Below are 916,627 nucleotides of genomic sequence, written 5' to 3'. Positions count from 1 at the left end.
AGTATCTTCATTGGCTTGTCCCTATTTAAGCATGCACTCCCACCAACCATGGTTTGTGTTGCAAGCCGCTAAAGAATTTTCAGTTTCGATATCGGACAGCCCGTTAATTTCACACTTTTATAGTTTTGAAACAAAACTATCCTCGGCATTCATGCTGTCGGTTCCGGACGGCTGTATCGATATAATATTTGACTGTGATGACACCAATCCTTCTGTAAGCGTACATGGAACAATGCTGCAAGCCGGTTCTGTGGAATTTTGCAAGGGGCGCCGCTATGTTGGCGTGCGGTTTTCACCTGGCTTTGTTCCTGATTTTTTAAATCTTTCTGCGGAAGAGTTGATTGAAGGCTCTTTCGACCTTCTTGACGTTAGCGATAATGCCGAACGTGTCTTTGAGCAGGTAGTGCGTGAGAAAAGCTTTATAACGCAACTCACTTTTCTCAAGCAATTTTTCTTGACGAATACAGCTCCGCGAAAATCATTAAAGCTGACTCTTCCAGTCGTAAATATGATTTGCCAAGCCCAAGGGAATGTGTGTATTAAAAATCTGGAGTCGCTAACGGGCTATACCATTAGAACTTTACAGCGCTCATTTCACGATGATCTGGGAATGACACCAAAAATGTTCTGTCGCATCATTCGCTGCCAGTCCGCGATTTATAAAATTCATCATAATAATATTGGGTTTAGCGATTTAGCATTTGACTTGGGCTTTAGTGATCAACCTCATTTTTTAAGAGAATTCAAACGTTTGGTCAGCGTAACTCCGCTGGACTATAAAAACCGTATACTCAAGGAAAACTTTGTTAGCAGAATGCACTTCTATTAAAGCCATCTGCTTCGCGCAGTAGTTATTTCGCTCCGTTATGTATGCTGCGCTCCCGCTCTCTTTCCGGAGCCAGCCCCGCCATGATGCGACCCGACGCAAAAGTCGAAAAAATGTACCCCTACCCCAAACCGGTGGACTTTTGAAAATCCATCGACGGCCTCGCTGCGCGGGTCGAAATGTTCCGACCACTTGGGGACGCCGACTTTTTCAACAAAATCGGCCGATTGCTGCCCTTCGCGAAGGGCAGAGATCGGCCAAAAGCGCTCATTCGCGAGAACTTCTCCAATACGTGGACACGTACGCCAGTTGCTGACCACTGGCATTGCTTCAATTGACTGTATTGCCGTACACATGGGGCATACCAATGGCAACATGATCCGTCAGCACTATGGCACGTGGATCAAAAAGGACGGGCCAGATGTGGTGGGGATGCTGCAACTGGCATTGAAACTTTCACCAGTCGCAGTTCTACAGTGAACACAACGGTCTCAGTGAATCGCCGAAACTCATGGCATATTTCTTTGTAATCGATCTTCCGTCTTTTTTTTAACCGCCTCCCGCTGAGCCGCGAGTGCAGAGGCCGACGCGCGATCAAGAATGCCGGCTTCGACTAATGCGGCGAGCCAGCAGATAGCGCCGTGATGCTTGATGATCAACTCTTTCAAGTTACTGGAGCGCTCGATTCCCCGCATCTGATCATCCCAGCCGAGTCTAAGCGGACCATCCGGTAAGCCTTTGATGGGGAAAAGTGTGGTCTCACGGTCCATGGGCTGGTCCTTAAGAGCGTAGGGTCGTTGTAGGCGCAAGAATAGGAGGGCTCGGTAGCCCAGTCTAGGGGAGGCTGGGTTCCAGCATTACGCCATCATTGCTTTTATCAAGTTTTCAGCCACATTTATCAATAGTTGAAACGGGCCCTACTGCTGGGATTTCAGACCACAAGGAGGAAATATGAAATGCAAGGCAATTTCCAAACGGATTTGGATTGAAGAAACCTCGGAGAGCAATCGCTTGTTTGCTGAAGCCGATCATCTGAATGATCTCGCCTATGCGCTGCTTAGCGAGAGGCCAACAACAGATGACACCATAAAAAAATTTCGGGTAGCTAAAGATCTTGCGGACGCAAAATACGCGGAAGCTCGAAAAGCTTGGGCGGATGCTAAGTCCCACCTGAAACCGGAGGAATAGCCACACCCGTCTACGGCATCGATGACAACCCGCCAGCATCTCCCTACCTCGATGTGGTGGTAGTACGCCGATGATCAGACGAATTCTGCGCTGTTGATTTAGATGGACCTGCGGGGGTTGGCCTGCAGCAGCGACGCTCTATATTTCGAGAACTTCCCGCGCCTCATGTTCAACTCGATTGCGCCCCAGTTTTTTTGCGCGATACAGAAGACTGTCGGCCTTTTCCACTAAATCAGTCGAGACAATTACGCCATCTTGATGGTTCGAAGCAAGACCTGCGCTGAAACCACAAAACCCCGCCTTTCTATAGGAAAATTAGTGGTTTGCGTTTTCGTGACTTGGCGGTAAAGGAGAGATTCGAACCCACATCACTTAATACTCCTACCGCATTCATTCAGCATCCTGTAATGACTGCTTTTGGCCGGTTAGCGACGGCCTGACTTCGACCGTCGCTATGCATGATCAAACCTCAGTCTGTTCCGCCATCTCCAGTGCGTCATCGACCTCAATCCCCAGATATCGAACAGTGCTCTCCAGCTTCGTATGGCCGAGCAGCAACTGAACCGCCCGTAGGTTCTTCGTTCTGCGATAGATTAGTGATGCCTTCGTACGTCTCATTGTGTGAGTGCCATACATGGCTGGATCAAGGCCTACGGCTTTCACCCAGCCTTTGACGATACGAGCGTATTGACGAGTGGATAGATGGTCCGAGGTATGCAGCCGGCTAGGAAAAAGGCAGTCCTCGCTGCGTAGTTGTGCCTAATGTATCCAGGCCACGAGAGCTGACCGTGTTTGCTCAGTGATCTCAAACTGCACTGGCCGCTGCGTTTTCTGCTGCATCACCATGGCTCGTGATGATACGTGCTCGCCATGAGCGACATCGCGCACGCGGAGCTTGGTTAAGTCGCAGGCTCGAAGCTTACTGTCGATGGCCAGATCGAAGAGAGCCAGATCCCGGGTTCTTTCCGCAATTTGAAGCCTTACTCGGATGGCCCAGATATCTCTCAGTCGGAGTGGGGCTTTCTGCCCGACTAGTTTTCCTTTGTTCCAGGGCTGACGGCTGCAGGTAGCGATGATGTTCATGACAAGTCCTCCACGTGTGGAAAGACAAGGATGGCTAATCAGAGCGACGGTTGCTAACCGGCCATAAGCGGACGTTTGGAAACGCACGCTACCGGCCCATTAGCGGGCGTTGTCACTGCACCAAGCGTATAAAAAATCTGGACGACTCAGAGTGCTATTTTTCGAATCTCCTGGGCTTGTCGCATATAGTCTTCGTCTCTGCGTTTCAGGCATAACTTTAGGACTCGGAAACGTCCAAGACGAACACATCAATTAGCCCAACTAGCTCAGGCGGGAGCGTCTCTTTGATGCTGGCCTTCAGTTCCGAAGCGGAGTTTAAGGTTGTATTTTTTGTTTGCGACCAGTTCATCGCCGCCGAACCAGATCACAAGATAAATTCCCTGCTGCTCTGCGTCGGGATGGATGGAATATCGGTCATACAATTGCGCAAATGCGGCTGTGTATAGTCCTTTATGTCACTGACCTTTTCGCAACTATCACCGTAGACCGAGGGCGGCCTTTTTTTATTTTTTTGTAATCAGATCAGCCTGTTAGCTGTTAAGTAAGTGCCATTCAAATCTGTCCCCCTTTCCCCTATTCCTTCTTGTGTCATTTACCATTAAGCGCTGCCAGCAGTTTCCTCTCTAAAGCCTGAGCATATTCGACAGCGCGAGGCTCCACAGCAATAAGCTCTTTATCTCGCCTCAGAATATTCAACATTTTTTGCGTCAGCAGTAAATTTTTCGCCCAGACTGCCTCCGATAATTTTGAGGTTCCTTTTAGCAACTCGGCGTCATCCAGAAATCCTACCAGCACTTCCTTATCCAACTCGCGAACCACGATAGGCAATAATTCCGACGTATACATATCTTGCCTGACCGATCTGCAAAGGTCGCCAATATCGAGCTCAGTAATCGGAGTGTCCAGAATCGACCTGTGCCATGACTCAAGCGCAGACTCATCAGGCTCAACTTCCCACTTAAACCCATTACTCTCATCTATTTGACGAAATGTCTTTTTCATATACCCGCACCATTTAGAGGTCAGAGATACGTTTTAAAGTATCTAAAGCTGCCTGTCGGGCCGCTTGCGCCTCTGGGCTAATTACATTCTTAAGCGTTTCGGCATGGCTGGTAAGCCCTCTTAGCCATCCAAGCAGTTTCTCAGAGTGGCAGTATGCCTTCTCAATGCTGGGTAGTGATGTGCTTTCGAGCAGCCAGTGTCTGATCGCCGAGCTAATTGGCCTTCTCAACCGAGATTCCATCCTCACCTTTGAGCTCATTGGACCGTTTGGTGCCGTGGGCCGAGTGGCTGCTTCTGGCCGATTACTGCCGCTCGTGACGGGCAGCTATCGGCCAATAGCAGTCATTGCTTAGGCGCTGAATCGGAGGCTGTGGACACGTGAGGTGATGAGGATTCGAATCTCTCCTTCATCGCCAAATTGTAAAAACACAAGCCCCTGATTTTACTAGAGAAAGTCTGGGGTTTGTGGTTTTTGGCGTCCAAAAAATAGCCCCATGGGACCACCATGGGACTGGCGCGTCTTTTTGGTGCGTTTTTTTACTCGCGAGACGGGTGCACTTCGTTCCGTTATGAACTTAGTGTTAGACCCACTACTCCTTAGAGAAGGGCGCAGATTCGTAAGCGTGTCTTCAATCGTTTGAGAACCAGGTAGGAAGTCATGTCTGTTGCCAAGAGCGATATTCATCCCGCGAGTAGCGTGTCGGCTCATTTCCTCGCTGGGATTGCTTGCTCACCCACCGCACTTGAAGCACGGAGGCGTGAGGCTTGCACCCATGACCTGATTTTTAAGCTTCACCTTGAAGAGACCATTTCAAAGCTCGATGCAGACAATCTACGAATCTTGTTCAGAGGAGCACTTGAGAGGCGCCTCCGTGAAATTTTGAGCGAATAAAGTTAAGGAATCATATAAATCGATATAACGTGCTCTATTGTGGAGTCTGTTCTTGATCACCACATTATTTAAACGCTAACCCCTGACCTCGTTTTTAACGTTTTCTGTGTGTTCTCTCTAAACCCAGATGGTACGCATGATAGTCATCAGAGTCCTCTTCGTTTGAAATTCTATTCAATTCGAATGATCGACCGCGCCGTTTCGGGCCAAATCGTCTAGCGTATTCACCTTGAAAAGCTAAGAAACTGTTCCAGTCTTTTCTATTATTGCTCTCACCGCTATAACCTTTTTGTCCAGGTCGTCTACCGTATTCATCCATTGTCTCTGATCGACCATTTTCATAACCAACCATCGTAGAGGTAGAATATGTTACGGATCGCGGGTCAGGCATTAATAAATAACTATCCCCTAGTTGTGGCCATAGAGAAGGTGTCACCTTTTTTTCAGGATATAGCCATTCCTTTTCTCGTGCCGCAACGTACCGCTCAGCTCGAATTTTTGTTATGTAGTTAATTTGGAGTACTTCTAACTCTGTGAGTTCTCTATGAGTTTGAATGCTCGTGAAGTTAAACATTGCCGTTCGAAATAGCTTTGGGTTTGGCCGCTCTTTCATAGGGTTTCCGTACGGACACCTGACCCAAGACAGGTTAGTTAGAATCAGGACGCGTTCTTCCGACAATGGAAAGTATGTGTGAGTGCCGTTCAGCCAAACCTCAGGATCACCTACCTTTTTCGCCAATGCGGATTGAGGGAAACAACCTTTGTTGTATACGGTAACGGGGTGATCTGACAGGATTAGCTTTGTATCCGTACTCTTGCAGTCAGCCAATTGCCAAACACATTCAGTCCATAACGCACAAAAATAACTCTGTAGTCTCTGTAGCATAAATAATAATTCATTTTTGTCACGTGACTGTGTTTTAGATGCCAAATACTTCAAGCCCTTTGGAGTTCTGAGTTTTTGAGTGCTCATATAAAGTAGTAGATTGTGAAAAGACTGAGGATCTACATCAGGATGCTGGAATTTAGAAAAGTACTCAACAGCTTTGTGCCCTTCAGTATCAATTTGTCCAAAAAACTTTTCTTCGATTTCTGTTGATTCGAAGTTGCCTAGTTTTGTTGTATAAAGATCTTCTATTTTGAAACAGCTATCGGGGCCCCAGCGCATCATGTCCTTGCGCTTATATCGTGTGCCATTTGCTGTAGTAATTGTTTCAGGCTTTAAGTCAAGGTAATAAAATTTAGCCTCTCCGCCGTCTGCGGATAAAAACTTTTTCTGGTACCACTCAGGAACGTAATGATTGTTACGATATTCTTTAGTTGCCACGATGCCCCCTTGAAAGCCTGCAGCATAGTAAGTTCTCCCTACTCACACTATAGACTTAGTTTTTACGCATCAGAAAATTTTTCTTTTGCACCGTAAAGAGTGAATTTCTCAAAATGGCATTTTCGGACAGCAGCAACAAACACTATCCGGGGCAGCGTACGGAGAATTAAGGTTCGGCAGCCTGCGTTTGGCCGTTTGCAGGCCATCTTGGCAGCTAATCGGCAAGAAGACGTTCAAGTTGCCACGCACAAGAGTGTTGTGTAGCGTCGATATACCTATATCGCCGCTTATGTTCAAAAGGCCCCTACACTTGAAGCCAGTGTGGGGGCTTTTTTGTGGGCCGGTGAAAACCAGCCCCCCTGCGCTGGTAGACCAACCCCCACAGCGGTGGTTTTACGCAGTGACCGCTAATTCGATCAGGAAGCGCCTTCCTGGCGTTATCCCTCACCTCAACAATAATGGGTGAAAGAATGAGCGTCGTATTCTCGCGCAATGGTGTCAGCATGCCCGATCTGGTCCGCACCAAACTCGCCAATCACCTGGCACGCCTCGGCCGCGCAGCAGATGTGCCTGCCTTGGCACTGGCCGAAGAGCGCGCAGAAGGTTTTGTGGAGGGGGTGGAAGCCGCACGTGCGCTAACCCCCGCTACGATTGAGCGGTTGTTTATCGCTGTTGAAGACGCCGCAGCACGCCGCCGGCGGGATCTGGCGCCATGAATGGTGAAGCGATCCAGTCAGACACCTTGAGCGCCTTGGTCAGCCAGCACGCGATCCGCGAAACGGTGGTTGTCCCGTACATGGCATTGATTTCACGGCGACGCGTTCATTAGCCATCCTGACCGCTATCAGCAAAACGCACCGCGATAGCCTGGAATTGCTCATGGTTGGCCAGGAAAACCTCGCAAATATCTGGATCGAAATGCGTAGCACATCCCTGGCGGATTATCTCCAGCGCCTGATCGTGTGACATGCCTTTCTTGTATACGCGTCGGCTAATCAGCGCGTCATAGACATCCGCCAATGCCATGAGCCTGGCGCTGATGGGGATGTCATCGGCACTCAGCCCATCGGGATAACCGGTACCATCCCACTTCTCGTGGTGGCTGTAGGCGATCTCCTTGGCCAGGCGCAGAAATCCCACCGAGGTGCCCAACTGCTCTTCGGCATGCCGGATTGCATCGCGTCCCAGTACCGTATGGGTCTTCATCGTCTCGAACTCTTCCGGCGTGAGGCGCCCCGGCTTGAGCAGTATGTCATCGGGGATGCCGATCTTGCCGATGTCATGCAACGGAGCTGACTTAAACAGCAGGCGGATACTTTCGTCATTGAGAAACTGCTGGAACCTCGGATGTTCGCGAAGCATCTCGGCCAGTAGTCTGACGTAGTGCTGAGTTCGTCGAATGTGGTTACCCGTCTCATTGTCGCGGGTTTCGGCCAGCGAGGTCATGGCCTGAATGGTCACATCCTGGATGGCGATGACCTCGGCGGTGCGGCGCTGGACTTCCTGCTCAAGGTAAGCCTTCTGATCACGCAAAAAGTCGGCGGCCGCCTTGATCTTCAATTGGGTTTCCACCCGTGCCAGCACGATGGGTGGGTTGATCGGCTTGGTGATGTAGTCCACGGCGCCCATCTGCAAACCCAGGATCTCGTCTTCCATTGTTGCCATGGCGGTGATGAAGATTATCGGAATATGAGCGGTGCGCGGATCGCGCTTGAGCTGCTCTGCCACCTCATACCCCGACAGATCAGGCATCATGATGTCGAGCAGAATCAGATCCGGGCGAGGCTCCTGCACCGCTGCCTTCAGCGCGCGCTCACCGCTGATGGCAACCCGCGTGCGGTAGATGTCCTTCAGCAGGCCATTGATCAGCGTAATGTTCTCCGGTGTATCATCGACAATGAGGATGATCGGGCGAAGTGAGTAGTTTAGCGTTTCACTCATGATGCTCCCTCCAGCACGGGGTATCGCGGTTCGTCGATGCACGTTTGAGGGTTAGCCGTGCGGCCTCGAAGTCAAAGTTGTTCACCTCATTCATCAACTGCTCGAAACTGTCCTGGCCGAGTGCTCCGCGCAACGAATCCGCATACTGTTCCATATAATCCGGCGCTGCTCCGTCATTGGCCTCCAGCAGGTGGATGAGCGCTATGGCATGCTGTGCCCAGTCGAAGCTCGATACCACCGCCGGTGCTGCCTGGCCGCTACCCAGCGCTTGACGGATTGCATGCACGGCCAGCGAGAGCGCCTCGATCAATTCATTCACCAATGCGTCCGACTCAGCGTGTGCCCTGATCGCGGTTTCCAGCTTACCGGCCATGGCTTGCAGGCCGCTGAAACCGAGGTTGCCTGCAACGCCTTTCACGGTGTGGGCCATTCGCTCGGCCGTCGCCCGATCACCCGCGCGTAGCGCGTTCCCCAGCGCTTGCCCTTCCATAGCCCTGCGGTCGGCAAATTGACCCAGCAGCTTGATGTATAGCTGGCGATTGCCCGCCACTCGCCTCAGTCCGTCGGCGCTATCTAGCCCTGGAATGTCCGGTAGGCGCTCCTCGCCCGATGCGGCGCTGGACGGCTCCACTGCCGCCGACCGAGGTACGACCCAGCGCAGAACCGTGGCGATGAGTGCTTGCGGATCCACGGGCTTGGTCACATGGTCGACCATGCCCGCCTCGATGCAGCGCTCCCGGTCCTCGACCCTGGCATGTGCGGTCATAGCAATCACCGGGATCTGTGCGCAGTGAGGCCCGACGCGAATACGCCGGGTCGTCTCGAGACCATCCATCTGCGGCATCTGTACGTCCATCAGCACCGCGTCGTATTGCGCTGCAGCCAACATCGACAGCGCCTCGCAGCCGTTGCCGGCAACTTCCACCAGGGCACCGGCAGCCTCGAGAAGCTCCCTGGCAATCTGTTGGTTGATTTCGTTGTCCTCCGCGACGAGCAGGCGCACTCCGGCGAGCACCTTCGCCTGCGCAATGGGTACGGTTAGCGCCACCACGCCCGTTTGCGGCGCGAATAAGTTGACCAGTACCTCTACCAGCGAGGACTGGTTGACCGGCTTGACCAGGAACGCGCGAATGCCGGCCGCTTGCGCAGCGGCGTGCATTTCGTCATGCCCAAATGCACTGACCATGACGGCGTACAGTGCAGGCTGCAGGCCAAGCGCCCGGCGCGTCGTCTCGATGCCATCCATCTCTGGCATTTGCCAATCCACCAATAGCGCCAGGAATGGGTGGTCGGCCGAAGCACCGCGAAGGCTCTCCAGAGCAGCCTCGCCTGACGCCACCGCGACCGGCGAAAGCCCCGCTACGCGAAGCATGTCGGAAAGGATCTGGCGCGCGTCGGCATTGTCATCGACGACCAGGACGCGCGCTCCGGCGAGCTCCGCAGGGACAATCTGGCGCTGCGTACGCATGTGCTGGTCAAGACCAAGCCAGACGCTGAAAGAGAAAGTGCTGCCGTTGCCCGGTTCTGGAGTCAACCGCGATCGTTCCGCCCATCAGCTCGACGATGCGCTTCGAGATGGCAAGGCCCAGGCCGGTACCGCCGAATTGTCGCGTTGTGGAGCTATCGGCTTGGGCAAAGGCCTCAAAGAGTCGCCCGGTTTGCTCGGGAGTCATGCCGATACCGGTATCGCGGACACGAACCTGCAGTTGAACTTTGTCGCCGGTGCGGCCCAGGTTGCGAACCACGACCGTCACCTGCCCCTGTTCGGTAAATTTCACTGCGTTGCCTACCAGGTTCAGGATGACCTGGCCCAGACGCAGCGGATCTCCAAGCAGCGTATCGGGAACGTCCGACGCCCGGTCGAACAGCAGCTCAATGCCCCTGTCGTAGGCCTTTTGCGCAATCAGCGAGGACACGTTGTCGAGCACTGCGTCTATCTCAAATGGCACTGCCTCGACGCTAAGCTTGCCGGCCTCGATCTTGGAGAAGTCGAGGATGTCGTTGATGATGCCAAGCAGCGAAGTGCCCGCGTTGTGGATCTTCGAGACATAATCGCGCTGCCGCTGGTCCAGAGAAGTCTTCAGCGCAAGGTAAGACATGCCGATGATCGCGTTCATGGGCGTGCGGATTTCGTGACTCATGTTTGCAAGGAAGTCGCTTTTTGCCCGCGTCGCCTCTTCAGCAATCTCCTTCGCCCGCTGCTGCGCGTGCTCTGCTGCCTTACGCTCGGTGATGTCCTGCAGCCAGCCGAGCAGCCCTTGCTCCCCCTGGATCTGGATTGGCAGGTGGGTGACAAGCATGGTGCGTTCGCGTCCCTGCCGGTCACGCATCGGTACTTCCTGGTCCTTTGCGATGCCGTCGTCCGTGAGGCGTTCGACGATGGCTTCGCGATCATGCCCATTCGCGTAAATCTGCGAAGCAGCGTCACCGACGCCTACGCCGAACGTTTCACAGAAGCGGGGGTTGGCGAAGCGGATCACGCCCTGGGTAGAAAAGGCTATGTTGATTGGACTCGTATCGAGGATTGCCTGCAGCCGCGCGCGTTCTTCGCTAAGCGCCACTGCTGCCGCATGATGATCCGTGACATCGCGCACCCAACTGGCGACCAGGGTCTCACCGTGGATTGTCACGAATGATGCACCGACCAGAACCCAGAGAATTGATCCATTTTTGTGCCGCAGGCGGGTCTCGAAGTTTTCGACCTTGCCGTTTCGTGTCAGCAGTTCGAGGAAGCGTTCGCGCTCCTCAGGGTCGAAATACAGGCTCGTGGCGTTGCGCCCGAGCAGGTCCTCGCTGACATAACCGGTCGCCTGCGAAAAGCGTTGGCTTACTTCCCTGACAGCTCCGTTCCGATCTGCCAGGACCAGGCTGGCGGGGCTGGTATCCATGAGCACGCGGGTGAAAGCCTCGCGCTCGGCTAGCTCTGCGGCAACGCGCTTGCGCTCGTCTACTTCCCGGTTGAGGCGTCGGTTCCAGGCCAGCATGGCGCCGAGCAACAGCAGGACCGCGACCAAGCTCGGTATCGCCCAGCTCATTACGGTTTTAATATCGAGGCCGTCCTCGTTGAGGGACTCCTCGAACAGCCGGTATTCCATGAGCGATACGCGATAGTACCGCCGCCAGCTCGCATCGAGCGGCGAATCAATGCGATTGCTGGACTGGAAGAACTGCTCCAGCGCTCGTGCGAGATCCGGCGCGTTGCGCGCAACACCCCACCCAACGCTGGTCGCTTCGCTGACCGGAAACGCAATGGAGAGACGTTCGGGATCTTCACGAGCCCAGCGCAGCGCGCTTTCACTACCCAACACCGTGAAGTCCACCTTCGCATCGGCTACCAGTTTCACCGCCTGCTCGGTTGGCGCATAGACGATTCTGACCGGCTGACTGGATAGAGGACCGCGGTTGGCTTCATCGATCCACTGCTCGTAGCCCGTACCCTTCTGCACTGCCGCCGTCAGACCGAGCAGATCAGACACCTCGTTGCCAAGGGACTGGTTGGAGCGATGGGCGATGACCAGGTTGCGTACCCGGTAATAGGGCACGAGCAACATCTTCGTTTCGCGCCAAGGGACGATCTGCAAGTCATTTGGATAAAGATCACAGCGGCCTTCGGCGAGTAGCTTCGGGTCGTAGCTTGCCTCGCGTACGGTCTCGCCCCGATCGTCGTGAAACTGCGCATCGAAACTCGGCAGTTCCGTTACCTGTGGGCGTAAACCGAGTGACCGCGCGAACGCCTCCGCGTTAGTCCGGTAGAAAGAAGCGCTTGAGCCAGCCACGCATATGCGCAGGACGCCGCTTTCCCGAATCTGGGACAGCGTACGTGCTTCCACGCATGGCATGCCCAACACCAACAAGCTTACCAGTGCAAGCAACGCTCCCAAGCGCGGCTCTGTTTTAAAAATGCTCCTGCTGGTAGGTAATTGCTCACTATCCAACTCCACATATCCTTGTGAACGCCCTTGCACGAGCTTGTCCGCCGTTCTGCACTGGTATTATAGGTTTTTGGAGTGTAGGCATACGCTGCAGCAAGCGCCAGCAACAAAAACTGGGCCAGCTAGCAACTTCCCACTGCTACTCACCGTTCGGAGAGTGAGTTTCCGGACGCTTACTTAATACTCGCACACCTGAGTTTCTCCAATGTCCGGAAATGGCCGATGGCTGCCCGTTACAAAGTGCAGTAGTCGGCCAAAAGCGGAAGTTCGGTTTATAGGAACTGCCTGGTGTTGCGACGATTGCATCAATTAGGCGGTCATTGAGTGGCTAGTCTGAAGCTAGCCATCAGCGCCCCCAAAAAGCCTTTGTCACACAACAAATCGGTTAACTAACTGATTCAGGTTCACCGCTAGCTTTGACATCTCACCACACGCACTCGCTGTTTGGGCGGCTCCAGCAGCACTCTGTGTTGCAAGTTCACGAATGCTGACCAGGTTTCGATCAACTTCCCTAGCGACGTGAGATTGCTCTTCAGAGGCTGTCGCGATCATTAGGTTGCGTTCGTTAATTTGAATAATGCCCGTTGATATTTGATCCAGTGAGGTACTGGCCTCTTGGGCAACACCAAGAGATTCGGTGGCCAGGTCTCTGCTTGTATTCATCGCCTTCACGGCTAGGTCAGAATCACTCTGAATAGCAGCAATCATCTGCTCAATTTCCTGAGTCGACACTTGGGTGCGGTGGGCTAATGCCCTTACTTCATCAGCGACCACTGCAAATCCACGACCTTGCTCGCCAGCTCGCGCGGCCTCGATAGCGGCGTTTAACGCCAACAGGTTGGTTTGCTCTGCAATTGCCCGAATCACCTCGACAACTTTAGTGATGCTTTGGGCACGATCTGACAACCCTTGAATCTGTTGGCTTGTGTTTTCGACGTTACCGTTCAGCTTTTGAATTGACTTTAACGTCTGAGCCACCCGCGCCAAACCTACCTCAGTGTAACCCTGGGTACGCTTTGACTCTTCGGAAGCTGACTCCGCGTTGCGAGCGACCTCATCAACTGCCGCACTCATTTCTGTGACCGCTGTTGCAGCCTGATTGACTTCATCGTTCTGGGAAACAAGGCCCCGGCTTGACTCTTCAGTAACCACTGTCATCTCCTCCGAAGCTGAGGCCAACTGGGTGGAAGAATCGGATATCTGCATAATTGTGGCACGCAGGTTTGCCTGCATCTGCGCCAGAGCTTTCAACAGTCTCCCAGCCTCATCAGTACCACTGACCAATATCTCCTTGGAGAGATCACTAGCCGCGATACGCTCTGCCACAGACAGGGCATCGTTAATCGGAGAGGTAATACTTTTCGTGAGCACAAAAGCCAACCCTGCCGTCAAAATGACCACGCCCGTTATAAGTCCGATAACAAGCCAAAAACCATGGCTATAGAGATCGGTCGCGGTTTGCCCTGCCTGCGCTGCGCCTTCGTTGTTAAAGTTGGTCAAGTCTTTAATTTGCTGCTCCATTGTATTCGTGAGCGGGCGAATGCCTGTACTCACCAGATTGACCGCTGTGGCGATCTCACCTTGCCTCATCAAAGGTTCGAGAATATCTAGTTGTTTGGAATATGCATCGGCGCTGTTTTTTACCGGTGTGTAAAACGAGCGCTCTTTATCACTCGCTATCAGAGGATCATAGTTTGCCACCGCATCGGTGAAAGCCTTGCGATAGCCGGCGAAGCTTTCAATGTTCTTTTGAATGGACTGAGGATCGGCAATGGCTCGCTGGGTTTCGAGCCTCAGGCGAAGTGTCGCTTTGTCCATCAAAGCCGTTTGTCGGATACTGGCCATCCAATTGAGCTCAACGTCTTTTTCGGCATCCCTAAGCTTGCCCATTTGCAGGACTGCGAATACGCCGAGTACAAAAACAAGAACTATGATTGAAGCGAAAAACAGGGCAGCTCGTGGAGCTAAATTGAGGTTTCTGACGCGCATACGACGTTCCTGCTTTCCAATGATTGTTGAGATGCTCAAAAGGCTATCGACCCAAAGCTGAAAACTTGAAGCAAGTCGTCGAAAGGTGAAGTGAATGGTCCCTAGTTTCCTAGACACCTATGAGCAGCTGCTTTTGGCCGGTTTCTACCTATGCTGGCGGCGGGAGGGATACCGTCGCTACACGACCCAAAGCTGACGGTGGACTTAGGCAGAGATCGGCCAGAAGCTGCCAGCCGCATGCGTCTTGAAAAGTAGCGGCGCTTCACTCCTTCCACATTTAATTATCTTCGCTGTGCATCTAGTGAATGGGTTGATCCGTATGTGCTCTTGAGGGCTCGAGTGCGATGAGTATCCGAGATTATCAAGCGATGCAGTGCGATGAGTGGTTAGGCATTTCATGATCCGAACCGTCATCTCTGCCAAGGACAGCTACGATCATGATACGACCACAGTTAGGTACTGCCATGAACGCCAAGGATGACGCTCATTTTTTGGACCGCCTATTGCGCGGAGAACAAGACGCATATCGTGATTTGGTGTGCACGCATCAGGGAGCCATGAAGGCCATAGCTTATGGAATCGTGGGGCGGCACCATGCAGATGACGTAGTGCAAGAGGCATGGCTTGCGATTGTGAAAGGCATAGGCAAATTTCAGAGACGATCTAGCTTAAGAACCTGGATGATGGCCGTCACGTCCAATACGGCGAAGTGCCGATATAAAGCTCGGCGAAGTGAGTCGAATTGTATTCCATGTACCTCGTGGATTGAGGGAGGAGGCGTTTTAGTCGTAGGTGATTATTCCTACACTCCTTCCGTGATATCGCATGAAGATAGCCCTGAAGCACTTCTGAGCGAATCCGAGCTATATGCTCGCATCAACATTGCTCTCGAGACTCTACCGGAATTGCAGAGAAGCGTATTGATATTGAGGGAGCGCTCTGGGTTGGATCTAAACGAAATTTCTACGCTTCTTGGGATATCGCTGACTAACGTAAGAGTGCTATTGCACCGAGCTCGTTTAAAGGTTTTTTCTGCAATAGCGAAGTACCAGTCCGCTCTTGATATGTGAGCATTAGGGTTTGTCTGAAAAGTCAGCCCGCAAGCATTTCTCGATACAGGCCAGTGTAACCATGGCTTTGAAGCTGCTCGCCAGTTTTTCGTATCGCGTACAGAGCCGACGTTTTTCTTTGAGCCAACTGAACAGCCGTTCGATCACGTTGCGCTTTTTATATTGTGGCCTGTCGAACAGTCGAGGCAGGCCTGGTCGAGGCTTGCGATGCATCTTGCGCAAGGGAATGATCGGCTGCATGCCGTAGCGGTCACAGTACTGACGCAGTATCTGGCTGTCATAGCCCTTGTCCGCCAGTACACATCGGCAACGCTTACGCGGACGACCCTTGCTGCCTGGCAGGCTGATCTGTTCCAGTAGCGGCATGAAATAGCGCGAGTCGGCTTCTTGACCGGGCGACAACATGACAGCCAGGGGGAAGCCATGGCTGTCGCAGGCGAGATGTATTTTGGTGGTCAATCCGCCTCGGCTACGGCCTAGGCAGTGGTGTTGCGGTTCTTGCGGGCCCCTTTTTTCCAGCACCGCTGGCCGCTCGGGTAGCTCGAATCGATGTCGAATCGACCATCCAGGTATTCAGATCGATAAAGCCATCTTCGCACAAACGAAGGTGTAAATGGCGCAGAACCTGCTCAAAAGTGCCGTTGTCACGCCATTGTCGGAAACGCTGGTAAACGGTCTTCCAAGGCCCAAAGCGCTCTGGAAGATCTCGCCATTTGGCACCAGAGCACAAAATCCAGAAGATTCCGTTAAGCATCTGGCGGTCATCGCGCCTTGGCCGCCCCATGTGTTGAGGAGGAGAAACGATGGCTTCGATCATCGCCCAACGCTCAGATGAAATTTCATAGCGGCCTGTCATGACGGCCCTCTTGGCAATCAGAGGGCATCATTTTAGTCAAAGAGACTTTTCAGACAAATCCTAATAGATTTCCTAATATATTTTTTCTTCAGACGTTCTTCATTCACTTTTGATAACGTAACTATTGTGAAAATTCTCCTAATCGAAGACGACCTGGATCTCGGCAATGGCGTTCGTATCGCACTTGCAGATCAAGGGTTAGATGTCATATGGGTTCGCCGAAAAGTAGATGCGTTGCATCAGCTCGATGTCTGCGTACCAGAACTTGTGCTACTCGACCTCGGACTGCCCGACGGTGACGGCATGAGCCTGGTAGCATGCTTACGTCAGCAGTTCAGGGGGATCCCCGTCATCATCCTGACTGCAAGAGGCACTCTGCAAGATCGCCTGTGTGGGCTCGATGCGGGTGCAGACGACTATCTGGTAAAACCATTTGTTCTCGCCGAGTTGTTGGCTAGGGTGAGAGCACTGGCCCGACGCAGTTACGGTTTTCAAAATGAGGTGATAGAAATTCGAGGATTATTTCTTCATATGCCGACTCGTCGCGTGACAGTTAGTGGACGTAATGTTGATTTAACGGCAAGTGAATACGCCCTGCTTGAAATTTTAATGATGCGCGCTGACCGCGTGCTTACACGACGTTTTCTGGAGGAAAGGCTATTCGGCGCGAAAGAAAATATGAGTAATCCGCTGGATGTGCATATGGGAAATTTGCGTCGCAAAATTGGCGAAGGCTATGTGCGAACGGTGCGGGGTGTGGGGTATGTCATTGATACCGCTACAATTCAGAAAGGGATTGGTTGATGCGAAATTTTTGGCTCAACTTGAAAACTCCAACGCTTGTAAGACGAATTATACTCGCCCAGATGCTACTACTTACACTGCTTTGGTGTCTTTTTCTGACCTACATCTTGTGGGAGAACTTGCGAAGCCCCTCTATGCTCACGGGTAGCAATACTTACGAAACCATTCTTACATTAGTTAAGCGCATGGATGATCGCCCGCAGGACCTCACTACTGTGCTGGAAAAGTTCAGCGAAGCATTGCAGGAAGGTTATGGCGGAGGTGAAGATCCCAAACTGTCAATCAGCCTCATTGTTCGTAAGAATAGAAAGATAATTTATTCATCTGATGGTGCTCCGACAGGAGTAACAAATAGCAGGTATGGAGAAATTCAGAGCATTCAGAGTGAGGGGCGCAGCTGGAATAGCCGTACTCTCAAATCAGGGAACTCCGACGCGGAGGTAACACTTATTACCCCTGCCGGAGGCTGGAACTTCTTCATATACCTGAACTCTCGTGGATACTACATATTGCCGCTGCTGGTGTGCATTCCTTTTCTTTTTTTCCCGCATGGCTATCAGTCCGTATTGCAATGCGCCCTTGGAGCAAGGTGATAAATGGTATTTCTTTGCGAACTTTAGAAGATCTCTCCCCCTTAAAAGAAGGACCAAAGCAGATAGAGCTTCGCCAAATGGTGGACGCGACTAATCTATTTCTTGCCAGAGTGCGAGCAAGTTCTGAGAGGGAACGGGTTTTCATTGCAGATGCCGCTCATGAGCTGCGTACTCCCCTGGCTGCAATGCGAATCAATGTTGAGGCTTTGCAGTCCTATGTAAGCAGCACTAATCAACAGGAGCTGCTTGCAGGGATTATTCGCAGCAATAGCCGTGCTGCGCGTCTCGTCAATCAGTTATTGCTGCTGATGCATAGCGAAGCAAGCATCGACACTGTTATGGAGGCTGTGCCGCTGACGACCCTCATACAAGAGCAAATGGCTGCGCTGGCCCCCCTAGCGGCTGAGCGTAGGATTGAACTTGAATTCTACTCTGATGGTGAAAGCTGGATCAATGGCATCAGGGAACGCCTTATGTCGCTGATTGATAACTTAATTGAAAATGCCGTGAAGTACAGCCCTGAGGGCGGACGCGTTGAGGTAGATGTGCGATCACTTGATAAATCTACTCAGCTACGTGTCTCAGATGCAGGCCCTGGCATTCCATTTGAATTAAGGGCGCGAGTCTTCGATAGGTTTTTTCGCGAACCCAATCAAATGCAAAGCGGCAGCGGACTGGGGCTCGCAATAGTCAAAGCGGTTGCACTGCAACACAACAGCAACGTATGGCTAAGTACATCTGCAGAGGGTGGACTCCTGGCGACTGTTGATTTTCCAAAACACAATTCCGACTGAAAAAGCATGATTTGATGCCTGCCCGGCGGAGGGCCCATACCAGAACAATGGAGTTGAAATTGAAATATTTATCCTTGCCTATACTATTCTTTTCTATCTCAATCAGCGGGTGCGCTATAACCGTCAGCGAATTAAAAAGTAGTCATTCATCTTATGACGGCAGCTTCACTAGCGAGAAGACGCCCTCCGATACTTATCGAAACTTAAGACTAATGGCAAGACAATGCCTGGAACATGAGACATATACAGGAAAACCGGTCATCGTATTAAGCGAGTTTAGTGATGAGCGCAGTGAAGGTGAGATCAATCAAAAGCTCCTTTCGGAAGGACTGTTGATTAACAACGCCCTAATTGAAATAGAAAGACATGATGCGAACAAAGCACAGGTCAGGTTGTACACAACAAAGAGCATCTTGAGTGTCGGTGCTAGATCGCCGAAGATAAGTGATATCAAGCGCTGGGCTGACGGCGATATAAATTGCGCTAACGAACTCTAGTTCATGCCGTGAGTACTCCAAGTACTATTGGAAAAATCCCGCATAATCGTTCAATCTGCTTTTATAGGTCAACGGCGACATATGCAATGAGCCGTTTGCCAGTCGCCTGCATAGAGTCGATGCAGCGAGGAGCCGACTTGTCGCTTAGGAGTAGTGGGCCTAAATGTAGGTAGCATTCTATAGTTGGGTGTTTGAATGCTTCAGGGTATCGGACGGAGCCGTAAAGCTTGATCGCAATATGCTCTGAATAATGGTGACCGATTGGCCAAGTGTCGGTAGGCGTGGCCATGCTGAAAGACCATTGTTGGCGCTGGAGCGAGATTGATCCAGTTGCTGATATTTAGCTGACCCGGGCTGTTGTGACGTAAACGATCATTGGCTCTGGGTAATTCGCGAGCTGACCGGGTAAGCGTCCCGTCCGCAACAGCGGCAATCCGTCATCAGCGGTCACAAACAGTCTTCCAAGGCCCAAAGCGCTCTGGAAGATCCCGCCATTTGGCGCCCGAGCACAATATCCAGAAGATACCGTTAAGCATCTGACGGTCATCGCGCCTTGGGCGTCCCATGCGTTGAGGAGGGGAACGATGGATTCGATCATCGCCCAACGTGCAGATGAGATTTCATATCGGCCTGCCATAACGGCCCTCCCAGCAACCAGAGCACGTCATCTTAGCCAAAGCGACTTTTCAGACAAACCCTAGGAGGATTTTTCCAACGGTCTGGATGGCTGATTGAATAGCCCCTGTTTCTGTAGACACCTGATGACCGCTTTTGGCCGGTTAGCGACGGCCTGACTTCGACCGTCGCTATGCATGATCAAACCTCAGTCTGTTCCGCCATCTCCAGGGCGTCATCGACCTCAATACCCAGATATCGAACAGTGCTCTCCAGCTTCGTATGGCCGAGCAGCAACTGAACCGCCCGTAGGTTCTTCGTTCTGCGATAGATTAGTGATGCCTTCGTACGTCTCATTGTGTGAGTGCCATACATGGCTGGATCAAGGCCTACGGCTTTCACCCAGCCTTTGACGATACGAGCGTATTGACGAGTGGATAGATGGTCTGAGGTATGTAGCCGGCTAGGAAAAAGGCAGTCCTCGCTGCGAAGTTGTGCCTGATGTATCCAGGCCACGAGAGCTGACCGTGTTTGCTCAGTGATCTCAAACTGCACTGGTCGCTGCGTTTTCTGCTGCATCACCATGGCTCGTGATGATACGTGCTCGCCATGGGCGACATCACGCACGCGGAGCTTGGTTAAGTCGCAGGCTCGAAGCTTACTGTCGATGGCCAGATCGAAGAGAGCCAGATCCCGGGTTCTTTTCGCAATTTGAAGCCTTACTCGGATGGCCCAGATATCTCTCAGTCGGAGTGGGGCTTTCTGCCCGACTAGTTTTCCTTTGTTCCAGGGCTGACGGCCGCAGGTAGCGATGATGTTCATGACAAGTCCTCCACGTGTGGAAAGACAAGGATGGCTAATCAGAGCGACGGTCGCTAACCGGCCAGAAGCTGCCGTTCACTACTCATGAGTCGGTTGAGCTGGCTTCGAACTCTGGACGACCGATCATTGAGTCGTTTACTCACGAAAAGATTTAAAGACTTACCGCCACGGAGTTACAGTACCGTAAGCGCGCCCTGGTAAAGCACCGGACCTGTCGGCTGTCCTGTCGGCGATCCGCCATCGGGTTCAAGACTGACGGCCAAAGTGCTTGACTCACCCATGAGAGCTTTCTGCGCGCTGGCCAACTTAATCTCCCCATCTCCACCTGGCGGTATCACCCCAAGGGACACGGGTTTGCCACTTAGCGGAATAAGCCACATTTGCAGGCTACGACCCTTTTCAACTTTCGCTAACGCCTGCGGTTTGATTCTCAGGTAGTCCTCTCGCGTTTCAATGCTCATCCAAGACTGTGCGTCAGCGCTATACAACGTGGCACCGTAGCGTACATCGTCACGGCTGTAGATAACGCTTAGCGATACTGCTGCTACGAGTGAACATGCTGCGATCGTCATTCGGAGCCAGTTCCAGAGAGGCCGTTTCATAGGCAGCTGCATTGTTTGCGGATCTATGCGAGCCGTAACTTTGCGCCAAACACGATCCGGTACAGGTTGTTCAGGCAGAGCCTCAGTGAGGCTCATGAGGCATTCCTGCCATTGCGCAAGTTCCGCGCGAAGTTCCGAGTCTTTTAGTAAAAGTTGCTCAAAGCGCCGGCGTGCGGTGTGCGGCATCAACCCGATGGCATAGTCGGCGGCAAGTGCGCGACGCATACTTGGAGTTTGGTAGTTCATGACTCAAGGCACCTGCGCAGATGCTCCATGCCCCGGCGTATCCAAGACTTCACCGACCCTAGCGGTGCTGAAAGGTGTTCGGCCAACTCTGAACAGGAGAGTCCCCCAAAGTAGGCAATGGTGATCGACTGGCGTTGCATCCCTTCTAGCTTATCCAGGCACCGATGTAATGTGCTGGCCTCACGGGAACTGTTCAGTTGCTCATGTGCCGAGGGGCTGTCATCGACCAACATCTGCGCGTCGAGATCATTCAGCGGACGGTCGCGATATTTTCGCAATTGGTCGATGGCCTGGTTTCGCGTTATGCTGATCATCCAGGTCATCGGCGCGGACAGGTGGGATTGGTAGCGTGAAGCATTGTTCCAAATGCGCACAAAACTTTCCTGCAGCACCTCTTCAGCGAGATCCGAACGTCCCATGAGCCGCAAAGCCACGCCGTGCAAGCGCGGACTCACGCTACGATACAGCGTTTCAAATGCGCGTCGATCACCCAGGGAGCACTGGGCTAAAAGGTGTTTGAGTTGGTCGATGTCGGCGATTGGAATAGCCTTTCTCCAAACGATTAAGTCGTGAGGTGCTAAATGTCGATTGCAGCCAGAGGTTAGCCCACAGCGCGCTGTTGTTCCATTCACGGGTGGGCTCCTCGGAAAACTCGCCAATCCTGCGGATGGCGACCGGCGATGTCAGTCAACTTTTCGGCATCAGCACCTTATCGATGACCTGTATCACACCGTTCGACTGGTACACGTCATAGGTGGTGATGTCGGCGACGTTACCCTTCTCGTCTTTGATGGTGATGTTGTGCGGGCCATTCATCATTGCCCACAGCTTGCCTCCTGAGACAGTGGTAAGTTCGGCCTTACCGCCACCGGCCTTGATCTTTTCGGCAAGGGTGGCCATGTCCAGTTTGCCGCTCACAACGTGGTAAGTGAGGATCTTGCTGAGGGTTGCCTTGTTTTCCGGCTTCAGCAACGTATCGACGGTTCCGGCGGGCAAAGCAGTAAAGGCTGAATTGACCGGTGCGAACACGGTAAAGGGACCTTTGCCCTTGAGAGTGTCGACTAGACCGGCAGCTTTGACAGCGGCGACCAGGGTCGTGTGATCTGCGGAATTTACTGCGTTATCAACGATGTCCTTGCTCGGCAACATGCTTTGCCCGCCTACCATTACGCTGTCGTGGCTCATCGTCGCTGCCTGTGCCGCGTTGAACACTAAGCCGCTACCTGCCGCCAAGGTCAGGAGGCCGACTATCAATGGCGTTTTGATCGAAATGCTTTTCATCGCGATGATCCTTTATGAGGAGATTCGGCCAGGAAGGTCTGTCCGTGTTTGATATACGTGGCGGCGTTCGGAATGGATGCAGTACCTCAGTTTTTTTGTGATCTGGAAATTACGCGATCCAGTGACCACTGCTTCTTAAGCAAGGTGGCCATATTCCAGCTAGAAGGTGTTTTTTGTGCACGGCTGCTTTTGGCCGATTTCTGCCTTTCGTCACCGCTAACTATGGGTTGGTTGTTACAAGTCAGAATGGCTTTAATTGCAAAACCCCGACCGGGTGCAGAGTTTTTTGGGCAGTTGAGGGTTTCAAAACGTAACCTCAGCGCGGTCGAGCAGTGTTTTTCGACGCCAGCGTTCAAACCATAGATAAACCACCGGCGTAGTGTACAGCGTCAGAATCTGTGACACCGCCAGGCCACCGGCAATTGCGATGCCCAATGGCTGGCGCAACTCGGAGCCGGCACCGTGCCCGAACGCCAGCGGCAAGGCACCCAGCAAGGCAGACAGTGAGGTCATCAGAATCGGCCGCAAGCGCAACAGGTAACCTTCGCGCACCGCATCTCGGGGCGACAGGCCCTGCTGCTGGGCCTGCAACGTGAAGTCGACGATCATGATCGCGTTCTTTTTGACGATACCAATCAGCAAAATCATGCCGATCATCCCCAGCACCGATAGATCCTGACCACAGAGCATCAATACCAGCAGTGCCCCGAAACCAGCTGACGGCAAGGTAGATATGATGGTTAACGGGTGAATAGCATTCTCGTACAGCACACCCAATACGATGTAAACCGTGAGGATCGCCTCGAGAATCAGCCAGGGTTGTGACTTTAATGAATCCTGGAAGGCCTGAGCGGCGCCCTGGAAACTACCCAGCACGGTATCGGGCATTGCGACGGCCAGGGACGCCTGATTGATCGCCGTGACCGCTTCACTCAGGGCATGGCCGGGCGCGAGGTCGAACGACAGGGTAATGGCCGGGAACACGCCCTGATGGTTGATGATGATCGGCACTTATTCGGTCTTGACGCTGGCCAGCAGGCTCAGTGGCACCATGGCGCCGGAACTTGCGCGGACAAACAAATGTTCAAGAGTGGCGGCGGATGTTTACCAGCTCGGGTCGAGTTCAAGGAACACGTGGTTCTGATCAAGCTGGGTAAAAATTATCGCAATCTGTCGCTGACCGAAGGCGTCGTAAAGCACGTCGTCGATGGCCTGCACCTTTACGCCCAGCCGTGGGACGGTGGATTACCAGGGTCGATTGGGCGATGGCCTGTTGCTGCTTCGTAAGCGTCCGCCAAACACACCTTGCGCAATTGGCCGGGCGCCCATCTAACCGTCTCGATACCTTTATTCTCGCTTTACTTCAGTTGCTTCTCAAAACGAATGTCACCTTCCGGTAGGTTCTTCACGGGCTGCCAGCCAAGGCTTCTATAGAATCCGCTCGCACGGCTTGCTTCAGCGGTTTCTAACCATATCTTCTGATGGCGTTGAAATAGAAAAGACTCTGCTTTGTGCATCAGATTGCGCCCCAACCCGTACCCTTCGAATTCCGGCAAGACGAAGACCGCGAATACGCAACCATCTTCAATATCGACCATCGAAAAACCGACTGGAACGCCACTGACCTCCGCGACCCAAGCGCACGGATTCTCTGAAATTGCCTGACTTATAGCTTTAGGCGTTATGCCTATCTCCGTTAACTGATCTTGAGATAAGTGATTTTCCCGAACACTGGTTCGAATCTTAAAAATCGCATCGATATCGGCAAGTTTGGCAAGCCGGATTACTGCGTCCATGGCATCTTCCTTTTTTCCATCCGTGTGATGAAAGCATCCTTACATATCTGGGCTATCAAGGGTGGCTCCAATCGTGTGGCAACAACTCCCCAATCTCACTTGCCCGCTGTGTCGGCAGTTTCCGAACGACCACGGACCTGCCACATTCGGGTTGCTCATCCAGTATCCGGAGGCGCACTGAATACCAGCCACTGCCACCCAGATCCATGTCATAAATCGCCACTCGCGATCGCTCGCACACCCAGTGCAAATGGGGGCAAAAATGGGGGCATAATTCTATTTTTTCTGGCTGTAAATACCGCTTTAGAGCCTAGTAAAAATGTTTTTTGGCTATCCTGGGAGTCTTTAGGCCTCGTCGGGCTGGCTGTTCATCTGATCATTTTTGCCCCTCCACAAACCATGGAGCTCCATTCACTTCCAGTGGATTGCTACATTGGGGGCACATCTGAGGGCATGCTTTGGTGTTCGATACCGTTGGCAATGGGTATGCCGAGCGTTCGTTGTCGGTGCTCAAGCCGAACGGCATCGTAGTGACGTCAATGGGCCTCAGTCATGCTCACATGCCCGCGTTGGCGGCTGCTTCCGGATTGCGCTTTTCTAGCGTTGCGGTAGAGCCAGATGGAGCGGGTCTGCAACAGTTGGCGGCGTGGGTGGGGTCCGGCCAATTGACGCCACACGTTAGCCACGAATTGCCACTTAGCGAAGGCGCACAGGCGCATGCGCTGGTGGAGCAAGGAAGCACATCGGGCAAGGTCGTGCTGAGGGTCACACCATGAGCGCGCCATCCACCCCGTCGCTAACTCCCCCGTGGTTAAACCAGTTAGCGACCGACGCGACCATGATTTCGTCAGTACTCGAACGTACGGTCGTAGGGAGGGATGCGATCATCAAAGTCATACAGGCCGCTGGCGCGCTGTATGAGACTCACTCGGTTACCTTCAGTGCCAGCTTCGGGAATCGGGAACTGTTCGAATATGAGGCGCAGGCGTTCGGCAACGTCGCCGTGCACGGTGTGGTGACACTGACACGAGGCTTGGAAGGAGAAATCGTCGCCGTTGGCGTTCACCACGGTCCGTTGAGCGCGGTAAACAAACTTTCTTCAGCTTTTAAAGAGCGTTTGGGCACAGAACTGGGCGCTGAATATTTCCCGTACTGAGCATCGGTTGTTTTGGCTGTAGCGCCTTTTCCACTTCAAAAAGCAACCGGCGACTTTGGTTGCGTGAGGCACTGAACCGAAAAGTCGGCCTATCGAGAGGCGATGAGCCTTAGGCAACAACTGCGTGCGAGGGCTTCTGGAGCTTGTGTCATTTGAGATCCCGTAATCACTGCGAATTCCATAAGTGAAGCTCAAGTTCGGCGAGAAAGTCAGAGTAGCTGCAAAAAAAAACTCACTTAATCTGAAAGATTAGCCGTAACTGATTGATATGCCGTCGGGCAAAATCTCATAATGAGTGATTACCCACGCCTGCACACGGTCTGTTGTCTGTTGCCCCATGCGTAAACTTCTCGCTTTTACCGTCTCCATGGCCCTGGTTGCCGCCGTCGCCGCGTATCTGGTCTGGACCCAGGAGCGCCCCGTGGCGCATTACCTGTCGGACCTGCGCATCACCCTCGCCGTCAACGAAGGCCTGCCGGCTGACCGTGGCAACTTGCTGGGCATCCAGCCGGAGCTGTTTCCGGCCGACTACCAGAGCCTGGAACGCCTGCACCTGAAGCTGTCGGCCTACCTGCAAAAAGCCCGCGACCAAGGGCTGATCAACGACAAGACCATCGTGGTACTGCCCGAACATATCGGCACCTGGCTGATGCTCATAGGCGAGAAGAACGAGGTCTACCAAGCCCTCCACGCGAAAGATGCGATGAATTGGCTGTCGGTCAGCAACCCACTGATGTTTGCGCGCGCGTGGATCAGCGCCACGGGCGACAACCGCACCGACGACGCCTACCTGCGCATGAAAGCCGATGGCATGGCGCGGGACTATCAGGTGTTGTTTGGCGGCCTGGCCAAGGAGTTTGGCGTGACCTTGGTGGCCGGCTCCATCACCCTGCCCAACCCAAGCGTCAGTCAGGGACAGCTGCAGGTCGGCCATGGTGCGCTGTATAACGCCAGCGTGGTCTTCAGCGCCGACGGTTTGCCCGTCGGCGAGCCGCAGCGTCAGCTCTACCCGATCTACGATGAACGTGGCTTTATCGAACCAGGTGATGAAAACGTCGTCAGCGTGGTCGACACCCCGGCCGGTCGCCTGGGCGTGCTGGTGGGCAGCGACAGCTGGTACCCGGAAAACTACCGCAAACTCAACGAACACGGCGCGCAGTTGATCGCAGTGCCGGCCTTTGTGCTGGGACGTGACACCTGGGACGGCCCATGGCGCGGTTTCAAAAGCGTGTCCACCCCGACTGAAATCAGCCTCAAGCCCGAAGAACTCAGTGAAGGCGAAGCCTGGCGCCGTCTCACGCTGATCAGCCAGCCCCCCGTCAGTCAGGCAAGCGCCGGCATGAGCGTGTTCCTGCGTGGACAATTCTGGGACCTGGGCACCGCTGGGCATAGCTTCCTCAGCAGCAACGGGCAAATCAGCGCAGATAGCGACGCCCGTGGTGCGCGCTTGTTGAATATCTGGCTGTGAAGCCCGTACGGCTGGGGGACCTGTCGGTGGGCTTCGTGCACACCCTGGCGGATGCCATCCACAGCCACGGCCTGGACCCGCAGCCGCTGCTGCTGCAATACGGCCTCGACCCGGCGCGCCTCGCCGAGGCCGGTGCACGCTTGTCGATCCCGCGTTACATGCGCCTTGGCCATGCGGCCATCCAGCTCACCGGCGACCCGGGCCTGGGTTTGCGCATGGGCCAGTTCAGCCGCCTGAGCCAGGCAGGGCTCGCGGGCGTCACCGCCGCCCAGGCGCCCAACGTACGCGAGGCTGCGCGCACATTGACGCGCTTCGAAGCACTGTACGGCTCCAATTATCGCGGGCAGTCGAGTTTTGTCGAAGATGCCGAAGGCGCCTGGCTGCGCTTCTACTCCATCAGCCCCTACAACGCCTTCAACCGCTTTGTGGTCGACTCGATCATCGCCGGCTGGCTGCATCAATTGTCGAGCCTGGCCCAACACCGGGTGCAGGCACAACGCATCGACATCGAATTTGAAACACCGGTGTATGCCGATCAGTACAACGCGCTCGGAGGCATTCACTTCAGCGCCGAGGCCAACCAATTGCGCCTCAACCAGCAAACCCTGGCCCTGCGCAACCCGCAGCACTGCCCAAGTACCTGGAACCTGTTGTTACAACTTTGTGAGAGAGAGTTGGAGCAATTGACTCGCACCCGCAGCCTGCGCGAGCGCATTACCCGGTTGCTCGGGCCGATGCTCAATGGTGGCCGGGAACCCGACCTGGAAGAAGTGGCGGCACGCTTGAAGCTGCCGACCTGGACGCTACGCCGCAAACTGGCCGAAGAAGGCACTCAGTTCCGCGCCATTCTCAACGATACCCGCCGCGACCTGGCCATGACCTATATTCGCGATACGGAACTGGCGTTCGGCGAGATCGCCTACTTGCTCGGTTTTGCCTCCGCCCAAGCCTTCCAGCGGGCGTTCAGGCGGTGGAACAACCAGACCCCAGGGGAATTTCGCCGCAGTCAGCGGCATTCCGCCTGAAGTCGGTCTTACAGCTCGGTTGCATCGTCTGCGGGTTCCAGCGGGTCCCATTCAAAGGCCTGGTACTCGAGCAGCTCTTCCTGGTAATCGTCCATGGGGGACTCCTTTTTTGAATTAACAGCGGTTGCAAACAAATGACATTCATCAACAGCCTAAAGTGCCGTGATGACGAAAAAATGTCTGCGCCATGACGTTCCTGCACTCCAGGATTAAACGTAGCAGCGCTTTATGGATTTAGCCGCCAGGACTTGAGGTGCGATTGCAATCATTGCAATTGCAATCACATAATGGATTCGATTAGGGTAGGCGCATCCGTGACCAGGTGACTCGCCCATGCCCACCTCCACCCTCGACTGCGCGCAACGCTGCATCGACGTTTTGAGCGCCGCAGAAGACGCTCCCAACTCACCGCTGTACACCGTGATGACCATGGCCAACACGCTCGAATCCAGCCGACAGGCGTGGGTGATTCGCGGCCAGTCACGCTCCCGGCGCGTGGGGAACTGGCCCAGCTGGTTTGCGCGCAATACCGTCGAAAAACCCTTGCTGTACCTGCACAGTGCGCAATCATCGGCACAGTTGAGTGCGCTGGCGGACGTGACCCAGCAGCGCGGCATCCTGTGCAACGACATCGAAAACCAGCCTTCGCCCTGGCCCAAAGGTGCACAACCTTCCCTGCCGCTGTGGCTCGCTACCCATCCACGTTGCACGCCGTACGACCCGGCTTCCGGTGAAGAAGCCCGGGCGATTGTGCTGGCAGGCTTGCACACGCTGTATGTCGACGGTGAACCGGGGTTTTATTACCTGGCGTTACATGATCAGCAAAGCGCAGGGGGTGCTGAGCGCGCAGGATCGCGAGGACGCGCTCAAGGGCATGTACCCGATCAAGCGTGACCACACGGGCGACGTACGTTTGCTCGGTGCGGGCCGGGCACTGGAAGACGTGCTGCATGCCGCACGGTTATTGAAGCAGGACTGGGACATCACGGCGCAGGTGTGGAGTTGCCCCAGTTACACGCGACTGGCGCGTGAGGCTGCAGCGGCTGAACGCTGGAATCGGCTGCACCCCACAGCGCCCAAGCGCAGTTGCCATCTGCGTGAATGCCTGGCCGCAACTGCGGCGCCGGTGATTGCTGTCACCGGATATCCGCAGGCGATTGTCGATCAGTTGGCCGCTCATACGGATGCGCGGTTTGTGGCGCTGGGGGCCGGGTCGGTGCAGGCCGGGGCGCCGAGTCGGTATTGGATTGTGGTGATGGCGCTCAGGGCGCTGGCGGATGAGGGGCGTATTGATCTTCAGCAGGTGGAAACAGCGATGGCCCGGTACCCGCTCAAATGAATTGGAACGCCGTCAACTGTGGGAGCTGGCTTGCCTGCTCCCACATTGGATCTCCACTGAGTTTCAGGTTTTGCGCCGGCTGCGGGTCTGTACCCCGGCCTCCATCGCCAGCCCCGCCGTGCGCTCCAACGCATCCGCAAACCCCTGGCGCTGCTCCGGTTCGATCTGCGACAGGAACAACTCATCCACCGTGCTTTCGTAGATCTTCCACATTTTTTTACGCAACACCCGGCCGGCATCGGTGATCGAGGCAAACGCCGCGCGGCCGTCGCCATCGGAGCGCGAACGCACGACTAGGCCATCCTTTTCCAGGCGGTCGACCAGGCGCGTGAGGTTGTAGCGCTCGATGGCCAGCACATCCGCCAGCTCGTGCATGCGGCGGGTGCCATCGGGGCCGCTTTCCAGGCCCCACAATGCGTCGTACCAGGCATAGGGCGGCAGGTTCGCCTCGGCCAGGCGGCGTTCGATTTCACGGATGACCGTCCTGTGGGCCCTGACAAAACGGAACCATACATCAGGCTCTTTCGACGACATGCAACACCATCCGAGGGATTTCAAGAAGGTTGCAATAGTAGCTCATCCCGCGCTAGATTCGGCTATGTAGTTGCAATTGCAATTACATTGACGGCACTCCCACAAAGAGCCCGCCACTTGAATTCCGCCTACCCTGGAGCTCCACATGACCCCGAACAACGCAGTCAGACGCGACGACGATCCACAGGAAACCCGCGAGTGGCTGGAGTCCATCGAATCGGTGTTGTCCACCGAAGGCCGACCGCGCGCGCACTACTTGATCGATCAGTTGCTGGATTTCGACGTGGCGCGGCATGGCGACTTCTATGGGCGGGTGACCACCCCCTACGTCAACACCATCCCGGTGGACCGCCAACTGCCCTACCCTGGCAACCTGGCCATCGAACGCCGGACCAATGCGTTTATTCGCTGGAACGCCATGGCGATGGTATTGCGTGCAGGCAAACACTCCGGCGTTGGTGGGCATATTGCGACCTATGCGTCAGCTGCTGTGCTGTATGACGTAGGCTTCGATCACTTCTTCCGTGGGCGCACCGATACCTTTGACGGCGACCTGGTGTACATCCAGGGCCACTCCTCCCCTGGCATTTACGGCCGCGCCTACCTGGAAGGCCGCATCAGCGAAGCGCAACTCGACAACTTCCGCCGCGAGGCCGGTGGCGAGGGCATTTCGTCCTATCCGCACCCACGGCTGATGCCGGACTTCTGGCAATTCCCCACCGTGTCCATGGGCCTCGGCCCGATCACCGCCGCTTACCAGGCGCGCTTTATGCGCTATCTGGAATTGCGCGGCCTCAAGCAGCACCAAGGGCGCAAAGTCTGGGCCTTCCTCGGTGATGGCGAAATGGACCAGCCGGAATCCCTGGCCGCCATCTCCCTGGCGGGTCGCGAGAAACTCGACAACCTGATCTTCGTGGTCAACTGCAACCTGCAACGCCTGGACGGCCCCGTGCGCGGCAACGCCAAGGTGATCCAGGAGTTCGAAAGCCTGTACCGCGCCGCTGGCTGGAACGTGATCAAAGTGATCTGGGGCGGTGGCTGGGACGCGCTGCTGGAAAAAGATCAAAGCGGCCTGCTGCGCCAGCGCATGATGGAATGCGTGGACGGCGACTATCAGAACTACAAGTCCCAGAACGGCGCTTATGTGCGCGAACATTTCTTCGGCAAATATCCGGAATTGCTGGCGTTGGTTGCGGACATGTCCGACGACGATATCTGGAAACTTTCACGGGGCGGGCATGACCCGGACAAGGTCTACAACGCCTACGCCGCCGCCGTGCGCCACAACGGCCGACCTACCGTGATCCTGGCGAAAACCGTCAAGGGCTTTGGCATGGGCGAAGCTGGCGAAGGCCAGAACATCAACCACCAACTCAAGAAAATGGGCGCCGACGCTGTAAGAGCCTTCCGCGACCGCTTCGGCCTGGAAGTGGCCGACGACCAACTCGCCGAAATCCCATACATCAAGCCTGCCGCGGATAGCGAAGAAGCCCGCTACTTCGCTGCACGCCGCCAGGCCCTCGGCGGCTACGTACCGGCGCGACACAGTGCGGTCGAATCGTTGCAAATCCCTGAACTGAGCGCCTTTGCCACCCAGCTTAAAGACACCGGCGAACGCGCGATCTCCACTACCATGGCCTTCGTGCGCATCCTTGGCACCCTGCTCAAGGACCCGCACCTGGGCAAACTGATCGTGCCCATCGTGCCAGATGAATCGCGCACCTTCGGCATGGAAAGCCTGTTCCGTCAGATCGGTATCCATTCCGCCGTCGGCCAGCTCTATACCCCACAGGACGCCGGGCAACTGAGCTACTACAAGGAGAGCAAGGACGGACAGATCATGCAGGAAGGCCTGAATGAATCCGGCGCCATTTCCTCATGGATCGCGGCGAGTACGTCCTACAGCAACCACGGCCTGATGACCGTTCCGTTCTATATTTTCTACTCCATGTTCGGCTTCCAGCGCGTCGGTGACCTTGCCTGGGCGGCAGGCGATGCAAGGGCGCGCGGCTTCCTGCTCGGCGCCACGGCCGGCCGCACCACGCTGATGGGCGAAGGCTTGCAACATGACGATGGGCACAGCCATATCCTGTCGTCGGTGATTCCGTGCTGTGTGTCTTACGACCCGACGTTTGCCTACGAGCTGGCGGTGATCATTCGCGAAGGCATGCGGCGGATGTATGTCGACCAAGAGGACATTTACTACTACATCACCCTGCTCAACGAAAACTACCCGCACCCGGCGATGCCTGATGGCGTGGAAGATGGAATTCTCAAGGGTATGTACCGACTGAATGCCAGCGAGCAGGCCCAGGTGCAACTGATGGGCAGTGGCTCAATCCTGCGGGAAGTCATGGCGGCGGCTGAATTGCTGGAGAAAGACTTTGGCGTGCAAAGCAACGTGTGGAGCGCAACCAGCCTTACCGAATTGCGTCGCGATGGCCATGAGGCCGAGCGCTGGAACCTGCTGCACCCGGAGAGCGAGCCACGGCCAAGTTATGTGGAGCAATGCCTGGCCGGTGAAACGGGACCCGTGGTGGTGGCGACGGACTACATGAAGCTATTCGCCGATCAGATCCGCCCTTTCGTGCCTGGCCGGCGCTTTGTGGCACTGGGTACGGATGGCTTCGGGCAATCGGATACCCGAGAAACCCTGCGGGCATTTTTCGAAGTGGACCGGCACTTCATCGTGCTGGCGGCCTTGAAGGCGCTGGCGGATGACGGTGTGATCGGTCGCGATAAAGTCAGTGAGGCAATCAGCCGCTACGGGATCAACGTCGACAAGACGAACCCCGTAGCGGTCTGAGTTACTGTGCAGGCGTCGGCAGGGGCGGAATCGCTTCGGTCGGCGCAGGCAACTCCGGGTTGGTGGCAGCCGGTGCAGGCTCTGCTTGCGGGGCAATCGGCGCGGCCTCGGCAGGCGGCGTGACGGGTTGTGAAGCGGCAGGCGCGTCCTTCGGCGGCTCGACCTTCTCGGCAGCCGGGGCGGCTTTAGGTTCCGGCACCCCCAGGTCAGCCTTCGGCTTCTCAGGGATATTCTCGGCCTTCTTCACCTCTTGCGGCAGGAACACATCCACCAGCGCAAAGTAACGATCATAGAACTTCGGCGCGGACACGGTCTCACTGGCCACCTTCACCATCGAGTCATCGGTAGAGCCGATTGGCATCGACACGGACCCCAGCACACCCACCCCCACACTCGCGGAGTTGTTGACCTTCTTCAGCGCGTAGCGATCCTGCAAGGCGTTGGCAAACATCGTTGAATGGTTGGTGCCTTTGCCATCATCGGCACACACCACGTTGAAGCTGATCTGCAGGTGGCTCTCGCCCGTCTGCTGAAAGCTCTTGTTACCCACGACCACTTTCGAATCGTTACTGGTGATGATGTAGCCCTGGCTCAGCAGGGCACGCCGCGCAGCTTCGCACGCGGCGACATCACTGACCGGGTAATCCCGTGAAAACGTGCCGGAGTCGTCGAAGCTCTCATGTTCATAGATAGCGGTCTTGGGTGACGAGCAGCCCGCGGCGCCCGCCAACACCAGCGCCACCCCAAGGCCACGCAAGTAAAATGATGTCGACATTGAAAATCCCGAGGAAAACAGTCAGGGCCGTATTGTGCAACAGAACGAGGCCTTGGCGCGCGCATTCCTGTCGGTAAAACGTCACAGCCCTATGAGACGCCACCTGTAGGAAAAAGCCCGGCGCACATGTGATCAACAAATACGCGCAATTTAACCGACGCATGGCGACTTGATGGCCACAACATCCAGAAACTGCCCCGGTGTTCAAGGTAGTCATCCAGTACCCGTTGCAGGCGCCCCTCGCGCACAGCGCGGTTGACCATATAGTCCGGCAGGCAAGCGATACCCAACCCTTCGTGCACCACATGGTTGAGGGACTCGATGGTGGTACTGACCAGAGGCGCGCGTAAAAAGGGTTCCGAGGCGCCGGGGGCGATGCGCAGCGGCCAAGGTTCCAGTTTGCCTGTGGTACAGAACTTGTGGCGCAGGCAGGCATGCTCGCTCAACTGCTGCGGCTCTTTCGGCGTGCCATGCTGGCGAAAATAAGCCGGTGTACCGACCAGCACCAATTGGTAATGCCCCAGATGACGGGCCATCAGGCGCGAATCTTCCGGTTTGCCAGTGCGAATAACCGCGTCGAAACCTTCCTCGATCACGTCCACCATGCGGTCGGAAAAATCCACATCCAGCTCGATATCCGGGTAGGCCCGCATAAAATCGCTGAGCACCGGCATCAACAAACCACGCACTTGCGGCACGCTGATGCGCAGCTTGCCCCGAGGCGTGGCGCTGGCTTCGGTCAGCTCGCGCTCAGCGGCCTCGACTTCGGCAAGGATACGCCGCGAACGCTCAAGGAACAGCGCGCCCTCGCTGGTCAAGGTGATGCTGCGGGTGCTGCGGTGAAACAGCCGCACACCCAAGCGCTCTTCCATCCGCGCGATGCTTTTGCCTACGGCCGAAGACGACACCCCCAGCGCACGCCCGGCGGCGGTGAAACTGCGAGTCTCCGCCACCTGCACGAATACCGAGAGTCTGCCAAGACTGTCCATGATGGGCCTTTGAAGATTGCGGACACTAAGGTCCGATAAGTTCGGAACCTTAGCCTGTTTTTGCGCCGACCACAGCCCCCTACTCTGCGTGCTCGACCTTTTGCATGGACAGAGCGCGATGACCTCCCTCACCGATTCCCCCGTCACAACCCGGCCTGAAACACTGCCGATGGCAGGCTTGCTGGCCCTGGCCAGTGCCGGCTTTATCACCATCCTCACCGAAGCCATGCCTGCCGGGCTCCTGCCGCAGATGGGCGAAGGCCTGGGCGTTTCGCCCGCGCTGGTTGGCCAATTGGTTACGCTTTACGCCCTGGGGTCACTGCTGGCGGCCATCCCGTTGACGCTGTTGACGCGAGGCTGGCGACGGCGGCCCTTGTTGCTGGTGGCCATTGGTGGCTTTGCGCTGGTCAACAGCGTGACCGCCCTTTCCAGCCACTATGGGCTGACCTTGGTGGCGCGCTTCTTCGCCGGCGTATTCGCCGGGCTGCTCTGGGCGTTACTGGCGGGTTATGCCAGCAGAATGGTTGCGCCACATCTGCAGGGCCGGGCGATTGCGGTGGCAATGCTGGGCGCCCCGTTGGCGCTGTCATTGGGTGTACCCGCCGGCACCTTTCTGGGCGCCGCGGTTGGCTGGCGCCTGAGTTTTGCGATCATGACCGGGCTGACCCTGGTGCTACTGATCTGGGCGCGCTGGCAGCTTCCGGATTTTGCCGGCGAACGCGGCGGAAAACGTTTGGGGCTGCATCAAGTGCTGACATTGCCGGGCATTCGTCCGGTGCTGTGGGTGACCTTCACCTACGTGCTGGCCCATAACATTCTCTATACCTATATCGCCCCGCTGTTGGTACCGGCGGGAATTGTTGCGGATATCGACCGGCTGCTGCTGGTGTTCGGCCTCGCCGCATTATTGAGCATCTGGCTGGCCGGCGTATTGATTGATCGGTGGTTGCGCGCACTGTTGCTGATCAGTTGCGCGCTGTTTGGCCTGATCGCCTTTGCGCTGGCGTTCTGGATTGACCTGCCAGCGGTCATCTACACCGCCGTCGCGCTATGGGGCCTGGCCTTCGGCGGACTGCCCGCGCTCCTGCAAACAGCGCTGGCCAAGTCGGCGGGCGAGTCGGCGGATGCCGCGCAGTCGATGCTGGTGACCGTTTGGAACCTGGGCATCGCGGGCGGCGGTTTGGCAGGCGGCGTGTTGCTCCAGGGGTGGGGTGTCGGCGCATTTCCGTGGGCGGTTGTGCTGCTGATGCTGCTGGCCCTGGCCGGCGCTCTACAGGCTGCGCCCCAACAACTGGCCCGGCCATCCCTCCAGGTCGAACGTTGAAATGCGCTCATAGCCACAGGACTCATAAAACCGCACCAGGTCGCCGGTCCCACCGCCGTAGCAGTCCACACGCAAACGCCTCACTCCCGCAGCACGGGCACGGTCGTCGGCGAAGGCCATGAGGCGCCGACCGATACCCCGTACACGCTGATCCCGCGCAGCGATCAGCAGCCGCACATAGACCTCCGGCTCTGTCGCTGCGGGCACATAAGCCATGGGCTCGCCCAACACGAGTGCGGCCAGGACCCGGCCGCCGTGTTCCTCTACCACCCACGCACCCGGCATCGCGCAGGCATCGGTTACTTGCGCAACCCGCCGCGGCGAGGCCGACCAAGGCTCGGTTCCCCATTGACCGTTATTGCCGATGGACACGAACCAGGCAATCACTTCGTCGAACACCTGCAAAACCGCCGGGGCATCCGCCACACTGGCCCGGCGGATCACCACCCCCTCACTTCCTTGATCGAACACGCTGAAAACTCCTTGGTCCGCGACAGTGAATGCCCAGTCTAGCGCACATAAAAAAACCCCCGGACTTTTCAGGCCGGGGGCTTCTTGTTCAAACCGACATCAGTACTTCTTGATGTCAGCCTTGGTTTCCAACTGCTTGCGGTACGCCGCGAAGTCCTGCTGCCCGACACGGGAAGCGAGGAAGCGGCGGTATTGCGCCTTTTCTTCATCCGTTGGTGCAGCGGCTTCGTTGACGCCGTTCAAGCGCACGATCACCAGGCTGCCGTCAGCCAGGGTCACGGTGGCGAAGGTCGGCTTGTCCTTGGCCGCAGGCTTGGGCATGCGGAACAGGGCTTGCAACACCGCAGGGTCGATCGCTTCCTGGCTACGGGTAGCCGCTTCAGTGACCTTCCAGGCCTGGCCGTCGACCGGCTGGTTCAGCGGTGTCTTGCCATCACGCAGGCTGGCGATCAACTCGTCAGCGTGGGTCTTGGCAGCCGCGCTGGCGCGTTCCTTGGCCATCTGCGTACGAATCGCGGCATTGACGCTTTCCAGCGGCAGTTGCGCAGGCTTCAGATGCTCCTTGGCACGCAGCACGATGATGGTTTCCGGGTCCAGCTCGATGGCGGTGCTGTTGGCACCCTCATCCAGTACTTCCGGGCTGAACGCAGCAGTGACCACGGCACGGTTGGCTGCAACACCTTCGCCACCTTCACGGCCAAACGGCGCGGAGGTATGCACGGTCAGCTTCAGGTCGGATGCCGGCTGGGCCAGGTCGGACGCTTCAAATGCCGCATCTTCCAATTGCTTGGTCGCTTCGACAAAACGCTGCTCGACTTGCTGCGCCTTGAGCTCTTTGGTCAACTTGTCTTTCAGGCTGGCAAACGTTGGCACTTGCGGTGCCTCAACGCCCAACAGCTTGATCAAGTGCCAACCGAAGGTGCTGCGCACTGGCGCCGAGACCTGGTCCTTGTTCAACGCGTACAACGCGGTTTCAAACTCCGGGTCGTACACGCCTGGGCCGGCAAAGCCCAGATCGCCGCCACTGTTGGCCGAACCTGGATCCTGGGAGAACTCCTTGGCCAGGGCTTCGAACTTCTCACCCTTGGCCAGGCGGGCCTGGATTTCTTCGATCTTGGCCTTGGCTTGCGCGTCGGTGACCTTGTCGTTGACTTCAATCAGGATGTGCGCCGCACGACGCTGTTCAGCGAGGTTGGCGGTTTCTTTCTGATAGGCAGCCTGCAGCTCATCGTCCTTGACGCTGACCTGGTCGAAGAAGGACGACTTCTTCAGTTCCAGGTAGTCGATAACCACTTGATCAGGGGTCATGAACTCTTTGGCGTGCTGATCGTAGTAAGCCTTGACCTCGTCGTCGGTGAGTTTCACCGCGGCAGGGTTGGCCTTGATGTTGACGGTGGCGAAGTCGCGGGTCTGTTTTTCCAGACGGGCGAATGCCAGCACTTCGGCGTCGGTGACGAAACCACTGCCGGCGATACCTGCGCGAACCTGACCGATGAGCATTTCCTGGGTCAGCATCTGACGGAATTGCATACGGCTGTAGCCCAGTTGACGAATCACCTGGTCAAAGCGTTCGGCGCTGAACTTGCCGTCCACCTGGAACTCCGGCGTCTGCAGGATCACCTGGTCCAGCGCAGCTTCAGAGAAGCCAAACTTGGAATCGGCCGCACCTTGCAGCAGCAGCTTGCGATCGATCAGCCCCTTGAGGGCCGCCTCGCGCAGCAGTTTTTCGTCCAGCAGCGAAGCATCGAAATCCTTGCCCAGCTGTTGCATCAGCTGGCGACGTTGCATGTCGACGGCTTGGCTCAGCTCGGTCTGGGTGATCTCTTCACCGTTGACCTTGGCCACGTCCTGTTTACTGTTACCCGAAGCCTGGAAAATGGCTTCGATACCGGTGAACGCCATCAATGCGACGATGATCCCGATAATGGTCTTGGCAATCCAGCCTTGTGAATTGTCCCTGATATTTTGCAGCATGCGTCCCCCAGAAACGGTTGAACTTCAAAAATAGGCAACCGTGGAGCGTGGGTAGAGTCCGGATAGAAGAAAGGCGCATCCGAGGATGCGCCTTCTCGTAACTGGCGGAGCGGACGGGGGTTTGAACCCACACCCCCGGCGTAGCGACCCAATGGATACGTAGGTCAGCTGCCGCTCCGCTGCCAGGCCAGACCTGCGTCCGACCCGGGTAGGTAAGGCTTGAGCGAAGCTTAGTTAACGGCTTCTTTCAGGGCTTTACCGGCTTTGAAACCTGGTTTCTTGGCAGCAGCGATTTGCAGTGCTTTGCCAGTCTGTGGGTTACGGCCAGTGCGAGCTGGGCGGTCAGTCACAGAGAAAGTACCGAAGCCTACCAGGACCACGGAGTCGCCGGCCTTCAGAGCGCCAGTGACGGATTCGATTACTGCATCCAGCGCACGGCCAGCAGCAGCTTTCGGGATATCAGCGGATGCAGCGATAGCATCAATCAGTTCCGACTTGTTCACTCTAAGTCCCCTTATATTTCTATTGAGTATGATTCTAAGTTTTTTGGTAAAAACAAAAGCCAGTGCTGAATGGCCTACAGACACTTAAGAGCCGCTTTATAACAAGGGCTCTAAAAAGCTGTCAAGGAAGCCACCCGGCTTAATCGCATTAATGCGTGCTAATTCTTTCCTTGGAATCTGACTCGCGTTTTTCATCCTTCGCGACAATCTCCGGAGCCACATCCGGCAAGGGCTCCGGCGCGTATTGCAGCGCAATTTGCAGGACCTCGTCAATCCATTTAACCGGTTTAATCTGAAGATCCTGCTTGATATTGTCAGGAATTTCTTTCAAGTCGCGAACATTCTCTTCAGGAATGATCACGGTCTTGATGCCACCCCGGTGTGCGGCGAGCAATTTCTCCTTCAGACCACCGATAGCCAGTACTTGACCACGCAGGGTAATTTCCCCGGTCATAGCGACATCGGCACGCACCGGAATGCCAGTCAATGCCGACACCAGGGCCGTGCACATCCCTACGCCTGCGCTAGGGCCGTCCTTCGGGGTCGCCCCTTCCGGCATGTGGATGTGCGTGTCGTGCTTCTCATGGAAGTCCAGGGGGATCCCCAGGCTCTTGGCGCGGCTGCGCACCACGGTCTGCGCGGCAGTGATGGACTCGACCATCACGTCACCCAGGGAACCGGTCTTGATCAGTTGGCCTTTGCCCGGGATCACCGCAGCTTCGATGGTCAGCAACTCGCCGCCCACTTGGGTCCACGCCAGGCCAGTGACCTGCCCTACCTGATCCTGTTGCTCGGCCAGGCCGTAACTGAATTTACGCACGCCCAGGAAATGCTCCAGGGAGTCGGCGGTGACCTTCACCGAGAAGCGTTTTTCCAGCGCATGTTCCTTGACCGCTTTGCGGCAGATTTTCGCGATCTGGCGCTCCAGGCCCCGTACACCGGCCTCGCGGGTGTAATAACGCACGATGTCGCGGATCGTTTCGAGCTCGAACTCGATCTCGCCCTTCTTCAGGCCGTTGGCCGAAATCTGCTTGGGCGCGAGGTATTTGACCGCGATGTTGATCTTCTCGTCTTCGGTGTAGCCCGGCAGACGAATCACTTCCATCCGGTCCAGCAACGCTGGCGGGATGTTCATGGAGTTGGAGGTGCACAGGAACATTACGTCGGACAGGTCGTAATCGACTTCCAGGTAATGGTCGTTGAAATTGTGGTTCTGTTCCGGGTCGAGCACTTCGAGCAGGGCCGATGCCGGATCGCCACGCATGTCGCTGCCCATTTTGTCGATTTCATCGAGCAGGAACAGCGGGTTGCGCACACCCACTTTCGTCATCTTTTGAATCAATCTTCCTGGCATCGAACCGATGTAAGTCCGGCGATGACCACGAATTTCCGCTTCATCGCGCACACCGCCGAGGGCCATGCGCACGAATTTACGGTTGGTGGCATTGGCAATCGACTCAGCCAGGGAGGTTTTACCCACGCCAGGCGGCCCCACCAGGCACAACACCGGCCCACGAATTTTCTTCACGCGCTTTTGCACGGCGAGGTATTCGAGGATGCGTTCTTTGACTTCTTCGAGGCCGTAGTGATCGGCGTCTAGGATATCCTCAGCGCGAGCCAGGTCCAGGCGTACTTTGGTCTGGGCCTTCCACGGCACCTGCACCAGCCAGTCGATGTAGGAGCGCACCACGGTGGCTTCAGCCGACATCGGCGACATTTGCTTGAGCTTGTTCAGCTCGGCGTTGGCCTTGGTCAGGGCGTCTTTCGGCAGGCCGGCGGCATCGATGCGCTTTTTCAGCTCTTCGATTTCGTTGTGGCCTTCCTCGCTGTCGCCGAGTTCTTTCTGGATGGCCTTCATCTGCTCATTCAGGTAGTACTCGCGCTGGCTGCGCTCCATTTGTTTCTTCACACGGCCACGGATGCGTTTCTCAACCTGCAACAGGTCGATTTCGCCATCCAGCAGCGCTAGCACATGCTCAACACGGGCCGACAGGTCGATGATTTCGAGGATGTCTTGCTTCTGCTCGATTTTCAGCGCCATGTGCGCGGCCATGGTGTCGACCAGGCGGCTTGGCTCATCAATGCTGTTGAGGGAAGACAGGACTTCAGCCGGGACTTTCTTGCCCAACTGCACATACTGCTCGAATTGCGAGAGCAGGCTGCGTACAAAAACTTCCGACTCACGCTCAGGGGCTTCGACTTCGTCGATCAGCGCGACTTCGGCGCGCAGGTGGCCGTCCACCTCCATGAAGCGTTCGACCGCACCCCGTTGCTCACCTTCCACCAGCACCTTGACAGTGCCATCAGGCAGCTTGAGCAATTGCAGCACGGTAGCAATGGTGCCCACGCGATACAGGGCATCTTCGCCTGGATCATCATCAGCAGGATTTCTCTGGGCCAACAGCAGGATCTGCTTGTCGCCCGTCATCGCGGCCTCGAGGGCTTCGATAGACTTCTCGCGCCCCACGAACAGCGGGATAACCATGTGCGGATAGACGACGACATCACGCAACGGCAGGAGAGGCAATTCAATGGTTGTCTTCATGATTTCGCCTCTATGACAGTTGAAAAATAAACTTGAAACCAAGATGGGGGCTGCATGCAAAAAAAACAAGCTTATTGCCAGCAGTTAAACGCAGTAAACGCTTTGGAGTAAAAACGCTGTAAAAACAAAGGGGCCCCTGGAGGCCCCTTGTTTATACCGAAACTGCGAAACGCTTACGCGTCGGGCGCAGCCTTGGCAGCCGGCTCACTGTTTTCGTAGATATACAGTGGCTTGGACTTGCCTTCTATAACGCTTTCGTCGATCACCACTTTACTCACCTCGGACTGCGAGGGGATTTCGTACATGGTGTCGAGCAACACGCCTTCCAGAATCGAACGCAGGCCACGTGCACCGGTCTTGCGCTCCAGTGCCCGCTTGGCCACTGATTTGAGTGCGTCGGTACGGAACTCGAGGTCTACACCTTCCATCTCGAACAGCTTGGCGTATTGCTTGGTCAGGGCGTTTTTCGGCTCGGTGAGGATCTGAATCAGAGCAGCCTCATCCAATTCGTCCAACGTGGCCAGGACGGGCAGACGGCCAACGAATTCCGGGATCAGACCGAACTTGACCAGATCGTCAGGCTCGACTTCACGCAGGGACTCGCCCACCTTCTTGCCTTCTTCCTTGCTGCGCACTTCTGCACCGAAACCAATGCCGCCCCGGGTGGAACGTTGCTGGATAACTTTTTCCAGCCCGGAGAACGCACCGCCACAGATGAACAGGATGTTGCGCGTATCAACCTGAAGGAATTCCTGCTGCGGGTGCTTGCGGCCGCCTTGTGGCGGTACGGAAGCAACCGTGCCTTCGATCAGTTTCAACAGGGCTTGCTGCACGCCTTCACCGGAAACATCCCGAGTGATCGACGGGTTGTCAGACTTGCGCGAAATCTTATCGATTTCGTCGATGTAGACAATACCCATCTGGGCTTTCTCTACGTCGTAGTCGCACTTCTGCAGCAGCTTCTGAATGATGTTCTCGACGTCTTCACCCACGTATCCAGCCTCGGTGAGGGTGGTGGCGTCGGCGATAGTGAACGGAACGTTGAGCAGACGAGCGAGGGTTTCTGCAAGCAGGGTTTTACCCGAGCCTGTAGGACCGATCAGCAAGATGTTGCTCTTGCCGAGTTCGACTTCGTCGCCTTTCTTGTCACGCTGGTTCAAGCGCTTGTAGTGGTTGTATACCGCTACGGCCAAAACCTTCTTTGCACGCTCTTGACCAATCACGTATTGATCAAGGATGCCGCTGATTTCTTTAGGCGAAGGCAATTTATGCGCGCTGCTTTCGGCCTGGGCTTCCTGCACCTCCTCACGGATGATGTCATTGCACAGGTCGACGCACTCGTCGCAGATAAAGACCGAGGGGCCGGCAATCAATTTGCGTACTTCATGCTGGCTTTTGCCACAGAAGGAGCAATAGAGCAGCTTGCCGTTGTCCTCGCCGTTGCGGGTGTCAGTCATTCGTTCGATCCAAATCCGATAGGCTTGCAACACAAGATGAAGGCTTATGCGGGCTTTTTCAAGCCCGCCAGTGGTCGGACATGCCGACCGGCCCTATTTTGAGCGGCTTATATTAAGCGGGGCGCTTGTCGATCACGGCGTCGATCAGCCCGTAGTCACGCGCGGCCTCGGCACTCATGAAGTTGTCGCGGTTGGTATCGCGCTCGATTTCTTCCAGGGTGTGCCCGCTGTGCTTGGCCATCAACGTATTGAGACGCTCGCGAATGAACAGGATTTCCTTGGCGTGGATTTCGATGTCCGACGCCTGGCCCTGGAAACCGCCCAGTGGCTGGTGAATCATCACGCGCGAGTTAGGCAGGCAATAACGCTTGCCTTCGGCACCCGCAGTCAGCAGGAACGCGCCCATGCTGCAAGCCTGGCCAATGCAAGTGGTGGATACGTTCGGCTTGATGAATTGCATGGTGTCGTAGATCGACATGCCCGCAGTCACCGAACCGCCCGGTGAGTTGATGTAGAGATGGATGTCCTTGTCCGGGTTTTCCGCTTCAAGGAACAGCAGCTGCGCACAGATCAGGTTGGCCATGTAGTCCTCTACCGGGCCCACCAGAAAAATCACTCGCTCCTTGAGCAGGCGCGAGTAGATGTCGTAGGCGCGTTCGCCACGAGCGGACTGCTCGACAACCATCGGGACCAGGCCGCCAGCGGCCTGGATATCAGAGTTCTGCTGAATATAGGAATTACGGAACATGCTCTGCAGTTACTCCCAAATAGTCATGTCTTGAAAACGCATAAGCCAGCGCGAGGCTGGCTTATGGTTGAATTTCCAACGAGTTGGACAATCAGTCGGCTTGTGGTGCTTCCGCCGGTTTGACTGCTTCTTCGTAAGAGACCGCTTTATCGGTCACCTTAGCCTTCTGCAGAACAGTATCCACAACTTGTTCTTCCAGCACAACCGAACGTACTTCGTTCAGTTGCTGGTCGTTCTTGTAGTACCAAGCCACAACCTGCTCAGGCTCCTGGTAGGCCGAAGCCATTTCCTGGATCATTTCGCGAACGCGGTCTTCGTCAGGCTTGAGGTCGAACTGCTTGACCACTTCTGCCACGATCAGACCCAGGACGACGCGGCGCTTGGCTTGCTCTTCGAACAGCTCGGCCGGCAGTTGATCAGGCTTGATGTTGCCACCAAATTGCTGAACAGCTTGTACGCGCAGGCGATCCACTTCGTTGGACAGCAGTGCCTTAGGCACTTCGATCGGGTTGGCAGCCAGCAGACCGTCCATGACCTGGTTCTTGACCTTGGATTTGATGGCCTGACGCAGCTCGCGCTCCATGTTCTTGCGAACTTCGGTGCGGAAGCCTTCGATGCCGGTTTCCTTGATACCGAATTGAGCGAAGAACTCTTCGTTCAGCTCAGGCAGCTTAGGCTCGGAAACGCTGTTGACGGTCACGGTGAACTCGGCGGCTTTGCCAGCCAGGTCCAGGTTCTGGTAGTCAGCAGGGAATTCCAGGTTCAGAACACGCTCTTCGCCGGCTTTGGCGCCAACCAGGCCGTCTTCAAAGCCAGGGATCATGCGGTTGGAACCCAGCACCAGCTGAGTACCCTTGGCGGAGCCGCCAGCGAAGACTTCGCCGTCAACCTTGCCAACGAAATCGATGTTCAACTGGTCTTCGTTCTGGGCAGCACGCTCGGCTACTTCAAAACGGGTGTTCTGCTTGCGCAGGATTTCCAGCATGTTGTCCAGGTCCGAATCAGCCACTTCGGCGCTCAGGCGCTCGATAGCAATACCGTCGAAACCGGCCACTTCGAATTCTGGGAACACTTCGAATACGGCAACGTATTCCAGGTCCTTGCCCGCTTCGAGGGACTTAGGCTCGATCGACGGCGAACCTGCTGGGTTCAGCTTTTGCTCAACCACTGCTTCGTAGAAAGAAGCCTGGATTACGTCACCAACAGCTTCCTGGCGCGCATCAGCACCAAAACGGCGCTTGATTTCGCTCATTGGCACTTTGCCTGGACGGAAACCAGCGATCTTGGCCTTTTGGGCAGTCTGCTGCAGACGCTTGTTGACCGCAGTCTCAATACGCTCTGCCGGAACGGTGATGCTCAGGCGGCGCTCGAGAGCAGTAGTATTTTCAACAGAAACTTGCATGGATATTCCTCGTTGCACAGACGTTAGCCGGCCATTTCCGACCCCAATCAAGGGCATGCATTCTAGTGGGTCAAACTCAAGAAGTCACCCTACTGAAAATACGCCCGAAAACAGCCGGCAATTTATCGGTACGAAGGCACTGACGCACCTCGCCCCGGTGACAAATACAGCCAAGTACGCCAGGGCTCCGCGCCGCCTCTTCTATATATAGAAGAAGTCGTCTGCACCCCCTTGGCGGCCAACCCCTCAAACAGGGCCAGCAGGCAGTGCGGCATCATCGAGATACATAAATACGACGAAACGCCCTGCCGTTGCGACCCACTACCTGCAGCCGCCGAATATTCGTACCGCTGAAACCAAAAAAGGCGCCAGACTGTTAAATCTGGCGCCTTTCGAATATGGGGTGGACGAAGGGGATCGAACCCTCGACAACGGGAGTCACAATCCCGTGCTCTACCAACTGAGCTACGCCCACCATATTGCGTTAACAAAGAAACCAAACCACTTCTTTGTTTAGCCCTGCCCTGCCTTTCGACATGGCCAAGCCTTGTTTGGTGCGGATGAAGAGACTCGAACTCTTACGCCTCGCGGCGCTGGAACCTAAATCCAGTGTGTCTACCAATTCCACCACATCCGCGCTTGTAGCTCTTAAAGCAAAGGCGCCAGACGATTAATCTGGCGCCTTTTCAAAATATGGGGTGGACGAAGGGGATCGAACCCTCGACAACGGGAGTCACAATCCCGTGCTCTACCAACTGAGCTACGCCCACCAACTAGCGCTACTTGTGCCAAAGCTGCCTAATGGCGCACCCGGCAGGACTCGAACCTGCGACCATCCGCTTAGAAGGCGGATGCTCTATCCAGCTGAGCTACGGGCGCCTGATTAATCTGTACTCTTGGAGGATTACAAACTAAGTGCTTCCAGCCTTGCAGAACAACACTCTATTCTGCTCGACCTTCTTAACCAGTGCTAGGCTGTGCCCGACAAGTGCGACGAATAGTATAGAGGGCCTGGAAACCCGTCAAATCTTTTTTGAAAAAAACTGATTTTATTTAAGGGGTTAGGGCAATTTGCAGACCAAGCGCCTTTGCCCTCACGTCATGGCATGCGAGAATGCGCGCACTTTTCTTCCCCCTCTCGATGGTTAATCACGCGTAATGACTGCACAACTTATCGACGGCAAATCAATCGCCGCCAGCCTGCGCCAGCAGATCGCCAAACGCGTCTCCGAGCGTGGCCAGCAAGGCCTGCGCACGCCTGGCCTCGCGGTGATCCTGGTCGGCAGCGATCCTGCGTCCCAGGTTTATGTCTCGCACAAGCGTAAAGACTGTGAAGAGGTCGGCTTTATTTCCAAGGCCTACGACTTACCTTCCGAGACCACCCAGCAGGCGCTTACCGACCTGATCGACGGTCTCAACGACGACCCGAAGATCGATGGCATCCTGCTCCAACTGCCTTTGCCCGAGCACTTGGACGCGTCCAAATTGCTGGAGCGCATCCGCCCGGACAAGGACGTCGACGGCTTCCACCCTTATAACGTCGGCCGCCTGGCCCAGCGTATCCCGCTGCTGCGCCCGTGCACGCCGAAAGGCATCATGACCCTGCTGGAAAGCACCGGTGTCGACCTGTATGGCCTTGATGCCGTGGTTGTCGGCGCGTCCAACATCGTCGGCCGCCCGATGGCCATGGAACTGCTGCTGGCCGGCTGCACCGTGACCGTCACCCACCGCTTCACCAAAGACCTCGCCGGCCACGTTGGCCGCGCCGATCTGGTCGTTGTCGCCGCCGGTAAGCCGGGCCTGGTCAAGGGTGAGTGGATCAAGCAAGGCGCCATCGTCATCGACGTGGGCATCAACCGCCAGGAAGACGGCAAACTGGTGGGGGACGTGGTGTACGAAACCGCCCTGCCCCGCGCCGGCTGGATTACTCCAGTACCGGGTGGAGTTGGCCCGATGACGCGTGCCTGCCTATTGGAAAACACCTTGTACGCCGCAGAAACCCTGCACGATTAATAACCAGGTGTACTGAAAAAGCCCTGTCTTATCGCAGGGCTTTTTATTGCCCGCAAAAAACTCTTTTTTCTTAGTTTTTAGGAACTTTCATCTGGCTTTAGAAGAACATTCGACAGTTTCTGATCCATACTCCTAAAATGTAACGGCATTTATCAAAAACCCGTTCCCCAACGGCATTTCCTTACTTTTTAGCGAGTTCATCCGCGTGAAAATTCGTCTCTCTATTGTCAGCCTATTTTTTGCTTTCACAGGCACCTTCGCGCAAGCAGCCGAAACCACCCAGGCTCCGCGTGATACCTCCAAGCTGCAGATCGCTTCAGGCAGCGCCATGCTGGTGGACCTGCAGACCAATAAGGTCATCTATTCCAGCAACCCCGACGTGGTGGTGCCCATTGCCTCGGTGAGCAAGCTGATGACCGGCCTGATCGTGCTCGAAGCCAAGCAGAACATGGATGAGTACATCGATATCAATATCAAGGACACACCGGAAATGAAAGGTGTGTTCTCCCGCGTGAAAATCGGCAGCGAAATGCCGCGCAAAGAGATGTTGCTGATCGCCCTGATGTCGTCAGAAAACCGCGCCGCCGCCAGCCTGGCCCACCACTACCCAGGCGGCTATCCAGCGTTTATCGCGGCGATGAACGCCAAGGCCAAAGCGCTGGGCATGACCAGCACCCACTACGTCGAGCCTACTGGCCTGTCGATTCATAACGTGTCCACCGCCCGTGACCTGAGCAAATTGCTGGCCGCCGCGCGCCACTACCCGCTGCTCAGCCAACTGAGTACCACCAAGGAAAAGACCGTTTCGTTCCGCAAACCCAACTATACCCTGGGTTTCTCCAACACCGATCACCTGATCAACCGCGCCAACTGGGACATCAAGCTGACCAAGACCGGCTTCACCAACCAGGCCGGCCACTGCCTGGTGCTGGTGACCAGCATGGGTAACCGCCCGGTGTCGTTGGTGATCCTGGATGCCTTCGGCAAATTCACGCACTTTGCCGATGCCAGCCGGATTCGTAATTGGGTTGAAACCGGTAAGAGCGGCTCGGTGCCGGATGTGGCATTGCGCTACAAGGCGGACAAGAACCTGAAGAACCGTCCTAACGCTGCGGAAGTGCGTCGCTAAACAACAGTTCTAATGTGGGAGCGGGCTTGCTCGCGAATACGGTGAATCAGTCGCCAAATGCATTGACTGACACTCCGCTTTCGCGAGCAAGCCCGCTCCCACACTGGATCTTCGGTGTATTCCTTACTTGCGTTCCGCCAACACTTTAAGGGCCTGCGCCGCCGCCCGTTCCTGCCCCGCCTGGGCCGTTGCATTAGCCGACTCCCGCCAGCGTTGCGCATCCACATTGGCCGGCAACTGGCTTGGACGCTGGGTGAGGACTGCCCAACTCCCCGCATTCTTCCACTTCGATTCAAAGTCGCTGAAGCTCATCAACAGGCGCCGGTCCATCCCGGAGCGCAGCAGCACGGTGCTTTTCTGCTGATTGAACCCGACCACGACCACATAATGCGCGTCAGACCACACCCCGCCGCCAATTCGCGCCATCACCGGGTAACCCGCCGCCACCTGCGCCAGCACCGCCGTCAGCTCTGCATCCAGCGGATACACCATGAGCCCGTATTCACGCGCCAGCACCTGCATGTTGCGTTCAAGGTCTGCCTCGGCGCCCGGTAAACGCAGCGGCTTATCCAGCAGGCCCGGTGTCATGACAATGCCTTGTTGCGACAGCATGCTGGCTAAAGCCGTAGGACCGCTCTGATAAGCCTCGCTCCGAAAAGTCGGCACGCCATTGAGCTCGACGCGCTCCGGCAGGCCCGCCAGCCTCGATGGGGTTGCAGAACAGGCCGCAAGCCCCAGGGCACAGGCGAGCAACACGGATGTTTTAAGGTTCGACCGTAACCGCAATTTTCTACTCTCTTGATCAACTGCCGGTGAGGGCCCTGATCATAGGACGCTCTGCCACGCGGGTATAGCCCGCAGGCTTAGTAAAGGGAGTGGATAGAGCAAAGAAGTTGGTCAGACACGACCATTGGTCAATAGCAGGCAACCGCCAGCTAGCTAGACTGTCCCTTGAGAAGACTGTGTGTGCCCCGAACGGGGCGAAAGGAGGCCCGAATGAGCCTTGCAACAACGATTTTCCTGTTGATCTGCGGCTGGCTGGCGGTAGCCGGCGCCATGTTGTGGGGGGTGTTGCGCATTACCCGCCGGCACCATCACCCCCACGCCAAACCCGCCAAGCCTCATAAGGCAGCGGTGCATCACGCCTAGCCAGGCATGCAATTGAAATCCTGAGTCGCCGCGACTTCCTTGCCGTGGCCATCCTCCAGGGATGCGCGCACGGTCGTGCCCAGGCTGGATTCCACCAAGGTGTAGTGCTCACCCGCCTTGAAGTCCTTGTACTCGACCCGACCCTGGCAGTCCTGCTGGTTGTCGTCGCCTGGTTCTTCCTCGAATAACGTCACATCCAGGCGATGATCTCCCGGCGTCACTTCAAAAAAACGCCCGTCATCCACGCGTTTTCCATCCACTCGCTCAGCCATCAGGTCGTTCGGCGCTTCTTCCTTCAAGCCGATCCAGGCTTCGCTCGGGTCGGCTTTTGGAATGGGACCGGCGCAGGCCGATAACAGCAGCACAGCACCGAGGGCGGGAATCAACAACAGGGGTTTGAGTGACATGGCAGGGCTCCAAAGAAAGACGATATGTCCGATGGGTTACAAGCTTGGTGAGCGCGCCTGTTTAGAACAAATGAATACATATGAAACGATCTTCAGCCCTTACCTAAATGTTCCTTCACCTGGCTGAAAGGTGCGTGTTAGGTGGGTCGGGCAAGACTGCCGGGGTTTGCAATCCTGCTCCTTTGGAGGTTCACGCATGCTCGGGCTGGTAAAGACCGCACTGCAAAAGCCGTACACGTTTATCGTGTTGGCCATATTCATCTGCATCATCGGGCCAATGGCGGCCCTGCGTACCCCCACTGACGTTTTCCCGGATATCGGCATCCCTGTGGTAGCGGTGGTGTGGCAGTACAACGGCCTGTCGCCGGACGCCATGGCCGGCCGGGTGATTTACACCTACGAACGCTCCCTGAGTACCACCGTCAACGACATCGAACACATCGAATCGCAATCGCTGCCCGGCATGGGCATCGTCAAGATCTTCTTCCAGCCCGGCGTGGATATCCGCACCGCCAACGCTCAGGTGACAGCAGTTTCTCAAACCGTACTCAAGCAGATGCCACCGGGCATCACGCCGCCGCTGATCCTCAACTACAGTGCCTCCACGGTGCCGATCCTGCAGATGGCATTCTCCAGCCCGAGCCTCTCGGAGGCGAAGATTCGCGACCTGGTGCAAAACAACATCCGCCTGCCTTTAAGCGCCCTGCCCGGCCTGGCGATGCCCACACCTATGGGAGGTAAACAACGCCAGATCACCCTCGACCTCGACCCGCAGGCGCTGGCCGCCAAAGGGCTGTCGGCCCAGGACGTGGGCAATGCACTCGCGTTGCAAAACCAGATCATCCCAGTGGGCACCGCCAAACTCGGTCCCAACGAATACACGATCCTGCTCAACAACAGCCCCAAGGCAATTGATGAACTCAACGATTTGCCAATCAAAACCGTCGACGGTGCGCTGATCACCATCGGCCAGGTGGCCCACGTACGTGACGGCTCGCCGCCGCAGACCAACATCGTACGCGTCGACGGCCACCGTGCGGTGCTGATGCCGGCATTGAAAAACGGCAGCATCTCTACCCTGTCGATCATCGACGGCATCCGGCAGATGCTGCCGCGCATCAACGAAACGCTGCCGCCGTCGCTGAAGACTTCGCTGCTGGGCGACGCCTCGGTGTTCGTCAAACAGTCGGTGGGCAGCGTGGCCCAGGAAGGCATCATTGCCGCGCTGCTGACGAGCGCGATGATCCTGCTGTTCCTTGGCAGCTGGCGTTCGACGCTGATCATCGCGGCGTCGATTCCCCTGGCGGTACTCTCGGCCATCGCGCTGCTGGCGGTGTCCGGGCAAACCCTCAACGTGATGACCCTCGGCGGGCTGGCGTTGGCCGTGGGCATCCTGGTGGACGACGCCACGGTCACCATCGAAAACATCAACTGGCACCTGGAACAAGGCAAGGCGGTAAAAACCGCGATCCTCGACGGCGCCGCGCAGATCGTCGGCCCGGCGTTCGTCTCGCTGCTGTGCATCTGCATCGTGTTTGTGCCGATGTTCTTGCTGCAAGGCATCGCCGGCTACCTGTTCCGCCCGATGGCCCTGGCGGTCATCTTTGCCATGGCCAGTTCGTTCATCCTCTCGCGTACGTTGGTACCGACACTGGCGATGTTCCTGCTCAAGCCGCACATGCCGGAGCCAGGCGCGGGGCATCACCCGGAAGATGAATTCATCAATCATCACGAAGGTGAGCAGCACACGAAACAGCGCAACGCCCTGCTGCAATCGATGCTGAATTTCCAACAGGGGTTCGAGCGCCATTTCTCGAATATCCGCGATACCTATTACGGCCTGCTGACCTTGGCGCTGGGCAATCGCAAACGCTTTATCGTCGGTTTCCTGGCCTGCGTACTCGCGTCATTCCTGCTGTTGCCTAGCCTGGGCCAGGACTTCTTCCCAGCCACCGACGCCGGTGCCCTCGCCCTTCACGTACGTTTACCACTGGGCACGCGCATCGAAGAAAGCGCCGCCGCTTTCGACCGCATCGAAGCGCGGATTCGTGAAGTGATTCCCGCCGAAGAACTCGACACCATTGTCGATAACATCGGCATCCCGCTGAGCGGCATCGACATGGCCTACAGCAGCAGCGGCACCATCGGCCCGCAGGATGGCGACATCCAGGTCACCTTGAAAAAAGACCACGCCCCCACCGCGGACTATGTGAAGAAACTGCGTGAAGCCTTGCCGCAAAGTTTTCCCGGCAGCCACTTTGCGTTCCTGCCGGCGGATATCAGCAGCCAGATCCTCAACTTTGGCGCGCCTGCCCCGCTGGACGTGAAGATCTCCGGGCGCAGCGACGAAGAAAACCGCGCCTATGCGGTAGAACTGGAGCGCCGCCTGCAGCACGTCCCGGGCATCGCCGACCTGCGTATCCAACAGTCCACCGGCTACCCGTCCTTGCAGGTGAATGTCGACCGGATGCGCGCCAACGGCCTGGGCATCACGGAGCGTGACGTGACCAACAGCATGGTCGCCTCCCTCGCCGGCAGCTCCCAGGTGGCGCCGACCTTCTGGCTCAACCCGGCCAACGGCGTGTCCTATTCCATCGTTGCCGCGACCCCGCAATACCGCCTCGACAGCCTGCCGTCACTGGAAGCGCTGCCGGTAACGGGTGCTGGCGGCCAGTCGCAAATCCTCGGCGGCGTGGCAACCATCTCCCGTGTGCAGAGCCCGGCGGTGGTGACTCACTACAACATCGAACCGACCCTGGACTTGTACGCCAATGTCCAAGGCCGCGACCTCGGCGGCGTAGCCCGTGATGTGCAAAAAGTGCTGGATGACACCGCGTCGATGCGCCCCAAAGGCGCGGTGATCAGCCTGCACGGGCAGATCGATGCGTTGCATGAAGCGTTCAGCGGTTTGAGCGTCGGCCTGCTCGGTGCGGTGGTGCTGATCTACCTGCTGATCGTGGTCAACTTCCAGTCGTGGGCCGACCCGTTCGTGATCATCACCGCCTTGCCGGCGGCCCTGGCGGGGATCGTGTGGATGCTGTTCCTCAGCGGCACCTCGCTGTCGGTGCCCGCGTTGACCGGCGCAATCCTGTGCATGGGCGTCGCCACCGCCAACTCGATCCTGGTCGTGAGCTTCTGCCGCGAACGCCTGGCCGAACATGGTGATGCGCTGAAGGCCGCGCTGGAAGCGGGCTACACGCGCTTTCGCCCAGTGTGCATGACCGCCCTGGCGATGATCATCGGCATGCTGCCACTGGCGATCTCCGAGGAGCAGAACGCACCGCTCGGCCGTGCGGTGATCGGTGGCTTGATCTTCGCCACCGTCGCCACCCTGTTGTTTGTTCCCGTGGTCTTCAGCCTGGTCCACGGTCGTCACTCTACTCGCGCAGTTGCAGGAGTTCCCCCACATGTCGTCTGATCAAAAACCCTCGCGCAAGCGTCTGATGCTCATGGGTGTCGGCGGCCTGACCCTGGCCGCCCTGTTGGTCGCCAACGGCCTGCACGCCCGTACGCTGCACGAACAATCGGTTGCCGCCTGGACCGAGACTGCCGCCATCGCTCAAGTGAGGGTGGTCCAACCGCAACAGAACGCCGCCGGCGATACCCTGCGTTTGCCCGCGCATTTGGAAGCCTGGAGCAAGGCGCCGATTCACGCCCGGGTCAGCGGCTACCTGAAAGACTGGAAAGCCGACATCGGCACTCAAGTCAAGGCCGGGCAGGTCCTCGCCGAGATCGACAGCCCGGACCTGGACCAGCAACTGGCCCAAACCCACGCACGCCTAGTGCAGGAACAAGCCAACGCACGCCTGGCCGAAACCACCGCCACCCGCTGGCAAAACCTGCTCGCCAGCCACTCGGTATCACGCCAGGAGGCCGATGAAAAAACCTCCAATGCCGCCGCGGCCAAGGCCAACGCCGAAGCCGCCGCTGCCGACTACGCGAGGCTCACCGCGCTGGAAAGCTACAAGACCCTTCGTGCGCCATTCGCCGGCACCATCACCGCGCGCAACACCGATATCGGCCAGTTGATCAAAGCCGATACCGACAGTGATCCCGAGTTGTTCAACATTGCTGACACCCACCAGTTGCGCCTGTATGTGCCGGTGCCACAGAACTACGCGGCCGTCATCCATCCCGGCCTTGAAGCCGAACTGACAGTGCCCGAGCATCCTGGCGAACACTTCAAGGCCCGCCTGATCGGCGACTCCACCGCCATCGACCGCCGCTCAGGCACCCTGCTCGCGCAGTTCGTGGCAGACAACCCCAACGGCGAATTGCTGCCCGGTGATTACGCCGAAGCCACCCTGCCGATTCCGGTGGACACCCATGGCGTGAGCATCCCGGCCAGCGCGTTGATCTTCCGCGCCCAAGGCACGCAAGTGGCGGTGCTGGACGCGCAGAATCACGTGCACCTGCAGAACATCCACATCGGATTGGATTTGGGCGAACGCTTGGTGATCGACCAGGGCCTGAAACGCGCCGACCGTGTCGTCGACAACCCACCTGACGCCCTGCGTGAAGGCGACCCGGTGCAACTGGCCAACGCCTCGGGAGGTGCACATGTGCCCAAGGCTTAAACCTGTCGCAGCCCTGATACTGCTGGCGTTGCAAGGTTGCTCAATGGCGCCGACCTACACCGTGCCTTCGGTAAACCTCCCGACGGGCTACCGCGAACAGACCCGTGACGGCCCGTGGCACAGCGCTCAACCCTGCGACCAACTGGCGCCCGAATGGTGGAAACTCTACAACGACCCACACCTGAATGACCTGCAACAGCAACTGCTCAAGGCCAATCCGGACCTGGATGCAGCGCTGGCGCACTTCGATGCGTCCCAGGCGTACGCCAGCCAACTGCATGCCGGGTTGTTCCCGCAAATCACTGCCAGCGCGCAGCCGTTGCGGCAACGGCAATCGGACTCGCGACCGTTGCGGGGGACGACTCAGCCGTCCGTGTATAACAGCAACACCGCAGGCTTTTTATTGAGCTACGACCTGGACCTGTGGGGCAAAATCCGCAACCAGGTGGCGGCGGGTGATGCTCAGGCGCAAGCGTCCGGCGATGACTTGGCGGTGGCACGCTTGAGCCTGCAGCACCAGTTGGCGACGTTGTATGTGCAGCTCAATGGGCTGGATGCGCAGGCGCGAATTCTCAACCGTTCGCTGGACGATTTCAGCCAAGCGCTGCAATTGACCCGCAGCCGGTATGAAGGCCAGATTGCTTCTGAGCTGGACCTGACCCGCGCGCAGAATCAGTTGGCAGAAGCCAAGGCGCAATTGGATGAGGTGCGCGGCCAGCGCAACCTTACTGAGCATGCCATTGGTGAACTGGTGGGTGTCGCAGCCAGTGATTTTACGTTGCCGCCGAGCCAACAGTTGATCGCGTTACCGGGAATTCCTACGCAGTTACCCAGCCAGTTGCTGCAGCGCCGCCCGGATATTGCGGCGGCGGAACGGCGGGTGTTTGCGGCCAATGCGAATATCGGGGTGGCCAAGGCCGCGTGGTATCCGGATTTCAGCTTGACCGGGTTGGTTGGCGGGCAGACGCAAGGCGTCGGCAATCTGCTTTCGGCGGGCAATCGGTATTGGGCGCTGGGGCCGCTGGTCAACTTGCCGATCTTTGATGGCGGCCGCTTGAGCGCCAATGAACATCAAGCCAAAGCGGAGTTTGAAGAAGCCTCGGCGCAATACCGGAGCCGCGTACTGAAAGCGGTGCGCGAGGTCGAAGATAACCTGGCGCAGCTTCGGGACTTGCAACAGGAAGCCCAGGACGAACAGGCGGCGGCGGATGCCGCGCAACATACGCAATCGCTGGCGATGAACAGCTACCAAGCCGGGGCCGTGAGTTACCTGGATGTAGTGACCGCACAAACGGCAGCCTTGCAGGCACAACGAACATTGCAGGCGGTGCAGACCCGTCAGTTACAGGCAAGCGTGGGATTGGTCACCGCGCTCGGTGGGGGCTGGCAATCTGGCGACCGGCTTTTGCCCCAATCAACTTCGCCTGCCCATCCTTCTGCTTCCCCGTCCGCGCCTCAGTGATCAACCCTGGGATCAACTTGCCCTCGGGCAAGTTCTTCCAGAACCGGCTCGGCAAGTGCCCTTCCATCACCTTGGGGTTCAACCGCGCCGGGTTGAAGATGTGGCTGTAATAGGTCAGCCACATCGCACTGTGCGGATCCTCCACATTCTGCGCCAGCTGCCGCCACGCCTCGGGGCACTCGCGCTGATGAATAAGCTGCTCTCCGTCGTAGTACACCCCGTCCAGCGGCGTGGCGATCATCCAACGATGACGGCCCATGCGCCCGACGAAATGCTGGCTGGCGGATTTCAGAATGTCGTGTGCAGGCTCGTGCCAGGCCACATATTCCGGCAGCTCCGCCCCCGCCCCGGCGGGTAATGCGATAAACCGCACAAACGCATGCAGGTGGTGCGCCTCGCGGCTGACCTGTTTGATCCGCCGCTGCAACTCGCTGCCCAGCTTGTCCCCCGCCAGCATCGCAGTACGATCGCCATGGCTCACACGCCACAACACTTCATACAGCAGGCTCCAGCGCTGGTCGCCGTGGTAGCAGGCGGCCGACTCCAGCAGATCCAACAACGCCTTGGGCACGCGCGTCTGGAACGGCCCGAGGCCTTCGGGAATGGACTGGTCGGTGGCAAACAGATCGGCTACCTCGGCCTCGCCCCAGCTCACCTGGCTGGGATCGACCTGATGGCTGAGCAGCCATCGCGCCTGGTCGCGCCAAGTGCTGAACAGGTTGTCGCATTCCAGGCTGATCATCCCCACAGCCCCATTTGCTGGGGTGCGGGGCGGTCGCGCAATTGTTCACGTAGCAGCACGCTGGTGCTTTCGGCCTGTTGCGGGTGATAGTCACTGGTGATGAAAAACGGCTTGGCCTTGGCCAGTACGCAGCGCATGCGCGCCAGGTCTTCGAAGCGGATCTTGCGTTCACGCCGCAGGTCCACCAGGCGCTGGGTGGTGCGCAGGCCAATGCCCGGAATGCGCGCAATCAAGGTCGGCTCGGCGCGGTTCAGGTCCAGGGGGAATACCTCGCGGTGTTCCAGGGCCCAGGCCAGCTTGGGGTCGATATCCAGGGCCAGGTGGCCGGGGCCTGCGAACAGTTCGTTGGCGCTGAACCCGTAGCTGCGCAGCAGGAAATCGGCCTGGTACAAGCGATGCTCGCGCATCAGCGGTGGTGCAGCCAGGGGCACGCTCTTCGGGCTGTTGGGGATGGGGCTGAACGCCGAGTAATACACACGCCGCAGCTTGAAATTGCCGTAAAGCGCCTCGGCACCGTGGAGGATGGTGCTGTCATCGGTGTCGTCGGCGCCGACGATCATTTGCGTACTCTGCCCTGCCGGGGCGAATCGCGGCGCGCGCGGCTCGTTGAGCACGGTCTGCTCGCCGGTGTAGATGGTCTGCATGGCCTGCTTGATCGAGACGATCTGTTTTTCCGGCGCCAGGGTCTGCAAGCTGGTCTCGGTAGGCAGTTCGATATTCACGCTCAGGCGGTCGGCATAACGCCCGGCTTCGGCGATCAGCGCCGGGTCCGCGTCGGGAATGGTCTTGAGGTGGATATAGCCGCGAAAGTCGTGCTCTTCGCGTAGAAGCTTGGCGACCCGCACCAACTGCTCCATGGTGTAGTCAGACGAACGGATGATGCCGGAGCTGAGAAACAGCCCGCTGACGCAATTGCGCCGGTAGAAGTCCAGGGTCAGTGTGACCACCTCCTCCGGGCTGAAACGCGCGCGGGGCACGTCGCTGGAGCGGCGGTTGACACAGTATTGGCAGTCGTAGAGACAGAAGTTGGTGAGCAACACCTTGAGCAATGACACGCATCGCCCATCGGGCGTATAGCTGTGGCAGATGCCCATGCCATCGGTAGAACCCAGCCCCGCCTTGCCCTCGGAGCTACGCTTGGGCGCGCCGCTGCTGGCGCACGACGCATCGTACTTGGCGGCGTCGGCGAGGATGCTGAGTTTTTCGATCAACTGCATGGAGGGCTACCGGTACTGGTTTTTTGTACAGTACCAGTAGCTCAACCATCACGCCAGTGCCGTCTGTAGGACAGAGATTTTGTGGCGAAGGAGCTTGCTCCCGCTGGGCTGCGCAGCGGTCCCAAAAAGCCGGCTCCAGCTGCGCTGTCGAACGGGAGCAAGCTCCCTCGCCACAATGATCAGCTGGCGGTAGCGAGTAGCAAATCCTGCACCGACCGCCCCTTGCCGCGCCCACGGTCCAGCGCATACAACGACGCCGCGATCTCATCCGCCCGAATCGGCAGCACCGACAGCAAGGTGTCGCTCAATCCATGGCTGGCCTGGCTGAAACCTTGGATGTAGATCCCGGCGTTGCAACGCTCGTCGGTGACGATGCGGTAGTCGCGCGCCACGTCAAAGTCGCCCAGGTAGCCTTCCAGCGGCGCCAGCAAGGCGCGGTGAGTCTGGCGCTCGTAGCCGGTGGCGAGGATCACCGCATCGTAATGATTGACGCTGGTTTCGCCGCTGGCGTTATTGCGCAGCACCAGCTCGATGCCCAACGGACCAGGGGTGGCTTTCTCGACCACCGTCATGGTGCGGAACGCCTGGCGGGCGATGCCGGAGACTTTCTGGCGATAAAAGATGCCGTAGATACGCTCGATCAGGTCCAGGTCTACCACCGAATAATTGGTGTTCTGGTACTCGGCGACCAGGCGCTCACGCTCGGCGCCTTCCTGCTGGAACACCAGGTCGGTAAAGGCCGGCGAGAACACTTCGTTGACGAACGGGCTGTCATCGGCGGGCTTAAGCGCCGATCCGCGCAGGATCATGTCGACCTGCACCGACGGGAAGCTGTCGTTCAGGTCGATAAACGCTTCGGCTGCACTCTGGCCGCCGCCGATGATGGCGATGCGCATGGCCTTGCCCTCGACACACGGTTGCGTGGCCATGCGCTCCAGGTATTGAGAATGGTGGAACACCCGGCTGTCCCCTTTGAGCGCCTTGAACGCCTCCGGAATACGTGGTGTGCCGCCAGCGCTGACCACCACCGAACGGGTGGTGCGTACATGCTGCTCGCCCAGGGCATCGCGGGAAATCACGCGCAGCGCTTCAACCTGCTGCTGATGCAGGATCGGCTCGATGGCCAGCACTTCCTCGCCGTAGCGCGCCTGGGCCTGGAACTGCCCGGCGACCCAGCGCAGGTAGTCGTTGTACTCCATGCGGCACGGGTAAAAGGTGCCCAAGTTGATGAAGTCCACCAGGCGGTCGTGGGCTTTCAGGTAATTGACGAAGGAATACGGGCTGGTGGGGTTACGCAGAGTCACCAGGTCCTTGAGGAACGAGATCTGCAGTTCGCTCTGGGTCACCAGGGTATTGCCGTGCCAGCGGTAGTCGGCCTGTTTGTCGAGAAACAGCACGTCCAGTTTTCCCTGGGCCTTTTCGCGCTCCTGCAGGGCGATGGCCAGCGCCAGGTTCGAAGGGCCGAAACCGATACCGATCAGGTCGTGAACCGCGGGCGAAGCAATAGCCTGTGTCATTCCAGTGTCCTCTGGATAAGCCCCTTGGCGGTGGGGCGGGAATACCTTTCAAGACCTGCACAACAGGTCATCTGTTGATAGGAAACGAGGACAGTGAAATAAAATTTAACTAACAGGTGATCAGTGCGCTTCCCACTCTCGCATCCGCCCCCGGCAGTGCTTCATGGCGTTGACGATGTGTTTTTCCACCAGGGCGCGGGAAATGCACAGGCGCTCGGCGATTTGCAGGTGGGTCAGGCCGTCGAGCTTGCGCAGCAGAAAGCTGTCGCGGCAGGCAGGCGGCAGCTCGGCCAGGGCACGTTCGAGCAATTCCAGGCGCTGGCCGTGGTCGTGGTGGGTGTGGGGCGAGCAACTGGCGAAGCGCTCTTCGGCATCCAGCACATCCAGGGGTTCAACCTGGCGCAAGGCGTTGCGGCGATGACCGTCGATCACCAGGTTGAGCGCAGTGCGGTACAAAAAGGCGCGGGGTTGTTCGATGGGCGTGTCGCTGGAACGTTCCAGCACCCGGACATAAGCATCATGCACCACATCCTCGGCCACCTGACGGTTGCCCAGCTTGGCGTTGAGGAAACACACCAGCTCGCGATAGTAGTTTTCCAACATGACTCCCGACCGCCGGGTGGCGGCATTAGGCCCTTGGGTGCAAAAAAGACAGCGTTTAGGTGATGGCAGTTTGAGTGCGTGCAATTTATAGTAATTCTCATCTACTTTTAAAGCACACTTGCATCAACGGACGATTATTTTTCTTCAAGGGAGCTGTAACTGCTTATGTAACAGCCTAAATCCCCGCGCAATTCCCTCGTCTACTTGTCAGCTCCCCGCAACTGCGGTCCGAACTTTCCTGGCTGGAACCAAAGCATGAAACGCCCTCGACCTGCCCGACGCGCCTTGCTTGTTATCGCGTGCCTGATCCCCGTCATCGCCATCGCGGCCTGGCAAGTGCTGCCGCCGGGGCCCGACACCCTCACCACTGTGAGCGTCACCCGCGGCAATATCGAAAACAGCGTGACGGCCCTGGGCACCCTGCAACCCAGGCGTTATGTCGATGTAGGCGCACAGGCGTCCGGGCAGATCCGCAAGATCCACGTCGAGGCCGGCGATCAGGTCCAGGAAGGTCAGTTGCTGGTGGAGATCGACCCTTCCACGCAAAAAGCCAAACTCGACGCCAGCCGCTACGCCATCGAAAACCTCAAGGCTCAGTTGCAGGAGCAAAACGCCCAGCATGAGTTGGCACGCCAGAAGTACCAGCGCCAGCAGCGCCTGGCCGCCGGTAATGCGACCCGCGAAGAAGATGTACAAACCGCCAAAGCTGAATTGAGCGCCACAGCGGCCCGGGTCAGCATGTTCCAGGCGCAGATCCGGCAAGCCCAGGCCAGCCTGCGCAGCGATGAAGCGGAGCTGGGCTACACGCGCATCTATGCCCCGATGACCGGCACCGTAGTGGCGGTGGACGCGCGCGTCGGCCAGACCCTGAACGCCCAGCAGCAGACACCGCTGATCCTGCGCATCGCCAAACTGTCACCGATGACCGTCTGGGCGGAAGTCTCGGAAGCCGATATCGGCCACGTCAAACCGGGCATGACCGCCTATTTCACCACCCTGAGCGGCGGCAACCGGCGCTGGACCAGCACCGTGCGGCAGATCCTGCCGATCCCGCCCAAGCCCTTGAATGAAACCCAAGGCAGCGGTAGCCCCAACAGTTCCAGCAAAAGCGGCAGTGGCCGTGTGGTGCTGTACACCGTGCTGCTGGACGTGGACAACAGCGACAACGCGTTGATGGCGGAGATGACCACCCAGGTGTTTTTCGTCGCCAGCCAGGTCAAGGACGCCCTCACTGCACCGGTTGCCGCGCTGCGGGGCACGTCCAGTGCCGACCGCCAGATCGCCCGGGTCCTGACCAAAAGCGGCCGTATCGAAGAACGCCACGTGCACCTGGGCATCAGTGACCGCCTGCGCGTCCAGGTGCTCGACGGCCTGAACGAGGGCGATCAATTGGTGATCGGCCCGGCCGACGGCAACGGGGTTGAGTTGACCACGCCCCTGATCGAACTCAAGAACATCCGCAAATCCTACGGCGGCGGCGACAGCCCGCAGGTCGACGTGTTGCGCGGCATCGACCTGTCGATTCATGCCGGGGAGTTCGTTGCCATCGTCGGCGCCTCGGGCTCCGGCAAGTCCACGCTGATGAATATCCTCGGCTGCCTCGACCGCCCAAGCGTCGGTGACTACCTGTTCGCCGGGGAAAACGTCGCGCACCTGGACAGTGACGAACTGGCCTGGCTGCGCCGCGAAGCCTTTGGCTTCGTGTTCCAGGGCTACCACTTGATTCCCTCCGGCTCGGCCCAGGAAAACGTCGAGATGCCGGCGATCTATGCCGGCATCAGCGCCACCGAGCGCCATGCCCGCGCCAACGCGCTGCTCACGCGCCTGGGCCTGGCCGACCGCACCGGCAACCGTCCGCACCAGCTTTCCGGCGGCCAGCAGCAACGCGTGTCCATCGCTCGCGCGTTGATGAACGGTGGCCACATCATCCTGGCCGATGAACCCACCGGCGCCCTCGACAGCCACAGCGGCGCCGAGGTCATGACCCTGCTCGACGAACTGGCCAGCCAAGGCCACGTGGTGATCCTGATCACCCACGACCGCGAAGTGGCGGCGCGGGCCAACCGCATCATCGAGATTCGCGATGGCTTGATCATCAGTGACTCGGCCGATGGCAGCGAAATAGCTCCTGCATTAGCCAACGGCGCCCTGCAAGCCGTTGACCTGCGCCAACGCCTGGCCGACGGCGCCGAGCACAATGGCGCATGGAAAGCCGAATTGGTGGATGCCGTGCAAGCTGCCTGGCGGGTGATGTGGATCAACCGCTTCCGCACCGCGTTGACCCTGCTGGGCATCATTATCGGCGTGGCATCGGTGGTGGTGATGCTGGCGGTGGGCGAAGGCAGCAAGCGCCAGGTCATGGCGCAGATGGGCGCGTTCGGCTCCAACATCATCTACCTCAGTGGATCGTCGCCCAACCCGCGTACGCCGCCGGGGATCGTGACGCTCAATGACGTCCACGCACTGGCCGCCCTGCCTCAGGTGCAGCGCATCATGCCGGTCAACGGCAGCGAAGCCGGGGTGCGTTTTGGCAATGTCGACTACATGGCCTATGTGGGCGGCAATGACACCAACTTCCCGGAGATCTTCAATTGGCCGGTGGTCGAGGGCAATTATTTTACCGCCGAGGACGAGCGCGCCGCCGCCACGGTGGCGGTGATCGGGCATCGTGTGCGCGAGAAGCTGTTCAAGGGCGAGGTCGACCCCATCGGCCAGTACATCCTGATTGAGAACGTGCCGTTCCAGGTGATCGGGGTGCTGGCGGAAAAAGGCGCCAGCTCCGGCAACAAGGACAGCGACGACCGCATTGCCATTCCTTATACCGCCGCCAGCGTGCGCCTGTTCGGCAGCTATAACCCCGAATACGTGGTGATCGCGGCGGCTGATGCGCGCAAGGTCCACGAGGCCGAGCTGGCCATCGACCAGTTGATGCAAACGCTGCACAACGGCAAGCGCGATTACGAGCTGACCAACAACGCGGCGATGATCCAGGCCGAAGCCCACACGCAGAACACGCTGTCGTTGATGCTCGGTTCGATTGCCGCGATTTCCCTGTTGGTGGGCGGTATCGGCGTGATGAACATCATGTTGATGACCGTGCGCGAACGTACCCGCGAAATCGGTATCCGCATGGCCACCGGCGCACGCCAGCGCGACATCCTGCGCCAGTTCCTTACCGAAGCGGTGATGCTCTCGGTGGTCGGCGGCCTGTGCGGCATCGCCCTGGCCCTGCTGGTGGGTGGCGTGCTGGTACTGGCCGAGGTGGCGGTGCAGTTTTCCCTGGTGGCGGTGTGTGGCGCATTTGGTTGCGCGCTGGTCACCGGCGTCGTATTCGGCTTTATGCCGGCCCGTAAAGCTGCCCGGCTCGATCCGGTTAAGGCGTTGACCAGTGAATAAACGATCCATCTACTTGCCCGGTTTGTGTGTGTTGCTCAGCGCCTGCGCCGGCAACCCACCGGCCATCGACACGGCTATTGCGCCGCCTGCCGCCTGGCAATACGCCGAGCGCGACGCCGCCCAGGCCACCAACCAGCAATGGTGGACACACTTCGCCAGCCCGCAGTTGAACCGTCTTATCGAGCAGGCCCGCCGTGACAGTTTCGACGTTGCCGCCGCCACGGCCCGTGTGCGCCAGGCGCAGGCCAGTGCTGTGATAGCCGGTGCGCCATTGTTGCCCGAGGTGAAGTTCAACCTCGCGGCCAGTCACCAGAAACTCATACGCGGCCCGGGTGGACCGGACCTGGATGCGTCCCAAAGCGACGACGCCGTCGACAACTTCGGCGCCAACCTCACCGCCAGCTACGAAGTGGACTTCTGGGGTGGCCGCGCCGCCGCCCGCGACAGCGCCCTGCACAGCCTGCGCGCCAGCGAGTTTGACCGGGCCACCGTGGAACTGACCCTGCTCAGCAGCGTGGCCGACCGCTACGCACAAACTCTCGCCGCCCACCAACGCCAGCAGATCGCCGAGCTGAACCTGGCCAATGCGCGCAACGTGCTCGACCTGGTACAGACGCGCTACGACGCCGGCTCCGCCACGGCCCTGGAACTGGCACAGCAAAAAAGCCTGGTGGCCAGCCAGCAACGCCAGTTGCCGCTGATCCAGCAACTGGCCGAAGAATCGCAGATCACCCTGGCCGCCCTGCTCGGCCAACCGGTGCAGGCGTTGGACCTGGGCGCCGAGCCCTTTCAGGCACTGACCTGGCCGACCATCGGCGCCGGCCTGCCCAGCCAACTGCTCAGCCGCCGGCCCGATATCGCCAAGGCCGAGGCGCAACTGGCGGCAGCACAGGCCGACGTCACCGTGGCCCGCGCGGCCATGCTGCCCGCCGTCACCCTTGGTGCAACCTTGGGCTCCGACGCCTACAAGGCCATGGATGTGCTGCGCAGCCCCTACTACACGCTGACCGCCGGCCTCGTCGGCCCGATCTTCAACAACGGCCGTTTAAGTGCTGAACGTGACAAGGCTCGCGCACGCCAGGATGAACTGCTGCAAACCTATCGCGGCGCGATCATCAATGGCTTTGCCGATGTGGAAAAAGCCCTCAGCGGCATCACCCGCCTCGACCAGCAACGCGAATGGCAAAGTGAAGAGCTGAAACAGGCCCAGACCGCGTTCCAGATCGCCGAAAGCCGCTACCAGGCAGGTGCCGAAGACCTGCTCACGGTGCTGGAAACCCAGCGCACGCTGTACGCGGCCCAAGACCAGAATGTGCAACTGCGGCTGTCACGCCTGCAGGCCAGCATCGCGCTGTACAAGGCACTGGGCGGTGGCTGGCAGGCACAGATCCGATAAACAAAACTCCGATCTCGTACATTAGCTGTCTTTTCACCCTACATTCTTCGACCTGAGGTCCTTGGTAAAAAAGCCGCTATTACACGGCCGCCCAGGACCTCTCGATGACTGTTGCAAACTACCTGACGTGCGCCTGTCTCTGGCTGACGGCAAGCCTTGCCTCTGCCCAACCACTGATCCCTCCCACCACCATCGACTGGCTGCTGGACTGCCCCCTGCCCACCGTTGAGCGCCTGGACCCCGAGGTGCTGCAACGCACCCAATGCGGCATTGTGAACGTACCGCGCAATTACGCCGCGCCCCGGCAAGGCAGCTTGCGTCTCTACCTGACTCGCGTCGGCGCCCGTGACCCGCTGAACCGTGAAGGCGTGGTGTTTGCCCAGGCTGGCGACGCCGCCGCCAACAACCAGGGCGGCACCTTTGTCATTCACTTGACCAGCCTCTGGGGCGCCTACGCCAACCCCGCCTATCGCACGCTGGTCGACCGTTACGACGTGATCGAACTCAGCCCCCGCGACCTCAGCAACGACAACGGCATCGAACAGGCCGCCCAGGACATGGAGTACGTCCGCAGGCAACTTGGCGACGCCCAACTGCTCTACCTGGGCAATGACAACGCCGCCCGCCTGGGTAGCCGTTACGCTGCGCTGTTTCCCGATCGCGTGGCGCGCATGGTGCTGGTCAACGCGCAACAGGCCGAAGAAGCGGCTTCGCCGGTCGAGCAACTGCGGCTGAAAGAACCCGTCAAGCACGCCGCCAGCAGTTGCATCAACCGCTGGGTCGCAGACTTCCTGGTCTTTGGCAAGCAGCCACCGCCGTCCACCCGTTGCCTTGACTCAGGTAACCGCGGAGCAGACACCCGTTTGCGACCTGTTGCCATCGAAAACGACACGTGGCGTTGACGCTGCATCCCGATCGCTATTAAGTGCTATTTATCCGCATTAATACGATAAATCGAACCCATGCTAAGTCGCCCGCTCCGACGCAAACGCCAGAAGCTGTCCGATGTGATTGTCGAGTCGGTCAAGCGCTCCATCGTCACCGACGCCTTGAAGCCCGGCGACCGTCTACCCACTGAACGTGAGCTGATGGAAAGCTTCCAGTGCTCCAAGGGCTCGGCCCGCGAAGCGCTCAAGGCCCTGGAAGTGGAAGGCCTGGTGAGCACACGCACCGGCCCCAGCGGTGGTGCTTACCTGAACCAGGCCGGCACTGAGCCCGCCAGCCGCGCGCTGCGCAACTACCTGCACTTCCAGCATTTGGATGGCGAGCAGGTGTACCAACTGCGCAAAGTCATCGAAGTGGAACTCGCGGTGTCGGTGCTCGGGCGCTTGAGCGAAGACGACTACCAGGCCCTGCAAGACAACGTGGATTTCTGCAGCGCCCCGGAAGACAGCGAGGCCGGCCAGCGCGAGCAACGCCTGGCGGAACTGGAGTTCCATAACCTGCTGGCCAAGGCCTGCCCCAATCCGTTGCTGAGTTTCATGGCGCAGTTTCTCAACGACCTGCTGCGCGACCTGGTGGTGTTGAAAAAGGCCTACAAGCCCAAGCGCAAGCAGTTCGACGCGGCCAACCTGGATTATCACAAACAGTTGCTGATCGCCTTTCGTGCCGGGGATGAACGCGCGGTGCGCGGTTTGATGCATGAGCACATGTGCGATGCGGAACACCATATGACGGCGCTGGAAGGTGAAGTCAGCCCGCATTTTCTGCTGGAGTTCGATCACAACCACTGAAAACACCGCGGTACCTACTGTGGAAACCCGATCAATGTGGGAGCTGGCTTGCCTGCGATGCAGGCACCTCGGTGTTCAGTTACACCGAGTCGATGCGATCGCAGGCAAGCCAGCTCCCACAGTTGACCGGGTTCCAACCCTCAGACCGTTTCACCCAATTCAATAACAGGCCTGCCCACAGGCCCTTGCTCCACCGTATCGCCCTTGCCACTCCTGCCAATAACTAAACCAGGGAGTCACCCCATGCAGCGTCGTACGTTGTTGAAAGCCAGTCTCACCGCAGCCGCCGCCCTCAGCCTCCCGCTGAGTATCCGGTCGGCATTCGCCGCCGAGCCCTTTACCTTTTACGGCCTCAAGTCCATGTCTGGCGCCTTTGCCAGCTATGGCAAATTTGCCGACATGGGTTCGCGCCTGGCGGTGGAACAGCACCCCGAACTGCTCGGCCGGCCACTGAACTACAAAGTCATCGACACCGAAGGCAACGCCGGCAAGGCCGTGCGCAAGGTGCAGGAAGCCATCCAGCAGGACGGCGCGCGGTTCTTCCAGGGCTGCACCTTGTCATCGTCAGCCTTGGCGGTGGCCAAGGAAGTCGACAAAGTCGGCGGTGTGTTCATGACCCCGGTCGGCGCCGACGAAGTCACCGGCAAGGATTGCAACCTCGCGACCTTCCGCTGGTCGGTGCCCACCTACGGTGCGATCCGCGAAACCATGGTGCCGCTGATCAAACTGCTGCCGGACGCCAAGCGCTGGTACACCATCACCCCGCAATACGTGTTCGGCGAAGCGCTGCTTGAAGGCGCAAAAACAGTGCTCAAGGAAAACGGCCTGGAACACATCGGCAACAGCTACCACTCACTGCAAGAACAAGAATTCTCCGGCTACCTGACCAACGCCATCGCCGCCAAGCCCGATGTACTGGTGCTGCTCAACTTCGGCAGCCAGTCGTCCAACACCCTGCGCCAGGCGGTGAACTTCGGCATCAAGGAGCGCATGAAAGTGCTGCTGGTATGGTCCGCCGGCCTCGACCAATTCCAGGAGTTGGGCAGCGATGTGCTTGAAGGCGTGTACCTCGGCGCGCAGTACTGGCACCAGGTCGACACCCCGCTCAACCGCGAACTGGTTAAGCTGACCCAGGCCAAGTACGGCATCAACCCCACCTACCCGCTGGCCGCTGACTACATCAGCACCAAGGTCATGCTCGAAACCATCATTAGCACCGGCAGCTTCGACGGTAAAACCGTGGCCAAAGCCATGCAGGGCTTGAGTTTTGAAGGCCCGACCGGCAAGGAATCGATCCGCGCTGGCGACCACCAAGTGATCAAGGATTACTACCTGCTGATCGGCAAGGCCACCAGCGACATGGCCGACAAGGACGACCTGGCCAAGGTGCTCAGCGCCGGCCAGTCGTTCCCGCCGGTAGAAGCCACGGGCTGCACGCTCGGCTGATCCCCTGAATTTGGTAGCGCAGGGCCGTGCGAGCGGCCTCCTGCAGAGGGTTCCTGCATGCTTAATCTTTACCTGTTCCAGATACTCAACGGCCTTGGATTGGGGATGATCTACTTCCTGATCGCGGTCGGGCTGACGATCATTTTCGGCCTGCTCAACTTCGTCAACTTCGCCCACGGCGCGTTCTTCTTGCTGGGCGCCTACATCTGCTACACCGCCGTGAGCCTCACCGGCAATTTCTGGCTGGCGCTGTTGATCGCCCCGCTGGTGGTGGCCGCGTTGGCCTGGGCCATCGAGCGATTATTGATCCAGCGGATTTACCACTTGCCGCACATGTTCCAGATCCTGGTGACCTTGGGCATCGCGCTGATCATCCAGGAAGCCAGCGTGATGATCTGGGGGCCGGTGGGCAAGAGCGTCGCCGTGCCTGAGCTGCTGCGCGGCGTGCTGGTGGTGGGTGACTTCGTCTACCCCTATTACCGCCTATTCCTCATCGTGTTTTCCGGGCTGGTCGGCCTGGGCCTGTGGCTGCTGTTGGAACGCACGCGCTTCGGCGCCCTGGTACGGGCAGGCAGTGAGAGCACCGAAACCGTCTCGTTGCTGGGCACCAATATCTTCCGCCTGTTCTCCATGACCTTCGCCCTTGGCGTTGCCCTGGCCGGCATGGCCGGTGTGCTGTTCGCGCCGTTGCGCGGCGCCCAGCCCTTCGTCGGCCCGGAAATTCTCGGGGTGGCGTTTGTGGTCGTGGTGATCGGCGGCATGGGTTCGTTCAGCGGTGCGCTGGTCGGCGGTTTGCTGGTGGGCGTGGTGCAAAGCCTGATGACCACACTTTGGCCCCAGGGCGCGAGCCTGATGATCTACGGCGCAATGGCCGTGGTGATTCTGGTACGTCCTTACGGCCTGTTTGGGAGAGCCTGACATGAGCGAGAAAAACCCCCTGCCGTTTGCCAAGACGCAATCGCGCGCGATGTTGCTGTGGGTATTGGCAGTGCTGATTGGCCTGCCCTTGATACTGCCCTCGGCGACCCTGGCCACCGAGATCCTGATCTTTGCCATGGCCGCCCTCGCCTGCAACTTGCTGCTGGGTTACACCGGGCTACTGTCCTTCGGCCAAGGCATCTTCTTTGGTGCCGGCGCGTATTGTGCGGCGTTGCTGATGATCCACCTGCAAATGGGTTTGTTCACGGCGCTGCTCGGCGCCGCCGTTGCCGGTGGGTTCCTGGCCTTGTTGGTGGGCGCCCTGGCGATCCGCCGTACCGGCATCTACTTCGTGATGCTGACCCTGGCGTTCAGCCAAATGGCTTACTTCGTCGCCTATACCCTCAGTGACTGGACCGGCGGCGACAACGGCCTGCTCAGCGTGCCACGCCCGGAAATCCGCCTCGGTGACACCGTGTTGCTGTCGCTGGCCGACGCCCGCGCCTTCTACGGCTTTGTCGCGGTGCTGTTCCTGCTGATCTTTATCGGCGCACGCCGGGTGATCGCTTCACCGTTCGGCAGCACGCTGATGGCGATCCGCGAAAACGAAACCCGTGCCTCGGCCATCGGCTACGACACGCGGCATTTCAAGATCCTGGTGTTTGTGTTGTCTGGCGCGGTCACCGGGATTGCCGGCGCGCTGTACGCCATGCTGCTGCACTTTGTGCCCCTGTCGAATATCGACCTGATGATGTCCGAGAACATCCTGATCATGACCATCGTCGGCGGCACGGGCTCGTTGTTCGGCTCGTTGCTGGGCGCCGGTTCCATCGTGCTGCTGGGGGATTTCCTCTCCGACCTGTGGCCGCGCTGGCTGATGCTGCTGGGGGTGATTTTGATCCTGGTGGTGATCTTCATGCGCGGTGGTTTGTGGGGCGGCCTGGTGTCGCTGTTTGAACGGGTGCGAGGCAGTCGCAAGGCCGCCGCTGTCGCCAAGGAGGAAGTGCTATGAGCATCCTGCTGGAAACCAAAGACTTGGAACTGGCCTACGGTGCCTTCCATGCGGTGAATGGCGTAAACCTCAAGGTCGAAGCCGGCACCATCCACACCATCATTGGCCCCAACGGCGCGGGCAAGACCAGCCTGTTCCACTGCCTCACCGGTGAGCGCCAGGCCACCGCCGGGGCGATTCATTTCGACGGCAGGAACCTGATGCGCAAACCGGCCCATGCCCGTGTCGGCCTGGGCATGGCGCGCTCGTTCCAGCTTACCAGCCTGTTCCAGAACCTCAGCGTGCGCGAAAACCTGCGCCTGGCCGCCCAAGGCCGCGATGGTGTGCGCGCCCTGAATTTCTGGCGCCGCGTGGACAGCAAGCGCGAACACCTGGAGATGGCCGACCACGTGCTGGAACGCCTGCAACTCACCGCCCGCGCCGACACCCTGGCCGGCGAGTTGTCCCACGGCCAGCAACGCGTGCTGGAGGTGGGCATGTCGATCTGCTCCAAACCCAAACTGTTGATGCTCGACGAGCCCACCTCGGGCATGGGCATCGACGACATCCCGATCATGACCCAACTGATCAGCGACCTCGGCCGCGACCACACGGTGCTGTTGATCGAACACAACATGAGCATTGTCATGTCCATCAGCCAACGCATCACGGTGATGAGCCACGGGCAGATCCTGGTGGAAGGCACGCCGGAATTCGTGCGGGCCGATGAACGTGTGCGCAGTGCGTACCTTGGGGAGGCTGCCTGATGCTGATCGTCGAGAATATCCATTCCTACTACGACAAGAGCCACGTGCTGGAAGGCGTGTCGCTGACCGTAAACCCTGGCGAGCTGGTGACGCTGCTGGGCCGCAACGGCGCCGGCAAGACCACGACGCTGCGCAGCATCCTCGGGATTATTTGCCCACGCCAGGGCCAGATCCATTTCAACGGCCAGGCACTGGTGGGCCAGAAGATCTTTGAAATTGCTCGCCAGGGCCTGGCGCTGGTACCGGAGAACCGCGGAATTTTCCGCCTGCTGACCGTCGAAGAAAACCTGCGCATCGCCGCACGCAAGACCAGCCGCTGGCAGCTCGAAGACGTCTACGGCATGTTCCCGCGCCTCAAGGAACGTCGCAAAAACGCCGGCCATGCGCTTTCTGGCGGCGAGCAACAAATGCTCGCCATCGCCCGTGCGCTGCTCAACGATCCAAAGTTGCTAATCCTTGATGAGCCCACCGAAGGCCTGGCCCCGGTGATCGTCGACGAGTTGGTGAAGATCCTGCGCAAGGTCAAGGACGACGGCCTGCCGGTGTTGCTGGTGGAACAGAACCTGATGGTCTGCGACAAGCTCGCCGACCGCCATTACGTGCTCGAACAAGGCCGCGTGGTCTACGAGGGCAGCGCCGCCGCCTTTCGCGCCGACCCGACCATCAAAAACCGCTATTTGGCCCTGAGTGCCTGACCGGAGACTGCTGATGAATAGTTTTGCGCAACCGCTCAAGAGCAACGCCCCGCTGATCAACCGCGACCGCCTGTGGCAATCCTTGATGGACCTGGCCCAGCTTGGCGCCACGGCCAAAGGCGGCGTGTGCCGCCTGGCCCTCACCGATCTGGACCGCCAGGCCCGCGACCTGTTTGTGCAATGGTGTGAGGCGGCCGGGTGCAGCGTCAGTGTCGACGCCATCGGCAATATTTTCGCGCGCCGCGCCGGGCGCAATCCTGCCCTGCCCCCGGTGATGACCGGCAGCCATATCGACACCCAGCCCACCGGCGGCAAGTTCGACGGTTGCTACGGGGTGATGGCCGGGCTGGAAGTGATCCGCACCCTCAATGATTTGAACATCGAAACCGAAGCGCCGATTGAAGTGGTGGTATGGACCAACGAAGAAGGCTCGCGCTTCCCGCCGTGCATGATGGGTTCGGGGGTGTTTGCCGGTAAATTCGATTTACAGAACACCCTCGACAAGCTCGACGACCAAGGCCTGTCAGTGGGCGCCGAGTTGCAGCGCATCGGCTATGCCGGTGCCCGGGCGGTGCTGGGCCATCCGGTAGGCGCGTATTTCGAAGCCCATATCGAACAAGGTCCGGTGCTGGAAGACCAGGCCACCACGATTGGCGTGGTCATGGGTTGCCTGGGCCAGAAGTGGTTCGACCTGACCTTAACCGGCGTCGAAGCCCACGCCGGCCCGACGCCGATGCACCTGCGCAAGGACGCCCTGGTTGGCGCCGCCGAGGTGGTCAGCGCGGTCAACCGTATCGCCCATCAACAACAACCCCACGCCTGTGGCACGGTCGGTTGCCTGAGCCTGCACCCCGGTTCACGCAACGTGATTCCTGGCCAAGTGCACATGACCATCGACCTGCGCCACCTGCATGCGGACACGCTGCAAGCCATGGTCGATGAAGTGCGCGGCGTGATCGAAGCCACCGCCAAAACACACGGCCTCACCTTTGAGCTGACGCCGACGGCCGACTTCCCGCCGCTGGACTTCAACCCGGCCTGCGTCAACGCGGTGCGCGACGCGGCGGGTGTGTTGGGCTTGAGCCATATGGATATCGTCAGCGGCGCCGGGCACGACGCGATTTTCGTGGCCGAACTGGGCCCCGCCGGGATGATCTTTGTGCCGTGCGAGGGCGGCATCAGCCATAACGAAATCGAAAACGCCGCGCCGGATGACCTGGCGGCGGGCTGCGCGGTATTGCTGCGGGCCATGGTCAATGCGGCTCAGGGGGATGTGGCATGAGTGAGATCGGCGAACTGACGGCGGTGCAACTGCTGCAGCATTTTCGCGACAAGAGCCTGTCGCCGGTGGAAGTCACCGAGGATGCCTTGCTGCGTATCGAACGCTATAACCCAGTGGTAAACGCCTACTGCCACGTGGACCCCGAAGGCGCGCTGAACGCAGCGCGTGCTTCCGAACAACGCTGGCTCGACGGCCAACCCTGCGGCGCGTTGGACGGCGTGCCGGCGTCGATCAAAGACCTCACGCTGACGATCGGCATGCCCACCCGCAAGGGCTCGCGCACCACATCCGCCGAGGGCCCATGGGACATCGACGCGCCCTTCACCGCCTTTATGCGCAAGGCCGGCGCGGTGCTGCTGGGCAAGACCACCACCCCGGAATTCGGCTGGAAAGGCGTCACCGACAACCCGCTCTACGGCGTCACCCGCAACCCCTGGGACACACGCACCACGGCCGGCGGTTCGTCCGGCGGCGCAGGGGCAGCGGCCGCATTGAACCTCGGTGTGTTGCACCAGGGCAGCGATGCGGGCGGTTCGATCCGGATTCCCTGTGCATTCACGGGCACCTTCGGGATCAAGCCCACCTTCGGTTATGTGCCGCAATGGCCGGCCAGCTCCATGACCATCCTCTCGCACCTGGGGCCGATGACCCGCACGGTGGAAGACAGCGTGTTGATGCTGCAGACCATCGCCCAGCCGGATGCGCGCGATGGCTTGGTCGGTGCGCCACGCACCACGCCATGGCTCATGCCGGGTACGGATCTGAAAGGTTTGCGGGTCGCCTATAGCCCGAACTTCGGTTACGTTGACGTCGACCCGCACGTGGCCAAGGTCGTCGCTCAAGCGGTGGCAGGGCTGGTGCAACTGGGCGCCCATGTCGAGCAAATCGACCCCGGCTTCAGTGACCCGCTGGAAGTCTTCAGCACCCTGTGGGCCGCCGGCGCCGCACGCCTGACCGGGAGCATGAGCGAGGCGCAAAAGCAGCTGCTCGATCCTGGTTTGCTGCGCATCGCACAACGCGGCGAACGCTTGAGCCTGGATGACTTCAACGCGGCCCTCGAAGCGCGCGCAGCCCTGGTGGCGCGCATGGCCGCATTCCATGAGCATTACGACGTGCTGGTGTCGCCGATGATGCCGATCACCGCGTTCGACGCCGGGCACGACGTGCCACCGGGTTCGGGTTTGCAGGAATGGACGCAGTGGACGCCGTTCACCTACCCCTTCAACCTGACGCAGCAACCGGCAGCTTCGGTGCCGTGCGGGTTGGCGGCGAATGGTTTGCCAGTGGGGTTGCACGTGGTGGGCGCGCGGTTTGCGGATGAAAAGGTTTTGCGGGTGTGCCAGGTGTACGCCAAAGCATTCCCTACCCCGCACTTGCAGGCACCAAAAAACCCAGTCTGAAATGCAATCTACTGTGGGAGCTGATTTGCCTGCGATAGCCGTGCATCAGTGACAACTGGATTGACTGAATCACCGCCATCGCAGCATAGGTATCTACACATCTTGGGGGCCCCCTCTGCGTAGCAGCTGTCGAGCCCTGGCGAGGCTGCGTTTGCGGGCTGTCTGACACACCGCTGACGCAGCCTCGCCAGGGCTCGACAGCTGCTACGCAATTTCACGTTGAAGATGTGTAGATACTTATGGCTATCGCAGCGGTTCGACGACTCGACAAGCCTGCTCCCACAGGTTTGACCACATTCCACTACAATGCCCCCCATTCATCCCCGGGGGCTTCATGGACATCGAACTGGCACGCACTTTCCTCGAAATCACCCGCTGCGGCAGCCTGGCTGCGGCGGCCGAGAAACTGCACGTCACCCAAACCGCTATCACCGCGCGGGTCAAGAGCCTCGAAAGCCAATTGGGCAGCACGCTGTTCATCCGCAACCGCGCCGGCGCACGCCTGACCGCCGACGGCGAAGCCTTCGTGGTGTACGCCAACCAATTGCTGCAAACCTGGGAAGCCGCGCGCCGCGACCTGCCGCTGCCGGATGGCTATCGCAATGTGCTGCACATCGGCGGTGAGGTCAGCCTGTGCAACCCGTTGATGCTCGGCTGGGCCCAGGCGCTGCGCCAACATATTCCGGGCCATGCGCTGCGTACCGAAATCCGCGAAGGCGAATACCTGCTGCGCCAGCTGGAACTCGGCGTGCTCGACGCCGCGCTGGTGTTCCAGCCGCAATACTGGCCGGGGTTGCAGGTGGAGCAGGTGCTGGAAGAAAAACTGATCCTGGTGCAGTTGGTGAGCAATCCGGCCCCCTACGTGTATATCGACTGGGGCCCGGGCTTTCGCCAACAACACGATGCCGCCCTGCCCGACAAGGCCCGCGCCGCGCTGAGTTTCAACCTCGGCCCGCTGGCGTTGCAGTACATCCTGGAAAACGGCGGCGCCGGCTACTTCCGTACTCGCGTGGTGCAGAGCTACCTGGACAGTGGCGTGATGCAGCGCGTGCCCAAGGCGCCGGAGTTCAGCTTCCCCACTTACCTGGTGTATTCACGGGCGCGGGATTCGGCGGTGTTGCAACAGGCACTGGGGTTGTTGCGCGAAGTGGTCAAGGCTGAAAGTGACTGGTCGCAGCGCTGGGACCCCTTGATTTGAATCACCCTGACCCCGCGCGCATGCTAGCCTGCGGGTGTTTCCTTTTGCAGCCTTACCGATGAACAAGAAAAAGTCCGTCACCATCAGCGACATCGCCAAACGGGTCGGCATGACCACCATCACGGTGTCCCGCGCGCTGAGCAAACCCGACCTGGTCAAACCGGCCACCTTGGCGCGCATCCTCGAAGTAGCGCGGGAGCTGGACTACGTGCCCAACGCCTTCGCGCGCGGGCTCAAGCGCAGCGAAAGCCTGATCATCGGCGTGATCACCGCCTCAGTGGACAACCCGTTCTACAGCGAAATGATCAAGGCGATTTCCCGCGAGGCCAAGCAGCACGGCTACACCATCATGCTGGTAGACACCGACGAACTGGAAGAACTGGAAAGCAAAGCCGTGGACACCCTGTTGGGCTACCGCGTGGCGGGGATCATCCTGTCGCCGGTCTCGGACGAGCCGAGCTACCAGCCCGACTACCTTGAACGCCTGGGCAACGGCAAGACCCCGGTGGTGCTGCTTGATCGCACGATTCACGACAGCCCGTTCAGCCGTGTAGTGCTGGACAACTATCACAGCGGCATCCAGGCCGCGCACTACCTGCTGCGCCAGACACCCGCGCTCAAGCGCCTGCTGGTGCTGACGGGTCCCGAACACTCACGCATCACCGTCGAACGCCTCAAGGGCCTGCGTGAAGTACTGGCCGAACATCCCCAGGTGCAGGTCGAGGTGCAGGCAGGCGACTACACGCTGATGCCGTCGTACCTGCACACCCTCGACTACCTGGCCGAACACTCGGCGCCGGATGCGATCATGGGCTTCAACCAGTTGATCACCCTCGGTGCCCTGCGCGCGTTGCGCATGCACAACATCCCCCACGACAGCCTGACCATTTGCGGCATCGATCGCCTGCCCTTCGCTGATATCTTCGGCGTGCCCATCGCCTGCGTGGCCCACGACGCGTCCTTGGCCGGCAGCAGCGCGGTACGCCTGTTGCTCGACCGCCTCGAAGACCCGTTCAAACCACGGGACAAGGTGGTGATAGCCGGCCGGTTGGAAAACGGCTAGCGGCTGGTGTAGCCACCGTCGATGGGCAGGCTGACGCCGCTGATCATGCTGGCGGCGCGGCTCAGCAGGAACAGCACCGGCAGCGCAACTTCCACGGTTTCAGCGAAGCGTCCCAAGGGAATAGCCGCCAGCGCCGGATCGCGCTTGGCCGGCTCGGACCAGGCCATGGTCGCCATCGGTGTGAGCGTGACCGTAGGATTGACGCTGTTGACGCGAATCCCAAAACGGCCCCACTCGGCGCATTGCACGCGGGTGATCGCATCCAGCGCGGCCTTGGACGCGCAGTAGCCGAGGTGATCGTCCAGGGCCACCAGCGAGGCCTGGCTGGAGACGTTGACGATGCTACCGGCGATGTGTGCCTCGATCATTTTGGCGGCCACGCGGCTGGCGACTTGCGCGGCGGCGCGAGCGTTGACGTTCATCACTTGGTCGAACGCGTCGGCGCTGATCGCGGCGGCGGGTTCCAGGCGCGAGATGCCGGCGCAGTTGACCAGGCCGTGCAGCGGCGGCAGGTCTTGCAGGGCTTTGTCGAGGGCGGTGCTGTCGGCGATGTCCAGGCAGAGGGTGTGGCAGCCGAGTTGGGCCAGGGCTTGGGCGTCGCGGCCGAGGGCAAAGACGTCGGCGCCGCTGGCAATCAGCTGCAGCGCGATCTCGCGGCCGATGCCACTGCTGGCGCCGGTGACGAGGATGCGGTGGTGGGTGAAGTCAAAGGCTGCGTTCATGAATAGAGATCTCAAAAACAATGAAGATCCAATGTGGGAGCTGGCTTGCCTGCTCCCACATTTGGACTGTGTTGAATCAGCTCGTTTGCAGGTTATGCATGATCGGTTTCAGGGCGGGATACAGCTTCAAATACTCGGCAAACGCCCGGTCATAAACCCCGACGTTTTCAACCTTTGGCTCCGCCCGCAGCGCCAGCTGCACCCACCCTTTATCCATCTCCCCATCACTTACCAATCCCACCGTATGCGCCGCCAACAACGCCGCACCCAACGCAGCTTCTACCTCCTGAACGATGGTGTACACCGGGTACTGCGTGATATCCGCGATGATCTGCATCCACAAATCCGAATGGCTCGCGCCACCCACCACGATCAAACGCGGGTCCAGGGAATGCGCCCCGCGAGTGCCCGCTTCGATGTTATGCCGCAGGGCAAAACTCACCCCCTCCAGCACCGCGCGGTACAGGTGAATGCGGCTGTGATACAGGTTCAAGCCGACAAAACTGCCACTCGCGCGGTCATCCCACACCGGGCTGCGCTCGCCCATCAGGTACGGCAGGAACAACAGGCCCTCACTGCCCGCCGGAATGCTCATCGCGCTCTGTTCCAGCAGCGCCAGGCTGTCCTGGCTGGTGGCCTTGGCCTGTAGCTCTTCAGCCTGGCAGAACTGCTCGCGAAACCAGCTGACCGAGGCACCGGCCGTGATCGCACCGCCGAATATGTACAGGTCCCGGTGGCCGTTATAGACGTGGGGCATGCTCACCAAGCCGTGGTGTGCATCCACCTGTTGGTTCAGGTAACCCCAGCACATGCTGGTGCCGATCATCGCCACGTGATTGCCCGGCTGAGTCACGCCCGCTGCCAAGGTGGCCATGGCCGCATCGACGCCACCGGCCAGGATCGGCGTGCCGGCTTGCAGGCCCAGGCGCAATGCCCAGTCTTGCAACAAGCCACCGACCACTTCACCGGAATACACCAGGCGTTCAGGCATCATCGCCTGCGGTATGCCCAGTGCATCAAGCATCTCGCCGGACCAATCACGCGCTTTCACATCGTAGACACCACCGATGTTGCCGGCGCTGCTATGGTCCACCGCCAACTCACCCGTGAGGCACCAGTTGATATAGCTGTTGGGCGGCAGCAGGTAGCGGGTTTTCGCCCACACCTGAGGCTGGTGCTGCTTGAGCCAGAGCATCTTGGTGAAACCGTAGTAGCTGTCCACCGAGTTGCCGGTGACCTCGAACAAACGCTCCAGGTCCACCTGCTCGCGCACCCAGGCCACCTGCTCGCCGGCGCGGCGGTCCATCCAGATCAGGCACGGGTGCAGCGGTGTGATCTGTGCATCCACCGCAATTCCCGAACCGCCATACAGGCTGCTGATGCACAGCGCCTTGACCTGCTGCGCCGCCACGCCCGCCTTGCCCATGCACTGCGCGACACAGGCTTCGACGGCGTCCAGCCAGACCTGCGGCCATTGTTCGGCCCAGCGCACTTTCGGGGTATCTACGCGATACCCCTGGCTGTGCTGGGCGATGATCGTGCCTTGACCATCCACCAGCAGCGCCTTGGTGCTCTGGGTTCCTATGTCGACACCCATCACGTAGTTCATGCTCAGGCCACCGGCTTCAACAGCACCTTGATTGACTTGGTCGAGTTGGCCAGCTCAAACGCTTCGGCGTAGTCATCCAACGGGAAATCGTGGGTAACGATGCCCTTGGAAGTGACCAGGCCACGTTCGAACAGGTCGATGGCGATCGGGTAGCAGTAAGGCCCGAGGTGGGCACCGCGCACGTCCAGCTCCTTGCGGTCGCCGATGATCGACCAGTCGACCGTGGTTTCGGCGCCAAACACGCTGAACTCGACGAAGCGCCCGAGCTTGCGGATCAAGTCCAGGCCCTGGGTGACGCCGGCCGGTACGCCGGTGGTTTCGATGTACACGTCGCAACCGTAATTGTCGGTGAGGCCATTGATGATCTCGCGGGCGTTGTCGCGTGACGGGTTGATCACCACGTCGGCGCCGAATTTTTTCGCCAGTTCCAGACGCTCGTCGACCATGTCGATCACCACCAGTTTCTTCGGGGTTTTCAACGCGGCAACCTGGACCATGCACAAGCCAAGGGTGCCGGCACCGGCGATGACCACCACGTCGTCAAGCTGGACATCGCCACGGTTGACGGTGTGGATCGAGCAGGCCATTGGCTCCACCAGAGCCGAGTCTTCCAGCGACACCGATTCAGGGATCTTGTGCACGATGGCGGTCTTGGGAATGCGCATGTACTGGGCCATGCCGCCTTCGGCCACTTCACGCTGGAAGCCGAAGATGTTGTGCACTTCGCACATCCAATACTTGCCGGATTTGCAGAAGCGGCACTTGCCGCAGGGCACGATCTGTTCGGCAATCACCTTGTCGCCTACCGCGACGTCGAAGTGCTCCTCGCCGCCCTCGCCGACCTCCACCACATAGCCAAAAAACTCGTGGCCCGGCACCACCGGTGCCTTGACCCACGGGTTGTCGCCCCCCCAGAACATGGCCGCGCCCGAGTGGCACTTGCAGTCACTGGCGCAGATGCCACAGGCGGCGATGCGAATCACCAGTTCATTGGCGCGTGCCTGAGGTTTGCCGATGCGTTCCAGGCGGTAGTCTTTGGGGCCGTGGCAGACGACGGCTTGCATTTCGGTGTGCTTATCCATGGTGTCTGATCCCGTTCTTGTTAGGAGTTTATTTATGGCGCTGACGGCTGATAAAAATCGCCAGCAAAATGATCCCGCCCTTGATCACGCTTTGGACGTAGGGCGAAACGCCGAGCATGTTCAGGCCGTTGTTCAATACGCCGAGCAGCATGGCGCCGAGCAACGTGCCGACGATTACCCCACGCCCGCCGGCAATCGACGCGCCGCCAAGGACCACGGCAGCGATCGCATCGAGCTCGAACGACACGCCGGCATTCGGCTGGCCGCTCATCAAGCGTGAGGTCAGCACCAGCCCGGCAATCGCCGCCGTGAGGCCGCTGATGCCGTACACCAGCAACTTGAAGCGCGCGGCGCGCACGCCGGACAAACGCACCGCTTCTTCATTGCCGCCGATGGCGTAGATGTAGCGGCCGATGCGCGTGTGTTGCAGCAGCACATAGGCGGCGGCGTAGGTAATCAGCATGATCAGGATCGGCACTTCTATGCCGAACAGACTCTGGCGGCCGAAGAAGCCGAACCACTCCGGCAACCCGGAAATCGGGTAGCCGTCGGTGTACATCAGGCCCAGGCCACGGGCGATGCCCATGGTCGCCAGGGTGACGATGATCGGCGGCATGTGCAGGTAGGCCACGAACAGGCCGTTGCCAATGCCGAAGGCCACACCGATCAACATGCCCGCGCCAATCGCCAAACCTGGTGGCAGCCCCGCGACCATCAACCCGGCGGTAAGCGTGCCGGACAAGGCCATCACCGGCCCCACCGACAAATCGATGCCGCCAGTGAGAATCACGCAGGTCATGCCCACCGCGATAATCGCGTTGATCGACACCTGGCGGGCGATGTTCGACAGGTTGCTGGCGGTGAGGAACGTGTCGCTGGCGAGGATCATCACCAGGGTCACCACCACCAGCCCCACAAACGGATAAAACGCCGGCGAACGTACCAGCCGCGCCAGGTTCAGGCGCAGCCGGTTGCTGTCGCCGCTGCTAATGGACGTATTCACTTGAGCCCCCTGTTGCATGGCGCATGACCTCTTGAGGATTGACGGCAGACGCTTCGAGTACCTTGACGATGGCGCCCTTGTGGAACACTGCGACGCGGTCGCACATGCCGATGACTTCCGGCAATTCGGAGGAAATCATGATGATTGCGTAGCCCTGTTCGGTGAGGCTGCGCATCAGCGCGTAGATCTGCGCCTTGGCCCCCACGTCAATGCCACGGGTGGGTTCGTCGAACACCAGCACGTCGCAGTGGTGGTTGATCCAGCGGGCGATCACGACTTTCTGCTGGTTGCCGCCACTGAGGTTGAACACCCGGCTTTCGCTGCTCGGGGCTTTGATCGACAGCTGTTTCATCAGGCCTTCGACGCTCGCACATTCGCGGCTTTTGTCGATCAGGCCGGAGGCGTTCTGGTATTTGGGCAGGTTGTTCAGCGAGATGTTTTCGCGAATGCTGAAATCGGTGATCAGCCCTTCGCTCTTGCGGCTTTCCGGGAGCAGGCCGATCCCGTGGGCCAACGCTTGGGCCGGGTCATCGAGGGTGATTTTTTCACCGCGCAGCCACACCTCTTTGCTCACTGACGGCAGCGCGCCCATCATGCCCAGGGCCAGTTCGGTACGGCCGGAGCCGACCAAGCCGGCAAAGCCGAGAATTTCGCCCTTGTGCAATTGGAAGCTGTTGTGGGGGCCGTTGCGCACCAACTGGATGTCCTTGACCTCCAGCAACAGCGGGCCGCGTGCGGTGGTCGGTTTGGGCGGAAAACTGCATTCCAGGCGACGGCCTACCATCATCTCGACCAGGCGGTCGATGTCGCTGTCGGCCACATCGGTGACGCCGACATTGCCGCCGTCACGCAGCACGCTGATGCGGTCGCACACCTGGAAAATCTCTTCCAGGTGATGCGAGATAAAAATCACCGCCACGCCCTGGCGCTTGAGTTCGCGCATGATCTCGAACAACAGCTCGGCTTCGCTGGGCGTAAGGGTTGCGGTGGGTTCATCAAGCACCAGCAGGCGCGCATCCAGGGCCAGGGCCTTGGCGATTTCGACAAACTGCTGCTCGGCCACGCTCAGGTGCTTGACCGCGCATTGCAGGTCGATGGTCACGCCCAGGCGCTTGAACAAGGCCTCGCTGGCCTCGACCATCTCGCGCTTGCGCAGCAGGCCGAAGCGGTTGCTCAGCTCATGGCCGAGGAAGATGTTTTCCACCGCCGTGAGGTAGGGAATCAGGCTGAATTCCTGGAAAACGATACCGATACCGGCGGCAATCGCATCGCGATAGGTCGCGAACTGCTGCGCCTGGCCGTCGATCAGGATCTGGCCTTCGTCTTGATGCTCGACGCCGCCGAGGATCTTCATCAAGGTCGATTTGCCCGCGCCGTTTTCGCCGAGCAGGGCGTGGATTTCGCCGCGCTCGACTTGCAGGTTGATGGACTTGAGGGCTTGTACGCCCGGGTACCGCTTACAGATGTTTTCCAGCTTCAGAAGACTGCTCATGCCGCGACCTCGTATTCAGAAGGAAACCTTAAGCCCCACGGCTGGCGTGGGGCCTGGGCGATTTACCAGCTGAAATCCTTGGCTTTGGCCTGGTCGATCAGGGTGATGTCGACTGGAATGGTGGCCGGCACTTGCGAGCCCCACTTCTTCGCCAGGGCAATGCCCAGGGCGAGGCGGATCTGGTCGCGGGGGTATTGGGCCGAGGTTGCGATGAATTTGCTGCCGGGTTTCTGGATCGCCTTGATCGCCTCCGGCGCGCCGTCGACGCTGACCAGCTTCACGTCCAGGCCGCTGGCTTCGATGGCCGACAGAGCGCCGAGGGAGCCGTTGTCATTCACGCTGAAAATACCCTTGAGGGTGGGCTGGGCCTGCAGCATGTTCTCGGTGACGGTCAGTGCCTGGTCACGCTCCTGCTTGCCGTTCTGGATGCTGACAATCTTGATGTCCGGGTGCTTGGCCACCGCCTCTTTGCAACCGCGCACACGCTCCAGGATCGGCACCACGGCGATGCCATCTAGAATGGCGATATTGCCTTTGTTGCCAATGTTCTTGGCCAGGTATTCACAGGCCTGGAAGCCGGCGTCGAAGTTTTTCGAACCGACGAAAGAGTCGAGCGGGCCATCCGCCTGGGCGTCTACCGCGACAACCACCACACCGGCGGCGTGGGCAGATTTGACGGCCGACTGCACGCCCACCGAATCGGTGGGGTTGATCAGCAGGATATCGATGCCTTTTTGCAGCATGTCTTCGACGTCACTGACCTGCTTGGACACGTCATGGCGGGCGTCGGTGATGATCAATTTCGCGCCGATGGTTCCCCCGGCTTCTTCCAGGGCGTTTTTCATGGTGACGAAATAGGGGTTGTTGATTTCCTGGAAGGACGCGCCGATGCGGATCGGCTTGGCAGTGTCGGCAAACGCAGGGGAAGCGGTGCCGAGGGTGATGCTTACAGCCAATAAACACAGGGTTTTCGGAAGCATTTTCATGGCGTGGGTCTCTGTTTTTTTTTTATTTTTAGAGCAAATGTTATCGTTAACATTTTGCGAGAAACTAGCAAGGAAATTAGGCGTGTGCAAGCCCCCACTGGTCGGTCGGGGTGGGATAACACTCAAGAGCGAACTCGGATAAGTGTGGGAACTGGCTTGCCTGCGATGGGATCACCTTGGTCTGGCTGAAGGACCGAGGCGTCTGCATCGCAGGCAAGCCAGCTCCCACATTTGATTGGCCTTGCCTTCGAAAACTCGCACATTCCCCGCCACCAACTAAGCTCACGTTCTAACAATAAAAACACCGAGCTGCCCGCCATGGCCCACCCCACCGAGACCTTTCGCGCCCGCTACCGCGCCAACGTCGCGCGCCACTACAACCCCTGGCTTCATGCCAGTTTCGTGTTCGGCTACGGCGTTGCCTGCATCGGCCTGGCGTGGTCATCCACCGCCCATCTATCCGCATTGCAATGGCTGACCGTGCCCGTGACGCTGGTGTTCTTCAACCTCTGCATCTACCTGGTGCACCGCCACCTCGGCCACCATAAACATGCCTTGACTCGTTTGTTCTACGCGCGCCACACCGGTGATCACCACAGCTTCTTCACCCCCGGCCACATGACGTTCGACAGCCCCAGGGACTGGCGCGTCATCCTGTTCCCGGCCTGGCTGATCGTGTTGCACAGCCTGGCAATCACCTTGCCCGCCTGGTGGCTGCTTCAGCAACTGAGCCCCAACGTCGCCGGGCTGTTCGCCGGGTGCATGATCCTTGGGTATTTACTTTACGAAGTGTTTCACGCCTGCGAGCACTTGCCCGCCAACCACCCGGTGGCGCGCCTGCCGTGGATCCGCCAGATGCACCGGCTGCACGCCCTGCATCACCGCCGTGAGCTGATGCAGGGGCGTAATTTCAATATCGTGCTTCCCCTGATGGACTACCTGTTCGGCACCCTGCACTGGGAACCGACTCCCCACAACAACCAGGAATCCACATGAGTACCCGCCCAAGAAAACTGCGCCATCTGCTGTTTGTGCTGTTTCTGGCAGTGATCGCCTTTTTGCTGTTGATGCCGACCAGGGTGCAACCGGTGAATTGGACGCCGCCCAAGGCGCCCTCGATGAAAGACGGCCCCTACGCCGAGAACCAGCGCCTCAAGGGTGTGCAGAAAATCGGCGCCCAGGACATCACCGGGCCCGAGGCCTTGCTGCTGGATGCCCAGGGATTTTTGATCAGTGGCCTGCATGACGGACGCATCATCCGCACCTCGCCCGACAGCCGCAGCCTGGAAGTGCTGGCCAATACCGGCGGGCGCCCCCTGGGCATGGCGCTACACCCGGATGGTCGCCTGATCATTGCCGATGGGATCAAGGGGCTGCTTGCACTGGATGCCCAACGCCAACTCACCACCCTCAGCACCGGCGCCAATGACCTGCCGTTTGGCTTCACCGATGACGTTATCGTGGACGCCAGCGGACGTTATGCCTACTTCAGCGATGCATCGAGTCGTTGGGGTTACGGACAGGACGGTGAAGCGGTGATCGAGCATGGCGGTGATGGTCGGCTGCTGCGCTATGACTTCAGCAACGGCAACACCGATGTGCTACTGGACCAGCTGCAATTCGCCAACGGCGTGGCGTTGGGTCCGAATGAAAGCTATGTGCTGGTGAATGAGACCGGCGCCTATCGCATCAGCCGTTATTGGCTCAAAGGCGAACGAGCCGGCACCCATGATTTGTTCATCGACAACCTGCCCGGCCTGCCGGACAACCTCAGCTTCAACGGCAGGGACCGTTTCTGGGTGGCGCTGTACTCGCCGCGCAATCCACTGTTGGACAGCTTTGCCGGCTACCCCCTGCTGCGCAAGGTCATGGTAAGGGCGCTGCTGGTGGTGCCCAAACCCATCGAGCGCAAAGCTTTTGTGCTGGGGTTGGATACTGAGGGTAACGTCATCGCCAATCTGCAGGATGGCAGTGCTGGCAATTACTCGCCCATCACCACGGCCCGGGAGTATGGCAACTGGTTGTACCTGGGTTCGTTGAAAAGCACGAGCATGGCGCGCGTGCCATTGGCGCTGGCGTTGGCGCCCTGACGCAAAAAGGGCACACAGGCGCTCGGCCTGTATGCCCTCATTGCTTGCGGCTACACGCGTTTAGCTCTTGGTGCTGCTGAGCAAGGTTTGCTTGCACAGGTGACCAAAGCTGACGAACTCGGTGTTTTCACCGCCGACGCCAATGCCTGGGTATTCCAGCACCTCCATACGCCACACGCCGTAGTTGAAGTCGGTACGCCAGGTGTTGTTGTAGCCCTGGGAGTAATCGACAAAGGTGGTCTGGAAGTCACCGGCGCACGTGCCCACGTTGATCGTGCCACCGGCTTGGCCGGAGCTGTCGGTCGCCGCCGAATACGCCTTGTAGACGATATTGCCGGTGTCCGGGTTGATGTGCTGGTCGAGATAAACAATCGGGTGCAGCCCCACCAGTGGCGCGCCGGTGCTGTCGGACAGGTTCATTTTCCAGGTCAGGTTTCGATAAGCCTGGGTGGTCATGTAGCCGTAGCCCACATCAGACGCGGAATACGGGATGCGCAACACGTTGGCCTCGCCTTTCATATCCGGGTTGTCGACACGTGGGTTGGAACCAAAGGACAGGGTGTATTTACCCGTCGCGCTCCACGGCTCGTTCGGGTGCTGGTTCGGGCGCACCCGCACCTTGACCACACCGCCCACACCCGGACTCGGGATCGACGTCGAGACGATATTGGCACCTACGGTGACCCACTGGCTGCCATCGAAGCGCTCAAGGATCCATTTGCCACGGGTGCTGCCGCTGGCGGCATCGGCCGACAGGGCAATGCCCACGCTCTGGCCACGCACGGCGGTGAAGTCGAAGTAATCGACATCATCGAGGCTGTCGGCGTTGCCGCTGATGTAGTTCAGGGTGTCCGGCAGTTGAAAGGCCGTGTCCGGCGTGTCATTCGGTTCGAAGGCATCGATATTGGCATTGACCGCCACACCGAACTGGAAGCTCGAACCCGAGACAGCCGCATTGGCTTCCATGAACCAGTAGTAGTCACCCGCCGGCAATACGCCGCTGAGGCTTTCGTCACCGGTACCGGGGTTATTGGAAGTGCCCAGCGGGATCGGATTGCCTTGGCCATCGTCCTGGAACAGGGTCAAGGACATGTCGGTACCGGCTGTCTGGCCGACCAGCAGCGCATTGATCCGGGCCGTCTGCGGCAGGTTGAAGTGGTAGCACAGCAGGTCACCGGTTTGCACACCATTGACCGTGTACAACTCATTCACGTCCAGCGTGGTTTCACAGCCTTGGACCAGCGCCGCTTGCACGGCGGTGGCTGGCTGAGCGCCGGTTTTCTTGACCTGGGTTACCGGGGCAGGTGCGCTGTGGTCTTCCACCACCGAGTCGGCCTTGGCCTTCGCGGCGAACACCGGCTTTTTCAGTTGGGCGCCTGCGTTCAGTTGCTTTTTCAGCGCCGCCGAAGCCTTGGTGGCCGGGACTTTGCCAGCGGCTTTCAGGCTTTGCTTGATGTCAGGTTTAACGGCTTGCGCAGCGAGGTGAGGGTATTGCTCGGCCAGGGCAAAGGCCGAAACGAAGCAGGAGGCCGCCATGGCCGCGCCCAACATAAAGGCTTTTTTCGATTTCATTTTTTATCCATCCATAGTTAAAAAGTGAAGCTCAGGTGACATCCGGTCACCTGGGATGGAATCTAGCCAACAACTGTATGCATGTCCAGTATTTTTGCAGGGATCTTTTCGCCTAATACCCCGTCATCTCCAGATACCCCACCCCACCGTCAAACTGTACCGGCCCTTCCCAGTACGGAATACTCAGGTTCATCCAGGCGTTTGGGTTGACGGCCTGGGGGGTGATATCCAGCTGTTTTCCAGGAATTTTCAGCGACCAGCGTGTGGGAATCTTGCGGCCGTCAATGTCGGTGGTTTCCAGCGGTTTCAGCTCGATATCCGCGTTGTGCAGGGTTTGCGTACGCCCCTCGTGATCAATCCAAGTGCCGGTCATATACGACGCGCCATCGGTTTGTCGCACGCGGAACAGCATCAACTGCTCGCCCCGGTCCAGGTGCAGGGAGAACCAGTCCCAGCCGGTCTGGTTGGCGGTCAGCGGTTGGCTGCTCCACTCGCGGTCGAGCCAAGCCGGGCCAGTGACTTGGTACGCCTTGCCGTCGATGCTGACGCTGCCCTTGGCGCTGAAAAACGGCTGGCTGTAGTAGTACGACGCCTGGCCCTGGTCGGATTTGCGGCTGTAGCCGCCCTCGCCCTGCAGCACCAACGGGCGGCTGGAAGTGAGGTGCAAGTCATAGGCGAATTGCGCGCCGTTGGCCTTGAGCTGCATGTCCGCCAACGCGCTCGCGGCACCGGGGCGGGTGGCGAAACTCCAGTCGTCAATCCAGGCGCAGAACGGCACCGCCTGGACGCCGGCCTGGCCGACCCCACCTCGGGCGTAGCGCTCCGCAGCATAGTGGTGGGTGGCGGAAGTGACAGCGGCGTGCCCAAGCCAAATGGTCGAGTCGTGCCAGCCCGCTTGCGTCGGCCCTGCCTTGAGGGCATTGCGAAACAACGTCCATTGCACGCCGAATAGATTGCCTTGTTCATCCTTGAGGTTGGCGGTGACGTACCACCACTCAATGCGAAAGCCTGCGTGCGGGCCGTGGTCCTCGGGAAAGCTGAAGACCTTGCCGGGCACCACCTGGGCAAAATCCGCCGCGTCACTGCCCAACCCGGCAAAGCTCTCTTGCGGCTCTGGGACTTTGTCGCAAGCGCCCAGTAACAATAAAAACGCCCACAACAGGCACTTAATCTTCATTGGCAAACGTCCTCAACAAATCCGCAGGACGGCTGCGGTATAACTGCCACAACGGCCAGGCCGAGGCCAGCAAGGTCGCGAGCATCGCCAACCCGAGCAATTGAGCGAGCTGCCACGGGAACACCTGCAACGGCAGGCGCCAACCAAAGGCCTGCACATTGATCACGGCGTCCAGGCACCAGGCCAACAGCAGGCCAAGCGGCAACGCCAGCACCAGCGTGAGTACCGCCAACAGCCAAGTCTGGCCCAAGTTGAGCAGCATCAATTGCCGGCGCGTGACACCCAATGCCCACAGCGGTGCAAGTTGGCCAAGGCGGCTCTGGCTCTGGGTCAACAGGCTGATAAACAGCGCGACACCGGCCACACCCAACGTCAGGCTGTTCAACGCGGCAGTGGCGGCGAACGTACGTTCGAACACTTGGCTCGACCAGCCCTTGAGTTGCTGTTGGTCGACGATGCGACTGTCTTCCAGGGCAAAGGCGCGTTGCACCTCACGCACCAGCGGCGCCACGTCCGACGGTGAAACCCGCAGGTTGAAACGCGCCGGTGACAGCGTCGGCCAGTGGGCCAACAGGTGCTGGGCATTGACCAGCACGTGGCCCTTGGGGTTGCCGTAATCGGCGTAGATCCCCACCAGTTTGGGCGCCCACACGCCGTGTGGCGTGGGGATGCTCACGCTATCACCGAGCTGCACACCGAGCCTGCGCGCGAGTTGCTCGCTGAGCATCAAGGTGTCGCCTTGCTGCAACTGGTCCCACGGTTCATTCGTCGCCTCAAGCAACGGCCAGTGCTGGCGATAGGTCGGGTCGTCGACCACGCCAAACAGGTCCGCTGGCCAGCCCTGCAATTGCACCGCGACCTGCCAGGTGGGCAGCACCGTTTTTACCAACGGTTGTTGCGCCAGCCAATGACTGAGCTGCTGCGCCTGCGCCGGGTTTTGCGGGTTGAGGTACAGCTCGGCGGTGAGACGCTGCTCCAGCCAGTTATTGAATGTGTGACGAAAACCCGAGGTCATGGAACCCGCGCCAATATTCGCGGCCAGGGCCAATAGCAAAGCCATCAGCGCAAGGCTCAACGCCGGCAACTGCTGGCGGCAGTCCGCCAGAAACCATTGGCCGAGCACCGAACGGCTGCGCCCCAACACGGCTTTGAGCAGGCCATTGAGCACCACCGGCAAACCGAGGGCAGCGCCAAGCAACAAGGCGGCCATCAGCACAAAGCCGGCGGCCAGGCTATTGCCCAACCACAGCGCCAGCACCGCGATCAGCAGCGCAGCACTGGCCACCCAACCTTGACGGCGCAACCAGCGTCCATGCGCCTCATGCCAGGCCTGGGCGTTGGCCAGCGCCAGCAAGGGCAAGCGCGCCGCCCGCCATAAGCTGCTGGCGCCAGCGAGCAACGCGCCGAACAAGCTCAAGCCCAATCCCGCGCCCCACCACCACGGGCTCAGGCTTAACTGCCCCGCCACCTCGGCGCCATACAAGCCACGCAGGCTGGCCGCCACATCCGGCAGCAACAGACTGGCCAACAGGTAGCCGCTCGCCACGCCAAGCACGCCACCCAACAATGACAACACGCCCAGTTCGACACTCAGGCTGACGATCAACATCCGCACGCTGACCCCGCAGGCACGCAAGGTGCGCAACAGCCCGCGCCGCTGCTCCAGGGCCAGGCCGATGGCGGCGTGCACAATAAACAGCCCCACCACAAACGACAGGAAGCCCAGCGCATCGAGGTTCAGGTGAAAGCTATCGGTGAGGCGCGCGAGGTTGTTGTCCTCGCCCTGCTTGAGTTGCAATCCGGCGGGCGGCGTGGGGTGGCCGGCGGCAAAAGCCTTGTCCACCAGCAGGCGCGACAGGCGCTCGGGCAGCTCCAGCACAGGTTGGGCAAAACCAATATCGGTGAGCAACACGCCGGGCGCCATATCCGGTTGGGCTTGCAGCGGCGGCAGTGTATGGCCGCTCAGGGTAGTCGGCTGCTGGCCTTCGTGCAGCCCCAGGACCTGCAAGGTCTGCGGCGCGATCCACGTGCGCCCCGGCGGTTCGAAAAACGCCAGCATCTGCGCCTGGCTCAAGCGCTGACCCGCCACCGCGCCACTGCCGGGCAACGACACCGGGTCGATGCCCATCAACTGCAAGCGAACATCCTCCAGCCCCTTGAGCTGCACGCGCCCCTGCACCACCGGCGACACCGGCCAACCGGCACGACGCAGTTGGGCAAACACCGCCTGTGGGAAAGCGGCCTCGTCCGGCGCACTGAGGCTGGCCTGCGGCTCACCCCCGATCAATTGGCTGGCGCGGGCGTAGCTGTCGCGCGCCTGGCTGTTGAGCGCTTGCACGCCAATCAACAGCGCGGTGGCCAGCCACAGGCCGGTGAGCACGCTGAAGAACTGCACGGGATGCCGCCGCCAGTGGCTGAGCAGCGCGCGTAATGTCCAATAAAACACCGCCATCTCAAGCAGCGCCTGCCGGTACGACACGGCCGCGGTGCAGCACCACCTGCCGGTCCAGCCGTGCGGCAATGCGCGGGCTGTGGGTGACCATCAACAGGCTGGTGGGGCTGTCGCGCAGCAAATCGAGCAGCAGTTGCAGGACTTCATCGCTGGTGGCTTCGTCAAGGTTGCCGGTGGGTTCATCGGCCAACAACAGGCCCGGTCGTGACGCCAAAGCCCGCCCCACCGCGACCCGTTGCTGCTGACCACCGGAGAGTTGTTCCGGGTAGCGCTTGAGCAGATCACCCAGGCCCAGGCGTTCCACCAGTTGCGCCTGCCACTGGGGGTCAAACCGCCCCGCCAGCCGCGCCTGGAACGCCAGGTTGTCCTCGACCCGCAAGCTGCCGATCAGGTTGAACTGCTGGAATACCAGGCCGATTTGCGTACGCCGCCAATGCGCCAGTTGCGCCTCGCTGAGCTGATCGAGGCGCTGCTCACCCACCTGGATACTGCCGCCATCCACCCGATCCAGCCCGGCCACCAGGTGTAACAGGGTGCTCTTGCCGCTGCCCGATTCGCCCATCAACGCCAGGCTGCTGCGCTCGGCCAGGAGCAGATCGACGCCGGCCAACACCGCTAACGAACCCTGGGGGGTGGCATAGCTTTTAAACACTCCTTGCACCTGCAACATGGCAACACTCGTTTGATGGGCGGCAATCGAGAATAACGGCTGCTGCTCCCAACCACGCAAATTTTTCACATTGATTTCACCGGCTGCCCACTCACTGCACTTTAAATTGCCGGCCATGGGTCATTCGTCGGCAACTTGTTAGTTGCCACGCCTGACAACTTTTAACCACAACATGTTCAGCGAAAAGACAGCCCGCCTGTGACAGCCTCTGGCACCACTACGGGCATCCGCCAACACGTTGCGATCAACTAACACGACACTGCCAACAATGCCCATGGTGAATGAAGTGGTTGACCTTACCCTGACCAAACCGCGCTCGCGCCGAGCCTTGAGCAAGCGCCTGCGACCGCTATGGTTGGGGCTATTCGTGGTCGGCCTGCTGGTCGCCGGCAACCTGCTCTGGCACGCCTCGCCACGCGACCTGGGCGTCAGTGATCGCCTGCTGACTTCCCACGTGCTGCCCCTCTGGCGCGACGGTGACCTGATCGTACTGGTGCGCCACGAAGAGCGCTGCGACCGCTCGGCCAACCCTTGCCTGGGCCCCGTGGAAGGCTTGACGATCAACGGTAGCCAGCAGGCGGAAACCCTGGGCAACGCCTTTAAAACACTGGGCATGGAGGGCAGCGACGTACTGGCCAGCCCCGCGATCCGCACGGCTCAGACGCTGCGCTTCATGTTTGGCAAAAACGAAGTGACCTCCGGCCAGCAAGCCGTCTGCGGCGCGGCCATGGGTGAAGAGCTGCTCAGCCACAAAACCCCGGGACGCAACTTGGTTTTCGTCACCCACAGCGGCTGCATTGCCGACTTCGAAGCCACCCTCGGCTTTCCCCACGCCACGTTCCCCCAGTACGGCAGTGCGCTGTTCGTACAGGTATTGCCCCACGGCAAATTCAAGACCTTGGGCATCGTCAACAATCCCGACTGGCCCGCCGCTCTTAAACAACTCTATTAACTCACCCTTCGGCCTGTTCAGCAAAAAGACAGCCCTGTTCTGGCATGTTTAGTTGCGCCTTTTAATTAAGGACGTCATGACTATTTCCCGCAATTCAGTGAATGCTGTGACTATTCCCGTTATTAGTTCATTACTTCAAACGTCCGCCACTAAACGTCAAGGAGCGACGTTTTCATGAATCGATTAAAACCCCTGCCGGTAGTGTTGCTGGCGTTTGTCGCGTTTTACCTGTTGCCCCTGGGCCTGCACGGCTTGTGGACCCCGGACGAAACCCGTTACGCCCAGATCAGCCAGGAGATGCTGCAAAGCGGCAACTGGTTGGCGCCGCACTTCATGGGTATCCGCTATTTCGAAAAACCCGCCGGCGGCTACTGGTTGATCGCCCTGGGCCAGGCAGTGTTTGGCCAAAACCTGTTCGGTGTGCGCATCGCCTCAGCCGTGACCAGCGGCCTGAGCGTGCTGCTTGCCTACCTGATTGCCCGCCGTCTGTGGAATGATCCGCGCAAAAGTTTCGCCTGCGCCCTGCTCTACCTGAGTTTCGGGCTGGTGGCCGGGCAAGCGGGCTACTCCAACCTCGATCCGCAATTCACCTTGTGGGTCAACCTGAGCCTGGTCGCCCTGTGGTTTGCACTTGAAAGCGCCACGACGCGTGCTCGCCTATGCGCCTGGGGCGTGCTGGGCCTGGCCTGCGGCCTGGGTTTCCTGACCAAAGGCTTCCTGGCCTGGGCCCTGCCGGTGTTGATTGCCGTGCCCTACATGCTCTGGCAACGCCGGCTGGGCGAGTTGCTGCGCTATGGCCCGCTGGCCATGGCGGTTGCGGTGTTGGTGTGCCTGCCGTGGGCGCTGGCGATCCACCTTCAGGAACCCGACTTCTGGCGCTTCTTTTTCTGGAATGAACACATCCGCCGCTTCAGCGCCGACAACGCGCAACACGTGCGCCCGTGGTGGTTCTTTCTGCCGATCATCGCGGTGTCTTGCCTGCCGTGGGCAGGTCTGCTGCCCGCCACCCTGCGCAAGACCTGGCAGGAAAAGCGCCAGCCGGCGATCACCTTCCTGGCCCTGTGGTTGCTGCTGCCGCTGGGCTTCTTCAGCCTGAGCAACGGCAAGCTGCCGACTTATATCATGCCGTGCCTGCTGCCCCTGGCATTGCTGATGGGGCATACCCTGGTCGACCTGATCCGCACCGGCCGCGCCCGCACAATCTGCCTCAATGGCCTGCTCAACTTCGTGATCGGCATGGTCGCCATGATCGGCTTGATCTATCTGCAGATCGCTCGGCCGCTGTACAGCAACAGCCACGCCGAGATGTTCAGCCTGTCCCTGGCTTTTATCGTGTTACTGGTGTGGATCCTCGCCAACTTGTTGCAAGCGTTTCGCCCGCTGACGTTGTGGGCAATGCCGGTGCTGGGCATCGGCCTGCTGGTGACCCTGCTGCCAGCGAGCATGCCGGCGTGGATCGCAGATAACGAAATGCCCGACCAGTTCGTGCTCGAACACCTTGAAGAACTGCAGCAGACCAACGCGCTGTTGAGCAATGAACTGAGCAATGCCAGCGCCCTGGCCTGGCGCCTGAAACGCCCGGAAGTGGCGCTGTATGACACCGAAGGCGAACTGCGCTACGGCTTGCAATACGCGGGGTCGGTACATCGCAAAGTCGAATTGGAGGAGGTACAAACCTGGCTCAAGGACGCGCGCCAGCACGGCTCGGTAGGCGTGCTGATGCGGGTCAACAGCACCAGTGAAATGCGCGAAGCGGGGCAACTGCCGCCTGGGGGCAAACGCTACTACAAGGGTTGCCTGGAACTGATCATCTACCCGAAATCGGCCTGAGGGCGGCATTCTGGATAACTGAACGCGGTGATCCTGCTGCTGTTACTGGGCGTGGTCTATCCCTTTGGCAGGCTGGCGGCATGGGTAAATGCCTCATCCAGGCTGTTACCACCGTACGTGCTCATGAAGCTTTGCGCGTCAGTGAAACGGTTGAATCGCCGCTGGCTAAGCATGTAAAAGTCATCGCAATGCGTGACGATCTCATCGACGTTGTGCGATGAAACCAACACCGCGACACCTTCCGCCGCCGCCCCCTCCAGGCATCGCCAAATGTGATAACGAAACTCAGGGTCTACACCCGCCGTGGGTTCGTCCAGTATCACCAGGTCCGCGTTGGCGCAGAGCAATGACAAAGTGAAAAACCAACGCTTTTCTCCGTAGCTACAGAGGGAGGATTTTTTGTTCCAAATGTCGCAATACCTTTCTGCAATGCCGGGGCTCCACTTTCCGATCCTCTCCAAAGCGTGTTGTTGAGTGACCTGTGTTTCAGAGCAAAAGAGCATGGTCATTTTGAAGATGTCGAACATGCGAAACACAGGGGGTGTGTTGATGATTTGCGACAGATAAAGCAGTTTGGAAAAAGAGTTGTTTATCTCACCGCCCGCTATCTTCTTCAGGCCACAAATCACATCGAAAAACGTGGTTTTTCCGGAGCCATTGGGTCCTAACAACCCTGAAATTGAACCCGCCTCAATTGTCAGAGTCGCATGCTGCAACAAAATGTGAGAGGCATACCTGACGTCAAGAGCGTTTACGATAAGCCGTTTCATCAATAACGACTCCATACGGGGTTAATACGTAAAAAGCGAAACATCAAAAAGAACGAAACTACCAACAACACGACAACCAGTAGAACAACCAACCAACACTCCGCCACCCCGACTAACATAACCTTGTTTGCCCACCCCATCGGATTAAAAAAACTGACAATGGCAAAGGCTGGACTGGAAGAACCAGAACTCATAATCCCAAGCGCCAGCATCGCTAACGACAACATGGAAAAGACAGTACTCGCATTCTTGAAGCCCAGCGGCACCAGCGTCAGCAATAGCGAAGGTATGGAAAAAATAAGAAAACATATATAAAACCGCGCAACCACAACTAAGTACTCAGCGCCGTTAAAAACGCCAAAAGAATGACGCGCGAGCACATAGAAGACAGTGCAATACAGTACTGCAACAACCGAATACGCGAGAAACTGCCCAATAAGAAAGATAATTCTTGTTCGGCCCGTATAAACGAATGATCGCAGAAAGCCACTTTCCCTCGGACCCACTATGTAAAACGCCAGACCAAATAGCGCCACACTTGACGCTACAAACGCGTAAAACCAGGAAGTGCCAGACAAATAATCGACAGACGCATCACTTACTGGAGTCTTAGCATAGGTGATCAAATAGTAGGTCACCACGGGAGACACCACTGTCCAAAATAATGCAATAGGCTCTTTTAATTGTTCTTTTATGAATAGCGCCGCGAGTGAAAATGGCGCGAACAATAAATATGGCTTCATTATTCACCTCACGGAAATGGGACCATCCTCTCTAATAATGCACCGCCTATCAACCAGCAACGAAAACAATGTAGCTCTACCGGAGAAAACCGCAATAGTTATAAAAATTTAGCGTAGGAAAGTTGACTATTCCAATTAGGAAGTTTCACTCACCACTTTCAGAATTCCAATAATTGCGCAAAACGCCAAAGTTTATTCCAGCCTTCCTCATCAAATGCGACCTTGCATAAAATCAATACGATACGACTTACCAAATAATAAAAAACAGAAAGCGCCAACTCAGATATTTTTTGTAGGATGAGGATTATTCCTACAAGCATGCATAAAACAATCCGACAAATGGCACAACTCATATCGCGCGCCCGAACAGATATGCAACCCTAACTTGACTCCGCTTCGTCGTTTAGTTGCGAGCTAGTCTTGTGGACTGGCAATCCCCTCACCTGCGCCTGCACGGCCCGCCCCTCGGCCCGATTGCGAATAAACCCAGCCCGAGTGAACCGTTCCAGAAACGGCACCGGCAACGCTTTGTCAGGGGTTATCGCAGAATGCTCGGCCACATCCCCAAACAAGGTGTAAGCCGCACTCGGCAAGTGCCGGGTGTTGAGGTCGCTGGTCAGCCGCCCTTCCTGCAATACGATCGCGCGGTTGGTGACCCGTTGCAGGTCGGACAGGCGCTGGGATATGTAGAGGATGGCCACGCCTTGTGCGCGCTGGCTGTCGATCAGGCCAAGCAGGCGTTCGGTGTCGGGTTCCGGCAAGGCCGCGGTGGGTTCGTCGAGGATCAGGAGCCTGGGTTGCAGGGCAAAAGCGCGGGCCAGTACCAGCAGTTGGCGATCCGCCTGGCCGAGGCGTTCGACCGGGTATTGCAGCGGCAGGTCCAGGCCCAGGCCGGCAGCGATGGCTTCGGCGCGTTGTAACAGGCTCTTGCGGTTGAGCAGAAAATCCACGTCAGGCTGCCCCAACTCATCGAGCAACAGGTTCTCAGCCACGCTCAGGCCAGGGGCGATGGCGTCGTCGGGCTGTTGGTGCACGGCCACAATGCCGACTCGGCGTGCCGACAAGGGCGAGGTAAAGCGTTGGCGTTGCCCATCCACCCACAGTTCGCCAGCATCCGGCGCCAGGATGCCGCTGAGGATGTTGACCAGGGTAGATTTTCCCGCCCCCGCAGCGCCGAGCAGCGCCACGCCCTCCCCCGGGTAGATATCCAGGTTGATCTGATCCAGTGCCCATTGGGCGCCAAAGCGCTTGCACAGGCCAAGCAGGCGGACCAGCGGCTCGGGGGCAACGGGGTTGCTCATGGCTAATCTCTAAGGCGGAACAATGACTCATTGCAACGCGCCAGGGCGCTGATTTATGCAAAACAACAATGAGTTAGGCACCAAATTAAATGCATTACCTCATGAACAATCCAATAGCTGAATCGCATATCAAAAATATTTTGAGTTATAAGGCCCTTGTCAGCAGCTCGTTGAGCGCTTGGCTGACGGCGATCCGCTGAAACGATTAAAGAGTTGTAGGACATTGGCTATGTTTGGCCGCTATTGGATTTCATGGTCGCCTAAAAATAGTAATTATTGCTTAATTATCAACAAGTTAACGAAAATCAAAAAAACCTTTGGTTTTTTGCATCCGGAATTGCCTCTCAGAAACGTCGAATTAATGACGTTGTTTTTATGGCACTTTGTGTCCATCGTTTCTGCTACATGCGTAGGACGAATCCCCTAGGTAACTACAATTTCGAGTACCAACTCTGGTGTGTGAGCCACGGATCGCCCCGCAGAGGCCAGAGAATTTGCAGACGGTTTTCGACATCAAGGATGAGATGGCAATGAGCTTGACCCGCACTATTGCGAACACCCAGAGCCCGAATTTCTATGCCGAAATGGGCGAGTTGATTGCCAACAGTGGGCACGCCGACTTCGCCGCGCACATGCTGCACCTGGTGGACAAATGGGTACCGATCCACCTGGTGGACCTCAGCGAATGGACCCTCGACGAGCTACGCGACCGCGTGCTCGATATCACGTTGCTCGGCAGCGCTGGCCAGACGCAGGACCTGCCGCCGCCCCAGCCGCTGAACTCCATGGACGACCACCCGTTGCTGCGGGAAATGCTCGGCATGCAGGACCCGCTGCTGATCCAGCTAAAGGCCAAGGCCAAAAGCGCGTACCCACGCGGCACCTCGCACCAGTGCAACCTGGTGTCGCGCCAGGGCAAACGGCGCTTTGTGATTTCGTTTTATCGCCCGCCCAACCAGCGCGGGTTCTCCCTGGCCGAGTTGTCGTTTCTCAAGTGCCTGTCGGACACCCTGCTGCCACTGATCGAGTTCCATGCGCAGAGCCTGCGCCAGGCACCGCACGCCGAAGTCGAACCGGCCCACACGTTGCTGGAACAATCGCAATTGCAGCGTGAGTTCTACAAGCGCCTGTCCCTCGGCGACATCACCCTCTCGGCACGCGAGCAGGAGGTGTGCCTCGGTCTACTGACGGGCGGCACCGTGCCGCAGATGGCGGAAAAACTCAGCGTGAAGAACAGCTCCATCGAAACCTACCTCAAGCGCGCTGCTGCGAAGTTGGGCGTCAGTGGGCGACATGGTTTGGCCAAATGGATGATCGGTGTTTGATGAATAAATTGAGCGCATTCGCGAGGGTAGGCGCCTGAAGTGTCAGCGCAAACCCGACTGTCGCAGCCGATACTCTCCCGGCGTCAGCTGCGCATAACGAAGGAAAAACCGGCTGAAATACGCCGGGTCCTTGAAACCCAACTGGTAGCAGATTTCGTTCGCGGAGCTGCCGGTAAACAGCAGTAGGCGCTTGGCTTCCTGCATCACGCGTTCCAGGATCAGGCGCTTGGACGGTAGATCAGCCAGGCGTCGACAGACTTCATTCAGGCGTGCCTCGGTCACGCCAATCCCCTCGGCATACCGCACCAGCGGCCAGTGCTCCAGATAGTGGGCCTCGATCAATTCGTTGAAGCGATGGAAGATGCGCAGGTCCTCATGGCGGGTCGGGCGCGCGGGTAACGAGTGCGCGCACAGGCGCAGCAAGCGAATCATGATCAGCCGCGTGAGGCTCTCCAGCGCAGCGGCGCGCCCTGCCCGTTCAGCGTTGATCTCATCGTTCAAGTCTTCAAACAGTTGATCCAGGCCGTGGTCACCCGCCGTCAGCGCCACACAGGCTGCGCCAGAGGCAAGGCTGGGGTCGGCGTCAATCACTCCCCACACAAGTTGCTGGCGCACGGTCAGCACATGTCCGTCGGCATCCGCTTCGGTAACAAAAGCGTGCGGCACCGTGGGCGGAGTGAGGAAAAACATCGGCCCGGACTCCACGTACTGGCGGTCATCCAGATACACCCGCACCGCACCGCTCTTCACGTAATGCACCTGGAAAAAACGGTCATGCCGATGCACGGGCATGTTGCGCCCGAAAAAACCCGCCAGGTTGCCGAGCTTGTCGTAATGCACCTCGGCATCGCTGTAACGCTGGTCGTAGACCTGCCCGATGTTGATGTTGGGAATCGGCTGCACGTTGTCACCTGGTTCTTGTTTGAGTGCCGTTGGATTTTGCCACGCTTGACGGTAGTTAACATATTAATTATAACGTTAACAACTTAACGAACTGCCTATGCAGCAGTCGCCACCGTCAGGAGAAACGCATGAGCCGTACCCTGCATGATGTTGCCAGCGGCACCCTGTTCGGCGTTGCGCTGAACTACCGGGGCCTGCTGGACCAGCATCTCGCCGCCTTCCAGCAGGCGCCCTACCAGAAGCCGCCGACCAAGCCCGTGCTGTTTATCAAAACCCCGAATACGCGCAACGGGCACAACGCCGTGGTGCTGCATCCACAGGGTGAACGCCTGCAACCCGGCCCCGCCCTGGGTGTGGTGATCGGCCAGCGTGCGAGCCGCGTCAGCCTGGAAAATGCCATGGCTCATGTGGCGGGCTACGTGGTGGTCAACGAGTTCAGCCTGCCGGAAGACAGCTACTACCGCCCCGCCGTCAAAGCCAAATGCCGCGATGGCTTTTGCGTCCTCGGGCCACACCTTGTCCCGCGGGATCAGATTGCCAACCCAAACAAGCTGAGCCTCAAACTGTCGGTCAACGGCGAACTGCGCCAGGAAAACTCCACCGCCAATTGGGTCCGCGATATCCCGCAATTGATCGCCGAGATCAGCGAATTCATGACCCTGCATCCCGGCGATGTGCTGATCACAGGCACCCCTGAAGGCCGCGTGGATGTGCTGCCTGGCGACAAGGTTGAGGTCGAGATCAGCGGCGTGGGCCGCCTTTTTAGCCATATTCAAGCGGAGACTCAAGCATGAAACACGCCCGCATCCGCTTTGAAGATAATGTCCACGCTGTGCAGGTCGAGGCCGATAACGCCGTGCGCCTGAGCGATGGTCGCCTGCTCGCCGAGGATCAGGTGGAATGGCTGCCACCGGCCACCGGCACCATGTTCGCCCTCGGTTTGAACTACGCCGACCACGCCGCCGAGCTGGCCTTCACCCCACCCACGGAACCGCTGGCCTTTATCAAGTCCGTCGGCACCTACACCGGCCACCGCCAACTCACCTGGCGCCCGGACAACGTCGCCTACATGCACTACGAGTGCGAGCTCGTGGCAGTGATCGGCAAGGTCGCACGCAACGTCAAGCGCGCCGGCGCCCTGGATTACCTGGCCGGCTATACGGTGTGCAACGACTACGCGATCCGCGACTACCTGGAAAACTACTACCGCCCCAACCTGCGCGTAAAAAACCGCGACGCCACCACCCCGGTCGGCCCGTGGATCGTCGATGTCGCAGACGTACCCGACCCGAGCAACCTGAAGCTGCGCACGTGGATCAACGGTGAACTGCGCCAGGAAGGCAGCACCCGCGACATGATTTTCGATATCCCCTACCTCATCGAATACCTGTCCAGCTTCATGACTCTGCAACCCGGCGACATGATCGCCACCGGCACGCCCGAGGGCCTGGCCGATGTGGTGCCCGGCGATGAAGTGGTGGTGGAAGTCGAAGGCGTGGGCCGGCTGGTCAACCGAATTGTCAGCGAGACGGAATTCTTCTCCGTCCGTAAAGAGGCGTGAGAGACATGATCAAACACTGGATCAACGGCCGTGAAGTCGAAAGCAAAGACACCTTCATCAATTACAACCCGGCCACTGGCGAGGCGATTGGTGAAGTCGCCAGCGGCGGCCCGGAGGAAGTCGCGCAAGCCGTAGCGGCAGCCAAGGCAGCGTTCCCCAAGTGGGCCAACACCCCAGCCAAGGAACGTGCACGCCTGATGCGCAAGCTCGGTGAGCTGATCGAGCAGAACGTGCCGCACCTGGCCGAACTGGAAACCCTCGACACCGGGCTGCCGATCCACCAGACCAAAAACGTATTGATTCCGCGCGCCTCGCACAACTTCGACTTCTTCGCCGAAGTCTGCACACGTATGGACGGCCACAGTTATCCGGTGGACGACCAGATGCTCAACTACACCCTGTACCAACCGGTGGGCGTGTGCGGGTTGGTGTCGCCGTGGAACGTGCCGTTCATGACCGCCACCTGGAAGACCGCGCCGTGCCTTGCCCTGGGCAATACGGCGGTGTTGAAGATGTCGGAACTGTCGCCGCTGACCGCCAATGAACTGGGGCGCCTGGCGCTAGAAGCCGGGATTCCCAACGGCGTGCTCAACGTGATCCAGGGTTATGGCGCCACGGCGGGCGATGCCCTGGTACGTCACCCGGATGTGCGCGCTATTTCCTTTACCGGCGGCACCGCCACCGGCAAGAAAATCATGCAGACCGCAGGCCTGAAAAAGTACTCCATGGAGCTGGGCGGCAAGTCGCCGGTGCTGATCTTTGAAGACGCTGATCTGGAGCGGGCCCTCGACGCGGCGCTGTTCACGATCTTTTCGCTGAACGGCGAACGTTGCACCGCCGGCAGCCGCATTTTTATCCAGGAAAGCGTCTACCCGCAGTTTGTCGCCGAATTCGCCGCCCGCGCGAAACGCCTGATCGTAGGGGACCCGCAAGACCCGAAGACCCAGGTCGGCTCGATGATCACCCAGGCGCATTACGACAAGGTCACCGGCTACATCAGGATTGGTATCGAGGAAGGTGCGACCCTGCTCGCCGGTGGCCTGGAACGGCCAGCCAACTTGCCGGCGCACTTGAGCCGCGGCCAGTTTATCCAGCCGACGGTATTTGCCGACGTGAACAACAACATGCGCATCGCTCAGGAAGAAATCTTCGGCCCGGTGGTGTGCCTCATTCCCTTCAAGGACGAGGCCGAGGCCCTGCAACTGGCCAACGACACCGAGTACGGCCTGGCCTCCTACATCTGGACCCAGGACATCGGCAAGGCCCATCGCCTGGCGCGCGGTATTGAAGCCGGCATGGTATTTATCAACAGCCAGAACGTGCGCGATTTGCGTCAGCCGTTCGGTGGGGTGAAAGGTTCAGGTACCGGTCGCGAAGGTGGCCAGTACAGCTTTGAAGTGTTTGCCGAGATCAAGAACGTGTGCATTTCCATGGGCAGTCATCACATCCCGCGTTGGGGCGTGTAATTCGGGACATGCTAGCTGTCCTGTGGGAGCCGGGCTTGCCCGCGATGCGGTGCCTCAGGAGAACGCGTCGATGCCATCGCAGGCGAGCCAGCTCCCACAGGGATCTCATTGTCATTACAAGAATAATTATTCAGGAGAATCATCATGGGCGAAGTGGTCCTGGCGGCGAAGATCTGCCACGTACCGTCGATGTACCTGTCGGAACTGCCCGGCAAGCATCACGGCTGTCGCGACGCGGCGATTGCCGGGCACAAGGAAATCGGCCGCCGCGCCCGCGAGCTGGGCGCCGACACGGCGGTGGTGTTTGACGTGCACTGGCTGGTCAACAGCGGTTATCACATCAATTGCGGCGAGCAATTCCAGGGCACCTACACCAGCAACGAGCTGCCGCATTTCATCAAGAACATGGACTACGCCTACCCCGGTTGCCCGGAACTGGGCGAGCTGATCGCCGCCGAGGCCAACCTGGCCGGCGTGCGCAGCATGGCCCATAACATCCCGAGCCTGGAGCTGGAATACGGCACGCTGGTGCCCATGCGCTACATGCACATGGGCGTGCCGGAGGATGAGAAATTCAAGGTCATTTCGATCGCCGCGTGGTGCGCCTGGCACCGCCTGGAAGACAGCTTTGCCTTCGGTGCCGCCGTACGCCGGGCGATCGAGAAGAGCGATCGCAAGGTGCTGGTGCTGGCGTCCGGCTCGCTGTCCCACCGGTTTTCGGACGACCGCGAGGCCGAGGCGAATATCCACAACTGGACCCGCGAGTTCGACAAACAGATGGACCTGCACGTGGTGGAAATGTGGAAGCAAGGCCGTTTCAAAGAGTTCTGCGCGATGCTGCCGGACTACGCCGAACACTGCTTTGGCGAAGGCAAGATGCACGACACCGCCATGCTCCTGGGCCTGCTCGGCGGGCCGGAATATGCCCAGCCGGCGGAGATCATTACGCCGCCGTTCGGCAGTTCGGGCACCGGCCAGATCAACGCGATTTTCCCGCTATAGAACTGGGAGAAACCCATGCCGCATTTTATCGCCGAGTACACCGACAACATTGAACAGCAGGCCGACCTGCCTGGCCTGTTTGAAAAGGTTCACCGCGTGTTGGGAGACAGTGACGTGTTTCCCTTGGGCGGTATTCGCAGCCGCGGCGTGCGCCTGGACACCTGGCGCATGGCCGATGGCAAGCACGACTACGCCTTTGTGCACATGACCCTCAAGGTCGGCCATGGCCGCGACCTGGCCACGCGCCAGGCGGTGGCCGAGGCGTTGTTTGCGCTGATCACCGAACACTTCGCCCCGTTGCAGGCGCAACGCTTGCTGGCACTGTCATTCGAGATGGTCGAGTTACATCCGCAGCTCAACTACAAGCTGAACAATGTGCATGCGTTCCTGAACAACCCGGCGGGCTGAATCCCGCCGCTCCCCTCACGGCCACTCAGACAAAAAGTACAACATCATGAGCACAGCCCAATCCACTGCCAGCCGCGCGCTGGCCGAGCACGACCGCACCCATCGTTTGGTGACGTGGCGCCTGATGCCGCTGTTGCTGGTGTGTTACCTGTTCGCCCATCTGGACCGCATCAACATCGGCTTCGCCAAGATGCAGATGAGCAGCGACCTGCATTTCAGCGACACGGTCTACGGTTTCGGCGCCGGACTGTTCTTTATCGCCTACGCGCTGTTTGGCGTGCCGAGCAATATCGCACTCGACCGCGTCGGCCCCAGGCGTTGGATCGCCAGCCTGATGGTGGTGTGGGGCGTGTTGTCCACCGGCATGCTGTGGGTGGAGAGCGCGCGTGGTTTCTATGTACTGCGCTTTTTGCTGGGGGTCGCCGAGGCCGGTTTTTTCCCCGGGATCCTGGTGTTTCTCAACCGTTGGTACCCTGCGCGGCGCAGGGCCCAGGTCACGGCGTTGTTTGCGATTGCGGTACCGATGGCCGGTGTGTTGGGCGGGCCCTTGTCCGGGGCGATCCTCGAACATTTCCATAATGTGGGCGGCATGCGCGGCTGGCAGTGGATGTTCTTGATCGAAGGCCTGCCCGTGGTGTTGCTGGGGCTGGTGGTGCTCAAGTGGCTGCCGGATAGCTTTGACTCGGCGCGCTGGCTTACGCCTGAGCAGAAACAACAACTGTACGCCCAACTGCGCAGCGAAGAACAGCGCAAGACCATCACCTCGTTCGGCGGCATCCTGCGCGACCCGCAGGTGTGGTTGCTGGTGGCGGTGTATTTCGCCGTGATGCTGGCGGTCAACACGCTGGCGTTCTGGATGCCCACCCTGATCCACGGCGCCGGCATTGGCCGCGACAGCCAGGTCGGCCTGCTCAGCGCCGTGCCGTACCTGGCCGGGTGTTTCTTCATGATCGGCTGCGGGCGTTCATCCGACCGCCATCGCGAACGCCGCTGGCACCTGTGTGTGCCGCTGCTGATGGCCGCCGTCGGCATCGCCGTGGCCGGCCTGGCGCCGGGAAATCCATTGCTGGTGATGGGCGGGCTGGTGGTCGCCGGCATGGGCGCCAGTGCAGCGTTGCCGATGTTCTGGCAACTGCCGCCGGCGTTTCTGTCCAACACGACCCAAGCGGCCGGCATCGCCATGATCAGCTCGTTCGGCAGCATCGCCGCGTTCCTCGCGCCGTATCTGATCGGCTGGATGCGCGACGCCACCCATAGCGCCAGCCTGGCCCTTTACGTACTCGCCCTGTTTATCGCCCTCGGCGGCCTGCTGGTGCTGCGCACCCACGCTGCCATCGTTAACCCACACTAAGGACGCTTGCCATGCTCGACTCCCAGCAAATCCTCCAGGCCGCTGCCAACCTGGACCGCGCCGAACGCAGCCGCGAACAGGTCCGCCAGTTTTCCCTCGACTATCCGGGCATCACGATTGACGACGCCTACGCCATCCAGCGCGCCTGGGTGGCGCAGAAGATCAAGGACGGGCGTACGTTGAAGGGCCACAAGATCGGCCTCACGTCGCGGGCCATGCAAGTGTCGTCGAACATCACCGAGCCCGACTACGGGGCTCTGCTCGATGACATGTTTTTCGACGAAGGCAGCGACATTCCCTTCGAACGCTTCATCGTGCCGCGGGTGGAGGTGGAACTCGCGTTTATCCTCGGCAAACCGCTCAAGGGCCCGAACTGCACGGTGTTCGATGTGCTCGACGCGACCGAATGGGTGATCCCGGCGCTGGAAATCATTGACGCGCGCATCCAGCAGGTCGACCCGCAGACCAACGCTACCCGCAAAGTCTTCGACACCATCTCCGACAACGCCGCCAATGCCGGTGTGGTGCTGGGCGGCCGCGCCGTGCGGCCTACCGAGATCGACCTGCGCAAAGTACCCGCTGTGCTGTACCGCAATGGCGTAATCGAAGAATCTGGTGTATCGGCGGCGGTGCTGAATCACCCGGCAAAAGGCGTCGCCTGGCTGGCAAACAAGCTGGCAGCCTATGACGTGACGCTGTTGCCGGGGCAAATCATTCTTGGCGGCTCTTTCACCCGGCCGGTCGCGGCCAGGCCTGGCGACACCTTTCATGTCGACTACGACATGCTCGGCTCGATTGCCTGCCGCTTCGTCTGAACCCTGGAGGATCGTCATGGACATGCCCGTCAACCACTTCAAACAACGCCTGCACAAGGGCGAGGTACAGATCGGCCTGTGGCTCGGCCTCGCCAACGCTTACAGTGCGGAATTGGCCGCCAACGCCGGTTTCGACTGGCTGCTGATCGACGGCGAACACGCGCCCAATCACCTGCACGGCATGCTCGGCCAGTTGCAGGCGGTAGCGCCCTACCCTAGCCAGGCGTTGATTCGTCCGGTGATTGGTGACAGCGCGCTCATCAAGCAGCTGTTGGATATCGGCGCCCAGACACTGCTGGTGCCCATGGTGGAAAGCGCCGCCCAGGCCCGCGAACTGGTACGCGCCATGCGTTATCCGCCACAGGGTATTCGCGGTGTGGGCAGCGCCCTGGCCCGGGCTTCGCGCTGGAACAGCATTCCCGGTTACCTCGATCAGGCGGATGCACAGATGTGCCTGCTGGTGCAGATTGAAAACCGTGAAGGCCTGGCGAATCTGGATGAGATTGCCGCCATTGAGGGGGTGGACGGCGTGTTCATCGGCCCGGCGGATTTGAGTGCGTCGATGGGGCATCGGGGCAATCCTGGGCATCCGGAGGTGCAGGTGGCGATTGAACAGGCAATCGCGCGCATCGTGCAGTCGGGCAAGGCGGCGGGGATTCTCAGTGCTGATGAAAGCCTGGCGCGCCGTTATATCGAGCTGGGTGCGACGTTTGTGGCAGTGGGAGTGGATACCACGGTGTTGATGCGTGGGTTGCAGGCGCTGGCGGGGAAATTCAAAGGCATTCCCGAGGCCACCCCAGGAGGAGGAGTCTACTGAGATCTCCTGTGGGAGCTGGCTTGCCAGCTCCCACCTTTGGCCTGTAGTGGGCCATGCATTGATTCAGCGCTTGAGGTTGATGTTCTTCAGGTCATCCAACAGGCCCAGCAACGTCTGCAACTTCTCTTCTCCCAACTGTTCCTGCAACCGCTGGTAGTTGGCCTCCATGCAATGGCTCATCGACTCGAAACTCGCCTTGCCCTTATCGGCCAACGTCACCAACACCCGGCGCTGGTCCTGCTCGGCCTTGCGCCGATGCACCATGCCGGCGGTTTCCATGCGCACCAGCACGCCAGTCATGCTCGGCTTGAGGATGCACGCCAGTTCCGCCAGTTGGTAAATCTCCAGTTCACCGTGCTGCTCGAGGATGCGGATGATCCGCCATTGCTGCTCGGTCAGGCCGTGTTCGTTCAAGGACGGGCGGAAGAAACTCATCGCGGCTTCGCGGGCTTGCAGCAGGGTCAAGGTCAGGGACTGGCGAGGTTTGAGCATAGGAATCAGGGTCACGACGTATTTAGTTAATAATTTAACGAAACTCTAGCATTCCCTGCCAGCGAGCGCGCTATAACTTGTTGATCGCACCGCCCATGGCGCGCTGAATCAAAAGCCTGGGCACGCAGGATCAAGACTTCCATCCCGTCAGGGCCCCTAATGGAGGCATCCGCTTTAGAGCCTTCCTTCACCTTTTCAGGCTGCGCCATGATCAACATCGAAACCCCCACGTATTACACCGCCACCAAGAAATACAACCTCAGCTTCCCCACCCTGGAGCAGGACATCGACGCCGACGTCGTGGTGATCGGCGGCGGTTTCTCCGGCATCAACACGGCCCTGGAACTGGCGGAAACGGGCATCACCAATATCGTCGTGCTCGAAGCACGCTACCTGGGCTTTGGCGGCACAGGCCGCAACGGCGGCCAGATCATGGCGGGCATCGGCCATGACCTTGAGAAAATCAAGAAAGACGTCGGCGAAGACGGCCTGCGCCAGGTGTTCGAGATCAGCGACCTGGGCGCCGACATCATCAAGAACCGCATCGCCAAGTACAACATCGACGCGGACTTCTGCCACGGCTACGGCTATATGGGCTTCAATGCGCGCCAAGAGAAAACCCTGCGCGCCTGGGAAAAGGACTTCAAGTCGGTCAACAGCCAGCACGAGATCCGCTTTCTTGGCGGCTCCGACGTGCAGCAAATCATCGGCTCCAAAGCCTATAGCAGCGCCCTCCTGCACATGGGCGGCGGGCATGTGCACTCGCTGAACCTGCTATTGGGCGAAGCCACTGCGTTGGCCAGCCATGGCGTGCGGATTTTCGAGAACAGCCCGGCGCTGGAAGTCAGCTACGGCGAGCGCATCACCGTGCGCACCGGCCGTGGCTCGGTACGCGCCAGCAAGTTGCTGTGGGCCTGCGACAGCTTCCTAAACAAGCTGGAGCCGGAGCTGCACCGCTCAACCATCAACACCTACGCGTTCCAGATGATGACCGAGCCGTTGTCCGAGGAGCTTATCCAGCGCATCAGCCCGATTCGCGGCGCCTACAGCGATATTCGCCCAGTGATCGATTACTACCGCGTCACCAACGAGAACCGCCTGTTGTTCGGCGCTGCTACGCCGCTGGTGGAGCATATTCCCGGCGACCTGAAAGCCTGGAACCGCCACCTCATGCTGAAGATCTTCCCCTACCTCAAGGACGTGAAAATCGACCTGGCCTGGGGCGGCCCCATGGCGTGCAGCCCCAACCTGTTCCCGCAGATCGGCACCCTGCCGGGGCGCAGCAATGCATTTTTCGTGCAGGGTTATTCGGGCTTCGGCGTGACCCCCAGCCACATCATCTGCAAGGTTTTGGCCGAGGGCATGAGCGAAGGCTCGGCGCGCTATGACCTGATCAGCTCTATTCATCGCCCGTCCATCATCGGCAAGGACGCGATCCGCCCCTTGCTGCTGACGGCGGGTAAATCCTGGCACCAACTATCCGGTTACTGGAACGGGCGCCGTTAACCCCATTTTTTCTCATCAGGAGCAACTGCCATGACCCTTACCACCCTCAAGCACAATACCCAGCTGTCGGAACTCGACGCCTGGGGCACCGTGGCCGACCTCGGTTCCGAGATTCTCGAAGGTGAAGTCCGCGCTTTCGGCAAGATGACCTTTGGCGCACCCACCGATGCCGTCAGCAGCGCCTACTTCGGCACCACCCAAGGCAAATTCCGCATGGTCTACCCGTTCGCCGAACAGGCCACCGTGGTCACCGGTGAAGTGCTGCTGACCGACGAATCCACAGGCAAAACCACGCGCTACAAGGCCGGTGACAGCTGGTTCGTGACCAAAGGCACGCCGGTGCTGTGGGAAGTGGTCAGCGAAAGCTTCGTCAAACACTACTTCGCCGTCGTGTAAGGAGGCATTGCCATGACGAGTTCGTCCGATTGGATCACCGTGGGCGCCCTCGCCGACGGTTTTGCCCCAGAAGCGTTCATCCTGCCCAACCTCGCCGAGCTGGCAGGCCAGGCCTTCACCCTGCACTTCGCCAATGGCTGGCAGATCGAGCATCGTTTCGAGCAGGACCGCCTGGCCTGGCACGCCGCGGATGGCCACTCCAGCGGCAGCGCGGCGTACCGTGCCACCTCGATTCGCCCAGGCCTGTACCTGGTCGACTTCGTCAAGCATGAGGCCGGGCACAGCTGGTCGATCAGCCTGGTGCTGGACACCGCGCACGCCTCATTCACCGCCGTGATCGGCCGTCTGCCGGATCAGGCTGAGACCCACGAAGGCCTCTACCACCGCGCCCTCGCCGGTAAACCGCTGACCTCGGTAGAAGTCGACTTCCTGCATGGCAGCCTCGACCGCCCATGGCAGGACGGCCATTGCCTGCATGCACCGACCGATGAACTGATCGGCCTGCGCAACCTATACCGTTACAGCCCCAGCGAAGTCTACGAACACATCTATCTCAACGAACGCTTCTACGCCTGGCAATGCTTGAAGGGTGTGGAGCAAGGCTTGTGCGACACCGACCGCTGCCATTACTACAAAATCGCCGAGCAGCTGTACCTGTTCGTGTGGCAGGAGAAGATCGTGCCCACGCTCGGTTTGGTGCTGATCGACCTGCAACAACACCGCAGTGACGGCAAGATCTTCGGTTATGCGGGGGCGTCCTTTGACGCGCTGTCAAACTTCCCGATCAGCTCGTACTGCCAGGTACTCAACCGCACGGAATACCCCCGTGACTGAGCCGCGCACGGTGGTGATCACCGGGGCCGGCACGGGCATCGGTGCCGCGTGTGCTCGGCTGTATGCGCAGGAAGGCGCGCGTCTGGTGCTGATCGGCCGGCGGCGTGAGCCACTGGAGCAGGTGGCGCGGGACACCGGCGGGCTGATTTTGGTGGGTGACGCCGCCTGTCCGACTACGTGGGACGGGTTTATCCGCCAGATCCACGAGCATTACGGGCGCCTCGATGTGCTGCTGGCCTGTGCCGGCGGCCATGGCCTGGGCAGCGCAACCCAGACCAGCCCGGCCACGTGGGAAGGCGCGCTGCGCAGCAATCTGGACAGCGCGTTCTACAGTGCCCGTGCTTGCCTGCCGCTTTTGCAGGAAAGCGCCGGGAATATCGTGTTGATCGGCTCCATCGCCTCCCTCGCGGCGGGCCCTGAGGTGTGCAGCTACACCACGGCCAAGCATGCGTTGCTCGGGCTTAATCGCTCGCTCGCGCGGGATTTCGGGCCGCGCGGCGTGCGGGTAAACACGGTCTGCCCGGGCTGGGTGCACACACCCATGGCCGATGCGGAGATGCAGCCGCTGATGGACGCTTATGGCGACACGTTGCAGCAGGCCTATGCGCGGGTCTGTGCCGATGTGCCGCTGCGCCGTGCCGCGCGTGCCGAAGAGATCGCCAAGGTCTGTCGATTCCTGGCCTCCAGTGAGGCATCGATCATTACCGGAGCAACGCTGGTGGCGGACGGCGGTTCAAGCATCGTCGATGTGCCAACATTGGCTTTCACGCGCCTGGAGCCCACGTATGCCGAATGATCTGGATTTCAGCGGGCAAGTGGTGCTTGTTACCGGCGGCGCCCAGGGCATCGGCCGGGGCATCGTCGAGGCGTTTGCCCAGCGTGGCGCACGGGTGGTGATCGCCGACCGTCTGCTGGCGCAGGCCCAGGACGTGGCCGCAGCGCTATCGGCGCAGGGGTATTGGGTTGAAGCCGTGGGTGTCGATCTGGCAGAGGCACAGGCTATTTTTGACTGCGTTCAAGGGCTGCCACAACTGGATATCCTGGTGCACAACGCCGGGTATTTTCCGCTGACGGCGTTTGAAGACATCACCCCGCAGATCCTGCAGCGCACGTTGGCGGTCAACCTGTCGGCGTTGTTCTGGCTGACCCAGGCTGCATTGCCGACGTTTCGCGAACAGGGTCGGGGTTGCGTGCTGGTGACGTCTTCGGTGACCGGCAACCGGGTCGGTTATCCGGGGCTCAGCCATTACGCAGCGTCCAAGGCCGGGGTCAATGGCTTTATCCGCAATGCGGCTTTGGAACTGGCAGCGTTGAATGTGCGGGTGAATGGTGTGGAGCCGGGCATGATCGCAACCCCGGCGATGGGCAACCTGGGTGACGCCGCGCTGAATGACACGATCGCCAGCCGTGTGCCCCTGGGTCGTTTGGGCGCGGCGGTGGATATCGCCGGAGCCATGTTGTTCCTGGCATCTGACCTGGCCAGCTACATCACCGGGCAGACCCTGGTGGTGGACGGTGGGTCCACCCTGCCAGAAGTCTGAAAATCGATTCAAATGTGGCTACGCACCGACCGCCTGCATCCGGCTGGAGCGGAAATCCTTGGGCGACACCTCGAATTGCTTCTTGAACGAACGGCTGAAATGCGCCGAATCGGTAAAGCCCCATTTGTAGGCAATCGAGGTGATCGACTCGCTGCGCAGGAACGGGTTGGTCAAGTCATCCGCACTGCGTTTGAGCCGCGCCCGCTGGATATAGCGGCAGACGCTGTCGTCCTGCTCTTCGAACAAGCGATACAGGTGCCGCACTGAAATATTCAGCCGATTGGCCAGGCCGATCGGGCTAAGCCCAGGCTGACTCAGCGATTCATCAATAATCTTCTGCACATAGCTGCGCAGGTTGTTGCCCTGCAACGACGCCATGCCTTCGCGGCACTCATCTCCCTGTTCCAGGGCCGAACCCAGCAACGAAACGAAGGCCGTTTGCAGCGCCTCCACTTCCCCCGCGCCGTCTTCGGTGTCGTCCTTGCACAGCTGATCCATCAGCACATGCAACATACGCCCGCAGGCTTTGGTCGAGGATATCTTGCCGAAAGCCCGTGCGTCGCCGCCCAGGTGCTTGCACACCTGCAGGCGCGACAGTGACAACGAGGCGTGCTCGATCAGGCCGAAGGGTGTGATTTCGATGGAACCCACAGAGTCCATCAACAACATTTCGCCGGGGGCCAGTTGCAGCGTCTGGCCGTTCTGCACGATTTGCGAGTAACCGCTGCGCTGGCTCACCAGGAAACAGTCCTGGTCGTTATCGTGGTCGGCGTGGTGCGCCGGGCGTTTGATCAGCCCGGCATTGGTGCGCAGGAGGGCCACGCCGCGCGGCAAGTCTCTGATCTCGCCGATAAACAGCGAGCGGTTGAACGCCAGTTCCGTATCGAAGTGACCGCACGCGGCGCGTAGCTCGCGGTTCCAAGTGTCCAGCCCGTCGTGCGCATGCTGTGGGATGCTCATGGGGTGTCTCCGCAATGGCTTCTTTTTGTTGTTCTGGTGCAATAGTTAACATGTTATCTATATGCACGCAACAACAACCTGTTTGCCCTTTACAGAAGCACTAATGATGCCAATCAGAGGTCTGACAACACCCGTTTCAAGCCCGCCAGCGTCGCAAGCAAATGGCTGCGCTGCATAGGGCTCAGGGCAATGTAACGCCGAAAGGCCGGCAGGCGATTGACCACCTCGCTACCGCCCATGTGCTCTAGCCGCACGCACCATTGCTGGCCTTGCAGCTCGATGCGCAGGCGCTTGAAGTCCAGCGGCATCAGCGCCTGGAATAGCGCGTCGTCTGCCAGGATGCGCGCGTGCAATTCATGGCCCAACGCCTGGTTGCCGCAACGGCGGCGCACACGAATGCCATGGCGGCGAATCGCGCCGCCATGGTGCACCTCGAAGCTACCTGTGCTTCCTGCGAGAGCAGGTACGTGCAGCACAAATTCGGTCATCACCACATGCATCAACAACTGCGACTCGGTGCGCTCGACAATCTCAAACGGCATGCCCTCCACTTCCAGCTTTTCCAGCCCGAGGTTGCGCCGCAAACGCTCCAGGGTCACGCCCGGTCGATAGCCCGCCGGGGCACGATCAGCGCGAAACAGCTCAAACAGTTTTTGCCGCAAAGTCGCTGTAGACATGGTCGGCCTGCTCCGGATAGTTGCTGAATTCCCTTGCCAACACCTCCTCCACGGAGGCCGGCTTGAAGGGGCTGACCTTCTGCACCACCAGGGTCCAGAACAACGCATACACTGCCGTGCCGCCCAACATCACGCCAAACGGCACATAGATGTCTGCCGGGTTCATGCCCGGGGGCGTGATAAACCACATGCCCAGGAGGATGCCGATGCTCGAGACGATCTGTGGTAGCGGAAACCACGGCGAACGGTAGGCCCGTGGCAAATCCGGCCGACGAATACGCAGGCTCACCACCGAGATCGTCACCAGCAGGTAGGCGAAACTCCACGCACACACCGCCGCCAGCACCAGGTGCATGATGTTGTCAGTGTTGCCGCCCAGGTACAGCGCGTGCAGGCACGGAATCAGCATCGCCACCAGGATGCACAGCAGCGGCGTCTTGAAGCGCGGGTGCAGGTAGGTGAACACCTTGGGCAGCGCGCCGTCCACGGCCATGCCGTACAGAATGCGCGGCACGCCCGCCATCAAGGTATTGATAGTGGCCGCACCGGCAAATAGAAAACCAATGCCCAGCCACAGCGGGCCGATATGCCCCATCACCTGCTCGGCGAACTTGGGGATGGCCATGGGCGTGTCCAGCAAGTGCACACCCGAAGCGGCGTCAAGCAGCACGTTTTCCACCTGGCGTTTCATCGCCGCACCGTAGATGAACATGCACGTGGCCACGCCCAGCAGCCCCAGCATCATTGCACGCGGCATCACCTTGGCCGATTGGCGCAGGTCCGGCGCCAGTGGCGTGACAAATTCGCAGCCGACAAACATGAACATTGCCATGCCCACCAACGACAACACGGTGATCAGGTCGGTGCCCACCAGCGACTCACCGAACCAGCCGTCCAACTGCACGGCGGGCGCGGCGATCAAGCCCAGCACGCCAAACACCATCAGGGTGGTCCACATGCCAAAGGTGAGGATGATTTCCGCGCGGCCGAACGCACTGACGCCAAACGCATTCAGCACACCGAATACGATTACAAAACCCACGCCGAGCAGCCACGAGCCGCCAGCGGATTCAGCCAGGGTATTGAGGTGTTCGAAGTTCACCAGGGCCATGACCCCGGCCAGGATAGTTTCGGCGGTTCCGGCAAATACATGCACGATCAGGTAGGCCGATAGGGTGCCGGTAATCGCGAAAAACCGCCCCATGCCGCAGTTGATGTAGTCGTACACCGAGCCAGTGGTAGGCAGGATCGACGCGGCCTCGGCGAAAGTGGTCGCTTGGGCCAGCATCATCACGACAGCAATCAACATCGCCAGGGCAAACGCGCTGCCACCGATGCCAAAGCCCATGGTGGCGGTGAGAATGACCGGACTGGCCATGATCAGGCCAATGGTGCTGGCCAACGCGGTGGGGAAACCTACCGTGCCACGGTTGAGGTGCGCGGTGAGTCGGTCGTTGATCGACATGGGGGGGTCCTCGAAGACGGTTTTTTTAATGTGTCAGTACTCTGCGCCCCACTCGAGTTAGTCGTCTTGCCCCTGTCTGCCGCCGGTTTTGTTGCTCCCTGCCATCGTGTAAAGCTTGGCGGCCTCGGTCAATTCCCTGGCACGCAGAGAAAAGACTTGGGCCCCCAGTGCTCGCCCTAATACGCCCTCACTCTTAACCAAGCTGGGGACAATAACAATGGAGCACACACTGAAAAATCGTCGCCTGCGCCAGGCGGTCGGCCTGGGCGTTGCCCTGCTGGTGGGCCAGGTCCAGGCAGTCGAGTTGTATGCCGACGCAGACACTAAGGTCACCGGCAACTTCCTCTCCGTGTACGGGATGTTCAACAGCCCGAAGAACTACGATGGACGCAGCGGTGGTTCCACCTGGCGCGAGGCCTTTATCAAGTACGGCCTGAGCGTGGAGCAAATCCTGGGCACCTTTGGCGGTGTGTACGGCACGGCCAACCTGGTGAGTTCCGGGACTTGGGGCGATGGTGATGCGTCTGGGGTCACCACGGGCAAGGAGCGCACCACCAAGTTTGACGAAGCCTTTGCCGGCTGGCGCTCCGGCGACCTGTTCCCGGTGCTGGGCAAGGATGGCGTGGACCTGTCGTTTGGCCGGCAGGTCATCACGCTGGGCGACGGTTTTATCGTCAACGATGACGGGCCCAACCTGGGCAAGGGCGTGGGAGACGGTGAATTCAACCGTGGCGGCGCCTATTACATCGCCGCACGCCATGCCTTCGACAAGACCGCCGTGGTCCGCCTGGGGGGCAAGGATGGCGTGCACGGCAGCCTGATGTGGATCAAATCTGACAACCCCGCCCAGGCCATGACCGAAATGGCCGTCGGCACCCTGGAATACAGCGCCGCGCCGGGCACCCTGGGGCTGACCTATCTTCACGGGGTCGATGTGGATGAACGCTTCGCCAGTGACGTACAACGCCAGCGCAAAGGCATGAACCTCTACAGCCTGCGCGGTGCGGGTAACGCAGGGATCGACAACGCGCATTTCGCGTTTGAACTGGCTCGCCAGGACCGCCGTGACAGCCAGGAAAACGCCGGCTACGCCGAAGCCGGCTACACCTTCGCCGACCTTCCCTGGTCACCGGACCTGACCTACCGTTACGCGCGCTATTCAAAAAACTGGGACGCGATGTTCGCCGGCTTCAACCGTGGCTACGGCACCTGGGTGCAGGGTGAAGTGACGGGCAATTACTCCGGCCCGTACAACACCAATACAGCGGTGCAACACGTGGCGTTCAAGGTCAAGCCGCTGGAGAACGTCACCCTCGGTGCGCTGTTTTTCGACTACAACACCGTCAGCACCCGTGGCCAACTGAACCTGGATGGCCGCGAGCTGGACCTGTACGTCGAGTGGGCGGTGAACGAGCACCTGATCATCACGCCGCTGCTCGGCCTCTACAAACCGAATAAGGATGCAGAGACCGGTGGCAACCAGGTCGGTGGCAACGGCACTAACGTCTACAGTCAGTTAGTGGTCGCCGTGCCGTTCTGAATCGTCTCGGGCGCGCACGGACGCAGCGCCTGGACCTCGGCATACGCCCCTTGATGGTAGAGCAGTGGCGCCCGGCCGAAGTCATCAAAGGCCACCACCTTGCCGATCATGATCCAATGATCACCACCGTCCAGCTGCTGGTATTTCTCACAATGAAACCGCGCCGAGCAATCGGCGAACACCGGTGAGCCACCCTCCCCCGGTTCATATTCGACCAGGGCAAAGCGGTCCTCACGCGGGCGCGCAAAGTTGTTGGACAGGTGCACCTGGTCTGCCGCCAGCACGTTCACCGCAAAGTGGCTGGCCTCCTCGAATACTTCGTGGCTGTTGGAGCGTTTGTCGATGCTCCACAGCACCAGCGGCGGGTCGAGGGACACCGAGTTGAAACTGTTGGCGGTCACGCCCACCTTGCGCCCGGACGCGGTGGCGGCGGTGACCACGGTCACCCCGGTGGCGAAGTTACCCAAGGCACGGCGAAACGCCCGTGGGTCGAAAACGCTGCTGTCAGACATGCAAGACTCCCAGGCGTCCTCGAACGGGCGCCCTGATTGTTGTTGAGGAAGAACGTGTCACACCATGCTTGGGTCCGGCTCCAGGCCCATCAGCTCACGGCCGAGGATCTGAGCGCAGACGTCGTAGTCGGTGTAGGCATGGGCGCCTGTCATATGGGAATCACGGAACAGGCGCTGCATTTCGTTGTGTTCAAACCAGGCATTACCGCCAGCTGCGGCGAACAACCGGTCCACAGCCTCGATGCACATTTTGGTCGCGTAAGCCTGGTTGGTGCGCCAGAACGCCAGGGTTTCGCGGCTCGGGTAACGGTGCGCGGCGCTGTGTTCGGCGTGGTCCTGCCAGGTTTTTTCCAGAAACGCGCGGGCGGCGGCCACCTGGTGGGTGGATTCGGCCAGACGCATCAATGCCGGTGTTGCAGCACCGACGGCGGCACCGGTGTAGGCGCGCACGCGAGTTTTGGTTTTTTCGCGGAACACCTCCAACATGCGTTCGGCCACGCCAAGGCTGACGGTGGAAAAACCACTGGCGAAATACGGCCGGTACGGCGCGTAGAAAATCTGGCTGTCGGGGTAAAGGCCAAAGCCTGCGGACCTGCCTTCCATCATGTCCTTGGCTTTCTGGATACGGTGCTCGGGCACCCAGGCGTTGTCGATGATCAGGGTCTTGGTGCCACTGCCTTTCATACCGGCGGCGAACCAGTCATCACGGATCTGGTAGTCGCTGCGAGGCAGCACGGCAAAACAATAATCCTGGGTGCCTTCGGCGTTCTGCCGACGGCAGCCGACAATCGCCCATTCACCATGGTCACAGCCGCTGCTCCAGCCCATTTCGCCGCTGAAATACACACCCCCCTCGCCCTCTACCACGCGCCCGAACGGCGCGATGCTGCTGCTGGCGGTGGCATCCGGGTTTTCGCCCCAGATTTCCTGCTGCAGTTCTGCCGAAAACAGGGCCAGTTGGTGGCTGTGGGTGCACAACAAGCTCATGGCCCAGGCAGTGCTGGCGCAACTGCCGGCGAGAGAAGCAATGCAGTCGGCGAACTCGGGCAGCGACAGTTCCAGGCCACCAAACGCCTTGGGTTGAAACGCGCGGTGCAGGCCGATGCTTCTGAGCAAGGCGATATTTTCATCCGGCACCTGGCGCATCTGTTCGGCCCGCGTGGCATTCGCGGCGATGGTCGGCAAGAGAGGCTTGAGGTCTTCGAGCAGCGGGTTTGGCTTTTTCATGGAGGGCCCTGCTTATTATTGGGAGTCCGGCAGGCGCTCCGGTTTGAGGAGCGGCGCCTGATGCAGGGCGAGTATCAAATGGGACACGCGGATGGGAAATGCACGTTCCGCAGGCAAGATTGTACTTTTCATAGGGTGGCAGGCACAGACATAGCGTGCGGCAGGCACAGTCAAGCGACCCTGCCCACCGTTGGTTACCCTCGGGTTTTCTCAGAACTGCCAGGAACCTGCCATGAGTGATATCCCGCTGCTGCCTCAAGTCGAAGCTTTCCTGCGTCGACCCCATGGGCTGTTTATCGATGGCGTCACCGTGCGCAGCCATTCCAGCCAGACCCTCGCCGTGACCAACCCGGCGACGGGGCAGGTGATCGCCCAAGTGGCCGATGCGGACCTGGCGGACATCGATGCGGCAGTGGATTCTGCCAACCGGGGCTTTCAGCGCTGGTCGCAAGCCGCTCCGGCGACGCGGGGCAATGTGCTGCTCAAACTCGCCGACCTGCTGGAACGCAACCGCGAAGAACTGGCGCAGATCGAGACCTGCCAGTCGGGCAAGATCATCCAGATTTCCCGCGCCTTCGAAGTCGACCAGGCCGCGCATTTCCTGCGGTATTACGCGGGCTGGGCGACCAAGCTCAGCGGCCAGACCCTTACCCCTTCGCTGCCCTCGTTCAACGGCGAGCGCTACACCGCGTTCACTCTGCGCGAACCGGTGGGCGTGGTGGTGGGCATCGTGCCGTGGAATTTTTCCACCATGATCGCCATCTGGAAACTCGCCTCGGCGTTGGTGACTGGCTGCAGCATCATCATCAAGCCCAGCGAATTCACCCCGCTGACTCTCCTGCGCATTGCCGAGCTGGCCATCGAAGCCGGGTTGCCGGCCGGCGTGCTCAACGTGCTCACCGGTGGCGGCCATGTCGGCAAAGGCCTGGTGGAACACCCCGGCACTCACAAAGTGTCGTTCACCGGTTCCGTGCCCACCGGCATCGCCGTCGGCCGCAGCGCCATGGGCGCCGGCCTGACCCGCGCAACGCTGGAACTGGGCGGCAAGAACGCCGCGGGTTTCCTGCGCGACGTGGACGTGGACAAGGCGGTGGACGGCATTATCGAAGCGGGCTTTTTGCACTCCGGGCAAATCTGCGCAGCGGCCGAACGCTTCTTCGTGCACCGCTCACAGATTGACGCAGTGCTGGAGAAACTCAAACTTCGCCTCAGTCGCCTGAACATCGGCTCGCCGCTGGACGAACACACCGAATTCGGCCCGGTCACCCACCATCAGCACCAACTCAAACTGCTCGGCTACTTCACCCAGGCCCGCGCCGAAAACAACACGATCATCCACGGCGGTACCCTCATCGACCGCCCCGGCTGCTACGTCGAGCCCACGGTGATCCTTGCCAACAGCATCAACGACACCCTGCTCAACGAAGAAACCTTCGGCCCCATCGCCACCTTCCTGCCCTACGACAGCGAAGAAGAACTGCTCGCACTGATGAACAACGGCCCTTACGGTCTCAGCGCCAGCCTGTGGACCAACGACCTCGGCAAAGCCCTGCGCATGGTGCCGGCCATCCATGCCGGCACCGTGTGGGTGAACATGCACACCTTGCTCGACCCAGCGGTGCCGTTTGGGGGCAGTCGGTCTTCGGGGGTTGGGCGAGAATTTGGCAGTGCGTTTATCGAGGATTACACCGAGCTTAAATCGGTGATGATTCGGTATTGAGCTCCCACCTTTGAGCCTCGTGTGCTCAAAAGAGTGATCGCTTAACTGAAAGGAATCACAGCCTCAGCCTCGATCTCGATCAACCATTCCGGCAATGACAACCCACTGACGATGATCCACGAAGACGGCGGTGGGTTGTGCGGGAAGCGCTCACGCAGCGCTTGGGCAATCGGCTCCTGCTGATCACGGGCGGACTCGACGATATACAGCCGCAATATCACCACATGGGATAGATCACCGCCGACCTCGGCCAGAACCTTTTCAATATTGTCGAGGGCGGTCGCGGTCTGCTCAGCGATGCCAGGGCCGACACTACGTTCCTGGGCATCCACGCCCACCTGGCCGGAAAGCAGGATGCGCCGGCCTTCCGGCACTTCGAGGGCCTGGCTGAAGCCGTATTGCAGGGAGTTGAACACGGTTGTGGGATTGATGACTTTTCGCAGCATGACGAGTCCTTGTTGTCGGTGGGAAAACAAGGCTAACGCACTGGGTTAACGCAATCTGGTGATTCAACATCTGGCAACATTTCAACCATCGTGCCCGGGCGCCGATTGTAGTGAGCGGGCTTGCCCCGCGCTGGGGGGCGAAGCCGCCCTAAAACCAGTCGCCCTCAATTCGCCTGACGCACTGCAGCGGTCTGTTTGGGGCGGCTTCGCCACCCAGCGCGGGGCAAGCCCGCTCACTACAGGGGCGGCGCGCCGATGGGCAATCATCGAGATGACCAACCCGTTGCTTCCCAATGCGCCCTACGGCACGAAACAGCCTACCAATTCCCCATCGCCAGACTGAACGGCGAAAATTCCACGAACTGCCACCTCAGCGCCAACGCCGCCGGGCGGCGGACCACGTGTTCGACGGTCACTGTCCACAAGCGCTGGGCGCCTTCAAACAAGGCCACTTGCGGGCCGTCGAGGATCAGCGAGGTCCGCCCGGCAACCTGCAACACATCACCCGAGGCAAAATCGAAAAACAGCAACCCCGCCACCGGGTTCCTCTGCAAGTTGCCCAGGGTGTTGAAGAACAGGTTGCCGGCGAAGTCGGGGATGGTCAGTACGTTGCCTTCAACCCGCACAAACCCGGTGTTACCACCGCGATGGGAGACGTCCACCGAGCGTTGGCCGTCCAGGTCCACGTAGCTGGCGACGAAAAACGTGTCGGCGTCGCGGATCATCGTGTGTGCCGCGTCGTCCAGGTCATTGAAGCGTTCCACCTGCGTGCCGGGCTTGCGCGCGATGGAATCGACCGGCCGCCGTTGGATGTACTTGGGGCAATTGCCGAAGGTGTGCACCACGTCGACCGAAAAACCCTCGTGATCGAGCCTGCTGATTCGCCCATTCATGCGGTTGCGACGGCGGGTGTTGAGGTCGATGCCCAGCACGCCCACCGACGCGCCGTTGAGCAAGGCGTTGCGGGCCGGATCGCCCGCAGACGGCAGGCTGTCGATCTGCAAGGTCTGTGGGTCTGGCGAGTGGGCAAAGCCCGGCGCCCCTTCCACCATCGTCGCCCAGGGAATGCCCTGCTCGTCCACCGCGCCCAGCATCAGGTAAGGCAACAAGGGATAGAAATCCCGATGCTGCTCCGGCAGGTGATCACGAATCACCTTGGGCCCGATCACGGCCATGCGTTCGGCCACGCCAACCGCAGCTTGCATCTGCCGTTCGCCAGCATGCCAGGGACTTTGTTCGATCAGGTTCATGGCGAGCACCTCATGTTGGATACCTCGATGCTGCGCCCTGCCAGCCACCGAGGGAATAACCACGCCGGGCAATCCACTATTACGCCAGCTGAAAGGCTGGATGCTCGCGCAGCGCTGTCACGCAGTGATCGACAAAACTGCGCACACGCATCGGTGCATTGCGGCCTTCGCGATACACCACGTGCACGGGCAGCGGCGGCGGTTCGTAGCCCGGCAACACCTGCCGCAGGTGACCCTTGAGCAGATGCTCGTGAACCGGATAGCTCAGGCAGCGAATCAGCCCCGCCCCATGCACGGCCGCATTGATCGTGCCCTGCACCGTGGCGCAGCTCAGGCGCGCGCGGGTCTTGAGCTGATAGCCATGGAAATCCCAATACACCTGAGCGGCGCTGGCAATCAGCCGATGTTGCTTGAGGTCATCCGGGTGCAGGGGTTCGCCGTGGGCCACAAGGTAATCGGGACTGGCGCAAAGGATATGCCGCACCCGCCCCACCGGCCGTGCAATCAACGATGAGCTGGGCAGTTCGCCGACGAGGATCGCCACATCCAGTCCCTCTTCATGCAGGTTCGGGTAATAGTCATGGTAATGAGCGACGACGCGCACCTCAGGGTAGCGGTCCATGTAGTCGGCCAACACCGGCGCCATCACATAGCGGCTGAACAGGAATGGCAAAAACACCCGCAGATTGCCCTCGGCCTGCACATGCAACCCTTTGGCTGACGCTTCGGCGGCGTCCACGGCGGTGATCAGGCGCACGCAGTCGGCCAGGTAGGCGCTGCCGGCGTCGGTCAGGCTAACGCCGCGCGTACTGCGCTCAAGCAACGGCACGCGCAAACGCGCTTCCAGGCGTGCAATCGCCCGCACCAGGGTCGGCCCCGACACCTGCGCATCCCGCGCTGCCGAGGCCAGGCTCGGTTGTCCGGCCAGCGCGGCGAACAGTTGCATATCGCGATAACGCTCCATCAGCTGCGCCGTTTCATCGCCGGGTTCAGGGCGGCGTCCTGGCTCAGGCGATGGCTGAGAAAGTCGACAAAGGTGTTGATCTTGGCAGGCACGCGGCCGCTTTTCTGGAACACCACCTGGATGGGCAAGGGGGCCGGTTCGAAGGCTTCCAGAACAATTTCCAGCTCCCCGGCGGCCACCGAGGCTGCGACTTGATAGGACAGCACCCGCGTCATGCCCCAGCCCAGCCTCGCCAGGTTGATCGCGGCATTGTTCGCCGAGACGACCAGGCGCGGCTCAATAGGCACCGTCAGCGGCTGATCCGCGTCGACAAAATTCCACTCGCTCACCAATTGGCTGGACGACGACGTGGCAATCTTGGCCTCACGCAAGTGCGTCGGATGCCGGGGCCGCCCGTGCCGGTCGAGATAGGCCGGCGCTGCACACACCACCCGACGCACTTCGCCGACCTTGATCGCCTGTTGCCCCGGCTCGTGCAGATCGCCAATACGCACCGCCACATCGACGCCTTCGTCGGTCATGTTGACCACGCGGTCGACCAGCAAGGCGTTGATGTTGACCAAGGGAAACCGGTCGAGGTACTCCCCCAGCACCGGCGCCACATACAGCTCGCCAAATAGCACCGGCGCGGTCACCGTCAGGTGGCCACAAGGGATGGAATAACTGCCCGCCGCCGCTTCCTCGGCTTCATTGAGTTCCGCCAGGATGCGCCGACAATCTTCCAGGTAACCCTGGCCGGCTTCAGTCAGGTGCAGGCTGCGGGTGGTGCGCGCCAGCAGTTGAGTGCCGATGCGCGCCTCCATCGCGGCGATGGCCCGGGTCACGCTCGGGGGTGAGGTTTTCAGGCGGCGCGCGGCGGCGGCAAAGCCCTCCTCCTCGGCCACCGCCAGGAACACCTGCATTTCATGAAATCGATCCATCGGTGGCCCTCTTGAACGTTACTGTGACTGCAAACCTACCGCCGTGCGCGGCATGCCGACAAAGCCCGGCAACGCCTCGATGCTGGCGAGCCACGCACGCACATGAGGGTAGTCGGCCAGCGATACATTGCCTTCCGGCGCGTGGGACACGTAGGTGTAGAAGGCGATATCGGCAATGGTCGGTTGCTCACTGGCCAGGAATCGGCTTTGGCTCAGTTGCGCTTCGATCAATTTCAGCAAAGCGTGGGATTTGGTAATGGCAGTGACAGTGTCGACCTCGGCACCAAACACCAGGGCCAGGCGTGCGGTGGCGGGCCCGGCGTGAAGTTGACCGGCGGCGGCCGAAAGCCAACGCTGCACGCGGGCCTGCCCCCGGGGGTCACTCGGCAGCCATTTTCCGTTGCCGTATTGGGTCGCCAGGTAGACCAGGATTGCGTTGGAATCGGCCAACACAGTGCCGTTGTCATCAATCGCTGGCACTTGGCCGAAGCTGTTGACCTTGGCAATAAAGTCGGGGGCTTTGTGGGCGCCTTGCTTGAGGTCCACGAGGATGTAGTCGGTGGGCAGCCCCAGCAGGGACAGCATCAGCTCGACCCGGTGGGAGTGGCCGGACAACGGGAAACCGTAGAGTTTGATCATGAGAAGCTCCAGAAGAATGGGGTCGACGCTCTGCATGTTCTACCCCTGCCCCGAGCGTTGGAATCACCAGGATTTACAATCCAGCATTTCATCTGGCGAAACAATCACTCGCCGGACAATTCCACGATCAGGTTGAACAAGGTGGTCTTCACCGCGCTGTCCAGCTCGGTCCAAGCCAAACCCGTAGTGGCCTGAAAGGCGCCCAGCTCCATATGCCGCGACACGCAATTGGACGGCAGCGCCCGTGCCGCCTGCTGCGGCAGCACCCCAACACCCAGCCCCGCGGAGACCAGCGCGAGCATGGTGGTAAATTCGCCCAGCTCAGAAGCGATCTCCAGGGGCATGCCCACGGCTTGGATAAATTCGTCGTAGAAACCCGGCGCATAGCGTCGCGCGAGAATGTACACCGGCACCCGGAGCAGATCGGTGGGGTGGATCGACGTTTTCAATGCCAAGGGATGATCCATCGGCAACGCCACACAGAAATGCTCGTGCAACACCGCACGGGTCTGTACGCCGGGGTGACTGGCGGGCAGGCGCATCAGGCCGAAGTCCAGCAGGCCGTTCTTCAGCGCGGCAGCCTGGTCGGGCCCGGGCATGTCCTTGAGCTCCAGCTCGATACGCGGGTATCGCTGGTGCACCGTGCGAATCAATTCCGGCAACAGCTGCGGCAGCACCGACGACACAAACCCCAGGCGCACCCGGCCGATTTCGCCGCGATTGGACGCCCGCGCCGCATCCGCTGCACGCGCCGCCTGATGCAAAGTGGCCTGGGCCTCAGGCAGAAACACGCGACCCGCATCGGTCAGGGTCACCGAATGGCGATTGCGATCCAGCAGGCGTACGCCCAGGCCACTTTCCAGCAATTTGATCTGCATGCTCAACGCCGGTTGCACAATCGACAGCTGCGCCGCTGCCCTGCCGAAATGCAGCTCCTGGGCGAGCACCACAAAGGCGCGCAAGTGCTTTAGCTCCATCAGGCCTCCCCGGTTATCACAGATGTTGATCACCCGATCATAAATGAACATTGGACCCACTGCCTGTACCGGAGTGAACTTAGGCCAACCAAGCAGGACATCATCGGACTTTGCTTATAACAATGAGCGCGCCAGGAGCAACGGCCCCATGCACAACGTTTTAGACCACTTTCGCCTGGATGGCCGGCTTGCGCTGGTCACTGGCTCCAGCGCCGGTATCGGCCTGGCGATCGCCCGCGGCCTGGCCCAGGCCGGTGCGCGGGTGGTGCTCAACGGGCGCAACCGCAGTACCTTGCGCGACACCGCCGCACTGTTGACGCTGGAAGGCCTCGACGTGCACACACAGGCGTTTGATGTGACCGACAGCGCGGCCATCCAGGCCGCCGTAGCGAACATCGAAGAACGCCTCGGCCCGCTGGATATCCTGGTGAACAACGCCGGCATGCAACGCCGTGGGCCGTTGGAAGACTACAGCGAGCAGCACTGGCGCGAACTGATCAGCACCAACCTCGACAGCGCCTTTTTGGTCGGCCAGGCCGTGGCGCGGGCGATGATCCCGCGCAAGCGTGGGCGCATCATTAATATCTGCTCGGTGCAAAGTGAGTTGGGCCGCCCGGGTATTGCGCCGTACGCGGCGAGCAAGGGCGCGCTGAAAATGCTTACCAAGGGCATGGCCATCGATTGGGGCCCCCATGGGCTGACGGTCAACGGGATCGGACCTGGGTATTTCAAGACCGATCTGAACGCCAATCTGGTCGCCAATCCGGAATTCAGCGACTGGCTGGTGCAACGCACACCCAGCCGCCGCTGGGGTGAGGTGGACGAGCTGGCCGGCGCCGCCGTATTCCTCGCCAGTGACGCCGCCAGCTTCGTCAACGGTCATATTCTTTACGTCGACGGTGGCATCACCGCGTCGCTGTAACCCTGGAGAATTGTATGCACGCCATTGTCTGCCATGCCTCGAAAGACTTGCGAGTCGACCGCCTGGACGAACCACAGACCCTCGCCCCCGCCCAACTGCGGGTACGCATCGCCCGGGGCGGTATCTGCGGCTCCGATTTGCACTACTACCAGCACGGCGGCTTCGGCACCGTGCGTCTGCGCGAGCCGATGGTGCTCGGCCATGAAGTGTCGGCGGTGATCGACGCGGTGGGCAGCGATGCCGGGTTGTTCAAGGTAGGGCAACGCGTGGCGGTGTCCCCGTCGCGCCCCTGCGGCGGTTGCCGTTACTGTCATCAGGGTTTGCCCAACCATTGCCTGAACATGCGCTTCTACGGCAGCGCCATGCCTTTCCCGCATATCCAGGGCGCGTTTCGCCAAAGCCTGGTGATCGAGACCCACCAAGCCCATCTGCTGGCCGATGATGTCAGCCTGGCCGAAGGTGCGTTGGCCGAACCCTTGTCGGTGGGTTTGCACGCGATCCAACGGGCCGGCGCGGTGTTCGGCAAGCGCGTGCTGGTGACCGGCTGCGGTCCCATCGGCAACCTGTTGATCGGTAGCCTGCGCGCTGCTGGAGCCGCTGAAATTGTCGCCGTAGACCTGTCCACCAGCGCCCTCGCCTGCGCTGAAAAAATGGGTGCCACGCGCACCCACAACCTCGCCAGCGGTGTTGATGCGCTCAAACGCTACACCACTGAAAAAGGCTATTTCGACGTCATGTTCGAAGTCTCCGGCAGCGCCCAGGCCCTGCGCAACGGCCTGGAATGCATCGCGCCGCGAGGCGTGCTGGTCACCGTGGGCTTGGGCGGCGACGTGTCGCTGCCGCTCAATCTGCTGGTGAGCCGCGAGATCGACCTGCGCGGCACCTTCCGCTTCCACTCGGAATTCGCCCAGGCGGTGGACTTGCTCAACCGCCGGATCATCGACGTGCGCCCCGTGATATCCCATACGGTGCCATTTGAGCAGGCGGCGCAGGCGTTTGAACTGGCAGCGGACAAGACGCAGGCGATGAAGGTGGTGTTGGATTTCGGCGTGCCTGATCCAGGAATGCAGGCCTCCCAACAACACTGATCCCCTGTGGGAGCTGTCGAGCTTTAGCGAGGCTGCGAAAGCGGAGTGTCAGGCGACGAACATGCTGGCAGTACTGCCGCCTTCGCAGCCTCGCTGGGGCTCGACAGCTCCCACATTTGATCTTCGTCGCTGCTGAAATTGCGCCCGTAGCCAAGACCGAATTCCAGCCAACACCACAGATGCAGACGCACGATTTTTTCATGAAAAAATTCAAACTATCGCCATCCACGTCGTTCACACCTTCACGTGCAACGTTCAGTAGGAGGCAACATGCAATACCGACAACTGGGCCATTCCGGCCTGCTGGTGTCCGAAATCATCCTGGGCACCGTGCCTTTTGGCGGTCGCGCAGAGTTTGAAAAATGCGGATCGGTGGACGTGCCCCAGGCCAAGCGCATGTTCGATATCGCGTTCGATGCGGGTGTGAACATGGTCGACACCGCCGATCTCTACTCCCACGGGCTGGCCGAAAAAGTGGTCGGTAAAGCCCTGGGCGACAAGCGCCACGACATCCTCCTGGCCACTAAGGGCCGCAGCCCCGTGGACAAGAACCCGAACAACTCCGGTTCCTCGCGCTATCACTTGATCCGTGCGTGCGAGGCCAGTTTAAAACGCTTGGGTACCGACCATATCGACCTTTACCAATTGCACAATTGGGATGGTATGACGCCCATCGAGGAAACCCTCGAAGCGCTGCGGTTGCTGGTGGGCTCGGGCAAAATCCGCTACTTCGGCACCAGCAACTTCACCGCCTGGCAGATGATGAAAACCCTGGGCAAGGCCGAGCTGCACGGCATGCTCAAGCCCATCACCCAGCAGATCTACTACACCCCGGAATCCCGCGAAGCCGAGTATGAGTTGCTGCCACTGGCGCTGGATCAGTCGGTGGGCACCCTGGTATGGGGCCCGATGGGCGAGGGTTTGCTGACCGGTTCCACCCGTCGCGGGCAAAAACCGCCTGCCAACACCCGTCAGGGCAGCGATTGGCCGGAACCTTATGTGCACGACCAGGAGCGCGCCCTGGACATTATTGAAACCCTCGCGGCTGTCGGTGATGAACACGGCGTCTCGGTTGCCCGCACGTGCCTGGCATGGCTCAAGGATCGACCGGGGATCACCTCGCTGATTGTCGGCGCGCGCACCGAAGAGCACCTGCGTGACAACCTTGCGGCGACTGAACTGAAACTCACCGAAGAGCAGTCTTTGCGCATCGAGGTCGTGACGCGTCGCCAGCCGTTGTACCCGTACTGGCATCGTTTTACCGCCGGGATCGACCGCTTTGATCCGGCGGAACAGCCGTTTCTGGCGGAGCATCAGAAGACCCTGGATGCGCGCACCGACAAGTAGCGCGGGCATGTGACACACCGCAGAGCAAAAACTGTGGGAGCGGGCTTGCTCCCACACTGTTAACCGAGTACAGCCCACGCAAACCCGATTCAGTGCCGCAGCAACTTGCGCAGCGGCACACCGTCCTTGAGCACCGGCGACTTGATCACGATGTAGCTGAAGTACTTGGAAATCCCGATATTCTTGTCCAGCAAACTCTCGACCACTTCCTGATAGTGCTGGATGCTGCGCGTCATGAAGCGCACCAGGTAGTCGTAGCCGCCGCTGATCAGGTGGCATTCGAGCACTTCGTCAACCAGGCGGATATTGGATTCGAACTTGGCGAAATCTTCGCGTTTGTGGTCGCTGAGGGTGATCTCGGTGAATACCGTGACCGAGTCGGTGATCTTGGCCAGGTTCAAATGCGCCTTGTAGCTGGAAATATACCCGGCCGACTCCAACCGCTTGACCCGTTGCAGGCAGGGGCTGGCAGACAGGCCCACGGCGTCGGCAAGGCTGACATTGGTCATCCGGCCGTCCTTTTGCAGTTCAACCAGAATGCTGATGTCGATCCGGTCCAGCTTGACTTGCCCTTCCATTGCGTACCTCTTGACTGCCGTTTGTAAGACAATCTTCTAGCAAAATCAGCGCCGTAAAGACAGCTGATGCTGCGCCACCAGATCCGCCATGCTGTTGATGCAGTACTCCGCCGCGCAAGGCGAAGGCTGTCTGGCCCGTTGGCGGCCGATCAAACAGCGGTCCAGCGCGTGCTCTGCGCCGACCGACGGACGCGTCACGTGCAGGATCGGCTGCTCATCAAAGGCTTGAGGATTGTGCCATTGCGGGTCATCGGCCAGGGAAATGAAATCTTCCGGTGCAATCCCCAGGCGCTCGCACAACATCCCGCGATCCTCGGCATCGCGGTCGCCACGCACCAGCAGGCGATAAAACTTACGCAGGTACAGCATCGCCCCCGGCGCATCCTCGAACAGCGACCAATTGCCCGCGGAACGGGCAAAGCTCATGCCCTCCTCCCAACTGGCATGCAGGCCCCACTTTTCAGCCAGCTGGCGATGAGCGAAACACAACACGCCACTGAAGCCTAGCTCAGCAAACCGCGGGTAGAGCGCGGCAACGACCGCGTCGTATTCGGCCAGCACGGCCTCCCGGGTTGGCTGCCCACCACGGCTGTCGAGCAGCGGTTGCAACGCCGCCCACACCCCCGAATCCCGATCCACCAGCACTTCATCGCAGTCAATCAGCAACGCCCGATAATCTGTCAGCCCCATGGTGGGTCAAGCCTCCCTTGATGCATTTCGCCCCTAGCGGGCACAGCCTCAGTTCAAGACCCGTGCCAAGGCCGCGTCGAGAATCTGCAAGGCTTCGTCGACCTGCGCCTCGGTGGTCACCAACGGCGCGAGGAAGCGCAGTACGTTGCGGTGTACGCCGCACTTGATCACCAGCAAACCACCGGCGCGGGCGGCGTCGATCACCCGTTGATTGAGGTCGGCATCCGGGGTGCGCTCAGGGTCATTCTTGATCAGCTCGATGGCCAGCATAAAACCGGTGCCGCGTACGTCGCCGATGTTCGCGAAGCGCGCCTGCAAACCGAGTAAACCCTGACGCAAACGCTCGCCCAGCACTTGGCTGCGCGCCAGCAACTGCTCGTGCTCAAACGCTTCGATGACCGCCAGCGCCGCCGCACAGGCCAGGGCGTTACCGCCATAGGTACCGCCGAGGCCGCCGGGCAGCGGCGCATCCATGATGTGCGCCTTGCCGACCACGCCGGACAACGGCAAGCCTCCGGCCAGGCTCTTGGCCACGGTGACCAGGTCGGGCCTGATGCCGGCGTGCTGGAAACCGAACCAGGTGCCGGTGCGACCGAAGCCGGTCTGGATCTCGTCGAGGATCAATACAATGCCGTGCTTGTCGGCCAACGCGCGCAGCGCCTGCAGAAACTCCGGCGGCGCCGTGAGGAAACCACCGTCGCCCTGCACGGGTTCAATGATGATCGCCGCAACGCGCTCCGGCGCGACCTGGGTTGCCAGCAACTCATCCAGCGCCTTGAGCGCGACCTCGCTGGTCACCCCGCGATAAGCGTTCGGGTAGGGGGTGTGGAATACCTCCGGCGCGAACGGGCCGAAGTTTTGTTTGTAAGGCTGGCTCATCCCCGTGAGCGTAGTGCCCAGCAACGTACGGCCATGGAAGCCGCCACGAAAGGCGATCACCGCCGAACGATTGGTGTGGGCGCGGGCGATCTTCACCGCATTTTCTACCGCTTCGGCGCCGGAGGTGAAGAACGCGGCTTTATAGGCCTCCTCACCGCCAACCATTTCACACAAGCGCTGGGCCAGGTCGAGATAAGGCTGGTAAGCCACAACCTGGAAACACGCGTGGGACACCTTCTGCAATTGGGCCTGCACAGCCGCCACGACTTTAGGGTGGTTGTGGCCGATATTCAGCACGCCAATGCCGCCAACGAAGTCCAGGTAACGCTTGCCATCCACGTCCCACAACTCAGCGCCTTGGGCGCGGTCGATCACCAGCGGATGCGCGGTCACCAGCCCACGGGGCACGAACTGCTCGCGCTGACGGAGCAAATGAGGGGTTTCGTCGACTTTGCTATTCATGGCATTTCCCATCGTGAGTCCGGCAACCTGGAGGTGGTTGCGATGCTGTTCAGATTACGGCCTGCGGGCAACGCACTCAGCCGAACTTGCCCCGTGAGAAATTCGGATCAACTGTTTTGCCCCCGCCTTTCAACAGATCCTGCGCCGGGGTATGGGCGATGATGAGGCTTCCCTTTATCCAGCAGGAAATGCCCATGGCCTTGCTCTACAAAGCTGATCCGGTGCGCGGCCAACAGTGGCAGGCGCTCTTTGCCCACCATGCCCCGGATATCGAATGGCGTGCCTGGCCAGACATCGGCAACCCCGAAGAGGTCGAGTACCTCGCCGCCTGGACAGCCCCGGAGGATGTGGCGCAATTGCTGCCCAACCTCAAAGTGCTGTTTGCGCTGTCGGCCGGTGTCGATCAACTGGACCTGTCTCGCTTGCCGCCGGCGCTGCCGGTGGTGCGCCTGCTCGACCCGGGCATCACCCGTGGCATGTGCGAATACGCCAGCTGGGCCGTGCTCAGCCTGCACCGGGATATGTTGCGTTATCGCCAGCAGCAGGTTGCGCGCTGCTGGCAGGCGCACCTGTTGCAACCGGCGGTGAATCGGCGGGTTGGGGTGATGGGGCTGGGCGCCCAGGCGCGAGAGATTCTAGCGACGTTGGCGCCGCTGGGGTTTGCGTTGTCGGGATGGGCACGCAGCGCGCACCAGGTTTCAGGGGTGGAGTGTTATGCAGGAGAAGCGCAACTGCCGGCGTTTCTCAGTCAGTGCGACATTCTGCTGTGTGTGCTGCCGCTGACCGAGCAGACGCAGGGCATCCTCAATCGGCGCGTGTTTGCGCAACTGCCACAGGGGGCGGCGTTGATCAATATGGGCCGTGGGGGGCATCTGGTTGAAGCGGATTTGCTGGAGGCATTGGGCAGCGGCCGGTTGAGTGGCGCTGTGTTGGATGTGTTGCAGGAGGAGCCTGCACCGGCGAGTCATCCGTTTTGGGATCATCCGCAGATTGTGCTGACGCCGCATATTGCGGCGATGACCCAGCCGGCGAGTGCGTTTGGGGTGTTGTTGGAAAATATCCGCCGGTTTGAGCGCGGCGAGCGCATGGTCGGCGAAGTGGATCGTTCACTGGGCTACTGATGTATGAAGATCAAAATGTGGGAACGGGCTTGCTCGCGAATGCGGTGATTCAGTCAGTACATCTTTGACTGATACACCGCATTCGCGAGCAAGCCCGCTCCCACATTTTTGACCGTGCTCTGCTTAGAAATCGAGCCTTTCAGTGATCGCCAGCCCGACATCCTGCGTCGAGCCCTGCCCGCCCAGATCCGGCGTAATCGGCCCTTCGGCAATCACCTGTTCAATCGCCCGCAAAATCCCATCATGCGCCGCGCGATAGCGCTCATCCCCATTCCCCAGGAAATCCAGCATCAGCGCCCCCGACCAGATCATCGCAATCGGGTTGGCAATGTTCTGCCCATAAATATCCGGCGCCGAGCCATGCACCGGCTCGAACAACGAGGGAAACCGCCGCTGCGGGTCCAGGTTCGCCGACGGCGCAATCCCGATCGTGCCCGCACACGCCGGCCCCAGGTCAGACAGGATGTCGCCAAACAGATTCGACGCCACCACCACGTCAAACCGGTCCGGCTGCAACACAAACCGCGCACACAGGATGTCGATGTGCTGCTTGTCCCACGTCACGTCGGGGTAGTTCGCCGCCATCAACGCCGTGCGCTCATCCCAGTACGGCATGCTGATGGAAATCCCGTTGGACTTGGTCGCCGCCGTCAACCGCTTGCGCGGGCGGGTCTGGGCCAGGTCGAAGGCAAATTTGAGAATGCGGTCGACACCCCGCCGGGTAAACACGGACTCCTGCAACACAAACTCATGCTCGGTGCCCTCAAACATCTTGCCGCCGACCGACGAATACTCGCCCTCGGTGTTCTCACGGATCACCACAAAATCAATATCCCCAGGCTCGCGCCCGGCCAGCGGGCACGGCACGCCGGGGAACAGCCGCACCGGGCGGATGTTCACGTACTGGTCGAAATCTCGGCGAAATTTGAGCAGCGAGCCCCACAGGGAAATATGGTCCGGGACTTTTTCCGGCCAGCCGACCGCGCCGAAGTAGATAGCGTCAAAGCCCTTGAGTTGCTCGAACCAGTCCTCGGGCATCATCTGCCCGTGCTCCAGGTAGTAATCGCAGTGGGCCCAATCAAGCACCTCAATGCTCAGGTTCAGGTCCCAGATTTTCGCGGCCTGTTCCAATACCCGCAGCCCTTCGGGCAACACTTCCTTGCCAATGCCATCGCCGGCAATCGCGGCGATCCTGAATGCCTTGTTCATGCACCACTCCTCACTGACTGTCAGTTCAAGCCGCCGATGTGGAAGGCTTTGACTTCAAGGTACTCGTCCAGGCCGTACTTGCTGCCCTCACGCCCCAGCCCCGATTGCTTGATGCCGCCAAATGGCGCGACTTCCATCGAGATAATCCCGGTATTGAGCCCGACCATGCCGAACTCAAGGGCCTCGCCAAAGCGCCACGAACGCTTCAAGTCCTGGGTGAAATAGTAGGCACCCAGGCCGTACGGCGTCGCGTTGGCCAGGGCCAGCGCGTCGGCTTCATCGGTAAAGCGCATCAGCGGCGCCACCGGGCCGAAGGTTTCTTCATTGGCCAGCAACATCCCGGCATGGGCGTCCCCGAGTACCGTGGGCTGCACAAACTGGTTGTCGCCAGCAGGGATCGCACCACACAACAATCGAGCGCCCTGGCTGAGGGCATCGTCGATATGCCGCGCCACTTTGTTTACCGCAGCGGGGTTGATCAGCGGGCCGATGGTCACGCCGTCTTCCAGGCCGTTGCCCACCTTGAGCTTGCCCACCTCTTCCACCAGGCGCGCGGCAAAACGCTCGTAGATGCCGTCTTGCACGAGGATGCGGTTGGCGCACACGCAGGTTTGCCCGGCGTTGCGGAATTTGCTGATCATCACGCCGGCCACCGCCTGTTCCAGGTCGGCGTCATCGAACACAACAAACGGCGCATTGCCGCCCAATTCCAGGCTCAGGCGCTTGATGTGCTCGGCGCTCTGGCGCATCAACAAGCGGCCCACCGCCGTGGAGCCGGTGAAGGAAATCTTGCGCACCGCCGGGTTGCCGGTCAGCTCTGCGCCGATGCCGGCGGGCAGCCCGGTGATCACATTGAACACCCCTGCAGGAATGCCGACGCGCTCAGCCAGCACCGCCAGGGCCAGGGCCGACAGCGGTGTAAGGTCCGACGGTTTGACGATGATCGGGCACCCGGCCGCCAGCGCGGGTGCGCATTTGCGGGTGATCATCGCGTTGGGGAAATTCCACGGGGTGATGGCGGCGCATACGCCCACCGGTTGCTTGAGGGTCAGCAGGCGGCGATCGCCACTGGGCGCCGGCATGGTTTCGCCGTAGACCCGGCGCGCTTCCTCGGCGAACCATTTGACGAAACCGGCACCGTAGCGCACCTCGCCGCGCGCTTCGTTGAGCGGCTTGCCCTGCTCGCTGGTCATGATCAGTGCGAGGTCGTCGAGGTTGTCGAGCATCGCCTGGTACCAGCGATCCAGCAGCGCCGCGCGCTCTGCCGCCGGGCGCGCACGCCAGGCGGGCCAGGCGCTTTCGGCAGCTTCGATGGCACGGCGGGTATCTACCGCATCCATCGCCGGGACCTGCGCGAGCAGGCCGCCAGTAGCGGGGTCGCGGACGTCCAGGGTGGCGCCGCTGTCGGCAGCAATCCATTGGCCATCCACGTAGGCGAGTTCAGCCAGCAGGCTGGGGTCTTGCAAGCGATTCTTGAGCATGGTCGAGTCCTGATCCGAGACAGGTTCCAGTCTAGGGAGCTGCCACGGATGAGGATGCCGAAAGTGCGGTTACAGCAGCGTGCCGTGCTGAAATTCACCCCAGGACGGCAGGCTCTGCTACACCTTCAAGGAGCCCAGTAAGCCCTGCAAAAAGCGCTCGCCGGCGTCCATCTGGCTGATCTCGATAAACTCATCGGGCTTGTGCGCCTGCTCGATAGAGCCCGGCCCGCACACCACCACTGGCACATCCAGGCGCTGCTTGAACAAGCCGCCTTCGGTGCCGAACGAGACCTTGGAGGTGCCGGTGTCCGGCGCCGCGAACTGTTTGAGGAAGCGCACCGCTTCGACGCTGGGATGCGTGTCGAGGCCAGGGTAGACGTTGACGGTTTCAATCTCGATGGCGGCCACGCTGGACAGCTTCTGCGCCTCACGCACGATCACTTCGGCACGCTCGCGCATCTGCTCCAGAAACTGATCCAGATCGTCGGCCGGCAGGTTGCGGACCTCGAAATCCAAGGTGCACAGGTTGGGCACGATGTTCAGCGCCTTGCCGCCGACAATCTGCCCGACGTGCACCGTACTGTAGGGCACGTCGTAGTCATGGTCCTGGGCGCCCTGTTGTTGCAGCTGCTGCTGGCTCTCACGCAGGGCGGCGATAAAGTCGCAGGCGACATGGATCGCGTTGACAGAACGCGGCGCCAGCGAAGAATGCGCCTCCTGCCCACGGCAATAAGTGCGGTAGGACCCCTTGCCCTTGTGGCCGAGTACAAACTGCATATTGGTCGGTTCACCAATCACGCACAAAAAGGGTCGCATCGGTGCCAGGTGCAACACGTCGAGCAAGCGCCGCACCCCGACGCAACCGATCTCTTCGTCATGGGACAGGGCCAGTTGCAGGGGGCGGTTCAGGTTGTAGTCGGCGGCATCGAGCATGGCGTCGATGGCCAGGGCGATAAAACCTTTCATGTCGCAACTGCCCCGACCATAGATGCGCCCGTCCTGCACGGTGGCGGCAAAGGCGGGAAAGGTCCACGCCTGCCCTGCCGCCGGCACTACGTCGGTGTGCCCGGACAGCAACACGCCAGGCTGATCCTTGGGCCCGGTGCTGGCGAACAGGTTGGCCTTCTTGCCGCTCTGGTCCTTGACGATCAACGACTCGATGCCTTTGCCCAGCAGCAGGCCGCGCACGTAGTCGATCAGGGCCATGTTCGATTCCGATGACACCGTGTCGAAGGCCATCAGTTGTTTGAGAATCTCGAGGACGCGGGGTTTCATGAGGCGTGGCTCCGTTGTTCGGCAGGTTCCGCAAAGCGGGTGATGGAGAACGACTCGATGGGCGTGCTGGTGCTGCCGGTGCTGAGCAGTTCGGCCATCACATCCCCCACGCCAGGGCCGAGCTGGAAGCCGTGGCCGCAAAAACCGAAGGCATAGAACTGCCCGTCGACGGTGCCGCTGGGACCCATTATCGGCAACGAATCCGGCAGGTAGCCTTCGATGCCGCTCCACACGCGGATGATGCTCAGGTTGCCTACGCCCGGCAGCAGGCGGCGCATCTGGTTGACCTGATTGAGGATGCTGCGCGGTTCCACATAGGCGCGGCGGTTAAGCATGTCGGGTTTGCTGCGGTAGCCGCCGCCAATGACGATATTGCCTCGGGGAATCTGGCGGAAGTAGATCACTTCCTCGGGAATCTTGGTGTACACGCCGATCACTGTTGGCAATGCATAGGGCACCGGCTCAGTCACCGCCATTTGCGGGCCGTGGGTGTCCAGCGGTACCGGCTCGCCGAACTGCGCCGAGAGTTTCTGGCCCCAGGCGCCGGCGGTGATCAGCAGTTGCGCGGCCTGGAACTGGCGGCCGTCGGTGGTGGTGATATGGAAGTCGGCGCCGACTTTCTGAACCTCGGCCACTTCGGTGCGCTCTTCGATCTGCGCGCCCAGGCGCTTGGCGGCCCGGGCAAACGCCGGTGCAGCCAGCCGTGGGTTGGCGTGGCCGTCGTGGGGCGCGTAGGAGCCACCCTTGACGTCCGGCCCCAGAAAACCGAAACGTTGACGCAACTCGGCGCCACGATAGATTTTCAGGTCCAGTTGCGCGGCTTCCGGCGCGGCGGCATAGGCCTCCAACTCGGCGATTTCATCGTCGCGATAACACACGCGCATATGCCCGCTGGGGATGAACTCCAGGTCATCGTCAATCAGCTCCGGCAGGCGTTTCCACAAGGCCCAGGAACGGTTGGCCAGGGCCAGTTGGCCGAGGAACCGCCCTTGCCGGCGCACATTGCCAAAATTGACGCCGCTGGCGTACTGACCGATTTGGTCGCGCTCCAGCAGGATCACCGACTGCCCGCGACGCCGCAGGAAAAACGCGGTCGCCGAGCCCATCAGGCCACCGCCGACAATCACCACATCGGCTTTTTGCACGCTCATGGCGACACCTCCTCGGTGAGCATCGACAACGGCTTGACCGGTGCCTGGCCGCGCTGGCGACCGACTTCCTGGACCTGCACACCGGCGGCGGCGGCGATCACTTCGGCGCCGGCCTGGGAGCAATAGCGCCCCTGGCAACGGCCCATGCCCACGCGGCTGAACGCCTTGGCGCGGTTAACCTCGCAGGCGCCCTTCTCGCTCACCGTGCGGCGCAGTTCACCGGCGCTGATCATTTCGCAGCGGCACACAATGGCGCTGTCCGGCAGCGCCTTGGCCTGTTCGCTGGGCCACGGGAACGCTTCGGCCAAGCCAAGGCGGAATTGATCCATCACGGCCAGGGCCTGCTGTTGTTCATCACGCAGGCCGGCATTGATCGGTTGCTGCAGGTCTTCCAGCAGTGCCAACGCCACCAGGCGCCCGGCGTGCTCAGCGGCATCCGCACCACGAATTTTCGAACCGTCGCCAGCCGCATACACGCCCTTTACCGACGTGCGCCCGGCCTCATCGGTCGCCAGCCACCACTGGCTGGACGCATGATCAAACGCCATGGCGCACCCGGCGAGGTCGCCCAGTTGGGTTTCCGGGCGCAGGTGGTAACCCAGCGCGACGGCATCGGCTTGCACCGTCTCAGTCCGCCCGCTGCCCGTGGTGAACCGCACGCCCATCACGCCATTGGCCGCATCGCCCATGACTTGCAGCGGCTTGATCCCCAGGTGCACCGCGACCTTGGCCCGATACAGTTGTGCCAGCAGCTTGATCCCGGTGAACAGCACCGCCGGGCGCGCCAGCAGTTTGGGCAAGGCTTTGAGGCGCAGGCTCAGCGGCGAAGTGTCGAGCACCGCTGCCACTTCGGCGCCGGCTTTGACGTATTGGCTCGCGACCAGATACAGCAACGGCCCGCTGCCCATGAACACCACGCGATGACCAATGGACACGGCCTGGTTTTTCAGCGCGATCTGCGCGCCGCCCAGGCTGTAGGTGCCCGCCAACTGCCAACCTTCGATGGGCATCAAGCGGTCGGTGGCGCCGGTGCAAAGAATCAGCGCGTCGTAATCCACCGTGCTGTGGCGGCCCTGGCTCACGCAGCACAACTGCCCCGGCGTGAGGTTCCACACCAGGGTGTCGGGGCGGTAGTCGATGGCGCCGCGCAGGCGGTCGAAACTCTGGTGCAGGTCCTGGGCCTTGGCAGCTTCAGTGCCGTACAGCGTCGTGTAATCGCGGGTAAAGCCGTCTGGCTGGCGACGGTAGATCTGCCCGCCGTCGCGGCGATTTTCATCGATCACGATCGGCTTGATGCCGGCCGCCAGCAAGGTTTCCGCGCAGCGAACGCCGGCCGGCCCGGCGCCGACAATAATTACCCGTGCAGTGGCCATGTCGCCTCCGGTTGTGTGGTGACAATGTCCAGTCCGTCACGGACCTCATTGGAGCAAGCCCGCAGGCGTTCGCCGCTGCGGGTCCACACCCAGCAATCCTGGCACGCGCCCATCAGGCAGAAGCCGGCGCGGCGCCCGCTGTCGAATTCCGATTGGCGCAAGGCGTTGCCCTGGGTCAGCAGCGCGACCATCAAGGTATCGCCTTGCAAGGCTTCGACCGGTGCGCCATCCACGGTCAGGCTGACCGTCGGCCGGCCCTGCTCGGCCAGCCTCACAAAACGCCCTTTCATGCATACGCTCCCAAGGTCATGGTCGTGACGCCCTGCTGGGTGTTCAGCAGCTGGGCGCTGTCGTGGTGGCAGAGAATTTCACCGCCGTTGTCCAGGGTGCGGCGGTTCGGCGCGGTGCGGTTGCACAGGCCGTCGACCCGTACCGGGCAGCGACTGAGGAAGGTGCAGAGTTCCGGTACGTTGGCCCGCTCGCCAATCGACGGCAGTGTCGCGCAGGTGGTGGCGCAGCTTTCCAGCCAGCCCTGACGCAACTCGGGTACCGAGTGAATCAACAGGTCGGTATACGGATGGAACGGTGGTTCGGCGAACGACTGCCGGCTGCCGGCCTGCACTTTATGGCCGCTGTACATCACCACGATGTCATCGCACAGCGCGCGCACGGTGGAGATGTCGTGGCTGATAAACAGGTAGGACACACCCAGTTGCTGGCGCAGGTCGCGCAGCAGTTCGAGGATCGCCGCGCCGACCACGGTGTCGAGGGCCGAGGTGACTTCATCGCACAGGATCAGGTCAGGCTTGGCGGCGAGCGCGCGGGCCAGGTTGACCCGTTGTTTTTGCCCGCCGGAAAGTTCATTGGGCCGACGTTCAGCCAGGGTGCGCGGCAGCCGCACCAGGTCGAGCAGTTCGCCGATACGCGCCTGTAGCGCTGCGCCTTTGAGGCCGAAATACATCTTCAGCGGGCGGCTGAGGATGGTCGCCACACTGTGCATCGGGTTGAGGGCGGTGTCGGCGTTCTGGAACACCATCTGGATGCGCCGAAATTGCTCCGGGGTACGCTCAGACAGGCTGCCGCCCAGCGGCTGGCCGTCAAACGTCAGCCCACCGATGGCCGGGGTCAACAGCCCCGCGACCACACGCGCCAGGGTGGATTTGCCGGAGCCCGACTCACCGATCACACCGATGGCCTGGCCGCGACGCACGGTCAGGTCGATGTCTTCCAGCACCCGAATCGCCGGCATGCCCTGCATGTTCTTGTTGCCGTAACCGGCGGTGAGGCCGCTGATGGTCAACAGCGGTACGTCTTCGGCAATCCCGCAAGGCGGGCGAATGGTGGTATCCGGCCGCGCGGCGGCCAGCAGACTGCGTGTGTACTCATGGGCCGGTGTCTTGAGCAGCGGCGCGGTGGCGCTCTGCTCGAGGATTTGCCCACCGTTGAGCACCACAATCTGGTCGGCCATTTGCGCAACCACGGCCAGGTCGTGGGACACATACACCGCCGTCGCGCCACGCTCGCGCACCACGCGTTTGAATGCGCGCAGCACGTCGATCTGGGTGGTCACGTCCAGCGCGGTGGTCGGCTCGTCGAGCACCACCAGCAGCGGGTCGCTGATCAGCGCCATCGCCGCCATCACCCGTTGCAGTTGCCCGCCGGAGACCTGGTGCGGGTAACGCCGGCCGATGCGCTCGGGATTGGGCAGGGCCAGGTCACGAAACAAGCCGATCGCCTTGGCTTGCAACTCGGACCGGGTGCCCAGGCCATGGATCAACGCGCCCTCTACCACTTGGTCGATGAGTTTTTTCGCCGGGTTGAACGCGGCGGCGGCGCTTTGGGCGATATAGGACACGCGGTTTCCACGCAGGCCCTGCAGCTGTTTTTCACTCAGGGCGAGCATGTCGTGTTCACCCACCTGCACCACCCCGCCGGACAAGCGACAGCCACGCCGTGCATAGCCGAGCAATGCCAGGGCGATGGTGGTCTTGCCTGAGCCGGACTCGCCGATCAGCGCCAGCACTTCACCTTTTTCCAGGGAAAAGCTCACGCCTTTGACGATTTCTACCTCGCTGCCTTCGTCGCCAGCAACGACGCGCAGGTCTTCGACGCGAATCAATTGGGTCATTTCAATGGCCTCCCGTGCGTCGACTGCGTCGTGAGGACAGGTAGTCGATCAACAGATTTACACCGATGGTCAGTGTGCCAATGGCCAACGCTGGAATAATGATGGCCAGCGCGCCCTGATTGAGGCCGCCGATGTTTTCGCGCACCAGCGAGCCAAGGTCGGCGTCTGGCGGTTGCACGCCCAGGCCGAGAAAACTCATGCCACTGAGCAACAGCACGATGTAGCCGAAACGCAGCCCCAGGTCGGTCAGCACCGGGTTGAGCATATTCGGCAGGATTTCCATGCACGCCACGTACAAACGGCCTTCGCCGCGCGTACGCGCCACCTGCACATATTCCAGGGCCTCGATATTGACCGCCATGCTGCGGGCAACGCGGAACGAGCCGGGGATATAACTGATCACCGCCGTGCAGATCAGCAGCGTGACTGACGAGCCAAACGCCGAGACCATGATCAGTGCAAGCATTTTGCTTGGGATCGAGATAAAGGCATCCATGATGCGGCTGATGATCTCGTCCAGCCACTTGGGCGACACCACCGACAGCAGCGCACACCCGGTGCCAAAGGTACTGGCCAACAACGCCGCCACCAACGCCAGCCCGACCGTGAATCGCGCACCCACCAATACCCGGCTGAGCATGTCGCGGCCCAGGTAATCAGTGCCGAACGGATGAGTGAGGCTGAAGCCTTCGAAGATGTTATCGGACACCACTTCACCCACGGGGTGTGGCGCCAGCCAGGGGCCCAACAGCGCCACCAGCAACCAGGCGACGCACACAACGGCGCCCAAAAGGCCCAGCCACGACGGGCCGCTGGAAACCTTGGCGAGGGCCAGGGCGGAGGACGCGGGCTTGGATTTCGCAATGAGCGGGTTCATTGGTTTCTCAGCCTCGGATTGGACAGGATTGCGCACAGGTCGGCGAGCAGCACCAACGCCAGGTAGGCCGCGCAGAACAACATGGTGCACGCTTGCACCAGCGCCATGTCACGGTTGGTCACGGCATCGACCATCAAGCTGGCAATGCCGGGGTAGTTAAAGATGGTTTCGACGATCACCACCCCGCCCAACAGGTACGACAGGCTCAGGGCGATGGCATTGGCAATCGGCCCGATCGCATTGGGCAGGGCATGGCGCAGCACGATGCGTATGGGGCTGACGCCTTTGAGCCGGGCCATTTCCACGTAGGGGCTGTCGAGCTGGTCGATCACGGCGGCGCGGGTCATGCGCGCCATTTGCGCGACGATCACGCAGCACAGCGTCATCACCGGCAACGCATAGGTACGCATGAATTGCAGCGGCGAGGTGATGTCGCTGGCGTAAGACAGTGCCGACAACCAACCCAGGTTGACCGCGAAGATCAGCACCGCCAGGGTCGCCACCAGGAACTCCGGCACCGCGACCATGGCCAGGGTGACAAAGCTCAGGCAGCTGTCAATGCGCCCGCCCCGGCCCATCGCCGAGCCGATACCGAGTACCAGCGCCACCGGCACCGAGACCAGTGCCGTGGCGCCCGCCAGCATCAGGGTGTTAGGCACGCGACCGGCCATCAGTTCACCCACCGGCATCGCGTTGGAGACCGACACGCCCATGTCGCCGGTGAGCAGGCTCATCAACCAGTGCAGGTACCGCAATACACCGGGCTGGTCCAACCCCAGCTTCAGGCGCAGTGCCGCCACCTGTTCAGGGGTCGCGAACTGGCCGAGGGATTGTTGCGCCGCGTCCCCCGGCAGTACCGCCGTGATCGCAAACACGACCATGGACACGATCAACAAGGTCACGGCCCCGGCGCCGACGCGCCGGGCGATCAACCACAGTGTATTGCTATTCATCGTACCGCCCTCCTCACGCGTCCAACCACACCTGCTCGGCAAACATGTAGCCCATGAAACCGCCCAACGGGTTGGTGCCGTAGCCTTTGACGCGCTGGTCCACGCCGTCGATGTTGCTGATGAACACCGGCACGCCGATACCGCAGTGGTCGTGCACCAGCGCCTGCATGTCGCCATACATTTTGGCGCGCTTGGCGTCATCGGTTTCGCCACGGGCGAGCATCAGCAGTTGGTCAAACTGGTCGTTCTGCCAGCCGGACTCGTTCCACGGCGCCTTGGACTGGAAGAACTGCGAGAACATCACGTCGGCATTCGGCCGTGGGTTGATGTTGCCGAAGCTCAGCGGGTGTTTCATCCAGTGGTTGGACCAGTAGCCATCGCTCGGTAAGCGGTTCACGTCGAGCTTGAGCCCGGCCTGTTTGGCCGATTGCTGCAACAGCACAGCAATGTCCACCGAACCGGTGGCGGCAGGCGATGCCATGACGGGCATGGTGATGCTTTCCATGCCGGCTTTCTTCAACAGGAACTTGGCTTTTTCCGGGTCGTAGACCGTCTGCGGCAAGTCGGTGTTGAAGTAACGCGAACCCGGCGCAATCGGATGATCGTTGCCGACCACGGCAAACCCACGGAACACCGCGGACTTGACCTGCTCACGGTCGAGCAGCAGCTTCATGGCCTGAGTGAATTCCGGACTTTTGCCGGGCAACTGGTCCTGGCGAATGATCAAGTCAGTGTAGTTGCCCGACGGCGCATCCACGACCCGGTGTTTGGCACTCGCGGCGATGCGCGTGGTGGAGCGCGGGTTGACCTCGTTGATCATGTGCACGTCGCCCGACAACAGCGCGTTGACCCGCGACGGTTCGTCGGCGATGGCGATGAATTCGATCTCGTCGAGGTACGGCAGGCCCGGTTTCCAGTAGTTCTTGTTGCGCACGGCAATCGAGCGCACACCTGGCTTGAACTCGCCCACGGTGAACGGTCCGGTGCCGATGCCTTTACCGAAATCGGTGGTGCCTTCGGGCACGATCAGCAGGTGCGACACCGCCAGGATCGACGGCAGCTCGGCGTTTGGCGCGCTGAGGCGAATCTGCACTTCGTTCGGGCCGCTGGCCTTGATCTCGGCGAACTGCTCCATCAGCGGCATGACTTTGGAGCCGGTGAGCGGGTCTTTGTGGCGGTTCAGCGAGAACACCACGTCGGCGGCCGTCAGGGCCTTGCCGTTGTGGAAGGTCACGTCTTTGCGCAGGGTGATCGTCCACACGGTCGCGTCGGTATTGTCGATGCGCTCAGCCAGTTCCAGTTGCGGCACCAGGTGCTTATCGAAACGGGTCAGGCCGTTGTAGAACATGTAGTGGCGTGCGTAGTCGGTGGACAGTGCGCCCTTGGCCGGGTCGAGGGTATCGGCGGTGGAGCTGGACATGCCGGCGACACGGATCTTGCCACCGGGCTTGCCTTTGCCCTCAACGGCGGCTTCATCGGCGAACAACTGACCGGCGCTGCCGAACAGGCTGCCCGCACCGGCGGCGGCCACACCGGCAACGCCGAGCATTTGCAAAGCGTTGCGGCGTGACATGCCGCGGTTGAGACTTTCAAACACCCGCAGGCTTTCCTGGCCGGAAATGAGCTCGGGTGTGTTTTTTTTGTCAGTCATAGCAAGGCTACCTGTCGATAATCGGAAGAATCGAGTGCTCACGGATGTCCGGAGCGTCCTGGAAACGCAAACGACGGTGACGCAACAACGGCAACTCAGTGCAAATAGTCCTGGAAACGGTAATAGGCGCCCACGAAAGGCAGGAACCAGGGTTTGCCGAAATGCCCGGGAATCGCCGGCCATTCGAGTTCACGCCACGGATTGGCCGCCGTGTTGCCAGCCATGACGTCGGCCATGACCTGGCCCATGTGCACCGACATCTGCACGCCATGGCCGCTGTAGCCCATGGAATGGAACACGCCGCCATGCTGGCCGGCGCGGGGCAGGCGGTCGGACGTCATGTCCACGAGCCCACCCCAGCAGTAGTCGATTTTTACCCCCGCCAACTGCGGGAATATGTTCAGCATCGCCGCTTGCAGCACCTTGCCGCTCTTGGCGTCGGAGACGCTGTCGGACATGGCAAACCGCGCACGCCCACCAAACAGCAGGCGGTTGTCCGGGGTCAGGCGAAAGTAGTTGCCGATCATGCGGCTGGTGACGTACGCACGGTGCTGCGGCAACAATTGGTCGATCAACGCCTGGGGCAAGACTTCGGTAGCAATCACGAAGCTACCCACCGGCACGATGCGCCGGCGGTACCAGCCAAGGTCGCCATGCTGACAGGCGCCGGTGGCCAGCAAGACTTGCCCGGCGTGCAGCGACCCCTTGGCGGTATTGACCTGATAACCGCCGGCCTGGGCCTTCCAATCCTTGACGGCCGTGTGCTCGTAAATCATCGCACCACGCCGCGCCGCCGCTTCGGCCAACCCGACGCCAAAGCGCCCGACATGCATCTGCACGCCGTTGCGTTGCAGCAAACCGCCATGGAACTGCGCCGAGTTGACTTCGGCGTGGGTCTGTTCGGCGCTGAGCAGCTCGACATCGGCATCCACCTCCTGGCGGATCAGCTCGCACGTGCGGGCCAGGCCTTCGTAATGCATGGGCTTGGCCGCCAGCTTGAGCTTGCCGTTGCGCACCATGTCGCAGGCAATCCCTTCCTGCTCGACCAGCGACACCACGCTCTGTACCGCGCGCTCATACGCCTGGTAATAAGCGCGCGCCTTGGCGGCACCGAGGCTGGCGTGCAGCCCGGCGTAATCCTGGGCCACGCCAGTGTTGCACTGCCCACCGTTACGCCCCGAGGCTTCACCGATCACGCGCCCGGCGTCCAGCACCACGACGCTGGCGCCCTTGAGCGCCAAGGCCCGCGCAGCCGCCAGGCCGGTAAACCCACCGCCGACCACGGCCACGTCGACCTGCTTGGGCAAGCCGCCCAGCTGGGCACCGGTAAAGGCCGGTGCGGTGTCGAGCCAATAGGATTCACTGCCCATGTCTTACCCTCAAGGTGCGCGTTTACAGACCGACCAACGCCGGCAACCCACCGATATCGGTGATCTGCTGGTAACCGTAGAACGCATTGGCGGGCACTTCGTGGCCACGGGCAACAAAGGCCTTGTTCTTGATCTTCATGTCATGGGCCGACATCAGGTCATAACGGAAGCTGGAAGATACATGCAAGATGTCTTCCGGACCGCACCCGAGGTTGTCGAGCATGAATTCAAACGCCGCCAGCCGCGGCTTGTAGGCCTGGGCCTGTTGAGCCGTGAACACTTTATGGAACGGCGCGCCGAGCTTGTCGACGTTGGACATGATTTGACTGTCCATGGCATTGGAGAAGATCACCAAGGGGATCTTGTCGGCAATCTTCGACAGACCGGCCGGCACGTCCGCATGGGGGCCCCAGGTCGGCACAGCGTCGTAATACAGCTGGCCTTCTTCGCGGTAGTCGATACCCCAGCGCTTGCAGGTACGGGCCAGGGCGGTCTTGAGAATTTCATCGTACGGGCGCCAGTCGCCCATGACCTGGTCAAGACGGTAGGCCGAGAAGTCCTTGACGAACTGGTCCATCTGCTCAGGAGTGATGCGGTCAGCGAACAGCTCGCGGGTCATGGTGCCCATATGAAAGTTGGTGAGCGTGCCGTAGCAGTCGAACGTAATGAATTTGGGGCGAAGAAAGCTCATTGAGTGCGGTCCTGGAGTCAGTTGAATGTGACAAGCGTTCGCTGCCCTGGCGGCGCGTCGGCCTCGTTGCAGCACAGGTTCATTACACCACTGTGAAATCAGCATATGCCGTCTAAAACGACCCGCGCTCAATACAAACCACCGTTTTGGGGGTTGGGCTCAGCAGAGTTTGCGGTGCGCGCCAGGCTTGGGCAGGGCCTTTGTTTGTGCGCTTTTATGGGGATTTCCAGGGCCAGGGCCTCAAGAATAGGGGGTGTGGGCGGCAGAAAGTGTGGCGGGCTGATTGACCCGCCACCTGTAGTGAGCGGCTTGCCTCGCGCGGGTGGCGAAGCCGCCCCAATAAGGACACCACCGAGTATCAGGATAAATCCAGGTCGCCTGGTTTGGGGCGGCTTCGCCACCCAGCGCGGGGCAAGCCCGCTCACTACAGGAAGCATTTGCTGCTGCGCACCTGCACCAATTAAGTAGCAACTGTGGTCCCGCCTTGAACAGCTCGGGGAATCTACCGAATGTGCCCGCCCCTCTTGCCAGCCTCCAGGCCAGGTGGGATACAAGCACCCTCGCCGTGCTAAAAACCACGTTCCCTGGAGGCTCGCCATGTCCACCCTGCCACACCCCGCTTATACCTACCGCCCGATGACAGTGACCGACCTCCCCGCCGCCCATGCCTTGTCAGTGCAACTGAAATGGCCCCACCGCCTGGAAGACTGGGCGATGTTGCAACGGGTCAGCGACGGCTTCGTGGTGATGGACGGCGAACGCCTGATCGGCAGCGCTTTCACCTGCCCCCAAGGCGATTACGCGACCATCGGCCTGGTGATCGTCAGCAATGACTACCAAGGCCAAGGCATCGGCCGTCGTTTGATGGAAAAGGCCCTCGCCGCCTGCGATTCACGCACGCCCCTGCTCAACGCCACCCTCGCCGGCGCGCCGCTGTATGCCAGCCAGGGCTTCGTCGAGTTCGGTCGGGTCCAGCAGCATCAAGGCCAAGCGTTGGTGCCCGACCTTGTGGCCTTGGCACCCGGCGAAAGCTGCCGTGCGCTGGGCGCCGAAGACCACGCCACGCTGCTGGCCCTGGCCAAGGCCGCCAGCGGCCTGGACCGCCGCGAAGTGCTACGCGACCTGCAGGTCGAACAGGCCGTGGGCATCGAGCGCGATGGTCAGCTACGCGGTTTCGCCCTGCTGCGCCCGTTTGGCCGTGGCCGCTGCATCGGCCCGGTGGTCGCCGAGAACCTCAACCAGGCCAAGCACCTGATCGCGGCGTTACTGGCGCAGGTCCCCGACACCTTTGTGCGCATCGATATCCCCGTAGTCTGCGGCCTCAGCGACTGGCTCGAGAGCGCCGGCCTGAAAAACATCGACACCGTCGCACAGATGGCCCTGGGCACGCCGCCCCAGGCCAGCCAAGGCGTATACCCGTTTGCCCTGATCACCCAGGCGATCGGCTGACTTTCCTCCCGGAGCACTCCACATGTCATCTCCCCAAATCCTGCTGTTGGCTCGCGCCGACGGCAGTAGCGTTGCCACGTCTTTCAACAACGCAGCGTTGAGCGTACTTGACCCCTTCGGCGACAGCCGCCAACTCGCCTGGCGGGGCGACGACGGTGTGTCCGCAGGCCGGGTGCAGTTCAGCGGTGAAGCCGTGATCGAAGACTTCCCCCATAGCGAGACGCTGGTGGTGCACGCCGGCCAAGTGGTACTCAGCAGCGCAGGACAAACACTGAAACTGGGTGTCGGCGCCAGTGCCGTGATCGGCCGTGGCACCCACCTCACCGTACAGGCGAGTGCCAACAGTGAATGGGCGTTTTGCGCCCTCGACCTGTCCGACGCCCCTGCCTGCCCCGGCCTGACCTTCCTCGACCCATACACCCTGCTCAACCCCTCGGCCGCCCCGGAACCTGCGATCCTGATCGGCCCCACGCCGCAGTGCCGCGCACTCAACCTGTTCGACGACGCGGCCACCGAGTTGCGCATCGGCGTCTGGGACTCGACGCCTTACGCCCGCCACGGCCGCCCGCACAAACTGCACGAGTTGATGCACCTGCTTGAGGGCAGTGTCACGCTGCAGGACGACAAAAGTATCGACGTGACCGTCAACACCGGCGACACCGTATTCGTCGCCAAAGGCGCCCCCTGCGCCTGGACCAGCACGGTTTATGTACGCAAGGTGTATGCGGTGAAATAACAATGATCAGCGCGAGCTGATCACACCTTCAATGCCTCTTCCAGAAACGCCACCAACGCCTGCACGCGCGGGCTGCGAAGCTTGCGCGACGGCACCAGCAGGTTGACCGGCGCGCTGTCAAAACGCCAATCGGCCAATACCCGTACCAGGCTGCCGCTGGCGATGGCGTCACTCACGTCCCACTGCGAACGCAGCACCAACCCCAGCCCTTGCTCGGCCCAGCGCCGGGCGACGCTGCCATCGTTGCTCAACAAGACGGGCTCGATGCGCAGCGTCTTGCGTCCCTGCCCCTTGCGCAGATGCCACAGCGTGACGTCTTCATCGTTTTCACGAATGCAAATGCAGCGATGCGCCGTGAGCTCGTCCGGTGTCGACGGCACGCCCTGCGCTTGCAGATAAGCCGGGCTCGCGCATAGCCAGCGTTCGTTCGGCGACAGTTGCCGCGCCGTCCACAGGCTGTCATTGAGGTGGCCGATGTGAATCACTGCGTCGCTGTCATGCCGATCAGGCCAGGGGGTCTCACGCAAATCCAAGTGCAGGCAAAGCTGCGGGTGCAGGCGTATGAAGCGCGCCAGCAACGGCGCGAGTCGCTGCCGGCCAAAGCCAAACGGCGCCGCCAGCCGCAACGTGCCCACCAGCCTCTCGTCCTTTTGCCTGAACGACTCTGGGAGCGCCTCAAGCTGTTCCAGCAGCAGCGCGCTTTCACGCGAAAACCGCTCGCCATCGGCCGTCAGGCTGAGACGCCGGGCGTCGCGATTGGCCAGGGTCAGCCCCAGCAGCGTCTCCAACTTACGCAGGCGCATGGAGAGCGCTGGCGGCGATACGTTCAGCGTCCTGGCCGCTGCACTCAGCGACTCCGACCGTGCAAGCGTCACGGCGAGGCGCAGGTCTTCGATGGAGATCATTCACTTTTACTTAATGATTGATGAGCCTGGATTGAACCACACCTTAAGGATGCCTGAGTAGAGTGTTGCCGTACCCAGCCATCCGAGTCCCGTCATGCCCACGCCGATTGCCTCTCTCGACACGCCAGCAGCGCTCATTGATGTCCCGCGAATGCAGCGCAATATCCAGCGTATGCAGCAACGCATGGACAGCCTCGGCGTGCGGTTGCGCCCCCACATCAAAACCAGCAAGTGCCTGCCTGTGATCGAGGCGCAGCTCGCTGCGGGGGCCAGCGGCGTCACGGTGTCCACGTTGAAAGAAGCGGAGCATTGCTTCACCCAAGGCCTGCGCAATGTGTTCTACGCCGTTGCCATCGCACCGGGCAAGTTACCCCAGGCGTTGGCACTGCGGCGCAAAGGCTGCGACCTGAGCGTGCTCACCGACAGCGTCCAGGGTGCCCAGGCCATCGTCGCGTTTGCACAGCAGCACGCTGAACGTTTTGACGTGTGGATTGAAATTGACTGCGACGGCCATCGCTCCGGCCTGGCCGCTGAAGATCCTGCGCTTATAGACGTCGCGTCCATCCTCAGCAGTGGCGGTATGCGCCTGCGTGGTGTGATGACCCACGCCGGTTCCAGTTACGAGCTGGACACCCTGGAAGCCCTGCAAACGCTGGCCGAACAGGAACGCGACCTTTGCGTGCGCGCCGCCGAGAGCATCCGCGCAGCCGGGTTGGCGTGCCCGGAAGTCAGCATCGGTTCCACGCCCACCGCGCTCTCGGCGCTCAACCTCGACGGCGTCACCGAAGTGCGCGCAGGCGTCTATGTGTTCTTCGACCTGGTCATGCACAACATTGGCGTATGCCGGGCGGACGAATTGGCGTTGAGCGTGCTGACCACGGTGATCGGCCATCAGCCGGACAAAGGCTGGATCATCACCGACGCCGGCTGGATGGCCATGAGCCGTGACCGCGGCACGCAGCGTCAGCGCCAGGACTTTGGCTATGGCCAAGTGTGTACCGAAGCGGGCGACTGGATCGACGGGGCGCTGGTCACGGGCGCCAACCAAGAACACGGCATCATCACCCTGGGCGCCGCCAACAGTGACGCGCTTGCCGCGCGCTTCCCTATCGGCAGTCGCCTTCGCATCCTGCCCAACCATGCCTGCGCCACCGGCGCGCAGTTCCCGGACTATCACGCCCTCGACGCCGACGGCGCGTTGCATACATGGAGTCGCTTGCATGGCTGGTAATCCAGAGGTGATTCATACCGCAGACGCGGCAGCGCCGGGCGGGCACTATTCGCAGGCGGTGGTCCACGCCGGCGTGGTGTACGTGTCCGGGCAATTGCCGGTACGCGCCAATGGCGAGCACAGCGCCGATCAACCGTTTGAGATTCAGGCGTCGATTGCCCTCGACAACCTGATGGCGATCCTCAGGGCAGCCAGGCTGAGCCCCCGCGACCTGCTCAAAGTGACGGTGTATGTGGTCGGGATAGAACATTGGCCGGCGTTTGACCGCATTTATGCACACTATTTGGGCGAGCACCGGCCAGCCCGCGCCGTGGTACCGGTCCCGATGTTGCACCATGGTTACCTGATCGAAATCGAAGCCGTGGCCCGAGGCGCACAAGAGGAGCCTTCATGAACGCGCAAAAAAGTGATGTCTTGATCATTGGCGGCGGCATCATGGGCGCCTCATCGGCGTTTTTCCTAAGCCGGCGCGGCCGTGCGGTGACGCTGCTGGAGCGCGATCAGATTGGTCAATACGCCAGCGGCGTCAACTTCGGCAACGTCCGTCGCCAGGGGCGCTACCTGGGGCAGCTTGAATTGGCCAACCGTTCCTGGGCGCTGTGGAAGCGCCTGCCGGAACTGATCGACGATGACCTCGAATTCATCCCCAGTGGCCACATGCGCGTGTGTTACCGCGAAGACGAAATCGCCGAGTTGGAGGCCTATGCCGCCGCGCCGGAAGCGGTGCAACTGGACTTGAAAATCTATCGCGGCGCCGAGCTGCATCAACGCTTCGGCTTCCTTGGCCCGGAGGTCAAGGGCGGTTCCTACGCGCCCCACGACGGTCACGCCAACCCACGCCTGGCCGCCCCGGCGTTTGCCCGTGCGGCGCGTCGCCTAGGGGCGCGAATCGAGGAAAGAACCGAAGTGGCCGACGTGCAGAAGGTCAACGGCCTGTTCCACGTCACCACCACCGATGGGCAGTTGTTCGCCGCCGAGCAATTGCTGATTGCCGCCGGCGCCTGGGCAGCCCGGTTGTCCGAGCAATTCGGTGAGCCGGTGCCGCTGGAACCCAACGGCCCGCAGATGTCCGTCACTGAACCAGTGCCCTACGCCTTGCCGACCGTGATTGGCGTGTTCACCAAAATCAAGGAAGAGGTGATCTACTTCCGGCAGATCCCACGCGGCAACATCATCATCGGCGGGGGTAACCGTTGCGCCCCGGATATGGTCAACCGACGGGCGTTTTTCAAGCCGGAAAGTTTGCTTAACCAGATGCGGCAGATGCGCCGACTTTTGCCGGGCGCAGAGCAGCTCAACATCATCCGCGTGTGGAGCGGCATCGAGAGCTACACACCGGACTCGCTGCCGGTGATGGGCCCAAGCGGTATGGTGGACGGGCTGTTTTATGCGTTTGGTTTCTGCGGCCATGGCTTCCAGCTCGGCCCCGGCGTTGGCGATGTCATGGCCGAACTGATCAGCACCGGCAGTACCAGCACCTCGATCAGCCCCTTCGATATCCGCCGGTTCACACAGCCATCGCTTACAGCGCAGTTGTCCACAAGCCTTCTCAGCACAGGAAAACTCATATGACCCACGCCTATGCGTACCGCACGGCTACCGCGGCAGACATGCCCGCCGCCCACGCGCTCTCGGTGCACCTTAAATGGCCGCACCGCGAGGAAGACTGGGCCATGGTGCAGCGCACGTCGGAAGGCTTTGTCGCCGAGCATGCGGGGCAGTTGGTGGGCGTAGCGTTCGCTTGCCACCAGGGGGCCTACTCGTCCATCGGCCTGGTGATCGTGAGCGATCAACATCAAGGCAAAGGCATCGGCCGCCAGTTGATGCAGCGGTGCCTGGACGCCGCGGCGCCGCGCACGCCGATCCTCAATGCCACCGAGTCAGGCGCGCCGCTGTATGCAAGCATGGGGTTCGTTGACTTCGCGCGTATTCAGCAACACCAAGGGGTGCCGCAAACGCCGGCGCCCTTTGCAAAATGTCGTGCGTTAAACCTGGCCGATTACCCTCAGGTGATTGAATTGGCCAATGCCGGCAGTGGACTGGACCGTACCGCAGTCCTCAACGATCTGCTGCCAACGGCCGAGCACGTCGTCGGCATCGATGTAGACGGGCACCTGAAGGGTTGCGCCCTGCTCCGTCGCTTTGGTCGCGGCCATATCATTGGTCCGGTGGTCGCGCAGGACCTGGACCAGGCCCGACAGTTGATCAGCCACCTGCTGCCGTTGATTCCTGGTGCGTTTGTACGCTTCGACATTCTCAGCGAGTGCGGGTTGGCCGACTGGTTGGAAAGCCTGGGGCTGCCGTGCGTTGATCGGGCGCCGCGGATGGTACTGGGCGTGCCGCCGCAATCGCGCGACGGGATCCAACAGTTTGCGCTGGTGACTCAAGCGATCGGCTAGGGCTCAGCATGATGCAAGGCCAGCCCGCCGGATACGGCAGATTATTCCTTGCAGGCTTGAACAACGGCATCTTTTGCCTGGGTCGTTTTGGTAGCGTATCCAGACGCCCGGCCCCGCTGTTCGCAGCGCTTATCACCGCTCCAAGGAGCTCGTTGGATGACCACACACTCTTCGAATAACGACCGCGTTGATCTGCCAACGTCTCAGCAGTTTTATATCAACGGCCGTTGGACGCCCCCTGCCGTCCCGGCCAGTTTGCCGGTGGTCAACCCGGCCACTGAAGAGGTGGTAGCCGAGGTAGCGCGCGGCTCGGCCGAGGATGTCGACCGTGCGGTCGCGGCGGCGCGTGCAGCGTTCCCCGCGTGGTCGGCGCGCTCCGTCGAGTCGCGCGCGCAAATCCTCGGAAAAGTCCATGAATTGATCCTTGAGCGCAAAGAAGCGCTGGCGCAGGCGCTTTCTCTGGAGATGGGCGCTGCCATCAGTTTTGCGCGGGCCATGCAGGTGCCGCTGGCGGCCGAGCACGTTCGCGTCGCACGTGACCTGCTGGCCAGCTACCGCTTTCGGACGGTGGAAGACGGCACGGCGATCGAACGCGAACCTATCGGGGTGTGCGGTCTCATCACGCCGTGGAATTGGCCGCTGTATCAAATCACCGCAAAAGTCGCCCCGGCCATCGCCGCCGGGTGCACCGTGGTCTTGAAACCCAGCGAACTGTCCCCCCTGAGCGCCCTGCTCTTTGCACAACTATTGCACGACGCCGGCTTGCCGCCCGGTGTGTTCAACCTGGTCAACGGCAGCGGTCCCGACGTGGGTGCAGCCATCGCGGCCCACCCCGATATCGACATGATTTCAATCACCGGCTCAAACCGCGCCGGCGCACTGGTTGCACAAGCCGCCGCGCCTACAGTGAAACGGGTCACACAGGAATTGGGCGGCAAGTCGCCGAACCTGCTATTGCCCGATGCAGATTTCGCCAAGGCTGTGCCGCTGGGCGTGATGTCAGCGTTTCGCAATGTCGGGCAATCGTGCAGCGCACCGACCCGAATGATTGTGCCCAGAAACCGCCTGGCGGAGGTCGAGGCACTGGCCGCGCAGACTGCCAATGCACTCATCGTGGGTGACCCGCAATTGGAAGAGACGCAACTGGGCCCCATCGCCAACCGCGCACAATTCGATCGCGTGCAAGCAATGATCGCGGCTGGCCTCGACGAGGGTGCAAAACTGCTGTGCGGTGGGCCAGGGCGTGTGCGGGGTTTTGCAAAGGGCTTCTATACCCGACCGACTGTGTTCTCTGAAGTGGCCACTGCCATGCGCATTGCTCAAGAGGAAATATTCGGCCCGGTGCTCTGCATCATTGCGTATGACACAGTCGATGAAGCAGTCGCTATCGCCAACGACACGGTTTACGGGCTGGGTGCCCATGTTCAGGGGCAAGACCTTGAGCTTGCGCGTGCCGTCGCCTCGCGCATTCGCGCCGGGCAAGTGCACCTGAACTACCCGGCCTGGAACCCCATGGCGCCCTTCGGCGGTTACAAGCGCTCGGGAAATGGGCGCGAGTACGGTATCTATGGTTTTGAGGAATACCTGGAAACCAAAGCCATCGTTGGCTTCGGCTGATACACGTTACCGACTGGCAAGCGTCAAGTCCGAGAGCGGCAGTGCCGCTCCCGGTTCATGGGCATGCCGCGCCGGGGCGCGACAACTGCCACATCGAACAACCCGCCCGCTTAGCGACGAGCGCTGACCGCCGACGCATCGTTGGACACAATCACTTCCACACGGCGATTCAACTGGCGTGACGGCGCGCTGAGGTTATCGGCGACCGGGAACTGCTTGCCGTAGCCCATCACTGCAATACGTTCAGCCCCGACGCCGAGGCGTTGCAGGCCACGGGCAACCGCTTGGGCACGGCGCTCGGACAAGCTCTGGTTGTAAGCATCGCCACCGGTGCTGTCGGTGAAACCTTCAACGCGTACCTGGCGCTCCGGGTTCTGCAACAGGAAGTTCGCCAGCCCCTGGAAATCCCGTTGGCTGCCCGGCTTCAACTCAGCCTTGCCGGTATCGAACAGCACATCGCCAAAGGTGACGACCTGGCCACGTTCGGTAGGCTGCGCTTTCATCGCCTGCAAGGCCTTGAGCTGCGCAGTGCGAACGTCGAGTTGCACCTGGGTACGGTCGACCGCGATGTTGTCGAGTTGCGCATCGGTTTTGCGACCGACGATGGTCTGCTCAGCCAGGGCGATTTTCTGCGTCGCGAGGTACGCGAGCTGATCGATCTGCGGGTCAGTACGGCTGTGCAGTGACAACTGGTTGGCGCGGTCCAGTGCGTTGGAGGCGATGCGCGTTTCAACCGCCGCCAGGGTGTTGGACTCAGGCTTTTGCTGCAGGCTGGAGAACTGGCTGCGCGCTTGCAGCAGTTGCGGGTTTTCCGGTGGCGTAGCGCAGCCGGCCAAGGCCAGGCCCAGGGCCGAAAGAACAGGAATGACGAGAGTGGCACGCATGGCAAGATCCTCAGTGGGTAGTCGCGGGGGCGTTGAGCATTTCCTGCTTGAGCACCTGGATGCCCTCCCGCGCTTGCTTCAAGACTTGTTGTTTACGCACCGCAGTGGCCTTGGCTTCGGCCAGGCCGGCATCGGCTTCGATCTGATCGGCCAAGGCGTCGACCTGGATGTAATTTTTTTCGCCAAGGGCTTGCTCCATGCGTGCCAGTTTGTCCTGGGCAGTTTTCATCTCCAGCGGGGCGAACTGGGTCGCTTGCGCCGCCAAGGCGCGCCCAACCGAATCACGCGCCAGGGAGATTTTTGCCGCAGGCGGCTGCGGCGTAGCACAGCCTGCCAATGCACCGGCGACGATCACGGCCCAGGCCGAGCGGCGCAGGCGTTTGCTCACACTGGTCATCTTCATGTGTTGACTCCTAAGCATGTTCTTATAGCTGCAGGACCGATGGAGCGGCCCTTGTCGTCTCGCTTGCGATCAAGCGAGCGCGCCATCCTAGGAGGAAAAATATCGACTAGAAGAATGAAAAATCCCGCCTATCTGTAGGATTTTTCTCATAAAAATAACAACAGGCAGGTGTACTATTTGTTCAATGAGTTGTTCGCCATTCGACACAACAAGGCCATATGGAAATGAAAATAGTGTTCATCGCTTCGCTCGGCATTTTATCGCTGGCACACACATCCCTGGCCTTCGCAGATAACACCAACGGACGAAATCTCTATGTGCAGCGCTGTGCGATGTGCCACGGAGCGGATATCAAAGGTACTGGGCCACTGGCGAATAAAAGCAACCCGCCTACACCCGACCTGACAACAGCCGCTTTCAAAAAGCGACTGCATGATTATCCGGGCGTGATCGTCTCTTCGATCATACTTCGCCCCAATGGAGACTTGATCCCCAGAACGTTGCGAGAGAACGGCGTAAAGCTACCGCCGTTCACTTGGAGGGTTAACGATTTCCGCGATTTGAATCAATACATGGGCGAAGTGATTGCCAAGAGTCGATGATTTTCAGTCAATTGATCACGTTCCTTCAGTTAGCCGGCTTCAACAACTGCATCTGCTGCCGATAATCATCCGTCACCTGCCGCGCCTGGCTGCTACTGGTGATGACCCGCGGAGTAATAAGCACAATCAACTCGGTCCGATCCTTGGACTTACTGGTATTCCCAAACAACCACCGCAACCCCGGAATCTTCCCCAGATACGGCACCGCACTCACCGACTCCGCATTGTCCTGCTTGATCAACCCCCCCAGCAGCACCGTCTGCCCACTCTGCACGGCCACCTGAGTCGACACCGACCGCGTGGAAATACGCGGATTAGTCTGCGTGTCATTACTCGACGACGCCTGATCCTGCGCATCACTGACCTGCTGCTGAATATCCATGTACACCAGGCCACCCGGATTGATCCGCGGCACGACGTCGAGGATCACCCCGGTCTGCACATATTCAACGCTGCTCAAGGTGGTGTCGGAGGTGCCGGTGTTGACCGTGGTCTGGCTGATGGGAATGTTGTCGCCCACCTGAATCTGCGCCGGCTGGTTGTTCATCACCACCAGCGACGGCGCCGACAGCACTTGGGTGCGGCCGTTGGTTTCGAGGGCGTGCAAGGCGACTTGCAGGTTGGAGCTGACAAAGGAGTAGAACAACGAGTCCGCTGCCCCCAGGCCCGCGCCGCCACCGCCAAGGGCGCCCTGGCTGCCGGCGGTGTTGCCCACAGTGGTGCTGGTGGAATTGCCGGCCAGGCGGCCCAGGTACCACTGCACGCCAAGGTCCAGTTCGCCGGTAAGCTTGACTTCGAGGATGCGCGTCTCGATCTGCACTTGCAGCGGCGGGTTGTCCAGACGTTTGATCGCCGATTCAATCTCTTTCCACTGCACCGGGCGCGTGCGTACCAGCAGTTGGTTACTGCTTTTCTGCGCGGTGATGCGGGTGCCGGCGTCGAGGCTTTTGGCCGGAGCGTCTTCGCCCATGCCCTGCTCGGCGCTGTCCTGCTCGGCTTCCGGCTCCTGATCCTCGTCATCAGCGGCGGGCTGGCTGTTATTCAGGTTGTTACTCAGGCCACCAGGCGTGCTGCCGGACGTGCTGTTGGTGCCCGGCGAAGACAGGGTCGCCGTGCGCAAACCGGGGGCAACCTTGGCCGGCGTGTCATCCTTGATCGCGCCCGTGCCGTAGATCTGCCGCAGGTACTTGGCGAGGTCGGTGGCTTTCATATTGCGCACATCGTAGACGTACATCTGCGGCTCGTTGCCGCCGCCTTCGTCGATGGTGTGAATCCAGTCGCCCACTTCACTGAGGTACTGCGGCTGTGACGAGATCGCGACCACCGAGTTGGTCCGCTCGATCGGCAGGAACCGCACCATGCCCGCCAGGGGCATGCCGCTGTCGGGCCCGAACATTTTCTGCAGCTCGGGCATCAGCTCGGCCACCGACGCACGTTGCAGGCCGAACACGCCCACCGACATGCCCTTGAGCCAGTCCACATCAAAGGTGTCGATGGTGTCCTGGTAGTTGGCCAGCTCCTCCGGGGTGCCGGCCAGGCTCAGCACATTGCGCGCCGGGTCGACCAGCAAGAATGCATTTTCGCGGGCGAACGGCTTGAGCAGTTTCTGCATCTCGGTGGCCGAGATATAGCGCAGCGGAAACAGCCGCGCCGACAGGCCGCTGGACGGCTGCGACACGCGCATCTCTGGCACCAGCTTGCCCGCCACCGCCTGGTTGGCGGGCAGGATCACGTAGCGGTTGCCTTGCTTGATCATCGCGTTGTCGGTCCACGACAACAGGGTTTCCAGAATCGACAAGGCCTGTTGCTTGTTCACCGGTTTGGAGGTGGAAAAGCTGACGTTGCCTTTCACACCCTGGGCGATGCTGTAGTTTTCGTGCAGCAGGTCGCCCATCACGCTGTTGATCACCGCTTCGATCGGCTGGTCGGCGAAGTTGAACACGATGTCACCGCTGCCCTCCTCCTTCCTTGCCGGCGCTGCTGCCGGCGCGCGCACGAACTGCTGATTGCCACGAATCAACTGGCGTTGAGGGGGCGTCTTCGCCTGGGGTTGGCCGCTGTCGACCGGGGCCTGTTCGCTGGCCGGGTCCACTGGCGGGCGTTGCGAACCAGTGCCTTGCATCGCCTCGTGCAACAGGGCTTCGTCCGGGTCGAGGTGCTCAGGAAATGTCCCGCAGCCACCGAGGGAAACGGCGGTAGCCAGGCAAAACACGGTGGTGCGCAAAGCGCCGGGGAAGGTATCGATCAAGGGGCGGACTCGTGAGGAAGGGTAATCGGGGGTGTCGTGGACGGCGCGGGCAAACGCGGCGCGCGCAGGCTCAGGGTCTGCGTGCGGCCGTCAAGCACAAAGCGCGCTTCGCGGGGTGTCAGTTGTTCCAGGCGCCAGCCGTTGGGCAGGGTCTGGTCCTGGTGGACTTTCAGCGGCGGGCCGTCGCTGCGTTTGAGCAGTGCAACGCGCAGGTTGCCCTCTAGGACGATGCCGGTCAGGGTCAGGCTCGACAGGCTGGAGACGGCCGCCTGGCCGACCGCGCGATCAGGGCTGCGGTCGGGGCTGAACAAGGGGGCTTGCCAGGTGCCGGCGAGACTCTCCAGGGTCGCACTCGGGGCCACCAGCGCGTTGGCCGAGGTGTTGGCGCGCGCATCAGGGTCAGGCGGCGGCAACCACTGCGGCGCATCGCCAATGCTGCTGAGGATGCCGACCATCAACAGGCCCAGCAGCGCGGACATACCGAGCAACAGCCATTCCAGAGGACGCAATGCAGGGATCATTGGCGCACCTGCTGTGCGGCGGCCGGCTGCAGGTAGCCGCGCACCAGCAAATGCACGATCATCTGGCCGGCACCGCCACTGGCAGGTGCGTTGGGCGGGCGGCGGATACTCATCTCATCGACAAACAGGAACGGCCGCTGGTACTCCAGTTCATGCAGGATCGCGGTCAAGGGTTCGATGGCGCAGTTGAGGGTCAGGCTGACTTTGACCTGGCGATACGGCTCGGCGTCATCCTGCTCCGGGGTGATGGGCATGCGTTGGGTCAGGCTGCAGCCGCCACCGAGGCCGGCGCGGCTGTTGATCAGGTCGGCGATGCGCTGCATCAGGTCGGCCGCGACGGCGCTGGGGTCATCGCCGGGCAACAGGCTGGTGCTGCTGGCCGGGTCCTGCCGTGCGAGCTCAAGCTGTTGGCGCAGGCTGGCGCCCTGGCGCAACACGCCGGCGTAGCGTTGTTGTTGCTCACGTAGCTGCTCGGCCTGCTCGCCCATGTCGCGCAAGGGACCGGCGAACCAGCTGTCGATCAACAGCCAATAACCGAGGCCGAGCACCAGGGCCAGGCCGATCAGGGCGGCGCCACGGCGTTCACGGGGTGTCAGTGGTCGGCGCATCGGCGGCCTCCTGGTGCAGGTGGGCGCGCAAGGAAAACTGATCCTTGCCGGTTTGCGCATCGGGTTGAATCACCCCTTCGAACTGGGCGTTTTCCAGGCTGTGGCAGTTCTTGATCCGTGTGATCAAGGCGCTGGCCTTGGCGCTTTGCCCGGAGAAGGACACGTCGGCGCCGTCGTTGACCTCCAACTGGTCGATCCAGGTGTCGGATGGCAGGCAAGCGGTCAGCTCGTTGAGCAGCGCCGACAACGGCGGTTGGGCTGCCTTGCGGCGGATCAGGTACTGTGCCGCGCCACGTGTAGTGAGCAGTTGCTGGCGCAGGGCCTGGACCTCGGCAACCTGGGCTTTCTGCTCGCGCACGCTGTGCTGCATGGCCTCGAGCACGCGCTGGCGGTCGTTGAGCCACAGCAGCATCGCGGCAATCAGCAAGGCACCGCACAGCCACGGCAGGCTGCGCTGCAAGCCCTTGCCCTGTGGGCGCTGGCGCGGGCGCAAGGGTGCCGGCAGCAAGTCGATGCCCATGGGCGTGCCTGCGCCAGTGTCCACATCCACCGCATGGGGGTGCAATCCGAGGGCCGCACACTCATTGAGAATCGGGTCCAGGCGCTCGCGCAGGATCGCCACCAGCGTGACGTGCACGTGCGTGGGTGTGCGGCGTTCCTGGCGCGCGACAAAGTACAGTTGGGCGGCGTCAAACGGAGTAAAGCGGTCCAGCTCATAGCCGACCACCGTCGCCAGGTTGCGCGCTGCCGCCGGGGGCAATTGCAGGGTTTGCACCAGCACCGCATCGGGTGCCAACAGCAACACCTGGCGTGCTTCGCCTGCGGGTTTTGCCACGGGTGCGGTCAACGGCCAGCGATAGCAGTGCTCGGGAATGTCCTGCAGCGACAGCCACGCCGGCAGGCAGCCACGCAGTTCCTTGAGCCACAGGCGCCAGCCCAGTTGCAGCAGGCTGCCGCGCCAGCGTTGGGTGATGGGCTCCGTCAGCCATTGAAGCCGTGCGGTTAAGGGTTCGTTCATTCTTGCCAACGTAGGACTCGATAAGGTTGTGCGCTGCCTTGCGCGGGGCTCAATAACACCGTGGCTTGCAACCGGGCGTGGTAACCGCCGGGCCGTTGCGCGCGGCTGCTGACCACCAGCACTTCGCCGGGGTCGGCCCCTACCGCGCTCTGGTGCGGCAGGTTCAGCGCGCGGCGCATCAAGGCGCTGGCGAACGCCGGATCAGGCCGATCAAGGCCGCTCCACAGGCTGATCTCGGGCACCAGTGCGCTGTACAGCGCCTGGGTCATGCCCGGCAGTTGCCGCAGTTCTTCGACTACCCGAAACGGCGCCAGGCCTTGGTTGCGCCGCACGTCCAAGTCCCTGGCGAGCTGGCTGGCCTGGGCTTGGGTGGCGCCGCAGGCCAGAGCCAGGCGGGCGAAGTCGGCGACCTCGGCGCTGTTCAAGTACAACTTGCCGCGCTCGCTGTGCAGGCTCACGTGCAGCTGTGCATCGTCAAACGCCAGCGGGATTTCTCGCCCGTCGGCCACCCACTGCTTACGTTGCATCGGGTCGGCCAGCCCTTGCATCGCAAGCGCCACGCCTGCCTCGGCGGCCAACACGGCCTGGGTGTGCTGGCGGTGCCAGGCGGCCTGGCGCGTTTCCAGTTGCACCCAGCCGGCCAGGCCGCCCAGCAACAGGCTGAGCAACGCCAGCACCCACAGCACCAGCAACAGGGCCACGCCACGCTGATGCCTGATCATTCCGGTGCCCCGCCCGACAGGTTCAAGCGCAACGCAACCACTTGGGTCACCCAGGGCACCGGCCCATTCACACGGGCCGCGATGCGCACCGCATACGGCAAGCGCTTGGTCCACGGCCACTCGCTGATCCAGCCGGTGGCCTGGCCCTTGGGCGACAGGCCGCGGTAGCTGAATTGCAGGTCCTCGACCCCCTTCAACAACACCTGCGGCTCACTGCGCGAGGCCGGCACGCTGACCTGCGCCGCAGACTCAAACTGCGCGAACGCCACCTGCAAATCGCGCTGCGCCTCGGCGCCAGCCAACTGCAAGGTGAAGCGCTGGATCCCGCCACCGAGCACGCCGGGCAAGGTCGCGACAAACTGCATGCGCTGCGGGCCACCGGCGAAAAACCCATCGGTCTGGCTGTCGTCTTCGGTGACGTCCAAGGGCAGCGCCTCGCTGATGGAGGTACGCAAAAACTGCTGCGCGGCGCGCATTTCATCCAGGCTGACCGTGTAGCGCTGCGCCTTGAGCACCGCACGATTGGCCCCCAGCAACGCGCCGCCGACCAGCACCAGCAAGACGCCCAGCAAGCTCAGCACGATCATGATCTCGAGCAAGGTGAAGCCCTGCTGACGCGGCTTCACAGGCCGGCCTTGTCGCTGGCTGCGCGCAGTTTCAAGGTACTGAAACTGGCGTTGCGCGGGCCTTCACTGACGCTGAGGTCGAGGCGAAACAGCTGTGGCTGGCCGATACGGGTGGGCTGCTGGGCAATGCGCAATTGCCAGGCGACGCCGTCCAGATCGCCGTGGCGCACACCATTGGCCAGCGGCCCCGTGGCTTCCTGGTCCAGCACGCTGACGGCGGCGTGGGTAAGCCGGTCGCTGTGCGCAACCTGCAACAGCGAACGCGCGCTCTGGCCGAACGCAACCAGCAGCACGCTGCTGCAGATCGCCATGAGCGTCAGCGCGGCGAGCATCTCCAGCAACGTGAAACCGCCCTGGTGCTTCATGGCAGCGCCTTGGACTGCACGCTGCCGGTCAGCCAGCCGATATCGATGCGCCAACGCCGGCTGCCATTGGTCAGCAGCAGGTTGCCGCCGGTGGAGCTGCCATCGGGGTAGAACTCGATCGCGGCGCCTGCGTGCTCGGCGGTGTGCAGGGTCACTTGCAGGTCGGCCGGCCAGTGTTTCAACGGTCGACCCGGCGCCTGAAAGCTCAACGCGTGCAGGTCGAACAGGGTTTTTTCTGTACTGCCGCTGACAATCGCCCGCGCCCGCGTGGCCCGCAAGGCCTCGACCATCTGCCCCACGGCCTGGCGCTCTTTCGCCGCACGCAGGCCTTGTTGCAGGCCAAACCCCACCAACCCGGCCGCGATGCTGATCAAAACGATCACCACCAGCATTTCCAGGAGGGTAAAGCCGCGTTGGGGGCTGATCATGTTAGCGGGTTATTCCCAGTTGCCCAGGTCGGCGCTGTAGCCTTCGCCGCCGGGTTGGCCGTCCTGACCGTAGAAGATCAGGTCAAAGGCGCCGTGTTCACCGGGGAAGCGGTAGCCGAAGGCATGGCCGAACGGGTCTTTGAGGTCTGACGGCTTGGCGTACGGCCCGGCCCAGCCGGCGCTGTTGCCGGGTTTGTCGACCAACTGCTGCAGGGTCTTGGGCTGCGAACCGACGTCCAGGCCATAGCTTTCGATCTTCATGCTCAGGCTGGCGAGCTGCGCCTTGCCCGCGCCGTATTTGCCCTTGTCCACATTGCCGCCGACCTGGCGCACCACGATGGTCGCGACGATGCCCAGCAGCACGATCACCGCGAGCATTTCCAGCAAGGTAAAACCGCCCTGGCGGCGGGCGGGCTTGAATCGGGTATGGCGCATAGGTGCAGTCCTCAAGGGTTCATATATTGCTGGTCAAGCTCATCAGCGGCAGCATGATCGCCAGCATGATCACCGCCACCAGCACCGCCATGACCACGGTCAGGGATGGCACAAGGGCGGCCAGCAAGCGGTCGATGCCGCGCTTGGCTTCGACGTCGAACACATCGGCGACCTTGAGCAGCATGCTGTCGAGTTCGCCGGCCTGTTCGCCGACTTCAATCATTTGCAGGGCCAGATCGGGCAGCAGCGGCTCGCTGCCGAAGGCACTCGCCAGGGTGCCGCCGCCCTTCACCGACTCGGCAGCCTGGGCGACTTGCGCTTGCAGGGCGCGGTTGGTGCAAACCTGCCGGGCGATCACCAAGGCTTGCAGCAGGGCCACGCCGTTGCTGAGCAAGGTGCCAAGGGTGCGGGCCAGTCGCGCGGCTTCGACCCGCTGCAGCAGCGGGCCGATGATGCGAATGCCCAACACGCGGCGGTCGTATTTTTCGCGGCGCTGCGGGTCGCGCAGGCGGGCGGCGAGTGTCCAGATCGTCACGATCAAACCGGCCAACACCGCAAGGCCATAGGCACCGAGGAATTGGCCAAGCGCCAGAATCACTTCAGTGATCAGCGGAATCGGCACGCCCAGGTCCTTGAAGATCGGCACGAACTGCGGCACCACGTAGGCCAGCAACAGGGCCAGCGAACCGAGCACGCCCACGACCAGGAAGGCCGGGTAGATCAGGGCGTTGATCACCTCGCCCCTGAGCAACTGGCTACGCTCCAGGTAATCGCTGAGCTGGCGCAGGGTGTCCTCCAGGGCGCCGCCCGCCTCACCCGCACGCACCATGCTCAGGTACAACGGCGAGAACTGGCCGCCCTCCTCCTCCAGCGCCTTGGATAACGGTTGGCCGGCCTTGACGTGTTCGCGGATGCGCTCGATCAACGCGCGGGTCTGCGGCTGGCCAGGCTGCTTGAGCAGGATGCCCAGCGAGCGCTCCAACGGTTGGCCGGCGCCCAACAGCGTGGCCAGTTGCTGGGTGAAACTGACCAGTGCCGCGCCGTTCAACTGGCCACGGCCAAAGGCCTTGCGCAGCCCCTGGCCCCCCGCCGCATCGATCTGCAACAACAGCAAGCCGCGCTTGTGCAAGGCGGCGACGGCAGCGGCGTGGTCCTTGGCTTCCAGGGTGCCGTTTTGCGCCTGGCCCTGGCTGTCGAGGGCGCGGTATTTGAACAGGCTCACGCGCCCTCCCCACGGGTGACGCGCAGCACTTCTTCGAGCGAGGTGACACCCGCCACGGCCTGGCGCAGGCCCTCTTCGTGCAAGGTCCGCAGGCCGCCACGGCGGGCGGCCTGTTCAAGGGTGGCGGCGTCGGCCTGGCGCATCAACAGGCTGCGCAGTTCGTCGTTCATCACCAGCAGTTCGGTGATTGCGCTGCGACCGTGGTAGCCACCGCCCGCTGCATCGGCGCGGGGGCGATAGAGCATGATCGGGCGCTGCTCGGTAAACCGATCCAGGCCATGTTCGGCGATCAACTCCGCGGGTGCTTCGAACGCTTCGCGCGTGGTCGGGTCCAGGCGCCGCACCAGACGCTGGGCGAGGATGCCATTGACCGTCGAGGCGATCAGGTAGCTCTCGACGCCCATATCCAGCAGCCGCGTGATACTCGCCGCCGCGCTATTCGTGTGCAGGGTCGACAGCACCAGGTGGCCGGTGAGGGACGATTGGATCGCGATGCGGCAGGTTTCCAGGTCGCGGATTTCACCGATCATGATCACGTCCGGGTCCTGACGCACGATGGAGCGCAGCGCGCCGGCAAAGTCCAGGCCGATGGCGGGTTTGACCTGGATCTGGTTGATGCCTTCAAGCTGGTATTCCACCGGGTCTTCGACCGTGATGATCTTGCGCTCGGCGGTGTTGAGGCGCGACAGCGCGGTGTACAACGTGGTGGTCTTGCCCGAGCCAGTGGGCCCGGTGACGAGCAGGATGCCGTGGGGCCGTTCGAGCACTTCCAGGAAGGTTTCCAGGCGCTGGCCATCGAAGCCCAGGCTCTGGAAATCGAACTGCACGGTCTGCCGGTCGAGCAGGCGCATGACCACCGACTCGCCAAAACTGGTGGGCACCGTGGACACCCGTAAGTCCAGCTCCTTGCCCTGGATACGCAGCATGATCCGCCCGTCCTGCGGCAGGCGCCGCTCGGCAATGTCCAGGCGCGCCATGATTTTCACCCGCGAAATCACCGCCGCTGAGGAACTCGACGGCGGCGCCTCGGCTTCGTGCAGCACGCCGTCGATGCGATAGCGCACCTTCAACTGGTTTTCGAACGGCTCGATATGAATGTCCGAGGCGCGCTGTTCCACCGCGCGCTGCAGGATCAGGTTGACCAGGCGAATCACCGGCGCCTCGGAGGCCATGTCCTTGAGGTGTTCGATGTCTTCCAGTGCACCGCCCTGCTCATCGAGGTTTTCGATCAAGGTGCCCATGGCTGAGCGGCCCTGGCCGTAGTAGCGCTCGATCAGCGTCTCGACTTCATTGCGCGGCCCCACGGCCAACCACACCGGCACACCACAGGCATAGGCCACAGCCTGGAACGGGTACACCAGCGACGGGTTCGCCGCCAGCACCCGCAGGCCGCCCTGGCTCCAGCCCACGGGCACCACCTGGTAGTGGCGCATGAAACGCTCGGTCAGTTGTGGCAACGGGTCCAGCAGCGGCGGCGCGGCATCCGCCAGCAGCAGCGGTGCGCCGAGCAAGTCTGCCCAGGCGCGGGCCAATTCCACTTCGGAGACCAGCCCGAGGCGCGTCAGCAAGCCGAGCAACTCGCTGTCGCCGCCTTCCTGGGACAGGCGTCGGGCGCGCTCCAGGTCGACGGTTTTCAAGCCGGCCTGTTGCATCAACCACGCGCACACCTGTTCGGTGTTCGGGATATGCAGTTGGCAGGCATTGATGGGCGTTGAAAGGCTGGGCTGGGACATGGGTAAAAATCTGAGGGGCGATGTGCTAAAGGGCTGTGTAAACCCCTTGTGGGAGCGGGCTTGCCCGCGATGGCAGTGGATCAGGGCCGAATATGCTGGCTGATACACCGCTATCGCGGGCAAGCCCGCTCCCACAGGAGTCCGCGTTTTCCCGTCAGTTGGACGTTTTCGGCGCGGTCGTCTGGCTGCTGTTCAGCGGCCGGCCACCCTTGGTGGTTTCAGCCTTCTGTTTTTTTGCCGCCTTGGCGTCGTGGGCCTGGGTCAGCACGGTGGAATCGGTGGCCCCGGATGTCGCATCAGCGTCCGTGGACTCAGCCGCCATCGCCGCGCCACTCAGCGCGACGCTCAGTACAACACCGGCACCCAGCAAGGAAATCTTCATCAACTTTCTCCAGATCAAAAACAGCAGATAGCCCAAGTGGCGCCTTGAACTCGATCAAGACCCTACACCAAAGCAGTGTGTATTACAGCTTGTATAAGACATGGCACTTTAGAACTACCGAGCAATGCCACTAGTTAGCCATGCCACGACATATTTCCTTAAACCAATCGACTAGTAGGTTTAACACAAGTTCCAAAACGTAAGAAATTATTTCTTATTTCACGCAAAAATTAGCTTTCGTTTGACTTATAACCGCAAGAATTGCCTTAATTATGCGGTTTTCGCGGTTCAAAATGCCATCTCGTGATATCGCTTAGACACTACTTACAACAATAACCACTACAATTATTACACTTATAAAACTGCGTAATTCGCCAAATAGTTGCAATTAGCCATCGGTTAAAAATTGCGATCACGGGTAACTATTGCCCAGAAAAAAGTGACGAGCGTGCACAGCAACCCGCACTTCTCGGCGCGCCATGTTTACTGAACAGTTGTCGGAGAGACCCATGAATAAACGCAAAATGATCGGTGCACAGTCGGCATTCGCCCTGCTGGCACTGGCCGTGTCCCAGGTGCACGCGGCGACCAGCCCTGCCCTGGATGAAGGTCGTGTGAGCCGTGCGGAAAACGCCGCAGACAAAACCCTGGCCAAGATGACCATGGAAGAAAAACTCGCCTACATCGGCGGCACCGGTGGCTGGGATGTCAAGCCGCTGACCCAGTACGGTGTCCCGCAGATTCACGGCGCCGATGGCGGCGTGGGTGTGCGCTACACCAGCGAAGGCAACGCACAAGGCGTGGTCTACCCGTCCGGGCCAAACCTGGCCGCCAGCTGGAACCCGCGCCGCGCCATCGACCTGGGCCGTGCCCTGGGTTATGACACTGCCAGCGGCGGTTATCAGTTTGTCACCGGCCCCGGCGTGAACCTGTATCGCATGCCATACAGCGGCCGTGCGTTCGAGTATTTGTCCGGTGAAGACCCGTTCCTCGGCGCCAGCCTCGGGCCGGCGTTGATCAACGGTATTCAGTCACGCGGGGTGTGGGCCAATGCCAAGCATTTCGCCGCCAACGACCAGGAAAGCAACCGCTTCCACCTTGATGAAATCATCAGCGAGCGCGTGCTGCGCGAAATGACCTTGCCGCCGTTCGAGTCCGCCTCGAAGAACAGCAAAGTCGCGATGATGATGTGCGCGTTCCAAAAGGTGAACGGCGAATTCGCGTGCCAGAACAAGCACCTGATGCGCGATATTCTGAAAACCGAATGGGGCTACCCCGGCTTCGTGCAGAGTGACTACAACGCTGTGGTCAGCGGTTTGCCAGCGGCACAGGCCGGCACCGACCTGGACATGATGGGCTACCAGATGAACAGCACCATCCTCAAGCCGTACCTGGACAGCGGCGAGCTGAGCAGCGCGACCATCGATGACAAGGTGCGCCGCATTCTCAAGCAGATCTACCTGTACAAGTTCGACAGCAAGGCACCGCTGACCAGCCACAACATGAACAGCGCCACCAGCAATCGCGTAGCGCTGAACGCCGCCCGTGAAGGCATCGTGCTGCTGAAAAACCAGAACAACCTGCTGCCGCTGGACGCGAAAAAGGTCAAGCGCATCGCCGTGGTCGGCACCCTGGCCAAGTACGCGCCACCCACCGGTTTTGGCAGTGCCAACGTCATGGCCGCTAACTACATCAGCGAGCTGAGCGGCCTGCAGCAACTGGCGCCGGGCGCCAAGGTCGAGTTCATCGACGGGCTGTCCCTGGACCCGGCCACTTCGACCTGGACCCATGCCGACAGCAATGGCAACAGCGCCAAAGGCTTGAAGACCGAGTTCTTCAGCAACACCAACTGGTCCGGTGACCCGGCCGCCAGCCGCACTGACACGCATGTCGACCTGGACTGGTCCACCGACAGCCTGCCGGTGAACGGCGATACCGCCGCCACTTCGATTCGCTACAGCGGCCAGATCACCCCAGCCGTCAGCGGCGAACAGGTGTTCAAGATCCGCGCCGACGGTGCGGTGCGCCTCTATGTCAACGGCAAGAAAGTCCTCGATAACGGCGACGGCAAGCCGCTGCCAAACAACAGCATCCCGCCGACCATCTCGGTGTTTGCCAAGGTCAACCTGGAGGCCGGCAAACCCGTCGATATCAAGCTGGAATACTCGCGTCGCAACGGCTACCTCTCGACCATGGGCGGCTTGGTCGGCGTGCAAATGAGCTGGGCCTCGCTGGTCGCGCCCAAGGATCTGGCGCAGTACGACGCCGTGCTGGTGGCAGCCGGTAACAGCAACGAATACGAGGGTGAAGGCTTCGACCACAGCTTCGATTTGCCGGAGTACCAGAACCTGCTGATCCAGAGCATCGCCAAGGTCAACCCGAACACCGTGGTCACGCTGCACGGCGGTACCGGTTTGAAGATGAGCGACTGGATCGACCAGGTACCGGCCGCGCTGCATGCGTTCTACCCTGGGCAAAACGGCGGCCAGGCCCTGGCGGAGATTCTGCTGGGCAAGGTCAACCCGTCGGCCAAGCTGCCGATCAGTATCGAACGCAACATCGAAGACAACCCGATCTACGCGACCTTCCCAAAATTCGACAACCAGGAAACCCTGGCCGAGATGAGCTACAAGGATGACCTGTTCCTGGGCTATCGCGGCTATGAGAAAAAAGGCATCAAGCCGCTCTACCCATTCGGTTATGGCTTGTCGTACACCACCTTCGGCTACAGCAACATCAGCGTGACCCCTGGGGTGGCGGTGGCCGGTGCACCGATCAAGGTGTCGTTCGACCTGGCCAACACCGGCAAGGTGGCAGGCGCCGAGGTCGCCGAGTTGTACGTGGGCCAGAACAACCCGAAAGTGGAGCGCGCCATCAAGGAACTCAAGGGCTACAAGAAGGTGTTCTTGAAGCCCGGCGAGAGCAAGCGCGTGACCATCGAGCTCAACGACCGCTCGCTGGCCTACTACGACGTGGCGAGCAAGCAATGGGTGGTGGATGCGGACAGTTTCAACCTGTCGGTGGGGGCGTCGTCCCAGGATATTCGCCTGAACGCCAAGCTGGTCAACCCGTTCCGCCAGGAACTGTCGACCACCACCAGCAACCCGCTGCCGCGCTCAGCGCTCAATTCGACGCTGCGTGAATCGACGGTGAAGACCGGTGGCGTGCTGCATCAGAATGAAGGTGACAGCGGCACCAGCGACGGTGATGGCTATGACATGAGCGATGACAGCAGCCAGGGCAGTGCCACCGCTAACTAACAGATAAGAGGAGTGCTTTTTGTGGGAGCGGGCTTGCCCGCGATGGCGGAGTTTCAGTCGGTACATTTGCTGCCTGACTTACCGCTATCGCAGGCAAGCCAGCTCCCACATTTGGATCTTCATGCATCAGGCGCATGAGACTCAGGTTCTGATGGCCGCTTCGACCCGCGCAATGTAGGTATCGAAACGCGCCACCAGGTCCACCCGCTCGGGAAAGCGCAGCCATTGGACTTGCAACCCATCCATCATGGCCAGAATCTCTTCCACCAGCCCGGCGATGTCCACATCACCGCGCACCTCCCCCGCCGCCACCAGGTCGGCAAACTGCCCCTGCATCCGCTGATGAATCGCCGCATAGCGCTCCTGGAACCACGTCCACGCCGGGTGGGTGTCCAGCAAACTTTCGGCATTCAGAATCGTAAACGCCCGCACCACCCCCGGTGCCGTGGCGTTCGAGCGGTTAATGGCACGCAGGCTGCCGAGCAAGCCATTGAGGGTTTTTTCAGCTCGCACTTCGTCGGCAATCCGTTGATTGACCTCGTCGCGACGCTGCAACACGCCCATCAATAGCGAAATTTTGCTGGGAAAGTGGTGCAGCAGGCCGGCCACTGAAATGCCGACAATCGCTGCCACCTGGGCCATCGAGGCGCCGCTGTAACCTTCCAGGGAAAACACCTGCAAGGCTGCGTCCAGCAGTTCTTCGCGGCGTTTTTCACCTTTGGGTGCGCGACGGGTCTTGGGGGCGGGTTCTTTCATGAGGACGTCCTTGTGGGCAGGCTTGCACCGTATCCAAATCGGCCCTGAGCCGCAAATAAAGCTCAGGTGCTCTCCCGTTCGATCAAGCGGCAGCCCAACAGGTTCAAGCGCTGCACCTCACCCTTGCGTCAGGCGGAATGGCGGGTGCTTTTTTCGACCACGCACATGGGCGTGCCCGACACCGGTTCGTTCATGATCTGCACCTGCACCTCAAACACCTGCCGCATCAGCTCGGCACTGATCACGTCCCCCGGCGCGCCGTCGGCCACCAGCTTGCCACCGTGCATCACCGCCAGGTGGTCGGCATAACGGCAAGCCTGGTTGATATCGTGCAGCACGGTAATCACCGTCTTCCCTTCAGCGGCCAGTTCGCCCATCAAGTCGAGCAGTTCAACCTGGTGGCTGATGTCCAGGTAGGTCGTGGGCTCATCCAGCAACACCACCGGCGCGTTCTGCGCCAACACCATGGCCAGCCAGGCACGTTGGCGTTGACCACCGGATAGATCCGCCAGGGCGCGGTCGGCCAGGCTGTCCAGTTCCAGGCGTTGCATGGCCTGGGTCACATGGGATTGATCGTTGCCGCTCAGGCGCCCCCACAATGAGTTGTGCGGGCTGCGACCATAGGCGACCAATTGGCGCACGCTGACACCTTCCGGCACCGGCAATACTTGAGGCAAAAACGCAATCTGCCGCGCCAATTGGCGGGCGGACAGGCCGGCGTAGGCCTGGCCATCCAGGGTCAATTCGCCCTGGGTCGGTTTGAGGATGCGCGCAAAGGCCTTGAGCAAGGTGGATTTGCCGCAGCCGTTCGGCCCGATCAGCGCAGTGACCTTTCCGGCGGGTGGCGTGAATGACAACCCTTGCACGATGCGTGTCGCGCCGTAGCCAATATCGAGTTGATGTGCTTGAAGAATACTCATGTCATCAGCCCTTGAACCGTGCCAGCAACCAAAGAAAATACGGCGCGCCAATCACCGCCGTGAGCACCCCGGCGGGAATTTCGCTGGGCGCGATCAACGTGCGTCCCAACGTGTCGGCCAGCACCAGTAACAGTGCACCGATCAGCATCGACGCCGGCAGCAGGTACTGGTGATGCCCGCCCACCAACCGCCGCGCCATATGCGGTGCGACCAGGCCGATAAACCCAATCGGCCCGATCACGCCCACGCCCAGGCTGGTCAGCAGCACCGCGCAGGCCATTGCCAGCCAGCGCGTGCGGTTCAGTGCCGTGCCGAGGCTGTGGGCGGCCTCATCGCCGAGGGCGACCAGGTTCAGCGGCTTGGCCAGGCACAGGCCCACGGGGATCAACACCAGGAACGGCAGCAGCAGCGCCACATGGTGCCAATTGCGGCTCCACAGGCTACCGGTCAGCGCGAGCAATGCGGTGTTGATATCCAGCGGGTGGGACAGGATCAGAAACTCGGTGACGCTGGATAAGGTCACCGCAATCGCCACCCCGGACAACGCAAAGCGCACCCCGGAAAAACTCACCCCGGTGTTGTAAAGCGCGAGCAGCAACGCGCCAGCCGCCCCGCCCAAACAGGCCACCAGCGGCAGCCAGGCAATTGGCAAGTGCGGCCAGCTGATGATCACCACGGTCAGCGCCAGCCCCGCGCCCTGGGTCACGCCGAGAATTTCCGGCGAAGCCAGCGGGTTGCGGATCACGCCCTGCACAATCGCCCCGGCCAGGCCAAAGGCTGCACCTGCGAGGATCGCGATCAGGCTGCGTGGCAGGCGGTGGTTCCATACTTCGAAGTCGAGTGCATCGTGGGCCAGCAGGCGGTCCAGCACGGTGTCGAGCGTGAGCCACAGGGTGCCGGCGCTGAGGCTGACGAAGGTCGCCAGCAGCAACAGGCCGAGCAGCAGCCATAGGCGTAATCGTGGCCGGATCATAAGGCGCGCCTGGCAAGAAAGAGAAAGAACGGTGCGCCGATCAACGCGGTGACCACGCCAGCCGGCGTTTCCACCGGGAAAGCCACGGCGCGGCTGAGCAGGTCAGCCCCCAGCACGATCACCGCGCCCAACGCTGCGCTCAGCGGGATCAGCCAGCGGTAGTCATTACCGAGGAACTGGCGAAGAATATTCGGCGCGATCAACCCGACAAAACCGATCGGCCCCACGGCACAGACACTCGCCCCCACCAGCAACAGGCTGGCGATAAACACCTGCAAACGCAGGCTGGCGATGCCCACGCCCAACGAACGTGCGGCGTCTTCGCCAAGGTTGATCAGGTTCAGGCGCGGTGCACACCAGAGCGCCCACAGCCCGCCAATCAAGGTGCACGGCCAGAGCAACTGCACTTGCGCGGCGCCCACATTGGCCAGGGAGCCGGCCAGCCAGTTGAGCACGCTTTGCGCCTGGGCCTCGACCAGAATCACCGTGAGCCGGGTCAGTGCCGCACACAATGCCGCTACCGCAACGCCGGCCAAGACCAGACGACCCTGGGCCGTGGTCGGCGACCAGGCGCCGCCAAGGCTGAATACCGTGATCCAGGCCAACGCGCCGCCCAGGCAGGTCATCAACAATGCACCACCGGCAAACGGCGGCGCGACCAGGCCGGTGGAAAATAGGGCCAAGCCCAACGCCGCGCCCGCTGTCACACCAAACAAGGACGGCGAGGCCAGACGGTTGCGCGTAATGCCCTGCATCAGCGCGCCGGCCAGGCCCAGGCAGGCGCCGACCAAGGCGGCACACACGGCACGCGGCACGCGCAACTGGGCGACGATATACGCCATGTTGCCGCCTACGCTGCCTTGATGGAACAGCCCATTCCACGCGTCCGCCGCCGTGAGCGTGAACGGCGACCAGCTGTACAGCGAGAGCCAGAACAACAACGCGCCCAGCAATACAATGCCTGCCGCCGCAAAACCGCGTTGCACGCTTACTGGCTCAACACAGCTTTGCCGCCTTTAAGAATCGCCAACGCATCTTCGGCGATCTGCTCCGAGGCCAGCACGCCACGGTTGCGCGCCCAGCTGTCGCCATCGACTTCGGCTACCTGCTTGTTACGCACGGCGCTGAGCACTTGCCACAACGGCTGCTTGCTCCAGCTGTCGACGATGCTGGGGCGACGGTAATGGCCGACCAGCAACCAGCCCGGGTCGAGGGCGAGCAGTTGCTCCAGGCTGACAAATTCGGTGGGCGCGGCGTTGGCGCGTACCGATGGGACTTTCAGGCCGATGGCCTGCAACACGCTGCCTGCGTAGGAGTCTGGGCCGTGCACGGAGAAGCTGTCTTCACGGGCGACGCCAAACAGCACGCTGGCGCCAGCGGGAATCTGTTGCGCGATGGCTTTGAGGTTTTCACGGTTCTTCTGGATACGCGCTTCCATCTGCGCGCTCTTGCCTAGCGCCTTGCCGATCAGCTCGGCAGATTTCAGGCTGCCTTGGTAATCCTCACCACGCGAGGGCAACAACAGCGTCGGCGCGATGCTCGCCAAGTCGCTGTACAACGCCTGGTGGCGATTGAGGTCGGCGACGATCAGGTCGGGCTTGAGCCGGGCGATTTCCTCGATGCTCGGCTGCGAGCGCAGGCCTACGGACTTCCACTCACCGATAGCCTGGCGCACACGGGGCAACACGCGGTTGGCATCACCATCATCGGCGGCGCCAACGGGCGTTACGTCAACGGCAGCCAAACTGTCGAGAAAGGAAAACTCCAGCACCACCACACGCTTGGGCGCGTCCGGCAGATGCACCGCGTGCTGGCCGTCATTGAGGTCGATCGGGGCGGCGCTCAGCAGGCTTGAAGAGAACGCCAAGAGGCAGGCGGCAACGGTGGGGATGGAGCGCAACATTCGCATGACAAGGACCTCGGCGTTGGAACACCCCAGCTAGACCTGTTGGGGAAAACGGCGGGTACTATTCCATATTGGGGCGGCGCGATCAAAAAACATTCTCATTAAGGTGATCCCCGCCGATACCGCCGATCAAATGTGGGAGCGGGCTTGCTCGCGAATACGGAGGGTCAGTCGAAGATGTTCCAACTGGGCCACCGCTTTCGCGAGCAAGCCCGCTTGTGTCTTGAACCAGGCTTAAACTGAAGGTGAGAGCGGTGAGTGACAAGCTGAATGCCCGAAGTGCTTAAAGCACGTGTGGGAGCCCATGCTGTCACTCACCTCTCCACTCTGGTCATTGAGCCCGAACAGTTGAACGAGCCCACCTCGAACAGTTACAAGCGTGGGCCAAGCCAGAGCGCTCTCACCTTGAGTGTAAGAGGATTTGGCTATGTTTTCCTATCCAGCAGGTATTGATGTCTCCAGCGGTAGCCTCGAGATTCGGGTTGATCAACTGGATGTAGCGATGAGTTGTTCCAATTCGCAGAGTGATTTTCCTGGGTTAATTGGATGGCTAACCCTGCATCGCGTGGGTCGAGTGTTGCTGGAGGCCACTGGCGGTTACGAGCGCAAAGTCATGAAAGCGCTTCAAGCTGCGGGCTTTGAAGTCATACGGATCAACCCTGGCCGAGCCAAAAGCTTTGCCCGGGCTATGGGGCAACAAGCCAAAACCGATCCGATAGATGCACGCCTTCTTGCGCAGTTCGCAGCGGTCATCAAATCGCCCGATAGCCGGGTTACCAGCGCCGAGCAGGATGATTTGCGCGCCCTAGTCCAACAGCGAGAGCACTTTGTTCAGCAAAGAGATGACGACAAACGGCGGCTTAAAACGGCCTCCTCTGACGTGGTCAAGCCTGCGCTGCAGAGTCATATCGACTATTTGCAAAAAGTGCTGAAGGAGCTGGAAAGCCTGATCCGCCAAAGTACAGAACGTCTGGATCGTAAAAAAGTAGCTCTTCTGTGCTCAGTCAAAGGCATAGGACTTGTTACAGCGGCCAGCTTGATGTCCTATCTTCCGGAGCTAGGCGAGGTGGGTAGACATCAGATTGCAGCATTGAGCGGCACTGCGCCCTACAACGACGATAGCGGCAAGCACAAAGGCAAGCGTCATATCAGCGGCGGCAGGTTCGCCGCGAGGCGTTCACTGTATATGGCCTGTTGGTCAGTGATCCGGTTTCAGCCTGAGTTTGCCGCGCGATATAAGGCGCTGCGCGAGAAAGGAAAATGCGCCAAAGTGGCACTCATCGCGTGTATGCGTGTTTTGCTGGTACGCCTAAACGCAATGATCCGTGATGGATCTGAATGGAAAGAGCACGCCGCCTAAAATCCTGCGGTAGCTATTTCCTAAAGCAGTTACACGGAGTACAGCCGTGGGAGCGTTGCCGCCTCTGGAAAAAATGGCTTGATGAAAACCATCAAGACAGTTGCTCCCACATTTGGATTGCATTTCAACTTATTTACAGCGGTGTTTTCACTGCGGCCGGGCTGACACCACGCTTGGCATTCAGCCCGTAATACAACACGCCACCCAGCGCCGATCCGGTAAACCAGCCGTAGCTGTAGAACCAGCTGAATGCATCGCTGCCCAGCGACAGCAGGGTCAGCACCACCGGGACGCCAAACGCGATAAATCCGCTCCAGTTCCACGCCGGGTACACGTCATCGCGGTACAGCCCTGCGAGATCGAGCTGTTGTTTTCGCGTGATGAAGTAGTCCACCACCATGATCCCGGCGATCGGTCCCAGCAGGCTTGAATAACCCAGCAACCAATTGGAATAGACGGTTTCCAGGCTCACATCGGAAACGATCAGCCCGAGCTTCTTCAGCAGTTCATGCCCCATCAACGCCAACCCGACCAGACCGGTGAGCATCACGGCGGTGGTGCGGTTGATCAGCTTGGGCGCGATGTTCTGAAAGTCATTGGTGGGTGAAACAATGTTCGCGGCGGTGTTGGTGGACAAGGTCGCGACGATGATCAGCGCCATCGCCACGGCGACCCACACCGGGCTCTGGATATGGCCGATCAGGGTCACCGGGTCGGACACGCTCACACCCACCAGTTTTACCGACGCGGCGGTCATGATCACGCCAAGGGAGGCGAACAGGAACATGGTCAGCGGCAGGCCGAAGATCTGCCCGAGAATCTGGTCTTTCTGACTTTTGGCGTAGCGGCTGAAGTCTGGAATATTCAGCGACAACGTCGCCCAGAAACCCACCATCGCCGTGAGGCCGGCCATGAAGTAACCAGTGAGGCTCGCACCTTCGGGGCGCTTGGGTGGGATCGCCATCAACTCGCTGATCGACACATTAGGCATCGCCCACACCAGCAGACCAATCCCCACTGCCACCAGCAGCGGTGCCGACAGGGTTTCCAGGCGTTTGATCGACTCGGCGCCGCGCAGTACCACCCATAGATTCAGCGTCCAGAAAATCATGAAACCGATCACTTCACCGGTGCCGCCAAGGGACTTCCAGCCGTCGAAAATCGAGCCCAGGAACAGGTGAATCGCCAGCCCGCCAAACATCGTCTGGATACCAAACCAGCCGCACGCCACCAGCGCCCGGATCAGGCACGGCACATTCGAACCGAGGATGCCAAACGATGAGCGCAACAACACCGGAAACGGTATGCCGTACTTGGTGCCAGGGAAGGCGTTGAGGGTCAACGGGATCAGCACCACGATATTGGCCAGCAGGATCGCCATCAGCGCTTCACCCACCGACAACCCGAAATACGCGGTAAGCACCCCACCCAGCGTATAGGTGGGCACGCAGATCGACATGCCGACCCACAACGCGGTGATGTGCCACTTGTTCCAAGTGCGTTCGTGCACCTTGGTCGGTGCCATGTCGTGGTTATAGCGAGGGCTGTCGAGGACGTCGGGGCCGGCGTCTAGCTCGTATAGGCCGTTGCGTTCAATGACTTGCGATCTGTTCTGTTGCATGGCCGCTCCACGGTTTTTTCGAATTATTTTTGCTCATCCAGCGCTGTGCGCTGGATGGCCGGAGTACCTCGTAAACAACATGACATCACGGGTCCGGCCAGCCGCCACTGCACTCAATATCCGTGCCGACAACCCACCTTGAACCCGCACGGCTTATATAACGTGCTGATGTTTATCAGCTTTCCGACTTATCCCTCGGTACTTGCCGCACTGCTCAGGCTAAACAATGCGAAAGTTGTCCGAACCTTCAGGACTCAATCTGGTGCAACACAATTATTTTTATTTCCCACCCCCGTCAAGAGGCATATCTCAAGCGTCTGATTTGCAATAAGAAATGTTGCTCAATTTAAGAACCTGTCAAGTGCGTCAAAATGGTGAGCGAGCGCTACATTTTGGTGATTTATGTTTTTTATACATATAAATCAATAACTTAACATGGATATATGCTTATAAAAAATCTTCTTGCCCAATCGAAAAACTCGGGCTAGTTTCTATTCCTGTCACCGATGACAGGAATCACCCCGCCATCGGTAAGCAGCATTACAACACTTAGAACTGGCACAAGCCGGTCAAGCCTGTGAGGAACTCGACATGTCGCTGTTGATCCGTGGCGCCACCGTTATTACCCATGATGAAAGTTACCGCGCCGATGTTTTATGCGCAGGCGGTCTCATTCGGGCCATTGGCACGAATCTGGAGATTCCCGCAGGCACTCAAACACTCGACGGCAGCGGCCAATTCTTGATGCCCGGCGGCATCGACCCCCATACCCATATGCAATTGCCCTTCATGGGGACCGTGGCCAGTGAAGACTTTTTCAGTGGCACGGCGGCAGGCCTGGCGGGGGGCACCACGTCGATCATCGACTTTGTGATTCCCAACCCACAGCAACCCTTGATGGAAGCGTTTCACCAGTGGCGCGGCTGGGCGGAAAAATCCGCCTCCGACTACGGTTTCCACGTGGCGATCACCTGGTGGAGCGAGCAGGTGCGCGAGGAAATGGCCGAACTGGTCAGCCACCACGGCATCAACAGCTTCAAGCACTTCATGGCCTACAAAAACGCGATCATGGCAGCGGATGACACCCTGGTCGCCAGCTTCGAGCGCTGCCTGGAACTGGGCGCGGTGCCCACGGTGCATGCGGAGAACGGCGAGTTGGTCTACCACCTGCAACGCAAGCTGATGGCCCAGGGCATCACTGGGCCAGAAGCGCACCCGCTGTCGCGCCCGTCCCAGGTAGAAGGCGAAGCGGCCAGCCGCGCCATTCGCATCGCCGAAACCATCGGCACGCCGTTATACCTGGTGCACGTGTCCACCAAGGAAGCGCTGGATGAAATCACCTACGCCCGCAGCAAAGGCCAGCCGGTCTATGGCGAAGTACTCGCCGGCCACTTGCTGCTGGATGACAGCGTCTACCAGCACCCTGACTGGCAGACCGCCGCCGGCTACGTGATGAGCCCACCCTTCCGCCCGCGCGGGCATCAGGAAGCGCTGTGGCATGGTTTGCAGTCCGGCAACCTGCACACCACCGCGACCGACCACTGCTGCTTCTGCGCCGAGCAAAAAGCCGCTGGCCGTGACGACTTCAGCAAGATCCCCAATGGCACTGCCGGTATCGAAGACCGCATGGCGCTGCTGTGGGATGAGGGGGTCAACACCGGGCGCCTGTCGATGCAGGAGTTCGTTGCGCTGACCTCCACCAATACCGCGAAGATCTTCAACCTTTATCCGCGCAAAGGCGCGATCCGCGTGGGCGCCGATGCGGATCTGGTGCTGTGGGACCCCGAGGGTACACGGACCATTTCCGCCAAGACTCATCATCAGAAAGTCGACTTCAACATCTTCGAAGGCAAGACCGTGCGCGGCGTGCCGAGCCATACCATCAGCCAGGGCAAGCTGGTCTGGGCCGATGGCGACCTGCGCGCCGAACGCGGTGCCGGGCGGTATGTGGAGCGGCCGGCGTATCCGGCGGTGTTTGAGCAGTTGAGCAAGCGGGCGGCGTATTCCAAGCCCACTGCTGTGAAACGCTGAAAGCGGCCTTCGGCCTATCGCAGGCAAGCCCGACTCCCACATTTGAACTGTGTGAACCCGACCAAATGTGGGAGCTGGCTTGCCTGCGAAGAGGCCAGCACAGACAACAAAAAACCAATGCCCATCAGAGGCAGTACCTCAACTACCGTGAGGCCAACACCGTGATCCAGACCCTGACCCACCTCCCCCATCCCGCTGAGGATGGACCCACGCTCGCCAGCCATTTCACCGACCTGGCGCCACCACTCAACGCCCGCCAGGCCCAACTGGAAGCCTCGCGCTGCCTGTATTGCTACGACGCACCGTGCGTGAACGCATGCCCCAGCGAAATCGACATTCCGTCGTTCATCCGCAATATCCACACCGAAAACGTGCAAGGCGCCGCGCAGAAGATCCTCTCGGCCAATATCCTTGGCGGCAGTTGCGCTCGGGTGTGTCCCACCGAGATCCTCTGCCAGCAGGCTTGCGTGCGTAACAACGCCGAAGAATGCGCCCCGGTGCTGATCGGCTTGCTGCAACGTTATGCAATCGACAACGCACACTTCAGCGAACACCCCTTCCACCGCGCCGCGCCGACCGGCAAACGCATCGCCGTGGTCGGCGCCGGGCCGGCAGGCTTGGCCTGCGCCCATCGCAGCGCCTTGCACGGCCATGACGTGGTGATCTTCGAAGCCCGGGAAAAAGCCGGTGGCCTGAATGAATACGGGATCGCCAAGTACAAACTGGTGGATGACTTTGCGCAGAAGGAACTGGATTTCCTCCTGCAGATCGGCGGCATCGAGATCCGCCACGGCCAGCGCTTGGGCGACAACCTGACCTTGAGCGACCTGCACCAGCAATTCGACTCAGTCTTCCTCGGCCTCGGGCTGGCCGCCAGTAAACAGCTCGGTTTAGCCCACGAGGACGCGCCCGGCCTGCTTGCCGCCACCGACTACATCCGCGAGCTGCGCCAAGCCGACGACCTGACCCAACTGCCCCTGGCCGACCGCTGCATTGTGCTCGGTGCCGGCAACACCGCCATCGACATGGCCGTGCAAATGGCCCGCCTCGGTGCTCGTGATGTGAACCTCGTCTACCGTCGAGGGTTGGCAGATATGGGCGCCACCCACCACGAACAGGACATCGCCAAAGCCAACCAGGTCCGCCTGCTGACCTGGGCCCAGCCTGAAGAAGTGCTGCTGGATGAGCAGGGCCACGTGCGCGGCATGCGCTTCCAGCGCACGCGCCTGGAAAACGGCCGCCTGCACCCTACCGGCGAAACCTTCGAACTGGCCGCCGATGCAATCTTCAAGGCCATCGGCCAAGGGTTTGACAGCGAGGCCCTGCACGATCCGCTGGCCCAGCAACTGCAGCGTGTCGGTGAAAGAATCTTCGTCGATGAACAACTGCGCACCAGCATTCCCGGTGTATACGCCGGCGGCGATTGCGTCAGCCTCGGCCAGGACCTCACCGTGCAGGCAGTGCAACACGGCAAGCTGGCCGCTGAAGCCATGCACGCCCAACTCATGCTGAATGTGGAGGCTGCGTAATGGCCGATCTCTCGATTGTGTTCGCCGGTATCAAAGCCCCCAACCCGTTCTGGCTGGCCTCCGCGCCGCCCACCGACAAGGCCTACAACGTGGTCCGTGCCTTTGAAGCCGGCTGGGGCGGCGTGGTGTGGAAAACCCTGGGCGAAGACCCGGCGGCGGTCAACGTGTCGTCACGTTACTCGGCGCACTACGGCGCCAACCGTGAAGTGCTGGGCATCAATAACATCGAGCTGATCACTGACCGCTCCCTGGAGATCAACCTGCGGGAAATCACCCAGGTGAAAAAGGACTGGCCCGACCGCGCGCTGATCGTGTCGCTGATGGTGCCGTGCGTTGAGGAATCCTGGAAAAACATCCTGCCGTTGGTAGAAGCCACCGGTTGCGACGGTATTGAGCTGAACTTCGGCTGCCCCCACGGCATGCCCGAGCGAGGCATGGGCGCGGCGGTCGGCCAGGTGCCGGAGTATGTGGAGCAGGTCACGCGCTGGTGCAAGACGTATTGCTCGCTGCCGGTGATCGTCAAGCTCACGCCGAATATCACCGACATTCGCGTGGCGGCGCGCGCGGCGTATCGCGGTGGCGCGGATGCGGTGTCGCTTATCAACACCATCAACTCCATCACCAGCGTCGACCTGGAACGCATGGTCGCGCTGCCAGTGGTCGGCACGCAAAGCACCCACGGCGGTTACTGCGGTTCAGCGGTGAAGCCAATTGCGCTGAACATGGTCGCCGAGATCGCCCGTGACCCGCAGACACAGGGCCTGCCGATCTGCGGCATTGGCGGCATCGGCAACTGGCGCGACGCGGCGGAATTCGTTGCCCTGGGCTGTGGCGCGGTGCAGGTGTGCACGGCGGCAATGCTGCATGGGTTTCGGATTGTGGAAGAGATGAAGGACGGGCTGTCGCGCTGGATGGACAGCCAGGGTTACGCCAGCCTGCAGGAGTTTTCCGGGCGCGCGGTGGGTAATACGACGGATTGGAAGTACCTGGATATCAACTATCAGGTGATTGCGAAGATCGATCAGGAAGCCTGTATTGGCTGCGGACGTTGCCATATTGCCTGTGAGGATACGTCGCACCAGGCGATTGCCAGTTTGAAATTGGCGGATGGCACGCATAAGTACGAAGTGATCGATGATGAATGTGTGGGCTGCAATTTGTGCCAGATCACCTGCCCGGTGGCCGACTGCATCGAGATGGTGCCGATCGACTCGGGCAAGCCGTATTTGAACTGGACGCAGGATCCGAGGAATCCCTATCGCGAGGCTGTGTAGCTCTCTAGATCGTTATCGCAGGCAAGCCAGCTCCCACATTCGATTGCATTCCTCCAGGAAGAATGCGCTCAACTGTGGGAGCAGGCTTGCCTGTGATGAGGCCTTAAGCCTCACCGCACAGCTCAAGGTTCCAACCCTATCCCCCGCAGAATCACCCCCGTCACCGTCTGTATCGCCTTCTCGAACTGCATATCCGACAACGGCTGGTGATCATTCAGGATCTTCACCTGATGATCAAAGTCGGCATAGTGCTGGGTCGAGGCCCAGATCATGTACAGCAGGCTCGACGGCTCAACTGGCAGGATGCGTTTGTCCTCCACCCACTGGCGAATCTTCGCTTCCTTCATCTTGGCCCAGTCGTACAGGCTTTCATCCAGCGCCTCACCGAGTGTCGGCGCGCCGTGGATGATTTCATTGGCCCAGACTTTCGAGCCATACGGCCGGGTGCGCGAGCGCTGCATCTTGGCGCGGATGTAACTGCTGAGCACCACCCGTGGGTCATCAAAGGTCTCGAAGCTCAGGGCGTCCTGCTTCCACACTTCCAGCAGGTCGAACAGCACCGCGCTGTACAGCTCACTTTTGGTGGTGAAGTAGTAGTGCAGGTTGGAGCGCGGCAGTTGCACTTCTTCGGCGATATCCGCCATGGCGGTGCTGCCATAGCCTTTTTCGGCGAAGATTTTCTCCGCCGCCAGCAGGATTTTTTCGACGTTGACCCGACGAATTCCGATCTTGTGATTGCCCATGAGGGCTCCCTGACAACGAGAGAGCCCAAAGACTACCATCCGCTCTAGATCGGGGCGACAGGCTGAACCGAAACTTCGTACACTGCCTGCTCCTGCCCATTGATTGGTATTGAACAATGTTGATCAAGAAAACCCTGACCTCCGTCGCCCTGCTCGCATCCTTACTGGGGGCTTCGGCAGCGTTTGCCCATGCTCACCTGAAAAGCGCCACACCCGCCGCCGACAGCACCGTCGCCGCCCCCGATGCTCTGCGCCTGACCTTCAGTGAAGGCGTCGAGGCCACCTTCACCAAGGTGTCCCTGAGCAAGGACGGCACGGAAATCGCCATCAAGGGCCTGGAAACCCCGGACGCCGACAAGAAAACCCTGGTAGTGACGCCTGCCGCCCCACTCGCTGCTGGTAACTACAAAGTGGTGTGGAACGCCGTCTCGGTCGATACCCACAAGAGCAATGGCGAATACAGCTTCAAGGTCGGCCGATAACCCATGGCGACCCTGCTGGTGCTGTGCCGTTTCCTGCATTTCATCGTCGTGTTGCTGATGTTCGGGGCCTGTGCGTTCAGGCCCTGGCTATTGGGCGCTGAACCGCAACCGGTGCTGGACCGGCAACTCGAACGTATCATCCGCAGCCTCGCTGGGTTGGGCCTGTTTTCCGGCGTCGCCTGGTTGCTGTTGATCACCGCCAGTATGGCGGGCAGCTGGGACGCGGCGTTGCAACCGGCCACCCTCCAGTTGGTGCTGGGCAAAACCTTTTTTGGCCAGGTGTGGGTCTGGCATTTGCTGCTGAACCTGTTGCTGGTGATGGTGCTGATCAAACCCTGGCCGCTATTGCGCCTGCCGTTGACCGCATTGCTGCTGGCGACCCTCGCCCCTGTGGGTCATGGCGCCATGCTGGATGGGCTCAGCGGGCAATTGCTGATCCTTAATCAGGTGGTGCACCTGGTCTGCGTGGGCGCGTGGCTTGGGGGGTTGCTGGTGCTGGTGCTGATCCTGCGGCAACCGCAAGGTATTGCGCTGGAGCCAGTCCTGCGGCGTTTCAGCGGCGTGGGTTATGGCTTGGTTGCCGGTTTGCTGGTGACCGGGTTGATTAATGTGCGCGTGTTGACCGGGCAGCTGTGGCCGACGCCATTGTTCAGCGGGTTTGCGCTGATTCTGTTGATCAAGGTGATGTTAGTGTTAGGTATGTTGGCCCTGGCGTTGCTGAATCGATTGCGTCTTGAGCATTGCGAACAGCGACTGGGCGCCTTGAAGGCCAGTGTGATGATTGAATGGTTACTAGGTGTTTCAGCGGTAGCCGCTGTCTCCCTCCTCGGAACCCTGCCGCCGATGGTCATCGCAGGCTAAATCATGTGGGAGCTGGCTTGCCTGCGATGGCATCGCTGCGGTCCTCCTGCCAGACCACAGCGCCTGCATCGCAGGCAAGCCAGCTCCCACATTGACTGTGCCCGCTCTCGACCAGATCACGGCAGGTCATCGTATAACTTCCGCTTGACACGGCACGAAATCCCCGCAAATATCCCGCCCAATGTTGTACGACAACGTATGACAAATAATAAAAACAACAATAGAAGGGAGCTTCACTGTGAGTCAATTCGCCCGCAATTCCTGCGCACGTATCGGCCTTCTCGGCCTCAGCAGCCTGGCGTTCACCCTACCCCTCAATGCCCAGGCCGAAGGTTTCATCGACGACGCCAAAGCCACGCTAAACCTGCGCAACGCCTACTTCAACCGCAACTTCACCAACCCGACCAACCCGCAGGGCAAAGCCGAAGAGTGGACGCAGAGCTTCATTCTCGATGCCAAATCCGGCTTTACCCAAGGCACGGTCGGCTTCGGGATTGACGTGCTGGGCCTGTACTCGCAAAAGCTCGATGGCGGCAAAGGCACCGGCGGCACCCAGTTGCTGCCGATCCACGATGACGGCCGCCCCGCCGATAATTTTGGGCGCCTGGGCGTGGCGCTGAAAACCAGGCTGTCGAAGACGGAATTGAAGGTGGGCGAATGGATGCCCGTGCTGCCGATCCTGCGCTCCGATGATGGTCGCTCCCTGCCCCAGACGTTTCGCGGCGGCCAGGTGACCTCCAACGAAATCGCCGGCCTGACCCTCTACGGCGGTCAGTTCCGCGGCAACAGCCCGCGCAACGACGCGAGCATGGAAGACATGTTCATGAACGGCAGAGCCGCGTTCACCTCGGACCGTTTCAACTTCGGCGGTGGCGAGTACACGTTCAACGACAAACGCACCCAGGTCGGCGTGTGGTACGCCGAACTCAGCGATATCTACCAGCAACAATATTTCAACCTGACCCACAGCCAACCCGTGGGCGACTGGACCCTGGGCGCCAACCTCGGCTTTTTCAATGGCAAGGAAGACGGCAGCGCCCTGGCTGGCGACCTCGACAACAAGACCGCCTTCGCCCTGCTCTCGGCCAAATACAATGGCAACACCTTCTACGTGGGCCTGCAGAAACTCACCGGCGACAGCGCGTGGATGCGGATCAACGGCACCAGCGGCGGCACCCTGGCCAACGACAGTTACAACGCCAGCTACGACAACGCCAAGGAAAAATCCTGGCAGGTGCGCCATGACTTCAACTTCGTGGTGCTCGGCCTCCCGGGGCTGACCATGATGAACCGCTATATCAGCGGCAGTAACGTGCACACCGGGGCGATCACCGATGGCAAGGAATGGGGTCGGGAATCGGAGCTGGCGTACACGGTACAGAGCGGCGCGCTGAAGAACCTCAACGTCAAATGGCGCAACTCGACCATGCGTCGGGATTTCAGCAATAACGAATTTGATGAGAACCGGATTTTTGTCAGCTATCCCATCTCACTGTTGTAGGTTTCGCGTCGGACCCAGACTGGCAGCCAACACAACCCCCCTGTGGGAGCGGGCTTGCTCGCGAATGCGGTATATCAGACCCGAATGAGTCGACTGACACACCGTATTCGCGAGCAAGCCCGCTCCCACATTCTGGCCATCACCTGACCGGAAGGACGTTGACAACCTGGGGGATCACTCACAATACTTCGACATAGTCATATGACAACCTACAACAAAAATTTGGAATCCCCATGACCACGACCACCCCTGCTCCCTTCAACCGCCTGCTACTCACCGGCGCCGCCGGCGGCCTGGGCAAAGTCCTGCGTGAACGCCTGCGTCCTTATGCCCACGTGCTGCGCCTGTCCGACATCGCCAACATGGCCCCGGCTGCCGACGCGTCCGAAGAAGTGCAAACCTGCGACCTCTCCGACAAACAAGCCGTGCACCACTTGGTAGAAGGCGTCGATGCGATCCTGCACTTCGGCGGCGTTTCGGTGGAGCGTTCGTTCGAAGAAGTCCTCGGCGCCAATATCAGCGGCATTTTCCATATCTACGAGGCCGCCCGCCGCCACGGTGTGAAGCGCGTGATTTTCGCCAGCTCCAACCATGTCATCGGCTTCTATAAACAAGGCGAGAAAATCGACGCCCACTCCCCTCGCCGTCCAGACAGCTACTACGGTTTGTCCAAGTCCTACGGCGAAGACATGGCCAGTTTCTACTTCGATCGCTACGGCATCGAGACCGTCAGCATCCGCATCGGCTCCTCGTTCCCGGAACCCCAGAACCGCCGGATGATGCACACCTGGCTGAGCTTCGACGACCTGACCCAACTGCTCGAACGCGCGCTGTACACACCCAACGTCGGCCACACCGTGGTCTACGGCATGTCGGATAACCTCGACACCTGGTGGGACAACCGCTACGCCGCGCACCTGGGCTTCGTCCCCAAAGACAGCTCCGAAGTGTTCCGCGCCCAGGTCGAAACCCAGCCACCGGTCGCCGCCGACGACCCGGCCAAGGTCTACCAGGGTGGCGCATTCTGCGCTGCTGGGCCGTTCGGTGACTGAGCGCACACCCACCCAAGGGAATGAGTTGCCATGACCGCTGAACTGATTGTCGATGCGCGCAATGCCGTGGGCGAATGCCCGGTGTGGGTCCCCGAGGAAAACGCCCTGTACTGGGTGGATATCCCCAACGGCGGCCTGCAACGCTGGAGCGCCGCCACTGGGCATATCGCTGCGTGGACAGCCCCGCAGATGCTCGCCTGCATCGCCCGCACCGATGCGGGCAACTGGGTTGCCGGGATGGAAACCGGCTTCTTCCAGCTCACCCCTCACAACGATGGCAGCCTCGACACCACGCCGCTGGCGAGTGTTACGCACCCACGCGCGGACATGCGTCTGAACGATGGCCGCTGTGATCGCCAGGGTCGTTTCTGGGCCGGCAGCATGGTGCTGAACATGGGTTTGAACGCGGCCGAGGGCGTCCTCTACCGCTACGCGTCAGGCCTGGCGCCCCACGCTCAGTTGGACGGTTTCATGACCCTGAACGGCCTGGCCTTCAGCCCCGACGGCCGCACGATGTACGCCTCGGACTCGCACCCGCTGGTGCAGCAGATCTGGGCGTTCGACTACGACATCGACAGCGGCACGCCGTCCAATCGCCGCGTGTTCGTGGATATGCACAAACACCTCGGCCGCCCCGATGGCGCGGCGGTGGACGCCGACGGCTGCTACTGGATCTGCGCCAACGACGCCGGGCTTATCCACCGTTTCACCCCCGAGGGGCGCCTCGATCGCTCCCTCACCGTACCGGTGAAAAAACCCACCATGTGCGCCTTTGGCGGCAGCCGCCTGGACACCCTGTTCGTCACCTCGATCCGTGATGACCAAAGTGAGCAGTCGCTGTCCGGCGGCGTGTTTGCCCTCAACCCAGGCATCACCGGTCTACCGGAGCCCACGTTCACCCTCTAGCTGCATCGCTGTGACTTGAATACAACAATAACAAGACAGGAATGAAACCCCATGGACTTCAAACGCACCTTGCTCGCCGCTGCATTTTTCACCCTCAGCAGCGCCGCCCACGCGCTGGAAATCAAATTCGCCGACATCCACCCCGCCGGCTACCCCACCGTCGTTGCAGAAGAGAACATGGGCAAAGCCCTGACCAAAGAAAGCAACGGCGAACTGACCTTCAAGTATTTCCCTGGCGGCGTTCTCGGCTCCGAGAAAGAAGTGGTCGAACAGGCTCAGGTCGGTGCCATCCAGATGACCCGCGTCAGCCTCGGCATCGTCGGGCCGGTAGTGCCGGACGTGAACGTGTTCAACCTGCCGTTCGTGTTCCGCGACCAGGCGCACATGCGCAAGGTCATCGACGGTGAAATCGGCGATGAAATCCTCGCCAAGATCACCGACTCCGAGTTCGGCCTGGTGGCCCTGGCCTGGATGGACGGCGGCACACGCAACCTCTACACGAAAAAGCCGGTGCGCAAGATCGAAGACCTCAAGGGCATGAAGATTCGCGTGCAAGGCAACCCGTTGTTCATCGACGCCTTCAATGCCATGGGCGCCAACGGCATTGCCATGGACACCGGCGAGATCTTCAGCGCCCTGCAGACCGGCGTTATCGACGGCGCGGAAAACAATCCGCCGACGATGCTGGAACACAACCACTTCCAGAACGCCAAGTTCTACACCCTTACCGAGCACTTGATCCTGCCTGAACCCATCGTGATGTCGAAAATCACCTGGAACAAACTCACCCCTGCGCAACAGGACATGGTCAAGAAAGCCGCCAAGGCCGCCCAGGCTGACGAGCGCGTGCTGTGGGACGCCAAGTCCGCCAGCAGCGAAGCCAAGCTCAAGGCCGCTGGCGTCGAGTTCATCACCGTCGACAAAAAACCCTTCTATGACGCCACCGCCGCCGTGCGTGCGAAGTACGGCGCGCCTTACGCCGACATCATCAAGCGTATCGACGCCGTTCAATAACGCCCCTCCTCCTAGCAAGGCCAGGCGCGGTCCGCACTGACGCGCCCGGTTACGGTGAACGCCATGAAGAATTTACTGCTGCGCATCAACGACCGCATCTACATGACCTGCATCTGGGTCGCCGGCCTCTCGGTATTGGGGGTCGCCCTGATCATCCCCTGGGGCATCTTCGCTCGCTACGTCCTCGGCACCGGCTCCAGTTGGCCGGAACCTACCGCCATCCTGCTGATGCTGGTGTTCACCTTTATCGGCGCCGCCGCGAGTTACCGCGCCGGGGCGCATATGTCGGTGGCCATGGTTACTGACCGTTTGCCGGCGCAACAACGCCGCCTCGTCAGCATTTTTTCCCAATTGCTGATGGCGACGGTCTGCCTGTTCATGACGATCTGGGGCACCAAGCTGTGCCTGTCCACCTGGAACCAGTTCATGAGCGCCATTCCTACTCTGCGGGTGGGCATCACCTACATGCCGATCCCGATTGGCGGGCTGCTGACGCTGATTTTTGTCGTGGAAAAACTCCTGCTCGGTGACCAGAGCAACCGTCGGGTCGTGCGCTTCGACCTGGTTGAAGAAAGCGAAGGGGCCGCCTGATATGGACGCATTGATTCTGTTGGGCAGCTTTATCGCCTTGATCCTGATCGGCATGCCGGTGGCCTACGCCCTCGGGTTGTCGGCGCTGATCGGCGCGTGGTGGATCGACATCCCGTTCCAGGCCCTGATGATTCAGGTGGCCGGCGGGGTGAACAAGTTTTCGCTGATGGCGATTCCGTTCTTTGTGCTGGCCGGGGCGATCATGGCCGAGGGCGGCATGTCGCGGCGGCTGGTGGCGTTTGCCGGGGTGCTGGTGGGCTTTGTACGCGGCGGCCTGTCCTTGGTGAACATCATGGCTTCGACGTTTTTTGGGGCGATTTCCGGCTCGTCGGTGGCGGACACCGCCTCGGTCGGCTCGGTGCTGATCCCGGAAATGGAACGCCGTGGTTACCCCCGCGAATTTGCCACGGCGGTGACCGTCAGCGGCTCGGTGCAGGCCCTGCTGACCCCGCCCAGCCATAACTCGGTGCTCTATTCCTTGGCAGCCGGCGGCACGGTGTCGATCGCCTCGCTGTTCATGGCCGGCGTGGTCCCGGGCTTGCTGATGAGCGCATGCCTGATGGTGCTGTGCCTGATTTTCGCGAAAAAGCGTGACTACCCCAAAGGTGAAGTCATTCCCTTGAAGCAGGCGCTGAAAATTGCCGCCGACGCGCTCTGGGGCTTGATGGCGATGGTGATCATCCTCGGCGGCATCCTCTCGGGCATTTTCACCGCCACTGAATCCGCCGCGATCGCCGTGCTGTGGGCGTTCTTCGTGACCATGTTCATCTACCGCGACTACAAATGGAGCGAGCTGCCCAAGCTGATGCACCGCACGGTGCGCACCATTTCCATCGTGATGATCCTGATCGCCTTCGCCGCCAGCTTCGGCTACATCATGACCCTGATGCAGATCCCGGCGAAGATCACCACGATGTTCCTGACCCTGTCAGACAACCGCTACGTGATCCTGATGTGCATCAACGCCATGCTGCTGTTGCTCGGCACGGTGATGGACATGGCGCCGCTGATCCTGATCCTTACGCCGATTCTGCTGCCGGTGGTGCTGGGTATTGGCGTCGATCCGGTGCACTTCGGCATGATCATGCTGGTGAACCTCGGCATTGGTTTGATCACCCCGCCGGTGGGCGCGGTGCTGTTCGTGGGCGCGGCGGTGGGCAAGACCACCATCGAGAAGACCGTGAAGGCGTTGCTGCCGTTTTACGCCGTGCTGTTCCTGGTGCTGATCGCCGTGACCTACATCCCGGCATTGTCGCTGTGGCTGCCGAGCGTGGTGCTGTAAACCTCTATCAAATACACATTGAACCTCTGCGTTGGGTCTATTCCATACGGCGGGACACCATGTCTTCATCCTTCATCGAACTCAGCGATCAACTCACCCACCTCACCCTCGCGCCGGCCACGGGTGGCAGCATCGTCAATTGGACGGTACACACCACCGGGCAGCCTTTGCTGCGCCATAACGATGAGCACGCGATAAATACCGGTTTGCCTGGAAAACTGGGGTGCTATCCGCTGGCCCCTTGGTCCAACCGAATTGCCCAAGGGGGTTTCGACAACCCCGACGGCTGGCTGGCCCTGGCGCCCAATAGCCTCACGGACCCCTTGCCGATTCATGGCTCAGCCTGGCAGCAGGCGTGGCAGGTGGTGAGCCAGTCAGCAAGTGAAGTGATAGTGGCGGTGGAATGCGAGACGCCGTTCGCCTATCGCGCCGAGCAGCGCTTTCGATTGAGCAAGGGTGAACTGAGCATTGCGCTGAGCGTGACCCATCTGGCGGAAGCGCCCGCGTGGCATGGCCTGGGATTGCATCCCTACTTGCCACGTCGGCCGGGCACACGCTTACAGGCCGAGGCGTCACAGGTGTGGATGAGTGACGCGTCCAAGTTGCCTACGGTGCTAGCGCCAGTGCCGGATGCCTGGGACTTCCGGGAACTGAAAGCCCTGCCCGAAAGCCTGGTAGACAACGGCTTTTGCCAGTGGGATGGGCATTGCCTGATCGAGCAACCAGAGCTGGGCTATACGCTGGAATGCCAGGCCAGCGGCGCCGATTATTTCCTGCTGTATTGTCCACCGGGGCTGGGGTTCTTTTGCATCGAGCCAGTGAGCCATCCGGTGAATGCTCATCACCTGCCCGGCAGGCCGGGCCTGAGACTGCTGGAACAAAACCAGTCCACCCGCCTCAATTTCACCCTGAAATACAGTCCAACTGTGGGAGCTGGCTTGTCGAATCGTCCACCCGCTGCGATAGACAGAAGTATCTACACATCTTGGGCGAGTCCTCTGCGTAGCAGCTGTCGAGCCCTGGCGAGGCTGCGTTTGCGGTCTGTCTGACACACCGCTGACGCAGCCTCGCCAGGGCTCGACAGCTGCTACGCACTATCACATCTAAAATGTGTAGATACCTATGCTGCGATAGCGGTACATCAGTGAGCGCTGCATCAGCTGACAGAGAGCTATCGCAGCGGTTCAACGATTCGACAAGCCAGCTCCCACATTGACCGCGTTCCGTCAGGGTGGGCTGTTTTTCAGGCGGCCTGCGGTATCGATACTGACAACTACAGACAACCCCGGGCGCAACCGCTCGCTCTCGGCCTGATCCGGATCCACCGTAATCCTGACCGGCACCCGCTGTGCGATCTTCACAAAGTTGCCGGTGGCGTTATCCGCCTGCAACAGGCTGAACTCCGAGCCGGTGGCCGGGGAAATATGCTGCACCGTGCCGTGGAATTTGCGGTGGTTCAGCGCATCCACGGTAAAAGTCACCGGCTGGCCGACCTGCACATTATCCATCTGGGTTTCTTTCATGTTGGCGATCACCCACAGCTGCGGCGGCACCAGCGCCATCAACTGCGCACCGGAGTTGACGTAAGCCCCCAGGCGCACGCCGATCTGCCCCAGTTGGCCGTCACGCGGCGCCGTGATGCGGGTGTTGGACAGGTCGATACGTGCCAACTCCACGGCCGCATCGGCACTCGCCACGGCGGCTTCCAGGGAGCCACGATTGACGATCACCGTCTGCAAATCCTGCCGCGCGATTTCCAGGCTGGCCTGGGCCTGGGCCACTGCTGCAATGGTCTGCGCGTTGGCGGCGCGGGTCACATCCAGCTCGCGCTTGGACACCGAGCCGTCGCTGATCAACGCTTCGTTACGGCGCAGATCGGCCGTGCTCTTGCGCGCCTGCGCCTGGCTGTCCGCCAACGCGGCCTGGCGCAATTTGATCGTGGCCTCGGCGCTGTTGCGCTGTTGTACCACATTGGCCAATGACGCCTTCTGCACCGCCAGCTGCGCCAGCGCCTGGTCCAGGCGCTGCTTGTAGATACGGTCGTCGAGACGTACCAGCAGGTCGCCGGTCTTCACGTACTGGAAATCCTGCACCGGCACTTCGAACACGTAGCCGCTGAGCTGCGGCCCGATAATCGTGACCTGCCCACGCACCAGGGCATTTTCGGTGGTTTCCACCGCACTGCTGAACGGCGGCAATTGCCATGCGTACAGCACGATCAGCACACCGACGATGGCAATCGCGGCAAAGCCCAGGGACGAGATAATCCGCACCCGCAACGGCCGCAACTCGGTAGGCACGGCGCCTGGTGGCGTGCTGCCCTCCGGGGTGGAAGCGATGGCGGTGGTGGTGGTGGTTGAAGGTTCGGTCATGAAGGTGCGCCGCTGGGTTGAACGGGAGTGGTTGCTGCCTTGGTGGTGCTCATCAGCCACAGACTGCGGATAAAGATCCAGCTCATGGTCAGTATCGCGATGATCGCGATCAGCATGAAGACATCGTTGTAGGCCATCACGTTCGCTTCACGGGTGGCCGCCGTGGCGAGGCTGCGAATGCCCATCAGATTACGCAGCTCGGGGTCGGCGACAATACCGCCGTAGGCTGAACCGCCGCTCTGCACTCGCGCGGCCACACGCGGGTCGAGCAGCGTCAGGTGCTCGACGATCATGCTGGAGTGATACTTCTCGCGCACGATCTGGAAGGTGCCAAGCAACGCCGCACCCATCAGGCCGCCGAGGTTCTGGCAAATACCGAACATCACCGAAAAACTCACCAGGTTGCGCGGGTTGGTCAGCACGTTCTTGGTGCCCAGCACCATGGTCGGCCCGAGGAAGAACGTACCGCCGAAGCCTAGCAGGAACTGGCTGATGTACAGATTCTGCGGACGGGTCAGGTTGCTGGAGAAGCTGTCCATCACCGACCCCGTGGCCATCAGCGCCAGGGAAATCACCAGCGGCATCAGCAAGTGCGCCGGGTTGATCGTCAACGCACTCACTACCAGCCCGGCAATTGCCCCAGCCAGCATCACCACGTACAGCGTGTGCATCTGCTGGTAGCTCATGTTCAGCATCTGCATGAAACCCACGGCGCCGGTGGACTGCTCGGACAGCACCATGCGAATCAGCACCACCGCCAGCGCCAGGCGAATCATGGTGCCGCTGCCGAGCCAGCGGGTCATCAGCATCGGGTTGCTGCGGTTATGCTCGATGGCGAGGCCGGCCATGATCAACACCAGGGAGCAGGCCGAGGCCACGCCGATCCACGGGGCTTCCAGCCACCAGTCGATGCGGCCCAGGGACAGCACTGCGCAGAGCAAGGCGACGCCGGTCGCGAGGATGGCGAAGATGAGGAAGTCGAGTTTTTCGAAGGTCTTGAAGCGATCGCCCGGCGGCAACTTGAGCAGGAACACACAGCCCAGGCAGATCAGCGCCAGGCCTAGCTCGAACAGGTACAAGCCGCGCCATTCGGCGATTTGCAGCAAATCTTCGGAGAACAACCGCGCCAATGGCAACGCCAGTTGCGCCGTGCCCAGCCCGAGCACCAGCGCCTTCAAACGCCACTTGGCCGGGAATGCCTGGATCATGTAGTACAAACCCAATGAACTCAGCGCCGCGCCCACCATACCGTGGGCCGCCCGCACGGCGATGGCTGAGCTGAGGTCGTTGACGAACAAGTGGCCGAAAGTGACTAGGGCATAGAGCACCAGGAACACCTCGGTGAATGCGCGCAGGCCGAACTGTTGGCGGAACTTCACCAGCAACAGGTTCATGCATACGTTGGTCATGACATAGGCGGCGGGCAGCCAGGCCATTTCGGCGGTGGTCGCACCGAGTGCGCCTTGCAGGTATTGCAGGTTGGCGATCACCAGCGCGTTGCCCAGGCCCCCGGTGATTGCCACCAGCACGCCGACCATCGCGAACAGCCAACGCTTGTGCGTGGGGTGCAGCGGGGTTGACGGTGAACCGGGGAGGCTTGGCCGCTCGTGGGGTTCCCAGGTGTGGGGGGTGTATGTGTTCATTCGATGACCTAGATGGCCCGACGGGGGAGTCGGTAAAACGGTTACTCAGGGAGTAGTAAACCTGAGCGGAGTTCATCTTGCCATGTTGGGGGTGGAATTGGTCTTGGTGTGGCGGCCTTTAGGCCGGCCTGGGGGGATTGGGTACATATCCGTTTTTGCGGTCATGGCGGCTATTGGTTCCGCCCTTACGGCGGGTCACTTTTGGAAAAGAGCCCCAAAAGTAACCAAAAGGGCTCTTGCCCCAACACTCGGCACCTCGCCTAGGCTCGGTGTGCCGAGTGTTGGGGCAAGAGCGTTTTGCTTACTTTTGCGCTCTATCAAAAGTGAGCCGCCGTAAGGGCGGAACCCATTGCAGCCGTTACCCAAATAACGGATATGTACTCAATCAAACCCAACCCAACCAACTCCAATAAGTCGCCGCAAACACCAACATCAACAGGTACCCAATCAGCGTCACCAGAATCCCCACCTTGGCAAACTGCCGCGCCGTAAACGTCCCAGTCCCCAAACACACCATATTCTGCGGCGCATTAATCGGCAGGATAAACCCATAGCTCATCACAAACCCCAACAGCATGGTCATGCCCAACCGGCTGAAATCCCCCGGCAAGGTCTGCAGCACCGCGATCAAAATCGGCAGCAACGCCGAGGTCAACGCCGTGGCGCTGGCGAATCCCAGGTGAATCAGGATCAGGAATGCGCCGAGGATTGCAAACACACCCAAGGGCCCAACTTGATCCAACCCCGTGTGGGCCACGACAGCAGAACCCAGCCATTGCCCGGCCTGGGTGGTCAGCAGCGCCGTGCCGAGGCTGATGCCAACCCCGAACACAATCACCGTACCCCACGGAATGCGTGACTGCACATCCTTCCAGGTCATCACGCCGATACCCGGCAATAGCAGAAACACCAGCCCGGCGTAGGTCGTGGAGGTGGTGTCGAAACTGTGCAGGCGCCCTTCCGTGGCCCAGGCCAGCAGCAGCAATACCGAAACGCTCAACAGGCGCTTCTGCGGCCCGGTCATGGGCCCTATCTCCACCAGCGACTGCGCCACCGCCTCTTTACCGCCGGGGATGCTGTCGGTTTCCGGCGGCAGCAATTTGAGCACCAGGAACAGCAAGACCGCCGACATGATCAATGCCCACGGCGCGCCGGCGATCAGCCAGTCGATCCATGACACGCGCTGACCCAGCATCTTGTCCATGAAGCCGACCGTCAGCAGGTTCTGTGCGGCGGCGGTCTGGATGCCGACGTTCCAGATGCTGGTGCCCTGGGCGACGACGATCATGATGCCGGCGGCGATATTCGAGCGTTTGTCGACACCAAAGGCCGCGATCACACCCATCATGATCGGCACCACGCAGGCACTGCGCGCCGTAGCGCTAGGCACCACCAGGCTGAGCAGGATAGTCACCGCAATCGCCCCCAGCAGGATGCGCCGGGTGCTGGTGCCGACCCGACTCAACGTCACCAAGGCGATGCGCCGATCCAGGCCGGTGTGGGTCATGGCGGCGGCGATAAACAGCGCGCCGGCCACCAGCGCCAACGCCGGGTTGGAGAACCCGGTAAGGGCCATGCTGATCGCCGGGCTGGTGCCGATCACATGCGTCGGGTCTTGCAGCGACGGCGCGGTACCCAGCAAAAACGCTATCAGCGAAGTGATCATGATCGCGCTGGCTTCATAGGACACCGCTTCGGTGATCCACACCACCACGGCAAACGCGAGGATCGCCAGCATGCGGTGCCCGGCCACCGGCAAGTCGGCGGGCAGCGGCAACAGCAGCACGCCGGTCATTACCAGCACCGCGATAACCAGGCCCAAGGGTAATTTAAAGGATGCCGCGCTCATCGGGTGCTCCAAGGCTCTAGATCAGAGCCCTGAGCATGGGGCAAAACCACCTGCGGCGTGTTGACCTAGGCCAATAACTGACTCAACACCGCGCGCAATTTGCCGGGCTTAACCGGTTTGTTCAACAGCGGTGCTTCGAGGCGACGCAAGGCACGTCGGCATTGGTCAGTACGGTCAGCCGTGATGATCACCGCAGGAATGTGCTGCTCGAAATGCTCGCGCAGGTGCTTGACCACCGCACAGCCCACCACCCCATGGTCCAAGTGATAGTCCGCCAGGATCAGCTCCGGCGCCCTGCCCTGCAAGGCCAGCAACGCACCCGCCTGGTCGGTGGCGGTGACCACTTCGCAGCCCCACTGCCCGAGCAGCGCGCGCATGCTCTCGAGGATGCTCACTTCGTTGTCGATCACCAGCAAACGCCGCCCTGGCAGCGGGTTGCCCGTGGTCGGTTGCACCGGCAACTGGCTGATCGGCAGGGGCATTTCGTCACTCAACGGCACCTCGATGCTGAACATCGAACCCCGCCCCGGCCAGGAACGCACGGCAATCGGATACCCCAGAATCTCGGCAATACGCTCGACAATCGCCAGCCCCAGCCCTACCCCCTTGCGGTCCGAGGCGCGGCCGACGTCGAGCTGGTTGAACTCGAGGAAGATCGCCTCCAGCCGGTCGGCCGCAATCCCGCGACCGGTGTCCCACACTTCCAGGCGCAGGCGATCCCCTCGGCGTCGAGCACCGAGCAGGATGCAACCTTCGTCGGTATAACGACAGGCATTGCTGAGGAAATTACGCAGAATCCGCGTCAACAGCCGCAAGTCGGTATTGATCGCATAACAGCCGGTGCGCACCCGCAGGTTCAACCCGGCCGCCTGGGCCACCGATTGAAACTCCGAGACCAGCGGCGCGAACAGCTCGTCGAGGCGATACAGCGCCACATCCGGTTTGACCGCCGCCTGGTCCAGCCGCGAGATATCCAGCAAATCGGTGAGCAAATCCTCGGCGCCTTCCAGCGCCTGGTGCGTGCGCTCCACCAGCACCTGCTCAACGCTGGGCAACTGTCGCTCGCGCAAGGTGGCGATCAGCAATCGCGCGGCATTCAACGGCTGCAGCAGGTCATGGCTGGCGGCGGCGAGGTATTTGTCCTTGCTGCGGTTGGCGGCCTGGGCGGCGTCACGGGCATCGCGCAGGTCCTGTTCGATCTGTTCGCGCTGGGCGATCTGCTGTTGCAGGTTGAGGTTGGCTTCGAGCAGTTCATCGGTGCGCGCGGCGACGCGCTGTTCCAGCTCATCGTTGAGGCGGATATAGCGGTTGCGCTCGGCCTCCAGCTCGTCCAGTCGCGCGGCGAGTTCCGGGTAATGGCTCTTGCGCGCGGAGTGATTGCCCAGCCCCAGCAACCCCGCGAGGGCGCGTTGCTGGTCCTCAGAGCGCTTCGCCATAGACAACCTCGACGTCGCGCTGGCTCGACTCCCTCGGATTCGTGAGGATGCACGGGTCATGCATCGCATGCTGGGACAGGAACGGAATGTCCGCCACGCGCACGCCATGCAGGCCGAGGGTTTCATGAAAGCCAATCGCATGCTTCAGCGCGATCAGATGCTCCACCAGCCGCCCGCAGATCTGCCGATGATTGAGGCCGCGACAGTCGATACCGAACGTCTCGGCAATCACCTGGAAACGCTCCGGCGCCGAGTTGTAGTTGAACGCCACCACATGCTCCACCAGCACCGCGTTGCACAAGCCATGGGGCAAATCGAGGAAGCCACCCAGGCTGTGGGACATGGCATGCACCGCGCCAAGGATCGCATTGGAAAACGCCAGGCCGGCCTGCATGCTGCCGAGCATGATTTTCTCGCGCAGGGCAATGTCGCCAGGGTTGGCGATCATCTGCACCAGGTTGCCGTTGATCAGGCGCATCGCCTCCAGCGCATGCGGGTCGGTAAGCGGGCCATGGCCGGTGGAGACAAACGCCTCGATGGCATGCACCAGTGCGTCAATACCGGTACAGGCGGACAGGAACGGGTCCATGGTGGCGGTGGTTTCCGGATCGATCAGCGACACGTCCGGCACCACCGCCTTGCTGACGATGGAGAACTTCATGCGTTCCTGCTGGTTGGAGATGATTACGAACTGCGAGACATCCGCCGAGGTGCCGGCGGTGGTTGGGATGAGGATCAGTGGCGGGCTGGGCACACGAATGGTATCCACGCCCTCGAACTCAAGGATGCTGCGCCCGTGGGCCACCACAATGCCGATGGCCTTGCCGCAATCCATCGGGCTACCGCCGCCAATGGCCACGATCACATCGCAGTGGTTTTCGCGGTACACCTCAGCACCGAGCATCACTTCTTCGACGCGGGGGTTGGGCGACACGGCGGTGTACAGGCAGTAGTCGACACCAATGGCTTGCAGGCTGGCTTCCACATCAGCCACCCAACCGGCGGCGATCACCCCGGGGTCGCTGACCACCAGCACCTTGCGCGCGCCAAAGGTCTTGGCATAGTTGCCGACGTTGTGCCGGCAGCCGGCACCAAAGATGATTTCAGGCGAGACGAATTTACGCAGAAGGCTCAGATTTGGGCTCATTGGAAAGCCTGTTTTTATTATTTTGGAAGAATGCGCTCCACACTAACTCATCCGGCTGCGATTGCAATCAGACCAAAGAGGCATCCTTCCTGCAGCACCCGAGATCAGCGGCTAGCGAAGTACATAGTGACTTCGAAGCCGATACGCAGGTCGGTAAACGCGGGTTTGGTCCACATGGGGGTTAGTCCTCTTGTTGTGCCGGAAGATTCCGGTAAGGGCATTAATGCATGGGTGGGTGGAGGAGCGAATGCTACTTTCGAAGTAGCGAAGACACTGCATTAGTCGCGGATAGATGCCAATCAAAATGTGGGAGCTGGCTTGCCTGCGATAGCGCTGGGTCAGATACAAATCAGTCGCTGATACACCGCTATCGCAGGCAAGCCAGCTCCCACAGTGGATTGCATTTCAGGTTTGAGGGTTAGAAGAAACCCAGTGGATTGATGTCGTAGCTCACCAGCAGGTTTTTGGTCTGTTGGTAATGGTCGAGCATCATCTTGTGGTTCTCACGCCCCACGCCCGACTTCTTGTACCCACCAAACGCCGCATGCGCCGGGTACAGGTGATAACAGTTGGTCCACACACGCCCGGCCTTGATCGCTCGGCCCATGCGGTACGCGCGGTTGATGTCGCGGGTCCACAAACCGGCGCCCAGGCCGAACTCGCTGTCATTGGCAATCGCCAACGCTTCGGCCTCGTCCTTGAAGGTGGTCACGCCCACTACCGGCCCGAAGATTTCCTCCTGGAACACGCGCATTTTGTTGTGGCCCTTGAGCAGGGTCGGCTGGATGTAATAGCCGCTGGACAGGTCGCCTTCCAGACGCTCGGCCGCGCCGCCAGCCAGCAGTACCGCGCCCTCTTCCTGAGCGATCTTCAGGTAGGAAAGGATCTTGTCGTATTGCTGCTCGGACGCCTGGGCGCCGACCATGGTTTCGGTGTCCAGCGGGTTGCCGCGCTTGATCTTGACGATCTTCTTCATCACCTCGGCCATGAACGCATCGTAGATCGACTCCTGCACCAGCGCCCGCGATGGGCAGGTGCACACTTCGCCCTGGTTGAAGAACGCCAGCACCAGGCCTTCGGCGGCTTTTTCGATGAATTGCGGCTCGGCCTGCATGATGTCTTCAAAGAAGATATTCGGCGACTTGCCACCCAGCTCTACGGTGGACGGAATAATGTTCTCGGCCGCCGCGTGCATGATGTGCGCGCCCACCGGGGTGGAGCCGGTGAAGGCGATCTTGGCGATGCGCTTGCTGGTGGCCAACGCCTCCCCCGCTTCGCGGCCAAAGCCTTGCACGATGTTGAGCACGCCCGGCGGCAGCAGATCATTGATCAGCTCGGCAAATACCATGATCGACAGCGGCGTCTGCTCAGCCGGCTTGAGCACGATGCAGTTACCGGCGGCCAACGCCGGCGCAAGTTTCCAAGCAGCCATCAGCAGCGGGAAGTTCCACGGAATGATCTGCCCGACCACACCCAATGGCTCGTGGAAGTGATAGGCGGTGGTCAGTTCGTTGATCTCGGCGGCGCCGCCTTCCTGGGCGCGGATGCAACCGGCGAAGTAGCGGAAATGGTCAGCAGCCAGCGGCACGTCGGCGTTGAGGGTTTCGCGCACGGCCTTGCCGTTGTCCCAGGTCTCGGCCACGGCCAGCACTTCGAGGTTCTGCTCGATGCGGTCGGCGATTTTCAGCAACACCAGCGAGCGGTCCTGGGCCGATGTCTTGCCCCAGGCATCAGCGGCGGCGTGGGCGGCGTCGAGGGCCTTGTCGATATCGGCGGCGCTGGAGCGCGGGAACTCGGCGATGACTTCGCCGGTGACCGGCGAGGTATTGGTGAAGTACTCGCCATTGATCGGCGCGACAAACTCACCGCCGATGTAATTGCCGTAGCGCGGCTTGAAGCTGACGATGGCGCCGGGGGTGCCAGGTTGTGCGTAGATCATGGTGAGGCCTCTGTTTGTTGTGGGTGTTGTCTGGGGTGCAGGCGTTGCATCTGCTCGCGTTCGTACTGCGGGTACAGGTGGGTCACGCTGCGGATCAGTTCGTAGCGGCTGAGGTTGATCGCCGCGAAACGTTCGGGGATCGGGCTGCGGATCAGCTCAGGCATATCGCGACCTTGGACGGCGCCGTCACGCAGGAGCTGGTCGAGCCAGGTGAGGTAGTCGCGCATCTGTTCGAAGGGTTTTGCATCCGCCGCAATAGGGCCGTGGCCAGGCACGATCAGGGTCCAGGGCAAGCCTTGCAGGGTGGCGATATCCGCCAGCCACAGTGCAAGGCCCGGTGAATTGGGCGTGGTGAGCGCGCGCTGGTAGAACACCAGGTCACCGGCAAACAGCACGCCGGTCTTCCGGTCGTGTATCGCCAGGTCGGCACCGGTATGGCCGCGCAGGTGCAGCAGTTGCAGGTCGTGGCTGCCGAAGGTTTTTACACCCGCTTGCAACACTTCACTCGGCAACACCACTTCAGTGCCGCGCATCCAGTCGCCAACCCTGCGGTACAGGTTCTCGGCCATGCTGTCGCCCTGCTCGTGCAGTAACTCGGCGGTGCCGGCCAGGGCGCCGATGGGCACCGCCTTGAACGCTTGGTTGCCGAGCGCATGGTCGGGGTGGTGGTGAGTCAGCAACACCTGGATCACCGGCTTATCGGTGACGCTGGCGATGGCCTGTCGCAAGGCTTCGCCGTAGCGCTTGGACGGCCCGGTGTCGATCACCACCACACCGGGTTCGGTGACGATGAACCCGACGTTGACGATGTTGCCGCCATTGTCCTTGCCGAAATTGTCGGTGCTGCCCTCCAGCAGCCAGGTGTCGTCGGCGATCAGGCGGGGTTTCAGGCCGTAATCCAGCTCGGCCAGCACCGGCTGGCTGAGCATGATCAGCCAGAGCAGAATCCAGCGCCGGGTCATGGGATGACCGCTTCGAATTGACTGCCGCTGGTGTCGCGCAAGGTCAAACGCGTGGGGCCGGTGCCTTCGATGTCGAAGGCCAGGTTGGGGTTTTCGCTGACGGCGGGGAACAGTTCCAGGCGCGCCAAGACGGCGTTATCAGCGCCGCGCAACTCAGCGCTGTTGATGAAGAACTCGGGGATACCGCTGACCATGCCGTTATCCATCGGATGGGCAACTTGCAGCTTCACCCGGCTGAATTCGGCGCGCGGGTAGCGCCCGCCGAGCACTTCGCCGAGGTGGTCTTCCCAACCCGCTTGCGTGCGCACCACGCTCGGCGCCGTGCAACCGCCGCCGGCGGCATCGATCAGGGTTGAGCCGACGTGCCACATGCCATCCCGGGTCAACACCGCTGCGCGCAACGGCGTGGCCTGTTCGATGCGAATCCGGATCGACAGCCACGGCAGCACGCGCTGCACCGGCTGGAAGTCGACAATCTGTGGCAGCGGGTTGAGTTCGGCCCAGGCAAGGATCTTCACCACCTCGCCCTTGAACGCACGAGCATCAATCTCCAGCGGCACCTGGCGCGCGTCCTCGGCGAACGGCGGCGCCAAGAGCTTCACGCGCGCGTCGAATACGAACGGCGCATTGTCGAGGAAACGCTGGTGGTAGTAGCCCCACATCACCGAGGGCACCGGGTCGACGGGCGCGCCCCAGGCCAGCATCGGCAAACAGCAGACCCACCACCCACGCAGGCGCATGGCTTACTCCTCGACGTGCACGCTGTCGAGGTAGGTGCGCACCGCCCACAGGGCTTCCTGGCTCAGGTAGTCAGCCATCTTCGGCATGTACACCCGGCCATCGCGCACGGCGCCGTGGCGGACCCGCTCGACAAACCATTCATCCCCGGCGTCACCGGCATCCAGCATGCGCAGGTCGGGGGCGATCCCGCCGGACTTGGCTTCCAGGCCATGGCACGCCGCGCAGTTCTGGTTGTACGCCGAGGCACCGACTTCGACGGCCTTGTCATGCTCTGGGGAGGTGCGATACGGGTTGGTCGCGGCCCAGCCATCGGCGTCCAGCGGCACGCCGGCCTCCTTGATCGGGGTGAGGCCTTTGGTTTCCACGGCCGTTGGGGTCACGTTGCCGTGGGCCCAGGCGGAACCGGCACCTATCGCAGCGGTAAGGAGGCAGGCGGTCAGCAAGGCGTTGCGTTTTGTTGTCATTATTTTTTCCCTCAGGAGTGCACGCAAAACCTCTTGGCAGAGGCTATGGCAACCATCTTAGGAAGCGCCCGGCAGCACCCGAATGCTGCTTTGGTGGGCGGGTTCTCATCCGTTGGTAGCAGGCCTTGTGGGGCACTGCTAAATCAGAGGCGGTTCGGGAAATTGTCCCGGCAACACCGGGACTTTTTCCGTATTCGCCAACCCGTCCAGGCAGCAACCTGTGCAGGCCAAAACCTCCACTGGGAACTGCAACCATGACAATAAGATCGCTACCCGCCCGCTCACCCCTAAGCCTTGCCGTGCAAGCCTTTCTGCTGGTGGGCAGCCTGTCCCTCAGTGCTGCAAGCTCTGCTGCCGCCGAACCTGCGAAGCCAACCCACAACGTCACCTGGGAAGACATCGCCAACGACCACCTGACGACCAAGGACGTGCTGCAATACGGCATGGGCACCAACGCCCAACGCTGGAGCCCCCTGGCCCAGGTCAACGACAAGAACGTGTTCAAGCTCACCCCGGCCTGGTCCTACTCGTTCGGCGACGAGAAGCAACGCGGCCAGGAATCCCAGGCCATCGTCAATGACGGCGTGGTCTACGTCACCGGCTCGTATTCCCGTGTGTTCGCCCTTGATGCGAAGACCGGCAAGCGCCTGTGGACCTACAACCACCGCCTGCCCGACAACATTCGCCCGTGCTGTGACGTGGTCAACCGTGGCGCGGCGATCTTTGGCGATAAGATCTACTTCGGCACCCTCGACGCGCGCCTGATTGCCCTCGACAAAAACACCGGCAAAGTGGTGTGGAACAAGAAGTTTGGTGACCACGCCGCCGGCTACACCATGACCGGCGCCCCGGTGCTGGTCAAAGACAAGGTCAGCGGCAAGGTGCTGCTGATCCACGGCAGCTCCGGCGATGAATTTGGCGTGGTCGGCCAGTTGTTTGCGCGCGACCCGGACACCGGCGAAGAGGTCTGGATGCGTCCGTTCGTGGAAGGCCATATGGGCCGCCTGAACGGCAAGGACAGCACCCCGACCGGCGACGTCAAGGCTCCTTCGTGGCCAGATGACCCGACCACCGAAACCGGCAAAGTCGAGGCCTGGAGCCACGGCGGCGGCGCGCCTTGGCAGAGCGCGAGCTTTGATGCCGAGACCAACACCATCATCGTCGGTGCCGGCAACCCTGGCCCATGGAACACCTGGGCGCGCACCTCCAAGGACGGCAACCCCCACGATTTCGACAGCCTCTACACCTCGGGCCAGGTCGGCGTCGACCCCAGCACAGGCGAAGTGAAGTGGTTCTACCAGCACACGCCGAACGATGCCTGGGACTTCTCCGGCAACAACGAACTGGTGCTGTTCGACTACAAGGACAAGGACGGCAAGGTCATCAAGGCCACCGGCCACGCTGACCGCAACGGCTTCTTCTATGTGGTGGACCGCAACAACGGCAAGCTGCAGAACGCCTTCCCGTTTGTCGACAACATCACTTGGGCCAGCCACATCGACCTGAAGACCGGCCGCCCCGTGGAGAACGAAGGCCAGCGTCCGGCCAAGCCATTGCCCGGTGAAACCAAGGGCAAGCCGGTGGAAGTCTCGCCGCCGTTCCTTGGTGGCAAAAACTGGAATCCCATGGCCTACAGCCAGGACACCGGCCTGTTCTACATCCCGGGCAATCAGTGGAAAGAGGAGTACTGGACCGAAGAGGTCAACTACAAGAAAGGCTCGGCTTACCTTGGGATGGGCTTTCGCATCAAGCGTATGTATGACGACCACGTTGGCACCCTGCGTGCGATGAACCCGACCACCGGCAAGGTGGTGTGGGAACACAAGGAAGCCCTGCCGCTGTGGGCCGGCGTGCTGGCGACCAAGGGCAACCTGGTGTTCACCGGGACCGGCGACGGTTTCTTCAAGGCTTTCGACGCAAAAACCGGCAAGGAACTGTGGAAGTTCCAGACCGGCAGCGGCATCGTCTCGCCGCCGATCACCTGGGAACAGGATGGCGAGCAGTACGTCGGCGTGACGGTCGGCTATGGCGGCGCGGTGCCGCTGTGGGGCGGCGACATGGCCGAGCTGACCAAGCCGGTGGCACAGGGTGGATCGTTCTGGGTGTTCAAGATCCCGAGTTGGGATAACAAGACCGCCCAGAAATAACCCCCTATCCCCGTCGTGGCAGCTGTCGAGCCCCAGCGAGGCTGCGTCCGCGGTGTGTCAGGCACGCCGCCAACGCAGCCTCGCCGGGGCTCGACAGCTGCTACGGCCGGGAGCCTGTTTGAAGAGGTTTCGAGATGAACTACCTGCCTTTATTACTGCTACTGTCCCTACCCTTCGCCCATGCCGACGACGGCGACGACGCCCCCCTGATCATCAACGGTTGCACCATCGCCGAACACAGCCAGTGCCCCGGCGCCAACCTCAAGGGCGCCAACCTGCGCAACCAGAACCTGAGCAAAATGAACCTGGCCGGTGCCGATTTGCGCGATGCGGATTTGCGCCACGCCAACCTGGACCTCGCCAACCTGGAAAAAGCCCAACTGCAAGGCGCCAACCTGACCCGCGCCAGCCTGCAGCAAGCCAATCTGCGCCTGGCCGACTTTACCGGTGCCACGTTGATGGCCGTGCAAGGCTGGGGGATGTTTGCCCAGGGCGCGCAATTCGAAAACGCCAACCTCAGCGCGGCCTACCTGCAATTTGCACGGTTGTCAGGGGCGAAGATGCACAAGGCCAACCTGCGTGCGGCTGACCTGGAAATGACGTGGTTGAGCAAGGCCGACCTGCAAGGCGCGGACCTCAGTGATGCCAATCTGCAGGAGGCCAAGTTCGGTGAAAGCAACCTGGAGAAGGCCACGCTCACGGGGAGTCGCCAGCACTATGCGAACTTTCAGGATGCGCATATGGAGGGCTGCACGGACTGCCCCACAACTTGGGATCGCTGAGACAACGCAATCCAAATGTGGGAACGGCGGTGCGACGATTCGACTTGCTCGCGAATGCGGTGGATCAGTAATGGATTGGGTGACTGACACACTGCATTCGCGAGCAAGCCCGCTTCCACAGGGGATTTGCGTCGCCACTGTCATCCCGCCACCCGCACCACCCCCATATCGATCCCCAAATGCACCAACTCAGCATGGGAACTCACCTGCAGCTTGCTCTTGAGCAAGGTCAGGTAATTGGACACGGTCTTGCTGCTGATACTCAGCTGGGCCGCAATCGAGCGGGCCGGGGTACCTCTGGCGAGCATCAGGAAAATCTCCAGTTCGCGCTGGGTCATGCTCTGCAAACGGCGGTCTGTGGGGTGATAGGCCAGTTGGGTCGCCAGGTCCTGTTCGATATAGGTGTGACCGTCGAGGATGCGCTCTACCGCATCCAGCATCACCGCAGGCGACGCGCTTTTGGTCAGGTAGCCCGATGCGCCCGCCTCCAGAGCCTGGCGCACCAGGGGCAACTCGGCGTGCTGGCTGAAAAACAGCACGCGCAACTGCGGCAAGCGCTGGCGCAGGCGGCGGGTGGTTTCCAGGCCGCTGATGCCCGGCAGGCCGAAGCCGATGATCACAAGGTTGGGCACCGCCTCATGCACGCGCGCCAGGGCTTCTTCGCCACTGGCCGCGTCACGCACCACCACGCCCGGCAGGCCGCTGCGCAACAGCCCGGCATAGCCCAGGCGGACCACGGCGTGATCATCGACCAACAGGATATTCATAATGCCTCCAATGGCAGCGGCTCTCGTCCCATGCTAGAACCCCGCGCCGCGCCGCGACCTACTACTTTGGTACTGGTTTTGCTGTCTATCGTCGCATTCCCAAGGCAGCGGGACTGGCGTGTAATAGGTGCATAACGATAACGACTGGACCCACCATGCTGCCCGTTCGACTGCCCCTAGCGGCCCTGTTGTGCCTGTTCATCACGCACGTACACGCCGACCCACCCCTGTTTTCCGCCGACGGCTACCGCATCAGCCTGTACCGCAGTCCTACGCCCGATCAACTGCCCGGTGCGACCATCGTCGACACCCCGGCCCTGCAAGCCCTGCTCAACCAGACGCCCGCACCGGTTCTGATCGACGTGTACCGGCGCCAGTGGCTGCAAGGCCGTTTCATCGAAGACCAGCCCCACGCCAACCTGCCCGGCAGCCACTGGCTGGCCAACACCGGCGACGGTGACCTCTCACCGGAATGGCAAGGCTATCTCGTGCGACATCTGTACAAGTTCACCGGCGGCAACCTGGCACGCCCGCTGGTGTTCTACTGCCGCTCCGATTGCTGGCTGAGTTGGAACGCGGTAAAACGAGCCGCCGAGCTGGGCTATACCTCTGTGTACTGGTATCGCGATGGCTTGGATGCATGGGAAGCGGCAAACCTGCCAGTGATGGCTGCGACACCCGAACCCTTTGAATAAAAAACCACAACAAGAAGGTGAACGGCCATGTACAAAATTTTGATTGCCGACGATCACCCGCTGTTTCGCGAGGCGATCCACAACGTTATCAGCGACGGCTTTCCCGGCAGCGAGGTGATGGAAACCGCCGACCTGGAGAGTGCCCTCGCCCTGACCCAGGAACACGACGACCTCGACCTGATCCTGCTGGATTTGAACATGCCCGGCATGCACGGCCTCAACGGTTTGATCAACCTGCGCAACGAGTCACCGACCATCCCGGTGGTGATTGTCTCGGCCGAACAGGACAAGCAAATCGTGCTGCAAGCCATCACGTATGGCGCCGTGGGGTTTATCACCAAGTCCTCGCCACGCCTGCAAATGACCGAGGCGATCCAGCAGATTCTCAACGGCAACGTGTACCTGCCGCCGGACATCATCCGCTCCCAGAAAAACACCGGGCAACGGCGCATGAACGACAACCCCGGTTTCGCCCCGGAACTGTTGCAGGCGCTGACGCGCAAGCAACTGCTGGTGTTGGAACGGATGACCAAGGGCGAGTCGAACAAGCAGATTGCGTACACCCTGGAGATTGCCGAGACCACGGTGAAGGCGCATGTGTCGGCGATCCTGCGCAAGTTGAATGTGCATAATCGGGTGCAGGCGATACTCAGTGCCGGGGATATTGATTTCGGCTCCTACCTGCGGCGCTGAACCTCCAGACAGAACACAAAACCAAATGTGGGAGCGGGCTTGCTCGCGAATGCGGTGCATCAGTATCAGATGTGCTGTCTGATACACCCCATTCGCGAGCAAGCCCGCTCCCACATTTAGATTGCCTGTGTCAGGGCCGACTGAGTAGATGACTCATCGCGGTCTTCAGCTTCATCGGCCGCACCGGCTTATGCATCAACGTATGCCCCAGTTCACGAATCTGCTGTTTCAACTCATTGCTGTAATTGGCAGTAATCATCATCGCCGGTATCGCTCGGCCCCGTCGCGCGTTGATGCGGGCCACCGCGTCAACGCCGTTCTGGTCGTTGTCGAGGTGGTAATCGGCAATCAGCAAGTCCGCCTCGGCATGGTAGTTGTCTACCTGTCGCGCCAGGTCCTGCTCCGACAGCGCGGTGACCACCCGGCAGCCCCAGCCTTCGAGCAACGTGCGCATGCCCGCGCAAATCGCCGCGTCGTTATCCAGCACCCACACGCGCGCGCCCTGCAAGCGTTCGAGCATCGGCTCGCTCATGCACGGCGCCGGCAAGGACTTGGGCGCGGTGGCGCTCAACGGCACCTCTACCGAAAACATCGAGCCTTTACCCGGCCAGGATTTGACGCTGATGCGATGGCCGAGAATCCCGGCGATCTTTTCCACGATGGCCAGGCCCAGGCCCAACCCGCGATCCTGGTCGGGGCGCTGCACGTCGCCGCGCTTGAACTCCTGGAAAATCTCCTCCAGACGCTCTTCGGCAATGCCCATGCCGCTGTCCCATACCTGAATCAACACGCGCTGATGCTGGCGTCGGCAACCCAGCACCACGCGGCCCTTGTAGGTGTAGCGGATCGCATTGCTCAGCAGGTTGCGCAGGATCCGCGCCAGCAGCTGGATATCGCTGCGCACCAGCGCCGAGCAGCCGATAAAGTGCAGCGCCAGCCCCTCGGCACGGGCCAGTTCGGTGTATTCGACGGCGAGGTTGTCCAGCAACTCACTGAGGGCAAACGGCGCGATATCGGCCTTGATCACCCCGGCATCCAGCTTGGAAATATCCACCAGGGTGCCGAGCAGGTTTTCCACGTCTTCCAGGGAATTGCTGACGTTGCGCACCAGGGTTTCGCTGGGGCGTTCGAGCAATGCGCTGGTAAACAGGCGCGCGGCGTTCAGCGGTTGCAGCAGGTCATGGCTGACGGCGGCGAGGAATTTGGTTTTCGACAGGTTGGCTTGTTCGGCCTCCCGCTTGGCTTCGCGCAAGCGGGTTTCCATGCGCCGGCGCTCGTCGATTTCCTTGAGCAACTGGTCGTTGAGCGAGGTGAGTTCCGAGGTGCGCTGGGCCACGCGTTGCTCCAGGTGCTGGTAGGCCTGGTGCAAGGCCTCAGCGGTGCGACGGCGTTCGGTGATGTCGCGGATCAATACGAAGATCCCCACCACTTCGCCACTGGCCAACAGGTTCGGCACATAGGAGCGCAGCATGTAGCGCTCCTGGTTGTTGATGTTGGTTTCGGCGAATTCGAACGTCACGCTTTCCCCCGCCAGGGCGCGGGCGACGTAGGCATCCAGGCGCTGGCAATGCTGCTCGCTGTGCACTTCGCGCAGGCTCTGGCCGAGCATCATGCCGCGCGGCCAGCAGTACCATTCTTCATAGACTTTATTGGTGAATTCATAGACCAGCTCAGCGTTCAGGTAGCCGATCAGCGCCGGCACGTTGTCGGTGATCAGGCGGATCCAGCGTTCGCTTTCCTGGGCCTTTTGCGCCGCAGCCTGTTCGCCGCGCAGGGCTTCGGCGCGCAGCCGGGCGTTGATCAGCAGGTGGTTGCTGGCCTTGAGTTCAGCCATCGCCTGGTTCAGCGCATCAGTGCGTTCGCGTACTTGCTCGGCCAATACCACCGAATGCTGGAAGGTGGTGTAGGGGTTGTTGCCCTGGGTCATGCCGGACTCGATGCGCTCGATCAGCGCCGCATTGATCCGCGCCAGCTTGTGGTTGTCCTGTTGCAGTCGCGCCACCTGGGCGAGCAGGTCAGCGTCGGCCTCGGGCAATGGCGACCCCGGTGAAGGTCTGGTTGATGTGCATGCCATTGAACTGTTCTCCGTAGGTGTTGAAGCCCATCACCCGCTGGTCGCTCAGATAGCTGCCGATCTGCTCGAGGGTGCCGTTGTCTTCCAGTTCCAGGCGCCGCAGGAAACAGTCGCAGCCAATGGTCAGCAGCAGGTCGCCAAGGCGCGACTGCAGGCCGTCGAACAGGGTTTGCAGGTTCGGCAGGATCGGGCCGGGCTTCATCGCGGTCAGGACGATGCCGTTTTCCACCGCGCAGTAGAAACTCAGGCTCAGGTCTTCGTGCACCTGCTGGATCGCGCGCACGTAGTACTGGTCGTGGATGCGCACCGCCAGCGGGTGCGCGGCGAAGGTGCGATGGTCGAGGTTGGCCACGGCCACACCGATATGCCGCGCGTATTCTTCGGCGGCAGGCTCGGCGTTGAGTTCGAAGACCCGTCGCGACGGGCTGTCTGCGCCGGTGACCACCAGCTTTTCCGAGCGCGGCAGGATGTGGTGGGTGGTGAACACCTCGAAATCCAGCCAGGTATTGACCAGTACCACCACCGCTGCGCCGCTGTGGAACACGCCGTTGAAGTAGACATGGGTGTGCGTGAGGAAGTTGTCGTCACCCGCCGAACCGCCAAAGTGCGGGATATCGCCCAACGCGGCGCTGAGGGCCGCGAGCACCATTTCTTCTCGGCTGGACAGGCCATCGAGCAGGGTCAGGGCGAAGGTGTTGCCCTTGATCGGCGCCAGCGTATTGCTGCGGCAACCGCCGACCAGGCGTTCGACCATGTCCTGGGCGTTGATCAGGCTGAAGTGTTCCACCTGGTCAATCAGCTCAGTGGCGATGGAAAAGTGCGCGTGGTTGAAGCCCACCGCCGTGATGCAGTTGCGGCCATAGCCTTGGGACGTGATCTCGCCGGCGCTAGTACAGCCGACCACGCGCACGCTGCCGAAGCACTGTTGCAGCGCGTGGCCCAGGGCCTGCAAATCATAGGAGGCAGAGCAGAAAAACAGCACGAAACCCAGGTACGGATGCAACAGTTGCCGCGCCAGCTCTTCGGCGGCCTGCCCGGCATCGGTGGCCTGGGACATGGCACTGACTACGCCTTCACTGTTGTGCATCGTTGGCTCCCCCTCTGAGACACAAGTGTACGAAGGGCCAGGGGGGAGACCTATGCTACTTGGGTACTGGGTGGGGGATGCGATGGGATGAGGTTTCAGGCACGCGCAAATACCACGGCTTTCTCGAATTGCTCTGGGGTCGGACGCACACCGGTATAGAGCACAAATTGCTCCAACGCCTGGATCGCGATCACTTCCAAGCCGGTAATTACCCGTTTGCCTTTGGCACGGCCGCGCACGATCAATGGGGTTTCAGAGGGGATCGCTACCACATCGAACACCGTTTCGGCAGCATCCACGGCTTCAGCATCAAACGCCAGGGCGTGCGCCTCAGGCCCACCGGTCATGCCGATAGGTGTCACGTTAATCAGCATCTGCGGGCGCAAGCCCCCTAGCTCGGGCAACCACTCATAGCCCAGGTTCTGCGCCAAGGCGCGGCCTGCGGCTTGGTTACGCGCCACTATTACGCCATTCGCGTAGCCGCCATCGCGCAAGGCACTGGCCACGGCCTTGGCCATGCCGCCGCTGCCACGCAGGGCGAATGTGGATGACTGCGGCACGGCGTGCTGTTTCAGCAGTTGCTCGATGGCGATGTAATCGGTGTTGTAGGCCTTGAGATGCCCATCGGTGTTGACGATGGTGTTCAGCGAGTCGATGGCTTGAACTGAATCGTCGAGTTCGTCCACTAAGGCAATGGCGGCCTCCTTGAACGGCATGGAAACCCCGCAACCACGGATGTTCAACGCGCGGATACCACCGATCGCACCGGGCAAATCCTGGCTGCTGAAGGCTTTATAGTAGAAGTTCAGACCCAACTGTTCGTACAGGTGGTTATGAAAACGCAGGCCAAAATTCCCGGGGCGCGCCGACAGTGACATGCACAGCCGAGTGTCCTTGTTGGGGTGCATCTGCATGGGTAACTCCTTGAGTAAGCGATTCGATACAGACCTTACACAACCTTTACCTAGCGGCTGTGCTGTTTTTCAGAAATACGTTGTCTTAAAAGTATCCCCGCGACATTACTTGAGTCTATTGATTGCAGACCACAAGCGCAGGGGCTAACCGAGGAATGACCATGATTCGTACAATCCCCAAGATCGCCTTGCTTGTTGGCGCACTCGCGATGGCAGGCCAAGCCTCCGCCCACGGTGGTGGTTGGGGTGGCCCGGCCGTATTGGGTGCCCTGGTCGGCGCAGCAGTCGTGGGCTCCGTGGTTGCCAGCCAGCCACGTGAGGTCTATGTGCAGCAGCCGGTGTATGTGCAACCGCAGCCGGTGTATGCCGCGCCGCCGCCGGTCTACTACGCACCGCCGCCACCGGTGTATGTGCAACAACAGGTCTACTACCGCCCGGCGCCGGTGTATTACGGTCCACCGCGTGGCTATTACGGCCCACCGCGCGGCGGCTACGGCCCTCCCCACGGCTACTACGGCCGCGGCTGGTAATTGATCCCGCTGAAACGGGCCTCGCAGGTTGCGGGGCCTTTTTTTTGCCTGAAAAGTCTGGATTCATCCTGCAAAGGTCGCTCCGAGGACAATGCCCGCCGCGTAATCGCACATCATCAACACCAATGTCTACTTGCTCGACCGGGCCTCACGCTGTCATGTTTGTGTCACGACACACTCCCACTATCGAGCCTGTCCACCCAATAACAACAAGGACGACTGACCATGCCTACGCAAAACCCACACCGCACCGCTGGCCTCTGCACGTCCAGCAAGGTGTACAGCGCCCTCACCGAGCTCAAGCACCTGGAAGGCCACCGCAGCGCCAAATTCCTCGCACTGCTGGCAGAAAACCTGGTGCGCAAGGGTCTGCTCAGTGAGCAGGAAGTGGTGAACATGCTTGATCAGGTGGTGGACTGACGCTCGCGTTGATGTCGACTATCGAGACAGTTGATTTTTCCTACGCCGCCCAGCCCCGTAAGGTGACCTCCATAGCGATTGGAGGTCCTTATGCCCACTGTTCAGATCATGTCCGTCATCGGCAGCGCCGTCCCCGCCCCTCTTCGAGAGCTGGGCTTGCTCGCCTGCTGGTACGTAGTACGCGATGGCGAAGCCATCAGCGGCCCGCTCACGTCCTTGTCCGCCGCCGAAAAACAGCTGCAACACGCCTCGACCTTCAGGTTGCACGCCTGAGGCTCAGGGTAATGGCAACTTGACCCGCGGCTTGCTTTCCACAAACAACGCCCAGCTGGACATGAACAGCGCCGCCACCAGCGGCCCGATCACAAAGCCGTTCAAGCCAAACACCGACAGCCCGCCCAGGGTCGAGATCAGGATCAGGTAGTCCGGCATTTTGGTGTCCTTGCCCACCAGGATCGGGCGCAGCACGTTGTCCACCAAACCAATCACAAACACGCCAAACAGCGCCAGCACCACGCCCTGCCAGATCGAGCCGCTCAACAGGAAGTAAGCGGCCACCGGCCCCCACACAATCCCCGCGCCCACCGCCGGCAACAATGACAGAAACGCCATCAATACCGCCCAGAGCAACGCACTCGGGATATCGAGGAACCAGAAGATCAACCCGCCCAGCGCACCCTGGGTCACGGCCACCAGCACATTGCCCTTGACCGTGGCACGCACCACCCGATTGAACTTGAGCTGCAACCGGCGCTTCTGCGGCTCGGCCAACGGCACCGCCGTGCGCACCTTGCGCACCAGCTCCGGGCCGTCGCGCAGCAGGAAATACAGCAAATACAGCATGATGAAAAAACTCACCAGGAAATCAAACGTGCCCTGGCCGAAGCTGAACGCCTGGGTCGCAAAGAACTGGCTGCCCTGCATCGCGCTCTTGACGATATTTTCGCGCAAGCCTTCCAGGTTGCCCATGCCGAAGCGGTCGAGCAGGTGCTGGAAATACGGCGGCAGCACGTTTTTGAACTGCTCGATATACCCCGCCACGTCCAACTTACCGCTTTCGACGTTTTTATAGAGCGTCGCGCCCTCTTGCACCAGCAAGGCGCTGGTGAAGATCACCGGCAGGATCGCAATGATCAAGCAGGCACTCAAGGTGGCCAGGGACGTGAGGTTGCGGTTCCAGCCAAAGCGTTGCTGCAGGCGGCGCTGCATCGGGGCAAAGATAATGCCAAGGATCACCGCCCAGAACACCGCGCCGTAAAACGGCAGCAATATCCAGATAAAGGCAATGGTCACCAGGACCAGCAGCAATAGCAGGGTTTTGAATTGCAGGTTGGTTTGATTCATGTCCGGTCCATGTCAGAAAAGCAGTGGCCTCGTGTAGGCCCTGTTGCTTAGTCCGCAGCGAAACCTGGGAGTGCCCTCGGTTATCGAACAAGCATAGACCGCCTCACTGAAGGGCTTTGGCCTCCTTCAACAGCGCCTGGATCATCTGCTCCTGGGCCTCATAGCGGCCTTCGCCAAAATGCGTGTAACGCACCTGCCCCTTGGCGTCGATCAAGTAATGGGCGGGCCAGTATTGGTTCTCAAAGTTGCGCCAGATCGCGTAGTTGTTGTCGATGGCCACAGGGTAAGTGATGCCCAGCTTGCGCACCTGGTCCTTGACGTTGCCGATGATGCGTTCATAGCCGTATTCCGGGGTATGTACGCCGATCACCACCAAACCGTCCTTCTCGTACTTTTTTGCCCACGCTTTCACGTAGGGCAGGGTGTGCTGGCAGTTGATGCAGTCGTAGGTCCAGAAATCCACCAGCACCACCTTGCCTTCTAGAGCCTGCGAAGTCAGTTCCGGCGAGTTGAGCCATTCGACCGCACCGGCCAGCGATGGCATGGCGCCCTGTTCTTCACTCGGCGCCGGCTCGGCCTTGATCTTGCTCACCACGTAATCGACCGCCTTGGGGACGCTTTCCAGCACGCCTTTTTCCAGCCTGCTGACACCTTCGGATGAGGTACCGGCCAGCAAGGTTTTGTCGGTACCGGTTGAGATCACCACCGCCGCCGCCAGTACCGCCACCCCAGCCCCACGGCGCAGCCAGCCGGTGACGGGAATCGAGCGCTTGAGCCGATTGACCAGGCCGCGTCCGGCAAACAGCAAGGTGCCCAGGGACAACGCGCTGCCCAGGCCGTACGCCACCAGCAGCAAGCTGGTTTGCGCGCTGGCGCCTTGCAGCATCGCACCGGTCAGGATCACCCCCAGGATAGGCCCGGCGCACGGCGCCCACAGCAGGCCGGTGGCGACGCCGATCAACAGCGATTTAAGTGGCCCGGACAGTGTGCGGCTGTCGGGATCGATGTGGTTGCCCAACCGTAAAAACGGGCGTGCCAGCCAGCTGCCGACCCGCGCCGAGATCAACGACAGCGCAAACAGCACCATCACGACCAGTGCCACATGGCGACCGGTGTCATTGGCCTGCACCACCCACTCACTGCTGACCACGGCCAGGCTGGATATCAACGCGAAGGTTAGGACCATGCCACCAAGGGTCAGCAGGACCGAACGGCGAGTGCGGTCAACGCCGGCGAAAAGGAACGGCACCACTGGCAGGATGCAAGGGCTGAGGACGGTCAGGATGCCGCCCAGGAACGCGATAATCAGCATGATGTTCACCTTATGGATTGACGCCAGGTTTCAGGAGTGGAGGCGGTGTGTGCCTCGTTGGAGTCAATTAAATGCCCCTGAGGTATCGCGCCTGTGTCGAGAACCCGCGCGGGCAAATCGATACGTATCAACAGCGCCTGTCGATACACAGCGATACAAAAAGCCCAAACGACGACCTGGATCAATAAACCGTCGTGACCGCTCGGCTACCTTCGCGACCTTTTGCGACCCGTGCCCATGCCTCCCATCCTCGCCCCCGAACTGCTCGCCCCTGCCGGCACCCTGAAAAACATGCGCTACGCCTTCGCCTACGGCGCCGATGCGGTCTACGCCGGCCAGCCGCGCTACAGCCTGCGCGTGCGCAACAACGAGTTCGACCACGCCAACCTGGCTCTCGGCATCAAGGAAGCCCACGCGCTGGGCAAACGTTTCTACGTGGTGGTGAACATCGCGCCGCACAACGCCAAGTTGAAGACCTTCCTCAAGGACCTGGCCCCGGTGATCGCCATGGGCCCGGATGCGCTGATCATGTCCGACCCCGGGTTGATCATGCTGGTGCGCCGACACTTCCCATCGATGCCGATCCATCTGTCTGTGCAGGCCAATACCGTGAACTGGGCCAGCGTAGAGTTCTGGCGGCAGCAAGGGATCTGCCGGGTGATCCTGTCGCGGGAACTGTCCCTGGAAGAGATCGGCGAGATTCGCCAGCAAGTGCCGGACATGGAATTGGAAGTGTTTGTGCACGGCGCTTTGTGCATGGCGTATTCAGGGCGCTGCCTGCTCTCGGGTTATATGAACAAGCGCGATGCCAACCAGGGCACCTGCACCAACGCGTGCCGCTGGAAATACCAGGCCACGCCAGCAGTGGAAAACGCCACGGGCGATATCGTCCAGGTGTTTCAACCGGAACCGACCCTGGGCATTGGCACACCAACCGACCAGGTGTTCCTGCTGCAAGAGGCCAACCGCCCCGATGAGCAGATGCCCGCCTTCGAAGACGAGCACGGCACCTACATCATGAACGCCAAGGACCTGCGCGCGGTGCAGCACGTGGAGCGCCTGGCCCACATGGGCGTGCATTCGCTGAAGATCGAGGGCCGCACCAAGTCCCACTTCTATTGCGCGCGCACCACCCAGGTGTATCGCCGGGCAATCGATGATGCGGTGGCCGGTCGCGCCTTCGACCGCAGCCTGATGAACGACCTCGAATCCCTGGCCCAACGCGGCTACACCGAGGGTTTCCTGCGCCGCCATGTGCACGATGAGTACCAGAACTACCAGAACGGCAGCTCGGTGTCGGAGCGCCAGCAATTCGTCGGAGAACTGACCGGCGAGCGTAGGGGCGAGTTGGCCGAGGTCAAGGTGAAGAACCGCTTTGCGGTGGGCGATCACCTGGAATTGATGACCCCGGCCGGCAATTTTCACTTTGATCTGGAGAGGATGCACAACAGCCAGGGCGAGGCTGTCGAGGTGGCGCCGGGAGATGGGCACACGGTGTATGTACCGGTCCCGGCGGAGATGGAGGTGCGCTTTGGCTTGCTGATGCGTGATGTCTCGTAGCCGCTGGATACCGGCTTAACACCACCGAGCATGGGTGGTGTCAGCTTGCGTAGCAGCTGTCGAGCTTAAGCGAGGCTGCGTTTGCGGAGTGTCAGGCGCGCCGCTGACGCAGCCTCGCTTAAGCTCGACAGCTGCTACGAAGGGGTCAGATTTTGAACTGGCCGACCAATTGCCCCAACCGCTGACCCAAATCCGCCAGGCTACGTGAGGTCTGAGCGCCCAGTTGGGTCTCGTCGGCCACGCTGTCCACCGCCACGGCAATCTGATGCACGCTGCGGTTGATCTCTTCGGCCACGGCCGTCTGCTCTTCGGCGGCGCTGGCGATCTGGGCGTTCATCGAATTGATGGTGCCGATCAACTGGGCCATGGTGTCCAGCGACGCGCCGGCTTCGTTGGCCTGGGCCGAAGTGCCGTCGCCGGCATCGCTGGAACGGCGCATGGCCTCCACGGCGGCTTCGGTGCCTTTTTGCAGGCGGTCGATCATGCTCTGGATTTCCTGGGTGCTGGTCTGGGTGCGGCTGGCCAGGGCGCGCACTTCATCGGCGACCACGGCAAAACCACGCCCGGCCTCCCCTGCCCGTGCCGCTTCGATTGCCGCGTTGAGCGCCAGCAAGTTGGTCTGTTCGGCGATGGAGCGGATTACGCTGAGCACACTGACGATGGAGGACACGTCCTGCTGCAAGCTGTCGAGGGACACGCCGCTGCTACGGATGTCGTTCACCAGCGCATGGATCTGCGCGATGCTGCCGTCCACCACGCGCTTGGCGGCCTGGCCTTCGGCATCGGTTTGCTGGGCAGCCACCGAGGCGCCCTGGGCACTGCGCGCCACTTCTTGCGCAGCGGACGACATCTGGTTGATCGCGGTCGCCACCTGGTCGGTCTCGTGGCGCTGGCGTTCCATGGCCTGTTCGGAGCGCTGGGCCTGGTCGGAGACCTGGCTGACCAGGCCGGTGAGTTGGCTGGTCATCTCGGTGATCTGGCGCACCAGCCCGTGGATCTTGTCGACAAAACGGTTGAACGCGCCGGCCAGATCGCCCAGCTCGTCCTGGCTGGTGATGGCCAAACGGCGGGTCAAGTCGCCTTCGCCGGCAGCGATGTCGTCGAGGTTGGCTTTCATCAAGTTCAGCGGACGCAGGATGGTATTGGCCACCACCATACCCACGACGGCGATCACCAGCAGCACCACCACCGCCAGGCCGAGGATACTCAACAACACGCCTTCCATGCGTTTCTGCACCTTGGCCTCGACCACCGCAACCTGGGCTTCGATGCCGTCCAGGTTTACCGAGGTACCGATGACCATGTCCCATTTGGGCAGGTATTCGGTGTAGCCCATCTTGGGCACGAGTTCGGTCTGCCCCGGTTGAGTCGAGCTGTATTGCAGGTAGTGGGTGCCGTCCTTGCCGACCTTGACCAGGTCGCGGTTGACGTAGACGCCGTTGGGGTCGCGGTTGTCCTTGAAGCTCTTGCCCACGCCGTCTGGGCTGTTGCCCTTGAACAGGCGGATGGTCTCGGAGTCGTAGCCGAAGAAGTAGCCGTCCTTGCCGTAGCTGGTATTGGAGAGCAACTTGACCACCTCTGCGCGCGCGGCGGTATCACCGGGCGCGGCCGCGTCGTAGAGCGGCTTGACGGTGCTCATGGCCACTTCAACATAACTTTGCAGGGTGGCCTTGGCGTCGTTGAGCAGGCGTTGGCGGGTTTCATCCACCTCGTTGCGCGCCTGCCCCTGCAGGATCCACACGGTGGTCAGGCTGATGACCACCGCAAACAGCAACACCGGCACTACGGCGAGGGACAGGACTTTGGCCTTCAGGCTCAGACGCATGGCTTTTCTCTCTTATTAGTGACGACTTGAGAGGTTAACGGCCAATGGTCGAGTTTCTGTAGGACGATCCGGTCAGAGGGTCATCGCCGCCAGCCAGCCAAACGCCAGCAATGGCAGGTTGTAGTGCAGGAAGGTCGGCACCACGGTGTCCCAGATATGGTGGTGCTGGCCGTCGATATTCAGGCCGGAGGTCGGGCCGAGGGTGGAGTCCGAGGCCGGTGAGCCGGCGTCACCCAAGGCACCCGCCGTGCCGACGATGCACACAATGGCGACCGGGCTGAAGCCCAGTTGCACACACAGCGGCACAAAGATCGCAGCCAGAATCGGCACGGTGGAGAACGACGAACCGATGCCCATGGTCACCAGCAGCCCCACCAGCAACATCAGCAATGCCCCAACGCCACGGCTGTGGCCGATGAACGCCGCCGACGTTTCCACCAGCGAGCGCACATCGCCCGTGGCCTTGAGCACTTCGGCAAACCCCGACGCGGCAATCATGATGAAGCCGATCATCGCCATCATCTTCATGCCTTCGGTGAACAGGTCATCGGTATCGCGCCAGCGCACGATGCCCGACACCGAGAAAATCAGGAAGCCGGCCAGCGCGCCGATGATCATCGAGTCCAGCCACAGCTGGATGATGAACGCCGAGGCAATCGCCACGCCGGCCACCAGCAGGGTCAACGGGTTGTACTGCACCGCTACCTGCTCGACGCGCTCGATTTTTTCCAGGTCGTACACACGCTTTTTGCGGTAGCTGATAAACACCGCCACCAGCAGGCCAACCACCATGCCCAGGGCCGGCAGGCTCATGGCGTGGGTGACGTTGACCTGGCTGATGTCCACGCCGCTCTTGGCCACGTTGGCCAGCAGGATCTGGTTGAGGAAGATATTGCCAAAGCCCACCGGCAGGAACATGTAGGGCGTGATCAGGCCGAAGGTCATCACGCAGGCGATCAGGCGGCGGTCCAGTTGCAGCTTGGTCAGCACATACAACAGCGGCGGCACCAGCAACGGGATAAACGCAATGTGGATCGGCAGGATGTTCTGCGAGGCAATCGCCACCACCCACAGCAGGCCGATCAATAGCCATTTGACGTGACTGCCACCGCTGGCTTCCTGGCGGTCCACCAGCAGCAGCGCCTTGTCGGCCAAGGCATGGGCCAAGCCAGACTTGGCAATCGCCACCGCGAAAGCGCCGAGCAAGGCGTAGGACAAGGCCACGGTGGCACCACCGCCCAAACCGCCGTTGAAGGCCGTGAGCGTGGCCTCGATGCCCAGCCCACCGCTAAGGCCGCCCACCAGCGCGCCCACAATGATGGCGATGACCACATGCACGCGGGACAGGCTGAGCACCAGCATGGTGCCGACCGCGGCAATAACTGCGTTAATCATGGTTACCTCAAGCAAAAAACGTAAACAACAGGCATGCCTGCGCCCGGGCGGCCATCGGGCGGCAGCCGGCGTACAGGCTTGAAGGAGGTCTTATTAGAGGGCGCGCACTTTGCAGCAGGTGGGCGCGCATGTCAAAAAGCGGCGCCGCTTTCAGGGTTAAATTGATCGTTTGAATTAAGAAAATGTGAAATCAGCCGATAACCGGGCTCTATGTGTTTTCAGGTAAGGATGTACCGATGTCGCTTAGGCAGCTCTCCATTCAATGGAAAATCACCCTGCTCGCCGGCCTGTGCCTGCTGGGAATCGTGACCCTGCTGGTGGGTCTGTCGCTGTATCGCATGGAGCAGAGTTCGCAGCAGGTCAAGGCGTCCAGCATGCAGATGCTGGATGAAGCCGCCCAAGCGCGCATCGAAGCCCAAGGCGAAGTGCAGGCGCTGGGTATTCGGCAGCAGTTCATGGACGCCTATCAGTACGGCCATGGTTTTTCCCGTCAGGTGCTGTTCTTGCGCGAACAGGCGGAAAAACGCTTTCTCGACGCCTTCGACACCCGCGAAGACCTGACCCGCCAGGTCAGGGCCGCGTTGCAGGCCAACCCGGACTTGCTCGGTTTGTCCCTGGTGTTCGAAGCCAATGCCCTGGATGGCAAGGATGAGTTGTTCGCCGGCCAAGCCGAGTTGGGCAGTAACGACAAAGGCCGCTTCGCCCTGTACTGGTCGCAGCCGACACCCGGCAAGCTGACCTCAATGGCCTTGCCGGAAAGCGACATGACCGACGCCAGCGTCGGCCCCAGCGGTGAAAAGGCCAACGCCTGGTTCACCTGCCCGCGCACCACCCTCAAGCCGTGCGTGATCGAACCCTACTTTTATGTGATCGACGGGCAAAACGTGCTGATGACCAGCATCGTTTTCCCATTGATGGTCGATGGCAAAGTCATCGCCTCGTTATCGGTCGACATCAACCTCAACAGCCTGCAGGCCGTGAGCCAACAGGCCAGCCACAAGCTGTATGACGGCCAGACCCAGGTCAGCATCCTCAGCCCTACAGGTTTGCTCGCCGGCCACAGCCCGGACGCCAGCAAGCTCAGTCAGCGCCTGGACCAGGTCGACAGCGCCAACGGCGCGCAATTGATCAGCGCCCTGTCTGGCAGCACCCACATCCGCAGCCTGCGTAGCGACCACCAACTCAAGGTGCTGGCGCCGTTCGCGCCGATCCCGGATGGCAAGCCGTGGGGCGTGTTGCTGGATGTGCCGGAAAAAGTCCTGGTAGGCCCGGCCGAAGCGCTCAAGGCGCAACTGGACGCCGATAACACGCGCGGCACCCTGCTGGAACTGGGCCTGGGCCTGCTGGCGGCGGTGGTCGGCCTGATCCTGGTGTGGCTGATGGCACGCAGCGTGACCCGGCCGATCCTCGGCGTGGCGCAGATGCTCGAAGACATTGCCAGCGGCGAAGGCGACCTGACCCGCCGCCTGGCCTACGACAAGCAGGACGAGCTGGGCCAACTGGCCGGCTGGTTCAACCGCTTCCTGGACAAGCTGCAACCGATTATCGCCGAGGTGAAGCGCTCGGTGCAGGACGCCCGTGGCACCGCCGACCAGTCCGCCGCGATTGCTACGCAAACCAGTGCCGGCATGGAACAGCAATATCGTCAGGTCGACCAGGTGGCCACCGCGTCCCACGAAATGAGTGCCACCGCCCAGGATGTGGCGCGCAGCGCTGCGCAGGCGGCCCAAGCTGCACGCGATGCCGACCAGGCGACCCGCGACGGCCTCACAGTAATCGACCGCACCACCCGCAATATCGGGGAGTTGGCGGCGGATATGAGCACGGCCATGAACCAGGTCGAAGGCCTGGCTGCCAATAGTGAAAAAATCGGTTCGGTGCTGGAAGTGATTCGCGGTATTGCCGAACAGACCAACCTGTTGGCGCTCAACGCCGCCATCGAAGCAGCCCGCGCCGGTGAGGCTGGACGTGGCTTTGCGGTGGTGGCTGATGAAGTGCGCAACCTGGCGCGACGCACCCAGGAGTCGGTCGAAGAAACCCGCCAGGTCATCGAGCAATTGCAAGGCGGCACCGAAGAGGTCGTCAGCGCCATGGGCAACAGCTATCGCCAGGCCCAGGGCAGCGTCGAACAAGTTGGCGAGGCGGTGACCGCCCTGCGCCAGATCGGCGAGGCCGTCACGGTGATCAGCGACATGAACCTGCAAATCGCCAGCGCCGCCGAAGAGCAAAGCGCGGTGGCCGAGGAAATCAACAGCAATGTGGCGACGATTCGCGATGTGACCGAATCGCTGTCGGAACAGGCGAATGAATCGGCGCGGGTGAGCCAGGCGTTGAATAGCCTGGCGAATCAGCAGCAGGGGTTGATGGATCAGTTCCGCGTTTAAAGGGCGAAATAGAACCCATGTGAGAGCGCTTTTCTGTGGGAGCCGGGCTTGCCCGGCTCCCACATTTTGATAGGTAGTGTGTCAGCACTAACGCTTGGGCAACTCAATCGTTACTTTCAAACCGCCCAACGCACTTTCCTGCAACTGCAACACCCCGCCCCACACCTCGACGATATCCCGCACGATGCCCAATCCCAGGCCATGCCCATCAATCTGTTCATCCAGTCGTGCACCGCGGCTGAAGACTTGATCGCGCTGGGTTTCGGGGATACCGGGACCGTCGTCTTCCACCGCCAGCACGTAGCTGTGCGCAGTCTCTGTGACGGTCAGGCGCACCTCGGCATCCGCCCATTTGCAGGCGTTATCCAACAGATTGCCCAGCAGCTCCAGCAGGTCTTCACGGTCCCAGGGCAGTTGCAGCCCGGGCGCGGCGTGATAGCTCAGGTCCAGGTGCTCCCCGTGGATCATGTTCAAGGTGGCGAGCAGGCCCGGCAATTCCTTGTCACAGTCGAACAACGCACCCGGCAAGGTTTCACCGGCCAGGCGCGCGCGGTTGAGTTCACGGTTGAGACGTTGCTGCACGTGTTCCAACTGATCACGCAGCAGCTTGCTCAGTTCAGGGTGATCCTTCAGCGCTTCGCTTGACGCCGCGCTCAACAGTACCGCCAGCGGGGTCTTGAGGGCGTGTCCGAGGTTGCCCAAGGCATTGCGCGAACGCTTGAGGCTGTCTTCGGTGTGGGCCAGCAAGTGGTTGATCTGCGCCACCAGCGGCTCCAGCTCCAGTGGCACCTGGGTGTCGAGTTGCGAACGCTGGCCCTGTTGCAGTTGAGCAATCTGGTTACGCGCGGTTTCCAAGGGTCGCAAGGCGCGGCGCACGGTGAGCCGTTGCAGGATCAACACCAGCAGCAGCGCCGCCAGCCCCAGCACCAGACCGATCTGACGCATCAGGCGAAAGCTTTCCCGCACCGGCGTGTAGTCCTGGGCCACGCTGATGGAAATCGACTGCCCGAAGCGTTTGTAGTCCTCGCGCAACACCAACAGTTGCTGACCTTCCGGCCCCAGTTGCAGGTTGCCCTTGAGGCCGGCCTCGGGCAGTTGCGGCAGGTCCTGGTCCCACAGCGAGCGGGAGCGCCAGTGCGTATCGGCGAAATCAATCCGGAAATAGTGCCCGGAAAACGGCCGTTGATACGCTGGCGACAAGCGCTTTTCATGCAGTTGCAAGCCATCCGGGCCGCGTACCAGCGCCACCAGCAGGCTCTCACTGTCGTTGCGCAGCCCCGCCTCCAGGTAGCGCTGCAAACCCGTTTCAAACAACCACAGACTGGTTTGCGCCAACGCAACGCCGACAATCACCATCACGCTGACCAGGCCCAGGCTCAGGCGCCGCTGGATCGACCTCATTCGGCGATGGCGCCAAACCGGTAACCCTGGCCGCGCCGGGTTTCGATCACGCTGCGCCCCAACTTGCGGCGTAGGTGGTTGACGTGGACTTCCAGCACATTGGAGTCGCGCTCGGTTTCGCCATCATACAAATGCTCGGCCAGGTGGCTTTTCGACAGGATTTGCTCGGGATGCAGCATGAAGTAGCGCAACAGGCGGAATTCGGCGGCGGTCAGCTGGATCTCTGCGCCATCACGCAACACGCACTGACGCCCTTCATCCAAGTGCAGGCCGGCCGCCTGCAGGGTGGGCTGGTTGGTCTGCCCATGGGAGCGGCGCAGCAGTGCCTGGATGCGCAGGTGCAGTTCCTCGGGATGGAACGGTTTACTCAGGTAATCGTCGGCGCCAGCCTTGAGCCCTTCGATGCGCTCGGCCCAGGAGTCGCGCGCGGTGAGAATCAGTACCGGGACGGCCAGCGCGGCGGCGCGCCATTGCGCGAGTACTTCAAGCCCAGGCAAACCGGGCAGGCCAAGGTCGAGGATGATCAGGTCATAGGGTTCGCTGCGTCCCTGGTACACAGCATCGCGGCCATCAGCCAGCCAATCGACGGCATAGCCCTGGCGCTGCAAGCCGGCCAACAGTTCATCGGCCAGAGGTACGTTGTCTTCCACCAAAAGCAGGCGCATCAGTCTTCCTCGTCTTTGATCAGCGCACCCGTGGATGCATCCAACTTGATCTCACGCACCACGCCTTCGGCGGTGACCAGTTCCACTTCATAGGCATATTTACCGTGCTTTTTCTCAAGCTCGGCCTCCAGCAGGCGCGAACCCGGATGACGCGCCATGGCCTGTTCCAGCAACTGCTCCAGCGGCAGGATCACGCCGTTCTGGCGCAGGACCAAGGCCTCGTCCTGATCAAGATCGCGGGCTGCCAGGCTTGAGCAAAAAACCAGGAGCAGCAACGCCATTCGACTGCCGGCGTATAAATTTACCTTCATTACGTTTCCTGATGATTCTTGAGAACCTGCCCGGTGAGCGCGTCCAATTCAACCTCCCACTCGATGCCGTCGGTATCCTCCAGTTCAACTTGGTAAAGATACTTGCCGTATTCCTCGTCCAGGTCGGTATCCAGCAGTGTTGAACCCGGGTGCAAGGCCAGGGCCGTGGCTTCCAATTGATCAAAGGCGATAATTGTAACAGTGGCAGGCACTTTCAGTGGTTTGTCGGGGTCCACGGCTTGGGCCTGGATCGCCGTGAAGGCGATGATACCGGCGGCGACCAGCCCTGTAAGGCGCTTCATGGGGAGTCTCCGTTTCAAGATTTTTCCTACGTCGGCCACCGTACCTGTAGCAACTTAATTGAAACTGAATTGCCACCATGGCAATTTCCGACATCCTCCTTCCCCAGTTATTGTGCGAGATTTCCTATACAACCCTGCTCGCTTCCACAGAGACCGGTATGACAGCGATTCACATCAAGTTTTCCGCCCTGACCTTAAAGGCCGGTAAACGCGCCTTTGCGCGCATTCGCGAACAGGGCCTGGCGCCTGCCGACGTTGGCATCCTGCCTGGCGCGGCCGGCGGCCCCAAGGCGCTGGGTATCCAAGGCCTGGACCTGGCGCTGTTTGGCGATTGGTTGCCGCGTGCACCACGGGAACGCGCGCTGATCGGCGCGTCCATCGGCTCCTGGCGGTTTGCCAGTGCGTGCCTGCCGGACCCGGTGCAAGGTCTGCTGGACCTCGGGCGCCTGTATAACGAACAAAGCTTTGCCAAAGGCGTGACCATGGCTGCGGTCAGCCAGAGCTGCCAGCGCATGCTCGACGACCTGCTGGCCGGCCGCGATGCGCAGGTGTTGGAAAACCCCAACTATCGCCTCAACATCATGGTGGTCAAGAGCCACGGACTGCTTGCCGATGATCACCGTGGGCGCCTCGGGCTGGGCCTGTCGTCGGTGATTGCCGATAATTTGCGTGGCCGCGCACGGCTGTCGCGGCACTTCGAACGGCTGATCATCCACGACCCGCGCCAGGCGCCGCCAGTGCATCCGTTGAAGGATTTCCCGTCACGCTTCCTCGCCCTGGAATTGGGCAACCTGCGCCAGGCGCTGCTGGCGTCGGGCTCGATTCCCATGGTGATGCAAGGCGTACGCGACCTGCCCGGCGCGGGCGCCGGCACCTACCGCGACGGCGGCCTGCTCGACTACCACCTCGACCTGCCTTATCAAGGCGATGACATTGTGCTGTACCCGCACTTTACTGACCGGGTCATTCCCGGCTGGTTCGACAAAGGCCTGCCGTGGCGGCGCAGCAATCCACAGGGTTTGCAGGACGTGTTGCTGCTGGCGCCGTCCAAGGACTACCTCGCCCGCCTGCCCCACGGCAAACTGCCGGACCGCAGCGACTTCAAGCGCTTTATGGGCGACGACCCGAGCCGCAACAGATATTGGCAGACCGCGATGAGCGAAAGCCGGCGGTTGGGGGATGAGTTTCTTGAGCTGGCGGATAACGGCAAATTGGGCGAGCACTTACTGGCGCTATGACCAAGCGGTATGCGCGGCAAGGGATCAAGCTGTTAAACTCGCCGCCTGCCAGACACCGACCGAGCTGAAAACACTGTGGAAATCTTCAAGGAATTTACATTCGAATCCGCCCACCGCCTGCCCCACGTACCGGAAGGCCACAAATGCGGGCGCCTGCATGGGCATTCGTTCAAGGTGGCGATCCACCTGAGCGGCGACCTGGATCCCCATACCGGCTGGATTCGCGACTTCTCGGAGATCAAGGCGATTTTCAAGCCGCTCTATGAACGCCTCGACCACAACTACTTGAATGACATCCCTGGCCTGGAAAACCCGACCAGCGAAGTGCTCGCCAAGTGGATCTGGAATGAGCTGAAACCCTTGCTGCCTGAGCTCAGTGCGATTCGCATCCACGAGACCTGCACCAGCGGCTGCATTTATCACGGCGAGTAAGCCTGCGATATGAAAAAACCACCCACGCGGTGGTTTTTTTGTGCCTGCCTCCCTTACAGTCGTGGCTTCCCTGCCACAAGGAGCACGCGGCAATGATGCGCCCCGCCACTGTCCATGATGTTGCAGCCATCGAGGCCATCGTCCAGGCAGCTTACTCGCCGTATATCGCACGGATCGGCCGTAAGCCCGGGCCGATGCTCGAGGATTATCGCCAACGGGTGGAAGCCGGCGGCGTGCACGTGCTGGAAAACGCCCGGCAAGTCCAGGGCTTTATTGTCCTGCTGGAGGCCGACGGCGCGCTGTTGCTGGATAACCTGGCCGTCGCCCCTGAGACCCAGGGCCTGGGTTTCGGGCGGTTGCTGTTGGATTTTGCCGAACAGCAGGCGATCGACGCAGGTTTCGCTGTGATCCGCCTGTACACCAATGAAGCCATGACCGAGAACATCGCGCTCTACCATCGCCGCGGCTATGTTGAAACCCATCGCGCCGAGGAACACGGCCTGCGGCGCGTGTACATGACCAAGCCTCTCCAGGAGTAACCCATGGAAAACATCTGGCTGGCCCAAGCCAAACGCTTGCAGGCGCTGGCGTCCACGGGGCTGCACTTTTGCACTGATGATTTCGAGCGCGAGCGCCTGGAAGAAATTGCCGAGATTGCCCACAGCATGCTGGCGCAATTGGGCAATGTCCCGTTGGAACGTATCTGCGGGCTGGTCACAGATTTTGCCCAGCGTTATTCGACGCCAATGATTGACGTGCGCGGTGCGGTTATCGAAGGCGACCGGATTTTGTTGGTGCGGGAGTTGACCGATGGCTGCTGGGCGTTGCCGGGTGGGTATGCGGATATCGGCTTGTCGGCAGCCGAAAACATCGTCAAAGAGATTCGCGAGGAAGCCGGGCTGACGGTAACCGCCAGGGCACTGTACAGCGTGACGCACAAGGCCAAAGGCTTGTATCGACCGGATGTGCGGGATTTCTACAAGCTGTACTTCCTGTGTGAATCGGTGGATCAGTCGGCACCGATGGCAGGGTTCGAAACCACTGACGTGGGCTTTTTCCGCCTCGGTGCACTGCCGCCGCTGTCCCGTGGGCGCACCATCGAAAGTGATCTGGAGGCCGCCTTTGCCTTCCATCGCGGCGAGACGACTCAGACGCTGTTTGACTGATCCACTTTGTATCACTGCTGCACTGCTTTCGTGCCCGACTGGGCACTGCGACCATTCCTTGCTGTGCTTCCCCCCTCTTTCGCTATAAAAACTGTGCACGGTGCACAGCGCCCACCGTGCGTTTGTCACTGCTGCCGATTTGGCACGCACGGTGCAACAGGGCTGCGTCACTCACTCAGGGAGCAAGGCACATGACGCAGCAAGAACCGGGCAACGACTACCCCCTCAGCGAAGTCCCCATGCATGCGCGCAAGGGTCTGGCATCGACCGCCATGGTGCTGCTGGGCTTTACCTTTTTTACCGCGACCATGTTTGCCGGCGGCAAGCTGGGGGTGGCGTTCAGTTTCGTCGACATGCTCGGCGTGGTGGCCCTGGGTAACCTTTTGTTGGGTATGTACGCCGCAGGCCTGGGTTACATCGCCTTCAAGAGCGGGCTGAATTCAGTGTTGATGGGGCGCTTCTGCTTTGGCGAAGTGGGCAGCAAACTCAGCGACTTGATCCTCGGCTTCACTCAAATCGGCTGGTATGCCTGGGGTACTGCCACTGCTGCCGTAGTGCTTGGCAAGTATTTCGAACTGAGCCAGGGCAGTGTGCTTGCGTTGATGGTGTTGTTTGGTCTGGTGTTCTGCGCCACGGCCTACATTGGTTATCGTGGGCTGGAAATTCTGTCCTATATCGCGGTGCCGGCCATGGGCATTCTGCTGTTTCTGTCGATGTGGGTAGCCACAGTGAAAGTCGGTGGACTGGACGGACTGCTGGCAGTGGTACCGACCGCTGAGCTGGACTTGTCCACGGCGATTACCCTGGTGTTCGGCACCTTTGTCAGCGGTGCGACCCAGGCCACCAATTGGACGCGGTTTTCGCGTTCGGCCAAGGTGGCGGTGCTGGCGAGCCTGATCGGTTTCTTTATCGGCAACGGCTTGATGGTGCTGATCGGCGCCTACGGTGCCATCGTCTACCAGCAACCGGACGTAGTCGAAGTGTTGTTGCTGCAAGGCTTTGCCATGGCGGCGATGGCCATGTTGCTACTCAATATCTGGAGTACCCAGGACAACACCATCTACAACTTCGCCGTGGCCGGCTGCAACTTGCTGCGCACCAAACGGCGCAAGACCGTGACCCTGGCCGGTGCGGTGATCGGCACCCTGCTGGCGTTACTCGGCATGTACGACTTGCTGGTGCCCTATTTGATTGTGCTGGGTACGGTGATCCCGCCGATTGGTGGGGTAATCATGGCGGACTTCTTCTATCGCTATCGCGGCCACTATCCACGCCTGGCCGACGCCCGCCTGCCTGCGTTCAACTGGCCAGGACTGGTCGCCTATGCCGTGGGCACGGTGCTGGCGTTCAACTCGCCCTGGGTCGCGCCATTGGTGGGTATCGTCGCCGCGTCGTTGACCTACATCGCGCTCACCGCCGTACTACGGGTGCGAGCGCCGTTGGCTGACGCTCAAGCATGAGCCTGACCCTTGCCGATGTGCTCGCACTGCCAGGCTTGGAGTCCATGCGCCTGCGCGCGGGCGAGGCGGGCCTGGATAACGGCGTGCGCTGGCCTTATGTGGCGGAAAACAGCGGGATCGCCGAATGGGTGCTGGGCGGCGAACTGGTATTCGTCACCGGGATCAATCACCCGCGCGACGAAGCCAACCTGCTGCAATTGCTGGAGGAAGCCTGCGAGCGTCAAGTGGCTGGGTTGGTGGTTCTGACCGGGCCGTCCTATATCCAGGCGATCCCCCAGCGCTTACTCGACGCTGCCGAAGCCGCCGGCATGCCGCTGGTCGAACAGCCCTACTCGCTGAAAATGGTATTGGTGACCCAAGCTATCGGTTCGGCGCTGATCCAGTCCGAGCAGTTGGGGCGCTCGCGGCATGACGTACTGGAACGCTTGCTGACCGGCGACTACCAATCCCTGGATCTCTTGTTGCACCGGGCCACGCAGTTGGGCATGCCGCTGGCCGGGCATTGGCAGGTGGTGCAACTGCAACTGGAAGGCAGTGAATCGCTGTTTGCCCAGGGTGATGCGGCTTCTGTGGAGGCGCAACTGGCCCGACAACACGACGCCATCAGCCGCCGTTTACGTCAGTTCTCGGCCGGGTTGCCGGTGCAGGGTCGAGCCGGCCAATGGACGTTGCTGCTGCCGGCACAGGACGCTGCCGCAGCATTGGCCAACCGCCAGCAATTGGCCAACTGGCTCAACCCACTGAATCTGCGCCTGTCGCCGCTTAAATTGTTTATTGGCCTCAGCGCCGCCGCTCACCCACCCGCACGCCTGGCCCAGGCGCAGGAGGAAGCACGCCAGGCACTCGCGGCTGCGCGGCGTTTCAGCGAACGCGCCGGGCTATGCGTGTACGACGAACTGGGCGTGCTCAAGCTGCTCAGCGGCGTGCGTGATCGCGCCCTGCTCGACCAATTCCTGAATGAACGCCTCGGCCCCTTGCTGCGCCACGACCGGCACCATGGCCCCAGCCTCATGCCCACGCTGGAAGCCTGGTTTCACGAGAATGGTAACCTTGTGGCCGCCGCCCAGCGCCTGGCCGTGCACCGCAACACCCTGACGCACCGCGTCCAGCGCATCGAAGCCCTGTGCGGGCTGACGCTGGATAATGCTTATGATCGCCTGGACATCGGCATTGCGCTGATGATCTGGCGGCTGTCTGCCTGACTGTTTTTAGCCAAGAGGAACTTGCCCATGCACATCATCAACGCCCGCCTGCGCAACCGTGAAGGCCTGCATGATCTGCACCTGGAACATGGCCGGATCGCCAGCATCACCCCACAATCGGGCGCACCGAGTGCGGCGGCCGACGCCCTGGACGCCGCCGGCAACCTGGTGATTCCACCCTTTGTCGAACCGCATATCCATCTCGACGCCACCCTGACCGCCGGCGAGCCGCGCTGGAACATGAGCGGCACCCTGTTCGAAGGCATCGAATGCTGGGGCGAACGCAAAGCCACCATCACCCAGGAAGACACCAAGGCCCGCGCCAAAAAGACTATCCAGACCCTCGCCGCCCACGGTATCCAGCATGTGCGCACCCACGTCGACGTCACCGACCCGGACCTCACAGCACTCAAGGCCATGCTGCAAGTGCGTGAAGAAAGCACGCACCTGATCGACCTGCAGATCGTCGCGTTCCCCCAGGAAGGCATCGAGTCGTACCGCAACGGCCGCGAGCTGATGGAAGAAGCCATTCGCCTGGGCGCCGACGTGATCGGTGGTATCCCGCACTTTGAATACACCCGCGACCAAGGCGTGAGTTCGGTGAAGTTCCTGATGGACCTGGCTGAACGGACCGGCTGCCTGGTGGACGTGCACTGCGACGAAACCGATGACCCGCACTCGCGCTTTCTCGAAGTGCTGGCCGAAGAAGCCCGCAGCCGCGACATGGGCGCCCGCGTCACCGCCAGTCACACCACGGCCATGGGCTCCTACGACAATGCCTATTGCGCCAAACTCTTTCGCTTGCTCGGGCACTCAGGTATCAGTTTCGTCTCCTGCCCCACCGAGAGCATTCACCTGCAAGGCCGCTTCGACACCTTCCCGAAACGCCGCGGCGTCACCCGGGTCAACGAACTGCTGGAAGCCGGCATGAACGTGTGCTTCGGCCAGGACTCCATCGTCGACCCCTGGTACCCCCTGGGCAACGGCAACATCCTGCGGGTGCTCGAAGCCGGTTTGCACATCTGCCACATGCTCGGCTACCGCAACCTGCAAAGCGCCCTCGACCTGGTCACCGACAACAGCGCCAAGGCCATGGCCCTGGGTGACCGCTACGGCCTGGAGCCTGGACGGCCAGCCAACCTGTTGATCCTGTCGGCGGACAGCGACTACGAGGTCATCCGCAGCCAGGGCTTGCCGCTGTACTCGATCCGCAATGGCAACGTGTTGATGAAGCGTCAGCCAGCGCAGGTGGAGTTTATGTAAACGTCTCGGTCATACGATCGAGTCGATATCCAGCGTTTGCGCCCTCCCCCATTCGGTTTGCGTGGCGGGAGGGATACTGGCGACCTGGGCCGGTTCACGGTTTTCACGGTGGCTGAACCAGCGCTTGAGGCTGGGTTGCAAATGAGCGCCGTGGGCGTGACTGCCGTAGACATCACGGGCGTCCAGACGGCGCCAGCGCAGGGTGGCAAGGCGCTCGCGGCTGGTGTGCAAGCGATCGATCTCGGCGTTCAAGGCTTCGTTGTGTTCATAGCCACGGTCGTTGGCAGGTCTTAGCCGGGCCAGTTCCCTGCGTTTGTTTCGCAACTGCTGGCGCATGCCCTCCAGTGCATGATCAAGTAATTCAAACTCTCTTGGCGTGACCAATGGGCCGTCGCTTTCCTGGGTTTGTTGCCAGCGACGCAACGTCGCCCAGGCAGCCGGGATGTAGCTGGCGGTCATGAAGTGCTGGTTGGCCTGGAACAGCTGTTTTAGCAGGTTTTCGCGGTCGGGCATGTCGCCGTGGACTTGCAACGCTCGGTTGCAACCCGCTTCTTGAATGGATTCACAACCGGGCTTCCAAAGCACCGAAGAACGCGTGCCATCCGCGAGCATGATCGGCATGAAGTGTTGTTGTTCGCCATGGTGCTGATAAGGGTTCCCACCGAAACGAACCAGACCGGCGGCGAACAGCAGGCCGCCCGGTGCAGGGGCACTGAACAGGGTGACGGCACCAGGGACCCAGAGTTTGGCGGTGGTGTTCATCCATGGCGCCGGGACGCTGGGAACTGGGTCGTTGTGGTTGACGATGCGGTGGTGGACCAAGGTGGAGGCGCCCGCTGTGAATTCGGCATCAGCGGCGCGGGGGGCGCCGTAGGTATAGAGGAGGATGTTGTAGTTGGCATCCGGTGCTCGGCGTAGGCCTTCTGCCAAAAGCAAAGCGATTGCGCCGCCCAGGCTGTGGCCGCAGATGATTATTCGTTGGTCGGTGTGGAATTGGTCTAGGTAGCGCAGCACGAAATTGCGCATTGCCCGGTAGGCCTCATAAAAACCTTCGTGAGCCTTGCCGACACCCTCGAGAAAATCCACCTGATGGGCGTTGGCATCTCGCAACCCGTCTGCAGCGCTCGCGGTACCACGCACGGCAATCAGGATTACGTCATCGTGATGGGTGATAAAAGCCTGGGTATCCGTCCCAAACTTTTCATCATCGAAAAAGTGCAAATTGGCTGGGTGCTCCTGCTCATCCTCCAGCTCCGGTTGGTTTTGTGGGTATAACTCAGGATCGAAAGGTAGAATCTCAAAACGCCGGGAGTAAGGGACCTCTTCGTAAAGGGGGTAGAAACGGTCCACTTGCTCTGCATCAAATCGCCAAGCCTCGTGGTAACCCGATAGCTCTTCGGCAAATAGATGGCCGACGCTTGGGTTGAGGGGGAATTGAACCTGGTCGTGAGGCTTTTTAGGTGGCTCCTGGCCGAAATGGCAATAACTCAAGGTGGCCATCAGTGCCAGCTGATAAAGGTTCAAGGCACAGAAACTGTCTGCCGTTGAAAGCATCGGGCGTAAGGCCCGCAGTGGTCGAACCTCCATAGCGGTGTGGTTGTTGGGAAACAACACGATTCCTGCCAAGATCGACTGAGGGGGCCCGAATCCCAAGTCACCCATCATTTTCAATGCATGCTGCTGGGGTTGATAAGTCCGTCGCATAATCGGTGGCAAGTGGGCGACATGACGGACTAAATCACGCACTTCAACTTGATAAAACCGGTTGGCCTTTTGCTGAGCAGGATTACTGTCGGGCCGCCGGCCATCAGAAGCAGCAAACCGAGTCTGCTCCGCCCGAATTTGAAGCTCGGTGATAGGGAGCTTATAGGTAGAACGCAACATCAGCCAATGATAGGGCTGCTCTGTACCTGAATACAGGTCATCAAAAACAAGCACCACAGGCCCACAATAAATATCTTGCAACTTGGCAAACCCTTCTCCATCTAACCTGCCTTTGTACTGCTGCCCTGCACTATCGTGGACAGTGTAAGGCAGGCCACCGTATGCCGTTCCCACGCCCAGTTCATCGACGAGGCAAAAGCTCACCCAATGCCCACGCACTGAACAGGCCGGCTTTCTATCACTGAAAAAAAGATTGCTTCCATGCATCCAGCGTCATGAACTTGCTCCTTGTTATTTACACGATGGATAGACATCACAAACACGACCATCCGGCATTTTTATAGGCTTAAAGTCGGTGGTATTGCCGTCACAAAAGCCGTAAAGGTCCTCAAAGTTTTTACCTTTACAACGCCTCCAGCCTCCTGGTACGACTACCCAGTTATCCCCAACAGCTGGCTCTTCCTCATCAGTGACCGTCAGCACCATCCTGAGCGTTTTCCCTGCTAACTGATCACGTTGAGCAACACCACCGGCCAGAGAATTCTGCAACTCTCCCATTTCATTCATCGAGCGACATCGCAGAAGCTTCCTGATCGCATGAAACGGCCCCACCGTCCTGAACCGCCACTGACATTGCCCGATTAGCTCCTGTACACCCGACTCAGGCATACCAAGTTGATCATTCCAGCCATCTCGAATGGCAATACCTGCACGATCCCCACCTACGTCCGTATCACGCTTACCCCACTTCGCATAAAACTCAAACTCCAGACTTCGCAGCACCGAAGGGCAACCCTCGATTTTTTCACTCAGCGGTAGTTCATAGCTCACCCGACTTGGCAAAGATTTGTAATCAGTAAAGAACACTTTCCGTTCCGACCTCTTGCCTCGACGTCGCGGCAAAGTGCAGGTCTCACCAGTCGCGGGCAGATAATTCGCAGCCGTTTTGAGTTCAAATTCCGCTGGTAAATCCACCTCCAACGTAACGCTATCAACCGGCTCTCCCGCACAACCCATTAGACCCAGCGCGACCAACACCCCAACACTTCGCCTACCCATCCTTTTCCCCCATCAATTCCCACTGCTCCACCATCCGTTGAAAATGATCCTGCGGTGTTTCTCCCACTTTCGGTTGCCACCGGATAAAGCTGTTCCTTGTGGCCTCCTCCAACCTGCGTACCACCAAAAACTCCAACTGCTCCGGCCCCTGCCATTGCCAGGCCCGCGCCTGTTCCAGCACCTGTATCAGCCAGATTCTCGGGTCCTGGAATTCCACCAGTGCGACCAAGTCTTCGCTGTGTTCGGTCAACAGGTAACGCAGGATATTGGCGTGCAGAATGGATTCGGCGTTTGGGTTGGGCGTGTTCAGCCAAGGGACCGGGTCAGGCAGCGAATGCTCACCGGGGGCTGGGTTGTCAGCCGTGCGCCAGCGGTCTTCGTGCCAGTAGCACACGCTGATCAACGGGCCGAGGAATACCGGCCAGTGCTCCAGGCACAGATAGGCCAATGCACGCGCCAGAGTGCGGTTGTCGTGAAAACGGTAGAGCGATTGCTCGCCTTCCTGCCCCACCAGCAAACGGTCGCGCCAGTGTTGAGCCACGCCTGTCAGGTCCTCGCATGGCAAAGCGCCCAGCCAGCCCCAGTTCGTTTCGGGCTGTTGCAAGAGGTTGAGCAGCGCGGGCTCGCTCATCTGTTTCAACAGAAGGATCACCGGGCCCTCCACCGCCAGTTCCGCCAGCACGGTCTGGCCATAGAGGCTGCGATACTCTGACAAACTGCGCGCCGCCAGCAGCGGCTGTCGCGCGTTACTGTGCCCCTCAAGGATCAAACACAGCTGTCGCCCAGCCTGCTGCTGTTGAGCCATCCATTGGCCTGGCAAGTTCTGCATCAGGCAGCCCTCCCCGGCAGCTCACACTGGCCTTCACGACAGCGCTCGCACACCGGGCAGTAATCCGCCCCCAGGTGCCTGGACAGGTTCATGATGCTGCTTTGTACCTTGGAGACCCGTGGCACATCGGACACCGTAAAGGTGTTCTCCAGTAGGCCCCCTGACGGTGAGCCCCCCTGGGTGATAGGGCGACTGCTGAAGATGCCGCCCGCCTGGATGACCAGATGCTCTCCTCCCGCTCGGAGGCTCAGTTGCGCACCGGCATCGATCACCAGGCTGGCACCGGACTTGAGGTGAAGCTGCTGCCCCGCCTCAATGACCAAGTTCTGAGTCACGTGGGTCCGGCTATCGCCTTGCACATCAAGGTAATCGCTCGCCTTGAGCACGACTTTGCGATCGCCGGTGACATGACGATGCTCTTCACTTTCAACGTGAGTCGTGCTTAAACCATGGATAACTTCTCGCCGTTCCCCCGCGACCTCCAACCGACTGTCATGACCGACCCGTTGCTCCAGGTCGCGCTGCGCACGCAGGTAAACAAGCTCTTCGCCACGACGGTCTTCCAGGTACATTTCGTTGGAGCCCTCGCCGCCAAGGGAACTGCGGCTGCGCAAAACACTGCGGGTCTTGTGCTGGGGCAAAGGATAGGCCGGCCGATGCAGCGCGTTCGGCAGGCAACCGTTGATCAGCGGCCGGTCCGGGTCCCCTTCCAGGAAGGTCACCAGCACTTCCATGCCCACGCGCGGGATCATCGTTGCGCCGAACCCGTCTCCGGCCCACCCGGACGCAACCCGAACCCAACAACTGCTTTTGTCGTCCGCCTTGTCCAGGCGGTCCCAGTGAAAGCGCACCTTCACCCGGCCATAGGCGTCGCAATGCACGTCCTCACCGTCTGGCCCCGTCACGGTTGCGGTCTGGCTGCCATTGATGGTCGGTTTGGGGTGCTTGAGGGGCGGCCGATGCACAGCTTGCCAGGGTGTCGCGATAAAGCGATTGCGATACCCCCGGAACACGTCAGCCGCAGGTGTAGCCTCCTCCAGCACCTGCGGTTGATAACCCTCGTGACGCACCGAAGTGATCAGCCAAAGGTCGTTGCAGGAGGGGTCGGGATGATCACGCAGTTCAAGGAAATGCCCACTGCGCAGTGCGGGTTGATCACTCTTGCCCAATGCCCGATGCCGGTCGCGTTGGTGACGCTCCAGCCCTCGACGCGCCAATTGCCTGCCGCGGGCATGGCCGGCAAAACCTGCGGGGTACCGATAGTCCTCAAGCGGGAGTATCGAAGCAGAACCAGCGCTGTCCTGCAGGTGCAACGAGGGATGTTCAAAGTCGTGATCCCGGCGCACCGTCTTTTGGCTACGGATGGCCAAGCGCAGGTCGAAACGCTGGATCACTTTTGTATCGGCTTGCAGCCCGCCGTCAGGGCAGTAGCGCTGCACGGGCAAGCGGCGAAACACGGTCTGGTCATCACCAAAGACCAACAGGTGAGCGTCCGCGCTGTGACGAAAATGGTAGTGAATACCCTCCTCTTCACACAGCCGCTGGATGAAGTGCAAGTCACTTTCCGCGTACTGCACACAGAACGTGCGCGGCGGATAAACCACAGGGCCTAGCTCGAATGCATAGGCGTCCGCCAGGATGCCATGCTGTTCCAGGACCGCCGCGATGATCTGCGGCACGCTGCGCTGCTGGAAAATCCGCTGGTCATGCCGGTGTGCAAGGTAAGCCAGGCGGGGCGCCAGGGTCAGGTGATAACGAGTAATGCGCCGGCCCGGGTCATCCCGGCCCACGGCGTAAACCTGACCATGCAGGCCTTCGTTGATTTCGCCGAAGTCCAGGTAGGCGGGTTGGTGAAGCAACGCCTGTAGATCAAGGGAAGGGTTTTCACTGACCACCTGCACGTGGATAAAGAACGGTTGATCAAGGACCTCACTGCCTTTGAATGCCAGTACTTGTAAGTCGATATTTATGCGTGGAAGAATCAGATTGAAACGTGACGAAACAAACGCGTTAACCATCCGTTGTTACCCGCCGTTAATGAATGAGCGCCCTGAGATACTTCCTCTCGCTAAACATGGAATAAGTTGCTGAGAAAAAGTCCTTGAACGCCTCGAAGCTTAGCGATTCCAGGCAAAAATCGGCCGTTTTAAAATAAAAAAGAAGTTTCGTACGACGAAGTTGGAAGTGTCTTTTACAAAATAAGAAAATGAGTCAATGAGCCACTTCCTAACAATAAGAAATGCCCTACGCAAACTTTCGCTGGAATGACTAACTGATAGAGAAACAGCTGACACCGGATCGCAGCGTCAGCGGCTGAACAACCTCACGCCTGCGGCTGTGCAGCCCCGAAGAGACTGACACTCAGCAACGTCTCGCCCTGAGCGTGCAAACGCACCGGCGCAATGCCACCCGGCATCACCACGGCAACCTCACCGCTCTCAACCCATCCAGCACGCCATGCCGCGCAAGCCACAGCGCTGGCGCTGGTTCCGGAAGACGCGGTGGGCCCTTCCCCGCGCTCAAACACCCGTGCGATGACTCGGTTGCCGGGCTGGCGCGCCGCCCATTGCAAGTTGATACCGGCCACACAGGGTTCACCGCCACCCGCTGGGGGCGCGAAGGCAATCGCTTTCAAGGGTTCGAACAGGGCTGGCTGCCGCATCTGTGCGTTATCCGGCAATGCCGAAACGTGCTCGACCAGCGTCACACAATGAGGGTTGCCCACCCGCACAAACTGACTGGTTGCCCACTGTGGGTTGATCACCGCCAACGCGCTCACGTGGCTCAGTTCAGTTGCGCCTAGCATCGTCCGCCCAACGGCCTGCGCCCCCACCGCCATGGGCCCGAAAGCTGGAAAACCCAGCTCAAGCCAGAACCCGGCAACCTGTTCGTGGACTGCCGGCTCAACCCGTGTCGGTACCGGTGTCAACGCATCCGACTTGTCGTGATGCACCCGCAACTCACTGGCTCCAGTCATCAGGCCCTGGTCAGTGAGCGCCTGGGCGAAAATCGTCAAGCCATTGCCACTGCGCTCGGCCAAAGAGCCGTCGGTGTTAACGATCAGCAGGTCAAACGGCGGCTCGGCCTGGAACGGGCCGACCAGCAGACCGTCGCTGCGGTGGGCCTTTGCGCCGGCCGGGCGCGGTGTCGAGCCCCAATCGCATTCGCGGGCGATGGCGGATGTTGCCCAACGGTCACGAGTCTGCGCGGCCAAGGCAGCGCTTTCGGGCAGATCAATACCCTTGCTTCTTAATGAGGCCGGGCTGACCACGCCGTAGATATTGCCGCGGGCGTCATAGAACAGGGTCATGACGTTGTTTGCCTGAAGTGTTTCATCGATGAGTCCGTGCGCTTGCCTACCTATTGAGACAACAGCGTATTACAGAACCTACCGATGATGGGAGGCGGGCTGGAAGGTGGTAATCCACCGTGAGCACCCAGGGGTTCAAAAGCGCCCACAGGGATTACGCACCTTCCAGACCGCCTCCTACACACTCGATACGGCATACGTGGCTGCAAACTGCCCTTACGTTCCAGGTTTTTAAAACAAAATCCACGACCAGCAGAATCCCAGGGGAGCCCGGCTCGCGTGCCACGGCCTGATATGCAACGATGTCGCGCCGGACATCGTTCGTTGAACGCAAGACCAAGGATTATTCATGACTGCCATCCCCACCTCAGCGCCCGTGGTTCCCGGGCGGCTGGAGCAAATGTCGACCCGTATCGCTTTCTTTATCGCCGGTTTCGGCATCGCGGCCTGGGCGCCACTGGTGCCGTATGCCAAGGCGCGCGCCGGACTGAGCGAAGGTACGCTGGGCCTGCTGTTGTTGTGCCTGGGTGTCGGCTCGATCATCGCCATGCCCGCAGCGGGTGCGCTGGCTTCGCGCTATGGCTGCCGAAAGGTGTTGAGCGCCGGGACAATCATGATTTGCCTGGCGTTGCCGATGCTGGCGACGGTCAGTTCAATTCCGTTACTGATGGCGGGCTTGTTTCTGTTTGGTGCTGGCTTGGGCACGGTGGATTCCACCGTCAACCTGCAGGCGGTGATCGTGGAGCGGGCCAGCGGCAAAACCATGATGTCTGGCTTTCACGGGCTGTTCAGCCTGGGAGGAATCGTCGGCGCGGCGGGGGTTTCGGCATTGCTGGGGCTGGGCCTGTCGCCGCTGCAGGCAACCCTCGTGGTGATCGTCATTACGCTGGCGGCGCTGCTCAAGGCCGCACCGCATCTGTTGCCTTATGGCAGTGAGAGTTCGGGCCCGGCTTTTGCCGTGCCCCACGGCGTGGTGCTGTTCATCGGTTGCCTGTGCTTTATCGTGTTTCTTGCCGAAGGTGCGGTGCTCGACTGGAGCGCAGTGTTCCTCAGTGACGAGCGCAGCCTTGACGAAGCCTATGCTGGCCTGGGTTACGCGGCATTTGCCTTGACCATGACTGCCGGGCGGTTGACCGGTGACGCAATCGTGCGCCGGCTGGGCGCGACCTGGGTCATCGTGGCCGGTGGCGCCCTCGCCGCCGCCGGCACATTCCTCGCCACATTATCCCCAGCCTGGGAAGTGGCATTGTTGGGTTATGCACTCGTAGGTGCCGGGTGCTCCAATATTGTCCCGGTGCTCTATACCGCGGTTGGCAAACAGAATGTCATGCCAGAACACATTGCCGTGCCGGCCATTACAACCCTGGGCTACGCGGGGATATTGGCCGGGCCTGCCGTGATTGGATTTATCGCCCATGGCAGCAGCCTGGCAACCGCCTTCCTGTTGATAGGCATGTTGCTGGCGGCAGTGGCGGTCAGTGGGAAAATACTGCGGGTATGACCGCACAGCGGCATGAGCAGCTTGAGTCTTTCAGCTGCTCATGCCGCTGTGCGCTTCTTTAATTACCCTCTCTCTTTCTTGTCGTTCTCCAGCCAGCGATCAATGCTGTAGTTCTTCAACCACCCATCGTCGTTACGGCTACCGAAGATGTTGTAACCGTTAGCCTTGTAACTGTCCAGAGAGTCCAATAAGCCTGGTCTCCCCACAAGATTTTTGGCCAGATATACCTCATCCTCGCTGTATTTTTTCAAAGGGAACCCGGTGCGCGGATCCCGCACAACCTCACCCTTAGCATCCGTTACGTTAGGGTCCTTGCTAATCTCAATAATTGTCTCCCTTCGAACGTAGCGATGTTTTTCTAATCCAAACAAAATATCGTTGTCTTGTGACTTGTCCCGCCAATCATTGAATTTCCCCTTGAATGCCTGGACGACCTGCGCGTTAGTTTTCCCATGGAACGGATCCGCGCTCTGCGTGTTGGGGTTGGTATTACCGATCTGTGAGTCGCTCGCCGAGGTAAGGCTTTCATGGGTGATTTCACCGCCCTTTGCAGTAATGGCATCGTTCAGCCGGGGGCGGTTGAGTATCTCTCGCGCCAACATAATCGTGCGCTCGGAGACCTTACTGCTGCTGGGTTCCTCTTTGGCAATCTCCTGCAAAGAGCTTTGGGTCAGTCGTCCCTCTTTTTTGAAGGCGTCCAGCAATGGCAGGTTGTTCTTCAGGTCAGTCGCCAACAGATGATCGTCTGAGCTGACAAAGGGGTTACCAACCTTCGTCATGCCTCCGTACAGATTCTGACCGTCAAAGTGCCGGTCGGCGCCATTCGCGAATCGGGAGTTGATTGGCTGCGCCGCTGGCAGCGGTTTACCTAATGCGCGAGCATCGACCTCAAAACGAGAGTGACCGCTTCCCGCCGACCCTGATGTCGCTGGCGCCGCCATTTGCGTAAAGCCCGGATTATTGACACTACCAATCATGATTCACCTCCACCCTATCTAGATTCCGTAGCCTGGGCCTGATTGCCTGATCCTCGAAAACGCCTCGAAATCAACATGGCACAAGCACCGACTGAGTGGCTCTCAGAAAACAATGGTTCCGCAGACGGTCGTCCAAGACGCCCGATATGCCCCGGTGAACCTTGAGCGTTTGTAACCGCCTCAGTTTTGTGGGCCATCCATGGCCTGGAACGGCCTGCTAGCGGCGGGACAACTTGCTCCAAAAGCTGGCAAACATCGAAAGTACAGGGCTGGGCGCCGGCTCTTCCATGAACACCCGAGAGCCTTTGTCAAAATCTTCGGCGGTGGGCGCCTTGAAGCTGGACTTGGGCGAGGATGTGAGGTTGAGCCCCTGTAGCCGGGATGCTGTTGGGCTTTCTGCCTCCTGCGCAAGCCCGACCAGGGCCGAGGCGTTGTACTGGGAGTGACGGGATTCAAATGATGTCGAATTCATGGTCCAGACCTAATCCGGTAGATGAAGGCCCCCACCGGTAATCAATGACCGGTGGATATTTTCTTGGTGGTGCATTTTCGTAAACGGTTTCTGCACGCCTGGGTTGTATTTACTGCATCAAACGCCTGCCAACTTCTGCCGCGTGTGCACGGCAGAAGACAGCCAGGTCTAACGAAGCAGCGCGTACAGTTCCTGTCGAGAGATCTTGCCATCGCGTTGCCAACTGACAATATTGTCCATCGCCGACCTCAGATCTGAACGGGACATGACTTCCCTCGACAGCTGGGTGAGATGGTCGGTGTAAGGGTTGCCCGTCAACGGCTGCATGGCGCGTGCGTTGAGTTCCCTGAGCTTTATCGTGCTGCTGAAGTAGCCACCTTTCAATGCGTTGAAATTATTCAGTACGTCTTGGACGATCTGCTTGTCGTCATTCAGTTTCAAGGGGTTATCTGAACGAACAAAGCTCCGGATATCGTCCTTGGACAAACGGCCATCCAATGCACCGGTGCTGCCATTTCGGTCAAGCGATTGCAGCAACCCGGGACGCCGCAGCACCTCGTTTGCCAGTCGGATGTTCGGGTCCTTATAGGGGTTGCCCGTTAACGGTTGATCGGCCATTTTCTGCAAGCTCTGGCGCGTGACCTCGCGCGAAGGCCAGCGGCCCTTGAGCGCGTCATAATTATTCAAAAGCCCCTGGGCCAGTTGCTCATTGCTTTGCTTGGAGTAGTAAGGGTCTGGCAACGTGGGGGTCGGGCGCGGAGGTGGGCCGGGATTGGGACGCACGTTTTCTGGGACTGGGCGCGGCGGCGGGCCGGGATTGGGGCGCACGTTTTCTGGGACTGGGCGCGACGGCGGGCCGGGATTGGGGCGCACGTTTTCTGGGACTGGGCGCGGCGGCGGGCCACCGAATACTGGGCCGCATTGATCAGGCTGCGAGCTGAAGTTGACGCCTATCGTGACCTGGGCACTAGACGCGGTAGCAGTCCGCTCGGTGCTGGGCTTTGCATCTGCGAGGGAGGCGTTATCGAGGGAAGGAGCGACGCTCTGGTTGTATGCTGATACCGACATTCTAGTTCTCCAGTTCGGTGTATTCAGGTGCCTGGCCTCACTGTTCCAGCGACCCCGGCGCTTAATGAGTCGTCAGGGAAACCAGTGGAGGCAGGCATATCCTGTGTGGCATAACTGTGGGAGCCGGTTCCTGAGGCCGCTGAAAGTTTCCAGAATCGAGGTAGGAAGAACGTCTGAAGGCGTGAGAGACAAACCACACCATCGGCATGGGTGGCCGCCCAACCTGGCCAGGATGAGCGGACATGTCGAGTCAATGCAGGCTTAGAACCCGACGCTTGCCTGTACAAAGAACGTACGTGGCTCCCCCAGGTACAGCCCGGCATTGTTGTCGCTCGAACGGGTGTAGTGCTGTTGATCAAAAACGTTTTTCACGCCGACTCCCAGCTTCAAGTTAGACAACTGCTCGCCAAAGTCATAGCCACTGCGCACGTTGACCGAGACATAGCCGGGGATATCGCCAAATTGACCATCGGCGGTACCTTGGGTGATGTAGGTGCTCGTTGTACCTGGCGCACGCTGGCCTGACTGGGCGTACACATCCAGGTTGTGGGTCCACTGGTTGACGTCGTAACGCAGGCCCAACGTCGCCACTTCACGGGAATACAACGGCAGGTCACGGCCCTTGAACGGTACGTCGCCTTCGGAGGTGGCCTTGGTGTAAGTGAAACCGACGTTCGCGGTCAGGCCGTCCAGGCGTGGGTCCAGGTTTGCCAGGTCGTAGTGGGCCGAGGCTTCGATACCCGTGTGCTTGGTAGCACCGAGGTTGGTCCAGCCCACATCGTTGCTGACGTATTGCAACTCATCCGAGAAGTCGATGTAGAAAAACGTCAGCTCACCGCCCCAGACAGCGTCGTTGTAGCGCGTGCCGACCTCGTAGGTCTTGGCCTTTTCCGGGTTCAAACCGTTGGCGGTCTGGTCGCCGGTGCCGCCCTGGCCCAGCTGGAAGTATTGCAGGCTACCAAACGAAGTCTCGTAGTTGGCGAACAGTTTCCAGGCATCAGAGACGTGGTACATCACGCTCAACGCCGGCAGCGGCTCGTTGTTGTGGACTTCGCGGCGTTTTTCCAGGGTGCGCGGACCGGTCAAAGGGATGACCGGACGGTCGTGCCATTCGGTTCGAATATCCTCGAAGCGGATGCCTGGCGTGATAGTCCACTTGCCGATATCGATCTTGTTATCGACGTAAAAGGCGTTGGCCTCGGTGCCGCCGGTACGGTCCTGGTAGACATGGCCATCACTGCGACCGACCGGCGTCGGTACGTTGTTGACCAGGCCCAGGCTACTGGCCTGCTCATGCATGCCTTCCTTGAGGTAGCGATAACCCACGCTGACCTCTTGGGTGCTCGGGCCCAGATCGAACACATGGGACACTCGCGGTTCGATGCCGAAGGTGTAGTAGGTGCGCGGATAAGAACCAACGGTGCGCAAGTCGCGGTTAGCGATGTTGCTGCCGCGGAAACTGTCGGAATAGTAGGTCAGTACTTCTGCCTGGGTGCGGTCGTCGATCTGACGGATGTACTTGAAGGACACATCCTTGCGGCGGCCGCTGAAGTTGTCCCAGTCGCGTACCGACTGGTAAGGGTTGGCGTCGAATTGCCGCTGGGTCAGGCCGCCGGGCATGTCGGCACTGGCGTCGTAGTAGTGGAAGTTCAGCGAGAAGTCGTCTTGATCGGTCGGCGCCCAGTGGGTCTTGAGCATCACATCGTCGATGTCGTTGGAATTGTTGCTGGTACGGTACCCGTTACCATTGACACCGGAGTACAGCAGCGCAACGCCGATACCGTTGTCGGCAGTGACGCCAATAAAGGCGTTCTCGACGTGCTTCCAGCCACCGTGGGCGGAGGTCTGCAGGGTAGTGCCGACTTCGCCGGAGAATTTCTCGGGAATGGCGCGGGTCACGAAGTTGATCACACCGCCGACGTTTTGTGGCCCATAACGCACGGAACCGGCGCCGCGTACCACGTCGATGCTATCGAGGTTACCCGCCGAAATCGGCGCCATCGACAGCTGTGGCTGGCCGTACGGCGCGAATGCAGCCGGTACGCCATCGATCAGCACGGTGGAGCGTGGCGACAGGCGCGACGTCAGGCCACGTACACCAACGTTGAGGGAAATATCACTGCCGCCGGTGCCGTTGGATTCCTGCACCTGCACACCGGGCACGCGCCGCAGCACGTCGCCGACGTTCATTGCGCCCTGCTCCGCCATGGCTTCGCGGCGGATCACCGTGCGTGCCCCGGGGTGGTTCTGCACCACTTCGGCGTTGGCATCACCGAGCCAGTCGCCCACCACCTTGATATCAGTGGCGCCCAGTTCCAGCGGGGAGCCGGTCTCACCACTGCCAACGCTCAGCGGGCGCAGCGTCACGGAGCCTGCATCTATCCGGTAATCCAGGCCACTGCCTTGCAGCAACTGGCGCAGGGCTTGTTCAGGGGAAAGGTTGCCGTCTACCGCTGGCGCTTGTTTGCCAGCGACCATGTCGGGGCTGAAGAACACTTGCAGGGCCGTCTGCTGGCCCAATTGGCTCAGCGCCGCGCCCAGGGGCTGGGCCTCGATATGAATGGCGTCGGCGGCATAAGCCGCAGGAAGCGCGGCACTGACCGCGAGCGCCAGGGCCAGTGGCGCCCAGCGGGAGATTTTATTGTTGTTGACGGCAAGTTTTTTCACGTCGAACCCAGTCCTGTGATCGCAAGAGTGCGCGGCTGTTAATGCAAACCAGTTGCAGTTGCAGGAGAAGACGAAGAACGTGGAAAAAACCTGAATGTCAGCGTGAAATAATTTCCTGGCTGCCGTCTGGCAAGGTTCGCAGGGCCACCGGCAGGATGTGCGGCAAGGCTTTGAGCAAGGCGTCGGTATCGTTGGCCTTGAACACGCTGGTCAGCCGCAGGTCGCGCACGGCCGGCGTGCTGACCCGCAGCGGTTGCTCGCGGTAACGCGAGACCTCCCGCGCCACATCGCCCAACGTAGCGTTATTGAAGACCAGCTTGCCCGTGCGCCAGGCGGTCAGTTCCTCGGTATTCACTGAGTAAGCTGCCGCTACCATCCCCTTATTGTCGACATGGGTGCCCAGGCCCGCCGTCAGCGTCACCACGTTGTCCGGCGCACTACCTTGCACCTTCACCGTACCGGCTTCGACCATGACGCGGGTCTGATCTTCATCACGGCGCACATCGAACCGCGTGCCGGTCACTGTCACCTGCCCTGCCCCGGCGGCCACGACGAAAGGCCGGCGGGTGTCATGCTCGACACTGAACATCGCTTCGCCCCGCTTGAGCTCCACACCGCGCCGGCCTTTTTCATAGTGCACCGCGACGATGCTGCGGCTATTGAGGTCCATCACCGAGCCATCGGGCAATGCCACCTGACGATGCTCGCCCAAGCGTGTACTGAACTCCGCGCTGAAAGGCTTGGGATCACCAAGCCCGCTGAACAGGCCCAATCCCAGAGCAACACCGACCACGCTGGCCGCCACCGCGTAACGCAAAGCGGTGCGACGCTTGGGCCGCACCACCGGGGCTTCGCACAGCGCTTGCAGATGCGCTTTGGGCAGCAAATCGGTAGCGCGCCACACGCCTTGCAGCACATCGAATTCGTATTGGTGGTCGGGATGCGCATTGCGCCATGCGTCGAAGTGCTGGCGCTCGGTAGCGCTCAACTCGGCGTCTTGCAGGCGCACAAACCATTGCGCGGCTTCGTCTCGGGCACGGTTATCCGTCATGGAAGATCCTGTTTCAAACGGGCGGTCATGGCGCCATCGCGTCCAGGCGGTCGCGCAAATGCCGCAGGGTGCGGATCATATACTTTTCCACCATGTTTTTAGACAGCCCCAGGCGTTCGGCGATTTCCTGTTGAGTCAGGCCCTCGATTTTCTGCCAGATAAAAATTCGGCGGCAGTTGAGCGGCAGCTCCGCCAGGGCCCGCTCGATAGAGTCCGCCAACTGGATCGCGTGCATGAAATGCTCCGGGTCGTCACTGTGCGGCGAACGCTGATCACAGGCTTGCAGCGTGAGGGCCTCGCGACGGTCTTCGCGTCGATAGGCGTCCACGGCGATATTGCGCGCAGTTTGATGCAGGTAGGCGCGCGGTTGCGCAACCTCGGAGGCGGTTGATTCAAGGACCCGCACAAAGGTGTCATGGGCCAGGTCTTCGGCCTGCTGACGGTTTCTCAGGCGGCGCGTCCAGGTCCCGATCAACTCTTCGTAGTGTTCGAAAAAGCCTGTTCTGCGGGGCGGCTGAGGGATCATTGCGGGTGCACTGGTGAGGCGGGGCGTGAATAGTAATGCTTCCTATTAAGTGGAGCAATTGCTACCCGCCGTATGACCTCGAAACTACTGCGCGCCGCCAACCTGCTTGAGTCGGCTGAGTTTTTCGCGGCTGCCGCACACGCTCATCTGGCACCATTTGCGCTGTTTGTTCTTGGAGATGTCCAGAAACACCCAATCGCAGTCAGTCGAGGTGCAACTGCGCAACGCCTGCAAATCACACGATACCAGCAATTGCGTGGCGTCTATCGCCAGGCGCCCCAGCACAGTGGCCGTCAGTTCCTGTGCCGTACTGCAAGGCCTCCACTCCCAGGTAGGCTTGCCGTCGACAGTACGCAGCACGCGCCGTGCAACACCGTGCTGGAACGTTTGGTTAATCTGCTGCAACGCCTCATCGGGTGCAGCGCCGCGCAACGACAACGGATAGAACACCTCGTACAGGCACTCCCTGAATGCGATAACGGCGTCCAGGTCCGGTTGGTAGGCGATCGATGACCCAAGCACCATCGGCTTGTAGTCCGCAAACTCCTGGGCCGAGATCAACGACGCATGGAATGCCCATTCAAAGAAGAACTGAAAGCTCGTGAGTCGCTCTTCCAGGACCTTGAGTCCGGTGCCGGGACGACGACCATTGGTGGTATTGATAAAGTCCAATACCCGAGCCCCACCAATCAGACGGATCGATTTTGCAGTGCCCGTAAAATGTGTCATGCCTGCTCCCGAAAAAACGCATTCTCCTTGCGATGGCGCAGATTACCTTGTTTTTTCGAATGGCAGACATTGCGATCCCGGCGCAAACCCGACGCAAAGACAGACGGCTAGGTGCGCTTGTCGTTATGCGCCACCCAATCAAGGATAGCCGCCACACACTGCGCCACGGAAAGCGCCTGGGTGTTCAAGTGCACTTCCGGAAACACCGGCACGTCATAATTGGAGTCAATACCGGTGAAGTTCTTGATCAACCCCGCGCGGGCCTTTTTATACAGGCCTTTAGGATCACGCTGTTCGGCGGTTTCCAGCGGCGCGTCCACATGCACTTCCACGAAGTACTCATTGCCGATAATCGAGCGCGCGTAGTGCCGGCTGGCCGACGAGGGTGAAATCAGCGCGACAATCACCATCAGCCCCGCGTCGAGCATCAGCCGCGCGACCTCGGCGACCCGGCGGATATTCTCATCGCGGTCGCTGTCGGTAAAACCCAAGTCCCGGCACAGCCCACCACGTACCGAGTCGCCGTCAATAATGGCCGTGATCCGCCCCTGTTCCTGCAGGGCAATGTCCAACGCATCAGCGATGGTCGACTTGCCGGAAGCAGAGATACCGGTCATCCAGATGACGGCAGGCTTGTGGTTCATCCGCACGTGTTCGGCGCGCCGGTGGCTGAACGCAAACGCATGCAGATTCTGGTTTTGACTGTTTGGAAAATAACTCATGACTGCTCGCCCTCCTCGACCGAAACAGGCTGTTTACCCAACATGAACACCATCACGCATTGCACGAACAGCAACAGCGCAACCACCCAGTAGACCGTCGAGAACGACCCGGTCAGGTCCTTGGAAAAGCCGCCCAGGAAGTTGCCGCACACCCCACCCAAGCCGATCAGAACGTTGGCGATGCCAAAGGCCTGGGTCAACCGGTTGACCGGCACGATTTGCCCGATGTAACTGGGGACCAACCCGAAGATGGGGTAAAACGCCAGTGCAAACAGAAACGCCGCCAGGTAGAACAGCGGGAGGCTGTTGAAACTGAACACCAGGGTGGCGGCCAGCCCGGCACTGAGAAAACACATCGCCAGCGACGCCCGCACACCGACCTTGTCGGCAATCCACCCCACCAGAAAGCCCGACGCCATGCCCACGGCACCGATGGTGGTCCAGATAAACCCGGCGTCTTGTACCGACACGCCCAATTCATCACGCAGGAACGGCGCGAGGTACGTCTGGAACGGCAGCAGTGCCATGCCATTGAGAAAGGCGATGGCCCACGTCAGGTACAACGAACGGCTGAGCCAGGGTCGTTGACTGTCAAATGCAGCGGCGCGCTCCCCGGAAAATCCGGTGTCCCGGCTCGTGGCCAGGGTGCGCAACAGAAACCACGCCACCACGCACAGCACAACCGATATCAGGCCTGCGGTAAGCCAGATCGAGCGCCAGCCGCCATTCAATGTCAGGAACGACACCAGCAAGCCATTGATAAACACGCCGTAGCTGGTGCCACTGGAAATCAGCCCCATGACCCGGGAGCGATTACCCGGGCTGAAACCCTTGGTGACGATTTCCGCCAACGGGATGTACACCGAGGCGGAACAGCCACCGAGCAGGATCAAAAGAGCGCCCGACAACCAGATACTGTCACTGATACTCAGGCCCAGCAGCGCCAGGGAGGTCATCACCGTGGACACCAGGCTGATTTTCCAGCCCTCGAAAAACCGGCTGATTACGCTTGTCACCGACGAGAACAGCAGGAATCCGATCTGCGCGCCGCCGGTGATCAAGCCCACCGTGGTGTAGTCGAAGCCGATGTCGCGGCGCATGTCCACCACGAGGTTGGCGAACAGGTAGACACCAAACCCGTAGGTGCTGGCCACGAAGCCAGTGAGGACGACCGCCAATACGACGCTGTCCAAGGGGCGGGTATTGCTCTGAACCAGTGTGCTCATCATCGACCTCTCATTCAGCGCGCGCGGTGTGGATGACGAAATCGCAATTCATCATGTCGTAGACAGACTTGAAATCACCGTAGCTCTCATGGGCGCGAAACCCGGAAGCCAGCATTTCAGTGGCCAACTCGCCCGGCAACAACGGGTAAACCTTCAACGTGTAGCGTTCTTTGTTATCAAAGTTGTAGATGAACTCACACAGGTGCTCATCGACCTGCCCCAAGCTCACGGATGCGTTTGTACCGCAGTAATAATAATTGCCGCTGGCCTTGAAATTACCTGCGCGAATAGCCAGGAAATTACGCTGGTCCACAATCAACAGGCCACCCGGCTTGAGCAATGCCCTGAACTTCGCCAACACGCTCAATCGGTCGTGAGCGGCGAACACATGGCACAGCGAACTGCCCAGGCACACCACGGCGTCGAATTGGCCCAGCTCCTGCGGGTCCAGTGAGTGCCAGTCGCGGTAATTGGACTCAATGTCCAGCCCGTGTTTGCGAAAGTTCGCCCGCGCCTTGGTCAACATCGTGCTGCTGCCATCCGTGGCGACCACATCAAAGCCCGCCTGCTTGAGCTGCACCGCATGAAAACCACTGCCCGTCGATACGTCTATGACCGAGCGCACGCCGTGCTTGTGCAGCAGGTTTTCAAAGAACCCGCCCTCCCCTGCCTTGCGTTTTTCCCAGTCGATCAACTCATCCCAACGCTCGACGAAATCCGCCGAGTACTGCGTGGAATAACTGGCAACTTCGTTGTGCTTGCGCTCGGAAATCTGATTCATCACACACCTACCAGGTTGAATTCTTGAAGGACAGGTACTTGCTCGCCAACTCGAGGGCGAACTCGGCGGACTGCTCGATAGACATGGTGTTCTTGGAATACCCCAGCATCGATTGCATGACGGCCATGCACTGGGGGTTGTAGCTGACTGAGCCGTCACAATGGATTTCGTCAATGCCATCCTGGCTCTGGCAAATGGTGTTGATGCGCACCGCTTCGTCCTTTGGACAAGCCTCGGAGAACTGCACCTCGATCCGCCCCTCGTGCAGCAACACCGGGTAACCGCCCGGAAGCCCGAGGGGGCCTGGTGCGTGCACCACAACCGGCGTGGGTGAGAACAGCCCTTCGATGACGGTGACGGCGGAACATGCCGTGAGGAACTGCCCATCCACCCCGCCCAGGCGACGGAATTCGGATTTCACCGTAGAGAAAATCGCCTCGGCCGACGGACCAGCCAGCTCCGGCCGATCGCGCACCTCATACAACAACCGGTAACTGGCACGCGGGGGCAAGCCACCACGCGGCACGTAGTGGCTGAAGTAATGCTGGGCATACAGCTGCACTTGCACATCAGCGGGCGCGCATTCGAGCAAGCGGGCGATGGAAAACCGCACAGCGGGAACCAGGTTGGCCACATTGCCCACGCCGATATCCGGCGCCAGGCCAATGCGCGCCAGAATCGGATTGACCGCATCGGGGAACGCTGCATTAACGGTTTTAGTGGTGATGCCCGAGGCTTTTACCGCTCGCATCAGGCAATGCATCAGCGTCAGGTGCATGGGCAGCCAGGGACCGAACTGAGCTTGGTCAAGCTTCTCGAACGACAGCTTGGGCAACCCGGTAATAACCCGCCAGGACTGCAGCGACGCGCAGTTCACCAGCATATCCGGCGCTTCTTCACGCAGCAATTGCGCGACTGTCGCGATATCTGTCAGGTCGGCGACCACCGGCTTGATGGCAATGAATTGCCCTAATTGCGCACACGACAGCTCTACCAGGTTACACAGCCGAATCGTCGACTCTTCATTGCGGCCCAGTACTACAAAGTCGAAAGCGTTTTTGGGGCCGAGAATCTTGAGGATCTGCAGGCACAGGTTGCCGGCGCCGACCAGCAGCAGTTTTTTCCTGGGCATCGACTGGCTCATCGTGGGTAGGCTCCGTTGTCGACCGGAATGACCCTGCCGGTGATGTGGCGCATTGCATCGCCAACCAGCAGCATGATGACCTCGGCAACGCCGCTGGGCAGGATCGGGTCCTTGAGGACTTCCTGGCGTGCGTACTCGGCACGCCGGTATTCAGGGATGGTGTCGTAGATGGCGGTTTCGTGGATCAGCGCCGGGGACACCGCGTTCACCCGCACAAACGGTGCGAAATTCCAGGCGTTGGCCTTGGTCAGGCCGATCACCGCTGCCTTGGTGGCACCGTAGAGGGCATCGCAGCTGCCGACTTCACCGGCCACCGAGGCGATATTGACGATGCTGCGCGGGGCCTCGTGCTTCATTTCCCGTTCGGCGAAGTCTTTGGAGAGATAGACCAGCGCCTTGAGGTTGACGTTGAGGATCTCGTCTATTTGCTCATCGGAATAGGCGTAGACACTTTTGCCGTGATAAAGGCCGGCGTTATTGACCAGTCCATAAACAGTCGCGTGGCGCTCATACAGGGTTGGGATAAAACTTTTGATAACGGTCATATCAGAAAAGTCGGCAACCTGTGCTTCAAACACGTCCGCGCTGTAAAGGTCCTGCAACACTTTCAGCCCCCCGGCATCTTTGTCGGCGCCGATAACAAAGTAACCCTGTTGAATAGCCATCTCGACAGTCGCTCGACCAATTCCGTTGGCCGCTCCGGTGATAATCAGCTTCTTCATACAAATATCCTTATTGACAAAACTCATTCATGCGCGCGTAAAAAGTCCGATGGTATTCATACATTTTCTTTAACTTTGGGTACTGTTCGAAAGCCTCGATATCGATAGTGTGATGATCCGGCGAAACAATGCGATCGCTATTTTCCGCAGCCACATGCCAACTCCGCCAGGTTTTCCATTGTTGTGGACACTCGCGTTTCCAGGTCATTGCGTGCGGCAGAAATTCAATACCCAAGTGATCACACAGTTTGCGAATCACCCGCTCCGGCTCGGCGGCCAAATCATCTGCATTAATGACATAAGGAACGTGGCCTGTGAGTTTAGTGACCACACAGAATATGTCGTACAGCGCTTTATGCCCGATGGCCTGCAACGGCATATCGGGGTGGACTCGATGATGGGAAATAATGCTGCTGGCGGGTTCGCGAATAAGAAAGATATTATCCTGTTGCGCCAGAAAGCCGACATCAACTTTCAAATCATCCAAACAGTGGTAACACATATCTTTATGAAAAACGTTAGTTCGTTCGCGCGCCGTGACCAAGTGTTCTTTTATGCCCTGGTAAGTGGTGGGCAAACTGTGATCCCACTCATCCGAAGGGATCGCCGAGTCCTCTGAAAACGCCATATGCGCAAAGGGCTCGTGGAAGACCTCGAAATCCCCCCGCTCGATAAACACGCGCTCCAATACGGTGGAGCGCGAACGTGGGTGGGCCCACAACCCGATCATCCGGTTCATGCGATCACCCCGAATTCGGCGGCCAGCAGCGCGTTGAGCGCGCGCTTGAAGGGTTTGGTTACCGGGCAGAGCCGCACGCAGTAGTCCGCCAGGCGCCGGTGTGCGCTGTTGGCTTCATTGCAGGCGTTGATAAACGCCTCGTGGTTGCCAAAGTCGTACGGCTCGATGCTGTCGATGAAATAGGCTTCGTAGAAATACGGGATGCGGATCAGCTTGGCGAAGGTCGACGCAGGCGGCTTCTGGGGTTCCACCGCAGGCACCACCGGCTTGCCATGGCTCTCGCGCTCGATCAGAAACTCCACCACCTCCGGCGTCAGCGTGTAGCAGGTCGCCGTCTGCCCGGTCTTTTCCAAGTGCCAGCAGTGCTTGTTGCCACGCTCGTCCACGTCGATTTTTATACTGGAAAGCAAGGTTTTGACCGGCACGGTCGAGGCCGCGACCAGCGCCTGGACCTGCTCGTAGATCATCAATTCAGCCCAGCGCAGTTCCTCGGCACTCAAGACCAGACCACGCTCCGCCGCCTGCAACGTGAACTCAGGTTGGCAGGCGAAACGCCCAATCATGAAGGTGATGACGTACTTGCAGCGACGGGTGTCGATACCGTTGCGGCGTGCAGTCGCCAGGCCGCGTTCGATGGCTTGGATACCGGCCTGGAACTGCGCCACCGTGAAGCAGAAGGTGATATTCACCGACGCGCCCAGGGCGACCAGCTGTTCTACAGTCGCCATCCCTTCGAGGCTGCCCGGCACCTTGACCATCACGTTAGGTGCGAGGCGATGCAGTTCCAGGCCCCTGGCGGTCATGCGCTCGGTGCAGCGCACATCCACCGGGTCGACCTGGGCGGAAATCCAGCCCTCGACCTGCGCCGATTGAACCCACAGCGGCTTGAGCGTCGCGGCGCCTTCGAGGATGACTTCGTTGTACAACTGCTTGCGCAGCTCACTGGGAGACAGGCCCGCGAGGTTGAAACGCGATGACCAATACTCGCGCTTTTCGAGGATAACGGCCGTCACCAACCGCGGGTTGGTGGTCACACTGCACAAGCCTCTGGGCTGGGCGATATCATCCGGCATCAACGCATCTATATAAGTCGTCGCCGCCGGGTACTTTTCCAACAAGTGCTGTTTATAAGGCAGGTACACGGCAGGCGATGAATCCCACCACACTTCTGAATAATGATTGTTGCGTTTAAGCCGTTCTACGTAACCACGTATATTCACGACGCCTCCTCCCTGAGTAATAAGATCAATTAAAAACGGCCAGCATTTCACGTATATCGGCAATCGGCCGTGCGCCGGCAGCCACTAACTGCGGATGCCGATGCGGAGGGCCAAAGCCCAAGACACGTAGATGGGCGGCAACAGCAGCCTGAATACCGGTCACACTGTCTTCAACAACCAATGCATCACTCACATCAATACCGTAAGCATCACACGCCGTCAGAAACACTAAGGGATCAGGCTTCCAACTGCCCAACTCATAACAACTGAATATTCGCCCTTCGAAATAAGAGAGCAGCCCGGTAAGGCGCAGACAGTGTTCTATCTTGTCACGTGGCGCACTGGACGCTACGCAAAAAGGAACGGTCAGCGCTTGCAGTACTTCAATCATTCCATCAGTGGCTTTTAAACGTTTTGTCAGTGCGTCCAATGCCTGCTTTCGAAAGCGCTGTTCAAACTCACTGTCCAGGCGAACATTTAAAAGCTGTTCCGCCTCGCGTAAACACTCAACAACCTTGCGCCCACGGAAGTGTTCGATAAAACGTGTGGCATCTAACATCGCGTCGTCCGGTACTAACGCATTTAGCAGGGCGATCAACACAGACAGGGTTATTTCTTCGCTTTGGACAAGCACACCGTCGCAATCGAAGATAACTAACTTAGGCACGCCAACTAAGGCAGCGGCTGTTTCCTGAACGGGCTGTTCCCCTATATCGGCCGAGAGGCACATAGATATCTCTTATTGCTGGCCCCGCGATGACTTCCGAACTACCAACGGAGCGGGTTGAGGTGTGCCTATAAGACACGGGGCGAAAAAGCCTGTCAAACGCTTTTGAGCGGTTTTTTAGTATCTTATGGTTATTTTTTATAGTTCTGTTATTCCATTTTTCACCATGGTTGTAGTCGCTAATTTCACACGGGTGAACTTCCCTTGCGCGCTATCAGTCAGCTACTTGAACTCACGGATTTAAGGCTGGGTGAGCAATGCATATTTCGTTGGAACAACAAGTGGCACTGGTGACAGGCGCCAGTTCCGGCATCGGTGCCGGCGCGGCCAAGGCTCTGGCACAGGCCGGAGCGGCCGTGGTGCTGAATTACAATGCCCAGGCGGCGCCCGCCGAAGCCCTTGCCGAACAGATCAATGCCAGCGGCGGCCGGGCGATTGCGATCGGCGCCGACGTGTCTAAAGAAGCGGACGTGGAGCGGCTGTTTGCCCAGGCGCTGGATGCCTTTGGCCGCCTGGACATCCTGGTGGCCAATTCCGGCATGCAAAAGGACGCCAACCTGGTCGACATGAGCCTCGACGACTGGAACGCAGTGATCGGCGTCAACCTCACCGGCCAGTTTCTGTGTGCGCGGGCGGCTGTGCGGATCTTCAATCGCCAGGGCGTGCGCGAGGGTGTGTCGCGGGCGGCAGGCAAAATCATCCACATGAGCTCGGTGCACCAGTTGATCCCCTGGGCCGGGCATGTGAATTACGCGGCGTCCAAAGGTGGCGTGGAAATGCTGATGCGCACTCTCGCCCAGGAAGTCAGCGAACAGCGCATCCGCATCAACGGCATTGCGCCCGGCGCGATTCGTACGGCGATCAACCGTGCGGCCACTGAAGGTGCCGCAGAGAAGGAGTTGCTGAAGCTGATTCCCTATGGCCGCGTCGGCGATGTAGAAGATGTAGCCAACGCCGTGGTGTGGCTGGCCAGTGATGCTTCCGACTACGTCGTGGGCAGCACGCTCTTTATCGATGGCGGCATGAGCCTTTATCCGGAGTTTCGTGGCAATGGTTGATTTGAACGAACAACAAAGCGCCATCGATGCCCACGGCATCATCGGCGATATGCGCAGTGCGGCCTTGGTAAACGATAAAGGCAGCATCGACTTCTTCTGCTGGCCGGAATTCGACAGCCCGTCGATCTTCTGCTCGCTGCTGGACAGCCCCGACGCCGGCATTTTCCAACTCGCCCCGGACCTGCCCAACGCGCGGCGCGAACAAATTTACCTGCCCGACACCAACGTGCTGCAGACCCGCTGGCTCAGCGACGAAGCCGTGGTGGAGATCACTGATCTGTTGGTCATCAGCGAAGAAATCGAAGACCTGCCGCTGCTGATCCGCCGAGTGCGCGTGGTCAGTGGCAAGGCCACCCTTCATCTGCGTTGCGCGGTGCGCCACGACTACGCACGCACGCCTACCCACGCCAGCCTCGACAACGGCAAGGTGTGTTTCAGCGCCGACGGCCAACCTGGCCTGCGCCTGGCCAGCAGCCAGCCGGCGCAGATCAAGGACGGCGCCGCCGTGGCCAGTTTTACCCTGGACCAGGAAGAGGGTGCCGAGTTCGTCTTGGGCGGCCAGGAGGATGAACGCGTCGACGGCGGCTGCACCGACCTGGCGCTGGCCCACACCTTGAAGTTCTGGCGCGGCTGGATCGCGCAGTCGAACTACCGTGGCCGCTGGCGCGAAATGGTCAACCGCTCGGCCCTGGCGCTCAAGCTTTTGACCTCGCGCAAACACGGCGCAATCATCGCCGCTGCCACCTTCAGCCTGCCGGAAACGCCCGGTGGCGAACGTAACTGGGACTACCGCTACACCTGGATCCGCGACGCCTCGTTCACCGTCTACGCCTTTATGCGCCTGGGGTTTGTCGAAGAAGCCAACGCTTATATGCGCTGGCTCAAAGGACGGGTCAGTGACTGCTGCGGCCAGCCGACCAAAATCAATATTCTCTACGGCATCGATGGTCGCCAGGAGCTGCCGGAAGCCGAGCTGGACCACTTCAGCGGCCACGGCGGCGCCAAGCCGGTGCGCATTGGCAACGAGGCGTTCGACCAGATCCAGCTCGACATCTACGGCGAACTGATGGACGCGGTGTACCTGGTCAACAAGTACGGCGAAGCCATCTCTCATGAGGGCTGGAAACATACGGTAGAAGTCGCCGATCAGGTCTGCGAGATCTGGAACACCAAAGACGTAGGCATCTGGGAAATGCGCGGCGAGCAGCATCACTTCCTGCACTCGCGACTGATGTGCTGGGTCGCGCTGGACCGCGCCATCCGCCTGGCGTCCAAGCGTTCGCTGCCGGCGCCTTTTGCACGTTGGGACCAGACCCGCCAAGCGATCTATGCCGACATCTGGAGCAACTTCTGGAACGAAGAACGCGGACATTTTGTGCAGCATATCGGCAGTACCGCGCTCGACGGCTCGATGCTACTGATGCCGTTGGTGCGCTTCGTCGCGGCGACCGATCCACGCTGGCTCTCAACGCTGGAAGCCATCCAGAAAAGCCTGGTGCGCGACGGCATGGTCTACCGCTATCGCAACGACGACAGCCAGATCGACGGCCTGCAAGGCACTGAAGGCGCATTTGCGGCCTGCTCGTTCTGGTACGTCGAATGCCTGGCCCGCGCCGGGCAAGTGGAAAAGGCCCACCTGGAATTCGAACAACTGCTGCGTTACGCCAACCCTCTGGGGCTGTACGCAGAAGAGTTCGACAGCCAGGCCCGCCACTTGGGCAATACGCCGCAAGCCTTGAGCCACTTGGCGTTGATCAGCGCTGCGACCTTCCTGGACCGTAAGCTCAGCGGGGAAAAAACCACCTGGCAACCCTGAGGTCGCCGAACGGCGCTGACCTCGGGCTACACACGTCAGCCTATTGCCTTAAATTCCACCCCTCCCGTTCACGGCTTTCGGCTAGAGTTCCAGCACCTCTGGCCAGCCGATGAACGCTCACCATGACCACCACTGCCCCGCTGCTTTACGTCCGTACGTCCATGCTCGATGTGGCGTATGAAGCCCACGGCCCCGCTGATGGAAAACCTGTGATCCTGCTGCACGGCTTCCCCTACGACCCTCGCGCCTATGACGCGATAGCGCCGGCACTGGCCGGGCATGGCTTGCGGGTGCTGGTGCCGTACCTGCGCGGTTACGGCCCGACGCGTTTTATCAACGAACACGTCATGCGCTCCGGACAGCAGGCGGCGTTGGCCAAGGACCTGCTGGACTTCATGGATGCGCTGGGCATCCCACAGGCGACCCTCGCCGGCTACGATTGGGGTGGACGTGCCGCGTGTATCGTCGCGGCGCTGTGGCCCGAGCGCGTCAGTGGATTGGTGACCGGTGACGGCTACAACATCCAGGACATCGCCGAGTCGCTGGCGCCACGGGCACCCGAGACGGAACACCGCTTGTGGTACCAGTACTACTTTCATACCCAGCGCGGTGTCGACGGCTTGACCGCCAACCGTCGCGAACTCTGCGAACTGCTGTGGTCACTGTGGTCGCCGTCCTGGACCGAAGGACCGGGGCTGTATGAGCAGACGGCGCCGTCGTTTGATAACCCGGATTTTGTCGAGGTGGTGATCCATTCCTATCGCCACCGTTTTATGTATGCGCCTGGTGACCCCGCACTCGAAGCCATCGAGCAAGCCCTGGTATTGCAGCCGCCGATTTCGGTGCCAAGCATTTCGCTGTGCGGTGCCGATGATGGGGTGGGCCCGCCGCCCGAAGAGGATGATGACGTGGCGCATTTCAGCGGGTTTTACCGGCGCCAGGTGCTGCCCGGCGTGGGCCACAATATCCCCCAGGAAGCGCCGCAGACTACCCTTGACGCGCTATTGGAATTACTCGCATTTGACAAGGGACGCAGGATTTTTTCGCAGTAGATCAGTGCTACATGCCTACCCTCTTCGGCGACACTTTGCTGTAAGTCATTGCGCTACGCGTTCGAACCAATTTCGACGCACAGATAAAGAAAAACCTACCTACCAATGAAGAAACGCCAAAAAAAATAACAAATCATTATGTCGACACAAACAGAAAAATATACACAACCGTTTGAAACTTTAAACATGCGTACATATAAATACTTTAGAAACCACCTCAGCGCGCGACTCATTCACCATCAAAAATCCTCAACGCCATACAGCACAGACACTTCAGCCACCCCTGCGTAAAAAGAATGCTGCCCCCAGTACTTTCTCAACCTTGAAAAAAACATAAACAAAAGCCAACCCCAAAAAAGCAAAAGTAACAAAACGTTAGTGCAGGCTTGCTCGAGGCATCGCTAACATTTTAACTATTTTTTACGCCAGCGCCGTGCACGGCAGCTGGCAATACCATCCAAAACAGAAAAAACCGCGCCTTAAAAACAATGACCAAACAACTACAAAAAAGGTACATCCGATGCATAACATGCCAAGTGATACGTCCTCTATTATTCTGAACGAAATTCTGCGTATTCGTCGGCGAGATGAGCGGGCCTCCTTGCCCATCGCGCTGGACGAGGAAGCCGATCAAATCCACTCCATTCAGATTCCACGGATCCAACGATTCGTGGAAGCGGGTAGACCGATCGAATTGGTCTTGCCTGCCTTTCCCGCCAAATCGCCTAATCCGGATAAAGTGATCGGCCGACTTCCTGATCTGGCGGAAAGAATTTCCTTACAGTCTCTGGATAAGTTATGCACCGATATAAAATCCCACTACGCGCCAGGCGCGCGGCTGACCATCTGCTCAGATGGGCGTGTATTCAGCGATGTGATAGGTGTCGATGACGAAGATGTGAGTCGGTATCAATCTGCAATCGGCCATATAATTGCGCAAAAACACGCCCATCATTTACGGCTCTATAATCTCGAAGATTGCACTCGACTCAATGCGTTAACAGATGACTTTGACCAGTTGCGTAGGCTATTGATCGAGGGCTATGCAGAACCACTGACGACAGTTAAAAAAACGTTAATGAAAACGCCAGAGGGCGTTGAGTTGTATCGGGCAATCACCCGCTTCATGTTTGAAGACAACCTGATACCCGGCTATTCAGGATCACGAAGTGCCCTACAGAAGAAAGCCAAGCTGCTGTCCGTCGAGGTCATTCAACGCAGTTGGGCGTGGGGCGAGCTCTTGGCACAGGAGTTCCCCAACGCCATCAGATTATCCATCCATCCGCAGCCAGTTAGCAGCTTGAAGATAGGCATTCATATGATGCCGGCCCAGGACAGCTGGATTACGCCTTGGCATGGCGTAGCGGTAGGTATGGGAGATGACTTCAAGCTAATGAACCGCAAGGACGCACAACGCTGTGGAGCCCACCTGATCATGCAAGATGACCTGCGCAGCCACTATGCGATTGACTCATCCCAAACGACCTCCTTGCTGGCGGCTGCAGTATGACGGACCCGAACCTGTCACACTTGATCACCACGGCGCGTCTGCCTGCCACACTCACTCCACCTGAATTCGGCGTGATGATCACACCACGGCATCCCGACGTCCATCTCGGGGAGCTATCGACTGCCTGGCTCCGCATGTTGGTACATAACCACCAGCTCGTCATTCTTCGCGGTTTTGACAGTTTTGATACAGCAGAAAGCCTCACGCGATATTGCTCTACGTTCGGCGAAATCATGATGTGGCCTTTTGGCGCTGTACTGGAGCTGCAGGAGCAACTGGCACCGGACGACCATATTTTCTCCAACAGCTACGTACCACTGCATTGGGACGGCATGTATCTGGAGAGCGTACCCGAATTCCAGATATTTCATTGCGTGAGAGCCGACGATTGTCCCCACGGTGGGCGCACCACGTTCGCCTGCACGCCCGTTGCATTGCGCATCGCAACGCCCGAAACACGCAACTTATGGAGCCGGGCCCAAGGCACGTACCGACGAACGGTGGAGCTCTACAGCAACTGCGCCAGCGCACCTATCATCAATCGACATCCGCGGAGGGAATTCCCTGTACTGCGATATTGCGAACAACCGGTTGCGGGGGACACTGACTTCATAAATCCATCGCAATACACTTTCAGCGGGATCGACGACAGCGAGCACGCCGCATTACTCGATAGCCTTGGCGCCGCATTGCATGACCCGCGTGCCTACTACGCCCATCAGTGGCAAACCGGCGATGTCGTGCTCACCGACAACTTCAGCCTGCTCCACGGCCGAGAGAGCTTCACCAGCAAAAATGGTCGACATCTGCGCCGGGTTCATATCCACAGCGATCCGCCATTGCGCAACCCTCATATCCCATCTCAGGCCTGACGCCTGGTCCTGACGCCTGGTCCTAACCCAAGGGGAGGTGTCAGGGACATCCATTATTTCTCTTTTTCAGCGGAGTACATTCCCATGTGTGGAATAACCGGTTGGGTTGACTTTGCCCACGACCTGAGACACGAAACAGCCACCATCGACGCGATGACAGACACCCTGAAACTGCGTGGCCCTGACGCACGCGGTGTTTGGATCGACAAGCACGTAGCCCTGGGTCACCGCAGGCTATCGATCATTGACCCAGAACGTGGTTTGCAACCGATGCAGAGCCAGCAGACAGGCCCTGGCAATCTGCCCAGAGCCGTCATTTCCTATGCTGGCGAAACCTACAACTTCATCGAGCTGCGCGCTGAACTGATGCAGGCGGGCTATCGATTCGCGACGCATTGCGATACCGAAGTGGTGCTGCAGGCATACCTGCACTGGGGCGCTGACTTCGTGCATCGCCTTAACGGCATGTACTCAATTGCAATTTGGGACAGCGCGAATGATGAACTGATTTTGGTCAGGGACCGGCTTGGGGTAAAACCACTGTTTTACTATCCAACGGCCGACGGCGTTCTTTTCGGCTCGGAACCCAAGGCGCTCCTGGCCAACCCTGACGTCAAAGCACTCTCCACTCGTGAAAGCCTCTGCGACGCACTCCTATTTTTACGTACTCCGGGGCAAGTGCCCTTCAGCGGTATGAAAGAACTCAAGCCTGGCCACCTGCTGCGGGTGCGTCGTGGACAAATACGCGAAGAACGCTATTGGGCGCTCGAAGCAAAACCGCACACAGACGATCTTGAAACCACCATTGCCACCATCCGCGAGCTACTCGATGACATTGTGGCCCGACAAATGATTGCTGACGTTCCGTTGTGTGCACTGCTATCGGGAGGGTTGGACTCTAGTACCGTCGCTGCACTCGCACAAAAGAAGCGTCTGGCCAATGGCGAGGATCCACTATCGACGTTCTGCATCGACTTTGTGGGACACACTGAAAACTATCGGCCGGATCCCGTCCGGCCCTCCGCCGACGCGCCTTTCGCAGCCGAAGCCGCACGCCACATCGGCAGCCGGCACCACAACATCGTCCTGGATCGCGCAAGTTTACTTGACCCGACTCTGCGTGAAAAAGTCATGCGTGCCTGGGACTTGCCCTTCAACTTTGGCGACTTGGACATCTCACTGCATCAACTGTTTGCCAACGTGCGCCAACACGCCACCGTCGCGCTTTCCGGCGAGGCTGCCGATGAACTATTCGGGGGCTACCTGTGGATTTCTGACCCGCAGGCTCGGGCGGCGCAAACCTTTCCATGGCTAAAACTCGGGGCTCATCGCGGGCTGTCCCCCAAAGCGCTGTTTCATAAACAGTTTATCGATGACCTGAAACTGGACGACTATGAAGCCGAACTCTACCGCACAGCGTTGGCCGAGGTCCCCAGGCTCGACGGAGAGTCTGCGGAAGAGCGACGTACTCGCGAGTTGAACTACCTCACACTCACCCGATGGCTGCCGATGCTGCTCGACAAAAAAGATCGCATGGGGATGGCCAGCGGCCTTGAGGGGCGAGTCCCGTTCTGCGATCACCGCCTGGTGGAGTACGTATTCAACATCCCGTGGGCCATGAAGATCTTCAACGGCGAGAGCAAAGCGCTGTTGCGGGCAGCTGCCGCTGACCTGTTGCCTGACTCGATCCTGCGTAGAGGTAAATCAGCCTTTCCGTCGATTCAGGACCCGGGCTACGACCAAGGACTGATCGCCAGGCTCAACGCCTCCATCCAGAACCACGACGGCTCACTGACGTCGTACATCGACCCTGTCGCACTGCAGCAACTAGGCGCGAAGAGTGACACTGGCAGTTTTTCCGATCTCGAGCGTATTCTGGTGGAGTCTGCCGAACGGCTGAGCCGTTGGATTGACACCTACGCTGTCGAGCTTGATATTCGAGAAAATCGCTCCCTGTAAGCCTGCGGAGTCACCGCCAGCACGCGCAGAAAACTGCGCCGCATGGTTTCTTCGCATTTAAAACCGCACTGCGAGGCGACTCGCTTGATCGGCGTGTCTTCGTCAACCAGTCGCCGCCGTGCGGTTTCCACTCGTATCAGCTCCACTGCCCGTGCTGGCGTCCGTCCGGTTTCAGCCCGGTAGTGACGCACAAAACTGCGCTCGCTCATCCCGGCCTGGGCCGCCAGTGTCGAGATATTCCAATTCAACGTCAGACGCTCGGCGATCCAGGCATGCAACTCAGCAAACCGACCACTGCCCTGTTGCAGAGACAGGGTGACGCTGAACTGGGATTGCCCTCCCGGGCGTTTCAGAAACACCACCAAGTGCCGTGCCACTTCCAGGGCGACGGCGGCACCCAGATCGTCTTCCACCAGGGCCAGGCACAAATCAATACCGGCGGTGACCCCCGCTGACGTCCACAGCGCCCCTTGCTGGATAAAAATCGGGTTAGCCTCCACCTGCAATTTCGGATACTTGAGCGCCAATTCCTCACAACGCGTCCAATGGGTAGCCACACGACAGCCATCGAGCAAGCCTGCGGCCGCCATCAAAAAAGCGCCCGTGCAGACCGACGCCGTCCGGCGTGAGTTGACACTCTTTTGTCGCACCCAATCCACCAGGTCAGCGTCCTCGGCAGCGCCATAAACCCCCCAACCACCGGCGATCACCAGGGTATCGCACGGGGCATCAATCACCGGCAAGGGCTCAGCCACCACTGCAAGGCCTGCCGAGGTCATGACCGCCGAGGTCTGAGCAGCGATCACGTTGACCGCGTACGGCAACGCGAAGCCCCGTTGTCGCGCCAGGTCATTGGCGGACGAGAACACTTGCAAGGGGCCGGTAACATCAAGTATCTGAGCGCCTGGAAAGGCGAGTACATGGATAATTTTTGTCATGTTGGCGTAATTCGTGGGCGTAATGGCGTGTAGGCCAAATCCTGAATCACTAAAGTGAAGCCGTCCACCCCTTTATCGGAGCGCTATCCATGACCTTGCAGATCGGCTTTGTGTTGTTCCCCGGCATCCAGCAACTTGACCTCACCGGCCCTTATGACGTACTTGGTTCGCTGCCGGACGTGAAATTGCACCTGGTGTGGAAAGACCTGGAACCGGTCACCTCCAGCACCGGCCTGATGTTCACCCCGACCATAACCTACGCCGACTGCCCGCTGCTGGATGTGATCTGCGTGCCCGGCGGTTCCGGCGTGGGCGCGTTGATGGAAGACCCGCTCACGCTGGACTTCCTCAAGGCCCAGGCGCAAACCGCACGCTACGTGACCTCGGTGTGCACCGGCTCGCTGGTACTGGGCGCGGCGGGTTTGCTGCGCGGGCGCCGGGCGACGACTCACTGGGCTTACCACGACCTGCTCGCCCCGCTCGGCGCGACCCCGGTGCAAGAGCGCGTGGTGCGTGACGGCAACCTGTTCACCGGTGGCGGCATCACCGCCGGCATCGACTTCGCCCTGACCCTGGCGGCCGAGTTGTACAGCGACGCGACGGCGCAACTGGTGCAGTTGCAGATTGAATACGCGCCAGCGCCACCGTTCGATGCAGGCCGACCGGACACTGCGCCCAAGCACGTATTGGAGGAAGCCAACAACCGCACGGCCGAATCGCGCAGAGTACGCGGCGAGATCGTCGCACGCGCAGCTGCACGCCTGGGCTAACACCGTGAGTTGAATCAGCTTGGGCGAGACATCACCGCCAGGCGCACGGCCAGCACCATCAGCACCGTCGCCAAGCCCCATTTCTGTAGCCAGGCGCCTTTTGAGCGCCTGGCGAAGAATCGGCTCAGCGCACCACCAAAAATGCCCAGCACCGCATGAAACACCCCAGCGACTAACGTCAGCACGCCCCCGAGCACCATCAACTGCACGGCAATGGACCCCGCCTCCGGCCGTACAAACTGCGGCAAAAACACCACGAAAAACAGTAATGCCTTGGGGTTGAGCAGGCTGTTGAACATGGCCTGCAGAAACACTCGTCCCAGGGGCATGCGATTGACCTGGGCCGCGCCCAGCCCTGGGGTTTTCTGCAACGTCTTGACCACCAGCCACAGCAGGTAAACCACTCCCGCATAGCGGATCAAATCGAAGGATGGCGGCCAACTGGCGACCAATGCCGTCACCCCTGTGGCGGTCAATGCGGTCAGCAACAGGTCGGCCACGCTGATACCCAAGGCTGATGTCACTCCCCCGCGCCAGCCATGAGTCACGCCGTGGCTGATCACAAAGGCCATGTTCGGCCCAGGCGATAACAGCAGCAACAGCACAGCCCCCGAAAAAACCGCCAGGGTTGCAAGGTCAATCATGCTCAAGCCATCCACCGCAAAAGCCTGCAGATTAATCGGCGTACCGTGTGCGAACAAAAAATTGTGCTGGATACATTGTTTCTGGTAATCGCGAGTGGGGTGACTACCGGTTCGACACTGCCCTGTCGAAATGGAACGCAGGCGTAGCTTTTGCGGCAACTTCTATCGTGAACCGCGTAATTTTTATGGTGAGTTTGAAAGGTAACTTCTGATCGGGCGAAAGCCCCATGGGCAGGGCACTTAGTGCGCCCTGCCACCGCTGTTTTGTCCCTCTTTCCCACCGCGCTGCAAAAAAGCTTTCTCCTTTAAGCAGGAAAAATTCCTTATTTGTTCCTACACTCAAAAACACACCCAATCACCGCGTATTCGGACAAGGAATGTCAATAAAATGCCACTAAAAAGAATGATAAAACTGTCTACTACGCAGCTCCCGCACCATTGTCAATTTATTGACTGAGCACATAAAGGGAACAGTCCTTTAGTCACTACCCCCGCAAAAACACTTCAAATGAATAGCTGTGTTTGGATGGTGCATTTGAATTGGAAAGTTGCGTATTACCCAGTGCAACCAGTTCGAGCTGAACGCTAAAGCAGCCCGCTGCTTTATTGAGCAAACAGTCGAACAGTGCAGCCTGGAGTGCAATGAGGGATGGTTTTATGCGAGAGAAGTCGTCAGTCGACAGCTTGTTTTTAACACGTGCTGGTTTTGTTGAGTTCTTTGTCGTTTTCGTCAAATTGATCCACGGCCTGACGGCCATTTTGCCCCCTCTGGTCCTGGTGCTTTTCCTGGACCCGATGGACCCTGAACTGCGCCCTCATTTCGTGGGCCTGCTGGTTTTTTTCGCGGTCCTGACCATTATTCTGTTTCAGGCCCTGGGCATATATTCCGAAGAATTGTTCAGCAACCGGCTGCGCTTGAAAACCAAGATCAAAGCCTGGTCGGCGGCGTTTTGCATTCTGTTGTTCATGTACCAGATCCTGCAGATGTTCCCGCAATTAACCCCGCGTAACCTGGCGACGTGGTACGTCGCCAGCCTGGCGTTGTTCTGCCTGGAACGCCTGATGATGTTGCGCCTTTATCGCAGGCTGATGCGGGCTGGCAAATACCTGCAACGCACGGTGATCCTGGGCTTTACCGAGACCGCTGTGCACGTCGCCGATCACCTGCAGCGCAACGGCGATATCCGTTCCGGCCTGGTCGGTTTTATCGACGACCGCACCGAGCGCATTCCCAAGGAGCTGAGCAAGCTGCCCCTGCTGGGCAATACCCGCGACCTCGAAAAACTGATCCGTGCCGAGCAGGTCAACCAAGTGATGATCTGCCTGCCCTGGGCCGCCGAGCAACGCATCCACGGCTTGGTCAACCGCCTGCGGCAGTTGTCGGTGAACGTCATGCTGGTGCCGGACATGGCGGCCCTGCGCTACGGCCACAGCAAAATCACCGATGTGGGCGGCATTCTGATGTTCAACACTTCACAGTTGCCGTTGCGTGGCTGGTCGCCGGTGATCAAGCGCTGTGAGGATTTCCTGCTGGCCAGCCTGGCGTTGGTGTGCCTGTCACCGCTGATGGTGGCGACAGCGATTGCGATCAAGCTCGACTCCAAGGGCCCAGTGCTGTTTCGCCAGAACCGCTATGGCTACAACGACAACGAAATCCGCGTGTTCAAATTCCGCTCGATGTACACCGACCAGAGCGACTTCACCGCCGAACGCCAAACAACGCGCGCAGACCCGCGCATCACCCGCGTGGGCCGCATCATCCGCAAGACCAGCATCGACGAGCTGCCGCAACTGTTCAATGTGCTGCTGGGCAACATGTCCATCGTCGGCCCGCGCCCGCACGCCACGGCAACCAAGGCCGCAGGCGTGCCCTTCGAAGTGGCGGTCAGCGAATACAGCTCGCGGCACCGAGTCAAGCCGGGTATCACCGGCTGGGCGCAGATCAACGGTTACCGGGGTGAGACCGACACCCTGTTCAAGATCCAGAAACGTGTCGAGTACGACCTGGAGTACATCTCCAAGTGGTCGGTGTGGTTTGACTTGTACATCGTCTTCATGACGGTCCCGGCCGTCCTTTCCACCAAGGAAGTCTATTGATGAACACCCTCAACGGATTAATTCCCTGCATCATTTCCGGTGGTTCGGGCACGCGGCTGTGGCCGGTGTCCCGGCAGAACATGCCCAAGCCGTTCATGCGCATGCGCGATGGCATGAGCCTGCTGCAGAAAACCTTTCAGCGCGCGGCCAAACTGCCCGGCGTGGAAAGCGTGTTGACGGTGACCAACCGCGACCTGCTGTTCCGCACCCTGGATGACTACCGTCTGGTCAACAAGGCGCACCTGCCCCTGGACCTGCTGCTGGAGCCGTTCGGGCGTAATACGGCAGCGGCAATTGCGGTGGCGGCGTTGCACGTGCAGGAGCATTTTGGCGGCGATGCGCAGTTGCTGGTGATGCCCGCCGACCATTTGATCCTCAATGAAGTGGCGTTTGCCGAGGCCGTGACCCAGGCCCGCGACCTGGCCGAAGCCGGTTACCTGGTGACGTTCGGTATCCAGCCGGATCACCCCGAAACCGGCTTTGGCTACATCGAACAGGGTGAGCCGCTAAGCACGGGCAACCGGGTCAAACGCTTCGTCGAAAAACCCGACCTGGCCACCGCCCAGGGCTATCTCGACGGCGGCAAGCACCTGTGGAACGCCGGCATGTTCTGCTTCAAGGCCAGCACCCTGGTGGACGAACTCGCCACCCATGCGCCCGACGTGCTGGAAGCCGCCCGCAACGCGCTGGACCATAGCCAGAGCCTGCAAAACAAAACCTCGCGCCAGCGTGAGCTGGACGCGGATGCTTTCGGCAGCGCGCCGGATATTTCCATCGACGTGGCCTTGATGGAGAAGTCCAAGCAAGTCGCCGTGGTGCCCTGCGACATCGGCTGGAGCGATATCGGCTCGTGGGAAGCCCTGCGCCAGCTCACCCCCAGCGACGCCCATGGCAACCAAGTCAATGGCGAAGCGATTCTGCATGACGTGCACAACTGCTACATCGACTCGCCCAAGCGCGTACTCGGCGCGGTGGGCGTGCGCGACCTGATCATCGTCGACACGCCCGACGCGCTGCTGATCGCCGACGCCCACCGTAGCCAGGATGTGCGCTACATCGTCGCCGAACTCAAGCGCCAGAACCATCCGGCGTACAGCCTGCACCGCACCGTCACCCGGCCGTGGGGCACCTACACCGTGCTCGAGGAAAGCAGCCGCTTCAAGATCAAGCGCATCGTGGTCAAGCCGCAGGCGTCGCTGTCGTTGCAGATGCACCACCACCGCAGCGAACACTGGGTAGTGGTCAGCGGCGCCGCGCAGATCACCAACGGCGAGCGCGAATTCCTGATCAACGCCAACGAGTCCACCTACATCCCCGCCGGGCATAAACACCGCCTGACCAACCCCGGCATCATCGACCTGGTGATGATCGAGGTGCAGAGCGGCGAATACCTGGGCGAAGACGACATCGTGCGCTTCGACGACATCTACGGGCGCGCCCCGGCTGAAGTGAAAAAATGACATGCGTACGTCTCTGATCATCCCGACCCGTAACGCCTCCAGCCACCTGGCACGCCTGCTGCCGGCGCTGGAGATGCAAACCCTGCAACCTGACGAGATGCTGGTGGTGGACAGCGCCTCCAGCGATGACACCGTGGCGCGCTTTCGCGCGTTTGGTGCACGGGTCGAGGTGATCGACGCGCGCGACTTCAACCATGGCGGCACGCGGCGCTGGGCCAGCGAACAAGTAGGCGGTGAGGCGCTGATCGTGATGACCCAGGACGCGATCCCCGCCGCCCCGGAAACCTTCGCCAACCTGCTCGCAGAATTGCAGCAAGACCCGCTCAACGGCGTGGCCTACGGTCGCCAACTGCCACACCCCGATGCCGGTGTGCTGGGCGCGCAATCGCGGCACTTCAACTACCCGGAACAGAGCCGCAGCAAGAGCCTGGCCGATGCACCGGAATTAGGGATCAAGACCTGCTTCAGTTCCGACTCGTTTTCCGTGTACCGGCGCAGCGTGCTGGAAGCGGTGGGCGGTTTCCCGGCAGACGTGATCGGCAGCGAAGACGCCTTCGTGGCCGCACGCATGCTGCTCGAAGGCTACAAGGTGCGCTACGCCGCCACGGCGATGGTGCACCACTCCCACGATTACAAACTCATGGATGAGTTTCACCGCTACTTCGACATTGGCGTGTTCTACGGCCGCGAGCCGTGGATCAAGCAGGCCTTCGGCGATGCGGGTGGCGAAGGCAAGCGCTATGTGCTGGCTGAACTCAGGGCTTTGCGCAAGGCCGGCGCCCTGCACCGCATTCCCGAAGTGCTGGTGCGCAGCGCGTTCAAATTGCTCGGCTACCGGCTGGGCCATCTGGAGCGCCGTCTCCCCCTCGCCCTCAAGCGGCGCATCAGCATGTTTCCCGGTTATTGGAGGTGAGCATCATGACCTACAGGAAGTCCCCCTTGATCAAACAGACCCTGCTCGTGCTCGCCCTGCTGACGGTGGCAGGCTGTAACACGCCGGCGCGCATTGTGCCGCCGGACGGCAAGACCGTCGAAGAAGGCAAGCGCGCCCTCGACCAGCTCGCACAGCTACCGCCGGCGGTGGAACGTATCCGCATCGGCGACCAGCTGCGCATCGTGCGCGATGCCGGTGAGATGCCGACGCTGTCAGCGTTCAACGTCAGCACCATCTATGAGCTGACGCTGTACACGGTGCAGACCGACGGCAAGATCAACTACCCGTTCCTGGGGCCGATCCAAGTGGCCGGGCGCCAGCCTTCGGAATTGGCCACGGAGCTGACCACCAAGCTCGCGCCGACCTACCGCGAACCGCGCGTGACCGTAAACATCAACCAGGCACCGGGCAGCTCGATCATCGTCGGTGGCGCGGTGAACAACCCGACGGCAGTGCAGATTGCCACGGCCAACACCCTTGAGCAGGCAATCATCGGTGCCGGCGGGGTCAGCCCGGCGGGCAATGCCAGCATGGTCGCCCTGCTGCGTGAAGACGCACAGGGTGCCTATCACGCCTACTTCCTGGACTTCAGCCAACTGCTCAAGACCGGCCCCAACGGGCGCAAGCCCGTGCACCTGCAACGCGGCGATGTGGTGTTCGTGCCCAAATCCAACGTGGGCGAGCGCATCCAAGGGGTGGATACCTACCTGAACCAACTGATCCCCTTCACCAAGTCCATTGGGGTTGGCTACAACTACACACGAACCAGCGGCGGCAGTAACTAAAGGAGCGACATCCCTATGATCGAGATCCGTTCTTTTCGTGATCTTCTGCGTTTGTTCTTCATTTTCCGGCGCGAGTTCAAACTGGCGGCGATTGCCGCGCTGGTGATCATCCTGCTGGGGGCTTTCTTGCTGCCGGCCAAGTACGAATCCACTGCGCGCCTGCTGGTCAAGCCTGGGCGGGATTCGACCCTGCCCATCGAGATCAGCAACCGCCAGGCGCTGGTGATGCCCAGCACGCAGCGTGACCCGATTGTCGACGAAGAGCGCCTGCTCACCGGTCGCCCGATCGTGCGCGCGGTGGCTGAACACTACTTGGAAGTGATCGACAACGCGCCACCGCCGGAAGGTTTCTGGAAGCGCACCAAGTACTACGTCAAGAGCGGCGTGGGTGCGGTATTCGATGGCCTGCGCGTGGTGCTGGAAACCGTTGGCGTGGTTGAAAAGACTACCCCGGTTGAACGCCTGGCCGCCGGCCTGGAGAAGAACTTTGAAGTGAGTCACGCCGCCGGTTCGACGGTGATGGATATCAGCTTCAAGTGGGGCGACCCACAAATCGCCCAGGCGGTGGTCAAGGATTGGGTCGAAACCTATATCAACGAACGCACCCAGGCCCTGGGGCGCAAGAGCCTGTATGCCTTTTATGAAGGCCAGGCGGCCAACAGCGCGACCGAGATCAAGAGCTACAAGCAACAGATCCTCACGCACCTCAACGAGATCGGCGCGGCGAGTATCACCGACCGCCTGGAAGACTTGTCCGAGCGCATCAACGTACTGCGCGGCGAGACCTTCAACACTACGCGGCTGATCGCCTCGTCCGACAGCGCAATCCAGAGCACGCGCAATCAACTCAAGGGCCAGCCGAAGGAAGTCACCACGGTGCGCCAGATCGCTCTGAACCCGCAGCAGCAGGACTTGCGTCGCCTGCTTAACCAGAAGCTGCTGGAAAAGGCCGACATGATGCGCACGTACACGGACAATGCGCCGCCGGTCAAAGCCCTGGACGCGTCGATTCGTGCCATGCAGGTCCAGGTCGCCAGCGAGAGCAACACCATTCAAGCCTCGGAAAACCGCGCGCCGAACACCCTGGAAATCCACTTGCAGCGCGTGCTGCTGGATGAAACCAGTAACAACCTGGCACTGCGCACGCAGCTGGTTCAACAGCAGAAACAATTGGTGAACCTGGAAGCGCAGCGCAAGCAAGCCCTGGAGATAGAACCGGAGCTGGCCCGCCTCTCCCGCGAGCTGAACACCACCGAGCGCAATTACGCGTTGTACGTGGATAACCTAGAAAAATCGCGCATCGACCGTGAGCTGGACAACAGCCAGATCAGCAACATTGCCGTGATCGAAGAAGCAACCTTGAACCCAGGCCGCATCTTCCCGAAAACCCTGGTGATGCTAGTCCTGGCAATCCCGTTTGCGATCGTCGTCGGCTTGCTGGTGATCTACCTGTGCTACCTGCTCGACCAGCGTATTCACGACGGTGGCCTGGTGGAGCGCAAGTTTGGCCTGCCGCTGTGGACCACCCTGCCCGAGCTGGACACCACCACCGCGCAAAGCGCCAACGCGTTCAATGCGAGCATCTACCGGCTGTACAGTTTGCTGCAGCCCGCCCGTATCGCTGAACAGGGCCTGACACTCGGGCTGACCTCGGCGCGTCACGGCGAGGGGGTGACCTTTGTGGTCGAACAACTGCGCCAGTTGCTGGCCGAAAACGGCATCAATGTGCGGGTCGGAGGGCTTGAAGCGGCGGCGCCCGGCGAGGTGGTGCTGCTGGATGCCTCGGCGTTGCTGGCTAACCGCGATGCGTTTGTGACCCTGCGCCGCGCCGACCTGATCGCGCTGGTGGTGGAGGCGCGCAAAAGTACCGTGCCGGTGGTGGAGCATGCGCTGTCGATTCTCAACACGGCGTTCGGCAAGGTGGACGGCATCATCATTAACCGGCGCAAGTTCGAAGTGCCGAGCAAGGTGCTGCAGACCATTGGCAAATACCGGGGAGCGTTCTGATGCGTATCGCCCTGCTCGCGCCCTTGCCACCGGAAAAAAACGGCATCGCCGACTACGCGAACCATTTCCGTACGGCGCTGGAACAACTCGGTGTGACGGTGCTGACGCCGTTGGCCGGAGTGGCGGGCAACGCCGAGGCGATAAAGCTGGCCATTGCTGGCTTCGATTGGCAAACCGTCGACGTGGTGCACGCCGAGCTGGGCGGCGGGCGGCTGGGGGAGTTCCTGGCCCTGCGCGAGCTGCGCAAGGCTTACCCGCAACTGCCACTGACCGCCACCGTGCATGACCCGGAACGCATGGTGTGGCGGCGTGAGCATCTGCCGTTCCCTTTGAGCTTGCTGGAGCGTTTACCCAGCCCATTGCCCCAGGCGGCCGTGGTGCTGGCCGACCCGCTGACGTTGCGCGAAGAACGCCAGGTCGCCAAAGGGCTGACCCGGCTGGTGACCCTCACCCGCCTGGGTGCCGAGTGCTTGAGCCAGCGCATGCAATTGCCCGCCGGCAAAGTGGCGGTGATCAACCATGCCAACCTGGCGATTACACCGGCACCGCTGCCGTCACTGGACACGCTGCACCTGCTGTACTTCGGCTTCATCTACCGCGGCAAGGGCATCGAAGACCTGGTGCAGGCCCTGGCGGATGTGTTCAAGCAAGCCCCCGAATTACGCGACCGCGTGCGCCTGACCCTGGCCGGCGGCACTGCCCCGGAGATGGCGTTTGGCGCGGGCGGTAATTACCTGGAGCAACTGAACGCGCAGATCGCGTCACTGGGCCTGACCGCGTCCATCGACTGGCGGCTGAACCTGCCTGCCGATGAAATTGCCCACACCATCCAGGCCCACCATGCGATGGTGCTGCCGTACCGCGAATCGAAAAAACTCGGCCTGCTCGGGCGCCAGCGCGGCACCAGTGGGGCGTTGTCCTGGGCGACCGCCTGCGGGCGCGGCGCGATCACCTCCGATGCGCGCGCGTTTGCCGAGGAAGTCGCCAGTGGCAACGGCGCCATTTACCCAGAGGGTGATGTGGCTGCGCTCGGCGAACAACTGTTACGCCTGGCACGCACGCCGCTGCTGGCGCGGGATTGGGCCGAGCGTGCCGGGGAAATTGGTCGCGAACGGTTGTGGCCGTTGACGGCGCAGAAATTTGTCACGCTGTTTGACGAGGCCATCGTCGGAGCCCGCCATGTCGCGTAAACGCACTTACCTGGCCACCCTGGCGGTGGTCGCAGCCCTGGGTCTCAGCGCGTTTTTGTGGGGGCGCCAGGCCGATGCCGAGAACCATGTGCTCAAGGGCAGCAAGGTCGTGGTGTGGAAGGATTTCCTGGGGGTGAACGCGCAATTCCTGTGGTTCAGCCCTGCGCGTTACCAGATGCAGATCGACCGCCTAAAGGCCCTGGGCCTGGAATGGGTGCGCCTGGATCTGCACTGGGATCAGCTTGAACCTGCCGAGAACCAGTACCAGGTCGCAACCCTGGATCAGTTGGTCGGCAAGTTGCAGGACAACCAGCTCAAGTCGGTGTTCTACCTGGTCGGCTCGGCGCCCTTCGCGACCACCGCGCCAGCCGGTGCGCCGTATCAGGATCAATACCCGCCCAAGGATCCGAACGTGTTCGCCAACCGCATGGCGCTGTTGGCCCAGCGTTATCCCAGTGTGGATGCCTGGCAGGTGTGGAACGAGCCGAACCTGCTGGGCTTCTGGCGCCCGGTGGCGGACCCGGCCGGTTATGCCGCCCTGTTGACGACCACCGCCAATGCCTTGCGCACCGTGAACCCGAACAAGCCGGTGGTGGCCGCTGGTATGGCGTTCTTCAGTGAAATGCCTAATGGGCAGACCATGCTCGCGGCCCTCGGTGCGCTGGGTGTGGCCAGCTTGAATACGGTAATTTCCTATCACCCCTACACCCAACTGCCTGAAGGCAACGATCCGGCGAACCTGGACTTCATCGCCAAGACCACCCAACTCAACCAGGCCCTGCGCAACGGCGGCGTGCAAACCCTGTGGAGCACCGAGTGGGGCTGGTCGACTTACCCTGGGCCAAAAGACGCCCAGGACATCATCACGCTAAAAGCCCAGGCCGATTACATCGTGCGGCGCGTGGCGCTGATGAGCGCGATGGATTACGACAAAATCTTCCTGTTCACCCTCAGCGACCTCGACCAGCGCGCCAGCGTGCGCGACCAGTCGTATGGCCTGCTCGATATCGACGCCAACCCCAAGCCCGCCTACACCGCGCTGAAAAACTTCCTCGACGTCAGCGGGCCGCAACTCACGCCGGGCGACCCACCGGTTGCCGACCAGTTGCCCGGCGGTTTGTTCAGCATCGGCTGGACCCGTGCGGACGGGCGCAAGCTGTGGTTTTTCTGGTCGGCCCAGGGCGGCGACGCACATTTGCCGGGCCTGGCCAGCGCCACCTTGTACGACCCGTTGCGCGGCACCCAGACCCCGGTGAGCGGCACCAACGGCCTGACTGTACCGGTCAAGTCGAACCTGCAAATTCTGTTATGGGATTGAGGCCTGCGATGCGTATTTTATGGATCCTGCCCTACTCACCCTGGCCCGCCACCAGCGGCGGCAAGACGCGCCAGTTTCACCTGCTGCGCAGCCTGGCCGCGCGCGGGCATCGGATCACCCTGCTGCTGCATGACAAGCACCCGGTCTCCCTCACAGACCGCCAGGTGCTGGAAGCATTTCTCGAACAACTGATCATCCTGCCGCGCCGCCCGTTGCGCAGTGTGAAGACCCTCGTGGCCGGGCTGTTTGCACCCTACCCGCTGCTGGCCAGTGTGAATGGCCTGTCGAATGAACTGCAGGAAACCTTCAACTGGTTGCTGGGTGACCATTGGGACGTGGTGCAGGTTGAGCACAGCTACAGCTTCCAGCCTTACGAGGACGCGCTGGCGCGTAAATCCCAGCCGTTCGTGCTGACCGAACACAATGTCGAGTCGGCCCTCGGCGCGGCCACCTATGACCGTTTGCCGAGCTGGGCGCTGCCCTTCATTCGCTACGATCAATGGCGCTACACGCGCTGGGAACGTCGTGTGATGCGCCAGGCCACGCAGGTCGTGGCGGTGACTGACAGCGATGCACAGACCCTGACGAAGATCGCCGGCAAACCGGTGTCGGTGGTGGTCAATGGCGTGGATTGCGATCACTTCGCGGTGGCCCGTCCCGATCCATCGGCACGCCGCGTGCTGTTCCTGGGCAATTACGAATACGCCCCCAATGTGGACGCTATCGAGTGGGCGCTGGATGAGATCCTGCCCAAGGTCTGGGAGCGCTGCCCGCAGGCACGCATGAGCGTGTGTGGTTTCGGCATGCCAGCCAGCTGGCGCGAGCGCTGGCAGGACCCGCGCATTGAGTGGCAAGGTTTTGTGCCCAACCTGATAGACCTGCAATCGAGTTGCTCGGTTTTTCTTGCGCCGTTGCGCCATGGCGGCGGTTCCAAACTCAAGGTGCTTGAAGCCTTGGCCGCCGGCCTGCCGCTGGCGAGTACCGAGCAAGGTGTCTCGGGGCTCGACCTGGTAGAAGGCCTGGACTACCTGGGCGGACAGACCGCCGCGAGCCTGGCAGACGCCGTGGTGCGCCTGCTGCAGTTCCCCGATGCCGCCGTGCCCATGGGTGAAGCGGGACGCGCGTACGTGCGTCGCGCCCATGACTGGAGCGTCGCCGCCAGCCAGCTGGAGCAGGTGTACGCGAGCCTTTCGCCGTTGAATCAAAAGGAGCCCGTATGCGTGTAGGCCTGGATTACCGCACCGTCGGCACCTCGCCGCAATCGGGCATCAGCCGCCAGGTGTACGCGCTGGAAAGCGCCCTGCACAGCCTGCCGGGCATTGAGCTTGAACGGTTTACCGTGGCGCCCCTGGGCGATGAAACCCGTTTGCAGGCCCACTGCCCAGCCTGGGGCTGCGCGAAGACCGCCATGCACCAGCCGCAGAATCGCCTGCGTTTCGAGGCCGGTTTTCTACCGCGCGCGTTGCGTGAGCAGCATATCGATCTGTACATCAGCACCTTTAACATGGGCCTGCCGTTGCCGCCCAGGCCGAAAGGATTGCGCACCGTGGTGCTGCTGCATGACCTGTTTCAAATCACCCTGGACAACTACCACGCCAACCGTTTGAAGGCGCTGATCTACAAGACCAGCGATCGCCTGTCGATTGCCTACGCGGTGCACAGCGCCGACCGGGTGTGGACGCCGTCGCAATACAGTGCCGATGAAACGGTGCGGTTGTTTCCCAAGTCGGCGGGCAAAATTCGTGTGCTGCCCAATCAGGTCGATGGGTTTTCCGAACTGGCGGCGGACCTCAGCGCCCGCCAACTCCCCGAGCACTACTGGCTGCTGGTGGGCACCCGCGAGCTGCGCAAAAACGTGCCATTCCTGGTGGAGGCCTGGCAGAAAGCGCGACGCCAATCCCCTGCCGTGCCGGATTTGGTGCTGGTGGGCAGCCTCGACCATTTGCCCGAAGCCCAGCGCACCCTGCCGGGCATTCGCGCGCTGAGTGGCGTGTCGGATGCCGAATTGCACGCGCTGTACCGCCGGGCATCGCGCTTGTGGCAACCTTCGTATGCCGAGGGTTTTGGTCTGCCTGTGATCGAAGCCCTGAGCGTGGGCACCCCGGTGGCGGTGGCCAGCGGTACGTCGCTGGATGAAATCACCCCGCCGTCGGCACCGCGCTTCTCGCCCACCGATGGCCCGGCACTGACGCAGTTGATGATCAGCCTGGGCGAACGCGCCAATGAGGAATTGCCCGAGCAACAGCGCCAGTGGGCGGAGCGCTTCAACCATCACGCCTATCGCAGGCGCCTGGGCGAACTGATTGAGGATCTGAAGTGAAAATAAACTTGCCCAGCCTCTTCGCGATCCTCTTCGGCCTGCTGTTTGGCGCCCTCGCGCTGCTGCTGTCACCGGCCAAGGCGTTCCTCGCCGTGATCGGCCTGGCCGGGACCGTGACCATTCTGCGCTTTCCGCTCTGGGGCTTGTTGCTGTTTGCCCTGATCGCCACGTTCATGCCGTACTCCACGGTCAACCTGGGCATTCGCAGTACCGTCAGCGAAGCCATCCTGGCGCTGACATGGGGCGCGGTGCTGTGGCACAACTTCCTGGCCCGCTTGCCCGACACACCGAGCCTCTCCCGCCGGCCTACCGACCAGATGCTGCTGTGGCTGATGCTGTTCAGTGTGTTCCCGTTTATCGTCGGCCAGGTCACCATCCACGCCGACACCAGCGGTGTGGCCAACTGGTTGCGCTGGTTGTTGAGCCTGTCGTCGGTATTCCTCTGCGCCAAATTGCTGGTGGATCACAAGCACCGCGAATCGCTGGTAATCGCCCTGCTGCTGGGCAGCCTGGCGATGCTGGTGCTGTCGATTGCAGTGTTTGTGCGCACGCGCTCCGGGGCCAGCATTGCGCCGATCCTGGGGCTGTTCAACTACGCCAACTTCGACATGTTGAAGTTTGGCCTGGAGGCCATGTCTTCGCGCATGGGCTCGCCGTGGATGCACCCGAATGCCATCGGCGGGATCATGGCGTTGCTGCTGCCCCTGGCCTTCTGTTTCGGCATGACCGAGCAAGGCTGGAAACGCGCGCTGGGCCTGAGCGTGGCGTGCCTGGGCGCGGCGGCGCTGCTGTTGGCCAGCAGCCGCGGCGCGATGGTCAGCCTGGCATTGGTGCTGCTGTGGATGGCCACTCGCCGGGTGCCCTACACCGGCCGCCTGCTGATGATCGGCGCGGCGCTGACGGTGGCGTTGGTGATGGCTTATCCACCTTTGCAGGAGCGCCTGGCGACGATCTTTTCGTCGGATAACGCCAGTACCGAAGTGCGTTTAGACGAGTACCGCATGTTCCCGCAGGCGGTGGTGTCGTACCCGTTCGGTATTGGCTTCAAGGTCGATCCGCCCGTGCCAGGCACGCATTTGCTAGGCATCTCGAACCTGTGGCTGAACTTCATCTACAAGACCGGCATCGTCGGCATGCTGTTTTTTGTGGCGGTGACGGTGCGCTGGTGGCGTGAAGCGCGCCCGGACAGCGGCCCGATCCGCCTGACTAAGGACAATGCGCTATGGCTGGGCACCACCGCCGGGATTCTCTCGGCGCTGGTCAGCGGCCTGTTCGACCACTACTTCAGCTTTGCGGTGGTGATGGTCGCGCTGTTCTGGCTGATGGTGGGGATCAATGTGCTGGAAGCCCGCCGACTGTTTCCGGCGCGCCTGCCACAGGTAAAAAGCGTGGCGTTGCGCAAACCGCTGATTAATGGCGCGCAACCCTGATGCTGGGCTCCGCCGTCTGGCTGACCCTGGCGACACTGCTGGGCTTGTGCCTGGGCTTCGCCCGCGAATGGTTGCTGGTGGCGGCCTGGGGGGCGGGTGAGCGCAGTGATGCGTTCCTGATCGCGCTGTTTTTGCCGGAGGCGTTGCGCATGTCCCTGGCTGGCGGTGTGCTGAGTGCCGCTGCGCTGCCGCTTTATCTCGCGCGCAAAGACGACGAGCGGCTGGGCTGGTTGGCGGTGTTGTTTCCGGCATTGCTGCTGATCGCGCTGTTCATCAGCCTGCTGCTGACGCTGGTGGCGCCGTGGCTGGTGCAACTGCTCGGGCCGGGCTTGGCGGCCAGTGCGACGGCGTTGGCAAGCAGCAACTTGCAGATTGTCGCGTGGTGCGTGCCGGGTCTGATGCTGCATGCACTGTTCAGTATTCCGTTGCAGGCCAGCGAGCGTTTTGTGCTGGCAGGCTTGGGCTCATTGTTGTTCAACCTGCCGCCGGTGACCTACCTCGCGCTCGCAGGCACCGCCACCCAACCGCACGCCCTGGCACTGGCCTGCCTGGCCGGCAGCGTGTTGATGCCGTTGGCGCTGCTGCCGTCGATGTGGCGTCAGGGTTGGCGGCCATGGCATTGGCAATTGTCATTGGCGCCACTACGGGAGTTGGGCCAGCGCATCGGCCCGCTGTTGTTGAGCAATGGCGCGAGCCAGGGCCTGGCGCTGATCGAGCGGCTGGTGGCGTCGTTGCTGGGGGAAGGCGCGGTGACCTGGGTCAACCTGGCGCGCAAGCTGATGAACCTGCCGCTGATTGCGCTAATGAGCCTCAACCAGGTGCTGCTGGGCATGATGAGCCGTCGCCAGCGCGATGAACGCCTGGCCCTGCTCAAGCGCGGCCTGGAAACCGCCAGCGTGCTGACCCTGCCCGCTGGCGTTGGCCTGGTGGCGGCGGCACCGAGCCTGGTGGCGTTGCTGCTGCCCAAGCAATCGGTGGACTCGCCGTTGCCGCTGTTGCTGGCCTGGTTTGCTGTGCCACTGGTGTTCGGCGCCTGGAACGCCTTGCTCGCGCGCTATGCCTATGCCGCCGGCGATACGCGCCAGCCACTGCGCTGCGAATTGCTCGGTAGCCTGGTCAATGTGCTGCTGCTCAGCGCTCTGCCTTTTGTGTTCGGCATGGCGGGCATTCCCCTGGCTGCGCTGGCCGGGGTGATCTGCACCGCGCTACTGCTGATGCAGCGCCAGGCCTTGCTTGGCGCCCTGCACTGGGCCCGGCATTGGCTGCTCAGCGCAGTGCTGATGGGCGCGGCGGCGCTGGCGCTGTTTCGGGTTGAAGACGTGTGGCTGCAACTGGGGCTGAGCACCCTGGCCGGCGCGGTGGTGTTGCTCGGGATGGGGCTGTGGCTGAAGCCGTGGCGCAAGGCATGAACGATCAATCGGGACGACTCAGATGAAACATCGCTGGATTCAAATGGATATTGCCAAGGGTATCGGCATCCTGGTGATCGTATTTGCCCACAGCTGGTTCGTCGCCACCTCGCCGGACTTGCTGTACCCGGTACTGGCGTCGTTTATCTTGCCGTTGTTCTTCTTTTTGTCCGGGGTATTCTTCAAGCCTGAACAACCGTTCGTGGAGATGGCGGTGCGCAAGGCCGATGGCCTGCTCAAGCCGTTTTTCTTCACCATGCTCACCTATGTGATCGTGCGCAGCATTCTGCGCGGCCAGCCGCTGCTACCGGATGTGGGTGGCGTGCTGTATGCCTCGGTGGACACCATCCCGTGGCAGGCGCTGTGGTTTCTGCCGCACTTCTGGGTGGCGATCCTGTTCAGTTGGGTGATGCTGCGGTTGATCCAGCGCTTGAAGCTGTCGCTGTGGTTGAGCCTCGCGCTGGTGGCACTGCAATTGATCGTGGGCGCCTGGATGCTGCCGTGGTTCTGGCAACTGCCGGTCACCTTCGGCGAGCATACGTGGGTGCTGCCCGGCCTGCCGTTCAGCCTGGATATCACGCTGATCAGCAGCACTTACTTCATTGTCGGCTACCTGTTGCGCGATTGGTTGCGCCGGCACTCGGGTTCCTGGCTGACGCTGTTGGTCTCGATCGCGTCGTTTGCCCTGGTGTTCACCTTCACCTGGGACACCATGGACCTGGCGCAGCGGCGCTACGATCACTGGTTCTGGACCACCCTGTCGGCCGCGATCGGCGTGTACGCCTGCTGGGCACTGGCGCGGGTAATGATGGTCTCGGACAGGGTCACGCGGGCCATGACCTACATCGGCCAGAACACCTTGATCCTGCTGATCTTCCACGGCGAGATCCAGCACAAGACCTTCGACCTGATGGAGCGCTTGGGGCTGCCTGCGCTGCCGGCGGCGTGCGTGGGTTTTGTGGTGGCGGTGGTGGTGCCGTTGTTGATCGGGGAAGTGATCAAGCGGGTGGCGTTTTTGCGGTTCTTCTACTTTCCGTTGCGTAACGCGACCGGGGAGAAGGCGGCAACTTAAGGAACACTGGAAGATGCGCGGCATTGGTAGCTACACATCTCGAGAGCAACCTGTAGTGAGCGGGCTTGCCCCGCGCTGGGTGGCGAAGCCGCCCCAAACCAGGCGACTTGGTTTTGTCTGGAACTCGGCGGTGCCTCTATGGGGGCGGCTTCGCCACCCAGCGCGGGGCAAGCCCGCTCACTACAGGGTTGTGTAGGTACTTATAGCCATCGCGGGCAAGCCCGCTCCCACAGGGGGTTGTTTGTTTCAGTCGTCGAGTTGTTGCGGGGCTGGCTTGCTACCGTGTTTGGCGGGCTTGGCCCCCTTTACTGGTGCCGGGGCAACAGGTTCAGGCTCTGCGGCGGCTGCAGCTTCTTTTCGGCCATCGGCATCTGGTCAATGGCGCTGAAGAACTCCTTCAGATCAAGGGTATCCGGTGGCACGGTCTTCTCGACTTTCTTCTCACCGTCCTTGCCCACCAGGATCACTTTAGTGCCACTGCCGGCGCCCAGTTTGAGGGCACGAATCAGCGCGTTGGTTTCAGGCGGCGTGAGCTTTTTGTTGTCCTTTGGGTCCTTGGCGAACTTCTCCCCTTCGGCACCGATGCTGCCGAATTTCACGGTGTAGAACACCATGCTGCGCTCTTCAAAGGACTGCTTGGTCGCAGGCTCGTCCAACTGTTTCTTGAGGGTCGCCAAGGTGTCGTTGCCAGAATCAAGCTCCACCACCACCAGCGGCCGGGCTTTGCCCAAGTCCTGCTTGAGCGGGTTGATATCATCAGCAGCCAACAGCGGCCCCGTTAAAGCCATCAAGGTAGCCAGGGTCAGCGACCGGATGAGCATGCGCACCTCCTTTGAATTCCATGCAGGGTTCTTGAGTTTCATGTCTGCGACAGTCAAATTCAAGGATGATTCCTACACCACTTTAAGAAAGCGTAGGTCAGGGCGCCCGCTGCGCAAGGGTTTGATGGGTTCAACCGTCATTGTTTCCACTGATTGCGGAAACATCATGCGACCTTCCACTCCGGCCAATGCCTCGCAAATACGGGGGCGACAATGGGATCGGCATCCACTTGCCCCAGGCTCTGGGCAAAGCTCGGCGCCAGCCCGTTCAACGCGTCCCGTGCCTCGTCCCAGCGCGACACCGCTGCGGCCATCAAGCCCAGTGCATTCGGCGTATGGTTCGGGCCAAACAACTGCCCGGCAAACTGATCGGCAAATACCACCCAGGCCTGGTGCAGGTAGCGCCGGGTGCCCGCAACAAGCTGCGCCTGCACCGTTTCGTCGACGTCGCCGATCCAGCGTTGCGGGTAGTCGATAATGCCGATCGCCGAATAGCAATTGGCTGCGATATACACAAGGCCGCGAATGATCTGCGCACGGTTGCCGGCCAGCAGGTCGGAGCCGGGAAACTCCAGGCCCAGGTGGATCAGGATCGCTGCGCTTTCCGTCAGCACCTGGCCGTCGGGGGTGACCAGGGTGGGCACCTGTTTGAGCGGGTTGATACGGGCCAGCTCATCACTGCCCTCACCTTCCGCCCAGGAGGCCGCGTCTACCCTTCGCCACGGCACCGCACATCGTTGCAGGGCGATTTCAATCATGCAGGAACCGGATTCGTCGATGCCGTAGAGCGTGTACATGGGCCTGTCCTCCTAGCGGTGCCTGTGCCCAAGAGTGCAAGTAACCACGGAGTCGAATCAAGTGTTTTAAAACAAGCCCATTTGCCCGCCGACCAGCGTGCTGAAATCGTCATTCACAAACGGCAGGATCGCGTCGGCCACCGGCTGCAATTGCCGGGTGACGTAGTGGTCGTAGTCGATGGGTGCTTGCCGCACTTCGAGGGGTTCCGGGCCGTTGACGCTGATCACGTAGCTGATCCAGCCACCGCGCTGGTATTGACGGGGGCGGTTCAGGCGGTCGTTGTATTCGTCCGCCAGGCGCGCAGCACGCACATGCGGCGGCACGTTGCGCTCGTAATCGTCCAGCCGTCGGCGCAGCCGTTTGCGGTAGATCAGCAACTCATCGAATTCGCCGCTCAGGGTACGGCGCACGTAGTCGCGTATGTAGTCCTGATGGGGCAGGCGATGGAAAATGCGCTGGTACAGCTCCTGCTGGAATCGGCGAGCCAGGGGCGACCAGTCGCTGCGCACGGTTTCCAGGCCTTTGTAAACCATTTCTTCGCTGCCATCGCTACGCACGACAAGGCCGGCGTAGCGCTTCTTGCTGCCCTCCTCCGCGCCACGAATGGTGGGCATGAGGAAGCGCGTGAAGTGGGTTTCGTATTGCAATTCCAGGGCGCTTTGCAGGCCGAACGCCGTTTGCAGGTGCTCGTGCCACCAGTCGTTGACGTGCTGCACCAACGCCCGTCCGATGCCGCTGGCCTCTTCCTGGGAATGCGCACTGCCGAGCCAGACGAAGGTGGAGTCGGTGTCGCCGTAGATCACCTCATAGCCTTGGGCTTCGACCAGTTCGCGGGTCTGGCGCATGATCTGGTGACCGCGCAGGGTGATTGACGACGCGAGCCGTGTATCGAAGAAACGGCAGCCGCTGGAACCGAGTACGCCGTAGAAGGCGTTCATGATGATTTTCAGGGCCTGGGACAGCGGCGCATTGTGCTCGCGCTTGGCCACTTCGCGGCCTTCGGAGACCCGCGCGACGATGGAGGGCAGACAGTGCCGGGTGCGGGAAAAACGCGCGCCGCGAAAGCCTTCCACCGACGCACTGTCATCGGGGTACTTGAGGCCTTCGATCAGGCCCACCGGGTCGATCAAGAAACTACGGATGATCGACGGGTAGAGGCTTTTGTAATCGAGTACCAACACCGACTCGTAGAGGCCGGGGCGCGAGTCCATGACAAATCCGCCGGGGCTGGCCTGGGGTGGTTTGTCGCCCAGGTTTGGCGCGACAAAGCCCTGGCGGTGCATCAACGGCATATACAAATGGGTGAACGCGGCGACAGAGCCACCGTTGCGATCAGCCGGCAACCCGGTGACGCTGGCGCGCTCCAGCAGGAACTTGAGCAGCTCGGTCTTCTCGAAAATCCGCGTGACCAGCTCGCAGTCCTTGAGGTTGTATCGTGCCAGGGCGGGCTTGTCCTCGGCAAACATGCGGTTGATTTCGTCCATGCGCTGGTATGGCGTGGAGATGTCCTTGCCCTCGCCCAACAGGGTTTGCGCGACGTTCTCCAGGCTGAACGATTCGAAGCTCCAGGTCGCCGAGCGCAGGGCCTCGATGCCATCAATGATCAGCCGCCCCGGCGCCGCTGCGAAGTAGTGATTACGGCTACCGTGTTCGCGCCAGGCCATCGGCTCTTCGCCACGACCAAGCATCAGCGGCACGTTGAGGCGCTGGGCGTGTTCGTGGAGGACACGCAGGTCGAACTGCACCACGTTCCAACCGATGATCGCATCGGGGTCGTGCTGGGCAAGCCATTGGTTGAGGCGTTCGAGCAATTGCACGCGGGTGTCGCAGTAGTCGAGCTTGAAGTTCACCGCGTCGGTTTTGTTCGGCGGGCCGAGCATGTACACCTGGCGCTCGCCGCAGCCTTCGAGGGCGATGGAATAGAGATCGCCCTGGGCAGTGGTCTCGATGTCGAGGGACACCAGTTTCAGCGGCGGGCGGTAGTCGGGCGCGGGTTTCATCTGCGCGTCGCAGAGCACGCCGTTTGCGTCGGGAGTGCCACCGAACCACACCGGTGCGGTGATGAAACGCTCCATCATGTAGCGCTCGGGTGGGCGCACGTCACCTTCGTAGACATCCACACCGGCAGCGCGCAGGCGTTTTTCCACGTCCATCGCCTGGCGGTGCTGGCGGGTGTAGAGACCCAGGACCGGGCGATGATGAAAATCGCACAGCTGCAACGGGCGCAATTCGATATCGCGCTCACCCTTGAGCAGCCAATCCAGCGGCTTGCGATGGGCTTCGGGGATAAACATCACCGAGGTCTGCACGGGTAGGCGGATAAACCTAGGGCCGTGGTCGGTCGCCAGCCAAAAGCTCACCTCCGTGCCCGCCGGGGTATCACGCCAATGCCGGGTCAGGACAAAACCCTGCTGTAAATCCACCGTAACGCACCTCAGGAATCGCTTTCAGGGCGTGATTCTACTCGGCATCGCACGCGTGCGGCACGTTAACGCTCATGAAGGCTGCCCCGCAATCATGACGCTGTTTAGGGCCCAGCCTGGCTCAGATAGGTTTCGATGTTGCTCATCTGTTCGTCCCAGCCACGGGAATTCATTTTGAAGGCTTTTTGGCGCCTCGCCTCAGGCACCGCGTCAAAACCCGATTCGACCACCCGTAGCAGAATGCCCGGAGCACGGTCTTCAAGGGTGAACTCCACCAACGTCGGGGTCTCCTGGTCATAGTCGACGCCCTCTTCTACCGCGAACGGATGCCACCAGAAAGAGAACAGTGTTTGCGGCAGGATGCGTTCGATTTTCACCTTCCAGATCACATGTTCGTAACCTGGGTAGGTGATAGGCGCTTCAATGGTTTGCCCCGCGACAAATGCCTTGCCCGTGAGCGCAATCCGAAACCATCGGCCGAATTGCTCGGCGTCTGTCAGAGCTCCCCACACCTGTTTACGTGGAGCATTGAGCAGTACTTTTCGTTCTATGCGGTCCAATACGTGCATACGTCACCTCCTGCATTGACAGTAGGCGACATCGACCAATGCGCAACCTTTCGGTCACGCATTGGTGTTGCTACTTACTTCAGAATTTCCATTTGGCGTTGACCATCGCATTGCGCGGATCGCCGTAGGAACCGGAGTTGAATGTACCCATGCCGTCGTAATATTTCTTGTCGAACAGGTTGTTGACATTCAGCCCCACAGACAGATGCTCGTCCACCTTGTAGTTGGCTAACAGACCCACCACGGCGTAAGGGTCCTGTACCGCCTTGTAGTTAGGCCCGGTGTAGTTGATCTGCGTGGTGGCGTACATTTCGCTTTGCCAGGTGACGTTGCCACCCACGGTCAAGCGGTTCAGGGCACCTGGCAGGCGGTAAGAGGTGCCGAGCTTGAACAGGTTGATTGGCTGATTGACCTGGACGCGCTCACCGTCCTTGCTGTGAGACTCGCGGTAGGTATAGCCGCCGAACACGTTCCAGCCTGCGGCCACTTCACCGGAAATCTCCGTTTCGACACCGCGCGTGGTGGTGCCAGCGATGGCCTTGTAAACGGTCTTGCCCGTGGCATCGTTGCCCGAGTCGGCAGCGGTGTTCTTTTGCTCGATGTCGAACAGGGCGATGCTCGCGTTCAGCGCCCCCTGGAAAAATTCGCCCTTGAGCCCGATCTCGTAGTTATCCCCTTCCAGCGGTGCAAGCGAGCCACCACTGGCGGTCTTGTAGAACGTCTGCGGCAAGAAGATGCTGGTATAGCTGGCGTAGACCGAGTAGGTGTCGTTGAGGTCGTAGATGATGCCCGCGTAGGGTGTCACGACGCCGCTCTTCTTGGTTTTGTCGGTGTTTTTCGAGTAGGGGGCGTCCTCAGTCACCTCATCGAGCTGCTTCCACCAACTGACGCGGGTGCCGAGAATAAGGGTCAGCGGGTCCATCGGTTTCAAACGCAGCGCGCCGTAAATCCCGGTCTGTTGCAGCGTAGTCACAGTGCCGCCGACTTCGTTGTAGGAACGACGCCCATACTGCCGGCCGTCCCAGGCGAAGATGTTGTTTACATCACCATAGTCATTGTCTTGGTCGACCAAGGTACTGCTGTAGTCCGGAAAATTCAGATGGGTGCGCGAAGTGCTCGCGCCCACCACCAACTCATGCTCGCGCGCGCCCAGCTGGAACGGGCCACTGGCATACACATCCAGGGTGTCCTGGGTCTGGTAACTGTCGAGACGGTAGATGAACGCCTTGGCGCCCTGGCCGGTGATCGGGTCCGGGTAGCTGCCACTGGCGGAGGCGCCCTGCCCTTTGCGGTAGGAATACTGATGGCTGTACGCCGTCTTCAGGCCCCAGTCGTTATCCAGTTTATGGTCCAGCATCGTGGTGAAGGTGTAGCTGGTGTTGTCCATGTAGCTGGAGCGTGTAGCCGGGTTGAAGGATCGGGAAAAATGGGTCTGGCTGCCATTGCTATAGAACAACGGAATATGGCCGTAGCTGCTGCCATTGGCATCGTTGTTCTGGTAATCGAGGCTGGTGCGCAGGGTCGTGTTGTCATTCAGGTCGATATCGAGCGCGCCATACATCACACGCTTGTCTTGCTTGTACCAATCCACGAAGGCGTTCTGCTTCTGGTATACCGCGACAAACCGTCCGCGCACATTGCCGGTTTCGGTCAACGGGCCAGACACATCGACTTCGGAACGGTAACGATCCCACGCGCCTGCTTCTCCCGAAATATGGGCCTGGAAGTCTTTGGTCGGACGCTTGCGCACCAGGTTGATGGTGGCGGACGGAGTGCCTGCACCGCTCATCAAGCCTGTGGCGCCCCGCACGACCTCGACACGGTCATAGATGGCCATGTCCGAGAGCGGGCCGATGAACTGCTGGGACTCGTTGGCAACCTGGGACGGAATGCCGTCGTACTGGAAGTTCTGGATATCGAAGCCGCGGGAGTAAAAGGAGTATCGCTCGCTGTCACGATGGTTGCTGGTGATGCCGGGCGTGAAGCTCAGCACCTCGTTGAGCGTGGACAGGTGCTGGTCGTCCATCAGTTGGCGGGTGACCACACTGACCGACTGCGGCGTTTCGCGCAGTGTCAGCGGCAACTTGGTCGCGGTGCTGGTCGCGCCAGTGGTGTAGGAGCCGCTGTTTTCGGTGGTCAGGCCCAGCCCTTCGGCGTTAATACTGGTGGCCCCAAGGGTCAACGCACCGCCAGTGCCTTGGGGCGCGAGGCCGTAACTGCCGTCGTTATTCGCGGCCAGGGCCAGATTGCTGTCGGCCAATAGTCGGGCGAAGCCTTGTTCGACGCTATACGTACCCTGCAGACCGACGCTTTGCTTGCCAGCAGTCAGGCCGGAATCGAAGGACAAGACCACGCCAGCGTCGCTGGCAAATCGGCTCAACACCGAACCCAGTGGGCCGGGGGCAATGGAGAAAGCCTGCTGCTGGCTGGCCGCCATTGCGTTGGAGCCTGTCCCAAATATCGGGGCCATCAGCCCGGTCTGCACCATCAGCGACACGCCAAACAACGCCACCTGCAAGGGCTTTTTGCGAAATGAGCGAAGCGGTTGAGTGGCGACTGAAATATGCCCTGCGCGCATGTTGACTCCTGAGGGTTCGAAACGAATGAAGGGGGGTTTGCAGGAGGAGTCGAACGAGGTGCGGCAAATCGACAACAGTGGGTGATAATTATTTTCAACCGCGCGGGACGACTGTCGTCCAGTAACGGGTGCGTGTAATGAGTCGCACCGGCAGGGCGTGGGTCAAGGCGTTAAGGGTCAGGTCGATATCGTCCAGGGAATAAGCACCCGAGACCATCAGATGGCTGATCTCAGTGGCACACCCCAGATAACCCGGGCGGTAGCGAGCCAGTTCGGCCAGCAGGCGATCCAGTCGCCAATCGTCGACGATCAGCCGTCCTTGCGCCCATGCGCCGTCACCGGGCTCGTTGGCCCGTCGGGACAGCATGCGCTGTGTATCGAACGTGACTGTCTGGCCGGCGGTGACGACGGTCTCAGCCGGCTCGCTGCCCTGACGCACCGCCACAGCGTGTTGTAATACGCTCATCGCCGTGAAGTCATCGAACTGGCGCACGGTAAAGCGTGTGCCCAACGCGCGTATTTCACCCTGGGCACTGCGGACCAGCAATGGACGTGGGTCGGGGGCGGTTTCCACCAGGATTTCTCCGGCGCGCAAAATCAGCAGTCGTTGCTCGGCGGTGTAGCGGATATCCACGGAACTGGCAGTGTTGAGGGACAGCCGCGTGCCATCGTCCAGGCTTAGGCTATGGCGCTCGCCCGTGGTAGTGCGTTGATCGGCCATCCATTGCGGTGCCTGTCGATACCCCGACCAACCAACGGCGCTCACACCGGCGCCGATCACCACGCTCTTGAGCAATGTGCGGCGCCCAAATCGCCGGGATTGATCGGCGGCGGCGTCCATCACATTGATGGCTACCACACCTGGCAAGCACTGGAGTTGGCTCTGCAGCATTTCAACGCGCTGCCACGCCCATTGGTTCAGCGAACTTTCCTCACGCCAGGCGAGCCAAGCCGAGTGCAACTCAGAGTCACCGGGCTCGGCAGCCAAACGGGCGACCCATTGGGCTGCCGCGCTGAGTGCATGGCGTTGTAGATTACTGGCCACCGTTAATGCTCTAGGGCGAAAATCAGACAATGCTCGGTGGCCTTGGCAATATATTTGGTCACCGAACTTACCGATACCTGTAGCTCTTCGGCAATTTCCTTGTAAGGCATACCCTGCAACTGCGAGAGCAGAAAGGCGCGCTTAGCCTTGTGCCCAAGACCGTCAAGCATGACATCAAGACGCTGCAGGGTTTCTATGATCAATAGCCGCTCTTGCGGCGAAATCGCATAGGCCTGCGGTTGCTCGGCCAAGGCCTGGAGGTAAGCCTGCTCAAGGGCTTTGCGGCGAAAGCTGTCGATCATCACGCGCTTGGCAATCGTCACCAGAAAGTGCCGGGGCTCCTTCAAGTCAGCGGCCACCGGCTGCGCGCGCTCGGCCAGCAACAAACGGATAAAGGTGTCTTGAGCCAGGTCTGCAGCCTGATGGGAACAACCCAGGCGCGCACGTAGCCAACTGACCAACCAGCGGTGGTGGTCACCGTAGAGTTGGCCAATAGGTTCGTGGATAGGATGAGGCCCAGCGGACAACGGCATAGTGATATTGCGCACGAATGAGAACGCTTCGCAATTTAGAGCAATGTAGGACTAAGGGCAATGGCTTGTATGACGGTGATGCGCAACACGGCGGTAAAAGGTAGATTCTCCCCCTCCCCCTGAGGTGACGCACCATGACTCAACAGCTCCATGGAAGTTGTTTCTGCAAAGCCGTGCAGTATCAGCTGGACAGCTTGGATATGCCCATCAGCCACTGCCATTGCGACAGCTGCCGCAAGGTGCATGCGGCGGCCTTTGTGGCGACGGCCGGCGTGATGCGCGAACACTTTCGCTGGACGCGAGGCGTGGAACTGCTAGCGTCTTTCGAATCTTCGCCAGGCAAACTCAGGCATTTCTGCTCGCGCTGTGGCTCGCATCTGATGGCAGAGCGTGGGCATCAACCCCATGTCATTGTGCGGGTGGCGACGCTGGATGATGACCCGGGCGTCACGGCCACCGCGCATATCTGGACAGCCCATGACGTGCCCTGGCTTGCCTACGAAGGCGTAGAGCAATGGGACGAATGGCAAGTTTGATTTAAACCTTTGGGTCGCCAGGCGTCTTAGCCGGCGTCGCATATTGCGGTTTCAGGTGGCCTTCCTGATCGAGCAACCAGGCATCCATAATCTGACGCACTACCGGCCCCGCGACGCGGCCGCCGGCCTCGCCGTTTTCGATCATCACCGAGATCACGATTTTCGGGTGCTCCGCCGGAGCGAAGCCGACGAACAAGGCGTTGTCACGGTGGCGCTCCAGGGTCTTTTCGCGGTTGTAACGCTCACCCTGCTTGATCGCCACCACTTGCGCCGTACCACTCTTGCCGGCAATGCGGTATTGCGCGCCTTGTGCCGCCGCGCGGGCAATACCGCGTGGATCGTGCATCACCAGTTGCATGCCGTGGTTGACCTGCTCCCAATCGCGCGGGTCCTTAAGGACCACGTTAGGCATAGGATTTTCATCCACGGGCGGCACGCCGTTGATGGTCTTGGCCAGATGCGGTCGGTTCCACACACCTTTATTGGCGATCAAAGCAGTGGCCTGGGCCAGTTGCAGCGGCGTGACTTGCATATAGCCCTGACCGATACCGAGAATCACGGTTTCACCCGGGAACCACGGCTGACGCCGGGTGGCGCGCTTCCAGGCCTGGGATGGCATCAGGCCGGCTGACTCTTCGAACATATCCAGCGACACTTTCTGGCCCAGGCCGAATTCCGCCAAGTAGTCGTGCAAGCGGTCAATGCCAAGCTTGTGGGCCAGGTCGTAAAAGTAGGTGTCGTTGGAGCGCATGATGGCGGCGTCCATGTCTACCCAGCCGTCGCCGCTGTGGTTCCAATTGCGGTATTTGTGGTCAAAATCCGGCAGTTGGTAGTAACCAGGGTCGAAGACACGGGTTTGCGGCGTGACGACACCGCTGTCGAGGCCGGCAATGGCGACTTCAGGCTTGATGGTCGAGCCCGGCGCGTAAAGCCCTCTAAGGACGCGGTTGAACAGTGGCCGGTCGATGGAGTCATGCAACGCGGCATATTCCTTGAAGCTGATGCCGGTAACGAACAGGTTTGGGTCGAAACTCGGCTTGCTGACCATGGCCAGCACTTCCCCGGTTTGCGGGTCGAGGGCAACCACCGAGCCGCGGCGATCACCGAGGGCTTCTTCCGCCGCTTCCTGAAGGTGCACGTCGAGGCTCAGCACAATGTTTTTACCCGGGATCGGATCCGTGTGTTTGAGTACGCGAAGTACGCGGCCCTGAGCATTGGTCTCGACTTCTTCATAGCCTACGTGACCATGCAGCTCGGACTCGTAGAAGCGCTCGATACCGGTCTTGCCGATGGATTGCGTACCGCGATACTCCACAGAGTCGAGGGCTTTGGATTCTTTCTCATTGATCCGCCCCACATACCCGATGGAATGGGCAAAGTGGGCGCCCAGAGGATAGTGGCGAACGAATTGCGGTTCTACGTCTACCCCAGGCAGGCGGAACTCGTTCACAGCCAGCAGCGCAATCTGTTCTTCGGTCAGCTCGTAAAACAATGTCACAGGCACGAAGGGGTGGCGTGCTTGTTTTAGCGCCTTGTCGAACACTGCACGGTCTTCGATGGGCAGGTGCAGCAAACTGACGATGGCATCCAGCTCACCTTTGAGGTCAGTGGTGCGCTCACGGGTGATGGTCAGGTTGTAGCTGGGGCGGTTGTCGGCAAGCACCACACCATTGCGGTCATAGATCAACCCGCGCGTTGGTGTGATGGGCAACACGTGGACACGGTTGTTTTCAGAAATCGTAGAGTGATAGTCATATTGCACCACCTGCAGGAAATACATGCGGCCTACCAAGGCACAGGTGATGCCGATCACTAACAGTGCGCAGGCGAGCAGGCGCTTGTTGACCAGGCGGTTTTCTTTTTCGTGATCTTTGATCGGTATCGGTTCAGGCATTTCTACAGCATCTCGTTAAAGAAGGTCGACGCCGCGTCCTGCGGATGAAAGATCAATCCCTGTGAAAATGTGCTGCACCATACCAAAAATGCAGAAACACTTTGTATCGATTTCCCCAACGGTATGCCGGATGAGGGATTTTTCATGGAGGTTCGGGGTACGGCAAGGGGAACGGTGACAGGCCCTTACTCCTGAGACTTTTCGACCGTCCAAAACAAAACCCCTGTTCGCGTTAGCAAACAGGGGTTCTGGAATTTAATCTTGACGATGACCTACTCTCACATGGGGAAACCCCACACTACCATCGGCGATGCATCGTTTCACTACTGAGTTCGGGATGGGATCAGGTGGTTCCAATGCTCTATGGTCGTCAAGAAATTCGGGTACTGAGTCGTGACCAGATGGCCTCGCTTCAGCAAATTGGGTATGTGACAGCTTTCGGTGTTTTCGTGAGATCGAACTTTCGGTTCTATCGTCTTCACACACCGCAATCTGATGCTCTTTCGAGTAGTCAAATTGCTTGGGTGTTATATGGTCAAGCCTCACGGGCAATTAGTATTGGTTAGCTCAACGCCTCACAGCGCTTACACACCCAACCTATCAACGTCGTAGTCTTCGACGGCCCTTCAGGGGACTCAAGGTCCCAGTGAGATCTCATCTTGAGGCTAGTTTCCCGCTTAGATGCTTTCAGCGGTTATCTATTCCGAACATAGCTACCCGGCAATGCCACTGGCGTGACAACCGGAACACCAGAGGTTCGTCCACTCCGGTCCTCTCGTACTAGGAGCAGCCCCTCTCAAATCTCAAACGTCCACGGCAGATAGGGACCGAACTGTCTCACGACGTTCTAAACCCAGCTCGCGTACCACTTTAAATGGCGAACAGCCATACCCTTGGGACCGGCTTCAGCCCCAGGATGTGATGAGCCGACATCGAGGTGCCAAACACCGCCGTCGATATGAACTCTTGGGCGGTATCAGCCTGTTATCCCCGGAGTACCTTTTATCCGTTGAGCGATGGCCCTTCCATACAGAACCACCGGATCACTAAGACCTACTTTCGTACCTGCTCGACGTGTCTGTCTCGCAGTCAAGCGCGCTTTTGCCTTTATACTCTACGACCGATTTCCGACCGGTCTGAGCGCACCTTCGTACTCCTCCGTTACTCTTTAGGAGGAGACCGCCCCAGTCAAACTACCCACCATACACTGTCCTCGATCCGGATAACGGACCTGAGTTAGAACCTCAAAGTTGCCAGGGTGGTATTTCAAGGTTGGCTCCACGCAGACTGGCGTCCACGCTTCAAAGCCTCCCACCTATCCTACACAAGCAAATTCAAAGTCCAGTGCAAAGCTATAGTAAAGGTTCACGGGGTCTTTCCGTCTAGCCGCGGATACACTGCATCTTCACAGCGATTTCAATTTCACTGAGTCTCGGGTGGAGACAGCGCCGCCATCGTTACGCCATTCGTGCAGGTCGGAACTTACCCGACAAGGAATTTCGCTACCTTAGGACCGTTATAGTTACGGCCGCCGTTTACCGGGGCTTCGATCAAGAGCTTCGCGTTAGCTAACCCCATCAATTAACCTTCCGGCACCGGGCAGGCGTCACACCCTATACGTCCACTTTCGTGTTTGCAGAGTGCTGTGTTTTTAATAAACAGTCGCAGCGGCCTGGTATCTTCGACCGGCATGAGCTTACGGAGCAAGTCCTTCACCCTCACCGGCGCACCTTCTCCCGAAGTTACGGTGCCATTTTGCCTAGTTCCTTCACCCGAGTTCTCTCAAGCGCCTTGGTATTCTCTACCCAACCACCTGTGTCGGTTTGGGGTACGGTTCCTGGTTACCTGAAGCTTAGAAGCTTTTCTTGGAAGCATGGCATCAACCACTTCGTTAACTAAAAGTTAACTCGTCATCAGCTCTCGGCCTTAAGATCCCGGATTTACCTAAGATCTCAGCCTACCACCTTAAACTTGGACAACCAACGCCAAGCTGGCCTAGCCTTCTCCGTCCCTCCATCGCAATAACCAGAAGTACAGGAATATTAACCTGTTTTCCATCGACTACGCTTTTCAGCCTCGCCTTAGGGACCGACTAACCCTGCGTCGATTAACGTTGCGCAGGAAACCTTGGTCTTTCGGCGTGGGTGTTTTTCACACCCATTGTCGTTACTCATGTCAGCATTCGCACTTCTGATACCTCCAGCAAGCTTCTCAACTCACCTTCACAGGCTTACAGAACGCTCCTCTACCGCATCACTTACGTGATACCCGTAGCTTCGGTGTATGGTTTGAGCCCCGTTACATCTTCCGCGCAGGCCGACTCGACTAGTGAGCTATTACGCTTTCTTTAAAGGGTGGTTGCTTCTAAGCCAACCTCCTAGCTGTCTAAGCCTTCCCACATCGTTTCCCACTTAACCATAACTTTGGGACCTTAGCTGACGGTCTGGGTTGTTTCCCTTTTCACGACGGACGTTAGCACCCGCCGTGTGTCTCCCATGCTCGGCACTTGTAGGTATTCGGAGTTTGCATCGGTTTGGTAAGTCGGGATGACCCCCTAGCCGAAACAGTGCTCTACCCCCTACAGTGATACATGAGGCGCTACCTAAATAGCTTTCGAGGAGAACCAGCTATCTCCGAGCTTGATTAGCCTTTCACTCCGATCCACAGGTCATCCGCTAACTTTTCAACGGTAGTCGGTTCGGTCCTCCAGTTAGTGTTACCCAACCTTCAACCTGCCCATGGATAGATCGCCCGGTTTCGGGTCTATTCCCAGCGACTAGACGCCCTATTAAGACTCGCTTTCGCTACGCCTCCCCTATTCGGTTAAGCTCGCCACTGAAAATAAGTCGCTGACCCATTATACAAAAGGTACGCAGTCACCCAACAAAGTGGGCTCCCACTGCTTGTACGCATACGGTTTCAGGATCTATTTCACTCCCCTCTCCGGGGTTCTTTTCGCCTTTCCCTCACGGTACTAGTTCACTATCGGTCAGTCAGTAGTATTTAGCCTTGGAGGATGGTCCCCCCATATTCAGACAAAGTTTCTCGTGCTCCGTCCTACTCGATTTCATGACTAAGAGATTTTCGCGTACAGGGCTATCACCCACTATGGCCGCACTTTCCAGAGCGTTCCGCTAATCTCAAAGCCACTTAAGGGCTAGTCCCCGTTCGCTCGCCACTACTAAGGGAATCTCGGTTGATTTCTTTTCCTCAGGGTACTTAGATGTTTCAGTTCCCCTGGTTCGCTCCATACACCTATGTATTCAGTGTAAGGTAACCATCTTATGATGGCTGGGTTCCCCCATTCAGACATCTCCGGATCAAAGTCTGTTTGCCGACTCCCCGAAGCTTTTCGCAGGCTACCACGTCTTTCATCGCCTCTGACTGCCAAGGCATCCACCGTATGCGCTTCTTCACTTGACCATATAACCCCAAGCAATCTGGTTATACTGTGAAGACAACATTCGCCGAAAATTCGATAATACTCAAAACTGAGTAACTCACAAATTTTACCTTAGCCTGATCCGTTACCAGTGAAAGTAACGTTCAGTCTATCTTTCTATCACATACCCAAATTTTTAAAGAACGATCTAATCAAAGACTAGAAATCAACATTCACCATCACAACGATGGAATGCTCATTTCTAAGCTTTCATAACGTAGAAGCAGTAGTGGTGGAGCCAAACGGGATCGAACCGTTGACCTCCTGCGTGCAAGGCAGGCGCTCTCCCAGCTGAGCTATGGCCCCGTATTTCTACAGGCGTTTCCCACACAAAATTGGTGGGTCTGGGCAGATTCGAACTGCCGACCTCACCCTTATCAGGGGTGCGCTCTAACCAACTGAGCTACAGACCCAATTTCGGGCTGCTTCTTATCGTCTTCTTCAATGAATCAAGCAATTCGTGTGGGAACTTATGGAGCAGCTGATGTCGTCGATTAAGGAGGTGATCCAGCCGCAGGTTCCCCTACGGCTACCTTGTTACGACTTCACCCCAGTCATGAATCACACCGTGGTAACCGTCCTCCCGAAGGTTAGACTAGCTACTTCTGGTGCAACCCACTCCCATGGTGTGACGGGCGGTGTGTACAAGGCCCGGGAACGTATTCACCGCGACATTCTGATTCGCGATTACTAGCGATTCCGACTTCACGCAGTCGAGTTGCAGACTGCGATCCGGACTACGATCGGTTTTCTGGGATTAGCTCCACCTCGCGGCTTGGCAACCCTCTGTACCGACCATTGTAGCACGTGTGTAGCCCAGGCCGTAAGGGCCATGATGACTTGACGTCATCCCCACCTTCCTCCGGTTTGTCACCGGCAGTCTCCTTAGAGTGCCCACCATTATGTGCTGGTAACTAAGGACAAGGGTTGCGCTCGTTACGGGACTTAACCCAACATCTCACGACACGAGCTGACGACAGCCATGCAGCACCTGTCTCAATGTTCCCGAAGGCACCAATCTATCTCTAGAAAGTTCATTGGATGTCAAGGCCTGGTAAGGTTCTTCGCGTTGCTTCGAATTAAACCACATGCTCCACCGCTTGTGCGGGCCCCCGTCAATTCATTTGAGTTTTAACCTTGCGGCCGTACTCCCCAGGCGGTCAACTTAATGCGTTAGCTGCGCCACTAAAAGCTCAAGGCTTCCAACGGCTAGTTGACATCGTTTACGGCGTGGACTACCAGGGTATCTAATCCTGTTTGCTCCCCACGCTTTCGCACCTCAGTGTCAGTATTAGTCCAGGTGGTCGCCTTCGCCACTGGTGTTCCTTCCTATATCTACGCATTTCACCGCTACACAGGAAATTCCACCACCCTCTACCATACTCTAGTCAGTCAGTTTTGAATGCAGTTCCCAGGTTGAGCCCGGGGATTTCACATCCAACTTAACAAACCACCTACGCGCGCTTTACGCCCAGTAATTCCGATTAACGCTTGCACCCTCTGTATTACCGCGGCTGCTGGCACAGAGTTAGCCGGTGCTTATTCTGTCGGTAACGTCAAAACAATCACGTATTAGGTAACTGCCCTTCCTCCCAACTTAAAGTGCTTTACAATCCGAAGACCTTCTTCACACACGCGGCATGGCTGGATCAGGCTTTCGCCCATTGTCCAATATTCCCCACTGCTGCCTCCCGTAGGAGTCTGGACCGTGTCTCAGTTCCAGTGTGACTGATCATCCTCTCAGACCAGTTACGGATCGTCGCCTTGGTGAGCCATTACCTCACCAACTAGCTAATCCGACCTAGGCTCATCTGATAGCGCAAGGCCCGAAGGTCCCCTGCTTTCTCCCGTAGGACGTATGCGGTATTAGCGTCCGTTTCCGAACGTTATCCCCCACTACCAGGCAGATTCCTAGGCATTACTCACCCGTCCGCCGCTCTCAAGAGAAGCAAGCTTCTCTCTACCGCTCGACTTGCATGTGTTAGGCCTGCCGCCAGCGTTCAATCTGAGCCATGATCAAACTCTTCAGTTCAAACATCTTTGGGTTTTTAAGAAACCCTAAACTTGGCTCAGCAATCGTTGGTTACATCTTTGATTTCTCGCGGAGTAACTTGTGATGCTGATAATCTTGTTGACTATCAGTCTGACCCCACAAGCACCCACACGAATTGCTTGATTCAGTTGTTAAAGAGCGGTTGGTTAAGATCTTTCGTCTCAACCGAGGCGCGCATTCTACAGCAGCCTCATTTGCTGTCAAGTGATTATTTTCAGAAGTTTTCGAAGAATTCTTCAACAACTTCAACCACTTGCGCTTCCGATCTCTCGTTAGCGGGAGGCGAATTCTACAGCGTTAAACGCTGCTGTCAACACCTCTTTTTCTCCGCTTTCGACCGAGAGGATCGAAACGTTAATAGAGCCAAACAACGCTGCTCTACCAACTCCTTCTGGGCTTCGATCAACTGAAGCAACTCGCTGTCGAATCTCGCATAACTCTTTGTTTACCAAGGAGTTTTCCGTTTCGACTGCGCCGGAAGTGGGGCGAATTATAGACTTCCAGAATCTGCCGTCAACCCTTAATTTGGTTTTTCTATCAAAGTGGCTGAAAACCTCAAAACTCGCACTCTGTAAGTTGCCTACTAGGATAATTGAGCAATATATTGCTCAACCCCCGACAGTTAAGCATCATAGCGCCGACGCTTCTCTTAATATGACCTCGGACGTACACCCCAATGAATACCTCCCCCCGCAGCCTGGGCTCGACATTGTTCCCTGTCGGCCTGTTGCTGATCGCCATGGCTTCCATCCAATCCGGCGCCTCGCTGGCCAAGAGCATGTTCCCTCTCGTCGGCGCACAAGGCACTACGACCCTGCGTCTGATTTTCGCCAGTGTGATCATGCTGCTTCTATTGCGTCCTTGGCGCGCCAAACTGACAGCCAAGTCCCTGCGCACGGTGATCGTCTATGGAATGGCACTCGGCGGCATGAACTTCCTCTTCTATATGTCCTTGCGCAGCGTGCCCCTGGGTATTGCCGTTGCCCTGGAATTCACCGGGCCGCTTGCCGTGGCGATCTACGCCTCGCGTCGAGCGGTAGACTTTCTGTGGATAGCCCTCGCGATCACCGGCCTGCTCCTGTTAATCCCAATGGGTGAGGCCAGCAGCGGCATCGACTTGGTAGGCGCAGGCTACGCCCTGGGCGCTGGGGTCTGCTGGGCGCTCTACATTCTGTATGGCCAGAAAGCCGGCAATGACAACGGCGTACAAACCGCCGCCCTCGGCGTGATGATTGCCGCATTGTTTGTCGCGCCGATCGGCATCGTCCATGCAGGCAGCGCGTTACTGACTCCCGCGCTGATCCCGGTCGCCATCGGTGTCGCTATCCTGTCCACCGCCCTGCCCTACACCTTGGAAATGGTCGCACTGACGCGCCTCCCCGCCCGCACCTTCGGCACCCTCATGAGCATCGAACCGGCGTTTGGCGCGCTCTCTGGCCTGTTCTTCCTGCACGAGCACCTGTCCTTGGCGCAGTGGCTGGCAATTACTTGCATCATTCTGGCCTCCGTAGGTGCCACGGTAACGATGCGCAGCGAGTCAAAGCCGTTGGTTCCAGCGGATTGAAATCTGTTTGAATGTAGCTCTGGCATTTGGCGCGCATTTAGGCCATGTTTAAGCCGTAAACGAATGTCTTTCATGGAGAATTTCGACAAGGACAGCGCGAACGCGACACCCGAGAGCGAGTAGAGCAAGCTTCACTCTTTGCGAGGCGGCTATTAAGGATAGGAATGAAGCGAATTTTGATACTGTTAATGGTCATGGCCATTGCTGGCTGCGCCGCGACCACCAAGACAGAAGTAAAACGTGGCAAAAAAGGGCTGCATATCAACTGTTCCGGCCTGTCTTCTTCCTGGGACCAGTGCTACACCAGTGCTACCAACGCCTGCGGCGCCAAGGGCTACCGGGTAATCGCAAAGTCCGGTGACAATTCCGAGGAGCCAGGGGACTACCCCTTCGGCCTCAACCCTGCCGGCTACACCAGCCGCAGCATGATCGTCATCTGTAAGTAATCGCTTGAGCAGTCACCTCCTGGCTGCTCACATCTAGTTTCCGACACAAACCCGGCCCTTTGCACATCTGCGACTAGACTCCTGCTCGACATTCGAGCCAAGGGAGTTCCCATGACGCACAATAAAGAAATCGTCTTGGTAGTAGGCGCCGGTGATGCAACCGGCGGCGCCATTGCCAAACGCTTCGCCCGCGAAGGCTACGTCGCCTGCGTGACCCGCCGCAGCGCCGACAAACTACAGCCGTTAGTTGACAGCATCCAATTGACGGGCGGCGAAGCCCATGGCTTTGCCTGCGATGCGCGCAAAGAAGAAGACGTCATCGCGCTGATCGAACACATCGAAACCGAAGTGGGCCCTATAGAGGCCTTCGTGTTCAACATCGGCGCCAACGTGCCCTGCAGCATCCTGGAAGAAACCGCGCGCAAGTATTTCAAAATCTGGGAGATGGCTTGCTTCTCCGGTTTCCTGAATGCCCGCGAAGTGGCCAAGCGCATGGTCACACGCAATCGAGGCACCATTCTGTTCACGGGTGCCACCGCTGGACTGCGCGGTGCGGCGGGTTTTGCCGCATTCGCCGGCGCCAAGCACGGCATCCGGGCGCTGGCGCAGAGCATGGCGCGGGAATTGGGGCCCAGGAACATCCACGTTGCTCATATCGTGGTCGATGGCGCCATCGACACCGACTTCATTCGCGACAATTTCCCGCAGAAGTACGCGCTCAAGGACCAGGACGGCATCCTCAACCCCGAGCATATCGCAGAGAACTATTGGTACCTGCACAGCCAGCCACGTGACGCCTGGACATTTGAACTGGACCTGCGCCCCTGGAATGAACCCTGGTAAGCATGCCCCATAACAATAAGCAGCGAGCATCGACCATGAGTAAAACCCTGGAATTCTTCTTTGATCTCGGTAGCCCTGCCACCTACCTGGCCTACACCCAGCTACCGGCGTTGTGCGCGGCAACCGGCACGCAGTTGGTTTATCAGCCCATGCTCCTGGGCGGTGTTTTCAAGGCTACCGGCAACGCCTCTCCAATCACCGTTCCCGCAAAAGGTCGCTATATGTTTGATGACCTGGCGCGCTATGCACGTCGCTACAACGTACCGCTCAAGTTCAACCCGCACTTCCCCATCAACACGCTGATGTTGATGCGTGCAGTCACCGGCATCCAATTGCACCAACCTGAACGATTCGACGACTTTGTGGATTGCCTGTTCCGTGCCCTGTGGGTAGAGGGCCGTCACCTGGGAGACCCCCAGGTCGTGGCTGCCGTGCTTGCCGAGCACGGTTTCGATCCAGAAAAGGTCCTGGCCCTTGCCAATGACGACGCTGTAAAGGCGGCCCTCAAGGACAACACCGAACAGGCCGTTAAGCGCGGCGTGTTCGGTGCACCCAGCATGTTTGTAGGCAGCCAGCTGTTCTTCGGTCAGGACCGTTTGGAGTTTGTGCGCGAAGCCCTGAGTTAGCTGTCGACACTATAGCCGGCGCCCTGATCAAGGCGCCGGAACGGCAAGCGATCAGATAGCCGCCGTACGCACCCGCAGCCATTCAAGCGCCGCGCCACTGAGCAATGGGCTTAGGCGCTCACGCACTTGGGCGTGGTAAGCATTGAACCACTCTCGCTCGTCCGCCGTCAGCAGCGACGGTTCCAGACAGCGCGTGTCGATCGGGCACAAGGTCAGGGTTTCAAACTTGAGGAATTCACCGAACTCGGTCTTGCCCGCTTCGCGGTTCAACACCAGGTTCTCGATACGCACGCCCCAACGTCCCGGACGGTAAGTGCCCGGCTCAATGGAGGTGATCATCCCCGGCTGCATCGCCGTTTGCGGGGCAGTGGCAGCCTGGTAGGCAATCACTTGCGGACCTTCATGCACGTTGAGGAAATAGCCTACACCGTGCCCGGTACCGTGGCCGTAGTCCACGCCTTCGGCCCAGATCGGCGCGCGGGCAATCGCGTCCAGCAGCGGTGACAAGATGCCTTTTGGGAAATGCGCACGGGACAACGCAATCACACCTTTGAGCACACGGGTGCAGTCACGTTTCTGCTCTTCGCTCGGCGTACCGATAGGCACCATCCGGGTGATATCCGTGGTGCCACCCAGGTACTGGCCACCCGAATCAATCAGCAACAAGCCATCGCCTTCGATCAGCGCGTGCTCCTCTTCAGTGGCGTGGTAATGCGGCATCGCACCGTTGGCATTGTACGCGGCAATGGTGTTGAAACTCAGCGACACATAACCCGGGCGACGGGTGCGCGCAGCGGTCAGGTGTTCGTCGATGGTCAGTTCGGTAATGCGCTCACGACCCAGCGCACTGTCCAGCCAGGCGAAAAACTCGCACAAGGCCGCGCCGTCCTGCTCCATGGCTTGGCGGATGTGCTCCGCGTCGGCCAGGCTCTTGCGGGATTTGGCCAATGTGGTCGGGTTGAGTCCTTCGACCAGCTTGACACCGGCATCAAGGTTTTCCAGCAAGCCGGCGGTGACGCGCGCTGGGTCGACCTGCAAACTGGCGCCCGCCGGCACCGCGCGCAACGCCTCTGCCACTTCGCTGTAATCGCGCAGTGTCACGCCATCCAGCTCCAGCACTGCCCGCAACTCGGCATCGACTTTGCTCAATGCCACAAACAGCGTGGCCTGCTGTTGATTGATCAACGCAAAGGACACAAACACCGGATTGAACGAAACATCACCGCCGCGCAAATTGAACAGCCAAGCAATGTCATCCAGGGTGGCGATGAAGTGCCAGTCGGCGCCCTTCTCTTTTAAGCTGGCGCGCAGTGCCGCGAGTTTTTCGCCACGGCTGACGGTGGCTTGCGGTGGCAGGTGTTGATAGATCGGTTGGTCCGGCAGCGCCGGGCGGTCTTTCCAGACCTCACTCAGCAGGTCGATATCAGTACGCAGCTGTGCACCGCGCTCCGCCAATTTTCCGCCCAGGGTACGTGCCGAGGCCACAGCCATCACCGCACCATCCACCGCCACCACACCACCTTCCGGCGTTTGCTCGGCCAACCACTCCAGCGGGCCAGGTTGGCCCGGTTGCAGCTTCACCAATTCGATGCCGCTGCCCTTGAGTTCCTTGGTGGCCTGCTCCCAGTAACGGCTGTCGGCCCACACACCGGCGAAATCCGCGGTGACAATCAGCGTTCCCACCGAGCCATGAAACCCCGACAACCATTGCCGCCCCTGCCAGTAACCCGGCAGGTACTCGGACAAGTGTGGGTCGGCCGACGGCACCAGCAAGGCATGAATGCCCTCGCGGCTCATCAGTTCACGGGTATGCGCCAGGCGCTGGGTAACCGTTCCATGGGTCAAAGGCTGCGTACTCATTGTGTCTCCTGCTAACCACGAATAATTATTATGTGTTGCGATAGATGAATCAGACCGCCCAGAACGCCGGCGCACTGGCCAGGGAAGCCTTGATCAATTGCACCGCCTGGTCGATATCCTGCTCGGTGGTAAACCGGCCCAGGCTCAAGCGAATGGTACGGCCAGCACTGCGAGCATCATGGCCCAGCGCCAGCAACACATGGGACGGTGCATTGCTCGCCGAATTGCAGGCCGAGGTCGCGGAAAACGCGATCCCCGCACTCAGCGCAGCGGAGTTGAATTCGCCTTCACTGAACGTGAGGCTCAGGGTGTGGGGAATACGTTGTGTAGCGCTACCATTCAGGCGCACGCCCGCCACCGATGCCAACTGATCCAGCAGGCGCTGGCGCAAGGCGACGATCACTGCTTTTTCCTCAGCAAAAGACGCCGCCGCCAGGGCGAACGCAGTGCCCATGCCGGCGATCTGGTGGGTTGCCAGGGTGCCGGAGCGCAGGCCGCCTTCGTGCCCACCGCCGTGAATCTGCGCCAAGACTTTCTGCTGCGCCCGCGGCCCAACATATAAAGCGCCGATACCTTTGGGGCCATACAGCTTGTGGGCGGAAAACGACATCAGGTCCACCGGCCACTGCGCAAGGTCGATCGCCACCTTACCCGCGCCTTGCGCCGCATCCACATGCAACAGCGCGCCATGCTCACGCACGCGAGCGCCGATGGCCGGGATATCGTTGAGGGTGCCCAGTTCGTTATTCACCAGCATCAGCGACACGAGGAAGGTGTCTTCGCGCAACGCTTCGCTGACCGCGTCGACACTGATCAACCCATCCGCGTCCGGCACCAGATAGGTCACCGCCACGCCGGCTTCCTGCAGCTGCCGTGCGGTATCCAGCGTAGCCTTGTGTTCGATCTGGCTGGTGATGATATGCCCACCCGCCACACCCCGCGCCTGGGCCACGCCCTTGATCGCCAGGTTGTTGGACTCAGTGGCGCCAGAGGTCCAGACGATTTGCTCGGGATTGGCACCGACCAGTTCGGCCACTTGGCGACGCGCCTGCTCAACCGTTTGCCGGGCCGCTTGGCCGAACGCATGGGAACTGGACGCAGGGTTACCGAAGTTGGCATTGAAGCCCAGGCACTCGACCATCACCTGGATAACCCGCTCATCTACCGGGGTAGTGGCGGCGTAGTCGAAATACAACGGACGTTTATTCATGACGTTAAAAACTCGCAGAGCAGGTTCCCGAGAGCAGCGTCTCAGGGGCACCGACCGGAACAGAGGTCGTCAGGTTTAACCGATCGGATGCCATTAAAGAAGGACCACTTTATGAAAATGTGCGTAGGAACGCTCCTGAAACTCAGCTTAACAGGCTGAAGTCGCGCCATGGCAAACAAAAAGCCCGAGGTTCCTTAAAGGAAGCCTCGGGCTTTTTGCCGCTGAGCGCAGGCTCAACTGGGACGACCATGCAGGGTCACGCTGCGTTCGGCGTTCATTTCACCCTGGCGATCAAAACCGAAAGGTTTCTGTGGTTGGCCGGTCAGTGCCGCGCGCTGTTGTTGATACTCATCAAACGACAACCCACGACGGCTTAACGCTTCCAGGGACAACTGTCTGGTTTCTTCCGCTGTGTAAGGGCGCAATTCAGGCGAAGGATGGGTCGCACATCCGGCAAGGACAGAGCTGACAATCAATAAGGAAACAGCGAAGAATCGGTTCATGGCGGTAGCCCTGCAGAAGAGGTTTCGAGTCAATGAACACAGGCTACTCCCGCCCTCGCACGGTGAAAAATCACCTCCCGTGATAGTTGCTATCAACCGCCAAGGCACCTCCGATAGCGGCGCCTTCATATTTCTTTATGATCTATAAATATGGAAATACGTTCATTTACGGAATAAACCTAACCCTCTATAAATGTTGCTACGCCCCAACGGCACTGTTGCCCACGCAACTGTTGCCCTGGCAACAGCCGTTCAACAAATCACCAGTCAGACAACAGCAGCATTTTTCAGCAGTGAGCCTGCAACCCCCGCCAATCAAGGCCTGCACCCGTTGGTACAGCTCTTGCTCAACCGGTTGTACTCCACCTGCGACGAACCACTGTTGAAAAAGGAACTGTTCATGACCCGTCCCCTGAATGTCGTTGCCCTCTCCGGCGGAACCTGGCGCCCGTCTCGTACCCTCGTGCTGACCCAAGCCATACTGGCTGAACTGACCACCTTGCTGCCGATCCAGACCACCCTGATCGAACTGGGCGACATTGCGCGTCCGTTGGGCGGTGCGCTGTCACGTGATGAACTGCCGGCTGAGGTCGAATCCCAATTGCTGACCATCGAACAAGCCGACCTGTTGATTGTCGCCGCGCCGGTCTATCGCGGTTCGTACCCAGGCTTGCTCAAGCACCTGTTTGATCTGGTCGGCCTTAACGCATTGATCGACACACCCGTATTGCTGGCTGCCACGGGCGGTAGCGAACGCCATGCGCTGGTACTCGATCACCAACTGCGCCCGCTGTTCAGCTTCTTCCAGGCACTGACCCTGCCGATTGGCGTGTACGCCACCGAAGCCGACTTCACCGACTATCAAATCACCAGTGAATTATTAAAAGCCCGTATTCAACTGGCGGCAGAACGCGCTGCGCCTTTGTTCGCTGCGCATTCCTCCTCTCTGCTGAAAATCGCTTAAGGATTTGTCATGGATGTTTTCTGGTTCCTGCCCACCCACGGCGACGGTCATTACCTGGGCACTACCCAAGGTGCGCGGCCCGTCACCCTCAATTACCTGAAACAAGTCGCCCAGGCGGCTGACAGCCTCGGCTACCACGGCGTGCTGATTCCTACCGGACGCTCGTGCGAAGACTCCTGGGTCATCGCCTCGGCGCTGGTGCCGCTGACCGAACGCCTGCGCTACCTGGTGGCGATTCGTCCGGGGATTATCTCGCCGACCGTTTCGGCGCGCATGGCAGCGACCCTTGATCGTCTGTCCAACGGCCGCTTGCTGATCAACGTGGTGACCGGCGGCGACCCTGACGAAAACCGTGGCGACGGCAGTTTCCTCGATCACAGCGAACGTTACGAAGTCTCGGACGAATTCCTACAGATCTGGCGCCGCGTATTGCAGGGCGAGTCGGTAGATTTTGAAGGCAAACACCTGCGGGTCCAGAACGCCAAAGCGCTTTACCCTCCCGTGCAGAAGCCTTATCCGCCGCTGTATTTCGGTGGTTCTTCCGACGCCGCCCACGATCTCGCCGCCAAGCAGGTCGATGTGTACCTGACCTGGGGCGAACCGCCTGCCGCCGTCGCCGAAAAACTCGCGGATGTGCGTGAACGTGCCGCGCGCCACGGGCGCACTGTGAAGTTCGGCATACGCCTGCATGTGATCGTGCGCGAGACCGAAGAGGACGCCTGGAAAGCCGCCGACAAGTTGATCGAGCACATCAGCGACGAAACCATCGCCGCCGCGCAAAAGTCCTTCGCGCGCTTTGACTCCGAGGGCCAGCGCCGCATGGCCGCCCTGCACGACGGGCGCCGCGACAACCTGGAAATCGCCCCCAACCTGTGGGCAGGCGTCGGCCTGGTACGCGGCGGTGCCGGTACCGCGCTGGTCGGCAACCCGCAACAAGTGGCCGAGCGCATCAAGGAATACGCGAATTTGGGCATCGAGAGCTTCATATTCTCCGGCTACCCGCATCTGGAAGAAGCCTATCGCTTTGCTGAACGGGTGTTTCCATTGCTGCCGGAACCCTATGCCAGCCTGGCCGGACGTGGCATCACCAACCTCACTGGCCCGTTCGGCGAAATGATTGCCAACGATGTATTGCCAACGACTAACAAGACCTGAGGACGTTTACATCTGCTGAAGGTAGAGCCTGGTTTTCTGTGGGAGCCGGGCTTGCCCGCGATACAGGCGACGCGATCTGCCAGTAGGACCGCAGTGATGCAATCGCAGGCAAGCCAGCTCCCACATTTGACGTTCATCACCCATCAGATAGCGCTTGGCCTTTGACCTAATTGAGGAACACCGCGTGACAGCCAAACCCCACAGCGTCCTGCCCTCACCGCTGCAGACCGCCAAACTGCTGGCCGCCGAGTTCGCCCTCACCGCCGTCGAACGTGACGAGCGCGCTGGCACACCCAAGGCCGAACGCGACGCCTTGCGCCAGAGCGGCCTGCTGGCCCTGAGCATTCCCACCCAATACGGCGGCCTCGGCGCACGCTGGAGCGACACCCTTGGAATCGTCCGCGAATTCGCCAAGGTCGACAGCTCCATCGCCCATGTCTTTGGCTTTCACCACCTGATGCTCGCCACGGTGCGGCTGTTTTCGCGCCCGGAGCAATGGCAACCCTGGTTCGAACAGACCGCACGCAAAAACTGGTTCTGGGGCAACGCCCTCAACCCGCTGGACACGCGCACGGTGGTCAAGGACTTTGGCGGCTGGCGCGAGTTCTCCGGCAAAAGAGCTTCTGCTCCGGCGCCAGCGACTCGGAAATGCTGATTGCCTCAGCGGTGGATGAGACCGCCGGCGGCACGCTGTTGATCGCTGCCATTCCCAGTGGTCGCAGCGGCATCACGTTGCACAACGACTGGAACAATATCGGCCAGCGCCAGACCGACAGCGGCAGCGCCAGCTTCGAACGGGTGCGCGTCGAGGAATCGGAACTGCTGCTCGATCCCGGCCCATTGAGTACGCCCTTCGCCTGCCTGCGCCCGTTGATCGCCCAACTGACGTTCACGCACATGTTTCTCGGCATTGCCGAGGGCGCCTTTGAAGAGGCGCGCAACTACACGCTTACCGAAACCCGTTCGTGGCATAAATCCAGCGCCGAAGATGTTCGCCAAGACCCTTACGTGCTGCATCACTACGGCGAGTTCTGGGTGGCGCTGGAAGGCGTGCGTCTTCTAGTCGAACGCGCCGCCGACTTGCTCGATCGAGCCTGGGCCAAGGGGCCGAACCTCAGCGAACACGAGCGCGGCCAATTGGCGATTGCCATCGCCACCGCCAAAGTGGCCGCGACCCGCCAGGGCCTGGAGCTATGCAGCCGCCTGTTCGAAGTCACCGGCGCGCGCTCCACCCATGCTTCGCTGCGCCTGGACCGTCACTGGCGCAACTTGCGCACGCAGACCCTGCACGACCCGGTGGACTACAAGCTCCATGAACTGGGGGATTGGGCGTTGAACCAATCCCTGCCAATTCCGACGTTCTATTCCTAAGAGAGGTGCCCATGCAGCTTTTGACCTTACCGCCCTCGCCCGCCCTTGCGACGTCGATCCGCGCCACGGCACAGGTCTTCGAAGACCCGAAATCCCAGGCGCTGCTCGACCATATCCAGCAAGTGGCGCCCAGCGAAGCCAGCGTGCTGATCATCGGCGAGACCGGCACCGGTAAAGAGCTGGTGGCGCGCCATATCCATAACCTCAGTGCGCGGCGTAACCGGCCGTTCGTGGCGGTGAACTGCGGGGCGTTCTCCGAATCTTTGGTGGAAGCCGAACTGTTCGGCCATGAAAAAGGCGCCTTTACCGGCGCCCTCAGTGCCAAGGCCGGCTGGTTTGAAGAGGCCGACGGCGGCACCTTGTTCCTCGATGAGATCGGCGATTTGCCGATGGCGATCCAGGTCAAGCTGCTGCGCGTCCTACAAGAGCGCGAGGTGGTTCGCCTGGGTTCGCGCAAGAGCATTCCGATTGATGTGCGGGTGCTTGCCGCGACCAACGTGCAACTGGAAAAAGCCATCAACGCCGGGCATTTCCGCGAAGACCTCTACTACCGTCTCGATGTGGTCAGCCTGGAACTCAGCCCGCTGCGCGACCGCCCTGGCGATATCCTGCCGCTGACCCGGCACTTCATCGAAGCCTACAGCCAACGCCTTGGCTATGGCCCGATCACCATCAGCCGCGAAGCCGAGCACAAACTCAAAAGCTACAGCTGGCCGGGCAATATCCGCGAGCTGGAAAACGTGATTCACCACACCCTGTTGATCTGCCGCAACGGCCTGATTGAACGCGACGATTTGCGCCTGTCGAACATGCGCATCGAGCGCCAGGACGACAGCCAACACGGCACCGACAACAGCGCCGAAGCGTTGCTGGCGCGCGCCTTCCAGAAACTGTTCGAGGAACAGGCCGGGGCCCTGCATGAAAAGGTTGAAGACGCCCTGCTCCGCGCCGCTTACCGCTTCAGCCATTACAACCAGGTGCACACCGCCAATCTGTTGGGCCTGAGCCGCAACGTTACGCGCACCCGCTTGATCAAGATCGGCGAGCTGGCGGTCAACAAGCGCCGCCCTGGCGAGAACGTGCAGGGCGAGCGCATGCTGCACTTATCCATTTAGGCGGCAGTGCAACGCGTTGTCATGGCTGCGCTCAATACTGCGCAGCACCTGGAACGAACCAAAGGTCACGGCGGTCGCCTGGTGGGCGCGAATCAGCGTCCAGAAATCTTCCTCACCGTGCTCAAAGCACTTAAAGGCCGCCTCGCCGTCTTCGCGCGTGCGCCATTGCAGGTAATTCAACACCCGCCGCCCGTCATCGCTGACCTGCACACTTGCGTTGATAAAACCGCCATGGCCCTGCGCCAGACGCTCACTCTGGGTGCTCAAGGCCGCCACCAGGGCGAGTTGTTGCTGGGGCTCGATCTGAAACTCGATCACCTGAGTGAAACTGCGATTCTTCTCTGTTACCTGCATGAACACTCCCCTTCCTCTGTAGGCAGAATCTTGTGATTCGATGCCACGCAGGGTAAAACCTCTAGTTAAGTCAAGGTCAAGCGCTGTTTGGGGGTTTTTGCATGATTACAAAAGAACTCACTGTCGGCCAATTGGCAGCACGCAGCGGTGTGGCCGTCACGGCCCTGCACTTCTACGAGGCCAAGGGGCTGATCAAGAGCAATCGCAACGCGGGCAACCAACGCCGTTATCCACGGGATGTATTACGCCGCGTGGTGGTGATCAAGATCGCCCAGCGCCTGGGGATTCCGCTGGCAACCATTGGTGACGCGTTGCAAACGTTGCCGGATGGACGCACGCCCAACGCTCAGGATTGGGAGCGGTTGTCGGCGCTGTGGCGGGAGGACCTGGACGAGCGCATCAATAAGCTGATGCTGCTGCGGGACAAGCTCAGTGGTTGTATTGGCTGTGGGTGCCTGTCGATGGAAGCGTGTCCGTTGCGTAATCAGGATGATCAGTTGGGTGAGCGTGGGCCTGGAGCTCAATTACTTGAGCCAACACCCGAAACCTGACCTGCCCCCCAATCACTGTGGGTGCAGGTGTTCGAACGCGCTGAATGTGAACCTGAAACATTTTCTTTCATATCTGGGTTAGGGATTTCTCATTCTCATCCGTCTTAACTTAGATACAGCCTGTCGCGTCAGCAAAAGCTACGACTGGCCTTTTCTGGGCCTTCACTGCCCCCCTCCGATCAAGACCCTCATTCACATGTCGAAGAAGTCACGCTCCAAACTCTGGTTTCTCGTGCATAGCTGGCTGGCATTGCCCATCTGGTTCTTTGTACTGATCGTCTGCGTCACCGGCACCCTGGCGGTGGTCAGCCAGGAGATCGTCTGGCTGGCCAACCCGGATATCCGTGCGAGCAAGCCGTCCGACGATGCCGAGCCACTGAGTTACGACCAGGTGATCGCCGCGATCAAACGCGATGAACCTCAGGTATTCGTCCAGTCGATCAGCCGCCCTGATGAATCGCATTTCGCCCTCAGCGTCGACCTCAGCTACCCCGACGGGCGCTCCGTGGAGGTTTACGTCAACCCGTACACCGGAGCGATCCAGGGCATCAGCCCGTCCTTCAACTTCCAGCAATTCACACGCGCCCTGCACGGCTGGTGGCTGGTGCCGTTTACCAATGGCTACAGCTGGGGCTGGTATTTGGTGTCGGCGCTCGGCATCCCGCTGCTGGCGTCGCTGGTCACCGGACTGGTGGTGTACAAGAAGTTCTGGAAGGGTTTCCTGCGCCCGACCCTGCGTGTGCGCCATGGCGCGCGGATCTTCTGGGGTGATTTCCACCGCTTGAGCGGTATCTGGTCAATCTGGTTTATCGCAGTGATTTCTATCACCGGCATCTGGTTCTTGATCCGGGCGATCCTGGGCGACAACCAGATTTCGATTTCCACCGAACCCGTCATCCCAGTGATTGCCCGGGAGAAAGTGCCGATGTCGGCACCCGGCGTGCCAGCGCCGATGATCCCGGTAGACGAGGCGATCAAGATCGCCACCCAGCGTATTCCTGGCCTGGAGCCGAGTTTCATCAGCCTGCCGCTCAATGCCTACAGCCACCTGCAGATTGGCGGGCGAGGCTGGTACCCACTGATGTTCCAGACCGCGCAAATCAACCCGTATGACGGCGAAGTCGCTGCGGCGCACTTGCTGTCCGACCGTTCAAAGCTGGAGTTCGTGACCGAATCCATGCGCCCGCTGCACACCGGCGACTTTGGCGGGCTGTGGATCAAACTGATCTGGGCATTCTTCGGCCTGGTCATGAGCATGATGGTGTTGAGCGGCCTGCTGATCTGGACCAAGCGCACCGCTTTGGCCACCCTCAATGCGCTCAAGCGCGAAGCCAAGACCCAGCGCAAGCCTGTTTCCATTCCGGCCAGGCAGGCTGAAACCTCGGAGGCTCGATCATGAGCAAGGTCGCTACCGCAAAGCCTTCGCCGCTGCGGGCCTTCTGGCTGAAATGGCGCTTCCACATCAATGTGCTGTTGTTGCTTGTGCCGCTGGGCTTCATGCCCAAGTACTTCGCCGATGCAGCGCTGTTTCGCGGCGACACTGGCATCGGCGAGCGTGTGGCCGGTGAAGTGCAGGTCGGGCCCTGGAGCCTGACCCTCGCCGAATTCCGTAATGAAGGACCGCGCCCAGACCCGGCCGGCCCGATGAAGTTTTTCAACGCTGCCCTGTGCGCCACCTGCGCCGACCAGGTCAAGGCCACCTACCTGCGTATCGGTAAGCCACGCAGCCTGCGGGCCGCTGGGGTGATCTTCTTCGGTACGCCGTACCGCATGGGCGCTGCCCTGCCGATCCCGGAACGCACACCAGCCGACGCCGAACTGTGGGTCACCATGGAAGGCTGGGACGGCGCTATGCACCAAGGTTCCATCCCGTTGAGCCAGGCCTCGCCTGCCACCATTGCCTGGCTGAACAAGCAAGGAGTTAAACCATGACTTTGATGCGCCTGACCCGCGCCTGTGCCGTCCTGTTGGCTTGCGCCGGTTTCAGTACCGTCGCCCTGGCCCACAACCCGATGTGCGAGTGCAAGGAAATTCCCGGCGAGCAGATCCAATGCAAAGGCGGTTTCTCTGACGGTAGCGGCGCGCCCGGCGTGACCCTGGACGTGATCGGCTATGACGAAACCATCCTGGTGCCCGGCAAGCTTGGCGAAGACTCGACCCTGACCTTCAAGAAGCCGTCCGCCGAGTTCTATGTGCTGTTTGATGCAGGCCCGGGCCACGTGGTGGAAATCGACCAAGCGGATATCCAGCCGCAATGAGTACCACACAGGTTGTACGCCCCGCCGGGGCCGGTCACGAAACCCTCTACGTGCTGCTGTTGTGCCTGATCATCCTTGCGGTGGCCGGCACGGTGGTGGCCTTGCACGGTGAAACCCAGGAAGTCGCGGCCGTGCCCAGCCACCAGTTGGACGCCCGTCGCGACCTGAGCGCCGCCGAGCAAGGCATCTACGCCGACCTGCGGGTGACCCTGGATGAGATCCAGCTGTTGCAGCAGGAGCAAAGTGCACTGCCCACCCCGGCGCAACTGGCCGAAGAGGGCTTCGCGCCGTTTGCCCAGGACGCCAGCTCGGTCAGCCGTGGCGATCATCGCTGGCAGTTGCTGGAACCCTCGGCCTACCTGGGCTTGAGCCAAGTGCCCGGCACCAGCGGCTCGCTGCTCATGCGCGTGCACGGTGCCGAACCGGATATCTGGCTCAATCGCCAAGCCAACCTCGCCGCCCCTTCCGACCTCACTGACCAGGCGCTGATCGCAGCCGGCTGGCAGCAGGTGGTCGCGCAATTCGATGCCGGCGTCACCCGCCAGCACCGTCACTGAACGAGAAGACCGATTGCCCATGTCTATTTCATCTCCCCTGTTGCGTCTGTTGCTGGTTGGTCTGTTCAGCCTGATGCTCGCTCCCCTGGCCAATGCACTCTCAAACCCAGAGCCGGCTAAACGCCTGCGTATCGGCATCACGCTTCACCCTTATTACAGCTACGTGGCCAATATCGTCGGCGACAAGGCCGAGGTGGTGCCGCTGATTCCGGCCGGCTTCAACCCGCATGCCTACGAGCCCCGCGCCGAGGACATCAAGCGCATCGGCACCCTGGACGTGATCGTGCTCAACGGCGTCGGCCATGATGATTTCGCCGATCGCATGATCGCCACCAGCGAGCGCCCGGACATTCCGGTGATCGAAGCCAACGCCAATGTGCCGCTGCTGGCCGCCACCGGCAATGCCGCGCGCGGTGCGGGCAAGGTGGTCAACCCGCACACCTTCCTGTCGATCAGCGCATCGATTGCCCAGGTCAACAACATTGCCCGCGAACTGGGCAAGCTCGACCCGGACAACGCCAAGACCTACACCCAGAACGCCCGCGCCTACGGCAAGCGCCTGCGCCAGATGCGCGCCGATGCCCTGGCCAAGTTGACCAGCGCGCCCAACCCGGACCTGCGCGTGGCCACCGTGCACGCGGCCTACGACTACCTGCTGCGCGAATTCGGCCTGGAAGTCACCGCCGTGGTCGAACCGGCCCACGGCATTGAGCCAAGCCCCAGCCAGTTGAAGAAAACCATTGATGAACTACGCGCACTGGACGTGAAGGTAATCTTCTCGGAGATGGACTTCCCGTCCACCTACGTCGACACCATCCAGCGTGAGTCCGGGGTCAAGCTGTACCCGCTGTCGCACATTTCCTACGGCGAATACAGCGCTGAAAAGTACGAAGTGGAAATGACCGGCAACCTCAACACCGTGGTCCGCGCAATTCAGGAGTCCGGGTCATGACCGCGGCGCAGCAACTGAATGCGCTTAGCGTCGGCCCGACGCTGGCGTTCGACAAGGTGTCGCTGACCCTGGGTCGTACCGTGATCCTTGATGACGTGAGCTTCCAGGTACAACCGGGCAGCATCCACGCGCTGGTCGGCCCCAACGGCGGTGGCAAAAGCTCGCTGATCAAGACCTTGCTGGGGCAAACGCCGCATCAGGGGCGGTTGAGCCTGCACTGGCCGACCACTCCCGGCACCATCGGATATGTGCCCCAGGCCCTGGAGTTCGACCGCGGATTGCCGATGACCGTTGATGATTTCATGGCCGCCATGTGCCAGCGGCGCCCTGCGTTTCTTGGCCTGTCCAAACATTACGCCGGCGCGATAGGTGATGCGCTCGAGCGCGTTGGCATGCAGGACAAACGCAAGCGGCGCATGGGCGCCCTGTCCGGCGGTGAACGCCAGCGCGTGTTGTTGGCACAGGGATTGATCCCGGCGCCGCAACTGCTGGTGCTGGATGAACCGATGTCGGCGCTCGACGAAGCCGGAATCCAAGTGTTCGAACGCCTGCTGAGTGACTGGCGCCTGGCAGGGATCACCGTGCTGTGGATCGAGCATGACCTGGAAGCCGTGGGCCGCCTGGCCGACCGCGTCACCGGCCTGAACCGCCGCGTGCTGTTCGACGCCACGCCGAAAGAGGCGCTGACCCCGGATCGCCTGCTGACCCTGTTCTCCACCCACCCTCGGAGCCCGGCGCAATGAGTTATGAAGCCTTTCGCTTGATGGTCCAGGGCTGGGCCTCTTCCGGTTATCTGCCGGAGGCGCTGGCCTATGGGTTTGTGGTCAACGCGCTGCTCGCCGGTCTGCTGATCGGCCCGGTGCTGGGTGGTTTGGGCACGCTGGTGGTGGTCAAGCGCTTCGCGTTTTTCTCCGAAGCGGTCGGCCATGCCGCGCTGACCGGCGTGGCCGTGGGTATTCTGCTGGGCGAACCCTACACCGGGCCCTATGGCAGCCTGTTCGGCTACTGCCTGCTGTTCGGCATCCTGCTCAACTACCTGCGCAACCGCACCGGCCTGGCGCCGGATACCTTGATCGGTGTGTTCCTGTCGGTGTCACTGGCATTGGGCGCGAGCCTGTTGCTGATCCTCGCCGGCAAGATCAACGTGCATATTCTGGAGAACGTGCTGTTTGGCTCGGTGCTGACGGTCAATGGCAATGACCTGCTGGTGCTGGCGATTGTCGGCTCGTTGGTGATGGCCCTGGCCTTGCCGCTGTACAACCGCATCATGCTGGCCAGCTTTAACCCGCAACTGGCGGCAGTGCGCGGGGTGGCGGTGAAGACCCTGGATTACTTATTTGTGATTCTGGTGACACTGATCACCGTCGCGGCGGTCAAGGTCATCGGCGCGATCCTGGTAGGCGCGCTGTTGGTGATTCCGGCCGCAGCGGCGCGCCTGCTGAGCCGGTCGCTCAAGGGGTTCTTCTGGGTCTCGGTGGTGATTGCCACCGTCAGCACACTGTGCGGGATCCTGCTGCCGATCATCTTCGACCTGCCGATCCCATCCGGCGCCGCGATCATTCTGGTTGCCGGTATCGCCTTCGCCCTGGCCGCCATCGCGCGCGGTACAGTGCCCAGCCTCAAAGGGAATCTTGGATAATGCGCCCTGTCTTTCGTCCATTGGCCCTGGCCATCGCTTGTTTGATCAGCACTTCGGCACTGGCTGTCGATGGTGCAGAACCCAAGACCCTCAAAATCCATCCCGGCCTGGGTCACGCCGCACTGAGCAAGGCCAAGTCCGTAAAACCGGTGAAGGTCCTGGCCTCGCTGCCGATCACCTACGGCCTGGCCGAGGTGCTGCTCAAAGGCACCGATGTGCAGTTGGAGCGCGCCGCCCCGGCCAACCTGCCCGGTTCGCGGCAGGTGTCCTACTTCACCGGTCGTGGCGCGCCGGCATTGAGCGCGTTGGCGCTGGACGCCGACGCCACTATTGGCCTGCGCTCGCTGTGGGCCGACGACCCGCTGTACCCGGTGGCGCGACGCAGCAATATCCGCATCGTCGAAGTCGACGCCGCACGCCCGGTGGACGGCGGCTTGCCGGGCATCGCCGTGCAGCCGGGCGTCACCGATGGCTTGAACAGCCAGCCATGGCAGTCGAGTAACAATATGGGACGCATGGCCGATGTATTGGCCGCGGACCTGAGCCGCCTGAGCCCCGACGCCAAGCCGAAGATCGACGCCAACCTTGCCGCCCTCAAGCAGCGCCTGCTCAAACTGAGCGCCGCCAGCGAAGCGCGGCTGGCCAAGGCGGATAATCTCAGCGTGGTCAGCCTGAGCGACCACTTCGCGTATCTGGTCAGCAGTTTGAACCTGGAAGTGCTCAGCACCGATGCACGGCCTGACGCGGATTGGACGCCTGAGGCTTTGCAGAAACTTAGCGCAGAGTTGAAGGACAACGATGTGGCGGTGGTGCTGCATCATCGTCAGCCGAGTGAAGCGGTGAAGGCCGCTGTGACGGCGGGGGAAGCGAAATTGTTGGTACTGAATGTCGACGGTGCGGAGCCGGTGACGGAGTTGGAGACCAATGTGGATCAGGTGATCAAGGCACTCACGCCATAGGTGAGCGATCCATCATGTCGAGCTTGGTTCAAATGTGGGAGCTGGCTTGCCTGCGATGCAGGCGCCTCGGTACACCAGACAGGTCAAGTTGATGCTATCGCAGCTCCCACACTTAGATCGCTGTGCGTCAGTTGAATCAGTCCCCGCCTGAATGTCACACCACATCCACGCCGACATGGATGGCATCATGCCGCCAGAACTCCAGGTCGCAATCGATCAGCCTCTGGTGCTGGTCATAATTGACCCGGGCTATCCGCAAGCCCGGGCTGCCCACCGACACACGCAACGCAGCGGCAGCCTCTACCGGCAATGACGTCGGCACAATCTCGAAACGCACCCGCCCATAGTGCAAGTCGTACTTGCGCGCATACAGCTCGGTCATCGACTGGTTCAGGTCGCAGTCCAGAATGCCCGGAAAATACTGCGGGTTCAGGTAGTGCTCCACATACAACACCAAACGCCCATCAATCCGCCGGCCCCGGCAGATCTGGATCACGCGGGACAACGCCGGCAACTGCAACCACGCACACACCGCCGCCGACGCCGGTTGCAGCCGTGCAGAGATCACTTCAGTGGAAGCCACCCGCCCCTGGTCACCGACCATGGCGTGAAAGTGGCTGCGCTGCATCAGGTTGTAGGCCAGCCGTGGCGGCGAGACAAACCAGCCGCGACGTTCCTCGCGATAGATCTGCCCTTGGGCCTCCAGTTGTAACAAGGCTTCCCGCACGGTAATCCGAGTGGTACCAAACAACTCGCTGAGCTTGCGTTCGGCGGGCAGTTTGCTTGCAGGCGGCAGCAGGCCGTGGTCGATCTGCTCTTGCAGCGCCAGGCCGATGGATGTCACCGCCTTGATTGCCTCATCACGCATCAACGTTACCTATCTGGACTAGACCAGCACCGATCAGGTGCACAAACCGCTCCGTAATTGGGCTTGCGCTGCTGCGTGCCAGCCTAGGCATTACAGATGACCGACAGATGACAGTCCGCGTCGATCCCGCACAGCACACCCTGCAATACATCGGCCAAGTCCAACCGCAGCGGGCACTTGGGCATGGTCTACGCTAAGCCTGCGCGCTGCGACATCGGCGCTTTGAAAACGACATCGACATGAAACTGTCATCCATCGCGTCTAGATTGGCTCAGGTATTGCTCTGACCTAGACCAACAACACCGTAGAAAAAACCGCCGCGTTGAAAACGCCCAAAGGAGCTTCGGATGAAACAGCTTTTCCTGGCATCACTGTTAGGCTCGACCATTGCCATGTGCACCGTCGCCATGGCCGCTGATACCGATCTAAAAACTCTGGAAGCCGCCGCGAAAGCGGAAGGCGCCGTCAACAGCGTCGGCATGCCCGATGACTGGGCCAACTGGAAAGGCACCTGGGAAGACCTGGCCAAGACCTACGGCCTCAAGCACATCGACACCGACATGAGCTCGGCCCAGGAAATCGCCAAGTTCAAAGCCGAAAAAGACAACGCCAGTGCCGATATCGGCGACGTGGGCGCAGCCTTCGGCCCGATTGCGGTGAAGCAGGAAGTCACCCAGCCGTACAAACCGTCGACCTGGGCCCAGATTCCGGATTGGGCGAAAGATAAAGACGGTCACTGGGCATTGGCCTACACCGGCACCATCGCGTTTATCGTCAACAAAAAGCTGCTGCACGGTTCCGAGGTGCCTACCAGCTGGGCTGACCTGCAGACCGGCAAATACAAGGTCTCCGTCGGTGACGTGAGCACCGCGGCCCAAGCCTCCAACGCCGTACTCGCCGCCGCCATTGCCAACAAAGGCGACGAGAAGAACATCGCGCCAGGCCTGCAATTCTTCACCAAGATTGCCCAGCAAGGTCGTCTCGGCCTCTCTAACCCGACCATTGCCACCATGGAAAAAGGCGAAGTCGAAGTGGGTATCGTCTGGGACTTCAACGGCCTGAGCTATAAGGCCAAGATGGCCAACCCGGATGACTATGTAGTGCTGATCCCATCGGACGGTTCGGTTAAATCCGGCTACACCACCATCATCAACAAATACGCCAAGCACCCGAACGCCGCCAAGCTGACTCGCGAATACATCTTCAGCGATGCCGGCCAACTCAACCTGGCGAAAGGCAACGCACGTCCGATCCGCGCTGAAACCGACCTGAAACTGCCGGCCGATATCGCCAAGAACCTGATCCCGGGCGAGCAGTACACCAAGGCCAACCCGCAGCCGATCAAGGATGCCGATGCCTGGGAGGCGACTTCCAAGAAGCTGCCTCAGTTGTGGAACGAGCAGGTCATCGTAGAGATGAAGTAATCAGGCTCCCGGCCTGAAATGCAGTCAGTGTGGGAGCTGGCTTGCCTGCGATAGCGGTCTGACATTCAACCTCTGTGTCGACTGATGCACCGCCATCGCAGGCAAGCCAGCTCCCACAATTTGACCCGGTTGTGTCAGAGAAATTGAGTCAAGCCTACTGTTGCGGAGCGCCAGCCCCCATGAAGCACAATGTCATCCTTGTGGTGCTCGACGGCCTGAACTTCGAGGTTGCCCGGCACGCCATGGGGCACTTGCAGGCCTATGTCGGCGCAGGACGCGCAGCCCTCTACAAGCTGGAATGTGAACTGCCCGCCCTGTCCCGCCCGCTGTATGAATGCATCCTCACCGGCGTGCCTCCGATCCAGAGCGGTATCGTCCACAACAACGTCTCGCGCCTGTCCAACCAGCGCAGCATTTTTCATTACGCCACCGACGCCGGCCTTACCACTGCGGCGGCGGCCTACCACTGGGTCAGCGAGTTGTATAACCGCACGCCCTTTATCGCCGCCCGCGACCGTCATACCGACGACAAGGCGCTGGCGATACAACACGGGCATTTCTACTGGAATGACCATTACCCGGATTCCCACTTGTTCGCCGACGCCGAAAGCCTGCGCCTCAAACACACGCCGAATTTTTTGGTGGTTCATCCGATGAACATCGACGACGCCGGCCACAAGCACGGCCTCGACACCGCGCAATACCGCAACAGCGCACGCTCGGCCGACATCATCCTGGCTGATTACCTGCAAGCCTGGCTCGACGCTGGCTACCAGGTCCTGGTGACCGCCGACCACGGCATGAACAACGACCGCTCCCATAACGGCCTGTTGCCCGAAGAACGCGAAGTACCACTGTTTGTGCTCGGCGATGCGTTCAGCCTGGACACCACTGCCACGCCGAAACAAACCGACCTCTGCGGCACCGTCTGCGAACTGCTCGGCGTGCCCCACGACAAACCTGTATGCCGGGAGCTGTTGAAATGACCCGTGGCAAATGGCTGGCACTGCTGTGCCTGGTGCCTTTCGCACTGTTCTTTATCGTGTTCGAGATTGCCCCGCTCGTCTGGGTACTGATCAACAGCCTGCAGACTGAAGAAGCCGGCTGGGGCCTGGAAAACTTCGTACGCATCTTCAGCTCGAAGTTCTACCTGCAAGCCATTCAGTTCAGCCTGGAGATCAGCGTCTACTCCAGCATCTTCGGCATCATCATCGCCACGCTGGGCAGCTACTCGTTGCGCCGGGTGGATTCGCCGCTGCGCAATTTCGTCACCGCCTTCGCCAACATGACCAGCAACTTCGCCGGCGTGCCACTGGCGTTCGCGTTCATCATCCTGCTGGGCTTCAACGGCAGCATCACCATCATGCTCAAGCAGGCGGGGATCATTCAGGACTTCAACCTGTATTCCAAAACCGGGTTGATCATCCTCTATACCTACTTCCAGATTCCGCTCGGCGTGTTGCTGCTGTACCCGGCCTTCGACGCGCTGCGCGAAGACTGGCGTGAGTCGGCCGCCTTGCTCGGCGCGAATGGCTGGCAGTTCTGGCGGCATATCGGCCTGCCGGTGCTCACCCCTGCCCTGCTCGGTACGTTCGTGATTCTGCTGGCGAATGCCTTGGGCGCCTACGCCACGGTTTACGCATTGACTACCGGCAACTTCAACGTGCTGCCGATCCGCATCGCGGGCCTGGTGTCCGGCGATGTGTCCCTCGACCCGAACATGGCCAGCGCCCTGGCCGTGGTGCTGGTGGCGCTGATGACCGTGGTCACCGTGGTCCATCAACTGCTGCTCAAGAGGAGCTACCATGTCTCGCGCTGAAGCCGGCCCGGCCTCCCTCTACCATCGGGTAGTGGTGTGGTTGTTATTTGCGATCCTGGTGTTGCCGCTGGTGGGCACCTTTGTCTACTCCATTGCCAGCAGTTGGTCGGCAACCATTCTGCCCGCCGGTTTTACCGTGAAATGGTACGTGCAGCTGTGGAGCGACCCGCGCTTCTTGATGGCCTTCGGGCAATCGCTGCTGGTGTGCGTGGGGGCGCTGATCCTGTCGGTGGTGTTGATTCTGCCGCTGCTGTTCGTGGTGCATTACCACTTCCCCAAGCTGGATGCGCTGATGAACATCCTCATCCTGCTGCCCTTTGCGGTGCCGCCGGTGGTGTCGTCGGTGGGCTTGCTGCAACTTTATGGCTCCGGGCCGCTGGCCATGGTCGGTACGCCGTGGATCCTGATCGGCTGCTACTTCACCGTAGCCCTGCCGTTCATGTACCGGGCGATCACCAACAACTTGCAAGCCATCAACCTGCGCGACCTGATGGACGCTTCACAATTACTCGGCGCCAGCACCTGGCAGGCCGCGATCTTTGTGGTGCTGCCGAATTTGCGCAAAGGCCTGATGGTCGCGCTGTTGCTGTCGTTTTCGTTCCTGTTCGGTGAGTTCGTGTTTGCCAACATCCTGGTGGGCACCCGCTACGAAACCCTGCAGGTGTACCTGAACAATATGCGCAACAGCAGCGGCCACTTCACCAGTGCCGTTGTGATTTCCTATTTCTTCTTTGTGCTGGTGCTGACCTGGGCCGCCAACATCTTGAACAAGGACAAAAGCCAATGAGCTTCGTCAGCGTCCAACACCTGCAAAAAAGCTACGCCGGCACCCCGGTGTTCAGTGATATCAACTGCGAGATCGCCAAGGGTGAGTTCGTCACCCTGCTCGGCCCGTCAGGTTGCGGCAAGTCCACCCTACTGCGCTGCATCGCCGGGCTGACCTCGGTGGACAGTGGGAAAATTCTGCTGGATGGGCAGGACATCGTCCCGCTGAGCCCGCAGAAACGAAACATCGGCATGGTGTTCCAGAGCTATGCGTTGTTCCCCAACATGACCGTGGAACAAAACGTCGCCTTCGGCCTGCGCATGCAAAAGGTCAACGCCGACGACAGCCACAAGCGCGTGCAGGAAGTGCTGCAACTGGTGGAACTCAAGGACCTCGCCGGCCGCTATCCGCACCAGATGTCCGGCGGCCAGTGCCAGCGCGTGGCGCTCGCGCGTTCCCTGGTTACCCGCCCGCGCCTGCTGCTGCTGGATGAGCCGCTGTCGGCGCTGGACGCACGGATTCGCAAGCACCTGCGCGAACAGATCCGCCAGATCCAGCGCGAGCTGGGGTTGACCACCATCTTCGTGACCCATGACCAGGAAGAAGCCCTGACCATGTCCGACCGCATCTTCCTGATGAACCAGGGCAAGATCGTGCAGAGCGGCGATGCCGAAACCCTCTACACAGCCCCCGTCGACGTGTTCGCCGCAGGTTTCATCGGCAACTACAACCTGCTGGACGCCGACAAGGCTGCGCAACTGCTGCAACGCCCTTTCAATAGCCGCATCGCGATTCGCCCGGAGGCCATCGAACTCAGCCGCACCGGCGAGCTGGATGCCCTGGTGCGCAGCCATAGCCTGTTGGGCAACGTGATTCGCTACCGCATCGAAGCACGAGGTGTGGAATTGGTGGTGGACGTGCTCAACCGCTCGGCCGACGATCTGCACCCTGACGGGCAACGCCTGGCACTTACCATCGACCCAAGCGCCCTGTGTGAAGTAGCCTGATGCAACGTTTTATTGAGAGAGCATGACCGATGGCATTGGTAATTTTTGATCTGGACGACACGTTGATCCATGGCGACTGCGCCACCCTGTGGAGCGAACAGATGGGCCGCCTGGGCTGGGTCGACCCTGAGTCGTTCATGCGCAAGAACAATGAACTGATGGACGCCTACAGCCAGGGCAAGTTGTTGATGGAAGACTTCATGGACTTCAGCCTGGAGCCGATGATCGGCCGCACGCCGGAGGAAATCGAGCATCTGGTCGAGCCATGGGTCGAGGACGTGATCGAACCGTTGATCTACAGCGACGCCACCAAGACCATCGCCCGCCACCGTGCGAACGGCGACCGGATTCTGGTGATCTCCGCATCGGGCACGCATCTGGTCACGCCGATTGCGGCGCGGATCGGCATTGATCAAGTGCTGGGCATCAACCTTGAAGTCAGCCATGGCGTGTACAGCGGGCGGACGATGGGTGTGCTGACGTATCGCGAAGGCAAGATCACGCGGTTGATGGAGTGGCTTGAGCAGGAAGGCGAATCGCTGGAAGGCGCGTACTTCTATTCGGACTCGCGCAATGATTTGCCGTTGCTGCTGAAGGTGGATCATCCGCAGGTGGTGAATCCGGATCCGGTGTTGCGCGAGCATGCCGAAAGGGCTGGCTGGCCGATCCATCACTGGGTCTGAAACCGACTTCAATGCGATCAAATGTGGGAGCGGGCTTGCTCGCGAATGCGGTGTCTCTGTAAAGAATGTTTCATCTGACACACCGCATTCGCGAGCAAGCCCGCTCCCACAGTTTGAATTTGATTCCAATTCGAGATTGAAATCAGGCCAGGCTCTCGTCAATCACCACCACCAACTTCCCCGGAAATCTGATTGGTCGCCAACTCGGCAAACGCCGCCTCGGCATCCCCGATCGGGAAGGTCTTGGCCAGTTGCGGGCTCAGCCGCCCTTCAACAAACAACGGCCAAACATGCTGGCTCAAATCACTGAGCAGGTCCGCCTTGAACTGATCACTGCGGCTTCGCAGGGTCGAGCCCAACAGTTGAATACGCTTGCCGAGCACCTGCGCCAAGTCCAACTGCGCGTCGCGCCCGCCCATCAAACCGATCAACACCCAGCGCCCATCCAGGGCCAGCAGCTTGAGGTCCAGCGCCGCATAGTTGCCGCCCACCGGGTCGAGAATCACATCGAACGGCCCGAAATCCCGTAGCCCTTCGATCCCGTCGGTCCGCACCACGCCGCCCTGGGCGCCGAGTTCCTCACAATAGGCCAGGCGCTCCGCCGAGCCGACACTGACCCAGCACGGGCTGCCAAATGCCTTGCACAACTGGATCGCCGCGGAACCCACGCCGCTGGCGCCTGCGTGCAACAGCACTTTTTCACCGGGTTTGAGGCTCGCCAGTTGGAACAGATTGAGCCACGCCGTGCTGTACACCTCAGGCAACGCGGCCGCTTCGATCAGCGACAGGCCTTCCGGTACCGGCAATACGTGGCGTGCATCCACCACCACTTCTTCGGCCATGCCGCCACCGGCGAGCAACGCGCAGACGCGGTCGCCGACTTGCCAGGATGAACCCGCCCCCACTTCGCTGATCACCCCGGAACACTCCAGGCCCAGCACGTGGCTGGCGCCCGGCGGGGGTGGATAAAGCCCCGCACGCTGTAATAAATCGGCGCGATTGAGGCCCGCTGCCGCCACACGAATGCGAACTTGCCCTACATCGCAGGTAGGACTGGGTTCTTCCAACCACTCCACATGACCGTCAACGCCTTGCAATGCTTTCACAGTGCCTCCATAGTGAGTCTGGACTGAGCCCGTAGCTGTATCGCCGGGCTTTTTGCATTATGCGACCGGACCATATGGAACCGGCTCCCTCAAAGACGGCCTAATATGCGTTATCAATTGCCCCCGCGTCGAATCAGCATGAAGCATTTGTTCCCCAGCACCGCCCTCGCTCTTTTCATTGGTCTCGGCTTCGCGTCGATGTCGACCAATACGTTCGCAGCCAACAGCTGGGACAACCTTCAGCCGGATCGCGATGAGGTGATTGCCAGCCTTAACGTCGTCGAGTTGCTCAAGCGTCATCACTACAGCAAGCCGCCTCTGGACGACGCTCGCTCGGTGATCATCTATGACAGCTACCTCAAGCTGCTGGATCCGTCGCGCAGCTACTTCCTGGCCAGCGATATCGCTGAGTTCGACAAGTGGAAGACGCAGTTCGACGACCTCCTCAAGAGCGGCGACCTGCAGCCTGGCTTCACCATCTATAAGCGTTACCTGGACCGCGTCAAAGCGCGTCTGGACTTCGCCCTGGGTGAGTTGAACAAAGGCGTCGACAAGCTCGACTTCACCCAGAAGGAAACCCTTCTGGTGGACCGCAAGGACGCCCCTTGGCTGACCAGCACCGCTGCGCTTGACGACCTCTGGCGCAAACGCGTCAAGGACGAAGTGCTGCGTTTGAAGATCGCTGGCAAAGAACCCAAGGCGATTCAAGAGCTGTTGACCAAGCGCTACAAGAATCAATTGGCGCGTCTGGACCAGACCCGTGCCGAAGATATCTTCCAGGCCTACATCAACACCTTCGCGATGTCCTACGACCCGCACACCAATTATCTGTCGCCAGATAACGCGGAAAATTTCGATATCAACATGAGTCTGTCGCTGGAAGGCATCGGTGCCGTCCTGCAAAGCGACAATGACCAGGTGAAGATCGTGCGTCTGGTGCCGGCAGGTCCGGCAGACAAGACCAAGCAGGTCGCTCCGGCTGACAAGATCATCGGTGTAGCCCAGGCCGACAAAGAGATGGTCGATGTGGTCGGCTGGCGCCTCGACGAAGTGGTCAAGCTGATCCGTGGGCCAAAAGGCAGCGTGGTGCGCCTGGAAGTGATTCCGCACACCAATGCGCCGAACGACCAGACCAGCAAGATCGTGTCGATCACCCGTGAAGCGGTGAAGCTCGAAGACCAGGCCGTGCAGAAGAAAGTCCTCAACCTCAAGCAGGATGGCAAGGACTACAAGCTGGGCGTAATTGAAATCCCGGCCTTCTACCTGGACTTCAAGGCCTTCCGTGCTGGCGATCCGGACTACAAGTCCACCACCCGCGACGTTAAGAAAATCCTGACAGAGCTGCAGAAGGAAAAAGTCGACGGCGTGGTCATCGACCTGCGCAACAACGGCGGCGGCTCCCTGCAGGAAGCCACCGAGCTGACCAGCCTGTTTATCGACAAGGGCCCGACCGTGTTGGTACGCAACGCTGACGGCCGCGTCGACGTGCTCGAAGACGAGAACCCAGGCGCGTTCTACAAAGGCCCGATGGCGCTGCTGGTCAACCGCCTCTCGGCGTCGGCCTCGGAGATTTTCGCCGGCGCCATGCAGGACTACCACCGCGCCTTGATCATCGGCGGCCAGACCTTCGGCAAAGGCACCGTGCAGACCATCCAGCCGCTGAACCATGGCGAACTGAAGCTGACGCTGGCCAAGTTCTACCGGGTTTCCGGGCAGAGCACCCAGCACCAGGGCGTACTGCCGGACATCGATTTCCCGTCGATCATCGACACCAAGGAAATCGGCGAAAGCGCCCTGCCGGAAGCCATGCCGTGGGACACCATCCGCCCTGCGATCAAGCCGGCGTCGGATCCGTTCAAGCCATTCCTGACGCAGTTGAAGGCTGATCACGACACCCGCTCCGCCAAGGATGCCGAGTTCGTGTTTATCCGCGACAAGCTGGCCCTGGCCAAGAAGCTGATGGAAGAAAAAACCGTCAGCCTGAACGAAGTGGACCGTCGCGCGCAGCACTCCGACATCGAGAACAAGCAGCTTGTACTGGAAAATATCCGCCGCAAGGCCAAGGGTGAAGATCCACTCAAGGAGCTGAAGAAAGAAGACGAAGACGCGCTCCCGACCGAAGCTGATAAAACCAAGCCGGAAGATGACGCCTACCTGGCCGAGACTGGCAGGATCCTGCTGGACTACCTGAAGATCACCAAGCAGGTGGCCAAGCAGTAAACGATGGCAATTTAATGTGATCGCTCCTCGGAGTGTCATCATATAGACATCATTCTGTCGTGAAATGAAGGACCGCAGGTTTCCAGCCTGCGGTCCTTTTTTTTCGATTGAGATCGCCATGACCATGACCGAACAGCTGAATGCACTGGGCTCTATCCTGGCTCAAGGCAGTGTGCACAGCCTGTTCCAACCGATCATCAGCCTGTCCGAACGGCGCATCCTCGGCTACGAAGCCCTCAGTCGCGGCCCGTCCAACAGCCCGCTGCACTCCCCCGTCGCCCTCTTCTCGATCGCCAGCCAGGCCGGGCGCCTCAGCGAACTGGAGATCGCCTGCCGCGAAAGTGCGTGCCGGCGCTTCAGCGAGCAGAAGTTACCGGGCAAGCTGTTCCTCAACGTCTCGCCACAATCGCTGATGGAAACCGCGCACCAACCGGGACGCACCTTGCAACTGCTGCATGACTTCGGCATCCCACCGAGCCAAGTGGTGATCGAACTCACAGAGCAAACCCCCACCAACGATATCGACCTGTTGCAAACCGCCTTGCACCACTACCGCAACATGGGTTTCTCGATTGCCCTGGATGACTTGGGCGCTGGGTATTCCAGCCTGCGGCTGTGGTCGGAGTTGCGCCCGGATTACGTGAAGATCGACCGGCACTTCATCGACGGCATTCATCAGGATGCGCTCAAGCGTGAGTTTGTCGGTTCCATCCTGCAAATCGCCAGGGCTTCGCGCGCCCAGGTGATCGCCGAAGGCATCGAGCTGCCCGAGGAGCTGGCGGTGTTGACGGAGATGGGCGTCGACTTGGTCCAAGGCTACCTGCTCTGCCGCCCGCAGGAACAACCGCCGCAGGAAGCGCGGCTGATGCTACCCAAGCCCGACAGTGCCAACGTGGCACTGAACGATGAAGCCAGTGACCTCAGCGCCTTGCTCAGTGAACAGCCCGCGGTAGACCAAGACACCGCCACCGCCCAAGTGCTCGAAGCGTTTCGCCGTCAGGCCAACCTCAATTCCCTGGCCGTACTGGATGGGCGCGGGCACCCGATCGGCATCGTCCACCGGCATTCGCTGTCGGATGCGTTGCTCAAGCCGTTCGCCACCGACCTGTTTGCGCGCAAGCCCATCAGCCGCTTGATGAGTACCGACTTTCTGGCGGTGGAGCTGAGCCAGTCCCTGCAACAGGTCAGTCGCTTGCTCACCAGCCGCGCACGGCAACGCATCGAAGAAGATTTCATTATTACGCTCAATGGCGACTACCTGGGCTTGGGCCGAGTGATCGATGTACTCAAGCTGATCACCGAGCTGAAAATCCAGCAAGCGCGCTACGCCAACCCACTCACCCTATTACCGGGCAACGTGCCGATCCAGCAATGCCTCACGCGGTTGCTGCAACAACAGCGCGAGTCGGTGATCTGCTACGTGGATATCGACAGCTTCAAGCCGTTCAACGATATCTACGGCTACGGGCGCGGGGATGAGGTGTTGTTGTGCCTGGCGCAGTGCTTGAACGACCGCGTAGACCCTAGCCGCGACTTTGTCGGGCACATCGGTGGCGATGACTTTTTGTTGGTGCTGGGCCCGCAGGACTGGCGCAAGCGGCTTAATCAACTGCTGGATGACTTCCACACCCAATGCCGGCGTTTCTACCGCGCCGAACACCTTGATGCCGGCTGCTTCGTGGCACTGAATCGCCAGGGCGTGCGTCAGGAATTTGCGCTGCTGTCGCTGTCCATCGGCGTGGTGCATTTATATCCACAGGCCTGTGGACAACTCGATGCCAGCCAGTTGGCGGAGCTGGCGTCGCAAGCCAAGCATCACGCCAAGAATGTGGCCGGCTACAGCATCCATGTGATCGACAGCATGGACACCTTGTCCCCCGCGCTTTAGGCCTCGGCAGACTCCGGGTACTCGTATTCGAATACCCGCACCACTTCCGAGGCGTGCCAGGAAGCCGCCGCCACGCCATCGGATGGCCCGCTGAATCGCCCCAGGCGCTCCACACATTCAAAGAAACCGGTACGCGGCAGGCGGCTGGCGCCCTGGCTGATCACCAGCGAGCTGCGCAACGGCTGCTCGGCCTTGGCGTCCAGCGCGGCCAGGTGTTCCAGGGCGGCGGCCAGGGTTTGCATGGCCGGCGTGGGGAACTGCAAGCGCTCCAGCAACGCGCGGTAAGTCAGCAGATGGCGCTGGCGGCGCGCCTGGTCCAGTTCATTGAGTAACCCATCCCAGTGTTGACGACTGATACGTAGGCTCACGATTCATCCCTCCAACCTGCAACGCCCAATTCCCAGGCCAGGCTGCGGCGGATCGCGGCATCCGGCTGGCGCTCACCACTTTCGATCAATCCAAGATACGAGGGGCTGATACCCACGGTGCGGGCCAGGGTCTCGATCGCCAGGCCCTTGGCTTCGCGCAGGCCACGCAGGTCTGCGAGCAGGCGCAGATCCTGCTCGGGAGCAGCTTGGGCAGTAGAAGAAGGAGGTGGCGAAGGTTGTTGCTGACCGGCAGCTTTTAGCAGCGCCTGGTACTGATCCCATGGCAACACCGCGTATTCGGGTTCGCCATTCCGTGAAATTATCTGAATATCCATGACTGCCCCGTAGGATAACAACACTTACTGAGTAAGCACTTTCCTTAGGAGTGTAATCCTAACAGCCACAAAGGTCGCAGGGGGATATGCCGCGTCATCCGTTTTTTTGCGGGTTTTCCTTGGCCAACAGGGCTGGCGTCGCGGGCAGACGCTCAACCACGGCGAGCTTTTCCGGACGCTGAGCGTCACGCCAGGCGCGAAAAGCGCTCAGTTCGCCGTCCAGGGTCTTCATGACCCATGCCAGCACGGCGATGTCGTCGAGCATGCCGAACATGGGAATAAAGTCCGGGATCGCGTCAATCGGGCTGAGGAAATACATCAGCCCTGCCACAACTGAAATCAGCGCCTTGGGACTGATTGCGCGGTACTCGCCACGCCAGTAGGCCAGGCACAGGGACTGTAGCAACTTGAAGTCATCCTTGAGCTTACCCAGGCGATTGCCCTGGCTGGAGCCTTTAGCGGCGACAGCGAACAGCAGCGTCGGTAAACGCCCACGCCCCAGCAGGCGTGCGGCCATGGGCAGGAAACGGGTGAAATTGAAGGGTGGTTTCATCTGTCACTCCAGTTCCAGGCAACATAAAAGGTTATCCACACAAATTGTGGATAACCTTGTGAACAGAGCCTGTTTTATCGGCTGAAAGCCACGATATACAAGGCTTGCAGTCAGATCGGGCGTTTTTTGCGCACATTAAAAAAACCCAAGATTTCATTGACTTGGTGTTGCTGTGCGGCTAGCCATACTCGGGTTTTATATCAGACTGTTGCCAGGTGTGGACGTTCGTTTGGATTTGCACAGCCTGTGGACATCGGCCCGTAGTGAGCGGGCTTGCCCCGCGCTGGGTGGCGAAGCCGCCCAAACCCCAGGCACCTCAGTTCTGACTGGAGAACTCAGTGCCTGATACGGGGCGGCTTCGCCACCCAGCGCGGGGCAAGCCCGCTCACTACAAGATCATGTAGATGCTGCGCCCGGAAACAACAACGCCCCGTCGAGACGGGGCGTTGTGTGTTCAGGCGCCTATTACTTCTTGGCGGCTGGTGCAGCAGGGGCTTCAGCCTTGGCTGGGTCCTTGATGGCCAGCAGTTCCAGGTCGAATACCAGCACGGAGTTGGCTGGAATCGCCGGGCTCGGGCTCTGGGCGCCGTAAGCCAGGTCGGACGGGATGTACAGCTCGACCTTCTCGCCAACGTGCATCAGTTGCAGGCCTTCGACCCAACCTGGGATCACGCCGCTGACCGGCAGGTCAATCGGGCTACCGCGATCCACGGAGCTGTCAAAGGTGGTGCCGTTGGTGAGCTTGCCGGTGTAGTGCACAGTCACCACGTCAGTCGGCTTAGGCTGGGCGCCATCGGCTTTCTTGATGATCTTGTACTGCAGACCGGAAGCGGTGGTGACGACGCCATCTTTCTTGGCGTTGTCTTCGAGGAATTTCTTGCCGGCGGTTGCCGACTCTTCGCTCATCTTGGTCATGCGTTCTTCAGCACGCTTTTGCAGTGCTGCAAACGCTTCAACCAGTTCGTCGTCCTTGAGCTTCTGCTCTTTTTTGCCGACGGCATCTTCGATGCCTTGGGCTACTGCTTTGGAATCCAGGTCATCCATGCCTTCCTGGGCAAGGCTCTTGCCCATGTTCAGGCCGATGCCGTAGGAAGCTTTCTGCGCCGGGGTTTTCAGCTCTACGCTGGTCTGCGAATCACAACCCGCAAGTACCAGGCTAACCAGGGCCACCGCCGCCGCCAACCGATGCTGTTTCATGCTATTTCCTTGTTAATGCGCCAAAAGGGCATTCGAATAAAGTCGCGAGCTTATCAGGCGGCCACGACCAATGGCTACCGGCATGTGAGCAGGAAACTTCTGATAAGTTCACGTGTTTAAAAGCATTTTCATTCATGATGGGGCCCCGCGAAGGATCGTGGGACCGCCTACTACCAAGCTCATGGCCACTTGCCGCACTTGTGGCGTAGTGGCATAACAACACGACTCTTCGACAAGACCGAGACAAGGATAGCCATCTTGCGCATTTTTTCCCGTGTATTACTGCTGATATTCACCCTTCTGGTCCTATTACTGGCCGTGGTGCTCTATTACACCGTCAACCCCAAGCTGCCGGAATACGTGCCCGTGGAGCAGGTGCACTATCAGGACCAATGGAGTGCCGCCGACCGCCAGACTTATTACTTCACGCCCCAGGGCACTCAAGTAAAAGGCCTGCACTACGACTGGTTCACCGCCCTGGAACTGCCGTTTTCCGAGCGACGTTTTGCCACGCCGGATTACCTGGCGCGCTTCGGTTTCCTGGTCGATCCCAAACAGGTGCCCACCGCGCAAAACCCCGGCAATCTGCCGGTAGGTTTCGCCCGACACAAGAACGCCGGCAGCAACGTCGAGTACCTGGATATCACCTGTGCCGCCTGCCACACCGGCGAGTTGCACTTCAAAAACCAGGCGCTGCGTGTCGACGGCGGTTCCGCCCAGCACGTGTTGCCTTCCAGCGTGCCAACCTTGCGCGGCGGCAGTTTCGGTCAGGCCCTGGTCGCCAGCCTTGCGGCTACCTACTACAACCCATGGAAGTTCGAGCGCTTCGCCCGCCAAGTGCTGGGCGATCGCTATGACGCTGAGCACAAACAACTGCGCGAGGACTTCAAGCAGTCCCTGAACAAGTTTCTCAAAGTGGCCTGGAACGACACTCACCGTGGTCTCTACCCCACCGAAGAAGGCCCCGGCCGCACGGACGCCTTTGGCCGTATCGCCAACGCCAGCTTTGGCGACGCGATTTCCCCGGACAATTATCGCGTTGCCAACGCCCCGGTGGACTACCCGCAATTGTGGGATATCTGGACCTTCGACTGGGTGCAATGGAACGGCTCGGCCCAGCAACCCATGGCGCGCAATATCGGTGAAGCCCTGGGCGTAGGCGCGACGCTGGGCTTTTTCGACGCCGCCGGCCAGCCGCTCCAGGGCGATGCGCGCTACCCGTCCAGCGTCCGCGTGCGCGACCTCAACCTGATCGAAGAAACCCTGCAACGCCTCAAGCCACCGACCTGGCCCGAGGACCTGTTCGGCGCCGTCGACAAACCCCTCGCTGCTCAAGGCCGCACACTGTTCGCCGAGAACTGCGCCGGCTGCCATGTGCCCAGCGTCACCCAGGAAAACGGGCGCCCGGTGCAGCAGCTTAAAATGCTGCCCGTGGACTACATCGGTACCGACCCCGGCACCGCCAGCAACATTGCCGACCAACGCTACGACCTCAGCGCCCTGCAGTGGGACCCCGCGGAACTGGCCACGCTCAACGTCGAACTGCACCCCACGCCGACCGAGCCACTGGACCTGAAAAAAATGTCCGTGGCCAAGGGGCTGGCTTACGTCACTGCCTTCGTCGAAGAGCATGCTTACCGCGCCGCCGGCGTGACCCCGGCCGAGCGCCCGCGCCTGGACGGTTACGGCCTGCCCATCGGCGTACGCGAGTTGCGCGCCTACAAGGCGCGGCCACTGGCTGGCGTCTGGGCGACGCCGCCGTTCCTGCATAACGGTTCGGTGCCGACGATCTACCAGTTGCTCTCGCCCCAGGACGAGCGCAGCACCACATTCTATAAAGGCACTTTCGACTACGACCCGCGCCATCTCGGCTTTGAAACCGGTGCGTTCAAGAATGCCTTTGTGTTCGATACCAAAATCACCGGCAACCACAACAGCGGCCACGAGTTTCGTGCCGGCAGTCGTGGCAATGGCGTGATCGGCCGTGGCCTGCTACCGCAGGAACGCTGGGCGCTGCTGGAATACCTCAAAGTGCTGGGCGGCCCGCTGGAGCAACAACTGCCATGATGATTCGATCCCCCTACGACCGACCTTCCCTGCTCGGCCGCCTCAGGCTGCGCATCGGCGCATTTCTCGGCAAAACCTTGCTGTGGCTGGTGGGCCTCGGCCTGCTCGGTTGGCTGGCGGCGACTGCCTGGTACGCCTGGCAACACAGCGGCCCGGTGTCACCGGATGAGCAAATCCCAGCGGGCGAAGCGGCGATGACCCAAGGCATCATCCAGACGGCGGTGCGCATCGTCGACCAGCACCGCGAGGGCACGCGCTACCTGCGTGATGCTCACGCCAAGGCCCACGGTTGCGTGAAAGCCGAAGTCAGTGTGCTCGCCGATCTCGACCCGGCGTTGCGACAGGGCGTGTTCGCCGAACCGGGCAAGACCTGGCAGGCGATGATGCGGTTGTCCAACGGCAACGCTTACCCGCAGTTCGACAGCATCCGTGATGCCCGCGGCATGGCGCTCAAGTTACTGGATGTGCCGGGCAAGCAGCTGCTGGCCGACCAGCAGACCCGCACGGAACAAGACTTCGTGATGTTCAGCCACCCGAACTTCTTTGTCAGCGATGTGGCGGAGTACGCGCAGAACATCGGCGCGCAGGCGGACGGCAAGAAGGTGCTGGCGTTCTTCCCCAAGGCCGACCCGCGCAGCTGGCAAGTGCGTCACTTGTTCATCGCCCTGGCGACCCTCGCACCCGCACCGGCCAGCCCGACGCAGACTACGTACTTTTCAGTTTCACCCTACAAGTTCGGCACGGCCAACGCCAAATTCCGCGTCGCGCCCGACCCGCAAAACTGCCCGGAATATCAACTGCCGAAACAAAACCAGGACCTGCCGAATTTCCTGCGCGGCGCCTTGAGCCAGCAGTTGTCCACCGACCGCGTGCCTGCGTGTTTCGTGCTGCAGATCCAGCGCCAGAACCCGCAGAAATTCATGCCGATCGAAGACACCAGCATCGAATGGAAAGAAAGCGACGCGCCGTATGAAACCGTGGCGAAGGTGCATATCCCGGCGCAGGATTTCGACACGCCCGAGCAGAACCTGGCGTGCGACAACCAATCCTTCAACCCCTGGTTTGGCGTAGCGGAGCACCGCCCCATCGGCGGTATCAACCGTTTGCGCAAAGCCGTGTATGAAGCGGTCAGCGATTACCGCCACAGCCGCAACGCGCCATAAAGAATGCGTAACAATGGACCCGACGGCGTAAGGATTGCGTCGGGTCTATTGAGCCATTTCCACCCCGCCTCTACCGTGAGTACCTACCCCATCACCCGTAGGAAATCACCGTGGAAGGCTCAACCCTCGGCATGATCGTACTCACCCTGATCGCCGTGTTCGGCACCGCGTCTTTTTGCTTCGAACACCTGGCGACGCGCCAGATCAAAAAAGAAAAAAACCGGTCAGCACTGACCTTCAGCCAGCGAGCCCAGCCTCTTCGGTACGGGCCCGCAACCACTGACGAAAACTGCGCACCGCCGCGGGTGGATTGCGATGATGCGGCTGCATCAGGTGCAAGCGGCCGCGACTGTGCATGCTGTGGGGCAAGGCCGTTTGCAGGCGCCCGGAGTCGAGGTCGCTTTCCAGCAAGCGCTTCCACCCCAGGGCGACGCCGTGGCCCATCACCGCCGATTGCATCAACAGTTGATAGCTGTTGGTGCGCAAGGCATGGCGCGGCGAGTAGTAATCGGCACCCGCATCCGCAAACCAGTCGGCCCACGTCAGCCAGTCGTGGTGATGGTCTTCCACGATCAGCAAGGTGTGCGCGTGCAACAGATGATGCAGGTCGCGAATCGGGCCGTGGCGCTCAAGGTAACCGGGGCTGCACACGGTGATGACCTGTTCGCTGTCGAACACCGGCGACAGCTCAAGGCCGTGGGGCGCGGCCATTTCATCCAAGTGATAGAACAAACCCAGGTCATATTCGCTGACATCCAGATGGCTGGGGCTTTCGCTGCACAGGACGCGGATATCCAGGTCCGGATGGTCTCGCTGGAACTGCGGCAACAGACCGGCCAGCCAGATAGAGCTGATGGTGGGCGTACTGGCCAGGGTCAACTGGCGATCGGCACCGCGCCTGCGCAACTCGGCGGACTCGCGGTCAAGCTCGCGCAACAGGCGTTGGACAGTACGAAAATAACGCACCCCGGCGGGTGTCAGGCTCAAGCCCTGGGCCAGCCGATAAAACAGCGGGCGGGCCAGGTCTTCTTCGAGGCGTTTGACCTGGCGGCTGACCGCGCTCTGGGTCAAGTTCAATTCATGGGCCGCCTGGGTAAAGCTCAAATGGCGGGCCGCCGCTTCGAAGGTCTGCAAGCAATTGAGGGGAGGAAGATCGACGTTTCGGCGCGACATGAGCAAGTCCATTGGCAATGACGGGCCCAGGTTACCCCAGGCCCGCAGAGATCACGTTGGCAAGCATCCTGCCAGTTGCCTGCTCAGAGTGCGACCCTGGCCACGCGTTTACTCCATTGCCGACGGTGTTCCAACTGGCCGTTTTCCCAGGCGGTCTGCTCCGCTTCGATGTAGAACCACTCGGCGTCGGCGTGCACGCTCAATTGGCTTTCCACCTCCACGGCCCACTGGTCGCGGCCGACTCGGTAGTGCCATTCGATATCGGCCCGCGTCGACAGCGGATCCCAGGGCAAAGTGCGGTATTGCTCGGTGCAACGCTGGTCCACCGACAGGCCGTGGTCGGTAAAACGCACCGAACCCAAGTCATCTTCGATTTTCACGCAGACTTCGCCACTGCCCACGTCTTCGATCAAGGTGCGTTTCGGCGCAGCGGCGCGTAGGACTTCCATCGCCACCGGCGTAGCCGACTGCGGCGCTTCGAACGGGCAGTCCACCGCCTCGCCTTTGAATATCGGCAGTTGCAGGCTTTGCAGGCTCGGCAGCAACGTCAGAGTGGTCAACTCACGGCTCGGCCACAGTAACGGGAAACTCGCGGTACTCAGGGCAAGACGCAAACGGTAGCCGACGGGCAGGCGCATGCCGATGTGGTCGAGGGTTAACTGCACGTCCATGGGTTCACCGGGGACTACAGGTGTTACCTGGGAAAAATCCTCACGCAGTGTGAGATTGAGTACACCGTAACTGATCTGCGTGACTTGCCCGTCCGGCGCTATCGCATTCAGCCGGGCGACCAATTGACCACAGGCGGTGTCACTTGCCAGGCGCAACTTAAGACGTGCATCGCCGAGCAACGCCAGCGGCTCGGTCAGCAGCGGGGAGTCGAAGCACAGCGAGTTGGCGTCATCACGACGTTGATCCGTCGGTCCATCGGGGCCAAACCAAATGGCGCAGTATTCGCCTTGGTGCAGGCCGGTGGTCAGCGGCGAGCAGATGCTGCGCGGCGCCGCCAACGGCAGTGAGCCTGCACTCAGGCCCTGTTCGCCGAGGCTGAAATCCGCCCATTGCACCTGCGGATCCGGCCAGCCGGAGGTCTGCACCCAGATCCCCGGCCGCTCGGCATAACTGCCCTTCGGCGGCAGAATATCCTGTAGGTAAAAAGTGCAAGATGCGTCATCCATCACCCCGTTTTTGATGCCCTTGAGCCAATGATCCCACCAGCGCTTGGCCTCTTGCAGGAAGCCGATGGCCGGGTTGGGCACGGCGAAATGCGGGTACTTGTGTATCCAAGGACCGATCATGGCTTTCTTCGGGCCCGGTAGGTTTTGCATCAGGCGCGAAACGGTGTTGCGGTAGGCATCGCCCCAGCCCCCCACTGCATACACGGCCGCCTTGATCTTCGAATAGTCCTCGCACACCGAGCCATGGCGCCAATAGTCATCGCGGGTCTGGTGTTGCAGCCAGGTTTCCGCCAGCAACGGCATGGCGTCCAGGCGTTGGTGCCAGAGGTGTTTCCAGTCGTCGCCCACCAGCAAAGGATCCGGCACCGCCGCGCTGAAGTTGAGCATGGTGGCGGCCCAGCCGAAGTTCTCCATCAACAGATTGCCACCCTTGTAATGGATGTCGTCGGCAAAGCGATCATCGGTGGAGCACAGGGTAATGATCGCCTTCAACGCCTCGGGCTGGCGCGCCGCGACTTGCAGCCCGTTGAAGCCGCCCCAGGAGATGCCCATCATGCCGACATTACCGTCGCACCAGGGTTGCTGGCACAGCCAGTCGATCACTTCGAGGGCGTCTTCCTGTTCCTGCAGCAGGTATTCATCGGCCATCAAACCTTGGGATTCACCGTTGCCCCGCATGTCCACCCGCACACACACATAGCCCTGCCCCGCCATCCACGGGTGGGTCAGCGCATCGCGTACGGCGGTGCCGTCGCGTTTGCGGTACGGCAGGTATTCCAGGATCGCCGGGAAGGTTTGCAGGCCGGCGACTTCCGGCAACCAGAGGCGGGCGGCCAGTTGGGTACCGTCCTTCAAGGGGATCAGGCAGTGCTCGATTTCGCGCACGGTGTAAGCAAATTCAGTGACGATTTCCATCAGTAACTCCTACAGCGGTTCAATCGATCAGCGGGCGAAATCCGGCACCGGGCTGGCGCCACGCGATTGCGTTTCGGGGGTCCGCTGAAGGCGTTTCACATCCAGCAACGCGGGATTTTTCAGCCAGAAAATCAGCGAGGTACTGGCCAATAACACCAGGATCATCCCGGGCAAACCGCCGAGATTGGAGAGCATCTTCACCCCGTCGATGCCCACAAACGCGACCATGACCCACGACACCGTGCCGATAATCAGGCCCCAGACGATCTTCAGCAGCGGGTTGCCGTCGAGATCGGAATCCGCGGTCACGCCCTTGCTGCACAGGTTGGCGATCACATCGGTGCTGGAGTCCGCCGCCGTGACAAACGAGATGAACGCTACGAACAGCAGGAACGCGATCATCAGGCCGCTGGCCGGCAATTGCTGGAACATCTGGTACAGCACGTGCTCCACGCCCTGCTCGTTCAGCACACGGTTGAGGCTGCCGTCACCGAGGGCATCGAAGTACAGGCTGGTGCCGGAGAAAATGCAGATCCATATCGCCGTGAACAACGCCGGGTAGAGCATGTTGATATGGATGAATTCGCGCACGGTATAGCCACGGCCAATCTTGCCAAGGAACAGCGCGCTCACCGGCGCCCAGGCAAACCACACCGACCAGTAGAACACCGTCCAGCTGTGCGGCCAGGTGTCGCCACTCGCGGCGCCAGTGAACAGGCTGCGGCTGAAGAAGGTGTCGAGGTACACGCCGAGGGACTCGACGCCGAGGCTGAACATGTACAAGGTCGGCCCACACAGCAGCACAAACAATCCCAGCGCCAGCATGATCCAGGTGTTGAACGAGGACAGCATCACAATGCCTTTCTGCAGGCCGCTAGCGGCCGAGGCGACAAAGGTGATGACGATGATCGCAATGATGATGGCTAGGCGGAACGGCGTGGTTTCACCGCCGATATATTGGGCCAGGCCACCGGCCAGGGTCAGCGCGCCAGTGCCCAGGGATGAGGCCATGCCCGCCACCAGGGCGAACATCGCCAGGGTGTCGATCAGCCCGGCGTAGCGCTTGACCCGCGCTGCGCCCAGCAGCGGCTCGAGCATGGCGCCAATGGAGAAGTTGCTGCGACGGTTATAGAACACCAGCGCAAACACCAGCGAGGGCACCAGGTAAATGGCGTAGGGGGTGATGGTCCAGTGCAGGAACATCGTCGACATGGCAAAGCTCTTCGCCGCCGAACTGCCCGCCTCGATCGGCAGGCTGGTGGGTGGGCCATACAGGTGGTAGAGCGGTTCGGCGGTGGTCCAGAACAGCACGCCCACGGCCAGCGTGGTGCACAGCGCCACCATGAACCAGCGCCATTTGCTCAGCAATGGCTGGGCGTCTTCGCCGCCGATACGCACCTTGCCCAACGCGGAGAAGTAGACGATCGCCGTCAGCACCACCATGGCAAACGAGCCGGCACTGAACAGCCATGAGAAGTTTTTCAGGATTAGGTTATTGAGCTGTTTGCTGATCGCCAGGAAGGCATTCAGGTCGACGTAGCTGGCGATCACCGCCGCCAGCAGGATCAGGAACGTTGGCCAGAACACCAACGGACGCAGTGGATATTTCATAGAGAGCCATTCCCCTTGCAGACTATTTTTATCTTAGAGAGCGGGCACTGCAGCATCCTGCTGCCGTGACTCGCCTGGAAGTCTTCGCGTGGCTATAGATAACCGTTTAAGCGGTCAGGGACGCAATCAACCAATGTGCATGGGGGTATTCCGCCACGTCATGTCGCACCAGCACAGTTCAGGGCGAACATGCAGTGCACAATGGCAAGGCGCATTGAGGATAAATCGCAGACGAAAAAAAGCCCGCTCAATGAGCGGGCTTCTTGTGGTGACCTGGCGTTCAGCGTTCCAGGTAACCGAATATGGCGCAGCGGACGGGACTCGAACCCGCGACCCCCGGCGTGACAGGCCGGTATTCTAACCGACTGAACTACCGCTGCGCGTAACACTTGAAGCGAATGGTGGGTGATGACGGGATCGAACCGCCGACATTCTGCTTGTAAGGCAGACGCTCTCCCAGCTGAGCTAATCACCCTTCACTTTCGGTGTGGGCGGCATCATACACCAAAAATTCGCAATGTCTTGATTTAAATGCACTTTATTTTGGATTTTTTCCAGAGCCCAGCAAAACCCCGTAAAAACGGGCTTCTGCTCGCGCAAATGCGAGTCTATTGCGTTTACCGGGTGCTTAGCCGCACAATTAAAAACTATTCTCAATAACGCCTGAGCCACGCTTATGTCTGTGGGTGAACCGCCATTCCAAAGGGAAATTACCCAGCTCTACAGCGAGCATCATGGCTGGCTGCTCACCTGGCTGCGGCGCAAGCTCGGCTGCCACCAGAATGCCGCTGACCTGGCGCAGGACACGTTTGCACGCATCCTGAACGCGCGCGAATCCGTAGCCGGCATTCGCGAACCCCGGGCCTACTTGAGCACGACGGCCAGACGCCTGATCATCGACCAGGCACGGCGCAGGCAGATTGAACAGGCTTACCTGCAGGAATTGGCCCTCACCGTGGACGCGCTCGAAGGGTTTCAATCGCCCGAGCAAATCCACACCACGCTTGAAGCCCTCGAACAGATCGCCTTTATCCTGGAGGGCATGCACGTCTATTCGCGCCAGGCATTTGTGCTGTATTACCTTGAGGAAATGACCCAACAACAGATCGCCCGACAGCTCAAGTTGTCGGAACGCACCGTGCGCAAGTACCTGATCCAGGCGCTCATGCACTGCGGCCACAGCATGGATACCTGATTGAGCATGTCGGACCAACAGATCGAAGAACAAGCCGCCGAATGGCTGCTGCGCCTGCATGAGGGCGAACTGAGCGAAGCCCAGCGCCTGGCATTTGAAGGTTGGAAACAGCAAGGTCCGCACTACGCCGAGGCCGCGGCCCGCATGGAAGCCGTCATCGCCCGCATGCAGGCCTTGCGGGGTAAAAAAGCACCGGCGCGGGCAGCGTTGAACGCAGCGTTTACCCAACCAAAAAGCCGTCGCCGCAAGAACGCCCTGCGCGCGCTGGCAGTGGCGTGCAGCCTGGCGATTCCGACGGCAGCATTGCTGGTGAGTCCTTATCCCCAGCAGTGGATGGCCGACGTGCGCAACGGGCCAGGCCAATGGCAAACCCTGCAACTGGCGGATGGCTCGACGCTGACCCTCAACGGCATCAGCGCGGCAAACCTGCATTTCGATGGCAAGCAGCGTCGCATTGAACTGCTGCAGGGCGAAATCCTGGTGGAGGTCGCTCACGATCGCACGCGGCCGTTTGTCGTACAGACGCCCCAAGGCACACTGCGTGCGCTGGGCACGCGGTTTGTGGTCAAGCGCGAGGGCGATATCACCGTACTCAGCATACTCGAATCCCGTGTGGCCGCACAAAGCGCCAACGGCCAGCAGACGCTGGAAGTCGACGCCGGTTCGCAGGCCCTGATGCAGTCGACTGCCGTGCGCTTGGTTGGCACTGTCGACCCGTCGAGCATCAACGAAGCCTGGCGTCGACATCAATTGGTGGTGGAGAACCGGCCTTTGCCGGAGGTGCTGGATGAAATCGCTCGGCATCGCGCCGGTCGCGTGCAATTTGATCGCGACGCCCTGCAAAACCTGCGGGTGTCAGCCGTGATCCCGCTGGATGACAGCGACCACGCCTTGCAGTTACTCGCGCAAACCTTGCCGATCAAGGTGCAGACCTTTACGCCGTGGCTGATCGTCGTAAGCCCACAGACACTTACCCAATAAATAATTATTCGCATTTGCTTCCGGTTTTTTCGAGGCTGCCCGTCAAGGAAGGTAATTCGACACATAAAGGACTGCCTTCACCATGCACACCCCTTCCTACCCGCGCGGACGCTTTCGGCTACTGAAAAGCGCGCCGTTGTCCCTGGCCCTGCTCACTGCCAGTACGCTGAACACCAGCCTGGCCCAGGCCGACGCCGTCAGCGTCGCCGCCCAAACCTACGAAATCCCGGCCGGGCCGCTGGGCAATTCGCTCAACCGCTTTGCCCAGCAGGCGGGTGTGGCCATCGTGTTCCAGTCCAACGAACTGGAAGGCCTCAAAAGCCCAGGCTTGAAAGGCAGCTACGGTATACAGGACGGGTTCGACAGCTTGCTGCAGGGCAGCGGCTACCGCGCGGTAAAGGGTGATCAGGTCTACGCACTGCAGCCCTCCCCTCTCGCCGGCAACGGCACCATGGAGCTGAGCCCGACCGCCGTCACCGCCAACCAGTTGGGCAACGTCACCGAAGGTACAGGTTCCTACACGCCCGGCACGATCGCGACCTCCACACGCCTGGTGCTGACCCCCAAGGAAACCCCGCAGTCAGTGAGCGTGGTCACCCGCCAGCACATGGACGATTTCGGCCTGAACAGCGTCGACGACGTGATGCGCCACACTCCAGGCATTACCGTTTCGGCCTTCGACACCGAGCGTACCAACTACTACGCCCGCGGCTTTTCGATCAATAACTTCCAGTACGACGGTATTCCCTCGACGGCGCGCAACGTCGCCTACTCGGCGGGCAACACCCTGAGCGACATGGCGATCTACGACCGCGTAGAAGTGCTCAAGGGCGCCACCGGCCTGCTCACCGGCGCAGGCTCCCTGGGCGCGACGATCAACTTGGTGCGCAAGAAACCTACAGCGGACTTCCAGGGCCACGCGACCCTCGGTGCCGGTTCCTGGGACAACTACCGCAGCGAGCTGGACGTGAGCGGCCCGATGACCGAAAGCGGCAACGTGCGTGGCAGGGCCGTGGCGGCCTACCAGGACAAGCATTCGTTCATGGATCACTACTCGCGCCAGAGCCCGACGTACTACGGCATCATGGAGTTCGACCTGTCGCCCGATACCCTGCTGACCGTCGGCGGCGATTACCAGGACACTCTGCCAAAAGGCTCCTCATGGTCGGGGAGCTTTCCGCTGATCAACTCCAACGGCGACCGCAACAGCGTCAAGCGCTCGTTCAACAACGCTGCCGATTGGAGCAGTTGGGAGCAATACACCCGCACCGTATTTGCCATGCTCGAACACGACCTGGGCAATGGATGGGTAAGCAAGCTGCAACTGGACCACAAGATCAACGGCTATCACGCCTTGATGGGCTCGATCCAGGGCGACCAGCCGCAGCCGGACGGCACCGCGCAACTCACCTCGGGCAAATACACCGGGGAAACCGTCAGCGATTCCGCCGACCTGTACGTGAGCGGCCCCTTCAGCCTGGGCGGGCGCGAACATGAACTGGTGCTCGGCGGTTCTATCAGCGCCTCGGAATGGAAAGGCAAAGGCTACTGGAACCTCTCCCCAAATATCGTCGACTTCAATAACTGGCGCGGCCACGCCACGATACCGGACTGGGGCAAGGCGCAATCACTGACCGATGACACCGTGCGCCAGACGGGCGCCTATGTGACCACGCGGCTGAACCTCGCCGACGACCTCAAGCTGCTGCTGGGCGGGCGCGTGGTCAACTACCAGGTCACGGGCTATAACCCCAACTACCGCGAGTCCGGACGATTCGTGCCGTACATCGGCGCCGTGTACGACCTCAACGACACGTACGCGGTCTACGCCAGCTACACCGATATCTTCATGCCGCAAGAGAATTACAACCGCGATCGCGACAACAAACTGCTTGAGCCGGATGAAGGCCAGAACTGGGAACTGGGCGTAAAAGCCGACTTCCTTGACGGTCGCGTGAACGCCAGCGCGGCCTACTTTGAAATCCATGAATCCAACCGCGCGCTCTCGGATGACGAGTACAACAACCAGACGCCGATCCCGAACAACTACGCCTACAAAAGCAGCAAGGCCGTCACCAAAGGTTATGAGCTGGAGATGTCCGGCGAGATTGCCCCCGGCTGGCAACTCCAGGCCGGCTACACCCACAAGGTCGTGCGCGACGACAAGGACGTGAAGATCTCCACCTTCGAGCCCGAAGATCAGGTCAAGCTGTTCACCACCTACAAGCTCAAGGGCAACCTCGACAAGTTGACGGTAGGCGGTGGCGTGCGCTGGCAAAGCGTGGGCTGGCAGGACATCTATAACTCTCCCCATGGCGGCTATGAAGCGTTCTCCCAGGACGCCTATTGGCTGGTCGACCTGATGACCAAATATCAGGTCAGCAAAAACCTGTCGGCGACGCTGAACGTCAACAACCTCTTCGACAAGTCTTACTACACCAACATCGGCTTCTATAACTCCGCCGCTTATGGTGAGCCACGCAATTTCATGGTGACCACACGCTGGGATTTCTGATCCCCCAATAAAAAACGCCGCCGATCATCGGAAATGATCGGCGGCGTTTTTTTATTTTTGCAAAGCCCAGACAGCAAAAAGCCCGCTCAATGAGCGGGCTTCCTGTGGTACCTGGCGTTCAGCGTTCCAGGTAACCGAATATGGCGCAGCGGACGGGACTCGAACCCGCGACCCCCGGCGTGACAGGCCGGTATTCTAACCGACTGAACTACCGCTGCGCGTAACACTTGAAGCGAATGGTGGGTGATGACGGGATCGAACCGCCGACATTCTGCTTGTAAGGCAGACGCTCTCCCAGCTGAGCTAATCACCCTTCGTTTCGGTGTGGCGCGCATTCTACGGAGCGGCCCCAGGTCTGGCAAGCACTTTCTTAAATCTTTTTTTTGATAGCTTCCAATGGCTTAGGCAGGGTTGGCCTGGGACGTTATCAAGAGAATAATGCCCCCCTTTGTATAAAGGAGAGACTCGCCCCATGTGGTTCAAGAACCTGCTTATCTATCGCCTGACCCAAGATCTGCCTGTTGATGCCGAGGCGTTGGAAGCGGCCATGGCCACCAAACTGGCGCGCCCTTGTGCCAGCCAGGAGTTGACCACTTACGGTTTCGTCGCGCCTTTTGGTAAAGGTGAAGAGGCTCCCCTGGTTCACGTCAGCGGTGATTTCCTGCTGATCGCCGCGCGCAAGGAAGAACGCATCCTGCCGGGCAGCGTGGTGCGGGATGCACTCAAGGAGAAAGTCGAAGAGATCGAGGCCGAGCAAATGCGCAAGGTCTACAAAAAGGAACGCGACCAGATCAAGGATGAAATCATCCAGGCCTTCCTGCCGCGTGCCTTTATTCGGCGTTCGTCGACGTTCGCCGCCATCGCGCCAAAACAGGGCCTGATCCTGGTCAACTCGGCCAGCCCCAAGCGCGCCGAAGACTTGTTGTCCACACTGCGTGAAGTGATCGGCACCCTGCCGGTTCGCCCACTCACCGTGAAAACAGCACCGACCGCGATCATGACCGACTGGGTCACCACCCAAAAGCCGGCAGATGACTTCTTCGTGCTCGACGAGTGCGAACTGCGCGACACCCACGAAGACGGCGGCATTGTGCGCTGCAAGCGCCAGGACCTGACCGGCGAAGAGATCCAACTGCACCTGACCACCGGCAAAGTCGTGACCCAACTGTCGCTGGCCTGGCAGGACAAACTGTCCTTCATGCTCGACGACAAGATGACCGTCAAGCGCCTGAAGTTCGAAGACCTGCTGCAAGACCAGGCGGAACAGGACGGCGGTGAAGAAGCCCTGGGCCAACTGGATGCGAGTTTTACCCTGATGATGCTGACGTTTGGTGACTTCATCCCCGCGCTGGTCGAAGCACTCGGCGGTGAAGAGACCCCACAGGGCATCTAAAAGCTCATTAGATCTTATGTGGGCACGGTCAGTGTGGGAGCCGGGCTTGCCCGCGATGCAGGCACCTCGGTCTTCAGTTAAATCGAGTTGATGCTATCGCAGGCAAGCCAGCTCCCACATCTGATCGAGTTGCCACCTCCAGCACTCTAATAACAAGGACATCCCCATGCGCGCACTCGCCGCCTTGAGCCGCTTCGTCGGCAATACCTTCGCCTATTGGGTGTTGATTTTCGCCGTCGTCGCCTTCCTCGAACCCGGCTGGTTCATCGGCCTGAAAAGCGCCATCGTCCCGTTGCTGGGCCTGGTGATGTTCGGCATGGGGTTGACCCTCAAGATTGATGACTTCGCCGAAGTCGCCCGCCATCCGTGGCGCGTGGCATTGGGCGTGGTCGCACACTTTGTCATCATGCCGGGCGTGGCCTGGTTGCTGTGCCAGGCCTTCCACCTGCCGCCGGAAATTGCCGTTGGCGTGATCCTGGTCGGTTGCTGCCCAAGCGGCACCTCCTCCAACGTGATGACCTGGCTGGCCCGCGGCGACTTGGCGCTGTCGGTGGCCATCGCCGCCGTCACCACCCTCCTCGCCCCGCTGCTTACGCCGGCGTTGATCTGGCTGCTGGCGTCGGCCTGGCTGCCGGTATCGTTCATGGAGTTGTTCTGGTCGATCCTGCAAGTTGTGCTGCTGCCGATCGTGCTCGGCGTACTGGCGCAACGCGTGCTCGGTGATCGGGTGCGCCACGCGGTGGATGTGTTGCCACTGGTGTCGGTGGTGAGCATCGTGATCATCGTCGCGGCGGTGGTTGCCGCCAGCCAGGCGAAGATTGCCGAGTCGGGCCTGTTGATCATGGCCGTGGTGATGCTGCACAACAGCTTCGGTTACTTGCTGGGCTACTTCACCGGCCGCGTGTTCAAGTTGCCATTGGCGCAGCGCAAGTCGCTGGCGCTGGAAGTGGGCATGCAGAACTCCGGGCTGGGTGCCGCATTGGCCAGCGCGCACTTCTCGCCCTTGGCGGCGGTGCCGAGTGCGTTGTTCAGCGTCTGGCACAATATTTCCGGGGCGTTGCTCTCGACTTACTTCCGCCGCATGAGCGAGAAGGAAGACCGTCGCGCCCTGGAGAACACCCCGCAAACTTGATCAGTCGATCACTTTTGGGCACTCTTACGAGCTTCGCGGGGACGACCCCGCGACGCTTTCAAGCGCCTAATCCGGGGACGACCCCACCTAGCGTTAGGAGGTCATCATGTCCTGGATCATTCTGTTTTTTGCGGGTCTGTTTGAAGTGGGCTGGGCCGTCGGCCTGAAGTACACCGACGGTTTCAGCAAGCCGCTGCCCACGGCCCTGACGATTGCCGCCATGGCCGTAAGCCTTGGCCTGCTGGGGCTGGCGATGAAGGAGCTGCCGCTGGGCACGGCCTATGCCATCTGGACCGGAGTCGGTGCCGTGGGCACCGTGATCGCCGGGATTATCCTGTTTGGGGAATCCATGGCGCTGTTCCGGTTGGCCAGTGTGGCGTTGATCATTTGCGGGCTTATTGGGCTCAAGATCAGCACCTGATCCATTACCGCTGTCGAACCGCCGCTCCCACACCAGACCGCGTTCGCTTGAACAATGCGGTCCAATGTGGGAGCTGGCTTGCCTGCGAATAGGCCATTAATCCAGCCCGAAACTACCTGACACTCCCCCGCAACACCCCCACCCGTTCCTGCAACTGCGCAGGCGTCGCGGCCTCTACCGTCACCGGCTCACCCGCCACCAACACCACCCGCGACCAGATCCGATGAAACAACCCTTTGTTCGGATCGCGGCTGAAAAAACTCCCCCACAACCCCTGCAACGCCATCGGAATCACCGGCACCTGCGTCTCCTCCAGGATGCGCGTCACACCACCGCGAAACTCGTTCATCTCGCCATCGGCGGTCAACTTGCCCTCCGGGAAGATGCACACCAACTCCCCTTCCTTCAGATACTGCGCAATCCGTGTGAAAGCCTTTTCATAGATTTGGATGTCTTCGTGACGCCCCGCAATGGGAATCGCCCCGGCCGTGCGGAAGATAAAGTTCAGCACCGGCAAACGGTAGATCTTGTAGTACATGACAAAGCGAATCGGCCGACGCACCGCGCCGCCGATCAGCAGCGCATCGACAAATGAAACGTGGTTGCACACCAGCAGCGCCGCGCCTTCGTCCGGGATCGCTTCCAGGTTGCGATGCTCCACGCGGTACATGGAATGGCTGAGCAGCCAGATCATGAAACGCATGGTGAACTCGGGGACGATCTTGAAGATGTAGGTGTTGACCGCGATGTTGAGCAGCGACACCACCAGGAACAATTCGGGAATTGACAGCTTGGCCACGCTCAGCAGCAGGATCGACACAATCGCCGAGACCACCATGAACAGTGCGTTAAGAATGTTGTTGGCAGCGATGACCCGCGCACGCTCGTTCTCGGCGGTGCGCGACTGGATCAACGCGTACAGCGGCACGATATAGAAGCCGCCGAACACGCCCAGGCCGAGGATATCGAACAACACCCACCAGGCTTGGCCGTAACTGAGCACGGCGAGCCAATCGTTGGCCTGCACGTTCTGCGGGAAACCGCCGGAGTGCCACCACAGCAACAGGCCGAACACGGTCAGGCCGAATGAGCCGAACGGCACCAGGCCGATTTCCACCTTACGTCCGGAGAGTTTTTCGCAGAGCATCGAACCGAGGGCGATACCCACAGAGAACACCGTGAGGATCAGCGTCACCACGGTTTCGTCGCCGTACAACCATTCCTTGGCGTAGGCCGGAATCTGCGTCAGGTAGATCGCGCCAACAAACCAGAACCACGAGTTACCCACGATGGAGCGCGAAACGGCCGGTGTCTGCCCCAGGCCCAGGCGCAAGGTGGCCCAGGATTCACTGAAAATGTTCCAGTTCAGGCGCAACCCCGGGGTCGACGCCGCCGCCCTCGGAATACTGCGGCTGGCCAAGTAACCCAATACCGCCACACCGACGATCGCCACGGCGACCACCGGCGCGTAATAGGTGGACGACATCATGATCCCGGCGCCAATGGTACCGGCCAGGATCGCCAGGAACGTGCCCATTTCCACCAGGCCGTTGCCGCCGACCAGCTCATCGTCGTGCAGCGCCTGGGGCATGATCGAGTACTTCACCGGGCCGAACAGCGCCGAGTGGGTGCCCATCGCAAACAGTGCCAGCAGCATCAGTTCCAGGTGGTTGGTCAGGAAGCCCGTCGCGCCCACAGCCATGATCACAATCTCGCCGATCTTGATTGCGCGGATCAATGCGTCCTTGTTGAACTTCTCGCCAAACTGCCCGGCCAGCGCCGAAAACAGGAAGAACGGCAGGATGAACAGCAAGGCACAGAGGTTGACCCAGATGGACCGGTCACCGTCGATGGTGAGCTTGTAGAGAATGGCCAGGATCAGCGATTGCTTGAAGATGTTGTCGTTGAACGCACCCAGCAACTGGGTGATGAAAAACGGCAGGAAACGCCGTGTGCGCAGCAAGGTGAATTGCGAGGGGTGGCTCATCGTCCGTGTTCCTGCGTGGCCTGTTATCGATTCAGGCCACGACTTTACCTAATCCGGCTTACTTATTCGCTAGTCCTGCAATGCATGGCGAAACAAAAAGCTCACCTTTATAGGCGCCCTGCACCGTGCGTTTAGCGACGATCAGCCACATCAGCGCCAACGCCACCACCAGCAGACTCCCGAATACACTAAAGAAACCCAGGTGCAGCAGGCTCGCCAACTTCAGTGTGGACAAGGCGTACACCCCCAACGGGAAAGTGAAGCCCCACCACCCCAGGTTGAACGGGATACCGGCGCGCAGGTAACGCAGGGTAATCAGTACGGCGATCAGCATCCACCAAAGGCCAAAGCCCCACAGTGTAATGCCCGCTACCAGCCCGAGGCCGTCAGCCATTTCACCGACACCCGGCAAGCCATTGGCCGCGAAGATCGCCGGCGCATCTCCCCCCAGCAACAGCATGCCCAACGCACCAGTGCCGATGGGGCCTAGCGCCAGCCAGCTCGACGCGGCCATATTGGCGTGGGGCAGTTTATGCAGGGCCATGCGCAGCATCAGGATGGTCAGGATGCTGAACGCCACCGGCAGGGAAAACGCCCACAGCACGTAGCTGGTCACCAGCATCACCAGTTGCGAATGGGCGTCCGCCAGGTGCGGTGCCAGCAGGCCACCGCTGGCGGCGGCGACTTCGGCGGCAACCACGGGCAGCAGCCAAACGGCGGTCATCTGGTCGATGCTGTGTTCCTGGCGGGTGAACATCATGAACGGGATAAGCACGCCGCAGGCCAAGGCCATCGCGACATCCAGCCACCACAGCGCTTCAGCCAGCGGGATCACTTCGCTGCCCCAACGCGGCAGGCCGAACAGCAGCAAGCCATTGAGAATGGTCGCGAGCCCCATGGGGATAGTGCCGAAGAACATCGACACCGTGGAGTGCCCGAAAATCCGCCGCGCCTCGTGGAAAAACATCACCCAGCGGGCTGCGTACAACACGCTGAACAACACGAACAGGCCGACCGTGAACAACCACAGCGCTTCGGCGATGGCGTGCAAACCTGGCAGGTTGACCGGCAACTGCGCCAACGCCAGCGCCAGCACGCCGGTGCCCATGGTGGCGGCAAACCAGTTAGGGGTGAACTGGCGAATCACTTCCCGCGGACGGGTCAGGTGACTGAAAGGTTTGTAACTGATGGTATTCGAGCAGGTCATGATGGCAATCCTCTTCCTCGCATGAGGTTAAGACCATGGTAGAACCTGATCGAATATCTATATAACGGGTAATATCTCTAACTGTTATCTACTTTGCAGATATAGTCTAAACGCTGCCTTCGCATTCGATCACCAGAATGCGCGCCGGGCCTTGGGGATGGGCGACATGCTCGGTGCCGACACTGGCATAGAAGATATCCCCTACGCCCAACTCCGCCACCTGTTCGAAGCCGTTGTCGCGGTAGTGCATCTGCACCCGGCCATCCAGCACCACGAACACTTCCTCGCCATCATTGATGTGCCAGCGATACGGCTGGTCAGTCCAGTGCAGGCGCGTGGTGATGCCGTTCATATTGGCGATATCCAACGCCTCCCAGGCGCGGCTGCCGGTGAAGTCCTTGCTGCGGATGATCTTCATGCTTGAATCTCGGTCGGGCGATACGAGAGGCGATTATTACCTATCAGCCGCCTGTCGTCGCCTTGGCGCGCGCCGAACCCTGCAACAGCAGGCCGACCAGTGCGCCGAGGGACAGCAGGATGAGTACCGCACCGTAGCCGTCGGTGGTGGCGATCAAACCAAAGCTGCGAATCAGGTTGCCCGCCAGCAAAGACGGCAGACAGAACGCCAGGTAACTCAGCACATAAAACGCCGACATCAAGCCCGCGCGCTCATGGGGCAAAGCCAGCGGCACCACACTGCGCAGGGCACCGAGGAAGCCCGCGCCAAAACCACTGCCGGCGATCAGCGTGGCGATAAAAAACAACGGCAGGCTGGCGCTGTGCACGGCCGTGAGGATCAGCGCCACACCGACTGCCAGCAAGCCGGCCCCCAGGCGCAGCACTTTGTCGGCGTGGCGATTGCGCAGTGTGAAGATCATCAATGCGCCGCTCAAGGTCAACACCGCCACCAGGCCGCCGCCGATCAGGTTGGAGGTCGAACCGGTGGCGGCCCGTACCAGTGACGGCGCCAGGGACAGGTAGAATCCGCCCATCGCCCACACCGCCACATCCACCGGCAGCGACAACCACAAGGCCCGGCGCGCTTGCGGCGGTACATGCAAAGTCGGACGCAGCGAAGCCAGTGCACCGGGAATACGGCTGACAGTTTCCGGCAGGCGCCATACGTACACGGCCTGCAACAGCATCAGCACCAACAGCGTGCAGTAGATCAACTGGGTCGGCAGCGGCGCGAATTCCACCAGCAGACTGCTGCCCATCGCACCGCACGCCATGCCCAGCAGCGGCGCCACGCTGTTGACCAGTGGCCCTTGCTGGCGATCCGTGTCGAGCAGTGCCGCGCCCAGCACGGCAGTGGCCATGCCCGTAGCAAAGCCCTGCAGCGTACGTGCGGCGATCAACCAGGCCACGCTGCCTTCATTGATAAACAGCAGCATCGCCAGCATGTTCAGGATCAATGCAGCGAAGATCACCGGCTTGCGCCCCAGGTGATCCGAGAGTGAGCCAACGGTCATCAGCGCCGCCAGCAGACTCAAGGCGTAGACACCGAAGATCAGCGTGAGCATGCCCGCCGAAAAATGCAGGCCCTCCTGATACAGGTGATACAACGGCGTCGGCGCACTGGAGGCGGCGAGAAACGTCAGCAAGGTGATCGCCAGGAACACCAGGCTGGAACGTTGAGAAATAGGGTTGGACATGCGCACGCTCCGCTAAAGCTAATATTTTGCTTTTGCGGAGTGTGCTACCAGGCGGCGCTTAAAGCAAATTCTTTGTGTTAAGGTTTTACGCATGGCGATTATTAAAGAAGGCCTCCGCCCGGGGGGCCGTAGTGCCCGGGTACAAGAATCAGTGCATAGCGCTGTACGCGAATTGCTGGAAGCCAACGAGCGCTCCAGCGTCACCGTGCCAATGATTGCTGCGCGCGCGGGGGTGACGCCGTCGACTATCTACCGGCGTTGGGGCGATCTTTCTGTGCTGCTGGCGGATGTGGCGTTGGCGCGGATGCGCCCGGACAACGAACCGGCGAATACCGGCAGCCTGCGCGGCGACCTGCAGGCCTGGGCCGAGCAGTATCTGGATGAGATGAGTTCGGAGCCTGGGCGGAACATGATGCGTGATGTGCAGTGCAGCCAGACGCCGGGCTATTGCGTGACCCTGATTGGCGGGCAGTTGCAGACGATTGTGGATCGCTACCCCGACAACACGCCACCCTGCGTAGACCGGCTGATCAACCTGCTGGCGGCGCCGACGGTGTTCAGGATTCTGTTTGCCAGCGCACCGTTGCAGGTTGAAGAGCTGCATGAGCTGATCGAATTGGCATTGCAATAATCAAAGCCCTACACGCCGATCAAAAATGTGGGAGCTGGCTTGCCAGCTCCCACATTAATCCTGTGTTACGTGCGCATCCCGCGCCCACTCACCAGCAGCTTCGCGCAACCGATATACAGCACCACGGTCGCCACCAACATGAACGTAATCGCCACGCTGATCTTGATATCCGACACACCTAAAATACCGTAGCGGAAGGCGTTGACCATGTGCAGCACCGGGTTGGCCAGCGACACGGTCTGCCAGAACGGCGGCAGCAAGGTGATCGAGTAGAACACGCCACCGAGGTAGGTCAGCGGCGTCAGCACGAAGGTCGGAATGATCGAAATATCATCGAAGTTGCGTGCAAACACGGCGTTGATGAAACCCAGCAGCGAGAAGATCGTCGCCGTCAGTACCACCACCAGAATGGTGACCCCGAGGTGATGCACTTGCAGGTGGGTGAAGAACAGCGACAATAAGGTCACGATCACGCCGACCATCAGGCCGCGCAGCACACCACCGGCGGTGTAGCCGATCAGGATGGTGTGTGGCGACACCGGCGACACCATCAATTCTTCAATCGAGCGCTGGAACTTGCTGCCGAAGAAACTGGAGACCACGTTGCCGTAGGAGTTGGTGATCACCGACATCATGATCAGACCCGGCACGATGTATTCCATGTAGGTGAAACCACCCATGTCACCGATCTGCCGGCCGATCAGATTACCGAAGATCACGAAGTACAGAACCATGGTGATCGCCGGCGGCAGCAGGGTCTGCGGCCAGATCCGGGTAAAGCGCTTCACTTCGCGATAGACGATGGTTTGCAGCGCGACGAGGTTGGGTTGCAGTTCGGAACTCATACCGCCACCTTCGCCAGATTTTTCTCCACCAGGGACACGAACAACTCCTCAAGGCGATTGGTTTTATTGCGCAGGCTCAGCACTTCGATGTTCTGGGTCGCCAACTGCGTAAACAGCGCGGTGATGCCCATGGCTTTATCCACCTGCACTTCCAGGGTATGGCTGTCCAGCAGACGACTTGGGTAGCCCATCAGCTGCGGCGCCACCGACAGGTTATTTTTCAGGTCGAGCAAAAAGGTTTCCACATGCAACTGGCCCAGCAGGTTACGCATGCTGGTGTTCTCGACGATGGTGCCATGGTCGATGATGCCGATGTTGCGGCACAGCTGCTCAGCCTCCTCCAGGTAGTGGGTGGTGAGGATGATAGTGATGCCTTTCTCGTTCAGCTCGGTGAGGAATGTCCACATCGAACGGCGTAGCTCGATATCCACGCCAGCAGTGGGCTCATCAAGGATGAGAAGGCGCGGCTCATGCACCAGCGCACGGGCGATCATCAAGCGGCGCTTCATGCCGCCGGACAGCGAGCGCGAAGGCACATCGCGCTTGTCCCACAGGCCCAGTTGGGTCAGGTATTGCTCGGCGCGTTCCTTGGCGATTTTCGCCGGAATGCCGTAGTAGCCTGCCTGGGTCACGACAATATCGAAGGTCTTTTCAAACTGGTTGAAGTTGAACTCCTGGGGCACCACGCCGATGGAACGCTTGAGCGCCGCCGGGGATTTGTCCAGGTCGTGGCCGAAGATATTTACCGAGCCGCTGGTCTTGTTGACCAGGGTCGAGAGGATGCCGATGGTGGTGGATTTGCCGGCGCCGTTGGGGCCGAGCAAGGCGAAGAAGTCACCTTCGGCAACGTCCAGATCGATACCACTCAGGGCCTGGAAACCGTTGCCGTAGGTTTTGGTTAGCTGCCGGATGGACAGAGCGGAACTCATATCGGGATACGCACCAAAGAAGGGAATAGAAAGAATAGATGAGGGCGCAGCGCAGGTAGTTCAACCTGCGATGCATGGCGGGCATGGTGCTTGCCCGCGCGGCACAAGTACAGTCACCTGTATTAATAGTCAGTATTAAGTCAACGCGGTCATGACCGCCTTGCGGTAGGCCGGTCGCTGCTGCAGGCGCTGGTACCAGGCCTCTAGATGGGGCATTGCGGGCCGTTCGATGGGCATTTCAAACCAGGCGTAGATGAAGCTGCCCAAGGGGATATCGCCCATGCCGACCTCATTGCCCGACAGATACGGCTGTGTGGCGAGCGCCTCGTCAACGGTCTTGAGCACATCGATACAGGTTTGGCGCCCGGCGTGGATGCTGTCCCAATTCTGTTTTTCGGCCGGGGTGCGCAGCACGCCCCAGAACACGATCTTGAACGGTTCGGCGAACGTGGAAGTGGTCCAGTCCATCCACTTCTCCGCGTTGGCGCGGGTTTTCAGGTCACTCGGGTACCAGCTGGACGCCTGCTTGGCGCAGAGGTAACGCACGATGGTGTTGGATTCCCACAGCACAAAGTCGCCGTCTTCGATCATCGGCACCCGACCGTTAGGGTTCAACGCTCGGTATTGCGGTGTGTCGACCACACCAAACGCCCCGCCCGCATCAATTGCCTCATAGTCCAGGCCGAGCTCCTCGGCGCACCACAGTGCTTTCCTGACGTTTGATGAATTTTTACGACCCCAGATCTTCAGCATGACCGCGCCTTTATTGTTGATGAACATGGCTGGATGAACGCAGCAGCATACGCCGGTTCAGGCGCGGCTTAAATCGCTGTGCATATCGCCAAGCAGGGGCGGCATATCCTCGGCAAACAGGTGCGGGTAACACTGCTGGATATGGGCGAAGAAAAACGCCTCGGGCACGTCAGTAAATTGCCCATGGTCGATCACGTACTCCATCGAACGCTGGCCCTGGCGGTTGAAAGCGTGGAAAACGCTGTCGTTGATACCGTCGAAATCCAGCGGCGGCACGTCGAACACATCGCACAGTTGCCTGTTGAACGCGGGCGTGGCTTTGACCCAGCGATCATTCAGGTAAAGCTCGGTATAACCGTGCATGGCAAACACGTCACTCTTGAGCAAGGCGAGCAGGCGCGGGGTCGACAAGTGATTGCGCACGTCCGCCAGGCCGATGCGCGCCGGGATGCCGCAATGGCGGGCACAGGCCGCGAGCAACGTGGCCTTGGGCACGCAGTAGCTTTCGCCGGTGGACAGGGCGAAGCTGGCACTTAATGTGTCTGGATCGCGACTGAAGGTGTAGGGGTTGTAGCGAATCGCCTCACGCACGGCGTAGTAAAGGCTGACTGCCTGGTCACTTAAGTTCGCACGGGTTCCGCGATGTTTTTCGGCGAACTCCACCACCGCAGGGTGGTCACTATCGATGAAGCGGCTGGGACTCAGGTAGGTATCCATGAGTGTTATCTCCAAAGGAAGCCTGGAGTCTAACCACAGGCCTGCCGTGGAGTTAACGACGAATCGGCCAAATCTCGTTACACCCTGATCACCCCGCTTGCTCGGATGCCGACTAAGCTCCCTGGTGGTTTCGCCCCTGGTTTCACGGAGGATTGAATATGCTGTTGTTGTGGATACTGGTGCTGGTGGTCGGCATTGCCTACCTCGCACACCGCCGCGTCGCCCCCCTGCCCGCCTTGGGCGTGGTCGCCGTCTACTTGCTGGCGATGGGCGCCTGGAGCCACGCGCCGGGTTGGCTGCTGCTGATCTTCTGGGTGTTGATCGCGGTTGTGGCCGCGCCGCTGTTGCTACCCGATCTGCGCCGCCAATACTTCACCAAGCCGCTGTTCAGCTGGTTCCAGAAAGTCCTGCCGCCGATGTCCGAAACCGAGCGCGACGCCATCGACGCTGGCACCGTTTGGTGGGACGGCGAGCTGTTCAGTGGTCGCCCTGACTGGGACAAGTTGCTGGCCTATCCCAAGGTCCAACTGACCGAAGAAGAACAGGCCTTTATCGACGGCCCGACCGAAGAACTCTGCGCCATGGTCAGCGATTGGGAAATCGGCCAGGCCATGGACCTGCCGCCGGCTGCCTGGGAACACATCAAGACCCACGGCTTTTTCGCGCTGATCATTCCCAAGGAATATGGCGGCAAGGGTTTCTCGGCGTATGCCCACTCCCAGGTCGCGATGAAACTTGCCACCCGCAGCGGTGACCTCGCGTCTACCGTGATGGTGCCCAACTCCCTCGGCCCGGCCGAACTGCTGCTGCACTACGGCACCGACGAACAACGCAACCATTACCTGCCGCGCCTGGCCCGTGGCGATGACATCCCTTGCTTTGCGTTGACCGGCCCGCTGGCGGGTTCCGACGCTGGCGCCATGCCCGACACTGGCGTGATCTGCAAAGGTGAATGGGAAGGCAAGGAAACCCTCGGCCTGCGCTTGAACTGGGAAAAACGCTACATCACCCTTGGCCCGGTCGCGACCCTGCTGGGCCTGGCCTTCAAGGCCCATGACCCGGACCACCTGCTGGGTGAAGAAGAAGACCTGGGCATCAGCCTGGCGCTGATCCCGACCGACACCCCCGGCGTGGAAATCGGCCGCCGCCACCTCCCCCTCGGCGCCGCCTTCATGAACGGCCCCAACTCCGGCAAGGATGTGTTCATTCCCTTGGAGTACCTCATCGGTGGCCAGGAAATGCTTGGCAAGGGCTGGATGATGCTGATGAACTGCCTGTCGGTAGGCCGTTCGATTTCCCTGCCCGCCGTAGGGACCGGCGCCGCCAAGTTCACCAGCCTAGTGACCGGCCAATATGCGCAGGTGCGCGAACAGTTCAACGTGCCACTGTCGGCCTTCGAAGGTATCCAGGAAGCCCTGGCCCGTATCGGCGGCAACGCCTGGCTGATGGACAGCGCGCGCATGCTGACCGCCAATGCCGTGGACCTTGGGGAGAAACCTTCGGTACTGTCGGCGATCCTCAAATACCACCTCACCGAACGTGGCCGCGAGTGCATCGGCCACGCCATGGACGTGCACGGTGGCAAGGGCATCATCATGGGCCCGAACAATTACCTGGGCCGCAGCTGGCAAGGTGCGCCGATCTTCATCACCGTGGAAGGCGCGAATATCCTCTCGCGCAACCTGATGATCTTCGGCCAGGGCGCCATCCGTTGCCATCCGTTCGTGCTCAAGGAAATGGCCCTGGCCGGTCGCGAAGACCATGACCAGGCGCTGAAGGAATTCGACGGCCTGCTGATGCAACATATCGGTTTCGCCGTGAGCAACGCCGCCAGCACTCTGGTGCTGAACCTGGGCGTAGGTCATTTCGAGAAAGCGCCGGGCAACCGTTTGAGCCAGGGGTATTTCCGCGCATTGAACCGTCAGGCTGCCGCGTTCGCGCTGCTGGCCGACCTGAGCATGATGCTGCTGGGTGGCGAGCTGAAGCGCCGCGAACGCCTGTCGGCACGCCTGGGTGATGTGCTGAGCCATATGTACCTGGCTTCGGCCGCACTCAAGCGTTATCACGACCTGGATTCACCGGATCATCTGCAACCGCTGTTCACCTGGGCCATGGAAGAGAGCCTCGGCGAGTCGGAGCGGGCGTTGGATGAACTGCTGAGCAACTTCCCGAACAAGGTCCTGGGCTGCCTGCTGCGGGTGATCGTGTTCCCGTTCGGGCGTCGCCATACCGGTCCGTCCGATGCACTGGATGCCGAAGTGGCTGCGGTAATCGGCCGTGCCAAAGGCGACCCAACCCTGGAAGAACTGCTCGCCGGCTGCTACCGCCCGCAATCGGCGGAAGACCCAGTGGGTGCCCTGCAACATGCCTACGACCTGCTCGGCGCGAGCCATCCGCTGCAGAAAAAACTGCACACCGCGTTGAAAAGCGGCCAGGTCAAACCGGCTGCCGGGGAACATGCCATCGACGCCGCGCTGCACGCCGGGGTACTGCAACCGGCTGAGGCGCAAACGTTGCGTGATGCCGAAGCGGCACGGCGCAAGGTCATCGACGTGGATGATTTCAGCAAGGAAGAGCTGACCCAGGCTGAGGGTAAAGTCCGCTGACCCCAGCGGTCATATAACTACGGGCAAAGTGCCCTGCCTCACAAATACTGATCCATTTTGACGGCGTCTGTTGTCGCCACGCTGCGTTGCCTGACAACAACAGCCACTCGTCAAAATGAATCGTATTTGTGAGGCAGGGCACCGAGGCATATACTCTCGCGCCCGTTTTTGCTTTAGAGGACTTATCTCGTGTCCAACATCGTTGCCGATCATCTCGTCTTGCTCGACCACTTGCGCAGCATCCTGGTTGCCGTCGGCGAAGCCGAGCAGGTGCCCGAGGAAAGCCATACGCTGTTTCTGGAGCGTTTTGACGAATTGCGCGCCCTGCTGCCGATCGATCCGATTGAAAGCCAATACCTGGGCCAGGACCTGATGAGCCAAGTCATCCTGCGCTACCCACAAATTGCCCACTTGGTGCCGCGCGACCTGCTGTGGTTCTTTGGCGGTGACTGCCTGCACTTTATGCCCGACGAAGAACTGGACCTGTACCAGGCCCTGGAAGAACGTCGCTTCGAAGCCGAACAAAACGACGAACCGTTCGACTGGAACCGGGAAAAACAGCTGCTGGCCATGCCACAAGACCAGAGCAAGCACTGATTCCTGTGGGAGCTGGCTTGCCTGCGATGGCATCACCTCGGTTTAACTGCAGACCGAGTTGCCTGCATCGCAGGCAAGCCAGCTCCCACATCTACCGTCGGCGCAGTGTCGGCTCCTTCGCCATACACTCCACCAGATAATCAATAAACACCCGCAACTTCGGTGGCAGATACCGCGTGGGTGAATGCAGCAACCATGCCTCGCCATGGTAGGACGCAATAAAGTCCCACCCCGCCAACACCTGCACCAACCGCCCTTCTTCCAAGGCATGGCGCGCCGTGAAATACGGCAAGCTGCCAATCCCTACATGCTGCAACACCGCATCCAAGCGCACACCCGTATGGTTCGCCGCATAGCGCCCGCGCACGGCAACCGTCACGGCCTTGCCGGCCTGGCGGAACTTCCAGCGAGAATCCCCCGGCGTTTCCCCCAGGTAGATGCAACTGTGCTCCAGCAAATCATGAGGATGGGCCGGCGTACCGTGCTCGGCCAAGTACTGCGGCGTCGCGCACAACAAATGCTCGATAGGCAGTAACTGCCGACCCACCAACCCCGGCGGCGGGCTGTCGGTGATGCGAATACTCAGGTCGACATTGTCATCAATCAGGTCCACCGGCCGGTCCTCGAGGATCAAGTGCACATCGACCTTGGGATAACGCCGCAGGAACTCCGGCATGTGCGGGTGCACCACAAACCGCCCCACCGCCTTGGGCACGCTGACCCGCACCAGCCCTTCGGCTTCATGGGTGAACTGCCCGCTGATTTCCATCACCGAACGCGCCGCGCTGACCATTTCCTGGCAGCGCTTGAACACCTCTTCGCCACCCTCGCTCAAGCGCAATTTGCGTGTGGTGCGTTGCAGCAACCGAGTCGCCAGGGCTTTCTCCAGGCGCGAGATGCTGCGGCTCACCGAGGAGGGTGAGGCGCCCATTTGCCGGGCGGCTTCGGAGAAGCTGCCGGCCTCCACCACTTTGACGAAAATCGCCATTTCGCCCAGCAGCGGCAAAGGTAGATTGATGCTCATGGTGCACAGGTCCATTGAAGATTTGGCAGATTATCACCCAGTTGCGCACTATTTATACTGTCGGTAGAACCCCGATGCGGATGTAGATTATGACCGAGCGCCTGTTTTTCACCCACGATCACCTGACTGCCGAGCTAGAAGTGCTGAGTTGCACCCCGCATGAGGATCACTTTGCAGTCACCTTGCAGTCGACGATTTTCCATCCCCAAGGTGGCGGGCAGCCCTGCGACACTGGCTGGCTCGGTGAGAGCAACGTACTGCGAGTCAGCCAGGACGCCGACCGCGTGGTGCATTACGTCGACCACCCCCTGCCGCCCGGCCCGATCACCGCTCGGGTCAACGAGCAACGTCGGGCCCTGCATACGCGCCTGCATTCGGCAGGGCACTTGATTGGCAATGCCGGCGAAACCCTGGGATGGATGCCCATCAAGGCCCACCACTGGCCCGGCGAAGGCAAGATTACTTTTATCCGTGGCGAAGCCGCACAAGCCATGGAGGCCGAACTGATTCAAAAGCAGGTCAATCGATGGATCAGCGCCGACTATTCTCGCCATACAACCCTGGACGATGGCACCCGCGAAGTCGGCTTCGGTGAATTGCCCGCCTATGCCTGTGGCGGCACGCACGTGCAAACATTGAGTGAATTGGGCCAGATCCGCATCCTGGCGCTATCGGAGAAAAAGGGCGCGCTGTCGGTGCGCTATAGCATCGGCGAAGTCATAGCGGTGTGATCTCCCCACCCATTTGGCAGACACTTCATGGGATTGGCGCTCCCACTCTCAAGCGGGGTGATGGTAGTGTGTGGAAATGTTTCTGACAGATCGATCAGAAACCTCCTACTCACTACCTGCAAAGGAATGCTTCTAACAATGCACTTTCCACTCAAGCACCTGGTTGCCGCCACCCTGGTTGCAGCGAGCCTTTCGGCCATCTGCGCCCCCGCCTTTGCCAACATCACCCCCGCTCAAAGCACGGTGATACTGAAAAATTTCAGCGAAACCTCAGTCACTGACTTTCGTGGTTTCCTCGCTACTCTGACCAAGGGGGAGTTGGGCAAAACCGGCGATGTGGGGCCGGCAATCAGCGCGTTCCTGGATAACAAAACCCTGAGCGCCGAGCAGCAAAACGAAATCCACCGCCTGCTGGGCATTTATACGCGAGTGAAATACGGCAAGGCTGCGCTCGAAACCCTGCGAGAGCTGGTGGAAATTCCGACGTTCAATGTGGACGGTGTACCGCAGTATAAAAACCCGGAATTCATCAAGATCGCCGGCAAGATCCAGGACCTGGCCAAGGCCTTCAACCTGAATTTCCGCAATATCGATAATCGTGTGTACGAAATTTCTCTGGAAGGCAGCGGCGATGAAGTGGTCGGCATTCATGCCCACGCCGATGTGGTACCGGTAACGCCGGAAAACTGGGTGCTGAAAGACGGCACCAAACTCGACCCATTCAAAGTCACACGGATCGGCGACCGCATGTACGGCCGTGGCACCGAGGATGACAAAAACGGCATTGTGGTAGCCATGTATGCCATGAAGGTCATCAAGGAAGAGAAGCTGCCGCTGGCGCGTAACTTCAAGCTGCTGGTGGACACCACCGAAGAAACCTCCGGCGACGCAATTCCGTATTACTTTGAAAAGAACCCGACGCCGCAATACAACCTCGCGCTGGATGGCGGCTACCCGGTGGTGATTGCCGAAAAAGGCTACGGCACGGTGATGGCGACGTTCCCGCGTCGCAAGGGTGAAGGCAAAGGCGCGGAAATTATCTCGATGACCGGCGGCATGGCGACTAACCAGATCCCGTCGGCCTCGGTTGCAACGTTTGTCAGCGACAAACCTGCTGAATTGGCCGCCAGCCTGCAAAAGGCCGGCACTGAATATGCCAAGCGTAACGGCGGTGATTTCGAGGTCGCCGCCAAGGTCGACGGTAAAGACGTCAAGCTGACGGTCACTGGTGTTTCGGCTCACTCGTCCGAGCCGGAGTCCGGCATCAACCCGGTATCGCGCATGCTGGAGCTGATCCACAGCATCGACGGCAAAATCGCCCTCAAGCACAACCACATTACCGATGCCGCACGTTATGCGTCTGACAACTGGGGCCTGGACTACCTCGGCGGCAAGCTGGGCGTGGGCTTCTCTGACGAACTCATGGGGCCGCTGACCACCTCGCTGACCTTTGTCGGCCTGGATGACAAAGCCTTCAAACTGGCGGTGAACCTGCGTGTGCCAAAGGGCAAATCCCCGGAGAAACTCAAGGCAGAAATCGCCGATAAATTAAGCGCCTGGGACAAGAAAACCAAGGTCAAGGTGGACTTCACCTACTCGGTGGCCGAACCGATGTTCCGCAACCCGGAAGGTGAATGGGTGAAAGCCCTCCTGGCAGTGGCCAGCGAAAACCTCGGCATGGCGCACAAGTTCGGTACCTCGGCCGGCGCAACGTCCGTGCACGAGCTGCCCAACGGCGTGCAATTCGGCCTGGCACGCCCGGAAGTGAAATACACCGGGCACACCGACAATGAGTTCAAGACGGTCGACCAGTTCTTGCTGGACTTGCAGATCGTCACGGAAATGATGGGGCGTATCGGGCAGTTGCCGAAGCTCTGACGTTACCAGGGCTCGCCGCAATGGCGAGCCCTTGATTCGAGCAAAGCGATAAATCGCAAACCTTACGCGATATCACGCCTGCCTTTTCGAGCGCGCAAACAAAAACGCCGATCATCTCTGATCGGCGTTTTCATTGAATATGGAGCGGGAAACGAGACTCGAACTCGCGACCCCGACCTTGGCAAGGTCGTGCTCTACCAACTGAGCTATTCCCGCAAATGGCGTCCCCTAGGGGACTCGAACCCCTGTTACCGCCGTGAAAGGGCGGTGTCCTAGGCCACTAGACGAAGGGGACACGCTACTGAAACACATGGTGTGTATTTCAGTGCCCAGAGATTAAATCCGAAGATCATGCCCTGGTTTCACTCAGTGTCGCCCGAGAGCAACACTGCATAAATTTGGAGCGGGAAACGAGACTCGAACTCGCGACCCCGACCTTGGCAAGGTCGTGCTCTACCAACTGAGCTATTCCCGCATATTGGCGTCCCCTAGGGGACTCGAACCCCTGTTACCGCCGTGAAAGGGCGGTGTCCTAGGCCACTAGACGAAGGGGACACACGTACAACATTCACTCCCTACCGCGTTTCGCTGTGTGCTTTACGCTGTAAGTGGCGCGCATTCTATGGATGGATTGAAAGGTCGTCAACCCCCAAGGATAAATTTATTTAAATCAATGACTTCCCCCTGCTTTCCGGGCTTGTGCGGGCGTTATGCCCGTTCGGGCTTTGACGCCTATATTCTGGCGCCCGACAAGACGCTATAGTTCACTCCGGCAAATGATGGCAATGTGCATCCATGCAGGGAACGCCTATCTATATAGAAGCAAACTACCTGGGCAACTGGTCGATCAGTTCTATCCGCCGCAACGCCCAGTCACTACACTCCACTGTAAACCCTATAAAGAGGTCACACCGGTGACACCACTCATGATCACCCTGTTGGTAATAGCCGTTATCGCCATCCTGATTGCCATTGGCTATATGAACCACGTGGTGGAAAACAACAAGCTGGAAAAGAAACGTACCGAAATCGAACTCAATGATCGGCTACGCCGTTGCGGTGAGATCACCGAGACCTTTCCCGGCCAGTTGATGACCCCGGCGCTCAAACTGTTGCTGACCCGACTGGAGCTCAACGTTAACCAGCGGCTGTTGAACCTCAACAAGACCAGCACACCGATCAAGGCCCGCATTGCCGAGCTGAATACGCTGGTGGCCCAGGGTGAATCGATCCCGGTGAACAACCCGCCCGCGCCGATCCAGACCGAAGCCAAGGCCAAGGACGTGCGTTTCCTGCTTGAAGCCCTGCACGGCCAGGTCACCCGCGCGGCCCAGGACGGCTTCCTGTCGACCAACGAGGCCAAGCACTGGATCAAGGAAATCCGCCATATCCTGGTGTTGCTGCATATCGAGTTCTTCAACAACCTCGGCCAGCATGCCTTGCAGCAAAGCCAGCCGGGCCAGGCGCGCCTGGCATTCGAACGTGGCGTGCAGTACCTGCGCAAACAACCGGAGCCGGTGATCTACAGCGCGCAGCTGCAACAACTGGAAGCCCAACTGGTCCGTGCCAACTCCACGGTACTGACCAACAGCAAGCCTGCCGAAGACGAGGTCAACGAATTGACCGAAGGCCTCAAAGTGGTCGACGCCGACGCGGAATGGAAGAAAAAAGCCATCTACGACTGATTGGCCCCTCTCCATGTGGCGAACCCTGTTCGCCACATGCCATCACTTTGCATCTATCCCCCGCCCCTCGACTAGCGTAAAAAAGTGCCCCTCACTCCGTGAAGTCAGAGGCCTGCTATGCCTGTCGCCGTCATTGATGGACAACCGCTGCACTACGTCGACCAGGGCTCCGGCCCCGTCGTACTGCTGGGCTCAAGCTACCTGTGGGACCGCGACATGTGGTCGCCGCAGGTCGAAGCCCTGTCGCAACAGTACCGCGTGATCGTGCCCGAGCTGTGGGGCCATGGCGAGTCCGGCCCGCTGCCGGCGCAAACCCATTCCCTCGACGACCTCGCACGCCAGGCCCTGGCCCTGCTGGACCAGTTGGACATCGCACACATCAACCTGGTGGGTCTCTCGGTCGGTGGCATGTGGGGGGCGCGGCTGGCGTTGCTCGCACCCGAGCGGGTCAACAGCCTGGTGCTGATGGACACCTACCTCGGCGCCGAGCCCGAGGCCACGCGCCAGTACTATTTCTCGCTGTTCAAGATGATCGAAGACGCCGGCGCCATCCCTGAACCTTTGCTGGATGTGATTGCGCCGATCTTCTTCCGCCCAGGCATCGATCGTGAATCAGCGCTGTACCAGGATTTCCGCAAGCAATTGCAGGGTTACTCCAAAGAGCGCCTGCTGCGCAGCATCGTGCCCCTGGGCCGGTTGATCTTCAGTCGCGAGGATGTGCTGGCGCAGCTGCCACGCCTGGATGCCGACACGACCTTGGTAATGTGTGGCGAACAGGACAAACCGCGCCCTCCCGCCGAGTCCGAGGAGATGGCCGGCCTGATCGGCTGCAGCCTGATCCTGATTCCGCAGGCCGGCCATATCAGTGCGAGGGAAAATCCGGACTTCGTCAACGAAGCGCTGCTGACCTTCCTGGCCAACCACGCCTGACCGCCCTCCCCTGTGATCGCAGCCCACACGCTGCGATCACAGGCGGAAATGCCCCACCATGCCCTTGAGCTCCGCCCCCAACTGCGCCAGTTGAATACTCGACGCAGCGTTGCCCTGCATGCTCAGCGCCGACTGATCCGCACTGGCACGGATACTGGTAACGCTGCGATTGATCTCTTCGGCCACCGAGCTTTGCTCCTCGGCCGCAGCGGCAATCTGCTGGTTCATCTGCTGGATCAACGACACCGCCACTGCGATGCTGCCCAGGGCGCTTTCGGTTTCCAGCGCATCGCTCACTGCCAGCTTCACCAGCTCGCCGCTTTGCTGGATCTGCTGCACGGACGACTGCGCCGCACTGCGCAAGGTACTGACCAACCGCTCGATTTCTTCCGTGGATTGCTGGGTGCGCTTGGCCAACGCGCGCACCTCATCGGCGACCACCGCAAAACCCCGCCCCTGTTCACCCGCGCGGGCGGCTTCGATGGCGGCGTTAAGGGCCAGCAGGTTGGTCTGTTCAGCCACGCTTTTGATGACGCTCAACACGGTGCCGATATGCTGGATCTCTGCGCTCAGGCTCTCGATGCTGGTGCTGGCACTGGTGCTGGAGGTGGCCAGTAATTCGATGCGCTGCAGGCTTTGGCGCACCACCCGTTGGCCACTGTCGACTTTGTCGTCCGCCGTCTGCGCGGCTTGCGCAGCCTCTTCGGCATTGCGCGCCACGTCGTGCACGGTGGCGGTCATCTGGTTCATCGCCGTGGCAACCTGTTCGGTTTCTTCTTTTTGGCTGCTGACTTCGATATTGGTCTGCTCGGTGACGCTGGACAATGAATGCGCCGAGCTGGCCAGTTGTTCGATACCGGCTTGCAGGCCGCTGACCATTTGGCTCAAGCCACTGCCCATCTGCTGCATCGCCTGCATCAACTGGCCGATTTCATCGCGACGACTGACTTCCATGCGCCCGCTCAAGTCGCCGGCGGCAATCTGCTGGGCCACGGCGATCACACTGCGCAGCGGTGCAACGATCAATCGGGTTATCACCCACGCCGCAATCAACCCTACCAGCAGTGCCAGGGCCGAAGAACCGATGATCAGCCCTGCGCTTTTCTTTAACTGCGCCTGCATCGACTGATCTTCGGCGCTGTAAGCCTGGTTAACCCGGCTGACCACTTGCTCCGCCCGATCATGCAACTGTTTGTAGACCACTTTCTCCTGCGCCAGCAGGCCGGTGTATTCGCCGAGCTTTTCACTGAACCCGGCGATATGCCCGGAGACTTCGTTGAGCACGGTCTGGTAGCCCGAATCCTTGACCGAGGTCTTCAGTTGCTCGACCTGCACCAGGGCCTGGTCCGCCTGCTCGATCTTGCCCTGCTCGGTGTCTTCCTCGCTCACTTTGCGGCTCTGATCCAGACGCACATGGGCTTCGTTCATGGCTTGCAACATCAAGCGTGAGACTTGGCTGACCTGTCCCGCCTGCTCGATAAACTCAGCGCCCTCCTTGCCCTGGCTTTCCTTCAGGCCATAGGCACCGTCATCTGCCAGCCCGGCCTGCAAGACGTCCAGGTTGTTCGCCACGCTGGACACCGACCAACTGGCCATTTCCAAGGCCAGGTCCTTGGTCTGGGTCAATTCGACAAACTCATCGAATGCCTTGCGGTATTCCGCCAATGCTTGCTCGACATCGGTCATCACCGGCACGTTGGCGGGCGATTGAGCCTTGAGGCTGGCCGCGAGCGCTGCCAGGGTATCGACACTCTCATGCAGGGCATCGACGGCCTTGGGGTCGGCATGCAACGCGTAGTCCTGCTCGATCAGGCGCACCTTGAGCAGGCCGCTGTTGAGCGAAGACATGGCCTTGAGGCCTTCAAAACGCTGCCCAACGGATTGCAGGGACCACACGCCGATGGCCGCGACCAACGCGGTCAGCAGCAATACCAGCGTGAAGCCCAAGCCCAGTTTCTTTGCCATACCGAGGTTGGCGAAATGTCGTTGCACGGCCGAAATCATTGCACTTGAATCCTCTTGCAATGGCAGATGCCATCAAGCCCGGTTAACTCAGGCGAGATTCGCAACCACAAGGCATTGAACACAAGTCGTTGGCGCCACAATAATGGCAAAAAGCTACACGCTCGTCGTTTTCAGGATGGTTGAGGTCGATCTGGCAGGCCCCATGGCGCGGAACAATGCCAAGGCTCGTTGATCGGCCGCATAGGCCACATTGATGCGCAGCCAATCGCTGGGTTCGCCGGTTGGACTGAACAGCACCCCCGGCGACAACAAGACGCCGAGCCGCCGGGCACACCCCTGCACCCTTGACCGATCCCCCAACCCTGGCCGTGCCCACAGGAACATACCGCCAGCGGGTTTGGCGAACACCTCCCACTCCTCGTCCTCCAGTACCTGCAACGTAGCGGCCATTTGCGCACGCAGTCGCTTGCGCAGGCGCTGCACCCACTTGCGATAGGTGCCATTAGCCAGCAGCGTGGCCACCACCGCCTCGGCAAATCGCGAGGTGCCAAACCCGGTCATGGTCTTGAGGCTCGCCAGTTGCGCGATGATCACCGTGCTGGCACTGAGAAAACCCACGCGCAGGGCACTGCTCAGGGTCTTGGAAAAGCTTGCGACGTAGATCACCCGATCACCATGGGGCAACGCTGAAAGCCGCGTGCAACTGGCGGGTTGCAGGTCGCCGAACACATCCTCTTCAATGATCAGGAAGTTCTCGCGGTGCGCCAGTTCCAGCAAACGTTCAGCCACTGTGCGGTTCAGGCTGGTGCCGGTGGGGTTGTGATACAGGCTGTTGATGAACAGGCACTTGGGCCGATGCCGCTGCAGCAATGCTTCCAGCGCCGCAAGGTCCGGGCCTCCTTGGGTGCGCGGCACTTGCAGCAGTTGCACGCCGTGGAACGCCAGCTGCCGATAGAGGTTGCCGTACCCCGGCGTTTCGACCACCACGCAATCGCCAGCCTTGAGCAGCGTGCGTATCAGCAAGTCCTGTGCATGGCTGGCGCCTGCCGTGGTGAGAATGCGGTCAAGGTGGGTGGCAATGTGGATCTGGGTCAGTCGCTTAAGCAGTTGTTCGCGCAGCGCCAGCAAACCCAATGGGGTACTGTAGTTGAACAAGCCGGCGGTGTCGGTACGGGTGACTTCACGAATCGCATAGCTGATGTCATCGCTTTCGCGCCAGGCATCCGGCAACCAGCCGCAGCCCAGTTTCAGCTCACCGATTGGGTTATCGACGAACGGCCCCCATTCCCGCTCTGCGCCTTCGTACCATTGGCCCTCATGCGAGCCGGACGGCTGCGCGACCACGAACCCCGAGCCGTGTTTCGACACCAGCAAGCCCTGGGCGACCATCCGCTCGAACGCCTCGATCACGCAGGACTGGCTGAGCAGGTTATCGAGGGCCACCTGTCGAATGGACGGCAAGCGTGTACCGGGGCTCGCCCCACTGTTGCGAATCCACTGCGCCACTGCGCTGATGATTTGCTGCACCACCGGTACAAGGGCTTGTCGATCGATCCCTAAATCCATGCGCCACTCACTTCAACTGTTTGTTATTCAACCCAGAACAGTTAAGCACAGAAGCCCCTCGCAACCCGTCGCCAAATCTTATTAAAGTATTGATTTTATTAAGTTATTTACCTACTGATACACATTCTGACAGGGCCCATTGCCAGCTATGGAAACGCCCCACAGCCCTCCCAAACCTTTTCGAATAGCGGGCGACGTGAGGTCCTAGATAGCCGTAGCCCCCCCGTCCACCGCCAAGGCCTGGCCAGTGGTAAAGGCCGCGCCATCACTGCAGAGGTAGAGCACCGCGCTGGCGATCTCCTCGACCTTGCCAATGCGCCCGACCGGATGCATGGCGGCGGCAAATTCGGCTTTGCGTGGGTCGGCTTCATAGGCACGCCGGAACATATCGGTATCGATCACCGCCGGGCAGACCGCATTGACGCGGATTTTCTTCTTCGCATACTCGATGGCCGCCGATTTGGTCAGGCCGATCACCGCATGCTTGGAAGCGGCGTAAATGCTCATCTTGGGCGCCGCGCCCAAACCCGCTACCGACGCCGTGTTGACGATCGCCCCGCCACCTTGGGCCAGCAGCAGCGGCAACTGGTACTTCATGCACAGCCACACACCTTTGACGTTGACGCCCATGATCGCGTCGAACTCATCCAGGCTGCCGTCGGCCAGCTTGCCTTTCTCGATCTCGATCCCGGCGTTATTGAAGGCGTAGTCCAGGCGGCCATAGGCGGTGATGGTCTGGGCCATCAATTGCTGCACATCGGCCTCCAGCGTGACGTTGCAGCGTACAAACAGCGCTTCGCCACCCGCTTGATGGATCAGGGCGACGGTGCCCTCGCCACCCGCTGCATCCAGGTCGGCAACCACGACCTTCAAGCCTTCGGCGGCGAATGCGAGGGCGGTGGCGCGGCCAATACCGGCGGCGGCACCGGTTACTAAGGCGACTTGACCGGAAAACGTCATGCTCATGGAGGATGTCCTGCAGAGTGTTTTATGGGGAATCTAACCGTGGGCCGAGTCTAGCCAACGCCACGCCGGACGCGTCAGCACTATCAAAAGGCCGGTTAAGGCTGCATGGATCGCAGTGATAACAGACCTAGGCTGACTATCAGCAATGCCTATCGACAAGCATTCGCGCATTGGGTGAACCTTGCTCCCTGGCCGTTCAGGGTCTATCACTTCAGGTTCATTTCCAGAAGAGTCCCTGCCATGACCGCCCAGACCAACCGCCAATTCCTGCTCGCCAAGCGCCCGGTCGGCGCGGCTACCCGGGAAACCTTCACCTACCAGGAAGTGCCGGTGGGCACACCCCAGGATGGGCAAGTGCTGGTGCGCAACGAATACCTGTCCCTCGACCCGGCCATGCGCGGCTGGATGAATGAAGGCAAGTCCTACATTCCGCCGGTCGGCATCGGTGAAGTGATGCGTGCGCTGGGTGTGGGGAAAGTGATTGCGTCCAACAACCCGAAATTTTCGGTCGGGGACTACGTCAACGGTGCCTTGGGTGTGCAGGATTACTTCCTGGGCGAGCCGCGTGGTTTCTACAAGGTTGATCCAAAACTCGCACCTTTGCCGCGCTACCTGTCTGCCCTGGGCATGACCGGCATGACTGCCTATTTCGCGTTGCTGGACACCGGCGCCCCCAAGGCAGGCGAAACCGTAGTGATCTCCGGCGCGGCCGGCGCCGTGGGCAGCATTGCCGGGCAGATCGCCAAGCTCAAAGGCTGCCGCGTGGTGGGCATTGCCGGCGGTGCAGACAAGTGCACGTTCCTGGTGAATGAACTGGGCTTCGACGCCGCCATCGATTACAAAAGCGAAGACGTGCCCGCCGCGCTCAAGCGCGAATGCCCCAAGGGCGTGGATGTGTATTTCGATAACGTCGGCGGCGATATTCTCGACGCCGTCCTCAGCCGCCTGGCACTGAAGGCGCGCGTGGTGATTTGCGGTGCCATCAGCCAATACAACAACAAGGAAGCCGTGAAGGGCCCGGCCAACTACCTGTCATTGCTGGTCAATCGCGCGCGAATGGAAGGTTTTGTGGTGATGGATCACGCGGCGAACTTTGCCGCGGCCGGACAGGAAATGGCCGGCTGGATGGCGCAGGGCAAGCTCAAGAGCAAGGAAGATATCGTAGAGGGGCTGGAGACGTTCCCGGAGACGTTGATGAAGCTGTTCAACGGGGAGAACTTTGGCAAACTGGTACTCAAGGTCAACTGACACACCCCGAATACCACTGTAAGCACTGCTCAATGTGGGAGCTGGCTTGCCTGCGATAGCATCACCTCGGTATTACTAAAAGACCGAGTTGTCAGCATCGCAGGCAAGCCAGCTCCCACATTTTGCTCTGTGATCGATCAGGCGATTTCGGCTACCACGGCCGCCAGCGCCTGCGCCGGATCCGCCGCCTGGCTGATCGGGCGGCCAATTACCAAGTAATCCGAACCCGCATCCAGTGCCTGACGCGGGGTCAGGATACGGCGCTGGTCATCCTGGGCGCTGCCCGCCGGCCGAATGCCCGGCGTCACCAGTTGCAGCGATGGGTGCGCGGTTTTCAGCGCCTGCGCTTCCAGCGCCGAACACACCAGGCCATCGAGGCCGGCTTTCTGCGCCAGGGCGGCCAGGCGCAGGACTTGCTCCTGGGGCTCGATGTCCAGGCCAATACCGGCCAAGTCTTCACGCTCCATGCTGGTGAGCACGGTCACGCCGATCAGCAGCGGTTTGGGGCCGCTGCGCTGTTCCAGCACTTCACGGCAGGCGGCCATCATGCGCAGGCCGCCGGAGCAATGCACGTTGACCATCCACACGCCCATTTCGGCGGCAGCCTTGACCGCCATGGCGGTGGTGTTCGGGATGTCGTGGAATTTCAGGTCGAGGAACACCTCGAAGCCTTTGTCACGCAGGGTGCCGACGATTTCCGCGGCGCAACTGGTGAACAGTTCCTTGCCGACTTTGACGCGGCAAAGCTTGGGATCCAACTGGTCAGCCAGCTTCAGTGCGGCGTCACGAGTGGGGTAATCCAGGGCGACGATGATAGGAGTCTGGCAGACGGACATTGGAATGGGCTCTCAGGCAAGTCGAAATCGGCGCGGATTGTAGCGCAAGCAGCGCCGTTGCGGGATCCGATGATCGGTAAATACTGACCAAGCGCCGTCAGGCGGGCATTTCTGGAGATTATTTCAAAGCTGATACATTCACGACATGCCCACAACACGCCCTACGGCTAGCCTCGCCTGCACGACCCACCGACCAGCACTTCCAGCCATGGGGCTGGGCGCCTATGCTGACCGCAACGACCAGGCAGATGATCGCATTATGCATACCCCTTCCGTCTTTATGAACGACGAGCAAAAAGCCGCGGTGATCGCCGATGACAAGCGCTGGAACACCCGTGCGCTGATCGTTGACGACGATGTGCCGATTCGCGAACTGCTGATCGACTACCTGGCCCGCTTCGGCATTCTCGCCACCGGCGTCACCGACGGCACCACGATGCGCCAAGCCATGCAAGCCGAAACCTTTGACGTGGTGGTGCTCGACCTGATGCTGCCAGGCGAGGACGGCCTTTCGCTGTGCCGCTGGCTGCGCGCGGAATCGGACATCCCGATCCTGATGCTCACCGCCCGCTGCGAACCCACCGACCGCATTATCGGCCTGGAACTGGGCGCCGATGACTACATGTCCAAGCCGTTCGAGCCGCGCGAACTGGTGGCGCGCATCCAGACCATCCTGCGCCGCGTGCGTGATGACCGTACTGAACAGCGCGCGAATATCCGCTTCGACAACTGGCGCCTGAACAGTGTGCTGCGCCAGCTGGTGGCCGACGATGGTTTGGTGGTGCCGCTGTCCAACGCGGAATTCCGCTTGCTGTGGGTGTTTATCGAACGCCCGCGCCGCGTGCTGAGCCGCGAGCAGTTGTTGGATGCAGCCCGTGGCCGCTCAATTGAAGCCTTTGATCGCAGCATCGACTTGCTGGTGTCGCGACTGCGGCAGAAACTCGGGGATGATCCCAAGGCACCGCAGTTGATCAAGACCGTGCGTGGCGAAGGCTACCTGTTCGACGCGCGGGATATTGGCTGATGCGTGCCCCCTTCAATACGCTGTTTGGTCGGCTGTTTGGCGTGTTGCTGGTAGCGATTGTGCTGGCCCACGCGCTGGCGTTCTTCTGGTTCCACCATTACGGCCAACCGCCGCCGCCACCGCCTGAGCGGTTTATCGAGCAACCGGACGGAACAATGGTACCGGAGGGCAAAGAGCGCCACCGCCCCTGGTTTGGCGGCCCGGTGGTGCCCCTGACGTTTCAATTTGTCTCACTGATTATCGCCGCCTGGTACGGGGCCAAGCTGTTGAGCAGACCGATTCAACGCCTCAGCGAGGCGGCCGAGCGTTTAAGCCTGGACCTCGACAGCCCGCCGTTGGAAGAGTCCGGGCCGCTGGAAGCGCGGCAGGCGGCATCGACCTTCAACCTGATGCAAAAACGCATCCGCGAACAGGTCAGCCAACGCGCGCGCATGCTCGGTGCGGTCTCCCATGACCTGCGTACCCCGCTGTCACGCCTCAAGCTGCGCCTGGAACAGATCGAAGATACGCGGCTGCAGGGCCAGATGCGCCAGGACCTGGACGACATGATCGGCATGCTCGACGCCACCCTGAGCTACCTGCACGAACAACGCACCAGCGAAACCCGGCATTGGCTGGACGTGCAAGCGCTGGTGGAGTCGATGAGCGAAAACGCCCAGGACCAGGGTTCGGATGTGCAATTCGCCGGCACCTGCGCGCCGTTGCAAGTGCAGCCGATGGCCTTGCGTTCATGCCTGAACAACCTGATCGACAACGCCTTGCGTTATGCCGGCTCGGCACGCATCGAGCTGACGGACAGTCACGAGGCACTGGTCATCCGCGTCATCGATCATGGCCCGGGCATCGCCGCCGACAAGCGTGAAGCGGTGTTCGAGCCGTTCTACCGGCTGGAAGGCTCACGCAACCGCAACTCCGGCGGCGTCGGCCTGGGCATGACGATTTCCAAGGAAGCGGCGGAACGCCTCGGCGGTCGCCTGAACCTGGAGGAAACCCCTGGTGGTGGACTGACGGCCGTGATGTGGTTGCCCAGGGCCTGAGGCCCAGCACCGCTCCCACATTAGCCCTCATACAACCGTTACAGCGGCTTATCTTCCCGACGCCCCTGAGCCTGGGTCGCACTCCAATCCGTCAACAGGCTGTAGGCCACCGCCAGCAAGGTCGGGCCGATAAACAGGCCGATAAAACCAAAGGCAATCAAACCACCGAACACGCCGAGCAACACAATGACCAGCGGCAGATTGCCGCCCCGACTGATGAGGTAGGGCTTGAGCACGTTGTCCACGCCGCTGATGATGAACGTGCCCCATACACCGAGGAACACCGCGTAGGTGTAATCACCTTTCCAGGCCAGCCAGGCCGTGGCAGGGATCCACACCAGCGGCGGGCCCATGGGGATCAGGCTGAGCAGGAAGGTGACGACGCCCAGCACCAGCGCGCCCGGTACGCCGGCGATCAGGAAGCCGATCAGTGCCAGCACCGCCTGGGCGGCGGCGGTGCCGATCACGCCGTTGACTACCCGTTGTACGGTGCCAGCCACCAGTTCGATGTAGTAGCCGGCGCGTTCGCCGATCAAGCGTTCCAATAAACGATGGACAAACATCGCCAGGCGCGGCCCGTCTCGATAGAAAAAGAACACGAACACCAGGCTCAACGTCAGTTCAAGAATGCCGCCGCCAATCTGCGCACTGCGCGCCAGCAACCAATTGCCAACCTGCCCCAGGTACGGCTTGATGCTGACCATCAAGGCCGCGCCTTGTTGGTCGATGCTGTCCCAGGTTGCCACCAGCCGCTCGCCGACAAAGGGAATCGAACCGAGCCAGGTAGGCGCCGCCGGCAAGCCGTCGACCTGGATATCCTTGATCAACGCCACCGCGTCGCGCACATGGTCCGCGAGGTTGAAGCCCAGCCACACCAGCGGCACTGCCACCAGCAACATCCAGCCCAGCGTCAGGATGGCGGCCGCCAGAGACTCCCGGCCGCCGAGCCAACGCGTGAGCAGGACCATCAGTGGCCAACTGGCAAACGCCAGCACTGCGCCCCAGAACAGCGCCGACCAGAACGGTGCCATCACCCATAGACTGGCACCAAACAGCACCAGCAGCAGGATTTGCACCAGCAGGCGATCGTTATTGAGCATGGGGTATCTCTAGAAGAAGACTTAGGAAGACAGCTTAGGCGAACGGCGCGGGTCCGTTCGCCTGGTCAAGCCTAGCGTATCAGATGCACATGCAGGCCTTTGGCGTCACCCGTGCCGCTTTCCAGGCGCGCAGCGCGCACGCCGTTGTCGATCAGGCCCTGGCGCCAGGCTTCGGCGCTCGGCCCGGTCAAACTGACGCGCAACGTGGTGTCGAGGTTCAACCCACGGGAAATCAAGGTCAGCCAGGTGGCGTCGGGTGCGCCGGCGAGCGCGGGGAAGCCCAGCTCACCGGTGCTTTTCAGCTCGCGCAACAGGGTCGCCGAGGTAGGCAACAGATCGCCCAATGGCGCGCTGGCGTCCAATTGCTCCACATGCAGATAGGCGCGGCGATTGCCCCGGGTGATGCCATAGAGCGCCACCAGGGAGTTGGCCTGTGGCTCGGCCAGGCGCAGCAACAGGTATTCCTGCTGGCTGTCGGCGCCGACCAGCTTGGCGTTGCCGAAAATCTCATTGGCCCACAGGCTGCTTTCACCACAATCGCGGGCCTTGCACCAGAACAACAACTGCGCGCCCTTTTCCTGCAACGCTTCACGCGTCGCGGTAAACGCGGCGCTGGCGCTGTGTTCGGCGGGCAACTCATAGGTGATGGCGGTGGCTTGGCCGCGCGCGATGGCCTGGCCTTCATAGCGCAGCTGGCCGCTGATCTTGCGGATCGCGCCCATGGGGTAGATGCGTTCTTTTTCTTCGGCGGGCCGGTAATCGACGATTTGCGCGTCGACCTGGCGGGCTACGGCGGGCAGGTCCTGGCTACCCGGTAGGTCGGCGGCGAATACCAATGGGCTAAGCAGGCTTAAGCCCAGGACACGGATACATCCGTTACGCACGCTCATAAGATCAACGAGCCCTGGCCATCGTTGGTCATAGCGATGTTGAAGTTGTTCATGGTTGACTCCCTTTCAATCCGCCCAGCCTCGGCAGTTGACCGCTCCAAGTCAAGGCGCGCGGAAGAACCGATTGAAACAGTCTGCAACAAGGAGCGCCCCAGACTCATCATTCAGGTGCAAATGATGGCCACCGGGCAGGGTGGTCACGGTAAAGGGTAGCTGAGAAAGCAATTCGGGATGTTTCGCCAGCATGCCGTCGGCAGCGACCACCAACTGCGTAGGGCAACTTACGCGCCGCACGAAGGCCATGGCTTGTTCGTCGGTCAGGCGCATCGGCGAAGCCAGGGTCAGGCGGCTATCGGTACGCCAGGTGTAACCACCCGGCACCGGCATCAAACCGCGCTGGGCCAGCAGTTCTGCGGCTTCGCGACTGACCGCGACCACGCCTTTCATACGCGCTTCGACGGCACGATCCAGGGTGTTATAGACCGGCTTGCGCTTGTCCTGCAGGTTCAATTGCGCTTGCAACGCCATGCCCAGCCGCTCGGCAGCGTTGGCACCGCTGGCGGTCGGCGGGATCACGCCGTCGATCAACCCCAAGTGCGTCACGCGCTCAGGCAAGGCGCCGGCGAGCACCAGGGAAACGATGGCACCGAGGGAGTGACCAAGTAATGCAAAACGTTTCCAGCCCAGTTGCTCGGCGACTTGCAGCACGTCATAGACGTAATCCCACAAGGCATAACCGGCACCTGTAGGACGATGCGCAGAATGCCCGTGCCCGGCCATATCCAGTGCAACGATGCGCAAACCCTGAAGTTTCGGGGCCAGTCGCGCAAAGCTGTTGGCGTTGTCCAGCCAGCCATGCAGCGCGATCACCGGCACACCGTCCTCGGGACCGAACAGGTGGGCCGCCAGTTCGATATGCGGCAGGCTCAGGCGGACTTCTTCGACGGGTGTGCTCATGCGCAACTACGCTCGCGCGCGTCCCAGCGGGAGAACAGGTTCTTGATCAAGGTCGCGGTGTCTTGGGGGCGCTCAAGGGGGAACATATGGCCGCCGGGCATGGTGAGCATTTCGCCCATGGGCAGGCGCCCGACGCCGCTGGCGTGGTGACGCATCACCACGCGGCTCTGTCGGCCGCGCACCACTGCCAGTGGCACCTTCAATTGGCGCACCTGGCCCGGACTGGTATGCGGCACGCCACGGTAGATACTGATTTCGGTGGCCGGGTCGAAGCGCAGGCGCAGGCGATCACCCACCTGATACAAGCCATGTTGCAGGTAAGCGTCGAAGCATTCCGGGTCAAAGCCACGGAACAACGTCTTGCCGGCGAAGTAACTGCGCGCAGCCTCCAGATCGGTAAATTCCTCGCGACGGCCCAGGGTGCGCCCAGCCGGGGTCAGGCGGTCGATGAAACCCAAGCGCTTGGCCGCGCGAATGACCCAGCGGTCGGCACGGGTCAGCACCGGAGAATCGAGCATCACCACTCCGCGATACAACTGCGGGCACCGCATGGCCGCGTGCAGGTGCAACACGCCGCCGAGGGAATGGCCCACGCCCCACACCGGTTCGGGTTGCTGCTCCAGGTGGTGGATCAACTCGTCCACCAGGTTCTGCCAGTTATCGTCCACCGGAAACCTGGGGTCGTGGCCGTGCTGCGGCACGTGAGCTACTGCGTATTCCGGGCCCAGCGCGGCAAACAACTTGCCGTAGGTGGCCGAAGGGAAGCCATTGGCGTGGGCAAAAAACACATGCTGCGACATACCGGATCCATCTACAAAAACAGAGATTGATTGTCACCATGCCTGGCCGGCACAGCAATGACTGTAACTGCCAGGAATGATGACACTCACGCCACGCCTATCGCGCCGGTGGGTTCTCGCCCAGGGGTACAACGGCCATGGTCAGGCGCGACACGCAGCTGGTTTTGCCATCGTCGCTGGTCAAGCGGATGTCCCAGACCTGGGTAGTGCGCCCAATGTGGATCGCCTTGGCCACCGCCGTCACGCGTCCGCTGCGCACACCGCGCAGGTGGTTGGCGTTGACCTCCAGCCCGACGCAATAGAACTTGCTGGCGTCGATGCACAGGTACGCCGCCATGGAGCCGACGCTCTCGGCCAACACCACCGAAGCGCCGCCGTGCAGCAGGCCGTAAGGCTGGTGGGTGCGATGATCGACCACCATGCTGGCGGTCAGGGAGTCGTCGTCGAAACTTTCAAAGCGGATATCCAACAGTTCACCGATGGTGTTTTTCTGGGCCGCATTGAGTTGGTCGATATTCGGTTGGGTACGCCAGAGGCTCATGCCATTGTCCTTATTGGTTTTATGATGATCCTAATCCTGCCATAGAACGGATTCGGAACGCTCGCTCCATGCGTGGAATTGCGCACCGTAAGTCGATTCGATCACGTTGCGCTTGATCTTCAAGGTCGGGGTCAGGAAGCCGTTCTCCACCGCCCAGTTGTCTTTCACCACCACCAGTTGGCGCAAGCGTTCATGCTTATCCAGCGCCTGGTTGACCTGTGCCAGCCAGCGCTCAAGGCTGCTGCGCAGTGCGTTCGGGTCCTCGCTCACCGCCGATAACACGCACAACCCTATCGGCGCGGGCAGCCCATCCCCCACTACGCACACCTGCTCAATACGCGCATGTTCAGCCAAGCGGTTTTCAATCGGCGCTGGCGCTACGTATTTGCCTTTGCTGGTCTTGAAGATTTCTTTGAGCCGCCCGGTCAGGCGCAGGCGGCCATCGGCATCCTGTTCGCCCTTGTCACCGGTGCGCAGGAAACCATCGGCGGTAATCGTCTCGGCGGTTTTCTGCGGGTCTTTGTAGTAGCCGAGCATGGTCGCACCGCTGCGCACCTGCACTTCGCCCGAGGGGTCGATGCGCACTTCAACACCGGGGCACGGCAGGCCGATCCAGCCGAGGATCTGTTGGCCGGGACGGCACACATGGGAGTAGCCGCAGCTCTCGGTCATGCCATACACCTCGAGCACATCCAGGCCCAGGCGTTGGTACCAGCGCAGCAGCGCCTCAGGCACGGGCGCCGCGCCGGACAGTGCGATGCGCAACGCGTCCAGGCCCAGGCCGGCAAGTACCTTGTGACCTACGCGTTTGCCGATAAAGGGCAGGCGCAGCAAGGTGTCGAGGCGCTTTTGCGGGATCTTGGCGTAGACGCCCATCTGAAATTTGGTCCAGATCCGCGGCACGCCAAACAGTGCGGTCGGACGTGCCCTACGCAGATCGGTTAGAAAAGTATCCAGGCTTTCTGCGAAATACACCGTTTGCCCGGTGTAAATCGACGCCATCTCCACAAACATCCGCTCCGCCACATGGCACAACGGCAGGTAGGACAACAGCCGGTCGCTCTCCCCCAGCCCAAATAACTCGGTGCCGCGGGTGGCGGCAAACCCCAAGGCGCCAAAGCTGTGCATCACGCCTTTGGGGAGGCCGGTGGTGCCGGAGGTATAGATGATGGTGGCCAGGTCCGGAGCGGCAGGCTGGGGGGCATCGTGAATCGGCGGGCACACTTGCAGGTCGTCCCAACTGAAATCGAACGCGCCCGACGGGCACAGTGGCAGGCTGATGGTCGGCACACCCGCCGGCACACCGGGCGCCATGGCGGGCCAATCGTCGAGCTTGCCGATAAACACCAGTGCCGCCTCGGAATGGCCGAGCACATGGGCAACGGAGTCGGCGGTGAGGTTGGGGTACAGCGGCACAGAGACGTGCCCGGCCATCCAGATCGCCAAGTCGGCAATGATCCAGTGCGCGCAGTTTTTCGAGATCAGGGCAATGTGCGAGCCCTGGGGCAACTCGCGAGCACGCAGCCAGTGCGCGGCGCAACGGGCCTGGTGGCCGACATCGCCCCACGTGAGGCTTTGCACCTCGCTGCCGCCAATGGGCTGGACCAGAAAGGTCTGGCGCGGGTGGCGCGCTTCACGTTCAAAGAAGACCTGCAACGGCAAACGAAAAGCGACGGGCATGGGACGCGCTCCTTTGTGGTCCGACGATAGCCAACCAAGCACTTGCTTGGTTGAATATATAGCACACACAAAGCAGCGATATCGCCTACGGGTGTTTCACGCCTACCAGGCTCATCAACCCCGCCAGCGGGAAATCCCCCTCCAGTTCCGCCAGGCTGGCGGTGTGCATCGGCTGCGGCTGACGCGGGTGACCATGCTGCAGAAAGCTGATCAGGCTGCCCACCAACGGCTGGTGGCTGACCAGCAGCACGTTGTCATCGGTGTCGAGCTTTTCCAGCACCTGCCCAGGATTGCCCTCCGGCGTGAGCCACGGCACCGTGCGAATATCCGGCTCGAACCCCAAGGCCTCACGCACCAGGTGCGCGGTCTGCTGTGCCCGCACATAAGGGCTGGCGATGATGGCACTGAGGGGTTGGCCGATCAGGTGCGCGGCACTGCGCAACACTTCAGCGCGCCCGTGTTCGGTGAGGTTGCGCTGGGCGTCGGAGGGGGCATGGGCTTCTGCTTCGCCGTGACGCAAAATCCACAACTTCACAGCTTTGGCTCCTCATCACGCACCGGGTGCGGCGCTGGCGGCACGCTGTGGGCGGCTTCGCCCTCGGGTGCGCGCGGGGTCGGCCAGTCGGCGAACGGCCATGGTTTCTGTTCGGAGTGGAAGCTGCCGAAACGGCCGATCTGCGCCAGGAACTGGCTGAGGCTGTCGCCGAAGTTCATCAGGCCCAGGTTCGGTGCGCCATAGATCAAGCGGTAGATCAACTGCACCACCACCAGCGCGCCGAGCAGGAACTGCGCCACTTGCCACACCAGGGCAAACACCAGCATCCACAGGATGCGCAGGCCAATGGATTCGTACGTGGGCGCTGCTTTTGGATCGTTCATGACGCGTTCCTCAGTTGAAACCACTGGTGGAAATAAAGTCGACATCGGTTTTCGGTTCGGCGCGCATCAGCAGCTCGATGACCTGGTCCAAGGTGCGCCCTTCAAACAGGATCGCGTGCAGCCCGGCGACCAGCGGCATATACACGCCGGCCTCCTGGGCCTTGGCCTTGAGCACCTTGAGGGTGTTGACGCCTTCGGCCACTTCACCCAGGCGCGTGACCGCGTCTTCCAGGCTCAAGCCCTGGCCGAGGGCGAAACCCACCTGGTAGTTGCGGCTTTTCGGCGAGGAGCAGGTGACGATCAAGTCGCCCACACCCGCCAGCCCCAGGAAGGTCATCGGGTTGGCGCCCTGGTTCACGGCAAAACGGGTCATCTCGGCCAAGGCGCGGGTGATCAGCATGCTCTTGGTGTTTTCGCCCATGCCCAGCGCCACGGCCATGCCGGCGATGATCGCATAGACGTTTTTCAGCGCACCGCCCAGTTCGACGCCAAAGCGGTCGTTGCTGGCATAGACGCGGAAGGTCCGGCCATGCAGCACGGCCTGGACGCGCTCGCAGAGTGCTTCGTCTTCACTGGCGACCACGGTGGCGGTCAGCGCGTGCTCGGCCACTTCCCGCGCCAGATTCGGCCCGGACAGCACGCCAATGCGCGCCTGAGGAGCGATTTCTTCAAGGATTTCGCTCATCAGCTTGAAGGTCTGCGCCTCGATGCCTTTAGTCAGGCTGACCAGCAGCTTGCCCGCTAGGCGTTCGGCGTGGGGCGCCAACACCGAACGCAGTGCGCTGGACGGCAACGCGACAAAGCACAGGTCGCAGGCTGTGAGGGTTTCCAGCAGGTCGGTGACAGGCTCGACCGCCGGATGAATCTTGATGCCTTTGAGGTAACGCGGATTTTCCCGGTTAACCCGAATGGCCTCGGCCTGTTCGGGATCGCGCATCCACTGGCGCACAGCGTGACCGTTTTCGGCCAGCAAATTTGCCACGGCGGTACCAAAACTTCCGCCTCCCAGGACCGCGATAGGGCGCTGTTCAGTCATATGCAATCCGTTAATCCATACCAGTGGCGATGGCGCATTATACGGGCCGACCCGCTTGCGGCCAGCCCCCGTATCAATTCGTGCGTTTGTCGGAAAATGGCAGGTTTGCATGAAGTAATTACAAGTCCGACGACTGGCAAAAGGCCCCACCTCAGTTAACATGGGCGGCTATCCGCAATTATCAAGGCCGTGCCGTGTATTTGGGCCCTCCTCCTCGTCTACCTCTGTGGCTGATGCTGCTGTGCAGCGCGCCGGTCATGGCCGATGACCTGTTCCTCGACAGCCAGCCCCTGCCCCAAGTGCTGACCGCCACGCGTCTCAAGCAATCGGCCGCCGCCGTGCCTGGCAGCATGACCGTGATCGACAGCGAGCTGATCAAGGCCAGTGGCGCGCGGGATATCAGTGAACTGCTGCGGCTGGTACCAGGGATGATGGTCGGCTACACCACCGGCAACCAGGCGGCGGTGAACTACCATGGCACCAGTGCCAGCGATGCGCGGCGCATGCAGGTGCTGATAGACGGCCGCTCGGTGTATCGCGCGGGCTTGGCCACCGTGGATTGGAGCGACATTCCGGTCGCCATGGAAGATATAGAGCGCATCGAAGTGTTCCGTGGCCCCAACACCGTCAGCTACGGCGCCAATGCCTTGATGGCGGTGGTCAACATCCTCACGCGCTCGCCGGCCAACAGTCATGGCTCGCGGGTCAAGGTGGTGCGTGGCGCACGTGGCATCAACGACTTCTATGCCAGCCAGGGCGCAGGCTGGGAAACCGGCGACTTGCGCCTGTCCCTCTCCGGGCAGCAGGACGACGGCTTCGACAGCGACGCTGCCGGTGCCGACCGCCGTGACGGCCGCCGCCTCAACCGCTTCAGCCTGGCAATCAGCCAGACGCTGAACACCCAACAGAGCATCGACGTGCAGTTGGATGCAAAGGAAGGCACCAACCAACGACCTTATACCTACACTCCAGTGTTTGCCGGGATTACCGAAGGCGGTAACAATTCTGACGTCACAGCCAAGGACTACGCGGGTTCCCTGCGTTGGAATTTTGATTTCAATCCTGACCACAGCCTGTATATCCAGGGCTCGGCCCAACAGTGGGATCGCCGGCAAATCTGGAAAGCCTGTGATGCCAAGGTCTCGTTCAGCCCGGAGCTGACCCAGTTATGGCAGCTGAACCCCAATTATGCCGAACAGCTGGCCCGGCACATGGACACTTACAGCCAAGGCAGTGCGCCACCGGGCAGCCCCGCCGAGCAAGCCCTGGCCGACCAGGTGCTGGACCAATGGCGTAACGGCGCCAACCAGAGCGTGTGCGGTGACATCGACCAAAGCACCCGCGAAAGCCGCTACGACCTGGAGATTCAGGACACCCTCAGCCTGTCCGACAGCCTGCGCCTGGTCAGCGGCATGAACTACCGCTACGACCGCGCCGACTCGGACACCTATTTCAACGGCACCCTGGACGACACCACCTGGCGTCTGTTCGGCCAGTTGGAATGGCGCGCCAGCGAGCATTGGCTGCTGCAAGGCGGCGCGATGTACGAAGACACGCACCTGAGCGGCAACTCGCTGACGCCACGGGTGGCCGTCAACTACCTGATCAACCCGCGCCACGGTCTGCGCGCGGTGTATTCCGAAGCGATCCGCTCGCCGGACATGTTCGAGAACAATGTCAACTGGAGCTATCGCGTCACCAACCTCGGCTCCCCGGCCTATGGGCAGACCACCGGGCAATACTTCGTAAAGACCCGGGGCCCGGGCAACCTCGATAAAGAGATGATGAAATCGAGGGAACTAGGGTACAACGGCTTTTTTGCCGACATCGGGCTGAACATGGACGTGAAACTGTTCTACGACGAGATCACCAACATGATCAGCTCGCCGCTGCGCAATAACCAATACATTGCCAGCAACGCCAACAGCTCACGGTTTACCGGCGCTGAATCCCAGTTCGACTGGCGCGTGAGCAACGCCGACCGCCTGCGGCTGACCTATGCTTACGTCGATGCCACCAGCAGTAACCCGCGTGATAAAGCACAAACCGCGCGTAACAGTGGATCCGCCGGCTGGTTGCGTGAATGGGGTCGCGGCTGGTCGAGCGCGCTGTTCTACTATGGCGACGACGCACTCAACGGCTACCGCTTCGAACGGGCCGACCTGCGGGTGGCCAAGCGCATTGCCCTGGGCAAAGCCAACGTGGAGCTGGCCGGCATGTTGCAACAACGCCTCGATAACCAGCCCACCACCTGGGCCGACAACAATTACGACAGTCGCCACGTGCTCTACTTCAGCGCGGAGTTAGAGTTCTGAGATGGGCGACTCGTCACGGATGACCCGTTCTTTTATCAATACGCTCTGGCGACGCGCTGCGCTGCTCGGTTGCCTGCTGTTTGCCGCTCCTGCCTGGAGCGCCGAGATCCTGCTGACCGCCGCCGAAGACGGCGCGGGCGTGCAGGCCTTTGCCCAGGCGCTGGCCCAACAACGCCCCGAAGACCAAGTCACTTTCACCGCCCTCAAGGATCTACCGGCTCCCAGCCACCTGCCGGCCAACACACGCCTGATCCTGCTCGACCTGCCCGGCCTCGACTGGCGCCTGCAAGACACCCAGGGCCCGCCGACGCTGGTGCTGCGCATCAGTCGGCTGCAGGCCCACCAGCGCCTGGGCACAACGCAGCACCCACGCATCAGCCTGTTGTGGAGCGACCCGCCGCTGGAGCGCCAATTGCGCCTGATCACCGGCATCCTTCCCCAAGCACGGCGCATCGGCGTGCTCTATGGCGCCGAAAGTGAATTTCTCCTGCCCGAACTGCGCCAGCACGCCACGCCCCTGGGCCTGGAAATCGTGCCGCAGCTCTGGGACAACATTAATGACAGTCGACCGTTGCAAACCCTGTTCAGAAACAGTGACGTGTTGCTTGGCCTCGACGACCCGCAGCTGTACAACCCGAAAACCGCGAAGAACCTGTTGCTGAGCAGCTATGCCCAGCAACTGCCGTTGGTGGGCCCGAATGCGGGCTTTGTGCGGGCCGGCAGCCTGGCCAGCACCTACAGCGACCAGGACGACTGGCTGCGCGTGCTCGACCGCCTGCTCGACCATCCGCCAGCCAATTGGCCGAGTTCGCTGTATCCGGAACACTTCAAAGTCGTGGGCAACCCGCAAGTCGCGCGCTCACTGGGGATCGAACAGGTGGACGAAGCCAGCGTTGCCACGCGATTGGCCGAAGGAGAAAAACGCCCATGACCTTGCGTCGCCGTTGGGATATCAACACCCGTACCCAGCTCATCACCCTGGGCCCGGCACTGTTGCTGACGTTGCTGTTGATCAGCTTCTTTACCTTCGTGCGTATCCAGGACCTGCGCCAGGAACTGGACCACACCGGCCAATTGATCGCTAACCAACTGGCGCCCGCCACCGAATACGGGGTGATTTCCGGCAACAATGATGTGCTTGATAGCCTGTTGCGCGCCACGCTGGCCACGCCCCATGTGCGCTTCCTGGAGATCCAGGACAGCAGCGAGAACATTCTGGTGTACGTCGAGCAACCTTCAGAGAAACACGACCGTTCGCTGTCGGTAAAAGTGTTCCAGGCGCCGATTCGCCTGCAACACATCCAGTTGGGCAATGACTTTTTCCAGGACAACCTCAACGAACCCAAGGCACCGCGTGCGGACTACCTGGGCCGGGTGATCGTCGGCATGTCCAACGACGCGTTCAGTCAGCGCCAGCAGGAGATCCTGTTCAAGGCCGGCATCCTGGCGCTGTTCGCCCTGTTGTTCACCTTCCTGCTCGCACGGCGCCTGGCCGCCAGCCTGTCACAGCCAATCAGCGCCATGGGCAATGCGGTGAAGGCCATCCAGCAAGGTGACTACAAGACGCCGCTGCCGATCGTGGATGACTCAGAGCTCGGCGACCTGTCGCGGCATATCAATAACCTCGCCGAAGGGCTCAACCAGGCCAGTCGCGAACAACAGCAGGCCATGGCCCAGTTGATCCAGACCCGCGAAGAAGCCGAGCGCGCCAACAATGCCAAGTCGGATTTCCTGGCGATGATGAGTCATGAGCTGCGCACGCCCATGAACGGTGTGCTGGGCATGTTGCAGTTACTGGAAACCACCGAGATGACCGAGGAGCAGACCGAGTACGCGGCGCTGGCTTCCGAGTCCACCGAGCATTTGCTCAAGGTCATCAATGACATCCTCGACTTCTCGCGGATCGAACGCGCCGCGCTGGAGTTGGAGCACATTCCGTTCAACCTCGCGGAGCTGATCAACAGCTGCGCCCAGGCCTTCCAGCACAGCGCGCAGCAGCGTGGGTTGGCGCTGCAGCTGTCGATCCCGCAAGGGATGGACGCCTTGCGGGTGCAGGGCGACCCGACGCGGATCCGCCAAATTCTGGTGAACCTGATCGGCAACGCACTGAAGTTCACCGAGCACGGCGCGGTCAGCGTTGAACCCCAGTGGCAGGCCCTCGACCATGAACTGGTGTGGTTCACCTGTACCGTGCGTGACAGTGGCATCGGGATTTCCACCGAGCGCCTGGAATTGATGTTCGATGCATTCCAGCAAGCCGACAGTTCCATTTCAAGACGTTACGGCGGCACCGGCCTGGGACTGCCCATCGCCCGTACCCTGGCTGAACGCATGGGCGGCACCCTACGCGCACAGAGCGAAGAAGGCCGTGGCTCGGTGTTCACCCTGGAAATTCCCCTGGCCATTGATCAGCAGAGCTTGCCGGCCATCGCTACCGACGCCGACGGCAAAGGCAGCGCCGGCGATGGCCGCCATGTGCTGCTGGTGGAAGACAACCCAGTCAACCGCACCGTGGTCGAAGCCATGCTGCGCAGCCTGGGCTTCGCAGTGAGCATTGCCACCGACGGCGCCGAGGCGATCCGTAGCGCCGAAAGCCTGATTTTCACGGCGATCCTGATGGATTGCCGACTGCCGCTGATCGATGGCTACGAAGCCACCCGACAGATTCGCCAATTGCCGGGGTGCGCTGACCTGCCGATCATCGCCCTGACTGCCAACGCCTTGCAGGGTGACCGTGAAGCCTGTCTTGCAGCCGGAATGAACGATTACCTGGCCAAGCCGTTCAAACGCACGGATTTGCAGCAAATCCTGCAACGTTGGGTGCAATAGCGCCGCGCCATCAGCCAACTGCGACTGGCGTGAAAGGCGAAAGTGCGGCAGTCTTAGGCACCCGAACGGACCCATAAACAGGCCCGGTTTAAAATTTCAGTGAACAAGTGTACATTGAGTGCCTTGCCGCTGTGACTTTCACTACAACGCAATAGTCTATGTGTAGGCTGCCGACATGAGGCATGAACGCTTCATTCGGTTCGGGAAGATTTGCCCTACCCTGCCGCATGGGATTATTGAGGAGCTCGCATGACCAAACAAAACGCCTTTACTCGGGAAGACCTGCTGCGCTGCAGTCGCGGTGAGCTGTTCGGCCCAGGTAACGCGCAACTGCCCGCCCCGGAACATGCTGATGGTGGATCGCATCACCCATATCAGCGAAGAAGGTGGCAAGTACGGCAAAGGTGAATTGGTCGCCGAGCTGGATATCACCCCGGACCTGTGGTTCTTCGCCTGCCATTTCGAAGGTGACCCGGTGATGCCAGGCTGCCTGGGCCTTGACGCTATGTGGCAACTGGTTGGCTTCTACCTGGGCTGGCAAGGCCTGCCGGGTCGCGGTCGCGCCCTGGGTTCGGGCGAAGTGAAATTCTTTGGCCAGGTCTTGCCGACCGCCAAGAAAGTCACCTACAACATTCAAATCAAGCGCGTCCTCAAGGGCAAGCTGAACCTGGCTATCGCTGACGGTTCGGTGACTGTCGACGGTCGCGAGATCTATACTGCCGAAGGTCTTCGAGTCGGCGTATTCACTTCCACTGACAACTTTTAAGGGTTATCCGCATGCGCCGCGTCGTTATCACTGGTCTGGGCATCGTTTCTTGCCTGGGCAATGACAAAGAGACCGTCACCGCTAACCTGCGTGCAAGTCGCCCTGGCATCCGCTTCAACCCGGAATATGCCGAAATGGGTCTGCGTAGCCAGGTTTCCGGCTCCATCGACCTGCCCCTCGAAGAACTGATCGATCGCAAGATCTATCGCTTCGTCGGCCACGCTGCCGCCTACGCCTACCTGGCGATGAAAGACGCGATCGCCGACTCCGGCCTGAGCGAAGACCAGGTATCCAACGTACGCACCGGCCTGATCGCCGGCTCCGGCGGCGCATCGACCCTCAACCAGATGGAAGCGCTGGACATCCTGCGCGAAAAAGGCGTGAAGCGCGTTGGCCCGTACCGTGTTACGCGGACCATGGGCAGCACCGTTTCGGCCTGCCTGGCCACGCCGTTTGCTATCAAGGGCGTGAACTACTCGATCTCCTCCGCCTGCGCCACCAGTGCTCACTGCATCGGGACTGCCGTTGAGCAGATCCAGCTGGGCAAGCAGGACATCGTGTTCGCCGGCGGCGGTGAAGAAGAGCATTGGAGCCAATCGTTCCTGTTCGACGCCATGGGCGCACTCTCCACCCAGTACAACGAAACCCCGGAAAAGGCCTCCCGCGCCTACGACGCCAAGCGTGACGGTTTCGTCATTGCCGGCGGCGGCGGCATGGTAGTGGTCGAAGAGCTGGAACACGCTCTGGCCCGTGGTGCCAAGATCTACGCGGAAATCGTTGGCTACGGCGCGACGTCCGACGGCTACGACATGGTTGCGCCAAGCGGTGAAGGCGCCATCCGTTGCATGCAGATGGCGATGTCTACCGTTGACACCCCAATCGACTACCTGAACACCCACGGCACGTCGACTCCGGTCGGCGACGCCAAGGAAATGGAAGGCGTGCGTGCGGTTTTCGGCGACAAGGCCCCGGCCATCAGCTCTACCAAGAGCCTGTCCGGTCACTCCCTGGGCGCCGCTGGCGTTCACGAAGCGATCTACTGCCTGCTGATGATGGAAGGCAACTTCATGGCCGGCTCGGCCAACATCGACGAGATTGACCCGGTTGTGGCTGATATGCCGATCCTGACCAAGACCGTTGAAAACGCCAAGATCGATACCGTGATGAGCAACAGCTTTGGCTTTGGTGGCACTAACGCTACCTTGGTGCTGAAACGCTGGCAGGGTAAGTAAGGCCTGTAGCTTGATCGAATAAAAAGCCCCGACTGGTTCGGGGCTTTTTATTGGGTGAAATCAATACCTCGACGGCTTAGGCAGGATGGCCAGGAAGTTATCCCGCGCCACTTTGTGGGCCACCTGCGCAGGCAGCGCATCGAGGAACGGATCAAAGCGGCGCATTTCCTTACCCAGCTTGTTGAAGCGCCCTACCACGTCAGAACCCAGCATGAAGCGCTCCGGGAAGCGCTCCACCAGCTTTACCCACTCTGGGCGGGGCTTGCCCGCCTCATCGAGCAAGTAAGGCGTGAGCATGCTCCAGGACAGGTCGATATACAGGTTGGGGTAAGCCTCAAGCAGGCGACTCAACGTGGGCAGTAAGAAGTCCATCTGCACCTGATGCCGGTGGATTTCCTTGCTGGTGCCGGCATGGGCCCAGATAAAGCGGGTGTGTGGATGGTTGCGCAGCGACTCCTCGACCTCGGCGAGATACAGCGGGTTACGCTCGCGCTTGGAGGTGATATTGGAGTGCAGCATCACCGGCAGGTCGTTTTCAGCGGCCAAGTGGTAGATGCGGGTCATGGCTTCGTTATTGGCGCGTGGGGTGTCGCCTGATGTCAGGGCGGTGAGGTCGTCGTGACGGGTGAACACCTCACCGATACCCTGCCACAGCCCCGGGTTCAGGTCGAGCATGCGCTGGATATGGGCCGCGGAGTTTTTGTCGTTAGGGTTAAAGCCCGACAGGAATGGATGAAAGTACTGGCGCTGCTCAGGGGCCAGTTTATTGACCGCAGCGGCGACGATCACGTCAGTGGCACTGTACCAATAGGCATCGGCGTCATCACCGGCGTAATAGCGTGGGCGTTTGGGCTCGTCTTCGTGCCATTTCTTCGCGACCGGTATGCCGGAAATCATCACATGCTCAATGCGGTTGTCGGCCATCGCCTTGAGCAGCTTGTCCATACCCGCCGTTTCCTGGAAAAAATCCACGTAATGCAGGTGCGCGTCGCTGTAGGCATAGTCACGGGCCTGCGCAGCAAGGCTACTGGCGGCGAGCAACAGGGCAAGACTCAAGCGGGTCCAAGGCACGGTGAAACCTCAATAGCAGCGAATACAGGTAGACCTTGCGCGCCATGCCGGGGTTCATCCAGCAAAAAACGCGGAACACCGAAGTACCAGCATGCTCTATAACTGCATGACCTTCATCCTGCCATCCTGTGAGGTTTGCCATGCCTGTTACCGTAAATACCCTGAACCAGGACAACTTTCGCCATAGCGTCAATATCAACAACCATGAGTTGTTTACTGACCTGCCCAAAAGCCTGGGCGGCGACGATTCGGCGCCCTCCCCCATGACTATTTCGACGCGGCACTGGCGTCGTGCAAAGCCTTGACGGTTAAGCTTTATGCCCAGAAAAAGGACATCCCGCTGACCGGCGTGACCGTGGAAGTTACCCACGACGCCACCGAGGAGCAAAAGGGCAAATACAAGCTCAACGTCAAGCTGACGCTAAAGGGCGTACTCACCGACGAACAACGCGACGAGCTGCACCGCGTGGCGGATCGCTGCCCGGTGCACAAGCTAATGACCACCGCCGAGGTCAGCATCGAGACGCAACTGGCGGAAGGCGCCTTCAGCCAATAGCGGCAACATCCTACCGAGCGGGTTATGCTCAGAAGCATCCAACCCGCTCAGACTGGGATGCACCATGACCACCCTCACCGTGATCCGCCCTCGCCCCGAAGACGTCGAAGGCCAACCGATCCTGCGCCCTTTGCCGTCGCGAGAATGCCGCAGCGTCGGGCCTTTTGTGTTCTTCGACCATATGCTGCTCACCCGCTACGCGCCGGGCGATGGTATGAACATCCGCCAGCACCCGCATATCGGGCTGTCGACCCTCACTTATCTGTTCGACGGTGCGCTGCAGCACAAGGACAGCCTGGGCTCGGACCAAGTGGTACAGGCCGGCGATGTCAGCTGGATGACTGCCGGCAGTGCAATCGCCCACGTCGAGCGCACGCCAGAGGGGCTCAAGGCCAGTGGTTTCAGCCTGCATGGGCTGCAAGTGTGGCTGGCATCACCGAAAGACCACGAAACGGGGCCGGGGCATTACAGCCATCACCCGGCAGCGAGCTTGCCGGTAAGTGACAACCTCGGCGTGCAGATCCGCCTGATTGCGGGTGATGGGTTCTGCCTCAAATCGCCGGTGCCGGTGCTATCGCCCACGTTGTATGCCGAGGTGCGCATGCAAACGGCCACGACGCTGCTGATTCCTGATGAGCATGAGGAACGCGCGGTGTATGTGCTGGAGGGTGAGGTGCAGTTGGAGGGTGAGCCGTTGGAGGTGCATAGCCTGGTGGTGTTGCCGGTCGAACGGGAGATGACGTTGTCTGCCGATACCGATTGTCACCTGGTCCTGATTGGCGGCGCAGCGCTGGATGGGCCACGGCGGATCAATTGGAATTTTGTGGCGAGTGATCCCTTAAGAATCGAGCAGGCGCGGCAGCGCTGGGCGGCTGGGGATTGGCCGACGGTGCCGGGTGAGTCTGAAAGAATTGAGTTGCCTGTGAGGTAGCTATCGCAGGCAAGCCAGCTCCCACTTTTGACTGTGTTCACAAATCAAACTGTGGGAGCTGGCTTGTCGGGTCGCCGCACCGCTGCGATGAGCATAAGTATCTACACATCTTCAAAGTGAAATTGCGTAGCAGCTGTCGAGCCCCGGCGAGGCTGCGTTTGCGGGCTGTCTGACACACCGCTGACGCAGCCTCGCCGGGGCTCGACAGCTGCTACGCAGAGGGCTCCCTCAAGATGTGTAGATACCTATGCTGCGATGAGGCCCGAACAAGCGCTAGAGATTTAGCCCTTGAACACTTCATCCAACAGGTTATGCATCGACTGAAAGGCCCGCGCAGCGGTCTTCGCGTCGTACATCATCTTGCCAGGCATATTCGCATGCGGATCGGTGAAGGAATGCACCGCACCGCCGTAGCTCAGCAACTGCCAATCCACACCCGCCGCGTTCATTTCATCTTCAAACGCCGGCAGTTGCTCTTTCGGTACCAACGGGTCGGAAGCACCGTGCAGCACCAGCACTGAACCCTTGATGTTCTTCGCATCCGCCGGATTCGGCGTGTCGAGGGTGCCGTGGAACGATACCGCAGCCTTCAACGGCGCACCGGTACGCGCCAGCTCCAAGGAGCAGCAACCGCCAAAGCAGAACCCAAAGGTCGCCAACCTGGCGGTATCAACCGCCGCTTCGGTCTGGCCTTGCAACTGCTCGAAGGCCGCCTGCATGCGCTTGGTCAGCAACACGCGGTCATTCTTCAGCGGCATCATCGCTGCGCCGGCTTCATCGCCATTTGACGGGCGCACGGTTTGCCCGTACAGGTCGGCGATGAGCACCACGTAGCCCTTGCTGGCCACGCTTTTGGCGATCTCTTCGGCACCTGCACTCACACCCATCCAGTTCGGCGCCATCAGCAGGCCCGGCAACGGGCCTTTGTGGCTGGCATCGAATGCCAGGCGGCTCTCATAAGACTGGCCATCAATCTGATAGACCACGGAACGCACAGTGACTTGGCTCATCATTTTCTCCAGTTGAGGTGCAGTAGAACGAAAAAACCCGCCGAGGCGGGTTTTCTCTACAACGGTGTCAAACCGACAGTTCAACCAACAGCTTGTTCAGGCGGCGCACATAAGCGGCCGGATCTTTCAGGCTGTCGCCAGCGGCCAGGGCCGCTTGGTCGAAGAGGATGTGCGACAGGTCGCCAAAGCGCTCTTCATTCTGCTCTGCATCGAGCTTCCCGATCAGCGGGTGAGCCGGGTTGAATTCGAAGATCGGCTTGGAATCCGGAACCTTCTGGCCGCTCGCTTCGAGGATCTGGCGCATCTGCATGCCCAGGTCCGCCTCGCCGATGGCCAGGATCGCCGGGGAATCGGTCAGACGGTGGGAAACCCGCACTTCGCTGACAGCCTCGCCCAGGGACGCCTTGATCCGCTCAACCAAGCCTTCTTTAGCCTTGGCGACTTCTTCGGCTTCTTTCTTCTCTTCTTCGGAGTCCAGGTTACCCAGGTCCAGATCACCACGGGCCACATCGACGAAGGTCTTGCCGTCGAACTCGCTGAGGTAGCTCATCAGCCACTCATCGATACGGTCGGTCAGCAGCAGCACTTCGATGCCTTTCTTGCGGAAGACTTCCAGGTGCGGGCTGTTCTTGACCTGGGCGTAGGTTTCGCCGGTCAGGTAGTAGATCTTGTCCTGACCTTCCTTGGCCCGTGCCAGGTACTCGGCCAGCGACACAACTTGCTCGCCACCCTCTTCATGAGTCGAGGCAAAACGCAGCAGGCCGGCAATTTTTTCCTTGTTGGCGAAATCTTCAGCAGGGCCTTCTTTCATGACCTGGCCGAAGTTTTTCCAGAAGCCTTTGTATTGCTCAGGCTCGTTCTTCGCCAGTTTTTCCAGCATGTCGAGCACGCGTTTGGTCAGCGCCGACTTCATGGAGTCGATGATTGGGTCTTTTTGCAGGATTTCCCGCGACACGTTCAGCGACAGGTCATTGGAGTCGACCACGCCTTTGATAAAGCGCAGGTACAGCGGCAGGAAGGATTCCGCCTGGTCCATCACGAACACGCGCTGCACGTAGAGCTTGAGGCCCTTCGGCGCTTCGCGCTGGTACAGGTCGAACGGAGCACGGGCCGGCACGTAGAGCAGCGAGCTGTATTCCAGCTTGCCTTCGACCTTGTTGTGGCTCCAGCTCAGCGGGTTTTCGTAGTCGTGACCGATGTGCTTGTAGAACTCCTGGTATTCCTCGTCCTTGATCTCGGTGCGAGGACGGGTCCACAGCGCGCTGGCGCGGTTGACCACTTCCCATTCCTGGGCCGGCGCTTCTTCGCCTTCGGCGGCCGCTTGTTCTTTCGGCAGCTCGATCGGCAAAGCGATGTGGTCGGAGTACTTCTTGACGATGTTGCGCAGGCGCCAGCCATCGGCAAACTCGTCTTCACCGTCTTTGAGGTGCAGCACGATACGCGTGCCACGGTCGGCCTTATCGATGGTAGCGATTTCGAACTCGCCCTCACCTTTGGATGACCAGTGCACGCCTTCACTGGCGTCGAGGCCGGCACGACGGCTGAACACTTCAACTTTATCGGCAACGATAAAGGCCGAGTAGAAGCCCACGCCGAACTGGCCGATCAGGTGCGAATCTTTCTTCTGGTCGCCCGACAGATTCTTCATGAAATCAGCGGTACCGGATTTGGCGATGGTACCCAAGTGGGTAATCGCGTCTTCACGGCTCATGCCGATGCCGTTGTCTTCGAGGGTGACGGTCTTGGCGTCCTTGTCGAAGCTCACACGGATTTTCAGTTCGGCGCCACCTTCCAGCAACTCAGGCTTGGACAGGGCTTCGAAACGTAACTTGTCGACAGCGTCAGAGGCGTTCGAGATCAATTCGCGAAGGAAGATTTCCTTGTTGGAATACAGCGAATGGATCATGAGGTGCAGCAGTTGCTTCACCTCGGTCTGGAAGCCCAGGGTTTCCTTTTGAGTTTCCACACTCATGGTCATCAAACTCCAATTGGATGGCAGTGGCCGCGCCCTTGAGGGTTGGCGGCGGGTTGTCATCAAAGTTGGGGGCTAAGACCAGGATTTCAAGGGCGGCTCTGTTCCTCGATTTTGAAATGCGCACGAGCGGTGGCGATAGGCTCGGCCGCAGTGCTTTGCCAGGCGGTGATCGCCACGTTTGCCACTCGTCGGCCTTGGCGCCACACCTGGCATTTGGCGTAGGTGTCGCGAAATTGCCCGGCGCGCAGGTAATCCAAGGAAAAATCGATGATTTTCGGGATGCCTGGCGCACCGGTAAACACCAGCAGGTGCAGCGCCGCCGACAGCTCCATAAAGCCCGCGATCACTCCGCCGTGCAGCGCCGGCAATATTGGGTTACCAATATTGTCCTTGTTGGCCGGTAGCCGAAACAGCAATTCATCTCCAAGGCGGGTGCATTCGATGCCGATCAGTTTGGCGTAAGGGATCAGGTTGAGCAGCGCCTCGTAATCGCCGCGCGCATGGGCCTGCTCGAGGCGGGTCTTGAAACGGTGGGTCATGCCTGTTCTCCCTTGATCGTACTGCCCAGCCCTTGCGTGCCTTTGAGGCGCTTGCCCATGCGCATGAACGTACCCACCACATGGGCGATGGGTTGTTGCGGGTCATCCTGATAGGCGAAGCCACGGGTGAAGATCACGTCGGTGGTCACTCGATAGCATTGGGCGAAGCCATACACCGGTTGATGTGGCGCGGCGGGATGCATGTAATCGACCCGCAGGTCGAGGGTCGGGCACACCTCGAATTCCGGCAATACACACAGGGTGGCCATGCCGCAGGCCGTGTCCATCAGGGAGGTCAGCGCGCCGCCGTGGATCACGCCGGTAGTGGGGTTTCCTACCAGATGCGCGGCGTAGGGCATGACAAGTGTGACGCCCTGCGCGTCGGCGTGATGAGCGGTAATGCCCAACACCTGACAATGGCGCAAGGCCGATACAAAGCGTGCCGCACGCGCTAGCAGGGGATTTTCAGTCATCGTGTCTGGACTCTTATTTGTATGGATTCGCAGTATCGGTGGCGCGTGTGAAAGTTCCTGGGTGACTGTTTTTATATATCTTCGTAACAAAAGGAACTAATGCTGAACGGCCATGCTCGAAAGGCCAGTAGATATCTTCAATAAGGAGAAACACCCCATGCGCAAGACTTTAGCTATTTCCATGATGTTGGCCGCTGCCCTCGGTCTCGCTGCCTGCGACAAGAAATCCGAAGACAAAGCCCAAGACGCCGCAGCACATTCCGAGCAAGCTCAGAAAGATATGGCGAAGGCTCAGGATAAAGTGAACGACGCTGCGAAAGAAAACGCCGATGCTGCCAAAGCTCAGGCTGAATCGAACGCCGCCGCCGCAAAAGAAGCAGCACCTGCTACCCCTGCCACCGGTTCTTGAGACCGCGGCTTGAAATAGCGTTGCTGCAAGAAGAAAGCCCGCTTAGATAGCGGGCTTTCTTTTGTCTGTCATTTAGAGTTGAAGGCTTAACTAAGCCGCCTCTTTAGCCACTTCCGGCAACGGCGTATCGGTCTGCGTATACACCATCACTTGCAGTACGTCGGAATGAAACTCCCGGCGATACAGTACCAGCACCACCCCACTGCTCATCAACATGAACAACCAGGGGCTGACAAACCACGCGAGCATGGTCATGCCGAAGTAATAAGCGCGCAGGCCAAAGTTGAACTGGTTGGCGGCCATGGAGATCACCCGTGCCGCGCGCAGGGCAAATGCGTTGCGCTCCTGCTCCGACACGTGCCGCTCGCCGATCATCGGTGCCGAGCCCACCAGCACCGCTGCGAAATTGTACTGGCGCATGCACCAGCTGAACGTGAAAAACGCATAGACGAATACCAGCGCCAGGCACAGCAGCTTGATCTCTGACATGCCTTGGGAGGCCTGCTGCACCATGGGGATGTCTGCCAACAGCGACACCGCGCGCTCCGAGGCGCCGAGCACGGTGAGAATGCCGGCCAGGATAATCAAGGTGCTGGAAGCGAAGAACGAGGCGTTGCGTTCCAGGTTGCCGATCACACTGGCGTCGGCGATGCGGTTGTCGCGCAATAGCATGCGGCGCATCCAGTCTTCGCGATACAGATGCAGCACGCTGGCGAGGCACGCGGTGTCCCGGGCTTTCCAGGTGGCGTAGCGGGTGTAACCGCCCCAGCAGAGGACGAACCAGAGGGCAGCGAGCAGGTGGATCTGATTGGTTTCGACGAACGACATGTGGGTCCTGTTACACGGTGTGTGTGGATGTTAACGCAGTCTAAAGAGTTCCAACTTTAGAAGGTTGTTGTGTCATAAGCATAAAAAATGCCCCGTATCGATTGATACGGGGCATTTCAGTACTGCGCGAACGTGGGTTATGCGATCGCTTCGCTACGCTTGCCGAGCATACGGTCAATCACCACCGTCACGACCAACACCATCACCGAAGGCACCAGCCACGCCAGGCCCTGCTCGCTCAACGGCAAATTCGCCAACTGCGACGGCAACCAACCCGCCAGGCCCGCGCCCTTGAGCGCGTCGATGCAGCCAAAGATGAACGACACCAACATCACTGGGCCAACGATCCGGCCCTGCTCCTGCCAGAAGTCTTTGCAGAAGCTCAGCGCCACCAGCACGATGCACGGCGGATAGATCGCGGTGAGTACCGGGATCGAGAACGCGATCAGCTTGGTCAGGCCCAGGTTGGACACGAACAGCGAGAACAGCGCCAGGATCACCACGAGGGTCTTGTAGGACAGCGGCAAGACGCGGCTGAAGTACTCGGCGCAGGCACAGGTGAGGCCAACAGCCGTGACCAGGCACGCCAGGGAGATCAGCACCGCCAGGAAGCCGCTGCCCAGGGAGCCAAACGTGTGTTGCACATAGGCGTGCAACACGGCGGCGCCATTGGCGGCACCGGCGGCGACTTCATGGCTGCCCGAACCAAGGCGAAACAGGCTGACATACACCAGTGCCAGGCCCACACCGGCGATCAGGCCGGCGATAATTGCGTAGCGGGTGATCAGCTTCGGCGACTCAACGCCACGGGAGCGAATCGCGTTGACGATCACAATGCCGAACACCAGGGCGCCCAGGGTATCCATGGTCAGGTAGCCATTGATGAAGCCTTGGGAGAACGGCGCAGCCACGTATTCCGGGGTAGCGACACCCACGTCACCCGCCGGCAAGGCAAACGCGGCGATGCCGAGGATGGCCAGCGCGATGATCTTCAGCGGGGCCAGAAAGCGACCCACTGTGTCCAGCAGTCGGCCTGGGTACAGGGAGACAAAGAACACCACCAGGAAATACACCGAACTGTAGAGGAACAGCGCCAACGGGCTTTCGCCGGTCAGCGGCGCGAGGCCCACCTCAAAGGATACGGTCGCGGTACGCGGGGTGGCGAACAGCGGCCCTACCGCCAGATACGCCGCCGCCGCCAGCAGGCCACCGGCGATCTTGCCGATCGGGCTGCTCAACGCGTCCATACCGCCACCAACCTTGGCCAGTGCGATCACGGTGACCACCGGCAAACCCACTGCGGTGATCAAAAAGCCCAGCGCTGCCATCCAGACATGAGGCCCGGACTGCAAACCAACAATAGGCGGGAAGATGATGTTGCCGGCGCCCACGAACAGGGCAAAGGTCATAAAACCCAGCGCCAGGATGTCCTGGCTTTTCAACACTTTCATTTGAGGAAATACCACACTACTGAATCGGAATTTAGAGAGGGATTCCCTATGGATGAGGGAAATACTGCCGGCCCTTATGGGAGCCGACCGGTCTAGCGCGCGGCTTCCTTTTGGGATGCGGGCGCATAAAGAGGCGGCTAGGGTACAGAATTGGGCTGACAAACGCACTGTTGCGGGGCGTACTGTCCGATAAGCGACATTTCTATGTCGCATTCATATATCTAAATGTTGGAATACAATCGAATGTGGGAGCGGGCTTGCTCGCGAAAGCGGTGTTTCAGCACCTGATTGGCTAGCTGATACACCGCTTTCGCGAGCAAGCCCGCTCCCACATTTTGATCTGCGCCAGTCGCGAATTCAGCTGTCCCAGAATGCACAAAGGCCACCCGAAGGTGGCCTTTGTGTGGGTGAAGCGTCAGTTAAGCGCGAGGCTTACTTGACAGCCCAACCGGTCAGCTCGGACAAAGCCTTGCCGATGTCTGCCAGCGAACGCACGGTTTTAACGCCTGCGTCTTCCAGGGCAGCAAACTTCTCGTCTGCAGTGCCCTTGCCGCCAGAGATGATTGCGCCAGCATGGCCCATGCGCTTGCCAGCAGGGGCAGTCACACCAGCGATGTAGGAAACAACCGGCTTGGTCACGTGTGCCTTGATGTAGGCAGCCGCTTCTTCTTCAGCCGAACCGCCGATCTCACCGATCATGACGATCGCTTCGGTCTTCGGGTCTTCCTGGAACAGCTTCAGGATGTCGATGAAGTTGGAGCCTGGGATCGGGTCACCGCCGATGCCGACGCAAGTCGACTGACCGAAACCGGCGTCAGTGGTCTGCTTAACAGCTTCGTAGGTCAGGGTGCCGGAACGGGAAACGATACCGACTTTGCCTGGCAAGTGAATGTGACCTGGCATGATGCCGATCTTGCATTCGCCTGGGGTGATCACGCCTGGGCAGTTAGGGCCGATCAGGGTAACACCCAGCTCGTCGCACTTAACTTTAGCGTCCAGCATGTCCAGGGTAGGAATGCCTTCGGTGATGCAGACGATCAGCTTGATGCCGCCGAAGGCTGCTTCCAGGATGGAGTCCTTGCAGAAAGGAGCTGGAACGTAGATCACGCTGGCGGTAGCGCCAGTGGTTTCTACGGCTTCTTTCACGGTGTTGAACACTGGCAGACCCAGGTGCTCGGTACCGCCTTTACCAGGAGTAACGCCACCCACCATCTTGGTGCCGTATTCAATGGCTTGCTGGGTGTGGAAACTACCTTGCGAACCGGTAATACCCTGGCAGATAACTTTGGTGTCTTTATTGATCAGGACGCTCATTATTTGCCCTCCGCAGCTTTGACAACTTGTTGAGCAGCGTCGGTCAGGCTGGTAGCCGCGATGATGTTCAAACCGCTTTCTGCCAGTACTTTAGCGCCCAGTTCAGCGTTGTTACCTTCAAGGCGAACAACAACCGGGATTTTAACGCCGACTTCTTTCACTGCACCGATGATGCCTTCGGCAATCATGTCGCAACGAACGATGCCGCCGAAGATGTTGACCAGTACTGCAGCGACGTTGGCGTCGGACAGGATGATCTTGAAGGCTTCGGTCACGCGTTCTTTGGTAGCACCACCGCCCACGTCGAGGAAGTTGGCTGGTTTGCCGCCATGCAGGTTGACGATGTCCATGGTACCCATGGCCAGGCCAGCACCGTTGACCATGCAACCGATGTTACCTTCCAGGGCTACGTAGTTCAGTTCGAACTTGGCAGCGTGCGCTTCGCGCGGATCGTCTTGCGACGGATCGTGGAAAGTCTTGAGCTTAGGCTGACGGTACATGGCGTTGGCGTCGATGTTGATCTTGGCGTCCAGGCAGTGCAGATCGCCGTCAGCCTTGATCACCAGCGGGTTCACTTCCAGCAGGGCCAGATCGTGATCCTGGAACAGTTTGGCCAGACCCACGAAGATCTTGGCGAACTGGGCAACTTGCTTGCCTTCCAGGCCCAGCTGGAATGCCAACTCGCGACCCTGGAATGGCTGAGCGCCAACCAGTGGATCGATAGTGGCTTTCAGAATTTTTTCTGGGGTCTCGTGAGCGATTTTCTCGATGTCCACGCCACCTTCGGTGGAAGCCATGAACACGATGCGACGGCTCGAACGGTCAACGACAGCGCCCAGGTACAGCTCTTTAGCGATATCAGTGCACGATTCAACCAGGATCTTGGTGACTGGCTGGCCATTGGCATCAGTCTGGTAAGTCACCAGACGCTTGCCCAGCCACTGCTGTGCGAAGGCCTTGGCGTCTTCTTTGCTGCGAACCAGCTTAACGCCGCCCGCTTTACCGCGACCACCAGCGTGGACCTGGGCTTTGACAACCCACTCGGTGCCGCCGATTTTGTCGCAAGCTTCTGCTGCTGCTTCCGGGGTGTCTACTGCGTAGCCCTTGGATACTGGCAGGCCGTATTCAGCGAACAGCTGCTTACCCTGATACTCGTGAAGATTCATGCTTTTTACCGTCTTCGTTAGGTACTGCGCATTCGGCGCTGCGCTCATTATGAGTGCCGCGCCACCTGTGACTGCTGCTTGCGCAACTTGCGGGGCTCAAGGCCCGTAAAGCTGCGCAAGACTGCGTCCAGCGGATATTCCGCGGTGAGTCTTGCGCGCAAGGCTCACGACGGGCAACTCCGCCGTGGTTTCTTATTATCTCGCTTAGCGCTTCTTCTTGTTGGCGATGTGGATGGCACCGCCATTCACTGCCAACGCTGCTTCGTGCAACGCTTCGGACAGGGTCGGATGGGAGAAGACCATCATGCCCAGGTCCTCGGCACTGGTGCCGAATTCCATACCGATCGCGCCTTGCTGAACCAGTTCTGCAGCGCTTGGGCCAATCACGTGGACGCCCAATACGCGGTCAGTCTTGGCATCAGCGATGACTTTGACAAAACCACCGGTGTCGTTGGCTGCCATGGCACGGCCAGAAGCAGCAAACGGGAAGGTGCCGACGTTAACTTCAACGCCTTCAGCTTTCAACTGCTGTTCGTTCTTGCCGACCCATGCAATTTCCGGGTGAGTGTAGATAACCGATGGGATCAGGTCGTAGTTCATCTGGGTCTTGTGACCCTTGATGCGCTCGACAACCATAATGCCTTCTTCGGAAGCCTTGTGCGCGAGCATCATGCCGCGAACCACGTCGCCGATGGCGTACACGCCAGGCACGGTGGTAGCGCAGTGATCGTCAACGTGGATGAAGCCACGCTCGTCGATGTTCACGCCGCTGTCAGCTGCCAGCAGGTCGGTGGTCACTGGACGGCGACCAACGGCTACGATCAGCTTGTCGAATGTGATGGTCTGCTCGCCTTCTTTATCGGTGTAGGTCACAACGACTTCTTCGCCGTTGACCTTGGAACCGGTAACACGGGCGCCCAGTTTGATGTCCAGACCTTGCTTGGTCAGGGTTTTCAGGGCTTCTTTGGACACCGCGGTGTCGGCAGCCAGCAGGAACGTGTCCAGGGCTTCCAGCACGGTGACTTCGGAACCCAAACGGGACCATACCGAACCCAGTTCCAGGCCGATCACGCCAGCGCCGATCACGCCCAGACGCTTAGGAACCGATTGGAACTCCAGGGCGCCGGTCGAATCAACGATCACGTTCTGGTCAACTGGAGCAGGCGGGATGTCGATTGGACGCGAACCTGGGGCCAGGATTACGTTCTCGGCTTCGATGACTTCAACCGAGCCGTCTGGCTTGGTGATTTCAACTTTCTTGCCGGCCAGCAGCTTGCCGTGGCCTTGCAGGGAAGTCACGCCGTTGGCCTTGAACAAGGTGGCAACGCCGGAGGTCAGGCCTTTAACGATGTTGGCTTTACGGCCGACCATTGCTGGCACGTCCATGGTCACGCCAGCGTGGTTAATGCCGTGGATCGCGAAACCGTCTTGGGCTTCATGGAATTTCCAGGAGCTGTCCAGCAGCGCCTTGGAAGGAATGCAACCAACGTTCAGGCAAGTACCGCCCAGCGCCAGTTTGCCTTCCTTGTCGGTGTATTTTTCGATGCAAGCAGTCGAGAGGCCCAGTTGTGCGGCCTTGATGGCGGCAACATAGCCGCCAGGACCTGCACCAATCACTACGACGTCAAATTTCTGTGTCATGAAAATAGATCCTCTATTTGCGACAAGCTTCTAGCCCCAAGCTGCAAGCCAAGCTGCTTTTTCCTACAGCTTGTAGCTCGCAACTTGAAGCTGCTTCAATCAGATATCCAGCAGCAGACGAGCTGGGTCTTCCAGCAGGTTCTTGATGGTCACCAGGAAAGTCACGGCTTCTTTACCATCGATCAGGCGGTGATCGTAAGACAGTGCCAGGTACATCATCGGGCGGATCACGACTTGGCCGTTGATGGCCATAGGACGCTGGATGATATTGTGCATGCCCAGGATCGCAGCTTGTGGCGGGTTGACGATCGGCGTCGACATCATCGAACCGAAGGTACCACCGTTAGTGATGGTGAACGTACCGCCGGTCATCTCGTCGATGGTCAGCTTGCCGTCACGGGCTTTCTTGCCGAAGCCGGCGATGCCGCCTTCGATTTCAGCCAGGCTCATCAGCTCGGCGTTACGCAGGACTGGAACCACCAGGCCACGGTCGCTGGACACGGCAACGCCGATGTCTGCATAGCCGTGGTAAACGATGTCGGTACCGTCGATCGAAGCGTTGACTGCCGGGTAGCGTTTCAGCGCTTCAGTAGCCGCTTTCACGAAGAACGACATGAAGCCCAGGCGCACGCCATTGTGGGACTTCTCGAACAGATCCTTGTACTTCGAACGCAGGGCCATGACTTCGGTCATGTCGACTTCGTTGAAGGTAGTCAGCATCGCCATGTTCGACTGTGCTTCAACCAGACGCTTGGCCACGGTGGCACGTACGCGGGTCATCGGTACGCGCTTCTCGGTGCGGTCGCCAGCGGCGAACACAGGCGCAGCGGCAGCCGGGGCAGCTGCCTTGGCAGGTGCGGCAGCTGGGGCGTTTTTCTTGGCTTCAACTGCAGCCACCACGTCTTCCTTGGTCACACGGCCGTCTTTGCCGGTGCCTTTGATGGACGCCAGGTTGATGCCGTTTTCTTCAGCCAACTGACGGGCAGCCGGTGCAGCGATTGGATCTTCGCCGCCTGCGGCCGGAGCAGCAGCGGGAGCCGAAGCAGCAGCCGGTGCAGCGGCGGCAGGAGCAGCGGCAGCAGCGCTGCCCTCTTCGATCGAGCCCAGCACTTGGTTCGACAGAACGGTAGCGCCTTCTTCGGCAACGATTGCGCCCAGTACGCCGTCAGCTTCGGCCAACACTTCCAGAACGACTTTGTCGGTCTCGATGTCGACGATCAGGTCGTCACGCTTTACAGCGTCGCCTGGTTTCTTGTGCCAGGTGGCAACGGTGCCATCGGCAACCGATTCCGGGAATGACGGGGCTTTGATTTCGATAGCCATTATCTGTGGGTCCTTAAAATTCGGTTTCAGTCAGCGCGAAGGCGTTAAACAGTGAAAGCATCTTGCAGCAGTTTTTCCTGCTGCTCGGCGTGCATCGACGCATAACCACACGCAGGTGCAGCAGAAGCGTCACGACCGGCATATTCCAGGCCCAGGGCCTGCTTATGGTTACCGATGCTGCGACGCAAATGATGCTGGCTGCTGTACCAAGCGCCCTGGTTCATCGGTTCTTCCTGGCACCACACCACGTGAGTGAGGTTGGTGTAAGGCGCAATGGCCTCCATCAGGTCGTCTTCCGGGAACGGGTAAAGCTGCTCGATACGCACGATGGCGATGTCTTCGCGGCCTTCGGCACGGCGTTTTTCCAGCAGGTCGTAGTAGACCTTGCCGCTGCACAGGACCAGGCGAGTCACTTTCGCCGCGTCCAGCGTATCGATCTCTGGAATAACGGTCTGGAACGAACCATCCGCCAGATCTTCCAGGGTCGAGATGGCCAATTTATGACGCAGCAGCGACTTCGGTGTCAGTACCACCAGCGGCTTGCGCAGCGGGCGGATCACCTGGCGACGCAGCAAGTGGTAGATCTGGGCCGGGGTAGTCGGCACGCACACCTGGATGTTGTGCTCGGCGCACAGCTGCAGGTAACGCTCCAGACGGGCCGAGGAGTGCTCCGGACCCTGACCTTCATAACCGTGTGGCAGCAGCATGGTCAGACCGCACAAACGGCCCCACTTGTGCTCGCCGCTGGTGATGAACTGGTCGATAACCACCTGGGCACCGTTGGCGAAGTCGCCGAACTGGGCTTCCCAGATCACCAGCGCTTGAGGCGTGGTGGTCGAGTAACCGTATTCGAACGCCAGTACGGCTTCTTCGGACAGGAACGAATCGTACAGGTCGAAACGTGGCTGGCCTGCGTACAGGTTCTGCAACGGGATGTAGGTGCCCGCGTCTTTCTGGTTGTGCAGCACGGCATGACGGTGCGAGAACGTACCACGGCCGATGTCCTGGCCAGTCATGCGGATCGGGTGACCTTCGAACGCCAGGGTCGCGTACGCCATGGTTTCGGCGTAACCCCAGTTGATCGGCAGGCCGCCGGCTTGCATCTTCTGACGGTCTTCGTAGATCTTCGCAACCTGGCGCTGAACCACGAAACCTTCCGGGATTTCCAGCAGCTTGGCGGACAATTCCTGCAAGGTCTTCAGATCGAACGACGTATCGTGACGCGCAGTCCAGGCGTGGCCCAGGTACGGACGCCAGTCAACGAACAACTCTTTGTTCGGCTCTTTAACCAGGCTTTTTACAACATGCAAACCATTGTCCAGCGCGTTGCGGTATTCATCGACTTTCGCCTGAACACGCGCATCGTCAACCACGCCGGCCTTGGTCAGGCTTTCGGCGTACAGCTCACGGGTAGTGCGCTGCTTGGTGATCTGCTGATACATCAACGGCTGAGTACCGCTTGGCTCGTCCGCTTCGTTGTGACCGCGACGGCGGTAGCAAACCAGGTCGATCACCACGTCACGCTTGAACTGCATGCGGTAATCAATGGCCAACTGGGTCACAAACAGCACAGCTTCCGGATCATCGCCATTCACATGGAGGATCGGCGCCTGGATCATCTTGGCAACGTCGGTCGCGTACTCGGTAGAGCGCGCGTCCAGCGGGTTGCTGATGGTGAAGCCAACCTGGTTGTTGATGACGATGTGAACGGTACCGCCGGTCTTGAAGCCGCGGGTCTGCGACATCTGGAACGTTTCCAGGACCACGCCTTGACCGGCGAAAGCCGCGTCACCGTGGATGGAAATCGGCAGAACCTTTTCACCGGTGGTGTCATTACGACGATCCTGGCGAGCACGGACCGAACCCTCGACCACTGGAGAAACAATTTCCAGGTGGGATGGGTTGAAGGCCATGGCCAGGTGAACTTCACCGCCAGTGGTCATCACGTTGGACGAGAAGCCCTGGTGGTATTTAACGTCACCGGAACCCAGCTCAACCTTCTTCTTGCCTTCGAACTCGTCGAACAGCTCACGCGGGTTCTTGCCGAAGGTGTTGACCAACACGTTCAAGCGACCACGGTGAGCCATGCCGATCACGATTTCCTTGGTGCCGTAGGAACCGGAACGCTGGATCAACTCGTCGAGCATCGGGATCAGGCTTTCGCCGCCTTCCAGACCGAAACGCTTGGTGCCCGGGTACTTGGTACCCAGGTACTTTTCCAGGCCTTCGGCAGCGGTTACGCGCTCGAGCAGATGGCTACGCACATCTTCAGACAGCACCGGACGACCACGCACACCTTCCAGACGGTGCTGGAACCAGTGGCGTTGCTCGGAATCGGTGATGTGCGTGAACTCAGCGCCAATGGTGCGGCAATATGTCTGCTGCAACGCTTCGTGAATTTCGCGTAGGCTCGCCTCCTCTTTGCCGATGAACAGGTCGCCGGCACGGAAGGTCGTATCAAGATCGGCATTGGTCAAGCCGTAATGATTGATCGACAGGTCAGCAGGTGCAGGACGCTGCCAGAGCCCCAGCGGGTCAAGCTGGGCCGCCTGGTGGCCACGCATCCGGTAGGCCTGGATCAGTCGCAATACCTCAACTTGCTTCTTCTCGTGCTCACTGCTCACGCTGCCGGCGGAAACCGGTTGGGCGCGGCGCTGGTTCTTTGCCAGCAGCACAAACTGATCGCGAATCGTGGCGTGCGATACATCGGTGGCAGCGTTGCCGTCTGAAGACAACGTCTGAAATTTGGTGCGCCATTCTTCTGGCACAGCGTTAGGGTCGTGCAGGTAGAGCTCATAAAGCTCTTCCACATAGGCAGCGTTACCACCTGAAAGATAGCCGCTGTTCCACATGCGCTGCATCACGCTTTCTTGCATGCTTGGTCACCCTCGATTTGGGGACACCACCGGCGAAAACACCGAGTTTGCTTGCAAAAGGCCAAGTGCAGCGACCAAAACAAGCCACTTAGGATCACGCTGATAGTTCGGGTACCAACCCGAATGCCCCTGCTTGTCTCATTTCTTCAAAATAAGAGCCGCGGCTTTGTAAGTCGCTGCTCAAGTTAAAACTACGGCGCCGGTTGAAGCCTGCGCCGTAGCATTTACGGGCACAACGGTCCTGCTTTTACTACACGTCGCTTACACGCCGCTCTGCAGCAGCATGTTACGGATGTGACCAATGGCCTTAGTCGGGTTCAGGCCTTTGGGACATACGTTGACGCAGTTCATGATCCCGCGGCAGCGGAATACGCTGAACGGGTCATCCAGCGAAGCCAGACGCTCGGACGTCTTGGTGTCACGGCTGTCTGCCAGGAAGCGGTACGCTTGCAGCAGGGCAGCTGGACCCAGGAACTTGTCCGGGTTCCACCAGAAGGACGGGCACGACGTCGAGCAGCAAGCGCACAGGATGCACTCGTACAGACCGTCGAGCTTCTCACGCTCTTCCGGGGACTGCAGACGCTCGATGGCCGGGGCCGGCGTGTCGTTCTGCAGGAACGGCTTAACTTTCTCGTATTGCTTGTAGAAGATGCTCATATCCACGACCAGGTCACGGATAACCGGCAAACCTGGCAGCGGACGAACGATCAACTTGTTGCCTTTAACCACGGCAGACAGCGGCGTGATGCACGCCAGGCCGTTTTTGCCGTTGATGTTCATGCCGTCGGAACCGCACACACCTTCACGGCAAGAGCGACGATACGAGAAACCTTCGTCCTGCTCTTTGATCAGCGCCAATACATCCAGCACCATCAGGTCTTTACCACCGGTATCAACCTGGAACTCCTGCATGAACGGCGCAGCGTCCTGATCAGGGTTGTAGCGATAAACACTGACTTTCAACATGGCAGCCACCCTTAGTAAGTCCGAATCTTCGGTTCAAACGTCGGTACCGTCTTCGGCGAGAAGTTCACGGCACGCTTGGTTACGCGCTTGTCACCCGGGAAGTACAGGGTGTGGCACAACCAGTTTTCGTCATCGCGATCTTCAAAGTCTTCACGCGCGTGAGCACCACGGGATTCTTTACGAACCTCGGCGGCGATCGCAGTCGCTTCAGCCACTTCCAGCAGGTTTTGCAGTTCAAGGGCTTCGATACGAGCGGTGTTGAACGCCTGGCTCTTATCGTTGATCTTGACGTTGGCGATGCGCACGCGCAGATCGGCCAGTTGGGCAATACCCTTCTGCATGTATTCGCCAGTACGGAATACACCGAAGTAGTTCTGCATGCAGCTTTGCAGCTCGCGACGCAGGGTAGCTACGTCTTCGCCATCAGTGCGCGAGTTCAGCGCATTCAGACGGGCCAGGGCCGCTTCGATGTTGGCGTCGGTCGCGTCATCGTATTCGATGCCGTCGGTCAGCGCTTTTTCGAGGTGCAGGCCGGCAGCACGACCGAATACCACCAAGTCGAGCAGCGAGTTGCCGCCCAGACGGTTGGCACCGTGTACCGATACGCACGCCACTTCGCCTACGGCGAACAGACCATGAATGATCTCGTCCACGCCTTCAGCGTTTTGGGTGATCGCCTGGCCATGAATGTTGGTCGGCACGCCGCCCATCATATAGTGGCAGGTTGGAACAACCGGAACCGGTGCAACTACCGGGTCAACGTGTGCGAAGGTCTTGGACAGCTCGCAGATGCCTGGCAGGCGGCTGTGCAGCACTTCTTCGCCCAGGTGATCGAGCTTGAGCAGTACGTGGTCGCCGTTCGGGCCACAGCCGTTGCCGGCAATGATTTCCTTAACCATCGAACGGGCTACAACGTCACGGCCAGCAAGGTCTTTCGCGTTCGGCGCATAACGCTCCATGAAACGCTCGCCGTGCTTGTTGATCAGGTAACCCCCTTCACCACGGCAACCTTCTGTAACCAGTACACCGGCGCCGGCGATGCCGGTCGGGTGGAACTGCCACATTTCGATGTCTTGCACTGGCACACCGGCACGCAGTGCCATGCCAACGCCGTCACCGGTGTTGATCAGGGCATTGGTGGTCGACGCGTAGATACGGCCTGCACCGCCCGTCGCCAGAACAGTAGCCTTGGCGCGGATATAGGTGGTTTCACCGGTTTCAATGCAGATGGCGATCACACCGACGAATGCGCCGTCGGCGTTCTTCACCAGGTCAACCGCGTAGTATTCGTTCAGGAACGTGGTGCCGGCTTTCAGGTTGCCCTGATAAAGCGTGTGCAGCAGCGCGTGACCGGTACGGTCGGACGCGGCGCAGGTACGGGCAGCCTGCCCGCCTTTACCGTAATCCTTCGACTGGCCGCCGAATGGACGCTGGTAGATACGGCCTTGCTCGGTACGGGAGAACGGCAGACCCATGTGGTCCAGCTCGAACACCGCGGCCGGGCCTTCCTGGCACATGTATTCGATAGCGTCCTGGTCACCGATATAGTCGGAACCCTTGACGGTATCGTACATGTGCCAGCGCCAGTCATCGTTCGGGTCGGCGGAGGCGATGGCGCAGGTAATACCACCCTGGGCCGATACGGTGTGGGAACGGGTCGGGAACACCTTGGTGATCACGGCAGTCTTGTGACCGCCCTGTGCCAGCTGCAGCGCAGCGCGCATGCCAGCACCGCCGCCACCAATAATGATGGCGTCGAATGAAATAGTTGGAATGTTAGCCATGAATCAGATACCCCAAAGAATCTGCACACCCCAGACGAAGTAAGCGAACATCGCGATGCCGCATACTGCCTGGAAGAGGAAACGTACTGCGGTCGCGGACTTGCCCAGCGCCATTGGCGTCAGGTAGTCGGTCGCGATGGTCCACATGCCAACCCAGGCGTGAGCACCCAGGGCAACAAGGGCCAGCAGACTGAAGATTCGCATCGCATTGTGGGAAAACAGGCCGTGCCATTGCTCATAGCCGATGCCCGGATTTGCGACGAGGTATCCGATCAGGAAAATGAAATAAGCCGCGAGAACAACCGCAGACACACGTTGTGCCATCCAGTCATAGAGGCCCGAACGCGATAGGTTCGTAACGCTGGTTACCATATCCAAACTCCTGCCAGAACGATCAGCACCACGGAGATGGCGATGATGATTTTCGAGCCCAGGCGGCCGCCTTCCAGCGTCTCACCGATGCCCATGTCCATGATCAAGTGGCGCACACCGGCTACCAGGTGATACAGCAGAGCGGACAGGAGGCCCCATGCTACGAACTTGGCCAGCGGGCTGGTCAAGCATGCCTTCACCTCGGCGTAACCTTCCTCGGAACCCAGGGATTTGCTCAATGCATAAAGCATGATGCCCAAGCCCAGGAACAGGATGATGCCGGAAACACGGTGCAGGAACGACGTAACGCCGGTGATGGGGAGTTTGATGGTCCTTAGGTCTAGGTTTACAGGTCGTTGGCTATTCACGGCTTTTTTTCACACTTAAGAGCCCCTAACAATCAGGGCAAAGTTGTCGGGGAGTGCACTGGTCAGGTAAGCACCACCCAGGGAGTGCGACCCCCAATGAAAGCAAGCCCAAAAGCCCTTGGCGGTCGGTGGCCGAGTATAGACAGTTAGGTTACTAATGACAACGCGCTCACCTCACCCTAATAGCGGATTGCGCTGGCGGGATAAAAGGCGTAAACGGCAGGTAATTTCGAGGAAAAAGTACGGTTAAAGCCTTCTGGGGCAAGACTTTAGGCAAATTGACATCTGAATTTATCTCACTATAGTGGTGCGGGCCCTGCGTGGGGGGTCTGTCTGATGATTTGAAGCATAAATAGGAGGCCACATGGCTGACAAAAAAGCGCAGTTGATCATCGAGGGCGCAGCCCCCGTCGAGCTGCCCATTTTAACCGGCACCGTTGGTCCCGATGTTATCGACGTACGGGGCCTGACGGCCACGGGCCGTTTCACTTTCGACCCAGGCTTCATGTCGACCGCCTCTTGCGAGTCGAAGATCACCTATATCGACGGCGATAATGGCATTCTGCTTCACCGCGGCTACCCGATCGAACAACTGGCTGAGAAGTCGGACTACCTGGAAACCTGCTACCTGCTGCTAAATGGCGAATTGCCAACAGCCGAGCAAAAAGCCCAGTTCGTCAGCACCGTGAAGAACCACACCATGGTTCACGAGCAGTTGAAGACCTTCTTCAACGGCTTCCGTCGCGACGCCCATCCGATGGCCGTCATGTGCGGCGTGGTCGGCGCCCTGTCGGCCTTCTATCATGACTCCCTCGACATCAATAACCCGCAGCATCGCGAAATCTCCGCGATCCGCCTGGTTGCCAAGATGCCGACCCTGGCCGCAATGGTTTACAAGTACTCCATGGGCCAACCCATGATGTACCCGCGCAACGACCTGACGTACGCGGAAAACTTCCTGCACATGATGTTCAACACGCCGTGCGAGATCAAACCGATCAGCCCTGTGCTTGCCAAGGCCATGGACCGGATCTTCATCCTCCACGCCGACCACGAACAGAACGCCTCGACTTCTACCGTGCGCCTGGCAGGTTCTTCGGGTGCGAACCCGTTCGCCTGTATCGCCGCCGGTATCGCCGCACTGTGGGGCCCTGCCCACGGCGGTGCGAACGAAGCCGTGTTGACCATGCTCGATGAAATCGGCGATGTCTCGAACATCGACACATTCATCGCCAAGGCCAAGGACAAGAACGACCCGTTCAAGTTGATGGGTTTCGGTCACCGGGTCTACAAGAACCGCGACCCGCGCGCCACCGTCATGAAACAGACCTGCGACGAAGTGCTGAAGGAACTGGGTATCAAGAACGATCCGCAACTCGAACTGGCCATGCGCCTGGAAGAGATCGCTCTCACCGACCCGTACTTCATCGAACGCTCGCTGTACCCGAACGTCGACTTCTACTCGGGGATCATCCTCAAGGCGATCGGCATTCCAACCAGCATGTTCACCGTGATCTTCGCCCTGGCGCGGACCGTGGGCTGGATCTCCCACTGGAAAGAAATGCTCTCCAGCCCGTACAAGATTGGCCGCCCGCGCCAGCTGTACACCGGCTACGAGTCGCGTGACATCACCAAGCTGGAAGATCGCAAGTAAGCACTGGCTGCAAGCTGTACTGAGAACGGCCTCCCTTAGTGGAGGCCGTTTTTGTTTGTGCCGCCTGACATACCGCCTTCGCGAGCAAGCCCGCTCCCACAGTTGACCGTGTACATCCTTTGAAATGCGGTCAACTGTGGGAGCGGGCTTGCTCGCGAAAGCAATAGCCCAGGCAACACAGAACCCCAGGCAAAAAAATGCCCCAGCGTTTCGGCCGGGGCATTTCTTATTTAGTTACAACCTTAGTGATTAACCGCCCCGCTCGCCCCCAGGCCAGTTTGCGAACGCACAAACTGCGGGAAGTACAGCGCACGCTCTTTCTCTGCCGCCGCCGACTTGTCGGTGATGGAGAAGAACCAGATGCCGACGAACGCAATGATCATCGAGAACAGCGCCGGGTACTCGTACGGGAAGATGGCTTTTTCGTGGTGCAGGATCGAGACCCAGATGGTCGGGCCCAGCACCATCAGGCCAACGGCACTGATCAAGCCCAGCCAGCCGCCAATCATCGCGCCACGGGTGGTGAGGTTTTTCCAGTACATGGAAAGCAGCAACACCGGGAAGTTACAGCTGGCCGCAATGGAGAACGCCAGGCCGACCATGAACGCAATGTTCTGGCTTTCGAACAGGATACCCAGGCCGATAGCCAACACGCCCAAGGCGATGGTGGTGATCTTCGATACGCGAATCTCATCCTTGTCGTTGGTCTTGCCTTTCTTGATCACGCTGGCGTACAGGTCATGGGACACCGCCGAAGCACCGGCCAGGGTCAAACCGGCAACCACCGCGAGGATAGTGGCGAACGCCACGGCCGAGATGAAGCCCAGGAAGATACTGCCACCCACCGCATTGGCCAGGTGCACTGCCGCCATGTTGTTACCGCCCAGCAAGGCGCCTGCCGCATCTTTGAACGCCGGGTTGGTGCTGACGAGCAGGATCGCGCCAAAGCCGATGATAAAGGTCAGGATATAGAAGTAGCCGATGAAGCCAGTTGCATAGAGCACGCTCTTACGCGCTTCCTTGGCGTCGCTTACGGTGAAGAAGCGCATCAGGATGTGCGGCAGGCCAGCGGTACCGAACATCAGTGCCAGGCCCAGGGAGAATGCCGAGATCGGGTCTTTCACCAAGCCGCCGGGGCTCATGATCGCTTCACCTTTAGGGTGAACCTTGATCGCCTCGGAGAACAGGGCGTTGAAGTCGAAGTTGACGTGCTTCATCACCATCAGCGCCATGAACGAGGCACCGGACAGCAACAGCACTGCCTTGATGATCTGCACCCAAGTGGTCGCCAGCATGCCGCCGAACAGCACGTACATGCACATCAAGATACCCACCAGGATGACCGCTACGTGGTAGTCCAGGCCGAACAACAGCTGAATCAGCTTGCCCGCACCAACCATCTGCGCGATCAGGTAGAACGCCACCACCACCAAAGAGCCACACGCGGACAGGCTGCGGATCTGGGTCTGGCCCAGGCGGTAGGAGGCAACGTCAGCAAAGGTGTACTTGCCCAGGTTGCGCAGGCGCTCGGCGATCAGGAACAGAATGATCGGCCAGCCCACCAAAAAGCCGATCGAGTAGATCAGGCCGTCATAACCGGAGGTATAAACCAGTGCGGAAATCCCCAGGAAAGACGCCGCCGACATATAGTCACCGGCAATCGCCAGGCCATTCTGGAAACCGGTGATCTTGCCGCCAGCCGCGTAGTAATCGGCCGCCGACTTGTTGCGCTTGGAGGCCCAGTAGGTGATGCACAAGGTGGCACCGACAAACGCGACAAACATCACGATGGCCGAGATGTTCAGCGGTTGCCTTTGCACTTCACCGGTCAATGCATCCGCCGCCCAGACGGCCGGAGCAAAGAGCGAAGCCCCGAATACTGCCAGTAGACGCCGGATCATTGCGCAGCCTCCTTGAGAATCGCATTGTTCAGGTCGTCAAACTCGCCGTTGGCCCGCCGCACATAGATGCCGGTCAGGATAAAGGCCGACACAATCAGCCCGACACCCAGGGGAATGCCCCAGGTAATCGACGAGCCAGGGCTGAGTTTTGCCCCCAGCACTTGTGGCCCGTAGGCGATCAACAGGATGAAACCGGAGTAAAGCCCTAGCATGATCGCCGAGAGAATCCAGGCGAACCGTTCCCTTTTTCTCACCAGCTCCTTGAAACGCGGGCTGTTTTGAATCGAGAGGTAAATGCTGTCGTTCATTGTTTTTATCCTCGCAGCACAGCTTTTTTATTATTGGTACGTATCCACTGTATGCGGCTGCACAAAGGGTTCCAGACGACCTTAGTATTAGAACGACATGAGGGTTATCGCCAGTTTTGCACTGACTGAATTGACAGGTTTTGACCCAGAAACGACAAAGCCCGCCTGACGACAACGCCAGACGGGCCTGCAAGGTGCTATCTAGACACTTCGGGGTTTATTTACCGACCCACTCGGCAACACGCTCAGGGTGCTTGGCGACCCAATCCTTGGCCGCTGCATCAGGCTTGGCACCTTCTTGTATCGCCAGCATGACTTCGCCGATTTCGTCCTTGGAAGCCCACTGGAATTTCTTCAGGAAGGCTGCGACTTCCGGCGCTTTCTTCTCCAGGCCCTTGCTGCCGATGCTGTTGACGGTTTCAGCAGCACCATAAATCCCTTTTGGATCGTCCAGAAAACGCAGTTTCCACTTGGCGAACATCCAGTGTGGCACCCAACCGGTAACCGCAATGGACTCCTGTTTGTCTTCGGCACGGGTCAGCTCGGCGATCATCGCCGCGCCCGAACTGGCTTGCAGCTTATAGTCGAGGCCATATTGCTTGATGGCTTCGTCGGTCTTGAGCATCACACCTGAACCCGCGTCGATGCCGACGATTTTGTTCTTGAAGGTAGTGTCAGTCTTGAGGTCTTCGATGGACTTGGCCTTGACGTACTCCGGCACGATCAAGCCGATCTTAGCGTCCTTGAAGTTGGGGCCGTAATCGACCACCTTGTCCTTGTTCTTGGTCCAATACTCACCGTGGGTGACCGGCAGCCAGGCAGAAAGCATGGCGTCGAGCTTACCGGTGGCAACACCCTGCCACATGATCCCGGTGGCGACCGCTTGCAGTTTCACGTCATAGCCGAGCTTTTGCTTGATCACCTCTGCCGCCACGTGCGTGGTGGCAACGCTGTCCGACCAGCCATCTACGTAGCCGATGCTCAGGGTTTTGCTGTCGGCGCTGGCCAGTGTGGAGCTCATCGCAACTACCAGAGTGGCAGCTGCGCCCAAGAGTCGTCGCATCTTCATTGTGCTTCCCCGAAAGTGCTGCGCCCAGCGAATGCCGAGCGACGTCAACCTGTTGTTCTGTGGTGCACCGCGCCCCCTTCACGCGCATCGATCCGGCTGCTGCGCCGTCAGTGGAGTGCTGACACCTCGATCATCGACCTGACTGGACTTGGAACCTGCTCTGTCAGCGACCTTGTACAAGCAAGAAACGACATCACATCGCCAGTAGGACGCTTTGTAGGACTTGACGCCAAAATCCCGCCCGAACTTTGCATGTCAAAATTATGCTGCCCCACTGGGACTCGCCAAATCCGGTTAAGATGCGCGCCTTTGCTCTTCCAGATAAGCCGACCATGCCCGCGAATGCCCGCTTCCCTGCCCTGCCCTATTTCTTTGCCTTGCTCCTCGGCCTGTTGGCCCTGATCGGTTACTGGTATGGCCTCGGCCGGCCCGTGGTGTTGCCAGACGTTGCCAGCGCTACGCACAAGATGCAGTGCGCGTCCTACACACCGTTCGACAAAGACCAATCGCCGTTTGACCAGCCGTTCAGGCTGCGCCCTGAACGCATGGACGCCGACCTGGCCCTGCTGGCCACTCGCTTTGAATGCATTCGCACCTACTCCATGACCGGCCTGGAAGCCTTGCCGGACATGGCGCGCAAGCATGGGCTGAAGGTGATGGCCGGCGCCTGGGTCAGCAGCGACCCGGTGGCGACTGAAAAGGAAATCGACCAGTTGATCGCCTCGGCCAACGCCAGCCCGGATGTCGTGACGTCGGTGATCGTCGGCAACGAAGCCCTGCTGCGCAAGGAAGTCACCGCCGCGCAACTGGTAAAGCTGATTCAGAACGTCAAACGCCAGATCAAGCAGCCAGTGACTTACGCGGACGTGTGGGAGTTCTGGCTGCAACACCCGGAAATAGCTCCGGCGGTGGATTTCCTGACCATTCACCTGCTGCCGTATTGGGAAGATGATCCGTCCGGCATCGACCAGGCCCTCAAGCACGTGGGCGATGTGCGCCAGACCTTTGGCAACAAGTTTGCGCCCAAGGACATTCTGATCGGTGAAACCGGCTGGCCCAGCGAAGGCCGCCAGCGCGAAACCGCGGTGCCAAGCCGGGTCAACGAAGCCAAGTTCATGCGCGGCTTTGTGGCCATGGCTGAGGCCAATGGCTGGCGTTACAACTTGATCGAAGCGTTTGACCAGCCCTGGAAGCGCGCCAGCGAAGGCGCCGTAGGTGGTTACTGGGGCCTGTTCGATGCCGATCGCCAGGACAAGGGCATCCTCGCCGGGCCGGTGACCAATGTGCCGTACTGGCCACTGTGGCTGGGCGTGGGTGGGATTATCCTGTTGGGCACCTTGGCGCTGGGTGGGCGTGTACGCAGCACGCGCGCTGCCATTGTCCTGCCGCTGCTGGGGGCAGTCGCCGCCTGCTCCATAGGCACCTGGGCTGAGCTGAGCCGCGTGACCGCACGCTTCAGTGAGGAATGGGTGTGGGCAGGTTTGCTGATGGTGTTGAACTTGTTGGTGCTGGCTCACGCCGCGCTGGCTTTGAGCGCGCGGGAAGGCTGGCGTGAGCGGGCGTTCAACTGGCTGGAGCAGCGTGCAGGCTGGCTGGTGGCGATCGCCGGGTTTGCCGGCGCAGTGATGATGTTGGCGTTGGTGTTCGACCCGCGTTATCGCAGCTTCCCGAGTGCGGCGCTGGTGTTGCCTGCCCTGGTATACCTGGTACGTCCGGTGACGGGGCCGCGTCGGGAGATTGCGCTGCTGGCTTTTATCATCGGTGCCGGCATCGCGCCGCAGTTGTACCGTGAAGGGTTGTTGAACCAGCAGGCTTGGGGTTGGGCGGTGGCCAGCCTGCTCATGGTTGTGGCTTTGTGGCGTTGCTTGCGGGTGCGTAAGGCTTAAGACCGCTTTCGCGAGCAAGTTGAAGCGTCGAACCGCCGCTTCGACTTACTCGCGAAGAGGCCCTATCAAGCAGCCCGAGGCTTCCTGACCAATCGCAACCCCGCAATCACCACCGCAAACACCGCAAACGCAGTGTTGTACAACGCCAGCGCCGGCAACCCGAACACCATCCCCAGCACTGCCAACCCCCATCCCGCACGACCCGGCACGAAAAACGCCAGCACCGACGTAACCAACGCTGCCCAGCCAAGCACCCTGAAGTGAATCATCAGCCCCAGGTTCGAACGCAGCTGACATTCCCAGCGGCTGGCTTCATCGGCGCAGATGCCAACCCACCGGCCATCTTCCATAAAGCCGTAACGCGCGCCATAACTGGCGGCCAGCCACAACGGCAAGGCAATAAGCAGCAAAATCAGCGGCAAACGACGGGACATGGGGTACTCCGATAGGCAAAAACGGCGCTCAGCTTAATGCTCCGGCGGCCGTTAGCAAGGTGTACGCGCAGATAACTGTTCACCAATGCGCGGCAAAGTGTATCTTCTCGCTACTATTACCCCGATTCCGACGTTATTTTCCGACTTTTCGTGCCGAGAGCTGGCACTTCGGTGGCAACGCGGTGGTCATAGCCTGCGAACTTTATTAAGCACGTTTCCTCCTAGGGATTAAGTCATGCTCCGTTCCTTGCGCTGCGCTGCCTTGTTGGGCAGCCTTTTTTTGAGTGCGTCAGCACTGGCCGTCGACATCGACCAGGCCACCTATGGCTTCCCTTTGACGAATCCGTTCGAAGCGACCATCGCCACTACCCCGCCTGACCTTCGGCCGAAATTGCCGAGCGATGACGAGATCAACCAGTCCGACTACACCCTGAACATGCGCCCCGAGCGCGAGTTCAGCCTGCCGGACAACTTCTGGGCGGTGAAGAAACTCACCTACCGCATCGCCAAGCAGGATCGCGCCGCGCCGTTGATCTTCCTGATCGCGGGCACCGGCGCGCGGTTTGACAGCAGCATCAACGAATACCTGAAAAAGCTGTATTACCAGGCCGGTTACCACGTGGTGCAGCTGTCGTCGCCCACCAGCTTTGACTTCATCAGCGCCGCCTCGCGCTTCGCCACCCCGGGTATCACCCAGGAAGACGCCGAGGACATGTACCGCGTGATGCAAGCCGTGCGCGCGCAGAATGCCTCGCTGCCGGTGACCGACTTCTACCTCACCGGCTACAGCCTCGGCGGCCTGGATGCAGCGTTTGTCGCCAAACTCGATGAGACCCGCCGCAGCTTCAACTTCAAGAAAGTGTTGCTGCTGAACCCGCCGGTCAATCTCTACACCTCGATCACCAACCTCGACAAGCTGGTACAGACCGAAGTCAAGGGCATCAACAACACCACCACCTTCTATGAGTTGGTGCTGAACAAGCTGACCCGCTACTTCCAGCAAAAGGGCTACATCGATCTGAATGACGCCCTGCTCTACGACTTCCAGAACTCCAAGCAGCACCTGACCAACGAACAGATGGCCATGCTGATCGGCACCTCGTTCCGCTTCTCGGCCGCTGACATCGCCTTTACCTCGGACCTGATCAACCGCCGCGGCCTGATCATCCCGCCGAAATACCCGATCACCGAAGGCACCAGCCTCACGCCGTTCCTCAAGCGTGCGCTGCAATGCGACTTCGACTGCTACCTCACCGAACAAGTGATCCCGATGTGGCGCGCGCGTTCCGACGGCGGCAGCCTGTTGCAACTGGTCGACCAAGTCAGCCTGTACGCCCTCAAGGACTACCTGCACACCAACCCGAAGATCGCCGTCATGCACAACGCCGACGACGTGATCCTCGGCCCAGGTGACCTCGGTTTCCTGCGTGAAACCTTCGGCGATCGCTTGACCGTCTACCCGCTGGGCGGCCACTGCGGCAACCTTAATTACCGCGTCAACGCCGACGCCATGCTGGAGTTCTTCCGTGGCTAAATATCTTCTGCTGCTTGCCGCCTTGATGTGCGCAGGCGTGGCCAATGCCGACAACAGCAAGGCTCACGAACCCACCGTGGTTGGCTCAGACGGCTTCAAGGAGCCACTGACCAAGCTCAAGTTCAACCCGGGCCTGGACCAGCGTGAATTCGAGCGTTCAACGCTCACCGCGCTCAACGTCTACGACCCGCTGGAAGCGTGGAACCGTCGCGTGTACCACTTCAACTACCGCTTCGACCAATGGGTGTTCCTGCCCGTGGTCGACGGTTACCGCTACGTCACCCCAAGTTTCCTGCGCACCGGCGTGAGCAACTTCTTCAACAACCTGGGCGACGTACCGAACCTGTTGAACAGCCTGCTGCAGCTCAAGGGCCACCGCTCCCTGGAAACCACCGGGCGCCTGTTGGTCAACACCACCATCGGCATCGCCGGCCTGTGGGACCCTGCTACCGCCATGGGCCTGCCGCGCCAGAGCGAAGACTTCGGCCAGACCCTGGGCTTCTACGGCGTGCCTGGCGGCGCGTACCTGGTGCTGCCGGTCTTCGGCCCCTCAAACCTGCGCGACACCGGTGGCTTGCTGGTCGACTACACCGCCGAAACCCAAATCAACTTCCTCAATGTGGCTGAAGTCAGCTCCAACCACCCGGAAATCTGGGCCCTGCGCGCGGTCGACAAGCGCTACCAGACCAGCTTCCGGTATGGTCAGATGAACTCGCCGTTCGAGTATGAGAAGGTGCGGTACATCTATACGGAATCGCGCAAGTTGCAGATTGCGGAGTAATCAGCGCCACAAAAAAAGGCCATTCGGTTGAATGGCCTTTTTTATTGCGATTGGATCAAGCCTTCGCGGTTTTCCAGAGCTTACCCACTGCGCTGACAACGGCCAGCACCACCGCCCCCGCAACAATCCCCGCCACGCCATTCAGCAGCGTCGGCACCAACCATGCCACGCTACCCGCGCCCTGGCTGACCGTCTCGATCCAGTGATGCACCACGGGTACGCCATGGGTGAGAATCCCACCGCCCACCAGGAACATCGCTGCCGTGCCGATGACCGACAGGCTCTTCATCATGTAAGGCGCCGCGCGCAGGATGGCACCACCGATACTGCGTGCCACCTGGCCAGGCTTCTGGGTGAGCCACAAACCCAGGTCATCCAGCTTGACGATGCCGGCCACCAGCCCGTAGACGCCCACGGTCATGACGATGGCAATGCCCGACAGCACAACCACCTGCTGCATCAATGGCGCGTCAGCCACGGTGCCAAGGGTGATGGCGATGATTTCGGCGGAGAGGATGAAGTCGGTGCGGATTGCGCCCTTGATCTTGTCCTTTTCGAAGGCCACCAGGTCGGTCGCCGGGTCGCCAACAGCTTCGACCAACTGGGCGTGTTCAGCTTGATCTTCATCCTTGCTGTGCAGGAACTTGTGCGCGAGCTTCTCAAAGCCTTCGAAACACAGGTAGGCACCGCCAAGCATCAACAAAGGCGTCACCGCCCAAGGCGCAAATGCGCTGATCAACAGTGCGGTGGGCACCAGGATCAATTTATTGATAAACGAGCCCTTCGCCACCGCCCACACCACGGGGATTTCCCGCTCGGCCCGCACCCCGGAGACCTGCTGGGCGTTGAGTGCCAGGTCGTCACCCAGCACGCCGGCAGTCTTCTTCGCCGCCATTTTTGTCATCAGGGCAACGTCATCGAGTACGGCGGCGATATCGTCGATCAACACCAACAAGCTGCTTCCTGCCATGAATCGGACTTCCGTAAGAGTGAGATGGCGCGAGCATAACGCGGCGCACAGCTTTGCGGGCACATTGTTGAGGCTCGCGGATGGCCGGTGCTACCATGCGCAACCGCCTGTACTGGCAAGGAAACCTCTGGTTTATGAGCACCATTCGCGAGCGCAACAAAGAAAAGATCCTGCGGGCGGCCAGCGAGGAGTTTGCCGACAAAGGCTTCGCCGCGACCAAAACCAGCGACATCGCCGCCAAGGCCGGGCTGCCCAAGCCCAACGTGTACTACTACTTCAAGTCCAAGGACAACCTCTACCGCGAGGTGCTCGAAAGCATTATCGAGCCGATCCTGGCCGCTTCCACGCCGTTCAATCCTGAGGGCGAGCCTTCGGTGGTGCTGAGCAACTACATCCGCTCGAAGATCCGCATTTCCCGTGACCTGCCGTTTGCCTCAAAGGTCTTCGCCAGCGAAATCATGCACGGCGCGCCGCACTTGAGCGCTGATCAGGTCGAACAACTCAACGCCCAGGCCAAACACAACATCGCGTGCATCCAGAGCTGGGTGGATCGCGGCCTGATCGCAGCGATTGACCCCCATCACTTGATGTTCAGCATCTGGGCGGCGACGCAGACATATGCGGATTTTGACTGGCAGATCTCGGCGGTGACCGGGAAGACCAAGTTGGATGAGGCAGATTATGAGGCGGCGGCATTGACGATTATTCGGTTGGTGTTGAAGGGGTGTGAGTTGGACTGAGAGACCGGGGGTGCCTGTGCCATTCGCGAGCAAGTCGAATCGTCGCACCGCTGCTCCCACAGTTGATCCGCGCCAGACACACAATGTATGAACACAGCAGATCCAATGTGGGAGCGGGCTTGCTCGCGAATGCGCCCTCCCAGACACATCCTGCCAAAAGCCTGCCATTCAGCATCAGCCACCTGGATCTAGCCTCTCAGAACCCCCACTGAAGAGAGGCCATGGAATGCCTGATTTAGCTACGTCACATCGCCTGCGTATCGGGCTCTTCAGCGAACCCAACCGCATTTACCTGATTACCACCAATACCCACGAACGTGTGCCGATATTCAGTGACTTTCATCTGGGCCGTTTGGTGGTCTGGCAATTCAGGCTTGCCCAGTATCAAGGATTAGCAAACTCGCTAGCCTGGGTGGTGATGCCCGACCATTTCCACTGGCTGCTCGAACTACAAAAAGGCTCACTGGGGGATCTGATGTGCCAAGTGAAATCCAAAAGCACTCGAAGCGTAAACGGGGCTACCGGGCGCAAAGGTCGGCTTTGGCAAACCAGCTTTCATGATCGCGCGCTGCGCAAGGAAGATGACTTGGTGAAAATGGCCAGGTATGTGGTGGCCAATCCATTGCGCGCCGGGCTGGTGACGCGGATTGGCGACTATGCGTTGTGGGACGCGATTTGGGTTTAGAGCCGGGACCGAGCTGCCGCCTTCGCGAGCAAGCCCGCTCCCACATTTGACCGTATTCACAAATATAGATGTGTGAACCCAATCAAGTGTGTGCGGGCTTGCTCGCGAAAAGGCCATATCAGTCAACCAAAAATCAAGCAGACACCCCCGCATCCGCCATCAACCCCACCCCCTCAATCGCTGTAATCGCACACTGCTCATCAATATCCGACGTATCCCCGCTGATCCCGATCGCCCCCAGCACCACACCCTCGTGACTTCGAATCAACACCCCGCCCGGCGCGGGTACTACGCTGCCCTGCCCCAAACTGTTCAACGCCGCGATAAACGCCGGGCGCTGCTGCGCGTCCAGCGCCAACAGGCGTGAGCCTTTGCCCAGGGCTATCGCGCCCCAAGCCTTGCCGATGGCGATTTGCGGGCGCAGTAGGCTGGCGCCGTCTTCGCGTTGCAACGTGACCAGATGGCCGCCGCTGTCGAGTACTGCGATGGTCAGCGGCGCCGCCGCAATGGTGCGCCCTGCGCTGAGGGCCTGGCTGACCAGTTGGGTGGCGAGTTTCAAGGTTAAAGCGCTCATGGTGCCGTCCTTCTTTTGTTATTGGGAAAGCGGTGGAGGTCTGAGAGATCAGATGCTCGATCAAGCAAATAGAACACAATGATATTTATTTTTGTATACAATATTTTCAAACAAAGTCGCCATACGTCGATAAAACTCGCTCTTAAGGCCATCCGACGAACGCGCAGGCCAGAAAATAAAATGCATTGACCTGCGCGGGCGGCCGTGAATACACTTCAAGTAGAAACCACTTGTATACAATTACAAAACGCAAGAGGCACCAAAACAATGAGCAAAATGAGAGCAATCGAAGCCGCCGTCCTGGTGATGCGCCGTGAAGGCGTGGACACCGCCTTCGGTATCCCAGGCGCCGCGATCAATCCGCTGTACTCGGCCTTGCAGAAGGTGGGTGGCATCGATCACGTCCTTGCTCGCCACGTTGAGGGCGCCTCGCACATGGCGGAGGGGTACACTCGCACCAAGGCCGGTAATATCGGCGTGTGCATCGGCACCTCGGGCCCGGCGGGCACTGACATGGTCACCGGCCTCTACAGCGCCTGGGCTGACTCGATCCCGATCCTGTGCATCACCGGCCAAGCACCCCGCGCCCGTATGCACAAGGAAGATTTCCAGGCCGTCGACATCACCAGCATCGTCAAGCCAGTGACCAAATGGGCGACCATGGTGATGGAGCCCGGCCAAGTGCCCTACGCGTTCCAGAAAGCCTTCTATGAAATGCGCTCCGGCCGCCCAGGTCCGGTGCTGATCGACCTGCCGTTCGACGTGCAGATGGCCGAGATTGAATTCGATATCGATGCCTACCAACCGTTGCCACTGGCCAAGCCACGGGCAACCCGCATCCAGGTCGAAAAAGCCCTGGCCTTGCTGGACCAGGCCGAACGCCCACTGCTGGTCAGCGGTGGCGGCGTGATCAATGCCGACGCCAGCGAGCTGCTGGTTGAATTTGCTGAGTTGACGGGTATCCCTGTGATCCCGACGCTGATGGGCTGGGGCACCATCCCGGACGATCACCCGCAGATGGTCGGCATGGTCGGCCTGCAAACCTCCCACCGCTATGGCAACGCGACGATGCTCAAGTCGGACGTGGTGCTGGGCATCGGTAACCGTTGGGCCAACCGCCACACCGGTTCGGTGGAGGTCTACACCGAAGGCCGCACATTCATTCACGTCGACATTGAGCCGACGCAGATTGGCCGCGTGTTCACCCCAGACCTGGGCATCGTTTCCGACGCAGGCTCGGCACTGACGATGTTCATTGAAGTGGCCCGCGAGTGGAAAGCCGCTGGCAAGCTCAAGGATCGCAGCGCCTGGTTGAATGACTGCCAGCAGCGCAAAGCCACCCTGCACCGCAAGACCCACTTCGACAACGTGCCGGTCAAGCCGCAGCGCGTGTACGAAGAGATGAACCAGGTGTTCGGCAAAGACACGTGCTACGTGAGCACCATCGGCCTGTCGCAGATTGCCGGCGCGCAGTTCCTGCATGTGTACAAGCCACGCCACTGGATCAACTGCGGCCAGGCCGGCCCGTTGGGCTGGACCATTCCGGCGGCGCTCGGCGTAGTCAAAGCCGACCCGAGCCGCAAAGTGGTGGCGTTGTCCGGCGACTATGACTTCCAGTTCATGATCGAAGAGCTGGCGGTGGGCGCGCAGTTCAAGCTGCCGTACATCCACGTGGTGGTGAACAACTCCTACCTGGGCCTGATCCGCCAGGCCCAGCGCGGGTTTGAAATGGACTACTGCGTGCAGTTGTCCTTCGACAACCTCAACGCCCCGGAACTCAACGGTTACGGCGTGGACCACGTGGCCGTCGCCGAAGGCCTGGGTTGCAAGGCCCTGCGCGTGTTCGAGCCAAGCCAGATCGCGCCTGCCTTGCGCCGCGCCGAGGAAATGATCGAAGAATTCAAGGTCCCGGTGATCGTTGAGATTATTCTGGAGCGCGTGACCAATATTTCCATGGGCACCGAGATCAACGCCGTCAACGAATTCGAAGATCTGGCACTGGTCGGCAACGATGCGCCGACTGCCATTTCCCTGCTCGATTAAGGAGAACCTTATGCCGCGTTTCGCCGCCAACCTGTCCATGCTGTTTACCGAACAGGACTTCCTTGCTCGCTTCAAAGCGGCCGCCGATGCTGGCTTCGAAGGTGTCGAGTACCTGTTCCCCTACGAATTCAGCTCCGCTGAAATCAAGGCGCAACTCGACGCCCATGGCCTGACCCAAGTGCTGTTCAACCTGCCGGCCGGCGACTGGGCGAAGGGCGAACGCGGCCTGGCCTGCCACCCGGACCGCGTCGAGGAGTTCCGAGCTGGGGTCAAGCTGGCGATTGCCTACGCCGAAGTGCTGGGCAATACCCAGATCAACTGCCTGGCGGGCATTCGGCCACAAGGCGTGGATGATGAAACCCTGGAAAAAACCTTTGTCGCCAACCTCAAGTACGCCGCCGACAAGCTGCAAGCGGTGGGCATCAAGCTGGTGATGGAAGCGATCAACACCCGCGACATCCCGGGTTTCTACCTGAACAACACGGCGCAGGCCCTGTCGATTCGCGAGCAAGTGAGCAGCGCCAACCTGTTCCTGCAATACGACATCTATCACATGCAAATCATGGAAGGCGACCTGGCCCGCACCATGGCCGCGCACCTGGGTGAGATCAACCACATCCAGCTGGCGGACAACCCGGGGCGCAATGAGCCGGGGACTGGGGAGATCAACTACCGCTTCCTGTTCGAACATTTGGACCGGATTGGGTACCCGGGGTGGGTTGGCTGTGAGTACAAGCCGTTGACCACCACCGAAGCCGGTTTGGGCTGGCTCAAAACCCACAACGCCATCTAACAGACACAACACAAAACAATGTGGGAGCTGGCTTGCCTGCGATAGCGGTGTAGCAGGCAATCAGTCTGTAACTGAACGATTGCCATCGCAGGCAAGCCAGCTCCCACAGTAGATCTTCGGTGTTTGGCAGACCGAGCTGGGCCTGCCTATCGAATAACAAGAGGATTTTCATCATGGCTAAAATCGGATTTATCGGCACCGGCATCATGGGCCAACCCATGGCCGCCAACCTGCAAAAAGCAGGTCACCAACTGTTCCTGTCCGAGCACCACGGCAAGGCCCCGCAAGCGCTCATCGACGCCGGCGCCGTGGCCCTGGCCAACCCGCAGCAAGTGGCGCAGGAAGCCGAGTTCATTATCGTCATGGTCCCCGATACCCCGCAGGTCGACGACGTGCTGTTCCGCGCCGACGGCGTGGCCGCAGGCCTGTCGCCCAACAAGGTAGTGATCGACATGAGTTCGATCTCTCCCACGGCGGCCAAGGCTTTCGCGGCCAAGATCAACGCCGCTGGCGCGCAGTACCTCGACGCGCCGGTATCCGGTGGTGAAGTCGGCGCCAAGGCCGGCACACTGAGCATCATGATCGGTGGCGAGCCACAGACCTTCGAACGCGCCCTGCCGCTGTTCCAGGCCATGGGCAAGAACATCACCTTGGTGGGTGGCAATGGCGATGGCCAGACCGCCAAGGTCGCCAACCAGATCATCGTCGCGCTGAACATCCAGGCGGTGGCCGAAGCACTGCTGTTCGCCGCCAAGAACGGCGCCGACCCGGCCAAAGTGCGTGAAGCGCTGATGGGGGGCTTTGCGTCATCGAAGATCCTTGAAGTGCATGGCGAACGCATGATCAAGGGCACCTTTGATCCGGGCTTCCGCATCAATCTGCACCAGAAGGACCTCAACCTGGCGCTGGCCGGTGCCAAGGAGTTGGGGATCAACCTGCCGAACACGGCGGGTACGCAGCAGGTGTTCAGTACCTGCGCTGCCATTGGCGGCGGTAACTGGGACCATTCGGCGCTGATCAAGGGCCTGGAGCATATGGCGAATTTCTCGATTCGCGATAAGTAAGACACACAGCTCCCACATTTGATCGCATTCCAATACTCAAGTTTGCTGCACACCTAATAACAAGAATCCCCCCGGGAGCCCGCTTATGTCGGTCGATCCGCAACACCTGCTTCGCGAGCTGTTTGCCACAGCTATCGACGCCGCCCACCCCCGGCACGTGCTTGAACCCTGCCTGCCCGCCGACCGCAGTGGCCGTGTGATCGTGATCGGCGCCGGCAAGGCTGCCGCCGCGATGGCCCTTGTGGTCGAGAATTGCTGGCAGGGCGAAGTCACTGGCCTCGTCGTCACCCGCTACGGTCACGGCGCGCCGTGCCAAAAAATCGAAGTGGTCGAAGCCGCTCATCCCGTGCCCGATGCGACCGGCCTGGCCGTGGCCAAGCGCGTGCTGGCGTTGATCAGCGACCTGACCGAAGACGACCGCGTGATCTTCCTGCTGTCCGGCGGCGGCTCGGCGTTGCTGGCCCTGCCCGCCGAAGGCATCACCCTGGCCGACAAGCAGGCCATCAACAAAGCCCTGCTCAAATCCGGCGCGACCATTGGCGAGATGAACTGCGTGCGCAAGCACCTTTCGGCCATCAAGGGCGGCCGCCTGGCGAAAGCGGCATGGCCCGCGACGGTCTACACCTACGCGATTTCCGACGTGCCGGGTGACCAGGCCACGGTGATCGCCTCCGGCCCCACGGTCGGTGACCCGAGCACCTCACAGCAGGCCCTGGCGATCCTCAAGCGCTACAACATCGAAGCCCCCGCCTCGGTGCGCAGTTGGTTGCAGAACCCAGCCTCGGAAACCGTCAAGCCCGGTGATCCGGTGCTCGCCCGCAGCCACTTCCAACTGATCGCGCGCCCACAGCAATCGCTTGAAGCGGTCGCGGTAAAAGTCCGCCAGGCCGGTTTCAGCCCGTTGATCCTCGGCGACCTTGAGGGCGAAGCGCGGGACGTGGCCAAGGTGCACGCCGGCATCGCCCGGCAGATCGTGCAGCACGGCCAGCCACTGGCAGCGCCATGCGTGATCCTGTCCGGCGGCGAAACCACCGTGACCGTGCGCGGCAATGGCCGTGGCGGGCGCAATGCGGAATTCCTGTTGAGCCTGACCGACAGCCTCAAAGGCTTGCCCGGCGTGTACGCCCTGGCCGGTGACACCGACGGCATCGACGGTTCGGAGGACAACGCCGGCGCCATCATGACGCCGTGCAGTTATGCCCGCGCCGAAGCCCTGGGCCTGTCAGCCAGCGACGAGCTGGACAACAACAATGGCTACGGCTACTTCGCCGCCCTCGACGATTTGATCATCACTGAGCCGACGCGCACCAACGTCAACGACTTCCGCGCCATCCTGATTCTTGAGACTGCCCACCATGACGTCTGACAAGAAGGTCAAAATCCTCGCCACCCTGGGCCCGGCCACCGACGGTATCGATGACATCCGCGAGCTGGTGGAAGCCGGGGTGAATATTTTCCGGCTCAATTTCAGCCACGGCGATCACGCCGACCACGCCCAGCGCTTCCAGTGGATTCGCCAAGTCGAACGCCAGTTGAATTACCCGCTGGGCATCCTCATGGACCTGCAAGGGCCGAAGCTGCGGGTCGGGCGTTTTGCCGAGGGCAAGGTGCAACTAGTGCGCGGCCAGGCCTTGCGCCTGGACCTGGACCCGACGCCGGGTGATCAGTGCCGGGTCAACCTGCCCCACCCGGAAATCATCGCGGCGCTGGAACCGGGCATGGACCTGCTGCTGGACGACGGCAAGCTGCGCCTGCGGGTAATCACCAAACACGCGGACGCCATCGACACCACGGTGCTGAATGGCGGCGAATTGTCTGATCGTAAAGGCGTCAACGTCCCACAAGCCTTGCTGGAACTCAGCCCACTGACCGCCAAGGATCGGTGCGATTTGAGCTTCGGCCTGGAGCTGGGTGTGGACTGGGTGGCGCTGTCATTCGTGCAACGCCCGGAAGATATCCGCGAAGCCCGCGAGTTGATCGGCGACAAGGCGTTTCTGATGGCGAAGATCGAGAAGCCGTCCGCCGTGCAGCACCTGCGGGAAATCGCCGAACTCAGCGACGCGATCATGGTGGCCAGAGGGGACCTCGGCGTGGAGGTGCCGGCAGAAAGCGTGCCGCAGATCCAGAAAGACATCATCAGCACCTGCCGCCAGTTGGGTAAGCCGGTGGTGGTGGCCACACAGATGCTTGAATCCATGCGCTTCTCCCCAGCGCCGACCCGTGCCGAGGTAACGGACGTCGCCAACGCCGTGGCCGAAGGGGCGGACGCGGTGATGCTGTCGGCCGAAACCGCGTCCGGCGAGTACCCGCTGGAAGCCGTGCAGATGATGAGCAAGATCATCCGCCAGGTGGAAAACGGCCCGGATTACCAAACCCAGCTGGATGTCAGCCGGCCCAAGGCGGATGCCACGGTGTCGGACGCCATCAGCTGCGCGATCCGCCGCATCAGCAGCATCCTGCCGGTGGCGGTGCTGGTGAACTACAGCGAGTCCGGCAGCTCCAGCTTGCGCGCGGCGCGGGAACGGCCGGTGGCGCCGATCCTCAACCTCACGCCGAACCTGTCCACGGCGCGGCGGTTGAGCGTGGCGTGGGGCGTGCATTCGGTGGTGAATGATCGGCTGCGCCAGGTGGATGAGGTGTGTTCCACGGCGCTGGAGATTGCCCAGGCACAAGGCATGGCGCAGCGCGGGGATACGTTGGTGATTACGGCGGGGGTGCCGTTCGGGCAGCCGGGCTCGACCAACTCACTGCGTATCGAGACGTTGATTTAGCGTCTGTAAGGGCCCCTTCGCGAGCAAGCCCGCTCCCACATTCGATCGCGTTCAGTCAGGTAAAACGCGGTCGAAAGTGGGAGCGGGCTTGCTCGCGAAGGGGGCAACTCGGTCTGACTGAATGACCCCAAATGCACAACCCATCCTGCCCCGACTGGGCCGAAGCCCTGCTCAACGGTTTCAGCCAGATCTTCCTGCAGCGCCAGCCGCTGTGTGGCCTGCTGTGCCTGCTGGCCATCCTGATCGGCGCCCCCGCCTTGTTCGGCGGGGCGTTGCTGGGTGGTGTGGCGGGGTTGCTCACGGCTCAGCGCCGCGGCTATCCCAAGGCTGAGCGCCAGGCCGGCCTTTATAGCTACAACGGCGTGTTGCTGGGCGTATTGATCAGCCATTGCTTCGCCTGGTCGGCCTTGTTGCCACCGCTGATCCTGGCGTGCGGTGGCTTGAGTGCGATCCTGACCCGGCAATGGTTGAAGCGCGCCAGTCAGCCCGATGACTTGCCAGCGTATACCGCGCCTTTTGTCGTACTGGGTTGGTTGCTACTGGGCATGGTCCCGGAGAGTACACTTACCCTGAGCGAACCCGACACCTTGAACATCCTCACGGCACCTTTTATCGGACTCGCCCAAATCATGCTGCTGGACCAGCCCATCGCCGGGGCCCTGATTGCGCTGGGCTTGTGGCTGGCCAACCGCCGCGCCGCCGTGTGGGCCTTGATTGGCGCCAGTGTCGGCGTGCTGATTGCGCTGTGGCTGGACGAACACGCCAGCGCCCTCCTCGGCCTGCACAGCTACAACCCTGCATTGGCAGCGCTGGCATTGAGCCAAGTGCGCCGGCAACCCTGGCTGCCGCTGCTCGGCATCGTGCTGGCGATCCTCCTCACGCCGGGCTTTGCCGCCCTGCACCTGCCCGCGTTGACCGCGCCATTCATCCTTGCTTGCTGGCTGGTGCGCGCAGGCGGTCGCGTGCTACGCAAACCCTGCATGGACAGGCCCTTCGAATCCCCCTAGGCTTGCCCGATATCAGTTTCAGGCGGGATTTATGGACAGCAACAACGACTGGCGCCAGCGGCTCTACGTCATGGTTTTTCAAAGTGACACCAAGGCCGGACGGCGTTTTGACGGCATCCTGCTGCTGATCATCCTCGCCAGCCTGGTGATCGTGATGCTCGACAGCATCGACCAGATCCACCAGAACTACGCTGACGTGCTGGCCTATATCGAGTGGGGGTTTACCCTCATCTTCCTGATCGAGTACGGGCTGCGGCTGTACTGCTCGCCCAAACCGTTGCGCTATGCCTTCAGCTTTTATGGGCTGGTGGACCTGCTGGCCATCGTGCCCGGCATCCTCGCGCTGTATTACAGCGACGCGCAGTACCTGCTGATCATCCGCATCATCCGGATGCTGCGGATTTTCCGCGTGCTCAAGCTCAGCCCGTACCTCAAGCAGGCCAATTACTTGATGGCGGCGCTGCGCGGCAGCAAGCAGAAGATCGTGGTGTTCCTGGTGAGCGTGTGCACGCTGGTCACGGTATTCGGCACCTTGATGTACGTGATCGAAGGCCCGGAACACGGCTTTACCAGCATCCCCAAAGGTATTTACTGGGCCATCGTCACGCTGACCACCGTGGGCTTTGGCGATATCGTGCCGAAGACGCCGCTGGGCCAGGTGATTTCGTCGCTGGTGATGATCACCGGTTATTCGATCATCGCCGTGCCTACCGGTATTTTCACCGCCGAACTGGCGAGTGCCATGCGCGGCGAACAGCTGCAGACCGACTGCCCGGTGTGCAAGAAAGACAGCCATGAGCCCAACGCCGCGTTCTGCTCGCGGTGTGGGAGTAATCTTTTTCGTAAAGTGGAATAAGCAAAGTGCGTTTTAATCTTTAAACGTCTATGCGCCGCCAGCTATAGTCGCTGGCAAAATGCCCTCACGCGTACAGTAACCTTCTCGAACAACAAGGAATGAGCAGTGAAAAAACTCGTTAGCGCCTCTCTTCTGGCCGCCGGCCTTGCCCTGGCGGGCGCCGCACAGGCTGCCCCGGTCACACTGCTCAACGTCTCCTACGACGTGATGCGCGATTTCTACAAGGACTACAACGCCGCCTTCCAGAAACACTGGGAAGCCGAGCACCCAGACGACAAGCTGACCCTGCAGATGTCTTTCGGCGGTTCCAGCAAACAAGCGCGCTCGGTCATCGACGGCCTGCCGGCTGACGTCATCACCATGAACATGGCCACCGACATCAACGCCCTGGCCGACAACGGCAAATTGGTGCCGGACAACTGGGTCACCCGCCTGCCGGACAACAGCGCACCGTTCACTTCCGCCACTGTATTCATCGTGCGCAAAGGCAACCCGAAAGCCCTGAAAGACTGGCCGGACCTGCTCAAGGACGGCGTGCAAGTGATCGTGCCCAACCCGAAAACCTCGGGTAACGGCCGCTACACCTATCTCTCGGCCTGGGGTTATGTGCTGAAAAACGGCGGTGATGAAGAGAAGGCCAAGGCCTTCGTCGGCAAACTGTTCAAACAGGCGCCTGTGCTGGACACCGGCGGCCGTGCGGCTACCACGACCTTCATGACCAACCAGATCGGCGACGTGCTGGTGACCTTCGAGAACGAAGCTGAAATGATCGCCCGTGAATTCGGCCGTGATCAGTTCGAAGTGATCTACCCAAGCGTCTCTGCCGAAGCGGAGCCGCCGGTGTCGGTGGTCGACAAGGTGGTCGAGAAGAAAGGCACCCGCGTGGCTGCCGAAGACTACTTGAAGTACCTGTGGTCGCCGGAAGGCCAGGAGATCGCGGCGAACAACTACCTGCGCCCACGTGATCCGAAAGTGCTGGCCAAATACACCGACCGCTTCCCGAAAGTTGACTTCCTGTCGGTGGAGAAGACCTTTGGTGACTGGCGCACGGTGCAGAAGACTCACTTCAATGATGGTGGGGTGTTTGACCAGATCTATTCCGGTCAATAAGCCTTGGTTCAAGAGCCCCTGATTTCAGGGGCTTTTGCTTTATGCAGGGATACACCACACACCCTCACTGCCTGTACCCTTCCTGGGAAACGGCGCATCGACTTCAAACCCAGCCCCCTTCAACCGCAGTCGCCCGGCCGGACCGTTCGGGAACTCACTCGCGGCGATGGGCACTACCACAAAGCCACTCTTCTCACCGCAGGCCTCGCTGACGGCCAGTGCTACCGTGGCACGATCAAACGTGACACGACCTTTTGATGGTGAGAACTGTGCCGAGAAATCCACGAGCATCTCGTCGGGCGCCTCTTCAACCTGATAGCTGCCGCTCATGCTGATAGACCCGGCCACAGCGCTCATGGGGACCATGAGGCGTACCGTGTCGGGGTGCTTCAGCTGTGTAATGACAGGATCAATGACCCGCGCCAGGTGCCGATTGCGCTCGCTAATCTCCTCGGCGATCCGTCGATTCAGCGCTGCATCAGGCACATCGACGCTCTGCCTCACGTTCGCCAGCAAACGTTGGACGGGAGTTTGCCCCTCGATGATTGACTGCCACCCATTGGCGTCCAGACGGTCCAGGATATAAATGGCCAATGCGCCCAACGCGTAGCTTTCGCCATCCAGAGACAAGGCTGCAGCGCTCGGGAAGCGTGCCATCACGCCTTGCGCCCAGGCTTCAGGCTCATCCGCAGCAACACTCGCAAAAGTCCGAGCAAGCCCTTCTATGTATTCGGCGGTGCCTTCGAGAATGTCGTAGTAGCGAATGTCCTGAGCCTCCAGGGCAAATTCGGTCTGCCAACGGTCATGCCAATAGCGCGCCTTGCCCAACGCCTGGGGATCACCTTGCAGCGATGCATATAAGGCGTTGATCAAGTGTTGCCGGTACTGCCTGGGCTGGGCCTGAAGAGGATAGCGCCCGGCGCGCGAGCCCGAAATCAATTGCCAACCGGCCTGACCAAAGAAATGAAAGGCTTCATGGGTTGCCAGTGCAAACAATGCTGGCACTGCGCTGGGATTTTTGAGCATGTTGCGCGCTTCAACCTCTGGCAAGGTTTGACCCAGGCCCATATAGACGGTGGGTCGCCCCTCCCACAGCAGTTCCTTGAAGGATTTGTAATCCGACGAAAAACCAAGCGCGTGTACAGGTCCCGCCGCAATCGCCCGATAACCGTTTGCATCGATCAGCCAGGCCGAAACGCCGTCGTACACCAGAATCTGCGCCTGAGCATAAAATCCGGTCTGGCCTTTCAGGCGCTCCATTGTTGCCAGCCTCGGCCAGGCGGATGCGGTAGCCGCGGCCATCCGCTCGACGTAAACCGTGTGAGTGATCGTTTCGAGCTGTTTTTCAGCGGCGACTGTGATGACCGGTATGAGCAGGCAAGGCATCAACATCTGGATAATCCGCATAGTGAGGTTCCTGTCTTGATTCGGCCTGCGAGCGTGCATGCGTCGAATCTACGACAGGCAGCCCCTGCGGCCTTGCCAGACAAGTCCTGTAACTGCGTCGGAACCAGCCTATATGAAAAAGCCAACTACATAGGGGGTGTTACGCCATCTTTGCCGGCCGAGATGGCCTGGGCAGTGACCGTCCCATCCGCCCCCTGCGCCGCAAACAACACCACCTTCACCCCCGCCTTGAGCAAGCTGCGATCCCCTGGTTCCAGGTTGACGATCGGCACACCCTCCGGCACCACGATCTTCTTCTCGCCGCCTTTGTACTTCACGGTCAGGGTACGGCCGTTGCTGACCACCAAGTCGCCAACGGTGCCGTTGGTCATGCTGCTGCCTTCTTTCAAATCAAACGCGCGGTGCCCGTCGCCCGTGCCGGCCATGGCCGGTGGGAACACATGCACTTCAAGCGCAGTCAACGTGCCATCAGCATTGGGCATGGCCGCCGAACCGATGTAACTGCCGGGCTTGATCTCGTCGATCTTGGCCAGGGTGACGGCGCGTACTTGAGTGGCCTGTGTCAAATGCACCGTGACGTCTTCGCCGCTGTTGACCTTGACCTGCATCGTATCGCCGTCCATGGCGGTGATGGCGCCGCGCACGCCCACGCGCGGGGCCTCGGCAGCCTGGGCCAGCCCTACGGCCATGGCGGCAGCAAGCGTGGAAGCCAGGAGCATCTTGTTCAACGTGATCTTCATTGCAATGGATTTCCTGTTTCGGCGGTTGTTTCTGAATGTATCATCCCCCTTCGCGCAGAAAGTTAACGATTCACTCATCATTACCGGGCATGGGTGTTATCACTGCCACCAGCCTACCCAGGCTACGGTGTTGTCTTTAGGCTCGCCCCACTTCCTTCGCTTTTATGAGAACACCATGAACGCTACTTCCCACGCTACAAGCACCATGACCCGGAGCATGGTGATGCTGTTTGCGTTTTGCTGCGGCGCCATCGTCGCCAACATCTACTACGCGCAACCGATCATCGAACTGATCGCGCCGGACATCGGCCTCACGCCTGCCATGGCCAGCCTGATCGTATCGCTGACGCAAATCGGCTACGCCCTTGGCTTGTTTTTCCTGGTGCCCCTGGGCGACCTGCTGGAAAACCGCAAGCTGATGATCGCCACTACCGTGCTCGCTATCGCCAGCCTGCTGGGGGCAGCGTACACCGAACAACCCAACCTGTTTTTGCTGGTGTCGTTGCTGATCGGCTTCAGTTCGGTGTCGGTGCAGATCCTGATCCCGCTGGCCGCGCACCTGGCGCCCGCCGAGTCCCGTGGCCGTGTAGTCGGCAGCATCATGGGTGGCCTGTTGCTGGGTATCCTGCTGGCCCGACCGGTGTCCAGCGTGGTCGCGGACCACTTTGGCTGGCGCGCAATGTTCATGGCGGCGGCGGCGTTGATGGCATTTATCAGCGTGGTGCTGATGCTGACCATTCCTAAACGTCAGCCGGATCACTCCGCCAGCTATGGCCAATTGCTGGGTTCATTGGGCACCTTGCTGCGTCAGCAACCGGTACTGCGCCAACGGGCGTTCTACCAGGGCTGCATGTTCGCCACCTTCAGCCTGTTCTGGACCGCCGCCCCACTGGAGCTGGCGCGTAACCACGGCCTGAGCCAAAGTGAAATCGCGCTGTTTGCCTTGGTCGGTGCCCTGGGTGCCATCGCCGCGCCTATCGCAGGTCGCCTGGCCGACGCCGGCCATACCCACCGCGCTTCGTTGCTGGCCATGCTGTTTGCCGCGCTGAGCTTCCTGCCAGCCTTCGTACATCCGTTGTACAGCGTCATCGGCCTGGCCGTGACCGGCGTGGTCCTGGACTTCTGCGTGCAGATGAACATGGTGCTTGGCCAACGCGCCATCTACGCCCTCGACGCCAACAGCCGCAGCCGACTGAACGCGCTGTACATGACCAGCATCTTCATCGGCGGCGCCTTCGGCTCGGCGATTGCCAGCAGCGTGTATGAACACGGCGGCTGGCTGGGTGTGATGCTGGTGGGCAGCGCGTTTCCGTTGCTGGCGCTGTTGCGGTTCCTCAGCGCTTCGCGTCAGGCCACGGCTGCCACCGCTTGAGTGACGGGTTTAAGGCTGGTTTTCCCCCGCGGATGCCTGGCCGGACGGCGAGGTTATCAGGCTTATCAGCTGCGCGAAAAACGCTAACAGGGTGATGGCAAACATTTGGATCAAGCCGGCGGCGCCTTCCAGTGTCTTATCCTGCAACGGGGCGGGTGCAGGCACGGGTACAGGGGCAGGCGTCGGCGTAGGTAAAGGCTGGACGTTAGGTGTCTTGCCGCCCCCCTGCACGTCGGCTGGCTTGATCTCCCCTTTGCTCTTGACTACCAGGTCTGCGTTGCCCGTGCCTTTCAGGTCAATAGCCAGGCTTGAGAGGCCCGTACGGGGGTCATGCTTGAGCATCGCCTCACCCGCTCGCCCGGTGAACCGGTCAGTAAACACCAGGGCCCCCACACCCGCGTCCTTCATCGCGCCCGAAACGTCGATCTTATCGGTGCCGCTGGTGAAGTCCTCGATCATGTCAGGGTCGGATGGCGTGGAGTCGCTGGCCTTGTCGTAGACAAAGGTGTCTGCGCCGCCACCGCCTCGCAGGGTGTCGCCCCTCCCACCCCCCTTGAGCCGATTACCGGCTTCATTCCCCGATATCGTGTCCCGGCCAGAGCCGCCAATCGCGTTTTCAATCGTGCAGCCCTTGGCAATGGACACATTGCCCTTCAACCCACCTACGTCAGAAAACGATTCGGCATTCAGGTTGATGTTCTGGTCCTGGGAAAAGCCGGAGAAATCCAGCGTGTCGACACCACCACCGTCCCAGACACAGAACACGGGTTTGTCCTTGGCGCTATTGAGGCTCATCGCCTCCCGCTCGGTATTGGAATTGAAGCCATAGGTGGTGTCGGTGTTACGGGTTTGGTGGTTGGCCCCGTACAAGCGTTGCGCCGCCGCGATATCGTCCATCATCGGCGCAGAGGGGTTCTGCCCCTTGAAGTCGTGCCCCTTCTGATTCTTCTCCGACCAATAACTCATCACCGTGCGCGCCTTTGTATCCTCGGCGTAGACCGCGCCGTTCTGGTAATTGGAGCCACCGCCGTTGTAGTTCCCCGGATGGTGCAGGCCAATGGCGTGGCCCACTTCATGGATCGCAGTGACTGAAAAGTGACTGCCCAATGCCGGCGACCCGCTCTCTCTTAGCGTGCCGATCGTGGCAGATGTGTTGGCAGTGGAGCGACCGGGAAATGTGGCAACCCCACGATCACCGCGAGGGTTATTGCGGATATTGAGCGTGCCGTCCGAGTTGCCTGACTGCTCGCGAAAATTGATATTGGCTACGTCCTGCCAGGACTGCACCGCCTGGCGGACGCGTTGCTGCTGTGGTTTGGTGAAACTGTTGTCCACCGTGTAATTCACGTCGACCTTCGAGTCGCCATTACGGTCATGAAATCGCAGGTTGTCCCGCGTGATGTGTTGGGCTGCCTGGTCCGTGGTGTAAGTCGGCTTGTTACCAGCCCCCACACCAAACGGGCCGGGGTCCGATACCGGTAGGTTGTGAAGAGGAATAACGCTACGCAGGTCATAATTGTTCATTGTGCGGCACCTTTGGTTTTAATAAATAGGGCCGGCCAACGGATCGTCGGCCAATCACTCCAGAGGTAAATTCGCACGTTGAAAAATCTGATACCAACGCAGATTTGGTTCTAACCGCAACACCTGTGAGCCCCGAAACACAAGGCGATACACCCAGGAATTCCTTTGCAATTTAAACACTCGACAACACAAATGCCCGGGCGGTATCGGGTTGTTTTGGCAAGAGAAAAACAAAATCTAAAAAAGCAGTGGTTACTCAAGTACGCCGTTTTTCCAGCGCTGAGGACACATCCATTAACCCTTCCTCAGGACCGCACCAGCTTCTCAAGCGCAGCATCCGCCAGGAAGGAAGAACGGCTCTTGATCTTATGCTCACGCACATAACGGTCGATGCGCTGGATGACATAACCAGGCAACGTCACATTGACCTTCTCGGTCTTGCCCAGGTAGGGCGAGATGTCCAATTCCAACATCCCCCAACCCATGCCGGCGTAGTCTTCGTGCGCGTGATGATTGGCGACCGACGTTGGCATCGGAATCGGCCCACCCTCTGCGGCAATCTCTTGCAGCCTGATGTGCGCGACTTCCACTGCGGCCTTGTAGGCCTCTTCAAAACTGTCCCCGGCCGTGACCGCGCCTGGGATATCGGGGATCTGGATACCGGTGGCGGTGAAGTCATCGCCCCATTCGATACAGATTGGGTATTGCATGAATATTCTCCTTAAAACTCAAACAGGCCGGCGCGTTTCCTGATGCTTCTGACAGTGCCCAGCGGCAAATCCTTTTTAGGATGGGGAGCGGGGATCGTGTACGGGTTATAGCGGTGGGTGAATATATGATGACTGCCCGTAACTCGATCTAACACCCAGCCTGCCTCTTGCAGTTCCTTGATCAATAACCTGCTTTGCACCTCAGCCTCCTTGGCCTGGCCTGAATAAAAATAACCCTAGAGTTATCTTTACTCAAGCATAAAATGACCAATCCTGACTGACGGCTGTTTTACCGGATGTTGAAGACCCATCTGCTCAACGCTTAAACACATGACACACGCAGGCCATCGCCTTAGGCTTGGGCGCCGCCAACCCAAACAGGAATCACCGATGGACCGCCTCACCGCCATGGAGACCTTCGTCCACGTTGTCGAGACCGGCTCTTTCTCCGCTGCCGCCAAACGCCTGGGCATTGGCCAGCCCGCCGTCTCCAAAAGCATTGCGCAACTGGAGACGCGCCTGGCGGTGCGCCTGGTACTGCGCTCCACACGGGGCCTGACGCCGACCGAGGCAGGCCTGGCCTTTTTCGAGAAAGCCAAGCGCGCCATCGATGAAGCCAACGCGGCCGACGACGCCGCCCGTGGCGCAGGCGCGGGACTCACCGGCAACCTGCGCATCAGCGCGCCGGTGACCTTCGCCCGGATGCATATCATTCCTCACCTGAGCCCCTTCCTCTCGCAGTTCCCCGAATTGAATGTGGACGTGGTGCTCGACGACCGCAGCCTCAATCTGGTCGAAGAAGGCATCGACGTGGCCCTGCGCATGGGCAACATGAATGACTCGAGCCTCACGGCGCGCAAGATCGGCGAATCGCCGTGCATCATCCTGGGCACCCCGCGCTATTTCGAACGTTTCGGTGAACCCGCCACGCCGGCGGATTTGCTGCAACACGAAGCAATCATCTACACCCGCGGCGAAGGCTCGCACTGGACCTTCACCCAAGGCGACATCGAATACCCGCTCGTCGCCCACGGCCGCGTACGCGTGACGGCGGCTGAAGGTGTCCGCGCAGCCGTATTGAGTCATCTGGGACTGACCTTGTCGTCCACCTGGATGTTTGCGCCGGAACTGGCCAGCGGCGAAGTGAAGCGGGTACTGACCGACTGGACATTACCGCCCAGGGATTTATGGGCGGTGTTCCCCACCGGCAGGATGGCGAGTGCCAAGGCGCGGGCGTTTGTCGAATATGTGGAGGGATTATTGCTGTAGGACCGTACTGCAGAAGCTGGGGATGCGGCCATTCAACGAGGGCCAATAGCTGAACGGGATTGCGCTGGCGAATAAGCTCGGCTGACGCTGCAACATTGCCAGAATAACGTGCGAGGCGATGGTCAACGCGAGCGTCTGCCCTGGGCAATGGTGTCTCCCCGAACCAAAACTGAAGACTCGCCGATGCGCACGTTCAAGCTGGAACGTGTCAGGGTCCGGGTTCGCATCAGGGTCCCGATTGGCAGCCGCCAGCAATACCAGAATCGTATCCCCAGCCTCTACGACACGGCGGCCAATCGTGCAGCGCCTGGCAACGAATCGCCGCGTGTTTTGCACCGGCGAATCGTAGCGGGCCACTTCCTCCACCAGTGCAGCGACCAGGGTTGGTGCGCGTAGGATCTGCTCAACCAGATCAGGTCGCTGACAGAGCAATACCCGCGTATTGCCGATCAGGCCAGCCGTCGCTTCGCAGGTCTGCGACAACAGTCCAATCAGGTTGGCATTCAGCACTTGCGCGTCCTGCCAGTCACCTCTACGAATCAGTGCCAGCAACCCTATTTCCTCAAGCACACCGTTGAACATCTGACTCAATTGCGACACACCAATGTCGGCCTTCTGCAGTTGAGCGGCGTTACTCAACGGTGAGAGGCAGGCCACGAAATCGCGCGTCAAACCGGCGACGGCTTTTAACTGCGTACAGGGCACGCCCAATAGGTGTGCAACCACCGACACCGGGAGGGTGAACATCCATTCATCCGGGGTTTTCATACGGGTGCTGAGCTGCCTCACCACGGTCGCAACGTGCTGCGCGTCCAGGGCGGCCAGCGCCGGTTCGATGATCGCCCTAGGGCAGCGATGGGCAGCGCCTTCATTCATGCGCATCAACCGCGCAAACACCTGGCCTGCTGCACGTTGCGCGATGGCGGGAGGCACTGGCTCATGGGGCGGGCGTACACGACAGTCGGGATGCGCCAAAACAGCCTCCACCGTCTCTGCGCGGCTGGCTACCCACAGCCCAAGTTGGGCATCGAACAGCAGCTCTTCATTGCGCCGCAAACGGGCGTAGTAGACGTAGGGGTCTGCATGGGTGGGGGCGTCAAGCGGCGTCATTGAGTACGTCCTGTTCAAAAAGAACCGTTACTATCGGCGCTCTCGCACGGTGATGATTCGCTCAGGAACGAAGTATGAACGCCCACGACGATGACGCCGCACTCTCACACATCGCCGGCGCAATTGCAGAACCCGCACGCACTCGAATGCTCTGTGCGCTGATGGACGGCCATGCGCGTACCAGCACCGAAATGGCGGTGATTGCCGAGGTCAGCGCATCCACCGCCAGCGCTCACCTGGCCAGGCTCAAGGAGAACGGTTTGATCGAACTGCACACCCAAGGACGTCATCGTTACTACCGCTTGGCGGGGGCCCATATCGCCCAAGCCATCGAGAGCCTGATGGTGATCAGCCGCCACAGCGCCAAGGCGTTTGTGCCGAACACGCCCAGTCGCCTGCAGTTCGCGCGTACCTGTTACGACCATATGGCCGGCACACTCGCCGTGCAGTTGCACGACCATTTCATAGCAACCGGATGGTTGGCCGGCGACGGTAATTACCAGCTCACCGCGCCGGGTGAGAAAGCCATGCTTGACCTGGGTCTGGATGTCACCGCACTGCGGGCGCAACGCCGTCGCTTTGCCTGTGGTTGCCTGGACTGGAGCATGCGCCGCCCGCACCTGGCCGGCGCATTGGGCGCGGCGTTGCTGCAAAGCGTGATCAGCCGTGGATGGGTGACCCAGGACCTGGACAGCCGCGCATTGGGAGTGACGGCCAAGGGGCGCAAGGAATTGGCGGGTCGGTTTGGAATAGAAACAGCAGGGTAATGAAGATCAACTGTGGGAGCTGGCTTGCCTGCTCCCACAGGGTTTAGGGCGCCCAGATAATCAAGCGCATGCCGAGTGCCCGTGGTCGAGGCAGCACAGCAGGCGCTCGACCGTATGCTCCAGCGGGCCGGAATTATCCAGTAGGAACAACCCCGCACCGTTGCCGTCGATCAGCTCGGCGGTGAACTGTGCATTGCGTGCCAGGCGCGCTTCGATATCCGCCAGCGCCTCACGCCCCCGTGCGATCAAGCGCTGGCGCAACACCGCCTGATCCACCGTCAGCAGCAGCACCAGCGACGTCGGATAACGCTCTCGAGTCTGCGCCAAGTGCGCGCGCGAGCCGTTGACCAGCACGTCGTGCCCCGCCGCCAGCCAGTCGTCGATCGCCTTGGGAATGCCATAGGACAAGCCATTCGCCTGCCAACTGAGGGCAAACGCGCCCTCGGCCTGCATCGCGGCAAACCGCTCCGGGCTCACACCTCGCGCGGCCTCGCCCACCGCTTCTGCCGAGCGGGTGATGACGCGGCGCACGATGTGGCAACCGCGCTCGGCCAAACGCGGACGTGCGGCATCCAGCAGGCTGTCCTTGCCCGAGCCGGAAGGCCCGATGAGATAGATCAACCTGCCTGCCATCAGAACACCCTCGTTACTTGTCGCCGGTCACCGGGCCGACGGCGCACACATTACCCCAGGAAGGCCGGTTCGCCACCGGGTATTTCGTTGTTTACAGTAGCGTACCCTGGGCTGATGGCCGAGGAGATCTCCTGTGGCAGCTTCATTGGATGAAGGCAGGCGTTTCAAGCCATGAAAAAGGCGACCCGAAGGTCGCCTTTTGTCATTGCGCGTACTGCTTGCTCAACCCCGGCGGTACACCCTGCACGTCGGTCTCTTCCCACGGCCCGTTCGGGCTGATGGAGCGGCTCCAGCCGTTGCTCCAGCGGTAATACGTGCGCTGGCGGTAGAAGGTGTCGGGCTGCTCTTCCAGCACATACACCTGCATCTTGCCGTCCCAGTGGCTGGCGGCGCCTGGAGGTGGTGCGAAGGTTGGCGATTTGGTTGGCACTGGTTTCGGCGGCGGGGTCACCGGACCGGAAGGCTTGGTGCCTGGCTGGGTCGACGGGCCCGACGGTGGGATGGTCGGGCCGGTAGGCGCAGGAGGTGGCCGGTGGACCGCACAAGCGCTCAGGCCCAATACCAGGCTGAGCAGGGTGATGCGTGCGAGTGCGGTCATAGGCGTTTCCTCAAGTTTACTTATCCGGACTGTCGATGGTCAGCTGCTGCAGCGCAGTGGTGGAGCTGGCCAGGGGTTGGCTGCGGCCGATCCACTCGCCAGCGGTCGGTTGACCGGCCCGGGATATGCGCGCAACCAGTTGGACTTCAGGGAAGTTCGACAGTTTCAACTGCGGCATCATCGCGTCGGCATCGCCCAGTTCGACGGTGATCGGCAGTTCGGCGACGGTGACGCGCTTGGCTGCCAACGGTGCCGGCGGACCTTTCACGGCGCGGGCGAAGATGAATACGCTGTCGGTTGGCAGCGCCTTGGCCTTCACGTCGGCGGACACGTCCACCCGGACGTTCATCACGGATTTTTGAGGGGCGACGGTGCCGCCGCTCTCTTTCAGCTTCTCGGCCGCACGGTCGATGCCGCCTTGCAGCGCCGCACGGGAATTGTCTCCCGGCGGCAATTGCGCCAGCAGACGGTTCCAGTAATCGATCGCTTCCTGATAACGCTGACCTTCAAACGCCGCGATACCCAGCAGGCCAAGGCTGGTGACTTCCTTCGGGTCAAGCTTCAACGCTTCGTCAGTCAGCGCCTGGACCTTCGGCGACCACTGTTTATTGTCGGCAAAGTACTGCGCCTGGGCCCATTGGCCGAGCAGTTCCGGCTGGCGCCCGGCCAGTGCCACGGTGCGTTCGAAGACTTTCGCGGCATCGGCGGAACGGTCCTGAGCCATGTAGGCGCGACCGAGGAAATACAGGCCTTCCGCCGAATCCGGCTGCGCGGCCGCGGCGCGCTCCAGGCGCTGGGTCATGTCTTCCATGGACACTGGCGGCTGGGAGAATTCGCGGGTCAGCTCGACCTTATCGCTCGCGCCGTAATGCAGGTACAGCGCAACGCCCAGGACAGGCACCAAAAAGGCCGCCAACAATGGCAGCGGTTTGCCCAAACGCGATTCGCGAGGCTTTTCCACGCCTTCGGTGTCAGCCAGCAATTCGCGGGCAGCTTCGGCGCGACCGGTGTCGAGTTGCGCGGCATTCAGCACGCCTTCGTCCTGCTGCACTTGCAGCTCGGCGACGCGCTCCTGGTACAGCGCCACGTTCAGCGCAGTGCGGTCCTCTTCACGCTGGGCACGGCGGCCACGCAACACAGGGATCAACAGGAAACTCAGGGCAATCAGTAGCAGCAAGCCGGCTGCGAGCCAGAAATCAATCATCAGTCTTGGTGTCCAGCAATTGGTCGAGGCGTTTACGCTCTTCGGGGGACAGCGCGTCGGAACCATCGGTAGGCGCGGCGCGGCGGCGGCGCACGATCACGGCCATCACCACCACGCCGGCCAGCAACAGCCCGGCAGGGCCGAACCAGAGCAGCGCGGTCTTGCCGGTGAGGGCCGGTTTGTAGCGCACGAAATCACCGTAGCGGTCGACCATGAAGTCGATGATCTGCTGGTCGTCCTTGCCCTCCCCCAGCATGCGGAAGATCTCTCTGCGCAGGTCGGTGGCGATGGGCGCGTTGGAATCGGCGATGTCCTGGTTCTGGCATTTGGGGCAGCGCAGTTCCTTGGTGAGGTCGCGGAAACGCTCACGCTCGGCGTCGTTGGCAAATTCGTAGGTGTCGATGGCGGCGTGGGCCACGCCAGCCAATCCGAGCGCCAGAACAGCGGCGGCTAACAAGCGCTTCATGGCTTGGCCTCATCGACCAGCGCCTGGTACTTGGCGGCCAATTGTTCGCGCCAGACCACCTCATCGATCACACCCACGTATTTGTCGCGGATCACGCCCTTGGCATCGATGAAGAAGGTTTCCGGGGCACCGTACACGCCAAGGTTCAGGCCGAGGTTGCCGTCTTCATCACGGATATCCAACTGGTACGGGTTGTGGAACTCGGCCAGCCACTTCAAGGCCGCTGCGTTGTCGTCCTTGTAGTTGATGCCGTAGATCACCACGCCCTTCTCGGCCAGTTTGTTCAGCACCGGGTGTTCGACGCGGCACGAGATGCACCAGGTGGCCCATACATTTACCAACGCAGGTTTTCCAAGAAGATCGGCCCTGGTGAGTTGCTTAGTGCCCTGCACGTCTGCCAGTGAAAACTCCGGAAACGGCTTATTTATTAGCGCCGAGGGCAATGTAGTGGGATCACCCTTTTTAAGCTGCACAACTACAATCGTAGCGAACGCGCCAAGTACTGCGGCTATCAAGCCCACGACTATCCAGCGCTTACCATCAATACTCATCAGCTAACCCCTTGAGCGGTCAAACCAATCGCTTCACGCACCCGGCTCTTGACCTTGACCCGATAACGCCGATCCAGCGCGGCGAGCAAACCACCGAAACCGGTGAGCAAACCGCCGAACCAGATCCAGCGCACGAACGGTTTCACATGCACGCGCACTGCCCAGGCACCTTCGCCCAGCGGTTCACCCAGCGCCACATAGAGGTCGCGGGTGAAACCGGCGTCGATCCCGGCTTCGGTCATCATCGAGCTCTGCACGGTGTACAAGCGTTTTTCCGGGTGCAGCACGGCGATTTCCTGGCCGTTGCGCACGACGCGCACGGTGCCTTTGTCTGAGGTGAAGTTCGGGCCTTCGAAGTGCTTGGCGCCTTCGAAGATGAAGTGGTAACCGGCCAGGTCCATGGACTCACCCGGTGCCAGGCGCAGGTCGCGCTCGGCGCTGTTCTGGCTGGAAAGCACCACGCCCAGGGCGCACACGGCGATGCCGATGTGGGCGATCTGCATGCCCCAGTAACTGCGGGTCAACGTCGGCAAGCCTTTGAGCAGGCCTTTGTGGCGAGTCTTGTCGAAGATGTCGCGCACGCCGGCCAGCAATACCCAGGCAGCCAGCAGGAAGGTCGCAAGCACTGCCCAGTTGAAGTCGCCATACGCTACACCTGCGATCACCGCCAACGCCACGCTGCCGAGCAACACCGGCATCAGCATGCCGGCCAGCCATTTCACCGGGGTGTCTTTCCAGCGCACCAGCATGCCAACCGCCATCACCACCATCAACAGGCCCATCAACGGGATAAACAGCGCGTTGAAGTACGGCGGGCCGACGGACAGTTTGGCGCCACTGAGGGCATCCAGCACCAGCGGATACAGAGTGCCGAGCAGGATCATTGACGCGGCGACCACCAGCACCAGGTTATTGCCCAACAGCAGGGTTTCCCGCGACCACAGGTTGAAGCCAACCTGGCTCTTGACCACCGGGGCGCGCAGGGCGAACAGGGTCAGGGAACCGCCGACGACAAACAGCAGGAAGATCAGGATGAACACGCCGCGTTCCGGGTCAGACGCAAACGCGTGCACCGACGTCAGCACGCCCGAACGCACGAGGAATGTGCCGAGCAGGCTGAGGGAAAATGCCGCGATGGCCAGCAACACGGTCCAGCTCTTGAACACGCCGCGCTTTTCGGTGACGGCCAGCGAGTGAATCAATGCCGTGCCGACCAGCCAAGGCATGAAGGAGGCGTTTTCCACCGGGTCCCAGAACCACCAGCCACCCCAGCCAAGCTCGTAGTAAGCCCACCACGAACCGAGGGTGATACCGATGCCGAGAAACGCCCAGGCGACGATGGTCCACGGCCGCGACCAGCGCGCCCAGGCTGCATCGAGACGCCCGCCGAGCAAGGCGGCGATGGCGAAGGCGAAGGCCACGGAGAACCCCACGTACCCCATGTAAAGCATCGGCGGGTGCACGATCAGGCCGATGTCTTGCAGCAGCGGGTTGAGGTCGTGCCCGTTTACCGGGATCTGCGGCAAGATGCGCGTGAAGGGGTTGGAGGTCATGATCAGGAACAGCAGGAAACCGATGCTGATCATGCCCATCACCGCCAGCACCCGCGCCAGCATCACTTGCGGCAGTTGGCGCGAGAACACCGACACGGCGAAGGTCCAGCCGCCGAGGATCAACGCCCACAGCAGCAACGAACCTTCGTGGGCGCCCCACACGGCGCTGAATTTGTAGTACCACGGCAGCGCGCTGTTGGAGTTATTGGCGACATAGGCGACGGAAAAGTCGTCGGTCATGAAGGCGTAGGTCAGGCAGCCAAACGCGAACAGCAGGAACGCGAACTGGCCCCAGGCGGCCGGCTGCGCCAGGCTCATCCACAAGCGGTCACCGCGCCAGGCGCCAAGCAATGGCACCACGGCCTGGACGATGGCAAAGCACAGGGCGAGGATCATCGCCAACTGGCCCAGTTCCGGAATAAACAGTGCGGACGTCATGGCTCAGCCCTCCTTGGCAGGCATTGGCGCGGACTGGCCGCTGTCTTTCAACGCTTTGGTGACTTCTGGCGGCATGTATTTTTCGTCGTGCTTGGCCAGCACTTCATCGGCCACCACTACGCCGTCGGCGTTGAGCTTGCCCAGGGCGACGATGCCTTGGCCTTCGCGGAACAGGTCCGGGAGGATGCCGCGGTAGGTGATGGTCACAGATTTGCTGAAGTCGGTGACCACAAAGGTCACGTCCAGGGAATCGCCGGAACGCTTCAAGGAGCCCTTCTCCACCATGCCGCCAGCACGGATGCGCGTATCGACAGGCGCTTCGCCGTTGGCGATCTGGGTCGGGGTGTAGAACAGGTTGATGTTCTGCTGCAGAGCGCTCAAGGCCAGGGCCACGGCAATGCCGACGCCAGCGAGGATGGCAAGGATGATCAACAGACGCTTTCTACGCAGCGGATTCACTTTTCGGTCTCCCGGCGCAGACGACGCGCCTCTTGTTGCAGGTAACGCTTGCGGGCCAGGATCGGCGCGGCGACGTTGAGGGCCAGCACTGCCAGGCAGATGCCATAGGCCGTCCAGACATACAGGCCGTGGTGGCCCATGGCGATAAACTCGCTGAAAGAAGCAAAACTCATCCACGCGCTCCCAGGCTGCTGTGCACTTCGGCCTTGACCCAGCTGGTGCGGGCTTCACGCTTGAGCACTTCAAGGCGCATGCGCATCAGCAGCACGGCGCCGAAGAAACAGTAGAACCCCAGCACCATCAGCAGCAGCGGCGCCCACATTTCCACAGGCATCGCCGGTTTTTCGGTGAGGGTGAAGGTGGCGCCCTGGTGCAGGGTGTTCCACCACTCCACCGAGTATTTGATGATCGGGATGTTGATCACACCGACAATCGCCAGCACCGCGCAGGCCTTGGCGGCGCTGTCACGATTGCTGATCGCATTGCCCAGGGCAATCAGACCGAAGTACAGGAACAGCAGGATCAACATGGACGTTAGTCGCGCATCCCACACCCACCATGACCCCCAGGTCGGCTTGCCCCAGATCGCGCCGGTGACCAGCGCCACGGCGGTCATCCACGCACCGATGGGCGCGGCGCATTGCAGGGCAACGTCTGCGAGCTTCATCTTCCACACCAGCCCGACCACGCCGCACACGGCCAGCATCACGTAGCAGGACTGGGCCAGCATCGCGGCGGGAACGTGGATATAAATGATGCGAAAGCTGTTGCCTTGCTGATAGTCCGGCGGCGCGAAGGCCAGGCCCCAGACCAGGCCGATGCCGATCAGCAACACGGCAGCGATGCTCAAACACGGCAGCAGTTTGCCGCTGATGCCATAGAACCATTTGGGCGAGCCGAGCTTATGAAACCAGGTCCAGTTCATTGCTGTTTCCATCACGGTTGCTTCTTGTCGTGGCAAGAAGCGTAGGGTCTTTACTGACTGAACGTATAGCGCTCAGTCAGACCTCATTATTCGCCAACGCTGATCTTCAGGCCGGCCGCTATAGCAAAGGGTGTCAGGGTTACCGCCAGGGCGGTCAGGCTACCAAGCCACAGGAGGTAACCGGTCGCCGGCATGCCCATGAGCGCGGCTTGCAACGCACCGCTGCCCAGGATCAGCACCGGGATATACAAAGGCAGAATCAACAGGGCCAGCAACAGGCCGCCGCGCTTCAAACCCACGGTCAATGCCGCGCCCACCGCGCCCAGCAAACTGAGCACCGGTGTACCGAGCAGCAGGCTCAGGAGCAGGATCGGCAGGCATTCGGTGGGCAGGCCCAGCATCATCGCCAGCAGCGGCGAGAGCAAGACGAGCGCCAGGCCGGAAAAAGCCCAGTGTGCCAGTACCTTGGCCAGTACCAGAAGTGGCAAAGGGTGCGACGAAAGGACCCACTGTTCCAGGGAACCGTCTTCGAAATCACTGCGAAACAGCCCGTCCAGCGAGAGCAGGACGGATAAAAGTGCGGCGACCCACACCAGTCCCGGGGACAAGGTTTGCAACAGTTTAGTCTCGGGGCCGACCGCCAACGGGAACAACGCGATAACAATGGCGAAGAATACCAGCGGGTTGGCCAACTCGGCCGGGCGACGACACAGCAGCCGCGCTTCGCGGGCAACCAGCAGGGCGAATACGCTCATGCCGACCACCGCCCCAGGTCCAGGTCACGGTAACCGGCGGGCATGCGATTTAGCGTGTGATGAGTGGTGAGCACAACCAGGCCGCCCCGCTCGCAGTGTTGGGCCAGGTGTTCTTCCAACTGGGCGACGCCTTGTTTATCGAGGGCGGTGAACGGTTCATCGAGAATCCACAACGGCGGGCCGGGCAGATACAAACGCGCCAGGGCCACGCGGCGCTGTTGGCCGGCGGACAGGGTGTGGCAGGGCACGTCTTCGAAACCCTTGAGACCAACAGCGGCCAGAGCCTGCCAAATGGCATCGCGCGCAGCAGGATGATGCAGGGCGCTGAGCCAACTGAGGTTTTCTTCGGCGGTGAGCACGTCCTTGATGCCGGCGGCGTGGCCGATCCAGATCAGGTTGCGTGCCAGTTCGGTGCGTTGTTCGTTGAGGGGCTTGCCGTTGAGGCGTACCTCGCCGGCCGTCGGCTGCATCAGCCCGGCCAGCAGGCGCAGCAAACTGGTCTTGCCGCTGCCGTTGGGGCCACTGATCTGCACCATGTCACCGCCCGCCAGCCGCAGTTCGAGATGCTCGAACAGCAGGCGCAGGTCGCGTTCACAGGAGAGCGCTACGGCTTCAAGAAGAGGGCTGGTCAAAAGATCGCGGGCCTTTACGGTTCAAGTCGGCGGTGCAGCGGCCGTTAAAGAGAAATGCACAATAACGGCTTTGGCGACCGATTTTAGAGAGCTGGATCAAATAGTTGTGAGGTTTTTAGCGCTCTCTTTGCAGACGGGCGGCATTATACATGTGATGCCCTACTCTAAAGAGGGCAATTTCCCCAGAGACGACGCGCGCGATGACCGGTGAGATCAACCTTCCTACGCTTCCACCTGCTACTGCGGCCGGGCCCAGCCTTGCGCCTGCGGCCGGTGAATTGCTGAAACTGCTGGAGCCGCAGATCGGCTTGATCGACCCCGGGAAAACCGCAAACGCCGAAGTGATCGCCCTGAAGCAAGGCGGTGAAGCCTTTCAGTTGCTACTCAAATTGACCTTGGAAGGTGGCCGCCAGACCCTGGTGCAAGCCAGCAGCGCCCAACCCTTGCCGCTGGGCAGCAATGTCGCGGTCAGCCAGACGCCCGCCGGCAACCTGACGCTCAGCCTGCAGCAGGCCTTGAGCGCGAATGTAGCCGCCCTCACCCGCATCGATACCAATCAGATGCCGGTGGGCACGCTGTTGCAGGCCAAGGTGCTGACCACTCAAATGCTGCCCCAAGGCACGGCGCAACCGGCGATCTACCGCTCACTGGTGACCGTCCTCAACAGCGCACTGACGGGCGCCACCCTGACCGTGGAAAGCCCGCAGCCGTTGCGCGTCGGCAGCCTGCTCAGTGCCGTGGTGCAGAACGCGCAGACCTTGAATTTTGTACCCTTGAGCGGGCTCAAGGATCAGTTGGCCGTCACGCAGCAACTGTCGACCCAACAAAGTCGCCAAGGCTCGCTGGATGCGGTGTTCACTGCGCTGCAAAACCTGCCGCGCGGCGACAGCACCTCCGCCAACCTGCGCGCCGCCGCCGACCGTTTGCTGGCCGCCTTGCCGGATTTGGCCCAGGTCAGCAACCCCAAGGTGCTAGCGCAAGTCATCCAGAACAGCGGGGCGTTTCTTGAAGCCAAGCTGCTTGCCGGGCAAAACCCGCAAGTTCCCCCACTGGACATGAAAGGTGCCTTGCTGCGCCTGGTCGCGGACTTGTTGCCCGCCCTGCCCGCCAGCACCAACCTGAACGCCATCCTCGCCGCCAATACCCTGGCCCAGGTGCTGCCCAACTTCGTACGCAGCCCGCTGAACACCCTCGGCCAAGTCAGCGCCCGACAGCTGCCCGCTGGCTTTCCGCTGCCCGAACGCCTGATGGCCAAACTGGAAGGCGAAGGCGACCTGGAAAACCTGCTGCGCCTGGCCGCCGGGGCTATCTCGCGCTTGCAAAGCCATCAACTGTCGAGCCTGGAGCAGACCGGCACCACCGCCGACGGTCGCCTGCAAACCACGTGGCAGTTGGAAATCCCTATGCGCACCCTGCAGGACATCGTGCCCTTGCAGGTCAAGTTCCAGCGCGAAGAACCGGCGCAGGACAAAGACCAGCCCGAACGCAAAGACAAGAAGGACGCCAAACAGATGCTCTGGCGCGTCGAGTTGGCGTTTGATATGGAGCCACTGGGGCCGTTGCAGGTCCAGGCGCAACTGAGCCAGGGCAAACTGTCCAGCCAGCTGTGGGCGACCCGGCCATTCACCGCCAGCCTGATCGAAAGCCACTTGGGCAACCTGCGCGAACGCCTGGTGACCTCGGGCCTTAACGTCGGCGACCTCGATTGTCACCTCGGCACCCCGCCGCGCGGGCCCAAAACCGGATTGGAGCAACGCTGGGTGGATGAGACCGCATGAAAAACCCAAGCCCACCGCGCCAGGCGATTGCCCTCAAGTACGACGGCCAGCAGGCACCCAACCTGACGGCCAAGGGCGATGATGCCCTGGCCGAAGCGATCCTGAAGTTGGCGCGGGAAAATGAAGTGCCCATCTATGAAAACGCAGAGCTGGTGAAGCTGCTGGCGCGCATGGAGTTGGGCGACAGCATTCCGGAGGAGTTGTACCGCACGATTGCCGAGATCATTGCGTTTGCCTGGACGTTGAAAGGCAAGTTTCCGGTGGGGTATGACCCGCATGCGGGGCCGGTGGAGCGCGACGTGACCGAACGTGGGGATGACTACTGAATCAGCCGGGCATCACACCGGCCAACACGCGGGCCGCGACCGACGTGGCAACGGGCTTGCGCTGCGCATGCTGCTTCAACGCCTGCTCGAACGTCTGCCCCTCGTACCGCCGCAATGCTGCACCGAACGCGCTGGCCTGAGCCGGCGGAAGTGGAGCAGTGAAGGCCTCGATGAACTGCGCGTTAATGACGGTGTTGCGAACATTGTCTATCTCCGCCTTGATGGAACGGCTATCTCGGGCAGTAACATGATCGAACAGGACCTGATCCTTGATCACAAACGCCTTCGTACCTGGTGCGCGCTGGGCGACGAGCACGTTTTGCTGACCGTCCCAGGCCGACAGTGAATACTCTTTGAGCCTGCCCTGATTGCTCTTGACCGACTCGATACTCTGGCCACGATGCTCCAGACCCGCACTGAAAAACTGGCTCAGGACATTGAAGTCCATCACCGCCTCATCCGTCCCACGTTTGAGAATCCGGCAGCACAAGGTCGCCAGGTCCACCTGGATATCATGGAAATGCAGCTTGGGCGCTTGGCTCAAACGTGCGACATCGGCGATCTTCTGATTGAAGTCATTTGGCCACAGGTACAACGCGTCCCGCGTCAATGGCTGCCCCAAGCGCTTTTCCATAGGCCCCATGAACTGCTGAACCAGTGCCGCGCCCTGATCATGCACTTGCAGCATGCTGGTACCGGGCATACGGTTCTGGATCATATTCTTCACAACATCGGTGTTGAGCGCGAACTGGCCAGTCAGAAAGGTGGTTTTACCCGCTGACGGCGCACCGCGAACTATCGAGACATCTTGCGACACGGCAGGTGCCTGGTCGTGGAGGATTGACTGGAACTGCGTCAGGTACTTCTCTGCCAACTGCGCCGTCAGATTTTTCAGGATGTTGGCATTGAGGCTTTCCACCTCAGGCAGCCAGACGTTTCTTTTACCCAGAGCCTGCGCCAGTGTTGGCATACTGCTGTCAGCCGCAGCCGGGTTGGACCAGCCCAACCGCTCGTTATCCTGCAGCCGTTGCAACTGCCCTGGGTTGCGCGTCAACGCCTGCCAGGAAGTAATATTCGGATCGGCGATCATGCAGGCAAGTCGCTCTCGATAATTGTCCTCGGAAGGCGGCCGGCCAATCAATTCGCTCAAGACCCTACGCGCATTGGTTGAATTGATTGAGGCTGCAGTGGGCATGCCGGGCTCGGCGTAAACGGGCGCCTCCACGCTATTAATGGATGTAGCACGTTGGATAGTCATCGTCAGTCCTCCAGTTAACCAGAACTCGGCAAATTAGCCTGCCCGCTCAGGTTTACTCATAGGACTTTTCTTGAGCGTCAGTCAGCCACCGATGAACTGCGCGTCAGCCCATTACTTCACTCAAAGGAATGAAGTTGACCCGGTCGCCAATCGTCAATGTCGTGCCTTCCAACACCTCCACAAACCCTTGCGCCCACGCCGCACTGCGCAGCACGCCGGAACTCTGGTTGCGATAGATGATCGCCTGGCCCTGCTCGATACGCCCGCGCAGGTATTCGCGACGATTGCCCGGTTTGGGCCACACGAACCCCACCGGCACTTCAAAGCGCAGCGGCTCGACATCTTGCACGCCTTGACGGCGCAACAAATAAGGGCGCGCTAGCAGCGCAAACGTCACCAGCGTCGAGGCCGGATTGCCCGGCAGGCCGATCACCGGCACGCCTCGGAAGTGGCCGAAGGTCAGCGGCTTGCCTGGCTTGATCGCCAGTTTCCACAGCGCCAGCTCACCCTCTTCACGCAGGGCAATGCCGAGGAAGTCCGCCTCGCCTACCGACACACCGCCGGTCGACAGGATCAGGTCGACATTGCCCAGATCGGCCAGGCGAGTGCGGGTCCGGTCCAAGTCATCGGGCAGGATGCCGGCGTCGATCACTTCGCAACCCATGCGCGCCAGCCATGAGCAGAGCACGCCACGGTTGCTGTTGTAGATCTGCCCCGGCCCGAGCGGCAAGCCCGGCTCGATCAATTCATCGCCGGTGGACAACACCGCCACACGCGGTCGGCGTACTACTGCCAGGCAATCACGGCCAAGGGAAGCGGCCAGGCCCAGCTCAATCGGGCCCAGGCGCGTGCCGGCCGTTAACACAAGCTCGCCTACGGTGGTTTCCTGGCCTTGGGGGCGGATGTTCTGATCGATGTGCAGGGCTTCGGTGAAGCTCACGCGCTCGTCGGCGTGAACCACAGCGTTTTCTTGCATTTCCACACAGTCAGCACCTTCGGGAACCGGCGCGCCGGTGAAGATCCGCGCGCAGGTGCCGGTGGCCAGGGGCTGTGGCGACTGACCTGCGAAGATGCGCTGGCTCACTGCCAACGGTTCACCGGTCCAGTCCGCCAAGCGCACGGCGTAACCGTCCATGGCGCTGTTCGGCCAAGGCGGCAGGTCGAGCGTAGAGATCAGGTCCTGGGCCAATACACGGCCATCGCAGTCAGCCAGGGGCAGCGTTTCCTGCTCGCGGATCGGCGCGGCTTCGGCCATCGCCAGCAGTTTTTGCAAGGCCTCTTCCACCGGCATCAGGGCGCCGGTCTTGCCAGGCTTACCCACGGGATTCACAAGGCTCGGCCTGCTTCAGGTGCGGTACGAAGTTGCACGGGCGATGACGGTTGTCCAACTGCTCGGCGAGGATGCCATCCCAGCCGGTACGCACCGCATTGGTGGAACCCGGCAGGCAGCACACCAGGGTGCCATTGGCCAAGCCTGCCAATGCGCGAGACTGCACGGTAGAGGTGCCGATATCAGCCACGGATATCTGGCGGAACAGCTCGCCAAAACCGTCGACCTGTTTATCGAGCAGGCAACTGACGGCCTCAGGCGTGCTGTCACGGCCGGTGAAGCCGGTGCCGCCGGTGATCAACACCACTTGCACCACGTCTTCGGCGATCCAGTGGGCGACTTGGGCGCGGATTTTGTAAAGGTCGTCCTTGAGCAGCACGCGCTCGGCCAGGGTATGGCCAGCGGCGGTGAGACGGTCGACGAAGACCTGGCCCGAGGTGTCGGTGTCCAGGGTGCGGGTGTCACTGACGGTCAATACAGCGATATTCAGGGGTACGAAGGGCGCATCTGCCTTGGCGTTCATGGCACGGTCCGGTTGTCGAAGGAACAGCCCGATGTTATATCACAGGCCCCCCTTTTGCTGCCGCTGCGGAACCGCCATGCCTATCGACTCATCCCCCCTGCCGTGTTCGATCCTGCTGCTATCCGGTGGGCGCGGGCAGCGCATGGGCGGCCAGGACAAAGGCCTGTTGGATTGGCGTGGCCAGCCCTTGATCGCGCATCTACAGAGCCTGGTGCGACCGCTCACGGATGACCTGATCATCTCGTGCAACCGCAACCCGCAACAGTACGCCGTCTATGCCGACCAACTGGTGAATGACGACAGCCCGGACTTTCCCGGCCCGCTCGCCGGTATCCGTGCGGGACTCGCCGCCGCGCGCCACGCGCACCTGCTGATATTGCCGTGCGATGTACCGCATATCGACGCCCGATTGCTCGCCGACCTGCGGCAGACAGCGCAGCGCAACCCGCTACTGCCAGTGATGGTGCGCCATGGTGAATTCTGGGAACCCTTGATCTGCATCATCCCTACCCACCTGCAAACTGAGGTAGAACAGGCATGGCGTGCGGGTGAACGCAGCCCACGCAAGATCTTCCTGCAACTGGGTGGCGTGGGACTGGAGTGCCCGGCGGATGACCCGCGACTGGCCAACCTTAATACGCCCGAGCTGTTACAGACGCTGTCGGGCATGTCAGAATGAACCTCGCATCAGGAACTTTGTCGGCGCCGCACGCGTCACAAGGTCAGCAATTAAAAAGTATTCTCTCGGAGACAAACTCATGACTCAACGGACCATCGCCGCTCTCATGCTTGCACTGGGCCTCGCCACCCTCGCCGGTTGCGCCTCGCCGACAGTGATCACCCTGAATGACGGTCGCGAAATCCAGGCCGTCGACACCCCGAAATACAATGAAGATTCGGGTTTCTACGAATTCGAACAACTTGACGGCAAGCGCACCCGCATCAACAAAGATCAGGTTCGCACCGTTAAAGACCTGTAAGTCTTAGCGTTTGCCACAAGGCCCGCCTCGCGCGGGCCTTGTCGTTTCCGAGGGGTTACCAGTCCAGGGTGATCTCGCTGCGGAAGCTGCGCTCTACGCCGGTGACCGGGTCGATAAAACGCACGCCCTGGGCCAGCAGCTTGAGTGGGTTGGCGTAGTCGTCCACCGCGTCCTTGATCACATCCGGGTAGAACGGGTCGTTACAGATACTCGCGCCAAGTGCGGTCATGTGCACACGCAACTGGTGCTTCTTGCCGGTCACGGGAAACAGGCCGTAGCGCCATAGATCGCCATTCTTTTCGCGCACTTCCACAGCCGTTTCAGTGTTGGCGGCGCCAGACCCCTCCTGCATACGAAAGAACGGCTCGCCATCGACCAGGCGGCTTTTATGCACCCTGGGGAACGCCAGTTCAGGCAAGGCCGGTGCGATGGCCTCGTAGAATTTATCGATCTTGCGCGTGGGAAACAGTTGTTGATACGCGGAGCGGCTGGCCGGGTTGGCCGAGAACAGCACCAACCCCGCCGTATGCCGATCGATGCGATGCAAGGGCACCAGCGATGGATTGTCGAGGCGGCGAATCAGGCGCCGCAGCAGGGTTTGCTCGACATATTCACCGGCCGGGGTCACGGGCAGGAAATGGGGTTTGTCTGCCACCACCAGGTGCTCGTCGGCGTACAGGATGGTTTCCTGTACGGGGATGATTTTCTCGTTGGGCACTTCGCGGAAGTAATAGATGCACAGCCCTTCCTTGTAGGCCAGGTCCTGGCTGATCGGGCTGCCGTTGATATCCAATACGCGGCTGCGGGCGATGCGGTCCAGCCAATGTTCACGGCTGATCGCCGGGAAGTGTTCGCACAGGCAATCCAGCACCGTCGCCCAAGGGCCCGGTGGCAAGTACAACGTACTGGCTTGATGCTCGGAGGCGATAAAAACAGAAGTGGACATGCAGATGCTCAAGCCTTGGGAAAACCGGCAGGCATTATCCCGCATTGCGCGGGATTGAGCCTAGGGCGAATCTCAGGCCTTGGCCAACGCGGCCCGCAGAACCTTCGAGGCACTGGCGGCGTCGGTGAACTCCTTGAGCCAGCGCAGCACGTCCACCGCTTCCCAGCGGCCCGGGTCGTACAACGCGTACAACAAGCCCTGGTAACCCACCACATCCAGCTGCTTGTGATAACCGGCGCGCTGGAACAGCGCCTCGATCTCGGCGAAGCAAGTATTGAAATGCACTTTATTAAACGGCGTCTTGCCTTCCGTGACCAGGCCGTCAAGGCGCAGCTCGTTCACCGCGTCGCGCACGACATCGGCGGACATGCGATTGACGCTGCTTTTCAGTTGTTCAACATTCACCACGGGCGTTCCCTCTATTCAATCGCTGTACAAACATACAGTAACGTAATAATCGGAAACCTGCCATCGCATAAAACTCAGCGAAGGAAGGCGACAACCTGTTGTGTGTCGAATGGCCAATCCAGTTCCGCCCCGGTGTCTACCCGGCGAAGCACCGGGATCCGCAGGCCGTAGGCTTCGGTCAGGTCTTCGGGGTCGGTGATATCCACCAGTTCCACCAGCAACCCGTGTTCGACGAGCGGCATGATTTCGGCTTCGGCGATTTCACAAAGATGGCAACCCAGGGTGCCGAATAACTGGCATTCAGGAAGCATGGCAATGGACCTGGTCAGAAAACAGGCCACCATTCTAAGCTCGGTTACGGCCTCTCGCCCACCCTCACTAAAACCCTGACCCAGGTCACCATGGCGTATAACTGATTCGGCGATTCTCGCGGCTTTTTGCCTGCCCCCTAGCAACGGAGATGCGTGTGTTTGCCAACCTGCTGATCATTTTGGCCTCATCCCTGGTGGTGATTGCGCTGTTTCGCCGGTTGCGATTGCCGCCCGTGCTGGGCTACCTGTGCGTCGGCCTGGCCGTGGGGCCCACCGCGCTGGACTGGGTGAATGACAGCGAGGACCTGCCCGACCTCGCCGAACTCGGTGTGGTGTTTCTGCTGTTCTCCCTGGGCCTGGAATTTTCCCTGACCAGGATGCTCGCCTTGCGCCGTGTGGTGTTTGGCCTGGGCAGTTTGCAGGTGCTGGGGTGCGCAGTACTGCTGGGCGGATTATTGATGGCCTTTGGTGTGGCGCCGGGCATCGCCCTGTTGCTGGGGGCCGGGCTGGCGTTGTCATCCACGGCGATTGTCAGCAAGGAGCTGACCAGCCTTGGTGAAATCTTCAGCAGCCACGGCCAGAACGCGATTGGCGTGTTGCTGTTTCAGGACGTAGTGGCGGTGTTGCTGCTGACCCTGGTGCCGGTGTTTGCCGGCACCGGTGAGCAAGCCTGGTACCTGGCGCTGCCGCTGACACTCGGCAAAACCGTGTTCTTGTTTGTCGGCCTGCTGCTCGCCAGCCGTTGGCTGTTGCCGCGTTTGTTCCGCGAGGTCGCCGCCTCCCATTCGGCAGAGCTGTTTGTGCTGCTGGCGCTGGTGATTGTGTTGCTGACCGCCTGGCTCACCCACCTGCTTGGGCTCTCCCCTGCGCTGGGTGCGTTCCTCGCCGGCATGTTGTTAGGGGAAAGCCACTACCGCCATCAGATCGAGGCGGATATCCGCCCGTTTCGCGACATCTTGCTGGGGCTGTTTTTCGTCAGCATCGGCATGCTCATCGACCTGCAACTGTTCGTCAGCCATAGCCTGCTGATCCTCGGCATGACCCTGGCATTGATGGTGGCCAAAGGCTGTGTGGTCGCCGCGCTGGTCAAGCTGCGTGGCAGCGACAGTGAAACCGCCTGGCGCAGTGGCCTGGCCCTGGCCCAGGGTGGCGAGTTCTGTTTTGCGTTGATGGCGCAGATGCAGCAAAGCCGTCTGATCCCGGATGAATTCAACGGCCTGCTGCTCGCTGCCACGTTCTGTTCGATGTTGCTGACGCCGCTGCTGTTGCGCGCCGCACCACGCATTGCCCTGCGCCTGCACCGCAAGCCCAACCAGCAAGTGCAGTTGGAAGAAATCACCGCGCTGAACGCCGAGTTGCGCGGGCACGCAGTGATTTGCGGGTATGGACGCGTAGGCCAATCCATCGGACGTTTCCTGCGCAATGAGCAACAGGCGTTTATCGCCCTGGATGACGACCCGGAACGGGTCCAGGAAGCCACGACCGAAGACAGCAGCGTGCATTACGGCGATTGCCGGCGTGGTGCCCTGCTCAGTGCAGTCGGCCTGGAGCGTGCACGGTTGGTGGTGATTGCGGTGGACAACAGCGACGTTGCCTTGGTGGTGTTGAAAGAAGCGCGCCGGATCAACCCCGAAGTGCCGATTCTGGTGCGCACCCGCGATGACAGCCAACTGGCCGAACTGAAAGCCGCGGGCGCCAATGAAGTGGTGCCCGAGCTGTTGGAGTCGAGCCTGATGCTCGCCTCCCATGCCTTGATCCTGCTAGGCCTGCCGGACCAACAGGTACAGGCGCGTGTCGATGAAGTGCGGCAGAACCGCTATCACCTGCTGCACGGTTTTTACTCGCACCCGAACAACGCAGAAGAGGCGCCGATCAATCCTGACTGACCGCGCCGATCTTGTGGATCGACAGGTCCGCGCCGTAGTACTCCTCTTCCTGGCTCAGGCGCAGCCCGGTCACGCGCTTGATCACGCCGTACACCAACAGGCCGCCGGCCAGCGCCACCAGCACACCGAGGGCGGTGCCGATCAACTGGCTGATCAGGCTGACACCCCCCAGCCCACCGAGGGCGGTCTGGCCGAAAATGCCACAAGCGATGCCGCCCCACACCCCGCACAGGCCGTGCAACGGCCACACACCCAGTACGTCGTCGATCTTCCAGCGATCCTGGGCCGCGATGAAGAACCACACGAACACACCACCGGCGACTGCCCCCGTGACCAGCGCGCCCACCGGGTGCATCAGGTCGGAGCCCGCGCAGATCGCCACCAGCCCGGCCAATGGACCGTTATGCAGGAAGCCTGGGTCATTGCGACCGATGACCAGGGCCGCAACCGTGCCGCCGACCATGGCCATCAGCGAATTGACTGCCACCAGGCCACTGACGCCGTTTAGGGTTTGCGCGCTCATCACGTTGAAGCCAAACCAACCGACGATCAAAATCCACGAGCCCAACGCCAGGAACGGAATGCTCGACGGCGCAAACGCTACCAGGCGCCCGTCGCGGTAGCGCCCATTGCGCGGGCCAAGCAACAACACCGCCGCCAGCGCCAGCCAGCCGCCCATGGCGTGCACCACCACGGAACCGGCAAAGTCGTGGAAGCTGGCGCCAAAGGTCGCGAGCAGCCACGCCTGCAGGCCGAAATTGCCGTTCCACACCATGCCTTCGAAAAACGGGTAGATAAACGCCACGATCAACGCCGTTGCACAGAGCTGCGGCGCAAACCGCGCACGCTCGGCGATACCGCCGGAAATAATCGCCGGGATCGCCGCCGCGAAGGTCAGCAGGAAAAAGAACTTCACCAACCCATAACCATGATCGGCACTGATCACAGCGGCCGGTTGCATGAAGCTCACACCGTAGGAGATCCAATAGCCTATAAAGAAATAGGCCAGCGTGGAAATGGCGAAGTCGCTGAGGATCTTCGACAAGGCGTTGACCTGGTTTTTCTGGCGCACGGTGCCCACTTCCAGGAACGCGAAGCCGGCGTGCATGGCCAGCACCATGACCGCACCGATCAGGATAAACAGGGTATTGGAACTATGGACGAGGGTGTCCACTGCACTTTGCAGATTTTCCATGGAGGTTGGCAGGCCTGTAATAAAGGCAAAAAGCACCAAAGCGGTTCAAGCCAGGGTTGCGCGCACTAAATTGGCACCGCCGGCCCCACCCCTCTACAGAGAATGTGAACCGCTTTAGCGCAGCGATCAACACAACAGGCCGTTGCCGAAAGGGTTTTTCCGCGGGTTTCAGTTATTTAGGGTAAGGTTTTTCAAGGCATTGCCTAAAGCCGCCCGGATTCAGCGCAAGCCCCGGGGCCTGCGCACCAAGGCAAAGCAAAAGCTGTACCAGACAATTGCACTGAACCTTCACCGGTGCCGGTGACTCGAAACCACTGCGTATCGAACCGACGTACCGATCAGCCAATCACGGAGATAACCATGGCCAGAAGAACTGCAAAGACTGCTCAAGAAATATTGATGGCGGATTTTCAAACCTTGGTGACTGACACCGAACGGTTGCTGGATGACACCAAGGTGCTTGCCGGTGACCAGGCCGATGAGCTGCGTGCGAAGATTCATGACACGCTGCTGCAGGCCCGCGAAACCCTGAAACAGACCGAAGAGTCCCTGCGCGAACGTGGCCAGGCGGCGGTCACCGCCACTGAAGATTACGTGCAGGCCAACCCTTGGCAGTCGGTGGGCATTGCCGCCGGCGTGGGCTTTCTGATCGGCCTGTTGGCCACAAGGCGCTAATCATGTCTATCGGCGAAACTGGCTCGTCCACGGGCACTACCTCAAGACGTTTGGGCGCGGCCGTGTTGGGCTTGCTGCACAGCCACGTCGAATTGTTTGGCATTGAATTGCAGGAACAGAAGGCCCGCACCGTCAGCCTGCTGCTGTTTGCCGGCCTGGCGCTGGTGTTTGCGCTGCTGTTGCTGGTGGGGCTGTCGACCTTGGTGATGATCCTGGTGTGGGACACCGGCTACCGCCTGACCGGGATCATCTGCCTCTGCGTGTTCTACACGCTGGCCGCAGCGTTCTGCGGGGTACGCTTGAAAGCGGCGGTGTTCGATGAGTCCACGCCGTTCCACGCCACCCTCGAAGAGCTGGCCAATGACCGGGAGCGCCTGCTGCCATGACTCAACTACCGACAAACACCTCACGGCGGGAAATGCGCAAGGCGTTGATTCGCCTGCGCATGGAAATGCACCGCCAGGAGATTCGACACGAATCCCAGCAATTGATGTCGCCCTTGAACAAGGTGCGCAACCTGGGCCAGAACTTTCAGGACGGCCTGGGCATCAAGCACGCGCCGCTGTGGGGCGTGGCCGCTGTGACGCTGATGGGCTTCTTTACCGGTAAGGGCGCCAAGGGCGGCGGTATCGGCAGCCTGACGCGCATGGTGCGCCTGGGCGCCGGCTTGATCCCGCTGATCAAACTGGCCATGCAGGGTTCATCGCGCAAAGGTTGAGCCTGGCTGGCTGCATTCTTGCTAACAGAATCGGCCCGACCCTCGTTTTCGAGGGCCGGGCCTTTTTTTCGCCACCTCGCTTAAGGAGGCCCCGTGATCGACGGGCAACCGCTCGCCTGCTTCCAGCCATTTATCGACACCGCCACCGGCCGCATCGCCGGCGTTGAGGCCCTGGGCCGTCTGCGCCAGGCTGACGGCCGCTTGCAGTCCGTGGGCCCGCTGTTCGCCGACCCACGCACGCCGGGCGTGACCTTGCGCCGTCTCGACCGGCAGATCCGTGACAACGCACTGAGCCGCTTGCACGAAGCCCCCGAAGATTGGTTCCTGAGCTTGAACATCTCGCCGCGCTGGATCAATCGCCTGCGCCCGGGCCAAGCCTTGCCGAGCCTGAAGCAGATCCACAGCCATGGCGTCGACCCACGACGCATCGTGTTCGAGATCACCGAACTGGGCGGCGACATCCAGCGCCTGGCCGACGTGGTGGTGCGTTATCGCGAGGCCGGCGCGCGAATCGCCATCGATGACTTTGGCGCTGGCTATTCGCAGCTCGACCGGGTGCTGGCATTGCAGCCGGATATTCTCAAGCTGGACATGCGCCTGTTCCAGGCCGCCGCCCGCGGCGGGCCGAGCAGCGAAGTGGTCAGGGCATTGGCGCAAATGGCGGAGAAGACCGGGTGCTGGATCATCGCCGAAGGCGTGGAAACCGAGGCACAGTTAAGTTTCGCCCTGGAATGTGGTTCGCGGTACGTACAGGGCTATCTGTTTGCCCAGGCGCAGCTGGACTGGTTCGCCGCCGATGCCTTCGTCTCGCGTTTCGCCCAGCTGCGCACCGCGTATGTCCAACAAAAGCTCGCAGAGCGTGGGCGCATTATGCAACTGCGCCAGCAATTGGCCGAGCTGATGAACATCCTGCAAACCTGGGCGCAGGCCCAGGCGCCTTTGAGCCAGTTACCGCAACTGCCGGCGTTTCCCTGGCTGCTGCGCTTCTACCAGTGCGACCGGCATGGCACGCAGCTGACCCCCAACTTCGAATGGCGCCAGGACGCCTGGCAGGCCGACAGTCGCTACCTGGGCCATAACTGGTCGTGGCGCCCGTACTTCTATCACCTGCTGGCCGAGGGGTGGGAGGAGCGGCGCCTGACCCTGTCTTCGACCTACCGCGACGCGACCACCAATCAGTATTGCCTCACGGCCGGACAATTCTTCGATAACGGTCAGCGTTTGCTGTTAATCGATATCGACGCAGCCGGGCTGTAGATTTTCGCTTGCCCAGGTCGCGCTGAACCGGGAAGCTGGGAGGGTCATTCACCGTACGGAGAGTACCCGCCTTGGATTGGCCCACCCTGCTGACTCGCGAACGTCTTGGCAAACCGCTGCACAGCCCGGAAGAACTGGGGCGTAGCCCGTTTCACAAAGACCACGACCGTATTATCTTCTCTGGCGCATTTCGCCGCCTGGGCCGCAAGACCCAGGTACACCCGGTCTCCAGCAACGACCACATCCATACACGCCTGACCCACTCCCTGGAAGTGAGCTGTGTGGGCCGCTCCCTCGGCATGCGCGTCGGCGAGACCTTGCGCAGCGCCCTGCCCGACTGGTGCGACCCGAGCGACCTGGGCATGGTGGTGCAATCGGCCTGCCTGGCCCACGACATCGGCAACCCGCCATTCGGGCATTCCGGCGAAGACGCCATCCGCCACTGGTTCCAGCAGGCTGCAGGGCGCGGCTGGCTGGACGACATGAGCAGCGCCGAACGCAATGACTTCCTCAACTTCGAAGGCAACGCGCAGGGCTTTCGTGTGCTCACCCAACTGGAATACCACCAGTTCGACGGCGGTACGCGGCTGACCTACGCAACCCTGGGCACGTACCTGAAATACCCCTGGACCGCCCGGCACGCGGACTCGCTGGGGTACAAGAAACACAAGTTCGGCTGCTACCAGAGCGAGCTGCCGATCCTCCAGCAGATCGCCCACAAGCTCGGCCTGCCGCAACTCGAGGATCAGCGCTGGGCCCGGCATCCGCTGGTGTATCTGATGGAGGCGGCAGACGACATTTGCTACGCCTTGATCGACTTGGAAGACGGTCTGGAAATGGAGTTGCTGGAGTACACCGAAGTCGAGTCGCTGCTGCTGGACCTGGTGGGCGATGACCTGCCACAGACCTATCGCCAACTCGGCGCCCAGGACTCCCGTCGACGCAAGTTGGCGATCCTGCGTGGCAAGGCCATCGAGCATTTGACCAACGCGGCGGCACGGGCCTTCGTGGAACAGCAAGACGCTTTGTTGGCCGGCACCCTGCCCGGGGATCTGGTGGAGCATATGCACGGCCCGGCCAAACGCTGCGTCCTGGATGCCAAAGACATGGCGCGCAAGAAAATCTTTCAGGACAAGCGCAAGACCCTGCATGAGATCGGCGCCTACACCACCCTCGAGATTCTCCTGAACGCCTTCTGCGGTGCCGCGCTTGAGCAACATGGCGGGCGCACGCCGTCGTTCAAGAACCGGCGCATTCTCGACTTGCTTGGCAACAACGCGCCGAACCCCGAGTGGCCGTTACACGCGTCGTTCCTACGCATGATCGACTTTATCGCGGGCATGACCGACAGCTATGCCACCGAGATGGCGCGGGAAATGACCGGACGCTCCAGCCCTCAATAACGAGCACGATCACGTCGCCTGTTTCCTGAAAGGAATCTGCCTACAAAGGGAACAGAGCGGCCTGATCGAATTCGCACAGCCACCCGATGAATAATCACGCACGCTCCCGGCGACCCTGGCGATCTGTTCCTACGCGCCCCCATCGACGCTTGACTCACCGCGTGGCCCCCAATGCCCAATTACCCACTTCGTATCCTGCTGGTGGAGGATCATCCTTTTCAACTTCTCGCCACCCAGTGCCTGCTCAGAAGCTTCGGCTTCGCCCGGCTGACGCCAGCCGAAAACGCCGAGCAGGCAATCTGTTTGATGTCACGGGCCGAGGAGCCTTTCGACATCATCCTCTGTGACCAATGCTTGCCTGACCTGCCCGGACTCGAACTGATTGATATCGCCAGCCGCCGACGCTTTACCACGACCGCCATCCTGCTGAGCGGATTGCCCGTGGCGGAACTCGCCAGCCTGATATCCCAAGCGGCAGATCGTGGCCTGCCACTACTCGGTTACTTATCAAAGCCACTGAACAAGAATGAACTTGCGCACTTGCTGTGCCCTTTACTTAAGTTACAAATGTAGGAATTAAACATCATGGACTGACGAAAAACGTCGGCGCCGCACCCGTTAAATCCATGACAGCAGCATTTAGTTCACTCACTGCCACAGCACTGACATATCGCTTCACAACGCCTTAGCAGCCGGTAGGCATTTACCTTTTCTCATGTAGGACTTTTCCTGTTTTATATCTACTTCCCCCTCGACTCATGCTCCTCCCTCCTCTTCTAAGCTAATGTGCCCGCTTTATTTGCACTTGCATGGAATGTGATCATGAACTCAGTTTTTATTATCGATGACCACCCTGTTATACGACTTGCCATCCGAATGTTACTGGAGCACGAAGGGTACAAAGTGGTGGGCGAAACGGATAACGGCTGCGACGCCATACAAATGGTCCGCGAATGCCTGCCTGACCTGATTATCCTGGACATCAGCATTCCCAAGCTGGATGGGCTGGAAGTGCTCTGCCGCTTCAACGCGATGAACACGTCAATGAAGACCCTGATCCTGACAGCCCAGTCCCCCACCCTCTTCGCCACACGCTGCATGCGCTCGGGCGCCGATGGCTACGTGTGCAAGGAAGGCGATTTGAGTGAGTTGCTGAGCGCCATTCGCGCGGTGTTGTCCGGCTACAACTATTTCCCGAGCCAGGCACTGAACAGCAATGGTGTAGACGGCGTGGAATCCCAGGAACTCGAACTATTCAAGACCGTCAACGACCGCGAACTAATGGTATTGCAACTTTTTGCACAAGGCCGCACCAACAAGGAAATCGCCAAAGGTATGTTTCTGAGTAATAAAACAGTAAGCACTTATAAAAAGCGGCTGATGCAAAAACTTCAAGCCAAATCCTTGGTAGAACTTATCGAGATGGCAAAACGAAACGCGCTAGTGTGAGAAAGCGGATGCCCAGGCGTATAAAGGACTATCTGATTACATTGAGTGCCGGCTTGTGCTTCAGCACGGTCGTGCTCGCGAACCACCCAGCGAGCCCGGAACATTTCACCTTGTTGAGCCGTGCAGGCTCGGTTCAACTGGAAACCCACCTCAACAAGGCCCAACGCCAATGGCTGCAAAACAAGCGGGAGTTGGTGCTGGGCACTGCGTCCCCTGATTATCCGCCCTTTGACCTCACGTCCAGCGGCCGCGACTACGAGGGACTCACCGCTGATTACGCCGGCCTGCTGTCCAAGGCACTGGCACTGCCGGTGAAAGTGTTGCGCTACCCCTCCCGAGAGGCCGCGATCCGCGCCCTTGAAGCGGGGGATATCGACCTGCTGGGCTCGTCCAACGGCTTTGAGGCGGCAAACCCGAATCTCACGCTGTCCGAACCCTATGCAGTGGACCAGCCGGTACTGGTCACCCGCGAAGGTGAGACCCGCAGCCTGAAGGATGGCCTGGCCGGGATGCGCCTGGCTCTGGTCTACCACTACCTGCCACTGGGCGAGGTGGAAAAGCTTTACCCCGAGGCGCGCATCCGCGTCTATCCCTCTTATCAAAATGCCTTGAATGCGGTGGCATTCGACCAGGCGGACGTGTTTCTCGGCGATACCATTTCCACCCATTACATGATCAACAAGGGCTACCTGAAGAACATCCGCATGGCCAATTTCGGCAAGCACGAGGCCTATGGGTTCAGCTTTGCCATGCCCCAGCAGCAGCGCACCCTCTTGAGTATCGTCGATGCGGTAATGACGGCCGTGCCTACCGCTGAACGGGACGCGATCGCCAAGCGCTGGAGCGCCGGCAGCGACATCCTGCTGACCGACGAGAAGCTACAACTGACTCAACGTGAGGAGCGTTGGCTGAAGGACCACCCGGTGGTGAAGGTGGCGGTGAACGAAACCTTCGCCCCCCTGACGTTCTTCGATACCGACGGCAATTTTCGTGGCATTACCGCCGATCTGCTGGAGTTGGTTCGCCTGCGCACCGGGCTGCGTTTCGACATTGAGCGCGGGCGTGACGTGAATGCGATGATCGAACAGGTGGACGCCGGCAAAGTCGACATCATCGGCGCAATCGTGCCCAGCGTTGAACGGGAAGCGCAGCTGAATTTCAGCCGACCTTACCTGGAAAATTCCTATGTGCTGCTGACCCGGAAAGAGCCCGATGCGCCCTTGAACCTGGAGCAGATGGCCGGCAAGCGCCTGGCAATTACGCCGGGTAACCCGCTGGAAACCGTCCTGCGCCGCGACTTCCCAGAGGTGCATCTGGTCAACGCCAGCGACACGTTCAAGGCCTCGGAAATGCTGGCCCAAGGGCATGTCGAAGGCGCAGTGAACTCACTGGTAGTCGCCAACTACTTCCTGTCGTCCCAGATGTTCCAGGACAAACTTCAGATCAGCACCAGTATCGGCACCTTTCCCGCCACGTTTGCCCTGGCAACCGCACGCAGTGCCACCGAACTCAGCTCGATTCTCGACAAGGCCTTGCTGAGCATCGCCCCGGATGAGCTGGGGGTGATCAACAGTCGCTGGCGAGGCTACACCTCCGCCTCCGATAGCTACTGGCGCAACTATCATCAACTGATCGCACGCATCATCATTGGTACGGGCCTTTTGCTGTTGGTCTCCCTGGGCTGGAACGCCTATATGCGTCGCCAGATCAAACACCGCAAGATGGCCGAGCGCGCGCTCAGTGACCAGTTCGAGTTCATGCGTGCGCTGGTCAATGAAACCCCGCATCCGATCTACGTGCGTGATCGTAAAGGCTTGCTGCAGACCTGCAATGACAGCTACCTGCAGGTATTCGACGTCAAACGCGAGGATGTGATCGGCAAAAGCGCCATCCAGATGAGTGAGGCCCTTGAAACCGACGCGGTTCAATATCACGCCGATTACCAGCGGGTGATGGCCGAAGGCAACCCGCTGATCCTTGATCGCACCCTGCATATCCACGGAAAAAAACTGACGATCTACCACTGGATCCTGCCATACCGCGACTCTACCGCAGAGGTGCAGGGCATCATTGGTGGCTGGATTGACATCAGCGAGCGACGCCAACTGTTCGACGAAATCCGCGCCGCCAAAGAACGCGCCGACGAAGCCAACCGGGCCAAGAGCACGTTCCTCGCCACCATGAGCCATGAAATCCGCACACCGATGAACGCGGTGATTGGCATGCTCGAACTGACCCTCAAGCGTGCCGACCAGGGCCATCTTGATCGCCCGGCCATCGAAGTGGCGTACAACTCGGCCAAGGACCTGCTGGAGCTGATCGGCGATATCCTCGACATCGCGCGCATCGAATCCGGGCGCCTGAGCCTGGCGCCGGAACGCGTCAACCTGCGAGAGGTGATCGAGTCGGTGGTGCGTGTGTTCGACGGCCTGGCCCGCCAGAAAACCCTCAGCCTGTCCCTTGAGTTCAAGCCCAACCTGGATGACACCGATGTGTTGATCGACCCGCTGCGGTTCAAGCAGGTGCTGTCCAACCTCGTCAGCAACGCGATCAAGTTCACCGAGCGCGGCGAGGTCAAAATCAAGGTTGAGGTATTGCCCACCGAGCTGGCGCAGCAAGTCGAGATGAAACTGGTGGTCGAGGATACCGGGATAGGTATCAGCCGGGATGACCAGTTACGCCTGTTCGAACCCTTTGCCCAGGCCGACAATTCCGGGCAGCTCGCCAGGAGCGGTGCCGGCCTGGGGCTGGTGATCTGCCGCAGCCTGTGCGCAATGATGGGCGGGCAACTGAGCCTGAGCAGCGTGCCTATGGTGGGCACTCAGGTGCATGTCAGCTTGAACATGACGCGCCTGCAGCCGGAACAGGCAACGGTCGAACCGAAACCCGAAGCCCCTGCGACCGCGCCAGTGCTCAATGTGCTGGTGGTGGACGATCATCCCGCCAACCGCTTGCTGATGTGCCAGCAACTGGGTTACCTGGGACACCAGTTTACCGCCGCCCAGAACGGCGCCACCGGTTTCCAGGCCTGGCGCCAGGAACGCTTCGACCTGATCATCGCCGACTGCAACATGCCCATCATGAATGGCTACGAGCTGAGTCGCTCGATCCGGGAATACGAACAGCGTGAGCAACTCGCACCGTGCGTGGTACTGGGTTTTACCGCCAATGCCCAGCCCGAAGAGAAGCAACGCTGCGCCGAAGCCGGTATGAACGATTGCCTGTTCAAACCGATCAGCCTGACGGCATTGGAGCGACAACTGGCGAAGATCGCCCCTCAACCCAGCGACCTGTACCTGGACCTCGGCAACTTCGAGGCCCTGACCGGCGGCGATCCACAGTTGAGCTGGCGTTTGCTGGAGGAACTGTTGAGCAGCAGCCGACATGATCGCCAGGAACTGACGGCGCTGATCAGTGCACATGCCCCGCTCCAGGAAATCATCGAGCAAGCTCACAAAATCAAAGGCGCTGCCCGTATTGTTCAGGCGACCCCATTGGCCAGGCAGTGCGAAACCCTTGAACAAGCCTGTGCCCGCGGTGATGACTGGGCGTTGATTGAAGCCAGTGCGAAATCCTTGGAAAAGCTCATGATGGAACTGGAGAGGTTACTGCAGATGCAGCTTCAAGCACTCGATGCCAGCAAGGGGCGGCTGCCGCCCCTTACGTGATCAGCAGTTGGTCAAGCGCAGGAAAATTGCTGCCAGCCGTTCAATGCCCGCCTGGTCCTGGGGGGGGTAAAACGCGCCAACGACGGGCTATCGAGGTCAAGGACGCCGATCAATTTGCCGTCCTTGACCAGGGGTACCACCAGCTCGCTGTTCGATGCGCTGTCACAGGCGATATGCCCTGGGAACGCATGCACATCCTCCACCCGCTGGGTCTGCCGCGTCGCCGCCGCCGCACCGCACACCCCACGGCCGAACGGTATGCGCACGCAGGCGATCTGGCCCTGGAACGGGCCAAGCACCAGCTCTTCGTCACGGTTAAGGTAAAAGCCGGCCCAGTTCAAATCGTCCAGCTGGTTGAACAGGAAGGCAGAAAACTGCGCACTGTTGGCGATGAAATCTCGCTCATCGGCCAGCAGCGACTCCAGTTGCGCGCAGAGCATGGCATAGCCATCAAGGCCAGTACCGGCGCTTTGTAAATCAATCATGGTTGACGTTCCAGTAATTTGAGGCCGACCCAGTAACGAGCGAATTGGTACGCGCAACGACCGTTGCGGTTGCCACGTCCGGTAGCCCAGCGTACCGCAAGAATGTCGAGCGCTTCATCGCGCTGCCACTGCAAACCGGCCTTGCTCGCCAGTTCGCCGATCCAGTGCTCCACGACATCCAGGAAGTGTTCCTGGGTAAACGGGTAGAACGACAGCCACAAGCCAAAACGGTCGGACAAGGCGATCTTGTCTTCCACCGCTTCGCTTGGGTGCAATTCACCATCCACGCGTTTCCAGTTGTCATTGTCGCTCTGGTTTTCCGGCACCAAATGGCGGCGGTTGGAAGTGGCGTACAGCAGCACGTTCTCCGGGGCCTGTTCGAGAGAGCCGTCGAGCACGCTTTTCAGCACACGGTAATCGCCTTCACCGGCCTCGAATGACAGGTCGTCGCAGAACAGGATAAAACGCTGCGGCAGCTTGAGCAGTTGCTCGACCACACGCGGCAGGTCGGCCAGATGGTCGCGTTCGATCTCGATCAGGCGCAAACCGGCCTTGGCGTGCTGTGCCAGCAAGGCGCGCACCATCGACGATTTACCCGTGCCACGCGAGCCCCATAGCAGCGCATGATTGGCGGGCAGGCCATCGATGAATTGTTGGGTGTTGCGCGCCAGTGTTTCACGTTGCTTGTCGACACCGATCAGGTCCGACAGGCGCATGTCCAGGCTCACGTCCAACGGCAACAGGAAACCACTGCGGCCTTCGCGCTGCCAGCGGGCAGCCAGGCACTGGTTCCAATCAATGGTTTGGCGTGGTGCAGGCAATAAGGGTTCGAGGCGGGCGAGCACTGCATCGGCCCGCTCAAGAAAGGCACTCAATCGAGAATCCACAATTATTCCTCTGGCAAGTTCTTGCAAAAGATGGCGTATTGGCAGCCCTGCGGCAGACCGCACGAGGCTGCGTAAAAAACGATTCATGCCGGGTAAGCCAGAGCCTGTGGATGTTCAGCTATGCTTGCCGGGCGAAGGGAAACGTAAAGTGGTTCAACACTCAATGGATATCAAGTTCGCCCACCGCTTGTCTTATAAACAAGCCAGATTGACTGTGCTGGTCGGTTTCGTGTTGGGAACCTTGCTCAGCCTGATCCAAATCGGCATTGATTATGCCAGCGAAGACGCATCCATCAACCGTGAAATTCGCTCGCTGATCGAAATCAGCCACAACCCCGCGTCACGCATCGCCTACAACATCGACGCCGAACTGGCCCAGGAACTGACCCTGGGCCTGCTGCACTCCCCCGCCATCATCCATGCCCAGTTGATCGACAATAATGGCGTGGTACTGGCCGATGTCGACCGGCCGCGCAAAGAAAGCACCTACCGCCCCCTCAGCGATTTTCTGTTTGGGGCCAACCGCCAGTTTGAAGATCGGCTGTTCCTGAACCCTATGCCCAACGAGTCCCTCGGCGTGCTACGGCTGGACGTGGACACTTATGCCTTTGGCAGCCGCTTCCTGCGCCGTGCCGAGATCACCCTGCTCAACGGGTTTGCCCGCAGCCTGCTGCTGACCGGCATCCTGCTGGGTCTGTTCTACGTCATGCTGACCCAGCCACTGGTGCGTATTATTCGCGAGCTGAGCAACCGCAGGCAGGCACGCCTGGATTGCCCGCCGGGCCATGAACACGACGAAATCGGCGTACTGGTGAACGTTGCCAACCAACAGTTCGAAAACATGGAGACGGAGATCCAGCAACGCCGCCACGCGGAAGACCGACTGACCGAATACCTGGGGCAATTGGAGGACATCGTCTCCGCGCGCACCTTGGAGCTCAAGGCCAGCAACCAGCGGCTGAGCCAGTCCAACGACGAATTGGAAGCGGCGAAGATGCATGCATTGGGCATGGCCCAGGCGCGTGCGGCGTTCCTGGCCAACATGAGCCATGAGATTCGCACCCCGCTCAACGGCCTGTTGGGGATGATCGCGCTGTCGCTGGACAGCCCGCTCAATGCCGAGCAGCGCCAGCAACTGTCTATTGCCCATGACTCGGGCAAAGTGCTGGTGGAGTTGCTCAACGATATCCTCGACCTGTCCAAGTTCGATGCTGGCCAGTTGGAGCTGGAACACATCCCCTTCGACCTCGGCTCGCTGGTGGAGGACACCGCTAACCTGCTGTCACAAAACGCGGCACCCAGTGTCGAACTGACCTGCCTGATCGACCCGCAGTTTCCCGCCCAGGTGCTGGGCGACCCGACCCGTGTGCGGCAAATCGTCAGTAACCTGCTGTCCAATGCCTTAAAATTCACGCGCTTCGGCCGGGTCGATGTGCGCCTCAGCGCGCTGGATGGCCGAGTGCGCATCGAGGTCTGTGATACCGGCATCGGCATTGCGCAGGAAGCCCAGGTAAAGATTTTCCAACCGTTCACCCAGGCCGGAGCCGGTATCACACGCCAGTTTGGCGGCACGGGTCTCGGCTTGGCGTTGACGCACAACCTGTGCGAAGCGATGAAAGGCCGACTGAGCATCAGTTCGGAGGTCGGCTTCGGCAGCCAGTTCTGCGCCGACCTGCCGTTGCCGATCCATTTGCCCGCCGTTCAACAGGTGCCGCTCAAGGGTGAGGTGATCGCCATCACCAGTGCCGGCAGCGGCCTGACGGAACTGCTGACCACCCTCCTGCCCCACTGGGGGCTGACACCGCGCTGCTACCCGCGTGATGAGGATTTAAGCGGGCAAACGCCGGACTTGCTGATCACCGACTGCCCCGAATGCCTGTTCCGCCTGCGGCCTTCCATCACCGCGCCGATCCTGCTGGTGACCGCCTATGGCAATTTCATGCCCAGCGAAGAAGTCGCGGCACTGGCGCCGTTGCAGCAACAGGCGCGCCCGCTGAGCCGCAATGCGCTGTATCAAATCCTGGAACGTAACTTGCGCAGCGATCACCCACTCATCCTTGATCCCATCCAGATAGAAGCCGTGCCCCTGGCACGCCGGGCGCGCATCCTGCTGGTGGAGGACAACGCGGTCAACCAACTGGTGGCCAAAGGCATGCTCAGCAAACTGGGGTGTGAAGTGATCGTGGCCGCCCACGGTGGGGAGGCGCTCAAGTTTCTTGAAGAACAACACTTCGACATGGTGTTGATGGACTGCAATATGCCGGTGATGGACGGTTACGAAGCCAGCCGGCAGATCCGTCGCAGCGGGCGCTGGCCGGAACTGCCGATCGTCGCGTTGACAGCCAACGCCCTTTCCGAAGAACGCGAGCGTTGCCGGGCTGCGGGCATGAATGACTACCTGGCCAAGCCGTTTCGGCGCGAGGAACTCAGCGCTTTGCTGGACGTGTGGGTGCCGAAGACGACACGTCTCTGATCTGCAGCAGCAACTGGTCCAAGCCGTCGCGCAAGGCATCGGCCTGGTTCAGGTCGATGCCGCTGTCGCACAGCAGCCGGGTCTTGAGCGCATGGGTCTGGTCGCGCAACTGCACACCGCTTTCGCTGAGGCTCAGGTGCACTTCTCGCTCATCCTTGGCGCTGCGCTGGCGCTTGACCCACTTTAGGTGCTCAAGGCGCTTGAGCAACGGCGTCAGCGTGCCCGAATCCAGCATCAAGCGCTCGCCCAAGGCCTTGACCGTGGGTTGCGCGGGGGCTGTGTCGTGCCATTCCCACAACACCAGCATCACCAAGTATTGCGGGTAGGTCAGGCCCAGTTGATCCAGCATCGGCTTATAGGCGCGGGTCACCGCCCTGGACGCAGCGTAGAGCTTGAAACACAGCTGGTTATCGAGGGCCAGGGATACGCTCATTTGAACAGGGCTTCGATCTCTTGAGTCAGGTCCTGCGGCTTGGTGGTCGGGGCAAAACGCTTGACTACCTGGCCGTCACGACCGATGAGGAACTTGGTGAAGTTCCACTTGATGCCTTTGGACCCAAGCAGGCCCGGGGCCTGTTGTTTCAGTTGCACGAACAACGGGTGGGCATTGCTGCCATTCACGTCGACTTTCTTGAACAGCGGGAAGCTGACGCCGAAGTTCAGCTCGCAGAACTCGGAGATCGCCCCTTCGTTACCCGGCTCCTGCTTGCCGAACTGGTTGCAAGGGAAACCCAGTACCACCAGCCCCTGGTCCTTGTACTGCTGCCAGAGTTGCTCCAGGCCCTTGTACTGCGGGGTGAAGCCACACTTGCTGGCAGTGTTCACCACCAAGATGGCCTTGCCGGCAAAATCGGCCAAGGTCTTTTGCTCACCTTTGATGGTGGTGCAAGGGATGCTCAGCAGGTTGTCGCTCATGGCAGTGCCTCGATAACGGAAAGAAAGAATAAACATAGTGATCAATTCAATTGTGTGCAATTCAATTGACCAGAATGATAGGCCGATATCAGACGATAACCGCTTCTGTGGCGAGGGAGCTTGCTCCCTCGCCACAGACGATGTGTTTATCGCGGGACGAGGTCCAGGCACACCGAATTGATGCAATAACGCAGGCCAGTCGGCGGCGGACCGTCGGGGAATACGTGGCCCAAGTGGGCATCGCATTTGGCGCAGGTAACTTCGGTGCGGATCATGCCGTGGCTGACGTCACGGATTTCGATCATCGCACTGTCGGCAATCGGCGCGTAGAAACTGGGCCAGCCGCAGCCGGAATCAAACTTGGTGGTCGAATCGAACAGCGGCTCGTTGCAGCAGATGCAGTGGTACACACCGTCCGTCTTGGTGCCGTTGTACTTGCCGCTGAAAGGTCGCTCGGTACCCTTGAGACGACATACGTTGTACTGCTCGGGGTCGAGCATGGCTTTCCATTCATCAATGGTCTTCTGCAGCTTTTCCATCGGTACACCTCGGCAACTGAAAAAGCCTGATCTGTGTCTTTTCCGTAGATCAGGCGGCACGTATGATTGCGCCTCTTCAAAACGCCAGTCTGGCACCCGCGCTACCGGCATTCAAACGTATTTATGGGGGCGGCCCCGCGGGATTCACAGTACGGTAGTGTCCACACCGTCTGGATCGTTCATTTTCAGGATCACATCGCCATGCAGGTCAGCAAATCGAACAAGCTCGCCAACGTCTGCTATGACATTCGCGGCCCGGTGCTCAAGCACGCCAAACGCCTGGAAGAGGAAGGCCATCGCATCCTCAAGCTGAACATTGGCAACCCGGCGCCCTTTGGTTTCGAGGCGCCGGACGAGATCCTCCAGGACGTGATCCGCAACCTGCCCACCGCCCAGGGCTACAGCGACTCCAAAGGCCTGTTCAGCGCGCGTAAAGCGGTGATGCAGTACTACCAGCAAAAGCAGGTCGAAGGTGTTGGCATCGAAGACATCTACCTGGGCAATGGCGTGTCCGAGCTGATCGTGATGTCCATGCAGGCCCTGCTCAACAATGGCGACGAAGTGCTGGTGCCGGCGCCGGACTACCCGCTGTGGACCGCCGCCGTGACCCTGGCCGGTGGCAACCCGGTGCACTACCTGTGTGACGAAGGCGCCGACTGGTTCCCGGACCTGGCCGACATCAAGGCCAAGATCACCCCGAACACCAAGGCCCTGGTGATCATCAACCCGAACAACCCGACCGGCGCCGTGTATTCCAGGGAGTTGTTGCTGGGCATGCTCGAACTGGCGCGCCAGCACAACCTGGTGGTGTTCTCCGACGAGATCTACGACAAGATCCTCTACGACGACGCGGTGCACATCTGCACCGCGTCCCTGGCGCCAGACCTGCTGTGCCTGACCTTCAACGGCCTGTCCAAGTCCTACCGCGTGGCGGGGTTTCGCTCCGGCTGGATCGCCATCTCCGGCCCCAAGCACAACGCGCAAAGTTACATCGAAGGTATCGACATGCTGGCCAACATGCGCCTGTGCGCCAACGTGCCGAGCCAGCACGCGATCCAGACCGCGCTGGGCGGCTACCAGAGCATCAACGACCTGGTCTTGCCCCAAGGTCGCCTTCTGGAACAGCGTAATCGCACCTGGGAACTGCTTAACGCCATCCCGGGCGTGAGCTGTGTGAAACCCATGGGAGCGCTGTACGCCTTTCCGCGGATCGACCCGAAGGTGTGCCCGATTCTCAACGACGAGAAGTTTGTGCTCGACCTGCTGCTCTCGGAAAAACTGCTGGTGGTGCAAGGCACGGCGTTCAACTGGCCGTGGCCGGATCACTTCCGCGTGGTCACATTGCCGCGTGTGGATGACCTGGAGATGGCCATTGGTCGCATCGGTAGCTTCCTCAAGTCCTATCGCCAGTAACGGAAACGGCGCTGTACGATCGACAATCGGTCGTACAGCGAGTATCTGGCAACACTTCTCTGCCCCTTCTCCGTTCCAGCCGTTTGCTGGCGCAGCAAAAGCTATCTCCCCCCCTATAATTACTGGGCTGGAAGGTATAGATGAACCGATCAGGGGGTCTTTTTCACGTCGGAAAATCCCTTCAAGGCTCTACATTCAGGCTGTAGGACACAGTTTGAAATAGTCGCTCGGTTGAATCACCCCATGCCGCACCTTATATACCCCGCAGTACGCGACATATTAAGCATGAGGAGAACTCTACAACCATGATGCGCATCCTGCTGTTCTTGGCCACTAACCTTGCGGTCGTGCTGATTGCCAGCATTACCTTGAGCCTTTTCGGCTTCAATGGGTTCATGGCGGCCAACGGGGTTGACCTGAACCTCAATCAGCTGCTGGTTTTCTGTGCGGTCTTTGGTTTTGCCGGCTCGCTGTTCTCGCTGTTCATCTCCAAGTGGATGGCGAAAATGAGCACCAGCACCCAGGTGATCACCCAGCCACGTACCCGGCATGAGCAATGGTTGCTGCAGACCGTCGAGCAATTGTCCCGAGAAGCCGGCATCAAGATGCCCGAGGTCGGGATCTTCCCGGCCTATGAAGCCAACGCCTTTGCCACCGGCTGGAACAAAAACGACGCACTCGTTGCGGTCAGCCAGGGCATGCTGGAACGCTTCTCGTACGATGAAGTAAAGGCGGTGCTGGCCCACGAGATCGGCCACGTGGCCAACGGTGACATGGTCACCCTGGCGCTGGTCCAAGGCGTGGTGAACACCTTCGTGATGTTCTTCGCGCGGATCATCGGCAACTTTGTCGACAAGGTGATCTTCAAGAACGAAGAAGGCCGCGGTATTGCCTATTTCGTGGCAACCATCTTCGCCGAAGTGGTGCTGGGCTTCCTGGCCAGCGCGATCACCATGTGGTTCTCGCGCAAACGCGAATTCCGCGCAGACGAAGCCGGTGCCCGCCTGGCCGGTACCGGGGCGATGATTGCAGCGCTGCAACACCTGCGCTCCGAACAGGGCCTGCCGGTGCATATGCCGGACAGCCTGACGGCCTTTGGTATCAACGGTGGCATCAAGCAGGGCATGGCTCGCCTGTTCATGAGCCACCCGCCACTGGAAGAGCGTATCGACGCACTGCGTCGTCGGGGCTGATAGCTCGGTAGTGACACCGAAAGGGGCGATCTGATCGCCCCTTTTTCGTGGGTACGTCCTTGACTATCGCGGCATAGCTATCTACACCTCTTTTGAAAGCGCAGAAGCATCCTGTAGTGAGCGGGCTTGCCCCGCGCTGGGCTGCGAAGCGGCCCTAAAAACCTGATATCGAGCTTTACCTGAAGAAACGCAGCGGTCTTATTGGGGCCGCTCCGCAGCCCAGCGCGGGACAAGCCCGCTCACTACCCTACTCTGTGGTCATCGCGGGCTCAGCGCATCGTCAGCTGATACACCCGTTCCTCAAGCCGCGTAACGCCGTCCTGCACGAACTTCCAGCTTTCGCCCAGGATGTCTTGCTCTTCCTGCACCGCCAAGGCCCAATGCGAGCTAAGCAGCACCTTCACCTCATCATGCGTCACCGCAAACGGCGGGCCGGACTTTTGCGTCTGGTCGTAGTCGAGGGTGATCAGCAGCCCCTGGCAACCCGGCCGCAAAAACGTATTCAGGTGTTCGGCATACTGCGCACGCAGCAGCGGTGGCAGGGCGATCAGCGCGGCGCGGTCATAGAGCGCGGTGCAATCAGCCAGGACTTGCGCGTCCAAGGCGAAGAAATCGCCGCACCATACTTCGATCAAATCCGCCTGATACACCTTGAAGGCGCCTCGTTCGGTGACGCGCGGTGTCAGACTCTGCTCTGTGAAGAAGGCTTCCACCGCCTGTTCCGACAGCTCCACGCCCAGCACCCGAAACCCCAGGCTGGCCAGCCACATCAGGTCCAGGCTTTTGCCACACAATGGCACCAGCACTTTGGCGCCCTCGGCGAGGGCCAACTTCGGCCAGTGCCGTTGCAGGTAAGGATTGACCTCGGGCAAATGAAAGCCGATCTGATTGCGCGCCCAGCGCTCCCGCCAAAACTCAGGCTCCATGGATGCCCCCAAAAATTCGATCAAATGGTGCTAAAACTTATATTAGATTTAGATCAATGATCTGATTAAAGATGGGCCCATGTTAACGCTCAGGACCCCACTTATGTTCCCCAGCCTGTTTATCTCCCACGGTTCGCCCATGCTCGCCCTGCAACCCGGCGCCAGCGGCCCGGCGCTTCAGCGACTTGCCGCCGAGATACCACGGCCGAAGGCAATCGTGGTGGTGTCGGCGCATTGGGAAAGCCATGAGCTGCTGGTCAGCGGCAGCGCCGCGCCTGACACCTGGCACGATTTTGGTGGCTTCCCCCGCGAATTGTTTGCCGTGCAATACCCCGCGCCGGGCGATCCGCAGTTGGCCGGCGAAATAGTCGAGTTGTTGCACGCCGATGATTTGAATGCACGCATAGACGACCAACGCCCGTTCGACCACGGCACCTGGGTACCGTTGTCGCTGATGTACCCGGCGGCAGACATTCCAGTGGTGCAGGTTTCCCTGCCCAGCCGTATGGGCCCTGCCCTGCAGACGCGGGTCGGGCATGCGCTTGCCAGCCTGCGCGACAGAGGTGTGCTGTTGATCGGCTCGGGCAGCATCACCCATAACCTGGGCGAACTGGACTGGCACGCGGGGCCTGAGAGCATAGAGCCCTGGGCGCAGGATTTCCGGGACTGGGTGGTGGATAAGCTGGCGGCCAACGATGAGACCGCGCTGCACGACTATCGCCGTCAGGCACCGCATGCGGTACGTAGCCATCCCAGCGATGAGCATTTGTTGCCGCTGTACTTTGCACGTGGCGCCGGTGGCGATTTCAGCGTGGCGCACCAGGGGTTCACCATGGGCGCCCTAGGAATGGACATTTACCGCTTCGACTAACGAACGCCTCCTCTTGTGGGCGCTGGCTTGCCTGCGATGGCGGTGGTTCAGTCAAGCACATTTATCACTGATACATCGCTATCGCATGCAAGCCAGCTCCCACATTGGATTGGGTGCTGATCCGGACACAGCCTGAATCCAAGGCAAAAAAAATCCCCGAACCAGTCGGGGATTTTTTATGTGTGATCAATCAGCCCAAGGGCGGATCAATCTTCGCGGTAGCGACGCAGCTTCAACTGCTTACCGGCAACGCGAGTGTCTTTCAGCTTGGTCAGCAGTTTTTCCAGACCATCTTCCGGCAGCTCCACCAGGGAGAAGCTGTCACGGACCTGAATGCGACCGATGGCTTCACGTGCCAGGCCACCCTCGTTGAGGATAGCGCCCAGCAGGTTCTTGGCAGCGATACCGTCACGCGCGCCCAGCGCGGTACGGCAACGAGCACGGCCTTCAGCCAATGGAACCGGAGCACGACGCTCACGATCACCACGGTCTGGACGGTCGCCAGTACGCTCTGGACGATCACCGCGTGGCGCGTTGTTCGGCACCAGTGGGCGTTCTTTCTCGATGGCTGCCAGGGTCAGGGCCTGACCGTTGGTCGCTTTACGCAGCAGGGCTGCAGCCAGGGCACGTGGGGTGCAACCGATATCGGCGGTCAGGCGGTCAAGCAGTTCGCCGTGGGTCGATTCAGCGTCAGCCACCAGCGGCGACAGGCTGTTGGTCAGTTTCTTGATGCGAGCATCCAGAACGGCCTGGGCATCCGGCAGGCGGACTTCGGCGACTTTCTGACCGGTCACACGCTCGATCACTTGCAGCATGCGGCGCTCACGTGGAGTCACCAGCAGCAGTGCACGACCTTCGCGACCGGCACGGCCGGTACGGCCGATACGGTGAACGTAGGACTCTGGATCGTACGGCATGTCAACGTTGAACACGTGGGTGATACGTGGAACGTCGAGACCACGTGCAGCCACGTCGGTCGCCACAACGATGTCCAGACGGCCATCCTTGAGGGAGTCGATCACGCGCTCACGTTGGTTCTGGGCGATGTCACCGTTCAGCGCAGCGGCTTTGTAGCCTTTGGCTTCCAGGGCACTGGCCAGGTCCAGGGTCGCTTGCTTGGTGCGCACGAACATGATCAGGGCGTCGAAGTCTTCGACTTCCAGCAGGCTCAATACAGCCGAGGTCTTCTGGTCAGCGTGAACCAACAGGTGAGCCTGTTCGATCGCGGTAACGGTCTGAGTCTTGGTCTGGATCTTCACGTGTTGCGGATCGCGCAGGTGGCGTTCGGCAATGGCACGGATCGACTGTGGCAGGGTGGCCGAGAACAGTACGGTCTGACGGGTTGGTGGCAGCGCCTTGAAGATGACTTCCAGGTCATCCATGAAGCCCAGCTTCAACATTTCGTCAGCTTCGTCGAGAACCAGGTGGTTCACGGTCGACAGGACTTTCTCGTCGCGACGCAGGTGGTCGCACAGACGGCCCGGGGTGGCGACAACGATCTGTGCGCCGTTACGGATTGCTTTCAGTTGCGGGCCCATCGGCGCGCCGCCGTAAACGGCCACAACGGTAACGCCTGGCATTTGCTTGGCGTAGGTTTCAAAAGCGGTTGCTACTTGCAGCGCCAACTCACGCGTTGGCGCCAGGATCAGGGCTTGCGGTTCGCGCTTGGCAGGATCGATGCAGTGCAGGATAGGCAGGGCGAACGCGGCGGTTTTACCAGTACCGGTTTGCGCCTGGCCAATCATGTCCTGGCCGGCCATGATGATCGGGATCGATTGCTGCTGAATCGCCGAAGGTTCTTCGTAGCCGGTCGCGATGACGGCAGCGAGAATGTTCGGGTTAAGATTAAAAGCGGCGAAGCCGCCGGTTTCCTGGGTCATGGGTCTGCCTCTAAGTGCATCCGCAAAGACCCATGCTCCAAAGCTGCGCATGCCGTGTTGAGACTCAAGAGTCGCCCTGGCTGCTTTGTCGGCGGGGATTTGCGAAAACGAATGAATGAAAAAGATTCGTCAAGGGAGAGTCCGCTGTGCGGACGTGCAGCCGAAGCTGACTTCGGGGAATTGCGCTACCTAAACGCGGCCCGGTTAAAGGCCGGCGCGCACTATACCGGAAATAGCTGAAAAAGGGAGCTTTTTTTATCGTAAAGCACTGATAAACCGCGTTGCGTCACAGTCTTTGCAGATAACACGCGTAAGGTCTATTTTTCAAAGGCCCGGCCCTGTTGGTCATTACGCTTAAACGGTTCACCCAACCCTTCCGACCCTTTGGTCTGAAACCCTTCCCCGCGCCCGAGGGCACACCCGATGAATCAAGCCAGCAGCAGCCGCGTCAGCCGAGAACTGCAGGGCCATGTCCTGCTGTTGGGCCTGGACCGGGTAGCCAAACGCAACGCTTTCGACCTGGACCTGCTCAACGCGCTGAGCCTGGCGTATGGTGAATTTGATCGAAATGCCGATGCGCGGGTGGCGGTGGTGTTTGCCCATGGTGATCACTTTACCGCCGGGCTGGACCTGGCCAATGTCAGCGCGGTGATGGCCGGCGGCTGGCAACCACCGCTGGGAGGCTGCGATCCCTGGGGCGTGTTTGCCGGCCCGCGTGTGAGCAAACCGGTGATCGTCGCGGCCCAGGGCTACTGCCTGACCATCGGGATCGAGCTGATGCTCGCGGCGGACATCAACCTGTGCGCGAGCAATACGCGCTTTGCGCAGATGGAAGTACAGCGTGGGATCTTTCCGTTTGGCGGCGCGACGCTGCGCTTTCATCAAGTCGCAGGCTGGGGCAATGCGATGCGCTGGCTGCTGACCGGCGATGAATTCGATGCCCATGACGCGCTGCGCTTGGGTTTGGTGCAGGAAGTAATGGCCAGCGAAGATTTGCTGCCGCGCGCCGTCGAACTGGCTAACCGTATTGCGCGCCAGGCACCGTTGGGTGTGCAAGCCACGTTGATGTCGGCACGGCTGGCGCACATGGAAGGCGAAGCCGTCGCGGCAGCGGCTTTGCCGCCAGTGGTGGATAAGTTGCTTAACAGCGAGGATGCCAAGGAGGGTGTGCGGGCGATGATTGAGAAGCGGCCGGGGGTGTTCAAGGGTATATGAACAACCTGAATTAGCCGTCGACAGTGATGGCCTCATCGCGGGCAAGTCGAAGCGTCGAACCGCCGCTCCCACATTTTGACTGCGTGCATCCTGTAGGAATGCGGTCGAATGTGGGAGCCGGGCTTGCCCGCGATGGCGTCGTTCCAGGCAACTAAGTAGCCGGCCGAATCGCCTTGATCAGCGACTGCAACGAATAGCCCAACCGCGGTGCCAGCGCTTCAGCACGAGCCGAAAGCGCGCCAAGGTCCAGTTCCTGATCCAACTCCGAAGGCACCAGCAGAATCACATTCCCCTCCTTCACTGGCAGTTCCCAGTAATGCCGGTGATACAACCCGCGCAACAACGCCGCACCCAACGGTTTGCCATCGTCGGTAGCCCACTGGTTGATCACCAGCCAGCCGCCGGGGTTGAGTTTTTTCTGGCAGTTTTCCAGGAAGGTCCAGGCCAGGTGCCCGACGCCGGGGCCGACGTCGGTGTAGAGGTCGACGAAAATCAGATCGGCCGACTCAGCCGTGTCGAGCAATTGCAGCGCGTCGCCGACGCGGATATACAGCCGTGGGTCATCGTCCAGCCCCAGGTATTCGATGGCCAGGCGCGGTACGTCGGGACGCAACTCGATGGCCTCCACGTCCTCCAGCGGCAGGAACTTCAGGCACGCCTGGGTCAACGTGCCGGCGCCCAGGCCGAGGAACAGCGCGCTTTCCGGCTGCTCATGGCACAACGCGCCGATCAGCATCGCGCGGGTGTAGTCGTACTCCAGCCAGCTCGGGTCTGCCGTGAACACGCAGCTTTGCTCGATGGCATCGCCGAACTCGAGAAAACGGTAATCGGCCACTTCGAGCACACGGATCATGCCGAAATCATCATGGACTTCGGCGAGCAGGCGCTCGACACGCTCCTCGGTCATCACTACTCCTAAAGGGTTTGCTGCACGGCAAAGGCGCGATTGTCGGCCAACCGGCGGCAACAGGTCACGCACTAATTGCTGATAACATTGGCGCCCGACCGTCAATCAACAATCGAGTGCATGATGAGCCAACCCTGGAGCCCCGACAGCTGGCGCGCCCTGCCGATCCAGCAACAACCCCAGTACCCGGACGCTGCGCACCTGCTGCACGTGGAGCAGAGCCTGGCCAGCTACCCGCCGCTGGTGTTTGCCGGGGAAGCCCGCGAGTTGCGTCGCCAGTTCGCCGAAGTGACCCAGGGACGCGCGTTCCTGCTGCAAGGTGGCGATTGCGCCGAGAGTTTTGCCGAATTCTCCGCCGCAAAAATCCGCGACACCTTCAAGGTGTTGCTGCAGATGGCCATTGTGATGACGTTCGCCGCCGGCTGCCCGGTGGTCAAAGTCGGGCGCATGGCCGGCCAGTTCGCCAAGCCGCGTTCGGCCAACGACGAGACCATCGACGGCATCACCCTGCCCGCCTACCGTGGCGATATCGTCAACGGCATCGGTTTCGATGAAAAAAGCCGCGTGCCGGACCCGGACCGCTTGTTGCAGTCCTATCACCAGTCCACCGCCACCCTCAACCTGTTGCGCGCGTTTGCCCAAGGCGGTTTTGCCGACCTGCACCAGGTGCACAAGTGGAACCTGGACTTCATCGCCAACTCCGCCCTGGCCGAAAAATACAGCCAACTGGCCGACCGCATCGATGAAACCCTGGCCTTCATGCGCGCCTGCGGCATGGACAGCTCGCCGCAACTGCGCGAAACCAGCTTCTTCACCGCCCACGAAGCGCTGCTGCTCAATTACGAACAAGCCTTTGTGCGCCGTGACAGCCTGACCAACGACTACTACGACTGCTCGGCGCACATGCTGTGGATCGGCGACCGTACGCGCCAGTTGGACGGTGCCCACGTCGAATTCCTGCGCGGGGTGAACAACCCGATCGGCGTCAAGGTCGGCCCGAGCATGAACCCGGATGACTTGATCCGCTTGATCGACATCCTCAACCCGGACAACGACCCCGGCCGCCTCAACCTGATCGCGCGCATGGGCGCCGGCAAGGTCGGCGACCACCTGCCAGGCCTGATTCGTGCGGTACAGCGCGAGGGCAAGCAGGTGCTGTGGAGCTCCGACCCGATGCATGGCAACACCATCAAGGCCAGCAGCGGCTACAAGACCCGCGACTTTGCGCAGATCCTGGGCGAGGTGAAGGAATTCTTCCAGGTGCACCAGGCCGAGGGGACATATGCCGGCGGGATTCATATCGAAATGACCGGGCAGAACGTCACCGAATGCATCGGCGGCGCGCGGCCGATTACTGAAGATGGTTTGTCGGACCGCTATCACACCCATTGCGACCCGCGGATGAATGCCGATCAGTCGCTGGAGTTGGCGTTTTTGATTGCTGAGACGTTGAAGCAGGTCAAGCGCTGAGATTTTTGTCGACTGAGCCGACGCCATCGCGGGCAAGCCCGGCTCCCACAGGGGAATGCGCTCCAAATGTGGGAGCGGCGGTGCGACGATTCGACTTGCCCGCGATGGGGCCCTATAGGCCAATATCCATAGTCATCATTGCCGCCCTTAACCGGTCGGCACTCGGCCGTTGGCAATTGAGCTGGACCTGTTCAAGTCCCAGCCAATCAACCATCTGCCGCAGGTTCAGCGCCAGCGCCAACATCCCCTCCTCATCAAGCCCCGGCGCCTCCTCATGCACCGCATGCACCGCCAAACGACCATTGGCGCGCTCGGCGCGCAAGTCGATGCGCGCGGCGATCCGTTCGTTGTGCAAAAACGGCAGCACGTAATAGCCGTAGACGCGTTTGTCCTGTGGCGTGTAGATCTCCAAGCGGTAACGGAAATCGAACAAGCGCTCGGTGCGGCTGCGTTCCCAGATCAACGAATCGAATGGCGACAGCAATGCGCTGGCCGTGACGTTGCGCGGCACTTTGGGTTCGGGCAGGCAGTAGGCCGGTTGTTTCCAACCTTGTACCTGGCAAACCTGCAGCCGGCCGTGTTCCACCAGTTCGGCGAGGCGATTGCGGCTGTCGGCAGGATCGAGACGGAAGTAATCGCGCAGGTCCTTCTCGGTGCCCACGCCCAACGCCGTGGCGCTGTGCAGCAGCAAGCCGCGCTGGGCTTCGGCCTCAGTCACAGAGGTTTGTAGGACAGCGCTGGGAATGACCCGCTCCGGCAAATCGTAGAGACGCTCAAAGCCACGTCGGCCAGCAACCGTCACCAGGCCGGCCGCAAACAACCATTCCAGCGCGTGTTTCTCATCGCTCCAGTCCCACCAAGGGCCGGCGCGCTCCTCACGCGTCGAGAGGCTGCCGGCACCCAATGCGCCCTGTTGCTCGACCGTGCGCAAAACGCGCTGGATCGTGGCCTGCTGCTCCCGACCAAAACGCGCCATCTGTGAATAGATACCCTGCCCCTGCTGCGCCCGTACCATGCGCCAGCGCATCAACGGGTAAAGCGCCAGCGGCAATAGTGACGCCTCATGCCCCCAGTATTCGAACAACGAACGCCGCCGGCCCTGGCTCCAGGCCGCCTGCTCAAGGAGCAAAGGGGAGTAATTACCCAATCGGGAAAACAGCGGCAGGTAATGCGAGCGCACCACGGCGTTCACCGAGTCGATCTGCAACACGCCGAGGCGCTCAATCATCCGGTTGAGATGCGTAGCCTTAATCAGCGCAGGCGCCTGGCGTCCGGAAAAACCTTGGGCCACCAGCGCCATGCGTCGAGCTTGCTTGAGTGAAAAAGACAGGTCGGCGGGCATGAGGTTCTCCGTGTGGACTCACCGACCACCCTACTGCATCCGCGATCATTTTCGCAGCGGGTCTTGCCAGAAATGCAGGTGTCGCTCCTGCTCTACGTCGCCGCGATTGAGCCCGATGTCCTTGAGTGCCTCATCACTCAAGGTTGCCAGCATCTGCCGCTCCTCGTGCACCACCTGCCAATGGGAAATCTTGTGAAACAGCCCGGAAAATGGACGTTTCACCAGCACTACAAAACCTCTTTGACCTTTCATCTTCTCGCCCTCCAGTGGGGATGGCGCAAGTGTGTGCTCGGGCTTATGATCAATCCAACGAATGTTTCTTATGCAATACATCTCAGAGATTGATCATTTGTCCAGTTTTCCAAGCATCGACACAGAAGTGCTGCGCACCTTCGTCGCCATCGCCGATCAGGGCGGTTTCACCCGCGCCGGGGAATTGGTCAACCGCACCCAGTCGGCGGTGAGCATGCAGATGAAGCGCCTGGAAGAAGACGTGTTGCAGCGCAAGCTGTTCGAGCGTGATGGTCGGCAGGTACGGCTCACACCCGAAGGCCAGGTGTTGCTGGGGTATGCACGGCGCATCCTGAAACTGCACAGCGAGGTGTTCAACACCCTGCGTGAGCCGCACATGGTGGGCTTGGTGCGCATCGGCACGCCAGATGACTACGTGATGCGTTTCCTGCCAGGGATTCTCAAGCAGTTTTCCAAGGCCTATCCGCTGATCCAGATCGAGATGCACTGCGAATCCTCACCAGTGCTGATGCAGCGCCGTGATTTGGCGTTGACCGTTGTCAGTCGCGAGCCAGGCAATGAAATCGGTGAACTGTTGCGCACAGAACGCATGGTGTGGGCGGCGGCGCCATGCTTTTGCACGGACGAGCATGAGGCCCTGCCACTGGCGATGTCCGGTGCCGATTGTCTTTACACCCAGTGGGCACGCTCGGCACTGGAGGCGGCCGGACGGGATTATCGCCTGGCCTATCACAGCTCCAACGTGGCGGCGATCCAGGCGGTGGTCAACGCCGGCCTGGCGATGATGGTCAGCATGGAAAGCCTGGTGACTGATGACCTGCGCGTGCTTGGCAAGGACGAGGGCCTGCCGCCACTGCCGTCGATGAACCTGCACCTGTTGCGCAACCCACAGATGAATTCGCCCATCACCGAATGCCTGGCGGACTACATCCTCGAAGGTTTCAGACTTTAAAGGTCAGCATCACCGCGCACACCACCAGGAAGCCACAAAACAAGCCGCGCAGCACGCGCTCCGGCAGCGCATGCGCCACCTTCACACCCCAACTGATACTGAGCAAGCCGCCGACGGCCAACGGCACGCCGATCATCCAGTCCACTTCCTGGTGCCAGGCGTAGGTCACCAGCGTTACGCCGGTGCTGGGTAGCGCCAAGGCCAGCGACAATCCTTGCGCGACCACTTGGCTGGTGCCAAACACGCTGGTGAGTACCGGCGTGGCGACCACCGCGCCCCCCACGCCAAACAGGCCGCCCATAGAGCCCGACGCCGCACCCAGTACGCCCAGCCAGGGCCAGGAGTAACGCATCTGCGCAGTCGGGGGTGCGTTGCGGGTGAACATGCGCAGCAGGTTATAGGCCGCCAGCACCATCAGAAAGACGATAAAGCCGATGCGCATCGCCCCCGCATCCAGGCCCACCGCCCAGATCGAACCGAGCCAGGCAAAACTGAAGCCCATGATCCCCAACGGCAGCGCATGCCGCAGTTCGATGCGGTTGCGTTGGTGATAGCGCCACAGCGCAAGCATCACGTTGGGCACCACCATGACCAGCGCCGTGCCTTGGGCCAATTGCTGGTCCAGGCCGAACAATACGCCGAGCACCGGAATCGCAATCAGCCCGCCACCAATGCCAAACAGGCCGCCCACCGTGCCGAGGGCCGCGCCCAAGATCAAATACATCACTAAATCCAACACTGCGCGTTACTCCTCAATCCCAGGCCTTGCATGCTACGCAGTCGGCTATGGCGTGGAAACGCACAGCAACGCACAATGGCTGTGCCAATCTCGCATAAGCGTTTGAGTCATGAACCCGAATACCTTGACCGATCAGTTGGGCCTGTTTCTCGATGTACTGGAGACCGGTAGCTTTTCCGCCGCCGCACGTCGCCACCCGCTGACGCCCTCAGCGGTGGCACGGCGCATCGACAGCCTGGAAAGCTCAGTGGGCAGCCGCCTGTTCCAGCGCAGCACCCACGCGGTAGTGCCGACCCCGGCAGGCCTGGCGTTTGCCGAGCGGGCGCGACGGATTGTCAGCGAGTTGCAATTGGCGCGCGCCGAAGCGGTGTCCCTCAGCCATGCGCCGGAAGGCTTGATTCGCGTGGATGCGCCGGCAGCGTTTGGACGACGGCATCTGGCGCCGGTGATTGCAGATTTCCTCAATGTGTATCCGGGGCTGGATGTGCACCTGCATTTGATCGACAGCTTTGTGGATATGCAGGGCGCGCACCTGGGCAAGGTCGATCTGGTGCTGCGCGCCGGGCATATCGTCGATACCCGGCTGATCGCCACGCCCCTGGCGAGCATCGTACGCATCGCCTGCGCCAGCCCGGCCTATCTGAAAAGCCGTGGCACGCCGCTGCATCCTCGCGAGCTAAGCGAACACGACGGGCTGGACTGGGATGGCTTGGCGCCGATGTTCGCCTGGCGCTTTGAGCTGGATGGGCGCCGCGCGACCTATCGCCCGCAGCGCATCCGCATGAGCGCCAACAACGCTGAAGCCTTGCTGTCCGGCGCACTGGCGGGGCTGGGTATTGCCCATCTGCCCACATGGCTCGCCAGTGAGTACTTGGTGCGCGGCGAGCTGTTACCGTTGTTTTGCGAAAACGGCTTGCCCAGCCCCGAGACCACCGGGATCTATGCGCTGCGCCTGGAGCAGCAACCCAATGCACGTAGCCGCTTGCTGCTGGAATACCTCAAAACCCGTTTCAGCCCAGTACCGCCCTGGGACCTGGCATTGCAAAGCGGCTTGGTCTGACCACCCGGACAGAATTATCTGGCGCATTAAAGATTTGCCCGCTAGATTCCAGCCCAGACACGTTTTTTCGAGGCACCGCCATGAGCAAAAACCCTGATCCGTGCGAATCGCTGATGCTGGACAACCAGCTGTGCTTCGCCCTGCACTCCACCTCGCTGTTGATGACCAAGGTCTACAAGCCTTTGTTGCAGGCCCTGGGCCTGACCTATCCGCAGTACCTGGCGATGATGGTGCTGTGGGAAGAGGACGGTTTGACCGTCGGCGAAATCAGCAGCCGCCTGCTGACCGATCCGGGCTCCCTCACTCCGCTGCTCAAGCGCCTGGAGGTCGAAGGCCTGCTCAGCCGTACACGCAGCCGTGAAGATGAGCGCGTGGTCGTGGTGGAATTGACCGACGCCGGCCGGGCGTTGCAGGACAAGGCCATGGGGATACCTCAGTGCATTCTTGGCGCCAGCGGCTTGGAATTGGACCAGTTGCGCAAGCTGCAAGGCGATTTGATTGCGTTGCGCACCAACCTGCAAGCCAGCATCTAACGCGCTAGACCAGCCACCCAATATCTAAATGTGGGAGCTGGCTTGCCTGCGATAGCGGTCTATCAGTCACAGCAGCATTGACTGACCCACCGCTATCGCAGGCAAGCCAGCTCCCACATTTGGTTTTGTGGCGCGTCAGAAAACTACTCAATGCAAACTTTTTTATAAATTTAGCTTGCGCGCTAAACATTAGCGCTATACATTCGCCTCACCAACTACTTAGCGCACAAACATTTAGCGCTACAACCCAAGAGGACAACACCATGCAAACGCTCTATACCGCAGTAGCCACCGCCACCGGCGGCCGTGATGGTCGTGCTGTTTCCAACGACAACATCCTCGACGTCAAACTCTCCACCCCCAAAGAACTCGGCGGTGCCGGTGGCCAGGCCACTAACCCTGAACAACTGTTCGCTGCCGGCTACTCGGCCTGCTTTATCGGCGCGCTGAAATTCGTCGCCAGCCAGACCAAACGCAAAATCCCGGATGACGCCTCGATCACTGCCCACGTCGGCATCGGCCAGATCCCCGGTGGTTTCGGCCTGGATATCGACCTGCACATCAGCCTGCCGGGCCTGGCTCAGGACGACGCGCAAAGCCTGGTCGACGCGGCTCACCAAGTCTGCCCGTACTCCAACGCCACCCGTGGCAACGTCGATGTGCGCCTGCACGTGACCGTCTGATGACCTTGGCCGCCCCTGGAGAACGACATGAACACAATTGGTAAAGCGCTCACCGGTACCCTGCTCGCCCTGTCTATCACCAATGCCTTTGCTGCGACGGGTGATGTGGAACACAACACCCAGGCCTTCCTGGATGCGTTGAACGCCGGCACCGGTAAACCAATAGAGCAACTGACGCCAAAGGACGCCCGTGCCGTACTCACTGGCGCCCAGGCCGGTGTGAAGCTGACCTTACCCAAGGCGGAAGTGAGCCAGAAGACCATTCAGGTCGATGGTAAGCCGCTGGACCTGACCATCGTGCGTCCGGCCGGGGTCAAGGGCACATTGCCGGTGTTCATGTTCTTCCACGGTGGCGGCTGGGTGCTGGGGGATTACCCGACTCACGAACGCCTGGTGCGGGATTTGGTGGCGGGCTCAGGTGCGGTGGCGGTGTTCGTCAACTACACGCCTTCGCCGCAAGCGCACTATCCGGTGGCGATCAACCAGGCCTACGGCGCCACTAAATGGGTGGCCGAGCATGGCAAAGAGATCAATGTCGATGGCAAGCGCCTGGCGGTAGCGGGCAACAGTGTCGGCGGCAATATGGCGGCCGTGGTCAGCCTGATGGCCAAGGACAAGGGCACGCCAGCCATCAAATTCCAGCTGCTGCTGTGGCCGGTGACCGACGCCAGCTTCGACACGGGGTCCTACGACCAGTATGCCGAAGGGCACTTCCTCACCCGCAATATGATGAAGTGGTTCTGGGACAACTACACCACCGACGCCAACCAGCGCGCCGAGATCTACGCCTCGCCGCTGCGGGCCACCCCTGCTCAGCTCAAAGGCTTGCCGCCCGCGCTGATCCAGACGGCGGGCGCCGATGTGCTGCGTGATGAAGGCGAGGCCTATGCCCGCAAACTGGATGCAGCCGGTGTGCCGGTAACTGCCGTGCGCTACAACGGCATGATCCACGACTACGGTTTGCTCAATGTGGTCAGCCAGGTACCAGCGGTGCGCTCAGCCCTGCTGCAAGCGTCGGACGAACTGAAGCAACACCTGAAGTAAGTCAGTACGACGCCCACGAAAAAGCCCGACACAAGGTCGGGCTTTTTTTCGTATCGGCTGGGCCAGAATTACTTCTTGGCGCGACCTTTGTACGAACCGCCTTCGCGGGTATCGATTTCGATCATGTCGTCGATTTCGATGAAATCGGCCACTTGCAGTTCGGTACCGTTGCTCAGCTTGGCAGGCTTCATCACCTTGCCGGAAGTGTCGCCGCGAGCGGAACCTTCGGTGTAGGCCACTTTACGCACGATGGTGGTCGGCAGCTCTACGGAAACCAGGCGCTCTTCGAAGAAAATAGCTTCGCAAACGTCTTCCATGCCTTCTTCGATGAACGGCAGAACGGCTTCGATATCTTCAGCGTTCAGCTCGTACATGGTGTAGTCGGTGGTGTCCATGAACGTGTAGGTGTCGCCGCTGATGAAGGACAGGGTCGCTTCTTTGCGGTCGAGGATTACGTCGTCCAGTTTGTCATCGGCGCTGTAGACGATCTCGGTCTTGTAACCGGTCAGCAGGTTCTTCAGCTTGGTCTTCATGATTGCGCTGTTACGACCAGACTTGGTGAACTCAGCTTTCTGAACCAGCCAAGGGTCGTTTTCGAGACGGATCACTGTACCGGGTTTCAGTTCTTTACCAGTTTTCATTGCATATATCCGAAATTTGGATGGGATTTACAAAATTCAAGGTGGCGTATCATATCCAACTTTCATAAAACTTCACCAGCGCCGTCGCAAGATCGGCCTGCAAGCCCTGTTCCAGACACCATGTTTCGGCGTTCTGGCTCACCTCCGACCCGTGTTCCAGCAGCATTTTCCACGGTTGTGCCATATCGCCCTCCGTGTTCCAGGCTTGCCAGAGCCCGATAAAGGCAGCCTTTGCCGCCGCTGATAAGCCGGCCGTGTACAGCTCCAGGAAGGCATCGAGCTTGTCGAGATGGATGTCTTCGTCCTGGCGATAGATGTGCCACAGCAGCGGCCGGCCGGCCCATTGGGCGCGCACGAACGAGTCTTCGCCGCGTACGGCATTGAAGTCGCAGCACCACAGCAGGTGGTCATATTGCTCTTGGCGTACGAACGCGATGACCTGCACCGTCAGCGCTCCGCGTTGCTGGATGTCCCCCGCTGCTAGCCGGTCCAGGCCCAGCCAGCGCTGCACATCACCCAGAATACGGCCCTCCGGAACCAACAGATGAGTGGCACGCCCATCCGTCGATAACACGTCCAGCCAACTGGCCAGCCCGGCATTTTCGTAGGCAAACAGTGAGATCAGCCGCGCATCGGCTGCGGGAAATATGCCCAAGGCTTGCAGGAAATCTCGCTGCGCGCTGGCATCCTGCTGAAAGGCCCGACGCTGCTCCAGCAGACCCGCCTCGCGCAGCAAGCCTCCGGTGCCGGGACGAAATCCGGGAAAGAAGAAGTACTTCTGCACGCCTTTGAATTTCACCGAAGGCAACCGGTGACACCCCACTACCCAGTCTTCCGCGCTGAGGTAATCCAGGTTCATCCATAACGGCGTACGCTCGCGTTCGGCCATGGCTTCCATATAGTCGGGCGGTAACTGACAGGCGAAGGCGGCGATCACTACGTCCGCCGCAGGCGCCCCCACCCACTCGGCCGGCCAATGGCACACTTCGACGCCTTCCTGCCATTGCAGGTCTTGCTGCACATCAATTTCCGGGCACATGCGTTCGAAGGCACGCAGGTCATCGACCCACAAACGCACAGCGCAAGCGTGCTCCGCCACCAATTGCCGGGCCAGGCGCCAGGTCACGCCGATGTCGCCGTAGTTGTCGACGACGCTGCAAAAAATATCCCAGCGGGCTTTCATTCCGGGCTCCAACGATCAAAGGCTCGATTGTCCGCATAAATGCACCGATGCAGAAGGCTTGATCGCGATTATTCTGCACAGCGGCTGTGCGACAATCGCCGCCACGCCGCAAATGCCTGCCAGGAGGCCGCCATGTCTGATCGTTCGTTCTCGCTGCTCAAGCTCAGTGTCTCTATCGCGTTTGGCGTGTGGCTGGGGTTTATCGCCATCGTGCTGACCACTTGGCTGGCTTCGCGCTATCTGTTCCCGCAGAGCTTGGCGCCGGTGGCCCAGGCGGTCCAGCAATTGGGCAAGCCTGCGGTTGTGGAACCTGAACCGCCGAACCGCCTGTTCGAGCAATACCAGCAGAACCTGCAGAAGCAGGAACAGCAGCAAGCCCTGGATCAGGCCCGCAACAATGCACGCAACCTGTCCAACCCCAAATGCCAGTTCTGGCTGCAACAAGACCAGAACGCTCCCAACGAAAAGACTCGGGCCAATGTCCTGCAATTCTGCGATTGATCACTATGAATAAACACGCCGTCCACCAGTTGGTCCTGGAAAAGCTCAGCGTCGACCTCGACATTGCCCAACGGGCCGCGCAGACCGCCTACGAAACTGCGACCCACGAAGAAAACATCGCCGAAAACAAATACGACACTCTGGGGCTGGAGGCTTCCTACCTGGCAGCCGGGCAAGCCAAGCGTGTCGAGGAAATCAAGCAGTCGCTGGCGCTGTGCCAGAACATGGCACTGCGTGCCTACGATGATCAGCGGGGCATAGAAATCGGCGCGCTACTGGGCCTGGATGATGAGAACGGTCGCCAGCAGTGGCTGTTCCTGGCGCCGGACGCGGCGGGTTTGAAAGTGGACGTGGTCGGGCAACCGGTGACCGTCATCACCCCGCGCTCGCCGCTGGGCAACAGCCTGCTGGGCAAGTTTGAAGGTGATGAGGTGGAGATTCTGGTGGCAGGCGCTCGGCAACTGTTTACGGTTACCGAGGCCAAATAAACCACTCAGTGAACGGGCAGTTCAACGCCGTCGAACAGCTCTTCCAGTTCCTGCTTGTTGTGGCACTGGATCGCCTTGGCCATGACTTCACGGGTCAGGTGGGGCGCAAACTTCTCGATGAAATCGCACATGAAACCACGCAGGAAAGTGCCGCGACGGAAACCTATCTTGGTCACACTCGACTCGAACAGCTCGCTCGCATCAAGCACTACCAAGTCTTTGTCGAGGGCCGTGTCGACCGCCATCTTGGCGACGATACCGACGCCCAGGCCCAGGCGCACGTAAGTCTTGATCACGTCGGCGTCGGCCGCAGTGAACACCACTTTCGGCGTTAGGCCACGATGGCTGAAGGCTTCGTCGAGCTTGGAACGGCCGGTAAAACCGAATACGTAGGTCACGATCGGGTATTCAGCCAGGGCTTCCAGGGTCAGTTTCGGCAGCTTGGCCAACGGGTGACCTTGCGGCACGACCACGCAGCGGTTCCAGCGATAGCACGGCATCATCACCAGGTCCCCGAACAGCTCCAGGGCTTCGGTGGCGATGGCGAAATCGACGGTGCCGTCAGCGGCCATCTCGGCGATCTGCATCGGCGAACCCTGGTGCATGTGCAGGGCCACGTCCGGGTATTGCTTGATGAAATCACGGATCACCGGCGGCAACGCATAACGAGCCTGGGTGTGGGTGGTGGCGATGGACAGGGTACCCTTCTTTTCGTTGGAGAATTCCTGGGCGATCTGCTTGATGCTTTCGACTTTGCGCAGGATCTCGCCGGCGGTGGTGATGATACGCTCACCGGCCGGGGTGACACGGGTGAGGTGCTTGCCGCTGCGGGCGAACACTTCGACGCCCAACTCATCTTCGAGCAGGCGAATCTGCTTGCTGATACCAGGTTGCGAGGTGTACAGGCTTTGAGCGGTAGCGGAAACGTTGAGGTCGTGGTGCGCCACTTCCCAGATGTAGCGCAGTTGTTGAAGCTTCATATGTGTCCCTCAAAGCAGATAGACGCCACGGGTATCAGCGACGGTATATAACTATATTAAAGGTTTGATGGATAAATCTAGAACTTTTTATCGTTTTTACCCATCACGCATCATCACTGCGTCGACGTTGTAACGAAGGCACCAGGTACACAGGCACCGTAGACAACTGCAGCACCCGTGCCGCGGTGCGCCCCAACGGGGTGGCCGCCGCGATCGCGTGGCTATGACTGCCTACGATCAACAGGTCCACGGACAGTTTGCGCAGTTGGTCGAGTATCACCTCGCACGGGTCCCCCTGGATCACCCGTACCGAGCGGATCAACTTCAGGTCTTGCTCCCCTTCCCCCAACTCCTCGCGAAAGCTGTCCAGCACCCGCTGCTCAATCGTCGCCATCACCGTGGTCAGCCCCTGGCTCTGCCATTCACTCAGGGCCTTCTCATCAAGGTAGCTCTGTAACACCGATTCGGCGAACAGCCCGATGGGCTCGACCACGTGAATCACATACAAATCTGCCTTGAACGTTCGGGCCAGCGCCAGCGCGTGCTGCATCACATAAGGCGCGTACAGACCGAGGTCCGTGGCGTACAGCATCGAACGAATCATAGAACCCCCCCGGAACTGCCAGGATGGCGGAGATGAAATGAGCTTAGCAGTGCCCGGGCGAATACGATTAGCTTAGATCTTCACCTCATTACTGATGCCATGGGGCACATGCCCGGTCGCTACAAACTCCCTGGCTTTCTCGCAATGCCCGGCCTGGTCATCGAAAAACACATCGGCAGCAAACGCCTCCAGAAACGCGGATTTTTCCAGGCCGCCGAGGAACAACGACTCGTCCAGCCGGATATCCCACTCACGCAAGGTGCGAATCACTCGCTCGTGCGACGGCGCCGAGCGCGCGGTGACCAAAGCGGTACGGATCGGGCAGGACTCATCGGGAAACTCGCGCTGCAGCAGGTTGAGCGCCGCCAAAAAACCCTTGAAAGGACCGCCGTGCAACGGCTGGCGCGCCGACTCCCGCTCGTTGACCTGGAACGCTTCCAACCCCCCAGCCTGGTACACACGCTCCGACTCATCGGAAAACAACACGGCGTCACCGTCGAAGGCGATGCGCAGCTCTTCGCTGGAGGCACGGTTTGGACCGCCGGATAAAATCGTCGCCGCAGCGAAACCGGCATCCAAGGCACTGCGCACATCTTCAGCATGGGTCGACAGAAACAGATGGCAGCCAAACGCCGCCAAATAAGGATAAGGACTACGCCCGCCCACGAAAGCGGCGCGGGAAATATCCAGGCCGTAATGCTGGATCGAATTGAACACGCGCAGGCCGGTATCGGCACTGTTGCGCGACACCAGCACCACTTCGACCCGGGCACGGCCCAGGCTGGCGTTAAGACTCAGCAGTTTCTTGACCAGCGGGAAGGCATCGCCGGTCTCGAGGATTTCTTCTTCGTGTTCGATCTGGTATTTGCGGTAGGCCTCGACGCCTTGGGCGAGGTAGACCTTGTGGCTGTCGCTCAGGTCGAACAGGGCGCGCGACGAGATCGCCAGCACCAGTTTGTCGCCCAATCCCTTTGCCATGGTGTGTCCCCCGGCTCAGCGGTTATGCCGATCAATAAAACTCAAGGCCTGGTACAGCGCCTGCATCCGCGGCAGTTCGCAACCGGCAGCTTTTGCCGCGGCGAGTGGCCGGGCATAGATCGCCGCCAGTTCCAGCGGGCGTTTGTGCACGTGGTCGTGGTACATGCTCGGCAGGTAGTCGACCATCGTTTCGGTCATGGCGAACATCTGCTCAGCGTAACTCTTGGGGATTTCATGGCCGCAGGCGTGGGCGCCTTGTACCACTTCGGCCATCAACGCCTGAATCAGCTCGCGGCTGGATTCATCCGCCATCATCGCCGTGGTGCCCGCGCCCAATAATACCGAGAGGCCGTTGTAGGGCACGTTCCACACCAACTTATGCCAACGGGCCTGATGCACATTCGCCATGGCCTGGGACTCAATGCCCGCCTTGTGAAACAACGCGGCGCCGGCTTCGACGATCGCCTTTTGGCGGGTTTCATCATTGGCCGCCGAGCCACTGTGATACCCCAGGTTGACCCGGCCCAACGCCTGATGCTCGATAACACCGGGGGCAGAACGATGCACGCCGATGTAGCACAGCCCGCCCAGCAAATGCAGCGACGCTGGCAGGTGCTCACGAAGACTGTCTTCCACATCGAGGCCATTTTGCAGCAACACCACCTTGGCATCCGGCGCCGCAACCTGGGCGATAGTCGGGGCCAGGTCGACGTTGCCGGTGGACTTGGTGCCCACCAGAAGCCAGTCGCACGGTGGCATGTCAGCAGCCCGGGCGTAGGCCTGCACCGGGTGCAGGTGCAAGGGGCCATGCACGGTGCTGTTGAGGTGAAGGCCGTGCTCGCTGACCGCTGCGTACTCACTGCGCAACAGGAAGTGCACATCAAAACCGGCGCGTGCCAGCATCAAACCGTAGAAACCACCGATGGCGCCGGTGCCGATGATGCCAATGCGGGGTGATTGTGCGGTCATGGCAGATCCTCTGGAGTGCGGGTAAGCGCATGTTTTATAGAGTCAGCAAGGTCAGAAGGTGTAAGACGCGTCTGTAATTGTCCGAGGAATTGACCCTCGCACACCACGAACAACGCCGGCAAATGAAAGATCTGGTAGCGTTCGACCGCGCCGCCGTTGTGCCCGGCATCCACCCAGCACACCCGGTCCAGCGGCAACGGCCAGCCTGGTAATTGCTGGCGCGCCCAACGGCAACTGGAACACCCTACGCTTGTGAACACGACAAGCGAAATACCTGGCAATCCCAGCAATTGCTGGTCAATATCCAGGTCGGTCAATTCCAGTTCCTTCACTATACTGCTGCTGCCGCCGTCAACTGGACGGTGCTCGGAGTCCGTGTACATGGGTCGTTTTTTACCTCACCCTGATGATGTCGCTGTCGAGTTAATCCAACGCCCCTCTCCTGCCATCCCCCGCCAACGCCTGCACACGATCGGCCTGGGCGGTGTTGCCTGCCATTGGCCACGCGCCTGGCGCGAGGGCACGGCAGTTGATCTGCACATCCCTTCCCTGGGCGCCAGCGCACGCTATCCGGGCTATGTGGCGTGGTGCCGCAAGGTGGAAAACGGCTACCGCGTCGGTGTCTCGTTTACCGATGAACATGCACTGTTCGGTGCGCGAATGGGTGAGCAAGCATGCCGGATAGAGCGCTATTGCCGCCAGCACGAAGACGCAGAACCCACTGCCCAGCAATTCGAAGCATTGGCCCGCGAGTGGGTATCGCGCCATGCCTGCGAGTTCTCCCATGAGGCGTTTGTGGCGCCAGCGCTGGATTAAAGCGGGCTTTGCCCATTGTCGCGGGCCCGTGTTACGCGCTAAGGTTCCTTCCCCCTGCATCCAAATCATGCTGTGCTCCGCCGCACGGGGATGGCTGGCGGCCGGCACCCGTGACCCTGACGAGTAACACGATGGCTGATTTACCGATCAATGACCTAAACGTCGAATCCAACGAGACCCTGATCACACCTGATCAGCTCAAGCGCGAAATCCCTTTGAGCGACGCTGCCCTGCAGACCGTCACCAAGGGCCGCGAAGTCATCCGTGACATTCTCGACGGCACCGACCACCGCCTGTTTGTCGTCATCGGGCCCTGCTCGATCCATGACCTCAAGGCTGCCCACGAGTACGCCGAGCGCCTCAAAGTACTGGCGGCGGAAGTATCCGACACCCTGTATCTGGTGATGCGCGTCTATTTCGAAAAACCGCGTACCACCGTCGGCTGGAAAGGCTTGATCAACGATCCGTACCTGGACGACTCGTTCAAGATCCAGGATGGCCTGCACATCGGTCGTCAATTGCTGCTGGACCTGGCTGAAATGGGCCTGCCCACCGCCACTGAAGCCCTGGACCCGATCTCCCCGCAGTACCTGCAGGATCTGATCAGTTGGTCGGCCATCGGCGCACGCACCACTGAATCCCAGACTCACCGAGAAATGGCGTCCGGCCTTTCCTCGGCCGTGGGCTTCAAGAACGGCACCGACGGTGGCCTGACCGTGGCGATCAACGCGCTGCAATCGGTCTCCAGCCCGCACCGTTTCCTGGGTATCAACCAGGAAGGTGGCGTGTCCATCGTCACCACCAAGGGCAACGCCTACGGCCACGTGGTGCTGCGCGGCGGCAACGGCAAGCCCAACTATGATTCGGTCAGCGTTGCGCTGTGCGAACAGGCGCTGAACAAGGCCAAGATCAAGCCGAACATCATGGTCGACTGCAGCCACGCCAACTCCAACAAGGACCCGGCCCTGCAACCGCTGGTGATGGAAAACGTCGCCAACCAGATCCTCGAAGGCAACCAGTCGATCATCGGCCTGATGGTCGAGAGCCACCTGAACTGGGGTTGCCAGGCGATTCCAAAAGACCTGGCCGACTTGCAATACGGCGTGTCGATCACTGATGCCTGCATCGATTGGGCCGCCACTGAAAACACCCTGCGCAGCATGCACGCCAAGCTCAAGGACGTATTGCCGAAACGCAAACGCACCTGACACAACACTGCGCACACAAAAACGCCGGGCTGAGCCCGGCGTTTTTTATGGTGCTATTTATGCCTTAGAGCTTCGCGGCATGGCGCTGGTGGCGCTCCATGTAGCGTTCAACGTAGGAGCAGGACGGGATCACCGTATAGCCTGCCTGTTCGGCGAACTTCAAGGCTTCCTCGGTCAATGCCGCCGCAATACCACGGCCCCGCAGTGCGTTGGGCACAAAGGTCCGATAGATATCCAGGGTCTGTTTGCCGAGGTCCATATAGGTCAGATAGGCACGATGACCGTCCACATTGGTCTCGAACTGATGACCAGCCTGGTCATGGTGGATGGACAACGCCTCGCTCATCACTACTCCTCGCGGGTCTTGGTTTCTGACCCCTACCTTACCGATGTTTTTCCGGCGAAGGAACATCTACGCCACCCCGTGCCGGTTCCGACAACGAGAAAACCCTGAGCGCTCACAACCAGCACGTAGGGAATAGTAGGCACCAATCCTGCGATTGCTCAAGGCGCACCTGTCATCCCCTGCCGCTGGTGGATATAGAAAAAGCCTCGATCAACCGATGATCGAAAGCCTGTACATTGCCGGCAGTTGAACCTTGAGACGAACAGACGCTCTTAAAGTCACCTCTACATGCGCAAAAGATGCCGGGCAACGCAAAGCCGTGCTGAACGAAAGTGTCAGCTGTATATATAAATTTTCATCTATTTACAGGGCTTAACACATGCGGGCCGGCCCTTCCAGCCTGGATCCAATTGTCGCCTGATTGAAAAAAATTGGACGCTTTTTATACAAACCTTCAAAAGGTTAGCCAAAATAGATTCGGCACGAGAATTTTTTTGCTTCTTGCGCTACGTCAGTTTACTTACTACAAGTAATGGGTAGTATGTACGCCGGCTATTAGCTCACTCTGGGCGAACTAGCCATCTAATAGAAAGTCCTTGAAGGGGAACACGATGAACAACGTTCTGAAATTCTCTGCTCTGGCTCTGGCCGCAGTTCTGGCTACCGGTTGCAGCAGCGTCTCCAAAGAAACCGAAGCTCGTCTGACTGCAACTGAAGACGCAGCAGCTCGCTCCCAGGCTCGTGCAGACGAAGCCTACCGTAAAGCTGATGAAGCTCTGGCTGCTGCTCAAAAAGCACAACAGACTGCTGACGAAGCTAACGAGCGCGCACTGCGTATGCTTGAAAAAGCTAGCCGCAAGTAATAATCCTTCGGGGTTGTTATCAAGCCGATCCATTTATGGGTCGGCTTTTTTATTGCCTGGGATTTATACCTGAATAACGCGCAATAAAAAGCCCGCCGAGGCGCAAGGCCTTGACGGGCTTTTGAACGAACGCCTTATTGCTGCAGGTCGATCGGCGCGCTGGAGGCGATCGGTGCCGGGCCCGGCACGCCGATTTCCGTCGGCAAACCATCTTCTGCCGCCACCACATCCCGCACCTGGTCCCAGTTCACGCGCAACTGATTGGACAGGTCCTCACGCTTGAGCAAGGCGTTGATCACCGCCGTGTGCTTGTCCACCACCGACGGCGTACCGTCGTCGTTCAATGGGGTATGTGCTTCAAGGTAGACCTTGCCGCCGCTGGCGCCGAACTTGTAGGCATCGTTGATGATGCGCACCGACGTGCCCACCGGCACCATGCCGGCCATCTCCAGCACGTTGTTGTTGAACATACGGAAGCAGCCGTGGCTGGTACGGGTGCCGATGCCGAACTTCGCGTTGGAGCCGTGGATCAGGTAACCCGGCGTGCCCAGGGTGAACTTGAACGGGCCCAAGGGGTTGTCCGGGCCGGCCGGCACCACGTTGGGCAGCGGGTCACCGTTGGCAGCGTGCTCGGCCTTGATCGAGGCGGGCGGCGTCCAGGTCGGCTTCGGCGTTTTGGCAATGATGCTGGTATGGGCGATAGGCGAACCCCAGCCTTCACGACCAATGCCCAGCGGGAAGGTGTAGACCACGTTCTGGCCCTTGGGGAAGTAGTAGAGCCGGTACTCCGCCAGGTTGATCACAATACCTTCGCGCGGGCCCGGCGGCAGGATGAACCGCGTCGGCAGCACGATCTCGGTGCCCGCCCCCGGCAACCAGGCATCCACACCCGGGTTGGCCGCGACCATCTCCGAATAGCCCAGGTCATAGGTGGTGCCCAGGTCGGCAAAAGTGTCTTCGTACTTGGCCTTGATCACCTGGACCTGACCGACGATGTCTTCACCCGGCGGTGGCAAGGGCAACTGCAAAGCTGACGCAGAACCAGCCGCACAGAGTGCAGCGAGAGACAGGCAGCAGGTGACGACGGAAAGGCGCGACAACATCCGGAAAATCCTTCGCAGAACGACGGGGAGGTAAAGATCGATTGTATACGTGAAGCGCGCTTCTAGCTGCCCCTTACAGCTCGAAACGCAGCTCCGGCCAGATCGGCGGCGTACCGCGCTTCTGGGATTCCAGGATCGCACGACACAAGGGGCACAGTCGCTGGTCCTGGAAGATCGAGCGATCAACCCGCGACCAACGCGGTTGCGCCGGCAATAGCGTGCCGCACAGCGTGCGATCGATGGTACCGCCCAGTTCCAGTTGACGCGTCACCAGATGCACCCGCACTTCCTGGCAGGCGAACAGATCCAGCTGCTCGTCCGGCTCGATCAGTTGGTAATTAAACAGGGACCAGGCGGGACGCGACATCAGGGGCTCCAAATCGGGGGGGCGCCACCTTAGCCGAAAGCCTGCCGGTAGAAAAGCGTCATAACAGTGGTTTTAGCGTCGGCCAGACATTTTCCAGCAACTTGCCCTGGGCGCCGACCGCCGGGTGCAGTTGATCCGCCTGCATCAGCTCCGGATGACCGCCCACGCCATCGAGGAAAAACGGTACCAGCGGGACGTTTTTTTCCTTGGCCAACACACCATAGACTTCGGCAAATGCGGTGGTGTATCGCGGGCCATAGTTGGGCGGCAGCTGCATACCCAGCAACAACACCTTGGCACCACCGGCCTTGGACTGGTCAATCATCGACGCAAGATTTTGTTTCAATTGCGCCGGGGGTTGTCCACGCAATCCATCATTGCCGCCCAACTCGATCACCACCACGTCCGGCTTATGCTCTGCAAGCGCCGCCGGCAGCCGCGCCAAGCCCCCGGCACTGGTATCCCCGCTGATGGAGGCGTTGATCACTTTATCGTCGAAACCTTCCTGCTTGAGCCGTTGCTCCAGCAGGGCAACCCACCCCTTGCGGGTATCCAGGCCGAAACCGGCACTGATACTATCGCCAACGATCAGGACTGTACCCGCCGCTGCGTTCTGGGCCATGCACATCAAGGCCAGGCCAGCACTCAAAAACCACATTCGCATCGGATTCTCCATGGGCGCAAGCATTCTCACCGCGCGAAACCTTAGCAAAGTGGTTCCCAGCGCGGAAGGTGAACTGACTATCCTGCACGAACTGAGCCTGGAACTGAACAAGGGCGATAGCCTGGCTATCGTCGGCAGCTCCGGTTCCGGCAAATCCACCCTCCTCGGCCTGCTGGCTGGCCTCGACCTGCCCAGCAGCGGCGAAGTCACCCTCGCCGGCCAAGCCTTGAGCACCCTGGACGAAGACCAGCGCGCGCGCATCCGTGCCGAGCACGTAGGGTTCGTGTTCCAGTCCTTCCAACTGCTCGACAGCCTCAACGCGCTGGAGAACGTCATGCTGCCCTTGGAGCTGGACGGCCGCAAAGACGCCCGCGAGCGCGCCCGGCACCTGCTCGAACGTGTCGGCCTGGGCCAACGCCTGACCCACTCACCCCGCCAACTCTCCGGTGGCGAGCAACAACGCGTGGCGATTGCCCGCGCCTTTGCCGCCGAGCCGGACGTGCTGTTTGCCGACGAACCTACCGGCAACCTCGACAGCCACACCGGCGAGCGCATCAGCGACCTGCTGTTCGAGCTCAATAAAGAGAGCGGCACGACCCTGGTGCTGGTCACCCACGACGAGCGCCTGGCCCACCGTTGCCGACGCCTGATCCGCCTTGAAGCCGGCCTGATGGTCGCGCCCCTGGAGCCTTGATGGCACGTTTGCCCCTGTTGCGCCTGTTCAGCCTTGCCATGCGCCAATTGCTGCGCGATGCCCGCGCTGGCGAATTGCGTGTGTTGTTCTTCGCCCTGTTGGTGGCCGTGGCCGCCAGTACCGCCATCGGCTACTTCGGCGCTCGCCTCAATGGCGCCATGTTGTTGCGCGCCACCGAGTTTTTGGGCGCCGACCTGGTGCTGGAAGGCAGCTCGCCGGCCCGCCCCGAGCAAATCCAGTCTGGCACCGAACTGGGCCTCGATCACGCTCGCGTGGTGGAGTTCTCCAGCGTTATAGCCACTGATAACGGCATCCAGCTCTCCAGCATCAAGGCGGTCAACGAGCAGTACCCGCTGCGCGGCGAACTGAAAAGCGCTGCTGCGCCCTTCGGTGAGGAGACCCCTGGCGGCGAGCCCAAACCCGGGGAAGCCTGGGTTGAAGCCCGGCTGCTGACAGCACTGGACCTCAAGGTCGGCGACAGCATTGATGTGGGTATGAAAACCCTGCGCCTGGCCCGCGTGCTCACCTATGAGCCGGACCGCGCCGGCAACTTCTACAGCCTTACGCCCAGGGTGATGATCAACCTGTCGGACCTGGACGCTACCGGTGTCGTACAGCCCGGCAGCCGTGTCAGCTACCGCGAACTGTGGCGCGGGCCACAGGGCAGCACGGCGCTGCAAACCTATCGTGACCTGATTAAGCCAGGACTCGCCGCCAACCAGCGGCTGCAGGACTCACGGGACGGCAACCAACAGATCGGCGGCGCGCTGGGCAAAGCCGAGCGCTACCTGAACATGGCCAGCCTGGTCGCAGTGCTGCTGGCCGGCGTGGCCGTGGCGCTGTCGGCCAATCGCTTCGCCACCCGGCGTTTTGACGCCAGTGCCTTGCTGCGCTGCCTGGGATTGTCACGGCGCGAAGCCATGTTGCTGTTCAGTTTGCAACTGAGCGTACTGGGGCTGCTGGCGAGCCTGACCGGCGCCCTGCTCGGCTGGCTGGCGCAGTTTGGCCTGTTTTACTTTCTCCATGACCTGCTGCCTGCGGACGTTCCACCCGGCGGGCTGTTACCGGCAATTGCGGGAATCGGCACCGGCCTGGTCGCCCTCGCCGGTTTCGCCCTGCCGCCCTTGGCCGCCCTGGGTCGTGTCCCCCCGCTAAGGGTATTGCGTCGCGACCTGCTGCCGATTCCCTCCAGTACCTGGATGGTCTACGGCGCGGCACTGTTTGCATTGGGCCTGATCATGTGGCGCCTGAGCCTCGACTTGGTGCTGACCTTCGCCCTGCTGGGCGGTGGCGTGGTGGCTGCACTGGTCCTCGGCGGCCTGCTCCTGCTGCTGTTGCAAAGCCTGCGCCGCCTGCTGGCACGCGCCTCCCTGCCGTGGCGCCTGGGCCTGGGCCAATTGCTGCGCCACCCGTTAGCGGCGGCCGGACAATCCCTGGCGTTTGGCTTGATCCTGCTGTCCATGGGCTTGATCGCCCTGCTGCGTGGCGAGTTGCTCGACACCTGGCAAAACCAGTTGCCCAAGGACGCGCCCAACTATTTCGCCTTGAATATCCTGCCGGCCGACAAGGATGCCTTTGGCGACCGCCTGCTGGAACTGCAAGCGCAATCCGCGCCGCTGTACCCGGTGGTGCCGGGTCGCCTGATCAGTATCAACGGCGAGCCAGTACAGGAAATCGTCAGCAAGGATTCAAGCGGCGATCGCGCGGTACAACGCGACCTGAGCCTGACCTGGGCTGCCGACCTGCCACCGGGTAATGCCCTGACGGCGGGCTCATGGTGGTCACCGCAACCCACCGATGAAATCCCTGGCGTCTCCGTAGAAGCCAAGGTAGCGGAAAGCCTCAAGCTCAAGCTCAATGACCACTTGGTGTTCACGGTGGGCGGCGAAAATCGTGAAGCGCGGGTGACCAGCCTGCGGACCATCAACTGGGATAACTTCCAGCCCAACTTCTTCATGATTTTCCAGCCAGGCACCTTGAAGGACCTGCCGGCCACCTACCTGACCAGCTTCTACCTGGCACCCGGGCATGACCAGCAAATCGTCGACCTGTCCCGGGCGTTCCCGGCGGTAACCATCCTGCAGGTCGAGGCACTGCTGGAGCAGTTGCGCAGCATCCTCGCCCAAGTGACCCTGGCGGTGGAGTACGTACTGCTGTTTGTCCTGGCAGCGGGGATGGCGGTGTTGTTCTCGGGCCTGCAGGCCACGCTCGACGAACGTATCCGCCAAGGCGCGCTGTTGCGCGCACTGGGTGCCGAACGCAAGCTGCTGGTCAAGGCCAGGCGTATCGAGTTCGGCTTGCTGGGTGCCGTCAGTGGCCTGTTGGCGGCACTGGGGACCGAACTGGTGACCTTTGTGCTGTACCGCTATGCATTTGACCTGGCCTGGCAGCCTCACCCATGGTTGCTGTTGCTACCGGTGATTGGCGCCGTGCTGATCGGCGGTGCCGGTGTGTTTGGCACCCGTCGTGCACTGAACGCCAGCCCGCTGACTGTATTGCGCGAAGGTTGAAGCGCCGTGTGGGAGAGCTTTAGCAACGCGGCGAAGGGATCACCGCGCGGTCTTTGCCAGACCGCAGCGCCTGCATCGCAGCGTTGCTGAAGCTCGACAGCTCCCACATGTGATCTCTAGTGTTTTCGGAGCCCCGCTCACTTCACATACTCGATCCCGGTGATCCACCAGCACACTTCACCACTCGGGGTCTGCACAAGGGCCTCGTCGTCTACTTCCTTGCGCAGCAGCGCACGGGCCATGGGTGAGTCGATGGAGATGTAGTCCATCCGTTCATAGATCTCGTCATAGCCGACGATACGAAAACGCTTGGTCTCGCCCTGTTCATTTTCGATGTCCACCCAGGCGCCAAAAAACACCTTGCCCTCCTGCTCGGGCATGTACTCCACCACACGCATGTCTTCCAGGCGCTTGCGCAGGTAGCGCACGCGACGGTCGATCTCGCGCAGCAACTTCTTGTTGTACTGGTAATCGGCGTTTTCGCTGCGGTCCCCCAGCGAGGCCGCCCAGGTCACTTTGCGCGTGGTGTCCGGGCGCTTCTCACGCCAGAGGTAATCCAGCTCCTTCTTCAGCGCTTCATGGCCTTCTTTGGTAATCAGCTTGGTACTCAAACGCTTGCATCCCCAGGCAATGTCCATAGGTGCCGATACGCCTGGGTTTCAAGCCCGGGCGTTGGCTGGCTGGCGTTGATGATAAATGAACCCGGGAAAGTAGCCAGGCCAGTCTAGCTATCCAACGCCCGATCCAGCTCAAGCAGCATGCCTCTCAGGCTTTGCCGCAGGCCCGCCACCTGCGACGTCATCACCTTCAGGGCTTCGGTCCTCTGGCTGACCGCAAGCGACTGATCATGCAGTTGAGCGGTGCGTTGTTCCAGTTCTCGAACCTTCTCATCCAACTGGGTTTGCCCCTGCTGCAACCGCGCCTGCCACTGCTCAAGTGCGGCCTCCTGCTCGATTGCCGCGAGTTTTTGCTGGGTCAGCTCCTGGGCGACACGGGCAAGGTTGGTCAACGTACTGTCCACCTCGAACAACGTACTGTGGTCACCTGACGCAGGGGGTTGCGGTTGCGCCGGCGCGACGGGTGCAGGTGGGATTGCAGGTGGCTGCGGCGCGATGATCACGGGCGTTTCGACGGAAGCTGGCAGGGGCTCCTCAACCAGATGTTCATGCGTCGGCCGGGGTGGCTCTGAGGGGCCTGCCCCTTTGACCGGGGAGCTCATTTGTGACGAAAAACGAATGGACGGCACAATCAATGAAGCACTTTCGATAGCCGGCAGTGTCGAGGCCGACATGCCCAGGGTGATCACTTTCATCACAAGCGCTTTCTTGATAATCACCGAGTGATGATCCTCGGGCCTGGCGGGCGGCAGCTTGCAACCTTTCAAATCGACAAAATGATAGGGCACCTGGGTCTCAGTAACGCCGCCCGCCTTAACCCCCGAAGCGGCCAATGTCAGTATTTGCTTAAACACATGTAAGGCCACCTGCAAGTCTTCCTTGGACTCGACCCCGCCCAGGAAATACCGGTCAAGTTTCTTACGCAAGCCCGCGATATAGACCCTGGAACTTCCCGGCTCTACCTCCTCATCCAAACTGTAAACAAGAAAGTTGGAGGCCGTCTGACCTACAGCAAACCCACAGAGCAGTGCACCGTTAACTGGAGCATCTTGACCGTCGCGTTCAAGCACAAGGGTACGTAGCAGCATCATGGCATTCAGGCCTCATTATGCGGGGCAGAAAGTTTATATAAACAACAAATAAACATTCAAAAATTGGACGCTTTTAAAACACGACACATTGTTTCAGTGGCTTGACTGCCGCGCACGTAGGACTTGTCTTATTAATAGTTATCGGCGTTCCCAAAAACAGTCATTACCCGTACCCTTTTTTCACGCCCCCTACGTCATGCCAAACTTATTCGGTAAAAAAATGATCGAAATAAGCAATCTGACAAAACACACGGGTAACACAACTATAATCAGCGACTTTTCATTTAGCGCCCATTCACAAGAATGCCTGGGTTTATTCGGAGAAGATCATACGGTCAAAACAGCCCTGCTCAATCTAATAGCCGGTTCGACGCAGCCGTCCAGCGGTTATATAAATATCCAGGGCTTCAATACTCAAACCCACGCACTTAACGCGAAAAAACTCGTCGGCTACCAACTGTCCAAAGACCTCGGCCATCCAACAATGTCCGTCAACACATTCCTTGGCTTTATCGCGGCCGTTCGCGGCCTCCACGGCGCCGAAAAGCGCGCACGGTTGGAACACGTTGTTGCACGACTGGAACTGTTTCCGGTGCTCAATGCCCCCCTCGACGCGCTCTCCCTTGCCTGGAAACGCAAAGTCGCTATTGCCCAAGCCATCCTGCATGGTCCAGCCCTGTTACTGCTGGATGAACCAACCGAAGGGCTCGCACCTGATCAGAAACATACATTCAGGGCGCTTATCCAATCACTGACGCAAGAAATGACAGTGATCATCGCCTCTCGTCACTGCGATGAATTGTCCGAATTGTGTACACGCGCACTGGTCATAGCCGGCGGTCGCCTGGTGGCCGATACCCCACTGCCCGATCTACAGCGCGACTCCCGTCACTTCCAGGCCGTCACACTTGCTGCGGACACCCCGTTGGATCTGCTGGCCCTCGCCGTACTGCCAGGCGTGGCAGGCATCGAGGAGCATCGGCATGCACCCGGCACGGTGACCGTTCTCGCGATGCCGGGGCACACCATCTATCCCCATATCAACACGCTGATTGCCAGTCGTCGCTGGAAAATCAACTCACTGAATCTGGAACCAGGTCGCCTCAATGATGTAGTCCACCAACTGAGCCAGGAGGCGTCTCTTTGAAACTATTGCCTGTCATTTTAAAGCGTCAACTTGCCAGCTTTGCCTGCACACCCAGTATTTACCTGAACATTGCGATCTTCCTGATACTGTCAGTCACATTGGGCATGTACATAAGCTCGTGGCCGGAACAAAACAGCGGCGACTTGCAGGTCTTTTTCCAGTTCCATCCCTGGCTGTACTTATTGTTGATTCCCGCCCTGGCCACGCAACTATGGTCGGATGAAGCCAATGCAGGTTTTTTCGGCGTGATGAAAACCATGCCCATCACGACATTTGAATGGGTTATCGGGAAATTCCTCGCCGCCTGGCTCGTCGCAGGTACAACGCTGCTCCTGATGTTTCCTCTCGTCATTATTGCCAACTACTTGGGCAGAGCGGACAACAGCGTTATCGCTTCACAATTTTTGGCGAGTTGGCTGCTCGCGGGCAGCTACCTGTCCGCTGGTTGCTTTATTTGCACATTTGTAAGCCAGCGCACTGTCATTTTCGTACTGACCCTGGGCTTGCTGCTGACCGCCAGTGGACTCTCTAGTGTATTGGATGCGCTTGAGCACCAAGCCCCGATAGGGTTGATCGACAGCCTGGCCACACTCAGCCCGGCTTTACGATTCAGCAGTATCGATGATGGAAAACTTACACTTCGCGACACGCTTTACTTCATTAGCATGATCCTCGCCTTTCTCGCTGCGGCGACCGTCACACTCAACTACAAACACAGCTGAGAAGGGAAACCCTTAATGCGGTCCACTCTGCGCACCGGCATGACACTCACCGTCACCTTGTTGCTTTTCCTGGCGTTCAATCTGGTTTGGATAGGTAAACTTCCTGATATCCAGTGGGATCTTTCTCAACAAAAAGTTCACACTTTATCGTCTTCAGCACAACATCTAGTTGCCACACTGGAAAGCCCCGTCGACCTGTATTACTTCAACTCGAACAACGACCCGAAAAGAAACTACGCCGTGCAACGCTACAGCAAGCGTGTAGAGGAACTGCTCAAGGAGTACGAAAAAACGGCCAATGGCATGATTAACCTGCACCTTATTGAACCTGCACCTTTTTCCGAGGACGCCTATAAAGCCCGGCTATCCGGACTCGACCACAACGCTGGGTTTCTCGGCCTTATCGGCACCCGCGCCGGTCACAGTGTGCGCCGTATCGGTTCCTTCAGCCTCGACCGGGAGCCCTTGCTCGAGTATGAAATCAGCCACCTGCTCTATAAGTTGCAGCACCCGGAGCGCCCGGTCATTGCACTGCTGTCGGGGCTGGCGATGGACGAAGCTGCAGGTCGGCTGTTGCAGGATCTACGACGTGAATTTGATCTGGTCAACCTGGAGTCGACTGCCGCGCACGTCCCCGAGCGTATAAAAACGCTGATGGTTGTGCACCCACAGGCGTTATCTGAGCGAACGCTGTATGGGATTGAACAATTTGTATTGAGGGGCGGCAGATTGATGATGTTTATTGACCCCTTGAGCGAGCAACGCTCAAACGCTGCCCCTGCCAACACTCTAGTGGACCAATTACTGGCTGCCTGGGGTATCCAGATGCCAGCGGACAAGCTGCTGGCCGACGACCTCTATACGCCTTGGGAAACGCCAGGGGCGCCCACTCAGGTCCGATTGAACCTGCCTCGGCAGGCGATGAACACAAACGATATCAGCACCTGGAACCTCAACAGGGTGACGGTATCGAGCAGTGGCGCTCTCTCACGAATGAGTAAAAGTCGCACGACCTTCACCCCTCTCCTGCACAGCTCCGAGCAATCGGTGCTGCTGGATGCCAATAGCTTCACCCGCGCTACCACGGTCGACTCATTGATTGAACAGGCGTCGGGCCAAGAGCGGCGTCATGTGATCGCCGCACGTATCGAGGGGCCGAGCTATTCTGTCTTTCCGGATGGCCTCAAGGGGCAGCCGCCCGGTGTGCAGAAAGCAGCGCAGATACATGTCGTGGTCATTGCTGACACCGACTTGCTCACGGACAAGGTCAGCAATTCGGCACCTGACAGCAACGCGTTGTTTGTCTTGAATACATTGGACAACCTGTCCGCCCCCGACACACTCGCCGCAATTCGCCCTCGCGTGCCGCAGGAACGGGAGCCGACAGTGCTGGAGCGCATGCACGAGGTCGCGAAGCACGCCTATCGCTCGAAGGCCAGCGAACTGGAACGACGCCTGCAACGAACGGAGCAGGAATGGCAACGGCTGATCCCGTGGACCACTGCCCTCGGCACCCAGGCGGTGGACACCACCACCCAGTTGCAAGCACTCAACAAGGAACGCCTGCGCTTGCCCATGGAGCTGCATGCCTTGCAACGCGAAGCCTATGCCCAGGTGCGTCACCTGGAACTGGCGATAAAACTGGTCGTGACGTTTGCCATTCCGCTGACGTTATGCCTGATCGCCTGGGGGGTCTTCCGGGGTCATCGCCGTCGTCGGCTGCACGCTGGCAGCCTGATTCACTAAACGATTAACGTCGGGCGATCAGCCCTTGTCGAGCGATGCGGGTCAATTGGCGGATGACTTCTGCGGCGTCGCTGGCACTCGGGGCCTGGATGACCGCGAGGTCAAAGCAGTTGCTGGCAAAACGCGCAAGGGAATCGCCATCTTCGACAAACTGGATCAGGAACGCTGAGGGTCGGCCAGTACGGCGCGGCCAGCCATCCAAGTAACGCAAGAGCGTAGGCTGGTGCTTGCCGCCAAGGAGAATTTTAGGATTGCGTTGAGTCAGGTCCGCGGTGATCGGGGCCAGGCGTATCAGGGGGCGTAGTGCATTCATCGTGTCGTGTCTCTGCCTCAAAAGTCTGCGGGCAGGTGAGAGGCAACACCGAACCAGCGCTTTAGCGGAATTTCGAAGCATGGAACATGCTTCTGTCGGGACCGATAGCGATCACCCATGGCGCCCCGCAATTAGCTGTTTAAATCGGCGCATGAACGGCATCCTAGAGAAGCCGGTGGGGCGATGTCAACAATCCCGAGCAACGAAAAGGCCCGCACATGGCGGGCCGATTCAAGGTTTTGCAGAACGATCAGTTGGCGATAGCGCGGTCGGCAGACAGTTTGCCCGCCCCTTCCAACAACACCGCCAGGGTGCCGCCGAGCAAGGCCAGTGCGAACTCATAACCGTTGTTGGCCATGAACAGACCGTTATGAATATGCACCGAGAAGATCGCCACCAGCGTCAGGATGGTCAAGCCGAGTGCCGCCGGACGCGCCAGCAGGCCAATGATCAGTGCCAGGCCGGCGAAGAACTCGGTCCCCCCCGACAGCAGCGCCATCAGCGTACCCGGCGCCAGGCCGATGCTTTCCATCCACTGGGCAGTGCCTGCCAGGCCGTAGCCGCCAAACCAGCCAAAGAGTTTTTGCGAACCGTGGGCGGCGAAGATAATGCCGACAATAATACGCAGGATGGTCAGGCCGTAACCGGCACGGGTGGACAGGACGCTTTTGATCAGTGGGCTCATGGTGATAATCCTTTTCAAAGTAGGGGTTGGTTGGCCGCTATATTAATCAGTTTAAACAATGATAAAAGCCGAAAAAATGCCTGATTAATATCGATTAAATCGATTACTTCCGTGAAGCGATTTTCGGCGCTGGCGGTTCCAGGGATTCCCGCTCCCGATCGAACGCCAGATAGTACTTGTTGACGCTATTAACATAGCTGACGCCGCCCATGCCTACTTGCTCCATGGCAATGCGTTCAACCTGGAAGAACCACTGGTTGGGGTTGAGCCCCCGGCGCTTGGCCTCTGTGCGCATACCCTGCACCCGCTCTGGCCCCATGTTGTACGCCGCCAGCACAAAGGCCATGCGCTCGCGCTCATTGAGCTTGGGACTGGCGAAGAACTTGCGGCGGATCATCGCCAGGTAGCGCGCACCCGCCTGCACATTACTGTCGAGACTTTCGATATTGTTGACCCCCACGCGCTGCGCCGCCGAGGGCGTGATCTGCATCAGGCCGGTGGGGCCGCCGCTGTTGCGTGCGCCAGGGTCAAGCGCGGATTCCTTGAAGGCCAGCGCGGCAAGGTTCAACCAATCCATGCCCTGCTCGCGGGCGTGTTTCTGCAACACTGGGCGCAATTTTTCCAGGCGCTGGCGGTCGACGCGGGCCAGCGGGTTGCGTACTTGGTAGAGGCGACGGTAGATGCGTTGAAACGCCACATCCTGGTCTGCGGGGGTTCGATAGGTCTTGAGGAATCGATCAATGCTGGCCCGCAGCATCGAGGCATCCTGGCGCACAAACCAGTACTCGTCGCCCGGCTCGCTGATGACCACTTGTTTATCGAAACGCAACTTGGGCAGGATCTTCGACCAGCGCTCGGCAATCGGCTTTTCGACAATGGTCAGGTGGAAAATGCCAGCCTGGACCATCTCCAGCACATCTTCCACGGCCAAGGTCGGGTCAACCCATTCCACCTTGATGGGTGGCTGCTTGTGCAGGGCCAGCTTCTGATTGACCTGGCTGATGGCATCCGCCGCCGCACTACCGGTGGTCAGCGCCAGGGTGCGTCCGGACAGTTGCTCCAACTTGGTAAAGCGCCGCTCACCTTTCACACCCACCAGCCACAGCGGCACATCGCTGGCAATCGGATCGCTTGTGCTGATCTTGTGCGCGGCCTTTACATCCACCAACTCACCGGGCGCCACCAGGTCACCTTCACCACGGGCCAGCGCGCCAAGCAACTGGTCCTTGGCCTTGGGAATGATCTTGAGGTTGATTTCCTGGCCGTCACGGGCATGGCCGTTGAGGTATTGCTCGAAGGCGCGCAAACGATGGTATTCCACACCGATGGCCTGGCCCTGAACCTCGCCGGAACTGTTACGGCTCTGGTTGACCAATACGCGCAGGGTGCGGCTCGAGCGAATCTCCGCCAGATCGCGAACCTTGCCGGGCTTGGTCACTTCCAGCGGCCCGTCCAGGCGCGCAACCGCGGCCATGGGCAGCAGCAGCGTCAGGCACAACATAAGCAACGCCGAGGGTCGGATCATCCGCTCTCCGGAAAAGAATACTGGCCAACATCCTCGCGAAAAACGAGGTGGTGGGGGTCAGAAACAGAGCGCTATAAGCGCAGGCTTTGCGCGCAACGGTGACACAGGGCAAAGCTTTGGACACAACCCAATGTCACTGGCGACGTTCAAAGACAGCTATAACTCGTTGTAGTTCTTAGTTTTTCTTATAAATCTACAGCTCTGATATGCTTTCCGGCCGCAGGCGGAGATAGCACCATGCAACTCATTGATATCGGCGTCAACCTGACCAACCCCAGTTTCGACGAGAAGCACCAGGCCGTGCTCGAACGTGCCTATGCCACCGGCGTGCAACAATTGGTGCTCACCGGCACCAGCGTCGAGGGCAGCGAACACGCCCTGGAGCTGTGCGTAAAACTCGATGAAAGCGGCCAGCGCCTGTTCAGCACCGCCGGTATTCACCCCCACTCTGCCAGTGACTGGAACAGCGACAGCGCCCAGCGCTTGCGTGAATTGCTCGGTGAAAGCCGCGTGCGTGCCGTGGGCGAATGCGGGCTGGATTTCAACCGCGACTTCTCGCCCCGCCCCCAACAGGAAAAAGTATTGGAAGAACACCTGGCCCTGGCCGTCGAGCTGAAACTGCCAGTGTTCCTCCACGAGCGTGACGCCAACGTGCGCCTGCTGGAGATCCTCAAAGGCTACCGCGACCACCTCACCGCCGCCGTGGTGCATTGCTTTACCGGCGAACAGCAGGCGTTGTTCAGCTACCTCGACCTCGACTTGCACATTGGTATCACCGGCTGGATCTGCGACGAACGCCGTGGGACGCACCTGCACCCACTTGTCAGGGAAATTCCCCGAGGCCGTCTGATGCTGGAAAGCGACGCGCCCTACTTGCTGCCACGCACACTGCGCCCAAAACCGAAAAATGGTCGCAACGAGCCCGCGTATCTGCCGGAGGTACTGCGCGAAGTCGCCCTGCATCGCAACGAAAGCGTGGAAGACCTGGCCCAACACAGCACCGCCAGCGCACGCGCTTTTTTCGGCTTGCCCACCCTCGCTTAATGCGGCGCATTGACCCATGTCAAAACGGTTTTCCTGAGTAGCGGCACAATAATGGCACCTTGCCAATGCTGTTTCCGCTATCAGAGAAAACCTTCCATGGGTGCCTGGCTTAGCAATATCTCGCTGAAGTACAAATTTTGGGCCGTCAATGCGGTCGCCTTCATTACCACGCTGCTGCTGGTGCTCTACGCCTTACAGCTTGAACAACAGGCCCGCAGCACGGCGTCACACGCCTCGGCGCAGGCGCAAGCGCGGTTACTCAGCGCCTGGCCGGCGGACAAAACGCTGCCCAACGGAGAGCTTTGGCTGACGTTCGCAGGTGGCCGAGTCCCCCAACTGGCCGATCAAGATCTTTCAGCCCTGAGAAACGCCAACGGCTGGGTCGAACTCAATCACATGCCCCTCTTTGGCGAAAACCCACTGATGGGTGCCGAAGTGATCGCCCGCCCCGACGGGCAACACGTCGCCGTGCTCGCCTACGCCCCCAGCTTGAGCCAGGTGTTCGCCGAACGCTTCGCCAACTACGCGGTGGCGGTATTGATCCTGATGCTGGCAATGCTCGGCGCCTCGCAATTGCTGATCCGCTTCCTGCTCAGCCAGCTCAACACTCTAAAAGACGTGATGCTGCACGTGGAAAAAACCGGCGACCTGTCCGCCCGCGTGCCCTTGGCGTGCAAGGATGAAGTTGGCCAGATGGCCAGCGCCTTCAACGCCATGCAGGCCGGTTACCAGCGCGTGGTCAACACCGTGGCGCGTACCGCCCGGCAACTGGACGAGGGTGCTGCGCGGCTGGCCAGCAGCATGAACGAGGTGCAGCGCGGCATGCTCGGCCAGCAAAGTGAAACCGACCAGGCCGCCACTGCCATTAACGAGATGACCGCCACCGTCCATCACATTGCCCAACATGCCGGCGCTACCCGGGATCTGTCGCAGACCGCCGACACCCTAGCCGGCAGCGGCCAGGAAGTGGTCACCCGCGTGCAACGCTCGATTGCAGGCCTCTCCACGGGGGTGCAACAGACTGCCGAAATGATCCAGAAACTCGCCGAGGACAGCCAGAAAATCAACGGCGTGGTCAGCGTGATCCATAGCATCGCCGAACAGACCAACCTACTCGCCCTCAACGCCGCCATCGAAGCCGCCCGCGCCGGGGAAATGGGCCGTGGCTTTGCCGTGGTTGCCGACGAAGTGCGCAACCTGGCCAAACGCGTGCAAAACTCCACCGACGAAATCACCCGCATGGTCTCGGCACTGCAAGACGGCACCCGCGACGCAGTGGACTTCATGCAGGAAAGCTCGTTCAAGGCCGACGACTGCGTCCAACAAGCCCAGGAAGCCGGCGCCGCACTCGCCGAAATCACCGGCGCCGTGGCGCAGATGCGCGAAAGCAACACCCAGATCGCCGTCGCCGCCGAACAGCAAAGCCACGTCGCCGAAGAGATGAACCGCGCGGTAGTGAGTATTCGAGACGTGACTGAGAACACCGTGCAACAAACCGTGGACTCGGCGACTACCAGCAATGAATTGGCGACCTTGGCCGGGGAACTGAGCAAAGCGATTGGGCAGTTGAAGCTGTAGGACTGTTCAACCTGTAATCCCTTGCCTACAACGAAGCCTCGGTTTACCCGAGGTTTTGGTGAAACTTCCTAGCTATCCTGGCGAATAACGCCGACTTCTTTTCCCTACCAACCTCTCCAAAGTCTCTCGCCTGATCAATCAGCGCGAGGGACCGCCGATGCACTTCTCCGTTAACACCCTGACCCGTTGGACGGCCTCTTGATTCCGGTCATTGGCAAGTTTGTCCTGTCGCCGATGAATGCCAAAGCGCCCGACGTCGAAGGCGTCCTTCGTGACTTTCGGGATTGCCTGAACACTTTCGACGAATGGGCCGAGCGCTTCTGGAGTGGCTCTTCGCTGGAAGTCGAGCAGGTGTTCAAGGTGGGGGAAGAGGTTTCTCTCGTCGCTCCGGCGTCTTCCAAAAAAACCAATCGCACGGTGGCCGTCTGCAAAGCCCAGGGCGCGTTGACCTTGGTGCATATGTTCGAGAGCACACGCTTTGTGCCCATCGGCAATACGCCGGTGATGCTGCAAGCGATTGCCCCTGATGGCAGCCCGATGGGCGCGCCGATCCATCACACCATTGGCCCCAGCGGCATTCTTGAAATCAAGGATTGCACCCGCGACCAGCACTACCAGATCACTTTTTATCCCAACGTTTCCAAGGATCACGTCAAGGCGCTGTATGCGTCTTATCAGTCGGTGATCGCGGGGTTGGAAGGTCGTCTGCGTGATGAATGGAAAACCACCTTCAAGCCGCAATGGAGCCGCTTTGCCAATACCGCGCCGCTCGAGCGCAGCGCGATGCAGGCCGTGGCGTTTTCAACAGGGATTGGTAAAGCGCTCTATAACCTCTGGGACAATTTCACACAGCTTTACGAGCTATTGGCGGACCTCAAGGCCAACAGCGAGAAGTTGTTGCAGTACATCACCCAAGCCGAGCTGGATAAATTGCTGAAACTGGGCAAAGACGCCATTGCCCACGGCCTGCTGGTGCTTAGCGATGAGCCGCTGTTGTTCATCTATTTGTCAGCGATGGTGGCCTGGATACGCATGCTCCCGCCGCCGCAGATGTACGAACTGCTGGGCGAGATTACCGGCGAGGTGCTGATCAATCTGTTTTTGATCTGGGCTACGCGGGGGGATGGGGGTGCAGATACGCCTGGGTGCGCAGGTGCTGGGGCATATCAAGTCCGGGCGGGTGCGTAAGTGGCTGGAGATGCTGGCCGATCAGCTTGCCGAACCGCGCTTGGAGCAGCATGTTGAAGCGGCCAAGCCGTTGTTGGTGGGTAGCCCGGCGACGCCGATCCGGACGATTCCGGATGTGCCGTTGAAGGCTGGGAATCAGGTGGTTTCCAACCCGGTGCCGGTGATTCGGGACAAGGCCCAGCGGACGGTGTTGGTGCGACAGGAACCTATCGACGATGCCCCTGCGGTTGCGAAAAACCCAGCTGGCGATGCGACGGCCTCTTCGGATAAGACCGCGACCAATGGCTGCCCGGTATCGATGGTTACCGGGGAGGAACTGCTGACACTGACCGATGGTGCGCTCGATGGGATTTTGCCGTTTGAGTGGACACTGTTGTACCGCACCAGTGCGGTGGAAGTGGATTGCGGGCTGGGGTTTGGCTGGAGTCACTCGCTGGCGCATCGGCTCGCGGTTTCTGGTGATTCGGTGGTGTGGTCAGACCATGAGAATCGCTCCACCACCCTGCCCTTGCCATCTGCTTCTCGGCCCGCGATCACCAACAGCCTTGCCGAAGCGGCGATCTACTTGGGGGCGTTGCCTGATGAGCTGGTGCTGGCTCAGGCGTCGCGTTTCTACCACTTCCGTGACGGTGTGCTGACAGCAATCAGCGACGCGTATGACAACCGGCTGCGCATTTTCCGTAACTACCTCGGGCAGATCGAGCGGCTGGACAACGGTGTGGGACGCTCGTTGTTTTTGCGCTACGCGTCGGGCCGCATTGTTGCGGTGGATTACCAGACTGAGCGGGCTGTGGATGACGGTCCGTTTGTCTGGGTGACGGAGCAGAACGTTGTTTCCTACGCCTATGACGCTGCTGGTCGGTTGGTTTCAGCGACTAACGCTGTAGGCGAAAGTGAGGTTTATCGGTACGACGATCAGCACGTCATTCTTGAGCGCGGACTGGCCGGTGGGGCGAGTTTCTTTTGGGAATGGGAACGGTCTGGCAAGGCGGCGCGGTGTGTCCGGCATTGGGCAAGCTTTTCGCAGACGGACACGCGGTATGTGTGGGATGACAACGGGCAGGTCACGGTTTTTAACGCCGATGGCAGCCAGGAAGTCTACGTGCATGACCAGCGGGCGCGGCTGGTGCAGCGGGTGGATCCGGATGGTGCCGAGCACTTTAAATCCTACGATGAGAAAGGCCGGCTGACGGTTGAGCAGGATCCTCTCGGCGCGATCACGGCCTACCAGTACGACGAAGCCGGACGCTTGGTGGCGTTGTTTCCTGGGGATGATGAGCCGACTTCCTACGAGCATGAGAATGGGTTCGTACGGGTTGTGCGGCGTGGTGAAGCGGTTTGGAAGTATGAGCGTAATGACCAAGGCGACGTTACGCGCAGGACCGATCCTGACAGCAACGCTACTGACTACAGCTACAACAAATATGGGCAGCTGGTTGGGGTTTGGTATCAGGATCACAGCTGTCAGAAGCTGGTTTGGAATGAACGCGGACAACTGCTTGAAGAGCTGCTACCGAATGGCGGGATCAAGCGCTATCGCTATGACGATCTGGGGCGGCAGGTTGCGCGTGAGGATGAACATGGCGCGCTGACTCAGTATCAGTGGGATGCAGCAGGCCGCTTGCTGAAAGTGACTCAGCCTGACGGCGCAACGCGGGAATACAGCTACAACCCCTACGGAAAAATCACCTCCGACCGCGATGAACTGGGAAATATCACCCGCTACGAATACGCCGACGGCCTGCACCTGATCAGTCGCCGCATCAACGCCGATGGCACCCAGGTCAAATACCGTTACGACAACGTGCGGTTGTTGCTGACCGAAATCGAAAACGAAGTCGGCGAAACTTACCGGCTCCAGTACCACAGCAATGGCCTGATCCAACAGGAAACCGGGTTTGACGGCCAGCGCACCGCTTACGTTTATGACCTGAACGGCAACCTGCAAGAAAAGACCGAACACGGCGACGACGGCAGTCAGCTAGTCACCCGCTACGAGCGCGATCACGCCGGACGACTCGTAAGAAAAACCCTACCCGACGGCAACATCGTCGATTACGCCTACGACCGCCAAGGCAACCTCCTCAGCGTCGACGACGGCCACTGGGCGCTGGCCTACGAATACGATCCCCAGAACCGCCTCACCGCCGAGCACCAGGGCTGGGGCACTCTGCGTTATGGCTACGACGCCTGCGGCCAACTTAAAAACCTACGTTTGCCGGACAACAATCGCCTGGTGTTCAATCACAGCAAAGGCGGTCAACTCGAGAAAGTAGAGCTCAATGGCCGCACGCTCACCGCCCACCGATTTGATACGGGTCGAGAACACCAAAGAGGCCAAGGAAGTCTACTCAGCAGCTACCAATACGACGAACAAGGACGCTTGTTCAACCATGGCCTATGCGACGTCGAAGGTGCGATATATCAGCGCCAATACCACTACGACAAATCCGGCAACCTCACCCGCCTCATCGACACCCGCAAAGGCGAAAGCCATTACCACTACGACCCGCTAAGCCGCCTCACCCGCGTCCACCACTCCCAAGGCGAACAGGAACGTTTCGGCCCAAAAGAAACAAAGCCCTACTACTACCAACTCGACCACCTTGGCACACCACAAGAACTCACCGCCCCTAACGGTGAAGTCGTCTGGTCCGCCCATTACCGCGCCTACGGCGAAATCACCCGCCTCGACGCCAATAAAATCGACAACCCGCTGCGCTTCCAGGGCCAATACTTCGACCCGGAAAGCAGACTGCACTACAACCGCCATCGCTACTACAATCCGGATATTGGTCGTTACCTGACACCGGATCCGGTGAAGCTCGCGGGTGGGATCAATGCCTACCAGTACGTACCAAATCCTACTGGGTGGGTGGATCCGCTAGGGCTGAGCGCCAACTGCCCGCCGAAAGGGAAATACCCGTCAGCCTGTAAAACATGGAATGAACCAGAAGCACCCGATATTTCACGCAAAGGCGCTTTCAGAGGAGCGAAAAGAGATGCCGGTATACCAATGAGCCAGAGCCCGGACATGGTAGTAGACCCAGACACAGGAAAGACCAAACAATACGCTATTGAAAAAATGACGGACAAAAATGAAAAAAGAATACTGGATGACAACGGTATGCCCATCGACACAAGGGTATATCAATTTACAAGATCAAATGGTTCAAAAATCCTTATTCAAGACCACTCAGCGGGCCATAAATTCGGTAGAGTAGATAGCATTGGAGATCACTCTTCGCACTTCAATTTGCGGCCAATCGACAAGCCTCGAAAAGGTTATATCGAAGGAGCAAAAAAACATTATCCATTCAGGAAATAAGCATGAAATACTGGAATGACTTAGATGGAAGCATATTTTTTAACAAACTTTTTAGCTCCTCTATTGAAATTGGAAAAATAGCTCTTTTTTCTATAAGGATAGAAAATGACCAACCTTGTATTGGCATGGGTTTCGACATACCCGAGTTTCCAGATAACTTACCAGAAAAATGGAAGAATAAAGGGTATAACATGTGTAGATTAGGTCTAACTTTTTATGAAATCAAAGACTTAAAAATTTCAAATATTCCTGCACATGAGGTATTTACCGTAAACATCAACAAAGATAGTGACTATTTCACATTTGAAGCCGTCAGCAACAACGCTTCCATAAAGTTCAATGCAAAATTCATTTCACTTAAAGATCCTAATGTTTATATTAACGGACCGGACGACTACTACTTCAAATAGTTCGAGTGTTTTAACTCGCAAACACACATCCAAACGGTACCAGAGTATTGAGTCACCTTGAAAAGGAAATAGGCCAAGCTTTAAAAAGCTGCATATCCGCTCTAGAAACTGCAATCGAGCGAACTTGCCACTTTCATCCACGCTCTGACGAGAAAGTTCTTCAAATCAGAAAGCGATATACTCGACCCGGTCAAACTGTTCGAAAAAAGCACCGAGCACAACCCGACTTCTGGAAAGAAATACAGCATCGCATCATTAAAAAAAACTGATTCTATTAGTGCTCGACTCAACGTACAGCGCTTGGACGGTCAGCAATTCCCAAGACATTGCAGACATCCTAGGTGAATCGATCGGATACCCATTTTGGGTGGCCGATATCGAACTCACTTTTCTGGTGCACTTGGATGACCATGACTGCGTAATTTGGGCATAAAGTGGCTTGCGGCAATTGCGCTCTATGACCCCCATAGTTAGCCCCAATTCGCCGCCCCAGCCGCTCCCACCTAAACTCTGCCCAGGCTATTTCAACGGACAGAGGATTCACCATCATGGGCAAACGTCACCCCAATCTCCCCGCCTGGCAATGGCGCAGCTACCCGCAAAACCATCAGCACCCGACCAACCTGGCGTTGCACCTGATTGCCGTGCCGCTGTTTATCGTCGGGTTCCTGTTGATCGTATCCGGGGTATTCAGCCTGAGCCTGGCCAGTTTTGCCGTCGGCGTTGTCGGCATCCTGGCCGGCTTGGCGCTACAGCGCCATGGCCATAGCCTGGAAGCCCAGGCCAGTGAGCCGTTCAGTGATCGTAAAGACGCAGTACAACGCCTGGTGGTTGAGCAGTTCGTGACCTTTCCGCGTTTTGTATTGAGCGGTAGCTGGTGGCGCGCTTGGCAGCAGCGCCACAGGCATTGAGGTCAGGCGAAGACCACCACGGTCTGGCGGCTGATGGCGATCAATTCGCCGGTCGGGCTCCATAACGCGGCAGCGGCATGGCCGTAGCCGTCGCGGGCGTGTTCGATGGTGACGTGGTACTGGCACCAGTCGAGGGTGCTCAGAGTCTGCAGGGGTTGGATGAACTCGATGGTCCAGGTCAGGGTGCTGCCCGGCGCTGGCTTTTTCAGGTGCGGCAGCAAGGCCGGCGGCCAGGCGTCGACCAGGGCGAGGATATGCGCCTCGGTCAGTGGCTCTTCTTTCACATCCCCGCGTAAACGCACCCAACCGCCCATGTCGCGGGATTTGTTGCCGGTAAACGGCAAGCCGCCCACACTCCAGCGCATCGCCAGGTGGCGCATGAATTCAGGGGTAACGCCCTTGATATAGGGCAGTTCCTGACACTCGTCCCAGTGTTTGAACACGGGCGGCGCTTCACTCTCGACAGCAATTTCCGACTCACGGGAGGCGCCGAAACTGGCTTGTACCAGTGTCGCCACTTCACCGTTCTGCACTACGCGGCCGAGCAACTGGCTGACGGCCTTGCCTTCGCGCAACACTTCGACTTGATAACTGGCAGAAACGTCCGGCGCGACCGGGCCAACAAAGGTGATTGCCAGTGATCGTAAAGGCCGATCAGCTGGCACCTGGGCGCGCAGGGCTTCGTATTGCAATGCGGCGACCAGCCCACCAAACGTTGCGCGGCCCTGGGCCCATTCGGCGGGGATGGTCACATCCAGCGGGTTGCTTCGTGCGGCGTCGAGCAAATCACTAAAGCGCATGGCGCGTCTCACATCAGAAGGAACAGATGGGTGATCTTAATCATCGGCCCCATGAGGTGCAGCGCCTATTCCGGCCAAAAGCCGGACCGGCTCAGAAACAATCGGCGCTGAGTTTGTCCAGCACGCGATCGGCCTGCCCTTCCGCCTTGGCCATGGTGCGATGCCATACCGCAACACAAGGTTGCAGGTCTGCCTGGTGCTCGGCCTGGGCCAACCACTGCCAGCAGTCATGCCAATCCCCGAGGGTAGCCTGGGCTTTTTTCAGGCGTGACATGGCGTTGGCAGGCAACTTGTCCAGCTCGGGATACGCTTCCGCCGCGTAGCGCACGCGCTTGATCAGCAACCGCAGGCGGTGGCGATCATGGTCGGGGTCTTTCAAGGCTTCACCGAGTTTCTGCCATTGCTTGGCCAGACGCTTCTCGATACGTGGGCGCAGGCCTTTGAGCAGTTTCTGGTGTTCAGAGGCACGAATAAAACGCGGGAAGGCGTCGAGTATCCGCAGCAAATGGGCAACTTCCGGGCTTTGTGCCACCTGGCGATAGGCATCGGGTTGCAGGCGTAGGCGCCGGTCAGCGGCCTCGTGATGGCCATGCTGATGCAAATACGCCGCCAGCACCTCACGGTCGCGTAGCGGCGTTGTCATCTGGCCCACACTGCTGGCGGCCGATTCAAGCTGTTCAACCCCTGGCAACCCACGCAGGGGGCGCAACAGGCTGCGCAGTCGGCGCACGGTGGTGCGCAGGTCATGCAAGGCTTCATCGTCGGTGACGGCGGCGAGGCGAGCCTGGCAGCTCAGTAACCCTACTTCCAGGCCAATGACCTGAGCGACTAACTGATCGACCAAAGCTGACATCCCTTCCTCCCCCTGACGACGAAAATTCCCAGGTAACTCATGGCCGCCGACGCAGCCTCGTTGCACTCGACAGCTGCTACGCGTCAACGCCCGGCGCGAGACTCACGAATATAGAACCGCGCTTTCTCGGCTTTATTGGAGCAGCCTTCAAAGGCTTCAAATTGTTGCTGGGTTTTGGCGCCGGTCAACAAAGACAAGGCCTTGGAGTAGCTCACCGTGCCGGCAAAACCTTCAGCCTTGGCCAGGTCAAGTTCTTTCCAGGCGGCGTCCAATTGCGAGCCACAGCTGTCGCGGTACGCGGTTTTACCGGCACAACCGGCCAGGGCCAACACGATCACAGGCACACACATCCAGGCTTTCATCGATGACACCTCAAAATAAAGAAAAAACAGTCGTACGTTGTAGACGTTGCCTACATGGAAAAGTGCCTAATCCTTAGCCTGAAATCGATAGTACCTATATACCCCAACATCCCAGAGCATACCCGAGCGCCGCGAGTATTCAGGAAAAATATTACATGCCTTGCGAAGATTGAAGCCGCCACCTCAATGGGTGCATTGTGGGCACCTGCATTGGGAAGGACCTGGACCATGAAAAAACGTGTTGCCTTGGTGCTGGGCTCCGGCGGAGCCCGGGGCTACGCCCATATCGGGGTTATCGAGGAAATCGAACGGCGCGGCTACGACATCGCCTGTGTCGCCGGGTGTTCCATGGGGGCCGTGGTCGGCGGGATCTACGCCGCCGGCAAGCTGGAGGAGTATCGAAACTGGATTGAAAGCCTCGACTATCTCGACGTGCTGCGCCTGGTCGACGTGAGTTTTCGCCTGGGGGCGATTCGCGGCGAGAAGGTCTTCGGGCAGATCCGCAAGATCGTCGGTGAGATCAATATCGAAGAACTGCGAATCCCCTACACCGCCGTCGCCACCGACCTGACCAACCAACAGGAAATCTGGTTCCAGGAAGGCTGCCTGCACCAGGCCATGCGCGCTTCAGCGGCGATTCCCAGCCTGTTCACCCCGGTGATGCAAGGCAACCGCATGCTGGTGGACGGCGGCCTGCTCAACCCGCTGCCCATCGTGCCGGTGGTGTCGAGTCATTGTGACTTGATCATCGCGGTCAACCTCAACGCCACCAACCAGAAGCAGTACCGATTGCCGGTGATCCAACGCCCGCCAGCCTTCAAGAGTCGCTTCAACAACCTGGCGAAATCACTCGGTTCGCACCTGCCGTTTCGCCGCAAGCAGGCCGAACAATTGCTGAAGCTGGAGCAAGAGGCACTGGAGGCGCAAGCGGCAGAGATCAATCCGTGGCTGGACTCGGCCGAGCCGGAATCCCAACAACCCGCCGCCGCACCGGAAAAACCCGGTGCACCGAGGTCAGCGACCGGCTCATTCATCATCGATAACGTCGGCCCGGCGTCGCTGCTCGACTTGATCAACCAGAGCTTCGAAGTGATGCAAACCTCGCTGGCGCAGTACAAGATTGCCGGCTACCCGCCGGATGTGCTGATCAACGTGCCGAAGCGGGTGTGCCGGTTTTTCGAGTTCTACAAAGCGCCGGAGTTGATTGCGCTGGGAAGGGAAATTGCCAGTGATACGTTGGATCGGTATGAGAGTGAGCAGAGTTGAGGGTTAAGGTGCTGCTGATGACGCCATCGCAGGCAAGCCAGCTCCCACCTTTGGAATGCACGCCCCTGTGGGAGCCGGGCTTGCCCGCGATGGCCTCGGAGCCGACGCCAAACATCTAAGCACTCAACAACCGATACCCCACCCCCGCCTCGGTCACGATAAACCTCGGCTGAGTCGGATCATCCGCCAGCTTCTGCCGCAGATGCCCCACCACAATACGCAGATAGTGGCTGTCCTCGGTGTGAGTCGGCCCCCAGATGTCCTTGAGCAATTGCTGCTGGGTAATCACCCGCCCCGGGTGCCGGGCGAGCTGCGCGAGCACGGCGTACTCCTTGCGCGTCAGCGCCACTTCGGCGCCGTCCAGCAGCACGCGACGATAGGCCAGGTCCACCGTCAATGGGCCAAACCGCAAGGCCGCTTCCTGGGCTTCACCCGCGGGCGCCTGGCGCAGCAGCGCACGTACCCGGGCGAGAAACTCCTGGATGCCGAAGGGTTTGGTCACATAGTCATTGGCGCCACCGTCAAGCGCTTCGACTTTTTGCCCTTCACTGGCCCGCACCGACAGCACCAACACCGGCACCGTCGACCACTCACGGAATTCGCGCAGCACCTGCTGGCCGTCCATGTCCGGCAAGCCAAGGTCGAGCACCAGCAAATCCGGCTTGCTCAGTGCCGCCTGGGCCAGGCCTTCGCTGCCGGTGCCGGCCTCAATCACTTTGTAGCCCTGGGAGGCCAGGCTGATGCGCAGGAATTTGCGGATCTGCGGTTCGTCATCAATGACCAAAATCGTCGCGGTCTGGCTCATGGTGTCCAATCAAAATCCGTGAAGAAAACAGGGTAGCTCATGCCTCGCGCTCCAGGCCAGGCTGAGTCGGCAAGGGCAGGAACAAGGTGATGCAGGTGCCGCGCCCGTCAATGCCGTCGGCTACGCTGATATGCCCGCCGTGGGCACCGACCATGCCCTGGCAGATTGCCAGGCCCAAGCCTGTGCCCTGCCCGCCCCGATCACCGCGTGCGGCGGTATAGAACATGTCGAAAATCTTTGCGCGCTCGTCTTCGGGAATACCTGGGCCTCCATCGGCGACGGCAAAAAACAGCTGGTTATCCAGCACGCCTGCGCTCAGTTGCAAGCGCCCTTGAGACGGTGAAAAACGCGCGGCGTTTTCCAGCACATTGACCAGCGCTTGTTCGATCAGCGCAGCATGCACATACAACAATGGCAATTCAGGCGGCACGTCGGTACTCACCTGCAACGGCGCCAGCACCGCACGCAAACGGCCAAGTGCGCTGCCGACGATATCGCCCGGCGACACCCAATCCCGCGCCAGTTTCAACGCGCCATGGCCGAGGCGCGTCATGTCGAGCAAGTTCTGGATATAGCGGTCGAGACGCTCGGCCTCATCGCGGGTGCCTTCAAGCAACTCGCGGCGATCTTCCAGCGGGATGGCCTCACCCAGCGCCAACAGGCTGTCGATGCTGCCGCGCATGGAGGTCAGCGGCGTGCGCAAATCGTGAGACACCGAGGCCAGCAAGGCGCTGCGCAGTTGCTCGGTCTCACCGTGCAACCGTGCGGACTCCAGCTCCTGGGCCAGTTGCGCCCGCGCCAGCGCCTGGGCCAATGGCTGGCTCAGGGCAGTCAGCAAGCGACGGCGTTGGCCGCTCAGCTCCTGGCCGGGTTTTGGACTGACGCCCAGCAAACCCAACGGGCCCTCTTCGCCCGACAACGGCCACCACCACCAACGCCCGAACGGCAAGGTGCCGGTGCCCATGCCCGCCGGCTGGTCATGCTGCCAGGCCCAATCAGCAGCGGCGCGCTCGGCTTCGCTAAGCGTCAGCGGGCCGCCGGTCTCAATCGCCCAACCGCCCTGGCCATCGCGGTTGACCAGGCACAGGTCCAGGTCACTCCAGCCTTCCAGGTGATGCGCCGCGGCGCTGATCACCGCTTGGCGATCGGTGGCGGCCGTCAGTTTGCGTGACAGGTCGAGCAGTTCGCTGGTTTCTTCCTGGGTGTCGCGCAACGCCTGCAACTGACGGCGTTGACGCGCGGCGAGGTTGCCGGTCAGCGCCGCCATCAACAGGAAGAACAACAGGGTCAGCACGTCCTCTTCGCGCTGGATGGCGAAGGAAAAATTCGGTGGGATAAACAGGAAGTCGTAGGTCATGAACGACAACGCCGCACACACCAGCGACGGCCCCAGGCTGCTGCGCACAGCCACCAGCAATACCGCCGCCAGGAACACCAGCGAGATATTCGGCAGCGGCAAGACGCTGGACACTGCCCAAGCCAATACCGCAGCAACCACCGTCGCCACGACCGCAAGCGCATAGTCGAACCACACCAGCCCGCGCGCGTCCGGCAAGCGTGACGGTGCGGGGATGTCATCGCTGTCGAGGACGTTGATTTCCAAGCCACGGGCATTCCGCAGCAACCGTGCAGCCAGGCCGCCACCGAACAACCTCCGCCGCCAACGCATCCGCGACTGCCCCACCAACACCAGGCTGGCGCGGCGTTCGGCGGCATGCTGGATCAGCGTCTTGGCCACCTCGCCGGCTCGCAGCAACACCACTTCACCGCCCAGGCGTTCGGCCAGTTGCTGGGCATTTTGCAGGCGTAATCGAAACTGCTCGTCCCGCGCGCGGCCGTTGTCGATGTGCACCAGGCTCCACGGCAAATGCCGGCGTTGGGCAACACGGCTGGCATGGCGCACCAGGCGTTCGGCCTGTGCATCGCCGTCCACGCCGACCAACAAACGCCCACGCACTGCCGGCGCGGCCTGGCCAAGTTGGCGGTAGCCTTGGGCCAAATCATCGTCGACATGGGCGGCGGCGGTTTGCATCGCCAACTCGCGCAAGGCCATGAGGTTGGTCTGGGTGAAGAACGCATCGATGGCCGCGCGGGCTTGCTCCGGCACATAGACCTTGCCGTCGCGCAGGCGCTCCAGCAACTCGCGAGAGGGCAGATCGATCAGCAGCAGTTCGTCGGCCTCTTGCAGCACCCAGTCCGGCAGGGTTTCACGCACCTGCACGCCGGTGATGCCGCGCACCTGGTCGTTGAGGCTTTCCAGGTGCTGGACGTTGACCGTGGTAAACACGTTGATGCCAGCGGCGAGCAGTTCCTGGATGTCTTGCCAGCGCTTTTCATGGCGACTGCCGGGGGCGTTGCTGTGGGCCAGCTCGTCCACCAGCACCAGCTTGGGCTTGGCGGCGAGCAGGCCGTCGAGGTCCATTTCTTCAAGCATCACGCCGCGATAGTCGGTGCGCAGCAACGGTTGCTGCGGCAGGCCGCTGAGCAAGGCTTCGGTCTCGGCGCGACCATGGGTCTCGACCACGCCGGCGATCAACTTCACGCCCTGGCGCAATTGGGTGTGGGCGGCCTGGAGCATGGCGTAGGTCTTGCCCACGCCGGGCGCGGCGCCAAGGAAGACTTTGAGCCGGCCACGGCCGTTGCGGGGCAGATCGGCTAGCAGGGCATCGGCGCGGCCGGAGTCGCTCATGCTTGGGGGTTCCTTCAGGTATTCATATGGAGTCTTTTATGCCGCCATCGCGGGCAAGCCCGGCTCCCACAGGGGAATGCATTCCAAATGTGGGAGCGGCGGTGCGACGATTCGACTTGCCCGCGATAGCGGTATTCCTGCCTATAACTTTTCCAGAGCCATGTTCAGCGCCAGCACATTCACCACCGGCGGCCCAACCAACGGGCTTTCGATATGCTCATCGAGCAACCGCTGCAAGGTCGACACCGGCACACTCCGCGCCGCCGCCACCCGCGCCAGTTGATAGGCAATCGCCTCCGGTGGCAAGTGTGGATCAAGACCGCTGCCGGAGGTAGTCAGCGACGCCAAAGGCACCGGCCCTTGGCTGGGCACGAGCTGTTTATTTGCATCATCAAAGATGCGCGTCGCCAGCGCCGGGTTGCTTGGGCCAAGGTTGCTGGCGCTGCTGGAAACCGTCGCGAAAGCGCCGGCCGAGGGGCGCGGGTGGAACCAGCTGTCACCGGTAAAGTCCTGGGCGATCAGGCTGGAGCCGCGCACTTTGCCGCTGGCGTCGCGCACCAGGCTGCCATTGGCCTGGTCCGGGAAAGCGACTTGGGCGACGCCGGTCACTACCAATGGGTAGGCGACGCCGGTGATCAGGGTCATGAGCACCAGCAGGCTCAGGGCCGGGCGGACAATGTTGGACATTTTGGATTCCTCAATTTGTGGGACGCTCTGCCGTGTTGCAATGGGGCTGCTTCGCAGCCCGACGCGGGGCAAGCCCGCTCACTACAAAGAGCAGGTTCGGTTACACCAGGTGCAACGCAGTCAGCAGCATGTCGATCGCCTTGATGCCCACGAACGGCACCAGCAGCCCGCCCAGCCCGTAGATCAGCAGGTTGCGCCGCAGCAATGCCGCCGCACTCGCCGCCTGCACGCGCACACCGCGCAGCGCCAGGGGAATCAGCACCACGATGATCAGTGCGTTGAACACGATGGCCGAGAGGATCGCGCTCTGCGGGCTCTGCAAGTGCATCACGTTGAGCACGCCGAGTTGCGGGTAGATCGAAGCGAACAGCGCCGGCAAAATCGCGAAGTACTTGGCCACGTCGTTGGCGATGGAAAAGGTGGTCAGCGCACCGCGCGTCACCAGCAATTCCTTGCCGATCTGCACCACGTCCAGCAGCTTGGTGGGGTCGCTGTCGAGGTCGACCATGTTGGCGGCTTCGCGAGCGGCCTGGGTGCCATCGTTCATCGCCATGCCAACGTCCGCCTGGGCCAGCGCCGGCGCATCGTTGGCGCCGTCGCCGCACATCGCCACCAGGCGACCGTCGTTCTGCTCATGACGAATACGGGCGAGTTTTTTCTCCGGCGTGGCTTCCGCCAGCACGTCGTCCACGCCCGCTTCGGCAGCAATCGCAGCGGCGGTCAGCGGGTTGTCGCCCGTCACCATCACGGTCCGAATGCCCAGTTTGCGCAACTCGGCGAAACGCTCGCGGATGCCAGGCTTGACCACGTCCTTCAGGTGAATCGCACCGAGCAACTTGCCATCGGCACACACCAGCAACGGGGTGCCGCCGCTTTGGGCGATCTTGTCGATTTCCCGCGACAATGCTGGTTGCAGGTCGCTGCGTTGCTGACCGATAAACGCCAGCAGCGAATCCACGGCACCTTTGCGGAACACACGGCCCTGATAATCGACACCGGACAACCGGGTTTCAGCACTGAACGGCACGGCCGTCAGCTCATCCGCGGTCGGCTCGGCTTGCGGGTGCAAGGCGCGCAGGTATTCAACGATGGATTTACCTTCCGCGGTGTCATCCGCCAGGGAGGCAAACAACGCGCCTTCGGCCACGTCCTTGCCGCTGACGCCAGGCGCCGCGACCACCGCCGCACATCGCCGGTTACCAAAGGTGATGGTGCCAGTCTTGTCGAGCAGCAATACGTGCACATCCCCCGCCGCTTCCACGGCGCGGCCGGACTTGGCGATCACATTGAGGCGCACCAGGCGGTCCATACCGGCGATGCCGATGGCCGACAACAAGCCGCCAATGGTCGTAGGAATCAGCGTCACCAGCAGTGCGACCAGGAAAACCAACGGCAAGCTGCCATTGGCGAAGTGGGCGAACGGTTGCAGGGTCACCACCACCAACAGGAAGATCAGCGTCAGGCCGATCAGCAGGATATCCAGCGCGACTTCGTTGGGGGTTTTCTGGCGTTTGGCGCCTTCCACCAGGGCGATCATGCGGTCCAGGGTCGACTCGCCGGGATTGGCAGTGATGCGGATCAGCAGCCAGTCCGATACCAGACGGGTGTTGCCGGTGACGGCAGAACGGTCGCCACCGGACTCGCGGATCACGGGGGCGGATTCGCCAGTGATCGCCGCTTCGTTAACCGCCGCGATGCCTTCGACGACTTCGCCGTCACCAGGGATCATTTCCCCAGCGGTAACGCGCACCACATCACCTTTGCGCAGGCTGGTGGCCGGCACCACTTTGAAGCTGCCATCGGCCTCTTTGCGGCGTGCGCTCAAGCCTTCGCTGCCCGCCTTGAGGCTGTCGGCGCGGGCCTTGCCACGTCCTTCGGCCAAGGCCTCGGCGAAGTTGGCGAACAGCACGGTGAACCACAGCCACACGGCGATTTGCACGGCGACGTAGGTCGGCACGGTCGTGTCCGGCACAAAGCACAGCACGGTGGTGAGGATGGCGGTCAGCTCGACCACCAGCATCACCGGCGAACGTTGCAGTTGGCGCGGATCCAGCTTGACGAACGCCTGGACCAGCGCCGGGCGCCACAGCGCGGAGATCGCGGTTTTGGCGGGCTGCTGGGTTTGGACCGGGGCCGCGTTTTTTGCAGGCATATTCATTTTCATATCCCCTTCGCTCTTCATTTAGAGGCAGCCATGCTCAAGTGTTCAGCAATTGGGCCCAGTGCCAGCGTCGGCAGGAAGGTCAGGCCGCCCACCAGCAAAATGGTCACGGTCAACAGGGTCACGAACAGCGGGCCATGGGTCGGGAAGCTGTTCTGGCCAATCGGTGCGGCCTTCTTCATCGCCAGGCTGCCGGCCAGGGCCAGTACCGGAAGGATGTAGCCGAAGCGACCGATCAACATGCCCAGGCCGAGCATCAGGTTGTGGAACGGCGTGTTGGCACTGAAGCCGCCGAACGCCGAGCCGTTGTTGGCACTGGCCGAGGTGTAGGCGTAGAGCAACTGGCTGAAGCCGTGCGGACCTGGGTTGCTGATGGCACCGGCCGGGCCAGGCAGGCTCGCGGCAATGGCGCCGAGCACGAGTACGCCAACCGGCATGACCAGCAGGGTCACCACCAGCAATTGCACTTCCTTGGCCTGCAGCTTCTTGCCGAGGTATTCCGGGGTGCGGCCGATCATCAGGCCGGCGAGGAACACCGCGATCAACACGTTGAGCAACATGCCGTACATGCCGGCGCCGACGCCGCCGAAGATCACTTCGCCGACCATCATGTTGACCAGCGCCACCATCCCGCTGAGGGGGCTGAGGCTGTCCTGCATGCCGTTGACCGAACCGTTGGACGCTGCGGTGGTGGTCACCGACCACAGCACCGTGCCGGTGGTGCCGAAGCGCGCTTCCTTACCTTCCAGCGGCGCGGTCTGCTCAACGGCCGGGTTGTTCAGGGTCGGGTTGGGCTGGTATTCGGACCACAACGAGGTCGCGCCACCGATCAGGAACAGCGCCAGCATGCAGCCGAGAATCGCGCGGCTCTGACGCAGGTCTTTGACGTAGTGGCCGAAGGTGAACACCAGCGCCACCGGGATCAGGATGATCGATGCCACTTCGAACAGGTTGGCCCAGGCAGTCGGGTCTTCGAACGGGTGCGCCGAGTTGACACCAAAAAAGCCACCGCCGTTGGTGCCCAACTGCTTGATCGCAATCTGGCTGGCTGCCGGGCCCAGGGGGATCACTTGATCCACGCCTTGCATCGTCACGGCATCAACGTAGTGAGCGAAGGTTTGCGGAACGCCCTGCCACACCAGGAACAACGCCAGCACCAGGCACAACGGCAGCAGGCCGTAGAGGGTGGCGCGGGTCATGTCGACCCAGAAGTTGCCCAAAGTCTGCGCCGATTTGCGACCAATCCCACGGCAAAGCGCGACCAGGACTGCCAGGCCAGTGGCAGCACTGACGAAGTTCTGCACGGTGAGGCCGGCCATTTGGCTGAGGTAGCTTAAAGACGCCTCACCGCTGTAGGACTGCCAGTTGGTGTTGGTCATGAAACTGACCGCAGTGTTGAAGGCCAGCGTCCATTCCTGACCCGGCAATTTCTGCGGGTTCAGTGGGAGATAGTCCTGGAACACCAGGATCGCGAACAACAGCAAGAAACCCGCGAGGTTGAACGCGAGCAAGGCCAGCATGTATTTCTGCCAGCTTTGTTCTTGCTGCTCGTCCACGCCCGACAGGCGATAACAGGCTTTCTCCACAGGCCCCAGAACCGGGCTCAGCCAGGTGTGCTGCCCTTCCATCACCTTGTAATAGAACCGCCCCAGGAACGGGGCCGGCACCAGCACCACGGCAAAGAAGGCAATGATCAGCCAATAGTCATAACTGTGCATGGCCAACTCCTAGTTCCGATCCGCGCGTAACAGCGCAACCAGCAGATAAATGAACAGCGCCACGGCCAATAGCAGTGACACCCCGTCCAGAACGCTCATGGAAGTCTCTCCGTTTAGCGGCGAGTGCCGCGTGTGGGTCAATTGTCGGCAGGAGTGGTGTAAAGGAACGAGAGCGAGGGTATGGGCGGGGCGTAAAGACGGCGTAAAGAGTGGGTTTATGCGGGGTTTACAGGGGGATTTGCTGTGGATGGGAAGGCCTCATCGCGGGCAAGCCCGGCTCCCACACTCGACCGCGTTTCAGCAGGAAATACGCGCTCCAATGTGGGAGCGGGCTTGCCCGCGAAGGCGTCAGCTCAGTCAACACAGCACTTATCTGGTGCAACGCAGGGCAAATTCAAACGCCAAACCGTTCCCGTGGCGACAGTTGCACGGCTTTACGACAATGATTCTCAGCCTGGCATGCACGCTGCAACACCTTGAATCATTCCAAACCGTTCAGGGAGCAGCACAATGAACACACAACTCAAACCCACCTTGGGCACCCTGCACTTGTGGGGTATCGCCGTCGGCCTGGTGATTTCCGGTGAATACTTCGGCTGGAGCTATGGCTGGGGCGTCGCCGGGACCTTGGGCTTTTTGGTGACCTCGTTGATGGTCGCCGCCATGTACACCTGCTTCATCTTCAGTTTCACCGAGCTGACGACCGCGATTCCTCACGCGGGTGGGCCGTTTGCCTACAGCCGTCGTGCCTTTGGTGAGAAAGGCGGCTTGATCGCGGGGCTCGCGACCTTGATCGAGTTCGTCTTCGCGCCGCCTGCGATCGCCTTGGCCATCGGCGCTTATCTGAACGTTCAATTCCCGGCACTGGACCCGAAACACGCGGCCGTCGGCGCGTACATCGTCTTCATGGGCCTGAACATCCTTGGTGTGAAACTCGCCGCCACCTTCGAATTGGTCGTGTGCGTACTCGCCGTCGCCGAGTTGCTGGTGTTTATGGGCGTCGTAGCGCCCGCCTTCAGCTTCAGCAACTTCGCCCTGAACGGCTGGGCCGGTTCCGACACCTTTGGCGCCCCGGCAATTGCCGGCATGTTTGCCGCGATTCCGTTTGCTATCTGGTTCTTCCTCGCCATCGAAGGCGCGGCCATGGCCGCCGAAGAAGCGAAAGATCCGAAGCGCACCATTCCAAAAGCCTACATCAGCGGCATCCTGACCCTGGTGATCCTGGCCATGGGTGTGATGTTCTTTGCCGGCGGCGTGGGCGACTGGCGCACCCTCTCCAATATCAACGACCCATTGCCACAAGCCATGAAAACCGTGGTCGGCGACAGCTCCGGCTGGTTGCACATGCTGGTGTGGATCGGCCTGTTTGGCCTGGTGGCGAGTTTCCACGGCATTATCCTGGGCTACTCGCGCCAATTCTTCGCCCTGGCCCGCGCCGGCTACCTGCCGTCCTTCCTCGCCAAACTGTCGCGTTTTCAGACACCGCACCGGGCAATCATCGCCGGCGGCGTGGTGGGTATCGCCGCGATCTACAGCGACGGCCTGATCAACCTGGGCGGCATGACACTGACCGCAGCGATGATCACCATGGCCGTATTCGGCGCCATTGTGATGTACATCATGAGCATGCTCAGCCTGTTCAAACTGCGTAAGACCGAACCGTTGCTGGAGCGCACCTTCCGCGCACCGGGCTACCCCATCGTGCCGGGCATTGCGCTGGTGCTGGCGGTGGTGTGCCTGGTGGCCATGGCCTGGTTCAACACGCTGATCGGACTGATCTTCCTGGGCTTTATGGCCGTTGGGTTCGTTTACTTCCAGATGACCGCGCAAGACCGCGCGGATGCCCCTGCGGATGCGATGTTGACCGGACTCTGAGGTTAACAAGGCGGAACAGGCCTACACTGAACTCCTGAGAAAGCCTGTTACTCAAAGCAGTTATTCCCGTGGGAAAATTCTCCCACGGTGATCTGCCTCAAGGAGAGCCTTATGCCGTGGTATGCGTGGTTGATTATGGTGGTCGCGATCGGGTCGATCGTCGGTGGGCTGATGATGCTGCGAGACAGCGCCAACAAGGTGGAACTCACCGACGAACAACGTAAGCGCGTGGCCGACCGCAACGCCCAGGCGGATGCGAAGGACGCGCAGGATCGCTGACTTGGCTGCCCTGACACACACCTGTGGCGAGGGTGCTCGCTCCCGTTGGGCTGCGAAGCAGCCCCTCTAAAGCGTTACTCCCAATCCGCCTTGGCAATGTGCAACCCGTGCTGCCCTTTATAAGCAGCACGCTCCGGCTGGCTCCAGCCGTTCAGCAATTCATCTTCCAACTTATAAATCTCAACCCCCAGCGGACGGCACACCGTCAACGGGTCCTGCGCCTCCGGCCCCCACATCGGCAGCGATAAATCCCCGCCCGGGCACGTCGACAGCGCACACAGCAAATCAATCTCTGCAAAAAACTCCAGGTAATCGCCCTTCTGCGCCGGGCAAGCCTTCATGAAATACATGTCGTCATGATTCAGGCCCGTGCACTGGAAAATGTTCAGTACGTCATGCACGTCGAATTCCGTCAGACCGTGGGGTAACACCGCGCGAGTCAGGTTCGAATGGCAATGGTGATGGAAGTCCTCGCCGGTGAGCATCCGATTCACATACGGATCGCAACGCGTGCCGAGCAAATCATGCAAGCGCCCGCCGTGCTCATCGATCCCGTAGCCCGCCAGGCTGTCATCGGTGATCGTCACCAGAGGCCTTAGAAATGGCAGGTTCGACCACAACCGGTCATGAGTGCTCACATGCGCGCCCTGCAACTGACGCGTGCGCGCTGCCCACAGGCGTTCACGAGGGTCGTTGGCATTCCACACATTGAAGTCACCCACCTGTGGTCCAACCGGCGTCGTCACACGAAACACATGCCCGGCCGGCACCTTCCACGCCCTGCCCGTTCGGATCGGCACTTCGAACTCTTCGATCAACGTGCGTTGCTGTTTTTGGTCACGGATGCGCTCGTAAAACGCCGTGTCGACCTGCAACGCCGAACCTTTGCTGACCTGATAAGCGGCCGGATAGTCTTTGTACATGATGCAGATCCTCGATCAGGGGTGGTGAAACAAGGCCAGGGAAAGGCGTTCCGAATCATCCAGGTAGAGGCTCATCGCCTCCCCTGCCGCCGGTTTATCCTGTTGGGCCAGTAATGTGTAAATCTCACGATCACGCTCTAGCCACGGCGACTGGAAGCGCTGCTCATCAGGCGCGGCGCAGAACACCAAACGCAGTTGCGCGATGACCTGAGCAAAAAACTCATCGAACAAGGGGCTGCGCATCAACCCGACAATCTGCTGGTGAAACACCAGGCTGTGGGTGGCAACCGCACGCCAGTCTTCGCGCTCACGGGCCAGGGTGGTGGCGTCGATAGCGTTTTGCATGCGTTCGGATTGGGCCTCTGTCAGCGGACCGCTCTGGGCGATGGCCTGCAACTCCAGGGTGCGGCGGACTACAAACAAATCACGCACCTCATCACGTTCCAGCCGCCGGACCATGACGCCCTTGTTACGCACGTAGCGGGTCAGGCCTTCCTGGCCGAGACGGTGCAGTGCTTCGCGGATGGTGTTGCGCGAGGCGTTGTAGGCTTTAACCAGGTCCACCTCAACCAACGGCATCCCCGGCAAAAGCCGCCCGCCGATGATGTCGGCGCGAAGCTCCAGGGCAATCTGGTCGGCTAAAGACAAGCTGGCTGTCATGACTGCCTCACGATTGTTGAACAATCTCATGCGTAGAGGTAACCACTTTTCATGCCAACGTCCAAGACAGAGGACATACATGTAAATCGATACAACCTGGTTAGAATGCCAACCTGTAACCGAGGCCTTCCTATGCGTTATTCATCCGACCATAAAGCCCAGACCCACCAACGCATCATCAAGGAAGCCTCCGTGCGTTTTCGCCGCGACGGCATCGGCGCCACCGGCCTACAGCCGTTGATGAAAGCGCTGAACCTTACTCATGGCGGCTTCTACGCACACTTCAAGTCCAAGAACGAGCTGGTGGAAAAGGCGCTGCAAGTCGCAGCAGCAGAGCTGGACGCGCATTGCGAGATGCTGTTCAGCCAGAAACGGCCGCTGGAAGCGTTTATCGACAGCTACCTGTCGGAATGGCACCTGACCTCCCCGGATCAAGGATGCCCGCTGCCAACCATGTCCTCCGAACTCGGGTTAAGAGGCCAGCACAGCGCAACAACGGACACAGTGCTCGGCGCACGACTCAAACAGATTGAAACGGCGCTGGGGAATGAACAGGGTGATGCACAAAGCCTGGTGATGATGTCGACACTGGTGGGAGCGTTGGTACTGGCCCGGAGCGTCGAGGACAAAGCACTGGCGATGCGCATATTGGATGTCGTGCGAGAAAATTTGAAAACCCAGGTTTCAGAAGATGAAAAAGCCGGTCAATGACCGGCCTTCCCTGCTGACTTAGTTGATCACCAGCCTGTCGCGATTCTTCTCCAACAACGCCTTGCCGATCCCTTTCACTTCCAATAACTCATCCACCGCCGTGAAAGGGCCATTGCTTTCGCGGTAGGCGATAATTGCCTTGGCTTTGGCAGCACCGATACCGAAGAGGTCACGGCGCAGGGTTTCGGCGTCGGCGGCATTGAGGTTGACCTTGGCGGATTGGTCGGTTTTGGACATTTGGGTGGTGATGGGGATTGGGGCTTCGGGTTTGATGGACGGGGCTGCGGTGGTGGTGACGGACAGGGTGGTGAGGAAGGTAAAGATTAGGGCGGTGAGGTAGGTGTTTTGCATTTGACGCTCCATGACATTGGTAAGAGAAAAGCAGCTTTTCCGAAGCTGCTTTTCTAAGTTAGGTGATGTTGGCAGGCAGTCAAAAAAGACTCGGTTACAAGGTATGTAGCACCCCGAGGTGGACGCTCGATCACTGAATTTCCAACAAGAGCGAATGCATCAAAGGTTGAGCGATACGAACAGCACCGAGCAGACCTTTCAGTGAAAAAATGGTCTCGAGTCATGGTATGAGTTAAAATTTGTCAGGCTCCCGATGTGGGTTAAGCTATGGGCCTTCGGCTCAACGCAAAGTCGATTGACACATAATTTATGATTTCAAATTTGGCTGAACCGCTTTTGGTAACAGCCGGAACAACTCGACACCCAAACCGAGGCCGTTTTTACGATGGGGATAGAAAAACACAGCCAATATGCAAAAACGCTATCACGACGCTGTGGTGCCCCGCGGCAGTGAACATCCTGAAATAATTGAGTTATAAATCATCGTTATTCAGGCGAATATCTCTCGGCGAAAGCGACACTCAAAGTTTCAAAAACAATTATGGAAGAAGAAATGATTAAGAAAGCACTCATTACCGGTGTAACAGGACAAGATGGCGCTTATCTTGCTGAATTCTTACTGAACAAAGGTTACGAAGTTCACGGTGTAAAACGACGCAGCTCATTATTTAACACAGCTCGTATCGACCATCTTTTCCATGACGTTCACGATAAAGGATTGCCCTTTTTCCTTCATCACGGAGATATGACGGACTCATCAAGCCTGACCCATATCATTCAAAAAGTTCAACCGGATGAAATCTACAACCTTGCAGCGCAAAGTCATGTGGCCGTTTCATTTGAAGAGCCGGAATATACCGCAAACTCAGACGCACTCGGCTCCCTACGTATCCTGGAAGCAATCCGAATTCTAGGTCTTGAGAAAAAAACTCGGTTTTACCAAGCATCAACCTCAGAACTTTATGGGCTGGTGCAAGAAACCCCACAGAAAGAAACTACGCCTTTTTACCCACGCAGCCCTTATGCAGTTGCGAAATTATATGCATATTGGATTACCGTTAACTATCGCGAAGCTTATGGCATCTACGCTTGCAATGGTATCTTGTTCAATCATGAAAGCCCAATTCGCGGTGAGACTTTTGTGACACGTAAAATCACCCGCGCTCTTTCTCGTATCAAACTTGGCCTGCAAGAGTGCCTCTATCTAGGCAACATGGACTCACTTCGAGACTGGGGCCATGCGAAAGACTACGTCGAAATGCAGTGGCTGATGCTTCAACAGGAAAAACCTGAAGACTTCGTCATTGCAACGGGAGTCCAATATAGCGTACGTGATTTTGTAAACGCTGCGGCTAAAGAGTTGGGTATGTCCATCACCTGGAAAGGTGAAGGCGAAGATGAAAAAGGGTATGACGAGACTGGTAAATGTATCGTTGCGGTCGATCCACGATACTTCCGCCCTACCGAGGTCGAAACGCTGTTGGGTGATGCTTCCAAAGCGAAGGCGAAACTTGGCTGGAGCCCAAAGATCACGTTCGCTGAACTCGTTAGTGAAATGGTGCGTGAGGACCTAAAAAGTGCCGAAAGAGATGAACTCATCAAACAGCACGGGTATCCCACATTCAGCTATAACGAATAACTGTATTTGGCAATCTATTAGATGAAAAAAATACGAATCTTGTTGACCGGCGGCAGTGGCATGGTGGGGCGTAATCTCCTCGAACACTCCCGCATTGACGACTTTGAAGTGCTCGCCCCGCCAAGTACTGAGCTGAACCTGCTCGATTTCAAAGCAGTCCAGAGCTATCTAGAGCGCTCCCAGCCGAACTTGATAATTCATGCAGCGGGTAAAGTGGGTGGCATTCAAGCAAATATCAGAGAGCCCGTAAAGTTTCTGCTGGATAACCTCGATATGGGCCGCAATATCGTCTGGGCAGCTCGCATGGCTGGCGTAAAAAGTCTAATCAACCTGGGCAGTTCTTGCATGTACCCCCGTAATCATTCTGAGCCCCTCAGCGAAGACATGATCCTGAAGGGCGAGCTGGAACCAACCAATGAGGGATATGCATTAGCGAAAGTAACGACAGCACGCTTATGTGAATATATCACGCGAGAGGATACGAGCTTTCATTACAAGACCTTAATCCCATGCAACATCTTCGGTCGATTCGACAAGTTCGAACCTTCACACTCACATCTATTGCCTGCGATCATACATAAGATTCACTTAGCAAAGACAAATAATGATCCCAACGTGGAGATATGGGGCGACGGCAATGCAAGGCGTGAATTCATGTATGGTGGAGACCTCGCCGACTCTATCATACAGGCCGTAGACAAGTTCGATTCGCTGCCCCTGAATATGAACGTAGGCCTGGGACATGATCACTCTATCAACGAGTACTATCACGCCGCAGCAGCAGTGATGGACTACCGAGGCCAATTCATACATGACGTGACCAAGCCCGTTGGAATGGCGCGCAAACTAGTGAATATCGAGCGGCAGTCACTATGGGGTTGGAAACCACGTCATACCCTGCAAGAGGGCATTGAAAAAACCTATCGTTATTATCTGGAGCATCAACAATGAGTACTAGATTCCCTCTGGCTGCTTCTACATGGGAAAAAGAAGAGCTCGACGCGATGCAACGTGTCATTGCCACCGGCATGTTCACGATGGGCGAAAACGTCAAAGCATTTGAACAAGACTTCGCGCAGTTCGTAGGCAGCAAGCACTGCGTAATGGTTAACTCTGGCTCATCCGCAAACCTCCTGATCGTTGCCGCCCTTTTTTATACTAAAAATGCGGACTTGAAACTCAAGCGCGGCGATGAAATCATCGTTCCCGCCGTATCATGGAGCACTACCTACTACCCGCTTTATCAATACGGCCTGAAAATAAAGTTTGTTGATATCGATCTTCACACTTTGAATTACGATCTGGAACAGCTGGAACTAGCAGTCACTGATAAGACCCGAGCCATTATGGCCGTAAACCTTCTCGGCAATCCGAACGATTTCGGGCGCATTCAAGAGATTATCGGGGACCGCAAGATTGTTCTGATCGAAGATAACTGCGAGTCGATGGGAGCAACTTACAACGGCAAACAAGCTGGTACCTTCGGCGTCATGGGTAGTTTCAGCTCCTTTTTCAGTCATCACATTTCGACGATGGAAGGTGGCCTGATAGTCACCGACGACGAAGAGCTCTATCAAATCTTGCTCTCTCTGCGCGCTCATGGCTGGACCCGAAACCTGCCCAAGCAAAACTTGGTCTGCAGCGAAAAAAGTGACGACCCATTCGAAGAGTCGTTCCGCTTCGTTTTACCTGGCTACAATGTTCGACCGCTGGAACTCGAAGGCGCGTTGGGTGTAGAACAAGTCAAGCGTCTTCCAAAACTCATTCAGGAACGGCGTAAAAACGGTGCTCTGCTACAAGCAGAAATGGCAGATCACCCGGACATCATCATTCAACAAGAGATTGGCAAGTCCAGTTGGTTTGGTTTCAGTCTAGTAATACGACCTGAAAGCAAGCTGACGCGCAAGGCGCTCGTTGAAAAGCTGAACAGCCTCGGATTTGAATGTCGCCCGATTGTGGCCGGAAACTTCGCCAAAAACGAAGTTGTAAAATATTTTGACTCCGAGGTTCATGGGGAACTGAAGAATGCCGAACATATCGACAAATTCGGCCTGTTCATTGGGAATCATCACTACTCAATCTCGGAGGCGTTCTCACTGCTTAATAGCATCCGAGCCTGAGTTAGCTTTTAACACACAAGCATGGTAGGACGGAGCAGGAACTCACAGCGATAACAATATTAACTATCGCTTGTAGACTTCCCTGCTCCAACCATCTGTAAACTTGTATAAAGCGCCGACCGGATTCATCTGTCAACGAAGATACTGCAACACAATTCCACTAAGGCGTAAGCTGCCTAGGTTCAAGGTTCAAAACGGCGCTGCTGATAAATCCAATCAACAATCTCACCATCAGGCTTATACCCGCTTACTGTTTCACGTAACAGTTGACGAACGCGGGCATAGTCATCTTTGTCCACTGCAATGAGCAACTCAGACAATTTCTCTTTTAGCAACTCCCAAGACAGATAGTCCTCGTTGGCTCTCATAATCATGGGGTGCTGTGTTGCAATGACATTATCACCTATGAGCAACTCTTCGTAGAGTTTTTCACCCGGGCGCAAACCAGTGAACTCAATGGAAATATCTCCATGAGGTTTCTTCTCGGAGCGAACGCTAAAGCCTGAAAGATGAATCATCTTTTCGGCCAGTTCGACAATTTTTACTGGCGCTCCCATATCCAAAACAAAAACATCGCCGCCTTGTCCCAAGGAGCCTGCCTGGATCACCAACTGCGCGGCCTCGGGAATAGTCATGAAGTAACGCGTGATTTTCGGGTGGGTGACAGTGAGCGGGCCTCCCGACTTAATTTGCTTGTAAAACAACGGTATAACAGAGCCAGAAGATCCCAGAACGTTGCCAAAGCGCACCATCGTAAAACGCGTTTTGTTAACTCGTGAAATATTAGACTTCTCCCCGAACAATACAGGAGCCACCTCCTGGCTGAGAGCTTGCAAGGTCAACTCAGCCAAACGTTTTGTGCTTCCCATAACGTTGGTAGGGCGAACCGCTTTGTCAGTAGAGATAAGCACAAAGTTAGCGACCCCGACCTGCAAAGCCGCCTGAGCAGTGTTGAGCGTTCCGATCACATTATTTAACACCCCTTCCGCGATATTGTGCTCAACCATTGGTACATGCTTGTATGCAGCGGCATGATAGATTGTGTCAACGCGCCAGGTCCTCATAACATCTACTAACTTTTTCTCATCACGCACCGAGCCTAAAATCGGGAGCAATTTAACAGGCAACGATTCCCTCGCAATTCGCAACTCTAACTCGGACAAGATACTGTACAGATTGAATTCACTATGCTCGAACAATAAAAAGGTAGTTGGGCGTAAACTCAGTATTTGCCGACAGAGCTCGGAGCCGATTGACCCGCCTGCACCCGTGACCAATACGCAATGCCCCTTGATGCAGCGCTCCAACAAGTCCTCTTGCGCCGGCACTGCATCCCGCCCCAGTAGATCCGCGATGTCAACTTCCTGAATGTCATCAACTTTTACACGCCCACTGGCGAGATCCATAAACCCGGGAACACTGCGAACATGCAGAGGGAAACCTTCGAGAAACCCTAAAATTTCACGTCGACGACCGCGATTGGAAGAAGGAATTGCGAGTAAAATTTCTTGAGCACCTGTAGCCTCAATCATGCGCTGAATATGTTTGGGCTTATATACCTGCAACCCAGAAATTACGCGGTCGGAAATACTGGTGTCGTCGTCAATGAAAGCAACCGGGCGCATGACACGGCCCATCCGTAATGCAGCCACCAATTGGTTGCCAGCAGCGCCCGCACCATAGATCGCAACCCTGGGCAAACCATCCTCGCGACTAGTAAAGGGCATATGTTGCGCCGCCGAGAACCAATCACCGAGAAAGTACTGGCGCATTGCCAGTCGTAGTCCGCCGACCAATATCAAACTAAGCCACCAGTAGTTAAAAACGATAGATCTAGGAACTACGTTCTGGTGATTGCTATACCAATAGACAACTACGCCAAGAATGAGAGACGATAAACTGACAGCTTTGATAATGGCGATAAGTGCATCGTTACCAAAATAGCGCATAACGGCACGGTACATTCCAAATCGTACGAAAAGCGGGATGGCTACGATAGGTGCGCTCAAAAACAACCAAAAGTGCGTAGTAAACGGATTAACCAGCTCATCCAGCCCCAACCGCACCAAAAAAGCCATCCACAGCGCGATCCAAACCAGCAAAATGTCAGCAGCGACTTGTAGGATTCGCTTTTGCCTACGCGGGAGGCTCAGCAAAAATGCTCTGATTTTATCCATAATTTCCAGCACCTTACGCAGCTATTGTTCTAGCACAACAGGCCATTGATTCCCTATTAACCGGGATACAGACCGTCATTCGAGAATTGATACATCTTGATTAAGAGGTGTAACTATCTGTCCCAGCCCGATACTTATAAGCTAAGACTATCAATGGTAGATAAGCAATAGCGACCCCCAGCAGACCGTTCAGCCTATACACAGATATACAGATCGCTATTGGCAACAGCCAAAATACATTGATGGCGGCAACAACTCCGGTCACCGTTAAATGATTGCCGGCCTTACGTGCCGCATGCTGGTAAGCATGACTTCGATGAGCCTCATACACGCGACGCCCCTGCAGCAAGCGAGAAAATAGCGTATAGGTTGCATCAACTATAAACACCCCTAAAAGAACCAACCATACCCAGAAGAAAAACGGTGCCTTCCAAGCAGCGTAAAGTGACAGAACGCCTAGCATCATTCCCAGAAAACCGCTACCTGCATCCCCCATAAAAATACGCGCTGGAGGGAAATTCCAGATGAGAAAGCCACTGACGGCCAGTGCCAGGAGTAACGGTGGTCCAATCAGAGCTGTAAAGCCAGTTAACCAGTAAACAATGCAGACTCCAACACACGCGCTTATAGCCTCTACGCTTGCAAGTCCATCTATACCATCCATAAAATTATATAGGTTCAACAACCACACAAGGTAGAAGGCAGACAAAATTACGCCGAACCATTGCAGATCAAACGCTGCCCCCCAGAACTCAAGCGGGGGAAGACCGCCCAGCCAATACAACGCCCACCCTGCACACAAGAAATGACCGAGCAGTCGCCAGCGAGCCGCAATATGACCGTGATCATCAAGAAAGCCAAGAGCTGCAACGCCCATACCTGCTCCGAGGATGCACCAAATTACGGGCCATTCCAAATACCCTGTCATACCGAAGATAGGAACGAACAGTAAAAAAGTCAGCACTATTGCGACTCCACCCCCTCTTGGCGTGGGAACTGTATGCGAACTGCGCGAATTAGGAACGTCGATCAGACTTCGACTAATGGCGTACCGGCGAATACCGCCAGTCAACACTGCGGACAAAAACACTGCGAGAGGGAATAAAAACCACACACTCATAAAAAAGGCACGTCCTTGGAGCTACGAAAAGTTAATTTGCATCATGACTTTATCGCCAGGAACTCGCGACCACATTTTTGTAGCGCAAGCTTGGGGCTTAATGGTGGGACCCATTCGAGCACAGAGTTGGCTTTACTTGAATCAATAACCAGAGATTCGCATAACTGAGTATACATACCCTGCCTGCCAATCAGGCTGGCCCCCCACCGCATCAACACTGGTGGGCATGGAAGCAAACGGGCTTTCATGTCCATACCCACGGCCAGGTGTTTAATGATCTCCGGAGTTGACATTGCAACACCGTCAGAAATCAGAAATAGCTGGTTCGCAGCGGCTGGCTGAGTGATACAACAAAGCAAAAAATGCACCAGATTTTCTAGGGATATCATGCTTCTTGAGTTTTCCACCGCCGCAAGAGGCAAAGGCAAGCCCGATGATACCAATTTAAGCAGTCGCCCAAAGTTTCCCGGAGCCTGGGCGCCATAGACGAGCGGGGGCCTAACAATTACCCACTCCATCGCAGAGCCTTGAGCAATCTGGCGTAATGCCTGCTCAGCCTCAAGCTTGGAAACGGCATAGTCTGCATGAGGCGCGGGAGTTGAATCCTCCCTGAATGCTTTACCTAGGGTTTGAGCACCATTGACCCCAATCGAACTGATAAGGACAAATCGTTTCACTCCAGCCTCACGTGCTTGCTCGGCGAGCCTCCTGGTTCCCTCAAGATTTACGGCTCTGAACTTTGCAAGTGCGCCCGCATGTGCCTCGCCTACGACATGCGCCCTACCGGCCAGATGGACGACTACGTCTACATCTTTAAGCGCGCTTCCCCGATTAGCAGCCTCGCTGATGTCGCCAATGACTACAACATCAACGTGTGGCTCTCCGTAACTCTGGGCGTTGCGTAGTGCGGCGACTACATCAATGCAGTCAAAATCTACGCATGCTCGAATTAACCCGCGCCCAACAAATCCGGTGGCTCCCGTTACCAGAACACGCATATCACACCTTGATGACGTTTGAATAAACGTTGATTGTTCGCTGAAGCATCAACTCAAAAGTGAAATCACTAAAAAATCTTGATTTACCCGTGGCGCCCATCTTCGAACGCAAATCGTGCGAGCTGATCAAGGTGCTCAATGCGGAAACTAGGCCGTCATGATCATGCTTGTCCACCAATATTCCGGTCTCCTGCTGTGTCACCGCCTCTGGAACGCCGCCCACGCGCGACGCGATTACCGGCAGGCCAGAACGCATCGCTTCCAGTACCGTTAATGGCAATCCTTCCCAGTTCGAGATAAGGCAAAAGACGTCGGATTTAGACAACCGCTCGGAGACATCAGAACATGCCCCCGAGAATGAGATCTTATCTTCCAGATTCAATTCGGAAACAAGACGTTTAGCCTGCGGCATAGTAGGGCCGTCCCCCACAAACTCCATAGTCCAATTACGGCAAACCAGTGACGCTAATGCGCGGATTAAAAACAGATGATCTTTGGGTGCATCAAATCTTGCGACCATTATGAGCCGTATTACATCGGATGTTCCCGTGACAGGGGCTGTCTCTCTAACCGAAGGTATGCCGTTATGAATCGTGACAATCAAATCTGCATCACCTACACCTGACCTCAGCGCCAAAGAACGATCATAATCAGAGACAGTTATAATCTTGCTGGTCAGGTTCGAAACCGCACGCTCTATCCAACGATACAACATGCGTCGAGACGTTGATACGCCTTCGGTAAAAGCCCAACCATGTGCTGTAAAAACACACGGGATAGAAAGTTTTTTCGCAACCAAACGCCCTACTATTCCGGCCTTTGAAGAATGAGCATGAACAATATCCGGTTTCCATGCCAACACAATTCGCCGAAGCTCGAAATAAAAGCGAAAATCGCTGATCACATTCAACGGTCGGACCAGATGCGCCGCACAAATACACGTAAGCCCTCGCTCTCTGGCCCGGTCGACAAAAATACCGTGGCCGCCTACGACAACGACGACTTCATGCCCCGCGTCTTGAAGGCCGGTGGCAAGATCGAGAAGGTGAACGCTTGCCCCTCCGATAACATCAGAACGGGTAATAACATACAAAATTCTCAATTCTCTTCCTCCCGATCATAACCGCGAGGATTCAGAGTCTGCCAACGCCAGGAATCCCCAACCATTGCATACAAGTCCAATGACGCGGTCCATCCTAGATCTTCCTCTGCTTTGGACGGATCAGACCAGCACTCAGCCAAATCACCAGGACGACGTTTGAGGTATTGGAAGGGTATATCCATTTGGCTAATCGTGGAGAATGCCGTTATTACCTCCAAGACCGAATAGCCTCTCCCCGCTCCCAAATTCCACAAAAAACAACCATTATGTATGTCAAGATAATCCAAAGCAGACAAATGCCCCTTAGCCAAGTCCACGACATGGATGTAGTCCCTGATACCAGTACCATCGGGAGTAGGGTAGTCGTTACCGAAAACAGACACAGAGGGACGGAGACCAACAGCAACTTGGCTAATGTAAGGAAACAAATTATTAGGAGTGCCTTTGGGATGCTCCCCTATCAATCCGCTTGCATGAGCACCTACAGGATTGAAATAACGCAGAATTGCGATAGACCATTGGGAATCAGAATTAGCCAAATCAAGCAACATCTGCTCGACCATTAACTTAGAGCGCCCATAAGGATTGGTCGGGGCGGAGCTGCACGAGTCCTCCCGAAGCGGCATTTCACTGGACTCGCCATACACAGTCGCAGACGAACTGAATACCAACCTATAAACATTCATACTGGCCATGGTGCGGCAGAGCACAATCGAACCAAGTACGTTGTTATTATAATATTTTAAAGGATCCTCAACACTTTCGCCAACCGCCTTAACGCCAGCAAAATGAATTACAAAGTCAATCGAATAGGCACTAAATATTCTAGCAAGCAACTCACCATCGCAGATACTCCCCTCAAAGAATATAGGGCTGACACCTGTAATATCTTTGATTCTAACCAGTACTTCACTGGAACTATTACTGAGGTCGTCAAGGACCACTACTTGATAGCCACTCTGAAGACATTCTACAATTGCATGAGATCCAATGTATCCGGTCCCCCCAGTAACTAAAACTGTTTTCACGAAACCACCTCACACCGAAAACTATTTTTTCGACTTTAAAAAAACTTTAAATACAGACACAATGAGGCTGAGTAGCCTTTTAAAGCCAGGCTCAATGAGCAGCTCTCTTAAAAAATAAGATGCAACTTCTGCGTAGGCCTGACGACTGCCCTTCGATTGAAAGTCGGAAACTCTATAGTCAATCATTGGGAATGATGTGAACACACACTTTACATCTCTACGCTTAGCCAATCGCATCCAAAGATCATAATCCTCACTCTGAAAACCACCCAAGTATCCTCTCGCTGAAAGAATCAGATCTCTTCTGATTGCCGTTGCCGGATGTATAAAAGGGTTCGCAAATGCGAGTCTAGAACGCCAGTCGTGCTGTACCAGCACTCGGGATCCAACGACTTTACCGTCAGCATCAATTATTCGGCAGGAGCCAGCAACAATATCCGTTTCTGGGTCTTTTATAATAATATTGTAAGATTCCTCAAGCCTATCAATATGACAGACATCATCGCTGTCAAATCTGACTATAAACTTACCCCTCGCACTATTGACGCCCACGTTCAAATTAAACGACAACTGACCTATTTCTGTACGAAGCAATACAATTCGCGAATCCTGTATCGCGGCTACAGATTCATATAATTCGTCTGTACAACGATTCAGAACAATCACGAATTCGAAAAAACTGAAACTCTGCGCCAAGACACTTTGAATCGCCTGATGAATATAACCCTCATCGCGATTACAACACATTACAACACTAAAAAACGGCTCCTGTTTTTCATCGAAACCTCCCACTTCAGCACCGCCCGTAGTTATCTGAAAATCGGACAATATCATCCTCTCCTAGATAAGAACCCGACTGCACTTCGATAAGTTCCAGAGGTATGACACCTGGATTTTCCAGCGCATGGACACCGCCTATTGGGATATAGGTCGACTGATTTTCAGTCACCAGATAGGTCTTTTCCCCATTTGTGACCTTGGCCGTACCACTGACGACAATCCAATGTTCAGCGCGGTGGTGATGCATTTGGACTGAAAGCTTGTGCCCTGGCTTAACAGTTATTCTTTTCACCTGATAACGAAGACCACTATCAATAGCATCATAGATCCCCCAAGGCCTGTAGACTTCACGGTGAAATACGTGCTCCTTTCTACCGTCCGCCTTCAATTTTTCGACAATCTTTTTTACATCTTGAACATGATCTTTATGAGCTACAAGTAATGCGTCTTTGGTTTCGACAACGATAAGATCGTTAATACCGACCGTAGAAACCAAACGGCTCTCTGAATGAATATAACTGTTCGAAGTTCCGATTGAAATCACGTCTCCCGTCAGCACGTTGCCCTCTTCGGAACGAGTACCGGCTTCCCATAATGCCGCCCATGAACCGATGTCACTCCAATTCGCGTCAAGCGGAATCATGACAGCGTGCTGAGTCTTCTCCATCACTGCGTAGTCAATTGAGTTATCAGGGCATTGCAAGAATGCTTCGCGGTCGATTCGTGTGAAGTGCATGTCCCGCTGTCCTTTTGCCAGTGCCTCACGACACCAGAAAAGAATATCGGGTTCAAAGGTCTGCAACTCCTCCAAATAACGGCTGGCCCTGAACATGAACATGCCGCTGTTCCAATAATAACCGACGTTAGAAATGTAAACCTGAGCAGTTTCTGCATCAGGTTTCTCAACAAAACTAGCAACCTCAAACCCTCCATCCCCAACTGAGGGCCCCCGCAGCAAATAGCCGTAGCCGGTTTCAGGCCTCGTGGGCGTGATACCGAAGGAAACGAGCTTACCCGCTTCAGCAAATACTACCGCAGTGCGTATCCCATCATGAAAAGCTTCAATATTCTGGATAAGATGATCAGCAGCCAGCACAAGCATTAGAGGATCAGAGCCTTCAGCCGTCGCCTGAAGCGCCGCCAAGGCAATCGCGGGAGCGGTGTTGCGGCCCACGGGCTCAAGCAGGATATTAATTTCCTCAAGACCAAGCAGACGTAATTGCTCCGCCGCCAAAAAACGATGCTCCTCATTGCAAATCAATTGTGGCGAGGCATGGGTCAAGCCATCCAAACGATTGATTGTGGCTTGCAGCATAGAAAACTGGCTATCTACCAATGGAAGAAACTGTTTTGGATGAAGCTCGCGAGACAACGGCCACAAGCGAGTGCCCGAACCACCCGCCATGATAATTGGAACAAACATAATATCGTCCTTTGATTACCTTCGAAGAGGCCTATGACGCCTATTCGAAACCGAACAGCGTGGTGAGATGCGAATTTACAGGATGCATGCCAAATGTCACTGTTCAGCAAAAATCTCTAAAGCTTTTTAAGTGAATGGGGAGGCAATGCGAGTCACCTATTATGCGAGTATGGTGGCGGTTTTCAAGCAGCAGTTCTGGCCCTGCGTTTTCTCAGCCAGACAATGCTCAGCTGCCTTGCCTAAGCTGGCCATCGTGAATGCGTCAAAACTGATTTCAGCAGCATTAAAAAATGCAATCGCGATAACGAAGACCTGTGACTCAATCGCCAGCATTTAACCTCGCAGTGCCGCAAAGCCGTACACAAAGACAATGGCAACCTGGCCACACAAAACATCTCCCACCCCTCTCAAAAACCTCATGAATCAAACTAAACTGACATTACTCGCCTAAAATATAATTCCAGCCAATTAGCTTATTACTTGCTTCAGTTTGAAATGACAGATTCAAGTCCGGCATATAAACCAGCGGATCACTGTTAAAACTTAAAAAAGCAGCCCACCAAGCAAAAGTACTCGCACCGATAATGTAATCCTTACAACAAATCAAGCTTAAAAAATCGGCGATTGCAGGTTTCACTTCAGTCCCAAGCAATCCACAAATCTTAAAATCCTGTCCTTTGAATACCTTCTCGCACCACTCTTTATCATCTGTGAATATTACAAAGCGGCGCCCTTCGAAACGCTCAATAGCTCTGAAATAAAACTCTTCGCCCATCACTGCATGGCGAGGATCCGTAGATAATAAGAAGTCACCTCGGCGAACGTGAACACCAATACTGTCAGAGTATAGCTCTCTACCCTTAACGAGCAACGCCGCATGTTTATCAAGTATCAGCGAGAGAAGTTCTTCACGAAAAAACAAAGCGCTTTGAACGTACTGAAAATAACCAAAATGAAACTTTGAACTTACAGCATTACGCGAATGATCAAAATCCGTATCTGCATCATAATCATAGAGAAGATACCCGCCCAACTTACGTACTCGTAACTTTCTGGCGACTAACCGGGCCGCTTTAGCAACAATGCTTTTTTTAAAAAAAATACAGCTTTCGCACGTTTCGTTATGATCAAACTCAATCAAATCTGATAAACGAATTCCACCATGAATACCTTTACCGAGCAGCATTTTGCTATCGTATGAAACGCTACCCCCTGAAACAGACTTTACATACTGACCCCACGCAAACTGAAATAGCTGATTACCCAACCCACCTTGAAGCATTACGTTAATATGCAGGCTCACCTAGATACTCCGCGATATTTATTTACGTTCGCCAAGACAACCCCAATGATCACTAGCGCTATAGAAACCTGTAAAAACTTTAGTAAAAATTCATGCATGTTAGAGCGAGAAAAATACACAAGATTTGGCAAAACTGACAATACCAAAAAGATAACCCCTCCATGATTTCCAGGAGCAGTACGATTTTCTTTATATATTGCGACCACCCAGTCCAATGTGCGCACCAAACACCCAAGAAGTAGACACCACAATAGATAGAACAACCATCCTTGATAGTAAGCCTCAGCAAAGAAACTTGTAGAAAAACCGCCACTGGCAAAGTTTATACTACGGGCCTGATCAACGCATATGCCAAACGACTGATCCGTAGATTTCAAACAATGAGTCACTGCACTATCAAAATTTACTGCCCCATATAAAACTTCGAACGATGCGCCCTGCCCGTGCAGTGTTTGAGATATCTTAGCCATTACACCACTGGCGACCTCAAACCCTAACCTGTACTCAAGCAACATATTGGCAAAAATCAGTGATCCTATTCCCAACGCCATTAAGAAAAATAGTTTATCTGTCGTTCCAACCCATAAACAAATACGAATAAAAACAAATATGCAAAAAAATACCCTCGAAGACCGATCATTAAAAAGCCTAGAGCGAAAAACACCCAGACAAATGAAATAATCAATAATCGATTAGAGTCCCTTCCAAAAACTCCCCACAACAACAGAAGATTTTTTGCGATAAAAAAAGTAAAAATATGCGCATGAAATTCAGGATTTTCCAGTGCAGCAAAATAATCCCCAACCATATATTTTTGAGCCAGGATGAAAGACTTAGCTAAAAAGTACGTCCCACTGCATAAGGCAAAAAATATAACTACACCATTGACTAGTCGAGGCATAGCTAGAACTGGAATTTTTACCAGCCCCCTTGCCAATTTCAAACTTACCCCCTGAGTCACGAGGTACCCAAAAGCAATGAATATAAACCCCAGCGCCAGTATAACGATTGATTTACTTACAGAACTTTCACCTAAAACTATCCCAGCTTCTACGACATCCTTATCAAAAAACAACGTCAAAAATGGACGAGCCCACATGAAAAAAAATATTGAGATCGATACAAGCGAAGGAATACTTAACGCGCCCTTATAATTTCCTTGAAAGCAAAAATGGCCAAGAAGCAGTGTGATAGAGACTAGAAACATGTTGAATAAAAAGCCACCAATATAACTACCTTCCTCGCCCAACGTCAAAGCTACAAATAGAGTCAAAATAAAATTAAACAACAAAAACAAGCCAAATATAAGCTCACTTCTCTTGACCAAAATCATAAAGACCGCCTCAACACTATTTTGATGGCTGCCTTCAACCTATTCAGTACAAATAGTTCGAAAGACTTTACATATATCATGATTGAAGGGATGCTTTTACACGCCACGTCATTCATTTTTCTAAAAACCAATTCAGCCTCAAAAAGCTTCGAATACTCATGTGCCGCGCGTGATATCTCATCTGCACTTCCGACAAACTGCTCCATTAGCACATCCATGGAGTTAGATTGTTGTACTGGCTTTACACCCGCATAACTTAACTCGCCCAATGAATAGCCTTTAGACTCTGACACCCATCGGTAAGGCGGTACCTGTGAATCGTCCCTACGCGCCCTGGGAGGAACTACTATAGTAGGGACTTTATTTTTGGCAGCCTCCAAAGAAGAGGTCCCCATAGCAAACATAAGATCAATATTCTCGCGGACAAATCCACTAAGGTTGTCTTTATCAATGGACGGAATGAGATGATATTCCATACTTGAGTCAGAATTAATAAGCTCCTTCAAAGCATCAATAGCGTCGCCACTACCAACAATATAAAACACAATCCTGTTGTATCGCCTTAGCACCCCCTCCCTCAAAGAGCGTATATCAGTTATAACTCGCTCTAGGGCATAAAACTTAAAATCCATATCAACTCGGCCAACCCAACCAACTCGAAGAACACCTGCCGGGGCACAGTATTCGAAATTCGCAGCCGGGCTTTTGTCTATTACAATTGGGCAAATTATATCCTGTATATCTTTGTTAATCGCCAAAGCACCAAGATCAGCATAGGCTCCGACTTCATCAGTAAATACTATAGATTCATATTTTATAAATGTAGCAAGTGATTGCCTCGCCCTTCCTTTTAAAGCCTCAATCACCTTGACTCTGAGTCCCTTGGTACTATTGTGCTGGGAATATTCTTCGTTAGCTATGGATAAGTACGCGCCGCGAAATGCTGCATACCCCATGCACCATACGCAGATGTGTTTAAACTTTACGGATGTTGCTGCAAAAAGCCAGAGCCGACTTATCTCGGAGGTTGGAAGAAAGACAATATCGTATTCCTTCAGTTTCGCTGTATCGGCAGGTGTGACTACGTCAACGTCGTATTGGTTGAACTTCAACCAACTACTGAGGCGTGCGAGGAGGAAATCCGTCCCTCCGAAGCGGCCCTGAGTTAAGATCAATACCGTACCCTTCACCACGATTCACTACTCCGGCTTTACTCAAAAAGCTCTCAACTATACTAACAACTGACTTTAATTTTCTGTAAAGGCTTGCTGCCCAACCAGTTTACGCCACACAAAAAAAGCCATGACCAACCAGTAAAGTAGATAATTCACTGCATGCGCTATTGCAACACCTTGAAATCCGAGCAGGTTAGTAAACACCCAAGTAAAAACAACAAAGCCAACTGCGAAAATAACTTCTGAAAAGATAAAAAGTTTTACCATAGCCTTACCTAGCATAAGATAAGCCAATATCCAGCCACCTATCTTCAAGGTATCCCCAAGCATCTGCCAGGCAAACAACTCGCGCATCGGTAAAAAATCTTTTGTAAACAACGTAACAATTATAAAGTCTTTCATAAAATAAATAATTAACGCACTCAAAATAGCTATCGGTAAAATAATCCGATAGCCCTGCAGCACTTCGAGCTTTATTTCACTGGCGCTTTTGAGTTCGGACAACCTCGGAAGGTAATACACGCTCAACGTCGTCGTCACGAGCATTAAATAAGCCGCACTCAAACGCCACATCGCCTCCCAATAGCCGGCAGTCTGTAAGCCGAATGTGTTACTAAGGTATTCACGCACGACCATGTGACTGACGGGAACGCACGCAGCCGAAGTGAACGCCATCAGCGCATATTTACTCAGGTTTAATATAACGGGCACATCAATGCCCGAAAAAAAATATGCAAGCTTGAACCACGGTGCCCTGTAGCAAAGCACAAGCGTTACTATAAACGCGATTGACTGATAAACTGCAAGAGCAACTAGAGCGCCATATAATCCAAAATTCATGGCCATAAACGAGGTAATCACTAGGGAAAATAAACTTCCCGCTATGTTAGCAATCACATACCGCTCTATTTCTTTCTTGCCATTCAACACAGCCAAGAGAAGTGTATTAAATGAGAAAAAAACCAGAGCGGCTGCAAAACATATAAATACACCTCCGTACTCTTCGCTGTTTAAAAACCATTTAGCCAACACTTCATTGCACGCGACGATGATAATCGCACTCAATAAAGAGCCCACCAAGGCAACTGTCCCCGCAGTTCCCCACACTCTGCGCTGTGCTAAATGGTCATTCACGTGCTCGGCAGTATACTTGGTGACGCCGGTATTAATAGCGCCACTCGCAAAGGTTGTAATCATTTGCATGGCGTTCTGAAACTGCCCCAGCGCCGCATAACCATTAGGCCCGACATAAACAGCGAGGACTTTGTTGAGCCCCAAGAGAGTCAACATCTTTATCGTGACAGCAATACTGTTCAACAGCCCCGTTTTTATCAGTGTCATCAGCAGGTGCCGACACTAAAGCTATTACAGGCTAACACAACTTTCTGCGCCTCTTCCGAAGTCATCGTAGGCCCCAGGGGCAAACTTAGCACTTCATGATGGATGGCTTCCGTAATGGGTAAAGACAATGCTGACAATTCTGCATACGCTTTTTGTTTATGAATCGGAATTGGGTAATGAATCAACGTTTGAACCCCCTTATCTTGCAGGTGCTTTTGAAGTGCCTCGCGATGAGTTGTTCGAATAACGAACAAGTGCCACACGTGCGCCTCAAATTCCATAACTTGGGTACCCGTAGACACTGGCAAGGTTATCTGGGTGTTCTTTATACCCTGCAAATATGTTTGTACAATTTCACGACGCCGTGTTACTTGCGCGTCCAAGTACTTTATTTTTACAGATAGCACCGCAGCCTGGATTTCATCCAGGCGACTATTTACACCTCGATATAGATTCTGGTACTTCTCATGCGATCCGTAATTTCGAAGAGCACGTAGTACCTGAGCTAGCTCCTCATCATCAGTCGTGATGGCTCCAGCATCACCGAGCGCTCCCAAGTTTTTTCCAGGATAAAAGCTAAAACCTGATGCGTCTCCCCAAGCACCTGCCCTTCTCCCATTATGGCTTGCACCATGCGATTGGGCGGAATCCTCCAGCACCAAGAGCCCATGCTTTTCAGCGATTGAAATCAAAGCAGGCATATCACTAAGCAGCCCGTAAAGGTGCACAGGTAAAAGAACCTTAGTTCTCGAGGTGATCGCTTGCTCAACATTGTTGACATTCAAGTTATACGTCACCGGATCGGGCTCAACCAAAACCGGGACCAGACCATTTTCAGTGATAGCGAGAACACTTGCTATATAAGTGTTAGCGGGAACAATTACTTCGTCACCATCGCGAAGACGGCCCAGCTCCTTCCAGGCTCGTAACGTCAAACTTAGCGCATCAAGACCATTAGCGACGCCCACACAGTGTTTGACCCCACAATACTGCGCGAACGCTTGCTCAAAGCGCTGTAGCTCCTCTCCCCCAATATACCAACCGGAATCAATAACACGGGCGCAAGCGTCCAATAATTCATTACGCACTTCGTGGTTGATCGCTTTCAGATCTAAAAACTTAATCATACTGTCAGATACCGAATTATTTTGGCTGGATTTCCAACGACTACTGAAAAATCAGGAACATCTTTAGTCACGACAGCTCCTGCGCCTACCATCGCGGAGCGACCAACTGTAATTCCTGGGAGAATCGTTGCATTCGCTCCAATACTGGCGCCAAACTTAACGGTAATCCCTTCAAACTTTCCTGGATACACTTTCGAACGAGGCATTGAATCATTGGTAAATGTGGCATTCGGCCCTATAAATACGTTATCTTCTATACGAGTACCATCCCACAAATACACACCCGACTTCAAAGTAACATTATCACCAATAATAACGTCACCTTCGACTAGGGTATGGGCGCACAAGTTACAGCCTTTACCAATGATCGCCCCCTCCAGCACAACACAAAATTGCCATATACGTGTTCCCTCGCCAATATCTTGACTTTTTACATCTGCAAGCTCATGTATTTTAGGCATGATTCAAAAGCCCTATGAACTCTGGGTAACTCCGAATATAGTCCTGCTCATCATAATAATCACTGGCCAATACTAGAAGAACACAGTCCGCTGAAAAGTCATGCATTTCATGCCATATCATTTTATCTATGAATATCGCTTTGCTTGAGGTATCCAGAATAACTTCTTCAATTTTTAGCCCGTTATTCATCACCATACGACACTGGCCAGAGACACAGATAGCAGCCTGTCGAAGCTCTCGGTGCGCATGGAAGCCACGCGATACGCCTGGTCGCGTCCCCATCAGAAAATAAACGCGCTTAATGTCGAATGGGACATTTTTTTGCGCCTCTAGCACGACCAGCTGTCCACGCTCGTCACCTAGCACTTGCAGGTCGACCAAATCTACCAAACTCATTTAGTACCCCTCAGAATCACGATCCATGTCAAGTCGCCATCACGAGGCCTAACCGCATAGAAATATTTATTATTAGACCACGAAAGGCTCTATATACCAAAAACCAACGCGATGAATCTCCCGATACGTCGCTCCCTCCTTTCCGTCGAGATCTGCTGAGATCCTCTTTCGTGCCGGCGTCGCCTGAAACGCACGGTGACCGCAGTAGCTCGATAGTAAATTCGCCCGTTCTCTATGGCGCATAGGATCGCCTCACCCACGATTTTCTTGTGTCATGTGTCGTCCGGCACAACAGACCTTGAGAATGAGGGACGATTAGCTCTGCCTCAAGAGCGGCAATCTCCCCAGTGCAAACGGCCAAAGCAACTAGCGCAACAGAGTCTCAATGAGAAGTACGGCGCGATGGTCGCTTGCGGGATTGCGCGCTAGCAAACAAACTCACAACGCCTGATGGCGACCTACTGGATACGCTTCGCTAACAATCTGAATCACTTGAATGCCCCATCGGGGGGGACGGTTGTGGCAAATCGGCTGTTAGGCTTTGTACTAGGTAATACCTTAGACAACCCGTGGCATTGGTCAGCGAAACCATCGCCAGTGAGTTTTTTGCGAGTTTGACGAAGCACGCAACGATACGACATCCTTCAGCCAACCAAACACAAGATCGACGGGTTTCGGTCCCTGCGTGTGCCTTTAGAACCGCGAAGCGTATCAGGTCCATGCCGACCGACACATTCCCTCCGAACAGAGCCGCTGCGGAGCCGTTAGAAAAACCTTCTCGAGGTTTCAATCGGAGCGGGTGTTCAATCTCATCGGCTGGAGCTCTAAGGTGAGTCGTGACATCGGAAAGAAAGACAATGGCTACCCAACACAGACGCAAAAAAATCCAAAGAAGTCAAGCGTTGTAACTTTGGTGAGTACGAGGCTGCGGTAGAAAGAAATCCTGTAATATCTCGCCCGCGACCAGTCTGGGAGTCAGCCGCCCCCCCCCAAAAAAAATACCAAGTCAAATGCCTCGTGAAAAGACAGTCATCGGATAGCGAATAATGGATTTTAGAAAAGATATAAATGGTTTAAGAGCGCTAGCTGTACTGGCTGTCGTCATTTACCACTTCAATGCGTTATGGATGCCGGGCGGGTTTGCTGGGGTAGATGTGTTCTTTGTTATCTCTGGCTATTTGATGACGGCGATTATTTGCCGTGGGTTGAGTGGCGATGATTTCAGTTTGGTTCGTTTCTATATTGCGCGGGCTAAGCGGATCATTCCCGTCCTAGCTGTTATGTGCCTTGCGTTAATGGTGTTTGGTTGGTTCAACTTATTAGCAACTGAATACAAACAATTGGCACAACACGCTTATAGTAGCCTTGCATTTTATTCGAACATAGTTTATTTGAAGCAAGTCGGATATTTTGCCGCAAGTACGAATGAGAATTGGCTGCTTCACACCTGGTCGCTTTCTGTTGAGTGGCAGTTCTATATTATCTATCCAATTGTATTGCTAGTCCTGAGTAAATTATTTGGAATCAAGGCTATCCGTTGGTTTTTGCTGGCGGCGGTTTGGATTGGTTTTATTTACTCGCTCATACTTTCTCCACGGTACCCAGAACAAGCGTTTTATCTGCTGAAAGCCCGCGCCTGGGAGCTTTGCGCCGGTGGACTTGCGTTCCTGTTCCCTCTCGCATTGAACAAAGCCAAAAGCCGTCTCCTCGAATGGGCAGGGTTAGCGCTAATCCTGTCTGGCTATATCGTGATATCAAAAACTACGACTTGGCCCGGCTATTACGCGCTCATGCCGGTCATGGGAACGATGATGGTAATCCTCGCCAATAGAAAGACTTCTCGGTTGACCGGTAATTGGGTGTTTCAGCGCGTAGGCTTGTACTCGTACTCGATTTACATTTGGCACTGGCCTGTCATGGTCTACATGACTTATTCGGGGCAGCTCAATAGTTTTTCCGGTGCTTTGATAGGCATCGTTATTTCACTGGCATTCGGTTATGCATCCTATGAATTGATTGAGCGTAAGAGGGGAGAATCTAAGAGCGGTGCTCGTTCTTTGGCTTGGAGTGGCGGTTTCGTAAGTCTCGTGTTACTCAGTGTTTTCGTTTTTAAATCCGATGGCCTCAACTCGGATATAAGAGGTGAGAACATCACTGAGAAAACAAAATTCGTGGATAGTTATGCAGCGCTGCATAAGAATCTTGGTGAGGCATACTGGCTTAAATGCAACTCTTATGAAGTATTTGCCGCTACAGGCGCAAAAAATATTGATGCTTCTTGCACTGAAAAGAAGGGGGCAGGTGGTGTCTTTCTCTGGGGAGACTCCCACGCTGAAGCACTCTCCTTTGGAATTCGGAGCAATTTACCTGCCGGCATTCCTTTCTACCAAGTCACCTCATCTGCTTGTGGAGCTACTCTCGACCAAAACAAGTCGCCTGTGGCGTTCCGGGCAACCTGTAATGCATCCAATGCATTTGCACTACAGGAAATTGCTCGGATCCGACCTGAGATGGTGGTGATGGCTCAACAGAATTCTCACGAGCTTACGGATTGGAATGAAATTGCTCAACATCTCAAGACGCTGGGAGTTAAGAAGGTCGTTCTGGTCGGGCCTGCACCCCAATGGCAACCGTCCTTGCCACTGGTGATCACTAAGCGTCACTGGAACTCTGCTGACAGTCAGATCATCGATCAGGGGCTGGATCAACGGATCCTCAAAACTGACGCACTACTCAAAGAAAAACTCGATCCGAGGATGATTGACTACATTTCTGTTATCGATGGTGTATGTGAGGGCATGGCCTGCCTGGCCAAGGTCGATGACGGGAAGTCGCTAATGGCGGTAGACTACGGTCATCTGACCCCTTCGGCGTCCTTGTACGTAGGGCGAACGATTCTTGCCCCGAGGCTAAAGCAATTACTGCACCCCTCTGACAGCTGAATAAATTTTGTAAGCAAACCCCGCACTCGCCGGTTTTCTTTTCATCTGGAGAAAATCATGGGGCCAGCCGAAGCACAGTTTCCACGCACCATACCCAGCGCCGCCGCCGAACGAAGTTCTTGTATCCGCAAAATATAGCCAGGCGGCTTTCATTGAACAAGCAGGCCATAAATCCTGCCAGTTGCAGTGCGCGAACTAAGGAGCGATCAATACTTCAGCAAATACGAAAACGGCACGCTGACTGCCAATCGGACAACACCTCCGCCGCGGATAGTGTCGAGGCTGTGGGCTGATTCAGGTCACGAGCCATAAAATCTACCTCAGGTTCAGCCAGCACTGTTTGGCGATGAGCGACTACTGCGCAAACCAGATCTACTGGAACTACAAGCTGGCGCCATTCCATTCGACGGCTTCGCCCGACGCTGAAGTCAATCTCAGAAGTACCAATGCATGGCTGTTTGGGCCACAATTTGTAAGTGCCGAAGACGATCCAGCATCTGCCAGTCGCGATCAAGCATTTATGATTGAAGAGTGGGTATTTAAGGGGAAGGAATGTGTTTAGACGAGCCAGCGATCGTTAGCAACCCCAAATTTACGCGACCGTTAACTGAACCCGAAAAAACTATATAGAAGAAAAGCAGGGCTTACTGATAAACAGTTATGCAGCCACTTATCGATTTTCAGTAAACGTGATTCTTTAACTCCGTCCAGTGGGGATCGACCTAGGCCGCCGATTGCGCAACAAAACCATTAACAACGGCCCGAAAAACATCCCAACAACCAACGCCATCACCACGAACACCGAGGCTGGCATCTGCCCTGTACCAAACCCTAGGAATGAGAGAGAGACTTCCTGTTGGTTCTCCAAGACAAATGCTAACACCACTAGTGCAACAACCAGCACCATCAGCACAGCAACAACGCGCTTAACCCTACTCATAACCTTCTCCTACCCCAAAAAACACTCAGACGCCTTCTTCCTCCTCTTCATTCACCCGATCCCGCAACTCCTTCCCCGGCTTGAAATGAGGCACAAACTTCCCATCCAGACTCACAGACTGCCCGGTCTTAGGATTCCGCCCTACCCGCGGTGCGCGGTAGTGCAGCGAAAAGCTCCCAAACCCACGAATCTCAATCCGATCACCCGTCGCCAGGCACTGGGACATTTGCTCGAGCATGGTCTTGATAGCCAGCTCCACATCCTTGGATGAGAGCAGCCCTTGATGGGTGACAATTCGTTCGATCAACTCCGACTTCGTCATATTTTTCCCTTCTTTTTCAAGCAGCTAGGAAAAGCGCTTCGAAGGTTTTAGCATGACTTGATGAATTTGAACAGCCCATGGATAAACTTATCTGCTGGTTAAATAAACACCTGCGTGAAACACGTAACCGCCTCAATTGCAGATGACGAGCATCTTGCGAGTCACCGCGCCAGCAGGGTTCCAGCCGAATAGGTAGTCGCCCTCTTCGTCCTTGGCATCACTGGACTTGGTGATGACCTTGTAGCCCTGCATCTTGCACTCTCTGGCCGCGCGCTTCTCGCACTTGCTCCAGTTGTTGCCCAGGCCCGAACAATCGATCTCGATGCCGCTGACGCCTCGCTTGGCGTGGGTCTTGGCGCTGGTGGCGGTACAGCCTGCAAGCATTACCACTGCGAATATTAAGATAAGCCTGTTCATTCAAATCCTTATTGAAGCCGCAACACGCGAACCACTTTTCCTATGACTATAGTCACTTCTGACACTGAGCTGAGCAGCTTGGTTCTCGGTGTTGATTCAACAAATTTCAGGCACAAAAAAGGGCGACCGAAGTCGCCCTTTTTCTATGGTCTGACAGAACTTAGTTCTGTTTTTCCATTTGTGCACGCAACAGGTCGCCCAGAGTGGTAGGACCAGCAGCGATGCTATCCGACGGCTTGTCTTTCAAGCTTTGGATGGCTTCTTTCTCTTCAGCATCGTCTTTCGACTTGATGGAGAGCTGGATTACACGGCTCTTGCGGTCAACGCTGATGATCTTGGCTTCTACTTCCTGGCCTTCTTTCAGAACGTTACGCGCGTCTTCAACGCGGTCACGGCTGATTTCGGAGGCTTTCAGAGTCGCTTCGATATCGTCGGCCAGAGTGATGATGGCGCCTTTAGCGTCAACTTCTTTCACGATGCCTTTAACGATTGCGCCTTTGTCGTTGTCCTGAACGTATTCAGAGAACGGGTCGCTTTCCAGTTGCTTGATGCCCAGGGAGATGCGCTCGCGCTCTGGGTCAACCGACAGGATAACGGTGTCCAGCTCGTCGCCCTTCTTGAAACGACGAACAGCTTCTTCGCCCACTTCGTTCCAGGAGATGTCGGACAGGTGAACCAGGCCGTCGATGCCGCCGTCCAGACCAATGAAGATACCGAAATCGGTGATCGACTTGATGGTGCCGGAGATTTTATCGCCCTTGTTGAACTGGCCAGAGAAATCTTCCCATGGGTTAGATTTGCACTGCTTGATGCCCAGGGAGATACGACGACGCTCTTCGTCGATGTCCAGAACCATAACTTCCACTTCGTCGCCGACTTGTACGACTTTCGAAGGGTGGATGTTTTTGTTGGTCCAGTCCATTTCGGAAACGTGTACCAGGCCTTCAACGCCTTCTTCCAGCTCAGCGAAGCAGCCGTAGTCAGTCAGGTTGGTAACACGCGCGGTGACGCGAGTGCTTTCTGGGTAACGGGCTTTGATAGCGACCCATGGATCTTCACCCAGTTGCTTCAGGCCCAGGGAAACACGGTTGCGTTCGCGATCGTATTTCAGAACCTTGACATCGATCTCGTCGCCAACGTTGACGATTTCGGAAGGATGCTTGATACGCTTCCAAGCCATGTCGGTAATGTGCAGCAAGCCATCGACGCCACCCAGATCGACGAATGCGCCGTAATCGGTGAGGTTCTTGACGATACCTTTGACTTGTTGGCCTTCCTGCAGGGATTCCAGCAGAGCTTCACGCTCGGCGGAGTTCTCTGCTTCCAGGACGCTGCGACGGGAAACGACAACGTTGTTGCGCTTCTGGTCGAGCTTGATGACCTTGAATTCGAGTTCTTTGCCTTCCAGGTGCGTGGTGTCGCGCACTGGACGAACGTCGACCAAAGAACCTGGCAGGAACGCACGGATGCCGTTAACGTCGACAGTGAAGCCGCCTTTAACCTTACCGTTGATAACGCCCTTGACCACTTCTTCAGCTGCGAAGGCTGCTTCGAGAACAATCCAGCATTCAGCGCGCTTGGCTTTTTCACGGGACAGCTTGGTTTCACCGAAACCGTCTTCAACCGAGTCCAGAGCAACGTGAACTTCGTCACCGACATTGATTGTCAGATCGCCAGCATCGTTGTAGAACTGTTCCAGCGGGATCAGAGCTTCAGACTTCAGACCAGCGTGAACGGTTACCCAGCGAGCTTGGTAATCGATATCAACGATAACACCGGTGATGATGGAGCCTGCCTGAAGGTTCAGGGTTTTTAGGCTTTCTTCAAAGAGTTCCGCAAAGCTTTCGCTCATTTTAATTCCTGTTGATAAGGGCGAAGAATACGCCCATCTCCACACCCCAGACGGTGTGGGTCAGTTTCAATTAAAAGAAGCACCACAGGACTATGACTGGTCCCCTGCGGCCTTCTTGGTCACCCGGCGATATCGCGAATGGCGATCTCGCTCATGATGCGTTCCAGCACCTGCTCGATGGACAACTCCGTGGAATCCAGCTGTATCGCATCAGCCGCCGGCTTTAGCGGGGCTACTGCGCGCTGGGTATCACGCTCATCGCGTGCACGGATCTCATCTAGCAGACTCGACAGACTAACACCATCGACTTTGCCCTTCAACTGCAAGTAACGGCGGCGAGCCCGCTCCTCGGCGCTGGCGGTCAGGAAAATCTTCAGCGGCGCCTCTGGGAACACCACGGTGCCCATGTCGCGGCCATCGGCCACCAGGCCCGGCGGCTCCTGAAACGCCCGCTGACGCTGCAGCAAAGCGTCACGCACGGCCGGCAGCGCGGCGACCTGGGACGCCCAGGAGCCGACTTGTTCGTTACGCAGATCATCGGTCACATCGTCCCCTTCGAGGATGATGCGCTGGGGATGACCTTCCGTCGCGCCGACGAACTGCACATCCAAATGTGCGGCCAGCAGCTTCAGGGATTCTTCGTTGGTCAGGTCGACGCCGTGGTTGCGAGCGGCAAACGCCAGCAAGCGGTACAGCGCGCCGGAATCCAGCAGGCACCAACCCAGGCGCTTGGCCAGGATGCCGGCGATCGTGCCTTTGCCCGAACCGCTTGGCCCGTCGATGGTAATCACCGGTGCTTTGATATTCACAATTGAGCCTCTTGGGCAACACGGATGCCGACTTGGGCACACAGTGTAAGAAAATTCGGAAAAGACGTAGCAACATTGGCGCAGTCACGGATACGAATCGGCGCCGCCGCCCGGAGGGAAGCCACACTGAACGCCATGGCAATCCGGTGATCGCCATGGGCATGCACTTCACCACCCCCCATCAGGCCACCGTCAATGATAATCCCATCGGGGGTCGGTTCACACTTCACCCCCAGCGCCAGCAGACCGTCGGCCATCACCTGGATACGGTCAGATTCCTTCACGCGCAGCTCCTCAGCCCCGCGCAACACCGTACGACCCTCGGCACAGGCTGCCGCGACGAACAGCACCGGAAACTCATCAATTGCCAACGGCACCAGCGCTTCGGGAATCTCGATCCCCTTCAGTGCCGCTGCGCGCACCCGCAAGTCCGCTACAGGTTCACCGCCGACTTCGCGCTGATTTTCCAGCGTGATATCTGCGCCCATCAGCCGCAGGATGTCGATCACCCCGGTACGCGTCGGATTGACACCGACATGCTCCAGCAACAACTCGGAACCCTCGGCAATCGACGCAGCCACCAGGAAGAACGCAGAAGAAGAGATATCCCCCGGTACTTCTATATGGGTAGCCGTCAACGCATGGCCCGACTCCACCGAAGCCGTCGCGCCCTGCACCGCCACCGGATAACCAAAGCCGCGCAACATACGTTCGGTGTGGTCACGGGTCGGTGCCGGCTCGGTCACGGCGGTCTTGCCCTCGGCATACAAACCAGCCAATAACAGGCAGGATTTGACCTGGGCGCTGGCCATCGGCATGTCATACGCCACGCCTTTCAACGACTGGCCACCACGAATGGTCAGCGGCGGACGCCCTTCCGGCCCGGTCTCGATCACCGCGCGCATTTCCCGCAGCGGCTTGGCCACGCGATTCATCGGGCGCTTGGACAGGGACGCGTCACCCGTCAGCACGCTGTCAAAGCTCTGCGCTGCCAGCAAGCCAGACAGCAGGCGCATGGAGGTGCCAGAGTTACCGAGGTAAATCGGCCCCGGCGCCGGTTTCAAGCCATGTAGACCCACGCCATGAATGGTCACACGCCCATGGTGCGGGCCTTCAATCACCACGCCCATGTCGCGAAACGCCTGCAAGGTCGCCAAGGCATCTTCGCCCTCGAGGAAACCCTCGACCTCAGTCACACCCTCAGCCAGCGAACCAAGCATGATCGACCGATGGGAGATCGACTTGTCGCCCGGCACCCGCATGCGCCCGCTCAAGCGGCCACCCGGATTGGCGAGAAAGGTCAGTTCATCAGCGCTCACAGCGGTTTCCATATAGGCCCGGCGCGCCAGGATCTTGCTGAAATGCTCACGCGCCACCCGTGCACGGGTGAACACGCCCAATAATTGATGGCCATCTCCCGCGTCGACCGCATCGCGCAAGGCGTCGAGGTCACTGCGGAAGGTGTCCAGGGTGCGCAACACCGCTTCGCGATTGGCAAGGAAGATGTCGTGCCACATCACCGGGTCGCTGCCGGCAATCCGCGTGAAATCACGGAAGCCACCGGCGGCGTAACGGAATATCTCGAGGTTCTCGTTGCGTTTGGCCAGCGAATCCACCAGGCCAAATGCCAACAAATGCGGCAAATGACTGGTCGCCGCCAGCACCTCGTCGTGACGCTCGACCTGCATGTGCTCGACATCCGCGCCCAGCTCACGCCACAGACGATCCACCACTGCCAGCGCAGCGGGGTCGGTCTGCTCCAGCGGTGTGAGGATGACTTTGTGACGACGGAACAGCTGCGCATTGGACGCCTCTACCCCGCTCTGCTCGGAACCGGCAATCGGATGGCCCGGCACGAACCGCGCAGGCATGCAGCCAAACGCCTGTTGCGCCGCACGCACCACATTGCCCTTGGCGCTGCCGACGTCCGTCAGGATCGCCTGGCCGAGGTCCATACCGGCCAACACGCTGAGCAATTTCTCCATGGCCAGGATTGGCACCGCGAGCTGGATCACGTCAGCGCCACGGCACGCAAGCGCCAGGTCCGCTTCACAGCGATCCACCACCCCCAACTCCACCGCCAACTTACGCGATTGCGGGTCCAGGTCCACGCCAACCACTTCGCCACATAGCCCGCTTTCACGCAGGCCTTTGGCGAAGGAGCCGCCGATCAAGCCCAGACCGACCACCACCAGGCGACCGATCATAGGCACAGCAGGTTGCAATGCAGTGACATCAACCACGGGCCAGGACCTTGGCCAGCGCTTCCAGGAAGCGGCTGTTTTCAGCTGGCAAACCGATGGTGATGCGCAGGTGGTTCGGCATGCCGTAGTTGGCCACCGGACGCACGATCACGCCTTCGCGCAGCAGACCCTGGAACACCGGGGCGGCCACTTGGCCGAGGTCGACGCAGATGAAGTTGCCCTTGGACGGAATCCAGCCCAGGCCCATCTCACGGAAGCCTTCCTGCAATTGCAGCATGCCGCTTTCGTTGACGCGACGGCTCTCTTCCAGGTACTCGGTATCCTTCACCGCCGCACAGGCCGCCGCCAGCGCGAGGCTGTTGACGTTGAAGGGTTGGCGTACGCGGTTCAGCACATCGGCAACCACCGCACTGGACAAACCGTAGCCAACCCGCAGCGACGCCAGGCCATAGGCCTTGGAGAACGTGCGCGAGACCAGCAGGTTTGGGTAGGCCGCCAGGAAGTCCAGGCCGTCCGGCAGGTCGCTGCCCTCGGCATACTCGATGTACGCCTCGTCCAGCACCACCAGCACGTGTTCCGGTACGTCTTGCAGGAAGTCGTTCAGCGCCTGGGCGTCGAACCAGGTACCGGTCGGGTTGTTCGGGTTGGCGATAAACACCACGCGGGTTTGTGCATCGATGGCCGCCAGCATGGCCGGCAGATCGTGGCCCCAGTCCTTCGCAGGAATGATGCGTGCATCCGCACCGACAGCCTGGGTGACAATTGGATACACCGCGAACGCGTGCTCGCTGAACACCGCATTCAGGCCAGGCGCCAGGTAGGCACGGCCGACCAGCTCGAGAATGTCGTTGGAACCGTTGCCCAGCGTCACTTGGTTCAGCTCGACGCCGCACTTCTGCGCCAGCAGCGACTTTAGAGCAAAGCCATTGCCGTCGGGATAGCGCGTCAGCTCCGCCAGCTCTTCACGAATCGCCGCGAGCACTTTAGGGCTCGGGCCCAGCGGATTCTCGTTACTCGCCAATTTGACGATCTTGGAAGGATCCAGATTCAACTCACGCGCCAACTCGTCCACAGGCTTACCCGGAACGTAAGGCGACAGTTGTTGCACGCCCGGCTGAGCCAGGGCGAGAAAGTTGTCACTCATGTTAACGCCTCACAAAACCGCTTTCGGGTAAGAGCCCAGCACCTTGAGTGCCACGGCTTCCTGACTGATTTTCTCGAGCACACCCTTGACCAGTGGGTCGCGGTGATGGCCGATGAAGTCGATAAAGAACACGTAAGTCCATTTACCGCTGCGCGAAGGACGAGTCTCGATGCGCGTCAGGTCAATCCCGTTGTCGTGGAACGGCACCAGCAGCTCATGCAGCGCGCCGGGCTTGTTGCTCATGGAGACGATGATCGAGGTCTTGTCGTCGCCGGTCGGCGGCACTTCCTGGCTGCCGATCATCAGGAAACGCGTGGAGTTGTCCGGGCGATCCTCGATTTTCTCGGCCAGGCGCGTCAGGCCATACAGGCCCGCCGCCATATCACCGGCGATGGCCGCCGAGTTCCACTCACCCTTGACCCGCTTGGCGGCTTCGGCGTTGCTGGACACCGCCACGCGCTCGACATTCGGGTAATGCGCGTCCAGCCACTTGCGGCACTGCGCCAGGGACTGGGCGTGAGAATAGATGCGGCTGATACTGTCGGTCTTGGTGCTCTCGCCCACCAGCAGATGGTGGTGGATACGCAGCTCGACTTCGCCGCAGATCACCATGTCGTGCTCGAGGAAGCTGTCCAGGGTGTGGTTGACCGCGCCTTCGGTGGAGTTTTCCACCGGGACCACGCCAAAATTCACCGCACCGGCCGCCACTTCACGGAACACTTCGTCGATCGCCGCCATCGGCTTGCTGATCACTGCGTGGCCGAAGTGCTTCATGGCCGCCGCTTGCGTGAAGGTGCCTTCCGGGCCGAGGTACGCCACTTTCAGCGGCTGCTCCAGCGCCAGGCACGACGACATGATTTCGCGGAACAACCGCGCCATCTCTTCGTTGCCCAGCGGGCCCTTGTTACGTTCCATCACGCGCTTGAGCACCTGGGCTTCACGCTCAGGCCGGTAGAACACCGGCACTTCGCCTTCTGCCAGGGACGCCATCTTCACCCGTGCCACTTCCTGGGCGCACCGCGCGCGCTCACTGATCAGCTCCAGGACTTTCTCGTCCAGGCTGTCAATGCGTACACGCAGGGCCTTGAGTTCTTGCTCAGACATTAGCCGTGTTCCTTTTCGAACTCTGCCATGTAGGCAACCAGCGCGTTGATAGCGTGGATGTCGACAGCGTTGTAGATGGAGGCGCGCATGCCACCGACCGAACGGTGACCCTTGAGGTTCAGCAGGCCGCGCGCGTCGGCACCGGCCAGGAACGGTTTGTCCAGACGGTCGTCCGCCAGGCGGAACGGCACGTTCATCCACGAGCGATCAGTGAGGTTGATCGGGTTGCTGTAGAGGCCGCTGGCGTCGATGAAGTCGTACAGGGTGCGCTTCTTCTCTTCGTTGCGCTTGCCCATGGCAGCCACACCGCCCTGCTCTTTCAGCCATTCGAAAACCAGGCCGGACAGGTACCAAGCGAACGCTGGCGGGGTGTTGTACATCGAGCCATTATCCGCCGCGACCTTGTAGTTGAGCATGGTCGGGCACAGCGAGCGGGCACGGCCGAGCAGGTCTTCGCGGATGATGTTGACCAGGATGCCGCTCGGGCCGATGTTCTTCTGCGCGCCGGCGTAGATCATGCCGTACTTGGACACATCGATCGGGCGCGAGAGGATGTCCGAAGACATGTCGCACACCAGCGGCACGTCGCCCACTTCCGGCACCCAGTCGAATTCCAGGCCGCCGATGGTTTCGTTCGCTACGTAGTGCACGTAGGCCGCGTCCTTCGACAGCTTCCACTCGTTCTGGCCGGGAATCGCGAAGTAGTCGTACGGCTTGGCGGTGCCCGCCACGTTGACGTGACCGTAACGCGAGGCCTCTTCAATCGCCTTCTGGCCCCAGATACCGGTGTCGATATAGTCGGCCGTGCCGTCTTCCGGCAGCAGGTTCAGCGGGATCTGGGCGAACTGCTGGCTGGCGCCGCCTTGCAGGAACAGCACTTTGTAGTCGGAAGGGATGTCCAGCAAGTCGCGCAGGTCCTGCTCGGCCTTGGTGGCGATGGACACAAACTCATCGCTGCGATGGCTCATTTCCATCACGGAGAGGCCTTTTCCATGCCAGTCGAGGAGTTCACCCTGCGCACGCTGCAGGACTGCTTCAGGAAGCGCCGCGGGACCGGCACAGAAGTTATAGGCTCTCTTGCTCACATCCAATCTCACTCTGATCTGGTGGTAGTCACGCAAACATATCAGGCGACACCCGATCCAATGTGGGAGCGGGCTTGCTCGCGAAAGCAATCTAACAGCCGACATTTGTAGTGAATGTCAGTCCGCCTTCGCGAGCAAGCCCGCTCCCACAAGGAATCTGCTTGGGTATCAACATTTCCATCCGGACAAACAACAAGGGGGCGAATCTTCATCCGCCCCCTGTGTGTCCGCTTATTCCTGCGGTTCTTCTTCGTCTGCGGCTGCATCGAGGGTTGGCTCGTCGACGTTGTCATCGCCGGCTGCAATCACCTCGCCATCGAAGCCTTCACCTTCAAGCTCGTCGCCCTCCAGCTCTTCGCCTTCAACTTCCGACGGTTCCTGGACACGCTCCAGGCCGACCAGTTTTTCGTCCTTGGCCAGCTTGATCAGGGTCACGCCCTGGGTGTTACGACCCAGGCTCGAGACTTCAGCCACGCGGGTACGTACCAGGGTGCCCTGGTCGGAAATCAGCATGATTTCCTCGCCATCGAGCACCTGGACTGCGCCGACCAGACGGCCGTTGCGGTCGTTGCTGACCATGGCAATCACACCTTGGCCGCCACGCTTGTACTCCGGGAACTCGCTGATAGCGGTACGCTTGCCATACCCACGCTCGGAAGCGGTGAGGATCTGGCTGCCTTCTTCCGGGATCAGCATCGAAATCAGCTTCTGCCCTTCTGGCAGACGCATGCCGCGCACACCGCGGGCGGTACGGCCCATGGCGCGAACGTCGGATTCCTTGAAGCGCGTTACTTTACCGCCGTCGGAGAACAGCATGACTTCACGCTCGCCATCGGTGATGGCAGCCGAAATCAGTACGTCGCCTTCGTCCAGCTCCAGGGCGATCAGGCCCACGCTGCGTTGACGGCTGAAGGATTCCAGCGGGGTCTTCTTCACGGTGCCCTTGGCGGTGGCCATGAAGATGAAGTGACCTTCGGTGTATTCCTCGACCGGCAGCATGGTGGTGATGTATTCATCACTGTCCAGCGGCAGCAGGTTGACCAGTGGGCGACCACGGGCGGCGCGGGAGGCTTCCGGAATTTCGTAGGTTTTCAGCCAGTACACTTTGCCTTTGCTGGAGAACAGCAACAGCGTGGTGTGGCTATTGGCGACCAGCAGGTGAGCGATGTAGTCCTCATCCTTGACGCCGGTAGCCGACTTACCTTTACCACCACGACGCTGGGCCTGGTACGCAGCCAATGGCTGGGTCTTGGCGTAGCCACCGTGGGAGATGGTCACGACGCGCTCTTCTTCCGGGATCATGTCACCCAGGGTCAGGTCGAGGCGTGCATCGAGGATCTCGGTGCGACGCACATCACCGTATTCGGCGCGTATCACTTCCAGTTCTTCGCGGATCACTTCCATCAGGCGCACAGCGCTGTTGAGGATGCGGATCAGCTCGCCGATCTGGTTGAGAATCTCCTGGTACTCGGCCAGCAGCTTCTCGTGCTCAAGACCGGTCAGGCGGTGCAGGCGCAATTCCAGGATGGCCTGGGCCTGTTCCGGCGACAGGAAATACTTGCCGTCGCGCAGACCGTATTGCGGGTCCAGGGTCTCTGGGCGGCAGGAGTCGGCGCCAGCGCGCTCAACCATCGCCACTACGGCGCTGGATTCCCACGGCATCTTGATCAGTGCTTCTTTAGCTTCAGACGGGGTCGGCGAGGCTTTGATCAGGGCGATGACCGGGTCGATGTTCGACAGCGCTACCGCCTGGCCTTCCAGGATGTGGCCGCGCTCGCGGGCCTTGCGCAGTTCGAACACGGTACGGCGGGTAACGACTTCGCGGCGGTGACGGACAAAAGCTTCCAGCAGATCCTTGAGGTTCAGGATGCGCGGGCGGCCGTCGATCAGTGCAACCACGTTGATACCAAACACGCTTTGCAGCTGGGTCTGGGCGTAAAGGTTGTTGAGGATCACCTCAGGCACTTCGCCACGACGCAGCTCGATCACTACGCGCATACCGTCTTTGTCGGACTCGTCGCGCAGTTCGGTGATGCCTTCAAGCTTCTTCTCTTTGACCAGCTCGGCGATCTTCTCGATCAGACGCGCCTTGTTCAGCTGGTACGGGAGTTCGGTGATGACGATCTGCTGGCGACCACCGACTTTGTCGATGTCTTCGATCATTGAGCGGGCGCGCATGTAAATGCGGCCGCGACCGGTGCGGTAGGCTTCGATGATGCCGGCGCGACCGTTGATGATCGCGGCGGTCGGGAAGTCCGGGCCGGGGATGTATTGCATCAGCTCATCGACGGTCAGCTCAGGGTTGTCGATAAGCGCCAGGCAACCGTCGATGACTTCACCGAGGTTGTGCGGCGGGATGTTGGTGGCCATGCCCACGGCAATACCGCTGGAGCCGTTGACCAGCAGGTTGGGAATACGGGTTGGCATGACCGCCGGGATCATTTCGGTGCCGTCGTAGTTCGGCACCCAGTCCACGGTTTCTTTGTGCAGGTCAGCCAGCAGCTCGTGCGCCAGCTTGGTCATGCGCACTTCGGTGTATCGCATGGCCGCGGCGTTGTCGCCGTCGACCGAACCGAAGTTACCCTGGCCGTCTACCAGCAGGTAGCGCAGGGAAAACGGCTGGGCCATCCGAACGATGGTGTCGTACACCGCAGTGTCGCCGTGAGGGTGATACTTACCGATCACGTCACCGACAACACGGGCAGATTTCTTGTACGGCTTGTTCCAGTCGTTACCCAGCTCGCTCATCGCGAACAGCACACGCCGGTGCACGGGCTTCAAGCCATCGCGCGCATCAGGCAGTGCCCGACCGACAATTACGCTCATCGCGTAGTCGAGGTAGGACTGTTTCAGCTCGTCTTCGATATTGACCGGGAGGATTTCTTTGGCCAGTTCGCCCATGAGAAGCCTGATTCCTTTTTCGGGTGAAACCTCGTCACATCCATATGGGACGAACGAAGCTCGCCGCTGCCGGCAGAGTGCCTGACAACGACTTACGACAAATCAACGAGTTATGACACGGATCTGCACGTTATAGGCTACCCCTTGGGGCAGCCCTGGAAACCGCCGGATGTTATCACAATCGCCGCCACGCACCTATCCCCCTGATGCGCATGGAGCATAGTAAGTTGACGGATGACAGGCTTGAGAGGGACGAGAGGGGCTCAGAAGTGGGGTGGTGCTATTTTTTGAGGGTATATCCGAGCGTTTTATTGACTTACAGGCCCATTCGCGAGCAAGCCCGCTCCCACATTTTGAATGTGTTCACAAGTCAAATGTGGGAGCGGGCTTGCTCGCGAGGGCGATCGGGTAGGCGCCAAGGCTTCTAATGCAGGCGCTTACGGCACATCAACTTGGCCAATTTGGCTGTATCCGGCCGCTCGACTACGCCTTTCTCCGTGACGATCACATCGATCAAATCAGCCGGTGTGACATCGAATACCGGGTTCAACGCAGCAACCTCAAGGCGCTGCCCCATCACCTCCAGCAACTCCGCGGCATCGCGCTCTTCCAGCGCAACGTCATCGCCAGTGGCCATCATCATGTCCAGCGTCGAACTCGGTGCCACCACCATGAAACGCACACCGTGGTGCATCGCACACACGGCCAGCTGGTAGGTGCCGATCTTGCCGATCACATCACCATTGGCGGCAATGCAGTCGGCACCGACGATCACCCAGGTCACGCCTTTGGTCTTCAGGATATGCGCACCGGCCGAGTCGGCATTCACCGTCACCGGGATGCCCTCGCCCGCCAGCTCCCACGCGGTCAGCCGCGAACCTTGCAGCCAGGGCCGGGTTTCATTGGCGTAGACCTGTTCGACCATGCCCTCCAGGTAGGCCGCGCGAATCACGCCGAGCGCGGTACCTACACCGCCGGTCGCCAGGGCGCCAGCGTTGCCATGGGTGAGGATTGCCTGGGCATTGCCCTGGTGCTTGCGGATCAGTTCGACGCCCAGTTGGGCCATGGTCAGGTTGGCTTCGCGGTCGCTCTCATGGATCGCAATCGCTTCGGCTTCCAGCACCGCCAGCGGATCGGCGTGCTTCTTGACGCGGTCCAGACGGTCGCGCATGCGCTTCAGTGCCCAGAACAGATTCGACGCGGTCGGTCGGGTATCGGCTAACAATGCGTAGTCTTCTTCCCAGGCTGCCTGCCAGTCACCGCCTTCGGCGATCCGATCGCGGGCCGCCAGCACCAAGCCATACGCGGCACTGATACCAATGGCCGGCGCACCACGTACCACCATCGAACGAATGGCTGCAGCCACCTCATCGACCGTAACGCAGGCCACCCAGCTTTCCCGGGACGGCAAGGCACGCTGGTCGAGCAGGTACAGCGCGCCATCACGCCAATCGATGGCCTTCACTTTCTCCGCTGCCAACAGTCGATCGCGCATCCCTTACTCCGCACTCATAAACAAAGCCGCCGATTATAGCGATCCGCCAGCCAGGACGCTCGGGTATACTTCGCCCTTCTTTTATAGCTGCCTGGGAAGAAGCCTGCGATGACCGCCACTGCCGCCCCGCTCGACTTGTTGTTGCTGCCAACCTGGCTGGTACCTGTCGAACCTGCCGGCGTGGTGCTCAAGGAACATGGCCTGGGCATCCGCGATGGGCGCATTGCCTTTATCGGGCCACGGGCCGCGGCCTTGAAGCTTTCGGCCAACGAAGTGCGCGAACTGCCGGGCATGCTGCTCAGCCCCGGCCTGATCAATGCCCACGGGCACGCGGCGATGAGCCTGTTTCGCGGCTTGGCCGACGATTTGCCACTGATGACCTGGCTGGAAAAACACATCTGGCCCGCCGAAGCCAAGTGGGTCGATGAAGCCTTCGTACGTGATGGCACCGAGCTGGCCATCGCAGAACAGCTCAAAGGTGGCATCACCTGCTTTTCCGACATGTACTTCTACCCCAAGGTCGCCAGTGACTGCGTGCACAACAGCGGCATGCGCGCGCAGATCGCGATCCCGATCCTCGACTTCCCGATCCCCGGCGCCAGCACCGCCGATGAAGCGATCCGCCAGGGTGTCGAGCTGTTCGGCGACCTCAAGCACCACCCGCGCATCAAAATCACCTTCGGCCCGCACGCGCCCTACACGGTGTGCGACGACAACCTGGAAAAAATCCGGGTAATCGCCGAGGAGCTGGATGCCGCGATCCATATGCATGTTCACGAAACCGCCTTTGAAGTGCAGCAAGCGGTCGAGCAGACCGGCGAGCGCCCACTGGCACGCCTGGGTCGACTCGGCCTGCTGGGCCCGCGCTTCCAGGCCGTTCATATGACCCAAATCAGCGAGGACGACTTGGCTTTGCTGGTAGAAAGCAACACCAGCATCATCCATTGCCCGGAGTCGAACCTGAAACTGGCCAGCGGCTTTTGCCCGGTGGAGCGGTTGTGGCAGGCTGGCGTCAATGTGGCCATCGGCACCGATGGCGCCGCCAGCAACAATGACCTCGACCTGCTGGGCGAAACCCGCACCGCCGCGATGCTGGCCAAGGCCGTCGCCGGTTCAGCTACCGCGCTGGATGCCCACCGCGCCCTGCGCATGGCGACGCTCAATGGCGCGCGGGCCATGGGCCTGGAAAACGAGATTGGCTCACTGGAAGTGGGCAAAGCGGCGGATATGGTCGCCTTCGATCTGTCGGGGCTGGCGCAACAACCGATCTACGATCCTGTCTCACAGCTTATATATGCCACCGGACGCGATTGTGTGAAACACCTTTGGGTCGCCGGCAAGCAGTTGCTCGACGACCGGCAATTGACCCGCATGGATGAACAACAGTTGACCGCCACGGCCATTGCCTGGGGCCAACGCATCAGCGGGCACAGCGAATAACGCCGGTTTTGAACCCTGACGTTCAGAAACGGCCAACCGTTTTATCAGATTTAGAGGATTCACCATGAGCAACGTCGACCACGCCGAAATCGCCAAATTCGAAGCCCTGGCTCACCGCTGGTGGGACCGCGAGAGCGAGTTCAAGCCCCTGCACGACATCAACCCGCTGCGCGTCAACTGGATTGACGAGCGCGTCAACCTGGCCGGCAAGAAGGTTCTGGATGTCGGTTGCGGCGGCGGCATCCTCAGCGAAGCCATGGCGCAGCGCGGCGCGACCGTGATGGGCATCGACATGGGCGAAGCGCCATTGGCCGTCGCCCAACTGCACCAGTTGGAATCCGGCGTTAACGTCGAATACCGCCAGATCACCGCCGAAGACCTGGCCGAAGAAATGCCCGAGCAGTTCGATGTGGTCACCTGCCTCGAGATGCTCGAGCACGTGCCGGACCCGTCCTCGGTGATCCGCGCCTGCTTCCGTATGGTCAAGCCGGGCGGCCAGGTGTTTTTCTCCACCATCAACCGCAACCCCAAGGCCTACCTGTTCGCGATCATCGGCGCGGAATACATCATGAAGCTGCTGCCGCGCGGCACCCATGACTTCAAGAAATTCATCCGCCCGTCCGAGCTGGGCGCCTGGAGCCGCCAGGCCGGGCTGACCGTCAAGGACATCATTGGCCTGACCTACAACCCGCTGACCAAGCACTACAAGCTGGCCAGCGACGTGGACGTCAACTACATGATCCAGACCCTGCGCGAGGAGTAAGCCTGTGAAGTTGCGAGCGGTTCTCTTCGATATGGACGGTACCTTGCTGGACACCGCGCCGGACTTCATCGCCATCTGCCAGGCCATGCGCGCCGATCGCGGCCTGGCGCCGATCAACGACCAGCACATCCGCGATGAAATCTCCGGCGGTGCGCGGGCGATGGTCGCCGTGACCTTTTCGATGGACCCGGAATCCCCAGGTTTTGAAGCATTGCGCTTGGAGTTCCTGGAGCGCTACGTCAAGGGCTGCGCGGTCCATAGCAAACTGTTCGATGGCATGGCCGAGTTGCTCGAAGACATCGAGAAGGCCCATTTGATCTGGGGCGTGGTCACCAACAAGCCGCTGCGGTTTGCCGAACCGATCATGCAGCAACTGGGCCTGGCCGAGCGTTCGGCGCTGCTGATCTGCCCGGACCATGTGAAACACAGCAAGCCGGACCCGGAGCCAATGATCCTGGCGTGCAAGATGCTCGGCCTGGACCCGGCCAGCGTGTTGTTCGTGGGCGATGACCTGCGCGATATCGAATCCGGCCGTGATGCCGGCACCCGCACGGCGGCGGTCACTTACGGCTACATCCACCCGGACGACAACCCGCGCCATTGGGGCGCCGATGTCGTGGTGGATCACCCACTGGAGCTGCGCAAGGTGCTGGATAACGCGCTGTGCAGTTGCTGATTGTTTGCCGCCCCCGCTGACCAGTGAAGATCCAAATGTGGGAGCGGGCTTGCTCGCGAAGGCGATGTTTCATTCAACACATTTATTGACTGACCCTCCGCCTTCGCGAGCAAGTCGAAGCGTCGAACCGCCGCTCCCACAGGGATCTCCACTGTTCTCAAGCGTGGTGTTTGTAACCTGCTGAATTCTGTCGAGGCTATTTATGTTTGATTACTCCGCACGTCCAGACCTGCTCAAAGGCCGCATCATCCTGGTGACCGGCGCCGGTCGCGGGATTGGCGCGGCAGCGGCAAAAACCTATGCCGCCCATGGCGCCACTGTGCTGTTGCTGGGCAAGACCGAAGCCAATCTGGCCCAGGTGTATGACGAAATCGAAGCCGCAGGCCACCCGCAACCGGTGGTGATTCCGTTCAACCTGGAAACCGCCCTGCCCCATCAATACGATGAGCTGGCCGCGATGATCGAGAAAGAATTCGGCCACCTCGACGGCCTGCTGCACAACGCGTCGATCATCGGCCCACGCACGCCGATCGAGCAGTTGTCCGGTGAGAATTTCATGCGCGTGATGCACGTGAACGTCAACGCGATGTTCATGCTGACCAGCACCCTACTGCCGCTGCTCAAGCTGTCCCAGGATGCGTCGGTGGTGTTCACCTCCAGCAGCGTCGGGCGCAAAGGCCGGGCGTATTGGGGGGCTTACGGTGTGTCGAAGTTTGCCACTGAGGGCCTGATGCAGACCTTGGCCGACGAGCTCGAAGACGTGGCGGCGGTACGCGCTAACAGCATCAACCCGGGCGGTACCCGCACCAGCATGCGGGCCCAGGCGTATCCGGGGGAAAACCCGATGGAACGGCCCGCGCCGGAAGAGATCATGCCGGTGTATTTGTACCTGATGGGGCCGGACAGCACCGGGATCAGTGGGCAGGCGTTTGACGCGCAATAACAGGCATGCAGCAGAACTAAATGTGGGAGCGGGCTTGCTCGCGAAGGCGGTGTGTCAGTCAACAGATTCATTGGCTGATCCACTGCCTTCGCGAGCAAGCCCGCTCCCACATTTGATGTGTGTTGTCTTGGAAATATTAGTTTTTCACCACTTCCTCAAGCGTGAAACGCCCCAACGGGTTTTGCAGGAAGTTGCTCACATTCTTGCGTGAGATGTTGATGTACGGGCTGTAGTACAAGTCGATCCAGTTCACGTCCTGTTTCGCCAGTTTCTGCAATTCCACATACATCTGCTCACGCTTGGCCGGGTCGGCCTCGATCCGCGCGGCTGCCACCAAATCCTTGACCTTGTCATTCTTGTAACGGGTCATGTAGTTCTGGTTGGTGTCGTGCCCCAGTACGAAGGTGGTCTTCTGGTCCGGGTCGAGGATGTCGTTGGTCCAGTACATCACCGAAATGTCGTATTCACCGTCCACCAGCATCTGCCAGCTTTGGGTCGGGTCGACCTTTTGCAGGTTAGCGGTCACGCCGACCTTGGCCAACTGGTCCTTGATGATCACCGCAATCTGCTCGTCGGCTTCGTTGCCGGCGTTGACCACGTAGTTGAGCTTCAAGTCCTTGGCACCTGCAGCCTCCAGCAGTTTCTTGGCGGCCGTCGGGTCATACGGGCGTTGCAGGTTGTTGGCGTAGTGGAACAGCGAACCTTTCGGGATGTAGGAATAGGCCACAGTGCCTTGACCGTAAGTGGCGGTTTTCACCAGCGATTGTTTATCGATGGCCATGTCCAGCGCCTCGCGTACTTCCTGCTTGGCCAGCAGGCCGTGAGCGTGGTTGATCAACAGGTGATCTTCGCGGGTGGACGGGTCGGAGTGGATCACCACGTTCTTGTCTTTCTTCAGCTCTTCAACGCGGGAGAACGGTACGAAGATCGCCGTGTCCAGCTCGTTGTTTTGCACCATGCGCATACGCGTGTTGTCGTCGGTGACGGAGACCCACTCCACGCCATCCAGGCTGACGTTCTTGGCCTGCCAGAAGTTCGGGTTCTTTTTCAGGATGACGCGATCACCCTTGCGCCACTCGTCTACGGTAAACGCGCCGGAGGTCACCGGGTTTTCCGAGTAGGCGTCTTCGCCCATTTTGGTCATGGCTTTTTCCGACAGGATCGACACCGTCGGCGACGCCAATTGCGAGAGAAAAGCTACAGCCGGCGTCTTGAGGGTGACCACCAGGGTTTTCGGGTCGGCCGCCTTGGCGGTGTTGATCAAGTTGAACGGATCAGCCCACAGCGAGGCTTTGTTGTCGCGGATACGCAACAGGCTGAACGCCGCATCCTCAGCGGTGATCGGCGAGCCATCCGAGAACTTCGCGTCGCGCAGTTTGAAGGTGTAGGTCAGGCCATCCTTGGAGATGTCCCAGCTTTCTGCCAGCCCCGGCTCCATCTTGGTGCCCAGGTTGTCGACGCGTACCAGGGTGTCGTAGACGTTGGCGAATACCCACGTGTCGCGGTTTTGCGCGCTTTTGATCGGGTCGAACGTGGTGCTGTCCTCACGGCAGCCGATGGTCAGGACGCCGGCGGCGTGTGCCAACCCAGCAGTCAGGGACCAAGCGGTCAACGTAGCGGCGGCGAGCAACTTCAAGTGGCGCGTTTGCATATCACAACTCCTTGTTAATGAATGGCAGGTAAGGGTCAAAGCAAAGGTTCTTCAAGCACGCAACTGTATCGATGCTCGTGCAGGAAATGCGTGGGCGGCAACACCTCGGAACACATGGATCGGGCGTGCCGGCAACGCGGGTGAAAGGCGCAACCGGTAGGCAAATTCAGCGGGCTGGGTGGCTCACCCGGCAAGGGCTCCGTAGGCAACGGCCGATGCGGATCAATCTCTGGAATCGCCTGGATCAAGGCCGCCGTGTAAGGATGCCGTGGCGACGTGAAGACCGCTTCCACCGGCCCTTCCTCGACGATCTTGCCCAGGTACATCACCGCCACGCGGTCGCACAGGCGCCGCACGATGGCCAGGTCATGGGCGATAAACAGGATCGCCAGGTTCATACGCTGCTGCAGTTCCAGCAGCAGGTTGATGATCTGGCCCTGGATCGACACATCCAGCGCCGCCACGCATTCATCGGCGATGATCAGCCGTGGCTCTACCGCCAATGCCCGGGCAATGCCGACGCGCTGGCATTGGCCGCCACTGAGGGAGCCGGGTTTGCGGCTGGCGAGTTCGGGGCGCAGCCCGACCAGGTCGAGCAGCTCGTTGACGCGAGCGGGGATCTGATCCGGCGCCACCTTGCGCTGCACGCGCAACACTTCGGCGATGGTGTCACCGATGGTGTGGCGTGGATTCAGTGCGGCGTATGGGTCCTGGAAGATCATCGCGGTTTCATGGCGCAGGCGAGTGATATCGATGGCGCTGCCGTGGGCCATGTCGATGCCATCAAACAACACCTGCCCGGCGCTGATCGGGTTGAGGTGCAAAACCGCCCGGCCCAAGGTGCTTTTGCCGCTGCCGGACTCGCCGACCAACCCGAGGGTTTCACCCGCCGCCAGGTCCAGCGACACGCCGTTCACCGCCCTCACCCACTGCTTGTTCAGGCCGAACAAACCCGTGCCGGACGCGGCAAACTTCACCTCAAGGTCCTTGATCTGCAACAGGCTCATGGGTGCGCTCCCAAAGGGTAATGACAGGCGACTCGCGCGCCCTCCGGCAGCAATTCGGTGCACAAGGCGCCGACCTGCGGGCAACGCGGGTTGAACCGGCAGCCGGCGGGCAAGGCGTCCAGCAAGGGCGGCTGCCCGGGAATCGTGCGCAGCAAGGCGTGGCCGCTGCTGTGGGCGGGCTGGCAGTCGATCAGGCCAGCGGTGTACGGGTGTTGCGGATGCGCCAACAGCTCGTATTTGCTGCCGTGTTCGCACAGGCGCCCGGCGTACATCACGGCGATGGCGTCGCAGGTTTGCGCAACCACGCCAAGGTCGTGGGTAATCATGATGATCGCCAGACCGCGTTTATCACGCAGTTCCAGCAGCAACCGCAGGATTTGCGCCTGCACCGTCACATCGAGGGCCGTGGTCGGCTCGTCGGCGATCAGCACTTTAGGGTTACAGCCCAGGGCCACCGCGATCATCGCGCGCTGGCGCATGCCGCCGGAAAACTCGTGGGGGTAGTTGTCGACCCGCGCTTGGGGATCGGGGATTCCAACCTGGCGCAACACCTCGATGGCTTGCAGCCGCGCGTCTTTTTGACGCACCTTGGTGCAGGCGAATGCCCTCTGCAATCTGCTCGCCGATACGCATCAGCGGGTCGAGGTGGCTGCTGGGGTTCTGGAAGATCATGCCCAGTTGACCGCCGCGCACGGCACGCATGCCAGCGTCATCGAGTTGCAGCAGATCCTGGCCGGCTAACCGAACCGTGCCGCCTTGCACGCGCAGCGCAGGCGACGGCAACAGGCGCATCAGCCCGCGACACGCCATGGTCTTGCCTGAGCCACTCTCCCCGACCAGGCCGAGGATTTCACCTTCAGCCAGGTCGAAGGACACCCGGTCGACCAGGGTCACATCACGCCCGGTATTGTTGGCAATCACGCTGAGGTCGCGTACTTGCAGCAGGCTCATGAGCGATCCCCCAGCACTTGCGCCACGCCATCAGCCAGCAAGCTGAAGCCCATGGCCAGCGTCACGATGGCCAGCCCCGGAAAGGTGCAAATCCACCAGGCAGTCGTGATAAAGGCTTGCCCCTCGGCCACCATCGTGCCCCATTCGGCGGTCGGCGGTTGCACGCCCAGGCCCAGGTAGCTCACAGCGGCGCCATTGAGCAGCACCAGCACCGCGTCAGACATGGAAAACACAATCGAGCCGAACATCGCATTCGGCAGCAGATGCCGGAACAGAATCCGCCCATGGCCAAAGCCCAGGCTCTTGGCGGCCAGGGCGAAGTCGCTTTCCTTGAGCACCAGGATCTGCGAACGGATCAGCCGCGCGTAAGACACCCAGCCCACCAGCGCCATGGCGATATAGAAACTCTTCAAGCCGGGCCCGAGAATGGCCATGATCGCCAGCATCAGCACCAGGAACGGAAACGCCAGGATCACATCGATCACGCGCATGCAGAAGCTGTCGAAACGCCCACCGATATAGCCTGAAACCGCGCCGACAAAGGTGCCGATCAGGAACGGAAAGATCACCCCGACGATCGCCAGTTGCAAGTCGATGCGAGCGCCCCAGATCACCCTCGACAGAATGTCTCGACCATAGTTGTCCGTGCCGAAGGGATGGGCAAGGCTTGGGCCGAGCAGGCTGAAATCCGTGTTTTGCGCAATCGGGTCATAAGGCGCGATCCACGGCGCAAACAACGCCAGCGCCAACCACAGCAGCAGAATCAGCAGGCCCCACGCAGCGGTCAGCCGGCCGTTGCGAAAACCAAACCGCAGACGCAAACGCCATGGGGCAATCAAGGGGCGAGTGCTCATTGCATCTTCACCCGAGGGTCGAGGGCGACAGTGGCCACGTCAGCCAGGAAGTTGACCACCACGGTCGCGCACGCCAGCACCATGGCCACGCCCTGCACGACCATGTAGTCGCGCGTGAAGATGCCGCGCACCAGCAACTGGCCGATGCCGGGAATGGCGAACAGGCTTTCGATCACCACCGTGCCGCTGATCAACCAGCCGATATTCACCGCCAGCAGGTTAACGGCCGGTACCAGGGAATTGGGCAGCACATGGCGGCGAAACACCGCGGCTTCCGACACCCCGCGCGCCCGGGCGGCGGTAACGTGGTCGGCTTGCAACTCCATCAACATGCTCGCCCGCAGGTTGCGCACCAGCACCGCCGACAGGGCCAGGGCGATCGTCAGGCACGGCAGAACCATGTGGTGCGCCTTGTCCAGCCAGGTCCGCCCGTAACCCGACACCGGAAACAGCCCCCACTGCACACTCAGCAACAAGATCAACATCAAGCCCAGCCAGAACGCCGGCATGCCCAGGCCAACCGTAGTGAACACGCGAATCAGGTTATCCGCCCAGCCACCTTTGTTACGCGCGGCCACGGTGGCCAGCGGCACCGCGATCAGCAGCGCCAGCACCACGCTGCCGAGCACCAGCACCAGCGTGGGCTCGATGCGCGTGACGATCAGCTTGAGCGCGTCGACCTTGTACAGCAGCGATTGGCCGAGGTCGCCCTTGAGCAGGTTTTTCAGGAAGTAGAAATATTGCAGCCACAAAGGCTGGTCGAGGCCGAACTGGGCGCGGATTTTCAGCAACGCGTCGGGCGTGCTGCGCGAACCCAGCAGCGCGCGCGCCGGGTCGCCGGGGATCGAGCGCACCAGCACAAAGGTGATCAGGCTGATGCCAAACAGCACCGGCAGCAATTGCAGCGGCCGGGACAGCACAAAACGATAACGCGCCAGGTTCATCCGTCAGCCTCGGTGACGTGCGAGGAAGTCCAGCAACACCGGGAAATACGCCTGGGGTTCCTCATAAAAGGGCATATGGCTGCTGTTGGGAAATACGTGCAATTCGGCGTGTTTGGCCGCCATCTTCATGCGCAGGGCGCAGGCCGGGGTGAGTTCGTCGTGCTGGCCGGTGGTGATCAGCATGGGCATCTTGAACGCGGCCATCTCAGGGATGCGGTTCCAGTCCTTGAGGTTGCCGATGTAGAGGAATTCGTTGGGGCCCTGCATGGTTTCGTAGGGGCCCATGTTCCAGTCGTCGAGGGATCGCTTGACCGGCGCGGGCCATTCGTCGAGACGGCACACGTGGCGATAGTTGAGCAAGGTGATCGCGGCCTGGTACTGCGGGTGGTCGAGGGTGCCCATGGCTTCATGGCGTTGCATCATGGCAACGGTTTCGCTGCCAAGGGCGCCGCGCAGGCGTTCCAGCTCTTGGGACAGGTGTGGAATGTCACCCACGGTGTTTTCGAGGATCAGGCTTTTCAGCACATCGGGGTAATGGATGGCGTATTCGATACCGAGCCAGCCGCCCCAGGAATGCCCGAGCAAATGCACGCGGCCCAGGCCCAGTGCCTGGCGCACGGTTTCGACTTCTTCGACATAACGGCCGATTTCCCACAGCGAAACGTCGGTCGGTCTGGCTGATGCGCCCGTGCCAAGCTGGTCGAATGCAACCACTCGCAGGTTATGGTCTTTGAGCCAGCCATGGGCGTCGCGCAAGTAGTCACACGGCAGGCCGGGCCCGCCGTTGAGGCACAACAGCACCTCATCGCCTTCGCCGAAGCTGTAGACCACGAGGTCATGGCCGTCGACTTGCACGTTGTACTGCTGGTCGGGGGCAACTTCACGCCACATGCATACATTCCTTGTGTTGTGTCGGCCTGGCAGGTAGCGGCCGTTTATCAGGCCAACACTACCGAGGATGCCGCGCGTCCATAACCTAGCATTTCTTATAGGTTTGGGCCTGGCAGTCCTTCGCCGGGGCGTGGCATTCTACTTGCAGCAAGTCGAGATTCAAATGAATTCGGGAGCAGAACGGATGCTGGCCAAGCTGACTGCCTTAAATCACCGTCTGATGCCGGGCAGGAGCCTGGATGAGCAGATGGACAACACATTCATCCTCGCCCAGCAGTTGGGTTTCGATGCACTGGTGTATGACTACACCCCGGTGCCAATCGACCAGGATGGTGCATTGATCACCCCCTCGGTGCTCGAACTGCGCAATACCCCGCCGGGCTGGCATAGCTTGTGGTGCAGCGAAGGGTTCTACCAGATCGACCCGGTGCAACACCTGGCCCTGAGTACGGTGTCGCCGTTTGTTTGGTCCTACGACATCAAGGCCGATACCCCCCTGCAAAAGATCATCGATCCCTGCCACGCCCCCGTTTCATCCTATCTGCACGACCAACAACTGACCTGCGGCGTCAGCGTGCCCATTCACCTGCCCCGTGGCGGCTTCGCCTCGCTGACCGGCCTGCGTACCGGTAAAGCCGGCAACGTCCTGCAGGATGCGCAGCAGACCTTGTCGGATTTCAGCCTGATTTCCCACGCCCTGCAGGAAGCGGCCTACCCGCTGTTCAGTAAAGAGCTGCGCACTTACCCGCATATCCACCTGACCAAACGTGAACGCGAGTGCCTCAAATGGGCCGCCGACGGCCTGACCGCCGCTGAAATCGCCACGCAATTGAGCCGTTCACTGGCGGTGGTCACCCTGCATCTGGCCTCGGCAATGCACAAGTTGGGGGCCAAGAATCGCGTACAGGCGGTGGTGCGCGCCACCCATTACCGCCTGCTGGAAGACTGACCCCTCGGCAAAACCTAGCTGTTTTGCTAGTTACTTAAACTGCTTCCACGCTCTATCGTGTCCCTGATCATTTTTTCAGAGCAGGTACGAAATGGAATTCATCGAAAAAATCCGCGAAGGGTATGCGGCGTTTGGCGCCTACCAAACCTGGTTCCGCGTCACCGGTGACCTCTCCAGCGGGCGCACCCCACTGGTGGTTATCCACGGCGGCCCCGGATGCACCCATGATTATGTTGATGCGTTCAAGGACGTCGCCGCCAGCGGCCACGCCGTGATCCATTACGACCAACTGGGCAACGGCCGCTCCACCCACCTGCCCGAAAAAGATCCGTCTTTCTGGACCGTGGGCCTGTTCCTGGAAGAACTGAACAACCTGCTGGATCATCTGCAAATCAGCGATAACTACGCGATCCTCGGCCAGTCCTGGGGCGGCATGCTCGGCAGTGAACACGCAATGTTGCAGCCCAAAGGCTTGCGTGCGTTCATCCCGGCCAACTCGCCGACCTGCATGCGCACCTGGGTCAGCGAAGCCAACCGCCTGCGCAAATTGTTGCCCGAAGGCGTGCATGAAACCCTGCTCAAGCATGAGGCCGCCGGTACCTACCAGGACCCGGAATACCTCGCCGCCTCGCGGGTGTTCTATGACCATCACGTGTGCCGGGTCAACCCGTGGCCGGAAGAAGTGGCGCGCACGTTCGCCCAGGTCGACGCAGACCCGACGGTGTACCACGCGATGAGCGGACCGACCGAGTTCCACGTGATCGGCAGCTTGAAGGACTGGAAATCCATTGGCCGCCTGTCGGCGATCAATGTACCCACGCTGGTAATTTCCGGTCGGCATGACGAGGCCACGCCGTTGGTGGTCAAACCGTTCCTGGATGAGATTGCCGATGTGCGCTGGGCGCTGTTTGAAGACTCCAGCCACATGCCCCATGTGGAAGAACGCCAGGCGTGCATGGGGACCGTGGTGAAGTTTTTGGATGAGGTGTGTTCAGCGCAGTACAAAGAACTCAAAGCTGGCTAAATCAATGTGGGAGCTGGCTTGCCTGCGATGACGGCGGTGAATTCACCCTTGCTATCGCAGGCAAGCCAGCTCCCACACTGCCCCCCTGTTCGGCGTCAGACCTCGGTGGTTTCTGTCTTCGGCGCTTTCCTCGCCACATCCGCCACCAACGGAATCTCCTTGCCCTCGGCATCAAACAATTTGCCACCCCTGAAATAGTCCCCATCACGCAGTGATGACACATCTCGGGCGCTCAAACTGCGGTCTGTGCCTGCCACAAAGACCGACTGCTGGTCCGAGTTACCAGCGGTGAAGTGGTTGAACGCCAGGTTCAGCAGGATCGCCATGATCGCCGACGAGCTGATCCCCGAGTGAAAGATGGTCGCGAACCAGCTGGGGAATTGATCGTAAAAACTTGGCGCTGCGATGGGGATCATGCCAAAACCGATGGAGGTGGCAACAATGATCAGGTTCATGTTGTTGCGGTAGTCCACCTTGGACAAGGTGCGGATACCACTCGCCGCCACGGTACCGAACAACACAATCCCCGCCCCGCCCAGTACGGATGTCGGCACCGCCGCAATCACCCGCCCCATGAACGGCAACAAGCCGAGAATCACCAGAAACAGCCCGCCCGTGGCCACCACAAACCGGCTCTTCACCCCGGTAACCGCGACCAGGCCGACGTTCTGGGCGAAGGCGCTCTGGGTGAACGAACCAAAGATCGGCGCGAACATACTCGACAACATATCGGCGCGCAGGCCGTTGCCCAGGCGTTTGGAATCAACCTTGGTGTCAATGATCTCACCCACCGCCAGGATGTCCGCCGAGGTCTCGACCAAGGTCACCATCACCACGATACACATGGAGATGATCGCGGCCACATGGAAGGTAGGCATGCCGAAATGGAATGGCGCAGGGAAACCGAACATCGGCCCCTGGGTTACGCCAGAGAAGTCAGCCATGCCGAGGAACACCGCGATCACCGTGCCGATCACCATTGCCAGCAGGATCGACAAGCGTGAAATGGTTGCGCTGCCGATTTTGCTCAGCAGCAACACCAGCACCAGGGTCAATGCCGCCAGGCCGATATTGGGCATGCTGCCGAAATCCGCAGCGCGACTGTTGCCGCCCATGGCCCAGCGCGCCGCGACCGGCATCAGGGTCAGGCCGATGGTGGTGATCACAATGCCCGTGACCAACGGCGGGAAAAACTTGGTAATCCGCGAGAACACCGGGGTTATCAGCAACCCGATAAGCGACGCGGCCATCACCGCCCCGAGAATTGCCGGTATCCCGCCGGCGCCATCACTGCCGACAATCGCCACCATGGTCGCCACGCCAGCAAACGACACGCCTTGCACCAGCGGCAACTGACACCCAAAGAACGGCAGGCCCAGGGTCTGCAACAGCGTGGCCAGGCCACCGGCAAACAACGATGCGGCAATCAACAAGCCGATATCCGCCGGCGACAACCCGGCCGCCTGGCCAACGATCAACGGTACCGCGACGATGCCGCCGTACATGGTGAGTACATGTTGCAGGCCGTAAGCCATGTTGGCGGCGACGCCGAGATTCTCATCTTCTGGCCGCTGCGGTGACGCCTTCGGGTTAGTCATGGTGAGGGGTTCTCTGTTTTTGTTGTGCGGCCACTGTATGCAATGTACGGGCTGGATGTCCATAGAGTTGTATACAATCATTCAGACAAGTTACCCTCCCTCGGCGTTACAAAAACAATTCGGCCGTGATGAGCCAGAACGCCAAAGGACCCAGAACAATGAAAAAGGCATTACAGGGCGCCACCGTTGCACTCACCCTTCTCGGCGGCGGGGAGGCCGTCGCGGTGGAATGGATGAACAACAGCGTAGGCTTTCGCTACGGCCAGCAGTTCACCAATCCGAATAACCCCGACGAATTCAGCAAGCGCATCTACAGCTTCACCCACGCCAGCGGCTACCGATACGGCAGCAACTTCCTCAACCTTGATGTGTTCCTGTCCGACAGCCGCGACCCGCGCAAGGGCACTGATCATGGGGGCAGTGAGGTGTACGCGGTGTACCGCCACCAGGTGTATGCATCGCGGGTATTCGATGTGCCGCTGGGTACCGGCCTGGTCAAGGATTACGCGCTGACGTTGGGCTTCGATGCCAACCGCAACAACAACTTCGCTTCAGCAAAAAAACGCGCGCTGGTGATCGGCCCGACCTTGAAGTTCAACACCGTCGGTGTGCTGGACCTGAGCCTGATGCACTACAAGGAGAGGAACCACACCGGCATCCCGGGTGCGCAGGAGTCGAACCACACCTTCGACGCTACCTACATGCTCAACCTGACCTGGATGCGACCGTTCGAGATCGCCAACCACGCGGCGAAATTCCAGGGCTTTATCAATTATGTCGGGGAAAAAGGTGAGGATTACCACGGCCGCGACACCGCGCCGGAAGCCCTGATGCGCACGGCGCTGATGGTGGCGGTGCGGCCAGGCAAGAACGTGAAGCCAAACCTGTATCTCGGGGTGGGCTACGAGTACTGGCATAACAAGTTCGGCGTGGACGGTGGCCGGGGTAGCCGCACATCGACGCCGACGGTGAACCTTGAAGTCACCTTCTAACCCCTGAAGGAATCCGATCAAGTGTGGGATCCGATTGTCACTTCAGGCTTGTGCCAGTGCCGAATTACCCTTTTTGGGCCGCGCCAACCAATACCCCAACACCGCCAGCGGCGCGGTTGCCAGCATCACGATGGCGGTAATCAGGAGCGGCTGGTCGATCATCGATGACACGAGCAAGCTGCCGAGAAAGCACAGCCCTAGTTGCAGGGTGTTTTGCAGTGCCGCCGCTTTGCCGGAATTTTCCGCAAATGGCATCAGCGCATTCGCCACCACGATGGGGTAACTGGCACCATTGACCAGGGCCATCAAGCAGAACGGAATCAGCAAGGTGGTCAGCGTCGGCACGGTCAAAGTGGCCACTAGGTACAGCGCCACCATGCTGATGCAATACGCCAGCAGCAACCAGGGCAATAGCGTCTTGCCCTGGAAATGCTGCAGCGCGCTGCGGCAACTGTAGCCACCCACCAGAAACGCTAATGTGGGCAGCAGATAGCTCAGGCCGATGTCATTCGGGCTGTAGCCCATGTCGCCAAGGATGAAGGGCGAAGCCGTCAGCCAGGCGAAGAAGCTGGCCGAGCACGCGGCGAAAATCATGACGTTGCCGGTGAACACGCGAGAAGCCAGCAACTGCCCATAGCCGAGGAGCGAAGGCTCGCTCTTCTCTGCCTGACGTTTCGGAGGGGTGCGCAGGAACAAGGTCGGCAACAGCAACAACAGCGACACCCCCAGCAATACGCCGAAGATCGCCTGCCAGCCAAAGTGATTCAGAACCATCGCGCCCAACAACGGCGCCAACGCCGGTGACAGCGACATCAGCGGCATGATGCTGGCGAACACGCGGTGAGCCTTGTCGGCCGGGTAGCGGTCGATCACCAGGGCCTGCCAACTCACAGCGGCGGAACACACGCCAATCGCCTGCATGAAGCGCAGCGCCAGCAGTTGCGGCGCCGTCTCGACCCAGAACATGCCCGCGCAGCCCAGCACAAACAGGCTCAGGCCTGCGAGCAGGATCGGCTTGCGCCCCAACCGGTCCGACAGCGGCCCCCAAAGCAACTGCCCCACCGCAAAGCCGGCGAGGAAAATACTCAAGCTGGCGCCCACTGCACCGGCGCTAATCTGCAACTGCTCGCCCATCGCGCCGAACGCCGGCAAATACATGTCCATCGCGAGGTAACCGAGCATGCTCAGCCCCGCCAGATACCAAGTGAAACCAAAAGAATTTTTCATCGAAGCCTTGTTAACCCTGCCATCAAACTATTTGCTGACTGACGCCCATTATGAAGCTGACAATTTCTGTGTGAAGCGATAATAATTGGATACTCTTATCAATAAATTTGAAGGCACCCGCTATGTGGTCCGAATACTCCCTGGATGTTGTGGATGCCGTGGCGCGCCATGGCAGCTTCAGCGCCGCCGCCCAGGAGTTGCACCGGGTGCCGTCGGCCATCAGCTATACCGTGCGTCAGCTCGAGGAGTGGCTGGCGGTGCCATTGTTCGTGCGACGCCATCGGGATGTAGAACTGACACCTGCCGGCCGTTTATTTATAGACGAGGCCCGGAGCGTGATGAAAAAAATGCTCGGCACGCGGCGGCTGTGCCAGCAGGTCGCCAACGGCTGGAGCGGCCAGTTGAAGGTGGCGGTGGATTCCATCGTCAAACCCCAGCGTTGCCGACAGTTGGTATTGGATTTCTATCGGCAGTTTCCCGAGGTGGAATTGCTGCTGGAATACGAGGTGTACAACGGTGTGTGGGATGCCCTGGCGGATGAGCGCACTGACATCGTGATCGGTGCCACCAGTGCAGTGCCAGTGGCCAGTCACTTCACTTTCCGCGACATGGGCCTGTTGAACTGGCTGTGCGTGGTCAGCGCACGGCATCCGTTGGCGAGCGTCGAAGGGCTGCTGAGTGACGACCAACTGCGCCCCTTCGCCTCGCTGTGCATGACCGACACCTCACGCAACCTGCCCAAGCGCGACACGTGGACCCTGGATAACCAGCGGCGTTTGGTGGTGCCGAACTGGGCCTCGGCGATCGATTGCCTGCACGATGGCCTGTGCGTTGGCATGGCGCCGGCGCATCAGGTGCTGCCGTGGATCGAACGGGGCGAGTTGGTGGCGCTGCAATTGAGCCGGCCGTTTCCGGCCAGCCCGTCGTGTGTGGCCTGGGCGCAGAGCAAACTGTCCCCGGCCATGGCATGGTTGTTGGAGTACCTGGGAGATACTGAAACCCTGAATCAGGAATGGCTCAATGGGCCTGATCCAGTAACCGGGTAATGGCGCGCACGATCATCTCGACTTCCTTGGCATCCAGTGTCAGCGGCGGCAGCAGGCGAATGACCTTGCCCCGCGTCATGTTGATCAGCAGGCCGTGTTCCTGGGCCGCACGCAAAGCCAAGTCGCGGTAAGGACTGGCCAGCTCTATACCGATCATCAAACCCAGCCCGCGAATCGCCAGCACGTGCGAGTGCTCACTCAACTCCACCCGCAACCGCGCGAGCAAACGCTCCCCCTGCTGCGCCGCGTTCTGCAGTAAGCCTTGCTCCTCGATAATGTCCAGCACCGTGCAACCCACCCGACACGCCAATGGGTTGCCGCCGAAGGTGCTGCCGTGACTGCCCGGTGTAAACAATTGCGCCACGGCGGACCGTGCCAGGCAGGCGCCGATGGGTACGCCATTGCCGAGGCCTTTGGCCAGGGTCATCACGTCCGGGAAAATGCCTTCATGCTGGAAAGCAAACCAGGCGCCGGTGCGGCCGATGCCGGTCTGGATCTCATCCAGCATCATCAGCCAGCCGTGGCGTGTGCAGTGATCGCGCAGGGCTTTCAGGTAGCCAGGCGGCGGCGGCAGTACGCCACTTTCGCCCTGGATCGGCTCCAGCAGGACCGCCGCGATGCGCGTGCCAAACGCTTTTGTGACCGCTTCGATCGCGGCGATATCACCAAAGCCCACCTTGAGAAAGTCCCCCGGCAAACGCTGGAAGCCCAAGCGCACCGATGGCCCATCGCTGGCGGCCATCGTGCCCAGCGTGCGGCCATGAAAGGCATTTTCCATCACCACCACCAACGGCGCTTCGATGCCTTTTTTCCAGCCATGCAGCCGTGCGAGTTTCAGCGCTGTTTCGTTGGCCTCGGCCCCGGAATTGTTGAAAAAGGCACGGTCTAGGCCAGACAGCTGGGTGAGGCGCTGGGCCAGCTTCTGTTGCCAGTCAATGCTGTAGAGGTTGGAGGTATGCAACAGCAAACCCGCTTGTTCACTGATCGCCGTCACCAGCCTGGGGTGCGAGTGGCCGACATTGGTCACCGCCACGCCGGCCACCGCATCGAGGTATTCGCGGCCCTGCTGGTCCCACACGCGTGTGCCCAGGCCACGGGTAAAACTCAAGGCCAAGGGTTGGTAAGTGGTCATCAGGCAGGCGGCGGTCATGATGCGGGCTCCAGTGCTTCGTTGTGATGGCTGCAGTATCGTTAGCCACCCGAGCTGGATAAACTGTGCATTCCTGCAATGACTTTAAATCAAGGCTTGATAATGGATCTGTTCCAGGCGATGTCGGTGTACGTAAAGGTGGTCGAGACCGGCAGCATGACCGCAGCGGCCCAAGCCTGCGGCATGTCGACCACCATGGTCGGCAACCACCTGCGGGCCCTGGAACAGCGCCTGGGCGTCAGCCTGCTCAAGCGCACCACGCGCAAACAAAGCCTTACGGAATTTGGCGGGCAATATTATCAGCGGTGCCTGGAAGTGTTGGGGCTGGTGGCCGACTCCGAGCAGCTCGCCGAGCAAGCCAACAGCGACATCCCCAAAGGCACCCTGCGCATCACCGCCCCACCCGTGTTCGGCACCGAACAACTTACACCGGCCTTGAGCGAATTTTCCCGACGCTACCCGCTGATCAACCTGTACGTGGTGCTGAGCAATGAGCGGATGGACCTGGTCGACAGCGGCTTCGATGTCGCGATCCGACTTGGCGAACTGGAAACCTCCAGCCTGATCGCCAGGCCAATGCAGGCCTACACCCTCACGCTCTGCGCGTCACCGGCCTACCTGGCGCGACGTGGCACGCCACAGACGCCCGATGACCTGCGCCAGCACGACTGCCTGGCGTTCGCCTACCCGGCAAGTGACAATTGGCGCGACACCGACAAACTGTGGCGCATGACCGGCGATGGCGTCGAGGTGGAGGTTCCGGTGTCCGGTTCATTGACCATCAACAGCTCGCAAGGCTTGCGCCAGGCAGCGGTCAACGGCATGGGCATCATCATGCTGGCCGATGCGCTGGTGCAGCCGGATCTGCAGAGTGGCAAGCTGGTGGCCTTGTTAACCACTTATCGACTGCCCAGCCGCCCGATGCACCTGCTCTACGGCCAGGACCGTTATCGCTTGCCCAAGCTACGCGCCTTCGTCGATTTCGCTATGGAAAAGTGGGCACGCTAGAAGCCCACGCCCAACTCACGCAATCGCGCGGCAGTGCGCTCAGCCGACACGTGGTGGATACCTTGCCAACCGAGGGCGACGGCCGCGTCGATATTGCCGGCGACATCATCGATAAACACCACTTCAGCCGGCTGGACATCCGGCAGGTGGGCCCGTACCTGGCTGAGGCTAGCATGGTAGATCGCTGCATCAGGCTTGATCATCTTCAGTTCGCCGGACACCACAATGTCGCGAAAATACTGCAGGAACGGGTAATTGGCCCGTGCATAGGGGAACGTTTCGGCGGACCAATTGGTGAGCCCGAACAGCGGCATATCAACATGGTGCAACGCCTTGAGGATCGCCACGCCTTCCGGTAGCGGGCCGCGCAGCATCTCGTGCCAACGGTCGTAATAGGCTTGGATCAAACGCTCATGATGCGGGTACTGCTCGATCAGGCTGCGTGTGCCTTCAGCCAGGGTGCGACCGGCATCTTGCTCGGTGTTCCAGGCCTGAGTGCAAACGTGCTCGAGAAACCATTGCCGTTCGTGATCGTCGGTAATCAACTTGCGGTACAGGTGCTGCGGGCTCCAATCGAACAGGACACCGCCGAAATCAAAAACCACTGCGCGAATTGTCATACGCCCCTCCCCTGAGTGTGATGCACCAGTCTCGCATGCCAGCGAAAGCACGCCGCATGTAAACAGGCGTAGGACCGCTCTGATAATTTCATGGGTCGCGCACTGCAAAAAGAGCGCCGCCTCCGTGTATCCCCGCCTTGCGCGCTCTTTTTCCGACGGTGCTTAAAACAGCTCGCAATACTTGTTCTTGCCCACAAAAAAGAAGACTTCTTTAGTGTGCCCTGTGCAATGGAAGGAATGCTTTGGTCTGGAAGGGATCATCCAACGTGCCTATGAAACATGGCTTGGAGATATTCAATGAAAGACGTAATTACCCCTGCTATCTCACCTTCCGCACTCAGCCTGGATACCTTGCAACACGCTCAACCCAGCCAGCCGACTGACGCCGCTCAAGAGACAACGAATTCGATAGACGTCGCATTTGCGCGCGCACGCGAAAAAACCGGAATAGTGTCGAGCCACCTCATTCCCTTGCATGAAATTGCGCTGGCGACCAACTCCATCATTGGCGTACGTCCCGTGGAAACCGTCGCAACCGGGCTGATAGAAGCCGGTCATCCCACCAAGGACTTTCATATCAAGGGTAAAAGCGCCAATTGGGGACCACAAGCCGGCTTGATCTGCACGGACCAGGCCTTCAGCAAGCTCGAAAAATTCAAAAGCGATGCACCCGGCAAAGTCAGCCGCGCCAATGAGCAAATCCAGGAATGCATCAGCGACGGGCATGCCGTCGCAATTCCCTTGAAGCTCTCGGGCAGCCGTCTTGGCGAATTGATGAAACTCGGCCAGATCACTCAACTGGCGTCGAACGAGCAGGAAGGCACGCTGCGTTTCAGCGCGAAGGGGCCAAGTCAGCAGCTGTATGCATTCGAAGGCCAGCGAACGTCACCTTTGGAAGACGACTACCTCATTACCCATGAGGGCAAGCCCGTTGAAGTGCTCGCGAAAAAGGCCGATGGCAAGGCACTGACGGCCGACTATGACCTGCACATGGTGGCGCCGCACCTCAGTGACTTCGGCCCCCAGGATGTACTCCCGGTGCCCGATATTGCGCACAGTGTGTTCAAGGGACGAATTGATCGCTACAGGCAGCATCATCCAGACGCCAAGGCGTTTCAGGTGCCGCAAGCGTTACGCGCAGACTATGAAAGCGCCGCGCATTTCTATCATAAGGAAGATCCCGACCTGGGCAACGCCACGCCGCGAATAAGGCAAATGATAGAACTGATCAATCACAGGTTGGTCGGCAACGGAGAGCGGGTGGTCCACCATAATGCGGATTCGGGCAGCCCGGCAGCGGAAGTCGCCGCTAACTACCCGGCTACGTTTTTCCTGCCGACCAAGCTCGGGCGCTTCGATGAAATCAGCATCATCAACGACGGCAAGGAAATGGCGGAACTGATAAAGACGGCCAAGGACAGTGGCTATCACGTGCCACTGAATCCGCTTTGGGAGAGAGAAGTGGTCGGCATCAAGCGCTCTGGTTTCATCCATGCCCAAGAGCGGCTGGCCTCAGCCTTTCGCCAAGGCTGATGCTCTGTGCGCTTCAAACAGCAGCCTCATAACAGGGTTATCGAGGCTGCTGTCTAAGCCGTCTTATGCCGAGATGAGACCGTTGATCTTCACGGTCGGATTGACGTCAGCGTCGTAATCCACGCCGTCGATTTCAAAGCCGAACAAGCGCAGGAATTCAGCCTTGTAGCCGGCAAAATCGCTGATCTCGTTGACGTTGTCGTCGGTGACCTGGTTCCACAGTGCAGCAACGGCGTCCTGGACTTTAGGTTCCAGCTCGGCAAGATCGGCACGCAGGCGGCCGTCGGCGTCGAGTTTCGGCTGGCTGCCGTACAGGCTGTCCTTGAACAGACCGTAGACTTGTTCGATACAACCTTCGTGGGTGCCCTGCTCTTTCATCACTTTGAACAGCAACGACAGGTACAGCGGCATGATCGGGATTGCCGAACTGGCCTGGGTCACCACAGCCTTGAGCACCGACACACGGGCGTCGCCCTTGAGTGCCGCAAGGTTGTCGCGCAGGGTCAGGACTTTTTTATCCAAGTCTTTCTTGGCTTCGCCGATGGAGCCGTTCCAGTAGATATCCTGGGTCAGCTTCTCGCCGAGGTAGGTGAACGCGGTGGTCTTGGCGCCTTCGGCCAGGACGTCGGCGTCACGCAGGGCGTCGATCCACAGCTGCCAGTCTTCGCCACCCATCACTTTGACGGTGCCGTCGATTTCTTCCTGGGTCGCAGGCTCCAGGGTGGTGTCGACCACAACGCCCTTGTCGGTGTTGATACCGCGCAGGGTCACGGCTTTGCCAATCGGCTTGAGGGTGGAGGTGTGCACCACGCCTTGCGGGTCGGTACGGCGTGGCGCGGCCAGGCTGTAGACGACCAGGTCGATCTTACCGAGGTCTTTCTTGATGGTTTCGATGGTCAGGCGCTTGATCTCGTTGGAGAACGCGTCGCCGTTGATGCTCTTGGCGTACAGACCTTTTTCGACAGCAAACTTCTCAAACGCGGCACTGTTGTACCAGCCAGCGGAGCTCAGCTTGCCTTCTTCGCCTTCTTTTTCAAAAAACACGCCCAGGGTGTCGGCGCCGCAGCCAAACGCAGCACTGATACGCGCTGCCAGGCCATAGCCGGTGGATGCGCCGAGAACCAGCACCTTCTTCGGGCCGCCTTCGATGGCGCCGTGCTCAGTGACGTAGTCAATCTGTTCCTTGACGTTCGCTTCACAGCCAACAGGGTGAGCGGTCACACAGATAAAGCCACGAACCCGCGGTTTGATGATCATAAAATTTCTGCCTCTTCCAAGGTGCCGAAGGCCAGTGGTGGCCATTCAACTTCAATCGTACCGGTCTATGACGTCCAAAAAACCGAAGCGTCACGATAGTCGCAAATCTTCCGTTTACAAAATCCAATCCACACAGCCCAGCCAGGGTTAAAACCTGTGTAAAGCCTTCACAATTTCGCGCTATTTAAAACGCCTAACAGACGCTGAACGCCTTATCATGACGAAGTTGTTTCAATATATTTCAAAACCTCACCACTCGCGGCCACGGATCCGGACCTGTCGAATGGCGTCCTGCTGGAGCTGAGTTAGATGAACAAGCCTGCTTTGCGTAAAAAGGCAGTATCGGTCGCCTGGGTATTCGGCGTGCTGCTGATTATTGATATTTTCCCCGAGACCACCCTGGTATTTCTCGGCTTGGTCGTGATCTGCGGCCTTTACGATTTCCTGCGTAATGGTTTGTATGACGCGCCGACCTTCAAAAAATACTTTATTGGCAGCGGTCGAAACACCTGGCTGCTGGCGCCGTTCAACACCCTGTTCGACCTGTTGAGCTCGGGTAACCAACACGTCTACAGGATGGACGACCTGCCCCCGGCCTGGCGTGAAGACCTGCAACAGGTCATCAATGAAGCCATGGCCCATAAGGACGAAATCATTGGCTACCTAGACGAACGCATGGCCGAGAAGAAGCGCGGCATGTTGTTTTTCCAGTGGTACGGCCGGCCGATCGAGACCGCGCTGGACATTCCGAAACTGCGCGAAAAATTGCCGTTCGTGAAGACCATCGGCGTGTCGGTGTTCAATGAAAACCGCTCGACCTCGTTTCACTTCGGCCCCTTGCGCATGATGTTCCGCGTGCTCTACAACATGGCACCGGCAGCGCATCACGAGGGCGTATACATCCAAGTGGGCAAGCAAAAGCATTACTGGCACGACGACCCGCTGTTTATCTTCGATGACACGTTGATGCATGCGTCTTTCAACAAAAACGATGCAAAGCGTTACTGCCTGTTTATCGATATCGTGCGGCCGACCCCGCTGCCCTTGGTTCTCAACGCCGTAATCGCTGGGTTTGCCGGGATGGTCTTTACCCTGCGTCGGGTTTTCTACAAAAACTGGAAGCTGATTCAGTAAGTTCTGCGGCATTATGGTGCTGGACGGTGTTTGCGCTCGGCCTCGCGCCTGAGGTAAACATCCGTCTCGTGCGTCCGAATTCGGCGCCCACCATTCTCAAGCCATCGCGGCCCTGTGCGGGTGCGGTGGCTGTGCTTTCAAGGATTAAGAATGCCCCAACGTCAAGTCATCAATGCTTCCGTCAGCCCCAAGGGCAGCCTCGAAACCCTGTCCCAACGTGAAGTGCAGCAACTGAGCGAAGCCGGTTCCGGTAGCATCTACACCCTGTTCCGCCAGTGCGCCCTGGCCATCCTCAACACTGGCGCGCACATCGACAACGCCAAGACCATTCTCGACGCCTACAAGGATTTTGAAGTCCGTATCCACCAGCAAGACCGCGGTGTGCGCCTTGAACTGCTGAATGCCCCTGCCGACGCATTCGTCGATGGCGAAATGATCGCCAGCACCCGCGAAATGCTGTTCAGCGCCCTGCGTGACATCGTCTATACCGAGAATGAACTGGACAGCCAGCGCATCGACCTGAGCAATTCCCAGGGCATCACCGATTACGTGTTCCACCTGCTGCGCAACGCCCGTACGCTGCGCCCGGGTGTCGAGCCGAAGATTGTCGTGTGCTGGGGCGGGCACTCGATCAATACCGAAGAATACAAATACACCAAGAAGGTCGGCCACGAACTGGGCCTGCGCAGTCTCGACGTGTGCACCGGCTGCGGCCCTGGCGTGATGAAAGGCCCGATGAAAGGCGCGACCATTGCCCACGCCAAGCAACGCATTACCGTCGGGCGCTACCTAGGGCTGACCGAGCCGGGCATCATCGCCGCTGAAGCGCCGAACCCGATCGTCAACGAGCTGGTGATCCTGCCGGATATCGAAAAGCGCCTGGAAGCCTTCGTCCGTGTAGGCCACGGCATCATCATCTTCCCGGGCGGCGCCGGCACGGCTGAAGAGTTCCTGTACCTGCTGGGCATCCTGATGCACCCGGACAACCGCGACCTGCCGTTCCCGGTCATCCTCACCGGGCCAAAACACGCGGCCCCGTACCTGCAACAACTGCATGCATTTGTCGGCGCCACCCTCGGCGAGGCGGCCCAGGCGCACTACCAGATCATCATCGACGACCCGGCCGAAGTGGCCCGCCAGATGACCATTGGCCTCAAGGCGGTGAAGCAGTTCCGTCGCGAACGCAACGACGCCTTCCACTTCAACTGGCTGCTGAAAATCGATGAGGGCTTCCAGCGCCCGTTCGACCCGACCCACGAAAATATGGCCAGCCTGCAACTAAGCCACGCGCTGCCACCCCACGAACTCGCCGCCAATTTGCGCCGTGCATTCTCGGGGATTGTGGCGGGTAACGTGAAAGACAAGGGCATCCGCCTGATCGAGCAGAACGGCCCTTACGAAATCCATGGCGACCCGGCCATCATGAAACCGCTGGACGAACTGTTGAAGGCGTTCGTGGCCCAGCACCGCATGAAGCTTCCAGGCGGTGCGGCGTATGTGCCGTGCTATCGCGTGGTGCAATAAACCGCCGGTTTCAGTCATACGTTGTAGCGCTTTAACGCCGTTTTAAAGCGTGCAGGTGGCGTGAGTCGGACTAAGGTTTTTACTTGTCCCGACTCACACACACCAGAGAGCAACCTATGGACCAACGGATCTTGTCCTCCATCATTCCTTACCCTAAGGTAAGGAGTATCACGATGGAGATCTTCAATATGGCTACCGCCACGCTTACGTCGAAAGGGCAAATCACCATTCCCGTTCAGGTCAGAACCGCCTTGGGCCTGGAAACAGGAGACCGCGTTGAATTCGTTGAAATGGAGGACGGTAAATTTTCCATCATGGCAGCGAGTAAAACCGTACATGACCTCAAAGGCCTGATCCGAAAACCCGCCAACGCCGTCTCCCTGGATGAAATGAACCGCGCCATCGCGGCACAAGGAGCGAAAGCTGGATGATCGGGCTGGATACCAATGTGCTGGTTCGCTATGTCACCCAGGATGATCCCGTCCAATCGTCCAAGGCCTCCGAATTGATCGAATCACTCACCAGCGTTTCACCGGGTTTTGTCAGCCTGGTGTCCGTGGTGGAACTGGTGTGGGTTTTACAAAGTTGTTACCAGTCAGCCAAGAGTGAGGTGGTAACCGTTCTGGAAACGCTGTTGCGCACCCGTGAATTGACCATTGAGCACGCCGAGATCATTTGGCAGGCCCTGCGACGCTTCACGGCGAGCAAGGCCGATTTTGCGGACTGCCTGATAGAACGCTGTGCCCATGCAGCTGGCTGCGAATATACCGCCACCTTTGACCTGAATGCTGCGAAGGCGGCAGGCATGAAGCGACTGACCTGAGGCTTGCCGTTGCAGCGCCACTCAGGTCAAAGCGGATGCTGTAAAGCGCTGGGCACCGATCAACTGGGCTCGGCGCCGTTGCGCGAGGTTCGGCTGCCTGGCACCAGGAAGCCGAACCAGCCAAGGCTCAGCGAACCCAACCACCGCCCTGCCAGTGATACCCATCATTACGTTGCACCCAGTGCGGATGCACATAACGGTAACCCTCGCGCACCGGCTCCCAATGACCATGGACCGCGACATAGCGCCCACCGTCCCAGCGCCAGTAACCACGTGACCATACATAGCCGTAGCGCACGGGCGGTTCGACTTCGATCACCTGCACCGGCGGCGGTTGCGGCGCAACGACTTCCACATACTCACGTTGAACCGGCCTGCGCTCATGCACGACGCGCTCTTGTACACATCCGGATGCGGCGACGACCACGGCCGCCAATGCTGCATAACGTAGCAACATACAAACCCCTCGGACGCTGACGCCCAAACACCTGCAAAATTGAAAATGCCCCCTTTTCCAGCCGCTCTCCTGATCGGCCATGGGTATTTTTTAACAGGAAGTGTCTGTCAGGTTGCTGAACCTGAGGGCGTTGCGCTTATAAGCGCAGACGAAAGGTACAGTGCGCATTTATCCCCTCAAACCGGGCCAAAGCGCTGCAACACGGCCTCGACGAAACGTCGCAACTTAGCCGTACGTTGCCGATTAGCGGTGTAGACCAAATGCATCGCCCGGCTCGGCGCGTCGAAATCCGGCAGCACCCGCACCAAGTCGCCCTTCGCTAACGCCGTACGCAGGAAGTCTTGCGGACCGAGCACAATGCCGAACCCATCCAGTGCAGCCGACATCAGCGCCCTGCTTTCGTTGATCTGCAAGCGGCTGCTTACCTGCACCTTATGCGGCACCGCGCCTTCGTAAAACACCCATTCCCGATCTGCCGGACGCGACCAGAAGGCATAGCCCAGGCACTCGTGATGCTCAAGGTCTGCCGGTTTCAACGGTGTGCCGCTGGCCTTCAGGTACGCCGGCGCTGCACAGACCACCAGGCGATAGGGTGCCAGCGGCCGAGCTGTCAGGCCGGTGGTCGCCAAGGGACCGATGCGAAAGGCCGCTTCATAACCCTCCTCCACCAAGTCGACGAAACGATCCGTGAGGTGCAGGTCAATGTGCACATCCGGGTTGTCGCGCAAAAAACCGGTAATCAACGGCATCAGGCTGTAGGAGCCGAAGGTCACCGGGGCGGTGATTTTCAGCTTGCCACGCGGCGTGTCATTCATGATCTGCGCGAGAGAGTCGGCAGCCTCGGCCTCCGTCAGGATGTGCTTGCAACGTTCGTAATACGCGCTACCCAACTCTGTAAGGCTTTGCCTTCGCGTAGTGCGGTTGAGCAAGCGCGCACCCAGCCGTTGTTCCAACGCGGTGACATGCTTGGCCACCATCTGCGCAGACATGTCCAAACGCTCGGCCGCGCGGGCGTAGGAACCCAGCTCAGCAGCCATCACAAAGGCGTTCATGCTTGATAAACGGTCCATCATTCCCTACTCCCAGTAACAACATCCGCGCCGGAACCGTCATTTATCACCAGATGGTTGCCAATCATCATAGCCACTTCATACCTTCACTGGAGCAAGCACATGAAGATTGGCGTGATTGGAGCAGGTTTTATCGGGCGCGCTGTCGCGCAACTGGCATTGGCGGCCGGGCACGAAGTGATGTTGAGCAATTCCCGCGGCCCACAGACCATGAGCAGTGTGTTGAGCGGCATACTGGGGGTTCAAGTGGGCAGCGCAGATGATGCCGCACAATTTGGCGATGTGGTGCTCGTGGCGATTCCCCTGGAGCATTACCGCAGTGTGCCTGCGCAGTGGCTGGAGGGTAAAACGGTGATGGACGCCAACAATTACTATCCCAACCGCGATGGGCATATCCCGGCACTGGACCGTTTTGAAACCACCACCAGCCGGCTGCTTGCTGACCATTTGCCGCATTCACACGTGGTGAAAGTGTTCAACGCGATCTTCGCGCCAGACCTGACGCAGGATGCCCGCCCTCACGGCGCGCCTGACCGTCGCGCACTGCCGGTGGCAGCAGATGACGCGACGGCCAAGGCACGCGTGATCACGTTGCTCGATGAGCTGGGTTTCGATGCCGTAGACGCAGGTGGGCTGGACGATAGCTGGCGGTTTGAGCGAGCCAAGCCGGCGTATTGCGTCCCGCTGGACCAGGCTGGATTGAAAGCAGCGTTGGCGGCGGCTGAGCGTACAGTTGAACTGCTGGCCGTTGAGCGAAACCACAGCCACGCATAAACACCCGCGCACAAAAAAGCCCGCTGACCGTTACCGGTTCAGCGGGCTTTTTCTTAGCCGTTACTTACAGCGCCAGGTCAGACGCTGGCTTGCTCGGCTCAGCCGCAGGCTTGGCAGCCTCGGTCGCCTTTGGAGCAGCCGCTTGCGGAATCACAGGCGGTGTAGGCAGCTGCAGGACGCCGGCAGTGTAGGCCCATTCCTTGGCAACCGCTTCTGGGCTGTCATTCAGCTTGGTGCCGTAGCTCGGTACGATCTGGTGCAGTTTGGCCTGCCACTCAGGGGTCGCTACCTTATCCTTGAACACTTTTTGCAGCACGGTCAGCATGATCGGAGCCGCGGTCGACGCGCCTGGCGATGCACCCAACAGGCCTGCGATGGTGTTGTCGGCGGAGCTGACCACTTCGGTACCGAGTTTCAGGACGCCGCCCTGCTCTTCGTCACGCTTGATGATCTGCACGCGCTGACCGGCCTGCCACAGGCGCCAGTCGGATTGCTTGGCGTTCGGGAAGTACTCTTGCAATGCCTTGAAGCGGTCGTCATCCGACAGCATCAGTTGACCAGCGAGGTACTCGACCAGCGGGTATTCACGAATACCGACTTTGGTCATCGGCCAGATGTTGTGGGTGGTGGTGCTGGTCAGCAGGTCCAGGTACGAGCCTTCTTTGAGGAACTTGGTGGAGAAGGTCGCGAATGGGCCAAACAGGATCACGCGCTTGCCATCCAGCACACGGGTGTCCAGGTGCGGAACCGACATCGGTGGCGAGCCCACCGAAGCCTTGCCGTAGGCCTTGGCCAGGTGCTGCTCGGCGACAGTTGGGTTGTCGGTCACCAGGAACGAACCACCCACCGGGAAGCCGGCGTATTCCTTGGCTTCAGGAATGCCCGACTTTTGCAGCAGATGCAGGGCACCGCCGCCGGCGCCGATGAACACGAACTTGGCATCGGTTTCGGTCTTGGTGCCGTCTTTCAGATTTTTGTAGCTCACGCGCCACGAACCGTCGTCGTTGCGGGTGATGTCCTGCACTTCGCTCGACAGTTTCAGGTCGAACTTAGGGGTGGTTTGCAGGTGAGCGACGAACTGGCGGGTGATCTCGCCGAAGTTCATGTCAGTACCCAGCGGGCTCCAGGTGGCCGCGATTTTCTGGTTTGGGTCACGCCCTTCCATCATCAACGGAACCCACTTGGCGATCTGCGCCGGGTCTTCGGAGTACTGCATGCCGGCGAACAGCGGGCTCGCCTTCAGCGCTTCATAACGCTTCTTCAGGAATTTGATGTTGTCATCGCCCCACACAAAGCTCATGTGCGGTGTGGAGTTGATGAATGAACGCGGGTTCTTCAACACACCCTGCTGGACCTGCCAGGACCAGAACTGACGGGAGATCTGGAACGCTTCGTTGATCTCGACCGCTTTAGGGATCTCAACGTTGCCGTTCTTGTCTTCCGGGGTGTAGTTCAACTCAGCCAGGGCCGAGTGACCGGTACCGGCGTTGTTCCAGCCGTTGGAGCTTTCTTCGGCAACGCCATCAAGGCGCTCGACCATTTCCATCGACCAGCCCGGCTCCAGCTCATTGAGCCAGACACCCAGGGTCGCACTCATGATGCCGCCGCCGATCAGCAGCACATCGACTTTCTTTGCCTCTTCCGCGTGAACGGACGTGATCCCCATCGACAAAGCCAGCCCCAGCAGGGCAGTGTTTACTTTTTTAAACATCAGTAGCACCTATGATAAAACGCCATCCGCCCTACCGCCCTTGAATCTTCAAGGCCGCAGGGTGGGCACACAAGACCGACGTATCGACCTCACTTTTATGTCCCTTCTGCGCTGACTTCTTATCATTATTGGCTTCAGCTACCTGGGCGCCATCGACCCGCGGGGACGTATACGGATGTACGTACCAGAGAGAGACTAGTCCAAGATGGCGCGCAGAATATCACGCCCTGCGGCGGATATGGACTCACCGGTCGCGCGGCCATCACTTCGCCAGTTTTTAAGATCCGTCTCATGTGCCTCTAAATCACAGCATTGCACTATGGATTGGCTTACCTGACGGGTAGGCAGACAACTTTCCATCTCTTGAAAGAGGCATTGCAATGCTGAACAAACTGAGCCAACTCACCCTCGCCTGCGGCGCTTGCTGGTTGCTGGCCGGCGCCGCACAGGCAGCGGACGGGCAGATCGAATTCACCGGTTCGGTCACCGACAACGCCTGCACCATCACCACCGGCGACGTGAACAAGTCCGTGACCCTGGACGCGGTGCGCATCGCTGACTTCCAGCCGACCGTCGGTTCCACCGCCAAGGCGAAAAAATTCACCATCAGCCTGGACAACTGCAGCTTCGCGACCAAGAAAAACGTCGCGATCACTTTCAGCGGCCAGCAAGACGCCAACGACTCCACCCTGCTCGGCCTGACCGGCGAAAACCAGGTCAAGGGTATCGCGATCCAGATCGCCGACGCGCGGGACGGCAAAAAGCTGCCACTGAACACGCCGACCGCCGATTACGACCTGCGTGCCCAGTCCAACACCTTTGACTTCACCGCTGCTTACGTGCGCACCGTCGCCGACACCACCACCGGTGAAGGCGACGACGCTGTGACCACCTCCGGCATCGGTACCGGTCAGGTGCACGCGCTGGCCAGCTTCGACGTTACCTACAAGTAATTGCTCGTCAACACCGTGGGCCAGGCGTTTGCGCGCAGGCCCGCGGGCTTCCGGAGTTCCCTGTCATGCGTTTGAAAGTCTGTTTCCTGCTCGCCCTGCTGCCGCTCTGGCACAGCACGGCAGCCAACGCCGCCGTCACCGTCGGCGCCACGCGGCTGATCTACGACGGCGCGGCCAATGAAGCCAACCTGACCGTCAGCAACCGCGAAGACACCTCACCCTACCTCGTGCAGTCCTGGGTCAGCCGCTTCGGCAGTGGCAACGAGGACAGCGTCGATAACTTTATCGTCACGCCGCCGCTGTTCCGCCTGGATGCCAACAAGGAAAACATCCTGCGCGTGATCTTTACCGGTGGCCCCGAAGTGCCCCAGGACCGCGAAAGCCTGTACCTGATGAACGTCAAGGCGATCCCGGCCATGAGCGATGACCAGAAAGGCAAGAACGTGCTGCAGATCGCGCTCAAGACCACCATCAAACTGTTTTACCGCCCGGCCGGCGTCAAAGGCTCGCTCAAGGACGCAGTGGCGCAAGTGAACTGGAAGGCCCAAGCGGGTGCATTGGCCTTCAATAATGCCTCCAAGCTGCACGTGGTGGTCAGCGAACTGACGCTCAACGGCCTGCCGATCACCCGGGCGCCGGATGTGCTACGCCCAGGCGAAGCCCGTGAGCTGCCGATCCAGGCCAAGGCTGGCGATGAAGTGTCGCTCAGCTACATCGACGACTACGGCAGCACCGTGGACGCACCGGTCATCCGCATCCACTAAGACCCCGCGCCAACCCGGCAACACCTTTGCAGGAACGCCCATGCCCCGTTCATTCCCATTCATGCGCTGCCGCGCCATGAAGGCTTTCGGCTGCCCGCTCGTGGCCGCCGCAGCCTTGCACCTGGCCCCCGCACACGCCGGCTACGAGTTCGATGCGTCGTTCCTCGAGATCGGCGGCGGGCAGAGTTCGGCAGCCGTGAAACAACAAGTCAGCGCCATGAGCGACGGCCAGTTACCGGGGATTTATCGGGTGGATGTGGTGCTCAACGAGCGCTCGGTGGAGCAGCGTGATGTGCGCTTTATGCGCGCCATCGGCAGTCAGGAACGCTCGAGCACCGGCCTGTTCCCGTGCCTGGATGTCGAGTTTTTCCGCGCCCAGGGCGTGGCCGCCACCGCCCTGCAAAACCGCAGCGACGCCGACCCCACCTGCATTGCGTTCGACCAGGGCCTGGCCGGCGTGAGCTACGACTACGACTTCAACCGCCAGATCCTGTCGATTGAAATCCCCCAGGCCTACCTGGGCAGCATCCCGTTTGAAGTGCGCCGTCGGCAATGGAGCAATGGCGAACAGGTGGCGTTCACCAACTACAGCTTTACCGGCAGCACCGTGGAGTCCGACGCCGGTCGCCGCCAGGACCAGTTCGGCAGCCTGCGCAGCGGCATCAATGCCGGGGCCTGGCGCCTGCGCAATTTTTCCACCTGGCAAAAAGGCAGCACCACGCCCGGGCGCTGGGAGTCGCTGGAAACCTACGCCCAGCGCGACATGGGCAACATGATGGCGATCGCCACCCTGGGTGACTCCACCACCGAAGGCGACCTGTTTGACGCCATCCCCTATCGCGGGCTGGGCATCGCCTCGGACCTGGACATGCTGCCCGACCAGGCCCGCGAATTCGCCCCGGTGATTCGCGGTATTGCCAATGGCCGCTCGCGGGTGATCATCCGCCAGCGCGGTTATGTGATCCATGAACAATGGGTGCCGTCGGGGCCCTTCGCCTTGACCGACCTGTACCCCACCGCCAGCAACGGCGACATCGAAGTGACGGTGGAAGGCCCGGACGGCCAGCGCCAGGTCTACACCCAGTCGTTTTCGTCGGTGCCCTACATGCTGCGCGAAGGCCAGCAAAGTTACTCGGTGTTCGCCGGCCAGTACCGCCCGGCGCAATCGTCCTTTGTGCAGCAAACCCCGACATTTATCCAGGCCTCCCTGCGCCGTGGCTTGAGCGGCAGCACCACGTTGTTTGGCGGCAGCCTGCTGAGTGATCAATACAACGCCGGCCTGCTGGGCTTTGCCCATGACTTTGCCGGCTTTGGCGCGATCTCGGTGGACGTGACCCACGCCCGCAGCGATGGCATGGGCTGGGGAAAAACCACCTCCAGCGGCCAGTCGTTCCGTTTTCGCTACTCCAAGTCGCTGGCGGCCACCGACACTAATTTCAGCCTGATCGGCTACCGCTACTCCACCGGCGGCTACTACTCGTTCAACGAAGCGCTGAACAACCGCAGCACCGAGCAAAGCCTGGACACGTACCGCAGCGGCCACATGAAAAGCAACTTCACCGCCAACGTGTCGCAGCAATTGGGCGGCTACGGCGGGGTGTACGCCAACGTGTCGAAAACCGCCTACTGGGACAAGAGCAAGGCCGACACCTCGATCCAGCTGGGTTACAGCGCGAGCGTCGGCGACATTTCCTACTCCCTCGGGCTGGCCATGAGCAAAGGCGCCAACACCGACGATCGCAGCCTGTCCCTGAGCATCAGCATGCCCCTGGGCGGCACGCGCAGCCAGCGCGTTACGGCCAACCTGAACCAGAGCGCGCGTGGCTCGGCATCCCGCACCGCGACCCTGAGCGGCAACGCGTTCGAGGATGACACCCTGGCCTACAGCGCGGGCGTATCGCAGCAAGTCAACGGCGTACAACGTCAGACCGGCGGCACCTTCGCCGCGCAATACGACGCCCCAAGCGCGATTGTGCGCGGCGCCTACAACGAGACCAGCGGCAGCCGCCAGCTGGACATGGGCATCGAAGGCTCGGTGGTGGCGTATGACAGCAACCTGATGTTCAGCCAGCCATTGGGCGAAACCAATGTAATCGTCGCCACACCAGGCGCCGCCGACGTGGGCATCAGCAACAAGCGCGGAGTGCGCACTAACAGCAATGGCTACACCGTGGTGCCACAGGCCCTGCCCTATCGCAAAAACCGCGTGTCGCTGGACACCCAATCGATGCCGGCTGACGTCGACATCGCCGAGCCGGTGCAGGAAGTCACGCCAAACCGTGGCGCGTTTGTACTGGCCGACTTCGACACCCGGCGCGGCCAACGCATTCTGTTTCGCATCAGCGACACCCGTGGCAAAGCAGCGCCGTTTGCTGCCCGCGCCGAACTGTTCGCGCCGGACGGCCGTGCCTTGGGCAACACCCTGGTGGCCGACAAAGGCCGCGCGTTCCTGACCGGCGTGCCGCCCGAGGCACGGTTGTTGATCAGCGTCGACGGCCAGGCGTGGTGCAGCCGCGAATTGACGCTGGACGAAACAAAGCCTGCCGAGGGCGGGATTACCCAACTGAATATTCAATGTGAGCGCGCGGCCGGTGGGTCGGGTGCCAAGGATTCCTGAGCATGAACATCATCAATGAAATGTGCGTACGCCTGAGCCTTGCGCTGCTGTGCGGCGTGTTGGCCTGCATTTCCCAGCCAGCGCAGGCGTTGGTCGAAGGCAACGTCAACTGCACACAGCAAAGCATCCCCCCCGACGGCTACACGTTTGAGCCGGGCCAGGCGATCAGGGTCACCTATCAGGGAAGTTGCATAATTCGCCGGACATTTCCCTATTCCGCCGGTTTGAATACGCAAATCAACTACATGAGCGGCTCGGATCAAGCTACGTTGAAATTGCTCGACCCGTACCACAACACCTACTTTTCCGATCTGCCACTCGGCATCTACAGTGGCAATTGCCTCGGCGGCACCTGCAAGCGCCTACCCGTGAATACCTCGGTGCCCTACCACTTCATCCTCGTGGGCAACGCGCCCCGCACCCCTGGCGTACGCTATGTAGCGGTGCTGTTGGGCGTGACTTCGCAGAACTACCTGGGGTATGGCGAGTGGTTCGTGCAAACGCTGTTTGAATACACCGTCTTGCCGCCGGCGTGCAGCCTGAGCTCACCCGGCAGCGTCAACCTGCGCTTTGGCTCTATCAGCAACAGCGAACTCAACAACCAGATGCAATCGACCACCGTGTCGATCAACTGCAAGTCCGCGATGCGGGCCAACGTTTACCTGCTGCCCAACCAGGCGGTAGTCAACGCCACCACCGGCGTGACGCGTACCTCACTGGCGGGTTTGAACATGCAGGCGCTGTGGACCGACACCCTGAACCCGGTGAACTTCACTACCCCGCGCTTTATGCAGTTACGCGTGGGCAGCAATGACGTAAACCTGAGCTTCAAGCCACAACTGGCGGCTGGGCAATCACCGACGGGTGCGTTTCAGAGCCAATACACGCTGAACATCGACTATCAATGAGGGCCTTGCCATGAAAACTCCGCTGCTCGCCCTGGTGCTGCTCAGCAGCACCGCTCACGCTGCCGACGTGGTGAATATCACCGTCAGCGGCACCCTCACCCGCCCACCGTGCGTGCTGAGTACCGGCACCACCCTGACCGCCGCATTTGGCGACGTGCGTACTGACCAGGTGGCGACCACCGGCACTGTGCAAGTGCCGGTGCGCTTGAAGTGCTCGTCGGGTTCTTCGCTCAATGTCAGCTTCACGTCCAATAACGGCACCTATACCTCCACCGTGGCCAAGACCACCGCGGATAACCTTGGTGTGTCGTTGCTGTGGGCGGACAACACGGCGGCAAACCTCAATGGCACCGTCAAGAAATACACCAACCTTAGCGGCGACGTGGATATCAGCCTCAATGCGCAACTGGTCGAACGGGGCACGCTGGCGCCCGGCGCGTTCACCTCGTCGATGGTCATGACCCTCAATTACCTATGAAAGCGCTTGCCTGGATACTGCTGGCCATAGCCGGCACCGCCCTTGCGCAAGCGGCGGATGAAGCGCAGATCGACGTCAGCGGCAAGCTGATCGCACCGCCCTGCACCGCGAGATTTCCGAGTACGCAACAGGTGGACCTGGGCAAGGTCAACCTCAGCCAGTTGGCCAACGACAGCGCCGTCGCCACCGACGTACCGCTGGTCTTCGACTGTCAGGCGGGCGTCCAGGTCGAGCTGAGTTTGTCGGCGAACATGGGCCGGGCTATCACCGTCAACCCGGTGTTGCTCACCACTCTCCCATCCCTGGGGTTGCAGGTGCAATTGCGTGACAAGACCGACAAGCCGGGCATCGGCCTGGGCCAAACCGGCACCTGGCCGGTAGAAGACGAACCGTTGGCGCTGACCCTTCGCGTCAAGCCCGTGTCCCTGGGCGAGCTGCCCGAAGCGGGCGGCTACAAAGCCACCCTGTTGATGCAGATGACGTACCGCTGATTACTGAAACTGCCGGGCCTCAATGCAATAGGTCAGCAACGCCTGATCACTGTCCACCTCCAGCTTGCGCATGGCCGAGACTTTCTGCGCGCTGACGGTCTTGTTGCTGCGGCTCAACTGCCGCGCAATGTCGCTGACGCTCATGCCCGTCACAAATAAACGCAGCACTTCCATCTCCCGCGGCGACAGGCTCTGGAAGCGCTCCTGCACCTGGGTCGCATTGGCCACCACCGAGGTCGCGGCGGGCTCCGGTGCGCGGTAACTGCGCTGGGCACTGATCGCGCCGAGGGCTTTTTCGATCTCGCCGTGCAGGTGGTTTTTCTGGATCACGCCCGCCACGCCCAGCTCCTGCAAGCGGGTGAGGATCAGGCTGTTGGAAATCATGGTCAGCACCAGCACCTGGGTCTCGGGGAAGTGGCGCAGGATGTACTCGATCAGCTTCAGGCCATCGCCGTAGGTGTCGTCGCCGGGCATGTTGAAATCGGTGATCAACACTTGCGGGCGATGGCTGCGCAGTTGTTCGATCAATTGGCTGGAACTGACCGCCTCGCCCACCAGGGTATAGCGCGCATCGCGCTGCACGATCTCGCGCACGCCCACCAGCACGATCGGGTGGTCATCGGCGATGACGACGTTCATTTCTCGCATTATTTGTCTTCCTTGTGAGCGGTTGACTCTGCCACCAGGCACTGCGCCACCGCCGTCAGGCGTGCGCACAACTCGCGGATCTGCGCAGTGGCGTGGCTGTCGAGGGGGCCGTCGTACAGTGTGTTTTCCCATTTCTGGCAGGCATTGGATAAAGCCCCGGCACGCGCGCTGGCGAGCGCGCCGTTGAGGCTGTGCAGGCGCTGGCGCACCAGGGTCGAATCGCCGGTGACCAGGCCCTGTTCGATCTGCTGCACGTCGGCCAGCAAGGTGTCGCCCATCAGTTGGCGCATGGCCGGCGACAGCTCGATCCAGCCTTCGCGGTCGCGGTCTGGCGTCGGCGCAGCCAGGGCCGTCGCGCGGCGACAGTGCGACATCAAGGCCTGGCGCAGCATGTTCATGCTCAGCGGCTTGACCACCCAGGCATTCATGCCCACCGCCAGGCAGCGCTCACCCTCTTCACGCAGGGCGTTGGCGGTGACGCCGATGATCGGCACCTGCACGCCTTGCTCGCGCAGGGCGCGGGCCAGGTCGTAGCCGTTGAGGCGCGGCATGTTGATGTCGGTGATCACCAGGTCGAACGGCTGCGAACCCCAGATCTGCAACGCATGCTCGCCGTCCCGCGCCACGGTGGCCTGGGCGCCGAGGGCTTCGAGCTGCTCCTGCAACACGGCCTGGCTGACCGGGTTGTCTTCGGCCACCAGCACACGCACATTCAGGCACGGCGCATCCAGGCAAGGTTCTGCCAGCATCGGGCCGGCGACCGACTCGGCGCTGCTGAGGATCGGCAAGGTGATAAACAACGAGAAACTGCTGCCCAGGCCTGGCTCACTGACCACACGCATGGTGCCGCCCATCAATTCGCTCAGGCGCGAACAGATCGACAAGCCCAGGCCCGCGCCATTACCGTCCTGGCCGCCCGCCACTTGATAGAAGGGTTTGAACAACTGGTCCAGGGCCTTCTCCGGAATGCCCACGCCGGTGTCGGTGACCTGCCATTGCAGGGCCACATGGTCTTCGAGCAATTCCTGCACGGTAAGGCGCAAACGCACGCGCCCGGACTCGGTGAACTTGATCGCATTGCCCAGCAGGTTATGCAGGATCTGGCGGATGCGCCCTGCATCGCCGAGCAATTGCTGCGGCACTTGCGGGTCGATTTCCGCATCGATCTGCAAGCCTTTGTTGCGCGCGGTGGCGGTGAAGCCCAGCACCGATTCCTCGACCAATTGACGCGGGCCGAACGGCGCAGCTTCCACCGCCATTTGCCCGGACTCGATTTTCGACACGTCGAGCACGTTGCTGATCAGTTGGAACAGCACGGTGGACGAGCCCTGGATAATTTCCAGGTACTGGCGCTGGCGCTCGCTCATGTCGGTCAGGGCCATCAGCTCGAGGTTGCCCAGCACGCCGTACAGCGGCGTGCGGATCTCGTGGCTCATGGTCGCCAGGAACACCGTCTTGGCCTCGTTGGCCGCAGTGGCTTCCTGGCGGGCCAGGTCCAGCTGCAAGGTTTCATCCACGTGCCGGGTGATGTCATTGCAGCCGCAGAGGAACACGTCCTCGCCCTCGTAACGCGCGGCCACCACCACGACTTGCAGGTAGCGGCCCTGCACGGCCAGGCACATCTCGCCGGGGGTGTCCGCGCCGTCGTTGGCCCTGAGGGCCTCGACCAGTTGCGCGGTGCCGCCCAGTTGCAGGGCGCGCTGGTTTTCCAGCAGCAACTGGCAGTCGCTGCGCCGCACCACGCACAGGCCTGCCGGGGCGTTGTGGAGCATGATGCGGTTGAACGCTTCACTCTCGAACAAACGCTCCTGGGCGCGCTGGGCCGGGCTGACAATACGGGTCTTGTACCAATGGTTGATCCACCAGCCCAGCAATACCGCGGCGAGGAACGTCAGGCCCAGGCCCAGCAGCGGCCACTTGGCGTAGCGCAGGAAATCCTGATAGCTGATCGCGTACAAGCCGGTCCAATGCTCGCCGCCTTCGCTGAGCATCTTGAAGCGCAAGCCCTGGCTGTTGAAGCTCAGGCCCAGGGGCGCCATCTGTTCATCGCCGAGGCTGCCGAGCAGCACATCGCCCTGGGGCGAGATCAGGGTGAACTGGTTGTACACCGACAATTGCAGCACCCGCTCGAACTCATCGACCTGCGAGGTATCCACCACCGCCGCCAAGGTGAGCATTCCCTGCGGTTGATTGGCAGGCAGGAGGGCGGCGGGCGCATCAAGGCCGATCATCGCCACCACGCTGCGGCTGTTCTTATACAGCTGCAACGGCGCACGCACCCAACGCACGCGGCTGTCGGTGAGCAGCAGGCTTTGGCTTTGCTGCAACTGGTGCAAGCGGCTCACCACGCCACGGTACTGCTCACGCAACAAGGGCTGGTGCTGGCGCAGGCCGCCAATGCCGGGCACGGCCAGGCTGGCCTCGTCATTGGGAGTAAACACGAACAGCTGCGGCGAGGCATAAAAAGAGCTGGCCCAATAACCGCCGTAGTAGTCGCTCAACTGCACGCCAAACGCCAGCGCCCGGCGCGTGTCATCCGCCGTAAACCCGGCCGCGTGGGACAAGGTGAACGGCAACGACAAGGCAAAACCCTTGGCCTGCAACACCACTTGCCCGGCGTCGCGCTGCAACTCCACCACTTCGGTGGATTGCACGGAAGGCAGCGGTGGCGCATGGATGCGGTTGTAGCCGGTGGCCACATTGCGCAGGAACGCCTCGTGCTCATGGATGATTTCCACCACGCGGGCGAAGTGGAACGCGACCTTTTCCTGCTCGGCATCCAGCAACCGCGACACCGCCCAATAGCAACTGCTGGACAGCAACAAGGCCAGCCCGGTGAGCAGTAACAGGGCTTTGTTCAGGCGCTGGGAGCTTTGCGCCAGTTTGTCCAGGCGCAGACTTGCATGTTTCATTGTCGGTACCGGGAAAGCCTGAATCAGGACGTGGGGCCTATGCAATGATCCCGGCATTGGCCAATAACGCCCGGCGTACCAGGCGACCCTTCCTTCGGGCTTCTTGACTGTGTGACCCCGGCCGCTCAGAGAAGTGCTGGCGCAGGGCCATCTTCAATCAGTAACGCACTGAATTTATCCACCGTTACACCTTGCGAGATCAGGAAGCCTTGCACCTGGTCGCAGCGAATACGCCGCAACACCGCCAACTCCGCCTGGGTCTCGGCGCCTTCGGCAATGGTGGTCAGCCCCAGTTTGCGGCCCAGCTCGACGATGCTCTGCAACGCTGAGGCCAGGCTCTCGTTCTCGGCGCAGCCATGCACCAGCGAACGGTCGATCTTCACTTCGTTGAACGGCGTGGAGACCAGGTTGAAGTAGGAGCTGAAACCCTTGCCGAAATCGTCCTGTGCCAGGCCAAAGCCCATCATGCGCAGGCGGCATGCTCCAGCGTAGTAGTTGCTGGGCAACTGTGTGGTGGAGCTTTCCATCAACTCGAAGGTAATTTGTCGCGGCTCGGCATCGCCTTGCTGGACTTGGGCCAGCAGGCGGTCGACCAGGTCGCATTGGTCGAGCAGATGGGTCGGCAGGTTGATCGACACCGGCAGCCGATAACCGAGCTGCGCCCACTGGGCCTGGGCGGTCAGGGTCTGGGCGAGGATGCAGGTCAGCAGCCGGGTTTCCAGGCCGAGTCGCTCGAGTTCACCGAGGAACTCGCCTGGCAGCAGCAGCCCTTCCACCGGGTGCACCCAGCGCGCCAAGGCTTCGGCGCCGACGATGCGCCCGTCGTGCAGGGATTTCTTGGGTTGGAACCAGGCCTGGATTTCGCCGTTGCCCAAGGCGCGCACCAGGTTCTCCCGCGCCAGGCTGAGACCGCGATGGCAGCACGGCGCGCGGGCCTGCTCGGCGAGTTTGTCGAGGCAATCGCGCAGGGTGCGCACCTGCGGCTCACGCACCGGCTTGGAGATCAGCCCGGCCACGGTCAGGCCCAGGTTCCCCGCCACCTGCCCGGCGCCGACCAGCATGCGCCGTGACGCCACGCTCATCAGCGCCAGGGCCGGCGGGGCTTGCAGGCGCGCCAGTTGCTGGATCAACTGCACGCCGTCCATCCCCGGCATCATCAGGTCGCTGAGCAACAGGTCATAGCGCTGGCGGGCCAGGCGCTGCAAGGCGCTGGCGCCGTCCCAGACCACGTCGACGTCAAAGCCGCCGATGGCCTGGAACACGTTCATCAAGTACTCATGCTGAAAGGGATGGTCCTCCACGATGAGCACGCGGTAGGCACTCACAGCACGCTCCTTTGGTAGCGCTGCAGGCATTGATACAGCGCGCGCAGGGTGAAGGGCTTGACCAGGCAATGGTCCATGCCCGCGCTGAGGCAGCGCTCGGCTTCGTCGAGCATCGCGTTGGCGGTGGCGCCGATGATCGGCAGCGCGCACCCGAGGCGACGCAGTTGCTCGGTGAGTTCGTAGCCGTTCATGCGCGGCATATTGACGTCGGTGAGGATCATGTCGAACGCGGTTTCGCCCCACAGCGACAGCGCTTCAATGCCATCACCCGCCAGCACCACACTGCAGCCGAGTTCTTCGAGTTGATCGCGCAGGATCAGCTGGTTGATCAGGTTGTCTTCAGCCACCAGCAAACGCAGGTTCAGGTTGAGCTTGGCCGGTGCTTCGCTGGGCACCTGCGACAACGCTTCCTCGACGCCTTGGGCACGGCTGACCGCACGGTTAAGCGCATGCAGGTTGTTCAGGCCGATCTGCCAGCACGCGCCGGGGCCCTGGTAAACGCCATGCTCATCGGCGGCCGCCGTCACCCGTGGGCCACACCAGCGCAGCCGATGGCCGGGCTCGACCTGGCCAGGGTAAAGCTCTACCAGCACCGCGCCAGGGTCGGCCTCGACCGATTCGGGCAGGCCCAATTGCGCCCGCGCGCCCCAGCGCCGCAGCCAGCCGCCGATGCTTTCGGCCAGCTCACGCACCGGCGACACCACATAGACCCGTTCACCCAGCAGCGGCAGCGCCCAGGGCTCATGCTCATCCTCGTGGGCAGCCACCTGCTCCAGCGGCAAGGTGAAGGTAAAACTGCTGCCCAGACCCGGCTCGCTGACCACCCGCAGCGTACCGTTCATCAAGTGCACCAGGCGCTTGCAAATCGACAGCCCGAGCCCGGTGCCCGCCACCACATTGGCATTGGCGCTGGCCTGGAAGAACGGTTCAAACAGGTACTGCTGGTCCTGCGCCGCAATGCCCTTGCCGGTGTCGACCACTTGCCACTGCAACATCGCGCGCTCGCCTTCGCGGCTCTCCAGGCGTAAGCGCAATACGATCCGCCCGCTCTCGGTGAACTTCAGCGCGTTGTTGAGCAGGTTGTTGAGGATCTGGCGGATACGCGTGACATCGCCGCGCACGCGGTCGGGCAATTGCGGGTCAAGGCAGGCGAACAGCTGCAAACCCTTGCTCTGCGCAGCGCCGGCGTAGCCCTGAACCACTTCCTGCACCAGCTCCAGCGGCGAAAACACGTTGAGCTCCAGGGAGAGTTGCCCCGCCTCGATCTTGGACACATCCAGCACATCGCAGATCAGTTGCAGCAGGTTGGCCGACGAACCCTCGATGGCATTCAGGTAGCCGCGCTGCTGGCTGTTGAGGTCGGTGCGCGTGAGCAATTCCAGGGTACCGAGCACGCCGTAGAGGGGCGTGCGGATTTCATGGCTCATGGTCGCCAGGAACAGTGTCTTGGCCTCATTGGCCGCGTCCGCCAGCGTGCGCGCCTGCTGCAGCGCCAGCTCCACCTGCTTGCGCTCGCTGATGTCGCTGAACGCGCAGATCAGCACTTCCTCACGCTGGTAACGGGTGGGCGCGAAACTCAGGAACAGGTGGCGTCCGTCGGCCATTTGCAGCTCGTCGGTGCTGCTTTGTTCGGCGTCATCAAACGCGCGACGAATCCAATCGTGGCAAAGCTGCTGACGCTCATGCCCATTGCCCAGCCACTGGCGCGACAAGGGATTCTCCAGCACCACCGCGCCGTCACTGCGGCGCAGCACGCACAGGGCGACCGGCGCGATACGGATGACCGCGCTGCTGAACGCCTCGCTTTCCACCAGTGCTTCGATACGAAGCGCGGCCGGGATGATCAGGCGCTGATCGATGCGCCGCACCAAGCGCAGCATCAACACACTGGCCAGTGCGCACAACAGCAGGCACACCAGCAACGGCAGCGCCAGGCTGGGCAACAGCGAGCGCAACTCCAGGCTGTAGACGATCTGCCACTGGGAATACCCCAGGTGCTTGCGGATAGCCAGGCGGTCCGGCAACCAGCGACTGCCCTCCCAGCCGAAACTGGCCGTGGCGTGATACTGGCGCAGCGCCTGCGCGGCGGCCGGCTGATGCGGCGCGCTGCTGAAAATCAACTGGCCGGCGCTGTCGAGCAACATGAAGTCGCCGGCTTTTTCGTGCTGCAAGGCATTGATCAGGTCCGGCGCGTCGACCTCCAGGCCAAGCCAACCCGAGGTGGGGCTGCGCTCATCGAGCCGGGTGAAGATATACAGCGGCGAATCCAGGCGGCTCTGTTCGGTCAGCCACAGTTCGTCACTGACCGAGACGTTGCCCGTGTCCACCGCAATCAACCGGTGCAACACCGACTCCGGCACCGCCGCCGGCTCAGTCCCCACGGTATACAAGCGCTCCACCGCAGGCTGCGCGCGTTGGGGCACGTAGATCAGGTTGACCCGGTTGGCCTCCAGGTAATCGAGCGTGCGCTTGGTCAGCCACAGGCTCCAGATGTTGCCCGCCTCGCCCAGGGTGATGTGCACTTCTTCGGTCGGCACCTGATTGAGGTTGCCGACCGGTGGCGCGATATGGCGCACCGTCGACAGGCCCAGGGTTTTAAGCAGTGTCTGGCGGCTGACAAAAAAACACTGCGCATCGGAAACCGCCTCATTCATATAACTGCGCCGCAGCGAGATCTCCTCGCTGAACGCCGCGCGCAGATAACTGTAGGCACCCGCGTACACGCCGAGCACCAGCGCCAGCGCGAACAGGCGCAGCAGCTTGCGGGCAGCCTTGGGCGTCGAGAACGACGAGTCGAGGGGTTGCAGGAAATGTTTGAGTTTCATCGCCGCAAGGGTAAAGAGCCCATGGGGCCAGTTGAATGAGACGAATCTCAAAGGCCGCGGCCCTACGCGCATTGAACTCTGGGGCAAATGGCTGTTCTAGACACCTTCGCCGCGACTTGCGTAGCATCGGCGGTAGTCCTTCGTGTTATCCATCCCAACAGAGCGATCCATGTCTATCCACCAAACTCCCGGGCACGTGCTGCCCGCGCGCAGTGCCGCCAAAATGGAAGCGGCCATGGCCGTGGGCGCTTTCGCTATCGGTACTGGCGAATTCGCCATCATGGGCCTGATGCCCGACATCGCCCAGAACCTGGGTCTAAGCGAACCCCAGGTCGGCCACGCCATCAGCGCCTACGCCCTCGGCGTGATGGTCGGCGCGCCGTTGCTGGCCATCCTTGGCGCCAAGCTGCTGCGCAAACACATGCTGCTGTTGCTCATGGGGCTGTATGCCCTGGGTAACCTGGCGACCGCGTTTACCCCCACCTTTGGTTCGCTGGTAGCCTTCCGCTTTATCAGCGGCCTGCCCCACGGTGCCTACTTCGGCATTGCCGCCGTGGTGGCTTCAAGCATGGTGCCCAACGACAAACGCGCCGGCGCAGTCGCCCGCGTAATGATGGGCCTGACCCTGGCCATGCTGCTCGGCAACCCCATCGCCACCTTCCTCGGCCAACACCTGGGCTGGCGCTCGGCGTTTGCGCTGGTCAGCGTGATCGCCCTCTTCACCATCGCCCTGGTCTGGCAGTTCGTGCCGCACCGCCACGACGAACAACGCAGCGACCCGCGCAAAGAACTGCGCGCCTTCACCAAGCCTCAGGTGTGGATGGCCCTGTCCATCGGCGCGATTGGGTTTGCCGGGATGTTCTGCGTGTTCAGCTACCTGGCGCCGACCATGCTCGAAGTGACCAAGGTGTCGCCACAGTGGATTCCGTTCGGCCTCGCCGCGTTTGGCGTGGGTGGGATTATCGGCAATATCGCCGGCGGCAAGCTGTTCGACCGCATGCAGTTCCGTGCGGTAGGTTTGATATTGGTCTGGTCGATGGCCGTGTTGCTGTTCTTCCCCCTCGCGGCGTCCTCGCTATGGGGCGTACTCCTCAGCATGGGCCTCGTCGGCACCATGGTGGCGCTGGCCGCACCGCTGCAGATTCGCCTGATGGACATCGCGCATGAAGCACCCAGCCTGGCAGCGGCGTCCAACCATGCGGCATTCAACCTGGCAAATGCGCTGGGGCCGTGGTTGGGTGGTATGGCGATTACGGCTGGGTTGGGGTGGACGAGCACCGGGTACATCGGCGCGGTCACAGCGTTGGTCGGGCTGGGCGTTTACCTGGTAGCGCGACGGATGCAAGGTGGGCACTGAGGAACGATTTCTTAGCAGGGCTGATCCTATGCCCAACAGTGTAGGTTAGGGTCGCAATAGCTCCGAGCGACGCTGTATAGCGTCGCTTCGAATCCGCCAGGCAAGAGTCATTCGCATCTTCCGTTTGCTGCACTATTTCGTGGGCGTATTTTGTATTTTTCTCTACAATTCCGGAACGTGAATAAAGGAATTTTTCGTGAGCAGTCCAATGCATTCAAACAACCGCCCCAACGATGATGAAATTGATTTGATTCCACTTATCCAAGCATTGTGGGCAAGCAAGATTACGATTATCGCCACAACCCTCGTGGGCGTCGCTGCTTCATTAGCGCTTTACGCCTCATCACCTGAACAATGGACGGCCAGCACTTACATTACCAAGTCATCCTTGTACGATTTATATAAAGAAGTGAACGAAAAGAACGCTCCAGCCAAAACAAGCCCGCTGTCGCTGGAAACCAAGCTGTACAGCACCATACAAAACGATATTTTCTTTTCCGCCATGGGTGTCATGGCAGCCAATTCCATTACCCTGAAAGACACCCCACCCAAGTCAGGTGGAAGTGAGCCCGTTCTGTATATCGTCTCCACCACTGCGACCACGGCAGCGCTGGCTTCATCCCAGCTAAAATCCGCCATGGATAACGCCAACACTCAAGCCATAGCGCTGAACCTGCCGACATTGGCTGCGGGCAACACGCTAAAGGCATTCAATACCCTGGATGAAATCAAAACGTCCACCACTAAGAACACCAAGAAGTATGCCTTCCTGGGTGCCTTTTTAGGGCTGATTCTTGGAAGCGTCTTTGTACTCGGCAGGTTTTTTATTCGGCAGTACAAGCAGTCAAACTGATGGAAGGCTGTACTGCAGAAACTCCTCGATCAGGAAATAGACAGCGCAGACCAGCAGGGAAGCAATAAAAACAATAAACAATTTCGCGGAAAAAGTTGTTTTCATCAACGATACGTCAAGGAAGTGGAATAGTAGCCTTAAGCCATTATTGCACCGTACCCGCTTTATTTCACAACAATTTCTTGACGAATCTGCGAAAAAACTCACAACCCACAAACGCACGTCAAGGCAAAAAAGCCAGTATCAACGGCCATTTAAACTCTGTTCAGGTAACGTTCAGGTTGGATCCAATGGCGCCAGCCTGTAACATTCTTGTCATATTCATGAATGACAAGGACGTGTTTTGAGCTTTCCCGACAGCAGCGTGCTGCAGAACTTCCCCTCTACGCTCAACCACCGCAACGCCACGATCTTCATTACGCAGAGTGCCGACGACAGCGCCCAGCAGGCGATTCAAGACCTGATCGACACTCGCTATCAGCTCAAAGATCGCGTCAGCGCTCCTCTGAAAGGGATGGAGAATGATCTGTTCGCCAAGTCCCAACCACTCGACAGCCTCAAACCAAAACTGAGAGTGACATTCGGTCGCTCAAAGCGCGACGGCACATTCGATTGGCCAGTCGAAGAAGTCATCAACACCCTCGGCGCACAGAAACGCGGCGCGCCCGTTGCCAGCCTGTATGGCTTCGGCTACAGAAAGTCGGCACTGGGTCTGATCCAGGAATTCTTCATCTTCACCCAGATGCTGGATGGCTACCTCAACGGGCTGGAATGGCTCAAGCAGGAGCGCGACATCCAGAGCCTGATCAGCGCCTCTTTCAAACTGCTGCACTGCCTGCACGACAAAGGCGTGGTGCATATGGATTTCTGGGCCAACAACGTGATGGTCAACTTAGAACAGCCCACACTCGCCAAGGCCATCGACCTGGAAAACTGCTTCCTCACCCCTTCGGATTTCCTGAGCGAGGTGCTGGCCTTTCAATTCGGATTCTTTTATCGACGGGAAATCTTTCGATTTGTGATCGAGGAGGATTACGACCGGATGGTAGTGGACGAGTTGGCCAACTATGCGGGGGTTGATCGGGAGCGTTTTGACGAGGTGTACGCGGCAAGCAAACATGAAAATATCAGCCGCCGAGCACGGCGCGAAATTTTCCATAAAGGGACCGTCGTGACGAGCTAACGCTTGTGGCGACAGTCGCTGCGCCGGCTGGGCTGCCCAGCACCACCATTGCTGCATCAATCGTCGTGAAGTAGCCCCGAACCGTACTCGCCATAACTGCTTCCAAGCCCACCACCTCCAAAACTCATTCTGGCGGCCTTGTTGGGGCTGTGGTCGCCGAACGCTTGGCAGCCCCCGGTAAAACAAGGATCGCTGCTCACGCCTGACGAACAAGCGCCCAAAAGCAACGTGCCAGCAATCATCACGACTTTGACAAGGTTCGAGATCATATTTCAATTCCCTGTGGGCTGGAGGCGCGGGAGTCGTCTCTTAAGGAGGATCGTAGACCTCAAGGGCGCAGAGGATGATGAAACTTTGCGCAGTGACAGTGTGGGTTCAGGTTGCCGGTTTGAGGTAAGGCAGCGAGATAGAATGTTAGGCGGCAGATGCGAACTCAATTAACGGCTGTCGACAAACGCTGTTTCCGGAAACAGCATCCCCGACAGCTGACAGGCATCCCTGATAAACTGCGCCCCATTCGCCACGTTGACTCAGATTCCCAATGCCCCTACAAACCGCTCCCCTCTCCCGCCGCTTCTCCGTCGCCCCCATGATGGACTGGACCGACCGCCACTGCCGGTTCTTCCTGCGCCTGCTCTCCAAGCACGCGCTGCTCTACACCGAGATGGTCACCACGGGCGCGATCCTCCACGGCGATCACGACCGTTTCCTGCGCCACAACGAAGCCGAGCACCCGCTTGCACTGCAATTGGGGGGTAGCGTGCCCGCCGACCTGGCCGCCTGCGCACGTATGGCCGAAGCCGCGGGCTACGACGAAGTAAACCTGAACGTCGGCTGCCCCAGCGACCGGGTGCAGAACAATATGATTGGGGCGATTTTGATGGCGCACCCTGCCCTGGTAGCCGATTGCGTGAAGGCGATGCGCGATGCGGTGTCGATTCCGGTGACCGTGAAGCATCGGATCGGGATCAACGGGCGGGACAGTTATGCCGAGCTGTGTGATTTCGTCGGCCAGGTTAACGAGGCAGGCTGCACCAGTTTTACCGTGCATGCGCGGATTGCGATTCTCGAAGGGTTGTCGCCGAAGGAGAATCGCGACATTCCGCCGTTGCGCTATGACGTGGCGGCCCAGTTGAAGCAGGACTTTCCGGAGTTAGAGATTATTCTCAACGGCGGGATCAAGACGTTGGAGCAGTGCCATGAGCATCTGCAGACGTTTGATGGGGTGATGCTGGGGCGCGAGGCTTATCACAATCCTTATTTGCTGGCGGAGGTGGATCAGCAGTTGTTTGGTAGCACGCTGCCGGTGATCAGTAGGGCTGAGGCGTTGGCGCAGTTGCGGCCTTATATTGCTGAGCATTTGGCCGGGGGTGGGACGATGCATCACATTACTCGGCATGTGTTGGGCTTGGGGACGGGTTTCCCGGGGGCTCGCAGGTTCAGGCAGCTGCTGTCGGTGGATATCCATAAGGCGAGTGATCCGTTGGCGTTGTTGGATCAGGCAGGAGAACTGTTGAAAGGACGGTGATGAGGGTGTGTCAGTCGGGGCAGGAGGTGACTGGACTGGCGCTTTCGCGAGCAAGCCCGCTCCCACAGTTGGATTAGCGTACCCCTGGTAGATATCGGCGGCTGTGGTGCCGCTATCGCAGGCAAGCCAGCTCCCACATTTAATCGTGGTGTTCATGCGCTACTTCGGTTGAACCTGCTGGCCGTTTTGCCCTCCTAATTTAGCAGCCAGACCTGCCATTCAAACGGCTGTTTTCAGGTTGTTGCCCTCGCAAACGATCGAACGCATTTGCGCCCTTGAGCGCCTGCCGGCGCTCGGGTAATGTCATCAGACCCATAGGACAGAGCACGCCCATGACTTCCAAGCTGGAACAACTCAAGCAGTTCACCACCGTCGTAGCCGATACCGGCGATTTTTCTACCCTCGCCAAGCTCAAGCCGCAAGACGCCACCACCAACCCTTCCCTGCTGCTCAAGGCGGCCTCGATTCCGGGCTATGCCAAGCTGCTGGATGAGTGCGTACAGGACTGCAACGGCGACGTGGGCCTGGCCAGCGACCGTTTTGCGGTGGCGGTGGGTCAAGAGATCCTCAAAGTGGTACCGGGCCGCATTTCCACCGAGGTGGATGCCCGTCTGTCGTTCGACACTGACGCCGTACTCAAGCGTGCGCACCGTCTGATCGACCTGTACGACAAAGCTGGCGTTGGCCGCGATCGCGTGCTGATCAAGATCGCTTCCACCTGGGAAGGCATCCGCGCCGCCGAACAGCTGGAAAAAGAAGGCATCCAGACCAACCTGACCCTGCTGTTCTCGTTCGCCCAGGCCGTGGCGTGTGCAGAGGCTGGTGTGTTCCTGATTTCGCCGTTCGTGGGCCGTATCTACGATTGGTACAAGAAGGCCAACGGCAACGACTACACCGGCTCCGAAGATCCGGGCGTGCAGTCGGTGACGCGTATCTACAACTACTACAAGGCCAATGGCTACAAGACGGTGGTGATGGGTGCGAGCTTCCGTAACCTGAGCCAGATCGAAGAGTTGGCTGGGTGTGATCGCCTGACCATCAGCCCTGACCTGCTGGAGAAGCTGGCGGCGGATGAAGGCAAGCTGGAACGTAAATTGTCGCCAGGCCATGCCGGTGAAGCGCGTGTGCATCTGACTGAAGCGCAGTTCCGTTGGGAGTCCAACGAAGATGCGATGGCGACTGAGAAGTTGGCGGAAGGGATTCGTCAGTTTGCTCGGGATCAGGAGAAGCTGGAGGCGCTGTTGTCGGCCAAGCTGTAAACGCGGCGACGGCAAAAAGGGCGGTACCCTCGCGGGTACCGCCCTTTTTTGTGCCCACTGTCTCAAGCCAGCTCCCACATTTGACTGTATTTCAGCAATTGGGGATCAGTGGCGTTCCAGCGCGTTGACGAGGTCGTGGAAGGCTTCGCGATTGGACTCGTTGAGGCCCATCAGGATCTTGTGTGCCTCCAGCACTTTCACACGCACCACTTCCTCGGACTGGTCCTGCGACGGCAGGTCAGTCAGGCATTCCGGGCAGGGGATCGGGCGATCAACGATGTTGAACACCTGGTCGAAGCCCATGGACTGCAGCAGCCGGGTAATGTCTTCGTGGGTAGTGACGACCGTAGGCAACAGGCCGACCTTCTGCCGAGACAGAATGGACAACTTGGCCAACAGCCCAAGGGTGGTGCTATCGATGCTGCGGGTTTCGGTCAGATCGATCACGATCGCCGAGAAATTCAGTGCTGTGAAAATCCGCTCAATCGTCGCATCCAGCGCCGAACACAAGGTCAGGCGCACTTCACCGACAAATTTCAGGACGAAGGTCCCGTCTCGCTCGGCGAATTGGATTCTTCCGGTACTCATCAAAGATTCCTGCTCAACACCAATAGGGCGATATCATCCGGCATCTCCCCTAGCGTGGCCAATCCAAAAACCTGCCGCAGGCCATCCAGGCTGCCGCCCGCCGACTTGACCTTTTGGGGCAAGGCGGCTTCTTTCTCTTTGAGTGTAGGCTCTGGAAGGAGGTCCAGGATGCCGTCGGACATCAGCGTAAGGCTGAACGTCGGCGGCAGTTCCAGGATGTGGTCTTCGTAGGTGGCTTCATTGAACAAGCCTACGGGCAGACCACGCCCTTCCAGGTAACGCACACTGTCCGGAGTGTATAACACTGGCATCGGCAGGTGACCGCCGATGCTGTAGGTCAAAAGACCGGTTTCTTCGTCAATAACGCCGCCGACCATCGTCACGTGCTTGCCCAGCTTGCAGCTGATCAAGCCCCGGTTGATGTGGCCCAGCACCTCGGAGGGGGTGAACTCCGGCAAGGTGCCATTGCGTTTGGATTCGAACAGCAGCCGTGTGGTCATGAACTTCAACAACACGGTGACAAAAGCCGAGGAAGCACCATGGCCAGAGACGTCGGCCAGGTAGAACGCGACACGCCGCTCGTCAACGCGGAAGTAATCGACAAAATCACCCGACAGGTACAGCGAAGGGATGATCTGGTGTGCAAACTGGAATTCGTCGATGGTCCAAGGGCTGACTGGCAGCATGTTCATCTGCACCTGGCGACCGGCGTTCTGGTCTTCCTGAAGCAGGTTAAGGCTGGCTTCGAGTTCGCGGTTGGCGGTTTCGAGCTTTTCGCGGTAGCGCTGGTTTTCCACCAGAAGGCGTGCACGATCCAGGGCACGGCGCACCGAGTGCTCCAGCACCGCCAGGTCTTCCAGGGGCTTGATCAGGTAATCGGCAGCCCCCAGGCGCAGGGCTTCGACGGCATCGTTCATCACGCCGGCACCGGACACGACAATCACCGGCGTCTGCGGGGCGAGCTCAGTCACCTGGCGAATCAGCTCGAGGCCGCCCATCTGGGGCATGCGCAGATCGCAGATCACGAGGTCAGGCTGTTCGCGCTCGAATACCTGGAGACCCTGTTGGCCATTACTGGCCTGCAGGACGCTGAAGCCACTGTCTTCCAAATAGGCCGCTAGGCTCGCGCGCACTACTTCGTCGTCATCGATTATCAGCAGCGTGGCACTGGTTTTTTGCATGTGGGCAAACGGCGCCAGAATTAGGTTGGCGTAGGCGGCTCGGCAATGGCCGGGCTCACGTACTGGATTCGCTTTCTAGCCTCTCTGTCCTACAAAGCATTGGGATTTTGCCCATGCACAAAGGTAAAGCAGAGGTGCCCTTCTAAGGCGCAGACGGTACTCCCATCCGACAGGGGTTTCAAGCTCATGCCGATGGTCGCCGGACGTCTTTACACCGCAAATCACCGGGAGTTATAAGAACAGGCACGACCACAACACAAAGTAAGGATGAAACCTATGAGCGAGCACGAGCGCGACTACGCTGAAAAACGCGATTTCATCCGCATGCGTGTGGATGCCGATGTGTCTCTGATCCACGCGGGGCAAGAGATTGCAGGGGTGTGCGTGGACCTTTCCAGCTCTGGTATGCAGGTACAGGCACCTCGCCAGTTCAACGTCGGCGACCTGCTGACCGTGCGCATCGATTCGGAGCACGCCGCACTGAAAGGACTGGAGGCGGACACCGAGGTGGTGTGGGCCAAAGCCACAGGTGAAGACCAGCACCTTGGTCTTAAAATCCTGAAGATGCGCTGAAAGACGCGCACAAAAAAGGCGACCGCTGGGTCGCCTTTTTTCATTTCAAAACGTCACAGCTTAGAAGTCGTCGACAACCTTGCCATCCTTGACCTTGAACTCGCGGTTCTGCAGGTAGGCGTTGCGGATGAAGGTGTACTTGTCACCTGTGATCAGTTTTTCGCTGTCGAGCAGGCTGGCGCGGGTGTCAACAATGCCCAGGCCCATGACACTGTTACGCAGGGAAACATCATCCATGTAGCGGTACGGCTGCGTGTAGCTGTCCACGTACTTGGACGGCGCATCGCGCAGTGTGCTTGGGCCCAGCAGCGGAATCATTACGTATGGACCGCTGCCAACACCCCAGTAGCCGAGGGTCTGGCCGAAGTCTTCATCGCTGCGTTGCAGCCCCATTTTGGTGCCCACATCAATAAAGCCCAGCACGCCGAAAGTGGTGTTGACCAGCAAACGGGCAGTGTCGACACCGGCATTGTGAGGTTTGAGCTGCAGCACGTTGTTGGCCAGGTTGCCGACATCCCCGATATTGCGGAAGAAGTTGTGGATACCGTCTTCGACAAATTGTGGGGTAATCCACTCATAGCCCTGAGCCAGTGGCTTGAGGGCATAAGTATCAACTGTGTCGTTGAACGTGAAGATCGGGCGGTTGATACTTTCCCATGGATCATCTTCCGACGCCGCGTGTGCGGCGAACGGGGCCAGCAAGACAGTGGCACACACCGACAGCTGAGCGAAGTAGTGGCTCCAGCGCATAGCTTTTGCTCCTTGAATGGTCTGTCATGGGCGCTATGCCCTGAATAAGGCGTTCAGTATATGACGGAAGTGTCCAATTAGGCAGCTTCCGGGATCTGTCGCACGCAAAATGGACAAAATTCCTACAATTAACAATCTTGTCATCGACTTGTCATCCAGCCTCGATAGCGTTAGAGCTATTTCAGGGATGTCGACATGCCTCACGCTGAAATAGCCATCGCCAGTGCTCCCGCCTTGACTGCCGTCTTGTTTGGCTTGAGTGGCTGCCTGGTGGACTTCGGTTCCCGGGCGCGCACCGATTCGACCTCCCCTGATTCCCAAGCCACACCTGGCGCGCTGAAAATCCTGCGCAGCCTCAAGGAACAAGGCGTCCCCTGCGCCTGGCTGGATGAACTCCCTCCCTCTGTCACTACGCCCCTGGCCGTCACGCTGCCAGACTGGGTCAAGGCGACGCCACCTTCCTCGATCCGCTGGCCGGCGCCGCATGCCTGCTGGCAAGCCTTGATGGCGCTGAACATCGAACGCCTGGGAGGCTGCGTGTTGGTCAGCGGCGAACCGCGCCTACTGCAATCTGGGCTCAATGCCGGATTGTGGACCATCGGCCTGGCCTCCTGCGGCTCGCTGTGCGGCATGGCACCGGAACAATGGCAAGCGCTGAGCGAACAGGAACGCGAACACAAGCGCGGCAAGGCCACCGTCGCTCTGTACGGGTTGGGCGTGCACTCGGTCATTGATCACCTGGGCGAACTCGGCACCTGCTTGGCCGACATCAGCCTGCGCCAGCTCAAAGGCGAGAAGCCCTGACACGGATCATGCACAGTCGCCGCCGGTGGATTAATCTACAGGTCAGCCCGTAGACCTTTCTCGGCGTGCCGCGGTCTATGCCAGTGCCTATCGAATAAAAGGAAACATGTCATGCCTGATCGCAAAAAACTGGAAGAACAGGTCGAGATCCTGCGCGGGCAGTTGGAACAGGAACCGCCGCTGTCGGAAGAGAAACGTGAAGCGCTGGAGGCCTTGATTGCCAAGTTTGAATTACAACTTGAACTGGAACCGGCCACACAGACACCCAGTATTTCTGACGATGTGAATCAAGCTGCTATCGAGTTCGACGCCGAACACCCGGTCATTTCCGGGACTTTGCGCAATATCATGATCACCTTGGGCAACATGGGGATCTGATCCCTGCCCCAAGCCAAACGCAGAACCTAATGTGGGAGCTGGCTGGCCTGCGATAGCGATCTCTCAGTCATTCTTCAGTCGACTGATACACCGCCATCGCAAGCCAGCCAGCTCCCACATTTGCTTTATATGAAGGCTACTGACGAGCCAGGCGCACGTTCTGGAACGCCACCTCTTCCGTGCTGCGATACGGGTTGATATCCAACCCGCCACGCCGCACATACCGCGCATATACGGTCAACTTCTCAGGCTTGAGCAAACGCTGCAGGTCGAGAAAGATGCGCTCTACACACTGCTCATGGAAGTCCGAGTGCTGGCGAAAGCTCACGAGGTATTCCAGCAGACTGGCGTGATCCAGCGCCGAGCCACGGTACTCCACCACCACACTGCCCCAGTCAGGCTGGCTGGTCACCGGGCAGTTGGATTTGAGTAGATGGCTGTGCACGCTCTCCTCCACCGTGCGCGAATCATCGCAACGCAGCAATTCCGGACGAGGGTGCTCGTAGTTGCTGACGCTGATATCCAGCTCATCAATGCACACACCCGGCAACGCCATCACGCCTTCAGCCTCGATTTCGGCCAAGCTGCGGATGCGCACGCTCACAGGTTTACCTGCGGCTGCGCTGAGGTCGGTACGCAGGGTCGCTTCAAGGCTGGCCGTATCGGCGAACGCGGTCTGATTCAACGAGTTGAGGTACAGCTTGAACGACTTGGACTCGATGATGTTCGGCGAATCGGCCGGAATGCTGAATTCACCGATGGCCACCACCGGCTTGCCGGACGGCAGCAGCCAGGACAGTTCGAAGCAGTTCCAGAAATCCACGCCCTTGTAAGGCAAGGTCTCGGCGCTCAGGCCCAGCTCGGCCCATTTGGCCGCGCGCGGGATCGGGAACAACAACGAAGGTGTATAGGTGGAGATGTATTCACTGGACTTGCCCAGCGGCGAATGTTCGGCTGCGGGATGCATGGCGGAAACCTGGCTAAATAAACCGCGCCAGTCTACCAGCCTTTGCTCCTACCCTTAAGAAACACAGCACCGCCCCGCCCCGTAGCAGCTGTCGAGCCTTGGCGAGGCTGCGTCAGCGGTGCGCCTGAAACTCCGCAAACGCAGCCTCGCCAAGGCTCGACAGCTGCTACGCAAAGCTCAGGCAAGCTCTTCACCCGACCAGCTTAAAGACGCCATCTGCGAATTAGTTGACGTTAAGCTTGCCGACCATCCCCGCTTGATAATGCCCCGGCAGGTTGCAGGCAAACTCCAGGCCCGTGGCTTTGGTGAACGTCCAAGTCAGCTCCGCAGTTTTACCGGGTTCAACCAATACGCTATTGGGGTCATCGTGCTTCATCGCGCCATGGCCCATGGCGCTGTGGTCCATTTCGCTCATACCGGTGGCGGTGAGCATGCCACTGGCCTGCATCTGTAACATTTCCTTCTGATGCTCGGCATGCATCGCTGCATCGCCCAGGTTGAATTCGTGGAGCAACTGGCCCTTGTTGACCAGTACAAAGCGCACCGTCTCACCGGCTTTTACGTCAATGGACTTGGGCGAAAAGGAAATGTCCTGCAGCGTCACTTCCACGGTGCGAGTGGCTTTGCTCGCAGGGGCTGCCTGGCCGAACGCATAGGCGTGCGCCGCATCAGCCACCGCATCGAAACTCAACGCCAGCAGGCAACCCGCCAACACCAGGGGTGTACGCAACGCCATGTCTATTCTCCAAAAATGTGCAACGAGCTTGGGCAGCACTCTAAGATGACGCCGCTGCCAGCCAGCTGACTGCTAGATTACAACTTTGTCAGCTTGGCCCCCTGCCCTGGCACCCAAGGTATAAAGCCGTCGTGAACCGTTGCCAAGAGCCGCCCATGAAACTGCTGATCGTCGAAGACCAACCCAAAACCGGCCAGTATCTGCGCCAGGGCCTGGCCGAGGCGGGCTTTACAACCGAATTGGTGGCCGACGGTACCAGCGGCCAGCACCTGGCACTGACCGGCGACTACGACTTGCTGATCCTCGACGTGATGCTGCCCGGCCGTGATGGCTGGCAAATCCTCCAAGCCGTGCGCAGCGCCGGCCTGGACATCCCGGTGCTGTTCCTCACCGCCCGCGACGCGGTGGAAGACCGAGTGCACGGTCTTGAGCTGGGCGCCGACGATTACCTGGTCAAGCCCTTCGCCTTTTCCGAACTGCTGGCCCGCGTACGCAGCCTGTTGCGCCGTGGCAGCAGCTCGCCTCAGGAAACCGCACTGCAACTGGCCGACCTGCGCCTGGACCTGATCCGCCGTCGCGTCGAACGGCACGGCCAGCGCATCGACCTGACTGCCAAGGAATTCTCCCTGTTGGAACTGCTGCTGCGCCGCCAGGGCGAAGTGCTGCCCAAATCGCTGATCGCCTCCCAGGTCTGGGACATGAATTTCGACAGTGACACCAACATCATCGAAGTAGCGATCCGCCGCCTGCGCCTGAAAGTCGACGATAACTTCCCCACCAAACTGATCCACACCGTACGCGGCATGGGTTACGTGCTGGAGGAGCGCGTCAATTGATCAAGCGCCTGTCCCTGGCCAGCCGCCTGGCGCTGCTGTTTGCCGCCTGCACGGCGGTGGTGTCGCTGATCGCCGGCGTACTGTTCAACCACGCCAGCGAGGCGCACTTCATTGAGTTGGACCAGCAACAGCTCGACAGCCAACTGGTGGCGCTGCGCAGCACCTTGCAGGGTGTCGATTCGCCAGACGCATTCGCCAGACATGAAGCGCAACTGCGTGCCGAACTCAATCGCCAACCCGAGCTGAGGCTGCGCATCACCGCCGCCGGCCAGCGCTGGCTGGACGATGCGCCAGGCGTGAGCTTGCCCGACGCGCCCGGCCTGCACAGCCTGCAAAATGCCGGCACCGACTATCGGGTGTACAACGCACCGCTGAGGGCAGACCCACCCGACTCACCCCAACTGACGCTGATGCTCGACATCACCCACCACCAGCATTTCCTGCAGCGCATGCAGCACCTGATCTGGCTCACCGTCGGCCTGTCGGCCCTGGCCACCGCCCTGCTCGGCGCCTGGGCCGCGCGCAGTGGGTTGCGGCCGTTGCGACGCATGGGTGAAGTGGCCGCAGGTGTGTCCGCGCACTCCCTGACCCAGCGCCTGCCCCAGCAACACATGCCGGTGGAACTGGCCGAACTGGCCCAGGCCTTCAACGCCATGCTGGGTCGACTGGACGATGCGTTCCAGCGTCTCTCAGCGTTCTCCGCCGATATCGCCCATGAACTGCGTACGCCGCTGTCGAACCTGCTGACCCATACCCAAGTCATCCTGACCCAGCCGCGCCCGCTGGAGGATTACCGCGAGGCGCTGCACAGCAACCTGGAAGAGCTGCAATGGATGGCGCAGCTGGTAAACGACATGTTGTACCTGGCCAAAGCGGATCATGGCTTGCTCATGCCCAAACGCGAGCCTTTGGCGCTGGCAGATGAAGTGGATGCTTTACTTGAGTTTTTCGCGTTGCTGGCGGAAGACGCCCAAGTCAGCCTGATTCGCGAAGGTACTGCCCATACGCTGGGTGATCGCGGCATGTTGCGTCGCGCCCTGTCGAACTTGCTGGATAACGCGCTGCGGTTTACGCCAGCGGGTGGCGAAGTACGGGTACGGATGACGGATGGCGTGAGGTTGACGGTTGAGAACACCGGGGAAGGCGTTCCACCGGAGCTGTTACCGAAGTTGTTTGACCGCTTCTATCGGGCGGATCCGGCACGGCACGAGGGCAGCAGCGAGCATGCGGGGCTAGGGTTGGCGATTACCCAATCGATCGTGCGGGCACATGGGGGGAGGATTTTTTGTGAGTCCGAGGCGGGGCTGACCCGATTTGTGATTGAGTTGCCAAAGGGTGATTGATGCAAGCTTGGCCGGCCCTATCGCAGGCGAGCCAGCTCCCACACTTTGACTTTGTGAATACATTCAAAATGTGGGAGCTGGCTTGCCTGCGATAGCGGTATAAAGGCTTAGGAATACCTCAGCGCATGCGCCGGCTCAATCTTCGCCGCTCGATACGCCGGATACAGCGTCGCCAAAAAGCTCAACACAAATCCCGCCGTGCAAATCAGCACCACATCCCCACCTTGCAGTTCCGAAGGCAGGTTGCTGACAAAATACACATCCGAACTGAAGATATGCTGCCCGGTGACTCGCTCCATCCAGCCCACCAGCTCACTCACGTTCAGCGCCGCAATCACGCCCAGCACGCCGCCAATCAGGGTACCGACGATACCGATCACCGTACCCTGCACCATGAAGATCGCCATGATCTGCCGTGGCGTGGCGCCGATGGTGCGCAGGATCGCGATGTCCGCGCCCTTGTCGTTCACAACCATGATCAACGTCGCAATGATGTTGAACGCCGCCACGGCGACGATCATCAGCAACAGCAGGCCGATCATGGTCTTTTCCATTTTCATTGCGCTGAACAGGCTGCCTTGGGTGTGCGTCCAGTCATCAGGCTTATAGCCCGCGCCCAGGCTGGCGGCGATATCCGCCGAGACTTTTGGCGCCGCATACAGGTCTTTCACCGCCAGGCGCACGCTCTGTACCTGGTTCGGCTGCCAATGTTGAATTTCTGCGGCGTCGGCCATGTGGATCAAGGCCATCGAACCATCCAGCTCGGCGCCAACCTTGAAGATCCCCACCACGTTCAAGCGCTGCATACGTGGGGTGATACCACCCGGCGCGGTGCTGATTTCCGGCACGATCAGGGTCAGCTTGTCGCCCACATTCAAGCGAAAGCGCCGGGCGGTGATTTCGCCGACTACCACGCCGAACTCACCGGGCTTCAGGTCATCCAGTTTGCCGCGCACAATGTGCTGGGCCACGATCGACACCTTGCCTTCCTGGGCCGGGTCGACGCCGCTGATCTCGATCGGCTGCATCGCGCCCTTATAGGAAAACATGCCGTCCATCTGCGTGAAAGGTACTGCGGCAGTCACTTCCGGATTCTTCATCGCGGCGGCGGCCACGGGCTGCCAATCGTCAATCGGATTCACGCCGACGATAGTGGCGTGAGGCACCATACCAAGGATGCGCGAGCTCATTTCGCGCTGGAAGCCGTTCATCACCGACAGCACCACGATCATCGCCAATACGCCCAGGGCGAGGCCGATCATCGAGGTCATCGAGATAAACGAGACAAAACGGTTGCGGCGCTTGGCGCGGGTATAGCGCGTGCCGATGAAAATCGATAACGGTCTGAACATTCGTGGGCACCGTTGAAAAATGAAAAAGCCCAGCGCTTAAGGCGCCGGGCTTGAAACGGGTCAGATGGCGACCAGATGACCTTCCTGCAGGTGCAACACGCGGTCCATCTGCCGGGCCATGCTCATGTCATGGGTCACCACCAGGAACGCGGTGCGCATCTGGGTGCTCAGTTCCAGCATCAAGTCCTTGATGCCCTGAGCGGTGTGGGAGTCGAGGTTGCCGGTGGGCTCGTCGAGCATCACCAGGCCCGGGTTGTTCACCAGGGCACGGGCAATCGCCACACGCTGGCGCTCGCCGCCGGACAGTTCGGCCGGTTTGTGCTCCAGGCGATGGCCGAGGCCGACGCGCTCCAGCAAGGCCTTGGCGCGCTGGCGGGCTTCCGGGATCGCGGTCTTGCCGATCAGCAGCGGCATGCACACGTTTTCCAGCGCAGTGAATTCCGGCAACAGGTGGTGGAACTGATACACAAAACCGAGCGAACGGTTGCGCAGTTGCCCACGGGCCTTTTCACCGAGGGCCGACAACTCTTCGCCGGCCAGCCACACGCTGCCCTGGGACGGCGTATCGAGCCCGCCCAGCAGGTTCAACAAGGTACTTTTGCCGGAACCCGAACTGCCGACGATCGCCACGCGCTCGCCGGGGTGCAGCTCAAGTTGCAGGTTGGACAACACGACTACCGATTCCGGGCCCTCCTCGTAGGATTTGCCCAGGTTCCGGCAGCTCAGGATTGCTTTTTCACTCATGCCCGATTCACTCATAACGTAAGGCCTGTGCTGGCTGGGTACGTGCCGCGCGCCAGGCTGGATACAGGGTGGCAAGGAAACTCAGGACCAACGCAGCGCCGCCCACCATCAACACGTCCTGGGTCTGCACCTGGGACGGCAAGTAGTCGATGAAGTAGACGTCAGCGTTGAGAAACTTGTGGCCGAGCACGTTTTCCAGTGCGGCAATGGCAGCGCTCACATTCAACGCAGCCAGAATCCCGACGGCGGTGCCGATCAAGGTGCCGACCACGCCAATCACCGTGCCCTGCACCATGAAGATCGCCATGATCTGCCCCGGCGTGGCGCCAAGGGTACGCAAGATGGCGATATCACCCTTCTTGTCGTTCACCACCATCACCAGCGTGGAGATGATATTGAAGGCAGCGACGGCGACGATCAGCAGCAACAGCAGGCCGATCATGGCTTTTTCCATGCGGATGGCCTGGTACAGGTTGCCGTGAGTACGGGTCCAGTCGCGGGCGTAGTACTGGCTTTCACCCAGGTGCTGGGCAATTTCCCAGGCGCCGCGCGGCGCGTCGAACAGGTCGTTGAACTTCAGGCGCAGGCCCTGCACCTGGTCCGGCTGCCAGCGATGCAGGCGTGCCAGGTCGGTGAGGTTGGTCAGGCCGAGGTAGCCGTCGATCTCGCCAGCGCCGACGTGAAAGGTGCCGACCACGGTGAAGCGCTTCATGCGCGGGAACATCCCGGCCGGGGTCACAGTGACTTCCGGCGCGACAAAGGTCAGCTTGTCGCCGAGGCCCACGCCGAGCTTGGCCGCTGCCTTGTCGCCGATCACGATGCCAAAGCTGCCCGGCGCCAAGTCATCGAGTTTGCCCTGCAGCATGAACTTATCGATGATCGAGACGTTGCGCTCCTGGGCCGGATCGATGGCATTGAGCAGGATCTTCTGCACCTTGCCGTCGTTGGTCAGCAACCCCTGCATCTGGGTAAACGGCGCAACGGCCAGTACCTTGGGGTTCTGCTTGACCTTGTCGGCCAGGCTTTGCCAGTCACTGATGGGCGCATCGCCCTCAATGGTCGCGTGGGGCACCATGCCCAGCACGCGGGTGCGCATCTCATGATCGAAGCCGTTCATCACCGAAAGCACCACGATCATCACGACCACGCCCAAGGCGAGCCCGATCATCGAGGTCAGGGAAATGAACGACACAAAATGATTGCGACGCTTTGCACGGGTATAACGCGTGCCGATAAATACGAAGAGAGGTCTGAACATGTCGGGGCTTGTTCGGAGGAAAAGAAGACGTCCCGGTGGCGGGGTCTGGTAAGCAGCTTTACACTCAGACCATTACCGTTACCTGGGGTTCGCCATGTCGACATTAGATGAAGAAGAGCGCCGCGAATACTACCGTATCGACGACATGATCGCACTCCAAATCAAAAGCCTGTCTGCCCCCGAAGCGGCGAGCAAGGAAGTGTTGCTGGATGATTCGCCGCTGTTCAACCTGCTCAGCGAGTTGCACCTGAGTGAATTCGAAGCCCAGCACCTGTTGCGTCAGCTCAGCGAGAAGGATCGCACCCTCGCCGCCTTCCTCCGCGTGCAGAACAAACGCGTGGACCTGCTCAGCCAGATCATGGCGCGCGGCCTGCTGGATGAGGTCGGCGCACCGCAACCGGTGATCATTTCCGAAGGCGGTATCGACTTCCAACACCCCACTCCCTTGGCGACTGGCGCACACCTCGCGGTCAAACTGGTGCTGATGCCCCAGGCGCTCGGCTTGCTGCTGCGCGCGCGGGTCACCCATTGCGATCCCAAAGGCGATGGCTTTGACGTCGGCACGGAATTCGAATCCATGACCGATGGCCAACGCCAACTGCTGGCGCGCTACATCCTGCAGAAACAGGCCCAGGAACGGCGCCTGGCGCGGGAACAAAGCGACGACATCTGAATTTGTATTCACTACGCCAGTCATCCTGGCGCGAAGGAGCAACTGTGACCCTGATCTACGGCCATCGCGGTGCCAAAGGCGAAGCACCGGAAAACACCCTGACCAGCTTTCAGGAGTGCCTCAAGCACGGCGTACGCCGTTGCGAACTGGACTTGCACCTGTCCATGGACGGCGAGTTGATGGTCATCCACGACCCGACCCTCAAACGCACCGCCGACCGGCGTGGCAAGGTCGTCGAGTATTCGGCGGCGGACCTGGTGAAGATGGATGCGCGCAAAGGCGGCCCGGGCTGGATTCAGCCGTGCCCGATCCCGCGCCTGGAGGAGCTGTTCGAAAAGTGCGACTTCGATCACTGGCAACTGGAAGTCAAAAGCGCCTCACGCACCCGCGCCGCCACCACGGTGCTGGCGATCCGCGAGATGGCCGTGCGCTTTGGCCTGATGGACAAAGTCACCGTCACTTCAAGTTCACGGGAAGTGTTGAAAGCAGCGGTTGACCTCACCCCCGACCTGTCACGCGGCCTGGTGGCCGAATACGCCTGGCTCGACCCGCTGAAGGTCGCGCAAAACTACGGTTGTGAGTATCTGGCGTTGAACTGGACGTTGTGCACCCCTGAGCGTCTGGAAAAAGCCCAGCGCCAGGGTTTGCACGTGTCCGTGTGGACAGTCAACGAACCTGCGCTAATGCGCAGGCTCGCCGACTTCGGCGTAGATAGCCTGATTACAGACTTTCCCGGTTTGGCCACTGCCACCCTCGGGAATTACTGAAATCGGTCTCCCCGGCCGGCTCAGGCCACCGGCCGGAGCCGCTCAAAAAAGCCGGTTGAGGCCGTCGTAAGCAGCTACCCGATAGGCTTCAGCCATGGTCGGGTAGTTGAACGTGGTGTTGACGAAATACTTGAGGGTATTGAGTTCACCCGGCTGGTTCATGATCGCCTGGCCGATGTGCACGATCTCCGACGCCTGGTAGCCGAAGCAGTGCACGCCGAGCACTTCCAGGGTTTCACGGTGGAACAGGATCTTCAGCATGCCTTGCGGCTCACCGGCGATCTGCGCACGCGCCATGCTCTTGAAGAACGCCTTGCCCACTTCGTAAGGCACCTTGGCCTTGGTCAGTTCGTGCTCGTTCTTGCCGATCGAGCTGATCTCGGGAATCGTGTAGATCCCGGTCGGCACGTCATTCACGTAGCGCCAGCTGCCATTGTCGACGATGCTGCCGGCGGCAGAACGGCCCTGGTCATGCGCTGCACTGGCCAGGCTCGGCCAGCCGATCACGTCACCGGCGCCGTAGATGTTGGTCACGCAGGTGCGGTAGTTTTCGTCCACCTCGATCTGGCCACGGCTGTTGACCTTGACCCCGATGTTTTCCATGCCGAGCTTGTCAGTGTTGCCGGTACGGCCGTTGCACCACAGCAAAGCGTCGGCCTTGATCTTCTTGCCGGACTTGAGGTGCAGGATCACACCGTTATCCAGTCCTTCGACCCGCTCATACTCTTCGTTATGGCGCACGGTGATGTTGTTGTTGCTGAAGTGGTAGCTCAACGCCTGGGAAATTTCCGAGTCGAGGAAGCTCAGCAACTGGTCGCGGTTGTCGACCAGTTCCACCAGCACACCCAGGCCGCTGAAGATCGAGGCATATTCACAGCCGATCACGCCGGCGCCGTAGATGATCAGTTTGCGCGGGGTGTGGCCCAGGCTCAGGATGGTGTCGCTATCGTAGATACGCGGGTGGTGGAAATCGATATCCGCCGGACGATACGGGCGTGAACCGGTGGCGATGATGATGTGCTTGGCCACCAGTTTCTCGACCACGCCGTTGGGGCAGACCACTTCGACGGTTTGCTCGTCGGCGAAGCTGCCGGTGCCGAAGAACAGGTCGACACGGTTACGGGCGTAGTAGCCCGTACGCGAAGCAACCTGCTTGGAGATGACTTTCTCGGCGCTTTTCAGCACGTCTGGGAACGAGAACCAGCGCGGCTCACCAATGGCCCGGAACATCGGGTTGGTGTTGAACTGCATGATCTGGCGCACCGAGTGACGCAAGGCCTTGGACGGGATGGTGCCCAGGTGGGTGCAGTTACCGCCGACCTGGCGACGGCTATCGACCATCGCCACCTTGCGCCCTGCCTTCGCGGCGTTCATCGCCGCACCTTCTCCAGCTGGGCCGGAACCCAGTACCACCACGTCGTAGTTGTAGACAGCCATGCGTACTCCTCAGAACAGGCCAGGCGTACGGTTGGACGCCGGGCTAAATCATGCCGCGGCCAGCGGTCATGAAGGACAATTTGGCTCAAGTGTGTGAACCGGGGCACAGTCTATATAAGGCGTAACGCCGCGCACATTAACCCTTGGTCGCGTCGTAGGCCAGTAATGCCTTTACTACACAGCGCAGATTATCCCTGAACCCTGCCGCTGCCGGAAAATGAATTACCCTGTAGCCACGCATCTTTTCGGGACGGGCCATTATGCGGCATATAGTTTTCTGTTTATTACTGATGCTGTCGATCACAGCACACGCCAATGAGGCGGATCGGCTAAAGCAGGCCAACTTCCCGACACAGTCACAGGAACTGACCCTGAAAAACCAAGCTGTGCTCACCTACCTCTGGGCGGACGTGTACGCGGCCGCGCTGTATACCCCTTCGGACGTGAGCGCCAAACAGGCCTGGGAGCAGAAAAAGGCGCTGCGCCTGACCCTGTATTACTTTCGCGACATCGACCGCAATGATGTGATCAAGGCGGCCAATACGACCCTGGAACGCCAGCAAGCCAGCGCGAGCTTGAAGCCCGAGCTGGAAAAACTGCATGCCCGCTTTCGTAACATTCAAGCCGGTGATCGATATGCCCTGGATTATCGACCAGGGCGTGGCTTGAACCTCGAGATCAATGGGCAAGTGGTGTTCAACAGTCGCGATGACGCGCTGGCGAGGGCCTACCTCGGGATCTGGTTGGCGCCCGAGGGGTTGTCCGAGGAGTTGCGCAGCAAATTGCTGAATTGAGGAAGGAGTGCGTAGCAGCTGTCGAGCCCCGGCGAGGCTGCGTTGGCGGCCTGTCTGACACACCGCTGACGCAGCCTCGCCGGGGCTCGACAGCTGCTACGTACTGGGCTCGCTCACGAGATGTAGATACCTATGCTGCGATGAGACCCTTGCAGACAACACAAAACCCAGCCACAAAAAAGCCCCGAACCAGTCGGGGCTCTTTCACTGACCGCTAATGCTTAGCGCGGAAACGCAGGCGGGTTGACCCCAGCCATGTCTTCCATCACGCGAACCACCTGGCAGCTGTAACCGAACTCGTTGTCGTACCAGACGTACAGTACAACGCGGTTGTCCTGGGTAATGGTCGCCTCAGCGTCCACCACACCGGCGTGGCGCGAGCCAACGAAGTCAGTGGAGACCACTTCCTGCGAGTTGACGTAGTCGATTTGCTTATGCAGATCGGAGTGCAGCGCCATGTAGCGCAGGTACTCGTTCATCTCTTCACGGGTAGCGGCTTTCTCAAGGTTCAGGTTGAGAATCGCCATCGACACGTTAGGCGTCGGCACGCGGATCGCGTTACCGGTCAGCTTGCCGGCCAGCTCAGGCAGGGCCTTGGCAGCAGCAGTGGCAGCACCGGTCTCGGTGATCACCATGTTCAACGCGGCGCTACGGCCACGGCGATCGCCCTTGTGGAAGTTGTCGATCAGGTTCTGGTCGTTGGTGTACGAGTGAACCGTCTCAACGTGGCCATTGACGATACCGAACTTGTCATTCACCGCCTTCAGCACCGGCACGATGGCGTTGGTGGTGCAGGACGCGGCGGACACGATCTTGTCGTCAGCTGTGATTTCAGCGTGGTTGATGCCGTGAACGATGTTCTTCAGCTTGCCCTTGCCAGGCGCAGTCAGGACAACGCGGTCGATACCTGGGCAGGCCAGGTGCTGGCCCAGGCCTTCGGCGTCACGCCATACGCCGGTGTTGTCCACCAGCAGGGCGTCCTTGATGCCGTACTGGGTGTAATCCACCTCGGACGGGTTTTTCGCGTAGATCACCTGGATCAGGTTACCGTTGGCGGTGATCGTGTTGTTTTCTTCGTCGATGGTGATGGTGCCGTTGAACGAACCGTGTACCGAGTCGCGGCGCAGCAGGCTGGCGCGTTTGGTCAGGTCGTTCTCGGCGCCTTTGCGCACCACGATGGCACGCAGGCGCAGGCCGTCGCCACCACCGGTTTTTTCGATCAGGATGCGCGCCAGCAGGCGGCCGATACGACCGAAGCCGTACAGCACAACGTCGGTGCCTTTGCGGGCGGCGGCGTTCTGCTGGCCAACCACATCGGCCATTTCTTCACGCACGAACTGCTCGGCGGTACGGCCAGCGCCTTCTTTGCGGAATTTATAGGCCAGCTTGCCCAGGTCTACCGAAGCCGCGCCGAGCTTGAGCTCGCTCATGGCCTTGAGCAGTGGGAATGTTTCGTGGACGGAGAGTTCGCTGTCGTCGGCGGAACGGTGACGCGCAAAGCGGTGGGCTTTGAGAATCGCGATGACAGACTGGTTGATCAGGCTGCGGCCATAGATCGAGCTCACCACATTGTTATTGCGGTACAGCTGACCGATTAGCGGGATCATCGCTTCTGCGAGTGCTTCACGGTCGATCCATTCACCAAGACACTGGTCGGGCTTCTGAGTCACGGTAACCTTCCACATGTAGGGGCTGAAAAAAGGGGCTACATTATGCCGCCCGACTGTCCTCGGAGCAATGCGCGTCCTACAACAAAAAAGCCTTGCGCAAAAAAGCCACCCCGCTGGAGCCCAGTAAATACGCGGGTTCCAGAAGGCCGACCGATGGGCAACAACGCCGACTTGTCCGTAACACTCCAAAACAATCGCGCATTTCGGCACTACATATTGAGTCAAAACACGCCATTGTTTGTCTTAGCCACTACATTTCCTACAAACCGTAATAGGCTCAGTCAGAAACTGACAGGCGGCACCTCTGGCCGTTACAATTACCGACTTTGTCGCAACGCTTGGAGCTCAACCTTCCGTGCCCGTTCTGCGTCTACCGCTTCTCCCTGCCGCGGCAGGTAAACAGCACTGGGGCAACCTGCCCGGTGCCGCCCTGAGCCTGGCCATCGCCGAGGCTGCCAGCGCAGCCAAGCGCTTTACCCTGCTGCTCACCGCCGACAGCCAAAGTGCCGAACGGTTGGAGCAGGAGCTGAGCTTCTTCGCCCCCGATTTGCCGGTGCTGCATTTTCCCGATTGGGAAACCCTGCCCTACGACCTGTTCTCGCCGCATCAGGACATCATCTCGCAGCGCATCGCCAGCCTGTACCGCTTGCCGGAACTGGCCCACGGTGTGCTGGTGGTGCCGATCACCACGGCACTGCATCGCCTGGCACCGACCAAGTTCCTGCTGGGCAGCAGCCTGGTCCTGGATATCGGCCAGAAGCTCGATGTGGAACAGATGCGCACGCGCCTGGAGGCCAGCGGCTACCGCTGCGTCGACACGGTGTACGAGCACGGTGAGTTTGCGGTGCGCGGTGCGCTGATCGACCTGTTCCCGATGGGCAGCAAACTGCCCTATCGCATCGACCTGTTCGATGACGAAATCGAGACCCTGCGCACCTTCGATCCGGAAAACCAGCGTTCCATCGACAAAGTCGAGTCGATCAAGCTGCTGCCGGCGCGGGAATTTCCATTACAGAAAGATGCGGTCACGCGCTTCAAGGCGCGCTTCCGCGAGCGCTTCGACGTCGACTTCCGTCGTTGCCCGATCTTTCAGGACTTGAGCAGCGGGATTACACCCGCGGGTATCGAGTACTACCTGCCGCTGTTCTTCGACGAAACGTCTACCTTGTTCGACTACCTGCCACAGGACACCCAAGTGTTCTCGCTGCCGGGTATCGAGCAAGCAGCGGAAAACTTCTGGAACGACGTGCGTAACCGCTATGAAGAGCGCCGCGTTGATCCGTCCCGGCCTTTATTGCCGCCCGCCGAGCTGTTCCTGCCGGTGGAAGACTGCTTTGCCCGTCTTAAAAACTGGCCCCGCGTGGTCGCCAGCCAACAGGATGTGGACGCCGGCAGCGGCCGCGAGCGCTTCCCGGCGGGGACGCTGCCGGATCTGGCGATCCAGGCCAAAGCCACACAACCGCTGGAAGCGCTGTCCAACTTCTTGGGCGACTTCCCAGGCCGCGTGCTGTTTACCGCAGAGTCCGCCGGGCGTCGGGAAGTCCTGCTGGAGCTGTTGGAACGCCTGAAGCTGCGACCGAAAACCGTCGACAGCTGGCCGGACTTTTTAAAAAGCAAAGAACGCCTGGCGATCACCATCGCTCCGCTGGACGAAGGCCTGTTGCTGGACGACCCGGCCCTGGCGCTGATCGCCGAGAGCCCGCTGTTCGGCCAGCGCGTGATGCAACGTCGACGCCGCGAAAAACGCGCCGACGCCAACAACGACGCGGTGATCAAAAACCTCACCGAGTTGCGCGAAGGCGCGCCGGTGGTGCATATCGACCACGGCGTCGGCCGCTACCTCGGCCTGCAAACCCTGGAAATCGACAACCAGGCTGCCGAATTCCTCACCATGGAATACGCCGAGGGCGCCAAGCTCTACGTGCCGGTGGCCAGCCTGCATTTGATCGCCCGTTACACCGGCAGCGACGACGCCCTGGCGCCGTTGCATCGCCTGGGTTCCGAGACCTGGCAGAAAGCCAAGCGCAAGGCCGCCGAGCAAGTGCGCGACGTCGCCGCCGAACTGCTCGACATCTATGCCCGCCGTGCTGCGCGCGAAGGTTACGCGTTCGCCGACCCGAAAGCCGACTACGCCACCTTCAGCGCCGGCTTTGCTTTCGAAGAAACCCCGGACCAGCAAACCACCATCGAAGCCGTGCGCGCCGACATGCTCGCGCCCAAGCCGATGGACCGCCTGGTGTGTGGCGACGTGGGCTTCGGCAAGACCGAAGTGGCGATGCGCGCCGCCTTCATCGCCGTGCACGGCGGCCGCCAGGTGGCGATCCTGGTACCGACCACCCTGCTCGCCCAGCAGCACTACAACAGCTTCCGCGACCGCTTTGCCGACTGGCCGGTGACCGTGGAAGTGATGAGCCGCTTCAAGTCGGCCAAGGAAGTGAATGCCGCCATCGCTGACCTGGCGGAAGGCAAGATCGACATCGTGATCGGCACCCACAAGCTGTTGTCGGACGATGTGAAGATCAAGAACCTCGGCCTGGTGATCATCGACGAAGAACACCGTTTTGGGGTACGTCAGAAGGAACAACTCAAGGCCCTGCGCAGCGAAGTCGACATCCTCACCCTCACCGCCACGCCGATTCCGCGCACGCTGAACATGGCGGTGTCGGGCATGCGCGACCTGTCGATCATCGCCACGCCACCGGCGCGGCGCTTGTCGGTACGCACCTTTGTGATGGAGCAGAACAAAAGCACGGTCAAGGAAGCACTGCTACGGGAATTGCTGCGCGGCGGGCAGGTTTACTACTTGCACAACGATGTGAAGACCATCGAGAAATGCGCTGCCGACCTCGCCGAATTGGTACCGGAAGCGCGCATCGCCATCGGCCACGGGCAGATGCGCGAACGCGAACTCGAACAGGTGATGAGCGACTTCTACCACAAGCGCTTCAACGTGCTGATCGCCTCGACCATCATCGAGACCGGTATCGACGTGCCGAGCGCTAACACCATCATCATCGAGCGCGCCGACAAATTCGGCCTGGCGCAGTTGCACCAACTGCGCGGCCGGGTGGGTCGCAGTCACCACCAGGCGTATGCCTATTTGCTCACGCCGCCGCGCCAGCAGATCACTTCCGACGCGGAAAAGCGCCTGGAAGCCATCGCCAACACTCAGGACCTGGGCGCCGGTTTTGTACTGGCCACCAACGACCTGGAAATCCGTGGCGCCGGCGAACTGCTGGGCGACGGCCAGAGCGGGCAGATCCAGGCGGTGGGCTTCACCCTGTATATGGAGATGCTTGAGCGCGCGGTGAAAGCCATCCGCAAGGGCGAGCAACCGAACCTCGATCAACCGCTGGGCGGCGGTCCGGAAATCAACCTGCGCTTGCCGGCGTTGATTCCCGAAGACTATCTGCCGGACGTGCATGCGCGGTTGATCCTGTACAAACGCATCGCCTCGGCCACCGACGAAGAAGGCCTCAAGGACCTGCAGGTGGAGATGATCGACCGCTTCGGCCTGCTGCCGGAACCGACCAAGAACCTGGTGCGCCTGACCTTGCTCAAATTGCAGGCCGAGCAGTTGGGCATCAAGAAAGTCGACGCCGGGCCGCAAGGCGGGCGCATCGAATTTGAAGCGCAGACGCCGGTTGACCCGTTGGTGCTGATCAAGTTGATTCAGGGCCAGCCCAACCGCTACAAGTTCGAAGGGGCTACGCTGTTCAAGTTCATGGTGCCGATGGAACGCGCTGAAGAACGCTTTAATACACTGGAGGCGTTGTTCGAGCGCCTCATCCCGAAATCTGCTTGAAGGACGCCCCAATGCGCTTGTTCCGCATTTTGAGCTTGTTGTTGGTGGTAGTGGCACCTGCGGCATTCGCCGACAGCCCGTACCAGGTGGAAATGATCCTGGTGCGCCAGAACGCGGAGCCGGTGCTCAACAGCCGCGCCGCGCCGGAAAACTGGGATGCCGGCGCAGCGCGCCTGGGCGATAAACTGAGCCCGCCGCGGCTGTCCAACATTGTCGATAAGCTGCGCGCTGACTCCACCTACACGGTGCTGTTACACAAGGCGTGGGAACAGAACCTGGGCGAGCAGCCGGTCAAAGTCGCCATTTCCGACGGCCAGGAGCAGTTCGGTCAGTTTCCTATCGAAGGCGTATTGAGCCTGCAACTGGGCCGGTTTACCGATATCGATGCGAACTTCTGGATCAACCAGTTCGACAGCAACGGCAGCGTGATCGCCAGCGAACACTTGAGCCAGACCGACGTGCGCACCAAGAACAACCAACTCAACTACCTGGATGGCGGCCATCTGGCGCTGCTGATCAAGATCACCTCGCTGACCGCCAAACCACCCAGCGCACCACCGCCTGACATCCAGGACTGATCCAGCGCCATGCCCCTGACGTCGTCGCTGACTAAACCCCTGGCCCCTTCGTGGGCCAATCGCTTCAAAGAGCAGAGCCTGGAGCGCGGGCGACGTTATGCCCTGGAGAACCGGGTGCGCATCGTCGAGTCCGGCGACAGCACCATCGTCGCCAGTTGCGAAGGCTCGGGCGGCAACGTTTATCGGCAGACCATCTCGCTGCGCGAATCGGCCAAAGGCACGCTGATCCTGGTGGACAGCCGCTGTACCTGCCCGGTGCACACCAACTGCAAACACATCGCGGCGGTGCTGCTCAAGGTTCAGGAAACCCTGGCCTACCCGGCTGCGGCCCAGGATGCCGAGTTGCTGGAAAAGCTCCAATCCGTACTGGATAACCGCGTGGCGTTGCCGCAGGTGGTGATGGAGGACGTGCTGCCCGTGCCGCGCTTGTGGCTGGCCAGTGTCGAGTTCAGTGCATTTGAACCGCGCAACGGCAAGATGCAGCGCTACATCCAGCACCGCGCGGCGTTGTCGTTCAACTACTTGGGTAACTATGTCAGCGGGCAAAAAAACGCCGACATCATCGTGCGCCAGGACACCCAGAGCCTGCGCATCAAGCGGCATCCGGAGCGGGAGCAACCGTACCGCGAGCAATTGCGGCTCTTGGGTTTCAAGATCGCCACGCGTCAGAGCAAAGCCCTGCCGGAAAGCGCCGGTGAGCTATTCGAACTGGTCAATGACAGCGCCTGGCTGAACTTCACCCTCAATGCCTCGCCGACCTTGCGGGCCGAGGGTTGGGAGCTGCAGATCGAAGAAGATTTCGGTTTCGACCTGAGCGCCGTCGATGATTGGTACGCCACCGTCGATGAAGGGCCGGAACGTGACTGGTTCGACCTGGAGCTGGGGATTATCGTCAATGGCGAACGGCTGAGCCTGCTGCCGATCCTGCTGAACCTGATGCGCTCACACACCGAGATCCTGAATCCGGAAAAACTCGCGCGACGCCGCGATAATGAGCTGATCCTGGTGAACATTCCCGGCTTGCCCAATGGCCATGGTCCGCTGCAAGTGGCCCTGCCTTACGGCCGGCTTAAACCCGTGCTGGCCACCCTCGGCGAGTTCTACCTGCAGGAAGCCGGCAGCACCACGCTGCGCCTGGCCAAGGCCGATGCGATTCGCCTGAACCCGCTGGAAGACCTGCCGCTGCAATGGGAAGGTGGCGAAAAGATCCGCAACTTCGCCCAACGCCTGCGGGACATCAAGGATTTCACCTGCGTGGCGCCCGAAGGGTTGAACGCGACCTTGCGGCCTTATCAATTGGAAGGCTTGAGCTGGATGCAGTCGCTGCGTCAGCTCGATGTCGGCGGCATACTTGCGGATGACATGGGCCTGGGCAAAACCCTGCAGACGCTGGCGCATATTCTCACCGAGAAAGCCGCCGGGCGCCTGGACCGGCCGTGCATGGTGGTGATGCCCACCAGCCTGATTCCCAACTGGCTTGATGAAGCGGCGCACTTCACGCCTCAGCTCAAGGTGCTGGCGTTGTATGGCGCAACGCGCAAGAAACACTTCGCCAACCTGCAGGACTATGACCTGCTGCTGACCACCTACGCCCTGCTGCCCAAGGACATCGACCAGCTCGCGGCCTTGCCCTTGCATGTGCTGATCCTCGATGAAGCGCAGTACGTCAAGAACCCCAATAGCAAAGCCGCCCAGGCGGCGCGTGAGCTGAATGCGCGGCAGCGCTTGTGCCTGAGTGGTACGCCGCTGGAAAACCACTTGGGTGAACTGTGGTCGCTGTTCCACTTCCTGTTGCCGGGCTGGCTGGGCGATGTAAAAAGTTTCAACCGTGATTACCGCGTGCCCATCGAAAAGCGCGCCAGCGATGTGCGATTGCAGCACCTCAACGGTCGGATCAAACCCTTCCTGCTGCGCCGCACCAAGGAACAGGTGGCCACGGAGTTGCCGCCCAAGACCGAGATCATCCACTGGGTCGACCTCAACGAGGCGCAGCGCGATGTGTACGAAACCATGCGCCTGGCCATGGACAAGAAGGTGCGCGACGAGATTACCCGCAAGGGCGTGGCGCGCAGCCAGATCATCATTCTTGAAGCGCTGTTGAAGTTACGTCAGGTGTGCTGCGATTTGCGCTTGGTCAACGACGCCGCCCTGCCCGCACGGGGCAGCAGCTCGGGCAAGCTCGATAGCTTGATGGACATGCTCGAAGAACTGTTTGCCGAAGGGCGGCGAATTTTGCTGTTCTCCCAGTTCACCTCGATGCTGAGCCTGATCGAAGTGGAGCTTAAAAAGCGTGGCGTGGCCTACGCGCTATTGACCGGCCAGACCCGCGATCGGCGTACGCCGGTAAAGGACTTCCAGAGTGGCAAGCTGCAGATTTTTCTGATCAGCCTGAAGGCCGGCGGTGTAGGCCTGAATCTGACCGAAGCCGACACGGTGATCCACTACGACCCTTGGTGGAACCCGGCTACGGAGAATCAGGCGACTGACCGGGCGTACCGGATCGGGCAGGAGAAGCCGGTGTTCGTCTACAAGATGATTGCGCGGGGTACGGTGGAGGAAAAAATCCAGCACCTGCAGAAGGAAAAGTCAGACTTGGCGGCGGGTGTGCTGGATGGGCGCACGACCGGGGATTGGCAGTTGGGCAATGAGGATATTGAAGCGTTGTTTGCGCCGTTGCCGCATAAGCAAGAGAAGCGTTGACGGTTAGACCGCTATCGCAGGCAAGCCAGCTCCCACCTTGGAATGCATTCCCATGTGGGAGCTGGCTTGCCTGCGATAGCCGCGACGCGGTTTTCAGCCGACCAACTGAGCATCCCGCAACGCGGTAAGCGCCGCCAACCACCGCGGATCCTGCTTGTAATCCGTCGAAGCAATCGCCTGCCCCCGCATCCGCGCAATGCGCGCCGATGGGGTGACCTTCATCCGCTGAGCAGCCGTCAGTGCCAACTCAGCAGCCGCCCGATCATTGCACACCAGCCCCATATCACAACCAGCCGTCAACGCGGCTTCAATCCGGCTGGCCGCGTCACCGACCACATGTGCACCGGCCATCGACAGGTCATCGCTGAAAATCACCCCATCGAACTGCAATTCACCGCGCAAAATATCCTGCAACCATCGACGCGAAAAGCCAGCTGGCTGAGCGTCAACCTGCGGGTAAATAACATGCGCCGGCATCACCGCCGCCAACTGCGTGCTCAGGCGCGCGAACGGCACCAGGTCATTCGCGCGAATCTCTTCCAAGCTACGTTCGTCATTGGGAATCGCCACGTGTGAATCGGCCTCAGCCCAACCGTGGCCCGGGAAGTGTTTGCCTGTGGCAGCCATGCCGGCGCTGTTCATGCCACGGATAAAGGCACCGGCCAGCACGGCGGCGCGCTCGGGGTCGCCTTCGAAGGAACGGGTGCCGACGACGGCGCTGCGTTGGTAGTCCAGGTCGAGCACCGGGGCGAAGCTCAGGTCCAGGCCCACGGCCAGTACTTCAGTCGCCATGACCCAGCCGCACTGCTCGGCCAGGTACTCGGCATTCGGGTTATCCGCCAACGCACGCATGGCCGGCAGGCGCACAAAACCCTGGCGCAGGCGCTGTACACGACCGCCTTCCTGATCGACTGCCAGCAGCAGATCCGGGCGCACGGCACGAATTGCCGCGCTCAACTCACGCACCTGGCGCGGATGCTCGATATTGCGCGCGAAAATGATCAGGCCGCCCACTTCAGGCTGGCGCAGCAGGTGGCGGTCCTCGGCCGTCAGCCAGGTACCGGCAACGTCGACCATCAAAGAACCTTGCAGGGCAGCAGTCATAAACCTTCCTTAAATAACGCGCGCAACCCGTTGCCCTCACGCGGCGCGAATGGCGCGTTGAGCACAATGGGTTGCGAATAAATAGCTGAAATCGGCATGGCGGCTAGCTTAGCGGATGCAAGCGGCCTCGCACACCCGGGGCGGTCAAACCTTGGCGACAGCCGGCGTGGTTTTACTGCGCGGACGCAATTGGGCGGCGGCCATGGTCGGGTCGGTCACGCCGGTTTCGGCACGCATGCCGGCAGCGAGAAATGGCACCATCAGGCGCATGACCTGTTCGATGGAGGTGTTGACGCCGAAATCGGTCTCGGCAATAGCCCGCAATGCCTTGATCCCGGACATGCTGAACGCTGCGGCACCGAGCATGAAGTGCACGCGCCAGAACAGTTCGATGGGCGGAATGCGCGGGGCGGCCTCGTTGACCAGCAACATATAGCGACGAAATACCTTGCCGTACATGTCTTCCAGATAACGCCGCAAGTGACCCTGGCTCTGGCTGAACGCCAGGCCCAGCAGCCGCATGAAGATCGACAGGTCGTTGCCGCTGCGCGGTTGAACCACCAGGGCTTGTTCAACCAGGATTTCCAGCAGGTCTTCGAGGGTAGGCTTGTGATCAGCCTTGGCCTGGCGGCGCTCCAGCTCACGGTCGAGGCTGGCGCAGAACGGCCCAAGGAAGCGTGAGAACACCGCCTGGATCAGGGCCTTTTTCGAGCCGAAATGGTAATTCACTGCAGCGAGGTTGACCCCAGCCTTGCTGGTAATCAGCCGCAATGAAGTTTCAGCAAATCCTTTTTCCGCGAACAATTGCTCGGCAGCATCGAGAATGCGTTCAACGGTTTCCGACTGGGCCATGGCTACTCCGCCTGACAAACACTTGTTTGAAACATACGTTTCAGATTGTGTCTTGTCAAGCCTGCGGGTTCGCTTTCCGGCCGGGCAGTCATGTCTTTCATCGCTATTTAATCACATCCCTATCGGTCTGTAGGCAGCGCTATCTCTGCTTTGTAGGAAGCATGTCCGATGACCGTCCAGCGGAGTGATAGAAAAGGATGATTGCCAAGCGCAGTCCACTGTATATAATCCCAGTCACTGTATAAAAAGACAGAGCGATCAACATGCTAAAACTGACGCCACGCCAAGCTGAGATTCTGGCTTTTATCAAGCGCTGCCTCGATGACAACGGCTACCCGCCGACACGAGCGGAAATTGCGCTGGAACTGGGGTTCAAGTCCCCCAACGCCGCCGAAGAACACCTTAAGGCCCTCGCTCGCAAAGGCGCGATCGAGATGACCCCCGGTGCCTCGCGCGGTATTCGTATCCCTGGCTTCGAAGCCAAGGCCGACGAATCGACCCTGCCGATCATCGGTCGCGTCGCCGCCGGCGCGCCAATCCTGGCGCAGCAGCACGTCGAGGAATCCTGCAACATCAACCCGACCTTCTTCCATCCTCGCGCCGATTACCTGTTGCGGGTCCATGGCATGAGCATGAAGGACGTGGGCATCTTCGACGGCGACCTGCTGGCCGTTCACACCACCCGCGAAGCCCGTAATGGCCAGATCGTCGTCGCCCGTATCGGCGATGAAGTCACCGTCAAACGCTTCAAGCGCGAAGGCAGCAAGGTCTGGCTCCTGGCCGAGAACCCTGAGTTCGCCCCGATTGAAGTGAACCTGAAAGATCAGGACCTGGTGATTGAAGGCTTGAGCGTCGGCGTCATTCGCCGCTAAAGGAGGCATCATGCAGCTCATTCACACCCCACAACACACACAACTGTCGCTGTTCGAGGCCTTCATGGCCCAACCCCTTGCGCCCATCCTCAAGGAAACGGTCGAGGCGCCTTGGAGCGCAGAGCCTGAGGCGTTCAGTGAATTGTCGTTGCGCGGTGCGGCGGGGAGTTGCCTGAGCCTGCTGGCACCGATCCTGCGCGAATTGAGCGAAGAGCAGGATGCCCGCTGGCTGACGCTGATCGCTCCGCCGGCCAGCCTGACCCAGGCCTGGTTGCGGGACGCCGGCCTCAACCGCGAGCGCATCCTGTTACTGCAACCGCGCGGTGCGCAAAGTGCCCAGCAGTTGACCTGCGAAGCCTTGCGCCTGGGCCGTAGCCATACGGTGGTGAGCTGGTTGAATCCGTTGAACGCTACCGCCAAGCAACAGTTGATCAGTGCGGCACGCGTTGGCGATGCGCAGAGCTTGAATATTCGACTGGGATAAAACCACAGGCCTGGCCTGTGGAGATCGGGCTTACTGTGGCGAGCGAGCCTGCTCGCGCTGGGCTGGGCTGCGAAGCAGTCCCAAAACCAGGCATCGTGGTTTGCCTGATGTACCGCATCAATCTAGTTAGGGCCGCTTCGCAGCCCGGCGCGGGCGGTGCGACGATTCCACAAGCCCGATCACTACAACTCAGTGAAGCACCCGCGGCCCATCTTCTTTCTCCGGTTCACCTTCAGCCAAGCGACCTGCCATCTGTACACCCACGCTCAACATGGCTTTAGCCACTTCCACATGCTGGCCCTGCAGGAACACCTTGGCGTCCTCGGAAAAATCCAGAATAACCAGAGAACCTTCGTCCTCAGCCCGGCGCAGCTCGATTCGGCCGTCAGGCAACTCAACAATTTCCAGAAAGGACGTCGGCATAAAAGTCTGTTCTCCACGAAAGACGGGAATTATATCAGTCATCCACCCAACCCCGCTGACGATCTGGACAGGTTTCTTTACGGCTTGATGAACGGTGCGCAGCTGACTCGATTCGAATGTGGGAACGGCGGTTCAACGCTCCCATATTTTGATCGGCATACTTCAGCAACGTCCTCTCAGCACTCGTTCAGGCCTTCGCGATAGCGCAGCGCCAGTTTTTTCAGCTCCTGGCGCCAGCCTTCCAACTCTTCCCGGCTCAACGGCTTGGGTTCGTCGTCTTCAACCGCCACTGCCACGATCAGCGGCTGGGTCACGTCACCCTTGGGCACGTGGGGAACACGCGGCGGCTGGAACATGTCGGCATGCGCCTTGAGCAAACGCGCGATCCAGCTGTCGGGGCTTTGCGCCATTTCCACCAGCTCAGCCAGTTCAGGGATCGCCATTGTGTCGAGCACGTCGCGGTTAATGATCATTTCTGCGCGCGGCGAACCGGCCTGGGGCAGACGGTAAAACCCGGCGATTTCATGGCACAGCCCCAACAAGGCACCGTAAAGGTGGAACAACGCGGCTTCACGCCCCGCCTGAACGAGCGCAATGGCATTCATCTCCTTCCCTTCCTCGGCGCGGCCAAGGGCTTCCAGGGACAAACCCGCAAAGTAAATTTTCTGATTGGTACGGGTATAGAGTTCGTTGGCCATGCGGCAGTCTCCACAACGAATAAGCGTGATGCTGGCTTAACAGTGTTACGGATCAGCCGAGCGCACTGCAAGCGCAAAAAAAAGGCCGCCTGTGCAGGCGGCCTTGGTATTTAGCGGATCAGTCGATCAAGCGCCCTGGCGCTTGTCTTCGACCTTCCACTTGCCGCCGTCGTAGAACGCTTTCCAGCCGGTAGGCTTGCCGTCCACTTCCGACTGCACATACTGCTCCTTGGTCTTGCGGCTGTAGCGGATCACGGCTGGGCGACCATCCGGGTCCTTCTTCGGCGCTTCACACAGGAAGTGGTACTTAGGGTCGATCTCATCCTTGTGCGGCACAATTTCCAGCACCAGCGGCGCACGGGTCTCGCGGTTTTTCGGGAACTGGCTGGCAGCCAGGAACAGCCCCGAAGCGCCGTCACGCAGGATGTAGGTGTCGTTGACCTTCTCGCACTTGAGCTCAGGCATCTTCACCGGGTCCATCTTCGGCGGCGCCGCGTCACCGCTTTTCAGCAGTTTGCGGGTGTTCTTACAGGTCGGGTTGGTGCAACCGAAGAACTTGCCGAAACGGCCGGTCTTGAGCTGCATCTCGCTGCCGCACTTGTCGCATTCCAGGCTCGGACCCTCGTAGCCCTTGATGCGGTAAGTGCCCTCTTCGATCTCGTAGCCGTTGCAATCCGGGTTGTTACCGCAGATGTGCAGCTTGTGCTTTTCGTCCAGCAGGTAGGCGTCCATCGCCGTGCTGCAGATCGGGCAACGGTGCTTGCCACGCAGTACCAACGACTCGGATTCACCCTCATCGTCGGCCGCGATTTCATCACCTGGTACCAGGTTAACGGTGGCCTTGCAGCGTTCTTTCGGCGGCAGGCTGTAGCCCGAGCAACCGAGGAACACGCCGGTGGACGCCGTACGAATTTGCATCGGGCGGCCGCAGGTCAGGCACGGGATGTCGGTCATCACCGGCTGGTTGGCGCGCATGCCGCTCTCAGGGCTTTCTGCTACTTCAAGCTTCTTCTTGAAGTCGCCGTAAAACTCGTCCAGCACATTTTTCCAGTCGCGCTCGCCCTGGGCCACGTCATCGAGGTTCTCTTCCATGCCGGCGGTGAAGCCATAGTCCATGAGGTTCGAGAAGCTCTCGGACAGGCGCTCAGTGACGATATCGCCCATCTTTTCCGAGTAGAAACGACGGTTATGCAGCGCAACGTAGCCACGGTCCTGGATGGTCGAGATGATCGCTGCATAGGTCGAAGGACGACCGATACCGCGCTTCTCCATCTCCTTCACCAGGCTGGCTTCCGAATAACGCGCCGGCGGCTTGGTGAAGTGCTGGGACGGGTCGAGCTTGATCAGCTTCAGCGTATCGCCCTGAGCCATATCCGGCAGCACATCGTCATCGCCAGGCTTGGCGATCTGCGGCATTACACGGGTATAGCCGTCGAACTTGAGGATACGCCCCTTGGCACGCAGCTCGAAGTCACCAGCGCCCACGCTCACGGTGGTGGACAGGTATTGCGCCGGCAGCATCTGGCACGCCAGGAACTGGCGCCAGATCAGCTCGTAGAGGCGCTCAGCGTCACGCTCCATGCCGCTCAGCTTGCTTGGCTCAGTGTTGGCGTCGGAAGGACGAATCGCTTCGTGAGCCTCCTGTGCGCCTTCCTTGCTGCTGTAGACGTTCGGCTTCTCCGGCAGGTACTTCTTGCCGAACTCCGTTTCAATATAAGTACGCGCCATCGCCACCGCGTCTTGCGACAGGTTGGTGGAGTCCGTACGCATATAAGTGATGTAGCCGGCTTCGTACAGACGCTGGGCCATCATCATGGTTTTCTTCACACCAAAGCCCAGGCGGTTGCTCGCGGCCTGCTGCAGGGTGGAGGTGATGAACGGTGCCGACGGCTTGCTGCTGGTCGGTTTGTCTTCACGCTTGACGATGCTGTAGCTGGAAGCCTTGAGCTTTTCCAGCGCGGCCATGGCCTGGGCTTCGTTCAGCGGCTTGAAGGCCTCGCCTTTCTCACGGGCCACTTCAAAGCGCACATTGGCGCCCTTGGCGGTGCCGAGGTCGGCGTGGACTTCCCAGTACTCTTCGGGGTTGAACGCACGGATCTCGCGCTCACGCTCCACCACCAGCTTTACCGCAACCGATTGCACACGGCCAGCGGACAAGCCACGGGCGATCTTGGCCCACAACAGCGGCGAGACCATGTAACCCACGACGCGGTCGAGGAAACGACGCGCTTGCTGGGCGTTGACACGGTCGATATCCAGCTCGCCCGGCTTGGAGAAGGCTTCCTGGATGGCTTTCTTGGTGATTTCGTTGAACACCACGCGCTTGTAGCGGCTGTCATCACCGCCGATGGCTTCCCGCAGGTGCCAGGCAATGGCTTCCCCTTCGCGGTCCAAGTCCGTCGCGAGATAGATGGTGTCAGCATCCTTGGCGAGCCGGCGCAGCTCCTCAATGACCTTTTCCTTGCCCGGAAGGATTTCGTACTTGGCCTTCCAGCCATGATCCGGGTCCACACCCATGCGCGAGACCAGCTGCTTGCGCGCTTTCTCTTTAGGCGTGAGCACCGGACCTTCGCCCGCGGCCGCCTTGCCGCGCTTGGCGGCAGGCTCCTTGCTGGCGCTAGCCGAACCGCTGGTGGGCAGGTCTCGGATATGGCCGATACTCGACTTCACCACGTACTCGTTGCCCAAGTACTTGTTGATGGTCTTGGCCTTAGCCGGGGATTCCACAATGACCAGCGATTTGCCCATGGATCGGAAAATTCCTGAATTCGAGAAGAGAAAGGCAGTTGGCGCCTGTCGCGGCAACGCTATATATAGTGGCAACAAGATGAGGTCAAGCGCAGCATTCTGCGCGACCTGCCGTTATTGCCCGGAAAAAAGACTCGGTTCGGCCTGGACCAAAGCAAAGCGCGGGACCTGCTCGCCGTCAACTTCGACGCTCTCCAGGAACATGCTCAATGGGCGCACCCAAAAGCCGTAATCGCCATACAGTGCTTGGTAAAACACCACTTCTTCTTCAGTCTCGGAATGCCGTGCCACGTTAAAAACACGGTACTGCGGACCTTTATAATGTTGGTAGAGCCCTGGTTCGACTTTCATGCTCTGGCCCTCTTACAAAATGTGTTGAAAAAAAATATTAAAAATTCCAAAAAACAAAAACCGGGGCACTGGGCCCCGGCTTCCGTCAACCCAACGCTTAAACGCGTTCGAAGACGGTCGAAATGCCTTGGCCGAGACCAATGCACATGGTTGCAACCCCGAGGTTGCCGCCATTTTGCTTCATCACGTTAAGCAAAGTGCCGGAGATACGCGCACCGGAGCAACCGAATGGGTGGCCCAGGGCAATCGCACCGCCGTGCAGGTTAACCTTCTCGTTCATCTTGTCGAGCACTTTCAAATCTTTCAGCACTGGCAGGGCCTGTGCGGCGAAAGCTTCATTGAGCTCGAAGAAGTCGATATCGGAGATAGTCAGGCCCGCGCGCTTCAAGGCTTTTTGTGTGGCCGGTACTGGACCATAGCCCATGATCGCCGGGTCCACACCCGCCACTGCCATCGAACGGATCACCGCCAGCGGCTGGATACCCAGGTCCTGGGCACGCTGCGCCGACATCACGATCATGCACGAAGCGCCGTCGGTGATTTGCGACGACGTACCGGCTGTCACGGTGCCGCCCTTTGGATTGAAGGCAGGCTTGAGGGCCGCCAGGCTTTCCAGGGTGGTGTCCGGACGAATGGTTTCGTCGTAGTCGAACAATTTCAGGAAACCGTTCTCGTCATAGCCGTTCATCGGGATGATTTCATCCTTGAACTTGCCTTCCACGGTCGCCTTGTGGGCGAGTTGGTGGGAGCGCAGGCCGAACGCGTCCTGGGCTTCACGGGTAATGCCGTGCATTTTGCCAAGCATTTCCGCAGTCAAACCCATCATGCCCGAGGCTTTTGCTGCGTACAGCGACATGTGCGGGTTAGGGTCGACGCCGTGCATCATGCTGACGTGGCCCATGTGCTCCACGCCACCGACCACGAACACATCACCGTTGCCGGTCATGATTGCCTGGGCGGCAGTGTGCAGCGCGCTCATCGACGAGCCACACAGGCGGCTCACGGTCTGGCCGGCCGCGGTGTGCGGGATCTGGGTCATCAGCGACGCCATGCGCGCGATGTTCCAGCCCTGCTCCAGGGTCTGGTTGACGCAGCCCCAGATCACGTCTTCGACTTCGCTCGGGTCAACCTTGACGTTACGTTCCAGCAATTTACTGATCAGGTGCGCCGACATGTCTTCGGCACGGGTGTTGCGGTGCATGCCGCCCTTGGAGCGGCCCATCGGCGTGCGACCGAAGTCGACAATCACCACGTCTCTTGGATTCAAGCTCATAAATATTCTCGCTCTAGTCGTCTGGGCGCTTAACCGAAGAAGCTCTGGCCATTTTTGGCCATTTCACGCAGCTTCGCGGTCGGGTGGTACAGCGGGCCCAAATCAGCGTATTGATCAGCCAGGGCAACGAACTCGGCCACACCGATCGAGTCGATGTAACGCAGCGCACCACCACGGAATGGAGGGAAACCAATACCGTACACCAGGCCCATATCGGCTTCGGCGGCGGTTTCGACGATGCCATCTTCCAGGCAACGCACGGTTTCCAGGCACAGGGCGATCATCATCCAGTTGATGATGTCTTCGTCGGACACCTCACGCTGTTCGTAGATGACCGGAGCCAGCACTTCGTGCACCGACGGGTCGGCCACTTTCTTCTGCTTGCCCTTCTTGTCGGCCTCGTAGGCGTAGAAGCCCTTGCCGTTCTTCTGGCCCAGGCGCTTGGCTTCGTAGAGCGCGTCGATCGCCGAACGGCGGTCGTCTTTCATGCGGTCCGGGAAGCCTTCAGCCATGACGTCGCGACCGTGGTGGCCGGTGTCGATACCGACCACGTCCATCAGGTACGCCGGACCCATCGGCCAGCCAAATTTTTCCATGACTTTGTCGATGCGCACAAAGTCCACCCCGGCGCTGACCAGCTTGGCGAAACCACCGAAGTACGGGAACAGCACGCGGTTGACCAGGAAGCCCGGGCAGTCATTGACCACGATCGGGTTCTTGCCCATTTTCTTGGCGTAGGCAACGGTGGTGGCAACAGCCTGCTCGCTGGACTTCTCGCCACGGATCACTTCGACCAGCGGCATCATGTGCACCGGGTTGAAGAAGTGCATGCCGACGAAGTTTTCCGGACGCTTGAGGGCCTTGGCCAACAAGCTGATGGAAATAGTCGAGGTGTTCGACGCCAGGATAGTGTCGTCCTTAACCTGGGCTTCGACTTCAGCCAGTACCGCTTGCTTGACCTTCGGGTTCTCGACAACGGCTTCGACCACCAGGTCGACATGGCCGAAATCGCCGTAGGACAGCGTAGGACGAATGCCGTTAAGCACTTCAGCCATCTTCGCTGCGGTCATGCGACCTTTGTCCACGCGGCCGACCAGCAGCTTGGCGGCTTCCGCCAGGCCTTGCTCGATGCCGTGCTCGTTGATGTCTTTCATCAGGATCGGCGTGCCTTTGGACGCCGATTGATAGGCGATACCGCCGCCCATGATACCGGCGCCGAGTACGGCAGCCTGTTTCACGTCCTTGGCGATTTCGTCGTAGGCCTTGGCCTTTTTCTTCAGTTCCTGATCGTTCAGGAACAAGCCGATCAGGCTCTGGGCCGCCGAGGTTTTCGCCAGTTTGACGAAGCCAGCGGCTTCCACTTCCAGGGCTTTGTCGCGACCGAAGTTCGCGGCTTTCTGGATGGTCTTGATCGCTTCAACCGGCGCCGGGTAGTTCGGGCCGGCCTGGCCAGCCACAAAACCTTTGGCGGTTTCGAACGACATCATTTGTTCGATGGCGTTGAGCTTGAGTTTTTCCAGCTTCGGCTGACGCTTGGCCTTGTAGTCAAACTCGCCACTGATGGCGCCCTTGATCAGGTTCAGTGCAGCTTCGGCCAGTTTGTCCGGGGCGACCACGGCATCGACGGCACCGACTTTCAGCGCGTCTTCAGCACGGTTTTCCTTGCCGGCGGCGATCCACTCGATGGCGTTGTCGGCACCGATCAGGCGCGGCAAGCGCACGGTGCCGCCGAAACCTGGGTAGATGCCCAGTTTGACTTCAGGCAGGCCGATTTTGGCGGTAGCAGACATGACGCGGAAGTCCGCAGCCAGGCACATTTCCAGGCCACCGCCCAACGCGATGCCATTGATGGCGGCGACGGTCGGTACGTTGAGGTCTTCGAAATCGCTGAAAATCTTGTTGGCTTCGAGGTTGCCAGCCACCAGCTCGGCATCGGGCAGCTTGAAGTTGTCGACGAATTCGGTGATGTCAGCGCCGACGATGAACACGTCCTTGCCGCTGGAGACGATCACGCCTTTGATCGATGCATCAGCCTTGATGGCGTCTACGGCCTGACGCAGTTCGTTCAGGGTTAGACGGTTGAACTTGTTGACGGACTCACCCTTGAGGTCGAATTTCAATTCGACGATGCCACTTTCAAGAGCCTTAACCGTGATGGCTTTACCTTCGTAAATCATCAACTGATCTCCACGATATGGAAGCTGAACAGTACACATTGAACGCTGGCCTCTGGTGGGACATTGATGATTTCGTCAATGTTCACGCCAATCCGCCAGGCACACCCGCCAATGCGATAGTCGGGATTCTGTATGAGTCGTCTGACAGACAAACGCTCAATTCATACGCCCGTTTGATTTGGGTACGCCACCTTCATCCAATTCCGGGCAATTGTCAATCGCTCGAAAGGCTAGGGAAAACGCGACTTTCCAGTCATTTCAGAACCCGAGTCATACGCCCGCGACCCGTCAATATTCAGCTATTCACTGAATCAATAATAGAAAACATTCGGGAAAAGGCTGTACAGAACGGGATATGCCGCTAGGCTAGCGACAACCGTAACGCGTCTGGATGAACATCCGACGCGGGAAACACAGATTACCGGCCTGCCTGGCCAACTCCAGCCCGATGATATGTCGGGCTTTTTATGGCCTGCTGTTTATCAGGCCAGGGCTCTAAGCAGCGTATCGATATCCTTCAGGACGCTCGCCTCGCCCTTCTCGCCCCAATACAAGGCGATCATTTGCTTGTCGGCCTCGATCTTGTAGACGTTGTCCGGCAGCGTCGCAAAATACGGCAACAACTTTTCATCGACGCACACTTCACGCCATTGATTTACCCATACCCCCGGCTCCAACTGCCAATAGCTCCAGAGCGCCGGCGTGCTGCCGCGCCGTGGCCGGCAATACTGCGCGCACGGGCTCGGTGGCTCATGCTTGAGCCAGTGCGGCCACTCCTGGGGCGACAGTTGCATGGCCAGGCCGATGCGGCGCGCCTCCATGCGCAGGGCCATGCGCCCACTCTGATGGCGCGACGGGCGCAGCCATGCCAGAGGGCTCAGAACCACCACAAGGATTGACACCACTATCCAGACCGTCATATGTGTACTCCCGAATTTCTAGATGAGCGGATTTGATCTGACGCAACCGCATCCGCTTGAAAGCAGCCATACTGAATTTATTGCAGTCCCTTGGAGGAACGCCTCATGCCCTACACACATATTCTGGTCGCTGTCGATCTGACCGAAGAGTGCGATCCGGTGATCAAGCGCGCGCAGGAATCGGCATTGGCCAATGGCGCCATACTGTCGCTGGTGCATATCGTCGAGCCCATGGCCATGGCCTTTGGCGGTGACGTGCCGATGGACCTTTCCCAGTTGCAGCAACAACAATTTGACCAGGCCAAGGAGCGCCTGGACCGTTTGATTCTCAAATACCCGCATCTGAAAAAGGAAGACTGCCACCTGACATACGGCCAACCGCGCCAGGAAATCCACCACTTGGCCAAGGAAAAGGCTTGCGACTTGATCGTGGTGGGTAGCCATGGTCGTCACGGTTTGGCGTTGCTGCTGGGTTCTACTGCCAATGATGTGCTGCACGGCGCGCCGTGCGATGTACTGGCGGTGAAACTGGTGAAATCCTCTTAAGTACAACGCAGATCAAATGTGGGAGCGGGCTTGCTCGCGAAAGCAGTCTTTCAGTTAACGCATCTGTCGACTGATCTACCGCTTTCGCGAGCAAGCCCGCTCCCACATTTTCTGATCGCATTGTCATATAAAAAACCCGGCGCTCATGAAAATGAACACCGGGTTTTTTAATGCATTGGAATCACTCAGGCATCCAGCTCAGCCCAACGCTCGACCAACACCTCCAGCTCTTGGTTCAAGGTTTCCAGGGAAGCGATGACCTTGGCAGTTTCCGCCGCCGGGCGCAGGTAGAAACCGGCGTCAGCCATTTCCGCTTCTACTGCGGCAATCTGCTTTTCCTTGGCTTCGATATCCGCTGGCAAGGCTTCCAACTCACGCTGCAGTTTGTAGCTGAGCTTTTTCTTGGCAGCCGGTGCGGCTTCCTGAGCGGGTGCAGCAGCGGCCACCGGAGCAACGACGGCAGAGGTCAAGTCGGCCTTGCCGGACTTGCTCTCGGTCACGCCCAACAGACGCGGCGAACCGCCCTGGCGCAGCCAATCCTGGTAACCACCGACGTATTCACGCACCTTGCCTTCACCTTCGAAGACCAGGGTGCTGGTGACCACGTTGTCGAGGAATGCCCGGTCGTGGCTCACCATCAGCACGGTGCCGTTGAAGGTCAGCAGCACTTCTTCCAACAGTTCGAGGGTTTCCACATCGAGGTCGTTGGTCGGTTCGTCGAGTACCAGCAGGTTGGCCGGCTTGCTGAACAGCTTGGCAAGCAGCAGGCGCGCACGCTCACCACCGGACAAGGCTTTCACCGGCGTACGCGCACGTTGCGGGCTGAACAGGAAGTCGCCCAGGTAACTGAGTACGTGGCGGCTCTGGCCGTCGATGTCGATAAAGTCGCGACCTTCGGCGACGTTGTCGATCACGGTTTTTTCCAGGTCCAACTGGTGGCGCAACTGGTCGAAGTAGGCCACGTCGATGCGTGTGCCCTCTTCCACGCTGCCGCTGGTCGGCTGCAGACCATTGAGCATCAACTTGAGCAAGGTGGTCTTGCCGGTACCGTTGGCACCCAGCAGACCGATACGGTCGCCGCGCGCCAGGACCATCGAGAAGTCCTTGATCAGGAACGGGCCGCCCGGGTGCGCGAAGCTCACGTTATCGAGGACCATTACCTGCTTGCCCGACTTGTCGGCGGTGTCCAGCTGGATGTTGGCCTTGCCGGTGCGCTCACGACGCTCGCTGCGCTCAACGCGCAGGGCTTTGAGGGCGCGTACGCGGCCCTCGTTACGGGTGCGGCGCGCCTTGATGCCCTGGCGAATCCAGACTTCTTCCTGGGCCAGTTTTTTGTCGAACAGCGCGTTGGCGGTTTCTTCAGCCGCCAGAGAGGCCTCTTTGTGCACCAGGAAGCTGGCGTAGTCGCCGTTCCAGTCGATCAGGCCGCCACGGTCCAGTTCGAGGATGCGCGTGGCCAGACTCTGCAGGAAGGCACGGTCGTGCGTGATAAACAGCACGGCGCCCTGGAAATCCTTGATGGCTTCTTCCAGCCAGGCGATGGCGCCGATGTCCAGGTGGTTGGTCGGTTCGTCGAGCAGCAGCAGGTCCGGCTCGGACACCAGGGCCTGGGCCAGCAACACGCGACGACGCCAGCCGCCGGACAATTCGGCGAGGGTCTTGTCGGCCGGCAGTTGCAGGCGGCTCAAGGTGCTGTCGACCAGTTGCTGCAAGCGCCAGCCGTCACGGGCTTCGAGGTCTTGCTGGACGTGCATCAGCTTGTCCAGGTCTTCTTCGGTGACACAGTTCTGCGCCAGGTGATGGTATTGCGCGAGCAACTCGCCCACGCCATCCAGGCCTTCGGCAACCACGTCGAACACTGTCCGTCCGTCGGCCACCGGCAATTCTTGCGGCAATTCGCCAATCTTGAGGCCCGGAGCGCGCCAAACAGAGCCGTCATCGGGCTTCTGGTCGCCTTTTACCAGCTTCATCATGCTGGATTTGCCGGTGCCGTTGCGGCCGATGATGCACACCCGCTCACCACGGGCGATCTGCCAGGACACCTTGTCCAACAACGGCATAGCGCCGAAAGCAAGGGACACATCGCTGAATTTGAGCAGGGTCATACGCTTCTCCAAAAACTGGGCGCGCATTCTACCTGAGTTGAGGGTGGGATGCGGCTGGCATTTTCGCTGCCGACACGTTCTGTAGGACATTTCCAACGAACTTGAACCAACCGGCCGGCAAAGCTTTCACCGGTCGCGGGCAAAAGGCTAAGCTAGGGGCAATCAGTGTCGGCGATGCCGGTGCTAGTCGTGATTTCTCTGCACGGACGTCTCATGCGCAGTCGCCTTTTCAACTTTTTATCTTGTCTGCTTCTTTCCGCCACCGCCGTTCAATCCGCCCAGGCCGTGGACCTCACCACCCAACGTCAATATTACGATGAAGCCAAACGCGCCCTGGCCAAGGGTGATACCGGCCCCTACATGCAATACAGCCAGGCCCTGGCCGACTATCCGTTGACGCCGTACCTGGCCTACGACGAACTGACCGCCCGCCTGAAAACCGCGAGCAACCAGGAAATCGAACAGTTCCTTGCCAAAAACGGCGACCTGCCCCAGGCCAACTGGATGAAGCTGCGCTGGTTGCGTTGGTTGGCCGAACGTGGCGACTGGCAGACGTTTGAAAAGTACTACGACGCCAAGCTCAATTTTGTCGAACTGGACTGCCTGCACGGCCAGTACCAGCTCACCCACAATCTGAAAGCCGAAGGCTACAAGACTGCCGAAAAACTCTGGATGACCGGCAAGTCCCAACCCGCGGCCTGCGATGTCACCTTCGGCCAATGGGCGGCTGACGGCCAACTCACCGAACAGAAAATCTGGGACCGCGCCAAGCTCGCCGCCGAAGCGCGCAACTACGCACTGGCCAACAGCCTGGTGAAAACCCTGCCCACCCTCGGCGCCCAAGGCCGCTTGATGGTGGATGTGGCGCAAAAGCCCGACATGCTCAGCGACCCATCACGCTTCCTGCCGGCCACCGAGGCCATGTCTGATGCCGTGGGGCTGGGCCTGCGACGCCTGGCACGCCAGGATCCGGACAAGGCCATGGCCCTGCTCGACGGCTACGCCAGCAGCATGCACTTCTCCCGTGACGAAAAAGTGTCGATTGCCCGAGAGATCGGCCTCACCCTGGCCAAGCGCTTCGACCCACGTGCGCTTGAAGTCATGACCAAGTACGACCCTGAGTTGCGCGACAACACCGTCTCAGAATGGCGCCTGCGCCTGCTGTTGCGCCTGGCCCGCTGGGAAGATGCCTACCAGTTGACTCGCAAACTCCCACAAGACTTGGCGACCACCAACCGCTGGCGCTACTGGCAGGCCCGTAGCCTGGAGCTGGCCGAGCCGAAAAACCCGCAAGCGCTGGTCTTGTACAAGAACCTGTCGCGCGAGCGGGATTTCTACGGTTTTCTCGCCGCTGACCGCTCCAAGGCGCCCTACCAGCTGAACAACAAGCCGCTGGTGATGAGCCAGGCGCTGGTGAACAAGGTGCGCAACACGCCTGGCGTGCGCCGTGCCCTGGAGTTCTATGCGCGCGGCCAGATCGTCGATGGCCGCCGCGAGTGGTACCACGTCAGCCGTCACTTCAACCGTGACGAAATGGTCGCCCAGGCCAAGCTGGCCTACGACATGAAGTGGTACTTCCCGGCCATCCGTACCATCAGCCAGGCGCAGTACTGGGACGACCTGGACATCCGCTTCCCGATGGCCCACCGCGACACCCTGGTGCGTGAAGCCAAGGTACGCGGCCTGCATTCGAGCTGGATATTCGCGATCACTCGCCAGGAAAGCGCCTTCATGGATGACGCCCGCTCCGGCGTCGGCGCCAGCGGCCTGATGCAACTGATGCCCGGCACCGCCAAGGAAACGGCGCGCAAGTTCAGCATCCCGCTGGCCTCACCGGCCCAGGTGCTGGACCCGGACAAAAACATCCAGCTCGGCGCGGCTTACCTGAGCCAGGTGCACAGCCAGTTCAACGGCAACCGCGTCCTCGCCTCCGCCGCCTACAACGCCGGCCCTGGCCGTGTGCGCCAATGGCTGCGCGGTGCCGATCACTTGAGCTTCGACGTGTGGGTAGAAAGCATCCCGTTCGACGAAACCCGCCAGTATGTACAGAACGTGCTGTCTTATTCGGTGATCTACGGGCAGAAGCTCAACTCACCACAGCCGCTGGTGGATTGGCATGAGCGGTATTTTGATGATCAATGACCGGTAATGCCGGTCAGGTAGGCGCTGTCGAGTAAAACGAGGCTGCGCGCTTTTTGCCCGCCACAATGAAAATGCCCGCATTGAGAGATGCGGGCATTTTTTATGGGGCCGCCGGGCGCTCGCTTTGCACCGCTTCAGCCAAAGCCAGGCTCAACGCCTGCAGCATGAACTCAACGAAAGGGGTTGCCTCCGCCCGCTGGTCGGCTGCCGACAACGCGGCATAGTAGGCATCCTGCTGTTCACGAATCACCGCTTCCACCGGTAGGTAAGCCAATACAGGGCGCCACTGGCTGAGGATCAGGGTTTGCCAGAGACGACCCATTCGCCCATTTCCGTCTGCAAAAGGATGGATAAATTCGAACTCGTAATGGAATACGCAACTGGCGATCAACGGGTGCCAATCCGAAACCGTCAACCATTGCAACAAATCGTCCATTAGATGCGTTACACGGCTTGCGGGCGGAGCCATGTGAACCAGTTGCTCGCCGCGATAGATACCAACACCCGCCTGTCGAAACCGACCAGCATCGTCAATCAATCCAAACATGAGCAGCTCGTGTGCCTTAAGCAGGTCCACACGATCACCGGGAATCCACTGCGGCATGGCCTCGTAAGCAGCAAATGCATTACGTACTTCCTGGATTTCTCGCGGTAAGCCCAGCACTCGCTTACCTTCCAGAACTGCGGTTACTTGTTCGACGCTGAGCGTGTTGTTCTCGATCGCCAGCGAAGCCTGAATGGTGCGAATCCGATTACCACGCCTTAACTGAGGCGTCTGACGGCTATCGTCGCCGACTGAGAGTTGACCAATCTGCTCACTGATATCGGCCACCAGGGCCAGCATCTTTGTGGTCAGGGTCAGCGGAGGTTGATAACGGCTCATGTCCTCATCCAGTTCCATAGCGAAAGACCACATGATGCCTCAAGGCCCTGATACTTCGCAGCTTCAATCAACCTCCACCCCATCACTGAACTGCAACGCCGCCAACCGCGCATACAGCGGATTGCTCGCAATCAACTGCTGATGCGTGCCCACTGCCACCAGCTTGCCTTGGTCCATCACCGCAATCCGATCCGCATTCTTCACGGTCGCCAGTCGATGCGCGATCACCAGCGTGGTACGCCCCTGCATCAATTGCGGCAGCGCTTGCTGGATCAGGTGCTCACTCTGGGCATCAAGCGCGCTGGTGGCTTCGTCCAGCAACAGGATCGGCGCGTCCACCAGCAACGCGCGGGCAATGGCCAGGCGTTGGCGTTGGCCGCCGGAGAGGCCCATGCCGCCGTCGCCGAGATGGGTCTGGTAGCCGTCGGGCATTTGCAGAATGAAGTCGTGGGCATGGGCGATGCGCGCGGCGGCTTCGACGTGTTCCGAAGTGGCTGTCGGGTTGCCATAGCGGATGTTTTCTTCGACGCTGCCGTAGAACAGCGCCGGGCTCTGGGACACCAGGGCGAAGTGACGGCGCAGGTCCATGGGATCGAGATCGGTCAGCGCGTGGCCTTCGAGCAGGATGCGGCCTTGCTGGGGATCGTAGAAACGTAGCAACAGGTCGAAAATCGTCGATTTACCCGCGCCGGACGGGCCGACCAGCGCCAGGGTTTCGCCTGGGTTGATGGTCAGGTTCAAGCCGTCGATGGCGTAGCTGTCCGGCCGTGAAGGGTAGGAGAAGCGCAGGTCCTGCAACTCCAGGCGGCCACTGACCCGCTCGGGCAATTGCACAATGCCAGCGGCCGGCGCCTGGATTTCATTGGTGGACTGCAACAGTTCGCCGATGCGTTCGGCCGCACCGGCGGCACGTTGCAGCTCGCCGAGTACTTCGCTGAGGGTGCCGACGGCGCTGCCGACGATCAGGCTGTAGAACACAAAGGCCGCCAGCTCGCCACCGGAAATGCGCCCGCTGATGACGTCCATGCCGCCGACCCACAACATCACGCCCACGGCGCCGAGCACCAGCATGATCACCAGGGTAATCAGCCAGGCGCGCTGGGTGATGCGTTTACGCGCGGTGGTAAATGCGTCTTCCACGGTCACGGCGAAGCGCTGTTCGTCCTGTACCTGGTGGTTGTACGCCTGCACGGTCTTGATCTGACCGAGGGTCTCGGACACATAGCTGCCCACATCAGCGATGCGGTCCTGGCTTTGTCGCGACAGGCTGCGCACGCGCCGGCCAAAGATCAGGATCGGCGCCAGCACCAGCGGCAGCGCCACCACCACGATACTGGTGAGCTTGGGGTTGGTGACAAACAACAGCACGATGCCACCGATGACCATCAAGGCGTTGCGCAGGAACAGTGACAGCGACGAGCCGATCACCGATTGCAGCAAGGTGGTGTCGGTGGTCAGCCGCGACTGGATCTCCGAACTGCGGTTGTTCTCATAGAAGCCCGGATGCAGGTAGATCAGGTGGTTGAACACCTGCCGACGGATATCCGCCACCACCCGCTCGCCAATCCACGACACCAGGTAAAACCGCGCAAACGTGCCCACCGCCAATCCCAGTACCAGGATCATGAACAGACCGATGGACTGGTTGAGCAGGTGCGGTGACTGGGTCATGAAGCCCTGGTCCACCAGCAGGCGAATGCCCTGCCCCATGGACAAGGTAATACCGGCCGTGACGATAAGCGCCAACAGGGCGCCGAGCGCCTGCCAGCGGTAGGGCGCAATGAAACGGCTGGCCAGGCGAATCGCGCGGCGTTGACGGACTGAGAACATGGAGGGCATCACCAATGAGGAACCTGTACATCAACATTGGGGGAACTTGCGTAAATAACAATGAGTCAGGTTATTTATGCCCCCCGATGCTGGCCCCTAGAGGCTATCGGTCTAACGCCTGGCTGGAAATTTGTATCGGTTTCTGGTCGACTGGGTGTCAGAACCGCTGAACGGGTAGGGAGTTGTAACAGCCCGGTCACGGGAGGGTTTTACAGTAGGTACACAACCTGATGAGGAGACAGGCCATGACCTTGCAAAACAGCAGCGATGCCAAGATTGAAGTGATCCGCCAACCGCAGCAGCTGCCTTGCTCGTACATCGACGCTCAGGGCCGTGAAGTGCAGATCACCGAAGAGATGATCCAGCAAGCGTGCAGCGAACTGGAAGAAAAATTGGTCAAGCCTGCCCAGTAAGGCTAACGCGCCACGCTCTTGCAAACCCGGCCCTGGTGGCCGGGTTTTTTAGTGGCGTTTAAATCGTCTGCGCGCCCAATGCGGAAACGATATTGGCCAGCGCCGTCGACTCTCCGTTGATTCGCACTTTCAAACCGTCGATCTCTCGGCGTGCGGGGTAATGCTTGCGCAGCAGGTCGAAGGCCTTACGCTGTTCGTCCACGGTTCCAACAAGGCTGCGGCGGAAATCCGCATCATCGCGGCGCGGGTCGTACACGCTGCGGCACAGGGTTGCCAGCGCCCAAGCCGGTTCGGTCGACGCGTTCAAATGCACCTCGGCCAGCCACGGCGCGGGCAGCAGATCACTTAATTGGATGCTCGGCGCCTGGCCCAGGTGCGCGCAGAACGCCTGGTAAATCTGCGCCGTGCCGCGCTGCCGGCCTTCCAGGCTATAACCAGCAATATGCGGCGTGGCCAGCACGCACAGGTCCGCCAGGTCGACGTCCACTTGCGGCTCGCCCTCCCATACATCCAGCACCGCTTGCAGGTCTTCGCGCTCCAGCAGTACCTCGCGCAGGGCGGCGTTGTCCACCACTGCGCCACGGCTGGCGTTGATCAGCCAGGTGCCAGGCTTGAGTTGCTCAAGACGCTGGCGGTCGAGCAGGTGCCAGGTAGAGCCATTGCCGGATTTGGTCAGCGGCGTGTGCAGGCTGATCACATCGCATTGCTCAATGATCTGCGCCAGGCTGACGTAATCCCCGTCTTCGGCGATCTGCCGTGGCGGGTCGCAGACCAGTACGTTCCAGCCCAGGCCCTTGAGCACCTTCACCAACCGCCCACCGACTTCACCGGCACCGACCACGCCGTAAGTGCGCTGATTGAGGTCGGCGCCTTCGATTTCAGCCAGGGTCATCAGGCTGCCCAACACATAATCCACAACGCCACGGGCATTGCAGCCGGGGGCGCTGGCCCATTGGATGCCGGCCTGCTTGAAGTAGTCGAGGTCCAGGTGATCGGTGCCGATGGTGCAGGTACCGACAAAGCGCACCGCGCTGCCCTCCAACAGGGCCCGGTTGACGTTGGTCACCGAGCGCACCAGCAACACATCGGCCTGCTCGACTGTAGCGCGGTCGATGGATCGGCCGGGCACGCGGCGAATCTCGCCAATCCCTTGGAAGAATGCATCGAGCAGCGGAATATTTTCGTCGGCAACAATCAGCATGGCAGGCTCCTTTGGCGGACCGGCAGTGTACAGGGATCGCAGCCCGCGCTTACAAATCGCTAACACAGGTTTTTTCCTGACTGATGCGTCAAGGCGTAGAATCCGCCGTCCTTGCGCTGCCTTCTACTGGACACCTGTACGTGAACACTGCCACCGCCACCCTCACCCGCCCCGCCCGCATCAGCCGGGAAGTGCGCGGCCTGTTGACGCTCGCCTTGCCGATCATCATCGGCCAACTGGCCACCACGGCGATGAGCTTTGTCGATGCGGTGATGGCCGGACGCGTCAGCCCCCAGGACTTGGCGGCCGTAGGCCTGGGCAATTCGATCTGGATCCCGGTGTACCTGCTGATGACCGGCACCCTGCTGGCCACCACGCCGAAAGTCGCCCAGCGCTACGGTGCGGGCCAGTTCAGCGAGATCGGACCGCTGGTGCGACAGTCCTTGTGGCTGGCGGTGGTGGTCGGTATCACGGGAGCGCTGCTGTTGCTCTGCGCCGAACCGATCCTGCGTGCGATGAAGGTCGAGCCCGACCTGATCGCGCCGTCCATGGGCTACCTGCATGGCATTGCCGCCGGTATGCCGGCCATTGCGCTGTATTACGTGCTGCGCTGTTTCAGCGATGGCCTGGGCCGCACACGACCGAGCATGGTGATGGGCCTGTGTGGCCTGGCGCTGAACATTCCGCTGAACTACATCTTCATCTACGGTCACCTCGGCCTGCCGGCCATGGGTGGCGTAGGGTGTGGCTGGGCCACAGCCATTGCGATGTGGGTGATGATGCTCGGCCTGGCCGGCTGGACCCGCTGGGGGCCGGCCTACCAGAGCAGCGAATTGTTCAAGCGCTTCGACTGGCCGCAATGGGCGGTGATCAAGCGTGTACTGGGGATTGGCCTACCGATTGGCATCGCGATTTTTGCCGAATCGAGCATTTTCGCGGTCATTGCATTGCTGCTCGGCAGCCTGGGGGCCACGGTGGTATCCGGCCATCAGATCGCCCTGAACGTCAGCTCGCTGGTGTTCATGATCCCCTACTCCTTGAGCATGGCCGTCACCGTGCGCGTCGGCCAAGCCCTGGGCCGTGGCGAACCGCGTGAAGCGCGCTTCGCCGCCGGTGTCGGCATGGGCACTGCGTTGGCGTATGCCTGCGTGTCTTGCAGCCTGATGCTGGTGTTTCGCGAGCAGATTGCGGCGATCTACACCCCGGACCCGGTGGTGATTCACTTAGCGTCGATGTTGATCGTGTTCTCCGCGCTGTTCCAGTTCTCCGACTCGATCCAGGTCACGGCGGCAGGCGCACTGCGTGGCTATCAGGACACCCGCGTGACCATGGTGCTGACCTTGTTCGCGTATTGGGGCGTGGGGCTACCGGTGGGTTACGCCCTGGGCCTGACCGACTGGCTGGGCGAGCCGAGCGGCCCAAGCGGCTTATGGCAAGGGCTGATCGTGGGCCTGAGCTGCGCGGCGGGGATGTTGCTGGTGCGCCTGGCGCGCAGTGCACGCCGGCGCATTCGCGCAGACAAGGCGCGGGGTTAAGCGGACTTCTTGCGGATCCAGTACAGGTACGTACCGGCCTGCTCCTGCTGATCCACCAGTTCGTGGTCAAGAAACACGCAGAACTTGGGGATATCGCGGCGCGTGGACGGGTCGGTCGCGATCACCTTGAGCAAGCCGCCAGGCGGCAGGTCGCGGATGTGCTGGTGCAGCATCATGACCGGTTCCGGGCAGTTGAGGCCGGTGGCGTCCAGCACAGCGTCTACGGGCAAATCGAGGGGCTGATTCATACATCACTCCTGAAACAGACCCGCTCTCCTGTGGGAGCGGGCTTGCCCGCGATAAGGGGCACATTCACTATAAATTTCGACTGTTATACCGCTATCGCGGGCAAGCCCGCTCCCACATTTTGAACTGCGCCGTCAGCGGGTTTTGGGTTTCTTGGCAGTTTCCAACCGACGCAAATGGCAGGTCACTTCCTCACGGTCGTGGTACAGCTGCTTGCAGCCGATCTCCACGCGAATGCCGCGCGCCTTGAAACCGTCTTCGATGCGCTCCAACAAGCGCTTCACTTCGGCGTAACGCTGCTTCATCGGCAGCTTCAAGTTCACCACCGCCTCGCGGCAATGCCCCTCGCCGATCCAGGTTTCCAGCAGCGCGGCGTTACGCGCAGGCTTCTCGACGATATCGCAGACCATCCAGTCCACCGGCTGCTTGGGCACGAAGGTGAAGCCGTCTGCCATCAAATGCTGCACCAGGCCTGTGTCCATCAGGCTTTCAGCCATGGGGCCGTTGTCGATGGCAGTCACCAGCATGCCGCGGTTGACCAGTTGCCAGGTCCAGCCGCCCGGCGCTGCGCCGAGGTCGACGCCGGTCATGTCGCCGTGCAGGCGCTCGTCCCATTGGTCGCGGGGGATAAAGTGGTGCCAGGCCTCTTCCAGCTTGAGGGTCGAGCGGCTGGGCGCGTCACGCGGGAACTTGAGGCGCGGGATGCCCATCGGCCACATGGCCGAGTTGTTCGGCTCGGCCAGGCCCATGAACACTTCACGGCCGCTTTTGAAGGTCAACAGCAGGCGCGGCTTGCTCGGGTCATCCACCAGCTTGCCGGCGTTCAATAAAGCTTTGCGCAGGTGCACTTCGAATTTTTTGCAAAAGTTCGAGAGCTCCTTGCCGTCGTTGGTGTCGACCATTTCCAGCCACAGGCTGCCGCACACCGGGAAACCCTGCAGGTGAGCGAGGATCACGCTGATGCGGTCAGTTTCCGGCAGGTCGATGAATACCCCGCGCGCCCACTGCCTTGGGAAGATCAGCTCGGCAAAGCGCTGGCCGTGCATCAGGCGCTGGGCGCCGTCTTCTTCGGTGCAGACAAATTCGGCGCAAGCGCTGCCGGTCTTGGCCTTGGCGTAGCCGGAAACGTTCAGGCGCGCAGCGTGCTCCGCGATCTCGGAACAGACTTCGCCTTCAAAACCCGGACGGCAGTGCATAAAAAGGGTGTTCATTGAATCTCCTGGCAACTGGGCTTGCTGTAGCGCAAGTCCTGTCATGAAAACGCGCGCATGATAGCCGAGTTCGGAACCTTGGACTTAACGATAGAGTCCAGTTATTAGCCTGCTAATGAAAACAGGGCTAAGTTGAAAGCTCTGTTCGTCCCGTCAGGTCCGTAGCCGTGCGGACCATAAGGAGTCATGTAATGTCATCCCTTGATAGCCTGAGAACCCTTAAAACCCTACAGATCGACGACAAAACCTATCACTACTTCAGCTTGCCCGAAGCCGCCAAGAGCCTGGGTGACCTGGATAAATTGCCCATGTCCCTCAAGGTGCTGCTGGAAAACCTGCTGCGCTGGAAAGACGACAAGACCGTCACCGGCGCCGACCTCAAGGCCATCGCCGCCTGGCTCAAAGAGCGCCAGTCCGACCGCGAGATCCAGTACCGCCCGGCGCGGGTATTGATGCAAGACTTTACCGGTGTGCCCGCCGTGGTCGACCTGGCCGCCATGCGCGCCGCCGTGGCCAAGGCCGGTGGCGACCCGCAGCGTATCAACCCGCTGTCGCCGGTGGACTTGGTGATCGACCACTCGGTGATGGTCGACAAGTTCGGTAACGCCGACGCCTTCGAGCAAAACGTCGACATCGAGATGCAGCGCAACGGCGAACGCTACGCCTTCCTGCGTTGGGGCCAGAGCGCCTTCGATAACTTCAGCGTGGTGCCACCGGGCACTGGCATCTGCCACCAGGTCAACCTCGAATACCTCGGCCGCACCGTATGGACCAAAGACGAAGACGGCCGCACCTACGCCTTCCCCGACACCTTGGTCGGCACTGACTCCCACACCACCATGATCAACGGCCTTGGTGTACTCGGCTGGGGCGTGGGCGGGATCGAAGCGGAAGCGGCGATGCTTGGCCAGCCGGTGTCGATGCTGATCCCCGAAGTGATCGGCTTCAAGCTCACCGGCAAATTGAAGGAAGGCATCACCGCCACCGACTTGGTACTGACCGTGACCCAGATGCTGCGCAAAAAAGGCGTGGTGGGTAAATTCGTCGAGTTCTACGGCGATGGCTTGGCCGACCTGCCCCTGGCCGACCGCGCGACCATTGCCAACATGGCCCCGGAATACGGTGCCACCTGCGGCTTTTTCCCGGTGGATGAGGTAACGCTGGACTACCTGCGTTTGTCCGGCCGACCTACGGAAACCGTAAAACTGGTCGAGGCCTACACCAAGGCGCAGGGCCTGTGGCGCAACGCTGGCCAAGAGCCGGTATTCACCGACAGCCTGGCGCTGGACATGGGCAGCGTCGAAGCCAGCCTGGCCGGGCCAAAACGCCCACAGGACCGCGTGTCGCTGCCAAATGTCGGCCAAGCATTCAGCGACTTCCTCGACCTGCAATTCAAACCCACCAACAAGGAAGAGGGCCGCCTGGAAAGCGAAGGCGGCGGCGGGGTTGCCGTGGGCAATGCTGACCTGGTGGGCGAAACCGACTACGAATACGACGGCCGCACTTACCGCCTGAAAAACGGTGCCGTGGTGATCGCCGCGATCACCTCCTGCACCAACACCTCCAACCCCAGCGTAATGATGGCGGCCGGGCTGGTGGCGAAAAAGGCCGTGGAAAAGGGCCTCACCCGCAAGCCATGGGTAAAAACCTCGCTGGCCCCGGGCTCCAAGGTGGTCACTGATTACTACAAGGCAGCAGGCCTCACCCAATACCTGGATAAACTCGGCTTCGACTTGGTGGGTTACGGTTGCACCACGTGTATCGGTAACTCCGGGCCGTTGCCCGAGCCGATCGAGAAAGCCATCCAGAAGGCTGACCTTGCCGTAGCGTCGGTGCTCTCCGGCAACCGCAACTTCGAAGGCCGCGTGCATCCGCTGGTCAAGACCAACTGGCTGGCCTCACCGCCCCTGGTCGTGGCTTATGCCCTGGCCGGCACCGTGCGTATCGATATCAGCAGCGAACCGCTGGGTAACGATCAGGACGGCAACCCGGTGTACCTCAAGGACATCTGGCCGAGCAGCAAGGAAATCGCCGACGCGGTGGCCCAAGTCAGCACCGGCATGTTCCACAAGGAATACGCCGAGGTGTTTGCCGGTGACGAACAGTGGCAAGCGATTGAAGTGCCGCAAGCCGCGACGTACGTGTGGCAGAAGGACTCCACCTACATCCAGCACCCGCCATTCTTCGATGACATCGCAGGTCCCTTGCCGGTCATCAAGGACGTCCAAGGCGCAAACGTGCTGGCCCTGCTGGGCGATTCGGTCACCACCGACCACATCTCCCCCGCCGGCAACATCAAAACCGACAGCCCTGCAGGCCGTTACCTGCGCGAACAAGGCGTGGAGCCACGCGACTTCAACTCCTATGGCTCACGCCGAGGCAACCATGAAGTGATGATGCGCGGCACCTTTGCCAACATCCGCATCCGCAATGAAATGCTCGGCGGCGAGGAAGGCGGTAATACGCTGTATATCCCTACCGGCGAGAAAATGCCGATCTACGACGCCGCGATGAAATACCAGGCTTCGGGCACGCCGCTGGTGGTGATTGCCGGCCAGGAGTACGGCACAGGCTCAAGCCGTGACTGGGCGGCCAAAGGCACCAACCTGCTGGGTGTGAAGGCGGTGATTGCCGAGAGTTTCGAACGGATTCACCGCTCCAACCTGGTGGGCATGGGCGTGTTGCCGCTGCAGTTCAAGCTGGACCAGAACCGCAAGTCGCTCAAGCTGACGGGCAAGGAGAAGGTCGACATTCTTGGGCTGACGGACGCAGAGATCGTGCCGCGCATGAACCTGACGCTGGTGATTACGCGGGAGGATGGCAGTACAGAGAAGCTAGAGGTGCTGTGCCGGATCGATACGTTGAATGAAGTGGAGTACTTCAAGGCGGGGGGCATCCTGCACTATGTACTGCGCCAACTGATCGCGTCCTAAGCAACACTGCAAATCAAATGTGGGAGCGGGCTTGCTCGCGAATGCGGTGTATCAGTCAAGTATGTATCGACTGACACTCCGCATTCGCGAGCAAGCCCGCTCCCACATTTTTGACCGCACTCCGATCAGAACAACCAGCGCCACAACAGCACCAGCACGACTACCGCCAGCACCGGCCGGGCAATCCGGTAGGCCTTGGGATGCTTGCGCTTCCACTGCTTGACCACACCACTGAACGTGTCGCTGAAGGTCTTGCTCCAGGCATACGCCTGGTTGATCCCGCCAACCCGCTCGTCATCCAGGTTCTGCGGCGCCGTCGCGCGGCCCAACTGCTTGCTGACCCAGCGATTGACGCGGGTCATCACGCGGTTGCTCAGCGGCCGCTCAATGTCGCAAAACAGAATCACACGGGTCTGCTCGGTTTCGTTCTTGACCCAGTGCACGTAGGTTTCGTCGAACATCACGTCGTCACCGTCGCGCCAAGCGTATTCCTCGCCATCAACAAAGATCCGGCAGGCGTCGGAATTCGGCGTGGACAACCCCAGGTGGTAACGCAGCGAGCCGGCAAACGGGTCGCGATGCGGGTTGAGGTGGCTGCCGCCCGGCAACAGCGCAAACATCGCGCCCTTCACGTTAGGAATGCTGCTCACCAGTGCCACGGTTTTCGGGCACAGTGCCTCGGCCGACGGCAGGGGTTTGTCGTACCACTTGAGGTAGAAACGCTTCCAGCCCTTCTTGAAGAACGAACCGAAGCCGGCGTCGTTGTTCTTTTCGGCAGCGCGGATGTAACCCTCGTCGAACAGGTGCATGGCCTCTTCGCGGATCACTTCCCAGTTGTCCTTGAGCACGTCCAGTTCCGGGAACTTGCTGCGGTCCAGGTAAGGTTTGGACGGCACCGCCGAGAACAGGTACATCAAGGCGTTATATGGGGCGAACAGCGCCGAATGGTTGACGAATTGGCGCAACATCGGCAAACGGGCCTTACCGCGCAGGTGCACATACAGCGTGCTGCCAATAAACAACAGCAACACCGACAGTTTGGCGGCCAAAGAAAAGGTCATGCAGCAACTCCTGGAAATAAGCGCCTGGCCAACAGCAGACGTAGCAGCCGGCCATGATAAACATTTGGGCCAGTATGCAGAAGGCCTAGCTCACCTGCGCTGATTCACATCAAGCCTGGTTTTCTTGTTCGGTAAACAAATCGCTGAACAGCATGCTCGACAGGTAACGCTCACCGGAGTCCGGCAGAATCACCACGATCGTCTTGCCTTGCATTTCCGGCTTCTCGGCCAGGCGCACCGCCACGGCCATCGCGGCGCCGCAGGAGATGCCGCACAGAATCCCTTCTTCCTGCATCAAGCGCAGGGCCATGGCTTTGGATTCGTCGTCGGTGACCAGTTCCACGCGGTCGACCATCGACAGGTCGAGGTTTTTCGGCACGAAACCGGCGCCGATGCCCTGGATCTTGTGCGGGCTCGGCTTGATCTCTTCACCGGCCAGCGCCTGGGTGATCACCGGCGACACGATCGGCTCGACGGCCACCGACAGAATCGGCTTGCCCTGAATGTTCTTGATATAGCGCGACACGCCGGTGATGGTGCCGCCGGTCCCCACGCCCGCGACCAGCACGTCCACGGCGCCATCGGTGTCATTCCAGATTTCCGGGCCGGTGGTTTTTTCGTGGATCGCCGGGTTCGCCGGGTTTTCGAATTGAGCCGGCATGAAATAAGTGGCCGGATCGTTGGCGACGATTTCGCCAGCCTTTTCGATAGCGCCCTTCATGCCCTTGGCCGGTTCGGTCAGCACCAATTCTGCCCCCAAGGCCTTAAGCACTTTGCGCCGCTCGATACTCATGGACGCCGGCATGGTCAACAGCAATTTATAGCCACGGGCAGCGGCGACAAACGCCAGGCCGATGCCGGTGTTGCCGGAGGTGGGTTCGACAATGGTCATGCCCGGCTTGAGTTTGCCGTTGCTTTCAGCGTCCCAGATCATGTTTGCGCCAATGCGGCATTTCACCGAGTAACCCGGGTTACGCCCCTCGATCTTGGCCAGAATGGTCACGCCACGCGGTGCGATCCGGTTGATCTGAACCAGGGGCGTGTTACCGATGGAGTGCGCGTTGTCTGCAAAGATACGGCTCATGACGGGTCCTATTTGGCAGTTTCCAGAAAGGACCAAGGGTATGCCTCACCTCTCGAAGCGTCCAGTCGGAGGAACGTTGGCGCATTCAAAACAGTCAATCTCCTAACTGTCAGGAGATCTGCACCATGAAACGTCGTTACAGTTGGCCGCTATGGACCGTCGCCGGGCTGGTGGTGGTACTGGTTGCCTTGAACATCGCGCTGCCCTATCTGGTGCGCAACTATTTGAATGAAAAGCTCGCCGACATGGGTGACTACCGTGGCGAAGTCACCGATGTGGACTTGGCGTTGTGGCGCGGAGCCTATCGCATCAATGGCCTGAAGATCGTCAAGGTCGACGGCAAGGTGCCCGTACCGTTCGTCAACGCGCCGTTGATCGAATTTGCCGTGAGCTGGCACTCGTTGTGGTACGACCATGCGGTGGTCGCCGAGGGGCATTTCGTCAAGCCGGAGGTCAACTTCGTCGACGGCGGCGCCAACAAGCAGGCGTCACAGACGGGTAAAGGCACCGACTGGCAGGAACAGTTGAGCAAACTGCTGCCGATCACCCTGAATGAAATGCGCATTGAAGACGGCAAGATTTCGTTCCACAACTTCAATTCCAAACCGCCGGTGAACATCAACGCCACCTCGGTCAACGCCAGTTTCTACAACCTCACCAACGTGGTGGACGTCAAAGGCAAGCGCGACGCACGCTTCGAAGGCAAGGCCTTGCTGCAAGGCCAGGCGCCACTGGAGGCCACGGCGACGTTTGATCCGCTGAGCGACTTTGAAGAATTCGAGTTTCGCTTCCGCGCCCGCGACCTGCAGCTCAAGCGCATGAATGACTTCGCCTCGGCCTACGGCAAGTTCGACTTCAAGGCCGGCACTGGCGACGTGGTGATCGAAGCCCAGGCCGAAAAAGGCCAACTCACGGGTTACATCAAACCGCTGCTGCGCAACGTGGAAGTGTTCGACTGGAAGCAGGACGTGGAGAACAAGGACAAGAACATCTTCCGCTCGATCTGGGAAGCCGTGGTCGGCGCCAGTGAGACGGTGCTGAAAAACCAGAGCAAAAACCAGTTCGCCACCCGCGTCGAGCTCAGTGGCAGCGTGCACCAGCAGGATGTCAGCGCGTTCTCGGCCTTTATCTCGATTTTGCGTAATGGATTCATCCAGGCATTCAATGCGCGATATGAACAGCCCAAGCCCTCAGCGGATTAGGCCTGACTGACCATTCAGAGACTGAATAGCCCGTCTGCGTTCACAGTCGCCGGGGCTGCGCGGTATAGTCCGGCCATTGATGAATTCGAGGAAATACCGATGAAGTTCGAAGGCACCCAGGCCTACGTTGCCACCGACGACCTGAAACTGGCCGTCAACGCCGCCATCACCCTGGAGCGGCCGCTGCTGGTCAAGGGCGAGCCTGGCACGGGCAAGACCATGCTTGCCGAGCAACTGGCCGAATCCTTCGGTGCCAAGCTGATCACCTGGCACATCAAGTCCACCACCAAGGCCCATCAGGGCCTCTACGAGTACGACGCGGTCAGCCGCCTGCGCGACTCGCAACTGGGCGTGGACAAGGTGCACGACGTGCGCAACTACTTGAAGAAGGGCAAGCTCTGGGAAGCCTTCGAGTCCGAAGAGCGGGTAATCCTGCTGATCGATGAAATCGACAAGGCCGACATCGAATTCCCCAACGACCTGCTGCAAGAACTCGACAAGATGGAGTTCTACGTCTACGAAATCGACGAGACCATCAAGGCGAAGAAGCGCCCGATCATCATCATTACCTCCAACAACGAAAAAGAGCTGCCGGACGCGTTCCTGCGCCGCTGCTTCTTCCATTACATTGCCTTCCCCGACCGCACCACCCTGCAAAAAATCGTCGATGTGCACTACCCCGACATCAAAAAAGACCTGGTCAGCGAAGCGCTGGACGTGTTCTTCGACGTGCGCAAAGTACCCGGCCTGAAGAAAAAACCGTCCACCTCCGAACTGGTCGACTGGCTCAAACTGCTGATGGCCGACAACATCGGCGAAGCCGTGCTGCGCGAGCGCGACCCGACCAAGGCCATCCCGCCGCTGGCCGGTGCGCTGGTGAAGAACGAGCAAGACGTGCAGTTGCTGGAGCGTCTGGCGTTCATGAGCCGTCGCGGTAATCGCTGATGCTGCTCAACCTGTTCAACGAGATGCGCGCCGCCAAGGTGCCGGTGTCGGTGCGCGAGCTGCTCGACCTGATCAACGCGCTGAAACAGCGCGTGACCTTCGCCGACATGGACGAGTTTTACTACTTGGCCCGGGCGATATTGGTGAAGGACGAGCGGCATTTCGACAAGTTTGACCGCGCCTTCGGTGCGTATTTCAACGGCCTGGAAAAACTCGACGACCACCTGCAGGCACTGATCCCCGAAGACTGGTTGCGCAAGGAGTTCGAACGCTCGCTGAGCGATGAAGAGCGCGCGCAAATCCAGTCCCTCGGCGGCCTCGACAAGCTGATCGAAGAATTCAAGAAACGCCTGGAAGAACAGAAGGAACGCCACGCCGGCGGCAACAAGTGGATTGGTACCGGCGGCACCAGCCCGTTCGGTTCCGGCGGCTACAACCCCGAGGGTATTCGTGTCGGCGATGCCGGCAAGCGCCAGGGCAAGGCGGTGAAAGTCTGGGACCAGCGCGAATACAAGAACCTCGACGACCAGGTCGAGCTGGGCACGCGCAACATCAAGATCGCGCTGCGTCGCCTGCGCAAATTCGCGCGCCAGGGTGCGGCGGAAGAGTTGGACATCGACGGCACCATCGACCACACCGCCCGCGATGCCGGGCTGTTGAATATCCAGATGCGCCCGGAGCGGCGTAACACCATCAAGCTGTTGCTGCTGTTCGATATCGGCGGCTCGATGGATGCCCATGTGAAAATCTGCGAAGAGCTGTTCTCCGCGTGCAAGACCGAGTTCAAACACCTGGAGTACTTCTACTTCCACAACTTTGTGTACGAATCGGTGTGGAAGAACAACCTGCGCCGCACGTCCGAACGCACGTCAACCCAGGACCTGCTGCACAAGTATGGCGCTGATTACAAAGTGATCTTTATCGGCGACGCGTCGATGGCGCCGTATGAGATTACCCAGGCGGGTGGCAGCGTTGAGCACTGGAATGAAGAGCCGGGGTATGTGTGGATGCAGCGTTTCATGGCCAAGTACAAGAAGCTGATCTGGATTAACCCGTATCCGAAGGACACCTGGGGGTATACGGCGTCGACGGGGATTGTGCGGGAGCTGGTCGAGGATCAGATGTATCCGTTGACCCTGCGCGGGTTGGAAGAAGGGATGCGGTTTCTCTCTAAATAGATGGAGATCCAAATGTGGGAGCGGGCTTGCTCGCGAATGCGGTATGTCAGTCAGCAGTTTCGGCGACTGAGACACCGCATTCGCGAGCAAGCCCGCTCCCACATTTTGGATTGCGGCGTTATCTAAATCGGCGCAAAAAGTCGATGTGCTGCCGATGCGCCGTCTCCTGCACGACCGGCGCCAACCTCACCTTCTCCCCCGGCAAACACTGCGCCAGCCGCGCCAGCGACAGCGGCGTCAACGCCCCCAGGCGCGGATACCCCCCAATCGTCTGCCGATCATTAAGCAACACAATCGGCTGCCCATCCGGCGGCACCTGGATCGCCCCCAGCGGAATCCCCTCGGAAATCAGCGACGGCCCTTGATACTGCAACGGCGTGCCCAGCAAGCGCATGCCCATGCGGTCAGCACGACTGTCGAGGGCCCATTCGGTGTTGAACGCGTCGAACAGGCTTTGGCCGCTGAACTGGCCGATCTGCGCGCCGACAATCACGTCCAGCGGTTTACCGGATGGCACCTCCGGGGCACTCAGCACCTTCATTGCACCGCCTGTACCGGAATAGGCCAAGCGCCCGCCTTCGGCCAGCGCCTTGCCAAAACCGTCTACCCCGCCCAATTCCTCGCGCACAACGGTGGCGCAGCTGCCGAGCACATCCGGCGCATCAAACCCGCCCGGTGCTGCCAAGTACGCCCGCGCCCCACTGAAGGGCTGGGTGAAGCGCAAACGCTGGCCCTTTTGCAGGATAAAACTGCGGCCGGGGCTGATAGCGCGCTCGTCGACATACGCGCCCAGGTCCGCACCGGCCAGAGCCAGCAGGCAATAATCCTCGGCTTGCACGGTAAAGCCGCCGAGGGTGATTTCCACCACTGGCGCGTCCAGTGCGTTGCCCAGCAGCCAGTTGGCCCAGGACATCGACACCCAATCCAGCGCGCCGCCCTGGGTCACGCCCAAGTGGCGCACGCCAAAGCGACCGGCGTCCTGCAGCAGGCACAGCGACGTGCTGGCCTCGATGATCAAGCGGCTCATGCCTGCGCCTCCAACGGCGTGTCATCGCCACCTAATTTGATGAATTGGGCGTGATCGACCGGTTCAAAACGTACGGTGTCGCCCGGCTGCATCAGGCTGTAGCCGTCGCGATCGCGGTCGAACAGCTTGGCCGGGGTGCGGCCGATCAGGTTCCAGCCGCCCGGGGATACCACCGGGTAGGCGGCAGTTTGCCGTTCGGCGATGCCCACGCTGCCGGCTGCCACGCGCTTGCGCGGGGTGCTGAGGCGTGGCGTGGCGAGGATTTCATCCACCAGCCCCATAAAGGCAAAGCCAGGCGCGAAGCCAAGGGCGAACACCTGATATTCGTGGGCGCTGTGGCGGCGGATCACGTCGTCGATGGCCAGCCCGCTGCGCTGGCTGAGCAAGGTCAATTCCGGGCCGACGCTCAGGTCGTACCACACCGGCAGCACATGCCGCTGGCCGCCGCCCTGGGCTTGCGGTTGCAGGTCGGTGAGGGCGTGAGTGATCAGCTCCCGTGCCTGGGCTGGGCTCAATGCGCAGAGGTCGTAATGCACCATCAAGGTGGTGTAGGACGGCACCAGGTCCACCAGTGCCGCGCCAAAAGCGCTGCGCAGGCGCTGCGTAGCCGCGAGCATCCACGGCATATTGGCTTCGGCGATCACATCGAACAGACGCACCATCAGGCCGTCAATGGCCACCACTTCAATCCGTGGCTTCATGCTGGTTTCAACGCCTCGCGGATGCGCTGTACCGCCGCGACCGAACTGGCGTTGTCGCCGTGCACGCACAGGGTATTGGCCTGTAAGACCAGCGGGCTGCCGTCGCTGGCGGTGAGTGCTTCGCCACGGGAAATGGTCAGGGCCTGCTGCACGATGGTCTCGGAATCGTGGTGCACCGCGCCGGGCAACTGGCGGGACACCAGATGGCCATTGTTGTCGTAGGCCCGGTCGGCGAAGGCTTCGAACCACAGGGTCACCCCATATTCGTTACCCAACGCCTGGGCCACGCTGTTGTCGCGAGTGGCCAGCAGCATCAGCGGCAGCTCGCCATAAGCGGCGACGGCCTGGATCACGGCGCGCAACTGCACAGGGTTGGCCATCATGTCGTTGTACATCGCGCCGTGGGGTTTGACGTAGCTGACCCGCCCGCCTTGCGCCCGGCAGATACCTTCAAGGGCGCCGATCTGATAATGCAACAGGTCCTGGATTTCCTGCGGCGTGTAAGCCATGGAGCGACGGCCGAAGCCTTGCAGGTCCTGGTAGGCCGGGTGCGCGCCGATTTGCACGCCGTGCTTGAGCGCCAGGCTGACGGTTTTGCGCATGATGCTCGGGTCGCCGGCATGAAAGCCGCACGCCACGTTGGCGCAATCAATGAACGGCATGACCTCGGCGTCCAGACCCATGGTCCAGTTGCCGAAGCTTTCGCCAATATCGCAATTCAGTAGCAAGCGGCTCACGGTAGGTGCTCCTGTAGGCTTTGTTTTTTTGTAGTGTGGGATTTTTTACGCAGAACTCGCAACTTGTCCTGACACCCCAACGGCGCTTATCGTGGAATAGCTCGATTTTTGGCGCTGGCCCGGTGCGGCGTCCAACTAATAAAAACCGATCCATGCATAAGAAAAAGTTGATCCCATGAATTTGAAGTTCCTCGAAACCTTCGTCTGGGTGGCCAAGCTCAAGAGCTTCCGCCTGACCGCCGAGAAGTTGTTCACCACCCAGGCCTCGATCTCAAGCCGCATTGCCGTGCTGGAAAGCGAGCTGGGGGTGAAGTTGTTTCTGCGCGACTCTCGCGGCGTGAGCCTGACCCCGGAAGGCTTGAAGGTACTCGATTATGCCGAGCAGATGATGGTGACGATGCAGGGGTTGAAGCAATCCCTGGAGACCACCAGCAGCAAGGTCGGGCGCATCCGCATCGGCGCCATGGACACGGTGATCCACACGTGGCTCAGCCCGCTGGTGGCGGAACTGATGGACCATTTCCCATTGGTAGAAATCGAATTGGTCGCCGATACCGCGCTGAACCTCAGCGATCAGCTGCAAAAAGGCTTTCTCGACCTGATCCTGCAAACCGACCTGCTGCGCCTCGAAACCGTACGCAGCCTGGAGCTTGCCAGCCACCCCATGGCCTGGATCGTCGCCAGCCAGTCGATCTACAACCGGGATTACGCCTCCCTCGCCGAACTGGCCCAGGAGCGCATCATCACCTACTCGAAAAATTCCCACCCGCACCAGGACGTCATCAGCCTGATGCAGGCCAACGGCGTGGCCGCGCCGCGGATGAACTGCGTGAACTCGGTGTCGGCGATTACCCGCTTGCTGCGCGATGGCTTTGGGATTGGCGCGTTGCCGCCGGTGCTGGTCAGCGAAGAGCTGGCGCGCGGGGAATTGGTGATGTTGCCGATGGCGCAGCGCTTGCCGAACTTGCAGGTGGTGGTGTCGTGGCGCGTGGGGGTGGAGTTGGTGGAGGAGATTGTGGGGTTGTGTCAGAAAGTCGTTGCCCGCTATGCCGGGGAAATCGGCGAGGAGCGGATGGTGCTGGCTCAACTCGATTAAAACTGTGGGAGCTGGCTTGCCTGCGATAGCCATCGGTATCTACACATTCTAAATGTGATATCGCGTAGCAGCTGTCGAGCCTTGGCGAGGCTGCGTTTGCGGTCTGTTTGATACACCGCTGACGCAGCCTCGCCAAGCTCGACAGCTGCTACGCAGAGACTCGCTATACCTCTGCGGCCAGCTCCCACATTTGACCGCGTCGGTCTTTAGAGGCCTTTGAGGTCACGCTCTTCAATCGGCCGGCTCTGGCGCAGGCGCTTGCCGCCCAACACCACCCAGTCGATCAGGCGGAACAGGCATTCGATGCCAAACGACAACAGCATCGCCCCGCCCAACCCCCAGCCCATGGCTTCGGGGGTCAGCAGGATCTGGTAGCTGTAGCCATTCCAGGTTTCCTGGCGAATATCCGGGTCCGCCGCCACCGCCACTTGCAGGGCGCGAATGTACCAAGGCCCTTGCATCGCCTGGAACTGCTTGTCCAACGCCACTTGGCGGTCAAGCATGGCGCCCAGGCTGTTGGCGTCGCTCTGGAACACAGGATCATCGCTGGCGCGGTAATGCGCCACCAACGCCTGCAAGTCACCGTTGAAGAACTGCCGCGCGGTGGTTTCGAACCCGCTCAGGCCGGTCTGGGCCTCGATCAGGTGAGCCTCGACGCGCTTGGCGTAGTCGTTGATAAACCCGGGCACTTGCACGCCGACCAACAGGCCGATGGCAAACAGCACCAACCGCAGATAACTGAGCAACATGGTCGATATCCTTACTCGGTGATGCCCTGGCTGACGCATTCACCGCGTCGCCACAGGCTCCATTGGCCCGGTTCGTAACGGGTCCAGTTTTCGTTGTCGGTCAAAGGCTCGGTGGCGATCACGGTGACGACATCATTGGGTGTGGTTTCGGCCTGAAAATCGACGATCACGTCGACATCTTTCAAGCGCGCCGGCCCAAAAGGTGCGCGGCGGGTAATCTGCGCCAATTTGGTCGAGCAGTAGCAAAACAGCCAGTCGCCATCGCTGAGCAGGCCGTTGAACACACCTTTGCTGCGGTACTCGGAACAGGCGGCAATCAGGTCCGGCAAGACTTTCTCAATCTCCACCGGCTCAGGAAAGGCTTCGCGCAGGCGATTGAGCAAATCGCAGAACGCCGCTTCGCTGTCGGTATCGCCCACCGGGCGGTAGAACGTGGCGCGGGGATTGAAGTCTGCCAGCTGGCCGTTATGCGCGAAGCACCAGTTGCGCCCCCACAGTTCGCGCACGAACGGATGGGTATTGGCCAGGCTGACCTTGCCGACGTTGGCCTGGCGAATATGGCCAATCACCACTTCACTTTTGATCGGGTAACGCTGCACCAGCAACGCGACTTCCGACTCACTGCTCGCGGCCGGGTCCTGGAACAAGCGCAGGCCACGCCCTTCATAAAACGCAATGCCCCAACCGTCGCGGTGCGGGCCGGTGCGCCCACCGCGCTGCATCAGCCCGGTAAAGCTGAACACGATGTCGGTGGGGACGTTGGCACTCATGCCCAATAATTCACACATGCCAGGGCTCTCGCTACAACGTTAAAGGCGCGGTTCGACCCGCATACCGCTCACAGGCGCAGGACGGCGGAAAGGCACGTCATCGTCATCGCTTTCAGGTTCAGCGGCCAGTGCCGCATCGGCGGCGGCCTTGCGCTCACGGCGGGCGTTGGCGGCGCGCTCGATGGGCCAGCGGATCAATACGATCACGAGGTACACGCCAAAGGCGATCATGGTGTACATGAACAAATCGGAAATGGCCCGCCAGGCGTTGTTGCCGACCTTGAGCACCAGGTCCAGGGCGGTAATGGCCACGGCCGGCGCGAACTGGGTCTTGACCGGATCGACGATGGTCGGGCTGAACAGCAGCACCGCCATCAGCAGTTGCAACGGCTCGCGCAGCCAGCGCCAGATCCAGCGGGTCATGCGCCACCACACCAACAGGCAGCCCAAGGCAGCGAAGGCGTAAAGGCCCCAAGCGGTCAGATAGTCGTTCTCGGTCATGGTGTCCATGGCAAGGTTGGCAAACAGGCGGCTATGATAACGGCTTTTGCGTGTCGCGGCTGCAATGCCTGCCACCGTCTGCCAGATAGAGAATAATCCATGCCTATGTCGACACCCCCGATTGCCCGCAAGGCCCAAGGCCCAGATCCGTACGCCTGGCTGCAAACGCGTGACAGCGCTGAGGTGCTCGATTACCTCAAGGCCGAAAACGCCTGGCAGGAAGCCCAGCTCGCCGACCAGCAGGCGCTGCGCGAGAGCCTGTTCGAGGAGATCAAGGGGCGCATTCTCGAGACTGACCTGTCGCTGCCCTCGCCCTGGGGACCGTATCTGTACTACACCCGCACCACCGCCGGTGACGAATACGCCCGCCACTACCGCTGCCGCCGCCCGGACGACGACAGCAACCAAGTGGATGACAGCAGCGAAGAATTGCTGCTCGACCCGAATGTACTGGCCAATGGCGGCTTCTTCTCCCTTGGCGCGTTCAGCATCAGCCCCGACCACCAGCGCCTGGCCTACAGCCTCGATACCAGCGGTGAAGAGGTCTACACCCTGTACGTGAAGGAATTGGCCAGTGGCAAGGTCAGTGAACTGGAGTTCCAGGACTGCGACGGCAGCATGACCTGGGCCAATGACAGCCTGACCCTGTTCTTCGGCGAATTGGACGACACCCACCGTCCGCACAAGCTCTACCGCTATCGCCTGGATGGCACGGCGGCGCAGGAAGTGTTCCATGAGCCGGACGGGCGTTTCTTCCTGTATTGCTACCGCTCCAGCTCCGAGCGCCAGTTGCTGCTGGCCCTGGGCAGCAAGACCACCAGCGAAATCTGGGCGCTGGACGCCGACCAGCCGCAGCTGGACTTTACCTGCCTGGCGCCACGGGTCGAAGACCATGAATACGATGTCGACCACGGTCAGTTGAATGGCGCGTGGACCTGGTTTATCCGCAGCAACCGTGATGGCATCAACTACGCATTGTTCGTGGCGACCGACATTGGCGACGTGCCGACCGAGGCAGAGTGGCAAAACCTGATCCCCCACAGCGATGACGTCATGCTCGACGGCGTGAGCCTGAATGCCCGCGCCATGACCCTGAGCCTGCGCATAGGTGGGCTGCCCGTGATCGAAGTTCACCCGCAAGGCGTGCCAGCTTATCGAGTGGAATTGCCCGACGCCGCCTACAGCCTCTACGTTCAAAACAGCCTGGAATTTGTCAGCGATAAGATACGCCTGCGCTATGAGGCGCTTAACCGCCCGGCCCAGGTTCGCCAGCTGGAACTGGCTAACGGCGCACAGCAGGTGCTCAAGGAAACCCCGGTGCTTGGCGTGTTCAATGCCGACGATTACGTCAGCCAGCGCCTGTGGGCGACTTCGGCGGACGGCACACAGGTGCCGATCAGCCTGGTGGTCAAGCGCGACCAGTTGGGCAAGCCGGTGCCGCTGTACCTGTACGGCTATGGCGCCTACGGTTCGAGCCTCGACCCGTGGTTTTCCCACGCACGCCTGAGCCTGCTCGACCGTGGCGTGGCCTTCGCCATTGCGCATGTGCGCGGCGGCGGTGAGCTGGGCGAGGCCTGGTACCGCAATGGCAAGCAGGAGCACAAGCAGAACACCTTCAGCGACTTTATCGCCTGCGCCGAACACTTGATCGCCAAGGGCGTGACCACCTCCAAACAACTGGCAATCAGCGGCGGCAGTGCCGGCGGCCTGTTGATCGGCGCCGTGCTTAACCAGCGTCCGGCGCTGTTCCAGGCGGCGATTGCCGAAGTGCCTTTCGTCGACGTGCTTAACACCATGCTCGACCCGGAATTGCCGTTGACCATCACCGAGTACGACGAGTGGGGCAACCCGCAAGAGCCCGAGGTGTATGCGCGCATCAAGGCCTATGCGCCGTACGAAAACGTCAGCGCCCAAGCCTACCCGGCCATGCTGGTGATCGCCGGCTACAACGACAGTCGCGTGCAGTATTGGGAAGCGGCCAAGTGGGTGGCCAAGCTGCGCGACACCAAGACGGACGACAACCTGTTGCTGCTCAAGACCGAATTGGGCGCCGGCCATGGTGGCATGAGCGGTCGTTACCAGGGATTACGTGACGTAGCACTCGAATATGGCTTTGTGTTCAAGGCACTGGGGCTGGTTTAAGGAACTTAGGGCGGCGGTTCTGTCTGAACACAGGACCGCCCTACATGATTGATGGATCAATACTGCAGCCATGACACTACCCACGCTTCTCAACGACGAAATCCGCGACATGCTCATGGACTGCGGCCTGTTCGACCCGCTATTGCCGGAAGATTTTCATGTCGCCGCCGGCTACTTCAATATCAGCAGCATTGCCCGTGACGAAGCGATTTTCCTAGAGGGCGACGCCGGCACTTTCATGTGCATCATCCACAGCGGCCAGGTGGCGGTGCAAAAAACCAACAGCGACGGCCAACGCCTGACCATCGCGACCCTGCGCAGTGGCCGGGCCTTTGGTGAAATGGCGGTGCTTGATGGCGAGCGGCGCTCCGCCAGTTGCGTGGCGGCCAGTGACTGCGTGCTGCTCAACCTGGGCAAGGACGCCCTGGAAAAGATGCTCAACGAAACCCCCAGGGTTGCCGCCAAGATCATCCGCGCGATTGCCATCGCCCTGTCCAAGCGCCTGCGCATGGCCGATGGGCAATTGTTATCGCAGCAGTTTTAACCGCCGGGCGTCTTCGGTTTGCTGTCGTTTTGCTGCAGGCCAGGCACCGTCTGGTCCTTCGGCGGCGTCGGCAGCACGATAGGCGCCAAGGGCGGCGAGCCGTTGGTCTTGGGCACGGCCGGCGGGGTGACTTGCGGGTACAGCGTCGGCGTCGGGGTGCCCGGCGCACCTGGCGTAGGGGCCGGCGCGATCGGTACGGTTTGCAACTCTTGAGCCTGCGCTGTACCGGATGCGAGCGCGCTCAACACAATGACCGTTAGAATGCTGCACTTCATCGATGGCTCCATGGCCTGACCGGAATGTCACAAGGCTACTCCCAACCGCGCAAGAATGCCCTTCCCAATGAGATTTCCATGAAACGTTTCGTTCTGCTCGACACCACCCCGATCCCCGACAACGGCGGTGCCTTGTGCCTGTTCGAATACGGTGAAGATTTTGTCATCAAGATCCAGGGCGGTGACGGCGGCCAGTTGATGAACACACGTATGCACGGTTCCGAAGATGCCCTGGCGGAAATTCCCTGCCGCAAGGTCGCCGGGCGCCCGGATTCGCGGGTGTTGATCGGCGGGTTGGGCATGGGGTTTACCCTGGCTTCAGCCCTGAAGCACCTGGGCAAGACCGCCGAAGTGGTGGTTGCAGAGTTGGTGCCGGGCGTCGTGGAATGGAACCGTGGGCCGCTGGGAGAAAAATCCGGCCGCCCGCTACTGGACCCGCGCACAGTGATCCGTATGGAAGATGTGGCCAAGGTGCTGCAAGCCGAGCCCCAGGGCTTTGACGCGATCATGCTGGACGTCGACAACGGCCCCGAAGGCCTCACGCAAAAAGCCAACAGCTGGCTGTACTCCGCCGGTGGCCTGGCCGCCTGCGCCAAGGCCCTGCGCCCCAAAGGCGTGCTGGCCGTATGGTCGGCCAGCGCTGACAAGCTGTTCAGCGACAAACTGCGCAAGGCCGGTTTCAAGGCCGAGGAAGTGCAGGTGTTTGCCCATGGCAACAAGGGCACGCGGCACACCATCTGGATTGCGGAGAAGCTCAAGAGTTGAGCCGCGATTGTCAGGACACCAAAGATCCCACATTTTTGATCGGCGTCAGTTTTGGGAATTGCGGTAATCGATCACGTACGGCACTTTTTTGTCGACGGTTTTTTCCAGCTCATCCCGATCCAGTTTCGGCATGCCACCCAGCTGATGGGCGGTAAAACCGCTATCCCCGACCTGCGACCCCGGCGCCAGGCTGACCATCCGCTTAGCAACGGCCTCAATGGCGTCCTTGTAGCCGCCCTTCTTGTTCAGATTGAAGGCACTCAAGTCAATCTGCGTACGTAACCAGTTGCCCCAGTAAAACTCCAGGAACTCCGGCGCGATCTCCCCAGCCTCCGGCTTGCCATAGGCCGCCTTGCGGGTGAAATACACCAGGCTGCGGAAGGTGTCGTCCTGCAGGTTTTTGAAGCCCAGGTGCGCGGGCAACTGCTCGGGCGGCAGCGTCTGGCCCCTGTTGTCCTTGAGCCAGACTTTGCGCGCTGACTCCATACGCTGCCAGAAGCTCGTCAAAGTCGGGCTGTTGCTAAAGTCGTCGGTCACCTTGACCCACATCTTCAACCGAGGGCCACCGCCGGGCACTTCCCATAAAGTGGTGAAGCTGTGGTGACCGTCGGTCAGGTACAGCTGGCCAGCGGGGCCGACCACCACGGTTTTCATGACCTCGGGATGAGTGCCCACCGGGTCCTTGCAGGTGAAACTGGAGGGTTTGTGCAGGTCTGCGTCCTTGGGCACTTTGTCAGCTTCGCCTTGGCCGTTGGTTTCGCAGTACTCATCGAAGGCCTTGGCGGGTTTGTCGGCGAACAGCCCAAGGCTGTAATAGATCTGGTCGAAGCCCACCACGGCCTGGGTCGGGTGCAATTGTTCGAGTGCAACCTCGATCACTTGGCCGGGCTTTGGCGTGGAGAACGCTTGGGCCTGGGCAACCACCCCACACAGCAACAACGCAACAGTCCATGATTGCAGACGCATGATGTTCAGCTCCTTATCGATAAAGTGAAGCGGTCATTTACAACGCAAGCGGCTAGAATCAACCTTATCCGTGAACCACCCAATAGCCAGGAGCCATGATGAGCTCGACCAACCCGCCCTCCCACACCGCCAAGCTGGATCGTATCCTCGCCGATGCCCAGCGCGACCGGGAAATGGGCTATCGCGACAAAGCCTTGAAGATGTACCCCCACGTGTGCGGCCGCTGCGCCCGTGAGTTCGCCGGCAAACGCCTGAGTGAGCTGACCGTACACCACCGCAACCACAATCATGATGACAATCCCCAGGACGGTTCCAACTGGGAGTTGCTCTGCCTGTATTGCCACGACAACGAACACTCGCGCTACACCGACCAGCAGTACTTCGGCGAAGGCTCCACCAGCAGCCCGACGATTGCCAAGGCGACGCATAACCCGTTTGCGGCGTTGGCTGGCCTTATGAAGAAAGACGACTGAAGATCTTCTTTGCCTGGTCTGGCCTCTTCGCGAGCAAGCCCGCTCCCACATTTTGAAGGTGTTCACAAATCAAAATGTGGGAGCGGGCTTGCTCGCGAAGGCGATCGCCCAAGCAATGCATCACTTCCAGGCCGTATAATCGCCGTTTTCCTCCAAGGCACCCTTCCCCGTGGGCAATAAACGCTACAGCTGCATCGGTCTGTATAACCCCAAATCCCCCGAAAACGTCGGCTCGGTCATGCGTGCCGCCGGCTGCTACGGCGTGGCCTCGGTGTTCTACACCGGCGTGCGCTACGAGCGCGCCCGGGATTTCATTACCGACACCAAGAAAGTCCACCATGACATTCCGCTGATCGGCATTGATGACCTGAAAAAGATCCTGCCCCTGGGCTGCATCCCCGTCGCCGTGGAGCTGGTGGAAGGCGCTCGCCCGTTGCCTGAATACACCCACCCCGACCGCGCGTTGTACATCTTCGGACCTGAAGACGGCTCCCTCGACAAAGAGATCCGCGACTGGTGCGAAGACGTGGTCTACATCCCGACCACCGGCTGCATGAACCTCGCCGCCACCGTCAACGTGGTGCTCTACGATCGACTGGCCAAGGGCAACAACACCCGTTCGGGCCCCAAGTACTGATTTTTTCGGAACATCCGGCAAGTGCCAGCAGTCAGCTACATATCACTAGCCAACGTTGGAGACAGATCATGAGCGACAGCAAAACCTTGCGCCCTATCATCGAACACACCCCGTTTGAAACGCAGCCGCAGCAAAACGTGCACGGTTGGGAACGCATCGGCTCAGTGGCGGGTGGCGTGATGATGGTGGGCAAAGGCCTGCGCCGTGGCGGGATTTTCGGCTTGATCCAAGTGGCGATCGGCGGTGTGGCGCTGGCGCGTGGGTTCACCGGGCACAGTTCGCTCAAGGACAAACTTGCACAGGGCCGCCAGGAAATGAACACGGTGCGTGCGAAGATCGAACGGGCTGGGGAAGAGTTGCAGAACTTGAAGACCAAGGCGGAAGTGGCGGCTGAAAAAGCCGTCAATTAGTCGAGCTGGACTCGGTCAAATGTGGGAGCGGGCTTGCCCGCGATAGCAGTGTGTCAGGTTGCTGGTTCAGTAGCTGATAGACCGCTATCGCAGGCACGCCAGCTCCCACAATGATTTGCGTCAACGCAATAATTTGCTGTCCAGCACCACTGAGGGCTCGCCAATAATGCTCTCAGCCAGCTTTACAAACTCCGCCGTGGTGATGCTGTCTGCCCGCATCACCGCCTGAGCCAGGTCATCCAGCGACCGTTTGTTGTGGGTCTTTACCCGAATCTCGCGATCCAACTCCTGCAACACCACCACCGCCCGTGCCACCGTCGCGCCGCTGGCGTGCTCGCCGCGCAGGCTGGTCACGTCCTTGCCTTCCTTCGCCAGGCGCGCCTGGATGGCCTCATACCGCTCATCAGTAATGCCTCCGGCTCGGCGCAGCAGTTCAATTGCGTAATACTCGCCCAAACCCTCGCTGACCCAGTCACTGGTGTCGTGATCGTTGAAGCGCCCAATCGCCTGCACCACTTCACGGATCAACGCGCTGCTGCCGTTTTCGCCGACCAGCGGCGTGCGGCTATTGAGGTAGATCGAGTCGCGTGCCGCAAACGCACCACGGCGCATCGGGTCACTGGCGCCCACCACCAGCAGCTTGGCCGGATGGCGCGGGAACGCTGCTTCCACCTGCGGCCAGACAAAAGTCAGCAACGTCAGCACATCCATGCGCCGCATGGCCTGGCCCTTGGGCGAGGCCACGGTGACTTCCGTCTCGCCCAGGCGTACGCGACGGCTGCCGAGGGTACCGGCGAGCATCCAGCCGGTGGGCCGGTCGAACAGGCGGGAGACGTTATCAATGCGGAATTTGTTCTTGCCGATACGCGGCCATACGGTCTCGACGCTTTTCCAGCCTGCCGGCAGTTCGAACACCAGCCGGGAGACCAACTCGACACCGTCTTGCTGGTCGAGCCGCGCCGGGGGCACCAGGTCTTCGCCGCGAAACAGCGCCCAGCTCGGCGTCATGCGCGCTTCATAGATGCCGGGCTTGCGCGCGTGGGTGAGGCGCACGCGGTAGGTCAGGCTGGCCTTGTTGGCGCTGGGTTGCCACAGGCCACGGTGCTCAGTGATGCTCCACTGGCCATCGGCCTTGAAGTCGCTGTAGTCACCGTCGTGGCCGAGGTCAAAGTTCAGGCTGCGCACCGCCGAGCCCTGTGACAGGCTTACGCGCACCTCGGCCTGATCGCTCTGGGGCAGGAGTTTGACGTGATAATCCAAGTCGATTTTCTTCGCGCTCCACGCTGGCATGCTCAGTGCCAGCAGTACCAGGCTCACCCCCAGCCGCCCCCCTTCATACACACTCCTTTTTAGCCCGCACGGAAAATCAGGTAATCCTCCCAGTCGTCCTCGGGCACGCTGCCTTCGCTGAGCATGCGCCCGGACTGGGAAATGCGTTCTTGGTGCACAGCATCACGGTCGCCGCAGACCAAGTGGTGCCACAGTGGCAGGTCCTTGCGTTCGCTGACCAGACGATAGCCGCAGGTCGGCGGCAGCCATTTGAACTGATCCGCCTGGCCAGGGGTGAGCTGGATGCAGTCCGGCACCGACGCACGGCGGTTGGGGTAGTCGGTGCACTGGCAGGTGTTCAGGTCCAGCAGTTTACAGGCGATACGCGTGTAATAGACGCTGTTGTCGTCTTCGTCCTCGAGCTTTTGCAGGCAGCACAGGCCACAGCCGTCGCACAACGACTCCCACTCCTCCTGGTCGAGGTGTTCAAGGGTTTTGCGTTTCCAGAAAGGTTCGACTTTGGCGGCCATGGCTCTACATCAGTATCGGTAGGTGAAAAGGCCGCCAGTCTAGTGCCCACGGCCCCTGGGGCCAAGCGCTTACGACTGGCGGTGTAACACCACTTGTCAGTCTAGTGGGCGCGCAGTAACTTTGAACGCCGAATTGACGACCAGGAACTGCTCCATGACACGTGTTGCCGACTATCCGATCCATAACCAGTTCACCGACCGCTGGTCACCCCGCGCCTTCACCGGCGAAACCATCTCCCAGGAAACCCTGCTGAGTTTCTTTGAAGCCGCACGCTGGGCGCCGTCCGCCTACAACTCACAGCCATGGCGTTTTCTTTACGCGCGCCGCGACACGCCGGACTGGGAGCGTTTCCTGGGTTTGCTGAATGAATTCAACCGTGGCTGGGCGCAACACGCGTCGGCCCTGGTGATCATCGCGTCGAAAACCGAATTCACCGCCCCGGGCGCCACCGAAGAAACCCCGGCGCTGTGGCACACCTTCGACACGGGTTCGGCCTGGGGCCACCTGGCGTTGCAAGCCAGCCTCAGCGGCTGGCACACCCACGGCATGGCCGGCTTCGATCAGGAGCTGACCCGCAAAGAGCTGAAGATTCCAGACGGTTATGCGCTGCATGCCGCCGTGGCGATTGGCAAGCTGGGTGACAAGTCGACCTTGCCGGAATACCTGCAAGGCCGTGAAGTGCCAAGCCCGCGCCGGCCGTTGAGCGAGCTGGTGTCGGAAGGTGATTTCAGCCTCTAAACCTGGCCGAGATCCCCTGTGGGAGCGTTGTGTCAGTAACCGCGGTCGAAATCCACTTCGCCGCGCAGCGCTTCCTTGGCCTGGTACGCGCGCAGGTTCTGTAGGAACAACTCCACCATCAATTGCGGCGAAGTCGGCGCCGAGCTGTGACCCGTCAACAACAACCCCCAGGCGGTCCAGAACGGATGACGCTGCGGCAGCGGCTCCTGACGGCAGACATCGATGACTGCGCCCGCCAAATGCCCTTCCTTCAAGGCCTCGACCAAGTCAGCATCCACCACCGCCACACCGCGCCCGACGTTGATAAACAACCCCGTCGGCTTGAATTGCTTGAACAGCGCTGCGTCGTACACATCATGGGTGTTCGGCGTGTTGGGCAGCAGGTTGATCACGTAGTCCACCTCCCCCACCAGCCGGCCCAGTTGGTCGAGCCCAGCCACTTCGAGAAACGGTGCCTGCTCACGCGCTTCGCTTGCGATGCCATACAGCTTCACGCCAAACGGCACGAGGAACCCGGCAACGCTCTGGCCGATATCGCCGGTGCCGACGATCAACGCCTTGCGCCCCGCCAGGCTCTGGCCCAAGCGGTTGTCCCACTTGCGCTCGACCTGGCTGACCAGGCGCGCCAACACTTCGCGCTCGTGGCCGAGCATATAGGTGAGGATAAATTCAGCCATGACCTGGCCAAAGATGCCGACCGCGCGGGTCAGGCGGTAGTCGCGCGGCAAGCCTTCAGCCAGCAGCGGCGTAATGCCGGCCCAGGTCGACTGCAGCCATTGCGGGTGATGGCCCTGGCGCAACAATGTCGCCAGCAGGTCGGGCTGGCCCAGCCATACCGGGCAATCGGCGGCCAGGCGCGACAGTTCGGCGGAGTCGCCGCTGGTCAGCACCTCAAGGTCCGGGGCCAGGTCACCCAGCAATCGGGCGTAGAGCGGGTGATCCTGTTCAGCAATCAGAACACGCATGGTTCAAACCTTTCAAAAACAATACGGACGGCCGCCCGCATCCTTACGGCCACCGCCCACTTATACGATTCCATTGAAGACTGTGCCCTGAACAGGGCACTCACCGATCACATCGGGTCGTTACGGCGCAACAGCTCTTCGGGCAAGTGTTCGATGTACTCGTCCTCGGCTGGCGGCATTTGCAGGTGGTAACCCTGCTTGTCGAGGTTTTCCAGGACCACGGCGATGTCCTCACGGGACAGTTTGCGCTCCGGCGTCAGCACCATGTCAAACGCGTGATGCGCCTTGCCGAAGGCTTCCATCAAGGGTTCAGGCACGCGCTCCAAAGCATCACTTTTCAGCACGTAGAGGTACATCCCGTCTTTTTTCTTGCTGCGATAGATGGAGCAAATACGTTTCAAGGCTGTTCTCCGGCAGTGGCCAGGCTGTCGAGCAGCGCCTGGCCCATCAACTCGCGGCGCCAGCCACGCAGCGAGTCTGGCAATTTATAAGGCCCATTGGGGTAGCCACTTTTGACCAGGGCCTCGAGGGTTTTCTTGCGCAGCATCAGTTCCGGTGCCATGTCCAGGCGCTCGGCGAACGTTTGGCCCAAGGCGCGCAGTTGCTTGATCAACGCAGCGGCATCCACCGGCAAAGGCTCGGCAACGGCGGGTGGCCATTGGTCCATCGGCACGCTGCTGGCACGTTTGATCAGGTCGAGCAGGAACTGGCCGTCCTGACGTACGGTGCGCGGGTGCATGTCTTCGATCTTGCCCAGGGCGGCGAGGTTATCCGGCTGGGATTTGGCCAGGGGCCACAACGAGTGTTCGCGGATGATGCGGTTGCGCGGCAGGTCACGGGCGCGGGCTTGCTGCTCGCGCCAGGCACACAGCTCACGCAGCACGGCGAGTTGGGCACGCGAGAGTTTCCACGCCAGCTTGGCGTCGCGGTACACCTCGTACGGGTCGACTTCGCGGCGCAGGTTGGCGACCAATTCGGCACCATCGTCCAACACCCAGGCGTATTTATCGTCGGACAGCTGCGGACGCAGGCGGATGTACACCTCGGCCAAGTGCAGCGCGTCTTCGGCGGCGTAGCTGATCTGCGTCTCGGACAACGGCCGCTGCAGCCAGTCCGAACGGGTCTCGCCCTTGGGCAGTTCGATATCCAGCACGGCTTGCACCAGGCGCGAATAGCCCATGGAGAAGCCAAGATTCAGATAAGCGGCAGCCAATTGGGTATCGAACAACGGCACCGGCAGGCTGCCGGTCAGGCGCAGCAACACTTCCAGGTCTTCGCTGCAAGCGTGCACCACCTTGATCACCGCCGGGTTTTCCAGCAGGGCGGCCAACGGTTGCCAGTTGTCGATGGTCAGGGGGTCGATCAGGTAAGCGCGCACGCCATCACCGATCTGGATCAGCCCGGCAATGGGATAAAAGGTGTCGACCCGCATGAATTCGGTGTCGAGGGCGACGAATGGCAACTGCTGCCATTCGGCGCAATGCTGGCCGAGGCTATCGTTGTCGCAGATCCAGTGAATATCGATGGCCACACGGCTCTCCCTTGAAGAATGGCGCGCAGTATATATCGCGAAAGGGACTTGCGAGCATCCGCAGTGCAGAGGCGACCATGAAAACTCAGACAAGACTTGAAGAATAGTCCGACAGGCGGGACTTATCCTCTCTTACGCAGTACGTAGACCCGCCACAGGCTTGAGCCTGGCATGAATTCCTGATGATTCAGGACCTTGAAGCCGGCCTGCCGAAACTCGTCCTCTACGGCGGTACGAGAATTGACAGAAACGATCACGGTGTCGCGGCTGACCCGGTGAAATTCGCGCAGTAACGCCAAGCGCCCTTCGCTGCTGGGGACATGGCGAAACAACTCCAGGCAGAAAATGCAATCCACTGCATTCGCCGACAAACCGATGGAAAAAGCCGAGCCCTGAAACGTCTTGACTCGCTTGAGCAAGGACGCCGGGTGGTGGCTGCGTGCGTGGTCGAGCATGTCCTGGGAATTGTCCGATGCCAGGATCACTCGGTTGACGTGTTCGGCCAACACTGGCCAGAAACGCCCGGAACCGCAGGCCAGATCGAGCACCAGCCCCGGTTCACCGGCGACTTTCAACGCCTGGCGCACCAGCCACTCGTCGCGCCACGACGCCAGGCGCCGCCGCAGTCCCGGCGGGCGCGTATCGCCGCAGACCCGAGCGTGCTCACGGTCACAGCGCTCGGCGTATTCGATCTCGATGGAGGATGGTGGTGACGGCATCGCGGGCTCATGTCAGTAGAACGGTAGTGAACGACCTTGATTGGCAGCTTAAACAGCAGTACGTGAAAAAAAGGTCGAAGCCACCACCGCCCTGTCACCGGCTCACGCCTGATGCAAATACCAGCGCCAATCCTGCTCCCCTACCTCGCCCATGAACTGGCGATACTCAGCGCGTTTTACCGCCAGGTACACGCCGAGGAACTCACTGCCAAATGCCTCCCGCGCCCAGCGTGAACCTTCCAGTGCGCGCAGCGTGGTAAGCCAGTCGGTCGGCAGCAGTTCCTTGGCCTGGGCGTAACCGTTGCCTTCCACCGGAGCGCCGGGGTCGCGCTGTTCACGGATGCCACGGTGAATGCCGGCCAGGATGGCGGCGGCCGCCAGGTAAGGGTTGGCGTCGGCGCCGCAGATGCGGTGTTCGATATGCCGGGAGTTGGCCGGCCCGCCGGGCACGCGCAGGCTGACGGTGCGGTTGTCCACGCCCCAGGTGGCGGCCAGCGGCGCGTAGCTGTTGGTTTGGAAGCGACGGTAAGAGTTGGCATTGGGGCAGAACAGCAACAGCGAATCGAGCAAGGTGCTGAGCATGCCACCCACCGCCTGGCGCAGCAGCGGCGTGCCGTCAGTGGCTTCGCTGGCGAACAGGTTATTGCCCGCGGCGTCCGCCAGGCTCACGTGCATGTGCATGCCAGTGCCGGCCAGGTCATCGAACGGCTTGGCCATAAAGCAGGCGGTCATCCCGTGTTTGTGCGCCACGCCCTTCACCAGGCGTTTATAGCGCACCGCTTCATCCATGGCTTGCAGGGCGTCGGTACGGTGTTCCAGGGTGATTTCCACCTGGCCGGGGGCGTATTCGGAAATCGCCGTGCGCGCCGGGATGCCTTGCAGTTTGCAGGCACTGTAGAGGTCGGCGAGGAACGGCTCGATCTGTTCCAGCTCGCGCAGGCCGTAGACCTGGGTCGAACGCGGGCGCCCGCCATCCACATCCCGTGCCGGTTGTGGCCGGCCATTGCTGTCGGGTTTCTGGTCGAGCAGGTAAAACTCCAACTCCGCCGCCATCACCGGGTAATAACCATCGGCCTTGAGCCCGTCGATCACTTTGGCCAGCAAATGCCGGGGATCCGCCACGGTGGCGGGCAGACCTTCGGTGGGGTGCATGCTGACCTGCACCGCCGCCGTCGGGATCAGCCGCCACGGCATGCGTTGCAAACTGCCGCTGATCGGGTAGGCGCGGCAGTCGATATCGCCCACCTCCCACACCAGCCCAGAGTTTTCCACGTCGTCGCCATTGATGGTCAGGCCCAGGATAGTGCTGGGCAAGGGCCGGCCGCTCTCGTACACCGCCAGCAGTTCATCGCGGTGCAGCAACTTGCCGCGTGGCACCCCATTGTTGTCGAGGATAAACAGCTCGAACAGTTCGATGTCTGGGTTGTGTTCGAGGTAAGACTGGGCTTCGTTCAGGCAGGCAAAAACACTCATGGGCATTCTCATACGTGTGTGTAAAGCAGACGCGCAGGTGCACGCCATCCAAGGGATGGATCAACGTAGGAATGAAGTATCTGGTGGGCGTGCGTGACGGCAGTGGAACAGGGCCCAGAACGCGAGATCGGACGGCAGTGTCGCGGGGTGGGTGTCGAGAGAGCCGTCCATGCAGGGATCACAGTGCTGAAGATAGCGGCCAGCCTCACACGCCTGCATAGGTGGGTAAATCCAGGGTTGATGGAGTTTGGTTGCGACTTGGCTAAACATTCGCAGCGCCTTGCCACCCCGCCCAACGCTGGAAATAATGACCGCCCAAGACCATGCCCCAAGGACTCGACCGCATGAAAGCTCTTTTTGCCCTGTGTGTATTAAGCGTGGCCACCAGCGTCCTGGCCGACGCCGCCCCTTCGCGCCTGGACCAGGTGCTCCAACGCGGCACGCTCAGCGTCTGCACCACCGGCGACTACAAGCCCTACACCTCCCTGCGCGCCGATGGCAGCTACGAAGGCATCGACATCGCCATGGCCGAGTCCCTGGCCAAGAGCCTCAACGCCAACATCCAGTGGGTGCCCACCACTTGGAAAACCCTGATGCCGGACTTCCTCGCCCAACGCTGCGACATTGCCGTGGGCGGCATTTCAGTGTCGCTGGAGCGCCAGAAAAAAGCCTTCTTCAGCCAGGCCCTCGGCGTCGACGGAAAGATCCCGCTGGTGCGCTGCGCCGATGTGCAGCGTTACCAGACCGTCGAGCAGATCAACCAACCGCAGGTCCGCGTGATCGAGCCCGCCGGCGGCACCAACGAAGTATTCGCCCGCGCCCACTTGGGCCAGGCGCAAATCCGCTTGCATGACAACGTGACCATCTTCGACGAACTGCTGGCGGGCAAGGCCGACGTGATGATCACCGACGCCAGCGAAGCGCGTTACCAGCAAAAGCTCAAGCCAGGGCTGTGCGCGGTCAACCCTGAGCGGCAGATGCAGTACAGCGAAAAAGCCTTCATGCTGCCCCGCGATGATGTGGCGTGGAAAAGCTATGTCGACCAATGGTTGCACCTGAGCGTGGCCACCGGGGTGTATGACGGCATCGTCAGTCAATGGCTGGCGGCGCCCTGAGCTACGCTCTTGTCACATCAATAAGAACGAGGGATGGGTTATGACGCGATTGCTTCGAATCACCTGGCTGCTGCTGTTGTGTTTCAGCCAGGTGCATGCCGCGACGGCTCAGGATGAGGATGCGCAGGCGGCCAAGGCGCTGCTGGAGAAAGCCGTGGCCTACTACCAGAGCAACGGCGACAAGGCCTTTGCCGCGTTCAGTCGCCAGGGGGAGTTTATTGAGCAGGATCGCTATGTGTTCGTGGTCGATACCCAGGGCGTGCTGCTGGCCAGTGGCGGGCCCTCCTCCGCCTTGATCGGCCGCGATGTATCCGAAGTACTGGGACCGGATCTGCGCCAGTCATTTAAAGACGCGCTGAAGGTGCCGGAAGGCCAGGGCATCCAGCAGGCCGATTACCGCTGGCAGAACTGGAACGATGGCAAGGTCGAGCACAAGCACGTGTTCTACCAGCGCGTGGGCGAACGCATCCTGGCGGTGGGTTATTACTTGCCACGGGCCACACCGGAACAGGCGCGGGCCCTGCGCAACAAGGCGGTGAACGCATTGCTCAAGGATGAGTCGGGCACGCTCAAGGCGATCAACTCCTTGCAAGGCGGCTTCTTGCAGGATGACCTCTACGTGTTTGTCGTCGACCTCAATACCCGACGCTACGTGGCCCACGGCACCACCCTGCGGCTGATCAACACCGACTTCGGCAAGATCAAGGACCCCGACGGCAAGCCGGTGGGCGAACCGATCCTCAAGCTGATGGCCGAGCAGGACCAGGGCGAATACAAATACCGCTGGAAAAACCCGGTGACCGGCAAGGTCGAGAACAAGCATGCGTATGTGCGCAAGGCCGGGCATTTCATGGTGGCGGTGGGTTACTACAGCCCCTGAAGCTGGAGCGCGGTCAAAACTGTGGGAGCGGGCTTGCTCGCGAATGCGGTGTGTCAGTTACAGATGCTTCAACTGAACCACCGCATTCGCGAGCAAGCCCGCTCCCACAGTTTGATCTTCACAGGGTCAGTTAGCGCGCTTTGTCTTCGCGGCCGCGCAGCACCCGGTTGGGCATCGCAATCGCCGCCGCCAAGCCCAACAACGACACCGCCGCACTCACCATCAGCAAATGCCGGAACGTCACCGCCAATTCCCCGCGCAAGGCGTCCTGCGCCGGGCCGGGTGCGGCGTTGAGGCCGTCAAGCAACACGTTACCGGAGCTGCCTTCAACGGCCAGCGCGCCGCTGGCCAGGTGGGCGAAGCTGGAATCCTGCAACAGCGCCAGCAACAGCGCCGACATACACGCCACCCCCACTGCCCCGCCGAGGGAACGGAACAGGTTGGTGGTGCTGGTGGCGACGCCGATATCGCGTTGTTCCACCGAGTTCTGCGTGCCCACCAGCGAGGTGGGAAATTGCATGCCGGCCGCGATCCCGCACAGCAGCATAAACACGGCTGTCAGCCATACCGCCTGAGGCGCGCTCAAGGCCATGCCGAAAATCGCAAAGGGGCTCAACAGCGCGCCGCTGAGGATCATCGGTTTATAACGCCCGGTCACCGAGGTCATGCGCCCGGCAAAATAGGCGCCCATCGGCAAACCCATTGCCAGCGGCAGCAGGTGCAAGGCCGCGCTGTCGGCACCCGAGCCGGTCACCGTCTGATAACGCAGCGGCATCAGCACCGTCAGGGAAATCGCCTGGAAGCTGGTGAAGAAAATCGTGCACCAGCACAACACCGCGCTGCGGTTGGCGAACAAATGCATCGGCAACAACGGCTCCCGCGCACGGCGTTCGTGCCAGACAAACAGGCTCAACGCCAGCAGCGCACACGCCAGCAGGCCCAGCACTTCATTGTCACGCCAATGATGGCCCTGGCCGATTTCGGTGATGCCCAGCAGCAACGCCGTCAGGCCGACGATCATCAGCACGGTGCCGAGGTAATCGATGATCGGCTTGCGCTGTGGCACCGGCAGCCCCACCAGGGTGCGGTGGGCCACGTACCAGGCGCCGGCGCCCAATGGCAGGTTGATCAAAAATACCCAGCGCCACGACAAGTACTCGGTCATGTAGCCGCCGAGCACCGGCCCGGCCACGCTGGCCACCGCGTACATACTGCTGAAATAGCCTTGGTAGCGTCCGCGTTCACGGGGCGGGATGATGTCGCCAATGATCGCCTGGCTCACCGAAATCATGCCGCCGGCGCCGATGCCCTGGAGGATCCGCGCCAGCACCAGTTGCTCCATGCTTTGCGCCATGCCGCAGAACAGCGAGGCCAGGGTGAACAGGCCCATGCCGATCAGCATCATCGGCCGGCGCCCATACAGGTCGCCGAGCTTGCCGTAGATCGGCACGGCCACAGTCATCGCCACCATGTAGCCGGAAATCACCCAAGCCAGCAGGTTGACGTCGTGGAACTGCGCGGAGATGGCGGGCATCGACACGGCGACAATGGTCTGGTCCAGTGCACCCAGGAAGATCGCCATCATCAGTGAGGCGAGGATACTGCGCACAGCGGGAAGCGGCGGAGCGGGCTGATTGAGGTGCGTCACGGCAAGACCTTCGAGCAGAGCCCGCGAGAAAGTCGGCCCGCGGGAATGCTCGATACGATAGCAGGCTATTCGATAGCTTCGTAAGGAAGTCCGACGTAATTTTCTGCGATGGTTTTGCGCCCCGCCTCGGAGTGGATGAAGTACTCAAGTTCACTCTCAGCAATGCGCTGGCTGAAACCGTCCGCCTCGGGAAATTGATGCAACATCGAGGTCATCCACCAGGAAAACCGCTCAGCCTTCCACACCCGCCGCAGGCAGATGGCGGAATAGCGTTCCAGCAAATCCACGCGCCCCTCGCCGTAGACCTTGAGCAGAATCCGATACAGGGTGCTCACGTCACTCGCCGCCAGGTTCAAGCCCTTGGCGCCGGTGGGCGGCACGATATGCGCCGCGTCGCCCAGCAGGAACAGGCGGCCGTACTGCATCGGTTCCACCACGAAACTGCGCAGCGGCGCGATGCTTTTTTCGATCGACGGACCGGTCACCAGGTTCTCGGCGAGGTGGCTGGGCAGGCGGGTTTTCAGCTCGTCCCAGAAACGTGCGTCAGGCCATTCATCAATAGGTTCTTCCAGCGGCACTTGCAGGTAATAGCGGCTTCGGGTCGACGAACGCATGCTGCACAAGGCAAAGCCGCGCGCGTGCTTGGCGTAGACCAGCTCAGCGTGCACGGGCGGCGTGTCGGCCAGGATACCCAACCAGCCGAAGGGGTAGACCCGTTCGAAGACCTTGATCGATTCGGCCGGGATCGATTGGCGCGCAACGCCGTGGTAGCCGTCGCAACCGGCAATGTAGTCACACTCCAGGCGAAACGCCTCACCCTGGTGCTCAAACGTCAGCCAGGGTCGATCACTTTTAAGGCCGTGGGGCTGCACGTTATGGGCTTCATAAAACGTGGTGGCGCCAGCGGCGGCACGCGCGGCCATCAGGTCGCGGGTGACTTCGGTCTGGCCGTAGATCATCACCGACTGGCCGCCGGTCAAGCCCTTGAGGTCGATATGGGTGAGCTGGCCGTTCAGCGCCAGCTCGAATCCGTCATGCACCAGGCCTTCGCTGTCCATTCGCTGGCTGACGCCGGCCTGCCTCAACAGGTCGACCATGCCTTGCTCCAGCACCCCGGCACGAATGCGCCCTTGCACGTAATCGGCGCTCTGGCGCTCTAGGATAAGGGTCTCGATACCCGCATTGTGCAGCAGTTGACCGAGCAGCAGTCCAGAGGGACCGGCGCCGATGATGGCGACTTGGGTTTTCAGCGTTTTCATTATTTTTATGGCCCGCAAATTCCACCCGAACAGACAGGGTGAAAGAGTTGTCATTGGTCTTGTTGCTGACATTTTTCACTTGAGCGAGCAGCATAAGAAGGTGAAAACTGAGCCAAAGCCTGCGCTTTTTGCCAATTGGGGCGATTACCGCACCACTGTCCTGAGTATCGGATTGAAACCATGACCAAAACCGCGATTCCGGTCTTCAAGCTTTACGGGGAAGACCAGCAATGGCCGACCCCCGATTTGTTGCACTGTGAAACCATTTCCCGGCGCAGTCGGGAATACCAGTGGGAAATCCAGCCCCACCGGCACGCGGATCTGTGCCAGTTGCTCTACGTGCACAAAGGCCAGGCACAATTGGAAATCGAAGGCGAGCGCACCACGCTGAACGAAGCGACCCTGCAGGTATTGCCGCCGTTGTGTGTGCACGGGTTTCGCTTTCCCAAGGATGTTGAAGGCTATGTCGTGACGCTGGCAGCGCCACTGGTCAGCCATCTGCAAGCACAGCTGGGCGCAACGGTAGACGGATTGCAGGCATTGGGCAGTTACCCGGCAGGCAAAGACAGTGATTATCTGAACAGTCAGTTCGCCCGCCTGCAGGTTGAATACGCCGACGATCAACCGGCGCGGGACATGATGCTGCATGCGCTGGTCAGCGTGCTGCTGGTGTGGATCAGCCGCCAGGCCATCCAGCATCGCCACCCTCGGGCGCCCAGGGGGCGTGAATACTTCCGGCGCTTTACCCAGCTGGTCGAGCAGCATTACCGCGAACACCCGAAGATCGAGGACCTGGCCCACAAGCTCGGGATCTCGGTCTCACACTTGAACGGAACATGTCGAGAGTTGGGCGGGCAGCCTGCGCTGCAGATCATGCATGACCGGCAATTACTGGAAGCCAAGCGTTTGCTGACTTACACCAGCATGACCATTAATGAAATGTCGGAGGTGTTGGGTTTTTCCGACCCGACCAACTTCTCACGGCTGTTTCGCCGACGGGTCGGGTTTTCGCCCAAGGCGTTTCGTGAACAACTTAAAGCCGAGGCACCACATAGCTGAATGTAGGAGCGGGCTTTTGTGGGAGCGGGCTTGCTCGCGAATGCGCTGGGTCAGCTACATATCTGCAAACTGATCCACCGCATTCGCGAGCAAGCCCGCTCCCACATTTGGATATTCAGCGCGTCATCCTTATCGCAAGGCACTGAAACTGCCGGTACGCGGAACACATTGGTCCTGATGGCAACTGATCGCAAAGGTCGGCTGCATACGCGTTTGCTCCACACGGTAGGCGGCAGTCCCGTACAGCGCGCTGGCGAGTGCGCACAGGCTGAAAATCATCAAGTACTTTCTGGTTTTAATACTCATGGCACAGACCTCTGAGCGGATCTACACGGTGCTCTCCAAAGCATAGGTCAACGCGCGCGAGTTGCCATTATCAGGCGACATTCAACACGTTTATGTCGACCTAGAGACCCGCATCCCATGCGGGCTCTTCCGGGAACCGCAGCACCAGGAAATCCAACAGGCTGCGCAGCGCCGATGGCATGTGCTTGCGCGAGGCGTATACCGCGTAAATGTTCATCCGGCGAGGTTCGGCATCGGGCAGCAGGCGCACCAGTTCACCGCGACGGATGTAGTCGCCGGCCTGGTAACTGGGCAGCATCGACACCCCTGCCCCGGCCAGCGTCACGCGCAACAAAGTGCTGGCCTCGTTGGAAGTGATATTGCCGTTGATGGGCACCGAGACGTGCTCGCCACGCTCTTCGAAATGCCACAGGCTTTTACCGAAATAAGAGTGGGTGAGGCAGTTGTGCCCGGCCAGGTCTTCGACTTTCTGCGGGGCCGGATGCTCCAGCAGATAAGCCGGCGTGGCGCAGACCACTGAGCGACACACCGTCAGCCGCCGGGCGATAAGGTTGGGGTCCAGGTCATTGCTGGTGCGGATGGCCAGGTCGATACGCTCATCCACCAGGTTCACCGTGCGGTCGAGCATCTGCAGGTCAACCGTCACCAGCGGGTAGCGCTTGACGTACTCGGCGATGGCCTGCGCCAATTGCGCCTGGCCGAAAGACGTACTGACACTCAGGCGCAGCAGGCCACGGGGCGCGTCGTCGGGCTCGCTGACGGCGGCCTGCATATCGCCGCACAGTTCCAGCATTTGCCGACAGCGCGGCAGGGTTTCACTGCCGGCCGCCGTAAGGCTGAGCTTGCGCGTGGTGCGGTGCAGCAAACGTGCGCCGACCCAGTCTTCCAGCTCGGCCAGGTAGCGTGACACCACCGGCCGCGACAGGTCCAGATGGTCGGCGGCGGCAGACTGGCTACCCAGGTCCACCACCGTGACAAACACGCGCATTGCTTGAAGACGATCCATGATTTGCCCGATTTTAGAAACAAACTATGTCCCAGCATCGCATTTTTAGTCTGGTTTTGTGCAACTAAGCTCTGTGCATCCCCTACCCATGCTGGAGCTGCCCGATGTTCTCAACCTTCAAGCGCCTGACCCTGGCCACCGCCGCCCTGGCCTTCGCCGCACATGCGGCTGCCGCCGACCTGACGTTGGACGTGTACAACCCTGGCGAAGCCGCGATCTTCCCGGTCAGCTCGGTGCTGGTCAGCGGCGCCAAGGACGCCATCCTGGTGGACGCTCAATTCGGCAAGGGCCAGGCCGAGCAACTGGTGCAAAAGATCCGCGCCAGCGGCAAACACCTCACCACCATCTACATCAGCCATGGCGACCCGGACTACTACTTCGGCCTCGATACCCTCACCGCCGCGTTCCCCGACGCCAAGGTGCTGGCAGCGCAACCGGTGGTCGACCATATCAAGGCGACTGTTGCCGGCAAACTTGAGTTCTGGGGCCCGAAAATGGGCGCCGACAAGCCGGCCAAAACCATCGTGCCGCAGGTGCTTGAAGGCCACAGCTTGAGCCTCGAAGGCCAACAACTGGATGTCATCGGCCTGGATGGCCCGCAGCCGGATCGCAGCTTTGTGTGGATCCCGTCGATCAAGGCCGTGGTCGGTGGTGTGGTCGTCGCTGAAAACATCCACCTGTGGATAGCCGACACCCAGAGCGCGCAATCCCACAAAGATTGGCTCGCCACTTTGCAACGCATCGAACAGCTCAAACCTCGCACCGTGGTTCCAGGCCACTACCTGGGCACACCGTCGCTGAAATCGGTGGCCTTTACCGCCAACTACATCAAGGCCTTTGACGCCGAGACCGCCAAGGCCAAGGATTCCGCTGCCCTGATCGCGGCCATGAAAAAACGTTACCCGACCCTCGCCGACGAAAGCTCGCTGGAACTGAGCGCCAAAGTCGCCAAGGGCGAAATGAAGTGGTGAAGCGTTTCAAACCTTAACCGTACTGGAGAACGTCATGAGCAAGATTGCAATCATTGGGGCCACTGGCCGTGCCGGTAGCCAACTGCTGGAAGAAGCACTGCGCCGTGGGCATAGCGTTGTAGCCATCGCACGTAATACCGACAAGCTGGCCGTTCGCCCTGGCGTCACCGTCAAACAGGTTGATGCGCTGGACGCAGACGCCCTGCAACACGCCGTCAGCGGCAGCGATGTGGTAATCAGCGCCGCACACTTCGCCACCCTGCCCGCCAGCGCCGTGATCGGGCCGGTGAAAAAAGCCGGGGTGCAACGCCTGCTGGTGGTGGGCGGTGCCGGTTCGCTGTTACTGCCGGGTGGCGGTCGGGTGATCGACAGCGAAGGCTTCCCGGCAGAGTACAAAGCCGAGGCCAGTGCGGGGGCCGCGTTTCTCGATGCGCTGCGTCAGGAGAAGGAACTGGATTGGACCTTCCTGTCGCCATCGGCGGAGTTCGTTGAGACCGAACGCACCGGTAAATTCCGTGTAGGCCAGGATGATTTGCTGGTGAGCAGTGAGGGGCGTAGTTGGATCAGTTTCGCCGACTATGCCATCGCCTTGATCGACGAAGTCGAAGCACCAAAGCACTCCCGCCAGCGCTTCACCGTGGGCTACTGACCCAACGCGGTTTAAAACTGTGGGAGCTGGCTTGCCTGCGATAGCGGTGTGTCGGTCAATGATGTACTGACTGATCGACCGCTATCGCAGGCAAGCCAGCTCCCACATTGTGATCTTCAGTGTTCCGGATATTGCGCCTGGCTCACTAACCAGTTCATCAGGGCTTCAAGCCCGGCCGACGGCGCCGTCCCCGGCGGATACACCAGGTAATACCCCATCCCCGTCGGCACCTGCAGTTCAAACGGCATCACCAACCGTCCTGCCTTCACATCCTCGCCAATCAACGCACTGTCGCCAATCGCCACGCCGGAACCTTGGGACGCCACCGTCATCGCCAAGTCCAGCGTTTCAAAATGATGCCCCTGGCTCAAATTGCTCAACTGCGTGTTCGCAGCCGAAAGCCACAACGCCCAATCCCGCTCGTCCCGGGTGGGGTGCAGCAGTACCTGTTGCTGCAAGTCTGCGGGCGTGTGCAAAACATCCAGCAACGCCGGCGCACAGACGGGCGTGAGCTGTTCATCGAACAAGTGCCGCGCCTCGGCCGACTGCTCGGCGATGGGCGCATAGATCACCGCCGCATCGAATTGCTCGCGACGAAAGTCCACGGTGTAGGCCACGGTGGTCGTGAGTTCCACCGGCACGTCCGGGCGCTCCTTTTGCCACTGCATCAGGCGCGGCAGCAACCAGCGCATCACGCAGGTGGACGCTTTGAGCTGCAGGGTCTGGCGGCGGCTGCCGATCTGCTCCACCGCCTCGCCGATCAGGCCAAACACTTGCTGGGCGCGCAGTGACCATTCACGGCCTTCTTCGGTCAGGCTCAAGCCGCGCGCCTGGCGTCGGAACAGCGCGTAGCCCAAATGGCTTTCCAGCCCGGCGATCTGCCGGCTCACTGCGCCCTGGGTGATGTGCAATTGCTCGGCAGCACGGGTGAAGTTGCAGCACTGGGCCGTGACCCAGAAGGTGTGCAGCGCGGGCAGCGGCGGAAGGCGCTTCATAAGGGCTGAGCCATGACGTGAGAACATGGCTAGTATGACTTTTTATCGATTGTTGCCGCTACCGGCCAGCCGGTCCAATACCGCCTTATCTCAACAATAAGAGCGACATTTATGGCCACCTGCGGCGAAGTATTGGTCAACCTCCTGGAAGGCTACGGCGTGGATCAGGTATTTGGCATCCCCGGCGTACACACGGTGGAGTTGTATCGCGGCCTGGCCAGTTCCAGCATCCGCCACGTCACCCCGCGCCACGAACAGGGCGCCGGGTTCATGGCCGACGGTTATGCGCGCACCCGCGGCAAGCCCGGCGTGTGCTTCATCATCACCGGCCCCGGCATGACCAATATCACCACCGCCATGGGCCAGGCCTATGCTGACTCGATCCCCATGCTGGTGATCTCCAGCGTGCAGTCGCGCAGCCAGTTGGGTGGCGGGCGCGGCAAGCTGCATGAGCTGCCGAACCAAGCAGCAATGATGGCCGGCGTGGCGGCGTTCTCGCACACCTTGATGTCGGCGGCGGAGTTGCCCGGCGTGTTGGCGCGGGCCTTTGCAGTGTTCCAGGCCGGGCGGCCGCGCCCGGTGCATATCGAAATCCCGCTGGATGTGCTGGTGGAAAATGCCGACGCGCTGCTGGGCACTGAGCCGATCCGCGTGGCCCGTGCCGGCGCGGCGCCATCGGCGGTGAAGCAGATGAGCCAGTTGCTCGCGGCAGCCAGGAAGCCACTGATCCTGGCAGGTGGCGGCGCCATTGACGCGGCGCCAGAACTGACGCGACTGGCCGAGGCGCTCGGCGCGCCGGTGGCCCTGACCATCAACGCCAAAGGCATGCTGCCCGCCCATCACCCGCTGCTGATCGGCTCGACCCAAACCCTGGTCGCCACCCGCGCGTTGGTGGCCGAAGCGGACGTGGTGCTGGCTATCGGAACAGAGCTGGCGGAGACCGACTACGACGTCACTTTCGCCGGCGGTTTCGAGATTCCGGGCGCTTTGCTGCGCATCGACATCGACCCGGACCAGACCGTGCGCAACTACCTCCCGCAAGTGGCGCTGGTCGCCGATGCACAAATCGCCGCCGACGCCTTATTGGCCGAGCTGGACCGCCAGCCATTGCCGCCACGCAACAGCACGTGGGGCGCTCACCGCGTCGCCCGCTTGTGGGCCGAACTGACCCCCACTTGGGACGCCGCCGCCCGCGCGCAAACCCTGTTCCTCAACACCGTCCTGGCGGCATTGCCCAACGCCGTCATAGTGGGCGACTCCACCCAACCGGTGTACAGCGGCAACCTCACCTTGAACCTCGACCACCCGCGCCGCTGGTTCAACTCGTCCACCGGCTACGGCACCCTGGGCTACGCCCTGCCCGCCGCCATCGGCGCCTGGCTGGGGCGTGGCGACGGGCAGCCGGTGGTCTGCCTGATCGGCGACGGCGGCCTGCAATTCACCCTGCCGGAACTCGCCAGCGCGGTGGAAGCACGCGTGCCGATCATCGTGCTGCTGTGGAATAACCACGGCTATGAAGAGATCAAGAAATACATGGTCAACCGGGCGATCGAACCGGTCGGTGTGGACATCTACACCCCGGACTTCATCGGCGTCGCCAAGGCGCTGGGCTGCGCGGCCGAAAGTATTAAGGGTGTTGAGTCGTTACGCGTGGCACTACGCGCCGCAGTTGATCGCCCGGGGCCGACACTGATTGAAATCGACCAGGGCCTTTGGATGACGGAGTTGGCGCTATGAGCACGGTATTGAACGGTGTGTATATCGGTGGTGCGTGGCGTGCCGGCCATACCGTGCTGGAAGTAATCAATCCGGCCACCGAAGCGATGTTGGCCCAGGTGAGCGTGGGCGATGCGCTGGCCGTGACACAAGCGGTCGACGCGGCCAGCGCGGCCTTCAGTGACTGGTCGAAAAGCACCGGCCGTGATCGCGCCGCCCTGCTGCGCAAAATCGCCCGAGGGGTGAGCGAGCAGCGCGAACTGCTGATGCACCTGCAGTCGAGCAACAACGGCAAACCGCTGTTTGAAGCCGCGATTGATGTGGACGACGTGATCGCCACGTTCGAGTACTACGCCGGCGTGGCCGAAGCGATGGACGCCGGCCAGGATTGCCCGGTGGACCTGCCCAGCGCTGACTTCAGCGCTCGCCTGCGCCGTGAACCTTGTGGCGTGGTGGGGCTGATCGTGCCGTGGAACTTCCCGATGGTGACCACTGCCTGGAAACTCGCCCCGGCACTGGCGGCGGGTTGCTGCGTGGTGCTCAAGCCGTCAGAAGTGACGCCATTGGCCGAGCTGCAACTGGCGCGAATTATTGCTGAATCGGGGCTCCCGGCCGGGGTGTTTAACCTGGTGTGTGGCACGGGCTTGGCGGTCGGGGCGCCGTTGGCGGCGGATCCACGGGTGGCGAAGATTTCCTTCACCGGCAGCAACGCAGTCGGCGTGCAGGTGATGCAGCGCGCGGCTGAAACCATCAAGGGTGTGAGCCTGGAATTGGGCGGTAAATCTTCACTGGTGGTACTGGCGGACGCCGACCTGGACCTGGCGGTGGAGCTGGCCTGTGGCGGTGGATTTTTCAACGCCGGGCAGATGTGTTCCGCCACCAGTCGTGTGCTGGTCGCTGACAGCCTGGCGGATGCATTCCTGCAGCGGTTGCACAAACGTGTTGAAGGAATCCGTGTGGCTGACCCTTTTTCCGATGAGGTGGAAATGGGCGCGCTGATCAACCGTGTGCAGTATCAACGTGTGCTGGGGCACATACAGCGTGGCGTTGAGGATGGCGCGCGATTGCTGTGTGGCGGTGCACGGCCGGCGGATTTGCCGAAGGGCTTTTTCATTCGCCCGACTGTGTTCACCGATGTGCCACTGGACAGCGCGTTGTGGAATGAAGAGATCTTCGGCCCGGTGCTGTGTGTACGACGGTTCGCAACTGAGGACGAGGCAATTGCCCTGGCCAACGACAGCGATTTCGGCTTGGTGGCAAGCGTGGTCAGCCGTGACAACGAAACCGCCGAGCGCGTGGCGAATGCCTTGCAGGCCGGGCTGGTGTGGATCAACGCGCCGCAAGTGATCTTTGCGCAAGCGGCGTGGGGCGGTTACAAGCAGAGCAGCATCGGCCGCGAGCTAGGGCCGTGGGGGTTGGCGGCGTTTCAGGAGATCAAGCATGTGATCCGGTCCAACTAACACCGAAGATCCCACATTTTTGATTTTTGGTGTGTCAGTTGAATGCAATTTTTAGATAGCCCCTGCGACTTTCTCATTTGCCGCCCTTCTCCCACCCATGGCCTGATTCGCCCTTGCTCACTCAAGGCCCTCCCATGGAAACCGTTCAAACAAAACCCACCACCGCCCTCTGGCTGATGATCAGTGTCGTGCTGGTCGCCCTTAACCTGCGGCCATCAATGGCCGCCGTGGGCCCATTGTTGTCATCGATTCGCGGCGACGTGCCGTTGAGTTTCAGTAGCGCGGCGTTGCTGACCATGTTGCCGGTGATGGCCATGGGTTTGGCGATGTTCTTTGGCATGGCCGTGGCCAAGCGTTTTGGCGAGCACCGCAGCATTGTGCTGTCGCTGCTGGTGATTGGCGTGGCCACGCTGTCGCGGTTGTTCCTGGATTCGGCGCTGGAGTTGATCATCAGCGCCATCGCAGCCGGAGTGGGCATTGCGATGATCCAAGCGTTGATGCCAGCGCTGATCAAGTCGCGATTCAGCGATAACGTCTCGCTGTTCATGGGCCTGTACGTCACCGCGATCATGGGGGGTGCCGCGTTGGCGGCATCGTTTGCGCCGTTCGTGCAAGTGCAGACCGGCAGTTGGCGCATCGGCCTGGCAATCTGGGCAGTGCTCGCAGTACTGGCGCTGGCATTCTGGTTTGCACAGCGCTCGGTGCTGCCGCCGTTGCCGCAAGCGTCCGCCGGCCCGCAGGAATCATTTTTCGGTAACGTCCGGGCCTGGTTGCTGGCCGTCTTTTTCGGCCTTGGCACCGCGTCCTACACCTGCGTACTCGCCTGGCTCGCGCCGTACTACGTGGAGCAAGGCTGGAGCGAACAGAACGCTGGTTTGCTGCTGGGCTTTTTGACGGCAATGGAAGTGGTGTCCGGCTTGATCACCCCCGCCATCGCCAACCGTCGCCGGGATAAACGCGGTGTGGTTGCGGTGCTGCTTGTGCTGATCATCCTCGGTTTCTGCGGTTTGATTCTCAGCCCGCAATACCTGAGCCTGCTGTGGCCCTGCCTGCTCGGCCTGGGCATTGGCGGTCTGTTCCCGATGAGCTTGATCCTGTCCCTCGACCACCTGGACAACCCCCGCCGCGCCGGTGGCCTCACCGCGTTTGTACAAGGTATCGGCTACTTGATTGCCGGGCTGTCGCCGCTGATCGCGGGGATGATCCGCGATCAACTGGGCAGCTTCGAATGGGCTTGGTGGTCGTTGACGGCGGTCATTGTAGTGATGCTGCTGATCGTCACGCGCTTCAACCCAAAGCATTACGCGCGGCATATCCGCTGAGGTCGTGTTGCAAACAGTATTTGTCTCACGCCAAAAATAGAAACGCCCTACAGCGCTTTCTATTGGCACGTCCGTTCCGTTAATCTTTTGCGCTGTCTTGTACTGAGTTCGGTACAACGGGTTTACGGACGAAACCGATGCTAAACAGTAACTTGCTCAGAAAGCTCGATATGCAGGACTTGATGGTGTTTATCGCCGTCTATGACCAGAGCAGCGTTACCGAGGTGTCCGAAACGCTGTTTGTCAGCCAGTCCACCGTGAGCTACAGCCTGAAGAAGCTGCGCACCAGTTTCGAAGACGAGCTGTTTATCAACACACGGGCGGGCATGCGGCCGACGTACAAGGCCACCACCATGTACGGCCATGTGCAGAAAATCCTCGAGAGCATCAACCTGTGCCACGCCGGTGGACAGGCCTTCGACCCGACGCAGCAGGCCGTGACCTTCAACGTGTGCGCGCCGGAATATTTCGAACAGTTGATCCTGCCGCGCCTGTTGAAGCACTTTGACCGCGCCGACCTGCCGGTGATCGTCAATGTGCAAAAGCTGGAAACCGACATCCCCGCCGACGACCTACGCGATGGCCGTCTCGATCTGGTGATCTGTTTCGGCCCCAACTTCCACCGCGCCCATAAAGACTTCCGCACCCAGATGCTGCTCGAAGACGACCTTGTGTGCGTGTTCGACAAACGCTCGGCACCGCGCGAGCCGGCCTTCAGCCTGCAATCGTTCGTTGAGCGGCGCCACGTGTTCCCCACGCCCTGGACCTCCGACACCAACATGATCGACGGCTGGCTGGCGCGCCAGGCGCACAAGCGCCAAGTGATCGCCCGCGCCAACAGCTACAGCGCGGCGCTGAAGATGATCACCGGCACCGACTTTATCGTCACCCTGCCGCGCCGCGTGCAAAAGCTGCTGGCGCCTGGGACGGTGTTCGGCCATTGCGAGGCGCCCAACGGTTTGCCGGGGTTCACGCTGGAGATGCAGTGGAATGAAACCAGTGGACAGGACAGTGCCAATACCTGGTTTCGTGAGCAGGTTGTAAAAGTCTGCGCGGACCAGGGATTGCTGTGATTGCCCCTACGCCGATGGCATCGTTGCGGTGTCAGCCGATGACGGCTTTGCTGTAGGAATCGCGGTCCATGTCCACCAACAGGACACTCAGTTGAACCTGTATATCCGCCGGCCAGTCGCCCGCGTCCTGCAACGCCGCCAGCAAGCTTTCCGACAACTGCTTCTTGACCTGTGGTGACCGCCCGCTGAGCAGCGAAAGCTTCAACGCGACAAACCCGCGCGGGTCGAGAGAGGTGCCGACCTGGAAACTCTCGACCTTGAGCGCACGACTCTTGATATCGAACTCCGAACCGAACTGGCCGGACACCATCAGCACGTTGTTGAGCCGCAACAGGACTTTCTCGACGGCCAGGCCTGTCAGGTTGGCGGTGTATTCCAGGTGCAGGTGTGGCATGAAGGGCTCCAAATTTTTTGTAGGAAGTTTCGCAGGTATACCACGCGAGTCAGGCCTGGGTCGCCAACCCTCGATCACTCATGAACGCCTCAAGCCGTGAACGCACCCAGCGCTCAGCCGGGTCAGTGTCCACATGACTGAGCCAGACCATGGACAAATCCAGGGTCGGCGTCTCGAATGGGAACGGCTCACAGAACAGGTGGCCCGACACCGCCATGGCCTCGGCGGTGTAGTCCGGCAGGCTGGCGATCAGGTCGGTGCCGGCGAGCAACGCCGGCAGCGCGCTGTATTGCGGCACCGACAACACCACGTGGCGTTTGCGGCCGATTTCCGCCAGCCACTCATCGGCAAACCCCGACACGTTGGCGGTGTGGGACACCAACACGTGGGGCCGTGAGCAATATTCATCGAGGGTCAGCGGTGTGTCGGAGGCATCGGCGCGCAGCAAACGCGGGCGGATATGGCGCAGCAGCTTGCGCTTGGCATTCGCCGGCAAGCCACGGGTCTGGGTGATGCCGACGGTGATATCACCGGAGGCCAGCAGGTCCGGAATGCGCCAGTAGTCCACATGCTGCACCACAAACACCACTTGCGGCGCTTCCTGGCGCAAGGCGCGCAGCAACGGTGGCAGCAGGCCGAACTCGACATCGTCGGACAGGCCGATGCGAAAAGTCATGGTGCTGATGGACGGGTCGAAATCGTGGGTCAGGCTCAGGGCCGATGACAATGAGTCCAGGGCCGGCGACAGGTGCTGGATGATTTCCTCGGCGCGCGCGGTGGGCTCCATGCGATGGCCGACACGAATGAACAACGGGTCATTGAACAAGGTGCGCAAGCGGTTGAGGGCCGAACTGATGGTCGGCTGGCCGAGAAACAGCTTCTCCGCCACCCGCGTGACATTGCGCTCGAGCATCAGCGCTTCGAACACCACCATCAGGTTGATGTCGGCCTTGCGTAATTCATTGCGATTCATCGGCGCCTGCCCCTTTCCCCAAGACAAGCCGCAGTTTAGAAAGCGCGGGGGCCTGCGTCTATGTGCACACTGTTCATCCAGCCGCTTTGCGGCTATAAAACAGCTCTCCAAGGTCGCAGGAACACTACCGTGCTGGTCATTCTCGCCTCGGCCATTGTATTGGCCGGGTTTTGTATCTGGGTCATCCAGCTGATTGCCAACCCCACCGCCCGCACACTGTTGCGAGTGTTTGTCGGTCTGTGCCTGGCGGCGATGGTGGCGTATGTGGTGCTGGCGTCGGGCTTTCCTATTTCGTTGCTGGTTTCATGATTGCCTGTGGCGCGGGCGCCTGCTCCTGGCCCTGACGTAAACGCAAGGCTGCCAATGCCGCGATCACCAACACGACCGCAATCACTTTCAAGCCGTTCATCGCATTGCCGGTGCTCATCTCGATCGCCCCCATCACCGACGGCCCGACAAACCCGCCCAACAGCCCACAGGCGTTGACGAAACCCAGCCCGCCCGCCAGCGCCACACCCTTGAGGCGCGAGGCTGGGTACAAAAAGATGATCGACTGCACCACAAAGAACATCACCGCCGACAGGCAAAAGCCCAGCAAACTGAACACCGGCCCCGATATCGAAGCAATACCCAGGCCCAACGCCATGGTCAGCAACCCCGTGACCAACAAGCGACGGCAACGCCCCGGCGTGGTGGCAAAACGCGGAATCAATACCGCGCCGAGCGCCGCCGCGATCCAGGGCAATGAGGTCAACAGGCCGACGCTCATGGTGCTCAGTCCGCCGTATTTGCTGATGATGCTCGGCAGGAAAAAGATCACCGTATAGATGGTGATCTGATGGCAAAAGTACACAAAGATCGCCAGCAGGATTTGCGGGGTCAGCCAGTTTTTCAACGAGTGACCGCCCTCGCCCGCGCCTTCTTCGGCTTCCAGGGCGATGCGCTGTTCGATCCCGCGCGCTTCCTCGGCCGACAGCCACGGCGCCTTGCTCGGACGGTCCGGCAGTTTGCGCCAGACCACCCAGGCAAACGCCACCGCCGGCAAACCTTCGAGCAGGAACATCCACTGCCAGCCGTGCCAGCCGAGCAGACCGTCCATGCGCATCAACGCCGCGCCCACCGGGCCGCCGATGATGTTGGCAAAACACACGCCGAGCAGGAAGTAACCGGTGGCCCGCGCCCGTTGTTCACGGTTGAACCAGTAGGTGAGGTAGAGCATGACACCGGGAAACAGACCGGCTTCGGCAATGCCCAGCAACAGGCGCAGCACGTAGAACGAGGTCTCGCCCTGCACAAAGGCCATGGCCGCCGAGATCAGGCCCCAGGTCACCATGATCCGGGCAATCCAGAACCGCGCGCCGACCTTGTGCATGATCAAGTTGCTGGGGATTTCCGACAGCGCATAGGTCAGGAAAAACAGCCCCGCGCCCAATCCGTATGCAGCGGCAGAGATGCCCAGGTCGACATCCAGGTGATGCTTGGCCAGGGCGATGTTGGTGCGGTCCAGGAAGCTCAAAATGTAGGCGATGATCAGCAAGGGCATCAGCTTGACGAACATCAGTTTGTTCAACGCCTGCGGCTCGCGGGCGGGGGTGGCGATAGTCATCGGCAATTCCTCTTGGCGCCCCGCCAGCCGGGCTGGGGGGCGCATCGGTGTTGTTCTAGGAGTCGAGTTGCACAGCCAACGCCGGCGGGCGATGGGAAAACAGCTGCAGCAGCGCACCGCCGAGGGCGCAGCCGGCCATTACGAAGAAGCACACGGTGTAGCCATGCAGCGTGGTCCAGCCGCCGCCCATGGCAATCAGGCTGCCCATCAGCACCGGCGCCAGGCCGCCACCGATAAACATCGCGGTGGTGATGATGCCGTTGGCGGTGGAGGTCGCCGACGGCTCGGCAGAGTCGCAGGCCACGGCGTAGTAGATCGGCCACACCGCATTCGCCACCAGGCCGAACAGCAGTTGCACCACGATGATCAAGGTCAGCGTATTGGCGAAGTAGAACGCGCCGACACTTGCCGCCATCCACAACCCGCAGATGATCAGGGTGGTGCGCCGGCCGATGATGTCCGACAGCGACGGCCACACCAATTGCCCGAGAATCCCGGTGAGGGTGAACACCACGCTCATCCCCGCCGACTCCGCCAGCGACAGCCCGGCGATGTTGTAAAGGTAGGCCGGCAGCACAATGTTCACGCCCATGTACACCACTTGCGTGAGCATCGTATTACCGGCGGTCAGGGCGATATTGCGGTTGCGCAAGGTGGCGATAAACGTACGCCAGGCCTCGCCTTTGACTTGGCTGGCGGGGGCGTTGTCCGGCGGGGTCATGCCTTTGGCGGCGATGTCGACGTACAGCGCGGTGATGCGCTCTGCCGTCGAATAACGCGCCCAGAAGATCATCAGCGGCAGCGCCACCACGAAGGCAAAGAAGAACACATAGCGCCAGTTCTCCTCACCAAACACGGTGATGACAAAACTCGCGACAATGCCGCTGAGCATCGCGCCAATCGGATAGCCGGTGTGGTGCGCGCCCAGGGCAAACCCGCGACGCTCTACCGGCCACCATTCAGCGGTGTTGCTCACGCCCACCGGCTCGCCCCAACCGGCGCCGAGGTTGACGCCGACACGCAGGGCAATAAAGGTCGCGAGGTTGCCGCTCAAGGCTTTGAAGCCGGACAGAAACGAAATCGCGGTGTAACCCAGCACCAACGGCACTTGGAAGCGCGCACGTTTCCAGCCGCCGCCATAACGGTCGCTCCACATGGAGCCGGGGATATCCAACAGTGCCAGCGCGAGCATGACCACCGTGGCCACGGTGCCCCACTGGTCGGCGGACAAGTCGAAATGCTTGGAGATGGTCGGCCCCAGGCGCAACACGATCTCACGGTCGTAAGCGTTGAGGATCCAGATCATCCAACAGACCAGCAGCGACACCCAGGAGTGCCGGTGAATGCTGCGCAGCGACGCTTTTTTTATAGTTGCCATGGGCCTCTCCAGGCGCGCGAAGGCGCGCACTGACACAAGGTTGCGAAGGAATATGCCTTATTGAAAAAACGCGCTAGCTGGCGAACCGTCGCTCGGCTATTCCTTGCACGCCCAACCCAGTAATGGCGAACAGCGCGCCGCGCTGCTGGCCGTCTGCCGGGAAACGCGGCAGCGGCGGCTTGGCCATGGAGGTCACAAACAGGGTGTCGAGATTCGGCCCGCCGAAGGTCAGGCTGGTGACCTTCTTCACTGGCATCTGGATGATGCGGTCGACCTGGCCATCGGGGGTGTAGCGCACCAGCTTTCCGGCGTAGACCAGGGCTTGCCACAGGCACCCTTCGGCGTCCACGGTGCAGCCGTCAGCGGCGCCACCGCCGGAGGTGTCGACTTTTGCGAAGGTGCGGCGGTTGCTCACGTTGCCCGTCGCGAGGTCACAGTCGTAGGCCCAGATCTCGCCGGACCACGTATCACAGAAGTAGAAGGTTTCACCCGACGGGCTCCAGCAAGGGCCGTTGGACACGATGATGCCTTCGTCCAGGGTGTGCAGGCTCAGGTCGGCGTCCAGGCGGTAGAGTTTGGCGCTGGCGCTGTCTTCCAGCGTGTCCATCGAACCGAAGATGAAGCGGCCCTGGCGGTCGACCTTGCCGTCGTTGAGGCGGTTGTTGGGCAGCTGCGGCTCCGGGTCGATGACCAGGTTGAGCTCGCCGCTGTTGAGGTCGAGGGTGTGCACACCGTTTTGCAGGGCGACGATTGCACTCTCACCGTTGTGGCGCAGGGCCATGGAGCCAATCTTCTGGCCCACCTCCCAGGCGCGTAGTTCGCGGCCGTCATCGGTGCAGCGCAGGATGCGGCCGTCGGCGCTGTCGATCCAATACAAGCGTTGTTGCTCGACGTCCCACACCGGGCCTTCGCCCAGGGTGGTCTTGACGTCGACAAGCACTTCGATACGCATGGTGTGATCCCCTTATTGTTGTTGTGCGGGATACAGGCCGCGCTTTGCCGCGGCCCTGTGTGTTTAGAAGTTGACCTGGTCACGCCCTTTGAGCCCGAGGATTTCCCGCGCTTCGTCCGGCGTGGCGACGCGATGCCCCAGGGCTTCGATCACCGTACGAATGCGCCGTACCTGGTCGGCATTCGACGCCGCCAGTTTTCCCGGGCCATCCCACAGCGAATCTTCCAGGCCGACCCGCGCATTGCTGCCCATGGACAAGCCCATGGTCGCCAACGGAATTTGCCCACGCCCGGCGCCGAGGATTGACCACACGTAGTCGTCACCAAACAGCCGGTCGGCGGTGCGCCGCATGTGCGCCAAATCTTCCGGGTGCCCACCGATGCCACCGCGCAGACCGAACACCGACTGGATAAACAGCGGCGGCTTGAGCAGGCCGCGCTCCAGGAAGTGTGCAGCGGTGTAGAGGTGACCGATGTCGTAGCACTCGATCTCAAACCGCGTGCGGTTCTCGGCGCACGAATTGAGGATGTGGGTGATGTCGCGGAAGGTATTGCGGAATATCCGGTCGTCACTTTCTTCCAGGTAGGGCCGTTCCCAATCGTGCTTGAACTCGGTAAAGCGGTTGAGCATTTCGTACAGCCCGAAGTTCATCGAGCCCATGTTCAGCGAGGCCAGTTCCGGCTTGAACTGCATCACCGGCTGCAGGCGTTCTTCTACGCCCATGGTTGGAGCGCCACCGGTGGTGATGTTAATCACCACGTCGCTGGCGGCCTTGATGTGCGGCAGGAATTCGGCGAACAGTGCGGGGGCCTGGCTCGGGCGGCCGTCGTTGGGATCACGGGCATGCAGATGAACAATCGCAGCACCGGCTTCAGCGGCGCCGATGGCGGCATCGGCAATTTCCTGCGCAGTAATCGGCAAATGCGGTGACATCGACGGCGTATGAATCGCGCCGGTGACGGCGCAGGTAATGATGACAGGACGTTTTTTGGACATGACGAATCTCCGACTTTTATTCTTATGAAAAAAATCCTGGGTACAGCGCGAGGTGTTCTTCCGTGACTTACAGGTATTCGACGTTACCGTCGACGCTGATCGCCTGGCCGGTCACGTTGCGCGCGGCGGGCGAACAGAGAAACAACGCCATGGCGGCCACGTCTTCGGCGGTGACCATGCGCTTGAGGGAAATCTTGTTGAGGTATTCCTGACGCATCTCGGCTTCGGGCACGCCGACCTGCTCGGCACGGGCGCGGATCACGCCGTCCATGCGCGGGCCTTCGACGATGCCGGGCAGCAAGGCGTTGACGCGGATGTCACTCTCGCCCAACTCCGAGGCCAGGGATTTCATCAAGCCGACGATGGCCCATTTAGTCGCCGCATACGGCGTGCGCCACGCGTAGCCCAAGCGCCCTGCCACCGAGGCGATATGCAGCAGATGGCCGTGGGACGATTCCTTGAGCATCGGTACCGCGTGGTGGGCAAAACGGTATTGCGCGGTGAGGTTGATGTTGATGGTGGCTTGCCACTCGGCGTCGCTGATCGCATCGATCCCGCCAGTAGGCCCGGCGATCCCGGCGTTGTTGACCAGCACATCGAGGCCGCCGAAATGCTCGTGCTGCACCTTGAACACCGCCTCGATCTGCGCGGCATCGCTGACGTCGGCACGGGTGGCGACCGTGCCAGGGTATTTGTCGCGAAACGCTGCCAGGGCGGGCTCGCTCACATCACACACATGCACCTGGGCACCGGCTTCGAGATAAGCCGCCGCCAGCACTTCACCAATGCCGGCAGCCCCGCCGGAAATCAACACACGTAACCCAGGATAGGGCTGCAGCCGTTGTAGGACACTCATGCACGTTTACCTCCTGAAACAGACGACCGCGAACGGTCGTTCTTGACGAGCAGGCGCGCCAGGGAATCGGCGGCCTGCATGATGTCATCGGTCACCGCCGCGCGCGCGCCGGCGCCATCCCGGGCAGCCAGAGCTTCAACGATGCGCGTGTGCGCCTCCATCGAGCGTTGCAGGTGAGCTTTATCCGGGGCGACCAACGCAAAGCACGGGCCCATGTGCAGCCAGAAGTTTTCCACGGCGGCCATGGTCAACTCGGCCTGGGCCACGGCATAGATACGCCGGTGAAAAGCGAAGTTGGTCCACAGGTAGCGGGACACATCGACTTCGTCGGCGGCGTGCTGCATCTGTTGGCAGAGGTCGGTGATTTCGTCGAGGTCGGCTTTTTGCAGGAGCAGCACGGCCTTTTCGGCCAGTAAACCTTCAAGGGCGACCCGTGCATCACGAATTTCACGCAGACGTTCCACCGTCATCAGGCGGACGCGCAAACGGGAGGTTTCGGTGACTTCAAAGGCGTTTTCGGCGCTGAGGCGTTGCAGGGCTTCGCGCACCGGCATCGGGCTGGAACCGAGGGCTTCGGCGAGGCCGCGGATGGTGAGTTTCTGGCCAGGCTGGAAACGGCCACTCATCAGCGCTTCGCGGATCTGGCGATAGACCTGGTCTTGCAAGGTATCGCGGGATACCTGGCGCAGGGTGGGCAGGAGGAGCGGACCATCTGTCATGAGGCAAAACCTGTGTTGTCGTTCTTATGGCATCAATATGTGATCACAAATCAAATATGTCAAATAGTTTCCCGTTGATAGGTGCGCCGCGACATTTGGACTGCGCTGCGGATTGATAGCCAACAAACATCAATCCATCCAAATTTGTCACTTTTCATTTCTAAATGTGTCAGCCACTATTCTCGGTCATAGGCGAATCAAGCACTTTAAAAAGAACGCTGGAGACACAAAACCATGACTAGCCCTAACCGGCCCGAATCTGCCCAATCTAAAATTGGCGCGGTTTTCCGCGTTACTTCGGGTAACTTCCTCGAACAGTTCGACTTCTTTCTGTTCGGTTTCTACGCCACTTACATTGCTGCCGCGTTCTTCCCTGCCGCTAATGAGTTTGCGTCATTGATGATGACCTTCGCCGTATTCGGCGCAGGCTTCCTGATGCGTCCGTTGGGCGCAATCATCCTGGGCGCCTACATCGATGACGTCGGTCGCCGCAAAGGACTGATCGTGACCCTGTCGATCATGGCCAGCGGCACGCTGCTGATCGTGTTGGTGCCCGGTTATCACACCATTGGCCTGTGGGCACCTTTGCTGGTATTGCTGGGCCGTTTGCTGCAAGGCTTCTCGGCCGGTGCGGAACTGGGCGGCGTGTCGGTGTACCTGTCCGAAATGGCAACGCCAGGACGCAAGGGGTTCTACACCAGCTGGCAGTCGGGCAGCCAACAGATCTCCATCGTGGTCGCCGCCGCATTGGGTTATGGCCTGAACGTGTGGATGGAACCCGCTGTGGTCGCCGATTGGGGCTGGCGTATTCCGTTCGCCATCGGCTGCGTGATCATCCCGTTCATCTTCATCCTGCGTCGCAACCTGCAGGAAACTGAAGAGTTCGCCAATCGCAAGCACCGTCCAACCATGCGCGAAGTACTGGCGACCCTGGTGAAGAACTGGACCGTGGTGATCGGTGGCATGTTGATGGTGGCCATGACCACGACGGCGTTCTACCTGATCACCGTGTACGCGCCGACGTTCGGCAAGACCGTGCTGCAACTGAGCACCTCCGACGCTCTGCTGGTGACCCTGTTGGTGGCGGTGTCGAACTTTATCTGGCTGCCGATCGGCGGCACCTTGAGCGACCGTTTCGGCCGCAAGCCGGTGCTGATCGCCATGACTGTATTGACCGTTCTGACGGCATATCCAGCATTGTCCTACGTCGTGAACGCACCCAGCTTCGCGCACATGCTGGAAACCCTGCTGTGGTTCTCCTTCCTCTACGGCATGTACAACGGCGCCATGATCCCGGCCCTCACTGAAATCATGCCGGTGGAAGTGCGCGTGGCGGGTTTCTCCCTGGCCTATAGCCTGGCGACGGCGATTTTTGGTGGGTTCACCCCGGCGATCTCCACGTGGTTCATTCACATCACTGGTGATAAAGCCTCGCCCGCCTACTGGATGATGTTTGCTGCGGCGTGTGCGCTGTGCTCGACCCTGGCGCTGTATCGCCATGCCAACGCCCGTGGGCAGGTGATGCAAGAGGCTGCACAATGAAGCCACTGCTCAACACCTTGGCGGCGGTGGCTCTCGGCACAATGGCGCTGACGGCCCAGGCCGAAGCGCTTAAGGTGATGACGTCTGGCGGCTTCACCGCCGCCTATAAATTGCTCGGCCCGCAATACGCCGAGCAGAGCGGCGACACCCTCGACACCCTCCTTGGCCCATCGATGGGCAAAGCGCCGGAAGCCATTCCCAACCGCTTGGCCCGCGGCGAACACGCCGACGTGGTGATCATGGTCGGCTATGCCCTGGATGATTTGATCAAGCAAGGCAAGGTCGACAAGGCCTCCCGCGTAGAACTGGCAGACTCGCGCATCGGCCTGGTGGTGAAGGAAGGCGCAGCAAAGCCTGCAATCGGTACTGATGCCGAACTGAAAGCCGTGCTGAGTAAAGCCAAGTCCGTGGCGTATTCGGACAGCGCCAGCGGTGTGTATGTCGAGAAAGAGCTGTTCAAAAAACTCGGCATGCCCGCCAAGGGCACCATGATCGAACGCATCCCGGTAGCCGAGCAGGTTGCCAAAGGTGACTACGAAGTAGGCTTGCAACAGGTCGCGGAATTGTTGCCAGTACCGGGCGTGACGTACGTCGGCAAGATCCCGGAAGATGTGCAATCGGTGACGCGTTTTGCCGCCGGCATCCCGGTGAACGCCGAACACCCGGCCCAGGCCAAGGCGTTGCTGCAATTTTTGTCATCGCCTCAGGCGCAACCCGTGGTGCAATCGACCGGACTGGACTCAGTGTCACGCTGACCGAAACGGCATTTCCCGCACCCACCGCTCCAACTCCAGCGCCGCTGGCGGCAATGTCCGCCCGCGGCGTTTTACCAAGCCCACATTACGCATCACCTGCGGCAATACCAGCCCGACCATCGTGGGCGCGTGGGCGCGACGTTGCAGGGGCACCGATGGGCGCCATGGGTGGCGGGACCACGTTGCCGTCATCACCTTGCTCGCGCTATAGCTGGAACCGCGCCACCGCCTCGCTCAGCGAGACCGCCAACTGCGCCAGCTCGCGACTCGCCCCATTGATCTGCCCGGCGCCGGATGAGGACTGCGCAGACAAGTCGCGAATGTTGACGATGTTGCGGTCGACTTCCTTGGCAACCTGAGCCTGCTCTTCTGCGGCGCTGGCAATGACTAGGTTACGTTGGTGAATCTGGTCGATGGAGTCGGTGATCTGACTCAACGCGCCTCCCGCACCTTCAGCCAAGGTCAAGGTAGCGGTAGCGCGCTGGGTACTGGACTGCATTGATGTCAACGCGTGGTCAGACCCCGTGCGCATCGCGGTCACCATCTGATCGATTTCCAGCGTCGATTGCTGCGTACGGTGTGCCAGTGCGCGCACTTCGTCCGCCACGACCGCAAAGCCACGTCCGGACTCACCGGCCCGCGCAGCCTCGATCGCGGCATTGAGGGCCAATAGGTTGGTCTGTTCGGCAATGGAGCGGATCACGTCGAGCACTTTGCCGATATCACGCGATTGTTCAGCGAGGGTCTGCACCAGCGTCGAGGTTTCACCAATATTTGTGCTCAGGGCCTGAATGGCGCTGACGGTTTCGCCGACACGGTGTTGGCCTTCGCGCGCCGTTTCATTGGAGAGGCGGGTGGACTCTGAGGTGGAAACCGCATTGCGCGCTACTTCATCCGCCGCCGAGGTCATCTCGTTGACGGCGGTGGCGGCTTGCTCTATTTCAGCGGTCTGCTTTTGCAGGCTGCGGCTGCTTTGATCAGTGATGCCATTCAGGTCGGTGGCGGACGATGCCATCTGCCCCGCCGACTGGCGGATCAGTTGTAAGGTCCCGCGCAGGTTGGCTTGCATGGTCTTGAGTGCTACAAGCAGGCGGGTCACTTCGTCGTCACCGGTAACAGCCACCGTTTGGGTCAGGTCGCCATGGGCCACGTTTTCTGCAGCGCGCACCGCATGGCTCAGCGGGCCGACAATACTGCGCGTCAGCAACCACGCCAGCGCCACTGTGCTCAACGCCGCCAGGAGCACGAAGCCGAACACCATCGTGCGCGAACGGCTGTATTGCGCCTCGGCCACCTGCCCCTGCTGGTTGATCTGCGCGTTGTAGTAGTCGGCCAGGGCATTGAGCTGCGCACCGGAGCCATCAATCACCGTTTTCATGTCCACCAGCAGCAGCTTGTTGAGTTCGGCGCCTTGCTGCTTGTCGGCAAGGACGAAAGATTGGGCCAGGCCTTGCTGGTACTGGCGCAGCGAAACCTGGAACTGGTCATAAAGCGAGCGTACTTCTGGGGTGTCGATCACCGCATCGAGGTCAGCCAGCCTTTTGACCAGGTCCTGGCTGCGGGTGTCCATCTGGCTGCGGTATTGTGGAAGGCTTGCGGGATTCGGATCCAACGCCATGCGCAAAGAGATCGTACGAATGCGCAGCATGATTTCGCGAATGTCCGCCACCAGCCGCATCTTGGGCACCAGCCCGCTCTCAACCTGCACCGCACTGGCACGGATGCTTGCCATGTTCGACAGCGCAAAAAAACCCAGCAGGGCCACGAGCAAGGCAATCAGGACAAAACCCAGACCCGCACGGCGGGCGATGGACAGGCTGCGAAGGGACATTTTCGGGAAGCTCTCTTTTGAGGGATACGATGTCGTATGAGAGAGTTTCGGCTCGCAATGGCGGGACTTTAGGGATGTCCACGAAAGTACTACTGAATATTTCAGCCACTTTTCGAAAAGGATGAACGCACGGGTGACTAAAAAGCCTGCCCACCCTTGAGGTCAGCAGGCTTTTTCGGTGTCAGACACCCGTTAACACCTGCCTGATTACTTCCCCCACACTTCTGGCTCGCTGAAAAATGCCCGCGCATTACTGTTCAGCGTCTCCAAGTGATACCCGCCTTCCTGCACAATTACACACGGCAATCCCAGCCCTCGAATGCACTCCCCCAACCGCGCAAACCCTTCGCGCGTCACCGCGACTTTGCTCTGCGGGTCCAGCTCGTAGATATCAAAACCCAGCGACAGCACCAGCACATCTGCCGAGAAGTCTTTCACTGCCGCCAACGCACGTTCCAGTTTCTCGAAGAACACCGCCTCGCTGGCACCGTGAGGCATTGGCAGGTTGAGGTTGAAGCCTTCGCCCTGTGCGCTGCCGCGTTCTTCGGCGAAGCCAGCAACGCCAGGGTAGAAGTTGGTGGGATCGCCATGGATCGAGACGTACAGCACGTCGTCGCGTTCGTAGAAAATCTCCTGAATGCCCTGCCCGTGATGCATGTCGGTGTCGAGCACGGCGACACGCTGGAAACCTTGGCGCAGGGCTTGCGCAGCGACTGCCGCATTGTTGATGTAGCAAAAACCACCCGCCGCATCGAAGCGCGCGTGATGGCCCGGTGGCCGGCATAACGCGTAGGCAGCAGGCGCACCATCGAGAATAGCCTTGGCCGCTGCAACGGCGCTCTGGGCCGACCAGTAGGCCGAACGCCAGGTGAGTTCACCGATGGGGCAACTGCCATCCGCCAGGTAGCGCGCAGCCTGGGCAAGGATGCCGCGCAAGGCGTTGGGCTCGCGTACGAAGATGTTGGACATGACTTCGTCGCCCCAGTCTTCGGGGACTTCCTTCCAGCGTTGGTGGGCTTCCTGAAGGAACGCCAGGTAAGGAGCACCGTGCACGGCCAGCAATGGATCGAGGCCGTAATCCTGCGGCTGCTGGATGTCGAAACCCAAGGTTTGCGCAGCCTGCAACAGGTTGCGGGCACGCTCGGGGACTTCCTGCGGCGTGCGCATCTGGCCGCGGGAGTAGTAGCTGCGCGGTGAGTGCAGAAGTTGTTCAGGATGGAAAAATGTACGCATCAGATGCTCCTGGGTGAACACGGAACCTGTGGGAGCTGGCGCCCACAGGTGAATCCGGTCAGCCTTGAAATATGAGTGATCAGTTGGCTTGGCCGGCGCGTTTCAACACGGCGTTGAGCAATACGTCGGTGCCCTGGCGCACGTCATCGGGCAGCACATCTTCGGCTTCGTTATGGCTGAGGCCGCCGATACACGGGATGAAGATCATCGCGGTCGGGCAATAGCGTGCCAGGTGGATGGCATCATGTCCGGCGCCGCTGACGATACGTTGCTGGCTGTAGCCCAAGGCGTCCACCGAGGTTTGTACGCAGGCGACGCACTCGGCATCGAAAGGCGTGGCCGGGCTGATCCAGTGGGGGCTCACGGTGACGGTCAGGCCGCGTTGCGCGGCAATGGCCTGCAACTGTTGGCGCACCTGTTGCTCCATGGCGTCTATCTCGCTGTCGCGGTGATGGCGCAGGTCGACGGTGAAATTCAGCAGGCCAGGGATGGTATTGCGTGACGATTTAGTGAGGCTCAATTCGCCCACGGTGGTCAGGCCTTCCGGGGCGAAATCGGCCGCCAGTTGCTCCAACGCCTGGATCATTTGCGCAGCGCCGTACAACGCATCTTTACGCAGCGGCATCGGTGTAGTGCCGGCATGGGCGGCCATGCCTTCGACCCGCACATCCAGCCAGCGAATCGCCTGGCCACCGGTGACCACGCCGATGCTCTTGGCGTTGTCTTCAAGGATCGGGCCCTGCTCGATATGCGCCTCGAAATACGCATCCACCGCGCCACCCAATGGGCGTGAACCGCTGTAGCCGGTGGCACGCAGGGCCTCGGCCACGCTGATACCATCAACGTCTGCGGTGGCCCGCGCCTTATCCAGCGCCAGGGTGCCGGTGAACACCGCCGAGCCGAGCATGGCCGGCGTAAAACGGGCGCCCTCTTCGTTGGTCCACACGGCGATTTCCAACGGTTTGCGCGTCTGGATAGCGTGATCATCAAGGCTGCGGATCACCTCCAGGCCCGCCAATACACCATAGACGCCATCAAAGCGCCCGCCTTCCGGCTGGGTGTCGAGGTGGCTTCCCATCATGACCGGTGCCGCCTCCTTATCCGTACCGGCACGACGGGCGAACAGATTGCCGATGGCATCCACGCTCAGGGTCAACCCGGCGGCTGTGCACCAGTGGCTGAACAACTCACGACCGGCTTTGTCTTCGGCACTCAAGGCCAATCTGCAACTGCCGCCGCGGGCTGTGGCGCCGATCTCGGCCATGGCCATCAGGCTGGCCCACAGACGCTCGCCATTAATCTTCAACATGACACATTCTCCCTCAAACGCTATGAGCCATTTCATGACGGTGAGCGGTGGCATGGCGGCGCGACAACGCCAGTACACACACCAGCGACACCGCCGCGATCAGGCTATAAAACACAGCCATGGGCCACCATTGGCCTTGGTATTGATGGGCCAGCCAAGTGCCAATCAACGGGGTGAGCCCACCGGCCAGCGCACCGCACACCTGGTATGCCAGGGAGATCGCGGTGTAGCGCACGCGGGTTTCAAACAGGCCGCTGACAAAGCCTGCGATCACCGCATAAAACGAAGCCATGCACACCACCGCCAGGGCGATGCCGAGGATGATCAACGGTGCCTGACCGCTGCTCACCAGTACGAACATCGGGTAGGGCGAAGCCATTGCCAATACGCTCATCGCGCACAGGAAGCGCGTAGCGCCAACCTTCTCCGCCACCCAGGCGGCCAGGGGCTGGACGCAGAACTGAATGATGGCAACGAAGAACAGGCACTCCAGAATCAGCGAGCGCGGCAGGCCCAGTTGCTGAGTGCTGTAGGCAATCATGAAGGTGTTGGTGAAATACACCCCGGCAATGCCCAGGGTGTTGGCGCCGATGCACAGCAGCAGCGGGCGCCAGGCGGTTCGCAGCACTTCAACGACAGGCGCCTGGTCTTTCTTGATGGCTCGCGCTTTTTCGGCCAAGGCTTTGTCTTCGAGGAATTCAGGCGACTCATTCACGCCCAGGCGAATCGCCAGGCCGACAACCAGCAGCAACGCGCTGGCGAGAAACGGCACGCGCCAGCCCCAACTGAGCAAGTCTTCTTCCGGCAAACGGGTGACCGCGCTGAACGCCAGCAACGACAGGATCAATCCCGCCGGGCTGCCCAACTGCGCGAAGGAAGCAAAGAAGTTACGCCGACCTTTCGGCGCATGCTCGCCCGCCATCAACACCGCCCCGCCCCACTCACCGCCGACGGCAATACCTTGCACAACGCGCAGCAGAACCAGCATCACCGGTGCAGCGGCGCCGATCTGGGCGTAAGTAGGCAACAGGCCGATACATACGGTGACCACGCCCATCATCACCAACGTGATGACGAGGGACTTCTTGCGCCCGATCCGGTCGCCGATATGGCCAAACACAATGCCGCCCAATGGCCGTGCAAAGAAGCCCACGGCGAAGGTGCCGAAGGCGGCCATGGTGCTGAACAGTTTGTCTTCGGAGGGGAAAAACAATTGGCCGAACACCAGCGCGGCGGCAGTGGCGTAGATGTAAAAGTCGTACCACTCGATCATGGTGCCGATAAAAGCGGCGGCCGCAGCACGGCGAGGCTGAGGCGAAGCGGAAGGCTTCATGGGGCTGGCTCCTTTGGTTATTTTTTTGGCAGGAGAAAGGTCGAACACATGCGCTCTGATGGCGCTTGTTGAGCGTGAGTTTTCGTCTCGAGGCTATGATTAGTCAATTTTCTATTTATTATTCAAATTATAAATCCTGCTTATTATTGAGCCGCACCATGTCCGAAACCCGCCGCGACATTCACCCCCTGCTCAACGACCGCCTGGACTGGAACCTGCTGCGCACTTTTCGCGTGATCGGCCAGGAGCTGAGCATCAGCCGCGCCGCCGCACGCCTGCACCTGACCCAGCCGGCGATCAGCCAAGCCCTCAAGCGCCTGGAAGAACAACTCGACTGCCAACTCATCGTTCGCCGTGGTCCACGTTTTGTGTTGACCGAGGCCGGTGAACAGATCTTCGCCATTGCCGGCGAGATGTACGGCCAGGTGTCGCAGATGAGCAACGCCCTGCAAAAACCCGGCGATGAAGTGATCGGCAAGGTGCGTTTGCTGATGATCAGCCGGATCAACTCGGACACCTTCGATGAATTTCTCGCGGGCTTTCACCGCGAACACCCTCGGGTAGACCTGGAGGTCGAGGTGATGCGCAGCTCGGACATCGTCGCCGCACTTCTGGAAAAAACTGCAACCCTGGGTTTGAGCCTCAACCGTCGGCCGCAGCCACGCCTGGAGCAGCATCTGTTCCTGCGCCAGCGCTATGCATTTTTCTGCGGCCGGCACCACCCGCTTTTCGGGCGCACCGGTTTGGCGGAGGGGGATTTGCAGTCGGAGAACTTCGTGAGTTTTACCAGCGACCAGATTGGCGGGATGCTGTCGCCGTTGACGATTTTCCGTGATCAACAAGGGTTTAGCGGACGGATCGTGGCGTCCTCCTCAAGCCTTGAAGAAGTGCGTCGGTTGGTGATTGCCGGGTTTGGCTTGGGCTGTTTGCCGATTCATGTGGTGGCGGAGGATGTGAAGAACGGGCTGCTGTGGCGGCTGCCGCCGGATGAGGGGATCGCGGACGTGGATATTCATTTGCTGTGGAATCGGGAACAGAAGATGAGTCGGGCGGAAACGGTGTTTATCGAGAGCCTGTCAGAACGGCTTGGGCGATGACGCAGGCCTTGTAGTCGGTTCGACTACAAGGCCTTTGCTACCCAGCGGAGGTGACTTAGCTTCCGCGCTCCTTATTGGCTTGAGACAGAACCGAGGCGGCAAGCGCCTTGGTACCTTCGCTGTATTTATCGCTGCCCAGCACCTTTCCAGCTTTCTGCTCCATCTCTGCACTCGTCTGCTTGTCGGTGCCTTTCTGGGCTAAAGCTGAAGCGGCGAGGCTTTTGGCAATGGGTGAGGCGCTTTGGCTGTTGAGCGTTTCCGCCGCCAACGTCGCGATCTTGCCGGAGGTTTCTTTGGTATTTTTGCTCATGATGCAGTTCCTTTGCGGTTGGAGGCGCCCAATGTCGAGCGCTACCACAAAGTAATAAGGTGCCAGGTGTACCGCAATGCGCTGCTCGTAGGCAGCGTTTTGAAAGCCTGTACGAAAGGTGCATTGAACATGTAGTGCGTGCTAGAGCGTCGCATCGATTGCACTGATGATTACTATCGAAACGAGCGCCTGCCCGATTTTCAACACTGTTTCCTATAATCGCCTCCAAATTCCCTCCCCCTCGCCTGGCTTCAGGCGACGCTCATCCTGGAACCCAACCATGCCAAGTGCCAGCCAGGCTCCTCGCGGCCTTCCCGAACATAATCAACAAAGTGTCAAACAGCAGTGGTTGGCCATTCTCTCGGTTGCCGTGGGCGCGTTCGCCTTGGTCACCAGTGAGTTTCTGCCCGTGGGCGTGCTCAACGACGTCGCCAGCGACCTCGGCATCACCGCCGGCCACGCAGGCCTGATGGTCACCTTGCCTGGCATCATGGCCGCCCTCGCCGCCCCCCTGCTGTCGGTGATCATTGGCACCATGGACCGGCGCTATCTGCTGATCGGCCTGACGCTGGTCATGATTATCGCCAACTCAGTCGTGGCCTTCGCCAGTGACTTCAGCCTGCTGCTGTTCGGCCGCGTCTTGCTGGGTATCAGCATCGGTGGTTTCTGGGCGACGGCCATTGCCCTCAGCGGCCGCCTGGCCCCCAAGGGCGTGGGCGTAGCGAAGGCCACATCGATCATCATGATGGGAGTGACCCTGGCCACCGTACTGGGCGTGCCCGTAGGGACCTGGCTCAGCGGCCTGATGGGCTGGCGCATGACCTTCCTGGTCACCGCGCTGTTGGGCATACCGGTAGTCCTCGCGCAGGTCTTCCTGCTGCCCCGGCTCAACCCGGAAAAAGCCATTCACGTCAGTGACCTGCCGGCGTTGTTTATCAACCCACGGGCGCGGGTCGGACTGATCGCCGTATTGCTGATCGGCCTGGCGCACTTTGCCGCGTATACCTATGTCGCACCGTTCTTCAAAAACAGCTCCGGCTTCGATGGCCCGACGATTGGCTCGTTGCTGCTGATGTTTGGCGTGGCCGGGGTAGCGGGTAACATTTTCGCCGGCTTCGCCGCCAACCGCAGCGTGCGCTACACCCTGCTGCTGGTCGCGCTGATGATCGGCACCAGCACCGCTCTGTTCCCCCACTTCGCCACCGGTTTGACCGGCGCAGCCATGCTCATTGCGCTCTGGGGTTTCGCCTTTGGCGCCTTCCCGGCCTGCGCCAGTATCTGGATGTTTGTGGTCGCGCCCAAGGATGTGGAACGCGGCATGCCACTGTTCGTCGCCTTGTTCCAGGTGATCATTGCGTTGGGCTCGTTCTTTGGCGGGCGGATCGTCGATCAGATGGGCAGCTCGGTATTGTTGAGCCTGGCTACGGCGTTGGTGGGCTGTGGGTTTGTCACCGTGTTGGTGCTGGGGCGTAATGTGAGTAACAGCTTGGCGGCTCAACCTGCCTGACCAGACCAGTACCCATTAAAAAGCCTGCTGAGCCTTGAGTTCAGCAGGCTTTTTCAATGGTCGGGTACAACGCGAATTCAGTAACCCGCCGCATCCTCGAGCTTGCCACTGACAATGCTCACCCCCGAGCTTGTGCCCAGGCGGGTGGCGCCGGCTTCGATCATGCCCACTGCAGTCGCATAGTCGCGCACCCCACCCGACGCCTTGACCCCCATCTGCGGGCCGACGACGCGGCGCATCAGGGCGATGTCTTCCGCGGTGGCACCACTGCGGCTGAAGCCCGTCGAAGTCTTGACGAAAGCCACGCCCAGTTCACGGCAGATTTCGCAGGCCCGGATCTTTTGCGCCTCGTCCAACAGGCAGGTTTCGAGAATCACTTTCAGCGGTACCCCACCACAGGCTTGATGCACTGCGGCGATATCGTCGCGCACTGCATCCAGCCGCCCTTCGCGCAGGGCGCCGATATTGAGCACCATGTCGATCTCTCCCGCGCCCACGGCGATTGCCTGTTGGGCTTCGAAGGCTTTACTCTCGCTCAGCCCCGCGCCCAGTGGGAACCCGATCACTGCGCAGACTTTGACCTTCTGCCCTGCAAGCAATTGAGCGGCAAAAGGCACCTGGCCCGAGTTCACGCACACGGAATAGAACCCATATTCCTGCGCTTCTTTGCATAACTCTGCGATTTGCTCCCGCGTCGCGTCGGGCGCCAGTAAGGTGTGATCGATAAATTGTGCAAGTGCTGCGGGTGTGATTGAGGTCATGAAATCCGTTCCTGATGAAGGAGCACGATGGACGTAACGTATTAGAAAGCGCGCCCAACAAATGTTAATATAATACCAATAAATGATGTAATTACAACATAACTGGCCGATCGGAATACCTGTGGAAAGCAAACAATCAGAACGCATCAAACTGATCCAGCAAGCCCTGCAGGACCAAAAGGCGATCCATCTGCGGGAGATGGCCGCGTTGCTGGAAGTCTCGGAAATGACCCTGCGCCGGGATCTCAACCGCTACCCGGACAAGTTCCATCTACTTGGCGGGCATATCACGCTCGCATTCGACCCAGAAGGTGCGCCCGACTACAAAGTCACGGAGCAAGGCACTCGGCATGTGGAAGAGAAACGCCGCATCGGCAAGCTCGCGGCCGCGGTTATCAAGCGCGGCGACACGGTCTTCTTCGACTGCGGTACCACGGTGCCTTTTGTGATTGATTTCATCCCCGATGAACTGGAGTTCACCGCGGTCTGCAACTCGCTCAACGTGTTGCTCAAACTGCAGCAAAAACCCAACTGCACGATCGTCCTGTGTGGCGGCACCTTCCATCGCAAGAACCAGGTGTTCGACCATGCCGACGAGAGCAGCATCCTCGACAACGTGCGCTTGACCTGGGCATTCATCTCGGCCGCAGGCGTCAGCGAAACCTTCGGCGTGACCTGCTTCAACTTCAATGAAGTGGCGGTCAAACAGAAGGTCTTGCGCCAGGCCCAGCACCGCATGCTGCTGGCCGACCACAGCAAGTTCGACGTCGTGCGCACCGCGCATTTTGCCACCCTGGAACAATTCAACGTGGTGGTCTCCGATAAGAAGCTGCCCAAACCTTACCGTGAGCTGATCACGCAATACGGCGCGCAATGGGTGGTGTGAACCTCCCTCGCCACGCCTCATCAGCCGCCCAACTCATCCCGTAGGCGGCAACGCTCTTCGGCCGACAAATAACCGGTGCTCACGCTGAACAGTGCACGTTGCCCGCCGGCCAACGAGCGCACATTGCCTTTGGCTTTTTCCGCCAGGTAGCCCTCGGGTTCGCAGGTAGAAGGCAAGACGAATGCGGCGACACCTTGGTCGGCGTTATGCAGGATCCAGCGGGTGGCATGGGAAAACTGATCGGGCCGATAGCGGGTGTAAAACGCCGAACCTTCGGGATGGTCCAGTAGAAAATGCGCATGGCCTGCAGTATCGGCGGGCACCTCTTCGAAGAAACAGACTATTTCCGGATCATGCAGCGCGGGGCTGTCCAGGCTGCTCAAGCGCGAAGGATCCTGGCTGAATTCAGCCATGTAGGCCGACCACTCGGGGGTTGGCTTGACGTGGGCCGGCACGCTGCTGCGAGCCCGGACCCGAGCGCCGGCCAAGGGCTCGACCAGGCTGGCGCCGGGAATGTAGGCGTAGTTCATGTGGGCCATATACATCAGCTCCATGGCCTTGCCCGCAAGGTTGGTGACCGCCATGCCGATATCAAATACCCCCGAGCCGACACGCAGGGTCAGCGTGGGTGTGGCCCGATAGTGGTCGCCAAACCCCTGCACATACTCGTAGTCCCCCCCCAGGCGCAGGTACGGGCCAGCGGCGTCTTCCCCCACTTCCAGCCAGGCGGCGTCCATCGGCGCGCAGGGCATTTCGCCGTGCAGCGGATGGTCGTCGGCCGGCGCCGGGCAACCGTTGCGCAGCAGCCCGGCGTGGAACATAAAACAGCCGTAGGTGCCGATCACCGTCGAACTGGGCTTGGGCTGGCGAAACATGTTGCGCATCGTCAGCTCGCAACCGTCGAAGGTCGCGGACCAGATCATCTGCCCCTGGTAAGGCAAGGCCACCACGCGGCCGCGGGCATTTTCCAACGCCAGCGCCTTGACCCCACTGGGGTAGGTCCAGGCCAGCACGCGAAAATCGTCCGATTGCAGCAGGGTCTTTTCGACGCCGCTGAACTGCTCGGGAGACAAGGCCAGCGTGAAGGTTTTCATGAGGCCACCACAGCGCCAGCCCCAGGCTGCGCGGCGCGGCTGTGGCGCATGCAGGAATAGGCGTAGGCCACAATCACCACAAAACACAGCAGGGGCACGCTGTACGCCAGCTGCATATTGCCGTGAGTGGCATCTGACAGCAGGCCTTGGAACACTGGAATCACCCCGCCGCCGACGATGCTCATCACCAGCAGAGAACCGCCGACACTGGTGTCTTCGCCCAGCCCTTCAATCGTCAGGCCATAAATGGTCGGCCAGCACGGCCCGAGGAAAATGCTCACCGCGACCGCTGCGTACACCGCGCTGATATTCGGTACCAGGATGGTGTAGGCGAGCAAGGCAATGGTCAGCACGCCGTAGATGGCCAGGACCTTGGCAGGGTGCAGCTTGCGCATCAACAGATTGGCGATCATCTTGCCGACGAAATAAGCGGCAAAGGTCGTCAGCAGGAACCATGACGCGCTGCGCTCGTTCATCCCGCCCATCTGCATCGCCAGGCGAATGGTGAAGCTCCAAACACCGACCTGGGCACCCACATACAGAAACTGCGCCAGCACGCCGAAGGTAAAGCGCGGATTACGCGACAGGCGCGCCAGGCTCTGGCCAAGGCTGGGCTTTTTCACCTCAGCCTTGACGTTGCCCCGGCACGCGGGGAAGCGGGTGATGGCAATGAGGATGAACATCAGCACCAGCACCGCGATCATCCATTTGTACGGCAGCAGGGTCGACTGGATCATTTCCAACTGTTGGATAGCCGCCTCAGAGGCGCTCATTTGGGTCAGTTGTTCGTGGGTGGCGTCGGTGTCCTTGAACATCACGAAGCTGCCGACATACACGCCGGCCATGGCGCCGAACGGGTGGAAGGTCTGCGAGATGTTCAGGCGGCGGGTGCCGGTCTCCCGCGGGCCCATCAAGGTCGAGTAGGTGTTGCAGGCGGTTTCGAGAAACGAAAGCCCGCACGCGATCACAAACAGCGCCATCAGGAACATGCCGTAGGTGGCGCTGGATGCCGCAGGAAAGAACAGCGCGCAGCCTGCCATGTAGAGCATCAAACCCACGAGTATCGTGCTTTTATAGCCGAAGCGACGGACCACCAAGGCCGCCGGAATCGCGACGAAAAAATAGCCCAGGTAAAACGCCGACTGCACAAACGCGGTTTGGAAATCGCTGAGCAAAAAGGCCTTCTTGAAATGCGCGATCAGCACGTCATTCATGCTGGCCGCCGCCGCCCACAGGGCGAAAATACTGCACAGCAGCAAAAACGCGAACCAGGGCGTGCGATTCAGGTAAAAACCATCGGCAGTTTGTTGGAGCGGGACTTTTGTCATTGTTATTCTCCGTGGGGTATACGGCGCGTCAGCCATACAGGGATGGCCGACATCGGTGATAGACGACTCAGGACGGGTCAAAAAACTCGGCGAACCGGGCAGCGTCGGGGTAGGAGCTCTGGGTGCCGAGGCCGGTGACCGAACAGGCGGAATACGCCACCGCCCGGGTCATGGCCGCACGCATATCGCCCTGCTGGGTCCAGTAATGGGCGAAGCAACCGATAAAGGCATCACCGGCGCCGGTGGTGTCCCGGGCCTCGACCTTGCGCCCAGGCACATGAAACTCACCCTCCTCGCCCACATACAGCGCGCCTTGCTCGCCGAGGGTGACGATCACGTGGCGAATACCCTGGGCGACCAACACCCGCGCGGCGAGCAACGCACTCTCAGGCCCCTCGACCGACTTGCCGGTGATCAGTGACAGTTCGCTTTCATTGGGAATGAAAAAATCCAGCTGCGCCAGATGCTCGCGGCTCAAACCAGCGACCGCAGGGGCCGGATTGAGCAACACCGGAATGCCGTGGCGTTTGGCAAACTCGATGGCGTAGTAGACGGTTGCCAAGTCGATTTCCAACTGCAGGACGATCAGGCTGCATTCGCGTAAAGCCGCGTCCGCGGCGTCGATATCAGCCGGCTTCAAATGCGCGTTGGCGCCTTTGACGATCAGGATGCTGTTGTGGGAATCGCTCTGCACAAAGATTGGCGCCACGCCGCTGGACACCCCCGGCACCCGCGTGACGTAGCGCGAGTCGATGGCATGGCGTTGAAAATTGGCCAGGGTGTTATCGGCAAACATGTCATCGCCCAACTTGGTCAGCATCAACACTTCGCTGCCAAGCTTGGCCGCCGCCACTGCCTGGTTCGCCCCCTTGCCACCGCACCCCATGGCAAAGCCCGGAGCCTCAAGGGTCTCGCCCTGCCGGGGCATTCGGTCGATATAGGTGACCAAATCCACCATGTTGCTACCGATGACCGCGATCTTATTCATGGATATCTTTACCTTGTGCACGATGTGGCAGGCACCACAGCGTTATTATTTTTGTTATTTAAATAACATTTTCTGTGACTATTCAACCTATTTTTTGTGAATGCGAAAAAGCTGGGCTGATGCGCTGACGAGCGGACGCGCGAATTCCGGACGCGACGACGCCGTACGAAGGCGCTCGGTTCGTTCGAAGGGTTGGCTGGAGGTGTAGAGAACTGCCGCGAATTGGCTTGGGTTTAAGTTGGAAAAAACCCTTGGCTTAAAGAATTTTGGTTACCTGCCGCTATAGAGGTTGAGTCTTGCTGTATTTTCTATACAAGAAGAGGAAAAATGCTTTCGCGTCATGGATATATGACCTAAAGCTACTATCCTTCTTCATCAAAAAGGTACGTGTAGTTAAGGTGCTTACCGAAACGCGGAAGGACAAGCGTTATAGTGATTATCAAAATAAAGGGATATTTATGAGATTCGCTAAACTGTTCGGGGCAGCCACTCTACTCGCCTCTATGATTGCATCTGCCCAAGCTGGCACAATCGTCACCGTGAAGGTGAAGAACTCTACGACCGATCCAGCCGCGTACACTTTCGAGTACTTTTCAGGGAGTAGATAGCGCTCGAGCTATCTTCAGCATCTGGAGTATCACCATGGATTTTTCGATTAAATCGTATCAAGCAAGTACACAGGCAAAGGTTTCTACACAAGAGAAGCTTCCTTCGTCCAACCCTGTAAATTTGCCTTCAGGGAATGCCGCAATCAAGACGACGGAGACCGTCACAATCTCCGATTCCGCACGGGCACTGTACGCATTAAGTAGCGCTGATGATAAACAAGCCTCTATGTCCAATAGGGATTTAAAAGGACAATATGCAAAAGGTCAGAGCGATATGTACAATTTCGGGCAGCGGATTGCTGGCGGAAATCTTAATAATGAGGATCTACTTCCCAAAACAGATAACCCTGCCCGTTTGGCGTTAGGTCAGCAGTCACTGGATTACGCAGTTGGGCTTTCTAAGCGCCCCCCCGAAAAACTTCCAAACCCATTTGAAGGCATGGCCCGAAACGGGCTAAGCAATATTGTTTATGATGATTCAGGAACCTATACGGTTGCAGAACGATATGCCGCTTATGGGGAACTTAGTAAGCAGGATGAAACATATTTTTCCAAGTTGTACGCCACTATAACGAACGGCGGTGACAACAGTGAAATCTTCAAAGGCATCATGGACTATTTCGATGATCTTCCAGGGGTCGAGAAAGCGGCATACCCTGATGGCTTTAGGGACAGTATAAAAAGTCTTTACCAAGAGCAGTTAGGACAATCGGGGCCGCTCGCCCTTCTCAGGCAATCGACTGAAAACGACTCTGAGAAATTGTCAACGAGCTTCTTCAACAAGGAACAATCACCGGAGCATATGTTGCAGGCAGTCTTAGAAAAAGCGATTGCTCTTTCGACGGTCTGACCAGTCCAAAGTAACCAATGTGTCACTGCCGGGATTAGTTAGGAACGTCAGCAGGATTCGAGAACGGTTGGACGATTGAACGAATCGAGGCAGAAGCGCAAAAATACCAATCCGAACTGTGTGGTTCCAAGACAGAAGAGTTGGATTGGATGTTCAGAAACAATGTTGATGATTCCTTCCGTGCTTACCTTGCTGCTGGGACAGAGAACCTAGATGAGATCCTAGGGGCGGGCTCTCCGCTTCTCACGATGATGGACGACCTCGATTCGTACCTAAATCCGCATGTGAGCGGTCTAAACGTAGAGGTCGACAATCAGATAATCCACCTGACGCGTATGAATGCCCGGTTCCTTTTGATGACCGGCTTTCGTATTGGCCTGACAGGTCACGTTTCAGGCATTTGAGCTTGCAAGGTGTCTAGAGAATCCGGGGCGATTCAGTGGGCAGTGAACCACCGATTGCCAATGTATTTTGGCGGCGATTGACTAGTAGAACTGAGTAGTAGAATCGAAAAACACTCAGACACAAAAAAGCCCCGTAAATCATAGATTTACGAGGCTTTCTGAATAATGGCGGAGAGATAGGGATTCGAACCCTAGGTACCGGTGAAGGTACAACGGATTTCGAATCCGTCCCATTCGGCCACTCTGGCATCTCTCCAACGGCGCGCATCATAACAGCGTGAATCAGGAAAGCAAAGCGCCGAAGCGATTTTTTTCCGTGCTATCAGATGCTTGCGTCAATTAAAGCGGTACGCCGAGACGATTGGCGACTTCTTCGTAGGCTTCGATCACGTCACCGAGGCCCTGGCGAAAGCGGTCTTTGTCCATCTTCTTCTTGGTGTCCTTGTCCCACAAGCGGCAGCCGTCCGGGCTGAATTCGTCGCCCAGGACGATGGAGCCGTCGTGGAACACACCGAATTCGAGCTTGAAGTCGACCAGCAGCAGCCCGGCGTCGTCGAACAGCTTGCTCAGCACGTCGTTGACCTTGAGGGACAACTCCTTCATGCGCGCCAGTTGCTCAGCGGTGCCCCAGCCGAACGCCACGACGTGGGATTCGTTGATGAACGGGTCGCCCTTGGCGTCGTCCTTCAGGAACAGTTCGAAGGTGTATGGATTGAGCTTGAGGCCCTCTTCCACGCCCAGGCGCTTGACCAGGCTGCCGGCGGCGTAGTTACGCACGACGCATTCGACCGGGATCATGTCGAGCTTCTTGACCAGGCACTCGTTGTCGCCCAGCAGTTTGTCGAATTGGGTCGGAATGCCGGCCTCTTCGAGTTTCTGCATGATGAAGGCGTTGAACTTGTTGTTCACCATGCCTTTGCGATCAAGCTGTTCGATGCGCTTGCCGTCGAACGCCGAGGTGTCGTTGCGAAACAGCAGGATCAGGCGGTTGGCGTCGTCGGTCTTGTACACCGACTTGGCTTTGCCGCGGTAGAGTTCTTCACGTTTTTCCATGATGGGCTCCGCTTTGAGTGAGGTGGGCTAGGCGATGTGGCGCCAGTCGAGCCCTGAATCTTGATCGGCCAGTTGCAGCCAGTCCGGGTCGCACCCAAGGGTGTCGACAAAACATTGCCGGGCAAGCGTCGGCAGGTTGTTCTTGCTGCTCAAGTGGGCCAGGACCAAGTGTTGCAGGTCTTGCCAGCCCAACTCATACACCAGGTACGCGGCCTGGTGGTTGTTCAAATGTCCCAGTTCGCCGCCCACCCGCTGTTTGAGAAAGTAGGGGTAGTGACCGCGAGCCAGCAGGTCTCTGCAGTGGTTGGACTCGATCATCAACGCATCGAGGTTCCGGTAACCGTCCAGCACCTTGGCGCAGTAGGAACCCAGGTCGGTGAGCACGCCGAAGCGCCGCTCACCATCGCTGAACACATACTGCGTCGGTTCCTGGGCGTCGTGCGCCACGGCAATCACATCAATGCTCAGGGCACCGATTTGCAGTTGCTCGCCACCGGCCAGGAAACCCGCGGGTTCAATGGGTTTGCGCATCCCGCGCAAGGTACCGCGACTGAGGTACACCGGAAGATTGTAGCGCCGAGACAGTAAACCCACGCCATGCACATGGTCGGCATGTTCGTGGGTCACCAGAATCGCGCTCAGCTGCGCGGGGTGAACCCCCAGGCGCAGCAGGCGTCGCTCGGTTTCCCGTAACGAGAAACCACAATCCACCAGCACGTACGTGTCGTCGTGGGCGACCAGCGTGCCGTTCCCTTGGCTACCGCTGCCGAGAACGGCAAAACGCATCGGATCAGCCCAGGTTGTCCTGAATCACGCCCAACACTTTGCGCGCTGTTTCAGCGGGCGCAACGGTATTGATGTTTTTCTCGACGGTGACTTGCACGCTTTCGCCCACCTTGCTCAAACGAACCTGGTAACGCTCGGCGCGGGTTTCGACTTCTTCCTTGGTCGGCTTGCTGCCGAACAGCTTGCCGAAGAAACCTGGCTCGTCGTCTTTACGCTCGGCCTTTTCAGCCACGTTGATGTAGTACAGGCCCAGGCTGCGGTTGATGTCTTCAACACGCCAAGGACCTTGCTCCAACGCGCGGCCAACACTGGCCCAGGCACGGTCGAGGTCTTCACCCAGGTTCAGCACCACGTTGCCGCTGCCGTCTTCAGTGAGGCTGACGCGGCTCGGGGTGTCGTAATCACGTGCGGCGAGCAGCGAAACGGAACCGCCCTTCTCGGAGATACGGCTCATGCTGGCCAACATCTCGTCGACCAGTGCCGAGTCGACACCGGAGTTAACTGAGCGATTGGTGAAATCAACGTTGGCGGTGCTGCCGGCAGGACGCTCAGCGCTGACCACGTAGACTTCACTGGTATTGCGTTGCACACCTGGCTCGATGCGCACGCGCACTCGGGCTTCGCTGTCGGCGGCTACACCACCGGCCTGCAGGCGCTTGGCCATGGTGGCGGAGAGCTCGCTGCCCTGCTGCCATGCAGTGGTGAATTCACCGGTCTGCGGGCGTTGCTCATCAATGCGGAAACCGTTGTCCTGGAAGAACTGCACCGCCACCGGCCAGACTTCGGCGGGCGGGCGCTGAGCCACGATCCAGCGGGAGTCACCGCTTTTCTGCAGGCTGTAGTCGCTGGCATCCGCCACGGCCGATATGGGCTGTGGACGCGGCACTACGTACTCACCCTTAGTGGTGTCGTCGGCAACGTTGCGCGGGATCGGCAGCAAGGGGTCAAGGCGCTTGGCGACGTTGACGCCCGGCGGCAATTCCATCGGCTTGGTGGGTTGGGCTTCCAGGTAATCGCTACCGCGGTCACGGAAGTAGCCTTCCGGGCCCCAGATCCAACCGCAGCCACTGGTGCTGGAGATAATCAAGGCAAGTGCGGAAAGTCCGGCCAATCGCTTCATGCGTAATGCTTCCTCAATTAAACCAGGACGCCGGACTGGCGCAGGGCCTGTCGCAGCGGTTCGTGACAGGCTTCACTAAGACGAGTGAGCGGCAGACGGATACCGTCCGGCATCATGCCCATTTCAGTCAGCGCCCATTTCACGGGAATAGGGTTGGATTCGATAAACAGTGTCTTGTTGAGCGGCATCAGCTTCTCGTGGATCGCGCGGGCGGTCACGGCGTCGCCGGCGATGGCGGCAGCGCACATTTCGCTCATGGCACGCGGGGCCACGTTGGCGGTCACAGAGATGTTGCCTTTGCCGCCGAGCAGGATCAGCTCGACCGCCGTGGCGTCGTCACCGGAATACACCAGGAAATCGCCGCTCACGCCGGCCAGGATATCCTTGGCGCGCTGCAGGTCGCCCGTGGCTTCCTTGATACCGATGATGTTCGGCACGGCGGACAGGCGGATTACGGTCTCGGCCTTCATATCGCACGCGGTACGACCCGGTACGTTATAGAGGATCTGCGGGATATCGACCGCTTCGGCAATGGCGCGGAAGTGCTGGTACAGGCCTTCCTGGGTCGGCTTGTTGTAGTACGGGGTCACCAGCAGGCACGCATTGGCGCCGGCCTTCTTGGCGTTTTTGGTCAGCTCGATTGCTTCGCGTGTCGAGTTGGCGCCCGTGCCGGCGATCACGGTAATACGGCCCGCAACACGCTTGACCACGAACTCGATCACCTGGATGTGTTCTTCCACATCGAGAGTGGCCGATTCACCGGTGGTGCCGACCGCCACGATGGCGTTGGTGCCTTCTTGCAGGTGGAAGTCCACCAGTTTGCCCAGGCTGTCCCAGTCGAGACGACCTTGTGCATCCATGGGTGTGACCAGTGCCACCATACTGCCCGCAATCATGCAACCGCTCCTGCCGGAAAAAGAGAGCCGTAATGGTACTGGCGCCAAGATGCTTGCACAAGCAAAGTACTGCCTGAGGATGCGTTCTGACGTAACTAAACGACGGACAATGCCATCATCGGGCCAAAGCCCCCCCTGAAGCACGATGAAATAGGACCGATCACGCAATGAAAACGCCACCTCCTATCCCTTGGCGATGCTTTTCGCTACCCTTCATCCTTTGATCGATACCGCCCTTACAGTATTGACCGCTCATCGTTTTAGGAAGGCTGCATGTCCACCCCCACAGTTCGCGAACAATTCCTTGTTATCAGTGCCCTCGGCGCCAACCCCATGGAGCTGACTAACGTCCTGTGCCGCGCCAGCCATGAAAACCGCTGCGCCGTCGTGACATCCCGCCTGACCCGTCATGGCGAGTGCAGTGCGCTGGTCCTGCAGATCTCCGGCACCTGGGATGCTCTGGCTCGCCTCGAAACTGGCCTGCCGGGCCTGGCAAAGAAGCACGACTTCACTGTCAATGTGGTACGCAGCGCCGCCCTGGAAAATCGTCCGCAGGCTCTGCCTTATGTGGCGTATGTCAGTTCGGCCTATCGCTCGGACATCGTCAACGAGCTGTGCCAGTTCTTCATCGACCACAATGTCGAGCTGGAGAACCTGACCTGCGACACCTATCAGGCCCCGCAAACCGGCGGCACCATGTTGAACGCCACGTTTACCGTGACCCTGCCGGCGGGCGTGCAGATCAGTTGGCTGCGCGATCAGTTCCTGGATTTCGCCGATGCCCTGAACCTCGACGCACTGATCGAACCGTGGCGCCCACAGAACCCAATGTAAGGAAGTTTTCATGGCCGTAGTCATCGACCAACCCATAGCCGATTTCGAAGCCCAGGCCACCAGCGGTCAGACCTTCAGCCTCGCAGCCCTCAAGGGCAAGCAAGTGGTGCTCTACTTCTACCCGAAGGACAGTACGCCGGGCTGCACCACTGAAGGCCAGGGTTTTCGTGACCAGTACGCAGCGTTCAAGGCGGCCAACACTGAAGTGTTTGGCGTTTCGCGCGACAGCGTGAAGTCTCACGAAAACTTCAAAGGCAAGCAGGAATTCCCCTTCGAGCTGATCAGCGACAAGGACGAAGCGGTTTGCCAGCTGTTTGACGTGATCAAGCTGAAGAAACTGTACGGCAAGGAATACCTCGGCGTGGATCGCAGCACGTTCCTCATCGACAAGAACGGTGTGTTGCGTCAGGAATGGCGTGGTGTGAAGGTGCCGGGGCATGTGGATGCGGTTTTGGCGGCGGCGCAGGCACTGAACAAGGCGTGAGTCTGTAGTGAGCGGACTTGTCCCGCGCAGGGTTGCGAAGCGACCCCAATACAGTACAGTCTCCGCGTTCTTTCAGATGAAACGCGGTTGCAGGTTTTAGGGCTGCTTCGCACCCAAGCGCGGGGCAAGCCCGCTCACTACAAGTTGTTACGCCGTTACAATAGCGGCGCAACCACCGGTTCTTGACGCGGCCATGCATCCAGAACGGCCTTGAACAGCGTCGCCAGGGGGATCGCAAAGAAGACGCCCCAGAAACCCCACAGCCCACCAAACAACAACACTGCGCAGATGATCGCTACCGGGTGCAGGTTGACAGCCTCCGAGAACAGCAGTGGCACCAGCACGTTGCCGTCCAAGGTTTGGATAATCCCATACACCGCCATCAAGTAGATGAATTGGTCGCTCCAGCCCCACTGGAACAAGGCAATCAATGTAACCGGCACTGTCACCACCACCGCGCCTACGTAAGGCACCACCACTGAAATCCCGACCAGCAATGCCAGCAAGGCCGCGTAGTTCAGGTCCAGGGCAATAAAGGCAATGTAGGTCACGCCCCCGCAGATAATGATTTCGATCACCTTGCCGCGTATGTAGTTGGCAATCTGCCGGTTCATTTCTTCGGCAACACGGGTAATCAGCGCTCGCTCGCGCGGCAGGTAGCCACTTACCCAACGGCCGATCATGGCGCGGTCCTTGAGGAAGAAGAACACCAGGATCGGCACCAGCACCAGGTAGATCATGATGTTGACCAGCAGCGGCAAGCTGGACAGGGAAAAGGTCAGCGCCCATTGGCCGAACTTTCCGATCTCGCCGCGGGCCACTTCTATAGCCTGCAACACCTGCTCGTCCGACACCAGGTGCGGGTAGCGTTCCGGTAACAGCAGCAACAACGACTGCCATTTGGCAAGCATGCCCGGCAGTTCATTGAACAGGGTGATGAGTTGATGCCATAGCAACGGCAGCACGACCACGATAAACAGCACCAACACGCCCATGAACAAGGCGAACACCAGCCCCACCGCCACCCCGCCCGGCAGGCGCAACCGTTCCAGCGCGGTGACCAGGCCTTGCATCAGGTAGGCCAGCACCATCCCCGCCAACACCGGTGCCAACATGCCACCCAAGGTGAGCACAGCCGTAAACGCCAGAAACAATAGGACCGCCAGCACCACGGCCTCCTCATCGGAGAAGTAGCGCTGGATCCAGTCTCGTAACACTTTGAACATCAATCAACCTCGGTGGTGGGGGCAAACAGTTCAGGCCTTGCGCAACCAGTAACGGTAAACACCGGCGGCGTCTTCTTCGTGCAACAGGGTGTGGCCGGCCAGCTTGGCAAACGTACGAAAATCACGCTGGGAGCCTGCGTCCGTGGCGATCACCTTAAGTACGGCGCCACTGGCCAGACGATTGAGTTCCAGCTTGGCCTTGAGCAAGGGCAACGGGCAATTGAGGCCGCTGGCATCAAGTTCGGCATCAAAAGCTACAGCGTCGGTCATGGTTTTACTCCGGGCACGCGTTTGGGCTGCTTAGAATATCTGGTCCGAAGCTCAGTGTCCGGCTACAGTAAGCTCTTTGTCGAAAGGCTCTGTGCATGACTTTTTTGCGCCCTACCCTGCTGACGCTGGCTTGCCTGCTGGCCTCCCCAGGCTTCGCTGACGACCTGCCGTCACTTGGCGACGCCAGTTCTGCCATTGTCTCGCCACAACAGGAATACCAGCTGGGCCGCGCCTGGCTGGCCTATCTGCGAGGCCAGGTCTCGCAACTCAACGATCCGCAGCTCAAGGATTACGTCGAAACCAGCGTTTACAAACTGGTGGAGACCAGCCAGGTCAACGACCGTCGGCTGGAGTTCATCCTGATCAACAGCCCGCAACTGAACGCCTTTGCCGCACCCGGCGGTATTGTGGGGGTCAACGGCGGCCTGTTCCTCAACGCTCAGACCGAAGGGGAATACGCTTCGGTGCTGGCGCATGAGTTGGCGCACTTGTCCCAACGCCACTTCGCCCGTGGCGTGGAAGCGCAACAGCGCATGCAGCTTCCGATGATGGCCGCGTTGCTTGGCGGCATCATTGCCGCAGCCGCTGGTGCGGGTGACGCCGGTATTGCTGCGATTGCCGGCACCCAGGCTGCTGCAATCCAGGAGCAGCGCCGGTTCTCGCGGCAAAACGAACAAGAGGCGGACCGTATCGGCATCCTCAACCTGGAAAAAGCCGGTTACGACCCGCGCTCCATGCCAACCATGTTCGAGCGTTTGATGCGCCAGTACCGCTTCGATGCCAAGCCTCCGGAATTCCTGCTGACACACCCGGTCACCGAATCGCGAATCGCCGACACCCGCAACCGTGCCGAGCAGTCCAAGCCTGGCGGCAAGGAAGACAGCTTGCGCTATCAACTGATCCGCGCACGGGTGCAATTGCAATACGAAGACACCTCAGGACTCGCCGCCAAACGCTTCCAGGCACAACTGGACGAGAACCCGAAGAATGATGTGGCGCGCTACGGATTGGCCATTGCCCAGATCAAAGGTTCTCAGTTCAAGCAAGCGCGGGAAAACCTGACGATGTTATTGGCCAAGGCACCGAATGACATTACCTATAACCTGGCATTGATCCAGCTTGAGATCGACAACAATCATCTGCCTGATGCCCAGCAACGTACTGATCGAATGCTGACCCAGTACCCCGGCAACTATCCGCTGAATCAGATCCGGGTCGACCTGCTGCTCAAACAGAACCGCACTGCTGATGCGGAAAAGGCCTTGGATAGTTTGCTCAAGTCTCGTCCGGATGACCCGGACGTTTGGTATCAGGTCGCCGAGACCCGCGGCTTGTCCGGTAACATCATTGGCCTGCACCAGGCCCGCGCCGAATACTTCGCATTGGTAGGTGACTTCCAGCAGGCCATCCAACAGTTGGATTTTGCAAAGCGTCGCGCTGGCAGCAATTTCCCGCTGTCGTCGCGTATCGACGCGCGTCAGCGTGAACTGATCGAACAGGAGCGCCTGGTCAAAGGGATGATGAGCTAGATCCAGCGGCCACAAAAAAGCCCCGCCCTCGTTAAACGAAGGCGGGGCTTTTTCTTTTACCGGGTTACTCGGCCAACTTGAAGGTTATGAAGCTGGCACGCCCCTGACGCAGCACTCGCATCGATACCGAGCGGTTCTTCGGCAGCGCCTTGGCGATGTCAGTGAACTGCTTGGTGTTGTCGATTGCCTGATTGTTCAGGTGGGTGATCACGTCACCTGGCTGCAGGCCAATCAGGGACGCAGGGCCATCCTGCACTTCCTTGATCACGACGCCGCTCTTGAGGTCGTATGTCTTCTTCTGCTCAGCGGTCAGTTCGGCGACAGCAATGCCCAGACGATTGCTGCTGCGTTCGGCACCCGGCTTAGCGTTGCCCAAGGCATCCAGTGTTGCCCCTTCTTCAGGGATTGCACCAACAGTCAGCTCAACGTTCTGGCGCTTGCCCTCGCGGATCACTTCAAGCTTGGCCTTGCTGCCTGCCTTGAGCGCGCCTACCAGATGCGGCAGGTCGGCCGACATGACGATTGGCTGGCCGTTCATGCTGAGGATCACGTCGCCGACTTGCAGGCCACCTTTGGCAGCCGGACCATCGTCCTGGATCTGCGCGACCAGTGCACCGGCCGGCTTGTCGAGGCCGAAGGATTCAGCCAGGTCTTTGTTCACTTCCTGAATCACCACGCCCAACCAGCCACGGCTGACCTTGCCACCGCTTTTCAGTTGGTTGGAAACGTCCATGGCTACATCGATCGGAATGGCGAACGACACCCCCATGAAGCCACCGGAACGGGTGTAGATCTGCGAGTTGATCCCCACTACTTCACCGGCCAGGTTGAACAGCGGGCCACCGGAGTTGCCCGGGTTGATCGGCACGTCGGTCTGGATGAACGGCACGTAGTTTTCGTTCGGCAGGCTGCGGCCAATGGCGCTGACAATGCCTTGAGTCACGGTATGGTCAAAGCCAAACGGCGAACCGATAGCGACTACCCACTGCCCGGCTTTCAGGTCCTGGGATTTACCCAGTTTCAGCACTGGCAAGTCTTTGCCTTCAATCTTCAGCAAGGCCACATCGGATCTTGGATCGGTGCCTACCAGCTTGGCTTTCAGCTCACTACGATCAGCCAGGCGCACGAGAATCTCGTCGGCATCGGCAATCACGTGGTTGTTAGTGAGGATGTAGCCATCCGGCGAGATGATAAAGCCCGAGCCCAGGGACTGAGCCTCACGCTGGCCGCCACCGCCACCACGGGGCGCGCGCTGTTGCGGCATGCCGCGCTCGAAGAACTCGCGCAGCATCGGCGGCAGGCCTTCCAGGTCCGGCATCTGCTGATTGGAGACTTTGCGATCAGGCAGTTTTTGCGTGGTACTGATGTTCACCACGGCAGGCGATGCCTGCTCAACCAATTGGGTGAAGTCAGGCAACTCGACCGCTTGCGCAGGTAAGGCCTGACCCAGCACCAATACCGTGGCGACTATGGATAGGTAAGATTTCAAACGTGGTATCGACATACAGCTCCCGTTACGACGAGCAGGGTTGAGCGACAGGGTTCAAGAAACGCCGAAAACTGCGACCGACATCTTTGTTCCGCGAACAAGACAAGGCCAGAGCCGACAAGCCCTGACCTATAAAAAACATGAGGGATTTTTGCAAGTGAAAATGCTGATCCAGACATTTCATGCTCTCGGCAGCCAACCTGGCATGCAAATACAGTGAAACGTCAGGATGAACATAGGATTAACGACTCACGGCTGAGCGACTGGCTTTTTTTCACCGCGTACCGACAACGCGATACGTTCTGCGGTGCCGATTGGAATCTCACCCACCACTGTCACCATCATTTCGCCGTCCACCGTATTCAGGCGGCGCGACACTGCAACGGTGGGGCCCAGTTGAGTGCGGGTTTCCGTGACGCTCACATCGCTGATTGGCTCGAGGAACACCGAGAAACGCGCCAGCCCGTCCTCATACATCAGGCTGTCGACGGTCGCTTTCGTCTGGGTGTCTTTGCGAGCACCGCTATTGGTCAGCTGAAACCCCGGCGGCAACCATTCCAGATGCCAGATCTCGGTAGACTGCACCTCTGGGGCTTTATCTTTGGCGACCGTGATAGGTGTGCATTCACTGCTAGGCTGCAGATCGCGGTCTTCAGGGACGACCGAAGTATTCAACCGCGTGAACTGGAAACGCTCGAGCAACTGCCCCTGATCATTCAGTAACAGTGATTTGAGTGGCAGCGCGGTTTCACGGTCCAAGTGCAGCTCAAAACCGTAGCGGTATTGGTCACGGGGAGTGATTGACACGATCACCGCATTGCGACCGGCCACGCGGGACTTGCCAATAACGGCGAGTTCGTAGAATTGATTGAGTTTTTGCGGATCAAGTGCACGTGATGGTGCATCACGCGAATTGCCAAGGCCTGCGACAAGAGTGCCGCTGACACATTGCGTTCGACCATCCAACCGCACGACTTCCTGGGCAGAACCATCAAGCTGCAAGAGCCGCTCACGGACCTGACCATTCTGGACGCGATGCCAGATGTCATGAGTAGAAAAACTGCCGTTACGTTCGTAGACAAACGTACCTTGAAAGCTCTGCTGCTGTTCTGCACGCCCAAGTCGAGTCAACCAGTCTTCGGCTTCATCGGCATGGGCGGGGAGTGCAAAACAACCACTGAGCAAAAGCGTAAGGAGCGGTATGGCTCGCATAGAGCTCCTTACGGATTAGCGGTTTTCCAGGCTTGCTGCGCGAGCGTATGGCAGAGCGCTTTCAGTGCCTTTCAAAGCGGATTCCTGTGCGTGTTGGCGCAGGTAACCAGGAAGACGCTGATCTTGCCAGCCGGATTGCCCTTGCAACACACCGTTGGCCATAGGGCCGGTTGAGTCAGAGCTTTCCTTGTAGCCAGCCAGCACCGCTGGGCCTTTGACTTGCGGACCGGCCATGACCGGTTGCTGAGTCTGCTGGGCCAGTTCGGCACCGGCGATTTCGTCCTGATTATACAGGCGAACACCGGCCAACACTGCGACAGTCACCGAGGCAGCCACTGCGAGGCGACCCAGGCTACGCCATGGACCACGAGCAGCCTTTGCCGGAACGGCTTCATCAGCAAGCGCAGCAGAAACCGCCGCAGCAATATCCAGACGAGGGATTAGAAGATCCTTGTGCATTACCGCCCGAGCGACTTGGTAACGAGACCAGGTATCACGGGTTTCGGCATCATCAAATGCATTGAGCACTCGACGAAGTTCCAGTTCATCCGCTTCGTTATCCATCACTGCGGACAGCGATTCCTGCAGGGCATCACGACTCATGGCGGTTCCTCTCTTGGCTGTAGCCGCTGTCTTTAGTTCTCTTGCAACAGCGGTTGCAAGGCTTTATCGATGGCTTCCCGGGCCCGGAAAATCCGTGACCTTACAGTCCCCACCGGACACTGCATGACGCTCGCAATGTCTTCGTAACTCAGACCATCGAATTCACGTAAAGTTAACGCCGTACGCAAATCTTCTGGCAGTTGCTGAATTGTGCGATGAACGGTGCCTTCGATCTCGTCGCGCAGCAACGCACGCTCCGGCGACTCGAGATCTTTGAGGCCGTGATCACCGTCGTAAAATTCTGCATCTTCTGAACTTACATCGCTATCCGGTGGGCGGCGTCCGCGAGACACCAGATAGTTCTTCGCCGTGTTAATGGCGATTCGGTATAGCCACGTGTAAAACGCACTATCACCGCGAAAATTACCAAGTGCACGGTAAGCCTTGATAAAGGCCTCCTGTGCAACGTCCTGCGCTTCATGGGTGTCGTGCACAAACCGCACGATCAACCCGAGAATTTTGTGCTGGTATTTCAGCACTAGCAGATCAAAAGCCCGCTTGTCACCGCGTTGAACGCGCTCGACCAGCTGCTGATCCTCTTCCTGGGTTAGCATGAACACTCCTCGTTGTACTTGAAGGAGGCTTGCATAACTAAACGATCAGGCTTGCAAACATAGACTCGGACTTTTCGCAAAAGTTCTCCCCCTCAAAGCAAGTTTCCGGCATGCACTGATTTGGCACACACGAAAAACGCAGCACGGGCAACGCCGGCTGCGCGAATAATCTTGTCGCCGGTTTTATGACGCGTCCAATGCTCCCGACGGGCCAATAAACTCAACGTTTCCCAGCTTCCGGGCAACCTGCTATTGAGTCGAGGCTTATGCAAAAAGTTCCCGTCTCAATAACCAGCCGATTTTACCGAAGCCGTGCACCGTAATCTCATATTGCCACGAATGCCCGACTATTGTGCCGCTCCACCCCTCTATATACTAGTAGTCCGTGTGACCCTTTGATTCGCCGATCCAGGCGTCCTGTTTGCGCCACCCCGGATCGCTTTTTGCGGAATCCTTTAAATGAGCCAACAGTTTCAACACGATGTCTTGGTGATCGGTAGCGGCGCGGCCGGCTTGAGCCTTGCGCTGACCCTCCCCAGCCACCTGCGTATTGCGGTACTGAGCAAAGGCGACCTGGCAAACGGCTCGACGTTCTGGGCCCAGGGCGGTGTTGCCGCCGTGTTGGACGACACCGACACCGTGCAATCCCACGTCGAAGACACCCTCAATGCCGGCGGCGGCCTGTGCAATGAAGAGGCGGTGCGCTTCACCGTCGAGCACAGCCGTGAGGCGATCCAATGGCTGATTGACCAAGGCGTGCCGTTCACCCGTGACGAACACGCTGGCAGCGACGACGGCGGCTTTGAATTCCACTTGACCCGCGAAGGCGGCCACAGCCATCGCCGAATCATCCACGCTGCCGACGCCACCGGCGCAGCCATTTTCAGGACGCTGCTCGACCAGGCACGCCAGCGCCCCAATATCGAGCTGCTTGAGCAACGCGTCGCCGTCGATCTGATCACAGAGAAACGCTTGGGCCTGGACGGCGAACGCTGCCTCGGCGCCTACGTGCTCAACCGTGGCAGTGGTGAAGTCGACACTTACGGCGCGCGCTTCACCATCCTGGCCTCAGGCGGCGCAGCCAAGGTCTACCTCTATACCAGTAACCCGGACGGCGCGTGCGGCGACGGTATTGCCATGGCCTGGCGCTCGGGCTGCCGGGTGGCCAACCTGGAATTCAACCAGTTCCACCCCACCTGCCTGTATCACCCACAGGCCAAGAGCTTCCTGATTACCGAAGCCCTGCGCGGGGAAGGCGCACACTTGAAACTGCCTAACGGCGAACGCTTCATGCAGCGCTTCGACCCACGCGCCGAGCTGGCCCCGCGCGATATCGTCGCCCGTGCCATCGACCATGAAATGAAGCGCCTGGGCATCGACTGCGTCTACCTGGATATCAGCCACAAGCCCGAAGCCTTCATCAAGACCCACTTCCCCACGGTTTATGAGCGCTGCCTGGCGTTCAACATCGACATCACCAAGGGCCCGATCCCTGTGGTGCCGGCCGCCCACTACACCTGCGGCGGCGTGATGGTCGACAAGCACGGCCGCACTGACGTACCCGGCCTGTATGCGATTGGCGAAACCAGCTTCACCGGCCTGCATGGCGCCAACCGCATGGCCAGCAATTCGTTGCTCGAATGTTTTGTCTATGCGCGCTCTGCGGCGGCGGACATCCTCGAACAGCTGCCACGCATCCCGGTGCCTGCCGCCCTGCCCCGCTGGGACGCCAGCCAGGTCACCGACTCGGACGAAGACGTAATCATCGCGCACAACTGGGACGAACTGCGCCGCTTCATGTGGGACTACGTGGGAATCGTGCGCACCAACAAACGCCTGCAACGCGCGCAGCACCGGGTGCGCTTGCTGCTGGATGAAATTGACGAGTTCTACAGCAACTACAAAGTCAGCCGCGACCTAATCGAGCTGCGCAACCTGGCCCAGGTAGCAGAGTTGATGATCCGCTCGGCCATGGAGCGCAAAGAAAGCCGCGGCCTGCATTACACCCTGGACTACCCGCAGATGCTGCCCGAAGCCCGGGACACTATTCTGGTGCCAACCACCTACGGCGGCTGAACTTCAAGCGCACCCGCAGGCGCCGATGCACATCGGCGACCTGCGCATCCGCCGGCACACAGATAGAACGCACCCACCACGTCCCAGGCACCCGATAGCGCAGCACCACGATCAGCGGCAGCGCCAAGCTGTCGGGACGCAACTGCACGCTATGCCAACCGCGCTCAGCACTGAGCAACTGCCAGCCATCGGCGTCGCGGCGCAGGCCACGAATCGACGAGCGGTGTGTGAGCAGGATATGACGCGGTAAAACCCAGGCGGCATGCGCCAGGCACAGCAACATGCCCAGGCTTGAACAAGACAGATCAAGAAACAAAAGCGCACCCAACGCGAACAGCTGGGCGAGGAGATACGCCGCCAGCATCAGCCGTGAGGCCTGCCAGCGGCATTCAAACGTATTACTTGGGCTGAACACGGTCCAGAATCATCCGGACCATACGCTGCAGTTCCGGGTCTTCCGATTCGGCACGCTCCATGAACCAGCCGAACATGTCCTGGTCTTCGCATTCCAGCAGCCTGACGTAGAGGTCGCGATCCACCTTATTGAGCGTCGCATACACTTCCTTGGTGAAAGGCACCAGCAACACGTCCAACTCCAGCATGCCACGACGGCTGTGCCAGTAGAGACGATTGATTTCTACATCTTCGACCATGGAGCGCTCCTCAAATAGAGCGCAAGTATACAGGCCCGACGGCACCGGAACAGTCGGCTTTGGTCGCCCCATACGGAAACTATCCATTTGCCGGGCGCCCCTCTATGATGCACCTATGACTTTTTGACCTGCGATGACCCATGGCCGACTTTGCTTTCTTCTGCCCCTTGTCCCACGAAGGCGTTCTCGCCGTCCGCGGCGCCGACGCTGCCAAATTCCTTCAGGGCCAACTGACCTGCAACCTCAATTACCTGAGCGAGACCCAGGCCAGCCTCGGCGCGCGCTGCACACAAAAAGGGCGTATGCAGTCGAGCTTTCGCATCCTGCTGCAAGGTGACGGCGTATTACTGGCAATGGCCACTGAGCTGCTGGAACCGCAACTGGCAGACCTGAAAAAGTACGCCGTGTTCTCCAAATCCAAGCTCACCGACGAAACTGCCGCCTGGGTGCGTTTCGGCCTCGTGAACGCGAATCAGGCGCTGGCCAGCCTTGGCCTGGAACTGCCGGCCGAGACCGATAGCGTCGCCCGCAGCGATGCATTGATTGCCATCCGCGTGTCCCCTGAGCGCGCCGAACTCTGGGTACCCACCGAACAAGCCGAGGCCGTGCACGAGCAACTAGTCAAGCAATTAAAAGAAACAGATTTGAATGATTGGCTTCTGGGTCAAATCCGCGCAGGCATTGGCCAGGTCATGCCGCAGACGCGCGAACTGTTCATCCCGCAGATGCTCAACCTGCAAGCCGTGGGCGCCGTCAGCTTCAAGAAGGGCTGCTACACCGGCCAGGAAATCGTCGCGCGCATGCAGTACCTGGGAAAACTCAAACGCCGGCTGTACCGCTTGAGCCTCAAGACCGTTGAAATGCCCGAGCCAGGCACCCCGCTGTTCTCTCCCAGCCATAACAGCTCGATCGGCGAAGTGGTCATTGCAGCAAAAGCTGACCAAAGCGTTGAACTTCTGGCCGTATTGCAAGCCGAAGCTGCCGATAGTGGCGATGTGCATTTAGGCACGCTAGAAGGTCCCGCCTTACAGCTGCTTGACCTGCCTTACACACTCGACCGTGATCGAGAGATCCAGCGTTAGTCGCCATACCTTTTTGCAACACCCTAGAGAGCATGAATGAACGAGCTGGCGGAAAAAGTCCAACAGGCTTTAGTGACGGCCATCGACAACGATGACCTGGTTCTGCCGACATTGCCGGAAGTGGCCCTGAATATTCGTCAGGCCGCTGAAGACCCGGAAATCAGCATCAGCCACTTGAGCAAAGTGATCGCTCGCGATACCGCGCTGTCGGCTCGCCTGATAAAAGTGGTCAACAGCCCGTTGTTGCGTGCGACCCAGGAAGTCACCGACCTGCACACCGCCATCACCCGGCTGGGCACCAACTACAGCAGCAACCTCGCAATCGGCCTGGTGATGGAGCAGATTTTTCACGCCCGCTCCGATGTGGTTGATCAGAAAATGCGTGATGTGTGGCGTCGCAGCCTCGAAGTGGCGGGCGTCAGCTATGCCTTATGCCGCCGTCACAGCCAGCTCAAGCCCGATCAGGCGGCCCTCGGCGGCCTGGTGCACCAGATCGGCGTGCTGCCGATCCTGACGTACGCAGAAGACCACTATGAGCTGCTGTCGGACTCGGTCAGCCTCAACCATGTAATCGAGAGCATCCACCCGTTACTGGGCGACAAACTGCTAAGCGGCTGGGACTTTCCGGAAATGCTGGCGAAACTGCCCGGCCAGTACCTGGACCTGGAACGCGATTCGGCCAACCTCGACTACATCGATGTGGTGCAAGTCGCCGTACTGTATTGCCATCGCGGCACCGATCACCCCCTGGCAAGCGTATCGGCCTCTACCCTGCCGGCGACCAAGAAACTGCGCATCGACCCCTACAGCGAATCCTTGCGCGCCGAGCTGGATGAAGCCCGCTCGATGTTCTACTGATCAGCCCGCGATAAAACTCACCCGCACCTTCAACCCGGCCTGCTCGCCATCATGCAGGCTGATCTGCGCCAGATGCGCCCGGCAGATTTCACCGACAATCGCCAACCCAAGGCCTGACCCCATGCCTTGTTGGCTGCGGCGGTAGAAACGTTCGAACACCCGGTCCCGCTCATCCTGCGGAATACCGGGGCCGTCATCCTCCACTTCCAGCACCGCTGGTGCCGTTACGCGCAGGATCACGTTGCCACCCGGCGGCGTGTGAGCCAAGGCATTGTCCACTAGATTGCTCAGCAGCTCATTCAACAGCGTTGGCTCACCGCGCAGCCACACCGGCTCGTCGGCTTCCAACGCCAGCGCCACGCCGCGTGCGTGGGCCAACGGCGCCATGGCCATGCCCAGCTCCCGAGCCAATTGGCTGAGGTCAAGCAGCTGCGCGCCGCCTTCGGCAATCGCCCGGGCACCGTTTTCGATGCGTGCCAGAGACAACAGTTGATTGGCCAGATGAGTCAGACGGTCAGTGCCCTGGGCTGCGGTTTCCAGAGTACTGCGCCAGGTGGCGGGATCTTCGGCGCGCAAGCCCAGTTCCAAGCGGGCCTTCAGCGCTGCCAGCGGCGTGCGCAACTCATGGGCCGCATCGGCAATAAACTGCGCCTGGCGCTCGAACTGGCCACGCAGGCGCTCGGTGAAGTGGTTGAGGGAGCGCACTAACGGGCCGAACTCGTGCTGCACCTCCACCAACGGCAAAGGCCGCAAGTCGTCGGGCTGGCGCTCCTCCACCGCCGTGCGCAAACGCTCCAATGGGCGCAACGCCGCACTCACGGCAAACCACACCAGCAACAACGCGCCGATGCCGAGCATGCCCAGGCGCAGCAAGGTGTCGGCCATCAGGCTGCGAGCCATGCTTACGCGCGCTTCATCGGTTTCGGCGACGCGGATTTCCGCCATGCCATTCATGTTGGGTTCAGAGACAGCCTTTAGCAGGCTCACCACACGCACTTCCTGGCCCTGATACACGGCGTCATAGAAACGTGCCAGTGCCGGATAGTCATCGGTGCGCGGCGTGCCCGGCGGCGGGCCGGGAAGGTTTTCGTAGCCGGAGATCAACTGCTGGTGGATGTCATTGACCTGGTAATAAATCCGCCCGGCACTGTCGTAGGCAAAAGTGTCCAGGGCGACGTAGGGCACATTGGCGCTCAAGGTGCCATCCACTTGGGTCAAGCCAGCGGCGATAGTGCGCGCCGACGCCAGCAGTGTGCGGTCGTAGGCGGTATCAGCGGCCTCGCGGCCATTCCAGTAGGCGCTCATGCCGCTGGCGAACATCAACAACACCAGCAGCAGCGCCAGGTTCCACAGCAGGCGCCAGCGCAGGCTGCTGGGCTTATGCATCGCGAGCTTCCAGCAAGTACCCAAGGCCACGAAAGGTCACGATAGCGATGGGCTGGCCGTCGAGTTTCTTGCGCAGGCGGTGCACGTAGATTTCGATGGCATCCGGGCTAGCCTCCTCATCTAGGCCGAACACCTGGGAGGCTAACTGCTCCTTGCTCATCACCCGACCCGGGCGAGCGATCAGCGCTTCGAGCACTGCTTGCTCACGGGACGTGAGCGTCATCAGCTCGCCACCCGCGGTGAAACGCCGGGTGTCGAGGTCGTAGACCAGCACACCGCAGGCCTGCTGACGCTCGCCACCCAACACGCTGCGCCGCAGCAACGCCTTGACCCGCGCCTCCAGCTCCGTCAATTCGAAAGGTTTGGCGAGGTAGTCGTCAGCCCCCAGGTTCAGGCCGTGTACGCGGTCCTTCACATCACTGCGTGCCGTCAACATCAGCACCGGCAGGTTTTTTCCACGGGCGCGCAAACGCGCGAGCACCTCGAAACCATCCATGCGTGGCAGCCCCACATCGAGTATCGCCGCCGCGTATTCCTCGCTGCTCAGGGCCAGGTCCGCCGCCACGCCGTCGTGCAGCACGTCAACGGTCAAACCCGTGCTCTTGAGCGCTTGCGCAACACTTTCGGCGAGTTGCAGATGGTCTTCAACCAGCAAGACACGCATGGATTTCTACCTCATTCAGGCGTGGTCGGCACCACGCATTGCCGGGCAGTTTACAGGCGCCGCCTGCCCTGTGAAGCCCGAAGACATTGAAAGGTGACTGAAAGGTTAGTGAAAGCTTCGCGCTTTAGCATTCGGCTACGGCAGGTTACGCCTGCCAAGCTATTTGAGTGATAGCAGCCGAAAAACGCCTCGAAGCGTTTTCGTCCCAATAAGAACAATAATGGAGACAGGCATGACCCCTTCCCTTCGTAAATTCGCGCTCGCCGCCGGCTGCATGCTGTTTGCCGGCCAACTGTTAGCCGCTGATGAACCCAAGCGCCCGGAATGTATCGCCCCAGCATCGCCTGGCGGCGGCTTTGACCTTACTTGCAAACTGGCGCAAAGCGCGCTGGTCAACCAGAAGCTGCTGAGCAAGCCGATGCGCGTCACCTACATGCCTGGCGGCGTGGGTGCCGTGGCCTATAACGCGGTGGTCGCCCAACGCCCTGCGGACGGCGGCACCCTGGTTGCGTGGTCCAGCGGTTCGCTGTTGAACCTGGCCCAAGGCAAGTTCGGTCGCTTCGATGAAAGCGCCGTGCGTTGGTTGGCAGCGGTCGGCACCAGCTACGGCGCCATCGCGGTGAAAGCCGATTCGCCCTACAAGAACCTCGACGATCTCGTCAAAGCCTTGAAGAAAGATCCAGGCAGCGTAGTGATCGGTTCCGGCGGTACCGTGGGCAGCCAGGACTGGATGCAAACCGCGCTGATCGCCAAAGCCGCCGGAATCAACCCGCGCGAACTGCGGTATGTGGCCTTGGAAGGCGGCGGTGAAATCGCCACCGCCCTGCTCGGCGGCCACATCCAAGTGGGCAGTACCGACATCTCCGACTCCATGCCGCACATCTTGAGCGGCGACATGCGCCTGCTGGCGGTGTTCTCCGAACAGCGCCTGGATGAGCCGGAAATGAAGAATATTCCGACCGCCAAAGAGCAAGGCTACGACATCGTCTGGCCGGTGGTTCGCGGTTTCTACCTGGGGCCAAAAGTCAGCGATGCCGACTACGCCTGGTGGAAAGACGCCTTCGACAAGCTGCTGGCCTCCGACGAGTTCGCCAAGCTGCGTGACCAGCGCGAGCTGTTCCCGTTTGCCATGACCGGCCCGGAACTGGACACCTACGTGAAGAAACAGGTGGCTGACTACAAAGTGCTGGCCAAAGAGTTTGGCCTGATCCAGTAATCGCCCCGCCACACAATGCCACTGTAACTGTAGGAGCGAGCTCGCTCGCGAAGAACTCAAAGACACCCCGTGCATCCAGACAGCACGCGTTATCGTTGACGTTCTTCGCGAGCAAGCTCGCTCCTGCAAAAGGTGGCTCTGGAGTTTCCTATGCTCTTACAACGCATTTTCGCCGCCGTGTTGCTGCTGGTCTGCGCTGGCCTCGCGCTGATGGCCTGGCCGTATCAAGCAGCATTTTCCTACGAGCCAGTCGGGCCTCGCGCCTTCCCGCTGCTGATGCTCGGGCTGATGAGCCTGGCGCTGGTCTATATGCTGATTCGCCCGCAGCCAACCAAACACACCGAAGAAGAACCGGCTCTGGACCGCGACACCTTGATCAAGATCGGCGTATGCGTCGCGCTGTTGATCGTGTTCGCCGGCACCTTCGAACCCCTGGGCTTCATCCTCAGCAGCATGCTGATCGGCATCCCGATGGCACGCCTGTACGGCGGCCGCTGGTTGCCCAGTGTGGTGATCGTCAGCCTGATGGCGATTGGTCTTTACCTGCTGTTCGATAAAGTCATGGATGTGCCGCTGCCCCTTGGCCTGCTCGCCGTTCTGGAGAACTGATATGGATACTTTCGGCTACTTGGGCCAGGGCTTCGGCGTTGCACTGTCCCCCTACAACCTGATAACCGCGCTGTGCGGCACCCTGATCGGCACTGTGGTCGGCCTGTTGCCAGGCCTGGGCCCCATCAATGGTGTGGCGCTGTTGATCCCCATCGCCTTCGCCCTCGGCCTGCCGCCGGAATCGGCGTTGATCCTGCTGGCCGCCGTGTACCTGGGCTGCGAGTACGGCGGCCGGATCAGCTCGATCCTGCTCAACATTCCGGGCGAAGCGTCCACCGTGATGACCACCCTCGACGGCTACCCGATGGCCCGCAAAGGCCTGGCGGGTGTAGCGCTGTCGTTGTCGGCCTGGAGCTCATTTATCGGTGCGTTTATCGCTACCTGCGGCATGGTGCTGTTTGCGCCGCTGCTGGCCAAATGGGCGATTGCCTTCGGCCCGGCGGAATACTTCGTACTGATGGTATTCGCGATTGTCTGTCTCGGCGGCATGGCGGGTGATAAACCCCTGAAGACGTTTGTGGCGGCACTAATCGGCCTGTTCCTCTCGGCGGTAGGCATCGACGCCAACAGCGGTGTGTACCGTTTTACCGGCGATAACATTCACCTCACCGACGGCATCCAGTTTGTGGTGTTGGTGCTGGGCCTGTTCTCCATCAGCGAGATCCTGTTGCTGCTGGAAAAAACCCATCGTGGCCAGGAAGCCGTGAAAGCCACCGGACGGATGATGTTCAACCTGAAGGAAGCGACTTCTGTCTTTGTAGTAAACATCCGTTGCGGCCTGCTGGGTTTCATCATGGGCGTTTTGCCGGGTGCCGGTGCAACCCTGGCCTCGGCGGTTGCCTACATGACCGAAAAACGCCTGGCCGGTGCCAGCGGTAAATTCGGCCAAGGCGACATGCGTGGCCTCGCCGCTCCGGAAACCGCGATCGGTGCGTCCGCCTGCGGTGCGCTGGTGCCGATGCTGACGCTTGGCGTACCCGGCTCGGGCACCACGGCGGTGATGATCGGCGCGTTGTCGCTGTACAACATCACCCCTGGCCCGCTGCTGTTTCAACAGCAACCGGATATCGTCTGGGGCCTGATCGCCTCGCTGTTTATCGCCAACATCATGCTGGTGATCCTCAACATCCCGATGATCCGCATCTTCACCCGTATCCTCGCCGTGCCGAACTGGGCGCTGGTGCCGGTGATCGCCATCATCACGGCGATTGGTGTCTACGCCGTTCACGCCACCACCTTCGACCTGTTCCTGATGGTCGGTATCGGCATCTTCGGTTACATCCTGCGCAAGCTCGACTTCCCGCTGTCGCCGGTACTGCTGGGCTTTATCCTTGGCGGTTTGATGGAGCAGAACCTGCGCCGTGCGCTGTCGATCTCCAACGGTGACCTGCAAATCCTCTGGTCGAGCCCGATCACCTTTGGTGTGTGGGTGCTGACTGCTCTGATGCTGGCCTTCCCGCTGGTGCGCATCTACCGCAAACGTGCCCTGCAGCGTCGTGCCGTGGCCGATGTCTGAAGTCACCTTTAGACAATGGTGGGGAACACCGCTGGTCGGCCTGGCCGGCGGTTACCTGGCCAGCCTGGTCGGCTGGCCTTTGCCGTACATGGTCGGCTCGTTGCTGGCGATCATCCTAGTGCGTTGCCTCACGCCTTGGCAGTTGGGCGAGATTCCCGGCGGGCGCAAATGCGGCCAATGGGTGGTGGGCATCGGCATTGGCCTGCACTTCACCCCGGTGGTGATCGAGCAGGTGATGAGCCACTTCGGGCTGATTTTTTTTGGCGCACTGGTCACCAGCCTGTCGAGCGTGGTCGGCGTGTGGCTGATGCGCCGTAGCGGTGAAGACCGCGCGACGGCGTTTTTCTCCAGCATGCCGGGCGGCTCCGGTGAGATGGTCAACCTCGGTGCACGTAACGGCGCGGTGCTCAGCCGGGTCGCGGCGGGGCAAAGTCTGCGGGTGCTGGTAGTCGTGCTGTGTGTGCCGGCGATCTTCAAATATCTGCTGGAAGGCGGTACGCCGCAGTTTCATCCGGCGCCGGTGAGTTGGCCTTGGTTGTTAGCCCTGTTTCCGATGGGTGCGCTGGTGGCCTGGGGATGGCAGCGTTTGCGTCAGCCAAACCCGTGGTTGTTCGGTCCCTTGCTGGTGAGCGCCACGGCCAGTGTTGTCTGGGACCTGCATATCGGCCTGCCTAATGGCGGTAGCCAGATTGGCCAATGGCTGATCGGCAGCGGCTTGGGCTGCCACTTCAATCGCCAGTTCTTCCGCCGGGCACCTTCGTTCATGGGGCGCACCTTGATTGGCACCGCCTTGACCATGGCGCTGGCGACATTGGCAGCCGTTGGCTTGAGTGCCCTGACTCACCTGGACCTGCGCTCGCTGACGCTTGGCATGATGCCCGGCGGCATTGCCGAGATGAGCCTCACCGCCGAAACCCTGCAATTGTCGGTGCCACTGGTCACGGCCATGCAGGTGATGCGATTGTTATTTGTACTGTTTCTGGCGGAGCCATTGTTCCGGTATTGGAATCGTCAACCCTGACAACCGTTACCGTTTGTCGGCACTGTCAATTCTCACAGCTGGTTGCCCCCCGAGTTCCGCGTTACACCTCTCGCAGCTACTCCCACTCAGTAAATGGGCCGTAGACATTGAGTTCCTCACTGACTGCAGAGGGTTCCACCATGGATAACGCAGAAGAATCTTCCACGCCACCCGGCCAACGCTTGATCAAGCTTGCACAGGGGCGAGCACTGCTTGCGCCGTACGCCACCAAGCAACAACAAAAAAAGAAACAGGCTGCACGGCGTACGTTCATTGATCCTCGTTACCTGGTGCCACGCCCCTCCGACGTATCTCTCAACTCGACGCAAGCCTTCAAAAAGGTTCGCCTCGAAGACTTGGTACTGTATATCCCCGCAAATACCCAGCCGGTGCAAGGCGTCGATGCAGGTATCAATCTCGTCGCGATAACGACTCACGAGGAGGGGCTACTGATCGCCTTGCTGCCATTTCTGGAAATGGCAGCGCTGCAGCTCGTGGAACTGTTCTTTGGCGACCTGACCAAGCCCGTCGCGTCCACCACCATCCACCAGCATGAAGTGGATAACGCAGAGTTGATTGTGCTGTTCGTACCCTCGGATACGATCACCGATGGCTTTGCAATCGCGTACATCAGGGTCACAAGCCTCGGCCAGGCCGTAGGAGAAACCAGAAAATTCACGCTGAAGGTCGATAAGGTGGTACCCGCCGGACAAAACCCGAACGGCCACAGTTTTGTAAATACGAATATGCTCAAGCCAATCATTCCCCAAGAATTTCTCGACTTTGGCGTTTCAGAAGACGACGCCCAAAACTGCATAGAGATTCGCGTCCCCTTCTACCCCGCCGATACCTCATTGTCACCACGCACCTACCGGGCGGAGCGTGATGTTGTTCGCCTGAAAATCGGCGACGCATTATTCGAACATAAGGTATCTGAGCCAGAAGCGGATGGTTTTGAGGACATTGTATTCAGGCTGTGCATTGAACAGTGGCGCCAGATCGGCAGCGGCTCTCACCTCGCCGAGTACAACGTGATTGATGAATGCGGAAACTATTCGGAAGGCTGGTCGCTCCCCGAATTCATCCAGGTGTTCCTGAACGATGGTTCAGAGCCATTGTTGCCCCACTGCTTCTTCGATGAGGCTCCGGAAGACATCCTCAACCTCGACGAGGTCGTTGGTGCCTTCGTGACGATCATCATTCCAATCGCGGGTAACGCCTACCTGTTGGGCGACGTGATCAAGGTGACCCTCACTGGCAGGACGGTGGATGGGCAAACGGTGAAGAAAACCTACAGTTCCGCCCCCCTGACATCCACCACGACGCGCCAGCTTAGAATTCCATGCCCGGTAAGCGACCTGGTCCCGTTGATCAGAGGGCAGGCTCGACTTCGCTATGAGCGCATTCGCTTTGGCGCGCCGAATAGAGGCTCACAGCTTACCCAGGTCAGAGTGATCGGCACCGCCCTTCCCGTCGGGCTCTACGCCCCGATATTTCGGGAGGCTGTCGGTGAAACACTGCCTGCTGATACCCCCATCGTTAACATTGACATCCGTAAATCTCACGGACAGGATTTCTTTGACCGCATCACGCTGAAGCTGCTGGGCCGCTACCCTAACGGCAAGTATTACTACCACGAAGAATCCAAAAATGCAGGCGCAGGCAATGTGGTGTTCTCGATTATCAATGGCCCCGAGGGTGATATTGCCAAATTGGCAGGGGGCAGCCTGACAGCCTCTTATACCAGTGAGAATAGCGAGGGAACACGGCCATCCCCGGAAACAACAGTTTATGTCGGTGCCTCTGCGGCCGCACTGCCCGAACCGAGGGTGTATGATGCGCCGCCGCCTGATTACGTGTTTGATACGAGCCAATCCCCCGGCGATGCCACCATTGAGGTCGACCCCAACAACGATATCAAAGTGGGGGATACGGTCACCCTGCATGCTGAAGGCAATGGAGGAAGCGCTCCGCCGCAACCCTTCTTTGTCTCAGACACTTGGGAAGACAGGCCGCTGCCTTTCACGCTCGAGCGCAAGTACATCCTGCTCAATCACTTCATGAATATTTTCTACGACCGGTCCCGCCCAGGCGTTGTAACGCGCTTTTCGAACAGCGTGCCCATGAAAATCCTCGCAGGGCGCCATCTACCTACGCCTTTCGTTTACAACAGCACGCCGGTGGACGACGAAAACGCGACCATCAACCCGGTCATTGCTGACAACACTCCCGAGGTGACGGTGCGCGTGCAGTTTGCACCGGTGTCTTCGAACGATCTCATTAAACTCGAACTGCTGGGCAAACCCGGTGCGACGCTGCCGTCCATAACGCCCCAATACGGCAACCCAACCACAGGTTTCGTCGATTTCAAGTTCTCCAACAGTGTGATCGGCGACTACGTTGGGAGCGTCCTGCGTCTTCAGTATCACGTCACCACCAACGGCGTCACCGATGACTCAAGGGTGCTGAATCTGCGCGTACTGGACTTCGATGAACTACCCGGCGGCAATCCACTGCCGCGGCCAAGACTCAATGGCCTGAAACCCGGCTCAATCGTGGACTTGAACACATTCAACACCGACTGCTGGGTGGACTTGGCGCGGTGGCTGTTGAGCAGAAAAGGCCAACGGATCTGGCTCAGGCTCCATAGTGTTGGTGCAATACCCTTGACACTGTTGGACGGCCATACGATCGACCAAACCCAAGCCGACAACGGGATAGTGAATGAAAAGGCAATACGCAGTTGGTTTACCCCACTCGCAAATGACAGCCAGGTTACGGCAAAGGCAGCCGTCACTTTCGATGGTAGTTCAAATGAACTGAACGCCACGTCCTTTCCGTTGAGCACTTACATCATAAGAGCGCTTCGGCTCCATGATTTGACAGACTTTGAATTATTGTCCTGGAACGGATGGGTCAATATCATCAACGGCACGGGCGTAATCAGAAATGTAAATAACAATAATTTCTGGTATGTAAAACTGAATAACGGCAGCCCTGTCGCTCCCGGCGTCATTAAAACTTTCTATATCGAGAGCGGTAAAGCCTACGACTTGAGCTTCAAGATGAAGGTGGACCTGAGCCCCTATCAACCCCAGGTTTTCATAGAGTTCGGCACTCAGTCACAGACGTTCGTCCATGTTAACCCAGGTGTGTGGACCTCACATTCGAGGACCTTTTCATTGCCTGCCGGAGTTCCCTCTCAGTTCTTGCCTATGCGCATCTACTTCAAGAGTACCTACTCAGGGGCAGAATTTTCACTGGATGATATTTTGGTTGTGGAGCGGCCATAGACTCATTCCTGAACACCGACGCAGGGTGGTGATATCGCCACCCCACGCCGCAATTCTCCAGGCATTAAAAAGGCCTCTTTACCGTCAGGTAGAGAGGCCTATTAATGTATTACTTGTTATCTACAACGTTTAAGAGCCTCATCAAACTCTTGCCCAGCCGGGCATTGGTTTGGGTATTTTATCCATCGATTGATACTGCCGTTCCACACACACCGATAATACCAACCGGGCGATATGCTTTTGAAATAACCTGCGCTAGTGCAGGCAGGATCAAGTCCGGGGTACTCACTTGAGACCGTCTCGGAAGGTCCACTGGAACAAGCGGCAAGCAGTACAGCCATGCCTGCTGCCAGTAAGACCTTGGGAACGGTACGCATAGTTTTTTTACTAATAAAATGAGGCATGGGAATCTCCTGATAAGGAATGCCCATCCAGTTAGCCCCCAAAAACACAAACCGCCTACTGTCAGATTTGACAGGTTAGCGGTTTGCCTGACGAACGGAAATCAGCCCCGACGACACTTAGAACGCGTAGCGAAGCCCCACATTCACTCCCATGGGTTGCTTGATATTCTTGCCCACGCTGCGTTCCACGTCTGCATGCAGGCTCAACGCCTGCGATACCGACATCGCCACACCCGCCCCCAGTTTCAATCGTGAACCCGACAGGTCGTTGTTGAACGAGTTATCGTTGACGAACACTTTGTTGCTCTGATCAAACTCATGGGCGACCGCGGCTTTCAAGTAAGGCTGCAGCACGCCGCCGTTGTCGAGCTGGATATTATTACCGGCAGTCACGCCCAGCTCACCAATGACCGAACTCGAACGATCACCTTTGGCTTGCAGGCCATTGTCCAGCGTATAGCTTTGGGCTTGAGTAATCACCGCCGCCAACTGGCCATAGGGTTCGACGAAGTAACCGTCATCCAGCGTAATATGGCGGCCGAACTCCGCCGAGGCGCCCATGGCGTTTTGCGTGTAGTTGCCTTTACTCTTCTTGCCGTCGCTCATGGCCACGTTGGACTCATTGTGCAAGCGGTTGAACTTGAGCACACCGTCGAAGTAGAAGCCGCTTTCGCTGTCCAGCCACGTTGCATAGCCGCCCACGTAGTAACTATTGATGGTGGCTTTGCTGCCCAGGTTCAGGTCCAGGTCCGATTGGCTGTGGCCGGCCATCGCGCCGATCAGCCACTGCCCGTCACCGGCTTCCAGCGGCGCATCGGCACCCAGGGTGAAACCGCGTTGGCTCTGGTTATAATCCAAGCCCGTCTTGTTGTTGGACACTTCATACTTATTGCCATAGGCGCGGGTCCACAAGCCGGCGGTCTGGCCGCCATTGAAACGCAGTTCGCCCATGCGCGTACGCAGGTTGGTCATTTCCCCCAACAACACACTCGGCGCCGCATTGAACAACGCCAACACCGAGTTGGTGCTCGGACTGATGACCTTGCTGTCCGGGTCCAGGTACCAATCGTGGTTCTGGTTATCCGCTGCCAGGTCGTAAGAATAGGTGCCGCGATCGACCCGACCGCCCACCAGGCTGAAATTCGCCACACCATCGGCGGTGTGCACCATGTGCAGGCGCTCGTTCAACGGGTCGGCACCCGTGGCGGCGAGCAGCAACTGATGGTTACCTGCTGAGGTGCCCGTCACGTTCAGGAAGTCGCCGGTCAGCGAGCCGAAATCTGCCTTCATGATGAACGTACCGCCGGTGCCGGACAGGTTGGCCACGTCCAACTTATAAAAGGCGGCCGAGTCGCCAAACTTCACGTTACCGCCATTCATCGACAACTCATTGAGTGCCTGTTGACCGTCCACCATTACCCAGGTGGCGTCGCTGTTGACCGACAGTTTGTCGACATTGTCCAGGCGCCCGGTCAGCACTGAACCGTTGTTCAGACCAACGTTGGCGATGCCGCCGCTGTTGATGATATCGCCGTTCATGAAGGCGAAATCCATGTTCAGATCCAGGGCGCTGTCTTTGCCGACTTGGATATTGCCGTTCAAGGAACTGTTGTAGACATTGACATCGGCCGCGCCGCCGTGGGCGAGCTCAAGCATGTTGCCGTTGCCGCCGACCAAGGTCGTGCCATTGTTGATGTTGATCTCGGTGCCACCGGGGTAGTCCACCAGGATGGCAGCCCCTGTTCCGCCCACCACTTCAGTCTGGTTGAGGTTAAGCACGGAGGGGTTATCCACCGTAGGCAGGCGATACGCCACAATGCCGTTGGTGCCGCCGTAAATTCGGCCGCCCTGGGTGGTCAACTGTCCGTCGTACGCTCGCAAACCAGCGTTTGCACCGCTGACCTGGGTGTTGTGCAAGGCCAAGGTGCTAGAGCCGCTAAGCACGATGCCATCTGTGGCGCCCGTCACCTCGCTATCGAACACTTCGACGGCAGAGCCGCGGTCCGAATTGGTGCCGACAATCATGCCTTCGGCACCGCCGCTGTAGATCGAAGCATCGCGCAGGGTGGCTTTACCGCCATAAAGCGCCACGCCCACTTCAGTACCGGCGGTGTTCTTGACCGTGCCACCGTTCATCGTAAAGGTCGAATCATAGGCTTTAACGCCCAGCATCCTGGCCCCATTCGAGGTCAGGGTGGCCTCGGTCACGTCGTAGCGGTCAACCAACGTGTCAGCGTCAATGACCACGTTCTGCCCAGGGTAGATGTTCAACGCATGGGCCTGTGTCGCCGCCAAGGCCACAGGCATGACGGCCAGTAATTTGATAGCACGTGATAAACGAGAAAGACAAAATGTTTTTTCAGTAGACATGTTTAGTACCTCTAGTCGGTGACTGAACAAGCCAAGCGATTTAAAGGACCATCGACTCTGGCTTTCAGAAGCGGCAAGGGTACGTATCAGGCAGGGAAGCCCATGTAGGGATAGTCCAGGGGCGGAGTAGGACTTTCCTTAATCACGGCAGGTCGTGATGTTTGAGCCGGCAATGGCTCGCGAAAAAAGAACGGTACAAACCGTCACGGCTACCCATGACGGTTCATACCTGGCGACGCTTTCAAGGCGTAGGCAGAGCACCGCAAACGGTGTTATCGGCGTTACGACGGCTGACATAAAGAATCGTCGGTAGGGCTTGGCCCATCGTCACCCCATCGGCTTTGAGTACGGTGTAATAGAACTCAACTCGCCCCAAAACCGCTGGCTGGACATACGTGGCGAAATCCGCGACGAATTCTTCGCCATCGTGGCCCGGTAGGCTGTGATCATTTGCGACCACAATCGGAGGCAGAATTTCTGCTTCGACCAATTTGTTGGTGGACGTCAAGCCCTCTCCATACAGGGTCCAGAAACGCCTGATCGTGTCGCCTGTTTTCAGATTCACCGCATCCTTGATTCTGGTGTCGATGCCAAGCTCAACAAACTGCTTGCAACTGATCGAGCGCAAGGTGCCGCCCGCACTTACGGATTTAGGGAATTCCGCCAGTGCCAGGTTTTTCAGTTCACTGGCAAACACATCAACCAGCGTAGACAGGGAGGTGTCCATGTTGGGGTTCACACCGTTCGTCAGGCTGTACCAGACGGGCTTGTCCACTCCGTTAAGGCCTGCGGCGATGATTGCCGCAGCAATAGGGAACGTAAATGTCCCTGAGTCAATCTCCGCTTGTGTCACGATATGAGGAGTGGGGGTGAAAATCGGTATTCCGGCCCAGTAGAGCTGAAGCTCGTGCCCCGCCACCGCTCCCGTATATACATCAAATTCTGCAGTAGCGTCGCCGTCATCACCCGGTCCAATTTCGTTGGTGAGTCCTTCGGAAGAAGTTACCGTAATCAGCGGTAGGTAATCCCGGATGGGGCCGGGACCTCCAGGTTCTCCAGCGGCTGAACTGAAGTCTGCAGCCACCGAAATAGAGTTGGACCATGCTGAAGGAGTGCCGCCATCCACCACTTGGTAACGAAGGTTGGCTGTACCTGCAGCGGTGATTCCATAGGCCATGAAGAGAATGAGCCATGGAATTTCAATTTTTTCGGGGTTTGCAAGCGTCGGCTCGGATGACAATGCAACCGAGAACACGTGACCACCCAGGTCGATGTTCAGGGTTTGGCCAGGTCTATAATTGTCCCAACCAAAAATATGCACTTCCACCAATTTCAACTGCGCTTCTCGAAGGTCCCACGGTGCCGCCGGTGCCGCGGGGTCAGTCAAGTTCATCGGCTGGGGCGTTAACACATACTCAACCTCTCTCAACTTTGTCGGATAAATCGTTGAGTTCTCGGAGTAGTCAAAGTAGCGAAACGACATGTGTTCTACACGTGAGCCTTTACCGATAATCTCATCCTTACTGAGAGAAATAACGACAGGCAAATTATTAACTGGCAGATCGGTAACAACTTTTATTGGTTGCTCATCGGTTAAATCCGCATACAACCACAGTTCATCCTTAAGACGTGCAATCAAACGCCCTGGAACAGAAACATCAAGTTTGTCCCCATTCGCGGCCAACGACTCCAGCGTGACTTTCCCACCCACCGCACCGCCCTTCAGGGTCACAGCATCCAATAAAATCCCACCGGCAGGGCCAATAGTATCGACGTTCACCAGGGTAGTACCGGATTGCTCATTACCACCCGACCCCAAAGCAACCTCAGAACGTACACGATACTCTCCATGACTCGAAACATCGACGGCATTGATGGTTAATTTCAATGGCCACTCCAGATCCGCCAATGGCTTGGCTCGCTCAATAGGCTTGCCATAAGGGACATCATTCACATACATCCGAAACACATCAGGAATGCTTTGAGGAAGCGGAAAGGTATCTTCCCACATACCAACTTCAAGGTTGACGCCTTCCGTTTGCGCAACGATAGTTTTCATCAGATTAGGCGGCAAACCGTCCACTGGAGGAAGGGCATTGATAACTTCCGGATCATCCAAAGCCCGAGGTCCGGGGGGCGCAAGACCATGGGGAACAGGACTCACCAAGGGGTCGACGTACGCTTTGGTACCGCCCTCGGCTTTTGACTTCTTTGTTTTCTCGGCTGAGGCTTTTTGCGTGTTGTTCGACTTAGCCATGTTTTTATACTCCAATGAATGAGGGACTGTTCGCGTTCATCGCCCGAGACGCGAGACGAATGACAGCTTAATTAGACCTCGTTCACCCTGAATGCACAGCCTGTTAACTTTGACAGCTGCACAAACGCACAAAGTATGCTTCTAACTAACACTGCGCACAAACACCTTCCTTAATAGCAAACCCGTGGAAAAATAGATCCTTTTAACGCCAGTTAATCTAAACACCGCCTTAAATTTTAGAATCGTTTCGCTGCAAAAATCGTGTCACCGTTTCCACACAAAAAAAACAAGAGGGCTTTCGCCCTCTTTTATTGAGTCAACGTTTTAATTGCCGTCACTATGCGGTCCCAGGCACGTTCCACCACCCGGTATTTTCAAATTGACGTATATAAGTTTCCTGGAGGACAACCCGGTCTCCCCTGTTGCCTTGAACAAACGATACCGCACAACCGCCGAGCCGAAATCCGTCACCAAGCCCGGCAATGTGATCAGGCTGAATGGCTGGATGCGGATCTCGACTTGGCCTCTGTCACGATCATCCAATGTCAGGCGGTGCTCAAAAAACACATCGGTGCCACTGAAAGGCTCACCACTGCCATTTTTCGACGGGTAACTTGTCCAATATAAATGTAGGTAATCATCGATGGCGAAATGATTAAAATCCCAGCCTACGCCAATGAATACCCCCTCATAAGGTGCCGGCTTGGTCCCGCACGCAATAAAGAACTCGTCGCTGTCATTCAATAATACCGGACTTTTCAGGCCGGTCAGGGTATCGAGGTTCACCCGTACAGGTGTCGAAGGGCTGCGCTGCCGGTTTATGCCGTTGTCAGTCCAGTAATAGACTTCAGCGAAGTTGACGGACGACGCCACTGCCCAGAGCACCCAAAGGGTGATCAACTTCCCGGCCACGTCACCCGGCTGAACGTCATAGGCCGCGACGATAACGTCGTCGCTGTTCCAACACAGTTCAAGGCTTTCACCTTCTTTCGGGTTTTCAAACAATCGCACTTCAACAGGCACCGGCCCGGGGCTATCAACGGAAGTCAGCACATTGTCGCCGGTCTTGCCCTTTACAGTGGGGACGGCTAGCTTGCGATTGATTGGATCAGGCCCGCTGGGGTCCGGACCGGCTACCCTTCCATCAACTTCGTAAAAGCTGTCGGGTGATGGCTTGGAGGCTGAACCTCGCTCATACACATAACGCACACGCACTGGGTAGCGCGCCAAGAAGCCACCGGCAGCAAAAATGGCCCACGGCACACGCACGGGGATGGGCCATGTCTGCACTTCGCCAACTGTCTTGACTTCAAGAGCATGAGTGTTCCAATAGGTATAAATCTTGTCCCCTTGCTTCTGCGTCATCTACCCGAGGGATGGTGACCGCCAGCGCCTTCGGCGGCCAGGTATCTTCAAAGAGGACTACACCTGTCAGCTCAGCCAACTCAATGAAAGGACGAGGCAGGTCCGGCAATACAACCGGGAAGACCTCGAGCTTGAGTGCATCAGAAAACTGCCCCACATTGCCGCCTCGATCCTCAAGCCGGCAGGACACGAACCTGTCACCGCGACCGCTGGCACGCACGTGCGCCTCGGGAACGGTGAACGCGATGGGGGCGCCTTGCACGTGCGCTCTCGTAATGCAAAAGGTGGCAGCCTGGCTTACATCGGGAAGTGTTCCGTAATAGACGTGGATCAAATCGCCAATACGCATATCAAACCAACGCGCGAGCCAAAAAGGTATGCCAGCGTGCGTCACTAGATACTCATCTGTCACCTTGTGGCGAGCCTCGTCATCCACCTGCACATCCGGGCCAGGGTTGCCGCCATTCGGAGCGGTTTTGTCGACATTAACGAAAGTTGGAAATGAGTCGGTCGGCCCAATCAACCTCGCGCTGACATTGTAAGTCAGCCGGTGGATGCCCTCGGGCGACAAGATCGACTTGGATAAATACTGCACTAACGGAAAGTAGTCGTCAGGGTTGTACGGACCTTGAATAGGATAGGAAAGCACAGGTACGTCATCCCAACGGTACTCCACCGTTGTCACCATGTCCTCCTCATGGAGGTTGAACGGCCAGACCCGTGCAATCGTGACTTCCAGATCCTGATCATGGAGTACAAGCGGCAAGGTCCGAGCCGCTTCGTCCCACTCTAAATCCAGTGCCTGGGTAGGGTTAGGCGCGTCCAGCTCAAGTATCACAGGGTCATCGCGCACCGAGGGGCATCTGCACTTCGGGGCCGGTCGTGGCCAATGAGGGGCGCCGCCGGCCTGAGGGCTCGTTCGAATCAGACATGGTCACACTCCTTGAGCAATCAATCGAGGATCGACCCGGGCGATCAGCGCGCTCAGGTCCGGATACTTATTGAATGCGCAAAAAAAGTGCCCGGATACTGTCAGAAATAACAGGTCCGAGCCGTGACCGATGAACGGCAGTCCGCCGCCCCAAGAGACTCAGAGCGGTGGCAACACCCAATTGATCGGCGTCTCGCCATTCTGCTCAAGAAACTTGTTGGTGCGGCTGAAATGCCCGCAACCCAGAAACCCGCGATACGCCGACAATGGCGACGGGTGCACCGAGGTCAGCACCAGGTGCTTGGTGGCATCAATCAGCTTCTGCTTGCCCTGGGCATGTGCCCCCCATAGCAGGAACACCAAGTGCGGCTGATGCTCACTGACCACTTCGATAATGCGGTCAGTAAAGAACTGCCAGCCCTTGCCCGCATGCGCATTGGCGTTGGCGCGCTCCACGGTCATGGTGGTGTTGAGCATCAGCACGCCCTGGTCAGCCCAGCTTTGCAAGTAGCCATGGTTGGGGATGTCGATGTTCAGATCGCGCTTGAGCTCTTTATAGATATTCACCAGCGACGGCGGCGCCGGCACGCCCGGTTGCACCGAGAAACACAAACCATGAGCCTGGCCGGGGCCGTGGTACGGGTCCTGGCCGAGGATCACCACTTTTACCTTGTCCAGCGGCGTGGAATTGAGTGCGTTGAAAATCAGCGGGCCGGGCGGGTAGATCTCCTTGCCGGCGGCATGTTCCTGACGCAGGAACTCACGCAACTGAGCCATATACGGCTGCTCAAACTCCTCGCGCAGGGCGTGTTTCCAGCTGGGTTCGAGTTTGATACGGTCGTCTTCGGTCATGTTGAATGGTCTTGTATAAAAGAATGAGGCGAACCCTAGGAAAGCCGACTCCGCTTGTCAATTGATCTGACACACCACCGGCACTTTCCTGCGAAGCGATCATACTGATCCTTCACCTTCTCGATTGAGGTCACGATGAACCTGCACTTCGAAGAGCTGACCGGCAGCGACGGTGCCCGCATCGGCATCGCCAGCCTCGATGCTGAAAAGTCCCTTAATGCCCTCTCCCTGTCGATGATTTTGGCCTTGGGCGAACGCCTGGATGCCTGGGCCAAGGATCCGAATATCGTCTGCGTACTGTTGCGCGGCAATGGGCCCAAAGCCTTTTGCGCTGGAGGCGAAGTACGCAGCCTGGCCCAGGCCTGCCGTGAACATCCCGGCGAGGTGCCGCCACTGGCTGCGCAGTTTTTCGCCGCGGAATACCGCCTCGACTACCGCCTGCACACCTACCCCAAACCGCTTATTTGCTGGGGCCACGGCTATGTGCTGGGTGGCGGCATGGGCCTGCTGCAAAGCGCGTCGGTGCGTATCGTCACCCCGAGCAGCCGGTTGGCGATGCCGGAGATCAGTATCGGCTTGTATCCGGACGTAGGCGCCAGCGGGTTCCTGTCGCGCCTGCCGGGCAAGCTCGGTGTGTTCCTGGGCCTTACCGGCGCACATATCAACGGTCGCGACGCCCTGGACCTTGGCCTGGCCGACCGTTTCCTGCGCGATGATCAACAAGACGAACTGCTCGATGGCCTGCTGCAACTGAACTGGCAGGAACAGACCTCGATGCAGCTCAATAGCCTGCTCAAGTCGCTCGCCCAGGAAGCCGTCGATCAACAACCCGAAGCGCAATGGCTGCCACGGCGGGCGCAGATCGACGAATGGTTGGACGTAGGCGATGTGCGGTGTGCCTGGCGTGCCTTGAGCCAACTGCGTGAGCACGCCGATCCACTGTTCAGCCGTGCCGGCAAGACGCTAAGCGAGGGCTGCCCACTGACCGCGCACCTGGTGTGGGAGCAGATCGAGCGCGCCCGGCATCTGTCGCTGGCCCAGGTGTTCCAGATGGAATACACCATGAGCCTCAATTGCTGCCGTCACCCCGAATTCAGCGAAGGGGTACGCGCACGGTTGATCGACAAGGACCAGACGCCCCATTGGCATTGGCCCGATATCAATACCGTCCCAGAAAAGGTGGTGCAGGCGCATTTCAACAAGGCGTGGGACGGCCGCCATCCGTTGGCGGACTTGTCTGATTACTGATTATTGGCGCCCAAAAAAAAGCGGCGCTTCATGCGCCGCTTGCAATACTGGCCTGTCAACGGTGACCGCCGCGGCCACCTCCATGGTCGGAGCCGCGTCCATGCCCGCCATTGCCCCACCGATCGCCGCCCCACCCCTGGTTCGGATAAGGCCGGTAGCCAGCACGCGGCCCGTAGTAGCGCGGCGCTGGCTGGTAATAACGCGGTGCCGAGTAATAACGCGGTTGTGGCGCGTAATAACGCGGCGAAGGGTAGTAGTCACGGCGGTAAGGGTACGCCGCGCCACCGCCGTAGTAGTACACCGGCGCCGGTGAGGTGTAGACCTCGGATCGATAGTAGCTCTGGCCTCCATCGTAATAGGGCACACAGGCAGAAAGGGTCAGACCGAGTAAAGCACTGAGCAGCAGTCGTCGATACATGGCGGCCTCCTGGACCGCGGAAGAGCACCTCCAGCGACGCTGAAGGGCGGCATTCAGCTTTCACTGAATGACGAAATATCTGACATCAAAAACCGAATCTGGTGCGTTTCCGCAATAGCTTGATACATCTGCGCGCACTTTAACGTTTCAGTAAATTTAGCTAGCCCGAAACTTTGCCAATTGCGATGATGTCACTATGGCATCGCACGAGACCAGACAGGCTCTACCGTGCGCCCTTCGCGACTATGGCCGGACTCGACTCATGAAAATATCTACCAAACTGCTGCTTTCATTCCTTCTATGTGCGCTGGTCACCCTCGGGGTCGGCCTGCTGGGGATCAAAGGGGTGGTGCGCCTCGCCACGGCATTGGAGCAGACGTTCTCCAACAATCTGGTGTCCGTCAGCAACACGGCGGCCACCCTCAATGGCTTGGTCGCGCATAACCGGGGCCTGTACCGATTGATGGATGCAAGCAAAGGCGACGTCTCCGCCCAGGACCGCGATCGCGTGCGCCAGGACATCGCCAACGAACTTAAGCGCAGCCAGGCGGCTTACGCTACCTACCGCGCAACACCGCTGGAAGATGACGAACGGGCGGCGGGAGACAAACTCGACCAGATTTGGCCCGCTTATACCAGCAGCTCCGAACGCATCATGGCGCTGCTCGACAGCGGCCAGGTCGAACAGGCCCGCACCCAGCTCAACACCGCCAACAACGAACTCTTCCGTCAGGCGCGCGAGTTGATCCGCGTGATGATCGAATCCAATAGCCGCCAGATCAAGGAAGGCGCCGTCGCCGCCGATGAGCTGCGCGGCAGTGCGTTGGCGTGGATGATCAGTGGCATTGTCCTGGCCTTCATCATTGCCCTCACCATTGGCGTGTTGATCACCCGCCTGATCACCCGCCCTATCGCCCAGGCTGTGGAAAGCGCACAACGCATTGCCAAGGGCGACCTGACCCAGGCCATCCTCACCGAACGCACCGACGAAGCCGGGCAATTGCTGATGGCACTGGCGGATATGCAGGGCGGTTTGAAGAGCACCCTGGTGGAAATCGCCAACGCTTCCGACCAGCTCGCTTCAGCCGCCGAAGAATTGAGTGCGGTCACCGATGAAAGCAGCCGTGGTCTGACCCGTCAGAATGATGAAATCCAACAGGCCGCTACGGCGGTGAACCAGATGACCGCTGCGGTGGACGAAGTGGCGAGCAACGCCGTATCGACCTCGGAGGCTTCGCGCCAGGCCACCACCGAGGCCGAGGACGGTCGCCAGCAAGTCGAACAGGCCGTGTCCGGCATGAGTTCGATGGTGAGTGAAATCAACGATTCCACGCAATCGGTCGCAGATCTCGCCGGGCAAGTGCGGGAAATCGGCAAGGTGATCGATGTGATCCGTGGCATCGCCGACCAGACCAACCTGCTGGCCCTCAATGCCGCCATCGAAGCGGCCCGCGCGGGCGAGCAAGGTCGCGGTTTTGCAGTGGTCGCCGATGAGGTGCGTGCACTGGCGCATCGCACTCAGATCTCCACCGTCGACATCGAAAAAATGATTGGCGAAGTGCAAATCGGCGCTGATGGTGCGGTCGCGGCAATGAACAAGAGCCTGACCTGGGCCAACAATACCCAGACCCTGGCACAGAACGCCGGTGAAGCGCTGCAACGCATCACCGCCAGTGTGTCGATGATCAATGAACGCAACCTGGTGATCGCCTCCGCGTCGGAGGAGCAGGCCCAAGTGGCTCGCGAAGTGGACCGCAACCTGCTGAACATCCAGGACCTGTCCACCCAGACGGCCGCCGGTGCCAACCAGACCAATGCCGCCAGCCAGGACCTGTCGCGCCTGGCCACGTCCTTCAATGCACTGGTCAGCAAGTTCCAGCTCTAAGTAGCCTGCGCGGGGTCGGCCCTGTATCGTGCAAGGCCCCCCGGGATTGTCCGGAACCTTGCCCGATCCAGCCTGAACCTGCCGATGACCACGCCAACCCTCTGCCCTGCCTGCGGCGCCCGCAACGACTGTACCCTGGCTGACCCACGTACGGTCGACCAGGCCTGCTGGTGCTACAGCGTCACCATCGACCCGGCCGTGCTCCAGGCCCTGCCCGATGAATTGCGCAACAAGGCCTGCCTGTGCCCGCGCTGTGCCAGGGTAGATCAGCAATTGCGCGGGGCCGAGCCGACGTAATGCGGGTTGATCGTTTCCTCAGCAACCTGCCGCGCTTCAATCGCCAGCAAGTGCGTTTGCTCTTGGTTGAACGGCGCGTGTCGGTCGATGGCGTGGCTGTCAGCGATCCTCATCATGAGGTGCGCGAATTCAGCCGCATCTGCGTCGACGATGAAGTGCTCCAGGCGGGTAAACCCGCGCGCTACTTCATGCTGCATAAGCCCCAGGGTTGTGTGAGCGCCACGGCAGACCCGCAACACCCGACCGTCCTGGATTTATTGAATGAGCCCGACAAAGCCGACTTGCACATCGCCGGCCGCCTGGACTTCAACACTACGGGGCTGATGCTGATCACCAACGACGGCCAATGGTCGCGCCGACTGACGCAACCGCAGACCAAGTTGCCCAAGGTCTACCGGGTGGAGACCGAGCAAGACATCAGCCCTGAGTACGCGATTACCTTCGCCAAAGGCCTGTATTTCGCTTTCGAAGACCTGACCACGCAACCCGCAGGGCTGGAACTGCTAGGGCCGAGAACCGCTCGTCTCAGCATAATCGAAGGGCGCTACCACCAAGTGAAGCGCATGTTCGGGCACTTTGATAACAAAGTGATCAACCTGCATCGCGAGCGGATGGGCCCTTTGGTGCTGGATGCGGCCCTTGCGCCGGGCCAGTATCGGGCGCTGACTGACGACGAAATCCGACAAGTCTGACGACCGTTCGGCCGGTGATGGCGAAAAATCGGCTCATCGCCTTGCGGGCTGGCATCTCTGCTGCTTGAATCAGGATCACCAGTTTAAATATGACTGGCGAGTCGCCTATAACCTCCAAGAAACACATTGCCCCGCCCGCGCTTGATCTACGGGCCTTCCCGGCAAACAGCCCGCCATAACAACACCCGTCGGCCAGCCGTCATCGGATCGACATGGGCCTCCCACTTCAAGGCGTATGCCTACCTGTCACATAGCTCGTGCAGAGTTACCTGCGCGCCCTACCCGCTTGCCAGGAGTCTTACGACATGAGGCCAGAAATCGCTGTGTTGGATATACAGGGTCAGTATCGGGTTTACACGGAGTTCTATCGCGCGGACGCTGCTGAAAAGACCATCATCCTGGTCAACGGCTCCATGGCCACCACGGCATCCTTCGCTCAAACCGTGAAAAGCCTGTACCCGCAATTCAATGTGGTTTTGTACGACCAGCCCTACGCTGGCCGCTCCAAAATCCATAACCGCCATGAGCAGATGCTGACAAAGGAAGTCGAAGGCCAGATCCTGTTGGAGCTTATCGACCACTTCGCCGCCGAACACGTATTGTCATTTTCCTGGGGCGGCGCCGCCGCGCTGGTTGCCCTCGCCCATCGCCCTCGTCGGGTCGAAAAGGCCGTGATCAGTTCGTTCTCGCCGGTGATCAACGCCCCCATGCGCGACTACCTTGAACGCGGCGTCGACTACCTCGGCAACCTCGACCGCGACCGCGTCGGCCATCTGGTCAACAGCACCATCGGCAAACACCTGCCGTCGCTGTTCAAACGCTTCAACTACAAACACGTCAGCAACCTGGCCGAGCATGAATACGGGCAGATGCACTTTCACATCAGCCACGTGCTGAACAGTGACCGGCAGTGTTACGTCAAAGCGGCCAGGCAAATCGCCGTTCCCGTGTTGTTTGTGAACGGCGAATGGGACGAATACACCAGCGCCCAGGATGCCAAGCTGTTTGGTCAGTACGTGGCTCACAGCAGCTTCAGCACCATTCAGGCGACCGGGCATTTTCTGGATATGGAGCACAAGGCGGCGTGCCGCGACAGTCGGGATGCGGTGGTGGGCTTTCTGAAACCTGAGCGGCAGGTCAGCCGGTTGCGGTATCACCAAGGCCAGACGCAGCATGCCTTTGCGATCTGAAATGAGATCCACTGGAGGCGCGAGCGGGTGTGGGAGCTGGGCTTGTGTGGGAGCTGGCTTGCCTGCGATAGCATCAACTAAGTGTGATCGACACACCGAGGTGCCGGTATCGCAGGTAACCCACACATTTTTGAAGAAAAACTTCAAATCCAGGCGAACATCTGGTACAAAGTCAGCCGCTCTGAGCGGGTATAGTTTAATGGTAGAACAGTAGCTTCCCAAGCTTCCGACGAGGGTTCGATTCCCTCTACCCGCTCCACTCAAATTCTCGTTCCGCGTCAGGTCTGTTATTGACGGGAATGTATAAAAAACCGGTCCTATGAGGCCGGTTTTTTTATGGCTGCGATTTGAGGCATCCGTTATTCCCGTCGCGAAAACCTGTACAAATCTATATTTCTGTACAAGTATCTATTCAACACGCTGGCAATTCGCCGCGCGCGATCACGGAGCCGGGCAATGACTCGTCTACTGGTTTCATTGTGGCTGGTATTGAGTTTGAGCAGTTGCGCCAACGTTGGGGTCGAGCACTACGCTGACCAGCAGCCGCAGCTGGACTTGGAGCGTTTTTTCAGCAAGCCCGTCAAGGCTTGGGGGATTTTCCAAAAGCGTTCCGGCGAGGTCGCCAAGCGCTTTGAAGTGAACATAGCCAGCCGACGCGAGGGGAACGCCCTGATTCTCGACGAGCGCTTCCTGTACAGCGATGGCACGCGTCAACAACGCGTGTGGACGCTGACACCGGATGGCCCGGGGCGCTGGCGGGGCCGAGCAGGTGATGTGGTCGGCGAGGCAATCGGCGAAGTGGCGGGTAACGCACTGCGTTGGCGCTACCGACTCAACCTGCCCGTGGACGGCTCGGTCTACGAGGTGAGCTTTGATGACTGGATGTACCTGATGGACGAGGACACCTTGATCAACCGCTCCAGCATGACCAAGTTCGGCGTCGAATGGGGCCAGGTCACGTTGTTCTTTCGTCGCCAATAAATAACTCGCAGCGAGGCTCAATCATGAATATGCACATGCTGACTGAATTGGCGGTAAAAGGTGAAATTCGCGAGCTGGAGTTACTGTCGCTGGAGGGTGGTTTCTACATCGCGCGCGTCAGGCTGGATGACGCTGAAATGACATTGCTGGGCGATGACGCCAAGCCGCTGCGCATCGGCTCTACCACGCATTTGCGCGACCTGTTGCAACGGGTGCCGCCGTTTCCCTGCGTGCTGGTACAGCAGTGCGTGCACGATGAAATGTGCGGTGTTCGGGAAGGGCCGATCGGCGCGCTGCGCATTCCGTTTTCGCTGGCCTCATCTCTTTAAAGCGCTATGCATTTTTTGGCTCCCCTCCCCCTTGGTATGGGCGGCCTGGGAAGGCAAGCCTATGCAGTGCGCGAACGGCCTTACGCGGCTTGATCCACGCGGTCCTGCGCCGCTTCCACCAGCATCAGCCCCAACTCGATCATTTGCTGAATCGCAAGGGCCAGGTAGCGCTGTTGGGACGGTAGGGTTTCGGCGAACTCATGGGTCATGGCGCCCGCGCCGGCAATGGTTTCATAGGCGTTGGCGAGTAACGCTTCGGTGTTGACGTCGGGACGGACGCTGAACAGTTTTACGGAGGGGTCACAGGGGTCATTGCACATCTGTTGATCCTCGGTAAGGACCACCTTCCACAGCTACTAAACAATGGGTGGCGGCTGTATGCAGGTTAGTAGACCGGCGGATCAACGAAACCGGCGCACTCGAAAGTGCCCTGCGTACAGCCACCATTGAGAACAGACACCAAGATGCCTGAACGCTGGTATAGCCATACGCCGTTGATCAAATCGAGCTACTAAACCCGACCGCTGATGGGCAGCGGCAAACGAACCTTAAAGAGGTCGACCAAGGCGCACAACTCGGACGATTCTGATCGTTGTGTAGGCAATGGCGCAAGCTGCAAAAGCACATCCCAACATCGCACTGATCACTCCTCAACCATCCCCCGCTGCACCTCCCACGCCAACGGCAACGTCACCATCAACACCCCCGCCAAGACCATCATCGCCACCGGCACGCCCAATGCGTCCCCCACCCCACCAAACACCACCGGCGCCAGTGCCCCGCCGCCAATCGTGCCGGTGTAGAACACGGCAAATGCCTGCTCCCGTTTCCCTGCGCCGGCCAGGTCCGGCACGGCGCCGTACAACACTGAGGACGTGCCATTGAGCACCAGGCCCAGCACCGGCAGCATCACCATCAACCCGGCCAGTGGCAAATACACGGCGGCAATGATCAGCAACGCGGTGCTGCTCTCCGTCAGCCACACCGTCCTCATCATGCCGATGCGCGCACCAAGATAACCGCAGAGCAATTTGCCGAATGCGCCACCGATAAACAGCAGCGTCAGGGCCAGGCCAATACCGGCGGTGCCAGCCCCCTTGGCTTGCAGCACAAATGGCAGGAACGTGAGGAAACCCATGCGCACGGCGCTGTCGAGGGTGCCCGTGAGAATCAGGGCGCGCAGGCCTATGACGGAACCGGTTCCGCTGTGGGGTTTGGTCTTTTTTGTGGAGTCAGATTCGGATACTTGTGTAGGAATCAACCACCACAACAACCCCGCCGCCGCCAAACCCAGCAGTCCCAGAAGCGTGGCACTCGCGCGCCAACTGATCACCGTAAGCAGCAGTCCCACCAGTCCGGGGATCAGGGTTTTGCCGATATCGCCGCTGAAGTTGTATTGAGACAGCGCCTGCTTGATCCCACCACCGTCCTCGTAGGCATCGCTGATCATAGAGGAGGCGAGCGGGTGTTGGGTGCTGGCGCCACACCCACCCAACAGCAGCGCCAGCAGTAACATCGCCAGTCCGCTGGCCTGGCCCACCAACACGTAAGCCACGCCCGCGAGCGCGGTGCCGCCCACCAGCATCGGTACACGCCCCCAGCGCTTCGCGGCGCGACTGGCCATGAGCTGGAACACCGCCATCATCCCGGAATAGGCCCCGCGTAACAGTCCGATTTGCGCGTAGGAAAGCGCGAACTGCGCCTGCCAGATCGGCAGCAACACGTAGATGACATCGGTAAGGCCGTCATGCACGGCATGCGCACCGCAGCCGGCGATCAGCGTGCGACGACGGGTTGATGATGCGGCAGCAGGCACCTCGACGGTATCGTTCATGGCGTCGGAGTCGGTTCAGGTTCAAGGGGCTTCCAACCCGTCAGGGCAATCAGCAAGGTCAACACCTGGAAGGTCATAATCAGCGCCACGCACCCGGCCCAGCCCCAGCGTTCCCAGATCAAAGCCGGGATAATCGCACCGCAACTTCCGCCCAGGTAATAACACGTGAGGTACACGCCCACGGCGCCTGCTTTGTTGTCACGGGCGGTAGCGGTGGTGAACGCGTTGGCGGCTGCCTGGGCGAGGAATACGCCGGTGGAGCTGAGGGCCAGGCCCACAACGATGCACCATAAGGAAGGCACTAACGTCAGCGCTGAGCCGGTGATGCCCAGCACCGCAGCCACGCACAGCAGTTCGGCGTGAGGTCGGGCTTTACTGAGGCGACCGGCGACGGGGATCACGACCAGCGCCAGCAGGAACACGATGTAAAGCGTGCCCAACGCCGCAGGCCCCAAGTTGAATGGCGGTAATCCGAGGTACAAACCGGCGTAGGTAAACGCTGCGACTTGGGAGAACAACACGCAAAAACCTACAGCGTAAGCAGCCAGCAAAGGCTTGCGAAAAACGGCTGAGAAAGAGGTTTTAACCTTCGCCGTTCGCGCACGATTGATCGGCAACAAGAACTGGATAAATCCACCCACCATCAGGCTCAGCACCGCCAGCAACTCAAAGGCTTCGCGCCAGCCCACGTATTCAGTCATCACACCCGTGACAAAACGCCCGGCGAACCCACCCAGTACGGTGCCTGCCACATACAGGCTGGTGACCTCCGTCACCGTGCCGCCACTCCAGCGGTCGCCGATGTAAGCCACGCTGGTGGCAAACACCACCGGGATCAACATGCCTTCGACAAACCGCCACACGAGCACTTCGGCAAAACTGTCGGCATAGGCGGTCATCAGCGCCGGCACCGCCAACAGCAATGCCGCCACGCTGATCACCGTGCGTTGCTCAAAGCGCCCGGTCAGTCGGCTGACAAACGGTGCAGTGATCGCCACGGCCAGCGTCGTCACGGTGATACTCCACCCCGCCGCCTTGGCGCTGACCTGAAAGTTCGCGGCAAAGGTCTGCAGGATGCTCTGGGTGGCATAGAGGTTGAGGAACGCCGCGCAGCCACACAGGAACAGGGCAAGGCGGGCACAATGCAGGCGCGGTTTCATGAAACCTCTCGTTTTATTTTGTGAGGTCTTTATAGAATGGCCGGCGGGTCTTAAACCAATACCGATTTCTGAACCGATCGATACCCAAGGATCAGGATGCTCGACCTACGCAAGCTGCGGTACTTTCTGACGGTCGCTGAAGAATTGCACTTCGGTCGCGCGGCCATTCGCCTGCACCTGGCTCAGCCACCGCTGACCCGGCAGATCTCGGCGCTGGAAACCGAGCTGGGCTTCAAGCTGTTTGATCGCACCAGCCGCACCGTCACCCTCACCGCTCAAGGCCGGTCATTCCTGCCCTACGCGCGCGGCGTGCTGGAGCAGGTGGAGCTGGCGCAGGTGATTGCCAGCAAACTGGCTGCGGGCACCGCCGGGCAGCTGGCGTTGGGGTATGTCAGCTCGATTGCCTTGTCGGACTTGTTCAGCCAGACGATCCAGGCGTTTGCGCAACGTTTTCCCGACGTGCAGCTGACTTTGGTGGAGTGCGCCTCCGGCAGCCTGGGCGCACACGTGGCGGATGGGCGGCTGGATATCGGGTTGAGTCGCCTGCTACCGCAAGGCGAAGAGGTGCAAGTGCTGTCTTTGGGTGACGAAAGGCTGGTCGCAGCAGTGTCCAGTGAAAACCCGATGGCCAGTCTGCCAAGTGTCAGTCTGGCGCAACTGAGCGCCTATCCAGTGATTCTGTTTCCTGCGGATTTTGGATCGGGGCTCAACCAGTCCATCGAGCAACTTTACCGGCACCACGGCCAACCGTTACGCCTTGGGCCAACCGGGCGGCAGATCACCTCGATCATAGCGCTAGTAGCGGCTGGGCAAGGTGTGGCGTTGGTGCCGGAATGTACGCAGAGCTTGATGAACAAAGGTGTGACATACAGGCCCCTGGTGGAGGGGGATGCGTGTGCGCCCTTGTTAGTATTGACCCGGTCTGAAACAAAAAGTGTGCTGGTTGATGCGTTTCTCACTGTCATTGCACAGTCCCTACACACTCGGTAACTCCCTCGCAAACCCCGCAATACCTCTCCCCGGCGCCATTCCCAGGCGCTCATACACTGCATTGACCACCTGACAGGAAGCCGGTCATCGGCCACTGGTAGGTAGAGTGTTGATAATTCCAATTCAGTGGTTATAGTCACCACCATCACACACCACAAGGAGGTGCTGTGGATAGCCGATATTTAATAGGTCACATCGTTGCGGACGGTTGGTATCTGGTGCGCATCAAAGGCAGTCATCACCACTTCAAACACCCGACAAAACCGGGGCTGGTGACGATTCCACATCCAAAGAAGGACCTGTTGGACAAGACCGCCAAGAGCATTTTGAAACAAGCTCTGTTGAGTTAATCGTCCGAGGAGGACAACAGACATGCTTTACCCGATTGCAATTTCAACCGGCGACGACGATCACGCCTGGGGTGTAGAAGTGCCGGATATTCCGGGCTGCTATTCCGCCGGCGACGATTTGGACGACGCCATGGCCATGGCCCGCGAAGCCATCGAAGGGCACTTCGAGATTCTCGCGGAAGACGGTGCAGCGATTCCCAGTGCGCAAAAGGTCACCTTGCATGCCGCCAATCCTCAGTATGCAGGCTGCACCTGGGCAGTCGTGGACATTGATGTCACCAAGTACCTGGGCAAAGCGCAGAAGCTCAATATCACGCTGCCCGGTTATCTGCTGAACCGCATCGATGAATATGTGCTGCATCACCCTGAAGAAAAAAGCCGTTCGGGGTTTCTGGCCTCAGCAGCGCTGAAAGTGCTTCAGCAGGGGCATTGATTAAGCCCATCCCTACAGGGACCAGAAAGTTCTCCTATCACCATGGGAAACCTTAACCAGAAACAGGACAAAGCAGAATGCTCCCGCGCGGACAAAAAACGTCGACGCAGGTCTTTAGAAAAGTCGTAGGGCTGGTGCTGATCATCCCACTGCTGGCCCCACTGATGCCTATTCCCACGATAGGCCTGGGCCGTTTTGTATTGATAGCGGCAGTTGCCGGGTCTATTTATGGCGCGTGGTACGCAAGGCAGCACGCCGGTCGAGGCCTGACAATCGGCGCGACCATCATCGCTCTACTCAATCTTGGCTCATTGGTCGCACTGTCAACGCCCTCGATAGTCTGGTTTGTCTACTTGGTCTCCTCGGTCTATGGGTCGGGCAATTGGATTCACTGGCGCTTTTAGCGGGCGTAGAATTACACCGCAAGAAACAAGGTTCCCCCACGGTTCGCAGGACGGATAATGGCGCCCTACAGCATCAAGGATTATGCCCATGCCTTATGAATACAAGCTCATGCCCTCCCCTGTGGGCCAGCTCACCCTGGTGGCGCGCAATGGCAAACTCGGCGCCATCCTGTGGGAAACAGAGCGCGCCAACCGTGTGCGCCTGGGTGAGTTGCACGAGGCCAATGACAGCCCGGTGCTGTTGGAAGCCGAACGCCAACTCAAGGAGTACTTCGCCGGTACCCGTAACCGATTCGAGCTGGAACTGGACTTCGATGGCACCGACTTCCAGAAACAAGTCTGGCAAGCGCTGCTGACCATTCCTTTCGGCGAAACCCGCAGCTACAGCCAGATCGCCCAGCAGATCGGCAACCCGAAAGCCGTACGTGCGGTGGGCGCAGCCAATGGGCGGAATCCGATCTCGATCATTGCGCCGTGCCATCGAGTCATCGGTGCGTCGGGCGGGCTGACCGGGTTCGCCGGCGGGCTGCAAGCCAAGCAGTATTTGCTGGCACTGGAAGGCACGGGCCAGGCGCAATTAGCCTTCTAAAAAAACAGCCGCCGACAAAAACGTACACCGTTGTTCATCAGGCGAAATGTAAAAAGAAATTTCAAAGAATCCCTGCGGTCCATTATTTCATCACCCCCTACCAAGGAAACCGGTCATGAAATTCTCCACAGTCTCCCAATCCCTGTCCCGCTGGGCCGGCAGCCCACGCACGTTCTACGCGGCGGTGGCGTTGATCCTGGCGTGGAGCCTGAGCGGGCCGTATTTCCACTACAACGACACCTGGCAACTGATCATCAATACCTCGACCACCATCATCACGTTTTTGATGGTGTTCCTGATCCAGAACACGCAGAACCGCGACAACGACATCCTGCATATCAAGATCGATGAACTGCTACGCGTGTCCAAGGATGCTCAAAACGCTGTGCTCAGCCTGGACGGCCTGGACCGTAAAGAATTGGAAAAACTGCGCCAGGAATACCGTAGCATTGGCAAGGCTGGCACTGTGAGCCTGAACAGCAGTTGTGGCCATGCTGCCGACGATGCAGGGCCGAAAAAAACTGATTTGAACCAGGCATAAAAAACGGCGGTTGGAGAAGATCCAACCGCCGTTTTTCATTTCAAGTGACGAACTCAACCGTCGCCTTGATGGCCTTTAGCGTAGGTGGACGCCAAGGCACGGGCTTTCTGCAAACGCTCCTCCAACTTAGGCAGCGTCTCGTCCACCAGGGCTTTTATTTCAGGTACATCCGATGCCGCGCCTTCCCGTTTGAACAGGGCGATGGCGTCTTCGTTTTCCTTCACCTGTTGCGCGGTGTAGGCCGCATCAAAGGAATCGCCGTCCTTGAGTTCAGGCATCAGGGTTTCGGCTTTATCGACGATTTTCTCCCGCGGCGCCACGGGCAAGTCGAGCTTCTTGGCAATGGCCGCCAGATGCTGGTTGGCCAGGGTGCGCTCGTTGATCACCTCGATGGTGTAGTCCTTGATTTCCTGGGACGAAGTTTTGGCATGGGCCATGCGACTGGTTTCGATATCGGCCATACCTTTGGCCGAAGCCTGCTCGATGAATTCAGCAGGCGACTGGGCGAAAGCATTGCTGGCGCCGAGGCCCAGCAGCATCGCGAAACTGGCGGTGCGTAACCGGATAGCCATGCGGCTCATGATGGGTTCCTCCAGGGCAAAAATAGGTGCGGGAGAACACAGCCCGCCCTCAATTCGAATTTTCAGGGCAGCAAAGGTTTAGAAAAAACTTTCCAGTGCGACGAACGGTCATCTTCGAGCCCGGCTGGTTTGCTGCCTGCCTAACCCGCCAACACGTGCGCTTGAGCGTTTACGCGCCTGCCCGTCCTACGGGTAAAACGTCATTCCGGCATAAGGCTTTGCGCGGCACGCTTGTAGCCGTGAGGCCAGGTCGCCGACATGGGCTTCGAGCTTGTGACCATCGGGGTCGAGAAAATAGAACGAAGCGCCCTCACTGCGGTTGTCGCGCCACTCTTCAACATCAACCGCTCGCAGGCGCTCGATCAGCGCGGCGAAATCAGCCGCAGCGACGGTAAACGCATAGTGGGTGTAATCGGCGGCTGGATTCGCGTCGCGCAATGGATCGAGCGATAAACACAGCCATAAACCCGGCAGTGAGAGGTAGGCGCCGGCGTCCCAGGTGGCGTCGAGCTGAAGTTGCAACAGCTCATGGTAGAAGCAGACGCTGCGATCCAGATCGGTGACGGCCAGGGTCAGGTGGTTGAAGCCTGAGAGCATGTTGTTGTTCCTGTCAGCGGTGGTCTTCGGACAATACACCCTGCACCTGCCCAATCAACCACTGCAACCCCGAATCCCCACCCCGCCGTGCATGCCACGCCAATTCAAATGCAAACGACGGAATATGAAACGGCGGCAGCACCGCCAGCAAGTGCTGATGATCGATATCGAGCACGCCACGGGACGACACCGTAAGGATCAGGTCCGTGCCCCGTATCAACTGCGGTGCCACCCCCCAGTGCGGCAGGCTGATCGCCACATGCCGCCGTTCCCGGATCGCCGTCAACGCCCGCTCGATTTCCGGCGTACCGCTGCCGCGCATTTCCAACAACACATGCGGCCGTGACAGGTAGGTGGGCAAATCCAGCGTACCGTCCTCCGGCAGACTGCTGCGGTCCACCAGGCAGGTGTAGTGCTCTTCGAACAGCGGCGTAGTACGCAGCTCGGCGGGCGTGTCGGGGAAAACACCCGCCGCCAGGTCGAGGTCGCCATTAAGCACCCCATCCACCATGCCTTCACGGCTGGCCTGGATGATTTGCAGATCGATACCCGGTGCTTCATTGCGCAGCGTACGCACCAGAGCGGGTAGCAAAATCGCCGCGCTGTAGTCAGACATCGCCACGCGGAACCTGCGCTTGGCCGATGCCGGCTCAAAGCGATTCGGCGCCAGCAGGGCTTGCACCTGGGCCAGGGCTTCAGCCAGTGGCGTGGCCAATTCCAGCGCGCGGGCGGTCGGCACCAAACTACCGCCCTGACGCACCAGCAGCGGATCGCCGAGCAGGTCACGCAAGCGCGCCAGCGCATGGCTGACCGCCGGTTGGCTCAGGTGCAGACGCTCGGCGGCACGGGTGACGTGTTGCTCGCTGAGCAAGGCGTCGAGGATCACCAACAGATTGAGGTCGATGCGGCGCAGATCATTCATCAGCTGCATGCTCACCATAAGAACTTGGAATTTAAATTTGCACGACGAATAGCCTAGAGTCCAGCAAAACCTCTGGGAGATTTGAAATGACAACATTGCATTGGGTGGGTTTATTGGCGCTGGCCGTGATTGCCGGGGCCGTGGTGCCGTTTCAGAGTGCGATCAACGCCAACCTCGGGCGCGGGCTCGGCCACCCGTTGTGGGCCACCCTGGCGTCGCTGCTGGTGAGCATCATCGTGTTGCTGCCGGTGATTATCGCGATGCGTTTACCGCTGCCGAGCCTGACGTTTGTCACCCAGGCGCCCCTGTGGACGTGGGCGGGTGGCGCGTTCGGCGTGTGCTTTATTTCCCTGGCGTTGATGTTATTGCCTAAGCTCGGCGCCTCGGGGTTTATCGCGTTGGCCATGGCCGGGCAGATTCTTGCGTCACTGGCCCTCGATCACTTTGGCCTGTTCGGCCTGGCTGAGCGCCAACTGACAACGCCCCGCGTGCTGGGGGCGTTGTTGTTGATTGGCGGGGTGGTGTTGATTCAGTTCAGCGCCTCCCCCGCCCGTGCATTGTCAACGGCGAGCTGATCAGCCTTTGTCGAGTGTGCGCAGCTTCTGCGGCAGGCCCCACAGCAAGAGCGCCGCCGCCAACAGCGCACACACGCCAATCACATACAGCGCCGGGGTGGTGCTGCCCGTGAGGTCCTTGATGCGGCCCACCATCACCGGGCTGACAATCCCACCGAACTGCCCGAGGGTGTTGATCACTGCAATACCGCCCGCCGCGCCTGCGCCGGCGCCCGCCAGCAATTTGGGTGGCAGGGTCCAGAAGGTCGGGATCGACGCAATGATGCCTGCGCCCAACATGCCCAGGGCAATGATCAGGAAGGTGGTGTGGTCGGCGAAAATCCCGGCGCTGAAAAAGCCCACCGCACCGAGCACCACCAGGCCGCAGACAAACTTGCGCCGCTCGCCGGTAGCATCCGAGAGTCGCCCGATCACCACCATGCTGATGGCGCCGCACACATACGGAATCGCCGTGAGCAGGCCGATCATCACCGGGCTCTGGGTGCCCGCGCTGCGGATCAGTTGCGGTGCCCAGAAATTGAGGCCGTACGACGCCACCTGAATCAAAAAGTAGATAAAGCCGAGCATCAGGAACCCCGGAATACGGATCGCCGACAGCAACGAGCCACCGTGCTGGTTCGGCTCATGCTTGGCGATACGGCTCGACAGCAACGCTTTCTCCGCCGGCGTCAGCCAATGGGCGTCTTCGATGCGGTCCTTGAGCCGCGTCAGCACCAGGAACCCCAGGCCGATGCACGGCAAGCCGCCGAGCAGGAACAACCAGTGCCAGCCACGCATCTGCAACACGCCGTCGAGGTGTTCCAGTACCAGGCCGGAAAACGGTGCGCCCACCAGGCCCGCAAACGCCGAAGCCAGGAACAGCATTGAGGTGATGCGCCCACGGAAATGCTGCGGGAACCACAGGGTCAGGTAATACAGCACGCCGGGCGCGAAACCCGCCTCCATCGCCCCGATCAGAAAGCGCAGCGCATAGAACTGCCACTCTGCCGTGACAAACACCATGGCCGCCGTCGCCAGGCCCCACGACATCATGATCCGCGCAATCCAGCGCCGCGCACCGACCTTGTACAGCATCATGTTGCTCGGCACTTCGAAGATCACATAACCCACCACAAACAAACCGGCGCCCAGGCCGTAGGCGGTGTCGCTCAGGCTCAGGTCTGCCTGCAACTGAAACTTGGCGAAGCTGATGTTGATCCGGTCAAAAAACGCGAACAGGTAGCACACCATGATCAGCGGCATCAGGCGCCAGGCGACCTTGCTGACCAGGGCTTTTTCGGCATCGATTTCAGCGGCCGGGCGCGTGCCGGCCTCCAACGTATTAGTGCTCATGGTTTCTCTCCAGCGGGCTGCTCACAGGCGCCCAATTGTTTTTGTTGTCTGGTGTAGCGTTACAACGTGGCGATATAGGCCGGCGGCGAGTGCAGGTCGCAATTGCGCCCTGCCTTCGCCACCTGGCCAGGAAGTTCGTGGCCCAACAGGGCCGGCAAGCGGCGGGACATTTGCAGCAGGTGCGGCAGGTCGATACCGGTGTGAATTCCGACTTCCTCGCACAGGTTGACCAAATCTTCGGTGCAGATATTGCCCGACGCCCCCGGCGCAAACGGGCAGCCGCCCAAGCCACCGAGCGCCGCGTCAAAACGACGGGCACCGGCCTCGTACGCGGCCAGCACGTTGCACAACCCCAGGCCGCGGGTGTTGTGAAAATGCAGGGTCAGGTCACTGGCGGAGACGCGCTGCAGCACGCGTTTGACCAGGCGCTCCACCTGACGCGGGTTGGCCATGCCCGTGGTGTCGGCCAGGCTGATACCCTGGATGCCCAGCGCTTGATAGGCCTCGATAATCTGCAGCACGCGGTCTTCGTCGATCTTGCCTTCGAACGGGCAACCAAAGGTGGTGGCGATGCTGCCGTTGAGCCTCACCGGGTGGTCGGCGGCAAAGCTGACGATATCGCCAAACGCCGCCAACGACGCCTCGCAGCGCATGCGCATATTGGCCAGGTTGTGGGTCTGGCTGGCGGACATCACCAGGTTCAGTTCATCGGCGCGAGACTCGATAGCGCGCTGCGCCCCCTTGAGATTCGGGATCAACGCCACATAGATGACACCGGGCTTGCGCCTGATGCCCTGGAACACTTGCTCGCCATCACGCAATGCCGGGATGGCCTTGGGCGAGACAAATGAACCGGCCTCGATCCGCGAAAAGCCCGCCTGGGAAAGCTGGTCGATCAAGGCGATTTTGTCGGCCGTCTCGACCCACGTCGGCTCAATTTGCAGGCCGTCGCGCGGGGACACTTCCTGCACAATCAGCGGGTCGGAATAATCAGAAATCATTGCACCACTCCCGAGCGTTTCAGACGTTGGATATCAGCGCCGGCCAGGCCCAGGCTGCCGAGAATTTCATCCGTGTGTTGCCCCAGGGTCGGGCCCTGCCAGTTCACGCCGCCCGGGGTTTCCGAGAGTTTGGGCACGATGCCGGGCATCTTCACTGACACACCGCCGGGCAACTCGGCAGTGAGCAACATGTCACGCGCCTGGTAGTGCGGGTCGCTGACGATGTCCGCCACCGAATAGATACGCCCGGCCGGCACTTCGGCGGCCTCCAGGGCGCTGAGCACTTGGTCGATGGGCAGGCTGCTGGTCCAGTGGGTGATCGCGGCGTCGAGCAAACCGCTTTGGGCGGCGCGGCCATCGTTGTGGGCAAATGCTGGGGCTTCGGCCAGGTCGGCGCGGCCGATGGTGGTCATCAAGCGCTTGTAGATCGGGTCGCTGTTGCCGGCAATCACCACGTAGGCGCCGTCGGCCGTCAGGTAGGTGTTGGACGGTGCGATGCCCGGCAAAGCGCCGCCACTGCGTTCACGCACATGGCCGAGCATGTCGTATTCCGGCACCAGGCTTTCCATCAGGTTGAACACACTTTCGGCCAGCGACACATCGACAATCTGCCCATCGCCCTGCCCTGTCTTGACCCGCAACAGCGACATCAACGCGCCGATCACGCCGTGCAACGAGGCCAGAGAGTCACCGAGGCTCACGCCGACCCGCGCGGGCGGCGAATCCGGGTTGCCGGTGGTGTAGCGAATGCCGCCCATGGCCTCGCCGATGGCGCCGAAGCCAGGGCGGTCGCGATAAGGGCCGGTCTGGCCATAGCCAGAAATACGCACCAGCGTCAGCTTGGGGTTGAGGGCGTGCAGTACATCCCAACCCAGGCCGAGTTTTTCCAGGCCGCCGGGGCGCAGGTTTTCGATGAGGACGTCGGCGTCGCCGAGCAGCTGCTTGATCAAGTCCAGCCCTTCTGGCGACTTGAGGTCCAACGCCAGGGACTTCTTGTTGCGCGATTGCAGGTACCACCACAGCGACGTGCCTTCGTGCAGCTTTCGCCATTTGCGAAGCGGGTCACCCTGGCCCATGGCTTCGATCTTGATCACCTCCGCGCCAAACTCGGCCATCAGCCGGGCGGCGAACGGCGCGGCAATCAGGGTGCCGATCTCGATCACCTTGATACCGCTCAGGGGAGCCGTCATGGCGTGTACCTCTTATTCTTGGAATGTGCGACCAAGGCTAGAGGACAGGGGCAGAAGAAATCCAACCGTCAGTTGGCAAGGCGCGTTCGCGAAATGCGAACACTGTAGTTCGCTTACACCGGCATCTTGCGCAGATATTCGAACAACAGCCGGCTGACCGGCGACAGCTGTGCCTCATCACGCACCACCAGGATCAGGCTGCGATCCGACCAGTCATCCGTCAACGGCACGGCATGTAACCCCAACGCGCGACCGAAAAGTTCATAGGCCTTTTGCGGCAGGATGCCAATACCCATATTCGCCTGGACCATCCGGCACATCGCATCAAACCCCGGCACATGAATGCGCAGGCGCAGCATCTTGCCCGCCTCGCGCGCGGCGGCGTGGGTGCGCATATTGATGGAGCTGGCGGCGTGCAGGCCGACGTAATCGCTGTCCAGGGTTTCGGCAAATGCCAGGGTTTCCCGGGTTGCCAACGGATGATCCGCCGGCATCAGCACCACCAATTTGTCGTGCCGATACGTCACGCTCGGCAGGCCCTTGGTGTCAGTGTCAATGGAGCAAATCCCCAAGTCCGCCACGCCATCCAGAACGCCTTGCACCACGCCGTTGCTGGGGCGCTCTTCCAAGTCGGTTTTCACTTCGGGGTGCTGCTCGGAAAAGTCCCGCAAATCTTCAGGAAGGAACTGAATGATCGCCGACAGATTGGCCAGCATCCGCACATAGCCGCGCACGCCGTGGCTGTGTTCGCCCAATTCCAGGCCCATCTTTTCGACGTTGAACAGCATCTGCCGTGCATGGTGCAACAGGGTTTCGCCGGCTGCGGTCAGCTCCATGCCCTTGGCCCGCCGCACAAACAGGCTTACGCCCAGCACCTGCTCCAGTTCCATCAAGCGCTTGCTGGCAGCCGAAACGGCAATGGCTTCACGGTTGGCGGCACGGGTCAGCGTACCTTCCTCAAATACCGCGACAAACAATTGCAGCGTGATCAGATCCAGCCGACGCACCAGGCTTTTGTGCATCATCAGCGACGCTCGCTGGCCAACCGATTGATCTCGGCCTGCTCCACCACTGGCTGCGACGCGCCATGACTCGCCGCCTGCAACATAGCCCGGCCGACGGTCTCGGTGCTTACCACCCAACCCGGTTTTATCCGCCGGACAAACGACAACAACGGCCCAAGCACCGAATAGAAGGTCTGGTACAACGGCGTCTTCGAGCGCACGCCATGCAAGGGCTGGATCACCCCCGGTCGAAACAGATACACCGCCTTGAACGGCAGGCGCAGCAGGGCATTCTCGGTCTTGCCCTTGACCCGCGCCCACATCGACTTGCCCGCCTCGGAACTGTCGGTCCCGGCGCCGGATACATAGATAAAGGTCATCTGCGGATTGAGCCGCGCCAGGGTGCTGGCCGCGACCAGAGTGAGGTCATAGGTGAGGTGGGTGTACTTGGTTTCATTCATCCCTGCCGACGAAACGCCGAGGCAGAAGAAGCACGCATCAAAACCTTGCAGCAGGTTTTCCAAAGGTTGGAAATCCAGCATGTCGCCGTGCAACACCTGATGCAGCTTGCCGTGTTCCTGGGTCAAGGGCGTGCGGCCCACGGCGATGACTTCCTGAACGTCGGCGGCCAACAGGCACTCGCGTAGCACGCCCTGACCGACCATGCCGGTGGCGCCGAATAGCAGAACTCTCATAGGGGTACCTCAGCGGCAAGCCGCAAGCTTCAAGCTCAAGTTGAATGCAGTTCAGCCTGTAGCTTACCGCTTGCAGCTCATAACTACCCCATTCAGAACGCGTTACGAAAGATCTCCTCAATCTGACGCTGATCCGCCCGCCGTGGGTTGGTCAAACCACAGGCATCCTTGAGCGCATTGGTCGCCAGCAGCGGAATGTCCTGCAACTTGGCGCCCAATTCTCGCAGGCCCGCCGGGATTTCAACGTCCGAGGCCAGGCTACGAATCGCGGCGATGGCGGCTTGTGCGCCCTCTTCGTCGGTGATGCCCTTGATGTCGGCGCCCAATGCGCGGCCCACGTCGCTCAAGCGTTTGGCGCTGACGCTGGCGTTGAAGCTTTGTACGTGGGGCAGCAACACCGCGTTGCACACGCCGTGGGGCAGATCGTAAAGACCACCCAACTGGTGCGCCATGGCGTGCACGAAGCCCAACGATGCATTGTTGAACGCCATCCCGGCGAGGAACTGCGCGTAGGCCATGTTTTCCCTTGCCGCTTTGTCGCTGCCGTCGCGTACGGCCAGGCGCAGGTTGGCGCTGATCAGTTCGATGGCCTTGATCGCGCAGGCGTCGGTGATCGGTGTAGCGGCCGTGGACACGTAGGCTTCAATCGCGTGGGTCAACGCGTCCATGCCGGTGGCAGCAGTGAGGCCCTTGGGCATGCCGACCATCAGGCTCGGGTCGTTGACCGACAGCAGCGGTGTAACGTTGCGGTCGACGATGGCCATTTTCACGTGGCGGGTTTCGTCGGTGATGATGCAAAAACGGGTCATCTCGCTGGCGGTGCCGGCGGTGGTGTTGATGGCCACCAGTGGCAGTTGCGGTTTGCTCGACTGATCGACGCCTTCGTAGTCGCCGATATGCCCGCCGTTGGTGGCGCACAGGGCGATACCCTTGGCACAGTCATGGGGCGAGCCGCCGCCCAGTGACACCACGAAATCGCAGTCGCTCTGTTGCAACAGCGCCAGGCCTTTCTCGACGTTTTCCACATTGGGGTTGGGCTTGGCGCCGTCGTAGATCACTGAGTCGATGTCCTGCATCGCCAGTTTCTCGGCGATCATGCTCGCTACGCCCGCCTTGGCCAGGCCGGCGTCGGTGACGATCAGTGCCTTGTGAAAGCCGTAGTTGCGGATGGCGATCATGGCTTCGTCGAGGCAGTCGGTGCCCATGATGTTGACGGCGGGAATGAAGAAGGTGCTGCTCATGGCGAATCCTCGGATGACGTTTATGCCTACAGCATCGACCTCACCTGCCTACGCCATCTTGATCAGGATCAACGCCCGCTCGTGATAAAGTCGCCGTCCAGCCGATTTCGAGTAGACCCGCCGCAATGAAGGATTTCCAGGATATTGACGCCCACCTTGAAGACTGGAGCGCACTGCGCAGCAGCACCGACTTCAGCGGGATTCTGATCGGCAACGGCGCAAGCCGCGCGATTTGGGAAGACTTTGCCTACGATTCGCTGTTCGAAAACGCCCGCACCGTCGAAGAAAAACCCCTGAGCCCCTCCGAGCTCAGCGTGTTCGATGCCCTGCAAACCCGCAGTTTCGAGCAGGCGCTGGGTGCATTGAAAACCACCAGTCGGGTCAACAAGGCCCTGGCGGTCAGCTCGGCGGCGCCGCGTAATCGCTATTACGCGATCAAGGAAGCCTTGATCAATACCATCCACACCGTGCACATCCCATGGCGCCTGGTGCAGCCGTCGACGTTGGCAACGATCAACAGCGAACTGGCCAATTACGCGACGGTGTTCACCAGCAACTACGACTTGCTCAACTATTGGGCGATCCTGCACACGCCGGGCATCGACGACTTGTTCCGCAGCGCCGACGCCAGCTTCGACCTGCGCAACACCCATACAAGCGCCACGCGCATCCTCTACCTGCATGGCGGTCTGCACCTGGTGCGCAACCTTGATGGCACCGCGCGCAAATTGCCGACCACCGACAGCACGTTGCTCAGCAGTTTTGCCATCAACAACACGATCAAGACCCTCGACGATGTTCCGCTGTTTGTCAGCGAAGGCAAGGTTGAGGAGAAGCTCAAGACCATCCGCAGTTCGGACTATCTGTCGTTTTGCTATGAGCAGTTGCTGACGCATGAGGGCGCGCTGTGCATCTTTGGCCATGACTTGGGACCGCAGGATAAGCATCTGGTGGATGCGATTCGCCAAGCCAAACTGACGACCCTGGCGATCTCGGTTTCGGGGCGCAGCGATGGGTTTATTCGGCAGCAGAAACGGCGGTATTCGGAGTTATTTGATGGCACTGGCGTGGAGCTGAAGTTCTTCGCGGCGCGTACGCATCCATTGGGTAATTCTGCACTGTCAGTCCCCGTCGAACGCTGATCCCCTGAACGAAGGAGATCAACTGTGAGAGCGGGCTTGCTCGCGAATGCGGTGTAACAGTCAACAGATCCGCTGTCTGACCCACCGCTTTCGCGAGCAAGCCCGCTCCCACATTTTTGATTGAGGACATCTGTTACAGAGAGACAAATAGCAATAATTCTCGATATCATTCACGACTTTTCCAAATCGTGCTTCGTCCAGAAGGATATCCATGTCTCGTCCCAAGCCCGACCCGTTGTCGGCCGATGCCTTTCGCGGGTTTTATACAGATATCCTGTATTTCCTGCGCAGACGCACGGACAACGCCAGCGACGCGGCGGACATGACGCAGGATGTCTTTACCCAGTGGCTGGACTACCGCGACCGGGCCAAGGTCGAGCAGCCACGGGCGTTTCTGTTCCAGATGGCGCGCAACCTGCTGCGTGATCACTGGCGCAAACAGAAGGTGCGGCACTCCGTTCACGTTGATCAGGCCGACATGGACGCGGAACCGGTCACCGACGAGCAAAACGACCCCATGGCCGCCGCGCAACGCTTGCAACGCCTGGAACAGTTGAAAGAAGTCCTCGCCGGACTCTCGCCCCGCCGGCGAGAAGCCCTTATGCTGCACCGCTTCGAAGGCTTGAGCCAAGCGCAGATCGCCGAACGCATGGGCATTTCCACCAGCATGGTGGAAAAACACATCGCCTTTGCCCTGCTGCATTGCAAGCGAAGCCTTCAACAAGAACCCGGCACGGAGCAGCCAGAATGAATCGCCTGAGCGACACCGAGCTCTTGGACATCGAAGCCAGCGACGCCATCGATGCCCAAGCCGCCAGCTGGTTTGCCCGCAACCGCAATGACATGGGGCGCGCCGACCGCAAAGCGTTTGCCGCCTGGCAGGCTGAGCCCGCCCATGCCCGCGCCTATGCCGAATTCGAGCAACTGTGGGCCGACCTGGCCCAGTTACAGCAACTGAACAAGCCCGCGACGCTGCCCAAGCGCAAACCGTCGGTATGGCGCCCTGCCCTGGCCGTGGCCGCCGCCTTGCTGTGCGCGGTGCTGGCGACCCACATCGGCGCGCCCCGCGAGCTGTATCACACCCAGGTAACGGCGCACGCCAAAGGCATGCGCACCCTCAACCTGCCCGACGGCAGTACCTTGTATGTGAATGCCAACACCCGCGTGCGTGTGGACTTCACCGCGCACCAGCGCATCGTGCACCTGGACAAGGGCCAGCTGTACATCGAGGTGGCCGCCGACAAGGAACGACCGCTGTTCGTGCAAGCGGGTGAAGCCAGCGTGCGCGTGGTCGGCACCGGCTTTGACGTGCGCCGCAGCCAGCAGCAACTGGTGATCAGCGTCGCCCATGGCCAGGTCGCCTTTGAGCCGGATGCAAAAAGCCCGGTGACGCTGCTTGGCGCCCAGCAACGTGCTACCTACCGCTATGCCAATGGTTCGTTGCAGCAGCAAACCCTTCCCTTCGAGGAAGTCGCTGACTGGCGCAGCGGACACTTGTCGTTTCGCAACCGCGAACTCGCCAGCCTGATCGACGAGTTGAGCCTGTATCGCCCTCAGGCGCCGTTGCAGGTCAGCAACGCCGTGGCGCACCTCAAGGTCTCGGGCAATCTTGATGTGAATGATCCAGACGCCCTGCTCAACGCCCTGCCCGCCCTGTTGCCCGTGAAAACCGTGGCGTCGGCGGACGGCATTATCAAAATCGAACCAAGCAAATAACCGCGCAAATTCTTATTTGAGAATATTTTGCATTCGCAGGTGTGGATTTTTTTATCTACCCCGTCTTCCTCCGGTCTGCATTCAATACGCACGCCTTTTTGGCCATTTGGCCACACCGGGGGATTTCATGTTTCGCGCGCCTTGCCACGCTTCGCACCTGTTGCTTCGACCGACCCTCATCGCCACCTGCCTGGCATTCAGCCTCAGCGCCCAAGCGGAGCCATTCAAGCTGCCCGCCCAGGCCCTGGCGACATCCCTGAGCCAGGTGGCGCAGCAGGCGAAAATCCAGCTGTTGTTCGATGAAGCGCTGTTCAGGAATGTGCAGGCGCCGGCACTCGACGGTGACTTCACCGCGGAAGTGGCGATTCGCACCTTGCTGAAAAATGGTGAGTTCACCCTGATCAAAGTCGGCAACACCTATGTGGTAAGGCCCGAAGAGGCGAAAACTACCCAGAGCGGTGCGATTCAGTTGGACGCCCTGAGCGTGATCGGCACCGGCAACGAGGTCGACTCCAGCACCGTAGGCCGCTCCACCTTGAGCCAGGCCGATATTGACCGTTACCAGCCCGACAACATCCCTTCGCTGTTGCAGACTTTGCCCGGTGTGTTCATGGGCGGCTCACCCAAGCCAGGTGGCCAGACCATGAACATTCGCGGCATGGGCGATGCAGAAGATGTGCCGATGACCGTGGATGGCGCAACCAAAAGTGGCTTCGAGCGCTATCAACAAGGCACGGTCTTCATCGAGCCCGAGTTGATCAAAAGCATTGAGGTGGAGAAAGGCCCTTACTCGCCGTTCACCGGTAACGGCGGCTTCGGCGGCACGGTCAACATGACCACCAAGGATGCGCCAGACCTGCTCAAGGACGGGCGTAACGCCGGGGCGATGGCCAAGTACGGCTACTCCAGCAACACCCACGAACAGGTGTACAGCGGCGCGGTGTATGGCCGCACCGACGATGGTCGCATGGATGGCCTGATTTACCTGACCAAGCGCGACGGCGACGACTTGAAGCTCGCCGGCACTCCGCCCGACCCGCGCAATCAATACCCGATCAACCCCAAGCGCCTGCCCAACAGTGCACAGGATGTAGAGGGCCAACTGTTCAAGGTCAATGCCCACTTTACCGACGAACACAGCATGGGCTTGTCCTACTCCAGTGCCAAAAGCGAGCGCATGGCGCCGTTCTCGGCTAAATCCTACCCGTCACCGCCGACGCAAGCGGCGATCGACCGGTATGGCTACAAAGGCGCGCTGACACGTTTCCTGGCCGACCGTGAAACCGTGGACACCACCTGGTCGGGCAACTACCAGTACCAGCCGCTGAACAACCCATTAATCGACTTGAAGCTCAGCTACTCGTTCTCCAAGACCGACCAGACTGACGAACGCGCCGAAAATGCCGTGATTGGTCTGAGCACCGGTGGACGCAAGATGGAAACGTCTTATGCCGACCGCATCCTTGAGCTGCGCAATATCAGCCTGTTGACCACCGGCCCGCTGGAACACGCAGTGACCACTGGCGTGCAGATCCGCAAGCACGACCGCGAAACCGAAAGCTGGATGCCCGGCGCCACCTACAACACCGCGAGATACAACTATGGGCATTTCCAGCCGTATTTCATGCCCCACGGCAAGGTCGACACAAATTCGTTCTACCTGCAGGACGCGGTCACGCTTGGGGATGTGACCATCACCCCGTCCCTGCGCTATGACCACGTGCGCAACCGCGGCGAAGCCAATGATGCGCCGTACTACAGCAACCCGGACCCGCGCGTCGGCCATGACTACAGCGACCGCACCTACACGGGCTGGTCACCGCGCCTGGCAGCGTTCTGGAACGTGACCCCGGATGTTGCCTTCTTCGCCAGCTGGAACCGCACGTGGCGTGCGCCGGTCATCGATGAACAGTATGAAGTCCAGGGCGCCGCCAGCACGCGCAGCGCCACAAGCCTCAACCTCAAGCCCGAGCGCATTACGGCGATTACCGCGGGCAACGTCACCAACTTCTCGCGCATTTTCACCCGCGATGACAACCTGCAACTGCGCACCACGCTGTTTCACAACCGCATCGAAGACGAGATCATGAAGGCCACCGGCATCGGCTGCGAACGGCAAATGACCGTGCTGGGCAATATCGATACGGTGTGCAACGACACGGCGTCCAGAACCAACTATCGCAACGTCGGCGGCATGACCATCAAGGGCGTCGAGCTCGAAAGCTACTACGATTCGACATACGTGTTCGGCTCCCTGACTTACTCCTGGGCTACAGGTAAACGCGACAACCCCTACACCAACCCTTGGGCTACCGACCGTCATGTGTGGGCGCGGGATATTCCACCGGCCAAATGGGTGGTGGTGCTGGGTACCAAGATACCGAGCTGGGACGCACAAGTGGGCTGGCAGGGCCAGTTCGTGCGCAAGACCGACCGGGTGCCCACCGACATTTACCCTGGTGGATTCAACTCCAGCATCGGCGACTTTATCTACGACCAAACCGAGAACGCCAGTTACGACACCCAGGGCCTGTTCGCCAATTGGAAACCGCAGCAGGCCGGCCTCAAAGGCACCGAGATCAACTTCACCGTCGACAACCTATTCAACCGCAGCTACCAGCCGGCGCTCAGCGGCGAGGGTGTCTACAGCGAAGGGCGCAACGCCAAGATCAGCATCACGCGCTTCTTCTAAATGTGGGAGCCGGGCTTGCCCGCGATGCAGACACCTCGGTGGATCACGTAGGCCTAGGTGATGCTATCGCACTTGTAGTGAGCGGGCTTGCCCCGCGCTGGGCTGCGAAGCGGCCCCAACAAAGGCTGCGCCGAGTTCCAGGTAGGACCAGGTCGCCTGGTTTGGGGCCGCTTCGCAGCCCAGCGCGGGGCAAGCCCGCTCACTACAGGGAGATTTTGCAGCCTTGAAAGTTGTGTAGATACCTGTGGCTATCGCAGGCAAGCCAGCCCCCACCGGGACTCAACTGTACGGATAAATCCGCGCCCAGCTGTAGGCCTGCAATCAGCGGGGGTTGTGGCTAGATGGGTTCCCTTGAAGCCCTCCAGATTTCGGTTCTTCCCCATGAGCTCGCGCGAAAACACCGGCATGGCCCTTGGCCTGCTGGGCGTCATCATTTTCAGCCTGACCCTGCCCTTCACCCGCATCGTGGTGCAGGAAATGCACCCGTTGCTCAACGGCCTGGGCCGCGCGCTGTTCGCGGCGATCCCGGCGGCGGCGCTGTTGCTGTGGCGGCGTGAACGCTGGCCGAGCTGGCGTCAGGTGCGCGGGCTGTGCCTGGTGATCGCGGGCGTGATTCTGGGTTTTCCGGTGCTGTCGGCCTGGGCCATGCAAACCTTGCCAGCGTCCCATGGCGCGCTGGTCAATGGCCTGCAACCGTTGTGCGTAGCGCTGTATGCGGCGTGGCTGTCCCATGAGCGACCGTCAAAAGCCTTCTGGGCCTGCGCGGCGCTGGGCAGCGGCCTGGTGTTGAGTTATGCGCTGATCACCGGGGCCGGCAGTATTCAGGCGGGCGACCTGCTGATGCTTGGCGCGATTGCCGTGGGCGGCCTGGGTTATGCCGAAGGCGGACGACTGGCCAAGGAGATGGGTGGCTGGCAGGTGATCTGCTGGGCGCTGGTACTGTCGACGCCGGTGTTGATCGGCCCGGTGTGGTACTTGGCGGCGCAGCATCAAGAGGCGATTTCCATGCGCGCGTGGTGGGCGTTTGGTTATGTGTCGCTGTTCTCGCAGTTTTTGGGGTTCTTCGCCTGGTATGCCGGGTTGGCCATCGGCGGGATTGCGCGGGTCAGTCAGATTCAGCTGTTGCAGATCTTCTTCACCATCGCGTTCTCGGCGCTGTTCTTTGGTGAACACATCGAGCCGATTACCTGGGTGTTTGCGTGCGGGGTGATTGTGACGGTGATGCTGGGGCGCAAGACGGCGGTGCAGCCTGCGCCAGCTCCCAAGCCGAGCGCGGTCTGAATGTGGGAGCTGGCTTGCCTGCGATAGCGGTGGTGACTGACACATCGCTATCGCAGGCAAGCCAGCTCCCACAGGCGACCGTGCTCACTTCAGGTCAGGTACCCATCCGCGCGCAGCAGGGTTTCCAGGCAGTGTTCGGTGATGTGGTAGAACGCCTTCAGCTCCTGGATTTTCTCCAGCAACTGCGCGTTGTCCATCGGCTCTGCACGCTTCACCGCGAGGATCATCTTGTTCTTGTTGGTGTGTTCCAGCGAGATGAACTCGAACACCTTGGTTTCATAACCACAGGCCTCCAGGAACAGCGCGCGCAAACTGTCGGTGACCATTTCCGCCTGCTGGCCCAGGTGCAGGCCGTATTGCAGCATCGGTTTGAGCAGCACCGGGCTCTGGATCTGCAGGCGAATCTGTTTGTGGCAGCACGGCGAGCACATGATGATCGACGCGCCGGAGCGGATGCCGGTGTGGATCGCATAGTCAGTGGCAATGTCGCAGGCATGCAGGGCGATCATCACGTCCAGCTCGCTCGGCGCCACGCTGCGCACATCGCCGCATTTGAACACCAGCCCCGGGTGTTCCAGGCGAGCGGCGGCGGTGTTGCACAGGGTCACCATGTCTTCACGCAGCTCCACGCCCGTCACTTCACCCTCGGCCTTGAGGGTGTTGCGCAGGTAGTCGTGGATGGCGAACGTCAGGTAGCCCTTGCCCGAACCAAAGTCCGCCACGCGCACCGGTTGATCCAGCTTCAAGGGTGACGAGGTCAGCGCATGGCTGAACACTTCGATGAACTTGTTGATCTGCTTCCACTTGCGCGACATCGACGGGATCAGCGCCTGCTTGGCGTCGGTCACACCCAGGTCGGCGAGAAACGGCCGGCTCAGGTCGAGGAAGCGATTTTTCTCGCGGTTATGCTCGGCCGAGGGCGCCTCACGCAGTTGCTGCGGCTTGCTTTTGAACAGCGAGCTTTTGTTCTTCTTGCTGTATTCCAACTGGACTTCGTCGGTCAGCGACAGCAGGTGGGCGTTTTTGAACTGCGCCGGCAGCAGCTCGGCAATCGCCGCCACGGCCTCTGCCAACGGGAAGTTTTTGGTGATGTCACGGGTTTTGTAGCGATAGACGAAGGACAGGCATGCCTGCTCCTTGACCACTACCGGCTTGATGATCAGCCGCTGCAATTCGGCCTCTTCACCGACGTATTTGGCCAGCACCAGCTTGATAAAGGCGTTTTGCGCGAGGCTTGCGCTGAGCAGTTCGATGAACTCGGCGTGATGGTCCGGCGCAGGGCGGGCAGGTTGAGCGGTGACAGACATGAACAAAAACGCCTCGGGCTGGGAATGCCGGGCATTTTAGGGGGGATGGGGGTTTAGGGCACGGGGTTATTTGATCAACGGTTATCTGGTCACCTCAAAACCCTGTGGGAGCTGGCTTGCCTGCGATGGCATCACCTCGGTTTGCCTGGTGGACCGAGTCGTCCGCATCGCAGGCAAGCCAGCTCCCACATAAACCGGTGGTGTCTGGGTTATTCGAGTACGACCAGGCGATTCGGCAGTTCATTACGGGTTTGGGTGACCGGCACATGTACCTTCAACAATTCACCGCAGGCCTCAATGCAACTGATAAACCCGGCCAACGTCTGCCCCTGCTTTACCTGCTGGGTAAACGCCTTGACGATGGCGTCCCAACTGCTGTCATCCAGGTGCCTGGAAATCCCGTCGTCGACCAGAATCTCCACATAGCGCTCGGCCTCGCTGACAAAAATCAGCACCCCGGTGCTGCCCTGCGTGTGGTGCAGGTTCTGCTCCAGGAACTGCCGCCGCGCCAGGTTGGACGCGCGCCAATGGCGCACCGAACGTGGAATCAAGCGCGTGGTGACCTTGGGCAAGCGGAACACCAGGCACAACACGATGAATGTCGCCCATTGCGCCAACAGCAAGGTGTACATGGTCAGGTAACCCGACAAATAATGCACCACGCCCGGCACCACCAACGCGATCAGGCTCGCCCACAGCAGCGGGATATAGGCGTAGTCATCGGCGCGGGCGGCCAGCACGGTCACCAGTTCGGCGTCGGTGGTTTTTTCCACGCGGGCGATCGCTTCGGCGACTTGGCGCTGCTCGTGTTCAGTCAGTAATGCCATGGTTGTAGTTGCTCTCTCATTATTGTCATTACCAGCCGCCCGAGGCCCCGCCGCCGCCGAAGCCGCCGCCGCCACCCCGGAAACCACCACCGCCGCCCCCGCCACCACCGCCGCGCCCGCTGCTGCTGAGAATCGCCAGCAGGATTGCACCGACTGGCAGCCCCATCCGGTTGCACAGCCACAACACGCCGATCAGCAGGACAAACAGGCCGATGGAAAGCCCGGGATTATCCTTGGCAAAGTTGCCATCCGCCACATGGGCTGGCACGGCCAAGGGTTCACCGCCCACCACTTGCACCATCGCAGCCACGCCGTCGCTGATGCCTTTGCTGTAGTTACCGGCCTTGAACGCCGGTGCAATCACCTGATTGATGATCACCCACGACTGCGCATCGGTGAGCACGCCTTCCAGGCCGTAACCGACTTCGATGCGCAATTTGCGCTCATCGCGGGCGACGATCAACAGCGCGCCGTTATCCTTGCCTTTCTGGCCGATACCCCAGTGGCGAGCCAATTGATAACCGAAGTCCTCAATCGGTACGCCCTGCAAGTCAGGCACGGTGACCACTACGATCTGGTCGCCGGACGTCTGTTCCAGCGCCTGCAGCTGCTGTGTCAGTTGCTGGCGCGTGGCCGCGTCGATCATCTGGGCGTTATCCACCACCCGCCCGGTCAGCGCCGGGAAGGTCAGCGCTGCCTGGGCCACGCCCACGCAGGCCAACAGCCACAGCGCCAGGCCTATCCGTAATAAACGCATCGACACCTCAATGCAGCTTTATTTGAACTTCACTTGCGGCGCTTTATCGGCATCGGCACTGGTGGCCTCAAACGTGGCGCGGACCGGCAAGTCGCTGTACATCACGCTGTGCCACAGACGGCCAGGGAAAGTGCGAATCTCGGTGTTGTAGGCCTGTACGGCCTGGATAAAGTCGCGGCGTGCCACGGCGATACGGTTTTCGGTGCCTTCAAGCTGCGATTGCAGGGCCAGGAAATTCTGGTTGGCCTTCAGGTCCGGGTAGCGCTCGGACACCACCATCAAACGGCTGAGTGCGCCGCTCAACCCATCCTGGGCTTGCTGGAACTGCTTGAGTTTTTCCGGGTTGTCGAGGGTGCTGGCATCCACCTGGATCGAGGTGGCCTTGGCCCGCGCTTCAATCACGGCGGTGAGCGTGTCTTGCTCATGGGCGGCGTAGCCCTTGACCACTTCCACCAGGTTGGGAATCAGGTCGGCGCGGCGTTGGTACTGGTTCTGCACCTGGCCCCAGGCGGCCTTGGCCTGTTCGTCCAGGGTCGGGATGTTGTTGATGCCGCAACCGCTCAGCACGCTGCTGATCAATAGCAAAACCGCGGCTTTCAAGCCCCAGCGGTAACCTTGTGCTGCTTGCATGGTGTTTCTCCTGCCCAATCTTGATGGAATGTTACGACTAACCCTATACACCACGCGCTTGGGGCATAATCCGCCACCACTGGAATGCATCGAGCCAATCAGCTACAAAGATGCCCAGCGCGAACAAGAGTTCAGAGTGTGCTGCATTTATCTGAACAACACCCGAACAACAATAGACGCTCCCCACATTTTGGCCGATCAGCATTCACCCCAATGCTGTGCAGTGAGCCGAAAAAGGATATTCATGAAAAAGCTGTGTTTGCTCGGCCTTGTTGCCACTCTGGCCAGTCACCCCGTATGGGCAGAAACAAAGCCTGCTGCGCTTAAAGACAAGGACGCGTTTGTCAGCGACCTGCTCAAGCAGATGACCCTGGACGAAAAGATCGGCCAATTGCGCCTGATCAGCATCGGCCCCGAGATGCCCCGCGAGCTGATCCGCAAGGAAATCGCCGCCGGCCGTATCGGTGGCACCTTCAACTCCATCACCCGCCCGGAAAACCGTCCGATGCAGGACGCGGCCATGCGCAGCCGGCTGAAGATCCCGATGTTCTTCGCCTACGACGTGATCCACGGCCACCGCACGATCTTCCCGATCAGCCTGGCCCTGGCATCCAGCTGGGACATGGAGGCCATCAGCCGCTCCGGGCGCGTCGCTGCCCAGGAAGCCGCCGCCGACAGCCTCGACATCACTTTTGCGCCGATGGTCGACATCTCCCGCGACCCGCGCTGGGGCCGTACGTCCGAAGGCTTTGGTGAAGACACGTATCTGGTCTCGCGCATCGCCGAAGTGATGGTCAAGGCGTTCCAGGGCGTGAGCCCCGCGAATGCCGACAGCATCATGGCCAGCGTCAAGCATTTCGCCCTGTATGGCGCGGTGGAAGGCGGTCGCGACTACAACGTGGTCGACATGAGCCCGGTCAAGATGTACCAGGACTACCTGCCGCCGTACCACGCGGCGATCAAGGCCGGCTCCGGCGGCGTGATGGTGGCGCTGAACTCGATCAACGGCGTGCCTGCCACCGCCAACACCTGGCTGATGAATGACCTGCTGCGCCGGGACTGGGGCTTCAAGGGCGTGGCCGTGAGCGACCATGGCGCGATCTTCGAGCTGATCAAGCACGGCGTGGCCAAGGACGGGCGCGAAGCCGCCAAGCTGGCGATCAAGGCCGGCATCGACATGAGCATGAACGACTCGTTGTATGCCAAGGAATTGCCGGGGCTGCTCAAGTCCGGCGAGATCGAACAGAGCGACATCGATAACGCCGTGCGCGAAGTGCTCGGTGCCAAATACGACATGGGCCTGTTCAAGGACCCGTACCTGCGTATCGGCAAGGCCGAGGATGACCCGGCCGACACTTACGCCGAAAGCCGCCTGCACCGTGCCGACGCACGCGACATCGCACGCCGCAGCCTGGTGTTGCTGAAAAACCAGAACAACACCCTGCCGCTGAAAAAATCCGCGACCATCGCCCTGGTCGGCCCGCTGGCCAAGGCGCCTATCGACATGATGGGCAGTTGGGCCGCCGCCGGACGGCCTGCGCAATCGGTGACGCTGCTCGACGGTTTAAACGCGGTGATCGGCGAAAAAGGCAAGATCATCTATGCCCGTGGCGCCAACATCACCAACGACAAGGCCGTGGTCGACTACCTGAACTTCCTCAACTTCGATGCGCCGGAAGTGGTGGATGACACCCGCCCTGCCCAAGTGATGATCGACGAGGCCGTAAAGGCCGCCAAGGATGCCGATGTGGTGGTGGCTGCCGTGGGTGAATCCCGTGGCATGTCGCACGAATCCTCGAGCCGCACCGACCTGAACATCCCGCAAAGCCAGCGCGACCTGATCAAGGCATTGAAAGCCACCGGCAAGCCGCTGGTACTGGTGCTGATGAACGGCCGCCCGTTGTCGATTGTTGAAGAGAACCAACAGGCCGACGCGATCCTGGAAACCTGGTTCGCCGGCACCGAAGGCGGCAACGCCATTGCCGACGTGCTGTTTGGTGACTACAACCCGTCGGGCAAGCTGCCGATCACGTTCCCACGCTCGGTAGGGCAGATTCCGACGTACTACAACCACCTGACCGTCGGCCGACCGTTCACCCCAGGCAAACCGGGCAACTACACCTCGCAGTACTTCGATGACACCACCGGGCCCCTGTTCCCGTTTGGCTATGGCCTGAGCTACACCACGTTCAACCTGTCGGACATGGCGCTGTCGTCCACTACGCTGAACAAGACCGGCAAGCTCGACGCCAGTGTCACTGTGACCAACACCGGCAAGGTGGATGGCGAAACCGTGGTGCAGCTGTATATCCAGGATGTGGCCGGCTCGATGATCCGCCCGATCAAGGAGTTGAAAAACTTCCAGAAGGTCATGCTCAAGGCGGGTGAGGAGCGCACGCTGCACTTCACCATCACCGAGGAAGACCTGAAGTTCTACAACACCCAGCTCAAGTTCGCGGCGGAGCCGGGTGAGTTCAACGTGCAGATCGGGCTGGATTCCCAGGATGTGCAGCAGCAGACCTTCGAACTGCTCTGATCTAACGCTGTAAACGCAGTCAGTGTGGGAGCTGGCTTGCCTGCGATAGCGGTGGTGAATTCACTACCGCTATCGCAGCATAAGTATCTACATCTTCAAAGTGAAATTGCGTAGCAGCTGTCGAGCCCCGGCGAGGCTGCGTCAGCGGTGTGTCAGACAGCCCGCAAACGTAGCCTCGCCGGGGCTCGACAGCTGCTACGCAGAGGGCTCCCTCAAGATGTGTAGATACCTATGGCTATCGCAGCGGTTCGACGATTCGACAAGCTAGCTCCCACATTTGATCTCAGTGGTCTGGCTAGCCGCGTCGATCCAGCAAATTCACCACCAACCGATCAATCCACCCCCACACCCGCTGCTTCACCCGCCGCCACAACGGCCGCGCCTTCCATGCCTCCAGGCTCACCGCCTGGCTCTGCTCGAAATCCCGCTCAAAACTGCCTTCCACCGCCAGCGTCAACTCAGGGTCCAACGCTTCCAGATTGGCTTCCAGGTTAAAACGCAAATTCCAGTGATCGAAGTTGCACGAGCCGATGCTTACCCAACCGTCCACCAGCACCATCTTCAGGTGCAGGAAACACGGCTGGTATTCAAAGATCTTCACCCCCGAACGCAGCAACCTTGGGTAATAACGGTGCCCGGCGTAGCGCACGGACGGGTGATCAGTACGCGGGCCGGTCAGCAGCAGCCTCACGTCCACACCACGCCCGGCGGCACGGCGCAGCGCGCGACGCACGCTCCAGGTCGGAAGAAAATAAGGGGTCGCCAGCCAAATGCGCTGCTGGCTGCTGTTCAAGGCGCGAATCAGCGATTGCAAAATATCGCGATGCTGACGGGCGTCGGCGTAGGCCACGCGGCCCAGGCCCGGCCCAGTCGCCGGCACCTTGGGCAAACGCGGCAAACCAAAGTGGGTGGCAGGCTTCCATTCCCGGCGCGCCGCGTTGGCGTGCCATTGACGGTCGAACAGCGCCTGCCAGTCCAGCACCAGCGGGCCGCTGATTTGCACCATCACTTCATGCCAGTCGGCGGTGTCTTGGCCAGGGGTCCAGAATTCATCCGTCACCCCCGTACCGCCGACCACCGCACTGCTCTGGTCGATCAGCAACAGCTTGCGGTGGTCGCGGTAAAAATTACGCATCCAGCGGCGCCAGCTCAGGCGATTGTAGAAACGCAGTTGTACACCGGCATCGGTCAGGCGTTTACGCAAGCCGAGGGTAAACGCCAGGCTGCCGTAATCATCAAACAGGCAACGCACCTGCACACCACGCTCGGCCGCCAGCACCAGCGCCTGTACCAGCGCTTCGGCGCAGGCTCCGGCCTCCACCAGATAGAGTTCAAGGTCCACTTGCCGCTCGGCACGGGCGATGCCCACCAGCATCTGCGGGAAGAATTGCGGGCCGTCGATCAGCAACTCGAACCGATTGGCGCTGCGCCATGGAAACACCGCGCCGCTCATGTCAGCGCGCCGTAAAGATCAGCACCGCACCCACCGGTACCGACAAACTGATCGACGCAAGCCCCGCCGCCTTGCGCAACGCCGCCACACCCGGCGCCAGATCGAAATCTTCGGCGTGCAGCACCACCGGTTCCAGGGTCACTACTTGGAAACGTCGGTCGTCCAAGCGCGTGGCCAGCAATTCGGCGCTGTAGGTCTGGGTTTTGCCATGCAGGGTCACGGACAGCGGCATGCGCAATTCCAACTGTGCTCCGGGCGCGAGGTCATTGATGGGTTGCAGATTGATCTGTGCGCTGATCAACGCTTCGGGGAAGGTCTTGATCTCGAACAACTGGTTGCGCATGCGCTCATCGCGCAGGGGAATGCCGCTGTTGACCGACTCCATTTCCACTTCCAGCTGGGCCGCACCTTTGCTGTCGACCTTGCCGTGCAACACCAGGAAGCGATGGACTTCGGCAATCTCGGTGTTTTTGGTGGTAACGAACGATAGGCGCGAGGATTCGTTATCCAGGTACCAGTCGGCGTGGGCAGGCACAGCGACGGTGGCCAGGAGGGCGAAGGCCAGGGGGTTGAATAGAGAAGCGTTGAACATAAAGACTCGCGGGGGAAAAACCTGAACGAACCTTAAGCGCAATCTCATGAACGGCGCAAATCCAATGTGGGGACGTTTGGGCGTCAGGGCGTCAGGCGGCAGCCCTGGCGGTCGCCCAACCACCGCGCACTGTGGGTACGCCCCAACCCACTCGCCGTCACTTCACTGCGCGCCGGGTTGTCGCTGAATGCGCTGGTCGGCACGTATTGCTTCACATACCCCCGGCAATACTCGGCCGGGTTGTTCGCCACATACCGACACGAGCAATACTCCTTGGCCGTATACGCCGCGATGATGTCGGGGAAGGCTTGCAGGTTGACGCGCTCGTGCCAGATCCACCCCAGCAGGGCGAGAAGCAGCAGGAGCAACAGGCTGGTAAACGGACGACGGCGGATCATGGTTGCACCGCCGCGAGCACGCGTTTGAGCAGTTCGTTGTGGCGGTAGCTGCCGTCGCGGTCGTCGCCATAGCGCACGATCACCAGGCGTTCGTCGGGCATCACATACAGCGCCTGGCCCCAATGGCCGAGGGCGGCAAAGGTGTCGGCGGGGGCGTCGGGCCAGGGCCGTGGGGCGCCTTGATTGAGCCACCAATGGCCGCCGGGGACGGCTTCGTCCTGGCCGGCTTTGTATTTATCGAACGGCTGGCGATTGAAGGTCACCCAATCCTTTGGCAGCAACTGTTGATCCCCCCAACGACCATCCCGCGCCATCAGCAGGCCGACGCGCGCCAGGTCGCGGGCGGTGAGGTAGGCGTAGGACGAGGCGACAAAGGTTTCATCGGCGTCGGTTTCCCACGTGGCACTGCGGATACCCAAGGGCTTGAACAGGGCATCCCAGGGGTAACTCATATAAGCCTTGAGGCCGAGCATGCCTTTGAGAGCGGCGGACAAGATGTTGGTGTCGCCGCTGGAGTAACGAAAGGCCTGGCCGGGTGCGCTGGCCGCCTCCGTGTCCGCGGCAAAGTCAGCCATATCGGCGCGGCCACGGGTGTAGAGCATCGCCACCACTGAAGATTTCAGTGGCGCGTATTCGTAGTCTTCCTGCCAGTCCAGGCCCGAGGCCCAGTGCAGCAAATCGGCCATGGTCACGGTTGGGTGTTGCTTCATCGGCGGGTAGAAGCGCGCGACCGGGTCGGTCAATTTAAAGCGGTTATCGCCATAGGCCACGCCCAGCACGGTGGCCATCAGGCTTTTACTGATGGACCAGGTGAGGTGCGGCGTGCTGGCGGTGGTGGGTGCGGCGTAGCGTTCGTAGATAACCTCGCCGTCGCGGATCACCAGCAACGCGTCGGTGCGAATGCCTTGGCGGGTGGTGTCGTCTCGCGCAGGGAACGCGTAAGCATCCAAGGCGTCGACGGCAGGACCTGCGAGCGGTGTGCCCTTGGCCCATTCTTTATCGGGCCAGGTTTCAGCGTGGGCAGTCACGGTGACGAGCAGCAAGGCAACGCACAACAAGCCTCTGACCATGGACGCAAACTCAAGGGGGCATTCAAGCCCGCGAGCCTAGCCGAGGGTGATGACAGATTTGCGACAGGGAGGGCTGTCATCCAACCGTCACCGTAACTTCATGGAGATGACACCGAGCCTACATAGCCTGACTTTGGACAACAAAGTCGACCGGCCGAAACGTGGCCGGCACTCGGAGACTCGCCATGACTCAGATCGCCCGCATCAGCGACACCGGCAATGAACGCCGTCTGCAAGCCGAACGCCTGATCGGCGCACAGGCTTTGCAGGAAGCCCAGGCCTTGCGGTTCAACGTGTTCAGCGGCGAGTTCAACGCCAAGCTGAAAGGCGCGGAACTGGGCCTGGACATGGATGACTATGATGTTCACTGCAGCCATATCGGTGTGCGGGATTTGAACAGCGGTCGATTGGTCGCCACCACCCGTTTGCTCGACCACCAGGCCGCGAGCACCCTGGGCCGGTTCTACAGCGAAGAAGAATTCAGCCTGCACGGTTTGCTGCACTTGCAGGGCCCTATTCTGGAAATCGGCCGCACCTGCGTCGACCCCGCCTACCGCAACGGCGGCACGATTGCCGTGTTGTGGGGCGAGTTGGCCGAAGTGTTGAACCAAGGCGGCTACAGCTACCTGATGGGGTGCGCAAGCATTCCGATGCACGACGGCGGCATCCAGGCCCACGCGATCATGCAGCGTCTGCGCGAACGCTACCTGTGCAACGAACACCTGCGTGCCGAACCGAAGAAACCACTGCCGGCACTGGACCTGCCGTCCAACGTAATCGCCGAGATGCCACCGCTGCTCAAGGCCTATATGCGCCTGGGTGCGAAGATCTGCGGCGAGCCGTGCTGGGATGAAGATTTCCAAGTGGCCGACGTGTTCATCCTGCTCAAGCGCGATGAGCTATGCCCGCGTTACGCCCGCCACTTCAAGGCAGCCATGTGATGAGCCGCCTGCGGATCTACGGGCGCATTGCCCGCGTGCTGGTGGTGGTGGCGCTGGGCTTGAGCATGGCCAGCGTGTTTGGCCTGTTTGAGCGTTTGGGCGTGGCCAACTCGATGGTGCGCCGCCAGCGTTGGTCGCGGTTCTTCATGGCGCGCCTGACCAATGCCCTGCCCTTTCGCGTGACGGTGCACGGCGAGTTGCCGACGCAGCCCATGCTGTGGGTGAGCAATCACGTGTCCTGGACCGATATTCCACTGCTGGGCGCTGTGGCGCCGATGTCGTTCCTGTCCAAGGCCGAAGTGCGCACCTGGCCGGTGGCCGGCTGGTTGGCGGCTAAAGCAGGCAGCCTGTTTATCCGCAGGGGTTCGGGTGACAGTCAGTTGATCCGCAAGCAGATGACCCGTCACTTGGAACAACAGCACCCGCTGCTGATGTTCCCGGAAGGCACCACCACCGACGGCCGCAGCCTGCGCACGTTCCACGGGCGCTTGCTGGCCAGTGCGATCGATGCGGATGTGTCGCTGCAACCGGTGGCGATCCGTTATTTGCGCGACGGCCAAGTGGACCCGCTGGCACCGTTTATTGGCGATGATGATTTGCTGTCGCACCTGATGCGTCTGTTTGGCAATGACCAAGGTGATGTGGAGATTCATGTGCTCAAGCCGATTGCCTGTGCCGGGCAGGAGCGCGCGGCGCTGGCGTATCAGGCGCAGCAGGCGGTGCAGAAGGCGTTGTTTGGGCCGTTGCCGGAAGCAGAACAGATCGCGGTTCGGCCGGCATTCGCGGCATAAAGCGGGCACGGTCAAAATGTGGGAGCTGGCTTGCCTGCGATAGCGGTGGGTCAGCAACACAGGTATCAACTGGCAGACTGCAATCGCAGGCAAGCCAGCTCCCACCTTTAAACCCCAGTGGTCAGGTGGTTGCGTGCAAAGGCCTGCAGCTCTGGATAGAACACCCGGAAGTCTTCACTCAAAGGCTCATACAACACCCGCAACTCCTGCATCGCAAACCCCAACGCCTCCGGCTGTGTCAGCCGCCGCGAGATCCCGCGCAACACCTGCTCCATCACCGCAAACTCGCGGTAAGAACCCAACCAATCATCCGCCGCCATATACGGCGCAATCTGCGCCAGCCGCCCTGGCAACTGCGGCTCGGCCGCCAGCACGCGGTACACCTGCGACGTGAAGCGCTCCAGCGGTTGGTCGGCATACAACGCCCAATCCCGCGCCAGGCAGTGGTCGAAAAACACATCGAGGACGATCCCGGCATAGCGCCTGCGGGTCAGGCTGAAGCGTGACAACGCCTCCCCCACCAACGGGTGGCTGTCGGTAAAACGGTCAATCGAGCGGTGCAGCTGGATCGCCGATTCGATTTGCGGGCTGAACTGCCCCTGCAGGCGGCCTTTGACAAAGTCGCCATACAGGCTGCCCAGCAATTGCGCAGGAAGTTGGCCGCCCAGGTGCAGATGTGCGAGATAATTCATGGCGCGCAGTCTATCACTGCCGTCAACGTATCGTTATAACCCGATATACCGATTGAGCCTAGACTCAGATCAAAATCATATTGGTATATCGGGATATAGCGATTTAAAGTTCGCCTCATCGCGATATAACGCTGTAAAAAACCGAGCACCTCCCATGTCCATCGACCTCGACGAAATAATAAAAGCCCTGGCGCACCCAGTACGACGAGACATCCTCACTTGGCTGAAAGACCCGAAAGTGCAGTTCCCCGAGCAACTGCACAACCACGAGTACGGCATCTGCGCCGGGCAGATCGACCAGCGCTGCGGCTTGTCCCAGTCGACCGTGTCGGCCCACCTCGCCACCTTGCAACGCGCAGGGCTGATCAGCAGCCAGAAGGCCGGCCAGTGGCACTTTTTCAAACGCAACGAGGACACCATCCAGGCCTTCCTCGCGGCGCTCATCACTGAACTCAGCGCTGACGAAAACGCAGCGCTGTAACAAGGAAACGATAATGCCCCTCTCGCTACTCATACTGGCACTCAGCGCCTTCGCCATCGGCACCACCGAGTTCGTCATCATGGGCTTGCTGCCCGATGTAGCGGCGGACCTGGGTGTGTCGATTCCCGGCGCCGGCTGGCTGGTCACCGGCTACGCCCTGGGCGTGGCCATCGGTGCACCTTTCATGGCACTGGCCACCGCCAAGCTGCCACGCAAGGCCGCCCTGGTAGCGTTGATGGGCATCTTCATTATCGGCAACCTGCTCTGCGCCCTGGCCAGTGACTACAACGTGCTGATGTTTGCCCGCGTCGTCACGGCGCTGTGCCACGGTGCTTTCTTTGGGATTGGTTCAGTGGTAGCGGCCAACCTTGTGCCGGCTAACAAGCGTGCTTCGGCCGTAGCCTTGATGTTCACCGGTTTGACCCTGGCCAACGTGCTCGGCGTACCCCTGGGTACCGCGCTGGGCCAGGAAGCCGGCTGGCGCTCGACGTTCTGGGCGGTGACGGTGATTGGTGTGGTGGCGTTGATTGGCCTGATCCGCTTCCTGCCCGCCAAGCGTGATGAAGAGAAACTCGACATGCGCGCCGAACTGGCCGCGCTCAAAGGCGCCGGCATCTGGCTGTCGCTGAGCATGACTGCGCTGTTCGCCGCGTCCATGTTCACCCTCTTCACCTACGTTGCGCCGCTGCTCGGCGATGTCACCGGCGTGTCGCCCAAGGGCGTGACCTGGACCCTGCTGCTGATCGGCCTGGGCCTCACCGTGGGCAATATCATTGGCGGCAAGCTGGCGGATAAACGCCTGGCGGCCACCCTGATCGGCGTGTTCATCAGTATGGCGGTGGTTTCCACCGCGCTGACCTGGACCAGCGTCGCCATCATCCCGACTGAAATCACCTTGTTCCTGTGGGCCACCGCCTCGTTCGCCGCCGTGCCCGCGTTGCAGATCAACGTGGTGACCTTCGGCAAGGCCGCACCGAACCTGGTGTCCACCCTGAACATCGGCGCCTTCAACATCGGCAACGCGCTGGGTGCCTGGGTTGGCGGCAGTGTGATAGCCCACGGTTTCGGCTTGACCAGTGTGCCGTTAGCCGCAGCGGCCCTGGCGATCCTCGCGCTGGTGGTGACCCTGATTACTTTCCGTCAGAGCGGCGATGCCGGCCTGGCCCCTGCGACCAACTGATCCACTTCAAAGACAAAGGTATTTTCCCGATGACGACTATTTTCGATCCGATCAAACTGGGCGACCTGGAACTGTCGAACCGCATCATCATGGCGCCGCTGACCCGCTGCCGTGCAGACGCCGGTCGCGTACCCAACGCGCTGATGGCCGAGTACTACGTGCAACGCGCTGCCGCCGGGTTGATCCTCAGCGAAGCCACCTCCGTGACGCCGCTGGGCGTGGGCTACCCGGATACCCCAGGCATCTGGTCCAACGACCAGGTGCGCGGCTGGGCCAACGTGACCAAGGCGATTCATGGCGCAGGCGGCAAGATCTTCCTGCAGCTGTGGCATGTGGGCCGTATTTCCCACGAATCGTACTTGAACGGTGAAACCCCGGTTGCACCGAGCGCGATCCAGCCTAAAGGCCACGTCAGCCTGGTGCGCCCACTGGCCGACTACCCGACCCCTCGCGCGCTGGAAACCGCTGAAATCGCCGACATCGTCGACGCTTACCGCACCGGTGCCGAGAACGCCAAGGCCGCCGGTTTTGACGGCGTGGAAATCCACGGTGCCAACGGCTACCTGCTCGACCAGTTCCTGCAGAGCAGCACTAATAAGCGCACCGACCAGTACGGCGGCTCCCTGGAAAACCGTGCACGCCTGCTGCTGGAAGTGACTGACGCGGCCATCGAAGTCTGGGGCGCCGGCCGTGTGGGTGTGCACTTGGCACCCCGCGCCGACTCACACGACATGGGCGACGACAACCTGGCGGAAACCTTCACCTACGTGGCCAGCGAACTGGGCAAGCGTGGTATCGCGTTCATCTGCTCGCGTGAAAAGGAAGGCCCTGACAGCCTCGGCCCACACCTCAAAAAGGCCTTTGGCGGCGTCTACATCGCCAACGAACGCTTCACCAAGGACAGCGCCAATGCCTGGCTGGCTGAAGGCAAGGCTGATGCGGTGGCCTGGGGCGTGCCGTTTATTGCCAACCCGGACTTGCCAGCGCGGTTGAAGGCGGATGCTCCGCTGAATGATCCACGCCCGGACACCTTCTACAGCAAGGGCCCGGTCGGTTATATCGACTACCCGACGCTGGCGCTCTGAGGTAACGAGCTGAAATGAAAAAGCCCCGGTTCGCAGGAACCGGGGCTTTTTTACACATATCTTGAATGCATCAGCTGACCCATGTGGGAGCGGGCTTGCTCGCGAATGCAGCGTGTCAGTCACTGAATAATTGACTGAACCACCGCTTTCGCGAGCAAGCCCGCTCCCACATTTTTGAACGCGTGCCCCCAGGAAAACATTGCTTCACAGAATCGCAACAAAATCGCTACAAAATACTTAGCCGGCTACCTATCAACCCCCCGCCAGCCCGTATATAAAGTCACCCCACCAATCAGGCAGAAGGACGATTGACCATCCTTACGCTTTACTGTTGACACAACCTGATGCAATTACGCACTTTGTCTCAATTGCGCAGGCTGGGGCTCCAGCGCAGCATGTCCAGCCCTGCGTCCACCCAGCGCTCGGCTTCCTGATGGAGCTGGAAGCTGTCGGGGACCAGCAGCCACTGGCCGATCAGCCCGTTGATGTAGGCGTGGATACACACCGCGCCACGGGTGGTGTCGAGGTTTTCCGGAAGTTGCCCGCGATGGACCGCGTTACGCAATGTCAGGCCGATGCGCAGGTTGCATTCCAGGCTGTGGGTCTGGCGCTGGCGGCGCATGTCGCACATTTCATCGGTGAATTCGCACTTATGGAACAAGATCTCGTTGATGCGCCGGGTTTTCGGGTCCAGGGCCACTTGATGGAACAAATGAATCAGCAGCTTGCGCATGCAGCCCAGCGGGTCGAGTTCGTCCTCGCTTTCACTGGCCCTGGCCAATTCGTCCAGCGGCTCATGCAGCGTATCGAGCAGCGCCTGCAGCAAATCGGATTTGTTGCTGAAATGCCAGTAGATAGCCCCCCGCGTCACACCGGCCAGCGCGGCGATGTCCGCCAGCGTAGTGCGCGCAACGCCGCGCTCATAGAAGGCTTGCTCGGCGGCTTGGAGGATCTGGCTGCGCGTTTCCTGAGCTTCCTCTTTAGTGCGACGAACCATGGCAGTAAAACCTCAATCAGGACACTTGAGACTATCGTTAACGCAGAATTAATAGCCGGTAACGATCATCTGAATATTTGTGGGACGACACCATCATGGGTGCCGAACGTAATGGAATCGAGGCTTTGGGTGTTGCTTTGTCAACAATCCGCAAAGCCTGTCAAGAGTTTACAAACAACCATGAACGTAAGTATATTGCGTAGCAAGCTACTTATCCACTCACCGTTTGTTTTTCACCCTTCCACACTGCTTGTGCGCACTCTGCGCGCCTGACCCGAGGATCTTCATGCAACTTAAGCCAGCTGTTACCGCTCTGGTCACTGCCGTCGCCCTGGCATCGCTGCTCAGCGGATGTAAAAAGGAAGAGGCGGCTCCGCCCGCTCAAATCCCTCAGGTCGGCGTGGTCACCCTTCAACCGCAAGCCTTCACCCTGACGACCGAGCTGCCAGGCCGCACCACCGCCTACCGCATCGCGGAAGTTCGCCCGCAGGTCAACGGCATCATTCTCAAGCGCCTGTTCAAGGAAGGCGCGGACGTGAAGGAAGGGCAACAGCTCTACCAGATCGACCCATCGGTGTATGAAGCCACTCTGAAAAGCGCGCAAGCCACGCTGACCCAGACCAAATCCATCACCGACCGTTACAAGCAGTTGGTCGATGAGCAAGCCGTGAGCCGTCAGGAATACGACACCGCCGTCGCCAATCGCATGACTGCGGAAGCAAACGTTCAAACCGCGCAGATCAACGTGCGCTACACCAAGGTGTACGCGCCGATCGCCGGCCGTATCGGCCGTTCTTCGGTCACCGAAGGCGCACTGGTTAGCAACGGCCAAGCCGACTCCATGGCCGTCATCCAGCAACTTGACCCGATCTACGTCGACGTCACGCAGTCTTCGGCCGAAATGCTGAAACTGCGCCGCGACCTGGAAAGCGGCCAGCTGGAAAAAGCCGGCGCCAATGCCGCCAAGGTTAAGCTGACCCTGGAAGACGGCAGCGACTACGGCCAGGACGGCAAGCTGGAGTTCTCCGAAGTGTCAGTTGACCAGACCACCGGTTCCGTGACCCTGCGCGCCGTGTTCCCCAACCCTGACCACACCCTGCTGCCGGGCATGTTTGTACACGCCCAGTTGCAAGCCGGCGTGAACAGCAAGGCGATCCTGGCTCCACAGCAAGGCGTAACACGCGACCTCAAAGGCATCCCGACGGCCCTGGTCGTCAATGCCGACAACAAGGTCGAGCAGCGCGTCCTGGTTGCCAACCGCACCGCCGGCGCCTACTGGCTGGTGGAAAAAGGCTTGAACGCCGGTGACCGTGTGATCACCGAAGGCTTGCAATACGTCAAGCCGGGCGCCGAGGTCAAGGTCAAGGAGGCGGATAACGCCAAGCCTGCCGGAACGGTTGCTGCTCCTGCTGCCACTACGGGCAAAGGGGAGTAATCCATGTCGAAATTTTTTATCGACCGTCCCATTTTCGCCTGGGTAATTGCCCTGGTGATCATGCTGGTCGGGGCACTGTCGATCCTGAAGTTGCCCATCAACCAATACCCGGCCATCGCGCCAACCGCCATCGACATCCAGGTGACCTACCCAGGCGCGTCCGCACAAACCGTGCAGGACACCGTGGTGCAGGTGATCGAGCAACAGCTCAACGGTATCGACAACCTGCGTTATGTCGCCTCGGACAGTAACTCCGACGGCAGCATGACCATCACCGCGACGTTCAACCAGGGTACCAACCCGGACATCGCCCAGGTTCAGGTGCAGAACAAGCTGAACCTGGCGACCCCACTGCTGCCGCAAGAAGTGCAGCAGCAGGGTATCCGCGTGACCAAGTCGGTGAAGAACTTCCTGATGGTGATTGGTCTGGTGTCGGAAGACGGCAGCATGACCAAGGACGACCTGTCCAACTACATCGTGTCCAACATCCAGGACCCAATCTCGCGGACCGCGGGTGTCGGTGACTTCCAGGTGTTCGGTTCGCAGTACGCCATGCGTATCTGGCTGGACCCGGCCAAGCTGAACAACTTCCAGTTGACCCCGGTCGACGTCAGCACGGCCATCTCCGCACAGAACGTCCAGGTCGCCACCGGTCAGTTGGGCGGCCTGCCTGCCCTGCCCGGCAACCAGCTGAACGCAACCATCATCGGCAAGACCCGTCTGCAGACGGCCGAGCAATTCGGCAACATCCTGATGAAGGTGAATGCCGACGGTTCCCAGGTTCGCCTGCATGACGTTGCCCGTATCGAACTGGGTGGCCAGAACTACAGCATCAGTGCGCAGTTCAACGGCAACCCGGCTTCCGGCATGGCGATCAAACTGGCTTCCGGCGCCAACGCCCTGGACACCGCCAAGGCTATCCGCGCCACCGTGGCGTCCCTGGAGCCGTTCTTCCCGCCAGGCATGAAGGCGGTGGTGCCGTATGACACCACGCCTGTAGTGACCGAATCGATCTCCGGTGTGGTGCACACCCTGGTCGAAGCGATCGTGCTGGTGTTCCTGGTGATGTTCCTGTTCCTGCAGAACTTCCGCGCCACCATCATCACCACCATGACGGTGCCGGTGGTATTGCTGGGTACCTTCGGGATCCTCGCGGCGTTCGGCTTCACCATCAACACCCTGACCATGTTCGGCATGATCCTGGCCATCGGCTTGCTGGTGGACGATGCCATCGTGGTGGTGGAAAACGTTGAGCGGGTAATGGCCGAGGAACACCTGTCGCCGAAAGAAGCGACGGTCAAGTCCATGGGCCAGATCCAGGGCGCCCTGGTGGGTATTGCCCTGGTACTGTCGGCGGTACTGTTGCCGATGGCCTTCTTTGGCGGCTCCACCGGTGTGATCTACAAACAGTTCTCCATCACCATTGTTTCGGCCATGGCGCTGTCGGTACTGGTTGCCCTGATCTTCACCCCGGCCTTGTGCGCCACCATGCTCAAGCCGATCGACCCTGAAAAACACGGCCAACCCAAGCGCGGTTTCTTCGGCTGGTTCAACCGCACCTTCGACCGTGGCGTACTGAGCTACGAGCGCGGCGTGGGCAACATGATCAAGCATAAGATCCCGGCGTTCCTGGTGTACGCACTGATCTTCGCCGGCATGATCTGGCTGTTCATGCGCATCCCTGCCGCGTTCCTGCCCGATGAGGACCAGGGCGTGATCTTTGCCCAGGTGCAGACGCCTGTGGGCTCTTCGGCTGAACGTACGCAGAAAGTCATCGATGACATGCGTAGCTACCTGCTCAATGACAAGGAAGGCGAGCCTGGCGAAGGCAAAGGCGTGAAATCGGTGTTTACCGTAAACGGCTTCAACTTCGCCGGTCGTGGCCAGAGTTCGGGCCTGGCCTTCGTGATGCTCAAGCCGTGGGATGAACGTGATGCGTCCACCTCCGTGTTTGAAATCGCCAAGCGCGCCCAGGGTTACTTCATGCAGACCTTCCAGGACGCCATGGTATTCGCCATTGTGCCGCCGTCTGTTCTGGAGCTGGGTAACGCCACCGGTTTCGACGTGTTCCTGCAAGACCAGGGCGGTGTCGGCCATGAGAAGTTGATGGCGGCCCGTAACCAGTTCCTGGGCATGGCTGCCCAGAGCAAGATCCTCGCGGGTGTGCGCCCCAACGGCGTGAACGATGAGCCGCAGTATGAGCTCACCGTCGACGACGAGAAGGCCAGCGCCCAGGGCATCACGCTGTCGAACATCAATCAGACCCTGGCAATTGCCTTGGGTGGCAGCTACGTCAACGACTTCATCGACCGTGGTCGGGTGAAGAAAGTCTACGTGCAAGGTGAAGCCGCCAGCCGCATGTCGCCTGAAGACCTGAACAAATGGTACGTGCGCAGCGACTCCGGGAAGATGGTGCCGCTGTCGGCCATCGCCTCGGGCAAGTGGATCTACGGCTCGCCGAAGCTCTCGCGCTATAACGGTGTGGCGGCGATGGAAATCCTCGGTACCCCGGCACCGGGCTACAGCACCGGTGACGCCATGACGGAAGTCGAACGCATCGCCAAGCAATTGCCGGCGGGTATCGGCTACGCCTGGACGGGCTTGTCGTACGAAGAACGCTTGTCCGGCTCCCAGGCGCCTGCGCTGTACGCGTTGTCGCTGCTCGTGGTGTTCCTGTGCCTGGCGGCACTGTACGAAAGCTGGTCGATCCCGATTGCGGTGGTACTCGTCGTGCCGCTGGGCGTGGTGGGTGCGTTGATCGCCACCAGCATGCGCGGGTTGTCCAACGACGTGTTCTTCCAGGTGGGCCTGTTGGTGACGGTGGGCCTGGCGGCGAAAAACGCCATCTTGATCGTGGAGTTCGCCAAAGAGCTGCACGAACAGGGCAAAGGCATCGTCGAGGCGGCCATCGAGGCGTCCCGTATGCGTCTGCGTCCGATCATCATGACCTCCATGGCGTTCATCCTCGGCGTACTGCCGCTGGCGATCTCCTCAGGCGCAGGTTCAGGCAGCCAGCACGCGATCGGCACCGGTGTAATTGGCGGTATGATCACGGCCACAGTGTTGGCGATCTTCTGGGTACCGTTGTTCTTTGCAACCGTGTCCGCCATCGGCGACCGTAAACCGAAAGAAACCAAGCAAACCCCTAAAGAGGCTGGCCAATGAGCAAGTCGCTACTTTCCCTAGCCGTCACGGCATTCGTGCTCAGTGGCTGCTCGCTGATACCTGACTATCAGCGCCCCGAAGCGCCGGTGGCCGCACAGTTCCCGCAGGGGCCGGCGTATTCGTCGGCCCAGGCACCGAGCCAGGCCGCTGCCGAACAGGGCTGGAAGCAGTTTTTCCATGACCCTGCCCTGCAACAGTTGATCCAGACCGCGCTGGTGAACAACCGTGACCTGCGCGTTGCGGCCCTGAACATCGACGCCTACGCGGCGCAGTACCGCATCCAGCGTGCCGACCTGTTCCCGGCCGTGTCGGCCAATGGCAGCGGCAGCCGCCAGCGTGTCCCGGCCCGTGCCTCGCAGACCGGCGAAGCGAACATCACCAGCCAATACTCGGCCACCCTCGGGATCAGCTCTTATGAGCTGGACCTGTTCGGTCGCGTACGCAGCCTGAGTGAAGAAGCGCTGCAGAAGTACTTCGCCACTGAAGAAGCCCGCCGCAGCACCCAGATCAGCCTGGTGGCCAGCGTGGCCAATGCCTACCTGACCTGGCAGGCCGACAAGGAACTGCTCAAGCTGACCCAGGACACCCTGGGCGCGTTCGAGCAGAGCTTCAAGCTCACCTCGCGCAGCAACGAAGTCGGCGTGGCCTCGGCCCTCGACCTGAGCCAGGCACGCACCTCGGTGGAAAACGCCCGCGTGCAGCTGGCCCGGTATACGCGCCAGGTCGCCCAGGACGAAAACAACCTGACCCTGCTGCTGGGCACCGGCCTGCCGGCGAATATCGCCAGCAAGCCGCTGTCGGATGACCTGCTCAGCGAAGTGCCGGCCGGGTTACCCTCGGACCTGCTGCAACGTCGCCCAGACATCCTGCAGGCCGAGTACAACCTCAAGGCGGCCAACGCCAATATCGGCGCGGCCCGTGCAGCGTTCTTCCCGAGCATCAGCCTGACGGCCAACGCCGGCACCCTGAGCCCAGACCTGGGCGGCCTGTTCAAAGGCGGCTCGGGCACCTGGTCGTTCGCCCCGCAGATCAACATCCCGATCTTCAACGCCGGCAGCCTTCGCGCCAGCCTGGACTACTCGAAGATCCAGAAAGAAATCAACGTAGCGAACTACGAGAAGGCGATCCAGACCGGCTTCCAGGAAGTGTCCGACGGCCTCGCCGCGCGTGAGACCTACAAACAGCAACTGGAGGCCCAGCGGGGCTTCGTCGCGGCCAACCAGGATTACTACCGCCTGGCCGAGCGTCGCTATCGCATTGGTGTCGACAGCAACCTGACCTTCCTCGACGCCCAGCGCCAACTGTTCAGTGCCCAGCAGTCGCTGATCACCGACCGCCTGGCGCAGTTGAACAGCGAGGTCAACCTGTACAAGGCCCTCGGCGGTGGCTGGAACGAGCAAACCGCGAAGAACGAGCCGTTGAAAGAAGAAGCACCGGCACTGAAGTTGTTCTGATGCTGGCGTAAACAAAAAACCGCTTCCCTCACCGGAAGCGGTTTTTTTATGCCGCCTTTTGTAGTGAGCGGGCTTGCCCCGCGCTGGGTTGCGCAGCAATCCAATAGGGCCACACAGATAAGTCAGATTGATTTGAGGCGCCTGGGTTAGGGCCGCTGCGCAGCCCAGCGCGGGGCAAGCCCGCTCACTACATGGCGCGAACGCCCGCTGCCTTGCTTTTCGCCCAACCTTTCAGGATAAAATTGGTCACAGATTCTTACAGACCACAGAGGGAGCTTGTCGTAATGATCGTAGGAATCGACCTGGGGACCACCAACAGTCTCGCCGCGGTCTGGCGCGGTGATGCTGCCGAATTAGTGCCCAATGCCCTTGGCCAGTTGCTGACCCCCAGCGTGGTCGGGCTGGATGATCAAGGCCGTGTCCTGGTCGGCCAGGCGGCCAAAGAGCGCCTGCACACTCACCCGCACCTGACCACGTCGCTGTTCAAGCGCTACATGGGCAGTGCCACCGAAGTGCGCCTGGGCGATCGCTCGTTCCGTCCGGAAGAACTGTCCGCGCTGGTGCTCAAAAGCCTGAAGGAAGACATCGAGCGCACCTACGGCCATACCGTCACCGAAGCCGTCATCAGCGTGCCCGCCTATTTCAGCGACGGCCAGCGCAAAGCCACGCGCATCGCCGGTGAACTGGCCGGGCTCAACGTCGAAAAACTGATCAACGAACCCACCGCTGCCGCCCTCGCCTACGGCCTGCACCAGCGCGACAAGGAAACCTCGTTCCTGGTCTTTGACCTCGGTGGCGGCACTTTCGACGTGTCGATCATTGAGTTGTTCGACGGCGTGATGGAAGTCCGTGCCAGTGCCGGCGACAACTTCCTCGGCGGCGAAGACTTCGACACCCTGCTGCTGGAACACTTCGTCGACAGCCAGCGCAACGCCCAAGGCTTCCCGCCCACCAGCAGCGTACTGCAAGCCCTGCGCCGCGAAGCTGAACGCGTGCGCAAGGCCCTTGGGCAGGACGACAGCGCCGACTTCGCTCTGCGTGTCGATGGCCAGCAATGGGTAAAAACCATTACCCAACAGGAACTTGCCAAGCTCTACACACCGCTGCTGGAACGCCTGCGCGCGCCCATTGAACGGGCCCTGCGTGATGCGCGGATTCGTGTGGGCGACCTGGATGAAATCCTGCTGGTGGGCGGTACCACGCGCATGCCGCTGGTGCGCAAACTCGCCGCCGGGTTGTTCGGGCGCTTCCCGTCCATCAGCCTCGACCCGGACCAAGTGGTCGCCCATGGCGCTGCGATCCAGGCGGCGCTCAAAGCCCGCTCCGCCGCATTGGAAGAAGTGGTGCTGACCGACGTCTGCCCCTACACCTTGGGCATCGAAACCTCTAACCAGTACGGTAGCCATATCGAGAGCGGCCATTACCTGCCGCTGATCGAACGCAACAGCAGCGTGCCGGTGAGCAGGGTCAAAAGCGTGGTCACCCTGTCTGACGACCAGACCCGCGTACTGCTGAAGATCTACCAAGGCGAAAGCCGCCTGGTCAAAGACAACATCGAGCTGGGCCAACTGGAAATTCCCGTGCCCAAGCGCAAGGCCGGTGAAGTCTCGCTGGACGTGCGCTTCACCTACGACAACAACGGCTTGCTTGAAGCCCAGGTGAGCATCCCGTTGACCGGCGAGCAACACTCGTTGGTGATCGAGAACAACCCTGGCGTGCTCAGCCCGGACGAGATCCAACAACGCCTGCAAGCCCTGGCGCAGTTGAAGGTTCACCCGCGCGACCAGCAGGTCAATACCGTACTCACCGCGCGCCTCGAGCGGCTCTACCAGGAAAGCCTCGGCGAACTTCGCGAGCAGCTTGGGCATTGGGCCGGGCAGTTCCAACAGGTGCTCGACTCCCAGGATGAACGCCGCATTCGTGAAGCCCGCAGCGAACTGACGCGGCAACTTGAGCAACTCGACAACGGGTTCTGGCGCTGAGGGAACACACCATGGATTGCTGGACCGTGCTGCAACTGTCGGAAGACGCTGACGAGCGCACCATCAAGCGCAGCTATGCGCGGCTGCTGAAAAGCTGCCGGCCGGATGACGATGCCGCAGGCTTCCAGCGATTGCGCGAAGCCTATGAAGAAGCACTGGCCTACGCACGCTGGCGAGCCGACTGCGAAGAAGAGCAAAGCAGCGTTGCAACGCCCGCCGTCGAACAGGCCTACGGTAACCTCAACGACCTCGCCGAGTTGATGGACGTCAGCGTCCTGCACCCTGCCCCTTTCGAAGCGCCCAAGGCCGACCCGGCGCATGCCCTGCTCAGTGGCCTCAACGCCAGCAACTTCATCGAACGCTGGAACCTGGCCAATCAACAGGACTGCACCGACACTTTCCAGGCTGGCCTGCTGCGCCACTGCTTTGAAGCACCGGGCGAACGCAGCCCCATCGCCCAATGGGCGGTACAACACCTGGAATGGCTGACCCCGTGGCAGCAGGTGGCAATGACCACGTGGCAATACGATGCGCTGACCAGCGAACTGCTGCAGGACTATCGCCACACCTTGCAGGAACGGCTGGAACAAAAGGCCGAACGCGAGTTCATCACCCAGCTCACGCAGTACAACAACCAGCCCTGGCTACGGGTGTTCGACCTGCAACAGCAGTGGCAACGCATCATCCTGCACCTGCTCCACGACACCACCTGGAGCGTGCCGCTGTTCGAGCGGGTGTGCCAAGTGTTTGGTTGGGACGACCAGAAAGGCGTCTACCCGGAACCGGCGTGGATGTGGCGCCAGTTGGTGTCGCGCTGCGAGCAGGAAAGCTTCTTCGTCAACCTGCAAGACAAGGCAAACGACACCCGCCGCACCTCTGCCGATGCGTTGGCGGCGCGCCTGTTGCTTACGCCGATGAGCGTGAAGGAACAATACCGCTTGGTCGCAGGCTTTGATGAGAATGCGTGGAATGCCACTCAACACCTGTCTGAAGTCCTGACCTGGCGCTACCCGGACTTGCTCGAACGACTGCCGGATTCGCACGTTTTCTTCTGGCGAAAATTCCTGCCGCGTGGGGTGACCCTGGATAGCTGGATCAGAGTCTGGGCCGGATTAGCCCTGGCCAACGGCCTGGCCTTTCATCAAGTCCTCGACACCTCGCTGCCGGCCAAATTCTTTTTGTTTATCCTGCTGTCGGTCATTCCCGCGCTCTGCGCCCTGCGCGGCGCCCAATTATGGGCCGACTTCACCTCACGCCTGATCGTCCAGGACCTATGGCTCAGCGAACGCCTGTTGCCCAAGCGGCTCAGCGTCCGCCAGTTCAGACTCGTGCTACGCCATGGTATTCCCCAATTGGTGATGCTACTGGTGTTTGGCTACATTCTCGGGGTCATGGGCATGCTGACCTACCTGGGCATGATCCTGATCAGCCTGTTTCACTCGCGGCGAATCGGCAAGGTCAACGAAAACTTCAATGCCAGGATTCCGTGGATCAAAGGGTTGCACTGGGCTTATTGGAGCCCGCTGCAAGTGGTGTTCTTGATGGCAATGGTGGCCGCAACCCTCGCCTGCCAGAAATTTCTGCCCGCCATCCCGTGGACCAGTTTGAACACCCTGCACTGAACCCGGAAAACCGGGCCGGACCTCATGAGTCCGGCCCGGCAACTTGCGTTCGATCATCGCCCACAACCCGCCCTTCCCCGATTGAACCCGTCGCGCACCGCCCCGCACCATGGCCGCCACCTGCATAAACCCAATAACAACAGGTCCTTACGCCATGAGCACTTTCCACCCGCGCCAGTTCCTGCTGGCAACCGCTGTCGCCAGCCTTGCCCTGCCCGTCGTCGCCGAAGAACACGGCTTTCTCGAAGACGCCAGCGCCAACCTCAACCTGCGTAACTTCTTCTTCAACCGCAACTTCACCAACCCCACCAAAACCCAGGGCGGCGCGCAGGAGTGGACGCAGAGTTTCATCCTCGACGCCAAGTCCGGTTTCACCCAAGGCACCGTGGGTTTTGGCGTGGATGTGCTGGGGCTGTATTCATTGAAGCTGGACGGTGGGCGCGGCACCGGGGGTACCCAGTTGCTACCGTTGGACCATGATGGCCGCCCTGCGGATGAGTTCGGACGCCTCGGTGTAGCGTTCAAGGCGCGCCTCTCCAAGACCGAAGTGAAGGTCGGCGAATGGATGCCGGTGCTGCCTATCCTGCGCTCGGACGATGGTCGCTCCCTGCCGCAAACCTTGCGCGGCGGGCAGATCACCTCCAAGGAAATCGACGGCCTGACTCTCTACGGCGGCCAGTTCCGCGCCAACAGCCCGCGTGACGACAGCAGCATGACCGACATGTCGATGGTCGGTAAAACCGCGTTCACTTCCGACCGTTTCAACTTCCAGGGCGGCGAGTACGCGTTCAACGACAAACGCACGCAGATCGGCCTGTGGAATGCGCAGCTCAAGGACATCTACAGCCAGCAGTTCGTCAACCTGATCCACAGCCAACCGTTGGGCGACTGGACCCTGGGCGCCAACCTTGGCTTTTTCTACGGCAAGGACGACGGCAGCGCCCGCGCAGGCGAGCTGGACAACAAGACTTGGTCCGGCCTGTTCTCGGCCAAGTACGGCGGCAACACCTTTTATGTCGGCCTGCAAAAACTCACCGGCAACAGCGCCTGGATGCGCGTCAACGGCACCAGCGGCGGCACCCTGGCCAACGACAGCTACAACTCGAGCTACGACAACGCCCAAGAGAAATCCTGGCAGGTGCGTCACGACTACAACTTCGCCGCCCTTGGCGTGCCTGGCCTGACCCTGATGAATCGCTATATCAGTGGCAGCAATGTGCACACCGGGACAATCACCGATGGCAAGGAATGGGGCCGCGAAAGCGAATTGGGCTACACCGTGCAAAGCGGCGCCGCGAAAAACCTGACGGTGCGCCTGCGCAATTCGAGCATGCGGCGTGACTACAGCAACAATGAGTTTGATGAGAATCGGTTGATCATCAGCTATCCAATCAGTCTGCTGTAAACCCGAATTACATTTATGGGGGAACGATCTGGCGCGTCCGACCCATTCCAAGAGAGAGGGTCAACACCTGGCTCCGCGAAAAGGACGACACCTGGACGTTTCAAAACCTGTTACACACGCTCACGCGAGCAACCGAATGTGGCGCACAGTTCGACGACTGCGCGCCCTGCGGTCTTCAGCAACGGCCAATACCTGGGCTGACGCTGATCAGCGCTCGCCTGTCAGACTGTAACCTCACACAGCCGCTCTTGATGTATCGTGCGCGCCTGCCGCTGCTGATCCCACCCAGCAGCGGCCTTCTATTTGAGCCCGCGCCCACCATGAAATCGTTCGCCATCGCATCCGCCATGCTTGCCCTGGCCCTGAGCCTCAGCGGCTGCATCGGCGCGCCCATCGCCCTGACACCGCAGACCGAACAACGCCTGCAAGCCCAGGCGCCGATCCGCTTTCTGCTGACCTTCGATGACGGCCCCAGCGCGTCGGGCTACAACAACCCGAGCCGTTCTGTGGTGGCCGACCTGGCGCAGAACCCGGTGTTGCCGGGGATCAAGGCGGTGTTTTTCCTGCAAACCGAAGCGGCCCGCTCCGGTGGCAGTTCGCGGGGCCGCAAGACCATGGAGCGTGAATACGCGGGCGGGCATATCCTGGCCTTCCACACGGCCACGGCGTTTCATACCAACCATCGTTGGCTGAATGACGCGACACTTGAAAGCACCCTCACCCAGGGCGCCGCCGACATTGCCGCCATCACCGGTGCACCGCCCACGCTGGTACGCCCACCGTTCTGGAACTACGACCGCCGCACCTTCGCCGCCTACAGGCGCCATGGCATGCATGTGTTGTTGACTGACCTGAGCGCCAATGACGGCAAGATCTGGGGCTTCAACGGCAGCCCGCGGCGCCGGGCGAATTTGTATCGGCAACTGTCGGTGGTACGCGAGCGCATCGCCTTGGGGCAACTGCCGACCGTGGACGGCGTGATACCGGTGGTGGTGACGTTCCACGACATCAACCGCTATACCGCGATCCATATGCAGGAGTACTTGCAGATCCTGCTGGACAGCGCTCGCGTCACCGGCATGAAAACGGCCGCTGAACCGTTCTACACCGATACCGCCCAGCTTCAGCGCGCGGCGCTGGCAAGGACCGTGAAGGATGTGAGTGAAGACGTGCATCTGCCGGGTGTGTGGAACTGGGTGTGGGATGCGGATTCGCACTGATTCCCGGTGCGATGGAGACCGCCAGCTCCCACATTTGATCGTATTTCTGGTTCAGTCTTGCTGGCGCGACTCTACGCCCAGCTCATCCCACACCGATTCAGCCAAATGGAACGTCGCATTCGCCGCCGGAATCCCGCAGTAGATCGCGCTCTGCATCAGCACTTCCTTGATCTCGGCGCGGGTCACGCCATTGCTCGCGGCGGCGCGCAGGTGCAGCTTGAGTTCTTCGCTGCGGTTCATGCCGATCAGCATGGCGATGGTGATCAGGCTGCGGGTGTGCCGAGGCAGGCCGGGGCGGGTCCAGATATCTCCCCAGGCGTGGCGGGTGATCATTTCCTGGAACTCGCTATTGAATTCGGTCAGGGCATTGAGGCTACGGTCGACATGGGCATCACCCAGCACTTCGCGGCGCACCTGCAGGCCTTCGGCATAACGTTGTTTCTCGTCCACAAAAAACTCCTGATTCACTATGAAACGCGACCTGTAGTGAGCGGGCTTGCCCCGCGCGGGGTGGCGAAGCCGCCCCACACCCATTCAACGCGTTCTGTCTGGAAGATTGCGGTGAGTGGGTTAGGGCCGCTACGCGCCCCAGCGCGGGGCAAGCCCGCTCACTACAATGTAGGTCAGCGAGTGAGTAAAAATTCGATAACGCGCTCGCTGAACGCAGCACCGGCCTGGACGTTGGACAAGTGCGCCGCATAGAACTCGGCGTACTCGGCACCCTGTACATGGTTCTGGATAAAGTGGCTGCCGGCCGGCGGTGTGACCGCGTCTTCGGTGCCAGCAATCGCCAGGGTCGGCACTTTGATCAAGGCCAGTTGGTCGCGAAAATCCGCATCCCGCACCGCCGCACAATTGGCGGCATAACCTTCGGGCGATGTGGCCGCCAGCATGTCGGTAATCTGCTTGGCCTGGTGCGGGTTGGCCGCCGCAAAGTCCGCGGTGAACCAGCGTGCAATCGATGCATCGCGCAGCGCTACCATCGCCGCTGCGCCATCACGCAACACCATTTCAATGCGCGGGTTCCATACCTCGGGCGTGCCGATCTTGGCGGCGGTGTTGCACACCACCAGGCGCTGCAAACGCTGCCCAGCATTGATACCAAGCCATTGGCCAATCAGGCCGCCCATGGACAACCCGCAAAAATGCGCGCGTTGGATATCCAGTGCATCCAGCAGCGCGATCACATCCTGACCGAGTTGCTCAATGCTGTAGGGGCCTGGGGTAACCAAGGATTTGCCATGGCCACGGGTGTCAAACCGCAGCACGCGAAAATGTTGGGTGAAGGCCGGGATCTGGATATCCCACATGTGCAGGTCGGTGCCCAGCGAGTTGGAGAGCACCAGTACTGGCGCATCCTCAGGCCCATCCAATTGGTAATGCAGTTCGCCCTCGGCGAGTTGTAAAAATGCCACGGTGGTCTCCTCAAGCAAAGTGTTCGGCTACAGCGCGGGTAACCCAGGTGCGGGCTTGGCCCAGGTAATGGGCGGGATCAAGCAAGCGGTCCAACTCAGCTGCTGACAGCTCGGCGGTGACTTGCGGCTCATCCGCCAATACCGCGCGCAGATGCCGGCCTTCTGCGACGGCGCGCTTGCAGCATTGCTCCAGCAGATGGTGTGCAGTTTCACGGCCAAGGCGCTGGGCGAGCACGATGCTGACGGCTTCGGCCAGCACCAGGCCTTGGGTCAGGTCGAGGTTATGCGTCATGCGTTGCGGGTCGACTTCCAGCCCTTCGCTCACCAGCAAGGCCTGTTGCAACGCGCCGGAGACCAACCGGCAAATCTCCGGCAAGGTTTCCCATTCGGCATGCCACAGGCCCAGGCTGCGCTCGTGCTCCTGGGGCATGGCGCTGAACATTGTCGCCACCAACCCGGGCACGCGGGTCGCGGCGCTGATCAGCACTGCGGCGCCCACCGGGTTACGCTTGTGCGGCATGGTCGATGAGCCGCCTTTGCCCGGCGCGGAGGGCTCAAAGACTTCCGCCGCTTCGGTTTGCATCAGCAGGCTGATATCGCGGCCCAGTTTGCCGAGGCTGCCAGCGACCAGGCCAAGCACGCTCGCGAATTCCACCAGGCGATCCCGTTGGGTGTGCCAAGGCTGTTCGGGCAAGGTCAGTTGCAGCTCTGTTGCCAGCGCCTCGGCCACCGGCATGGCCTGTTCGCCCAGCGCTGCGAGGGTTCCGGAGGCACCGCCGAATTGCAGCACCAGCAAGCGCGGTTTCAGTTCGGCGAGACGTTGCCGACTGCGCGTTACTGCCCCCAGCCAACCGGCGATTTTCATCCCCAGGGTCACCGGCGTCGCATGCTGCAACCAGGTCCGCCCAGCCAGTGGCACAGCAGCATAGCGCTGGGCCTGGGTGGCAAGCATGTCGCCCAGGCGCGCCAAGTCCGTTTCGATCAACGCCACGGCTTGGCGCAGTTGCAGCACCAACCCGGTGTCCATCACATCCTGGCTCGTCGCGCCCAGGTGCACATAACGTTCGGCGCCGGGGTCTTCAGCGGCAATCAACTTGCCCAATGCCTTCACCAACGGAATCGCCGAATTCCCCGCCGTGGCAATCGCCACGCCAAGGGCATCGACGTCATACAGCGACGCCAGGCACGCCTGGGCGATCTGTGCGACCGCGGCCTGGGGGATCAAACCGACCCGAGCCTCGGCCCGGGCCAACCCGGCCTCAAAATCCAGCATGCCCTGCAAGCGTCCCCTGTCGCAGAACACCTCGGCCATGCTGTCCGCCGTGAAATAAGCGTCGAACAATTGATTGCTCGTGCGCAGCGTCATAGCTCATCCCTTAAAGATCGTGATGCAAGTACTCCGCCTGTTTAGGCAGGCGCAAGCTGAACAGGAAAGCCACCGCCATCATGCCGGTGACGTACCAGTAAAAGGTGTTTTCCATGCCCATGGATTTCAGGCCCAAGGCCACGTATTCCGCCGAACCGCCGAAGATCGCATTGGCCACTGCATAGGCCAGGCCCACCCCCAATGCACGTACGTGCGGCGGGAACATTTCTGCTTTCACCAGCCCGCTGATCGAGGTGTAGAAACTCACGATGGCCAGGGCCAGGGAGATCAGCACAAACGCCAGGAACGGGCTGGTCACGGTTTTCAGGGTCAGCAGGATCGGTACCGTGCACAGGGTGCCGAGCGCGCCGAACCAGAGCATCGAGTTACGCCGGCCGATCTTGTCCGAAAGCATGCCGAACAGTGGCTGCATGCACATGTACACGAACAGCGCGCCGGTCATGATGTAGCTGGCGGTCTTGGCATGCATCCCGGCAGTGTTCACCAGGTACTTCTGCATGTAGGTGGTAAAGGTGTAGAAAATCAGCGAGCCGCCGGCGGTGTAGCCGAGCACGGTGATAAACGCCGCCTTATGGTTGCGGAACAGCGCGGCGATGCTGCCGGCGTCCTTGTCCTGGCGCATTTCCTTACTGGTGGTTTCCTTGAGGGTGCGACGCAGCAGCAGCGAGATCACCGCCGCAATCGCGCCGATCACGAACGGAATCCGCCAGCCCCAGGCGCGCAATTCGTCTTCGGTGAGGATCTGCTGCAGGATCACCACCACCAGCACCGCCAGCAATTGCCCGCCGATCAGCGTTACGTACTGGAACGAGGCGAAGAAACCGCGCTGGCCCTTGAGCGCGACTTCACTCATATAGGTCGCGGTGGTGCCGTATTCGCCCCCCACTGACAAGCCTTGGAAAAGTCGCGCAACCAACAGTAACGCCGGGGCCCAGGCGCCGATGTCCTTGTAAGTCGGCAGGAAGGCAATGACCAGCGAGCCGGCGCACATCATCAGCACCGAGATCATCATCGAGTTCTTACGGCCGTGCTTGTCGGCCACCCGACCAAACAGCCAGCCGCCGATAGGCCGCATCAGGAACCCGGCGGCGAACACACCCGCGGTGTTGAGCAGTTGGACCGTGGGGTCGTCCGATGGGAAAAACGCAGGGGCGAAGTAGATGGCGCAGAAGGCGTAGACGTAGAAGTCGAACCATTCGACGAGGTTGCCGGACGAAGCACCGACAATCGCAAAAATCCGTTTGCGGCGTTCTTCTCCGGTGTAGTGACTGGTGGTTGTTGTCATGGTTTTTTCACTCAGTGGGAACGGTTATAGCCTAGACATACTTTGCAACAACCGTGTTCCGCAAGCAGACTTTGGATATGTATCGGCTGAACCGGCCTCATCGGGGGCAAGCCCCCAATGAGGCCCTGACAAGCGACTCAGTAGTCGAAGAACACCGTTTCCTTATCCGTCCCCTGCAACACCACATTCCACTGATGCACACCCGCCGCATCCGGCTTGGTAATCAAGGTGCTACGCCGCTCCGCCGGCACACACGCCAACAACGGGTCATCCCCATTCATCGGCTCACCCTCAAAATAAATCCGCGTCAGCAGGTGCTTCACCAACCCTCGTGCAAACACCAGCACCACCAAATGCGGCGCCTGGGTCGTGCCCATCAACCCCGGCACGGCGCCCGGCTTGATGGTGGTAAAGCGAAATCGCCCTTCGGCATCCACCGGCACCCGGCCGAAACCTTCGAAGTTCGGGTCCAGCGCTTTGTCCTGCTCATCTTCCGGGTGGTCATATTTGCCGGCGGCGTTGGCCTGCCAGACTTCAAGCATGGCGTCGTTGACGACATCGCCGTTGCCATCCACCACTTGCCCGCTGATCGCCACGCGCTCGCCAAGGGTGGCAGCCACGGTCAGGTCTTCGCGGTTCAGCCAGGTCAGGCCAATGTGGTAATACGGCCCGACGGTGTGGGACGTGGTCGCGTTGAGTGTCATCTTATTTCTCCATCGGCGTGGCATCGCGGCCGCGCAGGACGATGTCCCAGCGGTAGCCGAGGGCGTAGTGCGGGATGGTTTTTTCCAGGTCAAAACGGGCGATCAAGCGTTGCTTGGCCGAGGTATCCGGCACGCAGTTGTAGATCGGGTCGTATTCCAACAGCGGGTCGCCGGGGAAGTACATCTGCGTGACCAGGCGCGTCAGCACACTCGGGCCAAACAGCGAAAAGTGGATATGCGCCGGGCGCCAGGCGTTGTGGTGATTGCCCCATGGGTAGGCACCGGGCTTGATGGTCTGGAACTGGTACCAGCCGTCAGCGTCGGTCACGGTGCGCCCGGTGCCGGTAAAATTCGGGTCCAGCGGCGCATCGTGCAGGTCGCGCTTGTGGTTGTAGCGGCCAGCAGCGTTGGCTTGCCAGATTTCTACAAGAATGCCCGGCACCGGCAGGCCGTTTTCGTCCAGCACGCGGCCGTGAATGATGATGCGCTCGCCCTGGGGCTCGCCCTCATGCTGGGCGGTGAGGTCATTGTCCTTCTCATTGATCCGCTCGGCGCCGATGGTCGGGCCGGTGATTTCCGATAAAGAGTGTGGCAAGAACACCAACGGCTGGGACGGCGAGCGCAGGTTCGTCGACTGGTAGGCCGGGTGCAGGTAATCAGGTTGGGTACCCGCTTGCGGGCGCCGGTATCCGGGCTTGTCACTCATGGAACAATCCTCTCTTGTTAGATGCGTTCAATCGCCAGGGCCAAGCCTTGGCCGACGCCCACGCACATGGTCGCCAGGCCTTTGCGGCCGCCGGTTTTTTCCAGTTGATGCAGGGCGGTCAGCACCAGCCGCGCGCCGCTCATGCCCAACGGGTGGCCGAGGGCGATGGCACCACCATTCGGGTTGACCTGCGGCGCGTCGTCGGCGATGCCCAGTTCACGCAGCACCGCCAGGCCTTGGCTGGCGAAGGCTTCGTTGAGTTCGATCACATCAAAGTCGGTGACCGCCAGGCCCAGCCGCTCCACCAGTTTGCGCACCGCCGGCACCGGGCCGATGCCCATCACGCGCGGTGCGACGCCGGCGCTGGCCATGCCCAATACGCGGGCGCGGGCGGTCAAGCCGTGTTTCTTGACGGCGTCGGCGGAGGCCAGGATCAGCGCCGCCGCACCGTCATTCACACCCGAGGCATTGCCAGCGGTGACGGTTTTGTCAGGGCCGTTGACCGGTTTGAGTTTGGCCAGGGCTTCCAACGTGGTGTCACGTGGATGTTCATCCTGCTCGACAACAGTCTCGCCTTTTTTATGGGCGACCCGCACCGGCACGATTTCTTCGGCGAAGAACCCAGCGGCTTGCGCGGCAGCGGTGCGTTGCTGGCTGCGCAGGGCGAAGGCGTCCTGGTCGGCGCGGGATACGTGGTAATCGTCGGCGACGTTATCGGCGGTCTGCGGCATGGCATCCACGCCGTACTGGGCCTTCATCAACGGGTTGATAAAGCGCCAGCCGATGGTGGTGTCTTCCAGCCTCATGTTGCGCGAAAACGCCGCGTCGGCCTTGCCCATCACGAACGGTGCACGGGACATCGACTCGACGCCACCGGCAATCGCCAGCTCCATTTCACCGCTGGCAATGGCGCGGAAGGCCGTGCCGATGGCGTCCATGCCCGAGGCGCACAAGCGGTTGAGCGTCACGCCTGGAATGCTCTCCGGCAGGCCCGCCAGCAACAGCGCCATACGTGCCACGTTACGATTGTCTTCGCCGGCCTGGTTGGCACAGCCGAGGAACACCTCATCAACCGCACGCCAATCCACCGAAGGGTTACGCTCGATCAGCGCCTTGATCGGCAACGCCGCCAAATCATCGGCACGCACGGTGGACAAGCCACCGCCGAAACGGCCGATGGGGGTACGAATGGCGTCACAGATAAATACGTCGCGCATCAGGCTTCTCCCGGCGCTTGGCCATGGGCCGTCGCGGTACGTGCTTCAAGGTCACGCAAAGCGGTCAGCTCTACATCAGTCGGTTCAGCGGTGGTGTCGACCTTGTCGGCAAATCGAATCGCCCAACCGGTGGCCGCCACCACTTGCTCACGGGTAACACCAGGGTGCAGCGCGGTAACCACGAATTCGTGGGTGCCCTCTTCAGGCTCCATGATGCACAGGTCGGTAATAATCCCTACAGGCCCCGCGCCCGGCAGGCCCAGGCGTTTGCGCGAGTCGCCGCCTTCGCCGTGGCCGACCGAGGTGATGAAGTCCAGCTTGTCGACAAACGAACGCGCCGACTGCTTGAGGATGATCAGCACGCTCTTGGCGGAACCGGCGATCTCCGGCGCGCCACCGGCACCCGGCAGGCGCACTTTGGGCTGGTGGTAGTCACCGACCACGGTGGTATTGATATTGCCGAAACGGTCGACCTGGGCCGCACCAAGAAAGCCCACGTCAATGCGCCCGCCCTGCAACCAGTAGCGAAAGATCTCGCCGGTCGGCACCACGGTGTCGGCGGTTTCTGCCAGCTCGCCGTCGCCGATGGACAGCGGCAATACGCTGGGCTTGGCGCCAATCGGGCCGGACTCGTAGATCAGCACCACATCCGGCGACGAGGTCAGGCGCGCCAGGTTGGCCGCCTTCGACGGCAGGCCGATGCCAACAAAGCAGACGGAGCCGTTCTTGAGGCGCCGCGCAGCGGCGACGGTCATCATTTCATTGGTCGAGTAAGCCATTACTTGGCCTCCTGCGCGGCGGCCAGCTTGGCCTGGAATTCAGTGAAATCGGCGGTGCCGTGGATGTATTCGTCGATCCAGGCGGTAAAGGTCTCACGGTCGCGGGCGATTGGGTCCCACGCCTGGTAGAAGCGGTTATCACGCTCGTTGTAGCCATGGGCGTAGGACGGGTGGGCGCCACCGGGCACATGGCACACCGCAGTCAGGGCCCAGGTCGGCAACACGCAGCTGTTCATCGGTGCGTTGAGGTCATCGACGATTTCCTCGACGGTGACGATGCAACGCTTCGCCGCCAGTGCCGCCTCCTTCTGCACGCCAAGAATGCCCCAGAGCAACACGTTGCCCTTGCGGTCGGCTTTTTGCGCATGGATCACGGTGACATCCGGACGCACCGACGGCACCGCCGCGAGCACTTCGCCGGTGAACGGACAGGTCACGGTCTTGATCAGCGGGTTGACCTTGGGCAAGTCGGAACCGGCGTAGGCACGCAGTACCGCGAAAGGTAGGCCAGAAGCGCCGGCGACGTAGGCGTTGGCCAGGTCGGCGTGGCTGTGCTCTTCGATCTCCAGCGGTTGCGGCCATTGCTTCTCGACCGCGTCGCGCAGGCGATGCAGGGAGCCCACGCCCGGGTTGCCGCCCCAGGAAAAAATCAGCTTGCGGGCGCAACCGGCACCGATCAACTGGTCGTAGACCAGGTCAGGCGTCATACGCACCAGCGTCAGGTCTTTCTTACCCTGACGAATGATTTCATGACCCGCTGCCGTAGGGATCAGATGGGTGAAGCCTTCCAGAGCGACGGTGTCGCCGTCGTTCACAAATTGCTTCACCGCGTCACGCAGCGCGAGGATTTCAGCCATGGGGTTCGGGCTCCCGGTGTGGATCGAAAAAGGCGCTGAGGTGGCGCCGGAGTGCTTGAAGATTAAGCTGGGGAAGTGGGCCAAACAATCCGATAATCGACTCTGCGTTCGATTATCGAACGGATTGTTGTCTTGCTAATCATCCGGATTAGCACAGTCAATGTGGGAGCTGGCTCCCACATGAAAAGTGATCGGCCTCAGGTCGCGTCGGCGTGGCTGACCATGCCTTTGATCACCACGGCTGCCGTCGCCAATGCAGCCGGAATCACCAGCGCGGTGAGCACCTGCTCGAAGTTCCAACCCAGGCCGAGCAAGGTGGCACCCATCCAAGCGCCGAGGATCGCGCCGAAGCGGCCGATGCCGAGCATCCACGACACGCCGGTGGCGCGCCCCTGGGTCGGGTAGAAGCGTGCGGCCAGAGACGGCATTGCCGACTGCGCACCGTTGACGCACATCCCGGCGATCAGCACCAAGGTCGCCAGCACGGTGATATTGCCCAGACTCTGCCCTACCGCGTAGGCAAATACCCCGGCCAGCAAGTAGAAAATGCCGATGACCTTGTGAGGGTTGAACCGGTCCATCGCCCAACCCACGCCCACCGCGCTCAACACGCCACCAAACTGGAACAAGGCGCCGATAAACGCGGCCTGTTCCATGCTGGCGCCGCTGTCGCGCATGAGCGTCGGGAGCCAACTGGTGAGCAGGTACACGATCACCAGGCCCATGAAGTAGGTGAGCCACAGCAATAACGTACCGACGCTGTAGGTGCCGGAGAAAATCACCGCGAACACGTTGCGCGCCTTGACGGTTTTTTGTTCAGGCACGCTGAAGCGGGTGGCCTGGGCAACGATTGAAGGCTCGATGGGTGACAAGGTCTTGCGCACCTTGTCGGTGCCGCGATTGCGCACCACCAGAAAACGCGCCGACTCCGGTAGCCACACCAACAACACCACCGCCAGGATCAAAGGCAGGATGCCGCCGATCAGCAGCAGGCTGTGCCAACCGAACGCAGGGATCAGCTTGGCTGAAATAAACCCGCCGCCGGCCATGCCCAGGTTGAAGCCGCAGAACATGCTGGTCACCAGCAGCGACTTGTGGCGTTCCGGGGTGTATTCGGACAGCAGCGTGGTGGCATTCGGCATGCCGGCCCCCAGGCCCAGCCCGGTGAGAAAGCGCAGCACCAGCAACTGGTCAACGTTGGCGCTGTAGGCAGACGCCAGGCTGAACGCACCAAACACCAACACCGCGCCTACCAGCACCACCTTGCGCCCAAAGCGATCCGCCAGCGGGCCGGAGCCGAGCGCACCGAAGACCATGCCGATCAACGCGGCGCTCATCACCGGGCCGAGGCTGGCGCGGTCGATGCCCCAATCCTGGGACAGCGCAGGCGCGATAAAGCCCATGGCGGCCGTGTCGAGGCCATCAAGGAAAACAATCAGGAAACACAGGATCACCACGCGCCACTGATAGCGTGACAGTGGCTGGGTATTGATGAAGGACTGGACGTCCAGCGTGGTACCGACAGAGGGCTGAGTCATTATTTTTATTTCCACACCGATGGCGGGCTGACGACCTGGGGTCGTCGTTATTATGTGGCGCTGACAGCGCTGCCGCACATTAGTAAGCCTGGGGAAACACCGTCAATTGATCAAACCGGGATCTGTGCGGTCACCGAACAGCTTAGGCAAACAGCTGCGCACTCAGCTCGCAGCTGGCACTCAGCATGCTCGGCAAGAAGCGCTGTTCCAGCTCGGCGCGGCTGACCCGTCCGGCGTGGGTGCTGACGTTCAGCGCGGCCAACACCTGGCCCGAAGCGTCATACACCGGCACGGCGATGGAGCGCAGGCCCTGCTCAAGCTCCTGGTCGACGATGCACCAGCCCTGTTGACGCACTTGCTGCAGACATTCGAGCAAGGCCTGTGGCGTGGTCAAGGTGCGGCTGGTCTTGGTTTGCAGGTCGGCGTGGTCGAGATAATCCTGCAGCGAGGCGTCGTCCAGCGCCGCAAGCAATATGCGGCCCATGGAAGTGCAATAGGCTGGCAGCCGCCCGCCCACCGACAGGTCCACGGAAATCAGGCGCTGGGTAGTGGCCGAACGGGCGATATAGAGAATGTCGTCGCCTTCGAGGGTGGCCATGTTGCAGGCTTCGTGAAGCTGCTCACTCATGCGGTCCAGGTAGGGTTGGGCCGAGACCGCCAGTGGCGTGGACGACAGGTAGGCATGGCCCAGGGTCAGGACTTTGGGCAGCAGCGAATAGGTACGCCCGTCGGTCGTGGCGTAACCGAGCTTGATCAAGGTGTGCAGGCAACGGCGCACGGCGGCGCGGGGGATCTCGGTGCGATGACTGATCTGGGCGATGGTGAGATGGCGCTTGCGCTCCTGGAACGCCTGCACCACCGCCAGGCCACGGGCGAGGGAGGTCATGAAGTCCGGATCACCGGTGAACGCCTGGATACGCTTGGCCGGGGACGCAACGATCGGCGGCGCCATTGACGCGAAAGAGTTGCGCAATTGATCGTTCATGTCGGGGTCCTTACTCTTATTGTCAACCGCAGGGGAGGTTTGGCTGCTATTACAAGTCGCGTCAGCCGCGTGCACAAGGCGGGGCCAAGAACATTGTGCGATTATCGGACAATCATTCGATTATCGCAATTTGTGGGTTCCCTTCCCTGGCCAGCCAGCGGAGCGCAGTAAAATGAAGTCACGCTTAATAACGTCTGAAGTTGGGTTGATTTTATGACGTCAGAATTCATGCAATTACCGGCACGCCCGTGTAACAAAACACTCACACAAAGTTGACGCTTTTTAACTTTATGCCGATAGTGTTATTCAAATGCGCCGCTATAATGCACCCTATGTGCCGTTCTGCCCGGTTTACTCTCGAGAGCAGCGCTCGCCAGGTGATGCACGCTGTGCATTGTCGACCGCAACTACCTGCTTTGAATGACTGCACTAACAGGTGGCCGCCCGTCCCTATTTCAAACTTGGACGTTTTCACGGTTCAACTTGGAATACCCCAGGAACGGCATTCAGGCATAACGCTGCAACGTATTTACACTCAACTCAATTAGGTAACGATGTGACGAAAGATGAACTGCGCGCGGAACTTGAGCGCCAGGAGCAACGTTACAAGGACGTTTACGGCGGGGAAGTCACCACCTACGCCGCCCAGCCTGAACCTGAACGCAAACCCTGGCGCAAGCGAGCCAGTCTCCTCGACCAGGCGTTCGCCCAGGAAATCCAAAAGATTGAACAGGAACTCAAAACCGAAGAGCCATAAGCGATTCGGTTTGGAACTCAAGGTTTTGGCCTCGGATGCTGGCACATAGCTAGCATCCGGCTACCTTGCATCGCACCACCAGCGGTAAAATTTCATACAAATGTTTCAGGCGTGACGTTTTTGTGACAATCCCCTGCCCCGCAGCCCCTCTGCTTTATAAATCAAAGACTTGCCAAAGCCCCGAAATCCCTGGGATGCGCCCCCTGACGCCGTTTTTTTTCAAGGAAGATTGTTACCGATGAGCAGCTAGTGCATCGATTACTGAGGTTTTCTGGCATAATCGCGCCCCCTTACGACCGGGTCAGAAAACCTTCATGATCGATTTATTCAGCGGACTGGATGCTTGGGTTCTAGTGAGCCTGTTGCTCGCCCTGGCCTTTGTCCTCGCCTTCGAGTTCATCAATGGCTTTCATGACACCGCTAACGCGGTGGCCACAGTCATCTATACCAAAGCCATGCCGCCGCACCTGGCCGTGTTCTTCTCCGGGGTGTTCAACTTCCTCGGCGTGTTGCTCGGTGGTGTCGGTGTCGCCTACGCCATCGTGCATTTGCTGCCGGTGGAGTTGCTGATTAATGTGAACACCGGCCATGGCTTGGCGATGGTCTTCTCTTTATTGGCGGCGGCGATCACCTGGAACCTGGGCACCTGGTACTTCGGTATTCCCGCGTCCAGCTCCCACACCCTGATCGGCTCGATCCTTGGTGTCGGCCTGGCCAATGCGCTGATCAACGACATCCCCCTGGCTGACGGTGTGAATTGGCAGAAGGCGATCGATATCGGCGCCTCCCTGGTGTTCTCGCCGATGGCCGGCTTTCTGGTCGCGGCCCTTGTGCTGATTGGCCTGAAGTGGTGGCGCCCGCTGTCGAAGATGCACAAGACCCCGGACCAGCGCCGCAAGCTTGATGACAAGAAGCACCCGCCGTTCTGGAACCGCTTGGTATTGGTGATTTCTGCCATGGCGGTGAGCTTCGTGCACGGCTCCAACGACGGTCAGAAAGGTATCGGCCTGATCATGCTGGTGCTGATCGGTATCGTGCCGGCGCAGTTTGTACTCGACCTGGGCAGCACCACTTACCAGATCGAGCGTACCCGCGACGCGACCTTGCACCTGAACCAGTTCTACCAGCGCAACCACGAGACCCTGGGTGAATTCCTGGCCTTGGGTAAAAGCGTGAAGGATGACCTGCCGGGCAAGTTCCGTTGCAACCCGCAGCAGACCGAACCGACCATCAATGCATTGCTGGACACGCTGAAAGGGGTCTCCGACTACCATTCGCTGACCGCCGATCACCGCATTGAAGTGCGCCGCTACCTGCTCTGCCTGGACGATACCGCAAAGAAAGTCGGCAAATTGCCAGGCCTGCCGGCGCGTGAGAAGTCCGACCTCGACAAGCTGCGCAAAGACCTGACCGCCACCACCGAATACGCGCCGTTCTGGGTCATCCTCGCCGTCGCACTGGCCTTGGGCCTGGGCACCATGGTGGGCTGGAAGCGTGTGGTACTGACCATCGGCGAGAAGATCGGCAAGCAGGGCATGACCTATGCCCAAGGCATGTCGGCACAGATCACCACCGCGACCATGATTGGCTTTGCCAACATCTTCGCACTGCCGGTGTCCACTACCCACGTGCTCTCTTCGGGCGTGGCCGGCACCATGGTCGCAAACAAAAGCGGCCTGCAAGGCGGCACCGTCAAAACCATCCTGATGGCCTGGGTATTGACCCTGCCGGCAACCGTGGGCCTTTCGGCCGGGTTGTTCTGGCTGGCCTCCTGGGCACTCGGTAGCTGATAACCTAGCAGTAATAAAAAAGGTGCGATCCGCGAGGGTCGCACCTTTTTTTATGCCCCAATTCCATCCCCACAGTTGATCTTCACCGATCAAATAACAGGCAAAAAAAGGGCGACCGAAGTCGCCCAAAATGCCTTGCGTGCTCATGTAATCCGGAAAAACCTAGGGTTTTTTACGCTTGTTCGCGTCTTTCCAGATAAAAAATCCAAACCCTACAAAAAACATCACCATGAGGCTCACAGTCAGCACTCCGGCAAACACCACATTGTCGAAAAACATGACCGGCCTCCTGCACGTGCCCTGTTGCGATAGGGCTAAGTTAATGGAGAAGGCGGATTGAAAAATTGACAGGGATCAATGTCGCCCACGACGGGGCGTAAAGAAGGGAAATAACTGACCTGCATCAATGGATGCAGGCTGTTTCAACGCTTTTTTGGCTTGTTCTTAGGTTTTTTCTTAACTTTGCCGAGCGGCATTGCCTGTTCAAACGCCTGGCGTACTTCATTCAAGCGCTTGTCATTGAGGTCGTGCACCCGCTTGGCGCGTTCGGCACTCAGGTCGATCAGTTTGTCGTCTTCACTCATGGCTTGGCTTACGTGGTGGCTAGAATGGCTCAATAATGCGGCCTCCCCCGCCCAACGGCAAATCAGCGGGCGACAAAAGGCAGGTCATCCCACAAAATCGGTACTTTTCCCCTATCAGGAGACGCACTCAGGTGGCACTGCACAAGGACCTTCCGCCGTTGCTGGCACTGCGCGCCTTTGAAGCGGTGGCGCGGCATTTGAGTTTTATCAAGGCCGCGAACGAGTTGTCGGTGACCCAGAGCGCCCTGAGTCATCAAGTACAGAAGCTTGAGCAACACTTGGGCAAACCGCTGTTTATCCGACGCACGCGCGCGATTGACCTGACTGCCGACGGCCAACGTTACTACGACGAAATCAGCCCGGCCCTTGGCGTCATTGCCGCCGCTACCCGTGCCCAACGCGTGCCCCCTAGCGCCACGGTATTGCGCATCGGCTTGCTGGCCTCCTTTGCCACCCTGTGGCTGGCACCACGCCTGGCCGGGTTTCTCAACCGCTACCCGCATATCCAAGTGGAGTTGTTGCCGGCGATCCAGCTGGCGAACGTCGCAGCCGCCGAGGTCGACCTCGCCATCCGCTATGGCAAGGGCGATTGGCCCGATGTGCAGGCCACGCGACTGATGCCGGAAATCCTCTCCCCGGTGTGCAGCCCGGCGTTCAACGCCCGGCATGACGGCCCGCTGCTGATGGCCACTTCGCACCGCCCGTTTGAATGGACCGATTGGTCTGAGCATTACCACGTCGACCTCGCCAACCACCCCCGTGTGATGCTGCACGACTACAACATCGTGGTTGAAGCCGCTGTGGCTGGCCAAGGCATCGCCATGGGCCGTCATCGCCTGATCGAGCGCAAGCTTCTGGACGGCAGCCTGGTACAAGCCTTCGATTGGCCGCCCTATCACAGCGACATTGGCTACTGGCTCATCGCCCCGCAGGGCACTACGAATGAAGCAGCCGCGTGTTTCAGCCAATGGTTGAAGGAAACCTGCGCCGACGCGTGAGTGATTTCGATACGTCGCGTGAGATCTATCCGTTTGTCGCCTTTCTGAGCAACCAACATGCTGAAACCTCCTGACTCAAGAGGATTCATCATGAGCGACTCCATCCGCCAACGCGTGCAAGCTCTCGGCCTCACGCTGCCCGCCCCCAGCCAACCGGCTGCCAACTACATCAGCCATGTCATCAGCCAGCACCAGTTGTTCATTTCCGGGCAAATTCCACTGGTGGACGATAAACCTGCCTACGTGGGCCGGCTGGGTGAATCCTTGAATGATGAAGAAGGCGCCCAAGCGGCGGAACTCGCCGCGTTGAGCCTATTGGCGCAGTTGAGCGATGCGCTGGGTGATGACCTGTCGCGCCTGGTGCGCACGCTGCGCCTGGGGGTCTTTATCGCCTGCAGCGCTGATTTCAAGCAACAGAGCGTGGTCGCCAACGGTGCCTCCAACCTGTTGGTCAACGCCCTCGGCGAAAAAGGTCGGCATGTGCGTACCGCCCTGGGCGTTTCCAGCCTTCCGGCCGGCGTAGCGGTGGAGGTTGATGCGATTTTTGAGTTGCGCCCATGAGCCCGCGCGAAATCCAACAACTGCGGGATGCAACGCCAGGCTGCCAGTCCGGCATCGTGCATTTCAACCATGCAGGCGCCTCCTTGCCCAGCCAGGCAACCCTCGACGCCATCATCGAGCAGCTGCAACGCGAAGCCCGCGACGGCCCGATGGAGGCCGGCGAACACGGCGAGGTGCTGCTAGAAAAAGCCCGCCGAGCCGCCGGGCAGTTACTCAATGCCCCGGCTTCCTCAATTGCCTTTGCCAGCAGCGGCTCGACCGCCTGGAGCATGGCCTTCCAGGCCTTGGGCCGCTGGCAGCCCGGCGACCGCATTCTGGTGGGCCGTCATGAGTGGGGCGGCAACCTGGCGAGCATGGAACTGGCCGTGCAAGCCGGCGCACGGATCGAAGTCATCCCCTGCGATGACAGCGGCGCGGCCTGCCCAGTGGCGCTGGAATCAATGATCGATGCCCATGTGAAGTTGATCGACCTCACTTGGCTGCCGGCCAACGGTGGCCTGATCAACCCCGCCCAGGCCATCGGTGAGGTCGCCAGGCGCCACGCCATCCCCTACTTCATCGACGCCGGCCAAGCCGTCGGCCAGGTGCCAGTGGATGTGCAGGCGCTGCAGTGTGATGTGCTCAAATCGGCCGGTCGCAAACACCTGCGTGGGCCGCGTGGCACAGCGCTGTTGTATGTGCGGCCGGCGTTTCTCGAGCGATTGAAGCCGGCTCAGCGCGACGTGTTTTCAGCGCCATGGACCGCCCAGGGTTTCGACCTGCGCAACGATGCCCGTCGCTTTGAAACCAGCGAGACATCGTTTGCCTTGCTGGCCGGACTGGGCAATGCGTTGCAGGAGATGAATCGGCTGGGCATCGAGCGCGTCTGGGAGCGCGTCTCGCAGACCAGTGAGCGAATTCGCGAAGCGTTGCGTGGGATTCCTGGCATTACCCTGCATGACTTGGGCACCCGTCAATCAGGCTTGATCGCTTTCAACCTGGCCGGTTGGGATGCGTTCGAACTCAAACGGCGCCTGGGCTTGCAGCGCATCAACATCGGCGCCAACGGCGTGGCGTATACCCCGTTGGATATGCAAGCGCGAGGCCTGCAAAGCGTGGCGCGGATTTCAGTCAGCCCGCTCAACAACGAGGACGATATCGCGTTGCTGTCAGCGGCCTTGCGTGAATTGGCCGACTAAACCTCGACGTCGACCCACAAGCCCTGGCGCGGCGCGTCTTCGATCAGCGGAATCACCGGCACGGTGTTGTCGGCGTTGAGCACATCCCCCGGAATGGCCAAGTGCTGCTCCGGGTCCTCTGCGGCTTCACGCTGGCGTTTCTGTTGTTCCTGCTGGCGACGTTGTTCTTCACGCAGTAAAAAGGCCGACGTCTCGGCGTCGCCCTTTTTCAGGTCGATAGTGCTCTCGTTGGAGCCCGGCTGAACTGGCACCACGGGCGGGATATCCGGTTTCTGTCGCACCGGATCGAGTTGTGACGTCACCGGCACAACGCTGACGGGCAGCATGGGTGGCAGCATAATGATTACTCTCCTGATCAACAGGCTGTCGGCGGGTGGCAGGGCGACTTGAGCACAAGCACGCCAAGGTGTGACCCAGTCGACACTCGCAAGTGCCCGCCACCCGTCGATTCAGCGCTGGATACGCTCGCCAAAGAGAGTAGTTTTTCTCAGAGTCCTTTGGATGGGGGCCTTGTTCCGTTAAGATAGTCTGCTTTTTCACGGCGGGAGTCAGGCAGCATGGCGCAGCAGTATCAACCGGGGCAACGCTGGATTAGTGACAGCGAAGCAGAGCTGGGGTTAGGCACCGTTCTGGCACAGGACGGCCGCTTGTTGACCGTGCTCTATCCGGCCACTGGCGACACTCGCCAGTATGCGCTACGGAATGCGCCCCTCACCCGCGTGAGGTTTTCGCCGGGCGACACCATCACCCATTTCGAAGGCTGGAAAATGACCGTGCAGGAAGTCGACGATGTCGACGGCTTGCTGGTGTACCACGGCCTCAATGGGCAGCACGAGCAGGTCACCCTGCCGGAAACCCAACTCTCCAACTTTATCCAGTTCCGCCTGGCCAGCGACCGTCTGTTCGCCGGGCAGATCGACCCGCTGGCCTGGTTCTCGCTGCGCTACCACACCCTGGAACACACCAGCCGCCAATTGCAGTCCTCGCTGTGGGGCCTGGGCGGCGTGCGTGCGCAACCTATCGCGCACCAACTGCACATCGCCCGTGAAGTCGCTGACCGTATCGCGCCTCGGGTATTGCTGGCCGACGAAGTAGGCTTGGGCAAGACCATCGAAGCCGGCCTGGTGATCCATCGCCAACTGCTCTCGGGTCGCGCCAACCGCGTTCTGATCCTCGTCCCGGAAAACCTGCAGCACCAATGGCTGGTGGAAATGCGCCGGCGCTTCAACCTGCAAGTCGCGCTGTTCGACGAAGAACGCTTTATCGAAAGCGATGCCGCCAACCCGTTCGAAGACACCCAACTGGCGCTGGTCGCGCTGGAATGGCTGGTGGACGACGAGAAGGCCCAGGACGCACTGTTCGCGGCTGGCTGGGACTTGCTGGTCGTCGACGAAGCCCACCACCTGGTGTGGCATGAAGAGAAAGCCAGCCCCGAATACACACTGGTCGAACAGTTGGCTGAAGTGATTCCCGGCGTGCTGCTGCTCACCGCCACCCCGGAACAACTGGGCCAGGACAGCCACTTCGCGCGCCTGCGTCTGCTGGACCCGAACCGCTTCCACGACCTGGCGGCCTTCCGCGCCGAGAGCGAAAACTATCGCCCGGTGGCCGAAGCCGTGCAGGAGTTGCTGGACAAGGGTCGCCTCTCCCCTGCCGCACACACGACCATCCAGGGTTTCCTCGGCAACGAAGGCGAAGCCCTGCTGACCGCCGTCAACGATGGCGACACAGAAGCCAGTGCGCGCCTGGTGCGTGAGTTGCTCGACCGCCACGGCACTGGCCGCGTGCTGTTTCGCAACACCCGCGCCGCTGTGCAAGGCTTCCCGGAGCGCAAGCTGCACGCCTACCCGCTGCCAAACCCGGACGAATACCTGGAGTTGCCGCTGGGCGAACACGCCGAGCTGTACCCGGAAGTCAGCTTCCAGTCGCAGCCGGACATCGAAGAAGAAAACCGCTGGTGGCGCTTCGACCCACGGGTCGAGTGGCTGATCGACCAGCTGAAAATGCTCAAGCGCACCAAGGTCCTGGTGATCTGCGCCCACGCCGAAACCGCCATGGACCTGGAAGACGCCCTGCGCGTGCGCTCCGGCATCCCGGCCACGGTGTTCCATGAGGGCATGAACATCCTCGAGCGTGACCGCGCCGCCGCTTACTTCGCCGATGAAGAGTTTGGCGCCCAAGTGCTGATCTGCTCCGAGATCGGCAGTGAAGGCCGTAACTTCCAGTTCTCCCACCATTTGGTGCTGTTCGACCTGCCGTCCCACCCTGACTTGCTGGAACAGCGGATCGGCCGTCTGGACCGGATCGGCCAGAAGCATGTGATCGAACTGCACGTGCCTTACCTGGAAACCAGCCCGCAAGAGCGTCTGTTCCAGTGGTACCACGAAGCGCTGAACGCGTTTCTCAATACCTGCCCGACCGGCAACGCCTTGCAGCACCAGTTCGGCCCACGCCTGCTGCCGCTGCTGGAAAACGCCGACGACGGCGAGTGGCAAGCCCTGGTCGACGAGGCCCGCGTCGAACGCGAGCGCCTGGAGCAGGAACTGCACACCGGTCGAGACCGCTTGCTGGAGCTCAATTCCGGCGGCGCGGGTGAAGGCGATGCGCTGGTCGAAGACATCCTTGAGCAAGACGACCAGTTCGCCCTGCCGATCTACATGGAAACCCTGTTCGACGCGTTTGGCATCGACAGCGAAGACCATTCGGAAAACGCGCTGATCCTCAAGCCCAGCGAAAAAATGCTCGACGCCAGCTTCCCCCTGGGTGACGACGAAGGTGTGACCATCACCTACGACCGCAACCAGGCACTGTCGCGCGAAGACATGCAGTTCATCACCTGGGAACACCCGATGGTGCAGGGTGGCATGGACCTGGTGCTGTCCGGTTCCATGGGCAACACCGCCGTGGCGCTGATCAAGAACAAGGCGCTCAAGCCGGGCACCGTGTTGCTGGAGCTGCTTTACGTCAGCGAAGTGGTCGCGCCGCGCGCGCTGCAACTGGGTCGTTACCTGCCGCCGGCGGCACTGCGCTGCCTGCTGGACGCCAATGGCAACGACCTGTCGGGCCGCGTGTCGTTCGAAACCCTCAACGACCAGTTGGAAAGCGTGCCTCGGGCCAGCGCCAACAAGTTTATCCAGGCCCAGCGCGACCATCTGACGCCACGGATCAACGCCGGTGAAGAGAAGATCACCCCGCGCCACGCCGAGCGCGTAGCCGAGGCCAAACGTCGCCTGGCGGCGGACACCGACGAAGAGCTGGCGCGCCTGACCGCGTTGCAAGCGGTCAACCCGACCGTGCGTGACAGCGAGCTGGTTGCCCTGCGCAACCAGCGCGAGCAAGGCTTGGCCATGCTGGATAAAGCGGCGCTGCGACTGGAAGCGATTCGAGTCCTGGTAGCGGGTTGATTACCACCCTGCTCCGCTAAAAAGAAGGCCCGCGCAATGCGGGCCTTTTTTATTCGCTTGAGAATATCTGTGGCATTAATAGCGCCTTCGCGAGCAAGCCCGCTCCCACATTTGACCGAGTTGTCATGTCGATCACCGATCAATGTGGGAGCGGGCTTGCTCGCGAAAGGGTCCACTCGGTCTCAAGCCGTAGCCACAGCAGCCGGCACCTCAACCGCCACCAACCCCTCTTTCATCCGTTTGGCATCCCGCACAAAACAGCGCGACGCCTGAAACAAAAACAACAGGGTCAAGAACAGCGCCACCGGAATCAGGTACATGGCGTCATGTAACCCCACCGCCTTATAGGCCTCCGTCATCTGCTCCGCCCCCGCCGCGTACATAGCCGAATGGGCAAAATGATCGGAAAGCCCACCCACGACGATCGGCCCCATCCCCCCACCCAGCAAGTACAACCCGGCAAAAAACAGCGCCATCGCCGTGGCCCGCAGGCGCGGTTCCACCACGTCCTGAATCGCCGTGTACACGCAGGTGTAGAAGTTATAGGCAAACAACCAGCCCACACTGAACAACGCCACAAACACACCAATCTCAATGCGCCCGGCGTGCAACGCCCAGGCAGTGGTCACGGTGGAGATGATCAGGCTGAACGCGGCGAACAACAGCCGGCCATTGGCTACGCGTTGATGGATCTTGTCGGCGATCCAGCCGCCTAGGGTCAGGCCCACCAGGCCGGTCAGGCCGACGATCACCCCGGTGGCCACGGCGGCGTCCTGCAGCGGCATCAGGAAGTAACGCTGCAACATCGGCACCAGGAACGAGTTACAGGCGTAGGTGGCAAAGTTAAAGCACAGCCCGGCCAGCACCAGCCACAGGAAGGTAGGCACCGCCAGCACGCGACGAATCGGGCGGTCGACGCGTTCCTGGGAAACCTGCACGGTTTCCGCCGCGCCACGCTTGGGCTCCTTGATATAGAACATGAACACCGCAAGGATCAGCCCCGGCACTGCCGCGATAAAGAACGGTGCGCGCCAGCTGTCAAACGCCTTGACCATCCAACCGATGGTGAAAAACGCCAGCAATAGCCCCAAGGGCAGGCCCAGCATGAAAATGCCCATGGCCCGCGCGCGACGGTGCGCCGGGAACAGGTCGCCAATCAGCGAGTTGGCCGCTGGCGCATAGCTGGCCTCGCCGATGCCGACGCCCATGCGCACCAGCAAAAACGTCCAGAAACTGCCGACCAGGCCGTTGACCGCCGTCAGCCCGCTCCAGGCGAACAGGCCCCACCCCATCAGCTTGCTGCGCGAGCCGGTGTCGGCCATACGCCCCAGGGGCAAGCCGGCGATGGCGTAGACGAGGGTAAAGGCGGTGCCGATGATGCCGAGCTGGAAGTCGCTCAGGTGCCATTCCATACGGATTGGCTCAATGATGATCGCCGGAATGGTGCGGTCGAAGAAGTTGAACAGGTTGGCCAGGAACAGCAGGAACAGAATGCGCCAGGCATTCGCCGCTTGGGTCGAGTTCTGCATGGGTCCGTCTCTTTTATTGTTATGAGAGCTGCGATGCCCGCTGCATCCTGCCCGGTACCTGCAACATAGTCAGGCGGGCGGCGGTTGTCTGTAATGATTCGTAAAGCTGATAGGGCATGATTTCACCCGGTGCTGCGGGACTTTGCCTACGAAAATATAAGTCCGCGCCCCCCTTCCCAACAGCCATGGCGCGGATAGAATGGCGAGCCTTCCCGTAGTCCCCCCTCTACTTATCCTATTGATGACGCCCATGTCCGAAGCCAGTCCGTGTCTGAGTTGCGGTGCCTGCTGTTCATACTTTCGTGTGTCTTTCTTCTGGGGAGAGTGCGCCTCATCGGGTGGCACGGTGCCCGACGACCTAGTGGTGCAAATCAACCCAACGCGCGTGGCGATGATCGGTACCGACCAGAAACCCGCCCGCTGCTGCAGCCTTGAAGGTGAAGTGGGTAAAGGGACGAGTTGCTCGATCTATGAGCAACGCTCAAGCCCCTGCCGCGAGTTTGAAGCGTCGTGGAGCCAGGGCGTGCAGAACGTCGATTGCGATGCCGCACGCGCCGCGTTTGGCTTGGCGCCGTTGCATGCGCCATTCGAATTGGAGCTGCCCATCAGCGCTTAGCATCAAACGCTATGAGCAGCATGCAAAAATAATTCAGAGCAAAGTGCCATCATTCCTGGCAAATTCCGTAAGGCTTCTATACTTGACCTCATAGGTCATCGCCGTAGGCAGTGACGTGACGCTATGACGGGACATGCTATGGAATGGCTGGGTCTGCATTTGTTCACCGGGATTCCGGAAAGCGGGCATTTATTACTCAATTGCAGTCATAACCCCTTTTTGGTGCTGTTGGCCTACCTCGTCGCTTGCGCGGCAGGCTTTGGCACGCTCGACATGGCTGAACGCGTAGGTCATGTCGAGAACCCGACCGCGCAGCGCCATTGGCGCTGGCTCGGCGCCAGTTGCCTGGCGGGCGGGATCTGGTCCACCCACTTCATCAGCATGCTGGCCTTCCAGGCGCCTATCGCGATTCACTACGACCTGTTGATGACGTTCGCGTCCTTGCTCATCGCGCTGATCGCCTCGTTGATCGCCATGCAGACCCTCAGCCATCCTCACCTGCGGTTCCACCAATATGGGCTGGCCTCCCTATGGATGGGTGTCGGCATCGCCTTGATGCATTACGTCGGCATGTCGGCCATGCGTTCCCAGGCCCAGCTGTATTTTGAGACGGAGTTGTTCATAGCCTCGGTGGCCATCGCCATGGGCGCAAGCCTGGCTGCGTTGTTGCTGTCGAGCTACCTGCGCACCGGCACCGGCGTGTTTCATCAACTGCTCAAATACGCCGCCAGCCTGGTCTTGGGTGCGGGAATCCTGAGCATGCATTTTACCGGCATGGCCGCGATGCAATTAATTGTTCCCACTGGGGCTGACCTCTCATTGCCTTCGGATAACAACCCTATCCAGCTGGGTTTGTCGGTGGCGGTCATCACCCTGCTGGTGATTGGCAGCAGCATCAGTGCTGCCCTGGCCGACAAGAAACTGCAGCATAAGGAACGCGACCTGCGCCGGGTTAATGCGTTGCTCAGCGAACTGGATCAGGCGCGCGCTTCATTGCAACAAGTGGCCCATTACGACGCCCTGACCAGCCTGCTCAATCGACGGGGCTTCAACCAAATCTTTGCAGAGAAGCTTGCCGAAAAAACCGCCTCCCACGGCATGATGGCGGTGATTTTTCTTGATATCGACCACTTCAAACGCATCAACGACAGCCTCGGGCATGACGCAGGTGACCAGTTGCTCACCGTGCTGGCCGCGCATATCAAGGGCTCGGTGCGCAGCCATGCCGACGTGGTTGCGCGGTTCGGCGGCGATGAGTTCTGCATCTTGATCAGCATCCACCACCGCGACGAAGCCCGGCACCTGGCCCAGCGCATCATGCAACAGATGAAAGAACCCATCGAGCTGGCCGGTCGACGCATGGTAATGACCACCAGCATCGGCATCAGCCTGTTCCCCGATGACGGCCTCACCTGCGAGGAGCTGCTGAAAACTGCCGACCTGGCGCTGTATCAGTCCAAGGACACTGGGCGCAACACCCTGAACTTCTTCAGCTCCAACCTGAAAACCCGCGCCTTTCTCGAACTGCAATTGGAAGAGGAACTGCGCGGCGCTTTGCGCACCCACGACCAACTGGTGCTGTTCTATCAACCGATCTTTGACATGAAGCTGGGCAAAGTTACGCGGCTAGAGGCCCTCGTACGCTGGCAACACCCAAAGCACGGCCTGCTGGCACCAGATCGGTTTATCGGCATCGCCGAAAGCAATGGGCTGATTGCCGAATTGGACCACTGGGTGTTGCGCCAAGCCTGTCATGACCTGAGCATGCTTTCTGACAGAGGCTATACCGAACTGACGATGTCAGTGAACTGCTCGGCCCTGAACCTGGCCCGTGACGAGCTGGCGGATGAAATCGAAGATGCGCTGCGCTTCAGCGGCGTCGCCGCCAACCGCCTGGAGCTGGAAGTCACCGAAAATGCGCTGATGGGCAATATCAGCAGCACCCTGACGCTGCTGCGGCAAATTCGCGCGCTGGGCGTGTCGCTGGCCATCGACGACTTTGGCACCGGCTACTCGTCCCTCGCCTACCTCAAGCGCCTGCCGCTCAATACCTTGAAGATCGACCGCTCGTTTATCCAGGATATTCCCAAGTCCACTGCGGATATCGAGATCGTTCAGGCGATTATCGGGATGGCCCACACCCTGCACTTGCAGGTAGTCACTGAAGGCGTCGAAACCCAGGCGCAATTCGAGCTGCTGCTCAAGCATGACTGCGATTTCGTCCAGGGTTACCTGCTGAGCCCGGCAGTGGCGGCCAGTGACATCATGGGTGTGATCCAGAGCATCAACATGCGTAACCCGCTCTACCCGCACAGCGTGGTGGGCGCCAAAGACAACAGCTCGCCGAAAGAAACGTCCTCAAGCCGCGGTGGCTCTACGTCCATCGTCAGGCCAATTCGCTGACGCTCAATATTTGGCATTTCGCCATCATTCGCCTAAAGAACACCGACGAACGGCCGATTCATCAGAGTCCGGCCGGGTTTTCCCTGAAGAAACCAGGGTTATCCCCCTTCGGCCAGGACAAGGACGCACTGCAAAGTCGCGAACACCCATTCCGTGATGGCCCTTTGATTTGTTTCAGCCATCCGTTCAGGCACATGGCGCACAATGACCTCTAAAAATAACTCTGCCACCGTGGTATCCGACGTGTTGCTCCCAGCTCCTGCGGACAAGCCCTCAGGCTCAAAGTCATTGAGCACCGCCCGGCCGCTGGCCACCCAGCAATACCTGTACTTCACCGAAACCAATACCGACCGCATCCTCGACAACCTCGATGGCCTGCGCGACATGGTGTTCCCGCGCCCGCCCCACCTGGAAGGCGACAGCGATCCGCGCAACGAGCAGGAATTCCCCTCGGTGTGCCTGATCGGCCTGGGCCGCTGCGGTTCGAACATCGCGCTGGACGTGGCGGAGCTGGTGTACAACGCGCGCAAGTTCTATTTGAACGAGTTCAGCAACGAAGACAAGTCGCAGGACAAGGGCTACAGCCCGGCCCAGTGGATCCGCAACAACCTGCGCCTGGGCAGTGGCAAGGCGAGCAAACCGGTGTTCCTGGTGGAACCGCTGGTGATGCTCGGCGACCTGGACAAGGACATCGCCGGGCGCATCCGCTTCTCGCGCAAGGGCGAAAAAAGCGGCTTCCTGCGCGATTACAGCAAGATGAAAATCATGGACCTCTCGGAAGTCCATGCCGGCGGCGCCGGTAACGCGCCGATCCTCGGCCAGTACCTGGCCAAGATCATCCTCAATAAAGACACCCAGCGTTTTTCCAGCCCCGATTGGAAGATGATCCACTCGTACCTGATCGACTCCTGCGGCATCAAGGCCAACCAGTCGCGCCTGTACTTCTCGATCTTCAGCGCCGGCGGCGGCACCGGCTCGGGCATGGCCTCGGAATTCGGCCTGGCTCAGCAACACTCGTACATGAACAAGACGTTCGACACCAAGCCCGCCGACGAGCATGACAGCAAAAGCGGCCACGCCTTTGTGTTCGAGCCGATCTTCACCAGCGGCATCTGCGTGCTGCCGAATATCTCCGACCACCGCAGCGAAATGTCCGAGGCGTTGCACATCAACGCCGGGCGACTGCTGTGCAAATACCTGTCGGAAGAATGGGACTTCTCTTACAACTTCGACAACGAAGACAGCAGCGAAGCCAGTGTGAAGGGCCGCATCCGGCCGTGGAACGCGATGATGCTGATCTCCAACGACATCATGCGTTACGCCGAAGAAAGCGATGACGGCAATATCCAGAACATTGACGTCAATGCCATGGAAAAACACGCCAACCAATACATTTCCCAGCAGATCTTCAACATCCTCACGGCCCAGGCCGTCACCACCGACTACGACCAGAACTACTTCCGCCGCGCCGGTATCGACATCGGCGAAACCATTCGCCTGGATGCCAACGACCTGTTCATGAGCCTGGCCGGACCGGTAGCGATTGCCTACGCCGAGTCAGTGGTTCCGGAAACACCGGCACCGTCGAATGACAAATTCAAGGTCTTCGAGAAAGAGCCACAGCGCCTGAACATCGACGACCTGTTCTTCCGTTCCATCGACCTGCCGCACTTCAACAAGGTCACCCAGGCCATCGAAGGCATCAGCCTGTTGCCGATCGAATCGAAGCGTTACAAGGCTTCCTTGGAGCAGTACAAGAACTCCGGCTACGACGCGGCGGCGCTGCATGACCTGCACTTCTTCAAAAATTGCTCGTCAGTGGTGTCGATCGTGTCCCTGCCCAAGGACTACAAGCTGTCCTACATGGACCTGAACCGGCTCAAGACCCACCTTAACAGCCTGTTCCCCAACACCACCCTCAAGCGCTACGCCTTGGTGATCGGCGCCTCAGCCAACTTATCCCTGACCACCCTGATCGCGAAAAGCCCGTGCCTGTCGGATGACTTCCTGACGTTGATCGTGGCGTTCATCAAACGCTGCTTTGCGCGCAACCCGTACCGTTTCGACGACACGCTGGACAACTCGATCCTGGACTTCATCATCCACGGAGACTTCGACGAAGACCGTATCGACGAGCTGCTCAACGAGTTCGAGAACCCGGCGAAGATCCTCGATACCAACTGGTACGCGATCAAGCCGATGTATGAGAAGAAGTACCGCGAGTTGATCAACGACAAAGACAAGTTCGTGTCAATCAATGACATCCGCCTGTCGCGGGATTGTGTGAAGAAGGCGATCAAGTACTTGCGTGAGATTTATCGTCACCGGATCGGGAAGACCAAGGTTATTTCGTTGAATAACCACACCGGTAAGACCGGCTGAGGCATTGCGACGGTACCGCTCGGCACCGTTACTGTTTCATCAGGCTCTTCGTTTCTGCAGATAATCGACGATGACTTGTTCGTCTGCAGGCTTAGCTGGCCGGGGCAGCTGCTCTGGCCAACCGGCACCCTGCGTGCCGAAAAACTGCTTCTGCTCAGCCTCATCCCAGCCGCGGATTTCACGCGAAGCCGACTCCCACCAGCCCTGTCGGCACACGTCGTAATAGGGGTTCTCTGGTGCCGCGCTGCCGTAGAGCAAATCGCGGCCGACCCTTTTCAGGTGTTTGCGCTGATTGCGCAGTTTCCATTTGATGAGCAGCCGCTGCCAGGCTGATGGCAAAGGCTTGACCTGCGGCACATCCAAGCAACGCATGACCAATTCAGGCCCGAAGGTTTCACCGTGAAGGCTGAAAAAATGCGCCTGCATGGCGTGAAAGAAGCGCTTTTCGGCGTAATAGTGATGAACGATTTTCTTCGACTCGCGCACCGTCTTGCCACGCATCGCAAAGGAAATCGCGATTTGCTCGATGGTGTGGATATCAAAGGAACCCTGGGTCCACTCGTCGATCAAGCGGATCGACGTTTCGAGCAGCGCGGTATCACTGGCGCACACACCGCACAGGCCACTGTTGTAGAGCTTGAAGCTGTTGCTGGCAGAGACTCCATGGGAGTGCAGGTGCTGGCCCAGCTTGAGGTAGTCCGGGCGTTTGCAGACGTAATGCCAGTCGTACTCGAGCTCGTCCATCACATACTGGCCAGGCTTGATGAGTTCAAACACGCAATGGGGGGATTTGAGGAACAGCGTGTCGGTGTCGACGAACAGGGTTTTGTCCGCCAGCTTCAACCCTTGTGCGATTGCACATGCCTTGCGCCGGTGGAGGTAGCCGTTTTCGCCCTGCCATTGGGTCAGGGTCTGCTCATCCAGCTCGATGGTTTCCACCGGCCAGCCGATGAAGTCCTGGGGACGATCAGTCATGACCCGGATGCACAGCGACTCACCCTGCTTGAGCTGCGCCAGGGCAGTGAGAATGCTGAATTTGGCCTCACGCCGATAAACATCCTGTTTACCGTAGATAAGGTAAAGCAACTGGTGCGAGGGTTTCGCTGAGAGGGGCAGCGTTGAGGGCATGACTGGCTCCGAGTAACAAGCCGCGGACTTTACCGGATTTCAGTCTTTCCTACCCTGCGATCTGACAGCTGCCGGGCATATATTCACACCGGGAAACAATTCTCCGACCTGTTCGGTCATCGGAAAACTGTTCCCATGACGTGCCCGTCACCCTGCGCTGTGACCTTTCTCCACGGCAAGGTGCCATCACCGCGCCAGCGGTTACCCCGCTACACACTTTCAAACGGGCAAAGCACGCACCATTTCGGTGCTCAGCCTGCGGACACTGCCCTTTCCTGGATCAGGATCCAGGGCGAAACCACCACCGCCCATAAGCTCGGGTCGCGCTCCACCAGGTCCAATGCCCGCGTCGCAGACACTTCGCCAAGGCTCCCGGCAGCCAGCCAGGCAGCGACTTTGTCGCGGTTGTCCTCAGCCATTCCCTCGGCAGCCTCGATCAAATCCAGGCCGGCATCGACCCACAATAGGGCACCCTTGGCAAAGAACGGTTCAAGCTCCTTCCAGGATATTTCGGCGGTTTCACCGAGCAGCTTGGCATAGAGGGTGCTAGGTTCTTGCGTCATGGGACTTCACCTGAAGAAAAAAACGGCGCAATCATAACGTCACGCATCAGGTAGAAAAACCCAGTTGCAAATGAGTCATCGATAGAAAGTGTCAGGAAAGCCAAGGATTACCCGGAACTCTGGCATCACCTCGCCGCAATTCTGTCTTTTTCTTTCATTTATGCGACACCCCCGGGTTTTGCCCCCAGCAGCCAGCTTTTCAAGCGATCAACCGGCGCTCTACACTGTACCGGTACAGTTGCCAGGGCACTGCCGGGGGGATATCCGAGATATCTGATCCGGTTCTGCAGCTCACAAGGCCGCTAGAACTATAAAAAATACAACAGTAAGAGTGGAGCACTATGAATAAGGCTACTAAGCAGATTTCCAAACTGTTTGCCGCTATGGTCCTGGCTGGGGTTGCCGGCCATTCGTTCGCAGCCGACACCATCAAGATCGGTATCGCAGGCCCTAAAACCGGCCCAGTGACGCAATACGGCGATATGCAATTCATGGGTGCCAAGCAGGCAATCGCCGACATCAACGCCAAAGGCGGCGTCGATGGCAAAATGCTCGAAGCCAAGGAATACGACGACGCTTGCGACCCTAAACAAGCCGTGGCTGTCGCCAACAAAGTGGTCAACGACGGCGTCAAGTTCGTGGTCGGCCACCTCTGCTCCAGCTCCACTCAGCCAGCCTCAGACATCTATGAAGACGAAGGCGTGATCATGATTACCCCGGCTGCCACCAGCCCGGAAATCACTGCACGTGGCTACAAGCTGATCTTCCGCACCATTGGCCTGGACAGCGCACAAGGCCCAGCGGCCGGCAACTACATCGCCGACCACGTCAAGCCGAAAATCGTTGCCGTCCTGCACGACAAACAGCAATACGGTGAAGGCATCGCCACCGCCGTTAAACAGACCCTCGAGAAAAAAGGCACCAAGGTTGCCGTCTTTGAAGGCCTGAACGCCGGCGACAAAGACTTCTCCTCGGTCATCCAGAAACTCAAGCAAGCCAACGTCGACTTCGTCTACTACGGCGGCTACCACCCTGAGCTGGGCCTGATCCTGCGCCAAGCCAAGGAAAAAGGCCTGAACGCCAAGTTCATGGGCCCAGAGGGCGTCGGCAACGACTCCATCTCGCAAATCGCCCAGGGCGCTTCCGAAGGCCTGCTGGTGACCCTGCCTAAATCCTTCGACACCGATCCGGCCAACAAAGCCATCGTTGAAGAGTTCGCCAAGAACAAGCAGGACCCAACCGGTCCATTCGTGTTCCCAGCCTACTCGGCTATCGAAGTGATCGCCGGCGGTATTGCCGCAGCGAAGAGCGAAGACACCGCCAAAGTGGCAGCCGCCATCCACGCGGGCACCTTCAAGACCCCTACCGGCGAGCTGAGCTTCGACGCCAAGGGCGACCTGAAAGACTTCAAATTCGTGGTCTACGAATGGCACTTCGGTAAGCCAAAAACCGAAGTTTCCCCTCAGTAAGCCAGGCATTACTGGTCCAACAAGCCCACTGTGAGAGCAGTGGGCTTTGTTTTACGAGGTTTATGGGCCTGTCACCCGCGATCCGGGCGCTGGCTCACCTGAAAATCTTAAAACCGTCACCAGCGGTTCGCTGGCAAACGCTTTGTGCAACCTGCTCACAGAACAGGGCACAGGCCGGAAATGACTCCACCAGTGAAATGCGTATCGGGTTTTTAGGAGCGCTGTAATGCCTGAGATCTATCATTTTTTCCAACAGCTGGTTAATGGCCTGACCATTGGCAGCACCTATGCCTTGATAGCCATTGGCTACACAATGGTTTACGGCATCATTGGAATGATTAACTTCGCCCATGGCGAGGTGTACATGATTGGCTCCTACGTGGCCTTTATCGCCCTTGCCGGGTTGGCCATGATGGGTATCCATTCCCTGCCGCTGTTGATGACCGCCGCGTTCCTTGCGTCGATCGTCGTGACCAGTGCCTATGGCTACAGTATCGAGCGCGTTGCCTATCGCCCCTTGCGTGGCAGCAACCGTTTGATCCCGCTGATTTCCGCCATCGGCATGTCGATTTTCCTGCAGAACACCGTATTGCTGTCCCAGGACTCCAAGGACAAGTCCATTCCCAACCTGATTCCGGGGAGCTTCTCCTTCGGCCCAGGTGGCGCACAAGAAGTGCTGATTTCGTATATGCAGATCCTGGTCTTCGTCGTCACCCTGGTGGCCATGCTGGGCCTGACCCTGTTCATCTCTCGCTCCCGTCTGGGGCGCGCCTGCCGGGCCTGCGCCGAAGACATCAAGATGGCCAACCTGCTGGGCATCAACACCAACAACATCATCGCCCTGACCTTCGTGATCGGCGCCGCATTGGCGGCCGTCGCGGCGGTGCTGCTGAGCATGCAGTACGGCGTGATCAACCCTAACGCCGGCTTCCTGGTAGGCCTCAAGGCCTTTACCGCGGCGGTATTGGGCGGCATCGGCAGCATCCCGGGCGCGATGCTCGGCGGGCTGGTGCTGGGCGTGGCCGAAGCCTTTGGCGCCGATATCTTCGGCGACCAGTACAAGGACGTCGTGGCGTTCGGCCTGTTGGTTCTGGTGCTGTTGTTCCGTCCGACCGGCATCCTGGGCCGTCCGGAGGTTGAGAAAGTATGAGCAGATATCTTAAATCGGCGTTTTTCAGCGCCTTGCTGGTGTGGGCCGTGGCCTTCCCGGTACTCGGCCTCAAGCTGAGCATTGTCGGCATCAACCTGGAAGTGCATGGCACCGGTCCCGTGACCCTGACCATCATCGCCCTGTGTTCGGTGCTGATGTTCCTGCGCGTGCTGTTCACCCAGCAGGTCGGCGCCTTGCTCAAGGGCAACCGTGCGCCGTTGGTGTCGCCCAAGGTCAGCCAATTCCTGACCCTACCGCGCACCCAGCGCTACATCATCATCGGCCTGATCGTGGCCGCGTTGATCTGGCCGTTCTTCGGCTCGCGCGGCGCGGTCGACATCGCCACCCTGATCCTGATCTACGTGTTGCTGGGCCTGGGCCTGAACATCGTGGTGGGCCTGGCCGGCCTGCTCGACCTGGGTTATGTGGGTTTTTATGCGGTGGGTGCCTACACCTACGCGCTGCTGTCGCACTACCTGGGCTGGAGCTTCTGGATCTGCCTGCCGCTGGCCGGCATGGCGGCGGCCACGTTCGGCTTCCTGCTGGGCTTTCCGGTATTGCGGTTGCGCGGTGACTACCTGGCCATCGTGACCCTGGGCTTCGGTGAAATCATCCGCTTGTTCCTGCGTAACCTCACCGATATCACCGGCGGCCCCAACGGCATCAGCAGCATCCCCAAGCCGACCTTCTTCGGGCTGTCGTTCGACCGCACCGCCGCAGAGGGCATGCAGACGTTCCACGAGTACTTCGGGATTGCCTACAACCCGGTGAGCAAAGTGGTGTTCCTGTACCTGGTGGCGCTGTTGCTGGCACTGGCAGCCTTGTTCGTGATCAACCGCCTGTTGCGCATGCCGATAGGCCGCGCTTGGGAAGCATTGCGCGAAGACGAGATCGCCTGCCGTGCACTGGGCCTGAACCCGACCATCATCAAACTCTCCGCCTTTACCCTGGGTGCTGCATTCGCCGGTTTCGCCGGTAGCTTCTTTGCCGCTCGCCAAGGTCTGGTGACGCCGGAGTCGTTCACCTTCATCGAGTCGGCGATCATCCTCGCCATCGTGGTACTGGGTGGCATGGGCTCGCAACTGGGTGTGATTTTGGCCGCGATCGTGATGATCCTGTTGCCGGAAATGATGCGTGAGTTCAGCGAATACCGCATGTTGATGTTCGGCGCCATGATGGTGCTGATGATGATCTGGCGTCCTCAAGGCCTGCTGCCCATGCAACGTCCACACATGGAGCTGCGCAAATGAGCCGCGAGATCCTGAAAGTCGAAAATCTGAGCATGCGTTTCGGCGGTTTGCTGGCGGTCAACGGCGTGGCCCTGACCGTGAAAGAGAAACAGGTTGTAGCGTTGATCGGCCCGAACGGCGCCGGCAAGACCACGGTGTTCAACTGCCTCACCGGTTTCTACAAGCCGAGTGGCGGCAGCATCCTGCTGGACGGCCAGCCGATCCAGGGCCTGGCCGGTCACGAGATTGCCCGCAAGGGCGTGGTGCGGACCTTCCAGAACGTGCGGTTGTTCAAGGACATGACGGCGGTCGAGAACCTGCTGATCGCCCAGCACCGTCACTTGAACACCAACTTCTTCGCGGGCCTGTTCAAGACCCCGGCGTTCCGCAAGAGCGAACGCGAGGCCATGGAGTACGCCGAGTACTGGCTGGACAAGGTCAACCTCACCGAGTTTGCCAACCGCCCCGCCGGCACCTTGGCCTATGGTCAGCAACGTCGCCTGGAGATCGCCCGCTGCATGATGACCCGCCCGCGGATCCTCATGCTCGACGAACCGGCCGCCGGCCTGAACCCCAAGGAAACCGAAGACCTCAAAGCGCTGATCAGCGTGTTGCGTGAAGAAAACAACGCCACCGTGCTGTTGATCGAACACGACATGAAACTGGTCATGAGCATTTCCGACCACATCGTGGTGATCAACCAGGGCACGCCTTTGGCCAACGGGACACCGGAGCAGATCCGCGACAATCCTGAAGTGATCAAAGCCTATTTGGGGGAAGCGTAAAATGCTGCAATTCGAAAACGTTTCCACTTTCTACGGCAAGATCCAGGCCCTGCACAGCGTCAACGTGGAAGTGCGCCAAGGCGAGATCGTGACGCTGATCGGCGCCAACGGTGCCGGCAAGTCGACCTTGCTGATGACCCTCTGCGGTTCACCGCAGGCCCACAGCGGCAGCATCCGCTACATGGGTGAAGAACTGGTGGGCCAGCAGTCGTCGCAGATCATGCGCAAGAGCATTGCGGTAGTACCGGAAGGCCGTCGCGTGTTCTCGCGCCTGACCGTCGAAGAGAACCTCGCCATGGGCGGGTTCTTCACCGACAAGGGCGACTACCAGGAGCAGATGGACAAGGTGCTGCACCTGTTCCCTCGGCTCAAGGAACGCTTCAGCCAGCGCGGCGGCACCATGTCCGGCGGCGAGCAGCAAATGCTCGCCATCGGCCGGGCGCTGATGAGCAAGCCCAAGCTGTTGCTACTCGACGAACCTTCGCTTGGCCTGGCGCCGATCATCATCCAGCAGATCTTCGACATCATCGAACAACTGCGCAAGGACGGTGTGACGGTGTTCCTGGTGGAGCAGAACGCCAACCAGGCGCTGAAGATTGCTGACCGTGCCTACGTGCTGGAAAACGGCCGGGTGGTGATGCAGGGTACGGGCGAGCAGTTGTTGACGGACCCTAAGGTGCGCGAGGCATACCTCGGCGGCTGATCAGCTTTCAATGTGTGTGCAGGCCTGTGTGGGAGCTGGCTTGCCTGCGATGGCATCACCTTGGTGTATCAGTCACACCGAGGTGATGCCATCGCAGGCAAGCCAGCTCCCACATTTGCTTCGTGTGATCTCTGGAATGGCGTTGCTTGAAACTATTTTCGGCTGATTTGTAACGAACCCCACCCCCCTCTCTCTAGTGGTACAAGCAGGCATTCAAGCCCGCCAACCCACCCCACTGGAGAGACACCATGACCACCAAACTGTCCGCTGCCACCCTCGTCCTGGCCCTCGGTTCCGCGCTGAGCCTGTCGGCCCTGACCACCACCGCTCACGCCGCCGACGACATGCAAAAGTGCTTCGGTGTCGCCGAAGCCGGCAAGAACGATTGCGCCGCAGGTGCTGGCACTTCCTGCGCCGGCACCTCGAAAACCAAGGACCAGGCCAACGCCTGGAAACTGGTTCCGGCCGGCACCTGCCTCAAGACCCCAAGCTCCACCTCGCCGACCGGCTTCGGCCAGGAAGCAGCCTTCACTGCCAAGTCCTGATCCTCGAAAAACCTGAGTACTGATGATGACTCTTTCATCCCTGCAAGCCGTCTCCCAGGCTCAGGCGCCCGGCCTCCCACGCCGGGCCGGGCTGGGGCTCAAGCATGAGCACTTCATTGCAGTGCTGGAGACCTCGCCCGACATCGGTTTTTTTGAAGTGCACGCCGAAAACTACATGGTGGATGGCGGCCCGTTTCATTACTACCTGGGGTTGATCCGCGAACAGTACCCGCTGTCATTGCACGGCGTAGGCCTGTCCATCGGCGGAGAAGGCCCGCCGGACCGTGAGCACCTTGCACGGCTGGCAACGCTGATCGAACGCTATCAACCCCACTCTTTTTCCGAACACCTGGCCTGGTCAAGCCACGGCCCGGTGTTTCTCAATGACCTGCTGCCCTTGGCCTATGACAGTGCGACCCTGCAACGGGTGTGCGAACACATTGACCACGTGCAAAATACCCTCAAGCGACCAATGTTGCTGGAGAACCCGTCGACTTACCTGCAATTCCAGCGCTCAACCCTGGATGAGACCGACTTCATCAGTGAGATCATCCGCCGTACTGGCTGCGGTTTGCTGTTGGACGTGAATAACGTCTATGTGTCGTGCATCAACCATCAACGCGATCCGGTTGCCTACATCGACCGCCTGCCGATGCATGCGGTGGGCGAGATTCATCTGGCCGGTTTTGCCGAAGACACTGACAGCCTCGGTGATCGCTTGTTGATCGACGATCACGGCGCGCCTATCGATAACGCCGTATGGCAGCTGTACGAAAAAGTATTGGCGCACGTAGGCCCAATAGCCACGCTGATCGAACGGGACAACCAAGTGCCCGCGCTCAGTGTATTGCTGGCCGAGGCTCAACAGGCTCAATGGCACCTGTCGCAGGTGACTTCATGAGCCTTCATGACGACTTTGCCGCAGCGCTGCTGGCGCCGAACCAGGCGTGCCCCAATGGCCTGTACAGCAGCAACGGTGCCGACCCGAGCAGTCGTTTTGCGGTGTATCGCAACAATGTGCACAGCTCGTTGATCAACGCACTCGCAACGGCCTACCCCGTGACATTGCAATTGGTGGGCGAGGACTTCTTCCGTGCGATGACCGGCCTGTTTATCCAGGCTTGCCCACCCACCAGCCCGCTGATCAGCGGGTACGGCAGTGCGCTCGCCGCATTTATCCAGGACTTTGAGCCCGCCGCCAGCGTGCCCTACCTAGCCGATATGGCGCGTTTGGAACGACTGCGTGTGCGCGCTTATCACGCGGCGGACACCCAGCCACTCGACCAACCGACTGTTCTTCAAGCACTGCAAGGCCAAACAGCCCTGGGGAAATTGCGCCTGCAGCTGCATCCCTCCCTTGCCACCTTGAATTCTGCCTACGCGGTGGTGGCGGTATGGGCCGCGCACCAGACCGAAGGCGGCCTGGCCACCCTGAATCCCTGGCACGCCCAGAGTGCGCTGGTAATACGTCAGGGGCTGGAGGTCAGGGTATTTGCCACCGACAGTGGCTCAGTGGCGTTTATCAACAGCCTCGCCCATGGCAATACCTTAGAAAAAGCCGTGGAGCATGCGCTTGACGCAGCGGCCGAGTTCGACCTGCACCAATGCCTGACGCTGCTGATCAGCCACAACGCCATTACTCATTTGCATCCAGAACAAAAGGTATCGCCATGAACACTCGTCCATCAGGCCTGATCAATCGGGCCATCGCGCTTTTCGAACAAATCCCTTACAGCTTGACTGCCTTTCTTGCGCGTTTTTCGATTGCTGCGGTGTTCTGGAAATCCGGGCAAACCAAGGTCGAAGGATTCGTCATTGATTTGGTCAGCGGCACCTTCCAACTGGGCGAACCGAAACTGGCCGCCTCGACATTGCCGTTGTTTCGCAGCGAATACCACGTGCCGCTGCTATCACCGGAGGTGGCGGCGCATATGGCGGCGTTTGCCGAGCACTTCTTCCCAGTGTTGATCCTGGTGGGCTTCGCCACGCGCTTCTCGGCCTTGGCCCTGATCGGCATGACCCTGGTGATTCAGCTGTTCGTCTACCCGGACGCCTACCCGACCCATGGCACCTGGATTGCGCTGCTGTTGCTACTCGTAGCCAAAGGACCGGGGCGCCTGTCCATCGATCACTTGATCGCGCGTCGCTACGCTTAGAGTCGGTCGAGGGCCTCGCCGCTGCGCTTGAACCAGTCCACCAAGTAGTCAGCCAGCACCTGGGTGCGACGCGGCAGGCCGCCCTGGTAGGGATGCACCAGGTACATTGGCATGCTCCGCGTCTGATAATCACGCAGGAGCCAGCGCAAGCGGCCGTCAGCCAATTCCGCAGGCAGAACGTAGGACGGCAGGCGCGCGATACCAGCGCCCACTAACGCGGCCTTTTTCAACAAATTGTAGTGATTGGAGGCAAAGGTACCGCTGACCCGCACCCGCAGCAATTCGTGCTGCTGGTGGTACAACCACTCTTCACGGCCGCTGTAGTGGCTGTTGAGCAGGCAGGTGTGGGCGGCCAAATCGGCCGGCGTCTCTGGTTCGCCATGCTTCTCAAGGTACGCCGGGCTGGCGCAGGTCATTTCATGCCAGGCCAGCAGAGGCTTGACCACCAGGCGCTCGTTTTCAATCGCGCCTGAGCGTACCCCCAAATCAAAGCCATCCCGCGCCAGGTCGCGGTAATTGTTGTTGAGCTCCAGCTCGATCTGCACCTGCGGGTACTGCTTGGAAAACTCCAGCAACAAGCCATCGAAGAAGGTTTCGCCCAAGGAGACCGGAACCGTCATACGCACCGGCCCGGCCAGATCGTCCTTTAGCCGGGCCAACGCCTGACGGGCGCGATCCACCTGCACCACCAATGCCTGAGCCTGGGGCAGCAATGCCGCACCGGCTGCAGTCAGGCTGAGCTTGCGCGTCGTGCGGTGCAGCAGCACCACGGCATGCTGTGCTTCCAGCTGGCTGATTCGCTTGGACAACTGCCCTTTGCTACAGCCCAGTTTCTCCGCGGCCACGGTAAAACTTCCGGCGTCGATCAGCACGGCGAAGGCCGCCAAGTCATCCATTTCGCTCATAGATTGTTTCCATTTTAAAACCAAAGGTTGCCCATTAGTACGTTTATCTGCCTAAAAAGCCACTCTACACTGAACCCTCACTTACCCTTGGAGGAACAGCACCATGAAAATCCTATTGATTGGCGCCAGCGGCACCGTCGGCTCGGCAGTCAAGGCGGAACTGGCTCAGCGTCACGAAGTGATCAGCATCGGCCGCAGCAGCGGCGACTTCCAGGTGGATATCAGCGACAGCGCGTCGATCCGCCAACTGTTCGAACAGACCGGTAAGTTCGACGCGCTGATCTGTGCGGCGGGCCGTGTGAACTTCGTCGCGCTGGGCGACATGAGCGAAAGCGATTTCGAGCTGGGCCTGCGTGACAAGCTGATGGGCCAGGTCAACCTGCTGTTGATCGGTAGTGAATACGCCAACGATGGCGCCTCGTTTACCTTCACCAGTGGCATTCTGAATCGCGACCCCATCCGCACCGGCGCCTCGGCTGCGCTGGTCAACGGCGCCATTGACGCCTTTGTCAAAGCAACGGCAATTGAATTGCCGCGCGGCCTGCGCATCAACTCCGTGAGCCCGACGGTCCTGCTGGAAGCCATGGACAGTTACGCGCCATATTTCCGCGGCTACAAACCAGCTCCAGCCGCCGACGTGGCGCTGGCCTACGCAAAAAGTGTTGAAGGTTTACAGACCGGTCAGACCTTTATCGTGGGTTGAATCGGATACCTGTCAGATTTGACTGAAGCTGGCAGCCGGGGTTGTGATGAAACGCCAGCCTGCGTAACGTGGCGGCACTTGTCTGGAGACCGATAATGCGCGCCGCTCATACCCTTACTCTACTTGCCTTGTTTCCCCTGTTCGCCGCCTGCCAGATGTTCGACAGCGACCCAGCCAAGCCTTCTCTTGCCGGGCTGACCCGCATGCAGGGCGAACTCACGGCGGTCGGCGACAAACTGCTGTTCCAGCCGTGCAACGACAAGCGCAACTACGTGGTCAACGATACCGGAGGCACCAGCATCCTGCAGGAAGCGGCCTCCCTGGCCGGCCAGCAAGGCGCGTTGTTTGCCGACCTGCGTGGCAAGTTTTCCGGCGTTGCCAGCGGCACCCAGGGCAGCGTGGACCTGCAACAGCTGTATCGCGTCGAACGCTCGACCTCGGCCTGCAACGATCCGGACTTCAAGCGCATGATCCTGCGTGCCAACGGTCACAAGCCGACCTGGATAATGAACGTCACCGCCAAGGGCCTGGTACTGGAGCGCGAAGGCCAGCCGCCACTCGCAGTGCCTTATGTGGAAGAGCAGATCGGTGACGGCCGCTTCAACCTGATGACTGAAGCCAACAACCAGCGCGTCGAACTGTGGGTGGCCCCACAACGTTGCATCGACAGCGCGAGCGGCAGCCTGCAACACATGACCGCCGAGTTGCGCGTCAACGGTCAGGTACAGCGCGGTTGCGCGTCGTTCGGCGGTTCACGCGACGACTGACTCCACGCTGCGCTGTTTTAACATGACGGGAAACCGCCTTTGGGGCTTATAATCGCCGGTTTGCAAAACAGCCGGCCTCCGAGCCCGCCGCCTACCGGATCCTGTCATGTTACGAATCACCGAACTCAAGCTGCCCATCGACCATCCCGAAGAAGACCTGCGGCCTGCCATCGTGCAGCGCCTGGGCATCGCCAGTGATGACCTGCTCGATTTCACCCTGTTCAAGCGCAGCTACGACGCCCGCAAGAAATCGTCGGAGCTGTGTTTCATCTACACCATCGATCTGAACGTGAAAGGCGAAGCCGCCCTGTTGCTCAAGTTCGCTGATGACCGCAACGTCAACCCGGCGCCGGATGTCAGCTACACCGTGGTCGGCCAGGCGCCGGAAGGCCTGAAAGAACGTCCAATCGTCGTGGGCTTTGGCCCGTGCGGCATTTTCGCCGGGCTGTTGCTCGCGCAGATGGGCTTCAAGCCGATCATCCTCGAACGCGGCAAGGAAGTGCGTCAGCGCACCAAGGACACCTGGGGCCTGTGGCGCAAAAACGTGCTCAACCCCGAATCCAACGTGCAATTCGGTGAAGGCGGCGCCGGGACCTTTTCCGATGGCAAGCTGTACAGCCAGATCAAGGACCCGAAGTTCCACGGTCGCAAAGTCCTGCACGAGTTCGTCAAGGCCGGTGCGCCGGAAGAAATCCTCTACGTCAGCAAGCCGCATATCGGTACATTCCGCCTGACCGGCGTGGTGGAGAACATGCGCGAGCAGATCATCGCCCTGGGCGGTGAAGTGCGCTTCGAGCAGCGGGTTACCGACGTGCTGATCGAAGACGGCCAGTTGAACGGCGTGGTGGTCGATGGCGGCGAGCAGATCCTGTCCAGGCATGTGATCCTGGCTCTCGGCCACAGCGCCCGCGATACCTTCCGCATGCTCCACGGCCGTGGGGTTTACATGGAAGCCAAGCCGTTCTCGGTGGGCTTCCGTATTGAACACCCACAGTCGCTGATCGACGCCGCGCGCCTGGGCAAATACGCCGGGCACCCAAAACTCGGCGCCGCCGACTACAAGCTGGTGCACCACGCCAAGAACGGCCGCTCGGTCTACAGCTTCTGCATGTGCCCAGGCGGTACCGTGGTTGCTGCGACCTCCGAGCCAGGCCGCGTGGTCACCAACGGTATGAGCCAGTACTCGCGTAACGAGCGCAATGCCAACTCCGGCATCGTGGTCGGCATCACGCCCGAAGTGGATTACCCGGGTGGCCCGCTGGCGGGTATCGAGTTGCAGGAACGCCTGGAGTCCCACGCCTACATCCTCGGCGGCAGCAACTACGAGGCCCCGGCGCAATTGGTGGGTGATTTCATCGCCGGTAAGCCATCGACCGCTATCGGCAGTGTGGAACCGTCCTACAAGCCTGGCGTTGCTCTCGGTGACCTGGCCCTGGCGTTGCCGGACTTCGCCATCGAGGCGATCCGCGAAGCGTTGCCGGCGTTCGAGAAACAGATCAAGGGCTATTCGCTGCACGACGCGGTGTTGACCGGTATCGAGACGCGCACCTCGTCGCCACTGCGGATAACCCGTAACGAATCGATGCAGAGCTTGAACGTGAAAGGCCTGTTCCCGGCCGGTGAAGGCGCCGGTTATGCCGGGGGGATTCTGTCAGCGGGTGTGGATGGGATTCGGATTGCCGAGGCGTTGGCGCGAGATATGTTGGGCATCGAGGCCTGACATTCTCTCCCTGCCAGCCCCCATTCAAAGGTGGGAGCTGGCTTGCCGGATCACCGCATCGCTGCGATTGTGATGGTTCAGTCGATAAATTCGGCGACTGACAGTCTGTAATCGCAGGCGAGCCAGCTCCCACATTGGTTGTTGTGTCGGGTCAGATATTTGCGCGCAAGATCGTTTCGGGCAATGGCTCACCCCGCTCCACACTGGCCGCAACGGCCGCCATTAACCCGACCAATTCATAGCCTTGCCCCGCCAGCCACGCCTGATCGTAATAGGTGGTGGCATACCGCTCACCCCCATCACACAAAATCGCCACGATCGAGCCCGACTCCCCCGCCGCTTTCATCTGCTGCGCCGCCACCAGCGCGCCAATCAGGTTGGTCCCGCTGGAACCGCCGACCCGCCGTCCAAGCCGTGCAGCAAGGTAATGCATGGCCGCCAGCGAGAGCGCATCCGGCACCTTGACCATCGCATCAATCACCTTTGGCAAAAAGGATGCCTCGACCCGTGGCCGACCAATCCCTTCGATGCGCGAACCACAGTCCAGGCGCAAACTCGCGTCGCCACTCTGATAGAAATCAAAGAACACGGAGCGTTCGGCATCGGCACACAACACACGGGTGCAATGCTGGCGATAGCGCACATAACGGCCGAGAGTTGCTGTGGTGCCGCCGGTACCGGGGCTGGAGATCAGCCAGCTCGGTTCCGGATGCTGCTCGAAACGCATCTGCTGGAAGATCGACTCGGCGATGTTGTTGTTCGCACGCCAGTCGGTGGCGCGCTCGGCGTAGGTGAACTGGTCCATGAAATGACCACCGCTTTCCAGTGCCAGCCGCTCGGACTCCGCATAGATCTGTGTCGGGTCCTGTACCAGGTGGCTTTTACCGCCGTAGAAAGCAATCTGCGCGATTTTTTCCTGGGAGGTGGTGGCCGGCATCACCGCAATAAATGGCAAGCCGAGCAGACCGGCAAAGTAAGCTTCGGAAATCGCCGTTGACCCGCTGGACGCTTCGATCACCGGCGCGCCAGGCTTGAGCCAGCCGTTGCACAACGCATACAGGAACAGCGAGCGAGCCAGCCGATGCTTGAGGCTGCCAGTGGGGTGGCTGGACTCGTCCTTGAAGTACAACTCAATACCCGGCAACCCCGGCAGAGGCAAGGGAATCAGGTGCGTGTCGGCGCTGCGCTGGAAGTCTGCTTCAATGATACGAATGGCTTCGCGGGCCCAGGGACGTTGGTCGTTCATGGAGAGTTTCTCTAAAGGTGTAAGCCCTGATTTTAGGGGGTTTCCTACACACCACACAGATACAGTACCGGCTCAATTGAGGGCGTAATTGCTAGGCTTCGACGTAACGTCAACGCAAACCGCCGCTTATAACAAATAAGAATATAACTTTTGTTTTAACAACCAACGGTACGGGTTAGGGTACCCACCTATTGAACCTGGATTGGAGAGCATCCCTTGCCTCTGCGTAGCACTTTCACCCGTTTCTTCCAGCTGGAAGCCGCCAGCGGTCTGTTGTTGATCGCGGCAGCCGCCCTGGCCCTGATCGTCAACAATTCACCTTTGTCGCACCTGTACAGCGCGTTTCTCGACGTACCGGTAGTGGCGCAGATTGGCGCGTTGAAAATCGCCAAGCCCGCCTTGCTTTGGATCAACGATGGCCTGATGGCCTTGTTCTTCCTGCTGATCGGCCTTGAGGTCAAGCGCGAGCTGCTCGACGGCCACCTGTCAAAGCCCTCGCAAGTGGTGCTGCCCGGCGCAGCGGCCATCGGCGGCATGGTGGTGCCAGCGCTGATCTACTGGGCGATCAACAAGGACTACCCCGCGGCACTTTCGGGCTGGGCGATCCCGATGGCCACCGACATTGCCTTCGCCCTCGGCGTGCTGGCCCTGCTGGGCAAACGCGTACCGGTGTCGCTGAAGCTGTTCCTGATGACCCTGGCGATTATTGACGACCTGGGCGCGATCATCGTGATCGCCATTTTCTATTCCGCCGACCTGTCCGGCGCCGCCCTGGCAGGTGCAGGTGCCTGCTTGATTGCCCTGATCGCGATGAACCGCCTGGGTGTTATCAAACTTGGACCGTACCTGATCATTGGTCTGATCCTGTGGGTGTGTGTGCTCAAGAGCGGCGTACACGCGACGCTCGCCGGTGTGACGTTGGCATTCTGCATCCCGATGCGCACCAAGAACGCCGAGCCGTCACCGTTGCTCACGCTGGAGCACGCCCTGCACCCGTGGGTGGCCTACGCCATCCTGCCACTGTTCGCCTTCGCCAACGCCGGGGTCTCGCTGACAGGTGTCAGCCTGGAAAGCTTCACCCACCATGTGCCTATGGGCATCGCTGCGGGCCTGTTGATTGGTAAGACTGTCGGCGTGTTCGGGCTCACTTGGCTGGCGATCAAGACCGGCATTGCTGCCCTACCGAACGGCGCAAATTGGGGCCAGGTGTTTGGTGTGGCAATCCTGTGCGGCATTGGCTTCACCATGAGCTTGTTTGTGGGGTCACTGGCATTCGTGCCGGGTGCCAGTGAGTTCGCGGGGGAGGACCGGATGGGAATTTTGACCGGCTCGATATTGGCGGCGTGTATTGGTTATGCGGTGACGGCAATGGCGAGTCGCAAGAAGGCTGTAACTTCAGATTTGAACTGACAGCCCCTAAAACCAAAAAGCCGCCTCGGATTAAACCGAGGCGGCTCCACTTCTCAGACCTTACAGGTCATCGAAGCTGTCCCGCAGGAATACCCACACGTGATAAACACGCAGGATATTCACTACGAGGTTCCACGTACGTCGTGCAAACTTCGACATACTCGGCCCTCCTAACGTTGGGCCTTACCTCCAGCGCACTTACCGGAACACGTGAGCCTTTGGATGCAGGTCAATGCATCTTTGAGGCGGCCGGGTTGATGGGCTTCCCGCATGAATCCGGCACGGATTACTAGCCCGTGGCGATCAGTCCAAAAATTCGCGCGCGTACCCGGCTCGCCTAGAAGCAACAAACGTAGAACAGGGGGGAGCCTAACGAATATCCCGAATAAAGGTGTGACGAAAAGTGGTTAAATATCCAGTATTGCTTATGAGATCTATTGCAATTTTTTGCAGTAGAAATCGAAACAGAAAAGCTTCAGGAATGGCCGTCGTCGACTTTCTCTCAACCTTGCATGAGAGTGTGACCGGGGGTACTATCCCGGCTGCAGGTCAATGCATCTTTGAAGTCGCAGCCCCGTGAATAATGGGGTTCGCAATAAAAAACCGCCCTACTAAGGCGGTTTTTTATTGCCTGCATTTTTTGCAGTTCAACCCGGCCACACCCCATAAAACCAAAAACCCCAGCCGGTCACCCGGCTGGGGTTTTGTAGTTCTACAACCAGCGCTTAACGCGTAACGCGGCTAGTACCATCAACGGTCATGATGCGTACACGGTCACCAATGCGGAAGATTTCATTCTCCTGCACAGCCTGCACGTAGGCGCGCATGCTGCCGTCGTCTTCGCGTACGGTGATTTCCACACCCTGGGTCCGGGTCAGGCCTTCTTCGGTGGCCGAGCCCAGCAGGCCGCCAGCAACGGCGCCGATCACGGCAGTCACGATGCTGCCACGGCCGCCGCCGATAGCGCTGCCGCCAACGCCGCCGATGACTGCGCCAGCAGCGCCGCCGATTGGGGTCTTGGTGCCTTCGATTTTCACGGGGCGCAGGGATTCGATGGTCCCCATGCGCACGGTCTGAACACGACGCGCTTCGTCGCGGGAGTACGAGTCGCCGGTCAGACTCGAGGCGCAGCCACCCAGCAGCAACGACAGGGTGGTAAAGCAGGCAACCAGTAAAACGGACTTACGCATAGCATCAACTCCAAAGGACAGGTGTTCATTAAACGCTGCAGCTTGACGCCTGTCACGGCAAGCGCCGCAGAAAATTGCTTTCATTCAGCCTGAGTACAGACAGCCCGCACCAGGAAACTCGACGAACGGTAGCACTCCACTCCTAGCCAGGACCTCCATGGATTACTTCATCATTGTAGTCACAACGCTTGCCGGCCTGTATTTCCACGGCTGGCTGTACCTGCGTATCAGGCGCTGGATCGACCGTGACCTGGCGCTATCGCTGGCGGGCAATGACCTGCACAAGCGCGCATTTATGCTGCAACAGCTGGAGCAGGCTCGCGCGCTGAAAATCAGGCGGTCCGATTTGCCGCTCTGGTTGAAAAAAGCCGCGCAGCAGCACACGCCCGAAGCCTCTGTGATAGAGACTTCGGCGTGATCGGCAACATTCAGGTGAGGTGACGAAAGGTGTGGCTCAGGGCGCCAGGCGTTCGCGGGTCCAGTCGGCCCCTTGCAAGCGATAGTTCAAGCGGTCATGCAAGCGGCTGGCGCGACCTTGCCAGAACTCGATGCGCTCCGGCAGCAAACGATAGCCACCCCAATGCTCGGGGCAATCGGGCTGGGTATCGCTGAAACGCTGTTCGGTGGCCTTGAGCAGGTCCTGCAGTTCTTCGCGGTCACGGATGACCTGGCTCTGCGGGGACGCCCAGGCCCCCAGACGGCTGCCCAGCGGACGGACCTGGTAATAAGCGTCCGACTCCTCAGGCGTGACCTTGACCACCCGCCCCTCGATGCGCACTTGGCGTTCCAGGGTCGGCCAGAAAAAGGTCATGGCCGCAAACGGCCGAGCCGCGAGCTGTTGGCCCTTGGCACTCTGATAATTGGTGAAGAAGGTAAAGCCCTGCGCATCCAGGCCCTTGAGCAACAGGATGCGGCAGTGCGGGCGACCGTCCTGGTCGACCGTGGCCAAGGTCATGGCATTGGCTTCCACCGGGGGCTGCTCGGTTGTCACCGCATCAGCAAACCACTGGTGGAACAAGGCAAACGGCTCGCTCGGGGACTGGGCCTCGCTCAAACCATCCCGTGTGTAGTCACGGCGCATATCGGCCAGTGCCTGGGTCATGCGGCTTTATCCTTCTGGTTCAGCAGATCAGTTTTTCGCCTGGTCGTTTGCCGGTGCAGCGGCCTTGGCTTTGGCGGGAGCAGGCTTTTTGGCAGCAGGCTTGGCCGGTGCTTTTTTAGCGGCTGGCTTGGCAGCGGCTTTCTTGGCGGCTGTAGCTTTCTTGGCCGGGGCTTTCGCAGCCGGGGCCGGGGCTGGAACGTTCTGTACTGCAACCATTTCAGCCACAGGTGGAGTCTTGCCCGACTGATACTTGCTCAGCAAAGCCAGCATGGTGGTGCGCTGGGTGAACATGATTTCCATACGACGGTTCAGGGCGCGACCCTGGTTGCTGTCGTTGGCGGCACGTGGCATCAGGTCGCCCATGCCGCGCAGCATCAGGCGGTCTTGCTTGAGGCCGCTGAGGCTGAAGATCGAGGCGATGGATTGTGCACGTTCCTTGGTCAGCGCCTGGCTGGCCGGGGCGGTGCCGGTGGCATCGACGTGGCCCAATACCAGTACGGCGGTCTTTGGATCGGCTTCAACGGCCTTGGCAACGCGGGTGAACGGGCCGAGGGTGACGGGCAGCAGCATCGCTGGGCGTTTCGGGTTGTAGGAGCCGTCTACCGGGGCAATCACCACCAGCACATTGTCACGACGCTCCAGTTGCAGGTTGCTGTCCTTGATGGCGGCGCGCAGGCGTGGCTCATAGTCGTCCAGCCAGGCCTGAGTGATTTTCGGATCAGGCATTGGTACGTTGGTCACGTCGACCTTGGCCAATGGCTTAGGTTTGCTTTCGAAAGGCCACCACCATTTGGTGTCGGTGTCGGTCTTGGCGACGACTGGGGCGGCGGCAGGTGCTGGCTCCGCGGCCTTGAGGTCGGCTTTCAGGTCAGCCTTGGCATCGGCCGCCTTTTCGTCGGCGCTTTTGGACGAGAACGGCCACCAGCTGGAGCCGGTGTCAGCCTTGGCGGTTGGCGCTGGGGCTGGCGCAGCAGCGGCGGCCGCTACTGGTGCTGCAGGCTTGGCGCCCGCAGCGGGCTTGGCATCCGGCTTCGCATCCGGCTTGGCGTCGGTTTGGGTCACTGCGTCCTTGGTAGCGGCCTTATCAGATCCAAATGACCACCAATGCCCGCCCTCGGCATCATTTTGTGGAGTTTGTGCGCAGCCGGTAATAGTGAGGCATAGGGCCAGTGCCAAGGACTTGTTCGATAACATGAGATATCCACAAAATGAGAAAAGAAACGGGGGTCTGGGTGACCCGTTAAACAGACGCTTACAGAACATTAAAGTTACGTCATTTCGTTCAGCGTCTTCTTATAGTTGCCTTTGTAACAAAAAAACGTGAAACAGCAAGGGGTTTACAGACAACCGGCCAATATTCCGACCAACTTCTGCGCCCGCGGGTCCATTAGTACATAAGGCCCCAATGTATTAGTCACGAAACCAAACGCTACATCATGCTCGGGATCGGCAAACCCGACCGAACCACCCGCGCCGGGATGCCCGAAAGCACGCGGGCCAAGGCCGAAGGTGGCGTTGGGCAACTGCGGTTGGTCCAACATGCAGCCCAGGCCAAAACGGGTTTGTGTCAATAATGTTTTATCCGGCCCGATACTGTGTTCACGGGTCAATTGTTCAAGCATGTCGGCTTCCAGCAAACTACCGTCCAACAATCCACTATAAAAACCCGCCAGGCTACGTGCATTACCGTGACCATTTGCCGCTGGCTGCTGCATACGCCGCCATTCGGGTTTATTAGTGCTGGTCAGAATAGACGGTGGATTGGCAAAAGCCCGTGTAGTCATGGCCTCAGGTTCACGCATCATTACTTGCAGTAAACGTTGTGCGGCCTCATCGCCCCTATTGCCTTTGCTGCGCGCTATATGCGCGACGCGATAAAACTCTTCATCGGCCAGGCCCACATGAAAGTCCAGCCCCAATGGCCGTGCAACCCGCGCCACGATGGACTCTCCCGGCCCGCGCCCATCGGCGCGACGCAGCAACTCACCCACCAGCCAGCCGTAGGTGATCGCCTCGTAGCCATGGCCTTGGCCCGGCGTCCACCACGGTGCTTCGGCCGCCAGTGTGTCGACCATCAGTTGCCAATCGTACAGGGCTTCAGTAGGCAGCATCTGGCGGATCGCCGGCAACCCGGCCTGGTGGCAGAGCAACTGGCGCAGGGTGATGGCTTCTTTGCCTGCCGCCGCAAATTCCGGCCAGTAGTTGGCAACCGGTGCATCCAGTTGCAATTTGCCTTCGGCCACCAGCTGCAGGGCCGTAACGGCAGTAAAGGTCTTGGTGCAGGAGAACAGGTTGACGATCGTATCGCTGTGCCAGGCCTCGCTACCGTCCTTGTCGGCGGTACCGGCCCACAGGTCGACGACGGTTTCACCGCCGATCTGGATGCAGAGCCCGGCCCCGCGCTCCTGGGGGTCATCGAACAACGCGGCAAAGGCTTCACGTACCGCTTCGAACTGGAGTTCGTAATGACCCTGGATCTGCACCTGAACACCCTCGGACAACACAGCAAAAAGTGGCCGACATTGTTCCAGCCCTTGTGGGTTTTGTGAACCCGTCAGCACTCAATCAATGACCATTTCCGGAGTGCCCACCGGCATGCCCGGCGCCCTGCCCCGGGCCTTTGCCTTCGTGCCCGGCCCTGCCCCCTTCGCTTTCGCGCACGGCACCGGCCGCCTTGGCCTTTTCGGCCTCTTTGCCGAGTTGATCGACCGCCGCCAGGTTACTTTTGCGCACGCTTTCAACAAAACCCTGGAACGGTACGTCGGTGATGCCCACCAGGCCAAAGTGGCCGTTTTCACCGTCGAGCAATCGACCGGTCACCGGCTGGTCCAGGTACTGGAACCAATGCACGCCGACAATCGACGGCTCGGCCATGGCCTGCTTCAAGAAGTTGCCGTAAGCCGCGCCACGGTCGTCTTCCTTGGCCAACTGCGTCACGCCACCCCAGAACGGCCCACGGTCGGCCGAGCCGAAGTTGAATTCGGTGATCAGCACCGGCTTGTCCAGCGCACGCAAAGCGGCAAAATCATAGCCGTCCTGCGGCTTAAGCGTGTACATGTTGAAGCTCAGCACATCGCAATACTGCGCGCAGGAGGCCACGGCTTCCGGCGTGCTGACCGCATACCGGCCGCCCAACAGCAGTTGGTTGGGGGCGTGCCATTTCAGCGAGTCGGAGATGGTCTTGAAGTAGGCATCCGCAAACGTCTTCTGGAAGTATCGGAAATCAGCTTCGATTTCCGGGTGCTCAGGGTTGGGAATCGGCGGTTCGAAGCCCGGGTCTTCCATCAATTCCCAGCCCTTCAACTCGATGCCCCAGGCTTTCGACAGGCCCTCTTCGTTACGGTACTTGTCACGCAGTTGTTTGAGGAAGGCGCGCTTGGCCGGTACGTCGGTGGTCATGCGCAAGGTGCCGTAGGCCAAGGCGTAGCGGGATTTAGCATCATCGCCGGGGCCGGCCCAGGCCAGCTCGTTGTCGGCAAAGAAACCGACCAACCACGGGTCGTCACGGTGATCGCGGGCGGCGATAGCCACGGCGCGTTCGGTGGCCATGGCGAAACGCGGGTCGAACGGGTCGGGCATGCCACCCCACCAGTCGGTGCCGGTGCTGATGCTGGCGTAGTCGCCGACGATCGACAGCGGCAAGGTGTAGGGCACACGATCGGCAGTGGTCAAACCCTCGTCGCTCCAGTTGCCTACGGTGTTGAAACCCCAGGCTTGCAGGCGGTCAAGGGTATGGGTGACCCAGCGTTTTTGGTCGAAACCGTCACCGCCATACGTGCGTTGCAAGTTGGCGCCGTAAAAGTCATACCAACGGCCGGCACCAAAGCTACGCCCTTCGCCTGCACCGTTACCGGTACGGTTGTCGCCGCTGCCGTAGTACTTGTCGAAGGGTTCGCCGCCTTTAGGCAACGCCGCGAACATCCATTCACGCCCGGCCACATAAGTCTGGCTGTTGTCCGGGGCCACAGTATTGACGCCCAGGGAGTAGAACGGATGCCCCTCCGGCGTCACCAGGTACCAGCGGCCGTCGCGTTTTTCGGTGCGGAAAAACCCGCTGGCGTCGAACGCCGGGCCTTTGTTCCAGCCGCCGTACTGGTCCAGGGCGGACTTATCCCGCGTGGCCAGCCAGCCCTGAAGTTGCTGTTGTTCCTTGGCCGCAGCGGCTTTGAGTTGCTCGTCGCTGCTGACTTTTTCCGGCCAGCGCGCCCGGGTGGATTGACCATAGGCATCCACCAACTCGCTGTAGGCCGCCTTCAATACAGGCGCGCTGTCCTGCACGCCAAAGCGCTCCAGCAAGATGCTCTGGGCGGCGTTGGGCTTGAGCATCGACAAGGTCACCGAAACCACCTGGCTGCGGTCGATTTCACCCGCGCTGCTGGCGAGCAATACGCGCTGGCCGTCCACGGTGATCGGCATCGGCGGGCCGGCCTTCATGCCCTGGCTCAACGGCGAATTGGCTTGCAACGGGATCAACAAGGTCTGGGCCGGACCGGCCGGCAAGTCAATGCGACTGATCAGGGTGCGGCCATCGCTGCTCTGCACCTTGACATAGAGGGTTAACGCCCAGTCCATCGCACTCTGGATACGCAAGCTCATGGCGCTCGATTGCGCCCAGTCCCAGGTGCCGGTCTGCGGGCTGAGCACCAGGCTCGGTTCGGCCGCCGGGTTGAAGGTGATGCGGCGCAGCACTTCGCCTTCGGCGGTCTGTTCGGCGTTGTATTGCGGCAGGCTGGCGTCCTGGGTCGCCACCTTGACCACATCGGCAGGCCGGACAAAGTTGAACAAGGTCTGTTGCCCGGCGGGCGCGGCCATCAAGGGCGCGGTAAACAGCAGGGCAAAAAGAGCGGGCAGCGTGCGAATCATACGAGCAAGGTTCTCCCAGACGGCCGGTGAATGGCCTGATGACATAATTGAGATAGACCACGAAGTGGGCGAATCCGCCCACGGTGGCTTAAGAAATTTCGCGCCTGAACGGCGGCAAGGCATTGAGGATAGCCTTGCCATAGCGTTGGGTGACCAAACGGCGGTCGAGCAAGGTGATGGTGCCCCGGTCTTCTTCGGTACGCAGCAAGCGACCGCAGGCCTGGACCAGCTTCAAGGAAGCATCCGGCACCGAGATTTCCATGAACGGATTACCACCCCGTGCTTCGATCCACTCGGCCAGTGCCGCCTCGACCGGATCATCCGGCACCGAAAACGGGATCTTGGCGATCACCACGTGTTCGCAGTAGGCACCGGGCAAGTCCACACCCTCGGCGAAACTCGCCAGGCCGAACAGCACGCTGGAGTCTCCACCGTCGACCCGCGCCTTGTGCTTGTTCAGGGTTTCCTGTTTGGACAGGTTACCCTGGATAAACACTTGCTTGCGCCAGTCGCGGTCGAGGCCGTCGAACACGTCCTGCATCTGTTTGCGTGACGAGAACAGCACCAGGGTGCCCCGCGAGCCTTCTACCAGCTCCGGCAGGTCGCGGATGATCGCGGCCGTGTGGGCGGGTGCATCCCGTGGGTCGGCCTTGAGGTCCGGCACCCGCAACACACCCGCGTCGGCGTGATGGAACGGGCTTGGCACTACCGCCGTAACGGCTTTTTTCGGCAGGCCGGCGCGCATGCGGAAGCGATCAAAAGTACCCAGCGCGGTCAGCGTGGCCGAGGTCACCAGGCAGCCGTAGGCCACGTTCCAGAGGTTGCGCCGCAGCATCTCGGCCGCCAGGATCGGGCTGGCGTTGACCTCGATATCAAACAGTGCGCCGCTTTCGGACAGGGTCAGCCAGCGCGCCATGGGCGGATTGTCTTCCGGGTCTTCGACGGTGAAAGCGGTCCACAACTCCCAGTTGCCCTGGGAACGGGAAAGCAGACTGCCGAACAGCGGATACCATTCTTCGGCCTGGTTGCTGGCGATGCCAATGTTGACCTCGCCGTCCATGCCCTCCTTGAGCAGGTCAGTAAGGCGGGTGAACAGGTCGGTCAGGCGCGAGAAGCCCTTCTTTAACTCGATGCCCATTTCGCGCATGTGTTCGGGGATCAACCCACCGACGAAACGATGACGGGGTCGCTCACGGCCCTCGACGTCTTCACCGGGCTTGAAGTCAGCCACCTGCTCGCAGGCGCTGAACATGAATTGCTGTTGGGTCTTGATCTCCCGCGCCAGCTCCGGCACTTGTTCGATCAGCTTGCCCAGGTCGCCGGGCAGCGGATGCTGGGCCAACAACTTGGTGAGGTTCTTCGCGGTGGTTTCCAGCCAGTCGGCAGTGGAACGCAGCCGCGTGTAGTGGGCGAAGTGGCCGATGGCCTTGTCGGGCAGGTGATGGCCTTCGTCGAATACATAGAGGGTGTCGCGCGGGTCAGGCAGCACGGCGCCACCGCCCAAGGCCAGGTCGGCCAGGACCATGTCGTGGTTAGTGACGATCACATCGACCTTGCCCATGCCTTCGCGCGCTTTGTAGAAGGCGCACTGGCCGAAGTTGGGGCAATGGCGATTGGTGCACTGGCTGTGGTCGGTGGTCAGGCGCGCCCAGTCGGCGTCTTCCAGCGCGGTGGGCCAGCTGTCGCGGTCGCCGTCCCATTTATTGCCGGCCAGCTTCTCGATCATGCTGGTGAACAGCTTCTGGCTGACTTCATCCACTTCGATCTTGAAGCCTTCTTCTTCAAACAGCGACGCGGTGGCGGTTTGCGCGTGGCCTTCCTGCAACAGCACGTCGAGCTTGGACAGGCACATGTAGCGGCCACGGCCCTTGGCCAGGGCGAAGGTGAAGTTCAGGCCGCTGTTGCGCATCAGGTCAGGCAGGTCTTTGTAGACGATCTGCTCTTGCAGGGCGACGGTCGCGGTGGCAATCACCAGGCGTTTGCCGGCGGCCTTGGCGGTAGGGATCGCGGCCAGGCTGTAGGCTACAGTCTTGCCGGTACCGGTGCCGGCCTCGACGGCCACGATCGCGGGGTCGCCACTGCGCCGGCCTTCGTCGTCGGTGTCGATATCCCCGAGGACCTTGGCCACTTCGGCGATCATCAGGCGTTGGCCGTAGCGCGGTTTCAAGCTCTTGGCTTCGAGAAAACGCGTGTAGGCGCCCTGGATCGTAGTTTTGAGTTCAGTGCTGATCATGGATAGTCGGGCGCAAAAAACGCTGGATAAATTTTCAGTGGTTCGGATCGGCCGCTATCATACCCCGCTAATTAATCCCGCGCAGAACGGAGTACCTCAATGACTGTGTTTAGCCTCGTTTATACCCTGCATGTACTGGCTGCCCTGATCTGGGTCGGCGGCATGTTTTTCGCCTGGATGATCCTGCGCCCCGCCGCTGTGGCGGCGCTTGAAGGCCCTGCCCGGCTCAAGCTGTGGGCAAATGTGTTTCAACGTTTTTTCGTTTGGGTGTGGGTCTCGGTGGCGGTTTTGCCGATCAGCGGCATTGGCCTGTTGCAGTTGCGCTTCAGCGGGTTTGAGACAGCACCGCGCTATGTGCAGGTGATGATGGGGTTGTATCTGGTGATGACGGCGCTGTTTATCCGTATCCAGGCGTTGAAACTCCCGGAATTGCGCACGGCAGTGGCGGCTGAAGATTGGCCGGCGGGTGCGGCTGCGTTGGGTCAGATTCGCAAGCTGGTGGGAATCAATCTGATCGTGGGGTTGGGGGTGGTGGCAATTGCTTCGGCCCGACCGATGTTCTAAAACCCTCGCGAATCGACGTAGCAGCTGTCGAGCCCTGGCGAGGCTGCGTCCGCGGTGCGTCAGATACACCGCGGACGCAGCCTCGCCAGGGCTCGACAGCTGCTACGGGGTTTCTACAGGCGTTGGATGGTCACTGTACCCGCTGGCCCCGTAGGCCCCGGCTGCCCTTCCAACCCTGGGCGGCCTTTCTCGCCACCGTCTGCGCGGTACACCAGGCAGCCCTTGGACTCGCCGCCGCGACCTGGTTTACCCGCCGTGCCCGCCAGGCCACCGGGGCCACCGTCCACCCACACCTTGATCTGCTGCGCGGGGAAGTCCTGCGGCAACTCAACCCGCACCTGTGCACCTGCCGCGCCGGGCAAACCATCCCCGCCGTTATCGCCATTGAAGCCCCGGCCCGCCGAACCCCAGGTGCAACCCGGGTCCTCACCGTTGGCACCATCCAGCCCGGCATAACCTTGGGCACCGGCGCCGCCACGGGCGTCCACCGAGAGTTCTTCAGCGTTCAGCGAATTGATGCGCAAGATCAAATCACGCCCAGCCTTGGCCGGCTTTTCATGGGTACCGGGAGCGCCGCGTGAGGTGATCTGGCTGCCGTGGTCCAACTGCGCATGGCGCACCTGCAATTGCAGCGCGGTGCCGCCGGGCACGATGGCGATACGGGCGTCACGCCCCAGGTGCAACTCATCCACCGTGACTTGGCTGATGGTGGAAGGCACCAGCAAGGTGCCGTAGTCCGCCACGTCCAGGCGCTCCAGTTGCAACACGCTGGTGCTGCTGGGCAGGCGCATCAACGAGTTGGTTTCAACACTGACGCTTTGCGCCAGGGCAACGGGGCTGACCAACACGGCCAACAGTAAAACCTTACGCATATGAAGCTCCCCGGAATTATTACAAAAGCTATTTCAAATTATTCTTTGGACGCACAGTAACGACTTCTACCGGCGTTTTGCCAGTGAAGGATCAAAAAAGTTAACAAAGGGGAGACTTCAGCGAAAGTTGCCAGCAATGCCCCTGTGGAACCCACAGGGGCAAGGGCCGTCAGCGGTTGATCTGGATTTCCGTGCGACGGTTCAAGGCACGGCCTTCAGCGGTTTTATTGTCAGCCACCGGCTGGCTCTCACCCGCGCCCGTCACCGCCACGAAGGCGCTGCGAGGCACACCGGAGCCGACCAGGTAATCCGTCACCGAATGCGCGCGCTTATCCGAGAGCCGTTGGTTGTAGGCGTCTTTGCCCACGCTGTCGGTATGGCCGGTGACGCGCAGTTGAGCGCTTGGGGCTTCCTGTTTCAGGCGGGTGGCGATGATGTCGAGCTTGGTTTTATCCGCCGCGGTCAGCCTGGCCGAGTCGAATTCAAAATGCACATCGCGAATCACGATGGTTTCTTCCTTGACCACCACGACCTCCTCAACCACGGCCGCTGGCGGCGCAGGCGGACACCCATCGGCATTTACCTGCACACCTTTTGGCGTGCCCGGGCACTTGTCGCGGCTGTCTGGCACACCATCGCCGTCTTCGTCGCCATCGCCGTGCACCCAGCAATAGGCGCCGGCCATGCCACCGATCAGCAACGCACCATAGCCTGCATAGGCCGAGCTTTCAGTGGCACCGATCGCCGCGCCGGTCACACCGCCAACGGCGGCGCAGGTGGGCCAATCGGTTTTTTGCAAACCTGCGCAACCTGTCAATACTCCGGTTAGCAGAACCAAGGGTAGAGCTGTCCGCATGATGCTCATCTGATTTCTCCTGAGGGGATCGGCGGGGGCCGATGGGTGGAGTAAAGACGGCTCTTTTCATCTGCGCCACTGCGCCGCACCCCTGTATTCATTGAGGCTCGTTGCTCTTGTCGGACTTTTCGCTGCCGCCCGCTCTAGGCCCGCACGCTCAGCCGCGCTAGTCTCTACGGTCCTGATGTGAGGATCTCTGATGACCGCTGGTATTTCTGCCCGTACACCCCAGCAAGCCTTGGCCGCCTTGCTTGATTTGCACCAGCCAAAACGCCTGTTGTTGTTGGGCGCCAGCCAGTTCCCGGCGCTGGAGGCGTTTCAAAAGGCGCACCCGGATACCCAGGTGTCTGTCGCGGCACCGGGAGCCTTGCCGGCGGAGCTTGCCGCACAGCGGTTTGACCTGGCGCTGGTGGTGGACTGCCTGGAGCACCTGTCAAAACCACAAGGCCTGACGCTGCTTGGCGGCATCCGCAACCTCAATGCCAGCCGCATTGCGGTGCTGGTGGACCTGGGCGCCTGCGACTGGAAGGACACCGACTTCTTCTCGCTGGCCCTGCAGGCTGGTGAGCGTTTCCAGCGTGATGAGCAGGTTCTGACGCTGTTTACCTATGATCTGCTTGACTATAAACAAGTACCGGACTGGCTCAACGCCCGCTTTTGGGCCAACCCGGAAAACTTCGGAAAGTACTGGTGGTAACCCCATGAGCACACCCATTTGCCCCTGCGGCAGTGGCAACCTGCTGGATGCCTGCTGCGGCCATTATCACGCCGGGCACCCGGCACCTTGCGCGAGCGCGCTGATGCGCTCGCGCTACAGCGCCTACGTGCTGGGCCTGGTGGACTATCTGGTCGCCACCACCCTGCCCGCCCAACAGCCGAACCTGGACCGCAATGCCATCGGCACCTGGAGCGCACAGAGCACCTGGCTCGGCCTTGAAGTGGAAAGCTCCGAGGTGTTTGGCGGCCAGCCGGAACATGCCTTTGTGACGTTCACTGCGCGCTGGCATGACAGCACCGGCGAACATAGCCACCGCGAGCAGTCCTCTTTCGTACAGAATGACGGGCGCTGGTACTTCATCGACCCGACAGTGGAAGTGAAGGCCGGACGCAACGATCCGTGCCTGTGCGGCAGTGGGCAGAAATTCAAGAAGTGTTGTTCCAGCTATCTCTAGCCACCACAGGGCTCACGCCATGCTCCGGATGTACAGCTTGATGCTGGCGTTAACCCTTGGCCTGACCGGCTGCGCGTCGTGGTTCGAAGACGACTCACCGCCGCCGCACGTGTCCCTGGTGAAAGTCGAAGTGGTGCGCGCCAAGCTGCTGGAGCAGAAGTTCAAGCTGTTCTTTCGCGTGGACAACCGTGACGACGCCGACCTGACCGTGCGCGGCCTGATCTACAAGGTCAGCCTGGGCGACTTCGTGTTGACCGAGGGCGAGTCCGACGAGTGGCTCACCGTACCGCCGCGCAGTCATAAGTTTTTCCGGGTGTCGGTACGCACCAACCTCTGGCCGCAGATCCGTGATGTGGTGCAGATGCTGAAAAACCCCAACAAGCCTGTGCCGTATCGCCTGGAAGGTGAGCTGAAAACCGGATTATTCATCGGTTATGACGTGCAGGTGAACCACAATGGCGAGATAATCCCCGGCGATTTTATTCCGGAGCGACATCGATGACTCAGCAACCCCATGTCCATGGTCCTGACTGCAACCATGATCACGATCACCACGATCACCATGATCACGACCACGGCCATGTCCACGGTCCGAACTGCGGCCACGCTCACCAGGAGCCGGTGCGCAATGCGTTGAAGGACGTGGGTCGCAATGACCCTTGCCCGTGCGGCAGCGAGAAGAAATTCAAGAAGTGCCACGGGGCGTAAGCCACGCTGAAGATCCAAATGTGGGAGCAGGCCCGCTCCCACATTGGGTTGGTGGATAGGGCCGTATAAATTGCTTCTAAGGTTATGCGCAAATATTTCATTGAATTTTCGCGCGCTGAACATCACCTATACCTACAGGCATCCGCTCAAGCATCCCCCTTTTTGGAGAGCTTCATGATCGACCTGTATTACTGGACCACCCCCAACGGTCACAAAATATCGCTGTTCCTGGAAGAAGCCGGCCTCCCCTACGAGGTGCACCCGATCAATATCGGCCAGGGCGAACAGTTCAAGCCTGACTTCCTGAAGATAGCCCCCAACAACCGCATTCCGGCGATCGTCGATCAGAACCCTGCCGACGGCGGCGCGCCGATTTCGCTGTTTGAATCCGGAGCAATCCTGCTGTACCTCGCGGAAAAAACTGGCCAGTTCATTCCAAAAGACCTGCGCGGTCGTCAGGAAGCCTTGCAATGGCTGTTCTGGCAAATGGGCGGATTGGGGCCAATGGCCGGTCAGAATCATCACTTCAGCCAGTTCGCGCCGGAGAAGATTCCCTACGCAATCAAGCGTTATATAGATGAGACCGCCCGGCTTTACGGCGTGCTGGACCGGCGCTTGGCGGATCGGCCGTTCGTGGCAGGCGAGGCCTACAGCATCGCGGATATGGCGATCTACCCGTGGGTTGTTTCCCACAAGTGGCAGAGCCAGCGGCTGGAAGATTTCCCACACCTGCAGCGCTGGTTCAACAGCATCAAGGAACGGCCTGCGACGGTCCGCGCCTATGAACTGGTGCAGAAGGTCAACCCGCCCAAATCCTGATCTCAAGGCAACTGAGACCTCAGTGTGGGAGCGGGCTTGCTCGCGAAAGCGGTGGGTCAGTCAACCGTACAGGCACTGATACACCGCCTTCGCGAGCAAGCTCGCTCCCACATTTGTCTGCGCAAGACTCAAGATCTCACGCTTTCCCCAAACTCCCGCTTGCGTCGTTTCGCCGCGCTCACTAACGTAGCGCCTTTACTGACGCTACCCCCCGCAGGAGCTTTGCCATGGCCTCGCCAGCCCTCTCACATTTTCTTCCCCGGTTCGGCGTTGCCGCGGCAGTGGCCAGTGCGTTAAGCCTGGCCGGTTGCCAGCTCCAGAACACCCAGGACACCCTGCCGCCGGTCGCCGGCGTGCTGCCGATCAAAGGCCTGGCTCAAAACGTTTCCGTGCGCCGCAATGCCCAGGGCATGCCGCTGATCGAAAGCAATACCTTCCATGACGCGCTGTTCAGCCTCGGTTACGTGCACGCCAGCGATCGCATCACCCAGATGGTCACCCTGCGCCTGCTGGCCCAGGGTCGCTTGGCGGAAATGGCGGGTGCTGAAGTGCTGGACGTCGACCGTTTCATGCGTGCGGTCAACCTGAAAAAAAGTGCCGGCGAGCTGTATAACGCTTCGTCGACGCGCCTTAAACGCTTCTTTGAAGTGTATGCCCGAGGCGTCAACGCCTACCTGTTCCGCTACCGCGACAAGCTACCGCCAGACCTGGCCCAGACTGGCTACAAGCCGGAATACTGGAAGCCGGAAGATTCGGCGCTGCTGTTCTGCCTGCTGAATTTCAGCGAGTCGGCCAACCTGCAGGAAGAAATTTCATCCCTGGTGCTGGCGCAGAAAGTCGGCGTCGACAAACTCGCCTGGCTGACCCCAAGCGCGCCGGATGAAGCGGTCCCGCTGGCTGAAGCCGAGAAACTCAAGGGTGTGAACCTGGGCCAGATCACCGGCCTGGCCGGGCTGGACGCGGTCAGCCAGCAACTGAGCAGCTTCAACTCACTGGCGGTCACCACCTCGAGCAACTGGGCGATTGGCCCGCAACGCAGCCGCAGCGGTAAAAGCCTGTTGGCCAACGATCTCGCCGCCCAGCCGCAAGCGCCGTCGCCATGGAGCTACGTGCAGATCCGCGCACCGAAATACCAGGCCGTGGGCGCCTCGATTGCCGGCTTGCCGACGCTGCTGTCCGGCTTCAACGGCAAAGTCGCGTGGAGCATGAGCACCGTCAAGGGCGACACCCAGGACCTGTTCCTGGAAAAGGTCAAACGCCAGGGCAACGCGCTGTACTACGAGAACAACGGCAAATGGCTACCAGCAGGTGTGCGTAACGAAACCTTCTTCGTCAAAGGCCAGCGCTCGATTCGTGAAGTGGTGTACGAAACCCGCCACGGTGCCTTGCTCAACAGCAGCCAGGCGCTGACCACCGGCCTGGGCCTGGCGCTGCAAACCGCCGACTTCAAGGACGACAAGAGCCTGGATGCGTTCTTCGACCTGTCACGCGCGCAAAACGCCGCCAAGGCCTCGGACGCAACCCGCGAGATTCGCGCCATTGCGCTAAACATGGTCTTCGCCGACGCCAGCAACATTGGCTGGCAAGTCACCGGCCGCTTCCCCAACCGGCGCGAAGGCGAAGGTTTGCTGCCGTCGCCGGGCTGGGACACGCGTTTCGACTGGGACGGTTACGCCGACGCGATGTTGCACCCCTATGACCAGGACCCGGCCCAAGGCTGGATAGGCACTGCCAACCAGCGTACCGCGCCACGCGGTTATGGTATGCAGTTGTCCAATTCCTGGGACGCCCCGGAACGTAGCGAGCGCCTGGCGCAGTTGGCCAATGCCGGCAAGCATGACAGCCGCAGCATGATCGCCATGCAATACGACCAGACCACCACGTTTGCTGCCAAGCTAAAGACCATGTTCCAGGCGCCAGGCATGGCCCAGCCACTGAAACAGGCGATCGATGCGTTGCCGGCGGCTGAGCAGGTCAAGGCACGGGAAGCACTGAATCGCTTGATGGCCTTCGATGGTCGACTGGTGACAACGTCCGCCGACGCCGCCATCTACGAACTGTTCCTGCAGGAAAGCACTCGGCAGATCTTCCTCGACGAACTCGGCCCGGAAAACAGCGCCAGCTGGAAGGCTTTCGTCAGCAATGCCAGCCTGTCCTACGCCGCCCAGGCCGATCACTTGCTGGGCCGCGAAGACAGCCCATTCTGGGACGACGTGCACACCCCGCAGAAAGAAGACAAACCTTTGATCCTCGCCCGCAGCCTGGCCGCGGCGATCAGCGCCGGTGACAGCCAACTGGGTACCGATCACAAGGCCTGGCAGTGGGGCAAGCTGCACACGACTACCTGGAAAAACACCAATGGCCAGGTGATTCGTGGCCCACTGGCGTCCGGCGGCGACCACAACACCTTGAACCCGGCACCGTACAACTGGGGCCAGGATTTCACCACCACCCTAGTGCCGGCGCTGCGCATGATTGTCGATTTCGGCCAGGTGGAACCGATGATGGGCCAGGGTGGCATCGGCCAGTCCGGCAACCCGGCCAGCCCGAACTATGCCAATGGCATCGACCCGGCGCTCAAGGCGCAATACCTGAGCTTCCCGATGCAGCCGCAGAACTTTGAGAAGGTGTATGGGAAAACAAGGTTGACCCTGACGCCTGGTAAGTAACCCGGGGCCTTACTGAAGAAACCGAACCAGAATGTGGGAGCTGGCTTGCCTGCGATGACGCCTTTTCAGTCACTCTTTCAGTGGCTGATACACCGCCATCGCAGGCAAGCCAGCTCCCACATTTGTTCTGTGTACATTCCGATAGAACTTCTGCGCTCAGCCCCGCCTCATAAGTAACAAGCCCACTTCCCCGGTCATTCCATGGACCTTGTCATCGCCCGCCCCGAAGGCCTGTATTGCGCCGCCGGAGATTTCTACATCGACCCCTGGCGCCCGGTGGAACGTTCGGTCATCACCCACGCCCACGGCGACCATGCCCGCACCGGCAACCAGCACTACTTGGCGGCGGCTCCCGGCGAAGGCATCCTGCGCTCGCGGCTGGGCCAGGACATCAACCTGCAAACCTTGGCCTACGGCGAACAACTGGTCCATCACGGCGTCACCCTGAGCTTCCACCCGGCCGGGCATGTATTGGGATCGGCCCAAGTGCGCCTGGAATATCAAGGCGAAGTGTGGGTCGCATCCGGCGATTACAAAGTCGAGCCCGACGGCACCTGCGCCCCCTTCGAACCGGTGCGTTGCCATACCTTCATCACCGAATCCACCTTCGGCCTGCCGATCTACCGCTGGCAACCCCAGGCGCAGATCTTTGCCGGGATCAACGATTGGTGGCAGGCGAACATCGCCGCCGGCAAGGCCAGCGTGTTGTTCTGTTATTCCTTTGGCAAAGCCCAGCGCATCCTGCATGGGATCGACGCCAGCATCGGCCCGATCCTCAGCCATGGCGCGGTCGAGCCGCTGAACCGGGTGTACCGCGAGGCCGGGATCTACATCCCCGAAACCCTGTATGCCGGTGACTTCAAAAAGACCGACCCGTTGTTGCGCCAGGCCTTGATCATCGCCCCGCCCTCTGCCAGCGGCAGCAGTTGGATAAAGCGCTTTGGCGACTATAGCGATGCCTTTGCCAGCGGCTGGATGCGCCTGCGCGGTACCCGTCGGCGGCGGGGTGTGGACAGAGGTTTTGTGCTGTCAGACCACGCCGACTGGCCCGGTTTGTTGTGGGCCGTCGAGCAAACCGGCGCCGAGCGGGTGATGGTCACCCACGGCTCTGTCGGTGTATTGGTGCGCCATCTGCGGGAAAAAGGTCTGGATGCCCAAGGCTTCACCACTGAATACGGCGATGACGAAGAGGAGGCAAGCGCATGAAGGCCTTCGCCGAGCTGTACGCCAACCTCGACGCCACCACCTCCAGCAACGCCAAGCTTGCTGCACTGCAAGCCTACTTTCTGCAAGCGCCACCGGACGATGCCGCCTGGGCGGTGTACTTTCTGTCCGGGGGGCGCCCTCGCCAGTTGGTCCCCACGCGCCTACTGCGGGACATGGCCACCGAAGCGTCGGGCATCGAACCCTGGCTGTTCGAAGAAAGCTACCAGTCGGTGGGTGACTTGGCGGAGACGATTTCCCTACTGTTACCGGAATCCACCTACACCTCAGAAGACGGCCTTGCAGTGTGGCTGGAGGAAAAACTCCTACCCCTGCGTGGCTTGCCTCCGTTGGAATTGGCTGAGCGCCTACCGGCGTTATGGGCGCAACTGGATCAACCCAGCCTGATGGTGTGCATCAAGTTGATCACCGGCAGTTTTCGCGTGGGCGTGTCCAAGTTGCTGGTCACGCGAGCCCTCGCTGCCATGGCCGACCTCGACAACAAGCGCGTGGCGCAGCGGCTGGTGGGCTACACCGACTTGTCCAACCGCCCTACGCCTGAGGGCTACCTCAAGCTGATCGCCGCTGAATCTTCCGACGAGCATGCGCAAAGGGGCGGGCAGCCCTATCCGTTTTTTCTCGCCCACGGTTTGGCGCAACCGGTGGAGCAGTTCGACACCTTGCTCGGCTCGCCCGCCGACTGGCAGGTGGAATGGAAGTGGGATGGCATCCGTGCGCAACTGGTCAAGCGTGAAGGCCGCCTGTGGATCTGGTCCAGGGGTGAAGAACTGGTCACCGAGCGTTTCCCCGAACTTCACAGCCTGGTCAGTGGCTTGCCCGATGGCACGGTGATCGATGGCGAAATCGTAGTGTGGAAGGACGCGGTGCAACCTTTCGCGCTGCTGCAACAGCGCATTGGTCGCAAGACCCTGAGCAAAAAAGTACTTGAGGACGCCCCGGTCGCAGTCCTGGCCTACGACCTGCTGGAACATCAGGGTGACGACTGGCGCAACCACACTCAGGCTGAGCGCCGCGCGCAACTTGAGCAGGTGATTGCCCAGTGCAACCAACCCTCGTTGCAGGCATCACCGTTGCTGACTGGGAGCAGTTGGCAGGACCTCGCCGAACAACGCGAAGCCTCTCGCAGCCTCGGGGTGGAAGGCATGATGCTCAAGGACCGCAAAGGCCTCTACGGCGTGGGCCGCACCAAGGACATGGGTCTATGGTGGAAGTGGAAGGTGGACCCGTTCAGCATCGACGCGGTGTTGATCTATGCCCAGCGCGGTCATGGTCGACGCGCCAGCCTGTATAGCGACTACACCTTTGCGGTATGGGACGGGCCGCCCGGTACCGAACGCACGCTGGTGCCGTTTGCCAAGGCGTATTCAGGGCTGACGGACGAGGAAATGCGCAAGGTCGACGCCATCGTGCGCAAGACCACGGTGGAAAAGTTCGGGCCGGTCAGCAGCGTCACGCCGAGCATGGTGTTTGAGCTGGGGTTTGAGGGGATTGCCCTGTCCAAGCGGCATAAAAGCGGGATTGCGGTGAGGTTTCCGCGAATGTTGCGCTGGCGACAGGATAAGGCGGTGGAAGAAGCCGATAACCTCGCCACGCTGCAGGACCTTCTGGCCTGACTCAAAACACCTGTGGGAGCTGGCTTGCCTGCGATGGCGGCGGGTCAGCTAATGCATCTGTAATTGACCCACCGCTCTCGCAGGCAAGCCAGCTCCCACCTTTTTGATCTGCATCAGTTCCAAATTGGTGCGATGAATTTTCCATGCCCATTTCCGGGCATCTCCTACACTCAAACTTCCCTCATCCCACCTTTTAAAACGCTCATTCGGAACTATGGTGCAGAAATTGCTACCTGTGATCCGTCTGACACCGTTCAGTAACAGTCCTAAACGCGCCACAAGCGCTTATCTTGGTTTCCAGGGATTACATAATGAAAAAAGCATTGCTGACCCTTTCTGCACTGGCTCTGTGCATGGCCGCCGGTTCCGCGCTGGCCAAGGAATACAAGGAACTGCGTTTTGGTGTCGATCCGTCCTATGCACCGTTTGAATCCAAGGCCGCCGACGGCAGCCTGGTCGGCTTCGATATCGACCTGGGCAATGCGATCTGCGCCGAGCTGAAAGTGAAGTGCAAGTGGGTCGAAAGTGATTTCGACGGCATGATTCCAGGCCTGAAAGCCAACAAATTCGACGGCGTGATTTCGTCCATGACCGTGACCCCGGTGCGTGAAAAGGCCATCGACTTCTCTAACGAGCTGTTCTCCGGCCCAACCTCGCTGGTGTTCAAGAAGGGTGCTGGCTTCTCGACGCCCGAGTCCCTCAAGGGTAAATCCGTGGGCTACGAGCAAGGCACCATCCAGGAGGCCTACGCCAAGGCGGTACTGGATAAAGCCGGTGTGACCACCAAGGCCTACGCCAACCAGGACCAAGTGTATGCCGACCTGACCTCCGGCCGTCTCGACGCTTCCGTGCAGGACATGCTGCAAGCCGAACTGGGCTTTTTGAAGTCGCCAGCCGGTGCGGGCTACGAAGTCAGCGCCGCCATTGACGACCCACTGCTGCCGTCGAAAACCGCCATCGGTATCAAAAAAGGTAACACTGAACTGAAGGCGCTTTTGGATAAAGGTATCAAAGCGTTACACGATGATGGCACCTACGCCACCATCCAGAAGAAACACTTTGGCGATCTGAACCTGTACAGCGGCAAATAATGCCTGGAGCGCCCTTCCCTGGAAGGGCGCTTTTTTATCGCCATAGGTCCTGATTTATGCTCGAAGAATTGTTGCAAACCCTCGGGCTGAGCGCGCTCAGTTTGAAGGGTTTCGGCCCGCTGTTGCTGCAAGGCACGTGGATGACGATCAAGTTGTCAGTGCTGTCCCTGGCCGTCAGCGTCGTGCTCGGCTTGCTCGGTGCCAGCGCCAAATTGTCCAGCCTGCCCTTTTTGCGCATCCCCGCCCAGCTCTACACCACGCTGATTCGCGGTGTACCCGACTTGGTCCTGATGCTGCTGATTTTCTACAGCCTGCAAACCTGGCTCACCGGTTTCACCGACTTCATGGAATGGGAATACATCGAGATCGACCCATTCAGCGCCGGGGTGATCACCCTGGGCTTTATCTACGGTGCTTATTTCACCGAAACCTTTCGCGGCGCAATCCTCGCCGTGCCCCGTGGCCAACTGGAAGCCGCCACGGCCTACGGCCTCAAGCGCGGGCAACGGTTTCGCTACGTGACCTTCCCGCAGATGATGCGATTTGCCCTGCCGGGTATCGGCAACAACTGGATGGTGATGCTCAAGGCCACGGCGCTGGTGTCGATCATCGGCCTGGCCGACTTGGTCAAGGCTGCCCAGGACGCGGGCAAGAGCACCTATCAGCTGTTCTACTTCCTGGTGCTCGCCGCGTTGATCTACCTGATGATCACCAGCGCGTCCAACTTCGTCTTGCGTCGCCTTGAACGGCGCTACTCCGCAGGCGCCCGGGAGGCAGTGCGATGATCGAACTCTTGCAGGAATACTGGCGCCCCTTCCTTTATAGCGACGGCCAGCACATCACCGGTCTGGCCATGACGATGTGGCTGCTCAGCGCCGCGCTGGTCATCGGTTTTCTGGTGTCGATTCCGCTGTCCATTGCGCGTGTCTCGCGCAATCGTGCCGTGCGTTGGCCGGTGCAGTTCTACACCTACCTGTTCCGGGGCACGCCGCTCTATATCCAGTTGCTGATCTGCTACACCGGCATCTACAGCATCGCCGCCGTGCGCGAACAACCGCTGCTGGACGCATTCTTTCGCGATGCGATGAACTGCACCATCCTGGCCTTCGCCCTCAACACCTGCGCCTACACCACTGGAGATTTTCGCCGGGGCGATCCGCAGCATGGCCCATGGCGAAGTCGAAGCGGCCAAGGCCTATGGCTTGAGCGGCTGGAAGCTGTACGCCTACGTGATCATGCCGTCCGCGCTGCGTCGCTCGCTGCCCTACTACAGTAATGAAGTGATCCTGATGCTGCACTCGACCATGGTGGCCTTCACCGCGACGATTCCAGACATCCTCAAAGTGGCGCGGGACGCTAACTCGGCCACCTTCATGACCTTTCAATCATTCGGTATCGCTGCGCTGATCTACCTGACCGTGACCTTCGCGCTGGTCGGTCTGTTTCGTCTGGCGGAGCGCCGCTGGCTGGCGTTTCTCGGGCCGAGCCATTAAGGAGTTTGTATGCGTCATCAGGTTCATGAACTGATCGCGCCAGTGCCAGGTACGGCGCGGCAGATTCACAGTTTTCACTTCGGCCCGGAGCAGGCCGAGGGCAAGATTTACATCCAGTCGTCGCTGCACGCCGATGAGTTGCCGGGCATGCTGGTGGCCTGGCACCTCAAAGTGCAATTGGCGAAGCTGGCCGCGGCCGGTCGCCTGCGCAGCGAGATCGTGCTGGTGCCTATCGCCAACCCGGTGGGCCTGGAACAGGTGTTGATGGATATCCCGCTGGGTCGCTATGAGCTGGAGAGCGGGCAGAACTTCAATCGCCTGTTTGTCGACCTCAGTGAAGCGGTCGGCAACCAGGTCGAAGATTTGCTCGGGGATGATCCTCGGCACAACGTCGAACTGATCCGCGCCGCGCTGTCCACCGCCCTCGCCGCACAAAATGCCGACACCCAGCTGCAATCCCAGCGCCTGGTGCTGCAACGCCTGGCCTGTGACGCCGACATAGTACTGGACCTGCATTGCGATTTCGAAGCCGTGGCGCACTTGTACACCACGCCCGAGGCCTGGCCGCAGGTGGAACCGCTCGCGCGGTATATCGGTTCGGAAGCTAATTTGCTCGCGACCGACTCCGGTGGACAATCCTTCGATGAGTGTTTCACCCTGGTCTGGTGGCAATTGCAGCAACGCTTCGGCGAGCGCTTCCCGATCCCCATGGGCAGTTTTTCGGTGACCGTCGAACTGCGCGGGCAAGGCGACGTCAACCACGGCCTGGCCAGTCTCGACTGCCAGGCAATCATCGATTACCTGATTCACTTCGGCGCCATCACCGGTGATGCGGCACCGCTGCCCGACCTGCCCTACCCGGCCACACCGCTGGCCGGCGTTGAACCGGTGGCGACGCCAGTGGGTGGCCTGCTGGTGTTCAGCGCCCTGCCCGGTGAATACCTGGAGGCCGGGCAACTGATCGCCGAAATCATCGACCCCATTTCCGACCGCGTAACGCCGGTGCACTGCCAGAAGGCCGGCCTGCTTTACGCTCGTTCGCTACGCCGCATGGCCACTGCCGGGATGGTCATCGGCCATGTCGCGGGCAGCGAAGCCTACCGTAGCGGCTACCTACTTTCGCCTTGAGGATGCACGCCCCATGTACAAATTGACCGTTGAAGGCCTGCATAAAAGCTATGGCGACAATGAGGTGCTCAAAGGTGTTTCGCTCAAGGCCAAGACCGGTGACGTGATCAGCCTGATCGGCGCCAGCGGCTCGGGCAAGAGCACCTTTTTGCGCTGCATCAACTTCCTGGAAACCCCCAACGACGGCGCCATGACCCTGGACGGCCAGTCGATCCGCATGGTCAGCGATCGCCACGGCATGCGCGTGGCCGACGACGCCGAACTGCAGCGCCTGCGCACGCGCCTGGCGATGGTGTTCCAGCACTTCAACCTGTGGAGCCACATGAGTGTGCTGGAAAACATCACCATGGCCCCGCGCCGGGTGCTGGGTTGCAGCAAGAAAGACGCCGAAGACCGCGCCCGTCGCTACCTCGACAAGGTAGGGTTGCCGGCGCGTGTGGCCGATCAATACCCGGCGTTCCTGTCCGGCGGCCAGCAGCAACGGGTCGCCATCGCCCGCGCCTTGGCCATGGAACCCGAGGTGATGCTGTTCGACGAGCCCACCTCGGCCCTCGACCCGGAACTGGTGGGCGAAGTGCTCAAGGTGATCCAGGGCCTGGCCGAGGAAGGCCGCACCATGATCATGGTGACCCACGAGATGAGCTTTGCGCGCAAGGTGTCGAGCCAGGTGCTGTTCCTGCACAAGGGCCTGGTGGAAGAGCAAGGTGCGCCTGCGGATGTGTTGGGCAATCCCAAGAGTGAGCGCTTGCAGCAGTTTCTAAGTGGCAATCTCAAGTGAAGCAGATGCGCGCATGAAACGTATGGCGTGTGCGTCGGGTTTCAAAGCGCCAGCCTGCCTGCGTGCAGGCACGCGAGACGATTTCCAGGCCAAAGCCGAACCCCGGCGACACGCGCTGTTCCACACGGTTATTGATGATCACCAGTTGCTGCTCAGTGAGGACAACCCGGACTTTACCGGCGCCATGCTGAACAGCGTTGCCCAGCAGGTTCTGCACCACACTGCGGGCTATCGCCTCATTGGCCTTCACGCAGATCGTTGATGCCCCCGTCAGCACCCGCGCATCAGCCGCGAGAGGGTAAAGCAGCTGGTATTTTTCGATCTGCTCGGCGACGACAGCGGACAGGTCAATCGCCGCATGGGGCAATTGACGCGGTTCACGGGCCAGGGACAAAAACAGCTCAATGGTCATTTTCATTCCGGACAACGCGCCCTCCATGCGTAGCAGGCTGCGTGCGGATTTTTCGGCGTTGCAGCCGGGCAAACGCAGGATCGCCAGGCTGTTGTTCAAGATCCCCAAGGGGGTGCGTAGCTCGTGGCTCACGTGCCGGGTAAATGCCTGCTCGCGCAGCAGCGCGGCATTTTGCTGGGTCACCAGAGCCGACAGCGTACGGCTCAACGTGCCGATTTCGTCCTGGCGCTCGAACCCGCTGAATCTGCACGGCCCACGCGGTTCAGAGGCCACGTCCTCCACCAATTGGCTGACGGGCTGGGCAATGGCGCGGGCAATCGCGATGGCCAGGATGGTACCCAGGATCAGGATCAATCCGGCCACCGCGCACAACAGCCCGAAAATCTGAGCGCCGTAGCCTTCGGTCTGGCTGAGTTCAGACTCGTTCAGCATCAGTATCAGCCGCTGCGACGCACCCGGTACAACACTCACGAACACATGGACATCCTCTCCCTCCAGTTCATGGTGACCGGCTGGCAATTGGCGAATGACGGCGGGAAGTTCAGCGTCTCCCGACCAGTAGCCTTGCAGGTAAATGCTGTTGGGCATCGCCGTCGCTGCCCCTTGCAGGCTATGCCGTTCCTCGAACGCCTGTGCCTCAAGCTTCAAATAGCTGGCAATGATGTAGTCCTCTGTCACGTTGACAGTGGCCCAGATCAGCACACTGTAGAACAACGTAATCGTTGCCATGAACGGCAGCAGTGCAGAGAGGATTCGCGCAAAAAAGGAATCAGTAAGGAATCGCAAGACGATAGCCCTTACCGTGAACCGTCCGGATCAGCTCGTTACCGTATGGCTTGCCCAAGGCTTGGCGGAGCCGGTAGATATACGTGCGCAGTGCATCACTGTCTGGCGGATCACCCCCTGGCCACAACGCGGCCTCCAGTTTGCGCCGGCTGACGGGCTCCGGTGCCCCATCGGCAAGCAGGTTCAGCAAGGTGAATTGGAGGGCGGGTAACACCGTGATGACGCCGTTGTAGCGCAACGCCTGCGAGACCGGATCAATCACCAGGTCGCCCAGTTGTTTCACACGGCGTGGCTGGCGCGGGGAGCCCCGGCGGATCAGCGCGCGGATACGCCATAGCAACTCTTGAGGCTCAAAGGGTTTGACCAGGTAATCGTCGCCGCCTGCGTCGTAACCCTCTTGTTTATCGGGCAGTGCGTCACGTGCCGTCAGGAATATAACGGGCGTGTGGTTCTGCTCGCACCGCAACTGGCGACAGGTGTCAAAACCGCTCATGCGAGGCATTGCCACATCCATGACGATGAGGTCGTATTCATGGTGCTGGACACGCTCCAGGCAACTTCGCCCATCGCGGGCAAAATCTACATCGAAACCAAATTCACCGAGATAATCCCCCAACGAACCCGCCAACGCATGATCATCTTCAACTAGTAATATTTCCATCAGGACAAACTCCAAATTCTTACAAACAACTAAGAACATCCCTTCAGCAAACAAATAAAAACTGACAACAAATATCGTTTCGCGACGTTACATTTGATTCACACTTCATCTTATACATTCTTGTCATGCAAAAAATACTTCGAGTGTTCATCCGTTATCTGGGCGCAGGCTTCTTCGCGACACTGGTGCATTTCGTAGTGTTCGTCTGCTTGCTGCCTTACTACGGCCCAACGCCATCCACCTTCTGTGCAGCCGTTACGGGGGCGCTGGTCGCCTATTGCCTGTCCAGGCATTGGGTATTTGTGAAGCGAGACTGCAATAGAGGACGATTTTTCATAACGGCCACCAGTCAGGTTTTATCTAACACGCTTATTGTCACGCTACTGATCCACTGGGGCGTACCTGCACAACTTGCACAGCTCATGACAATGGTCGCCGTGACTCTTCAAGGCTTTACGATTAATCACTTCTGGGTATTCAAACATGACAGCAAACGCGAACCTCTTCAGTGAGTCCTTGCCTGCCACGAAACTTACAATATTGGTGCCTTGCTTTAACGAGCAGTGCGTAATAACGCAATTCCATTTGCGCCTGATGGCGATCATTGAACGCGTAAAAATCCGCACAGAAGTGTTCTACATCAATGACGGCAGTCAAGACCAGACAGCGGCCATGATCGATCAATTTTCTCAGGACCCGCGTGTCAGGTGCCTGCACTTGAGTCGCAACTTCGGCAAAGAAGCGGCCATGCGCGCAGGCATCAACGACATAGACGGCGGCGCAGTAATCATCATGGACTGCGACCTGCAAGACCCACCGGAGCTGATCCCCCTTATGGTGCAGGAATGGCACAAGGGCTATGAGATCGTGAACATGCAGCGCCGCTCACGGCACTGTGATTCCTGGACAAAACGCACGGCCGCAAGGCTCTATTACGCCACGCTGGACCAACTGATCGACGACTTCGAAGTCCCCCAGCAAGTCAGTGATTTCAGACTCATAGGGCCCAACGCACTCGCGGCCATTCGCGCCATGGACGACAACGCCGGCGTTTTGAAACTGCTGGTCAGCTGGCTCGGCTACCCAAGTACCGAAGTGAACTACGACCGCAAGCCGCGCCAAGCGGGCACAACCAAGTGGACGCCGCTGTCATTGCTGGACCTGTGTGCGGACTCGATTCTTGCTTTCTCTACTCGCCCGCTGCGCATGTACAGCTACTTGAGTGCCACGAGCTTTCTGGTTGGCTCACTGTGGGTTGCAGCCACCGCGACATTCGGTGAACTGACCCATGCGCATCTGCTGGTGCAATCGATTCTGTTGTTGTGCCTGGGTACCGCCGTGGTCGGCGAGTATGTCGGCCGGGTGCTGACGGTGGTGAGCCCCAGGCCCAACTCCCTGCATAAGCGCGATCTATCTTGAATCCCTTCATAAAGGCTGACGGCATGAATCATTCCGCGTCCATGCGTTTGCTCTGGGGCATCCTGTTCACGGTGCTGCTGGCGCGCCTGCTCACACTCGGGCTCTATCCAATCATGGATACCTCAGAGGCCCGCTATGCCGAAATTGCCCGAAAAATGCTCGTCTCCAATGACTGGATCACGCCGATGTTCGATCACGGAGTGCCGTTCTGGGGCAAGCCGCCGTTGTCATTCTGGCTACAGGCACTGAGCATGAAAGCGTTCGGCATCAACGAGTTCTCCAGCCGTTTTTCAACCTGGCTGCTGCATGTCGCCAGCTGCGCGCTGATCGTGCACTTCGCTTGCGGCGAGCGCAGCCTGCGAGTCGGGTTGACGGCAGCGATTATCTACTCGACTTGCACACTCGGGCTCCTTTCCAGCGGTGCCGTGTTGACCGACGGCGCATTGGCGTTCGCCCTTTTGCTCGCCCACCTGGGCGTGTGGCGCGGTTTGATGCACGGTGACCGCAGGTGGGCCATGGCGGGTTTTCTCGGGCTTGGCCTGGGCCTGCTCGCAAAAGGCCCGCTGGCGCTTGTGTTGCTGGCGATGCCCGCATCAATCTGGCTGGCGCTTACCGGCCATTGGCGGCGATTGCTGGGGCTGCCATGGTTGCCGGGGTTGGCACTGATGCTCGCGGTGGCCATGCCTTGGTATTGGCTGGCCGAACTGAAAACCCCGGGTTTTCTGGAGTACTTCATCGTCGGCGAACATTTCAGTCGCTACGTCATCAGCAAATGGCAAGGCGATCTATACGGCAGCGCACATGCGCAACCCTTGGCGATGATTTGGGGGCACCTGCTGGGCGGGCTTTTGCCCTGGACGCTGTTTTTACCGATGCTGGTCAAGCTGCGCGGGAAATTTGAAGGTCAGCGAGAGTACTTGATCTTTGTGCTGGGCTGGGCTGTTTCAGCGCCCTTGTTCTTTACCATGTCCACCAACATCCTCTGGACCTACGTACTGCCCGCGCTGCCAGCCTGGGCGTTATTACTGGCTGAGGTGCTCTGCCGCAAAACACGCGGGACCGTCATCGCAGCCATGGCGTTGGCCTTGCCCCTACTGGGCTGCATCTTGATCATCAGTGGCAAGATTGCCGACCGCCCACAAAACCAGAAAAACATGGTTGCGCTTTGGAAAGCGCAACAAGCCGCTGCGCCGGGCGACTTGATCTACCTGGGCTCACGCTCTTATTCGGCCGAGTTCTATAGCAGCGGCTGGGCACGGCACACCAAAAGCCCACAACAACTGCCGCTGTCGAAAGACTTTTACCTGGTCCGACGCAAAAACAACCAGCAACCGCTGCCGCCAACCTTGACCTGCTACGCAGTGGCCCAGGCCAATACATCCCAATTGCATTACTGTCGTGCTGCACCCGGTTAAACCTTTGGCAGGCGTTAAGGGTCTGTGCAATAAGCCCTTCAGAGCGTCAGCGCCCGCATGGCAAAACCTCTCGACTTCGCCCGGCAATGGTTCGCCGCCAAAGGCTGGAAGCCGTTCGCCTTTCAAAAAGAAGTCTGGGCGGCGGTCAAGGAAGGCCGATCAGGTTTGCTGCATGCCAGCACCGGCGCCGGTAAAACCTATGCACTGTGGTTTGCCGCGCTCAATCGCTTCGCCATCACTCGCCCAGCGACAACCGGTAAACGCAAACCACCGGCTGAACCGCTGACGGTGCTGTGGATCACGCCCATGCGTGCGTTGGCCGCCGACACCGCCCGCGCCCTTGAAGCGCCGCTCGAGGCGTTACAGATTCCCTGGAGTGTCGGCCTGCGCACCGGCGACACCAGCAGCAGCGAACGCGCACGGCAGACCCGCCGCCAGCCCACCGCACTGGTCACCACCCCGGAAAGCCTGACGTTAATGCTGGCCCGCGCCGATAGCGAAACCAGCCTGGGAAACCTGCGCATGGTGGTCGTGGATGAGTGGCACGAACTGATCGGTAATAAACGCGGCGTGCAACTGCAACTGGCGCTGGCACGCTTGCGGCGCTGGCATCCAGAGTTGATGGTGTGGGGTATTTCGGCAACCTTGGGTAATCAGTCTCACGCATTGGAAGTGCTGATTCCACAGGGTGACGGGATCAATGTGCAGGGGCTAACGGCCAAGCAGTTGATCATCGACACATTATTGCCACCCGTTACAGAACGTTTTCCCTGGGCCGGGCATATCGGCTTGAAGATGCTGCCCCAAGTGGTGGCCGAGGTGGAAAGCAGCAGCAGTTGCCTGGTCTTTACCAACACGCGAGCGCAATCGGAAATTTGGTACCAGGCATTGCTTGAAGCCCGTCCCGATTGGGCCGGGGTGATTGCCCTGCACCATGGTTCGCTGTCGCGAGAGACCCGTGACTGGGTGGAGCGGGCTTTGAAAGACGGCCAGCTCAAGGCGGTGGTGTGTACGTCAAGCCTGGACCTGGGGGTGGATTTCCTGCCGGTGGAGCGCGTACTGCAGATCGGCTCGGCCAAAGGCGTGGCCCGCCTGATGCAACGCGCCGGTCGCTCGGGGCACGCGCCGGGGCGGCCCTCGCGGGTGACATTGGTGCCGACCCACAGCCTGGAGTTGGTGGAGGCCGCGGCGGCGCAGGATGCGATTGCGCAGCGGCGCATTGAAGCGCGCGAGTCGCCGCACAAATCGTTGGATGTACTCGTCCAGCATCTTGTCAGCATGGCATTGGGCGGTGGCTTTACACCGCAAGCGCTGCTGGCCGAGGTACGCGGCGCCTGGGCTTATCGCGATCTGACGGATGAAGACTGGGCCTGGGCGCTGGGGTTTGTGCGCCATGGTGGCCTTTCGTTGACGGCTTATCCGGATTACCGTCGCGTCGAGCCGGACGAGCACGGCATCTGGCGCGTCCCGGACGCAAGGCTGGCACGTCGACATCGCATGAGCGTCGGCACCATCGTCAGCGACGCAAGCATCCAGTTGAAGTTCTGGAGCAAGGGCGGCGGCGGCAAAAACCTCGGCAGCGTCGAGGAAGGTTTTATTGCGCGGCTCAAGCCGGGAGATGGCTTCCTGTTCGCCGGGCGCTTGCTGGAGCTGGTGCGGGTCGAAAACATGACCGCCTATGTACGTCGCAGCACCGCGAAAAAAGCCGCCGTACCGCGCTGGAATGGTGGGCGCATGCCGCTTTCCAATGAGCTGGCCCAGGCCGTCGTCGTGCGCTTGGATGAAGCGGCCCACGGACACTTCGAAGGGCCGGAGATGCAGGCGGTTCGGCCCCTCTTGCAAACACAATTGCGCTGGTCCGGCTTGCCGACGCGCGAGCACTTGCTGGCTGAGGCCTTGAAATCGCGGGAGGGATGGCACCTGTTCCTCTACCCCTTCACCGGGCGCCAGGTGCACCTGGGGCTGGCGAGTGTGTTGGCGTGGCGGGTGAGCCGAGGGGCAGGCGGTCACCTTCTCCATTGCGGTGAATGATTACGGGCTGGAGTTATTGAGTGCCACCGAAGTGGATTGGCCAGCGCTGTTGAACGACGCGCTGTTGAGTCCTGAAAACCTGCTGGATGATGTGGTGGCCAGCCTGAATGCCGGGGAGTTGGCCCTGCGCCGTTTTCGTGAAATCGCACGTATCGCCGGGCTGGTGTTCGCCGGTTACCCTGGCGCGCCGAAAAGCACCCGGCAGGTGCAGGCGTCCAGCGGGTTGTTCTTTGAGGTGTTCAAGCAATATGACCCGCAGAACCTGCTGCTGACCCAGGCAGGGGAAGAAGTCCTGCGTGATGAGTTGGATATTCGCCGGCTGGAAGAGACATTACGTCATCTGTCGGCGCTGAAACTGGACCTGCATAAGATCGAACGGCCTACGCCGTTGGCCTTTCCCCTGCTGGTTGAGCGGATGCGCGAAAGCATGAGTTCGGAAAAACTTTCTGAGCGCATTGCGCGGATGGTCAAGGACCTGGAAAAAGTCGCGGATAACGGGAAGCGTTGATGGTTTGTTCGGTAATGCTCGAGGGTGAAGAACTGTGGCTGCTGGCAGACAAGGCCGTCTATTGGCCTGCGCGTCAGTGTCTGTTGATTGCGGATGCGCATTTCGGCAAGGCGTCGGCATATCGAAGCCTGGGGCAACCGGTGCCGCAGGGAACCACGACCGAGAATTTGCAACGACTGGACCGGTTGCTATCGACGCTACCGTGTACGCAGGTGATCTTTCTAGGCGATTTCCTGCACGGCACAGGCTCTCACGCCAGCGGCACGCTGAGCGCATTGAGAACCTGGCGAGCACGCCATCCTGACCTGCCTATGACCTTGATTCGAGGCAATCACGATAAACGTGCGGGTGACCCACCTGCGGATCTGAGGATCGAGGTTGTTGCGGAGCCGCTGCTGATGGCCCCGTTTGCATTGCAACACGAACCGGATGCCCATGCGACCCACCATGTATTGGCAGGGCACGTGCATCCGGTGTATCGCTTGCGCGGCAGGGGACGGCAAAGTCTGCGCCTACCGTGCTTCCAGATCGGAACGCAGGTCAGCTTGCTGCCGGCGTTTGGCGCGTTTACCGGTGGCTTTGCAGTGGAACAGGCCAATGACCGCCGAATATTTGTCATCGGCGACCATCAAGTTTGGCCAGTGCATTAACTGGCTGGCGAAGTGTCAGGCTACAGGCGCGGGAGGTGGCTCATCTGGAACAGTGGGCGAGCCCGGTTCTTCAATGGGTTGCGGGGAATCCGGATCTGGCTGGCCGGGAATACCACCCGCATAAGCGGGATCGGCCATCAGGGACCAGGCCAGAACGCCAATCTGGTTGGGTTCAAGCCGGGCAATTTCTGCGCTGATTCGCGGGTCGATCTTCATAAAGTACTCCTCAAGCGTGGCTCGACGCGTTTTACACGCGCCGAGGCAGTACACCTAGATAGAGTCACTTTCTTCAGACTAATTCCCTTTACGCGTAAGACCTTTCTATCAAGCGCGTGGGAGAGTGACGCCGCGCTGGCCCTGATACTTGCCCGCGCGGTCTTTATAGGACACTTCACAGGCCTCGTCAGACTGCAGGAACAGCATCTGCGCCACGCCTTCGTTGGCGTAGATTTTCGCCGGTAGCGTAGTGGTGTTGGAGAATTCCAGGGTCACGTGACCTTCCCACTCAGGCTCAAGCGGCGTCACGTTGACGATAATGCCGCAACGCGCGTAGGTACTTTTACCCAGGCAGATGGTGAGCACGTCGCGGGGGATACGGAAGAACTCCACGGTGCGCGCCAGGGCGAAGGAGTTCGGTGGGATGATGCACACGTCGCTCTTGACGTCGACGAAGCTCTTTTCGTCGAAGTTTTTTGGATCGACGATGGCCGAGTTGATGTTGGTGAACACCTTGAATTCATCGGCACAGCGCACGTCGTATCCATAGCTGGAAACGCCGTAGGAAATCACCGGGGCATCACCTTGGCCGCGGATCTGCCGCTCGACGAACGGTTCGATCATGCCGTGCTCTTGCGCCATGCGGCGAATCCACTTGTCCGATTTGATGCTCATGGCGGTGTCCTGAATAGCGAGGTGAAAAATCTGTTGGGCATCTTACCGGGGCCGGCGTTGGGGTTCAAAGGCCACGGGGCTTTTCTTAAAAAAAACGCCGGTTGCTTACACGTCGTAGCCAACGGAGCCGGGACCCGTATAGCTGTGCGAGGCGAATAGAAATACCACCGCCAGTCACGAAAATAGAGAAACCTTCGGAAATATCATTGGCACGTCCGAGAAAAACAGTTAAGGTGACGTCACTGTGTTGCTTGTGTCACTGAGAATCTCTACACGATATGTTGAATTTCGATCCAACCATCTCCAAGAATTTTTCCTGCTCTTTGCACTCAGTCTCGGCCAGGGCTTTTCCTGAGTCGCAGTTAACTTTGTTCAAGGAGTTACACCATGTCTAATCGCCAAACTGGTACCGTTAAGTGGTTCAACGATGAAAAAGGCTTCGGCTTCATCACTCCACAATCCGGTGACGACCTGTTCGTTCACTTCAAAGCTATCCAATCCGACGGCTTCAAAAGCCTGAAAGAAGGCCAACAGGTCTCTTTCATCGCTACCCGCGGTCAGAAAGGCATGCAAGCTGAAGAAGTTCAAGTTATCTAACTTGTACTGACTTAGTCGAAAAGACCCCGCCCTTAAAAGCGGGGTTTTTTTATGCCTGGGATTTCATGCCGTATGACTCTGCGTGACGTAGCAGCTGTCGAGCCTTGGCGAGGCTGCGTTCGCGGTACGTCAGATATACCGTTGACGCAGCCTCGCCAAGGCTCGGCAGCTGCTACCGCAGTAGAAAGCAAAACGCCCGGCGCACTCTCATGCACCGGGCGTTTTAATAGCTGCCTTAGGAGACTTTACTGAAACAACGACTCGCTCGACAAGCCATTCTTCTCCAGGATCTCGCGCAAGCGCTTGAGCCCTTCCACCTGGATCTGCCGCACCCGCTCACGGGTCAGACCGATCTCCAGGCCCACGTCTTCCAAGGTACTGCTCTCATGGCCGCGCAGGCCGAAGCGGCGAATCACCACTTCACGCTGCTTGTCAGTGAGCTCTGACAACCACTGGTCAATGCTTTGGGAAAGATCATCGTCCTGTAACAGCTCACAAGGATCTGTAGGGCGATCATCCGTCAGAGTGTCCAGCAGGGTTTTATCCGAATCCGGACCCAACGAGACGTCGACCGAAGACACGCGCTCGTTAAGACCAAGCATGCGCTTGACCTCCCCTACCGGCTTCTCCAGCAGGTTGGCGATTTCTTCGGGCGAAGGTTCATGATCGAGTTTTTGGGTAAGCTCACGCGCTGCCCGCAGGTAGACGTTGAGCTCTTTGACCACATGGATCGGCAACCGGATCGTGCGGGTCTGATTCATGATCGCCCGTTCGATGGTCTGACGAATCCACCAAGTGGCATAGGTCGAAAAGCGGAAGCCCCGCTCAGGGTCGAACTTCTCTACCGCCCGGATCAATCCCAGGTTGCCCTCCTCGATCAAGTCCAACAAGGAAAGCCCACGATTGACGTAGCGTCGGGCGATTTTCACCACCAGGCGCAGGTTGCTTTCAATCATGCGCTTGCGCCCAGCCGGATCACCCTTTTGCGACAAGCGCGCAAAATGGACTTCTTCTTCGGGGGTAAGCAGAGGGGAAAAGCCGATTTCATTGAGATACAGCTGGGTCGCATCGAGCGCCCGTGTGTAGTCAATGTACTTGTGTTGCTTTAACGCGGTGGAGTTCTTGGATTTGGTGCGAACTGAAGGTACAGCAGGTCCCTCATTCGACATCGATTCCGTAGCAATGCCGGTCTCCATAAGGAGAACCTCATCGTCGATGTCAAACTCCGGCGCTTCTTTACTGAGAGCCATTGTTATAGTCCTTTGGTGAGTTCGACCTCAAGCTCAAGCGGCGCCTTTATCCTTGGCAACGCTGGAGCCTGTTCCTTCTACGTGAAGGGAACAGGCTGTGCAACATATCAACGCCGGGGCAAGAATTGCAGCGGATCTACAGGCTTCCCTTGTCGGCGAATCTCAAAGTGCAGTTTCACCCGGTCTGTACCAGTTGATCCCATTTCGGCAATTGTCTGTCCGACTTTGACCTGCTGCCCCTCCCGAACCAACAGCCTACGGTTATGACCGTAGGCACTGACGTAGGTATCGCTGTGTTTGATGATGACAAGCTCGCCGTAGCCCCGTAAACCACTCCCGGCGTACACCACCGTCCCATCAGACGCAGCTAAAACAGGCTGTCCCAAATCTCCGGCGATATCAATGCCTTTATTCAAACTACCGTTTGAAGAGAATTTTCCAATCAACACGCCGTTGGAAGGCCATCCCCAACCGGTCGGCGCGGGCCCTGCAGGTGGCAACGGCGCAGGTGCCGGCTTGTTCGCAGGGGCAGGCGCGGCAGTACCAGCAGGCCGGGTGAAGACGGTGGTTTTGCTTGAGGACGACGGCGAAGAACCACTGTTTGTCACGACTGCCGTAGGCGTTGATCCTGTGCGACCGTCGAAGCGAATCGTCTGACCCGGATGTATCGTGTAAGGCACAGGAATATTGTTACGCGCTGCGAGGGCCTTGTAGTCCCAGCCATAACGGAAGGCGATCGAGAACATCGTATCGCCCTTTCGCACCACATATTGCCCGGTGGTTACCGTCGGCTTTTGCGGTGCCGCACTATTACGATCAACCACCCGCGCGCCGCTGCTTGGCGAGCTGGAGCACCCTACCAACACAGAACTGAAGACGAGGCCAAGCACCAGTCGATGAAAGCTTGTTTTACTCATACGCTGCGCAAGACCTGTGAGACTCACCCGCCGCTCCCTTTGTGCTGGCTGAACATGAATGCCTGTACCAGGCTTGAAATATGACGCAAGTATAACTGGGCATTGGAGTTTTACCGGCACACGTCTGAAACGAATCGTTCAGCGTGTTGAATCGTCGCGCCAGTGATGTTGATTCAATAGACCCCGCTGTAAGACACATCCCCGCCAGCAGAATTCACCGCCGGAAAAAATTGATCAGGCCAGCGGGCCATTGAGCAGCGGTACAAAACGAACAGCGCCCAGTACATGCCGTGAAAAGCCTTCGTCCTCACGGATAATGAGCATCAATTGTTGCACTTCACCGGAGCCGACCGGGATCACCAGGCGCCCACCGGGGGCGAGTTGATCAAGCAGCGCTTGCGGAACATCGGTGGCCACGGCGGTAACAATGATGCCGTTGTACGGTGCCAGCGCCGGCCAACCTTCCCAGCCATCGCCCCAGCGAAACACCACATTGCGCAGGTTCAACTCCACCAGGCGCTCCTTGGCGCGGTCTTGCAGCACTTTGATGCGCTCCACCGAGAACACCCGCTCCACCAACTGCGCCAGCACGGCGGTCTGGTAGCCGGAGCCCGTGCCGATTTCCAGCACCTTGTCCAACGGCCCCGCCGCCAGCAGCAGCTCGCTCATGCGCGCCACCATGTAAGGCTGGGAAATGGTCTGGTTATGGCCGATAGGCAGCGCCGTGTCTTCATAGGCACGGTGGGCCAGGGCCTCATCGACAAACAGATGCCGAGGCGTGCGCCGGATCACTTCCAGCACCTGGGCGTTGGACAAGCCCTCTTCGTACAGGCGCTGTATCAGGCGTTCGCGGGTACGCTGGGAAGTCATCCCGATGCCCCGGCGCAGCAAGTCGTCTTGTTCACGGCCCATCAGCGAAGCCTCTCCAGCCAGCCATCGAGACCACTGAAGGCATCACTGAAGGTGCGATCAAATTGCAATGGGGTAATCGATACATAACCTTGCATCACCGCATGAAAGTCCGTGCCCGGGCCGCCATCTTCGGCGTCACCCGCAGCAGCGATCCAGTAGCCTTCCTTGCCACGCGGATCAACCACCTTCAACGGCGCCGCCGCGCGGGCGCGATGGCCCAGGCGCGTGAGCTGGATGCCGCGAATATGATCAAGGGGCAAGTTGGGAATATTGACGTTGAGCACCGTGCGCGGCGGCAAGTCCAGGGAGCCATGGGCCTCTACCAGCTTGCGCGCGAAATAGGCCGCGGTCGGCAGGTTATCCAATTGGCGCGAGGCGAACGAAAAGGCGAACGCGGTTTGCCCCAGGAAACGCCCTTCAAGGGCTGCCGCCACGGTACCGGAATACAGCACGTCATCCCCCAGGTTCGCACCAAGATTGATGCCCGACACCACCAGGTCCGGCTGCGGATCCAACAGGCTGTTGATCGCCAGGTGGACGCAGTCGGTAGGAGTGCCGTTCACGCTGATAAAGCCATTGGCCAGGACCTGCGGGTGCAGCGGACGGTCGAGCGTCAACGAACTGCTGGCGCCGCTCTTGTCCTGGTCGGGGGCAACCACCACGCACTCGGCATAATCTTCCAGCGCAGCATAGAGCGCGGCAAGACCGGGTGCGGTGGCACCGTCATCGTTTGATATCAGAATACGCATGGGTTGTCCGTCTGCCCCACCGGCACCAGATCAACAAGCTCGCGCACCAAGACAGTGGCGAAGCATCCGGCCGGCAGGACGAATTCCAATTGCAGAATGTCCAGCGAGGGATAATGCCACGTCAAACCGCCAATGGGCAGTCGCAGAATGCGACGTTCCTGGCTCATGCCGGCATTCACCAGCCAATCGCGCAGGTCGGCTTCACCGGCGGCGACCGCCTGTTCCAGTTCGAAGGTTGCGCCGCTGGCAGGTGAATCACCTTCGCCCCACTGCGGCCCGGTCGGGTGCAGGTCCAGAATGGCCAGGCGGGGGTCGCTGCATTCCGCCTCCCCCGCCGGGAAAAAGCTGCGGCTGTCGGTAAACGCCAACAGGTCGCCGACCTGCGCACGCTGCCAGGAACCGTCGGCCACACGCGCCGCCAGCACCTTGTTGAACAGGTAGCTGCGCGCCGTCGACAGCAGCCGCGAACGCACGTTGCGCTGTTCCGGCAAAGCCTTGCGCGCGGCCCACTCGCGGGCGTCGACCACGTTGCCACCATTGTGACCAAAACGCTGGGCACCGAAATAGTTGGGGATGCCCTGCTGTGCAATCAATTGCAAACGCGCGTCGATGGCGGCGGTATCACCGGCCAGCTGGGTCAGGCGCAAGGTGAAACCATTGGCCGAATGTGCGCCGCGCTGCAATTTGCGTTTATGACGGGCGGTCTTGAGAACCTTGAGGCTGTCGTTTTCCGCAGCGCTCATGTCCGGATCGGCTTTGCCTGGCAACTGCACGCTGAACCATTGGCGGGTCAACGCCTGGCGATCCTTGAGCCCGGCATAGCTGACCGTGCGCAACGGCACGCCGGCCGCCTTGGCGATGCGCCGCGCGGCTTCTTCTGTATTGAGGCCACGCTTCTCAACCCACAACCACAGGTGCTCACCCTCGCCGGTCAGCGGGATATCCAGCACTTCATCAACCTGGAAGTCTTCGGCGGTCGCCTTCAGGACCGCGCTGCCCAAGGCCTCGCCATAGGCCCGTGGGCCCAGCAGTTGCAGATCATTCATGCGCGCAGCAACAAGGCAACGGAGTGCACGGCGATGCCCTCTTCACGACCGGTGAACCCGAGCTTTTCGGTGGTGGTGGCTTTCACGTTCACTTGATCCAATTCAATGTGCAGGTCTGCGGCAATCAGTGCGCGCATCGATTCAATATGGGGCGCCATTTTTGGCGCCTGGGCCACGATGGTGTTGTCGACGTTGCCGACCTTCCAGCCTTTGGCATGGATCAGGCCAACCACATGGCGCAGCAATACACGGCTGTCCGCACCCTTGAAGGTCGGGTCGGTGTCCGGAAAGTGCTTGCCGATATCGCCCAACGCCGCCGCGCCGAGC

At 59.8% G+C, this 916,627-nt stretch carries 829 protein-coding genes, 16 tRNA genes, 3 rRNA genes and 23 pseudogenes (2 of these 871 running past the window's edge); 392 read left to right on the top strand and 479 right to left on the bottom strand.

The genetic code is table 11. The annotated features are described in order from the left end of the window. Nucleotides 1–829: the 3' portion of a helix-turn-helix domain-containing protein gene (locus AB4O35_RS16730; protein ID WP_056858389.1), read on the top strand. 5 nt of this gene lie to the left of the window's left edge; 829 of the gene's 834 nt are visible here — the last part of the coding sequence; the start codon falls outside the window, past its left edge; it ends in the stop codon at nt 827–829. Between the two features lie 294 nt (nt 830–1,123). Further along, nucleotides 1,124–1,306, top strand: a pseudogene (locus tag AB4O35_RS16725) (site-specific integrase); the annotation flags it as partial. Nucleotides 1,307–1,335: 29 nt separating this feature from the next. Here the strand turns inward: AB4O35_RS16725 and AB4O35_RS16720 are convergent. After that, nucleotides 1,336–1,596, bottom strand: a complete 261-nt coding sequence (locus AB4O35_RS16720; RefSeq protein ID WP_065881787.1) for a hypothetical protein — start codon at nt 1,594–1,596, stop codon at nt 1,336–1,338. Between the two features lie 181 nt (nt 1,597–1,777). Here AB4O35_RS16720 and AB4O35_RS16715 point away from each other — a divergent pair, with 181 nt between their 5' ends. Further along, nucleotides 1,778–2,014, top strand: coding sequence for a hypothetical protein (locus tag AB4O35_RS16715; protein ID WP_065881786.1), 237 nt, complete (start codon nt 1,778–1,780; stop codon nt 2,012–2,014). A gap of 462 nt (nt 2,015–2,476) precedes the next feature. On the opposite strand, the pseudogene AB4O35_RS16710 reads toward AB4O35_RS16715, so the two are convergent. The 3 genes and pseudogenes from AB4O35_RS16710 to AB4O35_RS16700 all read right to left on the bottom strand — a co-directional run bounded on the left by AB4O35_RS16710 (nt 2,477) and on the right by AB4O35_RS16700 (nt 6,318). Beyond that, nucleotides 2,477–3,097: pseudogene (locus tag AB4O35_RS16710) on the bottom strand (tyrosine-type recombinase/integrase). 588 nt (nt 3,098–3,685) lie between these two features. Then, nucleotides 3,686–4,099, bottom strand: a complete 414-nt coding sequence (locus AB4O35_RS16705) for a contact-dependent growth inhibition system immunity protein (RefSeq protein WP_065890391.1) — start codon at nt 4,097–4,099, stop codon at nt 3,686–3,688. Between the two features lie 986 nt (nt 4,100–5,085). Next, nucleotides 5,086–6,318 (bottom strand): DUF4238 domain-containing protein, encoded by a 1,233-nt coding sequence (locus AB4O35_RS16700; RefSeq protein WP_164441101.1) that lies wholly within the window; start codon nt 6,316–6,318, stop codon nt 5,086–5,088. A gap of 470 nt (nt 6,319–6,788) precedes the next feature. Here AB4O35_RS16700 and AB4O35_RS16695 point away from each other — a divergent pair, with 470 nt between their 5' ends. Further along, nucleotides 6,789–7,034 carry a hypothetical protein gene (locus tag AB4O35_RS16695; protein ID WP_058426040.1) on the top strand — a complete coding sequence of 82 codons (246 nt, stop codon included), beginning with the start codon at nt 6,789–6,791 and terminating at the stop codon, nt 7,032–7,034. Nucleotides 7,035–7,143: 109 nt separating this feature from the next. Here the strand turns inward: AB4O35_RS16695 and AB4O35_RS16690 are convergent, their stop codons facing one another. The 4 genes from AB4O35_RS16690 to AB4O35_RS16675 form a co-directional block, all read right to left on the bottom strand. After that, entirely contained in the window at nt 7,144–8,259 is a 1,116-nt protein-coding gene (locus AB4O35_RS16690) for an HD-GYP domain-containing protein (RefSeq protein WP_065881606.1), read from the bottom strand. After that, a complete protein-coding gene (locus tag AB4O35_RS16685; RefSeq protein WP_460149123.1) occupies nt 8,252–9,727 on the bottom strand; it encodes a response regulator in 1,476 nt (491 codons plus the stop codon). The genes AB4O35_RS16690 and AB4O35_RS16685 overlap by 8 nt, the downstream gene beginning before the upstream one ends. A 7-nt stretch (nt 9,728–9,734) precedes the next feature. Then, on the bottom strand, nt 9,735–12,194 hold the full coding sequence (locus AB4O35_RS16680) for a PAS domain S-box protein (RefSeq protein ID WP_460149122.1): 2,460 nt from the start codon (nt 12,192–12,194) through the stop codon (nt 9,735–9,737). 366 nt (nt 12,195–12,560) lie between these two features. Next, nucleotides 12,561–14,180, bottom strand: coding sequence for a methyl-accepting chemotaxis protein (locus AB4O35_RS16675; protein WP_058421615.1), 1,620 nt, complete (start codon nt 14,178–14,180; stop codon nt 12,561–12,563). Nucleotides 14,181–14,644: 464 nt separating this feature from the next. Between AB4O35_RS16675 and AB4O35_RS16670 the strand changes: the two genes are divergently transcribed. Further along, a complete protein-coding gene (locus tag AB4O35_RS16670; RefSeq protein ID WP_065881608.1) occupies nt 14,645–15,250 on the top strand; it encodes an RNA polymerase sigma factor in 606 nt (201 codons plus the stop codon). 3 nt (nt 15,251–15,253) lie between these two features. Here AB4O35_RS16670 and AB4O35_RS16665 read toward each other — a convergent pair. Further along, nucleotides 15,254–16,106 (bottom strand): IS5 family transposase gene (locus tag AB4O35_RS16665; protein WP_085986890.1). Its coding sequence is split into 2 segments (ribosomal slippage): nt 15,254–15,758 and nt 15,757–16,106, totalling 855 coding nucleotides; the frame shifts between segments, so codons are not numbered across the junction. Nucleotides 16,107–16,232: 126 nt separating this feature from the next. Here AB4O35_RS16665 and AB4O35_RS16660 point away from each other — a divergent pair. The 4 genes from AB4O35_RS16660 (at nt 16,233) to AB4O35_RS16645 (ending at nt 18,794) form a co-directional block, all read left to right on the top strand. Continuing rightward, nucleotides 16,233–16,910 carry a response regulator gene (locus tag AB4O35_RS16660; RefSeq protein WP_017530590.1) on the top strand — a complete coding sequence of 226 codons (678 nt, stop codon included), beginning with the start codon at nt 16,233–16,235 and terminating at the stop codon, nt 16,908–16,910. Nucleotides 16,911–17,044: 134 nt separating this feature from the next. Beyond that, nucleotides 17,045–17,503 (top strand): hypothetical protein, encoded by a 459-nt coding sequence (locus AB4O35_RS16655; protein ID WP_460069304.1) that lies wholly within the window; start codon nt 17,045–17,047, stop codon nt 17,501–17,503. Further along, a complete protein-coding gene (locus tag AB4O35_RS16650; protein ID WP_460149119.1) occupies nt 17,500–18,297 on the top strand; it encodes a sensor histidine kinase in 798 nt (265 codons plus the stop codon). Before AB4O35_RS16655 ends, AB4O35_RS16650 begins: the two co-directional genes overlap by 4 nt. Nucleotides 18,298–18,356: 59 nt before the next feature. Next, a complete protein-coding gene (locus AB4O35_RS16645; RefSeq protein ID WP_198140456.1) occupies nt 18,357–18,794 on the top strand; it encodes a hypothetical protein in 438 nt (145 codons plus the stop codon). A 443-nt stretch (nt 18,795–19,237) separates the two neighbouring features. Here AB4O35_RS16645 and AB4O35_RS16640 read toward each other — a convergent pair. The 6 genes and pseudogenes from AB4O35_RS16640 to AB4O35_RS16615 form a co-directional block, all read right to left on the bottom strand. Next, nucleotides 19,238–19,431 (bottom strand): annotated as a pseudogene (locus AB4O35_RS16640) (transposase); the annotation flags it as partial. 179 nt (nt 19,432–19,610) lie between these two features. Next, nucleotides 19,611–20,231 (bottom strand): tyrosine-type recombinase/integrase, encoded by a 621-nt coding sequence (locus AB4O35_RS16635; RefSeq protein ID WP_015371100.1) that lies wholly within the window; start codon nt 20,229–20,231, stop codon nt 19,611–19,613. A gap of 173 nt (nt 20,232–20,404) precedes the next feature. Further along, the gene (locus tag AB4O35_RS16630; RefSeq protein WP_012724508.1) at nt 20,405–21,079 is read right to left on the bottom strand and encodes an anti-sigma factor; all 675 of its coding nucleotides are present in this window, start codon (nt 21,077–21,079) and stop codon (nt 20,405–20,407) included. Continuing rightward, entirely contained in the window at nt 21,076–21,711 is a 636-nt protein-coding gene (locus AB4O35_RS16625; RefSeq protein WP_043205415.1) for a sigma-70 family RNA polymerase sigma factor, read from the bottom strand. Before AB4O35_RS16625 ends, AB4O35_RS16630 begins: the two co-directional genes overlap by 4 nt. Before the next feature lie 55 nt (nt 21,712–21,766). Then, entirely contained in the window at nt 21,767–22,360 is a 594-nt protein-coding gene (locus tag AB4O35_RS16620) for a fasciclin domain-containing protein (RefSeq protein WP_012724510.1), read from the bottom strand. A 303-nt stretch (nt 22,361–22,663) separates the two neighbouring features. Beyond that, on the bottom strand, nt 22,664–23,371 hold the full coding sequence (locus AB4O35_RS16615) for an efflux RND transporter permease subunit (protein ID WP_056861407.1): 708 nt from the start codon (nt 23,369–23,371) through the stop codon (nt 22,664–22,666). Here AB4O35_RS16615 and AB4O35_RS16610 point away from each other — a divergent pair. Further along, nucleotides 23,351–23,647: a hypothetical protein gene (locus AB4O35_RS16610; RefSeq protein WP_256577107.1), complete on the top strand. Its 297-nt coding sequence runs from the start codon at nt 23,351–23,353 to the stop codon at nt 23,645–23,647. The two genes, AB4O35_RS16615 and AB4O35_RS16610, sit on opposite strands and share 21 nt — an antisense overlap. A 71-nt stretch (nt 23,648–23,718) precedes the next feature. Here AB4O35_RS16610 and AB4O35_RS16605 read toward each other — a convergent pair whose 3' ends face one another. Beyond that, nucleotides 23,719–24,156, bottom strand: a complete 438-nt coding sequence (locus tag AB4O35_RS16605; RefSeq protein WP_065876014.1) for a GNAT family N-acetyltransferase — start codon at nt 24,154–24,156, stop codon at nt 23,719–23,721. 461 nt (nt 24,157–24,617) lie between these two features. Between AB4O35_RS16605 and AB4O35_RS16600 the strand changes: the two genes are divergently transcribed. The 5 genes and pseudogenes from AB4O35_RS16600 to AB4O35_RS16580 all read left to right on the top strand — a co-directional run bounded on the left by AB4O35_RS16600 (nt 24,618) and on the right by AB4O35_RS16580 (nt 29,144). After that, nucleotides 24,618–24,932, top strand: a complete 315-nt coding sequence (locus AB4O35_RS16600) for a zinc-binding dehydrogenase (RefSeq protein ID WP_236708867.1) — start codon at nt 24,618–24,620, stop codon at nt 24,930–24,932. Next, nucleotides 24,929–25,312 (top strand): hypothetical protein, encoded by a 384-nt coding sequence (locus tag AB4O35_RS16595; protein WP_460149116.1) that lies wholly within the window; start codon nt 24,929–24,931, stop codon nt 25,310–25,312. Before AB4O35_RS16600 ends, AB4O35_RS16595 begins: the two co-directional genes overlap by 4 nt. 337 nt (nt 25,313–25,649) lie before the next feature. Next, complete coding sequence (locus AB4O35_RS16590) at nt 25,650–26,780, top strand: carbon-nitrogen hydrolase family protein (RefSeq protein WP_065945926.1); 1,131 nt, start codon at nt 25,650–25,652, stop codon at nt 26,778–26,780. Beyond that, nucleotides 26,777–27,805, top strand: coding sequence for an AraC family transcriptional regulator (locus AB4O35_RS16585; protein ID WP_065945925.1), 1,029 nt, complete (start codon nt 26,777–26,779; stop codon nt 27,803–27,805). The genes AB4O35_RS16590 and AB4O35_RS16585 overlap by 4 nt, the downstream gene beginning before the upstream one ends. Nucleotides 27,806–28,138: 333 nt before the next feature. Beyond that, nucleotides 28,139–29,144: pseudogene (locus AB4O35_RS16580) on the top strand (transketolase-like TK C-terminal-containing protein). A 63-nt stretch (nt 29,145–29,207) separates the two neighbouring features. Here the strand turns inward: AB4O35_RS16580 and AB4O35_RS16575 are convergent. After that, on the bottom strand, nt 29,208–29,678 hold the full coding sequence (locus tag AB4O35_RS16575; RefSeq protein WP_065876010.1) for a MarR family winged helix-turn-helix transcriptional regulator: 471 nt from the start codon (nt 29,676–29,678) through the stop codon (nt 29,208–29,210). Nucleotides 29,679–29,823: 145 nt separating this feature from the next. Between AB4O35_RS16575 and aceE the strand changes: the two genes are divergently transcribed. After that, on the top strand, nt 29,824–32,484 hold the full coding sequence (gene aceE, locus AB4O35_RS16570; protein WP_065876009.1) for a pyruvate dehydrogenase (acetyl-transferring), homodimeric type: 2,661 nt from the start codon (nt 29,824–29,826) through the stop codon (nt 32,482–32,484). 1 nt (nt 32,485) lies between these two features. On the opposite strand, the gene AB4O35_RS16565 is transcribed toward aceE, so the two are convergent. Together AB4O35_RS16565 and AB4O35_RS16560 are read right to left on the bottom strand one after the other, a co-directional pair. Next, nucleotides 32,486–33,259, bottom strand: coding sequence for a DUF2242 domain-containing protein (locus tag AB4O35_RS16565; RefSeq protein ID WP_065876008.1), 774 nt, complete (start codon nt 33,257–33,259; stop codon nt 32,486–32,488). Between the two features lie 89 nt (nt 33,260–33,348). Beyond that, entirely contained in the window at nt 33,349–34,248 is a 900-nt protein-coding gene (locus AB4O35_RS16560; RefSeq protein WP_065876007.1) for a LysR family transcriptional regulator, read from the bottom strand. A 118-nt stretch (nt 34,249–34,366) separates the two neighbouring features. Here AB4O35_RS16560 and AB4O35_RS16555 point away from each other — a divergent pair, with 118 nt between their 5' ends. Then, a complete protein-coding gene (locus tag AB4O35_RS16555) occupies nt 34,367–35,572 on the top strand; it encodes an MFS transporter (RefSeq protein WP_065876006.1) in 1,206 nt (401 codons plus the stop codon). Here the strand turns inward: AB4O35_RS16555 and AB4O35_RS16550 are convergent. The 11 genes from AB4O35_RS16550 to AB4O35_RS16500 all read right to left on the bottom strand — a co-directional run bounded on the left by AB4O35_RS16550 (nt 35,519) and on the right by AB4O35_RS16500 (nt 45,551). After that, nucleotides 35,519–36,043, bottom strand: a complete 525-nt coding sequence (locus AB4O35_RS16550; RefSeq protein ID WP_065945924.1) for a GNAT family N-acetyltransferase — start codon at nt 36,041–36,043, stop codon at nt 35,519–35,521. The genes AB4O35_RS16555 and AB4O35_RS16550 overlap by 54 nt on opposite strands. A gap of 99 nt (nt 36,044–36,142) precedes the next feature. Further along, the gene (locus tag AB4O35_RS16545) at nt 36,143–38,017 is read right to left on the bottom strand and encodes a SurA N-terminal domain-containing protein (RefSeq protein WP_065945923.1); all 1,875 of its coding nucleotides are present in this window, start codon (nt 38,015–38,017) and stop codon (nt 36,143–36,145) included. 230 nt (nt 38,018–38,247) lie between these two features. Further along, complete coding sequence (locus tag AB4O35_RS16540) at nt 38,248–38,520, bottom strand: HU family DNA-binding protein (RefSeq protein ID WP_003174819.1); 273 nt, start codon at nt 38,518–38,520, stop codon at nt 38,248–38,250. 148 nt (nt 38,521–38,668) lie between these two features. Continuing rightward, entirely contained in the window at nt 38,669–41,065 is a 2,397-nt protein-coding gene (gene lon / locus AB4O35_RS16535) for an endopeptidase La (RefSeq protein ID WP_065890721.1), read from the bottom strand. Between the two features lie 173 nt (nt 41,066–41,238). Further along, the gene (clpX, locus tag AB4O35_RS16530) at nt 41,239–42,522 is read right to left on the bottom strand and encodes an ATP-dependent Clp protease ATP-binding subunit ClpX (protein ID WP_017136464.1); all 1,284 of its coding nucleotides are present in this window, start codon (nt 42,520–42,522) and stop codon (nt 41,239–41,241) included. 112 nt (nt 42,523–42,634) lie between these two features. Then, nucleotides 42,635–43,270, bottom strand: a complete 636-nt coding sequence (gene clpP / locus AB4O35_RS16525) for an ATP-dependent Clp endopeptidase proteolytic subunit ClpP (RefSeq protein WP_017848147.1) — start codon at nt 43,268–43,270, stop codon at nt 42,635–42,637. 91 nt (nt 43,271–43,361) lie between these two features. Then, the gene (tig, locus tag AB4O35_RS16520) at nt 43,362–44,672 is read right to left on the bottom strand and encodes a trigger factor (protein WP_065876002.1); all 1,311 of its coding nucleotides are present in this window, start codon (nt 44,670–44,672) and stop codon (nt 43,362–43,364) included. Nucleotides 44,673–45,071: 399 nt separating this feature from the next. Continuing rightward, a tRNA-His gene (locus tag AB4O35_RS16515) sits at nt 45,072–45,147 on the bottom strand. A 77-nt stretch (nt 45,148–45,224) separates the two neighbouring features. After that, nucleotides 45,225–45,309: transfer RNA gene (locus AB4O35_RS16510), tRNA-Leu, on the bottom strand. A gap of 57 nt (nt 45,310–45,366) precedes the next feature. Continuing rightward, a tRNA-His gene (locus AB4O35_RS16505) sits at nt 45,367–45,442 on the bottom strand. Between the two features lie 32 nt (nt 45,443–45,474). After that, nucleotides 45,475–45,551: transfer RNA gene (locus AB4O35_RS16500), tRNA-Arg, on the bottom strand. A gap of 279 nt (nt 45,552–45,830) precedes the next feature. Here AB4O35_RS16500 and folD point away from each other — a divergent pair. Together folD and pbpG are read left to right on the top strand one after the other, a co-directional pair. Continuing rightward, a complete protein-coding gene (gene folD / locus AB4O35_RS16495; protein ID WP_065890720.1) occupies nt 45,831–46,685 on the top strand; it encodes a bifunctional methylenetetrahydrofolate dehydrogenase/methenyltetrahydrofolate cyclohydrolase FolD in 855 nt (284 codons plus the stop codon). A gap of 205 nt (nt 46,686–46,890) precedes the next feature. Next, nucleotides 46,891–47,814, top strand: coding sequence for a D-alanyl-D-alanine endopeptidase (gene pbpG / locus AB4O35_RS16490; RefSeq protein WP_065876000.1), 924 nt, complete (start codon nt 46,891–46,893; stop codon nt 47,812–47,814). Between the two features lie 123 nt (nt 47,815–47,937). Here pbpG and AB4O35_RS16485 read toward each other — a convergent pair whose 3' ends face one another. Continuing rightward, nucleotides 47,938–48,600: a C39 family peptidase gene (locus AB4O35_RS16485; protein WP_065875999.1), complete on the bottom strand. Its 663-nt coding sequence runs from the start codon at nt 48,598–48,600 to the stop codon at nt 47,938–47,940. A 210-nt stretch (nt 48,601–48,810) separates the two neighbouring features. Here AB4O35_RS16485 and AB4O35_RS16480 point away from each other — a divergent pair, with 210 nt between their 5' ends. Then, nucleotides 48,811–48,963, top strand: a complete 153-nt coding sequence (locus AB4O35_RS16480; RefSeq protein ID WP_175403023.1) for a hypothetical protein — start codon at nt 48,811–48,813, stop codon at nt 48,961–48,963. Here the strand turns inward: AB4O35_RS16480 and AB4O35_RS16475 are convergent. Continuing rightward, nucleotides 48,960–49,370 carry a PA0061/PA0062 family lipoprotein gene (locus tag AB4O35_RS16475; protein WP_049712574.1) on the bottom strand — a complete coding sequence of 137 codons (411 nt, stop codon included), beginning with the start codon at nt 49,368–49,370 and terminating at the stop codon, nt 48,960–48,962. The two genes, AB4O35_RS16480 and AB4O35_RS16475, sit on opposite strands and share 4 nt — an antisense overlap. A 196-nt stretch (nt 49,371–49,566) precedes the next feature. Here AB4O35_RS16475 and AB4O35_RS16470 point away from each other — a divergent pair, with 196 nt between their 5' ends. From AB4O35_RS16470 to AB4O35_RS16460, 3 genes and pseudogenes are all read left to right on the top strand, one after another. Further along, nucleotides 49,567–52,788 carry an efflux RND transporter permease subunit gene (locus AB4O35_RS16470; RefSeq protein ID WP_065875998.1) on the top strand — a complete coding sequence of 1,074 codons (3,222 nt, stop codon included), beginning with the start codon at nt 49,567–49,569 and terminating at the stop codon, nt 52,786–52,788. Further along, nucleotides 52,778–53,947: an efflux RND transporter periplasmic adaptor subunit gene (locus AB4O35_RS16465; protein WP_065945922.1), complete on the top strand. Its 1,170-nt coding sequence runs from the start codon at nt 52,778–52,780 to the stop codon at nt 53,945–53,947. Before AB4O35_RS16470 ends, AB4O35_RS16465 begins: the two co-directional genes overlap by 11 nt. Next, nucleotides 53,931–55,343: pseudogene (locus AB4O35_RS16460) on the top strand (efflux transporter outer membrane subunit); the annotation flags it as partial. The gene AB4O35_RS16465 and the pseudogene AB4O35_RS16460, both read left to right, overlap by 17 nt. Here the strand turns inward: AB4O35_RS16460 and AB4O35_RS16455 are convergent. The 4 genes from AB4O35_RS16455 to AB4O35_RS16440 form a co-directional block, all read right to left on the bottom strand. After that, on the bottom strand, nt 55,312–56,151 hold the full coding sequence (locus AB4O35_RS16455; protein ID WP_065910918.1) for a TIGR03915 family putative DNA repair protein: 840 nt from the start codon (nt 56,149–56,151) through the stop codon (nt 55,312–55,314). The pseudogene AB4O35_RS16460 and the gene AB4O35_RS16455 overlap by 32 nt on opposite strands. Then, a complete protein-coding gene (locus tag AB4O35_RS16450; RefSeq protein WP_065875995.1) occupies nt 56,148–57,368 on the bottom strand; it encodes a putative DNA modification/repair radical SAM protein in 1,221 nt (406 codons plus the stop codon). Before AB4O35_RS16450 ends, AB4O35_RS16455 begins: the two co-directional genes overlap by 4 nt. A 179-nt stretch (nt 57,369–57,547) precedes the next feature. Further along, nucleotides 57,548–58,885: a lysine N(6)-hydroxylase/L-ornithine N(5)-oxygenase family protein gene (locus tag AB4O35_RS16445; RefSeq protein ID WP_065875994.1), complete on the bottom strand. Its 1,338-nt coding sequence runs from the start codon at nt 58,883–58,885 to the stop codon at nt 57,548–57,550. A 120-nt stretch (nt 58,886–59,005) separates the two neighbouring features. Continuing rightward, on the bottom strand, nt 59,006–59,488 hold the full coding sequence (locus tag AB4O35_RS16440; protein ID WP_065875993.1) for a sigma-70 family RNA polymerase sigma factor: 483 nt from the start codon (nt 59,486–59,488) through the stop codon (nt 59,006–59,008). Between the two features lie 255 nt (nt 59,489–59,743). Between AB4O35_RS16440 and AB4O35_RS16435 the strand changes: the two are divergent. From AB4O35_RS16435 to AB4O35_RS16370, 14 genes and pseudogenes are all read left to right on the top strand, one after another. Next, nucleotides 59,744–60,907: pseudogene (locus AB4O35_RS16435) on the top strand (efflux RND transporter periplasmic adaptor subunit); the annotation flags it as partial. 6 nt (nt 60,908–60,913) lie between these two features. Next, nucleotides 60,914–62,884, top strand: coding sequence for a MacB family efflux pump subunit (locus tag AB4O35_RS16430; protein ID WP_065880957.1), 1,971 nt, complete (start codon nt 60,914–60,916; stop codon nt 62,882–62,884). Further along, the gene (locus AB4O35_RS16425) at nt 62,877–64,280 is read left to right on the top strand and encodes an efflux transporter outer membrane subunit (RefSeq protein ID WP_065945921.1); all 1,404 of its coding nucleotides are present in this window, start codon (nt 62,877–62,879) and stop codon (nt 64,278–64,280) included. The genes AB4O35_RS16430 and AB4O35_RS16425 overlap by 8 nt, the downstream gene beginning before the upstream one ends. Before the next feature lie 104 nt (nt 64,281–64,384). Then, nucleotides 64,385–65,182: an alpha/beta fold hydrolase gene (locus tag AB4O35_RS16420; RefSeq protein WP_065890715.1), complete on the top strand. Its 798-nt coding sequence runs from the start codon at nt 64,385–64,387 to the stop codon at nt 65,180–65,182. 60 nt (nt 65,183–65,242) lie between these two features. After that, complete coding sequence (locus tag AB4O35_RS16415; protein WP_065875988.1) at nt 65,243–66,013, top strand: FadR/GntR family transcriptional regulator; 771 nt, start codon at nt 65,243–65,245, stop codon at nt 66,011–66,013. Between the two features lie 243 nt (nt 66,014–66,256). Then, the gene (locus AB4O35_RS16410; RefSeq protein WP_049712560.1) at nt 66,257–67,459 is read left to right on the top strand and encodes an ABC transporter substrate-binding protein; all 1,203 of its coding nucleotides are present in this window, start codon (nt 66,257–66,259) and stop codon (nt 67,457–67,459) included. 57 nt (nt 67,460–67,516) lie between these two features. After that, nucleotides 67,517–68,377, top strand: coding sequence for a branched-chain amino acid ABC transporter permease (locus AB4O35_RS16405; RefSeq protein WP_049712559.1), 861 nt, complete (start codon nt 67,517–67,519; stop codon nt 68,375–68,377). Between the two features lies 1 nt (nt 68,378). Further along, nucleotides 68,379–69,389 carry a branched-chain amino acid ABC transporter permease gene (locus AB4O35_RS16400; RefSeq protein ID WP_065945920.1) on the top strand — a complete coding sequence of 337 codons (1,011 nt, stop codon included), beginning with the start codon at nt 68,379–68,381 and terminating at the stop codon, nt 69,387–69,389. Further along, the gene (locus AB4O35_RS16395) at nt 69,386–70,135 is read left to right on the top strand and encodes an ABC transporter ATP-binding protein (protein WP_065880953.1); all 750 of its coding nucleotides are present in this window, start codon (nt 69,386–69,388) and stop codon (nt 70,133–70,135) included. The genes AB4O35_RS16400 and AB4O35_RS16395 overlap by 4 nt, the downstream gene beginning before the upstream one ends. Further along, nucleotides 70,135–70,830, top strand: a complete 696-nt coding sequence (locus AB4O35_RS16390) for an ABC transporter ATP-binding protein (RefSeq protein ID WP_048719438.1) — start codon at nt 70,135–70,137, stop codon at nt 70,828–70,830. The genes AB4O35_RS16395 and AB4O35_RS16390 overlap by 1 nt, the downstream gene beginning before the upstream one ends. A 13-nt stretch (nt 70,831–70,843) precedes the next feature. Then, on the top strand, nt 70,844–72,112 hold the full coding sequence (locus AB4O35_RS16385; protein ID WP_065945919.1) for a Zn-dependent hydrolase: 1,269 nt from the start codon (nt 70,844–70,846) through the stop codon (nt 72,110–72,112). Next, the gene (locus AB4O35_RS16380) at nt 72,109–73,512 is read left to right on the top strand and encodes an amidase (RefSeq protein WP_065890712.1); all 1,404 of its coding nucleotides are present in this window, start codon (nt 72,109–72,111) and stop codon (nt 73,510–73,512) included. Before AB4O35_RS16385 ends, AB4O35_RS16380 begins: the two co-directional genes overlap by 4 nt. Nucleotides 73,513–73,846: 334 nt before the next feature. Continuing rightward, a complete protein-coding gene (locus AB4O35_RS16375) occupies nt 73,847–74,710 on the top strand; it encodes a LysR family transcriptional regulator (RefSeq protein WP_065875982.1) in 864 nt (287 codons plus the stop codon). A gap of 58 nt (nt 74,711–74,768) precedes the next feature. Then, nucleotides 74,769–75,773, top strand: coding sequence for a LacI family DNA-binding transcriptional regulator (locus AB4O35_RS16370; RefSeq protein WP_065875981.1), 1,005 nt, complete (start codon nt 74,769–74,771; stop codon nt 75,771–75,773). Here AB4O35_RS16370 and AB4O35_RS16365 read toward each other — a convergent pair. From AB4O35_RS16365 to AB4O35_RS16340, 6 genes are all read right to left on the bottom strand, one after another. Next, a complete protein-coding gene (locus AB4O35_RS16365; RefSeq protein ID WP_065880948.1) occupies nt 75,770–76,495 on the bottom strand; it encodes an SDR family oxidoreductase in 726 nt (241 codons plus the stop codon). The two genes, AB4O35_RS16370 and AB4O35_RS16365, sit on opposite strands and share 4 nt — an antisense overlap. A gap of 76 nt (nt 76,496–76,571) precedes the next feature. Further along, complete coding sequence (locus AB4O35_RS16360) at nt 76,572–78,104, bottom strand: FGGY-family carbohydrate kinase (RefSeq protein WP_065890710.1); 1,533 nt, start codon at nt 78,102–78,104, stop codon at nt 76,572–76,574. Between the two features lie 2 nt (nt 78,105–78,106). Then, nucleotides 78,107–79,186 (bottom strand): alcohol dehydrogenase catalytic domain-containing protein, encoded by a 1,080-nt coding sequence (locus tag AB4O35_RS16355; protein WP_065875978.1) that lies wholly within the window; start codon nt 79,184–79,186, stop codon nt 78,107–78,109. A 28-nt stretch (nt 79,187–79,214) separates the two neighbouring features. After that, nucleotides 79,215–80,207: an ABC transporter permease gene (locus tag AB4O35_RS16350; protein ID WP_065890830.1), complete on the bottom strand. Its 993-nt coding sequence runs from the start codon at nt 80,205–80,207 to the stop codon at nt 79,215–79,217. Beyond that, nucleotides 80,173–81,681 (bottom strand): sugar ABC transporter ATP-binding protein, encoded by a 1,509-nt coding sequence (locus tag AB4O35_RS16345; RefSeq protein WP_065875977.1) that lies wholly within the window; start codon nt 81,679–81,681, stop codon nt 80,173–80,175. Before AB4O35_RS16345 ends, AB4O35_RS16350 begins: the two co-directional genes overlap by 35 nt. A gap of 62 nt (nt 81,682–81,743) precedes the next feature. Then, nucleotides 81,744–82,667, bottom strand: a complete 924-nt coding sequence (locus tag AB4O35_RS16340) for a substrate-binding domain-containing protein (RefSeq protein ID WP_065890709.1) — start codon at nt 82,665–82,667, stop codon at nt 81,744–81,746. Between the two features lie 318 nt (nt 82,668–82,985). Between AB4O35_RS16340 and AB4O35_RS16335 the strand changes: the two genes are divergently transcribed. Together AB4O35_RS16335 and AB4O35_RS16330 are read left to right on the top strand one after the other, a co-directional pair. Next, nucleotides 82,986–83,663: a sterol desaturase family protein gene (locus tag AB4O35_RS16335; RefSeq protein ID WP_065875975.1), complete on the top strand. Its 678-nt coding sequence runs from the start codon at nt 82,986–82,988 to the stop codon at nt 83,661–83,663. Next, entirely contained in the window at nt 83,660–84,757 is a 1,098-nt protein-coding gene (locus AB4O35_RS16330; RefSeq protein WP_065890708.1) for an SMP-30/gluconolactonase/LRE family protein, read from the top strand. Before AB4O35_RS16335 ends, AB4O35_RS16330 begins: the two co-directional genes overlap by 4 nt. A 60-nt stretch (nt 84,758–84,817) precedes the next feature. On the opposite strand, the gene AB4O35_RS16325 is transcribed toward AB4O35_RS16330, so the two are convergent. From AB4O35_RS16325 to AB4O35_RS16310, 4 genes are all read right to left on the bottom strand, one after another. Continuing rightward, nucleotides 84,818–86,329 (bottom strand): hypothetical protein, encoded by a 1,512-nt coding sequence (locus tag AB4O35_RS16325; protein ID WP_065890707.1) that lies wholly within the window; start codon nt 86,327–86,329, stop codon nt 84,818–84,820. Nucleotides 86,330–86,441: 112 nt separating this feature from the next. Next, a complete protein-coding gene (locus AB4O35_RS16320; protein WP_065945918.1) occupies nt 86,442–87,506 on the bottom strand; it encodes a lipocalin-like domain-containing protein in 1,065 nt (354 codons plus the stop codon). Further along, nucleotides 87,496–89,958 carry an ABC transporter permease gene (locus AB4O35_RS16315; RefSeq protein ID WP_065890705.1) on the bottom strand — a complete coding sequence of 821 codons (2,463 nt, stop codon included), beginning with the start codon at nt 89,956–89,958 and terminating at the stop codon, nt 87,496–87,498. The genes AB4O35_RS16320 and AB4O35_RS16315 overlap by 11 nt, the downstream gene beginning before the upstream one ends. A 1-nt stretch (nt 89,959) precedes the next feature. Beyond that, on the bottom strand, nt 89,960–90,628 hold the full coding sequence (locus AB4O35_RS16310; RefSeq protein WP_065880970.1) for an ABC transporter ATP-binding protein: 669 nt from the start codon (nt 90,626–90,628) through the stop codon (nt 89,960–89,962). Between the two features lie 274 nt (nt 90,629–90,902). Between AB4O35_RS16310 and pmrG the strand changes: the two genes are divergently transcribed. Together pmrG and arnT are read left to right on the top strand one after the other, a co-directional pair. Beyond that, nucleotides 90,903–91,580, top strand: a complete 678-nt coding sequence (gene pmrG, locus AB4O35_RS16305) for a lipopolysaccharide core heptose(II)-phosphate phosphatase PmrG (protein WP_065876019.1) — start codon at nt 90,903–90,905, stop codon at nt 91,578–91,580. Between the two features lie 174 nt (nt 91,581–91,754). Then, nucleotides 91,755–93,410 (top strand): lipid IV(A) 4-amino-4-deoxy-L-arabinosyltransferase, encoded by a 1,656-nt coding sequence (arnT, locus tag AB4O35_RS16300; protein ID WP_065890704.1) that lies wholly within the window; start codon nt 91,755–91,757, stop codon nt 93,408–93,410. 56 nt (nt 93,411–93,466) lie between these two features. On the opposite strand, the gene AB4O35_RS16295 is transcribed toward arnT, so the two are convergent. The 3 genes from AB4O35_RS16295 to AB4O35_RS16285 form a co-directional block, all read right to left on the bottom strand. Further along, a complete protein-coding gene (locus tag AB4O35_RS16295; RefSeq protein ID WP_065890703.1) occupies nt 93,467–94,180 on the bottom strand; it encodes an AAA family ATPase in 714 nt (237 codons plus the stop codon). Next, nucleotides 94,180–94,923, bottom strand: a complete 744-nt coding sequence (locus AB4O35_RS16290; protein WP_065945917.1) for an ABC transporter permease — start codon at nt 94,921–94,923, stop codon at nt 94,180–94,182. The genes AB4O35_RS16295 and AB4O35_RS16290 overlap by 1 nt, the downstream gene beginning before the upstream one ends. A gap of 380 nt (nt 94,924–95,303) precedes the next feature. Further along, nucleotides 95,304–96,224, bottom strand: coding sequence for an ATP-binding cassette domain-containing protein (locus tag AB4O35_RS16285; RefSeq protein WP_065945916.1), 921 nt, complete (start codon nt 96,222–96,224; stop codon nt 95,304–95,306). Between the two features lie 530 nt (nt 96,225–96,754). On the opposite strand from AB4O35_RS16285, the gene AB4O35_RS16280 reads away from it, so the two are divergent. After that, entirely contained in the window at nt 96,755–97,549 is a 795-nt protein-coding gene (locus AB4O35_RS16280; protein WP_065945915.1) for a helix-turn-helix transcriptional regulator, read from the top strand. Nucleotides 97,550–97,591: 42 nt separating this feature from the next. Here the strand turns inward: AB4O35_RS16280 and hpaA are convergent, their stop codons facing one another. Beyond that, nucleotides 97,592–98,452, bottom strand: coding sequence for a 4-hydroxyphenylacetate catabolism regulatory protein HpaA (gene hpaA / locus AB4O35_RS16275; protein ID WP_065875967.1), 861 nt, complete (start codon nt 98,450–98,452; stop codon nt 97,592–97,594). Between the two features lie 128 nt (nt 98,453–98,580). On the opposite strand from hpaA, the gene AB4O35_RS16270 reads away from it, so the two are divergent. From AB4O35_RS16270 to hpaI, 8 genes are all read left to right on the top strand, one after another. Then, complete coding sequence (locus AB4O35_RS16270) at nt 98,581–99,246, top strand: fumarylacetoacetate hydrolase family protein (protein ID WP_065875966.1); 666 nt, start codon at nt 98,581–98,583, stop codon at nt 99,244–99,246. Further along, the gene (locus AB4O35_RS16265) at nt 99,243–100,013 is read left to right on the top strand and encodes a fumarylacetoacetate hydrolase family protein (RefSeq protein WP_065875965.1); all 771 of its coding nucleotides are present in this window, start codon (nt 99,243–99,245) and stop codon (nt 100,011–100,013) included. The genes AB4O35_RS16270 and AB4O35_RS16265 overlap by 4 nt, the downstream gene beginning before the upstream one ends. A 5-nt stretch (nt 100,014–100,018) precedes the next feature. Then, complete coding sequence (gene hpaE / locus AB4O35_RS16260; protein WP_065875964.1) at nt 100,019–101,479, top strand: 5-carboxymethyl-2-hydroxymuconate semialdehyde dehydrogenase; 1,461 nt, start codon at nt 100,019–100,021, stop codon at nt 101,477–101,479. Nucleotides 101,480–101,623: 144 nt separating this feature from the next. Further along, the gene (hpaD, locus tag AB4O35_RS16255) at nt 101,624–102,481 is read left to right on the top strand and encodes a 3,4-dihydroxyphenylacetate 2,3-dioxygenase (RefSeq protein ID WP_065880940.1); all 858 of its coding nucleotides are present in this window, start codon (nt 101,624–101,626) and stop codon (nt 102,479–102,481) included. 15 nt (nt 102,482–102,496) lie between these two features. Then, nucleotides 102,497–102,889: a tautomerase family protein gene (locus AB4O35_RS16250; protein WP_065875962.1), complete on the top strand. Its 393-nt coding sequence runs from the start codon at nt 102,497–102,499 to the stop codon at nt 102,887–102,889. A gap of 46 nt (nt 102,890–102,935) precedes the next feature. Further along, nucleotides 102,936–104,240, top strand: a complete 1,305-nt coding sequence (locus AB4O35_RS16245) for an MFS transporter (protein ID WP_065890700.1) — start codon at nt 102,936–102,938, stop codon at nt 104,238–104,240. 11 nt (nt 104,241–104,251) lie between these two features. Continuing rightward, nucleotides 104,252–105,055, top strand: a complete 804-nt coding sequence (gene hpaH, locus AB4O35_RS16240) for a 2-oxo-hept-4-ene-1,7-dioate hydratase (RefSeq protein WP_049712532.1) — start codon at nt 104,252–104,254, stop codon at nt 105,053–105,055. A 16-nt stretch (nt 105,056–105,071) separates the two neighbouring features. Next, nucleotides 105,072–105,872, top strand: coding sequence for a 4-hydroxy-2-oxoheptanedioate aldolase (hpaI, locus tag AB4O35_RS16235; protein ID WP_065875960.1), 801 nt, complete (start codon nt 105,072–105,074; stop codon nt 105,870–105,872). Between the two features lie 63 nt (nt 105,873–105,935). Here the strand turns inward: hpaI and hpaR are convergent, their stop codons facing one another. Then, nucleotides 105,936–106,364: a homoprotocatechuate degradation operon regulator HpaR gene (hpaR, locus tag AB4O35_RS16230; RefSeq protein ID WP_065875959.1), complete on the bottom strand. Its 429-nt coding sequence runs from the start codon at nt 106,362–106,364 to the stop codon at nt 105,936–105,938. A gap of 207 nt (nt 106,365–106,571) precedes the next feature. On the opposite strand from hpaR, the gene AB4O35_RS16225 reads away from it, so the two are divergent. The 5 genes from AB4O35_RS16225 to AB4O35_RS16205 are packed head-to-tail and all read left to right on the top strand — an operon-like array spanning nt 106,572 to nt 110,641. Continuing rightward, the gene (locus AB4O35_RS16225; RefSeq protein WP_065880938.1) at nt 106,572–107,870 is read left to right on the top strand and encodes an NAD(P)/FAD-dependent oxidoreductase; all 1,299 of its coding nucleotides are present in this window, start codon (nt 106,572–106,574) and stop codon (nt 107,868–107,870) included. A 30-nt stretch (nt 107,871–107,900) separates the two neighbouring features. Next, entirely contained in the window at nt 107,901–108,266 is a 366-nt protein-coding gene (locus tag AB4O35_RS16220; RefSeq protein ID WP_065875957.1) for a cupin domain-containing protein, read from the top strand. Between the two features lie 12 nt (nt 108,267–108,278). Beyond that, entirely contained in the window at nt 108,279–109,100 is an 822-nt protein-coding gene (locus tag AB4O35_RS16215; RefSeq protein ID WP_065880937.1) for a molybdenum cofactor biosynthesis F family protein, read from the top strand. Further along, nucleotides 109,093–109,896: an SDR family NAD(P)-dependent oxidoreductase gene (locus tag AB4O35_RS16210; RefSeq protein ID WP_065875955.1), complete on the top strand. Its 804-nt coding sequence runs from the start codon at nt 109,093–109,095 to the stop codon at nt 109,894–109,896. Before AB4O35_RS16215 ends, AB4O35_RS16210 begins: the two co-directional genes overlap by 8 nt. Continuing rightward, entirely contained in the window at nt 109,886–110,641 is a 756-nt protein-coding gene (locus tag AB4O35_RS16205) for an SDR family oxidoreductase (protein ID WP_065875954.1), read from the top strand. The genes AB4O35_RS16210 and AB4O35_RS16205 overlap by 11 nt, the downstream gene beginning before the upstream one ends. Nucleotides 110,642–110,659: 18 nt before the next feature. Here AB4O35_RS16205 and feaR read toward each other — a convergent pair whose 3' ends face one another. The 3 genes from feaR to AB4O35_RS16190 form a co-directional block, all read right to left on the bottom strand. After that, nucleotides 110,660–111,601 carry a transcriptional regulator FeaR gene (gene feaR / locus AB4O35_RS16200; RefSeq protein ID WP_065875953.1) on the bottom strand — a complete coding sequence of 314 codons (942 nt, stop codon included), beginning with the start codon at nt 111,599–111,601 and terminating at the stop codon, nt 110,660–110,662. A 113-nt stretch (nt 111,602–111,714) separates the two neighbouring features. Continuing rightward, nucleotides 111,715–112,278, bottom strand: coding sequence for a DUF3156 family protein (locus AB4O35_RS16195; protein WP_065945914.1), 564 nt, complete (start codon nt 112,276–112,278; stop codon nt 111,715–111,717). Further along, nucleotides 112,244–113,743 (bottom strand): APC family permease, encoded by a 1,500-nt coding sequence (locus tag AB4O35_RS16190; RefSeq protein WP_065945913.1) that lies wholly within the window; start codon nt 113,741–113,743, stop codon nt 112,244–112,246. Before AB4O35_RS16190 ends, AB4O35_RS16195 begins: the two co-directional genes overlap by 35 nt. 217 nt (nt 113,744–113,960) lie before the next feature. Between AB4O35_RS16190 and AB4O35_RS16185 the strand changes: the two genes are divergently transcribed. After that, nucleotides 113,961–115,283, top strand: coding sequence for an alginate export family protein (locus tag AB4O35_RS16185; protein ID WP_065875950.1), 1,323 nt, complete (start codon nt 113,961–113,963; stop codon nt 115,281–115,283). Between the two features lie 32 nt (nt 115,284–115,315). Here the strand turns inward: AB4O35_RS16185 and AB4O35_RS16180 are convergent. Both AB4O35_RS16180 and AB4O35_RS16175 read right to left on the bottom strand, forming a co-directional pair. Continuing rightward, a pseudogene (locus AB4O35_RS16180) lies at nt 115,316–115,795 on the bottom strand (flavin reductase family protein); the annotation flags it as partial. 57 nt (nt 115,796–115,852) lie between these two features. Next, a complete protein-coding gene (locus AB4O35_RS16175) occupies nt 115,853–117,022 on the bottom strand; it encodes a p-hydroxyphenylacetate 3-hydroxylase oxygenase component (RefSeq protein ID WP_065875948.1) in 1,170 nt (389 codons plus the stop codon). Nucleotides 117,023–117,254: 232 nt separating this feature from the next. Here AB4O35_RS16175 and AB4O35_RS16170 point away from each other — a divergent pair, with 232 nt between their 5' ends. Continuing rightward, nucleotides 117,255–118,742 (top strand): aldehyde dehydrogenase family protein, encoded by a 1,488-nt coding sequence (locus AB4O35_RS16170; protein WP_065875947.1) that lies wholly within the window; start codon nt 117,255–117,257, stop codon nt 118,740–118,742. Nucleotides 118,743–118,783: 41 nt separating this feature from the next. Here the strand turns inward: AB4O35_RS16170 and AB4O35_RS16165 are convergent, their stop codons facing one another. The 6 genes from AB4O35_RS16165 to AB4O35_RS16140 form a co-directional block, all read right to left on the bottom strand. Beyond that, nucleotides 118,784–119,188, bottom strand: coding sequence for a RidA family protein (locus AB4O35_RS16165; protein ID WP_065875946.1), 405 nt, complete (start codon nt 119,186–119,188; stop codon nt 118,784–118,786). A gap of 317 nt (nt 119,189–119,505) precedes the next feature. Next, the gene (locus AB4O35_RS16160; protein ID WP_065945912.1) at nt 119,506–120,438 is read right to left on the bottom strand and encodes a pyridoxamine 5'-phosphate oxidase family protein; all 933 of its coding nucleotides are present in this window, start codon (nt 120,436–120,438) and stop codon (nt 119,506–119,508) included. 79 nt (nt 120,439–120,517) lie between these two features. Continuing rightward, entirely contained in the window at nt 120,518–121,402 is an 885-nt protein-coding gene (locus AB4O35_RS16155) for a LysR family transcriptional regulator (protein ID WP_065880932.1), read from the bottom strand. Next, complete coding sequence (locus AB4O35_RS16150) at nt 121,402–122,322, bottom strand: LysR family transcriptional regulator (RefSeq protein WP_065880931.1); 921 nt, start codon at nt 122,320–122,322, stop codon at nt 121,402–121,404. Before AB4O35_RS16150 ends, AB4O35_RS16155 begins: the two co-directional genes overlap by 1 nt. A gap of 18 nt (nt 122,323–122,340) precedes the next feature. Next, complete coding sequence (locus tag AB4O35_RS16145) at nt 122,341–122,961, bottom strand: glutathione S-transferase family protein (protein ID WP_065945911.1); 621 nt, start codon at nt 122,959–122,961, stop codon at nt 122,341–122,343. Nucleotides 122,962–123,065: 104 nt separating this feature from the next. Then, complete coding sequence (locus tag AB4O35_RS16140; protein ID WP_065876018.1) at nt 123,066–123,938, bottom strand: LysR family transcriptional regulator; 873 nt, start codon at nt 123,936–123,938, stop codon at nt 123,066–123,068. 148 nt (nt 123,939–124,086) lie between these two features. Between AB4O35_RS16140 and AB4O35_RS16135 the strand changes: the two genes are divergently transcribed. From AB4O35_RS16135 to AB4O35_RS16125, 3 genes are all read left to right on the top strand, one after another. Beyond that, a complete protein-coding gene (locus tag AB4O35_RS16135; protein ID WP_065875940.1) occupies nt 124,087–124,860 on the top strand; it encodes a glucose 1-dehydrogenase in 774 nt (257 codons plus the stop codon). A gap of 14 nt (nt 124,861–124,874) precedes the next feature. Then, complete coding sequence (locus AB4O35_RS16130) at nt 124,875–125,948, top strand: L-idonate 5-dehydrogenase (RefSeq protein WP_065945910.1); 1,074 nt, start codon at nt 124,875–124,877, stop codon at nt 125,946–125,948. Between the two features lie 270 nt (nt 125,949–126,218). After that, nucleotides 126,219–127,295: an aldo/keto reductase gene (locus tag AB4O35_RS16125; RefSeq protein ID WP_065945909.1), complete on the top strand. Its 1,077-nt coding sequence runs from the start codon at nt 126,219–126,221 to the stop codon at nt 127,293–127,295. 89 nt (nt 127,296–127,384) lie between these two features. Here the strand turns inward: AB4O35_RS16125 and AB4O35_RS16120 are convergent, their stop codons facing one another. Genes AB4O35_RS16120 through gabT form a run of 3 tightly spaced genes read right to left on the bottom strand, consistent with a single transcriptional unit; the run spans nt 127,385 to nt 129,904 of the window. Continuing rightward, on the bottom strand, nt 127,385–127,873 hold the full coding sequence (locus AB4O35_RS16120) for an Lrp/AsnC family transcriptional regulator (protein ID WP_010449292.1): 489 nt from the start codon (nt 127,871–127,873) through the stop codon (nt 127,385–127,387). 45 nt (nt 127,874–127,918) lie between these two features. Further along, nucleotides 127,919–128,563, bottom strand: a complete 645-nt coding sequence (locus tag AB4O35_RS16115; protein WP_065880929.1) for an HAD family hydrolase — start codon at nt 128,561–128,563, stop codon at nt 127,919–127,921. Nucleotides 128,564–128,611: 48 nt separating this feature from the next. Next, nucleotides 128,612–129,904 carry a 4-aminobutyrate--2-oxoglutarate transaminase gene (gene gabT / locus AB4O35_RS16110; protein ID WP_065875936.1) on the bottom strand — a complete coding sequence of 431 codons (1,293 nt, stop codon included), beginning with the start codon at nt 129,902–129,904 and terminating at the stop codon, nt 128,612–128,614. A gap of 194 nt (nt 129,905–130,098) precedes the next feature. On the opposite strand from gabT, the gene AB4O35_RS16105 reads away from it, so the two are divergent. Beyond that, nucleotides 130,099–131,025: a 2-hydroxyacid dehydrogenase gene (locus AB4O35_RS16105; protein ID WP_065875935.1), complete on the top strand. Its 927-nt coding sequence runs from the start codon at nt 130,099–130,101 to the stop codon at nt 131,023–131,025. A 123-nt stretch (nt 131,026–131,148) separates the two neighbouring features. Here the strand turns inward: AB4O35_RS16105 and AB4O35_RS16100 are convergent, their stop codons facing one another. The 12 genes from AB4O35_RS16100 to AB4O35_RS16045 form a co-directional block, all read right to left on the bottom strand. Further along, entirely contained in the window at nt 131,149–132,234 is a 1,086-nt protein-coding gene (locus AB4O35_RS16100) for a tartrate dehydrogenase (protein ID WP_065890693.1), read from the bottom strand. Between the two features lie 20 nt (nt 132,235–132,254). Then, a complete protein-coding gene (locus tag AB4O35_RS16095; protein ID WP_065945908.1) occupies nt 132,255–133,715 on the bottom strand; it encodes an NAD-dependent succinate-semialdehyde dehydrogenase in 1,461 nt (486 codons plus the stop codon). 117 nt (nt 133,716–133,832) lie between these two features. Continuing rightward, a complete protein-coding gene (argE, locus tag AB4O35_RS16090) occupies nt 133,833–134,990 on the bottom strand; it encodes an acetylornithine deacetylase (RefSeq protein ID WP_065945907.1) in 1,158 nt (385 codons plus the stop codon). Next, nucleotides 134,987–136,141 (bottom strand): NAD(P)/FAD-dependent oxidoreductase, encoded by a 1,155-nt coding sequence (locus tag AB4O35_RS16085; protein ID WP_460149107.1) that lies wholly within the window; start codon nt 136,139–136,141, stop codon nt 134,987–134,989. Before AB4O35_RS16085 ends, argE begins: the two co-directional genes overlap by 4 nt. After that, the gene (locus AB4O35_RS16080; RefSeq protein WP_065880924.1) at nt 136,138–137,514 is read right to left on the bottom strand and encodes an FAD/NAD(P)-dependent oxidoreductase; all 1,377 of its coding nucleotides are present in this window, start codon (nt 137,512–137,514) and stop codon (nt 136,138–136,140) included. Before AB4O35_RS16080 ends, AB4O35_RS16085 begins: the two co-directional genes overlap by 4 nt. After that, entirely contained in the window at nt 137,496–137,804 is a 309-nt protein-coding gene (locus AB4O35_RS16075; protein ID WP_065875926.1) for a (2Fe-2S)-binding protein, read from the bottom strand. Before AB4O35_RS16075 ends, AB4O35_RS16080 begins: the two co-directional genes overlap by 19 nt. Then, the gene (locus AB4O35_RS16070; protein ID WP_065880923.1) at nt 137,801–139,642 is read right to left on the bottom strand and encodes an ABC transporter ATP-binding protein; all 1,842 of its coding nucleotides are present in this window, start codon (nt 139,640–139,642) and stop codon (nt 137,801–137,803) included. The genes AB4O35_RS16075 and AB4O35_RS16070 overlap by 4 nt, the downstream gene beginning before the upstream one ends. A gap of 1 nt (nt 139,643) precedes the next feature. Then, entirely contained in the window at nt 139,644–140,519 is an 876-nt protein-coding gene (locus tag AB4O35_RS16065; RefSeq protein ID WP_065875922.1) for an ABC transporter permease, read from the bottom strand. Continuing rightward, nucleotides 140,516–141,472, bottom strand: a complete 957-nt coding sequence (locus AB4O35_RS16060; RefSeq protein ID WP_049712489.1) for an ABC transporter permease — start codon at nt 141,470–141,472, stop codon at nt 140,516–140,518. The genes AB4O35_RS16065 and AB4O35_RS16060 overlap by 4 nt, the downstream gene beginning before the upstream one ends. Nucleotides 141,473–141,485: 13 nt before the next feature. After that, nucleotides 141,486–143,123, bottom strand: coding sequence for an ABC transporter substrate-binding protein (locus tag AB4O35_RS16055; protein ID WP_065875920.1), 1,638 nt, complete (start codon nt 143,121–143,123; stop codon nt 141,486–141,488). Between the two features lie 95 nt (nt 143,124–143,218). After that, nucleotides 143,219–144,493 carry an NAD(P)/FAD-dependent oxidoreductase gene (locus AB4O35_RS16050; RefSeq protein ID WP_065875918.1) on the bottom strand — a complete coding sequence of 425 codons (1,275 nt, stop codon included), beginning with the start codon at nt 144,491–144,493 and terminating at the stop codon, nt 143,219–143,221. Nucleotides 144,494–144,515: 22 nt separating this feature from the next. Beyond that, nucleotides 144,516–145,184, bottom strand: a complete 669-nt coding sequence (locus AB4O35_RS16045; RefSeq protein ID WP_065875916.1) for a haloacid dehalogenase type II — start codon at nt 145,182–145,184, stop codon at nt 144,516–144,518. 597 nt (nt 145,185–145,781) lie between these two features. Here AB4O35_RS16045 and AB4O35_RS16040 point away from each other — a divergent pair. Both AB4O35_RS16040 and AB4O35_RS16035 read left to right on the top strand, forming a co-directional pair. Next, nucleotides 145,782–146,633, top strand: a complete 852-nt coding sequence (locus tag AB4O35_RS16040; RefSeq protein ID WP_065945906.1) for a GNAT family N-acetyltransferase — start codon at nt 145,782–145,784, stop codon at nt 146,631–146,633. Nucleotides 146,634–146,655: 22 nt separating this feature from the next. After that, nucleotides 146,656–147,369 (top strand): cupin domain-containing protein, encoded by a 714-nt coding sequence (locus AB4O35_RS16035; RefSeq protein WP_065880907.1) that lies wholly within the window; start codon nt 146,656–146,658, stop codon nt 147,367–147,369. 20 nt (nt 147,370–147,389) lie between these two features. Here the strand turns inward: AB4O35_RS16035 and AB4O35_RS16030 are convergent, their stop codons facing one another. Next, nucleotides 147,390–148,274 carry a LysR family transcriptional regulator gene (locus AB4O35_RS16030; RefSeq protein WP_065945905.1) on the bottom strand — a complete coding sequence of 295 codons (885 nt, stop codon included), beginning with the start codon at nt 148,272–148,274 and terminating at the stop codon, nt 147,390–147,392. A gap of 94 nt (nt 148,275–148,368) precedes the next feature. On the opposite strand from AB4O35_RS16030, the gene AB4O35_RS16025 reads away from it, so the two are divergent. The 5 genes from AB4O35_RS16025 to AB4O35_RS16005 all read left to right on the top strand — a co-directional run bounded on the left by AB4O35_RS16025 (nt 148,369) and on the right by AB4O35_RS16005 (nt 153,521). Next, nucleotides 148,369–149,505, top strand: a complete 1,137-nt coding sequence (locus tag AB4O35_RS16025) for a DSD1 family PLP-dependent enzyme (RefSeq protein WP_065945904.1) — start codon at nt 148,369–148,371, stop codon at nt 149,503–149,505. After that, entirely contained in the window at nt 149,495–149,899 is a 405-nt protein-coding gene (locus tag AB4O35_RS16020) for a RidA family protein (RefSeq protein ID WP_065945903.1), read from the top strand. Before AB4O35_RS16025 ends, AB4O35_RS16020 begins: the two co-directional genes overlap by 11 nt. Further along, nucleotides 149,896–151,077 carry an NAD(P)/FAD-dependent oxidoreductase gene (locus AB4O35_RS16015; protein ID WP_065945902.1) on the top strand — a complete coding sequence of 394 codons (1,182 nt, stop codon included), beginning with the start codon at nt 149,896–149,898 and terminating at the stop codon, nt 151,075–151,077. Before AB4O35_RS16020 ends, AB4O35_RS16015 begins: the two co-directional genes overlap by 4 nt. Beyond that, nucleotides 151,074–151,904: a GNAT family N-acetyltransferase gene (locus AB4O35_RS16010; RefSeq protein ID WP_065880904.1), complete on the top strand. Its 831-nt coding sequence runs from the start codon at nt 151,074–151,076 to the stop codon at nt 151,902–151,904. Before AB4O35_RS16015 ends, AB4O35_RS16010 begins: the two co-directional genes overlap by 4 nt. Before the next feature lie 156 nt (nt 151,905–152,060). Next, nucleotides 152,061–153,521: an aldehyde dehydrogenase family protein gene (locus AB4O35_RS16005; protein WP_065880903.1), complete on the top strand. Its 1,461-nt coding sequence runs from the start codon at nt 152,061–152,063 to the stop codon at nt 153,519–153,521. Nucleotides 153,522–153,631: 110 nt separating this feature from the next. Here the strand turns inward: AB4O35_RS16005 and AB4O35_RS16000 are convergent, their stop codons facing one another. Together AB4O35_RS16000 and AB4O35_RS15995 are read right to left on the bottom strand one after the other, a co-directional pair. After that, nucleotides 153,632–154,405, bottom strand: a complete 774-nt coding sequence (locus tag AB4O35_RS16000; protein ID WP_065874030.1) for an OmpA family protein — start codon at nt 154,403–154,405, stop codon at nt 153,632–153,634. A 10-nt stretch (nt 154,406–154,415) separates the two neighbouring features. Then, a complete protein-coding gene (locus tag AB4O35_RS15995; protein ID WP_065874031.1) occupies nt 154,416–154,808 on the bottom strand; it encodes a DUF4398 domain-containing protein in 393 nt (130 codons plus the stop codon). Between the two features lie 224 nt (nt 154,809–155,032). Here AB4O35_RS15995 and AB4O35_RS15990 point away from each other — a divergent pair, with 224 nt between their 5' ends. Further along, the gene (locus AB4O35_RS15990) at nt 155,033–155,410 is read left to right on the top strand and encodes a c-type cytochrome (RefSeq protein WP_139113221.1); all 378 of its coding nucleotides are present in this window, start codon (nt 155,033–155,035) and stop codon (nt 155,408–155,410) included. A 25-nt stretch (nt 155,411–155,435) separates the two neighbouring features. Here AB4O35_RS15990 and gspD read toward each other — a convergent pair whose 3' ends face one another. The 12 genes from gspD to AB4O35_RS15930 form a co-directional block, all read right to left on the bottom strand. Further along, a complete protein-coding gene (gene gspD, locus AB4O35_RS15985) occupies nt 155,436–157,658 on the bottom strand; it encodes a type II secretion system secretin GspD (RefSeq protein ID WP_065874033.1) in 2,223 nt (740 codons plus the stop codon). Beyond that, nucleotides 157,655–158,179 (bottom strand): general secretion pathway protein GspN, encoded by a 525-nt coding sequence (locus AB4O35_RS15980; RefSeq protein WP_065874034.1) that lies wholly within the window; start codon nt 158,177–158,179, stop codon nt 157,655–157,657. The genes gspD and AB4O35_RS15980 overlap by 4 nt, the downstream gene beginning before the upstream one ends. After that, entirely contained in the window at nt 158,176–158,787 is a 612-nt protein-coding gene (gene gspM, locus AB4O35_RS15975) for a type II secretion system protein GspM (protein WP_065945307.1), read from the bottom strand. Before gspM ends, AB4O35_RS15980 begins: the two co-directional genes overlap by 4 nt. Beyond that, entirely contained in the window at nt 158,762–159,805 is a 1,044-nt protein-coding gene (locus AB4O35_RS15970; RefSeq protein ID WP_065874036.1) for a PilN domain-containing protein, read from the bottom strand. Before AB4O35_RS15970 ends, gspM begins: the two co-directional genes overlap by 26 nt. Then, nucleotides 159,802–160,527 carry a general secretion pathway protein GspK gene (locus AB4O35_RS15965; protein WP_065874037.1) on the bottom strand — a complete coding sequence of 242 codons (726 nt, stop codon included), beginning with the start codon at nt 160,525–160,527 and terminating at the stop codon, nt 159,802–159,804. Before AB4O35_RS15965 ends, AB4O35_RS15970 begins: the two co-directional genes overlap by 4 nt. After that, nucleotides 160,524–161,153, bottom strand: coding sequence for a prepilin-type N-terminal cleavage/methylation domain-containing protein (locus AB4O35_RS15960; RefSeq protein WP_065874038.1), 630 nt, complete (start codon nt 161,151–161,153; stop codon nt 160,524–160,526). Before AB4O35_RS15960 ends, AB4O35_RS15965 begins: the two co-directional genes overlap by 4 nt. Continuing rightward, nucleotides 161,150–161,518 carry a type II secretion system protein gene (locus AB4O35_RS15955; RefSeq protein WP_065874039.1) on the bottom strand — a complete coding sequence of 123 codons (369 nt, stop codon included), beginning with the start codon at nt 161,516–161,518 and terminating at the stop codon, nt 161,150–161,152. The genes AB4O35_RS15960 and AB4O35_RS15955 overlap by 4 nt, the downstream gene beginning before the upstream one ends. Beyond that, nucleotides 161,515–161,946 (bottom strand): type II secretion system protein, encoded by a 432-nt coding sequence (locus tag AB4O35_RS15950; protein ID WP_065874040.1) that lies wholly within the window; start codon nt 161,944–161,946, stop codon nt 161,515–161,517. Before AB4O35_RS15950 ends, AB4O35_RS15955 begins: the two co-directional genes overlap by 4 nt. A gap of 9 nt (nt 161,947–161,955) precedes the next feature. Then, nucleotides 161,956–162,381, bottom strand: coding sequence for a type II secretion system major pseudopilin GspG (gene gspG, locus AB4O35_RS15945; RefSeq protein WP_065874041.1), 426 nt, complete (start codon nt 162,379–162,381; stop codon nt 161,956–161,958). 19 nt (nt 162,382–162,400) lie between these two features. Further along, a complete protein-coding gene (gene gspF / locus AB4O35_RS15940) occupies nt 162,401–163,603 on the bottom strand; it encodes a type II secretion system inner membrane protein GspF (protein ID WP_065874042.1) in 1,203 nt (400 codons plus the stop codon). Further along, the gene (gspE, locus tag AB4O35_RS15935) at nt 163,600–165,336 is read right to left on the bottom strand and encodes a type II secretion system ATPase GspE (protein WP_065874043.1); all 1,737 of its coding nucleotides are present in this window, start codon (nt 165,334–165,336) and stop codon (nt 163,600–163,602) included. Before gspE ends, gspF begins: the two co-directional genes overlap by 4 nt. A 154-nt stretch (nt 165,337–165,490) precedes the next feature. Beyond that, on the bottom strand, nt 165,491–165,718 hold the full coding sequence (locus tag AB4O35_RS15930; RefSeq protein WP_049712459.1) for a hypothetical protein: 228 nt from the start codon (nt 165,716–165,718) through the stop codon (nt 165,491–165,493). Between the two features lie 509 nt (nt 165,719–166,227). On the opposite strand from AB4O35_RS15930, the gene AB4O35_RS15925 reads away from it, so the two are divergent. Beyond that, the gene (locus AB4O35_RS15925; RefSeq protein ID WP_065945305.1) at nt 166,228–168,978 is read left to right on the top strand and encodes a beta-glucosidase; all 2,751 of its coding nucleotides are present in this window, start codon (nt 166,228–166,230) and stop codon (nt 168,976–168,978) included. Between the two features lie 141 nt (nt 168,979–169,119). On the opposite strand, the gene AB4O35_RS15920 is transcribed toward AB4O35_RS15925, so the two are convergent. From AB4O35_RS15920 to AB4O35_RS15900, 5 genes are all read right to left on the bottom strand, one after another. After that, complete coding sequence (locus AB4O35_RS15920; protein WP_065874047.1) at nt 169,120–169,734, bottom strand: TetR/AcrR family transcriptional regulator; 615 nt, start codon at nt 169,732–169,734, stop codon at nt 169,120–169,122. A 128-nt stretch (nt 169,735–169,862) separates the two neighbouring features. Then, complete coding sequence (gene fecE / locus AB4O35_RS15915) at nt 169,863–170,654, bottom strand: Fe(3+) dicitrate ABC transporter ATP-binding protein FecE (RefSeq protein ID WP_065874048.1); 792 nt, start codon at nt 170,652–170,654, stop codon at nt 169,863–169,865. A 4-nt stretch (nt 170,655–170,658) separates the two neighbouring features. Continuing rightward, nucleotides 170,659–171,627 (bottom strand): iron chelate uptake ABC transporter family permease subunit, encoded by a 969-nt coding sequence (locus tag AB4O35_RS15910; RefSeq protein ID WP_065874050.1) that lies wholly within the window; start codon nt 171,625–171,627, stop codon nt 170,659–170,661. Beyond that, nucleotides 171,624–172,613, bottom strand: a complete 990-nt coding sequence (gene fecC / locus AB4O35_RS15905) for an iron-dicitrate ABC transporter permease FecC (RefSeq protein ID WP_065910899.1) — start codon at nt 172,611–172,613, stop codon at nt 171,624–171,626. Before fecC ends, AB4O35_RS15910 begins: the two co-directional genes overlap by 4 nt. A 2-nt stretch (nt 172,614–172,615) precedes the next feature. Then, nucleotides 172,616–173,530, bottom strand: a complete 915-nt coding sequence (locus AB4O35_RS15900; RefSeq protein ID WP_371905391.1) for a Fe(3+) dicitrate ABC transporter substrate-binding protein — start codon at nt 173,528–173,530, stop codon at nt 172,616–172,618. Between the two features lie 430 nt (nt 173,531–173,960). Here AB4O35_RS15900 and AB4O35_RS15895 point away from each other — a divergent pair, with 430 nt between their 5' ends. Continuing rightward, the gene (locus tag AB4O35_RS15895) at nt 173,961–174,893 is read left to right on the top strand and encodes an IS110 family transposase (RefSeq protein WP_065945948.1); all 933 of its coding nucleotides are present in this window, start codon (nt 173,961–173,963) and stop codon (nt 174,891–174,893) included. A 133-nt stretch (nt 174,894–175,026) separates the two neighbouring features. Here the strand turns inward: AB4O35_RS15895 and AB4O35_RS15890 are convergent, their stop codons facing one another. Then, complete coding sequence (locus AB4O35_RS15890) at nt 175,027–176,514, bottom strand: NCS1 family nucleobase:cation symporter-1 (protein ID WP_065872354.1); 1,488 nt, start codon at nt 176,512–176,514, stop codon at nt 175,027–175,029. Nucleotides 176,515–177,105: 591 nt separating this feature from the next. Between AB4O35_RS15890 and hydA the strand changes: the two genes are divergently transcribed. The 3 genes from hydA (at nt 177,106) to preA (ending at nt 181,348) form a co-directional block, all read left to right on the top strand. Next, nucleotides 177,106–178,545: a dihydropyrimidinase gene (hydA, locus tag AB4O35_RS15885; protein WP_065946142.1), complete on the top strand. Its 1,440-nt coding sequence runs from the start codon at nt 177,106–177,108 to the stop codon at nt 178,543–178,545. Nucleotides 178,546–178,706: 161 nt separating this feature from the next. Beyond that, entirely contained in the window at nt 178,707–180,074 is a 1,368-nt protein-coding gene (locus AB4O35_RS15880; protein WP_065872394.1) for an NAD(P)-dependent oxidoreductase, read from the top strand. Then, nucleotides 180,074–181,348, top strand: coding sequence for an NAD-dependent dihydropyrimidine dehydrogenase subunit PreA (gene preA, locus AB4O35_RS15875; protein ID WP_065889248.1), 1,275 nt, complete (start codon nt 180,074–180,076; stop codon nt 181,346–181,348). Before AB4O35_RS15880 ends, preA begins: the two co-directional genes overlap by 1 nt. 122 nt (nt 181,349–181,470) lie before the next feature. Here preA and AB4O35_RS15870 read toward each other — a convergent pair whose 3' ends face one another. Then, the gene (locus AB4O35_RS15870; protein WP_049709047.1) at nt 181,471–182,091 is read right to left on the bottom strand and encodes a TetR/AcrR family transcriptional regulator; all 621 of its coding nucleotides are present in this window, start codon (nt 182,089–182,091) and stop codon (nt 181,471–181,473) included. Between the two features lie 116 nt (nt 182,092–182,207). Here AB4O35_RS15870 and copC point away from each other — a divergent pair, with 116 nt between their 5' ends. The 9 genes from copC (at nt 182,208) to AB4O35_RS15825 (ending at nt 190,829) form a co-directional block, all read left to right on the top strand. Further along, the gene (gene copC, locus AB4O35_RS15865; RefSeq protein ID WP_065879999.1) at nt 182,208–182,573 is read left to right on the top strand and encodes a copper homeostasis periplasmic binding protein CopC; all 366 of its coding nucleotides are present in this window, start codon (nt 182,208–182,210) and stop codon (nt 182,571–182,573) included. A 3-nt stretch (nt 182,574–182,576) separates the two neighbouring features. Then, the gene (copD, locus tag AB4O35_RS15860) at nt 182,577–183,434 is read left to right on the top strand and encodes a copper homeostasis membrane protein CopD (RefSeq protein ID WP_065880000.1); all 858 of its coding nucleotides are present in this window, start codon (nt 182,577–182,579) and stop codon (nt 183,432–183,434) included. Between the two features lie 238 nt (nt 183,435–183,672). Beyond that, a complete protein-coding gene (locus AB4O35_RS15855) occupies nt 183,673–184,935 on the top strand; it encodes an OprD family porin (protein ID WP_065872359.1) in 1,263 nt (420 codons plus the stop codon). 233 nt (nt 184,936–185,168) lie between these two features. After that, nucleotides 185,169–185,987, top strand: a complete 819-nt coding sequence (locus AB4O35_RS15850; protein ID WP_065889244.1) for an NAD-dependent epimerase/dehydratase family protein — start codon at nt 185,169–185,171, stop codon at nt 185,985–185,987. Between the two features lie 30 nt (nt 185,988–186,017). Next, nucleotides 186,018–186,893 carry an SMP-30/gluconolactonase/LRE family protein gene (locus tag AB4O35_RS15845; protein WP_065872361.1) on the top strand — a complete coding sequence of 292 codons (876 nt, stop codon included), beginning with the start codon at nt 186,018–186,020 and terminating at the stop codon, nt 186,891–186,893. A gap of 51 nt (nt 186,894–186,944) precedes the next feature. Next, a complete protein-coding gene (locus AB4O35_RS15840; RefSeq protein ID WP_049709053.1) occupies nt 186,945–187,907 on the top strand; it encodes a TRAP transporter substrate-binding protein in 963 nt (320 codons plus the stop codon). Between the two features lie 63 nt (nt 187,908–187,970). Beyond that, a complete protein-coding gene (locus AB4O35_RS15835) occupies nt 187,971–188,498 on the top strand; it encodes a TRAP transporter small permease (protein ID WP_065889242.1) in 528 nt (175 codons plus the stop codon). A 1-nt stretch (nt 188,499) separates the two neighbouring features. Then, entirely contained in the window at nt 188,500–189,780 is a 1,281-nt protein-coding gene (locus tag AB4O35_RS15830; RefSeq protein ID WP_049709055.1) for a TRAP transporter large permease, read from the top strand. Nucleotides 189,781–189,839: 59 nt separating this feature from the next. After that, nucleotides 189,840–190,829: an aldose 1-epimerase gene (locus AB4O35_RS15825; RefSeq protein WP_083207130.1), complete on the top strand. Its 990-nt coding sequence runs from the start codon at nt 189,840–189,842 to the stop codon at nt 190,827–190,829. A gap of 177 nt (nt 190,830–191,006) precedes the next feature. On the opposite strand, the gene AB4O35_RS15820 is transcribed toward AB4O35_RS15825, so the two are convergent. The 10 genes from AB4O35_RS15820 to pedF form a co-directional block, all read right to left on the bottom strand. Further along, a complete protein-coding gene (locus tag AB4O35_RS15820; RefSeq protein ID WP_065872364.1) occupies nt 191,007–192,152 on the bottom strand; it encodes an HlyD family secretion protein in 1,146 nt (381 codons plus the stop codon). After that, the gene (locus tag AB4O35_RS15815) at nt 192,149–193,795 is read right to left on the bottom strand and encodes an MFS transporter (RefSeq protein ID WP_460149087.1); all 1,647 of its coding nucleotides are present in this window, start codon (nt 193,793–193,795) and stop codon (nt 192,149–192,151) included. The genes AB4O35_RS15820 and AB4O35_RS15815 overlap by 4 nt, the downstream gene beginning before the upstream one ends. Before the next feature lie 385 nt (nt 193,796–194,180). After that, nucleotides 194,181–195,644 (bottom strand): DASS family sodium-coupled anion symporter, encoded by a 1,464-nt coding sequence (locus AB4O35_RS15810; RefSeq protein ID WP_065872366.1) that lies wholly within the window; start codon nt 195,642–195,644, stop codon nt 194,181–194,183. A 65-nt stretch (nt 195,645–195,709) separates the two neighbouring features. Then, the gene (locus AB4O35_RS15805; RefSeq protein WP_065872367.1) at nt 195,710–197,080 is read right to left on the bottom strand and encodes an ATP-binding response regulator; all 1,371 of its coding nucleotides are present in this window, start codon (nt 197,078–197,080) and stop codon (nt 195,710–195,712) included. Continuing rightward, nucleotides 197,064–198,227, bottom strand: a complete 1,164-nt coding sequence (gene ercA, locus AB4O35_RS15800; protein WP_065872368.1) for an alcohol dehydrogenase-like regulatory protein ErcA — start codon at nt 198,225–198,227, stop codon at nt 197,064–197,066. Before ercA ends, AB4O35_RS15805 begins: the two co-directional genes overlap by 17 nt. A gap of 104 nt (nt 198,228–198,331) precedes the next feature. Then, the gene (gene pqqA, locus AB4O35_RS15795; RefSeq protein ID WP_010209364.1) at nt 198,332–198,403 is read right to left on the bottom strand and encodes a pyrroloquinoline quinone precursor peptide PqqA; all 72 of its coding nucleotides are present in this window, start codon (nt 198,401–198,403) and stop codon (nt 198,332–198,334) included. A gap of 242 nt (nt 198,404–198,645) precedes the next feature. Beyond that, complete coding sequence (gene exaC, locus AB4O35_RS15790) at nt 198,646–200,166, bottom strand: acetaldehyde dehydrogenase ExaC (protein WP_065889230.1); 1,521 nt, start codon at nt 200,164–200,166, stop codon at nt 198,646–198,648. Further along, nucleotides 200,163–201,128: a quinoprotein relay system zinc metallohydrolase 1 gene (locus AB4O35_RS15785; RefSeq protein WP_065872370.1), complete on the bottom strand. Its 966-nt coding sequence runs from the start codon at nt 201,126–201,128 to the stop codon at nt 200,163–200,165. The genes exaC and AB4O35_RS15785 overlap by 4 nt, the downstream gene beginning before the upstream one ends. Next, the gene (locus tag AB4O35_RS15780) at nt 201,125–201,868 is read right to left on the bottom strand and encodes a quinoprotein dehydrogenase-associated SoxYZ-like carrier (protein WP_065945896.1); all 744 of its coding nucleotides are present in this window, start codon (nt 201,866–201,868) and stop codon (nt 201,125–201,127) included. The genes AB4O35_RS15785 and AB4O35_RS15780 overlap by 4 nt, the downstream gene beginning before the upstream one ends. Before the next feature lie 3 nt (nt 201,869–201,871). Beyond that, nucleotides 201,872–202,333 (bottom strand): cytochrome c-550 PedF, encoded by a 462-nt coding sequence (gene pedF / locus AB4O35_RS15775; protein WP_065872372.1) that lies wholly within the window; start codon nt 202,331–202,333, stop codon nt 201,872–201,874. A gap of 254 nt (nt 202,334–202,587) precedes the next feature. On the opposite strand from pedF, the gene exaA reads away from it, so the two are divergent. Together exaA and AB4O35_RS15765 are read left to right on the top strand one after the other, a co-directional pair. Continuing rightward, a complete protein-coding gene (gene exaA / locus AB4O35_RS15770) occupies nt 202,588–204,480 on the top strand; it encodes a quinoprotein ethanol dehydrogenase (RefSeq protein ID WP_083207129.1) in 1,893 nt (630 codons plus the stop codon). 134 nt (nt 204,481–204,614) lie between these two features. Beyond that, nucleotides 204,615–205,262, top strand: a complete 648-nt coding sequence (locus tag AB4O35_RS15765; protein WP_065945895.1) for a pentapeptide repeat-containing protein — start codon at nt 204,615–204,617, stop codon at nt 205,260–205,262. Nucleotides 205,263–205,402: 140 nt separating this feature from the next. Here AB4O35_RS15765 and AB4O35_RS15760 read toward each other — a convergent pair whose 3' ends face one another. Further along, nucleotides 205,403–206,029: a response regulator gene (locus AB4O35_RS15760; protein ID WP_065872375.1), complete on the bottom strand. Its 627-nt coding sequence runs from the start codon at nt 206,027–206,029 to the stop codon at nt 205,403–205,405. Between the two features lie 155 nt (nt 206,030–206,184). On the opposite strand from AB4O35_RS15760, the gene AB4O35_RS15755 reads away from it, so the two are divergent. After that, nucleotides 206,185–206,724: a PQQ-dependent catabolism-associated CXXCW motif protein gene (locus tag AB4O35_RS15755; RefSeq protein WP_065880011.1), complete on the top strand. Its 540-nt coding sequence runs from the start codon at nt 206,185–206,187 to the stop codon at nt 206,722–206,724. 27 nt (nt 206,725–206,751) lie between these two features. After that, complete coding sequence (locus tag AB4O35_RS15750; protein ID WP_065872377.1) at nt 206,752–207,417, top strand: response regulator transcription factor; 666 nt, start codon at nt 206,752–206,754, stop codon at nt 207,415–207,417. 130 nt (nt 207,418–207,547) lie between these two features. Here AB4O35_RS15750 and AB4O35_RS15745 read toward each other — a convergent pair whose 3' ends face one another. From AB4O35_RS15745 to AB4O35_RS15735, 3 genes are all read right to left on the bottom strand, one after another. Then, on the bottom strand, nt 207,548–209,491 hold the full coding sequence (locus AB4O35_RS15745) for a PAS domain-containing hybrid sensor histidine kinase/response regulator (RefSeq protein ID WP_065872378.1): 1,944 nt from the start codon (nt 209,489–209,491) through the stop codon (nt 207,548–207,550). Continuing rightward, a complete protein-coding gene (gene nosP, locus AB4O35_RS15740) occupies nt 209,433–210,578 on the bottom strand; it encodes a nitric oxide-sensing protein NosP (RefSeq protein ID WP_065872379.1) in 1,146 nt (381 codons plus the stop codon). Before nosP ends, AB4O35_RS15745 begins: the two co-directional genes overlap by 59 nt. Nucleotides 210,579–210,673: 95 nt before the next feature. Continuing rightward, nucleotides 210,674–211,492 (bottom strand): shikimate 5-dehydrogenase, encoded by an 819-nt coding sequence (locus AB4O35_RS15735; protein WP_065889220.1) that lies wholly within the window; start codon nt 211,490–211,492, stop codon nt 210,674–210,676. A gap of 155 nt (nt 211,493–211,647) precedes the next feature. Here AB4O35_RS15735 and AB4O35_RS15730 point away from each other — a divergent pair, with 155 nt between their 5' ends. From AB4O35_RS15730 to AB4O35_RS15720, 3 genes are all read left to right on the top strand, one after another. Further along, the gene (locus AB4O35_RS15730) at nt 211,648–212,022 is read left to right on the top strand and encodes a hypothetical protein (protein WP_065872381.1); all 375 of its coding nucleotides are present in this window, start codon (nt 211,648–211,650) and stop codon (nt 212,020–212,022) included. Between the two features lie 225 nt (nt 212,023–212,247). Next, nucleotides 212,248–212,442, top strand: a complete 195-nt coding sequence (locus AB4O35_RS15725) for a hypothetical protein (protein ID WP_010211349.1) — start codon at nt 212,248–212,250, stop codon at nt 212,440–212,442. Nucleotides 212,443–212,532: 90 nt separating this feature from the next. Further along, nucleotides 212,533–212,715 (top strand): hypothetical protein, encoded by a 183-nt coding sequence (locus tag AB4O35_RS15720; protein ID WP_065872382.1) that lies wholly within the window; start codon nt 212,533–212,535, stop codon nt 212,713–212,715. 3 nt (nt 212,716–212,718) lie between these two features. Here the strand turns inward: AB4O35_RS15720 and AB4O35_RS15715 are convergent, their stop codons facing one another. Both AB4O35_RS15715 and AB4O35_RS15710 read right to left on the bottom strand, forming a co-directional pair. After that, a complete protein-coding gene (locus tag AB4O35_RS15715; RefSeq protein WP_065872383.1) occupies nt 212,719–213,786 on the bottom strand; it encodes an AI-2E family transporter in 1,068 nt (355 codons plus the stop codon). Between the two features lie 103 nt (nt 213,787–213,889). Further along, nucleotides 213,890–215,098 carry a cytochrome c biogenesis protein DipZ gene (locus AB4O35_RS15710; protein WP_065872384.1) on the bottom strand — a complete coding sequence of 403 codons (1,209 nt, stop codon included), beginning with the start codon at nt 215,096–215,098 and terminating at the stop codon, nt 213,890–213,892. A 237-nt stretch (nt 215,099–215,335) separates the two neighbouring features. Between AB4O35_RS15710 and trhP the strand changes: the two genes are divergently transcribed. Next, nucleotides 215,336–216,658: a prephenate-dependent tRNA uridine(34) hydroxylase TrhP gene (trhP, locus tag AB4O35_RS15705; RefSeq protein ID WP_065945894.1), complete on the top strand. Its 1,323-nt coding sequence runs from the start codon at nt 215,336–215,338 to the stop codon at nt 216,656–216,658. Nucleotides 216,659–216,803: 145 nt separating this feature from the next. Here trhP and AB4O35_RS15700 read toward each other — a convergent pair whose 3' ends face one another. The 3 genes and pseudogenes from AB4O35_RS15700 to AB4O35_RS15690 all read right to left on the bottom strand — a co-directional run bounded on the left by AB4O35_RS15700 (nt 216,804) and on the right by AB4O35_RS15690 (nt 219,875). Continuing rightward, nucleotides 216,804–217,559 carry a methyl-accepting chemotaxis protein gene (locus tag AB4O35_RS15700; protein WP_371915020.1) on the bottom strand — a complete coding sequence of 252 codons (756 nt, stop codon included), beginning with the start codon at nt 217,557–217,559 and terminating at the stop codon, nt 216,804–216,806. A gap of 102 nt (nt 217,560–217,661) precedes the next feature. Next, nucleotides 217,662–218,483, bottom strand: a pseudogene (locus AB4O35_RS15695) (cache domain-containing protein); the annotation flags it as partial. Between the two features lie 72 nt (nt 218,484–218,555). Further along, the gene (locus AB4O35_RS15690; protein ID WP_175403022.1) at nt 218,556–219,875 is read right to left on the bottom strand and encodes a Na+/H+ antiporter family protein; all 1,320 of its coding nucleotides are present in this window, start codon (nt 219,873–219,875) and stop codon (nt 218,556–218,558) included. Between the two features lie 239 nt (nt 219,876–220,114). On the opposite strand from AB4O35_RS15690, the gene AB4O35_RS15685 reads away from it, so the two are divergent. Next, complete coding sequence (locus AB4O35_RS15685) at nt 220,115–222,262, top strand: methyl-accepting chemotaxis protein (RefSeq protein ID WP_065872388.1); 2,148 nt, start codon at nt 220,115–220,117, stop codon at nt 222,260–222,262. 87 nt (nt 222,263–222,349) lie between these two features. On the opposite strand, the gene AB4O35_RS15680 is transcribed toward AB4O35_RS15685, so the two are convergent. The 4 genes from AB4O35_RS15680 to AB4O35_RS15665 are packed head-to-tail and all read right to left on the bottom strand — an operon-like array spanning nt 222,350 to nt 224,941. Then, entirely contained in the window at nt 222,350–223,663 is a 1,314-nt protein-coding gene (locus AB4O35_RS15680; RefSeq protein WP_065910717.1) for a sensor histidine kinase, read from the bottom strand. Beyond that, nucleotides 223,660–224,328 carry a response regulator transcription factor gene (locus AB4O35_RS15675; RefSeq protein ID WP_460149076.1) on the bottom strand — a complete coding sequence of 223 codons (669 nt, stop codon included), beginning with the start codon at nt 224,326–224,328 and terminating at the stop codon, nt 223,660–223,662. The genes AB4O35_RS15680 and AB4O35_RS15675 overlap by 4 nt, the downstream gene beginning before the upstream one ends. Next, entirely contained in the window at nt 224,328–224,639 is a 312-nt protein-coding gene (locus AB4O35_RS15670) for a PepSY domain-containing protein (protein ID WP_065874641.1), read from the bottom strand. Before AB4O35_RS15670 ends, AB4O35_RS15675 begins: the two co-directional genes overlap by 1 nt. Beyond that, the gene (locus AB4O35_RS15665; RefSeq protein WP_065874640.1) at nt 224,639–224,941 is read right to left on the bottom strand and encodes a PepSY domain-containing protein; all 303 of its coding nucleotides are present in this window, start codon (nt 224,939–224,941) and stop codon (nt 224,639–224,641) included. The genes AB4O35_RS15670 and AB4O35_RS15665 overlap by 1 nt, the downstream gene beginning before the upstream one ends. Before the next feature lie 158 nt (nt 224,942–225,099). On the opposite strand from AB4O35_RS15665, the gene AB4O35_RS15660 reads away from it, so the two are divergent. The 7 genes from AB4O35_RS15660 (at nt 225,100) to codA (ending at nt 231,702) form a co-directional block, all read left to right on the top strand. After that, a complete protein-coding gene (locus AB4O35_RS15660) occupies nt 225,100–226,179 on the top strand; it encodes a hypothetical protein (RefSeq protein WP_065880019.1) in 1,080 nt (359 codons plus the stop codon). A gap of 75 nt (nt 226,180–226,254) precedes the next feature. After that, nucleotides 226,255–226,611, top strand: a complete 357-nt coding sequence (gene queD, locus AB4O35_RS15655) for a 6-carboxytetrahydropterin synthase QueD (protein WP_019692825.1) — start codon at nt 226,255–226,257, stop codon at nt 226,609–226,611. 92 nt (nt 226,612–226,703) lie between these two features. Then, nucleotides 226,704–227,150, top strand: a complete 447-nt coding sequence (locus AB4O35_RS15650) for a GNAT family N-acetyltransferase (protein WP_065874638.1) — start codon at nt 226,704–226,706, stop codon at nt 227,148–227,150. A 3-nt stretch (nt 227,151–227,153) separates the two neighbouring features. Then, entirely contained in the window at nt 227,154–227,777 is a 624-nt protein-coding gene (locus AB4O35_RS15645; protein ID WP_065874637.1) for an NUDIX hydrolase, read from the top strand. Nucleotides 227,778–227,968: 191 nt separating this feature from the next. Beyond that, complete coding sequence (codB, locus tag AB4O35_RS15640) at nt 227,969–229,237, top strand: cytosine permease (protein ID WP_065874636.1); 1,269 nt, start codon at nt 227,969–227,971, stop codon at nt 229,235–229,237. Further along, nucleotides 229,234–230,439, top strand: coding sequence for a PucR family transcriptional regulator (locus tag AB4O35_RS15635; RefSeq protein ID WP_065874635.1), 1,206 nt, complete (start codon nt 229,234–229,236; stop codon nt 230,437–230,439). The genes codB and AB4O35_RS15635 overlap by 4 nt, the downstream gene beginning before the upstream one ends. Nucleotides 230,440–230,466: 27 nt before the next feature. Then, entirely contained in the window at nt 230,467–231,702 is a 1,236-nt protein-coding gene (gene codA, locus AB4O35_RS15630; RefSeq protein WP_065880021.1) for a cytosine deaminase, read from the top strand. 9 nt (nt 231,703–231,711) lie between these two features. Here the strand turns inward: codA and AB4O35_RS15625 are convergent. The 5 genes and pseudogenes from AB4O35_RS15625 to AB4O35_RS15605 form a co-directional block, all read right to left on the bottom strand. Further along, a pseudogene (locus AB4O35_RS15625) lies at nt 231,712–233,863 on the bottom strand (lipase family protein). A 14-nt stretch (nt 233,864–233,877) separates the two neighbouring features. Then, entirely contained in the window at nt 233,878–234,645 is a 768-nt protein-coding gene (locus AB4O35_RS15620) for a hypothetical protein (protein WP_065945891.1), read from the bottom strand. Next, nucleotides 234,638–235,474, bottom strand: a complete 837-nt coding sequence (locus tag AB4O35_RS15615) for a DUF4123 domain-containing protein (RefSeq protein ID WP_065945890.1) — start codon at nt 235,472–235,474, stop codon at nt 234,638–234,640. Before AB4O35_RS15615 ends, AB4O35_RS15620 begins: the two co-directional genes overlap by 8 nt. Continuing rightward, nucleotides 235,474–237,492: a type VI secretion system Vgr family protein gene (locus tag AB4O35_RS15610; protein WP_065880024.1), complete on the bottom strand. Its 2,019-nt coding sequence runs from the start codon at nt 237,490–237,492 to the stop codon at nt 235,474–235,476. Before AB4O35_RS15610 ends, AB4O35_RS15615 begins: the two co-directional genes overlap by 1 nt. Nucleotides 237,493–237,797: 305 nt before the next feature. Next, nucleotides 237,798–238,784 (bottom strand): diaminopimelate epimerase, encoded by a 987-nt coding sequence (locus AB4O35_RS15605; protein ID WP_065874630.1) that lies wholly within the window; start codon nt 238,782–238,784, stop codon nt 237,798–237,800. Nucleotides 238,785–239,133: 349 nt separating this feature from the next. Between AB4O35_RS15605 and AB4O35_RS15600 the strand changes: the two genes are divergently transcribed. Then, a complete protein-coding gene (locus tag AB4O35_RS15600; protein ID WP_065880025.1) occupies nt 239,134–240,285 on the top strand; it encodes an MFS transporter in 1,152 nt (383 codons plus the stop codon). Between the two features lie 62 nt (nt 240,286–240,347). Here AB4O35_RS15600 and AB4O35_RS15595 read toward each other — a convergent pair whose 3' ends face one another. The 15 genes from AB4O35_RS15595 to AB4O35_RS15525 all read right to left on the bottom strand — a co-directional run bounded on the left by AB4O35_RS15595 (nt 240,348) and on the right by AB4O35_RS15525 (nt 255,059). Continuing rightward, a complete protein-coding gene (locus AB4O35_RS15595; RefSeq protein ID WP_065874628.1) occupies nt 240,348–241,262 on the bottom strand; it encodes a hypothetical protein in 915 nt (304 codons plus the stop codon). A 217-nt stretch (nt 241,263–241,479) separates the two neighbouring features. Beyond that, complete coding sequence (locus AB4O35_RS15590) at nt 241,480–241,734, bottom strand: hypothetical protein (protein WP_065880026.1); 255 nt, start codon at nt 241,732–241,734, stop codon at nt 241,480–241,482. Between the two features lie 168 nt (nt 241,735–241,902). Then, a complete protein-coding gene (locus AB4O35_RS15585) occupies nt 241,903–242,802 on the bottom strand; it encodes a hypothetical protein (RefSeq protein ID WP_256530452.1) in 900 nt (299 codons plus the stop codon). 261 nt (nt 242,803–243,063) lie between these two features. After that, nucleotides 243,064–245,469 carry a TonB-dependent siderophore receptor gene (locus AB4O35_RS15580; protein WP_065945889.1) on the bottom strand — a complete coding sequence of 802 codons (2,406 nt, stop codon included), beginning with the start codon at nt 245,467–245,469 and terminating at the stop codon, nt 243,064–243,066. Nucleotides 245,470–245,566: 97 nt separating this feature from the next. After that, on the bottom strand, nt 245,567–246,520 hold the full coding sequence (locus AB4O35_RS15575; RefSeq protein ID WP_065874626.1) for a FecR family protein: 954 nt from the start codon (nt 246,518–246,520) through the stop codon (nt 245,567–245,569). 25 nt (nt 246,521–246,545) lie between these two features. Next, the gene (locus AB4O35_RS15570) at nt 246,546–247,046 is read right to left on the bottom strand and encodes a sigma-70 family RNA polymerase sigma factor (RefSeq protein WP_065874625.1); all 501 of its coding nucleotides are present in this window, start codon (nt 247,044–247,046) and stop codon (nt 246,546–246,548) included. Between the two features lie 84 nt (nt 247,047–247,130). Beyond that, nucleotides 247,131–247,775 carry a CGNR zinc finger domain-containing protein gene (locus AB4O35_RS15565; protein ID WP_460149068.1) on the bottom strand — a complete coding sequence of 215 codons (645 nt, stop codon included), beginning with the start codon at nt 247,773–247,775 and terminating at the stop codon, nt 247,131–247,133. Between the two features lie 107 nt (nt 247,776–247,882). Beyond that, a complete protein-coding gene (gene cysC / locus AB4O35_RS15560) occupies nt 247,883–248,497 on the bottom strand; it encodes an adenylyl-sulfate kinase (RefSeq protein ID WP_065889200.1) in 615 nt (204 codons plus the stop codon). After that, on the bottom strand, nt 248,494–249,723 hold the full coding sequence (locus tag AB4O35_RS15555; RefSeq protein ID WP_065874647.1) for an MFS transporter: 1,230 nt from the start codon (nt 249,721–249,723) through the stop codon (nt 248,494–248,496). Before AB4O35_RS15555 ends, cysC begins: the two co-directional genes overlap by 4 nt. Nucleotides 249,724–249,733: 10 nt before the next feature. Then, nucleotides 249,734–250,504, bottom strand: coding sequence for a class I SAM-dependent methyltransferase (locus AB4O35_RS15550; protein ID WP_065874622.1), 771 nt, complete (start codon nt 250,502–250,504; stop codon nt 249,734–249,736). A 7-nt stretch (nt 250,505–250,511) separates the two neighbouring features. After that, on the bottom strand, nt 250,512–251,648 hold the full coding sequence (locus AB4O35_RS15545) for a Rossmann-fold NAD(P)-binding domain-containing protein (protein WP_065874621.1): 1,137 nt from the start codon (nt 251,646–251,648) through the stop codon (nt 250,512–250,514). Beyond that, the gene (locus AB4O35_RS15540) at nt 251,645–252,370 is read right to left on the bottom strand and encodes an SDR family NAD(P)-dependent oxidoreductase (RefSeq protein ID WP_065874620.1); all 726 of its coding nucleotides are present in this window, start codon (nt 252,368–252,370) and stop codon (nt 251,645–251,647) included. Before AB4O35_RS15540 ends, AB4O35_RS15545 begins: the two co-directional genes overlap by 4 nt. A gap of 10 nt (nt 252,371–252,380) precedes the next feature. Further along, nucleotides 252,381–253,109 carry a sulfotransferase-like domain-containing protein gene (locus AB4O35_RS15535; protein WP_065880029.1) on the bottom strand — a complete coding sequence of 243 codons (729 nt, stop codon included), beginning with the start codon at nt 253,107–253,109 and terminating at the stop codon, nt 252,381–252,383. Continuing rightward, nucleotides 253,106–254,329, bottom strand: a complete 1,224-nt coding sequence (locus AB4O35_RS15530) for a transaldolase family protein (RefSeq protein ID WP_065889198.1) — start codon at nt 254,327–254,329, stop codon at nt 253,106–253,108. Before AB4O35_RS15530 ends, AB4O35_RS15535 begins: the two co-directional genes overlap by 4 nt. Before the next feature lie 25 nt (nt 254,330–254,354). Next, nucleotides 254,355–255,059, bottom strand: coding sequence for an HAD family hydrolase (locus AB4O35_RS15525; protein WP_065874617.1), 705 nt, complete (start codon nt 255,057–255,059; stop codon nt 254,355–254,357). A gap of 254 nt (nt 255,060–255,313) precedes the next feature. Between AB4O35_RS15525 and AB4O35_RS15520 the strand changes: the two genes are divergently transcribed. The 6 genes from AB4O35_RS15520 (at nt 255,314) to asnB (ending at nt 263,323) form a co-directional block, all read left to right on the top strand. Continuing rightward, complete coding sequence (locus tag AB4O35_RS15520; RefSeq protein WP_065874616.1) at nt 255,314–256,114, top strand: glucose 1-dehydrogenase; 801 nt, start codon at nt 255,314–255,316, stop codon at nt 256,112–256,114. After that, on the top strand, nt 256,107–257,930 hold the full coding sequence (locus AB4O35_RS15515; RefSeq protein WP_065945887.1) for a glycoside hydrolase family 15 protein: 1,824 nt from the start codon (nt 256,107–256,109) through the stop codon (nt 257,928–257,930). Before AB4O35_RS15520 ends, AB4O35_RS15515 begins: the two co-directional genes overlap by 8 nt. A gap of 122 nt (nt 257,931–258,052) precedes the next feature. After that, nucleotides 258,053–258,982: an alpha/beta fold hydrolase gene (locus tag AB4O35_RS15510; RefSeq protein ID WP_065889194.1), complete on the top strand. Its 930-nt coding sequence runs from the start codon at nt 258,053–258,055 to the stop codon at nt 258,980–258,982. A 520-nt stretch (nt 258,983–259,502) separates the two neighbouring features. After that, nucleotides 259,503–260,492: an L-tyrosine/L-tryptophan isonitrile synthase family protein gene (locus tag AB4O35_RS15505; RefSeq protein WP_065874613.1), complete on the top strand. Its 990-nt coding sequence runs from the start codon at nt 259,503–259,505 to the stop codon at nt 260,490–260,492. Next, nucleotides 260,489–261,364: a TauD/TfdA family dioxygenase gene (locus AB4O35_RS15500; protein ID WP_083207128.1), complete on the top strand. Its 876-nt coding sequence runs from the start codon at nt 260,489–260,491 to the stop codon at nt 261,362–261,364. The genes AB4O35_RS15505 and AB4O35_RS15500 overlap by 4 nt, the downstream gene beginning before the upstream one ends. Before the next feature lie 84 nt (nt 261,365–261,448). Next, a complete protein-coding gene (gene asnB / locus AB4O35_RS15495; RefSeq protein WP_065874610.1) occupies nt 261,449–263,323 on the top strand; it encodes an asparagine synthase (glutamine-hydrolyzing) in 1,875 nt (624 codons plus the stop codon). Here asnB and AB4O35_RS15490 read toward each other — a convergent pair. Further along, on the bottom strand, nt 263,281–264,261 hold the full coding sequence (locus AB4O35_RS15490) for a GlxA family transcriptional regulator (protein WP_065880032.1): 981 nt from the start codon (nt 264,259–264,261) through the stop codon (nt 263,281–263,283). The genes asnB and AB4O35_RS15490 overlap by 43 nt on opposite strands. Before the next feature lie 89 nt (nt 264,262–264,350). On the opposite strand from AB4O35_RS15490, the gene inhA reads away from it, so the two are divergent. After that, nucleotides 264,351–265,031: an isonitrile hydratase gene (gene inhA / locus AB4O35_RS15485; protein WP_065874608.1), complete on the top strand. Its 681-nt coding sequence runs from the start codon at nt 264,351–264,353 to the stop codon at nt 265,029–265,031. A gap of 14 nt (nt 265,032–265,045) precedes the next feature. On the opposite strand, the gene AB4O35_RS15480 is transcribed toward inhA, so the two are convergent. Next, nucleotides 265,046–265,675, bottom strand: coding sequence for a LysE family translocator (locus AB4O35_RS15480; RefSeq protein ID WP_065874646.1), 630 nt, complete (start codon nt 265,673–265,675; stop codon nt 265,046–265,048). Between the two features lie 657 nt (nt 265,676–266,332). Here AB4O35_RS15480 and AB4O35_RS15475 point away from each other — a divergent pair. From AB4O35_RS15475 to AB4O35_RS15420, 12 genes are read left to right on the top strand one after another with little or no spacing between them, the layout of a single operon-like run. Beyond that, nucleotides 266,333–267,772 carry an undecaprenyl-phosphate glucose phosphotransferase gene (locus AB4O35_RS15475; protein WP_065874607.1) on the top strand — a complete coding sequence of 480 codons (1,440 nt, stop codon included), beginning with the start codon at nt 266,333–266,335 and terminating at the stop codon, nt 267,770–267,772. Continuing rightward, nucleotides 267,772–269,232 carry a mannose-1-phosphate guanylyltransferase/mannose-6-phosphate isomerase gene (locus AB4O35_RS15470; RefSeq protein ID WP_065945885.1) on the top strand — a complete coding sequence of 487 codons (1,461 nt, stop codon included), beginning with the start codon at nt 267,772–267,774 and terminating at the stop codon, nt 269,230–269,232. The genes AB4O35_RS15475 and AB4O35_RS15470 overlap by 1 nt, the downstream gene beginning before the upstream one ends. Before the next feature lies 1 nt (nt 269,233). Continuing rightward, nucleotides 269,234–270,145 (top strand): glycosyltransferase family 2 protein, encoded by a 912-nt coding sequence (locus AB4O35_RS15465; protein ID WP_065945884.1) that lies wholly within the window; start codon nt 269,234–269,236, stop codon nt 270,143–270,145. A gap of 29 nt (nt 270,146–270,174) precedes the next feature. Then, entirely contained in the window at nt 270,175–270,951 is a 777-nt protein-coding gene (locus AB4O35_RS15460; RefSeq protein ID WP_065874645.1) for a polysaccharide biosynthesis/export family protein, read from the top strand. A gap of 15 nt (nt 270,952–270,966) precedes the next feature. Next, entirely contained in the window at nt 270,967–272,958 is a 1,992-nt protein-coding gene (locus tag AB4O35_RS15455) for a GumC family protein (RefSeq protein ID WP_065874604.1), read from the top strand. After that, the gene (locus tag AB4O35_RS15450) at nt 272,958–274,148 is read left to right on the top strand and encodes a glycosyltransferase (protein ID WP_065874603.1); all 1,191 of its coding nucleotides are present in this window, start codon (nt 272,958–272,960) and stop codon (nt 274,146–274,148) included. The genes AB4O35_RS15455 and AB4O35_RS15450 overlap by 1 nt, the downstream gene beginning before the upstream one ends. Then, a complete protein-coding gene (locus tag AB4O35_RS15445) occupies nt 274,138–275,466 on the top strand; it encodes a GH39 family glycosyl hydrolase (protein ID WP_065874602.1) in 1,329 nt (442 codons plus the stop codon). The genes AB4O35_RS15450 and AB4O35_RS15445 overlap by 11 nt, the downstream gene beginning before the upstream one ends. Nucleotides 275,467–275,474: 8 nt before the next feature. Beyond that, nucleotides 275,475–276,692, top strand: a complete 1,218-nt coding sequence (locus AB4O35_RS15440) for a glycosyltransferase family 4 protein (RefSeq protein ID WP_065874601.1) — start codon at nt 275,475–275,477, stop codon at nt 276,690–276,692. Beyond that, the gene (locus tag AB4O35_RS15435; RefSeq protein ID WP_065874600.1) at nt 276,683–277,786 is read left to right on the top strand and encodes a glycosyltransferase family 4 protein; all 1,104 of its coding nucleotides are present in this window, start codon (nt 276,683–276,685) and stop codon (nt 277,784–277,786) included. The genes AB4O35_RS15440 and AB4O35_RS15435 overlap by 10 nt, the downstream gene beginning before the upstream one ends. 2 nt (nt 277,787–277,788) lie before the next feature. Then, nucleotides 277,789–279,216, top strand: coding sequence for an O-antigen ligase family protein (locus AB4O35_RS15430; RefSeq protein ID WP_065874644.1), 1,428 nt, complete (start codon nt 277,789–277,791; stop codon nt 279,214–279,216). After that, the gene (locus tag AB4O35_RS15425; protein WP_065910730.1) at nt 279,216–280,625 is read left to right on the top strand and encodes a lipid II flippase MurJ; all 1,410 of its coding nucleotides are present in this window, start codon (nt 279,216–279,218) and stop codon (nt 280,623–280,625) included. Before AB4O35_RS15430 ends, AB4O35_RS15425 begins: the two co-directional genes overlap by 1 nt. A gap of 22 nt (nt 280,626–280,647) precedes the next feature. Continuing rightward, nucleotides 280,648–281,697: an acyltransferase family protein gene (locus tag AB4O35_RS15420; protein WP_065874598.1), complete on the top strand. Its 1,050-nt coding sequence runs from the start codon at nt 280,648–280,650 to the stop codon at nt 281,695–281,697. Nucleotides 281,698–281,943: 246 nt separating this feature from the next. Here the strand turns inward: AB4O35_RS15420 and AB4O35_RS15415 are convergent. From AB4O35_RS15415 to AB4O35_RS15385, 7 genes and pseudogenes are all read right to left on the bottom strand, one after another. Next, nucleotides 281,944–282,518, bottom strand: a pseudogene (locus AB4O35_RS15415) (DUF4174 domain-containing protein). Nucleotides 282,519–282,682: 164 nt separating this feature from the next. Continuing rightward, entirely contained in the window at nt 282,683–283,315 is a 633-nt protein-coding gene (locus AB4O35_RS15410) for a glutathione S-transferase N-terminal domain-containing protein (protein WP_065889176.1), read from the bottom strand. 66 nt (nt 283,316–283,381) lie between these two features. Beyond that, a complete protein-coding gene (locus AB4O35_RS15405; RefSeq protein ID WP_065910731.1) occupies nt 283,382–285,739 on the bottom strand; it encodes a DNA polymerase II in 2,358 nt (785 codons plus the stop codon). Nucleotides 285,740–285,843: 104 nt separating this feature from the next. After that, entirely contained in the window at nt 285,844–286,308 is a 465-nt protein-coding gene (locus tag AB4O35_RS15400) for an SRPBCC family protein (RefSeq protein ID WP_065910732.1), read from the bottom strand. A gap of 79 nt (nt 286,309–286,387) precedes the next feature. Further along, a complete protein-coding gene (locus AB4O35_RS15395) occupies nt 286,388–288,886 on the bottom strand; it encodes a TonB-dependent siderophore receptor (RefSeq protein WP_065910733.1) in 2,499 nt (832 codons plus the stop codon). Between the two features lie 94 nt (nt 288,887–288,980). Continuing rightward, nucleotides 288,981–289,931, bottom strand: a complete 951-nt coding sequence (locus AB4O35_RS15390; RefSeq protein WP_065910734.1) for a FecR domain-containing protein — start codon at nt 289,929–289,931, stop codon at nt 288,981–288,983. Nucleotides 289,932–289,933: 2 nt separating this feature from the next. After that, nucleotides 289,934–290,464: a sigma-70 family RNA polymerase sigma factor gene (locus AB4O35_RS15385; protein WP_065910735.1), complete on the bottom strand. Its 531-nt coding sequence runs from the start codon at nt 290,462–290,464 to the stop codon at nt 289,934–289,936. A gap of 134 nt (nt 290,465–290,598) precedes the next feature. On the opposite strand from AB4O35_RS15385, the gene AB4O35_RS15380 reads away from it, so the two are divergent. Beyond that, nucleotides 290,599–291,000, top strand: coding sequence for a GFA family protein (locus tag AB4O35_RS15380; protein WP_065910736.1), 402 nt, complete (start codon nt 290,599–290,601; stop codon nt 290,998–291,000). A 1-nt stretch (nt 291,001) separates the two neighbouring features. Here AB4O35_RS15380 and mrdA read toward each other — a convergent pair whose 3' ends face one another. The 6 genes from mrdA to AB4O35_RS15350 all read right to left on the bottom strand — a co-directional run bounded on the left by mrdA (nt 291,002) and on the right by AB4O35_RS15350 (nt 298,368). After that, nucleotides 291,002–292,894, bottom strand: coding sequence for a penicillin-binding protein 2 (gene mrdA, locus AB4O35_RS15375; protein ID WP_065910737.1), 1,893 nt, complete (start codon nt 292,892–292,894; stop codon nt 291,002–291,004). 259 nt (nt 292,895–293,153) lie between these two features. After that, nucleotides 293,154–293,269 (bottom strand): 5S ribosomal RNA (gene rrf, locus AB4O35_RS15370). Between the two features lie 156 nt (nt 293,270–293,425). Beyond that, nucleotides 293,426–296,317 (bottom strand): 23S ribosomal RNA (locus AB4O35_RS15365). A gap of 249 nt (nt 296,318–296,566) precedes the next feature. After that, nucleotides 296,567–296,642: transfer RNA gene (locus AB4O35_RS15360), tRNA-Ala, on the bottom strand. Between the two features lie 30 nt (nt 296,643–296,672). Then, nucleotides 296,673–296,749 (bottom strand) — tRNA-Ile (locus AB4O35_RS15355). A gap of 82 nt (nt 296,750–296,831) precedes the next feature. Further along, a 16S ribosomal RNA gene (locus tag AB4O35_RS15350) occupies nt 296,832–298,368 on the bottom strand. Together the 16S, 23S and 5S rRNA genes with 2 tRNA genes alongside form the textbook arrangement of a ribosomal RNA operon. A 697-nt stretch (nt 298,369–299,065) precedes the next feature. On the opposite strand from AB4O35_RS15350, the gene rhtA reads away from it, so the two are divergent. From rhtA to AB4O35_RS15330, 4 genes are all read left to right on the top strand, one after another. Beyond that, on the top strand, nt 299,066–299,953 hold the full coding sequence (gene rhtA / locus AB4O35_RS15345) for a threonine/homoserine exporter RhtA (RefSeq protein WP_065872593.1): 888 nt from the start codon (nt 299,066–299,068) through the stop codon (nt 299,951–299,953). A gap of 164 nt (nt 299,954–300,117) precedes the next feature. After that, on the top strand, nt 300,118–300,399 hold the full coding sequence (locus tag AB4O35_RS15340; protein ID WP_049709138.1) for a hypothetical protein: 282 nt from the start codon (nt 300,118–300,120) through the stop codon (nt 300,397–300,399). A 111-nt stretch (nt 300,400–300,510) separates the two neighbouring features. Next, nucleotides 300,511–301,242, top strand: coding sequence for an SDR family oxidoreductase (locus AB4O35_RS15335; protein ID WP_460149061.1), 732 nt, complete (start codon nt 300,511–300,513; stop codon nt 301,240–301,242). A gap of 35 nt (nt 301,243–301,277) precedes the next feature. Continuing rightward, nucleotides 301,278–301,868, top strand: a complete 591-nt coding sequence (locus AB4O35_RS15330) for a 2-hydroxychromene-2-carboxylate isomerase (RefSeq protein WP_065872752.1) — start codon at nt 301,278–301,280, stop codon at nt 301,866–301,868. Nucleotides 301,869–301,919: 51 nt separating this feature from the next. On the opposite strand, the gene AB4O35_RS15325 is transcribed toward AB4O35_RS15330, so the two are convergent. The 3 genes from AB4O35_RS15325 to AB4O35_RS15315 form a co-directional block, all read right to left on the bottom strand. Further along, entirely contained in the window at nt 301,920–303,728 is a 1,809-nt protein-coding gene (locus tag AB4O35_RS15325; RefSeq protein ID WP_065872595.1) for an aminopeptidase P family protein, read from the bottom strand. Nucleotides 303,729–303,777: 49 nt separating this feature from the next. Further along, on the bottom strand, nt 303,778–304,938 hold the full coding sequence (locus tag AB4O35_RS15320; RefSeq protein WP_065872596.1) for a cysteine desulfurase family protein: 1,161 nt from the start codon (nt 304,936–304,938) through the stop codon (nt 303,778–303,780). Between the two features lie 233 nt (nt 304,939–305,171). Next, entirely contained in the window at nt 305,172–305,441 is a 270-nt protein-coding gene (locus AB4O35_RS15315) for a hypothetical protein (RefSeq protein ID WP_065872597.1), read from the bottom strand. A gap of 400 nt (nt 305,442–305,841) precedes the next feature. On the opposite strand from AB4O35_RS15315, the gene msuE reads away from it, so the two are divergent. From msuE to AB4O35_RS15295, 4 genes and pseudogenes are all read left to right on the top strand, one after another. Next, nucleotides 305,842–306,405 (top strand): FMN reductase, encoded by a 564-nt coding sequence (gene msuE, locus AB4O35_RS15310; RefSeq protein WP_065872753.1) that lies wholly within the window; start codon nt 305,842–305,844, stop codon nt 306,403–306,405. 9 nt (nt 306,406–306,414) lie between these two features. Continuing rightward, nucleotides 306,415–307,560, top strand: a complete 1,146-nt coding sequence (gene ssuD / locus AB4O35_RS15305) for an FMNH2-dependent alkanesulfonate monooxygenase (RefSeq protein ID WP_065882526.1) — start codon at nt 306,415–306,417, stop codon at nt 307,558–307,560. Between the two features lie 184 nt (nt 307,561–307,744). Continuing rightward, nucleotides 307,745–308,931, top strand: a pseudogene (locus AB4O35_RS15300) (acyl-CoA dehydrogenase family protein). 11 nt (nt 308,932–308,942) lie between these two features. Further along, complete coding sequence (locus AB4O35_RS15295) at nt 308,943–310,046, top strand: sigma-54 interaction domain-containing protein (RefSeq protein WP_049709147.1); 1,104 nt, start codon at nt 308,943–308,945, stop codon at nt 310,044–310,046. On the opposite strand, the gene AB4O35_RS15290 is transcribed toward AB4O35_RS15295, so the two are convergent. Then, entirely contained in the window at nt 310,035–310,400 is a 366-nt protein-coding gene (locus tag AB4O35_RS15290) for an antibiotic biosynthesis monooxygenase (RefSeq protein ID WP_065872600.1), read from the bottom strand. The genes AB4O35_RS15295 and AB4O35_RS15290 overlap by 12 nt on opposite strands. Before the next feature lie 101 nt (nt 310,401–310,501). On the opposite strand from AB4O35_RS15290, the gene soxR reads away from it, so the two are divergent. The 9 genes from soxR to AB4O35_RS15245 all read left to right on the top strand — a co-directional run bounded on the left by soxR (nt 310,502) and on the right by AB4O35_RS15245 (nt 317,316). After that, nucleotides 310,502–310,951, top strand: a complete 450-nt coding sequence (gene soxR, locus AB4O35_RS15285) for a redox-sensitive transcriptional activator SoxR (RefSeq protein WP_065882524.1) — start codon at nt 310,502–310,504, stop codon at nt 310,949–310,951. Nucleotides 310,952–311,147: 196 nt separating this feature from the next. Then, nucleotides 311,148–312,350, top strand: a complete 1,203-nt coding sequence (locus AB4O35_RS15280) for a PepSY-associated TM helix domain-containing protein (RefSeq protein WP_065882522.1) — start codon at nt 311,148–311,150, stop codon at nt 312,348–312,350. Then, the gene (locus tag AB4O35_RS15275) at nt 312,347–312,883 is read left to right on the top strand and encodes a thiamine pyrophosphate-binding protein (RefSeq protein WP_065872603.1); all 537 of its coding nucleotides are present in this window, start codon (nt 312,347–312,349) and stop codon (nt 312,881–312,883) included. The genes AB4O35_RS15280 and AB4O35_RS15275 overlap by 4 nt, the downstream gene beginning before the upstream one ends. Next, nucleotides 312,880–313,209: a hypothetical protein gene (locus AB4O35_RS15270; protein WP_065872604.1), complete on the top strand. Its 330-nt coding sequence runs from the start codon at nt 312,880–312,882 to the stop codon at nt 313,207–313,209. Before AB4O35_RS15275 ends, AB4O35_RS15270 begins: the two co-directional genes overlap by 4 nt. Further along, complete coding sequence (locus AB4O35_RS15265) at nt 313,206–313,766, top strand: DUF6162 family protein (protein ID WP_049709154.1); 561 nt, start codon at nt 313,206–313,208, stop codon at nt 313,764–313,766. The genes AB4O35_RS15270 and AB4O35_RS15265 overlap by 4 nt, the downstream gene beginning before the upstream one ends. A gap of 19 nt (nt 313,767–313,785) precedes the next feature. After that, nucleotides 313,786–314,718: a metal ABC transporter substrate-binding protein gene (locus tag AB4O35_RS15260; RefSeq protein WP_065882518.1), complete on the top strand. Its 933-nt coding sequence runs from the start codon at nt 313,786–313,788 to the stop codon at nt 314,716–314,718. Beyond that, nucleotides 314,715–315,461, top strand: a complete 747-nt coding sequence (locus tag AB4O35_RS15255; protein ID WP_065882517.1) for a metal ABC transporter ATP-binding protein — start codon at nt 314,715–314,717, stop codon at nt 315,459–315,461. Before AB4O35_RS15260 ends, AB4O35_RS15255 begins: the two co-directional genes overlap by 4 nt. Then, complete coding sequence (locus AB4O35_RS15250) at nt 315,458–316,357, top strand: metal ABC transporter permease (protein WP_065872607.1); 900 nt, start codon at nt 315,458–315,460, stop codon at nt 316,355–316,357. Before AB4O35_RS15255 ends, AB4O35_RS15250 begins: the two co-directional genes overlap by 4 nt. Beyond that, nucleotides 316,357–317,316, top strand: a complete 960-nt coding sequence (locus AB4O35_RS15245; protein WP_065872608.1) for a metal ABC transporter substrate-binding protein — start codon at nt 316,357–316,359, stop codon at nt 317,314–317,316. The genes AB4O35_RS15250 and AB4O35_RS15245 overlap by 1 nt, the downstream gene beginning before the upstream one ends. A 154-nt stretch (nt 317,317–317,470) precedes the next feature. Here the strand turns inward: AB4O35_RS15245 and AB4O35_RS15240 are convergent, their stop codons facing one another. Continuing rightward, the gene (locus tag AB4O35_RS15240; RefSeq protein WP_065872609.1) at nt 317,471–318,184 is read right to left on the bottom strand and encodes a UTRA domain-containing protein; all 714 of its coding nucleotides are present in this window, start codon (nt 318,182–318,184) and stop codon (nt 317,471–317,473) included. 347 nt (nt 318,185–318,531) lie between these two features. Here AB4O35_RS15240 and AB4O35_RS15235 point away from each other — a divergent pair, with 347 nt between their 5' ends. From AB4O35_RS15235 to AB4O35_RS15210, 6 genes are all read left to right on the top strand, one after another. Continuing rightward, complete coding sequence (locus AB4O35_RS15235; protein WP_065882516.1) at nt 318,532–319,608, top strand: ABC transporter substrate-binding protein; 1,077 nt, start codon at nt 318,532–318,534, stop codon at nt 319,606–319,608. A 179-nt stretch (nt 319,609–319,787) separates the two neighbouring features. Next, complete coding sequence (locus AB4O35_RS15230) at nt 319,788–320,594, top strand: alkaline phosphatase family protein (protein WP_065872610.1); 807 nt, start codon at nt 319,788–319,790, stop codon at nt 320,592–320,594. Beyond that, nucleotides 320,591–321,427, top strand: coding sequence for an ABC transporter permease (locus AB4O35_RS15225; protein WP_065872611.1), 837 nt, complete (start codon nt 320,591–320,593; stop codon nt 321,425–321,427). Before AB4O35_RS15230 ends, AB4O35_RS15225 begins: the two co-directional genes overlap by 4 nt. Beyond that, nucleotides 321,414–322,214 carry an ABC transporter permease gene (locus tag AB4O35_RS15220; RefSeq protein ID WP_049709163.1) on the top strand — a complete coding sequence of 267 codons (801 nt, stop codon included), beginning with the start codon at nt 321,414–321,416 and terminating at the stop codon, nt 322,212–322,214. Before AB4O35_RS15225 ends, AB4O35_RS15220 begins: the two co-directional genes overlap by 14 nt. Then, nucleotides 322,211–323,200: an ABC transporter ATP-binding protein gene (locus tag AB4O35_RS15215; protein WP_065872613.1), complete on the top strand. Its 990-nt coding sequence runs from the start codon at nt 322,211–322,213 to the stop codon at nt 323,198–323,200. Before AB4O35_RS15220 ends, AB4O35_RS15215 begins: the two co-directional genes overlap by 4 nt. A gap of 29 nt (nt 323,201–323,229) precedes the next feature. Beyond that, entirely contained in the window at nt 323,230–323,883 is a 654-nt protein-coding gene (locus tag AB4O35_RS15210; RefSeq protein WP_065872614.1) for an HAD family hydrolase, read from the top strand. Nucleotides 323,884–324,025: 142 nt separating this feature from the next. Here the strand turns inward: AB4O35_RS15210 and AB4O35_RS15205 are convergent. Further along, a pseudogene (locus AB4O35_RS15205) lies at nt 324,026–324,989 on the bottom strand (zinc-binding dehydrogenase). Between the two features lie 138 nt (nt 324,990–325,127). On the opposite strand from AB4O35_RS15205, the gene AB4O35_RS15200 reads away from it, so the two are divergent. Both AB4O35_RS15200 and AB4O35_RS15195 read left to right on the top strand, forming a co-directional pair. Beyond that, nucleotides 325,128–327,209, top strand: coding sequence for a carboxy terminal-processing peptidase (locus AB4O35_RS15200; protein WP_175403007.1), 2,082 nt, complete (start codon nt 325,128–325,130; stop codon nt 327,207–327,209). A 118-nt stretch (nt 327,210–327,327) separates the two neighbouring features. Beyond that, nucleotides 327,328–329,097: a bifunctional diguanylate cyclase/phosphodiesterase gene (locus AB4O35_RS15195; protein WP_065872617.1), complete on the top strand. Its 1,770-nt coding sequence runs from the start codon at nt 327,328–327,330 to the stop codon at nt 329,095–329,097. Here the strand turns inward: AB4O35_RS15195 and AB4O35_RS15190 are convergent. From AB4O35_RS15190 to AB4O35_RS15175, 4 genes are all read right to left on the bottom strand, one after another. After that, on the bottom strand, nt 329,094–329,465 hold the full coding sequence (locus AB4O35_RS15190; RefSeq protein ID WP_005786715.1) for a hypothetical protein: 372 nt from the start codon (nt 329,463–329,465) through the stop codon (nt 329,094–329,096). The two genes, AB4O35_RS15195 and AB4O35_RS15190, sit on opposite strands and share 4 nt — an antisense overlap. Next, a complete protein-coding gene (locus tag AB4O35_RS15185; RefSeq protein WP_065872618.1) occupies nt 329,462–329,800 on the bottom strand; it encodes a helix-turn-helix domain-containing protein in 339 nt (112 codons plus the stop codon). The genes AB4O35_RS15190 and AB4O35_RS15185 overlap by 4 nt, the downstream gene beginning before the upstream one ends. 94 nt (nt 329,801–329,894) lie before the next feature. Continuing rightward, nucleotides 329,895–330,353: a YkvA family protein gene (locus AB4O35_RS15180; RefSeq protein WP_065872619.1), complete on the bottom strand. Its 459-nt coding sequence runs from the start codon at nt 330,351–330,353 to the stop codon at nt 329,895–329,897. A gap of 465 nt (nt 330,354–330,818) precedes the next feature. Continuing rightward, a complete protein-coding gene (locus tag AB4O35_RS15175) occupies nt 330,819–331,550 on the bottom strand; it encodes an FKBP-type peptidyl-prolyl cis-trans isomerase (protein WP_049709171.1) in 732 nt (243 codons plus the stop codon). 258 nt (nt 331,551–331,808) lie between these two features. Between AB4O35_RS15175 and AB4O35_RS15170 the strand changes: the two genes are divergently transcribed. Both AB4O35_RS15170 and AB4O35_RS15165 read left to right on the top strand, forming a co-directional pair. Next, complete coding sequence (locus AB4O35_RS15170; protein ID WP_065872620.1) at nt 331,809–333,617, top strand: di-heme-cytochrome C peroxidase; 1,809 nt, start codon at nt 331,809–331,811, stop codon at nt 333,615–333,617. Further along, nucleotides 333,614–334,780 carry a catalase family protein gene (locus AB4O35_RS15165; RefSeq protein WP_065945632.1) on the top strand — a complete coding sequence of 389 codons (1,167 nt, stop codon included), beginning with the start codon at nt 333,614–333,616 and terminating at the stop codon, nt 334,778–334,780. Before AB4O35_RS15170 ends, AB4O35_RS15165 begins: the two co-directional genes overlap by 4 nt. Nucleotides 334,781–335,017: 237 nt before the next feature. Here AB4O35_RS15165 and AB4O35_RS15160 read toward each other — a convergent pair whose 3' ends face one another. From AB4O35_RS15160 to AB4O35_RS15140, 5 genes are all read right to left on the bottom strand, one after another. Next, a complete protein-coding gene (locus AB4O35_RS15160; RefSeq protein WP_065872622.1) occupies nt 335,018–335,953 on the bottom strand; it encodes a LysR substrate-binding domain-containing protein in 936 nt (311 codons plus the stop codon). An 83-nt stretch (nt 335,954–336,036) separates the two neighbouring features. Beyond that, nucleotides 336,037–338,046: a CocE/NonD family hydrolase gene (locus tag AB4O35_RS15155; RefSeq protein ID WP_065882510.1), complete on the bottom strand. Its 2,010-nt coding sequence runs from the start codon at nt 338,044–338,046 to the stop codon at nt 336,037–336,039. A gap of 27 nt (nt 338,047–338,073) precedes the next feature. Next, on the bottom strand, nt 338,074–339,657 hold the full coding sequence (locus AB4O35_RS15150; RefSeq protein ID WP_065882508.1) for a BCCT family transporter: 1,584 nt from the start codon (nt 339,655–339,657) through the stop codon (nt 338,074–338,076). A gap of 303 nt (nt 339,658–339,960) precedes the next feature. After that, nucleotides 339,961–340,037, bottom strand: a tRNA-Asp gene (locus AB4O35_RS15145). A gap of 19 nt (nt 340,038–340,056) precedes the next feature. Next, nucleotides 340,057–340,132, bottom strand: a tRNA-Val gene (locus AB4O35_RS15140). Between the two features lie 201 nt (nt 340,133–340,333). Here AB4O35_RS15140 and AB4O35_RS15135 point away from each other — a divergent pair. The 3 genes from AB4O35_RS15135 (at nt 340,334) to AB4O35_RS15125 (ending at nt 344,348) form a co-directional block, all read left to right on the top strand. Next, nucleotides 340,334–340,852 carry a sigma-70 family RNA polymerase sigma factor gene (locus AB4O35_RS15135; protein ID WP_065872625.1) on the top strand — a complete coding sequence of 173 codons (519 nt, stop codon included), beginning with the start codon at nt 340,334–340,336 and terminating at the stop codon, nt 340,850–340,852. A gap of 6 nt (nt 340,853–340,858) precedes the next feature. Beyond that, a complete protein-coding gene (locus AB4O35_RS15130) occupies nt 340,859–341,833 on the top strand; it encodes a FecR family protein (RefSeq protein ID WP_460149058.1) in 975 nt (324 codons plus the stop codon). A gap of 82 nt (nt 341,834–341,915) precedes the next feature. Further along, a complete protein-coding gene (locus AB4O35_RS15125) occupies nt 341,916–344,348 on the top strand; it encodes a TonB-dependent siderophore receptor (protein WP_065891409.1) in 2,433 nt (810 codons plus the stop codon). Nucleotides 344,349–344,489: 141 nt separating this feature from the next. Here AB4O35_RS15125 and AB4O35_RS15120 read toward each other — a convergent pair. Then, nucleotides 344,490–344,566, bottom strand: a tRNA-Asp gene (locus AB4O35_RS15120). A gap of 19 nt (nt 344,567–344,585) precedes the next feature. Next, nucleotides 344,586–344,661 (bottom strand) — tRNA-Val (locus tag AB4O35_RS15115). A gap of 159 nt (nt 344,662–344,820) precedes the next feature. On the opposite strand from AB4O35_RS15115, the gene rdgC reads away from it, so the two are divergent. The 3 genes from rdgC (at nt 344,821) to sugE (ending at nt 347,294) form a co-directional block, all read left to right on the top strand. Further along, the gene (rdgC, locus tag AB4O35_RS15110; RefSeq protein WP_065872627.1) at nt 344,821–345,741 is read left to right on the top strand and encodes a recombination-associated protein RdgC; all 921 of its coding nucleotides are present in this window, start codon (nt 344,821–344,823) and stop codon (nt 345,739–345,741) included. 166 nt (nt 345,742–345,907) lie between these two features. Further along, nucleotides 345,908–346,873 carry a bile acid:sodium symporter family protein gene (locus AB4O35_RS15105; protein ID WP_065882506.1) on the top strand — a complete coding sequence of 322 codons (966 nt, stop codon included), beginning with the start codon at nt 345,908–345,910 and terminating at the stop codon, nt 346,871–346,873. A gap of 106 nt (nt 346,874–346,979) precedes the next feature. After that, the gene (gene sugE / locus AB4O35_RS15100; RefSeq protein WP_010211634.1) at nt 346,980–347,294 is read left to right on the top strand and encodes a quaternary ammonium compound efflux SMR transporter SugE; all 315 of its coding nucleotides are present in this window, start codon (nt 346,980–346,982) and stop codon (nt 347,292–347,294) included. A gap of 112 nt (nt 347,295–347,406) precedes the next feature. Here the strand turns inward: sugE and AB4O35_RS15095 are convergent, their stop codons facing one another. From AB4O35_RS15095 to AB4O35_RS15080, 4 genes are all read right to left on the bottom strand, one after another. Beyond that, nucleotides 347,407–349,281, bottom strand: a complete 1,875-nt coding sequence (locus tag AB4O35_RS15095; RefSeq protein ID WP_065872629.1) for an MFS transporter — start codon at nt 349,279–349,281, stop codon at nt 347,407–347,409. 58 nt (nt 349,282–349,339) lie between these two features. Continuing rightward, entirely contained in the window at nt 349,340–350,488 is a 1,149-nt protein-coding gene (locus AB4O35_RS15090) for a TDT family transporter (protein ID WP_065945633.1), read from the bottom strand. Nucleotides 350,489–350,594: 106 nt separating this feature from the next. Further along, nucleotides 350,595–350,906 carry a cupin domain-containing protein gene (locus AB4O35_RS15085; protein ID WP_028615765.1) on the bottom strand — a complete coding sequence of 104 codons (312 nt, stop codon included), beginning with the start codon at nt 350,904–350,906 and terminating at the stop codon, nt 350,595–350,597. A gap of 43 nt (nt 350,907–350,949) precedes the next feature. Further along, nucleotides 350,950–352,143 carry an MFS transporter gene (locus tag AB4O35_RS15080; protein ID WP_065945634.1) on the bottom strand — a complete coding sequence of 398 codons (1,194 nt, stop codon included), beginning with the start codon at nt 352,141–352,143 and terminating at the stop codon, nt 350,950–350,952. Between the two features lie 91 nt (nt 352,144–352,234). Between AB4O35_RS15080 and AB4O35_RS15075 the strand changes: the two genes are divergently transcribed. Beyond that, the gene (locus tag AB4O35_RS15075) at nt 352,235–352,774 is read left to right on the top strand and encodes a TetR/AcrR family transcriptional regulator (protein ID WP_065945635.1); all 540 of its coding nucleotides are present in this window, start codon (nt 352,235–352,237) and stop codon (nt 352,772–352,774) included. 65 nt (nt 352,775–352,839) lie between these two features. Here the strand turns inward: AB4O35_RS15075 and AB4O35_RS15070 are convergent, their stop codons facing one another. The 4 genes from AB4O35_RS15070 to AB4O35_RS15055 all read right to left on the bottom strand — a co-directional run bounded on the left by AB4O35_RS15070 (nt 352,840) and on the right by AB4O35_RS15055 (nt 356,018). Continuing rightward, complete coding sequence (locus AB4O35_RS15070; RefSeq protein WP_049709187.1) at nt 352,840–353,619, bottom strand: ABC transporter permease; 780 nt, start codon at nt 353,617–353,619, stop codon at nt 352,840–352,842. Then, complete coding sequence (locus AB4O35_RS15065) at nt 353,616–354,548, bottom strand: ABC transporter ATP-binding protein (RefSeq protein WP_049709188.1); 933 nt, start codon at nt 354,546–354,548, stop codon at nt 353,616–353,618. Before AB4O35_RS15065 ends, AB4O35_RS15070 begins: the two co-directional genes overlap by 4 nt. Nucleotides 354,549–354,683: 135 nt before the next feature. Then, a complete protein-coding gene (locus AB4O35_RS15060; RefSeq protein ID WP_065872755.1) occupies nt 354,684–355,301 on the bottom strand; it encodes a glutathione S-transferase family protein in 618 nt (205 codons plus the stop codon). Between the two features lie 57 nt (nt 355,302–355,358). After that, nucleotides 355,359–356,018: a transglutaminase-like domain-containing protein gene (locus AB4O35_RS15055; RefSeq protein WP_065872633.1), complete on the bottom strand. Its 660-nt coding sequence runs from the start codon at nt 356,016–356,018 to the stop codon at nt 355,359–355,361. A gap of 158 nt (nt 356,019–356,176) precedes the next feature. Here AB4O35_RS15055 and AB4O35_RS15050 point away from each other — a divergent pair, with 158 nt between their 5' ends. Next, complete coding sequence (locus tag AB4O35_RS15050; RefSeq protein WP_065945636.1) at nt 356,177–358,624, top strand: acyl-CoA dehydrogenase; 2,448 nt, start codon at nt 356,177–356,179, stop codon at nt 358,622–358,624. Between the two features lie 189 nt (nt 358,625–358,813). Next, nucleotides 358,814–359,221 (top strand): PA2817 family protein, encoded by a 408-nt coding sequence (locus tag AB4O35_RS15045; protein WP_049709191.1) that lies wholly within the window; start codon nt 358,814–358,816, stop codon nt 359,219–359,221. Nucleotides 359,222–359,312: 91 nt separating this feature from the next. Here AB4O35_RS15045 and AB4O35_RS15040 read toward each other — a convergent pair whose 3' ends face one another. Next, nucleotides 359,313–360,245 carry a LysR family transcriptional regulator gene (locus AB4O35_RS15040; protein ID WP_065945637.1) on the bottom strand — a complete coding sequence of 311 codons (933 nt, stop codon included), beginning with the start codon at nt 360,243–360,245 and terminating at the stop codon, nt 359,313–359,315. 89 nt (nt 360,246–360,334) lie between these two features. On the opposite strand from AB4O35_RS15040, the gene AB4O35_RS15035 reads away from it, so the two are divergent. Then, on the top strand, nt 360,335–360,976 hold the full coding sequence (locus AB4O35_RS15035; protein ID WP_065882497.1) for an alanyl-tRNA editing protein: 642 nt from the start codon (nt 360,335–360,337) through the stop codon (nt 360,974–360,976). 138 nt (nt 360,977–361,114) lie between these two features. After that, on the top strand, nt 361,115–362,854 hold the full coding sequence (locus AB4O35_RS15030; RefSeq protein WP_065945638.1) for a dipeptidase: 1,740 nt from the start codon (nt 361,115–361,117) through the stop codon (nt 362,852–362,854). Between the two features lie 140 nt (nt 362,855–362,994). Here AB4O35_RS15030 and AB4O35_RS15025 read toward each other — a convergent pair. The 4 genes from AB4O35_RS15025 to AB4O35_RS15010 all read right to left on the bottom strand — a co-directional run bounded on the left by AB4O35_RS15025 (nt 362,995) and on the right by AB4O35_RS15010 (nt 363,409). After that, nucleotides 362,995–363,070: transfer RNA gene (locus AB4O35_RS15025), tRNA-Gly, on the bottom strand. Nucleotides 363,071–363,073: 3 nt separating this feature from the next. Next, a tRNA-Glu gene (locus tag AB4O35_RS15020) sits at nt 363,074–363,149 on the bottom strand. Nucleotides 363,150–363,253: 104 nt separating this feature from the next. Then, nucleotides 363,254–363,329: transfer RNA gene (locus tag AB4O35_RS15015), tRNA-Gly, on the bottom strand. 4 nt (nt 363,330–363,333) lie between these two features. Further along, nucleotides 363,334–363,409: transfer RNA gene (locus AB4O35_RS15010), tRNA-Glu, on the bottom strand. 359 nt (nt 363,410–363,768) lie between these two features. On the opposite strand from AB4O35_RS15010, the gene AB4O35_RS15005 reads away from it, so the two are divergent. Further along, a complete protein-coding gene (locus AB4O35_RS15005; RefSeq protein WP_065872638.1) occupies nt 363,769–364,539 on the top strand; it encodes a hypothetical protein in 771 nt (256 codons plus the stop codon). 117 nt (nt 364,540–364,656) lie between these two features. Beyond that, entirely contained in the window at nt 364,657–365,469 is an 813-nt protein-coding gene (locus AB4O35_RS15000) for an alpha/beta fold hydrolase (protein WP_065945639.1), read from the top strand. A gap of 36 nt (nt 365,470–365,505) precedes the next feature. Here AB4O35_RS15000 and AB4O35_RS14995 read toward each other — a convergent pair whose 3' ends face one another. From AB4O35_RS14995 to AB4O35_RS14980, 4 genes and pseudogenes are all read right to left on the bottom strand, one after another. Beyond that, nucleotides 365,506–366,210 carry a methyl-accepting chemotaxis protein gene (locus AB4O35_RS14995; RefSeq protein WP_371913954.1) on the bottom strand — a complete coding sequence of 235 codons (705 nt, stop codon included), beginning with the start codon at nt 366,208–366,210 and terminating at the stop codon, nt 365,506–365,508. A 204-nt stretch (nt 366,211–366,414) separates the two neighbouring features. After that, nucleotides 366,415–366,591 (bottom strand): annotated as a pseudogene (locus tag AB4O35_RS14990) (HAMP domain-containing protein); the annotation flags it as partial. A 996-nt stretch (nt 366,592–367,587) separates the two neighbouring features. Beyond that, the gene (locus AB4O35_RS14985) at nt 367,588–369,000 is read right to left on the bottom strand and encodes an aminotransferase-like domain-containing protein (protein ID WP_065909866.1); all 1,413 of its coding nucleotides are present in this window, start codon (nt 368,998–369,000) and stop codon (nt 367,588–367,590) included. A gap of 204 nt (nt 369,001–369,204) precedes the next feature. Further along, nucleotides 369,205–369,966, bottom strand: a complete 762-nt coding sequence (locus tag AB4O35_RS14980; RefSeq protein WP_065872642.1) for an SDR family oxidoreductase — start codon at nt 369,964–369,966, stop codon at nt 369,205–369,207. 240 nt (nt 369,967–370,206) lie between these two features. Between AB4O35_RS14980 and AB4O35_RS14975 the strand changes: the two genes are divergently transcribed. Continuing rightward, nucleotides 370,207–371,214, top strand: a complete 1,008-nt coding sequence (locus tag AB4O35_RS14975; RefSeq protein ID WP_065872643.1) for an NADP-dependent oxidoreductase — start codon at nt 370,207–370,209, stop codon at nt 371,212–371,214. Between the two features lie 137 nt (nt 371,215–371,351). Here the strand turns inward: AB4O35_RS14975 and pyrF are convergent, their stop codons facing one another. Then, the gene (gene pyrF, locus AB4O35_RS14970; RefSeq protein ID WP_065872644.1) at nt 371,352–372,050 is read right to left on the bottom strand and encodes an orotidine-5'-phosphate decarboxylase; all 699 of its coding nucleotides are present in this window, start codon (nt 372,048–372,050) and stop codon (nt 371,352–371,354) included. A gap of 259 nt (nt 372,051–372,309) precedes the next feature. On the opposite strand from pyrF, the gene AB4O35_RS14965 reads away from it, so the two are divergent. Beyond that, nucleotides 372,310–373,074 (top strand): response regulator, encoded by a 765-nt coding sequence (locus tag AB4O35_RS14965; protein WP_065872756.1) that lies wholly within the window; start codon nt 372,310–372,312, stop codon nt 373,072–373,074. Further along, nucleotides 373,074–374,111: a sensor histidine kinase gene (locus AB4O35_RS14960; RefSeq protein WP_065882486.1), complete on the top strand. Its 1,038-nt coding sequence runs from the start codon at nt 373,074–373,076 to the stop codon at nt 374,109–374,111. The genes AB4O35_RS14965 and AB4O35_RS14960 overlap by 1 nt, the downstream gene beginning before the upstream one ends. Nucleotides 374,112–374,149: 38 nt before the next feature. On the opposite strand, the gene AB4O35_RS14955 is transcribed toward AB4O35_RS14960, so the two are convergent. The 9 genes from AB4O35_RS14955 to AB4O35_RS14915 all read right to left on the bottom strand — a co-directional run bounded on the left by AB4O35_RS14955 (nt 374,150) and on the right by AB4O35_RS14915 (nt 381,994). Then, the gene (locus tag AB4O35_RS14955) at nt 374,150–375,211 is read right to left on the bottom strand and encodes an AI-2E family transporter (RefSeq protein WP_065872646.1); all 1,062 of its coding nucleotides are present in this window, start codon (nt 375,209–375,211) and stop codon (nt 374,150–374,152) included. Between the two features lie 71 nt (nt 375,212–375,282). After that, a complete protein-coding gene (locus tag AB4O35_RS14950) occupies nt 375,283–376,101 on the bottom strand; it encodes a DUF4892 domain-containing protein (protein ID WP_065872647.1) in 819 nt (272 codons plus the stop codon). Between the two features lie 102 nt (nt 376,102–376,203). Beyond that, entirely contained in the window at nt 376,204–377,058 is an 855-nt protein-coding gene (locus tag AB4O35_RS14945; RefSeq protein WP_065872648.1) for an alpha/beta hydrolase, read from the bottom strand. Further along, nucleotides 377,055–377,858 carry an alpha/beta fold hydrolase gene (locus tag AB4O35_RS14940; protein WP_065872649.1) on the bottom strand — a complete coding sequence of 268 codons (804 nt, stop codon included), beginning with the start codon at nt 377,856–377,858 and terminating at the stop codon, nt 377,055–377,057. Before AB4O35_RS14940 ends, AB4O35_RS14945 begins: the two co-directional genes overlap by 4 nt. 97 nt (nt 377,859–377,955) lie before the next feature. Further along, entirely contained in the window at nt 377,956–378,399 is a 444-nt protein-coding gene (locus AB4O35_RS14935; protein ID WP_065872650.1) for a hotdog fold thioesterase, read from the bottom strand. A 30-nt stretch (nt 378,400–378,429) separates the two neighbouring features. Next, nucleotides 378,430–380,079 (bottom strand): AMP-binding protein, encoded by a 1,650-nt coding sequence (locus tag AB4O35_RS14930; protein WP_065872651.1) that lies wholly within the window; start codon nt 380,077–380,079, stop codon nt 378,430–378,432. Nucleotides 380,080–380,164: 85 nt separating this feature from the next. Continuing rightward, nucleotides 380,165–380,614, bottom strand: a complete 450-nt coding sequence (gene sixA, locus AB4O35_RS14925; RefSeq protein WP_065872652.1) for a phosphohistidine phosphatase SixA — start codon at nt 380,612–380,614, stop codon at nt 380,165–380,167. Beyond that, entirely contained in the window at nt 380,611–380,958 is a 348-nt protein-coding gene (locus AB4O35_RS14920; RefSeq protein ID WP_065872653.1) for a DUF4389 domain-containing protein, read from the bottom strand. The genes sixA and AB4O35_RS14920 overlap by 4 nt, the downstream gene beginning before the upstream one ends. A gap of 10 nt (nt 380,959–380,968) precedes the next feature. After that, nucleotides 380,969–381,994 (bottom strand): NAD(P)H-dependent glycerol-3-phosphate dehydrogenase, encoded by a 1,026-nt coding sequence (locus tag AB4O35_RS14915; protein WP_065872654.1) that lies wholly within the window; start codon nt 381,992–381,994, stop codon nt 380,969–380,971. Between the two features lie 194 nt (nt 381,995–382,188). On the opposite strand from AB4O35_RS14915, the gene AB4O35_RS14910 reads away from it, so the two are divergent. The 5 genes and pseudogenes from AB4O35_RS14910 to fabB all read left to right on the top strand — a co-directional run bounded on the left by AB4O35_RS14910 (nt 382,189) and on the right by fabB (nt 389,136). Then, complete coding sequence (locus tag AB4O35_RS14910) at nt 382,189–384,309, top strand: TonB-dependent receptor plug domain-containing protein (RefSeq protein WP_371914455.1); 2,121 nt, start codon at nt 382,189–382,191, stop codon at nt 384,307–384,309. 1 nt (nt 384,310) lies between these two features. Next, nucleotides 384,311–385,240: an ABC transporter substrate-binding protein gene (locus AB4O35_RS14905; RefSeq protein ID WP_065872656.1), complete on the top strand. Its 930-nt coding sequence runs from the start codon at nt 384,311–384,313 to the stop codon at nt 385,238–385,240. Beyond that, nucleotides 385,237–387,138 carry an ATP-binding protein gene (locus tag AB4O35_RS14900; RefSeq protein WP_065872657.1) on the top strand — a complete coding sequence of 634 codons (1,902 nt, stop codon included), beginning with the start codon at nt 385,237–385,239 and terminating at the stop codon, nt 387,136–387,138. Before AB4O35_RS14905 ends, AB4O35_RS14900 begins: the two co-directional genes overlap by 4 nt. A 249-nt stretch (nt 387,139–387,387) precedes the next feature. Further along, a pseudogene (gene fabA / locus AB4O35_RS14895) lies at nt 387,388–387,904 on the top strand (3-hydroxyacyl-[acyl-carrier-protein] dehydratase FabA). 11 nt (nt 387,905–387,915) lie between these two features. Next, nucleotides 387,916–389,136 (top strand): beta-ketoacyl-ACP synthase I, encoded by a 1,221-nt coding sequence (gene fabB, locus AB4O35_RS14890; protein ID WP_012723103.1) that lies wholly within the window; start codon nt 387,916–387,918, stop codon nt 389,134–389,136. Between the two features lie 60 nt (nt 389,137–389,196). On the opposite strand, the gene AB4O35_RS14885 is transcribed toward fabB, so the two are convergent. Continuing rightward, a complete protein-coding gene (locus tag AB4O35_RS14885) occupies nt 389,197–390,207 on the bottom strand; it encodes an amidohydrolase family protein (protein WP_065945641.1) in 1,011 nt (336 codons plus the stop codon). Nucleotides 390,208–390,347: 140 nt separating this feature from the next. On the opposite strand from AB4O35_RS14885, the pseudogene AB4O35_RS14880 reads away from it, so the two are divergent. Together AB4O35_RS14880 and AB4O35_RS14875 are read left to right on the top strand one after the other, a co-directional pair. Further along, a pseudogene (locus AB4O35_RS14880) lies at nt 390,348–390,763 on the top strand (OsmC family protein). 64 nt (nt 390,764–390,827) lie between these two features. Further along, a complete protein-coding gene (locus tag AB4O35_RS14875) occupies nt 390,828–391,694 on the top strand; it encodes a pirin family protein (protein WP_065882470.1) in 867 nt (288 codons plus the stop codon). 281 nt (nt 391,695–391,975) lie between these two features. Here AB4O35_RS14875 and AB4O35_RS14870 read toward each other — a convergent pair whose 3' ends face one another. From AB4O35_RS14870 to AB4O35_RS14855, 4 genes are all read right to left on the bottom strand, one after another. After that, nucleotides 391,976–392,704, bottom strand: coding sequence for a dienelactone hydrolase family protein (locus AB4O35_RS14870; protein ID WP_065882468.1), 729 nt, complete (start codon nt 392,702–392,704; stop codon nt 391,976–391,978). Between the two features lie 67 nt (nt 392,705–392,771). Next, on the bottom strand, nt 392,772–394,676 hold the full coding sequence (htpG, locus tag AB4O35_RS14865; protein ID WP_065872757.1) for a molecular chaperone HtpG: 1,905 nt from the start codon (nt 394,674–394,676) through the stop codon (nt 392,772–392,774). A gap of 89 nt (nt 394,677–394,765) precedes the next feature. Beyond that, on the bottom strand, nt 394,766–395,218 hold the full coding sequence (locus tag AB4O35_RS14860; protein WP_065882467.1) for a PaaI family thioesterase: 453 nt from the start codon (nt 395,216–395,218) through the stop codon (nt 394,766–394,768). Further along, nucleotides 395,215–395,691, bottom strand: a complete 477-nt coding sequence (locus tag AB4O35_RS14855) for a PaaI family thioesterase (protein WP_065872663.1) — start codon at nt 395,689–395,691, stop codon at nt 395,215–395,217. Before AB4O35_RS14855 ends, AB4O35_RS14860 begins: the two co-directional genes overlap by 4 nt. Nucleotides 395,692–395,848: 157 nt before the next feature. Here AB4O35_RS14855 and AB4O35_RS14850 point away from each other — a divergent pair, with 157 nt between their 5' ends. Next, nucleotides 395,849–396,100 (top strand): hypothetical protein, encoded by a 252-nt coding sequence (locus tag AB4O35_RS14850; RefSeq protein WP_012723095.1) that lies wholly within the window; start codon nt 395,849–395,851, stop codon nt 396,098–396,100. Nucleotides 396,101–396,190: 90 nt separating this feature from the next. On the opposite strand, the gene AB4O35_RS14845 is transcribed toward AB4O35_RS14850, so the two are convergent. The 11 genes from AB4O35_RS14845 to sdhC all read right to left on the bottom strand — a co-directional run bounded on the left by AB4O35_RS14845 (nt 396,191) and on the right by sdhC (nt 410,189). Continuing rightward, nucleotides 396,191–396,928 carry a DUF599 domain-containing protein gene (locus tag AB4O35_RS14845; protein WP_065872664.1) on the bottom strand — a complete coding sequence of 246 codons (738 nt, stop codon included), beginning with the start codon at nt 396,926–396,928 and terminating at the stop codon, nt 396,191–396,193. A 137-nt stretch (nt 396,929–397,065) separates the two neighbouring features. Beyond that, nucleotides 397,066–398,379, bottom strand: coding sequence for a branched-chain amino acid transport system II carrier protein (gene brnQ, locus AB4O35_RS14840; RefSeq protein ID WP_065872665.1), 1,314 nt, complete (start codon nt 398,377–398,379; stop codon nt 397,066–397,068). A gap of 432 nt (nt 398,380–398,811) precedes the next feature. After that, a complete protein-coding gene (gene sucD / locus AB4O35_RS14835; RefSeq protein ID WP_065872666.1) occupies nt 398,812–399,693 on the bottom strand; it encodes a succinate--CoA ligase subunit alpha in 882 nt (293 codons plus the stop codon). Next, nucleotides 399,693–400,859, bottom strand: coding sequence for an ADP-forming succinate--CoA ligase subunit beta (gene sucC, locus AB4O35_RS14830; RefSeq protein WP_060754516.1), 1,167 nt, complete (start codon nt 400,857–400,859; stop codon nt 399,693–399,695). Before sucC ends, sucD begins: the two co-directional genes overlap by 1 nt. 204 nt (nt 400,860–401,063) lie before the next feature. Next, nucleotides 401,064–402,500: a dihydrolipoyl dehydrogenase gene (lpdA, locus tag AB4O35_RS14825; RefSeq protein WP_065882465.1), complete on the bottom strand. Its 1,437-nt coding sequence runs from the start codon at nt 402,498–402,500 to the stop codon at nt 401,064–401,066. A gap of 99 nt (nt 402,501–402,599) precedes the next feature. After that, complete coding sequence (gene odhB, locus AB4O35_RS14820; RefSeq protein ID WP_065872668.1) at nt 402,600–403,823, bottom strand: 2-oxoglutarate dehydrogenase complex dihydrolipoyllysine-residue succinyltransferase; 1,224 nt, start codon at nt 403,821–403,823, stop codon at nt 402,600–402,602. A 44-nt stretch (nt 403,824–403,867) separates the two neighbouring features. After that, nucleotides 403,868–406,699: a 2-oxoglutarate dehydrogenase E1 component gene (locus AB4O35_RS14815; RefSeq protein ID WP_065872669.1), complete on the bottom strand. Its 2,832-nt coding sequence runs from the start codon at nt 406,697–406,699 to the stop codon at nt 403,868–403,870. 261 nt (nt 406,700–406,960) lie between these two features. Beyond that, a complete protein-coding gene (locus AB4O35_RS14810; protein ID WP_003172807.1) occupies nt 406,961–407,665 on the bottom strand; it encodes a succinate dehydrogenase iron-sulfur subunit in 705 nt (234 codons plus the stop codon). An 11-nt stretch (nt 407,666–407,676) separates the two neighbouring features. Further along, complete coding sequence (gene sdhA / locus AB4O35_RS14805; RefSeq protein WP_065872671.1) at nt 407,677–409,449, bottom strand: succinate dehydrogenase flavoprotein subunit; 1,773 nt, start codon at nt 409,447–409,449, stop codon at nt 407,677–407,679. A gap of 3 nt (nt 409,450–409,452) precedes the next feature. After that, nucleotides 409,453–409,821 (bottom strand): succinate dehydrogenase, hydrophobic membrane anchor protein, encoded by a 369-nt coding sequence (gene sdhD / locus AB4O35_RS14800; protein ID WP_032889156.1) that lies wholly within the window; start codon nt 409,819–409,821, stop codon nt 409,453–409,455. Further along, the gene (gene sdhC / locus AB4O35_RS14795) at nt 409,815–410,189 is read right to left on the bottom strand and encodes a succinate dehydrogenase, cytochrome b556 subunit (RefSeq protein WP_003172804.1); all 375 of its coding nucleotides are present in this window, start codon (nt 410,187–410,189) and stop codon (nt 409,815–409,817) included. The genes sdhD and sdhC overlap by 7 nt, the downstream gene beginning before the upstream one ends. 364 nt (nt 410,190–410,553) lie before the next feature. Between sdhC and gltA the strand changes: the two genes are divergently transcribed. Next, entirely contained in the window at nt 410,554–411,843 is a 1,290-nt protein-coding gene (gene gltA, locus AB4O35_RS14790; RefSeq protein WP_014717728.1) for a citrate synthase, read from the top strand. Between the two features lie 242 nt (nt 411,844–412,085). Here the strand turns inward: gltA and AB4O35_RS14785 are convergent, their stop codons facing one another. From AB4O35_RS14785 to AB4O35_RS14775, 3 genes are all read right to left on the bottom strand, one after another. Further along, nucleotides 412,086–413,744 (bottom strand): cation acetate symporter, encoded by a 1,659-nt coding sequence (locus tag AB4O35_RS14785; RefSeq protein WP_065872672.1) that lies wholly within the window; start codon nt 413,742–413,744, stop codon nt 412,086–412,088. After that, on the bottom strand, nt 413,741–414,052 hold the full coding sequence (locus tag AB4O35_RS14780) for a DUF485 domain-containing protein (RefSeq protein WP_049709234.1): 312 nt from the start codon (nt 414,050–414,052) through the stop codon (nt 413,741–413,743). Before AB4O35_RS14780 ends, AB4O35_RS14785 begins: the two co-directional genes overlap by 4 nt. Before the next feature lie 217 nt (nt 414,053–414,269). Next, nucleotides 414,270–415,121, bottom strand: a complete 852-nt coding sequence (locus AB4O35_RS14775; protein WP_065872673.1) for a glycine betaine ABC transporter substrate-binding protein — start codon at nt 415,119–415,121, stop codon at nt 414,270–414,272. 332 nt (nt 415,122–415,453) lie between these two features. Between AB4O35_RS14775 and AB4O35_RS14770 the strand changes: the two genes are divergently transcribed. After that, nucleotides 415,454–417,007: a glycoside hydrolase family 17 protein gene (locus AB4O35_RS14770; protein WP_065945643.1), complete on the top strand. Its 1,554-nt coding sequence runs from the start codon at nt 415,454–415,456 to the stop codon at nt 417,005–417,007. 65 nt (nt 417,008–417,072) lie between these two features. Here the strand turns inward: AB4O35_RS14770 and AB4O35_RS14765 are convergent, their stop codons facing one another. After that, a complete protein-coding gene (locus AB4O35_RS14765) occupies nt 417,073–417,441 on the bottom strand; it encodes a hypothetical protein (protein ID WP_065872675.1) in 369 nt (122 codons plus the stop codon). A gap of 235 nt (nt 417,442–417,676) precedes the next feature. Here AB4O35_RS14765 and AB4O35_RS14760 point away from each other — a divergent pair, with 235 nt between their 5' ends. Together AB4O35_RS14760 and AB4O35_RS14755 are read left to right on the top strand one after the other, a co-directional pair. Continuing rightward, a complete protein-coding gene (locus AB4O35_RS14760) occupies nt 417,677–418,975 on the top strand; it encodes a serine/threonine protein kinase (protein ID WP_065872676.1) in 1,299 nt (432 codons plus the stop codon). Further along, on the top strand, nt 418,968–419,756 hold the full coding sequence (locus AB4O35_RS14755; protein ID WP_065872677.1) for an MlaA family lipoprotein: 789 nt from the start codon (nt 418,968–418,970) through the stop codon (nt 419,754–419,756). Before AB4O35_RS14760 ends, AB4O35_RS14755 begins: the two co-directional genes overlap by 8 nt. Nucleotides 419,757–419,811: 55 nt before the next feature. Here the strand turns inward: AB4O35_RS14755 and AB4O35_RS14750 are convergent, their stop codons facing one another. Then, nucleotides 419,812–420,726, bottom strand: coding sequence for a DUF808 domain-containing protein (locus tag AB4O35_RS14750; protein WP_065872678.1), 915 nt, complete (start codon nt 420,724–420,726; stop codon nt 419,812–419,814). Between the two features lie 134 nt (nt 420,727–420,860). On the opposite strand from AB4O35_RS14750, the gene AB4O35_RS14745 reads away from it, so the two are divergent. Further along, nucleotides 420,861–421,466 (top strand): TetR/AcrR family transcriptional regulator, encoded by a 606-nt coding sequence (locus tag AB4O35_RS14745; RefSeq protein ID WP_065872758.1) that lies wholly within the window; start codon nt 420,861–420,863, stop codon nt 421,464–421,466. Between the two features lie 226 nt (nt 421,467–421,692). Next, nucleotides 421,693–422,151, top strand: coding sequence for an REP-associated tyrosine transposase (locus tag AB4O35_RS14740; RefSeq protein ID WP_065872679.1), 459 nt, complete (start codon nt 421,693–421,695; stop codon nt 422,149–422,151). Nucleotides 422,152–422,284: 133 nt separating this feature from the next. Here the strand turns inward: AB4O35_RS14740 and AB4O35_RS14735 are convergent, their stop codons facing one another. Beyond that, complete coding sequence (locus AB4O35_RS14735; RefSeq protein WP_065872680.1) at nt 422,285–422,725, bottom strand: GlcG/HbpS family heme-binding protein; 441 nt, start codon at nt 422,723–422,725, stop codon at nt 422,285–422,287. Between the two features lie 267 nt (nt 422,726–422,992). Between AB4O35_RS14735 and gcl the strand changes: the two genes are divergently transcribed. From gcl to AB4O35_RS14695, 8 genes are all read left to right on the top strand, one after another. Next, the gene (gene gcl, locus AB4O35_RS14730; protein ID WP_065872681.1) at nt 422,993–424,768 is read left to right on the top strand and encodes a glyoxylate carboligase; all 1,776 of its coding nucleotides are present in this window, start codon (nt 422,993–422,995) and stop codon (nt 424,766–424,768) included. A gap of 10 nt (nt 424,769–424,778) precedes the next feature. Then, entirely contained in the window at nt 424,779–425,561 is a 783-nt protein-coding gene (gene hyi / locus AB4O35_RS14725; protein ID WP_065945644.1) for a hydroxypyruvate isomerase, read from the top strand. 173 nt (nt 425,562–425,734) lie between these two features. After that, nucleotides 425,735–426,625 carry a 2-hydroxy-3-oxopropionate reductase gene (locus AB4O35_RS14720; RefSeq protein ID WP_065945645.1) on the top strand — a complete coding sequence of 297 codons (891 nt, stop codon included), beginning with the start codon at nt 425,735–425,737 and terminating at the stop codon, nt 426,623–426,625. A gap of 85 nt (nt 426,626–426,710) precedes the next feature. Continuing rightward, nucleotides 426,711–427,991, top strand: coding sequence for a glycerate kinase type-2 family protein (locus AB4O35_RS14715; protein ID WP_065945646.1), 1,281 nt, complete (start codon nt 426,711–426,713; stop codon nt 427,989–427,991). Beyond that, nucleotides 427,981–429,396: a pyruvate kinase gene (gene pyk / locus AB4O35_RS14710; protein ID WP_065945647.1), complete on the top strand. Its 1,416-nt coding sequence runs from the start codon at nt 427,981–427,983 to the stop codon at nt 429,394–429,396. The genes AB4O35_RS14715 and pyk overlap by 11 nt, the downstream gene beginning before the upstream one ends. A gap of 131 nt (nt 429,397–429,527) precedes the next feature. Continuing rightward, nucleotides 429,528–430,403, top strand: coding sequence for an urea transporter (locus AB4O35_RS14705; RefSeq protein WP_065872685.1), 876 nt, complete (start codon nt 429,528–429,530; stop codon nt 430,401–430,403). Between the two features lie 31 nt (nt 430,404–430,434). Further along, entirely contained in the window at nt 430,435–431,259 is an 825-nt protein-coding gene (locus AB4O35_RS14700) for an ion transporter (RefSeq protein ID WP_049709249.1), read from the top strand. 105 nt (nt 431,260–431,364) lie between these two features. Continuing rightward, nucleotides 431,365–432,369, top strand: coding sequence for a sulfate ABC transporter substrate-binding protein (locus AB4O35_RS14695; protein ID WP_065872686.1), 1,005 nt, complete (start codon nt 431,365–431,367; stop codon nt 432,367–432,369). A 39-nt stretch (nt 432,370–432,408) separates the two neighbouring features. Here AB4O35_RS14695 and AB4O35_RS14690 read toward each other — a convergent pair whose 3' ends face one another. Both AB4O35_RS14690 and AB4O35_RS14685 read right to left on the bottom strand, forming a co-directional pair. Then, nucleotides 432,409–433,776 (bottom strand): hypothetical protein, encoded by a 1,368-nt coding sequence (locus AB4O35_RS14690; protein WP_065945648.1) that lies wholly within the window; start codon nt 433,774–433,776, stop codon nt 432,409–432,411. A gap of 125 nt (nt 433,777–433,901) precedes the next feature. Next, the gene (locus AB4O35_RS14685; protein WP_065872688.1) at nt 433,902–434,516 is read right to left on the bottom strand and encodes a DUF5666 domain-containing protein; all 615 of its coding nucleotides are present in this window, start codon (nt 434,514–434,516) and stop codon (nt 433,902–433,904) included. A gap of 175 nt (nt 434,517–434,691) precedes the next feature. Between AB4O35_RS14685 and AB4O35_RS14680 the strand changes: the two genes are divergently transcribed. Next, a complete protein-coding gene (locus AB4O35_RS14680; RefSeq protein WP_083207090.1) occupies nt 434,692–435,888 on the top strand; it encodes an MFS transporter in 1,197 nt (398 codons plus the stop codon). A gap of 9 nt (nt 435,889–435,897) precedes the next feature. On the opposite strand, the gene AB4O35_RS14675 is transcribed toward AB4O35_RS14680, so the two are convergent. From AB4O35_RS14675 to AB4O35_RS14665, 3 genes are all read right to left on the bottom strand, one after another. Further along, nucleotides 435,898–437,412 carry a M10 family metallopeptidase C-terminal domain-containing protein gene (locus tag AB4O35_RS14675; protein WP_065882451.1) on the bottom strand — a complete coding sequence of 505 codons (1,515 nt, stop codon included), beginning with the start codon at nt 437,410–437,412 and terminating at the stop codon, nt 435,898–435,900. A gap of 305 nt (nt 437,413–437,717) precedes the next feature. Continuing rightward, entirely contained in the window at nt 437,718–438,122 is a 405-nt protein-coding gene (locus AB4O35_RS14670; RefSeq protein ID WP_065872691.1) for a type II toxin-antitoxin system HicB family antitoxin, read from the bottom strand. 11 nt (nt 438,123–438,133) lie between these two features. Further along, nucleotides 438,134–438,322, bottom strand: coding sequence for a type II toxin-antitoxin system HicA family toxin (locus tag AB4O35_RS14665; protein ID WP_065872692.1), 189 nt, complete (start codon nt 438,320–438,322; stop codon nt 438,134–438,136). Nucleotides 438,323–438,512: 190 nt separating this feature from the next. Between AB4O35_RS14665 and AB4O35_RS14660 the strand changes: the two genes are divergently transcribed. Next, nucleotides 438,513–439,391 (top strand): LysR family transcriptional regulator, encoded by an 879-nt coding sequence (locus AB4O35_RS14660; RefSeq protein WP_065945649.1) that lies wholly within the window; start codon nt 438,513–438,515, stop codon nt 439,389–439,391. Here the strand turns inward: AB4O35_RS14660 and AB4O35_RS14655 are convergent. Then, a complete protein-coding gene (locus tag AB4O35_RS14655; RefSeq protein WP_065945650.1) occupies nt 439,380–440,501 on the bottom strand; it encodes a cytochrome P450 in 1,122 nt (373 codons plus the stop codon). The genes AB4O35_RS14660 and AB4O35_RS14655 overlap by 12 nt on opposite strands. 74 nt (nt 440,502–440,575) lie before the next feature. Between AB4O35_RS14655 and AB4O35_RS14650 the strand changes: the two genes are divergently transcribed. Continuing rightward, the gene (locus AB4O35_RS14650; RefSeq protein WP_065945651.1) at nt 440,576–441,268 is read left to right on the top strand and encodes an ArsR/SmtB family transcription factor; all 693 of its coding nucleotides are present in this window, start codon (nt 440,576–440,578) and stop codon (nt 441,266–441,268) included. A 60-nt stretch (nt 441,269–441,328) separates the two neighbouring features. Here AB4O35_RS14650 and phnN read toward each other — a convergent pair whose 3' ends face one another. The 11 genes from phnN to ccmA form a co-directional block, all read right to left on the bottom strand. After that, a complete protein-coding gene (gene phnN / locus AB4O35_RS14645) occupies nt 441,329–441,901 on the bottom strand; it encodes a phosphonate metabolism protein/1,5-bisphosphokinase (PRPP-forming) PhnN (protein WP_065945652.1) in 573 nt (190 codons plus the stop codon). Nucleotides 441,902–442,103: 202 nt separating this feature from the next. Next, nucleotides 442,104–442,499: a hypothetical protein gene (locus AB4O35_RS14640; protein WP_065872697.1), complete on the bottom strand. Its 396-nt coding sequence runs from the start codon at nt 442,497–442,499 to the stop codon at nt 442,104–442,106. 16 nt (nt 442,500–442,515) lie between these two features. Next, entirely contained in the window at nt 442,516–443,703 is a 1,188-nt protein-coding gene (ccmI, locus tag AB4O35_RS14635; RefSeq protein ID WP_065945653.1) for a c-type cytochrome biogenesis protein CcmI, read from the bottom strand. Beyond that, nucleotides 443,696–444,169 carry a cytochrome c-type biogenesis protein gene (locus AB4O35_RS14630; protein ID WP_043050428.1) on the bottom strand — a complete coding sequence of 158 codons (474 nt, stop codon included), beginning with the start codon at nt 444,167–444,169 and terminating at the stop codon, nt 443,696–443,698. Before AB4O35_RS14630 ends, ccmI begins: the two co-directional genes overlap by 8 nt. Continuing rightward, the gene (locus AB4O35_RS14625) at nt 444,166–444,720 is read right to left on the bottom strand and encodes a DsbE family thiol:disulfide interchange protein (protein ID WP_065882439.1); all 555 of its coding nucleotides are present in this window, start codon (nt 444,718–444,720) and stop codon (nt 444,166–444,168) included. Before AB4O35_RS14625 ends, AB4O35_RS14630 begins: the two co-directional genes overlap by 4 nt. Beyond that, the gene (locus tag AB4O35_RS14620) at nt 444,720–446,711 is read right to left on the bottom strand and encodes a heme lyase CcmF/NrfE family subunit (RefSeq protein WP_065945654.1); all 1,992 of its coding nucleotides are present in this window, start codon (nt 446,709–446,711) and stop codon (nt 444,720–444,722) included. The genes AB4O35_RS14625 and AB4O35_RS14620 overlap by 1 nt, the downstream gene beginning before the upstream one ends. 3 nt (nt 446,712–446,714) lie before the next feature. Beyond that, complete coding sequence (ccmE, locus tag AB4O35_RS14615) at nt 446,715–447,170, bottom strand: cytochrome c maturation protein CcmE (protein ID WP_065872700.1); 456 nt, start codon at nt 447,168–447,170, stop codon at nt 446,715–446,717. Next, nucleotides 447,167–447,343, bottom strand: a complete 177-nt coding sequence (ccmD, locus tag AB4O35_RS14610) for a heme exporter protein CcmD (RefSeq protein ID WP_049709263.1) — start codon at nt 447,341–447,343, stop codon at nt 447,167–447,169. Before ccmD ends, ccmE begins: the two co-directional genes overlap by 4 nt. Then, complete coding sequence (locus tag AB4O35_RS14605) at nt 447,340–448,095, bottom strand: heme ABC transporter permease (protein ID WP_065872701.1); 756 nt, start codon at nt 448,093–448,095, stop codon at nt 447,340–447,342. Before AB4O35_RS14605 ends, ccmD begins: the two co-directional genes overlap by 4 nt. Before the next feature lie 86 nt (nt 448,096–448,181). Continuing rightward, a complete protein-coding gene (ccmB, locus tag AB4O35_RS14600; RefSeq protein ID WP_017734375.1) occupies nt 448,182–448,850 on the bottom strand; it encodes a heme exporter protein CcmB in 669 nt (222 codons plus the stop codon). Continuing rightward, nucleotides 448,847–449,482 (bottom strand): cytochrome c biogenesis heme-transporting ATPase CcmA, encoded by a 636-nt coding sequence (gene ccmA / locus AB4O35_RS14595; RefSeq protein WP_065872702.1) that lies wholly within the window; start codon nt 449,480–449,482, stop codon nt 448,847–448,849. The genes ccmB and ccmA overlap by 4 nt, the downstream gene beginning before the upstream one ends. A gap of 200 nt (nt 449,483–449,682) precedes the next feature. Between ccmA and fliK the strand changes: the two genes are divergently transcribed. After that, the gene (gene fliK, locus AB4O35_RS14590) at nt 449,683–451,260 is read left to right on the top strand and encodes a flagellar hook-length control protein FliK (RefSeq protein WP_065945656.1); all 1,578 of its coding nucleotides are present in this window, start codon (nt 449,683–449,685) and stop codon (nt 451,258–451,260) included. Further along, nucleotides 451,257–451,586, top strand: coding sequence for an EscU/YscU/HrcU family type III secretion system export apparatus switch protein (locus AB4O35_RS14585; protein WP_065909891.1), 330 nt, complete (start codon nt 451,257–451,259; stop codon nt 451,584–451,586). Before fliK ends, AB4O35_RS14585 begins: the two co-directional genes overlap by 4 nt. A 1-nt stretch (nt 451,587) precedes the next feature. On the opposite strand, the gene AB4O35_RS14580 is transcribed toward AB4O35_RS14585, so the two are convergent. From AB4O35_RS14580 to moaB, 3 genes are all read right to left on the bottom strand, one after another. Further along, nucleotides 451,588–452,844, bottom strand: a complete 1,257-nt coding sequence (locus AB4O35_RS14580) for a hypothetical protein (RefSeq protein ID WP_139132496.1) — start codon at nt 452,842–452,844, stop codon at nt 451,588–451,590. A 103-nt stretch (nt 452,845–452,947) separates the two neighbouring features. Beyond that, nucleotides 452,948–454,174 carry a molybdopterin molybdotransferase MoeA gene (locus AB4O35_RS14575; protein ID WP_065909893.1) on the bottom strand — a complete coding sequence of 409 codons (1,227 nt, stop codon included), beginning with the start codon at nt 454,172–454,174 and terminating at the stop codon, nt 452,948–452,950. Further along, complete coding sequence (moaB, locus tag AB4O35_RS14570) at nt 454,158–454,697, bottom strand: molybdenum cofactor biosynthesis protein B (protein ID WP_048729884.1); 540 nt, start codon at nt 454,695–454,697, stop codon at nt 454,158–454,160. The genes AB4O35_RS14575 and moaB overlap by 17 nt, the downstream gene beginning before the upstream one ends. 76 nt (nt 454,698–454,773) lie before the next feature. Here moaB and mobA point away from each other — a divergent pair, with 76 nt between their 5' ends. Together mobA and AB4O35_RS14560 are read left to right on the top strand one after the other, a co-directional pair. Further along, nucleotides 454,774–455,376 (top strand): molybdenum cofactor guanylyltransferase MobA, encoded by a 603-nt coding sequence (mobA, locus tag AB4O35_RS14565; RefSeq protein WP_065872707.1) that lies wholly within the window; start codon nt 454,774–454,776, stop codon nt 455,374–455,376. A gap of 79 nt (nt 455,377–455,455) precedes the next feature. Then, nucleotides 455,456–455,677 (top strand): YgdI/YgdR family lipoprotein, encoded by a 222-nt coding sequence (locus AB4O35_RS14560; protein ID WP_010211805.1) that lies wholly within the window; start codon nt 455,456–455,458, stop codon nt 455,675–455,677. 55 nt (nt 455,678–455,732) lie between these two features. Here AB4O35_RS14560 and AB4O35_RS14555 read toward each other — a convergent pair whose 3' ends face one another. From AB4O35_RS14555 to AB4O35_RS14545, 3 genes are all read right to left on the bottom strand, one after another. Further along, nucleotides 455,733–456,623 carry a pseudouridine synthase gene (locus AB4O35_RS14555; RefSeq protein WP_065889470.1) on the bottom strand — a complete coding sequence of 297 codons (891 nt, stop codon included), beginning with the start codon at nt 456,621–456,623 and terminating at the stop codon, nt 455,733–455,735. A gap of 72 nt (nt 456,624–456,695) precedes the next feature. Continuing rightward, entirely contained in the window at nt 456,696–457,031 is a 336-nt protein-coding gene (locus AB4O35_RS14550; RefSeq protein WP_065872709.1) for a transcriptional regulator, read from the bottom strand. A 74-nt stretch (nt 457,032–457,105) separates the two neighbouring features. Then, entirely contained in the window at nt 457,106–457,342 is a 237-nt protein-coding gene (locus tag AB4O35_RS14545) for a glutaredoxin family protein (protein WP_065882540.1), read from the bottom strand. Nucleotides 457,343–457,491: 149 nt separating this feature from the next. Here AB4O35_RS14545 and AB4O35_RS14540 point away from each other — a divergent pair, with 149 nt between their 5' ends. Next, complete coding sequence (locus AB4O35_RS14540) at nt 457,492–459,228, top strand: cation:proton antiporter (protein WP_083207091.1); 1,737 nt, start codon at nt 457,492–457,494, stop codon at nt 459,226–459,228. Here AB4O35_RS14540 and AB4O35_RS14535 read toward each other — a convergent pair. Next, the gene (locus AB4O35_RS14535; protein ID WP_065872710.1) at nt 459,215–460,423 is read right to left on the bottom strand and encodes an ammonium transporter; all 1,209 of its coding nucleotides are present in this window, start codon (nt 460,421–460,423) and stop codon (nt 459,215–459,217) included. The genes AB4O35_RS14540 and AB4O35_RS14535 overlap by 14 nt on opposite strands. Before the next feature lie 360 nt (nt 460,424–460,783). Between AB4O35_RS14535 and AB4O35_RS14530 the strand changes: the two genes are divergently transcribed. The 8 genes from AB4O35_RS14530 to AB4O35_RS14495 all read left to right on the top strand — a co-directional run bounded on the left by AB4O35_RS14530 (nt 460,784) and on the right by AB4O35_RS14495 (nt 469,593). After that, the gene (locus AB4O35_RS14530; protein WP_065872711.1) at nt 460,784–461,098 is read left to right on the top strand and encodes an ElaB/YgaM/YqjD family protein; all 315 of its coding nucleotides are present in this window, start codon (nt 460,784–460,786) and stop codon (nt 461,096–461,098) included. Between the two features lie 2 nt (nt 461,099–461,100). After that, nucleotides 461,101–461,484 (top strand): phage holin family protein, encoded by a 384-nt coding sequence (locus AB4O35_RS14525; RefSeq protein WP_033901397.1) that lies wholly within the window; start codon nt 461,101–461,103, stop codon nt 461,482–461,484. After that, nucleotides 461,481–461,816, top strand: a complete 336-nt coding sequence (locus AB4O35_RS14520) for a hypothetical protein (protein ID WP_065882429.1) — start codon at nt 461,481–461,483, stop codon at nt 461,814–461,816. Before AB4O35_RS14525 ends, AB4O35_RS14520 begins: the two co-directional genes overlap by 4 nt. A 93-nt stretch (nt 461,817–461,909) precedes the next feature. Beyond that, nucleotides 461,910–463,073, top strand: coding sequence for an EAL domain-containing protein (locus AB4O35_RS14515; RefSeq protein ID WP_065945657.1), 1,164 nt, complete (start codon nt 461,910–461,912; stop codon nt 463,071–463,073). A 71-nt stretch (nt 463,074–463,144) separates the two neighbouring features. Beyond that, on the top strand, nt 463,145–464,476 hold the full coding sequence (locus AB4O35_RS14510; RefSeq protein WP_065945658.1) for a deoxyguanosinetriphosphate triphosphohydrolase: 1,332 nt from the start codon (nt 463,145–463,147) through the stop codon (nt 464,474–464,476). Nucleotides 464,477–464,647: 171 nt separating this feature from the next. After that, nucleotides 464,648–465,049 carry a response regulator gene (locus AB4O35_RS14505; RefSeq protein WP_065872715.1) on the top strand — a complete coding sequence of 134 codons (402 nt, stop codon included), beginning with the start codon at nt 464,648–464,650 and terminating at the stop codon, nt 465,047–465,049. A gap of 249 nt (nt 465,050–465,298) precedes the next feature. Continuing rightward, the gene (locus tag AB4O35_RS14500) at nt 465,299–465,925 is read left to right on the top strand and encodes a response regulator transcription factor (protein WP_065872716.1); all 627 of its coding nucleotides are present in this window, start codon (nt 465,299–465,301) and stop codon (nt 465,923–465,925) included. Between the two features lie 8 nt (nt 465,926–465,933). Continuing rightward, on the top strand, nt 465,934–469,593 hold the full coding sequence (locus tag AB4O35_RS14495; RefSeq protein WP_065882427.1) for a transporter substrate-binding domain-containing protein: 3,660 nt from the start codon (nt 465,934–465,936) through the stop codon (nt 469,591–469,593). Here AB4O35_RS14495 and AB4O35_RS14490 read toward each other — a convergent pair. Together AB4O35_RS14490 and AB4O35_RS14485 are read right to left on the bottom strand one after the other, a co-directional pair. Further along, nucleotides 469,594–470,078 (bottom strand): annotated as a pseudogene (locus AB4O35_RS14490) (GAF domain-containing protein). It abuts the gene before it with no gap. Further along, nucleotides 470,075–470,965 carry an ATP-binding protein gene (locus tag AB4O35_RS14485; RefSeq protein ID WP_049709281.1) on the bottom strand — a complete coding sequence of 297 codons (891 nt, stop codon included), beginning with the start codon at nt 470,963–470,965 and terminating at the stop codon, nt 470,075–470,077. The pseudogene AB4O35_RS14490 and the gene AB4O35_RS14485 overlap by 4 nt, the downstream one beginning before the upstream one ends. A gap of 163 nt (nt 470,966–471,128) precedes the next feature. Between AB4O35_RS14485 and AB4O35_RS14480 the strand changes: the two genes are divergently transcribed. Next, nucleotides 471,129–473,438 carry a hybrid sensor histidine kinase/response regulator gene (locus AB4O35_RS14480; RefSeq protein WP_065872719.1) on the top strand — a complete coding sequence of 770 codons (2,310 nt, stop codon included), beginning with the start codon at nt 471,129–471,131 and terminating at the stop codon, nt 473,436–473,438. On the opposite strand, the gene AB4O35_RS14475 is transcribed toward AB4O35_RS14480, so the two are convergent. The 3 genes from AB4O35_RS14475 to msrB form a co-directional block, all read right to left on the bottom strand. Beyond that, nucleotides 473,392–473,871 carry a MarR family winged helix-turn-helix transcriptional regulator gene (locus AB4O35_RS14475; RefSeq protein ID WP_065872720.1) on the bottom strand — a complete coding sequence of 160 codons (480 nt, stop codon included), beginning with the start codon at nt 473,869–473,871 and terminating at the stop codon, nt 473,392–473,394. The genes AB4O35_RS14480 and AB4O35_RS14475 overlap by 47 nt on opposite strands. Next, entirely contained in the window at nt 473,868–474,353 is a 486-nt protein-coding gene (locus AB4O35_RS14470; RefSeq protein WP_460149017.1) for a glutathione peroxidase, read from the bottom strand. Before AB4O35_RS14470 ends, AB4O35_RS14475 begins: the two co-directional genes overlap by 4 nt. 146 nt (nt 474,354–474,499) lie before the next feature. Then, complete coding sequence (msrB, locus tag AB4O35_RS14465; protein ID WP_049709285.1) at nt 474,500–474,892, bottom strand: peptide-methionine (R)-S-oxide reductase MsrB; 393 nt, start codon at nt 474,890–474,892, stop codon at nt 474,500–474,502. Nucleotides 474,893–475,093: 201 nt separating this feature from the next. Here msrB and AB4O35_RS14460 point away from each other — a divergent pair, with 201 nt between their 5' ends. Both AB4O35_RS14460 and htpX read left to right on the top strand, forming a co-directional pair. Then, nucleotides 475,094–476,305, top strand: coding sequence for a pyridoxal phosphate-dependent aminotransferase (locus AB4O35_RS14460; RefSeq protein ID WP_065945660.1), 1,212 nt, complete (start codon nt 475,094–475,096; stop codon nt 476,303–476,305). 305 nt (nt 476,306–476,610) lie between these two features. Further along, nucleotides 476,611–477,498, top strand: coding sequence for a protease HtpX (htpX, locus tag AB4O35_RS14455; RefSeq protein ID WP_034102803.1), 888 nt, complete (start codon nt 476,611–476,613; stop codon nt 477,496–477,498). A 269-nt stretch (nt 477,499–477,767) separates the two neighbouring features. On the opposite strand, the gene AB4O35_RS14450 is transcribed toward htpX, so the two are convergent. Continuing rightward, nucleotides 477,768–478,424, bottom strand: a complete 657-nt coding sequence (locus AB4O35_RS14450) for a thiopurine S-methyltransferase (RefSeq protein WP_065872722.1) — start codon at nt 478,422–478,424, stop codon at nt 477,768–477,770. Nucleotides 478,425–478,527: 103 nt separating this feature from the next. Here AB4O35_RS14450 and AB4O35_RS14445 point away from each other — a divergent pair, with 103 nt between their 5' ends. Then, the gene (locus AB4O35_RS14445; RefSeq protein WP_065872723.1) at nt 478,528–479,295 is read left to right on the top strand and encodes a DODA-type extradiol aromatic ring-opening family dioxygenase; all 768 of its coding nucleotides are present in this window, start codon (nt 478,528–478,530) and stop codon (nt 479,293–479,295) included. Nucleotides 479,296–479,501: 206 nt separating this feature from the next. Here AB4O35_RS14445 and AB4O35_RS14440 read toward each other — a convergent pair whose 3' ends face one another. Further along, nucleotides 479,502–481,175: a DEAD/DEAH box helicase gene (locus tag AB4O35_RS14440; protein ID WP_065872724.1), complete on the bottom strand. Its 1,674-nt coding sequence runs from the start codon at nt 481,173–481,175 to the stop codon at nt 479,502–479,504. 423 nt (nt 481,176–481,598) lie between these two features. On the opposite strand from AB4O35_RS14440, the gene AB4O35_RS14435 reads away from it, so the two are divergent. Beyond that, the gene (locus AB4O35_RS14435; protein WP_065872725.1) at nt 481,599–482,390 is read left to right on the top strand and encodes a crotonase/enoyl-CoA hydratase family protein; all 792 of its coding nucleotides are present in this window, start codon (nt 481,599–481,601) and stop codon (nt 482,388–482,390) included. Between the two features lie 151 nt (nt 482,391–482,541). Here the strand turns inward: AB4O35_RS14435 and AB4O35_RS14430 are convergent, their stop codons facing one another. Continuing rightward, the gene (locus AB4O35_RS14430) at nt 482,542–483,297 is read right to left on the bottom strand and encodes a spermidine synthase (RefSeq protein ID WP_049709291.1); all 756 of its coding nucleotides are present in this window, start codon (nt 483,295–483,297) and stop codon (nt 482,542–482,544) included. 123 nt (nt 483,298–483,420) lie between these two features. Between AB4O35_RS14430 and AB4O35_RS14425 the strand changes: the two genes are divergently transcribed. Beyond that, entirely contained in the window at nt 483,421–484,767 is a 1,347-nt protein-coding gene (locus AB4O35_RS14425) for a class II 3-deoxy-7-phosphoheptulonate synthase (RefSeq protein ID WP_049709292.1), read from the top strand. A 112-nt stretch (nt 484,768–484,879) separates the two neighbouring features. Here AB4O35_RS14425 and AB4O35_RS14420 read toward each other — a convergent pair whose 3' ends face one another. Both AB4O35_RS14420 and AB4O35_RS14415 read right to left on the bottom strand, forming a co-directional pair. Next, nucleotides 484,880–486,109, bottom strand: coding sequence for a winged helix-turn-helix domain-containing protein (locus AB4O35_RS14420; RefSeq protein ID WP_065945661.1), 1,230 nt, complete (start codon nt 486,107–486,109; stop codon nt 484,880–484,882). Nucleotides 486,110–486,154: 45 nt separating this feature from the next. After that, nucleotides 486,155–486,361 carry a DUF1127 domain-containing protein gene (locus AB4O35_RS14415; protein WP_065945662.1) on the bottom strand — a complete coding sequence of 69 codons (207 nt, stop codon included), beginning with the start codon at nt 486,359–486,361 and terminating at the stop codon, nt 486,155–486,157. A gap of 70 nt (nt 486,362–486,431) precedes the next feature. Between AB4O35_RS14415 and AB4O35_RS14410 the strand changes: the two genes are divergently transcribed. Next, nucleotides 486,432–487,313, top strand: coding sequence for a LysR family transcriptional regulator (locus AB4O35_RS14410; RefSeq protein WP_065882422.1), 882 nt, complete (start codon nt 486,432–486,434; stop codon nt 487,311–487,313). Here the strand turns inward: AB4O35_RS14410 and AB4O35_RS14405 are convergent. Beyond that, nucleotides 487,303–488,052: a sulfite exporter TauE/SafE family protein gene (locus AB4O35_RS14405; RefSeq protein ID WP_065872729.1), complete on the bottom strand. Its 750-nt coding sequence runs from the start codon at nt 488,050–488,052 to the stop codon at nt 487,303–487,305. The genes AB4O35_RS14410 and AB4O35_RS14405 overlap by 11 nt on opposite strands. Before the next feature lie 109 nt (nt 488,053–488,161). On the opposite strand from AB4O35_RS14405, the gene AB4O35_RS14400 reads away from it, so the two are divergent. The 4 genes from AB4O35_RS14400 to AB4O35_RS14385 all read left to right on the top strand — a co-directional run bounded on the left by AB4O35_RS14400 (nt 488,162) and on the right by AB4O35_RS14385 (nt 491,372). After that, on the top strand, nt 488,162–489,112 hold the full coding sequence (locus tag AB4O35_RS14400) for a LysR family transcriptional regulator (RefSeq protein ID WP_049709297.1): 951 nt from the start codon (nt 488,162–488,164) through the stop codon (nt 489,110–489,112). Nucleotides 489,113–489,192: 80 nt separating this feature from the next. Continuing rightward, on the top strand, nt 489,193–489,645 hold the full coding sequence (locus AB4O35_RS14395; protein WP_065872730.1) for a MarR family winged helix-turn-helix transcriptional regulator: 453 nt from the start codon (nt 489,193–489,195) through the stop codon (nt 489,643–489,645). A 263-nt stretch (nt 489,646–489,908) separates the two neighbouring features. Beyond that, nucleotides 489,909–490,328: an organic hydroperoxide resistance protein gene (locus AB4O35_RS14390; RefSeq protein WP_010211852.1), complete on the top strand. Its 420-nt coding sequence runs from the start codon at nt 489,909–489,911 to the stop codon at nt 490,326–490,328. Nucleotides 490,329–490,355: 27 nt separating this feature from the next. Then, complete coding sequence (locus AB4O35_RS14385; RefSeq protein ID WP_083207093.1) at nt 490,356–491,372, top strand: alpha/beta hydrolase; 1,017 nt, start codon at nt 490,356–490,358, stop codon at nt 491,370–491,372. Between the two features lie 68 nt (nt 491,373–491,440). Here AB4O35_RS14385 and AB4O35_RS14380 read toward each other — a convergent pair whose 3' ends face one another. Both AB4O35_RS14380 and earP read right to left on the bottom strand, forming a co-directional pair. Then, nucleotides 491,441–492,013 (bottom strand): elongation factor P, encoded by a 573-nt coding sequence (locus tag AB4O35_RS14380; RefSeq protein ID WP_065872731.1) that lies wholly within the window; start codon nt 492,011–492,013, stop codon nt 491,441–491,443. Nucleotides 492,014–492,062: 49 nt separating this feature from the next. Continuing rightward, nucleotides 492,063–493,196: an elongation factor P maturation arginine rhamnosyltransferase EarP gene (earP, locus tag AB4O35_RS14375; protein WP_065872732.1), complete on the bottom strand. Its 1,134-nt coding sequence runs from the start codon at nt 493,194–493,196 to the stop codon at nt 492,063–492,065. Nucleotides 493,197–493,328: 132 nt separating this feature from the next. On the opposite strand from earP, the gene AB4O35_RS14370 reads away from it, so the two are divergent. Together AB4O35_RS14370 and AB4O35_RS14365 are read left to right on the top strand one after the other, a co-directional pair. Next, the gene (locus AB4O35_RS14370) at nt 493,329–493,697 is read left to right on the top strand and encodes a hypothetical protein (RefSeq protein WP_065872733.1); all 369 of its coding nucleotides are present in this window, start codon (nt 493,329–493,331) and stop codon (nt 493,695–493,697) included. A gap of 5 nt (nt 493,698–493,702) precedes the next feature. Then, complete coding sequence (locus tag AB4O35_RS14365) at nt 493,703–494,185, top strand: GreA/GreB family elongation factor (RefSeq protein WP_065872734.1); 483 nt, start codon at nt 493,703–493,705, stop codon at nt 494,183–494,185. A 5-nt stretch (nt 494,186–494,190) separates the two neighbouring features. On the opposite strand, the gene cysB is transcribed toward AB4O35_RS14365, so the two are convergent. The 5 genes from cysB to AB4O35_RS14340 all read right to left on the bottom strand — a co-directional run bounded on the left by cysB (nt 494,191) and on the right by AB4O35_RS14340 (nt 498,099). Beyond that, entirely contained in the window at nt 494,191–495,165 is a 975-nt protein-coding gene (gene cysB, locus AB4O35_RS14360; protein WP_012722988.1) for an HTH-type transcriptional regulator CysB, read from the bottom strand. Between the two features lie 103 nt (nt 495,166–495,268). After that, nucleotides 495,269–495,769, bottom strand: coding sequence for a universal stress protein (locus AB4O35_RS14355; RefSeq protein WP_049709304.1), 501 nt, complete (start codon nt 495,767–495,769; stop codon nt 495,269–495,271). 72 nt (nt 495,770–495,841) lie between these two features. After that, on the bottom strand, nt 495,842–496,747 hold the full coding sequence (locus AB4O35_RS14350) for a 5'-nucleotidase (RefSeq protein ID WP_065872735.1): 906 nt from the start codon (nt 496,745–496,747) through the stop codon (nt 495,842–495,844). Nucleotides 496,748–496,762: 15 nt separating this feature from the next. Further along, entirely contained in the window at nt 496,763–497,716 is a 954-nt protein-coding gene (locus AB4O35_RS14345; RefSeq protein WP_065872736.1) for a putative 2-dehydropantoate 2-reductase, read from the bottom strand. Then, on the bottom strand, nt 497,713–498,099 hold the full coding sequence (locus AB4O35_RS14340; protein WP_065872737.1) for a YbbN family protein: 387 nt from the start codon (nt 498,097–498,099) through the stop codon (nt 497,713–497,715). The genes AB4O35_RS14345 and AB4O35_RS14340 overlap by 4 nt, the downstream gene beginning before the upstream one ends. On the opposite strand from AB4O35_RS14340, the gene AB4O35_RS14335 reads away from it, so the two are divergent. Together AB4O35_RS14335 and AB4O35_RS14330 are read left to right on the top strand one after the other, a co-directional pair. Beyond that, a complete protein-coding gene (locus AB4O35_RS14335) occupies nt 498,098–498,532 on the top strand; it encodes a PilZ domain-containing protein (RefSeq protein ID WP_065872738.1) in 435 nt (144 codons plus the stop codon). The genes AB4O35_RS14340 and AB4O35_RS14335 overlap by 2 nt on opposite strands. Nucleotides 498,533–498,663: 131 nt before the next feature. Continuing rightward, a complete protein-coding gene (locus tag AB4O35_RS14330; RefSeq protein ID WP_016975370.1) occupies nt 498,664–499,740 on the top strand; it encodes a 3-deoxy-7-phosphoheptulonate synthase in 1,077 nt (358 codons plus the stop codon). Nucleotides 499,741–499,804: 64 nt separating this feature from the next. Here the strand turns inward: AB4O35_RS14330 and AB4O35_RS14325 are convergent, their stop codons facing one another. Continuing rightward, nucleotides 499,805–500,086 (bottom strand): GNAT family N-acetyltransferase, encoded by a 282-nt coding sequence (locus AB4O35_RS14325; RefSeq protein ID WP_049709309.1) that lies wholly within the window; start codon nt 500,084–500,086, stop codon nt 499,805–499,807. Nucleotides 500,087–500,697: 611 nt separating this feature from the next. Between AB4O35_RS14325 and oprI the strand changes: the two genes are divergently transcribed. Then, entirely contained in the window at nt 500,698–500,949 is a 252-nt protein-coding gene (oprI, locus tag AB4O35_RS14320) for an outer membrane lipoprotei OprI (RefSeq protein WP_003172710.1), read from the top strand. 134 nt (nt 500,950–501,083) lie between these two features. Here oprI and AB4O35_RS14315 read toward each other — a convergent pair whose 3' ends face one another. The 3 genes from AB4O35_RS14315 to AB4O35_RS14305 all read right to left on the bottom strand — a co-directional run bounded on the left by AB4O35_RS14315 (nt 501,084) and on the right by AB4O35_RS14305 (nt 503,083). Beyond that, a complete protein-coding gene (locus AB4O35_RS14315) occupies nt 501,084–502,052 on the bottom strand; it encodes a L,D-transpeptidase family protein (RefSeq protein ID WP_065945663.1) in 969 nt (322 codons plus the stop codon). Between the two features lie 73 nt (nt 502,053–502,125). Further along, complete coding sequence (locus tag AB4O35_RS14310; protein WP_065872740.1) at nt 502,126–502,419, bottom strand: hypothetical protein; 294 nt, start codon at nt 502,417–502,419, stop codon at nt 502,126–502,128. A gap of 58 nt (nt 502,420–502,477) precedes the next feature. Continuing rightward, nucleotides 502,478–503,083 (bottom strand): arylesterase, encoded by a 606-nt coding sequence (locus AB4O35_RS14305; RefSeq protein WP_065872741.1) that lies wholly within the window; start codon nt 503,081–503,083, stop codon nt 502,478–502,480. Nucleotides 503,084–503,093: 10 nt separating this feature from the next. Between AB4O35_RS14305 and AB4O35_RS14300 the strand changes: the two genes are divergently transcribed. Both AB4O35_RS14300 and AB4O35_RS14295 read left to right on the top strand, forming a co-directional pair. Then, on the top strand, nt 503,094–503,777 hold the full coding sequence (locus AB4O35_RS14300; protein ID WP_005786391.1) for an ABC transporter ATP-binding protein: 684 nt from the start codon (nt 503,094–503,096) through the stop codon (nt 503,775–503,777). Continuing rightward, nucleotides 503,777–506,287 carry an ABC transporter permease gene (locus AB4O35_RS14295; RefSeq protein WP_065889654.1) on the top strand — a complete coding sequence of 837 codons (2,511 nt, stop codon included), beginning with the start codon at nt 503,777–503,779 and terminating at the stop codon, nt 506,285–506,287. Before AB4O35_RS14300 ends, AB4O35_RS14295 begins: the two co-directional genes overlap by 1 nt. A 137-nt stretch (nt 506,288–506,424) precedes the next feature. On the opposite strand, the gene greB is transcribed toward AB4O35_RS14295, so the two are convergent. Further along, nucleotides 506,425–506,898 (bottom strand): transcription elongation factor GreB, encoded by a 474-nt coding sequence (gene greB, locus AB4O35_RS14290; protein ID WP_065872762.1) that lies wholly within the window; start codon nt 506,896–506,898, stop codon nt 506,425–506,427. A 113-nt stretch (nt 506,899–507,011) separates the two neighbouring features. Next, on the bottom strand, nt 507,012–507,995 hold the full coding sequence (locus tag AB4O35_RS14285; protein ID WP_065872743.1) for a hypothetical protein: 984 nt from the start codon (nt 507,993–507,995) through the stop codon (nt 507,012–507,014). 220 nt (nt 507,996–508,215) lie between these two features. On the opposite strand from AB4O35_RS14285, the gene AB4O35_RS14280 reads away from it, so the two are divergent. The 3 genes from AB4O35_RS14280 to AB4O35_RS14270 are packed head-to-tail and all read left to right on the top strand — an operon-like array spanning nt 508,216 to nt 511,610. Beyond that, on the top strand, nt 508,216–509,142 hold the full coding sequence (locus AB4O35_RS14280; protein WP_065872744.1) for an ABC transporter ATP-binding protein: 927 nt from the start codon (nt 508,216–508,218) through the stop codon (nt 509,140–509,142). Then, nucleotides 509,139–509,864, top strand: a complete 726-nt coding sequence (locus AB4O35_RS14275; RefSeq protein ID WP_065872745.1) for an ABC-2 transporter permease — start codon at nt 509,139–509,141, stop codon at nt 509,862–509,864. The genes AB4O35_RS14280 and AB4O35_RS14275 overlap by 4 nt, the downstream gene beginning before the upstream one ends. A gap of 15 nt (nt 509,865–509,879) precedes the next feature. Continuing rightward, nucleotides 509,880–511,610, top strand: coding sequence for a Gldg family protein (locus AB4O35_RS14270; RefSeq protein ID WP_065882407.1), 1,731 nt, complete (start codon nt 509,880–509,882; stop codon nt 511,608–511,610). A 4-nt stretch (nt 511,611–511,614) separates the two neighbouring features. On the opposite strand, the gene AB4O35_RS14265 is transcribed toward AB4O35_RS14270, so the two are convergent. From AB4O35_RS14265 to AB4O35_RS14255, 3 genes are all read right to left on the bottom strand, one after another. After that, on the bottom strand, nt 511,615–511,923 hold the full coding sequence (locus AB4O35_RS14265; protein WP_065872747.1) for a hypothetical protein: 309 nt from the start codon (nt 511,921–511,923) through the stop codon (nt 511,615–511,617). Between the two features lie 250 nt (nt 511,924–512,173). Further along, nucleotides 512,174–512,608, bottom strand: a complete 435-nt coding sequence (locus AB4O35_RS14260; RefSeq protein ID WP_065872748.1) for a DoxX family protein — start codon at nt 512,606–512,608, stop codon at nt 512,174–512,176. A gap of 103 nt (nt 512,609–512,711) precedes the next feature. Continuing rightward, nucleotides 512,712–514,133, bottom strand: a complete 1,422-nt coding sequence (locus tag AB4O35_RS14255; protein WP_065882403.1) for an MltF family protein — start codon at nt 514,131–514,133, stop codon at nt 512,712–512,714. A gap of 237 nt (nt 514,134–514,370) precedes the next feature. On the opposite strand from AB4O35_RS14255, the gene AB4O35_RS14250 reads away from it, so the two are divergent. The 5 genes and pseudogenes from AB4O35_RS14250 (at nt 514,371) to AB4O35_RS14230 (ending at nt 522,592) form a co-directional block, all read left to right on the top strand. Further along, nucleotides 514,371–515,177 carry a TatD family hydrolase gene (locus AB4O35_RS14250; protein WP_065889570.1) on the top strand — a complete coding sequence of 269 codons (807 nt, stop codon included), beginning with the start codon at nt 514,371–514,373 and terminating at the stop codon, nt 515,175–515,177. A gap of 96 nt (nt 515,178–515,273) precedes the next feature. Continuing rightward, a complete protein-coding gene (locus AB4O35_RS14245; RefSeq protein ID WP_065889569.1) occupies nt 515,274–516,755 on the top strand; it encodes a methyl-accepting chemotaxis protein in 1,482 nt (493 codons plus the stop codon). 198 nt (nt 516,756–516,953) lie between these two features. Next, nucleotides 516,954–521,271, top strand: a pseudogene (locus tag AB4O35_RS14240) (RHS repeat-associated core domain-containing protein). A gap of 2 nt (nt 521,272–521,273) precedes the next feature. Further along, nucleotides 521,274–521,681 carry an Imm50 family immunity protein gene (locus AB4O35_RS14235; protein ID WP_065874988.1) on the top strand — a complete coding sequence of 136 codons (408 nt, stop codon included), beginning with the start codon at nt 521,274–521,276 and terminating at the stop codon, nt 521,679–521,681. A 548-nt stretch (nt 521,682–522,229) separates the two neighbouring features. After that, on the top strand, nt 522,230–522,592 hold the full coding sequence (locus tag AB4O35_RS14230) for an Mpo1-like protein (protein WP_065874987.1): 363 nt from the start codon (nt 522,230–522,232) through the stop codon (nt 522,590–522,592). Nucleotides 522,593–522,594: 2 nt separating this feature from the next. On the opposite strand, the gene AB4O35_RS14225 is transcribed toward AB4O35_RS14230, so the two are convergent. From AB4O35_RS14225 to AB4O35_RS14215, 3 genes are all read right to left on the bottom strand, one after another. After that, a complete protein-coding gene (locus AB4O35_RS14225) occupies nt 522,595–523,392 on the bottom strand; it encodes an acyl-CoA thioesterase (protein WP_065874986.1) in 798 nt (265 codons plus the stop codon). 91 nt (nt 523,393–523,483) lie between these two features. Continuing rightward, a complete protein-coding gene (locus tag AB4O35_RS14220; RefSeq protein ID WP_065874985.1) occupies nt 523,484–524,245 on the bottom strand; it encodes a CHAD domain-containing protein in 762 nt (253 codons plus the stop codon). A gap of 83 nt (nt 524,246–524,328) precedes the next feature. Further along, nucleotides 524,329–524,607 carry a hypothetical protein gene (locus AB4O35_RS14215; protein ID WP_012722962.1) on the bottom strand — a complete coding sequence of 93 codons (279 nt, stop codon included), beginning with the start codon at nt 524,605–524,607 and terminating at the stop codon, nt 524,329–524,331. 228 nt (nt 524,608–524,835) lie between these two features. Between AB4O35_RS14215 and AB4O35_RS14210 the strand changes: the two genes are divergently transcribed. Beyond that, nucleotides 524,836–525,873, top strand: coding sequence for a patatin-like phospholipase family protein (locus AB4O35_RS14210; RefSeq protein WP_065874984.1), 1,038 nt, complete (start codon nt 524,836–524,838; stop codon nt 525,871–525,873). A 115-nt stretch (nt 525,874–525,988) separates the two neighbouring features. Here AB4O35_RS14210 and AB4O35_RS14205 read toward each other — a convergent pair whose 3' ends face one another. The 6 genes from AB4O35_RS14205 to kdpF all read right to left on the bottom strand — a co-directional run bounded on the left by AB4O35_RS14205 (nt 525,989) and on the right by kdpF (nt 534,032). Then, complete coding sequence (locus AB4O35_RS14205) at nt 525,989–526,678, bottom strand: response regulator (protein WP_065874983.1); 690 nt, start codon at nt 526,676–526,678, stop codon at nt 525,989–525,991. A 37-nt stretch (nt 526,679–526,715) separates the two neighbouring features. Beyond that, entirely contained in the window at nt 526,716–529,367 is a 2,652-nt protein-coding gene (locus AB4O35_RS14200; protein WP_065945664.1) for a sensor histidine kinase, read from the bottom strand. A 141-nt stretch (nt 529,368–529,508) separates the two neighbouring features. Beyond that, entirely contained in the window at nt 529,509–530,054 is a 546-nt protein-coding gene (gene kdpC / locus AB4O35_RS14195; RefSeq protein ID WP_065874981.1) for a potassium-transporting ATPase subunit KdpC, read from the bottom strand. 100 nt (nt 530,055–530,154) lie between these two features. Further along, nucleotides 530,155–532,212, bottom strand: a complete 2,058-nt coding sequence (gene kdpB, locus AB4O35_RS14190) for a potassium-transporting ATPase subunit KdpB (RefSeq protein WP_175403008.1) — start codon at nt 532,210–532,212, stop codon at nt 530,155–530,157. A gap of 20 nt (nt 532,213–532,232) precedes the next feature. Further along, nucleotides 532,233–533,933 (bottom strand): potassium-transporting ATPase subunit KdpA, encoded by a 1,701-nt coding sequence (gene kdpA / locus AB4O35_RS14185; protein WP_065945665.1) that lies wholly within the window; start codon nt 533,931–533,933, stop codon nt 532,233–532,235. A gap of 9 nt (nt 533,934–533,942) precedes the next feature. Then, nucleotides 533,943–534,032: a K(+)-transporting ATPase subunit F gene (gene kdpF / locus AB4O35_RS14180; protein WP_003218754.1), complete on the bottom strand. Its 90-nt coding sequence runs from the start codon at nt 534,030–534,032 to the stop codon at nt 533,943–533,945. 411 nt (nt 534,033–534,443) lie between these two features. Between kdpF and eat the strand changes: the two genes are divergently transcribed. Both eat and AB4O35_RS14170 read left to right on the top strand, forming a co-directional pair. Next, a complete protein-coding gene (gene eat, locus AB4O35_RS14175; RefSeq protein WP_049709334.1) occupies nt 534,444–535,808 on the top strand; it encodes an ethanolamine permease in 1,365 nt (454 codons plus the stop codon). 111 nt (nt 535,809–535,919) lie between these two features. Next, nucleotides 535,920–536,087, top strand: a complete 168-nt coding sequence (locus AB4O35_RS14170) for a DUF2897 family protein (protein WP_065874977.1) — start codon at nt 535,920–535,922, stop codon at nt 536,085–536,087. Between the two features lie 74 nt (nt 536,088–536,161). Here the strand turns inward: AB4O35_RS14170 and AB4O35_RS14165 are convergent, their stop codons facing one another. Both AB4O35_RS14165 and AB4O35_RS14160 read right to left on the bottom strand, forming a co-directional pair. Further along, a complete protein-coding gene (locus AB4O35_RS14165; protein WP_065945667.1) occupies nt 536,162–537,010 on the bottom strand; it encodes an urea carboxylase-associated family protein in 849 nt (282 codons plus the stop codon). Nucleotides 537,011–537,025: 15 nt separating this feature from the next. Next, entirely contained in the window at nt 537,026–537,670 is a 645-nt protein-coding gene (locus AB4O35_RS14160) for a GntR family transcriptional regulator (protein WP_065874976.1), read from the bottom strand. 132 nt (nt 537,671–537,802) lie between these two features. On the opposite strand from AB4O35_RS14160, the gene AB4O35_RS14155 reads away from it, so the two are divergent. After that, the gene (locus AB4O35_RS14155; RefSeq protein ID WP_065945668.1) at nt 537,803–538,381 is read left to right on the top strand and encodes a TetR/AcrR family transcriptional regulator; all 579 of its coding nucleotides are present in this window, start codon (nt 537,803–537,805) and stop codon (nt 538,379–538,381) included. A gap of 18 nt (nt 538,382–538,399) precedes the next feature. On the opposite strand, the gene AB4O35_RS14150 is transcribed toward AB4O35_RS14155, so the two are convergent. Then, nucleotides 538,400–538,732 carry a ComEA family DNA-binding protein gene (locus AB4O35_RS14150; RefSeq protein WP_065945669.1) on the bottom strand — a complete coding sequence of 111 codons (333 nt, stop codon included), beginning with the start codon at nt 538,730–538,732 and terminating at the stop codon, nt 538,400–538,402. 553 nt (nt 538,733–539,285) lie between these two features. Here AB4O35_RS14150 and gmd point away from each other — a divergent pair. Genes gmd through AB4O35_RS14135 form a run of 3 tightly spaced genes read left to right on the top strand, consistent with a single transcriptional unit; the run spans nt 539,286 to nt 542,491 of the window. Next, a complete protein-coding gene (gene gmd / locus AB4O35_RS14145) occupies nt 539,286–540,371 on the top strand; it encodes a GDP-mannose 4,6-dehydratase (protein ID WP_065945670.1) in 1,086 nt (361 codons plus the stop codon). Between the two features lie 21 nt (nt 540,372–540,392). After that, entirely contained in the window at nt 540,393–541,322 is a 930-nt protein-coding gene (locus AB4O35_RS14140) for an NAD-dependent epimerase/dehydratase family protein (protein ID WP_083207094.1), read from the top strand. Continuing rightward, the gene (locus AB4O35_RS14135; RefSeq protein WP_065945671.1) at nt 541,319–542,491 is read left to right on the top strand and encodes a DegT/DnrJ/EryC1/StrS family aminotransferase; all 1,173 of its coding nucleotides are present in this window, start codon (nt 541,319–541,321) and stop codon (nt 542,489–542,491) included. Before AB4O35_RS14140 ends, AB4O35_RS14135 begins: the two co-directional genes overlap by 4 nt. A 182-nt stretch (nt 542,492–542,673) precedes the next feature. Here AB4O35_RS14135 and AB4O35_RS14130 read toward each other — a convergent pair whose 3' ends face one another. The 16 genes from AB4O35_RS14130 to AB4O35_RS14055 all read right to left on the bottom strand — a co-directional run bounded on the left by AB4O35_RS14130 (nt 542,674) and on the right by AB4O35_RS14055 (nt 558,256). Next, nucleotides 542,674–544,668: a polysaccharide biosynthesis protein gene (locus tag AB4O35_RS14130; RefSeq protein WP_065945672.1), complete on the bottom strand. Its 1,995-nt coding sequence runs from the start codon at nt 544,666–544,668 to the stop codon at nt 542,674–542,676. A gap of 100 nt (nt 544,669–544,768) precedes the next feature. After that, the gene (locus AB4O35_RS14125; protein WP_065945673.1) at nt 544,769–545,788 is read right to left on the bottom strand and encodes an MraY family glycosyltransferase; all 1,020 of its coding nucleotides are present in this window, start codon (nt 545,786–545,788) and stop codon (nt 544,769–544,771) included. 41 nt (nt 545,789–545,829) lie between these two features. Beyond that, nucleotides 545,830–546,786 (bottom strand): NAD-dependent epimerase/dehydratase family protein, encoded by a 957-nt coding sequence (locus tag AB4O35_RS14120; RefSeq protein ID WP_065910415.1) that lies wholly within the window; start codon nt 546,784–546,786, stop codon nt 545,830–545,832. Between the two features lies 1 nt (nt 546,787). Then, complete coding sequence (locus AB4O35_RS14115; RefSeq protein WP_065945674.1) at nt 546,788–547,888, bottom strand: glycosyltransferase family 4 protein; 1,101 nt, start codon at nt 547,886–547,888, stop codon at nt 546,788–546,790. Then, the gene (gene galE, locus AB4O35_RS14110; RefSeq protein ID WP_083207095.1) at nt 547,885–548,916 is read right to left on the bottom strand and encodes a UDP-glucose 4-epimerase GalE; all 1,032 of its coding nucleotides are present in this window, start codon (nt 548,914–548,916) and stop codon (nt 547,885–547,887) included. Before galE ends, AB4O35_RS14115 begins: the two co-directional genes overlap by 4 nt. 21 nt (nt 548,917–548,937) lie before the next feature. Next, nucleotides 548,938–549,744, bottom strand: a complete 807-nt coding sequence (locus AB4O35_RS14105) for a glycosyltransferase (RefSeq protein ID WP_175403009.1) — start codon at nt 549,742–549,744, stop codon at nt 548,938–548,940. Continuing rightward, the gene (locus tag AB4O35_RS14100; RefSeq protein WP_065945677.1) at nt 549,710–551,119 is read right to left on the bottom strand and encodes a mannose-1-phosphate guanylyltransferase/mannose-6-phosphate isomerase; all 1,410 of its coding nucleotides are present in this window, start codon (nt 551,117–551,119) and stop codon (nt 549,710–549,712) included. Before AB4O35_RS14100 ends, AB4O35_RS14105 begins: the two co-directional genes overlap by 35 nt. A gap of 159 nt (nt 551,120–551,278) precedes the next feature. Next, on the bottom strand, nt 551,279–551,452 hold the full coding sequence (locus AB4O35_RS14095; protein WP_175403010.1) for a hypothetical protein: 174 nt from the start codon (nt 551,450–551,452) through the stop codon (nt 551,279–551,281). Between the two features lie 106 nt (nt 551,453–551,558). Then, nucleotides 551,559–552,422: an alpha-1,2-fucosyltransferase gene (locus AB4O35_RS14090; RefSeq protein ID WP_065945678.1), complete on the bottom strand. Its 864-nt coding sequence runs from the start codon at nt 552,420–552,422 to the stop codon at nt 551,559–551,561. Then, on the bottom strand, nt 552,419–552,892 hold the full coding sequence (locus tag AB4O35_RS14085) for a hypothetical protein (RefSeq protein WP_460149646.1): 474 nt from the start codon (nt 552,890–552,892) through the stop codon (nt 552,419–552,421). Before AB4O35_RS14085 ends, AB4O35_RS14090 begins: the two co-directional genes overlap by 4 nt. A gap of 80 nt (nt 552,893–552,972) precedes the next feature. After that, a complete protein-coding gene (locus tag AB4O35_RS14080; RefSeq protein WP_460149644.1) occupies nt 552,973–553,755 on the bottom strand; it encodes a hypothetical protein in 783 nt (260 codons plus the stop codon). Further along, entirely contained in the window at nt 553,752–554,948 is a 1,197-nt protein-coding gene (locus AB4O35_RS14075; protein WP_065945680.1) for a glycosyltransferase family protein, read from the bottom strand. Before AB4O35_RS14075 ends, AB4O35_RS14080 begins: the two co-directional genes overlap by 4 nt. Nucleotides 554,949–555,002: 54 nt before the next feature. Next, nucleotides 555,003–556,271, bottom strand: coding sequence for an O-antigen translocase (locus AB4O35_RS14070; protein WP_065945681.1), 1,269 nt, complete (start codon nt 556,269–556,271; stop codon nt 555,003–555,005). After that, entirely contained in the window at nt 556,271–557,398 is a 1,128-nt protein-coding gene (locus AB4O35_RS14065; RefSeq protein ID WP_065945682.1) for a DegT/DnrJ/EryC1/StrS family aminotransferase, read from the bottom strand. The genes AB4O35_RS14070 and AB4O35_RS14065 overlap by 1 nt, the downstream gene beginning before the upstream one ends. Further along, nucleotides 557,395–557,859 (bottom strand): acyltransferase, encoded by a 465-nt coding sequence (locus AB4O35_RS14060; protein ID WP_083207096.1) that lies wholly within the window; start codon nt 557,857–557,859, stop codon nt 557,395–557,397. The genes AB4O35_RS14065 and AB4O35_RS14060 overlap by 4 nt, the downstream gene beginning before the upstream one ends. Continuing rightward, nucleotides 557,852–558,256: a sugar 3,4-ketoisomerase gene (locus AB4O35_RS14055; protein ID WP_065945683.1), complete on the bottom strand. Its 405-nt coding sequence runs from the start codon at nt 558,254–558,256 to the stop codon at nt 557,852–557,854. The genes AB4O35_RS14060 and AB4O35_RS14055 overlap by 8 nt, the downstream gene beginning before the upstream one ends. Before the next feature lie 1,046 nt (nt 558,257–559,302). On the opposite strand from AB4O35_RS14055, the gene AB4O35_RS14050 reads away from it, so the two are divergent. Further along, nucleotides 559,303–561,198, top strand: a complete 1,896-nt coding sequence (locus tag AB4O35_RS14050; RefSeq protein WP_065945684.1) for an acyltransferase family protein — start codon at nt 559,303–559,305, stop codon at nt 561,196–561,198. Between the two features lie 697 nt (nt 561,199–561,895). Here the strand turns inward: AB4O35_RS14050 and AB4O35_RS14045 are convergent. From AB4O35_RS14045 to mtnA, 11 genes are all read right to left on the bottom strand, one after another. Next, nucleotides 561,896–562,138 carry a LapA family protein gene (locus AB4O35_RS14045; RefSeq protein ID WP_065945685.1) on the bottom strand — a complete coding sequence of 81 codons (243 nt, stop codon included), beginning with the start codon at nt 562,136–562,138 and terminating at the stop codon, nt 561,896–561,898. Between the two features lie 25 nt (nt 562,139–562,163). Continuing rightward, complete coding sequence (gene ihfB / locus AB4O35_RS14040) at nt 562,164–562,460, bottom strand: integration host factor subunit beta (RefSeq protein WP_003189779.1); 297 nt, start codon at nt 562,458–562,460, stop codon at nt 562,164–562,166. A 132-nt stretch (nt 562,461–562,592) separates the two neighbouring features. Then, nucleotides 562,593–562,877: a hypothetical protein gene (locus AB4O35_RS14035; protein ID WP_065874937.1), complete on the bottom strand. Its 285-nt coding sequence runs from the start codon at nt 562,875–562,877 to the stop codon at nt 562,593–562,595. Between the two features lie 160 nt (nt 562,878–563,037). Continuing rightward, nucleotides 563,038–564,729: a 30S ribosomal protein S1 gene (gene rpsA, locus AB4O35_RS14030; RefSeq protein WP_012722933.1), complete on the bottom strand. Its 1,692-nt coding sequence runs from the start codon at nt 564,727–564,729 to the stop codon at nt 563,038–563,040. Between the two features lie 119 nt (nt 564,730–564,848). Continuing rightward, nucleotides 564,849–565,538 (bottom strand): (d)CMP kinase, encoded by a 690-nt coding sequence (cmk, locus tag AB4O35_RS14025; protein ID WP_012722932.1) that lies wholly within the window; start codon nt 565,536–565,538, stop codon nt 564,849–564,851. Beyond that, the gene (locus AB4O35_RS14020) at nt 565,535–567,745 is read right to left on the bottom strand and encodes a bifunctional prephenate dehydrogenase/3-phosphoshikimate 1-carboxyvinyltransferase (RefSeq protein WP_065945756.1); all 2,211 of its coding nucleotides are present in this window, start codon (nt 567,743–567,745) and stop codon (nt 565,535–565,537) included. Before AB4O35_RS14020 ends, cmk begins: the two co-directional genes overlap by 4 nt. A gap of 28 nt (nt 567,746–567,773) precedes the next feature. Continuing rightward, nucleotides 567,774–568,886: a histidinol-phosphate transaminase gene (gene hisC / locus AB4O35_RS14015; protein ID WP_065945686.1), complete on the bottom strand. Its 1,113-nt coding sequence runs from the start codon at nt 568,884–568,886 to the stop codon at nt 567,774–567,776. 9 nt (nt 568,887–568,895) lie between these two features. Continuing rightward, nucleotides 568,896–569,990 (bottom strand): prephenate dehydratase, encoded by a 1,095-nt coding sequence (pheA, locus tag AB4O35_RS14010; RefSeq protein ID WP_053132458.1) that lies wholly within the window; start codon nt 569,988–569,990, stop codon nt 568,896–568,898. Beyond that, nucleotides 569,990–571,075, bottom strand: coding sequence for a 3-phosphoserine/phosphohydroxythreonine transaminase (gene serC / locus AB4O35_RS14005; RefSeq protein WP_065874929.1), 1,086 nt, complete (start codon nt 571,073–571,075; stop codon nt 569,990–569,992). Before serC ends, pheA begins: the two co-directional genes overlap by 1 nt. A 231-nt stretch (nt 571,076–571,306) precedes the next feature. Further along, nucleotides 571,307–573,976, bottom strand: coding sequence for a DNA gyrase subunit A (gene gyrA / locus AB4O35_RS14000; protein WP_065874927.1), 2,670 nt, complete (start codon nt 573,974–573,976; stop codon nt 571,307–571,309). Nucleotides 573,977–574,400: 424 nt separating this feature from the next. Next, on the bottom strand, nt 574,401–575,471 hold the full coding sequence (gene mtnA, locus AB4O35_RS13995) for an S-methyl-5-thioribose-1-phosphate isomerase (RefSeq protein ID WP_065945687.1): 1,071 nt from the start codon (nt 575,469–575,471) through the stop codon (nt 574,401–574,403). Between the two features lie 108 nt (nt 575,472–575,579). Between mtnA and AB4O35_RS13990 the strand changes: the two genes are divergently transcribed. The 4 genes from AB4O35_RS13990 to AB4O35_RS13975 all read left to right on the top strand — a co-directional run bounded on the left by AB4O35_RS13990 (nt 575,580) and on the right by AB4O35_RS13975 (nt 579,293). Next, nucleotides 575,580–576,911, top strand: a complete 1,332-nt coding sequence (locus AB4O35_RS13990; RefSeq protein WP_065945688.1) for a TRZ/ATZ family hydrolase — start codon at nt 575,580–575,582, stop codon at nt 576,909–576,911. Between the two features lie 64 nt (nt 576,912–576,975). Next, nucleotides 576,976–577,674 carry a bifunctional 2-polyprenyl-6-hydroxyphenol methylase/3-demethylubiquinol 3-O-methyltransferase UbiG gene (gene ubiG / locus AB4O35_RS13985; RefSeq protein WP_017734479.1) on the top strand — a complete coding sequence of 233 codons (699 nt, stop codon included), beginning with the start codon at nt 576,976–576,978 and terminating at the stop codon, nt 577,672–577,674. Between the two features lie 4 nt (nt 577,675–577,678). Then, the gene (gene mupP, locus AB4O35_RS13980) at nt 577,679–578,350 is read left to right on the top strand and encodes an N-acetylmuramic acid 6-phosphate phosphatase MupP (RefSeq protein WP_065945689.1); all 672 of its coding nucleotides are present in this window, start codon (nt 577,679–577,681) and stop codon (nt 578,348–578,350) included. 202 nt (nt 578,351–578,552) lie between these two features. Next, nucleotides 578,553–579,293: a YciK family oxidoreductase gene (locus AB4O35_RS13975; protein ID WP_065874920.1), complete on the top strand. Its 741-nt coding sequence runs from the start codon at nt 578,553–578,555 to the stop codon at nt 579,291–579,293. A 136-nt stretch (nt 579,294–579,429) separates the two neighbouring features. Here the strand turns inward: AB4O35_RS13975 and AB4O35_RS13970 are convergent, their stop codons facing one another. The 6 genes and pseudogenes from AB4O35_RS13970 to AB4O35_RS13945 form a co-directional block, all read right to left on the bottom strand. Next, complete coding sequence (locus AB4O35_RS13970) at nt 579,430–580,944, bottom strand: ABC transporter substrate-binding protein (protein ID WP_065882329.1); 1,515 nt, start codon at nt 580,942–580,944, stop codon at nt 579,430–579,432. A 35-nt stretch (nt 580,945–580,979) separates the two neighbouring features. After that, nucleotides 580,980–581,951, bottom strand: a complete 972-nt coding sequence (locus AB4O35_RS13965; RefSeq protein ID WP_065945690.1) for an ABC transporter ATP-binding protein — start codon at nt 581,949–581,951, stop codon at nt 580,980–580,982. Further along, nucleotides 581,948–582,902: pseudogene (locus AB4O35_RS13960) on the bottom strand (ABC transporter ATP-binding protein). Before AB4O35_RS13960 ends, AB4O35_RS13965 begins: the two are co-directional and overlap by 4 nt. Next, complete coding sequence (locus AB4O35_RS13955) at nt 582,899–583,756, bottom strand: ABC transporter permease (protein ID WP_065945692.1); 858 nt, start codon at nt 583,754–583,756, stop codon at nt 582,899–582,901. The pseudogene AB4O35_RS13960 and the gene AB4O35_RS13955 overlap by 4 nt, the downstream one beginning before the upstream one ends. After that, on the bottom strand, nt 583,753–584,700 hold the full coding sequence (locus AB4O35_RS13950) for an ABC transporter permease (protein ID WP_065874912.1): 948 nt from the start codon (nt 584,698–584,700) through the stop codon (nt 583,753–583,755). Before AB4O35_RS13950 ends, AB4O35_RS13955 begins: the two co-directional genes overlap by 4 nt. A 3-nt stretch (nt 584,701–584,703) precedes the next feature. Then, nucleotides 584,704–585,591 (bottom strand): proline iminopeptidase-family hydrolase, encoded by an 888-nt coding sequence (locus tag AB4O35_RS13945; RefSeq protein WP_065945693.1) that lies wholly within the window; start codon nt 585,589–585,591, stop codon nt 584,704–584,706. A 184-nt stretch (nt 585,592–585,775) separates the two neighbouring features. On the opposite strand from AB4O35_RS13945, the gene AB4O35_RS13940 reads away from it, so the two are divergent. Together AB4O35_RS13940 and AB4O35_RS13935 are read left to right on the top strand one after the other, a co-directional pair. After that, complete coding sequence (locus AB4O35_RS13940) at nt 585,776–586,540, top strand: LuxR family transcriptional regulator (protein WP_065889502.1); 765 nt, start codon at nt 585,776–585,778, stop codon at nt 586,538–586,540. Between the two features lie 91 nt (nt 586,541–586,631). Continuing rightward, nucleotides 586,632–587,564 carry a proline iminopeptidase-family hydrolase gene (locus AB4O35_RS13935; RefSeq protein ID WP_065882322.1) on the top strand — a complete coding sequence of 311 codons (933 nt, stop codon included), beginning with the start codon at nt 586,632–586,634 and terminating at the stop codon, nt 587,562–587,564. Nucleotides 587,565–587,659: 95 nt separating this feature from the next. Here AB4O35_RS13935 and AB4O35_RS13930 read toward each other — a convergent pair whose 3' ends face one another. Next, entirely contained in the window at nt 587,660–589,162 is a 1,503-nt protein-coding gene (locus AB4O35_RS13930) for a nucleobase:cation symporter-2 family protein (protein WP_065874905.1), read from the bottom strand. Nucleotides 589,163–589,320: 158 nt separating this feature from the next. Between AB4O35_RS13930 and AB4O35_RS13925 the strand changes: the two genes are divergently transcribed. Further along, nucleotides 589,321–590,154, top strand: coding sequence for a nucleoside-binding protein (locus AB4O35_RS13925; RefSeq protein WP_065945694.1), 834 nt, complete (start codon nt 589,321–589,323; stop codon nt 590,152–590,154). Nucleotides 590,155–590,196: 42 nt separating this feature from the next. Here the strand turns inward: AB4O35_RS13925 and punC are convergent, their stop codons facing one another. Beyond that, nucleotides 590,197–591,381 carry a purine nucleoside transporter PunC gene (punC, locus tag AB4O35_RS13920; protein WP_065945695.1) on the bottom strand — a complete coding sequence of 395 codons (1,185 nt, stop codon included), beginning with the start codon at nt 591,379–591,381 and terminating at the stop codon, nt 590,197–590,199. Between the two features lie 122 nt (nt 591,382–591,503). On the opposite strand from punC, the gene punR reads away from it, so the two are divergent. Next, nucleotides 591,504–592,427, top strand: coding sequence for a DNA-binding transcriptional activator PunR (gene punR, locus AB4O35_RS13915; protein WP_065945696.1), 924 nt, complete (start codon nt 591,504–591,506; stop codon nt 592,425–592,427). Here punR and AB4O35_RS13910 read toward each other — a convergent pair. Beyond that, complete coding sequence (locus tag AB4O35_RS13910; RefSeq protein WP_186753008.1) at nt 592,399–593,577, bottom strand: aspartate aminotransferase family protein; 1,179 nt, start codon at nt 593,575–593,577, stop codon at nt 592,399–592,401. The two genes, punR and AB4O35_RS13910, sit on opposite strands and share 29 nt — an antisense overlap. Before the next feature lie 102 nt (nt 593,578–593,679). Between AB4O35_RS13910 and AB4O35_RS13905 the strand changes: the two genes are divergently transcribed. Continuing rightward, the gene (locus tag AB4O35_RS13905) at nt 593,680–594,585 is read left to right on the top strand and encodes a LysR family transcriptional regulator (RefSeq protein ID WP_065874896.1); all 906 of its coding nucleotides are present in this window, start codon (nt 593,680–593,682) and stop codon (nt 594,583–594,585) included. Here AB4O35_RS13905 and AB4O35_RS13900 read toward each other — a convergent pair. Next, on the bottom strand, nt 594,582–595,205 hold the full coding sequence (locus AB4O35_RS13900) for an HAD family hydrolase (protein ID WP_065945698.1): 624 nt from the start codon (nt 595,203–595,205) through the stop codon (nt 594,582–594,584). The two genes, AB4O35_RS13905 and AB4O35_RS13900, sit on opposite strands and share 4 nt — an antisense overlap. A gap of 297 nt (nt 595,206–595,502) precedes the next feature. Here AB4O35_RS13900 and AB4O35_RS13895 point away from each other — a divergent pair, with 297 nt between their 5' ends. Beyond that, nucleotides 595,503–596,738, top strand: a complete 1,236-nt coding sequence (locus tag AB4O35_RS13895) for an anthrax toxin-like adenylyl cyclase domain-containing protein (RefSeq protein WP_065874892.1) — start codon at nt 595,503–595,505, stop codon at nt 596,736–596,738. A 63-nt stretch (nt 596,739–596,801) separates the two neighbouring features. Here AB4O35_RS13895 and fabV read toward each other — a convergent pair whose 3' ends face one another. Then, on the bottom strand, nt 596,802–597,995 hold the full coding sequence (fabV, locus tag AB4O35_RS13890) for an enoyl-ACP reductase FabV (RefSeq protein WP_065874890.1): 1,194 nt from the start codon (nt 597,993–597,995) through the stop codon (nt 596,802–596,804). Between the two features lie 309 nt (nt 597,996–598,304). On the opposite strand from fabV, the gene AB4O35_RS13885 reads away from it, so the two are divergent. The 4 genes from AB4O35_RS13885 to AB4O35_RS13870 all read left to right on the top strand — a co-directional run bounded on the left by AB4O35_RS13885 (nt 598,305) and on the right by AB4O35_RS13870 (nt 601,476). Beyond that, the gene (locus AB4O35_RS13885) at nt 598,305–599,129 is read left to right on the top strand and encodes an aspartyl/asparaginyl beta-hydroxylase domain-containing protein (RefSeq protein WP_065945699.1); all 825 of its coding nucleotides are present in this window, start codon (nt 598,305–598,307) and stop codon (nt 599,127–599,129) included. A 150-nt stretch (nt 599,130–599,279) separates the two neighbouring features. Next, nucleotides 599,280–600,653, top strand: a complete 1,374-nt coding sequence (ppnN, locus tag AB4O35_RS13880; RefSeq protein WP_065874888.1) for a nucleotide 5'-monophosphate nucleosidase PpnN — start codon at nt 599,280–599,282, stop codon at nt 600,651–600,653. A gap of 173 nt (nt 600,654–600,826) precedes the next feature. Beyond that, complete coding sequence (locus AB4O35_RS13875; protein WP_065874887.1) at nt 600,827–601,084, top strand: AbrB/MazE/SpoVT family DNA-binding domain-containing protein; 258 nt, start codon at nt 600,827–600,829, stop codon at nt 601,082–601,084. After that, nucleotides 601,081–601,476 (top strand): PIN domain-containing protein, encoded by a 396-nt coding sequence (locus AB4O35_RS13870; protein WP_065874886.1) that lies wholly within the window; start codon nt 601,081–601,083, stop codon nt 601,474–601,476. The genes AB4O35_RS13875 and AB4O35_RS13870 overlap by 4 nt, the downstream gene beginning before the upstream one ends. Nucleotides 601,477–601,603: 127 nt before the next feature. Here AB4O35_RS13870 and AB4O35_RS13865 read toward each other — a convergent pair whose 3' ends face one another. Further along, nucleotides 601,604–601,933, bottom strand: coding sequence for a YXWGXW repeat-containing protein (locus AB4O35_RS13865; RefSeq protein ID WP_065874885.1), 330 nt, complete (start codon nt 601,931–601,933; stop codon nt 601,604–601,606). Between the two features lie 176 nt (nt 601,934–602,109). After that, nucleotides 602,110–603,006 carry a LysR family transcriptional regulator gene (locus AB4O35_RS13860; protein ID WP_065945700.1) on the bottom strand — a complete coding sequence of 299 codons (897 nt, stop codon included), beginning with the start codon at nt 603,004–603,006 and terminating at the stop codon, nt 602,110–602,112. 99 nt (nt 603,007–603,105) lie between these two features. On the opposite strand from AB4O35_RS13860, the gene AB4O35_RS13855 reads away from it, so the two are divergent. Next, nucleotides 603,106–603,777 (top strand): NADPH-dependent F420 reductase, encoded by a 672-nt coding sequence (locus AB4O35_RS13855; RefSeq protein WP_065945701.1) that lies wholly within the window; start codon nt 603,106–603,108, stop codon nt 603,775–603,777. 64 nt (nt 603,778–603,841) lie between these two features. On the opposite strand, the gene mqo is transcribed toward AB4O35_RS13855, so the two are convergent. Continuing rightward, complete coding sequence (gene mqo, locus AB4O35_RS13850) at nt 603,842–605,488, bottom strand: malate dehydrogenase (quinone) (RefSeq protein ID WP_065874882.1); 1,647 nt, start codon at nt 605,486–605,488, stop codon at nt 603,842–603,844. A gap of 380 nt (nt 605,489–605,868) precedes the next feature. Here mqo and AB4O35_RS13845 point away from each other — a divergent pair, with 380 nt between their 5' ends. From AB4O35_RS13845 to AB4O35_RS13820, 6 genes are all read left to right on the top strand, one after another. Beyond that, entirely contained in the window at nt 605,869–606,441 is a 573-nt protein-coding gene (locus AB4O35_RS13845; protein ID WP_065882313.1) for a fimbrial protein, read from the top strand. A gap of 65 nt (nt 606,442–606,506) precedes the next feature. Beyond that, on the top strand, nt 606,507–607,205 hold the full coding sequence (locus AB4O35_RS13840) for a fimbrial biogenesis chaperone (protein WP_065945702.1): 699 nt from the start codon (nt 606,507–606,509) through the stop codon (nt 607,203–607,205). A gap of 40 nt (nt 607,206–607,245) precedes the next feature. Beyond that, entirely contained in the window at nt 607,246–609,822 is a 2,577-nt protein-coding gene (locus AB4O35_RS13835; protein ID WP_065945703.1) for a fimbria/pilus outer membrane usher protein, read from the top strand. Nucleotides 609,823–609,824: 2 nt separating this feature from the next. After that, nucleotides 609,825–610,730, top strand: a complete 906-nt coding sequence (locus AB4O35_RS13830) for a fimbrial protein (RefSeq protein WP_065945704.1) — start codon at nt 609,825–609,827, stop codon at nt 610,728–610,730. A 10-nt stretch (nt 610,731–610,740) separates the two neighbouring features. Beyond that, a complete protein-coding gene (locus tag AB4O35_RS13825; protein WP_065945705.1) occupies nt 610,741–611,208 on the top strand; it encodes a fimbrial protein in 468 nt (155 codons plus the stop codon). Continuing rightward, entirely contained in the window at nt 611,205–611,699 is a 495-nt protein-coding gene (locus tag AB4O35_RS13820; RefSeq protein ID WP_065945706.1) for a fimbrial protein, read from the top strand. Before AB4O35_RS13825 ends, AB4O35_RS13820 begins: the two co-directional genes overlap by 4 nt. Here AB4O35_RS13820 and AB4O35_RS13815 read toward each other — a convergent pair whose 3' ends face one another. The 4 genes from AB4O35_RS13815 to AB4O35_RS13800 all read right to left on the bottom strand — a co-directional run bounded on the left by AB4O35_RS13815 (nt 611,700) and on the right by AB4O35_RS13800 (nt 619,409). After that, a complete protein-coding gene (locus AB4O35_RS13815; protein WP_065882302.1) occupies nt 611,700–612,347 on the bottom strand; it encodes a response regulator in 648 nt (215 codons plus the stop codon). Continuing rightward, nucleotides 612,347–615,259, bottom strand: coding sequence for an ATP-binding protein (locus AB4O35_RS13810; protein WP_065945707.1), 2,913 nt, complete (start codon nt 615,257–615,259; stop codon nt 612,347–612,349). Before AB4O35_RS13810 ends, AB4O35_RS13815 begins: the two co-directional genes overlap by 1 nt. Nucleotides 615,260–615,384: 125 nt before the next feature. Continuing rightward, nucleotides 615,385–616,584, bottom strand: coding sequence for a response regulator cyclic di-GMP phosphodiesterase PvrR (gene pvrR, locus AB4O35_RS13805; protein WP_083207098.1), 1,200 nt, complete (start codon nt 616,582–616,584; stop codon nt 615,385–615,387). Then, a complete protein-coding gene (locus AB4O35_RS13800) occupies nt 616,581–619,409 on the bottom strand; it encodes an ATP-binding protein (protein WP_065882296.1) in 2,829 nt (942 codons plus the stop codon). The genes pvrR and AB4O35_RS13800 overlap by 4 nt, the downstream gene beginning before the upstream one ends. A 169-nt stretch (nt 619,410–619,578) precedes the next feature. On the opposite strand from AB4O35_RS13800, the gene AB4O35_RS13795 reads away from it, so the two are divergent. The 3 genes from AB4O35_RS13795 (at nt 619,579) to AB4O35_RS13785 (ending at nt 622,802) form a co-directional block, all read left to right on the top strand. Continuing rightward, on the top strand, nt 619,579–620,766 hold the full coding sequence (locus AB4O35_RS13795; RefSeq protein WP_065945709.1) for an MFS transporter: 1,188 nt from the start codon (nt 619,579–619,581) through the stop codon (nt 620,764–620,766). Between the two features lie 196 nt (nt 620,767–620,962). Next, nucleotides 620,963–621,619: a Wzz/FepE/Etk N-terminal domain-containing protein gene (locus tag AB4O35_RS13790; RefSeq protein ID WP_065945710.1), complete on the top strand. Its 657-nt coding sequence runs from the start codon at nt 620,963–620,965 to the stop codon at nt 621,617–621,619. 343 nt (nt 621,620–621,962) lie between these two features. Then, entirely contained in the window at nt 621,963–622,802 is an 840-nt protein-coding gene (locus AB4O35_RS13785; protein ID WP_065945711.1) for a protein kinase family protein, read from the top strand. A gap of 56 nt (nt 622,803–622,858) precedes the next feature. On the opposite strand, the gene AB4O35_RS13780 is transcribed toward AB4O35_RS13785, so the two are convergent. Next, nucleotides 622,859–623,071 (bottom strand): hypothetical protein, encoded by a 213-nt coding sequence (locus AB4O35_RS13780; RefSeq protein WP_065910442.1) that lies wholly within the window; start codon nt 623,069–623,071, stop codon nt 622,859–622,861. A 272-nt stretch (nt 623,072–623,343) separates the two neighbouring features. Between AB4O35_RS13780 and dusA the strand changes: the two genes are divergently transcribed. Continuing rightward, nucleotides 623,344–624,330, top strand: coding sequence for a tRNA dihydrouridine(20/20a) synthase DusA (gene dusA / locus AB4O35_RS13775; RefSeq protein WP_460149633.1), 987 nt, complete (start codon nt 623,344–623,346; stop codon nt 624,328–624,330). A 332-nt stretch (nt 624,331–624,662) separates the two neighbouring features. Next, a complete protein-coding gene (gene tal, locus AB4O35_RS13770) occupies nt 624,663–625,589 on the top strand; it encodes a transaldolase (protein WP_065874858.1) in 927 nt (308 codons plus the stop codon). Nucleotides 625,590–625,694: 105 nt separating this feature from the next. Here the strand turns inward: tal and rssC are convergent, their stop codons facing one another. Both rssC and rssB read right to left on the bottom strand, forming a co-directional pair. Then, nucleotides 625,695–626,177 carry an anti-sigma factor antagonist RssC gene (rssC, locus tag AB4O35_RS13765; protein WP_065946144.1) on the bottom strand — a complete coding sequence of 161 codons (483 nt, stop codon included), beginning with the start codon at nt 626,175–626,177 and terminating at the stop codon, nt 625,695–625,697. After that, the gene (gene rssB / locus AB4O35_RS13760; protein WP_065874857.1) at nt 626,177–627,358 is read right to left on the bottom strand and encodes a two-component system response regulator RssB; all 1,182 of its coding nucleotides are present in this window, start codon (nt 627,356–627,358) and stop codon (nt 626,177–626,179) included. The genes rssC and rssB overlap by 1 nt, the downstream gene beginning before the upstream one ends. Nucleotides 627,359–627,634: 276 nt before the next feature. On the opposite strand from rssB, the gene AB4O35_RS13755 reads away from it, so the two are divergent. Beyond that, nucleotides 627,635–627,931 (top strand): PilZ domain-containing protein, encoded by a 297-nt coding sequence (locus AB4O35_RS13755; protein ID WP_065882199.1) that lies wholly within the window; start codon nt 627,635–627,637, stop codon nt 627,929–627,931. Between the two features lie 60 nt (nt 627,932–627,991). Here the strand turns inward: AB4O35_RS13755 and AB4O35_RS13750 are convergent, their stop codons facing one another. Next, nucleotides 627,992–628,681, bottom strand: a complete 690-nt coding sequence (locus AB4O35_RS13750; RefSeq protein WP_065882197.1) for an MlaA family lipoprotein — start codon at nt 628,679–628,681, stop codon at nt 627,992–627,994. 195 nt (nt 628,682–628,876) lie between these two features. Between AB4O35_RS13750 and AB4O35_RS13745 the strand changes: the two genes are divergently transcribed. Together AB4O35_RS13745 and AB4O35_RS13740 are read left to right on the top strand one after the other, a co-directional pair. Continuing rightward, nucleotides 628,877–629,485 (top strand): phosphatase, encoded by a 609-nt coding sequence (locus tag AB4O35_RS13745; RefSeq protein ID WP_065882195.1) that lies wholly within the window; start codon nt 628,877–628,879, stop codon nt 629,483–629,485. Between the two features lie 111 nt (nt 629,486–629,596). Then, complete coding sequence (locus AB4O35_RS13740; RefSeq protein ID WP_065874853.1) at nt 629,597–629,863, top strand: DUF4404 family protein; 267 nt, start codon at nt 629,597–629,599, stop codon at nt 629,861–629,863. Nucleotides 629,864–629,999: 136 nt separating this feature from the next. Here the strand turns inward: AB4O35_RS13740 and queF are convergent, their stop codons facing one another. Both queF and copI read right to left on the bottom strand, forming a co-directional pair. Further along, a complete protein-coding gene (queF, locus tag AB4O35_RS13735) occupies nt 630,000–630,830 on the bottom strand; it encodes an NADPH-dependent 7-cyano-7-deazaguanine reductase QueF (protein ID WP_065874852.1) in 831 nt (276 codons plus the stop codon). A 223-nt stretch (nt 630,831–631,053) separates the two neighbouring features. After that, entirely contained in the window at nt 631,054–631,566 is a 513-nt protein-coding gene (copI, locus tag AB4O35_RS13730) for a copper-resistant cuproprotein CopI (protein ID WP_065910445.1), read from the bottom strand. A 155-nt stretch (nt 631,567–631,721) separates the two neighbouring features. Here copI and AB4O35_RS13725 point away from each other — a divergent pair, with 155 nt between their 5' ends. Next, the gene (locus AB4O35_RS13725) at nt 631,722–632,402 is read left to right on the top strand and encodes a heavy metal response regulator transcription factor (RefSeq protein ID WP_065946145.1); all 681 of its coding nucleotides are present in this window, start codon (nt 631,722–631,724) and stop codon (nt 632,400–632,402) included. After that, complete coding sequence (locus AB4O35_RS13720; protein WP_065874849.1) at nt 632,399–633,745, top strand: heavy metal sensor histidine kinase; 1,347 nt, start codon at nt 632,399–632,401, stop codon at nt 633,743–633,745. Before AB4O35_RS13725 ends, AB4O35_RS13720 begins: the two co-directional genes overlap by 4 nt. A 107-nt stretch (nt 633,746–633,852) precedes the next feature. On the opposite strand, the gene AB4O35_RS13715 is transcribed toward AB4O35_RS13720, so the two are convergent. Genes AB4O35_RS13715 through AB4O35_RS13705 form a run of 3 tightly spaced genes read right to left on the bottom strand, consistent with a single transcriptional unit; the run spans nt 633,853 to nt 637,099 of the window. Next, complete coding sequence (locus tag AB4O35_RS13715) at nt 633,853–635,097, bottom strand: lipoprotein-releasing ABC transporter permease subunit (protein WP_065882189.1); 1,245 nt, start codon at nt 635,095–635,097, stop codon at nt 633,853–633,855. Between the two features lie 60 nt (nt 635,098–635,157). After that, nucleotides 635,158–635,841: a lipoprotein-releasing ABC transporter ATP-binding protein LolD gene (lolD, locus tag AB4O35_RS13710; protein ID WP_017477213.1), complete on the bottom strand. Its 684-nt coding sequence runs from the start codon at nt 635,839–635,841 to the stop codon at nt 635,158–635,160. Nucleotides 635,842–635,848: 7 nt separating this feature from the next. Then, nucleotides 635,849–637,099, bottom strand: coding sequence for a lipoprotein-releasing ABC transporter permease subunit (locus AB4O35_RS13705; protein WP_065874847.1), 1,251 nt, complete (start codon nt 637,097–637,099; stop codon nt 635,849–635,851). A 94-nt stretch (nt 637,100–637,193) separates the two neighbouring features. Between AB4O35_RS13705 and AB4O35_RS13700 the strand changes: the two genes are divergently transcribed. Continuing rightward, the gene (locus AB4O35_RS13700) at nt 637,194–637,772 is read left to right on the top strand and encodes a PilZ domain-containing protein (protein WP_065874846.1); all 579 of its coding nucleotides are present in this window, start codon (nt 637,194–637,196) and stop codon (nt 637,770–637,772) included. A 44-nt stretch (nt 637,773–637,816) separates the two neighbouring features. Further along, a complete protein-coding gene (locus tag AB4O35_RS13695; RefSeq protein WP_049709419.1) occupies nt 637,817–638,539 on the top strand; it encodes a glycerophosphodiester phosphodiesterase in 723 nt (240 codons plus the stop codon). A 42-nt stretch (nt 638,540–638,581) separates the two neighbouring features. Here AB4O35_RS13695 and sthA read toward each other — a convergent pair whose 3' ends face one another. After that, nucleotides 638,582–639,976: a Si-specific NAD(P)(+) transhydrogenase gene (sthA, locus tag AB4O35_RS13690; RefSeq protein WP_049709420.1), complete on the bottom strand. Its 1,395-nt coding sequence runs from the start codon at nt 639,974–639,976 to the stop codon at nt 638,582–638,584. A gap of 260 nt (nt 639,977–640,236) precedes the next feature. Here sthA and AB4O35_RS13685 point away from each other — a divergent pair, with 260 nt between their 5' ends. After that, complete coding sequence (locus tag AB4O35_RS13685) at nt 640,237–640,770, top strand: chalcone isomerase family protein (RefSeq protein WP_065874845.1); 534 nt, start codon at nt 640,237–640,239, stop codon at nt 640,768–640,770. 221 nt (nt 640,771–640,991) lie between these two features. Here AB4O35_RS13685 and AB4O35_RS13680 read toward each other — a convergent pair whose 3' ends face one another. Further along, the gene (locus tag AB4O35_RS13680) at nt 640,992–642,455 is read right to left on the bottom strand and encodes a glyceraldehyde-3-phosphate dehydrogenase (protein ID WP_065874844.1); all 1,464 of its coding nucleotides are present in this window, start codon (nt 642,453–642,455) and stop codon (nt 640,992–640,994) included. A 340-nt stretch (nt 642,456–642,795) separates the two neighbouring features. Here AB4O35_RS13680 and mfd point away from each other — a divergent pair, with 340 nt between their 5' ends. From mfd to AB4O35_RS13665, 3 genes are read left to right on the top strand one after another with little or no spacing between them, the layout of a single operon-like run. Continuing rightward, a complete protein-coding gene (gene mfd, locus AB4O35_RS13675; RefSeq protein ID WP_065874843.1) occupies nt 642,796–646,245 on the top strand; it encodes a transcription-repair coupling factor in 3,450 nt (1,149 codons plus the stop codon). An 11-nt stretch (nt 646,246–646,256) separates the two neighbouring features. Further along, nucleotides 646,257–646,823, top strand: coding sequence for a CsiV family protein (locus AB4O35_RS13670; RefSeq protein ID WP_065874842.1), 567 nt, complete (start codon nt 646,257–646,259; stop codon nt 646,821–646,823). Nucleotides 646,824–646,832: 9 nt separating this feature from the next. Then, a complete protein-coding gene (locus tag AB4O35_RS13665; protein WP_065946147.1) occupies nt 646,833–649,523 on the top strand; it encodes a DEAD/DEAH box helicase in 2,691 nt (896 codons plus the stop codon). 93 nt (nt 649,524–649,616) lie between these two features. Here the strand turns inward: AB4O35_RS13665 and nagZ are convergent, their stop codons facing one another. Together nagZ and AB4O35_RS13655 are read right to left on the bottom strand one after the other, a co-directional pair. Continuing rightward, nucleotides 649,617–650,627: a beta-N-acetylhexosaminidase gene (gene nagZ / locus AB4O35_RS13660; RefSeq protein WP_065874840.1), complete on the bottom strand. Its 1,011-nt coding sequence runs from the start codon at nt 650,625–650,627 to the stop codon at nt 649,617–649,619. Between the two features lie 144 nt (nt 650,628–650,771). Beyond that, nucleotides 650,772–651,479: a TetR/AcrR family transcriptional regulator gene (locus AB4O35_RS13655; RefSeq protein ID WP_065874839.1), complete on the bottom strand. Its 708-nt coding sequence runs from the start codon at nt 651,477–651,479 to the stop codon at nt 650,772–650,774. A gap of 263 nt (nt 651,480–651,742) precedes the next feature. Here AB4O35_RS13655 and lexA point away from each other — a divergent pair, with 263 nt between their 5' ends. Both lexA and sulA read left to right on the top strand, forming a co-directional pair. Next, on the top strand, nt 651,743–652,351 hold the full coding sequence (gene lexA, locus AB4O35_RS13650; protein ID WP_003172575.1) for a transcriptional repressor LexA: 609 nt from the start codon (nt 651,743–651,745) through the stop codon (nt 652,349–652,351). Between the two features lie 10 nt (nt 652,352–652,361). Further along, nucleotides 652,362–652,835: an SOS-induced cell division inhibitor SulA gene (sulA, locus tag AB4O35_RS13645; RefSeq protein ID WP_065874838.1), complete on the top strand. Its 474-nt coding sequence runs from the start codon at nt 652,362–652,364 to the stop codon at nt 652,833–652,835. Nucleotides 652,836–653,024: 189 nt separating this feature from the next. Here the strand turns inward: sulA and AB4O35_RS13640 are convergent, their stop codons facing one another. The 7 genes from AB4O35_RS13640 to AB4O35_RS13610 form a co-directional block, all read right to left on the bottom strand. Beyond that, nucleotides 653,025–653,258 carry a hypothetical protein gene (locus AB4O35_RS13640; protein WP_010212068.1) on the bottom strand — a complete coding sequence of 78 codons (234 nt, stop codon included), beginning with the start codon at nt 653,256–653,258 and terminating at the stop codon, nt 653,025–653,027. 176 nt (nt 653,259–653,434) lie between these two features. Beyond that, the gene (locus AB4O35_RS13635) at nt 653,435–653,956 is read right to left on the bottom strand and encodes a DUF6586 family protein (RefSeq protein ID WP_065874837.1); all 522 of its coding nucleotides are present in this window, start codon (nt 653,954–653,956) and stop codon (nt 653,435–653,437) included. A gap of 126 nt (nt 653,957–654,082) precedes the next feature. Further along, complete coding sequence (gene topA, locus AB4O35_RS13630; protein ID WP_065874836.1) at nt 654,083–656,704, bottom strand: type I DNA topoisomerase; 2,622 nt, start codon at nt 656,702–656,704, stop codon at nt 654,083–654,085. 114 nt (nt 656,705–656,818) lie between these two features. Continuing rightward, complete coding sequence (locus AB4O35_RS13625; protein ID WP_010563748.1) at nt 656,819–657,055, bottom strand: DUF1653 domain-containing protein; 237 nt, start codon at nt 657,053–657,055, stop codon at nt 656,819–656,821. Between the two features lie 97 nt (nt 657,056–657,152). Continuing rightward, nucleotides 657,153–658,328, bottom strand: coding sequence for an acetyl-CoA C-acyltransferase FadA (gene fadA / locus AB4O35_RS13620; RefSeq protein WP_065874835.1), 1,176 nt, complete (start codon nt 658,326–658,328; stop codon nt 657,153–657,155). 29 nt (nt 658,329–658,357) lie between these two features. Then, on the bottom strand, nt 658,358–660,505 hold the full coding sequence (gene fadB, locus AB4O35_RS13615; RefSeq protein ID WP_065889479.1) for a fatty acid oxidation complex subunit alpha FadB: 2,148 nt from the start codon (nt 660,503–660,505) through the stop codon (nt 658,358–658,360). Nucleotides 660,506–660,987: 482 nt separating this feature from the next. After that, a complete protein-coding gene (locus AB4O35_RS13610; RefSeq protein WP_049709432.1) occupies nt 660,988–661,425 on the bottom strand; it encodes a hypothetical protein in 438 nt (145 codons plus the stop codon). Nucleotides 661,426–661,530: 105 nt separating this feature from the next. On the opposite strand from AB4O35_RS13610, the gene AB4O35_RS13605 reads away from it, so the two are divergent. Next, on the top strand, nt 661,531–661,971 hold the full coding sequence (locus tag AB4O35_RS13605) for a universal stress protein (protein ID WP_065874832.1): 441 nt from the start codon (nt 661,531–661,533) through the stop codon (nt 661,969–661,971). Nucleotides 661,972–662,156: 185 nt separating this feature from the next. Here AB4O35_RS13605 and AB4O35_RS13600 read toward each other — a convergent pair whose 3' ends face one another. Beyond that, entirely contained in the window at nt 662,157–664,076 is a 1,920-nt protein-coding gene (locus AB4O35_RS13600) for an ATP-binding cassette domain-containing protein (RefSeq protein ID WP_065874831.1), read from the bottom strand. Nucleotides 664,077–664,289: 213 nt separating this feature from the next. Here AB4O35_RS13600 and AB4O35_RS13595 point away from each other — a divergent pair, with 213 nt between their 5' ends. Continuing rightward, a complete protein-coding gene (locus tag AB4O35_RS13595) occupies nt 664,290–666,218 on the top strand; it encodes a transglycosylase SLT domain-containing protein (protein ID WP_065910449.1) in 1,929 nt (642 codons plus the stop codon). Between the two features lie 118 nt (nt 666,219–666,336). Here the strand turns inward: AB4O35_RS13595 and AB4O35_RS13590 are convergent. Both AB4O35_RS13590 and AB4O35_RS13585 read right to left on the bottom strand, forming a co-directional pair. Then, a pseudogene (locus tag AB4O35_RS13590) lies at nt 666,337–667,101 on the bottom strand (Fic family protein); the annotation flags it as partial. A gap of 63 nt (nt 667,102–667,164) precedes the next feature. After that, nucleotides 667,165–668,940, bottom strand: a complete 1,776-nt coding sequence (locus AB4O35_RS13585) for an ABC transporter transmembrane domain-containing protein (protein ID WP_175403046.1) — start codon at nt 668,938–668,940, stop codon at nt 667,165–667,167. Nucleotides 668,941–669,176: 236 nt separating this feature from the next. Here AB4O35_RS13585 and AB4O35_RS13580 point away from each other — a divergent pair, with 236 nt between their 5' ends. Beyond that, on the top strand, nt 669,177–669,344 hold the full coding sequence (locus AB4O35_RS13580; protein WP_175403047.1) for a PA1571 family protein: 168 nt from the start codon (nt 669,177–669,179) through the stop codon (nt 669,342–669,344). A gap of 58 nt (nt 669,345–669,402) precedes the next feature. Here AB4O35_RS13580 and pdxB read toward each other — a convergent pair whose 3' ends face one another. After that, complete coding sequence (gene pdxB, locus AB4O35_RS13575) at nt 669,403–670,545, bottom strand: 4-phosphoerythronate dehydrogenase PdxB (RefSeq protein ID WP_065946149.1); 1,143 nt, start codon at nt 670,543–670,545, stop codon at nt 669,403–669,405. A gap of 140 nt (nt 670,546–670,685) precedes the next feature. Between pdxB and AB4O35_RS13570 the strand changes: the two genes are divergently transcribed. After that, entirely contained in the window at nt 670,686–672,080 is a 1,395-nt protein-coding gene (locus AB4O35_RS13570) for an MATE family efflux transporter (protein ID WP_065874827.1), read from the top strand. On the opposite strand, the gene tusA is transcribed toward AB4O35_RS13570, so the two are convergent. Both tusA and rlmM read right to left on the bottom strand, forming a co-directional pair. Continuing rightward, a complete protein-coding gene (gene tusA / locus AB4O35_RS13565; RefSeq protein ID WP_065874826.1) occupies nt 672,077–672,328 on the bottom strand; it encodes a sulfurtransferase TusA in 252 nt (83 codons plus the stop codon). The genes AB4O35_RS13570 and tusA overlap by 4 nt on opposite strands. A gap of 132 nt (nt 672,329–672,460) precedes the next feature. Next, a complete protein-coding gene (rlmM, locus tag AB4O35_RS13560; protein WP_065874825.1) occupies nt 672,461–673,537 on the bottom strand; it encodes a 23S rRNA (cytidine(2498)-2'-O)-methyltransferase RlmM in 1,077 nt (358 codons plus the stop codon). 191 nt (nt 673,538–673,728) lie between these two features. On the opposite strand from rlmM, the gene acnA reads away from it, so the two are divergent. Next, complete coding sequence (gene acnA, locus AB4O35_RS13555; RefSeq protein ID WP_065946150.1) at nt 673,729–676,470, top strand: aconitate hydratase AcnA; 2,742 nt, start codon at nt 673,729–673,731, stop codon at nt 676,468–676,470. Nucleotides 676,471–676,595: 125 nt separating this feature from the next. On the opposite strand, the gene AB4O35_RS13550 is transcribed toward acnA, so the two are convergent. Both AB4O35_RS13550 and cysK read right to left on the bottom strand, forming a co-directional pair. After that, nucleotides 676,596–677,531 carry an aspartyl/asparaginyl beta-hydroxylase domain-containing protein gene (locus AB4O35_RS13550; protein ID WP_065874823.1) on the bottom strand — a complete coding sequence of 312 codons (936 nt, stop codon included), beginning with the start codon at nt 677,529–677,531 and terminating at the stop codon, nt 676,596–676,598. 109 nt (nt 677,532–677,640) lie between these two features. Further along, nucleotides 677,641–678,615: a cysteine synthase A gene (gene cysK / locus AB4O35_RS13545; protein ID WP_065874822.1), complete on the bottom strand. Its 975-nt coding sequence runs from the start codon at nt 678,613–678,615 to the stop codon at nt 677,641–677,643. A 125-nt stretch (nt 678,616–678,740) separates the two neighbouring features. On the opposite strand from cysK, the gene AB4O35_RS13540 reads away from it, so the two are divergent. The 3 genes from AB4O35_RS13540 to AB4O35_RS13530 all read left to right on the top strand — a co-directional run bounded on the left by AB4O35_RS13540 (nt 678,741) and on the right by AB4O35_RS13530 (nt 681,940). Then, the gene (locus AB4O35_RS13540; protein ID WP_049709445.1) at nt 678,741–679,817 is read left to right on the top strand and encodes a DUF748 domain-containing protein; all 1,077 of its coding nucleotides are present in this window, start codon (nt 678,741–678,743) and stop codon (nt 679,815–679,817) included. Between the two features lie 99 nt (nt 679,818–679,916). Then, a complete protein-coding gene (locus AB4O35_RS13535) occupies nt 679,917–680,762 on the top strand; it encodes an AAA family ATPase (RefSeq protein ID WP_003210690.1) in 846 nt (281 codons plus the stop codon). Next, the gene (locus AB4O35_RS13530) at nt 680,762–681,940 is read left to right on the top strand and encodes a vWA domain-containing protein (RefSeq protein WP_049709446.1); all 1,179 of its coding nucleotides are present in this window, start codon (nt 680,762–680,764) and stop codon (nt 681,938–681,940) included. The genes AB4O35_RS13535 and AB4O35_RS13530 overlap by 1 nt, the downstream gene beginning before the upstream one ends. Before the next feature lie 118 nt (nt 681,941–682,058). Here AB4O35_RS13530 and AB4O35_RS13525 read toward each other — a convergent pair whose 3' ends face one another. From AB4O35_RS13525 to AB4O35_RS13515, 3 genes are read right to left on the bottom strand one after another with little or no spacing between them, the layout of a single operon-like run. After that, nucleotides 682,059–682,967 (bottom strand): 5-oxoprolinase subunit C family protein, encoded by a 909-nt coding sequence (locus tag AB4O35_RS13525; protein WP_065946152.1) that lies wholly within the window; start codon nt 682,965–682,967, stop codon nt 682,059–682,061. Then, nucleotides 682,964–683,668 (bottom strand): 5-oxoprolinase subunit B family protein, encoded by a 705-nt coding sequence (locus AB4O35_RS13520; protein ID WP_065874820.1) that lies wholly within the window; start codon nt 683,666–683,668, stop codon nt 682,964–682,966. The genes AB4O35_RS13525 and AB4O35_RS13520 overlap by 4 nt, the downstream gene beginning before the upstream one ends. Beyond that, complete coding sequence (locus AB4O35_RS13515) at nt 683,665–684,405, bottom strand: 5-oxoprolinase subunit PxpA (RefSeq protein WP_065874819.1); 741 nt, start codon at nt 684,403–684,405, stop codon at nt 683,665–683,667. Before AB4O35_RS13515 ends, AB4O35_RS13520 begins: the two co-directional genes overlap by 4 nt. 175 nt (nt 684,406–684,580) lie before the next feature. On the opposite strand from AB4O35_RS13515, the gene AB4O35_RS13510 reads away from it, so the two are divergent. Continuing rightward, nucleotides 684,581–685,501: a LysR family transcriptional regulator gene (locus AB4O35_RS13510; RefSeq protein ID WP_065946153.1), complete on the top strand. Its 921-nt coding sequence runs from the start codon at nt 684,581–684,583 to the stop codon at nt 685,499–685,501. 206 nt (nt 685,502–685,707) lie between these two features. Here AB4O35_RS13510 and AB4O35_RS13505 read toward each other — a convergent pair whose 3' ends face one another. From AB4O35_RS13505 to AB4O35_RS13495, 3 genes are read right to left on the bottom strand one after another with little or no spacing between them, the layout of a single operon-like run. After that, a complete protein-coding gene (locus tag AB4O35_RS13505) occupies nt 685,708–686,250 on the bottom strand; it encodes a DUF2937 family protein (protein WP_049709451.1) in 543 nt (180 codons plus the stop codon). Between the two features lie 11 nt (nt 686,251–686,261). Continuing rightward, the gene (locus tag AB4O35_RS13500) at nt 686,262–687,038 is read right to left on the bottom strand and encodes a class II glutamine amidotransferase (protein ID WP_065946154.1); all 777 of its coding nucleotides are present in this window, start codon (nt 687,036–687,038) and stop codon (nt 686,262–686,264) included. A gap of 21 nt (nt 687,039–687,059) precedes the next feature. Continuing rightward, nucleotides 687,060–687,596 (bottom strand): MFS transporter, encoded by a 537-nt coding sequence (locus AB4O35_RS13495; protein ID WP_065882151.1) that lies wholly within the window; start codon nt 687,594–687,596, stop codon nt 687,060–687,062. A gap of 24 nt (nt 687,597–687,620) precedes the next feature. On the opposite strand from AB4O35_RS13495, the gene AB4O35_RS13490 reads away from it, so the two are divergent. Further along, complete coding sequence (locus AB4O35_RS13490; protein WP_065946155.1) at nt 687,621–689,663, top strand: S9 family peptidase; 2,043 nt, start codon at nt 687,621–687,623, stop codon at nt 689,661–689,663. A gap of 70 nt (nt 689,664–689,733) precedes the next feature. Beyond that, nucleotides 689,734–690,207, top strand: coding sequence for a cyclic nucleotide-binding domain-containing protein (locus tag AB4O35_RS13485; protein ID WP_049709454.1), 474 nt, complete (start codon nt 689,734–689,736; stop codon nt 690,205–690,207). Here AB4O35_RS13485 and AB4O35_RS13480 read toward each other — a convergent pair. Further along, nucleotides 690,204–690,482, bottom strand: a complete 279-nt coding sequence (locus AB4O35_RS13480) for a hypothetical protein (RefSeq protein ID WP_065874814.1) — start codon at nt 690,480–690,482, stop codon at nt 690,204–690,206. The two genes, AB4O35_RS13485 and AB4O35_RS13480, sit on opposite strands and share 4 nt — an antisense overlap. Nucleotides 690,483–690,560: 78 nt before the next feature. Between AB4O35_RS13480 and AB4O35_RS13475 the strand changes: the two genes are divergently transcribed. After that, on the top strand, nt 690,561–691,247 hold the full coding sequence (locus AB4O35_RS13475) for a spermidine synthase (RefSeq protein WP_065882144.1): 687 nt from the start codon (nt 690,561–690,563) through the stop codon (nt 691,245–691,247). A gap of 45 nt (nt 691,248–691,292) precedes the next feature. On the opposite strand, the gene AB4O35_RS13470 is transcribed toward AB4O35_RS13475, so the two are convergent. After that, on the bottom strand, nt 691,293–692,213 hold the full coding sequence (locus tag AB4O35_RS13470) for a ParB/Srx family N-terminal domain-containing protein (RefSeq protein WP_065882143.1): 921 nt from the start codon (nt 692,211–692,213) through the stop codon (nt 691,293–691,295). 98 nt (nt 692,214–692,311) lie between these two features. Between AB4O35_RS13470 and AB4O35_RS13465 the strand changes: the two genes are divergently transcribed. The 3 genes from AB4O35_RS13465 (at nt 692,312) to AB4O35_RS13455 (ending at nt 693,733) form a co-directional block, all read left to right on the top strand. Beyond that, nucleotides 692,312–692,686, top strand: coding sequence for a YajD family HNH nuclease (locus AB4O35_RS13465; protein WP_003210675.1), 375 nt, complete (start codon nt 692,312–692,314; stop codon nt 692,684–692,686). 169 nt (nt 692,687–692,855) lie between these two features. Next, nucleotides 692,856–693,323, top strand: coding sequence for an RNA methyltransferase (locus tag AB4O35_RS13460; RefSeq protein WP_003189607.1), 468 nt, complete (start codon nt 692,856–692,858; stop codon nt 693,321–693,323). 68 nt (nt 693,324–693,391) lie between these two features. Continuing rightward, nucleotides 693,392–693,733, top strand: a complete 342-nt coding sequence (locus AB4O35_RS13455) for a YgaP family membrane protein (protein WP_065874811.1) — start codon at nt 693,392–693,394, stop codon at nt 693,731–693,733. A 120-nt stretch (nt 693,734–693,853) separates the two neighbouring features. On the opposite strand, the gene AB4O35_RS13450 is transcribed toward AB4O35_RS13455, so the two are convergent. Beyond that, entirely contained in the window at nt 693,854–695,023 is a 1,170-nt protein-coding gene (locus tag AB4O35_RS13450; protein WP_460149652.1) for a hypothetical protein, read from the bottom strand. 59 nt (nt 695,024–695,082) lie between these two features. After that, on the bottom strand, nt 695,083–695,532 hold the full coding sequence (locus AB4O35_RS13445; RefSeq protein WP_065946157.1) for a YcgN family cysteine cluster protein: 450 nt from the start codon (nt 695,530–695,532) through the stop codon (nt 695,083–695,085). 154 nt (nt 695,533–695,686) lie between these two features. Here AB4O35_RS13445 and AB4O35_RS13440 point away from each other — a divergent pair, with 154 nt between their 5' ends. Then, nucleotides 695,687–696,271: a nitroreductase family protein gene (locus AB4O35_RS13440; RefSeq protein WP_065882139.1), complete on the top strand. Its 585-nt coding sequence runs from the start codon at nt 695,687–695,689 to the stop codon at nt 696,269–696,271. A gap of 32 nt (nt 696,272–696,303) precedes the next feature. Here AB4O35_RS13440 and AB4O35_RS13435 read toward each other — a convergent pair whose 3' ends face one another. From AB4O35_RS13435 to AB4O35_RS13415, 5 genes are all read right to left on the bottom strand, one after another. Then, on the bottom strand, nt 696,304–697,236 hold the full coding sequence (locus AB4O35_RS13435) for a D-2-hydroxyacid dehydrogenase (protein WP_065874807.1): 933 nt from the start codon (nt 697,234–697,236) through the stop codon (nt 696,304–696,306). A 107-nt stretch (nt 697,237–697,343) separates the two neighbouring features. Then, nucleotides 697,344–697,637, bottom strand: coding sequence for a YcgL domain-containing protein (locus AB4O35_RS13430; protein ID WP_003189597.1), 294 nt, complete (start codon nt 697,635–697,637; stop codon nt 697,344–697,346). Beyond that, nucleotides 697,634–698,767 (bottom strand): ribonuclease D, encoded by a 1,134-nt coding sequence (gene rnd / locus AB4O35_RS13425; RefSeq protein WP_065946158.1) that lies wholly within the window; start codon nt 698,765–698,767, stop codon nt 697,634–697,636. The genes AB4O35_RS13430 and rnd overlap by 4 nt, the downstream gene beginning before the upstream one ends. A 122-nt stretch (nt 698,768–698,889) precedes the next feature. Beyond that, the gene (locus AB4O35_RS13420) at nt 698,890–699,486 is read right to left on the bottom strand and encodes a class I SAM-dependent methyltransferase (RefSeq protein WP_065882137.1); all 597 of its coding nucleotides are present in this window, start codon (nt 699,484–699,486) and stop codon (nt 698,890–698,892) included. Between the two features lie 102 nt (nt 699,487–699,588). Then, complete coding sequence (locus tag AB4O35_RS13415) at nt 699,589–700,959, bottom strand: glutamine synthetase family protein (protein ID WP_065882134.1); 1,371 nt, start codon at nt 700,957–700,959, stop codon at nt 699,589–699,591. A 344-nt stretch (nt 700,960–701,303) separates the two neighbouring features. Here AB4O35_RS13415 and AB4O35_RS13410 point away from each other — a divergent pair, with 344 nt between their 5' ends. Both AB4O35_RS13410 and AB4O35_RS13405 read left to right on the top strand, forming a co-directional pair. Beyond that, the gene (locus AB4O35_RS13410; RefSeq protein WP_065874803.1) at nt 701,304–702,074 is read left to right on the top strand and encodes a transporter substrate-binding domain-containing protein; all 771 of its coding nucleotides are present in this window, start codon (nt 701,304–701,306) and stop codon (nt 702,072–702,074) included. A 40-nt stretch (nt 702,075–702,114) separates the two neighbouring features. Beyond that, entirely contained in the window at nt 702,115–702,954 is an 840-nt protein-coding gene (locus AB4O35_RS13405; protein WP_065882132.1) for a cache domain-containing protein, read from the top strand. Nucleotides 702,955–703,084: 130 nt separating this feature from the next. Here AB4O35_RS13405 and AB4O35_RS13400 read toward each other — a convergent pair whose 3' ends face one another. After that, on the bottom strand, nt 703,085–704,602 hold the full coding sequence (locus AB4O35_RS13400) for an MDR family MFS transporter (RefSeq protein ID WP_065874801.1): 1,518 nt from the start codon (nt 704,600–704,602) through the stop codon (nt 703,085–703,087). 65 nt (nt 704,603–704,667) lie between these two features. Further along, nucleotides 704,668–705,852, bottom strand: coding sequence for a 4-hydroxybenzoate 3-monooxygenase (pobA, locus tag AB4O35_RS13395; protein ID WP_175403049.1), 1,185 nt, complete (start codon nt 705,850–705,852; stop codon nt 704,668–704,670). Nucleotides 705,853–706,041: 189 nt separating this feature from the next. On the opposite strand from pobA, the gene AB4O35_RS13390 reads away from it, so the two are divergent. Next, complete coding sequence (locus AB4O35_RS13390) at nt 706,042–706,920, top strand: helix-turn-helix domain-containing protein (protein ID WP_186754380.1); 879 nt, start codon at nt 706,042–706,044, stop codon at nt 706,918–706,920. Nucleotides 706,921–707,049: 129 nt separating this feature from the next. Here the strand turns inward: AB4O35_RS13390 and AB4O35_RS13385 are convergent, their stop codons facing one another. Together AB4O35_RS13385 and AB4O35_RS13380 are read right to left on the bottom strand one after the other, a co-directional pair. Continuing rightward, complete coding sequence (locus AB4O35_RS13385; RefSeq protein ID WP_165448105.1) at nt 707,050–707,226, bottom strand: hypothetical protein; 177 nt, start codon at nt 707,224–707,226, stop codon at nt 707,050–707,052. Between the two features lie 100 nt (nt 707,227–707,326). Then, the gene (locus AB4O35_RS13380; RefSeq protein WP_065874798.1) at nt 707,327–708,232 is read right to left on the bottom strand and encodes a LysR family transcriptional regulator; all 906 of its coding nucleotides are present in this window, start codon (nt 708,230–708,232) and stop codon (nt 707,327–707,329) included. Nucleotides 708,233–708,336: 104 nt separating this feature from the next. Here AB4O35_RS13380 and AB4O35_RS13375 point away from each other — a divergent pair, with 104 nt between their 5' ends. Both AB4O35_RS13375 and AB4O35_RS13370 read left to right on the top strand, forming a co-directional pair. Further along, nucleotides 708,337–709,203 (top strand): MBL fold metallo-hydrolase, encoded by an 867-nt coding sequence (locus tag AB4O35_RS13375; RefSeq protein ID WP_065946162.1) that lies wholly within the window; start codon nt 708,337–708,339, stop codon nt 709,201–709,203. 34 nt (nt 709,204–709,237) lie between these two features. Then, the gene (locus AB4O35_RS13370) at nt 709,238–709,852 is read left to right on the top strand and encodes an NAD(P)-dependent oxidoreductase (protein WP_065874796.1); all 615 of its coding nucleotides are present in this window, start codon (nt 709,238–709,240) and stop codon (nt 709,850–709,852) included. 116 nt (nt 709,853–709,968) lie between these two features. Here the strand turns inward: AB4O35_RS13370 and AB4O35_RS13365 are convergent, their stop codons facing one another. Beyond that, complete coding sequence (locus AB4O35_RS13365; protein ID WP_065890373.1) at nt 709,969–710,847, bottom strand: LysR substrate-binding domain-containing protein; 879 nt, start codon at nt 710,845–710,847, stop codon at nt 709,969–709,971. 111 nt (nt 710,848–710,958) lie between these two features. On the opposite strand from AB4O35_RS13365, the gene AB4O35_RS13360 reads away from it, so the two are divergent. From AB4O35_RS13360 to AB4O35_RS13345, 4 genes are all read left to right on the top strand, one after another. Next, nucleotides 710,959–712,584, top strand: coding sequence for a 5-guanidino-2-oxopentanoate decarboxylase (locus AB4O35_RS13360; protein WP_065946163.1), 1,626 nt, complete (start codon nt 710,959–710,961; stop codon nt 712,582–712,584). After that, nucleotides 712,581–714,023 carry an aldehyde dehydrogenase family protein gene (locus AB4O35_RS13355; RefSeq protein WP_065946164.1) on the top strand — a complete coding sequence of 481 codons (1,443 nt, stop codon included), beginning with the start codon at nt 712,581–712,583 and terminating at the stop codon, nt 714,021–714,023. The genes AB4O35_RS13360 and AB4O35_RS13355 overlap by 4 nt, the downstream gene beginning before the upstream one ends. 134 nt (nt 714,024–714,157) lie before the next feature. Continuing rightward, nucleotides 714,158–715,345 carry a cyanate transporter gene (locus AB4O35_RS13350; protein WP_065882121.1) on the top strand — a complete coding sequence of 396 codons (1,188 nt, stop codon included), beginning with the start codon at nt 714,158–714,160 and terminating at the stop codon, nt 715,343–715,345. Nucleotides 715,346–715,482: 137 nt separating this feature from the next. Beyond that, entirely contained in the window at nt 715,483–716,418 is a 936-nt protein-coding gene (locus AB4O35_RS13345; protein ID WP_065946165.1) for a LysR family transcriptional regulator, read from the top strand. Between the two features lie 31 nt (nt 716,419–716,449). Here AB4O35_RS13345 and AB4O35_RS13340 read toward each other — a convergent pair whose 3' ends face one another. Together AB4O35_RS13340 and AB4O35_RS13335 are read right to left on the bottom strand one after the other, a co-directional pair. Next, nucleotides 716,450–716,812 carry a 5-carboxymethyl-2-hydroxymuconate Delta-isomerase gene (locus AB4O35_RS13340; RefSeq protein ID WP_065874790.1) on the bottom strand — a complete coding sequence of 121 codons (363 nt, stop codon included), beginning with the start codon at nt 716,810–716,812 and terminating at the stop codon, nt 716,450–716,452. 49 nt (nt 716,813–716,861) lie between these two features. Then, complete coding sequence (locus AB4O35_RS13335) at nt 716,862–717,785, bottom strand: LysR substrate-binding domain-containing protein (RefSeq protein WP_065874789.1); 924 nt, start codon at nt 717,783–717,785, stop codon at nt 716,862–716,864. Between the two features lie 129 nt (nt 717,786–717,914). On the opposite strand from AB4O35_RS13335, the gene AB4O35_RS13330 reads away from it, so the two are divergent. Continuing rightward, entirely contained in the window at nt 717,915–718,094 is a 180-nt protein-coding gene (locus AB4O35_RS13330; protein ID WP_049709480.1) for a hypothetical protein, read from the top strand. On the opposite strand, the gene AB4O35_RS13325 is transcribed toward AB4O35_RS13330, so the two are convergent. The 6 genes from AB4O35_RS13325 to AB4O35_RS13300 form a co-directional block, all read right to left on the bottom strand. After that, on the bottom strand, nt 718,072–719,391 hold the full coding sequence (locus AB4O35_RS13325; RefSeq protein ID WP_175403048.1) for an MFS transporter: 1,320 nt from the start codon (nt 719,389–719,391) through the stop codon (nt 718,072–718,074). The two genes, AB4O35_RS13330 and AB4O35_RS13325, sit on opposite strands and share 23 nt — an antisense overlap. Before the next feature lie 55 nt (nt 719,392–719,446). Further along, nucleotides 719,447–720,769, bottom strand: coding sequence for an MFS transporter (locus tag AB4O35_RS13320; protein WP_065882120.1), 1,323 nt, complete (start codon nt 720,767–720,769; stop codon nt 719,447–719,449). Nucleotides 720,770–720,842: 73 nt separating this feature from the next. Continuing rightward, a complete protein-coding gene (locus AB4O35_RS13315) occupies nt 720,843–721,721 on the bottom strand; it encodes an SMP-30/gluconolactonase/LRE family protein (protein WP_065946166.1) in 879 nt (292 codons plus the stop codon). Between the two features lie 63 nt (nt 721,722–721,784). Next, entirely contained in the window at nt 721,785–722,717 is a 933-nt protein-coding gene (locus AB4O35_RS13310) for a beta-keto acid cleavage family enzyme (RefSeq protein WP_065946167.1), read from the bottom strand. 67 nt (nt 722,718–722,784) lie between these two features. Next, the gene (locus AB4O35_RS13305) at nt 722,785–723,573 is read right to left on the bottom strand and encodes an SDR family oxidoreductase (RefSeq protein ID WP_065874785.1); all 789 of its coding nucleotides are present in this window, start codon (nt 723,571–723,573) and stop codon (nt 722,785–722,787) included. After that, the gene (locus tag AB4O35_RS13300; protein ID WP_065874784.1) at nt 723,570–724,292 is read right to left on the bottom strand and encodes a GntR family transcriptional regulator; all 723 of its coding nucleotides are present in this window, start codon (nt 724,290–724,292) and stop codon (nt 723,570–723,572) included. Before AB4O35_RS13300 ends, AB4O35_RS13305 begins: the two co-directional genes overlap by 4 nt. Nucleotides 724,293–724,526: 234 nt before the next feature. On the opposite strand from AB4O35_RS13300, the gene tcuC reads away from it, so the two are divergent. Together tcuC and AB4O35_RS13290 are read left to right on the top strand one after the other, a co-directional pair. Then, nucleotides 724,527–725,834 (top strand): MFS transporter, encoded by a 1,308-nt coding sequence (gene tcuC, locus AB4O35_RS13295; protein ID WP_065874783.1) that lies wholly within the window; start codon nt 724,527–724,529, stop codon nt 725,832–725,834. After that, nucleotides 725,831–726,589 carry a substrate-binding domain-containing protein gene (locus AB4O35_RS13290; RefSeq protein WP_065882113.1) on the top strand — a complete coding sequence of 253 codons (759 nt, stop codon included), beginning with the start codon at nt 725,831–725,833 and terminating at the stop codon, nt 726,587–726,589. Before tcuC ends, AB4O35_RS13290 begins: the two co-directional genes overlap by 4 nt. Here AB4O35_RS13290 and AB4O35_RS13285 read toward each other — a convergent pair. The 6 genes and pseudogenes from AB4O35_RS13285 to AB4O35_RS13260 form a co-directional block, all read right to left on the bottom strand. Beyond that, nucleotides 726,581–726,700 (bottom strand): annotated as a pseudogene (locus AB4O35_RS13285) (LysR family transcriptional regulator); the annotation flags it as partial. The gene AB4O35_RS13290 and the pseudogene AB4O35_RS13285 overlap by 9 nt on opposite strands. Before the next feature lie 94 nt (nt 726,701–726,794). Further along, nucleotides 726,795–727,604 (bottom strand): methyl-accepting chemotaxis protein, encoded by an 810-nt coding sequence (locus AB4O35_RS13280; RefSeq protein WP_371905661.1) that lies wholly within the window; start codon nt 727,602–727,604, stop codon nt 726,795–726,797. Nucleotides 727,605–727,652: 48 nt separating this feature from the next. Beyond that, nucleotides 727,653–728,420 (bottom strand): annotated as a pseudogene (locus tag AB4O35_RS13275) (MCP four helix bundle domain-containing protein); the annotation flags it as partial. Between the two features lie 207 nt (nt 728,421–728,627). After that, nucleotides 728,628–729,653: a histone deacetylase family protein gene (locus tag AB4O35_RS13270; RefSeq protein ID WP_065946168.1), complete on the bottom strand. Its 1,026-nt coding sequence runs from the start codon at nt 729,651–729,653 to the stop codon at nt 728,628–728,630. Nucleotides 729,654–729,732: 79 nt separating this feature from the next. Then, a complete protein-coding gene (locus AB4O35_RS13265; RefSeq protein ID WP_065882109.1) occupies nt 729,733–730,962 on the bottom strand; it encodes a Zn-dependent hydrolase in 1,230 nt (409 codons plus the stop codon). 13 nt (nt 730,963–730,975) lie between these two features. Further along, nucleotides 730,976–732,295, bottom strand: a complete 1,320-nt coding sequence (locus tag AB4O35_RS13260; RefSeq protein WP_065874778.1) for an MFS transporter — start codon at nt 732,293–732,295, stop codon at nt 730,976–730,978. Between the two features lie 158 nt (nt 732,296–732,453). Here AB4O35_RS13260 and AB4O35_RS13255 point away from each other — a divergent pair, with 158 nt between their 5' ends. Continuing rightward, entirely contained in the window at nt 732,454–733,392 is a 939-nt protein-coding gene (locus AB4O35_RS13255; RefSeq protein WP_065874777.1) for a LysR family transcriptional regulator, read from the top strand. Between the two features lie 55 nt (nt 733,393–733,447). Here the strand turns inward: AB4O35_RS13255 and AB4O35_RS13250 are convergent, their stop codons facing one another. Next, complete coding sequence (locus AB4O35_RS13250; protein ID WP_065874776.1) at nt 733,448–733,702, bottom strand: hypothetical protein; 255 nt, start codon at nt 733,700–733,702, stop codon at nt 733,448–733,450. Nucleotides 733,703–733,982: 280 nt separating this feature from the next. Here AB4O35_RS13250 and AB4O35_RS13245 point away from each other — a divergent pair, with 280 nt between their 5' ends. Further along, complete coding sequence (locus AB4O35_RS13245) at nt 733,983–735,209, top strand: MFS transporter (protein WP_049709493.1); 1,227 nt, start codon at nt 733,983–733,985, stop codon at nt 735,207–735,209. Nucleotides 735,210–735,286: 77 nt separating this feature from the next. On the opposite strand, the gene deoC is transcribed toward AB4O35_RS13245, so the two are convergent. Further along, nucleotides 735,287–735,970, bottom strand: a complete 684-nt coding sequence (deoC, locus tag AB4O35_RS13240) for a deoxyribose-phosphate aldolase (RefSeq protein WP_065946169.1) — start codon at nt 735,968–735,970, stop codon at nt 735,287–735,289. Nucleotides 735,971–736,091: 121 nt separating this feature from the next. On the opposite strand from deoC, the gene deoR reads away from it, so the two are divergent. Further along, nucleotides 736,092–736,856: a DNA-binding transcriptional repressor DeoR gene (gene deoR, locus AB4O35_RS13235; RefSeq protein ID WP_371905599.1), complete on the top strand. Its 765-nt coding sequence runs from the start codon at nt 736,092–736,094 to the stop codon at nt 736,854–736,856. A gap of 20 nt (nt 736,857–736,876) precedes the next feature. On the opposite strand, the gene AB4O35_RS13230 is transcribed toward deoR, so the two are convergent. The 3 genes from AB4O35_RS13230 to rbsK form a co-directional block, all read right to left on the bottom strand. Next, on the bottom strand, nt 736,877–737,950 hold the full coding sequence (locus AB4O35_RS13230) for an aldose 1-epimerase family protein (RefSeq protein ID WP_065946170.1): 1,074 nt from the start codon (nt 737,948–737,950) through the stop codon (nt 736,877–736,879). Then, on the bottom strand, nt 737,947–739,278 hold the full coding sequence (fucP, locus tag AB4O35_RS13225; RefSeq protein ID WP_065910468.1) for an L-fucose:H+ symporter permease: 1,332 nt from the start codon (nt 739,276–739,278) through the stop codon (nt 737,947–737,949). Before fucP ends, AB4O35_RS13230 begins: the two co-directional genes overlap by 4 nt. A gap of 67 nt (nt 739,279–739,345) precedes the next feature. Then, nucleotides 739,346–740,266 carry a ribokinase gene (rbsK, locus tag AB4O35_RS13220; protein ID WP_065874770.1) on the bottom strand — a complete coding sequence of 307 codons (921 nt, stop codon included), beginning with the start codon at nt 740,264–740,266 and terminating at the stop codon, nt 739,346–739,348. A 642-nt stretch (nt 740,267–740,908) separates the two neighbouring features. On the opposite strand from rbsK, the gene AB4O35_RS13215 reads away from it, so the two are divergent. Beyond that, a complete protein-coding gene (locus AB4O35_RS13215; RefSeq protein ID WP_065874768.1) occupies nt 740,909–741,724 on the top strand; it encodes a hypothetical protein in 816 nt (271 codons plus the stop codon). Between the two features lie 570 nt (nt 741,725–742,294). Here AB4O35_RS13215 and AB4O35_RS13210 read toward each other — a convergent pair. From AB4O35_RS13210 to dapA, 5 genes are all read right to left on the bottom strand, one after another. After that, a tRNA-Ser gene (locus AB4O35_RS13210) sits at nt 742,295–742,384 on the bottom strand. A gap of 83 nt (nt 742,385–742,467) precedes the next feature. Then, nucleotides 742,468–743,181 (bottom strand): phosphoribosylaminoimidazolesuccinocarboxamide synthase, encoded by a 714-nt coding sequence (purC, locus tag AB4O35_RS13205; protein WP_003172493.1) that lies wholly within the window; start codon nt 743,179–743,181, stop codon nt 742,468–742,470. Nucleotides 743,182–743,208: 27 nt separating this feature from the next. Next, entirely contained in the window at nt 743,209–743,967 is a 759-nt protein-coding gene (locus tag AB4O35_RS13200; protein ID WP_065874766.1) for an MBL fold metallo-hydrolase, read from the bottom strand. Nucleotides 743,968–743,971: 4 nt separating this feature from the next. Beyond that, nucleotides 743,972–745,087, bottom strand: coding sequence for an outer membrane protein assembly factor BamC (bamC, locus tag AB4O35_RS13195; RefSeq protein ID WP_065874765.1), 1,116 nt, complete (start codon nt 745,085–745,087; stop codon nt 743,972–743,974). 17 nt (nt 745,088–745,104) lie between these two features. Further along, nucleotides 745,105–745,983: a 4-hydroxy-tetrahydrodipicolinate synthase gene (dapA, locus tag AB4O35_RS13190; protein WP_065882101.1), complete on the bottom strand. Its 879-nt coding sequence runs from the start codon at nt 745,981–745,983 to the stop codon at nt 745,105–745,107. Between the two features lie 273 nt (nt 745,984–746,256). Between dapA and AB4O35_RS13185 the strand changes: the two genes are divergently transcribed. Further along, a complete protein-coding gene (locus AB4O35_RS13185) occupies nt 746,257–746,817 on the top strand; it encodes a glycine cleavage system transcriptional repressor (protein ID WP_003172487.1) in 561 nt (186 codons plus the stop codon). A 10-nt stretch (nt 746,818–746,827) separates the two neighbouring features. Further along, nucleotides 746,828–747,301: a peroxiredoxin gene (locus AB4O35_RS13180; RefSeq protein ID WP_065874763.1), complete on the top strand. Its 474-nt coding sequence runs from the start codon at nt 746,828–746,830 to the stop codon at nt 747,299–747,301. Between the two features lie 155 nt (nt 747,302–747,456). Here the strand turns inward: AB4O35_RS13180 and AB4O35_RS13175 are convergent, their stop codons facing one another. After that, nucleotides 747,457–748,527 (bottom strand): AI-2E family transporter, encoded by a 1,071-nt coding sequence (locus tag AB4O35_RS13175; protein ID WP_065882099.1) that lies wholly within the window; start codon nt 748,525–748,527, stop codon nt 747,457–747,459. A gap of 30 nt (nt 748,528–748,557) precedes the next feature. Then, nucleotides 748,558–748,797, bottom strand: coding sequence for a sulfurtransferase TusA family protein (locus AB4O35_RS13170; protein ID WP_010212198.1), 240 nt, complete (start codon nt 748,795–748,797; stop codon nt 748,558–748,560). Between the two features lie 95 nt (nt 748,798–748,892). Between AB4O35_RS13170 and AB4O35_RS13165 the strand changes: the two genes are divergently transcribed. Continuing rightward, nucleotides 748,893–750,326, top strand: a complete 1,434-nt coding sequence (locus AB4O35_RS13165; RefSeq protein ID WP_065874761.1) for a M48 family metalloprotease — start codon at nt 748,893–748,895, stop codon at nt 750,324–750,326. A 64-nt stretch (nt 750,327–750,390) separates the two neighbouring features. Here AB4O35_RS13165 and AB4O35_RS13160 read toward each other — a convergent pair whose 3' ends face one another. The 4 genes from AB4O35_RS13160 to rpoE all read right to left on the bottom strand — a co-directional run bounded on the left by AB4O35_RS13160 (nt 750,391) and on the right by rpoE (nt 754,244). Further along, nucleotides 750,391–751,830, bottom strand: coding sequence for a DegQ family serine endoprotease (locus AB4O35_RS13160; RefSeq protein ID WP_065874760.1), 1,440 nt, complete (start codon nt 751,828–751,830; stop codon nt 750,391–750,393). Nucleotides 751,831–752,064: 234 nt separating this feature from the next. Then, nucleotides 752,065–753,027, bottom strand: a complete 963-nt coding sequence (locus AB4O35_RS13155) for a MucB/RseB C-terminal domain-containing protein (RefSeq protein WP_065882097.1) — start codon at nt 753,025–753,027, stop codon at nt 752,065–752,067. 15 nt (nt 753,028–753,042) lie between these two features. Then, on the bottom strand, nt 753,043–753,630 hold the full coding sequence (locus tag AB4O35_RS13150) for a sigma-E factor negative regulatory protein (protein WP_065882095.1): 588 nt from the start codon (nt 753,628–753,630) through the stop codon (nt 753,043–753,045). Between the two features lie 32 nt (nt 753,631–753,662). Beyond that, nucleotides 753,663–754,244, bottom strand: a complete 582-nt coding sequence (gene rpoE / locus AB4O35_RS13145) for an RNA polymerase sigma factor RpoE (protein ID WP_003172477.1) — start codon at nt 754,242–754,244, stop codon at nt 753,663–753,665. Between the two features lie 459 nt (nt 754,245–754,703). On the opposite strand from rpoE, the gene nadB reads away from it, so the two are divergent. Then, the gene (gene nadB / locus AB4O35_RS13140) at nt 754,704–756,320 is read left to right on the top strand and encodes an L-aspartate oxidase (protein WP_065874757.1); all 1,617 of its coding nucleotides are present in this window, start codon (nt 754,704–754,706) and stop codon (nt 756,318–756,320) included. Here the strand turns inward: nadB and AB4O35_RS13135 are convergent. Both AB4O35_RS13135 and AB4O35_RS13130 read right to left on the bottom strand, forming a co-directional pair. Continuing rightward, nucleotides 756,289–756,735, bottom strand: a complete 447-nt coding sequence (locus AB4O35_RS13135; RefSeq protein ID WP_065874756.1) for a hypothetical protein — start codon at nt 756,733–756,735, stop codon at nt 756,289–756,291. The two genes, nadB and AB4O35_RS13135, sit on opposite strands and share 32 nt — an antisense overlap. Beyond that, on the bottom strand, nt 756,719–756,973 hold the full coding sequence (locus AB4O35_RS13130) for an FAD assembly factor SdhE (protein WP_049709510.1): 255 nt from the start codon (nt 756,971–756,973) through the stop codon (nt 756,719–756,721). The genes AB4O35_RS13135 and AB4O35_RS13130 overlap by 17 nt, the downstream gene beginning before the upstream one ends. 140 nt (nt 756,974–757,113) lie before the next feature. On the opposite strand from AB4O35_RS13130, the gene ygfZ reads away from it, so the two are divergent. Together ygfZ and AB4O35_RS13120 are read left to right on the top strand one after the other, a co-directional pair. Beyond that, nucleotides 757,114–758,055 (top strand): CAF17-like 4Fe-4S cluster assembly/insertion protein YgfZ, encoded by a 942-nt coding sequence (gene ygfZ / locus AB4O35_RS13125; protein WP_065874755.1) that lies wholly within the window; start codon nt 757,114–757,116, stop codon nt 758,053–758,055. A 36-nt stretch (nt 758,056–758,091) separates the two neighbouring features. Beyond that, nucleotides 758,092–758,913 (top strand): HDOD domain-containing protein, encoded by an 822-nt coding sequence (locus AB4O35_RS13120; RefSeq protein WP_065874754.1) that lies wholly within the window; start codon nt 758,092–758,094, stop codon nt 758,911–758,913. On the opposite strand, the gene AB4O35_RS13115 is transcribed toward AB4O35_RS13120, so the two are convergent. Both AB4O35_RS13115 and AB4O35_RS13110 read right to left on the bottom strand, forming a co-directional pair. Continuing rightward, nucleotides 758,914–760,299: a sensor histidine kinase gene (locus AB4O35_RS13115; protein WP_065874753.1), complete on the bottom strand. Its 1,386-nt coding sequence runs from the start codon at nt 760,297–760,299 to the stop codon at nt 758,914–758,916. Continuing rightward, a complete protein-coding gene (locus AB4O35_RS13110) occupies nt 760,292–760,963 on the bottom strand; it encodes a response regulator (RefSeq protein WP_065874752.1) in 672 nt (223 codons plus the stop codon). The genes AB4O35_RS13115 and AB4O35_RS13110 overlap by 8 nt, the downstream gene beginning before the upstream one ends. Nucleotides 760,964–761,195: 232 nt before the next feature. Here AB4O35_RS13110 and AB4O35_RS13105 point away from each other — a divergent pair, with 232 nt between their 5' ends. From AB4O35_RS13105 to AB4O35_RS13085, 5 genes are all read left to right on the top strand, one after another. Further along, nucleotides 761,196–762,179, top strand: coding sequence for a Bug family tripartite tricarboxylate transporter substrate binding protein (locus AB4O35_RS13105; RefSeq protein WP_065874751.1), 984 nt, complete (start codon nt 761,196–761,198; stop codon nt 762,177–762,179). Between the two features lie 150 nt (nt 762,180–762,329). Beyond that, nucleotides 762,330–762,788 (top strand): tripartite tricarboxylate transporter TctB family protein, encoded by a 459-nt coding sequence (locus tag AB4O35_RS13100; RefSeq protein WP_065874750.1) that lies wholly within the window; start codon nt 762,330–762,332, stop codon nt 762,786–762,788. Nucleotide 762,789: 1 nt separating this feature from the next. Further along, nucleotides 762,790–764,304: a tripartite tricarboxylate transporter permease gene (locus tag AB4O35_RS13095; RefSeq protein ID WP_065890310.1), complete on the top strand. Its 1,515-nt coding sequence runs from the start codon at nt 762,790–762,792 to the stop codon at nt 764,302–764,304. Then, complete coding sequence (locus AB4O35_RS13090; RefSeq protein WP_065874989.1) at nt 764,297–765,325, top strand: AbrB family transcriptional regulator; 1,029 nt, start codon at nt 764,297–764,299, stop codon at nt 765,323–765,325. Before AB4O35_RS13095 ends, AB4O35_RS13090 begins: the two co-directional genes overlap by 8 nt. Nucleotides 765,326–765,465: 140 nt before the next feature. Further along, complete coding sequence (locus AB4O35_RS13085) at nt 765,466–768,618, top strand: carbohydrate binding domain-containing protein (RefSeq protein ID WP_065890309.1); 3,153 nt, start codon at nt 765,466–765,468, stop codon at nt 768,616–768,618. Nucleotides 768,619–768,734: 116 nt separating this feature from the next. On the opposite strand, the gene AB4O35_RS13080 is transcribed toward AB4O35_RS13085, so the two are convergent. The 6 genes from AB4O35_RS13080 to ung all read right to left on the bottom strand — a co-directional run bounded on the left by AB4O35_RS13080 (nt 768,735) and on the right by ung (nt 776,797). Next, the gene (locus AB4O35_RS13080) at nt 768,735–768,959 is read right to left on the bottom strand and encodes a chitin-binding domain-containing protein (protein WP_367617457.1); all 225 of its coding nucleotides are present in this window, start codon (nt 768,957–768,959) and stop codon (nt 768,735–768,737) included. A gap of 180 nt (nt 768,960–769,139) precedes the next feature. After that, complete coding sequence (locus tag AB4O35_RS13075) at nt 769,140–771,329, bottom strand: autotransporter outer membrane beta-barrel domain-containing protein (protein WP_460149623.1); 2,190 nt, start codon at nt 771,327–771,329, stop codon at nt 769,140–769,142. A 304-nt stretch (nt 771,330–771,633) separates the two neighbouring features. After that, nucleotides 771,634–773,649: a hypothetical protein gene (locus AB4O35_RS13070; RefSeq protein WP_065882091.1), complete on the bottom strand. Its 2,016-nt coding sequence runs from the start codon at nt 773,647–773,649 to the stop codon at nt 771,634–771,636. Between the two features lie 324 nt (nt 773,650–773,973). Then, a complete protein-coding gene (locus AB4O35_RS13065) occupies nt 773,974–775,014 on the bottom strand; it encodes a hypothetical protein (RefSeq protein ID WP_460149622.1) in 1,041 nt (346 codons plus the stop codon). Beyond that, entirely contained in the window at nt 774,959–775,867 is a 909-nt protein-coding gene (locus AB4O35_RS13060; RefSeq protein ID WP_460149621.1) for a hypothetical protein, read from the bottom strand. Before AB4O35_RS13060 ends, AB4O35_RS13065 begins: the two co-directional genes overlap by 56 nt. Before the next feature lie 237 nt (nt 775,868–776,104). Continuing rightward, nucleotides 776,105–776,797, bottom strand: coding sequence for a uracil-DNA glycosylase (ung, locus tag AB4O35_RS13055; protein ID WP_065874744.1), 693 nt, complete (start codon nt 776,795–776,797; stop codon nt 776,105–776,107). Between the two features lie 135 nt (nt 776,798–776,932). Here ung and AB4O35_RS13050 point away from each other — a divergent pair, with 135 nt between their 5' ends. After that, nucleotides 776,933–778,045, top strand: a complete 1,113-nt coding sequence (locus AB4O35_RS13050) for an enoyl-CoA hydratase/isomerase family protein (protein ID WP_065882085.1) — start codon at nt 776,933–776,935, stop codon at nt 778,043–778,045. A 55-nt stretch (nt 778,046–778,100) separates the two neighbouring features. Here the strand turns inward: AB4O35_RS13050 and AB4O35_RS13045 are convergent, their stop codons facing one another. After that, the gene (locus AB4O35_RS13045) at nt 778,101–778,463 is read right to left on the bottom strand and encodes a hypothetical protein (RefSeq protein WP_065882083.1); all 363 of its coding nucleotides are present in this window, start codon (nt 778,461–778,463) and stop codon (nt 778,101–778,103) included. A 262-nt stretch (nt 778,464–778,725) separates the two neighbouring features. Between AB4O35_RS13045 and AB4O35_RS13040 the strand changes: the two genes are divergently transcribed. The 7 genes from AB4O35_RS13040 (at nt 778,726) to AB4O35_RS13010 (ending at nt 783,837) form a co-directional block, all read left to right on the top strand. Next, on the top strand, nt 778,726–780,348 hold the full coding sequence (locus tag AB4O35_RS13040; RefSeq protein WP_065874742.1) for a methyl-accepting chemotaxis protein: 1,623 nt from the start codon (nt 778,726–778,728) through the stop codon (nt 780,346–780,348). Between the two features lie 84 nt (nt 780,349–780,432). After that, the gene (locus tag AB4O35_RS13035; protein ID WP_065874741.1) at nt 780,433–780,645 is read left to right on the top strand and encodes a cysteine-rich CWC family protein; all 213 of its coding nucleotides are present in this window, start codon (nt 780,433–780,435) and stop codon (nt 780,643–780,645) included. Next, nucleotides 780,645–781,337, top strand: a complete 693-nt coding sequence (locus tag AB4O35_RS13030; protein WP_065874740.1) for a pseudouridine synthase — start codon at nt 780,645–780,647, stop codon at nt 781,335–781,337. Before AB4O35_RS13035 ends, AB4O35_RS13030 begins: the two co-directional genes overlap by 1 nt. A gap of 305 nt (nt 781,338–781,642) precedes the next feature. Beyond that, nucleotides 781,643–782,527 (top strand): alpha/beta fold hydrolase, encoded by an 885-nt coding sequence (locus tag AB4O35_RS13025; RefSeq protein ID WP_065874739.1) that lies wholly within the window; start codon nt 781,643–781,645, stop codon nt 782,525–782,527. A 185-nt stretch (nt 782,528–782,712) separates the two neighbouring features. Continuing rightward, nucleotides 782,713–782,786, top strand: a tRNA-Gly gene (locus AB4O35_RS13020). A gap of 197 nt (nt 782,787–782,983) precedes the next feature. After that, nucleotides 782,984–783,508 carry a DUF3833 domain-containing protein gene (locus AB4O35_RS13015; RefSeq protein WP_065882081.1) on the top strand — a complete coding sequence of 175 codons (525 nt, stop codon included), beginning with the start codon at nt 782,984–782,986 and terminating at the stop codon, nt 783,506–783,508. 23 nt (nt 783,509–783,531) lie between these two features. Continuing rightward, on the top strand, nt 783,532–783,837 hold the full coding sequence (locus AB4O35_RS13010) for a DUF6482 family protein (RefSeq protein WP_065874727.1): 306 nt from the start codon (nt 783,532–783,534) through the stop codon (nt 783,835–783,837). Between the two features lie 80 nt (nt 783,838–783,917). On the opposite strand, the gene AB4O35_RS13005 is transcribed toward AB4O35_RS13010, so the two are convergent. The 3 genes from AB4O35_RS13005 to AB4O35_RS12995 all read right to left on the bottom strand — a co-directional run bounded on the left by AB4O35_RS13005 (nt 783,918) and on the right by AB4O35_RS12995 (nt 786,831). Continuing rightward, nucleotides 783,918–784,157 (bottom strand): DUF6124 family protein, encoded by a 240-nt coding sequence (locus AB4O35_RS13005; protein WP_065882079.1) that lies wholly within the window; start codon nt 784,155–784,157, stop codon nt 783,918–783,920. A 323-nt stretch (nt 784,158–784,480) separates the two neighbouring features. After that, nucleotides 784,481–785,671: an MFS transporter gene (locus AB4O35_RS13000; protein ID WP_065946172.1), complete on the bottom strand. Its 1,191-nt coding sequence runs from the start codon at nt 785,669–785,671 to the stop codon at nt 784,481–784,483. After that, nucleotides 785,668–786,831 carry an MFS transporter gene (locus tag AB4O35_RS12995; RefSeq protein WP_065882075.1) on the bottom strand — a complete coding sequence of 388 codons (1,164 nt, stop codon included), beginning with the start codon at nt 786,829–786,831 and terminating at the stop codon, nt 785,668–785,670. The genes AB4O35_RS13000 and AB4O35_RS12995 overlap by 4 nt, the downstream gene beginning before the upstream one ends. A 96-nt stretch (nt 786,832–786,927) precedes the next feature. Between AB4O35_RS12995 and AB4O35_RS12990 the strand changes: the two genes are divergently transcribed. The 5 genes from AB4O35_RS12990 to AB4O35_RS12970 all read left to right on the top strand — a co-directional run bounded on the left by AB4O35_RS12990 (nt 786,928) and on the right by AB4O35_RS12970 (nt 790,138). Beyond that, complete coding sequence (locus AB4O35_RS12990) at nt 786,928–787,821, top strand: LysR family transcriptional regulator (RefSeq protein WP_065946173.1); 894 nt, start codon at nt 786,928–786,930, stop codon at nt 787,819–787,821. Nucleotides 787,822–787,988: 167 nt separating this feature from the next. Further along, nucleotides 787,989–788,171, top strand: a complete 183-nt coding sequence (locus AB4O35_RS12985; protein WP_065874722.1) for a type II toxin-antitoxin system HicA family toxin — start codon at nt 787,989–787,991, stop codon at nt 788,169–788,171. A 22-nt stretch (nt 788,172–788,193) separates the two neighbouring features. Next, nucleotides 788,194–788,604 carry a type II toxin-antitoxin system HicB family antitoxin gene (locus AB4O35_RS12980; RefSeq protein ID WP_065874721.1) on the top strand — a complete coding sequence of 137 codons (411 nt, stop codon included), beginning with the start codon at nt 788,194–788,196 and terminating at the stop codon, nt 788,602–788,604. 492 nt (nt 788,605–789,096) lie between these two features. Next, the gene (locus AB4O35_RS12975; protein WP_065874719.1) at nt 789,097–789,597 is read left to right on the top strand and encodes a methylated-DNA--[protein]-cysteine S-methyltransferase; all 501 of its coding nucleotides are present in this window, start codon (nt 789,097–789,099) and stop codon (nt 789,595–789,597) included. Between the two features lie 115 nt (nt 789,598–789,712). Then, nucleotides 789,713–790,138: a low affinity iron permease family protein gene (locus AB4O35_RS12970; protein WP_065874718.1), complete on the top strand. Its 426-nt coding sequence runs from the start codon at nt 789,713–789,715 to the stop codon at nt 790,136–790,138. 53 nt (nt 790,139–790,191) lie between these two features. Here AB4O35_RS12970 and AB4O35_RS12965 read toward each other — a convergent pair whose 3' ends face one another. From AB4O35_RS12965 to AB4O35_RS12955, 3 genes are all read right to left on the bottom strand, one after another. Continuing rightward, nucleotides 790,192–790,719: a DUF4142 domain-containing protein gene (locus AB4O35_RS12965; protein WP_065874717.1), complete on the bottom strand. Its 528-nt coding sequence runs from the start codon at nt 790,717–790,719 to the stop codon at nt 790,192–790,194. 186 nt (nt 790,720–790,905) lie between these two features. Then, nucleotides 790,906–791,316 (bottom strand): fosfomycin resistance glutathione transferase, encoded by a 411-nt coding sequence (gene fos / locus AB4O35_RS12960; RefSeq protein WP_065874716.1) that lies wholly within the window; start codon nt 791,314–791,316, stop codon nt 790,906–790,908. 13 nt (nt 791,317–791,329) lie between these two features. Then, nucleotides 791,330–792,247 (bottom strand): LysR substrate-binding domain-containing protein, encoded by a 918-nt coding sequence (locus AB4O35_RS12955; RefSeq protein ID WP_460149619.1) that lies wholly within the window; start codon nt 792,245–792,247, stop codon nt 791,330–791,332. Between the two features lie 77 nt (nt 792,248–792,324). Here AB4O35_RS12955 and AB4O35_RS12950 point away from each other — a divergent pair, with 77 nt between their 5' ends. Beyond that, entirely contained in the window at nt 792,325–792,813 is a 489-nt protein-coding gene (locus AB4O35_RS12950) for a DMT family transporter (RefSeq protein WP_065874714.1), read from the top strand. On the opposite strand, the gene AB4O35_RS12945 is transcribed toward AB4O35_RS12950, so the two are convergent. The 6 genes from AB4O35_RS12945 to yiaY form a co-directional block, all read right to left on the bottom strand. Beyond that, nucleotides 792,814–794,145, bottom strand: a complete 1,332-nt coding sequence (locus tag AB4O35_RS12945) for an MFS transporter (protein WP_065874713.1) — start codon at nt 794,143–794,145, stop codon at nt 792,814–792,816. A 59-nt stretch (nt 794,146–794,204) separates the two neighbouring features. Beyond that, the gene (locus AB4O35_RS12940) at nt 794,205–795,146 is read right to left on the bottom strand and encodes a hydroxymethylglutaryl-CoA lyase (RefSeq protein ID WP_065890292.1); all 942 of its coding nucleotides are present in this window, start codon (nt 795,144–795,146) and stop codon (nt 794,205–794,207) included. Further along, nucleotides 795,143–796,336 (bottom strand): CaiB/BaiF CoA transferase family protein, encoded by a 1,194-nt coding sequence (locus AB4O35_RS12935; RefSeq protein ID WP_065874711.1) that lies wholly within the window; start codon nt 796,334–796,336, stop codon nt 795,143–795,145. Before AB4O35_RS12935 ends, AB4O35_RS12940 begins: the two co-directional genes overlap by 4 nt. A gap of 113 nt (nt 796,337–796,449) precedes the next feature. Then, on the bottom strand, nt 796,450–797,361 hold the full coding sequence (locus tag AB4O35_RS12930) for a LysR family transcriptional regulator (protein ID WP_065874710.1): 912 nt from the start codon (nt 797,359–797,361) through the stop codon (nt 796,450–796,452). Then, the gene (locus AB4O35_RS12925) at nt 797,361–798,035 is read right to left on the bottom strand and encodes an NAD(P)H-binding protein (RefSeq protein ID WP_065882071.1); all 675 of its coding nucleotides are present in this window, start codon (nt 798,033–798,035) and stop codon (nt 797,361–797,363) included. The genes AB4O35_RS12930 and AB4O35_RS12925 overlap by 1 nt, the downstream gene beginning before the upstream one ends. 92 nt (nt 798,036–798,127) lie before the next feature. Then, nucleotides 798,128–799,276 (bottom strand): L-threonine dehydrogenase, encoded by a 1,149-nt coding sequence (gene yiaY, locus AB4O35_RS12920; RefSeq protein ID WP_065874708.1) that lies wholly within the window; start codon nt 799,274–799,276, stop codon nt 798,128–798,130. A 125-nt stretch (nt 799,277–799,401) separates the two neighbouring features. Between yiaY and AB4O35_RS12915 the strand changes: the two genes are divergently transcribed. The 5 genes from AB4O35_RS12915 to AB4O35_RS12895 all read left to right on the top strand — a co-directional run bounded on the left by AB4O35_RS12915 (nt 799,402) and on the right by AB4O35_RS12895 (nt 806,107). Continuing rightward, nucleotides 799,402–800,418 carry a DUF4917 family protein gene (locus AB4O35_RS12915; protein ID WP_065882069.1) on the top strand — a complete coding sequence of 339 codons (1,017 nt, stop codon included), beginning with the start codon at nt 799,402–799,404 and terminating at the stop codon, nt 800,416–800,418. Between the two features lie 211 nt (nt 800,419–800,629). Further along, nucleotides 800,630–801,169: an RNA polymerase sigma factor gene (locus tag AB4O35_RS12910; RefSeq protein WP_065890281.1), complete on the top strand. Its 540-nt coding sequence runs from the start codon at nt 800,630–800,632 to the stop codon at nt 801,167–801,169. Continuing rightward, nucleotides 801,166–802,134 carry a FecR family protein gene (locus AB4O35_RS12905; protein WP_065882067.1) on the top strand — a complete coding sequence of 323 codons (969 nt, stop codon included), beginning with the start codon at nt 801,166–801,168 and terminating at the stop codon, nt 802,132–802,134. Before AB4O35_RS12910 ends, AB4O35_RS12905 begins: the two co-directional genes overlap by 4 nt. A 127-nt stretch (nt 802,135–802,261) precedes the next feature. Further along, entirely contained in the window at nt 802,262–804,826 is a 2,565-nt protein-coding gene (locus tag AB4O35_RS12900; RefSeq protein WP_065946175.1) for a TonB-dependent receptor, read from the top strand. 381 nt (nt 804,827–805,207) lie between these two features. Then, a complete protein-coding gene (locus AB4O35_RS12895; protein WP_065890275.1) occupies nt 805,208–806,107 on the top strand; it encodes a DMT family transporter in 900 nt (299 codons plus the stop codon). A gap of 89 nt (nt 806,108–806,196) precedes the next feature. Here the strand turns inward: AB4O35_RS12895 and AB4O35_RS12890 are convergent, their stop codons facing one another. From AB4O35_RS12890 to AB4O35_RS12875, 4 genes are all read right to left on the bottom strand, one after another. Then, a complete protein-coding gene (locus AB4O35_RS12890; protein WP_065874702.1) occupies nt 806,197–807,414 on the bottom strand; it encodes a class I SAM-dependent methyltransferase in 1,218 nt (405 codons plus the stop codon). A gap of 209 nt (nt 807,415–807,623) precedes the next feature. Beyond that, nucleotides 807,624–808,241 (bottom strand): TPM domain-containing protein, encoded by a 618-nt coding sequence (locus tag AB4O35_RS12885; protein WP_065882064.1) that lies wholly within the window; start codon nt 808,239–808,241, stop codon nt 807,624–807,626. A 28-nt stretch (nt 808,242–808,269) separates the two neighbouring features. Then, entirely contained in the window at nt 808,270–808,998 is a 729-nt protein-coding gene (locus tag AB4O35_RS12880) for a TPM domain-containing protein (RefSeq protein ID WP_186754352.1), read from the bottom strand. Between the two features lie 18 nt (nt 808,999–809,016). Further along, entirely contained in the window at nt 809,017–809,628 is a 612-nt protein-coding gene (locus AB4O35_RS12875; RefSeq protein ID WP_049709565.1) for a LemA family protein, read from the bottom strand. Between the two features lie 244 nt (nt 809,629–809,872). Between AB4O35_RS12875 and bglX the strand changes: the two genes are divergently transcribed. Beyond that, nucleotides 809,873–812,164 carry a beta-glucosidase BglX gene (gene bglX / locus AB4O35_RS12870; RefSeq protein ID WP_065872043.1) on the top strand — a complete coding sequence of 764 codons (2,292 nt, stop codon included), beginning with the start codon at nt 809,873–809,875 and terminating at the stop codon, nt 812,162–812,164. 295 nt (nt 812,165–812,459) lie between these two features. On the opposite strand, the gene AB4O35_RS12865 is transcribed toward bglX, so the two are convergent. From AB4O35_RS12865 to AB4O35_RS12850, 4 genes are all read right to left on the bottom strand, one after another. Next, nucleotides 812,460–813,617: a phospholipase D-like domain-containing protein gene (locus tag AB4O35_RS12865; RefSeq protein ID WP_065945404.1), complete on the bottom strand. Its 1,158-nt coding sequence runs from the start codon at nt 813,615–813,617 to the stop codon at nt 812,460–812,462. A 1-nt stretch (nt 813,618) separates the two neighbouring features. Beyond that, entirely contained in the window at nt 813,619–814,209 is a 591-nt protein-coding gene (locus AB4O35_RS12860) for a YceI family protein (RefSeq protein WP_065890071.1), read from the bottom strand. An 83-nt stretch (nt 814,210–814,292) separates the two neighbouring features. Further along, entirely contained in the window at nt 814,293–814,607 is a 315-nt protein-coding gene (locus tag AB4O35_RS12855) for an amidase (protein WP_065945403.1), read from the bottom strand. Next, the gene (locus AB4O35_RS12850) at nt 814,604–815,677 is read right to left on the bottom strand and encodes a serine hydrolase domain-containing protein (RefSeq protein ID WP_065945402.1); all 1,074 of its coding nucleotides are present in this window, start codon (nt 815,675–815,677) and stop codon (nt 814,604–814,606) included. Before AB4O35_RS12850 ends, AB4O35_RS12855 begins: the two co-directional genes overlap by 4 nt. Before the next feature lie 185 nt (nt 815,678–815,862). Here AB4O35_RS12850 and olsB point away from each other — a divergent pair, with 185 nt between their 5' ends. Both olsB and AB4O35_RS12840 read left to right on the top strand, forming a co-directional pair. Next, on the top strand, nt 815,863–816,618 hold the full coding sequence (gene olsB, locus AB4O35_RS12845; RefSeq protein WP_049709576.1) for an L-ornithine N(alpha)-acyltransferase: 756 nt from the start codon (nt 815,863–815,865) through the stop codon (nt 816,616–816,618). Next, nucleotides 816,618–817,409, top strand: a complete 792-nt coding sequence (locus AB4O35_RS12840) for a lysophospholipid acyltransferase family protein (protein WP_065872048.1) — start codon at nt 816,618–816,620, stop codon at nt 817,407–817,409. Before olsB ends, AB4O35_RS12840 begins: the two co-directional genes overlap by 1 nt. A gap of 107 nt (nt 817,410–817,516) precedes the next feature. Here the strand turns inward: AB4O35_RS12840 and AB4O35_RS12835 are convergent, their stop codons facing one another. Continuing rightward, nucleotides 817,517–818,101 carry an acyl carrier protein phosphodiesterase gene (locus AB4O35_RS12835; protein WP_065872049.1) on the bottom strand — a complete coding sequence of 195 codons (585 nt, stop codon included), beginning with the start codon at nt 818,099–818,101 and terminating at the stop codon, nt 817,517–817,519. Nucleotides 818,102–818,255: 154 nt separating this feature from the next. Between AB4O35_RS12835 and AB4O35_RS12830 the strand changes: the two genes are divergently transcribed. From AB4O35_RS12830 to AB4O35_RS12820, 3 genes are read left to right on the top strand one after another with little or no spacing between them, the layout of a single operon-like run. After that, complete coding sequence (locus AB4O35_RS12830; protein ID WP_065872050.1) at nt 818,256–818,582, top strand: ArsR/SmtB family transcription factor; 327 nt, start codon at nt 818,256–818,258, stop codon at nt 818,580–818,582. Between the two features lie 13 nt (nt 818,583–818,595). Continuing rightward, nucleotides 818,596–819,762: an MFS transporter gene (locus AB4O35_RS12825; RefSeq protein ID WP_065872051.1), complete on the top strand. Its 1,167-nt coding sequence runs from the start codon at nt 818,596–818,598 to the stop codon at nt 819,760–819,762. 29 nt (nt 819,763–819,791) lie between these two features. Then, nucleotides 819,792–820,847, top strand: a complete 1,056-nt coding sequence (locus AB4O35_RS12820) for an alkene reductase (RefSeq protein WP_065910484.1) — start codon at nt 819,792–819,794, stop codon at nt 820,845–820,847. Nucleotides 820,848–821,211: 364 nt separating this feature from the next. Here the strand turns inward: AB4O35_RS12820 and AB4O35_RS12815 are convergent, their stop codons facing one another. Next, nucleotides 821,212–821,844, bottom strand: a complete 633-nt coding sequence (locus AB4O35_RS12815) for a TetR family transcriptional regulator (RefSeq protein ID WP_010212311.1) — start codon at nt 821,842–821,844, stop codon at nt 821,212–821,214. 286 nt (nt 821,845–822,130) lie between these two features. Between AB4O35_RS12815 and AB4O35_RS12810 the strand changes: the two genes are divergently transcribed. The 7 genes from AB4O35_RS12810 (at nt 822,131) to AB4O35_RS12780 (ending at nt 834,127) form a co-directional block, all read left to right on the top strand. After that, the gene (locus AB4O35_RS12810) at nt 822,131–823,279 is read left to right on the top strand and encodes an efflux RND transporter periplasmic adaptor subunit (RefSeq protein ID WP_065873252.1); all 1,149 of its coding nucleotides are present in this window, start codon (nt 822,131–822,133) and stop codon (nt 823,277–823,279) included. A 3-nt stretch (nt 823,280–823,282) separates the two neighbouring features. Next, nucleotides 823,283–826,444: an efflux RND transporter permease subunit gene (locus AB4O35_RS12805; protein WP_065873253.1), complete on the top strand. Its 3,162-nt coding sequence runs from the start codon at nt 823,283–823,285 to the stop codon at nt 826,442–826,444. Then, complete coding sequence (gene adeC, locus AB4O35_RS12800; protein WP_065873254.1) at nt 826,441–827,898, top strand: AdeC/AdeK/OprM family multidrug efflux complex outer membrane factor; 1,458 nt, start codon at nt 826,441–826,443, stop codon at nt 827,896–827,898. Before AB4O35_RS12805 ends, adeC begins: the two co-directional genes overlap by 4 nt. A 284-nt stretch (nt 827,899–828,182) precedes the next feature. Next, a complete protein-coding gene (locus AB4O35_RS12795) occupies nt 828,183–829,880 on the top strand; it encodes a molecular chaperone HscC (RefSeq protein WP_065945401.1) in 1,698 nt (565 codons plus the stop codon). A gap of 11 nt (nt 829,881–829,891) precedes the next feature. Then, entirely contained in the window at nt 829,892–831,502 is a 1,611-nt protein-coding gene (locus AB4O35_RS12790) for a J domain-containing protein (protein WP_065945400.1), read from the top strand. A gap of 154 nt (nt 831,503–831,656) precedes the next feature. Further along, nucleotides 831,657–832,907 carry an OprD family porin gene (locus tag AB4O35_RS12785; RefSeq protein ID WP_065945399.1) on the top strand — a complete coding sequence of 417 codons (1,251 nt, stop codon included), beginning with the start codon at nt 831,657–831,659 and terminating at the stop codon, nt 832,905–832,907. A 320-nt stretch (nt 832,908–833,227) separates the two neighbouring features. Continuing rightward, entirely contained in the window at nt 833,228–834,127 is a 900-nt protein-coding gene (locus AB4O35_RS12780) for a polysaccharide deacetylase family protein (protein ID WP_065873282.1), read from the top strand. A 51-nt stretch (nt 834,128–834,178) separates the two neighbouring features. On the opposite strand, the gene pcaC is transcribed toward AB4O35_RS12780, so the two are convergent. From pcaC to pcaR, 11 genes are all read right to left on the bottom strand, one after another. Next, the gene (gene pcaC / locus AB4O35_RS12775) at nt 834,179–834,577 is read right to left on the bottom strand and encodes a 4-carboxymuconolactone decarboxylase (RefSeq protein ID WP_003189316.1); all 399 of its coding nucleotides are present in this window, start codon (nt 834,575–834,577) and stop codon (nt 834,179–834,181) included. A gap of 173 nt (nt 834,578–834,750) precedes the next feature. Next, the gene (pcaD, locus tag AB4O35_RS12770) at nt 834,751–835,542 is read right to left on the bottom strand and encodes a 3-oxoadipate enol-lactonase (protein ID WP_065873258.1); all 792 of its coding nucleotides are present in this window, start codon (nt 835,540–835,542) and stop codon (nt 834,751–834,753) included. A 10-nt stretch (nt 835,543–835,552) separates the two neighbouring features. Then, nucleotides 835,553–836,908, bottom strand: coding sequence for a 3-carboxy-cis,cis-muconate cycloisomerase (locus tag AB4O35_RS12765; protein WP_065945398.1), 1,356 nt, complete (start codon nt 836,906–836,908; stop codon nt 835,553–835,555). Nucleotides 836,909–836,918: 10 nt separating this feature from the next. Next, on the bottom strand, nt 836,919–838,214 hold the full coding sequence (locus tag AB4O35_RS12760) for an MFS family transporter (protein WP_065873260.1): 1,296 nt from the start codon (nt 838,212–838,214) through the stop codon (nt 836,919–836,921). A gap of 137 nt (nt 838,215–838,351) precedes the next feature. Further along, the gene (pcaG, locus tag AB4O35_RS12755) at nt 838,352–838,918 is read right to left on the bottom strand and encodes a protocatechuate 3,4-dioxygenase subunit alpha (protein ID WP_065873261.1); all 567 of its coding nucleotides are present in this window, start codon (nt 838,916–838,918) and stop codon (nt 838,352–838,354) included. A 1-nt stretch (nt 838,919) separates the two neighbouring features. Further along, nucleotides 838,920–839,624 (bottom strand): protocatechuate 3,4-dioxygenase subunit beta, encoded by a 705-nt coding sequence (gene pcaH, locus AB4O35_RS12750; protein ID WP_065945397.1) that lies wholly within the window; start codon nt 839,622–839,624, stop codon nt 838,920–838,922. 17 nt (nt 839,625–839,641) lie between these two features. Next, complete coding sequence (pcaF, locus tag AB4O35_RS12745; RefSeq protein ID WP_175402986.1) at nt 839,642–840,844, bottom strand: 3-oxoadipyl-CoA thiolase; 1,203 nt, start codon at nt 840,842–840,844, stop codon at nt 839,642–839,644. Beyond that, nucleotides 840,841–841,620 (bottom strand): CoA-transferase subunit beta, encoded by a 780-nt coding sequence (locus AB4O35_RS12740; RefSeq protein ID WP_065880920.1) that lies wholly within the window; start codon nt 841,618–841,620, stop codon nt 840,841–840,843. The genes pcaF and AB4O35_RS12740 overlap by 4 nt, the downstream gene beginning before the upstream one ends. Beyond that, nucleotides 841,620–842,477, bottom strand: a complete 858-nt coding sequence (locus AB4O35_RS12735) for a CoA transferase subunit A (protein WP_065873265.1) — start codon at nt 842,475–842,477, stop codon at nt 841,620–841,622. Before AB4O35_RS12735 ends, AB4O35_RS12740 begins: the two co-directional genes overlap by 1 nt. 197 nt (nt 842,478–842,674) lie before the next feature. Beyond that, nucleotides 842,675–844,015 carry a 4-hydroxybenzoate transporter PcaK gene (locus tag AB4O35_RS12730; protein WP_065890078.1) on the bottom strand — a complete coding sequence of 447 codons (1,341 nt, stop codon included), beginning with the start codon at nt 844,013–844,015 and terminating at the stop codon, nt 842,675–842,677. A 142-nt stretch (nt 844,016–844,157) separates the two neighbouring features. Then, nucleotides 844,158–845,000 carry a pca regulon transcriptional regulator PcaR gene (gene pcaR / locus AB4O35_RS12725; protein ID WP_065873267.1) on the bottom strand — a complete coding sequence of 281 codons (843 nt, stop codon included), beginning with the start codon at nt 844,998–845,000 and terminating at the stop codon, nt 844,158–844,160. A 556-nt stretch (nt 845,001–845,556) separates the two neighbouring features. Between pcaR and AB4O35_RS12720 the strand changes: the two genes are divergently transcribed. Both AB4O35_RS12720 and AB4O35_RS12715 read left to right on the top strand, forming a co-directional pair. Beyond that, on the top strand, nt 845,557–845,757 hold the full coding sequence (locus tag AB4O35_RS12720; RefSeq protein WP_003189295.1) for a hypothetical protein: 201 nt from the start codon (nt 845,557–845,559) through the stop codon (nt 845,755–845,757). Nucleotides 845,758–846,071: 314 nt separating this feature from the next. Continuing rightward, nucleotides 846,072–847,547, top strand: a complete 1,476-nt coding sequence (locus AB4O35_RS12715) for an inorganic phosphate transporter (RefSeq protein WP_065873268.1) — start codon at nt 846,072–846,074, stop codon at nt 847,545–847,547. Between the two features lie 162 nt (nt 847,548–847,709). Here AB4O35_RS12715 and ccoM read toward each other — a convergent pair whose 3' ends face one another. Next, entirely contained in the window at nt 847,710–847,826 is a 117-nt protein-coding gene (ccoM, locus tag AB4O35_RS12710; RefSeq protein WP_275957920.1) for a cytochrome c oxidase subunit CcoM, read from the bottom strand. Between the two features lie 143 nt (nt 847,827–847,969). Further along, nucleotides 847,970–848,131, bottom strand: coding sequence for a hypothetical protein (locus AB4O35_RS12705; RefSeq protein WP_175402983.1), 162 nt, complete (start codon nt 848,129–848,131; stop codon nt 847,970–847,972). Nucleotides 848,132–848,262: 131 nt separating this feature from the next. Here AB4O35_RS12705 and AB4O35_RS12700 point away from each other — a divergent pair, with 131 nt between their 5' ends. The 3 genes from AB4O35_RS12700 to AB4O35_RS12690 all read left to right on the top strand — a co-directional run bounded on the left by AB4O35_RS12700 (nt 848,263) and on the right by AB4O35_RS12690 (nt 850,868). Continuing rightward, nucleotides 848,263–849,129, top strand: coding sequence for a LysR substrate-binding domain-containing protein (locus AB4O35_RS12700; protein WP_065873269.1), 867 nt, complete (start codon nt 848,263–848,265; stop codon nt 849,127–849,129). Between the two features lie 90 nt (nt 849,130–849,219). Further along, on the top strand, nt 849,220–849,690 hold the full coding sequence (locus tag AB4O35_RS12695; protein WP_065873270.1) for a RidA family protein: 471 nt from the start codon (nt 849,220–849,222) through the stop codon (nt 849,688–849,690). Beyond that, a complete protein-coding gene (locus tag AB4O35_RS12690; RefSeq protein ID WP_065873271.1) occupies nt 849,687–850,868 on the top strand; it encodes an aminotransferase class V-fold PLP-dependent enzyme in 1,182 nt (393 codons plus the stop codon). Before AB4O35_RS12695 ends, AB4O35_RS12690 begins: the two co-directional genes overlap by 4 nt. Here AB4O35_RS12690 and AB4O35_RS12685 read toward each other — a convergent pair. Continuing rightward, entirely contained in the window at nt 850,865–851,206 is a 342-nt protein-coding gene (locus AB4O35_RS12685) for a hypothetical protein (protein WP_049709603.1), read from the bottom strand. The genes AB4O35_RS12690 and AB4O35_RS12685 overlap by 4 nt on opposite strands. A gap of 219 nt (nt 851,207–851,425) precedes the next feature. Here AB4O35_RS12685 and rapA point away from each other — a divergent pair, with 219 nt between their 5' ends. Next, a complete protein-coding gene (rapA, locus tag AB4O35_RS12680; protein WP_065873272.1) occupies nt 851,426–854,272 on the top strand; it encodes an RNA polymerase-associated protein RapA in 2,847 nt (948 codons plus the stop codon). A gap of 182 nt (nt 854,273–854,454) precedes the next feature. Here rapA and AB4O35_RS12675 read toward each other — a convergent pair whose 3' ends face one another. Then, nucleotides 854,455–855,801: a spinster family MFS transporter gene (locus AB4O35_RS12675; RefSeq protein ID WP_065880042.1), complete on the bottom strand. Its 1,347-nt coding sequence runs from the start codon at nt 855,799–855,801 to the stop codon at nt 854,455–854,457. A 250-nt stretch (nt 855,802–856,051) separates the two neighbouring features. On the opposite strand from AB4O35_RS12675, the gene AB4O35_RS12670 reads away from it, so the two are divergent. The 3 genes from AB4O35_RS12670 to AB4O35_RS12660 all read left to right on the top strand — a co-directional run bounded on the left by AB4O35_RS12670 (nt 856,052) and on the right by AB4O35_RS12660 (nt 861,202). Continuing rightward, nucleotides 856,052–856,417 carry a YkgJ family cysteine cluster protein gene (locus tag AB4O35_RS12670; protein WP_065880043.1) on the top strand — a complete coding sequence of 122 codons (366 nt, stop codon included), beginning with the start codon at nt 856,052–856,054 and terminating at the stop codon, nt 856,415–856,417. A 138-nt stretch (nt 856,418–856,555) separates the two neighbouring features. After that, the gene (locus AB4O35_RS12665) at nt 856,556–858,820 is read left to right on the top strand and encodes a putative bifunctional diguanylate cyclase/phosphodiesterase (protein ID WP_065880044.1); all 2,265 of its coding nucleotides are present in this window, start codon (nt 856,556–856,558) and stop codon (nt 858,818–858,820) included. A gap of 204 nt (nt 858,821–859,024) precedes the next feature. Further along, nucleotides 859,025–861,202, top strand: a complete 2,178-nt coding sequence (locus tag AB4O35_RS12660) for a hypothetical protein (protein ID WP_065945395.1) — start codon at nt 859,025–859,027, stop codon at nt 861,200–861,202. A 39-nt stretch (nt 861,203–861,241) separates the two neighbouring features. On the opposite strand, the gene AB4O35_RS12655 is transcribed toward AB4O35_RS12660, so the two are convergent. Both AB4O35_RS12655 and AB4O35_RS12650 read right to left on the bottom strand, forming a co-directional pair. Then, on the bottom strand, nt 861,242–862,330 hold the full coding sequence (locus tag AB4O35_RS12655) for a hypothetical protein (RefSeq protein WP_065945394.1): 1,089 nt from the start codon (nt 862,328–862,330) through the stop codon (nt 861,242–861,244). A 251-nt stretch (nt 862,331–862,581) separates the two neighbouring features. Further along, nucleotides 862,582–862,893: a DUF2288 domain-containing protein gene (locus AB4O35_RS12650; RefSeq protein WP_065945393.1), complete on the bottom strand. Its 312-nt coding sequence runs from the start codon at nt 862,891–862,893 to the stop codon at nt 862,582–862,584. Nucleotides 862,894–863,234: 341 nt separating this feature from the next. Here AB4O35_RS12650 and AB4O35_RS12645 point away from each other — a divergent pair, with 341 nt between their 5' ends. From AB4O35_RS12645 to AB4O35_RS12605, 9 genes are all read left to right on the top strand, one after another. Further along, complete coding sequence (locus tag AB4O35_RS12645) at nt 863,235–864,362, top strand: branched-chain amino acid ABC transporter substrate-binding protein (protein ID WP_065873279.1); 1,128 nt, start codon at nt 863,235–863,237, stop codon at nt 864,360–864,362. A 226-nt stretch (nt 864,363–864,588) separates the two neighbouring features. Continuing rightward, nucleotides 864,589–865,512, top strand: coding sequence for a high-affinity branched-chain amino acid ABC transporter permease LivH (livH, locus tag AB4O35_RS12640; RefSeq protein WP_003231100.1), 924 nt, complete (start codon nt 864,589–864,591; stop codon nt 865,510–865,512). Further along, entirely contained in the window at nt 865,509–866,762 is a 1,254-nt protein-coding gene (locus AB4O35_RS12635) for a high-affinity branched-chain amino acid ABC transporter permease LivM (protein WP_065873280.1), read from the top strand. Before livH ends, AB4O35_RS12635 begins: the two co-directional genes overlap by 4 nt. Beyond that, nucleotides 866,759–867,526 carry a high-affinity branched-chain amino acid ABC transporter ATP-binding protein LivG gene (gene livG, locus AB4O35_RS12630; protein ID WP_010212365.1) on the top strand — a complete coding sequence of 256 codons (768 nt, stop codon included), beginning with the start codon at nt 866,759–866,761 and terminating at the stop codon, nt 867,524–867,526. Before AB4O35_RS12635 ends, livG begins: the two co-directional genes overlap by 4 nt. 1 nt (nt 867,527) lies before the next feature. After that, nucleotides 867,528–868,229: an ABC transporter ATP-binding protein gene (locus tag AB4O35_RS12625; protein WP_010212366.1), complete on the top strand. Its 702-nt coding sequence runs from the start codon at nt 867,528–867,530 to the stop codon at nt 868,227–868,229. A 248-nt stretch (nt 868,230–868,477) separates the two neighbouring features. Next, the gene (locus tag AB4O35_RS12620) at nt 868,478–868,774 is read left to right on the top strand and encodes a BufA1 family periplasmic bufferin-type metallophore (RefSeq protein ID WP_012722651.1); all 297 of its coding nucleotides are present in this window, start codon (nt 868,478–868,480) and stop codon (nt 868,772–868,774) included. 22 nt (nt 868,775–868,796) lie between these two features. Then, nucleotides 868,797–869,675: an MNIO family bufferin maturase gene (gene bufB, locus AB4O35_RS12615; protein WP_065945392.1), complete on the top strand. Its 879-nt coding sequence runs from the start codon at nt 868,797–868,799 to the stop codon at nt 869,673–869,675. Further along, nucleotides 869,672–870,448, top strand: coding sequence for an HvfC/BufC N-terminal domain-containing protein (locus AB4O35_RS12610; protein WP_065872396.1), 777 nt, complete (start codon nt 869,672–869,674; stop codon nt 870,446–870,448). The genes bufB and AB4O35_RS12610 overlap by 4 nt, the downstream gene beginning before the upstream one ends. After that, nucleotides 870,445–870,930, top strand: a complete 486-nt coding sequence (locus AB4O35_RS12605) for a DoxX family protein (protein ID WP_065872397.1) — start codon at nt 870,445–870,447, stop codon at nt 870,928–870,930. Before AB4O35_RS12610 ends, AB4O35_RS12605 begins: the two co-directional genes overlap by 4 nt. On the opposite strand, the gene AB4O35_RS12600 is transcribed toward AB4O35_RS12605, so the two are convergent. Next, nucleotides 870,927–871,835 (bottom strand): LysR family transcriptional regulator, encoded by a 909-nt coding sequence (locus AB4O35_RS12600; RefSeq protein ID WP_065872398.1) that lies wholly within the window; start codon nt 871,833–871,835, stop codon nt 870,927–870,929. The two genes, AB4O35_RS12605 and AB4O35_RS12600, sit on opposite strands and share 4 nt — an antisense overlap. 103 nt (nt 871,836–871,938) lie before the next feature. Between AB4O35_RS12600 and AB4O35_RS12595 the strand changes: the two genes are divergently transcribed. The 3 genes from AB4O35_RS12595 to AB4O35_RS12585 all read left to right on the top strand — a co-directional run bounded on the left by AB4O35_RS12595 (nt 871,939) and on the right by AB4O35_RS12585 (nt 875,025). Then, nucleotides 871,939–872,538, top strand: coding sequence for a short chain dehydrogenase (locus tag AB4O35_RS12595; RefSeq protein WP_065872399.1), 600 nt, complete (start codon nt 871,939–871,941; stop codon nt 872,536–872,538). Nucleotides 872,539–872,633: 95 nt separating this feature from the next. Beyond that, nucleotides 872,634–873,305, top strand: coding sequence for a COG3650 family protein (locus AB4O35_RS12590; RefSeq protein WP_065872400.1), 672 nt, complete (start codon nt 872,634–872,636; stop codon nt 873,303–873,305). Nucleotides 873,306–873,411: 106 nt separating this feature from the next. Continuing rightward, nucleotides 873,412–875,025, top strand: a complete 1,614-nt coding sequence (locus AB4O35_RS12585) for an NAD(P)/FAD-dependent oxidoreductase (RefSeq protein ID WP_065945391.1) — start codon at nt 873,412–873,414, stop codon at nt 875,023–875,025. 151 nt (nt 875,026–875,176) lie between these two features. Here AB4O35_RS12585 and AB4O35_RS12580 read toward each other — a convergent pair whose 3' ends face one another. Next, nucleotides 875,177–876,271: a PLP-dependent cysteine synthase family protein gene (locus tag AB4O35_RS12580; protein WP_065872402.1), complete on the bottom strand. Its 1,095-nt coding sequence runs from the start codon at nt 876,269–876,271 to the stop codon at nt 875,177–875,179. 216 nt (nt 876,272–876,487) lie between these two features. On the opposite strand from AB4O35_RS12580, the gene nhaA reads away from it, so the two are divergent. Beyond that, a complete protein-coding gene (nhaA, locus tag AB4O35_RS12575; protein WP_065872403.1) occupies nt 876,488–877,681 on the top strand; it encodes a Na+/H+ antiporter NhaA in 1,194 nt (397 codons plus the stop codon). Nucleotides 877,682–878,406: 725 nt separating this feature from the next. Here the strand turns inward: nhaA and AB4O35_RS12570 are convergent. Continuing rightward, complete coding sequence (locus AB4O35_RS12570) at nt 878,407–878,871, bottom strand: outer membrane lipoprotein (RefSeq protein ID WP_003189251.1); 465 nt, start codon at nt 878,869–878,871, stop codon at nt 878,407–878,409. A 157-nt stretch (nt 878,872–879,028) separates the two neighbouring features. Here AB4O35_RS12570 and AB4O35_RS12565 point away from each other — a divergent pair, with 157 nt between their 5' ends. Further along, nucleotides 879,029–879,289, top strand: a complete 261-nt coding sequence (locus tag AB4O35_RS12565) for a hypothetical protein (protein WP_065872404.1) — start codon at nt 879,029–879,031, stop codon at nt 879,287–879,289. Between the two features lie 36 nt (nt 879,290–879,325). Here the strand turns inward: AB4O35_RS12565 and pdxH are convergent, their stop codons facing one another. From pdxH to dinG, 5 genes are all read right to left on the bottom strand, one after another. After that, nucleotides 879,326–879,973, bottom strand: coding sequence for a pyridoxamine 5'-phosphate oxidase (gene pdxH, locus AB4O35_RS12560; RefSeq protein WP_065945390.1), 648 nt, complete (start codon nt 879,971–879,973; stop codon nt 879,326–879,328). 27 nt (nt 879,974–880,000) lie between these two features. Beyond that, the gene (locus AB4O35_RS12555) at nt 880,001–881,167 is read right to left on the bottom strand and encodes an OmpA family protein (protein WP_083207064.1); all 1,167 of its coding nucleotides are present in this window, start codon (nt 881,165–881,167) and stop codon (nt 880,001–880,003) included. A gap of 143 nt (nt 881,168–881,310) precedes the next feature. Then, nucleotides 881,311–882,456, bottom strand: a complete 1,146-nt coding sequence (locus AB4O35_RS12550) for a serine hydrolase domain-containing protein (protein ID WP_065880126.1) — start codon at nt 882,454–882,456, stop codon at nt 881,311–881,313. Nucleotides 882,457–882,538: 82 nt separating this feature from the next. Beyond that, nucleotides 882,539–884,836, bottom strand: a complete 2,298-nt coding sequence (locus tag AB4O35_RS12545; protein ID WP_065880049.1) for a beta-galactosidase — start codon at nt 884,834–884,836, stop codon at nt 882,539–882,541. Nucleotides 884,837–884,924: 88 nt separating this feature from the next. Next, complete coding sequence (dinG, locus tag AB4O35_RS12540) at nt 884,925–887,069, bottom strand: ATP-dependent DNA helicase DinG (RefSeq protein ID WP_065880050.1); 2,145 nt, start codon at nt 887,067–887,069, stop codon at nt 884,925–884,927. Between the two features lie 99 nt (nt 887,070–887,168). On the opposite strand from dinG, the gene AB4O35_RS12535 reads away from it, so the two are divergent. Continuing rightward, the gene (locus AB4O35_RS12535) at nt 887,169–887,633 is read left to right on the top strand and encodes a CopD family protein (protein ID WP_065945389.1); all 465 of its coding nucleotides are present in this window, start codon (nt 887,169–887,171) and stop codon (nt 887,631–887,633) included. 113 nt (nt 887,634–887,746) lie between these two features. On the opposite strand, the gene AB4O35_RS12530 is transcribed toward AB4O35_RS12535, so the two are convergent. Continuing rightward, nucleotides 887,747–888,505, bottom strand: a complete 759-nt coding sequence (locus AB4O35_RS12530; RefSeq protein ID WP_065872410.1) for a collagen-like triple helix repeat-containing protein — start codon at nt 888,503–888,505, stop codon at nt 887,747–887,749. Between the two features lie 169 nt (nt 888,506–888,674). Next, nucleotides 888,675–889,370 carry an OmpA family protein gene (locus AB4O35_RS12525; RefSeq protein WP_065872411.1) on the bottom strand — a complete coding sequence of 232 codons (696 nt, stop codon included), beginning with the start codon at nt 889,368–889,370 and terminating at the stop codon, nt 888,675–888,677. Between the two features lie 190 nt (nt 889,371–889,560). Between AB4O35_RS12525 and AB4O35_RS12520 the strand changes: the two genes are divergently transcribed. The 13 genes and pseudogenes from AB4O35_RS12520 (at nt 889,561) to AB4O35_RS12460 (ending at nt 902,056) form a co-directional block, all read left to right on the top strand. Beyond that, the gene (locus AB4O35_RS12520; protein ID WP_049709632.1) at nt 889,561–890,058 is read left to right on the top strand and encodes a DUF6231 family protein; all 498 of its coding nucleotides are present in this window, start codon (nt 889,561–889,563) and stop codon (nt 890,056–890,058) included. 4 nt (nt 890,059–890,062) lie between these two features. Beyond that, nucleotides 890,063–890,533, top strand: coding sequence for a YchJ family protein (locus AB4O35_RS12515; RefSeq protein WP_065872412.1), 471 nt, complete (start codon nt 890,063–890,065; stop codon nt 890,531–890,533). A gap of 19 nt (nt 890,534–890,552) precedes the next feature. Continuing rightward, nucleotides 890,553–891,035 carry an LEA/WHy family protein gene (locus tag AB4O35_RS12510; RefSeq protein WP_065872413.1) on the top strand — a complete coding sequence of 161 codons (483 nt, stop codon included), beginning with the start codon at nt 890,553–890,555 and terminating at the stop codon, nt 891,033–891,035. Further along, nucleotides 891,032–891,241, top strand: coding sequence for an SEC-C metal-binding domain-containing protein (locus tag AB4O35_RS12505; RefSeq protein ID WP_065890089.1), 210 nt, complete (start codon nt 891,032–891,034; stop codon nt 891,239–891,241). Before AB4O35_RS12510 ends, AB4O35_RS12505 begins: the two co-directional genes overlap by 4 nt. Nucleotides 891,242–891,415: 174 nt before the next feature. Continuing rightward, entirely contained in the window at nt 891,416–892,060 is a 645-nt protein-coding gene (locus AB4O35_RS12500) for a glutathione S-transferase N-terminal domain-containing protein (protein WP_065872414.1), read from the top strand. 227 nt (nt 892,061–892,287) lie between these two features. Further along, nucleotides 892,288–894,729, top strand: coding sequence for a penicillin acylase family protein (locus AB4O35_RS12495; protein ID WP_065945388.1), 2,442 nt, complete (start codon nt 892,288–892,290; stop codon nt 894,727–894,729). Between the two features lie 201 nt (nt 894,730–894,930). Then, entirely contained in the window at nt 894,931–895,935 is a 1,005-nt protein-coding gene (locus AB4O35_RS12490) for a ligase-associated DNA damage response exonuclease (RefSeq protein ID WP_065945387.1), read from the top strand. Further along, nucleotides 895,932–897,566 (top strand): ATP-dependent DNA ligase, encoded by a 1,635-nt coding sequence (locus AB4O35_RS12485; RefSeq protein ID WP_065945386.1) that lies wholly within the window; start codon nt 895,932–895,934, stop codon nt 897,564–897,566. Before AB4O35_RS12490 ends, AB4O35_RS12485 begins: the two co-directional genes overlap by 4 nt. Nucleotides 897,567–897,877: 311 nt before the next feature. After that, on the top strand, nt 897,878–898,657 hold the full coding sequence (locus AB4O35_RS12480; RefSeq protein ID WP_065872418.1) for a transporter substrate-binding domain-containing protein: 780 nt from the start codon (nt 897,878–897,880) through the stop codon (nt 898,655–898,657). 56 nt (nt 898,658–898,713) lie between these two features. Continuing rightward, nucleotides 898,714–899,442: an ABC transporter permease gene (locus AB4O35_RS12475; RefSeq protein ID WP_065872419.1), complete on the top strand. Its 729-nt coding sequence runs from the start codon at nt 898,714–898,716 to the stop codon at nt 899,440–899,442. Further along, nucleotides 899,439–900,150: pseudogene (locus tag AB4O35_RS12470) on the top strand (ABC transporter permease). The gene AB4O35_RS12475 and the pseudogene AB4O35_RS12470 overlap by 4 nt, the downstream one beginning before the upstream one ends. Nucleotides 900,151–900,159: 9 nt before the next feature. Then, nucleotides 900,160–901,278: a succinylglutamate desuccinylase/aspartoacylase family protein gene (locus AB4O35_RS12465; protein WP_065890096.1), complete on the top strand. Its 1,119-nt coding sequence runs from the start codon at nt 900,160–900,162 to the stop codon at nt 901,276–901,278. Nucleotides 901,279–901,291: 13 nt separating this feature from the next. Then, a complete protein-coding gene (locus AB4O35_RS12460; RefSeq protein WP_065880055.1) occupies nt 901,292–902,056 on the top strand; it encodes an ABC transporter ATP-binding protein in 765 nt (254 codons plus the stop codon). On the opposite strand, the gene AB4O35_RS12455 is transcribed toward AB4O35_RS12460, so the two are convergent. After that, on the bottom strand, nt 902,049–903,197 hold the full coding sequence (locus AB4O35_RS12455) for a sensor histidine kinase (protein WP_065880056.1): 1,149 nt from the start codon (nt 903,195–903,197) through the stop codon (nt 902,049–902,051). The two genes, AB4O35_RS12460 and AB4O35_RS12455, sit on opposite strands and share 8 nt — an antisense overlap. 40 nt (nt 903,198–903,237) lie before the next feature. Beyond that, complete coding sequence (locus AB4O35_RS12450; protein ID WP_065880057.1) at nt 903,238–903,915, bottom strand: response regulator transcription factor; 678 nt, start codon at nt 903,913–903,915, stop codon at nt 903,238–903,240. 125 nt (nt 903,916–904,040) lie between these two features. On the opposite strand from AB4O35_RS12450, the gene AB4O35_RS12445 reads away from it, so the two are divergent. The 5 genes and pseudogenes from AB4O35_RS12445 to pdeM all read left to right on the top strand — a co-directional run bounded on the left by AB4O35_RS12445 (nt 904,041) and on the right by pdeM (nt 909,938). Further along, nucleotides 904,041–904,427, top strand: a complete 387-nt coding sequence (locus tag AB4O35_RS12445) for a GtrA family protein (protein WP_065872425.1) — start codon at nt 904,041–904,043, stop codon at nt 904,425–904,427. Beyond that, nucleotides 904,399–905,334 carry a glycosyltransferase family 2 protein gene (locus AB4O35_RS12440; RefSeq protein ID WP_083207062.1) on the top strand — a complete coding sequence of 312 codons (936 nt, stop codon included), beginning with the start codon at nt 904,399–904,401 and terminating at the stop codon, nt 905,332–905,334. The genes AB4O35_RS12445 and AB4O35_RS12440 overlap by 29 nt, the downstream gene beginning before the upstream one ends. Before the next feature lie 23 nt (nt 905,335–905,357). Further along, entirely contained in the window at nt 905,358–906,749 is a 1,392-nt protein-coding gene (locus tag AB4O35_RS12435; RefSeq protein WP_460149607.1) for an ArnT family glycosyltransferase, read from the top strand. A gap of 57 nt (nt 906,750–906,806) precedes the next feature. Then, nucleotides 906,807–909,288, top strand: a pseudogene (locus AB4O35_RS12430) (ligase-associated DNA damage response DEXH box helicase). Next, nucleotides 909,288–909,938 carry a ligase-associated DNA damage response endonuclease PdeM gene (pdeM, locus tag AB4O35_RS12425; protein ID WP_065945382.1) on the top strand — a complete coding sequence of 217 codons (651 nt, stop codon included), beginning with the start codon at nt 909,288–909,290 and terminating at the stop codon, nt 909,936–909,938. Before AB4O35_RS12430 ends, pdeM begins: the two are co-directional and overlap by 1 nt. Before the next feature lie 15 nt (nt 909,939–909,953). On the opposite strand, the gene AB4O35_RS12420 is transcribed toward pdeM, so the two are convergent. After that, the gene (locus AB4O35_RS12420; protein WP_049709645.1) at nt 909,954–910,154 is read right to left on the bottom strand and encodes a hypothetical protein; all 201 of its coding nucleotides are present in this window, start codon (nt 910,152–910,154) and stop codon (nt 909,954–909,956) included. 108 nt (nt 910,155–910,262) lie between these two features. After that, complete coding sequence (dcd, locus tag AB4O35_RS12415) at nt 910,263–910,829, bottom strand: dCTP deaminase (RefSeq protein ID WP_010212421.1); 567 nt, start codon at nt 910,827–910,829, stop codon at nt 910,263–910,265. 387 nt (nt 910,830–911,216) lie between these two features. On the opposite strand from dcd, the gene AB4O35_RS12410 reads away from it, so the two are divergent. Further along, on the top strand, nt 911,217–911,426 hold the full coding sequence (locus AB4O35_RS12410; protein WP_002554837.1) for a cold-shock protein: 210 nt from the start codon (nt 911,217–911,219) through the stop codon (nt 911,424–911,426). Nucleotides 911,427–911,671: 245 nt separating this feature from the next. On the opposite strand, the gene rpoS is transcribed toward AB4O35_RS12410, so the two are convergent. The 6 genes from rpoS to ispF form a co-directional block, all read right to left on the bottom strand. Beyond that, the gene (gene rpoS, locus AB4O35_RS12405) at nt 911,672–912,676 is read right to left on the bottom strand and encodes an RNA polymerase sigma factor RpoS (protein WP_025855149.1); all 1,005 of its coding nucleotides are present in this window, start codon (nt 912,674–912,676) and stop codon (nt 911,672–911,674) included. Nucleotides 912,677–912,783: 107 nt separating this feature from the next. Continuing rightward, nucleotides 912,784–913,620, bottom strand: coding sequence for a peptidoglycan DD-metalloendopeptidase family protein (locus tag AB4O35_RS12400; RefSeq protein WP_083207061.1), 837 nt, complete (start codon nt 913,618–913,620; stop codon nt 912,784–912,786). A 207-nt stretch (nt 913,621–913,827) separates the two neighbouring features. Further along, complete coding sequence (locus tag AB4O35_RS12395) at nt 913,828–914,463, bottom strand: protein-L-isoaspartate(D-aspartate) O-methyltransferase (RefSeq protein ID WP_010563544.1); 636 nt, start codon at nt 914,461–914,463, stop codon at nt 913,828–913,830. 41 nt (nt 914,464–914,504) lie between these two features. Beyond that, nucleotides 914,505–915,254, bottom strand: a complete 750-nt coding sequence (surE, locus tag AB4O35_RS12390) for a 5'/3'-nucleotidase SurE (protein ID WP_065880063.1) — start codon at nt 915,252–915,254, stop codon at nt 914,505–914,507. Next, a complete protein-coding gene (gene truD / locus AB4O35_RS12385; RefSeq protein WP_065890103.1) occupies nt 915,242–916,300 on the bottom strand; it encodes a tRNA pseudouridine(13) synthase TruD in 1,059 nt (352 codons plus the stop codon). Before truD ends, surE begins: the two co-directional genes overlap by 13 nt. Beyond that, on the bottom strand, nt 916,297–916,627 hold the 3' portion of the coding sequence (gene ispF / locus AB4O35_RS12380; RefSeq protein WP_025855145.1) for a 2-C-methyl-D-erythritol 2,4-cyclodiphosphate synthase. The gene runs 143 nt beyond the window's last position; the window shows 331 of its 474 coding nt (coding positions 144–474); its start codon lies beyond the right edge, outside the window; the stop codon is at nt 916,297–916,299. The genes truD and ispF overlap by 4 nt, the downstream gene beginning before the upstream one ends.

It is taken from the genome of Pseudomonas sp. H1_A03 (genome assembly GCF_054685145.1).
The sequence above is the reverse complement of the archived record's forward strand: the minus strand, read 5'-3'. Positions and strand labels throughout refer to the sequence as shown.

Excerpts from the sequence above, each read along its gene's own strand:
- AB4O35_RS13520 (WP_065874820.1), bottom strand. The coding sequence starts at position 683,668 with ATGAAGCCACGGATTGAAGTGGTGGCCATTGACGGCCTGATGGTGCGT.
- AB4O35_RS15175 (WP_049709171.1), bottom strand. The coding sequence starts at position 331,550 with ATGAAACAGCATCGGTTGGCGGCGGCGGTGGCCCTGGTTAGCCTGGTA.
- AB4O35_RS13360 (WP_065946163.1), top strand. The coding sequence starts at position 710,959 with ATGGCCACCTGCGGCGAAGTATTGGTCAACCTCCTGGAAGGCTACGGC.
- AB4O35_RS13005 (WP_065882079.1), bottom strand. The coding sequence starts at position 784,157 with ATGTGCAATGACCCCTGTGACCCCTCCGTAAAACTGTTCAGCGTCCGT.
- AB4O35_RS13990 (WP_065945688.1), top strand. The coding sequence starts at position 575,580 with ATGACCGCCACTGCCGCCCCGCTCGACTTGTTGTTGCTGCCAACCTGG.
- AB4O35_RS15220 (WP_049709163.1), top strand. The coding sequence starts at position 321,414 with ATGTCTCGCGCTGAAGCCGGCCCGGCCTCCCTCTACCATCGGGTAGTG.
- AB4O35_RS13440 (WP_065882139.1), top strand. The coding sequence starts at position 695,687 with ATGACACGTGTTGCCGACTATCCGATCCATAACCAGTTCACCGACCGC.
- AB4O35_RS14900 (WP_065872657.1), top strand. The coding sequence starts at position 385,237 with ATGACCTTGCGTCGCCGTTGGGATATCAACACCCGTACCCAGCTCATC.
- AB4O35_RS13000 (WP_065946172.1), bottom strand. The coding sequence starts at position 785,671 with ATGAACGATACCGTCGAGGTGCCTGCTGCCGCATCATCAACCCGTCGT.
- AB4O35_RS16545 (WP_065945923.1), bottom strand. The coding sequence starts at position 38,017 with ATGCTGCAAAATATCAGGGACAATTCACAAGGCTGGATTGCCAAGACC.
- AB4O35_RS16045 (WP_065875916.1), bottom strand. The coding sequence starts at position 145,184 with ATGAGCTTTCTTCGCCCCAAATTCATTACGTTCGACTGCTACGGCACG.
- AB4O35_RS15450 (WP_065874603.1), top strand. The coding sequence starts at position 272,958 with ATGCGTATCGCCCTGCTCGCGCCCTTGCCACCGGAAAAAAACGGCATC.
- AB4O35_RS15565 (WP_460149068.1), bottom strand. The coding sequence starts at position 247,775 with ATGACACATTTTACGGGCACTGCAAAATCGATCCGTCTGATTGGTGGG.
- AB4O35_RS16465 (WP_065945922.1), top strand. The coding sequence starts at position 52,778 with ATGTCGTCTGATCAAAAACCCTCGCGCAAGCGTCTGATGCTCATGGGT.
- AB4O35_RS15680 (WP_065910717.1), bottom strand. The coding sequence starts at position 223,663 with ATGAGGTCGATCCAGCGGCGCCTGAGCCTGGGCCTGGTCAGCGTGATG.
- AB4O35_RS16630 (WP_012724508.1), bottom strand. The coding sequence starts at position 21,079 with ATGAACTACCAAACTCCAAGTATGCGTCGCGCACTTGCCGCCGACTAT.
- AB4O35_RS12395 (WP_010563544.1), bottom strand. The coding sequence starts at position 914,463 with ATGACTTCCCAGCGTACCCGCGAACGCCTGATACAGCGCCTGTACGAA.
- AB4O35_RS14985 (WP_065909866.1), bottom strand. The coding sequence starts at position 369,000 with ATGGATTTAGGGATCGATCGACAAGCCCTTGTACCGGTGGTGCAGCAA.
- AB4O35_RS15780 (WP_065945896.1), bottom strand. The coding sequence starts at position 201,868 with ATGCGCCTGCGTGGGTGGTGGGTCTGCTGTTTGCCGATGCTGGCCTGG.
- AB4O35_RS16685 (WP_460149123.1), bottom strand. The coding sequence starts at position 9,727 with ATGCGTACGCAGCGCCAGATTGTCCCTGCGGAGCTCGCCGGAGCGCGC.
- folD (WP_065890720.1), top strand. The coding sequence starts at position 45,831 with ATGACTGCACAACTTATCGACGGCAAATCAATCGCCGCCAGCCTGCGC.
- AB4O35_RS13420 (WP_065882137.1), bottom strand. The coding sequence starts at position 699,486 with ATGCCGTCACCACCATCCTCCATCGAGATCGAATACGCCGAGCGCTGT.
- AB4O35_RS13320 (WP_065882120.1), bottom strand. The coding sequence starts at position 720,769 with ATGGCAACTATAAAAAAAGCGTCGCTGCGCAGCATTCACCGGCACTCC.
- AB4O35_RS16380 (WP_065890712.1), top strand. The coding sequence starts at position 72,109 with ATGAGTGAGATCGGCGAACTGACGGCGGTGCAACTGCTGCAGCATTTT.
- AB4O35_RS14520 (WP_065882429.1), top strand. The coding sequence starts at position 461,481 with ATGACTCAACTACCGACAAACACCTCACGGCGGGAAATGCGCAAGGCG.
- AB4O35_RS14120 (WP_065910415.1), bottom strand. The coding sequence starts at position 546,786 with ATGCGTGTTCTGGTAACGGGAGCCACCGGATTTGTTGGGCGCGGGTTA.
- AB4O35_RS13595 (WP_065910449.1), top strand. The coding sequence starts at position 664,290 with ATGCGCAGTCGCCTTTTCAACTTTTTATCTTGTCTGCTTCTTTCCGCC.
- AB4O35_RS15290 (WP_065872600.1), bottom strand. The coding sequence starts at position 310,400 with ATGCAGGTAACAGAGAAGAATCGCAGTTTCACTCAGGTGATCGAGTTT.
- AB4O35_RS13625 (WP_010563748.1), bottom strand. The coding sequence starts at position 657,055 with ATGAAAGTCGAACCAGGGCTCTACCAACATTATAAAGGTCCGCAGTAC.
- AB4O35_RS15195 (WP_065872617.1), top strand. The coding sequence starts at position 327,328 with ATGACCATGACCGAACAGCTGAATGCACTGGGCTCTATCCTGGCTCAA.
- AB4O35_RS15750 (WP_065872377.1), top strand. The coding sequence starts at position 206,752 with ATGTACAAAATTTTGATTGCCGACGATCACCCGCTGTTTCGCGAGGCG.
- AB4O35_RS12990 (WP_065946173.1), top strand. The coding sequence starts at position 786,928 with ATGCTCGACCTACGCAAGCTGCGGTACTTTCTGACGGTCGCTGAAGAA.
- AB4O35_RS13525 (WP_065946152.1), bottom strand. The coding sequence starts at position 682,967 with ATGAGCCGCTTGATCATCGAGGCCAGCACGTCGCTGTGCCTGCTGCAG.
- AB4O35_RS16285 (WP_065945916.1), bottom strand. The coding sequence starts at position 96,224 with ATGAGCAACCCCGTTGCCCCCGAGCCGCTGGTCCGCCTGCTTGGCCTG.
- AB4O35_RS15990 (WP_139113221.1), top strand. The coding sequence starts at position 155,033 with ATGAAAATAGTGTTCATCGCTTCGCTCGGCATTTTATCGCTGGCACAC.
- AB4O35_RS16165 (WP_065875946.1), bottom strand. The coding sequence starts at position 119,188 with ATGCTGCGAAAAGTCATCAATCCCACAACCGTGTTCAACTCCCTGCAA.
- AB4O35_RS16225 (WP_065880938.1), top strand. The coding sequence starts at position 106,572 with ATGATCAACATCGAAACCCCCACGTATTACACCGCCACCAAGAAATAC.
- AB4O35_RS15620 (WP_065945891.1), bottom strand. The coding sequence starts at position 234,645 with ATGGGTAGGCGAAGTGTTGGGGTGTTGGTCGCGCTGGGTCTAATGGGT.
- AB4O35_RS15425 (WP_065910730.1), top strand. The coding sequence starts at position 279,216 with ATGCTGGGCTCCGCCGTCTGGCTGACCCTGGCGACACTGCTGGGCTTG.
- AB4O35_RS14295 (WP_065889654.1), top strand. The coding sequence starts at position 503,777 with ATGGCACGTTTGCCCCTGTTGCGCCTGTTCAGCCTTGCCATGCGCCAA.
- AB4O35_RS13700 (WP_065874846.1), top strand. The coding sequence starts at position 637,194 with ATGTCGACATTAGATGAAGAAGAGCGCCGCGAATACTACCGTATCGAC.
- hpaI (WP_065875960.1), top strand. The coding sequence starts at position 105,072 with ATGGACATGCCCGTCAACCACTTCAAACAACGCCTGCACAAGGGCGAG.
- AB4O35_RS12830 (WP_065872050.1), top strand. The coding sequence starts at position 818,256 with ATGTCCATCGACCTCGACGAAATAATAAAAGCCCTGGCGCACCCAGTA.
- AB4O35_RS13665 (WP_065946147.1), top strand. The coding sequence starts at position 646,833 with ATGCCCCTGACGTCGTCGCTGACTAAACCCCTGGCCCCTTCGTGGGCC.
- AB4O35_RS12735 (WP_065873265.1), bottom strand. The coding sequence starts at position 842,477 with ATGGCTGAAATCCTCGCGCTGCGTGACGCGGTGAAGCAATTTGTGAAC.
- pyrF (WP_065872644.1), bottom strand. The coding sequence starts at position 372,050 with ATGTCCGTCTGCCAGACTCCTATCATCGTCGCCCTGGATTACCCCACT.
- gspE (WP_065874043.1), bottom strand. The coding sequence starts at position 165,336 with ATGTCCCAGCCCAGCCTTTCAACGCCCATCAATGCCTGCCAACTGCAT.
- sucC (WP_060754516.1), bottom strand. The coding sequence starts at position 400,859 with ATGAATCTTCACGAGTATCAGGGTAAGCAGCTGTTCGCTGAATACGGC.
- AB4O35_RS15930 (WP_049712459.1), bottom strand. The coding sequence starts at position 165,718 with ATGAAGATTTCCTTGCTGGGTGCCGGTGTTGTACTGAGCGTCGCGCTG.
- AB4O35_RS13680 (WP_065874844.1), bottom strand. The coding sequence starts at position 642,455 with ATGTGGAAGGTTACCGTGACTCAGAAGCCCGACCAGTGTCTTGGTGAA.
- AB4O35_RS12450 (WP_065880057.1), bottom strand. The coding sequence starts at position 903,915 with ATGGAAATATTACTAGTTGAAGATGATCATGCGTTGGCGGGTTCGTTG.
- AB4O35_RS16080 (WP_065880924.1), bottom strand. The coding sequence starts at position 137,514 with ATGGCCACTGCACGGGTAATTATTGTCGGCGCCGGGCCGGCCGGCGTT.
- AB4O35_RS15970 (WP_065874036.1), bottom strand. The coding sequence starts at position 159,805 with ATGAACGAACCCTTAACCGCACGGCTTCAATGGCTGACGGAGCCCATC.
- AB4O35_RS15815 (WP_460149087.1), bottom strand. The coding sequence starts at position 193,795 with ATGAACACATACACCCCCCACACCTGGGAACCCCACGAGCGGCCAAGC.
- AB4O35_RS13670 (WP_065874842.1), top strand. The coding sequence starts at position 646,257 with ATGCGCTTGTTCCGCATTTTGAGCTTGTTGTTGGTGGTAGTGGCACCT.
- AB4O35_RS15240 (WP_065872609.1), bottom strand. The coding sequence starts at position 318,184 with ATGCGTGATGAGGCAATCAAGGCGGTGACATCCATCGGCCTGGCGCTG.
- AB4O35_RS15585 (WP_256530452.1), bottom strand. The coding sequence starts at position 242,802 with ATGTCGGTATCAGCATACAACCAGAGCGTCGCTCCTTCCCTCGATAAC.
- AB4O35_RS14705 (WP_065872685.1), top strand. The coding sequence starts at position 429,528 with ATGCACAACCCATCCTGCCCCGACTGGGCCGAAGCCCTGCTCAACGGT.
- AB4O35_RS12490 (WP_065945387.1), top strand. The coding sequence starts at position 894,931 with ATGGACCTTGTCATCGCCCGCCCCGAAGGCCTGTATTGCGCCGCCGGA.
- AB4O35_RS13415 (WP_065882134.1), bottom strand. The coding sequence starts at position 700,959 with ATGAGTGTTTTTGCCTGCCTGAACGAAGCCCAGTCTTACCTCGAACAC.
- AB4O35_RS13970 (WP_065882329.1), bottom strand. The coding sequence starts at position 580,944 with ATGCAAACGCGCCACTTGAAGTTGCTCGCCGCCGCTACGTTGACCGCT.
- AB4O35_RS14740 (WP_065872679.1), top strand. The coding sequence starts at position 421,693 with ATGCCTGATTTAGCTACGTCACATCGCCTGCGTATCGGGCTCTTCAGC.
- AB4O35_RS12840 (WP_065872048.1), top strand. The coding sequence starts at position 816,618 with ATGAGCCGCCTGCGGATCTACGGGCGCATTGCCCGCGTGCTGGTGGTG.
- AB4O35_RS15135 (WP_065872625.1), top strand. The coding sequence starts at position 340,334 with ATGTCTGTGGGTGAACCGCCATTCCAAAGGGAAATTACCCAGCTCTAC.
- AB4O35_RS14055 (WP_065945683.1), bottom strand. The coding sequence starts at position 558,256 with ATGAGTTTGGTAGATTTGGTCGACCTGCAAGTGCTAGGTGACGAGCGT.
- AB4O35_RS12895 (WP_065890275.1), top strand. The coding sequence starts at position 805,208 with ATGAGCTCGCGCGAAAACACCGGCATGGCCCTTGGCCTGCTGGGCGTC.
- AB4O35_RS15535 (WP_065880029.1), bottom strand. The coding sequence starts at position 253,109 with ATGAACCGGATGATCGGGTTGTGGGCCCACCCACGTTCGCGCTCCACC.
- AB4O35_RS15505 (WP_065874613.1), top strand. The coding sequence starts at position 259,503 with ATGCATAACATGCCAAGTGATACGTCCTCTATTATTCTGAACGAAATT.
- AB4O35_RS13475 (WP_065882144.1), top strand. The coding sequence starts at position 690,561 with ATGAAACGTTTCGTTCTGCTCGACACCACCCCGATCCCCGACAACGGC.
- AB4O35_RS15070 (WP_049709187.1), bottom strand. The coding sequence starts at position 353,619 with ATGAGTTCCGAACTGCAACCCAACCTCGTCGCGCTGCAAACCATCGTC.
- AB4O35_RS14265 (WP_065872747.1), bottom strand. The coding sequence starts at position 511,923 with ATGAATGCACTACGCCCCCTGATACGCCTGGCCCCGATCACCGCGGAC.
- AB4O35_RS14165 (WP_065945667.1), bottom strand. The coding sequence starts at position 537,010 with ATGTACAAAGACTATCCGGCCGCTTATCAGGTCAGCAAAGGTTCGGCG.
- AB4O35_RS12815 (WP_010212311.1), bottom strand. The coding sequence starts at position 821,844 with ATGGTTCGTCGCACTAAAGAGGAAGCTCAGGAAACGCGCAGCCAGATC.
- AB4O35_RS14585 (WP_065909891.1), top strand. The coding sequence starts at position 451,257 with ATGAAAAACCCAAGCCCACCGCGCCAGGCGATTGCCCTCAAGTACGAC.
- AB4O35_RS16635 (WP_015371100.1), bottom strand. The coding sequence starts at position 20,231 with ATGAACATCATCGCTACCTGCGGCCGTCAGCCCTGGAACAAAGGAAAA.
- AB4O35_RS15090 (WP_065945633.1), bottom strand. The coding sequence starts at position 350,488 with ATGACCTGCTCGAATACCATCAGTTACAAACCTTTCAGTCACCTGACC.
- AB4O35_RS16170 (WP_065875947.1), top strand. The coding sequence starts at position 117,255 with ATGAGTGATATCCCGCTGCTGCCTCAAGTCGAAGCTTTCCTGCGTCGA.
- AB4O35_RS15610 (WP_065880024.1), bottom strand. The coding sequence starts at position 237,492 with ATGGTTAACGCGTTTGTTTCGTCACGTTTCAATCTGATTCTTCCACGC.
- AB4O35_RS14230 (WP_065874987.1), top strand. The coding sequence starts at position 522,230 with ATGGGCAAACGTCACCCCAATCTCCCCGCCTGGCAATGGCGCAGCTAC.
- tusA (WP_065874826.1), bottom strand. The coding sequence starts at position 672,328 with ATGAATCAGCCCCTCGATTTGCCCGTAGACGCTGTGCTGGACGCCACC.
- hpaR (WP_065875959.1), bottom strand. The coding sequence starts at position 106,364 with ATGCTCAAACCTCGCCAGTCCCTGACCTTGACCCTGCTGCAAGCCCGC.
- msrB (WP_049709285.1), bottom strand. The coding sequence starts at position 474,892 with ATGGAAAAGCTGCAGAAGACCATTGATGAATGGAAAGCCATGCTCGAC.
- AB4O35_RS16335 (WP_065875975.1), top strand. The coding sequence starts at position 82,986 with ATGGCCCACCCCACCGAGACCTTTCGCGCCCGCTACCGCGCCAACGTC.
- AB4O35_RS12915 (WP_065882069.1), top strand. The coding sequence starts at position 799,402 with ATGAAGGATTTCCAGGATATTGACGCCCACCTTGAAGACTGGAGCGCA.
- AB4O35_RS14955 (WP_065872646.1), bottom strand. The coding sequence starts at position 375,211 with ATGCTCAATAACGATCGCCTGCTGGTGCAAATCCTGCTGCTGGTGCTG.
- AB4O35_RS13640 (WP_010212068.1), bottom strand. The coding sequence starts at position 653,258 with ATGCCGACGTCCTTTCTGGAAATTGTTGAGTTGCCTGACGGCCGAATC.
- AB4O35_RS13940 (WP_065889502.1), top strand. The coding sequence starts at position 585,776 with ATGCTGGCCAAGCTGACTGCCTTAAATCACCGTCTGATGCCGGGCAGG.
- inhA (WP_065874608.1), top strand. The coding sequence starts at position 264,351 with ATGACCTTGCAGATCGGCTTTGTGTTGTTCCCCGGCATCCAGCAACTT.
- cysK (WP_065874822.1), bottom strand. The coding sequence starts at position 678,615 with ATGAGCCGTATCTTTGCAGACAACGCGCACTCCATCGGTAACACGCCC.
- AB4O35_RS14735 (WP_065872680.1), bottom strand. The coding sequence starts at position 422,725 with ATGAGCGCTTTAACCTTGAAACTCGCCACCCAACTGGTCAGCCAGGCC.
- AB4O35_RS14960 (WP_065882486.1), top strand. The coding sequence starts at position 373,074 with ATGCGTGCCCCCTTCAATACGCTGTTTGGTCGGCTGTTTGGCGTGTTG.
- ygfZ (WP_065874755.1), top strand. The coding sequence starts at position 757,114 with ATGGCCGACTTTGCTTTCTTCTGCCCCTTGTCCCACGAAGGCGTTCTC.
- AB4O35_RS13500 (WP_065946154.1), bottom strand. The coding sequence starts at position 687,038 with ATGTGTGAATTATTGGGCATGAGTGCCAACGTCCCCACCGACATCGTG.
- AB4O35_RS14315 (WP_065945663.1), bottom strand. The coding sequence starts at position 502,052 with ATGTTGTCGCGCCTTTCCGTCGTCACCTGCTGCCTGTCTCTCGCTGCA.
- AB4O35_RS12945 (WP_065874713.1), bottom strand. The coding sequence starts at position 794,145 with ATGAGCACTAATACGTTGGAGGCCGGCACGCGCCCGGCCGCTGAAATC.
- AB4O35_RS16155 (WP_065880932.1), bottom strand. The coding sequence starts at position 121,402 with ATGGAGCGTTATCGCGATATGCAACTGTTCGCCGCGCTGGCCGGACAA.
- bufB (WP_065945392.1), top strand. The coding sequence starts at position 868,797 with ATGATGACTCTTTCATCCCTGCAAGCCGTCTCCCAGGCTCAGGCGCCC.
- AB4O35_RS16405 (WP_049712559.1), top strand. The coding sequence starts at position 67,517 with ATGCTTAATCTTTACCTGTTCCAGATACTCAACGGCCTTGGATTGGGG.
- AB4O35_RS14930 (WP_065872651.1), bottom strand. The coding sequence starts at position 380,079 with ATGCCCGTCGCTTTTCGTTTGCCGTTGCAGGTCTTCTTTGAACGTGAA.
- AB4O35_RS16675 (WP_058421615.1), bottom strand. The coding sequence starts at position 14,180 with ATGCGCGTCAGAAACCTCAATTTAGCTCCACGAGCTGCCCTGTTTTTC.
- rbsK (WP_065874770.1), bottom strand. The coding sequence starts at position 740,266 with ATGAATAAGATCGCGGTCATCGGTAGCAACATGGTGGATTTGGTCACC.
- AB4O35_RS15955 (WP_065874039.1), bottom strand. The coding sequence starts at position 161,518 with ATGAAGCACCAGGGCGGTTTCACGTTGCTGGAGATGCTCGCCGCGCTG.
- AB4O35_RS13470 (WP_065882143.1), bottom strand. The coding sequence starts at position 692,213 with ATGCGTCTGCAATCATGGACTGTTGCGTTGTTGCTGTGTGGGGTGGTT.
- AB4O35_RS15835 (WP_065889242.1), top strand. The coding sequence starts at position 187,971 with ATGAAGAATTTACTGCTGCGCATCAACGACCGCATCTACATGACCTGC.
- AB4O35_RS15295 (WP_049709147.1), top strand. The coding sequence starts at position 308,943 with ATGCAGCTTTTGACCTTACCGCCCTCGCCCGCCCTTGCGACGTCGATC.
- ccmB (WP_017734375.1), bottom strand. The coding sequence starts at position 448,850 with ATGAGCGTATTCGCCCTGCTGGTTGCCCGCGAAGCGCGGCTGCTGTGT.
- AB4O35_RS15030 (WP_065945638.1), top strand. The coding sequence starts at position 361,115 with ATGCACTTTCCACTCAAGCACCTGGTTGCCGCCACCCTGGTTGCAGCG.
- AB4O35_RS14445 (WP_065872723.1), top strand. The coding sequence starts at position 478,528 with ATGTTCCCCAGCCTGTTTATCTCCCACGGTTCGCCCATGCTCGCCCTG.
- AB4O35_RS14355 (WP_049709304.1), bottom strand. The coding sequence starts at position 495,769 with ATGATTCGTTCGATGCTGTACGCCACGGACCTCGGTCTGTACGCGCCT.
- AB4O35_RS13820 (WP_065945706.1), top strand. The coding sequence starts at position 611,205 with ATGAAAGCGCTTGCCTGGATACTGCTGGCCATAGCCGGCACCGCCCTT.
- AB4O35_RS14860 (WP_065882467.1), bottom strand. The coding sequence starts at position 395,218 with ATGACCCACCGTTTCAAGACCCGCCTCGAGCAGGCCCATGCGCGCGGC.
- AB4O35_RS16030 (WP_065945905.1), bottom strand. The coding sequence starts at position 148,274 with ATGATCTCCATCGAAGACCTGCGCCTCGCCGTGACGCTTGCACGGTCG.
- AB4O35_RS14810 (WP_003172807.1), bottom strand. The coding sequence starts at position 407,665 with ATGTTGAAAGTCAGTGTTTATCGCTACAACCCTGATCAGGACGCTGCG.
- AB4O35_RS13110 (WP_065874752.1), bottom strand. The coding sequence starts at position 760,963 with ATGCGTGTCTTGCTGGTTGAAGACCATCTGCAACTCGCCGAAAGTGTT.
- phnN (WP_065945652.1), bottom strand. The coding sequence starts at position 441,901 with ATGGCAGGCAGGTTGATCTATCTCATCGGGCCTTCCGGCTCGGGCAAG.
- AB4O35_RS14785 (WP_065872672.1), bottom strand. The coding sequence starts at position 413,744 with ATGATCCGGCGTCTACTGGCAGTATTCGGGGCTTCGCTCTTTGCTCCG.
- AB4O35_RS13450 (WP_460149652.1), bottom strand. The coding sequence starts at position 695,023 with ATGCCAGCGTGGAGCGCGAAGAAAATCGACTTGGATTATCACGTCAAA.
- cysB (WP_012722988.1), bottom strand. The coding sequence starts at position 495,165 with ATGAAGCTTCAACAACTGCGCTACATCTGGGAAGTGGCGCACCACGAC.
- AB4O35_RS14255 (WP_065882403.1), bottom strand. The coding sequence starts at position 514,133 with ATGATCCGACCCTCGGCGTTGCTTATGTTGTGCCTGACGCTGCTGCTG.
- AB4O35_RS13860 (WP_065945700.1), bottom strand. The coding sequence starts at position 603,006 with ATGATGGACCGTTTATCAAGCATGAACGCCTTTGTGATGGCTGCTGAG.
- AB4O35_RS12500 (WP_065872414.1), top strand. The coding sequence starts at position 891,416 with ATGATCGACCTGTATTACTGGACCACCCCCAACGGTCACAAAATATCG.
- AB4O35_RS12740 (WP_065880920.1), bottom strand. The coding sequence starts at position 841,620 with ATGGCTTACTCGACCAATGAAATGATGACCGTCGCCGCTGCGCGGCGC.
- AB4O35_RS12940 (WP_065890292.1), bottom strand. The coding sequence starts at position 795,146 with ATGATTTCTGATTATTCCGACCCGCTGATTGTGCAGGAAGTGTCCCCG.
- AB4O35_RS12435 (WP_460149607.1), top strand. The coding sequence starts at position 905,358 with ATGAATCATTCCGCGTCCATGCGTTTGCTCTGGGGCATCCTGTTCACG.
- AB4O35_RS15675 (WP_460149076.1), bottom strand. The coding sequence starts at position 224,328 with ATGCGCCTGCTTTTGGTGGAAGACAACGTACCTCTGGCCGATGAACTG.
- AB4O35_RS15105 (WP_065882506.1), top strand. The coding sequence starts at position 345,908 with ATGCGCGCACTCGCCGCCTTGAGCCGCTTCGTCGGCAATACCTTCGCC.
- AB4O35_RS14345 (WP_065872736.1), bottom strand. The coding sequence starts at position 497,716 with ATGACCGCACAATCACCCCGCATTGGCATCATCGGCACCGGCGCCATC.
- AB4O35_RS14540 (WP_083207091.1), top strand. The coding sequence starts at position 457,492 with ATGCGTGTGTTTGCCAACCTGCTGATCATTTTGGCCTCATCCCTGGTG.
- AB4O35_RS15465 (WP_065945884.1), top strand. The coding sequence starts at position 269,234 with ATGCGTACGTCTCTGATCATCCCGACCCGTAACGCCTCCAGCCACCTG.
- AB4O35_RS16620 (WP_012724510.1), bottom strand. The coding sequence starts at position 22,360 with ATGAAAAGCATTTCGATCAAAACGCCATTGATAGTCGGCCTCCTGACC.
- earP (WP_065872732.1), bottom strand. The coding sequence starts at position 493,196 with ATGAAAGCCCGCTGGGATATTTTTTGCAGCGTCGTCGACAACTACGGC.
- AB4O35_RS13480 (WP_065874814.1), bottom strand. The coding sequence starts at position 690,482 with ATGAAGTGCAGCATTCTAACGGTCATTGTGTTGAGCGCGCTCGCATCC.
- AB4O35_RS14965 (WP_065872756.1), top strand. The coding sequence starts at position 372,310 with ATGCATACCCCTTCCGTCTTTATGAACGACGAGCAAAAAGCCGCGGTG.
- AB4O35_RS16340 (WP_065890709.1), bottom strand. The coding sequence starts at position 82,667 with ATGAAAATGCTTCCGAAAACCCTGTGTTTATTGGCTGTAAGCATCACC.
- AB4O35_RS16070 (WP_065880923.1), bottom strand. The coding sequence starts at position 139,642 with ATGACCCAATTGATTCGCGTCGAAGACCTGCGCGTCGTTGCTGGCGAC.
- AB4O35_RS16315 (WP_065890705.1), bottom strand. The coding sequence starts at position 89,958 with ATGGCGGTGTTTTATTGGACATTACGCGCGCTGCTCAGCCACTGGCGG.
- AB4O35_RS14780 (WP_049709234.1), bottom strand. The coding sequence starts at position 414,052 with ATGAACGACAGCATTTACCTCTCGATTCAAAACAGCCCGCGTTTCAAG.
- AB4O35_RS15570 (WP_065874625.1), bottom strand. The coding sequence starts at position 247,046 with ATGATCCCTCAGCCGCCCCGCAGAACAGGCTTTTTCGAACACTACGAA.
- AB4O35_RS16450 (WP_065875995.1), bottom strand. The coding sequence starts at position 57,368 with ATGCAGTTGATCGAAAAACTCAGCATCCTCGCCGACGCCGCCAAGTAC.
- AB4O35_RS13465 (WP_003210675.1), top strand. The coding sequence starts at position 692,312 with ATGAGCTCGACCAACCCGCCCTCCCACACCGCCAAGCTGGATCGTATC.
- AB4O35_RS14670 (WP_065872691.1), bottom strand. The coding sequence starts at position 438,122 with ATGCAATACCCAATCTGTATCGAATGGGGCGATGACTTCACCGCCACC.
- yiaY (WP_065874708.1), bottom strand. The coding sequence starts at position 799,276 with ATGAGCAGCACCTTCTTCATTCCCGCCGTCAACATCATGGGCACCGAC.
- htpX (WP_034102803.1), top strand. The coding sequence starts at position 476,611 with ATGATGCGCATCCTGCTGTTCTTGGCCACTAACCTTGCGGTCGTGCTG.
- AB4O35_RS16150 (WP_065880931.1), bottom strand. The coding sequence starts at position 122,322 with ATGGATCGATTTCATGAAATGCAGGTGTTCCTGGCGGTGGCCGAGGAG.
- AB4O35_RS14555 (WP_065889470.1), bottom strand. The coding sequence starts at position 456,623 with ATGTCCACTTCTGTTTTTATCGCCTCCGAGCATCAAGCCAGTACGTTG.
- AB4O35_RS15035 (WP_065882497.1), top strand. The coding sequence starts at position 360,335 with ATGACCGAGCGCCTGTTTTTCACCCACGATCACCTGACTGCCGAGCTA.
- AB4O35_RS16720 (WP_065881787.1), bottom strand. The coding sequence starts at position 1,596 with ATGGACCGTGAGACCACACTTTTCCCCATCAAAGGCTTACCGGATGGT.
- AB4O35_RS12810 (WP_065873252.1), top strand. The coding sequence starts at position 822,131 with ATGCAACTTAAGCCAGCTGTTACCGCTCTGGTCACTGCCGTCGCCCTG.
- AB4O35_RS14765 (WP_065872675.1), bottom strand. The coding sequence starts at position 417,441 with ATGTCCCGTCGTTTGCCGCTGATTTTGCTGCTTATTGCCTTGCCGTTG.
- AB4O35_RS14300 (WP_005786391.1), top strand. The coding sequence starts at position 503,094 with ATGGGCGCAAGCATTCTCACCGCGCGAAACCTTAGCAAAGTGGTTCCC.
- queF (WP_065874852.1), bottom strand. The coding sequence starts at position 630,830 with ATGCATCCCGCAGCCGAACATTCGCCGCTGGGCAAGTCCAGTGAATAC.
- soxR (WP_065882524.1), top strand. The coding sequence starts at position 310,502 with ATGATTACAAAAGAACTCACTGTCGGCCAATTGGCAGCACGCAGCGGT.
- AB4O35_RS14045 (WP_065945685.1), bottom strand. The coding sequence starts at position 562,138 with ATGAGTAGGGTTAAGCGCGTTGTTGCTGTGCTGATGGTGCTGGTTGTT.
- AB4O35_RS16455 (WP_065910918.1), bottom strand. The coding sequence starts at position 56,151 with ATGATCAGCCTGGAATGCGACAACCTGTTCAGCACTTGGCGCGACCAG.
- AB4O35_RS12670 (WP_065880043.1), top strand. The coding sequence starts at position 856,052 with ATGTCCGAAGCCAGTCCGTGTCTGAGTTGCGGTGCCTGCTGTTCATAC.
- AB4O35_RS13715 (WP_065882189.1), bottom strand. The coding sequence starts at position 635,097 with ATGTTCAGACCGTTATCGATTTTCATCGGCACGCGCTATACCCGCGCC.
- AB4O35_RS15820 (WP_065872364.1), bottom strand. The coding sequence starts at position 192,152 with ATGACCGAACCTTCAACCACCACCACCACCGCCATCGCTTCCACCCCG.
- ung (WP_065874744.1), bottom strand. The coding sequence starts at position 776,797 with ATGACCGAAGACGACCGTATCAAACTCGAACCCAGCTGGAAACACGCC.
- AB4O35_RS13815 (WP_065882302.1), bottom strand. The coding sequence starts at position 612,347 with ATGCGAGAAATGAACGTCGTCATCGCCGATGACCACCCGATCGTGCTG.
- AB4O35_RS15095 (WP_065872629.1), bottom strand. The coding sequence starts at position 349,281 with ATGAGCCACCCCTCGCAATTCACCTTGCTGCGCACACGGCGTTTCCTG.
- AB4O35_RS16370 (WP_065875981.1), top strand. The coding sequence starts at position 74,769 with ATGAACAAGAAAAAGTCCGTCACCATCAGCGACATCGCCAAACGGGTC.
- pdeM (WP_065945382.1), top strand. The coding sequence starts at position 909,288 with ATGGTTTGTTCGGTAATGCTCGAGGGTGAAGAACTGTGGCTGCTGGCA.
- livG (WP_010212365.1), top strand. The coding sequence starts at position 866,759 with ATGAGCCGCGAGATCCTGAAAGTCGAAAATCTGAGCATGCGTTTCGGC.
- AB4O35_RS12445 (WP_065872425.1), top strand. The coding sequence starts at position 904,041 with ATGCAAAAAATACTTCGAGTGTTCATCCGTTATCTGGGCGCAGGCTTC.
- AB4O35_RS14920 (WP_065872653.1), bottom strand. The coding sequence starts at position 380,958 with ATGAACGATCCAAAAGCAGCGCCCACGTACGAATCCATTGGCCTGCGC.
- AB4O35_RS15215 (WP_065872613.1), top strand. The coding sequence starts at position 322,211 with ATGAGCTTCGTCAGCGTCCAACACCTGCAAAAAAGCTACGCCGGCACC.
- AB4O35_RS15980 (WP_065874034.1), bottom strand. The coding sequence starts at position 158,179 with ATGATCCCTGCATTGCGTCCTCTGGAATGGCTGTTGCTCGGTATGTCC.
- AB4O35_RS14135 (WP_065945671.1), top strand. The coding sequence starts at position 541,319 with ATGAGTACTAGATTCCCTCTGGCTGCTTCTACATGGGAAAAAGAAGAG.
- pyk (WP_065945647.1), top strand. The coding sequence starts at position 427,981 with ATGACGTCTGACAAGAAGGTCAAAATCCTCGCCACCCTGGGCCCGGCC.
- AB4O35_RS13535 (WP_003210690.1), top strand. The coding sequence starts at position 679,917 with ATGAAGTTCGAAGGCACCCAGGCCTACGTTGCCACCGACGACCTGAAA.
- AB4O35_RS13045 (WP_065882083.1), bottom strand. The coding sequence starts at position 778,463 with ATGTATCGACGACTGCTGCTCAGTGCTTTACTCGGTCTGACCCTTTCT.
- hyi (WP_065945644.1), top strand. The coding sequence starts at position 424,779 with ATGCCGCGTTTCGCCGCCAACCTGTCCATGCTGTTTACCGAACAGGAC.
- AB4O35_RS16020 (WP_065945903.1), top strand. The coding sequence starts at position 149,495 with ATGGCTGGTAATCCAGAGGTGATTCATACCGCAGACGCGGCAGCGCCG.
- AB4O35_RS15615 (WP_065945890.1), bottom strand. The coding sequence starts at position 235,474 with ATGCAGAACTTGCCAGGCCAATGGATGGCTCAACAGCAGCAGGCTGGG.
- AB4O35_RS15330 (WP_065872752.1), top strand. The coding sequence starts at position 301,278 with ATGAGTAAAACCCTGGAATTCTTCTTTGATCTCGGTAGCCCTGCCACC.
- AB4O35_RS14760 (WP_065872676.1), top strand. The coding sequence starts at position 417,677 with ATGCTCCGTTCCTTGCGCTGCGCTGCCTTGTTGGGCAGCCTTTTTTTG.
- rpoS (WP_025855149.1), bottom strand. The coding sequence starts at position 912,676 with ATGGCTCTCAGTAAAGAAGCGCCGGAGTTTGACATCGACGATGAGGTT.
- rhtA (WP_065872593.1), top strand. The coding sequence starts at position 299,066 with ATGAATACCTCCCCCCGCAGCCTGGGCTCGACATTGTTCCCTGTCGGC.
- AB4O35_RS15125 (WP_065891409.1), top strand. The coding sequence starts at position 341,916 with ATGCACACCCCTTCCTACCCGCGCGGACGCTTTCGGCTACTGAAAAGC.
- feaR (WP_065875953.1), bottom strand. The coding sequence starts at position 111,601 with ATGAGCATCCCACAGCATGCGCACGACGGGCTGGACACTTGGAACCGC.
- AB4O35_RS15160 (WP_065872622.1), bottom strand. The coding sequence starts at position 335,953 with ATGTCGCGCCGAAACGTCGATCTTCCTCCCCTCAATTGCTTGCAGACC.
- AB4O35_RS12420 (WP_049709645.1), bottom strand. The coding sequence starts at position 910,154 with ATGAAGATCGACCCGCGAATCAGCGCAGAAATTGCCCGGCTTGAACCC.
- AB4O35_RS16015 (WP_065945902.1), top strand. The coding sequence starts at position 149,896 with ATGAACGCGCAAAAAAGTGATGTCTTGATCATTGGCGGCGGCATCATG.
- AB4O35_RS13965 (WP_065945690.1), bottom strand. The coding sequence starts at position 581,951 with ATGAGCCTGTTGCAGATCAAGGACCTTGAGGTGAAGTTTGCCGCGTCC.
- AB4O35_RS12855 (WP_065945403.1), bottom strand. The coding sequence starts at position 814,607 with ATGATCCGCCGTCGTCCGTTTACCAGCCTGTTGCTCCTGCTGCTTCTC.
- lexA (WP_003172575.1), top strand. The coding sequence starts at position 651,743 with ATGCTAAAACTGACGCCACGCCAAGCTGAGATTCTGGCTTTTATCAAG.
- AB4O35_RS13605 (WP_065874832.1), top strand. The coding sequence starts at position 661,531 with ATGCCCTACACACATATTCTGGTCGCTGTCGATCTGACCGAAGAGTGC.
- AB4O35_RS16265 (WP_065875965.1), top strand. The coding sequence starts at position 99,243 with ATGAAACACGCCCGCATCCGCTTTGAAGATAATGTCCACGCTGTGCAG.
- AB4O35_RS14020 (WP_065945756.1), bottom strand. The coding sequence starts at position 567,745 with ATGATCGGTCGCCTGGTGGTGGTCGGTCTGGGCTTGATCGGCGGCTCC.
- AB4O35_RS13435 (WP_065874807.1), bottom strand. The coding sequence starts at position 697,236 with ATGCGTGTTCTGATTGCTGAACAGGATCACCCGCTCTACGCCCGATTG.
- AB4O35_RS15810 (WP_065872366.1), bottom strand. The coding sequence starts at position 195,644 with ATGAGCGCGGCATCCTTTAAATTACCCTTGGGCCTGGTTATCGCGGTG.
- AB4O35_RS13115 (WP_065874753.1), bottom strand. The coding sequence starts at position 760,299 with ATGCATAAGCCCAGCAGCCTGCGCTGGCGCCTGCTGTGGAACCTGGCG.
- AB4O35_RS15710 (WP_065872384.1), bottom strand. The coding sequence starts at position 215,098 with ATGCTGATTATCGCGTTCCTGGGCGGCATCCTGACCGTCCTCAGCCCT.
- AB4O35_RS16330 (WP_065890708.1), top strand. The coding sequence starts at position 83,660 with ATGAGTACCCGCCCAAGAAAACTGCGCCATCTGCTGTTTGTGCTGTTT.
- AB4O35_RS13755 (WP_065882199.1), top strand. The coding sequence starts at position 627,635 with ATGAGCGAGCACGAGCGCGACTACGCTGAAAAACGCGATTTCATCCGC.
- AB4O35_RS14210 (WP_065874984.1), top strand. The coding sequence starts at position 524,836 with ATGAAAAAACGTGTTGCCTTGGTGCTGGGCTCCGGCGGAGCCCGGGGC.
- AB4O35_RS13835 (WP_065945703.1), top strand. The coding sequence starts at position 607,246 with ATGCCCCGTTCATTCCCATTCATGCGCTGCCGCGCCATGAAGGCTTTC.
- sulA (WP_065874838.1), top strand. The coding sequence starts at position 652,362 with ATGCAGCTCATTCACACCCCACAACACACACAACTGTCGCTGTTCGAG.
- AB4O35_RS16005 (WP_065880903.1), top strand. The coding sequence starts at position 152,061 with ATGACCACACACTCTTCGAATAACGACCGCGTTGATCTGCCAACGTCT.
- AB4O35_RS16050 (WP_065875918.1), bottom strand. The coding sequence starts at position 144,493 with ATGGGCAGTGAATCCTATTGGCTCGACACCGCACCGGCCTTTACCGGT.
- AB4O35_RS14100 (WP_065945677.1), bottom strand. The coding sequence starts at position 551,119 with ATGTTTGTTCCAATTATCATGGCGGGTGGTTCGGGCACTCGCTTGTGG.
- AB4O35_RS16565 (WP_065876008.1), bottom strand. The coding sequence starts at position 33,259 with ATGTCGACATCATTTTACTTGCGTGGCCTTGGGGTGGCGCTGGTGTTG.
- AB4O35_RS16175 (WP_065875948.1), bottom strand. The coding sequence starts at position 117,022 with ATGAAAAAGCCAAACCCGCTGCTCGAAGACCTCAAGCCTCTCTTGCCG.
- AB4O35_RS15275 (WP_065872603.1), top strand. The coding sequence starts at position 312,347 with ATGAGCAAGGTCGCTACCGCAAAGCCTTCGCCGCTGCGGGCCTTCTGG.
- AB4O35_RS13185 (WP_003172487.1), top strand. The coding sequence starts at position 746,257 with ATGTCCACCCCCACAGTTCGCGAACAATTCCTTGTTATCAGTGCCCTC.
- AB4O35_RS15605 (WP_065874630.1), bottom strand. The coding sequence starts at position 238,784 with ATGACCCTGTTCTATGACGCCCGCGGCAATATCTACGGCGTGGTCAGC.
- AB4O35_RS13445 (WP_065946157.1), bottom strand. The coding sequence starts at position 695,532 with ATGGCCGCCAAAGTCGAACCTTTCTGGAAACGCAAAACCCTTGAACAC.
- gspM (WP_065945307.1), bottom strand. The coding sequence starts at position 158,787 with ATGCGCCGACCACTGACACCCCGTGAACGCCGTGGCGCCGCCCTGATC.
- AB4O35_RS12955 (WP_460149619.1), bottom strand. The coding sequence starts at position 792,247 with ATGCAGCTGATGAATGATCTGCGCCGCATCGACCTCAATCTGTTGGTG.
- AB4O35_RS14675 (WP_065882451.1), bottom strand. The coding sequence starts at position 437,412 with ATGAACAATTATGACCTGCGTAGCGTTATTCCTCTTCACAACCTACCG.
- AB4O35_RS14420 (WP_065945661.1), bottom strand. The coding sequence starts at position 486,109 with ATGCCCGCCGACCTGTCTTTTTCACTCAAGCAAGCTCGACGCATGGCG.
- AB4O35_RS12665 (WP_065880044.1), top strand. The coding sequence starts at position 856,556 with ATGGAATGGCTGGGTCTGCATTTGTTCACCGGGATTCCGGAAAGCGGG.
- AB4O35_RS12530 (WP_065872410.1), bottom strand. The coding sequence starts at position 888,505 with ATGCGTAAGGTTTTACTGTTGGCCGTGTTGGTCAGCCCCGTTGCCCTG.
- AB4O35_RS14225 (WP_065874986.1), bottom strand. The coding sequence starts at position 523,392 with ATGCGCTTTAGTGATTTGCTCGACGCCGCACGAAGCAACCCGCTGGAT.
- AB4O35_RS14200 (WP_065945664.1), bottom strand. The coding sequence starts at position 529,367 with ATGAGCGACTCCGGCCGCGCCGATGCCCTGCTAGCCGATCTGCCCCGC.
- AB4O35_RS13870 (WP_065874886.1), top strand. The coding sequence starts at position 601,081 with ATGATCGGGCTGGATACCAATGTGCTGGTTCGCTATGTCACCCAGGAT.
- fabV (WP_065874890.1), bottom strand. The coding sequence starts at position 597,995 with ATGATCATCAAACCGCGGGTTCGTGGCTTTATCTGTGTGACCGCTCAC.
- AB4O35_RS14170 (WP_065874977.1), top strand. The coding sequence starts at position 535,920 with ATGCCGTGGTATGCGTGGTTGATTATGGTGGTCGCGATCGGGTCGATC.
- AB4O35_RS16470 (WP_065875998.1), top strand. The coding sequence starts at position 49,567 with ATGCTCGGGCTGGTAAAGACCGCACTGCAAAAGCCGTACACGTTTATC.
- aceE (WP_065876009.1), top strand. The coding sequence starts at position 29,824 with ATGACCCCGAACAACGCAGTCAGACGCGACGACGATCCACAGGAAACC.
- kdpA (WP_065945665.1), bottom strand. The coding sequence starts at position 533,933 with ATGCACAGTTATGACTATTGGCTGATCATTGCCTTCTTTGCCGTGGTG.
- kdpB (WP_175403008.1), bottom strand. The coding sequence starts at position 532,212 with ATGAATATGCCTGCAAAAAACGCGGCCCCGGTCCAAACCCAGCAGCCC.
- surE (WP_065880063.1), bottom strand. The coding sequence starts at position 915,254 with ATGCGTATTCTGATATCAAACGATGACGGTGCCACCGCACCCGGTCTT.
- AB4O35_RS13390 (WP_186754380.1), top strand. The coding sequence starts at position 706,042 with ATGACCAAAACCGCGATTCCGGTCTTCAAGCTTTACGGGGAAGACCAG.
- AB4O35_RS14085 (WP_460149646.1), bottom strand. The coding sequence starts at position 552,892 with ATGGCTAAGATATCTCAAACACTGCACGGGCAGGGCGCATCGTTCGAA.
- AB4O35_RS16295 (WP_065890703.1), bottom strand. The coding sequence starts at position 94,180 with ATGAAACGGCTTATCGTAAACGCTCTTGACGTCAGGTATGCCTCTCAC.
- AB4O35_RS14995 (WP_371913954.1), bottom strand. The coding sequence starts at position 366,210 with ATGACCGCCACCGTGCACGACGTGGCGCGCAATGCCGAAGAGGCTGCG.
- AB4O35_RS13485 (WP_049709454.1), top strand. The coding sequence starts at position 689,734 with ATGACACTACCCACGCTTCTCAACGACGAAATCCGCGACATGCTCATG.
- AB4O35_RS12685 (WP_049709603.1), bottom strand. The coding sequence starts at position 851,206 with ATGCTGCCACCCATGCTGCCCGTCAGCGTTGTGCCGGTGACGTCACAA.
- AB4O35_RS14950 (WP_065872647.1), bottom strand. The coding sequence starts at position 376,101 with ATGAGCGTGCGTAACGGATGTATCCGTGTCCTGGGCTTAAGCCTGCTT.
- AB4O35_RS13370 (WP_065874796.1), top strand. The coding sequence starts at position 709,238 with ATGAGCAAGATTGCAATCATTGGGGCCACTGGCCGTGCCGGTAGCCAA.
- AB4O35_RS12695 (WP_065873270.1), top strand. The coding sequence starts at position 849,220 with ATGAGCGACTCCATCCGCCAACGCGTGCAAGCTCTCGGCCTCACGCTG.
- AB4O35_RS13200 (WP_065874766.1), bottom strand. The coding sequence starts at position 743,967 with ATGCGTTTTGCCGTTCTCGGCAGCGGTAGCCAAGGGAACGGCACGCTG.
- codB (WP_065874636.1), top strand. The coding sequence starts at position 227,969 with ATGACGCAGCAAGAACCGGGCAACGACTACCCCCTCAGCGAAGTCCCC.
- odhB (WP_065872668.1), bottom strand. The coding sequence starts at position 403,823 with ATGGCTATCGAAATCAAAGCCCCGTCATTCCCGGAATCGGTTGCCGAT.
- AB4O35_RS14720 (WP_065945645.1), top strand. The coding sequence starts at position 425,735 with ATGGCTAAAATCGGATTTATCGGCACCGGCATCATGGGCCAACCCATG.
- AB4O35_RS13070 (WP_065882091.1), bottom strand. The coding sequence starts at position 773,649 with ATGGCTAAGTCGAACAACACGCAAAAAGCCTCAGCCGAGAAAACAAAG.
- AB4O35_RS15085 (WP_028615765.1), bottom strand. The coding sequence starts at position 350,906 with ATGAAGATCATCCGCAGCAAGGACTTCACCGGCAGCCGCGCCTGGGAG.
- AB4O35_RS13130 (WP_049709510.1), bottom strand. The coding sequence starts at position 756,973 with ATGGTCGAAGATGTAGAAATCAATCGTCTCTACTGGCACAGCCGTCGT.
- AB4O35_RS14685 (WP_065872688.1), bottom strand. The coding sequence starts at position 434,516 with ATGAAGATCACGTTGAACAAGATGCTCCTGGCTTCCACGCTTGCTGCC.
- AB4O35_RS14560 (WP_010211805.1), top strand. The coding sequence starts at position 455,456 with ATGACTCAACGGACCATCGCCGCTCTCATGCTTGCACTGGGCCTCGCC.
- AB4O35_RS16035 (WP_065880907.1), top strand. The coding sequence starts at position 146,656 with ATGTCATCTCCCCAAATCCTGCTGTTGGCTCGCGCCGACGGCAGTAGC.
- ccoM (WP_275957920.1), bottom strand. The coding sequence starts at position 847,826 with ATGTTTTTCGACAATGTGGTGTTTGCCGGAGTGCTGACTGTGAGCCTC.
- AB4O35_RS16560 (WP_065876007.1), bottom strand. The coding sequence starts at position 34,248 with ATGGACAGTCTTGGCAGACTCTCGGTATTCGTGCAGGTGGCGGAGACT.
- AB4O35_RS15515 (WP_065945887.1), top strand. The coding sequence starts at position 256,107 with ATGGTTGATTTGAACGAACAACAAAGCGCCATCGATGCCCACGGCATC.
- AB4O35_RS16290 (WP_065945917.1), bottom strand. The coding sequence starts at position 94,923 with ATGAAGCCATATTTATTGTTCGCGCCATTTTCACTCGCGGCGCTATTC.
- AB4O35_RS13635 (WP_065874837.1), bottom strand. The coding sequence starts at position 653,956 with ATGGCCAACGAACTCTATACCCGTACCAATCAGAAAATTTACTTTGCG.
- AB4O35_RS14395 (WP_065872730.1), top strand. The coding sequence starts at position 489,193 with ATGAGCAAAAACCCTGATCCGTGCGAATCGCTGATGCTGGACAACCAG.
- AB4O35_RS15380 (WP_065910736.1), top strand. The coding sequence starts at position 290,599 with ATGACTCAACAGCTCCATGGAAGTTGTTTCTGCAAAGCCGTGCAGTAT.
- AB4O35_RS12910 (WP_065890281.1), top strand. The coding sequence starts at position 800,630 with ATGTCTCGTCCCAAGCCCGACCCGTTGTCGGCCGATGCCTTTCGCGGG.
- AB4O35_RS16125 (WP_065945909.1), top strand. The coding sequence starts at position 126,219 with ATGCAATACCGACAACTGGGCCATTCCGGCCTGCTGGTGTCCGAAATC.
- AB4O35_RS16695 (WP_058426040.1), top strand. The coding sequence starts at position 6,789 with ATGAGCGTCGTATTCTCGCGCAATGGTGTCAGCATGCCCGATCTGGTC.
- AB4O35_RS14260 (WP_065872748.1), bottom strand. The coding sequence starts at position 512,608 with ATGAGCCCACTGATCAAAAGCGTCCTGTCCACCCGTGCCGGTTACGGC.
- AB4O35_RS14390 (WP_010211852.1), top strand. The coding sequence starts at position 489,909 with ATGCAAACGCTCTATACCGCAGTAGCCACCGCCACCGGCGGCCGTGAT.
- AB4O35_RS15590 (WP_065880026.1), bottom strand. The coding sequence starts at position 241,734 with ATGAATTCGACATCATTTGAATCCCGTCACTCCCAGTACAACGCCTCG.
- pheA (WP_053132458.1), bottom strand. The coding sequence starts at position 569,990 with ATGTCTGAGCAAGAACTCAAGGCCCTGCGTGTACGCATTGACAGCCTG.
- rssC (WP_065946144.1), bottom strand. The coding sequence starts at position 626,177 with ATGAGTACCGGAAGAATCCAATTCGCCGAGCGAGACGGGACCTTCGTC.
- AB4O35_RS16595 (WP_460149116.1), top strand. The coding sequence starts at position 24,929 with ATGAGCGCGCCATCCACCCCGTCGCTAACTCCCCCGTGGTTAAACCAG.
- AB4O35_RS15395 (WP_065910733.1), bottom strand. The coding sequence starts at position 288,886 with ATGCGCGCAGGGCATATTTCAGTCGCCACTCAACCGCTTCGCTCATTT.
- AB4O35_RS14650 (WP_065945651.1), top strand. The coding sequence starts at position 440,576 with ATGAACGCCCACGACGATGACGCCGCACTCTCACACATCGCCGGCGCA.
- AB4O35_RS15645 (WP_065874637.1), top strand. The coding sequence starts at position 227,154 with ATGGAAAACATCTGGCTGGCCCAAGCCAAACGCTTGCAGGCGCTGGCG.
- AB4O35_RS12875 (WP_049709565.1), bottom strand. The coding sequence starts at position 809,628 with ATGCAAGCAGCACAAGGTTACCGCTGGGGCTTGAAAGCCGCGGTTTTG.
- AB4O35_RS13800 (WP_065882296.1), bottom strand. The coding sequence starts at position 619,409 with ATGAAACTCAAACATTTCCTGCAACCCCTCGACTCGTCGTTCTCGACG.
- AB4O35_RS16245 (WP_065890700.1), top strand. The coding sequence starts at position 102,936 with ATGAGCACAGCCCAATCCACTGCCAGCCGCGCGCTGGCCGAGCACGAC.
- AB4O35_RS14215 (WP_012722962.1), bottom strand. The coding sequence starts at position 524,607 with ATGAAAGCCTGGATGTGTGTGCCTGTGATCGTGTTGGCCCTGGCCGGT.
- AB4O35_RS15245 (WP_065872608.1), top strand. The coding sequence starts at position 316,357 with ATGCGCCCTGTCTTTCGTCCATTGGCCCTGGCCATCGCTTGTTTGATC.
- AB4O35_RS15065 (WP_049709188.1), bottom strand. The coding sequence starts at position 354,548 with ATGAGTTCCGCTCTGTCCATCCGGCAGCTAACCAAAACCTACGGCAAC.
- AB4O35_RS13795 (WP_065945709.1), top strand. The coding sequence starts at position 619,579 with ATGTCTATCCACCAAACTCCCGGGCACGTGCTGCCCGCGCGCAGTGCC.
- AB4O35_RS13375 (WP_065946162.1), top strand. The coding sequence starts at position 708,337 with ATGTTCTCAACCTTCAAGCGCCTGACCCTGGCCACCGCCGCCCTGGCC.
- arnT (WP_065890704.1), top strand. The coding sequence starts at position 91,755 with ATGAATCGATTAAAACCCCTGCCGGTAGTGTTGCTGGCGTTTGTCGCG.
- AB4O35_RS15315 (WP_065872597.1), bottom strand. The coding sequence starts at position 305,441 with ATGAACCGATTCTTCGCTGTTTCCTTATTGATTGTCAGCTCTGTCCTT.
- AB4O35_RS14660 (WP_065945649.1), top strand. The coding sequence starts at position 438,513 with ATGGACCGCCTCACCGCCATGGAGACCTTCGTCCACGTTGTCGAGACC.
- AB4O35_RS16010 (WP_065880904.1), top strand. The coding sequence starts at position 151,074 with ATGACCCACGCCTATGCGTACCGCACGGCTACCGCGGCAGACATGCCC.
- AB4O35_RS12585 (WP_065945391.1), top strand. The coding sequence starts at position 873,412 with ATGTTACGAATCACCGAACTCAAGCTGCCCATCGACCATCCCGAAGAA.
- AB4O35_RS13580 (WP_175403047.1), top strand. The coding sequence starts at position 669,177 with ATGACCTTGCAAAACAGCAGCGATGCCAAGATTGAAGTGATCCGCCAA.
- AB4O35_RS16670 (WP_065881608.1), top strand. The coding sequence starts at position 14,645 with ATGAACGCCAAGGATGACGCTCATTTTTTGGACCGCCTATTGCGCGGA.
- oprI (WP_003172710.1), top strand. The coding sequence starts at position 500,698 with ATGAACAACGTTCTGAAATTCTCTGCTCTGGCTCTGGCCGCAGTTCTG.
- AB4O35_RS15845 (WP_065872361.1), top strand. The coding sequence starts at position 186,018 with ATGACCGCTGAACTGATTGTCGATGCGCGCAATGCCGTGGGCGAATGC.
- AB4O35_RS13455 (WP_065874811.1), top strand. The coding sequence starts at position 693,392 with ATGAGCGACAGCAAAACCTTGCGCCCTATCATCGAACACACCCCGTTT.
- AB4O35_RS15550 (WP_065874622.1), bottom strand. The coding sequence starts at position 250,504 with ATGAATCAGATTTCCGAGCGCAAGCACAACGAAGTTGCCAGTTATTCC.
- AB4O35_RS13550 (WP_065874823.1), bottom strand. The coding sequence starts at position 677,531 with ATGACCTTTTCTTTGGCCGCCAAACTGTCGGTGTTGCTGTTGTTTATT.
- pdxH (WP_065945390.1), bottom strand. The coding sequence starts at position 879,973 with ATGACCCAGGCACTGGCCGATATGCGCCGTGACTACACACGGGATGGT.
- AB4O35_RS16115 (WP_065880929.1), bottom strand. The coding sequence starts at position 128,563 with ATGGGGCTGACAGATTATCGGGCGTTGCTGATTGACTGCGATGAAGTG.
- AB4O35_RS16375 (WP_065875982.1), top strand. The coding sequence starts at position 73,847 with ATGGACATCGAACTGGCACGCACTTTCCTCGAAATCACCCGCTGCGGC.
- AB4O35_RS13745 (WP_065882195.1), top strand. The coding sequence starts at position 628,877 with ATGCCTCACGCTGAAATAGCCATCGCCAGTGCTCCCGCCTTGACTGCC.
- AB4O35_RS13405 (WP_065882132.1), top strand. The coding sequence starts at position 702,115 with ATGACGCGATTGCTTCGAATCACCTGGCTGCTGCTGTTGTGTTTCAGC.
- AB4O35_RS15440 (WP_065874601.1), top strand. The coding sequence starts at position 275,475 with ATGCGTATTTTATGGATCCTGCCCTACTCACCCTGGCCCGCCACCAGC.
- AB4O35_RS13750 (WP_065882197.1), bottom strand. The coding sequence starts at position 628,681 with ATGCGCTGGAGCCACTACTTCGCTCAGCTGTCGGTGTGTGCCACTGTC.
- AB4O35_RS14430 (WP_049709291.1), bottom strand. The coding sequence starts at position 483,297 with ATGACCGAGGAGCGTGTCGAGCGCCTGCTCGCCGAAGTCCATGATGAT.
- AB4O35_RS16365 (WP_065880948.1), bottom strand. The coding sequence starts at position 76,495 with ATGAACGCAGCCTTTGACTTCACCCACCACCGCATCCTCGTCACCGGC.
- AB4O35_RS14095 (WP_175403010.1), bottom strand. The coding sequence starts at position 551,452 with ATGCTGGCGATTGAGTCACAGGTCTTCGTTATCGCGATTGCATTTTTT.
- AB4O35_RS13585 (WP_175403046.1), bottom strand. The coding sequence starts at position 668,940 with ATGCCCTCCATGTTCTCAGTCCGTCAACGCCGCGCGATTCGCCTGGCC.
- sdhD (WP_032889156.1), bottom strand. The coding sequence starts at position 409,821 with ATGGTAACCAGCGTTACGAACCTATCGCGTTCGGGCCTCTATGACTGG.
- exaC (WP_065889230.1), bottom strand. The coding sequence starts at position 200,166 with ATGATCTACGCACAACCTGGCACCCCCGGCGCCATCGTCAGCTTCAAG.
- AB4O35_RS15890 (WP_065872354.1), bottom strand. The coding sequence starts at position 176,514 with ATGCAACAGAACAGATCGCAAGTCATTGAACGCAACGGCCTATACGAG.
- AB4O35_RS15050 (WP_065945636.1), top strand. The coding sequence starts at position 356,177 with ATGCTGTTGTTGTGGATACTGGTGCTGGTGGTCGGCATTGCCTACCTC.
- AB4O35_RS14770 (WP_065945643.1), top strand. The coding sequence starts at position 415,454 with ATGCCCGCGAATGCCCGCTTCCCTGCCCTGCCCTATTTCTTTGCCTTG.
- clpP (WP_017848147.1), bottom strand. The coding sequence starts at position 43,270 with ATGTTCCGTAATTCCTATATTCAGCAGAACTCTGATATCCAGGCCGCT.
- AB4O35_RS13935 (WP_065882322.1), top strand. The coding sequence starts at position 586,632 with ATGGAATTCATCGAAAAAATCCGCGAAGGGTATGCGGCGTTTGGCGCC.
- hpaE (WP_065875964.1), top strand. The coding sequence starts at position 100,019 with ATGATCAAACACTGGATCAACGGCCGTGAAGTCGAAAGCAAAGACACC.
- AB4O35_RS12600 (WP_065872398.1), bottom strand. The coding sequence starts at position 871,835 with ATGAGCGAAATGGATGACTTGGCGGCCTTCGCCGTGCTGATCGACGCC.
- AB4O35_RS13255 (WP_065874777.1), top strand. The coding sequence starts at position 732,454 with ATGTCCGAAACCCGCCGCGACATTCACCCCCTGCTCAACGACCGCCTG.
- AB4O35_RS15600 (WP_065880025.1), top strand. The coding sequence starts at position 239,134 with ATGACTGCCATCCCCACCTCAGCGCCCGTGGTTCCCGGGCGGCTGGAG.
- AB4O35_RS13215 (WP_065874768.1), top strand. The coding sequence starts at position 740,909 with ATGGATTTTTCGATTAAATCGTATCAAGCAAGTACACAGGCAAAGGTT.
- AB4O35_RS16410 (WP_049712560.1), top strand. The coding sequence starts at position 66,257 with ATGCAGCGTCGTACGTTGTTGAAAGCCAGTCTCACCGCAGCCGCCGCC.
- AB4O35_RS12935 (WP_065874711.1), bottom strand. The coding sequence starts at position 796,336 with ATGACGGCTCCCCTGAGCGGTATCAAGGTGATCGAGATCGGCACCCTG.
- AB4O35_RS12515 (WP_065872412.1), top strand. The coding sequence starts at position 890,063 with ATGAGCACACCCATTTGCCCCTGCGGCAGTGGCAACCTGCTGGATGCC.
- AB4O35_RS12545 (WP_065880049.1), bottom strand. The coding sequence starts at position 884,836 with ATGATTCGCACGCTGCCCGCTCTTTTTGCCCTGCTGTTTACCGCGCCC.
- AB4O35_RS15490 (WP_065880032.1), bottom strand. The coding sequence starts at position 264,261 with ATGACAAAAATTATCCATGTACTCGCCTTTCCAGGCGCTCAGATACTT.
- AB4O35_RS16100 (WP_065890693.1), bottom strand. The coding sequence starts at position 132,234 with ATGAACAAGGCATTCAGGATCGCCGCGATTGCCGGCGATGGCATTGGC.
- AB4O35_RS12620 (WP_012722651.1), top strand. The coding sequence starts at position 868,478 with ATGACCACCAAACTGTCCGCTGCCACCCTCGTCCTGGCCCTCGGTTCC.
- AB4O35_RS13095 (WP_065890310.1), top strand. The coding sequence starts at position 762,790 with ATGGATACTTTCGGCTACTTGGGCCAGGGCTTCGGCGTTGCACTGTCC.
- AB4O35_RS14870 (WP_065882468.1), bottom strand. The coding sequence starts at position 392,704 with ATGAGCCAAGTCACTGTGCGTTCCGTGGTCTATCAGATTGATGGCCAG.
- AB4O35_RS12975 (WP_065874719.1), top strand. The coding sequence starts at position 789,097 with ATGCCTTATGAATACAAGCTCATGCCCTCCCCTGTGGGCCAGCTCACC.
- AB4O35_RS13380 (WP_065874798.1), bottom strand. The coding sequence starts at position 708,232 with ATGGATCGTCTTCAAGCAATGCGCGTGTTTGTCACGGTGGTGGACCTG.
- AB4O35_RS15725 (WP_010211349.1), top strand. The coding sequence starts at position 212,248 with ATGCCTACGCAAAACCCACACCGCACCGCTGGCCTCTGCACGTCCAGC.
- AB4O35_RS14065 (WP_065945682.1), bottom strand. The coding sequence starts at position 557,398 with ATGATTAAGTTTTTAGATCTGAAAGCGATCAACCACGAAGTGCGTAAT.
- nosP (WP_065872379.1), bottom strand. The coding sequence starts at position 210,578 with ATGCACAACAGTGAAGGCGTAGTCAGTGCCATGTCCCAGGCCACCGAT.
- AB4O35_RS15650 (WP_065874638.1), top strand. The coding sequence starts at position 226,704 with ATGATGCGCCCCGCCACTGTCCATGATGTTGCAGCCATCGAGGCCATC.
- AB4O35_RS13260 (WP_065874778.1), bottom strand. The coding sequence starts at position 732,295 with ATGAAGCCTTCCGCTTCGCCTCAGCCTCGCCGTGCTGCGGCCGCCGCT.
- AB4O35_RS15950 (WP_065874040.1), bottom strand. The coding sequence starts at position 161,946 with ATGATCAGCCCCCAACGCGGCTTTACCCTCCTGGAAATGCTGGTGGTG.
- AB4O35_RS13120 (WP_065874754.1), top strand. The coding sequence starts at position 758,092 with ATGAACGAGCTGGCGGAAAAAGTCCAACAGGCTTTAGTGACGGCCATC.
- htpG (WP_065872757.1), bottom strand. The coding sequence starts at position 394,676 with ATGAGTGTGGAAACTCAAAAGGAAACCCTGGGCTTCCAGACCGAGGTG.
- ppnN (WP_065874888.1), top strand. The coding sequence starts at position 599,280 with ATGCCCCAACGTCAAGTCATCAATGCTTCCGTCAGCCCCAAGGGCAGC.
- sugE (WP_010211634.1), top strand. The coding sequence starts at position 346,980 with ATGTCCTGGATCATTCTGTTTTTTGCGGGTCTGTTTGAAGTGGGCTGG.
- AB4O35_RS15715 (WP_065872383.1), bottom strand. The coding sequence starts at position 213,786 with ATGAATCAAACCAACCTGCAATTCAAAACCCTGCTATTGCTGCTGGTC.
- AB4O35_RS16400 (WP_065945920.1), top strand. The coding sequence starts at position 68,379 with ATGAGCGAGAAAAACCCCCTGCCGTTTGCCAAGACGCAATCGCGCGCG.
- AB4O35_RS12440 (WP_083207062.1), top strand. The coding sequence starts at position 904,399 with ATGACAGCAAACGCGAACCTCTTCAGTGAGTCCTTGCCTGCCACGAAA.
- AB4O35_RS15180 (WP_065872619.1), bottom strand. The coding sequence starts at position 330,353 with ATGAAACCACCCTTCAATTTCACCCGTTTCCTGCCCATGGCCGCACGC.
- AB4O35_RS13510 (WP_065946153.1), top strand. The coding sequence starts at position 684,581 with ATGAATTTGAAGTTCCTCGAAACCTTCGTCTGGGTGGCCAAGCTCAAG.
- adeC (WP_065873254.1), top strand. The coding sequence starts at position 826,441 with ATGAGCAAGTCGCTACTTTCCCTAGCCGTCACGGCATTCGTGCTCAGT.
- AB4O35_RS12565 (WP_065872404.1), top strand. The coding sequence starts at position 879,029 with ATGGATTACTTCATCATTGTAGTCACAACGCTTGCCGGCCTGTATTTC.
- AB4O35_RS12660 (WP_065945395.1), top strand. The coding sequence starts at position 859,025 with ATGACCTCTAAAAATAACTCTGCCACCGTGGTATCCGACGTGTTGCTC.
- AB4O35_RS12780 (WP_065873282.1), top strand. The coding sequence starts at position 833,228 with ATGAAATCGTTCGCCATCGCATCCGCCATGCTTGCCCTGGCCCTGAGC.
- AB4O35_RS13105 (WP_065874751.1), top strand. The coding sequence starts at position 761,196 with ATGACCCCTTCCCTTCGTAAATTCGCGCTCGCCGCCGGCTGCATGCTG.
- AB4O35_RS15995 (WP_065874031.1), bottom strand. The coding sequence starts at position 154,808 with ATGAAGATGACCAGTGTGAGCAAACGCCTGCGCCGCTCGGCCTGGGCC.
- AB4O35_RS15225 (WP_065872611.1), top strand. The coding sequence starts at position 320,591 with ATGACCCGTGGCAAATGGCTGGCACTGCTGTGCCTGGTGCCTTTCGCA.
- rpoE (WP_003172477.1), bottom strand. The coding sequence starts at position 754,244 with ATGCTAACCCAGGAAGAGGATCAGCAGCTGGTCGAGCGCGTTCAACGC.
- AB4O35_RS13945 (WP_065945693.1), bottom strand. The coding sequence starts at position 585,591 with ATGTGGCGTGAAGTTGCCCCCGACCAGCAGTACAACGTGCAAGTCGAC.
- AB4O35_RS16065 (WP_065875922.1), bottom strand. The coding sequence starts at position 140,519 with ATGAACCCGCTCATTGCGAAATCCAAGCCCGCGTCCTCCGCCCTGGCC.
- AB4O35_RS16105 (WP_065875935.1), top strand. The coding sequence starts at position 130,099 with ATGGCCTTGCTCTACAAAGCTGATCCGGTGCGCGGCCAACAGTGGCAG.
- AB4O35_RS12570 (WP_003189251.1), bottom strand. The coding sequence starts at position 878,871 with ATGCGTAAGTCCGTTTTACTGGTTGCCTGCTTTACCACCCTGTCGTTG.
- AB4O35_RS15230 (WP_065872610.1), top strand. The coding sequence starts at position 319,788 with ATGAAGCACAATGTCATCCTTGTGGTGCTCGACGGCCTGAACTTCGAG.
- AB4O35_RS14850 (WP_012723095.1), top strand. The coding sequence starts at position 395,849 with ATGCGCAAGACTTTAGCTATTTCCATGATGTTGGCCGCTGCCCTCGGT.
- livH (WP_003231100.1), top strand. The coding sequence starts at position 864,589 with ATGCCTGAGATCTATCATTTTTTCCAACAGCTGGTTAATGGCCTGACC.
- AB4O35_RS12970 (WP_065874718.1), top strand. The coding sequence starts at position 789,713 with ATGAAATTCTCCACAGTCTCCCAATCCCTGTCCCGCTGGGCCGGCAGC.
- AB4O35_RS14935 (WP_065872650.1), bottom strand. The coding sequence starts at position 378,399 with ATGAGCCTCTGGCGTACCCAACCGAATATCGACCAACTCAATGCGGCC.
- AB4O35_RS15410 (WP_065889176.1), bottom strand. The coding sequence starts at position 283,315 with ATGTACACGCTCTACGGCATCGACGAATCCGGTTCCTGCATGATTGAA.
- AB4O35_RS16220 (WP_065875957.1), top strand. The coding sequence starts at position 107,901 with ATGACCCTTACCACCCTCAAGCACAATACCCAGCTGTCGGAACTCGAC.
- exaA (WP_083207129.1), top strand. The coding sequence starts at position 202,588 with ATGACAATAAGATCGCTACCCGCCCGCTCACCCCTAAGCCTTGCCGTG.
- AB4O35_RS14425 (WP_049709292.1), top strand. The coding sequence starts at position 483,421 with ATGAGCCAACCCTGGAGCCCCGACAGCTGGCGCGCCCTGCCGATCCAG.
- AB4O35_RS12650 (WP_065945393.1), bottom strand. The coding sequence starts at position 862,893 with ATGACGCAAGAACCTAGCACCCTCTATGCCAAGCTGCTCGGTGAAACC.
- pcaG (WP_065873261.1), bottom strand. The coding sequence starts at position 838,918 with ATGACACTCAACGCGACCACGTCCCACACCGTCGGGCCGTATTACCAC.
- AB4O35_RS13685 (WP_065874845.1), top strand. The coding sequence starts at position 640,237 with ATGCGGCATATAGTTTTCTGTTTATTACTGATGCTGTCGATCACAGCA.
- AB4O35_RS13165 (WP_065874761.1), top strand. The coding sequence starts at position 748,893 with ATGACTTTTTTGCGCCCTACCCTGCTGACGCTGGCTTGCCTGCTGGCC.
- AB4O35_RS14905 (WP_065872656.1), top strand. The coding sequence starts at position 384,311 with ATGGGCGACTCGTCACGGATGACCCGTTCTTTTATCAATACGCTCTGG.
- AB4O35_RS16445 (WP_065875994.1), bottom strand. The coding sequence starts at position 58,885 with ATGACACAGGCTATTGCTTCGCCCGCGGTTCACGACCTGATCGGTATC.
- AB4O35_RS14505 (WP_065872715.1), top strand. The coding sequence starts at position 464,648 with ATGCCCAATTACCCACTTCGTATCCTGCTGGTGGAGGATCATCCTTTT.
- codA (WP_065880021.1), top strand. The coding sequence starts at position 230,467 with ATGCACATCATCAACGCCCGCCTGCGCAACCGTGAAGGCCTGCATGAT.
- AB4O35_RS15635 (WP_065874635.1), top strand. The coding sequence starts at position 229,234 with ATGAGCCTGACCCTTGCCGATGTGCTCGCACTGCCAGGCTTGGAGTCC.
- AB4O35_RS13385 (WP_165448105.1), bottom strand. The coding sequence starts at position 707,226 with ATGAGTATTAAAACCAGAAAGTACTTGATGATTTTCAGCCTGTGCGCA.
- nagZ (WP_065874840.1), bottom strand. The coding sequence starts at position 650,627 with ATGACTGCTGCCCTGCAAGGTTCTTTGATGGTCGACGTTGCCGGTACC.
- AB4O35_RS16345 (WP_065875977.1), bottom strand. The coding sequence starts at position 81,681 with ATGAGCAGTCTTCTGAAGCTGGAAAACATCTGTAAGCGGTACCCGGGC.
- fucP (WP_065910468.1), bottom strand. The coding sequence starts at position 739,278 with ATGACAAAAGTCCCGCTCCAACAAACTGCCGATGGTTTTTACCTGAAT.
- AB4O35_RS15685 (WP_065872388.1), top strand. The coding sequence starts at position 220,115 with ATGTCGCTTAGGCAGCTCTCCATTCAATGGAAAATCACCCTGCTCGCC.
- AB4O35_RS13175 (WP_065882099.1), bottom strand. The coding sequence starts at position 748,527 with ATGTTCAAAGTGTTACGAGACTGGATCCAGCGCTACTTCTCCGATGAG.
- AB4O35_RS15060 (WP_065872755.1), bottom strand. The coding sequence starts at position 355,301 with ATGCTGAAGATCTGGGGTCGTAAAAATTCATCAAACGTCAGGAAAGCA.
- AB4O35_RS12520 (WP_049709632.1), top strand. The coding sequence starts at position 889,561 with ATGACCGCTGGTATTTCTGCCCGTACACCCCAGCAAGCCTTGGCCGCC.
- tcuC (WP_065874783.1), top strand. The coding sequence starts at position 724,527 with ATGACTAGCCCTAACCGGCCCGAATCTGCCCAATCTAAAATTGGCGCG.
- AB4O35_RS15470 (WP_065945885.1), top strand. The coding sequence starts at position 267,772 with ATGAACACCCTCAACGGATTAATTCCCTGCATCATTTCCGGTGGTTCG.
- AB4O35_RS15210 (WP_065872614.1), top strand. The coding sequence starts at position 323,230 with ATGGCATTGGTAATTTTTGATCTGGACGACACGTTGATCCATGGCGAC.
- AB4O35_RS14640 (WP_065872697.1), bottom strand. The coding sequence starts at position 442,499 with ATGACCGCACTCGCACGCATCACCCTGCTCAGCCTGGTATTGGGCCTG.
- AB4O35_RS15850 (WP_065889244.1), top strand. The coding sequence starts at position 185,169 with ATGACCACGACCACCCCTGCTCCCTTCAACCGCCTGCTACTCACCGGC.
- AB4O35_RS14940 (WP_065872649.1), bottom strand. The coding sequence starts at position 377,858 with ATGTCGCAGCATGTGTTTTTTGCCCACGCCAATGGCTTCCCTTCGGCC.
- AB4O35_RS13955 (WP_065945692.1), bottom strand. The coding sequence starts at position 583,756 with ATGAGCACTCGCCCCTTGATTGCCCCATGGCGTTTGCGTCTGCGGTTT.
- AB4O35_RS14605 (WP_065872701.1), bottom strand. The coding sequence starts at position 448,095 with ATGAACTGGACCTGGTTTCATAAGCTCGGCTCGCCCAAATGGTTCTAT.
- fecE (WP_065874048.1), bottom strand. The coding sequence starts at position 170,654 with ATGAGTATTCTTCAAGCACATCAACTCGATATTGGCTACGGCGCGACA.
- AB4O35_RS13505 (WP_049709451.1), bottom strand. The coding sequence starts at position 686,250 with ATGTTGCTCAGTTATCTGCGGTTGGTGCTGTTTGCCATCGGCCTGTTG.
- AB4O35_RS14325 (WP_049709309.1), bottom strand. The coding sequence starts at position 500,086 with ATGAGCGAGGCGTTGTCCATCCACCATGACCAGGCTGGTCATCAGTTC.
- AB4O35_RS14130 (WP_065945672.1), bottom strand. The coding sequence starts at position 544,668 with ATGGATAAAATCAGAGCATTTTTGCTGAGCCTCCCGCGTAGGCAAAAG.
- AB4O35_RS13150 (WP_065882095.1), bottom strand. The coding sequence starts at position 753,630 with ATGAGTCGTGATGCCCTGCAGGAATCGCTGTCCGCAGTGATGGATAAC.
- AB4O35_RS14150 (WP_065945669.1), bottom strand. The coding sequence starts at position 538,732 with ATGCAAAACACCTACCTCACCGCCCTAATCTTTACCTTCCTCACCACC.
- AB4O35_RS15595 (WP_065874628.1), bottom strand. The coding sequence starts at position 241,262 with ATGATTGGTAGTGTCAATAATCCGGGCTTTACGCAAATGGCGGCGCCA.
- AB4O35_RS16140 (WP_065876018.1), bottom strand. The coding sequence starts at position 123,938 with ATGGAGCTAAAGCACTTGCGCGCCTTTGTGGTGCTCGCCCAGGAGCTG.
- AB4O35_RS15510 (WP_065889194.1), top strand. The coding sequence starts at position 258,053 with ATGACCACCACTGCCCCGCTGCTTTACGTCCGTACGTCCATGCTCGAT.
- AB4O35_RS12900 (WP_065946175.1), top strand. The coding sequence starts at position 802,262 with ATGTTTCGCGCGCCTTGCCACGCTTCGCACCTGTTGCTTCGACCGACC.
- AB4O35_RS12690 (WP_065873271.1), top strand. The coding sequence starts at position 849,687 with ATGAGCCCGCGCGAAATCCAACAACTGCGGGATGCAACGCCAGGCTGC.
- AB4O35_RS14060 (WP_083207096.1), bottom strand. The coding sequence starts at position 557,859 with ATGCCTAAAATACATGAGCTTGCAGATGTAAAAAGTCAAGATATTGGC.
- AB4O35_RS15320 (WP_065872596.1), bottom strand. The coding sequence starts at position 304,938 with ATGAATAAACGTCCGTTGTATTTCGACTACGCCGCCACTACCCCGGTA.
- AB4O35_RS15555 (WP_065874647.1), bottom strand. The coding sequence starts at position 249,723 with ATGAGCACACTGGTTCAGAGCAATACCCGCCCCTTGGACAGCGTCGTA.
- AB4O35_RS13925 (WP_065945694.1), top strand. The coding sequence starts at position 589,321 with ATGAAAAAGGCATTACAGGGCGCCACCGTTGCACTCACCCTTCTCGGC.
- AB4O35_RS15435 (WP_065874600.1), top strand. The coding sequence starts at position 276,683 with ATGCGTGTAGGCCTGGATTACCGCACCGTCGGCACCTCGCCGCAATCG.
- AB4O35_RS16360 (WP_065890710.1), bottom strand. The coding sequence starts at position 78,104 with ATGAACTACGTGATGGGTGTCGACATAGGAACCCAGAGCACCAAGGCG.
- purC (WP_003172493.1), bottom strand. The coding sequence starts at position 743,181 with ATGGAAAAACGTGAAGAACTCTACCGCGGCAAAGCCAAGTCGGTGTAC.
- AB4O35_RS15340 (WP_049709138.1), top strand. The coding sequence starts at position 300,118 with ATGAAGCGAATTTTGATACTGTTAATGGTCATGGCCATTGCTGGCTGC.
- AB4O35_RS15185 (WP_065872618.1), bottom strand. The coding sequence starts at position 329,800 with ATGGATATTCAGATAATTTCACGGAATGGCGAACCCGAATACGCGGTG.
- AB4O35_RS13050 (WP_065882085.1), top strand. The coding sequence starts at position 776,933 with ATGAACCTGCACTTCGAAGAGCTGACCGGCAGCGACGGTGCCCGCATC.
- AB4O35_RS15265 (WP_049709154.1), top strand. The coding sequence starts at position 313,206 with ATGAGTACCACACAGGTTGTACGCCCCGCCGGGGCCGGTCACGAAACC.
- AB4O35_RS14205 (WP_065874983.1), bottom strand. The coding sequence starts at position 526,678 with ATGAGCCAGACCGCGACGATTTTGGTCATTGATGACGAACCGCAGATC.
- AB4O35_RS14975 (WP_065872643.1), top strand. The coding sequence starts at position 370,207 with ATGACCGCCCAGACCAACCGCCAATTCCTGCTCGCCAAGCGCCCGGTC.
- mrdA (WP_065910737.1), bottom strand. The coding sequence starts at position 292,894 with ATGCCTGAACCGATACCGATCAAAGATCACGAAAAAGAAAACCGCCTG.
- AB4O35_RS14220 (WP_065874985.1), bottom strand. The coding sequence starts at position 524,245 with ATGTCAGCTTTGGTCGATCAGTTAGTCGCTCAGGTCATTGGCCTGGAA.
- mqo (WP_065874882.1), bottom strand. The coding sequence starts at position 605,488 with ATGTTTAAAAAAGTAAACACTGCCCTGCTGGGGCTGGCTTTGTCGATG.
- AB4O35_RS12805 (WP_065873253.1), top strand. The coding sequence starts at position 823,283 with ATGTCGAAATTTTTTATCGACCGTCCCATTTTCGCCTGGGTAATTGCC.
- AB4O35_RS16095 (WP_065945908.1), bottom strand. The coding sequence starts at position 133,715 with ATGCTCAAGAATCGCTTGCAAGACCCCAGCCTGCTGGCTGAACTCGCC.
- AB4O35_RS14495 (WP_065882427.1), top strand. The coding sequence starts at position 465,934 with ATGCCCAGGCGTATAAAGGACTATCTGATTACATTGAGTGCCGGCTTG.
- AB4O35_RS14435 (WP_065872725.1), top strand. The coding sequence starts at position 481,599 with ATGAATCAAGCCAGCAGCAGCCGCGTCAGCCGAGAACTGCAGGGCCAT.
- AB4O35_RS12885 (WP_065882064.1), bottom strand. The coding sequence starts at position 808,241 with ATGGCATTACTGACTGAACACGAGCAGCGCCAAGTCGCCGAAGCGATC.
- AB4O35_RS15075 (WP_065945635.1), top strand. The coding sequence starts at position 352,235 with ATGGCGATTATTAAAGAAGGCCTCCGCCCGGGGGGCCGTAGTGCCCGG.
- AB4O35_RS12535 (WP_065945389.1), top strand. The coding sequence starts at position 887,169 with ATGACTGTGTTTAGCCTCGTTTATACCCTGCATGTACTGGCTGCCCTG.
- clpX (WP_017136464.1), bottom strand. The coding sequence starts at position 42,522 with ATGACTGACACCCGCAACGGCGAGGACAACGGCAAGCTGCTCTATTGC.
- AB4O35_RS12820 (WP_065910484.1), top strand. The coding sequence starts at position 819,792 with ATGACGACTATTTTCGATCCGATCAAACTGGGCGACCTGGAACTGTCG.
- AB4O35_RS14815 (WP_065872669.1), bottom strand. The coding sequence starts at position 406,699 with ATGCAAGAAAGCGTGATGCAGCGCATGTGGAACAGCGGCTATCTTTCA.
- AB4O35_RS14750 (WP_065872678.1), bottom strand. The coding sequence starts at position 420,726 with ATGGCAGGAAGCAGCTTGTTGGTGTTGATCGACGATATCGCCGCCGTA.
- copI (WP_065910445.1), bottom strand. The coding sequence starts at position 631,566 with ATGGCGTTGCGTACACCCCTGGTGTTGGCGGGTTGCCTGCTGGCGTTG.
- AB4O35_RS16355 (WP_065875978.1), bottom strand. The coding sequence starts at position 79,186 with ATGGATAAGCACACCGAAATGCAAGCCGTCGTCTGCCACGGCCCCAAA.
- dinG (WP_065880050.1), bottom strand. The coding sequence starts at position 887,069 with ATGATCAGCACTGAACTCAAAACTACGATCCAGGGCGCCTACACGCGT.
- AB4O35_RS13410 (WP_065874803.1), top strand. The coding sequence starts at position 701,304 with ATGAAAGCTCTTTTTGCCCTGTGTGTATTAAGCGTGGCCACCAGCGTC.
- AB4O35_RS15755 (WP_065880011.1), top strand. The coding sequence starts at position 206,185 with ATGCTGCCCGTTCGACTGCCCCTAGCGGCCCTGTTGTGCCTGTTCATC.
- AB4O35_RS14160 (WP_065874976.1), bottom strand. The coding sequence starts at position 537,670 with ATGACAGCCAGCTTGTCTTTAGCCGACCAGATTGCCCTGGAGCTTCGC.
- AB4O35_RS14845 (WP_065872664.1), bottom strand. The coding sequence starts at position 396,928 with ATGTCGTTCGTCGAAACCAATCAGATCCACCTGCTCGCTGCCCTCTGG.
- AB4O35_RS13085 (WP_065890309.1), top strand. The coding sequence starts at position 765,466 with ATGGATAACGCAGAAGAATCTTCCACGCCACCCGGCCAACGCTTGATC.
- AB4O35_RS12675 (WP_065880042.1), bottom strand. The coding sequence starts at position 855,801 with ATGCAGAACTCGACCCAAGCGGCGAATGCCTGGCGCATTCTGTTCCTG.
- AB4O35_RS14400 (WP_049709297.1), top strand. The coding sequence starts at position 488,162 with ATGAACCCGAATACCTTGACCGATCAGTTGGGCCTGTTTCTCGATGTA.
- AB4O35_RS13905 (WP_065874896.1), top strand. The coding sequence starts at position 593,680 with ATGGATCTGTTCCAGGCGATGTCGGTGTACGTAAAGGTGGTCGAGACC.
- topA (WP_065874836.1), bottom strand. The coding sequence starts at position 656,704 with ATGGGCAAATCGCTGGTCATTGTGGAATCCCCGGCTAAGGCCAAGACC.
- hpaD (WP_065880940.1), top strand. The coding sequence starts at position 101,624 with ATGGGCGAAGTGGTCCTGGCGGCGAAGATCTGCCACGTACCGTCGATG.
- AB4O35_RS15520 (WP_065874616.1), top strand. The coding sequence starts at position 255,314 with ATGCATATTTCGTTGGAACAACAAGTGGCACTGGTGACAGGCGCCAGT.
- AB4O35_RS12905 (WP_065882067.1), top strand. The coding sequence starts at position 801,166 with ATGAATCGCCTGAGCGACACCGAGCTCTTGGACATCGAAGCCAGCGAC.
- AB4O35_RS12730 (WP_065890078.1), bottom strand. The coding sequence starts at position 844,015 with ATGACTCAGCCCTCTGTCGGTACCACGCTGGACGTCCAGTCCTTCATC.
- fadB (WP_065889479.1), bottom strand. The coding sequence starts at position 660,505 with ATGATTTACGAAGGTAAAGCCATCACGGTTAAGGCTCTTGAAAGTGGC.
- AB4O35_RS14690 (WP_065945648.1), bottom strand. The coding sequence starts at position 433,776 with ATGCGGATTATCCAGATGTTGATGCCTTGCCTGCTCATACCGGTCATC.
- AB4O35_RS14245 (WP_065889569.1), top strand. The coding sequence starts at position 515,274 with ATGGGTGCCTGGCTTAGCAATATCTCGCTGAAGTACAAATTTTGGGCC.
- AB4O35_RS14500 (WP_065872716.1), top strand. The coding sequence starts at position 465,299 with ATGAACTCAGTTTTTATTATCGATGACCACCCTGTTATACGACTTGCC.
- AB4O35_RS12455 (WP_065880056.1), bottom strand. The coding sequence starts at position 903,197 with ATGGCAACGATTACGTTGTTCTACAGTGTGCTGATCTGGGCCACTGTC.
- AB4O35_RS12965 (WP_065874717.1), bottom strand. The coding sequence starts at position 790,719 with ATGAGCCGCATGGCTATCCGGTTACGCACCGCCAGTTTCGCGATGCTG.
- ubiG (WP_017734479.1), top strand. The coding sequence starts at position 576,976 with ATGAGCAACGTCGACCACGCCGAAATCGCCAAATTCGAAGCCCTGGCT.
- AB4O35_RS16025 (WP_065945904.1), top strand. The coding sequence starts at position 148,369 with ATGCCCACGCCGATTGCCTCTCTCGACACGCCAGCAGCGCTCATTGAT.
- AB4O35_RS15455 (WP_065874604.1), top strand. The coding sequence starts at position 270,967 with ATGATCGAGATCCGTTCTTTTCGTGATCTTCTGCGTTTGTTCTTCATT.
- AB4O35_RS13080 (WP_367617457.1), bottom strand. The coding sequence starts at position 768,959 with ATGGCTGTACTGCTTGCCGCTTGTTCCAGTGGACCTTCCGAGACGGTC.
- AB4O35_RS13950 (WP_065874912.1), bottom strand. The coding sequence starts at position 584,700 with ATGAACCTGGCGCGTTATCGTTTTGTGCTGTCCCGGCCGCTGCAATTG.
- AB4O35_RS14525 (WP_033901397.1), top strand. The coding sequence starts at position 461,101 with ATGTCTATCGGCGAAACTGGCTCGTCCACGGGCACTACCTCAAGACGT.
- AB4O35_RS13830 (WP_065945704.1), top strand. The coding sequence starts at position 609,825 with ATGAACATCATCAATGAAATGTGCGTACGCCTGAGCCTTGCGCTGCTG.
- AB4O35_RS14365 (WP_065872734.1), top strand. The coding sequence starts at position 493,703 with ATGAATAAACACGCCGTCCACCAGTTGGTCCTGGAAAAGCTCAGCGTC.
- AB4O35_RS15325 (WP_065872595.1), bottom strand. The coding sequence starts at position 303,728 with ATGAGTACGCAGCCTTTGACCCATGGAACGGTTACCCAGCGCCTGGCG.
- AB4O35_RS15870 (WP_049709047.1), bottom strand. The coding sequence starts at position 182,091 with ATGGGCAATCACAAGATCGGAATTCGTCGGGTCAACGTCGAAAAAATC.
- AB4O35_RS13280 (WP_371905661.1), bottom strand. The coding sequence starts at position 727,604 with ATGGCATCGTCCGCCACCGACCTGAATGGCATCACTGATCAAAGCAGC.
- gspG (WP_065874041.1), bottom strand. The coding sequence starts at position 162,381 with ATGCGCCATACCCGATTCAAGCCCGCCCGCCGCCAGGGCGGTTTTACC.
- AB4O35_RS13810 (WP_065945707.1), bottom strand. The coding sequence starts at position 615,259 with ATGAAACATGCAAGTCTGCGCCTGGACAAACTGGCGCAAAGCTCCCAG.
- AB4O35_RS12555 (WP_083207064.1), bottom strand. The coding sequence starts at position 881,167 with ATGTTATCGAACAAGTCCTTGGCACTGGCCCTATGCCTCACTATTACC.
- AB4O35_RS16390 (WP_048719438.1), top strand. The coding sequence starts at position 70,135 with ATGCTGATCGTCGAGAATATCCATTCCTACTACGACAAGAGCCACGTG.
- AB4O35_RS16160 (WP_065945912.1), bottom strand. The coding sequence starts at position 120,438 with ATGAACCTGATCGAACAAAGTCCCTGGCATGCTGGCGAACGGCAGATG.
- AB4O35_RS13345 (WP_065946165.1), top strand. The coding sequence starts at position 715,483 with ATGCTAAACAGTAACTTGCTCAGAAAGCTCGATATGCAGGACTTGATG.
- AB4O35_RS14155 (WP_065945668.1), top strand. The coding sequence starts at position 537,803 with ATGCGTTATTCATCCGACCATAAAGCCCAGACCCACCAACGCATCATC.
- AB4O35_RS12890 (WP_065874702.1), bottom strand. The coding sequence starts at position 807,414 with ATGTCTGTCACCGCTCAACCTGCCCGCCCTGCGCCGGACCATCACGCC.
- AB4O35_RS13325 (WP_175403048.1), bottom strand. The coding sequence starts at position 719,391 with ATGACTATCGCCACCCCCGCCCGCGAGCCGCAGGCGTTGAACAAACTG.
- AB4O35_RS13875 (WP_065874887.1), top strand. The coding sequence starts at position 600,827 with ATGGAGATCTTCAATATGGCTACCGCCACGCTTACGTCGAAAGGGCAA.
- AB4O35_RS14745 (WP_065872758.1), top strand. The coding sequence starts at position 420,861 with ATGAGCACCATTCGCGAGCGCAACAAAGAAAAGATCCTGCGGGCGGCC.
- AB4O35_RS14370 (WP_065872733.1), top strand. The coding sequence starts at position 493,329 with ATGTCTGATCGTTCGTTCTCGCTGCTCAAGCTCAGTGTCTCTATCGCG.
- AB4O35_RS15200 (WP_175403007.1), top strand. The coding sequence starts at position 325,128 with ATGAAGCATTTGTTCCCCAGCACCGCCCTCGCTCTTTTCATTGGTCTC.
- AB4O35_RS16085 (WP_460149107.1), bottom strand. The coding sequence starts at position 136,141 with ATGAGCGTGCAAAAAGCCGATGTGGTGATTGTCGGCGGTGGCCTGATG.
- sdhA (WP_065872671.1), bottom strand. The coding sequence starts at position 409,449 with ATGGCTAACATTCCAACTATTTCATTCGACGCCATCATTATTGGTGGC.
- AB4O35_RS14235 (WP_065874988.1), top strand. The coding sequence starts at position 521,274 with ATGAAATACTGGAATGACTTAGATGGAAGCATATTTTTTAACAAACTT.
- AB4O35_RS12930 (WP_065874710.1), bottom strand. The coding sequence starts at position 797,361 with ATGATGCACAAAAGCCTGGTGCGTCGGCTGGATCTGATCACGCTGCAA.
- AB4O35_RS15155 (WP_065882510.1), bottom strand. The coding sequence starts at position 338,046 with ATGGAAATCGTCACTGAATTTGCTTACACCGTGCGCGAAATCGAGCAC.
- AB4O35_RS12645 (WP_065873279.1), top strand. The coding sequence starts at position 863,235 with ATGAATAAGGCTACTAAGCAGATTTCCAAACTGTTTGCCGCTATGGTC.
- AB4O35_RS14580 (WP_139132496.1), bottom strand. The coding sequence starts at position 452,844 with ATGACTATCCAACGTGCTACATCCATTAATAGCGTGGAGGCGCCCGTT.
- AB4O35_RS16055 (WP_065875920.1), bottom strand. The coding sequence starts at position 143,123 with ATGACTGACAAAAAAAACACACCCGAGCTCATTTCCGGCCAGGAAAGC.
- punR (WP_065945696.1), top strand. The coding sequence starts at position 591,504 with ATGTGGTCCGAATACTCCCTGGATGTTGTGGATGCCGTGGCGCGCCAT.
- AB4O35_RS14535 (WP_065872710.1), bottom strand. The coding sequence starts at position 460,423 with ATGGAAAATCTGCAAAGTGCAGTGGACACCCTCGTCCATAGTTCCAAT.
- AB4O35_RS15335 (WP_460149061.1), top strand. The coding sequence starts at position 300,511 with ATGACGCACAATAAAGAAATCGTCTTGGTAGTAGGCGCCGGTGATGCA.
- AB4O35_RS12485 (WP_065945386.1), top strand. The coding sequence starts at position 895,932 with ATGAAGGCCTTCGCCGAGCTGTACGCCAACCTCGACGCCACCACCTCC.
- AB4O35_RS16690 (WP_065881606.1), bottom strand. The coding sequence starts at position 8,259 with ATGAGTGAAACGCTAAACTACTCACTTCGCCCGATCATCCTCATTGTC.
- AB4O35_RS16590 (WP_065945926.1), top strand. The coding sequence starts at position 25,650 with ATGCGTAAACTTCTCGCTTTTACCGTCTCCATGGCCCTGGTTGCCGCC.
- msuE (WP_065872753.1), top strand. The coding sequence starts at position 305,842 with ATGACCCGTCCCCTGAATGTCGTTGCCCTCTCCGGCGGAACCTGGCGC.
- pcaH (WP_065945397.1), bottom strand. The coding sequence starts at position 839,624 with ATGAGTGACAAGCCCGGATACCGGCGCCCGCAAGCGGGTACCCAACCT.
- AB4O35_RS15925 (WP_065945305.1), top strand. The coding sequence starts at position 166,228 with ATGAATAAACGCAAAATGATCGGTGCACAGTCGGCATTCGCCCTGCTG.
- AB4O35_RS16385 (WP_065945919.1), top strand. The coding sequence starts at position 70,844 with ATGAATAGTTTTGCGCAACCGCTCAAGAGCAACGCCCCGCTGATCAAC.
- AB4O35_RS15445 (WP_065874602.1), top strand. The coding sequence starts at position 274,138 with ATGTCGCGTAAACGCACTTACCTGGCCACCCTGGCGGTGGTCGCAGCC.
- AB4O35_RS12525 (WP_065872411.1), bottom strand. The coding sequence starts at position 889,370 with ATGAGCATCATGCGGACAGCTCTACCCTTGGTTCTGCTAACCGGAGTA.
- gyrA (WP_065874927.1), bottom strand. The coding sequence starts at position 573,976 with ATGGGCGAACTGGCCAAAGAAATCCTCCCGGTCAATATCGAAGACGAG.
- ihfB (WP_003189779.1), bottom strand. The coding sequence starts at position 562,460 with ATGACGAAGTCGGAGTTGATCGAACGAATTGTCACCCATCAAGGGCTG.
- AB4O35_RS15055 (WP_065872633.1), bottom strand. The coding sequence starts at position 356,018 with ATGGATACCTACCTGAGTCCCAGCCGCTTCATCGATAGTGACCACCCT.
- AB4O35_RS13015 (WP_065882081.1), top strand. The coding sequence starts at position 782,984 with ATGACTCGTCTACTGGTTTCATTGTGGCTGGTATTGAGTTTGAGCAGT.
- sucD (WP_065872666.1), bottom strand. The coding sequence starts at position 399,693 with ATGAGCGTCCTGATCAATAAAGACACCAAAGTTATCTGCCAGGGTATT.
- bamC (WP_065874765.1), bottom strand. The coding sequence starts at position 745,087 with ATGAAGCGATTGGCCGGACTTTCCGCACTTGCCTTGATTATCTCCAGC.
- AB4O35_RS16325 (WP_065890707.1), bottom strand. The coding sequence starts at position 86,329 with ATGAAATCGAAAAAAGCCTTTATGTTGGGCGCGGCCATGGCGGCCTCC.
- AB4O35_RS15900 (WP_371905391.1), bottom strand. The coding sequence starts at position 173,530 with ATGTTGCGCTCCATCCCCACCGTTGCCGCCTGCCTCTTGGCGTTCTCT.
- ccmD (WP_049709263.1), bottom strand. The coding sequence starts at position 447,343 with ATGAGTTTTGCTTCTTTCAGCGAGTTTATCGCCATGGGCCACCACGGC.
- AB4O35_RS13065 (WP_460149622.1), bottom strand. The coding sequence starts at position 775,014 with ATGACGCAGAAGCAAGGGGACAAGATTTATACCTATTGGAACACTCAT.
- AB4O35_RS14270 (WP_065882407.1), top strand. The coding sequence starts at position 509,880 with ATGCGGTCCACTCTGCGCACCGGCATGACACTCACCGTCACCTTGTTG.
- AB4O35_RS13100 (WP_065874750.1), top strand. The coding sequence starts at position 762,330 with ATGCTCTTACAACGCATTTTCGCCGCCGTGTTGCTGCTGGTCTGCGCT.
- AB4O35_RS12610 (WP_065872396.1), top strand. The coding sequence starts at position 869,672 with ATGAGCCTTCATGACGACTTTGCCGCAGCGCTGCTGGCGCCGAACCAG.
- AB4O35_RS12825 (WP_065872051.1), top strand. The coding sequence starts at position 818,596 with ATGCCCCTCTCGCTACTCATACTGGCACTCAGCGCCTTCGCCATCGGC.
- AB4O35_RS12760 (WP_065873260.1), bottom strand. The coding sequence starts at position 838,214 with ATGACAACAACCACCAGTCACTACACCGGAGAAGAACGCCGCAAACGG.
- AB4O35_RS15720 (WP_065872382.1), top strand. The coding sequence starts at position 212,533 with ATGCCCACTGTTCAGATCATGTCCGTCATCGGCAGCGCCGTCCCCGCC.
- AB4O35_RS14285 (WP_065872743.1), bottom strand. The coding sequence starts at position 507,995 with ATGATGCTGCTACGTACCCTTGTGCTTGAACGCGACGGTCAAGATGCT.
- AB4O35_RS14080 (WP_460149644.1), bottom strand. The coding sequence starts at position 553,755 with ATGATTTTGGTCAAGAGAAGTGAGCTTATATTTGGCTTGTTTTTGTTG.
- argE (WP_065945907.1), bottom strand. The coding sequence starts at position 134,990 with ATGAAACCCCGCGTCCTCGAGATTCTCAAACAACTGATGGCCTTCGAC.
- AB4O35_RS13025 (WP_065874739.1), top strand. The coding sequence starts at position 781,643 with ATGAGGCCAGAAATCGCTGTGTTGGATATACAGGGTCAGTATCGGGTT.
- AB4O35_RS13030 (WP_065874740.1), top strand. The coding sequence starts at position 780,645 with ATGCGGGTTGATCGTTTCCTCAGCAACCTGCCGCGCTTCAATCGCCAG.
- AB4O35_RS15280 (WP_065882522.1), top strand. The coding sequence starts at position 311,148 with ATGTCGAAGAAGTCACGCTCCAAACTCTGGTTTCTCGTGCATAGCTGG.
- AB4O35_RS16310 (WP_065880970.1), bottom strand. The coding sequence starts at position 90,628 with ATGTTGCAGGTGCAAGGAGTGTTTAAAAGCTATGCCACCCCCCAGGGT.
- AB4O35_RS16555 (WP_065876006.1), top strand. The coding sequence starts at position 34,367 with ATGACCTCCCTCACCGATTCCCCCGTCACAACCCGGCCTGAAACACTG.
- AB4O35_RS14475 (WP_065872720.1), bottom strand. The coding sequence starts at position 473,871 with ATGAGCGTATCCCTGGCCCTCGATAACCAGCTGTGTTTCAAGCTCTAC.
- AB4O35_RS12655 (WP_065945394.1), bottom strand. The coding sequence starts at position 862,330 with ATGCCCTCAACGCTGCCCCTCTCAGCGAAACCCTCGCACCAGTTGCTT.
- dapA (WP_065882101.1), bottom strand. The coding sequence starts at position 745,983 with ATGATTGCGGGCAGTATGGTGGCACTGGTCACACCCATGGATGCACAA.
- mobA (WP_065872707.1), top strand. The coding sequence starts at position 454,774 with ATGCCTATCGACTCATCCCCCCTGCCGTGTTCGATCCTGCTGCTATCC.
- pdxB (WP_065946149.1), bottom strand. The coding sequence starts at position 670,545 with ATGCTGATTGTTGCCGACGAAAATATTCCGCTGCTCGATGCATTCTTC.
- AB4O35_RS14340 (WP_065872737.1), bottom strand. The coding sequence starts at position 498,099 with ATGTACACGGACTCCGAGCACCGTCCAGTTGACGGCGGCAGCAGCAGT.
- AB4O35_RS15575 (WP_065874626.1), bottom strand. The coding sequence starts at position 246,520 with ATGACGGATAACCGTGCCCGAGACGAAGCCGCGCAATGGTTTGTGCGC.
- AB4O35_RS15735 (WP_065889220.1), bottom strand. The coding sequence starts at position 211,492 with ATGCAGATGCACCCCAACAAGGACACTCGGCTGTGCATGTCACTGTCG.
- AB4O35_RS13780 (WP_065910442.1), bottom strand. The coding sequence starts at position 623,071 with ATGATCTCGAACCTTGTCAAAGTCGTGATGATTGCTGGCACGTTGCTT.
- AB4O35_RS13740 (WP_065874853.1), top strand. The coding sequence starts at position 629,597 with ATGCCTGATCGCAAAAAACTGGAAGAACAGGTCGAGATCCTGCGCGGG.
- AB4O35_RS14655 (WP_065945650.1), bottom strand. The coding sequence starts at position 440,501 with ATGACGCCGCTTGACGCCCCCACCCATGCAGACCCCTACGTCTACTAC.
- AB4O35_RS13885 (WP_065945699.1), top strand. The coding sequence starts at position 598,305 with ATGAACAAGCCTGCTTTGCGTAAAAAGGCAGTATCGGTCGCCTGGGTA.
- AB4O35_RS13930 (WP_065874905.1), bottom strand. The coding sequence starts at position 589,162 with ATGACTAACCCGAAGGCGTCACCGCAGCGGCCAGAAGATGAGAATCTC.
- AB4O35_RS13305 (WP_065874785.1), bottom strand. The coding sequence starts at position 723,573 with ATGAGTGTCCTACAACGGCTGCAGCCCTATCCTGGGTTACGTGTGTTG.
- AB4O35_RS12635 (WP_065873280.1), top strand. The coding sequence starts at position 865,509 with ATGAGCAGATATCTTAAATCGGCGTTTTTCAGCGCCTTGCTGGTGTGG.
- AB4O35_RS15785 (WP_065872370.1), bottom strand. The coding sequence starts at position 201,128 with ATGACCCGGCGCTGGATTCTGCTCTGGCTGATCATGCTCAGCCAGCCG.
- AB4O35_RS15150 (WP_065882508.1), bottom strand. The coding sequence starts at position 339,657 with ATGAAATATCCACTGCGTCCGTTGGTGTTCTGGCCAACGTTCCTGATC.
- AB4O35_RS13840 (WP_065945702.1), top strand. The coding sequence starts at position 606,507 with ATGCGTTTGAAAGTCTGTTTCCTGCTCGCCCTGCTGCCGCTCTGGCAC.
- AB4O35_RS12495 (WP_065945388.1), top strand. The coding sequence starts at position 892,288 with ATGGCCTCGCCAGCCCTCTCACATTTTCTTCCCCGGTTCGGCGTTGCC.
- AB4O35_RS15250 (WP_065872607.1), top strand. The coding sequence starts at position 315,458 with ATGAGTTATGAAGCCTTTCGCTTGATGGTCCAGGGCTGGGCCTCTTCC.
- AB4O35_RS13155 (WP_065882097.1), bottom strand. The coding sequence starts at position 753,027 with ATGCGAGCCATACCGCTCCTTACGCTTTTGCTCAGTGGTTGTTTTGCA.
- AB4O35_RS13540 (WP_049709445.1), top strand. The coding sequence starts at position 678,741 with ATGAAACGTCGTTACAGTTGGCCGCTATGGACCGTCGCCGGGCTGGTG.
- AB4O35_RS14460 (WP_065945660.1), top strand. The coding sequence starts at position 475,094 with ATGCAGGTCAGCAAATCGAACAAGCTCGCCAACGTCTGCTATGACATT.
- AB4O35_RS15040 (WP_065945637.1), bottom strand. The coding sequence starts at position 360,245 with ATGAGCATCAATCTACCTTTGCCGCTGCTGGGCGAAATGGCGATTTTC.
- AB4O35_RS13910 (WP_186753008.1), bottom strand. The coding sequence starts at position 593,577 with ATGACCGCCGCCTGCCTGATGACCACTTACCAACCCTTGGCCTTGAGT.
- AB4O35_RS13040 (WP_065874742.1), top strand. The coding sequence starts at position 778,726 with ATGAAAATATCTACCAAACTGCTGCTTTCATTCCTTCTATGTGCGCTG.
- AB4O35_RS12580 (WP_065872402.1), bottom strand. The coding sequence starts at position 876,271 with ATGAACGACCAACGTCCCTGGGCCCGCGAAGCCATTCGTATCATTGAA.
- AB4O35_RS16415 (WP_065875988.1), top strand. The coding sequence starts at position 65,243 with ATGCTAAGTCGCCCGCTCCGACGCAAACGCCAGAAGCTGTCCGATGTG.
- AB4O35_RS12505 (WP_065890089.1), top strand. The coding sequence starts at position 891,032 with ATGACTCAGCAACCCCATGTCCATGGTCCTGACTGCAACCATGATCAC.
- AB4O35_RS15895 (WP_065945948.1), top strand. The coding sequence starts at position 173,961 with ATGTTTTCCTATCCAGCAGGTATTGATGTCTCCAGCGGTAGCCTCGAG.
- AB4O35_RS14440 (WP_065872724.1), bottom strand. The coding sequence starts at position 481,175 with ATGACCCAGGAAACCGGCGGCTTCGCCGCTTTTAATCTTAACCCGAAC.
- rapA (WP_065873272.1), top strand. The coding sequence starts at position 851,426 with ATGGCGCAGCAGTATCAACCGGGGCAACGCTGGATTAGTGACAGCGAA.
- AB4O35_RS14070 (WP_065945681.1), bottom strand. The coding sequence starts at position 556,271 with ATGACACTGATAAAAACGGGGCTGTTGAACAGTATTGCTGTCACGATA.
- AB4O35_RS15745 (WP_065872378.1), bottom strand. The coding sequence starts at position 209,491 with ATGGCATGCACATCAACCAGACCTTCACCGGGGTCGCCATTGCCCGAG.
- AB4O35_RS15700 (WP_371915020.1), bottom strand. The coding sequence starts at position 217,559 with ATGGAACGCCAGCGCCACGAGACCGACCAGGTGGCGACCGCGATCAAC.
- AB4O35_RS15910 (WP_065874050.1), bottom strand. The coding sequence starts at position 171,627 with ATGATCCGGCCACGATTACGCCTATGGCTGCTGCTCGGCCTGTTGCTG.
- hisC (WP_065945686.1), bottom strand. The coding sequence starts at position 568,886 with ATGAGTGACAACTTTCTCGCCCTGGCTCAGCCGGGCGTGCAACAACTG.
- preA (WP_065889248.1), top strand. The coding sequence starts at position 180,074 with ATGGCCGATCTCTCGATTGTGTTCGCCGGTATCAAAGCCCCCAACCCG.
- AB4O35_RS13300 (WP_065874784.1), bottom strand. The coding sequence starts at position 724,292 with ATGACAGATGGTCCGCTCCTCCTGCCCACCCTGCGCCAGGTATCCCGC.
- AB4O35_RS15730 (WP_065872381.1), top strand. The coding sequence starts at position 211,648 with ATGACCATGATTCGTACAATCCCCAAGATCGCCTTGCTTGTTGGCGCA.
- AB4O35_RS14715 (WP_065945646.1), top strand. The coding sequence starts at position 426,711 with ATGTCGGTCGATCCGCAACACCTGCTTCGCGAGCTGTTTGCCACAGCT.
- truD (WP_065890103.1), bottom strand. The coding sequence starts at position 916,300 with ATGAATGATCTGCAACTGCTGGGCCCACGGGCCTATGGCGAGGCCTTG.
- AB4O35_RS14385 (WP_083207093.1), top strand. The coding sequence starts at position 490,356 with ATGAACACAATTGGTAAAGCGCTCACCGGTACCCTGCTCGCCCTGTCT.
- AB4O35_RS16190 (WP_065945913.1), bottom strand. The coding sequence starts at position 113,743 with ATGTCGATCAACGACCGACTCACCGCGCACCTCAACCGTGGCACGGTA.
- AB4O35_RS15920 (WP_065874047.1), bottom strand. The coding sequence starts at position 169,734 with ATGAAAGAACCCGCCCCCAAGACCCGTCGCGCACCCAAAGGTGAAAAA.
- AB4O35_RS14125 (WP_065945673.1), bottom strand. The coding sequence starts at position 545,788 with ATGAGTGTGTGGTTTTTATTCCCTCTCGCAGTGTTTTTGTCCGCAGTG.
- AB4O35_RS13035 (WP_065874741.1), top strand. The coding sequence starts at position 780,433 with ATGACCACGCCAACCCTCTGCCCTGCCTGCGGCGCCCGCAACGACTGT.
- AB4O35_RS13290 (WP_065882113.1), top strand. The coding sequence starts at position 725,831 with ATGAAGCCACTGCTCAACACCTTGGCGGCGGTGGCTCTCGGCACAATG.
- lolD (WP_017477213.1), bottom strand. The coding sequence starts at position 635,841 with ATGAGTGAAAAAGCAATCCTGAGCTGCCGGAACCTGGGCAAATCCTAC.
- AB4O35_RS13270 (WP_065946168.1), bottom strand. The coding sequence starts at position 729,653 with ATGCGTACATTTTTCCATCCTGAACAACTTCTGCACTCACCGCGCAGC.
- AB4O35_RS16075 (WP_065875926.1), bottom strand. The coding sequence starts at position 137,804 with ATGAAAGGGCGTTTTGTGAGGCTGGCCGAGCAGGGCCGGCCGACGGTC.
- AB4O35_RS16205 (WP_065875954.1), top strand. The coding sequence starts at position 109,886 with ATGCCGAATGATCTGGATTTCAGCGGGCAAGTGGTGCTTGTTACCGGC.
- moaB (WP_048729884.1), bottom strand. The coding sequence starts at position 454,697 with ATGAACGCCAAGGCAGATGCGCCCTTCGTACCCCTGAATATCGCTGTA.
- tig (WP_065876002.1), bottom strand. The coding sequence starts at position 44,672 with ATGCAAGTTTCTGTTGAAAATACTACTGCTCTCGAGCGCCGCCTGAGC.
- AB4O35_RS14330 (WP_016975370.1), top strand. The coding sequence starts at position 498,664 with ATGGCTGATTTACCGATCAATGACCTAAACGTCGAATCCAACGAGACC.
- AB4O35_RS15165 (WP_065945632.1), top strand. The coding sequence starts at position 333,614 with ATGATGATTCGATCCCCCTACGACCGACCTTCCCTGCTCGGCCGCCTC.
- AB4O35_RS15385 (WP_065910735.1), bottom strand. The coding sequence starts at position 290,464 with ATGCCGTTGTCCGCTGGGCCTCATCCTATCCACGAACCTATTGGCCAA.
- AB4O35_RS13350 (WP_065882121.1), top strand. The coding sequence starts at position 714,158 with ATGGAAACCGTTCAAACAAAACCCACCACCGCCCTCTGGCTGATGATC.
- AB4O35_RS12865 (WP_065945404.1), bottom strand. The coding sequence starts at position 813,617 with ATGAGCGGCGCGGTGTTTCCATGGCGCAGCGCCAATCGGTTCGAGTTG.
- AB4O35_RS13230 (WP_065946170.1), bottom strand. The coding sequence starts at position 737,950 with ATGAAAACCTTCACGCTGGCCTTGTCTCCCGAGCAGTTCAGCGGCGTC.
- rpsA (WP_012722933.1), bottom strand. The coding sequence starts at position 564,729 with ATGAGCGAAAGCTTTGCGGAACTCTTTGAAGAAAGCCTAAAAACCCTG.
- rssB (WP_065874857.1), bottom strand. The coding sequence starts at position 627,358 with ATGCAAAAAACCAGTGCCACGCTGCTGATAATCGATGACGACGAAGTA.
- hpaH (WP_049712532.1), top strand. The coding sequence starts at position 104,252 with ATGCTCGACTCCCAGCAAATCCTCCAGGCCGCTGCCAACCTGGACCGC.
- AB4O35_RS14250 (WP_065889570.1), top strand. The coding sequence starts at position 514,371 with ATGCAACTCATTGATATCGGCGTCAACCTGACCAACCCCAGTTTCGAC.
- AB4O35_RS13315 (WP_065946166.1), bottom strand. The coding sequence starts at position 721,721 with ATGCGTATCGAAGTGCTTGTCGACGTCAAGACCACCCTGGGCGAAGGC.
- AB4O35_RS13090 (WP_065874989.1), top strand. The coding sequence starts at position 764,297 with ATGTCTGAAGTCACCTTTAGACAATGGTGGGGAACACCGCTGGTCGGC.
- AB4O35_RS13600 (WP_065874831.1), bottom strand. The coding sequence starts at position 664,076 with ATGACCCTGCTCAAATTCAGCGATGTGTCCCTTGCTTTCGGCGCTATG.
- AB4O35_RS12625 (WP_010212366.1), top strand. The coding sequence starts at position 867,528 with ATGCTGCAATTCGAAAACGTTTCCACTTTCTACGGCAAGATCCAGGCC.
- AB4O35_RS14625 (WP_065882439.1), bottom strand. The coding sequence starts at position 444,720 with ATGAGTATTGATGGTAAGCGCTGGATAGTCGTGGGCTTGATAGCCGCA.
- rdgC (WP_065872627.1), top strand. The coding sequence starts at position 344,821 with ATGTGGTTCAAGAACCTGCTTATCTATCGCCTGACCCAAGATCTGCCT.
- hydA (WP_065946142.1), top strand. The coding sequence starts at position 177,106 with ATGTCGCTGTTGATCCGTGGCGCCACCGTTATTACCCATGATGAAAGT.
- rlmM (WP_065874825.1), bottom strand. The coding sequence starts at position 673,537 with ATGAACACCCTTTTTATGCACTGCCGTCCGGGTTTTGAAGGCGAAGTC.
- AB4O35_RS12460 (WP_065880055.1), top strand. The coding sequence starts at position 901,292 with ATGTACAAATTGACCGTTGAAGGCCTGCATAAAAGCTATGGCGACAAT.
- nadB (WP_065874757.1), top strand. The coding sequence starts at position 754,704 with ATGAGCCAACAGTTTCAACACGATGTCTTGGTGATCGGTAGCGGCGCG.
- AB4O35_RS14530 (WP_065872711.1), top strand. The coding sequence starts at position 460,784 with ATGGCCAGAAGAACTGCAAAGACTGCTCAAGAAATATTGATGGCGGAT.
- AB4O35_RS16250 (WP_065875962.1), top strand. The coding sequence starts at position 102,497 with ATGCCGCATTTTATCGCCGAGTACACCGACAACATTGAACAGCAGGCC.
- AB4O35_RS15260 (WP_065882518.1), top strand. The coding sequence starts at position 313,786 with ATGTCTATTTCATCTCCCCTGTTGCGTCTGTTGCTGGTTGGTCTGTTC.
- AB4O35_RS15665 (WP_065874640.1), bottom strand. The coding sequence starts at position 224,941 with ATGAAGCGCCTTACAGGGCTGGTCGCCGCCGGTATCATCGCCTTCACG.
- AB4O35_RS15965 (WP_065874037.1), bottom strand. The coding sequence starts at position 160,527 with ATGATCAGGCATCAGCGTGGCGTGGCCCTGTTGCTGGTGCTGTGGGTG.
- AB4O35_RS14410 (WP_065882422.1), top strand. The coding sequence starts at position 486,432 with ATGCAATACATCTCAGAGATTGATCATTTGTCCAGTTTTCCAAGCATC.
- AB4O35_RS16610 (WP_256577107.1), top strand. The coding sequence starts at position 23,351 with ATGGTTGATGATGATCGGCACTTATTCGGTCTTGACGCTGGCCAGCAG.
- asnB (WP_065874610.1), top strand. The coding sequence starts at position 261,449 with ATGTGTGGAATAACCGGTTGGGTTGACTTTGCCCACGACCTGAGACAC.
- ercA (WP_065872368.1), bottom strand. The coding sequence starts at position 198,227 with ATGAGCCCAAATCTGAGCCTTCTGCGTAAATTCGTCTCGCCTGAAATC.
- AB4O35_RS15130 (WP_460149058.1), top strand. The coding sequence starts at position 340,859 with ATGTCGGACCAACAGATCGAAGAACAAGCCGCCGAATGGCTGCTGCGC.
- AB4O35_RS13705 (WP_065874847.1), bottom strand. The coding sequence starts at position 637,099 with ATGTTCAGACCTCTCTTCGTATTTATCGGCACGCGTTATACCCGTGCA.
- olsB (WP_049709576.1), top strand. The coding sequence starts at position 815,863 with ATGACTCAGATCGCCCGCATCAGCGACACCGGCAATGAACGCCGTCTG.
- AB4O35_RS15525 (WP_065874617.1), bottom strand. The coding sequence starts at position 255,059 with ATGTGCCTCTCGGCCGATATAGGGGAACAGCCCGTTCAGGAAACAGCC.
- AB4O35_RS13010 (WP_065874727.1), top strand. The coding sequence starts at position 783,532 with ATGAATATGCACATGCTGACTGAATTGGCGGTAAAAGGTGAAATTCGC.
- AB4O35_RS12785 (WP_065945399.1), top strand. The coding sequence starts at position 831,657 with ATGAGCACTTTCCACCCGCGCCAGTTCCTGCTGGCAACCGCTGTCGCC.
- AB4O35_RS14335 (WP_065872738.1), top strand. The coding sequence starts at position 498,098 with ATGGGTCGTTTTTTACCTCACCCTGATGATGTCGCTGTCGAGTTAATC.
- AB4O35_RS12705 (WP_175402983.1), bottom strand. The coding sequence starts at position 848,131 with ATGAGTGAAGACGACAAACTGATCGACCTGAGTGCCGAACGCGCCAAG.
- AB4O35_RS14945 (WP_065872648.1), bottom strand. The coding sequence starts at position 377,058 with ATGAGCACACCCGTCGAAGAAGTCCGCCTGAGCCTGCCGCATATCGAA.
- AB4O35_RS16280 (WP_065945915.1), top strand. The coding sequence starts at position 96,755 with ATGAGCTTGACCCGCACTATTGCGAACACCCAGAGCCCGAATTTCTAT.
- AB4O35_RS14310 (WP_065872740.1), bottom strand. The coding sequence starts at position 502,419 with ATGTCGCGTCCCGCCTGGTCCCTGTTTAATTACCAACTGATCGAGCCG.
- AB4O35_RS14915 (WP_065872654.1), bottom strand. The coding sequence starts at position 381,994 with ATGACTGAACAGCGCCCTATCGCGGTCCTGGGAGGCGGAAGTTTTGGT.
- AB4O35_RS15235 (WP_065882516.1), top strand. The coding sequence starts at position 318,532 with ATGAAACAGCTTTTCCTGGCATCACTGTTAGGCTCGACCATTGCCATG.
- AB4O35_RS16185 (WP_065875950.1), top strand. The coding sequence starts at position 113,961 with ATGGAGCACACACTGAAAAATCGTCGCCTGCGCCAGGCGGTCGGCCTG.
- AB4O35_RS15000 (WP_065945639.1), top strand. The coding sequence starts at position 364,657 with ATGCCTGTCGCCGTCATTGATGGACAACCGCTGCACTACGTCGACCAG.
- acnA (WP_065946150.1), top strand. The coding sequence starts at position 673,729 with ATGTCATCCCTTGATAGCCTGAGAACCCTTAAAACCCTACAGATCGAC.
- AB4O35_RS15765 (WP_065945895.1), top strand. The coding sequence starts at position 204,615 with ATGAACTACCTGCCTTTATTACTGCTACTGTCCCTACCCTTCGCCCAT.
- copD (WP_065880000.1), top strand. The coding sequence starts at position 182,577 with ATGGCGACCCTGCTGGTGCTGTGCCGTTTCCTGCATTTCATCGTCGTG.
- pedF (WP_065872372.1), bottom strand. The coding sequence starts at position 202,333 with ATGACAACAAAACGCAACGCCTTGCTGACCGCCTGCCTCCTTACCGCT.
- AB4O35_RS15540 (WP_065874620.1), bottom strand. The coding sequence starts at position 252,370 with ATGAAGAAGCTGATTATCACCGGAGCGGCCAACGGAATTGGTCGAGCG.
- AB4O35_RS12795 (WP_065945401.1), top strand. The coding sequence starts at position 828,183 with ATGATCGTAGGAATCGACCTGGGGACCACCAACAGTCTCGCCGCGGTC.
- AB4O35_RS16395 (WP_065880953.1), top strand. The coding sequence starts at position 69,386 with ATGAGCATCCTGCTGGAAACCAAAGACTTGGAACTGGCCTACGGTGCC.
- AB4O35_RS13490 (WP_065946155.1), top strand. The coding sequence starts at position 687,621 with ATGCCTATGTCGACACCCCCGATTGCCCGCAAGGCCCAAGGCCCAGAT.
- AB4O35_RS14050 (WP_065945684.1), top strand. The coding sequence starts at position 559,303 with ATGGATTTTAGAAAAGATATAAATGGTTTAAGAGCGCTAGCTGTACTG.
- AB4O35_RS15270 (WP_065872604.1), top strand. The coding sequence starts at position 312,880 with ATGACTTTGATGCGCCTGACCCGCGCCTGTGCCGTCCTGTTGGCTTGC.
- gabT (WP_065875936.1), bottom strand. The coding sequence starts at position 129,904 with ATGAATAGCAAAGTCGACGAAACCCCTCATTTGCTCCGTCAGCGCGAG.
- AB4O35_RS14450 (WP_065872722.1), bottom strand. The coding sequence starts at position 478,424 with ATGGAGCCTGAGTTTTGGCGGGAGCGCTGGGCGCGCAATCAGATCGGC.
- AB4O35_RS14545 (WP_065882540.1), bottom strand. The coding sequence starts at position 457,342 with ATGCTTCCTGAATGCCAGTTATTCGGCACCCTGGGTTGCCATCTTTGT.
- fadA (WP_065874835.1), bottom strand. The coding sequence starts at position 658,328 with ATGAGCTTGAATCCAAGAGACGTGGTGATTGTCGACTTCGGTCGCACG.
- AB4O35_RS12880 (WP_186754352.1), bottom strand. The coding sequence starts at position 808,998 with ATGCGTTTATTACGGATAGGCCTGGCGCTGTGGCTGTTGGCCTGCGTG.
- gmd (WP_065945670.1), top strand. The coding sequence starts at position 539,286 with ATGATTAAGAAAGCACTCATTACCGGTGTAACAGGACAAGATGGCGCT.
- AB4O35_RS14035 (WP_065874937.1), bottom strand. The coding sequence starts at position 562,877 with ATGAACAGGCTTATCTTAATATTCGCAGTGGTAATGCTTGCAGGCTGT.
- AB4O35_RS15825 (WP_083207130.1), top strand. The coding sequence starts at position 189,840 with ATGTCTTCATCCTTCATCGAACTCAGCGATCAACTCACCCACCTCACC.
- AB4O35_RS13975 (WP_065874920.1), top strand. The coding sequence starts at position 578,553 with ATGTTTGATTACTCCGCACGTCCAGACCTGCTCAAAGGCCGCATCATC.
- AB4O35_RS16715 (WP_065881786.1), top strand. The coding sequence starts at position 1,778 with ATGAAATGCAAGGCAATTTCCAAACGGATTTGGATTGAAGAAACCTCG.
- AB4O35_RS16575 (WP_065876010.1), bottom strand. The coding sequence starts at position 29,678 with ATGTCGTCGAAAGAGCCTGATGTATGGTTCCGTTTTGTCAGGGCCCAC.
- AB4O35_RS14775 (WP_065872673.1), bottom strand. The coding sequence starts at position 415,121 with ATGAAGATGCGACGACTCTTGGGCGCAGCTGCCACTCTGGTAGTTGCG.
- copC (WP_065879999.1), top strand. The coding sequence starts at position 182,208 with ATGTTGATCAAGAAAACCCTGACCTCCGTCGCCCTGCTCGCATCCTTA.
- AB4O35_RS15475 (WP_065874607.1), top strand. The coding sequence starts at position 266,333 with ATGCGAGAGAAGTCGTCAGTCGACAGCTTGTTTTTAACACGTGCTGGT.
- AB4O35_RS16060 (WP_049712489.1), bottom strand. The coding sequence starts at position 141,472 with ATGAATAGCAATACACTGTGGTTGATCGCCCGGCGCGTCGGCGCCGGG.
- ssuD (WP_065882526.1), top strand. The coding sequence starts at position 306,415 with ATGGATGTTTTCTGGTTCCTGCCCACCCACGGCGACGGTCATTACCTG.
- AB4O35_RS15420 (WP_065874598.1), top strand. The coding sequence starts at position 280,648 with ATGAAACATCGCTGGATTCAAATGGATATTGCCAAGGGTATCGGCATC.
- lpdA (WP_065882465.1), bottom strand. The coding sequence starts at position 402,500 with ATGACACAGAAATTTGACGTCGTAGTGATTGGTGCAGGTCCTGGCGGC.
- AB4O35_RS16145 (WP_065945911.1), bottom strand. The coding sequence starts at position 122,961 with ATGATCAAACTCTACGGTTTCCCGTTGTCCGGCCACTCCCACCGGGTC.
- AB4O35_RS12590 (WP_065872400.1), top strand. The coding sequence starts at position 872,634 with ATGCGCGCCGCTCATACCCTTACTCTACTTGCCTTGTTTCCCCTGTTC.
- AB4O35_RS13855 (WP_065945701.1), top strand. The coding sequence starts at position 603,106 with ATGAAGATTGGCGTGATTGGAGCAGGTTTTATCGGGCGCGCTGTCGCG.
- AB4O35_RS13845 (WP_065882313.1), top strand. The coding sequence starts at position 605,869 with ATGCTGAACAAACTGAGCCAACTCACCCTCGCCTGCGGCGCTTGCTGG.
- AB4O35_RS16705 (WP_065890391.1), bottom strand. The coding sequence starts at position 4,099 with ATGAAAAAGACATTTCGTCAAATAGATGAGAGTAATGGGTTTAAGTGG.
- gltA (WP_014717728.1), top strand. The coding sequence starts at position 410,554 with ATGGCTGACAAAAAAGCGCAGTTGATCATCGAGGGCGCAGCCCCCGTC.
- AB4O35_RS12835 (WP_065872049.1), bottom strand. The coding sequence starts at position 818,101 with ATGAATTATCTCGCACATCTGCACCTGGGCGGCCAACTTCCTGCGCAA.
- AB4O35_RS14875 (WP_065882470.1), top strand. The coding sequence starts at position 390,828 with ATGACCACCCTCACCGTGATCCGCCCTCGCCCCGAAGACGTCGAAGGC.
- AB4O35_RS14630 (WP_043050428.1), bottom strand. The coding sequence starts at position 444,169 with ATGAAGCGCTTGTTAGCCGCCGCTGTTCTGGCGCTCGGATTGGCTGGC.
- AB4O35_RS14855 (WP_065872663.1), bottom strand. The coding sequence starts at position 395,691 with ATGACTGAAAATCCCCTGCTAGCGCGTGCGGCACGCTTTGTATCGGCC.
- AB4O35_RS15660 (WP_065880019.1), top strand. The coding sequence starts at position 225,100 with ATGACAGCGATTCACATCAAGTTTTCCGCCCTGACCTTAAAGGCCGGT.
- AB4O35_RS16130 (WP_065945910.1), top strand. The coding sequence starts at position 124,875 with ATGCACGCCATTGTCTGCCATGCCTCGAAAGACTTGCGAGTCGACCGC.
- AB4O35_RS16420 (WP_065890715.1), top strand. The coding sequence starts at position 64,385 with ATGACTGTTGCAAACTACCTGACGTGCGCCTGTCTCTGGCTGACGGCA.
- AB4O35_RS16655 (WP_460069304.1), top strand. The coding sequence starts at position 17,045 with ATGCTCACGGGTAGCAATACTTACGAAACCATTCTTACATTAGTTAAG.
- AB4O35_RS12860 (WP_065890071.1), bottom strand. The coding sequence starts at position 814,209 with ATGTTCAACGCTTCTCTATTCAACCCCCTGGCCTTCGCCCTCCTGGCC.
- AB4O35_RS14680 (WP_083207090.1), top strand. The coding sequence starts at position 434,692 with ATGAACGCTACTTCCCACGCTACAAGCACCATGACCCGGAGCATGGTG.
- AB4O35_RS15545 (WP_065874621.1), bottom strand. The coding sequence starts at position 251,648 with ATGAGCCAGTCGATGCCCAGGAAAAAACTGCTGCTGGTCGGCGCCGGC.
- trhP (WP_065945894.1), top strand. The coding sequence starts at position 215,336 with ATGCCTCCCATCCTCGCCCCCGAACTGCTCGCCCCTGCCGGCACCCTG.
- AB4O35_RS15840 (WP_049709053.1), top strand. The coding sequence starts at position 186,945 with ATGGACTTCAAACGCACCTTGCTCGCCGCTGCATTTTTCACCCTCAGC.
- pmrG (WP_065876019.1), top strand. The coding sequence starts at position 90,903 with ATGGTGAATGAAGTGGTTGACCTTACCCTGACCAAACCGCGCTCGCGC.
- fliK (WP_065945656.1), top strand. The coding sequence starts at position 449,683 with ATGACCGGTGAGATCAACCTTCCTACGCTTCCACCTGCTACTGCGGCC.
- AB4O35_RS13075 (WP_460149623.1), bottom strand. The coding sequence starts at position 771,329 with ATGCCTGTGGCCTTGGCGGCGACACAGGCCCATGCGTTGAACATCTAC.
- AB4O35_RS16475 (WP_049712574.1), bottom strand. The coding sequence starts at position 49,370 with ATGTCACTCAAACCCCTGTTGTTGATTCCCGCCCTCGGTGCTGTGCTG.
- AB4O35_RS15760 (WP_065872375.1), bottom strand. The coding sequence starts at position 206,029 with ATGAATATCCTGTTGGTCGATGATCACGCCGTGGTCCGCCTGGGCTAT.
- AB4O35_RS12925 (WP_065882071.1), bottom strand. The coding sequence starts at position 798,035 with ATGAGAGTTCTGCTATTCGGCGCCACCGGCATGGTCGGTCAGGGCGTG.
- AB4O35_RS13725 (WP_065946145.1), top strand. The coding sequence starts at position 631,722 with ATGAAACTGCTGATCGTCGAAGACCAACCCAAAACCGGCCAGTATCTG.
- AB4O35_RS12510 (WP_065872413.1), top strand. The coding sequence starts at position 890,553 with ATGCTCCGGATGTACAGCTTGATGCTGGCGTTAACCCTTGGCCTGACC.
- AB4O35_RS14280 (WP_065872744.1), top strand. The coding sequence starts at position 508,216 with ATGATCGAAATAAGCAATCTGACAAAACACACGGGTAACACAACTATA.
- fos (WP_065874716.1), bottom strand. The coding sequence starts at position 791,316 with ATGCTCTCAGGCTTCAACCACCTGACCCTGGCCGTCACCGATCTGGAT.
- AB4O35_RS14140 (WP_083207094.1), top strand. The coding sequence starts at position 540,393 with ATGAAAAAAATACGAATCTTGTTGACCGGCGGCAGTGGCATGGTGGGG.
- AB4O35_RS13180 (WP_065874763.1), top strand. The coding sequence starts at position 746,828 with ATGGCCGTAGTCATCGACCAACCCATAGCCGATTTCGAAGCCCAGGCC.
- AB4O35_RS12480 (WP_065872418.1), top strand. The coding sequence starts at position 897,878 with ATGAAAAAAGCATTGCTGACCCTTTCTGCACTGGCTCTGTGCATGGCC.
- AB4O35_RS13245 (WP_049709493.1), top strand. The coding sequence starts at position 733,983 with ATGCCAAGTGCCAGCCAGGCTCCTCGCGGCCTTCCCGAACATAATCAA.
- AB4O35_RS16320 (WP_065945918.1), bottom strand. The coding sequence starts at position 87,506 with ATGAAGATTAAGTGCCTGTTGTGGGCGTTTTTATTGTTACTGGGCGCT.
- AB4O35_RS16215 (WP_065880937.1), top strand. The coding sequence starts at position 108,279 with ATGACGAGTTCGTCCGATTGGATCACCGTGGGCGCCCTCGCCGACGGT.
- AB4O35_RS12980 (WP_065874721.1), top strand. The coding sequence starts at position 788,194 with ATGCTTTACCCGATTGCAATTTCAACCGGCGACGACGATCACGCCTGG.
- AB4O35_RS15400 (WP_065910732.1), bottom strand. The coding sequence starts at position 286,308 with ATGCACGTATTGGACCGCATAGAACGAAAAGTACTGCTCAATGCTCCA.
- AB4O35_RS13825 (WP_065945705.1), top strand. The coding sequence starts at position 610,741 with ATGAAAACTCCGCTGCTCGCCCTGGTGCTGCTCAGCAGCACCGCTCAC.
- pcaR (WP_065873267.1), bottom strand. The coding sequence starts at position 845,000 with ATGAACGATCAATTGCGCAACTCTTTCGCGTCAATGGCGCCGCCGATC.
- kdpC (WP_065874981.1), bottom strand. The coding sequence starts at position 530,054 with ATGTCCAACATTGTCCGCCCGGCCCTGAGCCTGCTGGTGCTCATGACC.
- AB4O35_RS12475 (WP_065872419.1), top strand. The coding sequence starts at position 898,714 with ATGCTCGAAGAATTGTTGCAAACCCTCGGGCTGAGCGCGCTCAGTTTG.
- AB4O35_RS14620 (WP_065945654.1), bottom strand. The coding sequence starts at position 446,711 with ATGACGTCCGCACTGTTTATTCCGGAACTGGGCCAGTTGGCGATGATC.
- AB4O35_RS12605 (WP_065872397.1), top strand. The coding sequence starts at position 870,445 with ATGAACACTCGTCCATCAGGCCTGATCAATCGGGCCATCGCGCTTTTC.
- AB4O35_RS14700 (WP_049709249.1), top strand. The coding sequence starts at position 430,435 with ATGGACAGCAACAACGACTGGCGCCAGCGGCTCTACGTCATGGTTTTT.
- AB4O35_RS16120 (WP_010449292.1), bottom strand. The coding sequence starts at position 127,873 with ATGGAAGGGCAAGTCAAGCTGGACCGGATCGACATCAGCATTCTGGTT.
- AB4O35_RS16135 (WP_065875940.1), top strand. The coding sequence starts at position 124,087 with ATGCACAACGTTTTAGACCACTTTCGCCTGGATGGCCGGCTTGCGCTG.
- AB4O35_RS13355 (WP_065946164.1), top strand. The coding sequence starts at position 712,581 with ATGAGCACGGTATTGAACGGTGTGTATATCGGTGGTGCGTGGCGTGCC.
- AB4O35_RS13655 (WP_065874839.1), bottom strand. The coding sequence starts at position 651,479 with ATGGCCCAGTCGGAAACCGTTGAACGCATTCTCGATGCTGCCGAGCAA.
- AB4O35_RS13865 (WP_065874885.1), bottom strand. The coding sequence starts at position 601,933 with ATGTTGCTACGTTATGCAGCATTGGCGGCCGTGGTCGTCGCCGCATCC.
- AB4O35_RS13900 (WP_065945698.1), bottom strand. The coding sequence starts at position 595,205 with ATGACAATTCGCGCAGTGGTTTTTGATTTCGGCGGTGTCCTGTTCGAT.
- deoC (WP_065946169.1), bottom strand. The coding sequence starts at position 735,970 with ATGACCTCAATCACACCCGCAGCACTTGCACAATTTATCGATCACACC.
- AB4O35_RS13335 (WP_065874789.1), bottom strand. The coding sequence starts at position 717,785 with ATGAATCGCAATGAATTACGCAAGGCCGACATCAACCTGATGGTGGTG.
- AB4O35_RS14305 (WP_065872741.1), bottom strand. The coding sequence starts at position 503,083 with ATGCGAATGTGGTTTTTGAGTGCTGGCCTGGCCTTGATGTGCATGGCC.
- AB4O35_RS15480 (WP_065874646.1), bottom strand. The coding sequence starts at position 265,675 with ATGATTGACCTTGCAACCCTGGCGGTTTTTTCGGGGGCTGTGCTGTTG.
- kdpF (WP_003218754.1), bottom strand. The coding sequence starts at position 534,032 with ATGAGCGTTCTGGACGGGGTGTCACTGCTATTGGCCGTGGCGCTGTTC.
- AB4O35_RS13610 (WP_049709432.1), bottom strand. The coding sequence starts at position 661,425 with ATGACGGTCTGGATAGTGGTGTCAATCCTTGTGGTGGTTCTGAGCCCT.
- AB4O35_RS16000 (WP_065874030.1), bottom strand. The coding sequence starts at position 154,405 with ATGCGTGCCACTCTCGTCATTCCTGTTCTTTCGGCCCTGGGCCTGGCC.
- ccmI (WP_065945653.1), bottom strand. The coding sequence starts at position 443,703 with ATGATTGATTTCTGGCTCGCAGCCGGCTTGCTGCTACTGATTGCCCTG.
- dcd (WP_010212421.1), bottom strand. The coding sequence starts at position 910,829 with ATGAGCATCAAATCGGACAAGTGGATTCGCCGCATGGCGCAAGAGCAC.
- mtnA (WP_065945687.1), bottom strand. The coding sequence starts at position 575,471 with ATGCGCGATCGACTGTTGGCAGCGGAGAAAGTGAAGGCCATCGATTGG.
- AB4O35_RS13340 (WP_065874790.1), bottom strand. The coding sequence starts at position 716,812 with ATGCCACACCTGCACCTGGAATACACCGCCAACCTGACAGGCCTGGCC.
- AB4O35_RS13170 (WP_010212198.1), bottom strand. The coding sequence starts at position 748,797 with ATGACCGACGCTGTAGCTTTTGATGCCGAACTTGATGCCAGCGGCCTC.
- AB4O35_RS12850 (WP_065945402.1), bottom strand. The coding sequence starts at position 815,677 with ATGGTCAGAGGCTTGTTGTGCGTTGCCTTGCTGCTCGTCACCGTGACT.
- AB4O35_RS16040 (WP_065945906.1), top strand. The coding sequence starts at position 145,782 with ATGTCCACCCTGCCACACCCCGCTTATACCTACCGCCCGATGACAGTG.
- AB4O35_RS14480 (WP_065872719.1), top strand. The coding sequence starts at position 471,129 with ATGGATATCAAGTTCGCCCACCGCTTGTCTTATAAACAAGCCAGATTG.
- AB4O35_RS16605 (WP_065876014.1), bottom strand. The coding sequence starts at position 24,156 with ATGGACGCAGTAATCCGGCTTGCCAAACTTGCCGATATCGATGCGATT.
- AB4O35_RS13310 (WP_065946167.1), bottom strand. The coding sequence starts at position 722,717 with ATGTCCAAAAAACGTCCTGTCATCATTACCTGCGCCGTCACCGGCGCG.
- AB4O35_RS12465 (WP_065890096.1), top strand. The coding sequence starts at position 900,160 with ATGCGTCATCAGGTTCATGAACTGATCGCGCCAGTGCCAGGTACGGCG.
- AB4O35_RS15500 (WP_083207128.1), top strand. The coding sequence starts at position 260,489 with ATGACGGACCCGAACCTGTCACACTTGATCACCACGGCGCGTCTGCCT.
- AB4O35_RS12995 (WP_065882075.1), bottom strand. The coding sequence starts at position 786,831 with ATGAAACCGCGCCTGCATTGTGCCCGCCTTGCCCTGTTCCTGTGTGGC.
- fabB (WP_012723103.1), top strand. The coding sequence starts at position 387,916 with ATGCGCCGCGTCGTTATCACTGGTCTGGGCATCGTTTCTTGCCTGGGC.
- AB4O35_RS14470 (WP_460149017.1), bottom strand. The coding sequence starts at position 474,353 with ATGAGCGACAACCTGCTGAGCATCCCTTGCACCACCATCAAAGGTGAG.
- eat (WP_049709334.1), top strand. The coding sequence starts at position 534,444 with ATGAACACACAACTCAAACCCACCTTGGGCACCCTGCACTTGTGGGGT.
- gcl (WP_065872681.1), top strand. The coding sequence starts at position 422,993 with ATGAGCAAAATGAGAGCAATCGAAGCCGCCGTCCTGGTGATGCGCCGT.
- AB4O35_RS16270 (WP_065875966.1), top strand. The coding sequence starts at position 98,581 with ATGAGCCGTACCCTGCATGATGTTGCCAGCGGCACCCTGTTCGGCGTT.
- AB4O35_RS15255 (WP_065882517.1), top strand. The coding sequence starts at position 314,715 with ATGACCGCGGCGCAGCAACTGAATGCGCTTAGCGTCGGCCCGACGCTG.
- AB4O35_RS13530 (WP_049709446.1), top strand. The coding sequence starts at position 680,762 with ATGCTGCTCAACCTGTTCAACGAGATGCGCGCCGCCAAGGTGCCGGTG.
- sthA (WP_049709420.1), bottom strand. The coding sequence starts at position 639,976 with ATGGCTGTCTACAACTACGACGTGGTGGTACTGGGTTCCGGCCCAGCT.
- tal (WP_065874858.1), top strand. The coding sequence starts at position 624,663 with ATGACTTCCAAGCTGGAACAACTCAAGCAGTTCACCACCGTCGTAGCC.
- AB4O35_RS12765 (WP_065945398.1), bottom strand. The coding sequence starts at position 836,908 with ATGACGCTGCGCACGAGCAATCAATTGTTCGACGCTTATTTCACGGCG.
- AB4O35_RS13250 (WP_065874776.1), bottom strand. The coding sequence starts at position 733,702 with ATGAGCAAAAATACCAAAGAAACCTCCGGCAAGATCGCGACGTTGGCG.
- brnQ (WP_065872665.1), bottom strand. The coding sequence starts at position 398,379 with ATGAAAGTGTTGAAAAGCCAGGACATCCTGGCGCTGGGTTTTATGACC.
- punC (WP_065945695.1), bottom strand. The coding sequence starts at position 591,381 with ATGAAAAATTCTTTTGGTTTCACTTGGTATCTGGCGGGGCTGAGCATG.
- cysC (WP_065889200.1), bottom strand. The coding sequence starts at position 248,497 with ATGAGTTATTTTCCAAACAGTCAAAACCAGAATCTGCATGCGTTTGCG.
- AB4O35_RS14415 (WP_065945662.1), bottom strand. The coding sequence starts at position 486,361 with ATGAAAGGTCAAAGAGGTTTTGTAGTGCTGGTGAAACGTCCATTTTCC.
- AB4O35_RS15805 (WP_065872367.1), bottom strand. The coding sequence starts at position 197,080 with ATGGCGAAGCGCTCTGAGGACCAGCAACGCGCCCTCGCGGGGTTGCTG.
- AB4O35_RS12950 (WP_065874714.1), top strand. The coding sequence starts at position 792,325 with ATGACAACATTGCATTGGGTGGGTTTATTGGCGCTGGCCGTGATTGCC.
- AB4O35_RS14980 (WP_065872642.1), bottom strand. The coding sequence starts at position 369,966 with ATGAGCATGACGTTTTCCGGTCAAGTCGCCTTAGTAACCGGTGCCGCC.
- AB4O35_RS15080 (WP_065945634.1), bottom strand. The coding sequence starts at position 352,143 with ATGTCCAACCCTATTTCTCAACGTTCCAGCCTGGTGTTCCTGGCGATC.
- AB4O35_RS15670 (WP_065874641.1), bottom strand. The coding sequence starts at position 224,639 with ATGAAGGTAAATTTATACGCCGGCAGTCGAATGGCGTTGCTGCTCCTG.
- AB4O35_RS13895 (WP_065874892.1), top strand. The coding sequence starts at position 595,503 with ATGAAAGACGTAATTACCCCTGCTATCTCACCTTCCGCACTCAGCCTG.
- AB4O35_RS13365 (WP_065890373.1), bottom strand. The coding sequence starts at position 710,847 with ATGAAGCGCCTTCCGCCGCTGCCCGCGCTGCACACCTTCTGGGTCACG.
- dusA (WP_460149633.1), top strand. The coding sequence starts at position 623,344 with ATGCCCCTACAAACCGCTCCCCTCTCCCGCCGCTTCTCCGTCGCCCCC.
- AB4O35_RS12410 (WP_002554837.1), top strand. The coding sequence starts at position 911,217 with ATGTCTAATCGCCAAACTGGTACCGTTAAGTGGTTCAACGATGAAAAA.
- AB4O35_RS13265 (WP_065882109.1), bottom strand. The coding sequence starts at position 730,962 with ATGTTGAAGATTAATGGCGAGCGTCTGTGGGCCAGCCTGATGGCCATG.
- AB4O35_RS14350 (WP_065872735.1), bottom strand. The coding sequence starts at position 496,747 with ATGGCAAAGGGATTGGGCGACAAACTGGTGCTGGCGATCTCGTCGCGC.
- AB4O35_RS12595 (WP_065872399.1), top strand. The coding sequence starts at position 871,939 with ATGAAAATCCTATTGATTGGCGCCAGCGGCACCGTCGGCTCGGCAGTC.
- AB4O35_RS12715 (WP_065873268.1), top strand. The coding sequence starts at position 846,072 with ATGATCGATTTATTCAGCGGACTGGATGCTTGGGTTCTAGTGAGCCTG.
- AB4O35_RS16350 (WP_065890830.1), bottom strand. The coding sequence starts at position 80,207 with ATGCAACAGGGGGCTCAAGTGAATACGTCCATTAGCAGCGGCGACAGC.
- bglX (WP_065872043.1), top strand. The coding sequence starts at position 809,873 with ATGAAAAAGCTGTGTTTGCTCGGCCTTGTTGCCACTCTGGCCAGTCAC.
- AB4O35_RS16480 (WP_175403023.1), top strand. The coding sequence starts at position 48,811 with ATGAGCCTTGCAACAACGATTTTCCTGTTGATCTGCGGCTGGCTGGCG.
- AB4O35_RS16440 (WP_065875993.1), bottom strand. The coding sequence starts at position 59,488 with ATGTTGGAAAACTACTATCGCGAGCTGGTGTGTTTCCTCAACGCCAAG.
- AB4O35_RS15830 (WP_049709055.1), top strand. The coding sequence starts at position 188,500 with ATGGACGCATTGATTCTGTTGGGCAGCTTTATCGCCTTGATCCTGATC.
- AB4O35_RS12790 (WP_065945400.1), top strand. The coding sequence starts at position 829,892 with ATGGATTGCTGGACCGTGCTGCAACTGTCGGAAGACGCTGACGAGCGC.
- lon (WP_065890721.1), bottom strand. The coding sequence starts at position 41,065 with ATGAAGACAACCATTGAATTGCCTCTCCTGCCGTTGCGTGATGTCGTC.
- AB4O35_RS13160 (WP_065874760.1), bottom strand. The coding sequence starts at position 751,830 with ATGTCGATACCACGTTTGAAATCTTACCTATCCATAGTCGCCACGGTA.
- AB4O35_RS16195 (WP_065945914.1), bottom strand. The coding sequence starts at position 112,278 with ATGTCTACAGCGACTTTGCGGCAAAAACTGTTTGAGCTGTTTCGCGCT.
- AB4O35_RS14380 (WP_065872731.1), bottom strand. The coding sequence starts at position 492,013 with ATGAAAACTGGTAAAGAACTGAAACCCGGTACAGTGATCCGTCTCGAA.